Origin of the sequence: Verrucosispora sp. WMMC514, assembly GCF_027497295.1 — a bacterium.
GTDB classification, from domain to species: Bacteria; Actinomycetota; Actinomycetes; order Mycobacteriales; family Micromonosporaceae; genus Micromonospora; species Micromonospora palythoicola.
In genome coordinates this window covers 3,534,402-4,457,147 of record NZ_CP114906.1, presented here as the reverse complement: position 1 = coordinate 4,457,147, position 922,746 = coordinate 3,534,402, and the positions used below count along the sequence as shown (strand labels likewise).

Annotated in this window: 823 protein-coding genes, 14 tRNA genes, 1 other RNA gene, 20 pseudogenes and 1 riboswitch (2 of these 859 running past the window's edge); of the genes and pseudogenes, 340 read left to right on the top strand and 518 right to left on the bottom strand. The window is 71.5% G+C overall.

What is annotated here, in order from left to right; translation table 11 throughout:
* A protein-coding gene (locus O7597_RS20830; RefSeq protein WP_281580468.1) for an alpha/beta hydrolase crosses the window boundary here: on the bottom strand, positions 1 to 215 show its start. The gene continues 1,360 nt to the left of window position 1, outside the view; only the first 215 of its 1,575 coding nucleotides appear in the window; it begins with the start codon at positions 213 to 215; its stop codon lies off the left edge, out of view.
* Positions 216 to 725: 510 nt separating this feature from the next.
* On the opposite strand from O7597_RS20830, the gene O7597_RS20825 reads away from it, so the two are divergent.
* Complete coding sequence (locus O7597_RS20825; protein WP_281580467.1) at positions 726 to 1,499, top strand: hypothetical protein; 774 nt, start codon at positions 726 to 728, stop codon at positions 1,497 to 1,499.
* A 36-nt stretch (positions 1,500 to 1,535) separates the two neighbouring features.
* On the opposite strand, the gene O7597_RS20820 is transcribed toward O7597_RS20825, so the two are convergent.
* The gene (locus O7597_RS20820) at positions 1,536 to 2,012 is read right to left on the bottom strand and encodes a GNAT family N-acetyltransferase (RefSeq protein ID WP_281583289.1); all 477 of its coding nucleotides are present in this window, start codon (positions 2,010 to 2,012) and stop codon (positions 1,536 to 1,538) included.
* An 88-nt stretch (positions 2,013 to 2,100) separates the two neighbouring features.
* On the opposite strand from O7597_RS20820, the gene O7597_RS20815 reads away from it, so the two are divergent.
* From O7597_RS20815 to O7597_RS31810, 3 genes and pseudogenes are all read left to right on the top strand, one after another.
* Complete coding sequence (locus O7597_RS20815; RefSeq protein WP_281580466.1) at positions 2,101 to 2,679, top strand: TetR/AcrR family transcriptional regulator; 579 nt, start codon at positions 2,101 to 2,103, stop codon at positions 2,677 to 2,679.
* A 25-nt stretch (positions 2,680 to 2,704) separates the two neighbouring features.
* A pseudogene (locus O7597_RS31815) lies at positions 2,705 to 3,079 on the top strand (lipase); the annotation flags it as partial.
* A 78-nt stretch (positions 3,080 to 3,157) separates the two neighbouring features.
* Entirely contained in the window at positions 3,158 to 3,805 is a 648-nt protein-coding gene (locus tag O7597_RS31810; protein WP_348650809.1) for a GDSL-type esterase/lipase family protein, read from the top strand.
* 40 nt (positions 3,806 to 3,845) lie between these two features.
* On the opposite strand, the gene O7597_RS20805 is transcribed toward O7597_RS31810, so the two are convergent.
* Positions 3,846 to 4,073: a hypothetical protein gene (locus O7597_RS20805; protein ID WP_281580464.1), complete on the bottom strand. Its 228-nt coding sequence runs from the start codon at positions 4,071 to 4,073 to the stop codon at positions 3,846 to 3,848.
* Positions 4,074 to 4,080: 7 nt separating this feature from the next.
* Here O7597_RS20805 and O7597_RS20800 point away from each other — a divergent pair, with 7 nt between their 5' ends.
* Entirely contained in the window at positions 4,081 to 4,959 is an 879-nt protein-coding gene (locus O7597_RS20800) for a DUF5753 domain-containing protein (protein WP_281580463.1), read from the top strand.
* Here the strand turns inward: O7597_RS20800 and O7597_RS20795 are convergent.
* On the bottom strand, positions 4,947 to 5,888 hold the full coding sequence (locus O7597_RS20795; RefSeq protein WP_269739083.1) for an SDR family NAD(P)-dependent oxidoreductase: 942 nt from the start codon (positions 5,886 to 5,888) through the stop codon (positions 4,947 to 4,949). The genes O7597_RS20800 and O7597_RS20795 overlap by 13 nt on opposite strands.
* Before the next feature lie 103 nt (positions 5,889 to 5,991).
* Between O7597_RS20795 and O7597_RS20790 the strand changes: the two genes are divergently transcribed.
* Positions 5,992 to 6,657, top strand: a complete 666-nt coding sequence (locus tag O7597_RS20790) for a TetR/AcrR family transcriptional regulator (protein ID WP_281580462.1) — start codon at positions 5,992 to 5,994, stop codon at positions 6,655 to 6,657.
* Between the two features lie 33 nt (positions 6,658 to 6,690).
* Complete coding sequence (locus tag O7597_RS20785; RefSeq protein WP_281580461.1) at positions 6,691 to 7,497, top strand: hypothetical protein; 807 nt, start codon at positions 6,691 to 6,693, stop codon at positions 7,495 to 7,497.
* Positions 7,498 to 7,559: 62 nt separating this feature from the next.
* Here the strand turns inward: O7597_RS20785 and O7597_RS20780 are convergent, their stop codons facing one another.
* Positions 7,560 to 7,964, bottom strand: a complete 405-nt coding sequence (locus O7597_RS20780; RefSeq protein WP_281580460.1) for a hypothetical protein — start codon at positions 7,962 to 7,964, stop codon at positions 7,560 to 7,562.
* A 127-nt stretch (positions 7,965 to 8,091) separates the two neighbouring features.
* Here O7597_RS20780 and O7597_RS20775 point away from each other — a divergent pair, with 127 nt between their 5' ends.
* Positions 8,092 to 8,787, top strand: a complete 696-nt coding sequence (locus O7597_RS20775) for a proteasome protein (RefSeq protein WP_281580459.1) — start codon at positions 8,092 to 8,094, stop codon at positions 8,785 to 8,787.
* A 116-nt stretch (positions 8,788 to 8,903) separates the two neighbouring features.
* Positions 8,904 to 9,200 (top strand): annotated as a pseudogene (locus O7597_RS20770) (DinB family protein); the annotation flags it as partial.
* A gap of 235 nt (positions 9,201 to 9,435) precedes the next feature.
* On the opposite strand, the gene O7597_RS20765 reads toward O7597_RS20770, so the two are convergent.
* On the bottom strand, positions 9,436 to 9,990 hold the full coding sequence (locus tag O7597_RS20765; RefSeq protein WP_281580458.1) for a GrpB family protein: 555 nt from the start codon (positions 9,988 to 9,990) through the stop codon (positions 9,436 to 9,438).
* Between the two features lie 225 nt (positions 9,991 to 10,215).
* Between O7597_RS20765 and O7597_RS20760 the strand changes: the two genes are divergently transcribed.
* The gene (locus O7597_RS20760) at positions 10,216 to 10,794 is read left to right on the top strand and encodes a DinB family protein (RefSeq protein ID WP_281580457.1); all 579 of its coding nucleotides are present in this window, start codon (positions 10,216 to 10,218) and stop codon (positions 10,792 to 10,794) included.
* Between the two features lie 89 nt (positions 10,795 to 10,883).
* Here O7597_RS20760 and O7597_RS20755 read toward each other — a convergent pair whose 3' ends face one another.
* Both O7597_RS20755 and O7597_RS20750 read right to left on the bottom strand, forming a co-directional pair.
* The gene (locus tag O7597_RS20755) at positions 10,884 to 11,495 is read right to left on the bottom strand and encodes a hypothetical protein (protein WP_281580456.1); all 612 of its coding nucleotides are present in this window, start codon (positions 11,493 to 11,495) and stop codon (positions 10,884 to 10,886) included.
* 720 nt (positions 11,496 to 12,215) lie between these two features.
* A complete protein-coding gene (locus O7597_RS20750; protein WP_281580455.1) occupies positions 12,216 to 13,076 on the bottom strand; it encodes an SDR family oxidoreductase in 861 nt (286 codons plus the stop codon).
* A 111-nt stretch (positions 13,077 to 13,187) separates the two neighbouring features.
* Between O7597_RS20750 and O7597_RS20745 the strand changes: the two genes are divergently transcribed.
* Positions 13,188 to 13,775: a TetR/AcrR family transcriptional regulator gene (locus tag O7597_RS20745; RefSeq protein WP_281580454.1), complete on the top strand. Its 588-nt coding sequence runs from the start codon at positions 13,188 to 13,190 to the stop codon at positions 13,773 to 13,775.
* A gap of 104 nt (positions 13,776 to 13,879) precedes the next feature.
* Here the strand turns inward: O7597_RS20745 and O7597_RS20740 are convergent, their stop codons facing one another.
* The 3 genes from O7597_RS20740 to O7597_RS20730 all read right to left on the bottom strand — a co-directional run bounded on the left by O7597_RS20740 (position 13,880) and on the right by O7597_RS20730 (position 16,747).
* Positions 13,880 to 14,347 (bottom strand): hypothetical protein, encoded by a 468-nt coding sequence (locus O7597_RS20740; RefSeq protein ID WP_281580453.1) that lies wholly within the window; start codon positions 14,345 to 14,347, stop codon positions 13,880 to 13,882.
* 125 nt (positions 14,348 to 14,472) lie between these two features.
* On the bottom strand, positions 14,473 to 15,000 hold the full coding sequence (locus tag O7597_RS20735; protein ID WP_281580452.1) for a hypothetical protein: 528 nt from the start codon (positions 14,998 to 15,000) through the stop codon (positions 14,473 to 14,475).
* 472 nt (positions 15,001 to 15,472) lie between these two features.
* Positions 15,473 to 16,747 (bottom strand): IS701 family transposase, encoded by a 1,275-nt coding sequence (locus O7597_RS20730; protein WP_281583288.1) that lies wholly within the window; start codon positions 16,745 to 16,747, stop codon positions 15,473 to 15,475.
* 298 nt (positions 16,748 to 17,045) lie between these two features.
* Here O7597_RS20730 and O7597_RS20725 point away from each other — a divergent pair, with 298 nt between their 5' ends.
* From O7597_RS20725 to O7597_RS20710, 4 genes are all read left to right on the top strand, one after another.
* Positions 17,046 to 18,323, top strand: a complete 1,278-nt coding sequence (locus O7597_RS20725; RefSeq protein WP_281580117.1) for an IS701 family transposase — start codon at positions 17,046 to 17,048, stop codon at positions 18,321 to 18,323.
* A gap of 2,302 nt (positions 18,324 to 20,625) precedes the next feature.
* Positions 20,626 to 22,191 (top strand): replication initiator, encoded by a 1,566-nt coding sequence (locus O7597_RS20720; RefSeq protein ID WP_281580451.1) that lies wholly within the window; start codon positions 20,626 to 20,628, stop codon positions 22,189 to 22,191.
* A complete protein-coding gene (locus O7597_RS20715) occupies positions 22,188 to 22,385 on the top strand; it encodes an excisionase family DNA-binding protein (protein WP_169599140.1) in 198 nt (65 codons plus the stop codon). Before O7597_RS20720 ends, O7597_RS20715 begins: the two co-directional genes overlap by 4 nt.
* Complete coding sequence (locus tag O7597_RS20710) at positions 22,385 to 23,605, top strand: site-specific integrase (protein ID WP_281580450.1); 1,221 nt, start codon at positions 22,385 to 22,387, stop codon at positions 23,603 to 23,605. The genes O7597_RS20715 and O7597_RS20710 overlap by 1 nt, the downstream gene beginning before the upstream one ends.
* A 75-nt stretch (positions 23,606 to 23,680) precedes the next feature.
* On the opposite strand, the gene O7597_RS20705 is transcribed toward O7597_RS20710, so the two are convergent.
* Together O7597_RS20705 and O7597_RS20700 are read right to left on the bottom strand one after the other, a co-directional pair.
* Positions 23,681 to 23,752, bottom strand: a tRNA-Val gene (locus tag O7597_RS20705).
* 50 nt (positions 23,753 to 23,802) lie between these two features.
* Entirely contained in the window at positions 23,803 to 24,480 is a 678-nt protein-coding gene (locus tag O7597_RS20700) for a TIGR02611 family protein (protein ID WP_281580449.1), read from the bottom strand.
* Positions 24,481 to 24,777: 297 nt separating this feature from the next.
* Here O7597_RS20700 and O7597_RS20695 point away from each other — a divergent pair, with 297 nt between their 5' ends.
* Positions 24,778 to 25,209 carry an SsgA family sporulation/cell division regulator gene (locus tag O7597_RS20695; RefSeq protein WP_007457244.1) on the top strand — a complete coding sequence of 144 codons (432 nt, stop codon included), beginning with the start codon at positions 24,778 to 24,780 and terminating at the stop codon, positions 25,207 to 25,209.
* Positions 25,210 to 25,379: 170 nt separating this feature from the next.
* Here O7597_RS20695 and O7597_RS20690 read toward each other — a convergent pair whose 3' ends face one another.
* Positions 25,380 to 26,156, bottom strand: a complete 777-nt coding sequence (locus O7597_RS20690) for a glucose 1-dehydrogenase (protein WP_281580448.1) — start codon at positions 26,154 to 26,156, stop codon at positions 25,380 to 25,382.
* 213 nt (positions 26,157 to 26,369) lie between these two features.
* Here O7597_RS20690 and O7597_RS20685 point away from each other — a divergent pair, with 213 nt between their 5' ends.
* The 5 genes from O7597_RS20685 (at position 26,370) to O7597_RS20665 (ending at position 28,878) form a co-directional block, all read left to right on the top strand.
* Positions 26,370 to 27,269: an AraC family transcriptional regulator gene (locus O7597_RS20685; RefSeq protein WP_269739111.1), complete on the top strand. Its 900-nt coding sequence runs from the start codon at positions 26,370 to 26,372 to the stop codon at positions 27,267 to 27,269.
* Between the two features lie 85 nt (positions 27,270 to 27,354).
* On the top strand, positions 27,355 to 27,810 hold the full coding sequence (locus O7597_RS20680; RefSeq protein ID WP_269739112.1) for an Rrf2 family transcriptional regulator: 456 nt from the start codon (positions 27,355 to 27,357) through the stop codon (positions 27,808 to 27,810).
* A complete protein-coding gene (locus tag O7597_RS20675) occupies positions 27,810 to 27,983 on the top strand; it encodes a GNAT family protein (protein ID WP_281580447.1) in 174 nt (57 codons plus the stop codon). The genes O7597_RS20680 and O7597_RS20675 overlap by 1 nt, the downstream gene beginning before the upstream one ends.
* An 88-nt stretch (positions 27,984 to 28,071) precedes the next feature.
* A complete protein-coding gene (locus O7597_RS20670) occupies positions 28,072 to 28,245 on the top strand; it encodes a DUF4236 domain-containing protein (RefSeq protein WP_093402924.1) in 174 nt (57 codons plus the stop codon).
* Positions 28,246 to 28,371: 126 nt separating this feature from the next.
* Positions 28,372 to 28,878, top strand: a complete 507-nt coding sequence (locus tag O7597_RS20665; protein WP_281580446.1) for a potassium channel family protein — start codon at positions 28,372 to 28,374, stop codon at positions 28,876 to 28,878.
* Here the strand turns inward: O7597_RS20665 and O7597_RS20660 are convergent.
* Positions 28,853 to 29,707, bottom strand: a complete 855-nt coding sequence (locus tag O7597_RS20660) for a hypothetical protein (RefSeq protein ID WP_281580445.1) — start codon at positions 29,705 to 29,707, stop codon at positions 28,853 to 28,855. The genes O7597_RS20665 and O7597_RS20660 overlap by 26 nt on opposite strands.
* 48 nt (positions 29,708 to 29,755) lie before the next feature.
* Complete coding sequence (locus O7597_RS20655; RefSeq protein WP_269739116.1) at positions 29,756 to 30,277, bottom strand: VOC family protein; 522 nt, start codon at positions 30,275 to 30,277, stop codon at positions 29,756 to 29,758.
* 49 nt (positions 30,278 to 30,326) lie between these two features.
* On the opposite strand from O7597_RS20655, the gene O7597_RS20650 reads away from it, so the two are divergent.
* From O7597_RS20650 to O7597_RS20640, 3 genes are all read left to right on the top strand, one after another.
* Complete coding sequence (locus tag O7597_RS20650; RefSeq protein ID WP_269742598.1) at positions 30,327 to 30,788, top strand: MarR family transcriptional regulator; 462 nt, start codon at positions 30,327 to 30,329, stop codon at positions 30,786 to 30,788.
* 68 nt (positions 30,789 to 30,856) lie between these two features.
* Positions 30,857 to 32,710: a tetratricopeptide repeat protein gene (locus O7597_RS20645; protein ID WP_281580444.1), complete on the top strand. Its 1,854-nt coding sequence runs from the start codon at positions 30,857 to 30,859 to the stop codon at positions 32,708 to 32,710.
* A 161-nt stretch (positions 32,711 to 32,871) separates the two neighbouring features.
* Positions 32,872 to 35,094: an AAA family ATPase gene (locus O7597_RS20640; protein ID WP_269742599.1), complete on the top strand. Its 2,223-nt coding sequence runs from the start codon at positions 32,872 to 32,874 to the stop codon at positions 35,092 to 35,094.
* A 94-nt stretch (positions 35,095 to 35,188) separates the two neighbouring features.
* On the opposite strand, the gene O7597_RS20635 is transcribed toward O7597_RS20640, so the two are convergent.
* Positions 35,189 to 35,590 (bottom strand): hypothetical protein, encoded by a 402-nt coding sequence (locus O7597_RS20635; RefSeq protein ID WP_269739118.1) that lies wholly within the window; start codon positions 35,588 to 35,590, stop codon positions 35,189 to 35,191.
* Between the two features lie 172 nt (positions 35,591 to 35,762).
* Here O7597_RS20635 and O7597_RS20630 point away from each other — a divergent pair, with 172 nt between their 5' ends.
* The gene (locus tag O7597_RS20630; RefSeq protein WP_269739119.1) at positions 35,763 to 37,805 is read left to right on the top strand and encodes a glycerophosphodiester phosphodiesterase family protein; all 2,043 of its coding nucleotides are present in this window, start codon (positions 35,763 to 35,765) and stop codon (positions 37,803 to 37,805) included.
* Positions 37,806 to 38,001: 196 nt separating this feature from the next.
* A complete protein-coding gene (locus O7597_RS20625; RefSeq protein WP_269739120.1) occupies positions 38,002 to 38,379 on the top strand; it encodes a hypothetical protein in 378 nt (125 codons plus the stop codon).
* Positions 38,380 to 38,465: 86 nt separating this feature from the next.
* Here the strand turns inward: O7597_RS20625 and O7597_RS20620 are convergent, their stop codons facing one another.
* Both O7597_RS20620 and O7597_RS20615 read right to left on the bottom strand, forming a co-directional pair.
* Positions 38,466 to 39,467, bottom strand: a complete 1,002-nt coding sequence (locus O7597_RS20620; RefSeq protein ID WP_269739121.1) for a sporulation protein — start codon at positions 39,465 to 39,467, stop codon at positions 38,466 to 38,468.
* A 185-nt stretch (positions 39,468 to 39,652) separates the two neighbouring features.
* Positions 39,653 to 40,231 (bottom strand): hypothetical protein, encoded by a 579-nt coding sequence (locus O7597_RS20615; RefSeq protein ID WP_216592581.1) that lies wholly within the window; start codon positions 40,229 to 40,231, stop codon positions 39,653 to 39,655.
* A 152-nt stretch (positions 40,232 to 40,383) separates the two neighbouring features.
* Between O7597_RS20615 and O7597_RS20610 the strand changes: the two genes are divergently transcribed.
* Complete coding sequence (locus tag O7597_RS20610) at positions 40,384 to 40,800, top strand: MerR family transcriptional regulator (RefSeq protein ID WP_269739122.1); 417 nt, start codon at positions 40,384 to 40,386, stop codon at positions 40,798 to 40,800.
* Positions 40,801 to 40,871: 71 nt separating this feature from the next.
* On the opposite strand, the gene O7597_RS20605 is transcribed toward O7597_RS20610, so the two are convergent.
* Complete coding sequence (locus O7597_RS20605; RefSeq protein ID WP_269739123.1) at positions 40,872 to 42,260, bottom strand: cellulase family glycosylhydrolase; 1,389 nt, start codon at positions 42,258 to 42,260, stop codon at positions 40,872 to 40,874.
* A 346-nt stretch (positions 42,261 to 42,606) separates the two neighbouring features.
* Here O7597_RS20605 and O7597_RS20600 point away from each other — a divergent pair, with 346 nt between their 5' ends.
* Entirely contained in the window at positions 42,607 to 43,569 is a 963-nt protein-coding gene (locus O7597_RS20600; RefSeq protein WP_269739124.1) for a TIGR03557 family F420-dependent LLM class oxidoreductase, read from the top strand.
* Positions 43,570 to 43,773: 204 nt separating this feature from the next.
* On the opposite strand, the gene O7597_RS20595 is transcribed toward O7597_RS20600, so the two are convergent.
* From O7597_RS20595 to O7597_RS20570, 6 genes are all read right to left on the bottom strand, one after another.
* On the bottom strand, positions 43,774 to 44,556 hold the full coding sequence (locus O7597_RS20595; protein ID WP_281580443.1) for an endonuclease/exonuclease/phosphatase family protein: 783 nt from the start codon (positions 44,554 to 44,556) through the stop codon (positions 43,774 to 43,776).
* A 7-nt stretch (positions 44,557 to 44,563) separates the two neighbouring features.
* The gene (locus tag O7597_RS20590; RefSeq protein WP_269739126.1) at positions 44,564 to 46,054 is read right to left on the bottom strand and encodes a phosphatase PAP2 family protein; all 1,491 of its coding nucleotides are present in this window, start codon (positions 46,052 to 46,054) and stop codon (positions 44,564 to 44,566) included.
* A 71-nt stretch (positions 46,055 to 46,125) separates the two neighbouring features.
* Complete coding sequence (locus tag O7597_RS20585; protein ID WP_281580442.1) at positions 46,126 to 47,142, bottom strand: YihY/virulence factor BrkB family protein; 1,017 nt, start codon at positions 47,140 to 47,142, stop codon at positions 46,126 to 46,128.
* A 95-nt stretch (positions 47,143 to 47,237) separates the two neighbouring features.
* Positions 47,238 to 48,233, bottom strand: coding sequence for a diacylglycerol kinase family protein (locus tag O7597_RS20580; RefSeq protein ID WP_269739128.1), 996 nt, complete (start codon positions 48,231 to 48,233; stop codon positions 47,238 to 47,240).
* A gap of 125 nt (positions 48,234 to 48,358) precedes the next feature.
* The gene (locus O7597_RS20575) at positions 48,359 to 48,937 is read right to left on the bottom strand and encodes a Clp protease N-terminal domain-containing protein (RefSeq protein ID WP_269739129.1); all 579 of its coding nucleotides are present in this window, start codon (positions 48,935 to 48,937) and stop codon (positions 48,359 to 48,361) included.
* Positions 48,937 to 49,173, bottom strand: coding sequence for an HTH domain-containing protein (locus O7597_RS20570; protein ID WP_093402906.1), 237 nt, complete (start codon positions 49,171 to 49,173; stop codon positions 48,937 to 48,939). The genes O7597_RS20575 and O7597_RS20570 overlap by 1 nt, the downstream gene beginning before the upstream one ends.
* 121 nt (positions 49,174 to 49,294) lie before the next feature.
* Here O7597_RS20570 and O7597_RS20565 point away from each other — a divergent pair, with 121 nt between their 5' ends.
* The 4 genes from O7597_RS20565 to O7597_RS20550 all read left to right on the top strand — a co-directional run bounded on the left by O7597_RS20565 (position 49,295) and on the right by O7597_RS20550 (position 54,403).
* Positions 49,295 to 50,065, top strand: a complete 771-nt coding sequence (locus tag O7597_RS20565) for a protein phosphatase 2C domain-containing protein (RefSeq protein ID WP_281580441.1) — start codon at positions 49,295 to 49,297, stop codon at positions 50,063 to 50,065.
* A gap of 97 nt (positions 50,066 to 50,162) precedes the next feature.
* On the top strand, positions 50,163 to 50,993 hold the full coding sequence (locus tag O7597_RS20560) for a universal stress protein (RefSeq protein WP_281580440.1): 831 nt from the start codon (positions 50,163 to 50,165) through the stop codon (positions 50,991 to 50,993).
* Between the two features lie 115 nt (positions 50,994 to 51,108).
* Positions 51,109 to 53,502 (top strand): phosphoketolase family protein, encoded by a 2,394-nt coding sequence (locus tag O7597_RS20555; RefSeq protein ID WP_269739132.1) that lies wholly within the window; start codon positions 51,109 to 51,111, stop codon positions 53,500 to 53,502.
* Positions 53,503 to 53,515: 13 nt separating this feature from the next.
* Positions 53,516 to 54,403, top strand: coding sequence for a universal stress protein (locus tag O7597_RS20550; protein ID WP_281580439.1), 888 nt, complete (start codon positions 53,516 to 53,518; stop codon positions 54,401 to 54,403).
* A 24-nt stretch (positions 54,404 to 54,427) separates the two neighbouring features.
* Here O7597_RS20550 and O7597_RS20545 read toward each other — a convergent pair whose 3' ends face one another.
* On the bottom strand, positions 54,428 to 56,350 hold the full coding sequence (locus O7597_RS20545) for a heavy metal translocating P-type ATPase (protein ID WP_281580438.1): 1,923 nt from the start codon (positions 56,348 to 56,350) through the stop codon (positions 54,428 to 54,430).
* A 175-nt stretch (positions 56,351 to 56,525) separates the two neighbouring features.
* Between O7597_RS20545 and O7597_RS20540 the strand changes: the two genes are divergently transcribed.
* Positions 56,526 to 57,533, top strand: a complete 1,008-nt coding sequence (locus tag O7597_RS20540; protein ID WP_269739134.1) for a nitroreductase family protein — start codon at positions 56,526 to 56,528, stop codon at positions 57,531 to 57,533.
* A gap of 122 nt (positions 57,534 to 57,655) precedes the next feature.
* Positions 57,656 to 59,329, top strand: a complete 1,674-nt coding sequence (locus tag O7597_RS20535; RefSeq protein ID WP_281583287.1) for a GAF domain-containing sensor histidine kinase — start codon at positions 57,656 to 57,658, stop codon at positions 59,327 to 59,329.
* Positions 59,330 to 59,339: 10 nt separating this feature from the next.
* On the opposite strand, the gene O7597_RS20530 is transcribed toward O7597_RS20535, so the two are convergent.
* Entirely contained in the window at positions 59,340 to 59,978 is a 639-nt protein-coding gene (locus O7597_RS20530; RefSeq protein WP_099846899.1) for a response regulator transcription factor, read from the bottom strand.
* A gap of 266 nt (positions 59,979 to 60,244) precedes the next feature.
* Between O7597_RS20530 and O7597_RS20525 the strand changes: the two genes are divergently transcribed.
* Entirely contained in the window at positions 60,245 to 61,219 is a 975-nt protein-coding gene (locus O7597_RS20525; protein ID WP_281583286.1) for a nitroreductase, read from the top strand.
* 5 nt (positions 61,220 to 61,224) lie between these two features.
* Here O7597_RS20525 and O7597_RS20520 read toward each other — a convergent pair whose 3' ends face one another.
* From O7597_RS20520 to O7597_RS20505, 4 genes are all read right to left on the bottom strand, one after another.
* Entirely contained in the window at positions 61,225 to 62,253 is a 1,029-nt protein-coding gene (locus tag O7597_RS20520) for an NAD-dependent epimerase/dehydratase family protein (RefSeq protein ID WP_281580437.1), read from the bottom strand.
* Positions 62,254 to 62,528: 275 nt separating this feature from the next.
* Positions 62,529 to 63,542, bottom strand: a complete 1,014-nt coding sequence (locus tag O7597_RS20515; protein ID WP_281580436.1) for a LacI family DNA-binding transcriptional regulator — start codon at positions 63,540 to 63,542, stop codon at positions 62,529 to 62,531.
* Between the two features lie 128 nt (positions 63,543 to 63,670).
* On the bottom strand, positions 63,671 to 64,708 hold the full coding sequence (locus O7597_RS20510) for a LacI family DNA-binding transcriptional regulator (RefSeq protein WP_281580435.1): 1,038 nt from the start codon (positions 64,706 to 64,708) through the stop codon (positions 63,671 to 63,673).
* A gap of 99 nt (positions 64,709 to 64,807) precedes the next feature.
* Positions 64,808 to 66,100: an extracellular solute-binding protein gene (locus O7597_RS20505; RefSeq protein ID WP_281580434.1), complete on the bottom strand. Its 1,293-nt coding sequence runs from the start codon at positions 66,098 to 66,100 to the stop codon at positions 64,808 to 64,810.
* A 252-nt stretch (positions 66,101 to 66,352) separates the two neighbouring features.
* Between O7597_RS20505 and O7597_RS20500 the strand changes: the two genes are divergently transcribed.
* The 3 genes from O7597_RS20500 to O7597_RS20490 all read left to right on the top strand — a co-directional run bounded on the left by O7597_RS20500 (position 66,353) and on the right by O7597_RS20490 (position 70,353).
* A complete protein-coding gene (locus tag O7597_RS20500; RefSeq protein ID WP_281580433.1) occupies positions 66,353 to 67,975 on the top strand; it encodes a glycoside hydrolase family 43 protein in 1,623 nt (540 codons plus the stop codon).
* 421 nt (positions 67,976 to 68,396) lie between these two features.
* Positions 68,397 to 69,590 (top strand): endo-1,4-beta-xylanase, encoded by a 1,194-nt coding sequence (locus tag O7597_RS20495; RefSeq protein WP_281580432.1) that lies wholly within the window; start codon positions 68,397 to 68,399, stop codon positions 69,588 to 69,590.
* A gap of 94 nt (positions 69,591 to 69,684) precedes the next feature.
* On the top strand, positions 69,685 to 70,353 hold the full coding sequence (locus O7597_RS20490; protein WP_269739141.1) for a polysaccharide deacetylase family protein: 669 nt from the start codon (positions 69,685 to 69,687) through the stop codon (positions 70,351 to 70,353).
* Between the two features lie 96 nt (positions 70,354 to 70,449).
* On the opposite strand, the gene O7597_RS20485 is transcribed toward O7597_RS20490, so the two are convergent.
* Entirely contained in the window at positions 70,450 to 71,526 is a 1,077-nt protein-coding gene (locus O7597_RS20485) for a saccharopine dehydrogenase NADP-binding domain-containing protein (RefSeq protein WP_281580431.1), read from the bottom strand.
* Between the two features lie 99 nt (positions 71,527 to 71,625).
* Here O7597_RS20485 and O7597_RS20480 point away from each other — a divergent pair, with 99 nt between their 5' ends.
* Complete coding sequence (locus O7597_RS20480) at positions 71,626 to 72,573, top strand: helix-turn-helix domain-containing protein (RefSeq protein WP_281580430.1); 948 nt, start codon at positions 71,626 to 71,628, stop codon at positions 72,571 to 72,573.
* A 56-nt stretch (positions 72,574 to 72,629) separates the two neighbouring features.
* On the opposite strand, the gene O7597_RS20475 is transcribed toward O7597_RS20480, so the two are convergent.
* Positions 72,630 to 72,704: transfer RNA gene (locus O7597_RS20475), tRNA-Val, on the bottom strand.
* Positions 72,705 to 72,744: 40 nt separating this feature from the next.
* Positions 72,745 to 72,817, bottom strand: a tRNA-Gly gene (locus O7597_RS20470).
* A gap of 151 nt (positions 72,818 to 72,968) precedes the next feature.
* Between O7597_RS20470 and O7597_RS20465 the strand changes: the two genes are divergently transcribed.
* The gene (locus tag O7597_RS20465) at positions 72,969 to 73,211 is read left to right on the top strand and encodes a DUF6458 family protein (RefSeq protein ID WP_281580429.1); all 243 of its coding nucleotides are present in this window, start codon (positions 72,969 to 72,971) and stop codon (positions 73,209 to 73,211) included.
* 85 nt (positions 73,212 to 73,296) lie between these two features.
* Here O7597_RS20465 and O7597_RS20460 read toward each other — a convergent pair whose 3' ends face one another.
* The 5 genes from O7597_RS20460 to O7597_RS20440 all read right to left on the bottom strand — a co-directional run bounded on the left by O7597_RS20460 (position 73,297) and on the right by O7597_RS20440 (position 75,513).
* Entirely contained in the window at positions 73,297 to 74,517 is a 1,221-nt protein-coding gene (locus tag O7597_RS20460; protein ID WP_281580428.1) for an FAD-dependent monooxygenase, read from the bottom strand.
* The gene (locus tag O7597_RS20455) at positions 74,514 to 75,110 is read right to left on the bottom strand and encodes a PadR family transcriptional regulator (protein WP_281580427.1); all 597 of its coding nucleotides are present in this window, start codon (positions 75,108 to 75,110) and stop codon (positions 74,514 to 74,516) included. The genes O7597_RS20460 and O7597_RS20455 overlap by 4 nt, the downstream gene beginning before the upstream one ends.
* Before the next feature lie 137 nt (positions 75,111 to 75,247).
* A tRNA-Val gene (locus O7597_RS20450) sits at positions 75,248 to 75,322 on the bottom strand.
* Positions 75,323 to 75,335: 13 nt separating this feature from the next.
* Positions 75,336 to 75,406: transfer RNA gene (locus O7597_RS20445), tRNA-Cys, on the bottom strand.
* 34 nt (positions 75,407 to 75,440) lie between these two features.
* A tRNA-Gly gene (locus O7597_RS20440) sits at positions 75,441 to 75,513 on the bottom strand.
* Positions 75,514 to 75,689: 176 nt separating this feature from the next.
* Between O7597_RS20440 and O7597_RS20435 the strand changes: the two genes are divergently transcribed.
* Positions 75,690 to 76,292, top strand: coding sequence for a TetR/AcrR family transcriptional regulator (locus tag O7597_RS20435; protein ID WP_164445494.1), 603 nt, complete (start codon positions 75,690 to 75,692; stop codon positions 76,290 to 76,292).
* A 68-nt stretch (positions 76,293 to 76,360) separates the two neighbouring features.
* The gene (locus O7597_RS20430; protein WP_269739147.1) at positions 76,361 to 76,936 is read left to right on the top strand and encodes a TIGR03086 family metal-binding protein; all 576 of its coding nucleotides are present in this window, start codon (positions 76,361 to 76,363) and stop codon (positions 76,934 to 76,936) included.
* Positions 76,937 to 76,985: 49 nt separating this feature from the next.
* Here the strand turns inward: O7597_RS20430 and O7597_RS20425 are convergent, their stop codons facing one another.
* Entirely contained in the window at positions 76,986 to 77,888 is a 903-nt protein-coding gene (locus O7597_RS20425) for a hypothetical protein (protein WP_269739148.1), read from the bottom strand.
* 176 nt (positions 77,889 to 78,064) lie between these two features.
* Between O7597_RS20425 and O7597_RS20420 the strand changes: the two genes are divergently transcribed.
* Positions 78,065 to 78,733, top strand: coding sequence for a 50S ribosomal protein L11 methyltransferase (locus O7597_RS20420; RefSeq protein ID WP_269739149.1), 669 nt, complete (start codon positions 78,065 to 78,067; stop codon positions 78,731 to 78,733).
* Positions 78,734 to 78,742: 9 nt separating this feature from the next.
* On the top strand, positions 78,743 to 79,921 hold the full coding sequence (locus tag O7597_RS20415; RefSeq protein WP_281580426.1) for a cytochrome P450: 1,179 nt from the start codon (positions 78,743 to 78,745) through the stop codon (positions 79,919 to 79,921).
* Positions 79,922 to 79,934: 13 nt separating this feature from the next.
* Here O7597_RS20415 and bioD read toward each other — a convergent pair whose 3' ends face one another.
* Both bioD and O7597_RS20405 read right to left on the bottom strand, forming a co-directional pair.
* Positions 79,935 to 80,663 carry a dethiobiotin synthase gene (gene bioD / locus O7597_RS20410; protein WP_269739151.1) on the bottom strand — a complete coding sequence of 243 codons (729 nt, stop codon included), beginning with the start codon at positions 80,661 to 80,663 and terminating at the stop codon, positions 79,935 to 79,937.
* On the bottom strand, positions 80,660 to 81,796 hold the full coding sequence (locus O7597_RS20405) for an 8-amino-7-oxononanoate synthase (RefSeq protein WP_281580425.1): 1,137 nt from the start codon (positions 81,794 to 81,796) through the stop codon (positions 80,660 to 80,662). Before O7597_RS20405 ends, bioD begins: the two co-directional genes overlap by 4 nt.
* A gap of 178 nt (positions 81,797 to 81,974) precedes the next feature.
* Between O7597_RS20405 and bioB the strand changes: the two genes are divergently transcribed.
* The 3 genes from bioB to O7597_RS20390 are packed head-to-tail and all read left to right on the top strand — an operon-like array spanning position 81,975 to position 83,672.
* The gene (bioB, locus tag O7597_RS20400) at positions 81,975 to 82,970 is read left to right on the top strand and encodes a biotin synthase BioB (RefSeq protein ID WP_281580424.1); all 996 of its coding nucleotides are present in this window, start codon (positions 81,975 to 81,977) and stop codon (positions 82,968 to 82,970) included.
* Complete coding sequence (locus O7597_RS20395) at positions 82,967 to 83,164, top strand: hypothetical protein (protein WP_281580423.1); 198 nt, start codon at positions 82,967 to 82,969, stop codon at positions 83,162 to 83,164. The genes bioB and O7597_RS20395 overlap by 4 nt, the downstream gene beginning before the upstream one ends.
* Positions 83,165 to 83,168: 4 nt before the next feature.
* Positions 83,169 to 83,672 carry a GNAT family protein gene (locus O7597_RS20390; protein WP_269739155.1) on the top strand — a complete coding sequence of 168 codons (504 nt, stop codon included), beginning with the start codon at positions 83,169 to 83,171 and terminating at the stop codon, positions 83,670 to 83,672.
* Between the two features lie 473 nt (positions 83,673 to 84,145).
* Here the strand turns inward: O7597_RS20390 and O7597_RS20385 are convergent, their stop codons facing one another.
* Positions 84,146 to 87,064, bottom strand: coding sequence for a glycoside hydrolase family 9 protein (locus O7597_RS20385; RefSeq protein WP_281580422.1), 2,919 nt, complete (start codon positions 87,062 to 87,064; stop codon positions 84,146 to 84,148).
* Between the two features lie 473 nt (positions 87,065 to 87,537).
* Between O7597_RS20385 and O7597_RS20380 the strand changes: the two genes are divergently transcribed.
* On the top strand, positions 87,538 to 89,106 hold the full coding sequence (locus O7597_RS20380) for an aldehyde dehydrogenase family protein (RefSeq protein WP_281580421.1): 1,569 nt from the start codon (positions 87,538 to 87,540) through the stop codon (positions 89,104 to 89,106).
* Positions 89,107 to 89,204: 98 nt separating this feature from the next.
* Here the strand turns inward: O7597_RS20380 and O7597_RS20375 are convergent, their stop codons facing one another.
* The gene (locus O7597_RS20375; protein ID WP_269739158.1) at positions 89,205 to 90,266 is read right to left on the bottom strand and encodes a GNAT family N-acetyltransferase; all 1,062 of its coding nucleotides are present in this window, start codon (positions 90,264 to 90,266) and stop codon (positions 89,205 to 89,207) included.
* A 101-nt stretch (positions 90,267 to 90,367) separates the two neighbouring features.
* Positions 90,368 to 91,069: an amino acid-binding protein gene (locus tag O7597_RS20370; RefSeq protein ID WP_269739159.1), complete on the bottom strand. Its 702-nt coding sequence runs from the start codon at positions 91,067 to 91,069 to the stop codon at positions 90,368 to 90,370.
* Positions 91,070 to 91,217: 148 nt separating this feature from the next.
* On the opposite strand from O7597_RS20370, the gene O7597_RS20365 reads away from it, so the two are divergent.
* Positions 91,218 to 92,270 carry a phosphotransferase family protein gene (locus tag O7597_RS20365; RefSeq protein WP_281580420.1) on the top strand — a complete coding sequence of 351 codons (1,053 nt, stop codon included), beginning with the start codon at positions 91,218 to 91,220 and terminating at the stop codon, positions 92,268 to 92,270.
* Positions 92,270 to 93,490 (top strand): acyl-CoA dehydrogenase family protein, encoded by a 1,221-nt coding sequence (locus tag O7597_RS20360; RefSeq protein ID WP_281580419.1) that lies wholly within the window; start codon positions 92,270 to 92,272, stop codon positions 93,488 to 93,490. Before O7597_RS20365 ends, O7597_RS20360 begins: the two co-directional genes overlap by 1 nt.
* Positions 93,491 to 93,871: 381 nt before the next feature.
* Here the strand turns inward: O7597_RS20360 and O7597_RS20355 are convergent, their stop codons facing one another.
* The 6 genes from O7597_RS20355 to O7597_RS20330 form a co-directional block, all read right to left on the bottom strand.
* The gene (locus tag O7597_RS20355; RefSeq protein WP_269739162.1) at positions 93,872 to 94,918 is read right to left on the bottom strand and encodes a LacI family DNA-binding transcriptional regulator; all 1,047 of its coding nucleotides are present in this window, start codon (positions 94,916 to 94,918) and stop codon (positions 93,872 to 93,874) included.
* A gap of 82 nt (positions 94,919 to 95,000) precedes the next feature.
* A complete protein-coding gene (locus O7597_RS20350) occupies positions 95,001 to 96,434 on the bottom strand; it encodes a GH1 family beta-glucosidase (protein WP_269739163.1) in 1,434 nt (477 codons plus the stop codon).
* Positions 96,431 to 97,273: a carbohydrate ABC transporter permease gene (locus O7597_RS20345; protein WP_093402872.1), complete on the bottom strand. Its 843-nt coding sequence runs from the start codon at positions 97,271 to 97,273 to the stop codon at positions 96,431 to 96,433. The genes O7597_RS20350 and O7597_RS20345 overlap by 4 nt, the downstream gene beginning before the upstream one ends.
* 10 nt (positions 97,274 to 97,283) lie before the next feature.
* Entirely contained in the window at positions 97,284 to 98,252 is a 969-nt protein-coding gene (locus tag O7597_RS20340) for a sugar ABC transporter permease (RefSeq protein ID WP_269739164.1), read from the bottom strand.
* A 109-nt stretch (positions 98,253 to 98,361) separates the two neighbouring features.
* A complete protein-coding gene (locus tag O7597_RS20335) occupies positions 98,362 to 99,651 on the bottom strand; it encodes an extracellular solute-binding protein (RefSeq protein ID WP_269739165.1) in 1,290 nt (429 codons plus the stop codon).
* Between the two features lie 283 nt (positions 99,652 to 99,934).
* The gene (locus tag O7597_RS20330; RefSeq protein WP_281580418.1) at positions 99,935 to 100,480 is read right to left on the bottom strand and encodes a plasmid pRiA4b ORF-3 family protein; all 546 of its coding nucleotides are present in this window, start codon (positions 100,478 to 100,480) and stop codon (positions 99,935 to 99,937) included.
* 151 nt (positions 100,481 to 100,631) lie between these two features.
* Between O7597_RS20330 and O7597_RS20325 the strand changes: the two genes are divergently transcribed.
* The 10 genes from O7597_RS20325 to O7597_RS20280 all read left to right on the top strand — a co-directional run bounded on the left by O7597_RS20325 (position 100,632) and on the right by O7597_RS20280 (position 113,564).
* Positions 100,632 to 101,378 (top strand): pyrimidine reductase family protein, encoded by a 747-nt coding sequence (locus O7597_RS20325; RefSeq protein WP_281580417.1) that lies wholly within the window; start codon positions 100,632 to 100,634, stop codon positions 101,376 to 101,378.
* Positions 101,379 to 101,444: 66 nt separating this feature from the next.
* Positions 101,445 to 103,733: a hypothetical protein gene (locus tag O7597_RS20320; RefSeq protein WP_281580416.1), complete on the top strand. Its 2,289-nt coding sequence runs from the start codon at positions 101,445 to 101,447 to the stop codon at positions 103,731 to 103,733.
* A gap of 179 nt (positions 103,734 to 103,912) precedes the next feature.
* Positions 103,913 to 105,664 carry an ATP-binding protein gene (locus tag O7597_RS20315; RefSeq protein WP_281580415.1) on the top strand — a complete coding sequence of 584 codons (1,752 nt, stop codon included), beginning with the start codon at positions 103,913 to 103,915 and terminating at the stop codon, positions 105,662 to 105,664.
* A 15-nt stretch (positions 105,665 to 105,679) separates the two neighbouring features.
* The gene (locus O7597_RS20310) at positions 105,680 to 106,828 is read left to right on the top strand and encodes an exonuclease SbcCD subunit D (protein WP_281580414.1); all 1,149 of its coding nucleotides are present in this window, start codon (positions 105,680 to 105,682) and stop codon (positions 106,826 to 106,828) included.
* A complete protein-coding gene (locus O7597_RS20305; RefSeq protein WP_281580413.1) occupies positions 106,828 to 109,302 on the top strand; it encodes an SMC family ATPase in 2,475 nt (824 codons plus the stop codon). The genes O7597_RS20310 and O7597_RS20305 overlap by 1 nt, the downstream gene beginning before the upstream one ends.
* A gap of 7 nt (positions 109,303 to 109,309) precedes the next feature.
* On the top strand, positions 109,310 to 110,278 hold the full coding sequence (locus O7597_RS20300; RefSeq protein WP_269739172.1) for a hypothetical protein: 969 nt from the start codon (positions 109,310 to 109,312) through the stop codon (positions 110,276 to 110,278).
* Positions 110,278 to 111,135, top strand: coding sequence for a fused MFS/spermidine synthase (locus tag O7597_RS20295; RefSeq protein WP_281580412.1), 858 nt, complete (start codon positions 110,278 to 110,280; stop codon positions 111,133 to 111,135). The genes O7597_RS20300 and O7597_RS20295 overlap by 1 nt, the downstream gene beginning before the upstream one ends.
* Positions 111,136 to 111,218: 83 nt before the next feature.
* Positions 111,219 to 111,911, top strand: coding sequence for a sigma-70 family RNA polymerase sigma factor (locus O7597_RS20290; RefSeq protein ID WP_269739173.1), 693 nt, complete (start codon positions 111,219 to 111,221; stop codon positions 111,909 to 111,911).
* Positions 111,908 to 112,684, top strand: a complete 777-nt coding sequence (locus tag O7597_RS20285; protein ID WP_281580411.1) for a zf-HC2 domain-containing protein — start codon at positions 111,908 to 111,910, stop codon at positions 112,682 to 112,684. Before O7597_RS20290 ends, O7597_RS20285 begins: the two co-directional genes overlap by 4 nt.
* Positions 112,685 to 112,904: 220 nt before the next feature.
* Entirely contained in the window at positions 112,905 to 113,564 is a 660-nt protein-coding gene (locus tag O7597_RS20280) for a hypothetical protein (protein WP_269742603.1), read from the top strand.
* Positions 113,565 to 113,655: 91 nt separating this feature from the next.
* Here the strand turns inward: O7597_RS20280 and O7597_RS20275 are convergent, their stop codons facing one another.
* Positions 113,656 to 114,621 carry a CDP-alcohol phosphatidyltransferase family protein gene (locus tag O7597_RS20275; protein ID WP_281580410.1) on the bottom strand — a complete coding sequence of 322 codons (966 nt, stop codon included), beginning with the start codon at positions 114,619 to 114,621 and terminating at the stop codon, positions 113,656 to 113,658.
* A gap of 553 nt (positions 114,622 to 115,174) precedes the next feature.
* Here O7597_RS20275 and O7597_RS20270 point away from each other — a divergent pair.
* Positions 115,175 to 118,687 (top strand): bifunctional glycosyltransferase/CDP-glycerol:glycerophosphate glycerophosphotransferase, encoded by a 3,513-nt coding sequence (locus O7597_RS20270; RefSeq protein WP_281580409.1) that lies wholly within the window; start codon positions 115,175 to 115,177, stop codon positions 118,685 to 118,687.
* A gap of 41 nt (positions 118,688 to 118,728) precedes the next feature.
* Positions 118,729 to 119,613: a DNA-3-methyladenine glycosylase 2 family protein gene (locus tag O7597_RS20265; RefSeq protein ID WP_281583285.1), complete on the top strand. Its 885-nt coding sequence runs from the start codon at positions 118,729 to 118,731 to the stop codon at positions 119,611 to 119,613.
* Positions 119,614 to 119,622: 9 nt separating this feature from the next.
* Here O7597_RS20265 and O7597_RS20260 read toward each other — a convergent pair whose 3' ends face one another.
* Positions 119,623 to 119,835: a hypothetical protein gene (locus O7597_RS20260; protein WP_269739179.1), complete on the bottom strand. Its 213-nt coding sequence runs from the start codon at positions 119,833 to 119,835 to the stop codon at positions 119,623 to 119,625.
* A 136-nt stretch (positions 119,836 to 119,971) separates the two neighbouring features.
* On the opposite strand from O7597_RS20260, the gene O7597_RS20255 reads away from it, so the two are divergent.
* On the top strand, positions 119,972 to 121,072 hold the full coding sequence (locus O7597_RS20255; protein WP_281580408.1) for an ATP-dependent DNA ligase: 1,101 nt from the start codon (positions 119,972 to 119,974) through the stop codon (positions 121,070 to 121,072).
* Between the two features lie 75 nt (positions 121,073 to 121,147).
* On the top strand, positions 121,148 to 122,689 hold the full coding sequence (locus O7597_RS20250; RefSeq protein WP_281583284.1) for an alpha/beta hydrolase: 1,542 nt from the start codon (positions 121,148 to 121,150) through the stop codon (positions 122,687 to 122,689).
* Between the two features lie 12 nt (positions 122,690 to 122,701).
* Here the strand turns inward: O7597_RS20250 and O7597_RS20245 are convergent, their stop codons facing one another.
* Positions 122,702 to 123,136: a hypothetical protein gene (locus O7597_RS20245; protein WP_281580407.1), complete on the bottom strand. Its 435-nt coding sequence runs from the start codon at positions 123,134 to 123,136 to the stop codon at positions 122,702 to 122,704.
* A gap of 49 nt (positions 123,137 to 123,185) precedes the next feature.
* Between O7597_RS20245 and O7597_RS20240 the strand changes: the two genes are divergently transcribed.
* On the top strand, positions 123,186 to 124,304 hold the full coding sequence (locus O7597_RS20240) for an IS630 family transposase (protein WP_281580406.1): 1,119 nt from the start codon (positions 123,186 to 123,188) through the stop codon (positions 124,302 to 124,304).
* Positions 124,305 to 125,037: 733 nt separating this feature from the next.
* Here O7597_RS20240 and O7597_RS20235 read toward each other — a convergent pair.
* Positions 125,038 to 125,721, bottom strand: coding sequence for a winged helix-turn-helix transcriptional regulator (locus O7597_RS20235; protein ID WP_281580405.1), 684 nt, complete (start codon positions 125,719 to 125,721; stop codon positions 125,038 to 125,040).
* Between the two features lie 83 nt (positions 125,722 to 125,804).
* Between O7597_RS20235 and O7597_RS20230 the strand changes: the two genes are divergently transcribed.
* The gene (locus O7597_RS20230; protein ID WP_332317122.1) at positions 125,805 to 126,497 is read left to right on the top strand and encodes a DUF899 family protein; all 693 of its coding nucleotides are present in this window, start codon (positions 125,805 to 125,807) and stop codon (positions 126,495 to 126,497) included.
* Positions 126,498 to 126,593: 96 nt separating this feature from the next.
* Here the strand turns inward: O7597_RS20230 and O7597_RS20225 are convergent, their stop codons facing one another.
* The gene (locus O7597_RS20225; protein ID WP_281580404.1) at positions 126,594 to 127,256 is read right to left on the bottom strand and encodes a LamG domain-containing protein; all 663 of its coding nucleotides are present in this window, start codon (positions 127,254 to 127,256) and stop codon (positions 126,594 to 126,596) included.
* 438 nt (positions 127,257 to 127,694) lie between these two features.
* Between O7597_RS20225 and O7597_RS20220 the strand changes: the two genes are divergently transcribed.
* Positions 127,695 to 127,931 carry a hypothetical protein gene (locus O7597_RS20220; RefSeq protein ID WP_281580403.1) on the top strand — a complete coding sequence of 79 codons (237 nt, stop codon included), beginning with the start codon at positions 127,695 to 127,697 and terminating at the stop codon, positions 127,929 to 127,931.
* A 48-nt stretch (positions 127,932 to 127,979) separates the two neighbouring features.
* Positions 127,980 to 128,432: a GNAT family N-acetyltransferase gene (locus tag O7597_RS20215; protein ID WP_281580402.1), complete on the top strand. Its 453-nt coding sequence runs from the start codon at positions 127,980 to 127,982 to the stop codon at positions 128,430 to 128,432.
* Here the strand turns inward: O7597_RS20215 and O7597_RS20210 are convergent.
* On the bottom strand, positions 128,422 to 128,688 hold the full coding sequence (locus O7597_RS20210; RefSeq protein WP_281580401.1) for a hypothetical protein: 267 nt from the start codon (positions 128,686 to 128,688) through the stop codon (positions 128,422 to 128,424). The two genes, O7597_RS20215 and O7597_RS20210, sit on opposite strands and share 11 nt — an antisense overlap.
* 405 nt (positions 128,689 to 129,093) lie before the next feature.
* Here O7597_RS20210 and O7597_RS20205 point away from each other — a divergent pair, with 405 nt between their 5' ends.
* Both O7597_RS20205 and O7597_RS20200 read left to right on the top strand, forming a co-directional pair.
* Positions 129,094 to 129,972, top strand: coding sequence for a helix-turn-helix transcriptional regulator (locus tag O7597_RS20205; RefSeq protein WP_269739188.1), 879 nt, complete (start codon positions 129,094 to 129,096; stop codon positions 129,970 to 129,972).
* A complete protein-coding gene (locus O7597_RS20200; RefSeq protein WP_269739189.1) occupies positions 129,965 to 130,159 on the top strand; it encodes a DUF397 domain-containing protein in 195 nt (64 codons plus the stop codon). The genes O7597_RS20205 and O7597_RS20200 overlap by 8 nt, the downstream gene beginning before the upstream one ends.
* 167 nt (positions 130,160 to 130,326) lie before the next feature.
* Here the strand turns inward: O7597_RS20200 and ligD are convergent, their stop codons facing one another.
* Positions 130,327 to 131,352 carry a non-homologous end-joining DNA ligase gene (gene ligD, locus O7597_RS20195; RefSeq protein WP_281580400.1) on the bottom strand — a complete coding sequence of 342 codons (1,026 nt, stop codon included), beginning with the start codon at positions 131,350 to 131,352 and terminating at the stop codon, positions 130,327 to 130,329.
* Positions 131,353 to 131,399: 47 nt separating this feature from the next.
* On the opposite strand from ligD, the gene msrB reads away from it, so the two are divergent.
* The gene (gene msrB, locus O7597_RS20190; protein WP_164445539.1) at positions 131,400 to 131,810 is read left to right on the top strand and encodes a peptide-methionine (R)-S-oxide reductase MsrB; all 411 of its coding nucleotides are present in this window, start codon (positions 131,400 to 131,402) and stop codon (positions 131,808 to 131,810) included.
* Between the two features lie 115 nt (positions 131,811 to 131,925).
* On the opposite strand, the gene O7597_RS20185 is transcribed toward msrB, so the two are convergent.
* A complete protein-coding gene (locus tag O7597_RS20185; RefSeq protein WP_281580399.1) occupies positions 131,926 to 132,519 on the bottom strand; it encodes a DUF305 domain-containing protein in 594 nt (197 codons plus the stop codon).
* Between the two features lie 53 nt (positions 132,520 to 132,572).
* Complete coding sequence (locus O7597_RS20180) at positions 132,573 to 133,322, bottom strand: lytic polysaccharide monooxygenase (protein ID WP_281580398.1); 750 nt, start codon at positions 133,320 to 133,322, stop codon at positions 132,573 to 132,575.
* A 153-nt stretch (positions 133,323 to 133,475) separates the two neighbouring features.
* Between O7597_RS20180 and O7597_RS20175 the strand changes: the two genes are divergently transcribed.
* The 4 genes from O7597_RS20175 to O7597_RS20160 all read left to right on the top strand — a co-directional run bounded on the left by O7597_RS20175 (position 133,476) and on the right by O7597_RS20160 (position 136,857).
* The gene (locus tag O7597_RS20175) at positions 133,476 to 133,736 is read left to right on the top strand and encodes a Prokaryotic metallothionein (RefSeq protein ID WP_281583283.1); all 261 of its coding nucleotides are present in this window, start codon (positions 133,476 to 133,478) and stop codon (positions 133,734 to 133,736) included.
* Between the two features lie 61 nt (positions 133,737 to 133,797).
* Complete coding sequence (locus tag O7597_RS20170; protein ID WP_281580397.1) at positions 133,798 to 134,238, top strand: GNAT family N-acetyltransferase; 441 nt, start codon at positions 133,798 to 133,800, stop codon at positions 134,236 to 134,238.
* A 204-nt stretch (positions 134,239 to 134,442) separates the two neighbouring features.
* Positions 134,443 to 135,528 (top strand): lytic polysaccharide monooxygenase, encoded by a 1,086-nt coding sequence (locus O7597_RS20165; protein WP_281580396.1) that lies wholly within the window; start codon positions 134,443 to 134,445, stop codon positions 135,526 to 135,528.
* Between the two features lie 231 nt (positions 135,529 to 135,759).
* Positions 135,760 to 136,857 (top strand): lytic polysaccharide monooxygenase, encoded by a 1,098-nt coding sequence (locus tag O7597_RS20160; RefSeq protein WP_281580395.1) that lies wholly within the window; start codon positions 135,760 to 135,762, stop codon positions 136,855 to 136,857.
* A gap of 95 nt (positions 136,858 to 136,952) precedes the next feature.
* On the opposite strand, the gene hemQ is transcribed toward O7597_RS20160, so the two are convergent.
* From hemQ to hemE, 3 genes are read right to left on the bottom strand one after another with little or no spacing between them, the layout of a single operon-like run.
* Positions 136,953 to 137,654: a hydrogen peroxide-dependent heme synthase gene (gene hemQ, locus O7597_RS20155; protein WP_269739196.1), complete on the bottom strand. Its 702-nt coding sequence runs from the start codon at positions 137,652 to 137,654 to the stop codon at positions 136,953 to 136,955.
* Positions 137,651 to 139,057 (bottom strand): protoporphyrinogen oxidase, encoded by a 1,407-nt coding sequence (gene hemG / locus O7597_RS20150; protein WP_281580394.1) that lies wholly within the window; start codon positions 139,055 to 139,057, stop codon positions 137,651 to 137,653. Before hemG ends, hemQ begins: the two co-directional genes overlap by 4 nt.
* 5 nt (positions 139,058 to 139,062) lie before the next feature.
* On the bottom strand, positions 139,063 to 140,160 hold the full coding sequence (hemE, locus tag O7597_RS20145) for a uroporphyrinogen decarboxylase (RefSeq protein ID WP_281580393.1): 1,098 nt from the start codon (positions 140,158 to 140,160) through the stop codon (positions 139,063 to 139,065).
* Positions 140,161 to 140,321: 161 nt separating this feature from the next.
* Between hemE and O7597_RS20140 the strand changes: the two genes are divergently transcribed.
* From O7597_RS20140 to O7597_RS20120, 5 genes are all read left to right on the top strand, one after another.
* Positions 140,322 to 140,894: a DUF3000 domain-containing protein gene (locus tag O7597_RS20140; protein ID WP_269739199.1), complete on the top strand. Its 573-nt coding sequence runs from the start codon at positions 140,322 to 140,324 to the stop codon at positions 140,892 to 140,894.
* Between the two features lie 101 nt (positions 140,895 to 140,995).
* Complete coding sequence (locus tag O7597_RS20135; RefSeq protein WP_269739200.1) at positions 140,996 to 142,315, top strand: ribonuclease D; 1,320 nt, start codon at positions 140,996 to 140,998, stop codon at positions 142,313 to 142,315.
* A 300-nt stretch (positions 142,316 to 142,615) separates the two neighbouring features.
* The gene (locus tag O7597_RS20130) at positions 142,616 to 143,827 is read left to right on the top strand and encodes an acetyl-CoA C-acyltransferase (protein WP_269739201.1); all 1,212 of its coding nucleotides are present in this window, start codon (positions 142,616 to 142,618) and stop codon (positions 143,825 to 143,827) included.
* Entirely contained in the window at positions 143,824 to 145,890 is a 2,067-nt protein-coding gene (locus O7597_RS20125) for a 3-hydroxyacyl-CoA dehydrogenase NAD-binding domain-containing protein (RefSeq protein WP_269739202.1), read from the top strand. Before O7597_RS20130 ends, O7597_RS20125 begins: the two co-directional genes overlap by 4 nt.
* A 136-nt stretch (positions 145,891 to 146,026) precedes the next feature.
* Positions 146,027 to 146,878, top strand: a complete 852-nt coding sequence (locus O7597_RS20120; protein WP_281580392.1) for a hypothetical protein — start codon at positions 146,027 to 146,029, stop codon at positions 146,876 to 146,878.
* A gap of 99 nt (positions 146,879 to 146,977) precedes the next feature.
* On the opposite strand, the gene O7597_RS20115 is transcribed toward O7597_RS20120, so the two are convergent.
* Positions 146,978 to 147,409: a helix-turn-helix domain-containing protein gene (locus O7597_RS20115; RefSeq protein ID WP_281580391.1), complete on the bottom strand. Its 432-nt coding sequence runs from the start codon at positions 147,407 to 147,409 to the stop codon at positions 146,978 to 146,980.
* A gap of 129 nt (positions 147,410 to 147,538) precedes the next feature.
* Between O7597_RS20115 and O7597_RS20110 the strand changes: the two genes are divergently transcribed.
* On the top strand, positions 147,539 to 148,411 hold the full coding sequence (locus tag O7597_RS20110; protein ID WP_281580390.1) for an aldo/keto reductase family oxidoreductase: 873 nt from the start codon (positions 147,539 to 147,541) through the stop codon (positions 148,409 to 148,411).
* A 66-nt stretch (positions 148,412 to 148,477) separates the two neighbouring features.
* Here O7597_RS20110 and O7597_RS20105 read toward each other — a convergent pair whose 3' ends face one another.
* From O7597_RS20105 to O7597_RS20085, 5 genes are all read right to left on the bottom strand, one after another.
* Positions 148,478 to 148,891 carry a VOC family protein gene (locus O7597_RS20105; RefSeq protein ID WP_269739206.1) on the bottom strand — a complete coding sequence of 138 codons (414 nt, stop codon included), beginning with the start codon at positions 148,889 to 148,891 and terminating at the stop codon, positions 148,478 to 148,480.
* 418 nt (positions 148,892 to 149,309) lie between these two features.
* Positions 149,310 to 149,495, bottom strand: a complete 186-nt coding sequence (locus O7597_RS20100; protein WP_281580389.1) for a hypothetical protein — start codon at positions 149,493 to 149,495, stop codon at positions 149,310 to 149,312.
* A gap of 587 nt (positions 149,496 to 150,082) precedes the next feature.
* Positions 150,083 to 150,469 (bottom strand): hypothetical protein, encoded by a 387-nt coding sequence (locus tag O7597_RS20095; protein ID WP_269739208.1) that lies wholly within the window; start codon positions 150,467 to 150,469, stop codon positions 150,083 to 150,085.
* A gap of 48 nt (positions 150,470 to 150,517) precedes the next feature.
* Positions 150,518 to 153,766, bottom strand: a complete 3,249-nt coding sequence (locus O7597_RS20090) for an RHS repeat-associated core domain-containing protein (RefSeq protein ID WP_281580388.1) — start codon at positions 153,764 to 153,766, stop codon at positions 150,518 to 150,520.
* A gap of 845 nt (positions 153,767 to 154,611) precedes the next feature.
* Positions 154,612 to 154,869: a hypothetical protein gene (locus O7597_RS20085; protein WP_281580387.1), complete on the bottom strand. Its 258-nt coding sequence runs from the start codon at positions 154,867 to 154,869 to the stop codon at positions 154,612 to 154,614.
* Positions 154,870 to 155,106: 237 nt separating this feature from the next.
* Between O7597_RS20085 and O7597_RS20080 the strand changes: the two genes are divergently transcribed.
* Both O7597_RS20080 and O7597_RS20075 read left to right on the top strand, forming a co-directional pair.
* Positions 155,107 to 155,253: a hypothetical protein gene (locus O7597_RS20080; protein ID WP_269739212.1), complete on the top strand. Its 147-nt coding sequence runs from the start codon at positions 155,107 to 155,109 to the stop codon at positions 155,251 to 155,253.
* A 10-nt stretch (positions 155,254 to 155,263) separates the two neighbouring features.
* On the top strand, positions 155,264 to 155,800 hold the full coding sequence (locus tag O7597_RS20075) for a GNAT family N-acetyltransferase (RefSeq protein ID WP_281580386.1): 537 nt from the start codon (positions 155,264 to 155,266) through the stop codon (positions 155,798 to 155,800).
* Positions 155,801 to 155,810: 10 nt separating this feature from the next.
* On the opposite strand, the gene O7597_RS20070 is transcribed toward O7597_RS20075, so the two are convergent.
* The 3 genes from O7597_RS20070 to O7597_RS20060 form a co-directional block, all read right to left on the bottom strand.
* Complete coding sequence (locus O7597_RS20070) at positions 155,811 to 156,998, bottom strand: HAMP domain-containing sensor histidine kinase (RefSeq protein ID WP_281580385.1); 1,188 nt, start codon at positions 156,996 to 156,998, stop codon at positions 155,811 to 155,813.
* The gene (locus O7597_RS20065) at positions 156,995 to 157,663 is read right to left on the bottom strand and encodes a response regulator transcription factor (protein ID WP_269739215.1); all 669 of its coding nucleotides are present in this window, start codon (positions 157,661 to 157,663) and stop codon (positions 156,995 to 156,997) included. The genes O7597_RS20070 and O7597_RS20065 overlap by 4 nt, the downstream gene beginning before the upstream one ends.
* Positions 157,664 to 157,782: 119 nt before the next feature.
* Positions 157,783 to 159,078, bottom strand: a complete 1,296-nt coding sequence (locus O7597_RS20060; RefSeq protein ID WP_269739216.1) for a PQQ-binding-like beta-propeller repeat protein — start codon at positions 159,076 to 159,078, stop codon at positions 157,783 to 157,785.
* 157 nt (positions 159,079 to 159,235) lie between these two features.
* Between O7597_RS20060 and O7597_RS20055 the strand changes: the two genes are divergently transcribed.
* Together O7597_RS20055 and O7597_RS20050 are read left to right on the top strand one after the other, a co-directional pair.
* Positions 159,236 to 160,999, top strand: coding sequence for a hypothetical protein (locus tag O7597_RS20055; protein ID WP_332317173.1), 1,764 nt, complete (start codon positions 159,236 to 159,238; stop codon positions 160,997 to 160,999).
* Positions 161,000 to 161,048: 49 nt separating this feature from the next.
* On the top strand, positions 161,049 to 161,648 hold the full coding sequence (locus tag O7597_RS20050; protein WP_269739218.1) for a hypothetical protein: 600 nt from the start codon (positions 161,049 to 161,051) through the stop codon (positions 161,646 to 161,648).
* Positions 161,649 to 161,689: 41 nt separating this feature from the next.
* Here the strand turns inward: O7597_RS20050 and O7597_RS20045 are convergent, their stop codons facing one another.
* The 8 genes from O7597_RS20045 to O7597_RS20010 all read right to left on the bottom strand — a co-directional run bounded on the left by O7597_RS20045 (position 161,690) and on the right by O7597_RS20010 (position 171,515).
* Entirely contained in the window at positions 161,690 to 162,094 is a 405-nt protein-coding gene (locus O7597_RS20045; protein WP_269739219.1) for an AtzH-like domain-containing protein, read from the bottom strand.
* Between the two features lie 100 nt (positions 162,095 to 162,194).
* Positions 162,195 to 163,862: a regulator gene (locus O7597_RS20040; RefSeq protein WP_269739220.1), complete on the bottom strand. Its 1,668-nt coding sequence runs from the start codon at positions 163,860 to 163,862 to the stop codon at positions 162,195 to 162,197.
* Between the two features lie 12 nt (positions 163,863 to 163,874).
* A complete protein-coding gene (locus O7597_RS20035; protein ID WP_269739221.1) occupies positions 163,875 to 164,567 on the bottom strand; it encodes an isochorismatase family cysteine hydrolase in 693 nt (230 codons plus the stop codon).
* An 8-nt stretch (positions 164,568 to 164,575) separates the two neighbouring features.
* Positions 164,576 to 165,265: an isochorismatase family cysteine hydrolase gene (locus tag O7597_RS20030; protein ID WP_269739222.1), complete on the bottom strand. Its 690-nt coding sequence runs from the start codon at positions 165,263 to 165,265 to the stop codon at positions 164,576 to 164,578.
* An 18-nt stretch (positions 165,266 to 165,283) separates the two neighbouring features.
* Complete coding sequence (gene atzF / locus O7597_RS20025) at positions 165,284 to 167,092, bottom strand: allophanate hydrolase (RefSeq protein WP_281580384.1); 1,809 nt, start codon at positions 167,090 to 167,092, stop codon at positions 165,284 to 165,286.
* Positions 167,093 to 167,167: 75 nt separating this feature from the next.
* Positions 167,168 to 167,833, bottom strand: a complete 666-nt coding sequence (locus tag O7597_RS20020; protein WP_269739224.1) for a GntR family transcriptional regulator — start codon at positions 167,831 to 167,833, stop codon at positions 167,168 to 167,170.
* A gap of 44 nt (positions 167,834 to 167,877) precedes the next feature.
* A complete protein-coding gene (locus O7597_RS20015) occupies positions 167,878 to 169,701 on the bottom strand; it encodes a hypothetical protein (protein WP_281580383.1) in 1,824 nt (607 codons plus the stop codon).
* Complete coding sequence (locus O7597_RS20010; protein WP_281583282.1) at positions 169,701 to 171,515, bottom strand: hypothetical protein; 1,815 nt, start codon at positions 171,513 to 171,515, stop codon at positions 169,701 to 169,703. The genes O7597_RS20015 and O7597_RS20010 overlap by 1 nt, the downstream gene beginning before the upstream one ends.
* A gap of 392 nt (positions 171,516 to 171,907) precedes the next feature.
* Between O7597_RS20010 and O7597_RS20005 the strand changes: the two genes are divergently transcribed.
* Complete coding sequence (locus tag O7597_RS20005) at positions 171,908 to 173,107, top strand: hypothetical protein (RefSeq protein ID WP_281580382.1); 1,200 nt, start codon at positions 171,908 to 171,910, stop codon at positions 173,105 to 173,107.
* Positions 173,108 to 173,240: 133 nt separating this feature from the next.
* Here O7597_RS20005 and dxs read toward each other — a convergent pair whose 3' ends face one another.
* The 3 genes from dxs to O7597_RS19990 form a co-directional block, all read right to left on the bottom strand.
* Entirely contained in the window at positions 173,241 to 175,187 is a 1,947-nt protein-coding gene (gene dxs, locus O7597_RS20000) for a 1-deoxy-D-xylulose-5-phosphate synthase (RefSeq protein WP_269739227.1), read from the bottom strand.
* A gap of 154 nt (positions 175,188 to 175,341) precedes the next feature.
* Positions 175,342 to 176,562 carry a TRAM domain-containing protein gene (locus O7597_RS19995; RefSeq protein ID WP_281580381.1) on the bottom strand — a complete coding sequence of 407 codons (1,221 nt, stop codon included), beginning with the start codon at positions 176,560 to 176,562 and terminating at the stop codon, positions 175,342 to 175,344.
* Positions 176,559 to 178,607, bottom strand: coding sequence for an APC family permease (locus O7597_RS19990; RefSeq protein ID WP_269739229.1), 2,049 nt, complete (start codon positions 178,605 to 178,607; stop codon positions 176,559 to 176,561). The genes O7597_RS19995 and O7597_RS19990 overlap by 4 nt, the downstream gene beginning before the upstream one ends.
* A gap of 152 nt (positions 178,608 to 178,759) precedes the next feature.
* Here O7597_RS19990 and O7597_RS19985 point away from each other — a divergent pair, with 152 nt between their 5' ends.
* The gene (locus tag O7597_RS19985) at positions 178,760 to 179,422 is read left to right on the top strand and encodes a TrkA family potassium uptake protein (protein ID WP_269739230.1); all 663 of its coding nucleotides are present in this window, start codon (positions 178,760 to 178,762) and stop codon (positions 179,420 to 179,422) included.
* Between the two features lie 2 nt (positions 179,423 to 179,424).
* Entirely contained in the window at positions 179,425 to 180,114 is a 690-nt protein-coding gene (locus tag O7597_RS19980) for a TrkA family potassium uptake protein (RefSeq protein WP_269739231.1), read from the top strand.
* 45 nt (positions 180,115 to 180,159) lie between these two features.
* On the opposite strand, the gene O7597_RS19975 is transcribed toward O7597_RS19980, so the two are convergent.
* From O7597_RS19975 to dut, 4 genes are all read right to left on the bottom strand, one after another.
* Complete coding sequence (locus O7597_RS19975) at positions 180,160 to 180,882, bottom strand: DUF3159 domain-containing protein (protein ID WP_269739232.1); 723 nt, start codon at positions 180,880 to 180,882, stop codon at positions 180,160 to 180,162.
* Between the two features lie 31 nt (positions 180,883 to 180,913).
* Entirely contained in the window at positions 180,914 to 181,294 is a 381-nt protein-coding gene (locus O7597_RS19970) for an OB-fold nucleic acid binding domain-containing protein (RefSeq protein ID WP_269739233.1), read from the bottom strand.
* Between the two features lie 174 nt (positions 181,295 to 181,468).
* Positions 181,469 to 182,137 carry a DUF3710 domain-containing protein gene (locus O7597_RS19965; RefSeq protein WP_269739234.1) on the bottom strand — a complete coding sequence of 223 codons (669 nt, stop codon included), beginning with the start codon at positions 182,135 to 182,137 and terminating at the stop codon, positions 181,469 to 181,471.
* On the bottom strand, positions 182,134 to 182,664 hold the full coding sequence (gene dut, locus O7597_RS19960) for a dUTP diphosphatase (protein ID WP_269739235.1): 531 nt from the start codon (positions 182,662 to 182,664) through the stop codon (positions 182,134 to 182,136). The genes O7597_RS19965 and dut overlap by 4 nt, the downstream gene beginning before the upstream one ends.
* A gap of 86 nt (positions 182,665 to 182,750) precedes the next feature.
* Between dut and O7597_RS19955 the strand changes: the two genes are divergently transcribed.
* Positions 182,751 to 183,242, top strand: a complete 492-nt coding sequence (locus O7597_RS19955; protein ID WP_164445572.1) for a DUF3093 domain-containing protein — start codon at positions 182,751 to 182,753, stop codon at positions 183,240 to 183,242.
* A 57-nt stretch (positions 183,243 to 183,299) separates the two neighbouring features.
* Here O7597_RS19955 and O7597_RS19950 read toward each other — a convergent pair whose 3' ends face one another.
* On the bottom strand, positions 183,300 to 184,094 hold the full coding sequence (locus tag O7597_RS19950; RefSeq protein WP_281580380.1) for a hypothetical protein: 795 nt from the start codon (positions 184,092 to 184,094) through the stop codon (positions 183,300 to 183,302).
* Positions 184,095 to 184,237: 143 nt separating this feature from the next.
* Positions 184,238 to 184,534, bottom strand: a complete 297-nt coding sequence (locus O7597_RS19945) for a DUF4193 domain-containing protein (RefSeq protein WP_007075406.1) — start codon at positions 184,532 to 184,534, stop codon at positions 184,238 to 184,240.
* 429 nt (positions 184,535 to 184,963) lie between these two features.
* On the opposite strand from O7597_RS19945, the gene O7597_RS19940 reads away from it, so the two are divergent.
* The gene (locus O7597_RS19940) at positions 184,964 to 185,479 is read left to right on the top strand and encodes a LytR C-terminal domain-containing protein (protein ID WP_269742607.1); all 516 of its coding nucleotides are present in this window, start codon (positions 184,964 to 184,966) and stop codon (positions 185,477 to 185,479) included.
* A gap of 42 nt (positions 185,480 to 185,521) precedes the next feature.
* On the opposite strand, the gene O7597_RS19935 is transcribed toward O7597_RS19940, so the two are convergent.
* Positions 185,522 to 186,343: an inositol monophosphatase family protein gene (locus O7597_RS19935; RefSeq protein ID WP_269739237.1), complete on the bottom strand. Its 822-nt coding sequence runs from the start codon at positions 186,341 to 186,343 to the stop codon at positions 185,522 to 185,524.
* A 287-nt stretch (positions 186,344 to 186,630) separates the two neighbouring features.
* Between O7597_RS19935 and O7597_RS19930 the strand changes: the two genes are divergently transcribed.
* Positions 186,631 to 188,232: an RNA polymerase sigma factor gene (locus O7597_RS19930; protein WP_269739238.1), complete on the top strand. Its 1,602-nt coding sequence runs from the start codon at positions 186,631 to 186,633 to the stop codon at positions 188,230 to 188,232.
* Between the two features lie 244 nt (positions 188,233 to 188,476).
* Complete coding sequence (locus O7597_RS19925; protein WP_093410327.1) at positions 188,477 to 188,710, top strand: hypothetical protein; 234 nt, start codon at positions 188,477 to 188,479, stop codon at positions 188,708 to 188,710.
* A 179-nt stretch (positions 188,711 to 188,889) separates the two neighbouring features.
* Here O7597_RS19925 and O7597_RS19920 read toward each other — a convergent pair whose 3' ends face one another.
* The 3 genes from O7597_RS19920 to O7597_RS19910 all read right to left on the bottom strand — a co-directional run bounded on the left by O7597_RS19920 (position 188,890) and on the right by O7597_RS19910 (position 191,724).
* The gene (locus O7597_RS19920; protein ID WP_269739239.1) at positions 188,890 to 190,620 is read right to left on the bottom strand and encodes a DEAD/DEAH box helicase; all 1,731 of its coding nucleotides are present in this window, start codon (positions 190,618 to 190,620) and stop codon (positions 188,890 to 188,892) included.
* A 192-nt stretch (positions 190,621 to 190,812) separates the two neighbouring features.
* On the bottom strand, positions 190,813 to 191,466 hold the full coding sequence (locus O7597_RS19915; RefSeq protein ID WP_269739240.1) for a trimeric intracellular cation channel family protein: 654 nt from the start codon (positions 191,464 to 191,466) through the stop codon (positions 190,813 to 190,815).
* 39 nt (positions 191,467 to 191,505) lie between these two features.
* Positions 191,506 to 191,724, bottom strand: a complete 219-nt coding sequence (locus O7597_RS19910) for a DUF3039 domain-containing protein (protein WP_093410319.1) — start codon at positions 191,722 to 191,724, stop codon at positions 191,506 to 191,508.
* A gap of 88 nt (positions 191,725 to 191,812) precedes the next feature.
* Between O7597_RS19910 and O7597_RS19905 the strand changes: the two genes are divergently transcribed.
* Both O7597_RS19905 and O7597_RS19900 read left to right on the top strand, forming a co-directional pair.
* Positions 191,813 to 192,748, top strand: coding sequence for a pseudouridine-5'-phosphate glycosidase (locus tag O7597_RS19905; RefSeq protein WP_269739241.1), 936 nt, complete (start codon positions 191,813 to 191,815; stop codon positions 192,746 to 192,748).
* 5 nt (positions 192,749 to 192,753) lie between these two features.
* On the top strand, positions 192,754 to 193,668 hold the full coding sequence (locus O7597_RS19900) for a PfkB family carbohydrate kinase (protein WP_269739242.1): 915 nt from the start codon (positions 192,754 to 192,756) through the stop codon (positions 193,666 to 193,668).
* 15 nt (positions 193,669 to 193,683) lie between these two features.
* Here the strand turns inward: O7597_RS19900 and O7597_RS19895 are convergent, their stop codons facing one another.
* Positions 193,684 to 194,046 (bottom strand): DUF3099 domain-containing protein, encoded by a 363-nt coding sequence (locus O7597_RS19895; protein ID WP_164445582.1) that lies wholly within the window; start codon positions 194,044 to 194,046, stop codon positions 193,684 to 193,686.
* 110 nt (positions 194,047 to 194,156) lie between these two features.
* On the opposite strand from O7597_RS19895, the gene O7597_RS19890 reads away from it, so the two are divergent.
* Both O7597_RS19890 and O7597_RS19885 read left to right on the top strand, forming a co-directional pair.
* Positions 194,157 to 194,456, top strand: a complete 300-nt coding sequence (locus O7597_RS19890; protein ID WP_232511440.1) for a hypothetical protein — start codon at positions 194,157 to 194,159, stop codon at positions 194,454 to 194,456.
* Between the two features lie 2 nt (positions 194,457 to 194,458).
* Entirely contained in the window at positions 194,459 to 194,770 is a 312-nt protein-coding gene (locus O7597_RS19885; RefSeq protein ID WP_269739243.1) for a hypothetical protein, read from the top strand.
* 52 nt (positions 194,771 to 194,822) lie between these two features.
* Here the strand turns inward: O7597_RS19885 and O7597_RS19880 are convergent, their stop codons facing one another.
* From O7597_RS19880 to O7597_RS19870, 3 genes and pseudogenes are all read right to left on the bottom strand, one after another.
* Complete coding sequence (locus O7597_RS19880; RefSeq protein ID WP_281580379.1) at positions 194,823 to 196,049, bottom strand: low temperature requirement protein A; 1,227 nt, start codon at positions 196,047 to 196,049, stop codon at positions 194,823 to 194,825.
* Between the two features lie 31 nt (positions 196,050 to 196,080).
* Positions 196,081 to 196,662 (bottom strand): HhH-GPD-type base excision DNA repair protein, encoded by a 582-nt coding sequence (locus O7597_RS19875; RefSeq protein ID WP_269739245.1) that lies wholly within the window; start codon positions 196,660 to 196,662, stop codon positions 196,081 to 196,083.
* 136 nt (positions 196,663 to 196,798) lie between these two features.
* Positions 196,799 to 198,016: pseudogene (locus O7597_RS19870) on the bottom strand (S8 family peptidase); the annotation flags it as partial.
* A gap of 178 nt (positions 198,017 to 198,194) precedes the next feature.
* On the opposite strand from O7597_RS19870, the gene O7597_RS19865 reads away from it, so the two are divergent.
* From O7597_RS19865 to O7597_RS19845, 5 genes are all read left to right on the top strand, one after another.
* Positions 198,195 to 199,679: a methyltransferase gene (locus O7597_RS19865; RefSeq protein ID WP_281580378.1), complete on the top strand. Its 1,485-nt coding sequence runs from the start codon at positions 198,195 to 198,197 to the stop codon at positions 199,677 to 199,679.
* Between the two features lie 55 nt (positions 199,680 to 199,734).
* Positions 199,735 to 200,157 carry a D-aminoacyl-tRNA deacylase gene (gene dtd / locus O7597_RS19860; protein ID WP_269739248.1) on the top strand — a complete coding sequence of 141 codons (423 nt, stop codon included), beginning with the start codon at positions 199,735 to 199,737 and terminating at the stop codon, positions 200,155 to 200,157.
* Positions 200,158 to 200,234: 77 nt separating this feature from the next.
* Positions 200,235 to 200,693: an SRPBCC family protein gene (locus O7597_RS19855; RefSeq protein ID WP_269742608.1), complete on the top strand. Its 459-nt coding sequence runs from the start codon at positions 200,235 to 200,237 to the stop codon at positions 200,691 to 200,693.
* The gene (locus O7597_RS19850) at positions 200,690 to 201,028 is read left to right on the top strand and encodes a metalloregulator ArsR/SmtB family transcription factor (protein ID WP_269739249.1); all 339 of its coding nucleotides are present in this window, start codon (positions 200,690 to 200,692) and stop codon (positions 201,026 to 201,028) included. Before O7597_RS19855 ends, O7597_RS19850 begins: the two co-directional genes overlap by 4 nt.
* A gap of 89 nt (positions 201,029 to 201,117) precedes the next feature.
* A complete protein-coding gene (locus tag O7597_RS19845; protein WP_281580377.1) occupies positions 201,118 to 201,558 on the top strand; it encodes an SRPBCC domain-containing protein in 441 nt (146 codons plus the stop codon).
* Positions 201,559 to 201,581: 23 nt separating this feature from the next.
* On the opposite strand, the gene O7597_RS19840 is transcribed toward O7597_RS19845, so the two are convergent.
* Positions 201,582 to 202,370 (bottom strand): sporulation protein, encoded by a 789-nt coding sequence (locus tag O7597_RS19840; RefSeq protein WP_164445590.1) that lies wholly within the window; start codon positions 202,368 to 202,370, stop codon positions 201,582 to 201,584.
* Between the two features lie 246 nt (positions 202,371 to 202,616).
* On the opposite strand from O7597_RS19840, the gene sigB reads away from it, so the two are divergent.
* The 4 genes from sigB (at position 202,617) to O7597_RS19820 (ending at position 205,000) form a co-directional block, all read left to right on the top strand.
* On the top strand, positions 202,617 to 203,627 hold the full coding sequence (gene sigB, locus O7597_RS19835) for an RNA polymerase sigma factor SigB (RefSeq protein ID WP_269739252.1): 1,011 nt from the start codon (positions 202,617 to 202,619) through the stop codon (positions 203,625 to 203,627).
* A gap of 121 nt (positions 203,628 to 203,748) precedes the next feature.
* The gene (locus O7597_RS19830; RefSeq protein WP_269739253.1) at positions 203,749 to 204,108 is read left to right on the top strand and encodes a metalloregulator ArsR/SmtB family transcription factor; all 360 of its coding nucleotides are present in this window, start codon (positions 203,749 to 203,751) and stop codon (positions 204,106 to 204,108) included.
* Positions 204,105 to 204,596: an SRPBCC family protein gene (locus tag O7597_RS19825; protein ID WP_269739254.1), complete on the top strand. Its 492-nt coding sequence runs from the start codon at positions 204,105 to 204,107 to the stop codon at positions 204,594 to 204,596. Before O7597_RS19830 ends, O7597_RS19825 begins: the two co-directional genes overlap by 4 nt.
* Positions 204,593 to 205,000 carry a VOC family protein gene (locus O7597_RS19820; protein WP_269739255.1) on the top strand — a complete coding sequence of 136 codons (408 nt, stop codon included), beginning with the start codon at positions 204,593 to 204,595 and terminating at the stop codon, positions 204,998 to 205,000. The genes O7597_RS19825 and O7597_RS19820 overlap by 4 nt, the downstream gene beginning before the upstream one ends.
* 11 nt (positions 205,001 to 205,011) lie before the next feature.
* Here O7597_RS19820 and O7597_RS19815 read toward each other — a convergent pair whose 3' ends face one another.
* The 3 genes from O7597_RS19815 to O7597_RS19805 all read right to left on the bottom strand — a co-directional run bounded on the left by O7597_RS19815 (position 205,012) and on the right by O7597_RS19805 (position 209,729).
* A complete protein-coding gene (locus tag O7597_RS19815) occupies positions 205,012 to 207,570 on the bottom strand; it encodes a bifunctional GNAT family N-acetyltransferase/acetate--CoA ligase family protein (RefSeq protein WP_281580376.1) in 2,559 nt (852 codons plus the stop codon).
* Positions 207,571 to 207,598: 28 nt separating this feature from the next.
* Positions 207,599 to 208,780, bottom strand: coding sequence for an acetoin utilization protein AcuC (locus O7597_RS19810; RefSeq protein WP_281580375.1), 1,182 nt, complete (start codon positions 208,778 to 208,780; stop codon positions 207,599 to 207,601).
* Positions 208,781 to 208,886: 106 nt separating this feature from the next.
* On the bottom strand, positions 208,887 to 209,729 hold the full coding sequence (locus tag O7597_RS19805; protein WP_281580374.1) for a sulfurtransferase: 843 nt from the start codon (positions 209,727 to 209,729) through the stop codon (positions 208,887 to 208,889).
* A 99-nt stretch (positions 209,730 to 209,828) separates the two neighbouring features.
* Here O7597_RS19805 and O7597_RS19800 point away from each other — a divergent pair, with 99 nt between their 5' ends.
* Positions 209,829 to 210,515: a metal-dependent transcriptional regulator gene (locus O7597_RS19800; RefSeq protein WP_164445595.1), complete on the top strand. Its 687-nt coding sequence runs from the start codon at positions 209,829 to 209,831 to the stop codon at positions 210,513 to 210,515.
* 22 nt (positions 210,516 to 210,537) lie between these two features.
* Here the strand turns inward: O7597_RS19800 and O7597_RS19795 are convergent, their stop codons facing one another.
* Positions 210,538 to 210,777: a DUF5522 domain-containing protein gene (locus O7597_RS19795; protein WP_281580373.1), complete on the bottom strand. Its 240-nt coding sequence runs from the start codon at positions 210,775 to 210,777 to the stop codon at positions 210,538 to 210,540.
* A gap of 91 nt (positions 210,778 to 210,868) precedes the next feature.
* Between O7597_RS19795 and O7597_RS19790 the strand changes: the two genes are divergently transcribed.
* Both O7597_RS19790 and O7597_RS19785 read left to right on the top strand, forming a co-directional pair.
* Positions 210,869 to 211,210 carry a YciI family protein gene (locus O7597_RS19790; protein ID WP_281580372.1) on the top strand — a complete coding sequence of 114 codons (342 nt, stop codon included), beginning with the start codon at positions 210,869 to 210,871 and terminating at the stop codon, positions 211,208 to 211,210.
* 86 nt (positions 211,211 to 211,296) lie between these two features.
* The gene (locus tag O7597_RS19785; protein WP_281583281.1) at positions 211,297 to 212,478 is read left to right on the top strand and encodes a DUF6596 domain-containing protein; all 1,182 of its coding nucleotides are present in this window, start codon (positions 211,297 to 211,299) and stop codon (positions 212,476 to 212,478) included.
* 16 nt (positions 212,479 to 212,494) lie between these two features.
* Here the strand turns inward: O7597_RS19785 and O7597_RS19780 are convergent, their stop codons facing one another.
* Positions 212,495 to 213,433 (bottom strand): helix-turn-helix domain-containing protein, encoded by a 939-nt coding sequence (locus O7597_RS19780; protein ID WP_281580371.1) that lies wholly within the window; start codon positions 213,431 to 213,433, stop codon positions 212,495 to 212,497.
* Positions 213,434 to 213,516: 83 nt separating this feature from the next.
* On the opposite strand from O7597_RS19780, the gene O7597_RS19775 reads away from it, so the two are divergent.
* Positions 213,517 to 213,936: a DUF6010 family protein gene (locus O7597_RS19775; RefSeq protein WP_281580370.1), complete on the top strand. Its 420-nt coding sequence runs from the start codon at positions 213,517 to 213,519 to the stop codon at positions 213,934 to 213,936.
* On the opposite strand, the pseudogene O7597_RS19770 reads toward O7597_RS19775, so the two are convergent.
* From O7597_RS19770 to nrdR, 5 genes and pseudogenes are all read right to left on the bottom strand, one after another.
* Positions 213,920 to 214,877: pseudogene (locus tag O7597_RS19770) on the bottom strand (DUF2332 domain-containing protein). The gene O7597_RS19775 and the pseudogene O7597_RS19770 overlap by 17 nt on opposite strands.
* A gap of 206 nt (positions 214,878 to 215,083) precedes the next feature.
* A pseudogene (locus tag O7597_RS31805) lies at positions 215,084 to 217,498 on the bottom strand (vitamin B12-dependent ribonucleotide reductase); the annotation flags it as partial.
* A 189-nt stretch (positions 217,499 to 217,687) separates the two neighbouring features.
* Positions 217,688 to 218,569, bottom strand: a pseudogene (locus tag O7597_RS31800) (LAGLIDADG family homing endonuclease); the annotation flags it as partial.
* Positions 218,570 to 219,037 (bottom strand): annotated as a pseudogene (locus O7597_RS31795) (vitamin B12-dependent ribonucleotide reductase); the annotation flags it as partial.
* 65 nt (positions 219,038 to 219,102) lie between these two features.
* Positions 219,103 to 219,591 carry a transcriptional regulator NrdR gene (gene nrdR, locus O7597_RS19760; RefSeq protein WP_164445600.1) on the bottom strand — a complete coding sequence of 163 codons (489 nt, stop codon included), beginning with the start codon at positions 219,589 to 219,591 and terminating at the stop codon, positions 219,103 to 219,105.
* 541 nt (positions 219,592 to 220,132) lie between these two features.
* Between nrdR and lexA the strand changes: the two genes are divergently transcribed.
* Positions 220,133 to 220,915, top strand: coding sequence for a transcriptional repressor LexA (gene lexA / locus O7597_RS19755; protein WP_164445601.1), 783 nt, complete (start codon positions 220,133 to 220,135; stop codon positions 220,913 to 220,915).
* Positions 220,916 to 220,966: 51 nt separating this feature from the next.
* On the opposite strand, the gene O7597_RS19750 is transcribed toward lexA, so the two are convergent.
* Complete coding sequence (locus O7597_RS19750) at positions 220,967 to 222,664, bottom strand: hypothetical protein (protein ID WP_281580368.1); 1,698 nt, start codon at positions 222,662 to 222,664, stop codon at positions 220,967 to 220,969.
* 64 nt (positions 222,665 to 222,728) lie between these two features.
* Positions 222,729 to 224,177 (bottom strand): GTPase HflX, encoded by a 1,449-nt coding sequence (gene hflX / locus O7597_RS19745; RefSeq protein ID WP_269739267.1) that lies wholly within the window; start codon positions 224,175 to 224,177, stop codon positions 222,729 to 222,731.
* A 175-nt stretch (positions 224,178 to 224,352) separates the two neighbouring features.
* Between hflX and O7597_RS19740 the strand changes: the two genes are divergently transcribed.
* Positions 224,353 to 225,825, top strand: a complete 1,473-nt coding sequence (locus O7597_RS19740; protein ID WP_269739268.1) for an NAD-dependent malic enzyme — start codon at positions 224,353 to 224,355, stop codon at positions 225,823 to 225,825.
* A gap of 95 nt (positions 225,826 to 225,920) precedes the next feature.
* On the opposite strand, the gene dapF is transcribed toward O7597_RS19740, so the two are convergent.
* Genes dapF through O7597_RS19725 form a run of 3 tightly spaced genes read right to left on the bottom strand, consistent with a single transcriptional unit; the run spans position 225,921 to position 228,413 of the window.
* Complete coding sequence (gene dapF, locus O7597_RS19735; RefSeq protein WP_269739269.1) at positions 225,921 to 226,760, bottom strand: diaminopimelate epimerase; 840 nt, start codon at positions 226,758 to 226,760, stop codon at positions 225,921 to 225,923.
* Between the two features lie 7 nt (positions 226,761 to 226,767).
* Entirely contained in the window at positions 226,768 to 227,685 is a 918-nt protein-coding gene (gene miaA / locus O7597_RS19730; protein ID WP_281580367.1) for a tRNA (adenosine(37)-N6)-dimethylallyltransferase MiaA, read from the bottom strand.
* Positions 227,682 to 228,413, bottom strand: a complete 732-nt coding sequence (locus O7597_RS19725; RefSeq protein ID WP_164445605.1) for a class III extradiol dioxygenase subunit B-like domain-containing protein — start codon at positions 228,411 to 228,413, stop codon at positions 227,682 to 227,684. Before O7597_RS19725 ends, miaA begins: the two co-directional genes overlap by 4 nt.
* A 262-nt stretch (positions 228,414 to 228,675) precedes the next feature.
* Here O7597_RS19725 and O7597_RS19720 point away from each other — a divergent pair, with 262 nt between their 5' ends.
* Both O7597_RS19720 and O7597_RS19715 read left to right on the top strand, forming a co-directional pair.
* Positions 228,676 to 229,884, top strand: a complete 1,209-nt coding sequence (locus O7597_RS19720; RefSeq protein ID WP_164445606.1) for a DUF349 domain-containing protein — start codon at positions 228,676 to 228,678, stop codon at positions 229,882 to 229,884.
* Between the two features lie 300 nt (positions 229,885 to 230,184).
* The gene (locus O7597_RS19715) at positions 230,185 to 231,573 is read left to right on the top strand and encodes a cellulose binding domain-containing protein (protein ID WP_281580366.1); all 1,389 of its coding nucleotides are present in this window, start codon (positions 230,185 to 230,187) and stop codon (positions 231,571 to 231,573) included.
* A gap of 95 nt (positions 231,574 to 231,668) precedes the next feature.
* Here O7597_RS19715 and miaB read toward each other — a convergent pair whose 3' ends face one another.
* The 3 genes from miaB to selD all read right to left on the bottom strand — a co-directional run bounded on the left by miaB (position 231,669) and on the right by selD (position 234,937).
* Entirely contained in the window at positions 231,669 to 233,165 is a 1,497-nt protein-coding gene (gene miaB, locus O7597_RS19710; protein WP_164445608.1) for a tRNA (N6-isopentenyl adenosine(37)-C2)-methylthiotransferase MiaB, read from the bottom strand.
* A gap of 85 nt (positions 233,166 to 233,250) precedes the next feature.
* Entirely contained in the window at positions 233,251 to 233,730 is a 480-nt protein-coding gene (locus O7597_RS19705; protein ID WP_281580365.1) for a hypothetical protein, read from the bottom strand.
* A gap of 217 nt (positions 233,731 to 233,947) precedes the next feature.
* Positions 233,948 to 234,937, bottom strand: a complete 990-nt coding sequence (gene selD / locus O7597_RS19700) for a selenide, water dikinase SelD (RefSeq protein WP_281580364.1) — start codon at positions 234,935 to 234,937, stop codon at positions 233,948 to 233,950.
* 188 nt (positions 234,938 to 235,125) lie between these two features.
* Between selD and O7597_RS19695 the strand changes: the two genes are divergently transcribed.
* The 4 genes from O7597_RS19695 to O7597_RS19680 all read left to right on the top strand — a co-directional run bounded on the left by O7597_RS19695 (position 235,126) and on the right by O7597_RS19680 (position 238,451).
* The gene (locus O7597_RS19695) at positions 235,126 to 235,872 is read left to right on the top strand and encodes an amino acid ABC transporter ATP-binding protein (protein ID WP_269739274.1); all 747 of its coding nucleotides are present in this window, start codon (positions 235,126 to 235,128) and stop codon (positions 235,870 to 235,872) included.
* A 60-nt stretch (positions 235,873 to 235,932) separates the two neighbouring features.
* Positions 235,933 to 236,799 (top strand): glutamate ABC transporter substrate-binding protein, encoded by an 867-nt coding sequence (locus tag O7597_RS19690; protein WP_269739275.1) that lies wholly within the window; start codon positions 235,933 to 235,935, stop codon positions 236,797 to 236,799.
* Positions 236,800 to 236,880: 81 nt separating this feature from the next.
* Complete coding sequence (locus O7597_RS19685; protein ID WP_269739276.1) at positions 236,881 to 237,555, top strand: amino acid ABC transporter permease; 675 nt, start codon at positions 236,881 to 236,883, stop codon at positions 237,553 to 237,555.
* Positions 237,555 to 238,451, top strand: coding sequence for an amino acid ABC transporter permease (locus O7597_RS19680; protein WP_269739277.1), 897 nt, complete (start codon positions 237,555 to 237,557; stop codon positions 238,449 to 238,451). Before O7597_RS19685 ends, O7597_RS19680 begins: the two co-directional genes overlap by 1 nt.
* 61 nt (positions 238,452 to 238,512) lie before the next feature.
* On the opposite strand, the gene rny is transcribed toward O7597_RS19680, so the two are convergent.
* From rny to O7597_RS19620, 12 genes and pseudogenes are all read right to left on the bottom strand, one after another.
* Positions 238,513 to 240,279, bottom strand: a complete 1,767-nt coding sequence (rny, locus tag O7597_RS19675) for a ribonuclease Y (protein WP_281580363.1) — start codon at positions 240,277 to 240,279, stop codon at positions 238,513 to 238,515.
* Positions 240,280 to 241,052: 773 nt separating this feature from the next.
* Entirely contained in the window at positions 241,053 to 241,790 is a 738-nt protein-coding gene (locus tag O7597_RS19670; RefSeq protein ID WP_269739280.1) for a regulatory protein RecX, read from the bottom strand.
* Positions 241,791 to 241,799: 9 nt separating this feature from the next.
* Complete coding sequence (locus O7597_RS19665) at positions 241,800 to 242,300, bottom strand: hypothetical protein (protein ID WP_269742610.1); 501 nt, start codon at positions 242,298 to 242,300, stop codon at positions 241,800 to 241,802.
* A gap of 171 nt (positions 242,301 to 242,471) precedes the next feature.
* Positions 242,472 to 243,320: pseudogene (locus tag O7597_RS19660) on the bottom strand (recombinase RecA); the annotation flags it as partial.
* A 3-nt stretch (positions 243,321 to 243,323) separates the two neighbouring features.
* Positions 243,324 to 243,938 (bottom strand): annotated as a pseudogene (gene recA, locus O7597_RS19655) (recombinase RecA); the annotation flags it as partial.
* A gap of 185 nt (positions 243,939 to 244,123) precedes the next feature.
* Entirely contained in the window at positions 244,124 to 244,324 is a 201-nt protein-coding gene (locus O7597_RS19650) for a DUF3046 domain-containing protein (RefSeq protein ID WP_269739281.1), read from the bottom strand.
* 4 nt (positions 244,325 to 244,328) lie between these two features.
* Positions 244,329 to 245,711 carry an MFS transporter gene (locus O7597_RS19645; RefSeq protein ID WP_281580362.1) on the bottom strand — a complete coding sequence of 461 codons (1,383 nt, stop codon included), beginning with the start codon at positions 245,709 to 245,711 and terminating at the stop codon, positions 244,329 to 244,331.
* A 68-nt stretch (positions 245,712 to 245,779) separates the two neighbouring features.
* Entirely contained in the window at positions 245,780 to 246,919 is a 1,140-nt protein-coding gene (locus O7597_RS19640) for an acyl-CoA dehydrogenase family protein (protein ID WP_281580361.1), read from the bottom strand.
* Between the two features lie 20 nt (positions 246,920 to 246,939).
* Positions 246,940 to 247,575 carry a hypothetical protein gene (locus tag O7597_RS19635; protein WP_281580360.1) on the bottom strand — a complete coding sequence of 212 codons (636 nt, stop codon included), beginning with the start codon at positions 247,573 to 247,575 and terminating at the stop codon, positions 246,940 to 246,942.
* A 69-nt stretch (positions 247,576 to 247,644) separates the two neighbouring features.
* Positions 247,645 to 248,346, bottom strand: a complete 702-nt coding sequence (locus tag O7597_RS19630; protein WP_269739285.1) for a UdgX family uracil-DNA binding protein — start codon at positions 248,344 to 248,346, stop codon at positions 247,645 to 247,647.
* A 212-nt stretch (positions 248,347 to 248,558) separates the two neighbouring features.
* Positions 248,559 to 249,440 carry a transposase family protein gene (locus tag O7597_RS19625; protein WP_281580359.1) on the bottom strand — a complete coding sequence of 294 codons (882 nt, stop codon included), beginning with the start codon at positions 249,438 to 249,440 and terminating at the stop codon, positions 248,559 to 248,561.
* A gap of 257 nt (positions 249,441 to 249,697) precedes the next feature.
* Entirely contained in the window at positions 249,698 to 251,038 is a 1,341-nt protein-coding gene (locus tag O7597_RS19620; RefSeq protein ID WP_281580358.1) for an aminotransferase class I/II-fold pyridoxal phosphate-dependent enzyme, read from the bottom strand.
* Between the two features lie 34 nt (positions 251,039 to 251,072).
* Here O7597_RS19620 and O7597_RS19615 point away from each other — a divergent pair, with 34 nt between their 5' ends.
* Together O7597_RS19615 and leuE are read left to right on the top strand one after the other, a co-directional pair.
* The gene (locus tag O7597_RS19615) at positions 251,073 to 252,308 is read left to right on the top strand and encodes a bifunctional pyridoxamine 5'-phosphate oxidase family protein/GNAT family N-acetyltransferase (RefSeq protein ID WP_281580357.1); all 1,236 of its coding nucleotides are present in this window, start codon (positions 251,073 to 251,075) and stop codon (positions 252,306 to 252,308) included.
* Positions 252,305 to 252,967: a leucine efflux protein LeuE gene (gene leuE / locus O7597_RS19610; protein WP_281580356.1), complete on the top strand. Its 663-nt coding sequence runs from the start codon at positions 252,305 to 252,307 to the stop codon at positions 252,965 to 252,967. The genes O7597_RS19615 and leuE overlap by 4 nt, the downstream gene beginning before the upstream one ends.
* Positions 252,968 to 252,987: 20 nt before the next feature.
* Here the strand turns inward: leuE and O7597_RS19605 are convergent, their stop codons facing one another.
* The 10 genes from O7597_RS19605 to O7597_RS19560 all read right to left on the bottom strand — a co-directional run bounded on the left by O7597_RS19605 (position 252,988) and on the right by O7597_RS19560 (position 263,058).
* Positions 252,988 to 253,929 carry a sporulation protein gene (locus O7597_RS19605; RefSeq protein ID WP_269739290.1) on the bottom strand — a complete coding sequence of 314 codons (942 nt, stop codon included), beginning with the start codon at positions 253,927 to 253,929 and terminating at the stop codon, positions 252,988 to 252,990.
* Between the two features lie 9 nt (positions 253,930 to 253,938).
* Entirely contained in the window at positions 253,939 to 255,006 is a 1,068-nt protein-coding gene (locus O7597_RS19600) for a hemolysin family protein (protein WP_281580355.1), read from the bottom strand.
* A complete protein-coding gene (locus tag O7597_RS19595) occupies positions 255,003 to 256,355 on the bottom strand; it encodes a hemolysin family protein (protein WP_281580354.1) in 1,353 nt (450 codons plus the stop codon). The genes O7597_RS19600 and O7597_RS19595 overlap by 4 nt, the downstream gene beginning before the upstream one ends.
* 169 nt (positions 256,356 to 256,524) lie before the next feature.
* A complete protein-coding gene (mnhG, locus tag O7597_RS19590; protein ID WP_269739293.1) occupies positions 256,525 to 256,860 on the bottom strand; it encodes a monovalent cation/H(+) antiporter subunit G in 336 nt (111 codons plus the stop codon).
* The gene (locus tag O7597_RS19585) at positions 256,857 to 257,120 is read right to left on the bottom strand and encodes a monovalent cation/H+ antiporter complex subunit F (protein WP_164445627.1); all 264 of its coding nucleotides are present in this window, start codon (positions 257,118 to 257,120) and stop codon (positions 256,857 to 256,859) included. The genes mnhG and O7597_RS19585 overlap by 4 nt, the downstream gene beginning before the upstream one ends.
* Positions 257,117 to 257,698 carry a Na+/H+ antiporter subunit E gene (locus O7597_RS19580; protein ID WP_281580353.1) on the bottom strand — a complete coding sequence of 194 codons (582 nt, stop codon included), beginning with the start codon at positions 257,696 to 257,698 and terminating at the stop codon, positions 257,117 to 257,119. Before O7597_RS19580 ends, O7597_RS19585 begins: the two co-directional genes overlap by 4 nt.
* A complete protein-coding gene (locus O7597_RS19575) occupies positions 257,695 to 259,197 on the bottom strand; it encodes a Na+/H+ antiporter subunit D (protein WP_269739296.1) in 1,503 nt (500 codons plus the stop codon). Before O7597_RS19575 ends, O7597_RS19580 begins: the two co-directional genes overlap by 4 nt.
* A gap of 37 nt (positions 259,198 to 259,234) precedes the next feature.
* Positions 259,235 to 259,699: a Na(+)/H(+) antiporter subunit C gene (locus O7597_RS19570; protein ID WP_269739297.1), complete on the bottom strand. Its 465-nt coding sequence runs from the start codon at positions 259,697 to 259,699 to the stop codon at positions 259,235 to 259,237.
* Complete coding sequence (locus O7597_RS19565) at positions 259,696 to 262,530, bottom strand: Na+/H+ antiporter subunit A (protein ID WP_281580352.1); 2,835 nt, start codon at positions 262,528 to 262,530, stop codon at positions 259,696 to 259,698. Before O7597_RS19565 ends, O7597_RS19570 begins: the two co-directional genes overlap by 4 nt.
* 147 nt (positions 262,531 to 262,677) lie before the next feature.
* A complete protein-coding gene (locus O7597_RS19560; protein WP_269739299.1) occupies positions 262,678 to 263,058 on the bottom strand; it encodes a hypothetical protein in 381 nt (126 codons plus the stop codon).
* Between the two features lie 180 nt (positions 263,059 to 263,238).
* Between O7597_RS19560 and O7597_RS19555 the strand changes: the two genes are divergently transcribed.
* Positions 263,239 to 267,810 (top strand): ATP-dependent helicase, encoded by a 4,572-nt coding sequence (locus O7597_RS19555; RefSeq protein ID WP_281580351.1) that lies wholly within the window; start codon positions 263,239 to 263,241, stop codon positions 267,808 to 267,810.
* A gap of 57 nt (positions 267,811 to 267,867) precedes the next feature.
* Here the strand turns inward: O7597_RS19555 and O7597_RS19550 are convergent, their stop codons facing one another.
* A complete protein-coding gene (locus O7597_RS19550; protein ID WP_269739301.1) occupies positions 267,868 to 268,488 on the bottom strand; it encodes a hypothetical protein in 621 nt (206 codons plus the stop codon).
* A 223-nt stretch (positions 268,489 to 268,711) separates the two neighbouring features.
* Here O7597_RS19550 and O7597_RS19545 point away from each other — a divergent pair, with 223 nt between their 5' ends.
* Entirely contained in the window at positions 268,712 to 269,611 is a 900-nt protein-coding gene (locus tag O7597_RS19545; protein ID WP_281580350.1) for an SAM-dependent chlorinase/fluorinase, read from the top strand.
* 26 nt (positions 269,612 to 269,637) lie between these two features.
* Positions 269,638 to 269,880 carry a CPCC family cysteine-rich protein gene (locus O7597_RS19540; RefSeq protein WP_164445633.1) on the top strand — a complete coding sequence of 81 codons (243 nt, stop codon included), beginning with the start codon at positions 269,638 to 269,640 and terminating at the stop codon, positions 269,878 to 269,880.
* Between the two features lie 74 nt (positions 269,881 to 269,954).
* On the opposite strand, the gene O7597_RS19535 is transcribed toward O7597_RS19540, so the two are convergent.
* Positions 269,955 to 271,157, bottom strand: coding sequence for a hypothetical protein (locus O7597_RS19535; protein WP_281580349.1), 1,203 nt, complete (start codon positions 271,155 to 271,157; stop codon positions 269,955 to 269,957).
* Positions 271,158 to 271,267: 110 nt separating this feature from the next.
* Between O7597_RS19535 and O7597_RS19530 the strand changes: the two genes are divergently transcribed.
* Positions 271,268 to 272,071, top strand: a complete 804-nt coding sequence (locus O7597_RS19530; protein ID WP_281580348.1) for a zinc finger domain-containing protein — start codon at positions 271,268 to 271,270, stop codon at positions 272,069 to 272,071.
* A 313-nt stretch (positions 272,072 to 272,384) separates the two neighbouring features.
* Positions 272,385 to 276,119 (top strand): hypothetical protein, encoded by a 3,735-nt coding sequence (locus tag O7597_RS19525; RefSeq protein ID WP_281580347.1) that lies wholly within the window; start codon positions 272,385 to 272,387, stop codon positions 276,117 to 276,119.
* An 11-nt stretch (positions 276,120 to 276,130) separates the two neighbouring features.
* Here O7597_RS19525 and O7597_RS19520 read toward each other — a convergent pair whose 3' ends face one another.
* The 7 genes from O7597_RS19520 to O7597_RS19490 form a co-directional block, all read right to left on the bottom strand.
* A complete protein-coding gene (locus O7597_RS19520; protein ID WP_281580346.1) occupies positions 276,131 to 276,913 on the bottom strand; it encodes a hypothetical protein in 783 nt (260 codons plus the stop codon).
* 42 nt (positions 276,914 to 276,955) lie between these two features.
* The gene (locus O7597_RS19515) at positions 276,956 to 277,816 is read right to left on the bottom strand and encodes a PspA/IM30 family protein (RefSeq protein ID WP_164445636.1); all 861 of its coding nucleotides are present in this window, start codon (positions 277,814 to 277,816) and stop codon (positions 276,956 to 276,958) included.
* A 183-nt stretch (positions 277,817 to 277,999) separates the two neighbouring features.
* Complete coding sequence (locus O7597_RS19510) at positions 278,000 to 278,458, bottom strand: helix-turn-helix transcriptional regulator (protein WP_269739307.1); 459 nt, start codon at positions 278,456 to 278,458, stop codon at positions 278,000 to 278,002.
* A 239-nt stretch (positions 278,459 to 278,697) separates the two neighbouring features.
* Positions 278,698 to 279,207, bottom strand: coding sequence for a CinA family protein (locus O7597_RS19505; protein ID WP_269739308.1), 510 nt, complete (start codon positions 279,205 to 279,207; stop codon positions 278,698 to 278,700).
* A 57-nt stretch (positions 279,208 to 279,264) separates the two neighbouring features.
* Entirely contained in the window at positions 279,265 to 279,858 is a 594-nt protein-coding gene (pgsA, locus tag O7597_RS19500; RefSeq protein ID WP_281580345.1) for a CDP-diacylglycerol--glycerol-3-phosphate 3-phosphatidyltransferase, read from the bottom strand.
* 71 nt (positions 279,859 to 279,929) lie between these two features.
* On the bottom strand, positions 279,930 to 281,417 hold the full coding sequence (gene rimO, locus O7597_RS19495; protein ID WP_281580344.1) for a 30S ribosomal protein S12 methylthiotransferase RimO: 1,488 nt from the start codon (positions 281,415 to 281,417) through the stop codon (positions 279,930 to 279,932).
* A gap of 57 nt (positions 281,418 to 281,474) precedes the next feature.
* Positions 281,475 to 282,398, bottom strand: a complete 924-nt coding sequence (locus tag O7597_RS19490; RefSeq protein WP_269739311.1) for an ornithine cyclodeaminase family protein — start codon at positions 282,396 to 282,398, stop codon at positions 281,475 to 281,477.
* A gap of 91 nt (positions 282,399 to 282,489) precedes the next feature.
* A riboswitch (guanidine-III (ykkC-III) riboswitch) is annotated at positions 282,490 to 282,555 on the top strand.
* 57 nt (positions 282,556 to 282,612) lie between these two features.
* Between O7597_RS19490 and O7597_RS19485 the strand changes: the two genes are divergently transcribed.
* Both O7597_RS19485 and O7597_RS19480 read left to right on the top strand, forming a co-directional pair.
* Positions 282,613 to 282,927: an SMR family transporter gene (locus O7597_RS19485; RefSeq protein ID WP_281580343.1), complete on the top strand. Its 315-nt coding sequence runs from the start codon at positions 282,613 to 282,615 to the stop codon at positions 282,925 to 282,927.
* 80 nt (positions 282,928 to 283,007) lie between these two features.
* Positions 283,008 to 283,235, top strand: coding sequence for a hypothetical protein (locus O7597_RS19480; RefSeq protein ID WP_092373759.1), 228 nt, complete (start codon positions 283,008 to 283,010; stop codon positions 283,233 to 283,235).
* Between the two features lie 398 nt (positions 283,236 to 283,633).
* Here O7597_RS19480 and O7597_RS19475 read toward each other — a convergent pair whose 3' ends face one another.
* Complete coding sequence (locus O7597_RS19475) at positions 283,634 to 286,084, bottom strand: DNA translocase FtsK (RefSeq protein ID WP_281580342.1); 2,451 nt, start codon at positions 286,082 to 286,084, stop codon at positions 283,634 to 283,636.
* A gap of 112 nt (positions 286,085 to 286,196) precedes the next feature.
* Here O7597_RS19475 and O7597_RS19470 point away from each other — a divergent pair, with 112 nt between their 5' ends.
* Both O7597_RS19470 and O7597_RS19465 read left to right on the top strand, forming a co-directional pair.
* Positions 286,197 to 286,676, top strand: coding sequence for a YbjN domain-containing protein (locus O7597_RS19470; RefSeq protein WP_269739315.1), 480 nt, complete (start codon positions 286,197 to 286,199; stop codon positions 286,674 to 286,676).
* A gap of 116 nt (positions 286,677 to 286,792) precedes the next feature.
* On the top strand, positions 286,793 to 288,325 hold the full coding sequence (locus O7597_RS19465; protein ID WP_281583280.1) for a YbjN domain-containing protein: 1,533 nt from the start codon (positions 286,793 to 286,795) through the stop codon (positions 288,323 to 288,325).
* A 46-nt stretch (positions 288,326 to 288,371) separates the two neighbouring features.
* Here O7597_RS19465 and O7597_RS19460 read toward each other — a convergent pair whose 3' ends face one another.
* From O7597_RS19460 to O7597_RS19435, 6 genes are all read right to left on the bottom strand, one after another.
* Positions 288,372 to 289,556 carry a S1 family peptidase gene (locus O7597_RS19460; protein WP_281580341.1) on the bottom strand — a complete coding sequence of 395 codons (1,185 nt, stop codon included), beginning with the start codon at positions 289,554 to 289,556 and terminating at the stop codon, positions 288,372 to 288,374.
* A gap of 166 nt (positions 289,557 to 289,722) precedes the next feature.
* Positions 289,723 to 291,414 carry a ribonuclease J gene (locus O7597_RS19455; protein ID WP_269739317.1) on the bottom strand — a complete coding sequence of 564 codons (1,692 nt, stop codon included), beginning with the start codon at positions 291,412 to 291,414 and terminating at the stop codon, positions 289,723 to 289,725.
* Positions 291,415 to 291,466: 52 nt separating this feature from the next.
* Positions 291,467 to 292,393: a 4-hydroxy-tetrahydrodipicolinate synthase gene (dapA, locus tag O7597_RS19450; protein WP_269739318.1), complete on the bottom strand. Its 927-nt coding sequence runs from the start codon at positions 292,391 to 292,393 to the stop codon at positions 291,467 to 291,469.
* Positions 292,394 to 292,472: 79 nt separating this feature from the next.
* Positions 292,473 to 293,216, bottom strand: a complete 744-nt coding sequence (gene thyX, locus O7597_RS19445; protein ID WP_269742612.1) for an FAD-dependent thymidylate synthase — start codon at positions 293,214 to 293,216, stop codon at positions 292,473 to 292,475.
* 63 nt (positions 293,217 to 293,279) lie between these two features.
* Entirely contained in the window at positions 293,280 to 293,846 is a 567-nt protein-coding gene (locus O7597_RS19440) for a DUF2752 domain-containing protein (RefSeq protein ID WP_281583279.1), read from the bottom strand.
* A 47-nt stretch (positions 293,847 to 293,893) separates the two neighbouring features.
* Entirely contained in the window at positions 293,894 to 295,123 is a 1,230-nt protein-coding gene (locus tag O7597_RS19435) for a crosslink repair DNA glycosylase YcaQ family protein (protein ID WP_269739319.1), read from the bottom strand.
* A 78-nt stretch (positions 295,124 to 295,201) separates the two neighbouring features.
* Here O7597_RS19435 and O7597_RS19430 point away from each other — a divergent pair, with 78 nt between their 5' ends.
* Positions 295,202 to 295,756, top strand: a complete 555-nt coding sequence (locus tag O7597_RS19430) for a GNAT family N-acetyltransferase (RefSeq protein WP_281580340.1) — start codon at positions 295,202 to 295,204, stop codon at positions 295,754 to 295,756.
* On the opposite strand, the gene O7597_RS19425 is transcribed toward O7597_RS19430, so the two are convergent.
* Positions 295,652 to 296,935 carry a glycosyltransferase family 87 protein gene (locus O7597_RS19425; protein ID WP_281580339.1) on the bottom strand — a complete coding sequence of 428 codons (1,284 nt, stop codon included), beginning with the start codon at positions 296,933 to 296,935 and terminating at the stop codon, positions 295,652 to 295,654. The two genes, O7597_RS19430 and O7597_RS19425, sit on opposite strands and share 105 nt — an antisense overlap.
* Positions 296,936 to 296,970: 35 nt before the next feature.
* Between O7597_RS19425 and O7597_RS19420 the strand changes: the two genes are divergently transcribed.
* A complete protein-coding gene (locus tag O7597_RS19420) occupies positions 296,971 to 297,552 on the top strand; it encodes a GNAT family N-acetyltransferase (RefSeq protein ID WP_281580338.1) in 582 nt (193 codons plus the stop codon).
* Positions 297,553 to 297,581: 29 nt separating this feature from the next.
* On the opposite strand, the gene dapB is transcribed toward O7597_RS19420, so the two are convergent.
* The 6 genes from dapB to truB all read right to left on the bottom strand — a co-directional run bounded on the left by dapB (position 297,582) and on the right by truB (position 304,854).
* Positions 297,582 to 298,355: a 4-hydroxy-tetrahydrodipicolinate reductase gene (gene dapB / locus O7597_RS19415; RefSeq protein ID WP_281580337.1), complete on the bottom strand. Its 774-nt coding sequence runs from the start codon at positions 298,353 to 298,355 to the stop codon at positions 297,582 to 297,584.
* A gap of 70 nt (positions 298,356 to 298,425) precedes the next feature.
* Positions 298,426 to 299,724 carry a pitrilysin family protein gene (locus O7597_RS19410; RefSeq protein WP_269739324.1) on the bottom strand — a complete coding sequence of 433 codons (1,299 nt, stop codon included), beginning with the start codon at positions 299,722 to 299,724 and terminating at the stop codon, positions 298,426 to 298,428.
* A 204-nt stretch (positions 299,725 to 299,928) separates the two neighbouring features.
* Complete coding sequence (locus tag O7597_RS19405) at positions 299,929 to 302,295, bottom strand: polyribonucleotide nucleotidyltransferase (protein WP_281580336.1); 2,367 nt, start codon at positions 302,293 to 302,295, stop codon at positions 299,929 to 299,931.
* Positions 302,296 to 302,516: 221 nt separating this feature from the next.
* Entirely contained in the window at positions 302,517 to 302,786 is a 270-nt protein-coding gene (gene rpsO / locus O7597_RS19400) for a 30S ribosomal protein S15 (protein ID WP_013732184.1), read from the bottom strand.
* A gap of 193 nt (positions 302,787 to 302,979) precedes the next feature.
* Positions 302,980 to 303,909, bottom strand: coding sequence for a bifunctional riboflavin kinase/FAD synthetase (locus O7597_RS19395; protein ID WP_269739326.1), 930 nt, complete (start codon positions 303,907 to 303,909; stop codon positions 302,980 to 302,982).
* Between the two features lie 60 nt (positions 303,910 to 303,969).
* Positions 303,970 to 304,854 (bottom strand): tRNA pseudouridine(55) synthase TruB, encoded by an 885-nt coding sequence (gene truB / locus O7597_RS19390; RefSeq protein ID WP_281580335.1) that lies wholly within the window; start codon positions 304,852 to 304,854, stop codon positions 303,970 to 303,972.
* Positions 304,855 to 304,997: 143 nt separating this feature from the next.
* Between truB and O7597_RS19385 the strand changes: the two genes are divergently transcribed.
* Positions 304,998 to 305,330 (top strand): hypothetical protein, encoded by a 333-nt coding sequence (locus tag O7597_RS19385; protein ID WP_281580334.1) that lies wholly within the window; start codon positions 304,998 to 305,000, stop codon positions 305,328 to 305,330.
* Here O7597_RS19385 and O7597_RS19380 read toward each other — a convergent pair.
* The 10 genes and pseudogenes from O7597_RS19380 to rimP all read right to left on the bottom strand — a co-directional run bounded on the left by O7597_RS19380 (position 305,319) and on the right by rimP (position 315,142).
* Positions 305,319 to 306,650: an MATE family efflux transporter gene (locus O7597_RS19380; RefSeq protein WP_281580333.1), complete on the bottom strand. Its 1,332-nt coding sequence runs from the start codon at positions 306,648 to 306,650 to the stop codon at positions 305,319 to 305,321. The genes O7597_RS19385 and O7597_RS19380 overlap by 12 nt on opposite strands.
* A 541-nt stretch (positions 306,651 to 307,191) precedes the next feature.
* The gene (locus O7597_RS19375; protein ID WP_199172386.1) at positions 307,192 to 307,401 is read right to left on the bottom strand and encodes a DUF6186 family protein; all 210 of its coding nucleotides are present in this window, start codon (positions 307,399 to 307,401) and stop codon (positions 307,192 to 307,194) included.
* A complete protein-coding gene (locus O7597_RS19370) occupies positions 307,401 to 307,808 on the bottom strand; it encodes a hypothetical protein (RefSeq protein ID WP_164445986.1) in 408 nt (135 codons plus the stop codon). Before O7597_RS19370 ends, O7597_RS19375 begins: the two co-directional genes overlap by 1 nt.
* A 63-nt stretch (positions 307,809 to 307,871) precedes the next feature.
* Positions 307,872 to 308,927, bottom strand: coding sequence for a bifunctional oligoribonuclease/PAP phosphatase NrnA (locus O7597_RS19365; RefSeq protein ID WP_281583278.1), 1,056 nt, complete (start codon positions 308,925 to 308,927; stop codon positions 307,872 to 307,874).
* Positions 308,928 to 309,043: 116 nt separating this feature from the next.
* A complete protein-coding gene (gene rbfA, locus O7597_RS19360) occupies positions 309,044 to 309,535 on the bottom strand; it encodes a 30S ribosome-binding factor RbfA (protein WP_281580332.1) in 492 nt (163 codons plus the stop codon).
* Positions 309,536 to 309,669: 134 nt separating this feature from the next.
* On the bottom strand, positions 309,670 to 309,963 hold the full coding sequence (locus O7597_RS19355) for a DUF503 domain-containing protein (protein ID WP_269742615.1): 294 nt from the start codon (positions 309,961 to 309,963) through the stop codon (positions 309,670 to 309,672).
* 90 nt (positions 309,964 to 310,053) lie between these two features.
* Positions 310,054 to 313,029, bottom strand: a complete 2,976-nt coding sequence (infB, locus tag O7597_RS19350) for a translation initiation factor IF-2 (RefSeq protein ID WP_281580331.1) — start codon at positions 313,027 to 313,029, stop codon at positions 310,054 to 310,056.
* A gap of 93 nt (positions 313,030 to 313,122) precedes the next feature.
* Positions 313,123 to 313,453: pseudogene (locus O7597_RS19345) on the bottom strand (YlxR family protein).
* A gap of 16 nt (positions 313,454 to 313,469) precedes the next feature.
* Positions 313,470 to 314,513, bottom strand: a complete 1,044-nt coding sequence (nusA, locus tag O7597_RS19340) for a transcription termination factor NusA (RefSeq protein WP_269739333.1) — start codon at positions 314,511 to 314,513, stop codon at positions 313,470 to 313,472.
* Positions 314,510 to 315,142 (bottom strand): ribosome maturation factor RimP, encoded by a 633-nt coding sequence (gene rimP / locus O7597_RS19335; protein ID WP_281580330.1) that lies wholly within the window; start codon positions 315,140 to 315,142, stop codon positions 314,510 to 314,512. The genes nusA and rimP overlap by 4 nt, the downstream gene beginning before the upstream one ends.
* Positions 315,143 to 315,361: 219 nt before the next feature.
* Here rimP and O7597_RS19330 point away from each other — a divergent pair, with 219 nt between their 5' ends.
* The 7 genes from O7597_RS19330 (at position 315,362) to O7597_RS19300 (ending at position 321,770) form a co-directional block, all read left to right on the top strand.
* Positions 315,362 to 315,814 (top strand): hypothetical protein, encoded by a 453-nt coding sequence (locus O7597_RS19330; RefSeq protein ID WP_281583277.1) that lies wholly within the window; start codon positions 315,362 to 315,364, stop codon positions 315,812 to 315,814.
* Positions 315,811 to 316,242 (top strand): ferritin-like domain-containing protein, encoded by a 432-nt coding sequence (locus O7597_RS19325; RefSeq protein ID WP_281580329.1) that lies wholly within the window; start codon positions 315,811 to 315,813, stop codon positions 316,240 to 316,242. The genes O7597_RS19330 and O7597_RS19325 overlap by 4 nt, the downstream gene beginning before the upstream one ends.
* Before the next feature lie 87 nt (positions 316,243 to 316,329).
* A complete protein-coding gene (locus O7597_RS19320) occupies positions 316,330 to 316,911 on the top strand; it encodes a PadR family transcriptional regulator (protein WP_269739336.1) in 582 nt (193 codons plus the stop codon).
* Positions 316,908 to 317,726 (top strand): ABC transporter ATP-binding protein, encoded by an 819-nt coding sequence (locus tag O7597_RS19315; RefSeq protein ID WP_281580328.1) that lies wholly within the window; start codon positions 316,908 to 316,910, stop codon positions 317,724 to 317,726. Before O7597_RS19320 ends, O7597_RS19315 begins: the two co-directional genes overlap by 4 nt.
* Complete coding sequence (locus tag O7597_RS19310) at positions 317,723 to 320,446, top strand: FtsX-like permease family protein (protein WP_281580327.1); 2,724 nt, start codon at positions 317,723 to 317,725, stop codon at positions 320,444 to 320,446. Before O7597_RS19315 ends, O7597_RS19310 begins: the two co-directional genes overlap by 4 nt.
* A 28-nt stretch (positions 320,447 to 320,474) precedes the next feature.
* Entirely contained in the window at positions 320,475 to 320,954 is a 480-nt protein-coding gene (locus tag O7597_RS19305; protein WP_281580326.1) for a nitroreductase/quinone reductase family protein, read from the top strand.
* 96 nt (positions 320,955 to 321,050) lie between these two features.
* Positions 321,051 to 321,770 (top strand): nucleotidyltransferase domain-containing protein, encoded by a 720-nt coding sequence (locus O7597_RS19300; RefSeq protein WP_269739340.1) that lies wholly within the window; start codon positions 321,051 to 321,053, stop codon positions 321,768 to 321,770.
* 1 nt (position 321,771) lies between these two features.
* Here the strand turns inward: O7597_RS19300 and O7597_RS19295 are convergent, their stop codons facing one another.
* Both O7597_RS19295 and map read right to left on the bottom strand, forming a co-directional pair.
* Positions 321,772 to 322,488, bottom strand: a complete 717-nt coding sequence (locus O7597_RS19295) for a VIT1/CCC1 transporter family protein (protein ID WP_164445668.1) — start codon at positions 322,486 to 322,488, stop codon at positions 321,772 to 321,774.
* Positions 322,485 to 323,342 carry a type I methionyl aminopeptidase gene (gene map, locus O7597_RS19290; RefSeq protein WP_269739342.1) on the bottom strand — a complete coding sequence of 286 codons (858 nt, stop codon included), beginning with the start codon at positions 323,340 to 323,342 and terminating at the stop codon, positions 322,485 to 322,487. Before map ends, O7597_RS19295 begins: the two co-directional genes overlap by 4 nt.
* Positions 323,343 to 323,436: 94 nt before the next feature.
* On the opposite strand from map, the gene O7597_RS19285 reads away from it, so the two are divergent.
* Entirely contained in the window at positions 323,437 to 323,751 is a 315-nt protein-coding gene (locus O7597_RS19285) for an STAS domain-containing protein (protein ID WP_281580325.1), read from the top strand.
* Positions 323,752 to 323,774: 23 nt separating this feature from the next.
* Here O7597_RS19285 and O7597_RS19280 read toward each other — a convergent pair whose 3' ends face one another.
* The 5 genes from O7597_RS19280 to O7597_RS19260 form a co-directional block, all read right to left on the bottom strand.
* Positions 323,775 to 327,494 carry a SpoIIE family protein phosphatase gene (locus tag O7597_RS19280; RefSeq protein ID WP_281580324.1) on the bottom strand — a complete coding sequence of 1,240 codons (3,720 nt, stop codon included), beginning with the start codon at positions 327,492 to 327,494 and terminating at the stop codon, positions 323,775 to 323,777.
* A gap of 174 nt (positions 327,495 to 327,668) precedes the next feature.
* On the bottom strand, positions 327,669 to 328,436 hold the full coding sequence (locus tag O7597_RS19275) for a 3-oxoacyl-ACP reductase (RefSeq protein WP_269739345.1): 768 nt from the start codon (positions 328,434 to 328,436) through the stop codon (positions 327,669 to 327,671).
* 2 nt (positions 328,437 to 328,438) lie between these two features.
* Positions 328,439 to 329,794 (bottom strand): aldehyde dehydrogenase family protein, encoded by a 1,356-nt coding sequence (locus O7597_RS19270; protein ID WP_281580323.1) that lies wholly within the window; start codon positions 329,792 to 329,794, stop codon positions 328,439 to 328,441.
* Between the two features lie 110 nt (positions 329,795 to 329,904).
* Entirely contained in the window at positions 329,905 to 331,269 is a 1,365-nt protein-coding gene (locus O7597_RS19265) for a glutamine synthetase family protein (RefSeq protein WP_281580322.1), read from the bottom strand.
* Between the two features lie 94 nt (positions 331,270 to 331,363).
* Positions 331,364 to 331,624 carry a YciI family protein gene (locus O7597_RS19260; RefSeq protein ID WP_269739348.1) on the bottom strand — a complete coding sequence of 87 codons (261 nt, stop codon included), beginning with the start codon at positions 331,622 to 331,624 and terminating at the stop codon, positions 331,364 to 331,366.
* A gap of 59 nt (positions 331,625 to 331,683) precedes the next feature.
* On the opposite strand from O7597_RS19260, the gene O7597_RS19255 reads away from it, so the two are divergent.
* Positions 331,684 to 332,346, top strand: coding sequence for a Crp/Fnr family transcriptional regulator (locus O7597_RS19255; RefSeq protein ID WP_269739349.1), 663 nt, complete (start codon positions 331,684 to 331,686; stop codon positions 332,344 to 332,346).
* A 214-nt stretch (positions 332,347 to 332,560) separates the two neighbouring features.
* Here the strand turns inward: O7597_RS19255 and O7597_RS19250 are convergent, their stop codons facing one another.
* The 4 genes from O7597_RS19250 to pcaF all read right to left on the bottom strand — a co-directional run bounded on the left by O7597_RS19250 (position 332,561) and on the right by pcaF (position 337,467).
* On the bottom strand, positions 332,561 to 333,061 hold the full coding sequence (locus tag O7597_RS19250; protein WP_269739350.1) for a DUF456 domain-containing protein: 501 nt from the start codon (positions 333,059 to 333,061) through the stop codon (positions 332,561 to 332,563).
* A gap of 106 nt (positions 333,062 to 333,167) precedes the next feature.
* Positions 333,168 to 335,324 (bottom strand): EAL domain-containing protein, encoded by a 2,157-nt coding sequence (locus O7597_RS19245; protein ID WP_281580321.1) that lies wholly within the window; start codon positions 335,322 to 335,324, stop codon positions 333,168 to 333,170.
* Between the two features lie 5 nt (positions 335,325 to 335,329).
* Positions 335,330 to 336,148: an SAM-dependent methyltransferase gene (locus tag O7597_RS19240; protein WP_269739352.1), complete on the bottom strand. Its 819-nt coding sequence runs from the start codon at positions 336,146 to 336,148 to the stop codon at positions 335,330 to 335,332.
* A gap of 116 nt (positions 336,149 to 336,264) precedes the next feature.
* Entirely contained in the window at positions 336,265 to 337,467 is a 1,203-nt protein-coding gene (gene pcaF, locus O7597_RS19235) for a 3-oxoadipyl-CoA thiolase (protein ID WP_281580320.1), read from the bottom strand.
* A 107-nt stretch (positions 337,468 to 337,574) separates the two neighbouring features.
* Here pcaF and O7597_RS19230 point away from each other — a divergent pair, with 107 nt between their 5' ends.
* The 3 genes from O7597_RS19230 to O7597_RS19220 are packed head-to-tail and all read left to right on the top strand — an operon-like array spanning position 337,575 to position 340,348.
* Positions 337,575 to 338,540 (top strand): glutathione S-transferase C-terminal domain-containing protein, encoded by a 966-nt coding sequence (locus tag O7597_RS19230; protein WP_281580319.1) that lies wholly within the window; start codon positions 337,575 to 337,577, stop codon positions 338,538 to 338,540.
* Complete coding sequence (locus O7597_RS19225) at positions 338,533 to 339,252, top strand: DUF998 domain-containing protein (protein WP_281580318.1); 720 nt, start codon at positions 338,533 to 338,535, stop codon at positions 339,250 to 339,252. Before O7597_RS19230 ends, O7597_RS19225 begins: the two co-directional genes overlap by 8 nt.
* A 28-nt stretch (positions 339,253 to 339,280) precedes the next feature.
* Entirely contained in the window at positions 339,281 to 340,348 is a 1,068-nt protein-coding gene (locus O7597_RS19220) for an NADH:flavin oxidoreductase/NADH oxidase (RefSeq protein ID WP_281580317.1), read from the top strand.
* Positions 340,349 to 340,414: 66 nt separating this feature from the next.
* On the opposite strand, the gene O7597_RS19215 is transcribed toward O7597_RS19220, so the two are convergent.
* On the bottom strand, positions 340,415 to 344,173 hold the full coding sequence (locus O7597_RS19215) for an ABC transporter ATP-binding protein (protein WP_269739357.1): 3,759 nt from the start codon (positions 344,171 to 344,173) through the stop codon (positions 340,415 to 340,417).
* Positions 344,174 to 344,291: 118 nt separating this feature from the next.
* The gene (locus tag O7597_RS19210; protein WP_281580316.1) at positions 344,292 to 345,131 is read right to left on the bottom strand and encodes a DUF4081 domain-containing GNAT family N-acetyltransferase; all 840 of its coding nucleotides are present in this window, start codon (positions 345,129 to 345,131) and stop codon (positions 344,292 to 344,294) included.
* 232 nt (positions 345,132 to 345,363) lie between these two features.
* Here O7597_RS19210 and O7597_RS19205 point away from each other — a divergent pair, with 232 nt between their 5' ends.
* On the top strand, positions 345,364 to 345,942 hold the full coding sequence (locus O7597_RS19205; protein WP_281580315.1) for a PadR family transcriptional regulator: 579 nt from the start codon (positions 345,364 to 345,366) through the stop codon (positions 345,940 to 345,942).
* A gap of 61 nt (positions 345,943 to 346,003) precedes the next feature.
* On the opposite strand, the gene ispG is transcribed toward O7597_RS19205, so the two are convergent.
* The 5 genes from ispG to O7597_RS19180 form a co-directional block, all read right to left on the bottom strand.
* Complete coding sequence (ispG, locus tag O7597_RS19200; RefSeq protein ID WP_281566475.1) at positions 346,004 to 347,176, bottom strand: flavodoxin-dependent (E)-4-hydroxy-3-methylbut-2-enyl-diphosphate synthase; 1,173 nt, start codon at positions 347,174 to 347,176, stop codon at positions 346,004 to 346,006.
* Between the two features lie 9 nt (positions 347,177 to 347,185).
* Complete coding sequence (locus O7597_RS19195) at positions 347,186 to 348,436, bottom strand: site-2 protease family protein (RefSeq protein WP_281580314.1); 1,251 nt, start codon at positions 348,434 to 348,436, stop codon at positions 347,186 to 347,188.
* Positions 348,436 to 349,647, bottom strand: coding sequence for a 1-deoxy-D-xylulose-5-phosphate reductoisomerase (dxr, locus tag O7597_RS19190; RefSeq protein ID WP_269739362.1), 1,212 nt, complete (start codon positions 349,645 to 349,647; stop codon positions 348,436 to 348,438). Before dxr ends, O7597_RS19195 begins: the two co-directional genes overlap by 1 nt.
* Positions 349,648 to 349,738: 91 nt before the next feature.
* On the bottom strand, positions 349,739 to 349,882 hold the full coding sequence (locus O7597_RS19185; protein WP_269739363.1) for a hypothetical protein: 144 nt from the start codon (positions 349,880 to 349,882) through the stop codon (positions 349,739 to 349,741).
* A 134-nt stretch (positions 349,883 to 350,016) separates the two neighbouring features.
* Positions 350,017 to 352,479 carry a tetratricopeptide repeat protein gene (locus O7597_RS19180; RefSeq protein WP_281580313.1) on the bottom strand — a complete coding sequence of 821 codons (2,463 nt, stop codon included), beginning with the start codon at positions 352,477 to 352,479 and terminating at the stop codon, positions 350,017 to 350,019.
* Between the two features lie 225 nt (positions 352,480 to 352,704).
* Between O7597_RS19180 and O7597_RS19175 the strand changes: the two genes are divergently transcribed.
* Positions 352,705 to 353,469, top strand: coding sequence for a hypothetical protein (locus O7597_RS19175; protein ID WP_269739365.1), 765 nt, complete (start codon positions 352,705 to 352,707; stop codon positions 353,467 to 353,469).
* A gap of 230 nt (positions 353,470 to 353,699) precedes the next feature.
* Here the strand turns inward: O7597_RS19175 and O7597_RS19170 are convergent, their stop codons facing one another.
* Positions 353,700 to 353,846: a hypothetical protein gene (locus O7597_RS19170; RefSeq protein WP_269739366.1), complete on the bottom strand. Its 147-nt coding sequence runs from the start codon at positions 353,844 to 353,846 to the stop codon at positions 353,700 to 353,702.
* Positions 353,847 to 353,867: 21 nt separating this feature from the next.
* Between O7597_RS19170 and O7597_RS19165 the strand changes: the two are divergent.
* Positions 353,868 to 354,104: pseudogene (locus tag O7597_RS19165) on the top strand (IS5/IS1182 family transposase); the annotation flags it as partial.
* Between the two features lie 330 nt (positions 354,105 to 354,434).
* On the opposite strand, the gene O7597_RS19160 reads toward O7597_RS19165, so the two are convergent.
* A complete protein-coding gene (locus O7597_RS19160; RefSeq protein WP_269742617.1) occupies positions 354,435 to 354,614 on the bottom strand; it encodes a DUF397 domain-containing protein in 180 nt (59 codons plus the stop codon).
* A gap of 4 nt (positions 354,615 to 354,618) precedes the next feature.
* Positions 354,619 to 355,500: a helix-turn-helix transcriptional regulator gene (locus O7597_RS19155; protein WP_269739367.1), complete on the bottom strand. Its 882-nt coding sequence runs from the start codon at positions 355,498 to 355,500 to the stop codon at positions 354,619 to 354,621.
* Positions 355,501 to 355,703: 203 nt separating this feature from the next.
* Between O7597_RS19155 and O7597_RS19150 the strand changes: the two genes are divergently transcribed.
* From O7597_RS19150 to O7597_RS19135, 4 genes are all read left to right on the top strand, one after another.
* Positions 355,704 to 355,958, top strand: coding sequence for a hypothetical protein (locus tag O7597_RS19150; protein WP_281580312.1), 255 nt, complete (start codon positions 355,704 to 355,706; stop codon positions 355,956 to 355,958).
* Positions 355,955 to 356,200: a DivIVA domain-containing protein gene (locus O7597_RS19145; protein WP_281580311.1), complete on the top strand. Its 246-nt coding sequence runs from the start codon at positions 355,955 to 355,957 to the stop codon at positions 356,198 to 356,200. The genes O7597_RS19150 and O7597_RS19145 overlap by 4 nt, the downstream gene beginning before the upstream one ends.
* Complete coding sequence (locus O7597_RS19140; RefSeq protein ID WP_281580310.1) at positions 356,197 to 356,448, top strand: hypothetical protein; 252 nt, start codon at positions 356,197 to 356,199, stop codon at positions 356,446 to 356,448. Before O7597_RS19145 ends, O7597_RS19140 begins: the two co-directional genes overlap by 4 nt.
* Before the next feature lie 79 nt (positions 356,449 to 356,527).
* The gene (locus O7597_RS19135) at positions 356,528 to 356,797 is read left to right on the top strand and encodes a prevent-host-death protein (protein WP_281580309.1); all 270 of its coding nucleotides are present in this window, start codon (positions 356,528 to 356,530) and stop codon (positions 356,795 to 356,797) included.
* Between the two features lie 258 nt (positions 356,798 to 357,055).
* On the opposite strand, the gene O7597_RS19130 is transcribed toward O7597_RS19135, so the two are convergent.
* The 3 genes from O7597_RS19130 to O7597_RS19120 form a co-directional block, all read right to left on the bottom strand.
* Positions 357,056 to 357,298, bottom strand: a complete 243-nt coding sequence (locus tag O7597_RS19130; protein WP_269739372.1) for a type II toxin-antitoxin system RelE/ParE family toxin — start codon at positions 357,296 to 357,298, stop codon at positions 357,056 to 357,058.
* Positions 357,295 to 357,594: a type II toxin-antitoxin system Phd/YefM family antitoxin gene (locus O7597_RS19125; protein ID WP_102661059.1), complete on the bottom strand. Its 300-nt coding sequence runs from the start codon at positions 357,592 to 357,594 to the stop codon at positions 357,295 to 357,297. The genes O7597_RS19130 and O7597_RS19125 overlap by 4 nt, the downstream gene beginning before the upstream one ends.
* 128 nt (positions 357,595 to 357,722) lie before the next feature.
* Entirely contained in the window at positions 357,723 to 359,399 is a 1,677-nt protein-coding gene (locus O7597_RS19120; RefSeq protein WP_281580308.1) for a hypothetical protein, read from the bottom strand.
* Positions 359,400 to 359,643: 244 nt separating this feature from the next.
* Here O7597_RS19120 and O7597_RS19115 point away from each other — a divergent pair, with 244 nt between their 5' ends.
* Positions 359,644 to 360,486 (top strand): YhjD/YihY/BrkB family envelope integrity protein, encoded by an 843-nt coding sequence (locus O7597_RS19115; protein ID WP_269739374.1) that lies wholly within the window; start codon positions 359,644 to 359,646, stop codon positions 360,484 to 360,486.
* Here the strand turns inward: O7597_RS19115 and O7597_RS19110 are convergent.
* Positions 360,456 to 361,622: an alkaline phosphatase PhoX gene (locus tag O7597_RS19110; protein WP_281580307.1), complete on the bottom strand. Its 1,167-nt coding sequence runs from the start codon at positions 361,620 to 361,622 to the stop codon at positions 360,456 to 360,458. The two genes, O7597_RS19115 and O7597_RS19110, sit on opposite strands and share 31 nt — an antisense overlap.
* Before the next feature lie 222 nt (positions 361,623 to 361,844).
* On the opposite strand from O7597_RS19110, the gene O7597_RS19105 reads away from it, so the two are divergent.
* Positions 361,845 to 363,428: an NAD(P)/FAD-dependent oxidoreductase gene (locus O7597_RS19105; protein WP_281580306.1), complete on the top strand. Its 1,584-nt coding sequence runs from the start codon at positions 361,845 to 361,847 to the stop codon at positions 363,426 to 363,428.
* A 45-nt stretch (positions 363,429 to 363,473) separates the two neighbouring features.
* On the opposite strand, the gene O7597_RS19100 is transcribed toward O7597_RS19105, so the two are convergent.
* On the bottom strand, positions 363,474 to 365,057 hold the full coding sequence (locus O7597_RS19100; RefSeq protein ID WP_281580305.1) for a Rieske 2Fe-2S domain-containing protein: 1,584 nt from the start codon (positions 365,055 to 365,057) through the stop codon (positions 363,474 to 363,476).
* 190 nt (positions 365,058 to 365,247) lie between these two features.
* Here O7597_RS19100 and O7597_RS19095 point away from each other — a divergent pair, with 190 nt between their 5' ends.
* Complete coding sequence (locus tag O7597_RS19095) at positions 365,248 to 365,469, top strand: DUF2631 domain-containing protein (RefSeq protein WP_093401678.1); 222 nt, start codon at positions 365,248 to 365,250, stop codon at positions 365,467 to 365,469.
* Positions 365,470 to 365,641: 172 nt separating this feature from the next.
* Here O7597_RS19095 and O7597_RS19090 read toward each other — a convergent pair whose 3' ends face one another.
* The 8 genes from O7597_RS19090 to O7597_RS19055 all read right to left on the bottom strand — a co-directional run bounded on the left by O7597_RS19090 (position 365,642) and on the right by O7597_RS19055 (position 374,265).
* Entirely contained in the window at positions 365,642 to 366,751 is a 1,110-nt protein-coding gene (locus tag O7597_RS19090; RefSeq protein ID WP_281580304.1) for a DivIVA domain-containing protein, read from the bottom strand.
* 31 nt (positions 366,752 to 366,782) lie between these two features.
* A complete protein-coding gene (gene rlmN / locus O7597_RS19085) occupies positions 366,783 to 367,934 on the bottom strand; it encodes a 23S rRNA (adenine(2503)-C(2))-methyltransferase RlmN (protein WP_269739379.1) in 1,152 nt (383 codons plus the stop codon).
* Positions 367,935 to 368,038: 104 nt separating this feature from the next.
* The gene (locus O7597_RS19080; protein ID WP_164445698.1) at positions 368,039 to 369,325 is read right to left on the bottom strand and encodes a phosphatidate cytidylyltransferase; all 1,287 of its coding nucleotides are present in this window, start codon (positions 369,323 to 369,325) and stop codon (positions 368,039 to 368,041) included.
* A 279-nt stretch (positions 369,326 to 369,604) separates the two neighbouring features.
* On the bottom strand, positions 369,605 to 370,162 hold the full coding sequence (gene frr, locus O7597_RS19075; protein WP_093402027.1) for a ribosome recycling factor: 558 nt from the start codon (positions 370,160 to 370,162) through the stop codon (positions 369,605 to 369,607).
* An 80-nt stretch (positions 370,163 to 370,242) separates the two neighbouring features.
* On the bottom strand, positions 370,243 to 371,010 hold the full coding sequence (gene pyrH / locus O7597_RS19070; RefSeq protein ID WP_093401681.1) for a UMP kinase: 768 nt from the start codon (positions 371,008 to 371,010) through the stop codon (positions 370,243 to 370,245).
* A 156-nt stretch (positions 371,011 to 371,166) separates the two neighbouring features.
* On the bottom strand, positions 371,167 to 371,994 hold the full coding sequence (gene tsf, locus O7597_RS19065) for a translation elongation factor Ts (RefSeq protein ID WP_281580303.1): 828 nt from the start codon (positions 371,992 to 371,994) through the stop codon (positions 371,167 to 371,169).
* A 133-nt stretch (positions 371,995 to 372,127) separates the two neighbouring features.
* The gene (gene rpsB, locus O7597_RS19060) at positions 372,128 to 373,000 is read right to left on the bottom strand and encodes a 30S ribosomal protein S2 (protein ID WP_281566455.1); all 873 of its coding nucleotides are present in this window, start codon (positions 372,998 to 373,000) and stop codon (positions 372,128 to 372,130) included.
* A gap of 332 nt (positions 373,001 to 373,332) precedes the next feature.
* Entirely contained in the window at positions 373,333 to 374,265 is a 933-nt protein-coding gene (locus O7597_RS19055) for a hypothetical protein (protein WP_269739383.1), read from the bottom strand.
* Between the two features lie 180 nt (positions 374,266 to 374,445).
* On the opposite strand from O7597_RS19055, the gene O7597_RS19050 reads away from it, so the two are divergent.
* From O7597_RS19050 to O7597_RS19030, 5 genes are all read left to right on the top strand, one after another.
* A complete protein-coding gene (locus O7597_RS19050; protein ID WP_269739384.1) occupies positions 374,446 to 374,808 on the top strand; it encodes a YraN family protein in 363 nt (120 codons plus the stop codon).
* Between the two features lie 76 nt (positions 374,809 to 374,884).
* Complete coding sequence (locus O7597_RS19045) at positions 374,885 to 376,402, top strand: YifB family Mg chelatase-like AAA ATPase (RefSeq protein ID WP_269739385.1); 1,518 nt, start codon at positions 374,885 to 374,887, stop codon at positions 376,400 to 376,402.
* Positions 376,399 to 377,667 (top strand): DNA-processing protein DprA, encoded by a 1,269-nt coding sequence (locus O7597_RS19040; protein WP_269739386.1) that lies wholly within the window; start codon positions 376,399 to 376,401, stop codon positions 377,665 to 377,667. The genes O7597_RS19045 and O7597_RS19040 overlap by 4 nt, the downstream gene beginning before the upstream one ends.
* Before the next feature lie 84 nt (positions 377,668 to 377,751).
* A complete protein-coding gene (locus O7597_RS19035; protein ID WP_269742618.1) occupies positions 377,752 to 378,777 on the top strand; it encodes a tyrosine recombinase XerC in 1,026 nt (341 codons plus the stop codon).
* A gap of 140 nt (positions 378,778 to 378,917) precedes the next feature.
* A complete protein-coding gene (locus O7597_RS19030; protein WP_269739387.1) occupies positions 378,918 to 380,099 on the top strand; it encodes an aminotransferase class V-fold PLP-dependent enzyme in 1,182 nt (393 codons plus the stop codon).
* Here the strand turns inward: O7597_RS19030 and O7597_RS19025 are convergent.
* Positions 379,987 to 380,529 (bottom strand): annotated as a pseudogene (locus O7597_RS19025) (peptidoglycan DD-metalloendopeptidase family protein); the annotation flags it as partial. The gene O7597_RS19030 and the pseudogene O7597_RS19025 overlap by 113 nt on opposite strands.
* A gap of 395 nt (positions 380,530 to 380,924) precedes the next feature.
* Between O7597_RS19025 and O7597_RS19020 the strand changes: the two are divergent.
* Positions 380,925 to 381,575 (top strand): SAM-dependent methyltransferase, encoded by a 651-nt coding sequence (locus O7597_RS19020; protein WP_269739389.1) that lies wholly within the window; start codon positions 380,925 to 380,927, stop codon positions 381,573 to 381,575.
* Positions 381,576 to 381,653: 78 nt separating this feature from the next.
* Here the strand turns inward: O7597_RS19020 and O7597_RS19015 are convergent, their stop codons facing one another.
* The 20 genes and pseudogenes from O7597_RS19015 to ftsY all read right to left on the bottom strand — a co-directional run bounded on the left by O7597_RS19015 (position 381,654) and on the right by ftsY (position 400,071).
* On the bottom strand, positions 381,654 to 381,977 hold the full coding sequence (locus O7597_RS19015; protein ID WP_007075222.1) for a DUF2469 domain-containing protein: 324 nt from the start codon (positions 381,975 to 381,977) through the stop codon (positions 381,654 to 381,656).
* Positions 381,974 to 382,786 carry a ribonuclease HII gene (locus O7597_RS19010; RefSeq protein ID WP_269739391.1) on the bottom strand — a complete coding sequence of 271 codons (813 nt, stop codon included), beginning with the start codon at positions 382,784 to 382,786 and terminating at the stop codon, positions 381,974 to 381,976. Before O7597_RS19010 ends, O7597_RS19015 begins: the two co-directional genes overlap by 4 nt.
* On the bottom strand, positions 382,780 to 383,265 hold the full coding sequence (locus O7597_RS19005) for an NUDIX domain-containing protein (RefSeq protein WP_269742619.1): 486 nt from the start codon (positions 383,263 to 383,265) through the stop codon (positions 382,780 to 382,782). The genes O7597_RS19010 and O7597_RS19005 overlap by 7 nt, the downstream gene beginning before the upstream one ends.
* A gap of 89 nt (positions 383,266 to 383,354) precedes the next feature.
* A complete protein-coding gene (gene lepB / locus O7597_RS19000; RefSeq protein WP_269739392.1) occupies positions 383,355 to 383,990 on the bottom strand; it encodes a signal peptidase I in 636 nt (211 codons plus the stop codon).
* Between the two features lie 9 nt (positions 383,991 to 383,999).
* Positions 384,000 to 384,871, bottom strand: a pseudogene (gene lepB, locus O7597_RS18995) (signal peptidase I).
* Between the two features lie 185 nt (positions 384,872 to 385,056).
* Positions 385,057 to 385,413 (bottom strand): 50S ribosomal protein L19, encoded by a 357-nt coding sequence (rplS, locus tag O7597_RS18990; protein ID WP_093401691.1) that lies wholly within the window; start codon positions 385,411 to 385,413, stop codon positions 385,057 to 385,059.
* A gap of 144 nt (positions 385,414 to 385,557) precedes the next feature.
* A complete protein-coding gene (trmD, locus tag O7597_RS18985; protein WP_281580300.1) occupies positions 385,558 to 386,331 on the bottom strand; it encodes a tRNA (guanosine(37)-N1)-methyltransferase TrmD in 774 nt (257 codons plus the stop codon).
* Positions 386,332 to 386,347: 16 nt separating this feature from the next.
* Entirely contained in the window at positions 386,348 to 386,905 is a 558-nt protein-coding gene (rimM, locus tag O7597_RS18980; protein WP_269739395.1) for a ribosome maturation factor RimM, read from the bottom strand.
* Positions 386,905 to 387,138 (bottom strand): RNA-binding protein, encoded by a 234-nt coding sequence (locus O7597_RS18975; RefSeq protein ID WP_013732101.1) that lies wholly within the window; start codon positions 387,136 to 387,138, stop codon positions 386,905 to 386,907. The genes rimM and O7597_RS18975 overlap by 1 nt, the downstream gene beginning before the upstream one ends.
* Before the next feature lies 1 nt (position 387,139).
* Positions 387,140 to 387,601 carry a 30S ribosomal protein S16 gene (gene rpsP / locus O7597_RS18970; protein WP_164445711.1) on the bottom strand — a complete coding sequence of 154 codons (462 nt, stop codon included), beginning with the start codon at positions 387,599 to 387,601 and terminating at the stop codon, positions 387,140 to 387,142.
* Positions 387,602 to 387,850: 249 nt separating this feature from the next.
* Positions 387,851 to 388,498, bottom strand: coding sequence for a DUF402 domain-containing protein (locus tag O7597_RS18965; protein ID WP_269739396.1), 648 nt, complete (start codon positions 388,496 to 388,498; stop codon positions 387,851 to 387,853).
* A 114-nt stretch (positions 388,499 to 388,612) separates the two neighbouring features.
* Complete coding sequence (proS, locus tag O7597_RS18960) at positions 388,613 to 390,019, bottom strand: proline--tRNA ligase (RefSeq protein ID WP_269739397.1); 1,407 nt, start codon at positions 390,017 to 390,019, stop codon at positions 388,613 to 388,615.
* Between the two features lie 165 nt (positions 390,020 to 390,184).
* A complete protein-coding gene (locus O7597_RS18955) occupies positions 390,185 to 391,264 on the bottom strand; it encodes an amidohydrolase family protein (protein ID WP_281580299.1) in 1,080 nt (359 codons plus the stop codon).
* Between the two features lie 18 nt (positions 391,265 to 391,282).
* Positions 391,283 to 391,861 (bottom strand): Uma2 family endonuclease, encoded by a 579-nt coding sequence (locus O7597_RS18950; protein WP_269739399.1) that lies wholly within the window; start codon positions 391,859 to 391,861, stop codon positions 391,283 to 391,285.
* 66 nt (positions 391,862 to 391,927) lie between these two features.
* Positions 391,928 to 393,487, bottom strand: coding sequence for a signal recognition particle protein (gene ffh, locus O7597_RS18945; protein ID WP_164445716.1), 1,560 nt, complete (start codon positions 393,485 to 393,487; stop codon positions 391,928 to 391,930).
* Between the two features lie 198 nt (positions 393,488 to 393,685).
* Positions 393,686 to 396,067, bottom strand: a complete 2,382-nt coding sequence (locus O7597_RS18940) for a [protein-PII] uridylyltransferase (RefSeq protein ID WP_281580298.1) — start codon at positions 396,065 to 396,067, stop codon at positions 393,686 to 393,688.
* 11 nt (positions 396,068 to 396,078) lie between these two features.
* Positions 396,079 to 396,417: a P-II family nitrogen regulator gene (locus O7597_RS18935; protein ID WP_166458079.1), complete on the bottom strand. Its 339-nt coding sequence runs from the start codon at positions 396,415 to 396,417 to the stop codon at positions 396,079 to 396,081.
* Between the two features lie 25 nt (positions 396,418 to 396,442).
* Positions 396,443 to 397,819: an ammonium transporter gene (locus tag O7597_RS18930; RefSeq protein WP_164445717.1), complete on the bottom strand. Its 1,377-nt coding sequence runs from the start codon at positions 397,817 to 397,819 to the stop codon at positions 396,443 to 396,445.
* 197 nt (positions 397,820 to 398,016) lie between these two features.
* The gene (locus O7597_RS18925) at positions 398,017 to 398,880 is read right to left on the bottom strand and encodes an aminoglycoside phosphotransferase family protein (RefSeq protein ID WP_281580297.1); all 864 of its coding nucleotides are present in this window, start codon (positions 398,878 to 398,880) and stop codon (positions 398,017 to 398,019) included.
* A 6-nt stretch (positions 398,881 to 398,886) separates the two neighbouring features.
* Positions 398,887 to 400,071 carry a signal recognition particle-docking protein FtsY gene (ftsY, locus tag O7597_RS18920; RefSeq protein ID WP_269739402.1) on the bottom strand — a complete coding sequence of 395 codons (1,185 nt, stop codon included), beginning with the start codon at positions 400,069 to 400,071 and terminating at the stop codon, positions 398,887 to 398,889.
* A gap of 185 nt (positions 400,072 to 400,256) precedes the next feature.
* Between ftsY and O7597_RS18915 the strand changes: the two genes are divergently transcribed.
* Complete coding sequence (locus tag O7597_RS18915) at positions 400,257 to 401,966, top strand: alkaline phosphatase D family protein (RefSeq protein WP_269739403.1); 1,710 nt, start codon at positions 400,257 to 400,259, stop codon at positions 401,964 to 401,966.
* Positions 401,967 to 402,018: 52 nt separating this feature from the next.
* Entirely contained in the window at positions 402,019 to 402,540 is a 522-nt protein-coding gene (locus O7597_RS18910) for a DinB family protein (RefSeq protein WP_269739404.1), read from the top strand.
* Between the two features lie 69 nt (positions 402,541 to 402,609).
* Here O7597_RS18910 and O7597_RS18905 read toward each other — a convergent pair whose 3' ends face one another.
* The 3 genes from O7597_RS18905 to O7597_RS18895 all read right to left on the bottom strand — a co-directional run bounded on the left by O7597_RS18905 (position 402,610) and on the right by O7597_RS18895 (position 407,302).
* The gene (locus O7597_RS18905) at positions 402,610 to 403,230 is read right to left on the bottom strand and encodes an HAD-IA family hydrolase (protein ID WP_269739405.1); all 621 of its coding nucleotides are present in this window, start codon (positions 403,228 to 403,230) and stop codon (positions 402,610 to 402,612) included.
* Positions 403,230 to 406,844: a chromosome segregation protein SMC gene (smc, locus tag O7597_RS18900; protein ID WP_281580296.1), complete on the bottom strand. Its 3,615-nt coding sequence runs from the start codon at positions 406,842 to 406,844 to the stop codon at positions 403,230 to 403,232. Before smc ends, O7597_RS18905 begins: the two co-directional genes overlap by 1 nt.
* A gap of 263 nt (positions 406,845 to 407,107) precedes the next feature.
* Positions 407,108 to 407,302: a hypothetical protein gene (locus tag O7597_RS18895; protein ID WP_093401709.1), complete on the bottom strand. Its 195-nt coding sequence runs from the start codon at positions 407,300 to 407,302 to the stop codon at positions 407,108 to 407,110.
* 371 nt (positions 407,303 to 407,673) lie between these two features.
* On the opposite strand from O7597_RS18895, the gene O7597_RS18890 reads away from it, so the two are divergent.
* The gene (locus O7597_RS18890; RefSeq protein WP_281580295.1) at positions 407,674 to 408,990 is read left to right on the top strand and encodes a CAP domain-containing protein; all 1,317 of its coding nucleotides are present in this window, start codon (positions 407,674 to 407,676) and stop codon (positions 408,988 to 408,990) included.
* A gap of 113 nt (positions 408,991 to 409,103) precedes the next feature.
* A complete protein-coding gene (locus tag O7597_RS18885; protein WP_281580294.1) occupies positions 409,104 to 409,946 on the top strand; it encodes an endo alpha-1,4 polygalactosaminidase in 843 nt (280 codons plus the stop codon).
* A gap of 31 nt (positions 409,947 to 409,977) precedes the next feature.
* On the opposite strand, the gene mutM is transcribed toward O7597_RS18885, so the two are convergent.
* From mutM to rsmD, 8 genes and pseudogenes are all read right to left on the bottom strand, one after another.
* Positions 409,978 to 410,829: a bifunctional DNA-formamidopyrimidine glycosylase/DNA-(apurinic or apyrimidinic site) lyase gene (gene mutM, locus O7597_RS18880; protein ID WP_281580293.1), complete on the bottom strand. Its 852-nt coding sequence runs from the start codon at positions 410,827 to 410,829 to the stop codon at positions 409,978 to 409,980.
* Entirely contained in the window at positions 410,822 to 411,658 is an 837-nt protein-coding gene (gene rnc / locus O7597_RS18875; RefSeq protein WP_269739410.1) for a ribonuclease III, read from the bottom strand. The genes mutM and rnc overlap by 8 nt, the downstream gene beginning before the upstream one ends.
* Positions 411,655 to 412,608 carry a phosphate acyltransferase PlsX gene (locus O7597_RS18870; RefSeq protein WP_281583276.1) on the bottom strand — a complete coding sequence of 318 codons (954 nt, stop codon included), beginning with the start codon at positions 412,606 to 412,608 and terminating at the stop codon, positions 411,655 to 411,657. Before O7597_RS18870 ends, rnc begins: the two co-directional genes overlap by 4 nt.
* 129 nt (positions 412,609 to 412,737) lie before the next feature.
* Positions 412,738 to 412,911, bottom strand: a complete 174-nt coding sequence (gene rpmF / locus O7597_RS18865) for a 50S ribosomal protein L32 (RefSeq protein ID WP_091435485.1) — start codon at positions 412,909 to 412,911, stop codon at positions 412,738 to 412,740.
* 5 nt (positions 412,912 to 412,916) lie between these two features.
* On the bottom strand, positions 412,917 to 413,480 hold the full coding sequence (locus O7597_RS18860; protein WP_269739411.1) for a YceD family protein: 564 nt from the start codon (positions 413,478 to 413,480) through the stop codon (positions 412,917 to 412,919).
* A gap of 158 nt (positions 413,481 to 413,638) precedes the next feature.
* The gene (locus O7597_RS18855; RefSeq protein WP_269739412.1) at positions 413,639 to 414,136 is read right to left on the bottom strand and encodes a hypothetical protein; all 498 of its coding nucleotides are present in this window, start codon (positions 414,134 to 414,136) and stop codon (positions 413,639 to 413,641) included.
* Positions 414,137 to 414,270: 134 nt separating this feature from the next.
* Positions 414,271 to 414,756 (bottom strand): pantetheine-phosphate adenylyltransferase, encoded by a 486-nt coding sequence (gene coaD / locus O7597_RS18850; protein ID WP_164445728.1) that lies wholly within the window; start codon positions 414,754 to 414,756, stop codon positions 414,271 to 414,273.
* Positions 414,753 to 415,319, bottom strand: a pseudogene (gene rsmD, locus O7597_RS18845) (16S rRNA (guanine(966)-N(2))-methyltransferase RsmD); the annotation flags it as partial. The gene coaD and the pseudogene rsmD, both read right to left, overlap by 4 nt.
* A gap of 242 nt (positions 415,320 to 415,561) precedes the next feature.
* Between rsmD and O7597_RS18840 the strand changes: the two are divergent.
* Together O7597_RS18840 and O7597_RS18835 are read left to right on the top strand one after the other, a co-directional pair.
* On the top strand, positions 415,562 to 416,566 hold the full coding sequence (locus O7597_RS18840; RefSeq protein WP_281580291.1) for a cell wall anchor protein: 1,005 nt from the start codon (positions 415,562 to 415,564) through the stop codon (positions 416,564 to 416,566).
* 357 nt (positions 416,567 to 416,923) lie between these two features.
* Positions 416,924 to 418,426: a cell wall anchor protein gene (locus O7597_RS18835; protein WP_281580290.1), complete on the top strand. Its 1,503-nt coding sequence runs from the start codon at positions 416,924 to 416,926 to the stop codon at positions 418,424 to 418,426.
* A 119-nt stretch (positions 418,427 to 418,545) separates the two neighbouring features.
* On the opposite strand, the gene recG is transcribed toward O7597_RS18835, so the two are convergent.
* Together recG and O7597_RS18825 are read right to left on the bottom strand one after the other, a co-directional pair.
* Positions 418,546 to 420,750, bottom strand: a complete 2,205-nt coding sequence (gene recG / locus O7597_RS18830; RefSeq protein ID WP_269739416.1) for an ATP-dependent DNA helicase RecG — start codon at positions 420,748 to 420,750, stop codon at positions 418,546 to 418,548.
* The gene (locus O7597_RS18825) at positions 420,747 to 422,348 is read right to left on the bottom strand and encodes a DAK2 domain-containing protein (protein ID WP_281580289.1); all 1,602 of its coding nucleotides are present in this window, start codon (positions 422,346 to 422,348) and stop codon (positions 420,747 to 420,749) included. The genes recG and O7597_RS18825 overlap by 4 nt, the downstream gene beginning before the upstream one ends.
* Before the next feature lie 216 nt (positions 422,349 to 422,564).
* On the opposite strand from O7597_RS18825, the gene rpmB reads away from it, so the two are divergent.
* Positions 422,565 to 422,756 carry a 50S ribosomal protein L28 gene (gene rpmB / locus O7597_RS18820; protein ID WP_093401721.1) on the top strand — a complete coding sequence of 64 codons (192 nt, stop codon included), beginning with the start codon at positions 422,565 to 422,567 and terminating at the stop codon, positions 422,754 to 422,756.
* A gap of 86 nt (positions 422,757 to 422,842) precedes the next feature.
* On the opposite strand, the gene O7597_RS18815 is transcribed toward rpmB, so the two are convergent.
* Both O7597_RS18815 and O7597_RS18810 read right to left on the bottom strand, forming a co-directional pair.
* Positions 422,843 to 423,304, bottom strand: coding sequence for a GNAT family N-acetyltransferase (locus tag O7597_RS18815; protein WP_269739418.1), 462 nt, complete (start codon positions 423,302 to 423,304; stop codon positions 422,843 to 422,845).
* A gap of 49 nt (positions 423,305 to 423,353) precedes the next feature.
* Positions 423,354 to 424,292, bottom strand: a complete 939-nt coding sequence (locus tag O7597_RS18810; protein ID WP_269739419.1) for a thiamine-phosphate kinase — start codon at positions 424,290 to 424,292, stop codon at positions 423,354 to 423,356.
* A gap of 211 nt (positions 424,293 to 424,503) precedes the next feature.
* Between O7597_RS18810 and O7597_RS18805 the strand changes: the two genes are divergently transcribed.
* A complete protein-coding gene (locus O7597_RS18805) occupies positions 424,504 to 424,737 on the top strand; it encodes an Lrp/AsnC ligand binding domain-containing protein (protein ID WP_013284547.1) in 234 nt (77 codons plus the stop codon).
* Positions 424,738 to 425,358 carry a DUF3515 family protein gene (locus tag O7597_RS18800; protein WP_281580288.1) on the top strand — a complete coding sequence of 207 codons (621 nt, stop codon included), beginning with the start codon at positions 424,738 to 424,740 and terminating at the stop codon, positions 425,356 to 425,358.
* Between the two features lie 57 nt (positions 425,359 to 425,415).
* Here the strand turns inward: O7597_RS18800 and O7597_RS18795 are convergent, their stop codons facing one another.
* Both O7597_RS18795 and O7597_RS18790 read right to left on the bottom strand, forming a co-directional pair.
* Positions 425,416 to 426,522: a D-alanine--D-alanine ligase family protein gene (locus O7597_RS18795; RefSeq protein WP_269739421.1), complete on the bottom strand. Its 1,107-nt coding sequence runs from the start codon at positions 426,520 to 426,522 to the stop codon at positions 425,416 to 425,418.
* Between the two features lie 150 nt (positions 426,523 to 426,672).
* Positions 426,673 to 426,909, bottom strand: a complete 237-nt coding sequence (locus O7597_RS18790; protein ID WP_164445736.1) for a hypothetical protein — start codon at positions 426,907 to 426,909, stop codon at positions 426,673 to 426,675.
* A 276-nt stretch (positions 426,910 to 427,185) separates the two neighbouring features.
* On the opposite strand from O7597_RS18790, the gene O7597_RS18785 reads away from it, so the two are divergent.
* Positions 427,186 to 428,031, top strand: coding sequence for a helix-turn-helix transcriptional regulator (locus O7597_RS18785; protein ID WP_269739422.1), 846 nt, complete (start codon positions 427,186 to 427,188; stop codon positions 428,029 to 428,031).
* Positions 428,032 to 428,035: 4 nt separating this feature from the next.
* Complete coding sequence (locus O7597_RS18780; protein ID WP_281580287.1) at positions 428,036 to 428,236, top strand: DUF397 domain-containing protein; 201 nt, start codon at positions 428,036 to 428,038, stop codon at positions 428,234 to 428,236.
* Between the two features lie 84 nt (positions 428,237 to 428,320).
* On the opposite strand, the gene O7597_RS18775 is transcribed toward O7597_RS18780, so the two are convergent.
* From O7597_RS18775 to O7597_RS18755, 5 genes are all read right to left on the bottom strand, one after another.
* Complete coding sequence (locus O7597_RS18775) at positions 428,321 to 429,385, bottom strand: ROK family protein (protein WP_281580286.1); 1,065 nt, start codon at positions 429,383 to 429,385, stop codon at positions 428,321 to 428,323.
* Positions 429,386 to 429,405: 20 nt separating this feature from the next.
* The gene (locus O7597_RS18770; RefSeq protein WP_281580285.1) at positions 429,406 to 430,227 is read right to left on the bottom strand and encodes a putative protein N(5)-glutamine methyltransferase; all 822 of its coding nucleotides are present in this window, start codon (positions 430,225 to 430,227) and stop codon (positions 429,406 to 429,408) included.
* The gene (locus tag O7597_RS18765) at positions 430,227 to 431,372 is read right to left on the bottom strand and encodes a cystathionine gamma-lyase (RefSeq protein ID WP_281580284.1); all 1,146 of its coding nucleotides are present in this window, start codon (positions 431,370 to 431,372) and stop codon (positions 430,227 to 430,229) included. Before O7597_RS18765 ends, O7597_RS18770 begins: the two co-directional genes overlap by 1 nt.
* Positions 431,373 to 431,380: 8 nt before the next feature.
* Entirely contained in the window at positions 431,381 to 432,379 is a 999-nt protein-coding gene (locus O7597_RS18760) for an NAD(P)H-dependent glycerol-3-phosphate dehydrogenase (RefSeq protein ID WP_164445742.1), read from the bottom strand.
* A 76-nt stretch (positions 432,380 to 432,455) separates the two neighbouring features.
* Positions 432,456 to 433,193 carry a lysophospholipid acyltransferase family protein gene (locus tag O7597_RS18755; RefSeq protein WP_281580283.1) on the bottom strand — a complete coding sequence of 246 codons (738 nt, stop codon included), beginning with the start codon at positions 433,191 to 433,193 and terminating at the stop codon, positions 432,456 to 432,458.
* 128 nt (positions 433,194 to 433,321) lie between these two features.
* Here O7597_RS18755 and cofC point away from each other — a divergent pair, with 128 nt between their 5' ends.
* From cofC to O7597_RS18730, 5 genes are read left to right on the top strand one after another with little or no spacing between them, the layout of a single operon-like run.
* A complete protein-coding gene (gene cofC, locus O7597_RS18750; protein ID WP_269739428.1) occupies positions 433,322 to 433,963 on the top strand; it encodes a 2-phospho-L-lactate guanylyltransferase in 642 nt (213 codons plus the stop codon).
* A 47-nt stretch (positions 433,964 to 434,010) separates the two neighbouring features.
* Complete coding sequence (locus tag O7597_RS18745) at positions 434,011 to 434,208, top strand: cold-shock protein (protein ID WP_093401734.1); 198 nt, start codon at positions 434,011 to 434,013, stop codon at positions 434,206 to 434,208.
* A 53-nt stretch (positions 434,209 to 434,261) separates the two neighbouring features.
* Complete coding sequence (locus tag O7597_RS18740; RefSeq protein WP_269739429.1) at positions 434,262 to 436,556, top strand: RNA degradosome polyphosphate kinase; 2,295 nt, start codon at positions 434,262 to 434,264, stop codon at positions 436,554 to 436,556.
* A 23-nt stretch (positions 436,557 to 436,579) separates the two neighbouring features.
* Positions 436,580 to 438,112 carry a CYTH and CHAD domain-containing protein gene (locus O7597_RS18735; RefSeq protein ID WP_281580282.1) on the top strand — a complete coding sequence of 511 codons (1,533 nt, stop codon included), beginning with the start codon at positions 436,580 to 436,582 and terminating at the stop codon, positions 438,110 to 438,112.
* Positions 438,100 to 438,978, top strand: coding sequence for an NUDIX hydrolase (locus O7597_RS18730; protein WP_281580281.1), 879 nt, complete (start codon positions 438,100 to 438,102; stop codon positions 438,976 to 438,978). The genes O7597_RS18735 and O7597_RS18730 overlap by 13 nt, the downstream gene beginning before the upstream one ends.
* Before the next feature lie 128 nt (positions 438,979 to 439,106).
* Here O7597_RS18730 and O7597_RS18725 read toward each other — a convergent pair whose 3' ends face one another.
* The 4 genes from O7597_RS18725 to leuC all read right to left on the bottom strand — a co-directional run bounded on the left by O7597_RS18725 (position 439,107) and on the right by leuC (position 443,987).
* Entirely contained in the window at positions 439,107 to 441,014 is a 1,908-nt protein-coding gene (locus O7597_RS18725; RefSeq protein WP_281580280.1) for an endonuclease/exonuclease/phosphatase family protein, read from the bottom strand.
* A gap of 148 nt (positions 441,015 to 441,162) precedes the next feature.
* Positions 441,163 to 441,768, bottom strand: coding sequence for an HU family DNA-binding protein (locus tag O7597_RS18720; RefSeq protein ID WP_332905332.1), 606 nt, complete (start codon positions 441,766 to 441,768; stop codon positions 441,163 to 441,165).
* Positions 441,769 to 441,941: 173 nt separating this feature from the next.
* Entirely contained in the window at positions 441,942 to 442,529 is a 588-nt protein-coding gene (gene leuD / locus O7597_RS18715; RefSeq protein ID WP_269739434.1) for a 3-isopropylmalate dehydratase small subunit, read from the bottom strand.
* A 12-nt stretch (positions 442,530 to 442,541) separates the two neighbouring features.
* Positions 442,542 to 443,987, bottom strand: coding sequence for a 3-isopropylmalate dehydratase large subunit (leuC, locus tag O7597_RS18710; protein ID WP_269739435.1), 1,446 nt, complete (start codon positions 443,985 to 443,987; stop codon positions 442,542 to 442,544).
* Between the two features lie 49 nt (positions 443,988 to 444,036).
* Here leuC and O7597_RS18705 point away from each other — a divergent pair, with 49 nt between their 5' ends.
* Positions 444,037 to 444,723 carry an IclR family transcriptional regulator gene (locus O7597_RS18705; protein WP_013284529.1) on the top strand — a complete coding sequence of 229 codons (687 nt, stop codon included), beginning with the start codon at positions 444,037 to 444,039 and terminating at the stop codon, positions 444,721 to 444,723.
* A gap of 164 nt (positions 444,724 to 444,887) precedes the next feature.
* On the opposite strand, the gene O7597_RS18700 is transcribed toward O7597_RS18705, so the two are convergent.
* The 4 genes from O7597_RS18700 to O7597_RS18685 form a co-directional block, all read right to left on the bottom strand.
* Positions 444,888 to 444,963: transfer RNA gene (locus tag O7597_RS18700), tRNA-Glu, on the bottom strand.
* A gap of 171 nt (positions 444,964 to 445,134) precedes the next feature.
* Positions 445,135 to 445,207, bottom strand: a tRNA-Glu gene (locus O7597_RS18695).
* A 137-nt stretch (positions 445,208 to 445,344) separates the two neighbouring features.
* Positions 445,345 to 445,416: transfer RNA gene (locus O7597_RS18690), tRNA-Gln, on the bottom strand.
* Positions 445,417 to 445,512: 96 nt separating this feature from the next.
* Entirely contained in the window at positions 445,513 to 446,316 is an 804-nt protein-coding gene (locus tag O7597_RS18685) for a fumarylacetoacetate hydrolase family protein (RefSeq protein ID WP_269739436.1), read from the bottom strand.
* 133 nt (positions 446,317 to 446,449) lie between these two features.
* Between O7597_RS18685 and O7597_RS18680 the strand changes: the two genes are divergently transcribed.
* Together O7597_RS18680 and O7597_RS18675 are read left to right on the top strand one after the other, a co-directional pair.
* Positions 446,450 to 447,757 carry a hypothetical protein gene (locus O7597_RS18680; RefSeq protein ID WP_281580278.1) on the top strand — a complete coding sequence of 436 codons (1,308 nt, stop codon included), beginning with the start codon at positions 446,450 to 446,452 and terminating at the stop codon, positions 447,755 to 447,757.
* A gap of 34 nt (positions 447,758 to 447,791) precedes the next feature.
* Positions 447,792 to 448,709, top strand: coding sequence for a 3-methyladenine DNA glycosylase (locus tag O7597_RS18675; RefSeq protein WP_281580277.1), 918 nt, complete (start codon positions 447,792 to 447,794; stop codon positions 448,707 to 448,709).
* A 5-nt stretch (positions 448,710 to 448,714) separates the two neighbouring features.
* Here the strand turns inward: O7597_RS18675 and arfB are convergent, their stop codons facing one another.
* The 7 genes from arfB to O7597_RS18640 all read right to left on the bottom strand — a co-directional run bounded on the left by arfB (position 448,715) and on the right by O7597_RS18640 (position 454,224).
* On the bottom strand, positions 448,715 to 449,140 hold the full coding sequence (arfB, locus tag O7597_RS18670) for an alternative ribosome rescue aminoacyl-tRNA hydrolase ArfB (RefSeq protein WP_281580276.1): 426 nt from the start codon (positions 449,138 to 449,140) through the stop codon (positions 448,715 to 448,717).
* Positions 449,141 to 449,208: 68 nt separating this feature from the next.
* A complete protein-coding gene (locus O7597_RS18665) occupies positions 449,209 to 449,505 on the bottom strand; it encodes a hypothetical protein (RefSeq protein WP_164445753.1) in 297 nt (98 codons plus the stop codon).
* Positions 449,506 to 449,613: 108 nt separating this feature from the next.
* Entirely contained in the window at positions 449,614 to 450,477 is an 864-nt protein-coding gene (locus tag O7597_RS18660; protein ID WP_269739440.1) for a trypsin-like peptidase domain-containing protein, read from the bottom strand.
* 62 nt (positions 450,478 to 450,539) lie between these two features.
* Positions 450,540 to 451,499 carry a VWA domain-containing protein gene (locus tag O7597_RS18655; RefSeq protein WP_281580275.1) on the bottom strand — a complete coding sequence of 320 codons (960 nt, stop codon included), beginning with the start codon at positions 451,497 to 451,499 and terminating at the stop codon, positions 450,540 to 450,542.
* Entirely contained in the window at positions 451,496 to 452,512 is a 1,017-nt protein-coding gene (locus tag O7597_RS18650) for a DUF58 domain-containing protein (protein WP_281580274.1), read from the bottom strand. The genes O7597_RS18655 and O7597_RS18650 overlap by 4 nt, the downstream gene beginning before the upstream one ends.
* A complete protein-coding gene (locus O7597_RS18645; protein ID WP_269739443.1) occupies positions 452,512 to 453,561 on the bottom strand; it encodes a MoxR family ATPase in 1,050 nt (349 codons plus the stop codon). Before O7597_RS18645 ends, O7597_RS18650 begins: the two co-directional genes overlap by 1 nt.
* A gap of 165 nt (positions 453,562 to 453,726) precedes the next feature.
* Complete coding sequence (locus O7597_RS18640) at positions 453,727 to 454,224, bottom strand: hypothetical protein (RefSeq protein WP_269739444.1); 498 nt, start codon at positions 454,222 to 454,224, stop codon at positions 453,727 to 453,729.
* Between the two features lie 461 nt (positions 454,225 to 454,685).
* On the opposite strand from O7597_RS18640, the gene O7597_RS18635 reads away from it, so the two are divergent.
* Entirely contained in the window at positions 454,686 to 455,633 is a 948-nt protein-coding gene (locus tag O7597_RS18635; RefSeq protein WP_269742621.1) for an endonuclease/exonuclease/phosphatase family protein, read from the top strand.
* 18 nt (positions 455,634 to 455,651) lie between these two features.
* Here O7597_RS18635 and cimA read toward each other — a convergent pair whose 3' ends face one another.
* Positions 455,652 to 457,235 carry a citramalate synthase gene (gene cimA / locus O7597_RS18630; RefSeq protein WP_269739445.1) on the bottom strand — a complete coding sequence of 528 codons (1,584 nt, stop codon included), beginning with the start codon at positions 457,233 to 457,235 and terminating at the stop codon, positions 455,652 to 455,654.
* 310 nt (positions 457,236 to 457,545) lie between these two features.
* Between cimA and O7597_RS18625 the strand changes: the two genes are divergently transcribed.
* Together O7597_RS18625 and O7597_RS18620 are read left to right on the top strand one after the other, a co-directional pair.
* Positions 457,546 to 458,007 (top strand): PRC-barrel domain-containing protein, encoded by a 462-nt coding sequence (locus O7597_RS18625; RefSeq protein WP_269739446.1) that lies wholly within the window; start codon positions 457,546 to 457,548, stop codon positions 458,005 to 458,007.
* Positions 458,008 to 458,066: 59 nt separating this feature from the next.
* Entirely contained in the window at positions 458,067 to 458,810 is a 744-nt protein-coding gene (locus O7597_RS18620) for a tyrosine-protein phosphatase (RefSeq protein WP_281580273.1), read from the top strand.
* Between the two features lie 105 nt (positions 458,811 to 458,915).
* Here the strand turns inward: O7597_RS18620 and O7597_RS18615 are convergent, their stop codons facing one another.
* Positions 458,916 to 460,016 carry a branched-chain amino acid aminotransferase gene (locus tag O7597_RS18615; protein ID WP_281580272.1) on the bottom strand — a complete coding sequence of 367 codons (1,101 nt, stop codon included), beginning with the start codon at positions 460,014 to 460,016 and terminating at the stop codon, positions 458,916 to 458,918.
* Between the two features lie 196 nt (positions 460,017 to 460,212).
* A complete protein-coding gene (locus tag O7597_RS18610) occupies positions 460,213 to 461,244 on the bottom strand; it encodes a 3-isopropylmalate dehydrogenase (RefSeq protein WP_269739449.1) in 1,032 nt (343 codons plus the stop codon).
* Positions 461,245 to 461,465: 221 nt separating this feature from the next.
* On the opposite strand from O7597_RS18610, the gene O7597_RS18605 reads away from it, so the two are divergent.
* Both O7597_RS18605 and O7597_RS18600 read left to right on the top strand, forming a co-directional pair.
* The gene (locus tag O7597_RS18605; protein ID WP_269742622.1) at positions 461,466 to 462,311 is read left to right on the top strand and encodes an FAD:protein FMN transferase; all 846 of its coding nucleotides are present in this window, start codon (positions 461,466 to 461,468) and stop codon (positions 462,309 to 462,311) included.
* A 338-nt stretch (positions 462,312 to 462,649) separates the two neighbouring features.
* Entirely contained in the window at positions 462,650 to 463,009 is a 360-nt protein-coding gene (locus tag O7597_RS18600; protein ID WP_216592606.1) for a hypothetical protein, read from the top strand.
* 132 nt (positions 463,010 to 463,141) lie between these two features.
* Here O7597_RS18600 and serA read toward each other — a convergent pair whose 3' ends face one another.
* From serA to O7597_RS18575, 5 genes are all read right to left on the bottom strand, one after another.
* Entirely contained in the window at positions 463,142 to 464,740 is a 1,599-nt protein-coding gene (gene serA, locus O7597_RS18595) for a phosphoglycerate dehydrogenase (RefSeq protein ID WP_269739450.1), read from the bottom strand.
* A gap of 275 nt (positions 464,741 to 465,015) precedes the next feature.
* Complete coding sequence (gene ilvC, locus O7597_RS18590) at positions 465,016 to 466,029, bottom strand: ketol-acid reductoisomerase (protein ID WP_269739451.1); 1,014 nt, start codon at positions 466,027 to 466,029, stop codon at positions 465,016 to 465,018.
* A gap of 82 nt (positions 466,030 to 466,111) precedes the next feature.
* On the bottom strand, positions 466,112 to 466,627 hold the full coding sequence (gene ilvN, locus O7597_RS18585) for an acetolactate synthase small subunit (RefSeq protein ID WP_269739452.1): 516 nt from the start codon (positions 466,625 to 466,627) through the stop codon (positions 466,112 to 466,114).
* Positions 466,627 to 468,498 (bottom strand): acetolactate synthase large subunit, encoded by a 1,872-nt coding sequence (locus O7597_RS18580; RefSeq protein WP_281580271.1) that lies wholly within the window; start codon positions 468,496 to 468,498, stop codon positions 466,627 to 466,629. The genes ilvN and O7597_RS18580 overlap by 1 nt, the downstream gene beginning before the upstream one ends.
* Positions 468,499 to 468,683: 185 nt before the next feature.
* Positions 468,684 to 471,095, bottom strand: a complete 2,412-nt coding sequence (locus O7597_RS18575) for a bifunctional diguanylate cyclase/phosphodiesterase (protein WP_281580270.1) — start codon at positions 471,093 to 471,095, stop codon at positions 468,684 to 468,686.
* 110 nt (positions 471,096 to 471,205) lie between these two features.
* Between O7597_RS18575 and ilvD the strand changes: the two genes are divergently transcribed.
* Positions 471,206 to 473,053 (top strand): dihydroxy-acid dehydratase, encoded by a 1,848-nt coding sequence (ilvD, locus tag O7597_RS18570; RefSeq protein WP_281580269.1) that lies wholly within the window; start codon positions 471,206 to 471,208, stop codon positions 473,051 to 473,053.
* A gap of 167 nt (positions 473,054 to 473,220) precedes the next feature.
* A complete protein-coding gene (locus O7597_RS18565) occupies positions 473,221 to 473,691 on the top strand; it encodes a hemerythrin domain-containing protein (RefSeq protein ID WP_269739456.1) in 471 nt (156 codons plus the stop codon).
* A gap of 121 nt (positions 473,692 to 473,812) precedes the next feature.
* Here the strand turns inward: O7597_RS18565 and O7597_RS18560 are convergent, their stop codons facing one another.
* On the bottom strand, positions 473,813 to 475,135 hold the full coding sequence (locus O7597_RS18560; protein WP_281580268.1) for a cellulose binding domain-containing protein: 1,323 nt from the start codon (positions 475,133 to 475,135) through the stop codon (positions 473,813 to 473,815).
* 646 nt (positions 475,136 to 475,781) lie between these two features.
* Here O7597_RS18560 and O7597_RS18555 point away from each other — a divergent pair.
* Positions 475,782 to 476,948 (top strand): endonuclease/exonuclease/phosphatase family protein, encoded by a 1,167-nt coding sequence (locus tag O7597_RS18555; protein ID WP_281580267.1) that lies wholly within the window; start codon positions 475,782 to 475,784, stop codon positions 476,946 to 476,948.
* A 58-nt stretch (positions 476,949 to 477,006) separates the two neighbouring features.
* Here the strand turns inward: O7597_RS18555 and O7597_RS18550 are convergent, their stop codons facing one another.
* The 3 genes from O7597_RS18550 to O7597_RS18540 all read right to left on the bottom strand — a co-directional run bounded on the left by O7597_RS18550 (position 477,007) and on the right by O7597_RS18540 (position 479,723).
* A complete protein-coding gene (locus tag O7597_RS18550) occupies positions 477,007 to 477,438 on the bottom strand; it encodes a VOC family protein (RefSeq protein ID WP_093401766.1) in 432 nt (143 codons plus the stop codon).
* Positions 477,439 to 477,473: 35 nt separating this feature from the next.
* Positions 477,474 to 477,845: an AraC family transcriptional regulator gene (locus O7597_RS18545; protein ID WP_281580266.1), complete on the bottom strand. Its 372-nt coding sequence runs from the start codon at positions 477,843 to 477,845 to the stop codon at positions 477,474 to 477,476.
* A 303-nt stretch (positions 477,846 to 478,148) separates the two neighbouring features.
* Positions 478,149 to 479,723 carry a CBM35 domain-containing protein gene (locus O7597_RS18540; RefSeq protein ID WP_269739460.1) on the bottom strand — a complete coding sequence of 525 codons (1,575 nt, stop codon included), beginning with the start codon at positions 479,721 to 479,723 and terminating at the stop codon, positions 478,149 to 478,151.
* A gap of 418 nt (positions 479,724 to 480,141) precedes the next feature.
* On the opposite strand from O7597_RS18540, the pseudogene O7597_RS18535 reads away from it, so the two are divergent.
* Positions 480,142 to 480,396 (top strand): annotated as a pseudogene (locus O7597_RS18535) (DUF6342 family protein); the annotation flags it as partial.
* 210 nt (positions 480,397 to 480,606) lie between these two features.
* Here O7597_RS18535 and O7597_RS18530 read toward each other — a convergent pair.
* On the bottom strand, positions 480,607 to 481,617 hold the full coding sequence (locus O7597_RS18530) for a helix-turn-helix domain-containing protein (RefSeq protein ID WP_269739461.1): 1,011 nt from the start codon (positions 481,615 to 481,617) through the stop codon (positions 480,607 to 480,609).
* Between the two features lie 139 nt (positions 481,618 to 481,756).
* Here O7597_RS18530 and O7597_RS18525 point away from each other — a divergent pair, with 139 nt between their 5' ends.
* Positions 481,757 to 482,215 (top strand): DUF2690 domain-containing protein, encoded by a 459-nt coding sequence (locus tag O7597_RS18525; protein WP_269739462.1) that lies wholly within the window; start codon positions 481,757 to 481,759, stop codon positions 482,213 to 482,215.
* A 147-nt stretch (positions 482,216 to 482,362) separates the two neighbouring features.
* Here O7597_RS18525 and O7597_RS18520 read toward each other — a convergent pair whose 3' ends face one another.
* The 4 genes from O7597_RS18520 to O7597_RS18505 form a co-directional block, all read right to left on the bottom strand.
* A complete protein-coding gene (locus O7597_RS18520) occupies positions 482,363 to 484,846 on the bottom strand; it encodes a glycoside hydrolase family 2 protein (protein WP_281580265.1) in 2,484 nt (827 codons plus the stop codon).
* Complete coding sequence (locus O7597_RS18515) at positions 484,843 to 485,691, bottom strand: carbohydrate ABC transporter permease (protein ID WP_281583275.1); 849 nt, start codon at positions 485,689 to 485,691, stop codon at positions 484,843 to 484,845. Before O7597_RS18515 ends, O7597_RS18520 begins: the two co-directional genes overlap by 4 nt.
* 76 nt (positions 485,692 to 485,767) lie before the next feature.
* Entirely contained in the window at positions 485,768 to 486,760 is a 993-nt protein-coding gene (locus tag O7597_RS18510; protein WP_281580264.1) for a sugar ABC transporter permease, read from the bottom strand.
* Positions 486,760 to 487,920, bottom strand: a complete 1,161-nt coding sequence (locus O7597_RS18505; RefSeq protein WP_281580263.1) for an extracellular solute-binding protein — start codon at positions 487,918 to 487,920, stop codon at positions 486,760 to 486,762. Before O7597_RS18505 ends, O7597_RS18510 begins: the two co-directional genes overlap by 1 nt.
* Positions 487,921 to 488,423: 503 nt before the next feature.
* Between O7597_RS18505 and O7597_RS18500 the strand changes: the two genes are divergently transcribed.
* Positions 488,424 to 489,446, top strand: coding sequence for a LacI family DNA-binding transcriptional regulator (locus tag O7597_RS18500; RefSeq protein ID WP_164445779.1), 1,023 nt, complete (start codon positions 488,424 to 488,426; stop codon positions 489,444 to 489,446).
* Positions 489,447 to 489,468: 22 nt separating this feature from the next.
* Here O7597_RS18500 and O7597_RS18495 read toward each other — a convergent pair whose 3' ends face one another.
* Positions 489,469 to 491,733: an EAL domain-containing protein gene (locus O7597_RS18495; protein ID WP_281580262.1), complete on the bottom strand. Its 2,265-nt coding sequence runs from the start codon at positions 491,731 to 491,733 to the stop codon at positions 489,469 to 489,471.
* A gap of 232 nt (positions 491,734 to 491,965) precedes the next feature.
* Between O7597_RS18495 and O7597_RS18490 the strand changes: the two genes are divergently transcribed.
* Positions 491,966 to 492,343 (top strand): PH domain-containing protein, encoded by a 378-nt coding sequence (locus tag O7597_RS18490; RefSeq protein WP_164445780.1) that lies wholly within the window; start codon positions 491,966 to 491,968, stop codon positions 492,341 to 492,343.
* Here O7597_RS18490 and O7597_RS18485 read toward each other — a convergent pair.
* Positions 492,337 to 493,263 carry a 2-hydroxyacid dehydrogenase gene (locus O7597_RS18485; protein ID WP_281580261.1) on the bottom strand — a complete coding sequence of 309 codons (927 nt, stop codon included), beginning with the start codon at positions 493,261 to 493,263 and terminating at the stop codon, positions 492,337 to 492,339. The genes O7597_RS18490 and O7597_RS18485 overlap by 7 nt on opposite strands.
* Before the next feature lie 38 nt (positions 493,264 to 493,301).
* Between O7597_RS18485 and O7597_RS18480 the strand changes: the two genes are divergently transcribed.
* Both O7597_RS18480 and O7597_RS18475 read left to right on the top strand, forming a co-directional pair.
* Complete coding sequence (locus tag O7597_RS18480; RefSeq protein ID WP_164445782.1) at positions 493,302 to 494,525, top strand: PQQ-dependent sugar dehydrogenase; 1,224 nt, start codon at positions 493,302 to 493,304, stop codon at positions 494,523 to 494,525.
* A gap of 66 nt (positions 494,526 to 494,591) precedes the next feature.
* Positions 494,592 to 496,199, top strand: coding sequence for a metallophosphoesterase (locus tag O7597_RS18475; RefSeq protein ID WP_281580260.1), 1,608 nt, complete (start codon positions 494,592 to 494,594; stop codon positions 496,197 to 496,199).
* Positions 496,200 to 496,311: 112 nt separating this feature from the next.
* On the opposite strand, the gene O7597_RS18470 is transcribed toward O7597_RS18475, so the two are convergent.
* The 14 genes from O7597_RS18470 to O7597_RS18405 all read right to left on the bottom strand — a co-directional run bounded on the left by O7597_RS18470 (position 496,312) and on the right by O7597_RS18405 (position 514,744).
* A complete protein-coding gene (locus tag O7597_RS18470) occupies positions 496,312 to 498,669 on the bottom strand; it encodes a pyruvate dehydrogenase (protein ID WP_281583274.1) in 2,358 nt (785 codons plus the stop codon).
* A gap of 145 nt (positions 498,670 to 498,814) precedes the next feature.
* Entirely contained in the window at positions 498,815 to 500,314 is a 1,500-nt protein-coding gene (gene gatB / locus O7597_RS18465; RefSeq protein WP_269739473.1) for an Asp-tRNA(Asn)/Glu-tRNA(Gln) amidotransferase subunit GatB, read from the bottom strand.
* Positions 500,315 to 500,423: 109 nt separating this feature from the next.
* On the bottom strand, positions 500,424 to 501,350 hold the full coding sequence (locus O7597_RS18460; RefSeq protein ID WP_281580259.1) for a putative Ig domain-containing protein: 927 nt from the start codon (positions 501,348 to 501,350) through the stop codon (positions 500,424 to 500,426).
* A gap of 220 nt (positions 501,351 to 501,570) precedes the next feature.
* Positions 501,571 to 503,046, bottom strand: a complete 1,476-nt coding sequence (gene gatA, locus O7597_RS18455) for an Asp-tRNA(Asn)/Glu-tRNA(Gln) amidotransferase subunit GatA (protein WP_281580258.1) — start codon at positions 503,044 to 503,046, stop codon at positions 501,571 to 501,573.
* Entirely contained in the window at positions 503,043 to 503,348 is a 306-nt protein-coding gene (gene gatC, locus O7597_RS18450) for an Asp-tRNA(Asn)/Glu-tRNA(Gln) amidotransferase subunit GatC (protein ID WP_088995614.1), read from the bottom strand. Before gatC ends, gatA begins: the two co-directional genes overlap by 4 nt.
* Positions 503,349 to 503,507: 159 nt before the next feature.
* Complete coding sequence (locus tag O7597_RS18445; RefSeq protein WP_281580257.1) at positions 503,508 to 505,946, bottom strand: EAL domain-containing protein; 2,439 nt, start codon at positions 505,944 to 505,946, stop codon at positions 503,508 to 503,510.
* A 144-nt stretch (positions 505,947 to 506,090) separates the two neighbouring features.
* Positions 506,091 to 508,223, bottom strand: coding sequence for an NAD-dependent DNA ligase LigA (gene ligA, locus O7597_RS18440; RefSeq protein WP_281580256.1), 2,133 nt, complete (start codon positions 508,221 to 508,223; stop codon positions 506,091 to 506,093).
* Between the two features lie 42 nt (positions 508,224 to 508,265).
* Positions 508,266 to 509,291 carry an ADP-ribosylglycohydrolase family protein gene (locus tag O7597_RS18435; RefSeq protein ID WP_269739478.1) on the bottom strand — a complete coding sequence of 342 codons (1,026 nt, stop codon included), beginning with the start codon at positions 509,289 to 509,291 and terminating at the stop codon, positions 508,266 to 508,268.
* A 103-nt stretch (positions 509,292 to 509,394) separates the two neighbouring features.
* Positions 509,395 to 509,763, bottom strand: coding sequence for a VOC family protein (locus tag O7597_RS18430; protein WP_269739479.1), 369 nt, complete (start codon positions 509,761 to 509,763; stop codon positions 509,395 to 509,397).
* A 36-nt stretch (positions 509,764 to 509,799) separates the two neighbouring features.
* Positions 509,800 to 510,798 (bottom strand): methionine synthase, encoded by a 999-nt coding sequence (locus O7597_RS18425; RefSeq protein ID WP_281580255.1) that lies wholly within the window; start codon positions 510,796 to 510,798, stop codon positions 509,800 to 509,802.
* A gap of 110 nt (positions 510,799 to 510,908) precedes the next feature.
* Positions 510,909 to 511,982, bottom strand: coding sequence for a tRNA 2-thiouridine(34) synthase MnmA (mnmA, locus tag O7597_RS18420; RefSeq protein ID WP_281580254.1), 1,074 nt, complete (start codon positions 511,980 to 511,982; stop codon positions 510,909 to 510,911).
* A gap of 48 nt (positions 511,983 to 512,030) precedes the next feature.
* Entirely contained in the window at positions 512,031 to 513,206 is a 1,176-nt protein-coding gene (locus O7597_RS18415) for a cysteine desulfurase family protein (RefSeq protein ID WP_269739482.1), read from the bottom strand.
* A gap of 60 nt (positions 513,207 to 513,266) precedes the next feature.
* Complete coding sequence (locus O7597_RS18410; protein ID WP_281580253.1) at positions 513,267 to 513,917, bottom strand: class F sortase; 651 nt, start codon at positions 513,915 to 513,917, stop codon at positions 513,267 to 513,269.
* A complete protein-coding gene (locus O7597_RS18405; protein WP_281580252.1) occupies positions 513,914 to 514,744 on the bottom strand; it encodes a DUF4397 domain-containing protein in 831 nt (276 codons plus the stop codon). Before O7597_RS18405 ends, O7597_RS18410 begins: the two co-directional genes overlap by 4 nt.
* A 229-nt stretch (positions 514,745 to 514,973) precedes the next feature.
* Between O7597_RS18405 and O7597_RS18400 the strand changes: the two genes are divergently transcribed.
* Together O7597_RS18400 and O7597_RS18395 are read left to right on the top strand one after the other, a co-directional pair.
* Positions 514,974 to 515,576 (top strand): RNA polymerase sigma factor, encoded by a 603-nt coding sequence (locus O7597_RS18400; protein ID WP_269742624.1) that lies wholly within the window; start codon positions 514,974 to 514,976, stop codon positions 515,574 to 515,576.
* The gene (locus tag O7597_RS18395; RefSeq protein WP_269739485.1) at positions 515,530 to 516,282 is read left to right on the top strand and encodes an anti-sigma factor; all 753 of its coding nucleotides are present in this window, start codon (positions 515,530 to 515,532) and stop codon (positions 516,280 to 516,282) included. Before O7597_RS18400 ends, O7597_RS18395 begins: the two co-directional genes overlap by 47 nt.
* Positions 516,283 to 516,384: 102 nt before the next feature.
* Here O7597_RS18395 and O7597_RS18390 read toward each other — a convergent pair whose 3' ends face one another.
* The 4 genes from O7597_RS18390 to O7597_RS18375 all read right to left on the bottom strand — a co-directional run bounded on the left by O7597_RS18390 (position 516,385) and on the right by O7597_RS18375 (position 519,477).
* The gene (locus O7597_RS18390; RefSeq protein WP_269739486.1) at positions 516,385 to 517,344 is read right to left on the bottom strand and encodes an electron transfer flavoprotein subunit alpha/FixB family protein; all 960 of its coding nucleotides are present in this window, start codon (positions 517,342 to 517,344) and stop codon (positions 516,385 to 516,387) included.
* Positions 517,345 to 517,356: 12 nt separating this feature from the next.
* Positions 517,357 to 518,136: an electron transfer flavoprotein subunit beta/FixA family protein gene (locus O7597_RS18385; protein WP_281580251.1), complete on the bottom strand. Its 780-nt coding sequence runs from the start codon at positions 518,134 to 518,136 to the stop codon at positions 517,357 to 517,359.
* Positions 518,137 to 518,260: 124 nt separating this feature from the next.
* Entirely contained in the window at positions 518,261 to 518,677 is a 417-nt protein-coding gene (locus O7597_RS18380; protein ID WP_269739487.1) for a hypothetical protein, read from the bottom strand.
* A gap of 2 nt (positions 518,678 to 518,679) precedes the next feature.
* On the bottom strand, positions 518,680 to 519,477 hold the full coding sequence (locus O7597_RS18375) for a GNAT family N-acetyltransferase (protein WP_281580250.1): 798 nt from the start codon (positions 519,475 to 519,477) through the stop codon (positions 518,680 to 518,682).
* Between the two features lie 41 nt (positions 519,478 to 519,518).
* On the opposite strand from O7597_RS18375, the gene O7597_RS18370 reads away from it, so the two are divergent.
* Genes O7597_RS18370 through O7597_RS18360 form a run of 3 tightly spaced genes read left to right on the top strand, consistent with a single transcriptional unit; the run spans position 519,519 to position 520,651 of the window.
* The gene (locus tag O7597_RS18370; protein WP_164445801.1) at positions 519,519 to 519,908 is read left to right on the top strand and encodes a DUF202 domain-containing protein; all 390 of its coding nucleotides are present in this window, start codon (positions 519,519 to 519,521) and stop codon (positions 519,906 to 519,908) included.
* The gene (locus O7597_RS18365) at positions 519,905 to 520,207 is read left to right on the top strand and encodes a DUF202 domain-containing protein (RefSeq protein WP_164445802.1); all 303 of its coding nucleotides are present in this window, start codon (positions 519,905 to 519,907) and stop codon (positions 520,205 to 520,207) included. The genes O7597_RS18370 and O7597_RS18365 overlap by 4 nt, the downstream gene beginning before the upstream one ends.
* A 30-nt stretch (positions 520,208 to 520,237) precedes the next feature.
* The gene (locus O7597_RS18360; protein ID WP_281580249.1) at positions 520,238 to 520,651 is read left to right on the top strand and encodes a PLD nuclease N-terminal domain-containing protein; all 414 of its coding nucleotides are present in this window, start codon (positions 520,238 to 520,240) and stop codon (positions 520,649 to 520,651) included.
* A 23-nt stretch (positions 520,652 to 520,674) separates the two neighbouring features.
* Here O7597_RS18360 and O7597_RS18355 read toward each other — a convergent pair whose 3' ends face one another.
* The gene (locus O7597_RS18355) at positions 520,675 to 522,297 is read right to left on the bottom strand and encodes an acetolactate synthase (protein WP_281580248.1); all 1,623 of its coding nucleotides are present in this window, start codon (positions 522,295 to 522,297) and stop codon (positions 520,675 to 520,677) included.
* Between the two features lie 77 nt (positions 522,298 to 522,374).
* The gene (locus tag O7597_RS18350; RefSeq protein ID WP_269739491.1) at positions 522,375 to 523,148 is read right to left on the bottom strand and encodes an enoyl-CoA hydratase-related protein; all 774 of its coding nucleotides are present in this window, start codon (positions 523,146 to 523,148) and stop codon (positions 522,375 to 522,377) included.
* Between the two features lie 193 nt (positions 523,149 to 523,341).
* Here O7597_RS18350 and O7597_RS18345 point away from each other — a divergent pair, with 193 nt between their 5' ends.
* Genes O7597_RS18345 through O7597_RS18335 form a run of 3 tightly spaced genes read left to right on the top strand, consistent with a single transcriptional unit; the run spans position 523,342 to position 525,064 of the window.
* On the top strand, positions 523,342 to 523,818 hold the full coding sequence (locus O7597_RS18345; protein WP_281580247.1) for a DUF6232 family protein: 477 nt from the start codon (positions 523,342 to 523,344) through the stop codon (positions 523,816 to 523,818).
* Between the two features lie 48 nt (positions 523,819 to 523,866).
* Positions 523,867 to 524,346: a DUF6232 family protein gene (locus O7597_RS18340; protein WP_269739493.1), complete on the top strand. Its 480-nt coding sequence runs from the start codon at positions 523,867 to 523,869 to the stop codon at positions 524,344 to 524,346.
* A gap of 46 nt (positions 524,347 to 524,392) precedes the next feature.
* Positions 524,393 to 525,064 carry a hypothetical protein gene (locus O7597_RS18335; RefSeq protein ID WP_269739494.1) on the top strand — a complete coding sequence of 224 codons (672 nt, stop codon included), beginning with the start codon at positions 524,393 to 524,395 and terminating at the stop codon, positions 525,062 to 525,064.
* A gap of 103 nt (positions 525,065 to 525,167) precedes the next feature.
* Here O7597_RS18335 and O7597_RS18330 read toward each other — a convergent pair whose 3' ends face one another.
* Entirely contained in the window at positions 525,168 to 525,626 is a 459-nt protein-coding gene (locus O7597_RS18330) for a rhodanese-like domain-containing protein (RefSeq protein ID WP_269739495.1), read from the bottom strand.
* Positions 525,627 to 525,697: 71 nt separating this feature from the next.
* Here O7597_RS18330 and O7597_RS18325 point away from each other — a divergent pair, with 71 nt between their 5' ends.
* Positions 525,698 to 526,717: a helix-turn-helix domain-containing protein gene (locus O7597_RS18325; protein ID WP_281580246.1), complete on the top strand. Its 1,020-nt coding sequence runs from the start codon at positions 525,698 to 525,700 to the stop codon at positions 526,715 to 526,717.
* Positions 526,718 to 526,722: 5 nt separating this feature from the next.
* Here O7597_RS18325 and O7597_RS18320 read toward each other — a convergent pair whose 3' ends face one another.
* Both O7597_RS18320 and O7597_RS18315 read right to left on the bottom strand, forming a co-directional pair.
* Positions 526,723 to 527,622 carry a ribokinase gene (locus tag O7597_RS18320; protein ID WP_281580245.1) on the bottom strand — a complete coding sequence of 300 codons (900 nt, stop codon included), beginning with the start codon at positions 527,620 to 527,622 and terminating at the stop codon, positions 526,723 to 526,725.
* Positions 527,623 to 527,650: 28 nt separating this feature from the next.
* Positions 527,651 to 528,493: an ABC transporter ATP-binding protein gene (locus O7597_RS18315; RefSeq protein ID WP_281580244.1), complete on the bottom strand. Its 843-nt coding sequence runs from the start codon at positions 528,491 to 528,493 to the stop codon at positions 527,651 to 527,653.
* A gap of 102 nt (positions 528,494 to 528,595) precedes the next feature.
* Between O7597_RS18315 and O7597_RS18310 the strand changes: the two genes are divergently transcribed.
* Together O7597_RS18310 and O7597_RS18305 are read left to right on the top strand one after the other, a co-directional pair.
* On the top strand, positions 528,596 to 529,609 hold the full coding sequence (locus tag O7597_RS18310) for an ATP-binding cassette domain-containing protein (RefSeq protein ID WP_269739499.1): 1,014 nt from the start codon (positions 528,596 to 528,598) through the stop codon (positions 529,607 to 529,609).
* Positions 529,606 to 530,619 carry an ABC transporter permease gene (locus tag O7597_RS18305; protein ID WP_269739500.1) on the top strand — a complete coding sequence of 338 codons (1,014 nt, stop codon included), beginning with the start codon at positions 529,606 to 529,608 and terminating at the stop codon, positions 530,617 to 530,619. The genes O7597_RS18310 and O7597_RS18305 overlap by 4 nt, the downstream gene beginning before the upstream one ends.
* A gap of 11 nt (positions 530,620 to 530,630) precedes the next feature.
* Here the strand turns inward: O7597_RS18305 and O7597_RS18300 are convergent, their stop codons facing one another.
* Positions 530,631 to 531,806, bottom strand: a complete 1,176-nt coding sequence (locus tag O7597_RS18300) for an ROK family transcriptional regulator (RefSeq protein WP_269739501.1) — start codon at positions 531,804 to 531,806, stop codon at positions 530,631 to 530,633.
* Positions 531,807 to 531,973: 167 nt separating this feature from the next.
* On the opposite strand from O7597_RS18300, the gene O7597_RS18295 reads away from it, so the two are divergent.
* Entirely contained in the window at positions 531,974 to 533,431 is a 1,458-nt protein-coding gene (locus tag O7597_RS18295; RefSeq protein WP_281580243.1) for a glycoside hydrolase family 3 N-terminal domain-containing protein, read from the top strand.
* 306 nt (positions 533,432 to 533,737) lie between these two features.
* On the opposite strand, the gene O7597_RS18290 is transcribed toward O7597_RS18295, so the two are convergent.
* Positions 533,738 to 534,397 (bottom strand): GNAT family N-acetyltransferase, encoded by a 660-nt coding sequence (locus tag O7597_RS18290; RefSeq protein WP_281583273.1) that lies wholly within the window; start codon positions 534,395 to 534,397, stop codon positions 533,738 to 533,740.
* A gap of 381 nt (positions 534,398 to 534,778) precedes the next feature.
* Between O7597_RS18290 and O7597_RS18285 the strand changes: the two are divergent.
* Positions 534,779 to 534,898 (top strand): annotated as a pseudogene (locus O7597_RS18285) (VapC toxin family PIN domain ribonuclease); the annotation flags it as partial.
* Positions 534,899 to 534,983: 85 nt separating this feature from the next.
* Positions 534,984 to 535,502, top strand: a complete 519-nt coding sequence (locus tag O7597_RS18280; RefSeq protein ID WP_281580242.1) for a hypothetical protein — start codon at positions 534,984 to 534,986, stop codon at positions 535,500 to 535,502.
* A 4-nt stretch (positions 535,503 to 535,506) separates the two neighbouring features.
* Here O7597_RS18280 and O7597_RS18275 read toward each other — a convergent pair whose 3' ends face one another.
* Positions 535,507 to 536,220, bottom strand: a complete 714-nt coding sequence (locus O7597_RS18275; protein ID WP_281580241.1) for a Clp protease N-terminal domain-containing protein — start codon at positions 536,218 to 536,220, stop codon at positions 535,507 to 535,509.
* 180 nt (positions 536,221 to 536,400) lie between these two features.
* Here O7597_RS18275 and O7597_RS18270 point away from each other — a divergent pair, with 180 nt between their 5' ends.
* From O7597_RS18270 to O7597_RS18260, 3 genes are all read left to right on the top strand, one after another.
* On the top strand, positions 536,401 to 537,648 hold the full coding sequence (locus O7597_RS18270; RefSeq protein WP_281580240.1) for a family 16 glycosylhydrolase: 1,248 nt from the start codon (positions 536,401 to 536,403) through the stop codon (positions 537,646 to 537,648).
* Between the two features lie 188 nt (positions 537,649 to 537,836).
* A complete protein-coding gene (locus O7597_RS18265; RefSeq protein WP_281580239.1) occupies positions 537,837 to 538,580 on the top strand; it encodes a hypothetical protein in 744 nt (247 codons plus the stop codon).
* 34 nt (positions 538,581 to 538,614) lie between these two features.
* Positions 538,615 to 539,442, top strand: coding sequence for a DUF72 domain-containing protein (locus O7597_RS18260; protein WP_281583272.1), 828 nt, complete (start codon positions 538,615 to 538,617; stop codon positions 539,440 to 539,442).
* A gap of 43 nt (positions 539,443 to 539,485) precedes the next feature.
* Here the strand turns inward: O7597_RS18260 and O7597_RS18255 are convergent, their stop codons facing one another.
* Positions 539,486 to 540,493 (bottom strand): alpha/beta hydrolase, encoded by a 1,008-nt coding sequence (locus tag O7597_RS18255; protein ID WP_281580238.1) that lies wholly within the window; start codon positions 540,491 to 540,493, stop codon positions 539,486 to 539,488.
* Between the two features lie 54 nt (positions 540,494 to 540,547).
* Here O7597_RS18255 and O7597_RS18250 point away from each other — a divergent pair, with 54 nt between their 5' ends.
* Positions 540,548 to 541,141, top strand: coding sequence for a TetR/AcrR family transcriptional regulator (locus O7597_RS18250; RefSeq protein ID WP_281580237.1), 594 nt, complete (start codon positions 540,548 to 540,550; stop codon positions 541,139 to 541,141).
* Between the two features lie 46 nt (positions 541,142 to 541,187).
* Here the strand turns inward: O7597_RS18250 and O7597_RS18245 are convergent, their stop codons facing one another.
* The 6 genes from O7597_RS18245 to O7597_RS18220 all read right to left on the bottom strand — a co-directional run bounded on the left by O7597_RS18245 (position 541,188) and on the right by O7597_RS18220 (position 549,857).
* The gene (locus O7597_RS18245; RefSeq protein WP_281580236.1) at positions 541,188 to 541,997 is read right to left on the bottom strand and encodes a metallophosphoesterase family protein; all 810 of its coding nucleotides are present in this window, start codon (positions 541,995 to 541,997) and stop codon (positions 541,188 to 541,190) included.
* 48 nt (positions 541,998 to 542,045) lie between these two features.
* Positions 542,046 to 542,936: a hypothetical protein gene (locus tag O7597_RS18240; protein ID WP_281580235.1), complete on the bottom strand. Its 891-nt coding sequence runs from the start codon at positions 542,934 to 542,936 to the stop codon at positions 542,046 to 542,048.
* A 123-nt stretch (positions 542,937 to 543,059) separates the two neighbouring features.
* On the bottom strand, positions 543,060 to 545,750 hold the full coding sequence (locus O7597_RS18235) for a ricin-type beta-trefoil lectin domain protein (protein WP_281580234.1): 2,691 nt from the start codon (positions 545,748 to 545,750) through the stop codon (positions 543,060 to 543,062).
* A gap of 148 nt (positions 545,751 to 545,898) precedes the next feature.
* Positions 545,899 to 547,341 carry an RICIN domain-containing protein gene (locus tag O7597_RS18230; protein WP_281580233.1) on the bottom strand — a complete coding sequence of 481 codons (1,443 nt, stop codon included), beginning with the start codon at positions 547,339 to 547,341 and terminating at the stop codon, positions 545,899 to 545,901.
* Positions 547,342 to 547,384: 43 nt separating this feature from the next.
* Complete coding sequence (locus tag O7597_RS18225; RefSeq protein WP_269739515.1) at positions 547,385 to 548,749, bottom strand: endo-1,4-beta-xylanase; 1,365 nt, start codon at positions 548,747 to 548,749, stop codon at positions 547,385 to 547,387.
* A gap of 487 nt (positions 548,750 to 549,236) precedes the next feature.
* On the bottom strand, positions 549,237 to 549,857 hold the full coding sequence (locus O7597_RS18220; protein WP_281580232.1) for a hypothetical protein: 621 nt from the start codon (positions 549,855 to 549,857) through the stop codon (positions 549,237 to 549,239).
* A 136-nt stretch (positions 549,858 to 549,993) separates the two neighbouring features.
* Here O7597_RS18220 and O7597_RS18215 point away from each other — a divergent pair, with 136 nt between their 5' ends.
* On the top strand, positions 549,994 to 551,232 hold the full coding sequence (locus O7597_RS18215) for a PQQ-dependent sugar dehydrogenase (protein ID WP_281580231.1): 1,239 nt from the start codon (positions 549,994 to 549,996) through the stop codon (positions 551,230 to 551,232).
* 118 nt (positions 551,233 to 551,350) lie between these two features.
* Here O7597_RS18215 and O7597_RS18210 read toward each other — a convergent pair whose 3' ends face one another.
* From O7597_RS18210 to O7597_RS18195, 4 genes are read right to left on the bottom strand one after another with little or no spacing between them, the layout of a single operon-like run.
* Positions 551,351 to 552,313: an aldo/keto reductase gene (locus tag O7597_RS18210; RefSeq protein WP_281580230.1), complete on the bottom strand. Its 963-nt coding sequence runs from the start codon at positions 552,311 to 552,313 to the stop codon at positions 551,351 to 551,353.
* A 51-nt stretch (positions 552,314 to 552,364) separates the two neighbouring features.
* A complete protein-coding gene (locus O7597_RS18205; RefSeq protein ID WP_269739519.1) occupies positions 552,365 to 553,513 on the bottom strand; it encodes a glycosyltransferase family 4 protein in 1,149 nt (382 codons plus the stop codon).
* 26 nt (positions 553,514 to 553,539) lie between these two features.
* Entirely contained in the window at positions 553,540 to 554,529 is a 990-nt protein-coding gene (locus O7597_RS18200; RefSeq protein ID WP_269739520.1) for a UbiA prenyltransferase family protein, read from the bottom strand.
* A 28-nt stretch (positions 554,530 to 554,557) separates the two neighbouring features.
* Complete coding sequence (locus O7597_RS18195) at positions 554,558 to 555,589, bottom strand: NAD-dependent epimerase/dehydratase family protein (protein ID WP_281580229.1); 1,032 nt, start codon at positions 555,587 to 555,589, stop codon at positions 554,558 to 554,560.
* A 410-nt stretch (positions 555,590 to 555,999) separates the two neighbouring features.
* On the opposite strand from O7597_RS18195, the gene O7597_RS18190 reads away from it, so the two are divergent.
* The 7 genes from O7597_RS18190 to O7597_RS18160 all read left to right on the top strand — a co-directional run bounded on the left by O7597_RS18190 (position 556,000) and on the right by O7597_RS18160 (position 564,709).
* On the top strand, positions 556,000 to 557,202 hold the full coding sequence (locus O7597_RS18190) for an endonuclease/exonuclease/phosphatase family protein (protein ID WP_281580228.1): 1,203 nt from the start codon (positions 556,000 to 556,002) through the stop codon (positions 557,200 to 557,202).
* Positions 557,203 to 557,404: 202 nt separating this feature from the next.
* Complete coding sequence (locus O7597_RS18185; RefSeq protein ID WP_281580227.1) at positions 557,405 to 558,430, top strand: glycosyltransferase; 1,026 nt, start codon at positions 557,405 to 557,407, stop codon at positions 558,428 to 558,430.
* A gap of 39 nt (positions 558,431 to 558,469) precedes the next feature.
* Complete coding sequence (locus tag O7597_RS18180; protein WP_281580226.1) at positions 558,470 to 560,344, top strand: BTAD domain-containing putative transcriptional regulator; 1,875 nt, start codon at positions 558,470 to 558,472, stop codon at positions 560,342 to 560,344.
* A 42-nt stretch (positions 560,345 to 560,386) separates the two neighbouring features.
* Positions 560,387 to 561,493, top strand: coding sequence for a lysylphosphatidylglycerol synthase transmembrane domain-containing protein (locus O7597_RS18175; protein ID WP_281580225.1), 1,107 nt, complete (start codon positions 560,387 to 560,389; stop codon positions 561,491 to 561,493).
* A 55-nt stretch (positions 561,494 to 561,548) separates the two neighbouring features.
* On the top strand, positions 561,549 to 562,682 hold the full coding sequence (locus tag O7597_RS18170) for a glycosyltransferase family 4 protein (RefSeq protein ID WP_269739526.1): 1,134 nt from the start codon (positions 561,549 to 561,551) through the stop codon (positions 562,680 to 562,682).
* A 32-nt stretch (positions 562,683 to 562,714) separates the two neighbouring features.
* Positions 562,715 to 563,728 carry a glycosyltransferase family 2 protein gene (locus O7597_RS18165; RefSeq protein WP_269739527.1) on the top strand — a complete coding sequence of 338 codons (1,014 nt, stop codon included), beginning with the start codon at positions 562,715 to 562,717 and terminating at the stop codon, positions 563,726 to 563,728.
* A gap of 42 nt (positions 563,729 to 563,770) precedes the next feature.
* Entirely contained in the window at positions 563,771 to 564,709 is a 939-nt protein-coding gene (locus tag O7597_RS18160; protein WP_269739528.1) for an oxidoreductase, read from the top strand.
* Positions 564,710 to 564,857: 148 nt separating this feature from the next.
* Here the strand turns inward: O7597_RS18160 and O7597_RS18155 are convergent, their stop codons facing one another.
* The 8 genes from O7597_RS18155 to O7597_RS18120 form a co-directional block, all read right to left on the bottom strand.
* The gene (locus tag O7597_RS18155; RefSeq protein ID WP_281580224.1) at positions 564,858 to 566,642 is read right to left on the bottom strand and encodes an ABC transporter ATP-binding protein; all 1,785 of its coding nucleotides are present in this window, start codon (positions 566,640 to 566,642) and stop codon (positions 564,858 to 564,860) included.
* Positions 566,635 to 568,530, bottom strand: a complete 1,896-nt coding sequence (locus O7597_RS18150; RefSeq protein ID WP_281580223.1) for an ABC transporter ATP-binding protein — start codon at positions 568,528 to 568,530, stop codon at positions 566,635 to 566,637. Before O7597_RS18150 ends, O7597_RS18155 begins: the two co-directional genes overlap by 8 nt.
* A gap of 53 nt (positions 568,531 to 568,583) precedes the next feature.
* Positions 568,584 to 569,528, bottom strand: coding sequence for a glycosyltransferase (locus tag O7597_RS18145; RefSeq protein WP_281580222.1), 945 nt, complete (start codon positions 569,526 to 569,528; stop codon positions 568,584 to 568,586).
* An 82-nt stretch (positions 569,529 to 569,610) separates the two neighbouring features.
* A complete protein-coding gene (locus O7597_RS18140; protein WP_269739532.1) occupies positions 569,611 to 570,141 on the bottom strand; it encodes a hypothetical protein in 531 nt (176 codons plus the stop codon).
* Positions 570,131 to 570,517 carry a carboxymuconolactone decarboxylase family protein gene (locus O7597_RS18135; RefSeq protein ID WP_269739533.1) on the bottom strand — a complete coding sequence of 129 codons (387 nt, stop codon included), beginning with the start codon at positions 570,515 to 570,517 and terminating at the stop codon, positions 570,131 to 570,133. The genes O7597_RS18140 and O7597_RS18135 overlap by 11 nt, the downstream gene beginning before the upstream one ends.
* Before the next feature lie 229 nt (positions 570,518 to 570,746).
* Positions 570,747 to 571,274: an aromatic-ring-hydroxylating dioxygenase subunit beta gene (locus O7597_RS18130; RefSeq protein WP_269739534.1), complete on the bottom strand. Its 528-nt coding sequence runs from the start codon at positions 571,272 to 571,274 to the stop codon at positions 570,747 to 570,749.
* Positions 571,271 to 572,599 carry an aromatic ring-hydroxylating dioxygenase subunit alpha gene (locus O7597_RS18125; RefSeq protein WP_281580221.1) on the bottom strand — a complete coding sequence of 443 codons (1,329 nt, stop codon included), beginning with the start codon at positions 572,597 to 572,599 and terminating at the stop codon, positions 571,271 to 571,273. Before O7597_RS18125 ends, O7597_RS18130 begins: the two co-directional genes overlap by 4 nt.
* Complete coding sequence (locus O7597_RS18120) at positions 572,596 to 573,762, bottom strand: glycosyltransferase (protein WP_281580220.1); 1,167 nt, start codon at positions 573,760 to 573,762, stop codon at positions 572,596 to 572,598. Before O7597_RS18120 ends, O7597_RS18125 begins: the two co-directional genes overlap by 4 nt.
* A 1,055-nt stretch (positions 573,763 to 574,817) precedes the next feature.
* Between O7597_RS18120 and O7597_RS18115 the strand changes: the two genes are divergently transcribed.
* Positions 574,818 to 575,270: an NUDIX hydrolase gene (locus tag O7597_RS18115; protein ID WP_269739537.1), complete on the top strand. Its 453-nt coding sequence runs from the start codon at positions 574,818 to 574,820 to the stop codon at positions 575,268 to 575,270.
* A gap of 119 nt (positions 575,271 to 575,389) precedes the next feature.
* Here the strand turns inward: O7597_RS18115 and O7597_RS18110 are convergent, their stop codons facing one another.
* From O7597_RS18110 to amcA, 4 genes are all read right to left on the bottom strand, one after another.
* Positions 575,390 to 576,058, bottom strand: coding sequence for a pentapeptide repeat-containing protein (locus tag O7597_RS18110; RefSeq protein ID WP_281580219.1), 669 nt, complete (start codon positions 576,056 to 576,058; stop codon positions 575,390 to 575,392).
* Between the two features lie 6 nt (positions 576,059 to 576,064).
* Complete coding sequence (amcB, locus tag O7597_RS18105; protein WP_281583271.1) at positions 576,065 to 577,072, bottom strand: cyclophane-forming radical SAM peptide maturase AmcB; 1,008 nt, start codon at positions 577,070 to 577,072, stop codon at positions 576,065 to 576,067.
* 2 nt (positions 577,073 to 577,074) lie between these two features.
* A complete protein-coding gene (locus O7597_RS18100) occupies positions 577,075 to 577,347 on the bottom strand; it encodes a hypothetical protein (protein ID WP_281580218.1) in 273 nt (90 codons plus the stop codon).
* A gap of 131 nt (positions 577,348 to 577,478) precedes the next feature.
* Positions 577,479 to 577,691 carry a multiple cyclophane-containing RiPP AmcA gene (gene amcA / locus O7597_RS31790; RefSeq protein WP_348650808.1) on the bottom strand — a complete coding sequence of 71 codons (213 nt, stop codon included), beginning with the start codon at positions 577,689 to 577,691 and terminating at the stop codon, positions 577,479 to 577,481.
* A gap of 377 nt (positions 577,692 to 578,068) precedes the next feature.
* On the opposite strand from amcA, the gene O7597_RS18095 reads away from it, so the two are divergent.
* Entirely contained in the window at positions 578,069 to 579,406 is a 1,338-nt protein-coding gene (locus O7597_RS18095) for a hypothetical protein (protein WP_281583270.1), read from the top strand.
* Positions 579,403 to 579,987 carry a flavoprotein gene (locus tag O7597_RS18090; RefSeq protein WP_281580217.1) on the top strand — a complete coding sequence of 195 codons (585 nt, stop codon included), beginning with the start codon at positions 579,403 to 579,405 and terminating at the stop codon, positions 579,985 to 579,987. Before O7597_RS18095 ends, O7597_RS18090 begins: the two co-directional genes overlap by 4 nt.
* Before the next feature lie 166 nt (positions 579,988 to 580,153).
* Here the strand turns inward: O7597_RS18090 and O7597_RS18085 are convergent.
* Positions 580,154 to 580,229: transfer RNA gene (locus O7597_RS18085), tRNA-Lys, on the bottom strand.
* A 187-nt stretch (positions 580,230 to 580,416) separates the two neighbouring features.
* Between O7597_RS18085 and O7597_RS18080 the strand changes: the two genes are divergently transcribed.
* Complete coding sequence (locus O7597_RS18080; protein ID WP_269739563.1) at positions 580,417 to 581,670, top strand: Ig-like domain-containing protein; 1,254 nt, start codon at positions 580,417 to 580,419, stop codon at positions 581,668 to 581,670.
* A gap of 125 nt (positions 581,671 to 581,795) precedes the next feature.
* Positions 581,796 to 583,064, top strand: a complete 1,269-nt coding sequence (locus tag O7597_RS18075; RefSeq protein ID WP_269739564.1) for an Ig-like domain-containing protein — start codon at positions 581,796 to 581,798, stop codon at positions 583,062 to 583,064.
* A gap of 155 nt (positions 583,065 to 583,219) precedes the next feature.
* On the opposite strand, the gene O7597_RS18070 is transcribed toward O7597_RS18075, so the two are convergent.
* Positions 583,220 to 583,292 (bottom strand) — tRNA-His (locus O7597_RS18070).
* Positions 583,293 to 583,406: 114 nt separating this feature from the next.
* A complete protein-coding gene (gene orn / locus O7597_RS18065; RefSeq protein ID WP_281580216.1) occupies positions 583,407 to 583,997 on the bottom strand; it encodes an oligoribonuclease in 591 nt (196 codons plus the stop codon).
* Positions 583,998 to 584,070: 73 nt separating this feature from the next.
* Here orn and O7597_RS18060 point away from each other — a divergent pair, with 73 nt between their 5' ends.
* Positions 584,071 to 585,366, top strand: coding sequence for a glycosyltransferase family 87 protein (locus tag O7597_RS18060; protein WP_281580215.1), 1,296 nt, complete (start codon positions 584,071 to 584,073; stop codon positions 585,364 to 585,366).
* Between the two features lie 229 nt (positions 585,367 to 585,595).
* Here O7597_RS18060 and O7597_RS18055 read toward each other — a convergent pair.
* The 3 genes and pseudogenes from O7597_RS18055 to O7597_RS18045 all read right to left on the bottom strand — a co-directional run.
* Positions 585,596 to 585,820, bottom strand: a pseudogene (locus O7597_RS18055) (hypothetical protein); the annotation flags it as partial.
* A 669-nt stretch (positions 585,821 to 586,489) separates the two neighbouring features.
* Positions 586,490 to 587,245 (bottom strand): YcnI family protein, encoded by a 756-nt coding sequence (locus tag O7597_RS18050; RefSeq protein WP_164445869.1) that lies wholly within the window; start codon positions 587,243 to 587,245, stop codon positions 586,490 to 586,492.
* A gap of 13 nt (positions 587,246 to 587,258) precedes the next feature.
* Entirely contained in the window at positions 587,259 to 588,923 is a 1,665-nt protein-coding gene (locus tag O7597_RS18045) for a copper resistance protein CopC (RefSeq protein WP_281583269.1), read from the bottom strand.
* Between the two features lie 353 nt (positions 588,924 to 589,276).
* Between O7597_RS18045 and O7597_RS18040 the strand changes: the two genes are divergently transcribed.
* From O7597_RS18040 to O7597_RS18025, 4 genes are read left to right on the top strand one after another with little or no spacing between them, the layout of a single operon-like run.
* On the top strand, positions 589,277 to 589,780 hold the full coding sequence (locus tag O7597_RS18040) for a sigma-70 family RNA polymerase sigma factor (protein ID WP_269742630.1): 504 nt from the start codon (positions 589,277 to 589,279) through the stop codon (positions 589,778 to 589,780).
* Positions 589,777 to 590,274: a MauE/DoxX family redox-associated membrane protein gene (locus tag O7597_RS18035; RefSeq protein ID WP_269739567.1), complete on the top strand. Its 498-nt coding sequence runs from the start codon at positions 589,777 to 589,779 to the stop codon at positions 590,272 to 590,274. Before O7597_RS18040 ends, O7597_RS18035 begins: the two co-directional genes overlap by 4 nt.
* Positions 590,267 to 590,983: a thioredoxin domain-containing protein gene (locus tag O7597_RS18030; RefSeq protein ID WP_269739568.1), complete on the top strand. Its 717-nt coding sequence runs from the start codon at positions 590,267 to 590,269 to the stop codon at positions 590,981 to 590,983. The genes O7597_RS18035 and O7597_RS18030 overlap by 8 nt, the downstream gene beginning before the upstream one ends.
* Positions 590,980 to 592,074 (top strand): hypothetical protein, encoded by a 1,095-nt coding sequence (locus O7597_RS18025; protein ID WP_281580214.1) that lies wholly within the window; start codon positions 590,980 to 590,982, stop codon positions 592,072 to 592,074. The genes O7597_RS18030 and O7597_RS18025 overlap by 4 nt, the downstream gene beginning before the upstream one ends.
* Here the strand turns inward: O7597_RS18025 and O7597_RS18020 are convergent.
* The 4 genes from O7597_RS18020 to O7597_RS18005 are packed head-to-tail and all read right to left on the bottom strand — an operon-like array spanning position 592,064 to position 594,717.
* Positions 592,064 to 592,834, bottom strand: coding sequence for an ABC transporter ATP-binding protein (locus O7597_RS18020; protein ID WP_281580213.1), 771 nt, complete (start codon positions 592,832 to 592,834; stop codon positions 592,064 to 592,066). The genes O7597_RS18025 and O7597_RS18020 overlap by 11 nt on opposite strands.
* A gap of 7 nt (positions 592,835 to 592,841) precedes the next feature.
* The gene (gene cbiQ, locus O7597_RS18015) at positions 592,842 to 593,612 is read right to left on the bottom strand and encodes a cobalt ECF transporter T component CbiQ (RefSeq protein ID WP_269739571.1); all 771 of its coding nucleotides are present in this window, start codon (positions 593,610 to 593,612) and stop codon (positions 592,842 to 592,844) included.
* Between the two features lie 5 nt (positions 593,613 to 593,617).
* Entirely contained in the window at positions 593,618 to 594,004 is a 387-nt protein-coding gene (locus O7597_RS18010) for a PDGLE domain-containing protein (protein ID WP_269739572.1), read from the bottom strand.
* On the bottom strand, positions 594,001 to 594,717 hold the full coding sequence (locus tag O7597_RS18005) for an energy-coupling factor ABC transporter permease (protein ID WP_269739573.1): 717 nt from the start codon (positions 594,715 to 594,717) through the stop codon (positions 594,001 to 594,003). Before O7597_RS18005 ends, O7597_RS18010 begins: the two co-directional genes overlap by 4 nt.
* Positions 594,718 to 594,869: 152 nt before the next feature.
* Between O7597_RS18005 and bcp the strand changes: the two genes are divergently transcribed.
* The 3 genes from bcp to O7597_RS17990 all read left to right on the top strand — a co-directional run bounded on the left by bcp (position 594,870) and on the right by O7597_RS17990 (position 596,179).
* Positions 594,870 to 595,346, top strand: a complete 477-nt coding sequence (bcp, locus tag O7597_RS18000) for a thioredoxin-dependent thiol peroxidase (RefSeq protein ID WP_269739574.1) — start codon at positions 594,870 to 594,872, stop codon at positions 595,344 to 595,346.
* A gap of 132 nt (positions 595,347 to 595,478) precedes the next feature.
* Positions 595,479 to 595,562 (top strand) — tRNA-Leu (locus O7597_RS17995).
* 68 nt (positions 595,563 to 595,630) lie between these two features.
* Positions 595,631 to 596,179, top strand: a complete 549-nt coding sequence (locus tag O7597_RS17990; RefSeq protein ID WP_269742631.1) for a GNAT family N-acetyltransferase — start codon at positions 595,631 to 595,633, stop codon at positions 596,177 to 596,179.
* An 18-nt stretch (positions 596,180 to 596,197) separates the two neighbouring features.
* On the opposite strand, the gene O7597_RS17985 is transcribed toward O7597_RS17990, so the two are convergent.
* From O7597_RS17985 to O7597_RS17970, 4 genes are all read right to left on the bottom strand, one after another.
* Positions 596,198 to 597,214 (bottom strand): expansin EXLX1 family cellulose-binding protein, encoded by a 1,017-nt coding sequence (locus O7597_RS17985; RefSeq protein WP_281580212.1) that lies wholly within the window; start codon positions 597,212 to 597,214, stop codon positions 596,198 to 596,200.
* Positions 597,215 to 597,268: 54 nt separating this feature from the next.
* Complete coding sequence (locus tag O7597_RS17980; protein ID WP_269739576.1) at positions 597,269 to 597,574, bottom strand: hypothetical protein; 306 nt, start codon at positions 597,572 to 597,574, stop codon at positions 597,269 to 597,271.
* 103 nt (positions 597,575 to 597,677) lie between these two features.
* A complete protein-coding gene (locus O7597_RS17975; RefSeq protein ID WP_281580211.1) occupies positions 597,678 to 598,496 on the bottom strand; it encodes an MOSC N-terminal beta barrel domain-containing protein in 819 nt (272 codons plus the stop codon).
* Positions 598,497 to 598,500: 4 nt separating this feature from the next.
* Complete coding sequence (locus O7597_RS17970; protein ID WP_281580210.1) at positions 598,501 to 599,334, bottom strand: class I SAM-dependent methyltransferase; 834 nt, start codon at positions 599,332 to 599,334, stop codon at positions 598,501 to 598,503.
* A gap of 306 nt (positions 599,335 to 599,640) precedes the next feature.
* Here O7597_RS17970 and O7597_RS17965 point away from each other — a divergent pair, with 306 nt between their 5' ends.
* Complete coding sequence (locus O7597_RS17965; RefSeq protein ID WP_235944499.1) at positions 599,641 to 600,588, top strand: LCP family protein; 948 nt, start codon at positions 599,641 to 599,643, stop codon at positions 600,586 to 600,588.
* Positions 600,589 to 600,700: 112 nt separating this feature from the next.
* Positions 600,701 to 602,245: a sugar transferase gene (locus O7597_RS17960; protein ID WP_269739579.1), complete on the top strand. Its 1,545-nt coding sequence runs from the start codon at positions 600,701 to 600,703 to the stop codon at positions 602,243 to 602,245.
* Here the strand turns inward: O7597_RS17960 and O7597_RS17955 are convergent.
* Complete coding sequence (locus O7597_RS17955; protein ID WP_269739580.1) at positions 602,242 to 602,940, bottom strand: lipopolysaccharide biosynthesis protein; 699 nt, start codon at positions 602,938 to 602,940, stop codon at positions 602,242 to 602,244. The genes O7597_RS17960 and O7597_RS17955 overlap by 4 nt on opposite strands.
* A gap of 44 nt (positions 602,941 to 602,984) precedes the next feature.
* Here O7597_RS17955 and O7597_RS17950 point away from each other — a divergent pair, with 44 nt between their 5' ends.
* From O7597_RS17950 to O7597_RS17920, 7 genes are all read left to right on the top strand, one after another.
* Complete coding sequence (locus O7597_RS17950) at positions 602,985 to 604,406, top strand: polysaccharide biosynthesis C-terminal domain-containing protein (protein WP_281580209.1); 1,422 nt, start codon at positions 602,985 to 602,987, stop codon at positions 604,404 to 604,406.
* Entirely contained in the window at positions 604,289 to 605,260 is a 972-nt protein-coding gene (locus tag O7597_RS17945; RefSeq protein WP_281580208.1) for a glycosyltransferase family 2 protein, read from the top strand. Before O7597_RS17950 ends, O7597_RS17945 begins: the two co-directional genes overlap by 118 nt.
* Positions 605,257 to 606,342: a glycosyltransferase family 4 protein gene (locus O7597_RS17940; RefSeq protein ID WP_269739583.1), complete on the top strand. Its 1,086-nt coding sequence runs from the start codon at positions 605,257 to 605,259 to the stop codon at positions 606,340 to 606,342. The genes O7597_RS17945 and O7597_RS17940 overlap by 4 nt, the downstream gene beginning before the upstream one ends.
* Before the next feature lie 89 nt (positions 606,343 to 606,431).
* Positions 606,432 to 607,757 carry a hypothetical protein gene (locus O7597_RS17935; protein WP_269739584.1) on the top strand — a complete coding sequence of 442 codons (1,326 nt, stop codon included), beginning with the start codon at positions 606,432 to 606,434 and terminating at the stop codon, positions 607,755 to 607,757.
* Positions 607,754 to 608,680: a glycosyltransferase gene (locus O7597_RS17930; protein WP_269739585.1), complete on the top strand. Its 927-nt coding sequence runs from the start codon at positions 607,754 to 607,756 to the stop codon at positions 608,678 to 608,680. The genes O7597_RS17935 and O7597_RS17930 overlap by 4 nt, the downstream gene beginning before the upstream one ends.
* Positions 608,680 to 609,522, top strand: a complete 843-nt coding sequence (locus O7597_RS17925) for a glycosyltransferase family 2 protein (protein WP_269739586.1) — start codon at positions 608,680 to 608,682, stop codon at positions 609,520 to 609,522. The genes O7597_RS17930 and O7597_RS17925 overlap by 1 nt, the downstream gene beginning before the upstream one ends.
* Positions 609,523 to 609,694: 172 nt before the next feature.
* Positions 609,695 to 611,281: a glycosyltransferase family 39 protein gene (locus O7597_RS17920; protein WP_269739587.1), complete on the top strand. Its 1,587-nt coding sequence runs from the start codon at positions 609,695 to 609,697 to the stop codon at positions 611,279 to 611,281.
* A gap of 58 nt (positions 611,282 to 611,339) precedes the next feature.
* Here the strand turns inward: O7597_RS17920 and O7597_RS17915 are convergent, their stop codons facing one another.
* Positions 611,340 to 612,608 (bottom strand): hypothetical protein, encoded by a 1,269-nt coding sequence (locus O7597_RS17915; RefSeq protein WP_269739588.1) that lies wholly within the window; start codon positions 612,606 to 612,608, stop codon positions 611,340 to 611,342.
* Positions 612,609 to 612,734: 126 nt separating this feature from the next.
* On the opposite strand from O7597_RS17915, the gene O7597_RS17910 reads away from it, so the two are divergent.
* From O7597_RS17910 to hutH, 6 genes are read left to right on the top strand one after another with little or no spacing between them, the layout of a single operon-like run.
* Complete coding sequence (locus O7597_RS17910) at positions 612,735 to 613,583, top strand: MurR/RpiR family transcriptional regulator (protein WP_269739589.1); 849 nt, start codon at positions 612,735 to 612,737, stop codon at positions 613,581 to 613,583.
* Between the two features lie 13 nt (positions 613,584 to 613,596).
* Positions 613,597 to 615,273, top strand: coding sequence for a urocanate hydratase (hutU, locus tag O7597_RS17905; protein ID WP_269739590.1), 1,677 nt, complete (start codon positions 613,597 to 613,599; stop codon positions 615,271 to 615,273).
* Positions 615,274 to 615,282: 9 nt separating this feature from the next.
* Positions 615,283 to 616,500, top strand: a complete 1,218-nt coding sequence (locus O7597_RS17900; protein WP_281580207.1) for an allantoate amidohydrolase — start codon at positions 615,283 to 615,285, stop codon at positions 616,498 to 616,500.
* On the top strand, positions 616,497 to 617,858 hold the full coding sequence (locus tag O7597_RS17895; protein ID WP_281580206.1) for a formimidoylglutamate deiminase: 1,362 nt from the start codon (positions 616,497 to 616,499) through the stop codon (positions 617,856 to 617,858). The genes O7597_RS17900 and O7597_RS17895 overlap by 4 nt, the downstream gene beginning before the upstream one ends.
* Positions 617,851 to 619,056: an imidazolonepropionase gene (hutI, locus tag O7597_RS17890; RefSeq protein ID WP_269739593.1), complete on the top strand. Its 1,206-nt coding sequence runs from the start codon at positions 617,851 to 617,853 to the stop codon at positions 619,054 to 619,056. Before O7597_RS17895 ends, hutI begins: the two co-directional genes overlap by 8 nt.
* A complete protein-coding gene (gene hutH / locus O7597_RS17885) occupies positions 619,053 to 620,588 on the top strand; it encodes a histidine ammonia-lyase (protein WP_281580205.1) in 1,536 nt (511 codons plus the stop codon). The genes hutI and hutH overlap by 4 nt, the downstream gene beginning before the upstream one ends.
* A gap of 25 nt (positions 620,589 to 620,613) precedes the next feature.
* Here the strand turns inward: hutH and rdgB are convergent, their stop codons facing one another.
* From rdgB to O7597_RS17830, 11 genes are all read right to left on the bottom strand, one after another.
* The gene (gene rdgB / locus O7597_RS17880; RefSeq protein ID WP_269739595.1) at positions 620,614 to 621,231 is read right to left on the bottom strand and encodes an RdgB/HAM1 family non-canonical purine NTP pyrophosphatase; all 618 of its coding nucleotides are present in this window, start codon (positions 621,229 to 621,231) and stop codon (positions 620,614 to 620,616) included.
* Positions 621,228 to 621,956, bottom strand: a complete 729-nt coding sequence (gene rph / locus O7597_RS17875) for a ribonuclease PH (RefSeq protein ID WP_269739596.1) — start codon at positions 621,954 to 621,956, stop codon at positions 621,228 to 621,230. The genes rdgB and rph overlap by 4 nt, the downstream gene beginning before the upstream one ends.
* A 70-nt stretch (positions 621,957 to 622,026) precedes the next feature.
* Positions 622,027 to 623,190: a glycosyltransferase gene (locus O7597_RS17870; protein ID WP_269742632.1), complete on the bottom strand. Its 1,164-nt coding sequence runs from the start codon at positions 623,188 to 623,190 to the stop codon at positions 622,027 to 622,029.
* A gap of 86 nt (positions 623,191 to 623,276) precedes the next feature.
* Positions 623,277 to 624,422, bottom strand: a complete 1,146-nt coding sequence (locus tag O7597_RS17865; RefSeq protein WP_269739597.1) for a glycosyltransferase family 1 protein — start codon at positions 624,420 to 624,422, stop codon at positions 623,277 to 623,279.
* Positions 624,423 to 624,511: 89 nt separating this feature from the next.
* Complete coding sequence (locus O7597_RS17860) at positions 624,512 to 625,258, bottom strand: MBL fold metallo-hydrolase (RefSeq protein ID WP_164445898.1); 747 nt, start codon at positions 625,256 to 625,258, stop codon at positions 624,512 to 624,514.
* Positions 625,259 to 625,526: 268 nt separating this feature from the next.
* Entirely contained in the window at positions 625,527 to 626,492 is a 966-nt protein-coding gene (locus O7597_RS17855; RefSeq protein ID WP_269739598.1) for a pyridoxal-phosphate dependent enzyme, read from the bottom strand.
* Positions 626,493 to 626,502: 10 nt separating this feature from the next.
* Positions 626,503 to 626,862 (bottom strand): MoaD family protein, encoded by a 360-nt coding sequence (locus tag O7597_RS17850; protein WP_164445900.1) that lies wholly within the window; start codon positions 626,860 to 626,862, stop codon positions 626,503 to 626,505.
* A gap of 65 nt (positions 626,863 to 626,927) precedes the next feature.
* A complete protein-coding gene (locus O7597_RS17845; protein ID WP_164445901.1) occupies positions 626,928 to 627,416 on the bottom strand; it encodes a M67 family metallopeptidase in 489 nt (162 codons plus the stop codon).
* 54 nt (positions 627,417 to 627,470) lie between these two features.
* Entirely contained in the window at positions 627,471 to 627,965 is a 495-nt protein-coding gene (locus O7597_RS17840; RefSeq protein WP_269742633.1) for a DUF2017 domain-containing protein, read from the bottom strand.
* A gap of 61 nt (positions 627,966 to 628,026) precedes the next feature.
* Positions 628,027 to 628,317, bottom strand: coding sequence for an ATP-dependent Clp protease adapter ClpS (gene clpS, locus O7597_RS17835; RefSeq protein WP_093401920.1), 291 nt, complete (start codon positions 628,315 to 628,317; stop codon positions 628,027 to 628,029).
* A 157-nt stretch (positions 628,318 to 628,474) separates the two neighbouring features.
* Positions 628,475 to 629,905: a hypothetical protein gene (locus tag O7597_RS17830; protein ID WP_269739599.1), complete on the bottom strand. Its 1,431-nt coding sequence runs from the start codon at positions 629,903 to 629,905 to the stop codon at positions 628,475 to 628,477.
* 286 nt (positions 629,906 to 630,191) lie between these two features.
* Here O7597_RS17830 and O7597_RS17825 point away from each other — a divergent pair, with 286 nt between their 5' ends.
* The 4 genes from O7597_RS17825 to O7597_RS17810 all read left to right on the top strand — a co-directional run bounded on the left by O7597_RS17825 (position 630,192) and on the right by O7597_RS17810 (position 636,067).
* Positions 630,192 to 632,867 carry a LuxR family transcriptional regulator gene (locus O7597_RS17825; protein ID WP_269739600.1) on the top strand — a complete coding sequence of 892 codons (2,676 nt, stop codon included), beginning with the start codon at positions 630,192 to 630,194 and terminating at the stop codon, positions 632,865 to 632,867.
* A 16-nt stretch (positions 632,868 to 632,883) separates the two neighbouring features.
* Positions 632,884 to 634,170 (top strand): nicotinate phosphoribosyltransferase, encoded by a 1,287-nt coding sequence (locus O7597_RS17820; protein WP_281580204.1) that lies wholly within the window; start codon positions 632,884 to 632,886, stop codon positions 634,168 to 634,170.
* A 14-nt stretch (positions 634,171 to 634,184) separates the two neighbouring features.
* Positions 634,185 to 634,766: an isochorismatase family protein gene (locus tag O7597_RS17815; RefSeq protein ID WP_269739602.1), complete on the top strand. Its 582-nt coding sequence runs from the start codon at positions 634,185 to 634,187 to the stop codon at positions 634,764 to 634,766.
* A gap of 71 nt (positions 634,767 to 634,837) precedes the next feature.
* Entirely contained in the window at positions 634,838 to 636,067 is a 1,230-nt protein-coding gene (locus O7597_RS17810) for an MFS transporter (RefSeq protein ID WP_269742634.1), read from the top strand.
* Between the two features lie 560 nt (positions 636,068 to 636,627).
* On the opposite strand, the gene ctaD is transcribed toward O7597_RS17810, so the two are convergent.
* Both ctaD and O7597_RS17800 read right to left on the bottom strand, forming a co-directional pair.
* Positions 636,628 to 638,385 carry a cytochrome c oxidase subunit I gene (gene ctaD / locus O7597_RS17805; RefSeq protein ID WP_269739603.1) on the bottom strand — a complete coding sequence of 586 codons (1,758 nt, stop codon included), beginning with the start codon at positions 638,383 to 638,385 and terminating at the stop codon, positions 636,628 to 636,630.
* A 117-nt stretch (positions 638,386 to 638,502) separates the two neighbouring features.
* Positions 638,503 to 639,609 carry an FAD-dependent monooxygenase gene (locus tag O7597_RS17800; protein WP_281580203.1) on the bottom strand — a complete coding sequence of 369 codons (1,107 nt, stop codon included), beginning with the start codon at positions 639,607 to 639,609 and terminating at the stop codon, positions 638,503 to 638,505.
* Between the two features lie 350 nt (positions 639,610 to 639,959).
* Between O7597_RS17800 and O7597_RS17795 the strand changes: the two genes are divergently transcribed.
* Positions 639,960 to 641,093 carry a cellulose binding domain-containing protein gene (locus O7597_RS17795; protein WP_269739605.1) on the top strand — a complete coding sequence of 378 codons (1,134 nt, stop codon included), beginning with the start codon at positions 639,960 to 639,962 and terminating at the stop codon, positions 641,091 to 641,093.
* Between the two features lie 128 nt (positions 641,094 to 641,221).
* Positions 641,222 to 641,770 carry a GNAT family N-acetyltransferase gene (locus O7597_RS17790; RefSeq protein ID WP_269739606.1) on the top strand — a complete coding sequence of 183 codons (549 nt, stop codon included), beginning with the start codon at positions 641,222 to 641,224 and terminating at the stop codon, positions 641,768 to 641,770.
* 135 nt (positions 641,771 to 641,905) lie between these two features.
* Here O7597_RS17790 and O7597_RS17785 read toward each other — a convergent pair whose 3' ends face one another.
* Positions 641,906 to 642,694, bottom strand: a complete 789-nt coding sequence (locus tag O7597_RS17785; protein WP_269739607.1) for an aldo/keto reductase — start codon at positions 642,692 to 642,694, stop codon at positions 641,906 to 641,908.
* 100 nt (positions 642,695 to 642,794) lie between these two features.
* On the opposite strand from O7597_RS17785, the gene O7597_RS17780 reads away from it, so the two are divergent.
* The gene (locus tag O7597_RS17780; RefSeq protein ID WP_281580202.1) at positions 642,795 to 643,841 is read left to right on the top strand and encodes a DNA polymerase ligase N-terminal domain-containing protein; all 1,047 of its coding nucleotides are present in this window, start codon (positions 642,795 to 642,797) and stop codon (positions 643,839 to 643,841) included.
* 16 nt (positions 643,842 to 643,857) lie between these two features.
* On the top strand, positions 643,858 to 645,051 hold the full coding sequence (locus tag O7597_RS17775; RefSeq protein WP_269739609.1) for a threonine synthase: 1,194 nt from the start codon (positions 643,858 to 643,860) through the stop codon (positions 645,049 to 645,051).
* Between the two features lie 21 nt (positions 645,052 to 645,072).
* On the opposite strand, the gene O7597_RS17770 is transcribed toward O7597_RS17775, so the two are convergent.
* From O7597_RS17770 to O7597_RS17755, 4 genes are all read right to left on the bottom strand, one after another.
* Complete coding sequence (locus tag O7597_RS17770) at positions 645,073 to 646,869, bottom strand: glycoside hydrolase family 15 protein (protein WP_281580201.1); 1,797 nt, start codon at positions 646,867 to 646,869, stop codon at positions 645,073 to 645,075.
* 84 nt (positions 646,870 to 646,953) lie between these two features.
* Complete coding sequence (locus tag O7597_RS17765) at positions 646,954 to 647,346, bottom strand: cupin domain-containing protein (RefSeq protein WP_281580200.1); 393 nt, start codon at positions 647,344 to 647,346, stop codon at positions 646,954 to 646,956.
* A gap of 246 nt (positions 647,347 to 647,592) precedes the next feature.
* Complete coding sequence (locus O7597_RS17760) at positions 647,593 to 648,000, bottom strand: hypothetical protein (RefSeq protein ID WP_269739612.1); 408 nt, start codon at positions 647,998 to 648,000, stop codon at positions 647,593 to 647,595.
* A gap of 209 nt (positions 648,001 to 648,209) precedes the next feature.
* Positions 648,210 to 648,725: a septum formation initiator gene (locus O7597_RS17755; protein WP_281580199.1), complete on the bottom strand. Its 516-nt coding sequence runs from the start codon at positions 648,723 to 648,725 to the stop codon at positions 648,210 to 648,212.
* A gap of 103 nt (positions 648,726 to 648,828) precedes the next feature.
* On the opposite strand from O7597_RS17755, the gene O7597_RS17750 reads away from it, so the two are divergent.
* The 3 genes from O7597_RS17750 to O7597_RS17740 all read left to right on the top strand — a co-directional run bounded on the left by O7597_RS17750 (position 648,829) and on the right by O7597_RS17740 (position 651,449).
* Complete coding sequence (locus tag O7597_RS17750; protein ID WP_210830227.1) at positions 648,829 to 649,521, top strand: response regulator transcription factor; 693 nt, start codon at positions 648,829 to 648,831, stop codon at positions 649,519 to 649,521.
* Positions 649,518 to 650,786 (top strand): HAMP domain-containing sensor histidine kinase, encoded by a 1,269-nt coding sequence (locus tag O7597_RS17745; protein ID WP_281580198.1) that lies wholly within the window; start codon positions 649,518 to 649,520, stop codon positions 650,784 to 650,786. The genes O7597_RS17750 and O7597_RS17745 overlap by 4 nt, the downstream gene beginning before the upstream one ends.
* A 135-nt stretch (positions 650,787 to 650,921) precedes the next feature.
* On the top strand, positions 650,922 to 651,449 hold the full coding sequence (locus O7597_RS17740; protein ID WP_281580197.1) for a PepSY domain-containing protein: 528 nt from the start codon (positions 650,922 to 650,924) through the stop codon (positions 651,447 to 651,449).
* 74 nt (positions 651,450 to 651,523) lie between these two features.
* Here O7597_RS17740 and O7597_RS17735 read toward each other — a convergent pair whose 3' ends face one another.
* Positions 651,524 to 652,411 carry a sulfotransferase domain-containing protein gene (locus O7597_RS17735; protein WP_281580196.1) on the bottom strand — a complete coding sequence of 296 codons (888 nt, stop codon included), beginning with the start codon at positions 652,409 to 652,411 and terminating at the stop codon, positions 651,524 to 651,526.
* Between the two features lie 94 nt (positions 652,412 to 652,505).
* Between O7597_RS17735 and O7597_RS17730 the strand changes: the two genes are divergently transcribed.
* Positions 652,506 to 653,510 (top strand): hypothetical protein, encoded by a 1,005-nt coding sequence (locus tag O7597_RS17730; RefSeq protein WP_281580195.1) that lies wholly within the window; start codon positions 652,506 to 652,508, stop codon positions 653,508 to 653,510.
* Here the strand turns inward: O7597_RS17730 and O7597_RS17725 are convergent.
* From O7597_RS17725 to O7597_RS17700, 6 genes are all read right to left on the bottom strand, one after another.
* Positions 653,494 to 653,775, bottom strand: coding sequence for an adhesin (locus O7597_RS17725; RefSeq protein WP_269739618.1), 282 nt, complete (start codon positions 653,773 to 653,775; stop codon positions 653,494 to 653,496). The two genes, O7597_RS17730 and O7597_RS17725, sit on opposite strands and share 17 nt — an antisense overlap.
* A 210-nt stretch (positions 653,776 to 653,985) precedes the next feature.
* Complete coding sequence (locus O7597_RS17720; RefSeq protein ID WP_269739619.1) at positions 653,986 to 654,303, bottom strand: hypothetical protein; 318 nt, start codon at positions 654,301 to 654,303, stop codon at positions 653,986 to 653,988.
* Positions 654,304 to 654,396: 93 nt separating this feature from the next.
* A complete protein-coding gene (locus O7597_RS17715; protein ID WP_269739620.1) occupies positions 654,397 to 654,744 on the bottom strand; it encodes a DUF1330 domain-containing protein in 348 nt (115 codons plus the stop codon).
* 24 nt (positions 654,745 to 654,768) lie between these two features.
* Positions 654,769 to 655,206 carry a nitroreductase family deazaflavin-dependent oxidoreductase gene (locus tag O7597_RS17710; RefSeq protein WP_269739621.1) on the bottom strand — a complete coding sequence of 146 codons (438 nt, stop codon included), beginning with the start codon at positions 655,204 to 655,206 and terminating at the stop codon, positions 654,769 to 654,771.
* 89 nt (positions 655,207 to 655,295) lie between these two features.
* Positions 655,296 to 655,835: a hypothetical protein gene (locus O7597_RS17705; protein WP_269739622.1), complete on the bottom strand. Its 540-nt coding sequence runs from the start codon at positions 655,833 to 655,835 to the stop codon at positions 655,296 to 655,298.
* A 138-nt stretch (positions 655,836 to 655,973) separates the two neighbouring features.
* The gene (locus tag O7597_RS17700) at positions 655,974 to 656,570 is read right to left on the bottom strand and encodes a pentapeptide repeat-containing protein (protein ID WP_269739623.1); all 597 of its coding nucleotides are present in this window, start codon (positions 656,568 to 656,570) and stop codon (positions 655,974 to 655,976) included.
* Between the two features lie 72 nt (positions 656,571 to 656,642).
* Between O7597_RS17700 and O7597_RS17695 the strand changes: the two genes are divergently transcribed.
* The 3 genes from O7597_RS17695 to O7597_RS17685 all read left to right on the top strand — a co-directional run bounded on the left by O7597_RS17695 (position 656,643) and on the right by O7597_RS17685 (position 660,130).
* Positions 656,643 to 657,875 (top strand): serine hydrolase domain-containing protein, encoded by a 1,233-nt coding sequence (locus O7597_RS17695; protein ID WP_281580194.1) that lies wholly within the window; start codon positions 656,643 to 656,645, stop codon positions 657,873 to 657,875.
* Positions 657,876 to 657,921: 46 nt separating this feature from the next.
* A complete protein-coding gene (locus O7597_RS17690; protein WP_281580193.1) occupies positions 657,922 to 658,566 on the top strand; it encodes an NAD(P)H-binding protein in 645 nt (214 codons plus the stop codon).
* Between the two features lie 202 nt (positions 658,567 to 658,768).
* A complete protein-coding gene (locus tag O7597_RS17685) occupies positions 658,769 to 660,130 on the top strand; it encodes a M20/M25/M40 family metallo-hydrolase (protein ID WP_281580192.1) in 1,362 nt (453 codons plus the stop codon).
* A gap of 42 nt (positions 660,131 to 660,172) precedes the next feature.
* Here O7597_RS17685 and O7597_RS17680 read toward each other — a convergent pair whose 3' ends face one another.
* Entirely contained in the window at positions 660,173 to 660,637 is a 465-nt protein-coding gene (locus O7597_RS17680) for a PPOX class F420-dependent oxidoreductase (protein WP_281580191.1), read from the bottom strand.
* A gap of 19 nt (positions 660,638 to 660,656) precedes the next feature.
* A complete protein-coding gene (locus tag O7597_RS17675; protein ID WP_269739628.1) occupies positions 660,657 to 661,286 on the bottom strand; it encodes a hypothetical protein in 630 nt (209 codons plus the stop codon).
* A gap of 300 nt (positions 661,287 to 661,586) precedes the next feature.
* Here O7597_RS17675 and O7597_RS17670 point away from each other — a divergent pair, with 300 nt between their 5' ends.
* Positions 661,587 to 662,375, top strand: a complete 789-nt coding sequence (locus O7597_RS17670; protein WP_269739629.1) for a D-Ala-D-Ala carboxypeptidase family metallohydrolase — start codon at positions 661,587 to 661,589, stop codon at positions 662,373 to 662,375.
* A gap of 91 nt (positions 662,376 to 662,466) precedes the next feature.
* Here O7597_RS17670 and O7597_RS17665 read toward each other — a convergent pair whose 3' ends face one another.
* From O7597_RS17665 to O7597_RS17655, 3 genes are all read right to left on the bottom strand, one after another.
* Positions 662,467 to 663,000, bottom strand: coding sequence for a hypothetical protein (locus O7597_RS17665; RefSeq protein WP_269739630.1), 534 nt, complete (start codon positions 662,998 to 663,000; stop codon positions 662,467 to 662,469).
* Positions 663,001 to 663,091: 91 nt separating this feature from the next.
* Positions 663,092 to 663,742 carry a response regulator transcription factor gene (locus O7597_RS17660; RefSeq protein ID WP_269742635.1) on the bottom strand — a complete coding sequence of 217 codons (651 nt, stop codon included), beginning with the start codon at positions 663,740 to 663,742 and terminating at the stop codon, positions 663,092 to 663,094.
* An 83-nt stretch (positions 663,743 to 663,825) separates the two neighbouring features.
* Entirely contained in the window at positions 663,826 to 665,067 is a 1,242-nt protein-coding gene (locus tag O7597_RS17655) for a histidine kinase (protein WP_269739631.1), read from the bottom strand.
* A 133-nt stretch (positions 665,068 to 665,200) separates the two neighbouring features.
* On the opposite strand from O7597_RS17655, the gene O7597_RS17650 reads away from it, so the two are divergent.
* From O7597_RS17650 to O7597_RS17640, 3 genes are read left to right on the top strand one after another with little or no spacing between them, the layout of a single operon-like run.
* Positions 665,201 to 666,133: an ATP-binding cassette domain-containing protein gene (locus O7597_RS17650; protein ID WP_281580190.1), complete on the top strand. Its 933-nt coding sequence runs from the start codon at positions 665,201 to 665,203 to the stop codon at positions 666,131 to 666,133.
* The gene (locus O7597_RS17645; protein WP_281580189.1) at positions 666,130 to 666,918 is read left to right on the top strand and encodes an ABC transporter permease; all 789 of its coding nucleotides are present in this window, start codon (positions 666,130 to 666,132) and stop codon (positions 666,916 to 666,918) included. The genes O7597_RS17650 and O7597_RS17645 overlap by 4 nt, the downstream gene beginning before the upstream one ends.
* On the top strand, positions 666,915 to 667,616 hold the full coding sequence (locus O7597_RS17640) for a hypothetical protein (protein WP_269739634.1): 702 nt from the start codon (positions 666,915 to 666,917) through the stop codon (positions 667,614 to 667,616). Before O7597_RS17645 ends, O7597_RS17640 begins: the two co-directional genes overlap by 4 nt.
* 179 nt (positions 667,617 to 667,795) lie before the next feature.
* Here O7597_RS17640 and O7597_RS17635 read toward each other — a convergent pair.
* The 4 genes and pseudogenes from O7597_RS17635 to O7597_RS17625 all read right to left on the bottom strand — a co-directional run.
* A pseudogene (locus O7597_RS17635) lies at positions 667,796 to 668,560 on the bottom strand (M20/M25/M40 family metallo-hydrolase); the annotation flags it as partial.
* Positions 668,561 to 668,593: 33 nt separating this feature from the next.
* A pseudogene (locus tag O7597_RS31785) lies at positions 668,594 to 668,758 on the bottom strand (PA domain-containing protein); the annotation flags it as partial.
* A gap of 3 nt (positions 668,759 to 668,761) precedes the next feature.
* A complete protein-coding gene (locus tag O7597_RS17630) occupies positions 668,762 to 670,234 on the bottom strand; it encodes a serine hydrolase domain-containing protein (RefSeq protein WP_281580187.1) in 1,473 nt (490 codons plus the stop codon).
* Between the two features lie 88 nt (positions 670,235 to 670,322).
* Positions 670,323 to 670,826, bottom strand: coding sequence for a helix-turn-helix domain-containing protein (locus O7597_RS17625; protein ID WP_281580186.1), 504 nt, complete (start codon positions 670,824 to 670,826; stop codon positions 670,323 to 670,325).
* A gap of 100 nt (positions 670,827 to 670,926) precedes the next feature.
* Here O7597_RS17625 and O7597_RS17620 point away from each other — a divergent pair, with 100 nt between their 5' ends.
* The gene (locus O7597_RS17620) at positions 670,927 to 671,859 is read left to right on the top strand and encodes an AAA family ATPase (protein WP_281580185.1); all 933 of its coding nucleotides are present in this window, start codon (positions 670,927 to 670,929) and stop codon (positions 671,857 to 671,859) included.
* Positions 671,856 to 672,086 (top strand): Rho termination factor N-terminal domain-containing protein, encoded by a 231-nt coding sequence (locus O7597_RS17615; protein ID WP_281580184.1) that lies wholly within the window; start codon positions 671,856 to 671,858, stop codon positions 672,084 to 672,086. Before O7597_RS17620 ends, O7597_RS17615 begins: the two co-directional genes overlap by 4 nt.
* 11 nt (positions 672,087 to 672,097) lie before the next feature.
* On the opposite strand, the gene O7597_RS17610 is transcribed toward O7597_RS17615, so the two are convergent.
* Positions 672,098 to 675,280, bottom strand: coding sequence for an NACHT domain-containing protein (locus O7597_RS17610; protein WP_281580183.1), 3,183 nt, complete (start codon positions 675,278 to 675,280; stop codon positions 672,098 to 672,100).
* Positions 675,281 to 675,474: 194 nt separating this feature from the next.
* Here O7597_RS17610 and O7597_RS17605 point away from each other — a divergent pair, with 194 nt between their 5' ends.
* From O7597_RS17605 to O7597_RS17595, 3 genes are all read left to right on the top strand, one after another.
* Positions 675,475 to 676,461: an aldo/keto reductase gene (locus O7597_RS17605; RefSeq protein WP_281580182.1), complete on the top strand. Its 987-nt coding sequence runs from the start codon at positions 675,475 to 675,477 to the stop codon at positions 676,459 to 676,461.
* A gap of 256 nt (positions 676,462 to 676,717) precedes the next feature.
* Positions 676,718 to 677,734 (top strand): ATP-binding cassette domain-containing protein, encoded by a 1,017-nt coding sequence (locus O7597_RS17600; protein ID WP_164449989.1) that lies wholly within the window; start codon positions 676,718 to 676,720, stop codon positions 677,732 to 677,734.
* On the top strand, positions 677,731 to 678,588 hold the full coding sequence (locus O7597_RS17595; RefSeq protein WP_281580181.1) for an ABC transporter permease: 858 nt from the start codon (positions 677,731 to 677,733) through the stop codon (positions 678,586 to 678,588). The genes O7597_RS17600 and O7597_RS17595 overlap by 4 nt, the downstream gene beginning before the upstream one ends.
* A gap of 73 nt (positions 678,589 to 678,661) precedes the next feature.
* Here O7597_RS17595 and O7597_RS17590 read toward each other — a convergent pair whose 3' ends face one another.
* The 6 genes from O7597_RS17590 to O7597_RS17565 form a co-directional block, all read right to left on the bottom strand.
* Complete coding sequence (locus O7597_RS17590; RefSeq protein WP_269739643.1) at positions 678,662 to 682,069, bottom strand: AAA family ATPase; 3,408 nt, start codon at positions 682,067 to 682,069, stop codon at positions 678,662 to 678,664.
* Positions 682,070 to 682,116: 47 nt separating this feature from the next.
* Positions 682,117 to 682,524 (bottom strand): hypothetical protein, encoded by a 408-nt coding sequence (locus tag O7597_RS17585; RefSeq protein WP_269739644.1) that lies wholly within the window; start codon positions 682,522 to 682,524, stop codon positions 682,117 to 682,119.
* Entirely contained in the window at positions 682,521 to 682,781 is a 261-nt protein-coding gene (locus O7597_RS17580) for a hypothetical protein (protein ID WP_093401959.1), read from the bottom strand. The genes O7597_RS17585 and O7597_RS17580 overlap by 4 nt, the downstream gene beginning before the upstream one ends.
* A gap of 22 nt (positions 682,782 to 682,803) precedes the next feature.
* Complete coding sequence (locus O7597_RS17575) at positions 682,804 to 683,463, bottom strand: hypothetical protein (protein WP_281580180.1); 660 nt, start codon at positions 683,461 to 683,463, stop codon at positions 682,804 to 682,806.
* A gap of 145 nt (positions 683,464 to 683,608) precedes the next feature.
* Entirely contained in the window at positions 683,609 to 684,994 is a 1,386-nt protein-coding gene (locus O7597_RS17570) for an AAA domain-containing protein (RefSeq protein WP_281580179.1), read from the bottom strand.
* Between the two features lie 130 nt (positions 684,995 to 685,124).
* Complete coding sequence (locus O7597_RS17565) at positions 685,125 to 686,735, bottom strand: DHA2 family efflux MFS transporter permease subunit (protein ID WP_269739647.1); 1,611 nt, start codon at positions 686,733 to 686,735, stop codon at positions 685,125 to 685,127.
* A 262-nt stretch (positions 686,736 to 686,997) separates the two neighbouring features.
* Here O7597_RS17565 and O7597_RS17560 point away from each other — a divergent pair, with 262 nt between their 5' ends.
* Positions 686,998 to 687,318 carry a GYD domain-containing protein gene (locus O7597_RS17560; RefSeq protein WP_269739648.1) on the top strand — a complete coding sequence of 107 codons (321 nt, stop codon included), beginning with the start codon at positions 686,998 to 687,000 and terminating at the stop codon, positions 687,316 to 687,318.
* A gap of 39 nt (positions 687,319 to 687,357) precedes the next feature.
* Here O7597_RS17560 and O7597_RS17555 read toward each other — a convergent pair whose 3' ends face one another.
* Positions 687,358 to 689,712 carry an acylase gene (locus O7597_RS17555; RefSeq protein ID WP_281580178.1) on the bottom strand — a complete coding sequence of 785 codons (2,355 nt, stop codon included), beginning with the start codon at positions 689,710 to 689,712 and terminating at the stop codon, positions 687,358 to 687,360.
* Positions 689,713 to 689,896: 184 nt separating this feature from the next.
* Between O7597_RS17555 and O7597_RS17550 the strand changes: the two genes are divergently transcribed.
* On the top strand, positions 689,897 to 690,784 hold the full coding sequence (locus O7597_RS17550; protein WP_281580177.1) for a cellulose binding domain-containing protein: 888 nt from the start codon (positions 689,897 to 689,899) through the stop codon (positions 690,782 to 690,784).
* Between the two features lie 134 nt (positions 690,785 to 690,918).
* Here O7597_RS17550 and O7597_RS17545 read toward each other — a convergent pair whose 3' ends face one another.
* The 9 genes from O7597_RS17545 to O7597_RS17505 form a co-directional block, all read right to left on the bottom strand.
* Positions 690,919 to 692,100 (bottom strand): Wadjet anti-phage system protein JetD domain-containing protein, encoded by a 1,182-nt coding sequence (locus O7597_RS17545; RefSeq protein WP_269739652.1) that lies wholly within the window; start codon positions 692,098 to 692,100, stop codon positions 690,919 to 690,921.
* Positions 692,097 to 695,456: an SbcC/MukB-like Walker B domain-containing protein gene (locus O7597_RS17540; protein ID WP_281580176.1), complete on the bottom strand. Its 3,360-nt coding sequence runs from the start codon at positions 695,454 to 695,456 to the stop codon at positions 692,097 to 692,099. Before O7597_RS17540 ends, O7597_RS17545 begins: the two co-directional genes overlap by 4 nt.
* Positions 695,453 to 696,046, bottom strand: coding sequence for a DUF4194 domain-containing protein (locus tag O7597_RS17535; RefSeq protein ID WP_281580175.1), 594 nt, complete (start codon positions 696,044 to 696,046; stop codon positions 695,453 to 695,455). The genes O7597_RS17540 and O7597_RS17535 overlap by 4 nt, the downstream gene beginning before the upstream one ends.
* Positions 696,046 to 697,503, bottom strand: a complete 1,458-nt coding sequence (locus O7597_RS17530; RefSeq protein ID WP_281580174.1) for a DUF3375 domain-containing protein — start codon at positions 697,501 to 697,503, stop codon at positions 696,046 to 696,048. The genes O7597_RS17535 and O7597_RS17530 overlap by 1 nt, the downstream gene beginning before the upstream one ends.
* A gap of 102 nt (positions 697,504 to 697,605) precedes the next feature.
* Complete coding sequence (locus O7597_RS17525) at positions 697,606 to 698,103, bottom strand: hypothetical protein (RefSeq protein ID WP_269739656.1); 498 nt, start codon at positions 698,101 to 698,103, stop codon at positions 697,606 to 697,608.
* Positions 698,104 to 698,533: 430 nt separating this feature from the next.
* Positions 698,534 to 698,980, bottom strand: a complete 447-nt coding sequence (locus tag O7597_RS17520; protein ID WP_269739657.1) for a nitroreductase family deazaflavin-dependent oxidoreductase — start codon at positions 698,978 to 698,980, stop codon at positions 698,534 to 698,536.
* A gap of 177 nt (positions 698,981 to 699,157) precedes the next feature.
* Positions 699,158 to 700,282, bottom strand: a complete 1,125-nt coding sequence (locus O7597_RS17515) for an FAD-binding oxidoreductase (protein ID WP_281580173.1) — start codon at positions 700,280 to 700,282, stop codon at positions 699,158 to 699,160.
* Positions 700,279 to 700,533, bottom strand: a complete 255-nt coding sequence (locus tag O7597_RS17510; protein WP_281580172.1) for a DivIVA domain-containing protein — start codon at positions 700,531 to 700,533, stop codon at positions 700,279 to 700,281. The genes O7597_RS17515 and O7597_RS17510 overlap by 4 nt, the downstream gene beginning before the upstream one ends.
* Entirely contained in the window at positions 700,530 to 700,784 is a 255-nt protein-coding gene (locus tag O7597_RS17505; RefSeq protein WP_269739660.1) for a hypothetical protein, read from the bottom strand. The genes O7597_RS17510 and O7597_RS17505 overlap by 4 nt, the downstream gene beginning before the upstream one ends.
* A gap of 233 nt (positions 700,785 to 701,017) precedes the next feature.
* On the opposite strand from O7597_RS17505, the gene O7597_RS17500 reads away from it, so the two are divergent.
* Together O7597_RS17500 and O7597_RS17495 are read left to right on the top strand one after the other, a co-directional pair.
* Positions 701,018 to 702,265 carry a helix-turn-helix transcriptional regulator gene (locus O7597_RS17500; protein WP_281580171.1) on the top strand — a complete coding sequence of 416 codons (1,248 nt, stop codon included), beginning with the start codon at positions 701,018 to 701,020 and terminating at the stop codon, positions 702,263 to 702,265.
* Positions 702,262 to 702,753, top strand: a complete 492-nt coding sequence (locus tag O7597_RS17495) for a flavoprotein (protein ID WP_281580170.1) — start codon at positions 702,262 to 702,264, stop codon at positions 702,751 to 702,753. The genes O7597_RS17500 and O7597_RS17495 overlap by 4 nt, the downstream gene beginning before the upstream one ends.
* A 50-nt stretch (positions 702,754 to 702,803) precedes the next feature.
* Here O7597_RS17495 and O7597_RS17490 read toward each other — a convergent pair whose 3' ends face one another.
* From O7597_RS17490 to O7597_RS17480, 3 genes are all read right to left on the bottom strand, one after another.
* Positions 702,804 to 703,193, bottom strand: a complete 390-nt coding sequence (locus O7597_RS17490; RefSeq protein ID WP_281580169.1) for a GIY-YIG nuclease family protein — start codon at positions 703,191 to 703,193, stop codon at positions 702,804 to 702,806.
* Between the two features lie 118 nt (positions 703,194 to 703,311).
* Positions 703,312 to 704,115: a hypothetical protein gene (locus tag O7597_RS17485; RefSeq protein ID WP_281580168.1), complete on the bottom strand. Its 804-nt coding sequence runs from the start codon at positions 704,113 to 704,115 to the stop codon at positions 703,312 to 703,314.
* Between the two features lie 63 nt (positions 704,116 to 704,178).
* Positions 704,179 to 704,637 (bottom strand): hypothetical protein, encoded by a 459-nt coding sequence (locus O7597_RS17480; protein ID WP_281580167.1) that lies wholly within the window; start codon positions 704,635 to 704,637, stop codon positions 704,179 to 704,181.
* Positions 704,638 to 704,911: 274 nt separating this feature from the next.
* Here O7597_RS17480 and O7597_RS17475 point away from each other — a divergent pair, with 274 nt between their 5' ends.
* Positions 704,912 to 706,189, top strand: coding sequence for an IS701 family transposase (locus O7597_RS17475; protein ID WP_281580117.1), 1,278 nt, complete (start codon positions 704,912 to 704,914; stop codon positions 706,187 to 706,189).
* 503 nt (positions 706,190 to 706,692) lie between these two features.
* On the opposite strand, the gene O7597_RS17470 is transcribed toward O7597_RS17475, so the two are convergent.
* Together O7597_RS17470 and O7597_RS17465 are read right to left on the bottom strand one after the other, a co-directional pair.
* Positions 706,693 to 707,793: a DNA cytosine methyltransferase gene (locus O7597_RS17470; protein WP_281580166.1), complete on the bottom strand. Its 1,101-nt coding sequence runs from the start codon at positions 707,791 to 707,793 to the stop codon at positions 706,693 to 706,695.
* A 210-nt stretch (positions 707,794 to 708,003) separates the two neighbouring features.
* Positions 708,004 to 708,990 (bottom strand): HNH endonuclease, encoded by a 987-nt coding sequence (locus tag O7597_RS17465; protein WP_281580165.1) that lies wholly within the window; start codon positions 708,988 to 708,990, stop codon positions 708,004 to 708,006.
* Between the two features lie 246 nt (positions 708,991 to 709,236).
* Between O7597_RS17465 and O7597_RS17460 the strand changes: the two genes are divergently transcribed.
* Entirely contained in the window at positions 709,237 to 709,671 is a 435-nt protein-coding gene (locus O7597_RS17460) for a very short patch repair endonuclease (RefSeq protein WP_281580164.1), read from the top strand.
* Here O7597_RS17460 and O7597_RS17455 read toward each other — a convergent pair.
* The 6 genes from O7597_RS17455 to O7597_RS17425 form a co-directional block, all read right to left on the bottom strand.
* Positions 709,661 to 711,403 carry a hypothetical protein gene (locus O7597_RS17455; RefSeq protein WP_281580163.1) on the bottom strand — a complete coding sequence of 581 codons (1,743 nt, stop codon included), beginning with the start codon at positions 711,401 to 711,403 and terminating at the stop codon, positions 709,661 to 709,663. The two genes, O7597_RS17460 and O7597_RS17455, sit on opposite strands and share 11 nt — an antisense overlap.
* A gap of 12 nt (positions 711,404 to 711,415) precedes the next feature.
* Entirely contained in the window at positions 711,416 to 714,478 is a 3,063-nt protein-coding gene (locus O7597_RS17450; RefSeq protein ID WP_281580162.1) for a helicase-related protein, read from the bottom strand.
* Positions 714,475 to 720,909, bottom strand: a complete 6,435-nt coding sequence (locus O7597_RS31780; protein ID WP_348650758.1) for a sigma-70 family RNA polymerase sigma factor — start codon at positions 720,907 to 720,909, stop codon at positions 714,475 to 714,477. The genes O7597_RS17450 and O7597_RS31780 overlap by 4 nt, the downstream gene beginning before the upstream one ends.
* A gap of 88 nt (positions 720,910 to 720,997) precedes the next feature.
* On the bottom strand, positions 720,998 to 721,339 hold the full coding sequence (locus O7597_RS31775) for a hypothetical protein (protein ID WP_348650757.1): 342 nt from the start codon (positions 721,337 to 721,339) through the stop codon (positions 720,998 to 721,000).
* Positions 721,332 to 722,018: a hypothetical protein gene (locus tag O7597_RS17430; protein ID WP_281580161.1), complete on the bottom strand. Its 687-nt coding sequence runs from the start codon at positions 722,016 to 722,018 to the stop codon at positions 721,332 to 721,334. Before O7597_RS17430 ends, O7597_RS31775 begins: the two co-directional genes overlap by 8 nt.
* A gap of 40 nt (positions 722,019 to 722,058) precedes the next feature.
* Positions 722,059 to 722,853, bottom strand: coding sequence for a hypothetical protein (locus tag O7597_RS17425; RefSeq protein ID WP_281580160.1), 795 nt, complete (start codon positions 722,851 to 722,853; stop codon positions 722,059 to 722,061).
* Positions 722,854 to 723,205: 352 nt separating this feature from the next.
* Here O7597_RS17425 and O7597_RS17420 point away from each other — a divergent pair, with 352 nt between their 5' ends.
* The 7 genes from O7597_RS17420 (at position 723,206) to O7597_RS17390 (ending at position 729,453) form a co-directional block, all read left to right on the top strand.
* A complete protein-coding gene (locus O7597_RS17420) occupies positions 723,206 to 723,889 on the top strand; it encodes a DUF4433 domain-containing protein (RefSeq protein ID WP_281580159.1) in 684 nt (227 codons plus the stop codon).
* Positions 723,889 to 724,968: a macro domain-containing protein gene (locus O7597_RS17415; RefSeq protein ID WP_281580158.1), complete on the top strand. Its 1,080-nt coding sequence runs from the start codon at positions 723,889 to 723,891 to the stop codon at positions 724,966 to 724,968. The genes O7597_RS17420 and O7597_RS17415 overlap by 1 nt, the downstream gene beginning before the upstream one ends.
* Positions 724,969 to 725,419: 451 nt before the next feature.
* On the top strand, positions 725,420 to 725,611 hold the full coding sequence (locus tag O7597_RS17410; protein WP_269739667.1) for a helix-turn-helix transcriptional regulator: 192 nt from the start codon (positions 725,420 to 725,422) through the stop codon (positions 725,609 to 725,611).
* On the top strand, positions 725,601 to 726,029 hold the full coding sequence (locus tag O7597_RS17405; protein ID WP_281580157.1) for a hypothetical protein: 429 nt from the start codon (positions 725,601 to 725,603) through the stop codon (positions 726,027 to 726,029). Before O7597_RS17410 ends, O7597_RS17405 begins: the two co-directional genes overlap by 11 nt.
* A gap of 241 nt (positions 726,030 to 726,270) precedes the next feature.
* Positions 726,271 to 728,487 (top strand): choice-of-anchor J domain-containing protein, encoded by a 2,217-nt coding sequence (locus O7597_RS17400; RefSeq protein WP_281580156.1) that lies wholly within the window; start codon positions 726,271 to 726,273, stop codon positions 728,485 to 728,487.
* A gap of 148 nt (positions 728,488 to 728,635) precedes the next feature.
* Entirely contained in the window at positions 728,636 to 728,989 is a 354-nt protein-coding gene (locus O7597_RS17395; RefSeq protein WP_269739670.1) for a nitroreductase/quinone reductase family protein, read from the top strand.
* A 29-nt stretch (positions 728,990 to 729,018) separates the two neighbouring features.
* On the top strand, positions 729,019 to 729,453 hold the full coding sequence (locus O7597_RS17390; RefSeq protein WP_269739671.1) for a VOC family protein: 435 nt from the start codon (positions 729,019 to 729,021) through the stop codon (positions 729,451 to 729,453).
* Positions 729,454 to 729,568: 115 nt separating this feature from the next.
* On the opposite strand, the gene O7597_RS17385 is transcribed toward O7597_RS17390, so the two are convergent.
* Positions 729,569 to 730,819 carry a multidrug effflux MFS transporter gene (locus O7597_RS17385; RefSeq protein ID WP_281580155.1) on the bottom strand — a complete coding sequence of 417 codons (1,251 nt, stop codon included), beginning with the start codon at positions 730,817 to 730,819 and terminating at the stop codon, positions 729,569 to 729,571.
* A 106-nt stretch (positions 730,820 to 730,925) separates the two neighbouring features.
* Here O7597_RS17385 and O7597_RS17380 point away from each other — a divergent pair, with 106 nt between their 5' ends.
* The gene (locus tag O7597_RS17380; RefSeq protein ID WP_281580154.1) at positions 730,926 to 731,369 is read left to right on the top strand and encodes a MarR family transcriptional regulator; all 444 of its coding nucleotides are present in this window, start codon (positions 730,926 to 730,928) and stop codon (positions 731,367 to 731,369) included.
* Positions 731,370 to 731,463: 94 nt separating this feature from the next.
* Here the strand turns inward: O7597_RS17380 and O7597_RS17375 are convergent, their stop codons facing one another.
* On the bottom strand, positions 731,464 to 732,363 hold the full coding sequence (locus tag O7597_RS17375) for an NAD(P)-binding domain-containing protein (RefSeq protein WP_281580153.1): 900 nt from the start codon (positions 732,361 to 732,363) through the stop codon (positions 731,464 to 731,466).
* 146 nt (positions 732,364 to 732,509) lie between these two features.
* Here O7597_RS17375 and O7597_RS17370 point away from each other — a divergent pair, with 146 nt between their 5' ends.
* The gene (locus O7597_RS17370) at positions 732,510 to 732,869 is read left to right on the top strand and encodes a helix-turn-helix domain-containing protein (RefSeq protein WP_269739675.1); all 360 of its coding nucleotides are present in this window, start codon (positions 732,510 to 732,512) and stop codon (positions 732,867 to 732,869) included.
* A gap of 193 nt (positions 732,870 to 733,062) precedes the next feature.
* On the opposite strand, the gene O7597_RS17365 is transcribed toward O7597_RS17370, so the two are convergent.
* Positions 733,063 to 734,190: a hypothetical protein gene (locus O7597_RS17365; protein WP_281580152.1), complete on the bottom strand. Its 1,128-nt coding sequence runs from the start codon at positions 734,188 to 734,190 to the stop codon at positions 733,063 to 733,065.
* Positions 734,191 to 734,613: 423 nt separating this feature from the next.
* Between O7597_RS17365 and O7597_RS17360 the strand changes: the two genes are divergently transcribed.
* Positions 734,614 to 735,381 (top strand): hypothetical protein, encoded by a 768-nt coding sequence (locus tag O7597_RS17360; protein ID WP_269739677.1) that lies wholly within the window; start codon positions 734,614 to 734,616, stop codon positions 735,379 to 735,381.
* A 60-nt stretch (positions 735,382 to 735,441) separates the two neighbouring features.
* On the opposite strand, the gene O7597_RS17355 is transcribed toward O7597_RS17360, so the two are convergent.
* The 9 genes from O7597_RS17355 to O7597_RS17315 all read right to left on the bottom strand — a co-directional run bounded on the left by O7597_RS17355 (position 735,442) and on the right by O7597_RS17315 (position 746,596).
* Complete coding sequence (locus O7597_RS17355) at positions 735,442 to 735,726, bottom strand: antibiotic biosynthesis monooxygenase family protein (protein ID WP_269739678.1); 285 nt, start codon at positions 735,724 to 735,726, stop codon at positions 735,442 to 735,444.
* A 71-nt stretch (positions 735,727 to 735,797) separates the two neighbouring features.
* Entirely contained in the window at positions 735,798 to 736,556 is a 759-nt protein-coding gene (locus O7597_RS17350; protein WP_269739679.1) for a MerR family transcriptional regulator, read from the bottom strand.
* A 38-nt stretch (positions 736,557 to 736,594) separates the two neighbouring features.
* Complete coding sequence (locus O7597_RS17345; protein WP_281580151.1) at positions 736,595 to 738,919, bottom strand: EAL domain-containing protein; 2,325 nt, start codon at positions 738,917 to 738,919, stop codon at positions 736,595 to 736,597.
* A gap of 601 nt (positions 738,920 to 739,520) precedes the next feature.
* Positions 739,521 to 741,011 carry a hypothetical protein gene (locus O7597_RS17340; RefSeq protein ID WP_281580150.1) on the bottom strand — a complete coding sequence of 497 codons (1,491 nt, stop codon included), beginning with the start codon at positions 741,009 to 741,011 and terminating at the stop codon, positions 739,521 to 739,523.
* A 52-nt stretch (positions 741,012 to 741,063) separates the two neighbouring features.
* Positions 741,064 to 742,206: a hypothetical protein gene (locus tag O7597_RS17335; RefSeq protein WP_269739682.1), complete on the bottom strand. Its 1,143-nt coding sequence runs from the start codon at positions 742,204 to 742,206 to the stop codon at positions 741,064 to 741,066.
* A gap of 136 nt (positions 742,207 to 742,342) precedes the next feature.
* A complete protein-coding gene (locus tag O7597_RS17330; RefSeq protein WP_269739683.1) occupies positions 742,343 to 743,200 on the bottom strand; it encodes an SRPBCC domain-containing protein in 858 nt (285 codons plus the stop codon).
* Entirely contained in the window at positions 743,193 to 743,750 is a 558-nt protein-coding gene (locus tag O7597_RS17325; RefSeq protein ID WP_269739684.1) for a helix-turn-helix domain-containing protein, read from the bottom strand. Before O7597_RS17325 ends, O7597_RS17330 begins: the two co-directional genes overlap by 8 nt.
* 103 nt (positions 743,751 to 743,853) lie before the next feature.
* On the bottom strand, positions 743,854 to 745,194 hold the full coding sequence (locus O7597_RS17320; protein ID WP_269739685.1) for a class I SAM-dependent methyltransferase: 1,341 nt from the start codon (positions 745,192 to 745,194) through the stop codon (positions 743,854 to 743,856).
* Between the two features lie 22 nt (positions 745,195 to 745,216).
* Complete coding sequence (locus O7597_RS17315) at positions 745,217 to 746,596, bottom strand: FAD-binding oxidoreductase (RefSeq protein ID WP_269739686.1); 1,380 nt, start codon at positions 746,594 to 746,596, stop codon at positions 745,217 to 745,219.
* 125 nt (positions 746,597 to 746,721) lie between these two features.
* Here O7597_RS17315 and O7597_RS17310 point away from each other — a divergent pair, with 125 nt between their 5' ends.
* Positions 746,722 to 747,420 (top strand): RICIN domain-containing protein, encoded by a 699-nt coding sequence (locus tag O7597_RS17310; protein ID WP_269739687.1) that lies wholly within the window; start codon positions 746,722 to 746,724, stop codon positions 747,418 to 747,420.
* 29 nt (positions 747,421 to 747,449) lie between these two features.
* Here O7597_RS17310 and O7597_RS17305 read toward each other — a convergent pair whose 3' ends face one another.
* The 4 genes from O7597_RS17305 to O7597_RS17290 form a co-directional block, all read right to left on the bottom strand.
* Positions 747,450 to 747,917, bottom strand: coding sequence for a DinB family protein (locus O7597_RS17305; RefSeq protein ID WP_269739688.1), 468 nt, complete (start codon positions 747,915 to 747,917; stop codon positions 747,450 to 747,452).
* A 9-nt stretch (positions 747,918 to 747,926) separates the two neighbouring features.
* A complete protein-coding gene (locus O7597_RS17300; RefSeq protein ID WP_281580149.1) occupies positions 747,927 to 749,879 on the bottom strand; it encodes a VWA domain-containing protein in 1,953 nt (650 codons plus the stop codon).
* Between the two features lies 1 nt (position 749,880).
* Positions 749,881 to 751,335, bottom strand: coding sequence for a sigma 54-interacting transcriptional regulator (locus O7597_RS17295; protein WP_269739690.1), 1,455 nt, complete (start codon positions 751,333 to 751,335; stop codon positions 749,881 to 749,883).
* 73 nt (positions 751,336 to 751,408) lie between these two features.
* Entirely contained in the window at positions 751,409 to 751,999 is a 591-nt protein-coding gene (locus O7597_RS17290) for a TetR/AcrR family transcriptional regulator (RefSeq protein WP_269739691.1), read from the bottom strand.
* Between the two features lie 76 nt (positions 752,000 to 752,075).
* On the opposite strand from O7597_RS17290, the gene O7597_RS17285 reads away from it, so the two are divergent.
* A complete protein-coding gene (locus tag O7597_RS17285; RefSeq protein ID WP_269739692.1) occupies positions 752,076 to 752,531 on the top strand; it encodes a GNAT family N-acetyltransferase in 456 nt (151 codons plus the stop codon).
* Between the two features lie 52 nt (positions 752,532 to 752,583).
* Here O7597_RS17285 and O7597_RS17280 read toward each other — a convergent pair whose 3' ends face one another.
* The 4 genes from O7597_RS17280 to O7597_RS17265 form a co-directional block, all read right to left on the bottom strand.
* The gene (locus tag O7597_RS17280) at positions 752,584 to 753,651 is read right to left on the bottom strand and encodes a hypothetical protein (protein WP_281580148.1); all 1,068 of its coding nucleotides are present in this window, start codon (positions 753,649 to 753,651) and stop codon (positions 752,584 to 752,586) included.
* 76 nt (positions 753,652 to 753,727) lie between these two features.
* Positions 753,728 to 754,378 carry a response regulator transcription factor gene (locus tag O7597_RS17275; RefSeq protein ID WP_269739694.1) on the bottom strand — a complete coding sequence of 217 codons (651 nt, stop codon included), beginning with the start codon at positions 754,376 to 754,378 and terminating at the stop codon, positions 753,728 to 753,730.
* Positions 754,375 to 755,622, bottom strand: a complete 1,248-nt coding sequence (locus O7597_RS17270) for a histidine kinase (RefSeq protein ID WP_281580147.1) — start codon at positions 755,620 to 755,622, stop codon at positions 754,375 to 754,377. Before O7597_RS17270 ends, O7597_RS17275 begins: the two co-directional genes overlap by 4 nt.
* Positions 755,623 to 755,679: 57 nt before the next feature.
* On the bottom strand, positions 755,680 to 756,648 hold the full coding sequence (locus O7597_RS17265; RefSeq protein WP_281580146.1) for an aldo/keto reductase: 969 nt from the start codon (positions 756,646 to 756,648) through the stop codon (positions 755,680 to 755,682).
* A 71-nt stretch (positions 756,649 to 756,719) separates the two neighbouring features.
* Here O7597_RS17265 and mgrA point away from each other — a divergent pair, with 71 nt between their 5' ends.
* Both mgrA and O7597_RS17255 read left to right on the top strand, forming a co-directional pair.
* A complete protein-coding gene (gene mgrA, locus O7597_RS17260) occupies positions 756,720 to 757,715 on the top strand; it encodes an L-glyceraldehyde 3-phosphate reductase (protein ID WP_281580145.1) in 996 nt (331 codons plus the stop codon).
* Between the two features lie 60 nt (positions 757,716 to 757,775).
* A complete protein-coding gene (locus O7597_RS17255) occupies positions 757,776 to 758,777 on the top strand; it encodes a 2-hydroxyacid dehydrogenase (RefSeq protein ID WP_281580144.1) in 1,002 nt (333 codons plus the stop codon).
* Here O7597_RS17255 and O7597_RS17250 read toward each other — a convergent pair.
* The gene (locus O7597_RS17250; RefSeq protein ID WP_281580143.1) at positions 758,774 to 759,682 is read right to left on the bottom strand and encodes an AraC family transcriptional regulator; all 909 of its coding nucleotides are present in this window, start codon (positions 759,680 to 759,682) and stop codon (positions 758,774 to 758,776) included. The two genes, O7597_RS17255 and O7597_RS17250, sit on opposite strands and share 4 nt — an antisense overlap.
* Before the next feature lie 81 nt (positions 759,683 to 759,763).
* Between O7597_RS17250 and O7597_RS17245 the strand changes: the two genes are divergently transcribed.
* The 4 genes and pseudogenes from O7597_RS17245 (at position 759,764) to O7597_RS17225 (ending at position 766,611) form a co-directional block, all read left to right on the top strand.
* Positions 759,764 to 760,732, top strand: coding sequence for an SDR family NAD(P)-dependent oxidoreductase (locus O7597_RS17245; RefSeq protein WP_281580142.1), 969 nt, complete (start codon positions 759,764 to 759,766; stop codon positions 760,730 to 760,732).
* Positions 760,733 to 760,901: 169 nt separating this feature from the next.
* Positions 760,902 to 761,942 (top strand): trypsin-like serine protease, encoded by a 1,041-nt coding sequence (locus tag O7597_RS17240; protein WP_269739701.1) that lies wholly within the window; start codon positions 760,902 to 760,904, stop codon positions 761,940 to 761,942.
* A 112-nt stretch (positions 761,943 to 762,054) separates the two neighbouring features.
* Entirely contained in the window at positions 762,055 to 762,453 is a 399-nt protein-coding gene (locus O7597_RS17235) for a carboxypeptidase-like regulatory domain-containing protein (protein WP_269739702.1), read from the top strand.
* Between the two features lie 228 nt (positions 762,454 to 762,681).
* Positions 762,682 to 766,611, top strand: a pseudogene (locus O7597_RS17225) (ThuA domain-containing protein).
* Between the two features lie 114 nt (positions 766,612 to 766,725).
* On the opposite strand, the gene O7597_RS17220 reads toward O7597_RS17225, so the two are convergent.
* From O7597_RS17220 to O7597_RS17210, 3 genes are all read right to left on the bottom strand, one after another.
* Entirely contained in the window at positions 766,726 to 767,295 is a 570-nt protein-coding gene (locus tag O7597_RS17220) for a hypothetical protein (protein ID WP_281580141.1), read from the bottom strand.
* Positions 767,295 to 773,363, bottom strand: coding sequence for an RHS repeat-associated core domain-containing protein (locus O7597_RS17215; RefSeq protein ID WP_348650756.1), 6,069 nt, complete (start codon positions 773,361 to 773,363; stop codon positions 767,295 to 767,297). Before O7597_RS17215 ends, O7597_RS17220 begins: the two co-directional genes overlap by 1 nt.
* A 354-nt stretch (positions 773,364 to 773,717) precedes the next feature.
* The gene (locus O7597_RS17210) at positions 773,718 to 780,107 is read right to left on the bottom strand and encodes a carboxypeptidase regulatory-like domain-containing protein (protein ID WP_281580140.1); all 6,390 of its coding nucleotides are present in this window, start codon (positions 780,105 to 780,107) and stop codon (positions 773,718 to 773,720) included.
* A gap of 466 nt (positions 780,108 to 780,573) precedes the next feature.
* Here O7597_RS17210 and O7597_RS17205 point away from each other — a divergent pair, with 466 nt between their 5' ends.
* Complete coding sequence (locus tag O7597_RS17205; RefSeq protein WP_281580139.1) at positions 780,574 to 780,711, top strand: hypothetical protein; 138 nt, start codon at positions 780,574 to 780,576, stop codon at positions 780,709 to 780,711.
* 532 nt (positions 780,712 to 781,243) lie between these two features.
* Here O7597_RS17205 and O7597_RS17200 read toward each other — a convergent pair.
* A tRNA-Ala gene (locus O7597_RS17200) sits at positions 781,244 to 781,316 on the bottom strand.
* 89 nt (positions 781,317 to 781,405) lie between these two features.
* The gene (locus O7597_RS17195; protein WP_269739708.1) at positions 781,406 to 781,996 is read right to left on the bottom strand and encodes a YqgE/AlgH family protein; all 591 of its coding nucleotides are present in this window, start codon (positions 781,994 to 781,996) and stop codon (positions 781,406 to 781,408) included.
* 282 nt (positions 781,997 to 782,278) lie between these two features.
* Between O7597_RS17195 and mdlC the strand changes: the two genes are divergently transcribed.
* A complete protein-coding gene (mdlC, locus tag O7597_RS17190) occupies positions 782,279 to 783,874 on the top strand; it encodes a benzoylformate decarboxylase (protein ID WP_281580138.1) in 1,596 nt (531 codons plus the stop codon).
* Between the two features lie 60 nt (positions 783,875 to 783,934).
* Here the strand turns inward: mdlC and O7597_RS17185 are convergent, their stop codons facing one another.
* The 8 genes from O7597_RS17185 to pruA all read right to left on the bottom strand — a co-directional run bounded on the left by O7597_RS17185 (position 783,935) and on the right by pruA (position 791,496).
* Positions 783,935 to 784,885, bottom strand: a complete 951-nt coding sequence (locus O7597_RS17185) for a hypothetical protein (RefSeq protein WP_281580137.1) — start codon at positions 784,883 to 784,885, stop codon at positions 783,935 to 783,937.
* A gap of 181 nt (positions 784,886 to 785,066) precedes the next feature.
* Positions 785,067 to 785,442, bottom strand: a transfer-messenger RNA (tmRNA) gene (gene ssrA, locus O7597_RS17180).
* 105 nt (positions 785,443 to 785,547) lie between these two features.
* Positions 785,548 to 786,027, bottom strand: coding sequence for an SsrA-binding protein SmpB (smpB, locus tag O7597_RS17175; protein WP_269739711.1), 480 nt, complete (start codon positions 786,025 to 786,027; stop codon positions 785,548 to 785,550).
* 131 nt (positions 786,028 to 786,158) lie between these two features.
* Positions 786,159 to 787,034 carry a permease-like cell division protein FtsX gene (gene ftsX / locus O7597_RS17170; protein ID WP_269739712.1) on the bottom strand — a complete coding sequence of 292 codons (876 nt, stop codon included), beginning with the start codon at positions 787,032 to 787,034 and terminating at the stop codon, positions 786,159 to 786,161.
* A gap of 68 nt (positions 787,035 to 787,102) precedes the next feature.
* Positions 787,103 to 787,783 (bottom strand): cell division ATP-binding protein FtsE, encoded by a 681-nt coding sequence (ftsE, locus tag O7597_RS17165; RefSeq protein ID WP_093406596.1) that lies wholly within the window; start codon positions 787,781 to 787,783, stop codon positions 787,103 to 787,105.
* 118 nt (positions 787,784 to 787,901) lie between these two features.
* Complete coding sequence (gene prfB / locus O7597_RS17160) at positions 787,902 to 789,023, bottom strand: peptide chain release factor 2 (protein WP_269739713.1); 1,122 nt, start codon at positions 789,021 to 789,023, stop codon at positions 787,902 to 787,904.
* A gap of 118 nt (positions 789,024 to 789,141) precedes the next feature.
* On the bottom strand, positions 789,142 to 789,657 hold the full coding sequence (locus O7597_RS17155; protein WP_269739714.1) for a PadR family transcriptional regulator: 516 nt from the start codon (positions 789,655 to 789,657) through the stop codon (positions 789,142 to 789,144).
* A gap of 210 nt (positions 789,658 to 789,867) precedes the next feature.
* Positions 789,868 to 791,496: an L-glutamate gamma-semialdehyde dehydrogenase gene (pruA, locus tag O7597_RS17150; RefSeq protein ID WP_269739715.1), complete on the bottom strand. Its 1,629-nt coding sequence runs from the start codon at positions 791,494 to 791,496 to the stop codon at positions 789,868 to 789,870.
* A gap of 285 nt (positions 791,497 to 791,781) precedes the next feature.
* Here pruA and O7597_RS17145 point away from each other — a divergent pair, with 285 nt between their 5' ends.
* On the top strand, positions 791,782 to 792,831 hold the full coding sequence (locus tag O7597_RS17145) for a hypothetical protein (protein WP_269739716.1): 1,050 nt from the start codon (positions 791,782 to 791,784) through the stop codon (positions 792,829 to 792,831).
* A gap of 26 nt (positions 792,832 to 792,857) precedes the next feature.
* On the opposite strand, the gene O7597_RS17140 is transcribed toward O7597_RS17145, so the two are convergent.
* Positions 792,858 to 793,376 (bottom strand): hypothetical protein, encoded by a 519-nt coding sequence (locus O7597_RS17140; RefSeq protein ID WP_269739717.1) that lies wholly within the window; start codon positions 793,374 to 793,376, stop codon positions 792,858 to 792,860.
* 211 nt (positions 793,377 to 793,587) lie between these two features.
* Here O7597_RS17140 and O7597_RS17135 point away from each other — a divergent pair, with 211 nt between their 5' ends.
* Positions 793,588 to 793,821 (top strand): helix-turn-helix domain-containing protein, encoded by a 234-nt coding sequence (locus O7597_RS17135; RefSeq protein WP_269739718.1) that lies wholly within the window; start codon positions 793,588 to 793,590, stop codon positions 793,819 to 793,821.
* 103 nt (positions 793,822 to 793,924) lie between these two features.
* On the top strand, positions 793,925 to 794,605 hold the full coding sequence (locus O7597_RS17130) for an Rv3235 family protein (RefSeq protein WP_269739719.1): 681 nt from the start codon (positions 793,925 to 793,927) through the stop codon (positions 794,603 to 794,605).
* Positions 794,606 to 794,744: 139 nt separating this feature from the next.
* Here O7597_RS17130 and secA read toward each other — a convergent pair whose 3' ends face one another.
* Positions 794,745 to 797,672 carry a preprotein translocase subunit SecA gene (secA, locus tag O7597_RS17125; protein WP_269739720.1) on the bottom strand — a complete coding sequence of 976 codons (2,928 nt, stop codon included), beginning with the start codon at positions 797,670 to 797,672 and terminating at the stop codon, positions 794,745 to 794,747.
* A 169-nt stretch (positions 797,673 to 797,841) separates the two neighbouring features.
* Between secA and O7597_RS17120 the strand changes: the two genes are divergently transcribed.
* Positions 797,842 to 798,987: a GNAT family N-acetyltransferase gene (locus O7597_RS17120; protein ID WP_281580136.1), complete on the top strand. Its 1,146-nt coding sequence runs from the start codon at positions 797,842 to 797,844 to the stop codon at positions 798,985 to 798,987.
* Positions 798,984 to 800,126, top strand: a complete 1,143-nt coding sequence (locus O7597_RS17115) for a GNAT family N-acetyltransferase (RefSeq protein ID WP_281580135.1) — start codon at positions 798,984 to 798,986, stop codon at positions 800,124 to 800,126. Before O7597_RS17120 ends, O7597_RS17115 begins: the two co-directional genes overlap by 4 nt.
* 69 nt (positions 800,127 to 800,195) lie before the next feature.
* On the opposite strand, the gene raiA is transcribed toward O7597_RS17115, so the two are convergent.
* From raiA to mtrA, 5 genes are all read right to left on the bottom strand, one after another.
* Positions 800,196 to 800,846 carry a ribosome-associated translation inhibitor RaiA gene (raiA, locus tag O7597_RS17110; RefSeq protein ID WP_281580134.1) on the bottom strand — a complete coding sequence of 217 codons (651 nt, stop codon included), beginning with the start codon at positions 800,844 to 800,846 and terminating at the stop codon, positions 800,196 to 800,198.
* Between the two features lie 248 nt (positions 800,847 to 801,094).
* Entirely contained in the window at positions 801,095 to 801,757 is a 663-nt protein-coding gene (locus O7597_RS17105) for a phosphoribosyltransferase family protein (RefSeq protein ID WP_281583266.1), read from the bottom strand.
* Between the two features lie 41 nt (positions 801,758 to 801,798).
* Entirely contained in the window at positions 801,799 to 803,598 is a 1,800-nt protein-coding gene (locus tag O7597_RS17100) for an LpqB family beta-propeller domain-containing protein (RefSeq protein WP_281580133.1), read from the bottom strand.
* Positions 803,595 to 805,364, bottom strand: coding sequence for an MtrAB system histidine kinase MtrB (gene mtrB / locus O7597_RS17095; RefSeq protein ID WP_269739725.1), 1,770 nt, complete (start codon positions 805,362 to 805,364; stop codon positions 803,595 to 803,597). Before mtrB ends, O7597_RS17100 begins: the two co-directional genes overlap by 4 nt.
* A 13-nt stretch (positions 805,365 to 805,377) precedes the next feature.
* Positions 805,378 to 806,067, bottom strand: a complete 690-nt coding sequence (mtrA, locus tag O7597_RS17090; RefSeq protein ID WP_164449927.1) for an MtrAB system response regulator MtrA — start codon at positions 806,065 to 806,067, stop codon at positions 805,378 to 805,380.
* A 209-nt stretch (positions 806,068 to 806,276) separates the two neighbouring features.
* Here mtrA and O7597_RS17085 point away from each other — a divergent pair, with 209 nt between their 5' ends.
* The 5 genes from O7597_RS17085 to O7597_RS17065 are packed head-to-tail and all read left to right on the top strand — an operon-like array spanning position 806,277 to position 811,354.
* Positions 806,277 to 807,119, top strand: a complete 843-nt coding sequence (locus tag O7597_RS17085; protein WP_281580132.1) for a hypothetical protein — start codon at positions 806,277 to 806,279, stop codon at positions 807,117 to 807,119.
* Entirely contained in the window at positions 807,116 to 807,691 is a 576-nt protein-coding gene (locus tag O7597_RS17080; RefSeq protein ID WP_269739727.1) for a DUF4129 domain-containing protein, read from the top strand. Before O7597_RS17085 ends, O7597_RS17080 begins: the two co-directional genes overlap by 4 nt.
* Entirely contained in the window at positions 807,688 to 809,064 is a 1,377-nt protein-coding gene (locus O7597_RS17075; protein ID WP_281580131.1) for a DUF4350 domain-containing protein, read from the top strand. Before O7597_RS17080 ends, O7597_RS17075 begins: the two co-directional genes overlap by 4 nt.
* A gap of 11 nt (positions 809,065 to 809,075) precedes the next feature.
* Positions 809,076 to 810,047 carry a MoxR family ATPase gene (locus tag O7597_RS17070; RefSeq protein WP_269742639.1) on the top strand — a complete coding sequence of 324 codons (972 nt, stop codon included), beginning with the start codon at positions 809,076 to 809,078 and terminating at the stop codon, positions 810,045 to 810,047.
* On the top strand, positions 810,044 to 811,354 hold the full coding sequence (locus O7597_RS17065; RefSeq protein ID WP_269739729.1) for a DUF58 domain-containing protein: 1,311 nt from the start codon (positions 810,044 to 810,046) through the stop codon (positions 811,352 to 811,354). The genes O7597_RS17070 and O7597_RS17065 overlap by 4 nt, the downstream gene beginning before the upstream one ends.
* Before the next feature lie 88 nt (positions 811,355 to 811,442).
* On the opposite strand, the gene O7597_RS17060 is transcribed toward O7597_RS17065, so the two are convergent.
* Positions 811,443 to 812,417 carry a stage II sporulation protein M gene (locus tag O7597_RS17060; protein ID WP_269739730.1) on the bottom strand — a complete coding sequence of 325 codons (975 nt, stop codon included), beginning with the start codon at positions 812,415 to 812,417 and terminating at the stop codon, positions 811,443 to 811,445.
* 41 nt (positions 812,418 to 812,458) lie between these two features.
* Between O7597_RS17060 and O7597_RS17055 the strand changes: the two genes are divergently transcribed.
* On the top strand, positions 812,459 to 813,352 hold the full coding sequence (locus O7597_RS17055; protein ID WP_269739731.1) for an RDD family protein: 894 nt from the start codon (positions 812,459 to 812,461) through the stop codon (positions 813,350 to 813,352).
* Positions 813,349 to 813,501, top strand: coding sequence for a hypothetical protein (locus O7597_RS17050; protein ID WP_269739732.1), 153 nt, complete (start codon positions 813,349 to 813,351; stop codon positions 813,499 to 813,501). Before O7597_RS17055 ends, O7597_RS17050 begins: the two co-directional genes overlap by 4 nt.
* Before the next feature lie 109 nt (positions 813,502 to 813,610).
* Here the strand turns inward: O7597_RS17050 and ahcY are convergent, their stop codons facing one another.
* The 8 genes from ahcY to O7597_RS17010 form a co-directional block, all read right to left on the bottom strand.
* Positions 813,611 to 815,110, bottom strand: coding sequence for an adenosylhomocysteinase (gene ahcY, locus O7597_RS17045; RefSeq protein ID WP_269739733.1), 1,500 nt, complete (start codon positions 815,108 to 815,110; stop codon positions 813,611 to 813,613).
* Between the two features lie 292 nt (positions 815,111 to 815,402).
* The gene (gene manA / locus O7597_RS17040; protein WP_281580130.1) at positions 815,403 to 816,560 is read right to left on the bottom strand and encodes a mannose-6-phosphate isomerase, class I; all 1,158 of its coding nucleotides are present in this window, start codon (positions 816,558 to 816,560) and stop codon (positions 815,403 to 815,405) included.
* 3 nt (positions 816,561 to 816,563) lie between these two features.
* Positions 816,564 to 817,517 (bottom strand): cation diffusion facilitator family transporter, encoded by a 954-nt coding sequence (locus tag O7597_RS17035; protein WP_269739735.1) that lies wholly within the window; start codon positions 817,515 to 817,517, stop codon positions 816,564 to 816,566.
* Complete coding sequence (locus tag O7597_RS17030) at positions 817,514 to 818,710, bottom strand: SIS domain-containing protein (protein WP_269739736.1); 1,197 nt, start codon at positions 818,708 to 818,710, stop codon at positions 817,514 to 817,516. The genes O7597_RS17035 and O7597_RS17030 overlap by 4 nt, the downstream gene beginning before the upstream one ends.
* The gene (locus O7597_RS17025; protein WP_164446020.1) at positions 818,707 to 818,889 is read right to left on the bottom strand and encodes a Trm112 family protein; all 183 of its coding nucleotides are present in this window, start codon (positions 818,887 to 818,889) and stop codon (positions 818,707 to 818,709) included. The genes O7597_RS17030 and O7597_RS17025 overlap by 4 nt, the downstream gene beginning before the upstream one ends.
* Before the next feature lie 62 nt (positions 818,890 to 818,951).
* The gene (locus tag O7597_RS17020; protein ID WP_269739737.1) at positions 818,952 to 820,331 is read right to left on the bottom strand and encodes a phosphomannomutase/phosphoglucomutase; all 1,380 of its coding nucleotides are present in this window, start codon (positions 820,329 to 820,331) and stop codon (positions 818,952 to 818,954) included.
* Between the two features lie 69 nt (positions 820,332 to 820,400).
* Entirely contained in the window at positions 820,401 to 821,735 is a 1,335-nt protein-coding gene (locus O7597_RS17015) for a hypothetical protein (RefSeq protein ID WP_269739738.1), read from the bottom strand.
* A 126-nt stretch (positions 821,736 to 821,861) separates the two neighbouring features.
* Entirely contained in the window at positions 821,862 to 822,092 is a 231-nt protein-coding gene (locus O7597_RS17010) for a hypothetical protein (RefSeq protein ID WP_269739739.1), read from the bottom strand.
* A 145-nt stretch (positions 822,093 to 822,237) separates the two neighbouring features.
* Between O7597_RS17010 and O7597_RS17005 the strand changes: the two genes are divergently transcribed.
* Entirely contained in the window at positions 822,238 to 823,449 is a 1,212-nt protein-coding gene (locus O7597_RS17005; RefSeq protein ID WP_281580129.1) for an SUKH-3 domain-containing protein, read from the top strand.
* An 86-nt stretch (positions 823,450 to 823,535) separates the two neighbouring features.
* Here O7597_RS17005 and O7597_RS17000 read toward each other — a convergent pair whose 3' ends face one another.
* From O7597_RS17000 to O7597_RS16975, 6 genes are all read right to left on the bottom strand, one after another.
* The gene (locus O7597_RS17000; protein ID WP_281580128.1) at positions 823,536 to 824,216 is read right to left on the bottom strand and encodes a hypothetical protein; all 681 of its coding nucleotides are present in this window, start codon (positions 824,214 to 824,216) and stop codon (positions 823,536 to 823,538) included.
* A gap of 120 nt (positions 824,217 to 824,336) precedes the next feature.
* Entirely contained in the window at positions 824,337 to 824,972 is a 636-nt protein-coding gene (locus tag O7597_RS16995) for a M15 family metallopeptidase (protein WP_281580127.1), read from the bottom strand.
* A complete protein-coding gene (locus O7597_RS16990; RefSeq protein WP_281580126.1) occupies positions 824,969 to 826,093 on the bottom strand; it encodes a D-alanine--D-alanine ligase family protein in 1,125 nt (374 codons plus the stop codon). Before O7597_RS16990 ends, O7597_RS16995 begins: the two co-directional genes overlap by 4 nt.
* Entirely contained in the window at positions 826,090 to 827,205 is a 1,116-nt protein-coding gene (locus O7597_RS16985) for a pyridoxal-phosphate dependent enzyme (protein ID WP_281580125.1), read from the bottom strand. The genes O7597_RS16990 and O7597_RS16985 overlap by 4 nt, the downstream gene beginning before the upstream one ends.
* Before the next feature lie 158 nt (positions 827,206 to 827,363).
* Positions 827,364 to 828,422: a HAMP domain-containing sensor histidine kinase gene (locus O7597_RS16980; RefSeq protein WP_269739745.1), complete on the bottom strand. Its 1,059-nt coding sequence runs from the start codon at positions 828,420 to 828,422 to the stop codon at positions 827,364 to 827,366.
* The gene (locus O7597_RS16975; protein ID WP_281580124.1) at positions 828,419 to 829,084 is read right to left on the bottom strand and encodes a response regulator transcription factor; all 666 of its coding nucleotides are present in this window, start codon (positions 829,082 to 829,084) and stop codon (positions 828,419 to 828,421) included. Before O7597_RS16975 ends, O7597_RS16980 begins: the two co-directional genes overlap by 4 nt.
* 209 nt (positions 829,085 to 829,293) lie before the next feature.
* Here O7597_RS16975 and O7597_RS16970 point away from each other — a divergent pair, with 209 nt between their 5' ends.
* The gene (locus tag O7597_RS16970; RefSeq protein ID WP_269739746.1) at positions 829,294 to 829,527 is read left to right on the top strand and encodes a DUF433 domain-containing protein; all 234 of its coding nucleotides are present in this window, start codon (positions 829,294 to 829,296) and stop codon (positions 829,525 to 829,527) included.
* Positions 829,524 to 829,901, top strand: coding sequence for a DUF5615 family PIN-like protein (locus tag O7597_RS16965; RefSeq protein WP_269739747.1), 378 nt, complete (start codon positions 829,524 to 829,526; stop codon positions 829,899 to 829,901). Before O7597_RS16970 ends, O7597_RS16965 begins: the two co-directional genes overlap by 4 nt.
* Before the next feature lie 26 nt (positions 829,902 to 829,927).
* Here the strand turns inward: O7597_RS16965 and O7597_RS16960 are convergent, their stop codons facing one another.
* The 7 genes from O7597_RS16960 to O7597_RS16930 all read right to left on the bottom strand — a co-directional run bounded on the left by O7597_RS16960 (position 829,928) and on the right by O7597_RS16930 (position 836,373).
* Positions 829,928 to 830,740 (bottom strand): ABC transporter permease, encoded by an 813-nt coding sequence (locus O7597_RS16960; RefSeq protein ID WP_281580123.1) that lies wholly within the window; start codon positions 830,738 to 830,740, stop codon positions 829,928 to 829,930.
* Positions 830,741 to 830,854: 114 nt separating this feature from the next.
* Positions 830,855 to 831,772 (bottom strand): ABC transporter permease, encoded by a 918-nt coding sequence (locus O7597_RS16955; RefSeq protein WP_281580122.1) that lies wholly within the window; start codon positions 831,770 to 831,772, stop codon positions 830,855 to 830,857.
* 22 nt (positions 831,773 to 831,794) lie between these two features.
* On the bottom strand, positions 831,795 to 832,952 hold the full coding sequence (locus tag O7597_RS16950; RefSeq protein WP_281580121.1) for an ABC transporter ATP-binding protein: 1,158 nt from the start codon (positions 832,950 to 832,952) through the stop codon (positions 831,795 to 831,797).
* Positions 832,949 to 834,133 (bottom strand): spermidine/putrescine ABC transporter substrate-binding protein, encoded by a 1,185-nt coding sequence (locus tag O7597_RS16945; protein WP_269739751.1) that lies wholly within the window; start codon positions 834,131 to 834,133, stop codon positions 832,949 to 832,951. Before O7597_RS16945 ends, O7597_RS16950 begins: the two co-directional genes overlap by 4 nt.
* A 505-nt stretch (positions 834,134 to 834,638) precedes the next feature.
* Positions 834,639 to 834,833, bottom strand: coding sequence for a DUF397 domain-containing protein (locus O7597_RS16940; RefSeq protein ID WP_281580120.1), 195 nt, complete (start codon positions 834,831 to 834,833; stop codon positions 834,639 to 834,641).
* Positions 834,824 to 835,612: a helix-turn-helix transcriptional regulator gene (locus O7597_RS16935; protein WP_281580119.1), complete on the bottom strand. Its 789-nt coding sequence runs from the start codon at positions 835,610 to 835,612 to the stop codon at positions 834,824 to 834,826. Before O7597_RS16935 ends, O7597_RS16940 begins: the two co-directional genes overlap by 10 nt.
* Positions 835,613 to 835,995: 383 nt before the next feature.
* Positions 835,996 to 836,373: a DUF3499 domain-containing protein gene (locus tag O7597_RS16930; protein WP_269739754.1), complete on the bottom strand. Its 378-nt coding sequence runs from the start codon at positions 836,371 to 836,373 to the stop codon at positions 835,996 to 835,998.
* 153 nt (positions 836,374 to 836,526) lie between these two features.
* Between O7597_RS16930 and O7597_RS16925 the strand changes: the two genes are divergently transcribed.
* Positions 836,527 to 836,976 carry a metallopeptidase family protein gene (locus tag O7597_RS16925; protein WP_093406503.1) on the top strand — a complete coding sequence of 150 codons (450 nt, stop codon included), beginning with the start codon at positions 836,527 to 836,529 and terminating at the stop codon, positions 836,974 to 836,976.
* Between the two features lie 186 nt (positions 836,977 to 837,162).
* Here O7597_RS16925 and O7597_RS16920 read toward each other — a convergent pair whose 3' ends face one another.
* The 5 genes from O7597_RS16920 to O7597_RS16900 form a co-directional block, all read right to left on the bottom strand.
* Complete coding sequence (locus O7597_RS16920) at positions 837,163 to 837,420, bottom strand: WhiB family transcriptional regulator (protein ID WP_013731688.1); 258 nt, start codon at positions 837,418 to 837,420, stop codon at positions 837,163 to 837,165.
* A gap of 472 nt (positions 837,421 to 837,892) precedes the next feature.
* Entirely contained in the window at positions 837,893 to 838,222 is a 330-nt protein-coding gene (locus tag O7597_RS16915) for a phospholipase (protein WP_281580118.1), read from the bottom strand.
* 183 nt (positions 838,223 to 838,405) lie between these two features.
* The gene (locus O7597_RS16910; RefSeq protein ID WP_281580117.1) at positions 838,406 to 839,683 is read right to left on the bottom strand and encodes an IS701 family transposase; all 1,278 of its coding nucleotides are present in this window, start codon (positions 839,681 to 839,683) and stop codon (positions 838,406 to 838,408) included.
* A gap of 147 nt (positions 839,684 to 839,830) precedes the next feature.
* Entirely contained in the window at positions 839,831 to 842,410 is a 2,580-nt protein-coding gene (locus O7597_RS16905) for a bifunctional FO biosynthesis protein CofGH (protein WP_281580116.1), read from the bottom strand.
* Between the two features lie 76 nt (positions 842,411 to 842,486).
* A complete protein-coding gene (locus O7597_RS16900) occupies positions 842,487 to 843,740 on the bottom strand; it encodes a hypothetical protein (protein WP_281580115.1) in 1,254 nt (417 codons plus the stop codon).
* 97 nt (positions 843,741 to 843,837) lie between these two features.
* On the opposite strand from O7597_RS16900, the gene cofD reads away from it, so the two are divergent.
* On the top strand, positions 843,838 to 844,785 hold the full coding sequence (gene cofD, locus O7597_RS16895; RefSeq protein ID WP_269739758.1) for a 2-phospho-L-lactate transferase: 948 nt from the start codon (positions 843,838 to 843,840) through the stop codon (positions 844,783 to 844,785).
* On the top strand, positions 844,782 to 845,870 hold the full coding sequence (locus O7597_RS16890; RefSeq protein ID WP_281580114.1) for a coenzyme F420-0:L-glutamate ligase: 1,089 nt from the start codon (positions 844,782 to 844,784) through the stop codon (positions 845,868 to 845,870). The genes cofD and O7597_RS16890 overlap by 4 nt, the downstream gene beginning before the upstream one ends.
* A gap of 10 nt (positions 845,871 to 845,880) precedes the next feature.
* On the opposite strand, the gene O7597_RS16885 is transcribed toward O7597_RS16890, so the two are convergent.
* The gene (locus O7597_RS16885; protein ID WP_269739760.1) at positions 845,881 to 846,873 is read right to left on the bottom strand and encodes a winged helix-turn-helix domain-containing protein; all 993 of its coding nucleotides are present in this window, start codon (positions 846,871 to 846,873) and stop codon (positions 845,881 to 845,883) included.
* Positions 846,874 to 847,210: 337 nt separating this feature from the next.
* Here O7597_RS16885 and O7597_RS16880 point away from each other — a divergent pair, with 337 nt between their 5' ends.
* Complete coding sequence (locus tag O7597_RS16880; protein WP_281583265.1) at positions 847,211 to 847,807, top strand: NUDIX domain-containing protein; 597 nt, start codon at positions 847,211 to 847,213, stop codon at positions 847,805 to 847,807.
* On the opposite strand, the gene O7597_RS16875 is transcribed toward O7597_RS16880, so the two are convergent.
* Positions 847,776 to 848,867, bottom strand: a complete 1,092-nt coding sequence (locus O7597_RS16875; RefSeq protein WP_281580113.1) for a sugar phosphate nucleotidyltransferase — start codon at positions 848,865 to 848,867, stop codon at positions 847,776 to 847,778. The genes O7597_RS16880 and O7597_RS16875 overlap by 32 nt on opposite strands.
* A 49-nt stretch (positions 848,868 to 848,916) precedes the next feature.
* Positions 848,917 to 850,062 carry a glycosyltransferase family 1 protein gene (locus tag O7597_RS16870; protein WP_164446048.1) on the bottom strand — a complete coding sequence of 382 codons (1,146 nt, stop codon included), beginning with the start codon at positions 850,060 to 850,062 and terminating at the stop codon, positions 848,917 to 848,919.
* A 150-nt stretch (positions 850,063 to 850,212) separates the two neighbouring features.
* Here O7597_RS16870 and O7597_RS16865 point away from each other — a divergent pair, with 150 nt between their 5' ends.
* Positions 850,213 to 850,923 (top strand): TIGR03089 family protein, encoded by a 711-nt coding sequence (locus O7597_RS16865; RefSeq protein WP_269739762.1) that lies wholly within the window; start codon positions 850,213 to 850,215, stop codon positions 850,921 to 850,923.
* A gap of 630 nt (positions 850,924 to 851,553) precedes the next feature.
* On the opposite strand, the gene O7597_RS16860 is transcribed toward O7597_RS16865, so the two are convergent.
* Positions 851,554 to 853,536: an acetoacetate--CoA ligase gene (locus O7597_RS16860; RefSeq protein WP_281580112.1), complete on the bottom strand. Its 1,983-nt coding sequence runs from the start codon at positions 853,534 to 853,536 to the stop codon at positions 851,554 to 851,556.
* Between the two features lie 179 nt (positions 853,537 to 853,715).
* Entirely contained in the window at positions 853,716 to 854,237 is a 522-nt protein-coding gene (locus O7597_RS16855) for a hotdog domain-containing protein (RefSeq protein WP_281580111.1), read from the bottom strand.
* A 23-nt stretch (positions 854,238 to 854,260) separates the two neighbouring features.
* Here O7597_RS16855 and O7597_RS16850 point away from each other — a divergent pair, with 23 nt between their 5' ends.
* The gene (locus O7597_RS16850) at positions 854,261 to 854,914 is read left to right on the top strand and encodes a hypothetical protein (protein ID WP_281580110.1); all 654 of its coding nucleotides are present in this window, start codon (positions 854,261 to 854,263) and stop codon (positions 854,912 to 854,914) included.
* Between the two features lie 73 nt (positions 854,915 to 854,987).
* Here O7597_RS16850 and O7597_RS16845 read toward each other — a convergent pair whose 3' ends face one another.
* Positions 854,988 to 856,151 (bottom strand): acyl-CoA dehydrogenase family protein, encoded by a 1,164-nt coding sequence (locus O7597_RS16845; protein WP_269739766.1) that lies wholly within the window; start codon positions 856,149 to 856,151, stop codon positions 854,988 to 854,990.
* Positions 856,152 to 856,400: 249 nt separating this feature from the next.
* Here O7597_RS16845 and O7597_RS16840 point away from each other — a divergent pair, with 249 nt between their 5' ends.
* Together O7597_RS16840 and O7597_RS16835 are read left to right on the top strand one after the other, a co-directional pair.
* Positions 856,401 to 857,828 carry a UDP-glucose/GDP-mannose dehydrogenase family protein gene (locus O7597_RS16840; RefSeq protein WP_269739767.1) on the top strand — a complete coding sequence of 476 codons (1,428 nt, stop codon included), beginning with the start codon at positions 856,401 to 856,403 and terminating at the stop codon, positions 857,826 to 857,828.
* 110 nt (positions 857,829 to 857,938) lie between these two features.
* Entirely contained in the window at positions 857,939 to 862,867 is a 4,929-nt protein-coding gene (locus O7597_RS16835; RefSeq protein WP_281580109.1) for a permease, read from the top strand.
* A gap of 8 nt (positions 862,868 to 862,875) precedes the next feature.
* Here the strand turns inward: O7597_RS16835 and purE are convergent, their stop codons facing one another.
* The 6 genes from purE to mca all read right to left on the bottom strand — a co-directional run bounded on the left by purE (position 862,876) and on the right by mca (position 870,630).
* Positions 862,876 to 863,367 (bottom strand): 5-(carboxyamino)imidazole ribonucleotide mutase, encoded by a 492-nt coding sequence (gene purE, locus O7597_RS16830; RefSeq protein ID WP_269739769.1) that lies wholly within the window; start codon positions 863,365 to 863,367, stop codon positions 862,876 to 862,878.
* A complete protein-coding gene (locus tag O7597_RS16825; RefSeq protein ID WP_269739770.1) occupies positions 863,364 to 864,560 on the bottom strand; it encodes a 5-(carboxyamino)imidazole ribonucleotide synthase in 1,197 nt (398 codons plus the stop codon). Before O7597_RS16825 ends, purE begins: the two co-directional genes overlap by 4 nt.
* Positions 864,561 to 864,611: 51 nt before the next feature.
* Positions 864,612 to 866,651 carry a thioredoxin domain-containing protein gene (locus tag O7597_RS16820; protein WP_281580108.1) on the bottom strand — a complete coding sequence of 680 codons (2,040 nt, stop codon included), beginning with the start codon at positions 866,649 to 866,651 and terminating at the stop codon, positions 864,612 to 864,614.
* A 43-nt stretch (positions 866,652 to 866,694) separates the two neighbouring features.
* The gene (locus O7597_RS16815; RefSeq protein WP_269742641.1) at positions 866,695 to 869,163 is read right to left on the bottom strand and encodes a bifunctional diguanylate cyclase/phosphodiesterase; all 2,469 of its coding nucleotides are present in this window, start codon (positions 869,161 to 869,163) and stop codon (positions 866,695 to 866,697) included.
* A 240-nt stretch (positions 869,164 to 869,403) separates the two neighbouring features.
* Complete coding sequence (locus O7597_RS16810) at positions 869,404 to 869,700, bottom strand: hypothetical protein (RefSeq protein ID WP_164446060.1); 297 nt, start codon at positions 869,698 to 869,700, stop codon at positions 869,404 to 869,406.
* Positions 869,701 to 869,748: 48 nt separating this feature from the next.
* A complete protein-coding gene (gene mca / locus O7597_RS16805; RefSeq protein WP_281580107.1) occupies positions 869,749 to 870,630 on the bottom strand; it encodes a mycothiol conjugate amidase Mca in 882 nt (293 codons plus the stop codon).
* A gap of 220 nt (positions 870,631 to 870,850) precedes the next feature.
* On the opposite strand from mca, the gene O7597_RS16800 reads away from it, so the two are divergent.
* Positions 870,851 to 871,285: a DUF4307 domain-containing protein gene (locus O7597_RS16800; RefSeq protein ID WP_269739772.1), complete on the top strand. Its 435-nt coding sequence runs from the start codon at positions 870,851 to 870,853 to the stop codon at positions 871,283 to 871,285.
* A 191-nt stretch (positions 871,286 to 871,476) separates the two neighbouring features.
* On the top strand, positions 871,477 to 871,974 hold the full coding sequence (gene greA, locus O7597_RS16795; RefSeq protein WP_164446063.1) for a transcription elongation factor GreA: 498 nt from the start codon (positions 871,477 to 871,479) through the stop codon (positions 871,972 to 871,974).
* 60 nt (positions 871,975 to 872,034) lie between these two features.
* Here greA and ilvA read toward each other — a convergent pair whose 3' ends face one another.
* Genes ilvA through O7597_RS16775 form a run of 4 tightly spaced genes read right to left on the bottom strand, consistent with a single transcriptional unit; the run spans position 872,035 to position 876,773 of the window.
* On the bottom strand, positions 872,035 to 873,255 hold the full coding sequence (gene ilvA / locus O7597_RS16790) for a threonine ammonia-lyase (protein ID WP_281580106.1): 1,221 nt from the start codon (positions 873,253 to 873,255) through the stop codon (positions 872,035 to 872,037).
* 2 nt (positions 873,256 to 873,257) lie between these two features.
* The gene (locus tag O7597_RS16785; protein WP_281580105.1) at positions 873,258 to 874,160 is read right to left on the bottom strand and encodes a DUF4328 domain-containing protein; all 903 of its coding nucleotides are present in this window, start codon (positions 874,158 to 874,160) and stop codon (positions 873,258 to 873,260) included.
* A gap of 44 nt (positions 874,161 to 874,204) precedes the next feature.
* The gene (locus tag O7597_RS16780) at positions 874,205 to 875,614 is read right to left on the bottom strand and encodes an amidase family protein (RefSeq protein ID WP_281580104.1); all 1,410 of its coding nucleotides are present in this window, start codon (positions 875,612 to 875,614) and stop codon (positions 874,205 to 874,207) included.
* Between the two features lie 16 nt (positions 875,615 to 875,630).
* Positions 875,631 to 876,773, bottom strand: coding sequence for a cystathionine gamma-synthase (locus O7597_RS16775; RefSeq protein ID WP_269739777.1), 1,143 nt, complete (start codon positions 876,771 to 876,773; stop codon positions 875,631 to 875,633).
* 76 nt (positions 876,774 to 876,849) lie between these two features.
* Here O7597_RS16775 and O7597_RS16770 point away from each other — a divergent pair, with 76 nt between their 5' ends.
* The 11 genes from O7597_RS16770 (at position 876,850) to O7597_RS16720 (ending at position 886,789) form a co-directional block, all read left to right on the top strand.
* Positions 876,850 to 877,176 (top strand): hypothetical protein, encoded by a 327-nt coding sequence (locus O7597_RS16770; RefSeq protein WP_269739778.1) that lies wholly within the window; start codon positions 876,850 to 876,852, stop codon positions 877,174 to 877,176.
* A 2-nt stretch (positions 877,177 to 877,178) separates the two neighbouring features.
* Positions 877,179 to 877,871, top strand: a complete 693-nt coding sequence (locus tag O7597_RS16765; protein WP_269739779.1) for a nucleotidyl transferase AbiEii/AbiGii toxin family protein — start codon at positions 877,179 to 877,181, stop codon at positions 877,869 to 877,871.
* A gap of 58 nt (positions 877,872 to 877,929) precedes the next feature.
* Positions 877,930 to 878,346 (top strand): HIT family protein, encoded by a 417-nt coding sequence (locus O7597_RS16760; protein WP_281580103.1) that lies wholly within the window; start codon positions 877,930 to 877,932, stop codon positions 878,344 to 878,346.
* A 74-nt stretch (positions 878,347 to 878,420) separates the two neighbouring features.
* The gene (gene msrA / locus O7597_RS16755) at positions 878,421 to 879,080 is read left to right on the top strand and encodes a peptide-methionine (S)-S-oxide reductase MsrA (protein ID WP_281580102.1); all 660 of its coding nucleotides are present in this window, start codon (positions 878,421 to 878,423) and stop codon (positions 879,078 to 879,080) included.
* A 96-nt stretch (positions 879,081 to 879,176) separates the two neighbouring features.
* The gene (locus tag O7597_RS16750) at positions 879,177 to 879,461 is read left to right on the top strand and encodes a type II toxin-antitoxin system Phd/YefM family antitoxin (RefSeq protein ID WP_281580101.1); all 285 of its coding nucleotides are present in this window, start codon (positions 879,177 to 879,179) and stop codon (positions 879,459 to 879,461) included.
* Positions 879,458 to 879,748, top strand: coding sequence for a type II toxin-antitoxin system RelE/ParE family toxin (locus O7597_RS16745; RefSeq protein ID WP_269739783.1), 291 nt, complete (start codon positions 879,458 to 879,460; stop codon positions 879,746 to 879,748). Before O7597_RS16750 ends, O7597_RS16745 begins: the two co-directional genes overlap by 4 nt.
* Positions 879,749 to 880,164: 416 nt before the next feature.
* Positions 880,165 to 881,949 (top strand): N-acetylglutaminylglutamine amidotransferase, encoded by a 1,785-nt coding sequence (locus tag O7597_RS16740; RefSeq protein ID WP_281580100.1) that lies wholly within the window; start codon positions 880,165 to 880,167, stop codon positions 881,947 to 881,949.
* A gap of 2 nt (positions 881,950 to 881,951) precedes the next feature.
* Complete coding sequence (ngg, locus tag O7597_RS16735; protein WP_281580099.1) at positions 881,952 to 883,847, top strand: N-acetylglutaminylglutamine synthetase; 1,896 nt, start codon at positions 881,952 to 881,954, stop codon at positions 883,845 to 883,847.
* Complete coding sequence (locus O7597_RS16730; RefSeq protein ID WP_269739786.1) at positions 883,844 to 885,037, top strand: osmoprotectant NAGGN system M42 family peptidase; 1,194 nt, start codon at positions 883,844 to 883,846, stop codon at positions 885,035 to 885,037. Before ngg ends, O7597_RS16730 begins: the two co-directional genes overlap by 4 nt.
* A 316-nt stretch (positions 885,038 to 885,353) precedes the next feature.
* Entirely contained in the window at positions 885,354 to 886,283 is a 930-nt protein-coding gene (locus tag O7597_RS16725; protein ID WP_269739787.1) for a ribonuclease Z, read from the top strand.
* Positions 886,280 to 886,789, top strand: a complete 510-nt coding sequence (locus O7597_RS16720) for a GNAT family N-acetyltransferase (protein ID WP_281580098.1) — start codon at positions 886,280 to 886,282, stop codon at positions 886,787 to 886,789. The genes O7597_RS16725 and O7597_RS16720 overlap by 4 nt, the downstream gene beginning before the upstream one ends.
* A gap of 103 nt (positions 886,790 to 886,892) precedes the next feature.
* Here O7597_RS16720 and O7597_RS16715 read toward each other — a convergent pair whose 3' ends face one another.
* Both O7597_RS16715 and O7597_RS16710 read right to left on the bottom strand, forming a co-directional pair.
* The gene (locus tag O7597_RS16715) at positions 886,893 to 888,263 is read right to left on the bottom strand and encodes a cystathionine beta-synthase (protein ID WP_269739789.1); all 1,371 of its coding nucleotides are present in this window, start codon (positions 888,261 to 888,263) and stop codon (positions 886,893 to 886,895) included.
* 82 nt (positions 888,264 to 888,345) lie between these two features.
* A complete protein-coding gene (locus tag O7597_RS16710; RefSeq protein WP_269739790.1) occupies positions 888,346 to 888,702 on the bottom strand; it encodes a YkvA family protein in 357 nt (118 codons plus the stop codon).
* 139 nt (positions 888,703 to 888,841) lie between these two features.
* Here O7597_RS16710 and O7597_RS16705 point away from each other — a divergent pair, with 139 nt between their 5' ends.
* The 3 genes from O7597_RS16705 (at position 888,842) to O7597_RS16695 (ending at position 892,098) form a co-directional block, all read left to right on the top strand.
* Positions 888,842 to 889,894 (top strand): SGNH/GDSL hydrolase family protein, encoded by a 1,053-nt coding sequence (locus O7597_RS16705; RefSeq protein WP_281580097.1) that lies wholly within the window; start codon positions 888,842 to 888,844, stop codon positions 889,892 to 889,894.
* Positions 889,895 to 889,946: 52 nt separating this feature from the next.
* Positions 889,947 to 890,750, top strand: a complete 804-nt coding sequence (locus O7597_RS16700) for an SGNH/GDSL hydrolase family protein (protein WP_281580096.1) — start codon at positions 889,947 to 889,949, stop codon at positions 890,748 to 890,750.
* Positions 890,751 to 890,838: 88 nt separating this feature from the next.
* On the top strand, positions 890,839 to 892,098 hold the full coding sequence (locus tag O7597_RS16695; RefSeq protein ID WP_281580095.1) for an acetyl-CoA C-acetyltransferase: 1,260 nt from the start codon (positions 890,839 to 890,841) through the stop codon (positions 892,096 to 892,098).
* 71 nt (positions 892,099 to 892,169) lie between these two features.
* Here O7597_RS16695 and O7597_RS16690 read toward each other — a convergent pair whose 3' ends face one another.
* The 3 genes from O7597_RS16690 to O7597_RS16680 all read right to left on the bottom strand — a co-directional run bounded on the left by O7597_RS16690 (position 892,170) and on the right by O7597_RS16680 (position 893,758).
* Positions 892,170 to 892,463 carry a hypothetical protein gene (locus tag O7597_RS16690; RefSeq protein ID WP_281580094.1) on the bottom strand — a complete coding sequence of 98 codons (294 nt, stop codon included), beginning with the start codon at positions 892,461 to 892,463 and terminating at the stop codon, positions 892,170 to 892,172.
* A 236-nt stretch (positions 892,464 to 892,699) separates the two neighbouring features.
* Positions 892,700 to 893,533, bottom strand: a complete 834-nt coding sequence (locus O7597_RS16685) for a Bax inhibitor-1/YccA family protein (protein WP_093406384.1) — start codon at positions 893,531 to 893,533, stop codon at positions 892,700 to 892,702.
* Positions 893,534 to 893,677: 144 nt separating this feature from the next.
* A tRNA-Leu gene (locus O7597_RS16680) sits at positions 893,678 to 893,758 on the bottom strand.
* Positions 893,759 to 893,859: 101 nt separating this feature from the next.
* Between O7597_RS16680 and O7597_RS16675 the strand changes: the two genes are divergently transcribed.
* Entirely contained in the window at positions 893,860 to 895,695 is a 1,836-nt protein-coding gene (locus O7597_RS16675; RefSeq protein WP_281580093.1) for a hypothetical protein, read from the top strand.
* A gap of 34 nt (positions 895,696 to 895,729) precedes the next feature.
* Here O7597_RS16675 and O7597_RS16670 read toward each other — a convergent pair whose 3' ends face one another.
* From O7597_RS16670 to eno, 13 genes are all read right to left on the bottom strand, one after another.
* Complete coding sequence (locus O7597_RS16670) at positions 895,730 to 897,055, bottom strand: NAD(P)/FAD-dependent oxidoreductase (protein WP_281580092.1); 1,326 nt, start codon at positions 897,053 to 897,055, stop codon at positions 895,730 to 895,732.
* A gap of 155 nt (positions 897,056 to 897,210) precedes the next feature.
* Entirely contained in the window at positions 897,211 to 897,774 is a 564-nt protein-coding gene (locus O7597_RS16665; RefSeq protein WP_269742642.1) for a hypothetical protein, read from the bottom strand.
* A 58-nt stretch (positions 897,775 to 897,832) separates the two neighbouring features.
* Complete coding sequence (locus tag O7597_RS16660) at positions 897,833 to 899,185, bottom strand: DUF58 domain-containing protein (RefSeq protein ID WP_281583264.1); 1,353 nt, start codon at positions 899,183 to 899,185, stop codon at positions 897,833 to 897,835.
* Between the two features lie 44 nt (positions 899,186 to 899,229).
* On the bottom strand, positions 899,230 to 900,237 hold the full coding sequence (locus O7597_RS16655) for a MoxR family ATPase (RefSeq protein WP_164446087.1): 1,008 nt from the start codon (positions 900,235 to 900,237) through the stop codon (positions 899,230 to 899,232).
* On the bottom strand, positions 900,237 to 900,821 hold the full coding sequence (locus O7597_RS16650; RefSeq protein WP_269739797.1) for a hypothetical protein: 585 nt from the start codon (positions 900,819 to 900,821) through the stop codon (positions 900,237 to 900,239). The genes O7597_RS16655 and O7597_RS16650 overlap by 1 nt, the downstream gene beginning before the upstream one ends.
* Positions 900,818 to 901,546, bottom strand: coding sequence for a DUF4129 domain-containing protein (locus tag O7597_RS16645; protein ID WP_281580091.1), 729 nt, complete (start codon positions 901,544 to 901,546; stop codon positions 900,818 to 900,820). The genes O7597_RS16650 and O7597_RS16645 overlap by 4 nt, the downstream gene beginning before the upstream one ends.
* An 8-nt stretch (positions 901,547 to 901,554) precedes the next feature.
* Positions 901,555 to 902,295 (bottom strand): uracil-DNA glycosylase, encoded by a 741-nt coding sequence (locus O7597_RS16640; protein ID WP_281580090.1) that lies wholly within the window; start codon positions 902,293 to 902,295, stop codon positions 901,555 to 901,557.
* The gene (locus O7597_RS16635; protein WP_281580089.1) at positions 902,288 to 902,974 is read right to left on the bottom strand and encodes a dienelactone hydrolase family protein; all 687 of its coding nucleotides are present in this window, start codon (positions 902,972 to 902,974) and stop codon (positions 902,288 to 902,290) included. Before O7597_RS16635 ends, O7597_RS16640 begins: the two co-directional genes overlap by 8 nt.
* Before the next feature lie 127 nt (positions 902,975 to 903,101).
* Positions 903,102 to 904,055: a Ppx/GppA phosphatase family protein gene (locus tag O7597_RS16630; RefSeq protein ID WP_269742645.1), complete on the bottom strand. Its 954-nt coding sequence runs from the start codon at positions 904,053 to 904,055 to the stop codon at positions 903,102 to 903,104.
* 348 nt (positions 904,056 to 904,403) lie between these two features.
* A complete protein-coding gene (locus tag O7597_RS16625) occupies positions 904,404 to 904,916 on the bottom strand; it encodes an amino-acid N-acetyltransferase (RefSeq protein ID WP_269739801.1) in 513 nt (170 codons plus the stop codon).
* The gene (locus O7597_RS16620; RefSeq protein WP_269739802.1) at positions 904,913 to 905,470 is read right to left on the bottom strand and encodes a DUF501 domain-containing protein; all 558 of its coding nucleotides are present in this window, start codon (positions 905,468 to 905,470) and stop codon (positions 904,913 to 904,915) included. The genes O7597_RS16625 and O7597_RS16620 overlap by 4 nt, the downstream gene beginning before the upstream one ends.
* Before the next feature lie 22 nt (positions 905,471 to 905,492).
* Complete coding sequence (locus tag O7597_RS16615; protein WP_281580088.1) at positions 905,493 to 906,104, bottom strand: septum formation initiator family protein; 612 nt, start codon at positions 906,102 to 906,104, stop codon at positions 905,493 to 905,495.
* A gap of 29 nt (positions 906,105 to 906,133) precedes the next feature.
* Complete coding sequence (gene eno, locus O7597_RS16610) at positions 906,134 to 907,417, bottom strand: phosphopyruvate hydratase (RefSeq protein WP_269739804.1); 1,284 nt, start codon at positions 907,415 to 907,417, stop codon at positions 906,134 to 906,136.
* A 221-nt stretch (positions 907,418 to 907,638) separates the two neighbouring features.
* Between eno and O7597_RS16605 the strand changes: the two genes are divergently transcribed.
* Positions 907,639 to 908,331: a hypothetical protein gene (locus tag O7597_RS16605; RefSeq protein WP_269739805.1), complete on the top strand. Its 693-nt coding sequence runs from the start codon at positions 907,639 to 907,641 to the stop codon at positions 908,329 to 908,331.
* 30 nt (positions 908,332 to 908,361) lie between these two features.
* Here the strand turns inward: O7597_RS16605 and O7597_RS16600 are convergent, their stop codons facing one another.
* The 4 genes from O7597_RS16600 to mfd form a co-directional block, all read right to left on the bottom strand.
* Complete coding sequence (locus tag O7597_RS16600) at positions 908,362 to 909,981, bottom strand: DUF885 domain-containing protein (RefSeq protein ID WP_281580087.1); 1,620 nt, start codon at positions 909,979 to 909,981, stop codon at positions 908,362 to 908,364.
* A gap of 119 nt (positions 909,982 to 910,100) precedes the next feature.
* Positions 910,101 to 911,111, bottom strand: a complete 1,011-nt coding sequence (locus O7597_RS16595) for a nucleoside triphosphate pyrophosphohydrolase (protein ID WP_281580086.1) — start codon at positions 911,109 to 911,111, stop codon at positions 910,101 to 910,103.
* Positions 911,112 to 911,113: 2 nt separating this feature from the next.
* On the bottom strand, positions 911,114 to 911,881 hold the full coding sequence (locus O7597_RS16590) for a hypothetical protein (RefSeq protein ID WP_281580085.1): 768 nt from the start codon (positions 911,879 to 911,881) through the stop codon (positions 911,114 to 911,116).
* Positions 911,882 to 911,894: 13 nt separating this feature from the next.
* On the bottom strand, positions 911,895 to 915,611 hold the full coding sequence (mfd, locus tag O7597_RS16585) for a transcription-repair coupling factor (protein WP_281580084.1): 3,717 nt from the start codon (positions 915,609 to 915,611) through the stop codon (positions 911,895 to 911,897).
* 285 nt (positions 915,612 to 915,896) lie between these two features.
* Between mfd and O7597_RS16580 the strand changes: the two genes are divergently transcribed.
* Positions 915,897 to 916,811, top strand: a complete 915-nt coding sequence (locus tag O7597_RS16580; RefSeq protein WP_281580083.1) for a cyclase family protein — start codon at positions 915,897 to 915,899, stop codon at positions 916,809 to 916,811.
* A 28-nt stretch (positions 916,812 to 916,839) separates the two neighbouring features.
* Here the strand turns inward: O7597_RS16580 and O7597_RS16575 are convergent, their stop codons facing one another.
* Positions 916,840 to 917,880 carry a S66 peptidase family protein gene (locus O7597_RS16575; RefSeq protein ID WP_281580082.1) on the bottom strand — a complete coding sequence of 347 codons (1,041 nt, stop codon included), beginning with the start codon at positions 917,878 to 917,880 and terminating at the stop codon, positions 916,840 to 916,842.
* 205 nt (positions 917,881 to 918,085) lie between these two features.
* On the opposite strand from O7597_RS16575, the gene ppc reads away from it, so the two are divergent.
* Complete coding sequence (gene ppc / locus O7597_RS16570; RefSeq protein WP_281580081.1) at positions 918,086 to 920,872, top strand: phosphoenolpyruvate carboxylase; 2,787 nt, start codon at positions 918,086 to 918,088, stop codon at positions 920,870 to 920,872.
* Positions 920,873 to 920,981: 109 nt separating this feature from the next.
* Here ppc and O7597_RS16565 read toward each other — a convergent pair whose 3' ends face one another.
* Positions 920,982 to 921,716 (bottom strand): hypothetical protein, encoded by a 735-nt coding sequence (locus tag O7597_RS16565; protein WP_281580080.1) that lies wholly within the window; start codon positions 921,714 to 921,716, stop codon positions 920,982 to 920,984.
* 111 nt (positions 921,717 to 921,827) lie between these two features.
* Between O7597_RS16565 and O7597_RS16560 the strand changes: the two genes are divergently transcribed.
* On the top strand, positions 921,828 to 922,746 hold the 5' portion of the coding sequence (locus O7597_RS16560) for a DNA recombination protein RmuC (protein WP_269739814.1). 251 nt of this gene lie beyond the right edge of the window; the window shows 919 of its 1,170 coding nt (coding positions 1-919); its start codon is at positions 921,828 to 921,830; its stop codon lies beyond the right edge, outside the window.

The following is a 922,746-nucleotide window of genomic DNA, read 5'->3' as shown; positions in this document are numbered from 1 at the left end:
CGCTTGGCCAGCGCCAACTCGATGGTCGGCCCGCCCGGATCGGCCCAGTCGACCGGTACCTCCAGGGTGCCGCACAGGGCGCCTGCGTCCTGCTCGCACGGCATCCACGCCACATCCCCGCTCGGGGATGCGAACCCGGACGACGGGGCGAGCGGCGCCAGCACCACCCCCACAGTGACCCCGGCGAGCAATCGCCGGATCAGTTTTCTGCGCATGCTCCCACTCCCAGATCGTTTTCCGGCTTTCCGCCGGCCGGTGCTGAACGTAGCGAACACGCCACGGCGCGGGGTTACCGGAGAATGTCGTCGCCACTACCATTCAGATCGCGACCTGAATGACCGGAATGACAGCATCCGGGAGCGCTCCCACGGATCGCTCGTGAATGGCGAGGTCAGGCCGGATAAATGGGGTGTCGCGACCGGTGACCCGGCGCCCGCCCGACGATTGTCAACATGGCGGAGGTCACAGGTGGCGGCGATGTTCGCGCTAACATCAGAGGTACTCCCTCGCAACGCCCGGTCAAATTGCGTGACGGATTGGAAACCACGGATTCACGTACTCGAACGGCCGGGAGCCCGCACCCCGACCTCGGTCGCCCGACATACGGTCGGGTACCGCGATCCGCCAGTCCCGGTGGCTCTGTGCCGGGCGGGACACGCCGACCGGTTGTTTTGCTGGGCGCGTCGATGGGCAGGAGGCCACAATCCGACGGTGGAGGCGACGCGATGAGCCAGCACGTGCACCAGGAGGCAGGGCGGACACGCCTGGCGAGAAGGGCGCTGGCGCTGCCACTGCTCGGCGCCCTCGCGGTCGCCGCCGGCTGCGGGGGCGCCGACACCGGCGAGCCGGACTCGACCGCCACCCCACCACCGTCGGCGTCGAGCGTCGCGACCGAGCCGGCCACGGCCGCCCCCACGGCCGACGCGACGGTGGTCATCCCGAAGTCGGCCTTCCTCGAACTGCCCGCGGAGTTGCGGAAGCTGCCGCCGCGCACGATGCCCGTCGCCGACGCGGTACCCGAGTTGTGCGACGACGGGTTCGGCACCGGCGGTCGGTCGGTCACCGCCAGCGCCGCGATGATGACCGGCTACCGGCAGCCCGGCGACCCGCCCTCCAACGTGCCGTACGGCACGATCGCACAGACGATCTTCACCTTCTCCGATGACGGCGCGGCGGACTACCTCCGGCGGCTCCGGGCGACCCTCGCCGACTGCGCCTCCTTCACCATCGACAACGGCGACACCGTGCGGGTCCGCAGCGAGCCGTTGCCCGACGCCGGCGACGAGGGACTGCTCGTCGTCCAGGTACGGCCGGCGCGGAACCTGCCGGGCGACCTCGTCGAGGGCGAGACGACGACCACGCAGGTCGCCGTGGTGCGGGTGGCCGACGCGGTGACCCTGCTGCACGACGAGGGGTGGGAAGGCACCAGCGGCGACCCCGCTCTGGTGGACGACTTCGTGCGGGCGGCGGTGGACGCCCTCGACACCTGGCAGCGCTGAGACCCGGAGCAACCGGCGCCGAGCCGCCGGGAGCTGTCAGTCGATGCCACGGAGTCGACGGCGCATGATCCACGTCGACGCCGTGCCCTCCGCGGTCACCGCGCCGGTACCCGGGTCGATCGCGCGCCAGCGGTGCCGGTGCGGTCGGACGATCACGTAGCCCAACCTGGCGTAGAACGAGACGGCGGCCTCGTCGTCGACGTCCACGTCGAGACTCATGGCGTCGGCCCCCCGGGCCGCCCCCGCCGCTTCACCGGCTTCGACGAGCGCCCGTCCGATGCCACGGCGACGAGCCGACGCGACCACCGCCAGCCCGTACAGCCATGGGTTCGGCGGGTCGCAGCCGTCCCGCCACCGGACGCTCACCACGCCCACCACCCGACCGGCGGCCATGGCGACGAGCATCTCCTCCGCGCCGCGCCGGGCGGCCTGGAGCCGCACCTCGGCGCGGTCCCGCGACCGCGCCAGCTCCCCCAGCCCGTTCAGGTCGGTGCCCAGCGCGGCTCGGATCATCACCCGGATGACCGTACCGGGGTGCGTCCCGCCGACCACCGAACCTAAAGCAATTAGGTTCGGGGCTACAGGGTGTAGGGTGGTGGGCATGGCACGCGCGAACCTGACCCGGGCGGTCGTCACCACCGCGGCGGCGGAGCTGGCCGACCGGGAGGGATTCGAGGCGATCACCCTGTCGGCGCTGGCGCGCCACTTCGGGGTGCAGACCGCGAGTCTCTACTCACACGTCCGCGACCGGTCGGCACTGCTCGACAGCGTCCACGAACTGGCCCTCGGTGAGCTGGCCGACCGGGTCGCCGTGGCCATCGGTGGCCGGGCACAGCGCGACGCGCTCACCGCCCTCGCCGACGCGCACCGTGACTACGCCCGCCAGTGCCCCGGCCGGTGGGCCGCCCTGCAACGGCCGGCGGCGGCATCGACCGTGCGGTCGGACGCGGCCGGCCGACTGGTCGCGCTGACCCTGGCGATGCTCCGTGGCTACCGGCTGCCGGAGACCGAACTCGTCCACGCCACCCGGCTGCTCGGCGCGACCATCAACGGCTTCCTGGCGCTTGAGGTCAACGGCAGCTTCGGGCACCGCGAACCCGCCTCCGACGTCTCCTGGCAGCGAGCGTTGAGCGCGCTCGACACCGCCTTCCGCGCCTGGCCCACCGAAGGGAACCACTGATGCCCGTCTCCTCCGCGGCGTCGCCGAGACCGAGGTGACCCCGCGCGGCATCCGGCCGCACCGGCTGCCGGCCTGGGTACGGCAGCAGTTCCCGGACGGTCAGCTGCTCGCGATGGAGAGCCAGCCGTCCGGCGTACGCCTCGTCTTCCGGACGGCGGCGAGCACGCTCGACCTGGTGACCCACCCGACCCGGATCACCTACCTGGGCGCCGAGCGACCGCGTGGCCGCATCGACGTCTATGTCGACGGCGTCCTCGCCCTCCGCGACCCGCTCGGCGGCGGCGACCGGGTGGAGGTCGACCTCACCAGCGGCCAGAGCGTCTTCCATCCCGGGCCGGCGCACACGACAAGTGTCTCCGGGCTGCCCGCCGGCCGGCACCGGATCGAGGTCTGGCTGCCGCACAACGAGAGCGTCGAACTTGTCGACCTGCGGGCGGACGCCCCGATCGAGCCGGACGACGCCACCCTGCCGCTGTGGGTGCACCACGGCAGCTCCATCAGTCACGGGTCGAACGCCGTCGCACCCAGCGAGACCTGGCCGGCCGTCGCCGCCCGCCGGGCCGGCGTCGAGTTGCGCAACCTCGGGCTGGGCGGCAGCGCGTTCGTCGACCCGTTCCTGGCCCGCGTGATCCGCGACGCCCCCGCCGACTACATAAGCGTCAAGCTCGGCATCAACGTGGTGAACCTCGACGGGATGCGGCTACGCACCTTCGTCCCCGCCGTGCACGGCTTCCTCGACACCATCCGCGACGGTCACCCGGACGTCCCGCTGCTGCTGATCTCGCCGCTGTTCTGCGGCATCCACGAGGACACCCCCGGACCGGGCGCGATCGACCCCGACTCGATCGGCACCGACCAGGTGCGTTTCGTCGCGACCGGAACGCCCGGGGACGTCGCGCTGGGACGCCTGACGCTCCAGGTCATCCGGCGTGAGCTGCGCTCGCTGGCCGAGCGGCGCGCCGCCGACAAGAACCTGCACTACCTCGACGGCACCACCCTGTACGGCCCGACCGACGCCGTCGACCTTCCGCTACCGGACGGCCTGCACCCGAGCCCGGAGGCCCACCAACGGATCGGCACCCGTTTCGCCGAGTACGCCTTCACTCAGGACGGCCCGTTCGCGTAGGTGTCGCCACGCCGCAAACAGCCATACCGCAATGTGCAAGCTAGCAACCTTGGGCGATTTTTTTTACTTCGCCCGGGTTGTCCAGGCGCAGCATGCCGACCGTCCCAAGGGCCGCGCCGGCCACCAGCCAGCAGATCTGGGCAGCCGACAGCTGCTCGTCGGCGGTGGCGAGCCCGACGGTCGCCGTGCCAGCCACGATCGCCATGGCACCCGCCAACGCCGGCACGTCAAAGCGCCGAGTGCGTCGGTTGCCGGAACGGTCGACCATGTCTTCCATGATGCCCGATCGCCACCACCCTGACCACGCCCTGGATCAGGAGGAACCAACGCCTGCGGTGGCACGTTGGCTGATCCGCACCCGCCTCCGCCGGCTGCGCGAGCAATGCCTGCTCAGCCAGGATCAGGTGGCCAATGAGGTGTATTGGTCGGTGTCCAAGGTCATCCGCATCGAGAGCGGCGCTTTCGGAGTCAGCGTCCCCGACATGCATGCGCTGCTCGCCCTCTACCGCGTCGAGGACCGGGCGCAGCTCGACGAACTACGGCGACTCGTGCTCATCGCACGCTCCCGGCGCGACCGGCGGATCTTCCACATGCCGTCGTCGGTCCGTACGGTGTTCGAGCAGGTCGCCCACTTCGAACGATCCGCGACCGCCATCGACGTCTACGCCGCCACGTGGATTCCCGACCTCCTGCAGACCCGCGAGTACGCCGCCGCGCTCGCACCTGTCCGACTCGGCGACCAGGTCGTGACGGACGACGTGGCCACCTCCGTGATCCAGCGTCAGGAATGGTTGGCCCGTCGCACCGGACGCGTCCGGACGACCTTCCTGATCCAGGAGGCGGTGCTGCACCGCCAGGTCGGCGGCGCCTCGGTGCTGGCCACCCAACTACGGCGGCTGGCGGGGGCACCATCGGTCCGCATCATCCCCCGCACCGCCGCCGCCCGATTCGTCGCCGCACCGTCCTTCGCCGTCATGACGATCGGCGACCACGGCACCCTCGCCTTCGTGTACGGCTTCGACGGCAGCATTCAGCTCGTCGAGGAGCCCGACCGGCTCGCGCAGCTCCAGAGTGCGCTGTCCCAGGCCAGCGAGTTCGCCACCGATGCCGCCACGTCGTCACGGCTCATCGCCGAGGCAGGTCAGGAGCGGTAGTCGGCGGGAGAGACGTTCTGCCTGGGCTCGACGACGGGGAACGTGACTCCGGTGAGGTCTTCGGAGACGGCCCACAGCCGCTGCTGGACGGTCACCTCGTACGACTCCGGGCTGGAGGTGACCAGCCGGGGGTGGCCCATGACCTCGCCGTGTCCACCGGGACCGTAGTACTGGCCGCCGAGCACGGCGGGATCGGTGGCGGCGCGCAGGGTCGGCAGCGCGCCCATCGCCGGTGTCTGGGTGATCAGCGGTGCGAGCCAGGTGAGCGGAATCCGGAGCGCTGCGGGGCTGTTACGGGCAAGTTCGGTGCTGGACACGCCGGGGTGCGCGGCCACCGCGACCGTGGTGCCGTGCGGGGCGAGCCGGCGCTGCAACTCGTAGGTGAACATCAGGTTCGCCAGCTTGGACTGGCCGTAGGCGGCGACCCGGCCGTACGACCGCTCCCAGTGCAGGTCGTCGAAGTGGATCGCGGCCCGGATGCGGTGACCGACGCTGCTGACCGTCACCACCCGGGAATTGGGCACCGGCAGCATCAGGTCGAGCAGCAGGCCGGTCAGCGCGAAGTGGCCAAGGTGGTTGGTGCCGAACTGCATCTCGAAGCCGTCCCGGGTGGTCTGCTTCGGGGTGTACATCACGCCGGCGTTGTTGATCAGCAGGTCGAGCCGGTCGAACCGGGAGCGCAGTGCCGCCGCCGCGGTCCGCACGGAGTCGAGCGAGGTCAGGTCCAGTTCCTGCACGGTCACGTCGCCGGTCATCCGGGCCGCCGCCCGCTCACCCTTGCCGACATCGCGGACGGCGAGCACCACGGCCGACCCGCGCTCGGCGAGCGCCTTCGCGGTCTCGTACCCCAGCCCGGTGTTGGCCCCGGTCACCACGGCCACCCGCCCGCGCTGGTCCGGAACGTTCGCCGTCGTCCACTTCTCGCCCATGCCAGTCTCCCTTTACGTACCGGAGGTATCTTGTACCCACGACGCTAAAGTACTATCGGTACGTTGTCAACGTACCGGCGGTACGTAAGCTAGGATGGCGATCGTGACATTCCAGCGGGCGCGTACCGAGGAGCAGCGGGAGATTCGCCGACGGGCGATCCTCGACGCCGCGTCGGCGATGCTCGACGAGATGCCGGTGGCTGCGGTCACGCTCAACGAACTCAGCCGCCGGGCGGGTCTGGCAAAGCCGAACGTGCTGCGCTATTTCGAGTCCCGCGAGGCGGTGCTGCTGGAACTGCTGGACCGCTTCCTGGCGGAGTGGCTGGCCGACCTCACAGCCGCGCTGACCAACGGCATCGACGCGAAGCTACCCATGGCCGAGCGGGCGGTAGCGGTGGCCGAGATCCTCAGCCGCTCACTTTCCGGTCGCGTGGTGCTGTGCGACCTCTTCGGCGCGCAGGGCAGCGTCCTGGAACACAACGTCTCCGTCGAGGTCGCCATTCGCCACAAGCGCGCCTCCCTGGCCCATCTGGCCACCATGGCCGAACTGATCCAGCGGCAGCTGCCGGAGCTGGACGAGAACGTGGAGCTGTTCGGCCTGCAAACGCTGGTCATGGCCGGCTCGCTGGCGGCGTACGCCACTCCCCCGCCCAGCCTGGAGGCGGCCTACCAGGCCGAACCAAGCCTTGCCCGCTTCCACCTGGAGTTGGAGGACGCCTTGAAGCTGGCCCTGACCGCGACCCTGCTGGGCGTGCTACCCCGCCGCTGATCGTGGCATGACCGGATCGGACATCATCAACGCGTGGGTGACCTTTTGATCAACCTGCTGGCGAGCGTCATCGCCGGTACGGCCGTCTGGCTCTCGGGGTTCCTGTTACGTCGGCGCAAGCTGAACCGGACCCGGGCCTTCTTCGGCCTCGCCGCCGGAGCGAGCTGCCTGCTGGTGGTGTCCCGGCACGCCTCGTCGCCGCGCGAGTTCAGCGTGCACCGCCGCGACGTCGCCGCGCTCGTGGAACTGGCGACCATCGCCCGCGAATGCGGCGCCCGTGCGGACCGGGTCGGCGAGAACCAACCGACCGGGGAGATCGGCCGGCTGACCGAGTTCTGCGTCGGCGGCCCCGGCGGCGCGAGCCCGCGCAGCGTCACCCACGTACGCGCGATCCTCCGCGGCGTGACGTACGAGGTCTTCGACGAGGAGAAGCGTCGACTGTCGTTCACCGTCGGGGGCACCGAATACGTCTACAGTCCACAGACAAGCTACGCCCTGCTCGCCCGCTTCTGGGGGCCGGTCGGTGGACGCCCCGTGTTCTTCATCGGTGGCCTGACCGCCGGCAGCAACCTCGCCGGCGCCCGCTACCTGGCCCGGTACCACCCCGAGTTGTACCGGCGGTTCGGCGCCGACCGGCCGTTCGCACTGGTGCTGCGAATCGTCGAGCCCGCCGCGTACGGCACCGATTTCACCGAGCTGGCCGCCGACGTGACCGACGTGGCGTTCCAGCCGGCACCGCAGCCCGGTGTCATCGACTCGGCCGGGACACCGCCGTCGACGAACTCGGACGACGGAGATCCACCCCGGACACTCCAGCCGGGCGCCTCGCCGGTGCAGTAGGACCACACGGACAGCCGTGCGCGCCGGGGCATCTGGAGCCCCGCCCGAAGTGATCCAGCCGGCTAACCGATCGGCGAGACCGACGCGTGGCTCTTCGGGCATTGCCAGCAGGCAACCCCGTCGACGAGGGCTGCGACCGGAGGGTGCGAGTGGCCGGGCAGACATCCGGGCCAGGCAGTGTCGCCCTCATCGAACTCTTCCTCCTGCAGCAGGTCGGCCAGCTCGACAACCGCCAGCTCCAGCTCGCCGGTCACCCGGAGGCTGCCCACGCTGCCCCGGTGCGCCTGTCCACGCCTGCCGTAGCACACAAGCAGGACGTCGAGGGTGTCCAGGTACACCCCGATCGGCTGGATGACGGCGCCCCGCCGGGCGAAGTCCCGCGCCACCCGGCGCACCGCGCGCTCGTAACACTCCAGAGCGCCCAACACCAGCTCGTCATCCACGTCGCCGTCCGGCACGGTCTCCATCGCCTCGATCCACTCCGCGCTACGCCCAACGCTACCGACCTACCTCACCGGCGCCGGTCGGGGTGTAGGCAGGCGGATTGACGGGTACCTCGCGCCCCAACCCCGCACCCCCGCCCAGGAGGATCCCATGACCGTCGTACTCGCCGTTGTCTGCAGCGACGGGGTGGTGATCGGCGCGGACTCCCAGATCACCGACAGCGACCGTGGCCTGAGCTTCCCCGCCCGGAAGCTGCACCCGCTGGGCTCCTGCGCCGCCTGGGGCGGCAGCGGCGCGCGGGGAGTCCTCAACGACCTGCGGCCCCTCCTTGAGGACTCGGCCACCGCCATCCTCGAAGCACCCGACATCGGCGACGAGTTGCAGGAGCGCGTCCTGCCCGTGTTCAAGAAGCACTACGAGAACTACATCCCGGACGTGCCCGGCGAGGGCGACGGCGGTGGGGTGTCGGCGTACCTGCTCGCCGCCGGCTACAGCCAGGGCGCGCCGTGGATCGTGGAGATCAACCCCAACGGGCTCATCGGCCGTTACGAGGACGTCGGCTTCCACGCCATCGGCTCCGGGGCGCCAATGGCCCAGCAGGCCGGCGCGCTGCTGTCCCACCTCCGGTTGACCAGGCGCACCGTCGAGTACGGCGTGGTTGGCGTGATCCGGGTGCTGGAGGCGCTGGACCTGACCTCGCCGTCGGTCGGCGGGCCGTTCAACGTCGCGTGCATCCGCGAGGAGGGCGCCCACCACCTCGACGAGAAGGAGATCGCCAAGGCGCTGAAGGACGCCCGGCGCTGGCGCGACCTCGAACAGGAAGCGCTCGACCGGCTGTTCGACTGACGCGAAGCGGGTGACGGCGACGACCCGCACGGACCGGGCGTACGGCAGACATGCGCCCGGCGTCCGCCAGGTCTCCGTTGTACGTAGGGTGCGGAAGTGGCAAGAGGCGAGCGGCTTACTTCGGCGGCCAGCACGTCGACTCCGAGACATTCGCCTACGCGGGAACCGCCGACGAGGCACTGGAACAGCTCGATGAGATGTATGGGAGATGGCACGCGGGGGTTCGCGACCTGTCGGACGCTGACCTGGACAATCCACCCACGCTGGGTCCCGAGCGGTTTCCCATGGAGAACAGGATCCTGCACGTCAACAGGGAGCTGATCCATCATGGCGCCGAGATCTGCCTGCTGCGCGACCTCTACCGCTGGCAGGACCCTGTCGCTGCCGTGTCGGGCGGCGATCATGATGCGTAGCAGGCCCTCGCGTTGGACGGCGCCGTAGGCGCCGACGCAGCCTGAGTCGGCCGAGGCTACCTCTGGTGGCTCAACGACGAGCAGATCCCCTGGCCGGGAGCCCCGAGTGCCGGTCGCAGTGCGCGCGGCAACGGTGGACGGCATCTGCTGTGGGTGGATCCGTCCCGGGAACTGGTCCTCGCCTCCCATTGGACCGAGAATCCGCTCGGCCTCATCCGTCGGGTGTGGGAGGCGGTCACGGGTTCCGGGGGTAACTGACGGTCGGCGCTTGCGTCCTGTCGCGCACGCCGAGGACCTCGTTGACGAAGTCGTCCTTGTTGCGGGCGTAGGCCGTCAGGTCGGCGCCGTGAGCTTGCGCGAGATCGCGCTTGAGTTGCTCGTACCGGGACCGGTAGTCCGCCCGGCACCGGAGCGCATCACGGAAGGCGACCCGTCGTAGCCAGAGCAGGGAGGTCGGCTCGGTGAGATGAAGCTGGTGGGTACGTTCCCACCAGTTGTCGGTCTCCGGCTTGACGAAGTAGTGCGCCTCATCCGGACGGTGCACGCCGTTGCGGTAACCAAGAGCGGTCACCACCTCGATGGCGGCTGCCGCCGCGGACAGACTCCGCACCGGTGCCATCATGTCGATGATCGGCTTCGCTGCCAGACCGGGAACCGACGTGGAGCCAATGTGCTCAACCGGCCCGACCAGCCACCGTCCCAGAGCGGCTTCGAGGCTGACCCGCTCCTGCTCGAACAGCACAGCCCACCGCGGGTCGTACGGGCTGAGGACAACCGGTGGCTGCTTCACGACAACTTCCTTTCAGTGCGACTACGGGCCGGGCGGTAATCCTCGTCGTGCCTCCGGATCGTCGCAGTCCCAACCACACCGGAATCAACTCAGCACCGTCTCGTCCGGCAGCCGCCGGACCCGTCGTAGTGGGAGCGATACACGGAATGCACGGCGTGCCGGTACTGCAGCCGGTCACGGCGTACAGGGCATCGCGGCCGGCGCGGCGGTGAGATCCTGGGCGGCATGACGGACCTCGACGCCAAGGCGAATCTCTATCGGTACCTGCGGGAGGCGCGCGAGGCGTTGCTCGGCAAGCTCGACGGGCTGTCGGAGTACGACGTACGGCGCCCGCTCGTGCCGACCGGGACGAACCTCCTCGGGCTGGTCAAGCACGTGGCCTCGGTGACCGCCGGGTATTTCGGCGAGGTGTTCGACCGCCCCTTTCCCGAACCCGTCGCTGGCCTGAACGAGGAGGCCGAACCGAACGTGGACATGTGGGCCGCAGCCGACGAGTCCCGCGACGACATCATCGGCCTGTGGCACCGAGCTTGGGCACACGCCGACGTCACGATCGAGGCGCTCTCGATCGACGCGCCCGGCTCGGTGCGATGGTGGGAACACACGCCGGTGACGCTTCACCACATCCTCGTGCACGTGCTCGCCGAGGTGAACCGGCACGCCGGGCACGCCGATATCGTGCGCGAGCTGGTCGACGGCCAGGTCGGCTGGCGGCAGCCCGGCGACAACGTGGTCGAGGGCGACGAGGCGTGGTGGGCCGCCTACCGCGAGAGGCTCGAATCCACCGCACGGGAGTTCGCCTGAGGACGCGTCTTCGCGCAGCGAGCAGCGAGATCAACGCTGAGCGAGTAGTAGGCAGACGGCCACCGCACCGGCTTTGAACCACGCGACCGCTACGCGGACCCCGCACCCTGTTCGTGATCGCCGGTTGTGCGGCCTACTGGTACGTCCAGCGGCAGATACCGCTCCCGGCCGCTCTGCTCAGTCGTCTGCGTGAACCCGGCCGCCTCCAGGATCGCAGCGAACTTGGCCCGTCGGCGTCGACGAATGGAGACCAGAAACAGGGTGACAGACATCAGCGCCGCCCAGGCGACGGCGGCGATAGCCGCGGCGGCGGTGGGGGACGTCCCACCCAGCCCGAGCCACACACCGAGGATCGCGCACAGCACGGTGAGGACGACATAGAGGAACCACGTTCGCTGCTTGTCGTCGTTCCAGCCTTCCAGGTCGTAGCTGATACGGGCCTTGAACAGATCCAGCACGTCGGCGGGCACGGGGGGCAGTGCGCCCCCGGTGGAAGCATCCGGGTACTGCACTCGGTTCCGCTCGGCCCTTTCGCGGGCCTGCGGACGGGGGTCGGGTACGAGGAACAGCTGCGGTCCGTTGCGGTGTCGCTGCCGTGTGTCCGTGTACGCGTAACCGAATTGCTCGGCAATAGCGGCCATATAGGCGAGTGAGCGCAACGTGGCCACCTGCTCGACCTCCACCGGCTGCCCGCTGGCCATCTTCCGCAACATCTTCCGCACGTGCCGCTGTCCCACCAGCGATCCCCCATCACATCGTTGATCAGACTTGCACAGCCTCTCGTCCGGGACGGGCCGGAGGTCCATCCACCAGTGCCACGGTCCCGGTTGAGCGATGCCACCGTAGCGGGTTCGAGCCATACCGCAGGGAAGCGGGCCGCCGCTCGGCCCCCACGTCAAGCGGGCCTTGACGGGTCGTACGGGCGCTGCCGGAACAGACCGGGTCGGCTCTCGTGTCACGGCTTACCCCCGGCGGACACCGCCACAGTGGCACAGTTGACCCAACCTCGCCCGGCACGAACGAGGCTCCCAGGGTCGGACCGCTGCTCAGGCAGCAGAAAGGCCACCTCCCGGAGCTGGGAAGTGGCCTGAGCTGCGTGGGCGATACTGGGATCGAACCAGTGACCTCTTCGGTGTGAAGCAGGACGCGGCACCCACCGCGACCTACAGAAACGAGAACCCGCAGGTCGTGGTGGGTGCAGTTAAGTGCCATTCGATGCCGTTGGGCGCGGTTCAGAGCCGTTGAACGCGCCCGACTGCTCCCACGTTGCTCCCCGATCCCCGGTGGTCGACCGCGTCGTCGGCCGGCCCGTCTTCACGCGTAGCTTCGGCGCGGCTCCCAAGGAACAACGCCGAGACTGACGGGTACTCAGCGTGACCAGCGTGCTGAGGTACCACGCGCACCGTCGGTGGCAGATGTGCTCACCGTGTAGTGGTCGTTCGGTCACGGTTCTCGGGCGGGTAGTGCTTGCGGAGGTCGGAGGTCGTCATCCGGTCGAGCATCTTGTCGGGGAGGATGCGGGAGGCCCGGATGAGGAGGGTAGCCGTTGCGCCGATGGTGTAACGGGTGCGGGGCCTGGCGTCGGTCACCGCTTTGGCGATCCTCGTCGCGGCGATGTCGGAGGTCACGCCGGCCTTGGTGAACGCCGCCACGTGGGAGGGTATTGCCTGCATCAGAGTGCCGTAGCGCGCGTTCTGCTCGGGTGTCATCGCTTCGTCGAGGCGGCTGAGGGCGGCGAGGCCGACGCGGGACATCTCGGTTTTGACGCCGCCCGGTTCGACCACCACCACCTGCACGCCGTGGGGGGCCAGTTCGTTGCGCAGTGCGTCGCTCATCGCCTCCATCGCGAATTTGCTGGCGGCGTACGGTCCGTAGCCGGCCATGGAGATCTTGCCGTTGAGGGAACTGATGTTGACGACGCGTCCCTTGCCGCGTAGCAGGGCGGGAAGCAGGGCCTGGGTGACGGCGACGTGGCCGAAGAGATTCACTTCGAAGATGCGCCGCCATTGGCTGAGCGGCATCACTTCGACCGGGCCGGCGCCAGGGACGCCGGCGTTGTTGACCAGCGCCCGCAGCGGCCACGGACCCCGCTCGACACGTGCGGCGAGCGCGGCGACGTGGTCGGGGTCGGTGATGTCGAGGATCACCGGCTCGATGCGGTCGGCCCGCAGGGACGTCCCGTCGCTGTCGCGCCGTACGCCGGCGAGGACATGGAAGCCGTGCCGAGCCAGTTCCCGCGCGGTGGCTGCACCCATGCCGGTCGACGCCCCGGTCACGACCATGAGTCCCCGAGTTTCAGTTGACGATGTCATCTCTTGAGTGTGCAGTAATGAGATGACAGCGTCAACTGGTTCGAGTGACTTAGTCATCACAGGCGGGCTAGAATCCTCCGCGTGATCAGCCGTGCCGAATCAGCCGCTGCCACCCGCCGCGCCCTGCTCGACGCGGCCGCTGAGCTGCTCGATTCCGGTGGCCTCGACGCCGTGACGTTGCGCGCGGTGGGGGCGCGCGCCGGAGTGAGTCGCGGAGCGCCCTACCGGCACTTTCTCGACAAGGAGAGCCTGCTGATCGCCGTCGGAACCCGGGCATGGGACACCCTCGGAGATCGCATGCAAGCCCTTCGCGCGGAACCGGGCCTGTCGACCGCCGAAAAGGTCCGCGGCGGCCTCCTTGCACTCATCGACGTCGGCCGCTTTCAGCCACACCTCTACAAGCTCATGTTCAGCAACCCACCCGGCGACCCCACCGCACTCGCCCGGGCCGCCCAACGAAGCCAGACCGAGTTCCTGGCCGTCGTCGCCGACCTGGTCGGCGAACAGGACGCCCGCCGATACGCGGCCCTGCTCATCAGCAGCGCGAACGGGATCGCCGGCCTGCAGGCCAGCGGCCAGCTCGCCGACCCGAAATGGGGAGGCGTCTCCGCCGAAGACCTCACCGACACCCTCGTCGACATGATCACCAGCAAGAACCGGCACCCATGACCGGCAACCACCGGACGTCATCGGCTCGCCATCGCCGAGTTCATCCCCCACCAGCACCAAATGACCTGCCGCAGGGTATGCGCTGATCCGCCAGTGGCGCCCGATCAGTAGTAGGCAAGGATCTGCGTGACGGGGTGGCCGAGAAGGGTGGCCACGTCGGCGAGTTCCCGGGCATCGAGCTCGTACGTCGCGCGAGTCGGGTTCATTGCACACACCTCGAAACGCGCGAAGCCGACCGGCCAGTCGTAGCGAAGTGTGACCAGGGAGGTGACCGCAACGCAGCAGGGCATCGCCGTATCCAGGTTGTCGAAACTCTCGCCGCTCTCCTCGATCAGATCGTAGAACCACTCCATATCGATTTCCGCGAGACAGCACGAGCATGTGATCCTCGTGGTGTTCTCACCGGCGTCGATCAGAGTGACTTTGTCGTAGAACTCGTGGTCGACGTGCTCGACGTCGTCGTCGGGACCGGAGAACAGTCGAGCGACATAGGCCACGGCCGCAGCGGCGGCCACGGGGGTGGGCTGCCAGTTCACGTCCGTCGGGATGAGACGGATGTATCCATCACTCACGGCATTCAGGATGCCTTGCCTGATGTCGTCGTCAACGTCCGGGCCATCGTCAGAACGTCCGGGCGCCGTGCCCGATAACGGCTACACGCCGTCACGCACGGTCCGCGGCTACGCACCTCACTGCCTCACCGCGGCGGCTTGGGGTCGGGCGTCGGCTGATGATTGCCGCGGCTACGACTCGGTTGCGACGCCGCCGATGCGACCGCAGTTGTGACCAGCCCTGCGAGCATCGCGGTCTCGGCGATGATGCCGATATGGCCCCGCCGGGGCACGACCACGAGGCGGGCGTTGGCCGCCGCCGCCAAGAACCGCCGCTCATCCACGCGGAATGGGTCACGAGCGCCGTTGAAAAGTAACACCGGTCCCGGATAGCGACGGAGCTCTCCGATCGCGTCCATCTCGGATAGCGCCGCGACCACCTCAGGCATCACCGCGCATCGCACGCCGCCGGCGACCGTCGCCTCGGCGATCGGTTCCGGCAGTACCCGCCGGAACCCGCTCGCGCTGACCCGGTCGGCGATACTCGGTCGGCTCGCCGCGAGCCGGGCCATGAGGCGGTACGCAGCGAAGAAGCCTCCCCGCGGCTGGACGGTGCAGCCGCCGGCAACGAGGGCCGCGACCCGGCCCACGACCTTGCCAGTTGGTAGCACCACTGGCCCAGCTCGTGGGGCTCGATAGCCGATGCCGGCGTCACCTCGGCGGTGACGCCGGCATCGGCTGCGCTGGTTACGGGGTGACCACTCGGCCGCCGAAGGTCACGACCAGCCGACCGTCGGAGGCGAAGGACCAGCCCAGAGCACCGGTGTACGAGAAACACCGGGATCCGTTGGTGCCGGACCAGAACTGGTTCGAGCTGTCGGAGTTGCCGATGATCCGGTCGTTCGAGCCGCCGTTGCACGAGGTGTTGTTTCGAACACCGAGGAGCCGCCGTCGAAGTTGAAGTTACGCTCGGCGTTGCCGATGTTGGCGTTGTTCGACACCGTCATCGTGCCGGGGTTGCGGTTGTAGGTGAACCCGTGCTTGCCGTTGGCGTAGGCGCTGTTGCCGCGGGCCCCAGGTCCCCTGATCTCGGATGTCCGTCAAAACGGGGCAGGCCCACCCTAGTACGGCAGCCGCCGTTCGGGATCATGGCTGGAGTTCGAGGTTGAGGCGTCGGGTGTAGTGGGCTTGGCGGGCTCGGGCTTGATGGCGGCGGCGCCAGTCTGACCAGCGCAGACGGTGGGCGAGGTCGCGGATCGGGCGGAGTACGAGGGTGTTGATCAGCCGGCGGGTCTCGTTGACGGTCAGCTTGATCAGACCGGTGTCGGTGGAATCATCGTCGGCTTCGGCGGCGCAGATCGCCAAGACGGCGAGGGCGGCCAGGGCGAGGGTGGTGAAGCGGTGCCAGGAGTCCCAGCGGCGGACTTGGTGTTGGTCGAGGCCGACCTGGCCCTTGGCGGCTTGGAAGCTTTCCTCGACCGTCCAGCGGATGCCGGCGACCCTCACGAGCTGGGCGAGGGTGGCCGGTCTGGGTGTCCAGCAGCGGTAGAAGGCCAGTTCACCGGTGGTGGTGTTGCGGCGGATCAGGAGGCTGTGGTGGCCGCCGTCGTCGGGGTCGGCATCGGTGCAGACGTCATCCAGCCAGGCCCAGTCGTAGAAACGCGGGCCCTTGGATCCGGCGCCAGCGCTGCGGCGCTGCCACGCCGAGGCCGGCAGGCCGGCGGCGACCCGGTCAGCCCGCAGGCGGGTCTTGCCGCCGTCGAGGGGGACGAGGTGGCTGCGGGACACGGCCAGGACGTAGCCCAGGTGGTGTTCGCGCAGGTGAGCACGGAAGACACTGCTGTTGCCGTAGGCCTCGTCCGCAGCCGCCCACCCAGCGGGGACGCCGGCGTCGAGGGCAGCGGTGATCATGTCGGCGGCCAGCTCGGACTTCGTGGCGAAGACGACCTCGTCGGGAACTCCGGCGGCCTGGCATCTGTCCCGGTCATCGGTCCACGACACCGGCAGGTAGACCCGGCGGTCGATCAGTGTGTGCCCATGCCGGCTGGCGTAGCCACAGAACACCCCTACCTGCGCGTTCTCGATCCGGCCGGCGGTGCCGGTGTACTGGCGTTGCACCCCGACCGTATGCGTGCCCTTCTTCAGGTCCCCGGTCTCGTCAACGACCAGCACCGCGTCCGAGTCACCGAACCGGGCCACGACCACGTCGCGCAAATCGTCGCGGACGGCGTCGGCGTCCCACACCGCCCGATACAACAGCCTCTGCATCGCGTCCGGCCGGGCATGCCCGGCCTGCTCCGCCAACTGCCAGCACGTCTTGACCTCGATATCCGCCAGCAGCCCGGTCACGAACGCCGCCGCAGCCCGCCGCGGCTCGACCCGCCCGAACCGACCCGCGAACGCATCACACACCCCGGCCAGAACCCGCCGCCACCGGGCAGGGTTTACGCTGTGGCACGCGGCCACCGCCAGATCTGAAGTTATGTCCACAGCAGACAGACGATCACGCGGTGGCCGCACCTCGTCTACCCGGCCCCACCAGCGACATCTCAAACGGCGGCTGCCGTACTAGTACGGCAGCCGCCGTTTGAGATCTTGCTGTTGAGGTGGGGTGGACGCGAGGCGGCCACCGCGTGATCGTCTGTACGTTGTGGACATAACTTCAGATCTGGCGGTGGCCGCAGGCCACAGCGTAGACCCCGCCGCGTGGGAGCGGGTCATGGCCGGGGTGCTCGGCTGCTTCGCGGGCCGGTTCGGGCGGGTGGAGCCGCGGCGGGCGGCGGGAGAGTTCGTCTCTGGTCTGCTATCTGACCTTGAAGTCAAGACATGTTGGCAGTTGGCGGAGCAGGCCGGGCACGTCCGGCCGGACGCGATGCAGCGGTTGTTGTACCGGGCGGTGTGGGACGCCGACGCCGTTCGTGATGACCTGCGGGCTCTGGTCGCGGGCCGGTTCGGTGACCCGGACGCGGTCCTGGTTCCGGACGAGACGGGAGACCTGAAGAAGGGCAGCCACACCGTCGGGGTGCAGCGGCAGTACACGGGCACGGCCGGGCGGATCGAGAACAGCCAGGTCGGGGTGTTCCTCGCCTACGCAAGCCGGCACGGGCACACTCTGATCGATCGACGGGTGTATCTGCCGGTGTCGTGGACCGACGACCGTGACCGCTGCGCCGCCGCGGGGGTGCCCGACGAGGTCGGGTTCGCGACCCGGTGCGAGCTGGCCGCCGACATGATCACCGCAGCCCTTGATGCCGGTGTCCCGGCGGGGTGGGCCGCCGCGGACGAGGCATACGGCAACAGCAGCGTGTTTCGTGCCTTGCTGCGCGAACGCGGACTCGGCTATGTCCTCGCGGTGTCCCGCAGTCATCTGGTGCCGCTCGACGGCGGCAAGACCCGCGTCCGCGCCGACCGGGTGGCCGCCGACCTGCCCGCCACCGCATGGCAACGCCGCTCGGCCGGGGCCGGATCCAAGGGCCCACGCTTCTACGACTGGGCCTGGCTCGACGACGTGTGCACCGACGCCGACCCGGACGACGGCGGACGGCACAGCCTCCTGATTCGAAAGAACACGACCACCGGTGAGCTGGCCTTCTACCGCTGCTGGACCCCGAAGCCGGCCACTCTCGCTCAGCTCGTGCGGGTCGCGGGCATCCGCTGGACCGTCGAGGAGAGCTTCCAGGCCGCCAAGGGCCAGGTCGGCCTGGACCAGCACCAGGTCCGCCGCTGGGACTCCTGGCACCGGTTCACCACCCTCGCCCTGGCCGCACTCGCCGTCCTGGCGATCTGCGCCGCCGACGCCGCGACCGACGCTTCCACCGACCACGGCTTGATCAAGCTGACCGTCAACGAGATCCGCCGACTGATCAACGCCTGCATCATCCGCCCGATCACCGACCTCGCCCACCGTTTGCACTGGTCAGGATGGAGACGCCGGCATCAAGCCCGAGCCCGCCGAGCCCACTACACACGCCGACTCAACCTCGAACTCCAGCCATGATCCCAAACGGCGGCTGCCGTACTAGAAGCCTGGCATTGCGGCCGGCTCGGAGGTCAGCAAGGTACTTTCCCACCACGCCGACGACCACGCCGAACAGCCCTGCCGCTGCGGTGATCCATGGGTTCACCGCGCCATCGTAGGAGCCGGCAACGCCAGGTCACCGCTGCACGCTCAACATGCCGGCTGCGACAGACGTTGAAGCGGAACTTAGACCGGCTCGTTCGTGACCTGCGGCGACCTGGTCGGCACGCTGGTCGCGCCCCGTCGTGGGTTGCCGTCGCTGCTGGCTGATTGCCGAAGTTTGACGGTGTCTTGTGCCCCCTGGGTGCCCCGAGCAGTGGCCCACTGGCAGCTTCCCCCACCCCATCGCTTGACATCCTCGATCTCCGATCCTCACCGTACGGCTAGCCGTCGACAAGCTCTATTTCCTTAGGCGGGACATCGCCCTTCTCTAGATGCTCAATACGGTTGAGCCGCCATTCTCGCCACTTCTGACGATTTCTATACCGTGGCGGCACCTCAATCTTCGATGATATTCGCTCCGGGAGGTGGATGCTTGCCCAGATCTTCAATGCAGATGGGGAGAGGAATGTAGATAAGGAAAGGAATCCTCGATGACTACGCATTGATCCCCAGGAAGTGGAATAACCATCACTTAACGCGTAGCGGGATATCTTGACGGGTCTACTGAAAATCCGCTTGCTAGAACCAGTGTATACGACTCCACGAAGCCAAGCGTCTTTACCCTTGTTATGGAATAGCGACAGAGCCAGCAACGGGGCGTGGAAGAAGCAGCTTCTCGAATGGTAGCCCTCTAGTCGGGTAGTCCCGCTCTTGACTCTGGTCTGATACCCCGTACAGAGCCGCCAACCGAACCAATTTTGCTTGTAGCTAACCTCGAACCCGACCGACTTGATCTGGATCGCAGCCTGTCCACTGTTAGCAACAGTTAGACCAACATGACTTAGGGAAGCAACATTTTTTTTGGCCCTCTCAATTACTCCCTCCACCTCTACGGATAACTGCGGCCCTGACCGCTTAAAACTCAAATAGGAGACAACCAGACTGCCAAGAGAGATTACGACCGCGAAGATTGAGGACGTTAAAGCGGCTAGCTGTTCCGTTGACACGATCACTCTTCCAAGAGGGTTGGCAAGGGGTAGGGCGGCTAGACAAGACGAGTGGCTGTGCCTTACCGCACTGTCTCTATGCTCTACGACGAGTTCAAGCACCCCGACAGGCATCACTTGCCATCCCGTCTGCCGTCGACCCGCCCTCATGGGGAGCGGGCCGCCGCCCGGCCCGCCACGTCAAGACGGCCTTGACGCACGGTCGGGCGCTGGCGGGTCGGGCGGAGGTCTGCTCGGCTCGCCCGGGTCGTCGGCTGGCGGGATGGCCTACCGCAACCACCCACGGGCCGCGAGTCGCCGACGGAGCCCCGGCCATCCTGGAGCCGGAGCGCCCCCGCCGGAGGCGCAGTAACCGCAACCCCGCGACCGCCGCCAGCTCGCCGACGCGGCCGGCGTGCGCTTTCCTACGCCGCGCGGCTCGTGGCCGCGCGGCCCGGCCGGCTGCCGGCCCACCCTCGCCGGTCAATGCTGCTGTCGTCATGCGGCGGCCCACCGGGCTCCCCGCTCTCCGCGCCAGCCGCCGGGCGTGCTGCGTGGCCGGAGTCGTAGCGCCAGCGAAGCGACGGACGCGCGCCCAGGCGGCGGCGCGTGCGGCCCGTTCAGGGCCGCCTTGATGACGTACAGAAAGTCCTCCCACACCAGCCGGCAACTGGCCGGCCCAGCCCTGGCCGGAGGGATCACGGCGGGTTGACGTGTCGGTACCCGGTGCTACTCTGGCGGTCGTTGAGCACGCCAGCGCGGCCTTCCCGCCGGATCGCTGGACTCGACTCCTGAGAGGTCGAGCGGCCTTCTGCCGCTGATGTGGGCCACGTCCCGCCGCCTCTCCGTCGCCCGGCACAGTGCCGGCTCTCTGAATCCGCCGAGCGGCCCAGCACGGCCTTTCGCCGTCCACGATGGCCCGGATTCACACACCTTCCACGGGTGGGGCAGCCTGCGGCAGTTCCCGCCGGGGGCCGCTATTCCAGGCTCCCCACCCTTGCCGGCCCTACGACGTCCACGAGCACGAGAGGACATCACCGATCGGCGGAGTGTGGCACCACCACGATTCCGCCCTCCGGCGTCAGCCGCCCTTCCGGCGGTGCCAGGAGACACGACGAACACCACCAGCGGACCAACGTCCACGGCTGGTGGTGCTTCGTCTTCCGTCCCTGCCACCCCGTAAGGAGAAGACGATGTCCGCCCCACTCGCACTGTCCCGGCCCGGCCTCGCCGCCGGCCGGTTCGCCCAGGCTCTGCACCGTGCGGCCACGCCGGACTACCTCGGCTGGCTGGAACACACCGCCGCCGCTGGCGGCTGTACCCGCCCGATTCGCCTCACCGGCACCCTCGCCAGCGTCGAGGCCGACACCGGCCGCATCACCCGCGAACTGCACACCGACGAGTTGCCCGACCGCGCGATCTACAAGGCGTGCGGCAACCGCCGTGCGTCGCAGTGCCCGGACTGCGCCTGGGTCTACGCGGGCGACGCCTTCCAGGTCGTCCGCACCGGCCTGACCGGCGGCAAGACCGTCCCCGCCACCGTCGCACGGCATCCGGTCGTGTTCGCCACCTTCACCGCACCATCCTTCGGCGCGGTCCACCACCGGCACGTAGCCCGCCACACCTGCGCCACCCGCCAGCGGTGCGACTGCCGCCCCGCACCCTGCCACGCCCGCCGCGACGCTGGCACCTGCGCGCACGGGCAGCCCGCGGCCTGCTTCACCCGGCACGACGCCGACGATCCGCAGCTCGGACGGCCACTCTGTCTGGACTGCTACGACCACGACCACCAGGCCGTGTGGAACTTCCTCTCCGGCGAGTTGTGGCGGCGCACCAAGCAGGCCATCGAACGCCAGCTTGCCGCCCTCTGCCGCCGACGCGGCATCAGCCACGTCCAGGTCGTCAGCGACTCCGGCCGAGTGCGTCGGGTGCCACCGGTGCGGGTGTCCCACGGCAAGGTCGCCGAGATGCAGCGCCGGGGAGCGGTGCACTTTCACGTCCTGCTGCGCCTCGACGGCGTCGACTCGAACGACCGGGACGCTCTGGTGCCGCCGCCGGCTGGGATCACGGGCGACGACCTGGACGCCGCCGTGCACGTCGCCGCCCGGCAGATCACCGTCACCACCCCACCTCACCCCGACCGCCCGGACGGCTGGCCGATCGCCTGGGGCGAGCAGGTCGACGTGCGCCGGATCGGCAGCGGCGACGGTGACGTGACCGACGCCAAGGTGGCCGCCTACCTCGCCAAGTACGCCACCAAAGCCACCGAGGTCACCGGCCACGCCTCGACCCGGCTCACCTCCGACACCATCGACGCCTACGCCAACCCCGACGGCGACCATCTCGCCCGCCTCATCGACGCCTGCTGGCGACTCGGACGACCGACGGCTACCCGCACCACCGGCAGCACGGCACGGGACGGCGACCGTCAAGGCTGCCTTGACACCGCAGCGAACCCATACGCGGGACTACGCCGATGGGCGCACATGCTCGGCTTCGGCGGCCACTTCCTCACCAAAGCCCGCCGCTACTCCGTCACCTTCGCCCTGCTCCGCGACACCCGCGCCGCCTACCGCCGCGCCGAAGACGAGGAAACCGAAACCCTCACCGTCGGCACACTCACCTACCTCGGGGCCGGCTGGCGCACCGACGGTGACGCGATGCTCGCCAACACCGCCGCCCGGCAGCGACGAGAAAGCAGACGCGTCGGCCGGGAAGAACTCGCTCACGACATCTGGCTCACCGGGGCCGCCGCATGAACCACGACCTTCGCCCCCGCTGGTACTCCCCCGCCGAGGTCGCCGTCCTGCTCGGCTTCGGCATCTCCAAGGTCAAGATGAAGATCGCCACCGGCGAGCTGCGCTCCATCAAGGACGGCAAGTACCGCCGCATCCTGCCCGAGTGGGTCGACGACTACATCCGCGACCAGATCGACCGGCAGGAGGCCGCCTGATGCCCGCCCGTGCCCGCGCCAACGGCGAAGGCTCCATCTTCCCCTACCGCAACGGCTTCGCCGCGTACGTCTGGGTCACCAAGCCGGACGGGAAACGCACCCGCAAGTACGTCTACGGCAAGACCCGGGACGCCGTCCACGACAAGTGGATCAAACTGCACCAGCAGGCCAAGGCGGGACCGGTGGCGACAAGCGTCCCGACCGTGGGCAGCTTCCTGGCCTACTGGCTGACCGAGATCATCGAGCCGAACCGGGCGCCGCTCACCTACGCCACCTACGAGACGCTCGTCCGCCGTTACCTCTCCCCCGGCCTCGGCACCAAGCGACTCGACCGGCTCCAGGCGCGCGACGTGCAGACCTGGCTCAACCAGGTGGCCCGCACCTGCCAGTGCTGCGCCCAGGGCAAGGACGCCGCCCGCCGCAAGGAGAAGCGGCGCTGCTGCGCGATCGGCCGCTGCTGCCAGGCGGTCCCGTCGACCCGCACGGTCAGCGACATCCGGGCCGCGCTGCGGGCCGCCCTCACCCACGCCCAAGCCGAAGACCTCATCACCCGCAACCCGGCCGTCTCGGTCACCCTCGCCACCGTCCGCCGCCGACGCGGCAAGTCCTGGTCCAGCGACGAGGCCCGCCGGTTCCTCGAATCCGCCCGCGCCGACGAAGACCCGCTCTACGCCGCGTACGCCCTGGTCCTCGTCACCGGCCTACGCAAAGGCGAGGCGTTGGGACTGGCCTGGGCGGACGTGGACCTCGACGCCGGAGAGCTGACCATCGGCCGCCAACTGCAACGCGTACGCGGGAAACTCCTGCACCGCGACACCAAGACCCAGGCATCCGACGCCACCCTGCCTCTGCCCGACATCTGCCTGACCGCTCTCAAGCACAGACAGCACCAACGCGACGAGGCACGAGCAGCCGCCGGCAAGGCGTGGCACAAGAACGACCTCGCATTCACCACCCGCTACGGCACGCCCATCGAGCCGCGCAACTTCCAACGCTCCTGGCAGACCCGCTGCGACAAGGCGGCAGTCACGCCGATCACCGTCCACGACGCGCGGCGGACCTGCGCCACTCTCCTGGCCGACCTCGACGTCCATCCGCGAGTAGCCATGCAGATCCTCCGGCACGCCCGCTTCTCCGTAACGATGGAGATCTACACCCAGGTCTCCTCGCAGGCGACCAGGGACGCACTCAAGCGCCTCGGCGAATCCCTGACGCGATGACGAACTGCTGTACTTCGCTGCTGTACGGGCAGCAGAAAGGCCACCTCCCGGAGCTGGGAAGTGGCCTGAGCTGCGTGGGCGATACTGGGATCGAACCAGTGACCTCTTCGGTGTGAACGAAGCGCTCTCCCGCTGAGCTAATCGCCCTCAGCGCGGATGACTCTACCCGATCGGGCGCGCGGACCGCGAACCCGGGGTCAGTGCGTCGCGAGGTAGTGCAGCACCTGGGCGATGACGTCGATGCCGAGGCTGTACTTGATCGACAGCAGGGCGACGGCGCCGACGAAGACGAGGCCGATTGAGCCGATCACCAGGCGTACGGGCAGGGATTGTTTCTTGACCCAGGCCGTCCAGCCGTGGACGTGCCGGCGGGTGAAGGCGAGTAGGCGTTTGGCCCAGTGGAACTCCACCGCCCAGATGCCGAGGCCGGCGATCACCAGCAGCCAACCGGGGCCGGGCAGCGGGATGAGGGCGATGCCGAGGGTGACCACCAGGGCACCCAGCACCCCGAAGATGATCTTTAGTGCGATTCGGCCGGTGGGGTTGGCCCGGATCAGGGCGAGAGTGGTGGATATCCGCTGCCGCCACGGCGGCGGGTCGCGTCGCTCGGACACGGCGACACCACCCCTCTCGCGCTGTACGCCCCCGGTCATCTCCCCACGATGCCCCTTCCCGGTCGATCTATCCCGGCTTCCACCCGGGTAGCCACGTCCGTTGCGCACCCGCACAGCCGCAGCGCCACGGCCGTCCGACCGAACGTGATCGATCACTGACCGACCGTGCCGGCTTCTCCGCTTCTTCGGCACCCCGTACCCCCGCTGTTCGGCTGTGCGGACCGCGATGTTCGACGGGTCTCGTCCGGGCACCGCATCCACTGAGGAACGCGTCCGCGACCATTTCCCGCCCCAGTGTGGCGCGGGCCCGTCACTGCAACCGCCGACTGGACGTTACCGGAGTAAGTCGACGACTCAACAAACCCGATGCCGGGCAGGATGAACCCACTGGGCAGAATCGGAAATTCTACATGAAGTTTCACTTTCATGAGGCCCTTCCGACCCCCTTCCCACCACTGGGTGAAGTCAGCGCATGGCGGAGCGTAGCCAGGAGTAGCGGCTGAGTATGGGAAAAGCGGGACACGCGCGTTCCGCAGCGGTGCCGGGGGGAGAACGTTCATGAGTGTCATCCGACCGACGACCGTAGAGGTCGAGACGTCGCTAAGGCTCGTCGCACCTGACGCCACCGCCCTGCCGGTGCGCGCCAGTCTGCGCTACGACCCTGCTGATCCGTATGCGGTCCATGTCCTGTTCCATGCGGAATCGGCTGGTGGCGAGGCGGTGAGCTGGTCCTTCGCCCGCGAGCTGCTGGTGACCGGGCTGGACGAGCCGGCGGGCATCGGGGACGTACGGGTCTGGCCCTGGGCCACCCCGCGCGGCGACTTCGTCGCGCTGGCGCTGTCGTCGCCGGACGGCAACGCCCTGTTCGAGGTGCCGCGCAGCGTGCTGGTGCGTTTCCTGCGGCGGACCTACGTCGTCGTTCCGCGCGGCCGGGAGGCCGAGCACCTGGACGTCGACACCGCGGTGAACCGGCTGCTCGCCGGTCGCTGACAGACCGAACCGGGGCCGCGCGGATCTGCCGAATCCGCGCGGCCCCCGCCTACCCCCTCCACACCCCGCGACATCCTCCGCGATCTTGCACTTTTGGTCGCCGAAATGCCGGACAACAGCGGATCTGCCCCGACAGAAACTGCAAGATCGCAGGGTGGGAGCGGGCGGGGTCAGCCGTGGGTGGTCAGGCCGCCGTCGACGGGGATCACCGCGCCGGTCAGGTAGGCCCCGGCTCGGGAGGCCAGGTAGATGGCGGTGCCGGCCATGTCCTCGGGGCGACCGATGCGGCCGAGAGGGATCTGGGCCTCGATGGCCGAGCGGGAACCGCGGTCGTCGAGCGCGAACGCCATCATCTTGCTCTCGAACGGCCCGGGGGCGATCGCGTTGACGGTGATCTGCTCGCCGGCCAGCTGATGGGCCAGGCTGCGGGTCAGCATGTGCACCGCCGCCTTGGTGGCCGAGTAGGCGTACACCTCCATCATCGGCACCCGGATGCCGTCGATGGAGCCGATGTTGATGACCCGCGCCGGGTCGTCCGAGTTCGCCGCCGCCCGCAGAGCCGGCAGCAGCGCGGTGGTCAGCCGGAAGACCGCCTTGACGTTCACCGCCCACAACTTGTCGAACGCGCTCTCCGGGTAGCTCTCCAACGGCGCGCCCCAGGTGGCCCCGGCGTTGTTGACCAGGACGTCCAGCTTGTCGACCCGGTCCTGGACGGCGGCGGCGAGGTGCTGCGCGCCCTCGTCGCGGCTCAGGTCGGCGGGGATCGCCTCGCAGCGTCCGTGCACGGCCAACTCCTTGGCCACCGCCTCGCACACGTCGGCCTTGCGGGAGGAGATGATGACGTGCGCCCCGGCGGCGACGAAGCCCCGGGCGATCATCAGGCCGATGCCCCGGGAGCCGCCGGTGACCAGGACGGTCTTGCCGTCGACCGAGAACAGATCCTTCATGCCATCCCCTTGCGGTACCCGGCCGGGGGGCAGCCGGTGTCGGTGCCGCCGTCACGGACCCTCGGGGGCGTCACGACGACCAGGTCACTACCGATCAGTAACCTAACCGTCCGGCCACTTCGGGAACAACCCCGTCCGTCCGCCGAAGCCGCGACCTCCAAACCGGGTGGGGCGGGATGCGTACGGGCCGGGCTCGGGCTAACGTCGCAGGTGATGGTCCCTTCCGGTCACCTCGCCCCGGCGCCGCCCGACGCTGCCGCCAACCCGGCCGAGATCGAAACGATCACCCTCGGTGATCTCGCACCCGACAGCGGGTGGCGACGACCGTTGCTGCTGGACCGCGACGTGATCGTGCTGACCACGAGTGGGCACGGGCTCGCCGAGGTGGATTTCCGGGCCCTGCCCTGCCGGCCCGGCACGCTGCTGCGGATCCGTCCCGGTCAGGTGCTGCGGTGCGCCCTGCCCCAACTCGACGCCACGGTGGTCCGGTGGCGTCCGGAGGCGCTGGACGGGTTCGACGTCGACATCGACGGCGTGCCCAGCTGGGTCCAGCTGGCCGGCGAGGACGAGGACGCGATCATCAACGAGGTCAGCCAACTGACCGTCGATGCCAGCCGGCACCGGGACACCCGGGCCGCCCGCAGCCTGCTGCGCCATCAACTGAGCGTGCTGCTGCTGCGGCTGAGCATGCTGCCGTCCGGCTCCGGGCAGCCGTCGCGGCCGGAGGACGAGACCTTCCGACGACTGTGCCGCGAGGTGGAGCGGGCATACCAGGACACCCGGCGGGTCGAGGACTACGCCGACCGACTGGGCTGCTCGGTGCGTACCCTCACCCGGGCCTGCCTGGCGGTCACCGGGCGCAGCGCCAAGCAGGTGGTGGACGAGCGGGTCGCGCTTCAGGCCAGCCGGTTGCTGGCGGCCACCGATGAGCCGATCGCCCGGATCGGCCGGCAGCTCGGCTTCACCGAACCGACGAACTTCGGCCGGTTCTTCACGCGCGAGGTCGGCATGAGTCCGGGCGCGTTCCGGGCCGCCCGCGAACGGCCCGCGTCGGCACCGGTGGTCCGCCCCCGTCCACCCGTCGACGCTCGCATCGACGTCCATCGGGCATGACGGTGCGGCGCACGTGGTGCGCCGCCGGGCGATCCGGCGGGCTCAGGTGCGGCACCGGCGGCCACGGATTGGGCATGATGACGGGGTGCAGATCTCCGCGCGTGGCGACTACGCGGTACGGGCGACACTGAGTCTCGCGGCCAGCTACCCGTCGCTGCTGTCCACCCAGACCATCTCGGCGGAGCAGGACATGCCCCGCAAGTTCCTGGAGGCGGTCCTCGCCGACCTGCGTCGGGCCGGCATCGTGCGGGCCCAGCGCGGCGCGGAGGGCGGTTACACCCTGGCCCGACCGCCCGGCGAGGTGACCGTGGGCGCGGTGCTGCGGGCAGCGGAAGGGCCGCTGGCCGGCGTCCGCGGCCTGCGTCCGGAGGAGACCCGCTACGACGGGGTGGCCGCGCACCTGCCCGAGTTCTGGGTCGCGGTCCGCGCCGCCCTGCGCCGGGTGGTCGACGAGGTGAGCCTCGCCGACCTGGTGAACGGGCGGCTGCCTCCGCACGTCCGTCGCCTCACCACTCTGCCGGACGCCTGGGAACCCCGCTGATGCCCACTCCCACCCTGCGTACCGGACTGCCCCGGATCCACGCCACCGTGGACGCGCGGAACAGCGCGTCGCTGGCCCTGCTGGCCCGGCTCGGTTTCCGTCACGAACGCGATGTCGCCGAGCCCGACGGCAGCACCACCCGGGTGTTGTTCGTCGACCACCCGAGCGACTGATACTCCACTGCGGATCCGACCTGGTTTGGCGAATAGACGCAACGGGAATCTTCGAGCCCGTACGGGAAGTCTCGAAGGGAGCCCCACAATGGGTGTGATGTTGCGTAAGCGCAAGAAGTTCGGGCCGCTGATCCTGCACTTCACGCAGAACGGCTTCTCGTCCTGGAGCATCAAGCTCGGTCGGTGGTCCTGGAACTCGCGGGCCAAGGCGCACCGCGTCGACCTGCCGGGGCCGCTGCACTGGAAGCAGGACAAGTCCTGAAGCGCCGACGTTCAGCGGGGCGCCGGCACCCCCGGCGCCCCGACATTGTGTCTGGCCGCACCATCCGTTTCCGCTGACCCGGACGGGTCGCACCGATGACGCACCGCCGGGCCGGACAATTTCGACATGAATCAGAAAGCGGACCACCGGTCGGCGCGTCGGCGTACCGCACTGGCCTGCGGGCTCATTTTCGTGACCTACTTCGTCGTGCCGGTGGAGTCCGATCCCGACCCGACCCGACTCGGCCTGCGCATCGTGCTCACGCTGCTGATTCTCGGCGTGGTGGCGTGGCTGGTCACCGGTCAGGTACGCCGCCAGGTCGTCGCCGCGACCCACGAACGCGAGGCCCCTCCGCTGACGCACCTGGTCCTCGCGCTGGTCGCCGGCCTGCTCGCCTTCGCGCTCGCCGACTATGTGATCGCCCGGGTCGCGCCGTCCCAGTTCGTGAACCTGGAAACCCGCGTCGACGCGTTGTACTTCGCGCTGGCCACGTTGACCACCATCGGCTACGGCGACGTGCACGCCCACGGGCAGCTCGCCCGGGTGCTGGTCTGCGCGCAGATGGTGTTCAGCATCGGGGTGATCGCCACCGGCTTCTCACTCGTGGTCAAGCGCCTGACCGCACGGGTGTGACGAGCACGTCGCCGCCGAGCCGGCCGGCCGGCGGGGTCCGGGTCACCCGGCCGCCGTCGAGCAGGTCGTGCAGGGCCCGAACGGCGTCCACCGCCCGGTAGGCGGTCTCCGTCAGCGCGTACCGGCGCAGCTCGGTGACCGTGCGCTGGCCGTGCCGGGTCAGCTCGCCCAGCAGCATCCGCCCGAGCGGGGCCGGATCCACCGGGGACGCCGGTGAGAGTGGCTCGCCGTACGGGTCACGGAACCGCAACCCGCTCGCCCACAGGGTCTCCTTCAGCTCCTCCAGGCTGCGGTCCGATCCGGTGCCGAAGCCGAGCCGCCGGTCCGTGTCGACCAACTCGACCTCGGTGGCCAGCGCGAACCCGGCGTCGACAAGCGCCGCCCGCAGGTGCCGCGCCACACCGGCGACCACGAACGCCTCGGCGGCCCGGCCGGTCGCGGCGGCGGTCAGCGCCACCGGATCGTCCGCCTCCAGGTAGGACAGCACCGGCGCGCCCGCGGCACCGGCCGCCCGAAGGGCCACCGGCAGCCGGGCCGGCGGGCCGGGCATCAGGTGTACGGCTACCTCGGCCGGCAGTCCCGCCTCGGCGGCACCGACCCTGGCCGGCAGGGCCGCGGTGCCCTCGGCGAGCACGAGGACGGTGAGCCGGCAGCCGCGCAGCCGCGCGGCGTGCTCGCCGGCCAGGCGTACGGCCTGCTCGGCCAGGTGCGGGTCGCTCCCGTCGTACCCGAGGGCGACGGTGGCCCGGCGGGCGCGGCGCAGCGCGGCCGGCAGCCACCGGTCCAGGTGTCGGAGAAACGGCGCGTGCCCTACGGCGTCGATCGGCATGCTCAGGTTCTACCGCAACGGGTCAGGCCGGCCCGCCTGGACGGCGGTTCACACCGGGACCGAGATGCCGACGCCGCCTCGGGTGTCCCCGCCGTAGCGCTGGATCTCGGCGGCCAGGTCGAGACGACCGATCCTGGTCCGGGCGGCGAGGGCGGCGTCGTCGAGCCGGTCGGCGGGCACCAGCCAGACCACTTCGAACTCCAGCCCGTCCGGATCCCGGCCGTAGAGGCTCTTGGTGGTGCCGTGGTCGGAGGTGCCGACCAGCGCGCCGGCCTCGGTCAGCCGCCGGGCGGTGGTGGCCAGCTCGTCGAGGGTGTCCACCTCCCAGGCCAGGTGGTAGAGGCCGACGGTGGCCCGGCCGGCGGTCGACCGACCGGCGCCCGCACCGATCTCGAACAGGCCGAGGTCGTGGTCGTTGGTGGAGCCCGGCGCCTGGAGGAAGGCGGCACCCCGGAAACCCTCCGGGGTCATCGGTACCCGGCGGAAGTCCAGCACGTCGCGGTAGAAGGCGACGCTGCGGTCGAGGTCGCTGACATAGAGGACGGCGTGGTTGAGGCGATGAATTCCCATGCGCCAAGGCTAGCCGGAAATTAGTTGAGTGTTCAACTACCACGCTATGATGCTAGTCATGACCCGCTGGCTGGACCCGGACGAACAGCGCACCTGGCGGGCGTTCCTGACCGCCTCCCGGGCGCTGATGGACACGCTCGACCGCGAGCTGCAACGCGACGCCGGGATGCCGCACGCCTACTACGAGATCCTGGTACGCCTCTCCGAGGCACCCGGACGCCGCCTGCGGATGAGCGAGTTGGCCGAGTCCAGCGGCTCCTCGCGCAGTCGGCTGTCACATGCGGTGGCCCGCCTGGAGGCGGCCGGCTGGGTGCGTCGCGAGGACTGCCCCACCGACCGGCGCGGCCAGATCGCCCACCTCACCGACGACGGTTTCGCGAAACTGGCCGCCGCCGCGCCCGGCCACGTCGAGGGGGTACGCCGGCACCTGTTCGACCCGCTCGACCCCGACCAGGTGGCGCAGCTACGCCGGATCAGCGAGGTGCTGGCCGAACGCCTGAGGTCAGCGTGACCGGATCCTGACCGAACCACTCCGGCGCGGGTCTTGTACTAAACGTCGCTGAATGAGCACGATGGGGCGTGCCCTCCGGCTTCGGTGAACTGACTGATCAGGCGCACGACCTGGTCTCCGCCGGCGATCTCGCCGGCGCCCAACGGCTGCTCGCCGACGCGCTGACCGGCGCCGACCCGCGCCCGGCCAACGCCACGTCCGAGTTGGCCGAGGCGGCCAGCCTGCACGCGCGGGTGCTGGTCGCGCTCGGCGAGCCGCACTCGGCACGGGGCTGGGCCGCCTACGCGTACGCCGCCAGCACCCGGCTGTACGGCCGCTCCGATCCGCGTACGGTGGCCGCCGCGGCCACCCTGGCGGCGGTGCTGCACCGGGTGGGCAGCTGGTCGCGGGCGGCCCGGCTGTACCAGGAAGTGATCATCGAGCTGACCGCGTCGGACGGGCCGGAGTCGTTGCGGGTGCTCGCCGCCCACGCCGATCTGGCCACCGTGGAGTACGCCCGGGGGCAGTGCCAGGTCGCCCGCGACCGGCTCCAGGACGCCTGGGAGTTGCACCGCGAGGTCTACGGCGACGGGCACCCGAGCGGGATCAAGATGCTGGCCCGGCTAGGCTCGATGCAGCGCGACTGCGGCCAGTTCGCCGAGGCGCAGGACAATCTGGCCCTGGCCCGTGAACTGGCCCGCCAGCACCTCGCCGTGGACGATCCGCTGGCCGTCCAGGTGGCGGCGCTGTCCCGGGCGGCGGCCAACCCGGACCACGTCTGCGCCGACAACCCGCCGGTCAGCGCGGAGGAACCGGTCGTGCCGTCCGCCCGTACCCCACCGACCGAAGACGTCCCTCCCGCGTCGACCTGGCCGCATCCGCGCCTGCCCGACGACGACGGTTCCGCCTGGACGGCGTCCGCGCCGACCGAGGCGGACAACGCACCTGCCGGAACAGCCGCGGCGGACACCTGGGCCGAACACGGGTCAGGATCCGCCGCGCCGCCGCGTGACACCTGGCCGCCCGCCTGGGCGACGGCACCGGAGGACGAATCGCCGGACGCACCGACCTGGGCCGCTGCCGCGCCGCCCTGGGGTTCGGACGAGCCGGCGCCCGCCGCCGGGGAGGACCATCCGGCGGAGGGCTACCACCCGAGCCACGGGTACCCGACGGCGGATATCGGAGCGCCCGGTGCCGCCTCGGCGGTGCCCACGCCCCGGCAGCCGGTCGACGGCCCGGCCGGGCCGCCCGAGGACTGGTGGGTCGGCCCGGCCGCCGAGCAGCCCGCCCCGAACCCCTATCCGGAGGTGCCGCCACCGACCGGCGGTGCCGTGCCGCCGAACGTGGTCGGGCTGACCGGCACGCCCCAGGCCCCCGGGGTGTACCGGTTGCGCCGGGTCGAGCCGGAACGCCCCGGGCCACCGTCGCGGCTGCTGCCGGTCCCGGTACGCCGCACCGCCGCCGCACCGGAACCGGCCGACCGACCGAACCGGCTGGTGCTGATCGTCGCGGCCGGAGTGGCCGTGGTGCTGCTCGGCGCCGCGGCGGTGATCGCCGGGGTGTCCCGAGTCGACGGCGGCGATCCGGCACCGCCGGCGGCCAGCGGTGACCCGACCGGCGCGGCACCTCCGGCGGCCACGGCCACCGATGGCGCTGCTCCCCCCGCCTCGCCCGGTGCCGCGCCGACCGGCCTGTCGCTGCGCGACAACCGGGACAGTGTGACGTTGCGGTGGACGTACCCGGCCGGGGCGGAGGGGCCGGTGATCGTCTCGGGTGGTCGGAACGGTCAGCCGCAGAATCCGTTCGCGGATCTGCCCGCCGGCAGCGACAGCTTCGTGGTCTACGGGCTCAACCGCGGTCTCGACTACTGCTTCACCGTCGCCGTGGCCTGGTCCACCGAGACCGTCGCCCGCTCCGACGAGGTCTGCACCGAGCGCCGCTGACCGGCGGAGCGCGCTATCTTTGGCAGTTCAGGCACAAAAAAGAACGGCTTGAAAAAGCCGTTCTGAATGCGAATTCTAGCCAATCGGGAGACGGATTGTCAAGGCACTCCGGCGGTTCACCGTCCGACGACGAGATCGGCCGCGAGCAGGAGTACGTCTCGATGCTGTACCAACGCCTCGACGACCTGCGGGACCAGGCGGCGACGCGGTTGACCGAGCAGCTGCGGTCCACCGGTGGCACGTTGCAGGCCCGCTCGCAGCGCGACGGCTCGGTACGCATGTACGCCGATCAGGTCGAGCAGTTCTCGGCGGTGGAGAACGGCCTCTGCTTCGGCCGGCTGGACACCGACAGCGACCAGCGTCACTACATCGGTCGAATCGGCATCTTCGACACCGAAGGTGACTACGAGCCACTGCTGATGGACTGGCGGGCCCCGGCCGCCCGCGCCTTCTACCTCGCCACCGCCGCGAACCCGCAGGGCATCCGGCGACGCCGGCACCTGCGTACCCGGCAGCGGAAGGTGGTCGGCCTCAACGACGAGGTACTCGACCTGACCGCCGCCTCCCCCGCCGCCCACGAGGAGCTGACCGGTGAGGCGTCGCTGCTCGCGGCGGTGAACGCCGGCCGGACCGGCCGGATGCGCGACATCGTGGAGACCATCCAGGCCGAGCAGGACCGGATCATCCGGGCCGACCTGTCGGGCGTGCTGGTGGTCCAGGGCGGGCCGGGCACCGGGAAGACGGCGGTGGCGCTGCACCGGGCCGCGTACCTGCTCTACACCCACCGGCGGGAACTGTCGACCCGGGGGGTGCTGCTGGTCGGCCCGAACGTGACGTTCCTGCGGTACATCTCGCAGGTGCTGCCGGCGCTCGCCGAGACCGGCGTGCTGCTGCGCACCCAGGGCGACCTGTTCCCGGGGGTCACCGCCCACCGGGCCGAGCCGGCCACCACCGCCGCCCTGAAGGGCCGCCTGACGATGGTCGAGGTGCTGACCAACGCCGTACGCGACCGGCAGCGGGTGCCCGACGAGCCGCTGGAGATCGAGCTGCCGCAGCGGGAGGTCCTGGTCCTCGACCCGGCCACCGTGCGGGCGGCGCGCGACCGGGCCCGGCGCAGCGGCCGGCCGCACAACCTGGCCCGCGCGGTCTTCGACATCGAGGTCATTCACGCGCTCGCCGACCAGGTGGCCGAACGCATCGGCGCCGACCCGCTGGGCGGGGAGAACCTGCTGGAGGAGGCCGACCGCGCCGAGATCCGCCGTGAGCTGCGCGAGGAGCCGGAGGTGCGGGCGACCCTGGACGAGCTGTGGCCGGTGCTCACGCCGCAACGCCTGCTCGCCGACCTGTACGCCGACGCCGAGCGCATCGACACCGCCGCGCCCATGCTCAGCGACGCCGAGCGGGCCGCGTTGCACCGCGAGCCGGGCGGCTGGACACCGGCGGACGTGCCCCTGCTCGACGAGGCGGCGGAGTTGCTCGGCGAGGACGACCGGGCCGCCGCCGCCCGCCGGAGCCGGATCCGTGCCCTGCAACGCGAGTACGCCGAGGGTGTGCTGGAGATCGCCCGGGGTTCGCGCTCGATCGACGTGGAGGACGAGGCCGAGGGGGGCGAGATCCTTGGCGTGACCGACCTGCTCGACGCCGACCGGCTGCTGGAACGGCAGGAGGAGGCGGACCGGCTGACCACCGCCCAACGCGCGGCGGCCGACCGGGGATGGGCGTTCGGGCATGTCATCGTCGACGAGGCGCAGGAGCTGTCGCCGATGGCGTGGCGGCTGCTGATGCGCCGCTGCCCGAGCCGTTCGATGACCATCGTGGGCGACGTGGCGCAGACCGGTGCGCTGGCCGGCACCCCGTCGTGGGCGGAGGCGCTGGCGCCGTACGTGGCGGACCGGTGGCGGCTGACCGAGCTGACCGTCAGCTACCGCACCCCCGCCGAGATCATGGATGTGGCCGCGGGCGTACTGGCCCAGATCGATCCGGCGCTGCGCCCGCCCCGCGCCGTACGCTCCAGTGGTTTCGCGCCGCGCCAGCGGGCGGTGCCGGCGGAGTCGCTCGCCGCGGAGCTGGTGGCGACCGCCACCGCCGAGGCGGCCGGGCTGACCGACGGGCGGCTCGGGGTGATCGTCCCGGCCGGCCGGCTCGACGACCTCGGTGCCGCGCTGACGGCGGCGCTGCCCGAGGCGGCCGTCGGCGAGCAACCGGAGCTGGAGAGTCGCGTCGTGCTGCTGACCGTCGCCGGTGCCAAGGGCCTCGAATTCGACTCGGTCATCGTGGTCGACCCCGACCGCATCATCGCCGAGTCCCCCCGAGGTCCCAGCGACCTCTACGTAGCCCTGACCCGAGCCACCCAGACCCTGACCACCCTCACCCCCACCCCCTGATCCCTCGCGCGTTGAGCATGAGGTTGGCGGCGTCTTTGATCTCTGTGAGTGCCGCTAACCTCATGATCGACAAAGGGTTCGGGTGGGTGGGTGGTTAGTCGAAGTTGCCTTGGTGGGTGGTGGGGGTGGAGTTGTCGCTGGTGGGGCCGGCGGGTGGGGTGGTCAGGCCGCCGGTGGTGGCGTCACCGGTGGTGGTCGGGGCGACCTTGCCGGGGTGGCGCTCCGGTTGGCGGGCCACCCGACGGGCGCTGGCCGGGCCGGCGGTGCCGCCGGTCGTGGTGATCGCGCCCTGGCCGCGCGTCGGCCCGCCGTCGCGCAGGACGGTCGGGTCGATCGGCACGTCGGCCGGGTCGTCCGGGTCCTCACGTTGCAGCTGGCTCTCCACGTCGGTCGGCGGCACGGTCACCTCGTCCAGAGCGCCTTCGCCGTAACTGCCGCCGGTGATCCGCTCCTCGGCCCGGCGGGCGGCGTCCTGCCGCATCTCGTCCTCACGCACGATCCATCACCTCGCAGAAGGGTCGGTCTCGGTGCGTGCCCGGTGACCGGCGCGGCAAACCCGCACCGCCGGTTCACCCGACCGTCGCACTGCGCTTGCCTGCCCGCCGTGCCCGCTGCCGATGCTGTGCAGCGGATTCGGCGGGAGATCCCCGCGGGAGGGAGAGGACAGCGTGCGCACCGTACGCCGTACCGCCGTCGTGGCCCTGGTCGCGACGACAGTGACGACCATGCTGGCGGCGCCTGCCCCGGCACATCAGCGCCCGGACCGGAACTTCGACCTACAGGCCCACCGGGGCGGGCTCGGACTGCGGGTGGAGAGCACCCTCGCGTCGTTCGGCAACGCCCTCCAGCTCGGGGTGAGCACCCTCGAACTGGACGTTCAGATCACCGAGGACGGACGGGCCGTGGTCACCCATGACCGGCGGGTCAGCGCCGCGAAGTGCACCGACACCGCCCCGGTCGTACCCGGTGACCCCGAGTTCCCGTACGTCGGGAAATACGTCAACACGTTGACCCTGGCGCAGGTGCGCACCCTCGACTGCGGCTCACGTACGCTGCCGGACCGGCCCGGGCAGCTCGCCGTGCCGGATGCCCGGATGCCGCTGCTGAGCGAGGTCTTCGCCCTGGTGAAGCGGTACCGGGCGGACGACGTGACGCTCAACATCGAGACCAAGGTAGAGGCGGGAGCGCCGAGCGAGACCGCCCCGCGGGAACAGTTCGTCCAGGTCACCGCGAAGGAGATCCGGGCCGCCGGGCTGCTGCGTCAGGTGACCATCCAGAGCTTCGACTGGGGCGCGCTGAAGCGGATGCGTCAGGTCGAGCCCCGGCTGCCGCTGGTCGCGCTGACCAACTTCGACTTCCTCCAGGTCGGGCAGCCGGGCGCCTCCCCGTGGCTGGGTGGGCTGGACATCGACGACTTCGGCGGCGACCCGATCCGGGCGATCCGCAGCCTCGGCGTCACCGCCTTCTCGCCGGTGCACGGCTTCCCGCAGAACGGCACCGTCACCGACCCCGGCTACCGGCCGTACGTGACGCGGGAGATGGTGACCCACGCGCACCGCAACGGCATCCGGGTGATCCCGTGGACGGTGAACGACGTGCCGACCATGGCCAAGCTGATCGACGACGGGGTGGACGGCATCATCACCGACTACCCGGACCGGCTGCGCACGCTGCTCGCGCAGCGCGGCTACCGGCTGCCCCGGGCGTACGCGTCGCCGTTCGACATCCAGGCCCACCGCGGCGGCCGGGCGACCCGACCCGAGAACACCCTGCCCGCCTTCGCCAACGCCCTGGCCAACCCGGCGATCTCCACCCTGGAACTGGACACCGGCGTGACCTCCGACGGCCGGCTGGTGGTGCTGCACGACCGCGCCGTCAACGGCTCGCACTGCCTCGACACCGCACCCGTGCGGCCCGGTGACCCGCAGTTCCCGTACGTGGGCAAGCTGGTGCACTCGTTGAGTCTCGCGCAGCTCAAGACCCTCGACTGTGGTACGAGGACCGCCGCCGACATGCCGGAGCAGGTGCCGGCCCCGGGTGCCCGGATCCCCACCTTGGAGGAGGTCTTCGCGCTGGTGAAGGCCAGCGGCCGGACGGACATCCGGTTCAACATCGAAACGAAGATCAGCCCGTTGGTGAACGACACCGAGCCGTACCGCGGCTTCACCCGCAAGCTGGTCACCGCCGTGCAGCGCGCCGGCCTCACCGGCCGGGTCACCATCCAGTCCTTCGACTGGCGCACCATCACCTACGCCCGGCACCTGGACCGGCGGATCGAGACGGTCGCCCTGATCTGGCAGTACGGGCCGGCGGAGTGCGCCAGGCTGGCCGACGAGTGTTCGCTGCGGGCGGTGTACGGCGACCCGTCGGTGAAGAGCCCGTGGACCGCCGGACTGGACTGGTGGAAGTACCGGGACCTGGGCCGGCTCACCCGGGCCGCCGGCGCCAGCACGGTGTCGGCGAACTGGCAGGTGCACGACCCGGCGCAGGGTTCGGTCACCCACCCCGACTGGTACCTGCGGCAGGACCCGACGTACTTCCACGGACCGGACGTACGCACCCTGCAGGCCCGGTACGGCCTGAAGGTGATTCCCTACACCGTCAACGACGCGGGCGTGATGCAGCGGGTGATCGACCTCGGGGTCGACGGCATCATCACCGACGACCCCGATCTGCTGGTCGGCGTGGCCATCCGCAACGGCCTGCGGTGAGCCTCGGCGCGGGCGACGCGGCACCCCGGCGTCGCCCGCGGGAACGGCCCGAATCGCGGACCGGTCGGGGTTACTGCCCCCGTCGGCGGGGGTAGACGCGGGGTGCCCCCGCCAAGTGCGCGAACCGTGCCGTGGCCGACACGCGGTAGCGGGGCGAGGGTCGCAGGTTACGACTCATCAATCCTGAGGAGGACAGATGAGCACGCAGGCTGCATCTACCAGGCCGATGAACCGCCCGGCGCAGGACATGCAGAACCGCGCGGCCATGCAGGAGGCACCGACCCGTCAGATGCCGATGATGCAGGACGGGCACCGGGAGCCGATGCCGGCACCGGGTACGGAGACGAAGCAGGCGTTCCTGACCACCGAGTTCTGGATCTACGCCGCTGCCGTCACCACCGTGGTCATCGCCGCCTTCTGGCGTGGCACCAGCTCGTACGGGCTGAATCTGAACAACCCCGGCCAGGCGTGGTTCTTCATCACCCTGCTGACCCTCGGCTACCTGGGTAGCCGTGGTCTGGCCAAGGCCGGCAGCGCGAAGCGTTCCGGTGAGGAGCGTAAGCGGGGACGGTGACCCCGCTTAGGCGGGGCCTCGACCGGCCCGCACACGCACGGTGGCCCCTCGGGATCCGCTCCCGAAGGGCCACCGTCCCGTCGTGCCTAGAACTCCTCGAAGCCGCCGAAGTCACCGCCGAAGTCACCGGCGGCCTCGCTCACCTCGTCCTCGGCCCCTTCGAAGGCGTTGCCGATCATGTGGCCGGCGAGCATGCCACCGGCGGCACCCAGCGCCGCACCGGCCACCACGCCACCCATGCCGGAGCCGTGGCGCTGGTGCGGGTGGCCGAACTTCTGCCCGCCGCCGTAGCCGTGCGGGCCGAACGCCTGGGCGCGCAGGGCACCGAAGCGGCCGATCGTCTCCTGCAACCAGCCGTCGACCACCTGCACCCAGTCGGAGCGCTCCGCGTCGGAGTGCGCGACCTGGTGACGGCCGAAGACGTCGTGCCCGGGCGCCAGGAAGCCGCCGCGCTTGTCGCACTCCAGCACCACGTCCACGCCGTGCGGGTTGGTGACGAAGGTCAGTTCGAGTTCGTTGATGGTCTGCGCGTACTGCGGTGCGGCGAAGAACTCGATCTCCTGGTAGAACGGCAGGGTCTGGTGCACTCCGTGGATCAGCCCACGCTCCAGGTCGGCCTTCTTGAACCGGAAGCCGAGCTGCAGGAACGCCTCCAGGATGCGCTCCTGCACCGGCAGCGGGTGCACGTTGATCTCGTCCAGGTCGCCCTTGTCGACGGCGCGGGCGATCGCCAACTCGGTACGCAGCCCGAGGGCCATCCCGTGCAGACGCTGACCGTAGACCGCGGTGATCGGCGTCTCCCAGGGCAGCGGCAGCTGGAACGGGATGGACAGCGTCTGCTTCGCCGCGAGTTGCAGTGGCCCGCTGACCACCTGGCGGTGGAACTCCATCACACCGGCGTGCTCACCGACCTCGACCCGGGCGACCAGACCGACGGCGATCTCTTCGATGTCCGCCGCCGCGTCCCCGCCGAGCAGGTTGACCTGGCCGTCGAGGGCGAGTCCGGGTCTGGTGTTCGGGTTGGCCAGGACGGTGTCCACGCTGGGACCGCCCACGCCCAACGCGCTCAGCATCTTCTTGAAGACCATTGGTACTCCTGCGGGGTCTGGTGCCCGTACTCCATTGTGGGAGCGGACGCGGACCAGCGCACCCTATCGACCCGGGCTGTGAGGTCGCTGAAAAACCGGCGATCCCGGTGCGTCCCGGGTGCGTTCCCGGACGCCGACTGGCCGGGCGGCCCGAACCCGGGCCGCCCGGCTGCACGCGCTACCGGTCAGGGACGCCGAATGCTCTTGGTGTTCGGCGAGGAGTACGGACACTGGCTGGAGTATCCGGTACCGACCACGACGTAGCCCGACGGAACGGGCGAGACCCCGCAGACGACGGTGGTGCCGCTGGCGGACGGGATGCGGATGGTCCAGGTGTTCGGCCAGGCGTACGGACACTGGGTGGAGTTGCCCTGGGCCAGGATCACGTAGCCGTCCGGCAGCGGCCCGGCCTTGCAGACCACGGTGGTGGTGCTCGTGGACGGAATCCGGATCGTCATCGTGTTCGGCCACGCGTACGGGCACTGCGTGGAATTACCCTCGCTGAGCATGACGTAGCCGGCCGGGATGGTCGACACCTTGCAGACCGTGGTGGTGCCGGTGGTGGACGGGGTGGTGATGGTCCAGGTGTTCGGGTATGCGTACGGGCAGGAGCTCGACGAGCCCTCGGCGATGATCACGTAGCCGGCCGGTACCGGGGAACTCTTGCAGATGGTCGTGGTCGCCGCGCTGGCCGGCGACGACGCCGCCAGGTTGACGCCGATTGCCGCGGCGAGTACGACCAGCATGGTCAGTACGGCCCGCAACCTCGCATGACCCGCTTGACGCAACAACTGCACTGACGCCTCCACTTGTCAAGACTTCAATCGCTTTTCTGGGAGTCGGCCGCCGCGGCTTGACGCCAATCGCAATGATGCAAGTTAATGCTGACATGAAGTCAAGATCTGGTGGGCGATCAATGACTATCGGCGAGCTGGCCGGCCGGTTCGGCCTGGCTCCACACGTACTGCGGCACTGGGAGGCGATGGGTCTGCTCGCCCCTGACCGGCAACCCAACGGACGGCGTCGTTACCAGCGAAAACACGCCGGTCAGGTCGGTCTGATCCTGCTCGGCAAGGAGGCCGGGTTCAGCCTCGGCCAACTGCGGGCACTACTGACCAACCGGGACGACCCGACGGTATGGCGGCAGCTGCTGACCGAACAGCGAAACGTACTCCGCCGGCGAATAAGTGACTCACGCACCTCGTTGGCAATTATTTCCCACGCTCTGGACAGCGATCACCGGGACCTCACCGAATGCACCGAACTGGTGAATTCGATGAACACGACCGATGCCCGGTCGGAGCCCTCCCCCATTTCCGGCGAACCCGACTGAGCCCTTTCCACCTCGACCACGGCACAGCGGTGGCCGGGCCCGTGCCGGGCCCGGCCACCGACGGTGTGAGGTCAGCTCGCCGTGCAGCTCACCGCAGGAGCCGAGTTGGTCCCGGCCCAACTGCCGAGGAAGCCGAAGTTGGTGCTGGCCCCGGCACCGAGACGACCGTTGTAGGAGACGTTGCGGGCGGTCACGGTGGATCCGCTGCTGGAGATCGTCGCGTTCCAGGACTGGGTCACCGTCTGTCCGTTGGCGTACGTCCAGCGCACCGTCCAGCCGTTGATGGCGGTGGAGCCGGCGGTCACCCGCACGTCGCCCTGGAAGCCACCCTGCCACTGCCCGGTGATCGAGTAGGTCGCCGTGCAACCGGCGCTCGGCGGCGGGGTCGACGGGGGCGGCGTCGAGGGCGGCGGAGTCGAGGGGGGCGGCGTGGACGGGGGCGGGGTCGACGGCGGCGGCGTGGTCGGCGGAATCGAGTCGTAGACGCTCGCCTGCCGTGCGGTCTGCCGGATGCCGTTGGTGCCGTTGAACAACCGCTCACCCCAACTGGTCAGCTGGTTCGGGTTGAAGTTGGTGGCCATGTCGAGGTACTCCACGCCACCGCTGTTGCCGCTCCACGACCAGCCGAGCCAGCCGATGCCGTTGGCCTGGGTGTAGGAGAGGATCGCGTCCTCGTCGGGGTTGCCGTCGGAGTGGTTGTGCCCGAACTCGCCGACCACGATGGGCAGGCCACGGCTGCGGAACCGGCCCAGGTAGTCGCTGATCTCGGCGGCGGTGTCGAAGACGCCGTACATGTGGATCGAGAAGACCGTGTTGCCGGCCGGATCGGCGCTGAACACCGTGGGCGCGTTGTCGCGCATGGTGAACGACCAGTCCTGACCCCAGTTCGGCGCGTCCACCATGATGGTGTGCGTGAGGCCGCCGGTGCGCAGCCGGCGGATCGCGTTGGCGGTGTCGGTGGCCCACGACGAGTAGTTCTGGTTCCCGTACGGCTCGTTGCCGATGTTGACGATGACGTACGCTTCCTGGCCGTTGAGCGCACTGGCGATGCTGAGCCAGTAGTCGACCGCGCGGTCCAGGCTGACCGCCCCGCTCTGCTCGCCGTACCCCGTGGTGTCGTGCACCTCCAGCACGCAGATCAGCCGGTTGGCCTTGCAGAGCTGGATCACGTTCGACACGTCGCTGGCGCTGTTGCGGGTCCACCGGTCGCCACTGGAGAGCACGACCCGCACCGCGTTGGCGCCGAGGGCCTTGACGTCGGCGAAGGAACTGGTCTGGTTCGGATACCAGGTGTGCGCGTGGTTGACCCCACGCATGATGAACTCGTTGCCGTTGGCGTCGTAGAGCCGACCGTTGCTGACCGTGAAGCCGGCGGCGGCCTGGGCCGAAGGCCCGAAGGCGAACACTGCGGCGACGGTCGCCAGCAGGATGGCGCCGACGGCCGCGAACAGTTTTCTCATGCATTCCTCGCAGGAGGTGTCTCCCCCGTGCCCAGGGGGTGCGGTGAGTGGCAGGTGCGCGGCTGCAGCCCGACAGCCGCGTTCAGACCCGGCGAGGCATCAGCGTATGCCGATGGGATGGCGAAAGCAACCGGTTCAGTACGCCGGCTGCCCGTGACGACCCAGGAGACACCGAGTCGTCACGGGGGCGGACATCCCCACCACAGGACGTACACCACGCCGGCATCTGAACCGGTTCAGACAACGGTAGGCACGGGCCGAGCGCACCGTCAAGCGCCGAACAGGGGTTGACCGATCCGGGCCGGGGTATCCGGAATGACCCGTCCTCGGCCCGAAGGAGACGTCAATGGTCAGCGTCGGCTACACCCTGATGTGCGAGCAGGCAGGTCCGAAGGAACTCGTCGACCACGCCGTACGGGCCGAGGCGGCGGGCTTCGACCACCTCGTCATGTCCGACCACTACTACCCCTGGCTGGAGTCGCAGGGGCATTCCCCGTACGCCTGGTCGGTGCTGGGCGCGGTCGCGCACGCCACCTCCCGGGCGGCGCTGATGTCCTTCGTGACCTGCCCGATCCGCCGTTACCACCCGGCGGTGGTGGCGCAGAAGGCGTCCACCCTGGGGGTGCTCTCCGACGGGCGGTTCACCCTCGGCCTCGGTGCCGGGGAGAACCTCAACGAGCACGTGGTGGGCGGCTGGCCGCACGTGCAGCAGCGGCACGAGATGTTCGAGGAGGCGTTGCAGATCATCCGTCCGCTGCTGAACGGCGAGACGTTGACCTTCTCCGGCAACCACTTCGACGTGCCGGACGCCTACCTGTGGGACCGTCCGGACACGCCGGTGCCGATGGCGGTGGCCGCCTCCGGCCGGCAGTCGGCGACCCTGGCCGCCGAGTACGCCGACGGCATGATCGCCACCGATCCGGAGCCGCACCTGGTCGAGATGTACGAGCAGGCCGGCGGGGCCGGACGCCCGCGCTACGGGCAGGTGGCCATCTGCTACGGACCGGACGAGGCCGAGTGCCGCAAGATCGCCCACGATCAGTTCCGCTGGTTCGGACTGGGCTGGAAGGTCAACACCGACCTGCCCGACACCGACTCCTTCGCGGCGGCCACCCGCGGCGTCCGCGAGGAGGACGTGGCCGCCGAACTCTCCTGCGGCCCGGACGTCGACAAGCACGTGGCGGCGTTCAAGAAGTTCGTCGACGCCGGCTTCACCCACGTGGCCCTGGTCCAGGTCGGCGGCGACACCCAACCGATGTTCCTGGACTGGGCGCAGGACGAACTGCTGCCCCGACTGCGTGACCTGTGAACGACGAGGAGTGATCGATGCGCATCGGTAACACGGAGATCCGCCCCGCCGGCGGCGGCGTCGGCTGCCTCCTGATGGTCCTCTTCTCCATCCTCGCCTCGATCGTCCTGACCATCCTGCTCAACCTGCTCCTGTGACGTTCCGCCTGTGTCGATCAAGAAGTTCTGGTCCCGACAAGCCCCGGCGGAGACCAGAACTTCTTGGTCAACGCGTAGTGGGCGGGGTGAGGGCGAACTCGGCCAGCAGGGGGTAGTGGTCGGAGGCGTGGTCGGTGTGGGGGGTGCGGACCACCGCCACGCGGGTGAGGTGGGTGGCCAGGGTGGGGGTGGCGAGCAGGTAGTCCAGGCGCACGTCGGGGAACTCGGCGCCACCGTGGGCGGTGGGCACGGTCGGGCCGGCGTCGGTGCCGAGATCCACCAGCCCGGCGGCGAGCAGCCGGGCCACCGCGCGGGTCTCCACCGTCCGCCCGTCCCGACGCAGATGCCGTCGCCGGTACGCGGGCGGTAGCCGACCCACCCGGTCGGCGTGCTCGGCGTACGGGTCGAGGGTGTTCAGATCACCGGCGAGCAGCGCCAGGCCGTCCCGGCCGGTACGCACGGCGCCGGCCGCCCACCCCGCCTCGACCAGCCGTCGGGTGCCCGAGTACGGGTCGAGATGGGTACCGAGCACCGTCAGCGGACCGGCGTCGGTGCCCACCACCACACGTTGGGCCGCGTGGTGGAACGGCCGACGCACCGGTGCGGCGGCCAGCACCGGCCACGGTGCCCGCACCAGCACCGCGACCGGCTGCCCCAGCCAGGAGCGGGCCAGGTACGGCCGGAGCCCGACGCCGCCGGCGAAGCCCGCGACGTCGAGACCACCCAGTTCCTGCAACGCGAGCACGTCCGGCCGCTGCCGGGCGATGACCCGGGCCACCAGCTCGCGCCGGTCCAAACCGCCACGGTCCCGGCCACCGGTGCGGATGTTCCAGGTCATCACCCGCAACACGGGCGGCTCAGCCGGGCCGGCCGGCCCGCGCCAGCTCGTCGTCGAGGGTGTCCACGTCCTCCGACTCGATGGCCGGCTGGTTGCCCTGCCGGACGTCCTCGTTGGGGCGTACCACCCAGTACAACAGCCCGATCCAGAGCGTGGTGAGCAGGATCGCGCCCATGAAGTCCGTCGGGTGGTGCATGCCCCGGTACATCCGGGAGACCGCCACCCCGACCGGCATCACCACGGCGAGCGCCACGAAGACCCACCGCCACCACCGGTCGGTACGAGGGAAGACGATCACGGCGATCGCCACCCAGATGCAGAGTGTGGCGGCGATGTGCCCGGACGGGAACGACGAGGTCGGCATCGGACCGTCCAGGTTCTCCACCGGCGGGCGGGGCCGGTCCACCGCCGCCGCGCTGGCCAGGAAGAGGGTCAACTCGCCGAACATGGTCAACGCCACGAACAGCACCGGCCGCCACCGCCGCCAGATGGCCAGCACCAGCGGACAGAAGACCAGCGAGATCGCCAGGATGGCGTGGGTGTCGCCGACCTTGCTCCACCACCAGCTGAAATCGTCGAGCGCCGGGGTACGCCGCTCGGCGAACCAGGTCGGCACCGTCTCGTCGAGGCTGGCCAGGAAGGTGCTGTCGGCGTAGTAGCTGACGAACATGCCGAAGCCGTAGAGGGCACCGAACACCAGCACCCAGCCGACGATGATCTCGGCGACGCCGGCCCGGGCGTGCGGCAGCAGCTTCTCCTCGTCCGGCGCGGGCGCCACCTCCTGCCCGGCCTCCGGCTCCAACCCCTCGGTCAACGGCGCCGCGGGCCGCCCCCGCTCCAACCGCCACAACCGGAAGGCGTACGCGGTGACGCCCAACCAGGCCGCGCCGAGCAGCCAGGCACCGATCACGTCGGAGAGGAAGTGAACACCGAGCGCCACCCGGGTGAACCCGATCAGGAAGACGACGGCGGCGACCAGGGCCATCGCCGGCCGGCGCCAGCGGGGTGCCATCGCCGGCAGGAACACCAGCAACAACGCGCCGTAGGCCACCATCGACCCGAGGGCGTGACCGCTGGGGAAGCTCTGCCCCGCGTACGCGCCGATCGGCACCTCCACCTCGGGACGCAACCGGTCGACGAGCGTCTTGAGCGACGGGTCGAGGATCAGCGCGCCCGCGCCGGTGACGATCAGGAACACCGCGAGGCGACCCTGCCGGCGGATCAGCAAGCCGACCACGGCGACCGTCACCAACCAGATGATGACCGCCCGGCCACCGAGGTCGGTGATGGCGTTGAGCACCGTCACCAGCGGCCCGATCGGTGACACCTGGTCGTTGAGCCACTGGGCCACGCCGTGGTCCACGTCGTACAGCGGCGACCACCGCACCCGGACCAGCACCAGCAGCAACCCGAAGCCCACCCCGGCACCGAGCACGAGCGCCAGACCGGCGAGCGTACGTTCGGTGAAATGTCCCAGGGGTCGTCGCAGTACGTCCCTGACCGCGCCCACGGCAGCCTCCTTCGCTTCTGGCGTGGCGCAGTACCCGATCCGCCGCCGCGGTACACCCGGCGACCGGACGGTCAGAGTGCGGTCATCTCGCCGGTGTCGTGCACCGGTACCCGCTGTACGTTCGGCTCCCACAGGTCCGGCTTCGCCGGCTCCTGCACGCCGATGCGTACCGCCTCCAGTTGCGCCGCGAACGAGAGCCCGCCGAACAACGCCATGCCGGTGAGGTTCGCCCAGAGCAGCAGCGCCATGATCCCGGCCAGCGCACCGTAGGTCTGCCCGAAGTCTTCGCTGAACCGCACGTACCCGGCGAGCAGGAGGCTGGCCAGCCACCACATGGTGGTCGCGATGCCGGCACCGAACAACAGCCAGGACAGGCCGGGCTGGTGACGGCGGGGCGCGTGGCGGAACAGCACCGCGACGGCGAGCACCGTCAGGCCCAGGCTGAGCGGCCAACGCACCACGTCCCACACCGTCCCGGCGACATCACCCCAGGAGTAGTGGCGTTCCACCGAGTCGCCCATCGGCCCACCGCCGACCAGGATGAGGAACCCGGCCAGCGCCGGGAGACCGGCGGTGACGGCGAGCACGGCCGCCCGCAGGTACTTCCACAGCGCCGGGCGGTCCCGTTCGACGCCGTAGATCCGGTTGGCGCCCCGCTCGATCTGGGCCATGGTGCTGGTCAGCGCCACCAGGCCGGTGATCAGACCGAGAGTGAGCGCCACCTCGCCGGTCTCCTCGACCCGCTCGGCGCCCGCGCCGTCGCCCCCGCCGAGCAGCTCGGCGACCATCTGGTCACTGGTGCCAGGGGTCAACGCCAGCACCGTGTCGGCGACCACCTCCCCACCCTCGGCCACGCCCAGCTCGGAGATCAGCCCGGTGAGGGCGATCAGGAACGGCACCACGGCCAGGCAGAGCTGAAACGCGAAGGCACGGGAGTGGCTGAACCCGTCGCCGTAGCGGAACCGGGTGAACGCGTCACGCAACAGGTGCCAGCCGCCCTCCCGGCGCAGCGTCTGCCAGGCATGGTCGGCGCAGAGCTGTTCGTCGGACATCAGCCGGGTCTCCGGCACGATCCTGGTGCTGCTCACCGAGCGACCCTCTCGTTCGCGACTGCGGGGCTCGCAAGCTCACTCCTCGCGCTCACCGAACCGGCCCTCCGTTCGCGACTGCGGGGCTCGCAAGCTCACTCCTCGCGCTCACCCCGGCCCTCCTCGACGAGGCGTTCGCCGCGCTCGGCGGCGGCCGACGCGTCCTCGGCCAGGTCGGGCGCCTGCTCCGGCCGCGGTACGCACAGCCACAACGCCCGCCGCCGGATCTGCACCCGCAGCTGGCTACCCGGTTCGATCAGGTCGCCGTCCAGTTCCCGAGGCTGGCTCCGGTTGCTGGTTATCTCCACTCGACGGGCGCGGTACACCTCCATCCGCGGCACCCGGTCGCGACGGCGCAACACCGCCCAGCCGAGGGTGAGCCAGTGCCGCAGCGTGCGCGGGGTGAGCACGGCGACGTCGAGGTACCCGTCGTCGGGCTCCGCCTCGGTGAGCAGGGTCACCCCACCCTGGAGCCGACCGACGTTGGCGACCAGCACCGAACGGGCGCGGCGGCGCAACGGCGGCTGGTCGTCCAGCCGGATCGACACCCGCATCGGCCGGTCCCGCAGGTGTCGTGCCGCCCCGACCACGTACGCGGGCCAGCCGATCCGGCGCTTGGTGGTCTCGCTCGTGGCGTCGAGCATCTGGGCGTCGAAACCCATGCCGGCCATCACCGCGAAGTGGTGCCCGTCCACCGCACCGACGTCGAGCAGGCGGCGGCCACGCTCGATGGCCACCGCCAGCCCGGCGGGCAGTTCGTCGGAGAGCCCCAGGTTGGCGGCGAGCAGGTTGCCGGTGCCTTGAGGCAGCACGGCGAGTGCCACCTCGGTGCCGACCAGAGCGTCGACGCAGGCCATCACCGTACCGTCGCCGCCGCAGGCGAAGACCACGTCGACCCCGGCGGCGAGCGCCTTCTCGGTCTGCCCGCGACCGGGATCGTCGGGGGTGGTCTCGAACCACAGCGGTTCCGGCCAGCCGGCCGCGTCGAGCGTGTCGCCGACGGTCCGGCGCAACGCGTCGAGATCGGTCACCTTGACCGGATTGACCACCACCGCGCTGCGCAGCGGCCCTTCGTCCCGTCCAGCTTCCACGGCGTCAGTGTGCAGCACGGTGCCGGGTTGGGCGACCCGACGCCGATGTGCCTCGATTCACCCCGCCGACGCCCCGTGCCGACGTTTCGACCGACGTTCGTCGGGGGACGCGGAGCAGTCGGTCGTCAGGCGCTGGCGCGCAGCGCGACCTCGACCCGCTGGCGTACGTCGGCCAGGTCTACCCCGGCCTCGGTGAGCGCCAGCGCGGCGAGGCCGTTTCCCTCCCGCAGCAGGCCGAGCAGGATGTGCTCGGTGCCGATGTGGCGGTGCCGCAGCCGGATCGCCTCGCGTAGCGACAGCTCCAACACCTTCTTCGAACGGGCCGAGAAGGGACCACCGGTCGGCCGTCGCCGGCCCCATCGGCGGCGCGGTGCCGGCACCGCCTCGCGGAGGGCGTCCTTGCCGAACGACTCCTCGATCCGGGTGACGATGGCGGCCAGGTCGATGCCGATCTCACGCAGCGCCGCCGCATCGGCCTCGCCCAGGCCGCTGCCCCCGGTCGCGGTGTGGCGGTGGACCCGCTCGCGCAGGTCGTCCGCGGTGACACCCGCGTCGCGGAGCACCCGCGCGGCCAGGCCGTCCCCGTCGGCGAGGACGGCCAGCAGAAGGTGCTCGGTGCCGACCGGCCGTTGGCCCTCGGCGCGGGCCTCCTCGCGGGCCCGTCGCACCACCTCGCGGGCACGGTCGGTGAATCGTTCGAACATCACGCCTCCCAGGAGGAATCGACCGCCGGTCGCCCGGCGTGCTTCTTGTGCACCGCCTGCCGGCTGACCTCGAGCGCGTCGGCGATCTCCTGCCACGACCAGCCCTGCCGTCGGGCGTTGTCGACCTGGACCACCTCAAGCCGTTCGAGCAGCCGGCGCAGGGCGCGGACGGCACGCAGGCCGACCCGGGGGTCGGTGCTGCCGGCCGCGGCCGCGAGTTCCGTCGCCTGACTCATGGCGTCAACTTACATTGACATCGCCGGAGCGTCAACCCCGGTTGACACCCGAGGTGTGGTTCCCCTTCGCTAGGGTCGTGGCCGCGCGGGCGTTCCGCGCCAGCCGTCGGTTGGAGGCCCGGTGAGCCAGGACGCGGACTACCAGGCAAGCCGTTTCACGCTCACCGACCTGACTCTCGAAATGGCCGGCGGCAGCGTGGTCGGCAACCGGTACCGCGACAACTACGACGTCCTGCACGTCGATCCCGCCCTCCCCTTCGTCGTGGTGGCCGACGGGATGGGCGACGGGGTGGGCAGCCGTCGCGCCGGTGCCGCCGCGGTACCGACGTTCGCCGCGCTCGTCCGCGAGGCGTGGCCCGAGATCGGGGCCGACCGGCTCCGCACCGTCGCCGACGCGGTCCAGGCCGCCGTACTCGAGGCTGGCCGAGGTAGCCCCCAGCTGACCGGCTGCACTCTCACCGGTCTGGTCGTCGAGCCGGAGGGCGGCCAGGGCTGGGTGGTCCAGTTGGGCGACTCACGGGCCTACCGGCTCCGCGACGACCTGCTGGAACTGGTCACCACCGACCACACCGTCGCCTGGCTGGGGGTGCTGCACGGCTGGTACCCGAGCGACTCTCCCGCCGCCGCCCGGGCCCGGTACCAGCTCACCCGCTACGCCGGCCACCCGGCCGCACCGGAAGCCGACCTGCTGGCCGTGACGGTGCGTCCCGGCGACACCTGGCTGCTCTGCACCGACGGGGTGAGCGACCAGGTCAGCTACCACGTGATGCAGGAGGCCCTCATCCGGGCTGAGCCGGCGGACGCGGTCCGGACTCTGCTGCGCGCCGCACTGGACGCCGGTGGGGCCGACAACGCCAGTGCCGTCGTGGTGCGGGCCCGGCCGGCGTCCTGACCACCCACCGGCGGTGCGGCGATCACGCCCCGGAGCAGCACCGGCGCGACTAGCCTCAACAGCAGGCCGAGCGCGACAGCTGCGGGGGTGATGGCGGATGGCCGCAGCCAGCGACGCGCCGGTGCTCGTCGGCGTCGGTCCGGAGGACGCCCTGCCGGTGGCCCGCCTCGCCGCCCGGGTCGCCGCCGCCCACGGACGCGGGCTGCACCTGCTGCACGCCTTCAACTGGGCGGCCTTCGACGCACCCGCGGTCTCCAGCTCCCGGGCCCACGCCGAACAGTTGATCGCCGAGGCGACCGCGGCGGCCAACGCGAACGAGCCGGGCGTGCCGGTCACCGCCGAGATCGCCGAGGGCTCGGCGGTGGCGAACCTGGTTCGCCGGTCGGAGACCGCCTTTCTGGTGGTGGTCGGCGACGGCGGTATGGCCCACTGCGACCGCTGCATACCGGCGGACAGTCCCGCCGTGCAGGTGGCCGCCCGCGCCGAGTGCCCGGTGCTGGTCGCCCGGCGGGAACCACCACCCGCCGGCCCGGTCCTGGTCGGCATCGACGGCTCGGCCTCCGGCGAGATGGCACTGGACTGGGCGCTCACCTGCGCCATCCGGCACGGCGCTCGGCTGCTGGCGGTCTGGGTGGTCGACCCCGACGGCATCGTCGAGGAGGCCACCGAACGGCTCAGCGACACGGTGTCCCGCCATCGGGCCGACCATCCCGACGCCGCCGTCGAGTGCCACGTCATCCGGGGCGAGCCCGGTGACGTGCTGGTCGACCAGTCCCGCTCGGCGCAGTTGGTGGTGGTCGCCGCCCGGGGCGAGGAGCCGCTGCGCGGGATGCTCGGCGCGGTCAGCCAGTCACTGCTCTACCACGCGCCGTCCCCCGTACTGGTGATCCGTGGCGTGACCGACACACCGGACCCGGACGGGTCGTGACACCCGGGCCGGCGGGACCAACGGCCCTGATCCAGGATCGCCGATTCCGCGAAGCTGACAGAGGAAACCGCGTTGCGGATGCGAGATTCACCGACCCGCGAGAGGCTCAAGCAGTATGGACACCGCTGTAGACCTGCGAAGCCCCCTGACCGATGACGAACTGCGCCGGCTGGACGCCTACTGGCGGGCGGCGAACTACCTCACCGTCGGGCAGATCTACCTGCTGGACAATCCCCTGTTGCGCGAACCGCTGGCCCCCGAGCACGTCAAGCCCCGCCTGCTCGGGCACTGGGGCACCTCTCCCGGGCTGAACCTGATCTACGCCCACCTGAACCGGGCCATCGTGGCGCGGGATCTCAGCGCCATCTACATCACCGGACCCGGACACGGCGGACCGGCGCTGGTGGCGAACACCTGGCTCGAAGGCACCTACAGCGAGCTCTACCACGACATCGGTCGCGACGAGGCCGGCATGGCCCGGCTGTTCCGCCAGTTCTCCTTCCCCGGCGGCATCCCGAGCCACGTCGCGGCGGAGGTGCCGGGTTCGATCCACGAGGGCGGCGAGCTGGGGTACGCGCTCAGTCACGCCTACGGCGCCGCCTTCGACAACCCGGACCTGCTGGTCGCCTGCGTGATCGGCGACGGCGAGGCGGAGACCGGCCCGCTGGCCGGCAGCTGGCTGTCCAACGTGTTCCTCAACCCCGCTCGCGACGGCGCGGTGCTGCCCATCCTGCACCTCAACGGATACAAGATCGCCAACCCGACGGTGCTGGACCGCATCCCCGAGTCCGACCTGCTCGACCTGATGCGGGGCCAGGGCTACCAGCCGTACGTGGTGGCCGGCGACGATCCCGCCGTGGTGCACCAGACCCTGGCGGCCACCCTGGACCGCGCGCTCGACGAGATCGCCGAGATCCAGCGCCACGCCCGCTCCGGCGGAACCGTCGAACGCCCGCGCTGGCCGATGATCGTGCTGCGTACCCCGAAGGGCTGGACCGGGCCGCACGATGTCGACGGCAAGCGGGTCGAGGGCACCTACCGCGCGCACCAGGTGCCGCTCTCCGAGGTCCGCGACAACCCGGATCACCTGGCCGAGCTGGAAAGGTGGCTGCGCAGCTACCGCCCGCAGGAGCTGTTCGACGCCACCGGCGCGCCCGTCGCCGAGCTGGCCGACCTGCCGCCCCGAGGGCCACGACGGATGAGCGCCAACCCGGTCGCCAACGGCGGCACGCTGCTGCGCGACCTGAACCTGCCCGACTTCCGCGACTACGCCGTCGAGGTGCCCCGGCCCGGCGCGACGGTCACCAGCGCCACCGGCGAACTCGGCAAGTGGGTCCGGGACGTGATCAGCGCCAACCCGCAGACGTTCCGGCTGTTCGGACCGGACGAGGTCGCCTCCAACCGCCTCCAGGCGGCCTTCGAGGTCACCGACCGGGCCTGGGTGGCCGGCACCGTCGACGGCGACGACCACCTCTCCCCCGACGGACGGGTGATGGAGGTCCTCTCCGAGCACCTGTGCCAGGGCTGGTTGGAGGGCTACCTGCTCACCGGCCGGCACGGCATCTTCACCAGCTACGAGGCGTTCATCCACATCGTCGACTCGATGGTCAACCAGCACGCCAAGTGGCTGAAGGTCACCCGTGGCATCCCCTGGCGGCAGCCGGTCGCCTCGCTGAACTACCTGCTGTCCAGCCATGTCTGGCGGCAGGACCACAACGGCTTCTCCCACCAGGATCCGGGCTTCATCGACCACGTGATGAACAAGAAGGCCGAGGTCGTGCGGGTCTACCTGCCGCCGGACGCGAACACCCTGCTCTCCACCATGGACCACTGCCTGCGCAGTCGCCACTACATCAACGTGGTGGTGGCCGGCAAGCAGATCGCGCCCAGCTGGCTCACCATGGACGAGGCCGTCGCGCACTGCCGGCGTGGCCTGGGCATCTGGGACTGGGCCAGCACCGACGACGGCAGCGAACCGGACGTCGTGCTCGCCTGCGCCGGTGACGTGCCGACACTGGAGACGCTCGCCGCGGCGGACCTGCTGCACCAGCACCTGCCCGAACTGAAGGTACGGGTGATCAACGTCGTCGACCTGATGCGGCTCCAGCCGGACTCCGAGCACCCGCACGGCCTGCCGGACTCCGAGTTCGACACGCTGTTCACCCGCGACAAGCCGATCATCTTCGCGTACCACGGCTACCCGTGGCTGATCCACCGGCTCACCTACCGCCGCACCAACCACCACAACCTGCACGTGCGCGGGTACAAGGAGGAGGGCACCACCACCACACCGTTCGACATGGTGATGCTCAACAACCTGGACCGCTTCCACCTCGTGATCGACGTGATCGACCGGGTTCCCGGTCTGGCCGCCCGCGCCGCGCACCTGCGCCAGGAGATGACCGACGCGCGCCAGTCCGCCCGCGACTACACCCGCCGCTTCGGCGAGGACGACCCTCGGGTCGCGGAGTGGCGCTGGGTCCGCGAGACCGACCCGACCAACCGGTGAGGAGATGCCCGTCATGAGCGAGCACGGCGCGGACGCGGAGATCCTGGTGGGCTACGACGGCTCCCCGGACGCCGCGACGGCCCTGGAGTGGGCGCTCGATCAGGCCCGCCGCGACGGCCGGCCGGTCCGGTTGGCGTACGTCTTCGAGTGGTTGACCGTGGCCGGCTGGGTCGGTCCGGGCGTCACGCCGGGGATGTGGCCCGACGAGCAGGCCCGCCGGCAGGTCGAGGAACTGGTCGGCAAGGCCGTCGCGGACGCCGCCGCCACCCATCCGGGCCTGGACGTACGCGGCGAGGTGCTGGACGGTCCGCCCGCCCTGATCCTCGAGGAGGCATCGACGCAGGCCGGCCTGCTGGTGCTGGGCAGCCGTGGTCACGGTGGCTTCGCCGGTCTGCTCGCCGGGTCGACCGCCGTCGCCGTCACCGCGCACGCGCACTGCCCGGTGGTGGTGGTCCGTCGCCGACCCGCCGAGAGCGAGCGGACCGGGCACGTCGCGGTCGGGGTGGACGGCTCCGAACAGTCGCTGCTGGCCCTCGGCTTCGCCGTCGAACAGGCCGCCCTGCGTCGGGTACCGCTGCACGTGGTGCGGGCCTGGCAGCCGCCACGGGACCAGTGGGGCCTGCGCGGCGAGCAGGCCCGCGACGCGGCGCTCGCCGACCAGCGTGCCGAGCTGGACGAGGCGTTGCACCGCTGGCAGGACACCTTCCCCGAGGTGGAGGTGACCGTCGAGACCGCCGCGGCCGCGCCGGCCGGTCTGCTCGTCGACGCCAGCCGCAACGCGCAGCTGATCGTCGTCGGCAGCCGGGGGCGCGGCGGGCTGCGGGGCATGCTGCTCGGCTCGGTCAGCCAGCAACTTCTCCAGCACGCCCACTGCCCGGTCGCGGTGGTGCGGGAGCGCTGATGGTGCACCGTGGGCCGGCCGCGGTCAGGCCGGCCCACGGGAACCGCCGCGGAGCGCGCGCAGCGCGTTGAGGATCACCAGCACGTCGATGCCCTCCTGCAGGAACGCGCCCGCCACGGGCGGCAGCCGACCGGCCGCCGCGAAGCCCATCGCGAGCAGCGCCAACCCCATGCCGACCGTGGCGCTCTGCACCGCGATCCGACGGGCGTACCGGGCCACCTCGACCGCGTCGGCCAGCGGATCGAGGCGGTCGACGCTGAGCACCGCGTCGGCGACGTCGGCCGAGGCGGTCGCCCCGGTGGCGCCCATCGCCACGCCGACCTGGGCCTCCGCCAGCGCCGGGGCGTCGTTCACCCCGTCGCCCACCATCACGGTCACCGCCCGGCCCGCCTCGGCTCGGACCCGGGTCGCCTTCTCCTGCGGCGTGCACCGGGCCAGCACGTCGTCGACGCCCACCGCGTCGGCGACCCGGCGGGCGTCCTCCGGCCGGTCGCCGGTGACCATCACGATCCGGGTGAGGCCGGCGGCACGCAGCCGAGCCACGGTCCGGCGGGCGTCGGGGCGTACCGGATCCTCCAGCAGGACAGCGCCGAGCGGCCCGGTCTCCTCGGCCACCCAGACCAGCGAGTGTCCCGCCGCGCCGGCCCGACGGCTGGCCCGCTCGGCCCACTGCGGCAACTCACCGGCGAACTGGCCGACCCGCACGCGCCGGCCGTCCACCCGCCCGCTCACCCCCCGGCCGGGCTCCTCGGTCACCTCGGCCGGGGTGACCAGCCGAAGACCGCGCTCCCCGGCGGCGCGCACCAGCGCCGCCGCCAACACGTGCGAGGACAACTGCTCCACCGAGGCGGCCAACCGCAACACCTCGTCGGGGTCGCCGCCGGGAGCCACGACGAGGTGGGCGACCCGGGGACGGCCGGCGGTCAGCGTCCCGGTCTTGTCGACGAGCAGGGTGCGCGCCCGGCCCAGGACCTCCAGCGCACCTCCGTCGCGGACCAGCACCCCGCGTCGGGCCACCCGGGACAACCCGGAGACGATGGCGATCGGGGTGGCCAGCAGCAACGGACACGGCGTGGCCACCACCAGCACCGCCACCGCCCGGAGGAAGTCGCCGGAGAGCACCCAGCCCAACCCGGCCAGCGCCAACGTGAACGGCACGAAGGCGGCGGCGTACCGGTCGGCCAGTCGCACCGTCGGTGCCCTGCGGGCGGTCGCCTCCTCGGCCAGCCGGACGATGCCGGCGTACGTGCTGCGTTCGGCGCTCTCCGCGGCCCGCAAGCCGAACGCGGGTCCGGCGTTGACCACGCCGCTGGCCACCCGGGCCCCGGCCGGCCGCTCGACGAGCCGGGACTCCCCGGTGACCACCGACTCGTCGAGCGTCGAGGCGGTCTCGGTGACACCGTCGACGGCGACCACGTCACCCGGACCGACCAGTAACCGGTCACCGGCCGCCACCCGGTCCACCGGTACCTCCTCGACAGCACCGTCGGCGGTGCGCCGCCTGGCGGTACGGGGTGCGCGCTCCAGCAGCGCCCGCAGATCACGGGTCGCCCGGCGCTGCGCGTACGCCTCCAGGGTCCGTCCGGTGGCCAGCATCACCGCGACCACCGCACCGGCCAGGTACTCGCCGACGACAAGTGCGCCGCCCAGCGCCAGCACGGCGATCACGTCCACGCCGAACCGCCGCCGCAGCAGGTCCCGCAGCACCGCCACGGCCGCCGGCAGCAGCGCCGCGAGGGTGGCCACCGCCCACAGCGCGTCGGCGACGCCGGGAAGCCCGGCCGGTCGCACCGCCGCACCGGCCAGCACCAGCAGCGTCAGTCCGGTCAGCGGAGTCCACAGCCACCAGTTCCGGCGCCGACCGGAACCCCCGGGTTGCGGACGCACCGGCTGGTCCGGCAGGCACTCGCCCTCGCCCCGGTCACCTGCCGACCGCTGCTCACCCACCTGCGGATCGTCTCAGCCGGACCGGGCGGTCGCGGCGGAACGCGGGCCACACGTCCCCCCGGGTGAGGACGTGCGGATTGTGCGACGCGGCGGCCGATGACGCACGATGAACCGGACCGCGCCCACAGCCGTACCGAGGTGCGGCACGATGGGCAGAGACGGAAAGGTCGTGAGGATGAGCCACCAGACGCCGGCTACCCACCGCCCGCTGACCACCGCCCTCGCGGAGGCCGCCGCGATGGCCGGTCACGCGCCGTCGGTGCACAACAGCCAGCCGTGGCGCTGGCGGGTGCTGCCCGACGCGCTGGAGCTGCGGGTGGTCCGCGACAGCAGGTTGGCCGCCACCGACCCGGAGGGCGAGCTGGTCACCCTCAGTTGCGGTGCGGCGCTGCACCACGCCCGGCTGGCGTTGGCCGCCGAGGGGTGGGCGACCACCGTGCGGCGGATGCCCGACCCGGGCGACCCCGACCTGCTCGCCCGGCTCACCGAGCCACGGGCCACCGGCGCCGACCCGGACGCGATGCGGGCGGTGCAGTGCATGCAGGTGCGGCACACCGACCGGCGTCCGGTAAGCGACGAGCCGGTCTCCGACGACTCGTTGAGCGCCATCGCGGCGGCCGCCGTCGCGGAGGGTGCCCGGTTGGAGGTCCTCGACCGCGACCAGATGCTGCAACTGGCCGCGTCCGCCTCGCAGGCCGCCACGGTCGAGGCGGAGGACTCCCGGCTGCGGGAGGAGCTGGAGTACTGGACCAGCCGTGCCGGCGACACCGGGCTGCCTCCCGAGGTGTTGCCGGAGCAGCCCGCGCAGACCACCGTGCCGGGGCGGGACTTCGGTCGCGCCGGCACGCTGCCGGTCGGGCCGGGACACGACCGGGCGGCGTCCTACGCGGTGCTCTACGGCGACCAGGACGAGCCGGTCGACTGGCTGCGGGCCGGGGAGGCGCTGTCGGCCGCCTGGCTGGCCGCCACCCGACTGGGTGTCTCGATGGTCCCGCTCAGCGGGGTGGTCGAGGTGCCGGCCACCCGGCAGACCCTGCGCCAGCTGCTCGCCGGGCTCGGCCAGCCGTACCTCGGCCTGCGCCTGGGGGTCGCCGACCCGGCGCACGCCGGCCCACCGCACACCCCGCGACTGCCCCGCGAGCAGGTGGTGGACACCTCGGCGGTGGCCGGCGACGCCGCCTGACCGCGCTGTCCCGGACACCCCGCCAGCCGGCGTCGGGCGTTTCCGCGCGGCCGGTCGCCGGTTAGCATCGCCGGGTGACCGTCGGTGCACCCAACCCCCGGCACGAGCCACCGTCGCTCGGCCTGAGCCCACTGTCCCGAGTCCGCCTGGACGAGCTGCTCCAGGAGATGCTGGATCGCGTCGGCGAGGTGGTGACCAGCCGGGAACGCCTACGGGCGCTGCTCGACGCGGTCGTCGGCATCGGCACCGACCTCGATCTGCGCAGCACCCTGCGGCGCATCGTCCAGGCGGCCTGCGACCTGGCCGGGGCCCGCTACGGCGCGCTCGGGGTGATCGGTCCCGACCGGATGCTGCACGACTTCATCACCCACGGCATCTCCCCGGAGCTGCACGCGAAGATCGGTGACCTGCCGCACGGCCGAGGGGTGCTCGGCCTGCTCATCGACGAACCGAAACCGGTGCGGATGCCGGACATCACCCAGCATCCGAACTCGTACGGCTTCCCGCCGCACCATCCGCCGATGCACACCTTCCTCGGCGTGCCGGTACGCATCCGCGACCAGGTCTTCGGCAACCTCTACCTGGCCGAGAAGCAGGGCGGCGTCGAGTTCACCGAGGACGACGAGGAGATCGTCGTCGCGCTCGCCGGTGCGGCCGGCGTGGCGATCGAGAACGCCCGGCTGTACGCGCTGGCCCACCGGCGGGAACGCTGGCTCGCCGCCACCGCCGAGATCACCTCACTGCTGCTCGGCGAGGTGCGCCGTACCGACGCACTGACCCTGGTGGCGCGGCGCGCCCGCGAGGTCGCCGAGGCCGAACTCGCCCTGGTGCTGCTCTACGACGAGGATGCGGAGCACTTCACCGTCGAGGTCGTCGACGGCGTCGGCACCCAGGCCCGCGCGCTGGTCGGCACGGTGCTGCCGGCCGCCGACACCAGCTTCGCCGGTCCGGTCGTCGCGGGCCGGCATGATTCGGTGGAGGATCTCGCCCACGCCGCGCCGTGGCCGGCGGTGCTGCACACCGGACCGGCGGTGATCTCCCCGCTGGCCACCGCCGACACTCTGCACGGTGTGCTGGTGATCGCGCACCGCGTCGACCACGGCGGCGCCACCGACGACGACGTGGCCCTGCTGGGCAGCTTCGCCGGTCAGGCGGCGCTGGCCATGGAACGCGCCCGCGGCCAGGAGGAACGCGAGCAGCTGGTGGTGCTGGAGGACCGCGAGCGGATCGCCCGGGACCTGCACGACGTGGTGATCCAACGGCTGTTCGCCACCGGCCTGCAACTGCAGAGCGCGGTGCCGTTGACCGCGCGGCCGGAGGTCGCCAAGCGGATCAATGCCGCCGTCGACGACCTGGACACCACCATCAAGGACATCCGCCGCACCATCTTCGAGCTGCGTACCCCGATGAGCGCGGCGCTGCGCACCGAGATCCGCGAGGCGGTGGAGGCCGCCGCCGAGGCACTTGGTTTCCGCCCGAGGCTGGAGCTGACCGGGCCGATCGACAGCGCCGTGCCGGACGAGGTCCGCCCCGAACTCGCCGCCGTGCTCCGCGAGGCGCTGTCCAACGCCGTACGCCACGCCGAGGCCACGGCGGTGTCGGTGGCGGTACGCGTCGACGCCGCCCGGGTCGCCGTCACCGTCACCGACAACGGCGTGGGTTGCGACCCGGCCGCCGCCCGGGGCGGACTGGTGAACCTGCGCGAACGCGCCGAACGGCACGGCGGCACCTTCGAGGTACGCGAGGCCGAGCCGCACGGCACGGAGCTGCACTGGTCGGTGCCGTTGGGGGCCTGAGCCGCACTGGTCAGTGCGTCTTGCCCAGCAGGCGGGTGGCCAGCACCGCGGCCTGGGTGCGTCGCTCCAGACCGAGTTTGGCCAGCACACTGGAGACGTAGTTCTTCACCGTCTTCTCGGCCAGGAACATCTTGCTGGCGATCTCCCGGTTGGTCAGTCCCTCGGCGACGTACTCCAGGATGCGCCGCTCCTGCTCGGTGAGGGACTGCAGCTCGCGGGGCTGCTCCACGCCGCTGCGGATGCGATCCAGCACCCGGGTGGTGATCGCCGGGTCCAGCAGCGACTGACCGGCCGCCACCCGGCGTACCGCGTCGACGAGGTCGGTGCCCCGGATCTGCTTGAGCACGTACCCGGAGGCACCAGCCATGATCGCCGCGAACAGCGCCTCGTCGTCCTCGTACGAGGTCAGGATCAGCCCTTTGATCGAGGAGTCCACGGCCCGTACGTCCCGGCACACATCGATGCCGTTGCCGTCGGGCAGCCGGGCGTCGAGAATCGCCACGTCGGGCCGCAGCGCCGGAATCCGGCGGGCCGCCTCCGGTGCGGAACCGGACTCACCGACCACCTCGATGTCCCCACTGGCATGCAGCAGGTCGGCCAGACCACGACGGACGACCTCATGGTCGTCAAGCAGAAACACCCGGATCATCCCCCCTTTCTACCCCCTCCCACCCGCCCCCACCCGGGCCGAAAGTCCCAACCTCCCCGCCCACCCCGCCCCCCTCCGGGCAGTCGATCATGAAGTTGTCACCACCTCACCTCGGCGCGTCGGGCAACAACTTCATGATCATCGAGAGCTGGGGGGAGGCCGGGGAGGCGGGGGGTCCTGGGGGTTCGGGACGTGTGGCCCTGCTGGGTGGGGGTGGGTGGGGCGCACCGTGGGGAGGTACCAGGCGGATGCGAGGGGGCACGACCATGGAGACCGGCTACACCGTCGAACAACTGCGGGCCGCCGCGACCGACGCGGTCCGTGCACCGTCCCTGCACAACGTCCAGCCGTGGCGGTTCCGGCTGCGTGACGGTGGGATCGAGGTGCTCCTCGACCCGACCCGACGGCTGCCCGCCACCGACCCGAGCGGCTGGGGTGCCCGCGTCGCCGGTGGAGCGGCGCTGTTCAACCTGCGCCTGGCCCTGGCGGTGGCCGGCGCACCGGCGACGGTACGACTGCGCCCGTACCCGTCGGAGCCGGACGTGCTGGCCCGGCTGGTGCCGGACCTGCCGCGCCGACCCAGCCCCGCCGAGCAGGGCCTCTACGCGGCCATCCCGCGCCGGTTCAGCAACCGTGCCCCGTTCTGGCCCGACCCGGTCCCGGCCGACTCCCGTTGGCGACTGGGTGAGGCGGCCCGGGCCGAGCACTGCTGGCTGGAACTGCTGATCGGGGTGAGCGCGGTCAACGCCTTCGCCGAGATCGCTCGCGGCGCACACCGGGTCCTCGAACGCGACCCCGCCTACCGGGCGGAGCGCGAGGCGTGGGTACGCGCCGGCACCGAGCCGGACGGTGTCCCGGTGACCGCCAGCGGCCCCCGGGCCGAGCCACAGGATCTGCTTCCGTCGCGTGGCTTCGGTGGCACCCAGCGGGCACCAGGGCGGGACTTCGAGCCGGAGCCGCTGGTCGCGGTGCTCGGCTCCGCCGGCAACACCGCCGTCGACCAGGTGGTCGCGGGCCAGGCGTTGCAGCGGGTGCTGCTGACCGCCACCGACGCCGGGCTGTCGGTGTCGATGCTGTCCCAACCGATCGAGGTGCCGTCGGCCCGGGAGCAGCTCCGGCTGTCGCTGGGACGGTTCGGTACGCCGCAGATGGTGATGCGGATCGGGTACGGCCAGCCGGGCTGGCCCACCCCCCGCCGCTCGGTGGACGAGGTGCTGGACCTGCCGGTATCCCTCGCCTAGCGACGTCAGCGGGGTGGCACCGGGGACGGAGGGTCGGTGGCCAAGGCCGCGAGCAGGCCGGCCTCCCGGACCGGGTCCAGACCGACCGGCGGCCGGGCCGGTCGACCGGCCCGGGCCGGCACCGAACCCACCCGGCGTAACCAGGCCCAGGTGTCGCCGACGGTCTCGGTCACCGGGCGGCAGTCGAGTCCGTCGGCGTACGCACGGGTGACGTCCATCTGTTGCATCCACCGGTACTCGTGCCCCGGCGGGATCCAGATCGGCAGATCGTTCCACGGTTCCACCCCGGCGGCGAGCAGGCGCTTCGGGTCGATCCAGCGCAGCCGGGCGGCAGCGCCGGTGGCCGCCAAACCGGCGGTGAGCAGTTCGCCCATGGTGGTGTGCCCGGGTCGGCTCACCACGTTCACCGCTCCGGCCTGGCCGGCGGCCCCGGCATCCAGCAGGAAGGCCGCCAGGTCGCGCACGTCGACGTACTGCACGGGCAGGTCCACCGGGCCGGGCGCGAGCACCTCACCGCCCTGGGCGAGACGGTTCAGCCACCACGGCAGCCGACCGATGTCCTCACCCGGACCGAGGATGAGGCCGGCCCGGGCGAGCAGTACCCGGTCGCCGAGCACCGCGCGCAGGGCCCGCTCGGCACCGGCCTTGAGCATCGGGTAGTCACCGTCGATGTCGTCCGCAGCGGCCTCCACCAGCGGGGCCTGCTCGGTCACGCCGGCCGGCACCGGCTGGGCGTACACCGAACCGCTGGAGACGTAGACGTAGTGTCCGACCCGGCCGGCCAGCATCCGCGCCGTCGCCTGGGCGACGCGGGGCGCACCGTCCCAGGTGTCGACGACGAGATCCCACTCCCCCTCGGTCAGCGCGGCCAACCCGTCGGCGGTGGTGCGGTCACCCACCAGGTGCCGTACGCCAGCCGGAGGCGCCCCGTGCCGCCCCCGGTTGAACGCCGTCACCGCCCAGCCCCGGTGCGTCGCCTCGGCGACCACCGCCCCACCCACGAATCCCGACCCGCCCAGCATGAGGAGTTTCATGTGAGCCACCCTGCCCCTCGTCGGCGCTGTCCGGGCGGCTCGTTCACCGTCAGCGGATCTGCCAACGGCAGAAGCCGGCGACGGCCCGCACCGGCTCGGGTGGGAAGTGGGTGCCGTGTCCGGCGGACGGCGTGGGCGTCCGCCGGACACGGCCGGGCGGTGCCGCGGGCACGGCGGGCACCACCAGCCAGTTCCTTGGTGAAAGGACGGCGAGTCCCATCGTCGGCCCCACCGGATGCGACGTCAACAACTTCCGGAAAAATATCGGTAGCCGGTCAGGCCGGTGCGGCGCTGTCCCGGACGACGAGTTCGGTGGCCAGTTCGACCCGAGGGCTCTCCACCTTCTCGCCCCGGGCCAGCCGCAACACCGTACGCGCCGCCAGCATGCCCATCTCGGCCAGCGGCTGCCGCACCGTGGTCAACGGCGGCGAGCACCACCGCACCTCCGGCAGGTCGTCGAAGCCGACCACGCTGATGTCGTCCGGTACCCGCAGACCCCGCTGCCGGACCGCCTCGTACACGCCCAGCGCCATCTGGTCGCTCGACGCGAAGATCGCCGTCGGCGGCTCGGTCAGCCCCAGCAACCGCAACCCGCCGTTGAAACCGGCCTCGTGGTAGAAGTCGCCCGGGCAGACCAGGTCCTCGTCGAAGGCCAGCCCGGCGGCTTCCAGGGCGGCCCGGTAGCCGTCCATCCGGGCCCGGCTGCACATCAACTGCGGCGGCCCGGCGATGAACCCGATCCGCCGGTGCCCCAGCCCGATCAGATACTCCGTCGCCCGCAGGCCCCCCGCCCAGTTCGTGGCGCCGATCGTCGGCGCCTCCCGGGCCGGCAGACCGTCGGCGTCGACGATCACCACCGGAATGCTCAGCCGACGCAGCTCGGCCTGCAGGGGCGGCTCGACCATCGAGGTCACGAAGATCACGCCTTCGGTGCCCCGGCGGCGCATGCCGTCGAGCCACTGCTCCGCGGAGGAGGTCTGCCGGTGGATGGCCGACACGACCGTGCCCACCCCCGCCGCGTGCGCCACATCCTCCACACCCCGGATGATCTCCACCGCCCACGGACTGTCCAGGTCGTTGAAGACCAGGTCCACCAACCCCGAACTGGCCCGCATACTCGGCGGCCGACGCCGGTAACCATGCCGCGTCAGCAACTCCTCCACCCGCTCACGGGTCTGCGGAGCCACATCCGAACGACCATTGATCACCCGGGACACCGTCGGCACCGACACTCCCGCGAGGTCCGCTATCGCGGATATGGTGATCTTCCGGGTGTCTCTGGCAACCACGACACTTCCCACCCAACCGGTACGGCGACAGCCCGCACCATGCCCCGGGGCGGCCAGGACGGGCAACCGGCCGCCCGCCCACACCCTAGTGCCGGAAATTTCACTCGACTATCGGTAGTTGGCGCAGTTCACTCCGAGGACCCCCGGTCGGCCCGTGGCGCGCACGAACTGTCCCGAATGACGAGTTCGGTGGCCAGTTCGACCCGAGGGCTCTCCACCTTCTCGCCCCGGGCCAGCCGCAACACCGTACGCGCCGCCAGCATGCCCATCTCGGCCAGCGGCTGCCGCACCGTGGTCAACGGCGGCGAGCACCACCGCACCTCCGGCAGGTCGTCGAAGCCGACCACGCTGATGTCGTCCGGCATCCGCAGACCCCGCTGCCGGACCGCCTCGTACACGCCCAGCGCCATCTGGTCGCTCGACGCGAAGATCGCCGTCGGCGGCTCGGTCAGCCCCAGCAACCGCGCCCCACCGGAGAACCCGGCTTCGTGGTAGAAGTTGCCCGCCTGGATCAACCGGTCGTCGATCGGGATCCCGGCGGCTTCCAGGGCGGCCCGGTAGCCGTCCATCCGGGCCCGGCTGCACATCAACTGCGGCGGCCCGGCGATGAACCCGATCCGCCGGTGCCCCAGCCCGATCAGATACTCCGTCGCCCGCAGGCTCCCCGCCCAGTTCGTGGCGCCGATGGTCGGCGCGTCCTGGGCGGGGACACCCGCCGGGTCGACGATCACGGCCGGGATGTTGAGCCGGCGCAGCTCCGCCTGCTGCGGCGGTTCGAGGGTGGAGGTCACGAAGATGACCCCCTCGGTGGACCGGGTCCGGATGTTGTCCAGCCACTGCTTGGCCGAGGACGAGCGCCGGTGGATGGCCGACACGACCGTGCCCACCCCCGCCGCGTGCGCCACATCCTCCACACCCCGGATGATCTCCACCGCCCACGGACTGTCCAGGTCGTTGAAGACCAGGTCCACCAACCCCGAACTGGCCCGCATACTCGGCGGCCGACGCCGGTAACCATGCCGCGTCAGCAACTCCTCCACCCGCTCACGGGTCTGCGGAGCCACATCCGAACGACCATTGATCACCCGGGACACCGTCGGCACCGACACTCCCGCCAGGCGGGCGATGGCCGCGATGGTCACTGTCCGGTTGTCGTTGGCAGCCATGCGCCCTCCCTACTTCGCTCATCCCTCGACGCTGCCGGCGGGATCGCCGACGAGCTGACGGACGGCGGCGGCGCGGTGCCCGAGCGCCGACGACGCCCGTTACTGCTTCTTGGCCACCCTGGTGATGTCCTTGACGATCTGGTCCGGCCGCTTGGTGCCGGCGATCAGCTGCGCCACGCTCTCGTTGACCTGCGCGCCCACCGCCGGTGGGTACGCCTGGTCGAGGTAGAGCTGGAAGCCGGTCGCGATGCCGAGGTTCGCCGCCACGACCTGGTTGTTCAGATCCTTGATCCCGCCGGCCGCGGCCTGGTTGGTGGGCAGCACCGCGCCGGTCTGCGCGGCCCGGCGCTGGTTCCTCGCCTGCAGCAGCGTCCGGAGGAAGTCCACGGTGGCGGGCGGCGCGTCGCGGCCGACCACGAAGCCGTTGCCGCCGCCGAACGCGTCGGTGGCCGAGCCCTTGCCGTCCTCGACCGCCGGGAACGGGAAGAAGGCGAGTCGGTCACCGAGGCCACGCTTGCTGGTCGAGGAGGACGCCTGCACCGACGGTGCCCACTGGCCCATCAGCTCCATGGCGGCCTCCTCGTTGCCCATCGTCGCGGCCTGTCCGGTCTCGGACCCGTACTCCGCGCGCAGGTAGCCCTTCTGGAACGGCTGCATGTCGACGAGTTCGCGGAGGCGTTCGCCGGCGGCGACGAAGACCGGGGTGTCGAAGTTACGGTCCTCGGCCGCCTGCTGCAGCGCCTCGAGACCGCCGATCCGCATCGCCAGGTACGCCCAGTAGTAGTGCCCGGGCCACTTGTCCTTGCCGCCGAGCGCGATCGGGGCGATGTTGACGGCCTTGAGCTTGTTGACCACCTGCAGCAGTTCGCCCCAGGTCTTCGGCGGCGTCTCGATGCCGGCCTTGGCGAAGTGGTCCCGGTTGTACCAGAAGCCGACCATGCCGATGTCGAACGGAATGCCGTAAATCTTGTCGTTCACCGTGTACGGCTGCAACGAGGCGGGCAGCAGTTGCCCGATCCAGCCCTGGACCTCGCTGGTGATGTCCTTGACCAGGCCGGCCTCCACCTGCTGCTGCAGTGCGCCGCCACCCCACGACTGGAACAGGTCCGGCGGCAGCGCGGCCTTGACCGCGCCGTTCAACTTGGTCTTGAACGCCTCGACCTCGAGCGGCTGCACGTCGATCGTGACGTGGGTGTGTGCGCCCTCGTACTGCCGGGCCAGATCAGCCCAGACGCCGAGCATCGGCTCGGCGTCCTGGACGTGCCACCATCTGATCTTCTGCGGGCTCGCGGAAGCGCCGCTGTCCCCATCCCCGCAGGCGCCGAGCAGGAGCGCGCCGGCGCCCGCGCCGGCCAGCCCCAGCAGCGACCGGCGGGTGAGGTGCGATGTCATGGTTAATCCCTTCGGGAGGCGTAGTAACGCGGAGGGAACACCACCGCGATCAGCGGCGGCCATGAAAGCGGGATCGCAAGTTTCGCTTCGATACCGGTATTTTCGACGTGATGGCCGGCACGTTACGACGGGCTTGCGTCGCCGGTCAAGGGGGTGTCGCGAGCGGACGTCAGCCGATACCGTGAGCGCCATCCCGGTATTTCCGGAGTATTTCCGGGAGGAAACCGGGATCGTGACCTGAAGGAGTCGAACATGTCGACCGAGATCGCAGACGTCGCCATCGTCCGGTCGATCCGCAACCCCGTTCTGACCGGCTTCCATCCGGATCCGTCCATCCTGCGGGTCGATGACGACTATTATCTGGCGACCTCGACCTTCGAGTGGTATCCCGGGGTCCGGGTGCACCACTCGAGAGACCTCGTCCACTGGCGGGAACTCGGCGGCATCATCACCGAACGCCGCCTGCTCGACCTGCGCGGCTGCGGCGACTCCAACGGGATCTGGGCACCCGACCTCACGTACCACGACGGGTTGTTCCACCTTGTCTACAGCGACGTCGCCAGCTTCGCCAGCGGCTACTGGGACGCACAGAACTTCCTCACCACCGCGCCGACCATCACGGGACCGTGGTCGGACCCGGTACGGCTGCACTCGCACGGCTTCGACGCCGCGCTGTTCCACGACGACGACGGCACCTCCTGGCTGCTGGCGATGAGTGCTGACTGGCGGCCGGGGCGCGACCGCTTCGGTGGCATCGAGATTCAGCAGTATGACCCGACCCGGCGGCAACTGGTCGGCCGACCCCGGATCATCTTCACCGGCACCGAGGTCGGTCTGACCGAGGGACCGCACCTCTACCGGCACGACGGCTGGTACTGGCTGGTCACCGCAGAGGGTGGCACCAGCTGGGAGCACCAGGTCACGGTGGCCCGGTCACGGGAGTTGTTCGGACCGTACGAGGTGGACCCGGCCGGACCGCTGCTCACCTCGGTCGGCCGTCCGGACCTGACGCTGCAGAAGGCCGGCCACGGCAGCCTGGTGCGCACCCAGCGTGGCGAGTGGTACCTGGCCCACCTGGTGGGCCGTCCCTACACTCCGCTCGGCAACTGCGTCCTCGGTCGGGAGACCGCTATCCAGAAGGTCGACTGGTCGCCGGGAGGCTGGCCGTGTGTGTCCGGCCGGGTGCCGGCCGACGAGATCCCCGCCCCGGACCTGCCGGCCCATCCGTGGCCCGACGAGCCGGTCACCGACCACTTCGACGCCCCGCGCCTGGGTGCCGGCTGGTCGACCCTGCGTCGCCCGGCGACCGACGACTGGATCGACCTGCGCTCCCGCCCCTCGCACCTGCGGGTGCACGGCGGCCAGTCCCCCGTCGGTAAGCAGACGCCGAGTCTGGTGGCACGGCCGGTGGGCGCGGTGTGTTGTTCGCTGGAGACCGTCGTCGAGTTCGACCCGGGCGACCACCGGCATCTGGCGGGCATCACCGGTTACTACAACACCGAGAACTGGCACCACCTCTACCTGACCCGGGCCGACGACGGACGCTCCGTGCTGGAGCTGCTCAGCTGCGACGGTGGCCACCGCACCGCGTATCCACAGCTGACCGTCGACACCGGCGGCCGGCTGCGGGTGGGCCTGCGGGTCACCTTCGACGGGCCGGTGCTGCGCTTCGCGTACGACCTGGGTGACGGTTGGCAGTGGCTGCCGGTCGAGCTGGACGCCACCATCCTCTCGGACGAGCACGCGGCCCGGATCGTCGACGGCGAACCGGCGGCCTGGGGCTTCACCGGCGCTCTGCTCGGTCTCTGGGTGCAGGACATCGGCGGCGACGGCCGCTACGCCGACTTCGATCACGCCACCTATCTCGAACACTGATCCGCGTCGACCTACCGCCCGCCCTCCGATCGACCCACCGCCGGCGGGCACCCGGCCCCGGGCCGGCTCGACCCCGTCCACGGAACCCGCGGGAGCGAGCCGGCCCGGCCACTTCCGGCACGGGCGGCGGCCTCAGCGAGTCGGGAAGCCGGAGCTGGATCCGGAAGTTTCCGGTTGTAAACCGGACGTTCCAGCAGTGCACACGGCCGACTTCCGGAAGTCTTCGTGGTTGACTGCGGGCATCGATGGCCCTAACGTTTCGGCCAAGTTACCGATCGACATTCGGAAAAATATCGGCGCCCTTTCCGGCACGTGTCACGTCCGGCCAGAGCGCCGCCAGCGCTGCCAACCTGCTCAGCACCGGTCCGAACCCGGCACTTCATGATCGACATATGTCGATCGAAGATCGAGAGGAATGCAGATGAAGTTGAGACGGTGGATGGCCGTCGGTGCGGTCGCCGTCGCGACCGCAGCGACATTGAACATGGTGCCGGCCACGGCCGGCCGGCCGTACGACCCGACCGCACAGACCCTGGGCGCCCTCGGCCTGCGCCACGGCCTGCAGATCGGCACCGCGGTCAGCGCGGACGCCCTCAACGACACCGCCGACCCGGAATACCGCAAGATCGCCGCGTCCGAGTTCGTCTCGGTCACCGCGGAGAACGCCATGAAGTGGGAAAGCCTCGAACCCACCCGGGGCACCTACGACTGGGAGGCGGCCGACCAGCTCGTCAACTTCGCCAAGCGCAACCGCCAGAGCGTACGGGGTCACGTGCTCGTCTGGCACAACCAGTTGCCGCAGTGGCTGACCGAAGGGGTCGCCGACGGCTCCATCAGCAAACAGGAGCTGCGCGAGCTGCTGCGCAAGCACATCACCACGGTGGTCAAGCGCTACAAGGGCAAGATCTGGCAGTGGGACGTCGTCAACGAGGCGGTCAGCGACCCCTGGGACACCCCGCCCACCCTGCACTACAAGGGTTTCTGGGCCGAGAACCTCGGGCCCGGCTACATCGCCGACGCGTTCCGGTGGGCCCGCGCCGCCGACCCCAGGGCGCTGCTGTTCTACAACGACTACAACATCGAGGCGTTCGGCTCCGGCAACCCGGCCGACGACAAGACCCAGTTCGTCTACGACATGGTCAAGCGGCTGCGCGCCCAGGGCGTACCGATCGACGGCGTCGGCGCGCAGGGCCACCTCGGCACCCAGTACGGCAACTTCAACACCTTCCAGGTGACCGAGGCGCTGAAGAAGTTCACCTCGCTCGGTGTGGCGACCGCGTTCACCGAGGTCGACGTCCGCAGCCAGATGACCGAGGCGGTCCAGGCCGGCAACTCCGAGGAGATCAACCCCAGGTTGCAGGCGTCGGCCGCCAACCACAGCGTGCTGATGAAGGCCTGCCTGCTCGTCCGCAGCTGCCTCTCGTACACCGTCTGGGGCTTCAGCGACAAGCACTCCTGGGTGCCGGGCTGGTTCGACGACCCGCCGGAGGGCCTGGCCACCATCATGGACGAGAACTACCAGCCCAAGCTGGCCTACCACGAGATCAAGTCCGACCTGATCCTCGCCGGTCCGCCGTTCGTCCTGCCCCGCATCGCACCCAAGCCCCGCCGCTGATCCTCGTCGCGGCGGGCGGACCAGCCATCCACCACCAGCGGGCCGTGTGGGGCGCCGAGCGCCCCACACGGCCCACCAGCGGAAGGTCCGACCGATGTCGTCCACCATGCAGCCCCTGCGTCCCCCGCCTGCCGCGTCCGGGTCGGGCGTCGGACCGCCGCCGGTACGGCCCACCGAGGTGATCGGCACCGACCGGGTCATCTGCCTCACCTTCGACGACGGACCGCACCCGGAGCACACCCCGCACCTGCTCGACGTCCTGGCCGCCCACCACGTGCGGGCGGTCTTCTTCCTTCAGGGCGACCGGGTCATCGAGCACCCCGAGCTGGTCCGCCGGATCGTCGCGGCCGGACACGCGCTGGGCAACCACAGCATGCACCACCACGACATGGGATCCTGGGCCGCCGGCCGGATCGCCTCGGACCTGCTGGAGACCAACGCGGTCATCCGGCACGCGGTCCCGCACGTCCGAGTCCCCTACTTCCGGGCGCCGTACGGTGCCTGGGGCCAGACGCCCGGCGTGGCCACGGCACTCGGGATGCGACCGATGGGCTGGCGGCTCGCCGTCACCGACTGGGAACCGCCCGGCACGGACGAACTGCTGCGGCGTCTCGTCGAGGGCGTCGCGCCGGGCGCCGTGGTGCTGCTGCACGACGGCGGCGGCGACCGTAGCCAGACCGTCGACGCCGTCGACCGCGCGATTCCCGCCCTGCACGCGGAGGGCTGGCACTTCGCCCTGCCCACCAGCGCCGACGGCCGCTGACCGGCCGTCGCGCTGTCGGGCGTACGTCGGGCCGCCGCTCGGTGGATCCGTTCGGAGCAGGTCACGCTCGACGGGGGCCGACCAGCCCGCCTCCGATCACCGTAGGTGGGACGGCTCCGGACCAAGGCCCACCGGTGCGGGTTCGGACGGAACACGCAGCGACAGGCACGGGGACAGGGCCGCGAGGACATCCGGCGCGTCGAACATCGCGCCCGCCGAGGCTACGCCGACGGCCCTGGTCCGGCCGGTGAGGATGCGGTCGACGGCCTCCACCGCGAGCGGCGCGCTGATCGCGTAGATGTCCTGACCCGTCGCCGCCAGGCGCCGGTGCGTACCGCCGGCCCGGACGAGGACGTCGACCACGAAGGTCTGTGCGGATCGGCCGCGCTCGTCGACGGCGGTCGGCGCCGGGGTGTCCGGAGCGGACAGCTCCGCCGCCGCCGCGGCGGTCAGGTAGGTACACACCCGGGGGACGGCCAGATGGCTGGGCACGGTGACCACGTCGGCCATGGTGAACTCTCCGATGACGCGTCGCGGGCCGAGCGGAGCCGGGAAGGGCCACTCCAGCGTCGGTAGCGCGTCGTCGTGGTACTCCAGTTGCCCGCCGGTGTAGCGGACCCGGCGGTGACCACGTCGCCGCGCCGACACCGCGCCGGCGGCGCGCGTTCCGGGGGTGGGCCGCCAACTGCTCAGGCCGTAGGCGACGTGCACCTCGTCCGCCGCCGCCGCGCCGTCCAGGACGGTGGTGACCAGCAGGTCGCCGAGCCCGCCGAAGAAGGCCGTCGCCGGGACCACCGCGACGCCCGCGGCGCGGGCCGGCGCCGCGAAGTGCCGGAACGTGTCGAGGTTCGCCTCGATCTCCGCCGCCACGTCGACGTACGGGATGCCGGCGCGCAGCGCCGCCGTCACCAGCGCGGCGGCGGTCGAGGCGAACGGCCCGGCACAGTTGATCACAGCGGTCGCGCCGCGCAACGCCCGGTCGAGGGAGGTCGGCTCGTCTATCGACGCCCGCCGCGTCACCAGCCCCGGTCGGGTCCGCGCCAACGCCAGCAGCTTGTCCCGGTCGCGGCCGAGCAGCAGCGGCACGTACCCGCGCTCGCCCAACTCCGCCACCACGAACCGGCCGGTGTGCCCGTACGCGCCGAACACCGCCACCTCTCGCCCCGGTGCCATGCCTGCCTCCTCTTCGACGCGATCTGCTGGGCAGAACTCTGGCGGGATCGACGCGACAGCGCGAGTGTCTGGAACGACACGACCCATACAATTCCCGACATGAGCGTCGCCCCACGCTCCGTCGCGATCGCCGCCACCGACGGGATGCTGCACTTCGAGCTGTCGCTGGCCTACGAGGTCTTCGGCTCCGCGCCGGACGCCGTGCCCGTTGCCTGGTACGACGTCCGGGTGTGCGGCACGCACCCCGTCCGCGTCGGCCGGTTCCGGCTGGAGCCCGACCACGGGCTCGACCGGTTGGCCGCCGCCGACACCGTGATCGTGCCCGCCCTGGCCGACGTCGCCGAGGAACCACCCGCCGTCCTGGTCGAGGCGGTGCGTACGGCGTACGACTCAGGTGCGCGGGTGGTTTCCCTCTGCACGGGCGTGTTCGTGCTGGCCGCCGCCGGCCTGCTGGACGGGCGGCGGGCGACGACGCACTGGGCCCACACCCGGGAGCTGGCCGCGCGCCATCCGCGGGTGACGGTCGACCCGGACGTGCTCTACGTCGACAACGGCCGCGTGCTCACCTCCGCCGGCAAGGCCGCGGCCATGGACCTGTGCCTGCACCTGGTCCGCCGCGATCACGGCCCGGCTATCGCCAACATGGTCGCCCGCCGCCTGGTCGTACCGCCGCACCGGGCCGGTGGTCAGGCCCAGTTCGTCAGCACGCCGGTGCCCGCCCGGGACGGCCATCCCCTGACCGAGCTGCTCCCCTGGGTGATGAACCGGCTGGACCAGCCGCTCACCGTCGAGGATCTGGCCCGCCAGGCGAACCTCAGCTCCCGCCAGCTGGCCCGCCAGTTCCGCTCGGTGACCGGCACCACTCCGCTGCGGTGGCTGCTGACGCAGCGGATCCGTCGCGCGCAGGAGCTGCTGGAAAGCACCGACGACAGCATCGACACCATCGCGTCGGCGGCCGGCATGGGCACGGCGACGACGCTGCGTCGGCATTTCCACCGCACGGTCGGCGTACCGCCCGACACCTATCGGCGGACCTTCCGGGCCTGAGCTGGGTACCCGCTCGGCGCGCTCGCCGTCGTCACAGTGTGGCGCCAGCCGAAAGCTGGTGGGCGATACTGGGTTTGAACCAGTGACCTCTTCCGTGTCAAGGAAGCGCGCTCCCACTGCGCCAATCGCCCGTGGTGCACCGGCGACACCCGCAGGTGTCACCGAATCGCGAGCGGACGACGGGATTCGAACCCGCGACCCTCACCTTGGCAAGGTGATGCGCTACCAGCTGCGCTACGTCCGCACTGCCTCCGGCTGCGCCGGCGACGGGGCAACTCTACCCGATGACAAGATCGCCGGAGGCGCCGCCCCCACGGCCGGTGATTGCGCCGCTCCCGACCCGGGTACAGACCTCTCCCGACAGCACACCGCACCCCCGGACAAAGGAGGCTGTCATGGGTATCGGCACCAGCATCTTTCTGTTGGCGCTCGGCGCCATCCTCACCTTCGCGGTCAACGCCAGCATCGGCGGGCTCGACATTGACGTGGTCGGCTGGATCCTGATGGCCGCCGGCGTGCTCGGCCTGATCCTGACGACGCTCGTCTGGGGCCGCCGTCGCCAGACGGTCGCCACCACCGACGAGCCGGTGGAGTACCGCCGGGTCGAGGAGCGGCGGGACGTCGCGCCGCCGATGTGACCGGCTGCGGGTGGTGGCGGTCACCGGACGGTGGCCGCCACCGCCACGCGTCGGCGACCCGGCGCGGCACGCGCAGCTCGTCGACTCAGGAGCGGCGGGCGGCCAGTTCCGTGGTGACCGGCGCGTCCCAGTCGATCCGGTAGCGCTGCTCCGGGCCGAGCGTCCGCTCCTGGTTGAGGAAGGTACGCAACGCCAGCGGCATCATGATCCGCATCATCCGTTTCGCGACCGGGCCGACCGTCTTGGTGGAGGTCGTCTGCCGACCCCGCCGGAGCACCTTCTCCACCCGCACCCGACGCAAGCGCTCGTACGCGTCGAACGCGGCGGGCACCTCGGCATGGTCCCGCAGACAGCGGGCCAACTGCACGGCGCTCTCCACGGCCAGTGACGCACCCTGGCCGGAGCTGGGCGACGGCGCGTGCACCGCGTCACCCACCAGCACCAGCCGACCGCCGTGCCAACGGGGCACCGACGGCATGCTCTCGATCGATCCGATGGCCACCAGGTCGTCCGGCTCGGTGTGGGCGAGCACCTGCCGGGCCGGCACGTCCTCGGCGAACACCTCACGGAGCCGGTGCAGCCACTGCGGTCGGGGGATCCGGCTCGCCTCGGCGTAGCTGGTCGGTCGACGGTCCGGAACGTTCGCGAACCAGGCGGTGCGACCGTCGGGCTGCACCCAGTAGCCGAAGAAGGCCCGAGATCCGAAGACGAAGTACATCGCCTCCGGGTCGGCGTCGGGCACCGCGTACCGGGCCGCGCCGCCGAGGTTCAGCAGCGGCAGCACCTGCGGCCCGGGCGCCTGCGGGTCGATGAGCGTACGCACCCGGGACCGGACGCCGTCCGCGCCGATCAGCACGTCGGCGCTGGCCGTGGAGCCGTCGGCGAACCGGGCGAGTACGCCGTCACCGCTCTGCTCGGCGTCGACCAACCGCTTGCCGTACGCGATGCGCACGCCCTGCGCCTCGGCGCGTTCGCGCAGCACCCGGGCCAGGTCGTCGCGCCACAGCCCGAGCGTGACCGGTTCCACCGCCACGTGGGGGAAGGCACCGATGCGGCCCCCGCGACCGTCGGTGACCACGGTGCGTCGCATGGGCAGGCCGACCCGCTCGACGGCTCGCTCGGCGTCGACCAGGCGCAGCGCGGCCAATCCGTTCGGCGCGAGGGTCAGGGTGACTCCGCTCCCCTCGGTCGCCGACGGGTACGCCTCGTGGACGGTGGCCTCGATGCCGGCGCGACGTAGCGCCATCGCGGTCACCGGACCGGCGATCCCGCCGCCGATCACCAGCGCGGTTCGGACGGCTGTCATGCGCGACCTCCCATGGTCTCCTGCCAGGACTTCGCGTAGTCCGGCTGCTTGAGGGACTCGATCAACTCGGTGACGAACCGGCGCTCCGCCTCCAGCAGCGCGAGCGCGTACTGCTCCTCGACCAGGAAGATCCACCCGACACCGTCGGCGCGCGCCTCGTCGATGGTGGTGCGGGTCTCCTCGATCCGGCCGGCGAGCGCCGCCGACCGGCGGCGCAGCACCTCGACCGCCTCGTCGGGCGGAAGCAGGCTGAGCAGCGACAGCGCGACGGCGAAGTGCGGATGCTCCTGGCGGGGCTGGGCCAGCAGGGAACGCAGCCAGTCGTGCACCTCGTGGCGGCCCTCGTCGGTGATCGCGTACACCGTCCGTTCGGGCCGGGCGCTGTCCCGGACCGTCTCCTGGGCGGCGACGAAGCCGGCCCGGGCGAGTTGCTCGATGACCATGTAGAGGGAGCTGCGGGTGTACCGGATGAGCTTGTCCTGACCGGTGTGCTTGAGTCGTCGGCCCAGCTCGTAGGGGTGCATCGGCTCCCACATCAGCCAGGCCAGCACGGCCAGGGCGAGCGGGTTGGGCACTCTCCGACGTCGCTCCACCAGCACTCCTTAGTCAGGAATGACTATCCAGCACTGACTATCGAGTCGTCAACCCGCTGCCGCGGTGCCTCGCCGGAGAGAATGCGAAAGGCCCGCTACCGGATCTCCGGTAACGGGCCTTCATCTGCTGGATCCACTGGTGGGCGATACTGGGTTTGAACCAGTGACCTCTTCCGTGTCAAGGAAGCGCGCTCCCACTGCGCCAATCGCCCTTGCTGTTTACCGAGGTGGGGACGGGATTTGAACCCGCGTACACGGCTTTGCAGGCCGTTGCCTCGCCTCTCGGCCACCCCACCGAGGTTGCCCCCGTCACGCGTGGCGGCAGCTCCGAGCGGACGACGGGACTCGAACCCGCGACCCTCACCTTGGCAAGGTGATGCGCTACCAACTGCGCTACGTCCGCACGCCCCGGGGCGTACCCGGTGACGGATGAGAACTCTAGCCGAGCGGTGGATCGGATGCCAAATCGGGCTCCCGTCCCGGCGAGTCCGGAACTGTCCGGCTTCCGACTGTCGCAAGCCGGATCAACAGGGGTTTGGTGACCGGCCGTATCCGTTTCGATCGGATACGGTGACGGACGTGACGAGACGTGCGGCGGAAATCCGCCTGGATGCCCTGCTGCGCACCGCATGTGACGTGATCGGGCAGCGCGGGTTGGCCAACACCCGCACGGCTGATGTGGCGCAGGCCGCCGGGGTGAGCCAGGCACTTGTCTTCTACCACTTTGCCACCAAGGAGCGGCTGCTCGCCCAGGCCTTCGCGTACGCGGTCGAGCAGGATCTGGCCCGGCTCGACGCGGTCACCCGTTCCAGCGCCCCGCCGCTGACCAAGCTCCGCCGCATCCTGCGCCTCTACACCCCGGCCGGGCGGGCCACCTCCTGGTCCATGTGGATCGACGGCTGGGCGGAGTCGCTGCGTACCCCCGAGCTGGAGAAGGTCTCCCGCAAGCTGGACCTGCGGTGGCGGCAGGACCTGGCCACGGTGATCGCCGACGGGGTCCGGGAGGGCAGCTTCGTCTGCGCCGACCCGGCCGGGGCCGCCTGGCGGATCAGCGCCGTGATGGACGGCCTGGCGGTGCAGCTCGCGGTGCACGACCGGGTGATCTCCCGCCGACAGTTCGCCGAATGGGTACGCCTGGTGACCGCCCGCGAACTCGGGCTCGATCCGGAGCAGCTGGAGTAGACGGCCCCGGTTACCGACGCCACCGAATCCGGCGGGTTACCCGCGCCAGCGGCGGGAACAAAGGCGACATGGAGCTGCTGAAGACGTACCGGCGCAGCCTGGCCGAGTTCACCGACCGGGTGGAACAGGTACACCCCGGCCAATGGTCGGCCGCCACCCCCTGCCCCGGCTGGGACGTCCGCACACTTGTCAACCACGTGGTCAGCGAGGAACGGTGGAGCGTGCCGCTGCTCGCCGGCCGCACCATCGACGAGGTCGGTGACCGCTACGACGGCGACCAACTCGGCACCGACCCGATCGAGGTCGCCCGCGAGGCCGCGGCGCAGGCCGAGGTCGCCGCCACCAGCCCGGGCGCGCTGGAGCGGACCGTACACCTGTCGGCCGGCGCCACTCCCGCCGAGGAGTACCTGCACCAGCTGCTGGCCGAACATCTGATACACGGCTGGGACCTGGCGGTGGCGATCGGCGCGGACCCCACGATGGACGCCGACGCGGTGGCCGAGGCGGCCCGCTGGTACTCCCGCCACGTCGCGGACTACCGGCGCGACGGGCTCGTCGAACCCGAGGTCGAGCTGCCCGCCGGGGCCGGTGAACAGGACCGCCTCCTCGCCGCCTTCGGGCGGAACCCGGACTGGGCACCGTGACGCGACGCCACGGTGGGCCGGTTCGCGACCGCGCCCACCGTGGCCCGGATCAACTGAGGTAACCGTCGTCGCGGGGTACCGTCCGCCACCGGCTCCGCGGGTCCGGCCGTCGGTCCCAGTGCCCGGGCGTCGGACCACCGACATCGACCGCGGGCTCCGGCTCCCGAGTCAGCTGCCGCAGCCGCAGCAGCAGGCCCACCCCGAGGAAGAGCAGCAGACCACCGAGGAGGAAGGCCACCTCGGTCAGCCCCAGCCCGCTACCGGTCTGGTTCCCGGCGGCGTCGGCATCCGGCGGGTCGGCCGCCCCGCCCGCGTACCCCGCGTCGTCGGCGGGATCGCTCTCCTCCTCGGTCGGATCCACCGTCGGCACCTCGGTCGGATCCTCCGTCGGGTCCTCCGTCGGCGCCTGCGATGGGGTGGGTGGCGCGGTCGTGGGGCGGGCCTGGCCGCCCCGACCCACCACCTCGCGGGTCGCGGTCTGGCGGGACAGCAACCGCAGATTTCGGTCGTACGCCTCAGCGGCGAGGCTCACCCGACCCCGGTCGACGTCCCGGTCGAAGGCGATCCGGTACTGCGCGGTGACCGTACGCCCCGGGCAGAGCGTGCCCGGGTCGAGCTGTCGGTCGGTCAGCCGGGCCGCGTCACCCTCGGCGCGCACCTCCACCGGGAACGAACCGGTCTCCTCGATCCGGTCCACCCGCACCTGGTCCAGTCGCAACCCCTGCACACCCAGCACCAACGACCAGCGGACCTTGATGCAGTCGCCCTGATCGTCGCGGGACACCACAGCGGAGACCGTCGCCACCCGCCCACCGGCGGTGAACTGGTCCGGCAGGCCGCCGAGTTCGGTGGCGAACGCCGCGTGCGCCGGCGCGGCCATGGCGAAGTCCACCCCGGTGAGACATGCCAGTGCCACCCCGATCCGTAGCGTGTGACGCCACAGCCTCTTCACGATCCGTCCTCCCGTTGGTCGCCTCCATTGGCAACGCTAGGAGCGCGGGGAGCCACCCGGTAGACGGGCGTGTTCGCACGTACCGTGAAGCGAGATGCCCGATTTCACGTACGGTATTGAACCGCCTACGGATCACCCCCGACACGCCGAACACGGCGACGGTGGACAATCACCGGATGTCCGCGCTCTCCGCCGCCTTCGTCCGGTTGCACGCCCGGCTCACGCCCGTCGCCTTCGTACCCGAGGTGCGGTTGCACCAGGCGGACGAGCCGATCGGGTTGTGGGAGCTGACCGAGGGCGAGTTCCGTAGCGACCGGCCGCCACCGTTCTGGGCCTTCGCCTGGGCCGGCGGCCAGGGCCTGGCGCGCTACGTCACCGACCACCCGGAGACGGTCGCCGGCCGCCGGGTGCTCGACCTGGCCTCCGGCTCCGGCCTGGTGGCCATCGCCGCCGCCCGGGCCGGCGCGGCCGCCGTCCGCGCCGTGGAGATCGACGAACTGGCCGTCGCGGCCGTCGCGCTCAACGCCGAGGCCAACGGGGTACGCGTCGACGCCGAACTCGGCGACATCCTCGACGGCGACGCCCACGACGCCGAGGTGGTCCTGGCCGGCGACGTCTTCTACAGCGAGGCGATGGCCAACCGGGTGCTGCGGTTCCTGCTGCGCGCCACCCGGGCCGGGGCGTCGGTGCTGGTCGGTGACCCGGGTCGGGCCTTCCTGCCCCGGGAACGCTTCGACGAACTCGCCGCCTACCAGGTGCCGGTGAGCGAGGCGCTGGAGAGCGTACGGGTGAAGCGCACCACGGTGTGGCGGTTGCGCGCCGGGCGCCCGACGGCGGCCGACTAGCGTGACGCCGTGCTGTTCCGCAGCTGGGAACGGGCCCCGGCAGGTACCGGGGTCGGCCCCGCCCACTGGCCCGACGTGGCCCGGGTGGCCGACCACGTGGGCGTCGAGCACCTGCTGGTGACCCGGCACGCTCTGGTCCGGCAGGTGCTCACCGACCCCACGACGTTCCGACCCGACAACGCACTGGACGCGGTGACCCCGATGCCGGTGGCCGCGCTGCGGGTGCTCGCCGCCCACCGGTTCCGGCTGCCGCCGACGCTGGCCAACAACGGTGGTGGCACCCACCCGGAGATCCGCGCCCTGGTCGCCGCGGCGCTGCATCCGGCACGGGTGGCCGCCCAACAGGACTGGCTGGCCACGCTGGTCCGGCAGCGGATCGCCGAGCTGACCGCCGCCCTGGACACCGGCGCACGGGTCGACCTGCACGCGGGTCTCGCCGCCGACCTGCCGCTGCTGGTCCTGGCCCGGCTGGTCGACCTGCCCGACGCGCCCGTCACGGCGGTGAAGGAGTTCGCCCGCGCGGCGCTGGAACTCTTCTGGGCGCCGCTCGACGTCGACCGGCAGCAGGCGCTCGCCGCCGAGGTGGGGCGGTTCCACCGGCTGCTGCGGGAGTTCGCCGCCACCGGTGACGGTCTGGTCGCGTCCCTGCGCGCCGCCGGGCACCCGCCCGACGTGGTCGTCGGCGCGCTGTTCTTCCTGCTGGTCGCCGGGCAGGAGACCACCTCGCAGTTCCTCACCCTGCTGCTGCACCGACTCACCGGTGAGCCGACGGTGCTCACCGGGCTGCGCGACGGCTCGGTCGACGTGGCTGACGTGGTGGAGGAGGGGCTGCGACTGGAACCGCCGATCGTCACCTGGCGGCGGGTCGCCGCCGTGGACACCACGCTGGGCGGGACGGGGGTGCCGGCGGGCAGCAGTGTGGTGTTGTGGCTGGCCCGAGCCGGACGCGACCCATCGGTCGTGCAGTCGCCGGACGAGTTCCGGCCGGGGCAACGTGGGTCGCGCCGGCACCTGGCCTTCGGGGCGGGCGCGCACCGCTGCGTCGGCGACCAACTCGCCCGGATGGAAGCCGCCACGCTGGTGCGCGAGGCGGCGCCGCTGCTGACCGGGGTACGCGTGGTGCGCCCACCCCACTACCCCGACAATCTCACCTTCCGGATGCCCGACGCCTTCGTCGTCCGCCGCTGACCGGCACCGCCGCTCAGGTGGTCTCGTCGGCCCAGGCGCGCCAGTCGTCGAGCACGCCGTACAGCGCCGGGGTGAGCCAGCCCGGCGCCGAACGCCGGAACACTCCCGGGTCCATCGCTCCGGCGCCGGCTGGCAGCGCGCCGAGCAGATTTGGCAGCAGGTCGCTGAGGTTCGCCCAGTGCACCAGTTCCGGCTCGGTCGGCCAGGCGCCGATCACCACGCCCGCCGGCACGGCCCGCCGTTCGAGGGCCTCCAGGGTGAGCGCGGTGTGGTTGAGGGTGCCCAGGCCGGCCCGCGCCACCACCACCGCCGCGGCGCCGAGCGACACCGCCAGGTCGGCGACCGTCCACGGCTCACCGGAGGGCCGCAGGCCCATCGGTACGAGCAGCCCGCCCGCCCCCTCGACCAGCACCAGATCGTGCTTGTCGGCCTCGTCCCGCACCGCGTCCACCGCGTTGTACAGCTCCAGCGGTGGCAGTTCGGCCACCCGGGCGGCGGCCAGCGGCGCCAGCGGGTCCGGGAAGCTGGCGAGCGTACGGCCGGTCATCGGGGCGGCCAGCCGGGTGACCGTCTCGACGTCGGCGGGGTCGCCGGTGGCCGTACCGGTCTGGCCCGGTTTGACCACCGCGACCCGCAGCCCGGCCGCCTGGGCCGCGGCCGCTATCGCCGCGGTCACCACCGTCTTGCCGACCTCGGTGTCGGTGCCGGTGACCAGCACCGGCCCGCGCCACTGATCCGTCATGGCGCACACTCCACGATGACCTCCAGGGCGTGTTCGAAATCCCCCCGCGGCACCCCGGCGCTGATCGTCAGCCGCAGCCTCGACCGGCTGTCGGGGGTGGAGGGCGGGCGGAAACAGCCGACCGCCACCCCCCGGTCCCGGCAGGCGGCGGCCCACGCCGTCGCCGCCTCCGGGCTGGGCGCGGTGACCGAGACGACGGCGGCGTCGGCGGCGAAGACGTCCAGGCCGGCGGCGCGCAGCCGGCCGACCGTGTGGGCGGCCCGCTCGGCCAGTTCGGCGCGCCGGCCGGCGCCGGAGCGGGCCAGCCCGACGGCGGCCCGCACCCCGGCCGCCACCACGGGCGGCAGGGCGGTGTCGTAGATGAAGGTCCGCGCGGTCTCCACCAGGTGCCGGACGAACTCGGCCGGGCCGGCCACCACACCACCGGCCCCGCCGAGCGCCTTGGACAGCGTCGCGGTGACCACCACGTCGGGTTCGCCGGTCAGCCCGGCCCCGGCCACCGCGCCGGCGCCGTCCGGGCCGACCACGCCCAGCGCGTGCGCGTCGTCGACGAGCAGCAACGCGCCGTGTTCGCGGGCGGTGGCGTGCAGTTGAGCGAGCGGGGCGAGGTCACCGTCGACGGAGAAGATCGACTCGGTGACCACCACCGCCGACCGGCCCGGAGCGGCGGCGAGAGCGGCGGCGACCGCGGCCACGTCGGCGTGCGGTGTCACCACCGTCTCCGCACCGGAGATCCGGCAGCCGTCGATGAGGGAGGCGTGGTTGTGCGCGTCGGAGATCAGCAGCGTACGGGGACGCACCAGCGCGCGGACCGCACCGAGGTTGGCCAGGTACCCGGAGGAGAAGACGAGCGACCGGTCGGTGCCGAGCCAGTCGGCGAGTGTCTCCTCAAGGGTGTGGTGCACGTCGGTGGAGCCACGGACCAGCCGTGAGCCGGTCGCACCCAGCCCGTACGCGGAAAGGGCCTGCGCGGCGGCGGCGATCACCTCCGGGTGCCGGGCCAGCCCCAGGTAGTCGTTGCCGGCCAGGTCGACCACGCCGTCGGCGGCGGCGCGTGGGCTCAGCCGGCGGGTCAGCCCCGCCTTCGCCCGCAGCTCGGCGCGGCGGTCCAGTGCCGCCAGCCAGTCCGCCACCGCCACGTCCCTTCCCCGCCGGTTCCCGCCGTCAGGCGCTTCCGCCGGGCGAAGTTACCACCCGCCGGACCTGCCCCGGCGTGGCGTGGTGCGGCTCGCCGCACCACGCCGAGACCGCTCCGCGCCCACCGTCCGCGCTCGTTTACCGCCCGCGAAGGGGCCTTGTAGGGTACGTGCCATGCCAGAGATCCTCGACCAGGCCCGGGAGCAGGTGCTGCACAACGGCGTCGGCCTCGACGAGGCCGGTGTCCTCGCCGTGCTGAACCTGCCCGACGAGCACCTGTCCGCCACCCTCCAGCTCGCCCACGACGTGCGGATGCGCTGGTGCGGCCCGGAGGTCGAGGTCGAGGGCATCGTGTCGCTGAAGACCGGCGGCTGCCCGGAGGACTGCCACTTCTGTTCCCAGTCCGGCCTGTTCACCTCGCCGGTGCGGTCGGTGTGGCTGGACATTCCCTCGCTGGTCCAGGCGGCGAAGCAGACCACCGCGACCGGGGCGACCGAGTTCTGCATCGTGGCCGCCGTGCGCGGGCCGGACGACCGGCTGATGAAGCAGATGCGGGAGGGCGTCGCCGCGATCAGGGCCGAGGTCGACATCCAGGTCGCCGCCTCGCTGGGCATGCTCACCCAGGAGCAGGTCGACGAGCTGGTCGACATGGGGGTGCACCGCTACAACCACAACCTGGAGACCTGCCGGTCGTACTTCCCGAACGTGGTCACCACGCACTCCTGGGAGGAGCGGTGGGAGACCCTGCGGATGGTCCGCGAATCCGGCATGGAGGTCTGCTGCGGCGGCATCCTCGGCCTCGGTGAGACCGTCGAGCAACGGGCGGAGTTCGCCGCGCAGCTGGCCGAGCTGGACCCGCACGAGGTGCCGCTGAACTTCCTCAACCCTCGGCCCGGCACGCCGCTGGGCGACCGCCCGGTGGTCGAGGGCAGGGACGCGCTGCGGGCCATCGCCGCGTTCCGGCTGGCCATGCCGCGCACCATCCTGCGGTACGCGGGCGGCCGGGAGATCACTCTGGGTGATCTCGGTACCCGCGACGGGCTGCTCGGCGGCATCAACGCCGTGATCGTCGGCAACTACCTGACCACTCTCGGCCGGCCGGCAACCGACGACCTCAAGCTGCTCGACGAGCTGAAGATGCCGGTCAAGGCGCTGTCGGCGACCCTGTGACGGCAGCCGTGACGGGTCAGACCTGGTGCGACCGGTGCGGGGAGGCGGCGGTCGGCGCGCACGAGCAGTGTGCGGCGGCCCGTGCCCTGGAGCCGCCGCGGTACTGCGCCCGGTGCCGCCGCCGGATGAAGGTGCAGGTGCTGCCGGTCGGCTGGTCGGCGATCTGCGTGGAACACGGTGAGATTCGGAGCTGAGCGGATGCTGCGCGGCACGGCGGTGACCCTACGACCGGCGACGGCCGCCGACGTGCCCGCGCTGGCGCGGATCCGCGCCGAACCCGAGGTACGCCGCTGGTGGCGCGGCGGCGACGACCTGGTCGCGGCCGTCGAGGCGGATCTCGCCGAGGAGAGCGTCTCGGTGTACGCGATCGAGCACGGCGACCGGGTCGTCGGCGCGATCCAGTGGCACGCCGAGGAGGACCCGGACTACCGGCACGCCGGCCTCGACATCTTCCTCGACCCCTCGGTGCGCGGCGCCGGGCTGGCCGGGGACGCCATCCGCGTGCTGATCCGGCACCTGATCGAGGTGCATGGTCACCACCGCTTCACCATCGACCCGGCGGCGGCGAACACCGCCGCCATCCGGGCGTACGCGAAGGTGGGGTTCCGGACCGTCGGCGTGATGCGCCGCTACGAACGTGGTGAGGACGGCCGCTGGCACGACGGCCTGCTGATGGACCTCCTCGCCGACGACCTGCGCTGACGCCGCCCGGGCGGACTCGTCCGGCGGAGCCCTGCCCTCCCCGACGCACGGCTCCTGACAGACCGTGACGTCTGCCCCCTGCAGCCCACTCCACTCTGCTCCCTTTGCTCTGCTTCAACCGACGCAACACTCACCGACAGTGACGGCAATCGTCGTCTGCTCGGCCGCTGGCCAATGCGAAGCCCCTGCTCAGGCGCTATTGCGTAGGTTGAAGCAGAGCAAAGCGTGCGAAGTGAGGCAAAGGTCTGACGCCGCCTATGCCACGCAGAGCGAGCATCGCTCGCTGTGTTCGACCTGTCGGGAAGCGCAGCCAGCCACAGGTGGGTCTCCGCCGCGCGGCATGCCCGGCCGCAGCAGCGGTCCCGAGCGGACGCCGCTGTGCTGGCATGTCACCCAGGAGCGATCGTTCTGGTGACATGCCAGCGCGGCGCTAGACCGGCCAGCCCGGCGACGACCGGGGACCGGCATTCGTCTCAGCCGATGGTGCAGGTGGCGCCGTTGAGCGTGAACGTGGTGGGCTTCGGGTTGCTGCCGGTGTGCGTGCCGTTGAAGCCGATGCCGACCGACGCGCCCGGTGCCAGGTTGCCGTTGTACGACATGTTGGTGGCGGTCACCGCCGCACCGGTCTGGGCGTAGGTGGCCGACCAGCCCTGGCCGACCCGCTGCCCGGCGTTCGGGAAGCTGAACGCCAGTGTCCAGCCGTTGATCGCGGTCGTGCCGGTGTTGGTGATGGTGATGTTCGCGGTGAAGCCGGTGCTCCAGTCGTTGGTGCCGTAGGTGACCCGGCAGGGCGACGTGGGCAGCGGCGCCGAGGTGGTCACCATCACCGTCTGCGAGGGCGGCGAGGCGTTGCCGGCGGCGTCGATCGCGACCACGTAGAACGGGGTCGTGCTGTCCGGAGTCAAGCCGGTCAGCCGGTAGGTCGGCTCGGTGACCGTGTCGATCAGGGTGTCGACCAGGTACGAACGGTAGATCCGGTACCCGACGACGCCCACGTTGTCGGTCGACGGAGCCCAGGTCAGCGTCGCACCGGTCGAGGTGACGGCGGAGACCGTGGGCGTGCCCGGCGTGGTCGGTGGGACGGTGTCCCCCGTGTCCACGGCGGGAGTCGTCACGCTCAGCGACGGTGACGAGAAGGACGTGTTGCCGGCCCTGTCCCGGGCCACCACGCTGAACTCGTACGTCCGGGCCGGCAGCACGTCGATCGTCAGCGCGTTGGTGCTGGCGTTGCTCAACGTGATCGCGTCGCTGCCGATCTGGCGGGTGCTGACGAGGTAGACGTCGATCCCGCTGCCGGAGTCGGTGGACGGTGCCCAGGTCAGGCTCACCGACCGGGAGGTGACCGAGGTGGCCACCGGGGTGCCGGGGGTGGTCGGCCGGGTGGTGTCGGGGGCGTCCGGCGCGGGCTCCGAACCCCACACCACCTCGCCCCCGGAGTAGAGCGGCACGTTGCGGTTCGGCCCGGCGGTGGCCTGGTACGACGGGTCGTTCGCCGGGTTCCAGGTGCCGCCCTCGGGCACACCGACCTTGAACTGCACCTCCATCCGGTGCTGCGACTGGCCGGCCGGGGCGATGGTGTGCCCGGTGCAGTCGACCTCGACGTACCAGAGATCGCCGCTGGCCTGGCGGGCGGTGGTCGGTGCCGGGCAGCCCTGGGTGTAGCTGGAGGTCACCTGCACCGGGCCGGTGCCGTCGGGCCGGAAGTAGTAGCGGAACTTCGCGTCGGTCAGCGCCCGGGCCGGGAAGGCCGACTTGTTGTAGATGATCGCCTTGATGCCGGTGGCTCGTGTCTCGTTCTGCATGACCGTGGTCTCCACGGTCAGCTCGTCGATGTCGGGCTGCTCGGGGACCGGGAAGTTGGCCAGCGGGGTGCCGCCGTACTCCTGGGCGAGCCGGGCCAGCGCGGAGGTGAAGCCGGCGTTGTAGTCGGTGGCGACCTCGTTCATCACGTAGTCGGACCGGTTGTCGGTGTACGCGTCGTTCGGCGAGGACGGCCCGCCGACCAGCGCGCCGTAGAGGGTGTGCCGGGTCTCGGTGGGTACGGTCTGGCTGTCCCACCAGGAACCGTGCGCGGTGCGGTGGTGCGGGTTCTTCGGCGGATTGGTGCCGAAGCCGATCACGTAGCTGGAGTTGCGCGGGTTGTCGCCGAGCGCGTAGTTGATCTGCCGGACGGCGAAGTCGTGGTAGCGCGCCTTGCGGGTCGCGTCGGTGGTCTTGTCGCTGTAGACCAGTGCGGCGAACGCGGTGTTGGCGGCGTACCGCAGGGCACCCCACGAGTCGAGCACCGCCATCCCGCCGGGCGAGTACCGGACCCGTTCGCCGTTGACCCCGACGGTCCAGAAGTCCAGCCACCGGTTGGCGTCGTCGACGTACTTCTGCTTGCCGGTCAGGTTGGCCAGCAGCACGTACGCCCCGAACTGCTTGTTGTCCCAGGCGACGGTCCACTTGTACGAACGGGTGGTGGTCTGCGGCTCGGTACCGAGCTTGTCGTACTCGCTCTCCGCCTTGGCCAGGTACGCGGCGTCACCGGTGGCCCGGTACAGCCAGATCGCGCCCCAGACCAGTTCGTCCTGGTAGCCGCTCCAGGACCGGTAGAAGCTGGTCGCGTCGGTGATGCACTCGTGGTAGTTCTTCCGCACCGTGTCGGCGAAGGTGTAGAGCTGGCGCGCGTGGGTCAGCAGCTTGTCGGCGTACGCGGCGTCGGTGGGCCGGAACACCATGGACGAGGCGGCCATCGCGGCGGCGGTCTCCCCCGCCAGGTCCGCGCCGCCGCAGCTCGCGTCGATCTTGTACGCGGGCCGCGCCATCGGCATCACCTCGGCCGGTCCCCACCACTTGTGGTCGTCGTCGCCGTTGCCCACCTGTCCGTAGAGGACGTTCGGCGACGGGTGCGCCTTGACGAAGTAGTCGTTGACGTACCGCAGGTTGTTCAGCAGGTGGGTGAGCTGGCCGGAGGCGGCGTACCCGGACCGGTACTCGACCGCGCCCCAGGCCAGCATGGTGGCGCTGAACGCCATCGGGAAGCCGAACTTCACGTGGTCACCGGCGTCGTACCAGCCGCCGGTGAGGTCGACTCCGACGTCCGAGCCGTCGCGGAGCGCCGAGTCGCCACGCCACGAGACGCGGTTCCAGTCCGGCAGTTTCCCGGACTGCTGCGCCTCGTAGAACAGCAGGGACTTCTGCAGCGCCTCCGCGTAGTTGAAGGCCGGTGCCGCGGCGGTGGTCGCGGCACCGTCGGTCGGCGCGGCGGCGGCACCGGTGGCGGGTACGCCGAGCGCGAGCGTGCCGCCGGCGGCGAGCGCGGTGACGGCCGCCAGCATCCGGCGGGGCCAGGGCTGGTCCGGCCGGTGTCGACGGCCGTGGGGACGGCCCGGCCGGGTCGGTTCGTGCATGCGACTACTCCTGTCGATGCGTGGTCGGCAGCACCGACGGAGGCGAGGCCAGGTCGGACGGAACGGGCTGCCGACAGTGGTGGCGAGGTGGCTCCAACAGGACCGGGAGCGCTCCCATGGATATCCAGCAATGTAATGCTCAGGTCACCGCTTTGTGAAGACCGACAACCAACCCGACGGCAGCCCGTCCACAGATCTGCGGTTGTGACACCGCGACACGGCTGCGGGCGTACTCACCAGTAACAAAGGGGTCTTCTTCACATCATCGACATCCGTCTATTGGATTGCCGGGAAGTGCCAGGTGAATCCAGTTCTTCGAGGCGGCGACCGCGCGTCCACTCAGGACGCTCGACGACGCGTCGCCCTGATATACGGACCGTACTGTTGCCGTCGCACTGGGCGGCACGCGACAGTACGCGGCACCTGGCGGCACCCGTCGACGGCCGCTCCCCCGCCCACCTGAGGAGATCGCGATGGCTCTACGACTCGCCGACGGAACCTCCTGGTCCGACACTCTCGCCCGGGCGGTAGCCGCCGCCGCGGAGGCGTTCGACCACCCGGCCGACGGCACCGTCACGCTGCGGAACCTGGTCGGCGGCGAGTGGCGCACCGGCGGTGCACCGACGCCGGCGCGTACCCCCGTCGACAACAGCGTGCTGGTCAACCTGGCGCGGCTGGACGCGGCGACCGCGCACGACGCGGTGATCCACGCCGCCACGGCCCACGCCACCTGGGCCGACACTCCGCTGGCCGAACGCCGGTCGCGGGTCATCGACGCGCTGGACGCCCTCACCGCCCACCGCGACCTGCTGGCCCTGCTGCTGGTCTGGGAGATCGGCAAGCCGTGGCGACTGGCCTGCGCCGACGTCGACCGCGCCCTCGACGGGGTGCGCTGGTACGTCGACGAGATCGACCGGATGCTCGCCGACGGCCGTACCCCGCTGCCCGGCCCGGTCAGCAACATCGCCTCGTGGAACTACCCGATGAGCGTGCTGGTGCACGCCGAACTGGTGCAGATGCTCGCCGGCAACGCGGTCATCGCCAAGACGCCGTCACAGGGCGGCGCGGTCTGTCTGACCGTGGCGCATGCCCTGCTGCACCGCGCCGGGCTGCCCGCCACGCTGCTCTCCGGCAGCGGCGAGGCGCTGTCCGAGGTGCTGGTGCGGGCGCCCGAGATCGGCGCGGTGGCCTTCGTCGGTGGCCGCTCCAACGGAGGAAAGGTGGCCGCCGCCCTCCTCGACTCGAACAAGCGACATTTCATCGAGCAGGAGGGCCTCAACGCCTGGGGCGTGTGGAACTTCTCCCAGTGGGACCTGCTCGCCGCGCATCTCAGGAAGGGCTTCGAGTACGGCAAGCAGCGCTGCACCGCGTACCCCCGGTTCGTGGTCCAGCGGGATCTGGTCGACGAGTTCCTCGACATGTACCTGCCGGTGGTCCGCTCGGTCCGGTTCGGGCACCCGCTCGCGGTCGACGAGACCTGGCGGGCCGGCGACCCGCTGCCGGAGCTGGACTTCGGCCCGCTGATCAGCGCCGCCAAGGCCGACGAGTTGCACCGGAAGGTCGACGAGGCGGTACGCGGCGGCGCCGTTCCCTTGTACCGGGGCAAACTCGACGGCGCGCCGTTCCTGCCCGGGCAGGACACCTCGGCGTACGTCGCGCCGTCGGTGCTGCTCGCCCCGCCCGGCCGATCCCGGCTGATGCACGCCGAGCCGTTCGGCCCGGTCGACACCATCGTCGTGGTGGACACCACCGACGAGTTGCTGGCCCAGATGAACGCCTCCAACGGCGCGCTGGTGGCCTCCCTCGCCTGCGACGACACCGACGAGGCGGCGAAGCTGGCGGTCGACCTGCAGGCCTTCAAGGTGGGCATCAACAAACCCCGCTCACGGGGCGACCGCCAGGAGCCGTTCGGCGGGCGGGGCGCCTCCTGGAAGGGTGCGTTCGTCGGCGGGGACCTGCTGGTCCAAGCCGTCACCGTGGGCGACGACGACCGCCTCTACGGCAACTTCCAGGACCGCACCGCCCTGCCGCCGAACCTCTGACCAGGGGTCGACCAGAAGCACGCGGTGGGCAGGACTCCCGCACCGGGAGCCCTGCCCACCTCACCGGCCTCCGCACCGGAGGTCGGTCGTCTGAGCCGTCAGCCGGCGGTTTCCGCCGTCGCCGGGGCCTCGGCCGCCAACGGCACGGTCATGGTCAGCAGGCCACCGTCCCGCTGCACGGTGGTCGGCCGGGACAACCGGCGCAGCGTACGCAGCATCGGGGTGTTGTCCGCCTGGACGTGCAGCACCATCGCCGCGTAGCCGGCCGACTCGGCCTGCCGGGTCAGCCGGCGTAGCAGCGTCGAACCGAGCCCACGGCGCTGCCAGTCGTCGCGTACCAGCAACGCCAGCTCGGCCTCGTCACCCTCGGCGAGCAGGTTGGCCATCGCGACGACCGACTCCGCCGCCCCGCCGGAGCCGGTCGTCGCGGCGACCAGGGTCAGCCCGCGGGCCGGCTCCAGCAGCCGGCGCAGTCGGGCCGGAGCGGGCAGACCCGCGCCGCCCAGGTAACGGCGCTGCCGGCTGCGCGCCGAGCAGGCCTGATGCAACTCGACCACCGCCGTCAGGTCGTCCGCGACGGCGGGACGTACGGTCAGTTCGGCACCGTCGGGCAGCACCACGGTGACCTGCTCGGTGCTGCGGCGGACGGCGGTGGCCCCCAGTTCGAGCAGCGCCTGGGCCCGGGCGTACTCGGCCGGGGTGAAGCTCGGCGCGAGCCGGCGCAGGGTGTACGACCCGCCGTTCGGGTCGGCCAGCAGCATCGTGTTGCCGTCGATCCCGGGGCGGGCCAGGGCGGGCGCGGCCCGCCAGGTCACCTCGTCGGCACCGAGCAGCGCCCGGAGCACCTCACCTGTGGCATCCGGATCGTGCACCAGCCGGGTCGCCAGCCCGAGCACCCGGGTCGGCTGGTCGGCCAGGCCACGCGCCTCACTGCGCGCCACCCAGCAGTCCCGCCCCCGGCCCCGTTCGACGGCGGCGAGCAGTCCCGCCTCGTCGAGGGTGTCCGGCGCGTCGACGAGGAAATCGTCGACGGCACCGTGCTCGGTGGTGTGCACCTGCACGGTGAGGATGTTGACTCCACGCAACGCGAGGCTCGCCGTGAGCACCGACAGGTAGCCCGGCCGGTCGTCCACGGTGGCTCGGATCCGCCACAGCGTCATCGTTGCCTCCCTTCGCCTGCCACCCTCGTCCGCGGCTGTTGCCGGTCGGTTGCCTCACCATGTCCAGCCGCGTCCGGCCCTGCGGTCTGCGTCACAGCCGGTCAGGGGTTGGCGCTCACCGGCGGGGTGCCCACCAGGTCGAGCCGGTCGCCGAGGATCACCGCACAGGCGCGGACCAACTGGGCGAGCCGGTCCACCTCGGTCGAGTGGAACGCGGCCGGCGTGAGCGTGTCGCTGTGCTCGCGGGAGACCACCAGGACCAACCCGGCCCGACCGAACGGCGCGACCGCGAAGTGACCGCCGTCGGGTGCGGTCATCGCCCGGGCGCGCAGCGGGGTCACCTCCGGCAGCTTCGGTGGCACCGGGGTACGCCAACTGGCGTGCCCGACCGTCGCACCGCCACCCCCGGTACGCGACGCCCAGTCGACCGGCACCACCGCGGCGACGGACCAGTCGGCAGCGAGCAGCCCGGGTACCGCGTCGACCAGGGTGGCCAGCCCGTCGGCCGGGTTCGCCGCGACCTGCGCCAGCAGTTCGGCGTCCTGGCCGGTGGTGGTGGGCGCGCCGATCGCCCGCCAGACCCCGTCCACCCGGACGCCGGGGATCGCCGCCAGACCGGCCAGCAGCCGTTCCACCCGGGCGGCGCCCGGCCACACCACCGTGAAGTCGTCGACCGCCCGCCCGCCGAGGCGTTCCAGCACGACCACCTGGACGATGTCCGCCCCGGACACGCCGAGGGTGCGCGCCACCTGACCGAGCGTGCCCGGACGGTCCGGCAGGGTGACCCGAACGCGCAGCAACATCTCAAACCCCTCCGCTCGGCGGGCCGACACGGTGGCCGGCAGGCTGATGCCAGCCTGGCAGTTGACCATTTCGTCCCTGTTGCGGCGGCATGTCCCGAGGGTCAAACCTGACCTTGACAAGCCGCCGGAGCTGCCATGGACTGTCCGGATGACCGAACCGACCGCCGGCTCGCCCGCCGGTCTGGATCTGGACCGGCTCGGCGGCTACCTGTCGGCGCACCGTCCCGATCTGGCCGCCGGCCCGCTACGGGCCGAGCTGATCGCCGGTGGCCGGTCGAACCTGACCTACCTGGTCCACGCCGGCGATCGCGACGTGGTGCTGCGTCGTCCACCGCTCGGGCACGTGCTGGCCACCGCGCACGACATGGCCCGGGAGTTCCGGGTCATCTCGGCGCTCGCCCCGACCGACGTCCCGGTGCCCGGCGCCCTGCTGCTCTGCACCGAGCCGGACGTGCTGGGGGCGCCCTTCTATCTGATGGAACGGGTGCCGGGTGAGGTATTCCGCAGCCGCGCCCGCACCGACCAGCTCACCGGCGAGCAGCGACACGGGCTGGCCATGACGATGATGGACACCCTGGCGGCGCTGCACACGGTCGAGCCGACGGCGGTCGGCCTGGCCGACTTCGGCCGCCCGGAGGGGTTCCTGGCCCGGCAGGTCCGCCGCTGGTCGGGGCAGCTCGACCGGTCCCGCAGCCGACCGCTGCCCGGCATCGACGAGCTGCGCGACCGGCTCGCCGCCACCGCGCCGGAGGGGGCCAACGCCGGTCGGATCGTGCACGGGGACTTCCGGCTGGACAACCTCCTCGCCACCGTCGACCCGGTGACGGTGACGGCGGTGCTGGACTGGGAGATGGCCACCCTCGGCGACCCGCTGGCCGATCTCGGGCTGCTGCTGACCTACTGGGACGTGCTCGGCGGCGGCGCTTTCTCCGAGGGCAATCCGGTCGCCGACGGCCTCGGGCCGCGCGCCGGCTTCCCCAGCGGCACCGAGCTGATCGACCGGTACGCCGGCCGCAGCGACGTCGACGTCGGTCCCCTGCACTGGCACGTCGCGCTGGGCTGCTTCAAACTCGCCGTCATCTGCGAGGGCATCCACTACCGGCACACCCTCGGCCAGACCCTCGGCGAGGGCTTCGACACCATCGGGGGCCTCGTCGCCCCGCTTGTCGCACACGGACTGACCGCGGTGAGGGAGACCTGATGGACTTCGCGTACGACGCCCGGACCGAGCAGCTGCGCACCGAGCTGACGGATTTCCTCGAGCAGCACGTCTACCCGGCCGAACCGGTGCACGCCGCCCAGGTCGCCGCGGCCGGTGACCCGTGGGCCCGCCCGCCGGTGATGGCCGAGCTGAAGGCCGAGGCACGCCGGCGCAACCTGTGGAACCTCTTCCTGCCCGATCCGCGCCACGGTGCCGGGCTGACGAACCTCCAGTACGCCCCACTGGCCGAGCTGACCGGACGCAGCCCGCACCTCGCGCCGGAGGCGCTCAACTGCGCCGCGCCCGACACCGGCAACATGGAACTGCTCGCCGAGTTCGGCTCCCCCGCCCAGCAGGAACGCTGGCTCACCCCGCTGCTGGCCGGCGAGATCCGCTCCGCGTTCTGCATGACCGAGCCCGACGTCGCCTCCTCCGACGCGACGAACATCGCCACGTCGATCCGCCACGACGGTGACCACTACGTCGTCGACGGCCGCAAGTGGTGGTCGTCCGGCGCGATGGACCCGGCCTGCGAGATCCTCATCGTGATGGGCAAGACCGACCCGGGCGCCGAGCGGCACCGGCAGCAGAGCATGATCCTGGTGCCCCGGGACACGCCGGGGGTCACCATCCGCCGGGGCCTGCGGGTCTTCGGCTACAGCGACGCCTCGCACGGCGGGCACGCCGAGATCGACTTCGACGGTGTACGGGTGCCGGCGGAAAACCTGGTCGGTGCCGAGGGGACCGGCTTCGCCATCGCGCAGGCCCGGCTCGGTCCGGGCCGGATCCACCACTGCATGCGACTGATCGGCATGGCCGAACGAGCGCTGGAGCTGCTCTGCCGCCGGACCGTCGAGCGGATCGCCTTCGGCCGCCCGCTCGCCGAACAGGGCGTGGTACGCGAGTGGATCGCCGAGGCCCGGGTCCGCGTCGAGCAGGCCCGGCTGCTGGTCCTCAAGACCGCCTGGCTGATGGACACCGTCGGCAACAAGGGCGCGCACACCGAGATCCAGGCCATCAAGATCGCCACGCCGGCGATGGCCGAGTGGGTCATCGACAAGGCCATCCAGGCGTACGGCGCCGCCGGGGTCAGCCAGGACACGCCGCTGGCCGCGCTCTGGTCCGCAGCTCGCACGCTGCGCCTCGCCGACGGCCCCGACGAGGTACACCGCAACAGCCTCGCCAAGCGTGAGCTACGCCGCTGGACCGCCCCCGCCTGAGCGCGGCCGCCCCATGCCGCCCGAGGCACCACCGCCTTGCCGGCACCGGTCAGCGCCAGACCCACATCCGGCGATTGCCCGAACATCACTCCCCGTGCACATCAGGCCGACCCCGACATACCAGGTTGCAGCCTTTGCTCTGCTTCAACCGACGCAACGCTCACGGTCCGCATACACGCGCGGCCGACAGTCAGCACCGGCCATCGCGTTACCACTGCTCAGACACCAGTGCGTCCGTTGAAGCAGAGCAAAGCGCGCAGGGTGGCAGGTGGGTGGGACGGCTGCTGGCCACGCAGTGTCAGAAACACGGAGAGCAAGCGAGCGCTGACCGCAATGGCGGCCGGCCGAGTACCCGCACCCTGCATCCCCGGGGTACGCAGATCAGGCGGACGCACGCTCGACGAACTCGGTGTCCAGGACGACGTGTGGGGTGAGGATCTCGTCGCCGCGGATGCGGTCGACCAGCAGCCGTGCCATCTGCCGGCCCATCTCCTCCACCGGCTGGAACACCGAGGTCAGTGGCGGGTTGGCCTGCCGGGCGATGGGCTCGTCGCCGAAGCCGACCACCGCCACGTCCTGCGGCACCCGGCGGCCGGCCTCCCGCAGCGACCGCATGGCACCGAAGGCCATCAGGTCGGCGGCCACGAACACGGCGTCCAGGTCAGGGCAGCGCTCCAGCAGCCCCCGCATGGCCGTCGCCCCGCTCTCCTCGCTGAAGTCGCCGTACGCGATCAGGTCGGGGTTGACGCCGAACCCGGCGGTGCGGACCGCGTCCCGGTAGCCGGACAACCGGGCCAGGCCGGCGCCCATGTCCTGCGGGCCGGCGATGGTGGCGATCCGCCGCCGTCCGCGGCTGGCGAGATACTCGACGGCCTGCCGCGCCCCGCCGGCGTTGTTGACGTCGACGAACGACACGGGCTGCGCCTCGGGATGCAGCATCCGCGCCGGCCGCCCGCCGAGCACGGTGGGCAGGCCACGCTCCTCCAGCAGGGTGGGCAGCGGATCGTCGTCGTGCAGCGACAACAGCAGTACGCCGTCGACGTGCTGGTTGGTCAGGTGGTGCTCGACCCGCTCCCGCTCCAGCGGCGACTGGGCCATGGCCAGCCAGAGCTGCAACGGCGTCTCCAGCAGGGCGGAGCTGATCCCCCGGACGATGCCGGCGAAGAACGGCTCGGCGAAGATCCGCTCACCGGACTCGCTGACCACCAGGGCCACCGAGTCGGTCCGCTGGGTGACGAGCGCCCGAGCGGCGCGGTTGGGTACGTACCCCAGCTCGGCAATGGCCTGCTGCACGGCGGCCCGGGCCTCCGGACTCACCTGCGGGGAGCCGTTGACCACGCGGGAGACCGTGCCACGGCCGACTCCGGCACGGGCGGCGACCGCGTCGAGCGTCGGCCGCCCGAGCGACCGGGTGCGCTGCGTTGTCATCGTCTGCTCCTCCGACGTCAGGCGGCCCCGGCACCTTCACCAGCGTCGGTGCCGGGCCGCCCGTTACTGGCTGGCCATCGCCCTATTGTGCGGCCAGACCGTTGCGTCGGATCACCTCCGCGTACCACCTGGCACTGGACTTGGGGATGCGGGTCTGCTTGTCGTAGTCGACGTAGATCATGCCGAACCGCTTCGTGTAGCCCCAGGCCCACTCGAAATTATCCATCAGCGACCAGGCGAAGTATCCCCGCAGGGGGACGCCCGCGCTGATCGCCTCGTGCGAGGCGCGCAGGTGAGCGTCGAAATAGGCGAGCCGGTCGACGTCGTCGACCCGACCGTCGACCACCTCGTCGACGAAGGCCGAGCCGTTCTCGGTCACGTAGAGCGGAAGGTCCGTGTACTCCTCGTGCACCCGGCGCAGGGTCTCCACCAGACCGGGAGCGTCGATCTCCCAGTCCATGTCGGTGACCGGCACCCCCCGGGTGACGAACCGGACGTCCTCGCTGCCCGGCCAGCAGGACTGCGCCCGCCAGTACGGTTCCGGCTCCTCGCCCGAGACCGGCGCGGCCACCACATGCCGGCTGTAGTAGTTGACGCCCACCACGTCCAGCGGCGTGGAGATGGTGGCCAGGTCACCGTCGTGGACGTGGCCGAAGTCGGTCACCTTCACCAGGTCGGCCACCAGGTCGTCGGGGTACGCGCCGCGCAGGATCGGATCGAGGAAGAACCGGTTGGCCAGGGCGTCGATCCGCCGGGCCGCGTCGACGTCGGCCGGCGAGTCGCTGGCCGGGGTGACCGGGTACAGGTTGACGGTCACCCCGAGCTGTGCCTGCGGCACCGCCGTACGCAGCGCCTGCACCGCGAGCCCGTGCCCGAGCATCAGGTGGTGTCCGGCGCGGACCGCGTCGGCCCCGTCGGAGCGGCCCGGAGCGTGCACCCCGGAGCCGTAACCGAGGAAGGCCGAGCACCACGGCTCGTTGAGCGTGGTCCAGTACTTCACCCGGTCACCCAGGGCGTCGGCCACGAGCAGGGAGTAGTCGGCGAACCGGGCAGCGGTGTCCCGGGCCGGCCAGCCCCCGGCGTCCTCCAACTCCTGCGGCAGATCCCAGTGGTAGAGGGTGAGCCAGGGCTCGATCCCGTTGGCCAGCAGCTCGTCGACCAGCCGCTGGTAGAAGTCGAGCCCTTCGGCGTTCGCCGGACCCGACCCGCCCGGCTGCACCCGCGGCCAGGACACCGAGAACCGGTACGACTTCAACCCCAGCTCGGCCATCAGCCGGACGTCGTCGCTGAGCCGGTGGTAGTGGTCGCAGGCGACGTCGCCGGTGTGCCCGGCGACCGTCCGGCCCTCGGTGTGGCTGAAGGTGTCCCAGATCGACGCGGTCCGACCGCCCTCGTTCGCCGCCCCCTCGATCTGGTACGCGGCGGTCGCCGCGCCCCAGAGGAAGCCGGGCGGGAAGGTCAGCGGCGGACGCTCGTCGAGGACGCCGACGGCGGGCGGGGTGGCGGGGTTGCTCACGACTTGACTGCACCTTCCATGATCCCGCCGATGATCTGGCGGCCGAAGAGGAGAAAGACGAGCACCAGCGGGATGGTGCCGACCGCCGTAGCGGCGAAGACCTGGGAGTAGTCCGTGTAGTAGGCGTACGAGAGGAAGGAGAGCGAGACCTGCAGGGTCGGGTTCTCCGGGGTGAGGATCGCGTACGGCCAGAGGAAGGAGTTCCAGGTCTCCATGAAGGTGAGCAGACCGAGCACGCCGGCTGCCGGACGCAGCGCGGGCAGCACGATGTTCCAGTAGATCCGGAACGTGCTGGCACCGTCGACCCGACCGGCCTCGATCAGCTCGTCGGAGATCGCCTGGCTGGCGTACTGCCGCATCATGAACACGCCGAAGGCGCTCACCAGGAACGGCACGGTCACCGCGTAGAGGGTGTCGTACCACCCCAGCGACTGCATCATGCTCCAGAGCGGGATGAGGCCCATCTGGGTCGGGATCATCATGGTGACGATGATCGCCAGCAGCAGCACGTTGCGACCGCGGAAGCGCAGCTTCGCGAAGGCGAAGCCGGCCAGGGAGCCGGTCAGCACCACCGACACGGTGACCACCGAGGAGACGATGATCGAGTTCATCAGGCCCTTGAGGAAGTTGGCCGCGTCGTTGTCGAGCACCCGGCCGAAGTTGTCACCGAACGCGCCGGCCGGGGTCATCGGCGGTGGCACGTCGTTGATGGACTCCAGGCTGCGGGTGCCGATCACGATCATGTAGTAGAAGGGGTAGATCGACAGCAGCGCCGCCAGGACGAGCGCCATGTAGGTGAGTGGACTGGTGCGCCACAGGCGCTTTGAAGCCGAGATCATCGATCTCTCCTCACTTGGCCGCGCGGCGGACGAGTACGAAGTTGATCAGCGACACGAAGACGATGATCATGAAGATGGCCCAGGCCACCGCGGCACCGTAACCTGCGGTACTCAGGTTGTAGATGCCCTTCTCGTACATGTACATGGCCAGCGTCTGGAACTCCCGCTGGTTACCGCCGATGATGCTGCCGTTCGCGAAGAGCAGCGGCTCGGTGAACAGCTGCATGCCGCCGATCGTGGAGAGGATGACCACGAAGATGAAGGTGGGCTTGAGCATCGGCAGGGTGATCTGCCAGAACTGCCGCCACGGGCTGGCCCCGTCGATCGCGGCCGCCTCGTACAGGTCCTTCGGGATGGCCTGCATGCCGGCGAGCAGGATCAGGGTGTTGTAGCCGGTCCACCGCCAGTTGACCATCGTGGCGATCGCGGTCCAGGAACTCCACTCCTGGGCACGCCAGTCGATCTGGTCCACCCCGACGAGGCCGAGCAGCCAGTTGAACAGGCCGAAGTCGCGCTGGAACAGCATGCCGAAGACGATCGCGACGGCGGCCACCGACACCACGTTCGGCACGAAGATGGCCATCCGGAAGAAGGTCTTGGCGCGCAGCAGGGTCTGGTTCAGCAGGTTCGCCAGGAACAGTGCCATCAGCAGCTGCGGGATGGTCGACAGGGCGAAGATGCCGAACGTGTTGACCAGCGCGTTCCAGAAGTACTCGTCGGAGAACAACGCGGTGTAGTTGTCGAACCCGATGAACGTGTGCTCGCCGACCATGTCCCAGTCGTGCAGGGACATCCAGGCGGTGCGCAGCATCGGGTACAGCCCGAAGGCTCCGAAGATCAGGAAGAACGGCGCTATGTAGAGGTACGGGGAGTACTTGAGATCCAGGCGGTTGAACAGATAGCCCCGCCGACGTCGGGCGGGGACGTCGGGAGGTGGTGCTGCTGGCGACGGCGGCGCCGTCGTGGCCGACACGCTCATGAGTTATTCCTTTTCCAGCGAGGCCCGGGGGCCCTCGCGCAGAGTGCTGCGCGGTGGGGACCGACCGGTGGCGTCCGGGTAGTCCCGAACGCCACCGGAGGGGAATCACTCAGAAGACGCCCTGGGTCTGCGCGTCCTTGGTGAACTGCTCCCAGGCCGCATCCTTACTGGCCTGCCCGTTCTCGAACGCCCGCATCGCCGGCTCGAACGCGTTCTCCTTGACCGCCTGGTGCTTCGGGCCCAGGTGGATCGGCTCGATCTGGGCGACGCTCTCGCCGAAGATCTTGCCGGTCGGCGCGTTGCTGAAGTACTCGTTGGTGTAGTTGAGGAAGGCCTCGTCCTTCAGCGCCTCCAGGTTGGTGGGCAGCGGGCCCTTGGCCTTGAAGGCCTCCACCTGGCTGGTGGCGTTGGTCAGGAACTGGGCGAGCTTCGCCGCCTCCTCCGGGTAGTTGCTCTGCTCCGGCACGGCCAGCCACGAGCCGCCCCAGTTGCCGCCACCGCCCGGCACGGCCGCCACATCCCACTTGCCCTTGTTGGCCTCACCGGAGTTGTCCGCGACGATGCCGAGCATCCAGGACGGGCAGAAGGTGGCCGCGAAGGTGCCCTGCTTGAAGCCGCCGGACCACTCGGGCGACCAGGTGGACGCCTTGGCGGAGATGTCCACCATCGAGGTGGCGGTGTCCCAGGCAGCCTTCACCGCGGGGCTGGAGTCCGCGATGATGTTGTTCTCCTTGTCGTAGAACAGGTCGCTGCCCTGCTGGAACAGCACGCCGTTGGAGACGGCGGTGATCGAGTCGATGAACGCCTTGCCGGTGGCCTGCTTGTACTTCTGGCCAGCCTGGTGGAAGCCGTTCCAGTCCGGCCAGAGCGCCGAGACCGCGTCCCGCTCGGTGGGCAGGCCGGCGGCCTCGAACAGGTCCTTGCGGTAGCAGACCGCGAGGCTGCCGACGTCGGTCGGCAGGCCGATCAGCCGGCCGTCCGGCGCCTTGCCCAGCTCCCACTTCCAGGGCAGGTAGTCGTCGGAGATCTCGGACGACACCAGCGGAGTCAGGTCGGCCCAGTTGCGCGGGTTGGCCTTGAACTCGTTGAGGATGCCCTCTTCCAGGGCGGTCACGTCGGCCGCGCCCTTGCCGGTGGCGAGGTAACGGACCAGCTTCGGCCGGTACTCGCCGAGCTGGGCGGTCTTGCGCAGCTCGACCTTGATGCCGGTCTGCTGCTCGTACTGCTTGACGAGCTCGTCGTAACCCATTTCGCCGAAGGTGTCGACGACCAGCTTCGCGGGCTTCTCGCCCTCGGCCGGCGTGTCGTCGTCGTTGCCGCAGGCCGCGAGCCCGCCGATGGCGGTGATCGCGGCCAGGGTGGCTGCCGCCATGCGGGAACGCCGCGTGGTGAGGCTCATCCTGACCCCTCTTTCGATGGTGAGGCTGCTTTTGTCTGTGGTGGGGGGTGCCGCAGCGCCTGCCGGCACCGGCTGCGTCAGCCGGCGTCGGCGCCCAAGCGCGCGCCATTGTGATCCACGCCTCTTGGGAACGCTCCCATGAGATTGCCGGCAGGTGTCGGGAGTGTCAATAGTCCAGTGGGAGCGATCCCAGATCGTTACCACGCAGCTCGTTTGACCCGGCAACCAATCGGGAATGACCGATAGGTTGTGCACCGACGACGGTCGATGGAGTCGGCGGCAGTCAGCAGAGACGACGCAGCAGGGTGTCGACCCGACCGGCGTCGAAGCCCGCCGGATCGAAGGCGGCACCGACCCAGTCCCGCATCGTCCGATGCTCCGGATGACCCGGCTCGGCCAACGCGGCGAGCAGCAGCCGATAGCCCTGCGGGCCGCCGACGTCCTCCGGTGGACCGGCCCGCTCCCCGTCGAGGCAGCTCGGATAGCGTTCGTCCGCCTCGGCGCCGAAGACGTCCTCCACCAGCAGGTCGTGCTCCCACCAGTCGCCGAAGTCGTACGTGTAGTGGAACCGGCTGCCCTTGCCGACCACCGCGTCCAACCGCACGTCCAACTCGTCGTGCAGGGCCAGCTCGCCGTCGGGGTCGGGTTCGCCGTACTGCACGCCGTCGATCTCGAACGAGTGCAGGTGGCAGTCCCGCCAGCCCATCGCGTGCTGCACCACCCGGTGCAGCCGGTCCAGGGTGTAGCCGCCGGGTACCAGCACCCGACGCCAGATCGCCGGACGAACCCCGGACAGGGACATCCTCAGCTGGAAGATCTGACGCGGCATGGGTGTCCCATCCTCCCTCGGCATAGGCTGCGAGCATGATCTGCCGAGCGTGCCGGGCGCGGCGGCACGACGACTGCCCGGGCCGGAACTGGTGCGACTGCCAGCACCGTACCCCCCGACCGACCCCTCCCGTCACCGGTCCGGCCGGCGAATGAGCGACAGCGCGCCGATTTCCGTCCTCTGGCCGGATCCGTCGCCCGGGCCGGTGGACGACGACACGCTCATCGCCAGATACGCCCGCGCCGACCGGCCGCACCTGCGGATGAACTTCGTGACCAGCGTCGACGGCGCGGTCAGTCTCGACGGTTACTCGGCCGGGCTGTCCGGCGCATCCGACAAGCGGGTCTTCGGGCTGCTCCGGATGCTCTGCGACGCACTGCTGGTGGCCGCCGGCACGCTGCGCCACGAGGGCTACCGGGCGATCCGGCTCGACGAGCGACGCCGGGCCTGGCGACGCGCGCACGGGCTGACCGAGTACCCGGCCCTGGTCGTGGTCTCCGGCTCGCTGAACCTCGATCCGGCCCAGGCCGCCTTCGCCGACGCACCGGTACGCCCCGTGGTGCTCACCCACCGGAACGCGGCGGCACCGCCCGGCCTGACCGCCGTGGCCGACCTGGTACGCCACGGTGACGACCGGGTCGACCTGGTCGCCGGGCTGGCCGAACTGCGCCGACGCGGACTCGGTCAACTGCTCTGCGAGGGCGGACCGCACCTGTTCGGCGCCCTCACCGCCGCCGACCTGGTCGACGAGGTGTGCCTCTCGATCGCGCCGCTGGCCGCCGGGGCCGGGCCCGGCCGGATCACCGCCGGCGCCCCGAGTCCCGCCCGGAGCCTGCCGCTGCGGCACGTGCTCCGCGCCGACGACGGCACCCTGCTGCTCCGCCACGCCCGGCACTGACGGGCGACCCGCACGCCGTTACCGAAAAGACCGCGAGACCGCAGGTCAGCTCACTAGCGTAGACCGGTGTCGGGGGGCTGGGACGGGGCGTACGAGGTGGTCGAGCTGCGGGTCCACGGCGTTTCGGGAGCCGCCGCCGAGACACTGCTCGACCATCCGGTGGTGACCAGGGTCGCCGGTGACGACAACGCCGGCTTCTACCGTCCCCGGCCCGGCTTCGGCGTCAGTGACCGGCCACAGGCCCTGCGGGTCGAGGCGTACCGGTGGGGGGCGCTGACCGCCGGCGGCGCCGTGCGTACCCTCTCGCTGCTCTTCCTGCTGCCGTTCATGCTCGTCAACCTCGCGGTGTGGACGCGGCCGGCGACCGGTGGGGCCGGCGGCGTGATCGGTCCGCTGTGCCGGGTGCTCGCCGCCACCCTGACCGCCGCGTTCATGCTCTCCGTGGTCGGCGTGACCGTCGACATCGTCGGCTGGCAGTGCGTTCCCTACCAGCCCTGCCTGCGTGGTCGCGGCTATCTGTCCTGGCTCGCCCACCTGCCGCTCGGGCCTCGCCTGGCGCTGCTCGCCCTGGTGCCGATCGGTGCCCTGCGGCTGCTCTGGTGGCTCGGCGAACGGTCGGCCCGGGTGTTCGAGGCGTTCCCGGCCGCCCGCGGGCAGGACCGCACCAGCGGCGGCGAGGACCGCGTCGACAGCCCCGGCTTCTGGAACGACGCACTCGTGGTGCACCGGTTGCGCGCCATCCACGTCGCGGTCGGGCTCGGTGTGCTCGACGCGAGCCTGCTCACCGCGCTGGTCCATCTCCATCCCACGCCGGTCGCGCACCTGCTCCTCGGCGCGACCTGGGTGCTGCTGGCGGCCTGCGTCGCCCTGCTCCTGCGACCGGCGCGCGCCGCGCCGGACGGCCAGGGCCGGGGACCGGTCGACCTGCGCGGCATCCGGCCGCTACGGATCGGTGCGCTGGCGCTCACCGTGCTCACGCTGCTCTACAGCGCGGTGCCGGTGGAGCCGGAGCCCTCGCACGGCCAGTTACCCGGGTACGAGGGCGCGGTGGCCGGCCTGGTGGCGGTCCAGGCCGCGCTGCTCGGCGCGCTCGTCGCGACCACGCTGCACCAGCGGCGGCGCAGCCACACCGTCGGCACGTCCTGGCTGAGCGGGCTCGCGACACCGATCTTCGCCGCCACGTCCATCGCCGTCTCGTACGGGTTCGCCGCCGCCCTCGTCTACCGGATCGCCGACCTGCTCGACCGCGGCGACATCCCGAATCCGGCCCGGCTGGACCGGTCCGGCGCGCCACCCCTGGAGCCACCGGTCTCCTACCGCTGGGCGGCCCTGGCCGGCCTGGTCACCGTCCTGGTCGTGGCCGCGACGACGCTCTGGCGCATCCAGGTGTCCCGGCGGCAGCGCCGCCGGATGGCCGAGGAGATCGTCCGACGCGACTTCCCCGACCCACCGCCGGAGGCACTGCCCCGACGCGCCGCCGTCCGGGAGATCGTCGCCCGGTCCGCGATCGCCGAGCATCTGGGGCCGGTGCTCACCGTGTTCCTGGTGCTGTCGATGGTCGGCGTCACGGTCGTCGCCCTGGACCTGATCGGCATCGGACCGTCGGAGCTGAGCCGACGGCTGGCGGGAACCGACGGCGAGGCGGCCACGGACCTGGCCCTCGCGACCGATGTGGGTATCTACGTCATCGGCCTGGTCGGGCTCGGCATCGTGGTGCTCGGGCTGTTCTCCTACCGCTCCGAGGAGACCCGGCGCACGGTGGCGGCGATCTGGGACCTCGGCACGTTCTGGCCGCGTACGGTGCACCCGTTCGCGCCACCCTGCTACGCCGAGCGGGCGGTACCGGAGCTGGCCAAGCGGGTCGCCGCGCTGGCCGACCCGGGCGGGGTGATCCTCTCCGGGCACAGCCACGGTTCGGTGCTGGCCGCCGCCACCCTGCTCCAACTGCCGTCCCGGGTGCTGCCCCGGGTGGCGCTGCTGACCCACGGCAGCCCGCTGCACCGGGTGTACGCGCGCCTGTGCCCGGCCTTCTTCGGCAGCCCCGTCCTGACCGAGCTGGGCGAACGGATCGGGTGGCGCTGGGTGAACCTGTGGCGGGACACCGACTCGATCGGCGGACCGATCTTCTCGGCCCACCGCCCCGGCCAACGGCCGCGGGTCACCGGGCCCGCCGGCACTGTCGACCGGCGGCTGCGCGATCCCCGTGGCATCACCGTGCCGCCCGACGACACCGTCCCACCCCCGGTCGACCGGCACTGGCCGTACCACACCGACGAGGCGTACGAGGCGGCCGTACGGGACCTGGCCGGGCGGTTGCGGGCGGCAGCCGGCACGAGCCCGGACCCGACGGCCTGACGCTCGACGGGCCGCCCTTCACAGCCCGGACACCCGCCGTCAGAGTCCCGTCGCCGTGCGCGATCGGCACGGTGTCGTTACGTGGCCTGCGCCGCGTCGCGTGGCGGCCTGTCGTACTCCTCCGGCAGGATGCAGGGCGTGTGTGCCGACCGCGACGACCGACCGAGCGGAGTAGCCCGATGATCGACCAGGGGTTCGACGGCCCCGGCGAGGGGGTGGGCCGGGTGCTGGGCACCGCCGACGCCACTCCCCTGCAGTTCTGGACGGCGGTCGCCCCGGGCAGCTATCTCCAGCTCGACGACGTCGTGGTGACCCGGCGGGAGTTGCCCGACCGGGAGCCGGTGACCATCGCCGGAGTGGTCACCCAGGTCCGGGCGCGGCACGAGGGCGCGCAGTTCGACTCCGACGTGTTCGCCATCGCCGACGGCACGCTGCCGGCGCAGGTGCAGGAGGCCGCCGAGATCACCACCACCCGGGTGGATCCCGAGTTCTACGTGCCGCCGCAGCCGGGTGCCGTGGTGCACCGGGCCGAGGGCGACGCCCGCGCCCGGGCCCTGCACTTCGACCGGATGGAACGGCGCATCCCGATGGGCACCGGCCGCGACGGTGTGCCGGTCTACCTCAACGCCGACTTCCTCGACGGCAGTCGGGGCGCGCACGTGTCGATCTCCGGCATCTCCGGGGTGGCCACCAAGACCAGCTTCGCCACCTTTCTTCTCTACTCGGTGTTCCGCTCCGGCCAACTCGGCGGCGACGCGGTGAACGCCAAGGCGTTGATCTTCAACGTGAAGGGTGAGGACCTGCTCTTCCTCGACCACCCGAACGCCCGGCTCGACGATCCGACCCGGGCCGCGTACGCCCGGCTCGGCCTGGCCGCGGACGCCTTCCCCGACGTGCGGGTCTACGCGCCGCCCCGGGTCGGTGACTCGTCCGGCACACCGGACGTGAGCAGTCGGCTCACCGGGGTCGACAGCTTCTACTGGACGCTCAGCGAGTTCTGCGCGGACCGCCTCCTGCCGTACGTCTTCGCCGACGCCGACGACGAACGGCAGCAGTACACGATGGTGGTCCACTCCGTCGCCGCCCACCTGGCCCGGTACGCCCAGCCCGCCGACGGCGGCGTCAGCATCGACGGTGTCCGGCTGGGCAGCTACGGCGACCTGGTCGACCACGTCGTCGAGCAGCTCAGCGACGACGAGACGCGCGGTGACTGGGCGGGCAGCGCGGTCGGGTTGGGCACGGTGAACGCGTTCGCCCGCCGGCTGATCGGCAGCAAGAAGGACCTGTCCCGGCTGATCCGCGGCGATCTGGCCACCCGCCGTCCGCACAGCATCAACACCTCGGAGTCCGCCCAGGTCACCGTCGTCGACCTGCACAACCTGCCGGACCGGGCGCAACGTTTCGTGGTCGGCGTGACGCTCAAGACCGAGTTCGAGCGCAAGGAGAAGGCCGGCACCGCCAAACCGCTGCTGTTCGTGGTGCTCGACGAGCTGAACAAGTACGCCCCCCGGGAGGGCTCCTCCCCGATCAAGGAGGTGCTGCTCGACATCGCCGAGCGGGGCCGCTCCCTCGGGGTGATCCTGATCGGCGCGCAACAGACCGCGAGCGAGGTGGAGCGGCGGATCGTCACCAACTCCGCCATCCGGGTGGTGGGCCGGCTGGATCCGGCCGAGGCGTCCCGCCCGGAGTACGGATTCCTCCCACCCGCCCAGCGGCAGCGCGCGCTGCTGGCCAAGCCGGGCACGATGTTCGTCAACCAGCCGGACATCCCGGTGCCACTGTGTCTGGAGTTCCCGTTCCCCGCCTGGGCGACCCGGGTCTCCGAGGCGGGAGCCGCGCCGTCGCAGACCCTGCGGTCGATCACCCAGTCCGCCGACCCGTTCGCGGTCGTCGGCTCCGGCGGCGGCACCGACGACGACATCCCGTTCTAGCCCGGGGGTAACAGCATGAAGATCCTGCACACCTCCGACTGGCACGTGGGAAAGGTCCTCAAGGGACAGTCGCGGGCCGAGGAGCACAAGCAGGTGCTGGCCGGGGTCATCGACATCGCCCGGCGGGAACGGCCCGACCTGGTCGTCATCGCCGGTGACCTCTACGACACGGCGGCACCGACCCCGGAGGCGACCCGCCTGGTCACCCGGGCGTTGACCGCGCTGCGCCGCACCGGCGCGGACGTGGTGGCGATCGGCGGCAACCACGACAACGGTCCGGCCCTGGACGCGCTGCGCCCGTGGGCCGAGGCCGCCGGCATCACCCTGCGCGGCGGCGTACGCGAGGATCCGGCCGAGCACGTCATCGACGGCACCACCGCCGACGGGGAACGCTGGCGGCTGGCCGCGTTGCCGTTCCTGTCCCAGCGCTACGCGGTCCGGGCGGTGGAGATGTACGAGCTGACCGCCGCCGAGACCACCCAGACGTACGCCGACCACCTGGGCCGGATCCTGGCCCGGTTGACCGAGGGTTTCGACGAGCCGGACCGGGTGCACCTGGTCACCGCCCACCTCACGGTGGTCGGCGCGGCCACCGGCGGCGGCGAGCGGGACGCCCACACCATCATGGGTTACGCGGTGCCCGCCTCGGTCTTCCCCGGCACCGCGCACTACGTGGCGCTCGGGCACCTGCACCGCGCCCAGCGGGTGCCGGGGCCGTGCCCGATCCGCTACAGCGGCGCCCCGCTCGCGGTGGACTTCGGCGAGCAGGAGAACGTCCCGGCGGTGACCCTGGTCGAGGTCACCGCGACCACGGCGGCGCGGATCCGCGAGGAGCCGGTGACCGCGGCGACCGCGTTGCGCACCGTACGCGGCACCCTCGCCCAGCTCGCCGAGATCACCCCGCCGGAGGGCTGGTTGCGGGTGTACGTGCGCGAACAGCCCCGCGCCGGTCTGCGTGAAGAGGTGCAGCAACTGCTTCCCCGGGCCCTGGAGATCCGCATCGACCCGGAGCTGGTGCCGGCGCCCGGCAGCGGCACCCGGGTGGCGCAGCGCTCCGGCCGCTCGCCCCGGCAGTTGTTCGCCGACTATCTGGACAGCCGGGGGCATGTCGACGAGGGCGTCCGGGAACTCTTCGACGAGCTGCTCGAAGAGGTCGATCACTGATGCGGCCGATGCGGCTGGACCTGGCCGGTTTCACCGTCTTCCGCGACGCCACCACGATCGACTTCACCGACGCGGACTTCTTCGCCCTGGTCGGGCCGACCGGTTCGGGCAAGTCGACGGTGCTCGACGCGATCTGCTTCGCGCTGTACGGCACGGTGCCCCGCTGGGGCGGCACCCGTGGGCTGGGCAACGCGCTCGCGCCGTCGGCCACCGAGGCGCGGGTCCGGCTGGTCTTCGAGTCCGGCGGTGCGCGCTACGTCGCCACCCGGGTGGTGCGTCGGGACAGCCGGGGCAACGTCAAGACCGCCGGCGCCGGGTTGCAGCTGATGCCGGAGGGGTTCGACGTCACCAAACTGGACACCGGGCTCAGTCCGGAGGATCTCGGCGAGGTGGTGGCCGGCACCCCGGCGGAGATGGACGCGGCCGTGCTGGCGGCGGTCGGCCTGCCGTACGAGCAGTTCACCAGCTGTGTGGTGCTGCCGCAGGGCCAGTTCGCCGATTTCCTGCACGCCCGTCCGGCCACCCGGCAGCAGATCCTGGTCAACCTGCTCGGTCTCGGCGTGTACGAGCAGGTGCAGCAGCGGGCCACGACCCGGGCCGGGCTGGCGGAGGCGAAACTGGAGGCGGTCGACCAGTTGCTCGCCGGGCTGTCCGACGTCGACGACGACGCACTGGCGCAGGCCGCCGGTCAGGTCGACCGGATGCGGGAGCTGGCCGGGTCGGTGACCGCCGCCGTACCGGAGCTGGAGGCGGCGCGCACGACGGTGCGGGAGGCCAACGCGGCGCTGGCCACGCTCGACGCCGAACTGGCCGCGTTGGCCGAGGTCCGGGCACCGGACGGGGTGGCCGAGGTAGCCCGAGCGGTCACGGCGACCCGGGCCGAGTCCGACGCGGCGGCGGCCGCGGTGTCGCTGGCCGAGGAACGCGAGGAGAAGCTGCGCGGCGAGCTGGCCGCCGCCGGCGACGAGAGCGCCCTGCGGATGCTGCTGCGGGCGTACGCCGACCGGGAGCAGCTGTCCGCCCAGGCGGAGCAGGTGCGGGCCGGAATGGAGGCGGCCGGCGTCGAGCACGACGCGGCGGTGCGGGCGCTGACCGGGGCGCAGGCGGCGGCCGAGCGCGCCGAGGCGGAGTTGGCGGCGGCGTTCCAGGCGCACGAGGACGCGAAGACCGCCGACCAGGCGACGGCGTTGCGCGCCCACCTCAGCGACGGGGACGCCTGCCCGGTGTGCGAGCAGCCGGTGGCCCGGGTACCGACGGTGCCGGCCGGCTCGGCGGTGGCCCGGGCGGTAAAGGCCGGCAAGGCGGCCCGGGCGGCGAGCGAAGCGGCCCGGAAGCTCGTCACCGAGCGCGACGCTGCCGCACGTGACCTGGAACGGGTGCTGCTGCGCGCCCGCGCCGAACATGACGGCCTGCGGGCCCGACTGGCCGAGCTGGACGAGCGGCTGACCGGTGCGGCCACCGCCGAGGCGCTGCGGGCGCGGCTGGCGGAGCTGGCCCGGCTGCGGCAGGGGCTGGACGAGGCGACCACGGCGCTGCGGGCGGGCCGGGACGCCGCCCGGCAGGCCCGGGCAGCGGTCGAGGCGGCGCAGGACCGGCTCCGGACGGCATGGCGGCGCTTCGACGGCGCCCGTGACGCGGTCGCCCGGTTCGGACCGCCGGCCACCGACCGCGACGACGTCGCCGCCGCCTGGGCCACGTTGGCCGAGTGGGCACGGGAGCAGGCACGGCACCGCCGGTCGGAGCGGGACGGGCTGGCCGGTGCGGTGGTCGAGGCGGAGACGGCGGCCGGTGCGGCGGCGGACCGCATCGCGGGCATCTTCGTCGACGCCGGGCTGCCCGCCCCGGACGATCCGGTCCGCGCCGCCGCCGTCGCCGTGGAGCGGGCCGAGGCCGAGCTGCGCCGGTTGACCGAGCGACGCGAGCAGGCGGCAGCGCTGCGCGAGCAGCGGGCCGGGCACGAACGCGAGGCGCAGGTGGCTCGGGCGCTGGCGGGGCACCTGCGGGCCAACAACTTCGAGCGGTGGCTGCTGGCCGAAGCGCTGGATCTACTCGTCGACGGCGCGTCGGGGATCCTGCGGGAACTCTCCGGCGGCCAGTACGACCTGGTCCACGACAAGGGCGAGTTCTTCGTGGTCGACCACCACGACGCCGGGCTGCGGCGCGGGGTACGGACGCTGTCCGGCGGCGAGACGTTCCAGGCGTCGCTGGCGCTGGCGCTGGCGTTGTCCGAGCAGTTGGCCGGGATGTCCACCACCGCGGCCAGCCTGGAGTCCATCGTGCTGGACGAGGGCTTCGGCACTCTCGACGCGGCCACCCTCGACACGGTGGCCGCCACCCTGGAGAACCTCGCCGCCCGGGGCGACCGGATGGTCGGCGTGGTCACCCACGTGCCGGCGTTGGCCGAGCGGATCCCGGTCCGCTTCGAGGTGCACAAGGACGCCCGCTCGGCCCGGGTGGAACGGACCGGCCGGTGATGCGGGCGTGAACCGCTTCTTCGTCGACGCCTGGGATCCGGGCTACGGCGCGTCGTTCGAGGCCGCGCCGGCCGGTCCGGCCGCGCCGAGCAGCGCCCAGGTCGAGGCGGAACACGAGCTGCCTGCGGTGGACTGGCGGGCGATCGGCCCCCGCCCGGAGGTCCGGGCACCGGACGTGGTGCTGCTTGTCGACGGGGTACGCCGGATCGACGCCAGCATCTGGACGGCCGAGGAGGACGGCGGCTCGTTTCCCGGGCTGGCCGCCTCGTACGCGGCCGGGGTGGTGCGGTGCGACCTGGACCGCGGTGCCGCGCAACTGGCCGGCGCCACGGTGGAGCGGGGCCTGTTCACCGCCAGCCCGTCGGCGACCGACGTGGTGGCCGGCAACGTCCGCTACCCGGTGCACCGGGTCGGCGGCAGCGGTGAGCTGGCCAAGCTGCCGGCCGCGGTGCAGGGTCCGCTCACCGCCCTGGAGGTGCGGGTCTCGGCCGCCGCGCGTACCGACGACGACCTGCTGGTGGTGGACGGGCCGTTGCGCAACCGGCGGCAGTTGCCGCGCACCCTCGGCTACATCAAGACCCAGCACAGCCAGTACCTGGACGCCCGACTCACCGCCGTGGTCACCGCTCTGCCACCGGGTCACCGTTCGCCGGTGTTCCGGCTCGGCACCGCCTGGGGCGGCTGGTCGTGGTATCTGCGGCTGCCGGTGGCCGCGGGCGCGCCCTGGGCCGGCATCGTGCGGCTGGAGTGCTCCGCCGACCTGGAGATCGCCGAGGCGGTGCGGCTGGCCGACCTGTCGCTTGCCACCCTGCCCCGGTTCGCCTCCAGCCCGTACAAGGATCCCCGGGCCCCACAGAACCTGGTGCCGATCGCCGGGCTGGAACGGTTGCTGCGTTCCCGCCTGGGTGACGCCCGGCTGCTGCATCGGGCGCTCACCGTCGCCGCCCGCACCGCCGCCGCCCGGGCCGGCCGCTGATGGGTCGGCGGCGCGACGCCGACCGGATCACCGAGCCGGTCGACACGGGGCTCGCCGAACTGGTGCCCGATCCGGACCGGTCCGGCTCGTGGACGCTGCTGCTCGACGGCGCACCACAGTCGCACGTGGACCTGACCGACCCGACGCACCTGGAGTTCGAGTACGTCCGTCGGCTGGCCGCCGCGATCGACCTGGTCGCACCGGCGGGTGCCCCGCTGCGGGTGCTGCATCTGGGTGGCGGTGCGCTGACCCTGCCGCGGTACGTCGCCGCCACCCGCCCCGGCTCGACGCAGCGGGTGGTCGAGGTGGACGGGGCTCTCGTCGAGCTGGTCCGGCGGACGCTGCCGTGGCGGGCCGATCCGCGCCTGAAGGTACGGGTGGGTGACGCGCGGGCGGTGCTCGCCTCGTGTCGCGAGGCCAGCTACGACGTGGTGGTCGCCGACGTCTTCGCCGGTGCCCGGACACCGGCCCGGTTGACCTCGGTGGAGTACGCGGCCGACGCGGCGCGGGTGCTGCACCCGGAGGGCTGGTACCTGGCCAACGTCGCCGACGGCCCGCCGCTGCGCCACGCCCGGGCACAGGTGGCCACCGTGCGGGCGGTGCTGCCCCGGGCGTGTCTGGTCGCCGACGCCGCCGTGCTGCGCGGCCGGCGCTACGGCAACCTGGTGCTCGTCGCCGGCCGGCAGGATCCGCCGGTGGCCGCGTTGGCCCGCCGGGCCGCCGGTGACTGGTTTCCCGGCCGGGTGCTGGCCGGGGCGGAACTCGACCGCTTCACCAGTGGTGCCGTCGTGGTGCACGACGGTGCGGCCGTCGACTCCACGCCACCTCCGCCGGGGATTTTTTCCGTCCGACGTTGATCCGTTCGGTGCCGCCCTCCGTACCAGTCAGCAGCCATGCCCGTGGGGGGACGGCTTTCTGTCCAGGGACGTCGGAGGTCTGCATGCACGCACTGGCGGTCGGTTGGCAGGGCGACCGGGTGCGGGTGGACTGGATGTCCGCCCGGTCCCAGTCGCGGCCGACCACGTCCACCCGTGGGGTCGACTCTCGTGCGGCGGCTCGCCAGAATAGCCCGGTGACGCCGCGACCCACCCCTGGCCGCCACCAGGCTTCCACCACCGAAGCCGCCCATTCCGACCAGTTGGTCCGCACGCTCTACGCGGAACACGCCGGGCCGCTGCTGATGTTCGTGATGCGGCTGACCGGCGGGGACCGGCAACGGGCCGAGGACATCGTCCAGGAGACGCTGCTGCGGGCCTGGCGCAACGCGCATCGGTTGGGCGCGCAGGGACAGGGGTCGCTACGGCCGTGGCTGGTCACGGTGGCGCGACGGATCGCCATCGACGAGCACCGCAGCGAGCAGGCCCGCCCGGCCGAGACGTACGACCGGGACCTGACCGCGTTCGCCGAGGCCGACAGCACCGACCGGGTGCTGCGGTCGATGACGGTGGCGGACGCGCTGCGAACGTTGAGTCAGTCGCACCGGGAGATCCTGGTGGCGACGTACTTCCGGGGCCGGACGGTGCCGGAGGCGGCCGAGGAACTCGGTCTGCCACTGGGCACCGCGAAGTCGCGGGTCTACTACGCGCTGCGCGCGCTGCGCACAGCTCTGCAGGAGAGGGGGGTGACGGAATGAGCCGGGTTGACCACATGGACGTCGCCGCGTACGCGCTCGGCGTGCTTGACGAACAGGACATGGAGCGGTTCGAGGAACACCTCGCGACCTGCTGGGCCTGTGCCGCCGAGCTGGAGACGATGGTGCCGGTGGTCGGGCTGCTCTCCGACATCGACGAGGAGTCGATCACGGCATTGGAGCAGACCCACTCGGATCCGGTCCTGCTGGACCGGACGCTCGTGGCGCTGCGTACGCACCGTCGGCGGGCCCGGTTCCGGCAGGTCCTGGCGACCGCGGCCGCCGTGGTGGTCTTCGGTGGCCTGACCGGTGTGGTGTTCAGCAATCTCACCGACAGCAGCACGGCACCGCCGCTCGCCGGGCCGACCACGGCTCCGGTGGACCCGCCGGGCGACCGCCCCGGCAACCCCAGTGGTCCGGGATTCGGCGGTAACGAGCAGGAGGGTGAGCAGGTCGACGTCACCGACCCGGCCACCGGCGTCGAGGCGACGTTCTGGCTGACCTCGAAGGACTTCGGCACCAAGATGGACTTCAGCCTGGGCAAGCTGCCGGGGCCGCGCACCTGTCGCCTGGTGGTGGTACGCGACGACGGCTCCACCGAGGTCGTCTCCACCTGGTCGGTGCCGGACGGCGGGTACGGCACGAACACCAACACGCAGAAGCTGGCGCTGTCGGCGGCCACGTCGACGAAGCGGGACGACATCAAGCAGTTCGAGGTGCAGGAGATCGATTCGCGGGGTGCCACGGACACTCTGGTGACCGTCCCAGCGGCCTGATCCACGTACCCGGAAGGCCCGCCTCGACCCCGAGGCGGGCCTTCGGTCTTCCCGGCGTCAGGCGACTGCGCCACCTGGGGATACGGACTCACACGGACAGCGAACCCAGACGGTTCAATGGATTCTTGTGAACTTGCCCACCCTTTCGGATTCAACCTTGACAGCGCTCGACCCGTACTTCCCGGTGAACTGCCAAGTATGAGGAGGGCACGTGGCACAGATGAAGCGGACCGTCATCGCCGTGGGCGCCATGTTCGCACTTACGGCCTGCGCTCCCGCAGGCTACAACGGGGCGGACGCGGGCGCGGCCGAGCCGGTCGCCGTCGCCGCGGCCGAGCCCAGCGTGACCGCCGACCCCGAGGCCAGCGCGGAGCCGGGCGCCTCGGCGTCACCGGGTGCGGAGGAAGAGACCGACGCTCCCCTGCCCGACGGTGTCGAACTGACCGACAGCCTGACCGGCAAGAAGTTCCCCCGGATGGGTAGCGCGGTGGTCAACCAGGACGGCTACATCCTGTACCGCTTCGACCGCGACACCAACGACCCGCCGTCGTCCAACTGTGACGGCCAGTGCGCCGAGGTGTGGCCGCCGGCGCTGACCGACGGCGCGCCGGAGCTCAAGGGCGTCTCCGACGACGCCGTCGGCACCATCACCCGCGAGGACGGCACCCGCCAGATCACCCTCGACGGCTGGCCGCTCTACACCTACATCGGTGACAAGAAGCCGGGTGCCTGGAAGGGCCAGGGCGTCGGCGGCACCTGGTTCGTGGTCAACCCGGACGGCAGCAAGAACCTGGAGTGCCTGCCCAAGGGCACCCCGAAGGCGGTCGCCCCGCCGTCGAAGACCGAGTCGAACGAGTCGGACTCCGACTACGACTACTGATCCAGCAGGCGCGTCGGTGGCCGGTCGCAGCCAGCAATGGCGCGGCCGGCCACCGTCGTCGGCCGGGTGAACCCGCCCCCTACCGGAGCGGTCAGGCTTTCGCGTCCATCCCTGCGGGGACCGTTGCCTGTGTCGGCACGGCGGACGAGCCAGGGGCGCTGCCCTCAAGGTAGCTGTCGTAGCGGGCGAACGACCGGGTCGCAAGCCACAGCTTGAAGATGAGGGCGAATTCGAAGGCCAGCAGCAGGACACCGGCAATCACCGAGACGGCGATGACAGCCCCGGTGATGGGACCGATGATGAAGACGGCCATCTGGAACTCGATCCCGCTCATCACGTGCACTCGGACGCGAGCCCGGATGAGCAGGTCACGCAGGCGCGTGAACACCGTGAACCGCGCCCGGAAATCCCGCTCCATGGCCATGTCCGGTCGCTGAATGACGGCAGCCACGCTGGGCTCGACGTTCTCCAGCGGTTCGTCGCTGTGGTCGGGCGCGAACAGGGCCGTCCAGTTGGGCGACGCCTCGATGCGCTCGGCGAGGGTGCGACGCATCTCGGTCTTCACCTTCGACAGCTGCAATGCGTTGAGGTACCGGAACATGTCGAGGAAGACGATGCCACCACCGATGACCAGGAAGGTGGCGTCGCCGGTGAGCTGGTACTGCCCGCCCATCAGCGCGATGGTGCAGACGAGCACCCGGACCCGGTCGAGGATGTAGTCCAGCCAGGCACCGAAGAGCGTGCCGGTGCCGTTGAGACGGGCGACCTTGCCGTCCATACAGTCGACCACGAAGCTCAAGTGAAAGATCAGCGCGCCGAGAATCAGCCAGCCTGGCGTCGCCTGGGCGAAGGCAGCTGCAGCAGCGAGACCGAGAACGAGAGCGGCTACCGTCAGTCGATTGGGGGTCACCCAGCGGTAGCGCGCCACGAGCCAGACCAGGCGGGAGGCCAGTGGGTCGACCAGGAAGACTGTCCACCATGAATCGCGGGCCTTGTATGTCCGGGCTTGGACCTCCGCAACAGTCAAGCCCCCGCCTGCGCCCCCGTTGCCCATCATCTGCCTCCGTTTGCCCATCACGAATTCGCCAGCAGGCTACCGCAGAACCCTTGCGCAGTTCATGCAGGCACGAGAGGCGGCGGCTTGGCCGGATTTGCTCCTTCTGGAGCCGGGCAACATCCGCTATGGCGTCCACCCGCCACGGCAATAATACCTTTTGCACTATACGCCGCTTTACAGCCTTTTATCCGCTCAGGCGGTTGACGTGAAGACGAGGTACGACCGGCGGCAACCCAGCCTCAACCTCCACCTGGCGCGCCCGCACCGGCCCGCGAGACGCCACCACCATAGGCTTTGCCCCTTGTTCACGAAGTGCTAGCGTTCCGGCCATCGACACTTGGCCGCCGACCGCAACGTGCGGCTCACCGGCCTGTTGTCTCGCACCACCGCACGGCAGCGACGCGCATCGTCGCCGCGTTCGCGCGGAAACAGGCACGTCAAATGGAGAACAAGGCGTAATGGGCAACCTCAGACACGTTGGGAATGTGGAAACGGGGCCGCATCCCTGGTCGTGGCGACGTATATCCCCGACGCATGACTCGGAGATCACGGCGTGAGCAATAACGCCCTGCTTAGTGTTGTCGTACCCGCCCATGACGTGCAGACGTTTCTCGACGACTGTCTTAATTCGATCGCCAACCAGACGTACCGCAATCTCGAAGTCATCGTCGTCGATGATGGGTCGGTCGACGGCACGGGCCAGATCGCGGAGCAGTTCGCGTCACGCGATCCTCGGTTCCGGGTGATCCACCAAGAGGAGGGCGGGCCAGGACGAGCCCGCAACGTCGGAATCCAAGCCGCCACGGGGACATACCTTGCCTTCGTCGATGGCGACGACCTGCTCCCACCGTACGCCTACACCATGGCGATCGCATGCCTGGAGAGCACAGGTTCGGATTTCGTCTCCGGAGACGTTCGGCAGTTCACCTCGCGGGGCGCAACCCCTTCGCCGATGCACGCCAAGATCTTCCCGGAAACGAAGCTCCGCACCCACGTCTCTCAGCACAGCGCGTTGCTGAAGGATCGCACCGTCTGGAACAAGGTCTTCCGCCGCCGCTTCTGGGACGAACACGGCCTGGTCTTCCCGGAGGGTGTCGTCTTCGAGGACGTGCCGGTAGCGGTGTTGGCGCACGCGATGGCCAGCACTGTCGATGTGCTCAACGTGCCCGTCTACTACTGGCGACGACGCGAATCGGGCGAAGCGTCCATCACCCAACGGACGACGGATTGGGCGACGGTGGCGGACCGGTTCCGCGCCGTGGATCGGGTCAGCCGCTTCCTCGCGGAGCACGGGCAGCGGGGAATCAAGCGCGCGTACGATGCCAATGCTCTGGTCGACGATCTCGCCTTGGTGCTCCGCGCACTGCCGGACGCCGACGACGCGTTCCGCGAGGCGTTCCTGGACCGGGCCAACGACTTTCTGGATCGTGTCGATCCACGGGTGCTGAAGAACCTCCGGGCCAAGTACCGCGTGCAGTGGCACCTGGTACGACAGCGGATGATGCCGGAGCTGATCGAGGTGGTGCTGGCAACGCGCGGCGGGATGCCCGTTCCCACCACGATGCGCGGCCTACGCCGCTACGCCGATCTCCCGTTCCTCGACGACCCTCGGGCCGGTTTGCCCCGCGAACTCTACCGACTGCCCGATCCGCCAGCGCAGAGCAAGCTGCACGACCTCATCTGGCGGGACGGCCGTTTGGTGCTGCGCGGGCACGCGTACGCCGAGGGGGCCAAGGCCGCGCGGCCGTGGAGTTCCGGCCGGCTGCTCTGGCTGCGCGAGCAGCGGACCCGGCGGGCGGTGATGCTCCGCGCCCGACCACGGCGCTGTCCGGACGCCACTGTCGATTCCAAACACGGTGACTGCAGCTACGAATGGTCGGGCTTCGAGACCGTCGTCGACCCGGCGTCGCTGAAGAAGGACGGTAAATGGGTCGAAGGGGTGTGGCGGCTCGCCGTGGGCGTCGTCAGCAAGACGGGCCTACGGAAGACTCAGGTGAGGCTCGGAACTGACCCTGTCGCCACCTGGCTCAACCCGCATTACGTCGACGAGACCGTTCGGATCGTGCCACTCGCCAGTGCTCAGGGTGTGTCGCTGCGGATCGAAGAGGTACGGGCCAGGCTGACCTCCTACACGATGGTCGGCGACACGCTGGAGGTCAGAGGCGAGATCAGGGGGCCGTCCCCGGTCGCAGGCCGGATCCGGCTGAGCCGAGCCCCCGGTGTACCCGAACACTGGGTGCCGGCCACGTTCGGCGAGCAGTCCGGTCAGTGGACGTCATTCCAGGCGGTCATCCCGTTGGCCAGTCTCTTCCCCGATCCGACGACGCGGGCGTGGACCCCGCCCCCCGGCGCGATGATGGACCGCTGGCGGGTCGAGATCGCCCTCTACAGCGGCGGTAAGAAGGCCATCCACCTGATCGCGAACGACGGGCTGCCTCAGGCCCGTACGCGTTACCGGGGACGGGACGTCTACGTTCGGGCCACGGCGGCGGGATACGTCTGGCTGTGCGCTCGAGCGGCGGCACCGGTAGTCACCGATGTGACCTGGACCGACAACGGCACCCTCGTGCTGACCGGTGACCACGACGGGTCGGGCGAAGAACCGGAGATCACGCTGCGCCTGCGGGGCAGCGGCGAACGGCGCGTCCTCCCCGTCACCTCCGACGGCGAAGTTTGGCGTGCGGAGATCGCACCGCGAGCACTGCCGTTGTTCGGCGGCCGGGTCGAGCTGCAACCTGGCATGTGGGATCTGCTCTGCCAGATCAGCGCCGGCACCTCTCCCGCGCTAACCAACCTGACCTTCGCTGAGGCGGTACTTCGCGGGCTGCCGGCAGCCACCGAGATCGACGGACGGTCCTTCGCCGTTACCGCCACCGGGGCAGAGAGCGCTGGCCTGAATGCCGGGTCGATGCTGCTTCCGGACGAGCAGGGCGCCTACTACCGCAAGCGGCTTCGCGAGTCGTACCAGTCCGCCCGCGCCCGCCCGCGGCGTGAGACAGTTCTCTTCGACAGCTTCAGCGGTCGGCAGTACTCCGACAGTCCGCGCGCCGTGCACGAGGAGATGATCGCGCGTGGGGTAGGGCCAGCCGAACACCTCTGGGTGGTCCGCGACGGCCGGGTCAGCCTGCCGGCGACCGCCCGTGCCGTCCGGCACGGGGGCAGGGACTGGTACGAGGCGCTGGCGTCCTCCCGGTACATCGTCACCAACACCCACCTGCCCGACTGGTTCCAGCGGGCACCGGAACAGACGGTGGTGCAGCTGTGGCACGGCACGCCGTTGAAGCGGATCGGGTTCGACGTGACGGAGGTTCGTCACGCGGATCGCAACTACCTGACCCGGGTGGAGAAGGAGGTGCCGAACTGGTCCTTCCTCGTCTCGCCCAACCGGTTCAGCACACCCATCCTGCGCCGCGCGTTCCGCTTCGGGGGCGAGATCCTCGAGTCTGGCTACCCGCGCAACGACGTGCTCTACCAGGACCGTGACGCGGTCGCCGCCGAGGTGCGCCGACGGCTGGGCCTACCGGCCGGCAAGAAGGTCGTCCTGTACGCCCCCACCTGGCGCGACGACGAGTTCCACAGCATGGGGCGCTACAAGATGACCCTGATGCTGGACCTGGCGGAAGCACGGGCCAAGCTGGGCTACGACCACGTCCTGCTGGTCCGGCGTCATCCCAACGTCGTCGACGAGATTCCCGGGGCTGGCGACGGCTTCGTCTGGGACGTCTCCCGCTACCCGGACGTAGCGGACCTGCTCGCCCTGACGGACGTACTGGTCACGGACTACTCGTCCCTGATGTTCGACTTCGCCAACACCCGGCGACCGATGCTGTTCTTCACCTACGACCTCGAGCACTACCGGGACAAGCTGCGCGGGTTCTACTTCGACTTCGAGTCGGAAGCGCCGGGCCCGCTGCTCGGCACCTCCACCGAGTTGGTCGATGCGATCCGCAGGGCCGACTTGGACTCCTTCCAGTACCAGGATCGCTACGATGCCTTTGTCGAGCGCTTCTGTGATCTGGACGACGGCAAGGCGACCTCTCGGGTGATCGAACGATTGTTGAGCTGACGCGGTGCCATGACGTGACCGAACCGAGTGCACGACGGACGATGCGACCGTCACCCGGCTACCGCCTGGCCGCTTCGGTACGCCCGCTCACCTTCAGCCCGTACGACCCGTGTGCGCGCTTCGTCGCGGGCGTCTTCTGGTGGGCGGCGCGCACACCCGACGGACCGGCCATCCTCGCCCTGCGACACGAGGGCGGCGAGCTGGTCGCCGAGGGTCACGGCCCCGGTGCCGGCTGGATGGTTGAGCACGCCGACGCGGTGGCCGGGCTCCGCGACGACCTGACCGGATTCGCGGAGCTGGCCGCGAGCCACCCCGTGGTGGCACGGCTGGCGAGCCAGCAGGCGGGGCTACGGATGCCGGCCAGCGGGTTGATCTTCCCCCGGGTGCTGCGGGCCGTACTGGAGCAGAAGGTCACCGGCAAGGAGGCCTACCGGGGGTACGCGGCGACCGTACGCCACTTCGCCGAGCCGGCGCCCGGGCCGGTGCGGTTGCTGCTGCCACCCGACCCGGCGGTGATCGCCGCCGCCCCGTACTGGGTCTTCCATCCGTTCGGCGTGGAGCAGCGACGCGCCGAGACGCTGATCCGGGCCGCGCGGATGGCCGACCGCCTGCAACGGTGCGTCGACTCGACCCAGGCCACCCGCCTGCTGCGGTCGATCCCGGGCGTCGGGCCGTGGACCGCCGCCGAGGTGGTCCGGGTCGCGTACGGCGACGCGGACGCGGTGAGCGTCGGCGACTACCACGTACCCAACACGGTCGCCTGGGCCCTGGCCGGCGAGGCGCGCGGCGACGACGCCCGGATGCTGGAGCTGCTGGAGCCGTTCCGGGGTCACCGGGGCCGGGTCTGCCGGCTGCTGGAGACCGCCGCTGTGCAGGCGCCGAAGTTCGGCCCACGCGCCCCGATCCGCTCCTTCGCCCACTACTGAGCGCCGGTATCAGGCGGCCTCGCGCAGGTCGGCCAGGTCGACCGGGGTACGCCGACGCAGCAGCTCCGCCAGTTCGTCCACCGAACCCACCTCGCCGAGCACATTCCTGCCGCCGCCGAAGCGCCGGGGATAGGTGTGCGCCAACCGGTACACGTACCGGCCGTGAATCAGCTCGACGCTGACCCGCCACCGTCCGCAGCACCCGCACACCCACTCCGCCACCTCGCGAAAGTAGCTCTGACCTGCGGTTTCTCGATCCGCCCGAGTGGGACGTGACGGGCCGGAGGAGGACACGCCGCCCACCGGGCGGCCGTGATCCGGGTCACCGCTGTCGGTGCCGTCTGGTTGACTGATCGCCGTGGACCTGCCGATCAACCCGCCGGTGGAGCCGATGCTCGCCCGCAGCGTCAACTCGATCCCCACCGGCCCGGGGATGACCTACGAACCCAAGTGGGACGGCTTCCGCTGCATCGTCTTCCGCGACGGCGACGAGGTGGAGCTGGCCAGCCGGGGCGGCAAGATGATGACCCGCTACTTCCCCGAGGTGGTGGAGCAGGCCCGCCGGCAGTTGCCGCCGCGCTGCGCGGTCGACGGCGAGCTGATCGTGATCCGCCGCGACGGCCCGGACGGGCAGCCCAGGCTCGACTTCGAGCTGCTGGCCCAGCGCATCCACCCGGCGGCCTCCCGGGTGAAGCTGCTCGCCGAGACGACGCCGGCCGACTTCGTCGCCTTCGACCTGCTCGCGCTCGATGACGAGAGCCTGCTCGACGCGCCCTACCCGACCCGCCGGGCCCGGCTGGAGCAGGCGTTGTCCGGGGTGCGGCCGCCGGTGCACGTCACCCAGATCACCACCGACGCCGAGGTGGCGCGCCGCTGGTTCGACGTCTTCGAGGGCGCCGGTCTGGACGGGCTGATCGCCAAGCCGGCCGACCTGCCGTACGAGCCGGGCAAGCGGCTCATGTCGAAGGTCAAGCACGCCCGGACCGCCGACGCGGTGGTGGCCGGGTTCCGCTGGCACAAGTCCGGTCCGGTGGTCGGGTCGCTGCTGCTCGGCCTCTACGACGACGCCGGGGTGCTGCACCACGTCGGGGTGAGCGCCTCGTTCACCATGGCCCGCCGCGCCGAGTTGCTGGAGGAGTTGGCCCCCTACCGCGACGTCGGGTCCGAGCACCCGTGGGTGCACGGCGACCACGAACGCGGGCAACGCATCCCCGGCGGGGTCAGCCGGTGGACCGGCACGAAGAACCTGGAGTGGGAGCCGCTGCGCCCGCAACTCGTGGTCGAGGTGGCGTACGACGCGATGGAGGGTGACCGGTTCCGGCACACCGCGCGCTTCGTTCGCTGGCGACCCGACCGTGACCCGCTCTCCTGCCGATACGATCAACTTGACCGGCCGGTCCGGTTCGACGTGGACCAGGTGCTGCGGGGTGACCCGGCGGTGCCGGCCGGGCCCGCGTAGCTTGGCCGTCGACCCGATCACGGAGGCTCGTTCGTGACCCGTACGCCCGACCGGACCCGCCGTTTCCGACTCACCGTGGCCGGCCTCACCGCCGCCGTGGTGGTCACCGCCGGCTGCACGCTGCCGGCGTTCGCGCCGCGCACCGACGTCGACGGCGAGGCCGCGGCACCGGGGGCCGCGCCGACCTGGCGGTCCTGCCCGGAGGTGGCCGACGAGGTGGTCGGGCGGCGCGCTCCGGACATCCGGTACGAGTGCACCCGCATCCAGGTGCCGCAGGACTGGGCGGGCGGCAGCGCCGCCACAACCGGTCCGGGCGCCGGTGAGACCTTCGAGATCGCGCTGCTGCGGGCCCGCTCCACGAACCAACGCGACCGGATCGGCTCGCTGGTGGTCAACCCGGGGGGTCCCGGCGGCTCGGGCGTCGACACCGCGGTCTACCTCACCTTCGGCGAGCAGTACGGCGGCCTGCCCGACGCGATCCTCGAACGCTTCGACATCGTCGGCTTCGACCCGCGCGGCGTGTCCCGGTCCAGCCCGGTCGAGTGCATCTCCGACGCCGACCTCGACGCCGTCTTCGGCTACGACCCCGACCCGGAGAGCCAGGCGTCGTTCGACGACTTCGTCGCGCTCAACGAGCGCATCGGCCAGGGCTGCGGCGCCAAGTACGGCGACCAGCTACCGCTGTACGGCACCGAGCAGGCGGCCCGCGACATGGACGCGATCCGGGCCGCCGTCGGCGACGACAAGTTGACCTACCTCGGCTACTCCTACGGCACCCTGCTGGGGGCCACGTACGCCCAGTTGTTCCCGCAGCGGGTGCGGGCGCTGGTGCTCGACGGCGCGGTCGACCCCCGGCAAGATCTGATCGAGGGTTCGGAGAGCCAGGCGAGAGGCTTCGAACGCGCCTTCGACAACTTCACCAGGTGGTGCGCGGCGAACGCGGCCCGCTGCCCCATCGCCCCCGACGCCCGGGCGGCGGTCACCTCGGCGATCGACAAGGCCGAGGTCTCCCCCGTCCGCTCGACCGACGGCCGGGAGGCCACCGCCGGCTGGATCTTCTACGCCATCGTCTCGTCGCTGTACTCCGAGCCCGGCTGGGAGCAACTGGCCCGGGCCATCGACCGGCTGAACGAGGGCAACCCGACGGACGTGTTCCGGCTCGCCGACAACTACACCGACCGCGACTCCGACGGCGACTACAGCAACCTCTTCGACGCCAACCTGGCCATCAACTGCGCCGACGAGGAGCAACGCCCCGACCTGGAGCGGATCCGCCAGCTCCAGTCCGAGTGGCGCAGCCGGTACCCACTCTTCGGCGCGCCACTGGCCGCCGGCCTGGTCTCCTGCACCGAGTGGCCCGGCGGCAGCGACCCCTACCCGACCGGCCGCGCCGAGGGCGCCCCACCGATCCTCGTCGTCGGCACCACCGGCGACCCCGCGACACCGTACGAGCAGACCCCGGCCCTGGCCGAGATGCTGGGTGTCGGCCGGGTGCTCACCTGGGAGGGTGAGGGGCACACCGCCTACCCGCAGACGGCCTGCATCACCCAGGCCGTCAACGCGTACCTGATCGACCTGACCGTCCCGCCCGACGGCAAACGCTGCCCAGCGCGCTAGGTTGTTCGGACATCAGAGTTGATCGGCAGTGAGCGCAGAGATCGCAGACCTCGCCTGCGGCATCGCGAACAGTTGCTCCAGGACCTCGGGATAACTGGCACCCTGCGCGACTCGGCCACGCGATTGTTCGAAGGCCATCTCAACCTCTGGTGAGGCGACCGGTGGGCGGGCCGGGACGGTGAGCGACTCTTCAGCGGACGCAGACAGCGCAGAGCCGGCACGAGCGACGAGGCGGCGTATCAGGTCCGCGTAGGAGAGGCCGTACCCGTCGAGTATGGGCCGGGAGCTGCGCAACTCCTCCGGCTCAGGAATCTCACTCAGCGCCAACTGATGGATGATCGAAGCTGCAGCGAGCACCACGTGCTCGAACTGAACCTCGGTAGTCGCCTCGCGGACCGCCTGACGGCTAGTGCCGTGACCACGAACGTTCACGGTGTTGGTTGACACGCCGCGCGGCCTGTCGGGCGGGCGGCGTTGTGCGGGTCAGGCTGTGGCGGTGGCAGATCTTGTACGCGTGCGGCGGCTGAGTGACCAGGAAGGTCAGCAGCTGCTCAGAATCACCCGCCGGGGAACCGGTTCTCCGATCCGACTACGGCGGGCGATGGTCGTGCTCGCCTCGGCCGGTGGGAACACGGTGCCGGCGATCGCCCGCTTGGTCCAAGCCGATGAGGACACGATCCGGCAGATCATTCACCGGTTCAACGAGATGGGGATGGCCAGCCTGGACCCTCAGTGGGCGGGTGGCCGTCCCCGCCAGATCAGTAGCGACGAAGAGCAGTTCATCGTCGAGACGGCCAACACCCGCCCCGAGAAGCTGGGGCGGCCGTTCACCCGGTGGAGCATCCGCAAGCTCGCCGACCACCTGCGCCTGCATGCCACCCGCCGGGTCCGGATCGGGCGGGAACGGTTGCGGCAGATCCTGCGCCGGCACCGGATCACCTTCCAGCGGACCAAGACGTGGAAGGAGTCCACCGACCCGCAGCGCGATGCCAAACTCGCCCGGATCGAGTACGTCAGCACCCACTTCCCACAACGGGTGTTCGCCTTCGACGAGTTCGGACCCCTCGTGATCCGCCCCCAGCCCGGCGCCGGGTGGGCACCCGCAGGCCATCCGCACCGGCTGCCCGCGAACTACCACAAGCTGCACGGCGTCCGGCAGTTCCACGGCTGCTACTCCGTCGGCGACGACCAGCTCTGGGGTGTCGTCCGGCGCCGCAAGAGCGCCGCGAACACCCTGGCCGCACTCACGTCGATCCGCGCCGCCCGCCCGGACGGGGCACCGATCTACGTCATCCTGGACAACCTGTCCGCGCACAAAGGCCGCAAGATCCGGGCATGGGCGGCCCGCAACAAGGTCGAGCTCTGCTTCACCCCGACCTACGCCTCCTGGGCCAACCCGATCGAAGCCCAGTTCGGGCCGCTACGCACCTTCGTCATCGCCGGCTCCAACCACCCGAACCACCCGGCGCTGACTCGAAAGCTGCAGACCTACCTGCGCTGGCGCAACGCCAACGCCCGCCACCCCGACGTCCTGGCCGCCCAACGCCGCGAACGAGCCCGCATCCGCAGCGAACGCCAACAACGCTGGGGCCAACCCGCCGCCCTCGCAGCCTGACCCAACACCGCGAACCTTCGTGGTCAAGGCACTAGCCTCTTCATCGAGCGTCGCCAGCAGGCCGGAACTCGGTCCGTCGACCTTCCTCGAAAGCACGGTGATCGGCCACGCCAGGAAGCGGCTCACCACGTCCACCCTCAGGTGTCCTGTCCGCTCCAGCGAATCGACCGCAGGTGCCCACGGGTGCTTACCCTGGAATGGCTTCAGCCGGCCGACCTCCGACAACAGCTCACCGCGATCGACGCCGCTACGCGTGACGAGGACACTCGCCGTCGTCTCCTCGCTAGCGAGAAGCGCGAGTAACACCTCGCGGTCGCCGACCCACGGAAGTCCCCGCTCCGCAGACATCGATCGTGCATCGGCCAGGACCTGCACGGCCCCTGCCGTCCACGCCGGTGACACCGAGGGCTGCTCACCAATCAGGAAGTCCGATCCCGCGCGCACCGCCTCGCGCAGGACGGCACGTGCCCCGTACAACGAGAGCGGGTCCACGGTCCCAGCCCTAGCCTTGATGTCAGACCTCGGGCCGTCCGGCGCCGGATAGTTCGACTTCAGGATGGACCTGAGTAGGGGTGCCTTGGCGCCCATCCGCCGACAGCATTCGAGCAGCAGGTCATCCGATCCGACGGATGCTCGGCCGCCATGTGAGGCCCTTTTGAATGCTGGCACGAGGATCGCCAGAACCGTCCAGCTCGAATAGTCACCAGCGTTCACCTGTATGAGGGCCGTCCCGTCAAGCTCGAGGGTCCGCGACGTAGTGTCGTACGACGCGGGTGACGGTGTCACGGTCGCCGTCGACGCGTACGGTGCCGGCGCGTTCGGCGTCGATGAGCGGCAGGCCGCCGAAGAGCACCTCGCTCCAGGCCGTCGAGTCGGTGGTCACGGTCGCCACCGGGTCGACGGCGGCGCCGGGCTGGACGTCCAGCAGCCCGTCGACGGTGGTCAGCCGGTAGTCGCGGACCGGTGGGTCGGGCTGCCGGGCGTCGTAGAGGCGCAGGGCGGTCAGCGGCAGGCCCTCGGGGACGGGGGGCGCCATGGTGCGCATGGCGAGGACCATGGCGTCGGGGGTCATGCCACCGCTGGTGCGAGGGTCCGGCCCGGAGGAGTACCAGCGGCCGAGCGAGGCCAGAACCGATTCCAAGCCACGGCCCCACTCGGTGACGGTGTACGCGCGGGTGCGGGCCAGGTCGGGCAGTGTCACCTGGTCGACGATGCCGGCCTGACGCAGCGATCTGAGCCGGTCACTGAGGACTGCCGGGGTGATGCCACGAACGGCGTCCTGAAGGTCGGCGAAACGCTTGGGGCCGAGGAGTAGTTCGCGGACCACGATCAACGTCCACCGGTCACCCACCAGGTCAAGGGCGTTGGCAGCCCGGCAGGCGTCGCCGTGGTGGGCGTAGGTCAGCTTGACAGGCAATCCCGATCAACTTCTTTCACGCTAGTAGACGCTATGTTTATAGTAGCGGTATGCCGAGTATGGATAGACAATCAGCGCCTCCCGTGGTCGACCGCGACACCTGGCTTCGGGAACGGAACGCACTGCTCGTACGGGAGAAGGAGCACACCCGAGCGGGTGATGCCATCGCGGCCGCCCGCCGTCGCCTGCCGATGACCGAGGTCAACCCGGTCAAACTGGTCGGCGAGCAGGGCCCGGTCTCGTTGCTCGACATCTTCGACGGGCGAGACCAACTCGTGGTCTACAAGCACATGTGGCACCTCGGCAAGCCATTCGAGGAGCAGTGCGAAGGCTGCACCATCAGCATCTGGAACTTCCACGAGGCTAGCTACCTGGCGGCACGGGGCATCAGGTTCGCGGTCTTCGCCGAGGGACCGTACGAGGAGATCGCGCCGTTCCGCGAGTTCATGGGCTACCTCCACCCGTGGTACTCGAACTACGGCATCGACGAGCCCGCCGTCGCCGGCGGCGGCGTCATCGCCTGCTACCTGCGCCAGGGTGACCGGGTGTTCCTCACCTACGAGACGACCGGACGCGGCGTCGAGGCGATCATGGGCTCACTCAAGCTGCTCGACATGACCGCCTATGGACGGCAGGAAGCCTGGGAGGACTCCCCCGACGGCTGGCCGCAGGCCGACCCGACGTACAGCTGGTGGCGCAAGGACGGCCGCCCGGTAGCCCAGTGGACCCGCCCCGGCGTCACGCCCGTCCAATCGGACCAGCACCACTGCCACTGACCGCCGCTCGTACTGTTGCCACCTGACTCAGGCCAACTGTGTCTGAACGAAGTCCCTGGGCGCTCCGTAGGCGGCCCAGGGACTTCGACATGATCCCTAGGCCGCGGCGTAGTCGGCGATGCGGTCGGGATGGAGGGTGGACGCCCACAGTTGCACGCTGTCGACGACGCCCCCGAGCGGCGACCATCGCTTTCCCTTGGTGGTGCCGGCGCAGCCAATCAACGTGGGTCCACCCGCCATCCACGGCGAGGGCGGAGCATCCGCCTCACCCTGCAACACGCCATCGACGTAGAGACGCACCTTGCCCGCCGGGACGTCGTACACCCCGGCCAGGAAAGTCCACCGTCCAAGCTCCGGCGGCTGCTGCGACCTGACCCTGTGCCAGGTCGGTGAGGCACCCTTCCCCGTCGACGGGAGGCCGAACTGCCAACGGTCACTACCGGCGTGGTACCTGAGGTGGAATCCGGCCCGCTTCGCGGCGGCCTGCGACAACACCGTGTGGTTTGCAGTGGTCTGCTCAAGCATGACCCACGCGGCGACCGTGAACGACGCATCGGTTCGCACCACCGGGCCAGCCGTCTCCGCGCAGGAGTCGTTCGCGAGCTCCAGGCGCAGTGCGCTTTCCCGCCCGTATCCGCGATCCCGCGCCCAGCTGTACGGGCCAGTAATGGACAGGTCATGGCCATTGCCCGTCCAGTCAGTCAAGTAGGTAGCAAAGCCACTGGCCGGCCCGTCCAAGGGCCACATGGCCAGCGTCACAGCTGGGTCGTCATCCGGCACAGGTTCGTCAGTCACAGCACGTGCGGGTGACCCCCCAACCTGAAGCAGTACCGAAAGGACAGCTCCGGCCGCAACGGACGAAAGCCAGGCATTACGAATCGACGGCACCGCCACACCCCCGTGATTATCGATCAATAGCGAGGGGCCCAACATACAGAAAGATCCATGAGGTACGCCAGGGCGCAAGGCGGCCGCGCGACTGCGGGCCGGTGCGCGCTGACCACCGACAAGAGACGTCATTGCGTGTAGCGGTGGAGTCCTCTCTCGACTCTTCTACCATCACCAGCCATGAGCGCATGATGTTCAGCCACTGATCGGAAGCGGCGACATCGACTACCGCAACTGTCGACCGCCTAGGAGCAGCCTTACGGTGCTGGCGGCTGTCCGATCCTGCGGGGCGAAGCAGGGGCCGCAGAGGTGGTGGTCTGGCCGCCGGGCACCACGCTGCTTCCGCACGGCCGGGTGGGCGTACACGTGCCTGACGTCGGGGAGATCGTCGTGGGCGATCGGGTCGACGGCGGCGGCGGATTCTTCGACGCCCCGCTCACCGAGGGCGGCCCGCCGGAACACCTGCCGCCCGTGCCGGTCGGATGCGCACCCGTCGGCGCCTCCGTGGCGGTGCTCGAACGCGTCACCCGGCGCAGCGACAGTTGACGTTGCGCCGCCGCACATCGGGTCGCACCGTTGTGGGACGCTCGCGGGATGAGTGAGGTGATCTTCCGTGAGGCGGTCCGGGTGGACCTGCCGGCCGTGCTCGACCTGCTCGCCGACGACGTGCTCGGCCGTACCCGTGACGTCGGGGAGGTCGACGCCACGTACGAGAAGGCGTTCGCGGACATCACCGCCGACCCGCGCAACCAGCTCGTGGTCGCCGAGGCCGACGGCGAGGTGGTGGGGTGTATGCAGCTCACCTACATCCCCGGGCTCGGCCGGCACGGCACCGAGCGGCTGCTGGTCGAGGCGGTCCGGGTCCGCTCGGACCAGCGCGGTCGCGGGCTGGGTCGCCGAATGATGACCTGGGCGATCGACGCGGCCCGCCAGCGCGGCTGCGGGCTGGTGCAGCTCACCACCGACAAGACCCGCCACGACGCGCACCGCTTCTATGCCAACCTCGGCTTCGTCGCCAGCCACGAGGGTATGAAGCTCAGTCTCTGACACCGGCGGACGGGGGCCCGGCCAGCCTGGGTCGCCCCACATCGCAACCGAGGACGGTGGCCCAGAAGGTCGTCAGCGTCGCCAGACTCGACCCGTGGATCAAGGACCGGGTGGACTTCCGGATCAGCCAGAAGCCTCCCTCGGGCAGGACGATCACCCAGCCAACGGGTACGTCGTTCTCCGCCACGAGCACCAGCAGTTCCGGCTTGCTCTCGACTTCGATCTCAGGCAGGTCCGCCATCTCGACGGACCCCATCCCCTGTCCCCCGCTCACCGGTAGCTCCGCCGGTGGCATCGCCGGACGGCGTGGCGAGACCGCCACAGCCGGGCCAGCCGCAGCAACGGCCGCTGCTGCGGCTGAACCGCCGCTGAGGCGCTCCGCTCGGGTTGACGGGCGCGGTACGCACCGGCCCGCTCGGAATAGGCGGGCCGCTGTACCACGTCGATCGGGTCGTCCTGCCGTTGAAACCACTTCCACCGGGCCACCACGAGCCTCCCGCGAACACGCATCGATTGCCGATGCCTGCCACCATCGGCCCGCGCTTCGCCGATCCGCAACGTCTCATGCGGAGATTCGGAGAAAGATATTTGCGGTGTGTCATCTGGGCCTCGATGCTGTTCCAAACGAGACACTGGCAGCACCGATCTGAGACGGGGTGACATGAGCGACGTTGGGTCTTCGGTGCCACGGCGGCAGCTGGGCAGGTTGCTGCGCCAGGCCAGGGAGGAAGCCGGCATCAACCTGGAGGCTGCCGCCGAGGCCCTCGAATGGTCGCGCGCCAAGATGTACCGCCTGGAGAGCGGACAGACATCGCTGCGTACCCACGATGTGACGCTGATGTGCCAGCACTACGGCACCTCAGCCGAGCTGACCGAGGTCATGGTCAGCCTGGCCCGGGAAAGCAAGAGTCGGGGTTGGTGGCACGCCTACGGTGAGGCCATCCCGGCGTGGTTCGAGCTGTACGTCGGGCTGGAGGCGGCGGCCCGCCGCGTGCGTCAGTACGAGCCGACGCTGATCCCTGGGTTGCTCCAGACCGCCGAGTACGCTGCGGTCATCTTCAGCGCCAAGGCTGGCCGGAGCCAGGATGAGATAGCGCAGAAGGTCGCGCTACGCATGGAGCGTCAGAAGCTGCTCGCTCGCCGCAGCCCGAAGGCTCCGAGCTTCGAAGCCATCATCGACGAGGCCGTGATTCGCCGCCCCATCACCGACCTGGACGCCTGGCGCAGCCAACTCGCACACCTGGTGAACGCCGCACAGCGACCTAACGTCTCGGTCCGGGTGCTGCCGCTGGGCAGCGGCCCCCACGCGGCATCCGTTGCCGGATCGTTCATCATGCTGGACTTTCCAGCGGTCGGCACGCGGCCCGCGGAGCCGTCGACCGTCTACAGCGAGGCGCTGACCGGCAGCCTTTACCTGGACAAGCCGACAGAAGTGGCGGCGTACGCTGACGCCTGGTCCACTCTTCTGGACCTTTCACTGGGCGTGCGCGAGTCTGAAGATCTGATCGGGACGGTTATCAAGGAGACCTTCGATGAATGACCTGACCAACGCCCGGTGGCGCAAGAGCAGCCGGAGCGGTGAGGGCGAGTGCGTCGAGGTGGCCGACGATCTGGCCGGCGCGGTCGGGGTGCGGGACAGCAAGGACGTTGCCGGGCCGGTGCTGCTGTTCGCCCCCGCCGAGTGGCGGTCCTTCGTCGAGACCCTCAAGGCCAACAGCCTCCCGTAGCCCCTTCGCCGCAACCCGCGAGCATCGGCCGCCTCCCCTCGTTCCGCCGCCCAAGGTCACACCTCCCGCCCTCGCCTCGTTGACCATGGGGTTAGCGGCAGTTTGAAGATCTACAACTGCCGCTAACCCCATGATCAACGGATACGGGAGGGGTGGGCGGGGCAGGGTCAGCGGGGGCGGTCGCGGTCTTTGGAGGGTTGGACGCGCTTGGGTTCGCCGGGCATCTTCGGGTGGTCGGGTGGGTAGGGCAGGTCGCCCTCGCCGGCGGCGGCGTCCCGCTCGGCCCAGTCCAGCAGGGGGGTGATGTCCCATGCGGCGTCGTCGATGCCGGCGTGCGGGTCGCCTCGTTGGGCCAGCCGTTCCGGGACGGTACGCAGGTCGAAGTCGTCCGGGTCGACGTCGGCCAGCTCGTCCCAGGTGACCGGGGTGGAGACGGTCGCCCGGGCGTTGGCGCGCAGCGAGTACGCGCAGGCGATGGTGCGGTCCCGCGCCATCTGGTTGTAGTCCACGAAGACCCGCTCGCCGCGTTCCTCCTTCCACCAGGCGGTGGTGACCAGGTCGGGCCGGCGGCGGGCCAGTTCCCGGGCCAGCGCGATGGTGGCCCGGCGTACCTCGACGAACGTCCAGCGCGGCTGGATGCGCAGGTAGACGTGCACACCCCGGCCGCCGGACGTCTTCGGCCAGCCCGGCACGCCCAGCTCGTCGAGGATCGCCCGCAGCTCGGCGGCGGCCGTGGCGGCGTGGGCGAAGTCGGTGCCGGGCTGCGGATCGAGGTCGACCCGCAGCTCGTCGGGCTTGTCGACGTCGGCGGCGCGGACCGGCCACGGGTGGAACACCACGGTGCCCATCTGCGCCGCCCAGGCGACATGGGCCAGGTCCGCCGGGCACAGCTCGGCGGCCTTGCGACCGCTGGGAAAGCTGATCTCGGCCGTCTGCACCCAGGGCGGCACGCCCCGGGTCGGCACCCGCTTCTGGAAGAACATCTCCCCCGCGATGCCGTCGGGGAAGCGCTGCAATGTCGTCGGCCGGTCACCGAGCGCCCGCATGATGCCGTCGCCGACGCTGACGTAGTAGTGGAAGACGTCGGCCTTGGTGAAGCCCCGCTCCGGGAAGATCACCCGATCGGGACTGGACAGTCGTACGGTCTGCCCGGCCACCTCGATCTGCTCGGCCGCAGCCTTCGTGCCACCCATTGCGCGACCATATGCGATGGGTCCGACCTTCGGCGTACCGTTGACCTGTGACTGTTCCCGACAGCGAACTGCCCCGCACCGAGGACGAGTGGCGGGTCCGGCTCAGCCCCGCCGAGTTCCGGGTGCTGCGCGAGCACGGCACCGAACCGGCGTGGACCGGCGAGTACGTCGACACCAAGACGCCCGGCATGTACCGGTGCCGGGCCTGCGGTGTCGAGCTGTACCCGAGCGACACCAAGTTCGACTCGCACTGCGGCTGGCCGAGCTTCGACGACGCCATCCCGGGCGCGATCAAGGAGATCGAGGACAACTCCCTCGGCATGAGTCGCACGGAGATCCGCTGCGCCCGCTGCGACAGCCACCTCGGCCACGTCTTCCGGGGTGAGGGCTTCACCCCGAAGGACACCCGGCACTGCGTGAACTCGCTCTCCATCCGCCTGGACCCGAGCGCCGCCTGACCGGGCCCCGGCCGCGCCGCTCTCCCCGCCCGCGCCGCGTCGGCACCAGGTCGACCGCTCAGGCAAGCCCGCGCCGATGCCGCGCGCCGGCCGGGGGTCGTCGCGGCCCGGCCGGTCAGTCGGCCGCGGGCCGGGCGGCCATCAGCGCGACCTGAGCGGTACGCGACTGCTCCACGCGCCGGGCCAGATCGAGCACCTGTGTGTCGGTACCCGCCGCCTGATGTGCCCGGGCCAGGTCGGCCGCGGCCTGCTGGTGCGCGCTGAGCACCTCGATCAGCACCCGGTCTACCTCGGCGTCCGGGGCGTCCCGCAGGCGTGCCAACTGCTCGGGCCCGGTGCCGTGCCCGGCGTGGTCGTCGGCGCGGGCGCTGCGCCCGGCACGTGCCAGCCAACCGCGTGCGGTGGCCAGTTCGTCGGACTCGGTCGCCTCGACGGCGGCGACCAGGGTGCGCAGTTCGTCGTCGGCCAGCCGGTCCCGGGCGAGCCGGACGATCTGGAGGGTCTGCTCGGTGTGCCCGGCCATCATCGACAGGAACAGCAGGTCGATGCCGGTCATCTCGCTGACGGCCCCAGGCGTCCGGGCCGACGTCCCACCAGAGGCCGCGGCCACCGGCGGCGTGGTGTCGGCGGGCGCGGGCCGCCCGGACGGCGCGGGCGGACCGCCGCAGCCGGCAACCAGCAGCACCGCGAGCAGGTACAACGGCAGCACCCGCGGTACGGCGGGCGGGAGGTGCGGCCGGTGCCGGTCGCACCTCCCGTCGGTCAGAGCTGGCTCCACAGCGCCGGTACGTTCGGCGGCTCCCAACCGGCGATGGCGGTGTGCGCCTGCCGGCAGCGGTAGGTTCGGCCACCGTAGGTGACCTGGTCCCCGACCGCGTACGTGCGACCGGCGGTCCAGGTGCCGCCGGTCGGCGGGTTGGTGGTCGGGGCGACCGTCGGGGTGGGCGACGGTGCGGGTGGGTTGGTGGTGGGGCTCGGGCTGGGCGGGGGGTTGCCGCCGCCACCGCCGATCTGCAGGTCGACGCAGGAGTAGAAGGCGTTCGCGGTGTCGGAGATGTTCCACACCGCCAGCAGCTTCTGCCGGCCGGAGTAGCCGGACAGGTTGACGGTGTGCGAGACGGTCGCGCCGGGCTGGCGTCCGCCGCCGGAGAAGACCGCGACCCGGGTGTTGCCGATGAAGTACTCCCAGTCGCGGGTGGCGTGCATGGCCGTGTTGACCCAGGTGAACGTCACGGTGGTGCCGACCGAGGTGGCCGGCCAGCCACGGTTGTCGTCGTTGAGCACGGCGAAGTGCGAGATGTTGGCGTGACAGTTGCGCAGCCCCTTCGGGCCCTCGACGCTCTGCGGTTCCCATCTGATCTGCCCGCAGTCGGGTACCCGGTTCTGGGCGCAGAGCGCCTGGCGGCTCGGTGGTGACGAGACGTAGCCGTGGGCCTGGGCGGGAGTGGCGACGGCCAGGGTGGAGACCATGGCGCCCGTCGCGACCAGCGGAAGGGTGATTCTTCGACGCATGGCGGCAGCTCCTTGTCGGCGTGGTGCCTGGTGAGGTGCCACAAACATAATTTAAACCTTGTTAACAGTAAAGACCGCTGTCAATAAAACAGGGGCCTACCCGCGCCGTGCCGCAAGATGGGACAAAAGGTCTCTCTGATGGAGGTACGGGGCGTGGCTACCTGCGAGGTCTGCGGCAACGACTACTGGTTGGCGTTCGAGGTGCGGACGGTCAGCGGCGACGTGCACACTTTCGACAGCTTCGAGTGCGCCGCCCACAAGCTCGCCCCGATCTGCGAACACTGCAACGTCAAGATCGTCGGCCACGGGGTCGAGGTGTCCGGTCGGTTCTTCTGCTGCGGTCACTGCGCCCGCGCGGTGGAGACGGAACAGGGTGCCGAGATCCGCGACACCGTCGGCTCCCGCCCCGCCTGATCGTCCCGCACCGACACCAGGTGCCAGCAGGGTCGCGGGGACACGGCACTAGCCTGGCGGGATGCCTGACACGCAGCTGCACAGCGCGAGCTTCGCCGAGTTGGACGCGCGCACCTTCCACGACCTGGTGCGGCTGCGCGTCGACGTGTTCGTGGTCGAGCAGGAGTGCGCGTACCCGGAGCTCGACGGGCGGGACGTCGAACCCGGCACCCGGCACCTGTGGCTGACCCGCGACGGCGCCCCGGTGGCGTACCTGCGGATCCTGGCCGACCCCGGCGGGGTGGCCCGGATCGGACGGGTGGTGGTCGCCCCGACGGCCCGGGGCGACGGGCACGCGGGGCGGCTGATGACGGCGGCCCTCGCGGAGATCGGTGACCGGCCGTGCGTGTTGGACGCCCAGTCACATCTTGTCGACTTCTACACCCGACACGGCTTCACGGCCAGCGGGCCGGAGTACGTCGAGGACGGCATCCCACACACACCCATGCGCCGGAAGCGGTGAAGGACCGCGAAACCAGTGCTGGAAGCGCTTCGACGACCCCGTGCACCCGGTGCTGGAAATCGCTTTCCTCATTGACGGATGACGATCGAACGTGCCATCCTTCCGGTCGAGTCAGCACGCGAGGGCCACACCGACGGCACGGGAGAGGGCAACTCCCGAGCGTCCGGGCGATGTCGAAATCCGACGACTCCCCCTGGGGGCTCCATGTCCAACTCGCTCAGATCATCACGGGCGCTCTGGCTGCTGGCCGTCGCGGCCGTCGCCACGCTGCTGCTCTCCACGGCATACGTGCGACCCGCCGCCGCGCACGGCTCGGTGGCCAACCCCATCTCCCGCAATTACGGCTGCTGGCAACGCTGGGGCGGTGACTTCCAGAACCCACGGATGGCCACCGAGGACCCGATGTGCTGGCAGGCGTGGCAGACCGACACCAACGCCATGTGGAACTGGAACGGCCTCTACCGCGAGGGCGTGGCCGGCAACCACCAGGCCGCCATCCCGAACGGCCAGCTCTGCTCCGGCGGACGCACCGAGAACGGGCGCTACCGGGCGATGGACGTGCCGGGTGCCTGGCGGACCACCTCGGTCGGCAACAGCTTCCGGCTGAAGTTCTACGACCAGGCCAGCCATGGTGCCGACTACATCCGGGTGTACGCCACCCGGCAGGGCTACGACGCGCTGACCACGCCGCTGGCCTGGTCGCACCTGGAACTGGTCGGCCAGATCGGCAACACGCCGGCCTCGCAGTGGCAGCAGGAGCCCGGTGGGGTCTCCATCGAGATCCCGGTCAACGCCCCGGGGCGCACCGGCCGGCACGTCATCTACACGATCTGGCAGGCCAGTCACTCCGACCAGTCGTACTACATCTGCAGCGACGTGCAGTTCGGCGGCGGATCCAACCCTCCGCCCACCACGCCCCCACCGACCACGCCGCCCACCACGCCCCCACCGACCACGACGACCCCGCCGACCACCAACCCGCCGGTGACGGGGGCCTGCTCGGCGACCTACCGGGTCACCTCGACCTGGTCCGGCGGATTCCAGGGTGAGGTGCAGGTGACCGCCGGCAACGCCGCCATCCGCGGCTGGCGGGTGACCTGGACCAACAGCAGCGGACAACAGGTCAACCAGGCCTGGAACGCCACCCTGACCTCCAGCGGCTCCACCGTGACCGCCACCAACGTCAGCTACAACGGCAACCTCGGTGCCGGCGCCAGCACCAGCTTCGGCTTCCTGGCCTCCGGCAGCAGCACGACCACACCAACCGTGACCTGCACCGCCACCTCCTGACCCCGGCCGGGGCCGCGCCACACTCCCTCGGGCGCGGCCCCGCCCGGCTCAACGAGCGACAGCGGTGCCGTCCCCGCTGCGGAGGGCGCTTCCCGCGTTGACGTACGCCGATCCCCCGTGGCACGCTTCCTCCGGAGCCAACACCACAGGGCAACGCTGATCGACCACGGGAGAGGCAACTCCCGAGCGTCCGGGCGCAGTCGCGAACTGACGATTCCCTTGGGGAGCTCCATGTCGAACGTACTCAGATCACCACGCGCTGCCTGGCTGCTGGCCGTCGCCGCCGTCGCCCTGTTGCTGCTCAGCACCGCGCTGACCAACCCCGCCTCCGCACACGGTGCCACGGTCAACCCGGGTTCCCGCGCCTACGGCTGCTGGGAGCGCTGGGGCGGCGACCACATGAACCCGCGGATGGCCACCGAGGACCCGATGTGTTGGCAGGCCTGGCAGGCCAACCCGAACGCCATGTGGAACTGGAACGGCCAACTCCGCGAGGGTGTGGGCGGCAACCACCAGGCGGCCGTACCGAACGGCCAGCTCTGCTCCGGTGGGCGGGCCGAGGGCGGTCGCTACAACGCCCTCGACACGCTCGGCGCCTGGAAGACCACCCCGGTCCCCAACAGCTTCCAGTTGAAATTCTTCGACCAGGCCAGCCACGGTGCCGACTACCTCCGGGTGTACGCCACCCGCCAGGGTGTGGACACGCTCACCAAGCCACTGGCCTGGTCCGACCTGGAACTGGTCGGCCAGATCGGCAACACGCCCGCGTCGCAGTGGCAACGGGAGGTCGACGGAGTGTCGATCCAGATTCCGGTGAACGCGCCCGGCCGCACCGGCCGGCACATCATCTTCACCGTCTGGCAGGCCAGCCACTTCGACCAGTCGTACTACCACTGCAGCGACGTCCAGTTCGGTGGCGGCACCACCCCGCCGACCACCACGCCACCCACGACCACGCCGCCGACCACCACGCCACCCACGACGACCCCGCCGACCACCACGCCGCCGACCACCAACCCGCCGGTGACGGGGGCCTGCTCGGCGACCTACCGGGTCACCTCGACCTGGTCCGGCGGATTCCAGGGTGAGGTGCAGGTGACCGCCGGCAACGCCGCCATCCGCGGCTGGCGGGTGACCTGGACCAACAGCAGCGGACAACAGGTCAACCAGGCCTGGAACGCCACCCTGACCTCCAGCGGCTCCACCGTGACCGCCACCAACGTCAGCTACAACGGCAACCTCGGTGCCGGCGCCAGCACCAGCTTCGGCTTCCTGGCCTCCGGCAGCAGCACGACCACACCAACCGTGACCTGCACCGCCACCTCCTGACCCCGGCCGGGGCCGCGCCACACTCCCTCGGGCGCGGCCCCGCCCGGATCAGCCGGCCAGTTCGGCAGGCCAGCACCGGCCAGCCGGCCGGCGCCTCAGGCCAGCGCGGAGACGATGTCGGCGACCGAGCGACGACGGCCGGTGTAGAACGGCACCTCCTCGCGGACGTGCAACCGGGCGCGGGAGGCTCGTAGGTCACGCATCAGGTCGACGATCCGGTGCAACTCGTCGGCCTCGAAGGCCAGCATCCACTCGTAGTCGCCGAGCGCGAACGAGGCCACCGTGTTGGCCCGTACGTCCGGGTAGCCGCGGGCCATCTTGCCGTGCTCGGCGAGCAACTCCCGCCGCTCGGCGTCGGGCAGCAGGTACCAGTCGTACGACCGGACGAACGGGTAGACGCAGAGGTAGGCGCGGGCCTCCTCGCCGGCCAGGAACGCCGGGATGTGGCTCTTGTTGAACTCGGCCGGCCGGTGCAGCGCCATCTGCGACCAGACCGGGGTCATCGCCCGGCCCAGGGCGGTCCGCCGCAACCGCAGGTACGCGTCCTGGAGCGCGTCGCTCGACGCGGAGTGCCACCAGACCATCAGGTCGGCGTCGGCGCGCAGCCCGGAAACGTCGTAGGTGCCGCGCACCACCACGTCTTTGCCGGCCAACTCCTCAATCAGCGACTCGACCTCGCCGGTGACGTTGTCCCGCAGCGACGGCAGCGGCGCGCTGGCCCGGAACACCGACCACATGGTGTAGCGGATGGTGGAGTTGAGTTCCTTCAGTCGGGCCGCGTTGCTCTGCTCGGTCATCTCCCCGATCCTTCCAGTGCCGTGATGATCTCCTCGGCCGCCGTCTCACCGGAGCGGACGCAGACCGGGATGCCGACCCCGTCGTAGCCGGCACCGGCCAGCCGCAGCGTCGGATGTGCCGCCCGCAGCGCCGAACGGGCGGCGACCACCCGGTCGAGATGACCGGGGGTGTACTGCGGCAGCGCGCCGCCCCAGCGCTGCACGTGCCCGGCGACCGGGGCGGGCAGCGGGGCACCCAGCACCGCCGACACCTCCCGGTGCACGGTGGCGGCGAGGTCCTCGTCGGGGCGCTGGAGTTGCTCCTCGTCGCCGTACCGGCCGACCGAGGCGCGCACCAGGGCCACCCCGTCCGGCCGGCGCAGGTGCCCCCACTTGGTGGTGAAGAAGGTGGCCGCCTTGACCAGCAGTCCTTCGGTGGCGGGCACCAGGAAGCCGGAGAGGTCCGGCAGCACCGCTGCGGGCAGCGCCAGGGTGACCAGTGCGACGCTCGCGTAGTCCAGCCCGCCGATCTCCTTCGCCGCCTCCGGGGCGACGTCGGCGAGCAGCCGCGCCGCCGGTCGGGCCGGCACCGCGAGCACGACCGCGTCCACGTCGACGTGCTCCGGGTCGCGGGTCGGACCGACGGTCAGCCGCCAACCGGCGCCGGTCGGGGTGAGTTCGCGTACCGCCGCGTGGCGGTGGATCGTCGCGCCGCTGGTCGTCACCGTCGCGTCGACCAGGGTGCTCAGCCCGCCGTCGAGGGTGCCGAAGACCGGCTCACCGGGGGCGCGCGGCGCGGCGGCCTGCGCCGCGCGCACGGCCGCCAGCAGCGTGTGTTCCACCCGGGCGGCCCGGGCCAGCGCCGGCATGGTGGTGACCAGGGACAGGTCGTCGGCGCGGCCCGCGTACACCCCGCCGAGCATCGGGTCGACCAGCCGGTCGACCACCTCGTCACCGAACCTCGCGCGGACCAGTGCCCCCACCGCGATGTCCTGGTCGGCACCGAGCAGGGGCCCACCGCCGTCGCGGTCGGCCGCCGGGGTCGGCCGCGCCACCGCCGCCACCTTCTCCAGATCACCGGGTACGCCGACAAGCGTGCCGCCCGGGATCGGGCGCAGCCCGCCGTCGACGGCCAACGCCGCCTGCCCGACGCTCGGGTGCACGATCCGTCCCGCCAGGCCGAGCCGGCGGATCAGGGCCACGGCGGCGGACTCCCCGCCGGCCGGGTCGCGCATCAGGAACGACTCGGCGCCGAACTCGACCGGCCCGCCGGCCAACTCGCCGGTGCGCAGCTTGCCACCGAGGTCGCCGGACTGCTCGTACACGGTGATGTCGACGTCGGCGGGGGCGCGGTCGCGCAACCGGACCGCGGCGGCCAGGCCGGCGACACCGCCGCCGACCACCGCCACCCGCCGCCTCGGCACGGCGGTCAGCCCCGGTCGACCGGTCGCGCGGACAGTTCGTGCACCAGGGCGACCACCCGGGTCAACACCTCCGGGTCGGTCTCCGGCAGCACGCCGTGGCCGAGGTTGAACACGTGTCCCGGCGCGGCCCGGCCCTGCTCCAGGATCCGGCGCACCTCCGCCTCCACCACCGGCCACGGTGCCAGCAGCAGGGTCGGGTCGAGGTTGCCCTGCACCGCCCGCTCCGGCCCGATCCGGCGGGTCGCGACGTCCAGCGGCGTACGCCAGTCGACGCCGACCACGTCGGCGCCGGCCTCACCCATCGCGCCGAGCAGTTCGGCGGTGCCCACCCCGAAGTGGATCCGGGGCACACCGGTGTCGGCGAGCCCGGTCAGCACCTTCGTCGAGTGGGGCAGCACGAACCGGCGGTAGTCGGCCTCGGAGAGCGCGCCGGCCCACGAGTCGAACAGCTGCACCGCCGACACACCGGCCTCGATCTGCACCCGCAGGAACGCCAGGGTCACCTCGGCCAGCCGGCCGGCGAGGGCGTGCCACAGCTCCGGCTCACCGTGCATCAGCGCCTTGGTCTTGGCGTGGGTACGCGACGGACCACCCTCCACCAGGTAGCTGGCCAGCGTGAATGGGGCCCCGGCGAAGCCGATCAGCGGAGTGTCGCCCAACTCCTTGACCAGCAGCCGGACCGCCTCGTCGACGTAGTCGACGTCGTCGCGGCCGATGAGCCGGATCCGTTCGACGTCGGCGGCGGTCCGCACCGGCTCGGCCACCACCGGACCGGTGCCGGGCACGATGTCCAGATCGACCCCGGCGGCGGCCACCGGCACCACGATGTCGCTGAACAGGATCGCCGCGTCCACGTCGTGCCGGCGTACCGGCTGAAGGGTGATCTCGGTGACCAGGTCGGGCCGGCGGCAGGACTCCAGCATCGCCACGTTGGCCCGGATCTCGCGGTACTCCGGCAGCGACCGGCCCGCCTGCCGCATGAACCAGACCGGGGTGTGCGGCACCGGCCGGCGGCGGCACGCCCGCACGAAGGGCGAATCGGCGGGCCCGCCGGGGCGGGGTTCGTCGTCTCGGGCGGCGGTGCCCGTGGTGTCGGTGGTCATCGCGGCAATCGTGCCACGCGGCCGATCGCCACCCCCCGCCCACCGCCACCTTTGTGACGTGGAAGGGGAAGACCAACGCCGTCGACAGTCGTGGATCACCGGGGTGCCGATCTCGGCGTGCCGACGCGACCGAACCGGTACGGCGGCTTAGGCTGCGGGGCATGGCCCCCCCGATCGCGCTTCCGGACACGTTCGCCCGCGCGGTCGCGGGGCTCCGGTCGGCGACGCCCCGGCCGGAGATCCTGCTGGAGGAGGTGGGGGCACCCCAGCGGCTGGCCCCCTACTCCTTCGCACTCTCCGCGTCCGTGCTGCGCGACGGCGACGAGGTGGCCAGCGGGCGGCTGATCCTGCTGCACGATCCGGCGGGGCACGAGGCGTGGCAGGGCACGCTGCGGCTGGTCACCTACGTGACCGCCGAGATGGAGGTGGACCTCGCCGCCGACCCGCTGCTGCCCGGGGTGGGATGGACCTGGCTCACCGACGCTCTCGACGCCCAGGACGCCGGGTACCGGGCCATCGGCGGGACGATCACGCAGACGATGTCGACCCGGTTCGGTGAGCTGGCCGGCCCGCCCGCGACCGGCGACGTGGAGATCCGCGCCTCCTGGACGCCGACCGGCGTCGACCTCGCTGCCCACCTGGACGCCTGGTGCACCCTGCTGGCCTCCACCGCCGGCCTGCCGCCGCCCGGCGTCACCGCCCTGCCGGAGCGCCGCCCGGCCGCCACCGGCTGAGCCGGCCTGCCCGGTGCCGGCCGCGCCGGTCCCGGCCGGGCGGCCGACACGCGGCGGGGCGGGTGGCGGCACTCGATCCACTCGCGCACTAGGGTTGGCAGGTGACCGACGAACCACCCCTGCGCCGTCGGGCCGCCGCAAGCCGTACGGGAAACGACACGCAGCACCCGCCGTCGGCGCGGTCGGAGCCCTCGGACGCGGGGACCGAGCCCACCGGCGGCGAGTCCGTGCCGCTGACCGCGCCCCGCGAGGGCACCCCCGAACCAGTCGCCACCCCGGATCAGCTCGCCGAGGTGGTGGCGCGATTCGCCAGCGGTGCCGGCCCGGTGGCCCTGGACGCCGAACGCGCCTCCGGCTACCGGTACAGCCAGCGCGCGTACCTGGTGCAGCTACGCCGCGCCGGTGCCGGTACCGCGCTGATCGACCCCCTGCCGCTGCCCGACCTGAGCGCCCTCGACGCCGCGATCGCCGGGACGGAGTGGGTGCTGCACGCGGCGAACCAGGATCTGCCCTGCCTCGCGGAGCTGGGACTGCGGCCACGCCGGTTGTTCGACACCGAGCTGGCGGCGCGGCTGGCCGGCTTCGAGCGGGTGGGTCTCGCCGCCCTCACCGAGCAGTTGCTCGGATTCAGCCTGGAGAAGCACCACTCCGCGGCGGACTGGTCCAACCGGCCACTGCCCGAGTCCTGGCTGACCTACGCCGCGCTGGACGTCGAGCTGCTGACCGACCTGCGCGACGCGCTCGACGCGGAGCTGGCCCGGCAGGGCAAGTCCGAGTGGGCGGCCGAGGAGTTCGCCGCGCTCGTGGCCAGCGGCGCCCGACCGCCCCGGGTACGCGCCGAACCGTGGCGACGGACGTCCGGGATCCACCGGGTCCGGGGCGCGCGGGCGCAGGCCCGGGTCCGGTCCCTGTGGTACGCCCGGGACCAGATCGCGGCTCGGCGGGACTCGGCACCGGGCCGGGTGCTGCCCGACTCGGCCATCGTCGCGGCGGCGGAGTTGGATCCGAGAGACGAGAAGGCGCTGCTCACCCTGCCCGGCTTCGGTGGTCGGTCGGTGCGGCGGCTGGCGCGTACCTGGCTGGCGGCGCTGGATGACGCGCGGCAGTTGCCGGACGACGCCCTGCCCGTGACGCCGACCGTGGAGGGGCCACCCCCGCCGCACCGGTGGGCCGAGCGGGATCCGGTCGCCGCCGGCAGGCTGACCCGCTGCCGGGAGGTGGTGTTGCGGGTGGCCGGCGAGCACAACCTGCCCCCGGAGAACCTGATCTCGCCCGACACCATCCGCCGGGTCGCCTGGCAGCCCCCCGAGGAGATCACCGAGGCGAGCGTCGCCGAGGCCCTGCGCGCCCACCACGCCCGCGAGTGGCAGATCGCCCTCCTCCTCCCCCACCTCCCCACCGCCCTCACCCCCACCCCCTGACCCCCCTCCCGCGCCCTCCCGGTTTCACCCCGATGATCAAGAAGTTTGCGTCAGCCGCACGGCGTGTCGTTGACGCAAACTTCTTGATCACCCGCAGTGCTGGCTGGACGGGGGTCGGGTGGGTGGGTGGGTGGGTGGGTGGGTGGGTGGGTGGGTGTGGGGTGGGTTACAGGGGGAGGTGGCGCGGGGGTTATTACTGGCGAGTAGCATCGGGGAAACGCCAGTGCTGGCGACCTTTGTCCGGTCCGTCGTGCGCCTGCGGCGCGACGAGCCGGATCGTGGTCGAATAGGAGGCTCATCGTGCCCCGTGAAGTCCGGGATGTCGTCTTCGTCGACGGTGTCCGCACCCCCTTCGGCAAGGCGGGTGGCATGTACGCCAACACCCGCGCCGACGACCTGGTGATCCGCTGCATCCGCGAACTGCTGCGCCGTAACCCGCAACTGCCGCCCGAGCGGGTCGAAGAGGTGGCGATCGCCGCCACCACCCAGATCGGCGACCAGGGCCTGACCATCGGCCGCACCGCCGCGCTGCTGGCGGGCCTGCCCAAGACCGTGCCGGGTTTCGCCATCGACCGGATGTGCGCCGGGGCGATGACCGCCGTGACCACCGTCGCGGGCGGCATCGCCATGGGCGCCTACGACATCGCGATCGCCGGTGGCGTCGAGCACATGGGCCGGCACCCGATGGGCGAGGGCGTCGACCCCAACCCGCGCATCATCGCCGAGAAGCTTGTCGACCCGTCCGCGCTGGTGATGGGCTCCACCGCGGAGAACCTGCACGACCGGGTCCCGCACATCACCAAGCAGCGCACCGACGCGTTCGCCCTCGCCTCGCAGCAGAAGACCGCGAAGGCGTACGCCAACGGCAAGCTCCAGGACGACCTGGTGCCGGTGGCGATCCGCGACGAGGAGAACGGCTGGGGCCTGGCCACGGTGGACGAGGCGCCCCGGGACACCTCGATGGAGAAGCTCGCCACCCTCAAGACCCCGTTCCGTCCGCACGGCAAGGTCACCGCGGGCAACGCGGCCGGCCTGAACGACGGTGCCACCGCCAGCCTGCTCGCCGACGAGGCCACCGCCCGTGAGCTGGGCCTGCCGGTGGCGATGCGGCTGGTGTCGTACGGCTTCGTCGGCGTCGAGCCGGAGGTGATGGGGGTCGGCCCGATCCCGTCGACCGAGAAGGCGCTGCGCATCGCCGGCCTGACCATCGACGACATCGGCCTGTTCGAGCTGAACGAGGCGTTCGCCGTGCAGGTGCTGGCCTTCCTCGACCACTTCGGCATCGCCGACGACGACCCGCGGGTGAACCCGTGGGGCGGCGCGATCGCCATCGGTCACCCGCTCGCCTCCTCCGGCGTACGGCTGATGACCCAGCTCGCCCGGCAGTTCGCCGAGCACCCCGAGGTCCGTTACGGCATCACCGCCATGTGCATCGGCATCGGCATGGGCGGCACGGTCATCTGGGAGAACCCGCACTGGACCGGGTCCGCGCAGGAGGGTGGCGACAAATGAGCATCACCGCACCGAACGAGGTCGTCACCAGGGCACTGCTGCGGCAGGTGAACGTGCCGGGGCTGGACCGCCCGGCCGCCCTGATCACCCTCGACAACGGATTCGACCACACCAAGCCGAACACCTTCGGCCCCGGCGGCCTGACCAGCCTGGACGAGGCGATCAGCGCCGCGCTCGCGGCCGACCCGGCGTTCATCGCGGTCACCGGCAAGCCGTACATCTTCTGCGTCGGCGCGGACATCACCGGCCTGCCGCAGCTCGCGGACCGCGAGCAGGCGCTGGAGATCGGCCGGCTGGGCCACCGGGTCTTCGCCCGGCTCAAGGACAGCTCCGTGCCGACCTTCGCCTTCGTCAACGGCGCGGCGATGGGCGGCGGTCTGGAGCTGGCCCTGCACTGCCACTACCGGACCCTGTCGGCCGGCGCGACGGCGCTGGCGCTGCCGGAGGTCTCCCTCGGCCTGATCCCGGGTTGGGGCGGCACCCAACTGCTGCCGAACCTGATCGGCATCCCGGCCGCCACTCAGGTGATCATCCAGAACCCGTTGATGCAGAACAAGATGCTCAAGCCGAAGCAGGCCGCCGAGCTGGGCATCGCGGACGTGCTGCTGGAGCCGGCCGACTTCCTGGAGCGGTCCCTGGAGTGGGCCGCCGGTGTCGTCCGGGGGCAGGTCGAGGTGACCCGGCCCGAGGTCGACAAGGACATGTGGGCCGGTGTGCTGTACTTCGCCCGGCAGACGCTTGACCAGCGGTTGCACGGCGCGGTTCCGGCCGCGTACCAGGCGCTCGACCTGCTGGAGACGGCGAAGGACGCGGACTTCGCCACCGGCACCGCCGCGGAGGACGAGGCCCTGGCCGACCTGGTCTTCTCCGAGGAGCTGCGCAGCGGGCTGTACGCCTTCGACCTGGTGCAGCGGCGGGCCAAGCGGCCGGCCGGCGCGCCGGACAAGGGCCTGGCCCGCCCGGTCACGAAGGTCGGCATCGTCGGCGCCGGTCTGATGGCCAGCCAGCTGGCGCTGCTGTTCGCCCGCCGCCTCCAGGTGCCGGTCGTGCTGACCGACCTGGACCAGTCGCGGGTCGACAAGGGCGTGGGCTACGTGCACGCCCAGATCGAGAAGGCGGTCAGCAAGGGCCGGATGGACAAGGGCACGGCCGCGAAGCTGTACGGCCTGGTGTCCGGATCGGTCGACAAGTCCGTCTTCGCCGACGCCGACTTCGTCATCGAGGCGGTCTTCGAGGACCTGAGCGTCAAGAAGCAGGTCTGGGCCGAGCTGGAGAAGATCGTCAAGCCGGAGGCGGTCCTCGCCACCAACACCTCCTCGTTGTCGATCACCGAGATGGCGGCGGAGCTGGAGCACCCGGAGCGGGTCGTCGGTTTCCACTTCTTCAACCCGGTCGCGGTGCTGCCGCTGCTGGAGATCGTCCGGGGCGAGCGGACCGACGACGCCACCCTGGCCACCGCGTTCGCGGTCGGCAAGCAGCTCAAGAAGTCGAGCGTGCTGGTGAAGGACGCTCCGGCGTTCGTGGTGAACCGGCTGCTCACCCGCTTCCTGGGCACCGTGTTCGCCGCCGTCGACGCCGGCACCCCGCTGGAGGTCGCGAACCGGGCGCTGGACCCGCTGGGTCTGCCGATGCGCCCCCTCGCCCTGCTCCAGCTGGTCGGACCGGCGGTGGCCTACCACGTGGGCGGCACCCTGCACGCCGCGTTCCCGGACCGGTTCGGGGTCAGCGAGAACCTCAAGCGGATCGCCGACTCCGGCCAGCCGATCGTCGTCGACGACGAGATCAACGCCGAGGTGGCGAAGCTGCTGGTGGTCGGCGACCAGCCGCTCACCGAGGAGCAGGTACGCCGCAACGCGCTGGACGCGCTGGCGCAGGAGATCCGGCTAATGCTGGACGAGGGCGTCGTCGCCGAGGCGCAGGACATCGACCTGTGCATGATCCTCGGTGCCGGTTGGCCGTTCCACCTGGGCGGCGTCACGCCGTACCTGGACCGGACCGGCACCAGCGAGCGGGTCACCGGTAAGCGGTTCCTGCCACCCGGCGCGGCCAGCCTGGCCGGCTGAGCGGCGACGAACCACACCGATCGCGGTGGTCACCCGACGAGGTGACCACCGCGAATCGCTTTCTCGTGGTGCTGCTGGTGCGGATGCGACACCTGGCTACGATGACCGGTCCACCCGAAACCCAGGAGCTGACCGCATGTCCCACCCCTCGGACGAGCACCAGAACCCGCCGCCCGCCGGTCCGTATCCGCCCCCGGGCGGGTACCCCCAGCAAGGTCCCGCCCCGTACCCATCGGCTGGCGCCCAGCCGGTGCCGCCGCAGCAACCCGGCCAACCGGCGCCCGGCACCTACCCGCCGCCCGGCCAGCCGTACCCCGCCGGTCCTGCGCCGGCCGGGCCGGGGCAGACCGGTCAGGGATTTCCCGGCCCTGGATTCCCCGGCCCCGCGCCGGCCGGTCCGCCGAAGAAGAAGTTCCGGGTCGGGATGATCGTGCTGATCGTTCTCGCGGTCCTGCTGGTGCTCTGCGTCGGCGGTGGCACCGCCGTCTGGTTCGCGGTCAAGGACGACGTCAGCGAGGCGGTGGACGCCACCCGGACCCGGATGGTGGCCCCGGACACCCTGGCCGGCCGACCCAAGAACACCGACCCGGAGTTGCAGCAGGCGGCCGACGACATGGTTCGCGACATCCGCTCGACGGTGAGCAACGAGACCAGCGCGGTGGGCGCCTTCTACGGTGACCCGGCCGCCGAGGACCTTGTCATGATCGCAGGCGCGTCCGGCCTGATGTCCGACCCGAAGCAGGAACTCGACGCGGCGGTCCAGGGCCTCTCCGCCGACCTGGGCCTCAGCAACATGACCTCGGTCGATCCAGGTCCGCTCGGCGGTGAGGCCAGCTGCGGCGACGGCCTGACCGAGGACGTGCCGCTGGGTGTCTGCACCTGGGCCGACCGGGGCAGCGTCGGGCTGATCGTGATGTTCTTCTCGTCCCGCGCCGACGCCCAGGCCGAGTTCGTCACCATCCGCGGCCAGATCGAGCAGCGCGACTGACCGCGGCCGGCAACCGGGCGGCGGAGGAGACCCCGCCAGCCCTGTTGCCGGCCGTTTCGCGTCGCGCGCCGGGGTCGGTCGAGTCCGACAGGCGCCGCGTCAGGAGGTGGCCGCGTCGTAGTCGTCGCGGTGCGCGAGAACCTCGCCCATGTGGGCCTGAGCCCAGTACCTGATCTCGCGCGTCGTGCGGTGCAGCGACAGGCCGAGGTCGGTCAGCTCGTAGGTGACGGTGACCGGGACGGTCGGCGTCACGGTACGGGTGAGCAGGCCGTCACGTTCCAGCGAACGCAGGGTCTGGGTCAGCATCTTCTGACTGACGCCGGCCAGCAGGCGGGCAAGCTCGGAGTAGCGCATCGCTCGCGGCGCTCCCGGACCCTGCGGAGCCGCGTCACCCCCCAGTGCACACAGGATCAGCACCACCCACTTGTCCGAGATCCGGTCGAGCAGCTGGCGGCTGGGGCAGACCGCGAGGAACGCGTTGTACTCCTCCCTGGCCTGCGCCTGCCGCTGGGCCGTCTTCGTCGTCGCCACCGAGCGCCCCTCTCACTGCTGGATGGTTACGCACTTTAGAGTGCCTACTTCCCGCTGGGAAGTTCCTCTCCAACACTGAGGCAGGCAAGCGAAACATGCCACCGTCTCCGCAGCGAAGAGGGCCACACCATGAGCACTCCTACTCCTTCCCTTCCCGGCGGCGCCTGGATGCTCGGCGACCGGACCGTCACCCGGTTCGGGTACGGCGCCATGCAACTCGCCGGCCCCTGGGTGATGGGGCCACCCGCCGACCGTGACGAGGCACTGGCCGTGCTGCGCGAAGCCGTCGACCGGGGCATCACCCACATCGACACCAGCGACGCCTACGGACCGCACGTCACCAACGAACTGATCCGCGAAGCGTTGCACCCCTATCCCGAGTCGTTGCTCATCGCCACCAAGGTGGGGGCGGACCGGGACGCACAGGGCGGCTGGCCGACGGCCCGCCGACCCGAGGATCTGCGCCGGCAGGTGCACCAGAACCTGCGCTCTCTCGGGGTCGACACCCTCGACCTGGTCGACATGCGGATGGGTGATGCCGAAGGCCCCCAGCCCGGCTCGATCATCGAGGCGTTCGAGACCCTCGCCGCGCTCCAGCAGCAGGGCCTGATCCGTCATCTCGGGGTCAGCAACGTCACCGCGGAACAGGTCGCCGAGGCCCGGGCCGTCGCCCCGGTGGTGTGCGTGCAGAACATGTACAACCTCGCCCACCGCCACGACGACGACCTCATCGAGCAGCTCGCCGCCGACGGCATCGCCTACGTGCCGTTCTTCCCGCTCGGCGGCTTCTCGCCGGTGCAGTCCGAGGCGCTCTCGGCGGTAGCCGCCCGGCTGGGCTCGACACCGATGTCCGTCGCCCTCGCCTGGCTGGTGCAGCGCGCACCGAACATCCTGCTGATTCCCGGCACGTCCAAGGTGGCGCACCTGCGGGAGAACATCGTCGGCGCGGGGCTCTCGTTGTCCGCCGAGGACGTCGCCGCCTTGGACGGCATCGGCCGGTGATCGGTATGCCGGACTGACATCGGAGCGGCGGCACCCCGCCGCTCCGATGTCCCGGCGTCGCTCCGCTCAGCCGTCCGTCGCGGCTTCCTCCGCCGACTGCCGGGCCGCCGCCTTCTCGGCGGCGCTGCGCAGTACGCAGAACTCGTTGCCCTCCGGGTCGGCGAGCACCACCCAACCGGCACCGGTCGGCCCGATGTGGTCGGCGATGTGCCGGGCCCCGATGCCGAGCAGCCGCTCGACCTCCTCGTCCCGGGTCCGGTCGGTCGGTTCCAGGTCGAGGTGCAGCCGGTTCTTCACCGTCTTGCCCTCGGGCACCGCCAGGAACAGCACCTCCGGACCACCCGGCGGCAGCAGCATGGCCTCCGGGTCACCCGGGAAGTCGTCCGGCTGGCGGGGGCACTCGAAGACCTGGGCCCAGAAACCGGCCAGGGCGTACGTGTCGTGACAGTCGATTCCGATGTTGTGAATCCGTGCGCTCATGTGTCGTCCTCGTGGTGTTCGCCACCGGCGTCGCAGCCCTGCCGGTCGCCAACCGACACCGCCGGGGCCGGCGAGCCTACGAGAGGCGCGACACGGCATGGCGGGGTCGGAGGCGGCGCTGCGGGCACGGACGTCGGGGCAGTCAGAACTGGCGTGTCTGGTCCGCTGAGTGGCGGGACAGCGATCCCGCTACGGGTGCCCCGCGAGGATGAGCGGTCAGCCGGCAAGGCGGGGCGCGGACAGCATCATGATGAACATCGACGCACCCCCCCTCCCTGGTCGGGCTGACCTCGTGATCATCGCACTGCCACGCCTCGGGGAGCAACCCGGAGCGACCACCAGCCCGACTCGACGATCGACGGCATCAGTGCAAGGGCCAGAAGTTGGCGCGCACTACCCGCCGGGGCCAGGACTGAAATCATTCACCCTCGGCGCTATTTGCCCTAGCTAGCAGCAATACGGCCGACAGAATGAAAAGTCCGCCAGAAAAAGCCGTCAGTATACGCTCCTGCGGACGATCAAGACCTGCTAGAACCTGCGAGAGCGTCACAGCAGCCATCGCACCTAACGTGGTCCACAAGAGCCAGGTGGGAATGGATTTCAAGCCGGCAACTCCTCTTCAGAACCAGAATCAGAATAGCCAGAGCGAAGGTGCAGAAATGCCCGACATTCCGCGAAACCAGGGCCAGCCGCCGCTACCTACCGCCCCGCTCGAGGCTGACGGCGAGCAGTACGCCAGGCACCGATAAGCCCTACAAAACCAGCCAAAGCTGCAAAACCAGCGAGAAGTGGCCGGTCTGCAAAAATAGCCCAAATCCCTCCGAGAAAGCATACGACTGAAAGGGCAACCTGGAACCAGGCCGGCCAGTAGGTGTCTTTCATCCCTGCTCCCTCTTCTTATGACCCAACATAAGGACGACAGCCACGGCTCGTCCAACATCGGACGGATGGCGGTCTACACGCCACGCATCAGTTGCCGCTGCTATGCGCGCTCTGCTTCTTCCGTTACCCGCTTGAGGCCAGCCCGCAAACCACCTCGCCGGTGCTGGCGCGGGGCTTGGCTACTATCGACTGATCCCTGGCGACGCCATGTTCCGCCTTCGAACTGCGGCTACCGAACTGCGCTGCCGACCGGGCACCGTGATCCCTCGGGTACGGTGCCCGGTCGGCAGTCAGCTCTGCATACCGCAGTCAGGGTTTCTTCTCTCCCGTAACCGCCGTGATCACTGCGAATAACGCCACAACCAGAACAGCGCCGCCGAGAATGTACGCGCTTAGGTTGCCATCTGCCACGACCATGAAGACGCTTGAGGCGACAGCGAGGAGACCGAAGGCGATCACGAGAACAACCGCCACCCTGTTCGTCAGGTCCACGGCTTGACCCGCTTCTCGGCCGACCAGGCCGAGGCCTCTACGGCGACTAGCGGCACGGTAAGCCATAACGATCGCTGCAAGTGCGGCAATAAGCGCAAGACCGAACAAGTAAGGGTGATCAACTGTGAATGCGTAAAGTCCAGTTGAGAAGCACGCGACCGACAGGACGATCCATAGCCAAACCGGCCCGTAGCTGTTTTTCATCACTTCCTCTTCCTTGCCAGCGCGGACTGCCCTTTGATCCCGAGCCATCTATCCGGTCTGGGGACCCGATGGGTCGGGAGAAAGGAAGTCGACGCCCGTGACGATTGCCGAGATACCACTGATCAGGCAACCCGCTGCCGGTAGCCAAATCTGCGCTCCCGGCAATGGCACGAACACAGATAGCTGTAGCCCGATCTGGAATCCGCCGGCACATGCGGTCACCAAGGTCAAAAAATCCGAGGCGTTCTGTAACCAATCTTGGCCGGTAGGGTCGATGTTGTTGGTTGGGTTGCAGCCAGCGTACGCGTACCGATTACCCTTTTGCGGGTTGCCGATGAAGCTGAGGTTGTCCTGCTGGGTGAAGCGGCCTTGGGTGGGGTTGTACCAACGTTGGCCGAACTTGGTGTAGCCGGTTGCGGGATCGTAGGTGCCGCCAGCGTATCGGAGGATGTTGGCCTGCCCGAGGCCAGATTCCGAGGCGGTCAGCGTGTTGCCGTACGGGTCGTAGGTGTAGTTGGCGGACAGTGAGCCGTCGGCTTTGACGGCGGCGACGACGGAGCCGAGGCCGTCGAGGACGAAGGCGTGGTCGGTGGTGCCGATGCGCAGGCCGAGCGGGGTGCCGAGGCCGTCGCGTTCGACGTAGGCGTTCAGGTTGACGCCGTTCTTCCAGGACTGGAGCCACGGCATGCCGTGCTGGTCTTCGTACCCGTAGGTCAGGTTGATGCCACCGGCGCGGGTGAGTTCGACCTGGTCGGTGCCGGCGTAGCCGTAGGTGGTGGTGCCGGTGGTGGTGGCAGTGGTCATCTGCCGGGCGGCGTTGTAGCCGATGCCGCTGACCGCCGGCGTGCTGGTCCGGGTCTGGTTGCCGCGGGTGTCGTAGGTGTTGTTGGTGGTGGTGACCTGGTTGGCGCTGTTGTAGGTCAGGGTCTGGGTGGTGGTGCCGTCGACCTTGACGGTCTCCCGGTTGCCATTGGTGTCATAGGTGTAGTCGTAGGTCTTGGCATGGTGGTTGGCGGCCTTGGTGAGTCGGTCGCCCTTGTCGTAGGTGTACTGGGTGACCTGCCCGCTGGCTTCGTTCTTCTGCCACTGCCGTATACCGGTGTCATCGGCCTTGGCGGTGGAGCAGGGCTGCCCGAAGACGTACTTCGCGTAGCAGTAGGTCACGTCGAAGACGGTGGCCGGGGTGCCTGAGTTGCGGGTGGCGGTGATGCGCTTGGGCCGGTCGGATTTGTCGTACGTGGTGGTGACGCGCAGGGCCCAGGTGCTGTTGGTGTCGTTGGTGGCGAACCACATGTTGGTGCGGTTGCCGTCCTTGTCGTAGGCGAAGTTGTAGCGGGTGCCCCCGGCGGTGTCCATCCGGACCAGCCAGTTGCGGGTGTTGTAGTAGTACTTCGTGGTGCCGCGCCCGTCGACGAGTTCGTCGAGGTTGCCGGCGGCGTCGGGGCGGTAGGTCTGCTCCGGGGTGCCGGGGGCGGTGCGCTTGCGCAGGCGGTTGAGCTGGTCGTACTGGTAGATGGTGGTGCCCGTGGCATCGGTACGGATCAGCAGGTTCCCGGAGCCACCGTGCTCGTAGGTGACCGTCCCGGTGGCGGCGCAGCCGGAATAGCTGGTCTTCGTCAACCGGTCGTCGAGGCTGTATTCGTAGGTGGTGGTGCAGCCCCCTGCGGTCTCGGTGCGCAACCGGCCGTAGGTGTCGTAGGTGAACGTCTTCGCCGACAGGTTGTTTCCGGTCGGCGGCGTCATCGTCTTGAGTTGCTTGTCGCTGTCATAGCTGTAGGTCGTGGAGTTGGTGCCGTTTCCGGGGTCGGTGGACGACTTGACGGTGCCGTCGCTGTTGTAGTCGACCTTCGCCTCGGCGGCGAGGGCATCCGTGCTGGAGGTCTTGTTTCCGGCACCGTTGTACGTGTAGGTGGAACTGTTGCCCTGCGTATTGATTGACGACGACGGCTGGAAGTTCGCCGTCGGATTCGTCGAGGTCGCCGTGTTCGCGTACGCGGCCGACGCGCTGGCACCGGTGGGCGATTCGGACTTCGTCTGGGACTGGCCGCTGTTGGCGCCGTGAGTGTTGGTGGTTGTGCCGCCCTCGGCGGAGACGCTCGTCGCGACGTCGCTGAACGGGGTGTACGTCTTGCTACGGCTGTTCCCGGCCGGGTCGGTGACCTTCGTGACCCGCTTGTTGGAGTTCAGTTCGTAGGTGGTGTGCGGCACCGAGGTGACCGGCAGCGACAGATCCTGCCGGGGGTCAGCCACGTTGGTGACCGCGGAACTGGTATAGGCCAGGCGGGTGGTGGAGCCCTTCATCGTGGCGTTGTCGGTGACCTGGGTCAGCGACGTCACCCGGTGCTGCCCGTCGTAGGTGATCGTGACGAAGGTGTCGTCCTCCATGAGGATCTTCGTCAGGTCACCGGCGGTGTCGTACTCGAAAGACACCTTGCGCCAGGTCGCACTCTGGATCGTCTTGAGCCGGTTGTTGGCGTCGTAGCTGTAGGACACGTCTCGCCAGTTGCCGTCGCTGCCGGTGTGCCGGTAACGGGTCAACCGGTCACCGGTGTAGGTCACCGCTGCCGTGCGCACCGACCCGACGCCCCGGTTCGAGGTCACTGTCGACATCTTCCCCCCGCTGTAGGAGAAGTCGACCACGTTGTCGTTACGGTCCTCGGTCTTGTCCAGCGTCCCGTCGGAGGTAAAGAACAACTCCTTGCCGCTGTCGTTCTCGGTCAGCTTCCAGCCCGTGCCGTTGCGGGCCAGCTTTGCCTTGAACTCACCCGGCGAGGTGTAGCCCGAGCCCGACGCGGTGAACTTCCCGACCACCCCGTCGGTGGCCACGTAGGTGACCGAGTTGTCGTCGGTGGCCTCGATCAGCCGTACGTCCACTCCGGAGCGGGTCCGCCACCCGGGGCCGTGCGCCCCGTTGGCGATGTCGCTGCCCAACAGCAGGCTGTTGAACGACGCTCCGAGGGTCACGTTCTCCGCGATCCCCGGCAGCGTCAACTCCGTGCTGGTCAGCAGCAGATTCCCGGAGCCGACGTTCACCTTCGCCTGCAGTCGGTCGGTCAACGAGAACGACAACTGCGTACCGTTGCGCACCGGCCCGGTGCCCTTCGGCACCGACGGAGCGGCACCCGCCACCATCGCCCGCGCCGCCGGCTGGGACGCGGAGTCGAACAGCCACACGTTCGGCCCCGACTGCGGCGACACCACTGGCTCAATTCCGGCGGACGGCGGACCCGCAGCCTCCGGCGCAGCCTGCACCGGCAGCGCAACCAGGGTCGACGCGGCGATGAAAACCGACGCCACCCCGACACTTACCTGACGAGATAACACACACCCTCCTAATATGAAATTCGGCGGGCCGATCCCGCCGAACAAAAAATCACCTGCAAATCGCCAAAAGAGCGCACGATGCCGCGCGACGCATCACAGAACTGGGAATGCACCGCTCAGCAGATAGAATCAGGCGACTTGCTTCAGTTCATCACCCTCATGAGGCGACAGATCATCCCGCCGACTCGGCGGCAGCGACGCGAGAATGAGCAAATCGCGGTCGACTCTGCGAGACGCCCGAATCAACGCCCACGTGGCGTACAAACTCAGGAGAAGACAAAATAGTCCGACAGCAGCCGCCCTCATGGACAGCACACAATGGCATAGCGCACGAAGCTCCCCGTAACAGCTCGTCCAGCCGATAGTTGCTTCACGACAAGCTATAGCAGTGCTTGAATCGGATCAATGCAAGTTACAAACTGCAAGGAGCTTCCATCCCAAACCGGTCAATAAGAATCTTTGGTATCACAGCCAGTTACTTGTGACAGTCCTATCCGAGTGGCGGCGAAGAGGCACGCACCCACATGCACCGGGTCGCCGCGATGGGCTGCCCGCGACGCACCCAGCCGACGATCCGCAGTGCAGTTCCTGCGGCGACACGTCGGTCAGGTCGGCGATGGCGTCGTAATAGTGGGTCGCCATCGCCAGGGACAAGCCGGACACGTCCGGACCGTACGCGTGCAGCAGGTGAGCCCGAACCGTGCCGCAGGGCCACGCGTCGTCGCACCCGGCGCAGTCCCAGGAAGGGCGGTCCGGGCGGTGTCGGTCAGGGTCGGGCGCGACGACGAACCGCAACCGATCGCCTGCCTCCCCCTCGGTCACCGCGCGCCGGCCAGGCACGCCCTGATGGCGGCGACGAGCACGTACGCCTCCCAGCAGTGATGGCGTCCGCAATCGGGATGCCGGTGGTCGCAGACGTGCGCGTGCGTCAGGACCAGTCCGCCGGCGACCTGCCGGCTCACCGCGACCACCGACACGAGCACGTCGCGCCCGGCGGCCCTACCCGGCTCCGGATACCACTCACCGGCCAGCAGGAGCAGCACCTGGCCGGGCGGCACCTCGAGGTCTACCGGCACGTCGCACCCCTTCTGTCGTCGGGAGGCTGCGGTGACCGTGCGGCACCGTCACGGACGGGGGATGCCAGGTACGGCTGGCCCGGTCACCGCAGCCCTGAGGACGCCCGCAGCTACCCGCCTCGACCACGACGTCAGCGACGAGTAGCGCTTCGTCCCCTTCGGTTCCGGCCAGTCGGCGCGGACCCGAACGTAGGTTGCCGACTACCCTGCGTGTGCGGAAAGGTGTGAGCAGTCCGGTTGGCCGCCGACCTGCTCGATGGCTTGCCGGCCGAGCACCGCAACGAACTGCTGCTCACCGTGGCCAGGCAGGTGGCGGACGCCGTTCCGGCAGGTGAGCGGCGGCGGCCCGCGTACGGGGAATTGACCGCCCGCGTCGGCGCATAGGCTGCCCGTCATGGCCATCGCCTACGCCCGGCACACCAGCCTTACCAGCGCTTTGGTGGAGGCCCTCGCCGACCTGTACGCGGTGGTGTACGCCGAACCTCCCTACGAAGAGGGGCCGGACGAGGTGGCCGGCTTCCGCGGCGGCCTACCCGAGCAGGCCGAACGCGGGGGCTTCACCCTGCACACCGCCCACCAGGGTCGGGCGTTGATCGGGGCGGCGTACGGATGGACGATGCCGGCCGGGGTGTGGTGGCGCAACGCCGACCGGAATCCGCCCACCGACATCCACGCCGCCGACAAGCTCGCGGTCATGGAATGGATCGTCCATCCGCGGTTGCGCGGCCGAGGTGTCGGTGCTGAGCTGATGCGACGACTGCTCGACGGGCGGCCGGAGCCGGTCGCGACCCTGGCAGCCAACCCGGAGTCGGCCGCCCGAGGCATGTACGAGCGAGCCGGGTGGGTGCAGGTGGCGAGGTCGATGTTGCCGTGGGGCACGCCGATGGACGTGTTGGTGCTGCGGCTACCCGCCGGCGGCGTCCACGGATGACGGCGACGGGTCAGCGGGCGGCCTCGGCCGCCGGCAGGCTTACCGTCACCTCCAGGCCGCCGCCGGGCTGCGCGACGGCGGTCACCGTGCCGCAGTGCGCGTCGCAGACCGCGCGCACGATGGACAGGCCGAGGCCCGACCCGCGCGCCCCGGTACGTTCCCGGCCGCCCCGCCGGAAGGGCTCGAACAACCCCGGCACGTCGGCCGGGTCCACCTCGAAGCCGGTGTTGCCCACCACCAGCCAGGACCGCTGCCCGTCCGAGCCGGTCCGCACCCAGAGCCGGCCGTGCAGGTGGTTGTAGCGGACCGCGTTCTCGATCAGGTTGCCGGCCAGCCGGTCCAGCAGCCCGGGATCACCCACCACCGGTGCCGGCTCCAGCGACGTCTGGACCGCCAGCTTGATCCGCTCCACCTCCCGGCGTACCGCGGACAGCGCGTTGACGGTGCCGGCGGCCAGGTCGAACTCGCTGCGCCGGCCGAGCCGTTGGCCGGCCTGCGCCTCGCTGCGCGCCAGCACCAGCAGCGCGTCGACCAGCCCGTTGGCGCGCTCGGAGGCGTCGCGGACCACCGTCGCCATCCGGCGGTACTCGGCCGCGTCCGCGTCGTCGTCGCTGAGCGTCACGTCGATTTCGGTACGCATCACCGCCAGCGGCGTACGCAGTTCGTGCGAGGCATTGGCCACGAACCGTCGCTGCGCCTCGAAGGCGGCGGCGATCCGGTCCAGCATGGCGTCGAACGTGTCGGCCAGCTCGGCCACCTCGTCGTCCGCCCCGGAGTAGCCGATCCGCTGGTCCAGCGTGGTTTCGCCGAGCCGGCGCGCGGTGGCGGTGACCTGGTGCAGCGGGCGCAACGCGCGCCCGGCGACCGCGTACGCCCCGACCACGCCGACGATGCCGATCGCCAGCAGCGCGGCCAGCCCCTTGGCCAGCAGTTCCCCGGAGGCCGCGTCGACGAGCCGCTGCTGCCATGCGGCGGCCTCCAGGGTGCTCCCGTCGGCGAGCACCACCGTGGTGCCGGGCAGCAGCTCGTCGGTGGGGCGCAACGCGTCCCGCACCAGCAGCCAGGCCAGCAGCACCAGGATCGCGCCGGCACCGACCAGCAGCACGCCGTTGAGCAGGGTCAGCCGCAGCCGCAGCGTGGGGCGTAACCGCAGGGAGGGTCGCCGCAGCGCGGGCAGCCGGCGGGCCGCGCCCGTCACTGCACGACCTCGGCCGTCCGGTAGCCGGCACCGACCACGGTCTCGATCAGCGGTGGATCACCGAGCTTGCGACGTAGCGTCATCACGGTGACCCGGACGATCGTGGTGAACGGATCGGTGTTGGCGTCCCAGACCCGTTCCAGCAGTTCCTCGCTGGAGACCACCGCACCCCGGGCCTTGAGCAGCTCGCAGAGCACGCCGAACTCCTTGTTGGTCAACTCGACCGGCACTCCGTTCCGGGTGGCGGTGCGGCGGGCCGGGTCCACCACCAGGTCCGCGATCTCCAGCACCGGCGGGGCCGCCGGGGTGGCGCGACGGCCCAGTGCCTGCACCCGGGCGACCAGTTCGTCGAAGGCGAACGGCTTCGGCAGATAGTCGTCGGCACCCAGTTGCAGACCCTCGACCCGGTCGGCGACCGTGCCACTGGCGGTCAACATCAGCACCCGGGTCAGTTCACCGGACGCGGCCAGCTCCGCGCAGATCTGGTCGCCGTGCCGGCCGGGCAGGTCACGGTCGAGCACCACCACGTCGTACCGGGTCACGAAGGCCATCTCGTGGCCGCTGTCGCCGTCGTACGCGACGTCCACCGCCATGCCCCGCTTGCGCAGCCCCCGCGCTATCGCGTCGGCGAGGTTGCGCTCGTCCTCGACCACCAGTACCCGCATGCCCGCCCCTTTTCCGCCCGCCGACCACCGACAACGTAACGCCGCCGACCAAGCCGCCCGGGACGGGTGCCCGGCACACCGGCCGGGACGCAGGCGCGAGCCGGTCGCCCGGCACGGGATCAGTCGGGCAGTTGCCAGATGCCGTAGCCACCGTCGCGCAGGCGGCAGCCGAGCAGGTCGTACCGGCTCTGGCAGTCACCGCCGGCGTCGGGCAGCAGGTCGAGCCGGCGGGCCGGTGCCCCGGTGGGATCGAGCCGGGCCAGCACCAGCCCCACCTCGGCCACCGGACGCACCACGAGCACCTGCGGCGTGTACTCGTAGCGGGCCACCATGTTCCACGAACCGTGCTCGGTCAGGGTCGCGCCGGTGTCCAGGTCGAGGGTGAGCATCTCGTTGGTGTTCCGCGCCACCGCGAGGACGTTGTGCTCGTCGACCAGCACGAGATCGAGAATGTCGTCACTGCTCCAGCGCAGCGCCCCGGTGGCCGGGTCGAGGACCTGCAACCCGCCGCCGGCCAGCCCGGCGCAGAGCAGTGGCCCGCAGCCGGTGACGTAGGTCGCCGTCGGCACGGTCACCTGCCAGCGCTGGGCCAGGCCGTCGACGCTGAGCGCGGTGATACTGCTGGAGTTGCGTACCACCGTCACCAGGTCGCCGGTCACCCACGCCTGCTGGTAGCCGCTCGCGTGGTCGGCGGACGGTGCCAGGCGGTGCCGCACCGTCCCGGTCGTCGGGTCGATCACCTGGACCTCGCCGTCGACCGTGGCCACCACGATGCCGTCGAGCGTTCCGTCGTCCCGCTGCCGGTAGTCGACGCTGGCCGCCGACAACGACATGGACCACACCTCACGGGCGTCGGCCAGCTCGATCACCCTCAGCACGTTCGGCTCGCTGTCGGTGAAGGTACGCAGCAGCGCCCGGCCGGGCAGGTCGAGAACCGCGATGCCGGGTACCCGCCAGCGTTCCTCGCCGGTGTGGGCGTCCAGTCGCAGCGTCTGGCTGGTGCCGGCGTCCTGCCGGCCCATGGCGACCAGGACCCCGGCGTCGGCGACCGGATGTACCCGGTAGACCCGGTTGCCCAACGGCACGGGCACCCGCCACAGCGGTGTCAGCCGCTGCGGGGCGTCGGTGGGCCGATCGGGACGCGGATAGGCGAGCAGTTCCTGGCTGCCGTCGGTCGCCTCGGGCACCGGGGAGACGGTGAAGACCAGACCGGCGGCGATGAACAGATCGCTGCCCAGGGCCGCGGGCACGATCGCGTGGATCCGCCCGGCCGGCGGTGCGCCGCCCGCCAGGGTCAGCAGCGCGACGAGTGCCACCACCACGATCGCCAGCCGGCGGCCACCCGGCCCGGACCGACGGCGTGACACTGGCGGATCGGTCTGCTCGGTCAGCTCACCGAGGTCGATCAACGTCACGCCTGTCCTCCCCTGACACACACCGGACGCGCGGCGGGTTGGCGTGGTTCCGCCTGTACGATGGCCCGTCGTGGCTGTGCCGGTGGTGAATCCCTCGCTGAACCCCGTCTCCGAGACCGTCGAGACGCGATCAACGACAACACGTCCCCGGCGACGACTGACACGCGCCGACGTGCTGGCCATCGGAGCCTACGTGCTGCTCGGCGTCGTCGTCTGCCTGAACTACTGGGCGGACGTGAACAACCGGGTCTCGTCGCACCTGCCCACCGACCACAGCTGGTTCGAGTGGCTGTTCGCACACGGTGCGTACTCGGTGCAGCACCTGGAGAATCCGCTCTTCACCGCCCGGCAGAACGCCCCGGACGGGGTGAACATGATGGCCAACACCTCGCTGCTCGGGGTGACGCTGCCGTTGGCGCCGCTGACCATGCTGCTCGGTCCCCAGGTGGTCTACGCGCTCTACCTGGGTGGGGCGTTGGCCGCCACCGCCGGCACCTCGTACTGGATGCTGTCGCGACACCTGGTGCGCTCCCGGGCGGCGGCCTTCGTGGGCGGCGCCTTCCTGGGCTTCGCGCCCGGCATCGTGCACCACGCCAACGGCCAGCCCAACTTCGTCTCCAACTTCCTGCTGCCACTGATCGTGGTGCGGGTGTTCCGGCTGGTCGAGCCGGGCCGGTGGCGGCGCAACGGGCTGGTGCTGGGGCTCCTGGTCGCGTACCAGATCTTCATCAACGAGGAGATGCTGCTGCTCACGGCGCTGGCCTGCCTGGTCGTCGTGATCGCGTACGCGGCGATGCGTCCGCGCGTGGCGTGGGCGCGGGCCGGCACGTTCGCGGCCGGACTGGGTCTCGGCGGTGCGGTGGCGCTGCTGCTGACCGCCTACCCGATCTGGTTCCAGTTCAACGGCCCGCAGTCCTACCGGGGGCTGCAGGGCGGGGTGTTCCACAGCTGGGGCGAGGACGTCGTCGCCTTCGTCACCTTCCCCCGCGACACCATCGCCGGTGACGAGGCGGTGGAGGCGACCATCGGCATGACCGAGCAGAACACCTGGTTCGGCTGGCCGCTGGTGCTGCTGTCGGTGGTGGCCCTGGTCCTGCTGGTCCGCCGCTCGCTGGTGGCCCGGATCCTGGCCGTGCTGGTGGTGGTCTTCTCGGTCGCCGCGCTCGGCCCGGAGATCCGGTTCAACGGCGAACTGACCGGGATCGCCGGCCCGTGGTCGTACATCCCGGCGGACCTGCCACTCGTCGAGATGATGATGCCGACCCGGCTGACCCTGGTGACCACCGCCGCGCTCGGCGTGCTGCTGGCACTGGCCTGGGACGCGGTGGCCGGCAGCCACCGGTCACCGGTGCCGGCTCCCCGGGCCCCGCAGTCCGTGGCCACCGACCGGCGGCGGCTGCGCTGGCAGCACGTCGTCGGGTACGCCGCGATCACTCTCGCCCTGCTGCCGCTGCTGCCCCGTCCGCTGCCGGCCGAGCCGATCGACGCGCCGCCGACCTTCATCACCTCGGGGGCCTGGCGACCGTACGTGCCGGACGGTCGCACACTGGTGCCGGTGCCCATCCCCAGCAACGTGCACGGCCTGTCCACGCTGCGGTGGAGCGCGCTGACCGGGCACGACTTCCCGATCCCGGCCGGCTACTTCATCGGCCCGAACGAGGACGGCGAGGGTGTCTTCGGCGCGCCGAACCGGCCCACCAGCACCCTCATCTACCAGACCATGGACGCCGGTGAGCTGCCCGAGATCAGCGACGAGAACCGTCGGCAGGCGGTGGCGGACCTGCGCTTCTGGCGGGCGTCGGTGGTGGTGCTCGGCGCGCATCCCCGCGAGCCGGTGCTGCGGGAACTGCTGACCGCCCTGCTGGGCGAGCCACAGCGGGTCGACGACGTCTGGCTCTGGGACGTACGCGACCGGGTGTGACGCGACCACCGCACGGGTATCGACCGTCGAGAGTGGACGGGGGTGCGGGATGAGTCAAGACGGATCGACGCAGCAGCGGGTGCGGCGGGGACGCCGCCGCTTTCTGCTGGTGGTGGTCGCAACGATGGTCGCCTCCTTGGTCTTGGGTGCCGCTCTCGCGGCGTCCGGTGTCGTCGCCGTGGACTCCGATTTCTGGGACGGTGGCCCGCCGGGCTGGGCGCAGGTCCTCGGCGCGGTGTTCACCGTCGGCGGGCTGGTCTTCGCGGTGGGCGGCTTCTGGTGGCTGGTCCGCAGCGGCTACTACCGCCGCAACGCCCGCTCGGTGCTGTGGGCGCAGAGCTGGTCGCGCCGCCGGCAGCTGGTCCGGCAGGTACGTGGTGACGCCCCGTACCTGGACGAGGATCTGCGCCTGCTGCGTCGGGTCGCGGCGCAGATGGTCGATCAGCCCGGTTTCCTGCTGCCCATGGCTGCCCTGAGCCTGGTGCAGGTCGGGCAGGCATTCTTCCAGTGGGCGCCGGCCTTCGTCATCATCGCCGCCGTCATCACCGGGGGGTTCGCGGTCGCGGCCGTCGCGGTGGTCCGCGACGCGCGCCGGGCGAGGGCGTTCCTGGCGGCCGAGCCCGCTGACGACGCAGTTCCGCAGCTCTGACGACGGGAGTGCTGGTCGGCACGGGTGGCCCGGCGAGCGGATCAGCCCGGGTCGGCGGGGTGGTGCGGGCCGGGCAGCGGCTCGGAGACGTGGGCGGTGACGATGCGCCAGCCCTCCGGTAGGCGCACCCAGGTCTGGGTCTGCCGGCCGGTGGTGGCGCCGCCGGCGTACCCGAACCGGGTCGTGACGACGGCGAGGTCCGCGCCGAACGCGGTGACCACCGTGTCGACCAGCCGGCGGCCGGGCGGCAGCGGTGGTTGACCGGCCCGCCACTTGCGCTGCTCGTCGAGCCCGTACTGGTGGTCGGCGAGGCCGAAGCGCACGGTGGCCCCGGAGTCCCAGAAGTATCCGCAGATCCGGTCGACGTCGCCGGCCACCAGCGCCCGCTCGTAGCCGGCGAAGGCCGACGTCACCTCGGCGACCACGTCCGTCCGGTCGATCTCCATCCGGCGAGGGTCCTTTCTGACGGCGGGTGGGACGTGGGGTGGGCGCACCCGGCCGGGCGGCGGCGGGCTGGTGCGGGCCGCACCGCCGCCCGGCCGGAGCTCAGTTGTTCACCGCCGGTTCGCGCTTCTCGTCGCCGGCCGGCGCGCCGGTGGCCACCGCCGGGCCGGTGCCGGCGGGAGTCGCGGGTGCCGGAGTGTCCCCGCCGTGCAGGCGGTCCAGTTCGGCCTCCTCCGGCTCGGGCACCCGGGGCGGGTACTTGCCGAGCGCGAAGATCGCGCAGATCACCGCCACGAAGAGGTAGCCGAGCGCCACCTGTCCGTTGGCGTTCCACTGCACCTCCTCGCCGTGGATCAGGCCGATGAAGGCGAGCACCGCGCCCGAGGCGGCGAAGATGGCCGCCTGGACGAAACGTTTGTCGATGATGAAGGCGACGATCGCGCCGAGCACCAGACCGGCGAGGATCGCCCCCTCGCCGAGGATCCGCAGGCCGTCGTAGACCACCCCGGCGCCGGCCAGGGCCTCGTCGCCCACCTCGGCGGCGGTGGTGCCGGCCGCCGCCAGGGCATTGTTCATCTGCCCGGTCGCCCACGCCGCGATGTTGGGTATCAGGGCCGCGACCACCGCCGCGGCGTGCGCCCGGGGTGTCGCCTGGAACGCCTGGGCGCCGATCAGCAGCCCGATGTAGAGCAGGATGGGCACGATCGCCGCGGTCGGGAAGATCGCGCCGAGCAGGGAGAACATCCCGAGGAAGCAGAGCAGCGCGATGACGACCCCGGTCGCCATCGAATAGCCGGTACGCCCACCGGCGGCCTTCCAGCCCGGGTGGCCGACGTATACCGCCGGGGGAAACGGCGAGCCGAGGGCGGAACCGATGACCGCGCCGGCACCGTCGGCGAGCAGCACACTGCGCAGGTTGTAGTTGTCCCCGGCGGTGGCCGCGCTCTCCACGTTCGTCATCGCCTCGGTGAAGTTGTAGACCCCCAGCGGGATCGCGGTCGCCAGCAGCGGCGCCATGTCGGAGAGCCCGCGCAGCAGCAGGTCGAGCTGGAAGGTGGGCACGGCGAACGCGATGTCCCGGGCCGCCGCGGTGACGTCCGGCACCGACATCGCCCCGCCGAGCCAGCCGATCGCCGTACCGAGCAGCAGGGCGGCCAGCCCGATCGGGAAGTTGAACGGCAGTTTGACGTCGGTCAGCAGGCCGATCAGCAGCAGCGCCAGGACGGGCAGGGCGATCCAGGCCAGCCGCCACATCTGGCCGGCCGGGTTCATCGAGATGAAGGTGATGGAGATGCCGGCGAGCGTGCCGAGCAGCGCCGCGCGCGGCGTGTAGCGACGGATGTACGGGCCGACGAACGCGCCGATCAGCACGATCACGCCGATGATGAAGGCCCAGGCCAGCCCGGCTTCCCAGGCGCGCACCGGGTCACCGGTGCTGAGGTAGATGGGCAGCATGATGACGAAGATGACGATGAACATGTGCGGCACGCTCGGCCCGTACGGCAGGGCGGTCACGTCGGAGCGGTTCTCCCGCCGGGCCAGCCGACGGGCCAGGTGGGTGTAGTAGATGTTGCCCGCGACCAGGGCGATGCCGAGGGCCGGCAGGATCGTGCCGAACACCTCCCGCTCCGGCAGGTTCACCACGAAGAGGCAGAGCCCGGTCAGGGTTAGCACATTTACCAGGACGTTGACGCCGAAACCGAAGAACGCGTTGGTGTCGCCGCGTACCCAGTACGGCAGCGACACGACGGAGGGTCTGGTGGGGACCATGGCTGCTCCCGGTCAGGAGGAGGATTGCAACACGGGGGTGGTGGGCAGCACGGCGAGCACGTCGGTCGAGTCGGCGACCCACCCGAAGATGCCGCCCTGGGCGGCGATCATGTCGAGCCCCACCCGATGGAACTCCGGGAAGTAGGACCCGACACAGTCGGCGAGCACGAGGCACTCGTACCCACGGTCGTTGGCCTCCCGGACCGTGGTGTGCACGCACACCTCGGTGGTCACCCCGGTGACCAGGAGGCTGTGGATGGTCCGCTCGGCGAGCAGGGCGTCCAGCCCGGTGGCGTGGAAGGCGCCCTTGCCCGGCTTGTCGATGACCGGCTCGCCGGGCAGCGGCGCCAGCTCGTCGACGATGTCGTGGCCGTACTCACCCCGCACGAGGATGCGGCCCTTGGGCCCGGGGTCACCGATCCGCTTGCTCGGCAGGCCCCGGTTGAGCTTGGCCGGTGGGCAGTCGGAGAGGTCGGGCAGGTGCCCCTCCCGGGTGTGCACGATGGTCAGTCCGGCGGCCCGGGCACCGGACAGCAGCGTCGTCAGCGGCGCGATGGTCCGCCGCAGCTGGCCGACGTCGTTGCCCAAGCTCTCGCCGAAGCCGCCGGGCTCCAGGAAGTCGCGTTGCATGTCGATGACGAGCAGCGCGGTGGTCGCAGGGTCGAAGGTGTACGGGAAGGGCCGCGCCGCGGCAACTGTCAACATGGCTCACCTCACATGGTCGTGGCGGCGATGACGGCGTCGGAGGTGGCGACGCAGCCGAACACGCCGCCCTGCATGGTCACCATGTGCAGCGCGGCGTCGTGGTTGTCCTTGTCGGTGGCACCGGTGCAGTCGGCGAGGATCAGGCACTCGTAGCCCCGGTCGTTCGCCTCGCGCATCGTGGTGTGCACGCAGACGTCGGTGGTGATGCCGGTGAGGATCAGGTGGGTGATGCCCCGGGTACGCAGCACCAGGTCGAGATTGGTGGCGTAGAAGGCGCCCTTGCCGGGCTTGTCGACGATCACCTCGCCGGGCGCCGGGGCGACCTCGGGCACGATCTCCCAACCGGGCTCGCCCTTGACCAGGATCCGTCCGCACGGGCCCGCCCCGCCGATCTCGGCGCCGATCTGCGCCGACCGCCAGCGCTTGTTCGCCGGCAGGTCGGACAGGTCGGGGTCGTGGCCCTCCCGGGTGTGCACCACGAGCATGCCGAGCGACCGGGCGTGCTCCAGCAGCCGGGCGGTGGCCGGCAGCCCCGCCCGGGTGAGGCCGATGTCGTAGCCCATCGCGTCGACGTAGCCGCCCGGGCCGCAGAAGTCGGTCTGCCAGTCGATGCAGAGCAGTGCGGTACGCGCGGTGTCGGCCATGCCGTCGTACGGCCACGGGTAGGGGTTCGCCGTTACCGGCCCGATGCTGCCCATCCTCTCCTCCTCCGGTTGTCAACTCCGCTGCGCCGCGGCCCGGCGGTAGGCCCGCCACCCGCCGGCGGCGCTGATGTCCTCGGCACCCGAATCGACCGCGTACGCCTCGCAGAGGAAACCGAGCACGTCCCGCCCGTCGTGCAGCCGAACCCAGCCCAGCGACAGCGGGGCCGGCACCCCGGCCAGCAACTCACCCACGGCGGCCACCGGCAGCCGCCACAGCTCGACCTCGATCGGATGGCCGTCCGGGTCGGTGTCGGCGACCCGGACCAGGCCGGGCAGTCCTGCGCCGTCGGCCGTCTCCAGGCGGTAGAGCCGGTAACGCGGCGCGGTGCGGGCGGCACCGGCGAGAGTGGCGCCCCGCTCGGTCAGCTCCGCGTTGCGGGACTCGCCGGCCAGGTGCCGGCCGACGACGGCGATCAACACCTGCGCCGACCCGGGCGGCGCGGCGACGGGGGCGGTGGCCTCGGGGACGGCTCGGGTGGCGGCGGTGAAGGCGGCGGCGAGTCGGGCCAGGGTGGTGTCGCTGAACGCGGGGCCGAGCAGGGTCAGGCTCGCCGGCCGGCCGGCCGCGGTGAACCCGTTGGGCACGGTCACCGCCGCCAGGTCGAGCAGGTTGGCGAACTGGGTGTAGCGGCCGAGCACCGTGTTGCGGCCGATCGGGTCCTCGGCGACCTCGGCGAGCGTGAAGGTCGTGCCGACGGTGGGCACCACCAGCACGTCGACCTCGTGCCACAGCTGGTCGACCTGGGCCCGCAACTCGCGCAACCGGTGCTGCCCCCGGAAGACGTCGATCGCGTCGTAGCGCCGGCCGGTCTCCAGCACGCCGCGGGTCACCGGCAGGACCGCCTCGGGGTGTTCCCGCAGGAAGCCGTCCAGCCCGGCGAGCCGTTCGGCCACCCACGGTCCCTGGTAGAGCAGCTCGCCCGCCTCGAGGAAGCTCTGCAACGGCACCGACCCGACCTGGCCGACCAGACCCCGTAGCGCCTGCACGCCCGCGGCGAACCGGACCGACTGTCCGGCGTCGCCGAAGAACTCCAGGTCTTCTGCGCGGGGCACGCCGAGGCGTAGCGTGCCCGGCATGCGGGCCACCACCCGCTCCGCCGGTAGCGGACGCCCCCACGGGTCGGCCGCCGAGACGCCGCGCGCGGCGTGCAGCACGTCCACCGCGTCCGCGACGTCGGTGGCGAAGACCGAGACGCAGTCGAGCGAGCGGCAGGCGGGCACCACTCCGGCGGTGCTGAGCAGGCCCCGGGTGGGCTTGAGGCCGACGATGCCGTTCAGCGCCGCCGGCACCCGGCCGGAGCCGGCCGTGTCCGTGCCCAGGGCGAAGCTGACCTGGCCGGCGGCGACCGCCACGGCCGAGCCGGAGCTGGAACCGCCGGAGATCAACCCGCCGCCGAAGACGCTCGCGCAGCTGCCGTACGGCGAACGCGACCCGGTCAGGCCGGTGGCGAACTGGTCGAGATTGGTCTTGCCGACGAGCAGGGCACCGGCGTCGAGCAGCCGGCGCACCACGGGCGCGTCCTCGACGGCCGAGTACCCGAAGTCGGGGCAGCCGGCGGTGGTGGTCATGCCGGCGACGTCGATGTTGTCCTTGACCGCGAACGGTATCCCGTACAGCGGCAGGGTCGCGGGGTCGGCGGTGGCGGCCAGCCGCTCGGCGCGGGCGAGGAGTTGGCCGGCCGGCACAGTGGTGATCCAGACCGGCCCGCCGTCCGCTCCGGACAGCCCGGCCAGGACCTGTTCCGCCAGTTCGGTGGGGGTCAGGCCGCCGTGGCGGTACGCCGACCGCAGCTCCGAGATCGATCCGATCCGCTCTGGCATACAGTCGATTGTCGACAGTTGTGTTTCGGCAAACCGCGCGCTACGTAACGGCGGCATGACGGCCAGCCGGTGCGGCTAGCCGAGATACGAGCGCGCCCCGTGCTCGGACAGCACGGCGAGCACCAGCTCCGGGTCACCGGCGGCGACCGCCTCGAAGAGCCGCTCGTGCCGGTGGACGCCGTCCTGCGGCTGCGCCACCTCCGCCTCGCGGCGCAGGTTGATCGCCATGTACAGCTGCAACTTCACCAGTATCGAGTCGTACACGGCCGAGAGCTGCCGATTGCCGGCCAGCGCCACCAGCGCGACGTGGAACGCCCGGTGCGACTCGGCGACCGCGAGCCGATCGCCGTCCCGGGTCGCCCCCCGCATCTGGTCCAGCGCCGCCCGCAGTCCGGCGAGGTCACTGTCCCGACGCACCGGGACAGCCGACCGCACTGCGAAGCGTTCCAGCACGTCACGCAGCTCGTACAGCTCCCGCACGTCGCGATCGGACAGGGTCGCGACCCGGACCCCCCGGCGCGGGACGTGCTCGACCAGACCCCGCTGCGCCAGCAGCCGCAACGCCTCGCGCAGCGGCGCGCGGCTGATTCCGAGCCGCCGGGTCAGTTGCTCCTCCACCAGCCGTTCGCCGGGATCACTCCGGCCGCTGAGGATCTCCCGGGTCAGCCGGGCGGCGGCGAGCTCCACCAGACTGACACTCTCCAGCTCGCCCTCCGCCGGCGATGCGGCCACGTCGTTCACCCCGACGAGTGTGCCACCTGCCGCCGCAGCCTCCGGCGGACGCGTCAGGCCACGAGAGGCCGGACATCCCAGACGAGGGCACCGTCGATCTCTCGGGCGGGGCCGAGCAGCGCCTCCATCGTCCGGCGCACCGGGTCACCGTGGTGCAGCCCACCCTGGACCACCACGGCCGCCCGCCAGTGCCTCAGATCTGCCACCGCCTGCCGGCGGTCGGTGTCGCTGATCGGCGGCACCTCACCGGTGTCGGCCACCCGGCGCAGCAGCAGCGACGTGGGCCGGTCCGGGGCGCCCCACCGGGCCGCCGGATCGTCCGGCGAACGGGGGCCGATGAAGAATCCACCCGGTGCGGTGAAGGCCAGGTCGGTGCGGGCGGACCAGAGCATGGCCGGGCTCTGGCCCGCGTTGGTCACCGGCGGCACGGCCACCACGGTCTGCCCCGCCGGCACGTAGGCCCGCCAGGTGCCCTCCGCCACGAAGGCCGGCACCTGCCAGACCGGGACGGTACGGATCGGGGTCGGGGTCAGCGGCAGCAACGCGGCGACCACCGCGCCGGCCCAGAGCAGCCGCACCGGCACCGCGTCCGGTCGCGTCGCGGTGCCGACCGGCTGACGTCGCACCCGGTCCACCGAGAGGGCGAGCAGGATGCCCAGCACCGGCACGCAGACCAGCGCGAACCGGGCCGGCACCACGTGGTCGAGCAGAGGCAGCTCGGCGATCAGCCGGTACGGGCCGGGCAGGTCGGTCAACGCTCCGTCGAGGCGTACCCGGGGGCCGAGGGAGAGCAGGGCGAACACCACTGCGCAGCCGGCCAACGCCCGGACCAGCGGCCGATGCCACAGCCACACCGTCACGACCAGGGCCAGCACCAGCAGACCCGGCCCGAAGAAGGAGTTCTCCTCGGTGGCGTTGGGTGCCAGCAGGGCCGGCAGGCGGTGGTCACCGAAGACGGTCTGCCGGGCGGTGGCGGTGAACGACGCGGCGTCCAACTGGAAGCCGTACGCGTGGAACGGCATCCCCCGGTAGTGGCCGGGGCCGAAGAACTGGAACCACAGCGGGTAGGCCAGCAGCGCCGCCGCCACCACCGCGCCGACCGCGATCCGGCCGACCGTGGCCGGGGCGAGCCGGCGTGCGGCGGCCCGGTCGGCCAGCGCGTACCCGACGACGAGGACGCCGGCGGCGAGCGCCACCAGGAGCAGCACCTCCTCGCCGAGGAAGACCTGGTAGGTCACGACCAGACCGAGCAGCACCCCGGGGCGCCACACCCGCGACCAGGCGCCCGACGAGGAGACGTTCGCATCGGCGGGGTCGACGGCGAACACCAGTGCCAGGATCACCGGCACCAGGAACTGGGCGGCCATGTGCAGGTGCGATCCGGCCTGCGCGACCATGCCGGGCGCGAAGCCGCAGACCAGCCCGCCGACCGCGGCGGCCAGCCGGGATTCGACGAGCCGGCGGCGCAGCAGTACGTACCAGGCGGTGGCCGTGCCGGCCAGGCACCCGACCACCGCCACCCCGAACGCCACCTGCGAGCCGAACAGCAGGGTAACCGGGGCCAGCGGGACGCCGAGGCCGAGCACCGAGGTGTTGGCCATCAGGTTCACCCCGTCGGGCGCGTTGAGCGCATCGCTCCACAGTGGATGAGCGCGGCCGGACACGACCCGGGCGGCGTGGGCCAGCATCCACTCGAAGAGGATCTGGTCGCCGGCCTGGTGGAAGAGCCGGTCCGGTCGGCCCCACTGCCGGCTGGTCAGCCAGCCGGCCAGCGCCAGGTAGCCGACCACCACCGCCAGGTCAGGCGTACCCGGGCGGAGCCGCCAACGGCGACGGGGGCGGACCTGCGCCTCCCGATCGAGCGTACCGACCGACATCAGGCCCGGGGGTCGGTGAGTGACCGTACGTCCCACACCCAGACGTCCAGTTCGAGCCGGGCCGGCCCGACCAGTTGCTCGACGGTCTGCCGCAGTGACTCCGAGTGCGGCTGCCGGACCGGCAGCACCAGGATCGCCGCCCGCCAATACCGCAGCTCGTCCAGGGACCGGCGCCACTGGCGGTCGGTCAGCTCAGGGGTCCGGCCGGTGGTGGCCACCTCCTCCAGCAGCTTCCCGATGCCACTGGGTCGGCCACCGAAGCGACCGGGGTCGCCGGTGTTGCCGTTGCGGGGGGCGAGGAAGTAGCCACCGGGGATCTTGAAGTCGAGGTTGGTGGCGGCGGCCCAGCGCATGCCGTGGGTGTTGCCCATGCTCGGCACCGGGATCGGCACCAGGGTCTGGTCCGGCGCGACGTAGGCGCGCCACCGGTCGGAGGTGATGAAGTCCGGCACCGGCGGGCGGGACGTCATCGGCAGCGGCATGGGGGTGATCGGCAGCAACGCGAGCACCAGACCGGCGGCGGTGAGCGTACGCACCGTCCGCCGGTCCATGGACAGCGTGCTGGTCCGCTCGATGGCCAGGGCCAGCAGGATCGCCACCACCACGCTGGTGATCATGCCGAATCGGGTCGGCACCACCGCGTCGAGCAGCGGCAGCCGGACCAGCCACTCCCAGGGACCGACGACCAGTTCCCGGTCCCACCAGCTGATCCGCTCGCCCAGGGACAGGATGGTGTAGAAGGCGGCGGTCGCCGCGAGCGCCCGGACCAGCACCTCCCGCCGGAGCCAGAGGACGATCCCGACGGCGATCAGCGCCAGACTCCACCCGAAGAACGCGTTCTCCTCCGAGTAGTTCGGCGCGAGGTTGACGTTCGCCCGCTGGTTGCCGCCGATGGTGGGTGAACCCGGGGCGAAGTAGGCGGCGATGTCGTTGCCGTAGTCACGCACGGCGTCACTGAGCCCGTGATACGCCATCGGGCCGGCGAACTGGATGTACAGCGGGTACGCCAGCAGTGCGCCGGCGATCACCGTGCAGGTGGCCAGCGCCTTGGCCAACGGTCGCCAGGCCGCCGACCAGAGCCCGGGTCGCTGGACGAGCACCGCGATCAGGAAGATCCCGCAGCCCATCGCGGTGAAGAGCAGGATCTCCTCGTTGATGAACGCCTGCACGGTGACCAGCAGGGCCAGCAGCGCACCGTCCCGGTACGGTCGGGTCGACCTCGTGATCACCATGACCCGCCACACGATGAACGGCAGCAGGAACTGGCTGATGATGTTCGGGTGCCAGCTGGCGTGCGACAACATCGCCGGTGAGAAGCCGCAGAACCAGCCACCCACCACCGCGGCGAACCGGTTGCTCACCACGTGCCGGGACAGCACGAAGTACCAGGCCGAGGCGGTCCCGGCCAGACCGAGCGTGACCAGCAGCACGAAGGTCACGGCCGGTCCGAACAGCAGGGTCACCGGCACCATCGGGATGCCCAGGGCGAGGATGGCCGTGTTGGCCATCAGGTTGACCCCGTCGGGGTAGTTGAACTGCTCGGTGAAGAAGGGGAACTCACCGTGCAGGACCACTCGTACCGAGTGGGCGAGGAAGAACTGCACCTGGGCCGGGTCGCTGCTGTAGAGCGAGGCCACCCGCCCGGCCGGGTCCATCCAGATCTGGCTGGTCACCCAGAGCGCGGTCACCAGGAACCCGCCGAAGACGGCGAGATCCCGTCGCCGGGGAGTCCACCGGAACCGGCGTCGGCGGTCCGGAGCGGCCTCGACGCCGTCGGCACCCCGCGTACCGTCGGCCGGCGCGGTCTCCGGCAACTGCCGGTCCGCCCCGCCCTCGGTGGCGGGTGCCTCGGTGGCGTCGATCGCCACGGCCTGGACCGTGGCCGGCTCGACGATGGGTGCGGTCCCCGGTGTGCGCGCGATGGCCGCGTCGGCGTCGTTGCGCACCTCGTCACCCACGGTGACAACTTCGGACGGAGAGTCGGCGACGTCGGCGGATCTCGGCAGCGCGGCGGCGCGGGTCTCGGCAGGCGTCACAGTCGGCGGAGTCTACCCGAGTGGGGAAAGTGCCCCAAGTCAGACGCGGTGTCCCCTGTGGCCGGTGTGGTGACCGCGCGACGCAGCGTACGGTGCCCCGAAGCATCGGCGGGACATCTCGTACTATTGCCCTCCGACACGACGACGCGATCCGATCGGGGGCGTGACAGGTGGCTCCAGCCCGTTGGCGCGGCTTGACCGCCACCGGCCTGTCCACCCTGCTGATCGCGGTCACCGCCTGCGGGCCGGTCGCCGAGCGTCAGGCACGGGACCTGCGGGTCGGCTACGACAGCATGGACGGCGCCCTGACGGTGTGGCCGCCGCGCGGCTCCCTGGCCGAGGACACCACGGCGACCGCCGCCGTCACCGAGGCGGTACGCGACTGGCGCTCGCCCGTGGACGACCGGGTGCACGTACCCTCCTCCGGCATCCTCTTCTCCGGTGAGGTCGACGGCCGTCCGCTGGCCCTGGTCGCCGCCTCGGTACCCGGCGAGGCCGCGTCCTGGCTGCTCCAGCTCACCGGCGACGGCGATCGGTACACGGTCAGTCACGCCACCGAGTACACCGACCCCGGCTACCTGGTCTACTCCGACGTGTTGCCGGTCCAGTCCGCCGACGGCCGGCGCTACCTGACCTCCGAACGGGTCCGGCGGCTGGTCGGGCCGAACGGTCGCATCGTCTCCGACCGCGACGGCCTGACCAACCCCGTCGAGGTGCCCCGGTGTCGCGCGGTGACCGTCACCGCCACCCTGCGCTCCACCGAGTCGTTGCCTCGGGGCCGGGCCACCGACCGGCTGCTCGACCTCGGCACCGGCATCACCGCCCCGCGGTATCCGCTGGTCCGCGACGAGAGCGGCTCCGGCCGGCGCGCCCTGACCGGCCTCGACACCTGTCTGCTGGCCGACGAGGACGGCCCGTTCGGCAGCATCGACCGGCGGGTCGGCGACCGGGACGTCCCGCAGTCGGTGCCGGCGTCCTGGCCGATGGCGAAACTCGCCGTGCGTACGCTCGGCGAGTTGTCGCTCGACGGAGGCGAGCCGGCCGAATTGGAGCAGCTCACCTGGGAGAGCGCCGAGGGCACGATGAGCGCGGTGGTGTACCGGCCCGCCGACGACGGCGCGGTGGTGCTCTCCCCCGCCGACCGGACGAACCCGTTGCAGGTCTACGAGCTGCCGGTGCCGGATCAGCCGCTGGTCGTGCTGAGCTGGCGCGCCACCAAGGACACCGCGCTCTCGGTGCCACCCAACACGATCCGCCTGGTCGACCGCCCCGGCCTGGTGGTGGCTCCCCTCCCCGAGCGCCGCGAGACCTTCAGCCTCGCCGCCGCCGAGAAGACCCACTACCGCTCCGCCGGCTCCCCCCGCCGCTAACCCCAACCCCCCAACCCCCCGACCCCCGACCACCCGGGTTGATCATGAAGTTGTTGTCATGCCACGCCGATGGCGGTGACAACAACTTCATGATCAACGGCGCGAGGCATTCGCGCGGGGCCGGGTGGGAAGGTCAGTTGGGGGTGGGGTTGGCGGTCAGGTGGCGCGGGTCGACCGGTTCGGTGTCGAGGCGGGAGATCCAGCCGGTCACGTCGCGGGCCACGTCCTGAGCCGTCAGGCCGAGGTCGGTCAGGAGCTGGCTGCGCGAGCCGTGCGGATGCCAGCCGGCCGATACGCCCAGGTCCCGCAGCGGCACCCGGACATCGGCGTCGCGCATGGCCTGGGCGAGCGCGTCGCCCACCCCGCCGGAGCGGACGCCGTCCTCGACGGTCACCACCAGCCGGTGCTCGCTGGCCAGCTCGACCAGCTCCGTCGGGACCGGACGGACCCAGCGTGGGTCGACCACGGTCACCCCGTAGCCCTGCTCGGCGACCCGGGCGGCGACGTCCACGCCAAGCTGACCGAAGGCCCCCACCGCGACCAGCAGCACGTCGGTACGCGCCGACTCCGCCAGCACGTCGACCGGACCGACCCGCCGTAGACCGGGCAGATCGGCGGCGACCGCGCCGGTCGGGAAGCGGACGATCGTCGGGCCGTCGTCGACGGCGACCGCCTCACGCAGCTCCTCACGCAGCGTGGCGGCATCCCGGGGGGCCGCGATCCGCAGACCCGGCACCGCCCCGAAGACCGACATGTCCCAGATGCCGTAGTGGCTCGGCCCGTCGGGCCCGGTGATCCCGGCCCGGTCCAGCACGAAGGTGACTGGCAGCTTGTGCATCGCCACGTCCAGCAGGACCTGGTCGAACGCCCGGTTGAGGAAGGTCGCGTAGACCGCCACCACCGGGTGCAGGCCACCGAGCGCCAGGCCCGCCGCCGACGTGGCGGCGTGCTGCTCGGCGATGCCCACGTCGTAGGTGCGCTCCGGGTACTTGCGGGCCAGCTTCGCGATGCCGGTCGGCTCGGCCATCGCCGCGGTGATGCCCACCACGTCGGGCCGCTCGTCCGCGATCGCCACCAGCTCGTCGGCGAAGACGTGGGTCCACTTCACCGACGGCGCGGCGGTGGCCTTGCCGTCGGTGATGTCGAAGGCGCCGGGGCTGTGGAAGCAGTCCGCCTCGTCCTCCTCGGCGGGGCGGTAGCCGTAGCCCTTGCGGGTCACCGCGTGCACGATCACCGGACCGCCGAAGTTCTTCGCCGCCCGCAGGGCCGTCTCGACGGCGGTGATGTCATGCCCGTCGACCGGCCCGACGTACTTGATGCCGAGATCCTCGAACATCGCCTGCGGGGCGACCGCGTCCTTGATGCCCTTCTTGACCGCGTGCAGCACCTCGTACATCGGCTTGCCGACCAGCGGGGTCGAGCCGAGGGCGTCCTTGACGGCGTCCAGCACCTTCTCGTAGCCGGGGTTGAGCCGCAGCGTCGAGAGGTGATGGGCCAGACCACCGATCGTCGGCGCGTACGAGCGGCCGTTGTCGTTGACCACGATGACCAACGGGTTGTCGGTGGCGGCGATGTTGTTGAGCGCCTCCCAGCACATGCCGCCGGTCAACGCCCCGTCGCCCACCACGGCGACGACGCTGCGCGACTCGCCACGCAGCGCGTACGCCTTGGCCAGCCCGTCGGCGTAGGACAGGGCGGTCGAGGCGTGCGAGTTCTCGATGAGGTCGTGCTCGCTCTCGGCCTGGTTGGGGTAGCCGGAGAGCCCGCCACGCTGGCGCAGCTGGTCGAACCCGCCCTGCCGGCCGGTGACGATCTTGTGCACGTACGCCTGGTGGCCGGTGTCGAACAGCAGCCGGTCCCGGGGAGAGTCGAAGACCCGGTGCAGGGCCAGGGTGAGTTCCACCACGCCCAGATTGGGCCCGATGTGCCCACCGGTACGCGACACCTTGGCGATCAGAAAGTCGCGGATCTCGGCGGCGAGGATGTCCAGTTCGGTGGCGGACATCCGCTTGACGTCCTGGGGACCGTGCACCGTGGCCAGCAGCCGGCCGTGGTTGGCCGTGTCCTCTTCAACACTCATGACCGCAGAGTCTATCGGCCCTCGCCCGCCGCGCAGCCCGGGCGCGGCGACCACCGGTCCTGAGCACCTGGTCAGCTGCGCACCCGTAGCCGGCGTGGCGACCCCGCTGCCCGGCGGTCCGTGGCAGCCCGACCACCGGACGGGGACGGGCCGGTCAGGCCGGCACCAGCAGCCCGACCAGTTCCACGTGCCGGGTCATCGGGAACAGGTCGTACCCGCGCAGCGCCGCCAACCGCCACCCCAGCTCGGTGAAGACCCGCAGGTCCCGCGCGAACGCCGCCGGATCACAGGCGACGTAGGTCACCGCGCGCGGCCTTGCGGCCAGCACGTCGCGTACCACCCGCGCCCCGGCGCCGGTCCGGGGCGGGTCGAGCACCACCACGTCGACCGGTCCGGTGACCCGGCGACGGGCCAGGGCGATCTCCACCCGGGCCGCCACCACCTCGACGGCGGGCAGGTCACGCAGGTTCTCCCGGGCCGCCGCGACGCCGTCACCGGCCGCCTCGACCAGGGTGACCCGTCCGGTCTCACCGACCCGAGTGGCCAACGCGGCAGCGAACAGGCCGGCGCCACCGTAGAGATCCCAGGCCCGCTCCCCCGGCCGGGGGTCGGCCAGCTCCAGCACCGCGTCGACGAGGGTGTCCGCGGCGGCGGGGTGCACCTGCCAGAACGACGAGGCGGGCAGCACCCACTCGCGGCCGGCGGCCCGCTCCCGGACCCGTTCCGGGCCGCTGACCCGCCGACCGGCCCCGGCCGCCACGGCGGTCACCGCCACGTCCCCGCCGGTGGTGGCGACGGTCTCCACCGCCTCGGCGTCCGGCCAGCTCGCCCCGCTGGAGGTGAGCACCGGCAGCTGCTGGATCGCCGGATGGGCGATCAGGCAGCGGTCGACCGGCACCACCTCGTGGGAGCGGTGCTTGAGCAGCCCGGCGCGACCCGCCGCGTCCACCGCGTACCGGACCCGGGAACGCCAACCGAGCGGACCGCCGGGCAGCGCCGTCACCCGCAGGTCCAGTGCGTCGCAGTCGGCCTCGTCCAGCCCGCCGAGGCGGACGAGCTGCTCCCGGACCACCGCCGCCTTCCAGCGCAGCTGCGCGTCCGGGGCGACATGTTGCAGGTCGCAGCCGCCACACCGACCCGGTCGGGCGTACGGGCAGGGCGGGTCCACCCGGTCCGGTGCCGCCTCCAGCACGGTGACCGCGTCGGCCCGGACGAAACCCCGGTGCACCTCGGTCACCTCGGCCAGCACCCGTTCACCCGGCAGGGCGTGCCGGACGAAGACCACCTGGCCGTCCACCCGGGCCACGCAGTGCCCTCCGGGAGCGACGGCCGCCACGGTCAACTCGACCCGCTCGGCCTCCTCCAGCCCGCTCACCGGGCCTCCCCGTCCGACGGCTCGCGCTCGGCGGGCGGCGGCAGGGTGGCGCGTGGCGCCACCCGAGGCCCACGCACCGGCCCACGGCCGAGCGTGGCGTCCATCCGCTCGAGGTCCTTGCCGGCCGTCGAGGCGAGCTGCCACGGCACGCTCGTCACCATCACGCCCGGTTCGAACAGCAGCCGCCCCTTGAGCCGCAGCGCGCTCTGGTTGTGCAGCAGGTTCTCCCACCAGCGGCCCACGACGTACTCCGGGATGAAGACCGTGACCACGTCGCGCGGCGACTCCCGGCGGACCCCGGCCACGTAGTTCAGGATCGGTCGGGTGATCTCCCGGTACGGCGAGTCGATCACGGTGAGCGGAATCGGCACTCCGCGACGGTCCCAGTCGGCCTGCAACTGCCGGGTGTCGTGGTCGTCGACGTTGACGGTCACCGCGGTGAGCGTGTCCGGTCGGGTGGCCTGTGCGTACGCCACCGCCCGCAACGTGGGTTGGTGCAGCTTGCTGACCAGCACGATCGCGTGGTTGCGGGCCGGCAGCACCGGCCGCCCGTCGTCGGGGGCGAGTTCGACGGCCACCCGGTCGTAGTGTCGGCGGATGGCCAGCATCAGCACGTAGATCAGCCCCATCGCGACGATGGCGATCCAGGCGCCGAGCAGGAACTTGGTGATCAGCACGATCACCAGCACCGTGGCGGTCATCGCCATGCCGAAGCTGTTGATCGCCCGGGACCGGAGCATCCGACGCCGCACCTGCGGGTCCCGCTCGGTGCGCAGCAACCGGTTCCAGTGCCGGATCATCCCGGCCTGGGAGAGGGTGAACGAGACGAAGACACCCACGATGTAGAGCTGGATGAGCTTGGTCACCTCGGCCTGGAAGCCGATGATCAACAGGATCGCGAAACCGGCCAGGAAGAGGATCCCGTTGGAGAAGGCGAGCCGGTCACCCCGGGTGTGCAGCTGGCGGGGCAGGTAGCGGTCCTGGGCGAGGATCGAGCCGAGCACCGGAAAACCGGTGAAGGCCGTGTTGGCGGCCACGAACAGGATCGTCGCGGTCACCCCGACGACCAGGAACAGCAGCACCGACCCGGGCCCGAAGATCGTCTCACCGAGTTGCGCGGTGACCGTCTTCTGCACGTACCCCTCCGGGCCGGAGACGATCTGCAGGGCGGGATCCTCGACGAACTGCAGCCCGGTGAGCCGGGCCAGCCAGACGATGCCGACCAGCATGCTCACCGCGACCAGGCCGAGCATCAGCAGCGTGGTGGCGGCGTTACGGCTCTTCGGCGCCTTGAACGCTGGCACTCCGTTGGAGATCGCCTCCACACCGGTGAGCGCGGCGCACCCGGAGGAGAAGCTGCGTAGCAGCAGGAACGCCATCGCCCAGCCGGTGGTGTCGTGCCACTCGGCGGCGATCACCAGGTCGGCGCTGGGAGCGCGCAGGTCCTCACCGAGCACGACGACCCGGACCAGCCCGGTGAGGATCATGCCGATGATGACGATCATGAAGCCGTACGTCGGGATGGCGAACGCGCTGCCCGCCTCCTTGATCCCGCGCAGGTTGACCGCGGTCAGCAGCACCACGGCGGAGACCGCGATGAGCACCTTGTGCGTCGCCACGAAGGGGATCACCGAGCCGAGGTTGGCCACCCCGGACGAGACCGACACCGCGACGGTCAGCACGTAGTCGACTAGCAGCGCACTGGCCACACCCACCCCGGCGCGCGGGCCGAGGTTCACCGTCGCCACCTCGTAGTCGCCACCGCCCGAGGGGTACGCGTGCACGTTCTGCCGGTAGCTGGCCACCACGGTCAGCATGACCACGACCACGCCGAGGGCGACCCACGGCGAGAACACGAACGCCGAGGCGCCCGCGATGGAGAGCATCAGCAGGATCTCGTCCGGCGCGTACGCCACGCTCGACAGCGCGTCCGAGGCGAAGACGGGCAGGGCGATGCGCTTCGGCAGGAGGGTGTGCTTGAGCCGGTCGGACCGGAACGGCCGGCCGACGAGCAGCCGCTTCAGCAGGGAGGTGGATCGGGCCACAACGGCCAAGCGTACGGCCACCGCCGACGGGCACGTGGGGTGGCCGGTCACGGGCGTGACCGAGGCGGGAGTACCGTCGGTCCCCGGCCGCGGCCCGGACGTGGCAGGCTCGCAGGCGACGAGGCGCAGCGGTACGCACCGTGGGAGGCAGCGTGCATGTCGTGATCATGGGTTGTGGCCGGGTCGGCTCGACCCTGGCTCACAACCTGGAGGCCCGGGGACACTCGGTGGCGGTCATCGACCAGGACGCGGACGCCTTCCGCCGGCTGCGGCCCGACTTCGCCGGGGTCACGGTCACCGGGGCCGGCTTCGACGGCGATGTGTTGCGCCAGGCCGGCATCGAGCGGGCCGACGCCTTCGCCGCCGTCTCCAGCGGCGACAACTCCAACATCATCTCGGCCCGGTTGGCCCGCGAGACGTTCGGTGTGGTCCGGGTCGCGGCTCGCATCTACGACCAGCGCCGCGCGCAGGTCTACGAACGACTGGGCATCCCCACCGTGGCCACCGTCCGGTGGACGGCCGACCGGATGCTGCGGCACCTGCTGCCCGAAGGGAACGTGGAGATCTTCCGCGATCCGACGAGCACCGTCTCGATCGTCGAGGTGCCGGTGCACAAGGACTGGATCGGCCGCCCGGTGCGGGCCCTGGAGGAGGCGACCGGCGCCCGGGTGGCGTACCTGATCCGCTTCGGCATCGGCACGCTGCCCACGGTGGCCAGCGTGGTGCAGGAGGGCGACCAGATCTTCATGCTGGTCACCGACGACATGGTGGCGGCGGTCACATCCGTGGCGGCGACGCCGGAAGGGGGTCAGTGATCATGCGGGTCGCTATCGCCGGCGCCGGCAACGTGGGCCGCTCCATCGCCCAGGAGCTGATCGAGAACGGGCACCAGGTGATGCTCATCGAACGGCAACCCCGGATGCTCCGGCCGGCCCGCGTGCCGGACGCCGAATGGGTGCTGGCCGACGCCTGCGAGCTGGCCAGCCTGGAGGAGGCCGAGCTGGCCGGCTGCGACGTGGTGGTCGCGGCCACCGGCGACGACAAGGTGAACCTGGTGGTCTCGCTGCTGGCCAAGACCGAGTTCGCGGTGCCCCGGGTGGTCGCCCGGGTCAACCGGGCCGAGAACGAGTGGCTGTTCACCGAGCAGTGGGGCGTGGACGTGGCGGTCAGCAAGCCCCGGGTGATGGCCGCGCTGGTCGAGGAGGCGGTCACCGTCGGCGACCTGGTCCGGCTGATGACGTTCCGGCAGGGCGAGGCGAACCTGGTCGAGATCACCCTGCCGCCGACCGCGCCCTACGTCGGGCACCCGCTGCGCGAGGTGCCCCTGCCCCGGGACTCCGCGCTGGTGGCGATCCTGCGCGGCAAGCGCGTCCTGGTACCCAGCCCGGACGACCCGCTCGAGGCCGGCGACGAGCTGGTCTTCGTCTGCACCGCCGAGGTGGAGGACGCGGTACGGGCGGTGGTGCTCGGCCCGGACAGCGTCGAGCGCACCCGCGAGTCACGCTGACCACTGCGCCGGGTCGGGCCCCGGCACCCCGACCGCCGGGGCGGCTCAGCTCGGCAGTGGCTCCGTGCGGTGCTCGCGGGTCACCCGCCGCACCGTCCAGACCGTGATCAGCAACAGCAGCACGTACGGCGGGTAGCCCAGGGCCAGCCGCGCCACCCCGAGGGCGGTCTCCATGTCGGCGGCGGCGGCCTCGTCGCCAAGCTGGTCGAACCGGCGGGCCGCCAGGTAGATGCCGGCCTGCACGCCCACCTTGGCCAGCCAGACGACGCCCCACAGCACGGTCAGCCTGGTGAAGGTGCGCACCAGCAGGGGGTCGTCGCGCCACTGCGAGCTGCCCTTGGCCACCAGCACCGACCAGATCCAGCCGACCAGCGGTTGCCGGATCACCGCCGACAGCAGCAGGGCCAGGCCGTAGCCGATGCCGTAGAGGATCCCCGGCAGGTAGAAGTCACGCGCGTCGCCGGTACGCCAGGCGATGGCGGCGCCGATCCCGATGCCGACCAGCCCGTTGACCGCGTGCCGCACCGGTCGGCGCTGAGCCAACCGCAGCCCACCGATCAGCAGCGCCACCGCCACCGAGGCGATCACCGCTGGCCGCAGGTCGGTGACGATGTTGGCGATCACGAAGACCACCACCGGGACGCTGGACTCGGCCAGCCCTCGCCAACCGCCGAGCTGGTCGGCCATCTGCTCGGCGACGGTGGGCAGCCGCTCCTCGTCCACCGGCCCGGTCTCCGGCTGGGTCGCCGGCTGCTGTCCGGTCGTCATCGCCCGCTGTCCATCCGCAACGCCCGCAGGTTCACTTCGACGGCTCCAGCTCGTAGTACGGGTTGTAGATCACCTTGCGGTCGTCGCGCACCGCGACCCGCCCCCGGGCCGTCAGGTGCCGGCCCGGCTCGATGCCGACGATGTGCCGCCGCCCGAGCCAGACCAGGGTCACGACGTCACTGCCGTCGTAGAGATCCGCCTCCAGCGCCGGCAGGTTCGTCCGGGGGGTGTAGACGACGGTACGCAGGCGGCCACTGACCGACACCACCTGCCCCCGACCGCACTGCAACACCGGCATCGCGCCGCAGCGGGCACTCTCCCGCTGCAGCTGTTGCGCCTCGATCTCGGCCTCGCTCGCGGTCAGCCGTCGCAACATCCGCCGCAGCGAACCCCGACCCTCGTCGGTGGCCATGTGCTCCGCGTCACCCTCTCCACACCGGTTGGCCGGTCTCGGAAGCCACCGCCGCCGGACAACTGCCGCGACGGCACCCGCCAGCGTACGCCGGACAGGCCGTTCCCGGCGCACCGGAAGCGCTCCTGCGGCCGGGCCGGGCACCCGCGCGGGCGCGGGGCCGCTGCTGGCCGATCAGCGGTTCCCGGGCGCCGACGCGGCGTCGGCCGGACCGGCCGCTGCGGCCTCTCCCGCCTCCCGGGGCAGCCGCAGCGGCAGCGGCTCACGCACCGGCTTGGCCTCCACACCCCGGTCGACGACCAGCCCGTCCAGGCAGCGGGTCAACGGACCGGCGGCGGACGGATCGGTGGCCGCCGCGCCCTGGTAGACCGCCCGAACCATCCAGCGCGGGCCGTCGATGCCGACGAACCGCAGATCGGTCAGGCCGTCCTCGGTGCGTACCCGGGCGTGCAGCTCGGTGCCGTACTCGCCGGTGGCCTCCTGCGCGGCGGCGCCGTCGGCGACCAGCGACTGGCGGATCTCTTCCCGTACCTCGTCCCAGATCCCCTCGGACCGCGGGGCCGCGAAGACGCCCAGTTGCAGGGCGCTCTGGCCGTGCACCAGCACGACCTGCTGGACCACCCCCTGCTGGTCGGCCTGCACCCGCACCTCGACCTCGGGCACCGCCGGGATCTGCAGGCTGCCCAGGTCGAGCCGCTGCACCTCGGTCGGGGCCTCGGTGACGTCGTACGGCCCGCGCGCCGGCTCCGCCGGAACCGACGGGGCGTCCTCGGTCTCGGGCAGGTTCGTGGCCCGCTCGTCAAGGGCGTGCCGTCCCGCGGCCCGCTTCCGGGAGAAGATCACTGCGTCCAACCTCCGCTGTTCGCACTCACGGTGCCATCTTTTCCGTTCGCGCCGTCCGTGGCCGGCGGCGGTACCAGCCCGGCGTGCCCGCCGGTGGAGCCGTGCCCGCCGGTCCCGCGTCCGGACGCGGGCAGCTCGGCCACCGGCTGGAAGATCGCTCGTTCCACCCGCTGCACGATCAGCTGCGCGATCCGGTCACCCCGGGCGATCTTCACCGCCGCGGCCCGATCGTGGTTGATCAGGTTGACCAGGATCTCACCCCGGTAGCCGGCGTCGACCGTACCGGGCGCGTTGAGCACCGTCACGCCGAGTCTGGCCGCGAGCCCCGATCGGGGATGGACCAGGCCCACGTACCCCTCGGGCAGGGCGATCGCCACGCCGGTCGGCACCAGCGCCCGACCGCCCGGTGGCAGCTCCACGTCGGCGGCCGCCACCAGATCGGCACCGGCGTCACCGGGATGGGCGTACGCCGGCATCGGCAGCTCGGGATCGAGCCGCCGGACCGGCACGGGCACCACGTCGGTCACGATGTCCCTCTTTCGTCCGTTCCGCTGGGGGTGACCCTGTCATCCTGCCCGGTACCCGAGGGCCGCCGCGCCGTACCCTGGCACGAGTGAGCCAGTCAGCGTCACCTTCGTCCGTCTCGGCCCCCCCGGCGTACGCCGAGCGCCTGCGGCTGCCCTGGTGGTTGTGGCTCGCCGGGCTCGCGGCCGCCGCCCTGCTCGCCGTGGAGGTGTGGATGGGCGCGGCCGGTGCGCGCGCCTGGCTGCCGTTCGCGGTGCTGCTGCCCGCCGCTGCCGCCGGGCTGGCGTGGTTGGGCCGGATCCGGGTCGCGGTGACCGACGCGGAGCTGCGGGTCGACGACGCCCGGCTGCCCGTCCGGTTCGTCGCGGACGCCGTCGCGCTGGACGCCGCGGGGCGGCGTGAGGTGCTCGGTGTAGGCGCCGATCCGCTGGCGTTCGTCGTCCAGCGCCCGTGGGTCCCCGGTGCCGTCCAGGTGGTCCTGAACGACCCGGCCGACCCTACGCCGTTCTGGGTGGTCAGTTCCCGCCACCCGGTCGAGCTGGCCGAAGCGCTGCTGGCCGCGCGGGACGCGGCCCGCTGATCCGAGCCGCCACCGCTCACCGGACCGTGCGCTGTCCGCCGACGCCGCTGCCGGCGGTCAGGACGACTCCGGCAGGGCCGGCGGGGTGGGCGACGCACCGGGCAGGCTGTGCCGCTGCCGGCGCAGGTCGGCGCGGAGCTGGTCGGCCAGCGTCCGGGTCGCCCGCCGGTTCAGGTAGCTCGCCACCGCGGCTCCGGTGAGGAAGGGACCGAGCGTGGTGAGGTTGCGGCCGAACCGCTTGAGCAGCGTGTCCCGCAGCTCGTTCCGGGCGGCCGTACCCAGCACGGCGCCCACGCCGACGCCGGGCATCATCGGGTTGACGCCGCGCTGGCTGGCCCATGCCTGCACCAACGCGATCGTCCGCTCGGTGCCGCCGGCCGGCAGCGGTAGGCCGTAGATCTCGTGCAGCTCACCGGTCAACTTCAGCTCCACCGCCACCACCGCGACCGTCTCGGCGGCGAGCAGTACCGGAGCGGACAGCAGGGTCGGTGTCACGGTCCACTGCACCGCCGAGGCTCCGCCGCCGGCCGCGCCGACCCCCGCCGTGGCCCGGGAGGCGTTGCGGACCAGCCGGTCGGCCAGTTCCTCGTCCGACAGCCCGGGAAAATGGCGGCGCAGGGTGGCCAGGTCCCGAACCGGCACGTGCGGGGCGATCTCCGCGACGGTGTCCACCATCCAGCGCAGCGCGGCCCTCGGCTTGAACAGGTCGCCGATCCCCCGGGCCCGAGCCTGGCCGACCAGCCGGGTGAGCAGTTGACGCCGTCTTGCCGGCTCGATCTCGTCGGCGGTCAGCGCCGCGACGGTCTTGCCCAACTCGTCGCGGTCCTCGGTGCGCTCGCTGTCCTCGCTCATGACCGCACCACGGCGCCGCGCCCGCCGATTCGCTCGCTCATGGCTATCGAGTCAACCAGGTTGCGCGGCGTCGCGCTCGCCGAGCCGGGCGGCGGCGACTCCACTTGGGAGTCGCCGCCATGGTCGTGGTCGTCGCCCTGCGGTCAGACGCACTCTCGGCAGATCAGCTCGCCGTTGCGTTCCACCGCGAGCTGGCTGCGGTGGTGCACCAGGAAGCAGCGGGCGCAGCGGAACTCGTCCTGCTGCATCGGTAGCACCTTGACCGTCAGTTCCTCGTCGGCAAGGTCGGCCCCGGGCAGCTCGAAGCTCTCAGCCACTTCGGCCTCGTCGACGTCCACGGCGCCCGACTGCGAGTCGACGCGCCGGGCCTTGAGCTCTTCCAGGCTGTCCTCGCCGAGGTCGACCTCGTCGCGGCGCGGAGCGTCGTAGTCGGTGGCCATCGGTTTCACTCTCCCATTTCGATGTTGTCGCTTCCGGTTGTAACGCCGGACGACGCTGTTTCGGTTCCGCTGGCCGGCTACCGCTAGTGTCGGCCACCTGACCCGACGACCGCTCGGACCAGACCGCCAGAGGATCTCCCCGGCGAGCGCGGAACCCTACCCCCCCTTTGGGCGAGGCATGTATACCGCCCTCGTGGCTGAGATGTACGCCCCTGCACGGGAAGTTGTTCCCAATGTGACTCAGGCGACACGAAGATAGGGGTAGTACTACCCCGTTCTCCGGTGGCGCGCCGGCATGTCGGACTGTTTCCACGCGACGGTCGGACACCCGTTAACCTCAGCGGCGTACCCGACGACCGACGGAACGGCCCGATGGTCGGCCGCCGCCACCCACCACTGCCCGGGAGTGACCTGATGAGCTTTGCGCGAGTGCGAGCACTCGTTGTCGTCGGTTTACTGGCGGTGGTCGCCCTGGTCTTCGTGGTCGTCGCCCTGGTCCGGGACACCCAGAGCAACGCCGGCGCCGGTGCGGGTTGTCCGGACGACTGGCCGCGCGCCGACGTCACCCTGCGCGACCACAAGGACGTCAAGATCAACGTGCTGAACGGCACGGATCGTCCCGGTCTGGCCGCCGACGTCGCGGGCGACTTCCGTAACCGCGACTTCCAGGTGCAGAAGGAAGCGACCCAGAAGAAGAAGATCGACGACGTGGCGGTGCTGCGCTACGGGCCGAAGGGAGTCGGCTCGGCGCACCTGCTGCGGGCGTACTTCCTCGGCGACGCCGAACTGGAGTACGACCCCAAGCGCGAGGACGACATCGTCGACGTGGTCCTGGGCGGCAGCTTCCAGCAGTTGGCCACCATCACCGAGGTCAACCAGTCGCTGGGCGACCTGGGTGCCCCGGTCGCCCCGCCCGGTTCCTGCCCGATGCCGGTCGACGGCTGACCGCCGGGTCTTCGAGCGGGTCCGACCGGGCACCAGGCGGCCTCAGGGGCCGCCGGAGGCGTCCAGGGCGGCCAGGCGGTCGTGCAACGCGTCGAACAGCGCCGGTGGGGCGGCAACGACCATCTCCGGCCCGGGGGCCACCCCCTTGAGCCCACCGACCCGCAGACCGGCCTCGGTGGCCACCAGCGCCCCGGCGGCCTGGTCCCAGGCGGCCAGACCCTTCTCGTAGTAGGCGTCGGCCCGCCCCTCGGCGACCAGGCAGAGATCGACCGCCGCGGCGCCGAGACGGCGGATGTCGCGCACGTGCGGAATCAGCTCGGCCAGTACGCGGGCCTGGTGAACCCGGCGGGCGGCGTCGTAGCCGAAGCCGGTGATCACCAGCGCCTGACCGAGATCGGTCTCGGTGGAGCAGTGCAGCCGCCGACCCGCCCGCCAGGCACCCCCGCCGACGGTCGCGGTCCACTCCTCGCCGGTGTGGATGTTGCGCACCACACCCGCCACCACCTCGCCGTCCACCTCCGCGGCGATGGACACCGCGCAGTGCGTCAGGCCGTACAGGTAGTTGACGGTGCCGTCGATCGGGTCGACGATCCACCGCACCCGGGCACGCGGGCCGTCGCCACTGGCCGCGGCACCGTACTCCTCGCCCAACACGGCGTCATCCGGCCGCAGCCGGCGCAGTTCGGCGGTGATCTGACGCTCCACGGCCCGGTCAGCCGCGGTCACCACGTCGGTGACGGTGCTCTTGGTCGCCGCGACCGAGACGCCTTCGGTCCGCATCCGGTACGCGGTGGCCGCCGCGCCCCGGGCCACCTCGATCGCGATCTCCAGCAGTTGCGGTGGCGGTGGCGCCGCGCGCTCCATATCCGTTCCCTTCCCGCACGGCCAGGTATCCGGCTTCCGCGCGGGTATCATCCTTACAAAGTCCAAAAGCGCACCGAATCGGCGGTCCCGACCGCCGATCAGCCGTGCGGCGCAGGATGATCGCCGCAGACGGCGTTACAATTCACCCCTGCCCACGCGCCACGGGCCGCCCGACAACCGGCCGGCCCGGGACACGGGGGTTCCTCAACCACATCGCCCGGCGCGGTGCCCTACGCTGCGTCGGACGAACCCGGCCGTGCTCGCTCTTCGCCTCCGGAAGGTCATTCGTGACAGAACCCCGCCAGACCGGCGCCGACGTTCGCTCGCTCACCGACACTTTGATCGCCCACGCGCAGAGCGCCGGCGGCCAGCTCACGTCGGCCCAGCTCGCGCGCACCGTCGAGTCCGCCGAGGTGACTCCGGCCCAGGCCAAGAAGATCCTGCGGGCGCTTTCCGAGGCCGGGGTGACCGTCGTGGTCGACGGCTCGGCCAGCACCCGCCGCCGGGTCGCCGCCGCCCGGTCCGCCACCCCCGCGTCCCGGGCCACCACCGCCAAGACCACCAAGAAGGCGGCCGCGCCCGCCCCGAAGCAGGCGCCTGCGGCCGAGGAGGCATCGGCACCGGCACCGCGGAAGGCGACCTCCCGCAAGGCGGCCGGGACCACCGCGGCAGTGGCCGCCAAGGCCGCCGCGCCGGCCAAGAAGTCCACCCGGGCCACCAAGGCGACGGTGGCCGCCGCGGCGGGCGCGGCGAAGCCGGCCAACGCAGCCGAGGGCGAGGCGGCCGAGGGCGAGGTCAATCCGGAGGAACTCGCCGCTGAGATCGAGGACGTGGTGGTCGAGGAGCCGGCGGAGCTGGCCCAGGCCGCCGCGGCCGACGCGGCGAACTCCGCCACCGACAACGACTTCGAGTGGGACGACGAGGAGTCCGAGGCGCTCAAGCAGGCGCGTCGGGACGCCGAGCTGACCGCCTCGGCGGACTCGGTCCGGGCGTACCTCAAGCAGATCGGCAAGGTCCCGCTGCTCAACGCCGAGCAGGAGGTGGAGCTGGCCAAGCGGATCGAGGCCGGGCTCTACGCCGCCGAGCGGCTGCGGGCCGCCGACGAGGGCGAGGAGAAGCTCGCCCGCGACATGCAGCGCGACCTGCTGTGGATCTCCCGGGACGGTGAGCGGGCCAAGAACCACCTGCTGGAGGCGAACCTCCGCCTGGTCGTCTCGCTGGCCAAGCGGTACACGGGCCGGGGCATGGCCTTCCTCGACCTCATCCAGGAAGGCAACCTCGGCCTCATCCGGGCCGTGGAGAAGTTCGACTACACCAAGGGCTACAAGTTCTCCACCTACGCCACCTGGTGGATCCGACAGGCCATCACCCGCGCCATGGCCGACCAGGCCCGCACCATCCGCATCCCGGTCCACATGGTCGAGGTGATCAACAAGCTGGGCCGGATACAGCGCGAGCTGCTCCAGGATCTGGGCCGGGAGCCCACGCCGGAGGAGTTGGCCAAGGAGATGGACATCACACCGGAGAAGGTGCTGGAGATCCAGCAGTACGCCCGGGAGCCCATCTCGCTCGACCAGACCATCGGTGACGAGGGCGACAGCCAGCTCGGTGACTTCATCGAGGACTCGGAGGCCGTGGTCGCCGTCGACGCGGTCTCGTTCTCTCTGCTTCAGGACCAGCTCCAGCAGGTGCTGCAGACGTTGTCCGAGCGTGAGGCGGGTGTGGTACGTCTGCGGTTCGGGCTGACCGACGGCCAACCGCGTACCCTGGACGAGATCGGTCAGGTCTACGGAGTGACCCGCGAACGGATCCGGCAGATCGAATCCAAGACGATGTCCAAGCTCCGGCATCCCTCGCGTTCCCAGGTTCTCCGGGACTACCTCGACTGATCAGCATCCGTCAACTGATCGTGCCGTTTTGACCACCTGGCGTACAACGTCGGATGGTGATCAGGTGGTTGCACGAATGTGATCGTTGACGTGGCACCCTGGGTGCACGGCACACTATCCGTGCCAGGTGTGACCTCGGTCCCCCGCGGGCACACAGGGAAGGCGAGGCCCGACAAGGGTGTTGCACGATAGGTGACCAAGACCGAAGAGAGTGTTCATCGGTGACGACCAGAGGAGGAAGGCGATGACCCCGACCCTCACGCCGCCGCCCGAGACGGTGAGCCCCCCGGCCGCCGATGAACGGTGCGACCGCTGCAATGCCGCCGGCAAGCTCCGGATCACCCTGGCGGGTGGCAGTGAGCTGGTGTTCTGTGGGCACCACGCCAACAAGTACGCCGAGGATCTCGTCAAGATCACCGTGCGGTACGCGACGGACCCGGAGTTCACCTGGCGCGGCGCTGACCTGATGGCCAACTGAGGCCTGAGCGACCGACACAAGCCGGCCGGAGACACCCACAGGGTGTCTCCGGCCGGCTTTTCCATGCCCTGGCCTTGGTGGACCAAGAGGTTCGCGTCCCGAAACCGCCCCCACGATGACGGGGCGGCGGGGGCCGTCCGGTGCCCATGGAGGGGGTGGGGTCGGTGGGGTGGGCGGTGTCAGAGGGTCTGGACGGTGGCTATGCGTTCTTCCAGTTGCTCAATGGTGGCCTGGGCGCTGGGTGGGCCGCCGCAGATCCGGCGCAACTCAGCGTGGATCTTGCCGTGGGGCTGGCCGGTGCGGTGGTGCTGGGCCGCGACCAGGGCGTTGAGCTGGCGGCGTAGGGCCACCCGGCGCTGGGCGGCGCTCATCGGTGCCGGCGGAGCGGACGCTGGCGCCGCGGATTCCGTCCTTCGCTCGGTCGCCCGACGTCGCTGGGCAGCGAGCTGGTCGGCCTGTCGTTTGGCGAGCAGTGACGCCACCTGTTCCGAGGTGAGCAGCCCGGGCAGGCCGAGATACTCCTCCTCCTCGGGGGTGCCGGCCTGGGCCGCCGTACCGAACGAGGCCCCGTCGAAGATCACCTGATCCAGTTCCGCCGTGGCGGACAGCGCGGCGAAACGCTTCTCCAGTTCACCGCTGGCCTGCTCGTCGCGCTGAGCCCGGTCCAGCAGTTCGTCGTCGAAGCCCTCGCGGTCCTTGGGTTTGCCGAGCACGTGGTCCCGCTCGGCCTCCATCTCACTGGCCAGCCCGAGCAGGTGCGGCACGCTGGGCAGGAAGACCGACGCGGTCTCCCCCGGGCGTCGGGCCCGGACGAAGCGCCCGATCGCCTGCGCGAAGTACAACGGGGTGCTGGCACTTGTCGCGTACACACCGACGGCCAGCCGGGGGATGTCGACGCCTTCGGACACCATTCGCACCGCGACCAGCCATCGTTGCTCGGACGCCGCGAACGTCGCGATCCGGGCCGAGGCACCCGCGTCGTCGGAGAGCACCACGGCCGCCCGCTCCCCAGTCACCTGCTCGATGAGCCTGGCGTACGAGCGGGCCGTCTGCTGGTCACTGGCGATGACGAGGCCGCCCGCGTCGGGCATGCCCGCCTCCCGCAGCACGGTCAGCCGGGCGTCGGCCGCCCGCAGCACCTGCGGCATCCAGTCGCCCGCCGGATCCAGGGCGGTACGCCACGCCTGGGCGATGAGATCCTGCGTCATCGGTTCGCCCAGCCGGGCCGCCAGTTCCTCCCCGGCGTTGGTCCGCCACCGGGTCTCACCCGAGTACGCCAGGAACAGCACCGGCCGTACCACGCCGTCGCGCAGCGCGTCGCTGTAGCCGTAGACCGAGTCGGCCCGGGAACGCAGCAGGCCGTCACCGCCCCGCTCGTAGCTGACGAACGGGATGGGGTTGTCGTCGGACCGGAAGGGCGTACCGGTGAGCATCAGCCGGCGTACCGCCGGCTCGAAGGCCGCTTTCACCCCGTCCCCCCAGGTACGCGAGTCACCGGCGTGGTGGATCTCGTCGAGGATGACCAGGGTCCGGCGGGTCATGGTGCGCCGCCGGTGCACCTGCGGTGCCATTCCGACCTGCGCGTAGGTGACCACGGCACCGTGGAAGTCGGCCGAGGAGTGCAGGTCGGCGTTGCGGAAGGCGGCGTCGAGTTGGATGCCCACCCGGGCCGCCGCCTCCGCCCACTGGGTCTTCAGGTGTTCGGTCGGCGCGACCACGGTGACCGCCTCGACGCTGCCGTCGGCGAGCAGTTCGGCGGCGATGCGCAGGGCGAAGGTGGTCTTTCCGGCCCCGGGGGTGGCGACCGCGGTGAAGTCCTCAGCCCGACGGCGCAGGTACTCCACCAGAGCCTTGCGCTGCCAGGCGCGGAGGGATGGAAACGTGTCGAGCGCCGGCGTCCGGACTGCCACCCGTTCGCTCCTCTCCGGCCACGGAATGTCCCGGCCGCAGGCCGGCGGCCCGGGCCGGGGGGCACGGCGGTCGCCCCACGAAAATGCCTCCGCGCAGCCGAGCCGCGAAGGCCGACTCAGCATAACCAGCAGCCGCCCGGCCGCCCACGCGACGCCACACCCCTTACCGGGGTGCCGTGCGCCACTGCCGGCTCACTCCGGCGGCGGCCCCGACAGGCCGGTGCGGGGTGGTCGCACCGTCGCCACCGGAGCCGACCAGCGCCGACGCAGGGCCACCAGGCGTACGCCGAAGACCAGCACCACGGCGACGGTGAGCGGGATCGGCCCGGTGTGCCCGAGGCCGTGGAGGAGCACCACCACGATCGAGCCGACGAGCGACGCGACCGCGTAGATCTCCCGCCGCAGTACCACCGGAATCTCACCGGTGAGCAGGTCGCGGACGAGTCCTCCACCGATCGCGGTGATCATGCCGATCAGGCAGGCACCGACCGCCGGGACCTGGGCGTCGAGGGCTTTGAGGGTGCCGGCGACGGTGAACAGGCCGAGCCCGGCCGCATCAAGCACCAGGACGGTGGTGCGCAGCCGGGCGAACTGTGGATGCAGCCAGAAGATCGCTGCGGCGGTCACGGCGGCGGTACCCGCGTAACGCCAGTCGGCGAAGGCCAACGGCGGAACCTCGTCGATGACCAGGTCCCGGACGATCCCGCCGCCGAGGGCGGCGACGAAGCCGACGAAGACCACGCCGAAGAGGTCGAGCCGTTTGGCCACCGCCGCGGAGGCGCCCGAGGCGGCGAAGACCGCGACTCCGGCCAGGTCAGCCAGGAGAAGGGCGGTGGAGGTGGTCACCGCCGCAGGTTACGCGGGCCGCCGCGCGGACCGAGGGCGTCACTCGCGGTACGAGTCGTAGATCTCCTTGCACTTCGGGCAGACCGGCGAACCCGGTTTGGGCGTCTTCGTCACCGGAAACGTCTCCCCGCACAGCGCCACGACGAAGGTGCCCATGACGGCACTCTCGGCGATCTTTTCTTTCCGGACGTAGTGGAACATCTCCGGACCGGTGTCGGCGTCCTTCAGCTCGGGACGTTCGAGGATCTGTGTACTCACGTCTGCACCTCCAACCGACAAGTCTGGCAGGTCACCCGCACCCGGTCCACCTGAGGTGACCCGGAGGGCGGGCGTACGGTGAGCGATTGTGACCGACTTTCATCTTCGCTACGGCACCGAGGTGGCCCGGGCCCTGCGCGAGCAGGGGCCCGTGGTCGCGCTGGAGAGCACCATCGTCTCGCACGGCCTGCCCCGGCCGGACAACCTCCGGGTGGCCCGGCAGATCGAACAGGCCGTCCGGGACGCCGGGGCGGTGCCGGCCACCATCGGCATGGTGGCCGGCGAACTCGTGGTCGGGCTCGACGACGCCGAACTGACCCGGCTGGCCACCGCCGACGGGGTGACCAAACTCTCCGTCCGCGACCTCGCGGTGGCGGCCGCATCCGGCGCTGACGGCGCCACCACCGTGGCCGCGACAAGTGCCGTGGCGGCCGCGGCGGGCATCGGCGTGTTCGCCACCGGCGGGCTGGGCGGGGTGCACCGCGAGGCGGCGCAGACCTTCGACGAGTCCGCCGACCTGGTCACCCTGGCGCGTACGCCGATCGCGGTGGTCTGCGCCGGGGTGAAGTCGATCCTCGACGTGGGCGCGACCCTGGAGCGGCTGGAGACCCTCGGGGTGGCCGTGGTCGGTTACCGGACCCGCCGGTTTCCGGGCTTCTTCATCACCGACGGCGGCTTCGACCTGGACTGGTCGGTCGACTCCCCGGAACGGGTCGCCGACGTGCTGGCCGCCCGCGAGCGGCACCGGGCACACCATGGCGGGCTGATCGTCGCCAACCCGCTGCCCACCGACGAGCAGCTCGACCCGGACCTGCACGACCGTACCCTCACCGAGGGTCTCGCCCGGCTGGAGCGCGACGGGGTGACCGGCAAGGCCGTCACGCCGTACCTGCTGGCCCACTTCCACTCCGCGACGCAGGGTGCCAGCCTGGCGGTGAACGTCCGGATCATCCTGCGCAACGCCGACCTGGCCGCCCGGATCGCGGTCGCCGCGGCCCAGCGCCGGGTCGACGCGTCGGCGTGACCGGGGTGACCGAGAACGACAGCGGCGGTACCGGCCGGGTCCTGGTCGTCGGCGACGTGGTCACGGACGTGGTGGCGGTGCTCTCCGGACCGTTGGCGTCCGGCTCCGACACCCCGGCGGCGATCCGTTCCACCGGTGGCGGCCAGGCCGCCAACACCGCGTCCTGGCTGACCGCCCAGGGCGTACCGGTGACCCTGGTGGGCGCCGTCGGCGACGACGGCGCCGGGCGTGACCGGGTGGCGGAGCTGACCGCGGCCGGAGTCGACTGCGCGGTGGACGAGATCGCCGGGTCCGCCACCGGCACGGTGATCGTGCTGACCGCCGGCGACGAACGCACCATGGTCACCGAGCGTGGCGCGAACGTACGGCTGCGTCCCGACCACGTGGACGCGGCGCTGTCCGACGCGCCGGACGCCACGCACCTGCACCTGTCCGGGTACACCCTGTTGGACGCGGGCTCCCGACCGGCCGGCCTGCGGGCGCTGGCCGGCGCCCGCGAACGCGGCCTCACCACGAGCGTCGACGCGGCCTCCGCGGCACCGCTGCGGGCGGTCGGGGCGGCAGCCTTTCTGACCTGGGTACGCGAGGTCGACCTGCTGCTGGTCAACGTCGACGAGGCGACCGTGCTGGCCGGTGGACTGGAGCCGGCGGCGCAGGGCCGGGCACTGCTCTCCGTGGCCCGCCGGGTGGTGGTCAAACGCGGCGGGGCCGGTGCCGTCTGGGTCGATCGGGACGCCACGATCGTCACCTCGGCGGCGCACCGGGTGGCGGTGCGGGACGTGACCGGGGCGGGTGACGCCTTCGCGGCAGGCCTGCTGCGTGCCTGGCTGGCCGGGGCGGCACCCGATGCCGCCCTGGCCCGGGCCGTCGATCTCGGTGCCGCGGCGGTGGCGCAGGTCGGGGCCCGACCGGTTCGTTGAGCCACGCCGGGCGGGTCAAGGCTCCGCGTCGATGACCTTGTGGGGCCGCTCCTCGGCGGCGAGGCTCATCGGAGGCGGTGCCGCCTCGGTGGCCGAACGCGACGAGAAGCGGTTGGCGAGGCGGTGACGCTCCTTGGGCGGCCGGTCGTTGGCCAGCAGTACCGCGAGCCACGGGATGAGCACCATGCCCAGCGCGACCAGCGGCAGCCAGAGCCAGAGCAGTGGTGCCCGCACCCCGACCAGGATCGCGCCGACGATCACGCAGGCGACGCGGACACCCATCATCACGACGTAACGCCGCTGCCGGCTGGTCAGTTGATCATCCTGGCTGCGGGCGGCGTCGGTGATGAGGATCGGCTGGTACGCCTGGCGCTTCACCCGTGGTACCTCCTCCGGAGGGGTCGCATCCCATCCTGTCACTCCGACCGGGCGGGCGACGAGCTTCGTCGGCCCCGAAATCCGTGTTACGGCCGTGGTACGCTCGCCGCGTGGGCAGCAGGTTCAGCTTCACCGACGAGGCGCTGGCCAATCTGCGGGTCTACGACGTCACGCCGGGGGAAGTCTGGGAGGCGCTGCACAGCGGCCGGCGGGTGATCCGCCACCTCGGCGACGACGTGATGGTGGTCTACGCCCCCACTGCCCGCGGACGCCGGGTGGCGGTGCTGCTGGCCGAGACCGACGGTGCCGACAACGACTGGGACGTCCTCTCCGCCCGCGAGTTGAGCGACGTCGAGGCCAAACGCTACGACGAGGCCGTGCGGAATTCTCCGGAGACGAGGAGGCGGTGACGATGAACCGTCACGACGCGATCAAGCAGTTCCACGGCGGCGGCGACCGGATCGCCGATCTGATCGACGAGAGCCAGGCGGTGGGCCTGCCCACCCCCGACACCGAGACTCCGATGGTCAGCCGATCCGTCCGGCTGCCGCTGGAGACCTACGAACGGGTCCGGGCCGCCGCCGAAGCCCGGGGCATCGGCGTGACGACGCTGATGCGGCAGTGGATCGAGACGGGCCTGGCCGACCTGGACGACTCGGCGACCGTCTCGCTGGCCGACGTCCGGCGGGCCATCGCCTCGCTGGCCCATCCGAGCGCTGCCTGACGGGATCATCGACCACCCTCGGCGACCCGCGCGGCGGTCCGCGGCGCGCGGGTCAGGTCGGGAAGTTGGCATCACCCGGATCCGGACGGTCCAGCGGAGATGCCGATGGCTCCATCGGCTGGTCACGAGCACGCAACCCGTCCACGACGGCTACCAGGGCCAGGCCGGCCGCGACCACGGACAACGCCAGCATCGGCGTGCCGAGCAGGAGCAGCGGAGCGGACCCGAGCAACGCCAGCATCATCAACACCCGGCGGCGGGAGACCCGGGCGAAGATCTCGTACTCGAAACGGGCCCGCCCCAACAGGAACAGGGCCGGCCCGCCGACGATGAAGACCAGCCACGCCGGCTCGACCCGGTCGAACGGTTTCACGATGACCAACTCGTAGCCCACCCCGGTGAGCAGTACGCCGAGCACCATGACCAGGTGCGTGGTGGAGGCGGAGGCACCGAGCCGACCGGGCGACCGGGCCAGCCGCAGCGCCTCGACGAGCAGGTGACCGGCCCGATGGAAGTAGATCCGCCAGAGCAGCGCGGTGGTGAGGAAGGCGACCGTGAAGGCCGCCGCCGCGAGCTGGCCGAACCCCTCGCCGCTGTAGGTGATCCCGATGACCAGGACCGTCTCGCCCAGCGCGATGAGGAAGATCTGCTGGTAGCGCTCCGCGATGTGCTCCCCGGCGATCCGCCAGGCCGAGACCGGCGCCCGCCCCAGCACAGGCACCGGCCAACCCAGCAGGTAGCCGGCCAGATCGATGGTGATGGCCAGCGCCCACAGCCCGAACCGCAGGTCGGCGGGCCCGAGCGCACCGGCCAGCCAGAGCGCCCCCGACGCTGCCGCCCAGGCGGCCAGCCGCCACGGCACGGTACGGCGTGGATGCCGACCCAGCACGGCGGCGATGATCAGCGGTCGGCCGATCACCGTCACCAGATAGGCCATGACGAACGCCAGCGCCCGCTCCTCGAACGCCCGGGGCACGGCGACGGCCATCACCAGGCTGCCGAGCATGGTCCCGACCACGACGAGCTGGATCGTCAGGGCGTCCGGTTCGTACCGGCTGGTGACCCAGTTGATCAATGTCCAGACGTGCCACAGGGCGAGGAAGAGGATCAGGGTCTCCAGGAAGCCCAGCACGGTCAGCCCGTGCTCGACCTCGCCGATGAAGCGGACCGAGACCCGGGTGAAGGCGAAGACGAAGGCCAGGTCGAGAAAGAGTTCCAGGAAGGTGGTCCGCGCTGTTCCGTGCCCACCACGCAGCAGCGCGCCGCCCCGCTGCGCCATCGACCGCCCCCTGCCGTCGTCGGCGGCCCGGTCAGTCCCCGCGTGCGCTCGCCTTCGCCGCCGCCTTCACCTGCTGTTTGTACTCCCGAACCAGGCGCAGTGACTCGGCATCGGTCACATCCGCGACGGACCGGTGAGCGTCCGGATCACCGTAGTGGCCCGCGGCCTCCCGCCAACCCGGCGGTTGCACCCCGAACCGCTTGCCGAGCAGGGCGAGGAAGATCTGGGCCTTCTGCCGACCGAATCCGGGCAGGGCGGTGATCCGCCCGAGCAGCTCGCGGCCGTCGGCCGGGTCCGCCCAGAGCCGGGCGGCGTCGCCGTCGTAGCGCTCGACCAGCACCCGGCACACCTCCTGCACCCGGGCCGCCATCGCCTTGGGAAAGCGGTGCAGCGCGGGTGGTTGGGCGAAGATGGCCACCAGGGCCTCCGGATCGAAGCCGGCCAGTTCCCGGGCGTCCAGGTCGTGGCCGAGCCGCTGGGCCAGCACGTACGGCGAGGAGAAGGCCTTCTCCATCGAGACCTGCTGGTCGAGAACCATGCCGACGAGCAGGGCCAGCGGATCGCGGGCCAGCAGCTGGTTCGCCTGCGGGTCGATGGGCAGCGCGAGCGTCATGCCCTCATCCTGCCCGTACGCCGGTCGGGACGGGCACTGACACCCCTTCCGGACCGACCGGTCGGGACACGACGTGACGCGGCCCGGCGGATCGGTTCGCACCGTCCGCCGGGCCGATCACGCGGGGTGTGGGTCAGTTGACCACGAACAGCAGGCGGTTCGGCGAGCCGCTACCCGGGCTGGTCACCACGCCGGTGGTGGCGTTGTTGACCAGGTAGCTCTTGACCTGGGCCGGCGAGTAGGACGGGTTGGCGCCGAGCACGAGCGCGGCGGCACCGGCCACGTGCGGCGAGGCCATCGAGGTGCCGCTGATCGTGTTGGTGGCGCTGTTGCTGGTGTGCCAGGCCGACGTGATGCTCGAACCCGGCGCGAAGATGTGCACGCAGGAGCCGTAGTTGGAGAAGGAGGACCGGGCGTCGGTGCTGGTGGTCGAGCCGACGGTGATCGCGGTCGAGGTCCGGGCCGGCGAGTAGTTGCAGGCGTTGGCGCTGGAGTTGCCCGCCGCGACCGCGTAGCTGACGCCGGAGGCGATCGAGTTGCGCACCGCGTTGTCGATGGAGGTGCTGGCACCGCCACCCAGGCTCATGTTCGCCACGGCCGGCTTCACCGCGTTGGCGGTCACCCAGTTCACCCCGTTGACCACGCTGGTGGTGGTGCCACCGCCGGAGCAGTTGAGCACCTTCACCGCGATCAGGCGGACCCCCTTGGCCACACCGTGGGTCGAACCGCCGACCGTGCCGGCGACGTGGGTGCCGTGGCCGTTGCAGTCGGTGTTGTTGCTGTCCACGGTGTTGGTGCCCCAGGTGGCCCGGCCGCCGAACTGGCTGTGGGAGGTCCGGATTCCGGTGTCGATGATGTACGCCCGCACGTTCGACGCGGTGTTCGGGTAGGTGTAGGTGGTGCTCAGCGGCCGGTTGCGCTGGTCGATGCGGTCCAGGCCCCAGGTCGCGTTGGTCTGGGTCGCCTGGATCGTGACCACCTGGTCCTGCTCCACGTAGGCCACCGCCGAGTTGGCGGCGAGCCGGGCCGCCTGGGCGGCGGTCATCTTCGCCGCGAAACCGGTGAGCGCGGCGCTGTAGGTGTCGGAGACACTGCCTCCGTACCGCTTGACCAGGGCACTGGCCCGGTCCGGAACGGCAGAGCGAGCCGTCGACGAACCGGCGGCACCGACGGCGTCGGTGCGCAGGACGACCAGGTAGCTACCGCTGACCGCGTTCGACGCGCCGGCGCCACGGATCTCGCCGGTGGGTGCGGCGACCGCCGCGGTGGTGCCGGCCGCCGAGACGGCCGCCGCGGTGGCGACGACGGCGAGCGCCCGGATGAGCTGCCGCCGCGCGGTGGACCCTGAGGACATCGTGCCTCCCTTACCTGGGCGGCCGACCGGGCTTCTGGCCGGGCGGTCCGCACCCTGGACTGAGTTGGAGGGAATGCTAGCGTTAGATCGACGAATATGACATAGATGTCAGTAGATTTAACTTCCGATGTCACGGGCGGTGGTCTCCGGACCCGACGCCACCAGGCAGGATGACGGTGTGGACGGACATGACATGCTGCTCTCCCGCGCCGGCATCGAAGCGCTGCGGACCGCGCTGACCCGGGCGGGCTTCACCGCGAACGGCATCGCCGCCCGGCTCGGCCCGCAGGCGACCGGCGGAGTCGCCCGCAACGACTTCCGAGCCGCGCTGCGCGCCACCGCCGACCGGGACCCCCTCGCGACCCTGATCCGGATCTTCATCTGCGAGCAGACCGAGCCGGAGGCGGCGGTGGCCGCCGCGCTGGCGCCGCTGCCACTCACCGACGCCCTCGAGGCGGGGATCGTCGAACGGCACGGCGACGGGCTGCGGATGGGGCTGGACCTGGAGCCGTACGGCGACGACTGGTGGGTCCTCGCGGATGTGCCGGCCAGCGCCCGCCCCGGCCGCCCGCTGCACGCCGAACACGTGCTCGGCATCGGCGGTGCGACCCAGACGATGATCGGGGCGGCCGTCCGACGGCCGGTGGACAGCGCGCTGGACCTGGGTACCGGCTCGGGCGTGCAGGCACTGCACCTGGGCACCCACGCGCGGCGGGTCACCGCCACCGACGTGTCCCGGCGGGCGCTGCGCTTCGCCGCCACCACCGCCGCCCTCAACGGTCAGGACTGGGAGTTGCTGCACGGCGACCTGGTGGCCCCGGTCGCCGGCCGGCGGTTCGACCTCGTGGTGAGCAACCCGCCGTTCGTGGTCGGGCCGGGCACGACCACCCACGTCTACCGCGACTCCGGTCGGGTCGGCGACGCGATCGGCGCGGAGCTGGCCGCAGCCGCCCCGGGCCTGCTCACCGCAGGCGGCGCCATGCAGTACCTCGCCAACTGGGTGCACGTCACCGGCGAGGACTGGGGCGAGCGGGTCGCCGGCTGGTTCGCCGGCACCGGCCTGGACGCCTGGGTCATCCAGCGCGAGGTCGCCGACCCGATGGCGTACGTCAACCTGTGGCTGACCGATGTCGGGGAGGCCACCGACCCGCAGCGGATGGCCGACTGGCTCGACTGGTTCGACGCGCACAAGGTGGAGGCGATCGGCTTCGGCATCGTCTCGCTGCGCCGCAGCGACCGCGCCGACCCGGTGCTGCGGGTGGAGGACCTGCGCCAGCGGGTGCAGCCACCGATGGGCGATCGGATCGCCGACTGGTTCGACCGGCAGGACTGGCTGCGCGGTCGCGACACCGACGGGCTGCTGGCCGCGCGGTATCGCGCCGCCGACGGGCTGCAACTGCGCCAGGAAGCGACGATGGGCGCCGACGGTTGGGGGGTGGACCGGCAGGTGCTCGCCCTGCCCGACGGACTGCGCTGGACCGAGGAGATCGACCCACTGGTGCTCGCGCTGGTGGGCGGCGCCGACGGGCGGTTGCCGCTGCGGGACCAGTTGGCGCTGCTCGCCGTCGCCCACGACGTGGCCGTCGACGAGCTGGCCGAGGCGGCCGGGCCGATCGTGGCACACCTGGTGGAGCGGGGCTTCATCGCGCCGGTGCAGCCATGAGCCGCCCGATGCCCGCACCGCCGGCAAGCGGTCGCGCGTCGGTGGTGGTGGCCTGATGCGGGCCGTGGTGCAGACCGTCGGCCGGGCCAGCGTGACCGTCGCCGGCGAGGTGGTCGGCGCGGTCGACGACGGGTTGCTGGTGCTGCTCGGAGTCACCCACAGCGACACGGCCGAGATCGCTCGGACGATGGCCCGCAAGGTGCACGAGCTGCGCATCCTGGACGACGAGCGGTCGGCGGCGGAGATCGGCGCGCCGATCCTCGTGGTCAGCCAGTTCACCCTCTACGGCGACGCCCGCAAGGGCCGCCGCCCGAGCTGGACCGCGGCCGCCCCGGCCGAGGTGGCGGAACCGCTCGTCGAGGAGACGATCCGGGCGCTGCGCGAGCGAGGCGCGACGGTCGAGACCGGCCGCTTCCGCGCGCACATGCTGGTGGAGAGCGTCAACGTCGGTCCCCGCACCATCCTCCTCGACCTGTAGCGCAACTAATTGTTGCGCGTTCCGCCGACACCTCCTAGAGTCATACGCAACCAACGGTTGCAGGTATGGAGGAGCGCATGGAGTACGGCAGCATCGAACGCGAGATCCACATCGACGCCACGCCCGAGGTGGTCTACGAGGTCGTCACCGCGCCCGAACACCTGCGGCAGTGGTGGCCGGACGATGCGGACCTCGAACCGGTCCCCGGCGCGACCGGGACGATCACCTTCGGCGACACGCCGAACACCCAGGTCGTGCCACTGACCGTGGTGGCGGCCGACCCGCCCCGGCGCTTCTCGTTCCGGTGGGTGTACGACGATCTCGCCGTCGCGACGCCGACCAACTCGCTCCTGGTGACCTTCGAACTGGTCCCGTCGGGCACCGGGACGCTGCTGCGGCTCACCGAGACCGGGTTCCGGGAGCGGGGCTGGCAGGCGGCCGTGCTCGAAGAGCACTACCGCGACCACGTCACCGGCTGGGACCACTTCCTGCCCCGCCTCGTCGACTACGTGGCCCGGCTGGTGTCGACTCGATGAGTGTCGGTGTCGACGACGACCTCTGGTCCGCCGTCGGGGACCCGACCCGGCGGCGGATGCTCGACCTGCTGCTGACCGACGGCGGCGGCACGGCGACCACGCTGAGCGAGCAGCTGCCGGTCACCCGGCAGGCGGTCGCCAAACACCTCGGCGTACTCGGCCGGGTCGGCCTCGTCCACGGCACGCCGTCCGGCCGCGAACGCCGCTACGAGGTCGACGAGGCACAACTCGCCCGCGCGGTTGCGCAACTGTCGGCGGTCGGCGCCACCTGGGACGCGAGGTTGCGACGGATCAAGCGGATCGCCGAGGCGATCCAGCGCGACCAGCAGAGCTGAGTCCACCCACCCGACCGCCGCCACGTCCGTGGCGGCGCGATCCAGCCTGCCCATGTCCGGGCGTCATCACTCAGAAACGAGGTATCGAGATGTTGGACATCCTGCACCGGGTCGGCGTCAAGTCGGCTCCCGAGGACGTCTACCGGGCCCTGACCACTGTCGACGGGCTCGCGAACTGGTGGACCGAGGACACGGGCGGCGACGGCGACGTCGGCGGGGTGCTCCGATTCCGGTTCATCCCCGGTGGCTTCGACATGAAGGTGCTGGAGAGCCGGCCGGCCGAGCTGGTGCTCTGGGAGGTCGTCGACGGCCCCGAGGAGTGGATCGGCACCCGGGTCCGCTTCGAGCTGAAGCGGGAGGACGACTTCACGATCGTGCTGTTCCGGCACGAGGGTTGGCGCGAGCCCGTGGAGTTCATGTACCACTGCAGCACCAAGTGGGCGATCTACCTGATGAGTCTCAAGCGGCTGGTCGAGACCGGTAAGGGTGAGCCCGCGCCGCACGACGTGCAGATAAGCAACTGGCACTGAGGTACGGCGCGGGATCGCGGAGTTCAGCCGAAGAGGCCGCGGCGTTGCAGCGACTGACGCAGCCAGCCGTCGAGCTGGGCGGCAAGGTCGGTGTTGGCCGCCGAGGCGTGCTCGACGGCGAAGCGACCGAAGACGTCGCGGCCCTCGGTGAACAGTCCGCCCCGCTTGTCCAGCTCCAACACCACCTGCACCTGCCGAGGGTCGGTGACGAAGGTGACCTCCAGCTGCTTCATCGCGCCCGCGTACTGGGGCGGCGGGTAGAACTCGATCTCCTGGTAGAACGGCAACGTCTGGTGGACGCCGTAGATGTGCCCGCGTTCCACGTCGGCACGGGAGAACCGGAAACCGAGCCGTAGCAGCGCCTCCAGCAGTCGCTCCTGGGCCGGCAGCGGGTGCACCGCCACCGCGTCCAGGTCGCCCTTGTCGACCGCGCGGGCCACCTCCAGTTCGGTACGCAGACCCATCGTCATGCCGTGCAGGTGCTGCCCGTACAACTCGGTGAGCGGGGTCTCCCACGGCACCTCGAACCGGAACGGGACGTCGTAGCGCTGCCCCGCCTCCAGCCGGAACGGGCCGGTGACCTGCTGGCGCTGAAACTCCTGGTTGGTGGTGTACTCGTTGTCCCCGCTCTCCACCTCCACCCGGGTGAGCAGCCCCAGTGCCACGTAGGACACGTCGACCCCGTGGTCGCCGCCGGTGACCGCGATGCTGCCCTCCAGGTGGCCGCCCGGCCGGCAGTTCGGATTCGACAGCACCGTCTCCACCGACGGACCACCGACTCCCATCGCCTGCATGAGCCGTTTGAACACCACGATTGCCTCCGTCCGTCGATCGCCCGCATCCGAGCCGGTACGCCGGCCCGACGGCCGACCGCTGGCACGGTAACCGGCGCCGACAAGCCCGACCGGCCGAACCGCCGAGCCACCGAGTGCCGGCTCGGAGACTGTCGGTTCCCCGATCGCCTCACTCCCGTTTTACGCCCCGACCGCCAAGCTGTTTGTCACCGGCGCGACTGGCCGGCGGACACGGCACGGACGTGGACACGGGGAGAGACTGAGATGGCCCAGCAGATGACGGAGCACCGGACGCACGCCGGCACCGAGGCGGAGCACGGCGTCGACACCCTGACCGACCTGGACGCCACCGACGAGCGCGGCGTCTCCACCGACCTGGTCCGGGCATACCTCAACGGAATTGGTCGGACGAAGTTGCTCACCGCCGTGCAGGAGGTGGACCTGGCGAAGCGGATCGAGGCCGGCCTGTTCGCCGAGGAGAAGCTCAGCACCTGCACCCCGGTCTCCGAGGAACTGCGCGCCGACCTGGAACTCGTCGCGCGGCAGGGCCGGGCGGCCAAGAACCACCTGCTGGAGGCGAACCTGCGGTTGGTGGTCAGCATCGCCAAGCGGTACACCGGTCGGGGCATGGCCTTCCTCGACCTCATCCAGGAAGGCAACCTCGGCCTCATCCGGGCCGTGGAGAAGTTCGACTACACCAAGGGCTACAAGTTCTCCACCTACGCCACCTGGTGGATCCGACAGGCCATCACCCGCGCCATGGCCGACCAGGCCCGCACCATCCGCATCCCGGTCCACATGGTCGAGCAGGTCAACCGGATGGTTCGCGCCCGCCGGGAGCTGGCGGTGTCGCTGGGCCGGGAGCCCACGGTCGCCGAGGTGGCCCGCGCGCTCGACGTGCCGGAGTTCCAGGTGATCGAGCTGATCTCCTACGACCGGGAGCCGGTGAGTCTGGACCAGGCTGTCGGCGAGGACGGCGAGAGCGCCCTCGGTGACTTCGTCGCCGCCGTCGACCCGGCCGCCGGACCGGGGGACGCCGCAACCCAGGGCGAACTGCGCAACGAGGTGAGCATCGTGCTGGCCACGCTCTCGCAGCGCGAGCAGGCCGTGATCCGGTTGCGGTTCGGCCTCGACGACGGCCGGCAGCGCACCCTGGACGAGGTCGGCCGCGAGTTCGGCCTCTCCCGGGAACGGATCCGGCAGATCGAAAAGGTGACGCTGCTCAAGCTGCGGGCACCGGAGCGGGCGCAGCGACTGGAGGCGTACGCCTGCTGAGCTGAGCGTTCGGCCATCGGCCCCCGGCGGTTCGCCGGGGGCCGATGTGCTGTTTCCACTTGACGGCAGGGGCACCGTCGGATACAAACCTCTTGGTTATCGAACCGGAAGGTTATATGACGTGCTCACCGACCTGGATGCCACCTTCGCCGCCCTCGCCGACCCGACCCGGCGGGCCATCCTCGCCCGGTTGGCGACCGGCGAGGCCACCGTCACCGAACTCGCCGCCCCCTTCGCGATGAGTCAACCGGCCGTCTCCAAACACCTGCGGGTGCTGGAACGGGCCGGACTGGTCAGCCGGGGACGCGACGCCCAACGACGCCCGTGCCGCCTCGAGGCCGCGCCGCTGCGGGAGGCCACCGCCTGGCTCGCCGCGTACCGCGACCACTGGGCCGAGCGCTATCAGCGTCTCGACGCCCTGCTCGACGAGCTGCGCGCGGCCGGGGAAGGACCGCACGGCACCGGCGGTACGGCCCGGTGATCGACGACCATCTGGTGGTCGACACGCCGGGCGATCGGGAGATCGTGCTGAGCCGGGTCTTCGACGCACCGGCGCGACTCGTGTTCGCCGCCTTCACCCGTCCTGAGCTGCTCGTCCGCTGGTACGGCGCACGCGGCTGGCAGTTGGTCGGGTGCGAGGTGGACCTGCGGGTGGGCGGGCGGTGGCGCTTCGAGTCGCAGGGCCCCGACGGCGAGCGGATGGTCCAGCGCGGGGTCTACCGGACGATCGACCCGCCGCACGGCCTCGTCTGCACCGAACGCTTCGACGACCAGTCGTATCCCGGCGAGACCCTGGTCAGCCACACGTTCACCGAACTGGCCGGGCGGACCACCGTCACCACCGCCCTGCGCTACGCCACCCCCGAGGGACGCGACATCGCCCTGCGGTACCCGATGGTCCGTGGGGTCTCCGAGAGCTACGCCCGACTCGCCGAACTGCTGGCGACGAGAACAGGAGGACCGCAATGAACTGGACGCTGGAAGTGGTCGTCGTACCGGTCTCCGACGTGGACCGGGCCAAGGATTTCTACGCCGAACGGCTCGGTTTCGCCGTCGACCACGACACGGTGATCAGCGACGAGGTCCGCATCGTGCAGCTGACCCCACCCGGGTCCGGCTGCTCGATCGTCATCGGCAAGGGCGCCGTGCCGCAGATGCCGCCGGGGTCGCTGAAGGGCCTGCAACTCGTCGTGCCGGACCTCGGCAAGGCCCGCGCCGAGCTGCTCGACCGCGGCGTCGAGGTCAGCGAGATCCAGGTGCTCGGCGAGAACCCTCGCCCGGTGCCGGACCCGCTGGACAACGTCGGCTTCGTCTTCTTCGCCGACCCCGACGGCAACGCCTGGGCGGTGCAGCAGATCTCCAGCCGAGCCTGACCCACCGTCCTTCACAGCCGGCGGGGGCCGGTGTCGGGGCGCGGCACGTCGGCCGAGCCGATCCGGACACTCGCGTGCAGCACCGACAGACCGTCGGGCCGGGCGAGCACCGGGTTCAGCGTCAGCGCCCGGACCCGGGGCTGGTCGTCGGCGAGACGACCGACCCGCAGCAGCAGATCGGCCAGGGCGGCGCGATCGACCGGCGCGGCCCCCCGATGACCACGGAGCAACGGGGCCGCCCGGGGCGCGTCGACCAGCTCGGCGGCGTCCCGGTCGGTCAACGGCACGGCCCGCCACGCCCGGTCGCCGAGCAGTTCCGTGGCGACCCCGCCGAGCCCGAACCCGACCACCGGCCCGAACGCCGGATCCTCGACCAGCTCCACCACACACGCCACCCCGGGCGGCACCATCGGCTGCACCAGGACGTCAGCGCCGAAGGCTGCCGCCAGCTCCGAACCGGCCCGGCGCACGGCGGCGGCGTCCGACAGGTCGAGGCGGACCGCCCCGAGGTCGAGGCGGTGCCGCAGTCCCGGCGCCGCGGCCTTGAGCGCCACCGGGAAACCGAGCCGGGTGGCCGCCTCGACAGCCTCGTCGACCGAGGCGGCCGGCACCGACTCGACCACCTCGATGCCGTACCCGGCCAGCAACGCCGCCACGTCGGTGTCGTCCGCCCGCAGCGCCGTCTGCGCCGCACCCGGGTCGACCCCGGACAGCTCCGGCAGGGTGCCGGTCGGCCGGCGCAGCCACTGCGCGTACGCGGTGACCCGGGCCAGCGCCCGAACCGCCTCCTCCACGCTCGGGTACGAGGGCATCCCGGCCGGGGCACGGCCGACGAGGAAGGTCGCCACCGCGGGCTTGCCGCCGGACAGCGCCGCGGGCAGGGCGGCGGTGAGGTCGGCCTCGGTGCCGGTGAACTGGCCGGGCAACGGCGGCGCGAAGAGCGCCACCAACGCGTCGACCGAATCGTCGGCGGCGGCACCGGCCAGCGCCTCGGCGAACTCGGCCGCGCTCGCCCTCGGCCCCACGTCCCGCGGGTAGCCGTCGGCGACGGTGAGTCCCTGGGCCGCGCAGGCGGTGGCCGCGAGCCCGGTCAGCGCCGAGGAGTTGCCGACCACGCCGACCCGATCGCCGGCCGGCAGCGGCTGGTTGGCCAGCAGCACCCCGACGTCGAGCAACTCGCCGACGGTGTCCACCCGGATCACCCCGGACTGGGCGAACAACGCGCTGACGGCCGTGGCGTCCGGGCCGGTGGCGTCACCCATCCCCGGTGGGCGGGCCGGTGAGGCCAGCGCCACCACCGGCTTGTCCCGGCCGATGCGCCGGGCCAGCCGGGCGAACTTGCGCGGGTTACCGAAGGTCTCCAGGTACAACATGATGACGTCGGTGCCGGGGTCGTCCTGCCAGTACTGCAACAGATCGTTGCCGGAGACGTCGGCCCGGTTGCCGGCCGAGACGAAGCTGGACAGGCCGAGCCCGCGCCGGTCCGCCTCCGCCAGCAGCGCCACGCCGAACGCACCGGACTGGCTGAAGATGCCGACCCGGCCCGGCACCGGCAGGCGCGGAGCGAGGGTGGCGTTGAGGCGTACACCCGGGTCGGTGTTGGCCACCCCCAGGCAGTTGGGGCCGATCACCCGCATGCCCGCCGCGTGCGCCGCGCGGACCAGTGCACGCTGCGCGGCGGCGCCCTCGACACCAGCCTCGGCGAAGCCGGCGGAGATCACCACCAGTCCGTGCGCCCCGGCCGCCGCGGCGTCGGCGACCACCGCGGCGGCGGCGTCCGGGGGCACCGCCACCACCGCCAGGTCGACCGGCAGCCCGGCGGCGGCCGCCGACGGGTACGCGGGCAGCCCGGCCACCCGCGCCGCACTCGGGTGGACCGGCACCACCGACCCGGTGAACCCGCCGTCGCGCAGATGCCCGAGCACCGCCGCACCCACCCCCTGGCCGGTGGCGCTGGCACCGTAGACGGCGACGCCGCGCGGGGCGAGCAGCCGGGCGATGGACCGCGCCTCGGTACGGTGCTCCCGCCCGCGCTGCACCTCCAGGGTCGCCTCGGTGGGCGCGATCGGGAAGCTCAGGTGCACCACCCCGTCGGCGAACTGGCGCTGGATCTGGTACCCGAAGTCGGCGAACACCCGCAGCATCTGCCCGTTGGCCGGCAGCACCTCGGCCACGAAGTTGACGATCCCGGCCCGGCGGGCGGCATCGGCGAGATGCTCCATCAGCACCGAGCCGATGCCCCGCCCCTGGTAGGCGTCCTCCACCACGAAGGCCACCTCGGCGTCGGGCGCGGCCGGGCCGAGCCGTTCGTAGCGGCCCACGGCGACGATCCGGTCGCCGGCCAGCACCACGAACGCCTCCCGGTCCCGGTGGTCGACGTTGACGAAGCGGTGCAGGTCCCGCTCCGGGATCCGGGGGTACGGCGAGAAGTAGCGCAGGTAGCGGGTGCGTTCGGAGAAGCGGGAGTGCATCGCCACGATCTCGGGCGCGTCGGACGGGTCGATCGGCCGCAACTGGACCGTGCTGCCGTCGCTGAGCAGCACATCCACGGCGTGTTCGGCAGTGGTCACCTCGGACGGCCCTCCCCGGCCGGGTCAGTCAGTCACGCGGATCGTGCGGGTCGAGGCCGAGCAGCGGGAAGACGGCCTTGCGGGTCGCCGCGATCGCCCGGTCGACCGGGCTCGGTTCCCCGGTGGGCTGCCACGGCTCGTACCCCGGGTCGACGTCGTCGGTCATCCGCAGCGGCACGTCGAAGCCGGGCCGGCGGGCGGCGGCCAGTTCCCGCCAGGCCGGCGGGGTCAGCGTCGCCGGATCCAGCGGCGCTCCGGTGGCCACCGCCAGCAGGTGCGTCCAGGCCCGGGGCACCACCTCGACCAGGGCGTACCCGCCACCGCCGGTGGCCACCCAACGCCCGTCGCACAGCTCGTCGGCGAGCGCCCGCAACGCCAGGTAGGTGGCGCGCTGCCCGTCGACGGACAGGTGCAGGTCGGCGAGGGGATCGACCCGGTGGGCGTCCGCTCCGCACTGGGTGAACAGGAGTTGCGGACGGAACGCCCGCAACACCGACGGCACAACCGCGTGAAAGGCACGCTGCCAACCGGCGTCCTCGATGCCGGGCGGCAACGGGACGTTGACCGCGGTGCCCGCGGCGTTCGGGCCGCCGGTCTCGTCCGGGAAGCCGGTGCCCGGGAACAGCGCGAGCGGGGTCTCGTGCAGGCTGACCGTCAGCACCCGGGGGTCGTCCCAGAAGATCTGCTGCACCCCGTCGCCGTGGTGCACGTCCACGTCGACGTACGCGATGCGCTCGGCACCCAGGTCGAGCAGGCGGGCGATGGCCACCGCCGGGTCGTTGTAGACACAGAATCCGGCCGCTCGGGCGGGCATCGCGTGATGCAGGCCGCCAGCGACGTTGACCGCCCGGCGGGCCGTGCCCCGCCACACCGCCTCGGCCGCGATCACGCTCGCCCCCGCGACCAGCGCGCTGGACTCGTGCATCCGGTCGAAGACGGGATTGTCCGAGGTGCCCAGACCGAATCCGGCGAAGAGCGGATCGCGCGGCGCGATCCGGACCGCGTCCAGGTAACGCGGGTCGTGCACCCGGGTGAGCAGAGCGTCGTCGGCCGGTGTCGGCGGCACCAGGCGCACCCCGGCCCGTTCCAGCACGCCCAGCTCGCGGGCCAGGGCGATGGTCAGTTCCACCCGCACCGGATCGAGCGGGTGGTCACCGAGGTCGTAGCCGAGCAGCGACTCGTCCCACACCACCACCGTGTCGTCGGACATCTGCCCATGGTCGCACGAGGGCCGGTCGGCGGCCCGGCGGCCGGGCCCGGCGACCCGGGTACGCCGCCGCCGAACCCTCGACCCGGCCGTCAGGTGTCGGAGACGGTCAGGTGTCGGTGGCCACCGGTCGGTCCGGGTCGGCGACCCAGTTGCTCCACGAACCCACGTAGAGCGCGGCGTCCGGGCGGCCGGCCAGGTGCAGCGCGAGCACCGCCTGGGCTGCGGTCACCCCCGATCCGCAGTACGCCCCGACGGGAGCCTCGGCGGTCACGCCGACGGCGGCGAAACGGTGCCGCAGGGCCTCGGCGGCCGGGAAGCGGCCCTCGGTGACGTACTCGGGCGCCGGCAGGTTCACCGCGCCGGGGATGTGACCGGCGACCGGATCGATCGGCTCGTGCTCGCCCCGGTAGCGGGGCGCGGCCCGCACATCGACCAGGACGCCGTCGCCGGCCGCCAGGCGGGCGGCGGCCGTGGCGTCCAACACCGGCAGGGACCCCGGGCGGACGGTCACGTCGCCCGGTACCGGATCGGTTCGGTCGGTGCTGACCGGCAGACCGGCCGCCGTCCAGGCCGGGTAGCCGCCGTGCAGCAGCCGGACCGCCCGGTGCCCCGCCCAGCGCAGCGTCCACCAGGCCCGCGCCGCGGACATCCCGTCACCGCCGTCGTACACCACCACCGGGTGCCCGGCCCGCACGCCGGCCGCCCGCAACGCCGCCTCCAGCGCGACCGGTTCGGGCAGCGGGTGCCGCCCGGCCGGGCCGGGAGCGCCGCACAGCGCGGTGTCCAGGTCGACGAAGACCGCGCCCGGTAGATGTCCGGCCAGGTAGTCGTCCCGCCCGGGCGGCCCGATCAGACGCCAGCGGACATCGAGCAGGGTGGGCGGGTCGGTGCCGTCGAGCTCGGCGGCGAGCCGCTCGGCCTCGACCAGAAGTTCCTCGCTAGCGGGCATGGCCCCCAGTCAACACCACGAGTGACATGCCCGACGGCTCGGCAACCGGCCTCCAGGGTGCGGCAGGGTACCATCGAGGCCTGGAGGGCCGCTGACACCATGAAGACCCACGACCTGGTCGATACGACCGAAATGTACCTGCGTACGATCCTCGAACTCGAGGAGGAGGGTGTGCCTCCGCTGCGCGCCCGGATCGCCGAACGCCTGCGCCAGAGCGGCCCCACGGTCAGTCAGACCGTTGCCCGGATGGAACGCGACGGACTGCTCACCGTCGAAGGTGACCGGCACCTCAGCCTCACCGACCAGGGGCGCAACGCCGCCGTCTCGGTGATGCGCAAGCACCGGCTCGCCGAGCTGCTGCTGGTCAACGTGATCGGGATGCCCTACGAGGAGGCCCACGAGGAGGCCTGCCGCTGGGAGCACGTGATGAGCGACGCGGTCGAGAAGCGGGTCTACGACCTGCTCAACCGGCCGACCCGGTCGCCCTACGGCAACCCGATCCCGGGGCTGGACGAGCTGGGCTCGCCCCAGTCCGAGCCCGAGCCGACGGACGTCGAGCGCAACCTGGCCTTCCCCGGTCTGACCGGCACGGTCATCGTGCGACGGATCTGCGAGAGCGTGCAGACCGACGCCGAGGTGCTGCGGCAGCTGCACGCGGCCGGCGTCGACCCGGGTGCCACGGTGACCGTGGCGCAGGAACGCGACGCCGTCTCGATCGACCGCTCCGGCGAGAGCGTCCGGCTGCCCCGCGAGATCGCCTCCCGCGTCTTCGTCGCCGCCGCCTGAGCACGGCGCGCACCCGCCGCCCTCAGGTCACGTAGGGGCAGTGTCGGCAGCCTCGGCCGCAGCAGGTGCCCCGGCGGGCCAGGAAGCTGGCCGTGAGGACGAACAGCCCCGTCTCCGGGTCCGGATAGCCGGAGTCACCCGCGGCCAGGGCGGCGGCGTGCTCGGTGAGGATGCGCTGCCGGCCAGGATGATCGAGCGGCAGCCGGGACGGGTGCGGCTCGGTCAGCGGCCGAGCCGCCAGGGGCCGTCGTTCTCCGCTCATCACCGGCAGTCTAGGTTCTCCCCGATCGCGTCCATCCGTGCTGGCCCCGCCCAGCGGCGGGACAGCGGACCAAGTCGATGAAGGAGACCCAGTGGCCCAGTACGCAGTCCTGATCTACTCGCCGGCACCGGCCGACCCGATGGACCTCACCCCCGACTACGTCGCCCTGCTGGAGCGGTATCCCGCGCAGGTGGCCGAACTTGGTGGGCAGATCGTGACGGGTTTCGCCCTGCAACCGAGCACCACCGCCACCGCGGTGCGCGGCGACCTCGTTACCGACGGCCCGTTCATCGAGGCCAAGGAGGTCGTGGCCGGGTTCTTCGTGCTGGAGGCACCCGACCTGGACACCGCGGTGCGAATCGCCAAGCTGAACCCGGCCACCATCCACGGCGGGGTGGAGGTCCGGCCGCTGTTCGAGCCGCCAGCCGAGTGAGCGCCGACGAGCGCGGCGTCGGGCCGGCCACGGCCGCCGAGGTCGAACGGGCCGTCGCGGACGCACACCGCCGCGAGTGGACCTTCGTGCTCGCCGCCACGGCGCGCGTCGCCGGTGACTTCGACCTCGCCGAGGAGAGCGTCCAAGAGGCGTACGTGGCCGCGCTCGGCGCCTGGGCCCGCGACGGCGTACCGGAGCGTCCCGGCGCCTGGCTCACCGCCACGGCCCGGCGCAAGGCCCTCGACGTGCTGCGCCGACGGCAGGTGCTCCGCGCGAAACTGCCCCTGCTGGTGGAACCGGACCAGGCGGAACCGGACGTCCCGGACGAGGTGGCGGTGCCGGACGACCGGCTGCGCCTGGTCTTCACCTGCTGCCATCCGGCGCTCGCCCGGGAGGCGCAGGTGGCGCTCACCCTGCGCCTGGTCTGCGGGGTGAGCACCGCCGACATCGCCAGCGCCTTCCTGGTCCCCGAGCCGACCATGGCGGCGCGGATCACCCGCGCCAAGAAGAAGATCGCCGCCGCCCGGATCCCCTACCGGGTGCCCGAGGCCGTCGAACTGCCCGACCGGCTCGACGCGGTGCTCACCGTCGTACACCTGCTCTACACCACCGGGCACACCGCGCCCAGCGGCGGTGACCTGGTCCGCGCCGACCTGGTCGACCGCGCGCTGCACCTGGCCCGGATGCTGACCGCCCTGCTGCCCGACGAGCCGGAGGTACGCGGGCTGCTCGCGCTGCTGCTACTCACCGACGCGCGCCGGGCCACCCGCACCGACGCCGAGGGCCGGCTGCTGCGACTGGAGGACCAGGACCGCTCCGGTTGGGACCGGGACGCCATCGCCGAGGGGCACCGCCTGGTGCTCGACGCGTTCCGCACCGGACGCACCGGCCGGTACGCGATCCAGGCTGCCATCGCCGCGCTGCACGCCCTCGCGCCCAGCTACCAGGCGACCGACTGGCCGCAGATCGTCCGGCTCTACGACGCGTTGCTGACGCACTGGCCCTCACCGGTGGTCGCGTTGAACCGGGCGGTGGCGGTGTCGATGGTGGACGGACCAGCCGTGGCGCTCACCGAGGTCGACGCTCTCGCCCGGGACCTGCGGCTGGCCGGCTACCACTACTTACCGGCGATCCGGGCCGACCTGTTACGCCGGCTCGGCCGCGACGCCGAGGCGGCGGTGGCCTACCGGGATGCCCTGGACCTGGTCGACAACGATGCCGAACGGGACTTCCTCACCACCCGCCTCGACCAGGTCCTCACCTCCTGACGACGTTTGCGCTGGGCTATCGGGCGGACGGCGGGAAGGTCGCCCGGTAGTCGCGGGGACTGACGCCGACAAGCTGCCGGAAGCACGCCCGGAAGGCGGTCGGCGACGTGAAGCCGACCAACTCGCCGATCCGCTCGACCGGCTGGTCGCTGCGCTCCAGCAGGTGCTGCGCCCGACGGACCCGGTGTCGGCTGAGCCAACGCATCGGCGTGGTGCCGGTCTGGTCGCGGAAGTGCCGGCTCAACGATCTCGGGCTCATCATCGCGTACGCGGCGATCTCGGCCAGGGTCAGCGGACGGTGCAGGTTGTCGGTGAGCCAGGCCAGCAGCGGTTCGAGACTGTGCCCGGCCGGCGCGGGTGGCTCGTACGCGATGAACTGTGCCTGCCCACCGGCCCGCTCCAACGGCATCACGCAGCTGCGGGCGGTCTCGGCGGCGACGGCGGCGCCGTGGTCGCGGCGTACCACGTGCAGGCAGAGGTCGAGCCCGGCGGCGGCGCCGGCCGAGGTCGACACCGGCGCGTCTTCGACGAACAGCACGTCCGGGTCGACGATGACGCTCGGATAACGGCGAGCCAACTCGGCCGCGGCAGCCCAGTGGGTGGTGGCCCGCCGGCCGTCGAGCCGACCGGCGGCGGCCAGCACGAAGGCGCCGGTGCAGATCGAGAGCAGCCGGGCCGGGCTGTCGGCCAGTGCCGCGCGGACCGCCTCCGGCACCGGCGCGTCCAGGTCGGCGACTCCCGGCACGACCACCGTGTCCGCCTCGACCATCGCGGACAGGTCGTACGGCACCCGCAGCCCGAACGCACCGGCCCGGACCTCGCCGGTCGCCCCACAGACCCGGACCTGGTACGCGGCAGCGCCGTCGGCCCTACGGGCCCGGCCGAACACTTCCACCGGCACGGCCAGGTCGAACGGGACCACACCGTCGTACGCGACCACCACCACTCGGTGCATGAGCCCATTCTGGCGAGAACCCGTCGGTCGATGGCTCGCCGGCCCCTGCTCTCCCGCGCCGCCGGTACCTACATTCACCGCTCATGAACATCGTCGTGCCGCTGCTCATCGGCGTCCTCTACGTCTGCCTCAACTCGCTGATCCGGGAACCGCACCGCCGCCGCCTCAACGCCGTCATGATCGCGGGAGCGGGCGCGGCGTACCTCAGCGGTGGTGGGCTCGGCGCGTGGGAGTTCCCGTTCGTGGCCGTGCTGGTCTACGTGGCCTTCCGAGGGCTGGAGTCGTGGCGGTGGATCGGTGTCGGCTGGCTGCTGCACACCGGCTGGGACGTCGTCCATCACCTGAAGGGCAACCCGATCATCCCCTTCGCCCACGACTCGTCCTTCGGCTGCGCGATCTGCGACCCGGTCATCGCGCTCTGGTGCCTGACCGGCGGCTGGTCGCTGCGGGACCTGCTCCGCCTCCGCTCGGCCGAGCCCGTGGCGGCTACCCGAACCAGGTGATCTCCTGCCCGTGCCCGCGCGTCCAGGCCAGCGGCTGCCCGTCGAGCGCGAGCACGTTGAGGTGCGCGTCGCTCGGTGGCTGTGGCAGTGCGGCGTACCGCAGCACGCTCGGCCCCTCGTTGGCGATCCAGTGGCCGGGCAGCCGGCGTACCTCCTCGGCAAAGGCCGACCGGCGCGGCGTCGGCACCAAATAGAGCACGCTGGTGTGGAAGACCACCAGGGTGGCGTCGGCCGGTGCCCGCGCGGCCAGCGCCGGCAGGTCGTCGACCAGGTCGCCGCGGACCAGCAGCGGCGGATCGGCTGCGGCGATTGCCGCCGCCGACCGTAGCCGGTCCCGGCGGTGCTCGTGCTCCGGCCAGATCAGGGCGTCCAGCCAGGCCAGGTCGGCGGGCTCGGTCACGTCGAGCGGATTCAGGTCCAGGCCGGCCCGCCACACCACCTCCGGCCGGTGCTCCGGCGGCGTCAGGTTCGTGGCCACGCAGTCGAGCACCGGCTCGCCCGCGCCGATCAGGTGGCCACCCGGGCTCCCGTCGCTGCCGGCGTAGCGGTACGCGTACCGGTCCGGGTAGAGGCAGAGCCCGGCGGAGGCGCCGACCTCCAGCAGCGCGAGCGGCTGCGGGAGCGCCGCGAGCAACGGCAGCAGTACGGCACAGCGACCGGCCTCGTTGGTCTGGGTGACCCGGGCACGGACCTCGGCCTCGACCGTCGACCAGTTGGCCTGCACGTAGTCACCGAACGCGGCCGGATCGTCGACCGGCCCGCCGAGCAGGCGCACCACGCCGAATAGCAGATTCGGCTGCTGCTTGGCCTCCGGCAGGGTGCCGAGCAGGCCGAGCAGCTTCTCGTCCCCGGGACACGAAACGGGCCAGCCGCTCGTACGCCGCAGAGACCCCGCGCGCCTCGCGCTCGGCGAACCTGACGTAGCGGTGACCGATCGTCATCGCCCGATCATCCCAACAACCCGGTCCCGGTGAACGGTGACCTTCCTCGCCGCCGCTCGTCACGAGATCTTGGTCCGAAACCGCCCTCGGAGGGGCGGCTTCGGACCAAGATCCGTGGCCGTCGGTGGATGCGGCACGCCGAACAGGCCGGCTGCACGAAACGAGCCCCGGGCGGTGATCCGCCCGGGGCTCGTCGCGTACTCCGGTCAGCTGCAGCCGCTGGTGGAGCCGCAGCCCTCACAGACGTAGCAGCTACCGGCGGGGCGCATCTTCGTACCGCAGGTGAAGCAGAGCGGCGCGTCGGCGGCCTTGCCGATCACGGCCTCCAGCAGTTCGGTGCTGGAACCGACCGACGGTGCCGGCTTGACCGCGGCGACGTCGGCGAGTTCCTGGGCCGGCTGGGCGACCGGGCCGGCCTTCGGCTCCTCCGGCTTGGTTTCCACCGGGGCGGAGGCGGCCATCGCGGTCAGGTCCGTGCCGTTCGCCTCGGCCTCGGCCTCGGCGGCGAGCTGGGCGGCCCGCTCCTTGGCGGTGAAGATGCCCAGCTCGGCGCGGCGCTCGTAGGGCAGGAAGTCCAGCGCCAGGCGACGGAAGATGTAGTCCATCACCGAGGCGGCCATCCGCACGTCCGGGTCGTCGGTCATGCCGGCCGGCTCGAAGCGCATGTTGGTGAACTTGCTGACGTACGTCTCCAGCGGCACGCCGTACTGCAAGCCGATGGAGATGGCCACCGAGAAAGCGTCCATCACCCCGGCCAGCGTGGAGCCCTGCTTCGACATCTTGAGGAAGACCTCGCCGAGACCGTCGTCCGGGTACGACGAGGCGGTGAGGTAGCCCTCGGCCCCGCCCACGGAGAAGGAGATGGTCTCCGACGGGCGCTTCTTCGGCAGCCGCTTGCGCACCGGGCGGTACTCGACGACCTTCTCCACCACCGGCTCGACCGCGGTGACGGTCGCCTCCGGCTCGGCGGCCTTCTTCTTCGCCGCCGACAGCGGCTGGCCGACCTTGCAGTTGTCCCGGTAGATCGCGAGGGCCTTGAGGCCGAGCTTCCAGCCCTCGAAGTAGATCTTCTCGACGTCCTCGACGGTGGCCTGCTCCGGCATGTTCACCGTCTTGGAGATGGCGCCGGAGATGAACGGCTGGACCGCCGCCATCATCCGTACGTGCCCCATCGGCGCGATGGACCGCTCGCCCATGGCGCAGTCGAAGACCGGGTAGTGCTCCGGCTTGAGGCCGGGGGCGTCCACCACGTGGCCCTGGTCGGCGATGTGCTCGACGATCGCCTCGACCTGCTCCTCCGGGTACCCGAGGGAACGCAGGGCGCGCGGCACGGTCTGGTTGACGATCTGCATCGAGCCGCCGCCGACCAACTTCTTGAACTTGACAAGCGCCAGATCGGGCTCGACGCCCGTGGTGTCGCAGTCCATCATCAAGCCGATGGTGCCGGTCGGCGCGAGCACACTGGCCTGGGAGTTGCGCCAGCCGTTCTTCTCACCGATCTTGTTGCCGAGGGTCCACTGCTTGGTGGCCTCGCGGGTCAGCGCGGTGGCCACCGTGCCGGTCGGCTTGATCTCGTCGTTGGCGGCGGCGTGCTTGCGCATCACCCGCTTGTGCGGCTCCGCGTTGCGGGCGTAGCCGTCGTACGCGCCGACGATGCCGGCCAGCTCGGCCGAGCGACGGTACGCCGTGCCGGTCATCAGCGAGGTGATCGCGGCCGACAGCGAGCGGCCCTGGTCCGAGTCGTACGGCAGGCCGGAGGCCATCAGCAGGGCACCCAGGTTGGCGTAGCCGATGCCGAGCTGCCGGTACGCCCGGGTGGTCTCGCCGATCTTCTCGGTCGGGAAGTCGGCGAAGCAGATCGAGATGTCCATCGCGGTGATGACCAGCTCGACGCTCCTGACGAACTTCTCCACCTCGAAGCCGCCGTCGGCGCGGAGGAACTTCATCAGGTTCAGCGAGGCCAGGTTGCACGAGGAGTTGTCCAGGTGCAGGTACTCCGAGCACGGGTTCGAGGCGGTGATCCGGCCGGTCTCCGGGCAGGTGTGCCAGTCGTTGATGGTGTCGTCGTACTGCAGGCCCGGGTCGGCGCACTCCCAGGCGGCCTGGGAGATGGTGCGGAACAGGTTCTTGGCGTCGATGGTGTCGATCACCGCGCCGTCGAGCCGGCCACGCAGGTCGAAGCTGCCGCCGTTCTCCACCGCCGACATGAACTCGTCGGAGACCCGGACCGAGTTGTTGGCGTTCTGGTACTGCACGCTGACGATGTCGGAGCCGCCCAGGTCCATGTCGAACCCGGCGTCGCGCAGCGCACGGATCTTGTCTTCCTCGCGCGCCTTGGTGACCACGAACTCCTCGATGTCCGGGTGGTCGACGTCGAGGATGACCATCTTGGCCGCGCGGCGGGTGGCGCCGCCGGACTTGATGGTGCCGGCGCTGGCGTCGGCACCGCGCATGAAGCTGACCGGGCCGGAGGCGGTGCCGCCGGAGGAGAGCAGTTCCCGGGAGGAACGGATCCGGGACAGGTTGACCCCGGAGCCGGAGCCGCCCTTGAAGATCAGCCCTTCCTCCTTGTACCAGTCGAGGATCGAATCCATCGAATCGTCGACGGCGAGGATGAAGCAGTTGTGCACCCGCAGGTTGCCGGCCAGAAACTCGCCGCTCTCGGTCTGGATGTCGTACACCTCCATCGACCCGATCGGCTCGATGCGGTCGATCTCCAGCCGCTTGACGTCGGCGGCCGGCCGGCCCGGCTTGGCGAAGCCCGCTTCGAGCTTGGCCATCTTCTCCGCGCCGACGAACCCAATGTGGGTGGCGAAGAGGTCCCGGTCGCCGTCGTTCTGGATGCGGACCGTCCACACGCCCTTGCGATCCGGACGCGAATCGGCCTTGAACGACACCCGGGAGAAGATCCCGAAGCGCAGCAACAGGCTCTGCACGCCCCGGATCAGCTCCTCCGAGATCATGTCCGCCGCGACGAGCGTGGACCGCTCGCGCGCCGAGACGTAGCCCTCGGCCTGGAAGATGCTGCGCAGGTACCCGGCGACGACCGGCAACGGCGCGGTGAACAGCCGCTGCGGCACCCGCATGTCGGTACCCCGGGTCAGCAGGTCCCACTTCTGCACGAACGGCCGAAGATGCTCGCCGTAGAGGCGGGTACGCCGGCAGTCGAGGTTCTGGTCCTGGGTGGTCACCGAGCGCTCCTTGCGGTGCGCGCCAGGGAACACCTCGTCGAGGATGGTGGTGACCCAGTCCATCTCGTCGTCGTTGACGGTCATCGCCTCGATCGTCAGTGACCGGTTGGTGCCCTCGGCGTACTGGCCGACGAAGCCGTCCGACTGCAACCAGCCGGCCAACGCGGCCTCGCGGACCTCGCGCAGCTCCAGTTCACTTTCGCCGTAGGCGTAGGTGCGGTGCCATTCGAGCTTGTCGCCCGGGTTGAGGCTGCCGGCCTCAACCCACTCACCGGTGCCGCTGCCAGTGCTCTTCCACACCACGTGGTCCGGCGTGACATCGAGCGTGTAGCCCGCCTTGGTGTGCAGTCGGAGTACGTCGCGCACCCCGTTCGCCTTGACGGCGACGATGCTGGTGATGCCGGTGCCGTCGTAGACCTTGGCACCGACGGAACCCTCTTCGACAAGCTTGCCGATCGGCACCAGCCCGCCGGGGGTGCTGACCAGCGAGTCGTACGGCAGGCAGGCGCTGACCTGCTGCGGTGAGGGGGTGCCGACGTTGAACCAGACCGGGGAGTTGAAGCTGAACACCTGGTGTAGCAGCATCCAGGTCAACTCGTGGGCGAAGACCTCGGCGTCGGCCGGGGAGGCGAAGTAGCCGTACTCCTCACCGGCGGTGCGGTAGGTGGTGACCACCCGGTCGATCAACTGCTTGAGCGACCACTCGCGCTCCGGGGTCCCCACCGCGCCCCGGAAGTACTTGGTGGTCACGATGTTGGCCGCGTTGACGCTCCAACTCTCCGGGTACTCCACGCCCCGCTGCTCGAAGTTGATCGAGCCGTCCCGCCAGTTCGTCATCACGACGTCGCGGCGTTCCCAGCTGACCTCGTCGTACGGGTGCACTCCCGGGGTCGTCCAGACCCGCTCGACCTTGAGCCCCGCGCCCGCCTTGTTTCGTGACCTGCTTGTCGTCACACCGTCCCCCGGCATCTCATCCGCCCCCTCGTCCGCGCGGGCCCGCCGCGCGATCCGACTGTCACTGGTACTTCTGGAATTCACTGCGCGCTGGCCGGCTCGGCACCGGCAGCCTCGCGGGCACGCGCGGCGGCCCGTAGCGTGTCGATCTCCCGCTCGAAGTCGGCGAGCGAGTCGAACGACCGGTAGACGCTGGCAAACCGCAGGTACGCGACCTCGTCCAGGTCCCGTAGTGGACCCAGGATGGCCAGCCCCACCTCGTGGCTGGGGATCTCGGCGGCCCCCTTGGCCCGGACGGTCTCCTCGACCCGCTGCGCCAGCAGCGCGATCGAGTCCTCGTCGACCGGCCGGCCCTGGCACGCCTTGCGCACCCCGCCGATGATCTTCGTACGGCTGAACGGCTCGGTCACGCCGCTGCGCTTGACCACGGCGAGCACCGCCTCCTCGACGGTGGTGAACCGCTTGCCGCACTCGGGGCAGGCCCGCCGCCGCCGGATCAGTTGGCCGTCGTCGGCCTCCCGCGAGTCGACCACCCGGGAGTCGGCGTGCCGGCAGTACGGACACCGCATCGCCCGACCTCCTCGATCGACCACAGGGCCGCCCCGCCCGCCCCCGGGCACGCCTCGGTAAGCCGGCGCCATCCCCGCAGGATGGTCGCCGGCCCGGCGGTACGGGAGTGCGGTCGGTAGTCGAACCCAACCTGTAGGCAACTTACGCCCATGTGACTACTACATCTAGGGGTCGACCGTAGGCCGCCGACGATCCGGGGTCAAGTTGGTCGGCGTGTCCGGCGCGTCACCCGATCCCCCCGTTTTTCACAACCGGTGGACCCAACGCGACGCCACCCACGCCGGTTACCACCGGCCCGGCGCGAGCATCGACAATTCCCCGCCACTCGAACACCCGTACTATTTATCAGGAAGGACCCGGGCGTCGCGCTGATTTCCGGATCGACACGCGACCAAAGGTCGTACAGATGTTTGAAAAAGACCGATCTCACCTATACGGTCATGAACAACCGGAGGTGACCATGGTCGACCCGCCGGCCAGCAGACCACCGCGCGCACCACGAGCCGCCGAGGCACCCAGCGCCGACCAGGGAGGACGGACGTGACCGAGGACCGGGCCAACCGGCCACAGAGCCCGCAGCAGAGCATCGAGGCGGGTCCGCCGGCCGCCCGACGCCGGAGTGTCACCCGCGCCCGTTCCGGTCAGCCGACCGTACGTCCGGTGACCCCGGTGGTCAGCAGCTTCCCCGACCCGGCGACCGTCGACCTCACCGCCCGGCAGCGACGCATCCTCGACTTCATCCGCACCTGGGTCGAACGCCACGGCTACCCGCCGAGCGTGCGCGAGATCGGCGAGGCGGTCGGGCTGGTTTCCCCGTCTAGCGTCGCCTACCAGCTCAAGGAGTTGGAGAAGAAGGGCTTCCTCCGGCGCGACCCGAACCGGCCCCGGGCCGTCGACGTCCGCTCCCCGAACGACGTCGACGACGAGCTGAGCCGCTCCCAGCGCCCCACGCCGGCCTACGTCCCGATGCTCGGTCGGATCGCCGCCGGTGGCCCGATCCTCGCCGAGCAGTCGATGGAGGACGTCTTCCCGCTGCCGCGCGAGCTGGTCGGCGAGGGCGAGGTCTTCATGCTCCAGGTCAAGGGTGACTCGATGCTCGACGCGGCGATCTGCGACGGCGACTGGGTGGTCGTCCGGCAGCAGCCGACCGCGGATTCGGGTGAGATCGTCGCCGCCATGCTCGACGGCGAGGCGACCGTGAAGACCTACCGTCTGCGTGACGGTCACGTCTGGCTGATGCCGCAGAACCCGGCCTTCGACCCGATCCCCGGCGACGACGCCACCATCATGGGGCGGGTGGTCGCGGTGCTGCGCCGCATCTGAATCGGCGACCGGGACCGGGTACCGACCCACGCTCGGTACCCGGCCGTCACATCAGTACCGGTCGCCCCGGTAGCCGTAGTGGCCGCCGCGCACCTGGCCGTACGGTTCGCCGTCGTCCTCCCGGTAACGCCCGGACCGTCGCCCCCGGTAGTCGGGCTCGGCCGGACCGCCACGTCGGGGAGGCTCCGCCCGCCCACCGGTACCGGGCTGCGCGCCACCACGGGCACCGCCGCCGCCATAGACGCCACCGCCCGGGCGTCCACCGCCGCCGGACGGTCGACCACCGCCCGGCCGCCCGCCGTAGACCGGAGCGCCCTCACCACCGGGCCGGCCCGCACCGCCGCCGCCGTAGACGCCTCCGCCGCCCTGCCCCGGGCGAGCACCGTTGCCGGCGGCCGGTCGGCCATTGCCGCCGCCGTAGACGCCGCCGGAGCGGGCGCCGCCGGCCGGCGATCCCCCGTAGACGCCACCGGCCGCTGCCCCGCCGTACACCCCGCCCCGGCCCCGGTCCTGGGCCGAGCCGAATCCGTCGCCCTTTTGCTTCGCGGCGTCCACGTCATCGTCGCCGTCACGGTTGCGCCCGGCCGGTGCCGGACGCTTGCGGGCGCGCAGGATGCCGAAGATGCCCGCGCCGACCAGCAACGCTCCGAGCACGCCGACCGCCGCGATCAGGTACATGATGTCGGTCGGGGTCAGGCCGTCGAGGAACGACTGACCCGACTTCTGCGCCGCGTCGGGATCGTTCGCCAGGTCTTTCGGCCCCTCGGTGGAGGGGGTGTAGCTGAGGATGTTGACGGGGTCGTCGTCCTCCAGGTGACCGGCGTCGGAGACGGTCAGGAACGTCTTGCCGTCGGTCGAGTAGGAGATCGCCTCGCCGAACGGGTCCGCCAGGGCGGTGACCCGGGGAGTGGTCGTGGTGAGGGCGGTGACGATGTCGCCGTTGGCGACGTCGTACTCGAAGGCGTCGGCGTAGGTGCGCAGGACCACCCGTGAGCCGTCCAGGGATCGGGCCGCACCGGTGATCGCGACGCGCCCGAAGGTGCTCAGCGGATTTTCGGTGTCCGTCCTGGGCAGTTCGATGTCGCCGAGCTTCTTCATCGGCACGGGCTCGGTGTTACCGGTCTTCAGTGGCCCGTCCGGGGTGAAGATCTCGGCCTTGCCGGCGGTGACCTTGGTGATGATCAGCGGTAGCTTGTCGTCGCCGATCAGCAGCGCCTCGGCATCGCGCGGCTCGCCGTCCGGGTACGACAGGCGGTGCAGCTTCGGCTGGCTGCCACCACCGATCGGCATGCTCCAGACCGCCACCCGCTCACGGCGTTCGCGGCTGGTCACGTTGTCGCCGGTGTCGGCGATCCACAGCGTCTTGCCGTCCGGGGCGACCGCGAGGTCCTCGGTGTCGAACGGCCCCGCCCCCGAGTAGGGCACTTCGCGGACGACCTGGCAGTCCTTGTTGAGGTAGAAGACCCGCTTACGGTCGTCCTGCTCGGTGCTGTCGTTGACGACGATGTAGCCGTTCCTGGTCGCCACCAGGCCGGACAGCTCACGCAGTCGCGAGTCGGTGACCGAGCACTGCTTCTTGCCCGCCGCGGTGACCGGCGGCCCCGCCACGGCGGCCGGAGGGGCCGCCACCAGGGAAGACGCTGCCTTGGCGGGGGTCGAGCCGGGCGCGGCGAGCGCGGCACCGGTGACCGCCACGGTGACCCCGGCCAGGCCGAGGGCAACCGTGACGGAGGAAACAGTGCGGAGCATGAAAGAAGTGTCGCATGCCGCAGGTTTCCGTCGGGTGACGCGGCAGCCCGGTCACCGCGGGCGATCACCGCGCGGTACGGGCCGCCTGCGCCGTGTCATGGTACGGGGTCAGTTCGGCCGCGAGTGCCTCGTTGACCCGTACGTGCAGCATCGTCCCGTCCGGCAGGTGGGCGGTGCTGAGCACCTCGCCCTGCCGATGCAGTCGGGCCACCAGGTCGCCCCGGTCGTAGGGCAGCACCACGCGCAGCTCGACCGCCGGGCGGGGCAGCCGCCGCTCGATCGTCTCGCGCAGGTCGTCGATGCCCCGGCCGTTGTGTGCCGAGACGAAGACCGCGTCGGGCCAGAGCCGCTTGAGCCGCAGCAGGGTCTCCTCGTCGGCCGCGTCGGTCTTGTTGACCACCAGCAGCTCGGGCAGCCGGTCGGCGCCGACCTCACCGAGCACCTCGCGGACGGCCCGGACCTGCTCCTCCGGGTCGGGGTGGGCGCCGTCGACCACGTGCACGACCAGATCCGCCTCGGCGACCTCCTCGAGCGTCGACCGGAACGCCTCGACGATCTGGTGCGGCAGGTGCCGGACGAAGCCGACGGTGTCGCTCAGCGTGTAGACCCGGCCGTCGGACGTGGTGGACCGACGGGTGGTCGGGTCGAGCGTGGCGAACAGGGCGTCCTCCACCAGCACACCCGCCCCGGTCAGGCGGTTGAGCAGGCTGGACTTGCCGGCGTTGGTGTAGCCGGCGATCGCCACCGCGGGCACCGCGTTGCGGGTCCGGCGGGCGCGCTTGGTCTCGCGTACCGTCCGCATGGCCTTGATCTCCCGGCGCAGCCGGGCGATCCGGTGGCGGATGCGCCGCCGGTCGGTCTCCAGCTTGGTCTCACCGGGACCACGGACGCCGACGCCGCCGCCGGCACCGCCACCCCGACCCGACCCACCGGTCTGCCGGGACAACGTCTCACCCCAGCCGCGCAGCCGGGGCAGGAGGTATTCCAGCTGGGCCAGCTCGACCTGGGCCCGGCCCTCCTTGCTCTTGGCGTGCTGGGCGAAGATGTCGAGGATCAACGCGGTGCGGTCGACCACCTTGACCTTGGTGCGCTGCTCCAGGTTGCGCAGCTGGGACGGGGACAGCTCCCCGTCGCAGATCACCGTGTCGGCGCCGGCGGACAGCACCACCGAGCTGAGGTCGTCGACCTTGCCGCGGCCGATGTAGGTTGCCGGGTCGGGGCGGTTGCGTCGCTGGATGAGCCCTTCGAGCACCTGCGATCCGGCGGTCTCCGCCAGCGCGGCCAGCTCGGTGAGGGAGTTCTCCGCGTCGAGGAGGGTGCCTTCGGTCCAGACGCCGACCAGAACCACCCGCTCCAGTCGGAGCTGTCGGTATTCGACCTCGGTGACGTCGGTCAGCTCGGTGGAGAGACCGGGGACCCGTCGCAGCGCCTGCCGTTCGGAGAGCTCGTACTCGCCGGTGGTGGTGTCGAGCTCGTCGTCGGGGATGGAAACGTAGGTCTCCTGGTCTCGCAAGCGATCTCTCCTGTCCGTTCTGTGCACGTACCGAGTAATCCTGACATGTGTCAACGCCCGGTGCACCTGGTATATGCCCACCTGCGGACCGGCGGGAGCGGGGGCGGATGCCGGCGGCCCGGGGCGGGCGAGTAGAAATGCGGACGAGCCGTTCAGCGCCGACGGAGGGACCTGCGTGGCCACGACCCGACTGCCCAGTGCCGGATTCTCGATCACGATCCGGATCGCCGTGCCCGCCGACGCCTCCTCGATCGGCCGGCTCACCACGTCGGTGGGTGAGGCCGGGGCGATCGTCACCGCGCTGGACGTGGTCGACTCCGATCCGACGAACGTGATCGTCGACCTGACCTGCGACACCGCCGACGCCGGTCACGCCGACCAGGTGGTCGACGCGCTCAGCGCGCTCGACGGCGTGGACGTCCGCAAGGTTTCCGACCGCACCTTCCTGCTGCACCTCGGCGGCAAGATCGAGGTCAGTCCGAAGGTCGCGCTGCGCAACCGGGACGAGCTGTCGCGGGCGTACACCCCAGGGGTGGCCCGGGTGTGCCAGGCGATCGCGGACAACCCCGCCGACGCCCGCCGGCTGACCATCAAGCGCAACACGGTGGCGGTGGTCAGTGACGGCTCGGCCGTGCTGGGGCTGGGCAACCTCGGTCCCGCCGCGTCGCTGCCGGTGATGGAGGGCAAGGCGGCGCTGTTCAAGCGCTTCGGCGGGGTGGACGCCTGGCCGGTGGTGCTGGACACGCAGGACACCGACGAGATCGTCACCATCGTCAAGGCGATCGCGCCCGCGTACGGCGGGATCAACCTGGAGGACATCGCCGCGCCGCGCTGCTTCGAGATCGAGGCCCGGTTGCGCGAGGCGTTGGACATCCCGGTCTTCCACGACGATCAGCACGGCACCGCCATCTGTGTGCTGGCCGCGCTGACCAACGCGCTGCGCGTCGTCGGCAAGCAGCTCGCGGACGTCCGGGTGGTGGTCTCCGGCGCGGGCGCCGCCGGCACCGCGATCATGAAGCTGCTGCTGCGCCAGGGCGTCGGTGACATCATCGCGTACGACCGGCAGGGCGCCCTGCACCGTGGCCAGGCCGACCTCAACCCGGCCTGGCGGTGGCTGGCCGAGAACACCAACGCCGACGGCTACTCGGGTGACCTGCCCGGTGCGCTGGCCGGTGCCGACGTCTTCATCGGGGTGAGCGCGCCGAACCTGCTCACCGGCGACGACATCGCCACGATGGCGAAGGACGCGATCGTGTTCGCGTTGGCGAACCCGGACCCGGAGGTCGACCCACGGGAGGCGCGCAAGCACGCCGCGGTCGTCGCCACCGGCCGCTCCGACCAGCCAAATCAGATCAACAACGTGCTCGCCTTCCCCGGCGTCTTCCGTGGCATGCTCGACGCGCACGCCGAGGAGTTCACCGAGGAGATGGCGATCGCCGCCGCCCGGGCCATCGCCGACGTGGTCGGCGAGGAAAAAATCAACCCGACGGTCATCGTGCCCAGCGTCTTCGACTCCCGGGTCGCCCCGGCGGTCGCCGCCGCCGTCCGCGCCGCCGCCCAGAACCCCACCGTCACCCCACCCCCCGCCGCCGACCCCGGCCCCGCCGACCTCCCCGAAATCGCCGCCTCCGCCTCCGCCACCCCCTGACCCTCCCCTCCCCGCCCACCCTGACCGGCGTTGATCATGAGGTTAGCGGCGGTTTGAAGATCGACAACTGCCGCTAACCTCATGATCAACACGGGTCAGAGCGGGGGGAGGGTGAGCTGGCCGGTGGCGACGAGGAGGGCGGGGCCGGAGAGCCAGCAGGAGTCCTCGTCCACGGTCACGGTTAGGCGGCCGCCGGGGACGTCGACGGCGACAATCCCGGTCTGCCGGTTGGCGTCGCGTAGGGCCACGGCGGCGACGGCGCAGGCGCCGGTGCCGCAGGAGAGGGTCTCGGCGGAGCCACGCTCGTGGACGCGCATCAGCACGTGTGCGTCGACACCGGCCACCGGCGCGCCGGCGGCGGTGAACTCGACGTTGACGCCGTTGGGGAAGACCGCCGGGTCGACGTCGGGGGCGCGGGTCAGGTCCAGCCCGGCCAGTTCCAGCCCGGCGGGTAGCGGGCAGACCAGGTGGGGATTGCCGACGTCCACCGCCGTGCCGGGCAGGGTCAGCCCGCCCAGGGCGGCGGCGGAGGCGTCGTACAGCCGGGGTCGTCGCATCTCGACCGCGATGGTCTCGCCGTCGACCCGGGCCCGCACGACGCCGGCCCTGGTCGCCACCGGCAGCGCGTCACCGGACGGGACGGCGAACCCGGTCGCCAGCAGGTACCGGACGAAGACCCGGGCGCCGTTGCCGCACATCTCGGCGAAGGAGCCGTCGGAGTTCCAGTAGTCCATGAACCACTCGGCCTCGCCGGCCAGGGCGGCGCCGTCGGGGTGCTTGGCGGCGCGGACCACCCGCAACACGCCGTCCCCGCCGAGGCCGCGGCGCCGGTCACAGATCGCCGCGACCAGCTCGGGAGTCAGGTCGAGCGCGCCGTCCGGGTCGGGCAGGATGACGAAGTCGTTGCCGGTGCCGTGCCCCTTGGTGAACTCCACGTCCCCATCATCGCGCAGTCCCACCGAGGATCCGCAGTGCGGCCCCGACCAGCTCCGGATCGGCCGAGTCGAGCCAGTGCACCCGGGGATCGCGGCGGAACCAGGAGCGCTGGCGGCGGACGAAGCGACGGGTGGCCCGGACCGTCTCGTCGTACGTCTCGGTCTCGGTCAGCTCCCCACCCAGGAAACGCAGCACCTGCTGGTAGCCGAGCGCCCGGCTCGCGGTAAGCCCCTGCGGCAGGCCGCGCTCGACCAGTCTCCGGGTCTCCGCGACCAGCCCGTCGGCCCACATCCGGTCGACCCGCGTCGCGATCCGCTCGTCGAGCAGCGCGGTGTCCAGGTCCACGCCGAGCTGCACCGCCGGGTAGTAGGGCGTCGGCTCGGGCAACGCCGCGGTGAACGGCTTACCGGTCAGCTCGATCACCTCCAGCGCGCGCACGATGCGCCGGCCGTTGCCGGGCAGGATGCCGGCCGCCGCGACCGGGTCGGCGTCGCGCAGTCGCGCGTACAGCGGCACCGGCCCGAGCGCGGCCAACTCGCCTTCCAGGCGTTGGCGCACTGCCGGATCGGTGCCGGGGAACTCGAACTGTTCCAGCACCGCCCGCACGTAGAGCCCGGACCCACCGACCAGCAGTGGCACCCGGCCCCGGGCGAGGATGTCGTCGACCGCCGCCCGGGCCAGCCGCTGGTACTCCGCCACGCTGGCCGGTTCGGTGACCTCCCAGATGTCGAGCAGGTGATGTGGTACGCCGTCACGTTCGGCGACGGTGAGCTTGGCCGTGCCAATGTCCATGCCCCGGTAGAGCTGCATCGAGTCGGCGTTGACCACCTCACCGTCGAGCGCGTGCGCCAGCGCGATGCTCAGCGCCGACTTGCCGGCCGCCGTCGGCCCGACGACGGCGACCACGGTGCTCGGGGCGGTCACGGCCGCTGCCAGTTCGCCACGAGGTAACCCACCCCGTAGGGCGCGGCGTGGTAACGCAGCTCGCCACGCCAGCGATCACCCGCCGCTCGTGCGGCACCGGCGAGCACCTGCCAGGGCGCCCGTCCCGCGACCTTGAGCTGCGTCGACAGGCCGGGATCCAGGCCGAGCAGGGCGTCGCCGTCCGCGTCGGCCAGGGCTCGCGCGACCGTCTCGTCGTACGCCTCGGCGCGCGGATCGGCGTAGCCGGGCGCCTTCTCGCCCCGGCAGGCCGAACCGTCCCCCATCACCAGCAGCGCCCACGGCTGGTCCGAGCCGAGCCGGGCACCGAGGTCGGCGCAGGTATCGACCGGGTCGGCGGCCCCGACCGTCGTCATCCGCCAGTCCATGCCCCGGTTCCTGGCCGACGGTCGCCGGCCGAGCAGCCACGCGCCGACCAGCAGGCTGAGCGGTAGATGGTCGGTGCCCACCAATCCGTCGGGGTGGTCGCCGAGGCGTACCTCAAGCGGCACCCCCCACGGCGCGAAGCTGCCCCGGAACGGAGAGTCGAGGTCGGCTCCGCGGTCGCCGGCCCCGATCACCAGGACGGTCCGCGCTTCCGAGTCGAGCAGGCGGGCGACGGCGGCGTCACAGGCGGCGCGCAGGTCGTCCAGCTCGGGCGCCGCGGCACCGGCGATCTCGGGGATGAGCAGCGGCGGGTGGGGGCAGACGGCGGCGGCGACCAGTGGCACCAGGCAACCGTAGCGGTCCGCTTCGGCAGCGTGGCCGCGTGCCGCCGGGAAGGACGACCGCGCCGCACGTACACCGTACGGTCGAAAGCGGCACGCCGGTCGGATGGCCCAGACAGGCCCTAGGACACCGTATGGTCACGGTCGGCGATAGGCGCTCGACGCGGACCGGGGCGCACCTGTGACAATGCCCGGAGAAACTTGGCTGCGCCGTGGCGGCGCCCGGGAGACTGCTCCCTGGTGCCGGGAGAACGAGGATGGGCACATGAGCGACTGGACTGCCTTCGGACGGGTGGACGCGGACGGCACCGTTTACGTCAAGACCGCCGAGGGCGAGCGGGTGGTCGGATCCTGGCAGGCGGGAGCACCGGAGGAAGGGCTGGCACACTTCGCACGCCGCTTCGCCGACCTGGTGACCGAGGTGGATCTGACCGAAGCACGGCTCAACTCCGGTGCGGCGGACGCCAACCATTCGCTCGCCACCATCCGACGGATCCGTGCTTCCCTCCCCGAGGCTCACGTCGTCGGCGACATCGACGCCCTGGCGACCCGGCTCGACAAGCTCGCCACCGTTGCCGAGGAGAAGGCCGGTGAGGCCCGGGCGGCGAAGGAGGCCGCCCGCGTCGAGGCGCTCGCCCGCAAGACCGCCCTGGTGGAGGAGGCCGAGAAGCTGGCTGCCGAGTCGACCGGTTGGAAGACCGCCGGTGACCGGCTCAAGGAGATCCTCGACGAGTGGAAGACCATCCGGGGGGTCGACAAAAAGACCGATGGCGAGTTGTGGAAGCGGTTCGCCGCCGCCCGGGACGGCTTCACCCGCCGCCGAGGTGCCCACTTCGCCTCCCTCGACGCGCAGCGCAAGCAGGCGCAGACGGTCAAGGAGGAGCTGGTCGCCGAGGCCGAGAAGGTCGCCGAATCGACCGACTGGGCGGCGACGGCCAACCACCTCAAGAACCTGATGACGCAGTGGAAGGCCGCGCCGCGCGCCTCGAAGGAGGCCGAGCAGAAGCTCTGGGAACGGTTCCGGGCCGCCCAGGACGCCTTCTTCAGCCGGCGTAGCGAGGTTTTCTCCGCCCGGGACAACGAGCAGCGCGCCAACCTGGAGCGCAAGCAGGCACTGCTCGCCGAGGCCGAGGCGCTCGACATCGACGGCGACCCGAAGGGCGCCCAAGCGAAGCTGCGGGAGATCCAGGCGCAGTGGCACGAGGCCGGTCGGGTGCCGCGCGAGGCGGCAGCCGGGCTGGAGCGCCGGCTGCGCGCAATCGACGAGAAGGTCCGCGAGGTGATGGACTCGGCCTGGCGGCGCACCAGCCGGGAGGACAATCCGCTGCTGGCCCAGATGCGTTCGCAGGTCGCGGAGGCAGAGGAGCGGCTGGCCCGGGCGCAGGCCGCGGGTGACACCCGACGGATCAAGGAGGCCGAACAGGCGCTGGAGTCCAAGCGCCAGTTCCTCAAGCTGGCTGAACAGTCGAGCTGAGTCGCGTCGGCTACCGAGCCCCCGCCCTTTGAGGCGGGGGCTCCGTTGTGTCCGTCCCGCCGGTACTTGACGACCAGACGAAGCGCGTTCGGGCGGCACACCCTTTACATCGACGACCGTCTGTGGTTCGCTGAGGAAAGCGCTTACCTATGGGCACGGCACGGGAGCCATCCGTACAGCGCAGTCAGCAATTGGTAAGTCCATTGGCAGGGACGGCCCGACCGGCACGCCCGTCTGGGCACCGGGCAAACGCGGATCGAGCCGACCATCCCTGCGCACCCTCTCCGAGAGGAAGCGACCATGCGCACCGCACGGCGTCGTACGACGCTGCTCGCCACCACCGCCTCGGCCACCGCCGCACTGCTCGCCGCCGGGGTACTCACCGCCGTCACCGCCCACGCCGCGGCCGGCTGCCAGGTCAACTACTCGGTCGCCGGCGAGTGGCCGGGCGGCTTCACCGGCAACGTCGTCGTCACCAATCTCGGCGACCCCATCTCCGGCTGGACCCTGCGCTGGTCGTACAGCGCCGGGCAGCAGGTCGTCAGCCCCTGGAACGCGACGATCTCGCAGAGCGGGAGCCAGGTGACCGCCACCAATGTCGCCTACAACGGCAACATCCCCACCAACGGGAACGTCTCGTTCGGGTTCAACGGCTCCTGGAACAACTCCAGCAACCCGGCCCCGACGAGCTTCACCCTCAACGGCGTGTCCTGCACCGGCGGCGTCACGCCAACCACCCCCGGCGGAACCACGCCGCCACCCACCACCACACCACCGACCACTCCGCCACCGACCACTCCGCCACCGACCACTCCGCCACCCGGCCCGGTACCGACGGGTCTGGTCGGCTGGGCCACCCAGAACGGTGGCACCACCGGCGGAGGTAACGCCTCCTCCACCACGGTCACCAGCGAGTCGGCGCTCCGTTCGGCAGTCAGTTCGTCAAGCGCCGCGGTTATCCGGGTGTCCGGCACGATCAGCTGCTCCGGCATGCTCAGCGTGGGCAGCAACAAGAGCATCCTCGGCGTCGGCTCGTCGGCCACGATCTCCGGTTGCGGCTTCAACATCAATGGCAGCCGGAACGTGATCATCCGTAACATCAACTTCCGCAACTGGAACGACGACGCCATCAACGTGCAGGAGTCGGCCACCAACGTCTGGGTGGACCACAACTCGTTCACCAACGGCTACGACGGCGCGGTGGACATCAAGCGCGGCTCCGACTACATCACGGTGTCCTGGAACCGGGTGTTCAACCACGACAAGTCCATGCTGCTCGGGCATTCCGACAACAACAGCAGCCAGGACCGCGGCCACCTGCGGGTGACCTACCACCACAACTGGTTCGACGGTTCCGGCAGCCGGCACCCGCGGGTGCGGTTCGGTAACCCGGTCCACGTGTTCAACAACTACTACTACAACAACGACTACGGCGTCGCGTCGACCATGGGCGCCGGCGTGCTCGTCGAGGGCAACTACTTCGAGTCCGTCGACGACCCGACCCTGGTCGGGTACGCCGCGTCGGGCCCGGGGACGTTGGTCCAGCGCAACAACCACTTCGTCAACTCCGGCAGCCCGCAATCGTCGGGCAGCGTGGCGAGCATCCCGTACTCGTACTCGCTGACCAGCGCCAGCCAGGTCAAGTCGGTCGTCACCAACGGCGCAGGCACCGGCAAGATCGGCCTGTAACCGTCGGTTTCACGGTGTTCCCCGGCCACCCGGTGGCCGGGGAACACACCTGCCTCACGCCGGTAGACGCCTGCCGAACTCGACCCGGCGCTCGGTCAGCGTACGCAGGCCGACTCGGCCGGCGGCGCGGCCGGCGGCACGCCCACCGTGGGCAGCCCCAGCGACACCCCGCCGGTACGCGGCACCCGTCCGGCCTCAACCGCGTCACCGGCCCTGGTCCGCCGGTGCGACAGGGGTTGACCGTCGGCGTTCAGATGGTGCGGAGCAGCGTAGGTGACCGTGGTCTCAACGAGGTCACCCGGGCGGATCGCACCCGCCAGCGACCCCACGTCGAAGTGCACCAGGCGGCCGTCGCAGGCCCGGCCCGACATCCGGCCGGTCCGCTCGTCCTTGCGGCCCTCACCGACGGCGACCAGCACCTCGACCGGCGTCCCGACGAGCTTGCGGTTCTCCGCCCAGGTGATCTCCTCCACGCAGGCGATCAGCCGCTCATACCGCTCCTGCACGACCTGTTTGGGCAGCTGGCCGTCCATGCTCGCGGCCGGGGTGCCGGGCCGCTTGGAGTACTGGAAGGTGAACGCGGAGGCGAACCGCGCCTCGCGGACCACGTCCAGGGTGCGCTCGAAGTCGGTCTCGGTCTCGCCGGGGAAGCCGACGATGATGTCGGTGGTGATCGCCGCGTCGGGCATGGCGGCGCGGACCTTTTCGATGATCCCCAGGTACTTCTCCGACCGGTACGACCGGCGCATCGCGCGCAGCACGTCGTCCGAGCCGGACTGCAACGGCATGTGCAGCGAGGGGCAGACGTTCGGCGTCTCGGCCATCGCCGCGATCACGTCGTCGGTGAAGTCCTTCGGGTGCGGGCTGGTGAACCGGACCCGCTCCAGCCCGTCGATCTCGCCGCAGGCGCGCAGCAGCTTGCCGAAGGCGTACCGGTCGCCGAACTCGACGCCGTAGGAATTGACGTTCTGCCCGAGCAGGGTCACCTCCAGCACGCCCTCGTCGACAAGCGCCCGGACCTCGCTGAGGATGTCGCCGGGGCGGCGGTCCTTCTCCCGGCCGCGCAGCGACGGCACGATGCAGAAGGTGCAGGTGTTGTTGCAGCCCACCGAGATCGACACCCAGCCGGCGTAGGTCGACTCGCGGCGGGTCGGCAGCGTCGAGGGGAAGACGTCGAGGGATTCGAGGATCTCCACCTCGGCGGCGGCGTTGTGCCGGGCGCGCTCCAGCAGCACCGGCAGCGAGCCGATGTTGTGGGTACCGAAGACCACGTCCACCCACGGTGCCCGGCGGACGATGTCGCCCCGGTCCTTCTGGGCCAGGCAGCCACCGACGGCGATCTGCATCCCCGGGTGCCGGTTCTTGACCGGACGCAGGTGACCGAGGTTGCCGTAGAGCCGGTTGTCCGCGTTCTCGCGGACCGCGCAGGTGTTGAACACCACCACGTCGGGGGTGTCCTCGGCCTCGCCCGCGCGGACGTAACCCGCCTGCTCCAGCAGGCCGGAAATGCGCTCGGAGTCGTGCACGTTCATCTGGCAGCCGTAGGTGCGCACCTGGTAGGTGCGCGGGCCGCCCGCCGCTGCGGTAGTCATGACGTGCACAGCGTAGCTGGGCCCGAGGAATCGGACGCAAACGTGATGCACTGCGGCAGCCGACCCGCCGCGGCGTCGTAGGACCTCAGGCGGCGGCCAGGGCGGGGTTCACCGAGTCGGGCGCCCAGCGGGAGCGGTGGCAGCGCGACCAGCCCCGGCAGCGCGAGTCCGCCTCGGTGCAGAGTCGGCGGTCGCTGAGCACCTCGCCGTCGTCGGTCTCCCGCACGTCGAAGTGCACCGGGCGGATGCTGCCGTCGGGAGCGACCAGCAGGTGCCGGGTGTCGTCGAGGGTGTCGTCCCGCAGCAGGCAGTTGCGGCCGAGCAGCCGGGCCAGCGCCGCGACGCTGGGCAGCTCGGGCAGCTCGTCCGGTACGCCGTAGCAGTCCACGATCGTGGCGAACTCCCCCGGCGCCTGCCAGACGTCGCAGACCACCGCGTACGTCGGCAGCCGCAGCGGGTCAGCCACCGCCAGTGGCATCACCACCCGACCGAGCGCGTCGGCCAGCGCCGGGTAGACCTCCACCGGTCGTACCTGGTCGATTCTCCAGTTCCACAGCTCGGTCATGCCGTCTCCTCGCTGTGCTCGTCCCCACCGGCCTCCGGATCGGGCCTTACGACGATGGTGGGGGGCATTTGCCCCCAGCCGGGGGCAAGTTACCGGTCTGTGACCATTCTGGCCCAAATTTCCCGGAGCATCGTCGCTCCAGGTAGCGGGAAGATGACAGTTTATCGGGTATGGTGCGCGTTCCCACGCAGCGGCACGCGACCTGGCAGCACCGCGTTCAGCGCAGGACGACCCGGTGCTCGCCGGGGGGCAACAGCTCACCGATCACCGGGGCGCCCGGTATCTCCCCGGCGATGAGCAGCCCGCCCGAGGTCTGCGCGTCGGCCAGCAACAGCCGATCCTGCTCGGTGGCCGCGCCGAAGTCCGTCCACGGGGTCACCCATTCCAGGTTGCGGCGGGAACCACCGCTGACGTACCCGTCCCGGACCGCCTCCCGGGCACCGTCGAGGTACGGCACCCGGGCGGTGTCGATCGCCACCGTGACCCGGCTCGCCCGGGCCAGCTTCGAGGCGTGCCCGAGCAGACCGAATCCGGTCACGTCGGTGCCGCAGCGCACCCCGGCCGCCACCGCCGCCCGCGCGGCGTCCCGGTTGAGGGTGGTCATTGCCGCCACCGCCGCCGGGAAGCTCTCACCGGTGCTCTTGTGGCGGGTGTTGAGCACGCCGACACCGAGCGGTTTGGTGAGCGACAGCGGCAGTCCGGCCCGCCCGGCGTCCAGGGTGATCAGCTCGTCCGGTCGGACCAGCCCGGTGACGGCCAGGCCGTACTTAGGGCCGTCGTCGTCGACGCTGTGCCCGCCGGCCAGGTGGCAGCCCGCCGCGCGGGCCACGTCCAGGCCACCGCGCAACACCTCGCGGGCCAGTTCCAGCGGCAGCACCTCGCGCGGCCAGCAGAGCAGGTTGAGCGCCACCAGCGGGCTGCCGCCCATCGCGTACACGTCGGACAGCGCGTTGGTGGCGGCGATCCGACCCCAGTCGTACGCGTCGTCGACCACCGGGGTGAAGAAGTCCGCCGTGGTCACCAGGCCGGTGCGCTCGTCCAGCCTCACCACCGCGGCGTCGTCGCCGTGGTCCAGCCCGACCAGCAGCTCGGCGGTGCCGGCGGTAGGGCCGAGACCGGCCACCATCGCCTCCAGCTCGCCCGGCGGGATCTTGCAGGCACAGCCGCCGCCACGGGCGTAGCGGGTCAGCCGCACGGGCTCGGTCATCTCCTCATGATCTCCGTCACGGGAGCGGGACGCCAGCCGGGTCGGTCAAATTCGGACGGCGGAGTCGGATCATCCATGGTGTTACCGCTCCGTGACCATCTGAGTTGTGTTCCGCCACTTCACCCCGCCTACAGTGGCCGCTACCGGGGGTCGACCGACTCCCGACAGCGACGAGGAGGACAGACGACGTGGCGACGGGCGAACCGCTCATCGTGCTGGACTCGGTCAACAAGTGGTTCGGGCCGCTGCACGTACTCGACGACGTCTCGCTGTCGGTGGGCCGGGGCGAGGTGGTCGTGGTGATCGGCCCGTCCGGCTCCGGCAAGTCGACGCTGTGCCGCACCATCAACCGGCTGGAGCCGATCAACTCCGGCACCATCACCTTCGACGGGCAGGCGCTGCCGGCCGAGGGCAAGGCCCTGGCCAGGCTGCGCAGCGAGGTCGGCATGGTGTTCCAGTCGTTCAACCTCTTCGCGCACAAGACGATCCTGGAGAACGTCACCCTCGGCCCGATCAAGGTCCGCAAGGAGAAGCCGGCGGCGGCCCGGGAGCGAGGGCTGGCCCTGCTCGACCGGGTCGGCATCGCCAACCAGGCCGACAAGTACCCGGCCCAGCTCTCCGGCGGCCAGCAGCAGCGCGCCGCGATCGCCCGCGCGCTGGCCATGCAGCCCAAGGCGATGCTCTTCGACGAGCCCACCAGCGCGCTGGACCCGGAGATGGTCGGCGAGGTGCTGGACGTGATGACCTCGCTCGCCCGCGACGGCATGACCATGGTCGTGGTCACCCACGAGATGGGCTTCGCCCGGCACGCCGCGAACCGGGTCATCTTCATGGCCGACGGCAAGCTCGTCGAGGACGCCGCTCCGACGGAGTTCTTCGCGAACCCGCGCAGCGAGCGCGCCAAGGACTTCCTCTCCAAGATCCTCACCCATTAGGCGTCCGGTAGTGGGGCGGGCCGTGACCCGGCCGGCTCCAGTCGAAGAAGGAGATCAGGTATGCGAATGAAGCGGATGGCGGCGGTTGCCGCCGTTGCCGGCCTCGCGGTCGCGATGACCGCCTGCGGCGGGGACAGCGACGAGGGCGGCTCCGGCACGGGCGCCGGTGGCATCGTCGGCAAGGCGGAGAGCCAGAACAAGCTGGTCATCGGCGTCAAGGCCGACCAGCCCGGCCTGGGTCTGCAGACCGGCAGCCAGTACGAGGGCTTCGACATCGAGATCGCGAAGATCATCGCGAAGGGCCTCGGCGTCGAGGAGAGCGGCATCGAGTGGAAGACCACCGTGTCGGCCAACCGGGAGCCCTTCATCGAGCAGGGCACCGTCGACCTGGTGGTGGCCACCTACACCATCAACGACGAGCGCAAGCAGAAGGTCAACTTCGCCGGACCGTACTACATCGCCGGCCAGGACCTGCTGGTCAAGTCGGACTCCACCCTCACCGGCCCGGACCAGCTGGCGGGTAAGACGGTCTGCTCGGTGACCGGCTCGACGCCGGCCAAGCGGATCACCGAGAACTACCCGGACGCCAAGCTGCAGCAGTTCGACGCGTACTCGAAGTGCCTGCCGCTGCTGGAGAACGGTCAGGTCGACGCGGTGACCACCGACGACATCATCCTCGCCGGCTACGCCGCGCAGGACCAGTACGCCGGCAAGTTCAAGGTGGTCGGCCAGACCTTCTCCGACGAGCCCTACGGCATCGGCCTGAAGAAGGACGACACCGACGGCTGCGAGAAGGTCAACGAGATCCTCAAGGCCGCCGCCGAGGACGGCAGCTACAAGGCTGCCTGGGACGCCACCCTGGGCAAGAGTGGCACCCCCGCGCCCGAGCTGGACACCACCAAGATGACCCACTGCGGCGCTGTCTGACCGGTACCGGAGCCGGCACCCGTTACGGGTGCCGGCTCCGGCCTGTCACCGGCCCTCATCACGTGCCCCGGGAGCCGAAGCATGGACGTATTCACCGATCCGGAGAACTTCGACGCATTCGTGTCGGGTTTCGTCTGGATCCTCAAGCTGACCGGCGCGTCCGCGGTCTGCGCGCTGGTCATCGGCGTGCTGCTGGCCGCGATGCGGGTCTCCCCCGTACCCGTGTTGCGCGGCTTCGGCGCGGCCTGGGTCAACATCTTCCGCAACACCCCGCTGACCCTGGTCGTCTTCTTCTGCTACTTCGGGCTGTACGCCACCCTCGGGCTGAGCCTGTCTCAGGAGCTCGACGTCAATATCTACTGGCTCGGGGTGATCGGCCTGTCGACCTACACCGCCGCCTTCGTCTGCGAGGCGGTGCGCTCGGGCATCAACACCGTGCCGACCGGCCAGGCCGAGGCGGCCCGGGCGATCGGGCTGTCGTTCGCGCAGACGCTGCGGATCGTGGTGCTGCCGCAGGCCGCCCGCTCGGTGATCGCGCCCTTCGGCAGCATCCTGATCGCGCTCTGCAAGAACGCCACGATCGTCGGCACCATCGGGCTCGTCGAGGCCTCCAGCGTCATGAAGGACCTGCTCAACAGCTACGGTAACGCCGTCATTCTGATCTTCCTGGTCTTCGCCGGCACGTTCGCCGCACTGCTCATCCCCACCGGCTACTTCTTCGGCTGGCTGGCCAACCGTCTGGCGGTGAAGCGCTGATGAGCACCAGCAACGTCCTCTACGACCACCCGGGCCCCCGGGCCAAGGTGCGCAACGCGGTGCTCAGCGTCGTCTTCGGCGTCGCGCTGCTCGCCCTGCTCTACTGGATCTACACGAAGTTCGATCAGGCGAACCAGTGGGAGCCCCGGCTGTGGGAGCCGTTCACCCGGTCGGCCACCTGGACCCAGTTCATCCTGCCGGGGCTGTGGGCCACTTTGAAGGCGGCTGGCGTCGGCATGGCGCTGTCGCTCGCCTTCGGCGTCGTCTTCGCCTTCGGCCGGCTCTCCGACCGCTGGTGGATCAGCGTGCCGGCCGGCATGGTGGTGGAGTTCTTCCGCGCCGTCCCGCTGCTGCTGATGATCTTCTTCATCTTCTACGGCGTGCCGTTCCTCATCCAGGGACCGGTGACCGCCTTCTGGGCCGTGGTGATCGGCCTGACCCTCTACAACGGCTCGGTGCTCGCCGAGGCGTTCCGGGCCGGCATCCGGGCCGTGCCCGGCGGGCAGTCCGAGGCGGCGTACGCGATCGGCATGCGCAAGAACCAGGTGATGCGGATCATCCTGCTCCCGCAGGCCGCCCGCGCCATGCTGCCGATCATCGTCAGCCAGTTGGTGGTGCTGCTCAAGGACACCGCGCTCGGCTACATCGTGGCCTACCCGGAGCTGCTCCAGCGCGGTGTCAACGACCTCGCCGCCAACTACGGCAACATCATCGCCTGCGCGATCGTCGCCGCCGTCATCTACATCGTGATCAACTCGATGCTCACCTGGTTCGCCGGCTGGCTGGACCGGCGCACCGGTGCCCGGGCCTTCCGGGTACCGAAGCAGACCGCACCGGCCGGAGCGGCGGACTCCACCCCCGAGGGCGGCGCCACCGTCTCCGAGCCGCAGGGCTGAGCGGTGTCAAGGAAGGGCCCCTGCTCGACTCGTTGCGGCGAGCAGGGGCCCTTCCTTACGCCTAACGGGCGATCTCGGTGACCCTGGACTCGCGAACCACCGTCACCCGGATCTGCCCCGGATAGGTCAGCTCCTCCTCGACCTGCTTGGCCACGTCCCGGGCCAGCACCGCCGCACCGATGTCGTCGACGTCGTCGGGCTTGACCATCACCCGGATCTCCCGGCCCGCCTGCATCGCAAAGACCTTGTCCACCCCGACCTTGCCGGCGGCGATCTCCTCGATGCGTTCCAGCCGCTTGACGTACGCCTCCAGGCTCTCCCGCCGCGCTCCCGGCCGCCCGCCCGAGCAGGCGTCCGACGCCTGGGTCAGCACCGCCTCCACGGTCTGCGGCGGCACCTCGTTGTGGTGCGCCTCGATGGCGTGCACCACGTCCTCGCTCTCCCCGTACTTACGGGCCACGTCCGCGCCGATGATGGCGTGGCTGCCCTCCACCTCGTGCGTGAGCGCCTTGCCGATGTCGTGCAGGAACGCCGACCGCTTGATCAACGGCACGTCCAGCCGCAGCTCGGCCGCCATCACCCCGGCGATGTGCGCGGTCTCCACCAGGTGCTTGAGCACGTTCTGCCCGTACGACGTGCGGTAGCGCAACCGGCCCAGCAGGGTGACCAGCTCCGGGTGGATCTCGGTGATGCCGACCTCCACCAGGGCGTCCTCGGCGGCCCGGTGGCAGAGCTGGTCGACCTCCTGGCGGGCCAGCTCGTGCACCTCCTCGATGCGGTGCGGGTGGATCCGACCGTCCAGCACCAGCTTCTCCAGCGTCAACCGGCCCACCTCCCGGCGCACCGGGTCGAAGCAGGACAGCAGCACCGCCTCGGGAGTGTCGTCGATGATCAGGTTCACCCCGGTGACCGACTCGAAGGCGCGGATGTTGCGGCCCTCCCGGCCGATGATCCGACCCTTCATCTCGTCGCCCGGCAGGTGCAACACGCTGACCACGCTCTCGGCGGTCTGCTCGCTGGCCACCCGTTGGATGGCGTCGACCACGATGTGCCGGGCCCGCTGCTCGGCGGTCGACCTCGCGTCGGATTCGATGTCCCGGACCAGCAGCGCGGCCTCCCGCTTCGCCTGGCCCTCGATCGCCTCGACCAACTCGGCCCGCGCGGCGTCGGCGGTCAACCCGGCGACCCGCTCCAACTCACGTCGCCGCTGGTTCTCCACCTCGGCGAGATCGGCCTCCCGCTCGACAAGCGCCGCCTCACGGGCCGCCAGCGCCGCGTTGGCCGCGGTGAGCTGGCGTTCCCGCTCCGCGAGCCGCTCCACCTCCTCGGTGTGCAGCCGCTCCCGCTCGTCCATCCGGGTCGCCCGCCGCTCCACCTCGGCCGCCTGCTCCCGGGTGGTCGCGGCCAACACCGCCACCTCCCGTTCACCGCTGCGCCGGGCCGCCGTGCGCAACTGCTCGGCGTCCGCCTCGGCCTGCTTGTGCGCCCGTTCCAGCACCGTGTCCGCCTCGGCGCGCGCGTCGTCGAGGACCCGCCGCGCCTCCGCCCGCGCGGCCTTCGCCTCCGCCTTGGCCGCCGCCGCCTCGGCACGAGCCGCCGCCGCCGCGGACTTCGCCACGTCGATGGTGCTGTTCACCTCGTCAGCGGCGGTACGCAGGGCGGCCAGCGACTGCTCCTGGCGGTCCTTCTCCGCGACGTACGCCGGGTCCTCCGGTGCCGGACGCGTCAGCAACCCCCGCATAATCCGCACCCCGAACAGCACCGCGCCGAGCACCACGAGGGTCAGCACCAGCACGGCGACCAGGATGACGACGTCGAAGGCGCTCACCGGTCGGCTCCGTCCGGACCGTCACCGGCCACCACGGCAACGGCAGGTGGACCGGAACTCTGCTCACCGTCGTCGCCGGCACCGGAATCCGCCGCGCCGGGAGCACCCGCCCCCGCCCTCATGCCGACGCCCCGTTCCGCCGCGCACCCTTGGCGGGCAGCGCCGAACAGAGCCTCACGGTCGGCCCGCTCCGCTCGCTCATGCCGGGACTCCGGTGAACCTGTGCCGCCTCGCCATGGCGCGCCTCCCCTGAACCGTCGCGCCGCAACAGCCTGCCGGGTGGGCACGCTCCTGCGACTCTGGACGCCCGACCGGAGCGCATGGCCGTGGGTTGGCTTCCTCCGCCGACGTCCTGACGGCCGTGGGCGGGCCGGGTGCAGTGTCACGCGAGCCCGGACCGGCCCGTCCGGAGCTGACGTACGCGGCCGAAGGTGCCGGCCAAAGTGATGCTGTTCTGTTACGGGATCTATGTTGTGCGCTTAGCCTGCGCTTGGTCGGGCAATGTGAGCCTTTATGGCGAGGCTAGGTCTCAACCGGCCTCCGGTCAAGAACAGATGATCAAACCACCCGGACGGAGAGAAGTTAACTCGTCACCCTCCGCCAATGAACACTCGGACGCCAGCGGGCAAAAAAGACGAACGACCAACACCGAGTTGACCTCATCGGGGCTGGTCACGTCACGGAGGCGGGCGTCGCACCCGCGCTCGTCGCATCGCCCACGGCTCCGGGCGAGATCACAATTGGTGAGACGGCACGACGGCACGAACGCGCGGTCAGCGGTCGATCTCACCCTCGGCGTCGGCGAGGGCGTCGGCGTCGATCTGCTCGGCGAACTCGGCCGCCTCGGCGCTCTGCGCGGCGATCGCGTCCTTCACCGCCCGGATCGCGACACCGGCCGGGTAGCCCTTGCGGGCCAGCATGCCGACCAGCCGCCGGAACACCGCGTCCGGCTCACCCCGGGCGGTCCGCAGCTTCCGCTCCACCAGCGCGCGGGCGGTCTCCGCCTCGGTGGTCTCGTCCAGCTCGTCCAACGCCTCGCTGGCCGTGTCGCCGTCCACGCCGCGCTGACGCAGCTCGTTGGCCAGTGCCCGGCGAGCCAGCCCACGGCCGGCGTGCCGGCTACTCACCCAGGCCCGGGCGAACGCGGCGTCGTCGATGATGCCGACCTCGTCGTACCGGTCGAGGACCTGAGCGGCGGTCTCCTCGGAGATGCCCCGCCGCGCCAACACGGTGGCCAGCTCGGCACGGGTACGCGGGCGCACCGCGAGCTGCCGCAGACAGATCTCCCGGGCCACCTCGGCCTCGTCACGAGGCGCGGCTGCCGCGGCACCGGATGCCGAGCCGCCGGCCCGTCGGGCGGAACCGGCCCGGCCCGACGCGTCCGACGGGTCATCCGGGTCGGCGGGGCCTCCGGCGGCGCGGCGGCCCCGCCGGGGACGTGGTGTGGCGTCACCCGCGCGGGGCGGGCTGGCATCCCAGCCCCGCCCCGTGCGGGCACGTCGTCCTGCCACGACTCAGGATCAGAAGTCGACCGGCGGCAGCTCCGGGCCACCGGCGGCGTCGCCCGCGCCGACCCCGACGCCGAGCTTCTCCAGGATCTTCTTCTCGATCTCGGCGGCCACGTCCGGGTTCTCCCGGAGGAACTCGCGGGCCTTCTCCTTGCCCTGGCCCAGCTGGTCGCCCTCGTAGGTGTACCAGGCACCGGACTTGCGGATGATCGACTGCTCGACACCGACGTCGATCAGCGAACCCTCACGAGAGATGCCCTTGCCGTACATGATGTCGAACTCGGCCTGCTTGAACGGGGACGCGACCTTGTTCTTCACAACCTTGACCCGGGTCCGGTTACCGACCACGTCGGTGCCGTCCTTCAGGCTCTCGATGCGCCGCACGTCGAGCCGGACCGAGGCGTAGAACTTCAACGCCCGACCACCCGTCGTCGTCTCGGGGCTGTTGTGCACCATGACGCCGTCGACGAAGTAGTTGTGGTTGCCCTCGACCTCGATGTCGAACCGGTTCATCGAGCGGGTCTTCGGCTTGACCCGGACATCGATGACCCGTGCCGGCACCGGCATCAGCTCCGCCGGGACGAACTGCGGCTCGACTGCACACTGGCCACGGAAGCGCGGCAGCAGCTTGGCCTCCATCGCCACCGGCACGTAGGGAGCGACCAGTTCCTGGAACCTCGCCGACGACTCGGTGGTGAAGACGATCGACGCCGTCTGCCGGGCCCCCCGGGCGACCAGCTTCACGTCCATCCCGTACGCGTCGCGCAGATGCTCCACCAGACGGTCGCGGCTGCCCTCCGCCATCGCCTCGACGCATATCTCGATCCGGCCGGAGCCGCCGGCCGTGCGCTCCTGCAGGCCCTTGGAGCGGACGGTGAAGCAACCGTCATCCATGTACCACACCGCGAGCGCCAGCGGAGTCAGCGCCTTGAGGTAGTCCCAGTTGAGGTGCTTCTTGCCGTCGCCCAGGTAGACCGCGCGCTGTAGCTCGCCCAACTCCGGCAGCGGAGTGAAGTCGACGAAAGCCGCGCCCCGTGCATCGGTGCGCCGGGAGTGGCCGATGTTGCCGAGCAGCGAGACCTTCCAGTCGAGGTAGTCGACCTGCTGTGCACCGTGGCCGAGCCGGAAGCGGACACCGGAGCGGTCCTGGCGGTTCGGCGACAGGGCGCCGTCACCCATCAGCGAGCCGAGCACGACCTGCCACTGCTGGTCGCTGAGCCGGCGTGACTCGGCGAGCATCACCCGGTCACCGGCGATCAACTCACCCGCCTCCCGCCAGCCCCCCGGAGTGCGTACCAGGTGGTTGGCGGTGGCGGCGAACTGCGCCCGCCCATTGCCGCCCGACTTGGCGACGGTGAACTGGAGGAACTGCTCCGCCGGGCCGTTGTTGAACCAGTTGGTGATCCGCTTCGGCTCCACCCGGTCGGTGTCCGGGTTGTAGGAGAGGACCTCGACGTTCATCCGCTGGTTGACGATCTTGCCGATCTTCTCCTGCGTGCCGTCGGCCAGCGTGACCCGGGTCGAGTACGACATGCAGCCGAACATGACACCGATCTTCTCGCGGAGCTGGTTGATGAAGATCGCGGTGGTGCCGGTGTTGTTGAGCACGCCGGTGATCTTCCGCAGCGCCTGGCTCATCAGCCGGGCCTGGAGACCGACGTGGCTGTCGCCCATCTCGCCCTCGATCTCGGCGCGCGGCACCAGCGCGGCGACCGAGTCGATCACGATGATGTCGATCGCGCCGGAGCGGACCAGCATGTCCGCGATCTCCAACGCCTGCTCGCCGGTGTCCGGCTGGGAGACCAGCAGGGCGTCGGTGTCGACACCGAGGGCCCTGGCGTACTCCGGGTCGAGCGCATGCTCGGCGTCGATGAAGGCGGCGATGCCGCCGGCCCGCTGGGCGTTGGCCACCGCGTGCAGGGCGACCGTGGTCTTACCGCTGCTCTCCGGGCCGTACACCTCGACGACCCGGCCACGGGGCAGACCGCCCACGCCGAGCGCCACGTCGAGCGCGATGGAACCGGTCGGAATGACCGAGGTCTGGATGACCGGCCGCTCCCCCAGCCGCATCACCGAGCCCTTGCCGAACTGCTTGTCGATCTGAGCGAGAGCAAGGTCGAGCGCCTTCTCCCGGTCAGGACCTGCCGCCATCGTTGCCACCCCTGCCTTCGCCGGCGTCTTTCCTGAGCTTCGCGTCACGCGGGACACGCTAGGCGCTGGGTCCGACAGAAAACCAGCCGACTGGCCGTGGCCTGTGGACGAGCACCTCGCTGTGGACAATAGCCGAACAGGTGTACGACTCGGCAAGAGACACGCGGAAGTAACGAATCGGCCGCTCAGCGTAGTCGGGTGGGGACCCGGTCGGGGTAGGCCGCGACCACGGCACGCCACACCACGTGCGTCTCCACGCCGGCCTTGAGGGCCTGCTCGATGGTCCGCCCACCGAGTTCCGACAACACCTGGTCGCTGGCGATGCTGGCCGCGTACGCGGGCCCGAACGCCTCGGCCAGGCGCGCCCAGAAGTCGGTCAGCCGCACGTGATCAGTCCTTCCTGTCCGGTGCACCCACCGGCACCGGACGCAACGCTAGCGCCAGCAGGGGTGCCACCGCGACCGCGGCGAGCAGGGTGAGCACGGGATAGCCCGCGAGTTGCATGACAAACCCGCTGAGTGCTCCGGCCAACGCGCCGGCCAGCCCCATGAGCAGGTCGGACAGCCCCTGGGCGCTGGGCCGCACCTCGTCCGGCACCGACTCCGACAGCAGGGTGGAGCCGGCCACCATGGTCGCCGACCAGCCGAGCCCGAGCAGGATCAGCCCGACGGTGAGCCGGGGCGTGTGGTGCCCGGCGGTGCCGGCGACCGCGCAGGCGGCCAGCAGCGTCGCGATGCCACCGAGGATCACCGGGCGGCGGCCGAACCGGTCGGCGAGCCAACCGACCACCGGTGCCAGCGCGTACATGCCGGCGATGTGCAGGCTCAGCACCAGCCCGACCACCGGCAGCACCTCGTCGACGGCGTAGTACTCCCGCAGGTGCACCGGGGTCATCGCCATCACCGCCACCATCACCAGGTGGCCCACTGCCACGGCGGACACGCCGAGCCGGGCGGCCGGTCGGGCGCGTACCACCGACCAGGCGGCGCGCATGCCTCCGCCGCGCCGGGCCGGCGCGGCCGGCGCCGGGATCGGGCCGGCCGGGGCGAGCGCGGACGCCGCCTGGGCCGGCTCGGCCGGTGCCGGTGGCGGAGCGGGCGGGGTCGGCTCGGACGCGCCGGCCCGGGCCGCCGCGAGCCGGCGCGCGGTGAGCAGCGGGTCGGGCCGCAACCACAGCAGCAGTACGCCGGCGGCGAGCACGAACGCGACGGCACTGAACGCGAACGGGCCGGACAGTGCCGGCAGCCCCCAGCCGCTGGTGGTGCGGTCGGCGAGGGCGGCGAAGTTCGGGGCGGCCACCGCGCCGATGGTGGTGGCCCAGACGATCAGCGACAGTTGCCGGGCGCGTCGGTCCGGTTCGGCGAGGTCGACCGCGGCGTAGCGGGCCTGGAGGTTGGCGGCGGAGCCGCCGCCGAACAGGAGCATCCCGAGAAAGAGCAGCGGAACCGACCGGGTCGCCGCGGCGAGCACGACGAGCGCCCCGCCCAGCGCCCCGACCAGGTACGCGACGGCCAGGCCGGGGCGGCGGCCGTGCCCGGTGATGATCCGGGTGACCGGGACGGCGAGCAGGGCCGCACCGACCACGGCGGCGCTCTGCGCCAGGCCGGCCACGGCGGTGCCGGCGATCTCGGCGGCGAGCAGGGCGCCGACGGCGATGCCGATGGTCACGCCGATGCCGCCGACGACCTGGGTGGTGAAGAGCAGCCGCAGGGTGCGCCGCTGGATGGGCGCGACGTCCGGGTGCGCCGGTGTGGTCGTCAGGTCAGTGGCCAACGGGAGGCTCCTTGGTAAGGGGTGACCATCCTTTCGCACCCGACCGACGGTCGGCAGCCCGGTTTTCGTCACAGCCCCAGGCCGCGGCCGATGATCTCCTTCATGATCTCCGTGGTGCCGCCGTAGATGGTCTGCACCCGGCTGTCCAGCCAGGCCCGCGCCACCGGGTACTCCGCCATGAAGCCGTAGCCGCCGTGCAGTTGCACGCACCGGTCGGCGACCCGGTTCTGCAACTCCGTGGTCCACCACTTGGCCTTGGCCGCGTCGGTCACCGACAGCCGGCCGGCGTTGAACTCGGCCACGCAGTGGTTGACGAAGGTCCGCGCGATGGTGACCTCGGTGTCCATCTCGGCGAGGAGGAACCGGTTGTGCTGGAACTTCCCGATCGGCCGGCCGAACGCCTCCCGGGTACGCGCGTAGTCGAGGGTGAGGGCGAGCAGCCGTTCCGCGGCGGCGACCGCGGCCACGGCGATGCTGAGCCGTTCCCGGGGCAGGTTGGCCATCAGGTGGTAGAAGCCGTGGTTCTCGGTGCCGAGGAGGTTGGCGGCCGGCACCCGGCAGTCGTCGAAGAAGAGTTCGGCGGTGTCGTTGGCCTTCAGCCCGACCTTGGCCAGCCGGCGACCCCGGGTGAAGCCGGCGGTCCCGGTCTCCACCGCGATCAGGCTCACGCCGTGGGCGCCCTCGTCGGCGGTACGGGCCACCACGATCACCAGGTCGGCCAGCTCACCGTTGGTGATGAACGTCTTCTGCCCGTTGAGCAGGTAGCTGTCGCCGTCGCGGACGGCGGTGGTGCGGACGCCGGCCAGGTCGGAGCCGGCGCCGGGTTCGCTCATGGCGATGGCGGTGACGAGGTCGCCGGAGCAGAACCGGGGCAGCCAGCGCTGGCGCTGCTCCTCGGTGGTCAGCTCGGTGAGGTACGGCGCGACCACGTCGTTGTGCAGGCCGAAGCCGAGCCCGGAGCAGCCCGAGTTGACGATCTCCTCGACCAGGACGGCGTTGTACCGGAAGTCCCGCTGTCCGCCGCCGCCGTAGGTCTCGTCGACGTCCGGCCCGAGCAGTCCGGCGGCACCGGCCTTCCGCCACACCTCGCGGTCGACGATGCCGTCGGCCTCCCAGCGGTCGTGGTGCGGCACGGCCTCGCGGTCCAGGAAGCGCCGGCACAGATCCCGGAACTCGTCGTGGTCGGGCTGGTAGAGGTGCTGCTGCATGGCGGCAAGTGTGGCACCGCTCATGCGGACCGCCCAACGGCCTCCTCCGGTCGCTGCGGGCCTGCCGGGTCGTGCGGGTGGTGATCGCCGTTCAACCGTCGGCCGAGGCGGCCGGCCCTGACCAGCACCCAGCCGGCCCAACCGGCGAGCGGTGGCACGAACAGGGCGTACATGACCGGCCAGGCCCGCTCCACACCGCCGTGCCAGCCGAGCAGGATCAACCCGGCGAGCAGTGGCAGGCCCGTGACGAGCGCGAGAGCCGCGCCCCGGACGCGCCAGCGGAGGTACGCCGGCAGTTCGGCGCGGAGGCTCTCGTCCTCGGGTGGTTCACCCGTCCGCAGGGCGCGGTTCAGGGCCTGCTCGTCCGCGCGGCGCCGGTCGCGTTCGTGCTGGCGTCGGACCGCGTCCGGCACCGGCCCGGCGCCGGACGACGTCGGCTGCTTCGCGCGCGACTGTGGCTGGACCGACGCCCACAACCAGGCTGGCAGCAGGAACAGGACGAACATGGCACCGGCGAGCACCGCCTCGGCCCAGGGGTCGCGGAACAGCAGCCGGAACCCGACGGCGAGCGGAGTGGCGGCTGCCCACAGCACCACCGGCCGCAGGATCGGTGGGATGCGACGGAACGCCACCGGTCCGGTCCGATCACCTGCCATGGGCTGGTTCTACCCCGCCGGCATGGCGACCAATCTCCACTAGGGATGGTCGATGGCCAGGGTGGCTGGTCAGCCGGTCAGCGCGCGGGAGACGACGGTGAGGTCGGCGACCAGCCCGTCGTACGCCATGTCCTGGTTGTCGGCCCGGAGCACGGCGGACGGATGGATGGTGGCCAGCAGCTGGGCCGATGGTGCGTCGGCGGCGTGGCCGGCGTTGTCGACCGGCACCTGGTGGAAGTCCTCGGGGCGCTGGGCGGCGGCCGGCCAGGGCAGCAGCTCACCGCGCTGACGGGTGACCCGAAACGTCGGGCCGAGCAGCGCCTTCGCGGCGGTCGCCCCGAGTACCACGATCACTTCGGGGGCCAGCTGGGCGAACTCGGCGACCAGCCAGGGCCGGCAGGCGGTGATGTGCACCCGGTCGGGGGTCTGGTGGATGCGCCGCTTGCCGCGCAGCTCGAAGCGGAAGTGCTTGACCGCGTTGGTGAGGTAGATGTGTCCAGGGTCCAGGCCGGCGTCGTCGACCGCCTTGCGGAGCAGCCGACCGGCCGGGCCGACGAAGGGCAACCCCTTCTGGTCCTCCATGTCGCCGGGCTGCTCACCGACGAAGACCACCCGGGCACTGGCGTCGCCCCGGCCGAAGACGGTCTGTGTGGCGTCCCGGTACAGCTCGCAGCCCCGGCAGCCGGCGGCGGCCGCGCGCAGCTCGTCGAGGGTGTCGGCCTGCGGCGGAATGAACCGCTGTGCGCCGGGCGCGGTGTCGGTGTCGGCCATGGCGACTGTTCTACCCGGTTCGGTGCGGCCCACGCGAGCCAGCGACAAGGCAGCAACATCAGGGAAGTAGTTCCATCCTGTTTGGGCTGGTAGGGGGGTCTTGACTGTGGGGTTGGTGGTGGTGGGTGGGCTGGTTACGGGGTAGGTGATCTTTTGGTTGATCGTTTGGCATGCCCCGTTTGGTTGATCGTTTGGCATGCCCCGTTTGGTTGTTAGCGGGTGATGTGGCTTTGGGTCAGGACGGTGAGGGCGCGGAGCAGGGTGGTGGCGTGGCGGTGGTTGCCGCGTAGTTGGTGGAGGATGCGCCAGTTCTTCAGGTCGGCGAAGCCGTGTTCGTTGGTGGCGCGTTCGCCTGCGATGAGGTTGTTGACGGCGTGTTGGTAGCGGGTCAGTGGGTGGGCTCGGGCGGGTCGGCGGCCGGTGATGATGGTGGGGTGGTCGTCGGGTCGGCCGGGGGGTTGGCGGCGTGGTCGTAGGCCGGGGTAGGGGCCGGGTTGGTCGTCGAGGTTGGTGAAGCCGAGGTCGCAGATGGCGGCCAGGTCGTGGTGGCGTAGGTGGGCGGGGATGCGGTGTCGGCGGGCTGCGGTGATCTCGGCGGTGCGGCCGGGGTAGGCGGCGGAGATCCACAGCAGGTTTCCGGTCAGGTCGGTGATGGCCAGTACTGTCAGGCCGAAGGTTCTGTGTTTGCCGTTGTAGTGGGCGTGGCGGCGGCGTCGGTCGCGGGGGCGTTGGACGGGGATCAGGGTGCCGTCGAGCAGGACCACCTGTGTGTGGTGGCGGGCGCGGCGCAGGATCCGGGACAGTCGGGGCATCTGGGCGGCGAGGGTGGTGATCACCTGGTTGACCCAGCGGCGGACGGTGTTGGCGGAGATGCCGTTGGCGGCGGCCAGGTCGGTCGGGCGTTGGTCGTGACGCAGCACTGCGAGGACGATCGCTGCTGCGGTGTGGTCGGGTAGCTTCCGCCATCGTGAGCGCACCTGGGCTCGGTGACGGCGGATGGCGGTGGTGACCGTGGTCAGTGTCTTCGTGGACAGCGGCAGACGGGACTGGTAGACAAGCGGCGAGTCCTCGGCCGGCGGGTTTTTGTGTGTCACGACCGAACACCCTGGCCGAGGGCTCACCTGTATGTCATGCAGGCCACGCTGGTGCCGGGCAAACGATCAACCCGGAGATCATCTCTTCGTGGACCTGCTCAATCACCCACCACCGCCCAACGGTCAAGACCTACTGACCAGCGGATTCAGGATGGAACTACCTCAGGGAAGTTGCCGCCTCGAACCCGGTCAAGGCGGCAACAGTAGGGAAGTTGCTGCGGCCGCCTCCGCGCGTCAGCGTCCGTGTGCGGGGTGGGTCAGGCGGTGAAGTTCGGTGAAAGGGTGGGGCGGGCGGCGCGGGCGACCGTGTCGGCGAACGCCGGGATCTCCTCCTCGCGCAGGTCGCTGACGGTGATGCGCAGTCCGGGCGGGCCGGCGATCCGGTAGAGCGCGCCCGGCGCGACCACCCAGCCGGCGTCGCGCAGGACGGTCAGCGCGCTGGTCTCGTCGTCCACCGGTACCCAGACGTTGATGCCGGTGCGGCCGTGCGCGGGCAGGCCACTGGCGGTGAGGGCGGTGACCAGGGCGTGTCGCCGTCGTTCGTAACTCTGCGCCGCCCGGTCGACAAGGGCGGTCGTCTCCGGGTCCGCCCAGAGCGAGAGCACCAGGCGTTGCAGCACGGTGGAGACCCAGCCGGTGCCGACCCTCGCCCGGCCGGCCACCCGCGCCACCGTGGTCTCGTCCGCGGCCAGCACGGCCAGGCGCAGGTCGGGGCCGAAGGGCTTGCTGACCGAGCGGAGTAAGGCCCAGTGGGTGGTGGCTCCGGCGAGCGGGTGCAGCGGTACGCGGGCCAGTTCGGCGGCGTGGTCGTCCTCGATCAGCAGCAGGTCGGCCCGGCCGGCGAGCAGGGCGCGTAGGGCGTCGGCCCGGTCGGCGGAGATTGCCGCGCCGGTGGGATTCTGGGCTCGGCTGGTCACGATGAGCGCTCGTGCTCCGGCGTCGAGGGCGGCGGCCACGCCCGCGACGATCGGCCCGTCGTCGTCGACGGGCATCCCGATCGGCCGTAACCCGAGGGCGGCCAGCAGGTCGAGCAGGCCGGCCCAGCCCGGATCCTCCACGGCGACCGCGTCACCGTGGCGCAGGTGCGCGTCGAGCAGGCGCTCGATGCCGTCCAGTGCGCCGCCGGTGAGGGTCAGCCCGGGCGCCGGTACCCCGTCGGCGGCCAGTCGAGCCCCGGCCGCCTCGGTCATCTCGGGCAGCACACCGAGGTCGGGGTAGCCCACCGGGTCGCCGACGGTGTCGGCGAGGGCGGCCAGGTGCCGGCGCAGCGGCGGCAGCAACCGCTGGTCGGGTTGACCTCGGGACAGGTCACGCAGGCCGGGTGCGGGCGGCGGGCGCAGCGCGGCTCGGCGGGCGGCGACCGGCGGTCGGGGGCGTACCCGGGTGCCGTGCCGGCCGGCGGTGACGACGAGTCCGCGACGGCGCAGCTCGGCGTAGGCCCGGGAGACGGTGGCGGGGCTGACGGCCAGGTCGGCGGCGAGCGTGCGCACCGGTGGCAGTGGGTCGCCGGGGGCGAGGGTGGCGTCGCGGATGGCGGATTCGATGCTGGCCGAAATCTCGACGGCCGTCGCTCCGGCAACCTGATAGCGTGCTGACACAAAGATGGGATTGTACTAGAACAAAGGTGGAGGCATGTACCCGCAGACCACCCGCACCACCGCCAGCCGTTCCCAGGACCGGATGAGCTACGACCGCGCCGCCGCGCACGCCGTGCTCGACGAGGCGTACCACTGCGCGCTCGGGTTCACCGTGGACGGTGAGCCCCGGGTGCTGCCCACGCTGCACGTGCGCATCGGGGACACGCTCTACCTGCACGGCTCCACCGGCAGCCGGCCGCTGCTCGCGGCCCGCGCCGACGGCCTTGCGGTGTGCGTCGCGGTCACCCTGCTCGACGGGCTGGTCTACGGGCGCTCCCAGTTCCACCACAGCGCCAATTACCGGTCGGTGGTCGCGCACGGCACCGCACAACCGGTCACCGACCAGATCGAGAAGGCCGACGTGCTGACCGCCCTGGTGGAGAAGGTCGGCACCGGCCGCGCGGCGGACAGCCGACCGCCGAGCCGGCGGGAGCTGGCCGAGACCGCCGTGCTGGCGTTGCCGCTGACGGAGGTGTCGCTGCGCACCCGCGCCGGCGGGGTACGCGACGACCCGGCCGATCTCGACCTGGCGCACTGGGCCGGGGTGGTGCCGCTGCGGCTGACCCCCGGCCGGCCGGAGCCGGACGCCGGGGTCACCGCGCCGCTGCCGACGTACCTGCGCCCGCGCCGCTCGCCCTGGCACGAACCGGCGGCGCTGCGCGGCGCCCACGTGCTGCTGGAGCCGCTCGACCTGGCACACGCCGACGAGTTGTACGCCGCCACCGCCGACGCCGAGGTCTGGCGGCACCTCACCCGACCGCTGCCGACCGGGCCGGGGCAGGTTCGTGAGGTGATCACCGAGGCCCTCTCCGACCAGCACCGGGTCGCCTGGGTGCAACGGTGCGCGGTCACCGGCGCGGTGGTCGGCTCCACCTCGTACTACGAGATCGATCCGGCGCGTCGGTCGGTGACGATCGGACACACCATGCTCGGCCGGCCGTGGTGGCGTACCGGGATCAACACCGAGGCGAAGCTGCTGCTGCTCGCCCGCGCCTTCGAGGAACTCGACGCGGTGCGGGTGGTCTGGCACACCGACATCCGCAACGAGCGGTCGCAGCGCGCCATCGAGCGGCTCGGCGCGACCCGGGAGGGGGTGCTGCGGATGCACCGGTTGCGGCCGGACGGCTCGTGGCGGGACACCGTGCAGTATTCGATGACCGTCGACGAGTGGCCGAAAGCACAGGTCAGCCTGCGGGAAAGGCTTCGTGCCCAGCCCATGTCGGCCCGATGATGTCGGACGTGCTGGGAATCACCGACCTCTGGACGTACGTGCTGGGCACCGTGGCCATCGTGCTGCTGCCCGGCCCCAACTCGTTGTTCGTCCTCTCCACCGCCGCACGTCGTGGCGTCGGCGTCGGCTACCAGGCGGCGAGCGGCGTCTGGGTCGGTGACGCGATCCTGATGTTCCTCTCCGCAGCCGGAGTGGCGTCGCTGCTCAAGGCGTACCCGCCGATCTTCCTTGTGATCAAGTACGCGGGCGCGGCGTACCTGGGCTATGTGGGGTTGACCATGCTGCGCGGGGCGTGGCGACGCTGGCGGGACCGCAACGACCCGACCACCCCGCGGTTGATCGACGCCGCGGAGCCGGCCGCGATGCGCAGCCCGTTCCGCAAGGCCCTGGTGATCAGTCTGCTCAACCCGAAGGCGATCCTGTTCTTCGTCTCGTTCTTCATCCAGTTCGTCGACCCGACCTATCCCTGGCCGGCGTTGTCGTTCCTGTTGCTTGGTCTGATCGCCCAGGTGACCAGCGCGCTCTACCTGACCGCGTTGATCTTCGCGGGCACCTTCCTGGCCGCCCAGTTCAGTCGGCGTCGCCGGCTGGCGGCCGGCGCGACGAGCGCGGTGGGTGCGCTCTTCCTCGGCTTCGGCCTCAAGCTCGCCCAGGGGTGAGTGGCGGCTGGGCGGCGGCCTCACGTGCCACCGCCACCACCGCCGCCACCGCCCTCGCCGCCGCCGACACCCGCGCCGCCCGCGTCGCCACCAACTGTCGGGCCGGGCGGCAGCGGCCGGTCGGGTGGGCGGCTGACGTGAGCCGACTCGGGGACGGGGGCTGACCAGTCGGCGTGGGCCGCGGCGGCGGCGTGCCGGTTGATCGCCTCGCGCAGCCACCCGTCGACGGTGCTCACCCAGTCCCGCTGGTCGACGCCGGCGTGCCAGATCCGGAACCGGCTGATGCTGGTGTGGGTGATTCCGGCCAGCGCCAGCCGCCGGTCGCACCAGAGGATCACCTCCAGGCCGGCGGAGTTGGTCACGAAGATCACCTCCAGCTCGGTGATCGGCCCGGCGTAGAGCGGACCGACCCAGAAGCCCCACCGTTGGTGCAGGGGCAGGGCCTGCGCCACGCCGGGTAGCCGGCCGTCGACCAGGCCGGACTGGCGGACGCGGAAGCCGAGCGTGTCCAGGGCGGCGAGGATGTGCTGCTGGGTCGGCAGCGGATGGACCAGAACCGGCACCATCGCCCCCTGGTCCAGGGTGGCGTCGACCGCCACCTCGGTACGCAGTCCCATCCGCAGGCTGAGCAACGGCACCCCACCCAGCGTGGTCACCGGCGTCTCCCACGGCACCGGGAACTCGAACGGGATCGACCGGGCCCGTCCGGCCCGCAGCACCATCGCGCCGGCCACCTGGGCCTGATGGAACTGCACCAGCCGGCGGGGAGCCTCCGGGTCGTCCGGCTCGACCGTGCTGACCAGGCCGAGCCGGACGTGCCGGACCGGTACGTCGACGGAGTCGGCGATGAGGTTCACCCGCCCCGGCAGGCGCAGGCCGGGACGGGTGCTCGGGTTGGCCAGCGCGGTCTGCACCGTCAGGCCCGTTCCGCCCGATCCCGGTGACACCCCCGTCAGCCGCACCCGTTACCCCTATCTGAGCCGGCGTACCGCGCGCGGGATCGGATCGGTCTCGTCGTCGAACTCCCCGATGACCTCCTCCAGCAGGTCCTCCAGCGCGACGAAGCCGACCGGCCGGGTGGGGCCGCCACCGTTGCGGACCAGGGCGAGTTGGGACTGGCGGGCCCGCATCACGGCCACCGCCTCGGTCACGGTGGCGGTGTCGGGCAGCGTGATGGCGTCGTTCATCAGGTCCGCCGCGGTGGCGTCGGGTCGACCGGCGGTGGCCCGCACCGCCTCCCGTACGTGCACCAGACCGCAGACGTCACCGGCGGCGTCCAGCACCGCCAGCCGGGACCGGCCGCTGTCCCGGCTGACCTGCTCGATGCGGTCCGCCGGATCGTCCCGGCGCACGGTCACCATCCGGTCGAACGGTTCCATCACCTGGGCGACCGTCGTGCCCTGCAACTCCAGCATGCTGGTGAGCAGTTCGTGCTGGGCGGCACCGAGCAGTCCGTGTTCCCGGGACTGTTCGAGCAGCATCCGCAGCTCGTCCGGGCCGTGCACCTGGGCCAACTGGTCCTGCGGGTTCACCTTCACCAGCCGCAGCATGGCGTTGGCCACCGCGTTGAGCACCGACAGCACCGGACGGGCCACCCGGGCGAAGGCCCGGAACGGCAGGGCCAACAGCAGCGCGGAGCGCTCCGGGTGGGTGATCGCCCAGGACTTCGGTGCCATCTCACCGACCACCAGGTGCAGGAAGGTGACCAGGCTCAGCGCGAAGATCAGCGCGATCACGTGGCTGGCGCCGTACGGCACGCCGACCGCGTGCAGCAGCGGGCTGAGCAGCCGCTCGATCGCCGGCTCGGCCAGCGCGCCGAGGCCCAGCGTGCACAGGGTGATGCCGAGTTGCGCACCGGCCAGCATCAGCGACAGCTCGCGTACGCCGTCGAGAGCGGCCCGGGCCGCCCGGCCACCGCTCGCCGCCGCCTGTTCCAGGCGGTACCGCTTGCTGGCCACCAGGGCGAACTCGGCGGCGACGAAGAAGCCGTTGAGCGCCAGCAGGACCACGGAGGTGATCAGCGCGAATCCGGTGCTCATGCCGTCACCTCCGAATGCCCGTCGGTGACCTGGAGGCGGACCGAGTCGGCCACGTGCCGATCCACCGCGAGCACCTCGACCAGGGCGCGCGGCGGCACCTGGCCGTTCTCGCCGTCGGCCGGCAGGCTGATCTCCAGCCGGTCACCGACCTCGGGCACCCGGCCCAGCTCCCGCATGACCAGCCCGGAGAGGGTGTCGTACTCGGCGCCCTCGGGCAGGGCGATGCCGGTGCTGTCGGCGACCTCGTCGATGCGCCAGCGGGCGGGTACCACCCAGGAGCCGTCCTCCTGCCGCGTCGGGGCCCGCTCCGGCGGGTCGTCCTCGTCGCGGATCGGGCCGACCAGTTCCTCGGCGATGTCCTCGAGCGTGATGACCCCGGCGAAACCGCCGTACTCGTCGACCACGCAGGCGAGCTGGCGGTGCCCGGAGCGCAGCCGGTCCAGCACGGTGGGCAGCGGCAGTGTCTCGGGTACCAGCAGCGGCGGTACGGCGACCGCGCTGACCGGGGTGGCGGCCCGCTCGGCCGGTGGTACCTGGAGCACGTCGGCGATGCCGATCACGCCGACCAGGTCGTCGACGCCCTCCGCGCCGCGTACCGGGAAACGGGAGCGGCCGGTGTCGAGCAGCTCGACCACCCGGCTCACCGGCTCGTGTGCGCGCACGGTGTGCACGTCCACCCGGGGCACCATCGCCTCGCCGGCCGTCAACTGCCGGAAGTCGAGCCCCCGGTCCAGCAGCTCCGACATGTCGGCGTCGAGATGCCCCTCCAGCCGGGACTCGGCGATGATCTGTTCCAGGTCCTCCGGGGTGGCACCGCTGGGCAGTTCCTCGATCGGCTCGATGCCGACCCGCCGCAGCAGCCGCACCGCGGACTTGTCGAAGAGCTTGATCAGCGGCCCGGCCATGGCCAGGTAGACCAGGGTGGACCGGGACAACGCCCGGGCCACCTGTTCGGGTCGGGCGATGGCCAGGTTCTTCGGGGCCAGCTCCCCCACCACCATCTGCACCACAGTAGCGATGACCAGGGCCAGCGCGACCGACAGTGGCAGGCTGACGCCGGTGGAGACACCGGCCACGCCGAGCAGCTCGGCCAGGCCGGCACCGAGGTAGGGCTCGGCGACGTAGCCGACGAGCAGGGCGGTCACGGTGATGCCGAGCTGTGCGCCGGAGAGCATGAACGACAGCCGCCCGGTGACCTCCAGGGCCCGGACGGACGCCTGGTCACCTTCGGCGGCGAGCTGCTTCAGCTTGCCGCGGTCGACCGCGACGTAGCCGAACTCCTGCGCGACGAAGTACCCCGTCGCGACGGTCAAGACAACGATCAGAAGAAGACCGACGAGGATCAACACGGGAGGTTCAGGGCTCCCGGGGTCGTCGGTGCGTGGGGATGCCGGGGCCTACCCGGCTGGCTACTGCTGCCCTCCTGGGCAGAAGAGTCGATCATGTGGTCATTCTACCGGCGGCGTGGCCCGGGCCGGGCGGGTGTGCTTACTCATTGTGTCCGCAGGGCGGGACGGCTCAGTGGTCGGCGAGTTCGTCGACGTCGAGCAGGTCCCGGTCCACCCGCCCGGCCCGGTACGCGGCCCGCCCGATCATCTGGGCGGCGACCGGGGCGGTGGCCAGTTGGAAGAGCCCGACGAGCACGATCATGCCGAGGTCGGCCGGGCTGCGCAGCCGCAGACCCACCCCCAGCAGCAGGAGCAGCACGCCGAGCACCTGCGGCTTGGTGGCCGCGTGCATGCGACTCAGCGTGTCCGGGAAGCGCAGCACCCCGATGGCTGCGGCCAGGCTCAACAGCGCACCGGTGACGAGGCTGACCGCGGCCAGCCAGTCCGCGACGGCGCCCGGTGTCACGGCCGGTCCCGGACGGCGAAGCGGACCAGCGAGACGGATCCGACGAAGCCGAGCAGGGCGAGCACCACCAGCACCGGCAGGGTGGTGGCGTGCCGGTTGACCGCCGCCTCCGCGCCGACGGCGCCGACCATGGTGGCGAGCAGCATGTCGGCGGCGACGACCCGGTCCAGCAGCGTCGGACCCCGGTAGAGGCGGACGAGGGCGAGCAGCGCGGTCACCGACAGCAGGCTGGTGAGGACGACGGCGAGGAAGATCGTCACGGGAACTCCTTGTCCACTTCTCGGGTACGCGTCCGGCGTAGTTCGGCGGTCGAGCCGATCGCCGCGACGATCCGCCCTTCCGCGGCGCGGACCTGGTCACGGCTGGCGTCGAGGGCGGCGGGGCCGCGTACGTCGAGCACGTGCACGTAGAGGATTCCGGCGTCCCGGTCCACCTCGATGATCAAGGTGCCGGGCACCAGGGAGAGCACCTCGGCGGTGAGGGCCAGGTTGAGGTCGGTGGGCACCCGCAGCCGCACGCCGATGATCGCCGAACGAGGCGTGTAGCCCGGTTGCACCGCGATCCGGGCGACGTGGGCGCTGGCCCGGACCAGCTCGACGACGAACCGGCCGCCGAAGATCAGCAGACCCCACGGCCGGAGCCGGCCGTGGAAGGTCACCGGCGGCAGTGGGAAGAACAGCAGCACCACGCCGGCGGTCAGCAGCCCACCGAGCAGGTTGCCCCAGGTGAACTCCCCCCAGAACAGGTTCCAGGCGAGCACCAGCCAGCCGTAGGCGATCAGTTGGTCACGCCACCGGCCGACCCGGGTCCGCCGGTCCGGCGCCGCCGGCGTGGTCATGACGTCCCGCCAGGCAGCACGGCACGCACGTACGGGGTGCGCTCGATCAGATCCGCGGCCGCCCGCCCGGTGAAGTCGAACAACGGTCCGGCCAGGAAGGTCAACGACACGCCGAGCACCACCAGGGCGACCGTGGCGCCGACCATCAGCGCGGGCAACGGAGCGGTCGGCGCGACCGTTTCGCAGGGCGAGCGCCAGAAGGCGATGTTCCACACCCGGCTCGCCACGTAGAGGGTGAGCAGGCTGGTCACGGCACCGACGGCCACCAGTGTCCAGGGCAGCGGACCGCCCACGGCGACGCCGGCCTGGAGCAGGCCGAGCTTGCCCAGGAAGCCGGAGAACGGCGGGATACCCGCCAGGTTCATCGCCGAGACGAAGAAGAGCACGCCCACCAGGGGCGCCAGTCGAGCCAGCCCGCCGAGGCGGCGCAGGTCGGTGCTGCCGGCCCGCTGCTCGACCAGTCCGGAGATCAGGAACAGGGTGGTCTGGATGGTGATGTGGTGGACCACGTAGAAGATGGCGCCGACCAGTCCGGCGACCGTGCTCAACCCCACTCCGAAGATCATGTAACCGATGTGACTGACGAGCGTGAACGACAGCAGTCGCTTGATGTCCGACTGGGCCACCGCGCCGAGGATGCCGACGAGCATGGTCAGGCCGGCCGCCACCATCAGCAGTTCCCCGGCCCGCTGGTCCGGGAAGAGCAGGGTCTGGGTCCGGATGATCGCGTACACGCCCACCTTGGTGAGCAGGCCGGCGAAGACCGCGGTGACCGGGGCCGGTGCCGTGGGATAGCTGTCGGGAAGCCAGGCCGACAACGGGAAGACCGCCGCCTTGATGCCGAAGGCCACCAGCAGCATCAGTTGCAGGCTCAGCCGTACGCCGCCCGGTAGCGCGTCCAGCCGCGCGGTGAGCTGTGCCAGGTTGAGCGTGCCGGTGGCCGCGTAGACCAGGCCCACCGAGATCAGGAAGATCATCGATGCCAGGACGTTGACCACGACGTAGGTGGAGCCGGTCCGGATGCGTGGCCCGGTGCCGTTGAGGGTGATCAGGACGAAGCTCGCGGCGAGCAGCATCTCGAAGCCGACGAAGAGGTTGAACAGGTCACCGGCGAGGAACGCGTTGCACACCCCGGCGGTCAGCACGAGGTAGGTGGGGTGGAAGATCGCCACCGGCGACCGCTCCCCGACCTCCGCCTGGCCCTGCCCGATCGAGTACAGCAGCACGCAGAGGGTCACCGCCGAGGAGACCACGAGCATCAGCGCGGCCAGTTGGTCGGCCACCAGCACGATGCCCACCGGCGCCGGCCAGCCGCCGAGCTGTACCACCAGCGGGCCCTGCCGGTACGCCTGGACCAGCAGGACGACCGCCACCACCAGGCTGGTGCTCAGGCAACCCACGCTCACCGTCCGCTGGGTCCACGGCCGGCCCGCCAGCAGCAGGGTCAGCGCGGCACCCAGCACGGGCAGCACCACCGGCAGCGGGACGAGCGTGTTCATCGCCGCCTCCGGTCCGGTCCGGTCGACGCGTACCGGCTCATCCCGGGCCCTCCTCGCGCGGTGGGGCGGGTGCGTCGACCTGCTGCGGATCGGCGGTCGGCGGCTCGCCGGTGAGATCGGCGGCGGAAACCTCCCGTTGGGCTCTCCGGCGGACGATCTGCCGGTCCTCTATGTCGTCGGGCACCTCGTCGTCGCCGCTGAGGTACCAGCTGCGGTAGCTGATCGCCAGCAGGAAGGCGGTGAAGCCGAAGGTGATCACGATGGCGGTGAGCACCATGGCCTGGGGCAGCGCGTCGCTCATCGCCGCCTCGTCACTGACGCCGACCACCGGCGCCTCGCCGGACCGGCCGCCGAAGACGATCAACAGGTTGACGCCGTTGCCGATCAGGATGACGCCGAGCAGGACCCGGCTCAGGCTGCGTTCCAGCAGCAGGGTCACGCCACAGCCGACGAGAACCCCGATCGTGATGAAGGAGACGAGGTTCGCTCCGGCGGCCCTCACCGTGCCTCCCCTCGCTGGCCGGCGAGCCCGCCCCCGGCCCCGCCGGCCGCCTCGATGTGCCGGTCCACCTCGGCGCCGAGGCTGCGCAGCACGTCCAGCGCCAGACCGATCACCACCAGGTAGACGCCGATGTCGAAGAAGAGGGACGTGACCAGGTAGAAGTGACCGACCAGGGGCAGCCAGAGGTCGACCGTGGTGCTCTCCAGCACGGTGCCGTCGGCGATCAGGGAGACCACGCCACTGCCGATCGAGAGCAGCAGGCCGGCACCGAGCACGGTGCCGGCACCGATCGGCGCCGCCTCGACCAACTCGTACCGGCCACCGGCGAGGTACCGCATGGTCAGCGCGAGGCTGGCCACCAGCCCTCCGGCGAAGCCACCGCCGGGCGCGTTGTGCCCGGAGAAGAGCAGGTAGAGCGAGAACAGGACCGCGGTGTGCGAGATCAGTCGGGTGACCACCTCCAGCACGATCGACCGTTGCCGTTCGTGCAGCGTCGCCCCGCCACGCAGCCAGACCGCCCGACCTGCGGGCGCCTCGTCCTCGGCGACCTCCCGACGCCGGGGACGGGGGCCGGTACGGGACCGGTGGAAGATCAGACTCGCCACTCCGGTGGCCGCCGCCACCAGCACCGCCATCTCCCCCAGCGTGTCCCAGGCGCGGATGTCCACCAGGGTCACGTTGACCACGTTGCGTCCGTGCCCCTCCTCGACCGCCAGGTGCGGGAACTCCTCGGAGATGGACCGGGCCTGCCGGGCCGCCGCGGCACCGACGGCCAGCGCGGCAACGGTCGTACCGACGATCACGCCGATCGTCCGCCGGATCCAGCGACTGCGCCGCAGCGGCCGGGTCGAGAACCGTTCGGGCAGTCGACGCAGCACCAGCACGAAGATCGCGATGGTCATCGTCTCCACGAGAAACTGGGTGAGCGCCAGGTCGGGCGCGCCGTAGAGCACGAACAGCATCGCGGTGCCGTAACCGGTCATGCCGACCAGCAGCATCGCGGTCAACCGCCGACGGGCACCCACGGCGAGCAGGGCGGCGACGCAGACCACCAGCAGCACCACCGGCTGCGCGGGAGTGGCCCACAGCTCCAGTGGCTGTTCCCAGGGCTCGATGAGGAACACCGTCCCGCCCGGCACCGCGGCCAGCACGATCAGGATGAGGCCGAGATACTGCGGCAGGGAACCCCGCTGGGTGACGCTGGTGACGTCCAACGCGACCCGGTCGAAGCGGTGGGTGATCCACTCGTACCCCTGTTGGCCGGTGACCGGCCAGCGCAGCCGGGCCAGCACCGGGGCCAGCGGGCCGCGCAGCGCGAACAGCGCGGTGCCACCCACCAGCGCCAGCGCGGACAGGCCGAGCGCCGGGGTGAGCCCGTGCCACAGCGCCAGGTGTTTCCCGACGGCGCCGAAGAGTTCGGGATACGGGCGGAGCAGCTGGTCCAGCGCTCCCGCGGCGGGGCCCGCGACGAGCCCGACGACGGCCAGCAGGGTCGGTGGGGCCAGCAGCGACGGCGCGATCCGGCCCAGGTCGGTGGCGTCGGCGCCGGGTCGGTCGGCGAACGCGCCCCAGATGAACCTGATGCTGTACGCGACGGTGAGCACGGTGCCGACGACGAGCACCGCCAGCACCAGCGGCTGGTCGGCGAAGGCGGCGAACACGGCCTCCTTGGCGACGAAGCCGAACAGCGGTGGCAGCCCGGCCATCGAGGCGGCCGCGAGCACGGCCACCCCGGTCAGCACCGGTGCGGTGCGCCGCAGCCCGGACAACTCGCGCAGGTCACGGGTCCCGGCGCCATGGTCGATCACGCCGACCACGAGGAACAGCGCCGCCTTGAACAACGCGTGGGCGAGCAGCATGGCGACACCGGCGAGCGCGGCGTCCGCGGTGCCCACCCCGACGACCACCGTCAGCAGTCCGAGCTGGCTGACCGTGCCGTGGGCGAGCAGCAGCTTCAGGTCGGTCTGCCGCAGTGCCGCCCAGCCACCCACCAGCATGGTGGCCAGGCCGGCGACCAGCACCACCGGACGCCACGGACCGATCACGGCGAGCACCGGGGTGAGCAGGCCGAGCAGGTAGACGCCGGCCTTCACCATCGCCGCCGCGTGCAGGTACGCGCTGACCGGTGTCGGTGCGGCCATCGCCACCGGCAGCCACGAGGTGAACGGCAGCACCGCCGACTTCGACAGCGCACCGAGCAGGATCAGCAGTACCGCGACGACCAGGTACGCCCCACCGGGCAGCGGTTGCTGGGCCAGCTCGGACCAGCGGTAGGTGCCGGCGTGGTGACCGAGCATGAGGAACCCGACAAGCATGGCCAGGCCACCGAGGGTGGTCACGGTCAGCGCCTGGGCCGCGGCCCAACGGCTCGACCGCCGTTCGGTGCTGTGGCCGATCAGCAGGTACGAGAAGACGGTGGTGAGTTCCCAGCAGACGTAGAGCAGCAGCAGGTTGTCGGCGAGGACCAGCCCGAGCATCGCCCCGGCGAAGGCGACGAGCACCCCGGCGAACCGTGAGTTGCCGAGCGCGTCGGGCGGGAAGTACCGGGCGCTGTAGCCGAGCACCAACGCGCCCACCCCGCCCACCAGCAGGGTCATCAGCCAGGACAGGGTGGTCATCCGCAGCGCGAGATCCAACCCCAGTTCCGAAATCCACGGGTAGGTCTCGACGACCGCACCGCCGTGCGTCACGTCGGGTGTGCGTACCAGTGCCCAGCCGAAGGCGGCCGCCGGCACCAACGCCAGCAGGTAACAGGCGCGCGGACCCCACCGGCGAACCAGCGGCGGCGCCACGACGGCCGCCACGAGGTGCAGGATCAGCAGTACGAGCACGCGCGCTCCCGGTCGAGGTGGCCGCGACGCCCCATGGGGGTTGGGGGTCTAGCAGCGATCAGACGACAGATCAGCGCGCTATGGATGCTTTTTCCGAGATAAAAACACTTTCGCCGTCAATGCGGCTGAAGACGGGGAAAGACCGAATCAGCTGTGCGCGGCAACATCCGTCGTGGCGCTTCCGCCGCCACGCACCGGACGCCCCTCGACCACCAGGTCTGCCCGACCAAGTTGGGCCGCGGCCTTGTTGACCAGTCGCTGCGCGGCGGCCAGGGACCGCACGGACAGCAACCTCCCACGGCTTTCCCGACGCAGGACGAAGTAGTGCACGGCGGCCCGCACCTGGGCGCGGTCGGCCGCGCTGGCCTGCGCGGTGGAGACGACGAGTTCGCGCAGGCAACTGGCGAGCCGCTCGGCCAACTCGAGATCCGCGCCGTGCAGCCCGGCACGCAGCGCCGTGACATGGCTGTCGACCTTGCGGATCAGGATGTCGGTGCCGGGGCCCGACCTCCGCTCCTCGACGGCCATCCCGCCCCCTCCACCGCTCACCACGACCCGGGTGAAGTTACTTTATGTTGCCTCGCCAGAGCAAGCAGTTAAGTAAGACTTAACGGATTCTCGGTGCAAGTAGCCTTAAACGCCTTAACACGACATAGCCGCCCCGACTCGCGGCGGACGAATGTCGGTGCCCGGGGGCAGGATGGGTGCGTGGCGGACACCAGCACGGCCTCCGGCGAGGGGGTGCTCTCCCGGTTCGGGCCGGCGACCCGGGAGTGGTTCGATGCGGCGTTCGCCGCACCTACGGCGGCGCAGGCCGGCGCCTGGAACGCGGTCGCCGCCGGCCGACACGCCCTGGTCGTGGCGCCCACCGGTTCCGGCAAGACCCTCGCGGCGTTCCTGTGGTCCCTCGACCGGCTCTCCCGTGAGACCGCGCCGGCCGATCCTCGGCGACGCTGCCGGGTGCTCTACGTCAGCCCGCTCAAGGCGCTCGCGGTCGACGTCGAACGCAACCTGCGCGCCCCGCTCACCGGCATCCGGCAGGCCGCCACCCGGCTCGCCCTGCCCCCGCCGGAGATCACCGTCGGGATGCGCACCGGCGACACCCCCGCCGACGAGCGGCGGGCCTTCGCCCGCACCCCGCCGGACATCCTCATCACCACGCCGGAGTCGCTGTTCCTGCTGCTCACCTCGGCCGCGCGGGACTCGCTGCGGGGTGTCGAGACCGTGATCGTCGACGAGGTGCACGCGGTCGCCGGCACCAAACGCGGCGCCCACCTGGCGCTCTCCCTGGAGCGGCTCGACCAGTTGCTGCCCGCCCCGGCACAGCGCATCGGGCTCTCCGCCACCGTCCGGCCGCTGGACGAGTGCGCCCGTTTCCTCGGCGGCGCCCGCCCGGTCGAGGTGGTGGCCCCGGCGACCGCCAAGACGATCGAGGTCAGCGTCCAGGTGCCGGTGGAGGACATGACCCGCCTCGACGAGCAGCCGCCGCCGGAGGACGATCTCGCCGGTCCACGCACGGCATCCATCTGGCCGGCCGTGGAGGAGCGGGTCTTCGCCCTGATCAGGGCGCACCGTTCGACGATCGTCTTCACCAACTCCCGACGCAGCGCCGAACGTCTCTGCGCCCGGCTCAACGAGTTGGCCGCCGACGAGACTGCTACGGCGACGTCACCCGCGACCGGCCCGGCGGCTCGGACACCTGCCGAGATGATGGCCCAGGCCGGCGCGGTGTCCGGTGCCCCGCCGGTGATCGCCCGGGCGCACCACGGCAGCGTCTCCCGGGAGGAGCGCCGGCAGATCGAGGAGGCGCTGAAGGCGGGCCGGTTGCCCGCGGTGGTGGCCACCTCCAGTCTCGAACTCGGCATCGACATGGGCGCGGTCGACCTGGTCGTGCAGATCGAGGCACCGCCGAGCGTGGCCGCCGGCCTGCAACGGGTCGGCCGGGCCGGGCACCAGGTCGGCGCGGTGTCGCGCGGGGTGGTCCTGCCCAAGCACCGCGGCGACCTGCTCTCCTGCGCGGTGGTCGCGGAGCGGATGGGCGAGGCGGCCATCGAGGAGCTGCGCCATCCCCGCAACCCGCTGGACGTGCTCGCCCAGCAGATCGTCGCGATGGTCGCGCTCGACGAGTGGCGGGTCGGCGACCTGGCGACCGTCGTCCGTCGGGCCGCGCCCTTCGCCGAGCTGCCCGACTCCGCGCTGCACGCCGTACTGGACATGCTCTCCGGCCGTTACCCGTCCACCGCCTTCGCCGAGCTTCGCCCCCGCCTGGTGTGGGATCGCGCCACCGACGTGCTGACCGGCCGTCCCGGCGCCCAACGGCTCGCGGTGACCAGCGGTGGCACCATCCCCGACCGGGGGCTGTTCGGCGTCTTCCTGGCCGGGGCGGAACGGGCCGCCCGGGTCGGCGAGCTGGACGAGGAGATGGTCTACGAGTCCCGGGTCGGAGACATCTTCCTGCTCGGTTCCTCCTCCTGGCGGATCGAGGAGATCACGCCCGACCGCGTGCTGGTCTCCCCGGCACCTGGGCAGGCGGCGAAGATGCCGTTCTGGAAGGGCGACCAGCCGGGCCGGCCGGTGGAACTGGGCCGGGCGATCGGCGCCCGGGTACGGGCCCTGCTCCGGCAGGACACCGAGCAGGCCACGGCCGCGCTGCGGGCCACCGGGTTGGACGACTGGGCCGCCGGAAACCTCCTGACCTACCTGCACGAGCAGCGGGCGGCGACCCGGGCCCTGCCGGACGACCGGACGGTGGTCGTCGAACGCTTCCGCGACGAGCTGGGTGACTGGCGACTGGCCGTGCACAGCGTCCTGGGCGCCCGGGTCAACGCACCGTGGGCGTTGGCCATCGGCCGCCGGCTCGCCGAGCGCTACGGGGTCGACGCACAGGTGATGCCCGCCGACGACGGGATCGTGGTCCGGCTGCCGGACACCGCCGACACGCCGCCCGGCGCCGACGTGGTGGCCTTCGACCCGGAGGAGATCGCGCAGTTGGTGGAGGAGTCGGTGGGCACCTCGACGCTGTTCGCCGCGCGGTTCCGGGAGTGCGCCGCCCGGTCGCTGCTGCTGCCCCGCCGCGATCCGCGCCGCCGCCAGCCGCTCTGGCAGCAGCGGCAACGCGCCGCCCAACTGCTCGACGTGGCCCGCGAGTACGCCGACTTCCCGGTCACCCTGGAGGCGGCGCGGGAGTGCCTGCAGGATGTCTTCGACCTGCCCGCCCTGACCCAGGTGATGCGTGACCTGGCCGGCCGCCGGGTGCGCCTGGTCGAGGTGGAGAGCGCCCGGCCGTCCCCGTTCGCCCGCTCGCTGCTGTTCGGCTACGTCGGTGCCTTCCTCTACGAGGGCGACGCGCCGCTGGCCGAACGCCGGGCCGCTGCCCTCACCCTGGATTCGGCCCTGCTCGGTGAGTTGCTGGGCCGGGTCGACCTGCGCGAGCTGCTCGACCCGGCGGTGCTCGCCGAGACCGAGCGGCAACTACGCTGGCTGACCCCGCAACGTCGGGCCCGCGATGCCGAGGACGTGATCGAACTGCTCCGGCAGCTCGGCGAGCTGAGCACCGCCGAGTTGGCCGAACGCGGAGTGCCCGAGGCGTGGCTCACCGACCTGGCCGCCGCCCGACGGGTGCTGCGGGTCCGCATCGCCGGGCAGGAACGCTGGGTCGGCGTCGAGGATGCCGGCCGGCTGCGGGACGCTCTCGGCGTGGCCCTGCCGGTCGGTGTCGCCGAGGCGTACCTCGAACCGGTTGCCGACCCGCTCGGCGACCTGGTGGCCCGGTACGCCCGCACCCACGCCCCGTTCACGGCCGCGAGCTGCGCGGCCCGGTTCGGGCTCGGGGTCTTCGTGGTCGAGCAGGCGCTGCGCCGGCTGGCCGCCCCCGGCCGGGTGGTCTCCGGCGAGTTCACCCCGGACACGGCCGGCACCCAGTGGTGCGACGCCGAGGTGCTGCGCCTGCTGCGCCGCCGTTCCCTCGCCGCGCTCCGCCGCGAGATCGAGCCGGTACCACCGCAGGCCCTGGCGACCTTCCTACCCCGCTGGCAGCAGGTCGGCTCCTCGGCGCGCGGGGTCGAGGCGGTGGCCGCGACGGTCGAGCAGTTGCAGGGTGCCTCGGTGCCCGCGTCGGCCTTGGAACGGCTGGTGCTGCCGGCCCGGGTCGCCGACTACTCCCCCGCCCAGCTCGACGAGCTGTGCGCCAGTGGCGAGGTGCTGTGGGCCGGCGCGGGGGCGATCTCCGGTGGGGACGGCTGGGTCAGCCTGGCGTACGCCGACTCGGCCGCGCTGCTGCTGCCGCCACCGGACGAGACCCTCGCGGGTACGCCCCTGCACGACGCGGTGCTGGACGCGCTCGACGCCGGGCAGGCCCTGTTCTTCCGGCCGCTGGCCGACCGGGTCGGCGCCACCGACGACGCCGAGCTGACCGCCGTCATCTGGGACCTGGTCTGGGCCGGCCACCTCACCAACGACACCCTTGCTCCGCTGCGGGCGGTCCTCGGCGCCGGTGGCGCGCACCGCGCCCGCCCGACCGCCGCCCGCAGCCGTTACCGCCGACCGGGACGGCTGGCGCTGCCGAGTCGCGGTGGCCCGCCGACGGTGGCCGGACGCTGGTCCCGGCTGCCGGCGCGGGACACCGACCCGACCCGCCGCGCCGCCGCCCTCGCCGACCTCCTGTTGGAGCGGCACGGTGTGCTGACCCGGGGCGCGGTGGTGGCCGAGCAGGTGGCGGGCGGCTTCGCGGCGGTCTACCCGGTGCTAGCCGCGCTGGAGGAGCGCGGCGCGGCCCGGCGGGGATACTTCGTCGACGGGCTGGGCGCGGCGCAGTTCGCGGTGCCCGGCGCGGTGGACCGGATCCGCGCCGGTGCCGACCCACTCGACGGTGGCCGGCCTCGCGGCGGGGCCACGGTGGTGCTGGCCGCCACCGACCCGGCGAACCCGTACGGCGCGGCACTGCCCTGGCCGGAGCGGGCCGTCGACTCCGGTGACGCGGCATCGCCGCGGACCAGCGGGCACCGGGCGGGTCGCAAGGCCGGGGCGCTGGTCGTGCTGGTCGAGGGTGGGTTGGCGCTCTACGTGGAGCGGGGTGGGCGGACGCTGCTCTCCTTCACCGACGACGTCGACGTGCTGGCCGCCGCCGGCAAGGCGCTCGCCGACGCCGTCCACTCCGGCGCGCTGGGCCCGATCTCGGTGGAACGCGCCGACGGCGAGTCTGTCGGCTCGTCGCCGCTGCGCGACGCCCTGACCGCCGCCGGCTTCCGCACCACCCCCCGCGGCCTCCGCCTCCGCCCCTGACCACCCCGTCACGGTGCGTCAGGCGGGGCAGGAGGAGAGAAGAGCAGGGTGGAGGGGTCAGCGGAGCTTGTCGAGGACCTTCTCGTAGCGGGGGCGGTCGGCGGGCGGCGTTGGCGCCTCGAGGTAGTTGAGCACCACGGTGCCGCTGCGGTAGGCGGCTCCGCTCCACCGCTCGGCCAGGTCACCGGCGCTGCTCTCGTCGGGGAAGACGTAGACGGCCACGTGGTCGGTCACGACCAGTTCCGAGCAGCCCAGACCCAACCCGTCCGGTCCACAGTCGACGGAGCGGTCCCGGACGTTGGCCGCCTTGAGCCCGGCCGCCCGGAACGCCGCCACGACCTCCCGGCCGGTCGGTTCGCCGGCCTGGCGGGGCGGTAGCTCCACCGGCGGCGGGCTCGGTGGTCGCCGCTCGGTGGTGGCGTCGGCCTTCGGCGCGGCCGTACCCGGTCGCGATGGCGGCGGCGGCGCGACACCGCTCGGGGCGGTGTCACCCGGGGGCGCCGGGCTGGCAGCCGCGGTCGGCGCGGTCGCGGCCCCCGGTGCGGCCGGAGCCGCCGACGGGCCGCTGAGGGTCGGGGCCGGTCCGGCGGCCGGCGGCGCGTCCTGGTCGGCACCGCAGGCGGCCAGCGCCACGGTGGTCACGAGCACGACGACGGTGGGCAGCATCCGGTGACTCACCCACGCAGTCTGTCCAACCGGGACCGCCGCCGGCAGTGGCCGGTCGGTCAGCCACGGTGTCGGCTTTCCGGCATCGGAGCGCCCACCTCTCGACTCCGACAGACCGACGTGGTGCGGCAGCGGCGGCGCGGGTACGCCGCTACCGGGGATTGGCGGCGGAAGCGGCGGTCCCGCGCCGGCACCCTCCGCCGGGACGGCGGATACGGGCGTACGATCCGGTGCCGTGACCAGGAGCGCCGCCCGCGAGCCCCGGCCACCGGCCGAGGTCGTCTCGCTGACCACCGACTACGGCCTCGCCGACGGCTTCGTGGCGGCCTGCCACGGGGTGATCGCCCGCCTCGCGCCCGCGCTGCGGGTCATCGACGTGACCCACCTGGTGCCGCCGGGTGACGTCCGCCGGGGCGCGGCGGTGCTGGCCCAGACCGTGCCGCACCTGCCGCCCGGGGTGCACATGGCGGTGGTGGACCCCGGGGTCGGTACGAGCCGGCGGGGTGTCGCCCTCGGCACGCCTGAGGGTCTGCTGGTCGGCCCGGACAATGGCCTGCTGCTGGACGCCGCCGCGGCGCTCGGCGGGGTGACCGGGGCGGTGGAGCTGACCAACCCGCGCTGGCTGGCCCCCCGGGTGTCGGCCACCTTCCACGGACGGGACGTCTTCGCCCCGGTCGCGGCCCGCCTGGCTCTTGGTGCCCCGCTGACCGACGCCGGCCCGGCGGTCGATCCGGCGACGCTGGTACGGCTGCCCGAACCGCTGGTCCGCCGGGTACCGGACGGGTTCGTCGCCGAGGTGCTGACCGTGGACCACTTCGGGAACGTCCAGTTGGCCGCCCCGGCCGAGCTACTGGACCCGCTGCCGGCCCAGGTACGGGTCCGCCCGGTGACTGGCGACCCGGCCACCGACGACGACCCGACGGCGGTCGACGGGTGGGAACGGGAGGCGGTGCACGGGCGCACCTTCGGCGACGCCCCGGTGGGCGCCCTGGTGGCGCACGTCGACTCGACCGGCCGGGTCGCGCTCTCCGTCAACGGTGGACACGCCGCCGAACTGCTCGCGGTGGATCCGGGTACGCTGCTGCGGGTCCGGGGTTTAGGCGTCGTGGGGGACGCTTCCGGACAACACGGATGAAGTGTCTACTGTGGAAAGCTGTCGAGGTGGATGATCGCTGGGTTCCCGCCGCTTGTCCCTGCTGCGCGTACCGGACCGGTGGTGGCACCTGCCCGGTCTGTTTCTGGACAGACGACGGTCAGGGCGACGCCGACGCGGACGTCGTACGCGGCGGGGCGAACGGGGACCTGAGCCTGTCGCACGCCCGCCTGAACTTCGCCGTCTACGGTGCCTGCCATCCCCGGTACCAGGAACTGGTGCGGACACCGAGGCCGGAGGAGATGCCCTGAATCGGCCGGGCACCCGCTGACGCGGCGAGCCGGGCCGGCCTGGGAGGACGCCGACCCGGCTCGGGGTGCCGGTCTCAGCAGACCGGCACCGACCCACCCCAGACCGTCGAGATGTAGGCGTGGCTGACGAACTGCCCGCTGGCCAGGCGGTTCCACCGGTTGGTGGTGCGGTACGGGCCGACGATCGTCTGTCCGGTCACGTAGCACTGGATCGGCACGTTCGCGTACTGGGCGGCCAGGCCACGGGACTGGTAGCCGGTGCTCGGGCCGGAGCGCACGGTCAACGGCCCGTCACCGACCACCCCTCGCGGGCCGGTGCCGGTCCACAGGTACGCCACGTCGACCCAGGCGTTCGTGGACAGTTGCAACCCGTCCCAGAACGTCCCGTCGGCGAGGTCGATGCCGGCCGGGTTGAGCACCACCCGACCGAACTGGTCCCGCCCGCCGTTGTAGCCGTCCTGGTACGCGGCCTGCGCCTGCGGCCGGCCCTGCGGCAGTGCCTTCCAGTTCTCCCGCACCGCGCTGAGGTTCCAGTAGTCGTCGCGGGTGTTCCACGGACCGACGTCCCAGACCGGGGCGTATTCGCACCGGCTGCCGGTGACGGTGCAGACCCGGACGGTGTAGTCGCCGGTGTTGCGTGGAGACAGCCCCCGACGCGACGGCAACGCGACGAAATGGTCCCGGGCGCGAACCGTGTGCCCGTTCGCGGTCAACTCGCCCACCAGTCCGACCCGGGTCGCGTACACCCGGTAGGTCAGACCGGGGGTGGCCGCGGTGGTGGCGGCGACGGTGTCGGCGGTGAGCCGGACGGCACGGACCTCGGTGCTGGCACCGGAGGGGCTGCCGGTCAGCACCACCCGAGCCTGCACCCGACGGACCGGCCGGTCGAAGACGGCCGCGGGCGCCGCGTCGCGCCATTCGGTCCAGCCGGCGGCCCGCCAGCCGCGGACCTGCACGGTCGCGGTGGCGCCGGCCCGGTCGACGATGGTGACCTGGGCACGGACCCGGGTGGCCGGGCGACTGAGGGTACGCGGTACGGCCACCAGCATGCCCTCGGCGACGACGCTGCGTCGGGCGGGCACGCCGGGTGGCCGGGCGTCGGCCAGTCGCAGGCCGGCACGGGTGTGTCGCACGTTGACGTCGTCGGCGTCGACGACCGACAGCTCGGCGGTCCACCGGTCGGCCCGGTCGGCCGAGGAGGCGGCGTGGGGATGGAGGGCGAGGGCGAGGGCAGTGGCCAGGAGCGTGGCCAGGACGGCGTTGCGGGGATGATTCATCGGCATTCTCCTCAGAACTCCCCGATAGTGCCTATATCCGTAGATCGAACAGAAGCGTCATACAAATAGCGATACATGTGAATTGCGCTCGGGTGAGGGAGAATGGTGCCGTGCCCGAAGGTGACACCGTCTGGAACACCGCCCGCGTCCTGGAACGCGCGCTGGTCGGCGCCCGGCTGACCGGCAGCGACTTTCGGGTGCCCTCGCTGGCCACGACCGACCTCGCCGGATGGTCGGTACGCGACAGCGCGAGCCGGGGAAAACACCTGCTGCTCCGGCTGGACGCCCCGGCCGGCACCGGTGAGTCGCGCTGGACGCTGCACTCGCACCTGCGGATGGACGGCACCTGGCGGGCCTACCCGCCCGGGGAGCGGTGGACCGCCCGGCCGGCGCACCTGATCCGGGTGGTGCTGCGTGCCCCGGCCGCCACCGCCGTCGGCTATCACCTGCACGAGGTGGCCCTGGTGCCCACCGCCGACGAGGACCGCCTCGTCGGCCACCTCGGCCCCGACCTGCTCGGCGCCGACTGGGACCCCACCGAGGCCGCCCGTCGGCTCGCCAGCCACCCGGACACGCCGGTCGGTGTGGCCCTGCTCGACCAACGCATCCTGGCCGGCGTCGGCAACCTCTACAAGTGTGAGGTGCTGTTCCTGCGCGGGGTGCACCCGCGTACCCCCGTGCGGGACGTGCCCGACCTCACCGGTCTGGTGACCCTGGCGCAGAAGTTGCTGGCCGCGAACCGGGGCCGCTGGACGCAGAGCACCACCGGGGCGCTGGGGCGCGGCCGGACCAGCTACGTGTACGGCCGCCGGGCGCAGCCGTGCCGACGCTGCGGCACCGCCATCCGCAAGGAGGAGCTGGGCGACCGGGTCACCTACTGGTGTCCCACCTGCCAGCCCGGCGAGCCGGTCTGAGCCGGCACCATGCATCTTCCACGCGCCGGGCCGAGCCGGCACCACGCATCTTCCACGCGCCGGCCCGAGCCGGCACCACGCATCTTCCACGCGGCGGTCTGGGCAGGTCGGAGCCGGTGGACGGCCGGCCGCGCCAGCGGCGCGGAGTGGCGACAACGACACGCCGGCAGCTCGGCAGTTTGGCACGAATGGGGACTTCCTAACCGGCCACCACACGTCGCATGCTGCGGTTGAGGGCTCACGGAACGTCAACACGCGGGCCCGGCCGCCACGTCGGGGTGACGGCCGGCGCGCCTCGATCACCGGGAGAGCCATGGCCGTGTTCCGCAGACTCCGGTCGACCTGGCTGGACCGCGCCGCCCGCACCGACCAGCCCGGCACGCCGAGCGCCGTGCCCGGCACCCGGACCGCCCCGGACACGGAGAACGGCACGCACCCCGGGGCCGACCGTGAGGTCCCGACGGCGGGGACCGCCGGCACCGCAAGTCCCGACGACACGGGCGCGGCGACGCGGACACCACCGGTGCCCGGCCAGCCGCATCCGGGAACGGCCCCGTCCCGGCCCGGGCCGGCGAGCCTGGACCCGGCGGCGGCCCCCCGCTACTTCGGCGCCGTGCCCAACCACGCCTACAGCCCACTGCCCACGCTCGACGAAGACGGGCAGCCGGTGCCCGGCACCGGGTTGCGCAAGTTCGTCGACCCGCTGCCCGGCCTCGGCCCACTGGGACGTACCCCGCACGGTGCCCACCTGCCGGTCGCTGTGCCCGACACGATCACCTATCCCGGTTGCGACTACTACGAGATCGGGCTCCAGGAATACACCCAACGGCTGCACCGGGACCTGCCGGCGACCCGGCTGCGCGGCTACCGCCAGCTGAATCTGGGTACCAACGCGGACGGGCACAACACCGTCGCCCCGCCACGGCGGCCCTGGCACCTCGGTCCGGTCGTGCTCGCCCGACGCGGCCGGCCGGTACGCGTCAAGTTCATCAATCAACTGCCCACCGGGGACCTCTTCCTACCGGTCGACCCGACCGTGCCCGGTGCCGGCCCGGGGCCCCTCGACGGGCCGGCACCCTACCCGCAGAACCGGGCCGTGCCGCATCTCTGCGGCGCGCTCACCGGCTGGATCAGCGCCGGCGGCCCCGGGCAGTGGATCACTCCGGCGGGCGAGATCACCCCCTATCCCACCGGTCCCGGCCTGGCCCACGTGCCGGACATGCCCCATCCGGGGCAGGGTGCGACCACCCGCTACTACCCGAACGACCAGAGCGGCCGGCTGCTCTGGTTCCACGACAACACCGTCGGGCTCTCCCGGCTGACCGTCTACTCCGGCCAGCTCGCGCTCTACCTGCTCACCGACGACGCGCAGGAGCGGTTGATCGCCGACGGCACGCTGCCGTCCGAGCAGTTGCCGCTGGTCTTCGAGGACAAGACGTTCGTGCCGGACGACGCCCAGCTCGCCGCCCAGGACCCGACCTGGGATCGGGACCGGTGGGGTTCCCGCGGCGCCCTCTGGCACCCGCACGTCTACCAGGTCCGCCAGAACCCGTACCGGCGCGACGGCATCAATCCGACCGGCCGGTGGGACTACGGGCCCTGGTCGCGTACCGCCCACGCCGGCCCCGACGCCTCCGCCGCCACCGTGCCCAACCCGCACCACGACCCGGTCACCTCGCCGGATGAGCCGCCGGAGAGCCCGGGCGTGCCGCAGCCGAGCGCGGTGCCCGCCAGCTACGGCGACACGGTCCTGGTGAACGGTGCCGCGTACCCGTACCTGGAGGTGCAGCCGACGGTCCACCGGTGGCGCATCCTCAACGCCTGCACCGACCGCTGGCTCAATCTGCAGCTGTACCGGGCCGCCTCGGACACGCCGATGTGGACGCCGGACGGAAGCCTCGCCGACGCCGACGCCGGTGAGGTGCCGATGGTCGACGCGGTGCGCGCCCCGGGCCGGCCGGCGGGCTGGCCCACCGACGGGCGGCCCGGCGGCGTGCCGGACCCGACGGCGGCCGGCCCGGAGATGATCCGGATCGGCAACGAGGGCGGCCTGCTGCCGGCACCCGTGGTCGTGCCGAACCGACCGATCGGCTTCCGCCACGACCGACGCGACCCGACCGTGCTCAACGTCGACGGCCACGCGCTGCTGCTCGCCCCCGGCGAGCGGGCCGACGTGCTGGTCGACTTCGCCGCCGTCGACCCCGGCACCACCCTGATCCTCTACAACGACTGCCCCGTCCCGCTGCCCTGCTTCGACCCCCGCTACGACCACCACACCGGCGATCCCGACCGGACCGCCGAGGGCGGTGCGCCGCCGACCGTGCCCGGGTACGGTCCGAACACCCGTACCCTGTTGCAGCTGCGGGTGACGGGCACTCCGGCCCCGCCGTACGACCTCGACCGGCTGCGGGACCGCCTGCCCGCCGCGTACGCGGCCAGCCAGCGTCCCCCGGTCGTGCCGCAACCGGCGTACGACCCCTGCTTCGGCACCACGAGTACGGCGACCCGGATTCCGGTCCACGCCAGCACCGTCGAGTTCACCCCGCCCGGCGGGGCACCGGTGCGCCTGCCGCTGACCGTGCGGTCCGTGTGCCAGGTCTTCGAACCCGAGTACGGCAGGCTCGCCGGCCGCCTCGGCGTGGCCCACCCGCACGGCGGACCGCGCGGCGCGGCGACCCTGCCGCTCGGTCCGACCGACCCGGCAACCGAGGTGGTGTACGCCAGCGACCCGGCCCTGGCGATCGGCACACCGGGCGACGGCAGTCAGCTCTGGCGGGTACGCGGCTGCGGACGGCAGAGCCATCCGGTGCGGTTCGACGGCCTGGACGTGCAGGTGATCGGCCGGGTCGGCCGCGACGGCAGGATCCGGCCACCGCACCCCGGCGAACTCGGCTGGAAGCAGGTGGTGCGCGTCGATCCCGGTGAGGACGTGCTGCTCGCGCTGCGACCCGAGGCACCGCCGCTACCGTTCAAGATCGGCGACAGCGTGCGGCTGCTCGATCCGAGCCGACCGGCCGGCGCCCGGCTCGACTCCACCCCGGTCAGTCCCGTCGACGGGCGACCCGCGTCGGTGGTCAACCAGCTGGTGAACCTCGGTTGGGAGTACCGCTGGGGCAGCGCGGCGGCCGGCCATCGCGATCTGGGCATGAGCCGCCCGCTCGTGGTCCGGGTCTCGCCCCGGGCACCGACCGGGCTCACCGCCGCGCCGGCCCCGGGCTCGGCCACCGCGCTGCCGGCGATCACCCTCGCCTGGACCGGCAACGGCAGCCGCCCCCCGGCCACCAGCCACCTGCTGCACCGGGCCACCGACGCGACCTTCACCAACGGGCTGACCTGCATCACCGTCGCGGCCACCGCGACCCGGTACACCGACGCCACCGTCACCCCGGGCGTCACCTACCACTACCGGATCCGCGCCGAGAACGCAGCCAGCTGCTCCACCTGGTCCAACAGCGTTCCCGCGTCGGTACAGCTCACCGCGCCGGCCAAGCTGACCGCGACCGTTCCACCGGCCGCACCGCTGCGGGTGGCGCTGCGCTGGGCCAACAATTCCTTCGCCACCGGCATCGACGTGCAACGCGCCACCAACCCGACCTTCACCAGTGGGCCCGGCACCACCGCGATAGGCGTCGGCGACAGTCACCTGGACCCGGCGGTCGCGCCCGACACCACCTACTACTACCGGGTACGCACCACCTACCTGGGCGCCGCCTCACCCTGGTCCACTCTGGCGGCGGTGACCACTCCACCCGCGCCCGGCACGCCGACCTCGGTCAGCGTGGCCACCACCGCTCCCGGCCCGGACACCGCGACCGTGGTGCTCGGCTGGTCGGCCAGCACACCCGCCGGACAGGGTGCGGGCTTCACCGTGGAACGGGCCCTGGACCCGGCGTTCACCCGGGAACTGGCCACCTTCACCGTGACCGGTCGCGGCTTCACCAACACCGGCCTGGCCCGGGGCGTGACCTACCACTACCGGGTGCGCTCGTTCAACGTGGTCGGCGCCTCCCCGTACACCGGCCCCATCCCGGTCACCACCCCCGAGTAGGACGGGGGCGGTCAGCGCGACGGGGCAGGGCGGCCCACGGCGCGTAGTTCGGAGAGGGCGGAGGCGAAGCCGTGCAACAGGTCGGTCGCTTCGGTGAGGCGGGCGGCTGCGGGGTGTTCGGTTTCGGGGCGGTACTCCTCGGCGAGGTAGCCGGCGGCGGCGGCGACCAGCCGCTCGTACGCTGTCACGCCCGTCTCCAACTGGCCGGTGAGCGCCCGGTGCGCCTCGGCCAGCGGCGGCTTCGCGTCGGCCGGGGCGAGACGGGCCGCGCGTTCCACACTGGCGACCCGGTTGGCCAGCTCGCGCAGGGACTGTTCGGCGGCGGAGGCTTCGGCGACGGCCGGTTCGGCGAGACCGGTCAGCCGGCCGGCCATGGCTGCCATGGTCGCGGCGGCCCGGTCGAGCCGTTCCCACGGCTGGGCGGCGGCGGTGCCGCGCAGCGCGGTGCGGGAGCGGACCCGACGTACCTCGGCCAGCACGCCGGCACCGGCGGGAAGTCGTTCCACGGCGGCGACCAGGCGGGCGCGGTTACGGGCGGCCGCCTGGGCCGGGTCCAGCGGTGGTGGAGCGGGTTGGGCGGCGAGGGCGCGCAGGTCCACCCAGCGCCAGGTGGCCAGTGCGGTGGCCGCGCCCGCGGCGGCGGCCCACGCCGCGTCGGCCAGACCGATCCCGGCGTACGGGGTCAGCACCGCCGCCGCACCACCGAGCCCGCCGGCCAGGACGCTCCACCGGCGGGCGGAGCCGCGCAGCCTGCTCAGCCGGCGGAAATACCGGGTACGCTCGTCCGCTGCCACCGTCGCCTCCTCGATCCTCCGACTTAGCCGGCGATTCTGCGCTCAGCCGGCGGCCGTGGTGTCGCCGGTGCCGCGTTCGCGGCTCATGCTGGCGCGGATCTCGTCGAGCCGGGCCACCCCCGGGTCCGCGCTGGCCGGCTGCTCCTCGGCGGTGCCGCGGTCGGCGCCCGCGCCGAGCTGCTCACCGGCCATGCTGGCCCGGATCTGGTCCAGCCGGGCGGAGCCCGCCGAGTCCAGCGTCGCCTGCTGGATCTCCAGCATCCGGCCCTCGGTCGAGTTGCTGGCCAGCTCGGCGCGGCCCATGGCGTTGGCGTACCGACGTTCGATGCGCTCGCGTACCTCGTCGAGGGTGGGCGTGCTGCCGGGGGCGGTGAGCGCCGACATGGACTCCAGCGAGGCGGCGACGCTCTCCTGCATCTTGGCCTGCTCCAGCTGGCTGAGCAGTTTGGCGCGCTCGGCGAGCTTCTGCTGGAGGATCATGGAATTGTTCTCCACCGCCCGGCGGGCCTGCCCGGCGGCGGCCAGCGCCTGGTCGTGCAGAGTCTTCAGGTCCTCCGCGGACTGCTCGGCGTTGACCAGCTGGGTGGCCAGGGTCTGCGCGGACTGCTCGTACCGCCCGGCCTCCGCCTCGTCACCCTTGGCCCGGGCCTGGTCGGCAAGGACCAGCGCCTGGCGGGCGTTGGCCTGCAACCGCTCGACGTCGGACATCTGCCGGGACAGCTTCATCTCCAGCTGCCGCTGGTTGCCGATCACCGCGGCGGCCTGCTGGACGAGCGCCTGGTGCTGCCGGTGCGCCTCGTCGATGGCCTGCTGGAGCTGCACCTTCGGGTCGGCGTGCTCGTCGATGCGGGCGCCGAAGAGCGCCATCAGGTACTTCCACCCCTTGACGAACGGGTTCGCCATCTCCGCGGTATCCCCTCAGTCACGTCGCTGCGCCTGCCCCACCTCCGGGCAACCGGCTCGGCTACCGGCGATGGTGGCTCCATCGTCCCAGCCGGGCGCCAACACGGCATCCGTACCGGCGGAAGGGGACGTCCGCGATCAACCCTACGCGGCGCAAGCTACCGCGACCATCGGCCACGAGGCTCAGGCGGCGCAGACCACGTCCCGGTCACTGCGGTCCGCGGGCCGGACCCGGGCACTGCGCAGCGTGGCCTTGAGCGGGGAGTCCTGGCGCACCGACACGGCGACGTTACCGTCCGAGGTGACCTGACGTACCCCCCGACCGGTGGCCTTGTGCACCGGCGCGGCGGCGACCGGCGTCGACTCGGTCGGCTCGTCCTGCACCGGCACCAGCACGCCCGGCATCTGTTCGGCGAGCGCGACCGTGTCGCTGACCTCGCGCAGCAGCTCGGAGAGGCGGGCACCCAGCGCGTCGCAGATCGCCGCGAGCAGTTCGCTCGAGGGTTCCTTCTGGCCGCGCTCGATCTCGGAGAGGTAGCCCAGGCTCACGTTGGCTGCGGAGGAGACCTCGCGCAGCGTGCGGTGCTGCCCCTGCCGGCGCGCCCGTAGTGCGTCACCGATCACCCGGCGTAGCAGGACCATCGCACCTCCCCTGAGGGACACAGTTCGCCCGGCCGACCGGCCTGCGGGAGCACCGGCTGTCGGAGCTTTCCCGCAACCGTACCCGCTGTGCGCCGCCGCGACATCCCGCCCCGCCCGGTCATCCCACGGCCGCCGCTCACCGCCCGGTCGGTCGGGGGCGGCGCGGGCGTCCGGCCCGGCCGGTCCGACGGCACCTGGAGCCACGGTCGGTGGTCCCGCGGGAATCGGCGGCGGCGCGGTCAGGCCGGGTACGGTGCGTCGATCCGGTCAGCCAGCAGGCGCAGGGCCTCGGTGACGGCGGCTCCCCGGACCTGGTCGCGCCCACCGTCGAGACGCAGTTCCCGCACCTCGGTGCCGCCCGGTCCGGCGACCGCGACGAAGACCAGACCGACGGGCTTGCCGTCCTGCGGTTCCGGGCCGGCCACCCCGGTAGTGGCCAGACCCCAGTCGGCGCCACAGCGCCGCCGCCCGCCCTCGGCGAGTGCCGTCGCCACGTCGGGATCGACCGGGCCGCGTTCGGCCAGCAGCTCCGCCGGCACGTCGGCCAGCCGCTGCTTCAGCTCGGTGGCGTAGACCACCAGGCCACCCCGGTAGACCGCGCTCGCCCCGGCGATCTCCACGACCGTTGCGGCCAACAGGCCTCCGGTCAGCGACTCGACGGTGGCGAACGTCTCCCGCCGATCGGCGAGCCGGTGCACCACACCGGCCGCCGCGGCGCCCATCGAACCCTCACCCTCGCGTACACCCATGATCTGCATCCTTCCCGGCGCCGGCGCGGTCTACCCGTCGCAACGCCGTTGCGCCGCTCACCCCTTGGCGCGGCGCAGCCGGGCGGCCTGGGCGATGTAGTCCAGCCCGGTGACGAGGGTGACCACGACCGCCGCGCCCATGATCCAGGGCCCGACCGGGGTGAGAGCGTCCGGCATCGGCCACAGGTACCAGGTGATGGCCAGCACCTGAAGCGCGGTCTTGATCTTTCCGCCCCGACTGGCGGCGATCACGCCGCGCCGGATCACCCAGAACCGCAGGGCGGTGATGCCCAGCTCCCGGGCCAGGATGACCGCAGTCACCCACCAGGGCAGCCGGTCGTACCAGGACAGCAGCAGCAGGGCGGCACCGGTGAGCGCCTTGTCGGCGATCGGGTCGGCCACCTTTCCCACGGCGGTGACCAGCGCGAACCTGCGGGCGATCCACCCGTCGACCAGATCCGTCACCGAGGCCACGGCGAAGATCACGCAGGCGATGACCTGCCATCCGGCGTGGGTCATGCCCGACACCACCACCGAGGCGGCGAAGACCGGTACCAGCACCAGCCGCAGCGCGGTCAGGGCGTTGGCGGCGTTGACCACGGGTACCCGGGCCACCACCGGCACCGGAGGCGACTCCGTCGCCCCGGTCATCGAATCGCCCCGCTCGGGTGGCGCACCCGGCACCGCACCTCGTGCCCCCTCCGCCTCGTCCCAGCCCACCGTCACCGCGCCGCGCCGGGCGCGGCGGAGATCATCTCATCCGGCACGGCGAGCAGGTCGACGCCCTCGGTACCGGTCACCGTGGCCCGGACCAGGTCGCCGGGGCGCAGCGCGGCCAGGTCGACGCCGCCGCCGTCCGGGGCGACCAGGGTGGTCGACCCGTCCACCTCCGGCGCCTGGTGCGCCGCCCGTCCCTCGACGACCCCACCGTCCACCGAGTCGACGAGCACCTCCACCGTCGAGCCGAGGCGGTCCTCGGCCCGCTGCGAACACAGCTCATCGGCGAGCGCGCTGAGCCTGTCGTACCGGCGTTTGATGGTGGCGGCGGAAACCTTGCCCGACAGTCCGGCGGCCTCCGTGCCGTCCTCGTCGCTGTAGTCGAAGACGCCGATCGCGTCGAGCCGGGCCTCGGTGAGGAACCGCACCAGTTCGTCGACGTCGCCCCGGGTCTCGCCGGGGAACCCGACGATGAAGTTGCTGCGTGCCCCGGCCTCCGGCGCGAGTCGCCGGGCGGCGGCGAGCAGCTCCAGGAACCGGTCGGTGGAGCCGAAACGACGCATCCGGCGCAGCACCGGCTCGCTGGAGTGCTGGAACGACAGGTCGAAGTAGGGTGCCACCCCCGGTGTGCCGGCGATCGCCTCGATCAGCCCGGGCCGGGTCTCGGCCGGCTGGAGGTAGCTGGCCCGGACCCGGACGATGCCCTCGACGGCGGCGAGCTGCGGCAACAGCTTCTCCAGCGCGCGCGGGTCACCCAGGTCCTTGCCGTAGGAGGTCGAGTTCTCACTGACCAGCACGAGTTCCCGGACCCCGCTCTTGGCCAGCCACTCGGCCTCGGCGAGCAGCTCGTCGGGGGTACGGGAGACAAAGGCGCCCCGGAAGGCGGGGATGGCGCAGAACGCGCAGCGCCGGTCGCAGCCACTGGCCAGCTTGAGCGAGGCCACCGGGCCGCTGTCCAATCGGCGACGCAGCACCGTACGCAGGTGCGCCGGGGTGTGCTCGTCGACGTCGGTGCCGCGACCGTGTCCCGGCAGGGAGACCGCGCTGTCGCGCCGGGCGACCGGGGTCAGCGGCAGCAGCTCGCGCCGGTCGCGGGGCGTGTGCGCGGCGACCTCCCGGCCGGCCACCACCGCGTCCAGCCGGGCGGCGATGTCGGGGTAGTCGTCGAAGCTGAGCACCGCCTGGGCCTCGGGAAGGCTGTCGGCCAGCTCCCGGCCGTACCGCTCGGCCATGCAGCCGGCGGCCACCACCTTCGCCCCCGTGTCGGCGGCGGCCAGCAGCGTCTGGATCGAATCCTGCTTGGCCTTCTCCACGAACCCGCAGGTGTTGACGACCACCACGTCGGCACCCTCGCCGTCGGTGGTCACCTGCCAGCCGTCGGCGTGCAGGCGGGCGGCCAGCTCCTCCGAGTCGACCTCGTTGCGGGCACAGCCCAGGGTCAGCAGCGCGACCCGGCGACCGTCGGGGGAAGGCGAGGAGGTGGCAGACACCATCCGAGGGTACCGGGCGACGGTGCCCGCACCGGCGACGGCGGTCGACGCCGGTGCGACTCAGACCGCCGTGGCGAGGATCCGGACCACGCGGTCGAGCAGGAAGACCTCGGTGCCGGCCAGACCGACCGAGCAGAAGACCGAGATCTGGTCCGCGCCGGTGCGGCCGGGTGCCGTGCCGGCCAGCACCGCGCCCAGGTCGCGCAACCGGGAGGCGTACGGCGGCAGCGCGGCGAGCATCGGCGGGGCGTACGACCGCGCCTGCGCCACCGAGTCGCTGGCCAGCACGGTGGCGGTGTCGAGCAGGTCGGTGCCGAACTCCGCGCGGTCCAGTTGCTTGAAGCCGACCGCGTTGACGTGCGTTCCGGGGCGCAGGTCGGCGGCGCTGAGCACCGGAGTCGGGCTGGTGGTGGCAAGCACCACGACGTCCCGGTCGCGTACCGCCTCCCGGGCGGTGTCCACCGCGCGGGCCGCGATGCCGAGTTCGGCCCGCACCCGGGCGGCGAACGCCTCCCGACGCGCGGCCGAGCGGCTGTGCACGGTCACCTCGTCCAGACGGCGCACGGCGGCGGTGGCCCAGACCTGGGTCCACGCCTGTCCACCAGCGCCGATCACGCCGACGGTGGCCGCGTCCGCGCGGGCCAAGGTGTCCACCGCCACCCCGCCCAGTGCGCCGGTGCGCCGCGAGCCGAGTTCCTCCCCCACGGCCACGGCCCGCACCGCGCCGGTCCGCCCGTCGTGCAGCACCACCACCTGCTCGGTCTCCGGGTGCCCGAACGTGTCGTACGCCCGGTACCCGTACCACTGCCCCACCAGGTGGCCGGCGGTGAGCACCATCCGGCCGGCGCCCAGCGGCGCGGCGGCCCGGGGTGGGGCCACGAGCCGTCCGTCGTGCGCGGCGAGCAGGGCCTGACGCATCGCGTCGACCGAGGTCGCCGCGTCCAGCGCGGCGGCGACCTCCGGATCGGAGATGAGCACGGTCACGCGTCCATGGTGCAGCTTGAAGCGGGCTTGAGGTACATCCGAGGTGATCCGTCTCACCCGGACCGCCGTCGAGGCGGTGCTACGGTCGATTTCGGCGGCCCGCGTGGCCACCCCGGACGAGTCGTGGGCGTACCCGGTCAGGCCAAGACGCCCCGGTGGCGAAACCGACTCGTCCCGGCCCCGGCGGCCGGGCCACTGCTGAAGAGGTGACCTGATGGCCTGGCTCGTGCTGGTGCTCTCCGGACTACTCGAAACGGCCTGGGCCATCGCCCTGGACCGCTCCGCCGGATTCACCCGACCCGTCGCCTCGGTGGTCTTCGTGATCACGCTGGTGCTGAGCATGGCCGGGCTGGCGTACGCGCTGCGGGAGATTCCGGTCGGCACCGGCTACGCGGTGTGGGTCGGCATCGGCGCGGTCGGCACCGCCGTCGTCGGCATGGTGGCGCTCGGCGAACCCGCCAACCTGCCCCGCCTGCTCAGTCTGCTGCTGGTGGTGGCCGGCGTGATCGGACTCAAGCTGTTTCACTGACCGGCGGGGGTGCGTGACGAGCGTCCGTAGTGGGTAGAGATCCGGACAGCAGACCTGAGACTCATCCCTTGGAGGAAGACATGGCCACCAGCACCGTCCGCTCGACCAGCGCCGCCCGCATCTGCACCATCGTGGGGTTCGTGTGCGCGGTCCTCGCGCTGCTGCTCAACCCGATCCTCTTCGGAGTCATCGGTCTGGTCCTCGGCGTCGTCGGCGCGGTGCTCGGTGACAAGCCGCTCGGCTGGTACGCCGCCGCGGCCAACGTGGTCGCCATGGTGCTGAGCATGCTGATCCTCAGCGCTCTCTGACCACCGACTACTTCGATGGCCCGCCGCATCCCGCGGCGGGCCATCTCCGCATGACCGTTCCCGCCACGTAGAAGCCCGGCCGAGCACCGCTACGGACGGCAACATCGCTGATCGAACACGAACCGTAGCGCCAGCGGGGCAGCCAACCCTTACCCCTTCCACCGCTTTGCTCTGCTTCAACCAACGCAACGGGCTCTGAGCTGGGCCGATGAGAACGCATCCGCCGATGGCGGACAATCGACCGTTACCTTCGGTGACCGTTGCGTATATTGAAGCAGAGCAAAGGCAGCAGAGGGGTAGGTAGGTTTCCGGGCAGGAATTCACCTTGAGTAGTGAAGGTTGGTCAGGCGTGCTCGGCGATCAGGACCCAGTTGCCGTCGCTGGCCAGTGCCGTCGGCTCAGCCATCGCCACCCCGCAGCCCATCCAGGACCTCTTCCAGCTCGTCCGGCTTGACCAGCACATCACGCGCCTTGGAGCCCTCCGACGGGCCGACCACGCCCCGGGTCTCCATCAGGTCCATCAGCCGGCCCGCCTTCGCGAAGCCAACCCGCAACTTGCGTTGCAGCATCGAGGTCGAGCCGAACTGCGAGGTGACCACCAGTTCGACCGCCTGCACCAGCAGGTCCAGGTCGTCGCCAATGTCCTCGTCGATCTTCTTCTTGCTGTCCTGCGCGGGGGTCAGCACGTCCGGGCGGAACTCCGGCTCCCGCTGGTCCTTGCAGAACTTGACCACATCGTTGATCTCGCGCTCGGTGACCCAGGCACCCTGGATCCGCACCGGCTTCGAGGCGCCCATCGGCAGAAACAGCCCGTCGCCCCGGCCGAGCAGCTTCTCCGCGCCCGGCTGGTCGAGGATGACCCGGGAGTCGGCCAGCGACGAGGTGGCGAACGCCAGCCGGGACGGCACGTTGGCCTTGATCAGGCCGGTCACCACGTCGACCGAGGGCCGTTGGGTGGCGAGCACCAGGTGGATGCCGGCGGCCCGGGCGAGCTGGGTGATCCGCACGATCGAGTCCTCGACGTCGCGTGGAGCGACCATCATCAGGTCGGCCAACTCGTCCACGATCACCAACAGGTACGGGTACGGCCGCATCTCGCGCTCGCTGCCCGGCGGCGCCTTGATCTCGCCGTTGCGGACCTTCCGGTTGAAGTCGTCGATGTGCCGGACCCCGTTCGCGGCGAGGTCGTCGTAGCGCATGTCCATCTCACGGACGACCCACTCCAGCGAGTCGGCCGCCTTCTTGGCGTTGGTCACGATCGGGGTGACCAGGTGCGGGATGCCCTCGTAGCCGGTCATCTCGACCCGCTTCGGGTCGATCAGCAGCAGCCGCACCTCGTCCGGCGTCGCCCGGGTCAGAATGGACATGAGCAGGCTGTTCAGGCAGCTCGACTTACCGGCGCCGGTGGCCCCCGCGATCAGGATGTGCGGCATCTTCGCCAGGTTGGCCACCACGTAGCCGCCCTCGATGTCCTTGCCGAGGGCGACCACCATCGGATGGTGGTCGCTGGTGGCGGCGCGCGAACGCAGCACGTCACCCAGCGCCACGTTCTCCGGGTCGGTGTTCGGGATCTCCACACCCACCGCGCTCTTGCCCGGGATCGGGCTCAGGATGCGTACGTCGGGCGACTTCACCGCGTACGCGATGTTGCGGGAGAGCTGGGTGATCCGCTCGACCTTCACCCCGTGGCCCAGCTCGACCTCGTAGCGGGTCACCGTCGGCCCCCGGGTGAAGCCGGTGACCGCCGCGTCGACGTCGAACTGGTCGAAGACGCCGGTGAGCGCGGCGATCACCTCGTCGTTGGCCTTGCTGCGGGTCTTCGGGGCGGCCCCGCTGCCGAGCATGTTCGACGGGGGCAGCGTGTAGTCGCCGGCCAGACCGGTCAGCGCGAGCTGCTCGGCCCGGGTCGGCGCCGGCGAGTGCTCCGGCGGCTCGGCGGGCTTACGGCTGGCCGGCACCCGCGACGGTGCCTTGCGCGGCAGGACCATGGTCTCCTGCAGGTCCGCGCCGTCCAGGTCGTCGAACTCGTCCGGGTCCACCGGCGGGGGCACCCGCTTGGTGGGGCGCCGCCGGGTCGGCGTCGTGGACGCCTCCGCCGGCTCCGCCTCGTCCTGCCCGATCACCCCGCCGGCCAGCAGACCGAGCCGCTCGGGAATCTTGTTGATCGGAGTCGCGGTGACCACCAGCAGCCCGAACACCAGCAACAGGACCAGCAGCGGCACCGCCACCCAGGCGGTGACCGCGCGCTCCAGCACGCTGCCCACGCCCGCGCCGATCAGGCCACCGGCGAAGTCCCGCTCCCCCGGGCCGGCCGGCTGCTGGCCGATGTGCAGCAGCGCCGCGGTGGAGACCAGCATGGAACCCCAGCCGACCAGCCCGCGCCCCCGGTGCTCGGGATCGCCGGGCTGCCGCATCAGCCGCCACGCGCCGATGCCCAGCAGGACCGGCACCACGATGGAGATCGCCCCGAGGAAGAGCCGCACGGTGTCGGCCAGTCGGGCGCCGACCGGACCGGCCGCGGAGAACCAGATGGCACCCGCACCGAGCAGGGCGAGACCGATGAGCAGCAGGCCGGCGCCGTCGCGGCGGTGCTCCGGGTCGAGGTCGCGGGCCGAGGCGGCCTGCCGGCCGGCGGCACGGACCACCCAGCCGACCCCGTGGGCCAGGCCCATCCACAGTGCCTGGACGGCCCGACCGACGTACGCGGCTAGGCCCGGCCCTCTCGCCGAGGTGCGGCGGCGCGCCGGCGTACGGGTGGTCTTCTTGGCCGGCTGACGGGCACGGCTGTTCGTGCCGCCACGCGGCGACGCGCCGCGCCGCCGACTCGCCTGAGGGGTACGGCCCGCCATAGCATCACCGTAACGGCGGGCCGGGTGATTGGCCGGTCATCCTGGTCGCTCCGCGTGTCGCAGCGCGGTCCCCGCCGCCTGCCGTGATATTCGCCTCGCGAGGGAGTGTCCGATGGGGTCGCCGGAATTCGAGGACCGTGCCGGCGACCCGTTGGCGGGTCATCCGTCGACGCTGCGGCCGTTGACGCGGGATCTCGTCGCCGCCGTGCTGACCCACCGCGGTCACACCGTGGCCGCCGACGCCGACGGCGCGCTCGTGGGCCGGTGGGCACAGGGGCACATCTGGTTCCTCCGCGCCGGAGACGCCGGGGAACTGCTCCAGGTGCGTACGGTCGCCGTCCACGCCTTCTCCGTCGAGGACGTGCCGTGGCTGCACGACTTCTGCAACACCTGGAACCGCGACCGGTTCTGGCCGAAGGCGTTCGTGCACGTCGACGACGCCGGCCGGGCCCGGGTCTGCGGCGAGGCCATCACGGACCTGGAACGCGGCGTCACGCCGCACCAGCTGGACCGGCTGCTCGACCGGGGCATCTCGGCCGGCTGCCGGCTGGCCGCCGAGGTCGGCCGGCTGGCGGGGACGGCGCACCCGTGACGGGGCCGGTCCCCGGCGCCCGCCGGAGCCGCAGCCGGACGCGAGGCACCGCCGGGCCGGCCGACGGCGTACGCGCCGATCAGCGAATCGCCGACGCCCTCGCCGACGCCCGCGACATGCCCGACGGCGAACTGCGCGTCGGCGAGTTGGCACGGGTCGCCGCCCTCGCCGAGGCGGACGGTGATCGGCACACGGCGCTGAACGCCTGGTGCGAGCTGGTCGAGACGCACCTGCGCGGCGGCGAGCGGTGGCGGCTGTTCGAGCCCGTGCAACGGTGCCTGCGCGCGGCGGAGACGGACGACGACACGCTGCGCCGCTACCGGCGGTACGCCGTCGAGGCGCTGCTCGGCACCCCTCGCATCGGCCTGGACCAGGCGTACGGCGTGCTGGAAGGGCTCGCCGTCGCAGGTGGCGAGGCGAACCCGGCGCTGGTGGCGCAGCTGAGGTGCCGGGTCGCCGACCACGTGGGCGACGAGCCTGCCGCCCGACGCTGGCTGGCCCGGTGGCGGGTCGCGACACCCGACCCGGCCGCCGGGTGCCCCGACTGCCTGCCGGTACGACAGGCGCGACTACTGACCGGCTGGGGCGACTGGACGACGGCGCTCGACGTGCTCGATCCGCTGCTCGACGCGCCGGCCGGCTGCACCGCCCAGCCGGAGGCGGCCCTGACCGCGGCGCTGCTGCCCTGGCTGCGGGCCGGCCGGCCGGAGCAGGCGGGCCACGCGCACGTGCGGGCGTACCGGCGGCACCGGGCGGAGCCCGACGGATTCGGCCACCTCGCCACCCACCTGCGTTTCTGTGCACTCGGTGGATACCTCGACCGCGGGATGGAGATCGTCGTCGAGCAGCTGCCCCGACTGGACGAACCGCACGAGGACCTGTCCGTGATGGAGTTCGCCGCGGCGGCCGCGCTGGTCTGCGGCCTGGCGGGCGAGGCGGACGCCGGCCGGACGGTACGCCGGCCGGCGTACCGTGGGCGACCGGCCGCCGAGATCACGGCGACTCAGCTCGGCGCCGAACTGCTCGCCGTCGCGACCACGCTGGCCGGCAGCTTCGACGCCCGCAACGGGACCGGGCACCAGTCCGGTCGGATGGCGTCCTGGCTGGCCGAGCGGCCACTCACCCCGGCGGTACCGCTGCCCGCCGAGGAGGAGTTCGAGTCCGACGACGAGTTCGGGCCGGACGGCGGACCCGACGGCCGGACGGCGCCGCTCGGTCCTACCGCCGGGATGGCCATGGACGAGATCGGCGCGTTGACCGTGACCATGATCACCGAGGCGCTGGACCGGCGGGGTGACGACTACACCGTCGACCCCGCCGGCACGGTGCTGGGACGCTGGGGCGACGCGGTGATCCACTTCCGGCGGGCCGGGACGCGCCAGGACATCCTGCACGCCCGGGTGGTGGCCGGGCGCCGGCTGGCGGCGGACCGGCGCACCGAGGCGTACGCCTTCTGCAACGCCTGGAACCGGGACCGGCTGCTGCCCAAGGCGTACGCGCACGATCCGGGCGACGGTGAACTGGTGCTGGCCGGCGAGGTGACCACCGATCTGGCGTACGGTGTCGCCCCGGATCAGGTCGCGGTGCTCGTCGACGCGGCGATCCGCACCGGCGTCGCGTACGCGGCGGCGGTCACCGCCCTGCCCTGATCCCACCCGGTCGGGCGCGCAACCGCACCCGACCGGGATCGGCCGATCAGCGCCGGCCGCTCAGGGCGCGGAAGTTCTGCGTGGTGAGCAGGGTCAGGTTGTTGCGCTGGAGGATCTCGTTGACCGGCTGGTAGAAGGTGGTGCCGCCGCGGACGCAGTCGCCGGAACCGCCGGAGGTCACCCCCTGCGCCTGGTTGCCCGAGATCCACGAGCCGCCGGAGTCACCGGGCTCGGCGCAGACGTTGGTCCGCACCAGGCCGCCCACCAGCCCTTCCGGATAGCGGACCGTGGCGTTACGGGCCTGCACCATGCCGCACCGCACGCCCGTGGTGGAGCCGGAGCGGCAGATCGACGAGCCCACCGGCACCTCCTGCGAACCGGCCACCCGGGCCACCCCGCCGCGGAAGTCGGTCACCTCCGGCAGCACCCTGGTGTCGTTGTTGACCTGCACGAAGGCCCAGTCGTCACCGGGGAACGACGAGGCCCGGAAGACGCCCTGCGGTGCCCGGTCGGCACCGGTGGTGCGGGCACCGACCCGCCCGCAGTGGCCAGCGGTGACGAAGCCGCCGACCACCGCGAAGCCGACCGAGCAACGGCCGCTACCGATGAAGTAGGGCTCGCCGCCGCGTACGTCGGCGAAGAGCCGTGGCTGCTCCTCGGTGGCCATCCGCACCGCGGTTCGCGGCACGCCGGCGCGGGCCACGAAACGCCACCCGGCGGCCTCGGCGCCCGGCTCGGCGAGCACCACCACGCTGTTCGAGGCGACGTCGACGTACCAGCCGGAGACCTGCCGGGCCCGGGCGGCGGTACGGTCCATCCGGCTCTTGAGGGTGTCGAGCTGGCCGACCCCACGCTCGACCACCTTCGGCACCGCACCGGCGGCCCGGACCCGCTGCGCCTGGGCCGCGTCGGCGACCGCCACGTTGAGTTCGCTGCCGTCGGCGCTGAGCCAGCTGCCGCCGTAGGTCGCGCCGAGGTCCGTCCGGAGCTGGTCGACCACCGCGGCGGCCCAGCGTTCGGTCTTCAGTCGGGCAGCCACCTGCGAGTCGTTCAGCCGCAGGTCCCGACGCATCGCCTCGACCACGTCCGGGTCGGCGCCCGCCACCGCCCCGCTGGTCGGTGCGCCGACCGGCGCGCCGCCGTCACCGGCGAACGACGGCAGGGCGACGGCCGCCGCCGCGCCCACGGCCGCCACCACGACACCGATGGCTGTCAATCGTCTGCGGTCCATCCGCCACGCTCCTCCCGGCCGGCGCGGTCACGCCTGCCGGCTCGGAGTACGGGCAAACCGCTCGAACGGTTGAACTCGCACGGCGACAAACCGATCTACTGACGCCGATGGGCCACCACCCGGCGGGTGTGGTGGCCCATCGGAGTCGGTCCGGTACGCCCGGTGTTCAGACCTCGACCACGGTAGGGACGATCATCGGGCGACGACGGTAGGCGTCGTTGACCCAGCGACCCACGGTGCGCCGGACGATCTGCTGAAGCTGGTGCGGGTCGGTGATCCCGTCCGCGGCGGCCCGGTTGAGCGCCTCGGTCACCAGCGGGATCACCGCGTTGAACGCTGCCGGGTCCTCGGAGAAGCCCTTGGCCGAGACGGTCGGACCGGCGACCACCTTGCCGGTGACCGAGTCCACCACGACGGTGGCGGCGATGAAGCCACCGTCACCGAGGATGCGCCGCTCGGTCAGCAGTGACTCGCTGACGTCGCCGACGGCCAGGCCGTCGACGTAGACGTACCGGCTCTTGACGCGACCCACCAGGCTGGCCCGCCCCTCCACCAGGTCGACCACGTCGCCGTCCTCGCAGAGCACCACCCGGTCCGCCGCCACGCCGGACTCGATGCCCAGCCGGGCATGGGCCCGCAGGTGCCGCCACTCGCCGTGCACCGGCATCAGGTTGCTGGGCCGGACCACGTTGAGCAGGTAGAGCAGTTCCCCGGCCGGGGCGTGTCCGGAGACGTGCACCTTCGCCACGTCCTTGTGCACCACCACCGCACCGGCCCGGGCCAGCCGGTTGATCACCCGGTAGACGGAGGTCTCGTTCCCCGGTACCAGCGACGAGGCGAGCACCACGGTGTCACCGGGCGCGATGGTGATGTGCCGGTGGTCGCCGCTGGCCATCCGACCCAGGGCGCTCATCGGCTCACCCTGCGAACCGGTGGACATCAGCACGATCTGCTCGGGCGGCATCGAGGTCGCCTCGTCGAGACCGACGACCAGGCCGGGCGGAATGTTCAGCAGGCCGAGATCCCGGGCGATGCCCATGTTGCGGACCATCGACCGGCCGATCAGGGCGACCTTGCGACCGTGCTCGGCGGCCGAGTCGAAGACCTGCTGCACCCGGTGCACGTGGGAGGCGAACGAGGCCACGATGATCCGACCCCGGGCCTTCGCGAAGATCGAGTCGAGGACCGGACCGATCTCCCGCTCGGGCGTGACGAAGCCCGGGATCTCCGCGTTCGTCGAGTCCGACAGCAGCAGGTCCACGCCCTCCGCGCCGAGCCGGGCGAAGCCCGCCAGGTCGGTGATGCGGCCGTCCAGCGGCAGCTGGTCCATCTTGAAGTCGCCGGTGTGTAGCACCAGCCCGGCCGGGGTCCGGATGGCCACCGCGAGCGCGTCGGGAATCGAGTGGTTCACGGCGAAGAACTCGCACTCGAACGGACCCAGCCGCTCCCGACCGCCCTCCCGCACCGTGAGCGTGTACGGCTGGATGCGCCGCTCGGCCAGCTTCGCCTCCACCAGCGCCAGGGTGAACTGCGAGCCGACCAGTGGGATGTCGGGCTTGTGGGCGAGCAGGTAGGGCACCGCGCCGATGTGATCCTCGTGACCGTGCGTCAGCACGATCGCCTGGATGTCGCCGAGCCGATCGAGGATCGGTCCGAAGTCCGGCAGGATCAGGTCGACACCGGGCTGTTCCACGTCCGGGAAGAGCACGCCGCAGTCGACGACCAGCAGCTTGCCGTCGTACTCGAAGACGGTCATGTTCCGGCCGATGGCGCCGAGCCCGCCGAGCGGAATGATCCGCAGTCCGCCCTCCGGCAGCGGCGGTGGAAGTTGGGCCTCCTCGTTGTGCGCCTCGGTCACGCGTTCACCTCATTCTGCGACGCCGTCACCCGACGGCCGTCGTATCGTTTGATCATTCAGGGAGCGGCAGGCCCGCCGCCGCGCAGTCAGCGCGCAGCTGGGCGATCTCGCCGTCGGTGGCGTCCACCAACGGTGGTCGGACCGGCCCGCCCGGCAGGCCCTGCACCGTCAGGCCGGCCTTGACCAGGATCACGCCCTGGGTACGGAAGATCCCGGTGAACAGCGGTAGCAGGCGGCGGTGCAGCGCCAGTGCGGTTCCCGTGTCCCCCGTGTCGAACGCCTCGATCATCCGCTTGGTCTCGGCGCCCGTGAAGTGCGTGGAGGTGCCCACCACGCCGACGCAGCCGACGGCCAGGGCGGGCAGGGTGAGCGAGTCCTCGCCGCTGTAGTACGCGAGCTCCGCCCGGCTGGTCACCCAGCTCGTCGCCGTCAGGTCGCCCTTGGCGTCCTTGACCGCGACGATCCGACCGTGCTCGGCCAGCTGGACCAGGGTCTCGGTCTCGATCGCCACACCGGAGCGGTGCGGGATGTCGTAGAGCATCACCGGCAGGCCGGTGGCGTCGGCCACCGCCGTGAAGTGGCGTAGCAGGCCGGTCTGTGGCGGCTTGTTGTAGTACGGCGTGACCACCAGCAGCCCGTGCGCGCCGGCCTTCTCCGCCGAGGTCGCCAGCTCGATGGTGTGCCGGGTGTCGTTGGTGCCGACCCCGGCCACCACCCGGGCCCGGTCGCCGACGGCCTCCACCACGGCCCGGATCAGCCGTTCCTTCTCGGCGTCGGTGGTGGTCGGCGACTCGCCGGTGGTGCCGTTGACCACCAACGCGTCGTTGCCCTGCTCGGTGACCAGATGATCCGCCAGCCGCGCCGCGCCGTCGAGGTCGAGCGCCCCGTCGGCGGTGAACGGGGTCACCATGGCCGTGAGCACCCGGCCGAACGGACGGGAGACCGTTCGGACCGGAGCGTCGAGGTGGTCGTGCGTCATGGTGACAACCTATCGGACGGCCGACGGCCGGCCACCGGGGAAGGGCGCACCACCCCCGGGCGGGCGGTCTCCCGCCGGGTCAGGACGCCTGGGCGTGCGGGCTCTGCGCCACCTCCGTGCCGTCGGGCAGCGTCGAGATGGTGAAGTCGGCGAAGACGTTCGGCGCGACCCGCTGCAACTGTCGCAGGCACTCCACCGCCAGCTCACGGATCTCCACGTCGGCGTGCTCGGTGGCGCGCATGCCGATGAAATGCCGCCAGGCCCGGTAGTTGCCGGTCACCACGATGCGGGTCTCGGTGGCGTTCGGCAGCACCGCGCGGGCCGCCTGGCGGGCCTGCTTGCGCCGCAGGGTCGGGTTCGTCACGTCGGCGAAGCGGCGCTCCAGCCCCTCCAGCAGATCGTTGTAGGCGCGCACACTGGCCTCGGCCGCCGCCACGAAGCGCTTGTGCAGCTCCGGGTCCTCGGCGATCACCGTCGGCTCCACCATGGCGGCGTCCCGCTCCGGCACGTACCGCTGCGACAACTGGGAGTACGAGAAGTGCCGGTGCCGGATCAGTTCATGGGTGAACGATCGGGACACGCCGGTGAAGTAGAAGCTCACCGAGCCGTGCTCCAGCACCGAAAGGTGCCCGACCTCCAGGATGTGCGCCAGGTAGCCGGCGTTCGTGGCGGTGGCCGGATTCGGCTTCTTCCAGCTCTGGTAGCAGGCCCGCCCGGCGAACTCCGCGAGCGCCTGCCCGCCGTCGGCGTCGGTCGACCAGGGCACGTCCTCCGGTGGATCGAAGTGTGTCCACGCGATCAGCTTGACCTGGGGCTGCACCATCTCCGGCATTCCTGGGACTGTAGCCGAGACCCACCGACGACCAGAAAACGCCGGTCCGGGCCGCTAGACGTAGAGGGCGGTGAACGGGGGCCAGGGCAGGTTGCGGACCACCGAGAAGGCCAGCCAGGCGGCGAGGAAGCCGCCGATCAGCTTCGGGCCGATGCGCAGCTCGGGCAGCCGCCAACCGAACGCCTGCCGACCGGCCCAGGCGACGAAGAGGTACGCCAGGAAGGGGAGCGCGAAGACGAAGAGGAAATGGTGCCGGGCGGCGGCCGGCAGATCGGCGTGCAGCACGTACCAGAGGGCGCGGGTGCCGCCGCACCCTGGGCAGTCCAGCCCGGTGGTCAGCTTGAGCAGGCAGGTCGGCAGGGCGTCGGGCGCGGAACGGGTGGGATCGCTGATCAGCGTGTACCCGATGCCGGCGGCGACACAGCCGACGGCGGCCAACGGCGCCACCCAGCGCGGTGTGCGGGCGTGCGCCCGTTGCACGAACCGAGTGAGCCGGTCGGACTCGACCACCGGATAACCGGCCGGGTAGCCAGCCGGCCAGTCGCCCTGCGGCGCCGCACCCGCCGGCCCACCGGACGGGTGGCCGGCGTCCGGGCCACCATGGGCCTGCTCGCCGTGCAGGTCGGGCCGCGGCTGGGCGTCCGGTCGGTCAACGCTCGTCACGGACCTCACCGTACACCGGCCACGCCCACCAGCGCGGCGGCCAGCGGCGCCGCGAGGTCACCGGCGGCGGGCGGAGCCACCGCGTCCAGGCCGAGCCAGCCGGCCAGGCGGTACAGCTCGGCGGCCAGGGCGATCGCCGTCTCCCCCGGGTCGACGCCCGGCTCCACCCAGGCTGCCGGCACCAGCAGCGCCCCGGCCTTGCGGTCCGCCTTCAGGTCGACCCGGGCGGTGAGGCGCTCGCCCTGACGGAACGGCAGCACGTAGTAGCCGTGCACGCGTTGCGGTGCGGGCACGTAGATCTCGATGCGGTAGCTGAAGCCGAACAGTCGCTCGGTGCGGGCGCGCTCCCAGACCAGCGGGTCGAAGGGGCTCACCAGACCGTTGCCGCGTACCCAGCGGGGTAGCCGGGCCTCGGCGTGCAACCAGGCCGGCTGCCGCCAGCCCTGCACCGTGACCGGTCGCAACTCCCCCGCCTCGACCAGCTCGGCGATGGCCTGCCGGGCACCGGCCACCGGCAGCCGGAAGTAGTCGCGCAGCTCCGGCTCCGCGGCCACCCCGAGCGACCGGGCCGCGATGCTCACCAGGGTGCGGTACGCCTCGGCGTCGCTCGGCGTGGGCGTGTCCAGCACCTGCGCCGGCAGCACCCGTTCGGGCAGGTCGTAGCGGCGGGCGAACGAGGTGGTGCGCTGTGCCGCGCACACCTCGCCGGCCCAGAAGAGGTACTCCAGGGCCTGCTTCACCGCCGACCAGTTCCACCCCCAGTTGCCGGTCTGGCGGGGTGCGTCGTGCTCGATCTCGGCCACGGTGAGCGGCCCCCGGGCGGCCACCTCGTCGCGTACCCAGGCGACCAGGGCGGGCTGCTCGGCGGCGATGCGACGCATCCCGCCCCAGGCGTCGGCGTGCGCCCGCGCCATCCGCCACCGCAGCGCCGGATGCAGGGCGACCGGCACCAACGACGCCTCGTGGCCCCAGTACTCGAACAGGTCGCGGGGGCGGCGGTAGGCGGCGGCGTCGAGCAGGGTGGTGGGATAGGGCCCGAGCCGGCTGTAGAGCGGCAGGTAGTGCGCCCGTTGCAGGACGTTCACCGAATCCATCTGGATCAACCCGATCCGGTCGAGCACCCGACGCAGGTGCCGGCGGGTGGGCGCCCCGGTGGGCGCCGGATCGGCGAAGCCCTGTGCGGCCAACGCGACGCGGCGGGCCTGGGCGAGCGAGAGCGATTCCGGAGCGGCCATCGCAGGCAGGCTACGGCAGGAGTACGACATCGGTGCGGACACTGGACCTGCCCACCCTGACGGCCTAGAACTAGTCCCATGCCCTGCATCCGCCGTGAGCAGCCCGACGACGCCGAGGCGGTGGCCCGGGTGCACGTGCACGGCTGGCAGGCCGGCTACGCCGGGATCATGCCGGACGAGGTGCTCAACCGGCTCAACCCGGTCGCCTGGGCGCAACGCCGGCGGGCCCTCGGCACCGCCGATCCGGACCACCCCTTCACCACCCTGCTGGCCGAGGAGCACGGCACGCTCGTCGGCTTCACCACCTTCGGGCCGTACCGCAACAACCAGGATCGCGGCGACCTCGACCCGACGTACGGCGAGGTGGTGAGCCTCTACGTCACGCCCGAGAACTGGGGTGACGGCACCGCTCGGGCCCTGTTCGCGGCGGCCCGGTCGGGCCTGCGTGAGTCCGGCTGGGCGGAGTACCGGCTGTGGGTGCTGGCGGCCAACGACCGGGCCCGCCGGTTCTACGAGCGGGCCGGACTGTCACCGGACGGTGAGCGGTCGACCTATCCGGTGCCGTTGTCCGGCGGACGACCGGCGATCGAGCTTGTCGAACTGCGCTACACCGGCCGGCTCGACGGTGGCTGAGGCCGACGGCGACCGGGGCGCGACCCGGCGTACCGGCAGGAAGGCCAGCAGCGCCAGGCTGATCCAGACGTAGGTGTTGCCGAACAGGAAACCGTCGAGGCCGGCGGAGTCCTCCTCCCACGCCCAGACGATCCGGCTGGTCAGGAACGCGTACCCGACGGCCGCGCAGGCCAGCAGGACCCGGCGCCGGCCACCCGGCGGTGCGGCCATGCCCCGGTCCACCAGCAGCAGCAGGCCCGGCAGCAGCCAGACCAGGTGATGCACCCAGGTGACCGGGCTGACCAGGCACATCACCGCGCCGGTCAGGGCCAGCCCGGTGGCCTCGTCGCCGACGGACGCCGCGACCCGGGACCGCCACGCCCAGAGCACCAGCGTCGCGGCGACCAGCAGCAGCCAGGCCAGCGTGCTGGGGCTCTCCGGGTCGAGTCGGGCCACCACGCCGCGCAGCGACTGGTTGGAGACGAAGGCCAGCTCACCGACCCGTCCGGTGTTCCACAGCGCGCTGGTCCAGAACTCCCGGGAGGCGTCCGGAAACAGCGCGGCGGCCAGCACGGTCGCGGCGGTCGCGGTGCCCGACGCGGTCACCGCGGCGCGCCACCGTCGGGTCACCAGCAGGTAGACGATGAAGATGCCCGGCGTAAGTTTGATCGCGGTGGCCAGGCCGATGCCGACCCCCGCCCATCTGTTGCCGCCCGGCAGCAGCCGGAGCAGGTCCACGGCCACCAGGAAGAGCAGCAGCGTGTTGACCTGGCCGAAGTTGATCGTCTCGCGCATCGGTTCGAAGGCGGCGACCAGGCACAGCGCCACCGCGAAGGCGAACCAGCGGGTCCAACCGGCACGCCGGGACACCGGGTCCAGCAGCCACCAGATCAGCACCGCGCTGGTCAGCACCCCGGCGGCCACGCTGACCACGATCGCGGCGTGCCAGGACAGGTACCCCATCGGCAGCATCACCAGGGCGGCGAACGGTGGGTAGGTGAAGCCGTACTGGGTGCCGGGCTTGAGGTAGTCGTAGATCTCCCCGCCGTCGTGCACCCACCAGACCAGGGCACCCCGGTAGACCTGCAGGTCGAAGAAGCCGTGCCGGACGGCCGCCACGGACAGGAACCCGGCCACCGCGACGGCGAGGACGACGACCGCGGCGACCTGTCCCACCGTCCGCCTGGCACCCTGCGCCACCGTCGCCTCCCTCGCCCTGCGTAGGCTGTCGTGCCATGAGTCTCGGGTACGTCCGCCCGGCGCGTCCGGAGGACGCCGCCGAGATCGCCCGCATCCAGCTCGCCACCTGGCGGGTCGCCTACCGGCGACTGCTGCCCCGGGAGGTGCTGGACGGCCTCGACGAGGCGTCGCTGGCCGAACGCTGGGACGCCTCGGTGCGCCAGCCGCCGAGCGACACGCACCGGGTGCTGGTCGCCGTCGAACAGGCCGAGCAATCGTATCTGGTGGGCTTCGCCGCCTCCGGTCCGGCCGACGCCGAGGCGCTGGCCCCGAACGAACCGGCCGACGCGCTCGGCGCCGATGTGGTGGCGGTGACCGACCTGCTGGTCGAGCCCCGGTGGGGCCGGCGCGGGCACGGCTCCCGGCTGCTCGCCGCCAGCGTCGACCTGTGGCGGGAGTCCGGCTTCGACCGGGCGGTGGCGTGGGTGTTCGAGGGCGACCAGGCGTCCCGGAAGTTCCTCACCACCGCCGGCTGGGAGCCCGACGGCGCGGGTCGCGCGCTGGACGTCGACGACATGCTGGTCCCCCAGCTACGCCTGCACGTCGCCGTTCCCACCGACCCACCCCAGGCCGGCTGAACGTCCCGTCCGGCCCGCCTCGGCCGCGCTCAGTCGAGCAGGTCGTCCAGGCCGAGGGTCAGGCCCGGGCGGTTCCGCACCGCGCGTACCGCGAGCAGCACGCCCGGCATGAACGAGACCCGGTCGTACGAGTCGTGCCGGATGGTCAGGGTCTCGCCGGTGGCGCCGAAGAGGACCTCCTGATGGGCGACCAGTCCGGTGGCCCGCACGGCGTGCACCCGGACCCCGTCCACGTCGGCACCCCGGGCACCGGCGATCTCGTCCTTGGTGGCGTCCGGTGCCGGACCGAGGCCGGCCTCGGCGCGGGCCGCCGCGACCAGGCGGGCGGTGTGCATGGCGGTGCCGCTGGGCGCGTCGAGCTTGCGCGGATGGTGCTGCTCGATGATCTCGACCGACTCGAACCAGCGGGCGGCACGCGCGGCGAACTGCATCATCAGCACCGCGCCGAGACCGAAGTTGGGGGCGATCACCACGCCCACGTCGGGCCGGCCGGCCAACCAGCCGCGTACCTTCTCGATCCGCTGCTCGGTGAAGCCGCTGGTGCCGACCACCGCGTGGATCCCCTGGTCGATGCACCAGTGCAGGTTGTCCAGCACGACGTCGGGAGTGGTGAAGTCGACGAGCACCTCCGCGCCGGCCTCCGCGGCGTTCGCCAACCAGTCGTCCTGGTCGACCGTCGCGACCAGTGTCATGTCGGCGGCCGCCTCGACGGCCCGGCACACCTCGGCACCCATCCGGCCACCGGCGCCCAGCACGCCGACCCTGATCGAATCGGCGGCGGTCTTCTCCTGCTCGTCAGTCACGCGGCACAACCTATCCCAATCGGGACGCGGACACCCCGAGGGTGGTGCCCACCCGTTCGGCCGAAAAAGGTCAGGCGCTGAAGTCCCGGCCGGCGAACGGGCCGACGACGGCGAGGGACATCGGCCGGTCCAGCAGTTCCGCGGCGAGGGCGTTGACGTCGTCGAGGGTGACCGCGTCGACCCGGTCGAGCAGCTCGTTGACCGGCACCAGGTCCCCGTAGAGCAGCTCGCCCTTGGCCAGCCGGCTCATCCGGGAACCGGTGTCCTCCAGGCCGAGCACGAACGAACCCTTGCTCATCCCCTTGCCCCGGGCCAGTTCCGCCTCGGTGACGCCGTGCGCGGCGGTACGCGCCAACTCGGCCCGGGTCAGCTCCAGCACCTCGTCGACCCGGCTCGGGGCGCAGCCGGCGTAGACGCCGAACAGGCCGCTGTCGGCGTACTGGCTCGCGTAGGAGTAGACGGAGTAGGCGAGGCCACGACGCTCCCGGATCTCCTGGAAGAGCCGGCTGGACATGCCCCCACCGAGCACGTTGTTCAGCACGCCGAGGGCGAAGCGACGCTCGTCGAGCCGATCGATGCCCGGGCAGCCCAGCACGATGTGCGCCTGCTCGGTCTCCTTCGCCTCCACCACGGTGGCGGCGGCCCGGGTGCGTACGCCCGGGGTGGCCGGCCGCTGCGGCGCGGGCGCCGCCGGATCGGTGTCCAGCGGAGTGCCCCGCAGCGCCTGGCGGACCAGCCGCACCACGGCGGTGTGGTCGAGGTTGCCGGCGGCGGCGATGACGATCTGCGGTGCGACGTAGCGCCGCCGGTAGAAGCTCTGGATCTGCCGGCGGGTCATCGGGGTGACCGTGTCGGCGGTGCCGGAGATCAGCCGGCCCAGCGGGTGGTCACCGTAGACGGCCTGGGCGAACAGGTCGTGCACCTCGTCGCCGGGCTCGTCGTCGTGCATGGCGATCTCCTCGAGGATCACGCCGCGTTCGGTCTCCACGTCGGCCGGCTCCAGCAGCGAGTCGGCGACCAGGTCGCACATGACGTCGATGGCCAGGGGCAGGTCCTCGTCCAGCACCCGGGCGTAGTAGCAGGTGTACTCCTTCGTGGTGAAGGCGTTGGTCTCGCCGCCCACGGCCTCGATGGCCGAGGAGATCTCCATCGCGTTCCGCTTGTGGGTGCCCTTGAACAGCAGGTGCTCCAGGAAGTGGGCGGCACCGGCCTGCGGACCGGTCTCGTCCCGCGAGCCGACCGCCACCCAGATGCCGAACGAGACGCTGCGCATGGCCGGGATCGCCTCGGTCAGCACACGCAGCCCGTTGGGCAGCACCGTGCGGCGCACCGTGCCGCCCAGCGGATCGTCGCTCAGGGTCCGGGTCACCGCCCGGGTCGACCCACCGGCGGCCCGAGCGGTAGGGGTGGCCTGCCGGCCGGCGCGCGGCGTCGACCCCGGTCGGGTCCCGAGGAAAGACGAATGCCGGGTCCGGCTCACGGCCACCTGCTTCCAGTACGACGAGGGGATGGATGAGTTGACGAACGAACCGGCCGGGCGACGGTGTCGCCCGGCCGGTCAGCGGTTCACGTGTCAGCTGTGCCGGGTACGGCGTCGGGGACGGTTGTCGCCGCCACCCTCGCCACCTTCGCCACGCTCCGGCCCACGACCGCCCCGGTCGCCACCGCGGTCGCGGTCGCCCCGGTCACGCGGACCCCGGTCGCCACCCCGATCGCGGCTGGCGGGCCGCTCCTCACCGGTTGCGGCGGCCGGCGCCTCGGCGCCCTCCGGGCGGACCTTGTCCAGGTAGATCTTGCCGCGCTGGTCGATGTCGGCGATCTCCACCTCGACCCGGTCACCGACGTTGAGGAAGTCCTCGACCTTCTCGACCCGCTTGCCGTCACCCACCTTGGAGATGTGCAGCAGGCCGTCGCGACCCGGCAGCAGCGAGACGAACGCGCCGAACGGGGCGGTCTTCACCACCGTGCCGAGGAAGCGGTCGCCGACCTTGGGCAGGGTCGGGTTGGCGATCGCGTTGATCCGCTCGACCGCGGCCTGCGCCGACGGACCGTTCGTCGCGCCGACGTAGATGGTGCCGTCGTCCTCGATGGAGATCTCGGCGCCGGTCTCGTCCTGGATGGCGTTGATGGTCTGACCCTTCGGGCCGATCACCATGCCGATCTTGTCAACCGGGATCTTGACCGTGGTCACCCGGGGCGCGTAGTCGGACATCTCGGCCGGTGCCTCGATCGCCCGCTGCATCACGTCGAGGATGGTCTGCCGCGCCTCGTGGGCCTGCTGGAGGGCGGGGGCCAGCACGTCGGACGGGATGCCGTCGAGCTTGGTGTCGAGCTGCAACGCGGTGACGAAGTCGCGGGTACCGGCGACCTTGAAGTCCATGTCGCCGAAGGCGTCCTCGGCACCGAGGATGTCGGTGAGCGTGACGTACTGGGTCTTGCCGTCGACCTCGTCGGAGATGAGGCCCATCGCGATGCCGGCGACCGGCGCCTTCAGCGGCACACCGGCGCTGAGCAGGCCCAGCGTCGAGGCGCAGACCGAGCCCATCGAGGTGGAGCCGTTGGAGCCGAGGGCCTCGGAGACCTGTCGGATCGCGTACGGGAACTCCTCCCGCGAGGGCAGCACCGGGATCAGCGCCCGCTCCGCCAGCGCGCCGTGCCCGATCTCGCGGCGCTTCGGCGAGCCGACCCGACCGGTCTCACCGGTGGAGTACGGCGGGAAGTTGTAGTTGTGCATGTAGCGCTTGGACTTCTCCGGGGAGAGGGTGTCCAGCGCCTGCTCCATGCGCAGCATGTTGAGCGTGGTGACGCCGAGGATCTGGGTCTCGCCGCGCTCGAACAGCGCCGAGCCGTGCACCCGGGGCAGCACGCCCACCTCGGCGCTCAGCGGGCGGATGTCGCGCGGACCCCGGCCGTCGATGCGGACCTGCTCGCGCAGCACCCGGCTGCGCACCTCGGACTTGGTCAGCGACCGGAACGCGGCGGAGAGCTCCTTCTCCCGGCCCTCGAAGCGGGCGCCGAGTTCCTCGTGCACCCGCAGCTTGATCGCGTCCAGGGCCTCCTCGCGGTCGGCCTTGCCGGCGATCTGCAGGGCCTCGGCGACGTCGGCGCGGGCCAGGTCGGCGACCGCGTCGTACGCGTCGTCCTGGTAATCCAGGAAGACCGGGAACTCGGCGACCGGCTTGGCGGCGACCTCGGCCAGCTCGCTCTGCGCCCGGCACAGCTCGCGGATGGCGGGCTTGGCGGCCTCCAGACCGCTGGCCACGACCTCCTCGGTCGGGGCGGGCGCCCCGCCGGCGACCAGCTTCACGGTGTGCTCGGTGGCCTCCGCCTCGACCATCATGATCGCGACGTCGCCGTCGGGCAGGGCCCGGCCGGCAACCACCATGTCGAAGGTGGCCCGGGCCAGCTCCTCGTGGGTCGGGAAGGCGACCCACTGGCCGTCCACGTGGGCCATCCGGGTGGCCCCGATCGGACCGGAGAACGGCAGGCCGGACAGCTTGGTCGACATCGACGCGGCGTTGATCGCGACCACGTCGTACGGGTGCTGCGGGTCGAGCGCGAGGATGGTCTCGACGACCTGGACCTCGTTGCGCAGGCCCTTGACGAACGACGGGCGCAGCGGCCGGTCGATCAGGCGGCAGGTGAGGATGGCGTCCTCGCTGGGCCGGCCCTCACGACGGAAGAACGAGCCGGGGATGCGGCCCGCGGCGTACATCCGCTCCTCCACGTCGACGGTCAGCGGGAAGAAGTCGAACTGCTCCTTCGGCTGCTTGCCGGCGGTGGTGGCGGACAGCACGACGGTCTCGCCGAGCTGGGCGGTGACGGACCCGGCGGCCTGTCGGGCCAGCCGGCCGGTGGAGAAGGTGATCTCACGGGTGCCGAACGACCCGTTGTCGATCACGGCGGTGCGGGTTTCGGTGCCGAGTTTGGTCTCGGTCATGCTCTGTCAATGCTCCTTCGCATCGGGGGCCACGACGCGGGAGCTGTGCGGACGGCCGGTCTTCGATCGAAGCGCCCGGGACCGCCGGCGGGATGCCGGGGTGCCCGGAGGCCACTACCGGAGACCGGTACGCCGACGCTCCCTTGTCTGGGTGGTCGTGGCCCGTTTCTCGGTTGGGACGCCGACGGGGGAGTGACCTGGTGGGCCACTCCCCCGTCACGTCACCGGCGCAGGCCGAGTCGCTCGATGAGCGACCGGTAGCGGTTGATGTCCTTCTTCTGAACGTAGTTGAGCAACCGACGGCGACGGCCGACCAGCAGCAGCAGCCCACGGCGGCTGTGGTGGTCGTGCTTGTGCACCTTCAGGTGCTCGGTGAGATCGGCGATCCGCTTGGTGAGGACCGCGACCTGCACCTCCGGCGACCCGGTGTCACCCTCGGCGGTCGCGTACTCCTCGCGGATCTTGGCCTTTGCCTGCTGGTCGAGCGCCATGTTCTCCCTGTTCTGGTGGGTTGTCTCGATGCGGTCCGTCGGGCCGGGCTACGGCACCGGTGACGGACGGTCCTCGCACCCGCGGCGTCGAGCAGGCAGGCGAGGCCCCACGTCGGTCAGCCGACGTCCCAGCCAGCCTACCAGCACCCGCCCGGGCCGGCCGGTCAAGGGCCACGGGCGGGTCGGTGACCGGTCAGCCCAGCACCCGGCGGGTCCGCTCGACGTCCTGGGCGATCTGGGCGATCAACGGCTCGATCGCGTCGAAGCGGGTCTGGCCACGCAGATGCGCCACGAAATCCAGTGCCAGCCGCTCGCCGTAGAGGTCGCCGTCGAAGTCCAGCGCGTAGGCCTCGACCCGGCGCTCCCGGCCGGAGAACGTCGGGTTGGTGCCGATCGACACGGCGGCGGCGAGCGGCTGCCGCTGCCCTCGACGGATCATCCGGGCGGCGTAGACGCCGTCGGCCGGGACCGCCGCGTGTCGGTGGCAGAGCAGGTTCGCGGTCGGGAAGCCGAGTTCCCGCCCACGCTGATCACCGCGGACGACCACCCCCTCCAGCCGGTGCGGCCGACCCAGCGCCGCCGCCGCCGCGGTCACGTCACCCGCGTCGACGCAGGAGCGGATGTAGGTCGAGGAGAAGACCGTGCCCGACTCGGCCACCAGCGGAGCCGCCTCGACGGCGAACCCGAAGGTGCGGCCGAGCCGCTCCAGCAGTGCCACGTCACCGGCGGCCCGGTGACCGAACCGGAAGTTGTCGCCCACCACCACGAGCGCGGCGTGCAAATGCTCGACAAGCACGTCGTGCACGAACGCCTCGGCCGACAACCGGGACACCTCGGGCGTGAACGGCATCACACAGAGCACATCCGCCCCGAGGGTCTCGATCAGCTCCGCCTTGCGGTGCGGCTCGGTCAGCACCGCCGGGTGGGAGCCGGGTCGCACGACCTCGGCCGGATGCGGGTCGAAGGTGAGCACCACCGACTTGACGCCGAGTTCACGGGCGCGGGCCACGGCGTGCCCGATCGTCGCCTGGTGCCCCTTGTGCACGCCGTCGAAGACGCCGATGGTGACGACCGACCGTCCCCAGCCACCGGGCGCCGCGTCGTACCCCCGCCACCGCTGCATGCTGCTCCTCCGCTGTCGTTCACCGCCGGCCGCCGTCGGTCGGCCGTCCGGTACCCGGCGTCAGGCCGGGGCGAGCACGATCTCCGCGCGGGCCCGGCCGGCCCGCTCGCTGACGATAGCGATCAGTCCACCGGCCGGGTCGAACACGGCGTACGGCCCGGTATGGCCGACCGGGTCGAGCGGGCCGCCGTGCGACAGCACCTTCGCCTCCTCCTCGGTGGCGTCCCGGCGCGGGAAGAACCGTTCGGCGGCGGCCGCGAGCGGCAGGCCCACCACCTCCGGCGCGCGGTGCTCCAGCTCGTCGAGGGTGGCCGCCTCCGCCACGGTGAACCCGCCCACGGCGGTCCGGCGCAGGGCGGTCAGGTGGCCGCCGACGGCGAGGGCCAGACCCGCGTCGCGGGCGATCGCCCGGATGTACGTCCCGGTCGAGCAGGCCACGTCGATGTCGACGTCGACCACGTCGGGCGAGGCCCGGCGGATCGCCAGCACGTCGAGCCGGGACACGGTGACCCGCCGGGCCGGCAGGTCGACGCTCTCCCCCGCACGGACCCGCTTGTACGCGCGCTGGCCGTTGATCTTGATAGCGCTCACCGCGCTCGGCACCTGGTCGATCTCCCCGGTCAACCCGGCCAGCGCGCCCCGGACCGCCTCGTCGGTGAGCGTCCCGGCGGGCGTGGTGGCGATCACGTCGCCCTCCGCGTCATCGGTGACGGTGGCCTGGCCCAGCCGGATGGTCGCCGCGTAGCTCTTGTCCGCACCGATCACGTACGTCAGCAGCCTGGTGGCCCGGCCGACCCCGATCACCAGGACGCCGGTGGCCATCGGATCGAGCGTGCCACCGTGACCGACCCGCCGGGTCCGAGCCAACCGACGCAACCGGGCGACCACGTCGTGCGAGGTCATACCGCCGGGCTTGTCCACCACGATCAGGCCGTCTGTGCTCACGACGTGCAAGCCTGCCAGACCCGTTCGCCCGGCCGAGCACCGGACAGGCCGCCGAAAACGGGATGTTCCCGCTGGGACCTCCCTGCCACGATGGGCTCATCGGCGGCGGTGAGTGCCGCGCCGGCAGACACGGGGAGAACGAGATGAGCACGGACCGAGGTCCCGATCGCACGCGCCGGCCCGACGATTCGGTCGGCCTGCGTACGCCCGAGCAGCCCAGCGCGCTGCCGGACTGGATGCTGAATCCGCCACCGGCGAGGCGCACGCTGGGCACCCGCCTCGCCGAGGGCGTCGCCGCGCTGCCCGGTGCCGGTGCGGTCCGGCGCCGCTGGTGGGCCTGGCAGCGACGGCAGCCCCTGCGTCAGCGTTACCCCAACACCATGAAGATCATCGCGTTGCTCGTCTCCTTCGTGGCGAGCCTGGCCCTGGTGCTCGTCCTCTACGCGCTGTACGGCCAGGTCTTGTCAGGCGGGTAGACGCTCCTCGCCGATGACCGCCCAGGCACCGCTGCGTAGCCGCAGCAGCAGCCCGATCAGGCGGATCACGGTGAACAGCATCAGCCCGGCCCAGATGCCACCGAGACCCATATCGAGGGCGTACGCCAGCCAGATCGCCGGCAGGAAGCCGCCGAGCGCACCGGCCACGGTGAGGTTGCGCAGATAGCGGATGTCACCCGCGCCGATCAGTACCCCGTCGAGGGCGAACACCACCCCGGCCAATGGCAGCATCGCGGCGAACCAGGGCCAGGCCACCAGCGCCTGCTCGTGGACCGCGCGATCGGAGGTGAACCAGGTGGGCACCACGGTGGCACCGGCCGCGGCGAGCACGGCGAACCCCGTACCGCAGATCGCGCCCAGCCGGCCGATCCGGCGGGCCAGCGCCCGGGCCGTCGCGTCGTCACCACCGCCGAGCGCCGCACCGACAAGCGCCTGCGCGGCGATCGCCAGCGCGTCGAGCACCAGTGCCGCGAAGAACCAGAGCTGCACGGCGATCTGGTGGGCGCCCACCGTGGCGGCGCCGAACCGGGCGGCCACCGCCGTGGCGGACAGGAAACTGGCCTGGAAGGCCACCCCACGGATCAGCAGGTCCCGGCTGAGCACCAGCTGCTGGCTGATGACCCGGGGACGCGGGCGCAGCGCCACCCGCTCGGCCACCAGGGCGGCGGCGAAGAGGGCCCCGGAGAGGGTCTGCGCGATCACGTTCGCCACCGCCGAGCCGATCAGCCCCAGGCCCACCGGATAGACGAGCACCGGGCAGAGCACCGCGGAGAGCAGGTTGGGGCCGACCACGAAGAGCAGCGGCCGGCGGGTGTCCTGCACACCCCGCAGCCAGCCGTTGCCGGCGGCGGCGAGCAGCAGCCCGGGGGCACCGAACGCGGCGATGCGCAGCCACTCGGCGGCGGCGAGCGCCACCTCACCACCGCCGGCCAGCGCACCCGCCAGGGCACCGCCGCCGATCTGCATGCCGACGACGACCACCAGCCCGACACCAAGGGCCGACCAGGACGCCTGGACCCCCTCGGCCACCGCCGCGGCGCGGTCGCCGGCACCGTACCGGCGGGCCGCGCGGCCGGTCGTGCCGTACGCGACCACGGTTCCCAGCCAGGCGGTGAGGGTCATCACGGTGCCACCGACGGCCACCGCCGCGAGCGGCACCCGGCCCAGATGGCCGACGACCGCGGTGTCGACGAGCACGTAGAGCGGCTCGGCGGCGAGTACCACGAGGGCGGGCAGGGCGAGCGCGGCGATTCGGCGCGGCGACGCGACCCGATCGGCGGCAAGGGTGGACTGGCTCATCGGCGCCGATGGTGGCACGCGGAATGTAAGGGGAGCAAACTGGGGTGCTACTTACCGGGGTGAACGTTCTCCCGGGTCAGTGCGGTGGCGCCGTCCCTCAGTACGGCGGCGCGCAGGGATCGTTCGGACCGGTGGTGACGTCGTACGCCTCGGCGGCCGGACGTCACCACCGGTCGGACACCGTCACTGACGGGTGTCCATGGAGGTCTGCAGGGCGCGACGGGCCTGCTCGCGGGCCTCGTCAGTGGTCTCGGGCTGGGGCTTGGCGGCCATGGTGGGCTCCCTTCCAGGGCACGCGCCACCGAGCGCGGCGGCGCGTCACGGGCGGTGCGGGGACTGTCGCCCGAGACCGGTTCCGGGATCGCCGGAACGGCGGAGGGCGGCCTGGTGGCCCGGGTCGGTCAACCCTTGGAGCACGAGCGGCACCGGGTATGGCTCCGCCCCTGACCTGCGCCGAAAGCGGCGCCGGCCGTTTCCCAAGTTATCGTTCAGGTCCACATGTTGCGTACTGTTCCCGCGATCTGGACAGGTTGCCGCACCGTCATCGGGCCAGGAAGTGCCAGCCGATCCACCACCAGAAGCCGAACAGGCCGATCCGGCCCACCGGCACCGGCCCCACCTCGTAGCGCATGACGTACCCGCAGAGCTCGCCGAGCGTCGGGATCTTCGAGCCCTCCCGCCGGGCCAGCCACTCGACCAGCCCGAACAGCGCCAACCCGACCAGGAACCCGCCGATCGCCAGTGCCCGCATCATCGCCGCACCAGTCCCCAGAACGCCGACAGCCAGACCAACCAGGCCGCGGACCGGACCAGGCGGTCCTCCAGCAGCGGGTCGGCCAGCAGGGAGAAGGTGGGAAAGTCGTCACCGGCCGCCGCGATGAAGGTGACCCCCTCGAAGATCCCGAAGACCACCACCGGCAGCGTCCACCAGACCGCACCGGGCCGCAACCGTTCCGGCGCCGGACGAGCCTGCACCCGCTTGGTCAGGCCGAGCCAGATCAGCACCCCGCCAGCACCGAACACATAGACGTTGGCCTCGGTCGAGAAGGACGGGAAGCGGCCACCCACCAGGGAGAGGGCGACAAGCACCGGTACGCAGACGACCGGCCGCTCCCAGGTGCGAGGGGTGTCGACGGTGAGGTCGTGGGGCTGCTCCATCATCCGATTCTCCCCGCCCTGTCCAGGTGCCGAAGTCTCGACGCCCCGGAGTCGACCCTGAAATCACCCCTGCTGGTCGGCGTCGCTCTCCGGGTCGTACGCCCGCAACTGGGTCCGGATCCGCTCCACGACCTCGTCCACCGTGCCACGGCCGGTGAAACCGGCGGCCAACCGGTGCCCACCGCCGCCCAGCGCGACCGCCACCCGACTCACGTCGGTCGCGCCCTTGCTGCGCAGGGAGACCGCCCACACGGCCGGCGCGGTCTGCTTGACCACACAACTGACGTCGGCCTCGGCGGTGCAGCGCACCGGATCGATGAGCGCCTCCAGAACGTATGGCCGCTGCTCGTGGCGGGCCAGGTCGTCCAGGGTCGCGTAGGTCCAGACCAGGCCCTGCCCGCCGGCCTCCTCGGGCTCCAGCCGGGCCCGCCCGAGCACCTCACCGAACAGCCGCACCGCGCCGAACGGCCGGCTGTCGAACACCCGTCGCGAGATGTCACCCGGCCGGATCCCGGTGGCCAGCAACCGGGCCGCCATCTCGTGCACCGCCGGGGTGGTCGCGTCGAACCGGAACGACCCGGTGTCGGTGCTCAGCGCCACGTACAGGCACTCCGCGATGCCGGCGTCCAGCGGCACACCGAGCCGCTCCAGCAACTGCTCGGCGAGCACGGAGGTCGCCGCCGCCGCCGGGTCCACCAGGTTCACGTCGCCGAAGCCGCGGTTCGAGGCGTGATGGTCGAGCACCAGGGCGGTGCCCTTCCCGGTCAACCGGCCGGCCAGCTCGCCGAGCCGCGACTCGCTGGCCGCGTCGAAACAGATGACCAGGTCCGGCTCGGGTTCCGCCGCCGCCTCCGGGACCAACAGTTCCAGCCCGGGCAGGCCGCGCAACGGCTCGGGCACCTCCGGCGGACCGGGGAAGGTGGCCTGCACCCGGTGGACCCCGAGCCGCCGCAGCCCGAGCGCGAAGCCGAGCATGCTGCCCAGCGCGTCCCCGTCCGGGTTGACGTGACAGATCAGCAGCACCCGCCCGTCGGCCGGCAGCTGGCGGACCGCCGCCACCGCGGCGGCCCAGTCGGCCTCGGTCGGCCCGGACAAACTCGACCCGGCCGGGTCGACCAGGCCGGCCGTCACGGCCGGAGCCGGCGCGCCACTGCCGGCCGAACCCACCCGGCCGGGGCCGGGCTGTCGCCGCACGGCGGGATCCGGCTCGGTCACGGCACCACCGGAGGGGGCGGTCACCGCCGGTCCCCGCCCCGGGCCTCGTCGGCGGTTCCGTCTGGTTCGTCCTCGTCCTCGGTGCCGCTGTCGTCCTCGTCGAGGCGGTACGGCTGCGCCTCACCGGCGTACTCGGCCCGTGCCGCCAGGCGCTGCACCTCGGCATCGGCGTTGCGGGCCGCGGCGAGCAGATCGTCGATGTGCTTGACCTGATCCTGGACGTCGTCCAGGACGAAGGTCAGCGTCGGCGAGTGGCGCAGCCCGAGCGCCTTGCCGACCGTGCTGCGCAGCATGCCCTTGGCGCTGTCCAGCGCGGCGGCGGTCCCCGCCTGGGCCGCCGCGTCGCCGAGCACGGTGTAGAAGACCGTGGCGTCCCGCAGGTCGGCGGTGATCCGGGCGTCGGTGATGGTGATCATGCCGAGGCGGGGGTCCTTGATCTGACTCCGCACCACCGACGCGACCAGCTCGCGCACCCGCTCCGCGTGCCGGCGTACCTTGGCCGCATCCGTCATCTCCGCCACCTCCACGGCGTCCCGCTACCGGCCGGGCTCCGGTGACGCCGGCGTCACCGGAGCCCGCACCGACCCCAACACTCGAACCCTACCCGCGCCGTCCGCCCCGGCGTGCGGGGCGGCGGCCAACCGGCTCAGTCGTCGTCGCCGTGCAACCGACGACGCACCGACAGCAGTTCGACCTCCGGACGGCCCGCCACCAGACGCTCGCACGAGTCGAGCACCTCGCGGGCATGTGCCGCCTCGGCGGCCACCACCGCCACTCCTATCTCCGCTCGTCCGTGCAGGTCGAGCGCCCCTACCTCGGCGGCCGACACGTCGAACCGGCGCAGCGCCGCGACGATCGGCCGCACGTACGACCTCTTGGCCTTCAGCGACCGGGAGTCCCCCGGCAGCAGCAGGTCGAAAACTGCGGTTGCGGTGTACATCGCTGCGGACACTACCCGCACCCCACCCCACATGATCAAGGGGTTTACGCCGACCGGCGTAAACCCCTTGACCAGTGCGTCACCGCAGGATCAGGCGCGAACCTTCTCCCGCATCTCGAAGGTCTCGATCACGTCGCCGACCTGGACGTTGTTGTAACCACCCAGGGTCAGACCGCACTCGAAGCCCTCCCGGACCTCCGTCGCGTCGTCCTTGAACCGCTTGAGCGAGCTGATCGTGAGGTTGTCCGCCACGACCGTGCCGTCGCGCAGCAGGCGCGCCTTCGCGTTCCGTCGGATGACACCCGACCGGACGATGCAACCGGAGATGTTGCCGATCTTGGACGAGCGGAACACGTCGCGGATCTCCGCGGTGCCGAGCTCGACCTCCTCGTACTCCGGCTTGAGCAGACCCTTGAGCGCCGCCTCGATCTCCTCGATGGCCTGGTAGATGACGGTGTAGTACCGGATCTCCACGCCCTCGCGGTCGGCCATCTCGCGGACCTTGTTCGAGGCCCGCACGTTGAAGCCGATGATCGTGACCGGCTCGGACGAGGCGCTCGCGAGCATGATGTTGCTCTCGGTGATCGAGCCGACGCCCCGGTCGAGGACCTTGAGCTGGACCTCCTCGGGAATGTCGAGGTTGAACAGCGCGTCCTCCAGGGCCTCCACCGAACCGGAGACGTCGCCCTTGAGGATGAGGTTGAGCGAGGTCTTCTCGCCCTCCTTGAGCTGCTCCATGAGCGTCTCGAGGGTGGCCCGGCCACGGGAGTTGGCGAACGCCGCCGCCCGCCGGCGGGCCTGCCGCTGCTCGGCGATCTGCCGCACCGTGCGGTCGTCCGCCGCGGCGAGGAAGGTGTCGCCCGCGCCCGGCACCGCGGTCAGACCGAGGACCATGACCGGACGCGCCGGCCCCGCCTCGGTGACCTGGTTGCCGTTCTCGTCGAGCATCGCCCGGACCCGGCCGTGCGCCCCACCGGCGACGATCGAGTCGCCCGCCCGCAGGGTGCCCTTCTGCACCAGCACCGTCGCGACCGCACCACGGCCCTTGTCCAGGTGCGCCTCGATCGCCACACCCTGCGCCGGCCCGTCGGTCGGAGCGGTCAGCTCCAACGACGCGTCGGCGGTGAGCAGCACCGCTTCGAGCAGTTCCTCGATGCCGATGCCGGGCTTCGCGGCCACGTTGACGAACATGGTCTCGCCGCCGTACTCCTCGGCGACCAGGCCGTACTCGGTCAGCTGCTGGCGGACCTTGTCCGGGTTCGCCTCCGGCTTGTCGACCTTGTTGACCGCGACCACGATCGGCACCTCGGCCGCCTTGGCGTGGTTCAACGCCTCGATGGTCTGCGGCATGACACCGTCGTCGGCCGCGACCACCAGGATCACGATGTCCGTCACCTGGGCACCACGGGCACGCATGGCGGTGAACGCCTCGTGACCCGGGGTGTCGATGAACGTCACCGCGCGGTCCTCGCCCTCGTGCGGCACGTGGACCTGGTAGGCACCGATGTGCTGGGTGATGCCTCCGGCCTCGCCGGCGACGACGTTCGCCTTGCGGATCGCGTCGAGCAGCTTGGTCTTACCGTGGTCGACGTGACCCATGACGGTCACCACCGGCGCCCGGCTGACCAGGCGGTCCTCCGCGACCTCGGCGTCGAGGTCGATGTTGAACTGCGCGAGCAGCTCGCGGTCCTCGTCCTCCGGGCTGACGATCTGCACGTTGAAGCCGAGGTGTTCGCCCAGCAGCAGCAGCGTGTCGTCGGAGCACGACTGAGTCGCGGTGACCATCTCGCCCAGGTTGAACATCTCCTGGACCAGCGAACCCGGGTTGGCGTTGATCTTGTCAGCGAAGTCCGACAGCGAGGCGCCACGGGAGAGGCGCACCGTCTGCCCCTGACCTCGGGGGGCACCCGAGCTCATGGTCGGAGCCGACAGGTTGTCGAACTCCTGTCTGCGCTGCTTCTTGGACTTGCGACCACGGGTGGGCTTGCCGCCCGGACGCCCGAAGGCACCAGCGGCTCCGCCGCCACGGCCACGACCACCGCCGCCGGGGCGACCGCCGCCGCCGGCCGGCGCACCCGGGCGGAATCCACCGCCAGCGCCGCCGCCACCGGGGCCACCGCGGTAGCCACCGCCACCGCCGCCACCACCGGGGCCACCGCGGTAGCCACCGCCACCGCCGCCACCCGGACCGCCGCGGTAGCCACCGCCACCGCCGCCACCGGGACGACCGGCGCCGCCACCGGAGCGACCGGCACCGGGGCCACCGGGACGACCCGGACGCTGGCTCGGCATCGAGGCCGGGCTGGGCCGCGGCGGCATCGAGGCCGGGCTCGGCCGCGGCGGCATCGACGCCGGGCTGGGCCGGGAACCACCGGCACCGGCGGCCGGCGGCCGCTGCTGCTGGCTGCCCTGGATGCCGAAGGGGTTGTTACCGGCGCCACGCGCCGGCGGGCGACCCTGCCGGCCACCCGGACCCGGGTTGGTGGGACCGGGACGACCCGCGGCCGGGGAACCCGGGCGGGGCGGCATCGCGCCGGGACCGGGTCGGGGACCCGGACGGGCGCCACCGTCGGCCGGGGGCTCCCGGCGAACGTTGTCCCGCTGCTGCTGGCGGGCGGCCTGGGCGGCCTTGACCGCGGCCTCCTGCTCAGCCTTCAGGGCGGCGGCACGCGCCTCCGCGGCGGCCACCTCGATGTCGTGAGCGCTCGCCGGCTTGGCGACCGGGGCCGCCGGCGGCGGCGGACCGGGCACCGGACCCTTCGGCTTCGGCCCGGGCACCGCCGGACGCCGTGGCGGCGTCGGCTTGGCGGTGACCCGAGGCTCGCCGGGGGTCGGCGACGGGGTCGGTGCCGCCGTCGGAGCCGGTGCGGCCGGCGGCGCGGCCGCCGGGGCTCCGGAGCCGCCCGAGGCGACGAAGGCGTTGCGCAGCCGTCGGGCGACAGGCGCCTCGACGGTGCTCGACGCGGACTTGACGAACTCGCCCATCTCCTTGAGCTTGGCGAGTACGGTCTTGCTTTCGACCCCGAGCTCTTTTGCAAGCTCGTGTACGCGGGCCTTACCTGCCACTGCACTCCTCACTCCGAGGTCGTGCGGGCAGCACCCGCAGCGACCTCACTCGTGCACTTGAAGCCTGATCATTTCTGGGACTTCATCGTGTGCTCATGTCGGTCGTCCTACCTTGCTAGCGGCCCTCGTCCGGTCGGGTGACCGGACGTGGTGGTTGACGCGTCAGGTACTCCGCGAGGGCCCCGTCATCCGGAACCCCGGCGACACGCAGCGCGCGCCCGAAGGCACGACGCCGCACTGCCTGCGCGAAGCAGGCCGGATCCGGGTGCATGTTCGCTCCCCGACCCGGCAGCGTGCGGGTCGGATCGGGTCGGAGGCTGACATCAGCCTCGTCGCCAATCGCGACGATCCGCAGCAGTTCACTGGCCGGTGCGCGCCGTCGACAACCCACACAGGTGCGCTCCGGCAGCGCGCGTCGTGCCACTGGTGGAAGTCTACCCCTAGCTACCCGACACCGCTCCGCCCGGTTCCCGGACGTGATCAGCCGCAGCCTGCCCGGCGGGGGCGGCCGGCTCGGCGTCGGACCGGATGTCGATTCGCCAACCGGTCAGCCGGGCAGCAAGTCGGGCATTCTGCCCCTCCCGCCCGATCGCGAGCGACAGCTGGAAATCCGGAACGGTCACCCGCGCGGCCCGGTTGGCCAGGTCGACCACCTCGACCCGCAACGCCTTGGCCGGGGAGAGCGCGTTACCGACGAAGGTCGCCGGATCGTCCGACCAGTCGATGATGTCGATCTTCTCTCCGTGCAGCTCGCTCATCACCGCCCGGACCCGCTGGCCCATCGGACCGATGCAGGCGCCCTTGGCGTTGACCCCGGCCGCGGTGGAACGCACGGCGATCTTCGTACGGTGACCCGCCTCACGGGCGATCGCGCCGATCTCGACCGTGCCGTCGGCGATCTCCGGCACCTCCAGGGCGAACAGCTTCTTCACCAGATTCGGGTGCGTGCGGGACAACGTGATCTGCGGGCCACGCATTCCCTTGGCCACGTGCACCACCACGCAGCGGATCCGCTCGCCGTGGGTGTACCGCTCGCCGGGCACCTGCTCCGACTGCGGCAGCACACCCTCGAGCTTGCCCAGGTCGACGGTGACGATGCCCTTCTCGGCCCGCGCCTCGTGCGCCTGCACCACCCCGGTGACCAGGTCGCCGTCGCGGCCGACGTACTCACCGAAGTGCACCTCGTCGGTGGCCTCCCGCAGCCGCTGGAGGATCACCTGCTTGGCGGTCATGGCAGCGATCCGACCGAAGTCGTGCGGAGTGTCGTCCCACTCCCGCTCCACGGTGCCCTCGGTGCCCAACTCCTGGGCGTAGACAAGTGCCGCGCCGGTCTTCCGGTCGATCTCCACCCGGGCGTGCGACTGCGCACCCTCGGTGTGCCGGTACGCGGTCAGCAGCGCGGTCTCGATCGCCGCGAGGATCGTGTCGAACGGGATCTCCCGCTCGCGCTCCAGTGCGCGCAGCGCCGCGAGGTCGATGTTCACCTCTCCTCGTCCTCCACATCATCATCGTCGTCGACGTCTTCTGATTCGGCCAACTCGTCCAGGCGGGTGAACTCGACCTGCACCCGGCCCGGGCCGAGGTCGGCGTAGGCCCACTGCGTACGGTCGGTGTCGGTCTCCAGCACCACGCGTTCGGCGTCGGCGTCGACCACCCGGCCGGTGACCTGCCGGTCGCCCCCGGACGGCGGGTTACCGCGTACGGTCACCCGCACCAGCCGCCCCACGTTGCGGCGCCAGTGCCGGGGCAGCGTCAACGGACGGTCCACCCCCGGCGAACTGACCTCGAGCTGGTACTCCCCCGCGACGATGTCACCGCCGCTCTCCTCCGCCGCGTCCAGCGCGGTGGAGACCGCGCGCGACACGTCGGCCACCGCGTCCAGGTTGATCCCACCGTCGGCGTCGACGATCACCCGCACCACGTGCCGGCGGCCGGCCCGGGAGACGGTGAGATCCTCCAGGTCGTAGCCGGCGGCCTGCACCACGGGCGCGATCACCGAGCGCAGCCGCTCGCGGCGGGCGGCGAGGTCACCGCGGGAGGTCTGACCCGCGCGTGCAGCCTGGCCACCGCGGGGTCGACCCGTCGTCCTGGTGGCACGACCACGCTGCGTCATCCGAAGAACCCTTCCGCTGCTCGCCGACGCCATGCCGGCACGCCACCGGTGCGGACGCGCCGGTGGCTGCGCAGAGCGTAACGCGCCGCCGGGACGACGGCCCGGGCGGCGCACCGACGCCACCGCCGGACACACCGCACGGCCATGGTGTTGACTTGTCCGGTGGCGATGGGCAGAACGACGCGGCAGGACGACGCCTCCGAGCTTTCCCGACGCGGCCTGCTGCGGGCCAGTGCGCTGCTGGCGCTCGGTGGGGCCGCCGCTCCACTGGCCGGTTGCGGCCTGCTCGACCGCGACGAGCCACCGCCGCCGCCCGATCCGCTCGCGCCGCTGCTGGACGAGTCCCGACAGCTCGCGGCCGGTCTGCGCGCCGCCGCCACCGCCCACCCCGACCTGGCCGCCCGGCTGCTGCCGCTCGCCGAGTCACACGAGGCACACGCCACGGAGATCGCCCGGCTGACCGGTGCGGCTACCGCCTCCGCCGCGCCCACGGCCACCCCGTCAGGCTCGCCGCCGACGGACCGCTCGGCGACGTTGGCCGCACTGCGCAGGTCCGAGCGCGCCGGCCGGGAGGCGGCGATCCGGGCCTGCGCCGAGGCACCCGCCGAGCGCGTCGCGCTGCTCGGGTCGGTCGCCGCCGCCCGCGCCACCCACCTGGAGGCGCTGCGATGAGCGAATCCACCGAGGCGCTCGCCGACGCCCTCACCGCCGAGTACGCCGCGATCTGGGCCTACGGCCCCGTCGGGGTACGACTCAGCGGGGCCGAACGCAAGGCCGCGGCCGAGGCCGAGGCCGCCCACCGGGCTCGCCGGGACGCGCTCGTGGTGCAGTTGAGTACCGACGGCGGCAGCGTTCCGCCGGATCGGCCCGGGTACGCGTTGCCCTTCCCGGTGACCGACCGGGCCAGCGCCCTGCGGCTCGCCGTGCAGGTGGAGGAACGTACCGCGGCCTTCTGGCGGGCGGCGCTGCCGGTCAGCACCGGCGCCGATCGGGATCGGGCCCTGGCCGCCCTGGTGGAGTACGCGGTCCGGGCGACCCGCTGGCGGCGCAGCGCCGGAATCGTCCCGCTGACCGTGCCGTTCCCGGGCCGGCCGAGCTGAACCGGCCCGGCCGGACCCACCCGGGCGTAGTCGAACTCACGTCCGCGCCGGTTGCGGTCCGCATACCAGGTATGCATACTCCGGTCCATGTCCATCCGCCACGGCCTGCTCGCCCTGCTCGAACGCGGGCAGATGTACGGCTACCAGCTCCGGGCCGCCTTCGAGGAGTCGACCGGCGCCACCTGGCCGCTGAACATCGGGCAGGTCTACACGACCCTGTCCCGGCTGGAGCGGGACGGGTTGGTCAGGTCGCTGCCGGAGAGCGAAGCCGGCCAACGGCCGTACGAGATCACCGACGCCGGGCGGGCGGACCTGGCCCTGTGGTTCGCCACCCCGATCAGCCGCAGCGACCGCCCGCGCGACGAGTTGGCGATCAAGCTGGCGCTGGCGTTGACCACCCCCGGGGTGGACGTGCGCTCGGTGGTCCAGACCCAACGGACCGCCACCATGCGGACGCTGCAGGAGTTGACCAGGCTGAAGTACGCCAGCGACCGGCCGGAGGACCTGCCGTGGCGGCTGGTGCTGGACGCCATGGTGTTCCAGGCCGAGGCCGAGGTGCGCTGGCTCGACCACTGTGAGAGCAGTCTGGTACGGCACCGCCCCCCGGCCGCCGGCCCAGCGCCCCTCTCCGAGGCGGTGGGCCACAGTGGTGAGGAGGCACGACGGTGACCACCGGCGGCGGACGGATGCCGGCCGCCCCCGACCCGCGAGCCGCGTCCGACTCCGCCGCGGCCCCCGACCAGGCCGTCCCCGCCCCGACCGGCGACACCGTACTCGATCTGCGTGACGTGCATCGCACGCACGGCAGCGGCCCGGCGGCGGTACACGCCCTGCGGGGGGTGAGCCTGGCCGTGCGCCCCGGCGAGCTGGTCGCCGTGATGGGCCCCTCCGGCTCCGGCAAGTCCACCCTGCTCACCCTGGCCGGCGGGTTGGACAGCCCGACCGCGGGTGAGGTGCACGTCGAGGGGCAGCCGCTGCACGCCCTCGACCGGCGCGGGCTGGCCCGGCTGCGCCGCCGCCGCATCGGGTACATCTTCCAGAACCTGAACCTGATCGGCAGCCTGACCGCCGTGGAGAACGTCGCCCTCCCCCTCGAACTGGACGGCACCGGGGTGCGGGCGGCCCGCCGGCTGGCCCTGGACGCACTGACCGAGGTGGGGTTGTCGGAGCTGGGTGACCGGTTCCCGGACCAGCTCTCCGGTGGCCAGCAGCAACGCGTCGCCATCGCCCGGGCGTTGGTCGGGCAGCGGCGACTGGTGCTGGCCGACGAACCGACCGGGGCGCTGGACTCGCAGACCGGGGAGGCGGTGCTGCGACTGCTGCGCCGCCGGGTCGACGCCGGGGCCGCCGGAGTGCTGGTCACCCACGAGGCGCGCCACGCCGCCTGGGCCGACCGGGTGGTCTTCCTGCGCGACGGCGTGACGGTCGACTCGACCGCCCCGCTGGCCGGCGTGGAGGCCCTGCTCAGCGGCAGCGGTCGGTGAGCGGTCGACCGTCCGGACCGACCGGCGGCGGGCGGCTGGCCGAGGCGCTCGGCTCGTGGCGGGCGGCGCTGCGTATCGCCCGACGGGAGGCGAGGCGGGCTCGCGGGCGCACCACCCTGGTGCTGGCGATGATCGTCCTGCCGGTGCTGGCGTTGAGCTTCGTCGCGGTCAGCGTCGACATGGCGCGGCTGACGCCGGGCGAGCAGATGGAACGCCGGCTCGGCAACGCCGACGCGGAACTTCGGGTGGTGGGACGCGGTCCGGTCGAGCAGAACTCCGACGGCAGCGGCTGGACCTCCGGCGACCGGGACCAGCCGCCCACCGCCGAGGTCACCGCGGAACACGTCGCCGCGTTGCTGCCGGAGGGCAGCCGGGTACTGCCGGTGCGTCGCTGGGTGCCGTTCGGTGCCTGGCAGGGCGACCGGATCCGGGACGACATCGCCGCCACCGTGATCGACCTGACCGACCCCCTCGGGCGCGGCCTGGCCCGGGTCCACCGGGGCCGGGTGCCGGCCGCCGCCGACGAGATCGCGGTGAACCTGGCCGCCCGACGCAGCCTCGGCGTCGACGTCGGAGACCGGGTGGCCGCCGCGGACGGCAGCCGCACCTGGACGGTCGTCGGCGTGGCCGAACTCCCCGAGCAACTGACCCCGATGGTCCTCCTGCACCCCGCGGGGGCGCCGGTGGAGACCAATCCCGACGAGGCGTTCCTGGCCGACCTGTCCGGCCCGCTCACCGACGACCTCTTCCGGCACCTCAACCGCAACGGTGTCGTGGTGGCCGCCCGGGTGCCCGCTCCGCCCGGGAAGCTGCCCCAGCACGTCGACTCGTCCACGGGCCGGATGAGCCTGGAGGAGGTCAGTACCGGTGTGCTGATCGGCGGGCTCGGTCTGCTCGAAGTGGTGCTCCTGGTCGGGCCCGCGTTCGCCGTCGGAGTGCGCCGTCGGCGACGGGAACTGGCTCTGGTCGCGGTGGCCGGTGGCGATGCGGTGCAGCTGCGCCGGGTGGTGCTCGCCGACGGCGTGGTGCTGGGCGGAGTCGGCGCCGTGACCGGAATCGCGCTCGGCGTGGCCGCCGCCTTCGCCGGCCGCCCCCTGGTCGAGCAGTTCATCTTCTCGCAGCGGTTCGGCGGCTACCGCGTCTGGCCCGCCGCCCTGGTCGTGATCGCGTTTGTCGCGGTGCTGGCCGGGGTGCTGGCCGCACTGGCACCGGCGTGGACGGCCGCGCGGCAGGACGTGGTGGCCGGGCTCGCCGGACGACGTACCCCGCCCGTCCACCGGCGCCGGTGGCTGGGCATCGGCGTCGCGCTGGCCGCCGGCGGCACCGTCGTGGCCGCGATCGGTGCGGTCGTCACCTCGCAGTCGGTCATCCTCGCCGGACTGGTCATGGGCGAACTGGGGCTGGTGTTCGCCACCCCGACGCTTGTCGGACTGCTGGCCCGGCTCGGTCGGTTCCTCCCGCTGGCGCCCCGGATCGCGGTACGCGACGCCAGCCGCAACCGTGCGTCGGCCGCGCCGGCCATCTCCGCCGTGATGGCCGCGGTCGCCGGCAGCGTCGCCCTCGGGCTCTTCCTGGCCAGCGACGACGCGCGCAACGAGCAGCAGAACCGGGCGCTGCTGCCGGAGCGCACCGTGCTGGTGACCACCAGCGGCGATCCCGCGACGGACCGCCCGCCCACGCTCGACGAGATCAGCGGCCCGGCGCGGCGGCTGCTCGGTGCCGACACGATCGCTCCGCTGGTGGCGGCCGGCTGCTCGCCGGACTTCTACGCCTGCACGATCACCGCGACCATGCCTGCCGAGCGGGTCTGCCCCTGGCAGCCGTACGAGCCGCTCAGCGCGGCCGACCAGCTGCTGGCCCGGGCCGACCCACGCTGCCAGCACGACCACGAACCGCACGGCCCGTACCTGCGGGTGGCCGTGGACGACGGCACCGCGCTGCGGCTGCTGACCGGGGTCGCACCGGCCGACGTCGCGGCCGCCACCGCCACGCTGCGCGCGGGCGGCGCGGTGATAACCGACGCCCGCTTCCTCCACGACGACCGCCTGGATCTCCGGGTCGAACACGGGGACGAGACCCGGCCCGCGGACATCGCCACCGTGCCCGGACACGCGCTGCACACCGGGCTCGGTGAGCACTGGCTGCTGCTCTCGCCCGTCGCGGCCGACCGGCTCGGGCTGACGACCTGGCAGGTCGGCTGGGCGCTGGACGCCCGGCAGCCACCGGACCAGCAACGACAGGACGACCTCGCCGCCGCACTCCGCCCGCTGGGCGCCGCCGGGGTCGCGGTGGAACGGAACCGGGACCACGACGACACCCGGCCGCTGCTGCTGTTGCTGGCGGCGGTCTCCGCGGTGGTCACCGTCGGCGCCGCCGGCATCGCCACCGGGCTGGCCGCCGCCGAGGGACGGGCCGACCTGTCCACCCTCGCCGCCGTGGGCGCGGGACCGGGCGTACGCCGCCTGCTCTCGCTCTGCCAGGCTGGCGTGATCGCGGTGCTCGGCTCGGCGCTGGGCATCGTCGCCGGACTCGCCTCGGCCCTGATCGTGCTGGCCTTCACCAACCAGCGGTACGCCGACAGATGGCCGATCGAACCGCCCTTTCCGCTGGTGATGCCCTGGCTGACCCTGGGCGTGCTGGTGGTGGTGCCGCTGGTGGCGATGCTCGGCGCGGCGCTGTTCACCCGGTCCCGGCTACCGGTGGAACGCCGTCTGGACTGACCGGTACCCCACCCGCCAGACTGTGCGGATGTCCGTGCTGGGAAGCCTCACCCGCCGGGTCGGCCGGTACCGATGGTTCGGTGCCACCGTCCGGCTGCTGGTACCCGTCGACCGGGCCGTCGGGCGGCTGACCCGGGGCCGGGTGGTCGCCCTCGGGCTCGTACCGTCGTTGGTGATCACCACGACCGGTCGCCGGTCTGGTCGGCCACGCAGCAACCCGCTGCTCTACGTGCCCGACGGCGACGGGTACGTGGTGGTCGGGTCGAACTGGGGCCAGACCCACCAGCCGGCGTGGTCGCTGAACCTGCTCGCCGAACCGAGGGCCGAGGTGGACGTCAAGGGCCGTCGGATCCCGGTACGCGCCGAGGTGGCCACCGGCGCCGAACGCGACCGGCTGTGGAAACTGCTGGTCGACCAGTGGCCGGCCTACGAGACGTACGTGGCGCGGGCCGGTGGCCGCCAGATCCGGATCTTCCGACTCGTACCCGACCCCGGCCGCCGCGCCTGACCTCTGCCTCGGTTCGACCGGGGAGTCCGGCACAGACGTTAGGGTGTGCGGTGACCGACAGGTCACAGTGGGTGGCGTGAACGCGGGGTGGTCGGCGTGGACGGTGTCCAGGAACACCGGGACGATCCCCGGTGGGACGTGGCCGAGCGGGTCGCCGCGGCCGTCCGGCGGCGGTTCCCGGCCGACGTGCTCGCGGTCGCGGTCCACGGTCCGCTGGCCCACGGCGACGACGACGGTGGGGGCGACGGCGAGGTGGGGCTGCTGGTGGCCACCTACCGGCCCGGCACCGGACCGCCGCCGGCGACCCGACGGGTGGACGGCGTGCTCGTCGACCTGACCGTCGTCGCCGCCGAGGAGCGGCTGCGCCAGGCGCGGCAACTGACCAGCCGGTGGCCACTGACCGCCGACCGGTACGTGACCACGCGCGCGCTGCACGATCCGACCGGATGGCTCGCCACGCTGCGCGACGAGCACCTCGGCCGGCTGGCCCGGGCCCGCCCGGCCGAGTTCACCTCGGCCGCCCGGCGGGCCTGGTACCGGGGCAGCGCCGCGCATGCCCGGGCGGCCCGGCTGGCCGAGTGGTACGAGACCGACCAGGCCCTGCTGATGCTCGGCGAGGCCCGGCTCGGCGCCGCCACGGTCAGCGGGCTGCTCAGCCGCACCTACTTCCGGGATCCCGGCGACGCGGTACGGCGAACCGGGCTCGCCGGTGCGGACATGACCGAGGTGGGTGCCGTGCTGGCCCGTCAGTCGGCGGAACTCACCGCCCGTGGCCGCCCGGTCGACGGCACCATCGACGACCTGCTCGACGGCTGACTCAGCCGAGCCCGCCCTGGACTCCGATCAGCGCACCGATCAGGTACGTCGCCACCGCGGCGGCGGCACCGAGCAGCAGTTGGCGCAGCCCGCCGGACCACCACCGGCGGTTGGTGAACCGGGAGACGATCGCACCGGCGACGAAGAGCCCGAGCCCGCCGACCGCCAGGGCGAGCGCCAGGCTGGTCGCGCCGAACAGGTACGGCAGCAGCGGCACCAGGGCCCCGACGGAGAAGCAGAGGAACGACGAGAGCGCCGCCGCCCACGGGTTCGGTTGTTCGTCCGGGTTGACGCCCAACTCCTCCTGCACGTGCATCCGCAGCGCCTGCTCCGGGTGGCGGCGTACCGCCTCGGCGACCTGGATCGCGAGATGCTCGGGCAGCCCCCGGGCGACCCACATGTCGGCAAGCTCGCGGGCCTCGGCCTCCGGGTGACGCTCCAGCTCCCGGCGTTCCTTGGCCACCTCCGCGGCGATCTGCTCGTTGGCGGACCGCACGCTCGTGTATTCGCCGAGCGCCATCGAGATCGCGCCGGCGACCAGGCCGGCGGTGCCGGTGAGCACGATGGTGCGGGGCGAGACCCCGCCGCCGCCGACGCCGGCGATCAGGGCGATGTTGGTGACCAGGCCGTCCATCGCCCCGAACACGGCCGGGCGCAGCCAGCCGCCGGAGACGTCGGCGTGGTGGTGCTCGCGCAGTGCGGCCGGGGTCTCGGTCACGGCAGCGTCAGGATCTCGTGGCCGTCCTCGGTCACCAGCACGGTGTGCTCGAACTGGGCGGTCCACTTCCGGTCCTTGGTGACCACCGTCCAGCCGTCGTCCCACAGGTCGTACTGGTAGGTGCCGAGAGTGATCATCGGCTCGATGGTGAAGGTCATTCCGGGCTCCATCACGTCGGTGGGGCGCGGGCTGTCGTAGTGCGGCACGTAGAGCCCGCTGTGGAAGGACTCGCCGATGCCGTGGCCGGTGAAGTCACGGACCACGCCGTAGCCGAAGCGCTTCGCGTACGACTCGATGACCCGGCCGATCACGTTTATCTGTCGCCCCGGGGCGACGGAACGGATCCCCCGCATCATCGCCTCGTGGGTCCGCTCGACGAGCAACCGGTTCTCCTCGGCCACCTCGCCGACGCAGAACGTCGCGTCCGTGTCGCCGTGCACGCCCCCGATGTACGCGGTGACGTCGACATTGATGATGTCGCCGTCGACAAGCACGGTCGAGTCGGGGATGCCGTGGCAGATCACCTCGTTCAGGCTGGTGCAGCAGGACTTCGGGAAGCCCCGGTAGCCCAGGGTCGACGGGTAGGCGCCGTGGTCGATGAGGAAGTCGTGCACCACCCGGTCGATCTCGTCAGTGGTCACGCCGGGCTTGCAGTGTTCCCCCGCCAGTTGCACCGCCTGGGCGGCGATCCGCCCGGCCAGACGCATCTTCTCGATGGTCTCCGGGGTCTGCACGTGCGATCCCCGCCAGGGCCGGGGGGCCTTCTTGCCGACGTACTCCGGGCGGGCGATGTGGGCGGGCACCGGCCGCCATGGGGAGAGCGTGCCGGGGGTCAGCGGCGCACGGACGGTCATGACGCAAGCCTATCGCCGCCCGCGACGTGACCCCCGCCACCGGTCCTCGCGAGCGGTTGTTGCCCTACCACAACCACTGTGTCAAGGTGTCTGCGTGGATCAAGGGGGCGCACCTCCCGTCTTCTCCGCCAACGCGGAGACCGATGGTGATCACCTGAGCGTGGTGGTCACCGGCGAGGTCGACATGGCGACCGCCGACACCATGCTCCAGACCGTGCTGCGCGAGCCGGCCGGCCGGGTGACTCTCGACCTGCGGGCGGTCACCTTCTTCGACTCGGCGGCGATTCACGCGGTGGTCCGGCTGGCCGGCCACTATCCGGACGCGCTGACGGTCCTGCCGTCCCGGCAGGTCAGCCGGGTGCTGGAGATCGCCGGTCTGGGAAGTCAACCCTGGTTGCATCCGGCCTGACCGCGACCACCGCAGGCCGGGCGTCAGCCGGTCAGCACGCGGCGCAGGGTGAGCCGGGTCCCCTCGGGGGTGTGTTCGACCGAGAGATCCCCGAGTGCCCGGATCAGCGACAGTCCGCGACCCCGGAAACCCGAGCCGGTCGACTCCCGCCACTGCCCGCTGTCCGACACCGTCGCCACCACGGTGCGGTCCTCGATCCGCACCTCGATCTCAACCACCGGTTCCACCGGGTCGACCGGGTGCTCGATGGCGTTCGCCGCCGCCTCGGAAACCGCCACGGTCAGGTCGAACAGGTCCGTCTCGCCCACCCGGTGTGCGACGAGAAAGTCCTCCAGCCGCTTGCGCAGCACGCTCAGCCGGGTCGGGTCGGCGGGCAGCCGCAGCGCGAACCGGTTGAGTTCCACCGCCTCCAGGGCCAGCACCGCGACGTCGTCCCGACGGGGCCGGCCGGCGACCCGCGCCACCACCGCGTCGATCAGGTCGGCCACGTGCTCGCCGGAGCGGGCCGCGTCGGCGCGCAGCAGGGCCAACGAGTCGTCGATGCCCATCTGCCGGTCCTCGATCAGGCCGTCGGTGTAGAGCAGCAGCCGGTCACCGGCCCGCAACTCGCCGGAGACGGTCTCGTACTCGGTGCCCGCGATGGCACCGACCGGCGGCCCGAGCGCCCGCCCGTGCAGGAACGCCACGTCGTCGCCCCGGATCAGCAGCGGCGACGGGTGCCCCGCGCTGGCGTAGCGCAGTCGACCCGTCCGGGGACTGAACCACAGACAGAAGACCGTCGCGAACGAACGTGACTCGGTGGATCCCACCAGCCGGTTCAGTCGGGTCAACGACTCGCCGGGATCGAAACCCTCGAGCACGTACGCGCGCAGCGCGTTGCGCAGCTGGCCCATGGCCGCCGCTGCCGGCACCCCCTTGCCCACCACGTCACCGATGATCAGCATGAGTTCGTCGTCGTCCCGGGCCACCACGTCGTACCAGTCGCCACCCACCTCGACGTCCGCGCTGCCCGGCAGGTAGCGGCTGGCCACCACGGCTCCGGGCAGCTGCGGCAGGGTACGGGGCAGGAAGCTGTGCTGAAGGGTGGTGGCGATGCGGTGCTCGGCCTCGTAGAGCTGTGCGTTCTCCATGCGTACCCCGACCAGGCGGGCGAGCTGGGTCAACGCGGCCTCGTCGGCGTCGGTGCTCTCCCCGGTCGGATGCCACACCCGCAGCTCACCGAGCGGCTGGTCGGCCACTCCGGTCAGCGGCAGGACGAAGGACGGCTCGGCGCTGCTGGGCCCGCCGCCGTCGGCCTCGTAGCGCGTGCCACCGGCGGAGACCACCACCCGGACGGCCTCGGCGAGACTCAACGCGTGACGGGCGGCGATCTGGAGCACGTCGGCGGTGGATCGCGCGGTGTTGACCGCGACCGCCGCGTCCGCGAGCGCACGCAGCCGGCGGATGATCTGGTTACGTAGCTGGCCGAGGGCCATGTTCGCCCGGACCCGGGCGATCAACTCCTGCCCGGAGAACGGTTTGGTGAGGTAGTCGTCGGCACCCACCGACAACCCGGCCACCTCCTCGGCCGAGCCGGCGCGGGCGGAGAGCAGCACGATCGGCACATACCGGGTACGCGGGTCCGCGCGCAGCGCGGCGACCAGCCCGAAGCCGTCCAGGCGCGGCATCATCACGTCGGTCAACACCAGATCGAAGGCGCTCTCGGTGGCGCGTCGCAGCGCCTCCACGCCGTCGGCGGCGGTACTCACCTCCCAGGTGGGCACGAGCAACCGGGTGACGTGTTCGCGCAGATCCGGATTGTCGTCGACGACCAGCACGCGACCGGCGGGCACGACGGCGAGGGGCCGGGGTGCCCGCTGCGTCGCGGCGTCGGCGTCCGGCACGGTCGAGTCGTCGGTCGACGCCGGGCGGGACGCGGTCGCCACAGCGCCGGCGGTCCACTGCACGGTCTCGGCGACGAAGAGCGGGGCCTGCCGTGGCTCGCGGATGGCGTGCGCGGCGGGCTCGGCATCGGCCACCCGGTCGGCCTGCAGATGCCCGACACCGAACGGGACGGTGACCAGGAAGGTACTGCCAACGTCGACCTGGCTGGTGGCACTGACCCGGCCGCCGTGCATCTCGACCAGTTCGCGCACCAGGGCCAGGCCGATCCCGGTGCCCTCGTGGCTGCGGGAACGCACCCCCGGCACCCGGTGGAACCGCTCGAACACGTGCGGCAGCTCCCGCGCGTCGATGCCCACCCCGGTGTCGGAGACCTCCAACTGCGCGGCACCGTCGACCGCACGGACCCGGATGCTGATCTCACCCTCGAAGGTGAACTTCAGGGCGTTGGAGACCAGATTGAGGACGATCTTCTCCCACATGTCCGGATCGACGAAGACCGGCTCCGCCAGCGGCGGGCAGTCCACCACCAACCGCAGGCCGGCGCGCTCGGTGGCCGAGCGGAACGTGCTGGCCACCCGGGAGGTGTAGTCGGCCAGATCGGTGGGTTCGTAGTGCGCCACCAGCCGCCCGGACTCCAGCCGCGAGAAGTCGAGCACCGTGTTGACCAGCTTCAGCAGCCGCAACGCGTTGCGGTGCATCACGGTCAGCCGCTGGGTGTGGTCCTCGCCAAGCCCCGGGTCCGCGAGCAGGTCCTCCAACGGGCCCAGCACCAGGGTCAACGGGGTGCGGAACTCGTGACTCACGTTGGCGAAGAAGTTGGTCTTGGCCAGGTCCAGGGCGGCCAGCTCGGCGGCGCGGGCCCGTTCCTGCTCGTACGCCCGCTGCTTGCCGACCGCCCGGGAGATCTGCGCGGCGACCAGTTCGAGGAACGTGCGGTAGTCCTCGGTGAGCGGCAGGCGCCGGGTCACTCCCAGCACCAGCACCCCGGCCGGGTCGTTGGTCGCGCTGATCGGCAGCACCACCGCCTCGTCGGCGGCATCGGGCGGAACCCGGCCGAGCAGCTCGGCGGTGGCCACCGCCGTTGCGACGCCGACCGCGCCCAGCTCCCGCAGCGCGGCGGGCGGATCAGCGGCGACGCTGACGGCTCCGCTCACCCCGGCCAGGCGCAGACGCCCGTCGTCGTCGCGCAGGTAGAGCAGCCCGAACGGGAGGTCGGCCCGGTGCCGGTCGAGCACTGCCGCCGCGACCTGGCCGAGTTCCGCGCTGCGCACCGGATCGGCCAGTTCCGAGCCGAGTTCGGCCAGCGCCCGCAGCCGGCGTTCGCCGAGCACCCGCCCGGTGGTCTCGCTGCAGATGCAGAGCACCCCGCTGATCATGCCGTCGACGTCGCGGATCGGATCGTACGAGACGTCGAAGTAGACGTCCTCCACGAAGCCGTGTCGATCCAGCAGAAAGTGATGGTCGCGGGCCTGGTACGCCTCGCCGCCGCGCAGCACGCTGGTCAGCAGCGGCCCGAGCACGTCCCAGGTCTCCGCCCAGTGCTCCCGGGCGGGCTCGCCCAGCACGGCGGGATGCTTGTCGCCGATGGTCGGCCGGTAGGCGTCGTTGTAGAAGGCACGCAGGTCCTCGCCCCAGAACATGGCGATCTGCGCCTTCGAGGCGAGCATCGTGCTGACGGCGTTGCTCAGCGAGGTCGGCCAGCGCTCCGGTGGACCGAGCGGACTCGCCGACCAGTCGCGGTCACGCAGCAGGGCGCCCATCTCGCCGCCGCCCGCGAATGCCGCCGCGAGCAGCGGCGACGTCCCGCTTTCCGCTGCGGACGGCTGACCATCGTCCACGCCCCCCTGGGCCGAGTTCATGCAGCCTCCCCGGCCGTGTCCTGCACCGCGCCCGATCACCAATGCCCTGATCCGCCTTCTACCCAGACGGATCAGCAACGTAACGCATCCGGCGGTTCGGACGCTGTTCAGCTCCAGGTGAACGTCGGTGACGGCGCGAGCGACCGAGAGTCGTCACCTGCTGTGCACGGGCGATCACAGCGGAGTGACGTACGCGCCGGTGATGCCGCCGTCGACGACGAACTGCGCGGCGGTCATGAACGAGGCGTCGTCGCTGGCCAGAAAGGCCACCGCGGCGGCGATCTCGGTCGGTTCACCGAACCGGCCCATCGGCACGTGCACCAGCCGGCGGGCGGCGCGCTCCGGATCGGCCGCGAACAGCTCACGCAGCAACGGCGTGGCCACCGGTCCCGGGCAGAGTGCGTTGACCCGGATGCCCTCCCGGGCGAACTGCACGCCCAGTTCCCGGGTGAGCGCCAACACCCCACCCTTGCTCGCGGTGTACGCGATCTGCGACGTGGCCGCGCCCATCAACGCCACGAAGGAGGCGGTGTTGATGATCGAGCCCCGCCCCTGCCGGCGCATGTGCGGGATGACGTGCTTGCAGCAGAGGTAGACGCTCGTCGTGTTGACCCGCAGCACCCGTTCCCAGGCGTCCAGCCCGGTCTCCAGGATGGAGTCGTCGTCCGGCGGGGAGATGCCGGCGTTGTTGAAGGCGACGTCCACCCGCCCGTACCGCTCGACCACCCCGTCGAAGAGATCGCGTACCGCCGCCTCGTCGGCCACGTCGGCCGCGACGAAACTCCCGCCCACCTCGTCGGCGGCCCGCTGGCCGGCTTCGGTGTCGATGTCGACGCAGACCACCCGGGCACCCTCGGCGGCGAACCGCCGCACGGTGGCCAGCCCGATACCGCTGGCCGCCCCGGTCACCACGGCCACCCGGTCCCGCAACCGTCCCTGCATGCTCACTCCTCGGTGCTGACGAAGACGTTCTTGACGTCGGTGAACGCGTGCAGGGCGTCCGGCCCCAGTTCCCGGCCCAGGCCGGAGCGCTTCATCCCGCCGAACGGCGTCCAGTACCGCACCGAGGAGTGGGAGTTGACGCTCAGGTTGCCGGCCTCGACGGCCCGGGCCACCCGCAGCGCCCGGCCCACGTCCCGGGTCCAGATCGAGCCGGAGAGACCGTACTCGGTGTCGTTGGCCAGCCGGACGGCGTCGGCCTCGTCGTCGAAGGGCAGCACCGAGACGACCGGACCGAAGATCTCCTCCCGCCAGTGGCGGTCCCCGGGCGAGTCGGCGAGCAGCACGGTCGGGGGGTACCAGTAGCCGGCGCCGTCGGGCCGGGAACCGGTGAACGCCACCCGCGAATCCTCGACGTACCCGGCGACCCGGTCCCGCTGCCCGGCCGAGATCAGTGGTCCCATCTCGGTGCTCTCGTCGGCCGGGTCACCCACCCGGAAGGCGTGTACCGCCGGTTCGAGCAGTTCGAGGAAGCGGTCGTACACCCCACGCTGCACCAGCAACCGGGACCGGGCGCAGCAGTCCTGGCCGGCGTTGTCGAAGACCGCGTACGGCGCGGTGGCGGCGGCCCGCTCCAGGTCGGCGTCGGCGAAGACGAGGTTCGCCGACTTGCCGCCCAACTCCAGGGTGAGCCGCTTCACCTGGCTCGCGCAGCCGGCCATGATCCGGGTGCCCACCTCGGTGGAGCCGGTGAAGCAGATCTTGCGGACGGCCGGGTGGCTGACGAACCGTTCGCCGACCACCTCGCCCCGCCCGGGCAGCACGGTGAACACGCCCTCCGGCAGACCCGCCTGGTCGGCCAGCTCGGCCAGCCGCAACGCGGTCAACGGCGTCAGCTCGGCGGGCTTGAGCACCACCGTGTTGCCGGCGGCGAGCGCGGGGGCGAAGCCCCAGGCGGCGATGGGCATGGGAAAGTTCCACGGCACGATCACCCCGACCACACCGAGCGGTTCGTGGAAGGTGACGTCCAACCCGCCCGGCACCGGGATCTGCCGCCCGGTGAGCCGTTCCGGCGCCCCGGCGTAGTAGTCCAGCACGTCCCGGACGTTGCCCGCCTCCCAGCGCGCGTTGCCGATGGTGTGGCCGGCGTTGGCCACCTCAAGCCGCGCCAGCTCCTCCAGGTGTTCGTCCACCACCGCCGCGAACCGTCGCAACAACCGGCCCCGCTCCGCCGGACTCACCCACCGCCACCGCTGGTACGCCCGCTGCGCCCGCTCGACCGCCGCGTCCACATCCCCGACGGAGCTCTCCCCAACCTCCCGCAACACCACCCCACGAGCCGGGTCCCACACCTCACCCACCCACCCTCACCCACCCTCTCCTCATCGATCATGCAGTTGTGGCATCTGGCAAATGCCATGTATCCCCGCACTTCAGGAGCCACAACTGCATGATCGCGGCTGGGGTGGGGTCAGAGGCGTTCGAAGCCACGGGTGAGTTCCCAGTCGGTGACGGCGGCGTCGAAGGCGGCCAGCTCGACCCGGGCCATGTTGGCGTAGTGGGCGACCACCTCCTCGCCGAAGGCGTCCCGGGCGACGTCCGACGCTTCCCAGAGGGTGAGGGCGTCGCGGAGGGTGCCGGGGACGCGTTCGGCGCTCGGGTCGTCGTACGCGTTGCCGGTGCACTCCTCGGCCAGGTCCAACTCGTTCTCGATGCCGTGCAGCGCGCCCGCCACCAGGGCCGCGATCGCCAGGTACGGGTTCACGTCGGCACCCGGCACCCGGTTCTCCACCCGCATTCCCTGACCGTGGCCCACCACCCGCAGCGCGCAGGTGCGGTTGTCCGTGCCCCAGCGCAACGCGGTCGGCGCGAACGAGCCCGGCTGGTAACGCTTGTACGAGTTGATGTTTGGCGCGAAGAGCAGGCTCATCTCCCGCATCGTGGCGAGCAGTCCGGCGAGCACCCGTTGCCCGGTCGGGCTCAGGTGCGCCGGCCCGTCACCGAGCATGGCGGAGCCACCGGAGGCGTCGCGCAACGAGAAGTGGATGTGGCAGGAGTTGCCCTCGCGCTCGTTCGGCTTGGCCATGAACGTGATCGACATGCCCTCCTGGGCGGCGATCTCCTTCGCCCCGTTCTTGTAGATGACGTGGTGGTCGGCGCAGGCCACCGCCTCGTCGTAGCGGAAGGCGATCTCGTGCTGGCCGAGGTTGCACTCCCCCTTGGCACTCTCCGGAACCAGTCCCGCGCCGGCCATCTCGGTGCGGATGCGGCGCAGCAGCGGTTCCACCCGGGCGGTGCCGAGCAACGAGTAGTCCACGTTGTACTGGTTCGCCGGGGTCAGCTCCCGGTAGCCGCTCCGCCACGCCTGCTCGTAGGAGTCCCGGAACAGCACGAACTCCAGCTCGGTGCCGGCGTACGCGGTCAACCCGTGCCCGGCCAACCGGTCCAACTGCCGGCGCAGGATCTGCCGCGGTGAGGCGATCACCGGACCGGTGCCGTCCAGCCACTCCAGGTCGGCCAGGAGCAGTGCCGTCCCGGGCTGCCACGGCACCCGGCGCAGAGTGCCGAAGTCCGGTTTCATCGCGAAGTCGCCGTAGCCGCGTGCCCAGCTCGACATCGCGTACCCGTCGACCGTGTTCATGTCCACGTCGACCGCGAGCAGGTAGTTGCAGCCCTCGCTGCCGTTCGCGACGACCTGGTCGAGGAAGTACGGGGCGTGGAACCGTTTGCCCTGCAACCGGCCCTGCATGTCGACAAGGGCCAGCACCACCGTGTCGATCTCGCCCTCGACGACGGCGACCCGCAGTTGCTCCAACGTGAGCGGCGGCCTTCTCATCCGCGAGCCTCCATCACCAAGGTCTACCGGCCCGAGCCGATCACCGTCAACAAGACGCTCCGCCCGTACCCCCAACCACTCCCCCGGCAAACCGTCAGGGACCGACGACCGGTCGCCATCCGCGCACCGCGACAACGTCGACGCCGGCGGTGGTGAAGTAGGGATCGTCGGCCATAAGCCGATCGACCTCCGCCCGGTCGCCGGTGAAGACCAGCAACGCACCGGAGTCGCCGTCCCAGGGGCCGGCGAGGAGCAGCGCGCCCTGCTCGTGCAGCGCCCGCAACCGGCTCCGGTGGGCCGGCCGGGCCGCCAGCCGGGCAGGCTCATCGGTGAAGGCAAGTTCCACGCAGATCATGGCAAGGAGCCTAAGGACCAGGCAGTCGTACGGCTGTATCCCGCGATACGCTCCGCGAGATGGACCAGGTCGAACTGGCGGCGGTGCCGCTGTTCTCGATGCTCGACGAGGCACGCCTGGCATGGCTCGCCAACAAGTGTCCGCCCCGCGACCTTTCCCGGGGCGCCACCGCCGCCCGCGTCGGCGAGCCGGCCCGACACCTCGTCGTTGTGATCCGCGGAACTCTCTCGGCAGGCTATGACACCAGCCACGGCTCGCGGATCCGATTCGTGACGGTGACCGGCCCATGCGTGATCGACAAGGCAGCCGTACTTGGCGGCGGATCGCACACGGCGACCTGGACCGCGTCGACCGCCTGCCGGATCCGCCTGCTACCGGCGGACCACCTGCGAGATCTCATCGATGAGGTGCCGGCGCTCCGCGACCACGTCCTACGCCACCTGTCCGACCAGGTGAACCGCGACCGCCGGGCCCAGGTCCGCCGCGCCGCGCCGCAGCCCGTCACGCGGGTCGCCGCCTGGGTCGTCGAATCCATGCGTACGCGGGGCAGCCGGATCACTCTGCCGGGAGCGCAGCAGGGACTCGGTGAGGAGATCGGTCTGTCCCGGGTGACCGTCAACCGTGCGCTGCAGGCTCTCGTCGGCGCGGGTGCCATCCGGGTCGAGCCCGGCACCATCGTCGTGTTGGATCCGACCCGCCTCAGCTCCATGGATGGCGGGTAGGAGCGCCAGGGTCGCAATTGCGTTGCCGGTCGGGTGGGTCGTACCCCATGCTTAGGCCTGTGACCAGGCCCGATCGCGACGGGCCGACCACCGAACCCTCAAAACAGCCCGGCCGCCGCGGCGGCGCGGGAAAGCGTCACCTCTCTCTCGGGTACGGCGTCGCGCCGTACCCCGACTCCGCCCCGCGCCGCTTCGGTCAGCACCGTGCCGCCGGTCAGGCCATCACCAGGCCGGCCACCCACAGGGCACCGATCACCATGCCGGAGAGGAACTCGACAAGCATCGACAGGCCCGCCGCGGCGACCGCCTGTTTCGTCGCCGGCCAGGCTAGTCGGGTGTCGCCGAGCCGCAGCCGCTCCATCGCGAAGATGCCGCCGACGAAGCCGATGACCAGCCCGACCACCGGGATCACGAAGAAGCCGACCAGACCGAGCACCGCACCGGCGAGCAGCGAGGTGGTGGGCACCCCGGCCCGCTTGAGGTTGCGGCCGGGCCAGGCGTACTTGACCACGGTGCCACTGACGGCGACCAGCGTCGCGGCGGCGAGTACCAGCCACCGGCCGGCTCCGGCGTCGCCGAACAGGGCCCACACCAGGACGCCGCCCCAGCACAGCGGCAGCGCCGGCAGTCCGGGCACCACCACCCCGGCCAACCCGGCGAGGATGGCCAGCGCGGTGATCACCGACACCGCGGTACCCGTGTCGGTCAGGCTCACGTCGACTCCCGTTGGCTCGGCACATCAGTTGGGCTCGGTACATCAGTTGGCTCGGCACGTCAGTCGCGAAGGGCATTGTCCCCGCGGGCGTCGACCGGGTGCTTCCTCACTCCGGCTCGCGGAGCCGGGCGACGATCGCCTCCGCCGGCCCCGGCGGGCCGAACAGTCGGCCCTGCGCGGTGTCGCACCGCAACGCCCGCAACCGTTCCGCCTGCGTCTCGGTCTCCACCGCCTCCGCGGTGACCCACAGCTCCAACGCGTGGGCCAGCCGCACCAGCGCGTCGACGATGCGCTCGTCGCGGTGGTCGGCGTCGTCCGGCTCGGTGCCCCGGATCCCCTCGACGAACGGGCCGGCCAACTTCAGGCAGGTGATCGGCAACCGGCGCAGGTAGGCCAGGTTCGAGTACCCGGTGCCGAAGTCGTCCACGGCCAGCCGTACGCCGAGCGCGGCGAGCCGGTGCAGGGTACGCAGCGGCTCCCCCGCCGACCCCATCACCGCGCTCTCGGTCAGCTCCAGTTGCAGCAGTTCCGCCGGCAGTCCGGTGCTGGCCAACGCGTCGGCCACGGTGTCCACGATCGCCGGACGGTCGGCCTGGCGGGCGGCCAGGTTGACGCTCACCACCAGCCCGGCGTCCGGGAAGTCGGTGTGCCACCGCTGGGCGTCGCGGCACGCCTGCCGCAGCACCCACTCACCGAGCCGGACGATCAGGCCGGTCTCCTCGGCGAGCCCGATGAACCGGTCGGGACCGATCAGCCCCAGTTCCGGATGCTGCCACCGGACGAGCGCCTCGACGGCCAGCATGCGCCCGTCGAGCAGCGACACGATCGGCTGGTAGTGCAGCACGAACTCGCCCCGGTCGAGGGCCAGCGGCAGCCCGGCGGCAAGCGCCGACCGGGCGGTGTCCCGGGCGCTGCGCTCCGGGTCGTACACCGCCCACCGGTCGCGGCCCTCCGCCTTCGCCCAGTAGAGCGTGGCGTCGGCGGCCTTCATCAGCTCCACGACGCTGGTGCCGGCGACCGCCGAGTCGACGATGCCGATGCTCGCCGAGACCGCGAGCTGCTGGTCGCCGACGTGCACCGGCGCGGCGACGGCGGCCAGCGCCGACTCGGCCACGGCGATCACGTCCTGGACGGCGGTGACCCCGTCGACCAGGATGACGAACTCGTCACCGCCCATCCGGGCGACCAGGTAACCCTGGTCGGCCACGCAGTCGGCCAGCCGTCGGGCGATCATCACCAGCAACCGGTCGCCGAGGGCGTGCCCGAGGCTGTCGTTTATCGCCTTGAACCCGTCCAGGTCGAGGAAGCAGACACCGACCCGACCGGGTGCGTCGGGCTGCTCGACCAGGCCGGCCAGCGTGTCGAAGAACAGCGTCCGGTTCGGCAGGCCGGTGAGCGGGTCGTGCAGTGCCTGGAAGCGCAGCCGCTGCTGGAGTTCATACCGTTCGGTGATGTCCTCGACCACGGCCACGGTGAACCGTGGCCGGCCGTCGTCGTGGCGGATCAGCGAGACGGCCAGGTCGGTCCAGACGGCGCTGCCGTCCTTGCGGTAGTACCGCTTCTGGACCCGGGCCGCGTCGTGCTTGCCCTCGATCAGCTCCTGGTACAGCTCCCACATGCCGGCCGCGTCGTCGGTGTGGAACAGCGACGCCACGTTGAGCTGCCGAAGCTCCTCGACGGGGTAGCCGAGCATGTCGGCGAAGGCGTGGTTGACGTCGATGATCGTCCCGTCGACTCCGGCGATGCCGATGCCGATGGCCGCGCCGTCGAAGACCGCCCGGAAGCGGGCCTCGCTGTCCCGCAACGCCGCCTCCGCGTCGTCCCGCGCCTGCCACATGGCGCGGGCGATCCCCTCCTGCTGGACGAAGGTCCGCTCCCGCAGCGCGCGGGCGAAGCCGGCCGCGAGTGCGCCCCGCATCACCGCGAGCCGCTCGTCGAGGCCGGGCCGCCCGGCCGTGGCGGCGAGCACGTCGGTCCGGAACCGCTCGCCGAGCGTACGGATCGACCACTCGATAACCCCCGGCTCGGTGAGGTGCGCGGCGACGAGTGAGCGTCCGACCTCCTCCGCCGCCGCTGCCGGTGGTTCGGCGGAGAGCAGCACCTCCGCCAGCCGGAGGGTGTGCCCGAGCAACAGCCGTTCGGTCTCGGCCGCGCTCAGCGGCACGAAACCCAGCCGGCGTACGGCCCGCGTCCAGGCGGCGGCGTACCGCTGGGCGCCGGCCGGGTCGACGGTGTCCCCGCCGGAGGCACCCACGGCGGCCATCGGGATCAGCCGGCGGGCCGGTCGTTCCGGGCGACACCACCGAAGGCACCGAAGCGCTGCCCGTCGGCGGTGACCTCGGACGGCGAGTCGGGTCGCCACAGCTCCATGTGCACCACCCCGGGCTCCACAATGGTCCAGTCGCCGAAGAATCCGGTGATCTCGGCCCGCGAGCGGAGGGTGATCTCGGTGGCGGTACGCGCCGACAGCCGTTGCGCGTCGAGCATCTCCTGCGGCTGGTCCTCGAAGGTGGAGTGGGAGATCACCAGGTGGCTGCCGGGGGCCGCCGCCGCGCGCAGGGTGGCCAGGATGTCACCGGGTCGGTCGGTGTCCGGGACGAAGTGCACCACCCCGGCGAGCAGGATGCCCAGCGGCCGGTCGAAGTCGAGCAGGTCGAGTTTGCGCGCCTCGGCCAGGATCCGTTCCGGGTCCCGCAGGTCGCCGTGGATGACGCCGGTCGACTCGTTGCCGGCGAGCAGCTCCCGACTGTGCGCCACCGCGACCGGGTCGATGTCGACGTAGACCACCCGGGCCTTCGGGTTCACGGCCTGGGCCACCTCGTGCACGTTGCCGACGGTGGGGATGCCGGAGCCGATGTCCAGGAACTGGTCGATCCCGGCCTCAAGCAGGGTATGCACGGCCCGGCGGAGGAACTCCCGCCCCGCCCGCATCGTCGCCGGCAGGTTCGGCGTCATGGCCGCGATCTGGTCGGCCAGTTGCCGGTCGATGTCGAAGTTGTGGGCGCCGCCGAGGAAGTAGTCGTACACCCGCGCCGCGCTGGGCCGGGAGAGGTCGATCTCGGCGGGAAGTCCGTCCGGCTGTTGCACTGGTTGCACCTCACGTCGTCGCCGTGGATCGTGATGCTGACCACTCTAAGCCGGTCCGTCGCGCGGGGGGAGATCCACAACGCTCTTTTCCTGATCCACCGTTCGGTGCCGACGGGTCAGGCGGCCTCCAGCAGCAGCGCGATGCCCTGCCCCACCCCGATGCACATGGTGGCCAACGCCCGCCGCCCGCCGCGCCGACGCAGTTCCAGCGCGGCGGTCAGCGCCAGCCGGGCACCACTCGCGCCGAGCGGGTGCCCCAGGGCGATGGCGCCGCCGTTGGGGTTGACGTGCTCCGCGTCCTCCGGCAGGCCGAGTTCGCGCAGCACCGCGACGGACTGGGCGGCGAATGCCTCGTTCAGCTCGATCACGTCGATGTCGGCGAGCGCCAACCCCTGCCGGTCCAGCAGCCGCCGGGTCGCCGGAACCGGCCCGATGCCCATGACCCGGGGCGGCACACCGGCCGCCGCCGTGCCGGTGACCCGGGCCAGCGGCGTGAGACCGTACGCGGCGACGGCCGCCTCCGAGGCGACCAGCAGGGCCACCGCGCCGTCGTTGACGCCCGAGGAGTTGCCGGCGGTCACCGTGCCGCCGTCGCGGAACGGGGTGGGCAGCGCCGCCAGTTTCTCCAGCGAGGTCTGTCGGGGGTGCTCGTCGACCTCGACCAGCCGGGTCTCCCGCCGGCCCGCCGGCACGGTCACCGGCACGATCTCCTCGGCCAGCCGGCCGTCGGCCTGGGCCTTCGCGGCCCGCAACTGCGAGCGGTACGCGAACTCGTCCTGTGCCGCCCGGTCCACGCCGTACTCGGCGGCCACGTTCTCCGCCGTCTCCGGCATCGAGTCGATGCCCCAGCCCCGCTCCATCAAGGGGTTCACCAGCCGCCAACCGATGGTGGTGTCGTACACCTCGGCGGCGCGGGAGAACGCGGTGGTCGCCTTCGGCATCACGAACGGCGCCCGGCTCATGCTCTCCACCCCGCCCGCGACGACCAGATCCGCCTCACCGGCGACGATCGACCGGGCGGCGGTGGCCAGCGCGTCCAGCCCGGAGCCGCAGAGCCGGTTGACCGTGCTGCCGGGCACCTGTTCGGGCAGCCCGCCGAGCAGCGCCGCCATCCGGGCCACGTTGCGGTTGTCCTCACCGGCCTGGTTCGCGCAGCCCAGCACCACGTCGTCGGTACGCGCCCAGTCCACCGACGGGTGCCGCGCGACCAGCTCACGGATCACGTGGGCGGCCAGATCGTCGGGGCGTACGCCGGCCAGCGCGCCCGCGTACCGGCCGATCGGGGTGCGGACACCGGCCACCAGGTATGCCACGGTCATCGCGAGTCCTTCGGGGGTGGTGGGAAGGGCGGAACGGTGCGTCCGCCGGGTCGCGGGGACTCACCGACGGCCAGGATATCCCCGGTGGCTGCCGATAGGTTGTGGGCATGGCACGGGCCCAGTTCAGCGCGGAAACCAGCGGCGGCGGCGCGTTCGTCCGCCAACCCAACCGGTTCACCGGGCGGGTGACCCCGCACTCGACCGCACCGCCAGGCGGCGGGCCGGACGAGCAGGACCGCTGGCCGCTGGAGCCCGGCCGCTACCGGCTGATCTGGTGCCGGGCCTGCCCGTGGGCGCACCGGGCGCTCATCGTGCGTAACCTGCTCGGGCTGACCGACGCCATCTCGCTGGGCACCGTCGACCCGATCCGCGACGACCGGGGCTGGCGGTTCGCCCTCGACCCGGACGGCTTCGACCCGGTGCTGGGCATCGATTTCCTCTCCGAGGCGTACCTGGCCACCGATCCGGACTACACCGGCCGGGTCACCGTGCCGGCGCTGGTGGACACCCGGACCGGCCGGGTGGTCACCAACGACTACCCGCAGCTGACCCTGGACCTGTCCACCGAGTGGCGGCGGCTGCACGCTCCCGGCGCGCCGGACCTCTACCCGGTCCAGCTGCGCCCGGAGATGGACACACTGATGGCCGAGATCCACCGGGACGTCAACAACGGCGTCTACCGGTGTGGCTTCGCCACCAGCCAGCAGGCGTACGACGAGGCCTTCGAGGCGCTGTTCACCCGGCTGGACGCGCTGTCGGAGCGGTTGGCCGGCCGGCGCTACCTGATGGGGGACTCGATCACCGAGGCGGACGTGCGCCTGTTCACCACGCTGGTCCGCTTCGACGTGGCGTACCACGGGCACTTCAAGTGCAACCGGCAGAAACTCACCGAGCTGCCGGTGCTGTGGGCGTACGCGCGGGACCTGTTCCAGACGCCCGGTTTCGGGGAGACCGTCGACTTCGACCACATCAAGCGGCACTACTACGCCACCCATCACGAGATCAACCCGACCGGGATCGTCCCGCTCGGGCCGGACCTGCACGGCTGGACGACGCCGCACGGGCGTGGCTGAGCCGCCGGCCACGGTCCGACGGTCGGTGCGGCGCGGCGCCGCGCTGGTCGCCGCGCTCTGCGCCCTGGCTGGCGCGGCTGCGGTGACACTCGCCGTGGTCGCCGGCCCAGGACCGGGCCTGACCGGGTACGTGAGTGAGGCCGGTGTCGTCGACAGCGACTATGCCTGGACGTACCGGATCGGAGTGTTCGCCCTGGCCGGGGCGCTGCTGCTGCTCGCCGTCGCGCTACGGGTCGGTGCGCCGCACGGCGACACGGCACTTCGGGCCGCCGTGACGCTACTCGTGGCGGCGAGCCTGTGCACGGTCCTGTCCGGAGCGGTGACGTGCAGCGCCGGCTGCCCACTCCCGCCGTTCGAACGGGCCACCGTGGCGGATCTGGTGCACGGCGGGGCCAGCATCGCCGCGACGGCGGCGGTGGTCTTCGCGATGCTGGCGGTCGCCTTCTCGCCGGTGGCGCGACGCCGGCTGCGGCGCACGGGCCTCGTCGCGGCAGCGGTGTCGCTGCCACTCGCGGGCGCGGTCGGTTTGGCGATGCTGCTGGTCGGCCGGAGTCCGCTGGTCGGGGTGCTGGAGCGGCTGCTGCTGACGGTTGCCGTCGGCTGGGCACTGGCCACCGCCGGAGCGTTGGCGGTACGCGACCCCACGGTGGTGGCGGCGCAGGGTCAGCGGACACCGACCGTGCGCGAGCCCACAGCTCGCCGTCGGCGCTGAGGTCGCGCCCACGGGAGAGGATGGCGCGATGAGTTCGTTGTTCACGCCGCTGACGCTGCGGACGGTCACCCTGCCCAACCGGATCGCGCTGGCACCGATGTGCCAGTACAGCGCCGGCCCCGACGGCCTGCCCACCGACTGGCACCTGGTCCATCTGGGCACCCGGGCGATCGGTGGCGCGGGCCTGGTGATGACCGAGGCGACCGCCGTGCTGCCGGAGGGCCGGATCAGTCCGCAGGACACCGGGTTGTGGTCCGGCCGCCACGTCGACGCCTGGCGGCCGGTGACCAGGTTTGTGGCCGCGCACGGCGCGGTGCCCGTGGTGCAGCTCGCGCATGCCGGCTTCAAGGCGTCGACGTACCGGCCGTGGGAGCCGCGCCAGGGTGGGGTGCCGGACGCCGAGGGTGGCTGGACGCCGGTCGGGCCCACCGGTGCACCGTTCGTGCCGGAGTACCGGGTGCCGTCGGCCCTGGACGACACCGGGATCGCCGATGTCGTCGCGGCATTCGCCGAGTCCGCCACGCGGGCGGTGGCGGCCGGCTTCGCCGCCGTGGAGATCCACGCCGCACACGGCTACCTGCTGCACGAGTTCCTCTCCCCGCTGACCAACGATCGGGCCGACGGCTGGGGCGGTGACCGGGCCGGGCGGATGCGGCTGACGCTGGAGGTGGCTCGGGCGGTGCGCGCCGCTGTCGGTGAGGACGTGCCGGTACTGGCCCGGATCTCGGCCACCGACTGGGTGCCAGGCGGCTGGACGGTCGAGGACAGCGTGGCCCTCGCCGCCGAACTCGCCGCCGCCGGGGTGGACCTGATCGACTGCTCCTCCGGCGGGGCCTCGCCATCCGCCAAGGTCCCGGTCGGGCGCGGCTACCAGGTGCCGCTGGCCGCTCAGGTCTGCCGCGAGGCGCAGGTGCCGACCGGCGCGGTCGGCCTGATCGTCGAACCGGAGCAGGCCGAGGCGATCATCGCCGACGGCGAGGCCGACCTGGTGCTGCTCGGCCGGGAACTGCTGCGCAATCCGTACTGGCCGTACCAGGCCGCCGCCAAGCTGGGCGCCGCGCCCAACTGGCCGGACCCGTACCTGCGGGCGGCCTGACCGGCGGGTCCGGCTGCCCGGTGACGACCGAGGGCAGCCGGACCCGTGCGGATCTCAGACCCGCTCTCAGCCGGCCAGGTGACCCCAGCGTCGGTCCAGGTCGCGCCACGGGCCCTGGGCGGCCACCGTGCCGGCGATGAGCACCACCACGTGGTCGGCCCGCACCAGCGCGGCCCGCTTCGAGGTGGAGCCGACCACGGTCACGCCCCGGTCCCGCAGCGCCTGCCAGAGCGCCAGCTCGGTGGTGACGTCGAGCGCGGAGGAGACGTCGTCGGCCACCAGCAGTTCGGTACGCGGCGCCAGCGCCCGGGCCAGCGCCAGCCGTTGCAGCTGGCCACCGGACAATCGGGTGCCCTTGTGCCCGATGAGCAGGCCGAGTCCGCTGCCGGTGGCGGCCAGGTCGTGGTCCAACTGGGCGGTGCTGACCGCGTGCGCGGCGTCCACCTGATGCCCGAGGGTGATGTTGTCCGCGACCGTGCCGGAGAGCACCCGAGGCAGCTGACCGACGTAGCCGACCTGGTTGGGGCGCAGGAACAGCTCCGGCTCGGTCACCGGCTCACCGTTCCAGCTCAGCACCCCGGTGTGCGGCGCGATGCCGGCGAGGGCCCGCAGCAGCGACGACTTGCCCGAGCCGACCGGCCCGACCACCAGGACCAGCTGCCCGCGTGCCACCGTCAGGTCCACGTCGCGTACGGCGGTGGTGCCATCGGTGTGCCGGACGCCGAAGCCGACCAGTTCCAGCCGCCGCAGCGGGGTACGCGGTGGCACCGTGGGGGCTGGGGCGGTGCCGGCGGCCAGGTCCACCCCGGGCACCCGCGCCGAGTACGCCTCGATCCCGGTCATCTCGGCCGTCCGTCGGGTCCACACCCGCGCCGACGGCACCTGGGAGATCAGCGAGGCGGTGGTCCAGGCGAACCAGCGTGCCGCGCCCAACGTGGCGACCGCGACCAGCGCCGCCCCGGCGGAGAGCCCACCGGTCAGGAACAACGCCCACACGCCGATCGGGAACAGCCCGCTGGCCACCGCCGGCGTGGAGCGCGCCCAGACCTGCACGGCGATCTCCCGGCGCTGCCGTTCGCTGCGTACGGTGTCGAGGTCGGCCAGGTGGGTCAGCACCGGTCGAGTGGCCCCGGCCAGCTTCACCGTGCGGGCCGCGGACAGCGTGGAGACCAGGGCGGTGGCGAAGGCCGCCCGCGCGGCGACGGTGTCCCGCGCCGCCCGCTCCAGTCTCGGGCCGAACGCCGTGGCGGCCAGCCCGGAGAGCACCATCGTGCCGAGGAAGAACAGTCCGGGCACCACGCTGCCGGTGATCAGGGTCATGGCGACCAGCAGGATCAGGCCGACGGTCTGGTCGAGCACGTTGTCGGCGAGTTGGACGACCCGCTCGGTGTCGCCGCCCTGGGCCACCACCTCGGCGGGGGTGTGCCGGCTGACCCGGCGCGGGCCGGTCTGGCCGTACACCAGGCGGGCGCTGATCCGCAGCATCTGCCGTACCCACCAGGCGGGGAACCACAGGTGGGTCCAGTAGTGCGCCGGGATGGCGAGGATCAGCCCGGCCGCGATACCGACGGCGGGCAGCCAGGGGTCGCCGGTGCCGTCGACCACGTCGGCCCAGAGCCAGGCGAGCACCGGCCCGTCCAGGCCGAGGATCGCCAGCACGGCGAAGATGCCCACCGCCGCCGCGCCGTACCGGGGGTCGTTGAGGCAGAGCCGGGCGATCTCCCGCAGGGTCCGTCCCCGGGAGGCCGGCCGCCGGTCGGCTTCGGTCGCCGCGTCCGTGGCACCGGCGCCGGCTTCCCGCCCGCCGACCTGTCGCCCCTCCGCCGGGTCGACCGGCTCCGGCCCGACGACCGGCGCGGGATCGCCCACCGGCAGACCTGCCTCGACGCCGTGCCGGGCGGGCAGCTCAGCATCGTCCGGCGGTGGCGAGCCGGTGCCGTCGCCGGTCTCGCCACCGACGGGCAGCAGCACGTCGGCGCCACGCCCGGCGGCCGTGCGGGCCCCCGCGGGCACGCCGATCGCGGTCGCCGGGCTGAACGTGCCGGCTGGTGTGGTGGCGGCCGGGTTGGCACCGACGAGCGCCGGCTCCGCCCAGATCCGGTCCGTCGCCGGCTCCGGCAGCAGCTCGGTCGCCGCGTCGACACCGTGCCCGCCCTGGTGGCCGGCCGCCAGCAGCTCGGCGAAGCGTCGCGACTCGGCCAGCGGGGCGGCCTCGACCACGGCGCCGTCGGCCAGCACCACCACCTCGTCGCAGCGGCTCACCGACGACAACCGGTGGGCGATGACGATGCCGATCCGGTCGCGCAGCAGGCGCTCGGTGGCCTGCTGCACCCGGGTCTCGGTGACCGGGTCGAGCCGGGCGGTGGCCTCGTCGAGGATCACCACGTGCGGGTCGCGGACCAGGATCCGGGCGAAGGCGACCAGCTGCTCCTGACCGGCCGAGAGCACGTGGCCGCCGTCGCCGAGGCGGGTGTCCAGGCCGGCCGGCAGCTCGGCGATCCAGTTGGCCAGCCCCAGCTCGTCGAGGGCCCGGGCGGCGGCGTCGAGCAGCTCGGGGTCGAACAGCGCCACGTTCTCGGCGAGCGTGCCGGCGAGGATCTCGGTCCGTTGCGGCACCACGGCGACCCACTGGCGCAGCTGCTCCACGTCGAGATCGAGCACGTCGCGCCCGGCGAGCAGGACCGTCCCCGCCGGCACGTCGACCGCCCGGGTGAGCAGCTTGGCCAGCGTGGACTTACCCGACCCGGTCCGGCCGACCAGGGCGTACGAGCGGCCCCGGACGAAGGTCAGGTCGACGTCGCGCAGTGCGGGGCCACGGTCGGCGTCCGGCCCGGTGCTCGGATAGCGGTAGGTCAGGTCGCGGATGACCAGGTCACCGTCGCTGGGTGCGGCACCGCCGCTGGGTTCCTGCGGGGCGGCCGAGAGCAGTTGCACCCGTCCCCACGCGCCGAGGGCGTACTGCACCTCCGGCACCATCCGGCTGACGTGTTCGACGGTCATGCCGAGGGAGAGTGCGAGCAGCCAGATCGCGGTGATCCGGGCGGCATCGACCCGGCCGGTGGTCAACGCCCACACCCCGCCGAGCACGACCAGCGCCACCCCGACCCGCGTCACCCCGGCCGCGACGGTGTTGACCTGCGCCGACATCTGCCACACCCGCAGTCCACGGCGCAACACCTCGGCCGCCCGGCGGGCGTACAGGCGCAGCACGTACGGCCGGGCCAGGCTGGTGCGTACGTCGTCCTGGCCGTGGATCGACTCCTCCATCACCGCCGCGAGGTCCGACCAGGCCGCTTCCTCGTGCATCCGGGCCGGGGCGATCCGGGCGGCGGGACGCCGCAGGGTGAACGCGAGCACGACGCAGAGCAGCAGCATGCCGAGCCCGGCCGGCCACCAGACGGTGAGCGCGACGAGCGTGGAGAGCAGGCCGACGGCCAGCGCCTGGGCCAGCCGTACGCCGGGGCCGCGCACGCCCGAGGCGACGTCGTACACGTCGCCGTCGATGCGGTCGAGCATCTCACCGACCGGGGTCGTCTCCAGCGCGGGCACGGGCTGCCCCAGCGCCACCCGGCACAGGCGACGGCGCAGGTCGGCGGACCAGTCGGCGGTGACGCCGGCCATCACCAGGCTCACCACCAGGTCGCTGACGACCGCCGCGACAAGCGCCACCGACAGCAGCACGAAGAACCCGACGGAGCGGTGCAGCAGCACCGGCCCGGCGAGCGCGGCGGTGGCCGCCTGGCCGATGCCGCCGAGCAGGATCAGGACGACCACCAGGGTCATCCGGCGCGTGGAGGTGACCCACAGATCACGGAGCAGGCGCATGCGTCGGTTCCTCCGGTCTGGTGGCGGAGTTTCCAGCCTGCTTCGCCCGGCCGCCTGACTCAACGCATTTTCGCCGGTGGCGGGGCGTGACGAAGGTCTCCGCCGACTTGGGGCCGGCTCAGAACAGCACGGTCGCCAGGGTGCCGACCGGGCGGAAGCCGCAGCGCTCGTAGACCCGCCGGGCGGGCAGGTTGAAGTCGTTGACGTAGAGGCTGACCGTCGGGGCGACCCGGGTCAGCGCGTCCGCGACCACCGCGGCCATCGCGGCGGTGGCGATGCCGCGTCCCCGCCACTCGGGTGCCACCCACACCCCCTGGACCTGCGCGGTGCGCCGGGTGACGACCGCCAGTTCGGCCTTGAACACCACCCGGCCGTCGACGAAGCGGGCGTACGCCCGACCCGAGCGGATCATCTCGGTGACCCGGCGCCGGTACCCGCGCCCGCCGTCGTCGACCAACGGTGAGATGCCGACCTCTTCGGTGTACATCGCCACGGCGGCCGGGAAGAGGCGGTCGAGTTCGCCGCTGTGCACCCGGCGTACCTGCGGGTCGACGGGGACCGGGGGCAGCGCGTCGGTGACCAGCAACGGCTGGTTCGGGCGTACGTCGCGGGCGGGTCCCCAGGTGTCGGAGAGTCGCTCCCACAGTTGCAGCACGGCGTCGGCGCGCCCGACGATCGAGGAGCAGAGCCGTTCCTCGCCGGCCAGCAGGTCGGCGAAGGCGGCGATGGCCTGTGGGCCGGCCAGCACCGGGGTGAGGTTGCCGCCGAGCCAACAAACGGATTCGAGGTGGCGGCGGGAGCCGTACCCCAGGACCCGGCCCTCGGCCCGCCACCAGGCCAGCCCGCGCGCGGCGACCCGCTCCGCGACCTGCGCGCTAGCGAACGGGTCGAGATCGAGCAACCGCTCGACCGCACGCCGTTCCGATTCCCCGATTTGCCGCACCGGCGCCGTCAGCACGGTTACCAGCCTGCCAGATTCGTTCACCTTCTGTTGGCGGACGGCAACCACCACCCTCCCCACCCCTCCCCACCCTCCCACCCGCGTTGATCAAGAAGTTTCGCCGTCCTCGGGCCCCATCCCGACCCAAACTTCTCGGTCGGCAAGGCGAGGTGGGTGGCGGTGAGTTGTCGGCGTTGTGTTGGCGATATATCGTTGATGCATCAGTGATAGTTCTTCGAAGGAGAACAGCATGAAGTTCCATCGACGTGGACATGGGCTGCACGAGGGGCGGATGCGGGGGTTCGGTTTTCCGCCCTTCCCGCCGGGGCCGCCGTTTCCGCCGGGCGGGCACGGGCATGGCCGAGGCGGCCGGGGACGGGGCCGGGGACGCCGGCCCAACGTCCGCCACGCGGTGCTGGCCCTGCTCACCGAGCGGCCGATGCACGGCTACGAAATGATCCAGGAGATCGACTCCCGCACCGGCGGTAGCTGGCGACCCAGCCCCGGTTCGATCTACCCGACGCTCCAGTTGCTGGAGGACGAGGGCGTCATCGCCGCCACCGAGGAGTCCGGCGGTGGCCGCAAGCGGTTCACCCTCACCGAGCAGGGCCGCGCCGAGGCCGACGAGGCGGCCCAGACGCCGCCCTGGGCAGAGGTCGCCGAGGACACCATCAACAGCTGGCACGACATTCGTCACGCCGGCATGCAGGCGATGCAGGCGCTGCGTCAGGTGATGATGACGGGCACCGACGACCAGCGGGAACGCGCCGCCCAGGTGCTCGACGAAACCCGCCGCAAGCTGTACGCGATCCTCGCCGAATCCGAGTGACCCCGGTACGCGTCGAGGGCGGCCATCCGATGGATGGCCGCCCTCGTACTGGTCGCGTTCGTCAGTGCACGGTGACGGTGGCGCCGGGAATCAGGTCGCGCAGTTCCTCGGGCAGCTCGGCGCCCATCTCGTCGGCCAGCCGCAGCGCCTCCTCGATGAGGGTCTCCACAATCTGCCCCTCGGGCACGGTCTTGATGACCTGGCCCTTGACGAAGATCTGCCCCTTGCCGTTGCCCGAGGCCACGCCCAGATCGGCCTCGCGGGCCTCACCGGGACCGTTCACCACGCAGCCCATCACGGCGACCCGCAGCGGCACCGGCAGCCCTTCCAGGCCGGCGGTGACCTCCTCGGCAAGCTTGTAGACGTCCACCTGGGCCCGCCCACAGGACGGGCAGGAGACGATTTCCAGGCCGCGCTCGCGCAGGCCGAGCGACTCCAGGATCTGGTTGCCGACCTTGATCTCCTCGACCGGCGGCGCGGACAGCGACACTCGGATGGTGTCGCCGATCCCCTCGGCCAGCAGCGCCCCGAAGGCGACCGCGGACTTGATGGTGCCCTGGAACGCCGGCCCGGCCTCGGTCACGCCCAGGTGCAGCGGGTAGTCGCACTGCTCGGCGAGCTGCCGGTACGCCCGGATCATCACCACCGGGTCGTTGTGCTTCACCGAGATCTTGATGTCCCGGAAGCCGTGCTCCTCGAACAGCGAGCACTCCCACAGCGCCGACTCGACGAGCGCCTCCGCCGTGGCCCGGCCGTACTTGGCCAGTAGCCGCTTGTCCAACGAGCCGGCGTTGACCCCGATCCGGATCGGCGTACCGGCGGCGGAGGCCGCTGCCGCGATCTCCTTGACCTTGTCGTCGAACTGGCGGATGTTGCCCGGGTTGACCCGGACCGCCGCGCACCCGGCGTCGATCGCGGCGAAGACGTACTTCGGCTGGAAGTGGATGTCCGCGATCACGGGGATCTGCGACTTCTTCGCAATCGCCGGCAGCGCCTCCACGTCGTCCTGGCTGGGCACCGCGACCCGGACGATCTGGCACCCGGACGCCGTCAGCTCCGCGATCTGCTGGAGGGTGGCGTTCACGTCAGCGGTCAACGTGGTGGTCATCGACTGGACGGACACCGGTGCCCCGCCACCGACCGGCACGGACCCGACCATGATCTGGCGGCTGGCCCGGCGGGGCGCGAGCGGCGGCGGCGGTACGGGCGGCATACCGAGACTGACAGCGGTCACTTCAGGCACTCACTTTGGGAAGAGGGTGATCGGGTTGACCACGTCCGCGGTGATGGTGAGCAGGGTGAACACCCCACCGATCAGGATCACCACGTACGTGAAGGGCATCAGCTTGAAGTAGTCCACCCGGCCCGGGTCGGGCTTGCGCAGCCGCGCGTACACCCAGGAACGAGCTCGTTCGAACCAGGCGATGGCGATGTGGCCGCCGTCCAGCGGCAGCAGCGGCAGCAGGTTGAACACCCCGATGAAGAAGTTCAGCGAGATGAACAGCATGACGAAGATTTCCCAGGCGTTGTTGGCGACCGCCTCACCACCGAGGACGCTGGCGCCGACCACGCTGATCGGGGTGTCGATGTCCCGCTCGCCGCCGGTGATGGCGGTCCAGAGCGCGGGGATCTTCTCCGGCAGCCGCTGCAACGCCTGCGCGGTGGCCACCGCCATGTCGCCGATGAAGGTGCTCGTCGCGCCGACCGCCTCCACCGGACCGTAGCTGACCAGGCCGGGGGTGCTGATGATCAGCCCGATGCCGAGCGCGGGAACGTCGGTGACCGGCCCGTCGGGGTTGTCGATCGGGGGGCGCTTGGTGGTGCCGAGCACGGTCTCGACGGTGCCGGGCTGGCCGTCGCGCTGGTAACCGATGGTGGCGGTGGCACCCGGGCTGGCGGTCCGCAGCACGGTGAGCAGGTCGCCGTAGTTGTTGATCGGGGTGCCGTTGAACGAGGTGATCCGGTCGCCGTCCCGGAGCCCGGCGGCGGCGGCCGGGCTGGCCGCGTCGCTCGCGGTGCACTCGCGGTAGGTGGTGTCCGGCAGGACGCAGTCCTGGAGAGCGATCACCGCCGGCTCGGCGCGGATCTGCGCCTCGGTGGTCGGGCGGTCGGGGTTGGGCAGGCCGAAGGTCATCGCGGCCAGCCACGCGGCGAAGATCGCCAACCCGAAGTGGGTCGCCGACCCGGCGGACATCACGATGGTGCGCTTCCACACCGGGTAGCGCCACATGGCGCGCTTCTCGTCACCGGGCTCGACGTCGTCGTCCTGCGGCGTCATTCCGACGATCTTGCAGAAGCCGCCGAGTGGGATGCCCTTGAGGCCGTACTCGGTCTCGCCGCGCTTGAACGAGAAGACGGTGGGGCCGAAGCCGACGAAGTAGCGGGTGACCTTCATGCCGAAGGCCTTGGCGGTGAGCATGTGCCCGGCCTCGTGCAGGCTCACCGAGACGAGGATGCCGAGGGCGAAGAGAACCACCCCGAACGCGAACGACATCAAGCTCCTTCCACCGCAGCAGCGATGATCTCCTGCGCGTGTGCGCGCGCCCAAGACTCGGCTTCGAGTACGTCCTCGACGGTACCCGGTTCGCCGAAATCGGGAGCCTCCTCCAACACGCGCTGCAACGTGTCGACGATGCCGAGGAACGGCAGCCGCCCGGCGACGAACGCCGCCACGCACTCCTCGTTCGCCGCGTTGTAGATTGCCGGCCGGCACCGACCGGCCTCCCCGGCCGCCTTGGCCAGCGCCACCGCCGGGAACGCCTCGTCGTCAAGCGGCGCGAACTCCCAGGTGTGCGCCGTGGTCCAGTCGACGGCGGCGGCGGCCTCCGGCACCCGGTCCGGCCAGCCGAGGCCCAGGGCGATCGGCAGCCGCATGTCCGGCGGGCTGGCCTGCGCCAACGTCGACCCGTCGACGAACTCGACCATCGAGTGGATCACCGACTGGGGGTGCACCATCACGGTGATGTCGGCGTACGGCACGTCGAACAGCTCGTGCGCCTCGATCACCTCAAGCGCCTTGTTGACCATGGTCGCCGAGTTGATCGTGACGACCGGTCCCATGTTCCAGGTCGGGTGGGCGAGCGCCTGCTCCGGCGTGACAGCCGTCAACTCGTCGCGCCGCCTACCGCGGAACGGGCCGCCGCTGGCGGTCACCACCAGCCGGCGTACCTCACCCCGGGTGCCGCCGCGCAGGCACTGCGCCAGCGCCGAATGCTCCGAGTCCACCGGGACGATCTGCTCCGGCCGCGTCACCGCGCCCTTGACCAGCGAGCCGCCGGCCACCAGCGACTCCTTGTTGGCCAGCGCGAGCGTACGCCCGGCGCGCAGCGCCGCCAGGGTCGGCGCCAGCCCGAGCGACCCCACCACCCCGTTGAGTACGACGTCACACGGCCACTGCGCCAGCTCGGTCATCGCCTCCGGCCCGGCCACGATCTTGGGCAGCTTGAACTCCCCGCTGGCCCAGCCCCGCCGGCTCGCCTCGGCGTAGAACGCCAGCTGGAGATCCTGCGCGGCGGACGCCTTGGCCACCCCGACCACGTCGACAGCGAGTTCGAGGGCCTGGGCGGCGAGCAGCCCGATGTTGCCGCCACCGGCACCCAGCGCCACCACCCGGAACCGCTCCGGGTTGCGGCGCACGATGTCGATGGCCTGCGTACCGATCGACCCGGTACAACCCAGCAGCACAAGATCACGGGGGGACGTCACGCCGCCCATTGTTACGCACTGCCGCTGAGCGCAAGGCAGGGCACCTTGTTGCGCCTGAGGTCGCGGAAGGGCGTCTCTGAAGGAAGGAAAGCTACTTCCCTTCCCGGTCCGCCTCCGGCGAGACCGGGCCTTCCGTCGAGTCAGCATCCTGCGGTGCCTCGTCGTCGAGCAGGTCTCCCGGGTCGACCGAGAAGTCGATCGACACCGCCGCCAGCGGTGACCACGAGACAACCACGCGAGACCTCGATCCTCGGTCCGTTGTTCTCCGGCAGCACGTACAGGGCAGCGCTCGCTGTCCACGGCGAGTCGCGGACGGCCAACACCTCAAAAGGCACGTGCCATCTTCTCCCGCTGCACGCAATCAACCTCTCACCGCCTCAACGGGTCAAACCCAGGACTGGCCGGTGGGACGGCGCCGTCCGCGTCAGCCGGGGGCGCTGCCGGCCGCGCGGGCGGTGTTCCGTCGAGCCGTGCCCGGACGGCGGCCGCTTCGGAGACGCCAAGCTCGTCGAGGATCGTGAGCGCCTGCCGCCACGCACGCCCGGCCGCCTCCGGGGAGCCGGCCGCCTGGTGGGTGTCGCCCAGATGGACCAACATCTCCGCCTCGTTGTTCCGCTCACCGATCCGGCGGATGAGGGCCAGCGCGCGCCGGTAGGCGGTGACCGCTTCCCCATACTGCCGGAGCCCATGGTGGGCGAAGCCGATACTGTCCCAGGCCTGGGCCTGCCCGAGCCGGTCTCCGACCGCCCGCATCAGGTCGAGGGCGCGGGCGCAGGAGGCGAGCGCGACCTCGTAGTCGCCGAGCAACGCATGCTGCCAGCCCAGGCCGTTGTACGCGCGGGCCTGCCCGGGACGGTGACCGGCACGCTCGAAGAGTTCCAGCGCCCGCTGGGTGTGCTCCAACGCGGCCCGGTGCTCACCGTTTCGCTCGCAGAGCAGGCTGAGGTGGAACCGTACGTAGCCCTCGTCGACGGGCCGGTCGGCGGTGGCGAAGTTCCTCAGGGCCCGGTTGAAGTGGATGCGGGCCCGGAATCTGCGGTTGTCGATGCTGCTGTAGGCGCGGCCGAGTCCGCGATGGGCGTGGCCCTGGGCCAGCGGGTCGCCGATCCGCCGCGCCGCGGCCAGTGCCACCCGTTGCAGGGCGGCCCACTGCTGGCGGGGCACCTGGCGGTACAGCATCGGCTCGCACGCCCACGTCAGTTGCCAGGCACGGGCGTGAAAGCCGGTGCGCGCGGCGCCGTGGATCGCCGCGACCAAGGTGGTTTCCTCGGCCGCATACCAGTCCAGTGCGGCGGCCTCGTCGCTGAGGGCGACCACGGTCACCCCTTCGTCGGGCGGCGGGATGGCGATGGTGTGACGCTGGGGGTCCAGCATCCGGCTGGCGGCGTAGGCGGTGTGGAGCAGATGGTCGAGGAGCCGACCCTGTGCCATCCGTCGACGCGCTTCGGGATCGGTGGCCCTGGCCAGCTCCATCGCGTAGGCGCGCAGCAGATCGTGCGTACGGTACCGGTCACGATGGGGCGCCGAGACGAGGTGCGCGCGGGCCAGTTCCGCCAGGGCCGGCCGGACCTGCCGCACGGGTACGCCCGCGAGGCTGGCGGCGGCGGCCACCGTGACGTCGGGACCAGGGTGCAGCCCCAGCGTCCGGAACAGGGTCGCGGCGATCGGGCTCAGCCGTCGATAGGACCAGGAGAAGGCGGTACGGACGTCGGCGCCGTCGGTACCGGTGGACAACGTGTCGAGCACCGCGGTGCCGGTCCGTAACTGCGCGGCGAGCGCGGCGAGTGGTTCGTCGGGGCGGTCGGCCGCGCTGGCGGCGGCGATGGCCACGGCCAGGGGTAGCCGGGCGCAGCGGTCGACGATCTCCGCCACGGCCGCCGGTTCCTCGGCTGCCCGGCCGGTGCCGAGTCGGGACGCGAACAGCTCCGCCGCGTCGGTGGGGGTCGGCAACTCCAGCCTGAGCGGCAGCGCGCCCTCGCCCACGACCAGGCCGGTCAACTGGTTGCGGCTGGTCACGAGAGCCATACAGGAGGGGCCGCCGGGCAGCAGCGGGCGGACCTGGCCCGGGTCGCGGGCGTTGTCCAGCACCACCAGCACTCGACGATCGGCCAGCAGGCTGCGGTAGAGCGCGACGCGCGTGGACAGGTCGTCCGGCAGCCGGTGGGGGTCGGCGCCCAGCGCGATGAGGAATCCCCGCAGGGCGTTCTCGGGGGAGACCTGGGTGCCGTTCGGGTCGAAGCCGCCCAGGTCGACGTGGAGCTGTCCGTCGGGGAACCGGCCGCCGGCCCGGTGCGCCCACCAGAGCGCGACCGTGGTCTTGCCGACACCGGCGGTACCGTCGATCACGACCACGGTGGCCGACCCGTCCGGCTTTCCGCAGCTTGCGGCGGCCCTGTCGAGCGTGGCCAGTTCGGCCGCCCGGCCCACCAGGTGTCGGGCGACCGGGGGGAGTTGCCGGGGCACCGGCCACCGGCGGGACGCCGTCGGCGGGCGGGAACCGGTGCCACCGGGCGGGGTACGCCTGCGCTGGAAGGCGTACTCCAGCATCGCGTACCGGGGTCGCCAGGTCTCCTCGACCCCGGTACGCAGGGACAACTGGGACAGCCGGTGGTGCGCCCGCGCGTGGTCGTGGAAGCACTCCACCAGGCGACGCACCACGTCCCAGTCGGGTGGCCGGCGGACCGTGCCGTTGAGGATCGCGCCCACCTGGCTCTTGCCGAGACCGACCCGGGCGCTCACCACCCGCAGGCTCGGTCCCTGCGCCTGCGTCCAGAGCAGACGCAGATCAGCGCAGAAGTGCCGGAGCAGCTCGTCCGGATCGTCGGCGGGCACGGGCGTAAACCTTCCGCTCGCTCGCTGGTGGGGTCGGCCGCTGGCTGTCCGGTGCTGTCCGGCCGGGGCGGTCGGCAGCGTGCATCCGACCGGCGGCATCACGGTACCGTGACGCGGCGCGTCCGCACTGGCCACTCACCGTCACCCGGATAGTCGACTCTGATGGCTCCCCGACGAGAGGGAGTAGGAATGACCCGAGGAAAGAGGAGAGCCCGGAGTCGGCCGGTGCGCGTCCTGCTGGCCGCCCTGCTGTCCATCGTGGTGGTGGTGCCCACCGGCGCTCGACCGGCGTACGCGATCGACTGGACCCAGGTGATCACCGCAGCGATCAGTGCGGTCAGCTCGTGGGCGAGCGCCGGTAACACTCAGGCCGCGATCCAGGAGGCGACCCGGCAGATCCTGACCGCGGTCAACTCGGCCCGCACCGAAATCCTGGCGCAGATCCAGACGATCGCGACGGCGCAGACCCGGGCCTGCGCCAACCATGCCGTGATCGAGTTCTTCGACATCGAGCGGATGACGCCGGACAACATGCAGCGGTTCGCCCAGGACGCCACCGGCTGCGCGGTGGCGATCGAGAGCATGATCTCCGCGCTGACCGACAAGGCGAGCGTGGACCAGCTCGGTTTCGCGATGAACATCGTGACGCCGATCGCCCTGGTGGCACGGGCCCGGACCGGCCTGACCACCGACGGGCTGAAGAACACCCTGCGCTCGGCCAACACCCAGCTGGTGCCGAAGCTCGCACCGCCGTCCTGCACCTTCTGGTCACCCAACTTCGACCCGGAGCTGCCGTTGCCCCGCAACGGTGACATCGTCAGCTACTACCTCTACTGCACGGCGTACAACAACGACCATGGGTATGCGTACACGGAGGTCGTCTGGCCCAACCGGCTCCCGGACAACGCCTTCGATCCGGCGATCGCAGACGCCACCAGAAATACCAGCCGGGCGATCGCCGTCGCGGTGTTGCCCATGCTGGGCGGCTGACCCAGGGGCGGCGGCCCCGGGCAGGGGCAGTCTCGTGCCGGGCACCTGTCACACCTGGCTCGTCGGTGTGGCAGGTGCCCCGTCGCTCGGGCTGTTGCCCGAGCAGATCGCGCAGGGGCCGGCACGGGGCGTGCTTGAGCGCGGCGACCCGCAGCGCGTGGGCGTCGTGCGTTCGCCGCCGACTCCCGCGTCGTGCACGCCTCCACGTCGGCTACCTGCTCCGCACCCTCTCAGTCCAGCAGGTCGACCTCCCAGTTCGCCCGCTGAACCAGCGTGTCGGCCTCGCGTAGCTGCCGGGCGGGGCCATCGGCCTGACGAGGTAGACCCGCCACCGGCAACGCCGGGGTCAGGCCGATGCCGCCGCACGGAACGAGCACCCTTACGGCGTCGTGCTGGTGGCGTACACGTCGAGAGCGAACCGCCGGTACCTGCGCCGACGCGGGATCGCCGCGACGATCCCGTCGAAGGCCGACCAGGATGCCAACCGACGTCGGAAGAGGTCGAAGGGCGGCCGGCCCCTGGCCTTCGAACCCGAGCGGTACAAGCTACGTCATGCAGTGGAGCGCGGCACCAACCGGCTCACACGCAACCGGGCCGTGGCGACCCGGGACGACGTCCAGAATGGGCAGCACTGAGCAGCGTGGCGGCTTGGTGCGATGTGATGGCCAAGGCCCGCGCCGCCGACCCCCGAGTGGGACAATGCGACGCGCGTCGCTCGACGTGCCCGGATGCGGAAGCAGATACTCGCCGGTCAGGCGGCACGCGCAGTCTGCAACGGATGCCAGCGCATAGCCGATTCAGGTTGTGATCGACACCGTTGCGGCCATCCGGCAGCCTCCCCGCGTCGTAGGGACCACAATTTCCACCGAACCGGTTTCCTGATCGTGCTCCGACCGGCTCAGGACTGCGAAGACACGGTCCGGTGCCGACCGGGTTTGGTCGGCACCGGGCGGGTCCCGCCAGGTTCAGGTGCGGGGGGCGAGGCGGCCCGCGCGGGTGGCGGCGACGAACCGGGTCCAGCTCGTCACGCCGAAGCTCAGCTCCGCGCCCTGCCGGTCCTTGCTGTCGCGTACGCCGACCGCGTCGACAAAGCCGGCCACCTCGACGCATTCACCGCTGCCGGACCGGGACGACGTGCGCCACACTCCGTCACGTCTCATGGGTCATCTCCTTCGCGATCGCCGTGATCAACTCACGGGAGTCATCGACATCGAGCGCCCGCTCGCCGAGCGAGCGCCAAACTTCCTCGTAGGTCCGGATCTCGTGCGGTTTGTCAAGGTAGACCGCGCCGCACGGACCGTCCATGTAGATCGTGGTCGGCTCCGGTTCCCGCACGTCGGTGGGGAAATCGAGCATGGTGAAGGTGCCCGTGTCGGTCGAGCGGAACAGCCCGGCGGCCAACGGAAGCACCCGGATCTTGATGTTGTGCTGTCGACCCGCCACCACCAGCGCGTCGAGTTGCCGGGCCATCGCCGCCCGGTCACGCAGCGGCCGACGTAGCACCGCCTCGCTGAGAATCACGTCGTAGTAGGGCGCGCGGGGCACCGCCCGAGCCAGCAGACGTTGTCTGCGCAGTCGAACATCTACCTTGACCTGCTGTTCCGCCTGGGACAGATCCGGATGGTTCGTCGCGATGACCTCAGTCATGTACTCGACCGTCTGCAACAGGCCGGGTACCAGGTCGGCCTCGTACTTTCGGATCTTTGTCGCGGCGGCCTCCAAGCCGACGTACAGCTTGAACCAGTCCTCGATCGCCTCGCCGTAGCTGTGCCACCAGCCGTGCGCCTTGGTCTCCCGGGCCAGCGACCGCATGGTCTGGATGGTTTCGTGGGTCGCGCCGTACACCCGGCACATGGCCTCCACGTCGTTCGGGTGCATGGGGACCTGGCCGGTTTCGTACCGCCAGATTCGCGGCGTCGACCATTCCAGTTCCTTCGCGGCGGCGACCACAGTTACGTGCGCGTTTTCGCGGAGTTCTCTCAAATACCTGCCGAGTTGCCTACGCGGGACGGTGCTTCCCGGGTCGTCCACGTCATCTCCTCTGCTGTTGTCGCGTAAGGCACCTCATCCCTTGATTCGCATTCTCGCGCAAAACATTGCGCCAGGCCAGCAGTGAAATGACCATCGTGGATGACCAGCCAATCCCCCTGGCAGGTCACGGCCGGAGCGGACGCCTCCCACGAACCTCATCCCGGCGTCCGCTCCGGCCCGCGACCATTCCACAGAGGAGGATCATGGATTCGATCGACGACGCCCTCGGCGAGATTCCGCTGCCTCCCTACATCACCGCCGAAGATGTCACATTCGCGCTCCGGGCGATAAACGTGCACGCCGCAGAACAATGGCCCGACGGCCCGCGCTGCCGCAACGACCGGGCACCCCACCCCTGCCGCCTGCACCGCTGGGGCCGCCGCATCCTCGCCATGCGCGGCCTCACCGACCAGGAGATCCAGACGATGCTCGCCGAGCAGGAAGCCGCCCGTCCATGATCTACCTGTCCGGGCAGCGCCCACTGCCCCAGCACCTCCGCACCGCCACCTTCGACACCCGCTGGCGCGGCCTCGACCCGGACCAGGTGTACGCCTACCTCAACCGGCTCGCCGACGAACTGGAACGCCTGCACCGCGAGCTGACCACCGCCAACACCGAAGCCGAACGCATCCGCCAGGCACTGCGCCAGTGGCAGTCCCGCCAGGCCACCCACCGCCACCACAGTCGCGGGTCGCGATGAGCCCGCCCCGCTGGGTGATCCACCTACCCACCACGCTGACCAGCCTCGACGAGGCGACCGCGCTCGCCGTGGCCCTCCGTGACTCCCTGGGCCACCTGACGGTCATCGACTTCGGCGAAACCACCCTCAGCGAAGAAGACCACCAAAGCCGGCGTACCCGAGTCTGGTGCGACACCCCACTCGACGGCCCTTACCGCTGCCGCCGCCCCGACGATCACCCGGGCACCTGCGCTCTCGACCGATCTTGACGCCCACTGCCGGACCAAGTCCATGATCTTGTGACCTACTTCTGCCCGTACGATTCGTACGAGTTGCACAATCGGACTTGTGAGTGAGCCCGCAGCCGAACTCTCGATCTCAGACGCCCGCGACAGCCTCGCGGATATCGTCTCCCGCGCTCACTACGCCGGGAGAATCACCTACGTGACCCATCGGGGGCAACGCCTGGCCGCCATCGTGCCGGCCGAGGTCGTCGAGGCCATCGAGCGCGCCGAAGACGCCAGCAATGTCGCCGCCGCCCGCGAGGCTTTGACTCGCATTGACGCGGGCGACACCCCGATACCGCTGATCGACCTACGCGACGAGCTCGGCTTGTGACCAGCCCGAATCCACCCGCCTACACCGTCCAGGTCGACAGAGCCGCCGCCAAGGTGCTGCGCGGCCTTTAGCTGCACCGGCCAGCGCCGCCGCCGTCTCGGACGCCATCAACGCCACCGACAGACCCGACGGGTCGGAGTGGGTGACCGGATTGTTGTGGGCGTACGTGAAGCCGTTGTTCTGTAGCGGGTCGGTCAGGGCCGCTGACCCTCAACCATCAGCTCGTCGCGGTCGAGACAGTTCGCCAGCTCCAACGGCCTACGAGTAAACGTCCTTGCGATGCCCGACATCGTGGATGGTGAGTTCGTCGTCGTCTAGCCGGTAAAGGACCCGGTAGTCACCGACCCGCAGACGACGCCCAGATCCGTCGCGCATCTCGGTCGAGTTCTGCGGCGCAGGATCGGCGACCAAGCCGAGGATCGCACTCAGGACGGTCAAGAAAACGTTGCGAGGTTGCTTGTGCAGCCAGACCAGCACGTCCCGGTCGATCTGAACCTTCACGCCGCCGCACCGCCGGCCCGGTCAGCCAGCAGCGCCTCCACCTCGCGAGGATCGACCCCAAGCGATTCCAAAGCTGCCGACAGCGGCACGAACTGACCCTCGGCACGGGAACGGGCGATCACCGCCGAGTCCCGGCGGTCCCGAAACGCCTCGATCTCCTCCCACTCGTCGATGCCGATCAGGACAGCCACGGGCCGCTCGTACTTGGTGATGATCACCGGCTCACCGGTGCGCTCGATCCCCTCCAGCACCCGACCCACGCCATCGCGAAACTCCCGCAGCGTAATCCTCGCCATGTACCGCACTGTACCACGCGGTACCATTCCAACGCCCACAGCATGCCTCCGCCGCCACCTTCGACACCCGCAGGCGACGCGGCCCATCCCGGCGACGGCCCGGGCACCCTGGACCGTCGAGTACCCGATCAGGCGGTTCGCGGCGCGTCACCAGTCTCCGGCCACGGTGGGTCGGGTGGCGTCCACGGCGGTGTGCCTGCCGATGAGGATCCTCGCCCCGGCACCCGGCGTACGGCGTAGCGGATGGCCCACGGGATGCCGACAACCATCACCACCATCGCGACGATCGGCACGGCGACCACCGCCACGCGTTGCGGTGGCCAGCCGGTCAGCAGACGCAGCAGCAACGGCAGCGGCACCATCGCCCCGGCGACAATGCCCGCGACACAGATCCGGCCGGCCACGGCCTGCGACGGCGCCGTGACGTTGGCGACGAGCACCGCGACGCCCGCCGGCACCGCCGTCATGCCCACGATCAGCGCCACCACGAGAACCGATCCCACCCCGTCGTCCGAGTTTGCGCCACGCAGTGCGTAGGGTACGTAGACGCCGAGCGCCACGAGGCCGAGCGCGCCACCGACGGCGGCGAGTGGGATCACGAACCAGCCGTACCGCCGCGTCAGCAACGTGGCGCAGCCGGCAAGCACCACCAGGCTTCCCACCACGACCGACAGCGGAACGGCGACCCGCCAGCCGACGGTGACGGTCGCCTCCGCGACACCCGGGATCGGTGTCGCGGGTTGCTGCTGGCGGAAGCTGTCACCGGCAAGCGTGCCGAAACCGATGCGCTCCCAGCGGCCGGCGGTGTCGCGGCGGGCGAAACCGTCCCGGCCGTTCGCCACCAGCACGACCACTCCACCGCCCGGCTGATCCCGGACCAGCAGTGCGCGGGACGACAGGTACTCCTGCACGTCACGCATACCGGGTATCGCCGTTGCCAGTCGCTGCCGAGCGTCCTCGTCGACCTGCCAGGCGACGCGCCAGTTGGCCCCACCGTCCCGGCTCTCCTGCACCGCCAGGCGGCGCGGCACGATCCGGAAGCAGTGCCCCGGGTCCCGCGCCGAACAGTCCTCCCCCGACGCGGCCGGTGGCGGCTGCTTGGAGAACAGCTCGTAGCCGCCCTCCGGCAGCTCCGAGAACGTCGGTCCGTCGTCCGCGCCGACCCACCACGTGTAGGGCTCCCGGGAGTCGTGATAGGCGTTGCCGATGCCGGCCACGGCGACGTCCCGCCACTCGTACAGGGCGACAGCGTCGTCGTACCGGGGAGCGGAGGTGGCCGCGACACCCAGCCCGGCGATCGGCAGCACCACCAGCACCGCCACCATCCGCAGCCACCGCGCCAGACTCGGGCGGGCCACCGCCGAACGCCACGTCCACCAGGCCAGGGCCAGCGCCGGCAACGCCAGCAGGTCCGTGCCGTCGGCCAGGATCACCGACGGTCCGTCCACCACGCCCCACACCGCGGACGCCGTGGCCGCCCCCTCCGGAGTGGCCTTCGCCGCCGTGAATCCCACCCCAACGACGAAAATCGAGACGGCCGCCAGCAGGTGGCTCGGCGTTCGGCCAGATCCGGGACCAGCAATCCTGACCGTATGCCGCAGCACCGGCAGTCGACCGCACCCGGCCAGCAGCAGCGCCAGCACGACGGCCAGCAACGGTGGTGCCATCACCAACCCGGCGACGTCGCTGAGCTTTCCCGTCAACCAGCCGGGATAGGCCGCCTTGAGCACCTGGTCGTTGAGGATCAACAGCGCGGTGGCCGCCACCGTCACCGGATGGATCAGCCAGGTCAGGAAGCTGTCCATCGCCCTGTCACTCGAACGGCCCACGCCTGGTCCATGCTGCTGCGACGTGCCCATGCCTCCCCCGTGATGCTGCGAGCGCCTGCGCCTTCACGGTCGACCCTGCTGGTAACACTCCAGCCTCACCCGAGCCTCAAACCCGCATCCATGCCGATCTGTCCAGCACCTCGCGGACACCCCTGGCGCTCGTCCGGCAACACGGGTGACAGGACGGTTGCCGAAGGGGATCACGGGGAAATGGAGCGCGATGGGCGGTGCGTGGGAGCGGACGAAGCGGATCAGCAGTGGGGCTTTCCGCCCCGTCCGTGGCCGGGATCTGTCACTGCACGCCGCCGCGATCACGTTCTACGGGGCGATCGCCGTGGTGCCGGTGGCGCTGCTGGCGATCTGGCTCACCTCGCTGCTGGCGGGGGCGTCCCAGGTCCGCCGGCTCACCGGGTACGCGGTGGAGGCGCTGCCGGACGCGATCGGTGCCCCGCACGCGGTGGCCGTGCTGGTCGAGGCCGGGGTCGGTCTGACGCCGTGGCTGGCCCTGGCCTCGCTGCTGCCGGCGTCGCTGTACGGCGAAGGGCTGCGCCGGGCGTTCGTGTCGGTCGCCGCGCCCCGTTCCGACGAACACCTCGTCGGTTGGCGGGGCCGGTTGCTGCTGCTGCCGCTGCTGGCACCGGCCCCGGCGCTGCTGCTGTCGATCCTGCTGGCCCTGCCGACCACCACCGGGCTGGTCCGGCGCGGTGGTTGGGCCGGTGTGCTGGGGGTGGTGCTGTCGTTCCTGGCGGTGTGGCTGGTGCTCACGCCGGTGCTGATGTGGGTCTTCCGGGTGGTCGGCCCGGCCTCGCCGGACTGGCTCGCCACGCTGGGGATGGGCTCCTTCACCGCGGCGAACCTGTCCGGCTTCCTGCACGGTTTCGTGCTCTTCGCCTCGTTGCCACTCGACCTGGGCGTGCCCTTCGGTGGGCTCGACGAGGTGGGTGCCGCCGTGGCGATCCTGCTCTGGCTCTACCTGTTCCACGTGATCGTGCTGGCCGGTTACTCCGCCACGCTGGCCCTGTCCGCCTGGCGTCAGCGGCGGAAGGGGCCGGTGACCTCGTAGGTGATGCCGCCGGAGCCGGTCGAGTTGCCGCTGGTGCCGCGCTGGGAGGAGAAGTAGAGGCGGGAGCCGTCGGGGCTGAACGCGGGACCGGTGATCTCCGAGGAGGACTGGCCGTCGATCCGCAGGAACGGGGCGACCACGCCGGCCGGGGTGATCACGCAGACCTCCATGTTGCCGCCGTCCTCGGCCACGTAGAGGTCCCCGCCCGCGGTACCGGTGATGTTGTCGACGCCGGTCAGCGGCGCGGTGCCGGCCGGCACCAGCGAGTCGTCGTACGCCAGGTCGATGCGCTGGTTGACCGCGTCGTACGCCCACACCCGGTTGTCGCCCTTGGTGGTGAACCAGCAGGTGCCCCGGTCGTACCAGCAGCCCTCGCCACCGTCGAAGTGCTTCGCCGCGCCGACCTGGAAGCGGGTCGGGATCGGGAAACCGTCCCGGTCCGGAATGTTCTGCCAGGTCACCGGGCCGGAGGTGGCGTTGGCCGGCGCGCACAGCACCTGCACCTGACCGGTGCGCAGATCCCCCCAGGTGTCGGGGACGAAGCGGTAGAAGCAGCCGTCGCTCTCGTCCTCGGTCAGGTAGATCACCCGGCGGTCCGGGTCGCAGGCCGCCGCCTCGTGGGTGAACCGGCCCATCCGGGTACGCTCCTCGGCGCCGCGGCTGCCGTCGGGCCAGGTCTCGAAGACCCGCCCCAGCGGCACCTCCTCGCAGGACAGCCAGGTGCCCCACGGGGTGGCTCCACCGGCGCAGTTGACGTTGGTGCCGCCGAGGATGCGGTACGCGGTGGCGATCGACCCGTCGGCGCGGAACCGCACCGCGGAGGCCCCACCGATCAGCGGCACCTCCGAGTTCGAGACGTAGATCCACCCGTCACCGGCCGGGAAACAGGCACCACCGTCCGGCGCCCAGTGCCAGACGTACGAGGTGCCGGCGACCCGCTGACCCGAGCGGGCGATGACCCGGCTGCTGAAGCCGGCGGGCAGGTGGATGCCGTTGGCGTCGGCGGCCAGCAGGCCCCCGTACGGGCCGGGGCCGGGTTGGGCGGGTGCGGCCAGCGCGGCACCGGCCCAGAGGCTGCCGGAGAAGGCGGCGGCACCGCCGGCGACGGCGGCACGCAGCACGGTACGACGATCCATCAGGGGAACCTCCCAGGGGTGGCGGGGGCGGGCCCCACCCACGCTAGGTACCCCACCCCATCGACAAAACCCACTCCCCCATGAACACCAACCAAACCCTCAACCCCTGTTGATCATGAGGTTGGCGGCACTCCCGGAGATCGACAGCGCCGCCAACCTCATGATCAACAGGGGTGCGGCGGGGTGGGGAGGGGTTAGGGTGCGGGGATGGTGGGTGGTGGGATGCCCGGGCGGGCTGACGTGGTGGTCGTGGGGGCGGGGCACAACGGGTTGGTGTCGGCGATCCTGCTGGCGCGGGCCGGGCTGGACGTGCTGGTGCTGGAGGCCGCCGAGGTGATCGGTGGGGCGACGCGCACCGAGAACCCGTTCCCGAAGGTGCCCGAACTGCGTCACTCCACCGGGTCGTACCTGCTCGGGCTGATGCCGCCGGAGCTGCTGGCCGCGCTCGACGTGCGGATCCCGGTGCTGCGCCGCGACCCGCACTACTTCCTGCCCACCCCCGGTGGGGTCGGCTCGCCGTACCTGCTCTTCGGCACCGACCCGGAGGCCACCCGGGCGCAGCTCGCCGAGTTCTTCTCCCCCGCCGACGCCGCCGCCGACGAGGCGTTGCAGGCCGAGCTGGCCGCATTGCGCGAGGACCTCGCCCCGGCCTGGCTGGCCGAACCGCTCGGCGTCGAGGAGACCGCCGACCGCTACGTCCGTCCCGCGTTGCGCCAGGTCTTCGTCGACCTGGCACGCGGCTCCGTCGCCGACTACCTGGCCCGCTTCGACTTCCGCTCCGAGCTGCTGGTCAGCATGTACGCGGTCACCGACGGCCTGTCCGGGCTCAACGCCGGCCCCGACGACCCCGGCACCGGGCACAACTTCCTGGTGCACAACATGTGCCGGCTGCCCGGTTCGGGCGGCACCTGGATGATCGCCGAAGGCGGCATGGGTACCGTCTCGCGGATCTTCGCCGACGCGGCCCGGGCCTCCGGCGCGCGGATCGTCACGGGTGCCCCGGTCGCCGCGATCACCCTCGACGGAGGTGCCGCCCGGAGCGTGGTGCTCGCCGACGGCCGCCAGGTCGACGCCGAGGTGGTGCTCGGCGCCTGCGACCCGTACCGGCTGATGGAGCTGCTGCCCGACGGCGCGCTGCCGACCACGCTCAGCGAACGGATGGCGGCGGTCCGGCGCACCGGCAGCACCCTCAAGCTGAACCTGGCGCTGCGCGGGCTGCCCCGCTTCTCCTGCCTGCCCGAGGGCGCACCGAGCCCGTTCGGCTCCACCATCCACCTGCTGCCCGGCTCGGCGACGCTGGCCGGCGGCACCGGCGAGTCACCGATGGCGGCGCTGCGCGCCATGTGGGCCGACGTGCGGGCCGGGCAACTGCCGGCGGAGCCGACGATCGAGTGGTACCTGCACACCACCGTCGACCCGTCGCTGGCCGACCCGGCCGGGCACCACTCGTCGGCGCTGTTCGTCCAGTCGGTGCCGTACGAGTTGGCCGGCACCAACTGGGACGCCGAACTGCCCGGTTACGTCGACAAGCTGATCGGAATCTGCGAGCGCTACGCGCCCGGCACCGGCGACCTGATCGCCGACGCGGTGCCGCTGCCGCCACCCGGCATCGAGACGCACTTCGGCATCACCGGAGGCCACATCCACCACGTCGACAACACCGTCTCGTTCGCCGACCGGATGCCCTACGCCACCGGCGTCGACGGGGTGTACGCGGGCAGCGCCGGCTGCCACCCGGCCGGCAGCGTCATCGGTGCCGCCGGCCACAACGCCGCCCAGCGCATCCTCGCCGACCTCGGTCGGTAGGCGAGGCGTCGGCGTCCCCGGCCGGGGACGCCGAGGCGGACGGGCTCAGCTCGCCGGTGGGGCGGCCTCCGCGACCGCGACCTCCTCGCCGACCCGGTGGGCGCGGACCTTGTGGCCGACGCTGGTCAGGCAGCGCCCGCTGGGCAGGTCGAACCGCCAGCCGTGCAGCTGACAGGTGAGCTGGTCGCCGTCGACGATGCCGAACCGGCTCAGGTCCGCCTTCAGGTGCGGGCAGCGCCGCTGCACCACCCAGTCGCCGAGGGTGATGTCCTCGGCGTCGACGGCCCGCTCGTGCTCGTCGTACCAGCCCTCGGCGTACTGGAGGCGCTCGGTGGACAGGCACTTGAAGAAGGCGTAGACGAACTCGTTGTACTGCCCGATCCGGGCGGCCGAGAAGCGGCAGGACAGGAAGAGCGAGTTGACCCAGTCGACCTCGCCGATGTGCAGCAGGTGCTCCACCAGCGCCCGCTCGGTACGGAACCGGTAGCGCACCTTCTCGTCGGCGTACGGCCGCACCTGCTTGCCGGGGAAGTCGACCACGATGGATTCGATGCTCTCACCGTCGTAGCCGACCAGGTCGAAGCGGACCGGACCGCCGACCCCCTTGGCCAGGTAGATCGACTCGTCGAGCAGCGGTTCGACGCGCCGCTTCAGCTCCTTGAGCACGTCGACCTCGGGGTGCCGCCAGGACGCCTTCTCCGCCTCGATGATCGGCCGCTTGCGTTCGCGCATCTCCTCCAGGTGGGCGACCTTGTTGGCGAAGAACTCCTCCACCGGCACCGGGTGGGTGGTCGTGGCCCCGGTGGTGGTGACCTCGGTGACGCTGCCGGGCAGCAGCACGATGCCGTTGGTGCCGCCGACCTTGGCGTACTCGGACAGGAAGACCGACTGGTCGGGGAAGATGTTCCCCTCGTCGCCGAAGATGTCGTTGAACTGCCAGAGCTCGTCGTCGAGGAAGCACGGCGGGCCGGCGATCGGGAAGACGTGGTCGGCCTTCAGATCGTCGATGTAACGCCAGGTGCGGTCGAACTGCCGGTCCCGCTTCTGCTTGCCGAACGCGGTCTTCGCCGCGCTGGGCAGCTCGTAGACCATCGGATACCAGATGGCGCCGGAGAACTGCAGCAGGTGCGCGTGCACGTGACCCAGCTCGGCGAAGGTGCTCAGGTCGGTCGGGCGGGCGTCGTTCTGGTTGAGCAGCCGGACGCCGTCGTACTCCACCCAGAGCGAGGAGTCACCGATCGGACCGTCGGTCGGGCTGGTCAACGCCTGGATCATGATCTTCAGGCCGCCGTCCAGCTCGACGACCTCCTCGTTGCGGGTCTTCAGGAACTTCGTGAAGCCCAGCGCGCGGAACTCGTCCTCCATCTCGGAGGTGGGGAACTCGGGCAGCAGCACGGTCGCCTTCTTCGACACGTACCGCTTGAGGTGCGCCGCGTCGAAGTGGTCCCGGTGCAGGTGGGACACGTACAGGTAGTCGACGTCGCCGAGGGCCTCCCAGTCGAGCTGGGAGTTGTCGGGGAACGGGAACCAGGAGGCGAAGTAGGCCGGATTGACCCACGGGTCGCACAGGATGCTGCCCGCGGCCGTGTCGATCCGCATGCTCGCGTGCCCCGTACCGGTCACTCGCACCGCAGTTCCCCCTCAAAACGACAATCAAGGTGTACGCCCCAGAACGCTACCGGAGGCAGTCTGGTCGTCGCCCCGCGACGCCGGTAGTGCCCTTCCACCCACCGGAGCGGGGCCCATCGGCCCTGGCCGGAAACCGTCCCGAGGGACGTGCCAGACTAGCCGGAGATCCGTTCGCGAGGAAGGACCGACAGTGGCAGGCAGCGAGCCGGTAACGTCGCCAGACCAGCACAAGCCCGGGCACCGTAAGGCCGGGCGGATCGGCGCGGTGCTCACCGCGTTCGCGCTGCTGGCCATGCTCTGCGGCAACCACGAAGGCCGGGTCGAGAACCTCTGGCTGATCGGTCTGGCCGCGCTGCTGCTGCTCATCGTGATCGGTGACGTGGTGCTGCGCCGCAACGGCCTGCGCTCCTGACGATTCCGGCGACCCGCGACCGTCCGCGGCTGAGCGACCGGACCGCACGCGTTCCGCGGCACCCGTTACCCGGAGACGTCGGACGACCTCGGCCCACCGCCGTCACCCGCCCGAACGAGCGAACGGGCCCGGCTCCGGTCTCCGGAGGCGGGCCCGTCCGCGTTGGTGCCGCTCAGCGGCCGAAGAGGATGTCCTGCACGTTCTTCAGCGCGGCGTCGACCTCGGCCTCGAAGTAGCCGCCCTGCACCAGTCCGAAGCGCAGCGTGTCCAGATCCTTCGGGTTCACCGGCATCTGGTTGCGCCCGGCCATCCCGCCGAGCAGCGACTCGAAGAACCGGTCCACCTGGTCCGGGTCGTACCCGCTGCCGAAGCGACGGACCTGGAAGCTGCGGCGGATCTGGTCCACCCGGTAGAGGTCGCTGCCGGGCGGGCCGGCCATCGGTGGCCCACCCATCGAGGGACCGGCCATCGCGGGCGGACCGCCCATTGCCGGGGGGCCGCCCATCGGAGGGCCGCCGAGCGCCTGCTGCGGCAGGCCGGGAGGCCCGGCCGGGCCGCGCCGCGGGTCCCGGTCCGGCAGCCTGATCTCGGCGGTCATGTCGGTACGGCCGTGCCGACCCGCCTCGAACCCGTCGAAGCGCTGGTCGTCCGGGGGGCCGTAGCCACCGGGGCCGTCCGGCGGACCGTAGCCGCCCGGCGCGTCCGGCGGACCGTAGCCGCCGGGGCCGGCGGGCAGACCACGCGGCGGGGGCCCGCCGTGGCCCATGCCGCCGGGCGGGCCCATCGGCGCACCCGGACCCATCGGCGCGGCCGCCCCGCGCGGGCCGTCGTAGCCACCCCGGGGTGCGTTGTCGTACCCGCCGGCGAAGGCACCCGTCGGCTCGTCGTAGCGGCCGTAGGGAGGCCCGGCCTGTGCCGGCATCGCCCGGGGTGGCATCGGCGGCTGCGGCACCGGGGACATGCCGCGGTCCTCCCGCATGCCGGGGCCCATCCGGTCCATCGGGCCCATCCGGCCGTCGCCGCGACCGGACATGCCGCCGCGCTCCTCCAACTCCGCCAGCTGCCGTTCGACCCGGTCGAGGTGCAGGTCCACCTGCCACTCGTCATAGCCGTTGAAACGAACCCGGAAGACGACGTCGTGGACTTCCTGCGAGGCCACCGGCGCTCCGACCGGCTGCCCGGCGAGTGTCGCCTCGACCCGGTCCAGGAAGGCGTCCACCTCGTCAACCTTGTATCCCCGGCGGAGCGCCTTACGCCGGAAACGCTGACCCTGACTCGCCACTATGTCTCCTGGTCTCGTTCGCCACGCCCGGTCACTCCGTCATCTCCCCGGCCGGGTCGGTGCCACTGTCCTCCGCGGCGGCCAGCTGCCCACATGCCCCGTCGATCTCGCGACCTCGGGTGTCCCGCACCGTGGTGGACACCCCGGCGTCGCGCAACCGCCGGACGAACTCCCGCTCGACCGGCTTCGGGCTGGCGTCCCAGCGGCTGCCCGGAGTCGGGTTCAGCGGGATCAGGTTCACGTGGGCCAACTTGCCGGCCAGCAGCCGGCCGAGCAGGTCAGCTCGCCACGGCTGGTCGTTCACGTCCTTGATCATCGCGTACTCGATCGACACACGACGGCCCGTGCGGGCCGCATAGGCCCAGGCTGCGTCCAGCACCTCGCACACCTTCCAGCGCTGGTTGACCGGCACGAGTTCGTCGCGCAGCTCATCATCGGGGGCATGCAGCGACAACGCAAGAGTCACCGAGAGGTCTTCGCTGGCCAGTCGGTGGATGGCCGGGACCAGCCCGACCGTGGAAACGGTGATGTGCCGCTGCGACAGACCCAGCCCCTCGGGCGCCGGCGCGACCAGGCGACGGATCGCGCCGATCACCCGGTTGTAGTTCGCCAGCGGCTCACCCATCCCCATGAAGACCACGTGCGACAGCCTCGGCGGCGACCCGGCGACCTTGCCGGCGGCGGCCACGCCCGCCAGGTACACCGCCTGGTCGACGATCTCGGCGGTGGAGAGGTTGCGGGTCAGGCCGGCCTGACCGGTCGCGCAGAACGGGCACGCCATGCCACATCCGGCCTGGCTGGAGATGCACACGGTGACCCGGTCCGGGTAGCCCATCAGCACGCTCTCCACCAGCGAGCCGTCGTGCAGCCGCCACAACGCCTTGCGGGTCGCGCCGTCGTCGCAGGCCAGCTCGCGTACCGGGGTGAGCAGTCGGGGCAGCAGCTGGTCGGCCAGGCGGTCGCGGGACGACGCCGGCAGGTCGGTCATCTGCGCGGGGTCGCGGACCAGCCGGCCGAAGTAGTGGGTGGAGATCTGTCGGGCCCGGAACGCCGACTCGCCCAGCTTCGTGACCAGGTCCTTGCGGCCGGCGAGGTCGAGGTCGGCGAGGTGTTGCGGTGGCATCGCCGCCCGGCGCGCGCCAGGCGCGTCCGGGTCGACCGGGATCAGGGGAAGACTCGTCATGGCACGTCCAGTCTGGCACGCCCGGCCCGGAACACGCCCCCGCGGAGGCGCCGGATCCGCTCCCGCCTCGTCCGCCTCCCGGTTCCGCCGCCGTGGGCCATGCCTCAGTTCACCGCCGGGACGAAGACCACGAGCAGCAGGTACGCCGTGGGCACCGCGAACAGGACGGAGTCGAGCCGGTCCATCAGGCCGCCGTGCCCGGGCAGCAGGTTGCTCATGTCCTTCACACCGAGATCTCGCTTGATCATTGACTCGGCGAGGTCACCGAGGACCGCGGCGCCCGAGATCGCCACCCCGAACACGGCGCCCCACCAGGGCGCCACGTCGAACAACAGCCAGAGCAGCACGGCACTGCCCAGGGCCGCCGCGCCGACCGAGCCGGCGAAACCCTCCCAGGACTTCTTCGGGCTGATCGTCGGTGCCATCGGCCGCTTACCGAAGTTGGCGCCGGCCGCGTAGCCCCCGGTGTCGGAGAGCACCACCGCGACCAGCGTCACCAGCACCCGCAGCGCACCGTCACCGGGAGACGACGCGAGCAGGGCGGCGAAGCCGCCGAGGAAGGGCACGTACACCGAGATCAGAGTCGCCGCGGTCATGTCCCGCCGGAGGTTGGCCGTACCGTCGCCGAGCCGCCAGACCAGGGTGCCCGCCACGGTGACCAGCAGGCCGAGCAGGAGCGCGTCCAGCCCGGCGAACCAGGCCAGGGTCACGGTGAGCACCCCACCGGCGACCAGCGGCACCAACGGCACCTCGGCGCCGCCACGGCGTACCGCGCGGGACATCTCCCAAATGCCGACGCCGAACGCCGCGACGAGCACCAGCAGGAACGCCGGGGTGTAGAGGAACAGTGGCAGCAGCACCGCCGCGCCCAGGCACACCCCGACCGAGATGGCCGCCGGCAGGTTCCGCCCCGCCCGGCTCGCGCCCTGCTGGGTGGCCGGCCGACCGGCACCGGCCCGACGCCGGCCCCGGTGGCGCCGACCCGGACCGTCCGTCCCGTCGGGCTCCGGCGTCCCGAGGTCCGCGTTCCCGGGTGGAACGGCGGCGAGCTGGGTGGTCGGCGCGTCGTCGTGCTCCCGCACGGGCGTCAACTGGGTGGTGGGTGCCTCGTCGTGGTCCCGACCGGCACCGACCCGCACCGGCGCGATCTGTGCAGTGGGTGCGTCACCGTGGTCCAGGTCGCGGGGTGCGCCGCGCCCGTTCGGTGGCTGGTCCCAGCCGCCGGGTCCGCGCCCGTTTCGGTTCTCCGGAGCGGGCCGGTCGCCGCCGTACCGGCCACGGCCCCACGGACCGGGTTCGACGTCCGGATCCGGCCAGGGCAGCGAGGTGGGTCGGTCCGGGCGATCCCAGTCACGGGCCTCGGCGCCGCCGTAGGGGTCGAGGTGGGACATCACGCACCAGGGGGGAGCGGTACGAGATCCACCACTTGACGCACAGCCACTACCATCCCCTACCCGCGCGAGGCGCTCCGTCTATGTGCCGGCCTGTCGGCTGGCCGATCCCCACCGTTCACCGTCGGGTCACCGGGAATCGTGCCGAGCCTACTGCACCCGCCCGCCCGGCAGGACGTACCGGTGCCCGCTCCCGCAGCCTTGATCATGAAGTTGTCACCACGCCACGCCGGTGGCAAGGGCGACAACTTCATGATCAAGCAGGTGGTGACCTCGGCGTCAGACTTCCAGGAGCTCGGACTCCTTGTGCTTGACCAACTCGTCGACGTGCGAGACGTAGCGCTGGGTCAGGTCGTCGAGCTCCTTCTCGGCGCGGCGGCCCTCGTCCTCGCCGACCTCGCCGTCCTTGACGAGCCGGTCCAGCTCCTCCTTGCCCTTGCGGCGGATGTTGCGGATGGCGACCTTCGCCTCCTCACCCTTGTGCCGGGCCACCTTGATCATGTCCCGGCGGCGCTCCTCGGTCATCTGCGGGAGCAGGATGCGCAGTTGGTTGCCCTCGTTGTTCGGGTTGACCCCGAGGTCCGAGTCCCGGATCGCCTTCTCCATCGCATTGATCTGCGAGTTGTCGTACGGCTTGATGATGGCCATCCGCGGCTCAGGAACGGCCACCGACGCCATCTGCGTCAGCGGGGTCGGGCTGCCGTAGTAGTCGATGATGACCTTGGAGAACATGGCCGGAGTGGCGCGACCGGTGCGGATGGCGCCGAACTCCTCCTTGGCGTGCTCGACCGCACGCTCCATCTTCTCCTCGGCCTCGAGGAGGGTGTCGTCGATCACCGGTCTCCTCGCCTCCTTCTTGTGCTCGTCGTGGGCTTGTCGGGTCACCGGGACCGCCGAGATCGCCGTCGGCGGTCGGCTCAGGTGGTGATCAGCGTGCCGATCTTGTCGCCACCCACGGCCCGGACGATGGTGTCGTCGCCCTGCGCGCCGAAGACCAGCATCGGCAGGCCGTTCTCCATGCAGAGGCTGAAGGCTGCCGCGTCGGCGACCCGGAGGTTGCGACGCAGCACCTCGGAGAAGGTGATCGAGTCGAACTTGCTGGCGGTCGGATCGATCCGGGGATCGGCCGTGTAGACGCCGTCCACGCCGTTCTTGCTCATCAGCACGACGTCCGCGTGGATCTCCAGTGCGCGCTGGGCGGCGACCGTGTCGGTGGAGAAGTACGGCATGCCCGCGCCGGCGCCGAAGATGACCACCCGGCCCTTCTCCAGGTGCCGGATCGCCCGCAGCGGGATGTACGGCTCGGCCACCTGGGCCATCGTGATGGCGCTCTGCACCCGGGTCTCGATGCCCTCCTTCTCCAGGAAGTCCTGGAGGGCCAGGCAGTTCATGACCGTGCCGAGCATGCCCATGTAGTCGGCCCGGGCCCGGTCCATGCCCCGCTTCTGCAACTCGGCGCCCCGGAAGAAGTTGCCGCCGCCGACCACCACGGAGACCTGCACACCCCGGCGCACCACGGTGGCGATCTGCCGGGCGATGGCCTGCACGACGTCCGGATCGACACCGATCGCGCCGCCACCGAACACCTCGCCGGACAGCTTCAACACCACCCGCCGGGCCCGGCCGGGCGGTGGTGCCGTCGGATCGTCCGCCGCCAACGTCCGGTCACTCACAACCTGCGTCATCCGCCCGTCCTTCCCCCACTGGCGCGCTCAGGTGCGCGTACCTGCCGCTGCCGACCTTATGGGACGAGGAGGCCGCGGTGTGTGTCGCGTACACCGGCGGCCTCCTCGTCTCGTCGTTGCTCCCAGCCCACGGGGCGCGGTACGCCCCGAGCCGGCTCAGGCCTGGCCGACCTCGAACCGCACGAAACCGGTGACCTCGATGCCCGCCTCGGCCAGCACCTGCTTCACCGTCTTCTTGTTGTCGGTCACCGAGGACTGCTCCAGCAGGACGAAGTCCTTGAAGAAGGAGTTGACCCGGCCCTCGACGATCTTCGGCAGCGCGGCCTCGGGCTTGTTCTCCTCGCGGGCGGTCTGCTCGGCGATGCGCCGCTCGGACTCGACGACCTCGGCCGGCACCTCGTCGCGGGTGAGGTACTGCGGCCGCATCGCGGCGATCTGCATCGCCGCGCCGCGCGCATCGGCGTCGCCCGCCTCGTCGGCCTTGCCGGTGTACTGCACCAGCACGCCGACCGCCGGGGGCAGGTCCTGCGCCTTGCGGTGCAGGTAGACCGCGACGTTGCCGTCGAGCTTGGCGAACCGGTTGAGCACCAGCTTTTCGCCGATCTTGGCGGACTGCTCCTGGACCAGGTCGGCGACGGTGCGGCCGTCGATCTCGGTAGCGAGCAGCTCCGCTGCGTTGCCGACGCCGGCCCGCTCGCCGTGCTCGACGAGCTGCTGCGCCAGCGCGATGAAGTTGTCGTTCTTGGCGACGAAGTCGGTCTCGCAGTTGAGTTCGAGCAGCGCCTTGCCGGAGTGCGCAACCAGACCGTTCGCAGCGGTCCGGCCGGCCCGCTTGCCGACGTCCTTGGCGCCCTTGACGCGCAGGATCTCGACGGCCTTGTCGAAGTCGCCCTCGGCCTCGGTCAGCGCCTTCTTGCTGTCCATCATGCCGGCGCCGGTCAGGTCGCGGAGCTTCTTGACGTCCGCGGCGGTGATCTGGGACATGGCTCTCTCTTCGGTGTTGAGACTGCGTGGAATGGTCTGAGGTGACGATTACCCGGTTCCGAGAGGTTCGTGCCCGGTCTACCTGCCGCCGGTCACCGTCCGTGGAACGGGCGGTGACCGGACGGCGGTACGGTCACTGGCCGGAGACGGCGGCCGGCTGCTCGGCCGCGGGCTGCTCGGCGGCCGGCTGCTCAGCGGCCGGCTGCTGCTCGTCGGCCTTCTTCGGCTCCTCGAGCAGCTCGCGCTCCCACTCGGCCAGCGGCTCGTCGGTGGCGACACCCGCTTCCGGCTTCTCGTCGCCGCCCCGGCGACGACCGGAGCGGGCGATCAGGCCATCGGCCACGGCGGCGGCGACGACCTTGGTCAGCAGCTCGGCCGAGCGGATCGCGTCGTCGTTACCCGGGATCGGGAAGTCGACCTCGTCCGGGTCGCAGTTGGTGTCGAGCACGGCGATCACCGGGATGCCCAGCTTGCGGGCCTCGTCGACGGCGATGTGCTCCTTCTTGGTGTCGACCACCCAGACCGCGGCCGGGAGCTTCTGCATGTCCCGCAGGCCGCCCAGGGTGCGGGTCAGCTTGATCTTCTCGCGGGAGAGCTGCAGGGTCTCCTTCTTGGTGTAGCCGGCGGCGGTGCCGCTGAGGTCACCGAGGGCCTCCAGCTCCTTCATCCGCTGCAGCCGCTTGTACACCGTCTGGAAGTTGGTGAGCATGCCGCCGAGCCAGCGGTGGTTGACGTACGGCTGGCCGACGCGGGTCGCCTGCTCGGCGATCGCCTCCTGCGCCTGCTTCTTCGTGCCGACGAACAGGATGCTGCCGCCCTCGGCCACCGTGTTGCGCACGAAGTCGTACGCCTTCTCGATGTAGTCGAGGGTCTGGCGCAGGTCGATGATGTAGATGCCGTTGCGCTCGGTGAAGATGAAACGCTTCATCTTCGGGTTCCACCGCCGGGTCTGGTGCCCGAAGTGAACACCACTCTCCAGCAGCTGACGCATGGTCACGACGGCCATGATTCGTACTCCTTGCGGTCCCTGGTTGTCCCGCCCGGCCGGCGGCCGGGCGTCCTGGTGCCCGGTCGTCGACCATGGTGGGCCCGACCGGGGTCGGGACCAGGGAGGCCGCCGCCGCACGACGACTCGTGAGGAGGGCACGCGAGGTCGACCGCACGAGGCGGTCGCCGGTTGACCAGTGTACGCGCTCTCCCGACCGTGCCACGCCCGGGTGCGGTGAGACTCCGCTCCACGGCGGCCGACCCGGGTGCCGCCACCGGCGGCCAGGCCACCGGCCGCCGCCGGCTACGTCCCGCCGCCTCGGCGACGCGCAGCCGGTGGCCCGACCATCCTCAGCCGGCGGCGAGCGCGGCCACCAGGAAGAGCGCCAGGCCGACCGTGAGGTAGGCCGTCGGCGGTCGCAGCCAGCCCCGGGCGCCGTCGATCAGCGAGAACCCGGTCGTCCGCAGCCCGTAGAGGCCGGCCGCGAAGATCGGCAGCCCACAGACCAGAAACGTGCCGGCCAGCACGTCCCCGGCGGCAACCGGATCGGCGGTCGCGCCGTGCAGCAGCACCCGCGCCGCCGGCACCTCGAAGATCACGACCAGCGCCGCGAAGAGCACCGCGAGCACCGGCCGCCGCGTCCGGTAGACACCGTCCCCGGCCGGCACCCCTGGCTGGACGCCGCCCGTCGGGTGACCAGATGTCGGGTGACCGAGGATCGGGTGACCCGCTGCCGGATGGCCAGCCGGGTGACCGGTCACGGCGTCGGCGGGACCGGGCGGGGCCTCGCCCACCGGCGGTTCCGTCCGGGGTGCCACCGACGGCACCGGACCGGTCGGCTGTTCCAGCGGGTTGGTCGCCTCCGGGCCGCGCTTGGCCTCGACGATCGGGTATCCGGCCAGCACGGCGCGGGTCGGATCCGTGGACAACGGCGCTCCGCCGCTGGTCGGGCCCACCTCGTAAGCGGCACGCCGGCCCGGGCGGTCGACCGGCAGTTCACCGGAGACGTCCGGTCCCGCCGGTTCCGTTCGGCGGGAACGCGACGCCCGGTAGCGCTCGGGCTCCCCCGCCACGTCGCCGAGCGGGTCCGTCAGTGCCGCCCGCCGCGGTGAGCCGTACCGGTCGTCGTCGTCACCGCGCTGCTCGGGTACCGCGCGGGGCTCGTCGCCGGGGTGGCGCCCCTCTCCCGCCGGACGCCACTGCGGGTCGGTGTAGCCACGGTCATGGTCGCCCGGATACCAGCGGGGCTCCTGGTCGTCGGCGAAACTGCGTCGTCCGTCCACGCCCGGCACCGTATGCGACAGGCGGTTGGTACGCCATTCGACCCCGCACCTGACCAGCCCAAAAAGGTCGCGCTAGCACATCCGGGGCATGATCGTCCGGTCGTCCACAACACCCTCGGTCGTCCACAGGCCACCACGGCGGGGTCGCCGCGAGTCCCGGCCCGGAGCAGTGTGCCGGTCATGACCAAGCGGAACCAGGCGATCGGCGGTTACGGGGAACGCTGCGCCGTGCGGCACCTCATCGAGGAGGGACTACGCCCGGTGGCCCGCAACTGGCGCTGCCGCACCGGAGAGATCGACATCATCGCCTGGGACGGGCCGGTGCTCGCCTTCTGCGAGGTGAAGACGCGGCGGACCGCCACCTTCGGCAGCCCCGCCGAGGCGGTGGTGCCGCGCAAGGCCCGCCGGCTGCGGGGGCTTGCGGCCGCCTGGCTCGCCGCCACCGGCACCACCGCCGACGAGGTGCGCTTCGACGTCATCTCGGTACTGCTGCCCCGCCTCGGCCGGGCGCGGGTCGAGCACGTCAAGGACGCCTTCCGGTGAGCGGGCGCAGCGGCCGGACCGGTCGGCCCGGTGCGTTGGGGCCGTGTCGCGGCACCGCAAGCGCCGAGGTGACGCGGTGAGTTACGCCCGGGTGCTCTGCGTCGGTCTGGTCGGAGTGACCGGGCAGCTGGTGGAGGTGGAGGTGGACCTCGCCGCCGGCCTGCCCGGAGTGGCGATCTCCGGCCTGCCCGACACCGCCCTGCACGAGGCGCGCGACCGGGTCCGGGCCGCGTTGGTCAACTCCGGCCAACGGTGGCCGAACCGCCGGATCACCCTCAACCTGCTACCGGCCACCCTGCCCAAATTCGGTTCGGCGTTCGACCTGGCGATCGCGGTGGCGCTGCTCGGCGGCTCCGGCGAGCTTCCGCTGCTGCCGCTGGACGGCGTGGCGGTGCTCGGGGAGCTGGGCCTGGACGGCACCGTGCGACCGGTCCGGGGCGTACTGCCGATGGTCGCCGCGGCGGCGAAGGCCGGCATCCGGCGGGTGATCGTCCCGGCCGGCAACACCGCCGAGGCGGCGGTCGTGCCCGGCCTGCTGGTCCGCGGCGTCGACACCCTGCACCGGCTGGTCGCCTTCGTCCGCGACGGCCGACCGCTGATCGAGCCACCGGTCGACGCTCCGCCGCCGCCCGCACCCGGGCCCGACCTGGCCGAGGTGGCCGGGCAGGGGCTGGGTCGACGGGCGCTGGAGATCGCCGCGGCCGGTGGGCACCACCTGGCGCTGATCGGGCCTCCGGGAGCGGGCAAGACGATGCTCGCCGAACGCCTGCCGTCGATCCTGCCGGAACTGGACGACGAAGCGGCCCTGGAGGTCACCGCCCTGCACTCGATCGCCGGCCTGTTGCCGGCGGGTGGCCGGTTGATCCGGCGTCCGCCGTTCCAGGCACCTCATCACACCGCGACCGTCCCCTCGATCGTCGGTGGCGGATCCGGGCTGGCCCGCCCCGGTGCGATCTCGCTCGCCCACCGGGGGGTACTGCTGATGGACGAGGCACCGGAGTTCAGCAAGGCCGCGCTGGAGGCGCTGCGTCAGCCGTTGGAGCACGGCCGGGTGCTGTTGACCCGTAGCCGGGGCAGCGCCGAATATCCGGCCCGCGCCCAGCTGGTCCTCGCGGCCAACCCGTGTCCGTGTGCGAACCCGGCCGGCGACGACCGCTGCGAGTGTGCCCCGCAGGCCCGCCGTCGTTACCTCGGCCGGCTCTCCGGTCCGCTGCTCGACCGGATCGATCTCCAGGTGCGGCTGCCTCCGATGCGCGCCGCCGAGCTGATGGAGTCGACCAGTCACGAATCCTCCACGGTGGTCGCCGGGCGGGTGGTGGCGGCGCGTGCGGCGGCGGCCGCACGTTGGGCACCGCTGGGTCGGCGGCTCAACGCCGAGATACCCGGCCCGCAGCTACGTCGGGCGCCGTGGCGGCTGCCCGGCCGCGTCACCGCCGATCTGCGGGCCCGGCTCGACTCCGGTTCGCTCTCCGCCCGTGGCTTCGACCGGGTCGTCCGACTCGCCTGGACGATCGCCGACCTCGACGGGCGGGCCCGGCCGGACGCAGGAGACGTCGGCGAGGCCATCACGCTCAGGACGGGAGAGGGCACATGAGCAGCCATGAGGAGTTGACCCTGGCACGGGTGGCGTTGACCTGGCTGGCCGAGCCGGGCACCCGGTCGGTGCACGCGCTGGTCGACGAGTTCGGCCCGGTGGGCGCGCTGGACCTGCTGCTGGACGGCGGAGCACCCCAGCAGGCGCTGCGCGAGTCGGTGGCGGCGCGCAGCCGGGGTGGTGACGCCAGGGTGATCGCCGCCACGGCCCTGCACCGCGCCGAGCGCCTCGGTGTCCGGGTCGTCATCCCCGGCGACGACGAATGGCCGGCGACGGTGGAACAGCTGCGTACGCTCCGCCTGTCCGACACCCGCCGCCGGGTGGATGTCGAGACCGCACCGCCGCTCTGCTTCTGGGTACGCGGCTCGTGGCCACTGGCGGAGGCGCTGGACCGGTCCGTGGCGGTGGTCGGGTCTCGGGCCGCCACGGCGTACGGCACCCACGTCGCGACCGATCTGGGTTACGGCCTGGCCGACCGGGACTGGACCGTCGTCTCCGGCGGCGCGTTCGGCATCGACGCCGCCGCGCACCGTGGGGCGCTGAACGCCGGTGGGCGCACTGTCGCGGTGCTCGCCTGCGGGGTGGACCGCGCGTACCCGATGGGCAACGCGGCGCTGTTCGACCGGATCGCCGACACCGGTCTGCTGGTCAGCGAGTGGCCGCCCGGCGCCGAGCCGCTGCGTCCCCGTTTCCTCATCCGCAACCGGGTGATCGCGGCGGGCACCCGGGGCACGGTGCTGGTCGAGGCCGCGGCCCGCAGCGGCGCCACGCAGACCACCCGACGGGCCATCGCCCTGGGTCGACCGGCGATGGTGGTGCCGGGCCCGGTCACGTCGGCCATGTCGGTCGGTGCCCACGAGATGCTTCGGGAGCACCCGGAGGCGCGACTGGTGACCGGCCTGGCCCACGTGCTGGAGGAGGTGGGTCGGATCGGCGAGTTGGCCCCGGTGCCGCGCGGGCCCCAACGCCCCACCGACCTGCTCGACGACGACGCCCGGTCGATCGTGGAGGCGATGCCGCGACGCGGTCGTGTCGATGTGGACGGCCTCGCCGTGCGGGCGGGTCTTGCCGTTCGCACGGTGCTGCGCAAACTACCGCTGTTGGAGGAGTTGGCCCTGGTGGTACGCCGGGAGGGCGGCTACGCCCTGGTCCCGCCGGGCCGACCGAGCACGCCGGCCCAGCCCGGCCCGAGCACGCCGGCCCAGCGCGGCCCGGTCGCGCCGGTCAGCAGGCCGATCGGCGGTGACGTCCCACCTTCCGCCTGATCAAGGGGTGCCGTCTGGCGGGCCACCTGTTCGCCGTCCGGGCAGGCCGACCGTAGGGTGGATCTCGTGGGCAGGATGGGCGGGATGGGCGGGCACGTGCCCGCCGCCAACGGCACCCAGGCGATGCACGACGCGCTGCCGGCACCACTGCGGGACGCGGTGGACGAGTTCGCGGGATACCTGGCCTCGGTCCGCAACCGTTCGGCACACACGGTGCGGGCGTACGTCGGCGATCTGGTGTCGCTGTTGGATCATGCTGGGCGGATGGGCTGCACCGAGGTGGCCGACCTGAGCCTCGACACGGTACGCAGTTGGCTGGCCCGGCAGCGCACCACCGGCGCTGCCCGCACCTCGCTGGCCCGCCGGGCCGCCGCGGCCCGCACCTTCAGCGCCTGGGCGCACCGGCACGGGTTGCTGCCCACGGACGTCGCCGCCACGCTGGCCAGTCCCCGACCGCGCCGGACACTTCCCACGGTGCTCCGTCCCGAGCAGGCGACCCTGCTCGTCGAGAGGCCCGCCCACCCCGCGGCCACAACCGTCTCCGGCGGGCCGGCAGCCGTCGCCGATCCCCCGCCGTCAGCCGACGACCCGTCCGTCGCCGTCGAGGCGGTACGGCTGCGCGACCGGGTACTGCTCGAACTGCTCTACGGCACCGGGGTACGGGTCAGCGAGGTGTGCGGGATCGACACGGCCGACGTCGACCAGGATCGGCGGGTGGTCCGGGTACGTGGCAAGGGCGGGCGGGAGCGGACGGTGCCGTACGGCCTGCCGGCGCAACGCGCCCTCGACGACTGGCTACGGCACGGGCGGCCGGTGCTGGCGGTCCCCGAATCCCGGGACGCGCTGCTGCTCGGCGCCCGGGGTGGCCGGCTGCATCCGACCATGGCTCGTCGGATCGTCGGCGATCACGCCGAGGCCGCGGGGCTGCCCCGGACCAGCCCGCACGCGCTGCGCCACACCGCCGCGACCCACCTGCTCGAAGGCGGCGCGGACCTGCGGGCGGTGCAGGAACTGCTGGGGCACTCCTCGCTGGCCAGCACCCAGATCTACACGCATGTCTCGGTGGAACGGCTCCGGGCCGCCTACCGCCAGGCCCACCCGCGCGCCTGACGGTAGGCGGCACGGCCATCGGGTCACGCACGACCTCCCGGCGGCGGGACGCCGTCCCTGACGTGACGGCTGCTCTGCATCCTGACCGGTGACGGCGGCAGCACCCCGGACACACCGAGCCCGACGGCTACGATCATCGGGTGAGCGTCCCGCCGCCGCCCGAGCCGATCACGGGCGCCCGTCTGCTCTTCTCTCTGGACCCGGCGGTCAGCCACCTCAACCACGGCTCGTTCGGGGCGGTGCCGATCGTGGCGCAGCGCGCCCAGCAACGGCTACGCGACGAGATGGAGGCCGACCCGCTGCGGTTCTTCACGCAGGGCCTGGTCGACCGGATCGCGCACACTCGCCGGCACCTGGCGGGTTTCCTCGGTGCCGATCCCGACGGCACCGCCCTGACCACCAATGCCACCACCGGCGCCGCCGTGGTGCTCCAGTCCCTGGGGCTGCGGTCTGGTGACGAGGTGCTCACCACCGACCACGGCTACGGTGCCGTGGCCTACTCCGTCCGCCGGGAATGCCGCCGCACCGGGGCCACGCACCGGGTCCTGCGGGTGCCGCTGACCGCCACCGACGACGAGGTGGTGCAGGTCGTCCGGAACGGGCTGCGGCCCGGCCGGACCCGACTGCTGGTGGTCGACCAGCTCACCTCGGCGACGGCCCGGCTGTTCCCGGTCGCCGCGATCGTCGGGGTGGCCGGTGAGCACGGCGTGCCGGTGCTTGTCGACGCCGCACACGCTCCCGGCATGCTGCCGGCGTCGGTGTGCAGCATCGGCGCCGACTTCTGGGTGGGCAACCTGCACAAGTGGGGGTACGCGCCGCGCGGCACCGCCGTGCTGGTGGTGGCGACCCGGTGGCGGGACCGGATCGAGCCACTTGTCGTCTCCTGGGAACAGGACTCGGGCTTCCCGGCCCGCCTGGAGTGGCAGGCCACCTCGGACTACACGGCCTGGTTGAGCGCACCGGCCGGGCTCTACACACTGCGCAGCCTCGGCGTCGACCGGGTACGTGGGCACAACGCCGGACTGGCCGCGTACGGGCAACGGGTGGTGGGGGACGCGCTCGGCGTGCCACCGGCCGACCTGCCCGACCCGGGCGGACCGACGGTCGCCATGCGACTCGTTCCGTTGCCGGCGGGGCTCGCCACGACCCTGGACGGTGCCCGGGCGTTGCAGTCCCGGATCGCGGAGCGGCTCGGTGCCCAGGTCGCCGTCACGACCTGGGACGGCCGCGGCTGGCTGCGGTTGTGCGGCCAGGTCTACAACACGCCCGAGGAGTACCAGCGACTCGCGGTCGGGCTGCCCGGTCTGCTCGCCCAGCGGTGAGCGGACGCACCGCGGCGACGACGAGGTCGCCGACGGGCAGCAGTCGAACCCGTCCGAGACCGAGCAGGGCGAGCGGGTCGAGGTAGTCCTCCCCCCGGCGCAGTCCCCAGTGCAGGCACGCGCTGCCCGGACAGCCGGCGTGCCCGGGCAGCAACGTGCCCAGGGGCGCACCGGCCGACACCACCGTGCCCACCGTGACGGTCGGTCGGACCGGTTCGTACGTGGTCCGTAGGCCGTCGGCGTGGCCCACGGTGACCACCGGCCGGTCGGCGACCACGCCGGCGAACAGGACCGTGCCGGCGCCGGCCGCCCGGATCGTGGCGGCGGCCGGGGCGAGCAGGTCGATCCCCCGGTGACCGGCCAGCCACGGCCGGGGCGGCGGGTCGAACCGGCGAACCGGCCGTGGCATCCCGTCGACCGGCCATCTGAACCGCCCGCTTCCGCCGAGCTGCGGCACCCCCTCGACCGGCCACCGCAACGGCCCGCCAACGGTGCCCGGGGTGCCCCCCGCCTGCGGTGAAGCCACCGGGCGCGACCAGCCGCTCGGCGCGGCCGGCGGGAACGGCCGAGCATCCGGCGCGGCCGGCGAGGGCGACCCACCACGTGCCCCGGCCGCACCACCCATCGGTCCGGTGGGGGCCAGCAGCAGGAGCGTCGTGACTCCGCCGAGTATCGACATCCGTGGAGACATGCCGTCGAGCCTGACCGGGCCCGCCGAAGTCCACCGCCCCGGGCGGCAGATCTGTGGACGACCGGGCGTCCTGTGGACAGTCCACGCACGCACTGGTCGATCTGCTATGGGCGATCGTCGCCTACGCTCGGGACGTGACCCGCGACTGGTACGCCTGGCACCACCACTACGAGGACCCGGATTCGTCGCTGTCGCGGCGGCTGACCGAGGTGCGCCGGCGGATCGGCACCGCCCTGGACGAGGCGGCGGCCGGCCCGCTGCGGGCGGTCAGCCTCTGCGCCGGGCAGGGCCGGGATCTCATCCCCGTGCTGGCGACCCACCCACGCGGCGGTGACGTGACCGCCCTGCTGGTCGAGCAGGAGCCCCGCAACGTGGAACTGGCCCGCGCCGCCGTCCGCGAGGCGGGACTGTCCGGGGTCGAGGTGAGGTGCGGCGACGCGGCCGACAGCGACGCCTACGTCGGGATGGTCCCGGCCGACCTAGTGCTGGCCTGCGGCATCTTCGGCAACATCTCCGATGCCGACGTCCGCGCGATGGTGGGCCACTGCGCCTGGCTCTGCGCCACCGGCGGTACCGTCGTCTGGACCCGGGGGCGATGGGAGCCGGACCTGGTACCGACGATCTGCGACTGGTTCGTCGCGGAAGGGTTCGAGCAGATCACGGTCAGCACCCCGGCGGAGGGGGTCGGCGTGGGCGCGCACCGGCTACTCGGTCCGCCGCGACAGCGGCCGGCCGGCGCGACGATGTTCGAGTTCGTCGGGCGGCCGGAGGCCGCCGGGCACTGACGAAACAACGGGGTGCACTGTGGACGCCGGACGCGCGGTGGGTGGGGGCCTCCGTCGCTGCTGCGGCGGTACCCGGGGTCAGCCGCCGAAGCCGGAGTCGGCGGGCAGGGAGATGTCCGGCTTCTCCAGCTCCTCCACGTTCACGTCCTTGAACGTCATCACCCGGACATTCTTCACAAACCGGGCCGGACGGTACATGTCCCAGACCCAGGCGTCGTGCATCTCCACCTCGAAGTAGACCTCGCCGTCGGAGTTGCGGACGTGCAGGTCGACCTGGTTGGCGAGGTAGAAACGACGTTCGGTCTCCACCACGTAGGAGAACTGACGGACGATGTCGCGGTACTCCCGGTAGAGCTGGAGCTCCATCTCGGTCTCGTACTTCTCGAGATCTTCCGCGCTCATCGCACTCCGCCTTCCATGACCACATCTTCCCCCACCGGCGCCGGAGGCCGAGGCTGCTCGCCCAACGCCACGCCGACGGTACCCCCTACGGCGCCCGAGCGCCCCATCGGCTCGTCCCGGCTTGCGCCGAGCGGTCGCCGCGAGCGGGGTGGCCGGCCGTCGAGCCCGGAGACGGCGGCCACGTTGACGTACGAGTAACGGTGCTCCCGACACGGCCCGCGCTCCCGCAGTGCGGCGGTGTGCTCCGCGGTGATGTACCCCTTGTGCTCGGCGAATCCGTAGCCGGGATGCTCGGCGTCCAGGTCAACCATGATCCGGTCCCGGGTGACCTTCGCCAGCACGCTCGCCGCCGCCACGCAGGCGGCCACCCGGTCGCCCTTCCACACCGCGAGCCCGGGCGCACCCAGGCCGTCCACGCCGAACCCGTCGGTCAGGACATACTCCGGCCGGACCGCGAGCGACGCCAGCGCTCGGCGCATCGCGGCCAGGTTGCACACGTGCAGCCCGCGGGCGTCGACCTCGTCGGCCGGGACGACCACCACCGCGTACGCCAACGCGCGCTCGACGACCTCGTCGTGGATCCGTTCCCGACTCGCCGGGGTCAGCAACTTGGAGTCGGCCAGCCCGTCGATCTCGCCTCGCCGGCCCTCCGGCAGCACCACGGCGGCGGCGACCAACGGCCCCGCGCAGGCACCGCGGCCAGCCTCGTCGGCACCGGCGACATGCCGGAAGCCGCGCCGTTGCAGGGCCCGCTCCAACGCGTAGAGCCCGGCCTCCCGGCGTACCACGGTGCGTGGTGGAGTCAGCATGCCCGTCCCTCGATGACAGCCGTCGTGCCCAACGCGCGGGCCAGAACCTCGGCAAGGTCAGCTGGGTAGCAGCGCTCCCGGGTGCCCCGCAACTCGTCCGCCGACCACCACCGGTGATCGTCGACGCTGCCCCGCTCCAGCTCGCTGAACCCCGCCGTGTCGACCTCGTGCGCCGTCACCCGGACCAGGAAGAACTGCTGCTCCTGCCGGTACCAGACGCCGCCGAAGGAGAACTCGGTGACGTCGGCGTGCACCGGTTGACCGACCTCGGCCACGCTCACCCGGAGCCCGGTCTCCTCGGCCAGCTCGCGGATCGCGGCCTCGGCGTACGTCTCCCCCGGGTCGACTCCTCCGCCCGGGGTGACCCACCACCGGCCGTGTTCCGGACGGGCGGGGTCGAAGCCGCGGAACAGCAGCAACCGGCCGGCCGCGTCGACAAGCAGGACGCGAGCGGCACACCTCGGGGTGTAGACGGTCACCGCACCAGACTGCCAGATGCCCACGACGTCGCCCACGCCGCGCTGTCCGGGACGGGTGGGCACCCGCTCACCGACCGCGCCGGCCCTGGTCAGGAACTCGGGATGGCCTCGAACTCGTCCGGCACGGTCAGGATCCTCGCCCGGTCGAACGGCCAGAAGATGGTGAAGGCGCGCCCCACCACGTCGTCCTCGGGGATGGTGGCGGCCTCGACGTTCTGCCCGGACTGCTGGTAGTGCTCCAGCGAGTCACCGGAGGCGGACCGGTGATCACCCATGACCCAGAGCCGACCCTCGGGCACCTGCACGTCGAACTCCTGGTCCGCCGGCTTGTCCCGTTGCCCGTCGACCGAGAAGATGTACGGCTCGTCGAGCGGGGTTCCGTTGATCAGCAGGCGGTCCTGGTCGTCGCAGCAGACCACCCGGTCGCCGCCGACACCGATCACCCGCTTGATGAAGTCCTCCCCCGCCGGATTGCCACTCCACTCCAGCGGCGCCTTGAAGACGATCACTTCGCCGCGGTGCGGCGAACGGGTGTGGTAGACGAGTTTGTTGACAAGTACCCGATCGTCGATCTTGAGAGTGTTCTCCATCGACGGCGAGGGGATGAAGAAGGTCTGCAGTACGAAGGCACGTACCAGTACCGCGACCAGGATCGCCACCCCGAGCAGGATGGGCAGTTCCTTCCAGAAGGAGTGGCGCGGCTTGTCGGTCTGCTCGTCAATCACGGGAGGAGCCTACGTTGCCCGACCGAGCGCCACCGTCCGGAACGCGCGAGAACGGAAAGTGTGGCCGCAATCGGGATCAGCAGGACGACACCTCCGTCGGGGTCGGGGCGTACCGGGGCCGCGCCGCCGCCGGCGGTGGGTGGCGGTGCGACGGTGGCGAAGGTGTCGGGGATCGGCAGCGAATGCCACCGGTCGGACGGCCAGACCACCGCGAACGCCCGCCCGACCACGTTGTCGATCGGCACCGTGCCCTGGCACCGGGCATCCTGCGAGACCTGCCGGTGGTCGCCGAGGACGAACATCTGACCGGGCGGGACCACGATCTCCTCGAACCGGCGGGAGCGGCACTCCTGCGGATTCGGCGGGAGATCGAGCGGCGAGTCGCGCAGCACGTACGCCGACTCGTCCAACGGGGTGCCGTTGACCAGCACCCGTCCCTGGCCGTCACAGCAGCTCACCCGGTCCCCGGGCAGCGCAATGACACGCTTGATGAAGTCCTTCTCCCCGGGCCGACCGACGCCGATCAGATCGCCGACGGTGCGGCCGAGCTTGTCGGCGAAGCTGGTGGGCGGCTGCACGTCCACCTGCGGAACCCACTGGTCGGTCCCCCGGAAGACCACGACCTCGCCGCGCTGTGGGTTCCGGACGTTGTAGACGACCTTGTTGACCACGACCCGATCGCCGACGAGCAGGGTGTCCTCCATCGACCCGGAGGGGATGAAGAACGCCTGGAGCAGGAAGGTACGGATCAGCACCGCCAGGCAGAAGGCGACGATGAGCAGCAGCGGCAACTCCTGCCAAAGTGGCATCTGCCGCTTACCGCGCCGGGTACGCCGGCGCCACGGATCGGCCGCGCCGCTGTCGTCAAGCGCCTGTACCACGCTCACTCCCCGGTCCGCAGAAACAACTACCGCCCGGGAACCTCGTCGAGGCTCCCCGGGCGGTAGTGGAGGTCACCCGCCACACAGGAGGCGGGTCACCGCCGCGCTGCGCCCGTACGACCAGGGTAGTGCGGACTGGCCGGTACGGCATACGCGCAGCTCGGGCGGCGTGGCGCGGTACGAGATCAGCTCGGCTGCTTCTCGCGCAGCTCCTTGATCTTGGCCTTCTTGCCCCGCAGCTCACGCAGGTAGTAGAGCTTGGCCCGGCGGACGTCACCGCGAACCACGACCTCGATCCGGTCGATCGCCGGGCTGTTGATCGGGTAGGTCCGCTCGACGCCGACGCCGAAGCTGAGCTTGCGGACGGTGAAGGTCTCGCGCAGCCCGGCACCCTGGCGGCGGATGACGACGCCCTGGAAGATCTGGACCCGGGACCGGGCCCCCTCGACCACCCGGGCGTGCACCTTGACGGTGTCACCGGCACGGAAGTCGGGCAGGTCGGTGCGCTTCGACTGGGCGTCAAGGGCGTCCAGGATGTTCATCGCTGTGTCCTCGTGAGGCTCACGGCGCACCGTCACTCGGCGCGCGGATGGGTGATACTGATCCCCGGGTGGTGGCCGGACGAACCGGCCCCGGTCGGAGATCCTCGCAGCCGCCCACGGGCGCGGACGTCTGCGGCAACCCCCCTACTTTGCCACATCCGGTCCGGGCACCTGAAATCCGGCCCGATCCAGTGCCGCCACGTCCCGTTTATCCAGGCTCTGCGGATCCAGCCCGGTGAGCATGTCCGGCCGGCGGCGACCGGTGCGGACCAGCGCCTCGTCACGCCGCCAGCGGGCGATCCGGCCGTGGTCGCCGGAGCGGAGCACGTCCGGCACCGGCAGGCCGCGCCAGGTCGCCGGCTTGGTGTACATCGGCGCCTCCAGCAGCCCGTGCGCGTGGGACTCCTCGGTCAGCGAACCGGCGTTGCCGAGCACCCCCGGCAGCAGCCGGGTCACCGCCTCCAGGATCACCAGCACCGCGACCTCGCCGCCGAAGAGCACATAGTCACCGAGGCTCACCTCGGTGACCGGCATCCGCGTCGCCGCGTGGTCGAGGACCCGCTGGTCGATGCCCTCGTACCGGCCGCAGGCGAACAGCAGGTGCGGCTCGGCCGCCAGCTCGTGGGCCATGGCCTGGGTGAAAGGCACGCCGGCCGGCGACGGCACCAGCAGCCGTGGTGGGGCCAGCTCCGCCGGTGCCAGGGCGTCCAACGCCTCGCCCCACGGCTCCGGCCGCATCACCATGCCGGGTCCGCCGCCGTACGGGGTGTCGTCGACGGTGCGGTGCACGTCGTGGGTCCAGCTCCGCAGATCGTGTACGGCCAGCCGCAGCGTGCCGTTGACCCGCGCTCGGCCGATCAGCGACAGGTCCAGCGGGGCGAAGTACTCCGGGAAGATCGACACGATGTCGACGCGCATCAGGCTGCTCCGCCAGCTAGAGATCGAGCAGGCCGCCGGGTGGGTCCACCACGACCCGGCCACCGGCGAGATCGACCTCGGAGACGATCGCCTTGACGAACGGGATCAGCGCCGTGCGCCCCTCGGGACGCCGCAGCACCAGCAGGTCGGAGGCCGGAGCGTGATCGATCCGGGCCACCTCACCCAACCGCTCGCCGGTCGGCGTGACCACGGCCAGCCCGACCAGCTGGTGATCGTGGAACTCCTCCGGATCCTCCGGCGGGTCGACGTCGGCGCTGTCCACCGCGAGCAGGGTGCCCCGCAGTGCCTCGGCGACGTCGCGGTCCAGCACCCCGTCGAAGGCGACGAGCAGCCGCCCCTGATGCCGACGCGCGGACTCGACGGTCAACGTGTCTGGCGTCCGGAACGGCACGCCGGGACCGTCCGGCGCGGGCTGGGCGGCGTTCGCCCCCGGCACGGTGACGAGCACCATGCCGGGGGCGAACCGCGTCTCGGGCTCGTCGGTACGCACCTCCACGGTGACCTCACCGCGGATGCCGTGCGGCTTACCGATCCTGCCGACGATGAGCTGCATCAGTACGAGTCGACGATGTCGACGCGTACCCCGCGCCCACCGATGGAGCCGATCACCTGGCGCAGCGCCTTGGCGGTCCGGCCGGACCGCCCGATCACGGTGCCCAGGTCCTCGGGATGCACCCGGACCTCCAGCCGCTTCCCTCGCCGGGAGTCGACCATCCGGACGCGCACGTCGTCGGGGTGGTCGACGATGCCCTTGACCAGGTGCTCCAACGCCGGCCGCAGCGCCATGTCAGGCCTGCTCGCCGGTGTCCGTGGCGGGCTGCTCCTCGGCCTTCGGGGCTTCCTCGGCCTTCGGGGCCTCGGCGGCCTTGGCGGCCTTCTTCGCCGGCTTCGCCGGGGTGTCGGCCACACCGGCGGCGGCCTTCGCCTCGGCCTCGTAGGCCGCCTTGCGGTCGGCCCGCTCGGGCGCGACCTTCAGCGGCGGCGGGGCCGGCAGGCCCTTGAACTTCTGCCAGTCACCGGTCAGTTCCAGCAGCCGCTGCACCGCCTCGCTGGGCTGGGCGCCGACGGACAGCCAGTACTGGACCCGCTCCGACTTGACCTCGATGACCGAAGGGTCTTCCTTCGGCTGGTAGATGCCGACGAACTCGATCGCTCGGCCGTCGCGCTTGGTGCGCGAGTCGGCGACGACGATGCGGTACTGCGGGTTGCGGATCTTGCCCATCCGCAGGAGCCGGATCTTTACGGCCACGGTTGTTTCGCTCCTGTTGCGATCTCACCGACCCGGTACGGGCGGTGTGCACGGGTGAGCGCCAACCGGCACAGTGGGGTTGGGCCGGAGACCGCTCGGGTGGACTGGCGACGCGCCCGGGTTAGAGGGCGCCGGACACGCGCCGGATACCAGCCAGCCATTCTGCCAGATCCTCGCCGGAACGCTCACACCGCACCGGCAGACGTCACCCGGGGCGGACCCTGCGTGACGAACGACACCCCCGGCCGGTCAGCGCACCGGTGGCCGGTCCCAGCCGTCCGGCAGGCGGTCGGGAGCGGTCCAGTGCGGCGGCGGGGTGAAGTCGCACCAGGTGCCGTCGAAGGGAAAGACCCCCGCCTCGGCCAGGGCGATCACCCGTTTGCCCTCGGCCCGCACCGCCGCCTCGTCGGTCACCCAGTAGTGCTCCGGGAAGGCCAGTCGCTCGACGAACTCGTCCTCGTCCTTCCATTCCCAGCTGCGGTCCGGCCGGACCCACACGTCGAGATCCTGGTCGACGATGTCCACGCCGGCCAGCCCGCCGTCGTCCCACCGGACCCCCGGTTCCTCCAGGTTGACGTACCAGCCGGCGAAGCGGCCCCGCACGTCGCGGAACCACCAGACCGAGTGGGCCGCGCCCGTGGGCAGGAACTTCAACAGTGGTGGACCGGTCCAGCGCCCCTGGGCCAGCCGGTAGGTCGGGGTCAGCCACTCCCGGAAGGGCACCGCCCGCATGCCCAGCCCGGCCGCGTTGACCTCGGCCGCCACCGGCGTGCCCTCGGCGACCCAGAGCAGCAGCCCCCGCTCGTCGTCGCTGACCACCCGGGCCGGCCGCACCCAGCCGATCCGCCCCCGCCGCACGTTACGGTGCACCACCACCCGACCCCGCTCAAACCACACACCCCGACCCTACCCCCACCCCACCCGCACCGTTGATCATGAGGTTAGCGGCAGCTCAAGAGATCAACTATGCCGCCAACCTCATGATCAACAAGGCCGGTGAGGGGGTGGGGGTTAGTAGGCGCGGGCGAGGGTGGCGATCAGGTCGGGTTCGGTCTCGGTGTCGGGGACGGTGCCGTCGGCGCGGGTCAGGCAGCGGACGGTGACGCCCTGGGCGTTGGCCTTCGCCTCGCCGTCGACGCCGACTTCCGACCACGGGACGCGGGCCCAGCCGGTGGTCGCCGCCTCCAGCGCCTCGTCGAGGGTCGCCACGTCGACCGTGCGCGACTCGCGGAAGGCGAGCGCCTGGTCGTGCAGCGCCCGCTGGTCGGCGTCGAGGGCGGCCAGCACCGCACCGACCACGTCCGCCACCGGCGTGGGCGCCTTCGAGCCGTCGGTACGCCGGACCACCACCGCGTTGCCGGCGGCCAGGTCGCGGGGACCGACCTCGACGCGTACCGGATAGCCGCGCAGTTCGGCGTCGACGGCCCGCCGGCCGAACGGGGTGTCGGTGCGGTCGTCGAGCGCGACCCGGACACCGGCGTCCCGCAGAGCGTCGCGCAGCTTGGCCGCCGCCTCGGTGACGCCGTCACCGTCCTTGACCACCATGACGTACGCCTGGGTCGGCGCCAGCCTCGGCGGCACCCGCAGCCCGTTGTCGTCGCCGTGGCACATGATCAGGCCGCCGAGCATCCGGGTCGAGGTGCCCCAGGAGGTCGTCCAGGCGTGCTCCCGGCCCCCTTCGGCCGAGGAGTAGCTGATGTCGAACGCCTTGGCGAAGTTCTGGCCCAACTCGTGGCTGGTGCCCAACTGGAGCGCCTTGCCGTCGCCCATCATGCCTTCGCAGGTGTAGGTGGCGGTCGCCCCGGCGAACCGCTCGCGGGCGGTCTTGAGCCCGACCACCACCGGGATGCCGAGCACGTTCACCATCAGGTCCTCGTACGCCTCGTGCAGGATCTTGCGGGCGTAGGCGCGGGCGTCGGAGCGGGTGGCGTGCGCGGTGTGCCCCTCCTGCCAGAGGAACTCGCTGGTCCGCAGGAACACCCGGGGGCGCAGCTCCCAGCGGACCACGTTGGCCCACTGGTTGAGCAGCAGCGGCAGGTCCCGGTAGGAGTCGATCCACTTGGCCATGAACTCACCGATGACCGTCTCGCTGGTCGGCCGCACCACCACCGGCTCGGCGAGCTGCTTGCCGCCACCGTGGGTGACCACGGCCAGCTCCGGCGAGAAACCCTCGACGTGCTCGGCCTCACGCTTGAGGTAGCTCTCCGGGATGAACAGCGGGAAGTACGCGTTCTCCGCCCCGGCGGCCTTGATCCGGTCGTCCATCTCGGCCTGCATCCGCTCCCAGATGGCATAACCGGCCGGTCGGATCACCATGGTGCCCCGCACCGGCCCGTTGTCGGCCAGCTTCGCCTTGGCGATCAGATCCTGGTACCAGCGAGGAAAATCCTCTGCCCGGGGAGTAAGCACGCGCGCCATGACCGCACATCCTATGCGCCCGTCCCCGCCGCCCTCGCCCAACCCACCACCCCTCCGCCGCGATGATCAAGAAGTTTGTGTCGCCTGGGCACTCAGAACCCGACTCAAACTTCTTGATCACCGCAGGCGGGCGGGCGGCGGGCGGGCGGGCGGGCGGGGGTGGGGTCAGGGGAGGGGGTGGCCGCGGAGCATCAGGTGGGTGGGGGTGCGGAGGGTGGTGAGGTCCTGGCGGGGGTCCTGGGGGTAGATGGCGAGGTCGGCCAGGCCGCCTTCGACGAGGCCGGGGAGGCCGAGCCAGGCGCGGGCTCCCCAGGAGGCGGCGGCGAGCACGTCCAGGGTGGACATGCCGGCCTGCTCGTGCAGCAGGAGCATCTCCTCGACGGCGAGGCCGTGGTCGATGCCGCCACCGGCGTCGGTGCCGACGTAGATCGGCACACCAGCCTCGTACGCGGACCGCACCACCTGCGGGAAGCGGTCACGCAGGGCGAGCATGTGCTCGGCGTACCCGGGGAACTTGGCCCGGGCCTGGTCGGCGATGTGGCCGAAGGTACGGATGTTGATCATCGTGGGAACCAGCGCGGTGCCCTGCCGGGCCATCAGGTCGATCAGGTCGAGGCTTAGTCCGGTGCCGTGCTCGACCGAGTCCACCCCGGCCCGCACCATGATCTCCACCGCCGACTCGCTGAAGGTGTGCACGGCGGCGCGTACCCCGGCGGCGTGCGCGGCGGCCACGGCTGCGGTCATCGTGTCGGCGTCCCAGGCCGGCGCCAGGTCGCCGACGCCCCGGTCGATCCAGTCCCCGACCAGCTTCACCCAGCCGTTGCCGGCGGCGGCCTGCTCCGTCACGGTCGCGGCCACCTCGGCGGCACCCACCTCCACACCGATGTCGCGCAGGTACCGCTTGGGCGGTGCCACGTGCCGGCCGGCCCGGACCAGCCGGGGCAGGTCGGGTTCGTCGTCAAGTTCCGGGTACGGGAAGGGCGAGCCCGCGTCCCGGAGGGCGAGGACTCCGGCGTCCCGGTCGATCCGCGCCAGCGCACGCGCCTGGTCCAGCGAGGTGATCGGTGCGCCGCCCCGGGCGATGCCGATGTGGCAGTGCGCGTCCACCAGGCCGGGCAGGATGAAACCGCCGTCGGCGACCGTCTCCGCGCCGGGCACCGGTTCGAAGGTGACCCGGTCGCCGACCAGCCACAGGTCGCGTACCTCGTCGTCGGGCAGGAGCACACCGCGCACATGCAGAGCCATGCGCACAGTCCTACCCGATCACTGCCCGTCGCGCGCCAGAAGCCCGGCCCGCCGCACGGTCAGCGCGGGCAGGTCCACCGACACCTTCCAGGGCCGCTCGCTGACGAAGAGGTCCTCGGTGTGCGTGGTGACCTCGTAGTCTCCGGACGCGCTGAGCGCGTACTCGGTCAACGTCATCTTCTCGTGCAGCGGGTCGACCACCCAGTACGACCGGACCCCCGCGTGGGCGTAGACCTTGGCCTTGTCGTACAGGTCGCGGAAGGTCGAGGTGGGCGAGATGACCTCGACGGCGAGCAGCGCGTCCTCCACCGGGACGGGCGAACGGTTCGCGTGCTCCCGGCGGATGGCGACCACGTCGGGTCGGGGCTCGTTGCGCCGGTCGATCCGCATCGACAGGTCGATGCTGACCAGGTAGTCGGGTGGGCAGTTGTCGTCCAGCGCGAGCAGCAGCTCGACACAGAGGTCCTGATGCAGGGCGGTCGGCGCTGGCAGGATCAACCTTCCGTTGACCAGTTCGTACGGAAGGTCCTCCGGCAGTTCGCCGAGGTCGTCGACCGTCCACTCCGAGCGCTCAGGTGGGATGGGCAGCACGGTCATGACTCCTCCTCCCAGGGGCGACATCACCCTAGGAGCCGGCAACACCACCCGCCGTCACCGACACGCTCAGCGGGGCGGCTTGCCGTCCTTGCCGAACTTGTTGAAGTCGATCTTCGGCAGCTTGAAGCCCGGCGGCAGACCCTGACCGGCGGCCAGGTCGTCGGGGTTCATCCCCGGCGGCAACTGCGGCATCCCGCCCGGGAAGCCACCCTGCACGCCCCGGGTGCCGGCGCCGCTGCGCGGCCGGTTGCCACCCTTGGTGCCCTTGCGCTTGTTCTTCGGCGACTTGGTCGCCTTGCGCCGACCGGCACCGGGCAGGCCCATCATGCCGCCCATCTGCTTCATCATCTTCTGCGCGTCGGTGAAGCGGTTGAGCAGCTGGTTGACGTCCATCACGGTGACGCCGGAGCCGTTGGCGATCCGGGCCCGCCGGGAGCCGTTGATGATCTTCGGGTTGGTGCGCTCGGCCGGGGTCATCGACCTGATGATCGCGGTGATCCGGTCGAAGTGCTTGTCGTCCAGCTCGGCGAGCTGGTCCTTGACCTGCCCCATGCCCGGCATCATGGCCAGCACGTTGGCGATCGGTCCCATCCGGCGTACCGCGATGAGCTGGTCGAGGAAGTCCTCCAGGGTGAACTGCTCGCCGCCCATCAGCTTGGCGGTCATCTTCTCCTTCTGATCGGTGTCGAAGGCCGCCTCGGCCTGCTCGATCAGAGTGAGAACGTCGCCCATGCCGAGGATCCGGCTGGCCATCCGGTCGGGGTGGAAGACGTCGAAGTCCTCCAGTTTCTCGCCGGTGGAGGCGAACAGGATCGGCTGCCCGGTCACCTCACGGACCGACAGGGCGGCGCCACCCCGGGCGTCGCCGTCGAGCTTGGAGAGAACCACGCCGGTGATGCCGACGCCGTCCCGGAACGCCTCGGCCGTCCGGACCGCGTCCTGGCCGACCATCGCGTCGATGACGAAGACGACCTCGTCCGGGTTGACCGCGTCCCGGATGTCGGCGGCCTGCTGCATCATCTCCGCGTCGATGCCGAGCCGGCCGGCGGTGTCGACGATGACGACGTCCCGGGCGGCCCGGCGAGCGTGCTCGATCGAGGACTTCGCCACCTGCACCGGGTCGCCGACGCCGTTGCCGGGCTCGGGGGCGTACACCTCGACACCGGCGCGGCCACCGAGCACCTGGAGCTGCCCGACGGCGTTGGGACGTTGCAGGTCGGCGGCGACCAGCAGCGGCTGGTGGCCCTGGGCCTTGAGCCAGCGGGCCAGCTTGCCGGCGAGGGTGGTCTTGCCGGAGCCCTGGAGGCCAGCCAGCATGATCACCGTCGGCGGCTGCTTGGCGAACTGGAGCCGCCGTCCCTCGCCGCCCAGCACGGCGATCAGTTCCTCGTTGACGATCTTGACGATCTGCTGGGCCGGGTTGAGCGCCTGGGAGACCTCGGCGCCGCGCGCCCGCTCCTTGACGTTCGCGATGAAGCCCTTGACCACTGGCAACGCGACGTCCGCCTCCAGCAGCGCGAGGCGGATCTCGCGCGCGGTGGCGTCGATGTCGGCGTCGGTGAGACGTCCCTTGCCGCGGAGCTTGGTGAAGATCCCGGAAAGGCGGTCACTCAAGGTGTCAAACACGCGAACATCCCGTTTGTCAGTGTTCCGATGAGCACGAACGAGGCCGGGTGAGCTGTCCGACCACCGCTAGGGTAGCCCGCCACCCACACCCCCGCTCCCGGCCGGGCAGCCCACCGCTGGGGCAGGTCTGTGGCAGTTGCCGTCGCCGACACGCCGCCCGGTCGACGCCTTCACTGCCACAGATCCTTCGGGCGTCGCTCAGACGGCGGCGAGCACGGCGGCCTCCAGGCGGGCCCGTTCGTCCTCCGGGGGCCAGCCGCCGACCAGGTAGAAGGCGTCGACCACGTCGCCGCCGAGGGTGGCGATCCGGGCCGCCCGGACCTGCGCGCCGGCCGCGTCGAGCGCGCTGGTGACCCGGTAGAGCAGGCCGGCGGCGTCGGCGGCCCGCAGTTCCAGCAGTACCGCGTCGGTGGCGGCGTCGCGGTGCCAGACCACCCGCGGTTGGGCCCCGGCCCCCCGTGCGGCCAGGGCCCGGCCGCGCAACCGCTGGGTCACCGACACGTCGCCGCGTACCGCGCGACGCAGGTCCGCGCTCAGCGCCACCGGATCCGGGGCCAGGCCGTAGCGCGGCTGCACCCGGCACTGCACCAGGGCTCGCCCGTCCACCGTGGCGGCGTCGGCGGCGAGCACTTCCAGCCGGTGCAGGGCCAGGCAGCCGGCCACCGTCGCGAGCAGGCCCCGACGATCGGCCGCGGCCACCGACACCCGGTCCCCGGTCAGGTGTACGACCGGCAGCGGCCCGGCCACCAGCGCCGGGTCCGGTGCGGGCGGGGCGGGTACGTCGCCGGTGTCGAGGGTGGTGCGTACCCGGGCGACCAGCTCGGCGACCAGTCGGCCCTTCCAGTCCGACCAGGCGGCCGGGCCGGTGGCGGCGGCGTCGGCGCGTACCAGCGCGTACAGCAGGTCGAGGGTGGTGACGTCGCCGACCGACTCGGCCACCCGGGCGATGGTGACCGGATCGGACAGGTCCCGCCGGGTGGCCACCTCGGGCAGCACCAGGTGCAACCGGACCAGCGTGCCGATCAGCGCCGCCTCGGCGGCCGGCAGGCCGATCCGGGTGGCGATCCCCTCGGCGATCGGCGCGCCCACCACGCTGTGGTCACCGGGGAGCCCCTTGCCGACGTCGTGCAGGAGCGCGCCGAGCAGCAGCAGGTCGGGGCGATCCACGTCGCGGGTGTGCCGGCCGGCCTCGGCGGCCGTCTGCACCAGGTGCCGATCCAGGGTGAACCGGTGCACCGGGTTGTGCTGGGGCAGGCTGCGCAGCCGGGTCCACTCCGGCAACCAGCCGTCGATCAGCCCGTACCGGTCGCAGGTCTCCCAGGCCGGGATCATGCCGGTGCCGGCTCCGAGCAGCGTGGTCAGGGCGGCGCGGGCCTCCGCCGGCCAGGGCGTGGGCAGCGGCGGGCAGTACGCGGCCAGCCACTCGCAGGTGGCGCGGGCGATCGGCAGTCCGGTGGTCGCCGCGGCGGCGGCCAGCCGCAGCGACAGGCTGGCGTCCGGGCGGGCGCCGATCGCGGTGCGGGCCAGCACCAGTTCGCCGTCGTGCTCGACCACGTCCCGGGCCACCGGGCGGCGCAGCGGCCTTCCGTCGGCGCCCCGACGGCGACCGGAGCGCAGCCGGTCCGCGGCGCGGAGCGCGTCGTCCAGGGCGTGGCTGACGGTCCGGGCGTCACCGGCGACCCGACGCAGCAGGGTGTCGCCGTCGCCGTCCTCGGCACGTGACGCCGTGCCGTACCGCTGCTCCGGTGCGGTGCCGGCCGGCTGTGGCGGCACCGTGCCCGGCGGGGTGCCCTCGGCGACGCCGGACGGTGTGCGACGCAGGCCGAGCAGGGCGGCCACCCCGTCGCGCTCCTGGGCGAGCAGCCGGTCGACGCGCCGGCCGACCTGCTGGTGCAGCGCGTCCCGGGTGTCCAGCAGCCGCAGGTGTGCGGCGTGCACGGCGGGTCGTAGCGCGTCGGTGATCCCGGCGGTGGCGATGGCCCGCAGGATGCCGACGTCACGCAGCCCCCCGGCCGCCTCCTTCAGGTCGCCCTCCAGCAGATGGGCCAGCTCGCCGTGGGACTGCCAGCGGGCGGCGGTGCTTTCCCGCAGGGGCCCGAGCTGACGGACGGCGGTACGCCGCCAGTGGTCGGTCGCGCTGCTCACCAGCGTGTCCGCGAGGTCCGGGTCACCGGCGACGAGCCGGGCGTCGAGCAGCCCGAGGGCCACCTTGACGTCGTCCTGGGCGACCGACAGCGCCTCGGCGACGGTCCGGACGGAGTGGTCGAGCCGCAGCCCGGCGTCCCAGATCGGGTACCAGAGGGCGGCGGCAAGTTCGTCGATGCCGGGCACCCCGGCGTGCACCAGCACCAGGTCGAGGTCGCCGTAGGGGGCGCACTGCCGCCGGCCCAGCCCGCCGACCGCGAGCAGCGCGACGCCCGACCGGTCCGGCAGCAGCCGGGCCAGCCAGGCGTCGTACGCGTCGGCCCGGGCTCGGCGCGCCGTCGCGCCGACCCCGGCCGGTACGCCGACGACCTCGTTGACCAGGAGGTCAGCGCTACCGGGGGGTTCCGAGGCTGTCCTGCTGGTCAACGAGGTCATCGATCAGCGCCCTACAGTGCGTCCAGGCCGCGCTCGCCGGTACGGACCCGAACGACCTCCTCGACGGCGGTCACCCAGACCTTGCCGTCACCGATCTTGCCCGTCCGGGCCGCCGACACGACGGCGTCGACGATCTTCTCGACGTCGATCTCGTCGGTCAGCACCTCCACCCGGATCTTGGGCAGGAACTCGACGGTGTACTCGGCGCCCCGGTAGACCTCGGTGTGGCCCTTCTGCCGCCCGTAGCCCTGGACCTCGCTCACCGTCAGACCGGCCACGCCCAGCGTGTGCAGGGCCTCCTTGACGGCGTCCAACTGGTGCGGCTTGATGACCGCGGTCACCAGCTTCATGTCCAACCCCTCCATTCGCAGAACGTTAGCCGGCGACCTTTTCGCTTACCGGTTCGGTGGGCTCGGTCTTCGGCGCCGCCGAGGTACCGATGCCCGCGGCGGCGAACGCGCCACCGCCACCACCCGTGGAGCTGAACTCGTACGCGCTCTCCGCGTGCTCGGCGTTGTCGATGCCGTCGACCTCGGCCTCGGCGCTGGCGCGGAAGCCGATGGTCTTGTCGATCACGAAGCCGATGAGGTACGCGACCACGAACGAGTACACCAGCACGGCGGCCGAACCGAGTGCCTGCTTGCCGAGCAGCGTGACACCGCCGCCGTAGAGCAGACCGTCGTTGCCCTCACCCGCCAGCACCTCCATCGCCAGGAAGCCGATGAGCAGCGACCCGATGATGCCGCCGATCATGTGCACGGCGACCACGTCGAGCGAGTCGTCGTACTTGAGGCGGTACTTGAGGCCGACGGCCAGCGCGCAGACGACACCGGCGATGACACCCAGCGCGATGGCGCCGAGCGGCTCCAGGAAGGCACAGGCCGGGGTGATGGCGACCAGACCGGCGATGGCACCGGACGCCGCACCGAGGGTGGTCGGCTTGCCGTCCCGGATCTTCTCCACCAGCAGCCAGCCGAGCACCGCGGCGGCGGTGGCGACCTGGGTGTTGATGAAGGCGATCGCGGCGGTGCCGTTGGCGGCCAGCGCCGAGCCGGCGTTGAAGCCGAACCAGCCGAACCACAGCAGGCCGGCACCGAGCAGCACCATCGGCAGGTTGTGCGGCTTGAAGCTGTCCTTCGGCCAGCCGACCCGGCGGCCGAGCACCAGCGCCAGGGCGAGGGCCGCGGCACCGGCGTTGATGTGCACCGCGGTGCCACCGGCGAAGTCGAGCACGCCCAACTCGAAGATCCAGCCACCGCCCCACACCCAGTGCGCCACCGGGAAGTAGACCAGGGTGGCCCACAGGCCGGCGAAGAGCAGCCACGGGCCGAACCGGGCCCGGTCGGCGATCGCGCCACTGATCAGCGCGACAGTGATCACCGCGAACATCAGCTGGAAACCGGCGAACAGCAGGTCGGGGATGCCACCCTCGGTCCCGCTCTCCAGCATGCCGCGCAGACCGGCAGCGGAGAGATCACCGGTGATCCCGCCGACGTCCTCACCGAACGCGATGCTGTAGCCGTAGAACACCCACAAAAGGCTGACCAGGCCGATCGCGCCGAAGCTCATCATCATCATGTTGAGCACGGACTTGGACCGGGTCATGCCCCCGTAGAACAGCGCCAGGCCGGGCGTCATGAGCAACACCAGCGCGGCTGAAGTCAAAATCCAGGCGGTGGCACCAGAATCTAGCTCCGGCACGCTGCCTCCTCTCGGGTTGTTTTCTCCCTCCCTCCCGGCACCGCGCAGCATCGCCCGTACGCCGGTTGCGCGGAAGCCTGGTGGTCCGCTGTTTCACCCAGGGTCCCCGGCCGGTTTCCGAACCGTGACGGCTTGTTTCGGACGTGTGAAGAAAGTCGCACACCTCGGCGCTTCGACGGGGGTGGATCGGCCGTTTGGTGCCGGTCTATCCCCCCGTCGGCCCAGCGACCGACCGTCGCGAGGACCGCTCAGCGGAGGGCGTGCTCCAGGGCGTGTCGCTCGTAGTCGAGCAACCGCAGATCCCGCATCGGCCGGCGCAGGTGGCCCTTGTGCACGATCCGGACGAAGGCCGGCTCCCCGGCCGCGGCCATCCGGCGGATGCCCTCCACGTGGTCCACGATCCGTTTGCGGATGGTCCGGATCAGCCGGTGGCGGTCGCGCGGAATGAGCCCGTAGGCGTCAGCGAACAGCCGCAGCCGACGTGGCCGGTCCGGACGCTTCCAGCCGAGGGTGATCGAGTCCCGGTCGGAGAAGATCGGCACCCACGTCCAGGCCGCGTACGCCACGTCGTAGATCCGGGCACCGGGCGAGGCGAGGTCGAAGTCGATCAGCCCGAGGGTGCCGTCCGGCCGCCAGATCACGTTGTGCGGGGCCGCGTCGTGGTGGCAGATGACCTCGGTGTCCGGTGGCGGCGGGCCGAACGAGCGCCACACCGCCTGCGGTGGCGGCACGAAGCCGTACTGGGCGTCGTGGAACATCCGCAGCATGGTGGCGACGGTGACCAGGGCCTCGTCGGTGACCCAGTGCGGGGCCAGCGGGTACTCCCCGCACTCCCCCTCCAGGTACGACAGCACCTCCCGGTTGCGCTCGTCCATGCCGAGGGCACGGGGCGCGCCGGTGAACCCGACGTACTCCAGGTGACGCAGCAGGGCGTGCACCGACGGGGTCCACGGGCCGGCGTTGCGCCGCACCGTGTCACCGACCCGCACCACGGTGCTCACGTTCCCGCCGTGCAGCGGGATCTCCTGCGAGGTCACGTACGGTCTCCCGAGGCGCTGCGACGGGTGGCTCGGGTCGCGCCAGCCCGCGTACGCGCGATCGTCTCTGGACACCCGAGGTTACGCGGTCTGGCCGGTGGGTTCGGTACCCAGCAACGCGTCGACGAACTGTGCCGGGTCGAACGGTGCCAGGTCGTCGGGGCCCTCGCCGAGGCCGACCAGCTTCACCGGGATGCCGAGCTTGCGCTGCACGGCGATGACGATGCCGCCCTTGGCGGTGCCGTCGAGCTTGGTCAGCACCACCCCGGTGACGTTCACCACCTCGGTGAAGACGCGCGCCTGCTCCAACCCGTTCTGGCCGGTGGTGGCGTCGAGTACCAGCAGTGTCTCGTCGATCGGGCCGTGCTTCTCCACCACCCGCTTGACCTTGCCCAGCTCGTCCATCAGGCCGATCTTGTTCTGCAACCGCCCGGCGGTGTCGACGAGGACCGTGTCCACGCCGGTCTCGATGCCCCGCTTGACCGCGTCGAAGGCGACGCTGGCCGGGTCGGCGCCCTCCGGACCGCGGACGGTCTCGGCCCCGACCCGCCCGGCCCAGGTCTGCAGCTGGTCGGCGGCGGCGGCCCGGAAGGTGTCGGCGGCGCCGAGCAGCACACTGCGGCCGTCGGCGATGAGCACCCTGGCGATCTTGCCGCAGGTGGTGGTCTTGCCCGCGCCGTTGACCCCGACCACGAGCAGCACCGCCGGCACGCCCTCCTTCGGGGCGGTGTGCAACGACCGGTCCAGTCCCGGGTCGAGCGCGTTGACCAGCTCGGTGGCGAGCAGGGTGCGCAGCTCGGCGACCGAGCGGGTACCCAGCACCCGGGTGCGCTCCCGCAGCCGGTCGACGATGTCCCGGGTGGCGTCGACACCGACGTCGGCGGTGATCAGGCTGTCCTCGATCTCCTCCCAGACGTCCTCGTCGAGCCGGTCCCGGCTGAGCAGGCCGAGCAGGCCCTTGCCGAACACGTTCTGCGACCGCGACAGCCGGGAGCGCAGCCGCACCAGCCGGCCGGCGGTCGGCTCGGGCACCTCGACGGTCGGTGCCGGCGCCTCGACCGGTGGCTCGACCAGGACACCCGTGGACAGGTCGGCCTCCGGCGCCTGCACCGGCGGGCCGGCGAGGTCCTCCTCCGCCCGGGTGTCGACCTCCGTACGCGGCAGCGGCGGCTGCGGCCGTCGGCGCAGCCGCGGCACGACCAGCCCGATGCCGCCGAGGATCAGCAGACCGAGCAGGGCGAGAGCGATGAGGAGGTATTCCGTCATGCCGGAATCCTGTCAGATGCCGGCGATCACGTCTCAGCCACCGCTCCCGCCGGGCTCGGCGGTCACCCGGCGCCCGACCGCCCCCGGCGTCGGCCCAGGATGCGGCGGTAGTCTCGGCCACAGTTGGCAGTGGTGCGCCGCCGGCCGGGTAGTAAAGGATGAAGCTTTCTCGTCTGGAGGTTCGCATGCCCGCCGAGCTGCTCATCGGCCCCTTGCTACGCCGGGTCGTCGGCACTCGGGCCACCGTCTGGGTGGAGACCACGACGCCCGCTGTGGTCACCGTCCGCACGACCGGCGGCGCCACCGGCACCGCCCCCACCTTCAGCGCGTACGACCACCACTACGCGCTCGTCGTGATCGACGGGCTGACCCCGGACAGCGCCACGACGTACGAGGTGCTGATCGACGACGAGGTGGTCTGGCCGCTGCCGGACAGTCGTTTCCCGCCCAGTCTCATCCGCACCCGGGCCACCGACGACCGGGACCAGCCGGTCCGCCTGCTCTTCGGTTCCTGTCGGGAGACCACCCAGCACGCGACCACCCGCAAGTTGCCGCCGGACGCGCTCGACGCGTACGCCCGGCGGGTGATGGCCGACCCGGACCCGGCCGCCCTGCCCGACCTGCTGCTGCTGCTCGGTGACCAGGTCTACGCCGACGAGACCTCGCCGACCGTCAAGCGGCTGCTGCGCCGTCGGCGGCGGCGTCCCGAGGGCGCGCCGAAGGACCAGGTGGTCAGCTTCGACGAGTACACCAAGCTCTACCTGGAGTCGTGGCGCGACCCGGAGATCCGCTGGCTCCTCTCCACCGTGCCGAGCGTGATGATCTTCGACGATCACGAGGTCATCGACGACTGGAACACCTCGGCCTCCTGGCGGGCCGACATGCGCGAGCAGCCGTGGTGGGCCGAGCGGATCGCCAGTGGGTTGGCCTCCTACTGGGTCTACCAGCACCTGGGCAACCTCTCGCCCGACGAGATCACCGCGGACCCGGTCTTCGCCAAGGTGAGCGCGGCGGAGGACGCCACCGGCGTGTTGCGGGAGTTCGGCGCGCGGGTCGACACCGAGGCCGACCTGGCCCACGACACCGAGCGCTGGCGGGCGGTGCAGTACCAGTGGAGCTACGCGCTCGACCTGGGGCGCACCCGCCTGGTGATGCTGGACAACCGGTGCAGCCGGGTGCTGTTGCCGGGTCGGCGGGCGATGCTGCCGCCCGGCGAATGGTCGTGGTTCGTCGACCGCGCCCACGGTGGCTACGACCACCTGGTGGTCGGCTCCTCACTGCCCTGGCTGCTGCCGCCCGGCATCCACCACGTCGAGACGTGGAACGAGAAGCTGGCCGACTCGCCCCGGCGGTGGGTCTCCGGGCTGGGCGAGCGGCTGCGCCGCGCGCTGGACCTGGAGCACTGGGCCGCGTTCCGCCGCTCGTTCGACGCGCTGGCGGAGTTGTTCGCCCGGATCGGCGCCGGCACGCCGGGTGCCCCCGACGACCGCAAGGGCGCCGGGCCGGCGTACCCGCCACCGGCGTCGATCAGCGTGCTCTCCGGCGACGTGCACCACTCGTACGTGGCGCGGGTCAGGTTCGCCGACCCCGGTGTGCACACACCGGTGCACCAGCTCACCTGCTCGCCGATCCACAACCAGGTGCCGGCCGGGATGCGCCCGCTGATGCGGCTGGGGTGGGCGCGCGGCCCGGCCGGAGCGGCCCGGGCCCTGGCCCGCACGGCGGGCGTCCGTCGGCCCCTGGTCAAGTGGCGCAAGCTGGCCGGTCCGTACTTCGGCAACGCGGTGGCGACGCTCACCCACGCCGGGCGCGGGGCCGAGGTGATCATCGAGGGCACCACCGGCGACGGTCACCTGCACGTGGTGGCCCGGCAGCGGCTCACCGACGGCCACTGAGCGCTCCACAAATCCGTCGCAGGTTGTCAGATACCGGGGCCAGAATCCTCGGATGACTTGGACAGCACCGGCGGTCGACCGAACCCCCGAGCCCTACGTCGGCGACGAGCGCACCATGCTGGAGGGCTGGCTGGACTATCACCGGCAGACCCTCCTGCTCAAGTGTGCCGGCCTCACCGCCGAGCAGCTACGCACGGCCAGCGTGGCACCGTCCGGCCTCACGCTGCTCGGGCTGGTCCGGCACCTGGCCGAGGTGGAGGCCTGGTGGTTCCGGGAGAACTTCGCCGCCGAGCAGGTCGACTACCCGTACTACACGCTGGACGACCCGGACGCCGACCTCGACGTCGGCGACGCCGACGCCGAGGCGGACTTCGCCACCTACCACCGGGAGGTGGCACGGGCCCGCGCCGCCGTCGTCGGGCGGTCGCTCGACGAGACGTTCACCGAGGTCGGCCCGAAGCGGCGCACGTTCAACCTGCGCTGGGTCTACGTCCACATGATCGAGGAGTACGCCCGGCACAACGGGCACGCCGACCTGATCCGCGAACGCATCGACGGCGTCGTCGGGGAGTGACCCGGCTGCTCTCGACGCCGGTCACGGCAGGTGCGCCCCGGGACACCGCGGCGTGCCGCGGGCCGGGCCTCAGGCGGCCAGTGCGGCGCGCAGGTAGCGCAGGTCGGCCGGCCCGTTCCAGCGGTACGCCGACAGCCCGGCCGCCCGGGCGCCGCTGATCGCCCGGTCCTCGTCGTCGACGAAGAGCACCCGGGCCGGCGGCGTGTCCAGCGCCGCACAGGCGGCCTGGAAGTACTCGGGTGCCGGCTTGTGCACCCCGATGGCCGAGGAGTTGACCACCACGTCCAACTCGTCGGTCAGGTCGAGGGCGGCCAGGTCGGCGTCGAGCAGGTCGGTGGCGTTGGTGCCGAGACCGACCCGGATGCCGGCGGCTCTCGCCTCGCGGACGAACGCGAGCACCTCGGGGTCGACCTCACCGCGATAGCGCTGCCACTGGGCCACCGCCGCCCGCGCCCGCTCGGCGTCACCGACCGACGGCGTGAGCGCGTCGGCCACGCTTGTCATCCAGTCGGCGTGGCTGACCTGGCCAGTGAGCACCGGTTGCAGCCGCCCCCACTGCATGGCGATCTCGCCGAGCACACCGGCGGAGAGGCCGTACTCCCGCTCGACGGCGGCGGCGACCGCCGGATCCCAGCGCCGCAGCACACCGTCGAAGTCCACCAGGAGCGCCGTCGCGCGTTCCCGAGCCACTACCCGTTCTCCTCGCCGCGGCCCTGCCGCTCGTCATCCCCGTCGGCCCGGTTGAGCCGTTGACTGATCACCTGGGTCACCCCGCCGCGCATCGTCACACCGTAGAGCGCGTCGGCGATCTCCATGGTCCGCTTCTGGTGCGTGATGACGATCAGCTGGCTCTTCTCCCGTAGCTGCGCCAGCAGGGTGATCAGCCGGCCCAGGTTCACGTCGTCGAGGGCCGCCTCCACCTCGTCCATGATGTAGAACGGGCTCGGTCGGGCTCGGAAGATCGCCACCAGCATCGCGACCGCGGTCAGGGACCGCTCGCCGCCGGAGAGCAGCGACAACCGTTTGATCTTCTTGCCCGGCGGGCGGGCCTCGACCTCGACGCCGGTGGTCAGCAGGTCGTCCGGGTCGGTGAGGATCAACCGACCCTCGCCACCGGGGAACAACACGGTGAAGACCTGCTCGAACTCTCGCGCGGTGTCGGCGAAGGCGCTGGCGAAGACCTCGAGAATCCGGTCGTCGACGTCCTTGACCACGGTGAGCAGGTCCCGCCGGGTCGCCTTGAGGTCCTCCAACTGCTCGGAGAGGAACTTGTACCGCTCCTCCAGCGCCGCGAACTCCTCGAGGGCGAGTGGGTTGACCTTGCCCAGCAGGGCGAGTTCCCGTTCCGCCTTGGCGGCCCGCTTCTCCTGCACCGGGCGTTCGTAGCGGACCGGTTCGGGAACCGGCAGACCGTCCCGCTCGGCTGCGGCCACCTCGGCGTCGGTGGGTGGCACCAGCTGACTCGGGCCGTACTCGGCGACCAGGGTCTCGACCGTAAGGCCGAAGTCCTCGGCCGCCTTGGCCTCCAGCTGCTCGATGCGCAACCGTTGCTCGGCGCGGGCGACCTCGTCCCGGTGCACCTGGCTGGTCAGCCGTTCCAGTTCCGCACCGAACCGTTTCGCGGCGGCCCGCACCTCCTGCAGCTCCGCCTCGCGGGTGGCCCGTTCCCGCGCCACCGCGTCGCGGTGCTCCTCGGCCCGGGCGATGCTGCTGGTCAGCTGGGTCAACGCCGACCGCGCGCCACCGGCCACCGCGCGAGCGATGGCGGCACCCCGGGTCCGCGCGGCGCGCCGGGCCGCCGCCCGTTCCCGCGCCGCCCGTTCGGCACCGGCCTGTCGGCGCAGCGAATCGGCCCGCCCGGCGATCGAGGCGACCCGCTCCTCGGCGGTACGCACCGCGAGCCGGACCTCCATCTCGTTCTGCCGGGCCTGCGGCACCATGGCGGCGAACTGGTCGCGTTCCTCGGTGGAGGGTTCCGCGTCGATCGGGGTCGCCTCCGCCAACCGCAGCCGCTCCGCCAACTCGGCCAGGGTGGTCAGATCCCGCTCCCGGGCCGCCTCGGCGCGCGCTCGGGACTCGCCGAGACGGTCGGTCTCCGCCTTCGCCGACCGCGCGGCGGCACCCAGCTCGGCCAGCCGCCGTGCCGCGGCGTTGCGGTGGCTCTCAGCCTCCCGCTTGGCCGCCGCCGCATGCTGCACCGCCTCCTTGGCGGTGGTCACCTCGGCACGTGCCTCGACCAACTGTTCGCGCAGCTCGGCGCTGGCCCGCTCGGCCGACAGCCGACTGGCCCGGGCCTCCTCGACGGCCGCCTGGACCTCGATGTAGCTGGGCGCCTTGGCCGACCCGCCGGCCGCCGCGTACGCGCCGACCACGTCACCCTCCCGGGTGACCGCCCGCAGTTCGGGATTGCCGGTGACCACCTCGGCGGCGGCCGCCAGGTCCGCCACCAGCACCACGTCCCGCAGTGCCCGGTGCACCGCGGGCCGGATCTGGTCGTCGCAGTCGACCAGGTCGGGTGCCCAGTGGGCGCCGTCGGGCAGTTTCGGCCGCAACGCGTCGGCCGAACCGGACATCCCCGGCCCGGCGGGGCTGCCGACGAGCAGCCCGGCACGTCCGGCGTCCGAGATCTTCAGCAGGCGCATCGCCTCGACGGCCTCGTCGACGCCGGTCACCGCGACCGCGTCGGCCAGCCCACCGAGCGCCGCGGCGAGCGCCGCCTCGTGGCCCGGTGCCACCGAGAGCAGGCCGGCGAGGCCGCCCAACAGACCGGGCACCTGGTCGGCGCGGGCCAACAGGGCGCCGGCACCGTCCTTGCGGCGCAGGCCGAGGGCGAGCGCCTCCTCCCGCGCCTTCCAGGTCGCGGCGTCCTTCTCCGCCGCCCGCTCCGCGTCCGACAGCGACCGGACCGTGGCCTGTGCCCGCTCCTGGGCGGCGACGGCTTCGGCGTGTCGGGCGTCCAGGTCGGCATTGTCGCGGTCCGCCTCGGTGGACTGCTCGGCGACCGCGTCCAGCTCGGCCTGGGCCCGCTCGGCGCGGGCCATCGCGTCGGTGTGCGCGGCGGCGAGCCGCTCGATCTCCTCACCGGCGCTCGTGGTTCGCGCCCGGGCGGAATTCACCTGTCCGGTCAGCCGGGCCAGGCCCTCCCGCCGGTCGGCGATGGCCTTCGCCGCGGCGACCAGTTCCCGCTCGGCGGCGGCGAGTTGCCGCTCCAGCTCCTGGCGGTGCTCGACCGCCTCGGCGAGCCGCACCTGGTCGTCGGTGAGCGCCGCGCGCAGTTCCTCCTCCTGCTCGCGGACCCGCTCGGCTTCGGCCTCCAGCTGTTCCGGGTCCCGTCCCGGACGCTCGTCGTCCGGTGTGGCAGTCAGGTGCCGCAGCCGCTCGACGGCGAGCTGCTCGATCGAACGGAACCGTTCCTGCAGGGCGGAGAGCTTGTACCAGGTGTCCTGCGCGGCGGCCAGCAGCGGGGCGTCGGAGGCCAACGCCTCCTCCAACTCGCCGAGCCGGTACTGCACCTCGGCGTGCTCGGCCTCGACCTGCTCGCGTCGCTGCCGGAGCGCGGTCTCGTCCGCGATCTCCTTGTCCAGCGTGGTCCGCAGGGTGGCCAGGTCGTCGGCGAGCAACCGCAGCCGGGCGTCGCGCAGGTTCGCCTGGATGACGGCGGCCCGGCGGGCCACCTCGGCCTGCCGGCCGAGAGGTTTGAGCTGTCGACGCAGCTCGGCGGTGAGGTCGGTGAGCCGGTTCAGGTTGGTCTGCATCGCGTCGAGCTTGCGCAGCGCCTTTTCCTTGCGCTTGCGGTGCTTGAGGACGCCGGCCGCCTCCTCGATGAACGCCCGCCGGTCCTCCGGCTTGGCGTGCAGCATCCCGTCGAGCCGGCCCTGCCCGACGATGATGTGCATCTCCCGGCCGATGCCGGAGTCGGACAGCAGTTCCTGGATGTCGAGCAGCCGGCACGAGTCGCCGTTGATCTCGTATTCGCTCTCACCGGAGCGGAACATCCGGCGGGTGATGGAGACCTCGGTGTACTCGATCGGCAGGGCGCCGTCGGTGTTGTCGATGGTGAGGGTCACCTCGGCCCGGCCCAGCGGGGCCCGCCCGGCGGTGCCGGCGAAGATGACGTCCTCCATCTTGCCGCCACGCAACGCCTTGGCGCCCTGCTCGCCGAGCACCCAGGCGATGGCGTCGACGACGTTCGACTTGCCGGAGCCGTTCGGGCCCACCACGCAGGTGATCCCCGGCTCCAGCTTGAGCGTCGTCGCGGAGGCGAAGGACTTGAAGCCCTTCACCGTCAGGCTCTTGAGATACACCTTCTCGATCCTCGTCCGGTGGCCGCCGTACCGTCGCCCGGCTGCGCGGACCCTGGTAAACCCGCAGACTAACCCGGGACCGGGTGGAGCACGCCACGCGACCCGCCTGCCCGACCGCCGGACACCGGCCGGCCCCGCGTGGCCGAGGCGGTCGGGCACGCACAGAGCTGCGCGCCGGCACAGGGTGTCGGCGCGCTCGGTGCGGTGGTGCTATTCAGTTGTGGCGACCGGTTGCGGCGGTCGCTCTCGTGCGACCAGGTGGATCAGGTCAGCGCGGGCTCGGCCAGACGGAGCAGATCGTCCGCCTCCGCCGCAGCCGCCGCGAGCCGATCGTTCTCGGCGCGCAGCCGCGTGACCTCGAACTCCAGTGACTGAACCCTGGCACGCAGTCGGGTGACCTCGTCGAGCAGGCGCCGGTCGGGCGCCGCACCTACGTGGCCGTAGAGGGCCTTCGCCATTTTTACTCCTTGATGTGCGCTGCCGGAGAGGCCGGCCAACGCGCGCCCATGTGAACGCGACTACCACTCCCACACATTCTGGGCATGGCCGGGCGCGACTGGCGACACCACCATATTGAGCCGACAGCCCCTGCTTCGTCAAGTTCTCGCAGGCCGTAGATCATCTCGGCGTCGGCCACACCCGTCACGGGAGGCTGCCATCAGGCGCGGACACGCTCTGTCCGGACACCCCGACTCTACGCTCCGGAATCACCGAACACCTCACCCGGACGTACCGGCTCCTCTTAACTCTTCCTTAGCCAGATTGCCGCTGCTCAGACACAACACGTAGCGTCACCCCGGCCCGTAACTGACCCGTGGAGGCGACAGGCGTGCACGGCTGGAATGATCCGATCGACCCGGAGCGCACCCCGTGGCGAGCGGAACCGCCGACCGACGATCCGGCCTGGTTGACCGACCGGCCAGCGCCACGGTCGTCCTACCTGTTCGGCGACGATCCGGCGGAGCCGTCCGACGGGTGGTACCGCGAGCAGCCGACCGAGCAGTGGCGGTCCGACGCTGCCGCGCACCCGGCCACGGAGGCGTACCGGCCGGCGGAGCAGCCGTACCCGACAACGGGACAGGACTGGTACGACACCTCCGGCGCACGGCACCAGCAGACCGGACGGCACCACCGCGACGACGAGCCCACCGCCACCGATGCCACCGACTGGCCCACGCACCACGCCGCGCCGCAGGAGAGCGCGTACGCCTACGATGATCGGCCCGACTGGTACACCGATCAGGCCGTCGGGTACACCGACCGGACCGGCGCGTACGCCGAACCGGTCGTTGGCCCGCACTACGGCCCGCCGCAGACCGGGCACCGGGAGCTGGCCGGTGTCGACGAGCCGGCACCCGAGCCGACCGCCGCGACCCGTCGGTCCCGCAGGCTGCCGCGCCCCCTGGTGATGGGGGGTGCCGCCGCGGCCGCCACGCTCGTGGTGAGCATCGGTGTCGCCGCCCTCGCGCTGCCCGGTGACGACGCCCCGACCAACACCACGGCGGGCCAGGCACCGGTCGCCAGCGCGCCCGCCGCGGAGGAGGATCCGGCACTCACGCTCGACCTGCCCGAGAGCACCAGCCCGAGCGCCAGTCCCAGCCCCAGTGTCTCCCCGAGCACCGCCACGGCCGCACCGTCACCGAGCCGGACCACCCGGACCAGGCCCGCACCCTCGCGGAGCACGGCCCCGTCCCGGCTGGGCACCGACCGCCAGGGCAGCCCGAGCCGGGCCGCCTCGGCCAGCCCGTCGCCCTCCGACGACGTCACCGCCGAGGCCGCCGAGGTGGTCAAGCTGGTCAACGCCGAGCGGGCGAAGGCCGGCTGCGGCGCGTTGAGCATCGACGACAAGTTGATGACCGCGGCCCAGCGGCACAGCCAGGACCAGGCCGACCACCGGAACATGTCGCACACCGGCAGCGACGGCAGCGATCCCGGCGACCGGATCGACCGGGTCGACTACGCCTGGCGTACCTACGGCGAGAACGTCGCGTGGAACCAGCGGACGCCCGCGGCCGTCATGGACGCCTGGATGAACAGCGACGGACACCGCGCCAACATCCTCAACTGCGCCTTCACCGAGATCGGCGTCGGCGTGGCGCGCAGCAACGGTCCGTACTGGACGCAGGTCTTCGCCGCGCCGCGCTGAGTCGGCCGCGAGTCCTCGTCGGGTCCGTGCTCGTTTGACCGGGTGGGTACGCCGGGACCCGGCGTACCGGGCTCGGGCGGCCCGACGCCGCCCCGCGACCTGCGGAGCTGGCGATGCGGTTCGGCCTGGGCGGGCGACCGGCCCGGTGGGTGCACCGCCGGGCGCTGCCGGCTGGACTGACGTTCACGCTGCTCGTCACTGCTGCGGCCTGCCGTCCTGACCTCACCCCGCCCGGAGCACCGACCAGCTGGCCGACCACCTCGGCGCGGCACTGGCAGTGGCAGTGGCAGCTGGACGGGGTGCTCGATCCGGACGTCGAGGCGGACGTGTTCGTCCTCGACCCGGTCGACACCACCGCCGCGCAGACCAGCGAGCTACGTGCCCGGGACCGTCGGCTGGTCTGCCAGGTGCACGTCGGTTCGGTGCACCCGACCGACCCCGACGCCAGCCGCTACCCGGCCCGCGTCCGCGGCGCGACGACGGCCCGGACCGGGCGCGTCTGGCTCGACGTACGCCGGTGGGACGTCCTGCGACCGGTGCTGGCCGACCGGTTCCGACTCTGTCGTGGCAAGGGTTTCGGCGCGGTGGTGTTCGCCGACGCCGACGGCTACGACATGCGCTCCGGCTTCGCGCTGGAGTTCGACGACCAGTTGACGTTCAACCGTAAGCTCGCCGCGCTGGCCCGCTCGCTCGATCTCTCCCCCGGGCTGCTCAACAATCTGCCGCAGGGCGCCGCGCTGGCACCGGACTTCGACTTCGCCGTCAACGAGGAGTGCGTACGGCTGGACCGGTGCGACAAGTTGCTGCCCTTCGCCGACGCCGGCAAACCGGTGTTCCACGTCGAGTACACCGGTGCCACCACCGACTTCTGTGTCACAAGCGTCGGCTACGGCTTCGCCTCGATCCGCAAGAACCGCATCCTGGACGCCTGGCGTCTGCCCTGCCCAGCCCCCTGACAGTGCCCCTCCCGCCCGGCAGTGGGCGGGGTCAGGGGCGCGAGCGGGGGCGGGGTTGGCAGCGGGGGCAGCTGTAGGACGAGCGGTTCATGAAGGCCTCGCGGCGGATCGGTGCGCCGCAGCGACGGCAGGGCTGCCCCTCCCGCCCGTACGCGTTCAACGACCGGTCGAAGTAGCCGCTCTCGCCGTTGACGTTCACGTAGAGGGCGTCGAAGCTGGTGCCCCCCGCGGTGATCGCCTCACCGAGGACGTCCCGCACGTGCGCGAGCAGCCGGTGGGCGGCCGGGCCGGTGAGCGCGTCGGTGGACCGGGTGCCGTGCAGCCCGGCCCGCCACAGCGCCTCGTCGGCGTAGATGTTGCCCACGCCGGAGATCAGGCTCTGGTCGAGCAGCGCCCGCTTGACCTCGGTGCGCCGCCGGCGCAGCGCGGCCACGAACTCCGCGTCGGAGAACTCCGGATCAAGCGGGTCGCGGGCGATGTGGGCGATCTCCGCCGGCAGCGTGCCGCCGCCCTCGCTCACCGACAGCCCGCCGAACGTACGCTGGTCGACGAAGCGCAGCTCGGGGCCGCCGTCGTCGAAACGGAACCGGACCCGCAGGTGCGTCTCGTCGGGCGCGTCCGCCGGTTGCAGCAGCAGTTGCCCGGACATCCCGAGATGCCCGACGACGGCGTCCCCGCTGTCCAGCGGCAGCCAGAGATACTTCCCGCGTCGACGGACGTCGAGTACCTTCCGGCCGGCCAGCACGTCGGCGAAGTGTGTGCCGCCGGGCACGTGGCGACGGACCGCCCGGGGGTGGCGTACCTCCACCGAGTGGATCCGGCGGCCGGTGATCCAGCGGGACAGGCCCTGCCGGACGGTCTCCACCTCCGGCAGCTCAGGCATGGTGCGCCTGGGCCTCGACCTCGTCAACCAGGCTCCGCTGGCCGTCGACCGTCCCGTTGACCTGCTCGTCGACCGTGCCGTCGGCGGCCGCCCCGGCCTGGCCTTCGGCGGTCTTCTCCGCCTGCTCGGTGAGGGTCCGCCACGCCGACTCCGCCGCCCGCTGCTCGGCTTCCTTCTTGCTCCGCCCGTCGGCGCCGCCGTACCGGTTGCCGGCCACCACCACCCACGCGGTGAAGGTCTTCAGGTGGTCCGGCCCGGTGCCCTCGATCCGGTACTCCGGAACGCCGAGGCCGAGCGCGGCGGTCAGTTCCTGCAGGCTCGTCTTCCAGTCCAGCGCGGCGCCCCGGCCGGCGGACTCGACCATCAGCGGGTCGAACAACCGGTGGATGACGATGGCGGCGGTGTCCAGGCCGTACTGGAGGTAGATCGCGCCGAGCAGCGCTTCGAGGGTGTCGGCGAGGATGCTGGCCTTGTCCCGACCGCCGGTGGTCTCCTCGCCCTTGCCGAGCAGCAGGTAGGGGCCGAGCCCGTCCGGGCCCAGGCCGCGCGCCACGTCGGCGAGCGCACGCATGTTGACCACGCTGGCGCGCAGCTTCGCCAGCTGGCCCTCCGGCAGGTCGGGGTGGTTCTGGAAGAGCGCGGTCGTGATCACCACACCCAGCACCGAGTCGCCGAGGAACTCCAGCCGCTCGTTGGTGGGCAGGCCGCCGTTCTCGTACGCGTACGAACGGTGGGTCAGCGCGCGTTCCAGCAGCTCCGGGTCCAGCGAGACGCCGAAGGCGGCCTCCAGGTGGCCGATCTCGGGTCGCCGGCGCTTGTCGTTGCTCATGATGTGCGTACCTCGGTGTCGGTCGTGCGATCGGTGCGGTCCCCGCCGAGCAGCGCGGCGACCCGCTCGGTGGCGTCGCGCCGCCAGAGATGGGCGGCCAGGGCGATGCCGGAGGCGATGTCGTCGGCGCGGGCGGCGCCGTGGCAGACGACGACGGTGCCGGCCACGCCGAGCAGCGCGGCGGCCCGGGGCGCGCCGCCACCGGGCGGGTTCCCGCCGGCCATGGCGTACGCGCCTTCGATGGCTTTGAGCAGCACGTTACCGGTGAAACCGTCGGTGACCACCACGTCGGCGCTGGTGCCGAGGCAGACGTCGTAGCCCTCGACGAGCCCGACGTAGCGGGCGTCGCCGGGCAGCGCCGCCGCGCCGAGCACGGGGTCGGTGAGCCGGCGAGCCCGGTCGCCCTTTCCGGCTTCGGTGCCCACCGAGAGCAGCCCCACCCGGGGCGCGGTGATGCCGTGGGCGACCGCGGCGTAGGCGGCACCGAGGGCGGCGTTGCGGGCGAGGGTCGCCGGGCTCGGCTCCAACGAGCCACCCACGTCGAGCAGGACGACGGTGCCGGAGACGGCGGGCAGCGCGGCGGCGAGGGCCGGGCGCCGGACATCGGGCCAGCGACCGAGGACGAGGGCGGCGGCGGTGACGGTCGCACCGGTGGACCCCGCGGAGACCAACGCGTCGGCGTAACCGGCCCGCACGGCCGCCACGGCGGCCCGGACGGTGGTGTCGGCACGCGCCGCGCTGGGGTCGTCGGCCATGTCGACGACGGAGTGGGTCGGTCGGACCGTGATCCGGTCCCGTTGCGCCGGGTCCAGGGCGTCGATCAACGCGCCGGCGACCCGGGTCGGCCCGACGAGAAGCAGGTGCAGGTCCGGGTCGTCGCACACCGCCCGCAGAGCGCCGTCCACCACGACGGCGGGAGCGTCGTCCCCGCCGAGGAGGTCAACGGCGATCCGTGCGACGCCCGGCTCCGTCTCGACGCCGACCGGCCTGGGCCGGCCGGCGTCGGCCGGAGTTGCGGACGACCGCCGGGGGGTGCGCGTCACCCGACCTGTGGTCGGAGACGTCACGCGCCGTCCGGGTCAGACCTCAAGGACCTGGCGGCCGTTGTAGGTGCCGCAGACCGAGCAGGCGGCGTGCGGCAGCTTCGCGGACTTGCACTGCGGGCAGGCGACGGTCGCGACCGCCGCGGCCTTCCAGTTCGCCCGGCGGGACCGGGTGTTGCTGCGCGACATCTTGCGCTTGGGGACGGCCACGGTTCTTACTCCTCTGTACGGGTCAGTTGCGACAGGCCCGCCCAACGCGGGTCGATCTGCTGGTGGCTGTGATCGGCCGGCAGATCGTCCCGGTGCACCCCGCATTCGGGGCACAGACCTGGGCAGTCCTGACGGCAGAGCGGGTTGTTCGGCAGCGCGAGCACCACCGCGTCCCGCAACGCCGGTTCCAGGTCGATCAGGTCGCCCTGCATTCGACCGACCTCGTCTTCCTCGGTGGTGACGTCAGTGGTGCTGTTCTCGTACGCGTACAGCTCCTGGATCGTCACCGTCACCGAGTCGTTGATCTCGCGCAGGCAGCGACCGCACTCGCCCCGGATCGGACCGCTGACGGTCCCCGAGACGAGCACACCCTCGGACACCGACTCCATCCGCAGATCGAGGTCGAGGCCCGCGCCCTCCGGCACGCCGATCAACTCCACACCGAGGTCCGACGGTGCCGGGACCACCCGTTCGACGGTACGCAGAGCACCAGGTCGGCGTGGCAGCTCCCTCGTGTCGAGGACCAGCGGCGACCTGGGGTCGAGTGAAGTGGGTGAGTTCTTGGGCATAGTCAGACTCCGGCCGGTGAGAGGCCGACAAACGAGGTTACCTGGACGGACGCCCCAGCGTCGAACCGGGGTGACCAGCCGGAGCGGCGGTCGGTCCCGGCGGCGGCGGATTGGTCCGGTCGGCGGCGGACGATCCGGTCGGCGGCGGCGGTGCGAGGTCAGAAGGGCAGCGGTCGCTCCGCCTCGTCCCCGGCGAAGGTGCCGATCTCCCGCAGCGCGTGCATCTTGTCCCGGCCGCGCTCTATCGAGGCCAGCGCCCGGGTGAGGAACTGTTCGAAGTTGGCCAGCGCGGTGTCGACGTAGTCGTCGACCTCCTCGCGCAGCCGCTGCGCCTCCGCCCGGGCCTCGGCGATGATCCGGGCGCCCTCGTGCTCGGCGGAGACGGTGATCTCGTTCACCGAGACCAGGCGGGCGTGTTCCGCCTCACCCTCGCTGATGATGCGGTCGGCCTCCCGCTTGCCGGCCTCCATGATCTTGTCCCGCTCCTCCAGCAGGGCGGCGGCACGGCGCAGGTCGGCCGGAAGCCCTTCGCGCAGTTCGTCGAGGGCACCGATCATCTCACTCCGGTCGACCATGCAGTTGTTGCGCGACATCGGCACGGAGCGCGCCTGCTCCACGATGCTGATCAGTTCGTCGATGCGGTCGAGCGGGTCCACCGGTACCTCACTCCTGTCATTCGTCGGGCCGACCTACATCATGCGGGCTGCGGCCGGTTTCCCGCTTCACCCAATGATGTCGTCCCCCACCACCCCCGCACCGACCCCTCCCCGGGCGTGTCGCCCCGTGGCCGTCAGGGGGGTGGGGGGACCAGGCGGGCCTTGAGGGCGTCGCGGACCACGTCGGGTACGTGGGGCGTGACGTCGCCGCCCCACTTGGCCACGTCCTTCACCAGGCTTGACGAGAGGAAGGAGTACAGCGGGTTGGTCGGCATGAACAGCGTCTCGACCCCGGCGAGGCCGATGTTCATCTGCGCCATCTGCAACTCGTAGTCGAAGTCGCTGACCGCCCGCAGTCCCTTGATCAGCACGGTTGCCCGCTGCGCCCGGCAGAAGTCCACGAGCAGGCCCCGGAAGGACGCCACCCGCACGTTGCCGTAGGAGGCGGTCACCTCACGGAGCATCTCGATCCGCTCCTCGACGGTGAACAGGCCGCTCTTCGACTGGTTGACCAGTACGCCGACGATCACCTCGTCGAACAGCCGGCTGGCCCGGCCGATGATGTCGAGGTGACCGTTGGTGACCGGGTCGAACGAGCCGGGACACACCGCACGTCTCATGATCGGCGACCGTACCAAAGGGTGGTCTCGCCGTACCGGCGACTGCGCTGGCCAGTGATGCCTTCCACCCACTCGACCGGTCCGCCACGACTGGACCGCTCCACCACCACCAATGCCTCCGGCGCCAGCCAGCCCCCGTCCACCAGAGCGGCGAGCATCGCGCGGACGCCGTCGTCCGGCAGCGCGTACGGCGGATCGGCGAAGACGGCGTCGTACGGCTCGCCCGCCACGCCGGCGGCCAGGACGGTGGCGACCTTGCCGGCGACCAGCCGGGCCGAGGCGCCGACCCGCAGCGCCGTCAGGTTCTCCCGGATCACCCGGGCGGCGCGTGGGTCGGACTCGACGAGCAGTACGTGCTCCGCGCCGCGCGACAGCGCCTCCAGGCCGACCGCGCCCGAGCCGGCGTAGAGGTCGGCGAAGCGGGCGCCCTCCAGATCCACCTCGGCTTCGACCGCGCTGAACAACGCCTCGCGCACCCGGTCGGAGGTGGGTCGGGTGCCGGCACCGGGCGGGGCAGCGATCCGCCGGCCACCGAGGTTGCCGGCGACGATGCGGGTCATCGCGCACTCCTCATGTCCTTGACGCTACGCGATGCCAACCGAACGACCCGCACGCCACTGTTGACCCATCCGCACCCGTCCGAAGACTTTCCGTATATGGGAGATCACGAATCCACAACATCATTCTTAGGATTCCCTGAAGGCTATGGCGCGCAAGATCGGATCGATAAGGTCTGCCGGGTGTCGGGACGGGTACGGCCTGTCCGTCGCCGACGAAGCTTCCGGTTCCCCATTCAGGAGTAGACGTGAACCGTCTGAACTTCCGGCGCGTCGCGGCAGCCGCCGCCGGTGCGCTGATCGGCCTCGCCGGCGTCGCTGTCGTCGCCGCCCCCGCCAGCGCTCACCACCCCATCATCGAGGGTGTCGGCTGCAAGCTGAAGAACGGCACCGTGAGGGTCCAGTGGACCGTCACGAACAGCGAGCGGCAGTGGACCGCCGAGATCACCGAGGTGGTCTCCACGACTCCGGTCACCAACATCGTGGTCGGCGCCATGCTGCCGAAGTTGGGTGAGGGCTCACTGGTCGGCGAGCAGATCGCGACGTACAAGCGGCGCCAGGCTCCCCGCCTGACGGTGACCGCCGTCTGGGCGAAGCCCAGGCAGACCGTCACCAACACCCGGACCGGCGAGGCCCGGATCACCGGCTGGTGCCCGAAGCCCGAGCCGACGCCGACGCCGACGGAGAGCCCGACGCCGACGGAGAGCCCGACCCCGACGGAAAGCCCGGAGCCGACGGAAAGCCCCGAGCCGACCGAGAGCCCCGAGCCGACGCCGACGCCGACCGACAGCCCGGAGCCGACCCAGAGCCCCGAGCCGACGCCGACGCCGACGGACGAGCCGGTGGTGCCGGAGCCGGGTGAGCCGACCTTCGAGCTCATCGAGACCTGCGACGAGCTGACCTTCGAGATCGACAACCCGGCCGATGGCATCCCCTTCTCGGTCGCCCTGACCTCGGACAAGGGGACGACGAAGACGCTGGAGGCAGTTCCGGGCGAGATCACGTCGGTCACCTTCGACGCGTACCCCGGCCTGGTGGTCACCCCGACCTTCACTGTCGAGGACGAGACCGTCGAGGGCGAGCCGGTGGCCTGGGAGCAGCCGGAGGACTGCGGTAGCGGCGGGGGTGGCGGCGGGCTGCCGGTCACCGGTGCCGCCACCGGCGGCATCATCGCCGGTGCCGTCGCACTGCTGGCCGCGGGCGCGGCCCTGTTCGTGGTGACCCGCCGTCGTCGACTGCGCTTCACCGCCTGATCCCTCCTGATCCGAATCGCGGCCGAGGGCGCGTCGACCTGTGGGTCGACGCGCCCTCGGGCGTTTCCGGTTTCCATACCCCGGGCGCGCTGCCGACAGGTCCACAGCGGACACTGGTGCGCAAAGCCCTGACACGATCACCCGACGTATATCAATGATCTCGCATTCATAACATCTCACTTAAGCTTCCCTGAGGGCTGTTTCACTTCTCGCGATCTCGCTAGGGTCTGCCCGGTGCCGGCGTCATGGCCGCCGGTCATCGGCACGGGAGACACCCCTTCCAGGCGCGGCACATGCCGCCAGCGCCGTCCGTCCCGCCCGCGCCGACACCTGACGCTCTTCACCCCGGGAGTACGCGTGATCCGACCCAAGCTGTCGCTGCGGCGGCCGCTGGCTGTCCTGGCAGCCGCCCTCATCGGCCTGACCGGAGCAGCGGCGGTGGCCACCCCCGCCACCGCCCACCACACCACCATCACCGCCACCGTCGTCTGCGACCAGCTCAGTGGCGAGCGGGTGATCACATGGACGGTGGCCAACAGCGAGCGCAGGACTGCCGCCACGGTCAAGAAGGTGACCGCCGAGCCGTCGACTCCGGTCCAGGTCCTCGTGCCGGGTGCCGACCCCGTCGACCTGCAGGGTGTGGCGATCCCCCGGGGCGGCTCGGTTCAGGCCGTACAGCGTGTTCCGGGCACCACCGAGAGCGCCAAGCTCATCGTCGAGGGCCGCTGGGACAACCGGCGGGAGCGGACCAACGAGGGCACCATCAACCTCGCCGCCGACGGTGCGTGCACGCCGGCGCCGAAGTGCGTCGACGCCAGCGAGGCGAAGTACAGCCACACCTTCGACGGCCCGAAGGGCACGGCGACGGTCAAGCTGGAGGGTGACCTGCCGCTGTGCGGCGAGGAGAAGCAGTACTTCACGCTGGTGTCGTACTTCGCCCCGCGCCCGCAGTTCGCCACCCCGCAGTACGTCTACGGTGAGCCGGACAGCGACTTCCTCGGCGCCGGCCAGAACGAGATCGAGCTGAACGTCGGTGTCCCGGACTGCCACACCCAGGTCGACCTGATCTGGGGCGGCGTCGACGAGGTCATCGACCCGCTGGTCGAGGACGGCAAGCGCTACGGCTCGAAGAAGCTGGGCGACAAGGGTGCTCCCGGCAACCGCTCGTCGGGCCCGCAGGGCTGGTACAACGGCGGCAGCAAGAACTGCACCACCCCGGCGTCCACCTTCTCCTCCGCCTGCGACGGCAGCGTCACCGTCTCGCTGAGCAACGACGGTTCGATCTCCAAGTACCCGGTCGAGTTCGAGGTCCGGGGCGAGAACGGCTGGTCCAAGACCGTCACCGTCGCGCCGGGCAAGGCCGACAACGAGACCGTGGTGCCCGCCGAGAACGCCGGCAAGATCGAGGTGCTGGTCGACGGCGAGGTCATCGAGAACGGCACGTACTCCTGGGAGCGTCCCGAGGACTGCCCGCTGCCGACGGTGACCACCGACGCGGACTGCGAGACCTTCGGGCTGACCGCGTCGAACCCGGAGGGCGGCATGCCGGTCAAGGTGGAGTTCACCTACGGCGACAAGACCGAGACCCGTACCGTCGCGCCGGGCTCGTCCGAGTCGGTCAAGTTCCCGGCCGGTGACGAGGAGGCGGCGCTGGTCGTCCTGCCGGAGCTGGGCCTGGAGCTTGAGGTCGTCTACGCGCCCGAGGGCTGCGGTGGCGGTGGCGGCGGCGAGGAGCCGCCGGGCCTGCCGGTGACCGGTGCCGCGGCCGGCGGCATCGCCGCGGGCGCGATCGCCCTGCTGGCGCTGGGCGCGGTCCTGTTCGTGATGGCGCGGCGGCGGCGGATCCACTTCACCGCCTGAGCCGAGCTGAGCGTGCCCGCCCCGGTCACCCCGTTCCACGGGTGACCGGGGCGGTTCGCTGTCCCGCCCGGCAACCCGGGCGCGAGGCAAGCGGAACGGCCGGTGGCCGGCGAAGCTGCTCAGCCCTTTTCGAGGTACTCTGCGCGGTCCTCGTCGACGAGCGCGGCGACCGAGGCGGCGAGCGCCGGATGTCGGACCAGCTCCGGATCCTCCTCCACCAACGCGATCGCCTCCGCCCGAGCGTCTCTGATCAGGTCCGCGTCGCGCAGCAACGACAGCAGGCGCAGGTGCGAACGACGACCGGACTGGGTGGCACCCAGCACGTCCCCCTCCCGCCGCTGTTCCAGGTCCAGCTCGGCGAGCTTGAAACCGTCAGTGGTGGAGGCGACCGCGTCCAGCCGCTCCCGCGCCCCGCTGCCGTCGGCCGCCTCGGTCACCAGCAGGCAGAGCCCGGGAGCGCTGCCCCGGCCCACCCGGCCACGCAACTGGTGCAGCTGCGAGACGCCGAACCGGTCGGCGTCCAGCACCACCATCATCGTCGCGTTGGGTACGTCCACCCCCACCTCGACCACCGTGGTGGCCACCAGCACGTCCAGCTGGCCGGCCGCGAAGGAGCGCATCACCGCGTCCTTCTCGTCGGCCGGCAGCCGGCCGTGCAGGACACCGATCCGTAGCCCGTGCAGCGGCCCGTCGGCCAGCAACGGCGCGACGTCGGTCACCGCGAGCGGTGGCCGCCGCTCCGAGTCGTCGACCGCCGGCGGCTCCTCCTCGGCCCCGGACGTCGAGTCCCCGATCCGGGGGCAGACCACGTACGCCTGATGGCCGGCGGTGACCTCCTCCCGCAGCCGCCGCCAGGCACGGTCGAGGAAGGCCGGCTTCTCCGCGGCCGGCACGACGTGCGAGGCGATCGGCGAACGACCGCGCGGCAGCTGGGAGAGGGTGGAGATCTCCAGGTCGCCGTAGACCGTCATGGCCACCGTACGAGGGATCGGAGTGGCGGTCATCACCAGTACGTGCGGCGGCTGCTCCGCCTTGGCCCGCAACGCGTCGCGCTGTTCGACGCCGAACCGGTGCTGTTCGTCGACCACGACCAGACCCAGGTCGGCGAAGTCGACCCCCTCGTAGAGCAGGGCGTGGGTGCCGAGCACGATGCCGGCCGCGCCGCTGGCGACCTCGGCCAACGCCCGGCGCCGCGCCGCCGCGCCCAGCGAGCCGGTGACCAGTTCCACCCGGGTGGCGTGCTCGGCGGCACCCAGTTCACCGGCCTGGGCGAGCGGGCCGAGCAGGTCGAGCATGCCCCGGTGGTGTTGGGCGGCGAGCACCTCGGTGGGGGCCAGCAACGCGGCCTGGCCGCCCGCGTCGACCACCTGGAGCATCGCCCGCAGCGCCACCACGGTCTTGCCGGAGCCGACCTCGCCCTGCAACAACCGGTGCATCGGGTGACCGGTCGCGAGGTCGGCGGCGATCTCGACGCCGACGTCACGCTGGCCGGCGGTCAGCTCGTACGGCAACCGGGCGTCGAAGGCGTCGAGCAGACCACCCGGTCGCCCCGGTCGGGGGCGCGCGGGCGACGCGGCGGCGTCCCGCTTGCGGCGGACCAGGGTCACCTGCACGGCGAACGCCTCGTCCCACTTCAGCCGCCGACGGGCCCGGTACAGCTCCTCCCGGCTGGACGGCCGGTGGATCTCCCGTAGCGCGGTGCCCAGGCCGACCAGGTTCCGACTGGCCCGCACCGTCGCCGGCAGCGGATCCTCCGGCGGGGCCACCGTGTCCAGCACCACCCGGACGCAGCGGGCGATGACCCAGGTGGGCACCGCGGCGGCGGCCGGATAGACCGGAATGAGTGCCCCGGCGAACTCCTCGATCTGCTCGCTGGCCGCCGCCTCGCTGTCGGTCTGCTCCCCGAGCAGGACGTACTCCGGCCCGTTGAGCTGCCGCCGACCCCGGAACTCGGTGACCTTCCCGGCGAACAGTCCCCACCGGCCCGGCCGCAGTTCCCGTTCGCGCCACGCCTGGTTGCCGAAGAAGGTGAGGGTGAGGCTGCCACCAGAGCCGTCGCCGACGGTGACCTCCAGCAGGTTGCCCCGCCGCTGCCGCATCGGGCGTACGGCGGTGCGCTGCACCTGGGCCAGCACGGTGACCTGTTCGCCGACGTCCAACGTGCGGATGTCGGTGTGCTCGCCACGCTCGTCGTAGCGGCGGGGGAAGTGGTAGATCAGGTCACCCGCGGTGTGCAGGTCGAGGTGGCCGGCCAGCGCCTTGGCGGTCTTCTCACCGACCAGCTTCTTCAGCGGGGTGTCCAGATCGGACGGCTCGGCGGTCATTCGACACCGACCAGCAACGGATGATGCGGTTGCCCACCCGGGTACGCCTGCACCTCGACGAAGGGCCAGCGCGCCGTGATGTGCGTGCGTACCGCGTCGACCAGCCCGTCGGGTGCGTCCGCGCCGACGAGCAGGGTGACCAGTTCGCCGCCACCGCCGAGCATCCGGTCGACAAGTGCGACGCAGGTGTCCACCAGGTCCCCGCCGATCAGGTTCACCTCCCCCTCGACCAGGGCGAGCACGTCACCGGCGCGGCACGGGCCGGCGACGGTGAGCGCGTCCCGGCCGGCCCGGCACACCTCGGCGTACCGGCAGGCACCGGCCGCCTCGGCCATCGCGATCACGTCGTCGGCGAAGCGACGCCCCGGATCGCGCACGGCCAGCGCCGCCAGCGCCTGCACCGGTGAGCGGGTCGGCACCACGGCCACCTCCACCCCCAGCCGGTGCGCCTCCTCGACGACCTGGTTCGCCACCGCCTGCGCGGCCGGGCCGTTGGGCAGCACCACCACGCGGGCCGCGCCGGTGGCGCGTACCGCGTCGAGCAGTTCGCCGGTCGACGGATCGCCGGGCACCACCACCGCTCCCTCGGCGGCGAGCAACTCGGCGATCCCGGCACCCGCGGCCACCACCACGGCGGCCCGCCCGTCGGAGGACCGGGGCGGTACAGGCTCCGGTTGGTCGGTGAAGCGGGTCACCGCGATCTGGTGCGGGCGGCCGGCGACCACGCCCGCCTCGATCGCCGCGCCGACGTCGTTGACGTGCACGTGGACCTGCCAGGTGCCGTGGTCACCGACGACCACCAGGGAGTCACCGATGTCGGCGAGGGTGGCCCGCATCCGCCGCACCGCGGCGGGCTCGGCGTCGAGCAGGAACTGCACCTCGTAGGCGAACTCGGTCGAGCCGGTCTCCCGGGCGACGGTGACCGGCGGCCGCACCGACGAGACGCTGGACGCCGGCCGCACCGGGCTGTCCCCCGCCACCACCTCGACCAGCGCGTCGAGCAGCAGGCACAGCCCCTGCCCACCGGCGTCGACCACCCCGGCCCGGGCCAGCGCGGGCAACTGCTCGGGGGTACGGGCCAGCGCGTCGGCCGCGGCGTCGGCCGCCGCCCGGGCCACCACCCGCAACTCGTCGCTGCCTACCCGCTCGGCCGCGTCGGCCGCGGCCGAGGCCACCGAGAGCAGGGTGCCCTCGACCGGGCGGGCCACCGCCGCGTACGCCGCGTCGGTCGCCTCGCGCAGCGCCGCCGCCAGCTCCCGGCCCCGCACCTGGGGGGTGGCGGCCAGCGCGTCGGCGAGGCCGCGCAGGATCTGCGACAGGATCACCCCCGAGTTTCCCCGCGCGCCGAGCAGAGCACCCCGGGCCATCAGGCGCAACGCGTGCCCGTGCGCGGTCGCGACGCCGTCGGCGTGGGTGTCGAGATCCATCGCGAGCGCCTGGTGTGCGGAGGTGAGGGTGAGCACCAGGTTGGTGCCGGTGTCACCGTCGGGCACCGGGTAGACGTTCAGCTCGTCGATCTCACCCTGGTGCCGCTTGAGCGCGGCCAGGCCGCTGGCGCACCAGCGGCGCACGGCGGCGGCGTCGAGGGTGTCCAGCACGGTGGCAGCCTACTGGCGTACGCTGACACTCGCCCGGCACCGGGTGGGTGCGCCCCGGTCGGGTTTCCCGGCACGGTGCTGCCCGCGTCGGATGCCGAGCCGTCTGGGTGGCCGAGCCCGGTTGGGCGTGCGGTGCCCCCATCGGGTACCCTGGCCAGGTTGCCCGGGCTGCGCCTGGTGCCGACTTCATGAACGTTTCAATCCCAGGAGTATCCCGTGGCTAGCGTGTGCGACGTCTGTGGCAAGGGACCGGGCTTCGGCCACAACGTGTCCCACTCGCACCGGCGGACCAACCGCCGCTGGAACCCGAACATCCAGTCGGTGCGCACCCCGGCCGGTGGCGGCACGACCAAGAAGCTGAAGGTCTGCACGTCCTGCATCAAGGCCGGCAAGGTCGCCCGCGCCTGACGCGGTAGCACCCGGACATCACGACCGTCACACCGGCGGGCCCCGACGGGCCCGCCGGTGTCGTCGTGTCCGCATGAGCCGGGGGCTCAGAGCGTGCGGCCGAACGACAGGCAGCCGGGCTCGTCGGCGTAGAAGCCGAAGTTGGGGATCCGCTCGTAGCCGGCCGCCTTGTACAACGCGATCGCCTCGGGCTGGCGGTCACCGCACTCCAGGATGATCCGTCGGCGGCCGTGCTCCCGGGCCGAGCGTTCGATGGCCGCCAGCACCGTGCGGGCCACCCCCCGCCCCCGCGCCTGCGGCGCGGTGTACATCCGCTTCAGCTCGGCGGTCCCGTCGCCGTGGCTGCGCCAGCCGCCGCAGCCCACCGGCTGCCCGTCGATCCGGGCGACCAGGAACGCCCCGGCCGGCGGCACGAACTCGCTCGCGTCGACCGGGGTCTCGTCGCCGCTGCCACCGTAACGGGCGCCCAGGTCGGCCAGGGTCGCAGTGATCAGCCGCTGGGCCACCGGAGAGTCGAACGGCACCGTGTGGATCTCGATTTCGGGCACCCGTGCAGGGTACGACCCGACCGGCGGCCCTCCGCCGGGTGGCCGGTGGTCAGCGGAAATGGTCCCATCCGGGCGGGCCGTCGAACGGTCGGCCGTCCACGGTCACGCCGGCACCTTCGGTGACCCGACCGATCGCCCGCCAGCCCGCTGGCAGGGCCGTCGCCGGGGGGAAGGTAGCCGCCAGCGCGTGGTCGTCGCCACCGGCCAGCAGCCAGGCGTACGGGTCGACGCCGAGCGCCTGCGCGGCGTCGCGCATCTGCGGCGGCACCTCGAAGGCGTCCCGGGTGATGTCGACGGCCACCCCGCTGGCCTTCGCCACGTGCGAGAGGTCGGCGAGCAGCCCGTCCGAGATGTCGATCATGGCAGTGGCGCCGAGCCGGGCTGCCTGCGGTCCGGCCCGGTAGGGCACCTCCGGCCGCCGGTACGCCTCGACCAGCAGCCGGGGCGTGCGGAACCCACGGGAGAGCACGGTGAACCCGGCCGCCGCGTACCCGGTGCGACCGGCCAGGGCGAGCAGGTCACCGGGGCGGGCGCCGGCCCGGGTGACCGGTGACCGACCGCCCAGGTCACCGAGCGCGGTGACCGCGATGGTGAGCGTGGGACTGGCCGACATGTCCCCGCCCACCACGCTGGCCCCGACCCCGGCCGCCTCGGCGCCGAGACCGTCGGCGAGCTGCTCCATCCATCCGGTCTCCACGTCGGCGGGCACGCAGAGCGCCACCAGCAGGGCCGTCGGCTCGGCCCCCATGGCCGCCACGTCGGCGAGGTTCGCCGCCGCCGCCCGCCGGCCGATGTCGTGCGCACCGGACCAGTCCCGGCGGAAGTGCCGTCCCTCGACCAGCACGTCGGTGGTGGCGACCACCCGGGCGTCCGGCGCGGCGACCACCGCCGCGTCGTCCCCCGGGCCGAGCAGCACCGTCGCGCCGTACGACAACCGGGCGGTCACCCGGTCGATCAGCCCGAACTCGCCGACACCCGCGACGCTCACCACGACACCCCCCTGCGCTCGCTGCGCTCGCTCACGACGGCGCTCCGCTTCGCTGCGCGCCGCCGTGAGGCACCACCGCCCTGAGCCTGACGGCTCGCTCGCTACGCTCGCTCACTGCTTCTCCTTGGCCACCGATCGGGATCAGCCCTGGTCCGTAAGGTACTTTCTCCCTTCGGGCCGCCTTGCCGGCGGCGACGGAGGGAGGTCGAGCGTGGTACAGGCGTACATCCTCATCCAGACAGAGGTCGGCCGGGCACGTGACGTGGCCGGTCTCATCGCGGACCTCGCCGGCGTGGTCCGCGTCGACGCGGTCACCGGGCCGTACGACGTGGTCGTGCTCACCGAGGCGAACACCGTCGACGAGCTCGGCAAGCTCATCGTCAGCAAGGTGCAGATGGTGCCCGGCATCACCCGCACCCTCACGTGTTCGGTGGTGCGCCTGTAAGTGGACGAGCACTCGAACTCCCCTGTCGCCCAGGCCGACCGGCCGGACGCGAAGGCATCCGACCGGACCAACCGCAGCGCGGCGCTGATCGCCACCGCGGTGGCGCTGCCGGTGACCCTGCTGGTGGGCGCGCTCGCGCTGAACAGTCTCGCGCCGGAGGAGCCGGCCGCCGCGCCGCAGCCGTCGGCGAGCACCCCCGGCCCGGTCTCCACCGCGCCGGTCGAGATGGCCGCTCCCCCGCTCGGCGAGCGCCCGACCGTCGTCTGTCGTGCCCTGTTGTCGCAGCTGCCCGACTCGATCCGCGACCTGCCGCAACGACCGGTGAGCGCCGGTCCCGAGCAGAACGCCGCGTACGGCGACCCGGCGCTCACGGTGGCCTGTGGTGGTGCCGCGCCGCAGGTGCGTCCCGACGACCACCTCTACCTGGTCAATTCGGTCTGCTGGTACGCGGTGGAGGGGCCGGACGCGACGGAGTTGACCACGGTCGACCGGGAGACGGCGGTGACCCTGCGGGTGCCGAACTTCTACGGCGAGGCGTTGCAGTGGGCCTCCCCGGTCTCCGCCACCATCGTCGAGTCGATCCGGTCCTCCGGCACGGCACCGTCCGGCTGCACCTCCTGACGCCTCCGGGCCGGCCCGCCCGGTACCGGGGCTGCGCGTCAACCGCCGCGGCGGGGCTCAGTACTGCCCGGGCCCCCGGGTCAGCGCCGTCCGGATGAGCCGGTCGACCAGCTTCGGGTACTCCAGGCCGGCGGCCGCCCACATCCGGGGGAACATCGACGTCGGCGTGAAACCGGGCATCGTGTTGATCTCGTTGAGGTAGACCTCGAGGTCGGGCGTGACGAAGAAGTCGACCCGCGCCAGGCCGGCGCAGTCCAGCGCGGTGAACGCGCGCACGGCGTAGTCGCGGACCTGCCGGGTGACCCGCTCCGGCAGGTCGGCCGGGATGTCGTACTCGCAGGCGGTCTCCGCGTCGATGTACTTGGCCTCGAAGTCGTAGAAGTCGTAGTCGCCGACCACCCGCACCTCGGCCAGCACGGACGCCTCCGGCGCGCCGCCGGCCTCGCCCTCCAGCACACCGCACTCGATCTCCCGACCGACGACGGCGCCCTCCACCAGCACCTTGCCGTCGATCTCCCGGGCGGTGGCGAGGGCCGCGTCCAGGTCGTCCCAGTCGTTGACCTTCGTGATGCCGAAGGAGGAGCCGGCCCGGGAGGGCTTGACGAAGACCGGCAGGCCCAATCGCCGCTTGTCCGCCTCGCTGAGCGTCGTCCCGCTGCGCAGCACCGCGTACGGGCCGACCGGGATGCCCTCGGCGGCGCAGAGCTTCTTGGTGAACTCCTTGTCCATCGCGGCGGCCGAGGCGAAGACCTTCGCTCCGACGTACGGGATGCCGGCCATCTCCAGCATGCCCTGGATGGTGCCGTCCTCACCGTAGGCACCGTGCAGGACCGGGAAGACCACGTCCACGTCGGCGAGCGCCCGGGGCCCCTCGGTCGGGTCGAGCACCAGCAGTCCACCGCCGGTGGGGTCGGCACGCAGCACGATGTCCGTGCCGGACGCCGTGGTGATCTCCGGCAGCCGGCGGGCGTTGATGGCCAACTGACCGGGGTCGCCGCTGGTGAGTACCCACTGGCCGGCCCGGGTGATACCGACCGGCACCACCTCGAACTCGTCCGGGTCCAGCGCGGCGAGCACACTGCCGGCGCTGACGCACGAGATGCCGTGTTCCGGGCTGCGGCCGCCGAAGACGATCGCCACGCGGGTCTTGCCTGGGGTGGTCACTGTGATCACCTTTCCGGGACGCACTGCTGGCGCTCTCCCGGATGACCTTACTGTGCGTGGCGGGCGAAGGGAGCCGATACCCTGCGGCAACGCAGCGCGGGCGCAAACGGTCAACAAGTCATATACGCAACGTAACCAGGCCGGCGCGGGTCAGCCGGCCAACTCACGCTCGCCGTAGGCGTGCCGGCGGCCGATGGCGAGCACCTTGACCCGCTGCCGGCCGGCCCGCACCATGCCCAGCGCCATGAAGGCCCCGGCGATCCGGTCGGCCGCCTCGCGGCTGCTCGCGCCGACCACCTGGCGGCGACGCTCGGGGGCCAGCCGCTCGTTGCGGCCGTCCACCTCGTACGGGCGCACGTCGGTCAGCACCACCAGGAAACGTGTCATCGCCGGCCGCCCCGGCGCTCGCCGAAAAACCGCTGACCAGTCCGCACGTCGATTCCCTTCCGGTGGCCGACCAACTGGCGTGGCACGCGGCGGTCAGGTACGGGGGAAAAACCTGACCGCCGCGCGCCCCATCCCCTCCGGTCGCTCACCACCACCGTCGCCACGACAACCGGCGGTGAGGACGCGCTAACAGATTGACAGCCTCATGGGCATGAATGCAACTCTCACCGGCGTTCTCTCATGTACAGCTTCCCAAGTATGTGCGACCATCTATCCATGGCTCCGAAGACCGCACGCGCCCGCCGGTTGGGCATCGCCCTGCGCCACCATCGCGAGGCCGCCGGCCTCACCCTGGAGACCGCGGCTGACGAGATCAACAGCACCCGCAGCACGCTCTCCCGCTACGAGAACGCGCAGACCCTGGTCAGTCCGGCCACCGTGCGCGCCCTGCTCACCCTCTACGGGGTCGGCGCGGACGAGGTCGCGGCCGCCGTCCAACTCGCCAAGGACGCGCGCAAGCCGGGTTGGTGGGTGTCCTACTCGTACCTGCTCGACCGGCGCACCATCGACTTCATCGCGCTGGAGGCCGAGGCCGTGGCCATCGCGAACTTCGAGCCGTCGGTGGTGCCGGGGCTGCTCCAGACCGCCGACTACATCCGCGGCGTGATGCGCGGCGGGCCGCACACCCTCAGCGACAACGACGTCGAGGAGCGGGTACGCATGCGACTGGACCGGCAGCAGCGGGTCTTCGAGGAGGACCCGCCGATCTTCGACGCGATCATCGACGAGGCCGCGCTGCTGCGCCCGGTGGGTGACGACGCCGCGCAGCAGGGCCAGCTGAGCCACCTGCTCAAGATGAGCGAGCTGCCGAACATCACCGTGCAGGTGATCCCGTTGGCCGCCGGCTACCACCGGGGCACCCGGGGTTCCCTGCACATCCTCGAATTCGCCGATCCGGAGGATCCGATCATCGCCTCCGTGGAGACGGTCGCCGGGCAGATGATCCTCGACCGTCCTGGCGACCTGCGTACCTGCACCAAGATCATGGAACACCTGCGCACCGTCGCACTCAGCCCGACGGACAGTCGCGAGGCAATCTTCGAACTCCTGAAGGGACGGTAAGGCGATGACACCGGAGATCAGCGCGGCGGTGACCGTGACGGGATGGCGCAAGAGCAGCCACAGCGGTGACGAGGGAGCCTGCGTCGAGATGGCGATCGTCCCCGGCACCGTCGCCGTCCGCGACTCCAAGGACCCGCACGGCCCGCTGCTGAGCTTCCCGCCGGCCGCGTGGAGCGCCTTCACCCAGGCGCCGCCGACCCGCTGAGCCTCGGAGGAACCGCACCCCAGAGCCGCTGACCGGGCCGGTAAGGGCACCGCCGGCCCGGTCAGCCCCTCCGCCGTCGTCCGCTCAGTCGCCGACCAGCGGCGGCGGCGACGGCAACGCCCGGATCGCCTCCAGCGCCGCCAACGCCACGCCCCGCGCACCGGCCATGTCGCGGTCCGGCACCAGGGCGAAGGTGGCCAGGGCGGCCTGCTCCACCCGGAGCAGCGTGTGCTCCCGCACGGCGGCCAGGAACCAGTCGCGGAACGCCGGGTCCGTCTCCACCACCCCGCCGCCGACGAAGTACGCGTGCGGATCGGTGAAGTTCGCCGCGATGGTGAACAGGGCACCGAGCGCCCTCGCCTGCTGGGCGAAGATCTCCCTGGCCAGCTCGTCGCCCCGCTCGCCGTAGCCGCGTACCAGTTTCGCCGCCCGCTGCGGCGACTCGCCGGCCAGCGCGTGCCCCGGGAAGCGGGTCAGCCAGTACGGCAGCAGGTTGTGCTCGATCGCGGTCAACGACACGACGCTCTCGACGTCACCGGCGAAACCGCAGGCGCAGGTCGGCACCGGCTGTCCCGGTGCCAACACGGTGGTCAACGGAATCTGCACGTGCCCCAGTTCGCCGGCCATCCCCGCCGCCCCGGAGATCACCCGGCCGTGCTCGACCAGGCCGCCGCCCAGTCCGGTGCCGACGATCGCCGACACCGACGACCGCCGCATCGCGTCGGTCCCGAAGTGGACATGATGGGCGTAGAGCGCGGCGGCGTTGCCGTCGTTGTGGTAGATCACCGGCAGCCCCAACCGACGTTCGAGGGCACCCCGGACGTCGTAGCCGCGCCAGGCCGGCTGGGAGAAGTTCGTGGACCCCTTCGACGAGATGACGCCGCTGGCGCTGGCCGGGCCGGGGGTGTCCAGACCGACCGCGCCGACCTGACCGCGGGACACCCCGGTGCGGGCCAGCACGCCGTCGAAGGCCTCCGCCATCGCCGCCACCGCCGCCTCCGGGCCCTCCTGCACCCGGCTCGGCGTCTCCACCAGGCGATCGACCAGGAACCGTCCGTCGAGCGTGAGCACGGTGGCGTTGTTGGTCGTGCCACCGTTGTCGATCCCGACCACCACCGTCGCGCCGTCCACCCGAGTTCCGCCTCCCACCGTCACAGCCTGACGTGAGGCTAGTTCTCGTACCGCCCGCCCGCCACGTCGTCCGGGCATCGGCCCGTCATCGCGGTGGCGTCGGCGACGTCGTCACGCACCACCGACGGCACCAGGCCTGCCTCGCTCAGCACCGCCCGGAACCGCTCGACCTGCGTCCGGCCCACCTCCACCACCAGATGGCCGCCCGGCGCGAGCCAGTACGGCGCGGCAGCGGCCAGCCGACGCAGCACGGCCAGCCCGTCCGGCCCACCGTCGAGTGCCGCGGCGGACTCGTACCGGCGTGCCTCGGGAGGCAGCAGAGCCATCGCGACCGTCGGTACGTACGGGGCGTTCGCCACCACCAGATCGAGCCGGCCACGCCAGGCCGCCGGCAGCGGATCGAACAGATCCCCGGTGAGGACCGGCACCCCCGCGACCGCTAGGTTCCGCCGCGCACAGGCCACCGCCGCCGGATCCACGTCGACCGCGGCCAGCAGCCGGGGCGCGTCGAGTCGACGCGCCAGCACCCGGCTGATCGCACCGGAGCCGCAGCACAGCTCCACCACGGTCGCCGCCGGCACGGTCACCGCCACCGCCGTCGACACCAGCAGGGCGGTACGCGCCCGGGGCACGAAGACGCCCGGGTCGACCTCGATCCGCTCGCCGCAGAACTCCGCCCAGCCGAGCAGGTACTCCAGCGGCTCGCCGGCGACCCGCCGGTCGACCAGATCCGCGAGCGTCTCCGGGCCGCCGTCGACGGCCAGCAGCAGGCGGGCCTCCTCCTCGGCCCACACACAGCCGGCCTGCCGCAACTGGGCGACCAGGGCGTCGTACCCGACCGGGAAGACCGGCGCTCCCATCAGGCCGCGGCGTCCAGCGCGGCCGCGACGTCGGCGACCAGGTCGGCGGTGTCCTCCACCCCGCAGGAGAGCCGGACGAAACCGGGCGACGTGTCGTCGCCCCACTGCGCCCGCCGGTCCGCCGTGGTGTGCAGGCCGCCGAAGGAGGTCGCCGCGGCGACCAGCCGGGCCGCGTCGAGGAAGCGGGCGACCCGGTCGGCGCTGCCGAGATCGAAGGAGAGCACGCCCGGCATCCGTCGCAGTTGGCGCACCGCCACCGCGTGCGCCGGATCGTGCGGCAGGCCGGGCCAGCGCAGCCCGGCGACGTCGGCGCGCTCGGCCAGCAGCCGGGCCAGCGCCTGCGCGTTCGCCGTCTGCCGGGCCAGGCGCAGGTCGAGGGTGGCCAGCGACCGGTGGGCCAGCCAGGCGTCGAACGCGCCCGGCACGGCACCGGTCGCGGTACGCCAGGCGGTGACCGTCGACAGCAGCTCCGCCGACCGGGTGGCGACATAGCCGAGCAACAGGTCGGAGTGCCCGGTCAACGCCTTGGTGCCGGAGGCCACGACCACGTCGGCGCCCAGGTCCAACGGCCGCTGCCCGAGCGGGGTGGCGGTGGTGTTGTCCACGGCCAGCAGGGCGCCCGCGGCGTGCGCCCGCTCGGCGAGCGCCGGCAGGTCCACCACGTCGAGTCCCGGGTTAGCCGGCGTCTCCACCAGCACCAGCCGTACCCCGTCGAGGTCCGGGTACGGGCCGGCGGTCGGCGCGAACCGCACCCGCACGCCGTTGCCGGCGAGGGTGTCGGTGGCGAACGCGCGCACCGGGAAGTACCCGTCGGCGGGCAGCACCACCACGTCACCCGCCCGCAGCACCGCCAGCAGCAGCCCGGTTATCGCCGCCTGGCCGCTGGCGAAGACCCGGCAGTCGCCGCCCTCCAGCTCACCCACCGCGGCCTCCAGCAGCCGGCGGGTCGGGTTGTCCGGACGCCCGTACCCGTTCGGGGCCGTCGCCGGGCCCTGCCACGGGTCGAGGTGGTACGGCGCGGCGAACACCGGCCCGGGCAGGAACGGCGCACCCGGGGTGGGCTCGGGCAGGCCGGCGTGCACGCACCGGGTGCCGTCCCCCGTCGACGGGTGGTCATGCGGCTGCGGGGCGTCGCGCTCGCTCATGGTGCTGCTCACTCCGGCTTCGTGGTGCGGCTCATCAGGGCCTGGACCGCCAGGCGCGGGTCAACCCCCTCGTGGCAGACCAGCTCGACCTGCTCGGTGATCGGCATCTCCACGCCGTGCGCGCGGGCCAGGTCCCGGATCGCCAGCGCGCTCTTCACCCCCTCGGCGGTCTGCCGGGTGGCCACCCGTGCCTCCTCCAGGGTGGCGCCCCGGCCGAGGTGCTCACCGAAGGTGCGGTTGCGGGCCGACGGCGACGAGCAGGAGGCCACCAGGTCACCCATCCCGGCCAGGCCGGCGAAGGTGAGCGGATCCGCGCCGAGGGCGACCCCGAGCCGGGCGGTCTCGGCCAGCCCACGGGTGACGAGCATCGCCCGGGTGTTGTGGCCGAAACCCATCGCGGTGGCGATGCCGTACGCCAGCGCGATCACGTTCTTGACGGCGCCGCCCAGCTCGCAGCCGATCACGTCGTCGTTCGTGTACGGCCGGAAGTAGGGCGTGGTGATTGACCGCTGCACCAGGGTGGCCCGATCGGAATCGGTGCAGGCCACCACGGTGGCCGCGGGTTGCTCCGCGGCGATCTCCGGTGCCAGGTTGGGGCCGGAGACCACCACCACCCGGTCCGCCGCGACCCCGGCGGTCTCGACGATCACCTCGCTCATCCGCTTGGTGGTGCCGAGTTCGATGCCCTTCATCAGCGACACCAGGGTGGCCTCGGGGTGCAGGTGCTCCACCCACTCGGCGAGGTTGCCGCGCAAGGTCTGCGACGGCACCGCCAGCACCACCATCTCGGCACCCTTGATCGCCTCGACCGGGTCGCCGGTCGCGGTGACCCGCTCCGGCAACACCACACCGGGCAGGTACTCCGGGTTACTCCGCTCGGCCCGGATCGCGTCGGCGATCGACTGTCGCCGCGCCCAGAGCGTCACCTCCCGGCCGGCGTCGGCGAGGATCTTCGCGAACGCCGTACCCCACGACCCCGCCCCCAGCACCGCCACCTGCCCACTCACGCCGCCGCCTCCCTACGGTCGGCACCGGCGTGAGGCACCACCGCACCGCACCGATGATTCACTCGCTGACGCTCGCTCATGCCGCCGCCTCCGGGTGCTGGCGGTCGGGCTGGGGGCGGGTGGTGCGCTGCCACAGCGGCGGCGGTGTCCCGCCCCGGATGTCGGCGAGCATGTCCCGCAGCCGCAACATGATCACGTCGGTCATCTCCTCCAACACCTGGCGGCTCGGGGTGGCCCCGGCCCAGCGGCTCAGGTCGATCGGCGGCCCGGCCACCACGGTCACCGGGATCCGGGGACGCAGGTTGATCCGGGCGCGGCGCGGATCGAAGATCCGCTCCGGTCCCCACATCGCCAGCGGCACCACCGGGGCGCCGGTGGCCAACGCCAGCCGGGCCGCGCCGGTCTTGCCCTTCATCGGCCACAGGTCCGGCTCCCGGCTGGTGGTCCCCTCCGGGTAGATGATCACGGCACCGCCCGCGTCGAGCGCCCGGACCAGAGCGTCCAGCGACTTCACCGCGTCGACCGAGCCCCGCTCCACGGGGATCTGCCGGCACCGGTGCAGGATCCAGCCGATCACCGGCACCTTGAACACGCTCGCCTTGCCGAGGAACTGCGGCCATCGCCCGGCGTCGTAGACGAAGTGCGCGGAGACCAGCGGATCGGCGTGCGAGATGTGGTTCGGCACGATGATCACGGGACCGTCCTGGTCCAGGTGTTCCATGCCCCGCCAGGTACGCCGGGTCCAGACGGTCATCACCGGCTTGACCAGCACCACGGCGAACCATTGCCAGAATCCCAGCCTCCGCCGACCCACCGTGCCTCCTCATGCCCACCCCGACCCGCCACCGGAGGAGCCCGGTGAGGTCCGCAGCGGAAATCATGCCTGCTCGCCCCGGGTACGGCCAGTGAGGGTACCGCCGGCCGGCTGGCAGGATGGCAGGCGTGACACAGCCCTGGACGGTGGTGGTGCCGGTCAAGCGACTGGCAGCCGCGAAGACCCGGCTGCGTGGCGGGCTGCCGGGCGTACCCCACCAGGAGCTGGCGCTGGCGCTGGCCGCCGACACCCTGGCGGCGGTGCGGGCCTGCCCGGTGGTGGCCGAGGTGCTGGTGGTCACCGACGACACCCGGGTCGCCGACGAGGCCCGGTCCGGTGGTGCCCGGGTACTGCCGGACGTCGCGGACGCCGGGCTCAACGCCGCGTTGCGGCACGGCGCGGCGGGCGTCGCCGGCTGGGTGGCCGGGCTGACCGCCGACCTGCCGGCGCTGCGGCCGGCCGAGCTGGCGGCGGCGCTGCACGCGGCGCTCGCCGGACCGCGCGGGGTACGCCGGTTCGTGGCCGACGCTCCGGGCACCGGCACCGTGCTGCTGGCCGCCCCGCCCGGCGTACCCCTGGACCCGCGCTTCGGCCCTGGCTCGGCCGCCGCGCACGCGGCCAGTGGCGCCCGTCCACTCACCGGCGACTGGCCGAGCCTGCGACGGGACGTGGACACCGCCGACGACCTGGCCGCCGCCGCGCGACTCGGCCTGGGTCCGCGCACCACGGCGCTGACCGGCGGCTGCCGCACCGAGTCCTTCGCCACCTGACCCCCGGGTGTGCGCGCGCCCGCCGGAGAGTTCGGTACGGTGCTGGCATGCAGGGCACGGTGGCGACCTTCGACGCGGCGACCCGCAGCGGACTGCTGCTGCTGGACGACGGCACCGAGCTGCCCTTCCCGGCCCGGGCGTTCGACGCCTCCGGGCTGCGCCTGCTCCGCCTCGGCCAGCGGGTCCGCGTGGAGACGGACGCCGCCGGCGACGTCGTACGCGTGACGCTGCCGACGATGTCCTGACAACCCGCCGCAAGTTCATTTTGCGTTAACCGAGTTCGGGTGATTATGGGCGGGTGAGCACCCCTCGCGAACACCCCGCCAGCCCCGCCGCCACCGACGACACCACCAGCCGCAACGGAGGTCGCCCCCGGGGGACCGACGGCCGGTTCCGCAGCGCCCACCCGACCCCGGACGACGGCCCGGGCAACGACCCGGCGGCGGCCTCCGCCGGCCTGGAGGAGGTGCTGGACCCGGTCTCGGAACCGGGGCTGCCGCAGCCCGCCGACGAGCCACCGTCCGTCCACCCGCTGCCCGAGGACCGGTTCCTCAACCGGGAGCTGTCCTGGCTCGACTTCAACGCCCGGGTGCTCGCCCTTGCCGAGGACCCGCACACCCCGCTGCTGGAACGGGCCAAGTTCCTGGCCATCTTCGCCAGCAACCTGGACGAGTTCTACATGGTGCGGGTGGCCGGGCTGAAGCGCCGGCTCTCCGCCGGCCTACCCGTGCGGGGCGGTGACGGACTGCCCCTGCGTACCCAACTGGCGCTGATCTCCGAGAAGGCCGCCGCGCTGGTGGCTCGGCAGGCCGCCTGCTACGTCGACGACCTGCTGCCCAAGCTCGCCGCCGAGGACATCCGGGTGCTGCGCTGGTCCGACCTCGGCGACGCCGAGCGGGAACGGCTGCGCACCTACTTCCGGGAGAAGATCTTCCCGGTGCTCACCCCGCTGGCGGTCGACCCGGCCCACCCGTTCCCGTACATCTCGGGCCGATCGCTCAACCTGGCCGTCGCGGTGCGTGACCCGGACGGCGGGCCGGAGCTGTTCGCCCGGGTGAAGGTGCCGAACAACGTGCCCCGGTTCGTCCGGGTCGACCGGGACCGGCCCGGAGTCCGCATGCTGCCGGTGGAAGATCTCATCTCGGTGCACCTCGGTCAGCTCTTCTCCGGCATGCAGGTGGTCGAGTGCCACCTGTTCCGGGTCACCCGCAACGCCGAGGTGGAGGTCGACGAGGACCGGGACGAGGACCTGCTCCAGGCGCTGGAGCGGGAGCTGGCCCGCCGCCGTTTCGGCCCGCCGGTACGACTCGAGGTGGCCGCCTCCATCTCCGACCACATGCTGGAACTGCTCGTCCGGGAACTGGACATGGACACCCAGGACGTGCTGCGGGTCCGTGGCCTGCTGGATCTCTCCGCGCTGTGGCAGCTGTACGGCGAGGCCGACCGGCCCGACCTGAAGGATCCGCCGTTCGTCCCGGCCACCCATCCCCGCCTCGCCGAGGGCGAGGTGCCGAGAAGTGTCTTCGCCACCCTGCGCGACGGCGACGTGCTGGTGCACCACCCGTACCACTCCTTCGCCACCAGCGTGCAGCGGTTCATCGAGCAGGCCGCCGCCGATCCGAACGTGTTGGCGATCAAGCAGACGCTCTACCGCACCAGCGGTGACTCACCGATCGTGGACGCGCTCGTCGACGCCGCCGCCGCCGGAAAACAGGTGGTGGTGCTCGTCGAGGTGAAGGCCCGCTTCGACGAGGTGGCGAACATCGGCTGGGCCCGCACCCTGGAACGAGCCGGCTGCCACGTGGTGTACGGGCTGGTCGGTCTCAAGACCCACTGCAAGACCGCCCTGGTGGTACGCCAGGAGGGCAACCAGATCCGCCGCTACTGCCACATCGGCACCGGCAACTACCACCCGAAGACCGCCCGGCTCTACGAGGACTTCGGCATGCTCACCGCCGACCCGGAGATCGGCGCCGACCTGACCGACCTGTTCAACGTGCTCACCGGGTACAGCCGGCAGACCGCGTACCGGCGGCTGCTGGTGGCGCCACAGGGCATCCGCAGCGGGCTGATCGAGCGGATCGAACGGGAGATCAACCATGTCCGGCTGGGCATGCCGGGACTCGTCCAGTTCAAGGTGAACTCGCTGGTCGACGAGGAGATCACCGACGCGCTGTACCGGGCCTCCCAGGCCGGCGTGCACGTCGACCTGATCATCCGGGGGATGTGCACGCTGCGACCGGGGGTGCCCGGGCTGTCGGAGAACATCCGGGTGCACTCGATCCTCGGCCGTTTCCTGGAACACTCGCGGGTCTTCCGCTTCGGCAACAACGGCGACGCGGAGTTCTGGATCGGCTCCGCCGACCTGATGCACCGCAACCTGGACCGGCGGGTGGAGGCACTGGTCCAGGTCACCGACCCGGTGGCCCGGGCCGAGCTGGACCACGTGCTCGGTGCCGCGATGAGCCCGGACGTGGACGCGTTCGAGCTGGCCGGCGACGGCACCTGGACCCGCCGCGCGGGCCGGCCGGAGGCACCGCTGAGCCACCTCCAGCACCTGCTGCTGCGTCGCGTCGGCAGCACGGCCGGTTGACCGGGTCGGAATAGGCTGGGCAGATGGTCGAGGAGGAACGGAAGTTCGCGGTGGAGGCCGGGTGGCTGCTGCCCGACCTCTCCCCCGCCGTGCCGGCCTCGGGGAGCGTCCGGGCGCTGGCACCGGCGACGCTCGTGGCCACCTATCACGACACCGTCGACCTGCGGCTGGCCCGGGCGGGTGTCTCACTGCGGTACCGCGAGGGCGACGAGGTGCCGTGGACGGTGAAGTTGCCGACCGACAGCCCCGGCGTCCGCCACGAGATCTCCCGTGCCGGCCCGGCCGACGTGCTGCCGACAGAGCTGGTCGAGCTGGTCACCGTGTTCCACCGGGGTGCCGCGCTCACCCCGGCGGCGGTGGTGCGTACCGTCCGGCACGCTCAGGAGATCGTCGACGAGGCCGGCCGGGTGCTGGCCGAGGTGGTCGACGACCAGGTCACCGTGCTCGACGCCGAGGGCGCCACCACCGGCGCCTTCCGCGAGGTGGAGGTGGAGCGCAAGGCCGGTGACGGCGCACTGCTCGACCGGCTCACCGAGTTGCTGCGTGACTCCGGTGCCCGGGGCGGTGAGTTCACCCCCAAGCACGTACGCGCGCTCGGCCGGGCGGCCACCGCCGAACCGGACCTGGTCGCCCCGGACGAACTGCCGGCCGATCCCAGTGCCGCGGCGGTGGTCACCGAGGCGGTACGCCGCGAGGTGACCCGGCTGCTGGCGCACGACCCGCTGGTCCGGCTGCGCGCGCCGGTCGGCGACGACGACACCGCCGTCCACCAGATGCGGGTGGCCTGCCGGCGGTTGCGCAGCGACCTGAAGACCTTCGGCCCGCTGGTCCGCCCCGCGTGGGCCCGACCGCTGCGTACCGAGTTGAAGTGGCTGGCGGACGCCCTGGGGGCGGCCCGGGACGCGGAGGTGCTGCGGGAACGGTTGCGCCGCACCGCCGCCGCCGATCCGGTGAGTCCGGTGGATCCGGCGGCGGTCGACCGGCTCGACGCCGTCCTCGCCGAATGGCAGGCGGAGGCGCTGACCGGGGTGGACGAGGCGCTGCGCGCGCCGCGGTACCTCGCCCTGGTCGACGCGCTGGTGCTGGCGGCCCGCGCACCGCGACTCACGCCCCGGGCGGACGCGCCGGCCCGGCGGGTGCTACCTCGACTCGTGGCCCGCCCGTGGCGACGGCTAGCCGGCACACCGAAGAAGCCGGGCGGCGTCGCGACGCTGCACCCGGCCGGACCCGACGAGCAGTGGCACACCGTACGCAAGCAGGGCAAGCAGGCCCGCTCGGCGGTGACGGCGGTCGCCCCGGTGCTCGGCGGGGACGCGGCGAAGCTGGCCCGGGCACTGGCGAAGGTGCAGAACCTGCTCGGTGAGCACCAGGACGCGGCGGTGGCCGCCGAGACCTGGCGCGCAGTGGCCGAGGCCCGGCCCGACGACCATCAGCTGGCGATGACCGCCGGCCGGCTGCTGGAACGGGAGCGGGCGGCCGTACGACGGGCGCGGGCGGACTTCCCGTACGCCTGGCGGCGCGCCAGCCGGCGACGCCGGACCCGGTGGCTGGCGTGACCGCGATCCGGGCGGCCGGCGGGGTGGTGTGGCGACCGGCGGGGGTGGACCACGTCGAGGTGTGCCTGGTGCACCGGCCCCGGTACGGGGACTGGACCCTGCCCAAGGGCAAGCTGGAGCCGGGCGAGCATCCACTGCTCGCCGCCGCCCGGGAGGTCGCCGAGGAGGCCGACGCGCAGGCCGTGCCGCAGTTGCGGCTGCCGTCGGTGCGCTACCACAGCGAGGGCCGGCTCAAGGTGGTCGACTACTGGTCGATGCGGGCGGTCGGCTCCGGGGGATTCCAGCCGGACACGGAGGTCGACGAGGTCCGCTGGCTGGCCGTCGACGACGCGATGACGCTGGTGAGCTATCCGCACGACATGGAGGTGCTGGCCGCGTTCGCGGCGCTGCCGCCGGTCACCGCGACCCTGGTGCTGGTGCGGCACGGCCACGCCGGTAAGCGGCTGACCTGGCCTGGCCCGGACACCGGGCGGCCACTGGACGCCCGGGGCTGGTCCGAGGCGGACGCGTTGGCACCGCTGATCGGGCTGATCCGCCCGGCCCGGCTGCTCTCCGCGTCACCGCGCCGGTGCGTGCAGACCCTCGATCCGGCGGCGGCGCTGCTGGACCTGCCGATCGAGATCTGCGGCGACCTGGACGAGCCGAGCGCCGGGCAGCAGCCCGACGAGTGCGTGCTGGCCGCCGCCGCACGCCTGGCCGCGCTGGCCGCCGCCGGCGAACCGGCGGCGGTGTGCAGTCAGGGCAAGGTGATTCCCGGTGCCCTGGAGCGGCTGGCGGGTCGGTGCGGCGACTACAGCACCGGCAAGGGCGGCGGCTGGCTGCTCGCCTTCACCGGCGACCGCCTGGTCGCCGCCGACCGTCTCTGACCGGGTGCCGGGCCAGCTCGGCCGGCAGCGATAGCGCAGCCGGTTCAGCTCGACAGGCGCACCGGGGGCGTCCCTGGCCCCTGCACATCGCGCCGAGCTGGCCACGCCGCGGTCGAGCCGCGACCGCCTCAGTGGTCGGGCAGGGTGAGGGTGACGGCGACCGGCAGGTGGTCGCTGGCGGTGCCCGGCACCGCGACCGCGTCGGCGGCGACCAGATCGGGTGAGACGAGGACGTGGTCGATCTGCTCGCGCGGATCGTCCGCCGGGCTGGTCGGCAGCGGGCGGGCGGCGGCGAGCGCGTCGACCAGCCCGGCGTCGGTGAACGCGGTGAACGCCGGGTCGCCCGGCTCGGTGTTGAGATCACCGGCGACCACCAGCGGCGCGCCGTCGGCGTACCCGGTGGCGAAGTCCGCGACGGCGCGGGCCTGCACCACCGGGTCCGCACCCGGCGGTGGCTGCAGGTGGGTGCTCACCACGGCCAGGCGTACGCCGGCACCGAGGTCGACCGTCACGCCCAGCGCCTGCGCGCCGGTGGGCGCGCCCACCGCTGGCAGCGGACGGGTCCGGGCCCGTTGCACCGGCCAGCGACTGAGCACCGCGTCGCCCCACAGCGGGTCGGCGGCCGGCGCGAAGACGTACGGCATCCCCAGCCGGTCGGCGAGCAGGCCCAGTGTGTCGTGGCCACCGTTGAGCAGCCAGCCCCGGTCGACCTCGCTGAGCACCACCACGTCGGCCCGGCCGACCATCCGGTCCAGGGCGGTGAGGTCGAAGCGGCCGTCGAGGCCGAAGCCCATCCGGATGTTGTACGCCACCAGCCGCACCTGCTCCGGCGGCCCGGGCCGGTTGCTGGCCACCAGCCATGGCCCGTGCAGCCAGGCGGCGGCGAGGGCGACGACTGCGGCCAGCACCGCCAGCCGCCACCGGGGCAGCTCCGGCGCGGGGTCGGCCCGCGGTTGCCCGCCCGACGCGGCGGTCGCGCGCATCGCGACCATCCCGGTCAGGGCGGCCACCACGGCCGGTACCCACTGGTTGGGGTAGCCGATGTCGTAGGCGGCGTAGTAGACGAGCGCGGCGACGGCGAAGACGAGCATCCCGCCCACCGCCGCGTACGCCGGGCCGGCGCCGCTCCGGTCGGTCGGCTGCGGCGACGCGCCGTCACCGGTCAGGCCGAGGCAGCCGCCCAGCCCCGCCGCGCCGGCCAGGACCGCGACGGTGAGCAGCGTCGGCGGACCGTATCCGAACAGCAGGGCCCCGGCCACCAGCAGCACCGGCGGCAGCGCCCGCCACCGTGGCTGCCACGGGGTCAACGCACCGAGCAGGAACAGCGGTGCCGCGGCACCCAGCGGCGCCAACGCGAACGGCGGGGGCGCGGCGGTGCCCGCCTCGCCGTACCAGTAGGACATGGCGCTTATCGCGACCGCGGGTGACAACGCCACCATGCCGCCGAGCAGCAGGGCCGGCCCGACGAGCAACCAGCCTCGGCGGTTCGGCGGCGGCCGGTCGTCGACCGGTCGTGTGGCGGCACGGCCGAAGGCCGTCTCGGCGGCCAGCAGCGCCGCCACCACCGCCACGCTCGCCACCCACGCCGGCCAGCGCTGCCACCACACCAGGTCGTACGTGCCGAGCAGCGCGTGGCCCAGCGCGCTCGCGGTCATCCCCAGCACCAGCCCGGGCACCGGGTGCGCCACCCGGGCGGCGGTGGCGGCCAGCCAGACCAGACCGGCGAGCAGACCGGCGCTGGCCAGCCACAGTTGGGCCCGCCCTCCCGGCGCGGCGGTGAGCGCCAGCCGGGCGGCACCGAGCACCAGCACCGCCGCGACCCCGACGGTGGCGGAGCCGACCCGTGCGACGAGGACCGGCGCGGCGAGCGCCAGCACGAACCAGCCGACCGCGAACGCGCCGAGCAGCTCGGCCGGGGTCGACGCGGCCTGACCGAAGATGGTGATGACCGACGGCAGGAAGACCCGCAGCACGTCGGTCAGGACGACAAGTCCCAGAGCCAGGGTGGCGGTGCCGAGACGGCGCTGACTCAACACGGTTCTCTTTCCGGCGAGGGGTGGTGCGGCGATTCTGCTGGCCGGGTCCCGGGCCGGTCAACGGTTCCCCGCCGGGTGCGGGTGGACCGTCGGTCGGAATGGCGAGGGCGCCCGCCGTGCCGGCGGGCGCCCTCGTCGTACGACCGGCTCAGCGCCGGGTCGCGGCCTTCCTGGCCGGCGCCTTCTTCGCCGGCGCCTTCTTGGCCGTGGCGGTCTTGCGAGCCGCCGTCGCCTTGGTCGCCGCGGCGGTCTTCTTCGCCGGGGCGGCCTTCTTGGTGGCGGCCTTCTTCGCCGGGGCGGCCTTCGCGGTCGTCTTGGTCGCGGTGGTCTTCTTGGCCGCCGCGGTCTTGCTCGCCGCGGTCTTCTTGGCTGCGGTGCTCTTCGCCGCGGTCGTCTTCTTCGCCGCCGTCGCCTTGGCACCGGTGGTCTTGGCGGTGGCTCCGGCGGTCTTCTTCGCCGCAGCCGTGGCCTTCGGCACCTTGCCGCTGGCCACCATCTCCTTGAACCCGGCACCGGGGCGGAACGTCGGCACCGAGGTCTTCTTGACCTTCACCGCCTCCCCGGTACGCGGGTTGCGGGCTGTTCGCGCGCCCCGGACCCGCTTCTCGAACGCTCCGAAACCGGTGATCGCCACCTTCTCGCCCTTGGTGACCGCCGCCTGGACCTCAGCGAGGACCGCGTCGAGCGCGGCCGTCGCCGTTTTCCGGTCCCCCAGGCGAACGGCGAGCGCCTCGATGAGCTCGGCCTTGTTCACGACTTCCTCCTGATTGTGCAACTGACTCGACGCGAGCCATTCTGCGCGCACGGTATGCCCTGTGCTGGCGGGACACAAACATTCGGCGGAAAAAAGCCCTTGTGTCGTAACGGATTCGCCCCCACCGGTGGCACCGGTGGGGGCGGAATCGGCTGCGGATCGGGGCGTTCGGGCTACGCGACCCGGGGCAGGAAGGCCGGTCGGTCGGCCTCGAAGGCGCTGATCCGGTCCTCGTGGCGGAGGGTGAGTCCAATGTCGTCCAAGCCCTCCATCAGCCGCCAACGGCTGAAGTCGTCAAGCGGGAACGACCAGGTGGCGGTGCCGACCCGCACCTCACGCGCGGTCAGGTCGACGATCAGCGGGGTGGCCGGATTCTCCTCGACCAGGCTCCAGATTTCTTCGACAGCTTTCAATTCAAGCTCTACCGGAAGTAACCCTTCCTTGAGGGCGTTCCCCCGGAAGATGTCACCGAAGCGCGGTGAGATCACCACTCGGAAGCCGTAGTCACGCAACGCCCACACCGCGTGCTCCCGCGATGACCCGGTGCCGAACTCGGGGCCGGCCACCAGAATCGACGCTCCCGAATAAGCTTGATCGTTGAGCACGAATGCCGGATCCTCCCGCCACGCGCTGAACAGCCCGTCGGCGAAACCGGTCCGGGTCACCCGCTTGAGGTACACCGCGGGGATGATCTGGTCAGTGTCCACGTCGGAGCGACGCAGCGGCAGGGCGGTGCCGGTGTGCACGGTGAACTTGTCCATGTCGCAGCCCTTCTACAGGTCGGCGGGTGCGGCCAACCGGCCGACGACGGCGGTGGCGGCGGCCACCGGCGGGCTGACCAGGTGGGTACGCCCACCCCGGCCCTGGCGGCCCTCGAAATTCCGGTTGGAGGTCGAGGCGGCGCGCTGCCCCGGCGAGAGCGTGTCCGGGTTCATGCCCAGACACATGGAGCAGCCGGCGAAGCGCCATTCGGCACCGGCGTCGGTGAAGACCTTGTCCAGCCCCTCCGCCTCGGCCGCCTCGCGTACCGCGGCCGAGCCGGGTACCACGAGCATGCGTACCCCGTCGGCAACCCGATGGCCGCGCAGCACGTCGGCGGCGGCGCGCAGGTCCTCCAGGCGCCCGTTGGTGCAGGAACCCACGAACACCACGTCGACGGCGAGGTCGCGCAACGCGGTGCCGGGGTTCAGGTCCATGTACGCCAGGGCGCGGCGGGCGGCGGCCCGCTCCGGCTCGGTGACGAACTCGTCCGGGTCCGGCACGACCGCACCCAGCGGCGCACCCTGCCCCGGGTTGGTGCCCCAGGTGACGAACGGCGTGATCTCGGTGGCGTCCAGGGTCACCTCGGAGTCGAAGGTCGCGCCCTCGTCGGTGGGCAGGGTCCGCCAGTAGGCGAGCGCCGCCTCCCAGTCGGCGCCGCCGGGGGCGTTCGGCCGCCCCTTCAGGTACGCGAAGGTCGTCTCGTCCGGCGCGATCATGCCGGCCTTGGCGCCCCACTCGATGGACATGTTGGCGATCGTCATCCGCCCCTCCATGGACAGCGCCCGGATCGCCTCGCCCCGGTACTCCACGATGTGCCCGCGACCGCCGCCGGTACCGACCTTGGCGATCAGGGCGAGCACCAGGTCCTTGGCGGTGACGCCGGGGCCGAGCCGGCCGTCGACGGTGACCGCCATCGTCTTCGGGCGAGCCTGCGGCAGCGTCTGGGTGGCCAGCACGTGCTCCACCTCGCTGGTGCCGATGCCGAAGGCCAGGGCGCCGAACGCGCCGTGGGTGGCGGTGTGCGAGTCGCCGCAGACGATCGTCATGCCGGGCTGGGTGAGGCCGAGCTGCGGGCCGATGACGTGCACGATGCCCTGGTTGGCGTCGCCGAGCGGATGCAGCCGTACGCCGAACTCGGCGCAGTTGCGCCGCAGCGTCTCGATCTGGGTACGGGAGGTGGGGTCGGCGATGGTGAGCAGGTCGCCGCGACGCTGCTGGAACGAGGGATCGGCGTACCCGGTCGGGGTGTTGTGATCCTCGGTGGCCAGCGTGAGGTCGGTACGCCGCACCCGACGGCCGGCCATGCGCAGACCGTCGAACGCCTGCGGGCTGGTCACCTCGTGCAGCAGGTGCAGGTCGATGAAGAGCAGATCGGGCTCACCATCAGCGGACCGGACGATGTGTGCGTCCCAGACCTTCTCGGCCAAGGTTCTCGGCTCTGGAGTGACTCCCACCATCTGGACATCCTAAATTCTGGGAGGTAAATTTCGGCTTGTGGGACACAGTATGAGCGGTGTCGGCGTTCTCGACAAGGCGGTGGTCATCCTGGCCGCCTGTGTCGACGGCGCCAGCCTTGCCGAACTTGTTGAACGCACGAAGCTGCCCCGAGCCACCGCGCACCGGCTGGCGCAGGCGCTGGAGATCCACCGGATGCTGGTCCGGGACACTCAGGGTCGCTGGCGTCCCGGCCCACGCCTGGGCGAGTTGGCGAACGCGGCGCCGGATGTGCTGCTGACCGCGGCCGAGCCACTGCTGGCCGCCCTGCGGGACGCCACCGGTGAGAGCGCCCAGCTCTACCTGCGTCGGGCGGACGAGCGGATCTGTGTGGCCGCCGCCGAGCGGGCCAGCGGGCTACGGGACACCGTGCCGGTGGGCTCGGTGCTGCCGATGACCGCCGGTTCGGCCGCGCAGATCCTGCTCGCCTGGGAGCCGCCGGAGGCGGTGATGCCACTGCTGCCCCGGTCCAAGTTCACCGGCCGCACCCTCGCCGAGGTCCGCCGCCGAGGCTGGGCGCAGAGCGTCGCCGAACGCGAGGCCGGTGTGGCAAGCGTCTCAGCCCCGATCCGCGACCGCACCGGCCGCGTGATCGCCGCCATCTCCATCTCCGGCCCCATCGAGCGCCTCGGCCGCCGCCCCGGCGAACGCCACGCCATGGCCGTGGTCCGCGCCGGCCAACGCCTCTCCGGCCTCTGACCCCCACCCCCGCCCCATCCCGCTGCACCCGTTGATCATGAAGTTGTTGTCACGCCACGCCGGACGGCCAGACAACAACTTCATGATCAACGCGGCGGAGCGGGCCGGGCGGAGGGGGAGATGGGAGAAAGCCCGTCTCGGCGGGCGAGACGGGCTTTGGTGTGTGGTAGCCCCGACCGGATTCGAACCGGCGCTACCGCCTTGAGAGGGCGGCGTCCTGGGCCGCTAGACGACGGGGCCAGGCACTTTTGCGGATTCACCAGCCCTTGTGGGCGGTGCGGCAGTAGTCTAGCGGCGCCGCCGCCGAGTGCCGCACAGGGGTGGCGGGTGGGCGCCGCGGTCGGGGTCGGCAGTTGACCGAGAAAGCGAAACGGCTCGCTCCGCAGCGGCGGAACGAGCCGTGAACACCTGTAGCCCCGACCGGATTCGAACCGGCGCTACCGCCTTGAGAGGGCGGCGTCCTGGGCCGCTAGACGACGGGGCCAGAACACATCGCGGCACCACCCTTTCAGGCAGTGCCGCCGAACTCTACCAGACCTCGCCACCAAGGCCCCTCGCGGTGCCTCGTGCCGAACTCCACCAGAATCCAGCTGCCTCGATTCGTGACGAATCTCGGCTGCGCTGGGGTACCAGGACTCGAACCTAGACTAACTGAACCAGAATCAGTCGGGCTGCCAATTACCCCATACCCCATTGGCCCCTTGCGGCGCCGGGAACAAACTCTACCCTCCCGGCACCGACAGGCCAAATCGACTTCCCCAAACCGCTACTGAGCTGCCAAAACGGCGATCAGGTCGCCGACACCACCGGGTTCGTCAGCTCTCCGATCCCCTCGATCCGGACGCTCACCGTATCCCCGTCCGTGAGCGGGCTAACCCCTGCCGGCGTACCGGTCAACACGACGTCACCGGGCAACAACGTCATCACGTGTGAAACGTACGACACCAGGGCCGGCGCGTCGAAGACCATGTCGCCGGTGCGGCCGAGCTGCCGCACCTCCATCTCCTCCGGATCGCGACCGACCTCGCAGCGGATCTCCAGGTCGGTGACGTCCAGCCCGGTGGTGATCCACGGCCCGATCGGGCAGAACGAGTCGAACCCCTTCGCCCGGGTCCACTGGCTGTCGGAGCGCTGCAGATCCCGGGCGGTGACGTCGTTGGCGCAGGTGTAGCCGAAGATCGCCCGTTCCGCCGCGGCCCGGTCGGCCCGGCGGGCGCCGGGTGCGCCGATCACCACCGCCAACTCGGCCTCGTGCTCGACCTGCCGGCTGAACTCCGGCAGCCGGATCGCGTCCCGGGGACCGATCACCGAGGTCGAGGGCTTCAGGAACAACAGCGGCTCCTTCGGCACCTCGGCGCCGTGTTCGGCGGCGTGCTCGGCGTAGTTACGGCCGACGCAGACCACCTTGCTGGGCAGGATCGGCGAGAGCAGCCGGACGTCGGACAACGCCCAGCGGACCCCGCTGAACGTGATCTGGCCGAACGGGTGGCCGGAGATCTCGGCGATGGTGAGCCCCTGGGGGCCGGCCTCCGGTTCCCCCTCGACGACACCGAACGACATTCCCTTGGCATGAGCAAAACGAGCGATACGCACCAGGCCAATGTAGTGCGGCCAGCGCACGGTCGGCGCAGCTTACCCGCGCCGCGCACCGTCCGGGCCGGATTCACCGCTTCGTACCCACCCGACGCGCGCCCGCCCCTAGCGTCGGCTGCGGAGGTTCGTTCGTATGCCTGCATCGACACGACACCACAGGACCCTCGCCGCGATCGTGCACTGCGTCGGTCTGTTGACCGCGCTGCCGGTGCTGCCGACCGCCACCGCCCCGCACGCTCCGGCGGTCACCGCCCCGCATGCTCCGACGGCGGGGCTCACGCCGGCGGCGGCCGCACCCGAGCCCAGCATGCCGGCGGCACCACCGGCGGTACCGACGCCGACCCGGGTGGTCGCGCCGGCCGCCAGGCCGAAGGTGAGCGTACGGGTCGCGCCGGAGCGGAGCAGCGCGCCCGGGTACCGGATCGAGGTCCGGAACGCCGGCAGCACCCCGGTGGAGACGACCGTCCGTCAGGAGTTGCCCCAGGGGGTCTCGGCGACCACGGTGAGCGACGGTGGTCGGGTGCTCCGCCCCGGCGGATCGTCGGCGACCGAGGTGACCTGGCGGCTGAGGCTGGCGCCGGAGAGCACCACCACACTGGGCACCACGCTCACCACGACCGGATCCCGACAGCCGGTGACCGCTCCGACGTGCGCCTACGCCAGCGACGGCCGACAGCCGTACGACTGTGCGAGCGCCACCTGGACGGCGCCGGGGATGGCGGCGACGCAGTCGCCGGAGGCCACGGGCTGGCGCCGCCAGACACCCGCGCTGGCGGCCGCCGGTGCCGCGCTGCTGGTGCTGACCGTGGTGGGCCTGCTCGCCTGGCGACGCCGCCGACGGCCGGTCGCCGCGGCACTGGCCTCGGACGGGCCGGGCACCATCTACCCGCGCCCGGCCGCGCCCCGGCCGCCGGCCCGACGCCGCAAGCCGCCGGTGTGGGTCGTGGTGCCGGTGGCCGCGATCGTGCTGGCCGGCACGCTGGGCGCCGCCGCGTGGTCCGCCACCCGCCGGGTCACCGCGATCGACACCGACAGCCAGCCGACCAGCGGCGCCTGGAGAGGCACCGGGGTCAGCGGGAGCCTGGGGACGCCGCTGCGCGAGGACGCGTTCGAGTTCACCGTCTACCGGATGACCTGCGAACCGGGCCGGGGCGCGCGGCAGTGTCAGGCGACCGTCGGGGTCCGCAACCTCACCCGCGAGCACCAGAGCTGGCACGGCAAGTTGCAACGGGCGTACCTGGCCAACGGCAACTGGGTCACCACCGACGAACCGGCCACCCGCCGGGCGAACCAGGGACGCGACGTGTTCGCCGACCCGCTGGCCGCCGGCAGCCGGGTGGTGCTGCCGCTGGTCTTCACCGTCACCGGGCGTGAGGCGCCGCAGCGACTGGAACTGCGCAGCGGGGTCTTCTCCGCTGGTGTCCGCGTCGACGTGCCCTGACCGGCGACCGGACGGCGGTCGTACCCTTGGCTCCGTGAGCACCGTCCCCGCCCCCGTCGTCGGTGGTGTCGACGGCGGGCGACCGGCCAGCCTGCCGGCAACCGCCTGGCGACCCCTGCTGGCCGGGCACGAGCGACGCGCCGATTCACTCACGGCGGGACACCGGGCCCGTCGGGCCGCCGGGGCACGTCACGCCATCGACGACTTCCTGTACGACTACTACGGCACCCGGCCGTCGGTGCTGCGCCGGTGGCACCCGGGGGTCGGTGTCCGGCTGGAAGCCGGTCCGGACGGCCCGGCACCGCAGCACCGGTGGCGCTGGTACGCGACCGACGCCGACGGCTCGGTACGCCTCGACGTCGACGCGTTCCTGACCGACCGGGGCGACTCGGTGCGCTTCATCCACCGACTGCTGACCGCGATCGCGTCCCGGCCGGCCTTCACCGGCTGCTTCGGGCTGCACGAGTGGGCGATGGTGTACCGCCAGGCCGAGCATCGGCACCCGCTGCCCCTTCGACTCGGTCAGCGGGGCACGGACGCGGTGGTCGAGTCGCACCAGATCCGGTGCACGCACTTCGACGCGTACCGGTTCTTCACCCCCGAGGCCGTCGAACTCAACCACCTCCGACCGACCCGGACCGGTCAGGTGGACCTCGACCAGCCCGGCTGTCTGCACGCCTCGATGGACTGCCACAAGTGGGCCACCAAGCTGGGCCCCGCCGTGCCCGGTGCGCTGGCGCTCGACTGCTTCGAGCTGGCCGGCGAGATCCGGCTGCTCGACATGCGGGCGTCGCCGTACGACTTCTCCTCCTACGGCGAGCCGCCGGTGGCGATCGAGACGCCGGAGGGCAAGGCCGAGTACGTGGCACGGCAACGCGAGTTCGCGCAGCGGGCCGGCCGGCTGCGGGCCCGGCTGATCGAGGTGTGCTCCGCGCTGCTCGACCGCGGTTGACGGCGCTACTCGCCGTCCACCCGACGGTCGCGCTTGCGCTGCCCCCGACGCTTCTTCTCGGCCAGCCGCCGCTCCTTGGCCGCCCGCGACGGGCGGGTCGGACGACGCGGTGGCGGTGGCAGGGCGACCGCCTCGCGCAGCACCGAGACCAGACGTTCCCGCGCCGCTTCCCGGTTGGCCAGCTGCGTCCGGTGCTCGCTGGCGGCGATCGTCAGCACGCCGTCGACCAGCCGTCCGGCGAGCCGGTCCAGCGCCCGGGCACGCAGCGACTCGGGGATGCTGGGTGAGCCGGCCAGGTCGAAGCTCAGCTCGACCCGGGAGTCGGCGGTGTTGACGCCCTGCCCGCCCGGCCCGGACGATCGGGAGAACCGCTCCCGCAGTTCGGCGGCGGAAACCACCCACCGGTCGGTCACCCGCAGTCCGTCGTCCACGCCCTGAGGCTAGCGCGGGGTTCCCGGCGCCTCCGCGCCAACGCCGCGAGCGCGCATCCGATCCGTTGTCAGCGGTCGGGCCGCTCGTCGGCGGTGCTGCTCGGCGTCGGCGTCGACGGCGCCGGATCGTCACCGCCACCGGTGGCGGCGTACGCGACCGCGCCGATCAGGAGCAGGGCGATGACACCGACCTTCGTGGTGACGACTTTGATCAGCATCCAGGCTGCGCGACGCGCCCCGGGCACGGTCTTCTTGGCCGCCTGGTAGTCGTTCCAGCCCCGCCGGGCGCGTGCGTACGACGACCCGACGCCACTTCCGATGATGAGGCCCACCAGCAGGAGGGCCGCGATGAGAGGACGCTCCACCCACGCCAGTATTCATACCGAGCGTAATATTTCCATTCTCCGATCATCGGTCGCCGGAATCCGACAGTTGCCCCGATCTCCCCGTAATCGGACAGTTACTATCGGTAATCAGCCGCCTTTCCCGATGATCGTGTCGGCGGTCTGCTGCACCTGCTCGATCGGGATGGCGAACCCGATGCCGATGGAGCCGTTGCCGTCGATCGTCGCGATCGCGGTGTTCACCCCGACCACCTCGCCCCGGGCGTTGACCAGGGGTCCACCTGAGTTGCCGGGGTTGATGGAGGCATCGGTCTGCACCGCCCGGTGCCGGTTGTCGCCGAGGCGCACCTGCCGGTCCAGCGCGCTGACGATGCCCGCGGTGACCGTGCCGGGCAGCCCCAGTGGCGACCCGACGGCCAGCACCGGTTCGCCCACCCGGGTCGCACCCGGCTTGGCCAACGGCAGCGACGTCAGGTTGGCCGACGACGGCACCTTGAGCACCGCGAGATCACTGTCCGGTTCCCGGCCGACCACCTCCGCCGCGTACCGCCGGCCGTCCGGCAGTTCGACGGTCACCGGCCCGCCACGGCCCTTGGCGATGATGTGGTCGTTGGTGATGATGTGTTGTTCGGAGTCGACCGCGAAGCCGGAACCGCTCGCCGAGCCACCCGCCGCCCCACCCACCAGCACCGACACCACACCGGGCACGGTCTTCTCGGCGGCGGTCACCAGCTCGGCCGGCACCGGGGCGGCGGACGCGGCGGCCGGCCCCGGGATGCCGTCGCGACCGGCCACCCAGCCGCCGGCGAGCGCTCCCGACCCGGCGGAGATCGCGATCATCGCCAGCCCGGCGAGCAGCCGGCGCCGCCAGCCGCCCAGCAACCGCTCCCGCGCCCGCGCCGCCGGGTCCGTCCCGCCCCGCCCGTCCGGGTCGAGATCGGGCGAGACGAACCAGGGTCCGCGCGGCTCGCCCAGTCCGGTCTGCACTGCCATACGTACGCTCCTCACGTGTGTGGCTCGGCCGCGGCCGCCGTCGCGGGTCGGACGGTCGGAACTCAGGGCAGGCGGGAGAACCAGCGCATCGAGCCGGCCGCCGCGCCCATCGCGAAGACCAGCCCGAGCCCGATGAACCGGGCCGAGACGTCCTGCCGCACCGTGCGCCAACCCACCGAGCTGCCGATGTCGTCGTAGACGGCCCGCAGTTCGGCGCTCGTACCGGCCTCGTGGAAGCCGCCCCCGGTCTGCTCGGCCACGGCCCGCAGCGTCTCCCCGTCCACCGGCACCTGGATCGGTCGACCGCCCCGGTCGACGAAGCCACCCGGCGTACCGAACGAGATGCTGTGCACCGGCACGTCGAGGGCCACCGCCTCGGCGGCGGCCTCCACCGGATCCATGCCCGAGGTGTTCGCCCCGTCGGAGAGCAGGATGATCCGGGCCGGTGGTGGCTCGGTCGTGGCCTTGTCGTCGAGCGCCTTCACCGCGCCCAGCGAGGTGCTGATCGCCTCGCCGATCGCGGTGCCCTGCACACCCGTCGTGCCCTCGGCCAGCCGCTCGATCCCGTCGTGCAGCGCTTCCCGGTCGGTGCCCGGCGGCACCAGCACCGCCGCGCTACCGGCGAACGCGACGAGTCCCACGTTGAACTCGCCGGGCAGGCCGTCGGCGAAGCGCCGGGCGGCGCTCTTGGCCGCGCTGAGCCGATCCGGCTCGACGTCACCGGCGAGCATCGAGGTGGAGACGTCCACCGCCACCATCACCGTGGCGCGTTCCCGGGGCACCCGGACCTCGTCGGTGGGTCGGGCGAAACCGACCACGAGCAGGGCCAGCATCGCCAGGAAGAGGCCGGCCGGCAGGTGCCGACGCCAGGTCGGGCGCCGGGGCGCCACCCGGTCGAGCAGCCGCAGGTTGGTGAAGCGGACCGCGTACCGGCTGCGGCGCCGCTGCGCCACCAGGTACGCCGCCGCCAGTGCGAGCACACCGAGCAACAGCCAGAGCCGGACAGGTGACTGCCAGATCACGCCGCACCTCCCCGGTTCGGTGCCGGCGCGGCGGCGACCAACCGGCGTTGCGCGTGCACGTGCCGGACGATGTCGACGGTCCAGTCCCGGTCGGTGCGTAGCGCCAGGTGGGTCGCACCGGCCCGGCGCAGCGCCTCCCGGACCTGCTCACGTTGGGCGGCAGCCGCCGCCGCGTAACGCTCGCGCAGGTGTCGGTCGCCGGTCCACACCTCGCGGTGTTCACCGGTCTCCGGGTCGACCAGGGTGATCAGACCGACGTCCGGCAGTTCCAGCTCGCGAGGGTCGGTCACCTCGACCGCGAGCACCTGGTGGCGCACCGCGAGCTGACGTAGCGCCCGTTCCCAACGGGCCGGACACCGTGGGTCGTCGGGCAGTCCGTCGAGAAAGTCGGAGACCACCACCACCAGACCACGCCGGTGGGCGACCCGGCGCACCTCGGCCAGCGCGTCGGCCAGCCCGGCGACGGGCGCGGTCCGGGGCCCGACGTCCGGGTCGTCGCCGGCCCGGGGCGCGGCCAGCAACGCACGCAGCAGCCCGAGCAGGTGGGTACGCCCGCCCCGGGCCGGCACCCGGTGCAGCCCGTACGGCGTGAGCACCTGCGCGCCGAGCCGGTTGCCGGGCCCGGCGGTGAGGAAGCCGACGGTGGCGACCGCGGCGACGACCAGTTCCCGCTTGTCCAGCTCGGCGGTGCCGTACTCCATGCTGGGGCTGGCGTCGACGAGCAGCCAGGTGGTCAGCTCCCGGTCGGCGTCCACCTCCCGCACGTGCGGCACGGCGGTGCGGGCCGTCACCGACCAGTCCATCCGGCGTACCTCGTCCTCACCCGGCCGGTACTCGCGGCTGCCCGCCGGTTCGCTGCCGGGACCGGGCAGCAGACCGTGCCGCTCGCCGTGCAGCAGGCCGTCGAGACGTCGGGTCACCGTGAGTTCCAGCCGCCGCAACCGCTGGCCGGGGGTGAGGTCGGTGAGCACCGGGTCCGCCGCCACCGGCGGCACGGGGTTCCGGCGGCCCATCAGGCGACTGCCAGGTCGGTCGCGTACGCCGGCCTGGCGGCGGTCACCCGGGGCGGCGGTACCGCCTCGACCAGCCGGTGGACCACCCGGTCGGCGCTCACCCCGTCGGCGACCGCGTCGAAGGAGAGCACCAGCCGATGGGCCAGTACGTCCGCCGCGAGTTCCCGGACGTCGTCGGGCAGCACGTAGCCGCGTCCCCGGAGCAGGGCCTGGGCGCGAGCGGCCGATACCAGCCCGAGGGTGGCGCGTGGGCTGGCGCCGTAGGCGAGCAGCCCGGCCATCTCCGGCAACCCGAACCGGCCGGGGTCACGGGTGGCGAGGATGAGCCGAACCACGTACTCGGCGATGGCGTGATGGACGAAGACCTGCCTGGCCTGACGCTGGAACTCGCGCAGCCGCTCCGGGTCGAGCACCCGGTGCGCCCGGGGGCGGTCGGCGCTCATCCGGTAGAGGATGGCCAACTCGTCGGCGACGTCCGGATAGTCGACGACGATCTTCATGAGGAAGCGGTCCCGCTGCGCCTCCGGCAGCTGGTAGACCCCTTCCGACTCGATGGGATTCTGGGTGGCCAGCACCAGGAACGGCTCCGGTACCGGGTGGCTGCGCCCGCCGATCGACACCTGGCGCTCGGCCATCGCCTCCAGCAACGCCGACTGCACCTTGGCCGGTGCGCGGTTGATCTCGTCCGCCAGCACCAGGTTCGCCATCACCGGGCCCAGCTCGACGTCGAAGCTCTCCTTCGAGGCGCGGTAGATCCGGGTGCCGACGATGTCGGAGGGGACGAGATCGGGGGTGAACTGGATACGGGAGAAGCTGCCGCCGACCACCGTCGCGAGGGTCTGTGCGGCGAGGGTCTTGGCCACTCCCGGTACGCCCTCCAGCAGGCAGTGCCCGTCGGCGAGCAGTGCGACCAGGAGGCGTTCGACGAGCCGGTCCTGCCCGACGATCACGCGTTTGACCTCGAAGAGCGTCTGGTCCAACTCCGCCGCGGTCGCGTCCGGATCGGCCGGGCTGGGCAGGCTGGCCATGGTGTCCGAGATGTCCGTCACGGTGCTTGCTTCCCGAGCCGACCGGCGGACAAACGTCGGAATTTCCGGCCCTCCGCCGCCCAGACCACGTGATCGGCACCCTTACCGGACAGTGGGAAGGAGCGGGCCCCTACTTGCCCGGCACCGGCCTCCGTCCTGGGACGAAGGCCGGTGACAGTGGACCGATCAGCGGTGCACGAGGAGGTAGAACGGCAGGTCGGCCGGGGTGCCAGCGGAGTTGCGGGTCTGGATGAAGACCGCGTTCGGGGTGAGCAGTCGCCGCGCGACCGACACTTCACCGGCGGGTGGGATGCAGCACGAGTCCGGCCGGCCGATCGTCGCGACGTAGATGCCGTTCGTGACGTTGCTGCCGAACTGCACCTCGTACTCGCCGACGCCGTACTTGATGACGACACCGTCGCCGCGGGCCTTGGTGCCGTTGGCGTTGACCGCCGTGGCGTAGAAGCCGCTGACGGCCTGGGTGCCCATCGCGTCACCCTTGGCGAGGGTGGCCTTCGCGCTGTTCAGTGAGGCGGTGGTGACGGCCGGCTGCTGGGCGCTGCGGGCGGTGGGCTGGGCGGAACCGGTGGTCGGCTTCGCCGCGGCGATTCCGCCGCCGGCCAGGGCCAGCGCCAGCGCCGCGATCGCCACCGCGGCCGTCTTGCGTCGGAATAATCTGGTCATGACGGGACTCCCTTTTCAGGCGTGGAGATACGGCCGACCCGCGACACGCGGGGCGGTTGTTGCCTTTTTCGAGTCGGGCGGCAATGAGCGCTCACCGCCTGCGCACCCCGTCCGGGAGCGCACCCGCAGACGCATCCAACCCGGCCCATTGACATGCACTCTGAGCTGGCAGTTCCTGCCCGAGCGCAGCCTCCCGAGCAGCTGAAACGTAGCACTGCAAAATGCCGAGGGTCAATAGTGACAATGCCGTCGGCGAGTTGTCGGATCAAGGCCATAAATTGCGAAAGTGAAGCCGTGCGCAATTCATGAAATCGTCTCTCGGAACTTTGTCGAGCTGCCGTACGGGATCCGGCCGGCTCGGGCTTTCGCGGCCGGGCGGTGCACACCGGGCGAGATTCAGTAGCCTGCCTGCCGTGGAGATCACCATCGGCCACCGGGCCTGGCGGCCGTCCCGGGTCGGCCTGCTCTGCTGGTTGGCCGTCGCGCCGGGTGTCGGCTGGGTGCTGGTGCGGTCGATCGGTCTGGACCGGGGGCCGTTGGTGCAGGCGTTGGCCTTCACGCCGTACGTGACGATCGCGAGCCTGGCCCCGCTGGTCCTCGCGCTCGCCCTGCGCCGCCGGGCCCCGGCGATCGTGGCGGCGCTGACCACCCTCGCCCTGGTCGCGCTGGTGGCACCCCGCGCCCTGCCCGCGCCGCAGCCGGACGCTGCCGGACCGACCGTGCGGGTGCTCACCGCCAACCTGCTCGCCGGTGCCGCCGATCCGGCGGCGGTGGTGGAGCTGGTCCGCGCCCGGCAGGTCGACCTGCTGCTCGTGCAGGAGTTCACCCCGACCGCCCAGGCCGAGCTGGATCGGCTCGGCCTGGACATGGTGCTGGTGCACCGGCAGCTCAACCCGGTCGTCGGCACCCCCGGCTCCGGCCTGTACGCCCGACATCCGCTCAGCGACGGCGGCATCCGACAGCTGCGCGGCGCCTGGGGCTTCACCCAGGCGTACGCCACCGTCACGGTGCCCGGCGCACCCCCGGTCCGCGTCGAGTCGGCGCACCCGGCGGCCCCGTACGCGGTCGACCAGGTGGAGTCCTGGCGAGCCGACCTGGCTGCCCAGCCGGCGGCCACCCCCGACGGACCGTTGAGCATCCTCGCCGGAGACTTCAACGCCACCCTCGACCACGGTCCGCTGCGCACCCTGCTCGACACCGGCTACGTGGACGCCGCCGCCTCGGTCGGTGCCGGGCTCACCGGCACCTGGGGACCGTACGACGGGGACCTCATCCCGCCCGTGGTGATCGACCATGTGCTGGTGGACCGGCGCATCGCCGTACGGGACGTGACGGTCCACCCGCTACCCGGCAGCGACCACCGGATGATCCTCGCCGAGCTGCGCCTACCCGCGGCGGAGAGCCGGTAGGCCACGGGGCCCCAGAGGTCAGACCCGGGCGCGGTCCAGGCCGTAGGTGAGCGCGTCGACCAGGGCGTGCCAGCTCGCCTCGACCACGTTGGGGTGTACGCCGACGGTGGTCCAGCCACCGCCCCGCCCGTCGGCCGTCTCGACGAGCACCCGGGTCACCGCGCCGGTGCCGTGGCTGCCCTCCAGGATCCGCACCTTGTAGTCGGCCAGCTCGAAGTCCCGCAACTCGGGGTAGTGACGGCCGAGACCGACCCGCAGCGCCTCGTCCAACGCGTTCACCGGACCGTTGCCCTCGGCCGTGGCGATCACCCGTTCCCCGCGTACCCGGATCTTGACGGTTGCCTCGGAGACGACCGAGCCGTCCTCGCGGTGCTCGACCAGCACCCGGTACGACTCCAGCGCGAAGGGCCGCACCGGCGCGGCGTCCGGCAGCTCGGAGCGGACCAGCAGCTCGAACGAGGCGTCGGCGGCCTCGAAGGACCACCCGCCGGCCTCCAGCTCCTTGACCCGGTTGGTGACCCGGGACAGGGTCTCCGGATGGCCGGCCAGTTCCAGCCCCAGCTCGCGGCTCTTCAGCTCGATGCTGGCCCGGCCGGCCATCTCGGTGACCAGGATCCGCATGTCGTTGCCGACCACCTCGGGCTCCACGTGGTTGTAGAGCAGCGGATCCACCTTGATCGCACTCGCGTGCAACCCCGCCTTGTGGGCGAAGGCGGCGGCCCCGGCGTACGCCTGGTGGGTGTCGGGGGCGATGTTGGCGATCTCGGCGATGGCGTGGGAGACCCGCACCATCTGCTCCAGGCAGCCCTCCGGTAGGACCGGCAGCCCGAGCTTGAGTTGGAGGTTCGCGACGACCGCGAAGATGTCGGCGTTGCCCGGCCGCTCGCCGTACCCGTTGGCGGTGCCCTGCACGTGCCGGACCCCGGCCTCCACGGCGGCGATGGTGTTGGCCACCGCGCAGGCGGTGTCGTTCTGGGCGTGCATGCCGAGCAGCTCCGGCGCGACGCCGATCCGGTCGGTGAGGTCGACGATGGTGGCGGTCACCTGGGACGGCAGCATCCCGCCGTTGGTGTCGCAGAGCACGAACCGCTCGGCGCCCGCCGAGAGGGCCGTCTCCACCACCGACGCGGTGTACGCCGGATCGTGCCGGTAACCGTCGAAGGTGTGCTCACCGTCGACGAAGACCCGACGTCCCTCGGCGACCAGGTGGGCCACCGTGTCGTGGATCATCGCCAGGTTCTCCTTGGCGGTCGTGCGCAACGCCCGCTCGACGTGCCGCAGGTCGGCCTTGGCGACCAGGGCGACCGCCGGGGTCTGCGCGTCGAGCAGGCCACGCACCTGCGGATCGTCCGCGGCCACCGTGCCGGCCCGGCGGGTGGCGCCGAAGGCGACCAGCACCGCGTGCCGGAGGTCGAGTTCGGCGCGCGCCCGGCGGAAGAACTCGGTGTCCTTCGGCACCGCGCCCGGCCAGCCGCCCTCGATGAACCCGACACCGAACTCGTCGAGCAGCCGCGCCACGGCGAGCTTGTCGACCACCGAGTAGCTGAGCCCCTCGCGCTGGGCGCCGTCGCGCAGCGTGGTGTCGTAGACCTGAAACGTCATGGTGATCCCTTCGTCAGGCACCGGCCGGCGCAACAAAAAGACCCCCCGCGGCTGCGGGAGGTCTGCGCGCTCGGCGAGGGGAAGGCCGGCGCGCTAGTTGCCAATAATGCGGGCGGTGCTGGTCACGCCCGGTACTCTGCCACCTCCAGGACGCTTCTGGGAGGCACAATCCACATCTCGGGACAACGGGTGGTGGCTGTGCCGGATGGTTTTCCTGGTGTAGAGCGCTCGTGCCCGGGTAGGAGTTTTCGGGACAACGAAACACGTTCCTCCGAGACGGTCCGACCGAGGACCGGGGCAGGAGAATCCCATGGACAGGCTCGACCCCAACACCACGCACACCACGCCCGACCCGGAGCTGCGTGCCGTCGACCAGAGCGTCGTCGCGGGCGGCCCGCCCGCCGGTGCCTTCGACCCCTGGAGCTACCGGGACGAGGCCGGGGTGGCCGGCGCGAACCTGGTCGGCTACAAGGTGGAGGCCAGCGACGGCTCGATCGGCAAGATCGACAGTGACAGCACCGAGGTCAACGCCAGCTACCTGGTCGTGGACACCGGACCGTGGATCTTCGGCAAGAAGGTGATGCTCCCGGCCGGCACGGTGAACCACGTCGACCACGAGGAGCAGAAGGTCTTCGTCGACCGCACCAAGGACCAGATCAAGGCCGCGCCGGAGTACGACGAGACGGCCACCGACCCGGCCTACCGGGACAAGCTCGGCGGCTACTACAACGACACGTACAGCGCCATGCCGCCCGGTGGCCCGCTCCGGTAGGACACCTGACGACGTGACGGCCGGTGGGACGCTGTTCCACCGGCCGTTACCGTGTCCGGATGGACGCCATTGAGCAGACTCGCAGGATGATCCCCTTCACCAGGATGTTCAACTTCCGGGACGTGGGCGGCTACCGCGGCCTGGACGGGCGTGCCGTCCGCACCGGACGGCTCTACCGCTCCGACTCGCTGCACGGGATGGATGAGGCCGACCGGGAGGCGTTCGCCGCGCTCGGCGTCCGGACCGTGGTCGACCTGCGCCGCCCGCAGGAGGTCGAGCGATACGGCCGGGTCCCCGACTTCGACGGCCTCACCTACCGGCACATCCACCCGGAGCACGCGCACTGGGAGGAGCGACCGTACCAGCCTGACACCGATCTGGCCCGCTACCTCGCCGACCGGTACGCCGATCTGGCCCGCACCGGCACCGCCGGTCTCGCCGAGGCGATCGGCCTGATCGCCGACAGCGCGAACGCGCCGGTGGTGGTGCACTGCGTCGCGGGCAAGGATCGCACCGGCATCGTCTGCGGCCTGACCCTCGCGGTGCTCGGCGTCGAGGACGCCGAGATCGCGGCGGACTACGCGCTGAGCACCGAGGCGTCGCAGCGCTTCGCCGCCTGGGTGGCCACCGCCCATCCCGAGGTGCCCGAGCTGCCCGTGCCGTACCTGTCCTCACCAGCCGAGACGATGCTGCTCTTCCTGGCCGAGATCCGGGAGGGGCACGGCTCGGTCGACGACTACCTGCGGCATGCCGGGGTCACCGACGAGCAGCTCGCCGCCCTGCGTGACCACCTGCTGACCTAGGCCGGGTTGTCCCAGACCGTGCCCGCGCGAGCTTCATGAGCACGGCAGGACGGTGCAGGGGCCCCGCGCCACGCTCGGCGTGACGACGGGGCCCCGACGAACCGCTCAGAAGACGCGGTGGACCCAGTTGTGCGGGTCCTCGGCCTTGCCCCGCTGGAGGTCCACCAGCTGTTGGCGTAGCGCCATGGTGACGGTGCCCGGCTCTCCGCCGGCGACGGTGAACTCCCCGTCCGGGAAACGCACCTGCCCGATCGGGGTGATCACCGCAGCGGTGCCGCAGGCGAAGACCTCGCGGAGTCGGCCGCTGGCGGCGTCAGACCGCCAGTCGTCGAAGGTCACCGGCCGCTCCTCGACCCGGTGACCGGCCGCCGAGGCCAGGGTGAGCACCGACTCGCGGGTGATGCCGGGCAGGATCGTGCCGGTCAGCGGCGGCGTGGCGATCGACCCGTCGTCGTAGACGAAGAAGACGTTCATGCCGCCCAGTTCGTCGACGAATCGACGCTCCACGGCGTCGAGGAAGACCACCTGGTCGCAGCCGTGTTCGAGGGCCTCGGCCTGGGCGGCCAGCGAGGCGGCGTAGTTGCCGCCGCACTTGGCCGCGCCGGTACCGCCGGGCGCGGCGCGGGTGTAGTCGGGCGAGACCCAGACCGTCACCGGCTTGACCCCGCCGGAGAAGTACGCGCCGACGGGCGAGGCGATCACCGAGTAGAGGTACTCGTTTGCCGGGCGGACGCCGAGGAAGACCTCGCTGGCGAACATGAACGGCCGCAGGTAGAGGCTGCCGCCGTCGTCGCCGTCGGGAATCCACTCCCGGTCGATCTCGATCAGCCGGTGCAGCGAGTCCACGAAGGTCTGTTCCGGCAACGCCGGCATGGCCATCCGGGCGGCGGAGGTGTTGAACCGGGCCGCGTTGGCGTACGGGCGGAACATCGTCACTCCACCGTCGGCGGCCCGGTACGCCTTCATGCCCTCGAAGATCTCCTGCGCGTAGTGCAGCACCGCGCTGGCGGGATCCATCGGGATCGGTGCGCGGGCCTCGACCCGGGCGTCGTACCAGCCCTTGCCGTCGGCGTAGCGGATGGTGACCATGTGGTCGGTGAACACCCGGCCGAACCCGGGGTTTGCCAGCAGCGCAGCCCGGTCGGTGGCGGATACCGGTGCGGGGTTCGGACGGATCTCGAAATCGATCTTGTCACCACCGCTCATCGCGCTGACCTCCCTGGGGACGACGGCATGCGCCGACCGCACGCCGGAAACATGGTTGTGCCAGAAACCTACCCCGAACGGTCGTTCAGCGGATAGGTCCACCGGTGGACAGGTGGCACACCACCGGCGAGTCGCCACCGCCACCCTGGTTCCGCCGAAGCGGTGAGGTGGCCGTGGCCGGTGGGACGGGAACGGTTCAGCCGGCGGCCTGCGCCGCGATCCGGTCCCCCACCTCGGCGGTGCGTACGACCGCCTCGGGGCTGCGGGCGGCCAGTTCCGCGCTGACCGCGGCGGTGATCCGGGCGGCGGCGTCGGCGTGCCCGAGCTGATCGAGCAGCAGCGCCGCCGACAGCACGGCGGCGACCGGGTCGGCGACGCCACGGCCGGCGATGTCCGGGGCGGAGCCGTGCACCGGCTCGAACATCGACGGGTACGCCCCGTCGGGGTTGATGCAGCCGCTGGCGGCCAACCCGATACCACCGGTCACCGCGGCGGCGATGTCGGTCAGGATGTCGCCGAAGAGGTTGTCGGTGACCACCACGTCGTACCGCTGTGGCTGGGTGACCAGGAACATCGCCGCGGCGTCGACGTGCTGGTACTCGGTGGCGATGTCGGGGTGCTCGGCGGCGACCGTGTCGAAGGTGCGCGACCACAGAGAGCCGGCGTGGGTGAGCACGTTCGTCTTGTGCACGAGCGTCACCTTGCGCCGCTCGCGCCGGGCGGCGCGGGCGAAGGCGTCCCGGATCACCCGCTCGACACCGTGCCGGGTGTTCAGGCTCTCCTCGGTGGCGATCTCGGCGGGGGTGCCCCGGTGCAGCGAGCCGCCGGCGCCGGCGTACAGGCCCTCGGTGCCCTCCCGGACGACCACCAGGTCGACCTCGCCCGGCTTGACCGCCGCGAGCGGACTTGTCACTCCCGGCCAGAGCCGCGACGGGCGCAGATTGACGTACTGGTCGAAGGCGAAGCGCAGCTTCAGCAGCAGACCGCGCTCCAGCACGCCGGGCGGCACGGTCGGGTCGCCGACCGCGCCGAGCAGGATCGCGTCGTGCCCGGCCAGCTCGCCGAGCACCGAGTCGGGCAGCACCTCGCCGGTGCGGTGGTAACGTGCCGCACCGAGGTCGTACTCGGTCACCTCGACACCGGGCAGCACCGCGTCGACGACCTTGCGGGCCTCCGCGACCACCTCGGGGCCGATGCCGTCCCCGGCCACCACCGCGATCCGTGCCACGTCCGTCAGCTCCTTAGCTCGAATGGCTCGACGGTACGCCGCCGTCCCGCCCCCCGGTACGAGTGTTCCACCTTTCGGGAAATTGGTGACGCACAGCAGCTTCCCAGGCGGCATTCATGGCTCGGTCATCTCCGCTGTCTAGCGTGATCGTGAGCGTGACGGGCGTGGGCCCGGGCGAGCGCCGCGACGGGGCGGCACGCGCCGAGGAGAGGGCGGACGCGATGTGGACCGACGAGCAACCACGAACCCGCTGGGTCGATCCGGCGGTCTTCCGCCTCCGCCGGCCCGACCTGCGACTGGGCGCCCGGGAGGAACGGCCGGACCGCACCGATCTGGTGGCCGGCGACCGGATCGCCGTCCGGCACACCGTTCGCACCTCGACGGCTGCCTACACCCTGCTGCTGAACGCTCCCGAGTGGTTGGGCCGACGCGGCACCGGCGCGGCGCTGCGCGACGCGGTCGCCGAACTGCGGGCGATCGACCTGACCTACGGCCCGAACCGCCCGGAGAGCCTGGTGTCCCGGCTGCGCCGGGGTGAGATCGGTCCCGAGTCGTACCCGCCGCTGCGCGACCTGGTGGACCGCTGCGCCGCGATGCGCGCGGCCACCGACGGCTGGTTCGACGCCTGGGCGGTGCCCGGCGGCTTCGACCCGGGTGGCCTGCTCGGCGGATGGGCGGTCGAGCGGGCCGCGGCCCGGTTGCGCGACGCCGGCATCCACGACTACGCCGTGCTCACCGGCGCCGACCTGGTGGTACGCGGCCAGGCCGGACACGGTGGCCCGTGGCGGATCGCGGTGCACCACCCCACCGACCGGAGCCGGGCCCCGCTGCTGCTGGAGATGACGGCCGGTGCGGTCGGCACCTCCGGGGTGACCGGACGGCAGGGCCACGTGGTGGACCCGCACACCGGCGAGCCGGCCGGGCAGTTGGTCGCCGCCACCGTGGTCGGGCCCGACCTCGCGGTCGCCGACGCCTACGCCACCGCCCTGTACGCCGCCGGGCCGGCGGGGCTTGCCTGGTTCCGCCCCGGGTCGGACTACCGGGTGCTCTTCGCCGCCGAGCGCTGAACCGCGCGATCCCCCCAGGGGCGAGGGGAAGCAGGGCGTAGAAACAGCGATCGGCCTCCACGGTCGCGGCAACGACCGTGGAGGCCGGTCGGCGACGAGTGCGCGTGGCTCGCGCAATCGAGGGGTGCGGGCCGCTCGGCCGGGCGTCGACCTCGCCACCCGAAGACGGGCCGGCGCCACATGCTCGGCAGGTGACCGCACCGGTACGTTATCGAATTGACGCGTTTCGCGGCAAGGGTTCCACAGGGGAGCATCTGCGCAATGCCGGTACCCCCAGGCGTTCGCCTGCGGCAGGGTCGTTTTCGACAAGGTGAACCGCAGATGGCACGCTGTCCGCCGTGAGTTTCGATCTGAGCGTGTGGGCCCTGGCGGACGGGGCGACGCCCGAGGACGTACGAGCGGCGGTGCAGCAGTGCCGTAGCGGCCGGCACCACCAGCGTCAGCCGGACCCACGATGCGTGGGCTTCTACCGGGCGATCACCGCCAGCTACCCCGACCAGCCGGCCGGCCCGAACACTCCCTGGGCGGTCGCACCGCTGCACAAGGCGGCCGACCACATCGAGCTGAACCTGGACCCCGCCTGCCCGGACCAGGTGCTGCTCGACATCGAGCGGTTGGCCGGCGAACACCGGCTGATGCTGTTCGACGCCCAGGACGGTTCGGTCTACCCGCCGCCCGGGGTCCGGCTGCCCGGCTGACCGGCCCGCCGGTGCCGGGTGACGGGACCGACACGCGGGCGGACGCGATGCTCCGACCGATGCCGGCTCGGTGACCGGACGACGAGGGGCCCGGCCGATGGCCGGGCCCCGTCGTGGCGTGCCGGTGGCGAGCTACTCGTCGCGCAGGTCGGCGGCGCTGGCCGACGTCGCGCCGATCGAGTCCGCGACCGAGGTGAGCAGGTCGGCACCGAGCGCCTGGTCCACGGTGAGGGTCATCAGCGTCTCACCGCCGGCCTCCCGGCGAGCCACCTGCATCGCCGCGATGTTGATGCCGGCCTGACCGAGCAGGGTGCCGACGGTGCCGACCACGCCCGGGCGGTCGGCGTAGCGGAGGAAGAGCAGGATGCCCTCGGCGCCGATCTCCACGTCGAAGCCGTCCACCTCGGTCAGCTTGATGACGTCGCGGGTGCCGGCCTGCGCGACGGTGCCGGAGACACTCACCGTACGACCGTCGGGCAGCGCGCCACGCACGGTCACCAGAACCGGGTGGTCGACGGTCTCGGTCTGGGTGTTCAGCGACACCTCGACACCGCGCTGCGCGGCCAGGTGCGGAGCGTTGACGTAGGTCACCTGCTCCTCGACCACCGAGCTGAACAGGCCCTTGGTGGCGGCGAGCTTGAGCACCGACACGTCGTGGTCGACGATCTCACCGCGCACCTCGACGGTGACGCTGGCGGCGATCCCGCCGGCCACCGCGGTGAACGCGCGGCCGAGCTTCTCGGCGAGCGGCAGCAACGGCCGGACGTCCTCGGCGACCACGCCGCCGGCCTGCACGTTCACCGCGTCCGGCACGAACTCGCCCTGCAGGGCGAGCTTCACGCTCTTGGCGACCGCGAGGCCCGCCTTGTCCTGCGCCTCGGCGGTGGAGGCCCCCAGGTGCGGAGTCGCCACCACGTTGTCGAAGGCGAACAGCGGCGAGGAGGTGCACGGCTCCTTGGCGTAGACGTCCACCCCGGCGCCGGCGACCCGACCCTCGGCGAGCGCGTCGGCGAGGGCCTGCTCGTCGATCAGGCCGCCCCGGGCGGCGTTGACGATGCGTACGCCCGGCTTGACGATTGACAGCTCCTTCTCCCCGATCAGGCCCACGGTCTCGGGGGTCTTCGGCAGGTGGATCGAGATGAAGTCGCTCTCCCGCAGCAACTCCTCCAGCCCGACCAGCCGTACGCCGAGCTGCGCGGCACGGGCCGGCTGGATGTACGGGTCGTACGCGATGAGCCGGGTGCCGAAGGCGGCGATCCGGGAGGCGAAGAGCACGCCGATGCGGCCGAGGCCGACCACGCCGACGGTCTTGCCCTGCAACTCCACGCCGGTGTACTTCGAGCGCTTCCACTCCCCCGCCTTCAGCGCTGCGCTGGCGCTGGCGGTGTTGCGGGCGACCGCGAGCAGCAGCGCGACGGCCTGCTCGGCGGCGGAGACGATGTTGGAGGTGGGTGCGTTGACGACCATGACCCCCCGCGCGGTGGCGGCCGGCACCTCGACGTTGTCCAGGCCGACACCGGCCCGGGCCACGACCTTGAGTCGGGGGGCGGCGGCGATCGCCTCGGCGTCGATCTGGGTGGCGCTGCGGACGATGACGGCGTCGGCCTCGGAGAGCGCCGAGAGCAGGGCCGGGCGGTCGGTGCCGTCCACGTGCCGGACGTCGAAGTCGTGGGCGAGCACCTCGATGGCGGCGGGGGCGAGTTCTTCGGCGATCAGTACGACAGGAGTCATTGGTCCTCGTAGATGTCGTCAGAGCGGTCGGCCGGGGGCTGGGCGCTGCGCTGCGCCCGGCGCGCTCCCGGGCCATGGCCGTCAGGTGCCGCCTGGAGCACCTACCCGCGATCGTAGGGTGCGGGCCGCCCGGGGCGCGCCGGAGTGTGGGGTGAGTGCCCTCACAAACCGGACGTGACGTGCGTGTTAACGATCGTTTGCCAGGCGGAGACAGTACGGCACCCGGCCCCGGCGTCGGGGAGAACGCCGGGGTCGGGTGCCGCTGGGAAGGACGCTCAGGCGGTCTCGGTGATCGGCCGGTCCACCCAGCTCATCATGCCGCGCAGCTTCGCGCCGGTCTCCTCGATCGGGTGCGCCGCGCCCTCGGTCCGCCACTTGTTGTAGTTGGGTCGCCCGGCCTCGTCCTCGGCCACCCACTCGCGGGCGAACTCACCGTTCTGGATCTCGGTGAGGATCTTGCGCATCTCCTCCTTGACCCGGCCGTCGATGACCCGGGGGCCGCGGGAGAGGTCGCCGTACTCGGCGGTGTCGGAGACGCTGTAGCGCATCCGGGCGATACCGCCCTCGTACATCAGGTCCACGATCAGCTTCAGCTCGTGCAGGCACTCGAAGTAGGCCACCTCGGGGGCGTAACCGGCCTCGGTGAGCACCTCGAAACCGGTCTGCACCAGCGCCGCCGCGCCGCCGCAGAGCACCGCCTGCTCGCCGAAGAGGTCGGTCTCGGTCTCCTCGGTGAAGGTGGTCTTGATCGCGCCGGCCCGGGTGCCACCGATGCCCTTGGCGTACGACAGGGCCAACGCGAACGCGTCGCCGCTACCGTCCTGCTCCACGGCGACCAGGCAGGGCACGCCCTTGCCGTCGACGTACTGCCGGCGGACCAGGTGACCGGGACCCTTCGGGGCGACCATCGCCACGTCCACCCCGGCCGGCGGCTTGATCAGCCCGTACCGGATGTTGAACCCGTGGCCGAAGAACAGCGCCTTGCCGGCGCTGAGGTTCGGCGCGATCGACTCGGCGTAGATGTGACGCTGCGCGGTGTCCGGCGCGAGGATCATGATCACGTCGGCCTCGGCCGCCGCCTCGGCCGGGGTGAGCACCCGCAGCCCCTGCTCCTCGGCCTTCGGCCGGCTCTTCGAGCCCTCCGGCAGACCGATCACCACGTCGACACCGGAGTCGCGCAGCGACAACGCGTGGGCGTGGCCCTGGCTGCCGTACCCGATCACGGCGACCTTCTTCGCCTGGATCAGGCCCAGGTCGGCGTCGTCGTCGTAGTACACCTCAACGCTCATGACTTCCCTTTCGTACGGCGGCCGCAGCGGCCCGTCGTGGCTGGTGGCCGGCCCCGGTCACCCGGACCCGGGCCGTGGTGGGTCAGGCGGCCCGCAGGGCCGGGCCGGCGGTGATCGCACGCGAGCCGCGCCCGATCGCCACCACACCCGACTGGACCATCTCCTTGATGCCGAAAGGCTCAAGGTCGCGCAGCAGCGCGTCGAGCTTGTCCGGGGTGCCGGTCGCCTCGACGGTGAGGGTGTCGGCGGCCACGTCGACCACCCGGGCCCGGAACAGGTTGACCGTCTCCAGGACCTGGCCCCGGGCGTTGCGGTCCGCGCGCACCTTGACCAGCAGCAGTTCGCGGGCCACCGAGGTGCCCGGATCCAACTCGACGATCTTCAGTACGTTCACCAGCTTGTTGAGCTGCTTGGTGACCTGCTCCAGCGGCGAGGACTCCGCGTTGACCACGATGGTGATCCGCGAGACGTCCGGGTTCTCGGTCTCGCCGACCGCCAGACTGTCGATGTTGAAGCCGCGCCGGGAGAACAGCCCGGAGACCCGGGCGAGCACGCCGGGCTTGTTCTCCACCAGGACGGAGAGGGTGTGGATGGTCATTAAATATCGTCCTCGTCGAAGGCCGGGCGAACGCCACGGGCGAACATGATCTCGTCGTTGCTGGTGCCGGCCGGGACCATCGGCCAGACCATGGCGTCCTTGCCGACCACGAAGTCGATCACCACCGGTCGGTCGTTGATGGACATGGCCATCTCGATGGTCCGGTCCACGTCCTCGGCGGTCTCGCAGCGCAGCCCGACGCAGCCGAGCGCCTCGGCCAGCTTGACGAAGTCCGGAATGCGGTGCTTGTGGGTGCCGAGGTCGGTGTTGGAGTAGCGCTCGTCGTAGAACAGCGTCTGCCACTGCCGGACCATGCCGAGGTTGCCGTTGTTGATGACCGCGATCTTGACGGGGATGCCCTCCAGGGCGCAGGTGGCCAGCTCCTGGTTGGTCATCTGGAAGCAACCGTCGCCGTCGATGGCCCAGACCACCGTGTCCGGACGGCCCACCTTGGCGCCCATCGCCGCCGGCACCGCGTAGCCCATGGTGCCGAGTCCGCCGGAGTTGAGCCAGGTCTGCGGCTTCTCGTACGAGATGAACTGGGAGGCCCACATCTGGTGCTGGCCGACGCCCGCGACGTAGATCGTGTCCGGTCCGGCGATCTCCCCCAGTCGCTTGATCACGTACTGCGGGGAGAGGGTGCCGTCGGACGGCTCCTCGTAGCCCAGCGGGTAGCGCTCGCGCAGGTCGTCGAGCTGCGCCCACCAGTCACTGAGGTCGGTGCCACGGCCCGCAGCGCGCTCGGCGGTGACCGCCGCCAGCAGCTCGTCGATGACGTGCCGGGCGTCGCCGACGATCGGCACGTCCGCGTGCCGGTTCTTGCCGATCTCCGCCGGGTCGATGTCGGCGTGCACCACCGTGGCGTCCGGCGCGAACGAGTCCAGCTTTCCGGTGACCCGGTCGTCGAACCGGGCGCCCAGCGCCACGATCAGGTCCGCCTTCTGCAGCCCGTAGACCGCGGCGACGGTGCCGTGCATGCCCGGCATGCCCAGGTGCTGCCGGTGCGAGTCGGGGAACGCGCCGAGCGCCATCAGCGTGGTGATCACCGGGATGCCGGTCAGCTCGGCCAGCTTGCGCAGACCCTCGGTGGCACCGGCCTTGAGCACGCCACCGCCGACGTAGAGCACCGGCCGGCGGGCGGCGCTGATCAAGCGTGCCGCCTCGCGGATCTGCTTGCCGTGCGGGTGCAGGGTGGGCCGGTAGCCGGGCAGGTCCAGGGTGGGCGGCCAGGCGAAGGTCGTCGACGCCTGGAGGACGTCCTTGGGGATGTCCACCAGGACCGGGCCGGGACGCCCGGTCGAGGCCAGGTGGAACGCCTCGGCCAGCACCCGGGGAATCTCGCCGGCGTCCTGCACCAGGAAGTTGTGCTTGGTGATCGGCAGGGTGATGCCCTGGATGTCCGCCTCCTGGAAGGCGTCCGTGCCGATCGACGGGCGGGCCACCTGACCGGTGATCGCCACCAGCGGCACCGAGTCCATGTACGCGTCGGCGATCGGGGTGACCAGGTTCGTCGCGCCCGGACCGGAGGTGGCGATGCACACCCCGACCCGGCCGGTGGCCTGGGCGTAACCGGTGGCGGCATGACCGGCGCCCTGCTCGTGCCGGACCAGGATGTGCCGCACGGTCGAGTCGTAGAGCGGGTCGTACGCCGGCAGGATCGCGCCGCCCGGGATGCCGAAGACGACGTCTACGCCGAGTGCCTCCAGGGAGCGCACCAGCGAGCCGGCGCCGGACACCTGGGCCGGGGCGGGACGGGCCGCCGGGACGGCCGGCGAGGCGGCGCGGGTGTGGTCGGCGTCACCCGGTGCCTCGGCGGCGGTGCGGGCGCGCCGGGCGGAGTGGGCGAGCGTCTCGGGCGTGGGTCTCGTCATGACGGTTGGCCTTCGGCTGAAGTGGGTGGGGCTGCTCACACTGTGGAACGCGGACGAGGCCGGCGTTCGATTGGTTCGACGGCAAGAAAAAGGCCCACGTGCCAGATGCACGGGGCCAGCGCACTCTCAGTCAGGGAGAGTGCGCTCAGGTAAGTACTCGCAGCGACCGGTACGACGACATGGGCTCAAGACTGACGCATCTCATGCGATGAGTCAACTGATCCCACATTTTGGTTCACGGACCGCGGCGCGTCGCCGTTCGGCGCGCCGATCGGACCGGGCGTGACCTGCCCGGTGACGCCTTCGCCGCGCCGCTGGACGGGCGGCCCGACGGGTCGCGGAACCGTAGTGCCGGCAACCGCCGGACGGGCCGGGCGGGCACCCGGCGACGTCGCCGCGTCCAGCATCGCCTCCAGGTGCTCCGCCGGTACGCCCCAGCCGAACAACGCACCCTGGCCGAACCGGCAACCGGCGGCCACCACGGCGGCCAGCTCCGTGGGAGTGGTCACCCCCTCGGCGATCACCTCCAGGCCGAACTGGTGGCCCAACCGCATCACGATGTCGACCATCGGGGCGAAGGCCGGACCGTCGCGCCCTTCCGGCTGCACCGGCTCGTGCTCCGCCACCAGTCCGTGATCGATCTTGAGAATGTCGATCGGCAGCCGGCGGAGCTGATTGAGCGAGGAGTAGCCGGCGCCGAAGTCGTCGAGGGCGATCCGCACACCGGTCAGCCGCAGCGCGGTCAGCCGCCGGATCAGCTCGTCGAGGTCGGTGGCGACCGCGTGCTCGGTGACCTCCAGCACCAGCCGCTGCGGCGGCACGTGATGGGCGCGCAGCGCCTCGGCGACCTGCACCACGTACTCGGGGGCGTGCAGCTCACGCGGGGAGACGTTCACCGACACCCAGACGTCGTGACCCTCGGCCAGCCAGCGGGACAGCTGGTAGCAGGCCTGGTGCAGCACCCAGGCACCGAGCCTGGCGATCATCCCGCTCTCCTCGGCGAGGGGGATGAACTCGTCCGGTCGTACGTTGCCCAGCTCCGGGTGACGCCAGCGCAGCAGCGCCTCCGCGCCGACCGGGCGTACCGACGGCAGGGAGGCCACCGGCTGGAACACCAGCCGCAACTCGTCCCGCTCGATCGCACCGCGCAGCTCGTGCTCGAGCGTGGTGCGTCGGCGCAGCAGCCGGTCGTACGCGCCGTCGTAGCGTTCGATCCGGTTCTTGCCGCGTTGCTTGGCGTAGCGCAGCGCCAGATCCGCGTGCCGCAGCAGCAGTTCGACGTCGGGTTCGTCGGCCCAACCCGCCAGGCCGATGCTGACCGACAGGAAGACGGGTGCCTCGGGCTGCTCGTAGGCGCCGCCGAGAACCCGCAACAGTCGCTCCGCGACCACCCCAGCGCCCGCCGGGCCACCGTGCATGAGCACCGCGAACTCGTCGCCACCGAGCCGGGCGGCCAGATCACCGGGTCGCAGGTTGCCCCGCAACCGCCGGCCCACCTCGGCGAGCACGGCGTCGCCGACGTCGTGCCCCCGCATGTCGTTGACGTTCTTGAAGCCGTCCAGGTCCAACCCGAGCAGCACGCACGGCACCCGTTCCTCCGCGCAGCGGTGCAGGGCCCGCAGCAGGCCGCGACGGTTGGCCAGCCCGGTGAGCGCGTCGGTGTGCGCGAGTTGCCGGAAGTGCGCCTCCCGGTCGGCCAGCCGGCGGGCGTAGGCCCGTACGTCGTGCAGGGTGAGGTACTGCCGGGCGACCAGGGCGAACCCCTCGACGCTGCCGGCCGCGATGGCCAACCCGTCGAACCGGCCGTCCTGGAGGAGGTGGTACATGGCCGAGGCGGCCATGGCGCCCATCGGCACGAAGGCGTACTCGCCGTCGCGACGGATCACGTCGATGGCGAGGTGGCCCGGCGGATCGATCCGGTACGCCGCCACCGCCGCGACCAACAGCCCGACGGCCAGGATCACCGCGCCGGTCAGCGCCAAACCCGGCCCGGCCTGGCAGAGCCCGGCCGCGACACCCAGCCCACCGACCGACGCGGCGGTGATCCCGGTGCCGAGCACGGCCAGGCACCGTCGGGGGGCGGGCGCCCGGAGCACCATGATCGCGGACAGGCCGGCGCTCAACGCCGCGCTGACCGAGGCGAGCAGGATCGACGGGCAGGCCGTCGGCGTCGCGTCGCCGAGCAGCCGGGTCGGCTCGGAGAACAGCACCCAGCCGACGAACCACAGCGCGGCTCCCACGATCACGCCGTCCAGCGCCAGCCGGGCCGCCGAGGGCACCGACCCGGTCACCCCGGGCAGCCGGAGCAGACCGAAACAGAACAGCAGGCCGCCGGTGGCCGTGCCGAGCGCCACCAGCGTGGCCCACGTGCTGCGATGCTGCTGCTCGTGCGCCCAGTGCTCGCTCGCGGTCACCGCGACAGCCGCACCGACCAGCACGGTCATCGCCGCGAACGCGCCGCCGACGGCCAGCACCGCGTACGCCGGACGATGCGGCGCGGCCCGGCGCCGGACGGCGGCGGCGAGCAGCACGCCGGCCGTCAGGGCGATCAGCGCGCTCAGCACCGCGGCGCCGATCATGGCCGGGGGTGTGTGCACGCCCTCAACTCTGCCGGATCGACGCCCGCTGTGGGGATCGGGTGTGCATCTGTTGGGACACGGCGCGACGCCCGTGTCCGGACCGGCTGACCGGTGTCAGACTGGTACGCATGCCTGAGCTGCGGTCGAAGACCTCCACGCACGGTCGGACGATGGCCGGCGCCCGGGCCCTCTGGCGGGCCACCGGGATGACCGACGACGATTTCGGCAAGCCGATCGTCGCCATCGCGAACAGTTTCACCCAGTTCGTGCCGGGCCACGTACACCTCAAGGACATGGGCGGCCTGGTCGCCGACGCGGTGGCCGAGGCCGGCGGGGTGGGCCGGGAGTTCAACACCATCGCGGTCGACGACGGCATCGCCATGGGCCACGGCGGCATGCTCTACTCCCTGCCCAGCCGGGAGTTGATCGCCGACGCGGTGGAGTACATGGTCAACGCGCACTGCGCGGACGCCCTGGTCTGCATCTCGAACTGCGACAAGATCACCCCGGGCATGCTGCTGGCCGCGCTGCGGCTGAACATCCCCACCGTGTTCGTCTCCGGTGGCCCGATGGAGGCCGGCAAGACGGTGGCGATCGAGGGGATCGTGCACAGCAAGATCGACCTGATCGACGCGATGATCGCCTCCTCGAACGAGGCGGTGACCGACGAGCAGCTCGGCGAGATCGAGCGGTCCGCCTGCCCCACCTGCGGTTCCTGCTCCGGCATGTTCACCGCCAACTCGATGAACTGCCTCACCGAGGCGATCGGGCTGGCCCTGCCGGGCAACGGATCCACCCTCGCCACCCACGCCGCGCGCCGGTCACTGTTCGTCGAGGCCGGCCGCACCGCCGTGGAGATCGCCAAGCGGTGGTACGACGGCGACGACGCCTCGGTGCTGCCCCGCGCGGTGGCCTCCCGGGCCGCGTTCGAGAACGCGGTCGCCCTGGACGTGGCGATGGGCGGGTCGACGAACACGATCCTGCACCTGCTGGCCGCCGCCCGCGAGGCGGAGCTGGACTTCTCCGTGGCCGACATCGACGCGATCTCCCGTCGGGTGCCGTGCCTGGCGAAGGTTGCCCCGAACTCGCCGCAGTACCACATGGAGGACGTGCACCGCGCCGGTGGCATCCCGGCCATCCTCGGCGAGTTGGACCGCGCCGACCTGCTGCGCCGGGACGTGCACGCGGTGCACTCCCCCACCCTGGAGCGCTGGCTGGCCGACTGGGACGTGCGCGGTGGGGCGGCCAGACCCGAGGCGGTCGAGCTGTTCCACGCCGCACCGGGCGGGGTGCGTACCACCGAGCCGTTCTCCACCACCAACCGCTGGTCGTCCCTGGACACCGACGCCGCCGGCGGCTGCATCCGGGACCGTGAGCACGCGTACACCGCCGACGGCGGGTTGGCCATCCTGTCCGGCAACCTCGCGCCGGAGGGTTGTGTGGTGAAGACCGCCGGGGTGCCCGAGGAGTGCCTCACCTTCCGTGGCCCGGCGAAGGTCTACGAGTCGCAGGACGACGCGGTGACCGCCATCCTGGCCAAGGAGATCGTCGCCGGGGACGTGGTGGTGATCCGCTACGAGGGGCCGAAGGGCGGCCCCGGCATGCAGGAGATGCTCTACCCCACCTCGTTCCTCAAGGGCCGGGGACTGGGCCGGGCGTGCGCGCTGCTCACCGACGGCCGGTTCTCCGGCGGCACCTCCGGGCTGTCCATCGGGCACGCCTCCCCCGAGGCCGCCTCCGGTGGGCTGATCGCGCTGGTCGAGCCGGGCGACGAGATCGTCATCGACATCCCGGCCCGCTCGATCGAGCTGAACGTGCCGGCCGACGTGCTGGACGCCCGCCGGGTCGCCCAGGAGAAGCGGGACCGCCCGTACACCCCGGTCGACCGGCAGCGCCCGGTGTCGGCGGCGCTGCGCGCGTACGCCTCGATGGCCACCTCGGCCAGCGACGGCGCCTACCGCCGCGTCCCCGAGTGACCGGCCGGATGGCCCGCCCCCGGTGGCGGGTCATCCGGGCCCTCGTAACCGCCCCGTCTCGGGTAGCGTGGAGGCAGCGTCGCGTGTCGGTGGCAGACCGTGTCAGGCATGGAGGCGTCGGATACGAAGGACCACGACGATGACATTGTCGTTCCCTTCGCCCTCCTGTGTCTGAGGGCGAGAAGACCAGGCTCATCGCCTGGAGTCACGAGCTGCGCAGCGTGCACGATCGGCTACACGAAGCCCTGCGCCTGACCCGCAGCGCACTCGCCGGTGGCGAGGCGGCGGAACCCGCCACCCGTGACCTGCTGCTGTTCTGTCACGGCTTCTGTGCCGCATTGACCGGGCACCACGAAGGCGAGGACCGCGAACTGTTCCCCGCCATCGCCGCCGCCCATCCGGAGCTGCAGGACACCCTGCGACACCTGAAGCAGGACCACTCGATGATCGCGCATCTGCTCGTGGGACTGCAGGCTGCCGTGAACCGGGCCGCCTCCCCGGCCGAACTCGACCGCCACGTCGAGGGGATCGCCGCCATCATGGAGAGCCACTTCCGGTACGAGGAACGCCAACTACTGGCAGTGCTCGACACGCTCGCCCTGAACGCCGACCCGCACGACGTCCTGGGTCCACTGTGAACCAGTTCACCGTCAACAAGACAACCGCGTCGAGCCCGGCGCGGTAAGGCATGCGTCGGGCTCGACGTACGTCGCGCTTGCCGTCACGACCCGAAGCACGCCCGCCCCGGGTCGTTGCTGGTCACGGACTGGTGCAGGTCAACGACGGCGTGGACGGGGAGCCGGAACCCAGGAAGCCGAACGTGGTGGTGCCGGCGGCCGGCAGCGATCCGTTGTAGTCGACGTTCCGCACGGTGACGGATGATCCGCTGGTGCTGAGGTTTCCGTTCCAGAGCTGACTGATTCCCTGACCACTGCTCAGATTCCACCGGACGGTCCATCCGTTGATCGGCGCATTGCCCGCCCGGACGACAACCTCGCCCTGGAAGCCGCCGGACCACGAGCTGACGGTCCGGTAGGTCGCGCTGCACGCTCCGCTCGGCGGATTCGTGGTCGGTGGCGTCGTGGTCGGAGGCGTCGTGGTCGGAGGCGTCGTGGTCGGAGGCGTCGTGGTCGGAGGCGTCGTCGGGTTCGAGAGCTTCGGCCCGGCGCAGTTGCTGACGATGCCGGGTACATCGTTGGCGTTGTCCAGTGCGTAGCTGTAGGGCGGGTTGGTGAACGGGGTGACACCACTGCCCTGCGCTCCGGTGTCCCGCCTACCGCTGGTGCCGTCGTAGACGTTGCCGCGGGCGGTGATGTATGTCGGGTTGGAGTCCTGGAAGCGGTGCGGGTTGTTGACGTTCTTGAAGTAGTTGTTCTCAACCAGGACCGAGGCGTACGAGCCGGTGCCGATTGAGTAGGCGTTCCCGGCGGAGGTGTAGTAACTGTTGTAGATGTGACCCTTGCCGAACAGCATGCGGGGGCCCCGCTGGTCGACGAGTTCGGCGAACCAGTTGTGGTGGTAGGTGGCGTTCAACTTCCCGCTGTCGGTGTCACCGTGGGTCGATCCACCGCCGACCAGGCTCGCGAGTCGGTGACTGTGCGAAGAATTGGTGTACCAGAACTTCGACCAGGACACCGTGATGTAGTCGACCCCGCGGGTCAGGTCCAACAGACCGTCGCTGGCGTCCCAGAGGTTAAGGTGGTCGAACCAGAGGTGGTGGGCGTTGCGCGCGGCGATCGTATCCGCCGGACTGCTGCCCTGGCCACCACCCTGCACGTTCAGGTTTCGCACAATGATGTTGCCACCACCGTTGATGTTGATCCCGCCACGGATCGTGGCATTCGCGTCCGCCCCGACGAGCGTCTTGTTGCTACCCACCTCCACCGGCGACGATCCGGTGCTGATGGTGCCGGAGATACGCAGTACCCGGGGCGTGGAACCACCCGCGTACTGACGCAGATCAGCCAGTGATGTGATGTTTTGCGTCGGAGCATTGCCGCCGCCGGTCGTCGTGCTGACCCCGTTGGCGGACACCGCCGCCCAGCCGTACAGCCGGTCGTCGCAGGCGACTGCGGCGGCCACGCTCGCGCCGTGCGGCGTCGGCACCGCCGCTGACACGCTCGGAATTGCCAGGGCTCCTGCCACGGTGAGGGTTACTGCCGAGGCGACGATCGCGGACATCCGCAGGCGTCTTGGCCGGACAGAATTGCCAGACTGAATCACTGCATTGCCTCCGTGTTCGGTGCGCGGCCGGTCAGCCGGCCGTGCACGACCAGTGCGGGTCAGGGGCAACCGCCCCACGAACTGGCATCACGCGCAAGGCAACTCCGCCCGGCTTGTCGCATTGCCAGCGGCCTTACATCACTGCGTGCCCTACCGCTTGATGTTCGGCGCGCACCATGGCGGATCCACGTGTGACGCTCGAATCGGTGACCCGGTGACCGGCTGGGGCTGCCCGTGCCCGACGGCCCGTGATTCCGCCTCCGGCTCACTGCGGAACCCGATCGAGACTATCCATAGAACTCAATATAAGGCAAGCGGTTTCCTCGCCCACTGTCACACTGCACGCTACTGAGAACACGTCGTCCACGTGTGGCTTGGTCCCGATCTTGAGTCACACGTCGCCGGGCGGCGCACCGGGGAACGAACCTGTCGACCATGGTTCACCCGAACGCCATGTCACCCCCGGTAGCGTGGCGCTGGTCGATCGAGATCAGGGAGGATGTCGATGGGTGCGAAACGGATGGCATGCGCCGCGGCCATGGCGGGAGTGCTCGCGGTGGGGGCCGGGATCACCGCCGCTCCGGCGAGCGCGGGCGGACAGCGACCCGGCAACCTACGGGTGGCGACCTTCAACGCCTCGCTGAACCGGGGTGTCGCCGGCGGGCTGGTCGCCGACCTGTCCGGGCGGGACGACGCGCAGGCCGGCAACGTCGCCGAGGTGATCCAGCGGGTACGCCCGGACGTACTGCTGATCAACGAGTTCGACTACGACCCGGCCGGGCGGGCGTTGGCGTTGTTCCAGGACAACTACCTCTCCGTGCCGCGCAACGGCACCCGCGCGATCCGCTACCCGTACCGTTACGCGGCCCCGTCGAACACCGGTGTCCCCTCCGGACACGATCTCAACAACGACGGGACCGTCGGCGGGCCCGACGACGCGTACGGTTTCGGGCTCTTCCCCGGCCAGTACGGCATGGCGGTCTACTCGGCGTACCCGATCGACCTGGCCCGGGTGCGCACGTTCCAGACGTTCCGCTGGCGGGACATGCCCGGCGCGCTGCTGCCCGACGACCCGGCCATGCCGATCCGGCTGCCCGGCCGTACCGTGCACCTGCTGGCCAGCCACCCCACGCCACCGGTCTTCGACGGGCCGGAGGACCGCAACGGCCGCCGCAACCACGACGAGATCCGCTTCTGGGCCGACTACATCTCGCCGTGGCGGGCCGGCTACATCTACGACGACACCGGGCGACGCGGCGGGTTGCGGCCGGGGGCGGCCTTCGTGATCGCCGGGGACCTCAACTCCGACCCGTACGACGGTGACAGCCTGCCCGGCGCGGCGCTGCAGCTGCTCGACCACCCCCGGGTCAACGACCGGGTCGTGCCGGCCAGCGCGGGCGGCACCGCCGCGGCGCGACGGCAGGGCGGCGCCAACCTCGGCCACCGCAGCGATCCGCGTTTCGACACCGCCGACTTCGCCGACACCAGCCCCGGCAACCTGCGGGTCGACTACGTGCTGCCGAGCCGGGGCCTGCCGGTCCGTGCCACCGGAATCTTCTGGCCGGTGCCGGGTGACCCGCTGTTCCGGTTGGTCGGCGACTACGACCCGGCCCTGCCGGGCGGCTTCCCCACCTCCGACCACCGGCTGGTCTGGCTCGACCTGCGGCGCTGAGGTGTCGCCTGCCCCGGCGTCGGGTGACCGGCGCCGGGGCCTGCTAGACCTGCGCGCTTCAGCAGTGCTCGGCCTTCCGGTCGAACATCTGCCCGATGCGGATCTGGTTGCCGAACGGGTCGCGGATACCGAAGTCGATGCCGTACGGGCGTTCCATCGGCTCGTCGGTGATGTCGACCCCCTTGGCGACCAGCTCCTCGTACGTCTTGTGGGCGTCATCGGTGGTCATGAAGAGGAAGCCACCCGCGGCACCCTTGGACAGCAGTTCGCGGACCTGCTCGGCGGTGGCCGGGTCGAGGTTCGGCGGGCCCGGCTTCTCCAGCAGGATCTCCCGCTGCCGGTCGCCGGGAATGTTGACCGTGAGCCAACGCATGAAGCCGAGATCCTGATCCGTGTTCAACTCCAGGCCGAGCTTGCCGATGTAGAAGTCGAGCGCCTCGTCCTGGTCGAGGACGTAGATCTGGGAGCGGCTGATCGCGTTCATCGTCATGCCCGAAACGCTAGTGCAACGCTCTGACCTGCTGCTTATCCAAAACTGCTCGGTCTGGTCCACGCTTTCGTGAAGCAGCTCGGCACCGGCGCGGCGGGCGCCGTCCGCCGCTTGCGGTAGTCGGTGGGCGACTCACCGACGATCTGCCGGAAGGTACGGCTGAACGTGCCGAGACTGCCGAAACCGACAGCCGTGCAGATCTCCGTCACGTCCTGACCGGTGTGCAGCAGCAGGTACATGGCCCGCTCCACCCGACGCCGTTGCAGGTAGCGGTGCGGGGTCTCACCGAAGGTGGCCCGGAAGGTACGGATGAAGTGCGCCTCGGAGACGTGCGCGACCCGCGCCAGGGTCGGAATGTCGAGCGGTTCGGCGTATGCCCGGTCCATGGCGTCCCGGGCGCGCAACATCGACCTGTTCGTCTCTTCGATTGCTCTGCCCACAGCTGAGTACGGTGCCACAGCCTGCCGCCCCGGTCACGACACCGGCCCGCAGGCGAATCCTGGAGCAGTTCCTGCTCCTCCAGGCCAGGAACTGCTCCAGGGTCTGCACGAACGTGATGTCAGCGTGGACCAAGCCGGGCTACGCATTGATCGGCTGGCTACAGCTCGACGACGGCGTCCTTAGCGAGAGTGAACAGGCCAGCGTCAAGCGTGACGGTCTTCAGTTTCGTGCCCTTCGGCACCTACCAGGGTGTCTCCCGGGACACGGCCTTAGATGCAGGCGCCGACGTTCGCGCCGTTGGCCGGGCGTAGGAAGTTCGATGACGGGATGGACCCGTCCGCGTTGCGCGGCCCGGTGATGGTGCCCTGGTTGGTGCTGGCAAGCGACCAACTACCGCCGATGTCCCAGGAGTTGCCACTGCCCCGGGAGTTGCTGCCCAGTGACACGTTTGTGCCGTTGCTGACCGCCAGGTTGCCGGTCAGGATACTGGTGGAGCGGTTGACGTTGAATCCGACGCCCGGGTGGTTCCAGGCGGTGCTGCGCTCGATGCGATGCTGGCCGGGGTTGTTGTTGTCGACGAATCCGCTTACCGCGTTACTCCAGGCCATACTGTTGCGGACGGTGTGGTCGGCGGAGACACCGTTGCCACCGAGCTTGAACCCGTTGCCGTCACCAGTGTAGTCGGGAAGACTCCACCGATTGAACCCGTTTCCCCAGGTCAAGGTGTCTTCGGTCAGGATTGGCGAGCTGAACATCCAGTAGTCCAGGCCGTCGTCGGAGTTGTTCCACAGCCGGGCACCGCGGACCACGTTGCCAGTGCCGGAGCCCTCCTTGATAGCCAGTCCGTCGGCACTCTCACCGTTCTTGCGCGGGTCCCGGTTGCCGTAGGCGTCCAGGTTCAAGATCTGGTTGTTGCTCGACGCTCCCTGGATGTGGAAGCCGGACTCGTAGTTGTCCCGGGTCACCAGTCGTTCGAAGACACCGTTGTTGACGTCCAGGCCGAAGACACCGTACGGGCCGTTGATGATCTCCAGCCCGATCAGCCGCCACCAGTCACCCTCGATGTGGACCGCGCCCCGCTCGGGGCGAGGGATGCTCCCGCCGACCGGGGCGGGCGTGTGCGGCATGTTCTCCCCGTCGATGACGACCCGCTCGTTGGCGTGGTTGCGCATCGTGATGGGTTGGCTCGCCGTACCGTTCTTCAGCAGTTGGATGTTGCTGCCCGGCGCGTACGTTCCACCCCTGATGACGATCGTGTGGCCCGGCTCCGCGAGGTCGACAGCCCGTTGGATGGTGGCCAGCGGGGACCCGATCGTGCCGGGGTTGCTGTCGTTGCCGTTGGTCGCGACGTAGAGCATGGCTGGCGGTGGCGCGTTGCCCGCCTCGACGTCGAGATAGTCGACGTTGGGGAGGCCGTTGGACGAGGTGGGGCTGAGCCGGACGGTGTTGCTGCCGGCGTGCAGACCCACCGACAGTGCCTTGGTGCGCCAGGAGTCCCAGGCACCGGTGCCCTCGAACGAGACGTTCGAGGCGGTGGCACCGTTCACGATCAGGTTGGCCGGACGGGAACTGCTCGTGCCGTTGGCGAACCGGACGTGCAGCTCGACGGTCCCGGCGGTCGCGACGGACACGGTGAACTCGGCGTACGCGCCGACGGCGTTGGTGCCGTTGCAGAAACCGGTGCCGGAGTAGCCGGACCAGTTGGCATCGATGGTGCCGGTGCACCGTGCGGGACTGTTCTCGGCCTCGTAGCGGACAGGTGCGGCCATCGCCGGTGCGGCGATCGACACCGCGGCGACACAGGCCACGAGCGCGAGGCTGGTGGCGAGCGGCTTGAACGTCATGACTTCTCCAGGGGTCGGTCGTGCTTCGACGGCACGGCGACCGTCAGGTGCGGTCCCTGAAGCGGCCGTGCCGGCGCTGCGTGGTGGCCACGATCGGCCGGCCCGCGCTGCCCCTGCCCAGAGGGCCCCGCGACGACTCGCAGGACCTCGCGCCACCCGGACCTGCGCGAGGAAAGCGCTTTCCAACGTACCAGGATGCTAGCAATCCCCCGCACCACCGTCAATGCACTTCATTCACCACCGACATGCGACCGAAGTGTCAATGAATGTTCGCGACCACAAATAACGGCGATATTGAAATCACTAAGAGGCTGCAATGTCAAGGCGAGCGGTAAGATTTAGGACATTCTCAACCCGGAAAGTGGTTGCACTCTCGCTCTGCGGGTGAAGAAATACTCACCTACGGAACGAGGGCGACACCCATGGCCGCATCCGGCTGCGCCAGAATCAGTTCTATCCGGATGAACCAAAGAAGGACGTGATCATCAGCTCGCCGTTGAGCATCGAGCTGTCCGTGAACACCAACTACAGCACCAGCCAGGAAGCCGACAAGATCTTCTTTACCACCCACCACGGCAGCACAAAGCGCATCATCGCGATCCTCGACTCCGAGGGCAATTTGCAGATTGCCGGCCGCGTCATGGAAATGCAGCGGGACCTCAAATACAGGTGATCTGAACACCCGTCCGGCCGGCGATGGGACGCAATTTTCGGCCCACCGCCGGCCGGTCAACCTCACCCGAGAAAACACTCACTGAACTGCCGGAGTATCGCGGCCGACCACGCGGCCGTACTGCGCGAACGCGATCTGCTCGTAGACGTGGACGGCCCGCACGGCCCATGCCGACCACCGATTGTCGGCCTGGTCGCCCTGGTGAGTGGATCAGGGCACCGGGCGGACCTGCGTGGCGCCGCGCCAGCATCCGGTGCGACCCACGGCCGACCGCCACCCCTCACCGGAAAGCTGCACCATCGCATAGACGCAGGTACGCGTGCTGGTCAGCAGGTTGCCGTAGGCGGAGATGCCGGCGTAGTCCATGCTGAACTCCGCGGTGCGCGCCGGATCATCACCGTCGGTCACTGTCAGCCGCACCTGCGCGGGGCTGGATACCCGCACGGCCGGTTCCGGCGCCGGCACGAAACGAGGCCAGCTCGCACCGCAGGCGGGCGCGTAGCGAAGCTCGACAGTGCCGATCACCCGATCGTCGAGCAGCACCGCATTGCTGTCCAACGTGGTCACTGAGGGATCGGCCGCACAGCCGGCGTCCTTCGGATCGGCGCCGTCCCGGGCCGTCGCGCTGGTGTACCCCGTCGCCGAGTCGGATGCGGCTGCGGAAGGATTCACGGGCGCGCCGGGCGGCGGGCGGAAGGCCCCGGCGAGCCAGGGCACGGTGACGAAGGCGGCAAGCACGACTACGGCGAGTCCGACGGCAGAGCCGGTCTGCTTCACTGTCCGGGGGGCAAGAGCGTCCCGGGGCTGATCGGTCCTGACGGGTTGAGCGGGTCTGGCCGCCGGACCGGCGACCGCCTCACCAGTCTCGTCTGCGCCGGCCGCAGCACCCACGCGCCGCTCGGCACTGGGCTTGCGCTCGGCGAGAGGCGCATCGGGAGCTGCATCGCCTACGCCGTGGATGGCGGCCCGCAGTGCGTGCCACCGTTCGGCCCATTCCCGCTCGTCGCCGCCGAGCGCGCGGACGTAGGCGAGCGTGGTGTCCAGGGTGGGCATCCGCCGGCCGCCGGCCGCTTCCGACAACGAACTCGACGACCGGTGTGCCCGTCGAGCCAGGGCATGATAGGTGGGACGCCCGGCCGCTTCCCTGAGCAGGCGCAACTCGGCGGCGAACGCCTGGAGGGGATCGGCGGTGGGGTCTACGGGACGCTCCGCCCGAGCCATGAGCCCTCCCAGGGGTTGATTAACCGTCGCCGTTTTTGATTGTCCGTCGCGACACAGCGTAGAGATCAGTGTCGACGGACGGTAGAGATGAGGAGCCGAGTCCCGGGCTGACACAGCCCATCAGAGGTCAGGAGAGACAATGATCCGGAACGCCCGCCGGTTGGCCGCCGCTGCCGCAGGCGCCCTCATCGCCGCCAGCCTCCTGGTCGCGACGCCCGCCAGCGCCGCCACCTGTAGCGGTCACGGCTGCGACGGCACCGACCCGATCGACACCGGCTGCTCCGCGAACGCCCGTAACGCCACGAACTACCCGGCGTACATCATGCAGGGTTCGACCACCCTCGCCGTCGTGGAGCTGCGCTGGAGTGAGACCTGCAAGACCAACTGGGGTCGGATCTCCAACCGGGTCAGCCCGCACAACACCGTCCGGGTCCGGGTGTACCGGTCCAACCCGCACGGCAACACCAGTTGGTACGGCGGTACGGGCACCCAGTACTACGGCGACCAGCTCTACGGCCACAACATGACGGTCTGCGCGGTCGGCGAGGTGACCACCTCCTCCGGAACGACTTACACCAGCAACGCGCTCTGTGCCTGACGGTCTCCCGGGGCCGGTCCTGCGGTGCGAGCAGGACCGGCAGACAGGGTTACCGGGCCGGCGCGTCATGGGACCACGCGCCGGCCCGGTAACCACCCGCTACGGCGGCGGTGAGGTCGGGAAGCGGCCCCTCCGTCACCCGAGGCGTCATGAGGGTGCCCGTACCGGCAGGTCGTTGACGCAGCGCAGCACCGGGCGGGTGGTGAGGGCGGTGGGGTCGAGGGGCGCCGCCGACCGCACCGTGACGGTCGCCGCCTCGCCGGGGAGCAGGGTGACGAGCGCCGTGTCGATCTCAGCGGACGGGTCGAGGCGATCCGGGAACAGGGTCACGTCGCGCAGGATGGTGCGGGCGGTGACGCGTACCTGTTGGCCGCCCTCGGTCGGCTGCACCGTCGCGTCGAAGGCCGCCGTCGGCCATCGCACGTCGCGGTCCTCGGCAAAGAACCACCAGGCCCGTTCGGCCGGGTCGTCGGTCTCGGCGACCAGCAGTTCGTCCCGGGCGTCGTCGGGCCGGGCCAGCTCCGCCGCCAGTGCCAGGGTCACCGTCTCGTACGCGGGCACTTCCAGCTCCAGAATGGACTTCGCTTTCGGTTCCCCGGCCAGGGTGAGCCGGGTGACCGTGGCCGACGCCCGCCACGGCAGCCCGTCGTCGTTGACCGCGACCAGGGCCAGCCCACCGTCGCGGGGCTGCACGGTGAGCAGCCGGTCGGCGTAGGAGCGGCGCAGCGCATACCAGAGTGGTTTGCGGCGGCCGTCGCCGTCGATGGCGGCCCACGAGGTGACCGGCCAGCAGTCGTTGAGCTGCCAGACGATGGTGCCCATGCACCGGCCCCGGTGGGAGCGGAAGTGTTCCACCCCGAGGGCGATGGCCCGGGCCTGGTTGAGCTGGGTCAGCCAGTGCCAGTCGTCGAAGTCGCGCGGCTCGGGCAGGTGCGCGTCCAGCCCTCGGCGCAGCTTACGGTCCCCGTCGGCGGCCTTCTGATGGTGCGCCATGCCGGGCGAGTCGTGGGCGAGGGGCTCGTCGGAGAGGGCCCGGCGCAGCGTCGCGTACGCGGGAGGCCCCTGGTAGCCGAACTCGGCCACGAACCGGGGCAGGTACTCCCGGTACTTGACGTAGTCGTCGGTGTTCCAAACGTCCCAGATGTGCGTGGTGCCGTACGCCGGGTCGTTGGGGTGGATCTCCTCGCTGCCCGACCAGGGGCTGCCCGGCCAGTACGGTCGGGTCGGGTCCAGGGTGCCGACGACGCGGGGCAGCAGCTCCAGGTAGTAGCCGCGCCCCCAGCTGCGCCCGGCCAGCGGTGCCTGCCAGTCCCAGTCGTGCCAACCCCAGATGTTCTCGTTGTTGCCGGTCCACAGCACCAGCGAGGGGTGCGGCGCGAGGCGGATCACCTGTTCGGTGGCCTCGGCGGCCACCTCGGTGGCGAACGGCTCCTCCTCGGGGTACGCGGCGCAGGCGAAGAGGAAGTCCTGCTGGACCAGCAGTCCGCGCTCGTCGGCCAGGTCGTAGAAGTCCTCCGACTCGTAACGGCCGCCGCCCCAGATCCGCAGCAGGTTGACGTTTGCCGCCTCGGCCTGGTCGAAGCGGTGGGCCAGGCGCGGGCGGGTGACCCGGGTGGGAAAGACGTCGTCGGGGATCCAGTTGACGCCGCGGACGAAGACCGGCACCTCGTTGACGTACAGCGTGAACGGGGCACCGTGCTCGTCGGGGGTGGTGTCCAGGCGTACCGACCGGAAGCCGATCCGGCGGTGCCACTCGTCGAGCGGGCCGCCGTCGGCGTCGTGCAGGGTCACCGTCAGCTCGTGCCGGTGTGGTGCGCCGTAGCCGCGGGGCCACCAGAGTTCCGGCCGGTGCACGGTGAGGGCCAGCACCGCGGACCGTTGCCCCGCCGGGATGCTCACCTCGGCGTGTTGACCCGCCACCCGCGCCCGTACGGTGAGCGGCCGGTCGACGACCCGTTCCACGTCGACGTGCACCTCCACCCGGCCGGTGTCGCCGTCGACGGTGACCAGTGGGCGTACCACCGCCAACCGGGCGACCGACCAGCCGTGCAGGGCGATCTCCTGCCAGATGCCGGCGGTGACGAGGGTCGGTCCCCAGTCCCAACCGAAGTTGCAGGCCATCTTGCGGATGAACTGGAACGGCTCCGGGTACGCGTTGGGCCGGTCACCGAGCCGGTCCCGCTGCGCCTCGGCGTACCGGTAGGCGGAGTCGAAGCGTACGGCCAGGTGGTTGTCCTCGGCGCGGAGCAGCGACGTGACGTCGAAGCGGTGCCCCCGGTGCATGTTCTCGGTGCGGCCGACCTCGACGCCGTTGAGCGTGATCGTGGCGACCGTGTCCAGGCCGGCGCAGACCAGGTCGAGGCGGGCGGATTTGTCGGGCGGCCGCTCGAAGTTGGTCTCATACACCCAGTCGGTGCGACCGATCCAGGCCAGCGCGGTCTCGTTGTCGTCGAGGTACGGATCGGGGATCAGCCCAGCCGCCAGCAGGTCGGTGTGCACACAGCCCGGCACCGCGGCCGGCACTGTCACCCCGTCGACCTCGGGCGGCACCCGCTGGCCGGGCACCGCCCGCACGGTCCACCCGTCGTGCAGCGCCAGCCTGACCGGACCGGTCCCCCGCGCGTCGCTCACGATTTCACCGCGCCTTCCATGATTCCCCGGACGATCTGCCGACCGCCGATGACAAGCATGATCAACAATGGGATGGTGGCCACGAACGCGCCGGCCAGCACCCGGCGGTAGATGACGTAGTTGCCGCTGGCCAGGTCGGAGATGGCCACCATCGAGGTGGGATAGTCGGTGCCGTTGAGGGTGATCAGGGGCCACTGGAAGTCGTTCCAGGTGGCCACGAAGGTGAGCAGGCCGAGCACCGCCAGCGCCGGCCGCACCGCCGGCAACACGATGTTCCAGTAGACCCGCATGGTGGTGGCGCCGTCCACCCGGGCCGACTCGACAAGCTCGTCCGGCACCGTGTTGACGATGAACTGCCGCATGTAGAACACCCCGAAGGCGGTGACCAGGCCGGGCACGATCACCGCCAGCAGGGTTCCGTTCCAGCCCAGCTTGCCCATCACGATGTAGAGCGCGACCACGCCGAGTTGGTTGGGCACGGTCAGGGTGAGGATCACGAACAGCATCAGCGGCCTGCTGCCCCGGAACCGCAGCTTGGCGAAGGCGAAACCGGCCAACGAGCAGAAGAACAGCACCGACACGGTGACCACGGTCGACACGATCACGCTGTTCACCAGGGATGCGGCGAAGTAGACGTCCTGGAGGGAGAAGACCTCGTCCAGGTTGACCAGGAACTGGTCGCCGGGGATCACCACCGGTGGCAGCTGAGCGGTCGCCTCGTCGGTGCTGGTGGCGATGACGAACATCCAGTACAGCGGAAACGCCGCGAACAGCGTGCTCACCGCCAGGAGCAGGTAGGTCCAGAAACCCGCCGGGGTGTCCTGCGGGGCCCGGCCCAGCAGCACGGCCCGACGGCGTCCGCCGCGCGGTGCCGGCGTCGCCGGCCGCGGTCGCTCCAGAAGGCTCACCGCGCCACCTCGCTCATTTGCGTCCCCCCGAGATGCGGTTGGTCAACAGGGTGTTCACGGCGGCGACCACGAGGATGATCAGAAACAGTGCCCAGGACATCGCGGCGGCGTAGCCGAGGTTGAGGTCCTTCCAACCGACCTTGTAGATCAGCTGCGCGACGGTCTGCCACTCGCCGCCGGCTCCGCCGGTGGCGGCCTGCGCGTTGAGGTCGAACAACATCGGCTCGGTGAACAGTTGCAGCCCGCCGATGGTGGACAGCACCACGGTGAAGATGACCACCGGCCGGATCATCGGCACCGTGATCCGCCAGAGCTGGCGCCACGGGCCGGCGCCGTCGAGCGCCGACGCCTCGTACACGTCGCGCGGGATGGACTGCATCGCCGCCAGGTAGAGCAGGGCGTTGTAGCCGATCCACTTCCAGTTGACCATGGTGGCGATGGCGATCCAGGAGTGCATCTTGTCGGCCCGCCAGTCGATCGGGTTCTCGGTGCCGATACCGATCAGGCCCAGGGCCCAGTTCGCCATGCCGAGGTCGCGGGCGAAGAAGACGTTGAAGACCAGCGTCGAGGCGGTGATCGGGGTGATGTAGGGCAGCAGCGCACCGACCCGCCACCAGGTCTGGGCCCGCAGCCGACGGTTGAGCAGCGACGCGATGATCAGGGCGAGCAGCAGTTGCGGGACCGTGGAGAGCAGGAAGATGCCGAAGGTGTTGTAGAGGGCGTTGCCGAAGTCGCCGTCGGTGAACAGCCGGCTGAAGTTCTCGACGCCGGCCCAGCCGGTCAGCTCCGGGTCGTCGAGGCGCCAGTGGCGCAGCGCCACCACGCCGTTGAAGACCATCGGGAAGAGCCCGAAGACGAGGAAGAGCAGAAAGAACGGCGCGATCATCAGGTACGGCACGTACCGCATGTCGAAACGGTGCAGCCGGTCGCGCCAGGTCATCGACCGGCCGGGGATGGGCCGGGGGCGGCGGGTGGCCGGCGCGGGGGTCGCGCGGGTGGTGGACATTACCTGCTGGCCTTCTCGGCTTCCTTGATCGCCTCGGCCCAGGCGGCGTCCGGCGCGAGGGTTCCGTTCTGCACCCGGTTGATGACGTTCTCCACGGCGACCCGGGTGGGGCCGTTCTTCCTGCCCAGGTACTGCGGTGTCAGGCCCTCGGCCATCCTGGGAAAGATCTGGCCGACCGGCGCGGAGTTGAAGAACTCGTTCTTGAAGTCGGCGATCGCCGGGTCGGTGTAGAGCGCCGGCTGCGAGGGCAGGTTGCCGACCGTCTTGAAGACCTCGATCTGCTGCTCCGGCTGGATCAGCCACTCCAGGAACTTGTACGCCTCGTCGATGTTCCTGCCTTGCTTGGGGATGGTGAGGAACGAACCACCCCAGTTGCCGCCGCCTCCGGGCACCGCGGCGATGTCCCACTTGCCCCTGGTGCCGGGAGCGGTGTTCTGGATGTGCCCGAGCATCCATGCCGGGCAGGCCAGCACCGCGAACGAGCCGCTGGTGAAGCCCTTGTCCCAGTCGGCCTGGAAGCTGGTGAGGTTGGCCGACAGCCCGGCGTCGGCGGCCCGCACCGCGTAGTCGAAGGCGACCTTCGGCCCACCCTCCATCCGCAGTTGCTCGTTCTCGTCGTAGAAGCCGACCTGCTGCTGACCGAGGATCGGGTTGAACAGGTTCGTCGCGTTGTCGACGAACTTCTTCCTGGTCGTGGCGGTGTACTGCTGGCCGACCTCCAGGAACCTGTCCCAGGTGGGCCAGAGCGCGGAGACCTGCTCCCGCTCGGTGGGCAGGCCGGCGGCGGCGAACAGGTCGGTGCGGTAGCACATGGCCAGCCCGCCGACGTCGGTGCCGAGGCCGATCTGGGTGGCGCCGTCCGCGGACAGGGACTGCTTCCACTTCCACGGCAGGTAGTTCGCCTCGTACTTGCCGGCGCCGGAGTCGAGCAGGTTGACGAACTTGTCGGCCTGGCTGCGGAACTGGACCATGAAGCCCTCGTCGATCGCCGCGATGTCGGGCGCACCCGAGCCCGCGATCAGCTTCTTCTGCAGGTCCTCGTGCTGGGCGTTGTACTCACCCGAGTTGAGGGCGATCGTGACGTTCTGGTTCTCCGCCTCGTACTTCGCCTTCAGGTCCTGGAGCCCGAAGTCGCCCCAGAAGTTGATCGTCAGCGTCACCGCGCCACCGCTGTCGCCGCCGCTCTGGGTGCTGCGCCCGCTGCACGCGACAACCAGGGAGCCGACCGTCAGACCTACGGCTGCGACCCGCAGCCACCGCGGCGTAGACCATCTCATGATCCATCCTCCGACACCGTTGGAAACGCCCCAGAGATCGAGGAACGTTGACTGAACCGGATAAGTGAGGTCACCGTACGAGGGTGTCGTCAGCGTGTCAACGACGGGTTAACATTGAGCGCCGCCGTTAACCTCCAGCCTGTCCGTTCATGCGGGATTGCCTGGTAAAGCAGGGATCATCGGCGGTAGAGCGTGGGAGTCCAAGCACCCGAAGGAACGACCGACAGCGAGCCGACCCGTCGACTGAACCGCACAAGTTCGCATGCTGGCCGGTGGCGCACCGCCCCGTACCGTCCGACGGTCGGGCGGACGGGTAGCGTGTGCCACAGCCGCCCGCGCCATCGACGCGGCCGGCAGGACGAACTGGTTCAGGAGGGCGTACGCCGGTGAAGCGGCCCACGATCGCGGACGTCGCCCGGCGGGCGGGGGTCTCCAAGGGTGCGGTCTCGTACGCGCTGAACGGCCAGCCGGGCGTCTCCGAGGCGACCCGGCAACGCATCCTCGCCATCGCCGCCGAGATCGGGTTCAGCCCGAGCAGCGCCGCCCGCGCCCTGTCCGGCGCGACCGCCCGGGCCATCGGCCTGATCCTCGCCCGCCCGGCGCGAACCCTCGGCATCGAGCCGTTCTTCATGGAGCTAATCAGCGGCGTCGAGGCGGAGCTGTCCGCCCGGTCGTACGCGCTGACTCTCCAGGTGGTGGCCGACCAGAGCGCCGAGATCGCGGTGTACCGGCGCTGGTGGGGCGAGCGGCGGGTCGACGGCGTGCTGATCTGCGATCTGCGGACCGACGACGGGCGGGTGCCGGTGCTGGAGGAGCTGGGTCTGCCGGCCGTGGTGATCGGCGGCCCGACCGGCACCGGCGGGCTGCCGAGTGTCTGGTCGGACGACGCGGCGGCACTCGTGGAGACGGTGGAGTACCTCTACGCCCTCGGTCACCGCAGGATCGCCCGGGTCGGCGGCCTGCCCGAGCTGCAGCACACCGCGATCCGTACCCAGGCGTTCACCGAGGTGTGCCGGCGGCTCGGTCTCGCCGAGGCAATCACCGCCTCCTCCGACTACACCGGCGAGGAGGGTGCCCGAGCCACCCGGCGGCTGCTCAGTTCCCGGGTCCGCCCGACCGCGATGATCTACGACAACGACGTGATGGCGATTGCCGGGCTGTCGGTGGCCCAGGAGATGGGGCTCGCGGTCCCCGCCGATCTGTCCATCGTGGCCTGGGACGACTCCCCGCTGTGTCGGCTGGTGCATCCACCGCTCACCGCGTTGAGTCGGGACATCCCGGCCTACGGGGCACACGCGGCGCGCCAGTTGCTGCAGCTGATCGAGGGAGCCCCGACGGGCGGGCTGGAGGACGAGGCCCCGCATCTGACGCCACGCGGCAGCACCGGCCCCGCCCCCGGCAACAGGTGAAACGGCTGAGCGGCCGCACCGGTCAACGCGACGTCGAGGGAAACTCCTCGAAGTACGCCTCGACCCGCTCGGCGGTCGCCGGCCGGGCCAGCTCGAAGCCCTGGCCGTAGCGGCAGCCGGCCCGGTGCGCCCCCTCGACCTGGTGGGCCGACTCCAGTTCCTCGGCCACCACCTCAAGGCCCAGCCGCTCGGCCACCGTGACCACCACGTCCAGCAGAGGTCGGTGCGGGTCAGCACCGGCCGTGGCCACCTCCGGCCCGACCTTGAGCAGGTCGATCGGTAGTCGCCGGAGTTGGGCGAGGGAGGCGTGCTCGGCCCGGAAGTCGTCGAGCGCGGTGCGGATGCCCATCGAGCGCAGCCCGGCGAGCCGGGCCACCACCGTCGGCAACTCGGCGGCCACCTTCGGCTCGGCGACCTCGACCACCAGTTGGTCCGGTCCCACCCCGTATGCCTCCAGCACCGCCGCCGTCCGGGGCACGAAGTCCGGTGAGGTGAGTTCCCGGGTGGTCACGTTCACCGCCATCCACATCCGCCGGCCACCCACCGTCCAGTCGGCCAACTGTCGACAGGCCCGGTCCAGCACCCAGGTGCCCAGCTCGCCCACGATGTCGAGATCCTCGGCCACCGGTAGCAGTTCCGTCGGGAAAACGGTGCCCAGCACCGGGTTGCGCCACCGCAACAGCGCCTCGGTGCCGACCGGAGCCCGGTCGGCCAGGCTGAGCACCGGCTGGTAGACCAGATCCAACTCGCCCCGGGCGACCGCGCCGGGCAGCTCCCGCTCCAGGTCGAGCCGGCGGACCAGCTGCTCCTCCAGGTAGGCGTCGTACCACTCGACCCGGTCCCGGCCGAGTTGCGCCGCGCGCCGACGGGCCAGGTCCGCCTGGCGGAACAGGTCCTCCGGCTGCCCGCTGCCCAACTCGGTCAGCCCGATGCTGGGTCGCGACCGCAGCACCGCCCCGGCAACCTCGTAGGGTCGACTCAGCGCGGTGAGCAGCCGGGTGCCGAGCGCGTACGCGAGCACCGCTCCGGACCCGCTGACCACCGCGAGTCCCGTACCGGTCAGGTCGAACACCTCGCCGTCGTCGGCGGCCACGGCTCGGGCCCGGCGAACGGCCTCGGCGGCGACGTCGTCGCGCACCAGCCGGCCGGGCAGTTCGGTGAGGTGCAGGTCGACCACGAGCAGGGCGCCGCAGGCCGGTTCGGGGCGGGCCGCCAGCGCCCGCAGCAGGCCGGCGCGACCTGCGGAGCCACCCGGGTCGGCGGGTGCCGGTGCCTTCGCGGACATCGGGTCCGGGGCGGCGGCCGACTCGTCGCTCGACGTCGCGGCCGCGGTATCGACCAGTTGGCGCACCACAAGTGGCGGGACCACAGCGAGCGCGAGCAGCACCGCCGTGCGGTCGGGCAGCAGACCGGCCTGCAACTGGTGGACGGCGGCGAGCGCCACCGCGACCGGTGGGAGCACCGCCCGTGGCCAGGCCAGTGCGGTCCGCCGGGCGGGTGCGGGCTGCGCCACCTGCCGGACCCCGGCCGCGACCAGCAGCACGCCGACCACGAGGGGCGGCACGGCCAGCAGCGCCACCCGCCCGCCGGCAGGACCGGCCGGCAACCCGGCCAGCAGCACCAGGGCGAACAGGGTCAGCGCGGAGCCGCCACGACACCGGGCGGTACCGCCGTCGCGGCCGGCCCCGGTCAGCACGGCCAACGCGTCGACGGCGAGTAGGCCCAGGGCCACCGCGACCGCCAGGCGCACCGGCGCGGGCACACCGACGTACGGCAGCAGCAGCCAGGCGGTGAGGACCAGGCAGACACCGGGTGCGGCCTGGTCGAGCAGCCGGTGCAGCCGACCCCGCACCGACCGACGCGACCGGTGCAGGCTGAACAGACCACCGCCGAGCAGCGCGCCGGTGCCGGCGAGCCCGGCCGCGGCGGCCGCCGGGCGGTATCCGGCGGAGGCCAGCGGTAGCACCGCCGCGGTCAGGCCGGCGGTCACCACCGCAGCATGCAGCAGGGCGGCGGCCCGTCGTGGACGCGCCGCCCGGCGGCGGGCCAGCCGGCCGGCCGGCGGTCCGGCCGCCGGATCGGGGCCGAGGGTCAGCCGGGACAGCCGAACCCCCGCCAACGTGGACGCGGCCGCACCGGCCAGCGCCACCACGGCGAGGGGAGGCACCGGACCGGCCGCACCGAGGACGATCAGCACGGCGGCGACCGCGAGCACACAGGTCTCCGGCAGGAGCGGCCGGGCGCTGGCACAGGACGGAGCGCTACGGAACACAGACGCGACGGGCACGGCGGTCGCCTTCGTGAGGGGGCACGGGGGCGGTACGCGGACGACGGACATGGTCCACCGCCCACCCCCGGTGAACGAGTCGTTCGGCGAGAAGTGACGGCCTGTCGACAGTGAGTCAGGTCACGACAACCGAGTGTGGAGCTGGACCCACGCCGGTGTCGCCGGACGGGCGTGCCGCTCGCGACCGACGGCCCACCGCCAGCCGTCTCCGCCGAGGTGGGATCATCTGGTCATGCCGCGCACCGACACCGCACGATTCCGGCACAACCAGGCCATCCTGGCCGGGGCGATCGTCGCCACCATCGGCGCCGTGCCGCTGGCCAGTTCCCGCCCCTACCTGCTGCCGGTGCTGCTGGTGCCGCTGGCGGTGGCGGTCTGGGCCTGGCGGGCCGGCACCGACGCCGACGTGCGGGGGCTACGGCTACGGGCGCTCGCCGGGGAGCGCCGGATCTCGTGGGACCAGGTGGTCGAGCTGGCGGCCGACCCCCGCGGGCGGGCGGTGGCCCAGCTCGACGACGGCCGATGGTTCGTGCTCCCGGCCGTGCGGAGTGTGGACCTGCCGAGACTGGTGACGGCGGCCGGACGCGACGTCGCCGGAGCGGATCAGTAACCGTCCACCACGACGTTGCGTGTTGGCTCACCGGCCGCGAACCGTCGGATCTGCTGGCCGACCAGCCGGTACGCCCGGGGCAGCAGGCCCCGTACCGAGCCGGCCACGTGCGGAGTGATCAGCACGTTCGGCATCTCCCAGAGCGGATGGTCGGCGGGTAGCGGCTCGGGGTCGGTCACGTCCAGCGCGGCGCAGATCCGTCCGGTGGCCAGCTCGGCGACGAGGGCGTCGGTCCGGGCCACCGGGCCCCGGGCGGCGTTGACCAGCAGGGCGCCGTCCCGCATCGCGGCGAGGAATCTCTCGTCGACCAGCCCCCGGGTCTGCTCGGTCAGCGGCACCAGCAGCACCACGACGTCGGCCAGCGGCAGCAGTCGCGGCAGCTCGTCGACGCCGTGCACCCCCTGCTCGGGCCGGGCGCTGCGGGCCACCAGCAGGAACTCCACCTCGAACGGCGTCAGCCGCGCCCGCAACGCGGTCCCGATCGACCCCGAGCCGACGATCAGCACCCGTTTGCCGGCCAGTTCGTCGGTGGGGGCCACCTCGTCGTACGCCCACCGCCGCCGGGCCTGCGCGCGGGCCATCGCCGGGAAGGCGCGCAGCTGGGCGAGGATCGCGGCGACCACCCACTCGGCGGTGGACGGGTCGTGCACCCCGCGGGCGTCGCAGAGCGTGACACCGTCGGGCACCCGACCCACCCAGGCGTCGGCACCGGCCGAGAGCAGCTGCACCACCGCCAGGTCGGGCAGCTCGCGCAGCAGGGCCACGGCCTCCTCACCGGCCAGGAACGGCGGCACCCAGAACCGAACGCCGGCCCTCGGCGACGGCAGCTTCGCCGGATCCTCCATCGTCTCGACGACGACCCCCGGCGGCAGCTCGCCGAGCAGGACGTGGCCGGCCTCGTGCGGGATCCAAACCTTCACCTCGCCGACGATAGGCGTCGGCGCGGGCCGACCAGCCGATGGGGGGCGACCCGCGCCGCCATCCACGGGGTCGGCCTCGGCGGGCTACTCTGGGGCGGGTGAGCGCTCCCCCGTACCTCCGCGCCCGTCAGGTTCGTGCCGCCCTCGTGGCGTCCTGCGCGACGCTGCTGCTCGTCGCCGGTGGTTGCAGCCTCGGCGACCCGGAACCCGACCCGGCCGGCGAGCCACCGAACCTGCCCAGTCCGACGGTCACCACGGGCGATGGCGACCAGGAGGTCGTCGCCACCGTGCTCGCGCAGGGGTTGCGGGTGCCGTGGGGGATCGCTTTCCTGCCCGACGGCGGCGCCCTGGTCACCGAACGCGACAGCGGCCGCATCGTCCAGGTCGGCCCGGAGTCGACCGCCGACGGTTTGAAGATCACCGAGGTGCAGACCATCGACGACGTGGTCGCCTCGGGCGAGGGTGGTCTGCTGGGCATCGCGGTCTCTCCCGAGTTCGCCCAGGACCGGACGGTCTTCGTCTACTACACCGCCGAACGGGACAACCGGGTGGCCCGGCTGCGACTCGGTGAGAAACCGACCCCGATCCTGACCGGCATTCCCAAGGCGGGCATCCACAACGGCGGCGGCCTGGCCTTCGGCCCGGACGGACAGCTCTACGCCAGCACCGGCGACGCCGGGGACACCGACCAGTCGCAGGACGTCGAGCAGCTCGGCGGCAAGATCCTGCGGATCACACCGGACGGCAAGCCGGCGCCCGGGAATCCCTTCCCGGACTCGCCCGTCTGGTCGCTGGGGCACCGCAACGTGCAGGGCATCGCCTGGTCCGGCGACCGGATGTACGCCGTCGAGTTCGGCCAGAACACCTGGGACGAGATCAACCAGATCACCAAGGGCAAGAACTACGGCTGGCCCGAGGTCGAGGGGCGCGAGGACGACGACCGGTACGTCGACCCGATCGTGCAGTGGTCGACCGATGAGGCGTCCTGCTCCGGCCTGGCCGCGGTGGAACGGATGCTCGCCACCGCCTGCCTGCGCGGTCAACGACTCTGGCTGGTCGAGCTGACCGAGACCGGCACGGTCCTCGGCCAGCCGCAGGCCCTGCTGACCGAGCGGTACGGGCGACTGCGGGCGATCGCCGCCGCGCCGGACGGTTCGCTCTGGGTCAGCACCTCCAACCACGACGGGCGGGGCCGGCCGGCGCCCGAGGACGACCGGTTGCTGCGCCTCGTCTTCGCCGGTGGCGGTGCCGGGCGTAGCTGAGGCGCCGACGCACGACCTCATTCCAGGTTTGCCAAGATCTTTCGGCGGGCAGGTCAGAATCTCATCATGGACGGTCAGCAGAACGACGAGCCACGCCGCGACCGGGACGGGGAGACGACCCCTGATCGGTCGCGTCGCTTCCCACTGACGCGACGTTCCGCGGCATCGCGTGCCGGCGTCGGGTGGCACCTGGGCCTGCGCCGCCTCGCTGTCGGCCTGGCCGTCCTGGTCGTCACGCTCTTCGGTGTGCTCGCCGGGGTCGTGGCGGGCGGCAACGTGGGCACCGAGATCGGGCCGTTCCACGCTCGCCTGGCCGTGTCACCGACGACCGACGGCGGCACCACCGTCGACATCCCCCCGCTGGGCTCGTTGCTGCTGGACAGCCACGACGGGCCGACCCAGCTGACCGTGGAGCTGGGCGCGTTGGAGCAGAGCCGGGTCGAGGCCCTGATCGGCGACCCGGCGAGCCTCAACCGGGCCACCCAGTCGGCGGTCGACGAGGTTCGGGAGGGGGTGATGCGGCTCGGCCTGCGCACGGTCGGCTCCGCCGTACTGGCCACCCTGGTGCTGGCGCTGCTGGTGTTCCGCGACACCCGCCGGGCGGCCTGGGCCGGCGGCCTCGCGCTGCTGATCACGGCCGGTAGCCTGGGCACCGCCGCCGCCACCATCCGACCCCAGTCGATCGAGGAGCCCCGGTACGAGGGACTGCTGGTCAACGCCCCGGCCATCGTCGGTGACGTGCGCAAGATCGCCGACGACTACACCCGGTACGCCGAGCAGCTCCAACGGCTCATCGGCAACGTCACCCAGCTCTACACGACGGTGTCGGCGCTGCCGGTGTACGAGCCGGACCCGGGCACCACCCGGGTGTTGCACATCTCCGATCTGCACCTCAACCCGAGCGCCTGGCAGCTCATCCGGACCGTGACCGAGCAGTTCGGGATCGACGTGGTGATCGACACCGGTGACATCACCGACTGGGGCAGCGAGCCCGAGGCGTCCTACGTCGGCTCGATCAGCCTGCTGGAGAAGCCGTACGTGTACATCCGGGGCAACCACGACTCGGGCCGTACGGCGGCGGCGGTGGCCCGCCAACCGAACGCGGTGGTACTGGACAACACCACGACCACCGTCGCCGGGCTGACCATCGCCGGGATCGGTGATCCCCGCTTCACCCCGGACAAGAGCACCTCGCCGGCCAGCGGCGGGCTGAACCAGTCCACCGCGGACGAGTTGATCACCAACGGTGAGACCCTCGCCGCCACGATCCGCAGCTCGCCCCGGCCGGTCGACATCGCGCTCGTGCACGACCCGGCCGCCGCCGGCCCGCTCTCCGGCACCACTCCGCTGGTGCTCGCCGGGCACACCCACGATCGGCAGGTCAACACGCTGCCGGAGGTTCCCGGCCAGCAGCCCACCACGCTGATGGTGCAGGGCTCCACCGGCGGTGCCGGGCTGCGGGGGCTGGAGCAGGAGGAGCCGACCCCACTGGCGATGACGGTGCTCTACTTCGACCAGGAGAAGCGACTCCAGGCGTACGACGACATCACCGTGGGCGGCACCGGCCAGGCCCAGGTGAACCTCGAACGCACCGTCATCGCCCCACCGGTAACCACCCCCCTCGGCGCCACCCCCACCACCACCATCTCCCCCACCCCAACCCCCACCCGCTGACCCCTCCCCTCCCCCACCCCACCCAACCTTTCCCCGTCGATCATGAAGTTGTTGTCCGGGAGAGCGCTCACCGGTGACAACAACTTCATGATCAACCAGGGGATGGGGTGGGTCAGCGGAGGGAGAGGGCGGCGAGGGCGGCGTTGACGATGCTGCCGGGGAGCAGGTCGTGCAGGTCGTAGAGGTCGTGGACGCTGCCGGACTGGCCGAACTCGTCGACGCCGAGCGGAACCGCCGGCGCGGCCACTGCCGAGCCGAGCCAGGCCATGGCGTGCGAGGCGGCGTCGTGCACGGTCACCACCGGCACCCGGTCGGCGAAGGCGGACCGCAGCGCGCCCGGCACGCTCGGCACGGTCGCCGTGCGTACGCCCTGGCGCAGCGTGCGTTGCCAGGCCCGGTAGAGGCGGTCCAGGCTGGTCACGTCCACCACATGGGCGGCGACCCCCTCGTCGGCCAGTTCCGCCGCGGCGGCCAGCACCTCGGGCAACACCGCCCCGGAGGCGGCCAGTTGCACGGTCGGCGCCTCGGCCAGGTGCGGGTACGCCTGGTGGGCGTCGACCAGCCGGTACGCCCCGGCGAGCACCTGCCGGCGCAGCACCGCGTCACCGAGCCGGGCCCGAGCCGCCTCGAACGGTGCCTGGTCCACCGGCCGGGTGCTCAGCCGGAAGTAGTACGCCCCGTCCTCGGCCGGCACCGCCGTCGGTGCCGCCGGGGTGGTACCGGCGATGTGCCCGAACGCGTCGCAGAGCAGCCAATCGAGGCTCGCCGCGTACGCGGGCTCGACGAAGGTCACCCCGGGCAGTTCCAGGCCCACGCTCGCGGTGATGGTCGACTGGTGGGCGCCGCCCTCCGGCGCGAGGGTGACCCCGGACGGGGTACCCGCGACCACGAACCGGGCACCGGAGTAGGTGCCGTACAGGAATGCGTCGAGCCCGCGCAGCACGAACGGGTCGTAGACGGTGCCGACCGGCAGCAACGGCTGCCCGGACAGATCCCACGCCAGGCCGAGCTGGCCGAGCAGCAGGAACAGGTTCATCTCGGAGATGCCCAGCTCGATGTGCTGACCCTCGGGGCTCTCCGTCCAGCGCAGCATCCGGTCCTCCGACCAGGACCGCTGGGCGGTCGGCGCGAACACACCGGTCTTGTTGATGAACCCGGCCAGGTTGGTGGAGGTGGCGACGTCCGGTGCGGTGGTGACGAGGTACCGACCCACCTGCGGGTCACGCGCCAGGTCGACGAGCACCCGACCGAAGACCTCCTGCGTGGAGATCGGCTTGTTGGCGCGTACGTTCGTGGCCTGGGGCACGGCGACCCCCAGCGCACGCTCGCGGGGCGCGCGGGACAGCGCCTCCCGACGCTGCCCGGCCCGGATCCCGGCCGGCGACGCCGGGTCGAGCCGGTCCCACTCGGTGTCCCGGGTCAACCCCTGCGCGGCGCGCAACGCGTCGACCTGTTCGCCGGTCAGCAGGGCGGAGTGGTTGCGCGGGTTGCCGGCGATCGGCAACCCCCACCCCTTGACGGTGTACGCGAACACCACGCTCGGCCGGTCGGTCACCGCGTCGCACTGGGCGTACGCGTCCAGCAGCGCCGCCAAGTCGTGCCCGCCCAGGTCGGTGACGAGTGGGCCGAGATCGGCGTCGGCGACGTCGGCGATCAACGCGGCGATGCCCTCGGGGGCACCGTCCAGGAACTGCTTGCGCAGCGCCGGCCCGGTCAGCCCGAACAGCGACTGGTACTGCTCGTTCGGCATCGCGTCGATCCAGTCCCGCAACGCCGCCCCGCCCGGCCGGTCGTACGCCTCGGCGAGCCGGCGACCGTACTTCACCTCGACGACGTGCCAGCCGGCGGCCTCGAACTGGCCGCGCCACTGGTCGATCCGCACCCCGGGCACGACCCGGTCCAGCGACTGCCGGTTGAAGTCGACCACCCACATGACGTTGCCGAGCCCGGTGGTGGCCGGGTCGGCGACGGCCTCCCAGATGTTGCCCTCGTCCAGCTCGGCGTCACCGATCAGGGCCACGAACCGGGAGTGCGGTCGCGCCCCGAAGTGGGCGTCGACGTAGCGCCGGGTCACCGCCGCGAACAGCGGCGCGGCGGCGCCGAGCCCCACCGACCCGGTGGAGAAGTCGACCTCGTCCGGATCCTTCGTCCGCGACGGGTACGACTGGAGCCCGCCCCGTGCCCGCAGCCGGGGCAGGTACGACCGGTCCAGGTTGCCCAGCAGGTACTGGATGGCGTGGAAGACCGGCGAGGCGTGCGGCTTGACCGCGACCCGGTCCTCGGCGTCCAGGTGGGCGAACCACAGCGCGGTCATCGCGGTGACCAGCGACGCGCTGGACGCCTGGTGCCCGCCGACCTTCACCCCGTCCCCAGCACCCCGGTCGTGGTTGGCCGCGTCCACGATCCGGGTGGCGAGCCACAACACCCGCCGCTGAATCTCATCAAGAACATCAAGATCGTGCTCGTCCACGCTGGAACTCCATCCGGACATCTCCATTGACGCCCTCATTCGGGGTGGCGCAAGCGTTGATCATGAGGTTAGCGGCGGCGGGAAGATCGACAACTGCCGCCAACCTCATGATCAACGCGGTCGGGGTGGGGTGGGGTGGGGTGGGTCAGGATTGGGGGGTTAGGCGGGCCAGGATGAGGGTGCGGACGGTCTGGGCGTCGGCCTGGCCTCGGGTGGTCTTCATGACCGCGCCGACCAGGGCTCCGGCGGCGGCCACCTTGCCGCTGCGGACCTTGTCGGCGATGGCCGGGTTGGCGGCGATCGCCTCGTCCACCGCCGCGGTGAGGGCGCCGGTGTCGGAGACGACCTCCAGGTTGCGGTTGGTCATGATCTCGGTCGGCGAGCCCTCGCCGGCGACCACGCCCTCCAGGACCGTGCGGGCCAGCTTGTCATTGAGCTTGCCGGCGTCGACGAGGCCCTGAAGCTCGGCGACCTGGGTCGGGGTGGCCCCGATGTCGGCCAGTTCCACACCCGTCTCGTTGGCCCGCCGGGACAGCTCGCCCAGCCACCACTTGCGGGCGGCGGCCGGCGTCGCACCGGCCGCCACGGTGGCCTCGATCAGCTCGACAGCACCGGCGTTGAGCACCGACTGCATGTCCGCGTCCGACAGGCCCCACGCCTCCTGGAGGCGACGGCGGTGCAGCCGGGGCAGCTCCGGCAGGGCAGCCTTCAGCTCGGCCACCCAGGCCGGGTCCGGCGCGATCGGCACCAGATCCGGCTCGGGGAAGTAGCGGTAGTCGGTGGCGGTCTCCTTGGACCGGCCCGGGGTGGTGTCCCCGGTGTCCTCGTGGAAGTGCCGGGTCTCCTGGGTGATCCGACCGCCGGCCTCCAGTACGGACGCCTGGCGCAGCATCTCCGAGCGGACCGCCCGCTCGACCGAGCGCAGCGAGTTGACGTTCTTGGTCTCGGTGCGGGTGCCCCACTCCTCGCCGGGCAGGTTCAGCGAGGTGTTGACGTCACAGCGCAGCGAGCCCTCCTCCATGCGTACATCCGAGACGCCCAGCGAGCGGATCACGTCACGCAGCTCGGTGACGTACGCGCGGGCCACCTCGGGGGCGAGCGCGCCGGTACCGGGGATCGGCTTGGTGACGATCTCGACCAGCGGAATACCGGCCCGGTTGTAGTCGACGAGCGACTCGGTGGCGCCGTGGATACGGCCGGTGGCGCCGCCGACGTGCAGCGTCTTGCCGGTGTCCTCCTCCAGGTGCACCCGCTCGATGCCGATGCGCACCAGCTCGCCGTTGACCTCGACGTCCAGGTGGCCGTCGAAGCAGAGCGGCTCGTCGTACTGGCTGATCTGGAAGTTCTTCGGCATGTCCGGGTAGAAGTAGTTCTTCCGGGCGAACCGGCACCACTGCGCGATGGAGCAGTTCAGCGCCAGGCCGATCCGGACGGTCGCCTCGATGGCCGCGGAGTTCGCCACCGGCAGGGAGCCGGGCAGACCGAGGCAGACCGGGCAGACCCGGGTGTTCGGCTCGCCACCGAAGTCGGTCGGGCAGCCGCACCACATCTTGGTGTTCGTGCCCAGCTCGACGTGGGTCTCCAGGCCGATCACCGGCTCGTAGCGCGCGACGACCTCGTCGTACGCGGGCAGCGTCGTGGTCATGAGAACTCCAGCTTTGCAGGCGGTAGCCGGCCCACGGCGGCATCCGGACACAACGCCGCCAAGCCTAGCCGCTCGACCGGGCACGCCTCGGCCGGGCGTCACCCGGATGTCACTCGGGTGTGCTGAACCGCCTACGACGATTGAAGGTCACCACGAGCAGGATCCCGCCGATGGAGAACGCCAGCACGCCCAGCGACAGCAGCACGAGTGTCGAGTTCGACCCGGTGACCGGCAGCCACGCCCCGCTCGTCTTCGACGGCGACGGGACGGGCGCCGCGGGGCTCGGCGACAGCGTCGAGGTCGGGTCGGCCGGGCTCGGCGTGGCGGTGGACGCGGTCGGGGTAGGGCTCGGAGCGGTCGGGGTGGCGCTCGGAGCGGTCGGTGTCGGGCTCGGACCGGTCGGGGTCGCCGTGGGGGTCGGGGTAGCGGCCTCGGCGACGACGATGGTGATGTCCTGCTCGCCGAAGAAGCCGTTCCTGTCGGTCATCCGCAGGGTCGCGGGGTAGGTGCCGGCCGTGGTCGGCGAACCCCCGAGCGAGTTACCGACCAGCAGCATGCCCGGCGGCAGGCTCCCCGCACTCAACGACAACCGGTACGGCTCCGTGCCACCCGTCGCCTCGACGGTGTGGATCGCGTACACCTGCCCCAGGACCATCGGCGACCGGGGCACGCCCGAGGTGATCTCGACCGTGGGTTCGCGTACCTCGATCGTGGCCGTCCGCTCGGCGAACTGGCCGGCCGCGTCGGTCATCCGCAGGGTGAAGGTGTAGGTGCCCGCCGTGGTCGGCGAACCCCCGAGCGAGTTACCGACCAGCAGCATGCCCGGCGGCAGGCTCCCCGCACTCAACGACAACCGGTACGGCTCCGTGCCACCCGTCGCCTCGACGGTGTGGATCGCGTACACCTGCCCCAGGACCATCGGCGACCGGGGTGCGCCCGAGGTGATGGTGACGGCCACCGCCGCGGCCGGGGATGCGGTGCCCAGCAGCAACGCGACCACCATCGTCAGGGCCATGACCGGGCGCAGTGTCTTCATCGCACATCCAGCTCTGATCAGAACGGCTCGCGTTCGCCAGCGACCAGCCGGTCCACCCGACTCTCGGTCATCCAAACAGGAGGGTTGACGATCGGCAATTACCCGATCGGTGACCAGTGTGTCGCGCCGACGCCACCGCGCCCGGCGCGGCCGGGTGGCCGCACCGGGCGGGCGAACGGTGCCGTGCGCGGACGACGGTCGGCCGCCTGCGCACGATCGGTCACATGGTCGGTGGCGTGAGCGTGCCGACCGCGCTCTCCAAGGCGGCGGCGACCCGGTACATCCGGTCGTCGGCCATGGTCGGTGCCATCACCTGCAGGCCGACCGGCAGCCCCTCGGAGAGCCCGCACGGCACCGAGATGCCCGGCCCGCCGTACAGGTTGCTCGGGATGGTGAACAGGTCGGCCAGGTACATCTGGTACGGGTCGGAGGTGCGCGCGCCGAGCGGGAAGGCGACGAACGGGGTGGTCGGCGAGATCAGCGCGTCGACCCGCTCGAACGCCGCGGTGAAGTCGCGGGTGATCAGCGTCCGCACCTTCTGCGCCTGCCCGTAGTAGGCGTCGTAGTAGCCCGAGGAGAGCGCGTACGTGCCGAGCATGATGCGCCGCTTGACCTCGGGGCCGAAGCCGGCCTCCCGGGTCAGCGACATGACCTCCTCCAGCGACCGGTTGCCGTCGTCGCCGGTCCGCAACCCGAACCGGACGCCGTCGAAGCGGGCCAGGTTCGAGGAGCACTCGCTGGGCGCGATCAGGTAGTACGCCGGCAGGGCGTAGCGGAAGTGCGGGCAGGAGATCTCGACGATCTCCGCGCCGAGCTTGGTGAGCGTGTCGACGGCCTCGTTGAAGGCGGCCGTCACGCCCGGCTCCGCGCCCTCGCCGCCGAACTCGGTGACGATGCCCAGCCGCACCCCGCTCAGGTCGCCGGTCGCGCCGAGCTTCGCCGCGGCCACCACGTCCGGCACGGGTGCCGGGATGGAGGTGGAGTCACGCGGGTCGTGCCCGCCGATCGCCGCGTGCAGCAACGCCGCGTCGAGCACGGTACGGGCGCACGGGCCGGGAGTGTCCAGTGAGGACGAGAAGGCCACCAGCCCGTACCGGGAGGTGCCACCGTATGTCGGTTTCGCGCCGACGGTGCCGGTGACCGCGCCCGGCTGGCGGATCGAGCCGCCGGTGTCCGAGCCGATCGCCAACGGCGCCTCGTACGCGGCGAGCGCCGCCGCGCTTCCGCCGCCGGAGCCACCCGGGATGCGGTCGGTGTCCCACGGGTTGCGGCTCGGCCCGTACGCCGAGTACTCCGTGGAGGAGCCCATCGCGAACTCGTCCATGTTGGTCTTGCCGAGCATCACCGTGCCGGCGGCGCGTAGCCGCTGCACGATCGTCGAGTCGTACGGCGGACGCCAGCCCTCAAGGATCTTCGACCCGACCGTGGTCGGCACACCCTTCGTGGTGAGGACGTCCTTGACCGCGACCGGCACACCGGCCAGCGGCCCCAGTTCCGCACCGGCCGCCCGACGGGCGTCGATGTCCCGGGCGGCGGCGAGCGCGCCTTCGGTGTCGACGTGCAGGAAGGCGTTGACCCGGCCGTCCACGGCGGCGATCCGGTCCAGGTGGGCCTGGGTGACCTCGACCGCGGAGGCTGCACCGGTGGCGACGAGCCCCGCGATCTGCGTCGCGGTCATTGCGGTGACGTCGGTCATGAGGCCACATCCTCGTCCAGGATCCGCGGTACGCGGAACCGCTGCTCCTCCGCGTCGGGGGCACCCGACAGCGCTTCCTCCGGCGTCAGGCACGGCGTCACGACGTCCTCGCGGAGCACGTTCGTCAGCGGCACCGAGTGGGAGGTCGGCGGGATGTCCGCGGCGGCGACCTCGCCCACCTGTGCGACCGCCTGGAGGATCACGTCGAGCTGACCGGCGAAGGTGTCCAACTCCTCCTCCGTCACGGCGAGCCGCGACAGTCGCGCCAGGTGCGCGACCTCCTCGCGGGAGATGGCGGCCATCGGTGCCCCCTTCGTGGCTGTGCTGCGTCTGCCTGACCTGCGCCCACCGCTGCCGGCTACGCGACACGCGGTGACCGCAGCGAGTCTATTGTTTCCCGCCCGGCCGGCCGTTGCCGCCTCCCCGCGCACCCGATAGCGGCCGGTCCCGGCCCGGCCGGATCAGCGGGCGTGCCGCCGGGGGATGTCCGCCTCGTCGTGGCCGCCGAGTGGGCGCAGCGGACGGTACCGGGCCAGCCAGGCGGCCAGTTCCTCGGCCGGCATCGGCCGGGCGTAGAACCAGCCCTGGGCGGCGTCGCAGCCGGCCGCGTGCAGCATCCGCCAGGTCCGCTCGTCCTCCACGCCCTCGGCCACCACCCGGAGCCCCAGCGCCTTGGCCAGTTCGATGGTGGAGCGGACGATCGCCGCGTCGTCGGCGTCCTCGACCATGCCGAGGACGAACGAGCGGTCCACCTTCACCTCCGACAGCGGCAGTCGGCGCAGGTGCTGGAGGGACGAGTAGCCGGTGCCGAAATCGTCGAGCGCGATGCCCACGCCGATCCGGTGCAGCCGGGTGATGGTGGTCAGCACCCGCCGCGGGTCGGCCATCAGCGCGCCCTCGGTGATCTCCAGCTGCAGCCGCTCGGGTGCCACCCCGTAGCGGGCGAGCCGGTCGGCGATCTGGTCGGCGATCTCACCGGTGTGCAGGTCCCGCACACTGACGTTCAACGCCGCCCGCAGTCCGAGGCCGGCCGCCGACCACTTGGCGAGCTGCTCCACCACGTCGTCGACGACCCGGCGGGTGAGCAGCCGCATCACCGCGCTCTGTTCGGCGACCCGGATCAGCTCCTCCGGGTCGACCATCCCCCGGCGCGGATGCCGCCAGCGCAGCAGCGCCTCCACCCCGACCACCTCGCCGGTGGCGATGGCGACCTGCGGCTGGTAGTACATCGTGATCTCGCCCGCGTCCGTGCCCGGCTCGGCGCCGGGACGATCCTCGGCGGTGGGTTCCGCCCCACCACCGAGGTCCGACTGGTCACCGGCGCGCGTCCCGGACCACACCGCCCCGCCGGCCGTCGCGGCGTCCGATCCGGCGTCCCGGGCCGCCCGGCGCAGGGTCGGGTCGGCGCCGGTGATGATCCGGGCGATCAGCTCGTCGTCGGGCCGCATCACCCGGGGACGGCGTCGCCGGCGATCCCACCATCGGGCGCCGGCCGGCTCCTCCGCCGGCACGGAGGTGGGCAGCACCGCGCCGTCGCCGCCGCGAACGGCGGTCAGGTCGGCCGGCGCGGATCCGTCGTTCCGCCCCGACGCGCCGACCTCCAGCACCCGGCGCAGGTCGGCCAGCAGCCCCAGCCGCTCGGCGGAGTTGTGGTCGGACTCGGCGGTGTAGACGGCGACGGTGTCGTTGCGGTGCTTCGCGTCGTACATCGCCACGTCCGCGTGCCGCATCAGGGTGGCGAAGTCCTCCCCGTGATCCGGAAACAGGGCGATGCCGATGGAGCCGCCGACGTCCAGCGGCAGCCCGTCCAGCGGCACCGGTTCGGCGAGCGCCTGGACGACCTCATCGGCCAGCGCACGAGCCTCGCCGACCTCGCTGAGCCCGGTCATCACGATCGCGAACTCGTCGCCGCCGAGCCGGGCGACCATCTGCGGCGGCGCGACCACGCCGGTCAACCGGGCGCTCACCTCCACCAGCAGCCGGTCACCGACCGCGTGGCCGAGCGCGTCGTTGACGTTCTTGAACCGGTCCAGGTCGATGAGCAGCAGGGCGAGGCGCGTCGCGGGCTCTCCCCGGGCGGCGCGCTCCGCGTGCCGGTGCACCTGTTCGTTGACCTCCGCCAGCAGGGCCTTGCGGTTGGGTAGGCCGGTGAGCGGGTCGAGTGCGGCCAACTGATGCTGCTCCACGGTGAGCCGGGCCATCCGGTAGACCGCGAACAGCGGCACCAGCACCAGCGGCACCAGGGCGGCGCTGGCCCTGGCGGCGGTGACCAGCACCGGCGCGAGCAGCAGTAACGACCCGGTGGAGAGCAGCTCGAAGGGCAGGCCGTGCCACGCGTTGGGCCACCACCGCTCCCCGAAGCGCAGCCGCACCGCCGTGGTGACCAGCCCATAGTTGACGGCGAACCAGGCGACTCCGGCGCCGCCGATCGCGGCGATGTCGGTCCAGCCCAGCGCCGCGCCGTCGTAGATGCCGCCGGGGCCGAGCCGGGTGACCGCGTACGCCGCCGCCAGCGAGCAGGCGTACTGCCCCGCGTTGAAGGCCGTCCGCCAGGGCGCGTGCCGCATCCGGATCCCGGACACCACCACGGCGACCGCCTGCACCGCGACCGCGGGGCCGAGCCCCCAGCCGAGCAGGATCGCGAAGGTGAAGCAGGTCGAGGGGAAGACGGCCGAGGAGGACTGCCCCCGACCGGGCGGCAGGAAGGGCCGCGCGTCGCAGGCCACGGCGAGCACCGCCATCGTCCAGAACGCCGCCGGCAGGTCAGGCAGGGTCGAGACGAACGACACCAGCCCGCCGGCCGAGACGAGCACGGCCACCGCGAGTACGGCCGCGACGAAGGTGGAGAACTGCGCGGTACGCCCGGGCGGGACGAGGTTGCGCGGATCGGGCGACTCCATCACACCTCCCGGCACGAGACCGGCCCGTGGTCTCACGCGCCGTGCCCCAATGAAACGCCCCACCGCCCATCAACCCGGCGCGACAGTCACGAACCGGTCGTAGTCGTAATTAAGTTGGTATCCGGCACCGTGTCGTAAAGATCGTCACTCCTCGACCCGGGCCACCTGCCGGGCCGCCTCGGGGCCGGCGTCGAGGAGCACCCGGAAGCCCTCCTCGTCGAGCACGGGCACCTTCAGGCTCGCCGCCTTGTCCGCCTTGGAGCCGGGGTTGTCGCCCACCACCACGAAGCCGGTCTTCTTCGACACCGAGCCGCTGACCTTGCCGCCCCGGGACTGGATCGCCTCCGCCGCCTGGTCCCGCGAGAAGCCGCCGAGGGTGCCGGTCACCACCACGGTCACCCCCTCCAGCGGACGTGGCCCCTCCTGCACCGCCTCCTCCGCCATGCGAACACCCGCCTCGGCCCACTTGCGGACCACCTCCCGGTGCCAGTCGACGGCGAACCACTCGCGGATGCTGGCGGCGATGGTCGGGCCGACACCGTCGACTGAGGAGAGTTCCTCCTCGGTTGCCCGGTCGACCGCCTCGATGGACCGGAAGTGTCGGGCCAACGCCTGCGCGGCGGTCGGCCCGACGTGCCGGATCGACAGGGCCACCAGCACCCGCCACAGGTCGCGTTCCCGGGCCGTGGCGAGATTGTCGAGCAGCTTGACGGCGTTGCTGCCGAGGCTGCCGTCCTTGTTGACGAAGAACGGCGCACGGGCCAGCCGCTCGGCGTCGAGCGAGAAGAGGTCACCCTCGTCGGTGATGATCTGCGCGTCGAGCAGCGCGGCGCCGCTCTTGTAGCCGAGTGCCTCGATGTCGAAGGCGCCCCGCCCGGCCAGGTGGAACACCCGCTCCCGCAGCTGTGCGGGGCAACTGCGCGAGTTGGGGCACCGGATGTCGACGTCGCCCTCCTTGGCGGGCGCGAGCGGCGTCCCGCAGGCCGGGCAGGTGGTCGGCATGACGAACGGTCGGGCGTCCGGCGGACGCAGGTCGACCACCGGACCGAGCACCTCGGGGATCACGTCGCCGGCCTTGCGGATCACCACCGTGTCGCCGATCAGCACCCCTTTGCGCTCGACCTCGCGGGCGTTGTGCAGGGTCGCGTACTCGACGGTGGAGCCGGCCACCCGGACCGGCTGGAGCACCGCCCGGGGCGTGACCCGACCGGTCCGCCCGACCTCGACCTCGATGTCGAGCAGGGTGGTGTTGACCTCCTCCGGCGGGTACTTGAAGGCGATCGCCCAGCGTGGCGCCCGGCTGGTGGAACCCAGCCGGCCCTGGATGGGCACCGGGTCGACCTTCACCACCACGCCGTCGATCTCGTGCTCGACGTCGTGCCGGTGCGCCGCGTAGTGCGCGATGTAGTCCCGGACGCCGGCCAGGTCGGGCACCACCCGCCAGCGGTCGCTGGTGGGCAGCCCCCAGCCCTGCAACGCCGCGTACGACTCGGACTGGGTGGCCGGCTGGAAGCCGCGGCGGGCGCCGATGCCGTGCACCACCAGGCGCAGCGGGCGGGATGCGGTGATCCGTGGATCCTTCTGCCGCAGGCTGCCGGCCGCGGCGTTACGCGGGTTGGCGAAGGGTGCCTTGCCCTGCTCGACCAGACCGGCGTTGAGATCGGCGAAGGCGGCCACCGGAAAGTAGATCTCGCCCCGCACCTCGATGAACTCGGGGGCCGGTCCGAACTCCGCCGACTCGGTCAGCCGACCCGGCACGTCCCGGATGCTGCGTACGTTCGCGGTGACGTCCTCGCCGGTGCGGCCGTCGCCGCGGGTGGCCGCGCGGACCAGCCGGCCGCCCTCGTAGGTGAGGTTGATCGCCAGCCCGTCGACCTTCAGCTCGCACAGATAAGGTGCCGGACCACCGGCGTCCCGCTCGACCCGCTCCGCCCAGGCGGTGAGTTCCTCGTCGGCGAAGGCGTTGTCCAGCGACATCATCCGTTCGGCGTGCGCGACCGGGGTGAAGTCGGTGGAGAACGTGCCACCGACCCGCTGGGTCGGTGAATCCGGGGTGCGCAGCGCCGGGAACTCCGCCTCCAGCGCCTCCAGCTCGCGTAGTTGGCGGTCGAAGTCGGCGTCGGAGACGGTCGGGGCGTCGAGCACGTAGTAGCGGTACTGGTGCTCGGTCAGTTCCTGGCTGAGCGTGGTGTGCCGCTCCCGCGCCTGCGGCGTCGGCTCGGGACCGGCGGCCTCCTGCGCCGCATCGACCTGCTGGGGAACCGCTTCCTCGGACACCCTGCCGCCTCCGGACACCGCTGTCGACCTCCCGTGATCGTGCTACCCCCGCACGGTATCCCCCGGGTGGGACAACCGTGCGGCCAGCGCGGCGAGTTGATCGGCGTACTCGATCCGGCCGGCCCAGTCCGCCGGCCAACCGGCCATCCCGTTGGCCGCGCCGACGAAGGCTCCGGCGAGGGCGGCGATCGAGTCGGAGTCTCCGGCGCTCCGCGCGCCCCGGGCCAGCGCGTCGACCGGGGCGTCCGGGTGCCGGAGTGCGCAGTACAGGGCCGCCGTGAGCGCCTCCTCCGCGATCCAGCCCGCACCGGTGACGCGGCACGGATCGTCGCCGTCGTCCGGGGCGGCCAGGGCCGCGTCGAGTCGACCCAGCGCCAGGAGGCACTCGTCCCAACCGCGGGCGATGAACTCCTCCGGCGTCCGCTCGCCCGGCCGTTGCCACAGCTCACCGAGCCAGTCGGCCCGGTAGACCGTGCGCTGCTGCCGGGCCCGGGCGGTGAGCAGGCCGGGAAGGTCGGTCAACGGAGCGTCGCCGACGAGCAGCCGCACGGCGTACGCGGTCAGCTCGCTCGCCGCCAGCCCGGTCGGGTGTCCGTGGGTCAGGCCGGCCTGGAGCTGGGCCAGCCCGGCGAGGGTGTCCAGGTCGACGTCGAGCAGCCCGACCGGGGTGACCCGCATGTTCGCGCCACACCCCTTCGAGCCGGCCTCGGTGGCCTGCTGCCAGGGCCGGCCCCGGGACAGTTCGGCGCAGGCCCGCAGGCAGGTCATCCCCGGCGCGCGGTTGTTGTCCGGGCTGGCCGCCCAGTCCAGGAACCGGCGGCGCAGCAGCGGCTCCACCGCCTCGGCGGTGTACGCCGGCGCGTCGTGCAGCGCCCAACCCACCGCCAACGCCATCTGGGTGTCGTCGGTGACCAGCGCCGGGTCACCGTCCAGCTCACGCGGACCGGTGGACCCGTAGCGCCGGTCGATCTCGGCGACGGTGAGGAACTCGGTGGGCTTGCCGAGGGCGTCACCGAAGGCGAGCCCGAATAGCGAGCCGGCGACGCGCTGCGGCGCAGGGCTGATCATGACCGTGATGATGCCCGCCGCCGGCAAGTCCGCGCAGCACCCGGTCGGACCACCATTGTCGGCCTGCCGGTCCGGCCGAGGCCGGCACCGGCAGGCCGGGCGGTCAGTCCCAGCAGAGGCAGAAGGGGTGTCCGGCCGGGTCGGCGTAGACCCGGAAGCCCTCGCCCTCGCCGGGTAGCCGGCGGGCGCCCAGGGCCAGGGCCGCCTGCTCCGCCGCCTCGATGTCGTCGACCGTCACGTCGAGGTGGAACTGCTGGGGCCGCGCCGGATCCGGCCAGGCCGGCGGGCGCAGGTCGAGGGCCCGCTGGAAGGCCAGCCGGGGCTGGTGGCCGGGCGGCCCACCGAGCACCACCCACTCATCATCGTCGGAGTTGTCCCCGATCAGCGGCAGGCCGAGCAGCTCCGCGTAGAAGCCGGCCAGCGCACGTGGGTCGGGGCAGTCGATCACCGTCGAACGCAGCTGTCCAATCATGGCGGGCATCGTGCCCGGTGGGTACGACGGAAAACCTCACTGCTCGGACAGCCGGCGGCCGGCGTCCCGACAGGCCGCGAGGACCGCCCGGACATATCCGGCGTCGGCACCGGCCAGGCCGCAGGCGGGAGTCACCACCACCTGCTCGGCGAGCCGGCGGCGCGGGAACCCGAGGCGGTCCCAGAGGGTGCGTACCCGGTCAGCCAGGTCGGCCGAGGTCGGTGCCCGACCGTTCGGCGTCGTCGGCGCGGCACCGGCCAGCAGCCCGAACCCGGCGTCGAGCGCCTCACCGAGCGGGTCGAGGTCGGTGAGCAGGCTCAGGTCGAGCGCGACACCGATCGCTCCGGCGGAGCGGAGCAGCTCCAGCGGCACGTCCGGGGCGCAGCAGTGCACCACGGTCGGCACCCCGACCGCGTCGATCACCGCGCTCAGCAACGCGCGGGCGTCGCCCGACTCCACCGCCCGGTAGGCACCGAGGCCACTCTCGGTGGGAACGCGGCCGGCCAGCACCGCCGGCAGGCCCGGCTCGTCCAGTTGCAGCAGCACCGAGGCGCGCGGCAGCCGACGGGTCACCGCCTCAACGTGGTCGCGCAGCCCTTCGGCCAGCGAGCCCGCCAGGTCCCGCAGCGCGCCGGGGTCGCGCAGCATCCGACCGCCGATCGGCAGCTCGATCGAGGCGGCCAGGGTCAGCGGTCCGGCCGCCTGGATCTTGAGTGGGCCGGCGTACTCCTCGGCCTGCTCGGCGAGCTGGTCCAGGTCGCGTTCCATCAGGTCGCGGGCCCGGCGCAGGTCGCGGCCGGGACGCGGAGCCACCCGCCACCGCGCCGCGTACAGCTCGATCGGCAACTCCACCAGCAGACCGCCGGTGCGCCCGATCAGGTCCGCACCCGGCCCCCGGGCCGGCAGCTCCGGCAGATGAGGCAGGGCGGGCAGCTCACCGAGGACGATCCGCTGCGCCTCGGCGATGTCGGTCCCCGGCAACGACCCCACACCCGTCGCCGCACCCACCGTCCACGGCAACCCCAGATCACTCACCGCCGCAGCCTACCCGCGAACACCTCAGCCACCTGTTGATCAAGAAGTTCTGGTCACGATTCCGGCGTGCGGCTGACGCAAACTTCTTGATCAACGCCCAGAGATGGCGGTCAGTCGGTGATGGTGGCGGAGCCGAGGACGATGTCGCCGGCCGGGTCGGGGCGGTAGGCGACGATGGCCTGGCCGGCGGCGACGCCGCGCACCGGGCGGCGCAGGTCGGCGTGCAGGGTGTCGCCGGCCACCGTGACGGCGGCGGGCACCACGACGCCGTGGGCGCGTAGCTGCACCTCGCACTCGATCGGGCCGTCGGGTCGCGGGCCACCGGTCCAGACCGGGCGGGTGGCCCGCACCGTGGCGACTTCCAACGCCTCCGCCGGGCCGACGGTGACGGTGTTCGTCGTCGGCGTGATGGAGAGCACGTAGCGGGGCCGGCCGTCCGGGGCGGGCCGGTCCAGGTGCAGCCCGCGCCGCTGGCCGACGGTGTACGCGTACGCGCCGGCGTGCCGCCCCACCACCGCACCGGTGGTGGCGTCGACCACGTCGCCGGGCGTCTCACCGAGGCGCTGGGCCAGGAAACCGCGGGTGTCACCGTCGGCGATGAAGCAGATGTCGTGCGAGTCCGGCTTGTCGGCGACGGCGAGGCCACGGTCGGCCGCCTCCTGCCGGACCTGCGCCTTCGTCGAGTCGCCGAGCGGGAAGATCGAGCGATCCAGCTGCTCGCGGGCGAGCACGGCCAGCACGTACGACTGGTCCTTGGCCGCGTCGACACTGCGGCGCAGCAGGCCGTCGGGGCCGAGCCGGGCGTGGTGACCGGTGACCACCGCGTCGAACCCCAGGGCCACCGCCCGGTCCAGCACCGCGGCGAACTTGATCTTCTCGTTGCAGCGCAGGCACGGGTTCGGGGTACGCCCCGCCGCGTACTCGGCGACGAAGTCGTCGACCACGTCGGCGTGGAAACGGTCGGCCATGTCCCAGACGTAGAACGGAATCCCGAGCACGTCGGCGGCCCGCCGGGCGTCCCGCGAGTCCTCCAGCGTGCAGCAGCCCCGGGCCCCCGTGCGGTAGGTCTGCGGGTTGCGCGCCAACGCCAGGTGCACGCCGGTCACGTCATGCCCGGCCTGCACCGCCCGCGCCGCCGCCACGGCGGAATCCACACCGCCGGACATCGCCGCCAACACCCTCACCCGGACCACTCTCCCTTCCCACCGAGCCTATCCCCGCCCGGCACCGGCTCAACGGGGCGTACGCGGAGCCGCCGCCCGCCGGGCCCGTTCCACGGCCCCCGGTAGGGCGGCGATGAGCGCGTCGACATCGGCCGTGGTGCTGGTGTGGCCGAGGGAGAAGCGCAGCGACGAGCGGGCCCGGTCGTCGTCCGCGCCCATCGCCAGCAGCACGTGGGAGGGCTGCGCCACTCCCGCCGAGCACGCCGAGCCGGTCGAACAGGCGATGCCCTGGGCGTCCAGCAGGAGCAGCAGCGCGTCCCCCTCGCAGCCGGGAAAGGAGAAGTGCGCGTTGCCGGGCAGCCGGTCGGTCGGGTCGCCGTTGAAGACCACCTCGGGGACCGCCTGACGGACCCGCCGCACCAGGTCGTCACGGAGCGCGGCCAACCCGGCCGCGTACTCCTGCTGGCCCTTGACGGCCGCTTCGACGGCGACCGCGAAGGCGACGATGCCGGCCGCGTCGAGGGTGCCGGAACGCACGTCCCGTTCCTGTCCACCACCGTGCAGCAGCGGTACCGCCGCCACGTCCCGGCCGAGCAGCAACGCGCCGACGCCGACCGGGCCGCCGAGCTTGTGACCGGTCACGGTGAGCGCGGCGACGCCGCTGGCGGCGAAGTCGACGGGTACCTGCCCGACCGCCTGGATGGCGTCGGTGTGGAACGGCACCCCGTACTCGGCGGCCACGGCGGCCAGCTCGGCGATCCGCTGGACGGTGCCGACCTCGTTGTTGGCCCACATGGCGGTGACCAGCGCCGCCCGGTCGCCGTGTTCGGCCAGCTCGGTGCGGAGTACGTCCGGGTGCAACCGGCCGGACCCGTCGACGGACAGCCAGCCCACCTCGGCGCCTTCGTGCCGGTCCAGCCACTGCACCGCGTCGAGGACGGCGTGGTGTTCGACGGCACTGGAGATCACCCGGCGCCGCCCGGCCTCGGCGGCCCGACGCGCCCAGAAGATGCCCTTCACCGCGAGGTTGTCACTCTCGGTACCACCACCGGTGAAGATCACCTCGGACGGCCGGGCCCCGAGTACGGCGGCCACCCGCTCCCGCGACTCCTCCACCCGCCGACGGGCGCGCCGGCCGGACGCGTGCAGGGAAGACGCGTTGCCGACCTCGCGGGCGGTCGCGACGTACGCCTCCAATGCCTCGTCGAGCATCGGAGTGGTCGCGGCATGATCCAGGTAAGCCATCACGATTCAGCCTAACGACCACTCCGGTGCCGACCGCAGACCGGATTGCCTGACGGGACGTCAGACCGGTGACGCGGTCACCACGATGTTGTCCCGGTAGCGGCGGGCGTCGGCGTCGAACGGCCCACCACAGGTGATCAGCGTCAGCCGGGGACGCCCGTCGCGGGCGAAGTAACGCTCCAGCGGAATCTTCGTCTTGTCGTACTCCTCCCGGGCCACCACCCGGTAGGTCCGCTCGGTCCCGTCTTCACCGGTGGCCGTCACGGTGTCGCCCGGTGCCAGTTCCCGCAGCCGGTAGAAGGCACCCTTGCCCTGATCGGCGCTGTCGACGTGTCCGGCGATCACCACCGAGCCGGACTCGGCCTCCAGCCCGGGGCCGTAGCGGTACCAGCCGATCTCGTCGACGCTGGGCGGCACGTCGAACTCCTGGGTGCGCTCGTCGACGCCGACCGGGTCGACCCGCGCGGTGACCCCGATCGCCGGAATGCGCAACCGGACCGGGCGCACCGGTTCGGTGTCGTCCGGCAGCGCGCCGGGGGCCACCGCCACGGCCGGTCCGGTGCGCGACGGGGTGGGGCTGGCCAGGGCGGCGGCCTGCTCGGTGCCGACGCTTCCCGCCGGCCGGGACACGACCGCCACCACCGCCGCGACGGCGAGCGCGGCGGCGCCGGCGGCCACCGCCGCCAGCGCCGCACGGTTGCCGACGGTCACCGGCGACCCGACCGGACGACAGCCGCCCGCGCCCCGCCCGCGACCAGCAGCAGGAGCCCGGTGCCCGCCAGGGCGTACCACCAGGTGCCGAGACCGGTGTCGGCCTGCCCGCCGGTGCCGCTCGGCACGCCGGACGGCGCCGAGTGCAGGCCGTCGATGGTCTGCGCGACGACGGAGAGGTTCTCCGCCTCGGCGGAGCCGATGGCGTAGACGATCGTCGCCGTGCCCTCGCGCAGGTTGAGGTCGGCCGGCCCGATCACCACGGTGTCGGTGCCGGCGAGCACCACGTCCGCCGAGACGCTGCCGGCGTCCACGTCGCCCTTGGCCTCGTTCGGGTTGGTCAGGCCCTCGAAGACCGGGCTGCCGCCGGCCCGCACGTCCACGGCCGGCGCGGCGGCGGTGTGCCGGACGATCAGCCGGGCCTTGCCGGCGTCGACCTTCGCGGTGTCGTTGACGAAGGGGGTGATGGTCGGCTCGCCGTCGGCGTTGAGGTGGGCGGCGATGCTGATGTTCGCCCCACCGGGCACCTCGGCGTCGTCGGCGGTGAGAATGGCGTCGCCGATCGGCTCACCCGGCCTGGTCAGCGCGAGGTCGTACTGCCCCTCGGGCAGGTCCAGCGGACCGGCCACGTCACCGGGCTCGAAGTTCTCCAGGGTCTTCTCCCCGTTGACGTAGACGTCGACCGGGGTGTCCGGGATGCCGTGCACGACGGAGACTTTCGAGTCGGCGGCGTACGCCGGGGTCGCCGTCGCGATGCCGGCGCCGACGAAGGTCAGCGCGGCGACCGCGCCACCGGCGGCGACGCGACGAAGGTACGCGAACTGCATGTCTGCCTCCTGATGTTTCGTGCCACTTCGTCATGCTTGCTGTGCACCCCGAGTTACGCCGACAGCTCGCCGCCCGGATGCGGGCGGCGGCGACTTTCTTTTGCGGCGGCAACCGCATCCGGCGGGCACCGCCCCGACGTAGTGAGGTCGACAGGACGCTGGGCTGACAGAGGGGACGGCGCCGGTGCGAGCTACAGTCGGGCATGCCCCCAACCAGGCGAACCGTCCCGTGACCGGGATCCGGCAGCAACCGGGCACACCCGAGGACGAGCTGGCCCGCCGTTTCCGGGCCGGCGACGAGCTGGCGCTGCGTGAGGCGTACGACCGTTACGGTCGGGCGGTTCTCCACCTGGCCACCAGCACGCTTGTCAACCGCAGCGACGCGGAGGACGCGACCCAGGCCACGTTCGTCGCCGCCTGGCTCGGCCGGGAGACCTTCGACCCGGCGAAGGGCTCACTCGTCGGCTGGTTGCTCGGCATCGGCCGGCGCAAGGTGATCGACCGGCTCAGGTCCGCCGCCCGGGAGAACCGGGTGGTCGACACCGTGCGCCAACTGCCCGAGCCGGCGCCCGCCGGCAGTGACCCGGACACCGTGGTCGACCGGCTGGTGGTCGCCGACGAACTGGCGCGGCTGCCGGACGAACAGCGACGCATGCTGGAATTGGCCTTCTTCGACGACCTGACCCACCAGCAGATCGCGACGATGACCGGAGTGCCGCTCGGCACGGTCAAGAGTCACATCCGGCGGGGCATGGCGAGTCTGAAGCGCAGATGGGAGGTGGACGGTGCAGCACCTGGAGCACGACCGGCTGGTATTTCTGGCGCTCGGTGAGAGTGAGGTGGACGTCTCCGACCGCACCCATCTCGACGCCTGCCCGCACTGCCGGGCCGAGTTGGACAGCCTGCGCCACGTCGCCGGTCTCAGTGCCGCCGGTCAGGAACTGCGTGATCTGCCCGACCCGCCGGAGCACGTCTGGCAGGGCATCATGGCCGAGATCACGGCGGCGGAGGAACTGCCCCGCCTCGCCGACCGGCAGCGGCCGGGCGGGACCGACCCGGTCACCACCGACACTGCGCCGGCACCTCGCCGATCACGACGCGGACGCTGGTCCCGGCTCGCCACCACGGCGGTCACGGCGGTCGCCGCCGCCACCGTCGCGGTGATCGGCACCGCCGCCGTGCTGCGCGACGGTACGCCCGCCGAGCCGACGGTGCTGGCCAGCGCTCCCCTGGCGGCGTACGGTTCGACTCCGCCGACGGCCCGGGGTGACGCGCGGGTGCTGGGCAGCGGCGAGTTGCATCTGCACGTGGCGAATCTCCCGGCCGTACCGGGGTACTACGAGGTCTGGCTCATCAACCCGCGGAACATGGAGATGTTCTCGGTCGGTGTGCTCGGCGACGGCTCCGACGTGCTGCTGCCGTTGCCGCCGAACGTGGACCTGGGGCAGTACTCGGTCGTCGACGTCTCGGCCGAGCAGTTCGACAACAACACCGCCCACTCCGGCGACAGCCTCCTGCGGGGCTCCCTGACGGGCTGATCGGCGGGCCGGTTCAGCTCCCCGGCCCGCCGATCAGCCCCCTCGTGCACCGACGACACAGCCGCCGCCCGCAACTGCGGGCGGCGGCTGTGTGGGTACGACTCACTTGCGCTTGCGGATCTCCTCGGCGGCCTGCGGCACGATCTTGAACAGGTCACCGACCACGCCGAAGTCGGCCAGCTCGAAGATCGGCGCCTCGCCGTCCTTGTTGACCGCGACGATCGTCTTCGAGGTCTGCATGCCGGCCCGGTGCTGGATCGCACCGGAGATGCCCAGCGCGACGTAGAGCTGCGGGGAGACCGTCTTGCCGGTCTGGCCCACCTGGAACTGGTGCGGGTAGAAGCCGGAGTCGACCGCGGCCCGGGAGGCGCCGACGGCACCGCCGAGCAGGTCGGCCAGCTCCTCGACCAGCTTGAAGTTGTCCGCGTTGCCGACACCGCGACCGCCGGAGACGACCACGCCGGCCTCGGTCAGCTCGGGGCGGGAACCCTTCTGCTCGGCCACCCGGTCGACGACCTTGGCCAGCTTGTCGCTGTCGGTGACCGCGACGGTGAGCTGCTCGACCGCGGCGCTGGCCGCGGCCGGCGTCGGGTTCACCGAGTTCGGCCGGACGGTGACCAGCGGCAGCCCTCGGGTGACCTTGGACTTCACGATCGTCGACCCGGCGAAGGCCACCTGGGTGGCGGTGCCGTCGGCGGCCAGGCCCACCACGTCGGTCAGGATGCCGTTGTCCAGCTTGACCGCCAGCCGGGCGGCGATCTCCTTGCCCTCCTGGGAGGAGGCGAGCAGCACGGCGGCCGGCTGCACCCGCTTGACCAGCTCGGCTACCACGGTGGCCTTCGGCGCCACCAGGTAGCCGTCGATCTCGTCACCCTCGGCCGCGTAGATCTTCTCCGCGCCGTACTCGCCCAGTTTGCCGGCGAGGGCCTCGGCGGCACCGGTGCCGCCGAGCACCACCGCCGACGGGGTGCCCAGCTCCCGGGCGAGGGTGAGCATCTCCAGGGTGACCTTCTTGACGCCGAACTCCGCGGTGGCTTCGACGACGACGAGAACCTCAGACATGTCCCACACCCCTCACACGAACTTCTCGGTGGCGAGGAACTCGACGAGCTGCGTGCCGCCGGAGCCCTCATCGGTGACCTTGACGCCACCCGAACGCGGCGGGCGCTTGCTGTGCTCCATCACGGCGCTTGTCGCCCCGTCGAAGCCGACCTCGTTCGCGGCCACGCCTAGGTCGGCCAGGGCGAGCGTCTGCACCGGCTTCTTCTTGGCGGCCATGATGCCCTTGAACGACGGGTACCGGGGCTCGTTGATGGTGTCCCACACGGAGACGATGGCCGGGGTCGAGGCGGTGACCACCTCGTAGCCCTCCTCGGTCTGCCGCTCCACGGTGAGCGTGGCCCCGTCGACGGTGAGCTTGCGCGCACCGGTCAGCGCCGCGATCCCCAGCCGCTCGGCGAGCATGTGCGGCATCACCTGCACCCGCCCGTCGGTCGACTCCGAGCCGCAGAGCACCAGGTCGGCGTTGAGCTGCCCCAGCGCGGCGGCGAGCACCTTCGAGGTGGCGACGGCGCAGGAGCCGTGCAGGGCGTCGTCCACCACGTGCACCGCCTTGTCCGGTCCCATCGACAGCGCCTTGCGGATCGACTCGGTCGCCCGGTCCGGACCCATGGTCAGGATGGTCACCTCGCCGCCGTGCGCCTCCTTGATCTTCAACGCCTCCTCGATGGCGTACTCGTCCATCTCGTTTATGACGTTGTTCGCCGAACCGCGGTCGACAGTGTTGTCGTCAGTACGCAGGTTGCGGTCCGCGCCCGAATCGGGCACCTGCTTGACGAGTACGACGATGTTCATCGCGCTTCGACGACCCTCCTGCTGTGGTTATGTGATCTTTTCGCCCCAGATCTGGGCGCAGCCTCGCGCGTGCGGTGCCGTCCGGTCAACCATGGGCTGTTGTGCGGTTGCCCACGGCGCCATGTTACCTGTCAGTAGCATCGGCGCCCAGCACGCCCCTGATCCGTTCGATGACCTCGGCCTCAGCTGGGCTGATCCCATCATGGGCACGAGCCGTACGATCGGCCGCCGCCAGCACCACCGCGCGGTAGACCGGCACGTCCTGCGGCACCTTCTCGGTCAGGATCTCGATCCCCCGGCGCAGCGCCGGCAGCACCACCGACTCCACCTCGAGCGCCGAGTCACGCGGCAGTTTCGGTAGCGGCCCGCTGGTCAACGCCTCCTTCACCACTCCGCTGGCGCCGGCCATCGCCCCGGAGGCGGCGAAGCTCTCCCGGAACAGCGCGAGCACCCCCGGGTCGGCGTTCGAGACCATGAGCACCGCGCCGAAGGCGCCCGTCTTCAGCGTCATCTTCTCGTCGTCCGTCAGCCGCTGGCTCATGATCACGGAGTGTAGACGTACGGCGTGGTGGTGGTGACCGCGACGAGCCCGAGTCGCTCCAGCACCGGACGACTCTCGTCCGACGCGTCGACCTGCACCAACGTGCGGCCCCGCGCACCGGCCAGTCGGGCCCGGTAGGTGACCAGCGCGCGGTAGATGCCCTGACGCCGCCACCGCGGCAGCGTCGAGCCGCCCCAGAGCGTCGCGAACGTGCTGTCGACCGGGTACCGCACCCACCCGGCGCTCACCATCGTCTCGTCCGCCTCGGCCACCACGACCGTGATCGACTGCGGATCGGCGGCGATCTCCCGTTCCAGCCCGTCGGCCAGGTCGGACAGGTCACGCCCCCACACCTGCGACTTCAGCTCCGCGATCCGGTCCAGCTCCGCGCGCCCGGTCACCTCCCGCAGGCGTACGCCCTCGGGCACCACCGGCAGCGCGGAGGCCAGCGGGGCGACCGGACCGATCACCACGGTCTCCTGATCTTCCGGCACGAATCCGGCGGCGCGCAGCCGCTGCGGCAGGTCGGCCGGCTCGTCGTGGCCGTGCAGCTTCCACTCGACCGGCTCACCCCGCTCGCGGAACACGGCCACCTGCCGGGCGATCAGCTCGTCGAGACCGGCGCCGGCCAACCCACCGAGGTCGCGATAGGTCACCAGGCCCCGCTGGTCCAGGCCGCGCACCCGGAACACCGGACCGTCCGACTCCACCGTCACGCCGTCGGGCACCGGGTCGGGCAGGCCCGGCCGCAACTGGGTGTCGTACGCCGCCCGCAGCGTGCTCTCGTCAAGATCCGTCATGCTCCCAACCTATTCCCGCCGGGAATCGGATAATCACTCTCGTGTGGCAGATGATCAGGAACTGGTTCGATCCGCAGGAGTTGCGTTCGGTGGGAACCACCCCCGACTACCGCTTCTCGCTGGCCAACGAGCGCACCTTCCTGGCCTGGCTGCGTACCGGGCTGGCGCTGATCGCCGGCGGGCTGGCCGCCGCGCAGTTCCTGCCGACCCTGTCCCTGGTCCACCTGCGCGAGGCGATCGCCGTGGCGTTGCTGCTGCTCGGCGGCGTGGTGGCGATCCGGGCCGTCGACCACTGGGCCCGCACCGAGCGGGCCATCCGGCTCGGCGAGGAGCTGCCCGCGTCCCGCTTCCCGGCCGTCCTCGCGCTGACCGTCGGCCTCGGCGCGCTGTCCCTGGTGGTGGCGGTGCTGGCCGGCGCGATACGCGGATGAGCACCGTTCGCGACCCGGGCCTGCAACCCGAACGCACCCGGCTTGCCTGGCGGCGCACCCTGCTCACGCTGACCGTCGTGGCGCTGCTGACCGTCCGCCTCGCGCTCACCGGCGGACCGGTCGGAGCCGGGTTGGCGGCGCTGACCATCCTCGGCTGGGGTGTGGTCGTCACGCTCTGTTGGCGACGGGCCACCGGAAGCGGCATACCCCCGACCGGCGGTCGGCTTTTCGCCCTGGTAGGGCTGGCCGCCGCCGGATTCGCACTCCTCGGAGCGCTGTTGGTGCTGCGCGGGCTGTGACCGCTGTGCGCGGTAGGTAATGATGGTTACATGGCCCGGCTGTACATCCTCCTCTTCCTGGTGCAGGTCGTCCTCGCCGTCTGCGCCCTGATCAGCTGCCTCTCCGCCGAGGAGGACGGCATCCGCCACCTCCCCCGGATCGCCTGGCTGCTGATCATCCTGTTCTTCCCGCTGGTCGGCTCGATCGCCTGGTTCGTCGCCGGCCGGGAGCGCAAACCTGTCGGCGGGTCGACGTCCTGGGCGTCGGGGGCACGCCCGGCCGACCGTCGTCGGCCGGCCGCACCGGACGACGACCCGGAGTTCCTCCGCTCGATCGAGGAGCGCTCCCGCCGGGAGGATCAGGAACTCTTCCGCCGTTGGGAGGAGGACCTGCGCAAACGCGAGGACGACCTGCGCCGGCGGGAGGGCGAGCCGCCGCGCGAGGAACCCCGCCCCGAGGTGTAGCCGCCGGGGCGGGATCCGCGGTTTCAGGCCAGGTTCGAGGAGCGGGGGTACGCGTCGGCCGGATCGGTGAGCACGTTGACCAGGTACGGCACCCCGGCGTCGAAGGCCCGTTGCAGGGCCGGACCGAGTTCGGCGGCCCTGGCGACCGTTTCGCCCGCCCCGCCGAGCGCGCCGACCACCTGGTCGTAGCGCAGCTCCGGTTGCAGGTCGGCGGCCACGTCGTAGCCGTACATGGCCCGCATCGGGTGCTTCTCCAGGCCCCAGATGCCGTTGTTGCCGACCACGATGACCACCGGCAGTTTCTGCCGGGCCAGGGACTCCACGTCCATCAGCGAGAAACCGGCGGCGCCGTCGCCCATCAGCACGCAGACCTGCCGGTCCGGGTGGGTGACCCGGGCACCCATCGCGTACCCCATGCCGGTGCCGAGGCAGCCGTACGGGCCGGGGTCGAGCCAGGTGCCGGGCTGGGCCGGCTCCAGGTACCGCCCCGCGTACGAGACGAAGTCGCCGCCGTCGCCGATGGTGACCGCGTCCCGGGCGAGCACCTTGCGCAGCTCGCCGTAGATCCGGGCCGGGCGGATCGGGTCGGTCTCGGCCGCCATCTCCTCGGCGTCGCGGGCCTTCGCCGCGTCCTCGGCGGTCCGCAGCTGGGCGACCCAGTCGTCGTGGTCGACCCGGTCGCCGGGGTGCTCGGCCAGGGCGGTGAGAATGCCGCGCAGGTCACCGGCGGGTGCGGCGGCGGGTTGGACGTGACCGGCGCGCTGGCTGGGCGCGTCGACGATGTGCACCACCTGGGCCTCGCCGAAGTCGCCGAAGGAGAGCCGGAAGTCCAACGGGGTGCCGATCACCACGACCACGTCGGCGTTGGACAGGGCCACCCGCCGGGCCTTGGCGAAGGCCAGCGGGTGCTCCGGCGGCAGGGCGCCGCGGCCCATGCCGTTGGTGAACACCGGAACGGTGAGCGCCTCGGCCGCCGCCCGCAACTCGTCGACCGCGTCACCGGTCCAGACGTCCGAGCCGGCGATGATCACCGGACGGGCCGCGCCGGCGATCAGCGCGGCGGCGCGGGCCACCTCGTCGGGGTCGGCTTCGAGCGGGCTGAGCTGCGGGCCGGCCGGCAGCTCGGCGTCGCCGACCGAGAAGACCGCCTCCAGCGGGAAGTCGAGGAACACCGGCCCCCGGTGCGGGGTGAGGGCGGTGGTCAGCGCTGCGGCCACCGCTCGTGGGATGTCGTCGGCGCTGAACACCGTCTCGGCGTGCTTGGTGACCGGGGCGACCAGCGGAAGGTGGTCCATCTCCTGGAGGCTGCCGGAGCCCCAGCGGAACTGCGGCGCCCGGCCGCCCAGCACGAGCACCGGCGAGGCGTTGAAGAAGGCGCTGGTCAGACCGGAGATGCCGTTGGTCACGCCGGGGCCGGCGGTGAGTACGGCCAGCCCGGGTCGGCGCTGGAGCTTCGCCACCGCCTCGGCGGCGAAGACGGCGGACTGCTCGTGCCGCACGTCGTAGATCGGGAAGTCGGTCTTGTGCGCGGCATCGTAGAGCGGGAACACGTGTCCGCCGGAGAGGGTGAACATCTCCCGCACCCCGTACGCGCGCAGCGCCGCGAGGGCGAGCTCCCCACCGTGGCCTTCGATCCGCTCCGTCATTCCCACTCCTTCTCGTCGCCTGACCGGAGTCACACGCTACTGGCCGGTAGGGAGAATGTGAACCATTCTCGGCACGCTCAGCGTCCGGTGAAGTCCGGCTTCCGCTTCGCCACGAAGGCCGCCATCCCCTCGCGTCGGTCGTCGGTGGCGAACAGCGCCGCGAAGAGCTGGCTCTCCCAGGCCAGACCCGAGTGCAGATCCATCTCCAGACCACCGTCGACGGCCAGCTTGGCCGCCCGTAGCGCCTGCACCGGACCGGTGAGGTACGGCCGCACCATCGCGACCGCGGTGTCGTACACCTCGGCCGCCGGGGCGACCCGGTCGGCCAGACCGATCCGCAGTGCCTCCGGCGCGTCCACCATCCGCCCCGACATGATCAGATCCTTGGCCCGGGCCGGCCCGACCAGCCGGGCCAGCCGCTGGGTGCCCCCGGCGCCGGGGATGATGCCCAGCTTGATCTCGGGCTGGCCGAGCTTGGCGTCCTCGGCCACCACCCGCCAGTCACAGGCCAGCGCCAGCTCACAGCCGCCGCCCAGCGCGTAACCGGTGATCGCGGCGACCACGGGCTTGGGGATCCGGGCGATCGCGCCGAGCGCGCTCGACAGGTCGGCGGCCCGCGCGGCCATGTCCACGTAGGACATGTCCGCCATCTCCTTGATGTCCGCACCGGCGGCGAAGACCTTCTCGCCGCCGTACACGATGACCGCGCGGACGTCGTGGTCGGCGGTGGCCGCGATCGCGGCGGCGCGCAACTCCTCCTGCACCTGGGTGTTGAGAGCGTTCATCGGCGGCCGCTCCAGCCGGATGGTGCCGATGCCGTCCCGGGTCTCCAGCCGCACGAACTCGCCCACGCTGAGCCTCACTTCCTCGTCGAAGTCGCGTGCCAACCTTACGACCCGGCTCGTTGGGGTAAGTAGTCTGGTGCCAGCCCCGTCGGTCGGGAGTCGCACGATGAACCCTCGTCACCCTGAGCCCCGCACTGGCCGTGCCGCGACGCCGTCGCCACACCCGGGCCGGCCGCACGGGCCGGGTGAACGGCGCGCCGTGGTCACCTACTACGACGACCGGGCGGTCCGGGTCACCTCGGCCGCGGTCACCGTCGAGGGCCGGGTCTACCCACTGGCCGAGATCAGCGAGATCTGGCACCAGCACGGCACCCGCTCCTGGCGGGTGCTGGCCGGTCGGGGCGCCATCGGCGCCGCGCTCGTCGCCCCGCTCGTGGCCGCCGCCGCCGGAGTCGCGCTGGCCATCCGGCTGGACCGGTCGGCAACCGTCACGATCGCCATCGTCGGGGCGTCCGTGCTGGTCGGGCTGGCGGTCGGGCCGATCGCCGACTTCCTCTTCGAACACCTCGACCGCTCCTACGCCCGGGGCAGCCGGCAGCGGGAGGTCTGGATCCGCTGGCGAGGCCGGCCGGTGCAACTGCTGCGCACCCCGGACGCGCTGCGCTTCGGGCAGATCTACCGGGCCGTGCAACGCGCCATGGAGGTCGGCCGACCGATACCACCCCGTCGACGCTGAGCGCTCAGCCGACTACTGAAGGTTGCCCGGTGGTGTTTAGGCTTAGTGATGGCCCTCTATTACCGGGACGACGCGGTGCAGGTGACCTCCGAGGCGATCCGGGCCGGTGGACAGGTCATCCCGATCGCCGAGGTCACCTACGTCTGGCACGCGAAGGGGCGTACCACCCTCGCCGTACGTGGTCGGGTGCTCGGCCGGGGCGTGCTGGTCCTGCTGCTGTCGCTGCCTCCCCTGGTGGGCCTGATCTGTGTGCTGTCGCTGGCCTGGTCAGCCCAGGACCGGGGCGAGTGGCTGCCGGCGCTGATCGTGCTCGCCGCCTGCGTCATCGTGCCGCTCGCCTTCGTCCCGTTCCTGGAGATACCGCTCGGTTGGCTGGACCGCTCGTACGAGCGCGGTAACCGGGTGCTGGAACTGTGGGTGCAGTACCGGCGGCAGGAGGTTCTGGTGCTGCGCACGCCGGACGCGCTGCGGTTCGGCCAGATCTACCGCGCGGTGCAACGCGCCGTCGAGCAGCAGAGCGACGGGTGAGACCGTCGTCGGGCGGTGGTGGCCCGCCCGACGCACACTTGAACGCATGGCACTCCCCCTTCCCCGGCCGACCGCGGTCCTCGGTCTCACCCGTTCCGCCCTCGACCAGGCCGCGTCCTTCGCCGCCATCCCGGCCCGCGCGTTCGCGGTGCTCGACGAGGTGGAGGCGCTGCTGGCCCGGATCAACGGCGTGGTGGACCGGGTCGAGCGGACCCTGGACCGGACCGACCAGATGGTCACCGACGCCGAGGTGGCGGTCCGTGAGGTCGCGGTGATCAGCGCCGCCGCCACCGCCGCCGTGGACAACGCCACCGAGGTCGCCGCGGCGGCGGCCGTGGTCGTGGAGTCGGCAGGTTCGGTGGCCGGGCGGGCCGCCGAGACCGTGGGTACGGCGGCGGAGGCCGCCGCCACCGCCGCCGAACTGCTGAAGGCGTACGAGCCGGCGCTGCGCCGGGCCGCCCCGATGGCCACCCACTTCGTCGAGCAGCTCAGCCACGAGGAGGTGACCGCGGCGGTCCGGCTGGTCGACGAGTTGCCGAAGCTACGGCAGCACCTGACCGCCGACGTCCTGCCGATCCTGGCCACCCTGGACCGGGTCGGCCCGGACCTGCACGACCTGCTCGACGTCACCCGGGACCTCAAGCTCGCGGTGGCGGGTATCCCCGGGCTGTCGATGCTGCGCCGGCGGGGCGAGAAGCTCAACGACGACGCCGGCTGACCTCCCGACCCGCGCTCCAGCTGACGGTCCGCAAGGTCAACGCCCGGCGGGCCGGCTGATCGGCCCGCGGACCGCCCGGCGGGCCGGACGGTCGGCCGGGCGGTCAGCAGTCGCAGGTGGCGACGGTTCGCGGGGCGGTCAGGTCGTCGACCGGCCGGTGGGTGAATCCGGTGGCGGTCGCCACGGGCAGACCCTCCCGCACCCAGTACTCGTAGCCACCGCGCATCTCCTTGACCCGGTAGCCGAGCCGGGCGAACTCCAGCGCCGCCCGGGTGGCGCCGTCGCAGCCGGGGCCCCAGCAGTAGGTGACCACGAAGGCGTCGGGTGGCACCGCGTCGGCGGCCCGCGCGGCGATCAGGTCGGTGGGCAGGTGCACGGCGCCGGGCAGGTGGCCCTGCGCCCAGGCCGCGTCACCGCGCGAGTCGACCACGACCAGGCCGGGCAGTTCCGCGGTCAGGTCGTGGTGCACGTCGGCCACGTCCGTCTCGAAGCGCAGTCGGGCGAGGAAGTGGGCGACGGCGGTGGACGGATCGGCGGCCGGTACGGCGAAGGTTCGAGTCATGTGATCGATCGTCGACCGGTGCCGACCGCCGGGCGAGTGGCGGTCACGCCGTCCTGCGCTAACATCCGGCCATGACGCCGGTCGACCGCAGTGTGGCTGTGCTCGCGTACCCCGGGATGTCGGGTTTCGAGACCGGGATCGTCACCGAGGTCTTCGGGCTGCCCCGGCCGGAGCTCGACGTGCCCTGGTACGACCTGCGGCTGTGCGCCGAGCGACCGGGTCCCGTGCCGCTGCTCGGCGGCGCCAACCTGCACAGCCCGTACGGCCTCGACGTGCTGGCCGCCGCCGCGACCGTCATCGTCGCCGGCGTACCCGACGTGCACGGCACACCGTCGCCGGAACTCGTCGCGGCCCTGCGCCGGGCGCACCGGGCCGGGGCGCGGCTGCTGTCCATCTGTTCGGGCGCCTTCGCGCTGGCCGGTGCCGGCCTGCTCGACGGTCGACGGGCCGCCACCCACTGGCGGTACGCGGACCTGCTGGCCCGCCGGTACCCGAGGGTCACGGTCGACCCCGACGTGCTCTACCTCGACGACGGGGACATCCTCACCAGTGCCGGCAGCGCCGCCGGCCTCGACCTGTGCGTGCACGTGGTACGACGTGACCACGGCTCGGTCGTGGCCAACGCGGTGGCCCGACGGCTGGTGATCCCACCGCACCGCGACGGTGGACAGGCGCAGTTCGTCGAGGCACCGGTCGCCGTGGACCCGGACGACGACCGGATCGCCGGCAGCATCGACTGGGCCCTGGCCCATCTGGCGGAGCCGCTCACGGTGGCCCGGCTGGCCGGGCAGGCCCACATGTCGACCCGCACCTACCTGCGGCATTTCGCGAGAGCCACCGGCACCAGCCCCATCCGGTGGCTGGTCGAGCAACGCATCCGGGCCAGCCTGGCGCTGCTGGAAACCACCGACGCGCCGGTCGGGCAGATCGCGACGGCCGTCGGCTTCGACGCCCCGGTGACCTACCGTCACCACTTCACCCGGGCGATGCGGACCTCACCGTCGGCGTACCGTCGCGCGTTCCGTACCGGCGTCGACGCCGCCGCGCAGGCCCGCCGACTCGGGCGGCCCAGCCCGACCGAGCGGCGCTGACCCGGTCAGGACGCGGGCACGTAAAGCTGGTCGATCTCGACCCGGTGCGGCAGTGAGACGCTGGCGCCGAGCCGGCGTACGCAGGCGGCACCGGCGGCCGAGGCCCAGCGCACCGCGTCCACCAGGTCGCGTCCCTCGCCCCAGGCCACGGCGAGCGCACCGGTGAAGGCGTCACCGGCGGCCGTCGAGTCGATCGTGTCCACCCGCACCGCCGGCACGTGTACCGCCGTGCCGTCCCGGTCGCCGTACCAGGCACCCTGGGCACCGAGGGTCAGCACCGCCCGGGGCACCAGGTCGAGCAGCGCCCGCGGTTCCTCCCACCCCCGCCCGGTGTACGCCTGCGCCTCGTTCTCGTTGACGACCAGCAGGTCCACGGCGGCGAGCAGTTCCGGCGGCAGTGGCACGGCCGGCGCCGCGTTGAGCACCACGCGGGTTCCGGCGGCGCGGGCCGCCACCGCCGCCTCGGTCACCGTCTCCACCGGGATCTCCAGCTGCGCGACCAGGACGTCGGCGTCGCGTACGGCGGCGAGTTCGGTCTCGGTCAGCTCGGTGAGCGACGAGTTCGCCCCCGGGGTCACCAGGATCGCGTTCTCGCCCTGCGCGTTGACCATGACCAGGGCCACCCCGGACGCGCCGTAGGTGGTGCGCAGCTGGCCGGTGTCGACCCCGGCGGCGGTGATCCGCGCCCGCAGGGTCACCCCGAAGGCGTCCGAGCCGATCGCGCCGAGAAAGACGCTTGCCGCACCGGCTCTCGCGGCGGCGATGGCCTGGTTGGCCCCCTTGCCGCCGGGCACGGTGACGAAGTCGGTGCCGAGCCTGGTCTCCCCCGGGCGCGGCAACGCCTCGGCGGTCGCGACCAGGTCCATGTTGGCGCTGCCCACCACCACGACGCGGGTCTGTCGCACGGGCACCTCCCTGTCGCGGGACGTCGCCTCAGGCGGCGCGGGCGGTGTAGCGGTCGCCGTGGCGCTCGACGAGCAGCGGCAGCCCGAAGGTCTTGGTGAGGTTGTCGGCGGTGAGGGTGTCGGCCAGCATGCCCTGCGCCATCACGGTCCCGTCGCGCAGCAGCAGCGCGTGGGTGAAGCCGGGGGGAATCTCCTCGACGTGGTGGGTGACCAGTACCAGTGCCGGAGCGTCCGGATCCTGGGCCAGGTCGGCGAGGCGGGCGACCAGATCCTCCCGGCCGCCCAGGTCCAGGCCGGCCGCAGGTTCGTCGAGCAGCAGCAGCTCCGGGTCGGTCATCAGCGCCCGGGCGATCTGCGTCCGCTTGCGCTCCCCCTCCGACAGGGTGCCGTACGCACGGTCGGCCAACGCGCTGACGCCCAGTTGGTCAAGCAACGCCCGGGCCCGGGCCTCGTCGGCCGGGTCGTAGTCCTCCCGCCACCGGCCGACCACCGACCAGGCGGCGGTCAGCACCACGTCGACGACCCGCTCGTCGGCCGGCACCCGCTCGGCCAGCGCGGCGGTGGACAGCCCGATCCGGGTACGCAGCTCCGTGAGGTCGGTGCGACCGATCCGCTCGCCCAGCACGTGCGCGGTGCCGGTGGTCGGATGCAGTCGCCCGGCGGCGATGTTGAGCAGGGTGGTCTTGCCGGCACCGTTCGGCCCCAGCACCACCCAGCGTTCGTCCAGCTCCACCCGCCAGTCGACGTCGTGCAGCAGGGCGGTGCCGGACCGGCGTACGGCGACGCCGTCGAGGCTGACCACCAGATCCGCGTCCACGGGCGAGGGGGCGGGTGCGGCGCCGGCGGCGCCAGGGATCAGGTCACCAGTCACCAGCCCATCCAACCACGCACGCCCGTGGTGCCCCCACGGGCCGGCGTCGTCGCCGTAGGGTGAGGCGCCGTGTCGTTGCTCACCCCGCCCGGAGGGCCGCCAATGACCAGTGGGGTCATCGAGATCGAAGGTCTCCGCAAGACCTTCCACAGCCTGCGTCGCGGGCGACGGGTCGCGGTCGACGGCTTCGACCTGCTGGTCGAGGCCGGCCAGGTGCACGGCTTCCTCGGGCCCAACGGATCGGGAAAGACGACCACCCTGCGCGCGCTGCTCGGGCTGGTACGCGCCGACGACGGGCGGATGCGGGTGCTCGGTGCCACCGCGCCGGAGCAGTTGCCCCAGGTCGCCGGCCGGGTCGGTGCGATCGTGGAGAGCCCGCAGTTCTACGGCAACTTCACCGGGTACCGGACGCTGCGGCTGCTCGCCCTCGCCGGTGGCGTACCGGTCGGCCGGGTCGACGAGGTGCTGGAGCAGGTCGGCCTGGCCGACCGGGGCGACGAGCGGGTGAAGGGCTACTCGCTGGGCATGAAGCAGCGGCTGGCGGTGGCGTCGGCGCTGCTCAAGCGACCCGAGCTGCTGATACTCGACGAGCCGGCGAACGGGCTCGACCCGGCGGGCATCCGGGAGATGCGCGACCTCGTCCGGGCGCTGGCGGCCAACGGCGTCACGGTGCTGGTGTCCAGCCACATCCTGGCCGAGATCCAGCTGATCTGCGACCACGTGACGATCATCTCGGGGGGTCGGCGGGTGACGGCCGGCCCGGTCACCGAGGTGCTCGCCGGCTTCGACCACAACGAGCACCTGGTCCGCGCCGACGACCTGGCCCGGGCCGAGGAGTTGCTGCTGGCCGCCGGGCTGACCGTCACCGGCCACGCCGACCACCTGGTGGTCAGCGGGGTGCCGGACCCGACCGAGGTGAGCCGGACGCTGGGCGAGCAGGGGGTCTGGGTACGCGAACTGACGCCGCTGCGGCCGGATCTGGAGAGCGTCTTCCTGGAGCTGACCGGCGCGCCGGCGCATCCGGGTGTGCCCCGGCAGGTGGACGGTTCGACACCGGCGGGCGGTCCGGCCGCCGACCAGGAGATCGACCTCGGGATGCGGGGAGTGGACGCGTGAACCTGATCCGTGCCGAGTTGGAGCGGCTCGGCGCCCGCCGCTTCGTACAGCTGATGATCGTGCTGCTGATGCTGGCGTTCGGGGTGACCGCGGCGACCACGCTGGCCGGGTCGCACCAGCCCTCCGCCGTCGAGCTGGCCGAGGCGCAGCGGCAGGCCGCCGCCAACCTGCGCGGCCTGGAGCTGGAGCACGAGCGGTGCCTGGCCCGGGATCGGGGCCAGCCGTTCCCTGGCGACGAGGGTTTCTACCTGCCGGAGGACTGCTCCGAACTGGACCCGGCGCTGCGCGACCGGTTGCCGGTGGCCGCCGACTACCTGACCGGGGTGTTCACCTTCACCCGGCAGGCCGAGCCGCTGCTCTACTTCCTGGTGGCGTACCTGGTGCTCTTCGGGTTCCTGGTCGGCGCCTCGTACATCGGCGCCGACCTGAACTCCGGCGGAGTGGTCAACCTGCTGCTGTGGCGACCGCGCCGGCTGACCGTGCTCGGCGCCAAGCTCGGCACACTGCTCGGGGCGGTGCTGACGGTGTCGGTGCTCGCCTCACTCACCTATCTCGTCACCTTCTGGGTCATCGCGCAGGTCGCCGGCTATCCCGGACCGACCAACACGGCCTTCTGGGCCGATCTGGGCGCCATCTGGGGGCGCGGGTTGACGCTTGTGCTGCTCGCGGCGGCGACCGGCTTCGCCATCGCGACGATGGGACGGCACACGGCGGCGGCGCTCGGCGCGGTGGCCGCCTACCTGGTGGTGTGGGAGCTGGGTGGGCGGATCGTGCTGCAGATCCTCGAGGTGGCCCGGCCCGACCAGCTCATGCTCGCCAGCTACGTCGGCGCGTGGCTGGCCGGCGAGGTCAGATTCTGGGACAGCACCGCCTGCCGGACCGTCGTCGACAGCTTCTGCGACGGCAGCTACACCCTGACCTGGCAGCCGGCGCTGGCGGTGCTGCTGCTGCTCACCGCCGGCCTCAGCGCCTCGGCCTTCGCCATCTTCCGCCGCCGCGACCTGATCTGACCCCCGCCCGGTCAGGCGATGGTGGAGCCGAAGACCTCGTCGCGGACGGCGTCCAGGGCCGTGCGCAGGGCACCGTGCACGATCGGCTCCTCGATCAGCCCGGTCGGCACCACCCGGGGCCGTACCAGGGTGATCGCGGCGACCTCGTGCTGCACCCGTTCGGCCAGGGCCGCCCCGCCGGCCTGCCCCACCTCTCCGGCGAGCACCACGAGCGGCGGGTCCAGCACCACACAGGTGCTGGCCACGCCGAGGGCGAGCCGGCGGGCCACCTCGTCGAGCATCGGCCCACCCGAGGTGCCGTCGGCGATCGCGGCCCGGACCGCGTCGGCGGCGGCAGCGTCCGGGTAGCCGTGTTCCCGGGCCAGGCCGCGGATCGCGTCGGCGCCGGCCAACTGCTGGAAGGCCGGCTTCGCCCGGCGCGACACGTCGCGCGGGATGGGAGCGCCGGGCACCGGCAGGTAGCCGATCTCACCGGCGGCACCGCTGCTGCCGTGGTGCAGCCGCCCACCCAACATGATCGCCAGACCGACACCGGCACCGACCCAGACCAGGACGAAGTCAGCCAGGCCCTGGGCCGCGCCGGACTGCGCCTCGGCCACCGCGGCCAGGTTGACGTCGTTCTCGAAGACGACGGGGGTGTCCAGGTCGTCGCGGAGTGCGGCGAGCAGACCCCGATGCCAGCGGGGCAGGTTGTACGCGAAGGTGATGTCGCCGGTGCCCGGGTCGACCAGGCCGGGGGTGCCGAGCACGATCCGGCGTACGCTCGACAGCTGCGCTCCGGCGCTGCCGGCCACCCGCACGACCGCGTTGTGCACCACGCCGACCGGGTCGTCGGTGTCCTGGGTGGACTGCTCGACGCGCCCGATGACCGTACCGGTGATGTCGGCGCAGGCGGCCACCACCCGCTCCGGGCCCACGTCGACGCCCACCACGTGTGCGCTGCCGGGCCGTACGGCGTAGAGCTGGGCGTTCGGTCCGCGGCCCCCGGCCTGCTCGCCGACGCGGGTGACCAGTCCGCGCTCCTCCAGCCGCTCCACCAGTTGCGAGGCGGTGACCTTGGACAGGCCGGTCAGCTCACCGATCCGGGCCCGGGTCAGTGGCCCCTGCTCCAGCAGCAGTTCCAGCGCCGCGCGGTCGTTGAGGGCCCGCAACAGACGTGGGGTGCCGGGCAGCCGGGTCGCGCTCATGCCATGTGTCCTCAAGTATTAGTAAACTTTGCTAACTGTATGAACCTTTGAAGCCGTAGAACCGACAGGCGAACGGGTAAGCCGTAGCGTATCGGCCACGTGGGAGCGCGACCCTCCGCCGACCCGGTACGAGATCCGCGCCGGCCGGCATCGAGAGGAGAGAACACGTGGGGCTGGATCCAGGACTGCGCCGACTGGCGCTGGGCACCCTACTGGCCGCGTACCCGGGGTCGGTCCCGCCCGAGTGGGCCGTCGACCTGGTCGCCGACGGGCTCGCCGGACACACCCTGTTCGGCGGCAACGTCATCGCACCGACGCAGGTGTCGGCCAGCACGGCGGCGCTGCGCGGCGGCCGGTCCGACGTCCTGATCGCCATCGACGAGGAGGGCGGCGACGTCACCCGACTGGCCCATGCCACCGGCAGTCCCTACCCGGGCAACGCCGCCCTCGGCGCGGTCGACGACGTGGCGCTCACCCGCCGGGTCTACCAGGCCATCGGTACCGAGCTGGCCGGCGTGGGCATCACCCTCGACCTGGCACCCACGGTCGACGTCAACACCGCCGACGACAACCCGATCATCGGCACCCGGTCCTTCGGCGCCGACCCGGAGAAGGTCGCCGCGCACGCCGCCGCCGCGACCGCCGGGCTCCAGGCCGCCGGAGTGGCGGCCTGCGCCAAGCACTTCCCCGGCCACGGGGCCACGGTGGCGGACTCGCACCACGAACTACCCACCGTGGACGTCGCGCCCGAGCTGCTGCGCCGGCGGGACCTGCCCCCGTTCGCCGCGGTGGTCGCCGCCGGGACGAAGGCGGTGATGACCGCACACATCCGGGTACCCGCGCTGACCGGGGACGGGCCCGCCACGTTCAGCCGGACCGTGCTGGTGGACCTGCTGCGCCACGAGTACGGCTTCGACGGCGTCGTCGTCACCGACGCGCTGGAGATGAAGGGTGCCGCCCTGGCCGCCGGCGGCATCGCCCCCGGCGCGGTGCGCGCCCTGGCCGCCGGTGCCGATCTGCTCTGCATCGGCGCCAAGGTCGATGCCGACCTGGTCGAGCGGGTGGCCGCCGGGATCGTGGCCGCGCTCGGCGACGGCCGGCTGGACCGGTCCCGCGTCGAGCAGGCGGCCGGTCGCGTCGCGGACCTCGCCGCCTGGACCCGGACCGCCGACCGCACCACCGCCGACCCCGGCGACCTCGGGTACGCGGCGGCCCGCCGCGCGGTACGGGTGGAGGGCGCGCCGAGCGGGCTGGACCGGTCGCTCGTGGTGCAGTTGCACGCCAACTCCACGATCGCCGAGGGTCGGGTGCCGTGGGGACTCGGGCCACACCTGGACGGCACCGAGCAGATTCGGGTGGTGGCCGCCGAGACGGATCCGGCCGACCTGCGCCGACGCGCCGCCGGCCGGCCGATCGTCCTGGTCGCCCGCCACCTGCACCGGCTGCCCGGCGGCCCGGAGCTGGTCGACGCGCTGTCCGCCACGCATCCGGTGGCCGTGGTGGAGATGGGCTGGCCGGCGACCTGGCGACCCGACCGCGTACGGGCCTTCGTCACCACGTACGGCGCGAGCCACGCCAACGGCCGAGCCGCTGCCGAGGCGCTCGGCCTGGCCCACTGCGGCTGATCGACGGCGCGGTGCCGCTCGTCGACCGGCTGGTGTAGCTGTCGCGACTGCGCGTACTGCGGCCGGCGACTCAGCAGTTCGTCAGTCTGATTCACACCCTGCGTCACTGACCGCGTCGGGCGACAGGTAACGCTTCTTCCCAGGTCAAGTCCACAATTGGACAGCAACAAGACGGTGGCTGAGGCTTGCCCAGCGGGTTCCGGATACGTAGCGTGATCGGCACTGGAGCCGCACCCGGACCTGGGGGGAGGCTGCGGACCGTGGATCCGGCCCGGGATCCACGGTCCGCGCCCTGCCGGGCGGTGTTCAGCTCGGGTAGACGCCGTAGGACCGCCAGCCGCGGTCGGGAAACCCGGCGGCCTCCGCCACCCGCGCCGAGGCGCCGTTGCGCCGGTCGTGCAGATAGGTCGGCACGGCACCGTCGTCGAGCACCCGGCGAGCCGCCTGGGCCACCAGTCTGCGGGCCAGGCCGCGGCCACGCGCCGCCGGGACGGTACCCACCGCCAGTTCGTGTCCGTGCCGGTCATGCCGCTTGATCCCGACGCCGGCCAGGTAGCGGCCCCGGTGGTCGCGCACGATGAGCACCGACCGGTCGAACAGCCGCAGCCAGGAGGGCAGGCCGGGGGTGGTCGGAGGGGCCCACTCACCGACATCCGGCAGGTCCGCCGGCGCGACGCTCCACCGGAAGACGTCGTCGTGCACGGCCCAGCGTGGGTACCCGACCGCGGCCGGCAGGGCGTTCAGCAGCCCGTCCGGGCGCCGCACCAGCTCACGTACGGCCGCGACCCGGTCGGGCGCCACGGAGAGCACGCCGCTGGCCCCGGCGTGGACCGCGATGGCGGGGCGCGGGCGGCCGTCCCAGGCGGGTCGGGTCCGCCGCCCGGACCCGACCACGTGCAGGCCCGGGCCGGCCGGCCACTGTCCCAGCCAGGTCGCCAGGTGCAGGTGGAGCCGCCGGTCGAGCATCAACACCTCCCGGTCCGTCACCGTCGACGCCGCTCACGGTACGACGGACCCGGTGAGTTCGGGGCGTAGGTGGGCGCGATCCGGGGAACCTGAACGATCGATCGACCGTCATACCCATTTCCATACATGGACAACTTTCTTTGGAACGGTGTAGGCATGCCGAAACACCCGCACGACCGTGATCAGCAGGACCCCGAGCGCGCCTGGCGACACCACGGGGCGACCGGCCGGCCTCCCACCCAGACCCCCTACCGGGGACACCGCACCCGCCCTGCCACCCTCTCCTGGCATGACCTGAACAGCCTGCCGGCCGGCCCCGTACGACACCACCTGAACCCCCACTGACACACCAGCAATAAGCCGATCTTGATGCCTTGAAAAATCGCGGCGACCGCCGAGACGCACGGAGCGACTGTGCTGCACTACGACGCCGACTACGACCGGATCGCCGCGATCACCGGTCAACCGACCGAGTGGGTGGCGCCCCGGGGAAGCCTGTAGAGCGGCGAGCCACCGCGCGCTTTCGCACACCTGTCGGGTAACGTCTGCTGGTCCTTCGCGGGTCACGACAGGAGTTGGCACATCCATGGGCAAGAAGACGATCCACGTCTCCGACTTCAGCGGCACGATGCTGGGTGCCGACGACGAGGCCGTCCGCGTCGTCGTTCTCGAGCATCCTGACCTGGTGGCCGGGCCCGTGCAGTTGGACGCCACCCCGGTGGAGGTGGAGAGCATCGACGACGCGGCGCTGGACGTGGCGGTGGTCGAGATCCACGACCGGCACGGCCAGGGCGAGCCGCGTCGGGTGGTGCTGACCGCGAGCGAGTTCGACGCGATGGCCACCGACGTGCCGATGGCGCAGTTGCTGAGGACCGCCGAGCGGGTACGCCCGCCGAAGGCCCGCCGCAGCGCCGAGAAGGTCGACTACGGCACCATCGAGCACGCCGGCCGGCCGCACCGGGGACGGGTCACCGAGGAGGAGGCCCGGTTGGTGCGGGAGCGGCTCGACGAGGTGAACAAGCGCCTCGCCGACGCCGGGCTGCGCCAGATCGATCCGGCCGATCCGGAGCACGCCGCCCGGTACGGCTTCCCCGTCGAGCCCTGATCGGCTACTCGAACGTCCGCAGTTTGGCCAGGGCCGCCGCGATGTTCGCCTCGACGGCGGCCTTGTCCACACCGAGGCCGGTGAGCACGCCCTCGCCGTTCTCCTGCTCCAGCAGGGCCAGCAGGATGTGCTCGGTGCCGATGTAGTTGTGCCCGAGCCGCAGCGCCTCGCGGAAGGTCAACTCCAGCGCCTTCTTGCCTGCGGTGTCGTACGGGATCAGGTCCGGAACCTCGTCCGAGGATGGCGGCAGCGCCGCCGTGGCGGCCTCGCGTACGGCTTCGACCGACACACCACCGGCGGCCAGCGCCCTGGCGGCCAGCGCCTCCGGTTCGGCCAGCAGGCCGAGCACCAGGTGCGCCGGGGTGATCTCGGCGTTACCCGCGGCCTTCGCCTCGTTCTGCGAGGCCAGCACCACGTTGCGGGCGCGGGGAGTGAACCGCTGGAAGCCTTCCTGCGGATCCAACGACGAGGCCACGAAGCGCTTCTGGGCGGCCTGCTTGCTCACCCCCATGCTGCGACCGATCTCCGTCCAGGACGCCCCGGAGCGGCGAGCCTGGTCCACGAAGTGGCCGATCAGGTGGTCGGCGACGTCACCGATGTGATCGGCCATCATGACCGCGTCACTGAGCTGGTCGAGGGCGTCGGTACGGGTCTGCTTGATGACCTGGATCAGGTCGTCGAGGCGGACCGGATTCTTCAGCTGCACGGGTTCAGTCATGCGTCAACCTTAGGTTGACGACCCACTCCTCGTCAACCATTGGTTGACGCCGCTTCTCAGTGATGATCGCTGTTAACAACCTTGACTAATTTCGCCGAAATCGACAGACTCGGATTCGGAGAGCGCTCTCCAGCCGCCTCGCCAGCGTATCCGTCCCTCCACCCCCGAGGAGATTCCATCGTGGACGCCATCTCCCGCAGCCTCCGCCGGGCAGCCGCCGCCCTGGGTGCGGCCCTCGTCACCAGTGCGCTCCTGCTACCCGTGCAGTCCGCACCGGCCGCCGCCGCGATCGGCGGCCTCACCTGGCAGGACGAGTTCAACTCACCGGCCGGCACCCCGGTCGACCAGTCCAAGTGGCGCTTCGACATCGGCGGCCACGGCTGGGGCAACAACGAACGGCAGTACTACACCAACAGCACCAGCAACGCGGTTCACGACGGCCAGGGCAACCTGGTCATCACCGCCCGCCGGGAGAACCCGGCCAACTACCAGTGCCACTACGGCCGGTGCGAGTACACCTCGGCCCGCCTGCTGACCGCGGCCACGTTCAGCCAGGCGTACGGGCGGTTCGAGGCACGCATCAAGATTCCCCGGGGGCAGGGGATCTGGCCGGCGTTCTGGATGCTCGGCAACGACTTCGGCAACGTCGGCTGGCCGGCCTCCGGCGAGATCGACATCATGGAGAACGTCGGGCGGGAGCCGAACACCGTGCACGGCACCATCCACGGTCCGGGCTATTCCGGCGGCGGCGGGATCACCGGCAGCCGCACCATCGGACAGCCGCTGGCCGACACCTTCCACACCTACCGGGTGGACTGGGAGCCGAACATCATCCGCTGGTACCTCGACGGGTCGGAGTTCTTCCGGGTCGACCCGAGCCGGCTCGGCGGTAACCGCTGGGTCTTCGACCACCCCTTCTTCATGATCCTCAACGTGGCGGTCGGCGGCAACTGGCCCGGCTACCCCGACGGCAGCACCCAGTTCCCGCAGCAGATGCTCGTCGACTACGTCCGGGTCTACGGCCACGTCCCGGACGGCAACACCGGCACCACCCGGATCCGGGGACAGCAGAGCGGCCGGTGCATCGACATCCCCGGCGCCAACCCGGTCGACGGAGCACCGCTACAGATCTGGAACTGCAACACCACCGCCGCACAGGCGTGGACCTTCGCCGCCGACGGCACCATCCGCGCGATGGGCAAGTGCATGGACCCGGCCTGGGCCGGCACGGCCAACGGCACCGAGGTCAACCTCGTGACCTGCAACGGCAACCCGGCACAACGATTCACCCTCAACGCCGCCGGCGACCTGGTGAACCTCAACGCGAACCGCTGCGTCGACGTACGCGACAACAACCCGAACAACGGCGGCCGGCTGCAACTGTGGGACTGCGCCGGCACCCCCAACCAGAAGTGGTCCCGGGCCTGACGTCGCCGTCCGTAATGGCCACCCCGAGCCACTAAGCTTCCGCGACGACATGTCTGAGCGACACGATCATGTCGCTCAGACATGTCGGCCCGCTTCCGGGCACCGGTGAGCCCACCGGTCGGGACACGCGTAAGAGTCGGTGACAGGCGGGTAGTAACCCGTGCGGTCATCGATGTACGGGAGGCGACGTGGAGAACGCTCAGGCAGCCGGCGGACGACGGATGTGGTGGTGGATCGGTGCGGCCGTACTGGTCATCGTGGTGGTGGTGGTCGCCACCTGGACGTGGGTGTCGGTCCGGGGCGACGGCCGTGACGGTCACGTCGTCACCGGCGCCGTCGGCGACCTGCGGGAGGCCACCTTCGTCCTGCTCGACGGTGCCGACGTGGTCCAGGTGCGCACCGCCGACCTCGGCGACGACGCGTACCGGGTGTCGACGCCCCGCGACGCCAACGTCCGTCCCGCGGTCTCCCTCACCGACGGCAGCCTGCTGACCAGTCTGCGCGGCACCGACCGGGACGGTCCGGCGGTCGTGGAGGTGGTGCTGGCCGAGTCGGTCCGCTGGCACGTGCGACTCAACGGTGGCGCCAAGGAACAGCACCTCGACCTGCGCGGCGCGCGGGTCGGTGACGTCGAGTTCACCGCCGGCGCGAACCGGGTCGAACTGACGCTGCCCGCACCGGAGGGGACGCAGCGCACCCTGCTCGGCGGCGGCGCCAGCCAGGTCGTCGTCCGCCTGGCCGGCGACGCGCCCGTGCAGGTACGCGCCGGTGGCGGCGCCGGTTCGGTCACCATCGACGGCGCCACCCACTCGGGGGTGGCCGGTGGCACGACCTTCACCCCGCCCGAGTGGAACTCCGCAACCGACCGCTACGACATCGACGCGACGGCCGGCGTCAACACCCTCACCGTCGAACGCGTCGACGCCGGCTGACCAGGTGGCCGTGCGACTGCACGTCGGGTGCGCGATGTGGACCCACCGGTCGTGGCAGGGCAGGCTGCTCCCCCATCCCCTGCCGGCGCAGGAGCGGCTACGGCACTACGCCGGCTGGTGCGATGCGGTCGAGGGCAACACCACCTTCTACGCCACACCGGCCCGCGAGACGGTCGCCTCCTGGGCGGAGCAGACCGGACCCGACTTCCGCTTCGTGGTCAAGCTGCCGAAGGTGGTCACCCACGAACGCCGCCTCACCGACGTCGACCAGCCGATGCGCGCCTTCCTCGACGCGATCGAGCCGCTCGGCTGCCGGGCGTACGCCCTCTGGGTGCAGTTGCCCGGCTCCTTCGGCCCGGACGACGTACCCACGCTCGCCCGGTTCCTGCGCCGCCTGCCCGCCGCGCACCGACCGGCTGTAGAGGTACGCGACCCGGTCTTCTTCACCGACCCCCGCGCGACCCGGCTGCTGGAGACGGCCCTGGCCGAGACGGACGCCGAGTGGATCCCGTTCGACACCACGGCGTTCTTCACCGACCCGCCGACCAGCGACGCCGAGCGGGACGCCTGGACGAAGAAGCCCAGGATGCCGCTGCGTACGGTCGCGCTCACCGACCGGCCGATCGTCCGTTACCTCGGCCGGGACGACCCGGCGCGCACCGTCCACGGCTGGCGGCGCTGGGTGGACGCCACCGTGACCTGGCTGCGCGAGGGCCGGTCGCCGACCGTCTTCGTCCACACCCCGGACAACGCCGACGCGCCGGTGCTGGCCCGCCGCTTCCACGACGAGGTACGCGCCCGGGTGCCGGAGCTGGACCCGCTGCCCGAGCCGATCCCGGTCGAACCCACCACCCTCTTCTGACAGACTCCCGGCCCCGGCCCCACGGACCGCTGCCGCACCGCATTCAGGAAGCATGCGCGATGAAGCCGGCGACATCCTCGGCGATCCGTTCGGGCTGCTCGCCGTTGACAGCATGGGAGGCGCCCGGGTAGAGCCGGACCGTGCCCCGGGGCAAAGTTTGGCGTGCGGTCTCGGCGGCCGACTGCGGGTCGTGCATCACCGATTCACCAGCGATGATCGCCAGGACCGGCAGGTCGAGTCGACGGAGTCGTTCCTCGCTGATCCGGGTGGGCTGCGGCAGCCGGAGCTTGTAGTGCTGCATGCCGGCTTCGATCATGTCGGCGACCGGCTCGTCCTCGACCGGGGCGCCACCGGCAGTGTAGGAGTTGAAGCTGTCCCGCCACGACCTGGGCAGCCAGGGCAGCGCGGCCGGGATGGACCGCACGATGGTGCCGAACGGCAGGTCGCCGAAGACGTGGACCGGGTCGATGAGGGTCATCGACGCGATGTGCTCCGGTCGGTGCAGCGCGAGGTTGACCGCGGTCCAGCCCCCGATCGAGAGACCGACCAGGTGAAACCTGTCCGGCGGGAGCGCCTGGAGGGTCTGGTGCAGCCACTCGGCCTGCGCCGCGTCGGTGTTGATCGGGCGGTTCTGCACGCTCATGCCCGGCTCGCCGAGCAGGTCGACGGTGTAGACGTCGCCGATCGGCAGCAGCAGCGGCAGGTTGTCCGCCCAGACCGGGGTGGCCGAGGCGCGCCCGGGCAGCAACAGCAACGGGGTGCTCGTACCGCCGCCGTCCGCCGTGCCGGCGAAGCGGTAGACGCGGACGATGCCGAAGTCGGTGCGTACGTCGATGGTCTCCGCCGGGTCGGGCAGGGCGGCGAAGGCCTCCGTGTAGGCCCGGAGGAACCGGTCCTGCCCGTCGGCGCTGTCCCAGTGGCCGATCGGAGCGGGCTGGCGGATGGCGAAGGTGACCACCAGTGCGATCAGTGCGAGCCCGGCCAGGACCAGGCGCAGCCATCGTGACCTGGGCCGCAGCCGGTTGAGAACCTTCATGATTCTGGTCCGCACCACACACTCCTAACCGATCGGTAGATTTTTCGACCGTACGGTAGAATCTGGCGGGTGACAAGGAGACGAAAGGGCGCGACGGGCGAACTGACCCTGATCGAGCGCGCCCGCCGCACCCAACTGATCGAGGTCACCATCGAGCTGGTCGCCGACCGGGGTTACGCCGGTGCCTCACTGGCCGCCATCGCCGAGCGCGCCGGCATCACCAAGGCCGCCGTGCTCTATCACTTCCCCACCAAGGCCGCCGTCGTACGCGCCGCCCACGAGCACGCCCTCGCCGCCCTTGTCGCAGACGTCGCCGCCGCGGTCGAGGCCGCCGACCCTGCGAACCGGCCCGCCGCGTACGTCAGGTCGATGGTGGGACACCTACGGGAGCATCCGCGACACACCCGCATGATCATCGAAGCGATGGTGCACGAGAACGATGACCATGATCCGGCCGCCCGTTGGCGTCCCCTGGCCCAGCTCATCGACGCGGCCCGGCTCACCTGCGGCGCCAGCGGTGACATCGACACGCGTACGACGGCGATCATCGTCGGGGGCGGCATCGACGCCATCGTCGCCGAGCAGCTCCACGACCCCGACTACGACACGGCAACGGCCGCCGAGCACCTCGTCGACATGCTCGACACGACGATCTCGCGGTGACCCGGGCTCGCTCTCGCCGGGCGTGCGCCCCGTGGTGCCGGACCGGTCACCCGGCCGGCTGCCGCGGCCTCGGCTGCCGGTGGTACTTCGGTCCGTCCGGATCGTGCATCTCGCCGCGGTAGACGCCGTGCCGCAGCTCGGAGACGTACCCGGCCAGCTCCGGCATGCCCAGCCGAGCCGCCACGGTCAGCTCCGCCTCGACGTCGTACGGCACGCGGACGAACTGGATCGAGAACGGCGCGTCGAACTCCGCGTCGACGACACCTTCGAGGATCACGTAGACCGGGGTCGGATCGTCCATCGCGTTGCCGACGCTGCCGGTGTTGAACAGGGTGCGGCGCTCGCGGTCCACCTCGTAGAACGGATCGTGCGTGTCACCGTAACCCACCACCGAGGGCTCCGGCCCGTCGCCGGTCGCCGGGGTGTTGGCGAACATGCCGAGGAACTCGGCCTCGTCGTGGTCGAACCGCACCCGACGGTGCACGGTCGTCGCCGACGCGTGGAAGAGTCGCACCCGCCGCCCGCTGAGCAGGAAGTCGTGGCTGAACGGCAGGCCGCGCAGCCAGTCGCCCTGGCCGTCCGCGAGCTGCGCCAGCCACCAGGCCAACGCCTCGCTGTCGTAGGTCCGATCCGGGTCGGGGAGGAAGTCGTCCCAGTTGCCGAGGATGTTGACCTCGCACCGCTCCCGGCAGACCTCGATCACCTCGCGACCGCGCGGCCCCTTGCCGACGTAGTCACCGAGGTTGAAGATCCGCTCGATGCCGCGGGCGTCGATGTCGGCCAGCACGGCCTCCAGCGCGGTCAAATTGCCGTGGACGTCGGAGATCAGGGCGATGCGGTCGAGGGGTCGGGCCACCGGCCGATCGTAGCCGCGGCGATGCCGTGGGTGGGTACGGCGGCCCGCCTACAACCAGCCGACGTCGCGCAATTCGGCGAGCAGTCGCGGATCGAGGTCGTCCGCTTCGAGTACGTCCCCGGCCGGTGGCGGTTCGATCGGCAGTCGCCGACCGAACGAGTGGTAGAGGAGCTGCCACTCACCGGCGCCCGCTTCCACCTGATCGAAGTGCAGCGTCAGGTTCGTCAGCCGACCCTGCGCGTCGAGGGTGGCGTCGAACGGCACCATCGTGTTCGTCCCCGACAATTCTTCACGCAGCTCGGCGGTCAGCTGTGGATGCCGGCGTAGGTCGAGGACACCACGAACGGCTCGTTCGGTGACGAGCCGCAGCTCGACCGACGTCTTCACCAGTTCCTGAAGGTCGTCCGTCGCCTGCGTACCCATGAAGATCGAGGAGTCGTCACCCAGCAGCCGCGGCAGGTCGACCGCCAGCCACCTCTCGGGAGGCGCCCCGAAGCCGAAGAACCGCGCCCAACTCTCGCCGTCGACGGTCTTGATCTCGACCCACTGGAAATGGCCGGGTTGCCGAATGGGGAAGTGGATGCTCATGTCGCTGCGGCGCCTGGCCGGATCCACCGTCATCTCGACTCTCGTACTGACCGAAGCTCCCTCGACGTCCCGGCGTGTAATGGTCAACCGGGTTGAGTAGGTGTCCTGGCCGACCTTCTTCGCACCCTCGTGCAGCCACGTGTGGAGGTCCTGCTCCGCCGCGCTCACCGACGGGCTCGGAGCCGACGCCGGCGAAGCCGCGTCGGCGCAGCCGGCCGCCAGGGCCAGCGCGACAGCCACACCTGCCGCCACGGTCAGCCGGCCCACCGCGCGAACACCCGATCGCACCGACAGCCCGCCCGACCCCGGCCACGAGCTGTTCACCAGGTTCTCCATCCGATCCCGCTTCATGATCGGCACATGGTGCCAGCTCACCCGCGCCTCGTCCAGGGCGTCGGTCTCCGCGCGCGCTGCGCTTCTCTGACGTCGGAGGGGCCAGGCACCGCCGGTGCCTGGCCCCTCCGGTTGCGGCTCTCAGCTGCGTCGACTCCACTGCTGGTTCGCGCCGCCGTTGCAGGACCAAAGAATGATCTTCGTTCCGTTGGCGGTGGCGGCGCCGTTGGCGTCGAGGCACAGTCCGGACTGGACGTTCGTGATGGTGCCGTTGGCGTTGACGTTCCACTGCTGGTTGAGACCGCCGTGGCAGTCCCAGATGATGACCGTGGTGCCGTTGGTGGTGCCGGCGCCGTTGGCGTCCAGGCACTTGTTGCCGTACACGGTGAACTGCTTGCTCGCGGTGTAGGTCCAGCGCTGGTGCGAGCCGCCGGCGCAGTCCCACAGTTGCGTCTGGGTACCGTTTGTGCTGGTGGCGCCGGGAACCTCGAGGCAACGGCCGGACTGGCCGCCGACGAGCTGCGTGTCAGGCGTACCGCCGGTGCCCTGCCGCCGGACGAGCGACTTCGACTCGGCCGACCGACTCCCCTGGGCGTCGACCACGTAGAGCCGGTAGTCACCCGACGCCGTCGGCACCGCGATGGCGGTGGCGTTGCCGTCCGCCCTGGTCATCGTCGGACCGGCGGCGAAGGTGGTGGTGCCGGCCGGGGCCAGCCACAGCGACCTCGTCGGGTCACCGCTGCTACGAATCGGGATCGAGGACGTGCCGCTGCCGACGAACGTGCTCGCCGGCAGGACGTAGTCCTGCATCGGCAGGTTGCGCGGCTGGGTGATGTCCCGGAAGGAGTCCTGGAGCCCGGAGTTGACCGCGATCCCGTAGGCCGCCGCCGGCCAGACGTAGTCGGCGGAGACGAGGATGTCGTGGATGGTGCTGTTGGGCAGGTTCTTGTTGGAGACCTTGTTGATCGGCCCGTACGTCTGGGTGATGCTCAGATCGTGCTTACGCCCGAAGTCGTCTGAGTTGATCATCCAGGTGATGTTCTTGTCCACGCTCAGGACGTTGTCCCGGAAGGTGATGAACGCCGAGCCCTCGTCCGGGTGGAGCCCGTACTTGTGGCCGGCCGGGACACCCTGGAAATAGTTGTCGTGGATCGTGGTGCCCGGCTGGCTGCCCAGCGTGTAGATGGGCGCCGTGTCGCTGAGTCGCTGCACCGTGTCGATGATGTGGTTGTGGCTGATGGTGTTGTTCTTCGCCGTGGTGGTGGGACGGTTCGGCGCGATCGACCCTGCGGAGCCGTCGAAGTTCCACCACCCCCAGCCCATCGTGATACCCGCCCAGGGCGCCTTCTCGATGCGGTTGTGCTGCACCGTCAGGGTGTCGGCGAAGTACGCCGCGACCGCGCCGTGCCCGTTGAACAGCACCGCACTGTCGTGGATATAGTTGTTCCTGATCTCGATGTTCTTCGGCGGCCCTTCGACCTGCGGCGGGTACTTCTCCCGGTTGCTCGACGTGTGGTCACCGATGAAGACGTGCTGCGGGTGGCCGACGCTTATCGCCGTTCCGGCGATGTCGTTCGTGTAGTTGCCGATCAACTGGGTGTTCGTCACGTCGTTGACCAGGTTGATCCCGTCGGCTCCGGTGTGCGCGATCCGGTTCCGCTCCAACCGGATCCCGCTGGCGTTCTGCAGGTGGATGATGCCGGGGGTGACGTCGACGTTGCGGTAGTAGTAGACGTGGAAGTTGCCGCGCGCGTACGCCTGGGCGCCGAGATTGCCCTGCTGGGCCTGCTTGTACACGGAGCCGGCGACGTTGAACAGGTTCCAGTCGGAGTGCCGCACGGTGAGCCCCGAGAACGTGATGTCGCGCGCCTGGTTGCTGGTCGAGGTGCCGGCGACCCGCAGCACGGTGGTCACGTTGTTGGGCGCGAAGACCGACGCGGTGGACATGTTGTCGGCGCCGGCCTTGTAGTAGTACAGCGTCCGGCTGGTCTTGTCGAAGTAGAACTCCCCGGGCGTGTCCAGGAACTCGTAGGCGTTCATGACCTTGTGCGAACCGTTGATCTGCGCGTTGCCGTTGAACGCCCCCTGGGCGATGGCGGCACCCGGCTGCTGGAACAGCGCGACGCGGCTCCCGCCCTCGGTGGTCACCTGCCGGACTCCCACGATGGCCGTGGTCCAGGTGGTGGCCGTCTCGATCTCGATGTCTTCCTGATTCTGGGAGATCGCCGGGAAATCGGCCGTACTGTATCTCGCGCCTGCGCACTGCGAGCCCGACTCCCAAGCCCAGTCGGCCTGTCCCGCGGTGATGGTGTACGTGCCGTGACAGCCCGCCGAGGTGATCGTCTTGGCCGCCATGTGGGCCCGCTGGCCGTTGACGTAGAGCGCCCGCAGCTTGTTGGCCCGGTCGAGCGGGGCCTTCCAGATGTTGCCGCTGTGCTGGGTCCAGCCGGTCACCTGCACACCGGCCTCGAGCACCGGCGTCTCGTCCGGGTACGCGGAGTAGATCACCCGATGGCCGTTGGTGCCGGAGTCACCGGCCCCGAACTCGATCGTGCTGCTCACCGGATAGCTGCCACCGCGAAGGTAGACCTGGATGTCGCCGGTCATGCTCGCCGTCTTCGTCCGGACCACGTCCCGCGCGCGCTGGAGCGTCCGGAACGGCGCGGCGAGCGTGCCGGGGTTGGCGTCGTTCCCGTTCGGTGCGACATGGAGCGTCTCCTGGACCGCGGCCAGGGCCGGCGCCTGATCTGCGATCACGGCCGGCAACGCGGCGGAGACGAACACCCCCAGCGCGAGTAGGCAACCTTTCCCGGCATGGACGACGGATCTCATCTCTTCTCCCTCCACGTCCGCGACGGCCCGTGCCCCGCCGAGGCGATGCGCCTCTGCGCGCGACAGTCGGACCGTCCCGGAAGCCATTGACCTACCGCGCCCGCCGAGTCGGTACGGACGGCACGGACCGTTGCTGATGAATGCCGGGTCAGGCGGTCTGCACCTGCCACTTCTGGTTGTCGCCACCCCAGCAGGCCCAGAGCTGCACCTTGGCCGTGGTGGTGTTCACGTCCAGGCAGAGCCCGGACTGCGCGCCACGGATCGTGCCGTCGCCGCCGACCGTCCACCGCTGGTTGTCGCCGCCGTTGCACGCGTACGTGCCGACGACGGTGCCGTTCGTGGTTCCCCGGTTGTACGCGTCGAGACACCGCTGGCCGGCGAGGGCGGTGAGCTGCCCACCGGCCGTCACGGTCCACCGCTGGGCGGCGCTGTCGTTGCAGGCGTACACCTGGACCTGGATGTTCGCGGTGGTCGCGCCGGGGATGTCCAGGCACTGCCCGGTGCCGACGTTGCGCAGCCGGCTCACCCGGTCCGGGGTGCCGCCGTCGGTCAGGCCCCAGGCGTACCGGAGGCGGTCGAGTCCGCTGGCGTTGGGGGTGCTCAGGGTCAGGTTGGTGCCGGTGCCGTGCAGCTTCTGCATGGCGTACCAGTCGTCGCCCTGACCGGCGGTGACCTTGCCGCCCAGACCCGGCCAGTAGATCGAGCCGATCCGCAGTTCCCGCAGCACGTCGGTGGTGGCGCGGAAGTAGCGCACGAAGTTGTCGGTGCTGGTGGTGTCGTGGTAGTTGAGCCCGGTGTCCATCGGCGCACCGAACTCGTCCATGACGGTACGGGCGGCGCAGGAGCCGATCGCGTCCCGCAGGAACGTCACCCACTGGTCGTAGGTCTTCGCGCCGCTGAAGAAGGTGTAGTGGTGCAGCGACACGATCGTTCCGTCGAGCCGCCGGTCGGCGCACATCGACCTGATGTCGGTGTTCAGGCCGGCGCCGCTGACGAAGACCCGGTGGCGGGGGATCGCCGGACGGGCGGTGAGCCAGTTGTTCACCACGTTGGCCCAGTCCGCGGCGCTGTGCCCGCCCGGCTCGTTCATCGGCTCGAAGTACACCAGGTCGTTGCCGCCGTACCTGGCGACCACGGTGTTCCACATGGTGTCGAAGGCGGTGGTGTCGACGATCCGTCCGCCGCTGGCGGCCACGCCGTCGTCCCAGTAGGAGAGGACGACCCGGAGACCCTTCGCGGTGGCCGCGTCGATCGCGCCGGTGTACGCGTTCCACCAGCTCGTACCGACGGTGTAGGTGTTGATCGGCAGCCGGACCGTGTTGGCGCCCAGGTTGGTCTGGAAGCCGGTGTAGATCGCGTTGGCCTTGGCCAGCACGGTCGCGTAGCTGTCGGAGCTGTTCAGCCCGTGCAGGACCAGCGGGCCGCCGTGGAAGTTGTCACCCAGCCTGGCCCAGTTGACCCCACGGAACTGGCTGGTGTCGGCGGCTGCCGGTGCGGCAGCCGCGAGCACGACAGCCGGCACCGCAACGAGAGTGGCCAGGGCGCAGGCGAGCATCCGGCTCAACGAGCGGTTCGGGCGGAATCTGACCATCGTCGTTCCCCTCTGTGCGGTGCCGACTGTCGCGCTCATCAGCTCAGGCCCGAGCCCAGCGCTGGTTGGCCGCGCCGTGGCAGCTCCACACGATCACCGCGGAGCCGTTGGCGGTGGCGGCGCCGTTGACGTCCAGGCACAGCCCCGTCTGTGCGTTGCTGATCGTGCCGTTGCTGTTGACGTTCCACTGCTGGTTCGCCCCACCGTGGCAGTCGTAGATCTGCACCCGGGTGCCGGCGGCGGCGTTGTTCGGCACGTCCAGGCACTTGCCCATCACCTGCAATGCCCGCCCGTTCTGGGTGAACTGCTGGTTGGCGTTGCTGTGGCAGTCCCAGATGATCATCTGTGCGCCGTTCGCCGAACTCGCACCGTTGACGTCCAGGCACCGGCCGGACCCCTCGTTGCGGAACCGGTTGCCGGTCGGGGTCGGGGTGCTGCCGCCGTTGAGGGCGTCGAGGACCGCCGTGTACGCGGGCTTCTTGTTGCCGGCGCAGTCGAACAACAGTGCGTTGTCGCCGCCGCGCCAGGAGTCACAGTCCCGTACGCCCCACACGGTGATGCCGGTGCAGCGCGAGATCGCCAGGCAGGCGCGGGTGACGGCGCCGTACATGTTGGCCTGGTTGCCGCCCTGGGTGATGTCCAGTTCGGTGATCTCCACGTCCACGCCCAGGTCGGCGAAGCGCTGGAGGTTGGCCTGGTAGTCACCGGGAAGCGTGGTGCCCAGGTGGGACTGGAAACCGACGCAGTCGATCGGCACGCCCCGGGACTTGAAGTCCCGGACCATGTTGTAGACGCCTGTCGACTTCGCGTTGATCCCGTCGGTGTTGTAGTCGTTGTAGCAGAGTTTGGCGTTCGGGTCGGCCGCGCGGGCAGCGCGGAACGCCGCCTCGATCCAGTCGTTGCCGGTGCGTTGCAGGTTCGAGTCCCGCCGGCCGCCACTGCCGCCGTCGGCGAACGCCTCGTTCACCACGTCCCAGGAGTAGATCTGCCCCCGGAAGTGGCTGGCCACCTGGGTGACGTGGTTGATGGCGGCGTTGCGCAGGTCGCCGCCGGAGAGGCCCTGCGCCCAGCCGGGCTGCTGGGCGTGCCACAGCAGGGTGTGCCCGCGCACCTTCATCCCGCGCGAGCGGGCGTGGTTGACGATGCGGTCACCGGCGCTGTAGTTGAACACGCCCCGCTGCGGCTCGGTCGCGTCCCACTTCATCTCGTTCTCGGCGACCAGGCTGTTGAACTCGCGGTTCAGCACCGTCATGTACGTGTTGTCGTTGAACTTGTACGTGCCGACGGCGGCGCCGAAGTAGCGCCCCTTCTCCGCCGCCGAGGTGCCCAACGTGGTGCCCGCGTTGGCGGCACCGCTGGGCACCAGGACCGTGCCGGCCACCAGCAACCCCACCGCCAGCGCGCGCATCGTTGCCGTGGTCGACCACCGTCGTCGCGGAGATCTGCTCGGATGTACGAGATTCCTCATGTGTCTCAGCACCTTCCAGAGTCGCGTCACTTCGACGAGTTAGCGCTAACATCGCCCGGCGACTCAGGTGCCCATCGGTGCAGACCACAGGAGACGAGAGAACGCTACACATCGATGGCAGTGAGATTGCCACAAAGTTACGGGGCGCTCAAGAAGTTCAGCCCAACGTCCGGAAAAAGACCAGCTAAGACGGGCACGTCGGACCGACCGGTCAGCCCGACCACCACACTGTCGATCGATGGCGGTAGCGGGTCAGAGATCCACACCGGTGCGGCACGTCGACTGCGCTATCACCGTCACGCGCAATGTGCACGTGAACATCAGCCACTCTGATCCGCCCGGCGGACGAGCAGGCGCCGGCCAGCGATGCGTGGCGCGCACCGATCCGACCTCCCCGGCCCACCCGGGCCGGTGGGCGCGGTGGTCGTCAGACGGAGCCCGCGGAACCGACACCGCGTTCACCGACCGGGTCAGCGGCCGGCGCCGGCCCAGCCGCGTCACCCGCCCCGGTCACCAGACCCAGGCTGGCCGGGTAGCTGCCGAACCGGCGTAGGCGCAGCTTGCGCACCGCGACCGACCACGGCGTCTCGGTGGCGAGCACCACGAGATGCTCGAAGTTGGCCAGATACGACTCACCGCGCGCTGCCCGCTCGGCGAGGATGTACGGCTCCAGCACGCTCCACGCCTCTCGGGCGCGGAACCCACCCGTGCCGATCAACAACGCCGGGTCGACGACGCCGAAGGCCAGCATCTGGCCCAGGCCGTTGTAGTACAACGCGATCCGGTTCACGTGCTTACGAGCCTCGGGCGGCAGGTCGCTGACCCGCAGACCGGGCGGACAGCTCGCGCTCAGCTCGGTGAGCACGAACTGCTGACTGTCCAGGAAGGCGTCGCTCATCCGGTCCCGGGTGAGCAGCTCGATCGCGACCAGGGTGTGGTTCGCACTCTGCGACAGCCGCAGTTGCCGGAGCGCGAAGAACACCGAGACACCGACGGTGATCACCGAGACCGCGGCCACGACCGCGTTCGTCACGATCGCAACATCCATGGCGGTCATCGTACGAAGACCACTCCACCGGCCACCGGTTCCGCGCCGCCAGCCAACGCATTGATAAGAGTTGATGTAGTGTTGGTCGCGCTCCCAGCCTGCGCACTCCCCACCACCTGCTCAAGGAGCTGAGAACATGTCGCGACCACGTTGGCGTCCGGTACCCGTACTGGCCGGCCTGCTCGTCCTGGTCCTGTCCGCGCTCCTGTCGGCGGCGATCGCCGGCACCGCCACGGCCGGCGCGCCGCGCCCCGGCAAGGTGCCGCTCACCGAGCTGACCGTGGTCTCCGAACAGGTGGCCTTCGGTCTGCGGCGTCCGATCGCGCTCACCGGGCTGCCGGACGGCCGGATGCTGATCGCGGAGAAGAACGGCACCGTCCGCGCCTACCACCCGGACACCGGCCTGGCGGCCGAGCCGGTGCTCGATCTGACCGCCCGGGTCGACACGTCGGGCAACGAGCGCGGCCTGCTCGGCATCACCCCCGCGCCGGACTTCGCGCGGACCGGGATGCTCTACGTGGCCTACACCAGCCTCCCGGACGGCGCCCTGACCCTGGCGCGACTGCCCGTCGACGCCCCCGAGCGGCTACAGGTGCTGCTCACCCAGGAACACGCCGAGTACAACAACCACAACGGCGGACAGGTCGCGTTCGGCCGCGACGGCTACCTCTACTGGTCCCTCGGCGACGGCGGCCACGCGAACGACCCGTACAAGGCCGGTCAGGACCTCGGCACCCTGCTCGGCAAGATCGTCCGGATCGACGTCAACCGCAGCTGCGGCGCGAAGCCCTACTGCGTACCCCGGGACAACCCGTTCGTCCGCAACCGCGACGCACGGCCGGAGATCTGGCTGTACGGGCTGCGCAACCCGTGGCGGTTCTCGGTCGACAAGCTCGACAACTCACTGTGGATCGGTGACGTCGGCCAGGGCCTGGTCGAGGAGATCAACCACATCCGCCCGTGGCAGGGCGGCGCGAACCTCGGCTGGTCCTGCCGCGAGGGCACCCCGGTGTTCGACCCGGAGCAGTGCCGGCCAGGCGTGAAGTACACCGACCCGGTCTTCGAGTACGAGCACTACATGACCGAGAGCTGCTCGGTGACCGGCGGTGTGGTGTACCGAGGCTCCGCCACCCCGGAAGCCTGGGGCACCTACGTCGCCAGCGACTACTGCTCGACCCTCGCCTTCGCCGTACGCCCCAAACCGTGGGGTGGCTACGAGAGCGCCATCATCGGCAACTTCCCCATCCAGCCGACCGCGATCGACGCCGACGTGCACGGCGAGCTGTACGCGCTCAGCGACCTGCCGGGCTGGCTGAGCCGGATCCGGTTCGAGCGCGTCCAACCGGCCCCGAGCAGCGAGCCAGCGAACCGCTGAACCTGGGCGAGGGCCGGCGGCACCCGCAGATCGTCGTCTGTGCCGCCGGCCCCGCCGCCGCACTGGTCATCGCACCGCGCGGACGCCTTTCCGGCACGCTGCCCGGCTCACCGTTCGCTCAGCTCCGCAGGTCGAGCAGGGCCTTCCGTTCGACCTCGGTCAGCGGGCCACGGGCCTCGGCGGCGAGGCACTCCGCCAACTCGGTGCGGTTCTTGACGCCGAGCACCACGGTCGCCACGCCGGGGACGCTCAGGGCGTACCGGTGGGCCAACGAGGCGGGCGACTCACCGAACTCGGCGGCGAGCGCGCGGAACCGCTCCGCCCGGGCGAAGTCGACCGCGACCGGGGCGTCGTCGTCCACGGACCGGTCGATCTCGCCGGTGAGCGCTCCCGCCGCCACGGCACGGATGGCGATCACCGAGACGCCGTCGGCGACCGCGGCTCGGCGGATCTCGTCGTTCCGAGGCTCGGCCGACGCGCCGAGCAGCCACATGTCGCCACTCAGGTCAAGGGCGTTCACCACCGCCTGGACCGCGTCCGGGCGCGGCTGCTGGTGCATGGCGTCGATCACGGTCTGCGGGTGGCCGACACCGGTCAACCCCCAGGCCCGGATCTTGCCCTCGTCGCGCAGCCGTTCGAAGGTGGGCACCACCTGGTCTCGGTACAGCTCCCAGCCGAGTGTCCGGGGAGTGGGACCGGTCCAGCCCTGCGGGTGCAGTTGAGAGTGGAGCAGGAAGAGATCCAGCTGCTCGCGGCCGAGACGCTCCAGGGTGGCGTGCAGGCTGCGGATCATCTTCGCCGGGAGATCGCCGCCGTCCTGCTCGGGCAGTTCGATCTTGCTGGTGACCAGGACGTCCGCGGCCGGAATGCCGCGCAGCGCGGCACCGGCGACGTTCTCGGCCGCGTAGCCGTCACCGTAGGTCGGGGCCAGGTCGAGCATCGTGACGCCACCGTCGACGGCCGCCCGCACGGTCGCCACCGCCTCGGCGTGGTCGGTCGCCCCCCACACACCGCCGATCCCGCCCCCGCCCAGGGTGAGCGCGCTGACCGTGCCGAGACGACCGAAATCCCTGCTGTGCATCTACACCTCCGTGACGGAACGTGGCTGCCATTCTACTGATCGGAACGCCACTCACATCAATGCGCCGGACCGCGCCCCATGGACCCGGAACAGCGCCGCGTACCGGTCCAGGCATCCCTCCACACCGAACTCCTCCAGGGCCCGCTTGGCCCCCTCGCGTCGGGTGTCGGCGTCCCAGCTGAGCACGTCCAGCAGCGCCACCCGTAGCCCGGCCGGGTCCCGCGGTTGGACGACCCTTCCCATCCCGGTCGCCAGGACCGGATACCGGCCGCCGGGCAGATCGGTGGTGACCGACGGGATGCCGCACATCATCGCCTCGGCCTGTGCGATGCCGAAGGACTCGGCGACGGAGGGCAGGGCGAAGGCGTCGATGGAGGCGTAGAAGTCGTTGATCTGCCGGCCACGGAGCAGCCCGAGAATCCGGATCCGGGGATCCCGTTCGGCGGCCGCCCGGATCCGGTCGATCACGCTTCCGCCCGCGACGGTCAGATAGTCGCCGCCGAGCAGCAGCCGCGCCTCGGGATCCGGGATCTCGGCGAATGCGGCCACCAGGTAGTCCAGGCCCTTGTCCGGCACGATCCGGCCGAGGAAGCCGATGTGCGGGCCGCCGGTCTCCCGGAACGCCGCCTCCCCACCGCGCCGGTCGAGGCAGGGTGCCGGAATCGCGGACCGCTGGCTGGACCGCAGGATCGACCAGAGCTCCGAGTACCGCGCCTGGTCGTCGCTGTTGACGACGACGGCGTCCGAGCGGCGCAGCGTGACCCGCGACGACACCCGCACCGCGGCCATCGCCGCCCGGGTCACCAGGGTGGGCGGCAGCCAGAGGTCGATGTGGTAGGTGGTCACCACCGGCACCCGCAGCGGCAGGGCAGTGATCAACGCTCCCTCCAGCATGGGCAGATGCAGGTTGACCACCCGCGAACGTCGGGCGACCCGGCGCACCAGGGCCGGAAAGCCGGGGCTGACCGGGCCACGGCCGATCGAGGCGACCACCGGGCTGCGGTAGACGTCGACGCCGTTGCGGCTCTCCCGCAGCGGAAGCGTCGGGTCGTGCCGGACGGCGACCACCGCCACCCGCCAGCCCCGCCCGGCAAGGCCCTCGGCGAGCACCCGGGCCACCTCGGTCAGCCCGCTGACGTAGGGCGAGTAGTAGTTGACCGCGACGCAGAGGTCGTACTCGTGGGAGTCTTTGCTGCTCACGCTCTTCTCCAAGGGGTGTCGATCGGTTACCAGACGTGCCAGGTGCCGGCCAGCATCGCCTGCGCCAGCACCGCGGCCCAGAGGCCGAGATTGACCAGCAGCGCGCGGTCCCGGACGAGGTCCTCGACCGGATCGCCGCGGGAGCCGCCCATGGCGATCATCTGCAGGTAGCGGTGTACCGCGAACGCGGCGAACGGGAAGGTCAACCCGGCGGTGACCGGCCCGTACGGCGGGGTCTGGGTCCAGACGAAGGCGACGTAGCCGATCAGCGCCGCCACCAGGTTGACCACCACCATCTGGTCCAGGAAGTGCACCGAGTACGCGCGCAGCGCCGGCCGGTGCTCGCCGGCCTCACCGCCGGCGGCCGACAGGGCGGCCAGTTCGTGGCGTCGCTTGCCGAGGGAGAGCGCGAGGCACGCGCAGTAGACCCCGATCAGCAGCGCCGGATGGACGGCCGCGCCGACGGCGATGGTGCCGGCGAGCACCCGCAGGACGAATCCGATGGAGACGACCGACACGTCGACCAGGGGCTGGTGCTTGAGTGCCAGGCAGTACCAGAGGTTGAGGGCGAGGTAGCCGGCGACGACCACGCCGGTCAGGGCAGGTAGCAGGGCGGCCAGGGCGGCGGTGCCGGTGAGCAGGCCGACGAGGAGTACGACAGCGGCGGTCGTACTCACCCGCCCGCTGGCCAGTGGACGGTTTCGTTTGACCGGGTGCAGGCGGTCGCGCTCCCGGTCCCTGAGGTCGTTGAAGACGTACACGGCCGAGGCGGCGGCCAGGAAGCTCAGCAGCGTGCCGAGCAGCGGCACGATATGGGTCACCGTGGCGCCGGGGGCCGCGACGAGCGGCGCCGCCAGCACCAGGCCGCCCTTGACCCACTGGCGGGGTCGCAGTAGGACGAACAGTCCGGTGACGCGGGCCAGCGGTTTCAGCGCCTGCACGGCGACGGCCGGGTCGACAGAGACCACGGGCAGGTCCGACGAGGTGGGGGTCGGGACTTCCAGGGCGTGATTCATGGCGGACCTCTCCTTGCTCCGTGGAGTGTCAGAACAGCGCCTTCGCCAGGCTCAGGGCGCCCTGCTTCCAGGGGTCGCGGTGCGTACGTCCGGCGCTGCGCCGCGTTTCGGCGGCGTTCGCCCGCCACCACTGGTACGTCTTCAACAGCGCCTGTTCGTTGCTGAACCGCGGGTTGAAACCGAGCCGCTGCGTCGCTCGGTCGATCGAGACGTACGAGTCCCGGGTGAGCTTGTGCACGAGTCGCTTGTAGACCGGGGAGAGGCGCGTCGCGGCGAGCACGCGCAGCACGGTGACGGCGGGCCCCACCGGCATGGCCAGGACCCGCCGGCCGTGGCCGGCGGCGTCCAGGACGGCCTGGAAGTCCTCCCGTAGGGTGCGGAACTCGCGCGCGCCGATGTTGAACGTGTCGTTGGCCCTGTCGTCGGGCGCCTCGCAGATCAGCTGGATCGCCGCGCAGAGGTCCTCGACGTCGAGCATCTGGGTGGCGACGTCGCCGCCGCCGATCAGCGGGAAGTGCCGGCCCTCGTCGGCCCACTCGAAGAGCATGGCGAAGAGACCAAGACGCTCCTCGCCGAGGAAGGTCTTGGGCCGCACGATCGGGGCGCAGAGGCCCTGGTCGCGCTGCCGGAGCACGGCGGTCTCGGCGCCGAGCTTCGCCGCCGAGTAGGGGTCCACCGGTTCACACGGGTAGTCCTCCGGGGTGGGGCACTCCCGGGGCAGCCCGTAGACGGCGGTGGACGAGATGTGCACGAACCGGTCCACACCGGCCCGCCGCGCCGCGGCCAACGCCGCCCCGGTGCCCTCCACGTCCACCGATCGGATCTCCGCCGCCCGATGGCTGGGCAACGCGGCGGCGGAGTGGATGACCACGTCCGCGCGGCGGAAGGCCCGGGTCATCGCGTCGACGTCCCGGACGTCAGCCCGGACGAAGCTCGCCCGCCCTCGTACCCGGGGCGCGAGTGGACGGATGTCCACTCCGGTCCACGTCACTCCCGGCCAGGGGCGCGCCAACAGCGCGGTGCCCAACATGCCGGCGGCTCCGGTCACCACAACGTGCACTTCCACCTCCCGTTTCGAAGAAATGCCGCGCTCTCGACGGCAGTGTCACGACTGCACAGCGGCGACGTTTCCGGCATTCACCGTCATTGGATATTTACCGGCCGACCATCCATCGGTCACCGTTACCGACCAATCGGGCCGGTCCCCCAAATGCCCGGCAAGTCGCATACCCAACCGACCAGCCCCGCCGCGCCGACGTCGGCTCCGTGCGAGCGTCGATAGGCTGCGCGTGCTCCATCCGGCGGCTCCGTCCTCGGTGGTGAATCCGGTATTAGCACTCGTGACGCTAGTGAGTGGCGATTGCCCCCTCCTTGGTGTCCGGAACAAGCTTCGAGCAAGGTGCCGATCGATACCTTTTTCCCGGCCGGTACCGACCTCGGCGGGAACCGGAGCCACGTAAAGGAGTTGCGATGACGGAAGCGGCGGCAAGAACGACCGCAATAATGGACGAAAAGGATCCGGAGCTGTCGCCGGGGCCTTCCGGCCGGTCCCGGCGGGCCCGCTGGGGGGTACGCCTCGCGGCCGTGGCCTGCGTGGGCTGGCTGGTCGTCGTCGTGCTGCACCATCTGCTCAGCGCCCGGACCTACGTGTGGGGACCGGTGGACCTGCTCCCGCCGATCGTCTGGGCGGCGGTCCCGGTGGTGCTGCTACCCGTCGCCTGGCTGGCGCGACCGATGCGCAGGCGGCTGGTCGGGGCGGCGCTGCTCGCCCTCGTGCTCGGCGTCGGCTACAGCGGGATCAACTTCGCGACGGTGTTCTACACCCCGCCACCGGCGCCCGCCGACGCCGTCAAGGTGGTGACCTGGAACACCGAGTACTGGGACCAGGACCGGCGCAACGGCGGGGAGCAGCGCACCACCACGGCGCAGTTCTACGACTTCCTGCGGGAGATGGACGCCGACGTCTACATGCTGCACGAGTACGCCAACGTCGACGACTCGCTGGTCGACATCTTCGCGCAGGCATACGAGATCGACCAGACGGCGCAGTTGAAGGCCGCGTTCCCCGGCTACACGATCGTCCGCGAGGGGCGCAACGTCACGCTCACCCGGCTGCCGGTGGTCGGGCATGCGTGGCTCGACTCGCAGCCGTACCTGCCGGACGACCTGAAGCCGGTGCCGCCGGCCCTCGTCGACCGACCACTCTTCTACGCGTCACAGGCGCTGCGTACCGACATCCGGGTCAACGGCCAGGTCGTGTCGTTCTACAACTCGCACATCTTCCAGCCGCCGGTCCGGATCCTGCTGCTGCGCAGCGACGATGACCGCAACATGTTCGAGATCGACCGGTTCAACTTCGAGATTCGGCAGGCCAGCTACCAGGCCATCGCCGCCGACCTGGAAAAGAATCCGAACCGGGCGGTGATGGCCGGTGACCTGAACACGTCACCGTCGATGAATCTCCTCGACATGGTCTCCGACCGGCTGGTCGACCAGAGCAGGGCGCTCTCCTCGCTCTACCCGGTCACCTGGCCGGTGGGTGACAAGCCGCGAATGTGGCGTATCGATTGGCTCTTCACCACTCCGGACATCAAGGTACACAGTTACGATCTGACCCTCCCCAATGGCTTGTCCGACCACAAGGCCCAGCAGTTCGTCATCTCCGCACCCTGACGAGATGAGCGTCACATTGGCGCAGAACACGCGGTGGCGGGGCATCCCGAGCATTTAACCAGCATGAAACCGATCGACAGTTGTCTACCGATGTCGATCAGGCACTAAGGTGGTCGACGGGTCTTCTCGATGACGAGAAACCGACGAGTAGGTGCGTCGTCCACCTCCCAGCGCAGCCGAATTCCCTGCCCGAGGAGCATCAATGAAGCCCGCCCACGCGCCACTGGTGTCAGTGGTAATCCCCTGTCACAACAGCCGGAAGACCATCTCCCTGAGCGTGCTCTCGGCATTGCACCAGACCCACCCGTCGATCGAGGTCATCGTCGTCGACGATGCCAGCACCGACGACACACCGGAGATCGTCAGAAAGCTCGGTTGCCGGCTCATCGAACTGACCGACAATGTCGGTGCCGGCCCCGCGCGCAACCGCGGCATTGCCGCAAGCAGCGGCGACATCCTCTTCTTCCTCGACTCCGATGTGGCCCTCGCCCCCGACGCGGTCGCCAACGCCGTCAAGATCTTCGAGGAGAACCCCTCCTACGGAGCCGTCTGGGGCGTCTACGGCGACCGCCCCCTGGTCGACGACGGCGTGGTGGAGTGGGTGCAGGTGCTCTACGGCCACTACCGCGCCACCCGCAAGCTCGGGCCGGCCCGGACCGGCCACTTCGCCAGCGGCGCCGTGCCCCGCCGGGTCATCGACGACATCGGGGCGTTCGACGAGCGGCTGCTCGGCCAGTACGCCAACGAGGACCACGAGTTCAGCCTCCGGATCGCGGAGCATTACCCGGTCACCCGCACCCTGTCCGTGGTCGGCTACCACGACGACGACGACCAGCTGTCCTCGATCCTGCGGAAGCTCTATCGGCGGGCCGGCTCACTGGTTCCCCTGGTCCTCAAGCAACGCGACCTGAAGCCCGAGCGAGAGGCCACGCACCGGCCCGCCGAGGTCGCGGCCGCCTTCCTGGCCACCACCAGCCTCCCCCTGGTGCTGGTCTCCCCCTACCTGGCGGCCGTTCCGCTCGCCTTCCTGACGTGGTTCATCGGCGTCGACCTCCCCCTGTTGAACTACGTCCGACGCACCGCGGGCTGGCGGATGGTCCCGCCGAGCGCGCTACTCAGTTTTCTGTACAGTCTCGCGATTTCCGCGGGGGCGTTGAGTGGTGGCCTGCGCTACCTGCTCGACGCACGCTTCCGACAGAGGTACCGGACGCCGGTCGGCGTCCATTAGCACACCGGCCGGTGTCAGCCGTGATGGCGGGGAGAGCATGTGAGGATCCGACTACTGGGGCCCATCGAGGTGGAATCGGCGGATGGCCCGCTGGATGTGGGGCCGCGTCAGCGTCGCGCAGTCCTGGCGGCCCTGGCCGTGGACGCCGGCACGCCGGTGTCGATCGACACCCTGACGGAACGGGTGTGGGGGCCGGCGGCTCCGGAGGCGCCCCGCAGCGCCCTCTACGCCCATGTCGCCCGGCTGCGTCGGGCCCTGGCACAGGCCGACGACGGCTCCGGCAGAACCATCGGCCTGGGTCGCCACGGGGACGGCTACGTGCTCGACGTCGAGCACCAGCAGGTGGACCTGCACCGGCTGAACCGTCTCATCGACACCGGCCGCGCGGCGACGCGGATCAGTGACGAGAAGCGGATCGCCGCCCTGCGCGAGGCGATGGACCTGTGGCGGGGAGACCCACTCGCCACCCTCTCCAGTGACTGGGCCAACCGGGTGAGGCGCAGCGTGGCATCGCAGTTGATCAGCCTGGCCGGCGCCTGGGGCGCCGAGGAGCTACGTCTCGGCAGCCCCGAGGCGGTGGCCGAGCGGCTGGCCCGGATCCTCGGCTCCTACCCGCTCGCCGAACCGCTCGTGTCGCTGCAGATGCGGGCGCTCTGCGCGATGGGACGTACCCCGGAGGCGCTGCAGTACTACGTCGACACCCGCGCGCAGGTCGTCGAGCAGTTCGGCGCCGAGCCCGGCCCCGAGCTGCGCAACCTGCACGTCGCCATACTCCGCGGCGAACTCGACGAGCCGTACCCGGGCAACGTCGGCCCGGTCACCACCCCGATCCGGCACGTGCCGCGGCAGCTACCCGCCGACATCGCCCGATTCTCCGGCCGGCACGACGATCTCGCGCCGCTCATGAACTGGCTGAGGCCGGCCAGCACAACGGACTCAGCCCCGGTCGTGTCGATCTACGGAACGGCCGGGGTGGGAAAGTCCACCCTGGCCATCCACGCCGCGCACAAGCTCACCAGCCGCTACCCGGACGGCCAGTTGTACATCGCCCTACGCGGCACCAGCGTGGACGCCGAGCCGCTGACGCCGGTCGACGCACTCGCCCGGCTGCTGCGCACCCTCGGGGTCAGCATGAGCTGCGACCAGGAGCAGGTCGACGAGGCAGCGGCCCTGTTCCGCTCGGTCGTCGCCGGGCGGCGGCTGTTACTGGTCCTCGACAACGCCGTCGACGCCGCCCAGGTGCGCCCGCTGCTGCCCAGCGGCGCCGGATGCGCGACGCTGGTGACCAGCCGCCAGCCGCTGGCGGGGCTCAGCGACGTGCGCCAGTTACGCGTCGGACCGCTCACCGTCCCGGACGCCATCGCGCTGCTGAGCCACTGGGTCGGGGCGGAACGGGTCGCGGCAGAGCCGGAGGCCGCGACCGCCATCGCCGAGTGGTGCGAGTGCCTGCCGCTGGCGCTGCGCATCGTCGGTGCCCGCCTCGTGGCCCGTCCCGGTTGGCCGCTCGCCGAGCTGCGCGACCGGCTCGCCGACGAGCGCCGCCGGCTGGACAACCTCGAGTTCGACGGTGTCGGCCTGCGGGCCAGCATGGCCGGCTCCTACGATCGTCTCTCCGGCAGCCCGGACCGCTCCGAGCGGGCCATCGCCGAGGCGTTCAAGTTGCTGGGCACCTCGCCGATGACCGAACTCAGCCGGTCGACCGCCGCTCGGGTGCTCGCCCGCTCGGAGGCGCACACCGAACGCATCCTGGAGCGGTTGGTCGACGCGCAGCTGTTGGAGACCTCGACCCCAGGCAGTTACCGAATGGGGGAACTGCTGCGGCTGTACGCCCGGGAACGCTTCGCCGGGCCCGAGACGGAAATGACCGGCGATCCGTCGGACAAGGAAGAAGCAAGCGGTTCGCGGTTAGCGTGAGCCACCAGCTCGATTCCTTTCCACGATCGGAGAAGGTGCCGCGTGTCAACAAAAGAACTGGACGCACCGCAGGCCTTCCCGGAAATCACCGTACCGGTGAGCGCCGCGCCCCGGAAGCGTTGGCCCGCAGTGGCCCGCCGGGTACTCATGAGCCTGTTACTGGCGGTGACCGTGGTCTTCATCGTGCTCGCGCTGCGCGGTCAGGACTGGTCCACGGTGGCCGGCACGCTCCGCGGCCAGCGACCCGGCTTCGTCCTGACGATGACGGCGCTGGCCGTCCTGGCCAACGCCGCCGGTCTGGTCGCCACGATGATCTCCTGGCGGGCCATGCTCGCCGGCGTCGGCGAGCGGGTTCCCGCCGTGGACGCGGCCCGGATCTTCTACTTCGGACAGCTGGTCAAGTACGTACCCGGCAAGGTGATGGGTTTCCTGGTCAGCGTCGAGATGGGCAGGGCCATCGGCGTGCCGGCGGCCCGGATGAGCGCGGCCTGGCTGCTGGCCCTGGTGGTGAGCCTGCTGACCGGCGCAACCGTGGGGCTGGCCGCCGGGCCGGAGGTTTTCGGCGCGTCGTCCGGCTGGCTCCTGCTGGCCGTCCTACCGGTGGCCGCGGTCCTGGTCCGCCCCGGTCTGGTGGGTGGGGCCGCGACCCTGCTCGGTCGGCTGCGCCGCCGACCCGAGCCGACGACGGCGATCTGCGGCACCGGCATCCGGCAGGCGGTCGTCGCCCAACTGCTGGCGTGGGTGATCGGGGGCGCTCACCTGTGGATCCTCGCCGTGGCGATGGGGGCACCGCCGCTGCGCGCGCTGCCGCTCTGCCTCGGCGCGTTCGGCCTCGGCGCGGTGGCCGGGGTGATCGCCGTGTTCGCCCCCGACGGCATCGGTGTTCGGGAGGTGGTCGTGACCGCCGCGCTCAGTGTCATCCTGCCGATTCCGGTGGCCGGGGTGGTGGCGCTGGTCAGCCGGGTGGTGGTGACGCTGAGTGAACTCGCCACCGCGGGAGTCGGCTTGCTGGTGGCCGCGGCCGTCATCCGGCGGCGCCCGGCGGCGGCGGTTCCCACCGTGGCGGTGGCGACCGGTCCGGAGCACACGAATGCCGGGCCAACGGTTCCCAAGAAATCGCCAAGAATATGGCCACAGGGGAACCACTAACGTGCTCAGAGGTTAGGTAATCGGCCGTAGCGATACCTCAGAGAATGCGGTACCCATGCCGGACAGGAAATACGATCTGACGCTCGCGGCCACCCACTACGAGCCGTACGTCAGTGGCTTCACGCAGACCGCACGCAGCATCGCCGAAGGAATGGCCAATCGGGGTTGGCGGGTCGCCGTCGTCACCGCCCAGCACGACCCCGATCTGCCGCTGCGGGACACCGTCGGCGGGGTGGACATCTACCGTTCCCCGGTTTTGATGAAGGTGAGCCGGGCGATCGTCGCCCCCCGCTACCCGATCCTGGCCGGCCAGCTGGCGCGCAGCTCGTCGCTGCTGCACGTCAACCTGCCGATGCCGGAGGCGGCCCTGCTGATGCCGCTGGCCCGCCGCGTACCGGTGGTGAGCATGCTGCACTGCGACCCGTACCTGCCGGCGGGCTGGTCGGGCCGGGCCTTCGCGCGGGCCTCGGACGTCGCCTCCCGAGCGGCCATCCGCCGCTCCGCCGCAGTGGTGGCGAGCAGCCACGACCAGGCGCACGCCTCGCGGTTCTGGCCGGTCATCCGCGACCGCAACTTCACTCCCATCACGCCGCCGTGCCTGGACCGGCGGGGCGGTGAGCCCCGATACCGGGAGACCGGCGGCCTGCACGTCGGCTTCCTGGGCCGGATCGTGGCGGACAAGGGCGTCGGCTACCTGGTCCGGGCGTTCCAGCGGATCGTCGACCCCGCCGCCCGGCTGTTGATCGCGGGCAACTACCACGAGGTGGCCGGTGGCGATCTCACGGCGGTGCAGTCCGAGATCGACCGGGACAGTCGGGTACGGATCCTCGGCGAGCTGCGCGGCCGGGAGGTCAACGACTTCTACGCCTCGGTCGACGTGTTCGCGCTACCGGCGGTCGCCAGCTCGTTCGGCACCGTCCTGGCCGAGGCGATGATGAGCGGCATCCCGTCGGTGACGACCGATCTCCCCGGTAACCGGTACCCCGTCGCCGCGACCGGCTTCGGTCGGGTGGTTCCGCCCCGGGATCCACAGGCGCTGGAGCGGGCCATCTCCGAACTGGCGGCAGTGCCGCGGCATTGGAAGGAGCAGAAGGCCCGGGCGGCACGGGCGCGTTTCTCCGTGGCGGCGTCGCTGGACGCGTACGAGGTTCTCTTCACCACCCTTCGCGGACGCACCGCGGCACGGTAACACCGATGAGACAAAAGAAAGGTTGGAGCCCGATGAATGAGCAGCCACTCGTCTCCGTGATCATCCCGAACTACAACTACGCCAGCACCATCGGCGAGTGCATCAGAGCGGCGAAGAACCAGACGTACCCGGCCGTCGAGGTGATCGTGGCCGACGACGCGAGCACGGACGACTCAGTGGCGATCGCCAGGGCGCTCGACGTCACGGTGCTGCAGGTGCCGGTCAACAGCGGCGTCTCCACCGCGCGGAACCTGGGTGCCCGGCACGCCAAGGGTGAGGTGTTGTTCTTTGTGGACTCCGACGTCGCGCTCGACCCCGACGCGGTCGAGCGGGCAGTCGACCACCTGCGGGAGGAGCCGCAACTCGGCGCAATCTGCGGCATGTACCGGGCCGAGCCGATGTTCCCCGACAGCCTGGTCAAGCGCTACCGCGCCATCCAGCAGTACGTCTGGTTCTGCGAGGTCGAGGGCGCCATCCCGGGTCTGCACTCGGCGCTCTTCGCGATGAAGAAGGAGACGTTCCTGGAGATCGGCGAGTTCAACGACCGGCTTCGCTGGACCGAGGAGCAGGACTACGGCTTCCGGCTCAACGCCCGGTACGAGGTCAAAGCCGTACCTACCATCCGGGGACGGCACGACCACGACGGCACGCTGCGGGTGATGCTGACCAAGGTGTTCAACCGTACCCGGCTCGGCGCGCCGAACTGGCTGCGGCTGAACAAGCTTCCGGGTGGCGCCGGCACCGGATATCGGGCTCTGGGCAGCGCCTTCCTGCTCGCGGCGGTGATCGCGCTGGCCTCGGCGACGGTCCTCGGCCCGTGGGCGCTCCTCGCCGCCGCGGTGCTGACCGGGATCAGCATCGGGCTCGACAAGCGCACCTACGGCTACGCCTATCGTCACCACGGAATCCTTTTTGGACTACAATTCACGGTGCTTCACCTAATGGTGACGCTCACCTCGGCGGTGGCGGCCAGCATCGGCATTCTGCAGGGACTGCTGTTCCCCCGAATGACGCGGCGGCTCTACCGCGTCGAGAACCCCGCCTGACCCGCGCGCCAGCAGTAGCGGTGCCCGACCGGAAAGTTGAACATGACTCGTTCTGATCAGCCTGACGACCAGGGTTTCGGGATCGACAGCACGGCGACGGAGGTGCTCGCCGGCATCGACCTCTCCGGTAAGTTCGCCATCGTCACCGGCGGATACTCCGGCCTGGGCCTGGCGACCACCCGGGCCCTCGCCGCCGCCGGCGCCCGGGTCCTCGTTCCGGCCCGCCGTACGGACGTCGCGCGGGAGGCGGTCGCGGGGATCGCCGGCGTGGAGGTCGACGAACTCGACCTCGCCGACCTCGACAGCGTCCGGAACTTCGCCGACCGCGTCCTCGAATCGGGTCGCCCCATCGACATCCTGATCAACAACGCGGGCATCATGGCCACCCCGCTGACCCGGGTGGGTGAGGGCTGGGAGGCCCAGTTCGCGACCAACCACCTCGGGCACTTCGCCTTGGTCAACCGGCTCTGGCCGGCGCTCACCGCGGACGGCGGCGCGCGCGTCGTCGTCACCGCCTCGGGCGCCGGGGAGACGCCGCGGATCAACTGGGACGACGTGCACTTCGAGAACGGCTACGACAAGTGGGCCGCGTACAGCCAGTCGAAGTCGGCCAACATCCTGTTCGCCGCCGAACTCGACCGGCTGGGCCGGGCAGCCGGGGTACGGGCCTTCTCGGTGAACCCCGGCTACATCCTCACCCCGTTGCAGCGGCACCTCTCCAAGGAGGAGATGGTCGGCGCCGGCTGGATCGACGAGAACGGCACCGCCCTGCTGCCCGAGTTCCGGGCACCCGAGCAGGGCGCCGCGACCCAGGTCTGGGCCGCGACGTCACCGCGACTGACGGAGGCGGGCGGCGGCTACTGTCAGGCGTGCGCGGTGGCCAAGACCTTCGACGGCCCCGCCGACCGCGAGGCGGCCGAGCGGCTCTGGGCGCTCTCGGCCGAGTTGACCGGCGTCGACGCGTTCGGCAAGTCCGAGTAGTCGGAGCGGCGGGCCGGTTGCCAGCCCGCCGGACGTGACATGGGGTGGGCCCGGCCGGGCCCACCCCATTCGGCCCGACTGTTCACCAGATCCGTGCGCCACGGACTCGAAGGATCAAGAGTCTCGCTCGATGTTCGTGCCTTGACGGTCAGCGATATGCGGCCGCCTGCAGGCTGAAGAATTCGGCGTACATCCCGTTGAGCGCCAGCAGTTCGTCGTGGCTGCCGGACTCTACGATCCGCCCGTCCGACACGACCAGGATCACGTCAGCCATCCGGACGGTCGAGAACCGGTGTGACACGAAGACGGTGACTCCGCCGGTACGGATCCCCACGTCACGCGCCGCGTCGGCGTACCGGTCGAACAAGGCGTGCTCGGTCAGCGGGTCCAGGGCGGCGGCGGGTTCGTCGAGCAACAGCAGCAGCGGATCGTCGCGCATCATCGACCGGCTCAACGCGATGCGCTGCCACTGCCCGCCCGACAGTTCGAAGCCGTTTTCGTAGGACGTGCCAAGGTAGGTCTCCAGGCCGACCGGCAGCCGGTCGATCACCTCCTCCGCGTCTGCTCGCCGGGTCGCCCGCTCGACCGCGCCCGGCTCGTCGAGTCGAGGCAGGTCACCGAGGCCGATACTGCTCCGGGCCCGCAGCTCCAGCCGGAGGTAGTCCTGGAAGCTGGCGGAGATCCGCTGGCGCCATCCCAGCGGGTCGAGCCGCCGCAGGTCGGCGCCATCGATGGTGATCTCGCCTGCGGTCGGCCGGTAGAACTGGCAGAGCAACTTGACCAGGGTGGACTTGCCGGAACCGTTGTCGCCGACGATGGCGACGATCGTGCCGGAAGGGATGCGCAGGCTGAGGCCCTGCAGCACGTCGACATCGGTGCCCGGGTAGCGGAACGCGACGTCCCGCAGCTCGATGCCGTCGGTGAGGACGGCGGGCGGTGTCTGGTCGGCCGGCGGCCCGGGTTCCGGCGGCGTCGCATCGCGGATCCAGCTCAACCACCCGAAGGCCCGGGCGTTGCGTTGCAGCGCCTGGGCGAGCGCGACGGCGCCGGCAGCTTGCGCGTTGGTCTGCACGGCCAGGGTGATGGCGAGGACAACGTCGCCGACGGTACGTTCGCCGCTGATAGCGGCGCGAACGACCAGCACGATGGAGCCGATGTACCCGAGCGCGAAGATCAGCTGACCGGCGAACCGCAGCGCCGCGCCGACCCATTCAGCCCGACGCAGTCGGCTGTCCACCTCGCGACGGACCACCCCATGGCGTCGGCGGAGCTCTCCGCCGAGCCCGAAGAGCCGAATCTCCTTGGCGGCTGTCGAACTGAGGACCAGCTCGAACAGGTGCCAGCTCAGGCGGGCCGACTCGGCGGTCACGAGTTCGGCACGTTCCAGCCGCTTCTCGGCCAGCCGCCCGGCGATCAGCGGGGGGACACCGAAGATCGGCAGCAGGAGCAGCCACGGCTCGATGCGGGCGAGGAGCACGGCGGTCAGGGTGATCTGGGTGAGTAGCACCCCGATCGTCAGGACGGTCTGCACGCTCTGACTCAGCGTCCACGACTGCTGTCGGAGCAGCTCGAAGCGATCTGCGGCGTCGCGCCGTTCGTGCAGCGCCAGCCCGACCGACCCGTGCGCCAGGTCGCCGAGCTGCCGTTCGGTGTCCTGCTTGTGCAGATCACCGAGTTCGAAGAAAAAGATGTGGGCGAAATGCTCCATCGTCAAGCTGAGCAGGACACTCACGGCGGCGGCCGCCGCCGTCCAGACCGCGATGTCGGTCCGCCCGTCGAGGGCCGCGTCGACCGCCACACCCAGAAAAAGCGCCAGCAGGGGCCCACTCACGGCACCGAGCATCATCAACAGGGCGGCGATGATCAGCCTCCCCGGGCTGAGCCGCCACGCCGAGGCCAGCGTCGTGCCGACACTGCGCAGCAATCTATTCACAGCCCTCCCCCTCTTCCTCGGTGAACCGCGCAGCCTGCAGCCGAAACAGCTCCGCGTAGCGACCGTCGAGGGTGAGTAGCTCCTCGTGGGTACCCTCCTCGACGACGCGACCGTGTTCCAGCACGACGATCCGGTCGGCACGGCGCACCGTGGAGAATCGGTGCGAGATGACCAAGCTGGTGACTCCCCGGGTCAGGTCGAGGAACCGCTCGAAGAACGCCACCTCCGACCGCACGTCCAGGTTGGCGGTCGGCTCGTCGAGGACGAGAATGCCGGCGCCACCCTCGACTGCGAGGAGAGCACGGGCGATCGCGATGCGCTGCCACTGCCCGCCGGACAGTTCGGCGCCGCCGGCGTATCGCCGCGACAGTGGAGTCTCCAGGCCACGGGGGAGACGGTCGACGAAATCCGCCGCGCCGGCCTTTTCCAGGGCAGCCCGGAGCACCTTGTCGGCACGCTCGGGCTCTGCGAGCGTCTCGATCGCCCCGAAGGCGACGTTGTCGCGCACCGGCAACTCGAAGTGGGTGAAGTCCTGGAAGATCGCCGCGACCCGGCGCTGCCAGGCCGTCGCCGGGAAGGTCCGGATGTCGACGCCGTCAGCGGTGATCGCCCCCGTCGTCGGCTCGTAGAGCCGGGCCAACAGCTTCACGAGGGTGGTCTTGCCTGCGCCGTTGAGGCCGACGATCGCCAGCGACCGGCCCGCCTCGATGGTGAGGTCGAGGTCGTTCAGCACCGGTGGCCCGCCCGGGTAGGCGAAGGACACCTTGTCGAATCGCAGCACCGTCCTGGGCAGTCCAGCCGGATCGCCCCTGCCGCTCTCGGTGGTTCGGGCGGCGGCTTCGCTCATCCTCTCGATCCGCTCCACCGACCGGTAGGCATTGAGGCCCTGCTCGGTCGCCACATCGGACTCGGCGATGAACCCGCCGATCCGCATGGCTGCCAGGGACGCCTGGAACACGAGTATCAACCCGCCCAGGCCGAGCAGTCCGGCCGCCGTTGCCTGAGCCGCTCCCGTCAGCAGCACGCCCAGCAGCGCGAAGGCGACAAGAACGTAGAGAATGTAGGGGCCGTAGAACAGCCGACGCCGGGCTCGCCAGACCGGGAGCGCGGCGTCCATGGCGGCGGTCGTGTACTCCTGCTTCAACCAGGGTAGAAGCCCAAAGACCCGCAACTCCTTCGCCGCCGCGGGCTGGAGCAGCATGGTGCGGAGATATTCGCTGCGGCGCCGCAGCCGGGCGGTGCTCCGAAAAACCTCGGTGAACACCGACAGGCCGAGCCGGTAGCCGAAACGGATCGTCAGGGCCGCGACGAGCAGAGCCGGCCCGGCCCACCACACGAAGGCGACCGACGTGACCCCGGCGGCGAGCACGGTCTGCAGGTACCGCGAGATCAGCGCGATCTGACCGGCACCCGCGGCACCCGGCGACCACATTTCGGTCCGCAGCCGGTCCTTGGCGTCGGCGACGTGATCGAGCAGTTCCGGATCCTCCATGACGGCCACGCCGCCGCTCGCTTGGGTGGCCGCCATCAACCGGTCACGGACGAGGTCGTCGAGGCGACGGCGGATCAGGTTGCCGAGCAGTTCCTGTACCGGCAGCAGCAGCTGCACTCCGAAGAACGCGGCCGCCGCGAGGATCAAGTTGGTCCGAAGATCGCTCCAGGCCGCCGATCCGAGCCCGCCGGCCACCGCGTCCGGCACTCGGGCGACCACGGCTGAGGTGGCGAGGATGAACGCGACCGGCAGGATCCCTGCGGCGATCTGGACCAGCACGGCCGACGAGACCAGCGGCCAGCCAGCGTTGGGCACCAGGTGCAGGATTCTCATCCGCCCGTCGCGGCGCGATCTGTGGCCGTCGACAAGTTCCGCCCACACGGACCTCTCGTGCATCGTCACCACCCAGCGCCTCCAGTGGATGTCTCGGACCCGTCCTTCAACTCCGCCTATGCGACAGCGACCGGAACATCGCCCTCCTCGACCTCGACACGTGACCCGGGAAAGGCCGCGGGGGTCGACCTGACACACATTTCGAACCGCTCGTAGAGATCGGTCCAGTTGGCGCCTACCGCAGGGTTGAAGATTGGCGCGAGCATGGCCTGGAGGATCACCTCAGGAGATTCCTTGTGCAGCGCGATGAACAGGCTCAAGTTCTTCAGCCAGCCCTCATAGACACGCGTGTCGGGGCTCAGCGGCGGCCCTTGATGGTAGGCGAAGCTTTCGTCGTCGAAGACTAACTGCGTGCCGGAGCGCTCCAGCCTGTAACCCAACTCGGAATCCTCCAGGCCCCATCCCCGAAATTCTTCGTTGAACCCACCGACGCGCTTATAGTCGACGCTTGGTACAGACACGTTGCAGGTGAAGAAGAGATGCCATGATGTCTTCAGGCCACCACCGATATCGCTCAGGCGACTCAACAGGTCCAGCCGGATGTCGCTTTTCAGCACGCCACCGAGGAACTCCTCGGCGCCGCCCTCCACGAAGCGCTCATCGAACGCCTCCGGTGACCGCAGATATTTCCTGAAGCCGATGACGGCCTTCTTCCCGCCGGCTACGCGGTAGTGGCGAAGGTGCCGATCGACGAAGGTGGGCGGAACCAGTTGGTCGCCATCGACGAAGATCAGGATGTCGCCGGTCGACTCTTCCGCACCGCGATTTCTTGCGGCACTTCTGGACGAGGCCGCCGAACGAGGTAGGTGCAGGTAGCGGAACCGGGAGTCCGCCGTCACGTGACGCTGCACCGTCTCTGCTGTCGGGTCGGTCGATCCGTCATCCACGATGAGCACTTCGAGGGAATCGTCGGCAGCCAGCCGCTGTGAACGGAACGTGCGGAGGCATCTGTCCAGCAGCACGGACGAGTTGAATGTCGGTACAACCACTGATGCCTTCATCGGGGACTCCATCCCAGAGCAAGAACCGAAATTCCACGTGCGACAACCAGCCGACGACCGACGGCGTCGCCGCCGGTACGAGCTACGTACCGCCACGGTCAGGTGACCCGGCCGCGCCGTCCCCTGCGGCTTGCTGGGATTCCGCGCGCCAGGTGCACCCGTCGCCTGCCTGTTCGCACGACACCGTGACGTCCGCTTCGACGTAGCGGGCGGCGATGGCGGTGTTGAGTTCCTGACAGTACTGGCATGGTGATGCGAAGGTCAGTTTGACGCCGGCACCGGCGGCCAGTTTGCGGTACCGCAGGATCCCACATTCGGTGTTGCGCAGGACGGTGCCGGCGGGCTGGGGCTCGCTGGTCACCGCCGAGTCGTAAAGCAGCAGTTGGCGCTGCAGCCGGGCCATGAAATGGGCGGTGGCCGACTCCCCGGCGGGGCGCTGCGACCGCAGTAGGTCCGCGGTGATGCGCGAGTTCGCCTGGATCCACGCGGACACGCCTTCATCACCGTGCATGCCGAGAATGAACTCTTCGGCGGCCGCCTGGGCCTCGAAGAACCGCTGGCGCCAGAGGTCGACCTTGACGGTGGGGTCGAGGGAAGCAGGATCACTGGTCATGGTCGGTGTCCTTGGCGGTGTCAAGCTCGGCGAATACCTCCTGGGCGATGCGCAGCCCGTTGTTGGCAACCGGCCAACCCCCGTAGTAGGCGAGCTGGATGATGATTTCGACGATCTTCTCCCGTGGCATCCCGAGGTGGAGGGCGGCACCGATGTGGCCGCGCAGTTCCCAGTCGGTCCGGGCCAGTGCGACCGCGGTCAGCGCGATCAATTCGCGTTCCTCGACACTCAGGTGCGGGCGGGTCCAGATCTCACCGAACAAGTGGTCGATGGTGAGCTGCAGGAAGTCGGGGTAGGAGCCGGGGCGGGGTTCGCGGCCGAAGACGTGCTTGAACATGGCCTCACCCCGCTCATGTCGGGTGAGTGGCTGGTTCATCGATCACTCCTTCGTGGTGCCAGGTGGCCTGTCGGACAGCGGTGAGCTGCTACGCCGCCTCGAAGGCGGCGAGCAGTGACGGCGCAGATGTCGGTGCACATCGAGAAGGCGGCGACGCCGCCGGGGCCCCGCCGCCGGCATCGTCGATCAGCACGGCAGGTACCGGCGCAGCCTGACCAGACCCACCCCGCGTCCAGAGCGGTGAGGAGGGCCGTGTCCCGGTCAGATCTCAGAGGATGATGCTGAGCTTTCCGTGTTCGAAGAGACTCTCGTGGTCGAGCACCACGAGACGTCTCCGGACCCGGAACGACTCGCCCTCGACGGCGAGTTCGAGCCGAAACTTTCCGACGTAACAGTCAGAGCGACCGTGCCCGAACCGGTACACGACGACATTCGCCGCCACATCGAGGTGTGTGCCCCGATCAGCCACGATCTCCACGTTGCTGATCATCCGATTCGTCCGCGAGCGGGGATTCTCGCACCACACCTCGCCGTTGAGGATCTGCTCGATCCGCTGGCGCAGCCGGGCGGCGTTGTCGTCGATGAGCCCGAGCGCGTCGGCCGGCTCACCCCGGACGTCCGTGGCCGGCACCAGGTAGCGGATGTCGTCGGTCAGCATCTCGTCGTACCACTCGCGCAGGCGCCACTCGTCGAGCAGCCGCGCCTCGCGGAAGAGGAACTGGCTCACCCGGTGCCACAACCGCAACTGGGCCGTGTCGTCGACCGCCGGCTCGGTGTTGATCGTGTCGGTGGTCATCGCCGTTGCCCCCCTTGCCTCTCGGCCCGCTGAATGAGGTGGTGACCTTCCTCGCGGTCGTCGCCGTCGTGCATCAGCCGGTCCCACTGCCGCCAGAACTCCCGGGCTGGCAGTTCGTCGGTGGTCTCGGGGACCTCCTTGCCCATACCGCGGGACAGGTCCGAGTGGCGGAGCGTGCGATTGAGGTAGCCACGTTGGCAGGACTCGATGATCTCGATGTCGTCGGGGGTGGCGAAGCCGGCGGGGCCGAGGAAGGTCAGGTAATGACTCTTACGCAGTTCCCGTATGTCCGGATCCTCGTCCTTGGGGGCCAGCGCGACCGAGGTGATGGACATCTGGCCGGCGCTTACCGGGTCGATCTTGCGGATGGTGATCCCGATGGCGTCGATGATCATCAGGTTGGGGAAGATCATCAACGCCCGGTTGGCGCCGGTGATCCGTTGGGCGCGTTCGGCGCCGAACCGTTCGACGAAGCGGGCGGCCGTCGCCTCCATCCGTGACCTGACCTCGGCGGGAAACATCGGCGTCCAGTAGGCGAGCGGTCGGGCTGCCGCCGGTACCAACTCATTGGCGCCGTGCCCCCGTCCGAGAGCGCGGGCGAAGCCGCCTCGTCGTCGCGGTGCCATCGTCCCGAGCGACTCGATGTAGCTCACGTATCGCTTGTGCAGGGCGCGGAAGTGGTAGATGTCGACGCTGTTCTCCATCATGAGCTTCCAGTTGGCCCGGGCCCCGTGCAACTGCGCGCCTTGGATCACCTCCATTCCGACTTCGGACTGGTCGGCGATCAGATCGAGGTACTCCGTCGCGCCCGCCAGATACTCGGTCAAGGTGCGTGGCTGCTCAGGATCGAAGGTCGCGAACACGAAACCGCGGTAACTGTCGCTACGGTGTCGCGCCAGGTCGAAGTCGGACTTGCGGAAGCCTGGGCCGTACCCGTCCGGGAGCGGAACCCCGACCAGGTCACCTTGGTTGGAGAAGGTCCAGTCGTGATACGGGCACCGGAACGATCTGGCCTGGCCGGCTGACTGCGAGCAGATCAGCGCACCGCGGTGCGGGCAGCTGTTGGCAAGCACTCGAATCACCCCGTCGGAGCCGCGCGCCATGACCACCGGGCGCCCTCCGACGTCACGTGACACATAGGAGCCCAGTTCGGGCACCTCCGATTCGTGCCCGACGTACAACCAGCAGCGATCGAAGATCCTGGTCATCTCCTGTGCGGCCACGTCGTCGTCGGTGTAGGCCCGGCGGTCCACCCGGAACGACAAATTTTCAGGATCGTCGAAGACGATCTGACCGTCCACCGGCCGCTGCAGTTCTATCGTCACTGCTCCCCCTTTCGCTGTAGCTTCTCGCTGATGCTGCTGACTATTTCTGCCGTGCGCGCGGCGGAATCACCGCACTCGGGCTGCGCCGCGCGCAGCCGCGCCCGGTAGTCCCGACCGGGATCAAGCAGATCGGTCACAGCGTCAGCGACTGCCTGTTCTGAGACGTCGACCGGCTCCAATGCCGTCCCGAAGCCCGCGGTTTCCACGAAGTACGCCTGGATAGGCTGATCCACGGCCAGCGGGATCACCAGCATCGGTGTCGCCGCCCGGATCGACTCCGCCACCGAGTTGTAGCCGCCATGGGTGATGAACACGTCGGCGCGCTCAAGCACCTCACGTTGGGGCACGTACGGGGCGGTAAGCACGTCGGCGGGCAGCGCGAGTTCCTCAGCGAGATCTCCCACCGCCGCGATCACCTGCGCGCCGGTCTTCACCGCCCCCATGATCGCCGTGCGTAGGAGCTCGGGCCGCCTGAAGAAGATCGTGCCGAATGAGACGAACACCAACGGCCGGCCGGGGTCGATCTCCGCCAGGCCGGGAAAGGCGACCTCGTCGCCGCGCACACCGGCCGCACCCGGCAACCCGACCAGTTGCACGCCGTCGTCCGTGACCGCTTCATCCCCGACGAGCGAGGGAATCGTCGGCATCACATTGAGAATCGGCGAACGCGCCGAGTGCGTCCGGGTCGACCACAACACCCCGCGCCTGGTCAGATAGTCGCCAACCTGCTCGTCGTACAGCCAGCGACCTCGCCGACGCTCCTTCGGGCATACTCCGCCGAGGTTTGCCCAGATCATCCCGTACGGCACACCGGACGCCTCAGCCCCCGCCATCGCTGCCGCCAGTACCGGCAGCGAATCGAGCAGCGCGAAGTCCGGCGCCGTCGCCCGCAGCACATCGGCCACCTGGTCCGCCAACGGTGACGATTCGAGCATCGGACCGATCTTTGCCGGATCGTCGCTCCACGGCGCCATCTGGACCTGCCCGACCATGTGGACCTCCGCCGCCCCCAGCGCCTGGCGACGCTGCTCGCCGAGCACGCCACCGTCCGCCGACACCAACAGCAGGACAACCTCGTTGCCGGCGGCTTGGAGCGCGTTGACCACCGGGATGTACGGGTTGAGGTGGCCATGCTGAGTCGTGGTGAGGAAGGCGATGCGCACTAGATCTCCGATCCATGGGGAAACAAACAGGCCGATTCAGATCTAAGTCTGAATCAGCCGCACCGGTCACGAATACGCCACCCGGCTTTCAGAGACGAGTCCAGAGCCGCGACACACGAGCGGCGGAACTTTGCCCGAAGGCACGCGGAACCGGCAGGCGAGAAAGCCATCGACGTCCAAATACTGGTAAGAGACTCAATGCAATCCCCAACGCCATTGTGGGGACCCGGACCTGTCTACGTTGACTGCCGAAACAACCTTGCAACAAAGGGCTTACCGGCCGCATCGTGGCGACTCCGGAAAGTGTGCCGGATGGCATGATCAGAGTCAATGCTTTGACGTGTCGGCACACCCACGACGATGGCTTTGACCATACTCCGCCTCGACCCTCAGCAGGCCAGCCCGGTTGCTCGGCAGCGAAGTCGTGGAGGTGCGGACTCATAACCCTTCCGGCCGAGTCGCCGGATTTCGTGCGATGGTGTCGATGAAGCTTGAAATGTCGCCTTGGCAGAGCTATGAGGCGTGGTCACCGGCTAACCGGCGCCGGCTAGCGGATGAGGTCCTTGCCAGAGGTTCCCGCTTTTCGACAGCAGCCTCTCCCTGCCTTTTCCCAATATGGCGACGCGATCGGCCCGCGGCGCACACGCTGCGGACCGACTTCGTGCTCCGTCAACCGAGGAAAACCGACTATGAAAGCCACTGTCACGTGCGCGGGGCGCACCGCCCACGATGCCGAGCCCCGGACCGCGTATGGCTGATCCGGCAAACCTGATTTTTTTCCGCATTCATACAGTGGTTACCGGCTCCGGCTACCGCAGGTCTCCGTCGGCACGAATTCGCCCGCGATCGCAGGTGAAAGAAGCTTGAAGCGCAGGCACCCGTTCTCGTTATTTGAGATGCGTTGCCCGCCAGCCCTTGTGCTCGGAGCGAGGCTGAGGGCCACACGCTACGGTCGCCAGCCCAACTCGATCCGGGCGAAACACACGAGGCGAGGCCGTAGGGTCGGTCGCGTGGCCGAGACACAGACCGAACCTGATCTCTCCTACATTGCCAACGTGACGCGCGTCCGCGCAGCCGCCGGAATGATCCTGCGCGACGAGGCCGGTCGGGTGTTGGTGGTCCACCCGACGTACAAAGACGTGTGGGAGATCCCCGGCGGGACGGTGGAACCGGACGAGTCCCCGGCGGACGCATGTGTCCGCGAGGTCAGGGAGGAACTGGGCCTGTCGGTGTCCGCAGGAGCGCTGCTGTGCGTCGACTGGGTGCCGGCCACCCCGCCATGGGACGGCGGACTCATGTTCGTCTTCGACGGCGGAGTGCTGACAGCGGACCAGGTCACGACGATCCGCCTGTGCCCAGACGAGCTGGACCGGTACGAGTTCGTCGGCCCGGAACGCCTCGACGAGGTGTTGATTCCTCGGTTGGCTCGGCGGGTTGCCGCAGCGGTCGACGCCATCGGGCATGGCGGCGTCTACCTGGAGGATGGAGTCGCGACCTCAAGCCGGTAGTCGGCCGCACTGAATCATGAAGGCGCGCAGGTCAAGTGAGGCGACGCGGAGTTTGAGGTGGACACCCAGGCAAGGACGGCCTCGACCTATGGTCAGGCGATCATCTGCCTCGGCCTCGGTCAGCCCTCGGCGCTGACGACGATACTCAGCGCGTCGACGGCTGAGCGGGTGAGGTCAGGAAGCTGGTCTTCACCGAGAACGACGCCATGAAGGTTGTCCAACGGTGTCCTGAAGTGGTGCAACCGGCTGCCCCGCAGATCGGCACCGTCGAGGCGGCAGGATTCCAGCTCCAGGTCGCTCAGATTGCAGGAGCGCAGGGCAACGCCGGACAGGCGGCAGGACGACCAACTGCCGTGGCCAAGGGTGCAGTTGGTGAAGGCCACCGAACCGGCCGCGCTGACGCGATTCAGGGTGGCATAGTCGAACCGGCAGTCGTCGAACAGGACGTCTTTGAGGCGGACGTCGATGAGCCGAGCGCCGGTGAACCGGGATCCGGTGACCGAGCATCGCTCGATGCTGATGCCGGTGAGGGTCGCGCCGGACAAGTCCGTCCCGACGATCTCGCACCCGTAGAGAGCCCCCGCTTCCCAGCTGACCTCACCGAGGTCCGCGCCGGTGATCCGGCAACCTCGAATACTCTGCTCCGCAAGCTGCTCACCACGCCAGGAGACCCCGTCGATGAGGCCGTCGCGGACGTCATCGTCGGCCAGATCGCTGACCTGGTCGAGGTCCTCCGGATCGAGGTCGGGCAGGAGAAGGGTCACGTCGCCCACGGTGGTCGTCCGCATGTCTCCTCAACCTGTTCGGGCGCGGGGTGGGCACGCCACTGCGCAGTCGTTGAGCGCGGTCACGAACTCGGTGACGTATCGCAGCTCCCTGGCATCGGCGAGCATGTCCCCGATCGGCTCGTGGAGCACGTTGCCGGCGATGAAGTCCGCGTAACGCGGGTCTTTGATGCCGAGCAGCTCCGGTGACAGCAGAACCACCTGACCGTCGTGGGAGACGGTGGGGATCGGCTCGTACGGGACGTGGTCGACAAGCCCAGCGCGGGTGGCGGCGAGGTAGTCGGCCAGGCGGTCCACGTCGCGGATCCGCAGCGGACTGCCAGCAAGCCGGTACCGCACAATCTGGTGCCAGAACCGGTACGCGGCTTCCTCGGAGACCGGCAGGCGGTCGGCACCTTCCTGCTCCTCGATGTTGAAACCCACCGACTCACAGCCCGGCAGACCGGCGAAGAACTCGACGAAGTCGTCGGCATGGTCGATGGTCTCAGGCGTGACGACGCAGATCACCGAGTACGTCAGGCCAGCGTCGGCGAGCGTCTGTAAACCACGCATCGTCCGGGCGGTCGTTGCTCTGCCGGCCCGGTCAAGCCGGATGCCGTTCAGCGTCCCGGGACCGTCGATGCTGATCCCGATCCCGAAGTCGTGGGTGGCGAGCAGGTCGCACCACCGCTGGTTGATGAGCGTCGCGTTGGTCTGGATCTCGTGGAGCACCTGACCGGTGTTCCGCAGCGGCTCGAACGAGGCAAGCAGCTCTCGAAAAATGCCGATGGGTGTGCTGGTCGGCTCGCCGCCGTGCCAGACGACACTCACCGGATGGCCACTGTCCTGCTGCTGCTCGATCGACCGCGCACAAGCCGTTGCGACCGGCACGGACATCAGCCGGCGAGACCGCCGGTTGGGCAGGTAGCAGTAGGTGCAGTCCAGGTTGCAGAAGCTGGTGGGCTGTAGGACCAGAGTGTGAAATTTGCCGGCGATCGCAGGACTTCCCAGTGCGGTGATGACCCCGATGTCGCGCACGCTCATGTCTCCTCCGGTGTCTGCGGGTCGGCCGTAGGCGGGCGGCGGCTGCGGTGCTGGGCGGGCCAGCCGAGGAATCGGTCGAACACATTGGCGGTGTTACCGGTGTCGTTGGGATGGAGCTGGTGCAGATCGTCGATCGCGTCGTGCAGGCAGCTGGCCAAGTAGAGAAAGAGGCTGACGGGGCTGTCCCTGTACTCCGCCGAAAGGGCGACCTTCGCCGCGCCGCACGGCCACGGATGGCCGCACCGCCGGCACAGCCACAGCGGCCGCATTGGCAAATGCGGCCGGGACGGCTCGGCGCGGACTGCCTCGACCGGCCGCCCTGGCAGAGCCAGCGGCCGTAACGACAGATGCTCCGAAGGCACGGGCGATCCAGCGTCCGCGGAGCAGTCTCCGTCGCTGTTCATCGGGGATCGCGCTCCCGTGCCTGTCGCTCGAACACGATCCGCCAGGCGTATGTCAGCAGCGGCGGATCGGCCGGTCCCGGCTGTGCCGGCGGAGCCGATGTCGACCGGTCTCGCGGCATGTCGCCCATCGTTGCGTTGCGCGAGATGTACACGGTCACGGTCGGCCCCTGCTTGGGCTCGGTGTGTGACTGCGGTGGGCTTGCCGACATGCCGACAAGCCCACCGCCGTCGGCCAGCGGCGGGGAGCAGACCGCCGGCCACCCGCCCACACAGCCCTAATGGCGGTACGCGAGCGAGGAATCACCCGTGCGGTCGACGGAATGCCCGGCGGAAGCACTTGGCGATGCGTCGGGTCGCATTCCGGCTGCCTGCCGCCGTGAGGCACGTCCATCTGGATCTCCCTGACGTGAGATTGCCGCTGACCTGCCGGAGCGCTTGGGGGAAGCGGCGTACCGGCACGTCCAGCCTGGTCCGGGTGGGCAGGTAGACGGAATGTCCGGGCGGTGCACTGGCGGTGCACCCGCCGTCACCCCACGTGCCGGTACGATCATCAGGCCGAGGACTGTCCGTTTCGGAAGGACGTGCGATGGCTCCGGTGACGACCTGGACCGGCCGGGAGGCGAACGCGCTGCGCAATGCGCTGCGGATGAGCGTGACCGCCTTCGCCGAACACCTGGGGGCGGCCCGACGGACGGTGGCCAAGTGGAGCAGCCAGGGCGACAAGGTCCTTCCGCGCGCCGACATGCAGGCTGCGCTGGACACCGTGCTGGCCCGAGCCACACCCGACGCGCGGGAACGCTTCGAGGCCCTGCGGACGACGGGCAACAGCGGTGCAACGGTGGGCACCACGCTGCCGGATGCCGGCGTGGATACGGATACTGGCGGTGACGGACAAGGCGACTCGGGCTCGGATGGTGACGTGCGACGAAGAGATCTTCTACGCGGCGCGACGATCGGCGTCGCCGCTGCGCCCAGCGTCGCGCCACTCCTCAACGCGCTAGTCTCGCCACGCCATTCGAACGCGGTGGCGCTGTCCGCTCAGCAGTTCTCCCGCGCCGTATCCGCTGCAAAGATCGACTACCAAGCCTGCCGGTACGAACGTGTTCTCGACCAGCTCGTGATGCTGCTGCCGGCACTCGAACCGGCCAGGACCGGTGCGCAGGGCGAGCAGAGAACGCAAATCGAAGTCCTGGCTGCGGACCTGTACCACGTCGTCGGCAGCGTCCTGCTCAAGGTCGGCGACCGAGGGATGGCCCTGGTCGCGGCCGAGCGCAGCACCCGAGCGGCTGCGGCGAGTGAGGATCCGGTGGCGGTCGCCACGAGTGCTCGGATCATGACCCACGCTCTGATGAGCAACGGCCACGACGAGCAGGCAGTGACCCTCGCCGGCAATGCAGCCGACGTACTCGATCGGGACACGCGCCTCTCGTCGACTGGGGCGGTGGCCGTTTACGGCGCTCTCGTCCTCCGAGGTGCCGTCGCCGCTGCTCGCAGCGCCGACCGTGATACGGCGCAATCGATGCTCGATGAGGCGGGCCGCGCCGCCGCCGAACTCGGCTACGACGGCAACGACCGGTGGACCGGGTTCGGTGCCGCCAACGTCCTGCTCCACCGCGTCAACGTCGCCCTGACCCTCGGCGACGCCGGCACGGCCATCGGCATCGCGCGCACGGTACCGCTGGACAAGGTGACGCTCGCCGAACGAAAAGCGTCGCTCTACGTCGATGTCGCCCGCGCCTACACCCAGTGGGGGCGCTACGACCACGGCCTGACCGCGCTGCGCACCGCGTACGAGGTGGCACCCGAGGAGATCCGCTGTCGCCCAGCCGTCCAACGCATCGCCACCGACCTCGCGACCCTTGCCAACGGTTCCGCCCGCACCGCCGTCGTCGACTTCGCACGAGGGGCCGGGATCCGGCTGTGAACGGCGGCCACCTGCAGATAGTCGTCTGCGCCGCCGGCCCCGCCGCCGATGTGACCCAACTGATCAGCACCGCGCAGAAGCACTCCTGGACGGCCGCCGTCACCGCCACCCCCAACGGCATCGACTTCATCGACGTGTCCGTGATCGAGGAACTGACCGGTGCTGCGGTGCGAGCCAGCTACCGGGCCTCCCCCGGCGACCGCCGCTCGCTACCCGCCGCCGACGCCCTGGTCATCGCACCCGCGACGTACAACTCGATCAACAAGATCGCCCACGGCCTCGCCGACAACTACGCCATGACCTCGGTCGCCGAACTGATCGGCCGGCAGGTGCCGACCGTCATGGTCCCGTTCGTCAACGCCGCACTCGCCGCCCGCCTACCCTTCCGCCGCGCCGTGGCCAGCCTCCGCGACGAAGGGATACGCATCCTGCTCGGCCCCGAAGACGACTGGGAACCACACCCGCCCGGCAGTGGCAAGGACCGGCAGCGCGCCTTCCCTTGGACGACGGCGTTCGATACAGCAACCCAACTTGCCAATGCGGATCGGTCGGCCGCCTCTGGTGACGGCAAATCGCGATGACGCCATGCCCGGACCTAACCCAGGCGTCCATGGGCATCGCACTGGTCCCACCGACGCCAATCCGGGTCCAACGGCTCCCGAGCACCCACCGAGCGACCAGCCGCCACCGGCGTACGCGAAAAAGGCCCCGACCGGCAGAGCTCTACCAGGTCAGGGCCTTGCTCGTTGGTGCGCCGCCAGGGACTCGAACCCCGAACCCGCGGATTAAGAGTCCGCTGCTCTGCCAGTTGAGCTAGCGGCGCTCGCTGACAACGGGGGAAACACTAGCACGCGGCCCGAACCGGGTTCCAATCCGATCCCGGGCTCACCCCTTCGGTCGAGCTTATCGGACATTAGCCAAAAATCCCTCGCAAAGTGTGGGACCGGGGTGATGCCGGGCGGCAGCGGTACGGCACGATGTCCGCCAGGTGCGCAACGACAGGGGTGGGGATGGGCAGGTTCGCGCGGACCGGGGCGCTGTTGGGCGGCTTGGGGCTGGTGGCGTCGCTGGCATTGTCGGGCTGCGGCGAGGAACGTGCGGTGGCCGAGTTCGTACCCGGTCAGACACCCGGTGCGACCGGCACCGCGACGCCGGGCACACCGGAGGCGCCGAGTGGTCCGCCGCTGACGGTGAGCCCGGCCGACGGGTCGAAGAACCGGCCGGTCAGCGTGGAGATCGGCGCGAAGCTGCCGGACGGCGGCGAAGTGTCGCAGGTCACCCTCAAGACCAAGGACGGCAAAACGGTCAAGGGCAAACTGCGTACGGACGGGTCGTCATGGGTGCCGTCGGCTCCGCTGAAGTGGTCCACCCGTTACACCGCCACCGTCTCCGCGAAGGGGCCGGACGGCGCGGTGAGCGAGGGCACCAGCACGTTCACCACGATGGCCAAACCGGGCTCGATGATCACCTCTGGGTTGTACCTGTTCGACGACCGGACGTACGGGGTGGCGATGCCGGTGGTGGCGGAGTTCCACCCGGGCATCCCGGCCAAGGATCGGGCCAAGGTGCAGAAGCGGATGTTCGTGCAGACCGACCCGCCGCAGCCGGGCGCCTGGCACTGGGTGAGCAACGGCACGCAGGCGTACTACCGGGCGCCGGAGTACTGGAAGGCCGGCACCAAGCTGACCGTACGCATCGCCCTGGCCGGCATCCCGCTGAGCAACGGCAGGTACGGCAACGTCGACCGCAACGCCACCGCGAAGATCGGCTCGGCCTTCGAGATGAAGGTGACCAACTCGGACAAGCAGATGCGGGTGTACGAGGACGGGCAGCTGGTCAAGACGTTGCCGGTCAGCCTGGGCAAGAAGAAGACGCCCTCGTCCAGCGGCACGCTGGTGGTGATGGAGAAGAAGGAAGCGACAGTCTTCGACACGATGGACGACCCGGATCCGGAGAACCGGTACGTCACCGACATCGAGTTCGCCCAGAGACTGACCTGGGGCGGCGAGTACATTCACGCGGCGCCCTGGTCGGAGCACGTCCAGGGGCGGCAGAATGTCTCCCACGGCTGCGTCAACGTCTCCATGGCGAACGCGCGCTGGCTCTTCCAACGTACGAAGATCGGCGATCCGATCACCATCACCGGCACCGAACGCAAGTTGGCGGCGGGTAACGGTTGGACCGCGTGGAACCTGAGCTGGTCGGAGTTCGTCAAGGGCAGTGCGTTGCCAGTTCCGGACGGTGGCGCCGGTCCGGCCATCTGACCGGACGAAATATGTCACTATCCGGACATCCCGCTCCACGTGTTTCGGTTCACTGGGCGCAACGGGTACGTGAACCGGTGCGTCAGTGATGTGGACGGGAAGCGGACCACGACTGTGAGGACACCATGCGGATTCGGGACCAGCGCAACCGGAGGCGGGGGGTGCTCGCCGCGGGCCTGCTCGTCGTGACGTTGGCGCTGACCTCCGCCTGCACCGGCGGTAAGGGCGGCGACAAGGGGCCGGGTTGGCAGGACGGTGCCGACCAGCCGGCCGCGAAGGCGTCGGTGAGCATCAGCGAGCCGGCGGCGGACGCCAAGGACGTGCCGGCGTCGGCGGCGATCGCCTTCGCCGCCGAGCAGGCCGAGGACGTCACGGTCGAGCTGACCGACGCCGAGGGTGAGTCGGTCGAGGGCAAGCTCGCCGCCGACGGCCGCAGTTGGCTGCCGGCGGAGGCGTTGACCTACGGCGCCTCGTACACCGCCACCGTCACCGCGACCGGCGACGACGGCCTGCCGGCGACGGCGACCAGCGCCTTCACCGTGATGGAGAAGCCGGAGAAGCAGGTACGCATCAGCAGTTTCCTCGGCGACGACCAGACGGTCGGGGTGGCCATGCCGCTGATCGTCAAGTTCGGTCGGGAGATTCCGGAGAAGTACCGCGCCGACCTGCAGCGCCGGATGACGGTGACCTCGGAGCCGGCCCAGGAGGGCGTCTGGCACTGGGTGAGCCCCACCGAGATCCGGTACCGGCCGAAGGAGTTCTGGCAGGCCGGCAGCAAGGTGTCGTACCGGGTGCAGGCCGGTGGGCTGCCGCTGGGTGACGGCTGGTACGGCCGGGCCGACCTGACCGTCGACATCGCCATCGGCCCGAAGCTGCTGATGACGGTGGACAACCGCACCAAGCGGATGACCGTCACCAAGAACGGCGAGAAGATCAAGACCATTCCGGTGAGCCTGGGCAAGAAGAGCACCCCGTCCTCCAGCGGCACCATGGTGGTGATGGAGAAGCTGCGCAAGACGGTCTTCGACACCTACGACGAGTTGGGCCCCGAGGACGGGTACCGAACGAAGATCGATTACGCGCAGCGGCTCACCTGGGGCGGCGAGTTCATCCACGCGGCACCCTGGTCGGAGGGGCAGCAGGGCACGACGAACGTCTCGCACGGCTGCGTGAACGTCTCGATGGCCAACGGCGCCTGGCTGTTCAAGAACACGAAGGTCGGTGACCCGATCGTCGTCAAGGGCACCGAGCGCAAGCTCCAGCTCGGCAACGGCTGGACCGACTGGAACGTCAGCTGGGAGGAGTACGTCAAGGGCAGCGCCCTGCCGTACGAGCCGGCGGAGTCCGGCTCGGCCGACCCGGACGTCGCGCCCAGCGAAGCGCCCACCGCCTGAGCACCTGCGCGACGGCGGCCGTTGCCCGGTAGGCGGCCGCCGTCGCCACGCCTGTCCGACGGGCGGGAGACGAACTCCCCTACCAACCCCCTACAACGCGTCAGGCCCCGTCTGAAGACGGGGCCTGAACTGCTGTGGAGTAGATCCACCAACCGGGTGACTGATGGGAATTGAACCCACGACAACCGGGACCACAACCCGGTGCTCTGCCAACTGAGCTACAGCCACCATGCCGCCGCGCCCGGTCGATCGCCGGGGGCGGGTGCGGTGAAATCATACCCCCACCACGGCCGACCCCGTCCAGCGGGTTGCCGCCGGGCCGCAAGGGGCCCGCCGAGGGCGTCAGAGTTCGCCGGCGATGGCCTTGGCGCTCTCCACGTCCGGCCCGGGCAGGGGGACGAAGATGGTGCGCCGGTAGTACTCCAACTCGCGGATGCTCTCCCGGATGTCGGCCAGGGCCCGGTGTGCCAGGCCCTTCTGCGGCTGGCCGAAGTACACGCGGGGATACCAGCGGCGGCACAGTTCCTTGATCGAGGAGACGTCGATCATGCGGTAGTGCAGGTGGGCGTCGAGGCGGGGCATGTCCCGGGCGATGAAGCCACGGTCGGTGGCGATCGAGTTGCCACACAGCGGGGCGGTGCGCGGATCCTTGACGTGGCGGGTGACGTAGTCGAGCACCCGCTCCTCCGCCTCGGCGAGGGTGATGGTGGAGCGACGTACCTCGTCGGTCAGCCCCGACTTGCCGTGCATCGTCCGGACGATCTCGGGCATCGCGTCCAGCGCGGCGTCGTCAGCGTGGATCACCACGTCGACGCCCTCACCGAGCACGTTGAGGTCGGGGTCGGTGACCAGCGCGGCGACCTCGATCAGTTTGTCGCCACCGAGGTCCAGCCCGGTCATCTCACAGTCGATCCAGACGAGAAGATCAGCCACCGGGACAGCCTACGCGCAGGCCAAGTCTCGTGGCTCCGCGCCGTCACGGTCACCGACCGCTAGGGTCTTCCCCGTGCCCGCCGAACCCGCCACACCGCCCTGCGTCGACCTGGACGATCCGGGCAGCCGTACGGCCCGCCGGGTCGTCGGGGCACTGGCGTTGGCGGCGGTGCTTCCGGCTCTCTACCTGCCGGGACGCACCCACGACTTCTTCGACCTGAAGATCTACATGGCGGCCATGGACTGGTGGGCCGCCGGCAACCCGCTGTACGACTACGCGCAGCCGGACCGGGTGCAGGGCGAGTTGTTCTTCACCTATCCGCCGTTCGCCGCGCTGATCCTGCTGCCGTTCTCCTGGTTGAAGCTGGGTGCCACCGTGGTGATCTTCACCGGGCTGACCCTGCTCGGCGTGGTGGTCACCACGAAGTGGCTGCTCGATCCGGTGATCCGTCGACACCGGCTACCTCACTTGTTCACCCTGGTGGTGGGCGTACTGTTCGTGCTCGGCGTGGAGAGCACCCGGGAGACGATCACCTTCGGGCAGATCAACATGCTGCTGGTGGTGCTGATCCTGGCCGACCTGCTGTTCGCCGTACCCCGTGACAGCCGCTGGGCCGGGGTGGGCATCGGGTTGGCGGCGGCGCTCAAGCTGTTCCCGGCCATCTTCGTGATCTACCTGCTGGCGACCCGGCGGTGGCGGGCGGCGGTGGTGGCCGGGGCGACCGCGGCCGGGGCGACCCTGCTCGCCGCAGCGGTGGCGCCGGGTGACTCGTGGCGGTTCTGGACGCACGAGCTGTGGGCCACCGACCGGGTCGGCCGCACCGACTACACCGGCAACCAGTCACTGTTCGGACTGCTGAGCCGGCTCACCGCTCCGGAGGAGCCGAACCGGCTGGTCTGGCTGCTGCTGGTCGCGGTGGTCAGCGGGTACGGGTTGTGGCGGGCGGTGCGGGCGTCGCAGGCCGGGGACGCGCTGACCGGCCTGACGCTGACCGGCCTGGTGGCGGCGCTGATCAGCCCGATCACCTGGACACACCACATCTACTGGTTCATCCCGGCAGTGGTGATCCTCGCCGACGCCGCGTTGGGCGCCGACCCGCGCACCGCCGCGGGGGCCCGTCGACGCCGCCGGCTGGTGATCATCGCCGTCAGCGTCACCTCGATCATCGTGTACGGGGTGGTGTCCTTCTACGACTGGGGAATCACTCCGTCGCCCACCGGCAGCCCGTGGGAGTTCGTGCTCCGCAACGCGTACGTGTGGCTCTGTCTGGTGCTGCTCGTCGTCCTACCGGTGCGTCGCGGGGCGCGAGCCCCGAGTCGTCAGCCCACAAAGTCGGACACTCTTCCCGAGACTCCCATCCATCGGTAATCTGCTTCAAGGGTTACCAAAACCCCCACGGACCCCGATATCCCCCGGTGGGTCAGGTCGGTGGGGCCGGTGGGCGGAGGGGGTGGGGCGGGGTTGCCGGGTCGGGGAGTTCGGCGAGGGTGGTCGGGCGTGGCACCGGGCCGATGGCGGGCCGGGTCGTGGTGGCAGGCACGGTGGCGGCGACCGGGACGAGTTGACGCCCGGGCAGCCGGCGAGGACCGGGCGGTGTCGGGGCGCCCAGGCCACTGAGTGAGCTGATCCCGAGCCGTCCGGCGAGCACCGGCACCTGGTCCGGCTCGACCACGAAGACCACCTCGCGCGGCCGGACCGGCCGCAGCAGCACCAACGCGGCGAGGATCACCAACAGTGTCCCGCCGGTGAGCGAGCCCCAGGTGGCCGGGGCGATCCAGCCGGCCCGCAGTTCCGCGCGCAGGTCGAGGGTCACCCCCGCCCCACCGTCGGGGCGCAGCAGCACCAGACTCAGCCGCTGCCCGGCCAGGTCGCCGGGGCTCCACTCGAGCACGCCGTAGCCGGCGCGTACCCAGAAGGTCTGCGCGGCGGGTGCGGCCGGGACGGTGGGCGGTGTCCCCGCCGCCGGGGTCACCTGTTCCAGCCGGACCGGCAGCGGACCCCTGGCGAGCGGCACCCGGAGCACCGCGGCGTGCGGCGCGCCGGCCAGCCAGCGCTGCGCCTCCTCGGCCAGGGCCAGCCCGACGAAGGCCGGCCCGTCGGGAGTACGGGCGTCCAGCCGCAGCCGGGCCTGCCCGCCCCGGGCGAACGGCACCTCCCGGCGTACCAGCGCGTCGAGGTCGGTCACCACCACCGCGTGGCCCGGCGTCTGCACGGTCTCGAACCGGGCGGTGAACGCCCCGTCGGGGCCGGCGTGACCGGTCAGCAGACCGAGCGCGGCCGCACCGAGCAGCGCGGCGGTGCCGACGGTCAGCAGCAGCATTCCGGTAAGCGTCCACACGAAACGCATGCGCCCTGCTCCCCTCTGTAGCCAGACACCCGGCCGACCTTACCTACGCCGACCCGCCAATCAGCGGATATCCACGGCACGGACGCCGAAAGCGGACAGGCCCGCCCGGGGATCACCCCGGCGGGCCTGCGATGCGATGACGCCTCAGGGGGCTGGCGTCGCCGCGGTGCCACTGGAGCGCCGGGTGCGGGCGAAGGCCAGCCCCCCGAGCACCAGCCCGCCGAGGCCGGCGAGCAGTCCGGCGACGCCGAGGCCGACCGCCAGACCGTTGCCGTCCTCGTCGTCGCTGTCGTCGGACTGCGCCCCAGCGGGCGAGTCGGCCGGCGCCTCCGTCGGCGTGTCGGCGGCGGAGGCGGCGGTGAGCGTGAGCACCGGTGCCGGGGCGGCCGGCTCCTCGCCACCGGGCTGCGGCTCGTCGATCCAGCGCACCACGGCACCGTCGGAGTAGGTCTGCAACGCCTTGAAGACCATCTGGTCGGTCTCGGGCAGCGGCCCCATGGACACGGGGAACTCCTGGAAGGTGCCGGGGGCGATGGCGGCTCCGTCACCGGCCGTCCAGGTGATCTTGGAAACCACCTCGGTGATCTCGCTGCCGTGCACCTGCACCGGCGGGTCGACCTGCCGCTTCTCCACCGCCACCGACCAGCCGGGCACCGGCATGGTCGACACCGAGCCGACCGGTGCGTTCTCCGGCAGGAAGATCTCCAGCTTGGTGGTCGACGCGGTGTCGCTCTCGTTCGGTACCCGGAACGCGAGCCGACCGTAGCCGCCCTGGGTGGCCTCGCGCGGATTGACCGTGACGTGCGCGGAGGCCGGGGCCACGAAGCCGAACACGGCCGTGGCGACGGCGCCGAGCGTCAGAGCGGCGGCGGTGGCGGCGAAACGCCGGTGACGGAGCATCGATGGAACCTCTCTATCGGACGGGCACGGTGACGGTCACCGTGGCCTGGTCGATCTCGGTGGTACGGGCGGTGACCCGCAGCTCCCACTCGCCCGCCGCGGGCAGGCTGATCTCGCCGGTGGCGTGGTTGTCGGTGAGCGGCAGCAGGGGCACCTGGATCGGCTCGATCCCGGCCGCCGGCAGGGCGACCGTGACCTGCCATTCGACGACCGGCAGCGGTTGGTTCTCCAGCGTGTACGCGTACAGGTGCACCGAGTTGTTGCCCCGGCGGGCCGGCGACACCTCGATCTGCATGGAGTACAGCGAGCTGGTGGCGGTGGTGCTGAAGTAGCCGCTGTCGGCGGCGGACACGTCCGTGGAGACGCTGCGGGCGGGGGTCGTCTGGACCAGGGTGGCCGACACTCCCAGCACGATCGCGGTGATCGCCAGCTCGGCCCAGATCGCCCGGCGCACCGGAGCCGGCCGGCTGGCCGCGACCCGGGTGCGCACCAGGTGGCGGGAGTAGGCGGCCACGGCGATGACAAGCACGAAGAGGCCGATCTTGGCCAGCACCAGCCGCCCGTACGTGGTGTTCACCAGGGCCGCCGGGGTGGCCACCTCGATCAGCGCCTGGACGGTGCCGGCGAGCAGCAGCGCGGAGACCGCCAGAGCCGCCCACCGGGACCAGATCGGCAGGATCGCACCCAGTTCCCGCTCGTCGGCGCGGGGCAGCAGGAACACGGCGAGCATCACCAGCCCGCCCAGCCAGACGGCCATGCCGCCCAGGTGCACCGTGTCGACGAGCACCGACACCGCCGGGGCCGGCGAGGCCGCCGGATGCCCGGCGATCGGCCAGGTGAACAGCGCTCCCACGGCCAGCACACCCAGGATCACCAGGTCCGTCCGGCCCACCGGGCCGGCCAGCAGCGGCCGGAGCAGCAACGCCACCGCGGCCAGCAGTCCGAGCCGGACCAGGTGAGCGGCGCCGAAGGCGCTGCCGAGCACCAGGCTCAGCCCTTCGCCGGTGACGTCGAACACCCCGCCGCCGTTGGTGTAGGGCACCTGGAGCAGAACCGCCGCCACCGTAGCCAGCGCCACCAGCCCGAGGCCGGTCCAGGCCAGCCGGGCCGGCCCGCGCCGGGACAGCCGGCGCGGCCAGAGCAGGGCGAGCACCAGCGCCGGCCCGATCGCCAGCAGCAGTCCGGCGTACCCGAGGAACTTGGCGACCTTGACCGCGTTGCCGACCACCGGATTGGCCTGGCCGTCGTCGCCGCTGTCCACCGGCGGCTCGGAGGGTGCGCCCACCGAGTAGGTGAACGCGCCGGAGACCGGGTGGCTGTCGGCGGAGATCACCCGGTAGGTGACCAGGTAGGTGCCGTTGCCGCGACCGGTGTCGACCGGGATGTTGACCACACTGCCGGCGAAGGTGGGCTCGCCCTGGTCCGCGCGCGAGCCGTCCGGGGCGATCACCCGGATCCGGTCCGGCACCTTGCGGACCGTCTCGCTGAAGGTGAGCACCACCTCGGCCGGCGCGGCGGGTACCACGGCCGAGGCGGCCGGGCTGCTGCTGGACAGCACGGCGTGGGCGCTGGCCGGGCTGGCGGGGACGAGCAGCAGCGCCACGACGGCGACCAGGAGGCCGACGGTCGCGGCCAGCCGGGCGAACCGGCGGCGATGGGCGGCAGTCATGCCGCCCATGGTCGCCGACGACACCCGTTCCAGGCGAACCAGGTCCATCGATTGATGGCGATTGCCTGTGATCGAGCGCGGGCGCGCGGACACCGGGCCGGAGCTCATAGGCGGATAGTCGGTCACAACGCCGGAAAAGTTCCCGGAGTGGTGCACCCCATGGAAGGGCCGAAGGACCCTGCTGCTCGGCGCGCCGCCGCGTAACCTGGGTTGTCGTGATCCCCGCCCCGCGCGACACCTCCGCCAGCGCCGACACCGGCACCGTCGGCCCGGAACGCGCCGACGGCCGGCCCCGGCGACCTGCCGGGACGCCGCGGCACGCAGAGCCCGACCCGACCGCCGACCCGGCCACCGGGTGGGCGCTGGCCGCCCGGGACGGCGACCCGGTCGCGCAGGCCGCGTTCGTGCGCGCCACCCAGGCGGAGGTGTGGCGGTTCACCGCGGCGCTCATCGATCCGGACAGCGCCGACGATCTCACCCAGGAGACCTACCTGCGGGCGTTCCGCGCGCTGCCCTCCTTCGCCGGCCGGTCCAGCGCCCGCACCTGGCTGCTCGGCATCGCCCGGCGGACCTGCGCCGACCACCTGCGCACGGTGGTGCGGCGGCGGCGACTGGATCAACGGCTCACCGCGCACGCGCACACCGACGTGCCGCACCCCGACCCGGCCGGTCAGCTCGGCGCGAGCGACCTGGTGCGCCGGTTGGACCCCGAACGACGCGCGGCATTCGTGCTGACCCAGTTGCTCGGCCTGTCGTACGCCGAGGCCGCCGCGGTGGAGGGGGTGCCGGTGGGCACCATCCGCTCGCGGGTGGCGCGGGCCCGGGCCGAGCTGGTCGACGCCGTGGACGAGGCGTTGGCCGGGTGAACGCCAACCTGCGCACCTGGCGCCCCTGGCTCGGTCTCGCCGTCCGGCTCGGCCTGGCCGGCGTCTGGTTCTGGGCGGGCTGGTCGAAGGTCGGCGACCTGGCCGCCTCCGGCCGCGCGGTGAACGCCTACCAGGTGCTGCCGTACGACGTGGCGATGGTGGTCGGTGCGGCGCTGCCCTTCGTCGAGCTGGCGTTGGCCCTGCTGCTGCTGCTCGGGCTGGCCACCAGGCTGGCCGCCGGAGTCTCCGCGGCTCTGCTGCTGGTCTTCATCGCCGGCATCGCCTCGGCCTGGTCACGGGGGCTGGCCATCGACTGCGGCTGTTTCGGGGTGGGCGGCGAACTGCCGGCCGGGGAGAGCCCCAGTTATCTCCCGGAGATCCTCCGGGACATCGGCTTCCTGGCGTTGGCCGGGTTCCTGCTGATCTGGCCCCGCACCGCCGTCTCCGCCGACGGCGCGCTCGCGGGCGAACCGGTGGAGGACGACAATGAGTAGTCGCAAGGGACGCAAGGACGCGGCCCGGGTGGTCCGGGAACAGATCAACCGGGAGCGGCGCCGCAAGCGGACCCTGTGGATCTCGGTGGGCGCGGTGCTGGTGCTGGTCATCGCCGGCCTGATCGGCTGGAGCGTCTGGTCCAGCCAGCAGTCCGACGAGTTCACCGCGCCGCCGGGCGCCAACGACGCGGGCACCGGCATCGTGGTCGGCTCCGGGCCGGTGACCATCGACATCTACGAGGACTACATCTGCCCGGCCTGTAAGCAGTTCGAACAGACCAGCGGTGCCACCATCGACCAGTTGGTGGCCGACGGCAAGGTACGGGTGGTCTACCACCCGGTGGCCTTCCTCGACCGGTACTCCAGCACCGACTACTCGACCCGGGCCTCGGCCGCGTCCGGCTGCGCCGCCGAGGGCGGCAAGTTCACCGAGTTCAGCGAGGCACTGTTCGAGCGGCAGCCGCCGGAGGGCGGTGCCGGCCTCAGCAACGACGAGCTGATCGACATCGGGGCCGAGGTCGGGCTGGACCGCGAAGCGTTCGCCAGCTGCGTCCGGGACGCCAAGTACCAGCCGTGGACCGAGCACGTCACCGCCGAGGCGAGTCAGGCCGACGTCACCGGCACGCCGACCATCCTGGTCGACGGCGAGCCGGTGCGGGAGTGGACGCCGGAGAACATCACCGCGGCGGTGGAGGCGGCCGGCCGGTGACCCTGCTCGCCCGGGCCGGGCTGCTGTTCGCCGGCACGATCACCGCGATCCTCGCCACCGCCGCCCCCGCCCTCGCCCACGGCGCGGACGCGCCGAACGGCACGGACTACCGGGTGACGGTCACCGCCGCCGGTCACCCGGACCTGCGGGTACGGGTCATCGAGGCGGGTGCCCGGCTGGAGCTGACGAACACCGGCGCCACGCCGGTCGAGGTGATCGGCTACTCGGGTGAGCCGTATCTGCGGATCGGACCGGACGGCGTCTACGAGAACTCCCGCTCACCCGCGACGTATCTCAACCGCACGCTCGTCGGTGACACCGCCCTGCCGGCCGAGGCCGACCCGGCCGCCGAGCCGCGCTGGCACCGTGTCGACGGCGGGACGACCGCCCGCTGGCACGACCAGCGGGCCCTGTGGCGCGAGGCGGAACCGCCCGCCCAGGTCCGCGCCGCGCCCGACCGTGAGCACCGGGTACGCGACTGGGTGGTCCCGCTACGCGGCGCGGACGGGCCGGCGGAGATCCGCGGCACCCTGGACTGGGTACCGCCGCCGGACGCGTACACCTGGTGGGTGGTGACCGTCGTCGGCGTGCTGGCGGTCGGTGCGCTCGGGGTGCTGCCGGCGGCCTCCGGCCCCGGGCGGCGGGCGCTCGCCGCCCTCGGCGGGCTGCTGATCGTCGGCGGGGCCGCGGCGGTCGCGGTCGCGCTCGGACGGACGCTCGACGCCGGGGCACAGGGACCGGGCGGCGTGCTGGCCGGCCTGCTGACCGGTCCGGTGTGGACCCTGCTGACCGGCCTGGCGGCGATCGTCGTCGGGACGCGGGCGGCGACCGGCGTCGCTGCCTCGTCCGCTCCCCGGTCCCACGTCGACTTCCTGGTGGCGCTGGCGGGCGTCTGCCTGGCGTTGTTCGCCGGGGTGACGAACATCGCCGGTTTCAGCCGGGCGGTGCTGCCGACGCCGTGGCCGCCGACCGTCGCCCGGACACTCGTCGTCCTCGTCATGGTGGCCGGTGCCGGCGCGCTGGCCGCCGCGCTGCTGCGCCTGCACACCGCCGCCCGCCGCCCGTCCGCGACAACGGCCGTTACTCGCTGATCGGCGGGCGCCCGGTGGTGGGACGGAACGGGTAGGGCAGTTCGAGGCGGTGCCGGGCGAGCAGCTCCTCATCGTCGAGCAGCACGGCCGTCGGCCCGTCGGCCACGATCCGCCCACCGTCGAGGATGACCGAGCGGTCGCAGAGTTCGAACGCGTACGGCAGGTCGTGGGTGACCATCAGCAGGGTCACCGGCAGGGTGCGCAGGATGTCGGCCAGTTCCCGCCGTGCCGCCGGGTCGAGGTTCGACGACGGCTCGTCGAGCACGAGGATCTCCGGCCGCATCGCCAGCACGGTGGCCACCGCCACCCGACGACGCTGCCCGAAGGAGAGGTGGTGCGGGGTCCGGTCCCGGTGTTCCGACATGCCCACCGCGGCCAGGGCCTCGTCCACCCGGGCGGCCAGTTCCGGCCCGCGCAGCCCGAGGTTGGCCGGGCCGAACGCCACGTCCTCGGCGACGGTGGGCAGGAAGAGCTGGTCGTCCGGATCCTGGAAGACGATGCCGACCCGGCGGCGGATCTCGGCGAGCGTCGCCCGGTCCGGGCCGACTGTCAGCCCACCGACCGCGACCTGCCCCTCGGTGGGCGTCAGGATGCCGTTGAGGTGCAGCACCAGCGTCGTCTTCCCGGCGCCGTTGGGGCCGAGCAGCGCGACCCGCTCGCCGCGCGCCACCGTCAGGTCGACGCCGTGCAGCGCGACGTGGCCGTCGGGGTAGGCGTACCGTACGCCACGGACGTCCAGGCTGGGCGGGGTGGGCTGCACGCTTCGATCATGTCAGGACGGCGGCCGTGGCGGCGACGGTGCCCGCCAGCACCGGCACGGTGGCCGCGATCAGCCACTGCCCGGTCGTCGCCGCCGCGCCGCCCTGCCACACCGTCGGCATCCGACCGGTGTAGCCACGCGAGAGCATCGCCAGGTAGACCCGCTCGCCCCGCTCGAAGGCGCGCAGGAACAGCGCCCCGACGCCGGCGGCGAAGCCGCGCAGCTGCCACACGAAGCGTGGATCGTCGCCCCGGGAGATCCGGGCGAGACGCATCCGCCGGGCCTCGCCGACCAGCACGTCGAGGTAGCGCAGCATGAAGGTGGCGATCTGGGTGACGATCTGCGGGCAGCGCAGCCGGTCCAGCCCCACGATCAGGTCGCGGGTGGTGGTGGTCGCCGCCAGCAGCAGCGACGCCCAGACGCCGAGGGTGCCCTTGGCGATGATGTTCCAGGCACCGTAGAGACCGTCGACCGACAGGTGCAGCCCGGCCACGTCCACCCGCTCGCCCGCGCCGAGGAACGGCAGGGCGAAGGCGAACAGGACGAACGGCAGCTCGATCGTCGACCGCAGCAGCAGCCAGCGAGCCGTCACCCGGGCCAGCACCGCGACGACCGCGACCAGCAGGGCGTACGCGCCGAAGGCCCAGAGCGCCTCGCGGGGGGTGGCGACCACGGCGATGGTGAACGCCACCATCGCCGCGATCTTGACCTCCGGTGGTAGCCGGTGCACCGGCGAGTCGGTGGCCCGGTACAGCACGTGGGCGTGACCGGCTCCCACCTCGGCTACCCGCCGCTCGTGGTGGCCGGGTCGGTGCGCTGCGCCCCGGTGGTGCTCTCCCCCGTCGGCTGCCGGCGGCGGACCAGCCAGAAGGCGCCGCCGGCCACGGCGAAGGTCAGCAGTACGCCCAGCACGCCGGAGAGCCCGGTGGAGAGGAAGTCGTTGTCCACGCCCGCGATGCCGTAGTCGGCGAGCGGGCCGCCGATCTCGTGCTCCCGCTCCTGCTGCGCCGGGCAACTGCCGCCGGTGATCTCGTCGTCGGCGTCGAAGGTGCAGCCCTCCCGCAGCGACGAGTCCAGCCCGTCCGGATGCGACGAGGCGAAGTTGCTGACCACGCCGGCCAGCAGCAGGGCGACGAGGAGCCCTCCGACGATGAAACCCCACTTCCTCACCGGACACCTCCGACGGTCGGGACGGTCACCGGTGCGGCCGGCTTCAGGGCGCGCAGCGCGTACACCAGGTCGGGACGGACCTTCGCCACGGTGACCACAGTGGTCGCCGTGATCAGCCCCTCGCCGACGCCGATGAACAGGTGGGACACGGCCATGGTGCCGGCCAGGCCGGCCAGGTTGCCGCCGAGATCGGTGGTGCCGCCGAGCTGGTACTGCAGCACGAAGCCCATCGCCGCGACGACCACGCTGACCAGCGCGGCGACGAAGGCGGTGACCGCCAATCCGGCCGGGGTGCGGGGCAGTACCCGCAGCAGCAGCGCGATCAGCAGGTACGCCACCGCGATGCCGATCACGGCCATGTTGGTGATGTTGAGGCCGAGCATGGCCACCCCACCGTCACCGAAGACGAGGGCCTGCACCACGAGCACCACCGCGACGCAGAGCGCGCCGACCCACGGCCCGACAAGCATCGCGGCGAGCGCACCGCCGAGCAGGTGGCCACTGACCCCGGCGGTGAAGATCGGAAAGTTGAGCATCTGCACGGCGAAGATGAACGCGGCGACCAGGCCGGCCATCGGCGCCAGCCGGTCGTCCAGGTCCTGCCGGCCACGCATGACGCAGTACGCCATCGCCGCCAGCGCGATCACCGCGAAGACCGCGGCGACCGGACCGTTGATGATGCCGTTGGAGATGTGCATCGCCAGGGTTTCCACATGACCTCCACGGGTCGGCGGACCCGTGCCCGCCGGCAGGGGTGAGCGTATTTCCCGTACGGCACTGTTGCCAATACCTGGCAACAGTGCCGTACGCCTCGTCCGACGTGCCGCGCCGACCGGCTGGCCCAGCGCGGCGGTAGGGTCGTGCCATGACCGCTCCCGCCCGCCTCTCCCCCGGCGACCCGGCGCCCGGGTTCAGCCTGCCCACCGACACCGACGGGCAGCTCACCCTGGCCGACCTGCGCGGTCGCAAGGTCGTGCTGTACGCCTACCCGGCCGCGATGACGCCCGGGTGCACGAAGCAGGCCTGCGACTTCCGGGACTCGTTGGCGTCGTTGCAGGCCGCCGGATACGAGGTGGTGGGCATCTCACCGGACAAGCCGGAGAAGCTGGCGAAGTTCCGCGAGCGCGACGCGATCACCTTTCCGCTGGTCGCCGACGTCGACAAGGCGGTGCTGACCGCCTACGGCGCGTACGGCGAGAAGCAGATGTACGGCCGCACGGTCACTGGCGTGATCCGCTCCACCTTCGTCATCGACGAGGAGGGCCGGATCGAGCGGGCGCTCTACAACGTGAAGGCCACCGGCCACGTCGCCAAGCTGCGCCGCGACCTCGGCCTGGACTGACCGTCGCGGTGCCGGTGGTGCTGATGGTGGTGACCGCCCGCCGACCTGTCGAGCTGATGGCGCAGATGATTCAGCACGACAGCGCCCGCACCGAACGATCAGCCCCGTCGACCGTCTAGACTTTCCCGGCCGGCGGGAGTGGCGTAACAGGCAGCCGCGCAGGTCTTAGGAACCTGTGTCCGAGAGGACGTGGGGGTTCGAATCCCCTCTCCCGCACCGATCGACCTGTCAGCCTGGTCACCATGACGGGCGACCGGGACGCTGCCCGGGCGAGGATGAGCGGCGTGAACCTGCGCTTCGTCCTCGACCCCGAACTGACCGCCGACCTGCGCGAACGGATCGTCGCGCTGTGGGTCGACGTGACGAACGCCGGCGGCGCGGTCGGCTTCGTGGCACCTGTCGACGCCGTGCAGGTCCGCACCATCGCCGACCCGACGCTGGCCGACATCGCCGACGGACCGGACCGGTTGCTGCTGGGCTACGACGGCGATCGGCTGGTCGCCATGGCGATCTTCACCGATCCCCGGTTCCACCTGAAGACGCACCTGCGGGTGCTCACCCGGGTGATGGTGCACCCCGACAACCAGGGGCGTGGCTTCGGTGAGGCGCTGATGCGCGAGGCCGAACGGGTGGCCCGCCGCCTCGGGCTGGCGGCGCTGCACGTCACCGTGCGGGACGGGTTCGGGCTCGACCGGTTCTACCGGCGGCTCGGATACCACGAGGTCGGCCGCTGGCCCGCGGCGATCCGGGTCGCCCCCGGCGACGACCGCGACGAGATCCTGATGTGGCTCGACCTGACGGCAGCCCGGCAGGATCAACACACCAGCGGCTGACCGGCACCGGCCGCAGGGTCAGTCGCAGCCGGGCGAGGGGGCGGCAAGCGGCGCGGTTGCGAACGCTTCGGCACCGGCCGGCTCGCCCGACGTGGTCGCGTCGGCCGTCACCGCGACCGACGGCGTCGGCCGGGCCGAGGCCCGCGTCGACGCGCTGGCCGACGGTTTCGCACGCGCCGCTGCCGGTGTTCGGGCGGCCGTGGCCGACTCGGCCGAGCTGCCTCCGTACATCCGGACGGAGCTGCGCTGCACCTTGCCCGGCGCCATCCGGATGCCCGTGGCGGTGGCCTGGTGGCCCCGGGTGTCGGTGACCCGGACCTGGTACGGGCCGGGCCCGGCACCGGAGTCGATCAGCCAGTAGTTGTAGCTCTCCCGCGCGGCCGCCCGCCACGGCCCCGAACCGCCCTGACGCACCTCGACCGAACGCAGCGGATTGCCGTGGCCGGCGACCAGCACGGCGAACCACCACTGCGACGCGCCCTCCTTGATCCGGAAGGTGAGCGGGCCGGACAGCGGCGGGTCGGCGACCAGCCGGTAGCTGACGTCGACGATGCCCCGCACCGGATCCGCGATGCGGGCGAACGCCTCCCGGGACAGGTCGAGATGGCCGGGTTCGCACTCGGGGCACTGGTCCATCACCATCACCCGTACGGTGCCCTTCGGCCCGGTCACCTCCAGGTACCCGCCGCAGGCGGCACCGTCGGCGTACTCGGCGGGGCCGAGCGCGACGTAGCGGCGGTCGGCCGGGGCCGCCGGGTAGGAGCAGTTCCCACCCGCGCCCTTCGAGTCGTAGAAGGTCGCCTTCCCCTCGTGGCGGGTGCCGGCGGCGGGCGGGGCGAGCTGCGCGACGGCGGCCGGGAGCGCGACGGCCGGACCGGCCGGTGCGGCGCAGGCGGGTGCGGCGCCGGAGCGGAGCGCGAGGCTGAGCCCCACCACCGTGGCGAGGGTGGCCACCGCCCCGCCGACCAGCCACCGACGCGGCGCGGAACGCCGAGTCGACGAATGGCCGGCGGGGCCGTCGATTCCGTCGGTCACGTGCAGACATGCTGCCGGAGCGGCGACCGCCCGGACAAGCGGTCTAAGCCAAAGCTAAGACGAACTTGATCTCGACTGCGCCTGGGTGGTCAGCCGGCGCAGCGGCTCCACGGCGTCCGGGTGGCTGCGCAGCGCGTCCTCGATCCGGACCCGCCACACCCCGGCCTCGACCAGGTCGCGCCCGTCGTCGGGGGCCGAGCGCAGCCGGTCGCGCGTCTCCCGCAGCGACTGCGCCACGCCACCGCCGAGCAGCCGCTCCAGCTCACCGGCGATGCTGCGGAAACGCTCGTCGTCGGGTACCGCCCCGACCAGTGTCCGGGCCGCGTCCCACGCCACCCGGGGATGATGGATCACCGACATCTCAGACTCCCTTGGTCGAGGTCCGCCCTCGGCCATCATCGATCCGCCGGACGGCCGGCGGCAAGAGGTGTCCGTCGGTCGTCGTCGAGCCGTGTCCACCTGGTCAGTCGGCCAGTTCCACCGGGTCGCCGAGTCGCACCCGGCCCGACTCCAGCGGCACCAGGTTGAGTCCGAACAGGAGCTTGCGGTCGATGTTGCGGTGCCGGGCGAGGGTCCGCAACGGTTCCCGGCCGCGTACCCCGGTCTCCTGGTCGGTGGTGATGACCAGGCAGCGGGCCGACGGGCCGGCGGCGCGGAAGCGGACAGCGCCGATGCGCAGCCCACGCCCGGCCCAGTCGTCCTCCGCCCAGGCGGAGGCCCCGTCGAGCACCAGGTTGGGTCGGAAGCGGGTCATCGGCACCGGTTGCGCGCCGGCCGCGACGAGCCAGTCGCCGAGCGCCGCCAGCGATGCCGTGTTGGCCAGCAGCACCGGGTACGCGTCGGCGAAGCTGACCTGGTCCCCGGGGTCGTACTTCCGGTCGCCGCGTGGGATGTGCCGGGCCGGTCGAGCCAGTCGGACCAGCCGGACCGGTCGGTCGAGCACCGCACCGAACCAGGCGTCGGCGGCCGGGCCGGCGGGCAGCGCGTCGACCCGCAGCACCCGCCGCCGGAACGTCCGCACCGACACCGGCGTGCCGTCGGTCGGCTCGGGCACCACCAGGTCGGGATGACCGTCGGCGCGCAGCAGCAGCCCGTCGGGGCCGGGGCTGGCATGCACCCGGACCAGCGACGTGGCCTCGCGCTGGGTGACGCCGATCCCGTCGGCGTCGACAAGCATCCAGCGCCGGTCCTCGTCCAGCCCCCACGGTCGTACGTCGGCCGCGTCGTGGACGAGACCACGGCAACCCTTGACCGGATAGGTGGTGATCCCGCTCAGCCGCACCCGGCTACCATGCCACGCCGATGCCGTCGCCCGGGTACCAGTGGTTCGCCGGCGTCTCCCGGTAGGCGAGAAACCGCCGCCCGGTGCGTTCGGCGTGCTCGGCCAGCACGTTCGTGTGGGTGACGTTGTCGGTGAGCAGCATCGCGCCCGGGGCCAGTTTCGACTCGACGGCCGCGAACTCGCGCCGCTCGTACGCCCTGCTGTGGTCGCTGTCGTGCAGGAACAGGTCGACCGGCCGGTCCAACGCGTTGATCGATTCGACCGAGTCGCCGATCACCAGGTCGATCACCTCCGACCAGGGTTCGGTGCGGGCGAGATAGCCGGCCTCGGGGTTGATGTCGATCGAACTCACCCGACCCGGATGCCCCTCGGCGGCGTTGCGCAGCAGCGCGGCGGCCAGCACGCAGCTGCCCAGTCCCTTGTCGACGCCGGTCTCCACGATGTGCTTGGGCCGCCGGGCCCGGACGATCGCGTACCAGCCGATCCGGCGGGCGTACCGCACGTGCCGGTCCGCCAGCCCGCGACGGGCGGCGCCCGCGATGGCGGAGCTGATGTGCTGCCGCAGCGCGTCGTCGGACTCGATCTCGGCGAGGTACCCGCGGACCTGCTTGACCGGCAGCTCGCAGACGACGCTGACGAACCAGGCGAGATGGTGCCGACTGAGCTTGGTCAACTCGTACGTGTAGTTGTGATGCTCCCGCGAGGCGACCAACCAGCGGGCCGAGGTACGCAGCACCTTGGCGTCGTGCCGGGCGACGGCGACCAGGCGTTTCGGAAAGGCGGCGACGGGGGCGAGGCGGGTACGGGCGATCGCCCGACGCAGCTTGACGGCATCCACCGCTGCGTTCTACCAGATCAACGGAAACAGTGGGGTAACAAAGGGAAGTTGGTCGTACCGCCCATTCCACTGTGTTTCGGCTCGGCGACGGGTCGACACGGGAAAGCAACGACAGGGGAATGCGAGCCAGGGGTCGCAATCAGTAGCATCCTCATCATGCGCCAGGACCACGGGGACGTTCAAACTGATACGTCGCTTTCCGAGAGCCCACCGGCTGCGGCGTCGCCCGCCGACGAGCCGCCGACACTGAAGGCGCCGGCCGAGCGCCCACGACGCCGTCGGCGGTGGTCGCGCCTAGCGTTGATCATGGGCCTGGTGCTGGTGCTGGTGGTCGGTGGTGGGATGCTCGCCGCAGGGCTCTACTACCGGTCCGTCGAATCCAGCGTCGAGCGGGTCGACGCCTTCGAGGACGTCCCGGAGGAGTCCCGACCACAGGTCGTCGCGGCCGACGCCTTGAACATCATGATTCTTGGCAGCGACTCCCGCGATCCGGAGAACACCTCGGGATCCCGCACCGACACGATCATCCTTGCCCACCTCCCGAAGGATCGGTCCAGCGCCCAGCTCATCTCGATCCCTCGCGATACCTGGGTGAGTGTGCCGAGATCCCGCCAGGGGCGCGGCGGTCGCGATGCGAAGATCAACGCCGCGTACGCCTGGGGTGGTGTCCCGCTCATGGTGCAGACGGTGGAGAAGTTCACCGGCGTTCGTGTCGACCACGTGGCGATGGTCGACTTCGCCGGGTTCAAGGAGATCGTCGACGCCCTCGGCGGCATCGAGATCACCGTCGAGCAGGGCTTCACCTCCCGGCACTCGTTCACCCCCGACGGCCGGCGGCAATTCGTCGCGGGCAAGCAGGAGATGGATGGTGCCGCGGCGCTCGACTACGCCCGCGAGCGGTACGCGTTCGCCGACGGTGACTTCACCCGGATCAAGCACCAGCAGCAGGTCATCAAGGCCATTCTCGACAAGGCGGCCTCCGGTGGCACCCTGGCCAGCCCCACCAGACTGAACTCGTTCGTCCGTGCTACGGCGGACGCGGTGGCCGTCGACGAGTCCATGTCTTTGTTGGATCTAGGCATGGAACTGCGTCATCTGCGTGGCGGAAATCTCGACTTCTACACCTGCCCGACCAAGGGCACGGGCCGGATCGGCAACGAAAGTGTAGTGCTCGCCGACACAGCGAAGGCTGATCGGCTCTTCGACGCGGTGCGCCGTGACGCGGTGCCGGAAATCCAGTCCGCCGCAAAGTAGGAAGAGGGAACGAGCCTTCCTACTATGGCGGTCTATCTCACCCGACCGTATCCTGCGGTCGCCCTTTGAGACTTGTCACGCGGCCAAGGGTTCCACGGGGGGAGCGCCAACCATGACAAGCCAGCCGACAATCAGCCATCCCCCGTCCGGCGAGCGCACCGACGGGTCGGGACAACAACGGGTCGCGCGGCAGGACGCCGTCGACGACGAGGTTCTACCGGCCCCGGCTTCCGTCGAGATGCCGGTCGCCGACGAGATGGCGGACGAGGCCACCTCCGGGCTCGACACGACTGCGGTCCTGCCCTATGCCCGATCCCGTACATCGTCGCGGACGCGACGACTGCGGGCATGGATGATGACGCTTCCCATCGACGCCGCCGCGCTGCTCACCCCGCTGCTGCTGAGTCAGACATACTGGCGGGGCACGTTGGCAAACGCCGTTCTCGCGGTGGCCATCTTCGCCGCCGGGGGGCTCTACCGGCCCCGCCGGCACGTGAGCATCCTGGACGAGCTGCCGAGCCTCTGTGGGCGACTACTGGCGTCTGCCGCCGTGGTGGCCATCATCGCGGCGCTGCGTCACTCCTCCGTCGAGTACGTCAGCGGATTCATGCGGGGAGTGGCGTTGTCGGCTGGCTTGGTGATCCTCGGCCGGGTGGTCAGCCGCACCCTCACCATCGCCGTACGCAAGCGCCGGTGGGTGGAGCACAACGCGATCATCATTGGTAGCGGGCCGGTCGGGCTCGAACTCGCCCGGCTCCTCCGCCGCTACCCCCGTTACGGGCTACGGTTCGTCGGCTGTGTCGACGCCCCCGCCCGGCAGCGCGGTGCCACGCTCCCGCTGAGCGGCACCCTCGACGATCTGGAGCACCTGGTTCGCCTGTTGGAGTGCGAGGTTCTCGTCATCGCCGACCCGGACTGTCCGGAGTCCACTTTGATGGAGACCCTGCTACGTCCCCGCAGTGCCCGATGCGACCTGTGGGCGGTCCCGCGTCTGTGGGGCTCCCGGGCTCAGGGCGGATACCCCGACCACATCGGGGCGATCCCGATCATCAAGATCGGTGACGTCACGTTCTCCGGTCCGCGGTGGGCCGTCAAGCGAGCCTCGGATCTGCTGTTCGCCACGGTGGCTCTGATCGTGCTGTGTCCGGTGCTCCTACTCTGCACCGTCGCCACCGCCGCCGAAGGGGGGCGCGGCATTTTCTTTCGTCAGGAGCGCATCGGCCGGCACGGCAGGTCCTTCCAGGTCATCAAGTTCAGGACGCTGCGTCCGAGGGACGAGCAGGAGTCGCAGACCAACTGGACCATCGGGCACGACCGGCGGGTCGGGCCAATCGGCCGGTTCATGCGCCGTACGTCGCTCGACGAGCTGCCTCAGCTGTGGAACATTCTGCGCGGCGACATGAGCGTGGTGGGTCCGCGGCCGGAGCGGCCGTACTTCGTCGAGAAGTTCTCGGCGGAGTATCCGAACTACGCCGCGCGTCACCGGGTGCCCGTCGGGCTAACTGGGCTCGCGCAGGTCAGCGGCCTGCGGGGGGACACGCCGATCTCCGATCGCACGCGGTTCGACAACTACTACATCGAAAACTGGTCGCTCTGGCTCGACGTCAAGGTGGTGCTGCGTACGGTCGCGGAGGTGTTCCGCGCCGGAGGTCGCTAATGCTGCCGGAATCGGCTCGACGCACCGCCGCCGAGTGGGTGCGTTCGCACGTTCGCCGCCCAGGCAGCCTTGAGGTCTGCGCTGACGGGTGTGCCCAACCTGCGGTGGGCATGACACACGGCGATGCCGATCCCAATTGCGAATCCACCGAGCGCACCGAGGGCCGCATGCCACGGCCAGGGCACCGCTTCAGGTCCCTTGGGGACGACGCCGACCTTGAGCACGGAGACCCGCGCCCTCGACACGAGGCCGGCCGGCGCTGCGTCGCGCTCCGCGATTCGCTGCAGTTCGGCGGCGAGCGCGTTGACGATGGCGGCCGCCCCCGCTGGGTCGCCGTAGGTGACAGCCACGTCGATCGCCAGGGTGTTCACGGTCGACGACGCAACGATGCGATCGGCGAGTTGGGCGGGTGTGTCCGGCAGGCCGAGCGAATCGATCACCGGTTGGGTCAGCCGCGCACTGTTCATCATGCTGGCGTAGGTCTTCACCCGCCGCTGCATCAACTGTTCGGCGAGCGCCGGGGCGGCGGCCTCCCGGATGTCCGGCGGTTCCGGTACGAAGCTGACGAGCAGTTGCACCTCAGAGCGATAGCTGGCGGGCTGGCTGGCGGCCAGGGCACCCGCCCCGACCCCGCCGAGCAGGGCCAGCAGCGCCATCGTCGCCCAGTGCGCGCCGAAGTAACGGGCGAGGTACATGTGGCTCCACGTCTGTTGTCCCCGGACGAGCCGTCAGATTACCGGTGAGTGAGGTCGTCAAATGTCCGAGGGGCCGCTCGGCGGATGCGGCAGGTTCGGTCCAGGCGGTCGATTGCGGGACCGAGCGTCGTTCGGGTAGAAAGTGCCAGCGACGTGGCGTTCATGCTGGCACATCCACCACATCTTCGGGGGAGACGAGTGGGAAGCGTGTGGCTGGCCGACGCTGCCCGGTCTCGGCAAGACGTCAGCCCGGGATCGACCGAGGACAACGCGTGCTAGGTATCCACCGCCGCCTCTCACCCGAACGTCTCTACATTGCCGCGCTCGGGATGACCGGCCTCGCCGCCGTCGTATCGGTTGCGCTTCCGGCGACCGAACGCGGTGAACTCGCGGCAAACATGGTGGCCGCCACGATGGGGGCTGCGATCGGTGGTTTCTCGACCGACACCTTCCTGCTGTCGCGTCCCGCTGGCTGGATCATGTCTCGCGGACGCAGCTGGATTCTCGGCATCCTCGGGGTCTCGCTCGGGCTCACGGCCGCAGCCGCAGCAGCGATGACAGCGCTGGCCGGGATCGGCAGCTTCACGGTGGGCATCGGCGCCGCCTGCGCCCTCACCGTCTTCAACACGGCAGCCGCGCTGGGTCTACGCCTCAAGAAATTCTGGCTCGTGTATGCCACCCGGGCGGCAGGCGGCGGTGTGCTGATGGCTGGGTACGCGATCCTGCTCGTCGGCGACGAGCGCGACGGCAGCCACTGGAGTCTGGTCTGGCTTCTCGTCCAGGTGGCAGCCGCTGCCGTCCTGGCCGGCGCGGTCCTGGTCTGGGCGCAACGGCTCCGGCCGTTTCCGGCGGTGACCGCACGGCTGCCCGAATACCGGGCCGACCTCGTCGCCGTGGGCCAGTTGCACGTCGGCGTCTCCGCTCAGATGGTGACGTACCGATTGAGTCAGGTCCTGGTGGCTCGCTTCGCCGGGGCCGGACCACTTGGCGTCTACGCCCTGGCCGTCGCCGCGTTGGAGTTCGCACAGGCCGGCGCGGTGGTCAGGTCGCAGCGGATCCTCGCCGAACGAGATCCCGACGCCATCCAGGACCAGAGCCGGGCAGCGGTGCGGGCGGCGTTTCCCGTGGCCTGCCTGGCGGTGATCGGGCTCGCTGTTGTCGGCCTGCTGGTGCCCGACTACCGCGACGCCTGGATCTTCGGGCTGCTCCTGCTGCCCGGCACGTTGGCGCTGGCCGTCGGCAAGACCTGGAGCGCCATGCTGCTCAAGCAGAGTGGCGAGCGAGCCACCACGGCCGTCGCTCTAGTCACGATGTCAGTCTCGGTCGTGCTCTACCTCCTGCTCATTCCATGGATCGGCGCTACCGGTGCCGCCACGGCCTCATCGCTCGCATACGGCGTTTACACGTTCCGGACCTGGCAGCGCCTGCGGCGGTCGTCGCACCTTCTCCTCAATCGGGTGGCCTAGCGGTGGATGTTTCAATCGTCGTTCTGACCTGGGAAGACTTCGAGCGGACGAACGCCTGCGTGAGATCGCTGCCGTCTGCCGCTGAGGTTGTCGTCGTGGACAACGGCAGCGCCGCTGACATCAGCTCGGCCCTGCAGGCAATGTGCGATGAGACCGGAGCCCGGTACCTCCGTTCGGAGGTGAACCTTGGCTACGCGAAGGGCATGAACCTGGGAGTACGGCACACCACCCGGTCCCGCGTGGTCTTGTCCAACAACGACATTGTCGTTCGAACCGGCGCCGTCGAGGAGTTGTCCGCGCGTCTCGACGATCCGACGGTCGGGGCCGCGTTTCCGACCGTCCTCGACGTGAACGGCGCGGACCAGACCGCAGCCGGACGCTTCCTGACCGTGCCTGCCGGGCTCGCGCACGCCACCGGATTGAGCCTGGTACTACCGCGCCTGCGGATAGTCTCCCCGCCCGAACAGGGCGACTGGTTCTCCGGGCCCTTCGTGGCGATCCGCCGGGAAACCCTCGACGCCATCGGCGGCGTCGACGAGTCCTCCTTCTTCTACTCCGAGGATCTACGGCTGTGTTGGGCGGTCCGGCGGCTGGGGCTGCGCCTCGCCTACGTACCGGCGGCCGTCGTGACCCACGAGGACGACGCGAGCGCCAAGCGACGGTGGCCGCCGGAGGAGATCTCGCGCCGGCAGACCCGCGAGTTCATCCGGGCGAGTCGCGAGCTTGCTGGCTGGCGCGGAAGGATCGCCTGTTCCGCCTACACCCTCGGGGTGCTGCTACGGGCCGGGGTGGGTGGCGGTGCCACCCGTCGGGCGGTGGCCCGGGGCGCCATCGAAGGACTGCGTGCTCGATGAGGGTCCTCTTCGTGTGTACGACGGGTGGTGCCGGGCGACGGCAACTTGGCGGCGCTGAGCGATTTCTCGCCGAGATGCTGCCGGCGCTGGCCGAGCAGGGGGTGGAGGTGCTGGCCGCCACGCCCGACGACGAGGTGGCGGCGACGCTCCGCGACTCGGGAATCAGGTGGTTCAGGCTCGCAGCCACCCGACGGGTCGATCTCGACTACGCGCGGGACATTCGGCGGCTCGTCGACGAGTCGCGGCCGGACGTGGTGAGTGCCCACCTGCTCTCCGCCGCGATGCACGTCAGAGCCGGGCTCGGCATCAAGGGCCGGCAGACTCCGCTGGTGGTCGCACTGCACAACAGCTTGTGGCAGTACCGTGACGCCGCAGTGTCGTTGCGCGGAAAAGCCGCGGTGCAGGCGAACATCGCGCTCGACCTGATCGCTCGTCGACTACGACCGCACGCGACCGTCGCGGTTTCCGCTTTCGAAGCCGAGGAGTTGCGGGTACGCGGACGTGTCCACGACGTACGCGTGATAACCAACCCGTTGCCCGCGATCTGGCCGACGGCGGACGTCACCTCGCGCCACCCGTCGACGAGGGCGATTCGGGTGGGCTTCCTCGGTCGACTCGAGCGGGAGAAAGGTGTCGACCTCATCACCGACATCGCGGACGAACTTGCCGATGCCGAGTTCCTGGTCGCCGGAGCCGGAACACTGAAAATCGCGGCTCGTCCCAACATCAGACTCGTCGGCCGCGTGGATGCCGCATCGTTCCTACCGACGCTCGATTGTCTGCTCGTACCATCCCGAGTGGAATCCTTCGGACGTAGCGCGCTGGAGGCGATGTCCCTCGGCGTTCCGGTCGTGCACTCCGGAGTCGGCGGGCTGGCGGAGATCACTCGGCGGGGTGCGGGCGTGCTTGCCTACCAGGCGGACCTGACGACACCGGCGATCACCGCCGCCATCCGGGCGGCAACTCGTCCGGGCAGCGACCCGGAACATCGGCGCGAGCTGGCGCAGGAGTACGCGTCGGAGCACTCCTTCGCCCGATGCGTCCAGAACTGGCTTGACCTGTACCGAGCGGTCAGCAAATGACGCTACGCCGACCTGAGGCGGATGGCGTCCGGCTGCCGAATTCGACCGCAGACCCCGATCCAGCGCCAGGGGAGGTGACAAGGATTCCGATGACCCCCGCGGAGAAACGGCTCTGGTCCGTCGGCGTCCCCTTCGCCTGCGGCATGCTCCTCCTCCTGGCCACGTGGGACGCCGGTGCCGCCGTGACACTCGCCTTGGCGGTAGCGGCCCTGCTCGCAGCGAGGTCGCGGATGTGGGGTTTGGCCGCATGTACAGCCGCCTGGGGTGCCACCTTCCTCGCCGTACTTACCGTTCCCGGCCCCTACGACTCCTGGGCTGGCGAGGCGGTGTTGCCGGTCCTCGCCGGCTACGTGGCCGTGTTCCTGACCGCGTGGGCTGTCGGACGGCGACTGACGGGACGGCGCGACGGCGTCGAGTCGCGTCGGCCGACGCTTTCATGGCCCAGTCAACGGCGCCTGCTGACGTACCTGTTCGTTCTGCTCGGTATCGCGGCCGCGACGTCGGCCTTCCGGTTCCGGGGGGCCATGCCACCACTGCTGGCCGACAACCCGGATGCGGCACGGCAGGTGCTGCGGGAACAGTCGAACATCGTCATCGGGCTGCTCTCCGAAGCGTGGACCCTCGGGATGGCGGTCTCCCTCCTGCGCGCCCTGTCTCGAAACTGGCGGACATCGCTCATCTACTACGCTCTTGCCGGCGTCTTCACCGTGGGAGCCGCCCTGGGCGCGAGCAAGAACTCCGTGCTCGTCGGGATCGCGCCCGCGCTGATCGCCGCCCTGTCGATGTACCGCCCGAGGCGGCGAGCGACGAAAGCCTTCCCGAAGACCCCGGTCATCCTCATCGGCCTGGCGGTCCTCGGCACTGCCGTCTTCCTCGGCGGGCAGCGCACGATGGCGGGGACCGGTTCGTTCGAGAACGAGTTCCGGTCGCAGTACGGCGGCAACGCCGTGGCGAGCAGCGTCGGCTCGCTCGATCTGTCCCTGAGCTCGTCCACGGAGACATTCGGCCGGCTCTGGTCCCAACGGGAGCACCTGGACCCGAGGTACGGCGCGTACTCCCTGACATTTCTGGGCTCCCGCGTCGAGCCACTGGTCGGCGAGGCGGATGTGTACGCGGTGACGTCCCAACTCAGCCAGCCGTACCACATGAACACCGCGACGTTCGTTGCCATACCGCTGCTCGATTTCGGAGCGGCCGGTGCAGTCCTTTTTCTCGCCGCCCTGGGACTGGTGGTCGGCGCAGCCGAACGTCGGCTCGAGTTCACCACCGCACCCGCCGGACAGTTGGGCCGGGGCTTCATCGTGTATTTCGCCATGTTCGGCCTGTACGAGCTCTACCCGTTCATCTATCCGACCTGGCTGAGCCTGGTACCCGGGCTCTACGTCCTACACCGGCTGGGGAGATCCGCGACGTGAGCGAGACGTCTGCCACGGGCCTGACGGTGGTCACCGTCCTGTACCGGTCGGGCGACATGCTGGCCGAGACGCTGCCGACGTGGGTACGCGCCGTCGGTGAACTCCCGGTCCGGTTCGTCTTCGCCGACAACTGCCCCGGTGACGGCTGCGAGGCGACCATCGCGGGTTGTCTGGGTGACGCCTCGTACACCTATCTTCCCGACTCCTCGAATCCCGGTTTCGCGGAAGGCTGTAACCGCGCCGTCGCAGCCGCGACGACGAGCCACGTCCTGCTGCTGAATCCGGACGTCTGGCTGCCCGAGGACGGCCTGGCCCGCGTCTGGGCCACCGTCGCGGCGAATCCCGACGGCCCGATCGCGGTAGGTCTGTCCATGTACGGCGGCGCGTACGTCGGCATCGATCTCCACCCGATCTCCCTCTTCATCGACCGGGTGGCGACGGTGTCTCGAGGTCCGCTAGGGCCGTCGGGTGGCGCGGCGGTCTTTCCCACCGACCTGTTCCGACGGTTCGGCGGATTTTACGAGCATCTGTTCGCCTGGGGGGAGGACGCCGACCTGGCCTTCCGGCTCTATGCCTCGGGCCTACGCACTCGCCCGCTGGACCTGGTGCTACCGCATGCGGGCGGTCACAGCGTCGAGGGCGACAGCAGCCTGCAGGGGTTCCGGGCCCGACTTTTGGCACGCAACCGGCTCCTCGTAGCGGCCCGGACCTTCACCTGGCCACTGCTGCTCGTCGCGGTTCCCGTGCTGACACTCGCCCACCTCGCACTGGCCGCCCGCCGCGCCCGGCAAGGGCTGCTACGACCGTTCCTTCGCGGTGTCGGGCGCGGCCTGGTCGAGGCGCCGGCCGCCCGCCGGCAGTGGAACGGCAAGAGATTCGGCTTCGTGTCCCTGTACCGCTACCTGACAGTTCGGAGAGCGTGATGACTGAACGTAGGTGGAGCGTCGTCACGGTCACCTACAACTCGGCGGAGACCCTGCGCCGCTGTTGGCACAGCGAATCCAGACCGTACGAGTGGATCGTCGTCGACAACTGCTCCACCGACGACTCGGTACAGGTGGCGGAGAAACTGGGTGCCCGAGTCATCCAACTGGCGGAGAACGTTGGCTTTGCCAAGGCCAACAACATCGGGCTACGCGAGGCGGGTGAGTACGTTCTGTTCGCGAACCCGGATCTCGAGCTTCGCCCTGACGGTCTCACCGTGTTGAAACGGCACCTTGACGTGCACGGCGGGCTGGTTGCGCCCCAGTTGCTCTCGGCGGAGGGCATTCCACAGCCCAACGGCCGCGGCTTCCCGTACGCGACGGCGAAGCTGGGTAACCGGCGCGTCTGGCCGCTGAACCGGCTGCACGGGTCGTACCGCATCCTGGCCGGTCCCGGCGAGTCGGTCTACGTCGCCTGGGTCATGGGCGCGGCGGTAGCGGCGCGTACGGCGGAGTTCGTCGAGTTGGGTGGGTGGGACGAGCGGTTCTTTCTCTACTACGAGGATCACGAGCTCGGTCTACGCTCGTGGCAACTCGGCCGCCCGGTCGTCCTGCTCGGTGATGTCCGTTGGACCCATCATTGGGCCCGCGCGACAAACTCACTGCACTGGTCACGGGCACACAACCTCGAACTGCGCAGTGCTCGGACCTTCTTCGGCATCTTTCCCGAGTTCCTGATCGGACTGCCGCCGGCATCCCGACGGCACCGGACCGCCGCCCGCCTGATCGGCTCGCCCGTGGATGCGGAACCGGGTGTACAGCGGTGTCAACCACCCCGGTAACCCTGCCCGCGCTCATCGCGACAGTTTCCCCCGCCGCAACAATGCCTGCCCTTGGTAGCGTCTCGCCGTGCCCGAGACGCGCCGCCTCCCGGTCCACCCCGCCTTAGCGGCTGCTGCGCCAGCCCAGTCCCGTTACGGCCGGCAGACGGCGTCCGGGGCGGCACCCTCGATCGTGAAGGCACCGGGCCGGCTCCCCTACTGGTCGCTTGCCGGCATCATCGTCGGGTTTGGTGCGGTGTTGCGGATCCGGCAGTGGACGTTCGGGCGCAGCTTCTGGAGCGACGAACTGTACGTGGCTCACAACCTGCGCGAGCGAAGTTACCTGGAGTTGCTGGAGCCGCTCGCCTTCAGCCAATCTGCCCCGCCAGGTTGGCTCTGGCTCGAACGGCTCTCCCTCCAGCTGTTCGGCCCAACGGAACAGTCGATGCGGCTCGTACCGCTGCTCTTCGGGCTGGCGCTGCTGCCGCTGGTCGGCTGGCTCGGACGGCGGCTCATGCCGCCACTCACCGCGCTCACCGCTCTGCTGCTGGTCGCGATCGCACCCTTCCTCATCGCCTACTCGAACGAACTCAAGCCGTACAGCGCCGAGGCATTCTGCGTGACGCTGCTCGTGGGAACGGCTCTCCTCCTGACCCGCCGGAACAGGTTGACCCGGCGCAGTGGCATCGAGTTCTGGGGAATCGCACTTGTCACGTCCGTACTGAGCACCATGGCCATACCGGTCGCCGCTGCGCTCGGTGTGTTGATTGGGCTGCACACGCTCGTCAGTCCGGGACAGCGGTGGGTGCAGCGGTTGCGTGAACTGGGCCGCTTCCTGCTGCCCGCGCCAATCTGGATCATCGCTGCGTTGTGGATCTATGTAGCGGTCCTGGCACCCGGTCAGAACGACTCCCATCTCCAGGCGTACTGGCTGGGCAAGGCGATCTACCCGTACCAGCCGCTGACGAACGTTCCCGCCACCCTGGACTGGCTCGGTTCGACGTATCGCAGCCTGGCCCGCGTGCCGTTCGTGTCCTGGTCGGCCTGGATAGTCGTACCGTTGCTGGTCACCGGTGCGGTCCTGTGGTGGCGTCGCGTAGCCGCTCTCGCCGTATTGATTCTGATCACCCCGCTGATCGTCGGACTGGTCGGCGCGGCCGCGTCGGTCTACCCGTTCACCGGTCGGCTGGCGCTCTACACGGTGCCGGCTCTGCTGATGCTGGCCAGCCTCGCGGTGGCCGCGCCGGACGCCCGGCACGGCGTTCCCAGTCGCGTCCGCAGGGCGCTCGGTGCGGCGCTTGTCATCGCGCTGGCGGCTCCTCAGCTCGCCCTCGACGTGACGGCGTCAACCCGTCCACAACGCGCCTTCCCGCAGGGTGGGGGTGCCAACGTGGCCGACTACCGGACCGCCCTGCGCCACCTGAGTGACGAGCGGCGTCCGGATGACCTGTTCCTCGCGACCCGGCTGTCCTGGAACTCGCAGTCCTACTACGGCCCGCCAGCCGACGGCTATGTGGCGCCGGCTCCGCCCACCGGTTGTCCACGGCGGACCGTTGCGGAGCTGCTGGCCGGACGGTCCCGGGTCTGGCTGTTCCAGATCACCGACTGGGAGGAGATCGAGAACAGAGATGTCATCGTCCGCCTCGGCAGTCACGGCGGAGCGGTCACGGAGCGAATCTTCCGCGGTGCGCGCCTGGTTCGGATCGACCTTCCCGCCGACGTCACGGTAGGTGCCGACGTCTGTCTGGTCGCTCCACCCGACGGAGCCGCGGTGCGCTGAGGTCCGGCGGTGTCACCGCCGGCCGGTGTCGGGCCCGGGTGGACGATTTGAAACCGGGTCAGCTGTTCCGGTGCCAGAGGTCCCGAAGCGCGTCCCAGTTGCCACCGAGCCCCGCGCCGCAGGGCGTCTCCAGATACAAGGAGCTGAGGCCGTCGTCGCGGCTCCACCAGATCCCGCAAACCGGCCGCCCGTCGTGGCCGTTGCCCGCGTACTCGACGTAGGCGCCTGGGGCTCCACTGGAGCCGCCGGTGCTCTGGGTGGCCTCCCTGAGACCCGGTGCGAGTGCCCGGCCGATGATGCCCATCTCCTGGCGGAAGGTCCGCGCGGCCTCCTTCGTGGCCGCCGACTCGTACCGGGCGAAATGCACGGCCACGCCGCGGTACCGGCAGAAGACGTGCCGGCTCTCACCGTCCAACAGTTCGGGACCACCGACCTCCGTGTCAACCGCGCATCCACCCATCTGCGCCAGCCAGGGCTCGGCGAGCGGCATGAGGTCCCCGTCGAACTTCGTCTTGTTCAACGAGTTCTGCGTCGCGTCGTACAGCGGCGGAGAGGCACTTACCGACGGATCGCCGGCCGGCTCGCCCGACCCGTCGAGCGCGCCGCCGACGAAGAACCCGGCACCACCGGCCAGCAGCGCGGTCAGCACCACACCGCCGATCCAGAGACGGAGCCGGTTACGCGGCGGACGTGCGACGGGTACGATCCTGCGCCCGCCGGACGAGTCGAACGGATCTACGGCGCCGAATGTGCCCGGCGCCGCCGGACCGAATCCCGCGGCCGATACCGGAGTCGCCGCGCCAGCGGACGGTGCCGACGTCCCCACCTGGGGCGCCCCCGGCGAGGCCGGCGCGCCAGAGATCGGGTGCGGAGCTCCGGACGCCGGCTGCTCGGGAATCTGCACCGACCGGTGCACGACAGGTGAGCCCGACACGGGCTGCGGGGCTCCGGACACCGGCTGCGGAGCACCGGAAACCGGCTGTGGCGGCGCGGAGACGGGTGCCCTGGCCTCCGCCTGGATCGGCTGGTAGTCCACCCCGAGCGAGCGCATCAGCCGTTCCGCACCCGGCCCAGCTTCGGCGGGGTAGGCGACCCACGGCGCGGCGGCCGAGAAGTCGGCGTACGTGTACGGCACACCCTCGGGCGCCTCGGCCAACGAGTTAGCCATTCCGGCGAACGCCTCCCGCCAACCCTCGGTGGCGGCGACGGTGGCATCCAGGACTGCCACCGTCACAAGGCGGCCCTGTTCATCGATGGCCGCCCACGCCTTGCCCACCGAAGACCCGCCCAGCATGTGGGTGAACCTGTAGGGCGTTCCCGGCTGCATGCCAACTCCTTCGCTCAACCGCCATGCGGATCCTACAGAGACGGCACCAACTGGCTCGGCCCGCCGCCGCTGGCCGCCCAGAGCCCGGAGTTGCTTGGTGAAAGTTTTCATGCATAGAGTCACGGGATGAATGAGGGAGCTGCCATGGCGTCGACGGAGCGGGTCGTCGGCCTGTTCGACGGCGTCCGGCTCACCCCGACGCAGCGGCGCATCGCGCACTGTCTGGTGCAGCACGCCCCCGCCGTCGGTTACCTCTCCGCCGCCGAGGTCGCCGAGCTGGCCGGGGTCAGCCAGCCCTCGGTCACCCGGTTCGCGGTGGCGTTGGGCCACGACGGCTACCCGGCGCTGCGTCGCCGGCTGCGCGAGCTGACCGCCGCCGCGCCCGGCCCGACCACCGCCGGCAACGAACTTCAGCAGGCGGTACGCGCCGAGATCGGCAACCTGGACCGGCTGGCCGGCCAGTTGGCCGACCGGGAGCGGATCGCCGAGACCGGGCGTCTGCTGGCGGCCAGCCGACCGCTGCCGGTGCTCGGTCTGCGCTCCGCTGCGCCGCTGGCCGCGTACTTCGCGTACTTCGCCGCCAAGGTGCATCCCGACGTGCGGGTGCTCGACGACGGCGGCAGCCTGCTCACCGACCGTCTCGAACAGGCCGCCGAGGCAGGGGCGCGGGCGCTGCTGGCGTTCGTGCTGCCGCGCTATCCCCGGGAGACCCTGGAGGCGCTGCGCGAGGCCCGTGCGGCGGAGCTGACGGTGGTGGCGATCACCGACTCACCGGTGAGCCCGGCGACCGAGCACGCCGACGTGGTGCTACCCGCCGCGGTCGGCGCGCAACTCGTGTTCGACCTGCACACCGCTCCGATGACCCTGGCCATGGTGCTGCTCCAGGCGATCTGCGACGCCGCCCCGGCCGAGACCCAGCGGCGGCTGGAGGCGTTCGAAGCCTCGGCGGCCCGTCGACAGTTGTTCCTCGGTTAGGAGGAGAACCACGATGACGCGATCCGACCAGGCCACGCCCGGCCCGGGAACCAGCATCCACGCCGCACGCGGTACCGAACGCACCGCCCGGGGCTGGCCGCAGGAGGCCGCCCTGCGGATGTTGATGAACAACCTCGACCCCGAGGTCGCCGAGCGCCCCGACGACCTGGTCGTGTACGGCGGCACCGGCCGGGCCGCCCGGGACTGGCCGTCGTACCACGCCCTGGTGCGGACGCTCACCGAGCTGCGCGACGACGAGACGATGCTCGTGCAGTCGGGTCGCCCGGTCGGTGTGCTGCGGACGCACGAGTGGGCGCCCCGGGTGCTGCTGGCCAACTCGAACCTGGTCGGCGACTGGGCGACCTGGCCGGAGTTCCGCCGCCTGGAGCAGCTCGGCCTGACCATGTACGGGCAGATGACCGCCGGCTCGTGGATCTACATCGGCACCCAGGGCATCCTCCAGGGCACCTACGAGACGTTCGCCGCCGTCGCCGCCAAGAAATTCGACGGCACCCTGGCCGGCACGTTGACCCTCACCGCCGGTTGTGGCGGCATGGGCGGGGCGCAGCCGCTCGCGGTCACCATGAACGGTGGTGCCTGTCTGATCGTGGACGTGGACCGCAGCCGACTGGCCCGCCGGGTGCACGACCGCTACCTGGACGAGATCGCCGACGACCTGGACGACGCGGTCGCCCGGGTCCTCGCCGCCAGGCGGGACCGGCGGGCGTTGAGCGTCGGTGTCGTCGGCAACGCCGCCACGGTCTTCCCGGAGCTGCTGCGCCGGGGCGTAACCGTCGACATCGTCACCGACCAGACCAGCGCGCACGATCCGCTGTCGTACCTGCCGGAGGGGGTCGAGCTGGCCGGCGCCCGGGAGTACGCGACGGCCAAGCCGGCCGAGTTCACCGACCGGGCCCGGGCGTCGATGGCGAAGCACGTCGAGGCGATGGTGGGTTTCCTCGACGCGGGCGCGGAGGTCTTCGACTACGGCAACTCGATCCGGGGCGAGGCCCGCCTCGGCGGGTACGATCGCGCCTTCGACTTCCCCGGCTTCGTGCCGGCGTACATCCGGCCGTTGTTCTGCGAGGGCAAGGGACCGTTCCGGTGGGCGGCGCTCTCCGGCGACCCGGCCGACATCGCCGCCACCGACCGGGCGATCCTGGACCTGTTCCCGGAGAACGAGTCCCTCGCCCGGTGGATCCGGCTGGCCGGCGAGCGGGTCGCGTTCCAGGGCCTGCCCGCGCGGATCTGCTGGCTCGGCTACGGCGAGCGGGACAAAGCGGGCGTACGGTTCAACGAGATGGTCGCCTCCGGTGAGCTGAGTGCGCCGGTGGTGATCGGCCGCGACCACCTGGACTGCGGCAGCGTGGCCAGCCCGTACCGGGAGACCGAGGCGATGGCCGACGGCTCGGACGCGATCGCCGACTGGCCCCTACTCAACGCGCTCGTCAACACCGCCAGCGGGGCGTCCTGGGTCTCCATCCACCACGGCGGCGGCGTCGGCATCGGCCGGTCGATCCACGCCGGCCAGGTCTGCGTGGCCGACGGCAGCGCGCTGGCCGGGCAGAAGATCGAGCGGGTGCTGACGAACGACCCGGCGATGGGCGTCATCCGGCACGTCGACGCCGGCTACGACGCCGCCCGCGAGGTGGCCGAGCGCACCGGCGTCCGCGTCCCGATGGCGGAGTGAGGGAAGCTCTTGTTGACGCATTCGGCAGCGGACCAGCACCGGCTGGACAGGTTCCGGCAGCTCTGGGACGAGATCGCCCCGATCGGGCGGGACGAGCGCAGCGGCGGCTACCTGCGGTACGCGCTTACCGAGCCGGAGCTGCGGCTACGGCAGTGGTTCCGGGCGCAGGCCGCCGAGCGGGCCATGCCGGTGACCGGCGACGGCAACGGCAACCTGTTCGCCTGGTGGGGTGACCCGGAGGCCGGGGAGGCGGTGCTGACCGGCAGCCACTTCGACTCGGTGCCGCACGGTGGGGCGTACGACGGTCCGCTGGGCATCGTGAGCGCCTTCCTCGCGGTCGACGAGCTGCGCGCCGCGGGTGTCAGGCCGGCCCGGCCGGTGGCGGTGGCGGCGTTCGTGGAGGAGGAGGGTGCCCGGTTCGGCGTACCGTGCCTGGGGTCCCGGCTGCTCACCGGCGCGCTCGACGTCGAGCGGGCGGCCGGGTTGCGCGACGCCGACGGGGTGAGCTTCGCCGAGGCGCTGGGTGACCGGCCGGCGGGTGCCCGACCGGAGCTGCTCGGCCGCTTCGCGGCCTTCGTGGAGTTGCACGTCGAGCAGGGCCGCGCGCTCGTCGAGCAGGACGCGCCGGTGGCCGTCGCGAGCGCCATCTGGCCGCACGGCCGCTGGCGCTTCGACTTCACCGGCGAGGGCAACCACGCCGGTACGACGCGGATGGCCGACCGCCGGGACCCGATGCTCACGTACGCGTTCACGGTGCTCGCCGCGAACAAGGAGGCCCGGCTGCGCGACGCCCACGCCACCGTCGGTCGGGTGGCGGTGGAGCCGAACGCCACGAACGCCATCCCGTCCAGGGTCACGGGTTGGCTGGACGCCCGGGCGGCCGAGCCGGAGACGCTGACCGGGATGGTGGCGGCCGTGCACGGCAAGGCCACCGAACGGGCCAGGCGCGACGGTACGCGGGTGACGCTGACCGAGGAGTCGGCGACCCCGCTGGTGGCCTTCGACGACGGGATGGCCGACCGATTGGCCGGGCTGCTGGCCGCGCCGGTGCTGCCCACCGGGGCGGGGCACGACGCCGGGGTGCTCGCCGCCCACGTGCCCACCGCGATGCTGTTCGTCCGCAACCCGACCGGGGTGTCGCACTCCCCCGCCGAATCAGCCACCGACGCCGACTGCGCCACCGGGGTGACCGCGCTGGCCAGGGTGCTGGAGGAGTTGCTCCGATGACCGCCATCCGTTGGCTCGCGGAGTACGCCTGGCTCCCCGGGGAGGCCGAGCCGACCCCGGACGTGCTGATCGAGACCGTGCACGACCGGATCACCGGCGTCACAGCGCTCACGCCCGGCGGCCGGCCCGACGCCGGTGTCGAGGTGCTGGCCGACGCGGTGCGGCTGCCGGGGCTGACCCTGCCGGGGCTGGCCAACGCGCACTCGCACGCGTTCCACCGGGCGCTGCGCGGGCGTACCCACGCCGGGCGCGGCGACTTCTGGAGCTGGCGCGACCAGATGTACGCGGTCGCCGGCCGCCTCGACCCCGACTCGTACCTGGCGCTGGCCCGGGCGGTGTACGCCGAGATGGCGCTGGCCGGCATCACCTGTGTGGGCGAGTTCCACTACCTGCATCACCGGCCGGGCGGCAGCCGGTACGCCGACCCGAACGCGATGGGCGCGGCGCTGGTCGAGGCGGCGGCCCAGGCGGGGATCCGGCTGACCCTGCTGGACACCTGCTACCTGACCGCCTCGGTGGACGGCCGGCCGCTGGTCGGGCCGCAGCAGCGGTTCGGTGACGGCGACGCGCTGCGGTGGGCGGAACGGCTCGACGCGTTCAACCCGGACGGCGGGCACGCGCGGCTCGGCGCCGCGATCCACTCGGTACGCGCGGTGCCGGCCGAGCAGCTCGCCACCGTGGCCGGCTGGGCGCACCGCCGCGACGCGCCGCTGCACGTGCACCTGTCGGAGCAGCCCACCGAGAACGACGCCTGCCGGGCGGTGCACGGGTGCACCCCGACGCGGCTGCTCGCCGAGCACGGGGTGCTCGGCCGGGCCACCACGGCGGTGCACGCCACCCATCCGACAAGCGCCGACGTGGGGCTGCTCGGCGACAGCCGGACCGCGGTCTGCCTCTGCCCCACCACCGAGCGGGAGCTGGCCGACGGCATCGGTCCGGCCCGCCGGATGGCCGACGCCGGCATTCCGCTGAGCCTGGGCAGTGACAGCCACGCCGTGATCGACCCGTTCGAGGAGGCACGCGCCGTCGAGCTGGACGAGCGGCTGCGCACCCATAGGCGGGGCCACTTCACCCCGGTGGAGCTGTTCACCGCCGCCAGCAGCGCCGGGCACGCCGCGCTGGGCTGGACCGACGCCGGCCGGATCGCCGTCGGTGACCGCGCCGACCTGGTCACGGTGCGGCTGGACAGCGTACGCACGGCCGGCGTGATCCCGGCGGGCGTCTGGTTCGCGGCGAGCACCGCCGACGTGGCGCAGGTGGTGGTGGACGGTCAGGTGCTGGTCCGCGACGGTCGGCACGTGCGGGTGGACGTGGCGCAGGAACTGGCCATCGCGATCACGGAGGTCACCCGTGTCTAGTCTGCTGGTGGACAACATCGGTGAGCTGGTCACGAATGTGGCCGGTCGCGGCGAGGGCGGGCCGCTGGGGATCCGGCGACGCGCGGCGGTGCTCGTCGAGGACGGCGAGGTGGCCTGGGTGGGCCCGGCGGCCGACGCGCCGCCCGCGGACCGGCGGATCGACGCCGCCGGTGCGGCCGTGCTCCCCGGGTTCGTGGACAGCCACGCCCACCTCGTCTTCGCCGGGGACCGGGCCGCCGAGTTCGCCGCCCGGATGACCGGCGAGCCGTACACCGGTGGCGGTATCCGCACCACGGTCGGCGCCACCCGGGCCGCCTCCGACGGCGAGCTGCGGGCCACCGTGCGCCGGCTGCGCGCGGAGGCGCTACGGCAGGGCAGCACCACGATCGAGATCAAGAGTGGGTACGGCCTCACCGTCGCCGACGAGGCCCGCTCGCTGCGGATCGCCGCCGAGGTCACCGGGGAGACCACCTTCCTCGGCGCGCACGTGGTGCCGGCCGAGTACGCCGACCGCCCCGACGAGTACGTGGGGCTGGTCTGCGGGCCGATGCTGGCCGCCGCCCGGCCGTACGCCCGCTGGATCGACGTGTTCTGCGAGCGGGGCGCCTTCGACGCCGACCATGCCCGGGCGATCCTGACCTGCGGGCAGGCGGTCGGCCTGGACGTGCGGGTACACGCCAACCAGCTCGGCCACGGCCCGGGCGTGCGACTCGGGGTCGAGTTGGGCGCGGCCAGCGTTGACCACTGCACCCACCTGACCGACGCCGACGTCGACGCGTTGGCGTCGACGCGGTTCGACTGCGTGTGCCACGAAGGCGGGCACACCACGACCGTCGCCACCCTGCTGCCCGGCGCCGAGTTCTCCACCCGGTCGCCGTACCCGGACGCGCGCCGGCTGCTCGACGCCGGTGTCACCGTGGCGCTGGCCACCGACTGCAACCCCGGCTCGTCGTACACCTCGTCGATGCCGTTCTGCATCGCGCTGGCCGTCCGCGAGATGGGGATGACCCCGGCGGAGGCGGTCTGGGCCGCGACCGCCGGTGGCGCGCGGGCGCTGCGCCGCGACGACATCGGCGTGCTGCGGCCCGGTGCCCGCGCCGACCTGATCATCCTCGACGCGCCGTCCCACCTGCACCTGGCCTACCGGCCCGGGGTGCCTCTCGTCCGCCAGGTCCTGCACAACGGAGTACCGCGATGACCGTCACCGTCCAGCCCACCGGAATCACCCCCGCCGACGTGCGCGCCGTGGCGCGGGGCGGCGCCAAGGTGGTCCTCGACCCGGCCACCGTCGAGGCGATGGCCACCAGTCGGTCAATCGTGGACGGCATCGAGGCCGCCGGTCGTCCCGTGTACGGCGTGTCGACCGGTTTCGGGGCCCTGGCGAGCACCTTCGTCGCTCCCGAGCGTCGCGCCGAGTTGCAGCACGCGCTGATCCGGTCACACGCCGCCGGCGTCGGCGCGCCGATGCCCCGGGAGGTGGTGCGGGCGATGATGCTGCTGCGGGTCCGCTCGCTGGCGCTCGGCCGCTCCGGGGTACGGCCGCTGGTCGCCGAGGCCCTGGTGGACCTGCTCAACCACGAGGTCACCCCGTGGGTGCCGGAGCACGGTTCGTTGGGCGCCTCCGGTGACCTGGCCCCGCTGGCGCACTGCGCGCTGGTGCTGCTCGGCGAGGGCTGGGTGCTCGGCCCCGACGGCGGACGGGCGCCCGCCGCCGAGGCGCTGCGCCGGGCCGGCCTCACCCCGATCGAGCTGGCCGCCAAGGAGGGGCTGGCACTGATCAACGGCACCGACGGCATGCTCGGCATGCTGCTGCTGGCCATCGACGACGCCGCCCACCTGTTCACCATGGCCGACGTGACCGCCGCCCTCGCCATCGAGGCGATGCTCGGCTCGGAACGGCCGTTCCGGCCGGAACTGCACGCCATCCGTCCGCATCCCGGGCAGGGCGTCTCGGCCGCCAACATCCACCGGTTGTTGCAGCACTCGGCGGTGATGGACTCGCACCGCGACGACCTGGCGCACGCGGTGCAGGACGCCTACTCGATGCGCTGCGCACCGCAGGTGGCCGGCGCGGCCCGGGACACCCTGGACTTCGTCCGGACCACCGCCGCCCGGGAACTGGTCTCGGTGGTGGACAACCCGGTGGTGCTGCCCGACGGTCGGGTCGAGTCGACCGGGAACTTCCACGGCGCGCCCCTGGGCTTCGCAGCGGACTTCCTGGCCATCGCCGCCGCCGAGGTGGGCGCGATCGCCGAGCGTCGGGTGGACCGGCTGCTCGACGTCACCCGGTCCCGGGACCTGCCGGCGTTCCTCTCCCCCGACGCCGGGGTCAACTCCGGGCTGATGATCGCGCAGTACACGGCCGCCGGCATCGTCGCCGAGAACCGCCGGCTGGCCGCGCCGGCCTCGGTGGACTCGCTGCCCACCAGTGGCATGCAGGAGGACCACGTCTCGATGGGCTGGGCGGCGACCAAGAAGCTGCGTACCGTGCTGGACAACCTGGCCAGCCTGCTCGCGGTGGAACTGCTGGCCGCCGTACGCGGTCTGCAGCTGCGGGCGCCGTTGGTTCCGTCACCGGCCGGGCGGGCGGCGATCGCCGCGCTCGGCGGAGCCGTCGGCGAGCCCGGCCCCGACGTCTTCCTCGCCCCGCTGATGGAGGCCGCCCGCGCCGTACTGGCCGGCCCCGACCTCCGTAGCGCCATCGAACAGGAGATCGGTTCCCTCGGCTGACGCGACGGCGCGGGAGAGCGGGCGGTCAGCTGACCGGCGGGAGCACCTTGGCGACCAGGGCGGCCAGCTCGCGCAGCGCCTTGCCGCGGTGGCTGATCGCGTCCTTCTCCTGCGGGGTCAACTCGGCGTTCGTGCGGTCCTGACCGTCGCCGAGGAAGATCGGGTCGTAGCCGAACCCGCCGTCGCCGCGCGGAGCACGCAGCAGGCGACCCGCCTGGCGGCCGTCGACCAGGTGTTCCTTGCCGCCAGGCAGCACCAGCGCGACGGTGCAGACGAAGGAGGCGCCCCGGTGCTCGTCCGGCACGTCGCCGATCTGGTCGAGCACGAGTTGGAGGTTGGCCTGGTCGTCACCGTGCCGCCCGGCCCAGCGGGCGCTGAACACCCCCGGCATCCCGTTGAGCGCGTCGACGGCCAGCCCGGAGTCGTCGGCGATCGTCGGCAGCCCGGTACGCCGGCAGCCCTCCCGGGCCTTGATCAGCGCGTTCTCCCCGAAGGTCAGGCCGGTCTCCGGCAGCTCCGGGTACGCCTCGACGTCGTCGAGCCCGATCAGCGCCACCCGGTGCGCACCCAGCGCCCCGTCCAGGATGCGCTGCAACTCGATCAGCTTCTTCTGGTTCCGCGTGGCGAGCAGCACCTTGTTCATGGGAGTAGCGCCTTCCGCTGGGCTTCGGCCAGATCCAGGCAGCCGACCACGGCCAGGTCGAGCAGGGCGTCGAGCTGGTCGCGGGCGAAGACACCGGCCTCGCCGGTGCCCTGCACCTCGACGAAGTCGCCGGTGCCGGTGCAAACCACGTTCATGTCGACCTCGGCGGCCACGTCCTCGTCGTAGCACAGATCCAGGCGCGGCTCACCGTCGACCACACCGACGCTCACCGCCGCCACCGACCGGTGCATCACCTTCTCCGGCTGCCCATTCAGGGCCTTGCGGGCGGCGAGCCAGTTCACCGCGTCGTGCAGCGCCACGTAGGCACCGGTGATCGCGGCGGTCCGGGTGCCGCCGTCGGCCTGCAGCACGTCGCAGTCGAGCACGATCGAGTTCTCACCGAGCGCCTTGAGGTCGATCGCGGCGCGCAGGCTCCGGCCGACCAGCCGGGAGATCTCGTGGGTACGCCCACCCACCCGGCCCTTGACGCTCTCCCGGTCGGATCGGGTGTTCGTGGCCCGGGGCAGCATCGCGTACTCCGCGGTCACCCAGCCCAGCCCGGAGCCACGGCGCCAGCGCGGCACCCCCTCGGTGACGCTCGCGGTGCAGAGCACCCGGGTGCCGCCGAACTCCACGAGCACCGAGCCCTCGGGATGGGTGCTCCAACCGCGGGTCAGGGTCACCGGTCGAAGTTGGTCGGGTCGCCGCCCGTCAGGTCGCGCCATCCCTGCACCCTATGTGGTCCGCCGATCGGACCCGCCCCGGGTGTCGACCGCTCCCGGCCAGCCGCCGCGATCACCGGTCGGTGCGACCACCGGTCGGCGCGATCATTGCTCGGCGCGACCATTGCTCGGCGTGGGCGCCGTGCGCGCGGAGGAACCCGGCGACCGCCGCCGGCCAGCCGAACTGCTCCGCCCGGTGCCGGGCAGCGGCCCGTCGGGCGGCCTCGGGGCGCGACAGCAGCTGACCGATGGCCGCGGCGAACGCCGCCGGGGTGCCGTCGGCGGCGATCCCGCCCGGACCGACCACCTCGGGCAACGCGCTGGCCGCGTTCACCACCACCGGGGTACCGCAGGCCAACGCCTCCAGCCCGGCCAGGCCGAAGGTCTCCACCGGCCCCGGGGCCAGAACCACGTCGGCGCTGGCCAGCACCGCCGCGAGGGTACGACGGTCGGGCAGGAAACCGGTGAAGGTGACGGGAAGGTCGGCCGCGCGCCTTTCCAGCGCGGCGCGGCGCGGACCGTCGCCGACCATCACCAGCACCGCCGGCACACCGGCCCGGCGCAGCTGTGCCAACGCGTCGACGGCCAGCTCGGGCCGCTTCTCCACGGACAGCCGCGCGCAGTGCACCAGCAGCACCTCGCCCGCGCCCGCGTACCGGTCCCGGACCTCCGGATCGGCGCGGCCGGGGTGGAACGTGTCCAGGTCGACACCGAGCGGTACCAGGTCGACGTGGGGCACGCCGATCCGGGCGAACTCCTCGGCCGCCCATCGGGTGGTGCAGACGATCCGGTCGTACCGGCGGGCCGTGTCGGCGTTCAGCCGGTCGGCGAGCCGCCGCCCCAGCGGACCGGGTACGCCCCAGGCGCCCAGCAGACCGGTGAGGGACTCGTGCGAGACCATCACCGACGGCACGCCGTTCGCCCGCGACCAGTCGCCGGTCCAGCGCAGCGTCGCACGGTCGGACACCTCCAGCCGGTCGGGTGCGAGCGTGGTCAGCAGCCGCGCGAGCCGACGGCGGGCGGTCAGCAGCCGGTAGCCGCCACTGTGCGGCAGCGGTGGTCCGGCGAGGGTGACCACCCGGCCCCACGGATGTCGTTCGTCGTCGTCGCGGCGGCCGGGCACCACCAGCACGGGTTCGTGCCCGGCCGCCCGGTAACCCTCGCCCAGCTGCTGCAACGCGGTGCGCAGCCCACCGGAGGTCCCGGTGACGAAGCTGGCCAACCGGACGATCCGCAGCGCACCGCCGGGGGTGCCCGCGACCTGGGTCGTGGTGGTGGCGCCGGTACTCCGGGTGGTGCTGGTGCGGTCCGGGTGGCTGCCGGTCACGACGCCGCCGGCAGGTCGACGGCCGGGATGCTGGCGCGGGCGGCCCGGTAGTGCCCGACGAGTTCGTCGCCGACCGCCGCCCAGCTGCGTCCGCTCACCTCGGCGCGCGCCGCGATGCCGTACGCCTGCCGGCGGGCCCCGTCGGCGGCCAGCCCCGCGACCGTCTCGGCGATCGCCAGGTCGTCCCCGGGCGGCACCAGCTCGCCGGTCTGCCCCGGGGTGACCAGGTCGACCGGCCCGCCACTGGCCGGCGCGACCACCGGCACCCCGCTGGCCAGCGCCTCCTGGACGGTCTGGCCGAAGGTCTCGTGCGGACCGGTGTGCACGAACAGGTCCAGGCTGGCGTAGAGGCGGGCCAGCGCCTCGCCGTGCTGGACGCCGAGGAACCGCACGCCGGGCAGGTCCCGTTCGAGCTGGCGGCGGACCGGGCCGTCACCGGCGACCACGACCCGGACGCCGGGCAGGCGGGCCGTGGCGGCGAGCAGGTCGACCCGCTTCTCCGGGGCGAGCCGTCCCACGTAACCGATCAGGAGTTCCCCGTTGGGGGCGAGGGTCCGGCGCAGGCTCGGGCACCGTTTGTCCGGGTGGAAACGCTCCGCGTCGACGCCCCGGCGCCACAGCCAGATCCGCTGCACGCCGTGCGCGGCGAGGTCCTCGGCGGCCCGGGTGGAGGGTGCCAGGGTCCGGCGGGCCGAATTGTGGATCTCCCGCAGCCGCCGCCAGGCCGCGGCCTCACCCCACCCGACCCGGTACGCCCGGGCGTACGCGGCCACGTCGGTCTGGTAGACGGCGACGGTGGGCAGCCCGTGCCGGGCCGCCAGCGTTGCCGCCCGGGCGCCGAGGATGAACGGACTGGCCAGGTGCACCACGTCGGGCGAGTGCTCCAGCAGCACCCCGGCCAGCCGGTTGTTCGTCGGCACGCCGAGCCGGAAGCCCTGGTAGCGCGGCAACGGCACGCTCGGGATGCGGACCACCGGGTACGGGTACCGGTCGGTGGCGCGGCGCAGCGTCCCCGGCGGGGCGGGTGCGATCACCAACGGCTCGTGGCCGCGGGCGACGAGGTGCTCGGCGGCCCGCACGACCGAGTGGGCGACTCCGTTGACGTCGGGCGGGAACGACTCGGTCACGATGGCGATCCGCATGTCTTCACCGTCGTGGTGGCAGCGAAGGTCCAGGAGACGTCCACTTGACCACCCGGCGAACAGTGCGGCACGAACCCGCGCCCGGCGGGTCAGACCTCGTAGCAGGCGCCGGGACGGACCACTTCCAGCGGGCCGGCGTACGCGGCGGAGGCGGCCGCCACGGTGAGTGCCTCGCTGCCCCAGGCGGGAACCAGATGGGTCAGCAGCAGCCGCCCGACGTTGGCCTTGGCGGCCGCCTCGCCCGCCTCACCGCCGGTGAGGTGCAGGTCCGGCGGGTTGTCGACGCCGTCGAGATAGCTGGCCTCGCAGAGAAAGACGTCGGCGTTCTGGGCCAGACGCAGCAGCGCCTCGCAGGGAGCGGTGTCCGAGGAGTAGCAGAGCACCCGGCCGGCGTGCTCCAGGCGTACGCCGTAGGTCTCCACCGGGTGCAGCACCCGGTCGACGGTGACGGTGAACGGGCCGATCGGGAAGGTGCCGGGTTGCAACGCGTAGAACTGGTAGACGTCCTCGACGGTGCTGTCCTCCTGCCCGTACGCGGTGGCGAGCCGGTCCGGGGCGCCGGCCGGCGCGTAGACCGGCAACGGCGGGTACGGCCCGTCCGGGGCGTACCGCCGCACCACCACGTAGGTGGCGGCGTCGAGGATGTGGTCGCAGTGCAGGTGGGTCAGCAGGATGGCGTCCGGGGCGTGCAGCCCGGCATAGCGTTGCAGGGTGGACAGTGAGCCCGAGCCGAAGTCGACCAGGAGCCGGAAGTCCTCGGCCTCGACCAGGTAGGCCGAGCAGGGGGACTCGGGTCCGGGGAAGCTGCCCGCACAGCCCAGGACGGTCAGTCGCATCGAGTTGTCTCGCTGTCACGGTAGGTAGTGAACGTGCCGGCCGCCGCTCCGGCGGTGATCACTACCGACGCGTACGCCACGCTGCGCAGCCTACGCCCGCGCGTGCAAGGGCAAGAATGATCTGCTGGAAGTTGTCATCAACGTGACACCGGTTTCGCCCGTCCGATCGAGCACCCGTCGCCGAAGTGGTCGGTCCGGGTGGACCGACGCGACGAGGGCCACCGGCGCGATGCCGGTGGCCCTCGTCACATGTCGATCGCGCCGCAGGTCAGGCCCAGAGCTGACCGTCCAGCGCCTCCTCCGCGTCGGCGAGCGTCCCGCCGTACGCGCCGGTGCTCAGATATTTCCAACCGCCGTCACTGACCACGAACGCCACATCGGCCCGGCGGCCGGCCCGCGCGGCCTCGTGGGCCACCGACAGCGCCGCGTGCAGGACCGCGCCGGTGGAGAAGCCGACGAACAGCCCCTCGACCTCCACCAGTTGCCGGGTACGCAGTACCGCGTCCCGGGTGCCGACGGAGAACCGGCGGGTCAGCACCGACGCGTCGTACAGCTCCGGGACGTACCCCTCGTCGATGTTGCGCAGCCCGTAGACCAGCTCGCCGTAGCGGGGCTCGGCGGCGATGATCTGGATGCCCTCGACCTTCTCGCGCAGGTAGCGCCCGGTGCCCATCAGGGTGCCGGTGGTGCCGAGCCCGGCCACGAAGTGGGTGATGGTCGGCAGGTCGTGCAGCAGCTCGGGCCCGGTCGTCTCGTAGTGCGCCCGGGCGTTCGCCTCGTTGCCGTACTGGAAGAGCATCACCCAGTCGGGATGCTCGGTGGCGATCTGCTTGGCCGTGGCCACCGCCTGGTTGGAGCCGCCCGCCGCCGGCGAGAAAATGATCTCCGCGCCGTACATCCGCAGCAGCTGCACCCGCTCGGTGGACACGTTCTCGGGCATCACACAGACCAGCCGGTAGCCGCGCAGCTTGGCCACCATGGCCAGGGAGATGCCGGTGTTACCACTGGTCGGCTCCAGGATGGTGTCGCCGGGCCGGAGGCGGCCGGCCGCCTCCGCGGCGCGGACCATGAACAGGGCGGCCCGGTCCTTGACGCTGCCGGTGGGGTTGCGGTCCTCGAGCTTCGCCCACAGCCGCACCGGCGGCGCGCCCTCGGGCACCGTGGGTGACAGTCGGGGCAGCCCCACCAGGGGCGTTCCCCCGCAGGCGTCCAGCAGGCTGTCGTACCGCGTCATCGCGGCCGCCTCAGCTCGCGGTGACGCGCGCCCGGCGCTCGGCCGGCGCGGCCCCGACGTGCTGCGCCATCGCCGCCGCCGCGGCGAAGCCGAACGCGCCACCGGCCACCGCGGGCAGGATGGTGACGCTGTCGCCGTCGTTGAGCTTGGCGTCCAACGCGCCGAGGAAGCGCACGTCCTCGTCGTTGACGTAGACGTTGACGAAGCGGTGCAGCGCGCCGGCCTCGGTGACCAGCCGGCCACGCAGCCCGGAGTGCCGCGAGTCCAGGTCGGTGAGCAGGTCGTTCAGCGTGTCACCGCTGCCCTCGACGACCTTCGCGCCGCCGGTGTAGCTGCGCAGGATGGTGGGGATGCGAACCTCGATGGCCATGGTGTCGTACTCCTCGATCGGGTAGGTGCTCGGTGACGGGAAGGGCGTGCGGGGGCTGAGGGTGGTCAGCGGCCCGAACACTCGTAGTCGACCGTCGCCGGGCTCTGCCCGAACATGTATGACTGCACGGCGTGTGGATCCACGCCGGCGTCGAGGATCCGCACCGGCTCCTCGGTCACCACGCCGTCCACGATGCGGAAGGAGCGGATCTCCTCCGTGTCGGGCTCGCGCGTGGAGACGAGGAGGTAGTGGGCGTCGGGCTCACCGGCGAAGGAGATGTCCGTCCGTGACGGGTACGCCTCGGTGGCGGTGTGCGAGTGGTAGATGACCACCGGCTCCTCGTCCCGGTCGTCCATCTCACGCCACACCCGCAGGTGCTCCATCGAGTCGAACTCGTAGAAGGTCATCGACCGGGCGGCGTTCTCCATGGGGATGTGCCGGGTCGGCGTGTCACTGCCGACGGGACCGGCGACCACACCGCAGGCCTCGTCGGGGTGATCCCGACGGGCGTGGGCGACGATCGCGTCGACGATCGACCGGTCGATGCTCAGCACGCCGCCAAGGGTAACGCCCGATGCCGGCCGACCGCGAGGCGGCGCCGGTCACAGTCAGTCGATCAAGGCGTTGAGCAGGGACTCCTGCAGGTACCCGAGGTACGCGTAGACCGAAAGCTGGAACACCCGGCTGGAACTCGGATCGTCGGCGACCGCGTCGTCGAGCTCCGCGCCCAGGTCCGTCCCGTCCTTGATCTCCAGCCGTACGCCCATCGCCAGCCGGGCGTCGTTGAGCGCCCGCAACCACGCCTCGGCCGCCTCGGCGTCCAGGCGTACCTCCCCGCCGCCGTCGCCGGGCAGGGCGGCCAGGATCGCACCGGCCTGATCGATCTTCGCGGTCTTCAGGTCACCTTCGGTGTACCGGCGGAACTCCGCGGTGCCCGTCGCGTCTTCCGGGTAGACCTCCGGAAACAGCCGGCAGACAACCGGGTCGGAGTGGTCGAAACCGTCGGTGAGCAGGCCGACCACCTCGGAGGCGACCTTACGGAGCACACGCACCTCGTCCACCGCGAAGGTGGCGATGTACCGGTCACCCCGGCGGCGGAACATGCTCACGGTGCCATCCCTGTTCGCGACTGCGGGGCTCGCAAACCCGGCTCACTCCTCGCGCTCACGACCGGTCCACCGTCGCCCAGAGACCGTACGCGTGCAGCTGGGAGGCGTCGTGCTCCATGCGTTCCCGGGCCCCGCTGGAGACCACCGCCTTGCCCTTGTGGTGCACGTCCAGCATGAGCTGCTCGGCCTTCTCCCGGCTGTACCCGAAAAGCTTCTGGAACACCCAGGTCACGTAGGTCATCAGGTTGACCGGGTCGTCCCACACGATCGTCACCCACGGTCGGTCGGCTGCCGGCACCTCATCGGTGTCCGGGGTCTCGACCGGTGCAACCTGCGGAGCCGCCATGCCCCCCATCGTGCCACCGGATCCGGGGAATCGAGGAACCGGAACGCCGGACCAGCCCGGATCACCACCCACGGCCGCACCCCCGCCCCGGTCGACCCCGTCCCGGGCGTGCGCGGATCCCCCGCCGGCACCGCCGGCAGGGTGGACGGCAGCCGGGTCAGGCGAGCAGGAGGCCGTGTTCGGCAGCATCGGACAGCACCGCGCCGAGCGAGAGCCGGACCGCCTCGAAGCGGCGGGCGACCTCCCGGGACAGCTCCAACTCGATCTCCCGCAACGCCCGCTGCGCCCAGGCCCGCGCCGCGCTCGGGTCGTTGTTGCCGGGCGAACGCCAGTGCTGCCAGCAGCCTCCGGACAGCGCCACGGCCACCGGTGGGAGCACCTCCGTACGGGGCGACGTGGGATAGGCGGACAGCATGTCGACAGCCGCCGGACCGGTGAGCGACGCCATGCCCGCCGTGCTGGTGACCAGCAACGCCCGCTCCAGCTCCTGCCCGGCGGGGTCGTCGACCAGACCCCAGCGGACCGCCTTGTCGATGCGCCGCCGAACCGCCTCGGGCAGGGGCGCACCGAAGAGCCGGCCGGCGGCGTCCTCGACGATTTCGCCGGCATGGTGGTCGCACTGCGCGGTGGCCAGCAGCGACAGCGCCGCCATCTCCTGGTCGAGCAGGTGCGGCAGGCCGGCGCAGCCAACGCCGAAGACGATCTGCTGCACCAGGCGCAGGTGCATGTTGGCCAGTTCCAGGGCAAGGTGCTGGCGGATGCGCCGGGCCGCCGTGCGGACCTGCCGGTCGAGCTGTTCCGACCATTCGCCCGGCTCGGCGAGGACCGGCACCCGGCCGCGCTCACCGGGCAACTCGGGCGGTTCCAGACTGCCCCGCCGTAGTTCCTCGGCGGACGCCCAGTCCACAAGTGCCCGCCGCAGGTCGGCCTCGCCGCCGGTGACCAGCGGAAACCAGCGGGCGTCGGCCAGCCCGGGCACGGCGGCGAGCAGCGCGGCCCGGTGCGCCTCGACGGTGACCGTGACCGGATCGACCGCCGGGCCGCCGGACTCCCCCGACTCCCGCACCGCCGCCGTACCCTCGCCGGCCGCCCAGCCGGCGGCGCCCGGCGTGACCGCGAAGAAGACCCGCACCGGTGTCCCGGCGAGGTCGGACAGCAGATTCAGCTCGGTGGCGCCGAACGACTGATCCGCCGCGATCACGAACAGCAGCGCCCCGGCCCGCCCCACCGCGTCGAGCAGGACGCCGCAACCGGCCGCACCCAGCGTGGCGATGTCCGGCGTGTCGACCACCACGAACCGTCTCACCAGCGGCTGGGGCAGGCTCAACTCGACCCGGCGCGGCGGCCGGGCCAGCGCCGGACCCGCAGCCGGCAGCTCGGGCCGGTAGGCGTGCGGCGTACGGTAGCCGGGCACGTAGGCGGCCCGGGTGGGTTCGGCGCTGTGCCGGATCACCAGCCAGCCGCCGCTCGGCACGGCGAGCAGCCCGGAGTCGAGTTCCAGCAGCGCGGCGAGGACTCCGGTGCGCCCGGCGTCGGCGGGCCCGGCCGCGACCACCGCGACCGGTTCCCGGGCGTTGGTGCTGGACACGCCGAGTCGCTCCGGAAAGGGCCGACGACCAGGCGGTCCCGCCGGGTCGTCGGGCGTGCCGAGGTGGTGGAGCGGGCCCGGCTTCATCAGGCGTCGGCCTCCGAGGCAGGGCGACCGGCAAGCCGGCCGCAGTGAGCATCCGGTGTCGACACTCGGATTCCGGAAGGGTACGGGGGCGAGCGTCGGGAACGGGACAATTGCGATACTCACCGGTAACTCTACAACTACTCAAGTTCGCCCTCGCGCGCTGCCGTACGGGCCACAGTTCCGTCGATATGCTGCGCGAATGAGTCGGTGGAGCTTCGTGGGCCGGGCTGAGCAACTCGACCGTCTCCGGATGGCGGTGGCCGGCGTCCGAGGCCGGGGAATCCTCTTCACCGGCAGTGCCGGCATCGGCAAGAGTCGCCTGCTGCACGAGGGTGTCGACGCGTTGCCCGGCGACAAGTACGCCGTCTGGCGGATCGCGGCCAGCGCCACCACCTCCGCGATGGCCTTCGGCGGCCTGGTCCAGGTGCTGCCGGAGCAGCCGCAGGGCCTGTCACCGGCCGGCATCCTGCGCTGGGCCGTCGACGTGTTGCAGCAGCAGGCCGCCGGCCGGCGGATCGTCCTCGCGGTCGACGACGCGCACCTGCTCGATCCACCGTCGGCCGCCCTGGTGCACCTGGTGGCCCGGGCGGAGAACGCCTCCGTGGTCGGCACCCTGCGCGACGGGGAGCAGATCCCACTGCCGATCCGAGCACTGTGGACCGACGGTCTGGTGGAGCGGGCCGAGCTGGGCCCGCTGCCGCCGGACGAGACGGCGGCGATGCTGACCGCCATCGTCGGCGGTCAGGTGGACAGCGGCTCCACCGACCGCCTGGGCCGGCTCAGCGCCGGCAACCCGCTGCTGCTGCGCGAGCTGGTACACGCGGCCACCAACAGCGGTGAACTCGTCGAGCGGTACGGCGTCTGGACCTGGACGGGCCGGCTGGAGCTGGCACCCAGCCTGACCGAACTGATCGACATCCGGATCGGCCAGCTCACTCCCGGGGTACGGGCGGTGGTCGAGCTGGTCGCGTTCGGCGAGCCGCTCGGCCTGCGGCTGCTGCACCAGGCCGTGGAACAGCACGACGTGGAGTACGCGGAGGAACGCGGCCTCATCACCATGGTGGAGTCCGACCGGCGCCTCGACGTCCGCCTGGCGCACCCGCTCTACGGCGAGGTGGTCCGCCGACAGTGCCCGGTGAGCCGGACCCGCAGGTTGCAGGCGCACCTGGCGGACCTGCTGGAGAAGGTCGGCAAGCGGCGGCGGGAGGATCTGCTGCGGGTGGCGAGATGGCGGCTGGCCTCCGGCACCGCGCAGGATCCGGCGATGCTGATCGCCGCGGCCGGTGAGGCGTTCGCTCGTTACGACGTGCCGCTGGCGACCCGGCTGGCCCGCGCGGCGCTCGACGCCGGTGGCGGGTTCGACGCGGCCGAACTGCTGGCGACCATCCTGATGTTCGCCGACCGGCCGGCCGAGGCGCTCGGCGTGCTCGACGCCGTCGCCACCGATGCGGGCCAGGAGGAACGGCTCAGTCGGTGGCTCACCGTACGCGGCATGGTCAGCTACTGGGGGCTGAGCCAGGCATCCACCGTCGAGGAGATCGCCGCCGAGGGCACCAAGCTGACCGACGCCGCCGCCCAGGCCCGGGTCCGCGCCTTCGAGGCGATCATGCGGCTGCACCGGCTGGACGCCCCGGCCGCACTCCGGCTCGCGCAGGGCGTGCTCGATCGCCCGGCGGCCAGTGTCGCCGCGCGCGAGCTGGCCCGCTGCACGATCGCACACCTTCAGGCCGTGCAGGGGCAACTGTGCCGCAGCGCCTCCGCGGTGGACCTGGTGCAGGCGAAGGTGGCCAGCTGGCGGGCCGACATGCCGTACCTGCAACTGGCGGTGGAGCTGGCCCGAGGCACCCGGCTGGCCCTCTCCGGCGACCTCGCCGGCATCGACGCGCTGGTGGCCGACGAGTTCGCCGACCTCGCCGACGCGGGTGACTTCCGGCTCGGCACCGGCTACCTGGCGATCCTGCGGGCGTACGCGGCGCGGCTGCGCGGACGCAGCGACACCGCGTTGCAGGCCGCGCTCAGCGCCTGCGCGGTGCTGGCGACCAGCCGGGTCTACGCGGGGCTGGCCCAGTCGGAACGAGCCCAGGCCGCCGCGTTGCGGGGCGACGCCCGGCAGGCCGCCGAGGCGATGGCCGAGGCCGACCGCCTCCACTCGCCGACCATGGTGGTGTTGTACCCGTGGCTGGAACAGGCCCGGGCGGCGACGCTGGCCGCCGGTGGTGAGCCCGCCAGCGCGGTGAAACGGCTGCACGACCTGGTGGACCGGCTGCGTGCTGACGGCTTCGCCGGACACGAGGCCCTGGTGCTGCACGATCTGGTGCGGCTGGGGCAGGCCGCGGCGCAGACCGGTCCGCGATGTTCCGACGGGGATCGCCGCACCGTGGCGCAGCGGTTGACCGAGCTGTCCGAGCAGGTCGACGGCGAGTTGCCACCGCTGCTGGCCCGGCATGCGCGGGCGTCGGCCGACGGCCTGCCGGAGGAGTTGCTCGGTGCCGCCGACGGCTTCGCGGAGCGGGGCCTCGACCTGCTTGCCGCCGAGGCCGTGGCGGAGGCCGTGCACCTGCTGCGGCAGCGTCGCTCGCCCGAGGTCGGACACGCCCGGCAACGGCTCGGCGCGCTACTCGCCGGATGTGACATGGTGCACACTCCGGCGCTCCAGGCGGCCACCCCGACGTTGACCGACCGGGAGTGGCAGGTGGCGCGGCTCGCGGCGGTCGGCGGCACCAGCCGCGCCATCGCCGAGCAGCTCTTTCTCTCCGCCCGCACGGTGGAGAACCACCTGCAACGGGTGTACACCAAGCTCGGCGTGACCAGCCGGGCGGAGCTGCGGGTGGCGCTCGGCACGATCCCAGGGCACGACGGCACGACGGCGATGTGAACCCTAGTCTGAGGGGGTGCACACCCTTCGTCCCGCGCTGCTGACCGACCACTACGAGCTGACCATGGTCAGCGCCGCCCTGCGGGACGGCACGGCTGACCGTCGGTGCGTGTTCGAGGTGTTCAGCCGGCGGCTCCCCGCCGGCCGCCGGTACGGCGTGGTCGCCGGCACCGCACGACTCATCGAGCTGATCCGCGCGTTCCGCTTCGACCCGGCCGAGATCGAGTTCCTGCGCCGCACCGGCGTGGTGGACGAGCCGGGTGCCGAATGGCTGTCGCGGTACCGGTTCACCGGCGAGATCGACGGGTACGCCGAGGGCGAGCTCTTCTTTCCCGGCTCGCCGATCCTGACCGTCTCCGGCAGCTTCGCCGAGTGCGTGGTGCTGGAGACGCTCGTGCTGTCGGTGCTCAACCACGACTGCGCGGTGGCTGCCGCGGCGGCGCGGATGGTCACCGCCGCCCGCGGCCGGGCGCTCATCGAGATGGGCTCGCGGCGGGCGCACGAGGAGGCGGCGGTCGCGGCGGCCCGGGCGGCCTATCTGGCCGGTTTCCGGTTCACCTCGAACCTGGCCGCCGGCCAGCGCTACGGCATTCCCACCGCCGGCACCGCCGCGCACGCCTTCACCCTGCTGCACGACGACGAGCGGGCCGCGTTCGCTTCGCAGGTCGCCACGCTGGGCAAGGACACCACGCTGCTGGTCGACACGTACGACATCAGCCAGGGCATCCGGAACGCCATCGAGGTGGCCGGGCCGGAGCTGCGGGCGGTCCGCATCGATTCCGGCGACCTGGCCGTGATCGCCCAGCAGTCGCGGCAGCTGCTGGACTCCCTCGGCGCCACCGAAACGAAGATCATCGTCTCCGGTGACCTGGACGAGTACGCCATCGCGGCGTTGGCCGCCGAGCCGGTGGACATGTACGGCGCCGGCACCGCCGTGGTGACCGGCTCCGGCGCACCCACCGCCGGGCTGGTCTACAAGTTGGTCGAGGTCGAGGGCCGTCCCGTGGTCAAACGGTCCGAGCAGAAGGCGACCATCGGCGGACGCAAGGTCGCGGTCCGCCGGCACAAGCCGACCGGGACCGCCACCGAGGAGATCGTCGTACCCCAGGGGGTGCCGGACCACCGCCCCAACGACCGGCTGCTGCAACGGTCGTACGTCGTGGACGGGGAGCCGATGGCCCTGCCGACGCTCGACGAGTCGCGGGAGCACCTGCGGCAGTGCCTGATCTCGATCCCGTGGGAGGGCCTCAAGCTCTCCGTCGGCGATCCGGCCATCCCGGTCACCGTGGTACCCGCCGAGTGAGAGGAGTGGAGTCGGTGAGCAACGCGCTGATCATCGTGGACGTGCAGAAGGACTTCTGCGAGGGCGGCTCGCTGGCCGTGGCCGGTGGAGCGGGAGTCGCGGCCGGGATCTCCCGGTTACTGGCCGCCGAGCCGGACCGCTGGGATCACGTCGTCGCGACCAAGGACTACCACATCGACCCCGGCACGCACTTCGCCGACTCGCCGGACTACGTGAGCACCTGGCCCCGGCACTGCGTGGTCGGCACCCCCGGCTCCGAGTTCCACCCGGAACTGGCCACCGACCGGATCGAGGCGATCTTCCACAAGGGCGAGTACGCCGCCGCGTACTCCGGGTTCGAGGGGCAGGCCGACGACGGCGAAGGGCTGGCCGACTGGCTGCGGCGACGCGGCGTGGCGCGGGTGGACGTGGTCGGCATCGCCACCGACCACTGCGTACGGGCCACCGCGCTGGACGCCGCCCGGGAGGGTTTCACCACCACCGTCATGCTGGACCTGACGGCGGCGGTCGCGCCGGACACCACCGATGTCGCGTTGCGCGCGTTCGAGGGGGCCGGGATCACCACAATCGGTGCCCCTGTGATCAAAGCCGCATGAGCCGTTAAACCGTTGGCGGCCCTCGCGCCGGCGGTCGAGGATGTCCGGCGGAGGTACGGACCGACGTGAACATGAAGCCTTACCGGGAGGCGCTCGCCCTGCCCGGTCTGCGGTCGCTGCTGCTCGTCGCGGTGCTGGCCCGGGTCCCGCTGACCGCCACCGGCGTCACGCTGACGTTCTACGTCGTCCAGGATCTCGGGCGCGGCTACGGTGCGGCCGGCCTGGTCGGCGCGGCGATCACCGTCGGCGCGGCGGTCGGCGGCCCGCTACTCGGCCGCCTGGTGGACCGTCGTGGCCTGCGGCCCGTGCTGGTTCTCACCACCGTGGCAGAGGCCGCCTTCTGGTCGACCGCACCAGTGCTGTCGTACTACCTGCTGCTGCCGGCGGCGTTCCTGGCCGGCCTGTTGGCGCTGCCGATCTTCTCGGTGATCCGGCAGTCCGTCGCCGCACTGGTACCGCCGGAGCAGCGCCGGCCGGCGTACGCCCTGGACTCGATGTCGGTCGAGCTGTCGTTCATGATCGGTCCGGCCCTGGCCACGGTGGGTGTCACCACCATCTCCGCCCGCCTCACGCTCTACCTCGTCGGTGCCGGCATCGTCGCCGCCGGGCTGGTGCTGTGGCTGCTCGATCCGCCGGTACGCAGCGCGGCCGAGGCGTCGACCGGCCCGCAGCCACGGGTGGCGCGGCGGCAGTGGCTCACCTCGCGCCTGGTCGCCGTGTTCGCGGTCAGCGCCGCGGCGACCCTGGTGCTGGGCGGCACCGACGTGGCGGTCATCGCGGTGCTGCGGGAGAGCGGCGACGCCGGTTTCACCGGCGCGGTGCTCTCGGTCTGGGCGGTAGCGTCACTGCTGGGTGGATTCGCCTACGGCGCGATCCGCCGCTCGTTCTCGCCGGTGGCACTGATGGGCCTGTTGAGCCTCTGCACCATCCCCGTCGGCCTGGGCGGTGCCCACTGGTGGCTGCTCTGCCTGGCGTTGATCCCGGCGGGAGCGCTCTGCGCGCCGACCATCGCGGCGACCTCCGACACCGTCAGCCGGCTCGCACCGGCCGGCGTCCGCGGTGAGGCGATGGGCCTGCACGGCTCGGCGGTGACCGTCGGCATCGCCGTGGGTGCCCCGCTGGCCGGCGCGGTCATCGACATGTCCGCGCCGCTGTGGGGCTTCGCGGTAACCGGCGCGGTCGGTGCCCTGGTCGCCCTCGCGGTGCTCCCGATCGAGCTACGCCACCGCGCAAACCTCGCGACCACCACCCCGCCCGGCGACGAGCCCTCCGCGACCACCCTCACCCCGACCGCCTCCTGACCACAGCACCGCACGGCCGGCGGATCACCGCCGCTGGCACCATGTCGCCAACCCAGAGCTGGAGGTGACGTTACGCGACCACCCACGCCATCCCACCCTTACCTATCCGCTGCCTTTGCTCTGCTTCAACCCACGCAACGGATTACGGACCGTGTCACAGCGGCCGGCACGCCCTTACCGGGCCGCCGCATAGGGGCAGCTCAACCGCTATTGCGTGGATTGAAGCAGAGCAAAGGTCGGAAGGTGACAGCTGGGCTCCAACCCTGGAGCATCACGCAGAGTGAATCTTTGCGCCAATGATCGCTCGTCACAGAGAGCGACACACTCCCACTCCTCTCCCAGATGGGGCAGCGGTAGTGGCGCGGATGGGGTCGCGGACCTGACACCAGCCCCAGGCGCCAGCCGGGTAGCGGGCTTGGGGCAGGGGGCGTGGGCAGGAGGCGGTGGGCAGAGGGTAGCGGGGTGGCGCTGTCGTGAGCGGGGTGCCCTCGTTACAGGGGAAGTCGGAGACGGGCGCCGACCCCCGGTGGGGATCGGCGCCCGTCGGGCGAGGCGATGGGTCAGCGGCGGTCGGTGTCGCTGGCGACGTCCTCGGTGTAGCTGGCACCACCGTCGGACTCGCTGGTCAGCGGCTTGGAACCACCCTCGGGCGGACCGGCCAGGGTCTGTCCCGCAGCCAGCTCGGGGAACTTGTGGTCGAAGGCCGGCCGCTCGGAGCGGATCCGCGGCATCCGGTCGAAGTTGCGCAGCGGCGGCGGCGAGCTGGTCGCCCATTCGAGCGAGTTGCCGTGGCCCCAGGGGTCGTCGACCTCGACCACCGGGCCCGCCTTGTACGACTTCCAGCAGTTGTAGATGAACGGCAACGTCGAGATACCGGTGATGAACGCGCCGATCGTGGAGATCATGTTCAGCGTGGTGAAGCCGTCGTCGGGCAGGTAGTCGGCGTACCGCCGGGGCATGCCCTCGCTGCCCAACCAGTGCTGGATCAGGAACGTGGTGTGGAAGCCGATCATGGTGAGCCAGAAGTGAATCTTGGCGAGTCGCTCGTCGAGCATCCGACCGAACATCTTCGGGAACCAGAAGTAGATCCCGGCGAAGACCGCGAAGACGATCGTGCCGAAGAGCACGTAGTGGAAGTGCGCCACCACGAAGTAGGAGTCGTGCAGGTGGAAGTCCAGCGGCGGGGCGGCCAGCAGCACGCCGGTGAGGCCACCGAAGAGGAAGGTGACCAGGAAGCCGAGGGAGAACAGCATCGGCGACTCGAAGCTGATCTGCCCCCGCCACATGGTGCCGATCCAGTTGAAGAACTTCATGCCGGTCGGTACGGCGATCAGGTAGCTCAGGAAGCTGAAGAACGGCAGCAGCACCTGACCGGTGGCGAACATGTGGTGTGCCCAGACGCTCATCGACAGGCCGGCGATGGCGATGGTGGCGGCGACCAGGCCCTTGTAACCGAAGATCGGCTTACGGGAGAAGACCGGGATGATCTCGCTGATGATGCCGAAGAACGGCAGCGCGATGATGTAGACCTCGGGGTGGCCGAAGAACCAGAACAGGTGCTGCCACAGCATCGGCCCGCCGGTCTCCGGGCTGTACACGTGCGCACCCAGCAACCGGTCGGCGGCCAGCGCGAACAGCGCGGCGGCCAACAGCGGGAAGACCAGGATCACCAGGAGGCTGGTGACCAGCATGTTCCAGGTGAAGATCGGCATCCGGAACATGGTCATGCCCGGCGCGCGCAGGGTCAGGATCGTGGTGATCAGGTTGACCGCGCCGAGGATGGTGCCCAGACCGGAGATGGCCAGACCGACCACCCACATGTTGGCACCGACGCCCGGGGCGTGCTCGCTGGTGCTCAGCGGGGTGTAGGCGGTCCAGCCGAAGTCCGCCGCGCCCCCGGGGGTGAGGAAGCCGGCGGTGGCCATGGTGCCGCCGAACAGGTACAGCCAGTAGGCGAAGCTGTTCAGCCGCGGGAAGGAGACGTCGGGAGCACCGATCTGGATGGGCACCACGTAGTTGCCGAACGCGAACACGATGGGCGTCGCGAAGAACAGCAGCATGATCGTGCCGTGCATCGTGAACAGCTGGTTGTACTGCTCAGGCGACAGGAACTGCAGCCCGGGCCGGGCCAGCTCGGCCCGCATGATCAGGGCCATCAGGCCACCGATCATGAAGAACACGAACGCGGTGACCATGTACATGATCCCGATCTGCTTCGCGTCCGTGGTCCGCAGCAGCCGCGCGATGGCCGACCCCTTGACCGGCTCCCGGACCGGCCAGGGCCGGGTCACGACCGGCTTGGGTGCGACGGTGGTCACGAGTGGCCTCCGGTTCTGGGTTGTCCCGCTCGGCACGCGCTCACTCGGCGGGCCGTCATCCGCAAGGAGGATAGTCCCCGGCAGGTGACAGCACCGCGTGGGGTCGGCCGGGGGTGATCACAGCGGGCCGAGAAGCAGCCGGTAGTGCTCCCCGAAGATCCGGTCGCCGCGTCCGCGCAGGAGCGGGTCGCGGAGCGCCGGCGGCACGTCGCGGGTGCGGTTGCGGTCCCGGGTCCGGTCCTGCACCCATCGGGTACGCGGCCGACGACGACTCTCGTACGCGGTGAGCGCCGCCTCGACGCTGCCCGCCGCGCGCAGTGACTCGGCGAGCACCACCGCGTCCTCCAGGGCCATCGCGGCCCCCTGGGACAGGGTCGGCGCGGTGGCGTGGGCGGCGTCGCCGACCAGCAGCACCCGGCCCCGGTACCAGCGCCCGAGCTCGACCTCGTCGGTGGTGGTCGCGTACACCCCGTCGAGCGCGGCGAGCACCTCCGGCACCGGCCCGCCGTACTCACCGAACAGGTCGCGCAGCCGGGCCAGCGGGTCGTCCGGCAGGTCGGTGCCGGCCTCGTCGGCGTAACAGTGCAGCCGACCGGCACCGATCGGCACCACGAGAAAGCCGCAGCGGCGCCCGAGTAGGGCCGTCCACTCGTCGACCGGCGGACCGTCCCGGACGACGCCGCGGTAGACCACCTGCCCGGCCGGACGGGGTGGGCCGCCGAGGGCGGCCAGCGCCCGGATCGAGGAACGCGGTCCGTCGGCACCGATCACCAGGTCGTACTCGGTCCGGGTGCCGTCGACGAAGGTGACGCCGACGGCGGCCGGCAGCAGCTCGATGGTGCGTACCTCCGCGCCGTGCCGCACCGCGCCGCCGGCACCGCTGAGCAGCACCCGGTGCAGGTCGGATCGGGCCAGCGCGCGGCACTCGCCGACCCCGGCCCAGAGGGCGTCGAGGTCGACCTCACACAGCGGCGCACCGGTCGAGTCGAGGAACCGCTGGCGGTGGACGACCTTCCCGTACGGGCGGACGGGGCCGTCGAGGTCCAGCCGGCGCAGCGCGCGGGCCGCGTTGCCGGGCAGGTACAGGCCGGCGTCGGTGAGGTCGTGCGGCGGCGCCTTGTCGGTGAGGTCCGGCCGAAAGCCCGCCAGGCGCAGCGCCCGGGCCACGGCCAGCCCGGCGATGCCCGCGCCGACGACGAGGATGCGCAGGGGGGAGCCACGCATGGGGGTGTACGCCTCCGGAGGGGATTCGGCACGCGTTGAAGGCAAGAGACTACTCGGCGCAATCGGTACACACCAGAGGCAACCGGCTCACCTCCGGCACCCCTCGGCACCAGCGGATCCACCCGTCGGCGCTGGTCACCAGCCAGCCGGAGGCGGCGGATGTCCGATCGTGCGCCCACGACACACGTCGCAATTGACACCAATCACCCCCAGCGGTTGCGCCCAATGTTTCAAGGATGTAAATGTGACGATGAGCATGGGAGCGCTCCCGGATCCGTCGGGGCGCGTTACCGAACGCTCCGTCCGCATCCGTCCCGGCGTCCGGGCGACGCCGCAGCGCTAGGAGCATCATGAGACGTACCGTGCGGGCCATCATGGCCGTCGGGCTGGCCGCCGCCGGCTCGATCGTCGCCGTGGCCCTCGGCGGGACCGCCTCCGCCGACACCCAGATCTGCGAGCAGTACGGCTCGACCGTGATCCAGAACCGTTACGTGGTGCAGAACAACCGCTGGGGCACCACCGCCCAGCAGTGCATCAACGTCACGAACAACGGCTTCGAGATCATCACCCAGAACGGCAGCAGCCCGACCAACGGCGCTCCGACGGCGTACCCGTCGGTCTTCCTCGGCTGCCACTACACCAACTGCTCCCCCGGCACCAACCTGCCGATCCAGGTCAGCCAGATCAGCAGCGCGACCAGCAGCATCAACTACCGGTACGTGAGCAACGGCATCTACAACGCCTCGTACGACATCTGGCTCGACCCGTCGCCCAAGCGCGACGGCGTGAACCAGATGGAGATCATGATTTGGTTCAACCGGCAGGGCCCCATCCAGCCCATCGGCTCCCCGGTCGGCAACGCCAACATCGACGGCCGCAGCTGGGAGGTCTGGCGGGGCAGCAACGGCTCCAACAACGTCATCTCCTACGTCGCCCCGTCGGCGATCAGCAGTGCGAACCTGAACCTGCTGGCCTTCATCAACGACACCCGCAACCGGGGCGCGATCACCAACTCCTGGTACCTGACCAGCATCCAGGCTGGCTTCGAGCCCTGGCAGGGCGGTGTCGGGCTGGCCGTGACGAACTTCTCGGCCGCGGTCAACGGTGGCGGCAACAACCCGCCGCCGAGCAACCCGCCGCCCACCACGCCCCCGCCCTCCGGCAGCGGTGCCTGCGCGGTGAAGTACACGGCCAACTCGTGGAACAACGGCTTCACCGCCGACGTGCAGATCACCAACACCGGGTCGAGCACGATCAACGGTTGGACCCTGGCCTACTCGCTGCCGTCCGGGCAGCAGGTGACCAACTCCTGGAACGCCACGGTGAGCCAGAGCGGTTCGTCGGTGACCGCCCGCAACGTCGGCCACAACGGCACGATCTCACCCGGCGGCACGGCCAGCTTCGGCTACCAGGGCACCCTCAGCGGGTCGTACGCCAACCCCACCAGCTTCACCCTCAACGGCACCGCCTGTTCGCGCTCCTGACGAGCGGGTGCCGGGGTGCGGCGGACGCCGCACCCCGGCACCGAACAGGGCCGACTGACGTCCACCGACCGGTGGCCTCACCCGGGGTTGCCCAGTGGTGTCGGGAGATCGCAGACTTGGCAGCCACCATGACGGGGGGCCGAGCTGACGTGGACGTACGCCTGGAAGGTGACGGGGTGGTCCTGCGCCAGTGGTCCGAGCAGGATCTCGACCAACTGGTCACGCTCTTCGACGATGCCGAGATGGCGTACCGCCTGCCGGTGGCGACCCCGTTCGACCTGGCTGCCGCCGAGGCGTACCTGAACTCCGCCCGGCGTGCCCAGCAGGCCGGCGACCGGGTCTACCTCGCCGTCACCAGCGGCGACGACCTGGCCCGTGGCGAGGTGATGCTCAACCTGGTCACCGGCACCATCGGCTACGCGATCGGCCCGGCCTATCGCGGTCAACGCCTGGCCAGCCGCGCTCTCCGGCTGTTGACCGGGTACGCCCACCGGGTGGTCGGCCTGTCGACGGTGTATCTGGAGATCGAGCCGGACAACACCGGCAGCGTGGCCGTTGCCCGGTCCGGCGGTTACCGGCCGACCGGCGACGAACCGGTCTTCGTCGAGGACAAGGGCCGCCGCTACGCACTCCACCGCTGGTTGCACATCGACCCCACGCCGCCCGCCGGCACCTGACGACGAGCGGGTGACCGGTACCGCTCACGGATTGCGGCAACTCGGGCTCTCCGCGCTGCGGGAGAGCCCAAGTTGCGGCATGTCGCGACGGCTCCGCCTCGCGGCGGCGTCCGCAGGGCGCCGTCTGGCCCCAGGTCAGGAGTTGCCGAGGGCGTCGATGTCGCGCATCTCCTCGGCGGTCAGCGAGAAGCCGAAGATGTCCGCGTTGGCGCGGATCCGCTCCGGCGTCACCGACTTGGGGATCGCCACGATCTCGTGGTCGAGGTGCCAGCGCAGCACCACCTGGGCCGGCGAGACGTTGTGCGCGCCGGCGATCCGGGTCAGCACCGGGTCGGACAGGTCGGTGGTCTTGAACGGGCTGTAGCCCTCCAGCACCACCCCCCGGTCCCGGTGCTCGGCGTGCCGCTGCCGGTCGTAGAGCCGGGGCCCCCACTTGATCTGGTTGACCGCCGGGTTCTCCTCGGTCGCCTGGATCAGCGCGTCGATCTGGGCGGTGCTGTAGTTGCTGACCCCGACCGCCCGGGCCAGGTTCGCGTCGCGGGCGGCGAGCATCTCCCGCCAGACCGGGATCAGCGCACCGGAGTCGTTCGGGGGCCAGTGCACCAGCCACAGGTCGACGTAGTCGACGCCGAGCGCACGCAGGCTCTCCTCGATGGTCTCCCGTTCCCGGCCGACCCGCTCGGGTGGGAGCTTGGTGGTGATGAAGACGTCCTCCCGGCGCAGCCCGCTCTCCCGGATCGCCCGGCCGACCTCCTCCTCGTTGCCGTACATGGTGGCCGTGTCGATGTGCCGGTAACCGGCGTCGAGCGCGGCGAGTACAGCCTTGTAGCCCTCCTCGCCGGTCGCCTGCCAGGTGCCGAAGCCGAGCAACGGGATCCGGACGTCACCGGGGAGAACTGCGGTGGGGTGGTCACTGTGGTCCATGTCGACCGTTCTACCCCCGATGACGCTCGGCATGCCCGAGATCGGGCGCGTCGAACCCCGCCGCCGGGCGCGTCGGCGCGATTTGCCGGAGAATCGGTGCGTGGCTGACCGGCTGGAGGAGTACCGGCGCAAGCGGGACGCCGCGCGTACCCCCGAGCCGGTGCCGGCCGAGCGTCCCCGGCGGGCCCGGGCCGGCGACCGGGCCCGGTTCGTCATCCAGCAGCACCACGCCCGCAGCCTGCACTGGGACCTGCGGCTGGAGCGCGACGGGGTGCTCGTCTCCTGGGCGGTGCCGCGCGGCCTGCCCCGCGAACCGGGGCGCAACCATCTGGCCGTGCACACCGAGGACCACCCCATGGAGTATCTCCGCTTCTCCGGTGAGATCCCGGCCGGTGAGTACGGCGGCGGGCGGATGCTCATCCACGACCAGGGCACCTACCGGTGCGAGAAGTGGCAGGACCGTGAGGTGGTGGTCGAGCTGCGGGGTACCCGGACCACCGGGCGGTACGTGCTGTTCGCCACCGGTGGCCGCGACGGCCGGGACTGGATGGTGCGCCGCACCGATCCGTCGCCGCCGGGCTGGACCGCCATGCCCGACCTGGTCGCGCCGATGCGTCCCACCCCGGCCGGCCGGCTGCCAACCGACCAGGCCGCCTGGGGGTACGAGCTGCGCTGGGACGGGGTACGCGCAATCGCGTACGTCTCCGGCGGGCGGCTGCGGCTGCTCTCCGACACCGATGAGGAGATCACCGGGGCGTACCCGTGGCTACGGCCGATGGCCGAGGCCCTGGCGCCGACGGAGGTCGTGCTGGACGGCATCCTGGTCCGCATCGACCGGGCCGGTCAGGTCCGGCCGGCGCGCGGCGGAAGCAGCAGCGCCGATGCCCAGTACCTGTTCGTCGACCTGCTCTGGTTGGAGGGGGTGAGCAGCCTGGAGTTGCCGTACCCGCAGCGCCGCGAGTTGCTCGACTCGCTGGCGCTGGCCGGACCGCACTGGCAGACTCCGCCGTGGTTTCCCGGCGCCGGTGCCGAGACCATGCGCGCGGCGCGCGACCAGGGCCTGCCCGGGGTGGTGGCGAAGCGGCTGGATTCCGGCTACGAGCCGGGCCACCGCAGCCGTGCGTGGCGCAGCGTGGACGCGGGCTGAGACGGCGAGGAGCGGCGTGTATCTGACCCACCTCGAGTGCCCGCGCTGCGGCCGGGAACACGACGCCGACGTACCGCAGAACCTCTGCGGGTGCGGCTCGCCGCTGCTGGCGCGCTACGACCTCGCGGCGGCGGCGCGGGCGATCGAGCCGGAGCGGTTCGGGTTGCGCGCGGCCGACCTGTGGCGCTACCGGGAGCTGCTGCCGGTCGCCGACCCACGAAACGTCACCACTCTCGGCGAGGGGTGGACGCCGATGCTGCGCGCACCGGCGTACGGCGCGGACATCGGCGTCGACGACCTGCTGGTCAAGGACGAGGGGCTGACCCCGACCGGCTCGTTCAAGGCGCGGGGTGCCGCCGTCGGCGTGAGTCGGGCCCGCGAGCTGGGCATCCGGCGGATCGCCATGCCCACCAACGGCAACGCGGGCGCGGCGTGGGCCACCTACGCGACCCGGGCGGGGCTGGGCGCCACCATCGTGATGCCGCTGTCCGCACCGGAAATCTGCCGCCGGGAGTGCGTGGCCGCCGACGCCGACCTGCGCCTGGTCGACGGCCTGATCGGTGACGCCGGGCGCCAGGTGGCCGCGCTCGTCGCGGCCGCCGAGGGCACCGTCTTCGACGCCGGCACGCTGCGCGAGCCGTACCGCCTCGAGGGCAAGAAGACGATGGGGTACGAGATCGTCGAGCAACTGAGCTGGCAGGTGCCCGACGTCATCATCTATCCGACCGGCGGCGGCGTCGGGCTGATCGGCATCCACAAGGCGCTCGGCGAGCTGCGGGAGCTGGGCTGGGTCGAGGACAAGCTGCCCCGGCTGGTGGCGGTGCAGGCCACCGGCTGCGCGCCGATCGTACGGGCGTTCGCCGCCGGAGACGACCGCGCACAACCGTGGGAGGACGCCCACACGGTGGCGTTCGGCATCACCGTTCCGGCACCGTTGGGCGACGAGCTGATCCTCGCCGCGCTGCGGGCCACCGCCGGCACCGCGATCGCGGTGGAGGACGCCGAGATCCTCACCGATCTGCGCGACTTCGCCGCCCGGGAGGGGCTGCTGCTCTGCCCCGAGGGTGCCGCCTGCCTGACGGCCGCCCGCCGGCTGCGGGCCGGCGGCTGGATCCGGGCGGGCGAACGGGTCGTCGTGCTCAACACCGGCGCCGGGGTCAAGTACCCGGAGACCATCGACGTCTCCGGCGTGCCGGTGCTGCCACGCTGACCCGCGACGGCGCACCGCCGGTCAGTCGAACATGGGGTTGGTCAGCCGCCACGCGGCGTTGACCTGACCGATGTGGGACAGCGCCTGCGGCGTGTTGCCCAGGTGCGCCCCGGTGGCCGGGTCGATCTGCTCGCTGAACAACCCGACGTCGTTGGCGTGCCCGCTGACCCGCTCGAACAGCCGGGCCGCCCGCTCCCGTTCGCCCGCCAGCACCAGGCACTCCACCAGCCAGAACGAGCAGAGCACGAAGCCCGCCGGGTCGTCTTTCCAGCGGTGGACCAGCCCGTCGTCATCGCCGAGTTCCCGCTCGATCGCCTCGATGGTCGCCCGCATCCGTGGATCGGTGGCCGGCAGGAAGCCCACCACCGGCAGGTACAGGGCCGCCGCGTCCAGTTCCGGCGACCCGAAGGCAGTGGTGAAGACGCCGCGACGCTCGTCGAAGCCGTCCCGGAGGACCGTGGCCCGGATCTCGTCCCGGATGCCGGTCCAGCGCCGCACGTCCGCCCATTCTCCCAGCTGTGGGGCCAGCCGCACGGCACGGTCCATCGCCACCCAGCAGAGCGCCTTCGACGACAGGTAGTGCCGCTCCCGGTCACGCGGTTCCCAGATCCCCCGGTCGGGCAGTCGCCAGTTGGCCGCCACCTGTTCGATGAGCCCGAGCACCATGTCGCGCAGGTCCTCGGCAAGCTGGTCGCCGAGGTAGTCGTGCAACCGCCATACCGCCGAGATGACCTCGCCCGGCGCGTCGAGCTGCCGCTGCCGCCAGGCGTCGTTGCCGTTACGTACCGGTCCGGTCCCCGCGTATCCGGCCAGGTGGGGACAGACATGCTCGGAGACGTCCCGTTCCCCTTCCAGACCGAACAGCACGGGCACCGGATCGGAGCCGACCCGGCCGATCGAGCGCGCCGCCCATTCGAACAGGCGGGACGACTCGGTCGGGCAGGCCGCCACCCAGAAGGCCCGCATGGTCATCGCGAAGTCGCGCAGCCAGCAGAAGCGGTAGTCGTAGTTGCGGTCGCCGCCGATCAGTTCCGGCAGCGAGGTGGTCGCCGCCGCGGCGACCGCGCCGCTGCGGGCGTACGTGAGGCCGGTGAGGACCGTGGCGCTGTGCCGCACCACCTCGGGATAACGGCCCTCGTACCGGTGGCTCTCGCGGAACGCCTCCCAGGCCAGCACCGTGTCCGCGAGCGTACGGACCGGGTCCAGCCGGGCCGGTGGCGCGCCGTAGGCCGGCGCGTAGGCCAGATCGAAGCCGAGCACCTGCCCCTCGTCGACGGTGAAGGTCTGCCGGACCCGGTCGTGCTCGACGCGCAGCGGCAACTCCGCACAGCGCAGCACCAGCGCCATCGAGCCGGCCACGCCCACCACCGCGCCGTCCGGCAGTTCCCGCAGGTACGGCGTGACCAGGCCGTACTCCGGTCGCGGCCGGTAGTCCAGGTCCATCGTCACCCGACCGGAGAGCCCCTCGACGACGCGCAGCAGCACGGCCGGCGAGCGTATGCCGAACTCGTGGGCGCGCGCACCTTCCTCGGCGGCGAGGGCGTCGGTGACCGCGACGCTGCCCTCCGCGGTGTGGTGCACGGTGCGTAGGACCAGGGTGTTCGGCCGGTACGAGCGCTGTATCCGGTGCCCGGGCTGTCCCACGGCCACCGGTGCCAGTCGCCAGTGACCACCGTTCGGGTCGAGCAGCCGGGCGAAGACCGACGGCGAGTCGAACCGGTGCGGGCACCACCAGTCGATCGAACCGGCCCGGCTGACCAGCGCGCCCGATCGGCAGTCGGAGAGGTATCCGTAGTCGGAGATCGCCGGCTGCGCCATGCGCTCGGCGTACCCGCGATCGCGGGGCTCATCCGGCCTTCGAGGAGGTCCGCCGGCCCGGGTGAGCCGGGCCGGCGGGACGGGTCAGGAGGTCGGCGGCTCGTCCTCGCCCGCCGCCTCCGCGGCGTCGGCCTCCTCCTTGGTGTGGTGCACGGCCTGGTCGGCGTGCTCCGGCGGCCCGTAGACGGTGTACAGCACCAGCGGGTTCGGGCCGGTGTTGACGAAGTTGTGCCGGGTGCCGGCCGGTACGACCACCAGGTCGCCCTGCACCACCTCGCGCTTCTCACCGGCCACCTGCGCCTCACCGGTGCCGCTGACGAAGGTCAGGATCTGGTCGATGTCCTCATGGACCTCCTCACCGATCTCGCCGCCCGGCGGAATCGTCATGATCACCAGCTGGGTGTGCTCCCCGGTCCACAGCACGCGCCGGAAGTCCGGGCTCTTCTCGGCGACGGTCGCGATAGTGAAGTGCTCCATGTCCCGACACATACCCCATCCGGGGCCGCGCCACGCCGTGCTTCGCAGATGGTGGAATTGACCACCGCCCTGGGGTTTGGACCGACGCCGATCGGGGATCGACACGACCGACCGGTTCGACCGGTCATGCCAGGTCCCCGCTGACGTACCGCCGTACGGCTGCGGCGGTGGGAGACGGCCGAGCGCGGCGCGGTTTCGACCCTCGGGTCAACGGCGCCGCGCGCTCGTCTGTGCCTGCGGGGGTGCTCAGGAGAGCACGGCCAGGTGAAAGGGACGGTCGGCGGCCGACCCGGCACCGTCGAAGGTGGTCACGAAGACGGCGTTCGGAATTCCGGTACGCCCGGCAACCGCGATCTGACCGGCGGGGGCCAACCCGGAGCTACCCGGGAGGCCGACGGTGCCGACCAGGCTGGCACCGGTGACGTCCTGGTCGAACACCACCTGGTACATCCCGGTCCGCAACCGGTTGGCCGCCGCCGCGCCCAGCCCGCGGACCAGGAGACCATCGGCGCTGACGACGGCGAACAGCACTCTCGCGGTCAGTGGCATGCCGGCGCCGGCGCAGGTGGTGTGTTCGGCCTCGGCGTGGGCCGTGGCCTCGTCCCCCGGTACCGGCTGGGGAACCCCGCGGCTCCTGGCTCTCGCGCTGGACATCGGACTCCTTCCCCGGCCCGGTCGAGCGGCCATGGCATGTTGAGTTGGTTGCGACGGCTAAAGGGGGGTCAGCGCCGATCAGCCCCCTTTGTGCCTCGAACGTATGTCGCGTTCCCCGCCGGTAGCCAGGCGATCGGCTGTCCGATCAAGGACATTCGGCGTAACGATCATGGGTTTGACCTGCGGTGACGCCCGAATGTGCGGGTTGCTCAGTCGTCGGGGTCGAGCGTGGGCACCCCGCCCACGCACCAGACCGACAGCTCGTACTCGCCGCTCGGGCCGACGAACGTCACGTCCGCGTCGTCGTCCGGGCCACGATCGACGTCGTCGACCCGGTAGCCCGGTCGTGCGCTCCAGGAAACCAGGTAGACCCCGTCGGGCCGGCACTCGGCCACCGCGCTGCCGCCCGTGGTGGAGAAGCCGCGTCGGTTGGCCGACTCCGCGTTCGGGTCGGCCGGCGACACCGGGCTCGACGGCGACCCGCTCGGGCCGGGACCGGTCGTCGTACTGCCGGACGCCGGGGTGCCGGTCGGCACGCTGCCGGGCGGATCGGTACCCGGTGCCGGTTCGGCGAGCGCGCGGGCGATCTCCTCCTGGCTGCGGACCCCACCCGGCGTCCCGGTGAGGCTCTCACCGACCAACCGGATCGCGGCGAGCCCGATCAGCGTGGCGACGACCGCGGTGGCCAGCCATCCGGCCACGGCGAGCAAGGTTCGACGGCCCATCACCCGACTATCCCCGACCGGCGGTCGGGGTGACCTTCGGGCAACGCTAAGGGAGGGTTAAGGAAGCCGGTCGGTGACGATCGCCGGGGATACCCTGCCTGCTGTGGCCCGCCTGCTGCTGATCGAGGACGACCTGACCATCCGCGCCCCGCTGGTGCGGGCGCTGCGCGAGCGGGGGCACGCCGTGGCCGCCGCCTCCACCGCGATGACCGGGCTGCGCGACGCCCTCGACGACCGCCCCGATCTCGTGGTGCTCGACCTCGGGCTGCCCGACCTGGACGGGCGTGAGCTGCTGCGGATGCTGCGGGCCGTCAGCGCCGTACCGGTCATCGTGGCCACCGCCCGCGACGACGAGCGGGAGATCGTCCGGGTGCTCGACGCGGGGGCCGACGACTACGTGGTCAAACCGTTCACCGCCGCCCAACTCGACGCGCGGGTACGCGCGGTGCTCCGCCGCGGACCCGGCGGGCAGCCGGAGGATCCGACGGTGGTGGTCGGCGGTCTGCGGATCGACCCGCGCTCCCGGCAGGTCGATCTCGACGGCGAACCGGTCGAGTTGACCCCGCGCGAGTTCGACCTGTTGCGGCATCTGGCCACCCGGGTCGGTGAGGTGGTGACCAAACGGGAGTTGCTGACCGAGGTGTGGCAGATCCCGTACGGCGGGGCGGACAAGACCGTGGACGTGCACCTGTCCTGGCTGCGCCGCAAGCTCGGCGAGAGCGCCCAGCGTCCGCGCTACCTGCACACCGTACGCGGGGTCGGGGTGCGCCTGGTCACCCCCGAGGTCGACGGGTGAGGGCCCGCCTGGCCCTGCTGGTGGCCGCGGTGAGCGTCCTCATCGTGATCGCCTTCCTGGTGCCGCTGGCGTTGCTGCTGCGTACCGCCGCCGAGGACCGGGCGACGGTGCGGGCCACCGCCGACGCACAGAGCCTCGCTCCTGTGGTGGGCACCGCCGACCCGGAGACGGTGCGGCTGACCGTCGAGCAGCTCGCCGCCGAGTCGGCCCGGCCGGTCAGCGTGTTCCTGCCGGACGGCACGGTGCTGGGCTCGGACGCCCCCCGCACTCCGGCGGTGGAGTTGGCCGGGCGGGGACAGAGCCTCACCGCGGAGACGGCCGACGGTCGAGAGGTGGTCATCGCGGTGCAGGGTCGCGCGGACGGCACCACCGTGATCCGCACCGTGGTGCCACGGGCGGAGATGACCGCCGGGGTGGGACGTGCCTGGTCGGTGCTGGCCCTGCTCGGCACGCTGCTGGTGCTGATCGCCCTGGCCGTCGCCGACCGCCTGGCCCGCACGCTGGTCCGGCCGATCGGCGAGCTGTCGGAGGTCTCGCACCGGCTGGCCAACGCCGAACTGGACGCGCGGGTGCGCCCGTCCGGGCCGGCGGAACTGCGCGAGGTGGGCGGTGCCCTCAACCATCTCGCCGGCCGGATCCAGGAGTTGCTGGTGCAGGAGCGGGAACAGGTGGCCGACCTGTCGCACCGGCTACGTACGCCGCTGACCGCCCTGCGCCTGGAGGCCGAGTCACTGCGCGACCCGCAGGACGCCGCTCGGGTGATCGACGCCGTGGACGGTCTGGAGCGGGCGGTCACCGGTCTGATCCGGCAGGCCCGCTGGCGTGCCCCCACCGACGGCGCGGTGGTCGCCGACGCCGCCGCCACCGTGGCCGATCGGGTCGCCTTCTGGTCGGTGCTGGCGGAGGAGACCGGCCGTGCCGTCGACCTCGACCTGGCCCCCGGCCCGGTACCGGTCGCCGTCGCGGCCGACGAGTTGGCCGCCGCGCTGGACGCCCTGCTCGGCAACGTGTTCGCGCACACTCCGGACGGCACGCCCTTCGCCGTCCGGCTCCGTGCCGTCGGCGACCACGTCGTCCTGACGGTCGCCGACGAGGGCCCCGGCATCGCGGCCGACTCGGTGCGCCGGGGGGCGAGCCGGGCCGGGTCGACCGGACTCGGGCTGGACATCGCCCGCCGGGCGGCCCAGGCCAGCGGCGGCCGGCTGAAGCTGGGCGAGCGGCCCGGCGGCGGTGCCGAGGTGACCCTCTGGCTCGGCCGGGCATGACCCTGGGCGAGGCACGCCGGCCCGTCACTCTTGGGGCGCAGATCCGGTCTTAACCGGGGCTTAGGGTTCGGACAGCGCGCCGCTATCGCGGCCCGACCGATCCTCGATACGACAACCGAGGAGAGGTGCACAACGATGAAGCGCAACCCCCTGATCCTGGCGTCGGTCGGCGGCGCGGCGGCGGTGCTCGCGGTGGCCGGGGTGTTCCTCGGCGTCGCGGCGGCGGACGACAGCCAGGCACGGCAGACCACCCTGACCGCCGCGACCGGCGCCCCGACGACCGCGGGTGTCCCCGACGGCACCACCGGCGCCACGGCCCCGGACCCGACCGGCACCACCGTCCCGGCCGACCCGACCAGCGTGACACCCAGCACGCCGGCGCAGACCCAGCCGGCCACGGAGGGTGACGCGGTGAGTCGGGAGCGGGCCGGTGAGATCGCGCTGGCGCAGGCCGGCGGTGGACGGATCACCGAGACCGACCGGGACGAGGAGAACGGCCGGGGCATCTGGGAGGTCGAGATCGTCAACGGCGGTACCGAGCACGAGATCGACGTCGACCGGCAGTCCGGTGAGGTGGTCAAGGCCGAGCAGGAGCCAGCGGACGACGACGAGGACGACCGGGACGACGACGACGAGGACGACGACGACCGGGACGACGACTGACCCGAACCCCTCGGGTCGGTGACGGCCCACCGGCGCCCCCGGAGCGGCACCCCGCTCCGGGGGCGCCCGCGTCTTCACGCCTCGGTTCGGTGCAGCCAGGCCAGCAGGTCCGGCGGCGCCAGGGCAGCGGCCCGGGAGTGGTAGCGGGCCCGAGCATCCGCGTCGAGCAGCGTGCGGCCCTGACCGGACCGACCGCTGCGGAAGAAGGCGTTGCGGTCCTTCAGGATGCCTGCGGCGTCGGGCGCGAGCCGGTCGGCGCGGGCCCGCATCCGGTCGAAGGTGGCCGCCTCCACCAGATCAGGTCCGGGCGGTTCGAGGCCCAGGCGCTCGGCCAGGCGCCGCATCTGCCCGGACAGGTCGACGCGAAGGTCGTCGTAGTGGACGAGGTGGACGTTCGGTTGGTGCCGGCGGGCCCAGGCGTCGCCCAGGTGCCACAGGACACCCGGCAGCGAGTCCAGTTCGGCACGGGGATCCGGATCCGCGTCGATCCAGCGTACGAGCGCCTGTTCGACCGGCGGACGGGGGCGGGCCGGCTCCGTTGGGGCGGGCTGGCCGGTCAGCTCGGCGAGCCGGACGCGATCCAGATTGGCCCCCTGGTGGTGCAGTGAGACCGCCGCGTCGAGTGGATGGCGGGCCACCACCACGTAGTGCACCCGGGAGTCACTCGGCACCCCGTCCAGCGGAGTGTGGGTCTTGATGAAGCGCCGGTGCTGCTGGGCGGCCAGCCGGGCGTACACCCGCTCCGGCGGCTCGACCAACCAGTCGAGCCAGGGTGACAGCTCGGTCAGTGGCGCCGGCAGTTCCGGCGTACGCAGCACCAGCAGGGCGCAGATCATCTGCATCCAGGTCGTCCCGCTCTTGGAGCGCGTGCTGATCACGATGTCACCGGGGCGGAAGGGAAAACCCTGCCAGCGGGCGCTGTCCTCGTCGGCGGACCGGTACCTGGTCGGTGCGTGAGACACCGCGCGAGGATAGTCGGGGAGTTGACACCTGTCTGGTGAATTCCCGCTCTCCCGCCCTGTGAGGTGGGTAATCGGCTGGCTACATTTAATTATGATGCCCGCCCCTGGAGGACGGGCGGAGGAGCCGGTCTACCGTCCCGTCCTCGCCGCCCGGCGCGGGGAACTGGAAGCGCTCGGCCACCTCGATGACGCCCTCGCCCCGCTGCTCAGCCCGATCCTGCAACTGTCCGAACTCGACAGAAACGTCCTCGACGCGCTGACCCGGTTGCCGCCGGGGCTGCGGCCCGCCGTCGAGTTCGGTGCCCTGCCCGACACGACGGCGTCCGTGCTGACCCGCCGGGGCGTACCACTGGTGCCGGTGATCGGGCTGGCGGACGGCGAGCGGCGGTTGGCGGCGCTCGGTGCCACGGCCCGGGCACAGACCCAGCGGGCCGTGGTGCGCCTGCGGCTACGTCGGGACCGGGCCGGCCCCGACGCCACCACCGTGGCCGTGGAGCGGATCGGCAGACACGCGCGGCTGGCCCCGGAGCAGTGTGATCTGGTGCTCGACTGCGGCGACGTGTGCTGCCCGGCGGACGTCCGGCTGGTCGAGCCCCGGGTGCGGCGGATGCTGGACTGGACCCGCCGACACACCTGGCGTTCGGTGAGCGTGGTGGCCGGTGGCATGCCGCCGGTGCTGTCCCGGCTGCCCATCGACGAGCCGGTACGGGTGGACCGCTGGGACTGGCTGCTCTGGCAACGGCTGGCCGACCTGGGCGTCACCTTCGGCGACTACGGCGTGGCCTCGACCACGGGCCAACCCACCGTCGACCGCCACCTGACGGTCCCGTACACCGGCGACGGCGTCTGGTTGATCCACCGCTGGTCGCGCCGCCGAGGTCAGGGTGATCAGCGGGTCGCGGACCTGTGCCGCACGCTGGTGTCGAGCCCGCACTGGCCGCCGACCGGCGCGAGCTTCTCCTGGGGCGACCAGGAGATCTCGCGCCGGGCACGCCGGGGTGCCGGGGCAGGCTCGGCAACCAACTGGATGGCGTGGAGCACCTCCCACCATCTGGCCCACGTGTTGAACGCGCTGGCCCGGTCTACTCCTTCTCGGTGAACCCGAACTGCACGACGCCCTCGTCGTCGACGGTCGCGTCGACCGAGGCGTCACCGAGCAGGTCGGCCGCGTCGGAATCGAGAAAGATCCGGGCGCCCTGGTTGTCGACCACCTGGTCCCCCTCGACCGGGGCGGGTACCAGCTCGACGCTGAGCGAGCCGGCGGTGGTGTCCGCCGCGATGCGTACCCCGCCGCCCTCGGAGACGTCCTGCTGGGCGGCGAGATCACGGATCACCAGGACGGCGTTGTCGGTCATCGTGAGCATGGTGGGACTCCTCGTGGGTTTCTGGGCTCCCGGGCGGTGCCATCCACCGCCACATCGGGGCAGCTCAAGGCCCCTCCAGCCCCCACGGTGCCCGCTGCCGAGGCGTCCGTCAAATAGAGCGATGTCAGCGCGACACGAGGCATGACGGCCCGCTGGGCGGGTATCGGTGCCGGTTGGGCCTCGTGCGCACCGACCCGCCTCGTGCGCCGCTCAGGCCGGGGGCCGGGGCGGCAACGCGGCTGCGGGGTCGCCGCGTTCGATGAGCGCGGCGATGTCGGCGTCGCGCAGGCCGCGTAGCGCGAGCACCCGGGTACCCCACCGGTGCAGCCGGCACGGGTGCGGGCTGGCGTCGTTGCGGCAGACCGTTCCCCCGGACCAGCGTCGGGGTGCGTGCACCACGACAGCCCGCACGGCGAACTGGGCATCCTCGGCGGTCACGTACGGCGGCAGCGGAATATCCCGCAGCCCCACCCCGGGCCGCTCGCCGGTGGGCGGGGCGGGACGGACGGTACTGCTGCTGCTGTTCATCGGCCTGGCCTCCACACAGGACAGTCGAACACGGACAGCAGGACGTTACGACCCGGTGGACCCGCGGTGACGGACAAACTGTCCCGGGTGCGCTCAGCCGGTCGCGGCCTGTGCCCGCAGCGCCGCAGCCGTCCGGCCGGGGTCGTAGCCGGGGCCCACCCCGTCGAAGATGATCGCCGAGGCGTCGATGTGCCGCGTCCGCAGCGGCAGGATCTCCTGGTACGCCGGCGAGTCGTACCAGGCGTGGGCCTGCTGCCGATCGGGGAACTCGAGGATGACCACGCTGCCCGGCCACTCCCCCTCGCGTACGTCCACCTCCGGACCGTGCACCACGAACCGGCCGCCGAAGGGCTCCAGGGTGGCCTGGATCCGCTCCAGGTAGGTCAGAATGTCCTCGTTGACCTGCGGGTTGCGCAGGTGCGCCAAGGCGAAAGCGGGCATCGTTCGTCCTCCCCGGTCGTCTCGTCAAGCACGTTCGAGCAGTACCACCGGGATGTCCCGGTCGGTCTTCGCCTGGTAGTCGTCGTAGGCCGGCCAGACGGCGGTCATCACCGGCCACAGCCGCGCCTTCTCCTCGGGCGTGGCCGGGCGCGCCCGCGCGGTGAACCGGTCGGCACCGACCTGCACCTCGACCCGCGGCTCGGCCAGCAGGTTGAGATACCAGGCCGGGTGCTGCGGAGCCCCACCCTGGGAGGCGACCACCGCGTACGCGTCGCCGGACCGGCCGTAGATCAAGGCGGTACGCCGCAACGCGCCACTGCGCCGCCCACGGGTGGTCAGCAGCAGCGTGAAGACGCCCGGTCGCCACTCGTGCCCCTCGGCACCGTCGGTCTCGACGTAGCGGTTGATGTGCTCGGCCACCCAGTTCGTGGGGCTGTCCAGCACCCGTTCGCCCGTGGTCATGCGGTCCTCCCGGTGGTGTGGGACGGTCGCCGACCAGGCTACTGCCGAAGTGGGCCGCCGGCCGGGCAACGACCGGCCGGCGGCCCCGCTCAACCGAGCGCCGCGGTGAGCCGGGCGATCTGTGCGGCCTCCGTGAGCGTGCTGCCCTGGCCACGGACGTACCGCACGGTGCAGAAGAGCGTCACCCGGTAGCCGCCCACGATCGCCGCCACGGTGGTGCCGTCGCAGTCCGGGCCGCCGGAGAGTCTCATCGTCACCAGTTCCCGGGCCTCGGCCGCGGCGTCGGTGAGATTGCTGCCGAAGCCGTTGGTGTAGGACCCCGGGCAGTAGATCTGCACGTCGAACCCGCCCACCAGCGAGTCGACGAGCGAGCCCCGGCAGCTCACGCCGTAGGTGAGATAGAGCTGGTAGAGACGCAGCGCCTCCAGGTTCGCGTCGCTGAGCGTACGGCCGAAGCCGTGGATGTAACCCGCGTCGCCGCAGCGGATGATGACTCGGTAGCCGCCCACGATCGCCTGGGACGACGAGGTCGAGCAACTGGCGGCCGCCGTGGCCGGCCCCACCGGGACCACCACCGCGACCAGGGTCAGCACGGCCGCGACGAGCGCGGCCCGAAGGGTACGGAACATCGATGCGATCCTCCTGGTCCGGGACGAACGGTCACCGTCGTTCAGCTCAGCACCCGTCCATTAGAAGCAGCCTTCATCGACACAAAAAGCTGATTGCGCATAGACGACAGAGAATGGATCGGACGGTGGCGCGGGCGGTCAGTCGCGGATGTCGAACCCGAGGGCCCGGGCCAGGGTCGCCGCCTGCATCAGGTCGATGACCGCTCCCTTCCGGTGCACCGAGGCCGGGTCCAGTCCGGCCAGGTCACTGCCGCGCAGGTCCGCACCGGTCAGCCGCGCCCCGCGCCACTGCACGTCGGACAGGTCGCACCCGGTCAGCGCCGCGCCGGACAGGTCGGCACCGGACAGGTCGGTCTCGCGCATCCGTACCCCGGTGAACCGCGCGCCGCGCAGGTCGCCGCCGGCCAGGGTGAGGAACGACCAGTCGCCCCCGGTCACGGTCAACGGCCGCAGGTCGCAGCGGTCGAAGGTGCTGCCCAGCAACTTGCAGCCGGTGAACTCCGCCTCGAACAGGTTGCACCGGGTGAAGACGCACCGGGTGAATGCCGAGTCGACGTGCCGGGAGACGTTGAAGGTCACGTCGCCGAAGGTGCAGCCCGTGAAGACCGCGCCCTGGCTGGTCGCCTCGGTCAGATCCACCCGGTGGAAGGTGCAGTTGACGAAGTGCCGGTCGGCCAGGTCCTCGGCGTACCAGTCCTCATCGTGGAAGGTGACGTCCTCGGTCGGCTCCGGCATGACAGCAGGCTAGCCAGTGACCCCGACAACAGAGCTTCCGCGCCTCGCGTACCGGCCGGTAGGTTGCCTGGGGTGAGCATCACAACCAGCATCGAGGCGGGACAGGTCGGATTCGACCCGGCGCGGCTGGCCCGCATCGACGAACACTTCGCCGGCTACGTCGACGCGGGGCGGCTCGCCGGTTGGCAGGCGGTGGTCACCCGGCGCGGCGAGATCGCGCACAGCTCGACGTACGGGCTGCGGGACCGCGAGGCGGGCACGCCGGTGGAGCCGGACACCCTCTGGCGGATCTACTCGATGACCAAGCCGATCACCTCGGTCGCGGCGATGATGCTGTGGGAGGAGGGTCGCTTCGAGCTGACCGACGAGGTCGGCCGCTGGCTGCCCGAGTTCGCCGACATGCGGGTCTACTCGAAGGGGTCGACCCTCAAGCCGTACACCGTGCCGGCGGTCGAACCGATCCGGATCTGGCACCTGCTCACCCACACCGCCGGCCTGACCTACGGCTTCATGCAGACGTCGGTGGTCGACGGGCTGTACCGGGCCGCCGGCTACGACCTCTACCCGCCGGCCGAGGTCGACCTGGCCGAGGCGTGCCGGGTCTTCGGTGAGCTGCCGCTGCTGTTCCAGCCCGGCACCGCCTGGGGCTACTCGGTCGCCACCGACGTGCTCGGCCGGCTGATCGAGGTGGTCTCCGGGCAGAGCCTGGACACCTTCCTGACCGAACGGATCCTGCGTCCGCTGGACATGGGCGACACCCGCTGGCACGTCGACGGCGCGGACGCCGAGCGGCTGGCCGCGCTGTACGTCCCGGATCCGGCGTCCGGTCGCGCGGTGCGGTACGACGCACTCGGCGCGCTTGCGTACGAGAAGCCGGCGCTGCTCTCCGGCGGCGGTGGACTGATCTCCTCGGCCGCCGACTACCACCGCTTCACCCAACTGCTGCTGCGCGGCGGTGAGCTGGACGGCACGCGGCTGCTCGGTCCCCGGACGGTGCGCTTCATGACGCGCAACCACCTGCCCGGCGGCCAGGATCTGGGCACCCTGTCCACCGGTGGGTTCGCCGAGACCAATCTCGACGGCGTCGGATTCGGGCTCGGCTTCGCGGTCGTCGACGACCCGGTGCCGAGCCGGGTGCCGAGCAGCGTCGGCGAGTACTACTGGGGCGGCGTGGCCAGCACCGCGTTCTGGGTCGACCCGGTCGAGGAGATCACCGCCATGTTCTTCACCCAGCTGATGCCGTCGAGCACCTGGCCGCTCCGCCCGCAACTGCGCCAGCTGGTCTACTCGGCACTCGTCGACTGAGCCGTTCCGCCGACGCCCACCCGACCGAATCCCTAGCCTGGGAGGCGTGGTCAACATCGTCGTGTTCGGCGCGGGTGGCACCGCCGGTTCGCGGATCGTCCGGGAGGCGTTCGACCGGGGGCATCGGGTGGTGGCAGCGGTGCGTCGTCCCGAGGCGGACGCGCCGTACCTGCCGGCCGGGGTTCGGGTCGTGACCGGGGACGCGACAAGTGTCCGCAGCGTGCGGGAGCTGGCACCGGAGGCGGACGCGCTGGTCGTGGCGATCGGCGGCGGTGACCGTACGCTGTGGCCCGACGCGGCGCGAACCGTGCTCGACGCGTTGCGGGGGATGCCGGCGGCGCCCCGGGTCATCCACGTCGGCGGGGGTGCCACCCTGCTCGACCCGGCCGGCACGCCACTGCTGGACGACCCGGACTTCCCCGACGAGTACCGCGACGCCGCGCTGGGCCAGGCGGAGGCCCTCGACGTCTACCGCTCCTCGGCCGACGGGGTGACCTGGACGTACGTCTGCCCACCACCGCTGGAGTTCCATCCGGGCGAGCGCACCGGCCGGTACCGCACCGGCACGGACCAGCCGGTGACCGACGCGGCGGGCCGAAGCGTGCTCAGCTACGAGGACCTGGCGGTCGCGGTGGTCGACGAGATCGAGAACGGCCGCTTCCGGAACATGCGGTTCACCGCCGCGTACTGAGCACGATCACGGCAAATCTGATCTTGAGTGACGGCGACCCGCCGGATAGATTCGAGTCTCTGTGACCCGGACGTCACACCCCTGACGCGCGGGTCGGACCTCGAATCAGGAGGGCGCCGTCTTGGCCTCGCTCGACGACACCGTGACACCCCCGCACGCATCGTCCCGCTCCACCGGATCAGGATCGCTCGACCGGCGACGGATGTTGACCGTCGCGCTCGGCGGCGCCGCCGCCGTGGCGCTGCCCGCCCCCGCCTGGGCGGTCACCGACCGGCGTCCGGGCGCGCACCGCCCCCCGACCCTCACCCCGTCCGACCGGATCGTCGTCGCCCAGCTGTCGGCGAAGCGTGCCCTGCAACACCTGAAGGTGCTCTCCGAGGACATCGGCCCACGCATCGGCGGCACCGACTCGGAGCGCCGGGCGGCGCACTACATCGCCGGCCAGCTCGACCGGCTGCGCTACGACACCACGCTGCAACCCTTCCCGGTCGCCGACAAGTTCCTCGCCCAGCTCAGCGCACCGTCCGGGCTGCCACGGGACCTGAACTGGCAGGTCGGCGCGAGCGGGCAGGCCGCGCTGGACACCCGGGTCACCGCACCGGTGGTCGATGTCGGCGCGGGTGCGCCCGGCGACTACCCGGCCGACGTCAGCGGCCGGATCGTGCTCGTGGACTATGTCGCGGCCCAGCGCGAGCAGCTCGCCGCCACCGCCGTCGCGGCCGGTGCGGCAGCCGTGGTCTTCCTGCCGGCCGACCTGGTGGAGCCCCGTCGCGCGTCGGCGTTCTCCCCCACGCTGCCCGGCTCCGCCACCACGCCGCTGCCGATTCCGGTGGTCGGGGTGGCCCAGGCGCAGAAGCACCGGCTGCGCGCGTTGCTGGCCGCCGGGCCGCTCACCCTGACCATCGTCACCACCGCCCACCGGGGACTGACCTCGCACAACGTGCTGGCCGAGCGGCGCGGTCGGGCGGGCCGCGATGCGCCGGTGGTCATGGTCAGCGCCCACTACGACTCGGTCATCGGCGCGCCGGGTGCCAACGACGACGGCTCGGGCACCGTGCTCTGCCTGGAACTGGCCCGGGTGCTGAGGACGGTGCCGATGAACGCCACCGTGCGCTTCGCCCTGTGGGGCTCGGAGGAACAGGGGCTGATCGGCTCCCGCTACTACGTGGCCCAGCTGCCGCAGCCCGAGCGGGACCGGATCCTCGCCGTCTACCAGAACGACATGGTCGCCACCAGTTGGGACCCGGCGACCCGGTACTGGCTGTTGTCGTTCACCGGCGAGAGCAACCGGGCCACCGACGAGGTCGCGGCCGCCGCCCGGCGGCTCGGCTACGAACCGCGGATCTCGCCGGTCACCCAACGCGGCGCCAGCGACCACCAGTCGTTCCAGGAGGTCGGCATCGCCAGCGCGAACTTCTCCTGGCGCGGCGAGGAGTCTCCGGCGCTGCTCGAACCGCCGTACCACAGTCCCGAGGACACCATCGCCAAGAACATCAGCCTGGAACGGCTCCAGGTGTCGATGGAACTGATCGGCTGCGCCGCGTACGCGACGGCTCGGTGCTGAACCCCGGTGGGGCGCGGCGCCACGCCGCGCCCCGCCGCGGGATCAGTCGGCCAGTCGGGCCGGAAAGCCGCCGGTGGCGATCGGGCCCCACCCGGTGACGGTGATCCTGATCAACGACTTGCCCTGCCGCCGCATCGCCTCCCGGTACTCGTCCCAGTCCGGATGCTCGCCGGAGATGCTGCGGAAGTACTCCACCAGCGGTTCGAGGGCCTCGGGCAGGTCGAGCACCTCGTCGGTGCCGTCGACCTGCACCCACGGACCGTTCCAGTCGTCGGAGAGCACACAGGCCGACACCCGGGGGTCGCGGCGGATGTTGGCGACCTTCGCGCGTTCCGGATAGGTGGAGATCACTAGCCGGCCCTGCGCGTCCACCCCGGCCGAGACCGGCGAGGACTGTGGGCGGCCGTCGGCGCGGGTGGTCAGCAACACCACCCGGTGCCGGGGGCGGAGAAACTCAAGCAGTGCGTCCCGGTCGACCCGGGTGTTACGCGCGATCATGCGTGCCATCGCTCGTTTCTACCAGCACTCAGGCGTGCTGACCGGCGGACGGCTGGCTGGGTACCCGAGGTCGCAGCGACGGCCGCCAGGCCCGGCCGTTGGCGTAGATGATCCGGAAACCCAGGTACGACGCGAGCGGCGCCCAGTGCGCCGAGCCCATCCGCAGCTCGGCGGCGTTGTGGCGGCGGCCGTTGGCGAGCACGTCGAGCAGCACGGTCTCGAACGCCGCCGACTCGACCCAGTCCACCTCCCGGGTGAAGCCGCAGATCAACGCGGCGCCGGTGACGGCGAGGAAGTCCCGCAGCACCGGCTCGGGGGCGCGTAGCACCGAACAGCTGCCGAAGTAGAGGCGTCGTCCCTCGCAGCGTCCGGCCATCAGCTCAGCCACCTCGGTGAGTTCCACCGAGTGCCAGTCGGTGAGGCACAACCGGTTCGGCTCGCCGTGCATGGCGAAGAAGCCGAGCCGGTGGTCGGCGTACTGCTTCAGCAGCCAGCGGTCGATGAAGTAGAACAGCTCGTCGCGGGTGGCCGCGTCCTTGTGGATGAAGCGGACCTTGCCCAGCCGTTCGAGCAGTTCCAGGGTGGGCAGCACGGACCCGCGCTCGTTGAGATCCCGGTGCCACTGGCCCTCGACACAGAAGATGCCCCCACGCGCCACGCCCACCTCCCTCGCCGCCGGCGCTGACGTTACCGGGCCGGTTGACCCGGTGAACATCACCCTCCGTGGCACCGGCTGCGACCTTCCGCACCGAAATGGCTGCTCTACGGCTGCTCACCACCGAATGCCGGTTTCGGAAACGCGCCTAATTCACAGGCAATGCCCAGGTAAGGCGAATTATGAGGACAATTCTCGTTTATCCCATCCAATCGGCTGCTCCGGTGCGAGGGTGGATCCACGGGACAGCCCGGTCGAAGTCCCGGATGCCATCCCATTCACTCTCCTATCGGGAGGACTTCTGTGCGCGTACACACCTTGAAACGGGCAGTCGTCGCCCTCGCTCTGGCCCTGCCGGGCGCCGCGATCGCCTCGGTGGTCGCCGCGCCAGCGGCCCATGCCGACGGCTGCTACACCTGGAACCGCAACCTCTACCAGGGGCGTTCCGGCAGCGACGTGCGCGAGCTGCAACTACGGATAGCCGGCTGGGCCGGCAACAACAACGTCGTGGAACTCGACGGTCGGTTCGGCCCGAAGACCGCCGCCGCGGTTCGCCGCTTCCAGTCCGCGTACGGCCTCAAGGTCGACGGGGTCGCCGGGCCACAGACCTACCGGAAGCTGTACCAACTCCAGGACGACAACTGCACGCCCCGGCACTTCAGCTACACCGAGATGGACGACGGCTGCGGCGGCAGCGGCTGGGACGGTGGCCCGCTGAGCACCGGGCAGACCCGGCAGAACGCGCTGCGCACCATGTGGAAGCTGGAGGCGCTGCGCAAGAGCCTCGGCGACCAACCGCTGATCGTGACCAGCGGGTTCCGCAGCCGCACCTGCAACAACCGGGTGGGTGGGGCGTCGGACAGCCAGCACCTCTACGGCAACGCCGCCGACCTCATCTCCCGGGACAGGTCGCTGTGCCAGATCGCCCGCCAGGCGCGCAACCACGGCTTCAGCGGCATCATCGGGCCCGGCGTGTCCGGCCACAACACCCACGTCCACGTGGACTCGCGGCGGGAGAACAACCAGGACCGCAGCGCGAACAACACCTACTGGGCGGCACCCAGCTGCGGAATCCCCGCCGGGAACCGCTGATCGCACGGCGCATCGCGACGCCGGCCCGGGCGCGGGCGGGGAATGACCGCGCGCTCCGGGCCGGCGTCGTACCGCCGGCGGGCGAGCCCGCTCAGCTCGCCCGCGGCCAGCGCGGCGCGGTGGCGGGGGGTGCCACCGGCCGGCCGGAGCCGGGCGTCCGGACGCCACCGCGCGCGACCGGGGCGGCCACCCGGGGCGCGGGACCCCGAGCCGGGTAACCGGGGACGCGGTCGGGTCGCGCCGGATGACCGGCGGCCCGCGGCGGGTAACCGGCGGCCCGGTCGGTGCCCGCCGGACGCGCGGCGGGAGTACGTCCCGCCGACGGCCCGTTGATCAGGAACGGGAACGGCACGTGCACGAACGGATTGCCGTGCCGGATCAGGGCGTCGAGCTGTCGCTCGTTGAGCCCGTGGTTCAGCAGCACCTTCCGACCCCAACGATGCAGCCGGCAGGGGAACCGGGCACCGTCGTTGCGGCACAGCGCCCCGGTCGGCCACTCCTCGGCCGCGTGCACGACCACCGCCCGGACGGCCAGCCGGACGTCCTCGGGGGTCAACGGCGTCGGGACCGGCAACTCGCCCAGAATCTGATCGATGGGATCCGTCGACTGCTCATCAACTCGCACGGCAGACCTCCCGCAGCTCCGGTAGCGGTGCGCTTGAGCACCGCACCTCGAGCAGTGGTACGGCCACCGCGACGGGATGGTTCAAACGTTTTCAGACCAGCCCGGCGTCGTGGACGAGCAGGGCCACCTGCACCCGGTTGTTGAGTCCGAGCCGGGTCAGCAGCCGGGAGACGTACGCCTTGACGGTGGCCACGCTCATGAACAGCTCGGCGGCGATCTCGGCGTTGGTGCGCCCCCGACCGAGCGCCACGGCGACGGCGCGTTCCCGCTCGGTCAGGTCCTCGATCAGCCGGGCGGCCCGGTCCCGCCGTGGGTCGGCCGCCGGTCCGGCCGTGACGTGTTCGATCAGGGTCCGGGTGACCGTCGGCGACAGCGTCGCCTCGCCGGCCGCCACCCGGCGCACCGCCCGCACGATCTCCACCGGCGGGGTGTCCTTCAGCAGAAAGCCGCCGGCACCGGCGCGCAGCGCCCGCAGCACGTGCTCGTCGGCGTCGAACGTGGTCAGCACGAGCACCTCCGGCGGGTGGGGCAGCCCACGCAGCGCCTCGGTGGCGGCCAGCCCGTCCAACCGGGGCATCCGGATGTCCATCAGCACCACGTCCGGCCGGCACGCGGCGACGGCCTGGACGACCTCACTGCCGTCGGCCGCCTCGCCGACCACCTTCAGGTCGGGCGTACCACCGAGGATCATCGACAGCCCGGCGCGTACCAGCGCGTCGTCGTCCACGATCAGGATCCGCACTGTCTGCCCGCCGCCGGCAGCGGGCGCGTCGGCGGCAGCCGCCGACGCCGCGCCATCGCCCTCGGCGGCCGGCCCCGGGCCGGTCACGTCGCCGGCCACGGCAGCCACGCGGCCAACCGGAAGTCGCCCCGCTCGTCGCAGCCGTGCTCCAGCCGGCCGCCGGCCAGACTGACCCGCTCGGCGATGCCGACCAGGCCGGTGCCGGTGCCGGGGATGGTCGTCCGGGGCACCTCGCCCACCGGCCTGCGGTTGCGGATCTCCACCCGCAGCCCGTCACCCGGCGCCCCGTCGAGGCCGACGGTGACGGCGGCGCCGTGGGCGTGCTTGCGGGCGTTGGTGAGCCCCTCCTGCACGATGCGGTAGGCGCTGCGCCCCACGGCCTCCGGTAGCCGGTCCGGCACGGCGACCTGTTCCCGCAGGTCGACGCGAGTTCCGGCGGCCCGGGACTCGGCGATCAGGGCGGGCAGGTCGTCGAGGGTCGGCTGGGGGCGTTCCGGGTCGTCGGGCAACGCGGTCTCGGCGCGCAGCACGCCGATCACCGCGCGCAGGTCCTGAAGGGCGGCGTGTGCGCTGTCCCGGATCACCCCGGCCGCCCGGGCCACCTCCGGCGCAGGCGCGTCGGGGCGGAACTCCAGCGCCCCGGCGTGCAGGCTGAGCAGGGAGATCCGGTGGGCGAGCACGTCGTGCATCTCCCGGGCGATGCGGGTGCGCTCCAACTGCCGGGCCTGTGCGACCCGTAGCTGCTGCTCGGCCTCGGCCCGCTCGGCGCGCTCCCGCAACGACAGCACCAGTTGCCGGCGCGCCCGCACGAACATGCCCCAGGCCAGCACCAGCAGGGTGATCACCCCTCCCCAGAGGGTGGATATCCAGTACGAGCCGGAGGGGTCGGGACGCAGCAGGGCGAAGAGGAAATTGGTGACGAGCCCGGCACTGGTGACGGCCAGGGCGACTGCCGTCCGACGGTGCACCACCACCGTGAAGTAGATGATCACCAGGGCGATGCTGGAGGCGACGGAGAACATCGCCAACGGCAGCGTCGCCATGGCCACCCCCACCGGCCAGCGACGCCGCAACCAGAGTGCGGCCGTGCAGACCTGGCCGAAGAACGCGTCCGTGACGATCATCCAGTCGTGGGGCAACCGGTCGGCGAACGTCGGGTTCGGGGAGGCGGCGTCGAAGGTGGCCAGCACCACCCAGGCCAGAGAGATCAGGAAGGCGAGGCTGTCGACCAGCCAGTCGCGGGCGGTGCGCCGGGCACGGAGCGGCGCGGCGCCGAGCGACCCGGGCAGCAGACCCGGGTGCTCCAGTACGACGGCGCTGCTCACAGGCGCAATGGTAGGCAGCCGATCGGGCACCGGACCAGCTACCAAAGTCGAGACCTCGGCGTCGACCTTGGTCTGCGCGGACCAGACCGATGGCCGCTGCGGACGACCGACCGGCTCGGACAGGCTGGCAGCCATGATCGCCGTACACCAGCTCACCAAACGGTACGGGCGGCACACCGCCGTCGAGGACGTGTCGTTCCACTGCGAACCGGGCACCGTCACCGGCTTCCTGGGTCCGAACGGGGCCGGCAAGTCCACCACCATGCGCATGATCTGCGGGCTCACCCCACCGACCGCCGGTGCCGCCACCGTCGACGGTCGGCCGTACCGGCAACTGCCCAACCCGGGCCGTACGGTCGGGGTGCTGCTGGACGCCTCCGCCCAGCACGCCGGGCGGACCGGCCGGGAGGCACTGGCCGTGGCGGCGGCGACGATGGGCGTCGACCGGCGCCGGGTCGGCGAGCTGCTCGACCGCGTGGGGCTGGGCCCGACCGCCGCCCGACGCCGGGTGCGGGCGTACTCGCTGGGCATGCGCCAGCGGCTTGGCCTGGCACACGCGCTGCTCGGCGACCCCCGGGTGCTCGTCCTGGACGAGCCGGCCAACGGCCTCGACCCGGAAGGCATCTTCTGGATGCGCGGCCTGCTCCGGGACTTCGCCGACCGGGGCGGCACCGTGCTGCTCTCCTCCCACCTGCTGCGCGAGGTGGAGGCGGTCGCGGACCGGCTGGTGGTCATCGGGAGTGGCCGGATCGTGGCCCAGGGCGGCAAGGACGAGCTGCTGGCCGGTGCCGGCACCGTGGTGCGGGCCCGCGACGGCGCGGCGTTGCGGGCCGCGCTGCGGCGGGCCGGCCTGACGGTCAGCGAGGGCTCCGAGGGCCTGCTGGTCGGCGCCGACACCGACACGGTCGGCGAGATCGCCCGGACCGCCGGGGTCGCCCTCGGTGAGCTACGTCCGGCCGGCGGCGGTGGCCTGGAACAGCTGTTCCTCACCCTGACCGCCACCGCACCGGGCCCCGTCCCGCACTCCACCACCAGCGCCGAACCGACCGGGGAGGTCGTCCGATGACCACCGTCAGCACCGCACCAGAGGTTGTCCCGGGTCACCGCTCGGCCGAACACCTACCGTCGCTGGCCCGGCTGACCGCCGTGGAGCTGCGCAAACTCGTCGACACCCGGGCCGGCCGCTGGTTGCTGATCACCATCGGCCTGGTCAGCGCCGTGATCGTCGCGCTCCTCCTGGTGTACGCCGAAGCGCCGGAACAGAACTTCGCGGTCTTCTTCACCACTGCCCTGCTGCCGGTCGGGGTACTGCTGCCGGTGCTCGGCATCCTGTCGATCACCAGTGAGTGGTCCCAGCGCACCGCGCTCACCACGTTCGCCCTGGTGCCGCGCCGGGAACGGGTGATCACCGCCAAGCTCGTCGCGGTGGTGCTGGCGGCGCTCGGGGCGGTGCTGAGCAGCCTGGCGTTCGCCGCCGTCGGCACGGCGATCGCCGGTGCCACGGGTGGCGCGGGCACCTGGCGGATCGAGGGAGCGCTCGTGGCGCACGCCGTGGTGTTCCAGGTGGCGAGCGTGCTGATGGGTGCGGGGTTCGGCCTGCTGCTGCTGAACACTCCGCTGGCCATCGTGAGCTACCTGGTGCTGCCGATCATCTGGTCGATCGTGGGAGAACTGGTCCGGCCGCTGAACCGCGCGGCCGAGTGGTTGGACACCGGGCGGACCATGGAACCGCTGTTCACGGCCGAGGTGACAGCCGGGCAGTGGCAGCGACTGGCGGTGTCACTGGTGCTGTGGTTGGTTGTGCCGGTGGTAGCCGGTACGGTCCGCGCCATGCGGCGGGAGGTGGCGTGAGGGCGTACGGGTCGCCGACCGTGGTGAGCGGTGGCATCACCGAGCTGGTCGTGCTCTGGGGCGGGATCCCGTTGGTCGGCGGCGCGCTGGGTGGGTTGGTGGTGGCCGGGTCCGGCTGGGTGGCCGACCTGCCCTGGGCTCCGGTGCAGGGCCTGTTCCGAGCGCTCGACGGCCTGCCCGACACGTACTCGCTACCCGGTGGGGTGGGTGTCGGGATCCTGGTCGGGCTGGTGATCGCCGCCATCGGCACCGCCGAGCGGGTACGGGTGACCGTGTCCGGTGCCGAGGTCCGGCTGCGGGAAGGCAGCTCCGAACGGGAGATCGACCGGCGCGACACCCGGGCTGTCTACCTGGACGGCAAGCACCTGGTGCTGCTCGACGCGGACGACGCCGAGCTGGCCCGCCAGTCGGTCGACCTGCCGGCGAGGGAGCTGGCCGAAGCCTTCCGGGAGCACGGTTGGCCGTGGGCGGAGGCGGATCCGCACCGCGCGGCGTACCGGCTCTGGGTGCCCGACCTGCCCGGTTTGCCGGCGGGCGCGAACGCGCTGCTGCGCGCACGGCAGGAGGCGTTGAAGCACGACCGGGGCGGCGAGGCCAGGGAACTGCGCGCCGAACTGTCCCGCTACGGCGTGGTGGTCCGCGACGACGGCAAACGACAACACTTCCGGCTGACCCGCCGAGCCGCACTGCCCGACTGACCGGGGCGGGCCGGACCCCGAGACCAGGTCCGGCCCGCCTGGCGCATGGTCGCCTACCTCCAGTGGTGGCCGTGGCCGTGCTTGTGGCCATGACCGTGTTTGTGGCCGTGCCTGCCCTTGCCGGGCGTCGTCACGCCGTTCACCTTCGAGGTGTCGTACGCGAACGTGATCACGGCGGTGGCGATGGCGTCGGCGTTGACGTCGAGCGCGAAGACGTTCACGTTGCCCTGGAGCCGGTACTTCTTGCCCAACGCCTGGTAGATCGCCGCGTCAGCGCCGTCGGCGACCGGCGTGCGGCTGTCGCAGGCCTGGTGGTAGCAGGGGTCGTAGGAGACATCGGCCAGCCCGCCGAAGAGCGCGACCTCGGCCTCCGTCTTGACGCCCTCGGCACCGGTGAACAGGCCACCGGCCGGGATGTCGACACCGGCGGCGATGAACGGGCCGTAGTCCGAGCGACCGGTGAAGTCGGACGGCACGGTGGGCAACTTGCGGGAAGCGAAGAACTTCTCGAACACCTTCTCGATCTCCGCCGAACCTTCCGGACCCGGGCCGGAGCCCTGCTGGGCGGAGTCGTCGCCGTCGTACACCCCGAAGACGTAGTTCGGCGAACCGACCATGTCGAAGTTCAGGTAGAGGGCGATGTCGGCGACCTGCTGCTCGGTCAGGCTGTCCACGTAGTACTGCGAACCGACGAGGCCCGCCTCCTCCGCGCCCCACCAGGCGAAGCGGACAGCGTTCTTCGGCTTCACCTTGGCCATCTGCAGCGCCACCTCGAGCAGCGCCGCGCTGCCGGTGCCGTTGTCGTTGTAGCCCGGACCGGCCGGATCCGAGTCGAGGTGCGCTCCGGCCATGACCACGTTGTCGGTGCGACCGTGCCGGGTCTGCGCGAATACGTTCTCGGTGCTGCGGATCTCCGACGTGGTGTCGGCCTCGATCCGTACCACCAGGCCGGCGGTGGCGGCGAACTGCTCACCTGTGTAGTAGGACACCGAGACGGTGGGGATGCCCACGGGTGCGCTGAGGGTGCCGGCGAACAGGTCGTAGCGGTCCGCGTTGGCCTCCGGCGTACCGTTACCCTGGTTCATGATGATCGCGCCGGTGGCGCCTGCCGCCTCCGCGTTCGACGCGCACCCGCACCGCACCGCTCAGCGCACCAGGGCGACGGCGAGCGCCGTCGCGACGACAAATGAGCCGGCCGTCGCCGCCACCCGCAGCCAGGGCCGCGTCGCCCCGTTGACCGGTAGGCCTCGCCAGCGTTGGACGGCCAGGGCCAGCCCGACGCCGGAGGCCACCAGCCCGAGCGGCCAGAGCCATCCGGGCACGGCCGACCAGTCACCGAGCTGGTGACCAAGAGCCGGGTAGACGATCGCCCAGACACCTCCCGACAGCACGGTGAGCCGGTCCGCCGCGGGGCGCAGCGCGGTGCCGATCAGTGAAAGGCCACCGATGAAGGTGAACAGCAGCCCGATCCCGACTCCGATCCAGGTCGGCCGAGCCGGCGAGGCGGTGCCGGCTTCCTCACGGGGCACCCCGAGCAGCCGCAACCCGACGGGTTCCACTCCCCTGTCGGTGTTGCCGAGCACCACCACACCCCGCCCGGTGGCCCGGTCGAAGCCGACGTACGAGTAGAAGCCACCTGTGGCACCGTTGTGCCAGGTGATCTCACGGTCGCCGTAGCGGGTGGTGAGCCAGCCGTACCCGATGCGGGTGCGGTCGGTGTGGTCGAAGCGCGGGTCGCGGGCATCGGCGCCGGGTGCGGTACCGGCGGCCGTGGCCGCGACGAGTCGCGCCAGGTCCTCCGCTGTGGACCAGTAACCCAGGCCTGCGGGGGCGTATCCGGTGCCGATCCACGGGTCGGGTGTGCGACCACTGCCGAGAGTGCCCTCCGCCCGCTCGGCGGGCAGCGCCTGCGCGCTGGTGACCTGGATGGTCGCGGTCATGCCCAGCGGGGTCAGCAGTTCCCGGTCGAGCAGCTCGGGATAGCCGGTGCCGGCGTCGGCCGCGAGAGCCTGGCCGAGCAGCGCCATGCCGAGATTCGAGTAGTGGACCTCGCCCCGGCCGTCGCCGGGTGTCTGGTCGTTCGCGGCGGCGCGGACCCGGTCGACGTCCTGCCCGGCGTACGGGTTGCCGGCCGCGTAGTTGGCCCAGATCGTGCGAGCCCAGTCGGTGACCGAGCTGAGCACGATCCGGGGCAGCCCGGCGCGGTGGCTGGCCAGCTCGGCCAGGGTCACCTCCCGGGCGGCACCGGTGATCGCCGGCCAGGTCGCGCCGAGAGTGTCGTCGGGGCGTACCGCCCCGACGCTGACCTGGTGGGCCAGCAGCATGCCGGTGAGCACCTTGGGCACCGATCCGGTCTCGAACGGCGTGTCCGGCCGGACCGGGTTGCCGGCGCGGTCCCGGTCACCGAGGCCGGCGGTGCGGATCCGCCCTCCGTCGATCAGGGCGACGGCGAGGCCACGGTAGCCGGCGGGGTCGGCCACGGCCGCCCGGGCGGCGGCGGCCAGGTCGGCGTCGCCGGTCGTCTGGGCGGTCAGCCGGGGTTGCCGGGGCATGAGGCCGAGCCCGGCCAGACCGGCGACCATGCCGGCGACCAGGGCGATGACGGAGGTCTTGCGCATGACGTGCTCCTTCCGTGCCCTGCCGGATCGACGCGGGGCAGTCGTGCCGGCCACGGTGGTGGTCTCCTGCCGCGACAGTCGGTGGTGGTCAACGACCGGCGGCGGTGAGGATGGCCAGCAGCGGCACCACCCGCTCGGCGGGGATGGCGTACCGGCCCCGGCCGGCGCTGCGCAGCCAGCCGGCGGCGGTGAGCTGGCGCAGGTGGTGGTGCAGCTGGCCGGTGGTGCCCAGGTCCTCGATCCCGGCCAGCTCGGCGGTGCCCTGCCGGCCGCCGAGGATCTCCCGCAGCAGCCGCAGGCGCACCGGGTGGGCCAGCGCCGACAGGACGACCGGCAGGTCGGCCCAGTCGTCGGCCAGCAGGTCCTCGACGCCCCGCCCGTACTGCCAGTCGTAATGCTGCCCGCCGACCCGGACCGTGCCGGTGTAGAGCACGGCGCCGGCACCGTCGGTGGGCAGTCGCTGCTTGAGCCCGTCGAGCGCCCAGAAGACCCCCTCCGGCGGCGGAGCCGGACCCGCACCGCCGCCGAGCCGCTCGATCAGCTCGGCGACCTGCGCCTCCAGCGCCGCCAACCGTTCCTCCACGTCCGCCATAGTTCGAGAGTACGAACTTACGTACTTACGTGCAAGCCGAGGATGATCGACTTTTCGCCGGACGGACCGCTACCGTCAGTCGTCTTGGGGAGGTACGTCGATGTACGTCGTGTCCGTGATCAACTACAAGGGCGGGGTCGGCAAGACCACGGTGACCGCCAACCTCGGTGCCGAACTGGCCAACCGGGGGATGAAGGTGCTGCTCATCGACCTCGACCCACAGGCCAGCCTGACCTTCGGCTTCTACGACCCGGACGACTGGCGGGAGCGGCTGCGCGACACCCGGACGGTGAAACGCTGGTACGACGGCCTGCGCGAGGGCAGCCCGCCGGTCACGCTCAGTGAACTTGTGGTGTCACCCGGCCCGGCGAACTCCCGGCTCAGCGGTGCCGGCCGGCTCGACCTGATCGCGTCGCATCTGCAACTCGTGGACATCGACCTGGCCCTGGCCCGCAGCGTCGCCGGTGGCGAGGAGTACGACGCCGAACTGTTCCGGGTCCGCGGGTCACTCGCCGAAGGACTGCTCGCCGACGGGCTCGACCCGTACGACATGGTGCTGATCGACTGCCCGCCGAACTTCAACGTGGTCACCCAGTCGGCCATCATCGCCAGCGACCACCTGGTCATTCCGGCCCGGGCCGACTACCTGTCCACCCTGGGCATCGACTACCTGCACGGCAACGTGCGGGAACTGGTCGAGCAGTACAACTCCGACGCCCGCCGGTTCGCCACCGTACGCCGGCACCAGAAGGTCGCCCCCGACGTGGCCGGCGTGGTCTTTACGATGATCCAGTTGCTGTCCCAGCAACCCATCGCCACCCACCAGACCTACATGGACCAGGTCCGCAACCTGGGTCTGCCGGTCTTCCCCACCGCGCTGCGGGAGAACGTCACGCTCTACGCGACGAACACCCCGCGCGGCGTGCCGGTGGTGCTGCGCGACCGCGTCACGGTGCCCGCCGTACGCGACGAGCTGCGCCGCCTCGCCACCGAGTTCCTCGACCACCTCCAGCCCGACCGGCAGCCGGCATGAGCGAGCGACCGGACCTGACCGTCGCCGTCGACCGGCTGGCGACGATGGGCAGCCGCGCCGACGGTTCCGCGTACCTCTCCTCCTGGCCGCTGCGCGACCTGCGGGAGCTGGCCGCGCAGCTGGGGTTGCGCGGCGTCGGCGGGCTGCGCAAGGCGGACCTGGTCGAGCGGCTTGTCGAGCACACCATCGGCTACCGACTCGCCTCGACCGCGTTGCGTCGCCGCTGATCCGGCACAGCTCAGCCGCCGGTCCTCACCGCCTGCCGTGACCGACCGCTACCTCCGGTGGCCTGACGACCGATCACGGTCTGCTCGGCGGTGCGGGCAGTCGGTGCCCGGTCGAGCAGCGCCCGGTACGGATTGCGCAACGCCCGCTCCCGGTGGCGGGTCCAGCGCACCAGCACGACCATCGCGCCCACCAGAACCGCCGCCACCACGACCGTGAGCGTGACGCCCAGCCAACCGGTCACCGTGGCGAACGCGACAGGCGCACCCGCAACCATCAGCCCGACCCCGCTGATCATCAGGACGACGGCAGGCAGCCACAACAGGTCGTGGTCGGCCGGCATGAACAGTGCGACCACGAACGAGATAACCAGAAAAGCCGTACACACCAGCACGAGGGCCGCCAGATCCTCCTTCCCCCATCCCCCCTGGCGGCCGATCACCGTGCTGAACGAGCGAATGACGGCGATGCCGACCAGGACCACACCGGCCAGCGCCCCGAGCGTCACGGCGACGTTGCGCAGGAAGGTCAGGACCGTGGGCGCCTCGGGCCGCTCGTTGAGCGTCCGCCAGTCCCGCAGGTCGGCGTCGAGCACGCCACCTGTCCACAGTCGACTGGCCAACTCCGTCAACACCGGCATGGGCAGCCGGGTCAGCAACGCGGCCCGCCAACCGGACACCCGAGACCCCAACGCCTGCACCGCCAGGTCGCGCGCGGCCTCGGGCTCCCGCCGGGCCACCAGGTCGAGCATGTCGCGGATCTCGTACGCGCCGAAGGCTCCGGAGAGCAGCCGCTTGTAGCCGAGGCTGTGCGCCTTGCGATTGAGCTCATCGGTCAGTTCCTTCGACGCCTTGCCGGCGCTGACCGCATCGGGGCGCGCAACGAGGCCGATCGCGAGACGCACGTCGACGGTGCCGAGGTCACCCGGCGCGTCGTCGGTCGACTCCAGGATCAGCCAGCCGAGGCGCCCCATCGTGCGGGCCATTGGGGTGCCCGGCTCGAACGGTGCCCACAGCCAGTCGTACCACTCCGCGCCCGGCAGCCGTCCCGACCGCCGGCCGGTCAGCCGCGCCGCCTCGGCGGCCACGGACGCGGCCTCCGCCGCCGTGGGGTCGAAGGTGCGCAGTTCGTTCTCCACGTCGGGGGCGTCGACCAGGGTGGCCAGCCGCCATGCCGCGCGTACGGCAACCTGCCGGTCCCGGGCCCACAACTGTTCCGCCAGGGCCACCGCGGCGGCGGGAGTGCCGATGGCAGCCAGGTCGTCGACGGCAGCCACCGAGCCGGCGCCGGCCCGGGCGGCGAGGGTCGGAATGGCCAGTTCACCGGTGGCCCGCAGGGCGGCACGGGCCGCCGGCACCCGCACCGCCATCTCGCTGAGCAGCTCGATCGCCTCGCGGCGACGGGACTCCGCGAGGGCCACCACCGCGTCCTCGGCCACCGAGCCGCCGGAGCGCGCCTGCTGCGCCAGGCTGTCGAACAGTCGCTGACCGAACGGCCCCGAGTTACCGGACACCGCACCGAGCGCCGCCAGCACCAGATGTTTGTCCGCGGCCGGCGTACCGAGCAGCCGGACGTGACTGTCCACGATGGTCGCGGCGAGGCTCTCGTCGAGCTGTCGGGCCTCGGCGACGCACTCCAGGGCGAGCAGCCGGTCCCGGCCGTCACCGGCGAAGATCTGCCGGATCACGCCGGAGGCGTCGCGATTGGCCCCGGCGCACCAGAGTTTCACCGTCTCCCGCCACCGGCTCGGGTTCTCCCGGTAGAGCCCGAGCAGCCGGTCGGGATCGTCCGCGAGTTCCACCGCCGCCAGGTACTCCTGCAGGGTCAGGTGGGCGAACTCGTAGAGCAGGTTGTTGTCGTCGATGCGGATCAACAGCCCGCTGCGCTCCACGATCTCGTCGACCATGCGCGGCAGGTGCTCCTCGGCCAGCCGGAACCGGGGCAGGATGCGGGCGAGTTCGGCGTACACCTCCGCCTCGCCGATCACCCGGCGGTCGGTGCCCTGGGACCGGCCACCCTGGGCGGCCAGCGCGATCGCCCGCAGCGCCATGAGCTTGTGGCCGGCCTGGTAGCGGGCCAGGTTGCGGTGCCGGCCGAGATCCCGGTCCCGGCGCAGCAGGTGCTCGACGGCCTGCTGGTAGAACTCCGCCCGCGAGTTGGTCAACATCGGACCGGCACCGGCGTCCGCCTCGTACAGGGTGGTGATCATCGTGAGCATCAGCGGGCTGCGGGCCAGCCGCATCACCGTCGGGCTGGATCGCAGTTCCGCCAGGAGTTGCTCCACGACGTGCCGGGAGTCGGCCGACACCTCGTCGCGTTCCCGCCCCGGTGCGTGGTGCTCGGCATCCCCGCCGTCCCGCCGGGTGAACCAGAGCCGCAGGAAGTGCCGGATCCCGGCGTCGTCGAAGCCGGCCACCCGGATCTCCCGGTCGAAGACCGGCCGCAGGTCACCGTCGTAGACCGCGTCGCGGCAGGTGACCACGACCTGCGTCGTCGAATGGCGCTCGGCGAACTCCTTGATCTCCTCGGCGACCGCACCGCGTCGCTCGGTGACCACCTCGTCCAGCCCGTCGAGGAACACGCAGAGCTGGCCACTGGCCAACGCCACCTCGACGACCTGCGCCGCGTCGGCGACGAGCGGACGGCCGCGCCGATGCCGGCGGCGACCATCCGGGTCGTCGTCGAGCCGGCCGAGCGCCTCCGTGATGAGCTGCCGGATCGGGCGGCCGTCCCGGTTGGACCGGGCAAGCTCCACAAGCACCGGTACGCGCTCGAACCGCTCGGGCGCCGCCGCCCAGCGCACCATCGAGTGCCGCAGCAGCATCGACTTACCCGCTCCCGCCGCACCGAGGATCACCGTGCGCCGCCGGTCCCGCACGTCACGGTAGACGTCCACGCGCCTGCCGTCCTGCTCGTACTCCAGCGGCACGTACACCTCGTCCAGCGTGACCGAGACGTCCCGCACGAAGCCGAGTTCCATCCGGTTGTAGGTGCGCGCGACCCAGGCACGGTAGCGGCGCCACTCGTCCGCCCGGATGCCGCGCCGTCGGCCGGCGACGAGTCCCCACAGTCGGGCCAGCTGGGCTTTGATCCAGTCGGCGAAGAACTGCTGGATCACCGCGACGAGCAGCGCCAACAGGAAGACCCCGACTGCCCGGTAGTCCACACCGAAAGGCAGGTCCGGTAGCTGCGGCACTGGTGAATCCTCCACTGTGTGACGTCGGACAGGAACACACCGTATGGGTGGCGCCGTCCGGGCGCACCGGGCTCAGGTGTCAGCGTCGATGGACCTTCGGACGAGCGGACCGGGTCAAGGGGTTGACCTCGAGTGCGCTCGAAGACGCAGGCTGGTGCCGCGTCCACAGGTTCGGGCGCGCGAGAGGAGTTTCCATGCGGTACCGCACGATCGGCAGCGACCCGCGTACCCGGCGCGAGGTCAGCGTGCTCAGCCTCGGGGCGATGCTGTTCGGCACGAAGACCGACGAGGCCACCTCCTACGCGATCCTCGACCGGTACGTCGAGGCCGGCGGCACCTTCATCGACACGTCGGACAACTACGCGTTCTGGATGACCGGCGGGCAGGGTGGCGAGAGCGAGGAACTGCTCGGCCGGTGGCGGCGCAGCCGGGGCATCGGCGACGAGGTCGTCATCGCCACGAAGCTCGGTGCCCGGCCACTGGCCCCCGGCACCAGCTACCTCGACAACCCGGAGGGGCTCTCGGCCAAGGTGATCCGGGAGTCCGCCGAACGGAGCCGGGAACGCCTCGGCATGGACCGGCTGGACCTGCTCTACGCCCACATCGAGGATCACCGGGTGCCCTTGCGGGAGACCGTGGAGGGGTTCGCCGAGCTGGTCGCCGAGGGCACCGTGGGGCTGCTCGGCGCGAGCAACCACCGCACCTGGCGGGTGGAGCGGGCCCGAGCGCTGGCCGCGGCGGCCGGACTGCCCGGGTACGAGGTGCTCCAGTACCACCGCAGCTACCTGCCGGCCCGACTCGACGGACCGACCGACCTCGACGTCGACGGCAACGTGGGCGCGGTCGGCGGCGAGCTGACCAGCTACCTGCGCGCCGAGCCCGGGCTGACCCTGGTGTCGTACGGGTCACTGCTCCGGGGCGCCTATGTGCGACCGGACAAGCCGCTGGGGCCGGAGTACGACCTGCCGAGCGCGCCGGTGCGGCTGGCCGCGCTGCGCGAGGTGGCGGAGCAGACCGGCGCGACGGCCAACCAGGTGGTGCTGGCCTGGCTGATCGACGGCGACATCCCCACCATCCCGCTGGTGGGGGTCTCCTCGGTGGCGCAGTTGGACGAGAGCCTCGCCGCCGTGGACCTGGCGCTGACACCCGAGCAGCGGCACCGGCTCGACACCGCCTGGTGACGGGGCCGGCAAGCCGTCGGACCGGATCACCGCCGGCAGGTGGTGTCGGGACAGCCGCCGCTAGATCAGATCTAGCGGCGGCTGTCCGCCGTCTCGCGCCTGTGTGGTGAGCCGACCACTCCCGTCGGCCAGCGTCGTTGTAGCTGGCGGGCGGCCACGGGGAGGGAGCATTCTGTCGTACCCGTGGGATGTGGTGGGTCGCCGGGTCCGGCGGCCCGGCTCACAGACGTGACGAACGGAAGGACACTTCGCAATCATGAGTAGACGCACCACCGGCCTCGCCATCGAGGCCGAGGGGCTGACCCGGTCGTTCGGCGAGACCCGCGCGCTCGCCGGCATCGACCTGCAGGTTCCGGCCGGTGCCGTGTACGGGCTGCTCGGTCCGAACGGGGCCGGCAAGACCACCGCGGTACGCGTGCTGGCCACCCTGCTTCGTCCCGACGGCGGGCAGGCCCGGGTGTTCGGTCACGACGTGGTGGCCGAGGCCGACGCGGTACGTGCCCGGGTCAGCCTGACCGGCCAGTACGCCTCGGTGGACGAGGACCTGACCGGCACGGAGAACCTCATCCTGCTCGGCCGGTTGCTCGGGCTGCCCAAGTCCGCCGCCCGGCAACGGGCGGAGCAACTGCTGGCCGCGTTCGGGTTGACCGAGGCGGCCGGACGGCAGGTGAAGAAGTACTCGGGCGGCATGCGGCGGCGCATCGACATCGCGGCGAGCATCCTCAACACCCCCGACCTGCTGTTCCTCGACGAGCCGACGACCGGGTTGGATCCGCGCAGCCGCAACCAGGTGTGGGAGATCGTCCGGGCGGTGGTCGCGCACGGCACGACCGTGCTGCTGACCACGCAGTACCTGGACGAGGCCGACAAGCTGGCCAGCCGGATCGCGGTGGTCGACCACGGCCGGGTGATCGCGGAGGGCACCCCGGGCGAGTTGAAGTCGTCGGTCGGCTCCGGCACGGTCCACCTGCGGCTGCGCAACGCCGACCAGCGGCCCGAGGCCGAGCGGGTGTTGCAGGCGACGCTGAGCGTACCGGTGCAGTTGGAGGCCGACCCGGTGGCGATCACCGCCCGGGTGGGTGGCGACGGCAGCGAACTGGACGCCAGCGCACAGGCCGCCCGGGCCCTGGGCGAGTTGTCCCGGGCCGGGATCGTGGTCGACGACTTCTCCCTCGGCCAGCCCAGCCTGGACGAGGTCTTCCTGGCCCTGACCGACCATCCCGCCGTGCCGGCCACCGACGAGCGGGACGACGAGCTGGAGGCAGCCCGATGAGCAGCGACACCGCCACCTCGACCGGCCGGGCGCCGACGGTCTTCGTACCCTCCTCCGAAGCGCTGGCGACGGTCCTCGCGCCGGGCGCCCGACCGCCACGGCCGAGCCCGCTGTCGGCGTCGTTGACCTTCAGCTGGCGGGCCCTGTTGAAGATCAAGCACGTGCCGGAGCAGTTGTTCGACGTGACCGCGTTCCCGATCATCATGGTGCTGATGTTCACGTACCTGTTCGGTGGCGCGCTCGCCGACAGTCCTCGTGACTACCTGCAGTTCTTCCTGCCGGGCATCATGGTGACGAGCGTCGTGATGATCACCATGTACACCGGGGTCGGGTTGAACACCGACATCGAGAAGGGCGTCTTCGACCGGTTCCGGACGCTGCCGGTCTGGCGGCCCGCCGCGCTGGTCGGCATGATCGTCGGCGACGTGCTGCGCTACGTCCTCGCCGCCCTGGTGATCCTCACCGTCGGGCTGGTGCTCGGCTTCCGCCCGGACGGCGGCGTGGTCGGCGTCCTCGCCGGGATCGGCCTGCTGGTGGTCTTCTCCTTCGCGTTCTCCTGGGTGTGGACGTTCTTCGGGCTGATCCTGCGCAGCGAGAAGTCGGTGATGGGGGTCAGCATGATGGTGCTGTTCCCGCTGACCTTCCTGAGCAACGTCTTCGTCGACCCGTCCACCATGCCCGGCTGGCTCCAGGCGTTCGTCAAGGCCAACCCGATCACGCACCTGGTCTCGTCCGTACGCGCGGCCATGGCCGGCACCACGGACGCCTCGGCGATGATGTGGATCGCCGTCTGGAGCGCCGCCCTCATCCTCGTCTTCGGCCCCCTAACCATGCACCGCTACAACCGCCGCTGACCCGACCCGCAGCCCTGGATCTTGGTCCGGAGGCGCCCCTCGGAGGGCGCTTTCGGACCAAGATCGCTCCTGGTCAGAGGTGCCAGGGGAGGGGGGTGGGTGGGAGGTAGCGGCAGGCGGCGCCGGTGGAGATGGTGGCGCGCAGGTGGGTGGCGAGGGGTGGGTGCCGCTGGTCGAGGCGGCGGAGCGTGTCGCGGATGCGGGCGGTGACCGTCTTGCGGGCCCGTTCCGCCTCGTCACCGAGCCGACGGGTCCGGCCGGCCAGCCCGGCGGCGGCCCGCAACTGGTCGATGAGCGCCTGCCGCTCGGTGTCCAGCGCCGCCACCCTGTCCTCGTCGCCGCGCCCGGCCGCCAGGTCGATCTCGTCGTCGAGCCGTGCCAGGTGGCGCCGGTACCGGCTCTTCGCTTCGTCGTCGAGCACCTGATCGCCGCCCATCCGGCGGGCGGCGACGAGTTCCGGCCCGGCGGCCGGATCGAGCATCTCGACGGCGGGCACGTCGACGCCCGGACGGCCGAGCAGCAGGCGCAGATCGTGCAGCCCCTTCGCGTCGGGCAGATGCACGGTGCTACCACCGAAGGTGAGTCGCCAGACGGCCCCGTCGCGACGGAACTCGTACGCCGGACCGACCGCACCACCGGTGACGGCCGTACCGGCTGGCACCGCGCCCACGGCCGACGCCCAACCGGCTGCGGCTGCTCCCACCGCCACCGGACCAGCCGCCAGCTCCGCCACTGCGCCGGCCACCGACCCGCCAGGCGACGCCGAGCCCGCCGACGCTCTGTCGGCCGTGGCCGAGCCGAAAGCCGGGACCGCCTCCGCGGGCCGCTCGGGTGCCTCGGTGGCCGGCACGACCGGTGCGACGGCGGCGAGTCGGGCCAGGAGTTGCGGCATGTCGAGGTCGCGGGCCTCGCGCCCGGCCTCGGCACGCAGGGCGGCGGCGATCGTGGCGTCGTCAGGCCCAGCCCGGGCGGTCAGCGCGTCGACCAGCGCGGTACGGGCGATCAGCGACCACGGCCGGGCACCCATCCGGTCGGCGGCGGCGCGGGCGGCGGAGAAGCCGGCGACGGCGTCGTCCCAACGCCCCTCGGCGGCGTCGACCACGGCGAGCCAGTGATCCACCGGACCGCTGAGGTCGCAGCCGTACAGCGAGACGAGCCACTGGCCCCGATACGGCAGCAGCGCCTGACGCACCTCGGCGCAGCGGCTCGGATCGGCGACCGTGGCCTGGGCGCGCAACCGCAACCACATCGGCGAGACCGACCCGGCGAACCGGGTGCCCGCGGCTTCGAGCTCCGCGATGAGGTCTGCCGCCGTGCGGTGGTCACCCCGTTCGGCGGCGGTGATCGCCCGCAGCAGGCCGAGCTGCGGATGATCGGTCTTGGCGAGCCCGTCGAGCAACGCGTCGGCATCGTCGAGTCGGCCCCGTAGCAGCAGCAACGCCCAACGCAGATGATGCCCGAGGAAGGCGTGGTCGGAGTGCTCCCACTCGTCCAGCTCGCCGAGTTCGTCGTAGCAGGCCTGCGCACCGGCGAAGTCGCCTCGGAAGGCGGCGATGATGCCACCGTCGATGGCCGCCGCCATCTGGTGCCGGGGCTTGCCGGTCTGTCGTCCACCGGTGACGAAGGCGGTGAGTTCGTCGAGGTAGTGCGGGTCGCCGAGTTCCAGCAACGCGACCCAGCGCAGCGAGGTGGACCACAGCTCGGTCTCCCGGTCACCGTTGCGACGCGCGACGTCGCGGATCTCGCCGGTGAGGGCGGACCGGTCGGCGGCGGTGCCCAACCCCCAGGTGGAGTCGTGTCGCACCCACAGGCTGAAGGTGAGTGCCTCGTCGTCGCGCGTCGACCGGGCGAGCGTCTCGGTGGCGGTCATCAGGTCGGCTTCCAGGACGGCCGGTCCGACGCTGGCGGCGGGCTCGCCGATGAGCCGCCGGTACGCCTCGCGCAGCAGCGCCTCGCCGTCGATGCCGGCTACGGGGTCGAGTTGCCAGTGGCGACGTACGTTGAGTGCGAAGCGGGCCAGCACCGCCGGGTCATCGACCGTGAGGGCCAGCGCGGCGGCCTCGCTGAGCAGTTGGCGCGCCTCCTCCCGGGCACCGCAGTGGAAGAGCTGGTCGGTCAACGTCGTCACGATCTTGAACTGTTGGAGTTCGTCCCGCACCACCTCCAGAGCCCGCCGCAGGTGCAGGGTGGACTCGTCGAGCGCCAGTCGACACCTGGCGTCCCGCGCGGCGTCGAGCAGCAGTTCGGTGACGCGGAACTCGTCCAGATGGGCACCGGCCAGCCATGCGTGGCGGGCCACGTCGGCGGGGATCAGCAACCGGCCCAGCGTGTCGTGCTCCTCGACGGCCCGCACCACGGCGGCGTGCCGCGCTGCGCGGTCGTCCTCGGTCAGCGCGTCGTAGAGCGTCTCGCGGACCAGGTCGTGCGCGAATGCGTAGCGGTCGTCGCCCATGCCGAGCAGTAGTCGGGCGGTGACCGCGACCTCCAGCAACTCACCGACCCGGGGTGTGGGCAGGCCGACACCGGCCGCCAACACCTCCCCGTGGAACTCCCGGCCCAGCACGGCGGCGACGGTGAGCGCGTCGACCACCATGGCGGGTAGATGCTCCAGCCGCCGCCGCACCACCTCCCGTACGCCGGGAGGGATGGTGGCCAGCGTGCCGTCGGCGTGCCAGAGCCGGGCGGTCTGCTCCACGAAGAACGGGTTGCCGCCGGTGCGCCGGTGCACGTCGTCGACGCAGTGCGCGTCGGGTGTCCGGCCGGCGGTGCGGGTCATCAGCTCGCCGACCTCGTCCCGGCTGAGGCCGGTGAGGCTTATCGAGGTGGCCTTGGCCACCAGCGACATCAGCAACGGCCGCAGCGGGTGGTCGGCGGCCTCCACCTCGGCGTCGCGATAGGTGCCGACGAGCAGCAGCCGCTCGAACCAGGTGTGCTGGGCGGCGAACCGCAGCAGTCGCATCGACGCCGGGTCCGCCCAGTGCAGGTCGTCGAGGATCACCATGACCGGCCGGCGTTGCGAGACGGCGACCAGCGCGGTGGTGACCGCGTCGTAGAGCGCGAACGCCTCCTGCTCCGCCGCGTCGCCCTCGCCGCGAACCGACGTCAGGACGCTGCCCTCACCGTGGACGGTGGCCGACACCAGAGGACTCGCCTCGCCGAGCAGCAGGGCGAGCGCCGGCTCGGCCGACTCCCGGGCCACCGTCCAGTCCTCCGCCGACCGGCGCAGCCGGCGCAACACCTGCGTCCACGGCCAGTAGCCGGGTGCGCTGGCCGAATCCCAGCAGGCGCCACCGAGCACCAGCGCACCCTGTCGACGGGCCTCGTCGGCGGCGGCGGTGACCAGGGTGGTCTTGCCGATGCCGGGCTCACCGGCGACCAGGACCAGCCCGCCGTGGCTGGCGGTGGCGCGGTCGACCTCGGCCCGCAACAGACCGGCCGGATGATCCCGCCCGATCATGAATCCGCCCGCCCGCACGCTCATGGCAACCGACGGTAGCCGACCGGACCGACACCCCGGGCCGTCCCGGTTCAGCGCGCGTCGGTCACCACGTGGGCGCAGGCGACGCAGGCGGCCGGCCCCTGTTCGGCGAACCAGCGGCAGGTGCGCCGGATGGCGCAGCGGGGCAGTTCCACCTCCGGTTCGCCGACGGTCTGCGCGTACGACGCGACGAGGCGCTCGCCGAGCCCGCAGTGCTCGCCGGTCCAGAAACCGCATCGGCTGGTGACGCAGGGGCCGGCGAGTCGGTAGCGGGTCTCCACCGCGACGTCGGCCTCCGTCGCGGCGGCGACGGCCACCTCGGCGGGCAGGGCCGGGGTCACGTACGCGACCCGGCCCGCCGGGGTGATCATGCCGAGGAAGACCGTGGCGTTGCCCGTGGGCGTACTCGGGCACATCCGCTCCCCCGGCCCGTCCGGTCCCCGCGGCGGTCGGGTCACTTCTGCAACCAGAAGCCGATGTCGTTGATCTTCTCGCCGAGGTCCTGGGCGAACGGACCGTCGATCACCCACAGGCCGTACCACTCGGGCCGCAGCCGCAGGTTGGCGTGGCCGAGGGCGAGCGGGTTGCTGAGCTTGGTACCGGCGACCGAGAGCGCGGCCAGACCGGCCTTCTGGATCTCACCGGCGATCTGGCTCTGCTGCTCGGATGTCAGGTCGACGCCGTCGACCACGAAGCGGAACTCGTGGCGTGCCATGGTGTTTCCTCCGGTTCGTTCATTAGGTGTCGGTGCGCAGCCCGCGTCGCAGGGCCGCCCTGGTGAAGGCCGCCCAGCCGGACCGGGAGGCGGCGTCGAGACGGCCCACCCGGTGCCGCCAGGTGGCGGCCCCGGCGGTACGCACGCCCCACAGTTCGCGGCACGCCGCGACCGCGAAGGCGACCTGCTCGGATGAGCCGGTGAAGCCGGCCGCACCGTCGACCACGCGCAGCCCACCGTCGGCGGCGACGCTCACCTGGCCGAAGTGGTGATGCAGGCTGGCCAGGGTGCCCAGGTGGGCGTGGTCGGCTCGGCCGGCGAGGAAGGCGGCGAACGGCCGATCGGCCGCCACCACCCGGATGGCGCGCAGGGTGAACGCCGCCCCGGCGGCGTCGGCCGCGCCGACCACCTCGACGGGCACACTCCACGCACCCGGTGAGTTCGCCGACCAGAACGCCAACCAGGCGCCCAGCCGCTCGTGCAGATCCGGTTGCAGGGCCGCCGGGGCGGCCAGTCGTGCGGTGGCGATCCCGTCGCGGACGACCGCCGATGCTGCCGGGTGAACCGGGACGGCCGCCGCGGCGGGTGGGGTGAGCACGGTTGCGGTGACGGCCGCGGCCGAGGCGACCGCGGTGCCGGCGAGCAGCCCGCGCCGGGACAACGAAACGGATGGGGAGGTCATGGTCCGCCTTTCTCCGACGGCCTAGGCACCCCACGCTATCGACGGCGACAGATCATCTGAACCGCCGTTGTATCGGGACACCGACATGAATCCCGGTGATCGACGACGGCGTGAATCCGTTCATCCTGCATGCCGTCGCCGCTGGTCAACGCGGCGGTGCAGGCACCGTGGCGAGGTGGGCGAGGATGGCCTGGTTGGCCTCCCAGCCGTCGGGGAACCGGACCGGCACGTCCAGTTGCGGCACCTCGGTCGAGGGGTGGGCGTCCAGCAGGTCGCCGATGCCGGCGCGGGCCACCACCAGGCAGGCGTGCCGGTGCCGGGAGGTGAGCACGCAGAGCCGCCCCGACTCCAGGTGGAAGGCGGTCGCGTCGCGCCGCCCGGAGAGCGGGTGCAACACGATCGTCACGTCGTACTCCCGGCCCTGGAGTCGGTTGGCGGTGTCGACGGTGATGTCCGCACCGGCCTCGCCGAGTCGCGCGCGGATGGCCGCGACCTGGTCACGGTGCGCGGCACCGACGGCGATCCGGTCCGCGGTGACCGGCGCGCCACCGGGCGCCTGCTCGCTGACCGCCACCGCCCCGCGCCGCAGCACCCGCAGCGCGAGCGCGGCGCACGCGGCGGCGGCTTCCCCGTCGGTACGCAGGGTGTGCCGGGCCGGCAGCTCGTGCAGCGCCCAGCCGGTGGCGGCGGCCGACTCCACCGCCCGGTCGACGGCGTCACCCGGGCCGGGCGCGGTCAGGTGCAGGGCCCGGTCGTCCGGGCCGGTGCCGGCGCGGAAGCCGGTGAACGGGTAGAACGCACGGGACACCACCGGGGCCGCCGAGGCGGGCAGCCGCCAGGAGACCGGCAGCCGACGCACCGGCAGGTGCGGGTTGTGCCGCAGCAGCACCGCCACCGCCGACTGCATCGGATCCCAGGTCAACCCCGCCCACCGACCACTGTCCACGGTGGAGAACGGGTCGAGCTGCCCCGGATCACCCACGAACAGGGCGCGTTCGAACCTGCCGGCCACGCGCAGCAGGGCGTCCGAGCGCATCTGGTACGCCTCGTCCACGATCGCCCACGGCCAGCAGCCCTCGGTGACCGTGGCCCACTTGGCGGCCGTACCGATCACCACGGCCGAGGCGGCCAGGTCGGCGGCCTTCGCGGCGACCCGGACCTGTGGATGCGCCCGCACCCGGGGCGACGCCCGGTAGTCACCCGCCGAGAGCCGCCCGATCCGCAGCTGCGGCGCCTTCGTGGCGAGCCGGTCGATCAGGTCATCGACCTGCTCGTTGGTCTGCGCAATGATCATCAGTGGCGCGCCGTCGCCCGACCCGCCGCCGCCCGGGTCGGTACCGCCCGACCCGCCGGTGGCCAGTTCGACCGCGGCCCGTACCACCAGGGTCGACTTGCCGGCCCCCGGCGGCGAGTCGACCACCACGCCCCGGTGCTCCCCGGAACGCAGATCGGCCAGCACGGCAGTGATCACGCGCTCGGCCTCGACCCCCGGCGGCACCACCAATTCCGGCGGCAATCCGATCTTCCCCACCGGCCGCACCCTACCGCCAGCTGCCCTGTCCCGCGCCCGCCCGCTCGGCGACAGCCACGAGATGCGGCATGTTGGGCCCTCTAGCTCGTGCGAAGGCCCAACATGCCGCAAGCCGCGAGGGACGGAGCGGTCAGTGAACGATGACCGGGACCTTCGGCTGGTCCCCCGGCTGATCTCCGGGCTGGTCGTCGAGCAGGTGGGACCGTTCCCGGCGCCGGGGCAGGAACGCGGCCGGGATGAACGTGGCCGCCACCAGGGCGAACGCCACCCAGAAGGTGGTGGCGAAGGAGTTGGCGGCGAAGTCCAGCCCACGCTCGATCAGCGACGGGTCGGGAATCTGCTGTGCCAGCTCCGGCCGCTGCTGGGCGGCGATCGCCAGGCCGGCCTCGGTGACCGGGTTGCCGTTCTCGTCGGTGAGGCCGGGGACCTGCCGGGAGCCGTTCAGCTCGTTGGTCAGGATCACCGACATCACCGCGGCGCCGACTGATCCACCGATCTGCTGGAGGATGTTCACCAGCGTGGAACCTCGGGCCACCTCGTGCCCGGTCAGCGTCTTCAGCGCCGACGTCATGACCGGCATCATCGTGCCGCCCATGCCCAGGCCCATCACGAACAGCGAGCCGCAGAGCAGCACGTACGAGGTGTCGGCGTCGAGCTGGGTGAAGGTGAAGAACCCGGCGAGGATGAGCAGCAGCGCGAACGGCACCGTCCGGCCGACCGGCACCTTGTCGGCGAGCATGCCGGCGATCGGCATGGTGACCATGGCACCGAGGCCCTGCGGAGCCATCAGCAGGCCGGCATGCAGCGTCGACTCACCGCGTACCTGCAGGAAGTAGCTCGGGAACAGCAGGCCGGCACCCATGAACGCGATGATGAAGACGAACATGGTCAGCGCGGCGACGGTCAGCCTGCGGTTACGGAACAGCCGCAGGTCGAGCAGCGGGTGCCGGGGCTTGAAGGAGTAGATGACGAACGCCACCACCAGTGCGGCACCGACCAGCATCGGCCCCCACACCTCGGGGTCGGCGAAGGTCCCGGCCTCGGGCAGCGTGGAGACGCCGTACAGGAAGAGGGCGAGACCCGGCGAGAGCATCAGCATGCCGAGGAAGTCGAACGACTCGGAGGGCTGCGGGCTGTCCTTCGGCAGGGCCAGCTGGGCGTACACCAGCGCGACGATGCCGATCGGCAGGTTGATCAGGAAGATCCAGTGCCAGCTCGCCACGTCGATCAGCCAGCCGCCCAGGATCGGGCCGCCGATCGGGCCGAGCAGCATCGGGATGCCGAGCACCGCCATCAGCCGGCCGATCCGGTTCGGCCCGGCCGCCCGCGTCATGATCGCCATGCCGATCGGCATCAGCATGCCACCGCCGAGACCCTGCAACACCCGGTACGTGATCAGCTGGCCGATCGTGTCGGCGGTGGCGCACAGGCCGGAGCCGATGGTGAACAGCGCGAGCGCGATCATGTAGAGGCGTTTGGTGCCGAACCGGTCGGCGGCCCACCCGCTGAGCGGGATGACCGTGGCCAGGGCGAGTGTGTAGCCGGTCATCGTCCACGCCACCCGGGCGTACGAGGCGTCGAACTCGCTCTGGAACGTCGGCAGGGCGACGCTGACCACCGTCACGTCGAGGATCGACATGAGCGCACCGAGCACCACGACGCCGGCCACCTTGAGCACCGCGGCGTCGAGCTTGTCCGAGGTCGGAACAGGCTGCGGTGCCGCGACAGATTGCTGTGTCACGAGGTCTCCCGTTGTTGGAACTGCCCATGAAACGAGCGGTGGTGGCCGACGTGGCGCCGATTGGCCGGCGCGACGGCGGAGGTGAAGCCCGCACGGCACAGTAGCTCCCGCGAACGACACTTCGCCGCCCGTTTAGCGACCAGCAGAGGTTTCTGTGAGCACGGCCACGGTGACTCTGCGCCGCCAGGCGTGACCGGACGGGAAACGGGTAGGCGCGGCACGCGGTCAGGGCCGGGCAGACGGCGGGAGAGGTGGTGCCAGCGTGGCGAAGTTCCTGGTCACAGCGATCTACACGATCCCGGGCATGGCCGGGTTGGCCAAGGAGGGCGGCACGGCGCGGGCCGAGGTGGTCGAGGCCCTCATCGAGAACGCCGGCGGGCAGGTGGAGGCGGTGTACTACGCGTTCGGCCAGTTCGACCTGTACGTGCTCTGCGAGGTGCCGGACAACGTGACCGCCGCCGCGCTCGGCATCGCCGTACGGGCGGCGGGTGGCGTCGACGCCCGTATCGTGCCGCTGCTGACCACGGCGGAGATCGACGCCGCCGTCCGACTGCCCATCACCTACCAGCCGCCGGCTGCGTGACGTAGGTCCGGACGGACGGCGCCGCTCCACGTCACTCAATCAGCGGCGGCGCTCCCCCACCCGGTAGGTGACCAGGTTCGGGTCGGCCCGTAGCTGCCTCTTGGTGAACTTGATGGTGTCCCAACCCTTGGCCGAGTACAGCCGGGTCTGGTCGGCGTACCAGGGCGAGTTGGGGTTGGCCGACTGCGAGTAGGTGAGCAGCTGCCGGCCCGACGGCCCGTCCCGGCCCAGCTCGACGGCCATCAGGTACGACGTGCCGTGCCGCACCTTCGGGTAGCCGACGCCGGGCTGCACCTGGTTGATGATCATGTTGAAGACACCGGCCTCCGGCCAGCCGCCGTGGATGGGGATGCGTTCGGTGCCCCGAGGTTCGCTCTGGATGTCGCCGAGGCGGGCGTCCAGCGGGATGCCGCCGAGCAGTTTCACGGCGTCGGCGAGCGCCGTGCGGACCCTCGGGTCGTCGACCGCGAGCCGGTTCGGCGTGGTCAGCGGCGCGGCCGGATCGAACGGGTCGGCGAAACGCAGGCCGCCGGCCCGGGCGAACTCGGTGAACACGTGCGAACCCCGGCTGTCCAGGTCGACCCGGAGGTCCCAGCCACGGAGCGCGGCGCAGGCGGCCGTCAGGTCGACCGTGGTGCCGTCCGAGGCGGTGGCCGTCGGCTGGGCCTCGCAGAGCCGGACCAGGTCGTCGCGGACCAGTTCGCCGCCGTACGCCCGGTTGCCGAGCGTCACGTCCCACAGCCGGCCGGTGGTGAACCCCCGGCCGGGCAGCCCGTCGGTGCCGGCGAGTCGCTGCCGCACCTGGTGCACGCCGAGCCGGGTCCGCAGGCTGCGGACCGTCCGCTCGTCGCCGACGATGCGCGGGTACCCGACGAGCGGGCGAGCCGGGTTGGCCAGCCAGTAGCTGTCGTTGGAGTTGGTCACGTAGTCGTCGCGGACCAGCGTGGGCAGGTTCGCCGGTCCGAGGATGCCGGGCACCGCCGCGTCGCGGTCCCGACCCAGCTCACAGGCGGAGCGGGAGCCGTCGAGGACGGCCTGGCCGCTCGTCGCGTACAAATTCTGGAAGGGAGCTGGAATGCACGCGGCGGCGAGGGAGTCGGTGACCCGGGGCACGACGGAGTGGTCCGCGTAGAGGGCCCGTCCGTGCCGGTCGGCGGCGATGACGTTGACCCAGGGCAGGAACTGCCGCCGGTCCAGCACCGACCGCAGCTCACCCACCGAGCGCGCCCGGCCCATGGCGAGCCAGCCGTCGAGCGCCCGGTTGTTCGTGGCGTTGACGTCGGTGATCGCGTACGCCGTGTCGGTGGTCCAGTCGAAACGGCCCGGCACCACGACGACCGGGCCGAAGTGGGTGTCGTGGAGGGTACGGCTAATCGGCCCGGCGGGGGTCCGGACGGTGACCGTGCGGGCTGTCATCTTCCGAGTCCGGCCGTCGTAGCGGTAGCTCGTCGGGTCGCCGGGCACCAGCGTGAGCCGGTGCCAGACGAAGCGGCGGGCGGTGGAGACGGTGTGCGACCAGGCAATCTTGCCGTTGTGCCCGATCTCGACGAGCGGATCGCCGATCAGGGCCGCGCCCTCCACGTCGTACCGGCCGGGCACCTTCAGCCGCATCCGGTAGAAGCGCTCGTCGCCGTCCCACGGGAAGTGCGGGTTCGCCAGCAGCATGCCGGCGCCGCTGGTGGTGGCGCGGCGTCCCAGACCGTACGCGTTGCTGCCCACCCCGGCCGGCGCACCGTCCCGGGCGGTGACCACGGCTTCCGCCCGCGGGGCGCTCACCTTCGCGTCGCTGCCGTCCGCACCCGGTGGCGTGGCGGCGACGATGCCGTCGGCGAGTGCGCCGGAGCTGGCCCGGACCATCCGGGCCCGGTTGGCCCGCCACAGGTCCAACTCGGTGACCGGACGTACCCACTCCTGCCCGGCGCAGGCCGGGTCGTTGATCTTCTTCCGCGCTCCCCGCAGGTAGGCGTTGTAGCCGGCGGCGAAGCCGCGCATCTGGTCGCGTACCTCGTCGGAGGGTGCGCTCAGGCCGTCGCGCCGGCCGACGAGCCAGCGCTCGGCGGCCCGGTCGTCGATGGCCTTCTGGTGGAACAGGTCGCTGGCGACGTTGTCGGTGTCCGCGCCGAACCAGCGGGACCGCTGGCCGTTCACGGTGACCAGCTGCTCGGCGATCAGGCAGATGTTGTCCTCCGCCTGCGCGTACCCGACGCCGTAGCCGAGGCTGGCGAAGTCGCGCGCGGTGATGTGCGGTACGCCGTACGAGGCCCGCTGGATCAGGGCCGAGTAGCCACCGCCATGCGCGACGGCGGTCCCGCCGGTCACGGCGAGGCCGGCGGCGACCAGGACGGTGGCGGTGGCCGCGGCTGTTGCTCTGGCGACGATCCGTCGCCCCCTCATCGGACAGCTCTCTTCATGGACGTCTCCCCGTGGTGTCGACTGTGCCCGGTCAACTCGTTGCCCAACCGAGGCTAGTCACATCGACCGATCTGGCAATCGGGGATCAACACCACCCGCCTCCGGGTTCACCCCCAGAACCCCTAGTCATTGATATTCATGCATGTCACTGTCTAGCATGCGCACCATGAGTGCTCGTCGGGTCACCCTCGTCGCCGTCCTCGGCATCGTCCTCGGGCTGTCCGGCACCGCCGTCGCCCACGCGGCCGACGATCCGGTGCTGACCACTCCCGGCGCCCCGATGGTGGTGGCCAACGAGCCCCACCGGCTCACCCTGACCTGGTCGCCGTCGACCTGGATCGGCGAGCCGGGCGCGACGCCCATCCAGCACGAGGTCCGGGCATGGCTGGGCCCCAACGTGTACCGCAGCCTCGGCACCACCACCGGCACCGACCTCACGCTCACCGATCTCGCGCCGGGCACCGAATATCGGCTCACCGTGTGGGCGTACACCAACGCCGGGTACTCCCTCGACTCGCCGGTGACCCCGGTGCGCACCGCGTACGGGAAGGCGCGGGTCAGCTACCGCAACCTGAGCTGGTCACCGACGGACAACCAGATCCAGCACGTCCTCCAGGTCGTCAACACGGGCACCGCCCCGCTCGACCTCGCGGACGTGCGGATCCGCTACCACGTGACGTTCGAGGGTGGGAACACCTCGCTGGTCACCAACTGCGACTGGGCGGCGATCGGCTGCGCGAACGTGCAACGCCACATCGAGTACTTCCCACCGCCCCTGCCGCCCGGCCCGCCGACCCCGACGCCCACTCCCACGGTCTTCCCGCCGCCCGGCACCCCGGTCCCCGGCTGGATCGAGCTGACCTTCACCGGTGGGGAGCTGGCTTCTGGCGAGTCGACCGGGCCCATCTACCTCCGCCACCACCGCCCGAACTGGTCCGCGATCGACGAACGCGACGACCGCAGCTGGCAGCAGGCCACCGGCGCGTGGACCGACAACAGCCGGATCACCCTCGACGTCGGCGACATTCGCGAGTACGGCGACACGTACGCCTGAGCCGAGCGACGTCCGCGGCAATCTTGCACTTACTGTCGGGACAGAGCGAACAAACCAGTCATCTCGACGACCGGAAGTGCAAGATCGCCGTGCAGGGGCGTCAGTGGATCGGATAGCTATAGGCGGGCGACGGATCAACCTGTCAGCACCTGCTCCACGACGCTGAACCGGATCCGCTCCTGCTCCAACCGCAGGGCGGGTGCGTAGCGGTCGGCGACCAGATCGCGGTACACCTGCGACTCGTCGGGCGTCAGGCGAGCCAGCTCCACCGCGACCGGAGTGGCCTCCCGGCCCCAGTGGGCCCGGTGCCGCAGCAGCGTGTCGGCGTCCATCAGCGTCGACGCCGTGTGCGGAAACACCTGGCGAAGCCGGTCGAGAATGGCGAACCCGTGGGTGTCGATGTCACCCCAGTAGGTCAACTTCCGGTCGTGCAGCCAGGCCAGCGGTGCCAGGGCACGCACCGCATAGCCGCCGCCGAAGACCGCGATTGTGTCGGGGACCGGCGGAAGCGCGAGGTATGTGGTCTCGTTCTCCACGACGAGCACCCGCGCGACGTCGGGCGGGCAGGCGGCCAGCTCGTCGACGCGTACGGTCAGCTCGCTGAACGGTCCGAGCGCCGCCGGCGCAGGCCGGGTGAGCGCCCGCAGCCGCACGTACGCCGGTTTGGTGCGGAACCGGTACCGCTCGGCGAACCGGCCCGGCGGTTGCGCCGGGTCGACCCGTTCGGGTGCCAACTGCCGGTCCAGCAGCTGGGCAAGGACGCCCCGGTGCTGCTCGATGAACTTGGTGTCGACCCCGGGCACGTCGATCTGCCGCACATACCGCTCGCTGCTGGGGTGACGGTCGATCCAGCGCACGACGTCGACCAGGCGGGGCCAGCTCGGCTCGTGGTCCAGCACCTTCATCGGTTCGGCGATCATCCACTCGACCAGGCCGGGGACGCTGGACCGGGTGGCCTCGACCAGCCGCAGGAACGTCTCCACCTGCCGCTTCACCCGCAGCAGGGACCACATCCGGTCGGCACTGTCGATGACGGCCCGATGCGGCACCTCGTTGCTGCCGACGAGTCGCCCGCCGACGCGTTTCCACTCCAGGCGGACCAGGGTCGGGTCGACGGCCTGCCACGCGGCGAGCCAGTCCTGGGCGGCGCCGAAGTTCTCGCCCAGTTCGACGGCGGTGGGCGCGCGCAGCGGCACGACGATGGGCTCCCACCGCTGCCGCGCGTACGCGGTGAGCAACTCGCCGGAGTTCCACCGACGCCGCAGCTTCGCGACGAGGTCTGCCGGCGTGGACCAGCGCGTTGCCGGCACGGTCATTGCCCGACGGTGACCAGATGGGCGAGCTGGTGCGTATCGCGCTGCTTGTGGTACTCCTCGATGCTGAGGCTGCGCAGCCGCGAGTTGCTGCCGGTCGGGTTGTCGACGAAGCCGACGGCCGACACGTACGGCTCGATCACGTGGATCTTCTGCAGCGGGGTGACGATGAGCAGTTGCAGTCCGAGCCGCTGGAACAGTGCGAGCGCGAACCGGGTCGACTCGTCCGAGCCCCGGCCGAACGCCTCGTCGATGACCACGAAACGGAAACTCTGGTCGCGGTCGGCGGTCAGGTCCAGCTTGAACTGGTACGCCAGCGACGCGGCGAGGATGGTGTAGGCGAGCTTCTCCTTCTGCCCGCCTGACTTGCCGCCGGAGTCGCTGTAGGTCTCGTGCTCGCTGTCGTCCTCGCGCCACCGCTCGGAGGCGGAGAAGACGAACCAGTTGCGCACGTCGGTCACCCGCCGCGCCCAAGCCTTGTCGATGTCGGTGAACCCCGGCCGGCCCCTGAATCGTTCGATGAGTTGCTTGACCTGGAGAAACTTCTGCTCCGAGTACTGGTCGGCGTCGTCGCGCGCGAGCGAGTTCTCGGTACAGGCGCGCAGGTCGCTGATGAAGTCACGGATCTCCACGTTGGGAGTGCGGTTGCCCTCCAACCGGATGTACCGGCCGTCGTTGTAGTCGATGTCCACGAGGGACCGGTTGATCGTGTCGATCCGTTCCCGGATGAGATCGGCCTGCTTGTGCAACTGGGAGTGGAAACCGGCGATGTCGCGGATGGTGTTGGTGTTCAGGTACGTCTTGAACTCGTTCTCGAACCGCGGCAGGTCGTCGCGGACCAGCCGCTCGTGCATCGTCCGGTACTCCGGCGCGGACTGGATGGAGCTGTCCAGCTCGGCGGTCTCCACCGGATAGGTGTTGCGGAAGTCCTCCATGGCGCGTACCGCCCGGTTGCTGGCCAGTGCCGACCGGCGGGCCGACTCGTCGCGCTCCCTGGTGAACTGCGCCTCGGCAGTGCCGCGCAACTGGTCGTACTCCTGCGGGCTGGACAGCGGGGTCTCCCCGGCCAGCTCGGCGATGGCCGCGAACCAGCGTTCCGCGTCGCGCGCCGCCGGCTCCCGCAGCAGCGCCTCGGCGTCCCGCTGGCCGTGCGTGGCCTGTTCCAGATGTACGTCGGTCTGGGCGATCCGACGCTGTAGGGCGTCGCGATCGGCGCTGTGGGTGTCGATCTCCTTCAGCACCGCGTTCAGCCGAGCGGTGATCCGCTCCAGCTCCCGCGACGCGCCTTCGAGCTGCTGCTTCTCCTGGCGCAACCCGTGCACCCGCCGGGCCGAGGACTGCCAGTCGACGTCGGCGAAGTCGGTGGCTTCGGCGAGCTTGCCCAGCACGCCGAGCCGGCGGTTGAGGGCGTCGAGCCGGTCGACGACCGCGTCCCGGTCGCGCACCGCCTGAGCCTTGTCGTGAGTGAGTACACGTGCCTTGGCCAGCAGCGCGTCGATCTTCGACTCGATGCTCCAGCCCAGCACGTACGTGCTGCGGTCGTCGATGCGGCTGCGGTCGTCCTTCTCGTGCCGGCCGCCGGTGTCCTTGACCTGGCCAGCTTCGGTGATCGCCCGCTCGGCGCGGCGGAACTCCTCGACCGTCTGCACGCACTCGTAGCCGGCGCGGCGGCGCAGCTGCCGTTCCAGCCAGGGCCGCAACGGCGACTCCTTCAACTCCAGCTTGGCGAAGAGCTGCCGGCCGGTATCGGCAGGCAGCGGCTCCGCCTGCCGGGGGACTGTCGCCGGCACCCGGTAGTAGACGAGTCGGCCGCCGAGGTGGTGCCGGTCGACCCAGCCGGCCACCGTCGGGTAATGCTCGTCGGGCACCAGGATCGACAGCGCGAAGCCGCGCAGCAGCCGCTCGGCCGCCCCCTCCCAGTCGGCGGCGTCGGCCCGGACCTGGATCAGCTCGCCCGCGAACGGCAACGCCGCCTCGGGCAGCTTCAACTCGGCGCAGATGCGTGACCGTAGGTCGAGGTTGCGTCGGGGGATGTTGCTGCGCCGCTCCTGGAGGCTGCGCAGCTCGGCGTTCACCTCGCTCTCCTGCTGCTCCAGATCCCGCACCCGCACCGCGGCGTCGGTCAGCTCGTTCTGCCGGGCAGCGCGGTGCTCCTCGGCACCGGTCAGCTCGTCGGTGATCTCCCGTTGCCGGGCGGTGAACTGCTCGATCGTCTCCACCGGCGCAAGGCCGGCCTCGGCCAGCAGGCCGCTGAACCGGTCGGAGCGGCGGCGCCGTTCGTCGCGGGCGCCCTCGGTGTCGGCGATCTGCCGTTCCAGTTCGGCGATCCGGTCGCCGCCGTGCCCGGCACGTTCTAGCTCCAGGCGTTGCCGCTCGGTCCCCAGCTCGTTGAGCGTCGTCCCGGTGGCGGCCAATTGTCCGTGCAGCTCGGCGAGCTCGGCGGTGTGCGCCGCCACCCGGGCCGCGTACAGTTCGGCCTTGCCTCGGGCACAGAAGTACGGCAGCGCCTCCCGCTTCGCGTCCAGCTCGCCGATGGCCTGACCGTAGGTGTCGTACGCGTCGCAGGCGTCGAGCAGCGGCTTGAGCGCGGCCAACTGTTGGCGGGCCTTGACCACCGCCTCGTGCGCCTTGGTCAGATCCTGGAAATGCTCGACGAGGCGACGGATCCAGCCGCCGGTGTCGAAGGGCTCCAGCATGTGCTGGCGGACGAAGTCGTTGAGGTCACCGACCGCCTTCATCGACACGGTCTGGTGGAACAGCTCCATCGCCTGGTCCGAGGCGATGCCGAGGCGGCGGCGAAAGTCCCGGCCGTACTCGGGGAAGTGGTCGTACACCTTCGCGCCGGACTGGCGCAGCCGCCGCTTGAGCTGGCCGATCTCGGAGCCGAAGTCGGCGAAGTCATCCGCGATGGTCAACTCTTGGCCGGCGGTCAGGTAGAAGCGCTCCGGCTGACCCGGGTTGCCGTCGTGCAACCAGAACACCTGCGCCAGGCTGACAGCTGCGCCGCTGGCCGGCTCGACGAAGACACCGAGCAGCACCGAGTAGCAGGAGCCGCGACGCAGGCCGACCGGTTCCGAGGCGCCGGTCTTCTCGTTGCGCTCCGACTTGTAGTGGCCGAGCACGTAGGAGCGCAGCGATCGCTCCCGGGTGTCGGCGCCGGCCGCCTTGTTGTACGAGATCCGGTTGGCCGGCAGCAGCAGCGTGGTGATGGCGTCGACGACGGTGGACTTGCCGGAGCCGATGTCCCCGGTGAGCAGGGCATTGGCCCCGTCGAGGTGCAGCGCCCAGACCCGGCCGTCGAACGTGCCCCAGTTGTGCAGCTCCAGCCGCCGCAGACGGAACCCGCTCTCGGCGGTCATCGGGTCGCCTCCAGTTCTGCGGCGTACTCGGCCAGCCGGGCGTCGAAGTCCGCCAGCCACTGCGCGTCGACGAACGCCTTGATGATGCGCCGCACCTCGTACGTCGCCTCGGTGTCGTCGATGCGGCGCAGGAAGCCCAGCTCCACGATCTTGTTGAGGTGACTGTCGATCTGGTCGATCAGCCGAGCCTCGCTTGTCGAGGTTGGCAGGAAGACCGCGCACAGGTCCACGATCTGCTGCCGGGTCAGCACCAACCGGGTGTCGGCGTTGCTGGCGTCGAACTCAGCGAGCTTCTTGCGCAGCAACGCCAGCAGCAGGCTGACGTGGAACGACAGCGCCCGGCGCGGGATGAGTCGGGGGATAGCCGGCTGTCCCTCCTCGTCGCCGGGTTGGGAGCGCAGGAACGCGTACCCCTCGGCCTCGTCGATGACGACGGCGAGGCCGAGCACGGCGACGTAGTCGCGGACCTGTGCCTGCAACTGCGTCAGGTGGTGCCACGGCACCGGATGCGTGTCGCGGTAGATGACACCCTTCATCAGGTGGGCGGCGGCCACCGAGAGACTCGGCTCCTCGCTTCTGGTCGTGGCCATCACACCTCCTGCGGTACTGACACCCGGCGGACGAAGGAGACGGCGGGCAATAGTGCGGTCCGGGTCCGGCCGTCGGTGTCGCACCAGCGCACCTGGTCGCGCCGGCCGTCGTCGAAGACCACGTCGAACGCCGGGTCGCGCAGCGACAGGTACGTCACCAGCTCCGCCAGGCCCTGCTCCAGTGGGCGGTCGGCGAGCACGTCCGGCAGGGACACCTGAGAGTTACGGCGCAGGGCTCCGCGTACCGCGTCGGTCAGCCGGGCCGGATCGACGTACACCTGCTCGAAGAGCCGGGAGACGTCGATGTCCGTCTCGCCGGTGTCGACCGTGCTGTCCAGGGTCTGCTTCGCCCGGGGCCGGTACAGCGGGCGTTCCATCGGCAGCACCACCTGCGGGGCCGGCGCGTCGACGGCGAAGACCAGCTCGTTGGTGGGCTGGTCGCGCAGCGCCAGCGCGTGCGCCTCGATACCGCGCAGCAGGTCCATCACCCGGCGGTTCTCCAGCCACACCTGATCGTCGAGGAACCGGCGCAGCTGCTCCGACAGCAGCCGTACCGTCGCCTGGGTGCGCTCCGCCGCGTCGAGCCAGTCGTAGTGGATGCGCCGCATGCGCGGATCCGCCTCCGCGATGACATCCAGCGACTGGACCCGGGCGAGCAGGTCGGTGAACTCCTGCTGGCGCTGCGGCGACAGCAGGAAATCATAGAAGGCGTGGAAGCTGCGCCCCTGGTCGGAGTCCGCGATGGCGTGCCGGTTGCCGACCACCTCGTCGAGCAGTTCACCCTTCGAGCCGCTCCAGGTGGCGATCTTCTCGCGCAGCGCCCGATCCAGCGCCCGGAAGTTCGCCTCGACCTCACGGAAGTCGGCGAGCAGCCCGCGCGCCGTCGACACGAACTGCTGGTAGCGATCCCGCTGCGCGGCACCGTCGAGCACCTCCACCTGCCCGCCGCGCACCTTGGCGATCTCCGCGTCGATCGCGTCGCGGCGCGCCTGCAACTCCGCAAGCCGGGCGTCCGGGTCGGTCTCCGCGCCGTAGGCCATCTGGCGCAGCAGCTCCAACACGATGTTCAGCCGGGACTCGGTGCCGACGAACGACCGGTCCTGCAACGACTGCACCCACGACAACGCCCGTTCCACCGCCGGCGTAGCGTCGAAGTGCACCTCGTCCGAGTCGGGCGGATAGTACTTCCGCAGCCAGCCCACCTCCGGCTGCGCCCAGTCGTCCAGGTACGCCTTGGCGGGGCGCGGAAAGGTGCCGGCGCCATGCCGCTCGTTGAGCGCGAACAGCTCGTCGGACAGCCGCGCGGTCAGCTCGACACCGGAAATGGAGCGTACGTTCTCCTCGACGAAGACCCGCCCCAGAAAGCTCAGCACGAGCGCGGCATGATCGGCACGCAACAACCGCCACGCCGCGTTGTTACGGCGCAGCCACTCGACCTCGTCGAACTCGATGGTCACCGCCCCATGCCCACCCCTGACCGGCCAACTCAAACCCCGCCCATGCTAGAGCCCGCCACGGACATTCGTGTACGGCTGGCCGCCGCAGACGTCGCTCCGGATTCAGAGCCGGTTCTTCACTGTCGTCACGACCTGCCCATCCACCGTCGTCGCTTCACACGTCAGACTTACCGACTGGCTGACCTGCGGCAGCAGTGTACTCGTGAGCGTGTAGCGGGCAGCGCCATTGACGGCAAAGCCCGAATCCGTCTCCCACGATTCCTGCAACTCCACGTCGTTTAGGGACACCAGGATCCCATCCGGCCCAGCTTGACCTGCCCGCCTCTTTGCCTCGCGCTCCAGGGCGGTCCGACATTCCCGTTGGGCCGTTTCCAAAGTCAGACTGTCCCTGCTGCTAACCCAGACGAGGGCGGCCACGGCGACAGCGATCAGAGCCACAGCCATGCTGGCGACGGCAAGAATGGCGGGCAGCTTGCTGCGCTTGTCCCAGCCGTTCATCGGTGGCTGGGGATGTCCGAGTTCGGTAGGTGGATCCTGCTGGTTCGGACTCGCCGGTGCAGCCACTTGATGCGGCTGTTGGCTCGGGTACGGATCGGTCATTCTTTGGCCTCCCCACGTCGTGTCAGCTTGTCGATGCTGCTCACCTCAGGTTCCTGAGGCCACGAGTTGTCGGGTAGGCGACTGCGGGTGTGGCCGGACGGTCAGGGAGCGACCATGATCCGGTGACTGAGCAGACAGTCCTGTAGGTACGGGTCCTGTCGAGCTGAGGGCGTCAACGAGTCGAGCGACCGCTCGTCGATGCCATGAGGTCGAGCCCGTCCGGCCCGGGACGCCTCAGGGGGCACGACCCTCGGTCGGCCTGCCGCTACGGCGGTCGAGGATCCCGATAGCGCGAACGGCTCAGCTCGACAGCAGCCGAGGGCAACATCCCGGCTGGCGGCCGTGGCGTCGTGGCTGACGCACCGGCAGACGACGGTGTCCAGGTATCAGAGAACGCAGCCCAGTGCCCGCCGGAGCACCCAGCGACTGCTCAGGGTGCCGCTGGGACCGGTTCGAGGACGAAGACGGGGATCTGGCGGTCGGTCTTGCGCTGATAGTCGGCATAGTCCGGGTACGCCTCGACCGCCCGGCGCCACCAGACGGCCTTCTCGTCGCCGAACACCTCACGGGCCCGGTACTCCCCGGTCTTTGTCCCGTCCTGAAGCTCGATCACCGGATCGGCGACCAGGGCGGCGTACCACTGCGGGTTTTTGGGTGCGCCTCCCATCGATGCGACGGCCGCAAAGTGTCCGTCGTGCTCGACCCGCATCACCGGCGTCTTGCGGAGCTTGCCGGTCTTGGCGCCCCGGTAGGTCATCAGCACGATGGGCCGGCCGGCGATCGTGACGCCGTCGGTCGTGCCGTTACGCACGATCTGATCGACCTGCTCGCGGACCCACTCCAACGCGCTCGGCTCGTAATCACCCGTCAATCCCATGCGCCCAACGTACGCGACCTCTATGGACGCCGCCCATTCTCCAAGGCCGCCCCTGCGACCTCGTCGATCATGCAGTTGTGGCACCAAGTAAAAAGGAAACAACATCCCTTTTCGGAAGCCACAACTGCTTGATCGCGGGAGCGCGGACTTGACGGAGGCGAGGTGGCTCGCTTTCCGTCAAGTAAGAGTGGGCAGGTGGAGCCGCTCGGCGGGTATCCCGGTGGCAGGGAGTTGGTGGCGGGCGAGGCTGAGCATTGCGGGCGGGCCGCAGACGTAGACGTGCTGGTAGGGGCGGTAGTGGTTGAGCGCGACGGTCAGGGCGTCGCCCTGTTCGGCGGGGGCGGCGAACGGGTCGTGTGACAACGCTGGCACGACGGTCAGCCAGGGGTGTGCCTGGTCGAGCTTGTCCAGGGTGATCGCGTCGTAGAGGTCGGCGATGGTGCGTGCGCCGACGATCAGGGTCACCCGGCGACCAGCCGGTGCGGTGGCGACCTGCTCGACCAGGGCGCGCAGCGGGGCCAGCCCGGTACCGCCGGCCACCAGCAGCAGATCCCGGGCAGTGGTTCGTCCCGCCTTGGCCGGCTCAGCCCTGGCGGATGCCGCCTCGGCAGGGCCGCCAGGAGGGGACGGCTCCGGAGCGGTGGGCAGGCTCAGGCCGATGTCGACGGGTGGGCCGAGGTGGAGCAGGTCGTCGGGGCGTACCTCATGGACGAGGGTGCGGGAGACGGTGCCGGCGGGGACCGCGCGGACGTGCAGCTCGACGGTGCCGTCGAGGCGTGGAGCGTTGGCCGGGCAGTACCAGCGCCAGCGGCCGGGATGCTGCGGCAGGCAGACCGGCACCGCCTGACCGGGCCGGAACGGCAGCCGCCGCCACGGGCGTACCGTCAGGATGACGATGCCGTCAGCGGCCAGGTCGCGGCCGACCATTTCGGCCGGCCAGAACGCCGGCCCGTCGCCCATCCGCCCGGCGGCGCGCTCGATCAGCGCCCAGGCCCGGCGCCACCGTCGCTCCCAGCCGACCTGTTGCGGGCACAGCCGTGGTGCCACAGGTGCCAGCGCGGCACCGATGAGCGGGCCGTGCTCGGGGCACAGCCGGTACCGGCGGTGGACCCGGCCGAGCACCGCCAGCAACGCCAGCCGCCCGGCCCGGTCACCACCACCGCCGACCAGGCGGGCCAGCGCGGCGACGACGAGCGCCGTCGCCCGCTCCGGCAGCAGCCCCGGGCAGTACGCCTCCAGCCCGGCCCGGAAGCTCGCGGCAACCTCGCCCATCACCGCGTGGTCGCCAGCCGCCCCGGTCACCTGCGCTCCCCTGCCACATGCCCGTGGGGTCGACACTCGGTGTGCCGGGACTGCCACTGCCGCAACGCCTGCCGGATCCGCTCCGACTCGGTGTTCGCCGTGGTCAACTCCCGGTGCAGCCGGGCCAACTCGTCGGCGACCCGATCGAGATAGTCGTACACCTGGGCGGGGTCCAGGCCCCGCCAGCGCCTGTCGAACTCGGCGGCGCGGACGTGATGCGACTGTAGGCGTTCCCCGGACAGGTAGATCATCGCCGCGGTGCCTCCTGCTCGGCGATCAGCGCCCGCACCTGCCTGTCGCTGAGGCCGCGCCGATCCAGCACCCGCCGCCCCCAACGGTGCAGCCGGCACGGATGCGGCGCACGGTCGTTCCGGCAGCGCGGCCCCTCGGGCCACTGCTCCGCAGCGTGTACGGTCACCGCCCGCACCGCGAAACCGACATCCTCTGCTGTCACGTACGGCGGCATCGGCAGCTCGCCGAGCACCTCGTCGATCGAATCCATGTCCCTCCCCTGCTGTGGTTGCGGCACCGGGGCGGGCGGGGACGGCGCACCGTCGGGGGTCGGCACCGCCGGAGCCCAGCACCCGCCCCGGGCCTCGTGTCCAGCCTCGGCGAGCACATGAGCAGGGACTACAGCGCCGGAGAGGCCTGCGTGACGCAGAAATGAGGCATCTGCGTACCCGCGTGGTCGACGCAGGGTTATTAAAGTGACGCCAAAGCGGAGGGAGGTCGGGCGTGGCCTTGAAGCGACACCGACTCTGCCAGCGGCGTAAGGCGCTCGGATACAGCCAGGAGCGTCTGGCCGACCTTCTCGGCGTGGAGCGGTCCACTGTGGTGCGCTGGGAAAACGCGGAGACGGACCCGCAGCCGTGGCATCGCACCCGCATTGCTTCCGCGTTGCGCGTTACGCTCGAACAGCTCGACGACATGCTCGTCGACGTGTCAGTGGCAGCGCATCGAGGGCAGGCCGTGAGGGACATGGAGCGTGATCCCGTTTCCGCCGCCGCTAGGTCTGATCTCTTGAACGGCCTTCGGACCTTCCTCAGCACCTACCTGACGGACTCAGCACGACCGGCACCACCGCTGCCCGAGGTCCGGCGCGCTGTGGGCAGAGTGCACAACCTCTACCAGCGAGCGAGCTACACGTCGGCGGCCCGCCTGATGCCGGATGTGCTCAGCCATGCGACGGCCCTGACCAGCAGCGCCGCCGGCATACACCGCACCAGTGCATTTCGGCTGCTCGCCGCTGCCTACATCGCCGCATCCAAGCTCGCGGCCAAGGTGGGTGACGGTGAGGCAACCCTGTTGACGGCTGACCGGGCGTCCACCGCCGCACGTCTGGCCGACGATCGGGCGCTTGCTGCTGTTGCCGCCTACCAGGCGGCATGCGGTTTGATGGGGCAGCCCGGAAGATCGGTAGAAGCCGAGCAGGTGGCACGAACCAGCATCGACTCATTGGCTTCGGCTGCTTCAACCTCCGACCCTGACCTGCTCTCCGCTCAGGGAGCGCTACTACTTCTTGCTGCCGTCATGACTGCTGCGCAGGGCGACACGAAGCAAGCGGGCTACTTCCTCACGCGTGCCGAACGGCTGGCAACGACGTTGGGCGCCGACCGCAACCGGCTGTGGACCGGCTTCGGCCCAACGAACGTCGTCATTCACGCGGTATCGGCCGCCGTGCGCGCGGGTAACCCGGACCAGGCCATGGAGATTGGTGCTCGGCTCGACACGTCGCGACTGCCCATCGTGCTGGTTGGCCGAAGGGCACAGGTGCACGTCGACCTGGCGGCGGCAGCGCTGATGTCGTCCAATGACAGGTCGGTCTGCGTGCTTCACTTGCTCGAAGCCGAGCGGGTTGCCGCCGAGATGGTGTACGCGAACGTACAGGCCCGCACACTCCTGCTCGACCTGTTGGCGAAGGAGCGCCGGACGGCGACGCCAGGACTGCGGCCACTCGCGGAGCGGGCCGGACTGCTGGCATGAGCCACTCACGCGTACTCGCCCTGGTCGTTTGCGCAGCGCCTCCGGTGCTGCGGATCGCTGAGCTGATTGATCTGCTACAGGAAGACGGCTGGACCGTCTGTCTCACCGCCACCCCGACCGCCGCGACCTGGATCGACCGGGAGGCGCTAGCAGCGCAGACCGGCTACCCCGTGCGGGTGGAATGGCGGAAGCCCGGCGAGCCGGAGCCGCATCCGCCGGCCACGGCCGTCGCCGTCGTGCCCGCCACCTTCAACGTGATCAACAAGTGGGCTCAGGGCATCAACGACACCCTCGCGCTCGGCATCCTCAACGAAGCGCTCGGTGCGGGGATCCCGGTCCATGCGTTTCCGAACGTCAAGGAGCAGTTGACCGCACACCCGAGCTATGACCGGCACCTGCGATCGCTACAGGACGCGGCGGTCGCCGTGACACCCCTACCTGCTGAACTGGATTGGCATTCGGCCGTTCACCGTCTCCGGTTCGCATAACCTCCGGCACTCAAGTGTCCGTCGGTGTATTGCAGGCAGCACGACCAGGCTCAGCGGCGCGGGTGCGGCACCTGACGGTTGAAGCGCGGCTTGAGGGCCAAGACCAGCGCTTCCTTCGTACCCTCCGGGTTGTCGGTCTCCTGCCAGCGGATCTCCCGCCGGCCCAGCCAGTCGGCGATGTCTTGCGCGCTCGCCACCGGGCCCTGCTTGTCGAGAATCTGGCCGACCTGCTCGTGCAGCACCGACGACTCGCGATTGCCGGTCAGGTGCTGCCGGAGGCGGTTGCGTAGGTTCCCGGTCCGACCCACGTAGATCACCGTGCCGCCGTCGAGGACCACGTGCACGCCGGGCGCGCGGGCGGCTTTGGCCACAGCCTCCACCGTGTACGGCGCGGGAGGCGTGAAGCCGGCCAACAGGTCGTCGTTCGAGGGGTCGGGCATGCCCGGCAGGGTACTCCCGGTGACGGCGCACGAGTCGTGTAGTCGTAGAAATTTGGATAATCAGCGGGTCGCGTCATGTGCCTAGAGTTGCCGATATGCAAATGCCCGTTGCGGTCTACTACCCATCGAAACGGCTCGCCCGATGGTCTCGCCATTCGCGGACGGCATGGAGCAACGGTCCGTGGTGTGAACCAGGTGCGGAACGTTGCTTGTGCTCCCACAGGCGCACCAACCCTTCGGCGAAGGCGTCCAGGGCTTCGTCGGGGGTGCGTGTCCACGCTGGGATCTGTGCGGCCCATGCCTCGGCCTCGGCGGGCGCGTGGCCGGCGCGGATGAGACGGACCAGCATGAGGGCGGTGTCGATCCACGCCGCGCCGCGCGCCGGGCTGGACCAGTCGACGAGCCGCAGCCGCTCGGCGACGAGGAAGTTCCGCGGCGTCATGTCGGTGTGCAGCAGCGTGTCGCCGTCGACCAGGTCGGGAGCGATGAGCCCTCGCCAACGTTCAGCGAAGCGTTGCACCTGGACGGGCGGGCTGGGAGTCAGTAGGCGGCTCTGGGCGGCGAGCAGTTCCGCGATCGCATCCAGATCCGGCGAGCCTGGAGCAAAGTCGGGATGCCGGCCGGCAACGTACTCGAAGCCGAGGATCAACCAGCCGTGCGCTTCGACCGTCCAGCGCAGGCGGGGTGCCACATCGGGTAGCCAGGGGTTGACGCGGGCCTCGTTCCGGTAGAGCCAGGCAACCGGTCCGTCCGCCTCCCCGCCCTTGCAGAAGACCCGACCGCTGTCGGCGTCGACAACGGCGGCCAGGTCGCAGGAGGCACCGGTCGGTACGGAGTAGGCGGCATGGACAGCACCGGTGCGTTGTTCGATCTGCCGGCGTACCTCCCCGGGAAGCTCGTGCCAGTCGCGGCGACGCGGCATCCGGTGGCCTCCCGAGGACGAGCGGTCCCGCGCAGTCTATGCCCGGGACCGCTGGTGGCCTGCCTATCGAGTCGGGCTGTCGGTGCAGCCGGCGTGGCACTGAGTGCAGTCGGACACCCGGCCGCCCCACAGCTCATGATCGACGGCGAAGCCGGCGGCGGTAATCGCGGCGACCTTCCGGGAAATCGGCGCACCGATCGGCTCAGGTCCGGAGGACGGCTCCTCCGATGTGGGCTCCGGCTGGTGGTGGATGAACCGACCGGCGACGCGCTGGCAGAAGTCGGCGTACTCGCGGGTGTGCAGGAGGAACGTGTGCCAGCCGATGTCGACCAGGTCGCTCGGCCCGAGCGGTCCGGTGGCGGTGGCGCAGGTCCCGAGGAAGGCGAGCGCCTGATCGAGGATTCGGGCCGGCATGTCGGGAGCGAGTTCGGGGTGGTCGTGGGCGATTCGGGCGGTCAGCTGGGTGAACAGCTCGTCGGAGACGAGCGCCCGTCCGGTGCCGACTCGGTCGATGGTGAGCATCCTGCTCCTTCCGTTGGTCGTCTCACCGCAGGCTGCGCCCGAGCACCCTCGATCCTCATAACGCTATAGGATTGTCGATATACGTGCTGCTTATACCGCGAGACCACGAAAGCGTTTGAATGGTTAGTACGGCAGCCGCCGTTTGAGATCTTGCTGTTGAGGTGGGGTGGACGCGAGGCGGCCACCGCGTGATCGTCTGTACGTTGTGGACATAACTTCAGATCTGGCGGTGGCCGCAGGCCACAGCGTAGACCCCGCCGCGTGGGAGCGGGTCATGGCCGGGGTGCTCGGCTGCTTCGCGGGCCGGTTCGGGCGGGTGGAGCCGCGGCGGGCGGCGGGAGAGTTCGTCTCTGGTCTGCTATCTGACCTTGAAGTCAAGACATGTTGGCAGTTGGCGGAGCAGGCCGGGCACGTCCGGCCGGACGCGATGCAGCGGTTGTTGTACCGGGCGGTGTGGGACGCCGACGCCGTTCGTGATGACCTGCGGGCTCTGGTCGCGGGCCGGTTCGGTGACCCGGACGCGGTCCTGGTTCCGGACGAGACGGGAGACCTGAAGAAGGGCAGCCACACCGTCGGGGTGCAGCGGCAGTACACGGGCACGGCCGGGCGGATCGAGAACAGCCAGGTCGGGGTGTTCCTCGCCTACGCAAGCCGGCACGGGCACACTCTGATCGATCGACGGGTGTATCTGCCGGTGTCGTGGACCGACGACCGTGACCGCTGCGCCGCCGCGGGGGTGCCCGACGAGGTCGGGTTCGCGACCCGGTGCGAGCTGGCCGCCGACATGATCACCGCAGCCCTTGATGCCGGTGTCCCGGCGGGGTGGGCCGCCGCGGACGAGGCATACGGCAACAGCAGCGTGTTTCGTGCCTTGCTGCGCGAACGCGGACTCGGCTATGTCCTCGCGGTGTCCCGCAGTCATCTGGTGCCGCTCGACGGCGGCAAGACCCGCGTCCGCGCCGACCGGGTGGCCGCCGACCTGCCCGCCACCGCATGGCAACGCCGCTCGGCCGGGGCCGGATCCAAGGGCCCACGCTTCTACGACTGGGCCTGGCTCGACGACGTGTGCACCGACGCCGACCCGGACGACGGCGGACGGCACAGCCTCCTGATTCGAAAGAACACGACCACCGGTGAGCTGGCCTTCTACCGCTGCTGGACCCCGAAGCCGGCCACTCTCGCTCAGCTCGTGCGGGTCGCGGGCATCCGCTGGACCGTCGAGGAGAGCTTCCAGGCCGCCAAGGGCCAGGTCGGCCTGGACCAGCACCAGGTCCGCCGCTGGGACTCCTGGCACCGGTTCACCACCCTCGCCCTGGCCGCACTCGCCGTCCTGGCGATCTGCGCCGCCGACGCCGCGACCGACGCTTCCACCGACCACGGCTTGATCAAGCTGACCGTCAACGAGATCCGCCGACTGATCAACGCCTGCATCATCCGCCCGATCACCGACCTCGCCCACCGTTTGCACTGGTCAGGATGGAGACGCCGGCATCAAGCCCGAGCCCGCCGAGCCCACTACACACGCCGACTCAACCTCGAACTCCAGCCATGATCCCAAACGGCGGCTGCCGTATTAGGCTCGACGGAGCGCAATGCACACAGCCGACCGCGAACGGCGAGGTTGCCGGTGACACCTGCGAACTGCTCCCGTTGCGGGGGCGCGCTTGGCCCGCGACAACGACAGCGGACGCTGCGCGCCCTGCCAGGCCGCCGAACGCGACAGGCTGAGCGCACCGCCGGAGGTTCGGTCGCATCCGCCGCTACGGGCGGCTCTGTGGAACGACATCTCAGACGAGTGATCCGGGCGTGCCGACACCACCCGTACCACGTACGAGCGGCGTTACCGCAGGCCGTGGTGGCGAGTTGGTTGGGCATCACCCAGGCACAGCTTCCCGACGGTGAGGCGGTCGGGCGCAGTCTATGCCCCGGGCCGCCGGCAGTCGGGCCGTCGCGGCTGGATTCGCGCTCGCGACGGATAGACAGCCCAGCGACTCGTCATGCGGAAACGGGGCAGCCGCTGTCCCGATCAATGACGATACGGCAGTTGGGGACTCCTCAGCCCTCTACCGGCAGCGCCCTAGCACGTGCAACCTTGCGCACGGCACCCTTCACCGATGCGACATGCTCCACGACCGCCATCCCGACAGCCTTCGCGAGCAGTGGCGGAACCGCGTTTCCGATGATGCGTCCAAGCGGCGCGAACTGCGCTGGTTCACCCGGTGGGACGAACTCGTAGTCCTCGGGAAAGCTCTGCAAGATTGCGGCTTCCCTGAGCGTCATCGCCCGATCCTGTTCGGGGTGCCCGAACCGTCCAGCGCCGAAGCTGTACGACAAGGTCGTGATAGTGGGCGAGGGTTCGTCCCACGCCATGCGGGCGTAGACATTCCGGAAGCTTGCGCCTGACGCCTTCCGGTGACAGGGAGCGCGCAATTCTTCCGGCCATTCCTCCCAGCTGCCGCCAGGACTGGACCGCTTGATGCGCTTGAGGTTCATCGGTGTCAGTGTGCGGCTCTTGTGGAGGGGGTCGGCAGGGTGGGTCTCGCCGTTTCCGACAGGAGGCAGTCCGCCGATCGCCTGACGAACCGTGGCGTACTGGTCGGGGGCGATGGTGCCCTTGGGCACGGCGATGTCACCGAGCAACGAGGCGACCAGGACCAGACGTCGACGGTGCTGGGGCACTCCGTAGGCCGGGCAGTAGCAGGATGAGAAGTCCACGTGGTAGCCGTAGTCACGCAGCTGCTCGACGAAGTCCTTGAAGATGCGCGTGCCGCCGATCCGAGGGACGTTCTCCATGGTGACGATCTCGGGTGTCGTGCCTTGAACAAGCCTGCGCACCTCGTCCACGAGGGGCCACTGGGCCTCGTTCGACGTGTCGACGCCGCGCCGGTAGGACGAGAACGGCTGGCACGGTGCGCAGCCAGCGAGGACGCGGACGGCACCGGCGGGCCACATGGCAGAGAGTTCCTCGACGGTGAGGTCACGGACGTCTCGCCTGTGGAACGGCGCCCGAACGTTGCGTCGATACGGATAGTCACACGTACGGTCGAGGTCCACGCCGGCAGCGACATGGATGCCGGCGTCCTGCAACCCGTGCGAGAGCCCGCCGACGCCGCAGAAGAGATCGACGGCAGAGATCCTGACAGATCGGGCGGGCATGCTCGGACTGTAGTAGATCACGGAGCGGAGGCGGAGTCGGGCGGGTGCGCGACGTGGGCTCCATCGCATGGACAAAAGTCAGCCGACCCTACCGATCTGGCCCATGGCTGGGCGTGAAGATCGGCAGCAACTGACAGCAGGACGTGCCGGGACGACTGTGAGCCCGACTCCTCCAGGTTGATGGGACCGTTTGGGCTGTTTTGCACCCGATCACGACCGTTGATAGATGTTCGCGTAGTGCCAGGCCAGATATCGCTCTGCAGGTGCCGTGGCTCCCTCTGGCAGCAGCAGTCGACGTGCCAGCGGTGGGCTTCCGAAGGACGATCGCGCTGCCGGATCCGCTTGGATCGCCTCCTGTACGTCCGGACGGACGTGCACCCGCAGCTCATGGTCGATCGCCAGGAGCCCGGTGTCGAAGGCGACGTCGTGCGTGGGGCATGCAGCAACCCCGTTCTGCGGGTCGAGCCGCTCGGCAGAGGTGCTCACCCGCCAGGGCTTGATGTGACTGGCGACGAGCATCCGTTGTGCCGCGCGGCCCTTCGTCCGCACGCCCAGGCCACAGAAGGCGCACCGATGACCGTGGTTGTGGAGGACATCGCGCGCGAACCGATGCTGCCCGACCCGCACCGCAGCCATGAGCAGGCGTTCGGTCACTCGCTCCGGAAGGTCCGGTGCCTTCCGCGACCAGGCGGCGACCTTCTCCTGGACCGCCATCTCCAAGTCCGAATAGGTCAGCTCTTCCTGCCCAAGGAGGTGCAACTCGTCACCGCCCTCCAAGCCGAGGAAGTCGGGAAGATCGTCGGGCCCGATCCCAGCCTCGCGGCCCGCTTCCAGGATGAGCCGGTAGGTCGCTTCCAGCCGCCCCGGGTCGGCGAGGAGGGTCGATGCGACATAGACCTCGTACCTGGCCCCGTGGGCCAGACCGCCGTCGAGGTTCCCCATCTTGGCGATCAAGCTTCCGGGCGGGCGCCTGAACAGTCGGGCGAGCGTAGGGATGGGTTCTTCGGCGAGGTGGGCGGTCGATCCGCGGTACCGGCGATGGTTGAAGACGAGGCTGGCCGCGAGGCACAGGAGGGTCTCGACAGGAGTGAAGTCTTCTTGCCTGGCGCCAGGCCTGGGTGTCCGGCGGAGGATCGAACTCCACTGGTTCACCGCCTGCCCAGCGCTCAGGTCGAGATAGTCGCCGATGGTCGGCATCGAGGTGCTCCTTTCCATGCCCTCCAGCCGCCGGGCGACAGCTGCACCTTTGGTCAGCTGTCGCCGCCAAAGTTCCGATCCTTTCGAGCCTGGAGCGTAAGCACCCTTGGGGTCGGCCTGCGCGGCCGCCGACGGGGCGAGCTTTACATTCGTACGAAAAGGGCACCTAATGCGAGGCAAGCTATTATTTCCCTCTGAGGCTAGCTATGAATGATCTTTCGTGCTGTCGCCGGATAGGTTTGAGAGATGGACCGAAAGTCCACCTTGCCAAGAGCCCTCGACGCCGCAACCTCCGCCCGGTTCCGGCGCATGCCTCGTGCCTCGACGAAGCCCGAGCTGTCGCTACGCCGTGAGCTTCATCAGCGCGGCCTGCGGTTCCGGGTAAACCATGCCGGCCTGCCAGGACGCCCCGACCTGGCCTTCACCCGGGCGAAGGTGGCGGTCTTCGTCGACGGCTGCTTCTGGCACCGCTGCCCCGACCACGGCACCCTGCCTCGCAACAACCGGGAATGGTGGCAGCAGAAGCTCGACCGCAACGTCGCCCGCGACCACGCGAAGGACGCCGCCCTGGCCGAGCTGGGCTGGATAGTGCTGCACGTCTGGGAGCACGAGGCCACCGACGCCGCCGCCGACCGGGTGGAGGCCGAATGGCGGCGCCGGGTACCTCCTGCTACGCCCTGACCGGCGTACGCAGGTATCCGTTGGTACCGAAGAGCACCTTTCGATCCAGGAAGCGGTTGAAGAACCGGCACGACGGCTCCCCCAGATGGACGCAAGCGCTGCACGCGCCACTGCCACGGGCACACCCAGGATCCAGTGGACAACGGTGCTCTGCGTCGACGAACGCGTCGAGCAACTCGTCCAGGTTCGACTCGAACACCGCCTGCATGCCGCCAAGCACGAAGTCACCGCGAGCGGCGGCGTAGACGAAGAAGCCCAGGTGACCGGGTACCAGGTACTCGCTCAACGCGTCCCGCTCGATCCCCGAGAAGACGGCGGCCTGCCGAACGAACCGGTGGGCGTAGGTGTGCACCAGCTTGAGCAGGTCGGTGCCGGCGGACTCGACCGACGGGTCGTCACGCTTGGACGGCACCTGTACCTCCTGCAGAATCGCGACTCGCGCCGCTACCGCCCCGTTTCCGGAGGCCCATCCCGGCAACCGGTGCCCTCTCCCGACCAGCCAGGTGGCGACCCGTACCGGGTCCAGGCGGACCAGGAATGCCTCCGTCTCGGCGAGGTTGCCGTAGAGCCGATAGCCGCCCTTCTTCCGGCGGAAGGGCACCAGCCGACACTTCGACGGGTCGTCCTCGCCCCGCGTGTAGCCGTACATCGCGTTCAGCACCGGGAACCGGTCGACGAGGTCCAGACCGTCGATCCCGGCCCGGTCGAGCGCCGCCGGGTAGCGGTCTCGGTAACGCACGTCCAGGGCGTCCCCGGGCGTCGCACTGCGCAGTGCCGTCGTCGGCGTGCGGCTCTCCGCGAGCGCCATGGCGATGTCGACCGCTTCCCGCTCTGCTTCCTCGCGCCGCTCGCCCGAGAGCCCGTCGATCGGGTGGTCACCAGCCTTCGCCAGTCCCCCCTGGTCGGCGGCGCTCTTCGCGGCAGCCTCCGCGATCTCCCGAGGAAGACCGGTACGCATGAGTTGCTCGATCAGTTCTTCGAGGGTCGGCGGGGAGACCACGTCGGCAGGCCGGGCCACCGCCAGCCCATCGACCACCCAGACCAACGCCTTGCGAGCGCCACCGGCGAGCTTGAGTCCCTCCCGGTGCTCGGGGCGTGGCGGATTGATCAGCACCATCCCGCGCGGCGTGTAGACCATGCGGGCCTTGTGCACGTTCCAGCGGAAGTAGCCCTGACCGCACCCGCAGGGCTTGTTGAAGCCGAGCCCCTGCATCAGGCGGGTGTCACAGGCGGGGCAGACGAAGGAGATGTCCGCCGCCTTGGCGCTCTTTGGAATCACGACCTTGACGTCGTCGTGCGTCGGGCACCGCTTGATGTACGGCTCAGCGATCGCGCCGCATTCGTGGACGCCGACGAAGTGCAGTTGGCCCCACTTGCTGCGCTGGCCGCACTTGCAAGGCCGGTCGATGGACCTCCCGATGCGCTTGCACGTCCGGCAGAGCCACACCTGCGGATACCGTTCGACGGTGACGCCGCGTCGCTCGTCGAGCTCGACCACTTCGACGGGAGCGTTCCGCATCAGGTCGTCACCGACGCCACCGTCCGTGCCGTGGAAGGCCCATGCGCCCACCTCGCGATGCAGGTGACGTCGGACCAGGTCGGTATCGACATCGATGGGGCTTGGCGCCGACCACTCCGCGACCCGGTAGACGTCGCCACGCAGGTCGACCGTCTGGTTGGGCAGGAACGTACGCAGGATCTGGCTGCCACTGCGGGATCCAAGGACCGTCATCTCGTCCGCCTGTCAGTCGTGGATGGGAGCGCTGGCCTCGACGTCGCGGAGGCTCGTCATGGGAGATCGAGGACCGAGTTCGCTGACGAACGTGGCCGTGGTGGCAGGGTCTTCGAGATCGGCGAACCACGCCTGTAGCCATTCGCCGATCTGTTCGCGATGCAGGGAGTCCTCAGCCCCATCGAGGCCGAGGACCGAAGCCACCGCGGCTGCTTCGGCCGCGGGCGTCATCCCGGAATCGCGTGCGTACTGGCGCAGCTTCGCAGGCGTACTGAGACGCTGTTTGCTGGCCGGTTCTCGGATCATCAACGTGCGTGCGCCCACGACGCCGGCCACGGTGAGGTCCAGGACCCGGCGACTGCGACGCGTGATCGGAATGGCGTCGACGAATCGATCGCCCTGCCGCACGTACTGCGTGAACTGCCGGAACGTCTGCGCATCACGTTCGCGGCCGATCTTGTGCAGGACGTAGACCAGGCCAGGGTGCCTACGACCGACCCGTGCCGTGGTCTGGATGAACTCGGCGGTCGTCAGCGGCAGGCCCAGCATCACCATGGTGTTCAGCCGGTCCACGTCGACACCGTGCGAGAGCATCGAGCTGGCGGCCACCACGTGGATCCGCTCGGCGAAGTCCTCCTCCGGCTTCTCCAACCGGTCCAGGATGGCCCGGACGTCGTCGAACTCGGTCTGCCCGGTGAGCTGCTCGACGTTGATGCCCTCGACCGTGTTGTTGCTACCAAGACTTCGCCCGGCAGCTTCCACGTCGTAGAGCGTCGAGCCGTAGACCACGTCGGTGCCGTAGAGGCTGACCAGCGTGTCCACGTACTTCCGGTCGATGCCGGCTTCGGCACAAACGGTCGCAGGGTCGTCCTTGAGTAGGCGGACGCAGCGCTGCAAGGCGTCGAGCGTCCGGTCGCTGACGTGCTCCAACGTGACGCCACGGGGCGCGACGGCGACGAACCGCCGCAACGGCTTCTCCGTCGGGGTCGTCCAGAACGATTCACCCGCTCGCGGACCCGGCTGCGGAAAGACCCGCCCCTCCCGCTGGTAGAGGACCTTGGTCTGGTGCTCGTACCCGGTCAACGTCGCGCTGCTCGCCACGATCTTCGCCCGAGTGCCACACAGCTCGAACTGGAGATGGTCGAGCAGGCTCTCGTAGTGAGAATCGACCGCGCCGAGACTGTCCCGGAGCAGGTGCAACTCGTCCTGCAACCGCAGTGACGGGCCGAACCGCTTGGCGTCCATGGGCAGCGGCCTGAGGGCCTTGCCGCCCTGGCAGTCCGGCACCAGACAGCCGTTGGGATTCTTGGACCGCTCCGCGTACGTAAAGCCGTGCCATTCCACTGGGCACAGCTTCTGTGCCGGCCCTACCAGGCCGCGCATCGCCTGCTGCAGACCGATCGATGCGGCCTTGTCGAGGGTGCCGACCACCACCGTCGGCAGGAACCTGAACACTTCCTGGTCGACGACGTACATCGGCAGGGCCTGTCCCTTCCAGGGGCAGCTTTGGTTCGTGCAGCGATGGTCGAGCTTCCACCGTTGGCGGTCGAAGCGCATCTGGAGGTTCTCGTTTCGACAGAAGGGGCAGTGCAACAGGACCCGGTACTTGTCCGGCATGCCTGGGCTGTCGGGGGTAATCTCGTCGGTCTCGGTCTTCGGCACGATCCTGTTGGGCGTCCCCGCCCGCCCGACGAGGAAGCCGAGGCTGAATGGTGCACCCTTCACGCCCTCGTCTCGGCGCACCATCTCCGCGCCGGCCAGGGCATCGGCGAAACGCTGGGTCTGCTGGAGGCTCAGCAGCCGCAGCGGGAAGCGCGACCACGCCGTCACCCCCAGGACTTTGCCGGTGAGGCGGTCGAAGAACGCCGCCGTCAGGAGCAATCCCAGGTAGGTTTCCGTTTTGCCACCACCGGTCGCGAACCAGACCGTGTCGACGTACCTCGCCTCGTCCTCCGGCTCGGCGAGGAAACGGATGGCCGAGAGCAGGAAGCCGACCTGGAAGGGCCGCCAGGAGTCGTACCCGCGCCCCTTGGCGCTACGGGCGATGGCCTTGTTCATGAGCTGGAAGGCACGGAGGATCTCAGGACGGTCCTGTAGCAGCGCTAGACCGGACTGGAGCCTCCTTAGTTCCTCGAACACCTGCTCGGCCGACTCGTCGGCCTTGGCTCGCATCGTCGGCGTCCAACCCTCGGCGGCCTGCCGAGCGTCGAGAGCTGTCGAAGACCAGTGGGCGTGGTCATACGAGTCGAGGGCGTCGACCAAGGCTTGGAGCTGAGGAAGCGGGTCGGATGCGAGCCTCATGAACGACAGGTCCGGCTGCGGGGTGGATCCGCTCCAGTAATCGGGACGGTAGGTCTGCACGCTCACGTTGTCCGACGTGCGGAACACGCCTGATGCCACTACGTCGACGCCGACGTTCACTCCGTAGGCCGGCACCTTCCGGTCGTATCGGAAGCTGTCCGGTAGCGCCTCAAGCTCGAACGGCACGGTGGGAAGGCCAGAGACTTCGAGCTGCGTCTCGTACAGGTGGGAGTCGGTCAGGCCGGGTGCCTTCTCCGGGCTCGTGTTGACCAGCTGCACCACGACTTCGGTCTGCCGATGCCAGTCCTCCACGTCCACCCGCACCTCGGCGGAGAGACCCGGCGCGCCCACCGCGGCGAATGCATCCCGAAGCTGCTTGCCGCCAAATGTTCCGCTTTCGCCGTAGGCGAGGACCGGCACGACCTCCTCGACGAGGTCCGTCCGCCACCAGCGCCGGTCCGGGTCCGGCCCGTCCTTCGGATCCTTCACCCACGCCCGTGCCCGGACGGTCACCGTCATCGACCACGGTGGCGCCTCCGCAGGGCGAAGTCGGATGGCGATCGCACATGGGTCCAGACGCTCCGACCGATCGTCGGAGGCGTCCTTGCGCACCTCGTCCTCGCAGGCGAGACGGCCCAACCAGAACGTGCCGGAAGGTGCCACCTCGAGACGGCTCAAGCCGTCGCCGCGGCCCGCCGCTACCACCCGTCGGTCGAGCCAGTTGACGAACGCCTCGCAGGCCTGCTCCAGTGACTGGTCCCCCACGCCGCTCATGACGCCTTCCTCCTCACGGGCACGCCGAACTCGCCGGCCTTCGAATCGTCGACCAGGTACGACCGCAACGCGACGACCTCCTCGCTCTCCCGCAGCGTCGCCAACGACTTGCCTTGGATCTGCCTGATGCGTTCACGGGTGACGTTGAAGTGGGCACCGATGGCGTCCAGCGTCTCCTCGTCGCCAGTTCCGAGACCAAACCTGCGTTCGAGGATGCGGACTGCCCGGTACGGCAGAAGCGCGGCCAAGGTGCGGGCGACATCGGTACGGAACATCGCGTGGATGACGACCTCGGCGGGATCGGTACGCCCATCGCGGTTGTCGTCGTCGAGCAGGATGTCCGACAGGCGTAGGTCGCCCTCCTCTCCGAGCAGCATGTCGATGCTGACCAGCGGGCGATCGAGATCGAGGATCGCCTGCACAGATCCGGGCTCAACACCCGTCTCCTCGGAGATCTCCGCCAAGGTGGGCTCACGGTCGAGCCTCGACGTCAGCCGCGAAACCGCCCGGCGCACCCTCTGCACCTTCTCGTGCATGTGCACCGGGATCCGGATAGTCCTACCTCGGTCTCCGATCCCGCGCTCGATGGCCTGCCTGATCCACCACGTCGCATAGGTCGAGAACTTGAATCCCTTCGAGCCGTCGAACTTGTCGGCGGCCCGCATCAGGCCGATGTTGCCGTCCTGGATTCGGTCGGCGAACTCGACCCCGCTGCCTTCGTATTGCCGACCCCTGGCTATCGAGACCACCAACCGCAGGTTTGCGCAGACCATTTCTGCATGTGCGCGCCTTCCATCCGCCACGCGGCGTTCGAGACTCGATCGGAGGGTTGGGGCCAGCTCGTCGCCTCCCGCTTCCAACTCCTCCTGGGCAGCGCTCCCTCGGGAGATCAACGACCACAACTCGACCTCGCGGGAAGCACCGATCAGGGGGTATCGGCCGATCGCCCGCAGGTACTGGCCGACGGAGTCACCGTCATGTTCGTACCCCTTGGGCGCAGCCTGCTTCGGTCGAACGTCGATCGACCGTGGAAGCTCGACGCCTGCGTCCTGCAGAAGGCTGAGCAATTCGCCGTGTTGCGCCGACGACAGTTTCCGCTTCGTGGCGAGCAGTGCGACGTCAGCACGGCTCAGATGGCCGCTACGTGCCCAGTCACCTAGGAGATCGTCGAGCGTCTGACCCACGACATCGTCGACTGCTCTCGCTGCGGGCGTCTGCGAGTCACCTCCGAACATCCATGCAAGGTCGTCGTCCGCGGGGGCATCGCTCTCGACCTGTGCCGCCTCGACGTCCGATGCGTCGGCCTGTGCATCCGAGAGTTCCGCCGGCTCGGTGATGTCCTCGGCACCCTCCGTCGGTGGGCTCTCGACGGACGGGTCCGACGTGGCCGGCGGATCCTCCTGACGTGCTGCGGGTGACGGCTTCTGGCCCAGCGCGACCACCAGCGCATCGACCTGCCGGTGGGTCAACCCGAGCCGGGCGACGAAGTCGGCTACGACCGACTGCGCCGCTCGTGTACCACGGCGGTCGAGCATCGTGCGCAGCTCGTCCACCGGTGCGTCCGTGACGAGTGGCGCGGTCTTCGTTGCGGTGGCCCGCTGCGGCGAGGGCGCGACCACCATCGGTCCCCCGCTCAACGGTGGAGGCCCTGCCATCACGTCGTTGGCCGGCGTCTCCGCCTCCACCACGCGAGAGCGGGGCAGTTCGATGACGGCGGCCTCGACCGGAGGATTGGCGGATGCTTCGGCGGTCGGGAGCGCCTCCGAGTCGGATGACGAGTCAGGTGCAGCCACTGCTTGCGGGGTAGGTCCTCCGCCCACCATCTCCGTCTCGGACGGCGCATGGACCAACGTAGACGACGGCGTGGACGGTAGCTGGTCGCGGCGGATCCCCGCCGCTGCCGGGCGTGCAGAGGATTCGGCCGGCTCTGCCACGAGCGGAACGTCCCGCACCGGCGAGATCCTGCCTGCGACGGCTACGGCAGTGCTGCCCTGAGCTGCCCTCAAGGTCGCTTCGGGCGGCACCGGTGCGGACGACCACGAGGGTGCTGCCTGGCCGATGTGCGGACCGGGCAGTGCCGACCGCGCGCGGACGACCGTGCCACCCCCCGGCGCAGGCCGGTGCGATGGAGTCGGCGGCGACGGCGGATCAGGTGGAACGACGATGCCCAGCTCGTCGATGCGCTGCCACAGCGGCTCCAGTGCCGCCTCCGGGTCCCGGCTGAAGACACTTCCCCGGATCCGGACGAAGACGCAGTTGCCGACCCGCTCCAGCACGGCCTGCCGGCGTATGTCGCTCTCCCACTGCTCCGGCCCGTGGTACGCGTCGCCGTCACACTCGATGGCCAGCCGCCGCCCGTCCGGCGCCGGCAGCACGAAGTCGATCCGGTACCCGCCGATGCGGAACTGCGGCAAGGGCCGGTATCCCCGGCGCAGGATGCGGCGGAGCACCTCACGTTCGAAGTCGCTGTCGCAGCGCTTCTCCAGGTCGTCGTACACCTCGTCGGCGGCGGTGACGTTCTGGCAGTAGGTGAGCAGCAGCCCGCGCGCGTCGTCCTCCCGCAGATCAGCCGGCTGCACCGAGTGGAACACCCACAGCTGGTCCCGCGCGCGGGAGGCGGCGACGTTGACTCGCCGGTGGTGGTCACGCTTGGTGAAGGCAGCGACCGGGCCTTGGTGCGGCTCGACCACCATCGACACCAGGACGATGTCCCGCTCGTCGCCCTGGAACGTGTAGGGGTCACCGACCCGCAGTCGGCGCCGTTCCATCTCCTCCTCGCCGATCTCCTCGCGGAGCCGGGTCAGCAGATAGAGAGCCTGGCCGCTGGTGCTGAGGAGGCTGACCACGCCGATGCTGCGTCCCTCGTACGCGGGGTCGGCGACGATCGCCGCGACCCGTGCGACGAGAGCTTCGGCCTCGGGGAGATTGACGTCGCCGTAGCCGACGAGGCCTTGGCGGATGCCCTCCGGCACGTGCACAGCGATGACGGGGTCGCCTATGCCGGCAGGCCGGTCGGTGCGCAGCGGCTCGATCTCCCCGCCGTAGTACGTCTCGCTGGAGAAGCCGATGATCGCCGGCACGGAGCGGAAGTGCTCGGTGAGCAGAATGCGTTCCGGCGAGCGCCGGACGGCGTGGTCGTAGAGGCTGCTCTCCGGATCGAAGTGCTCGGCGGAGGGCACATCCACCAAGTGCGAGTTGATCAGGCTGGTGACCGAGCCGACGAACGACAGCTGCGGACCGATCTGCTGGTCGTCACCGACGACGACGGCTCGTTCGGCAAGGCTCAGGACGGGCAGCGAGAACATGTCGGCTTGGGACGCCTCGTCGACGATCACGACATCGAAGTGGGCGCCACCGGCGAACTGCTCGATCGCCCGGTCGACCGACATGACCCAGACCGGTACGGCGTCGACGGCGGCACTCATGGCCCGCTGGGCATGTGCCTGCCACAGCGCGGCGTTCTTCCCCGTACCCTTTCCGATCTTGCGCAGAGCAGTCGTCCAGTCGGCCAGCGCGGCCCGCCGACGGTCGTCGAGCGCCTTGGAGACCTCCAGCCAGGAGGAGGCGACGACGAGTTCCTGGGTGAGACGCCGAATGCGGTCCCGGGTCTGCTCGACCCGTCGCCCGAGCGCGACCGGGTCGACGCTGCCCACCACCTTGTCGAACCAGCTTTGGGCGCGGCGCCACTGCCATCGGTGCAGGCAGTCGCCGCCGGTGCCGGCGAGGGCGTTCGCGGTGCCCTCATCGATCTGGGCGGTCCATGCGGGGGCGGCCGACCGGAGCCGTTCGGCGAGTTCGGTGAACCGTTGAGCGTCGGGGCGCAGACCGGCCAGACGGCGTACCTCTTCGAGGAAGCCGTCCCAGCCGGGCAGGTCGGGCTGCTGTCGGCTCTGGTCGAGCAGCCGCCACAACTCGCTCGCGTCGCCCATGGACATGCCGGTCTCGAGTGCGACACCCAGCTCGCGCTCCTCGGCGAGGAGCCGGTCGTGAGCGAACACGGCCGCGCAGCGAGCGACAAGACCGTTGAGGGCAGTCAACCGGCGAACGTCGACTGCGTGCTCGACGTGGGGCACCAGTCGGCGGACGGTGGCGTGCAGGGCGGGCCAGCGCCGACGGTCCCAGTCCAGGGCCGTCGCCGCGTCACTGAGCAACCGGCCGGCCCAGAGCTCGGGCTGGTCGCCGGCCTCCTGAGGCAGGTTGAGCAGGCTCCGCCACTCGGTCCACCGGGTCGCCAGCTCCTGCCGCAGCCGCAGCCGGTTGACGTGCGCGGCAACGATGTCGACGTCGTCGGTGGTGCGCAGATTCTCACCGTCGATGCGGCAGTCCGTGGCGAGCTTGGCGAGAGTGCCCTGGAAGAGCCGGTTGACGCCTTTACCAGCGGCGAAGCGCTGGCGCAGTTCGCCGAGCTGCGCCAGTAGTCGGCGAGGCTCGGCGAGGTGCGGTTCAGGAACGGTGACCCGGTGCCCGGCGACGAGCCGGGTCGCCGCGGCGAGTTCGGCGAGCCCCCGCTGGCACGCCGCGACGTGGTCCTCCCACATGGCCCGCCAGTTCGCGTCGGCCTGCAGAAGCCTGGCGAGCCCGTCCGTCCAAGCGCCCTCGCGGGCGGTGAGCACGGCGAGCGCCTCACGCAGGTGCCCGGCGAGCTCGTCGAGCGCGGGCCGGCCGAACGCCCGTACTTGCTGGAGCACCACGCCTTCGGCGACGAGATTGTCCAGCTCGGCGCGGGCAGCGGCGAGTTCTCGCCGCGCGGCGAGGACGACCGAGGCGGTGGGCAGCGCGGCCGCCGTGGGCAGATGCCGCACCGCCTGCATGCGGTCCTGGCGGACGGTACGGCGCGCGATGTCGAGCAGGTCGGTGAACTCCTCGACGGTGAGCGGGGCGTCGAGATGCGGGGGGATCTCGTCGGGGATGTCGCCGTACCGATCGGCGCGGTCGCGCAGCCAGGCCCCGACATCGCTCGGCGACAGCTGAATGCCGTCGATCTCGTACCTGGCGGACTCGCTCTCCGCCAGTGTGCGCATGGCGCTGATCGCTTGGCCGAGGTCCCGTTCGGCCTCCTCGAGCTGGCGGTGCAGCCGATCCACGCGCTGCTGCTCGCTCCGCTTGTCGAGGGTGGCGCCGCGGTCGGAGAGTTCCCGGGCGGCGAGCTGAAGCTGGACAAGCTGGTCGGTGGACCGGCCGAGTACCGCAAGACAGAGGGATCGAATCTCCTCGGGCAGGCCGTCCCGCAGGACCCGCAGCGGGTCCTCCTTCTGCGCGACCACGAGTACCCGCTTGCCGTGCGCCATGAGATGGCAGATCAGGTTGCGGATGGTGTGGGTCTTGCCGGTGCCGGGCGGACCCTGGACGGCCACATTGCGGTGCTGAGCAAGCCGCCGAGCGATGGACTCCTGCGCCTCGTTGGTGGGCAGCGGCATGAGCAGCCGCTCCCCCAGCGGCACCCACTGGACGGGCTCGTCATGCGGCATCTCAAGGCGGCTCGGCTCATGGGCGAGGATGGCGGCCAGCGCACCAATGCTCGCAGTGTCGCCGTTCAGCAGGCGGGCCCGCAGCTCCTCAAGGAACCGGCGCAGCATCCGCTGCCGGGGCCGGACGAAGAGCACGCCGGTGTCGTGGACGTGAGGGCCGGTCAGTGCGGGCGCATCCGCGGCCCGGACGGCCGGATCGAGCCCGAGGCGCCGCAGAGCCCGCTCGAGAAACTCCAGGCGGCTGAAGTCGTCCCAGACGTCGAGGTCGAGCTGCCCGCCGGTGCCGGCGAGCGCGAGCAGCTGGCTGAGGTACCTCTCGTCGAGGCCGGTCAGCGGGTCGGTCTGGAGACGACCAGCCCCCTGCGGCACCACCGTGATCATCGACCGATCGACGTCGAACTCGACCGCGACCGGGGTCACGACCAGTGGGTACTGCACTCTGTTCGCGCCGATGTCCGTGCGCAGGACACCGTGCCCCCACACCAGCTCATGGGTGGCGGCGTTCATGTCGACGCGGTGCTTGAGGTCGAACAGGCTGCGGTGCAGCTGGCGTACTGCCTCCGTGGGCCGGGCCTGCTCGGCCCACGGACGCCAGTCCCGCTCTCGCCACTGCTCGAAGCGGGTCCGCAGGCGCTCGACCGTCTCCCCGTCGCCAGCCAGCCGCGGTTCGGTCTCGTACGACAGCGGCCCGGTCAGGTACGGACCGAACTCGGCGGGTGCCCGAAGCTGCTTCGGCGCGGGCGGCAGACCTACTCGCAACCAGGTGCTGCCGTCGGATGAGACGCCCACCTGGCAGTCCGCGTGGACCGGCAGTTCGTGCTGCCAGAACGCGTCCGCCTGCGACACCGTCCGGGCCGGCTTCTCCATCTGGGCGCGCACGGCCATCAGATAGTCGACCAGTGAGGTGGCACGGTCCAGGATCAACGCCGGTGACTCGGCGGGGGGCGTGGTGCGGAAAACCATATGAGACCTTTACTCGTTGGTGCGGCACGTCGGTCGAACGGGCACTGACGCGGTGCCCGACGGTACGGACAATGTCGTCCGATTCACGTCACCCACTGCTGCACCTGCCAAGAGCGTTGTCACAGCCTGGTCGGCTTCCCAGCAGTCGGGGAACTTGACCGGGACGTTGAGGTGGACCGGCTCGGCCGACCTGCGCGATGACGACCAACGGCTCGCCTGCGCGAGCCAGCTCGATGGCCGCCCGGATGACCAGGGACTTGCCGACGACGGGCGGCGAGTCGACCACGACGCCGCGGTGCTCGCCGGAGTGCAGGTCGGCCAGCACCGCTGCGACCACTCGCTCGGCCTCCTCCGCCGCCGACCACGCCGCGCCTGAGCCGTCGACGCTGCCGACCAGCCGTGCCGCTGGCGGGACCAGGAGATCAACCATTGGTCGCCTCCCAGAGCCCAATCTGGCCGTCCTCCGTCACCAGGAAGACATCGATCTGCACGTTCCGGAGAGTGCCGGCCGTCTCCACTAGCAGCGACCGATAGCGAGGCGCGTCTGGAAAGGCCATCGCGACCTGATCGCCACTGTGCTTCTCGCGTAGCCGCAGCACCTTCAGCAGAGCGTCGGCGTACCAGTGTTTCGCCTGGAGCGTCGGCGGCGTCGGCTTAACCTCGCCGGCCCGACGCGGGTCGGCGTACGTCTTCGACGGGTAGCCCTTGACCTCGACCTGGAGGCGCTGCCCGGCCCGCTCCGCGACGACGTCCGTGCCCTGTTGCTTGGTTGCGGTGTCCGCCACCTGGAGCAGCTGCCAGCCCTGCTCCTCAAGCCACCGGCACAGCACCGCCTGCACATTGCCCTCCCAGTCCCAGCTGCGTTCCGAGTCCGGCACTGCGCGCGGCTGCGCCACGGGGCCAGCTGCATCCTGGTTGCGGAGCCGGTTGACGATGACGCCGCTGCTGCGGTCCCGCGTCAGGATGCCAACCGACTCCATCTGCCGGCACCGCTGGTTGATTTGCTGGTGCAGCTTGCCGATCGCGATGGCCAGCTCTGCGTCGGTCATTCCGCCAGGCTGTGCGCGTAGTCGAGTGACGATCTGCTCCTCCAGCGTCTGCTGGCTCACGACGACTGCTCCCGATACGGAAACCGGCACTTCGCCCTGCTCATGCCGACCCCTTGAGGACCCGCAGCCGGTTACCGAAGAGCTGTTCTGCCTCGTCGAGCTGGACTCGCGCCCGCTCGGCCGCCTCGGCTCGCTGCGTGCGGTCAGCGTCGGCGTGCATCTCCAACTCGGCGCTTGCGGCCTTGATGACGATGGGCGGGTCACTGGTTTCGCGGCCGCCCGCGGCGCCGGGGATGTTGGCGGCGAAGCGCCAGAGCAGGCGTGTCACCGGGAGAGTCTGCTCGGCGAGACGGGCAGCCTGCTCCGCGACCTGGATGGCGGCGGTCAGGAAGTCGACCCGCGGGCTCAACGGCCCGACGATGCGCCGCTCCAGCGGCCATGTCGACACAGCGAGCAGACCCCGGACGGGCGTCAGGTGCTCGGCGGTCAACGCCGAGCAGAGATAGTACGGCCGGGAGTGCCGTGCGGTGCGGAACGACCGCTCCTCGTCCCGTCGCAGGTGCGTCAGCTTGCCGGTGGCGAATACGGTGCCAGCGACTCCAAGGAAGGCGTTGTGGACCTCGGCGATCAGCTTCGGTGCCGCTGGGGCGGAGAGCAGGGTGAGGGCATGGTGCACCTGGTCCCGCAGTGACACCAGCGGCGACTCGACCGAGGCAAGTTGCCCGTCGGCTTGCTTGGTCAGAACACCGAGGGCCTGCTCCCAGTCGCGCTCGGCGGCCCGCAGCTCGGCACGCAAGGCCGTTGCCTGAGCGTCATCGCCAGCCATCACCGCCCGCCGGACGGCAGCCCGCAGGGCGCCGATCCGACGTTCGACGTTGTCAATGGGCTCCGCCATGCCGAACATGCTACAAGTTCCAGTCTTTTCCAGTAAAGCCCCAATTCGTATTTCGTTGACGAGCGGAACATTACTTCGCCGAGCACTTGGAAGGGAGACCCGGACGGGTGATGACCACCCTCTGCTCGATCAGGTCTTCGATCTTTTGGCCGACACGACGCAACAGATGAGGCAGCCACCGTTGATCGGAGATAGTAGAACTGTCCGGCATACGACAATCTGTGCCTCGGCGGCCGGACATGGGGTTCATTTCGCCCTGAATGCACGCCTGGCAGGCGCTTGAGTGGATGCGAAGTCCCGGCTCGCTGGCTAGGGTTTCGACTCCGCACTCATCTACCCCCTTAGGACAGACGTGGGAATTGTCGGCCGACCGAAGCCGACCCTGATCACGCATTTCACGCACGTCGACAACCTGCCGCGCATCCTGAAGGCCGGCCGGCTCTTCTCGGACAGCAGCGTGGGCCCGCAGTTGGCGACCGACGTAGGCGCCGTGGAGATCAAGGCTCGCCGACGGCATCGACCGGTCCCCTGCCCACCGGGCGGCTTCGTCGCCGACTACGTGCCGTTCTACTTCGCCCCACGTTCCCCCATGATGTACCGGATTGCGTGCGACCATCGGGACGGGAAGCCGGGCTGCTACCCGGGAGGGGACGACCCGCTCGTCTACCTGGTGAGCACGGTCGAGCGGGTTCATGCTGCCGGCCTCCGGTGGGTGGCGAGTGACGGCAACTGCGCCGTCGGGCTCACCACCTTCTCGACCGAGGTAGATGAGCTGGCGGCTCTCGTCGACTGGTCTCTGTTGAAGGCGGAGATCTGGCGAAACATCCCCGAAGACATGGACCGGATGCGCCGACGAGCGGCCGAGTTCCTGGTGCATCGTGAGTTTCCACTCCGCCTGCTCGTCGGTTACGTCGTACGGACGGCAGATCGACAGGAACAGGTGAGGCAGGTCCTTCGGGACGCTGGCATGATCGAGCCTAACGTCCGTGTCATACCGGACTGGTACTACGGGTACAAGCGGAGGGAGGTGCGTTGATGATCATCCTGAGTCATGGCAACCTACTGACCGCCGAGGCCGACGCGTTGGTCAACACCGTCAACACGGTCGGAGTGATGGGCAAGGGCATCGCTCTCCAGTTCAAGCGCGCCTACCCGGCCAACTACGCGGCCTACCGAGCGGCATGCGCGAAGAACAAGGTCCGGCTGGGCCGGATGTTCGTGTTCGACTCAGCCCGCCTCGGTCCCCGCAGATACGTGATCAATTTTCCCACCAAGGGCCACTGGCGGGCCAATTCGAAGTTGTCCGACATCCGAGCCGGCCTTGCCGATCTCGTCCGCATCGTGCGCGAACGGCAGATCACATCGCTAGCGGTTCCCGCTCTGGGCTGCGGTAACGGTGGATTAGACTGGGACGAGGTTCGGGCAGCTATCGAGCAGGCTTTCGCCGAGCTTCCCAATGTGCGGGTGCTGCTCTTCCCGCCGGAGGGAGCGCCGGATCCGGCCGACATGCCGGTAGCCACCGAGAAGCCCTCGCTGACCCCCGGGCGAGCCACGCTGCTGCGGGCCATTGACAGCTACCTGCAACGAGCACGGGCCATCGAACCCCGCGACGGTGTCACCCTCCTGGAAATCCAGAAGATCGCCTATTTCCTCCAGGTCCTGGGGCAGCCGCTCCGTTTGGAGTTCGCTCGCGGTCGATACGGCCCGTACGCCGAAAACCTCAACCACGTCCTCGACCGGATGGAAGGGCACTACCTGACCGGCTTCGGTGACCGGTCGGCACGGGTCGAGGAGCTCCAGCCGATCCGGCTCACCGCCGACGCCACCGAAGCGGTCGCAAGGTGGTGGGCGGCCCAGGGCTCGGCACCGCCCGACGCCTTGGAGCAACTTTCCCGGCTGGTCGACGGCTTCGAGGCCCCTTACAGCCTTGAGCTGCTGGCCACCGTCCATTACGCGGCTACGCTGACTCCGCCAACCAGCGACCTCGCCGAGTTGACCGAACGGGTTCGCCGTTGGAGTGGCCGCAAGGCACGCCTCTTCACAGGCCCGCACATCAACCTGGCCTATGACCGGCTTCAGTCAGCCGGCCTCCTACCTGTGCTGAATCCTGCCTGATCCGCCGTCTCTCGCAGTGGCACCTGCGCGAATACGCCGTGCAGCGCGACGAGCAGAGAACTGCCCCTGGACGTCCTCGCCGGTGGTCGCCGCCGAGGCCGCGAGTTCCTCGTCGAGGATGGGTTGGTAGCTGCCTTGCAGGGGGACAGGAAGTCGGGGATGCCCGCGGTGGCAACGTTGACCAGCGCGGGGTGGGCGAGCACCTCGAGCGCGTCGAGAACCTCCGGCAACCGCGACAGCGCAACCGTGACCCTCAACTACGGGGAAGATGTCGCCTCCCGCCGCGGCGAGGGGACACCTTCCCCGTAGTTGCACCCAGACGGTCTCCCACCGCAGTCGGCGTAGTCGGCGGAGCATTCCGACCCGCCGGCGTTGACAAGCACGCTTGACATCACCTCCCGGCGTCAAGCATCCTTTACGTGACAAGGTCACTTGACGCCGGGGGTGTTGGTTGAGGAACGACCTTCGCGAGCTTCGGCAGGCTGCGGGCCTGTCCCAGCGGGAGCTTGGACAGGTCCTCGACGTCTCCCGACAGACGATCAATTCGATCGAGACCGGTCGCTACGACCCTTCCCTGCCGTTGGCCATCGCCATCGCTCGCCATTTCCACCGCAACGTTGAGGAGATCTTCCATGTCGACTGAGGGTCGCAACACGACACGCATGATGATCTTCGTCGCTGTTCTGCTGGCATTCACGGCGCTGGTGATCGCCATTGGTCTGGGGCTGCGGGAGCACGCCCCCGGCAACATGGGCGCCGGGTTCCTTCAGGGAGCGGCGATCGGGTTGCTCGCCATCCTGCTGATGGCGTGGCGGCTGAGCAAGCGACCGGATCGCGCGACGACGTTCGAGCGGGCCTGGACGCAGACGGGTGACGAACGCGACGACGCCGTGCTGACCCGCGCCCTGGCCGTGCTGGGCCTGGCCGCGTTCCCGCTCACCGCGGCATCGGCCATTGCCGTCGCACTCGGTGCCGAGCCGTTGATCGTGCTCACGATGCTGCTCTTTGCCCAGATCGGCGTCGGTGGCGTCGCCTTCCCGGTCATCAACCGCCGAAGCTGACCGGGTTGATCCCCGTAGCTACCGCTACCGCCGGTCGGCGCGAATCAAGCACCTCCCGATAATTGGTTCGGATCTCCACAAAAGGCTGCCACGCAGATCGTTCCTGCTGATCGATGGCGGTAGAGGGTTGCCTGATCGGTAGCGACGTGCACAGGATACGGGGACGCTCGATCAGCGTGCGTAGATCCACCGGTGCCTGGGCCACCCCGGGCCGGTGGTCTTCCACCTATGAGGAGGTTTCGTGGCACGACGCCGCTTCGCGGGGATAGCAGCCAGCGCCATCGTCCTACCGTTACTCGTCATCGCCCAGCCGACCGCCGCCTCGGCCACCCCGGAGGCCGCGACCGTCAAGCCGGTGCCGGCACCGGCCACCGGGCTCGCCAGTGACGTCCGTGAGCTGACCCGCAAGGACTTCACCTTCAACGGCCAGCGTCTGGAGGCGCCGACCCAGTACCAGCCGCGTACCCAGGCCCGGTCGAAGGCCGCCGCGGCCGACACGCCGCCGGTCGGCACGGTCCGGCAGTGGCTGGCGCTTGACGACTACCAGGGCATCATCTACCTGAAGGACTACACGCTGCGCGGCGTGGGCGACAACATCGAGGTGTGGGTCGCCAACGACACGGAGTTCCCCGAGGGTGACTGCCGCCGGCAGATCCCGAACTCCACGGTGGTCACCGACGAGCAGGTCGCGAACCTGGTCAACGAGTTCGACACCAACATGTACCCGAAGTCGACCGCCGCGTTCAGCACCCCGCCGGACCGCGACGGCAGCAACGCGCAGATCGACGGGGACTTCACCGGTGCCGGCAACCGGACGGTCACGCTCGTCGACAACGTACGCGACGACAACTTCTACGACTTCCCGGCCGCCCCCAGCTACATCGCCGGATTCCACTTCTCGCTCTTCAACGAGCTGCTCGACCGCAACATCATGACGGTCGACGCGTTCGACTGGGCGCACCGCACCGGCGCGAACCCGCCGAACGAGCCGACCGACGACCTGTGCACCAGCCGGCCGGCCCGCCCGCAGCTGTACGAGGGCACGTTCATCCACGAGTGGCAGCACCTGGCGCACTACTACACCGACCCGTTCGAGACGACCTGGCTGAACGAGGGTCTCTCCGACTTCGTGCAGACGCTCGCCGGGTACGTCGACGCCACGGCCCGGGTCGACGAGCCGGGCACGGACAGCCACATCTACTGCTTCCAGGGCTTCGGCATCGTCCAGACGGACTACAACACGAATCCACGGGACTGTGGTGGCCCGGAGAACTCGATAAACCTGTGGAACGAGGGCAGCACGTCGAGTGGAGTGCTGGCCGACTACGGCAACGTCTACTCGTTCGTGCTGTTCCTGTACGACCGCTACGGCCTGGACTTCATCTCACGGCTGCACCGCGACGGTGAGCTTCAGGGCTTCGCCAGCCTTGAGGCGGCGTTGAAGGCCGAGGGCGTCAAGGACATGTACAAGGTGATCCACGACTACCAGACGATGAACCTGGTGGACCGGATCGTCGGCAACTCCAAGCTGGGCATCATGCTCGGGGTGGACAAGCGCCGGGTCACCACGGCCAGCCTCGACGCCACCGTGAACCTGGCCAACCCCGCCTCGTACGCGGCCGGCGGCGCGGCACCCAACGGCGCCGACTACGTCACCCTGCAGAAGGCCAACGGCAAGCCGCTGGGCCTGGGCGACCTGCGTTCGATCAAGTTCCAGGGCGCGAAGACGCTGCCGCCGGTCCCGCTGGCCTGGCAGATCGTCAACGACGACCCGGATCGCAGCGGCAACCCGGTGCTGTGGTCCGGCAACGGCAACAGCCTGGACGTCGCGGCGGTCACCCCGGTGACCGTGCCGGCCGCCGACCCGACGCTGACCTTCCTGGCGAAGTACGGTGCCGAGGCCGGCTACGACTACGGCTACGTGAGCGTCTCCACCGACGGCGGCGAGACCTACACCGTCATCCCCGGTGAGGAGACGGTCGCCGGTCCGCTCGGCCCGGCGCTGAACGGCACCACCGACGGCTTCCAGCCGCACTCGTTCGACCTGTCCGCGTACGCCGGGCAGGACGTGCTGGTCAGCTTCCGGTACGTCAGCGACGGCGGGGTCAACGAGGGCGGTCTGCTGATCGACGACATCGCGGTCGGCGGCACGCTGGTCAGCGACGGTTCGAGCCTGGAGCCGTTCGACTCGCCGTCGGAGATCAACCCGACGCCGGTGGCGAACTGGAACGTCCGCTTCGTCGGCATCAACGAGAAGCTCAAGCTGGCCTACCAGGTGGAGGTCGACGGCAAGTCGAACTTCACCCTCGGTCTGATCCAGACGGCGCTGCTGTCCGCCTTCCCGAAGGTGGTCGCGATCGTCGCCTACGACGAGCCGACCGAGCAGGTCACGCAGTACGCCCCGTACACCCTCACGGTGAACAACGTGGCGCAGCCCGGCGGCGCTCCGCTGAGCTGACCTGAGCAGGAACTCCCGGTGCCGCCCGGCGCGGCACCGGGAGTTCTCTGTTTCCCCGGCGAAGCTGCCGGATCCGGCGCCGCGCAGCGGGGTCGGTCCCTAGCCTGACGAGCATAGGCAACGTCGTGGGCGAGCAGCGGGGGAAACCATGACCAACGCGATAGGTGACGCGCTTGATGGCGTACGCGAAGTCGAGCTGACCGTGACCGGCCGCAGGAGCGGGCGGCAGATCACCCATCCGGTGTGGTTCGTGCAGGAGGACGACAACGTGTTCCTGGTGCCGGTGACCGGCTCGGACAGTCAGTGGTACAAGAACGTCCGGCAGACCCCGATGGTCCAGTTGGCGGTCAACGGCACCGCGTTGAGTTCGAGCGCCACCCCGATCACCGAGGCCGATCGGGTCGACCACGTCGTGGCGATGTTCCGCGACAAGTACGGCGCCGACGAGATCGCCTCGCTCTATCCGAGACACGACGTCGCCGTCCAGGTTCCCCTCGGGTAGCCGTCGCAGATCCGGGTTACCTTGCTGCGATGGAGCAGCGACTCAGTCTGATCACGCTCGGCGTGACCGACCTGGCCCGGTCCCGCGACTTCTACCGGCAGCTCGGCTGGCAGGGCCAGGAGGTCGAGCAGACCGTGTTCTTCCAGGCCGGCGGGCTCGCCGTGGTGCTGTGGTCGCGCCAGTCGCTGGCCGGGGACGCCGGTGTCGAAGACCGGGGCGCGGGCGGGTTCACCGGGGTCGCGCTGGCCCACAACGTACGCGAGCGCGCCGAGGTGGATCAGCTGATGGCCGCCGCCGCCCGGGCTGGGGCCGTGGTCACCCAACCGGCCCGCGACACCTCCTACGGCGGGTACGCCGGCTACTTCACCGACCCGGACGGCCACCTCTGGGAGATCGCCTGGAATCCGGGCTTCCCGATCGCCGCGGACGGCACCATCACCGTCCCCGACTTCGGCGCAGCCTGACCCGCCTCCGCTGCGGCCGACGCGGGCCGACGTCCTGGAGAGCCCGCCGGGACAGCCCGCTGGGCCGGCTGGGCATCACAGCCGCCAGGGGACCATACGTGTTCAGACCAACATGTCACGGTGAGATATTCGTGTCTGCCTGGCGGGCGGGGCGGGCGAGGGTCAGCAGCATCAGCAGGGACGCGGCGGCCGCGGCGCTGAGCACCACGGCCATCGGGAGTGCGCTGCCCTCGCCGCCGAGCCCGACGAGCGGGGCGGCGCTTGCCGCGACCACGGCCTGGATGCCGCCGAGCAGCGCCGCTGCGGTGCCGGCGCGGGAGGCGTGCCGGTCCAGGGCGAGGGCGGTCCCGTTGGGCATCACCAGGCCGAGCGAGCCGAGGAAGACGAAGAGCGCGGCGATGACCACTGGCAGGCTGTTCAGCAGTGCCCCGGAGAGCACGCCGAGGGCGGCGAGCAGGCCGATGCCGAGCCCGCTGGCCAGCAGCGGACGCGGGTCGTGGCGGTCCAGCAGGCGGGCGTTGAGCTGACCGACGGCGACGAAGGCGAGGGCGTTGGCGCCGAAGACCAGACTGAACGTGCCGGCGGAGAGGCCGAACACGTCCTGGAGGACGAACGACGAACCGGAGAGGTAGGCGAACAGGCCGGCGAAGGCGAGGCCCTGGGTCAGCGCGTACCCGAGGTAGACGCGGTCGGTGAGCAGGGTGCGGCCGGCGGCGGCGGTAGCGGCCAGGCCACCGGCGTTGCGTCGGGTGGTGGGCAGGGTCTCCGGCAGCCGCAGCGCGACGGCGGTGGCCAGCAGGGCTCCGACCAGGGCGAGGGCGACGAAGATGGTGCGCCAGTTGCCGACGTTGAGCACCAGGCTGCCGAGGGCGGGAGCGACCATCGGCGCGATGCCGAAGATCAGGACGAGTCGGGAGAAGTACTTGGCGGCGGCCCGGCCGGAGTACAGGTCACGCACCACCGCCCGGGCGACGACCGTGCCCATGCCACCGGCGAAACCCTGTGCGAAGCGGGCCACCGCGAGCGTCTCCGCCGTCGGCGCGAGGGCGCAGACCAGCGACAACAGGGTGTACGCGGCGACGCCGACCAGCACCGGGCGGCGCCGGCCCCAGCGGTCGCTGAGCGGGCCGGTGACGAGTTGACCCAGCGCCATGCCGATCAGGCAGGTGGTCAGGGAGAGCTGGATCTGTGCCTGGCTGGCGGCCAGGTCGCGGGTCATCCCGGGAAACGCCGGCAGGTAGGTGTCCAGCGACAGCGGGCCGATCGCGGTGAGCGAGCCGAGCAGCACCAGCAGCCCGAGCGCGGCGCGGCCGGTGGGTGGGGTGATCCGCTCCGGCGGGCGTACGGGCACGTCGGTCTGCGGCATCGGTTCCCCTCGGCGGTCGGCGCCACCACGGCGTGGCCGGCTGCCGGGGGCGTCCGGCTACGATAGCTCTGCCTACAGAGGTGTTGCAGCGTGAAGGGGCGGCACTGTGACCGACGAGACGCTCGACCAGCTCGGCAGCGCCCTCAGCGACCTGCATCGGGTGCTCCGCCGTCGGGCCCTGCAGCGGACCGGCCGGGCCGCCCTGCCGGACGCGCAGGTCGAGGTGCTGCGGCTGGTGCAGCGCCAGCCCGGGATCAGCGTCCGGGAGGCCGCCGCGCGGCTGGGCACCGCCGCGAACACGGTGAGCACCCTGGTCGGCGAGCTGACCACCGCCGGCCTGCTGCACCGGGACCGGGATCCGGCCGACCGGCGTACCGTCCGGTTGGCGTTGACCGAGGTGGCGTACGGGCGCATCGCCGCCTACGGGCGGTACCGCCGCGAACTGCTCGCCGCCGCCCTGGCCGACCTCGACGCGACCGACCGGGAGCGGCTGCACGCCGCCGTGCCCGCCCTGTCCCGCCTGGCCGACCGCGCCGCCGAGCTGCCCTGAGCGACGCCAGGCGTCACCCCGCCACGACGGGCCGGGTGGGTGGCGGACGGTCGAGGTGAGCGACGGGAGGGCAGCCGGAGAAATAGGGCACCCGTCAACCCCGGGCCCGGATCACCTCGTACAGGGCGGTCCAGTCCTGGTCGCCGTGGCCGGCCGCCACCGCCCGCTCGTAGTGCGACCTGACCGCCTTCGGCAGCTCGACGTCGACACCCAGCGCTTCGCTGGTCCGCAGGATGTGCTCCGCCGTGGCGCCCATCATCAGTGCCGTGCTCAGCTCACCCGGGTGCTCGCCGGCTTCAAGTGCCCGCGCCAGCTCCAGCCCGTCGCCGATCATCGCCGGGATGTCGGTGAGGGTGGTGAGCGCGCCGGGCAGGAACTCCGCCGGAGGCACGCCCGCCGTCGTGACGAGTGCGGTGGCGTGCAGCAGGCTCGACAGGCAGGTCAGGAAGACGTCGAGGTGAGCCTGGTAGAAGAGTTGGGCCAGCCCTGGATCGGCCCCCAGGTACCTCGGCTCTCCGATGATCCGCAGCACCGGTTCGTTGTGGTGGAACGCCTCGCCGGCTCCGCTGTAGAAGACGTACGCCTCGGCGGTGCCGACCATGGGGGCCGGCACCATCACCCCTCCGGTCACGAGACGCGCGCCGTGTCCGGCCGCCCACTCGGCTGCCTGCCGGGAGGTGTCGGGGGTGTCGGAGCTGAGGTTGACCAGGGTGCGCCCGGTCAGTGCCCCGGGCTGGCTGGCCACCGGACCGAGGATGTCGTACATCGCCGGGTAGTCGGTGAGGCTGAGGATTGTCAGTTCGCTGGCGGCCACGGCGGCGGCGGGCGTCGGCGCGAGGGTGGCGCCCCCGGCGACCAGGGCGTCGGCCCGGCTCGGCGTGCGGTTCCACAGCGTGACCGGATGTCCGGCGCGCAGCAGGGCGGCGGCCATCGCCTGCCCCATCGGCCCGAGACCGATGACGGTGACCGGCCGGAGATCGCTGTTTCCACTCATCGGACACTCCTCAGTGCCGCCCTGCCCCGTGCTGGCCGGCATCACCAGGGTTGGCGACCACAAACCGCATGACAAGTACCCACTATTTTGTTCAATACTTACCTCCAGGTAAGCATTGAGGGGTCGATCAGCGGGAGGGCAGATCCATGGCATCAAGTGAGAGGTGCGGCCCGTACATCTGCGGGATCGACGCGGCGATGGACGTGGTGTCCGGAAAATGGAAGTCGCTGATCCTGTGGGAGTTGGACAACTACGGCACCCGACGGTTCGGCGAGCTGAAACGGGGCTTGCCCGGAGTCAGCGAAAAGATGCTCATCCAGCACCTACGGGAGATGGAGCAGGACGGCCTGGTTCACCGCGAGGTCTACCGCGAGGTCCCGCCCAAAGTGGAGTACTCCCTCACCGAGCACGGACGGTCACTGAACGAGGCGCTCGGCCCGCTGGGCGAGTGGGGGCAGCGTCGCGCCGAACGGCTGGCCGCCGAGGCTGCCACCGTCTCTTCCTGACCGTGCCCCGTCGCCCGCCGCCGCACGTCACCCAGCACCTTCGGGGAAACTGCACCCTCACCCCGCAGCCCGTGAGCAACTTCGGGGATACTGCGACCTCGCACCCGGCACCACCCAGCACCTTCGGGGATAGTGCGGTCTCACTGGCGTTGCCAACGTTGCGCGGAGGGGTACCGGGTGGTGGGCGGGTGGGTCAGGTCGTGATGGTGCGGCGGACGCCGCCGTGCAGGCCGCAGGCCCGGGGGCTGCCGCCGGCCAGGCTGACCTTGCCGTTCTCGCACTGCACCAGGTAGCCGCGTCCCTCCCAGAAGCCGGGCACGCAGTCGAAGTGGTCGCACACCTCGCGGGCGGGTTCGCGGACCCGTTTCCCGCCGCAGAAGTCGTACCCCATCGGGTTCTTGGGGGCGCCGCAGCGCCGCTCGGGTTTCGGGCTGGCCTTGGCGGAGTCGGTGGCGCGCGGTGCCGGCGCGGAGCCGGTGGCGCGCGGGGTCGTCGCGGTGCCGGTCGCGGCCGGCGCTCCGGGGGCGGCCACCGCGGTCTCGGTGCTGGTCGGGTCGGACGGGCCGGAGTTGGCCAGGGCCACCGGCACCATCACGGCGAGCGCGGCGGCGACCACCGCGGTACGCCGGCCGCCGGGGATGAGGGCCGACAGTCGCGCCTGCCCGGGGGTGGCGATGCCGGGGCGGGACGGGCGCAACCGGGTGTGCTCGTCGATCAGGTCGTCGAGCTGGTCGATGACCGCCTGGCGCTGCTCGATGGCGTCGGCGAAGGCCAGGGTGAGCACGAAGCGGAACTCGGCCGCCACGTCGGGGCGCAGCAGCACGCCGGAGGTCCGCCGCCGGTCCAGCACCTGGATCAGGGTGACCGAGGCGTGCGGGTCGTGGGCCAGACCGGTCATCCGGCCGTACGCCCAGTCGCGCCGGCCGCGCCCACCGAGCAGCACCAGCCGCCGGTTGGTGATCACCGCCATGCCGGCGTCGGTGATCCGTACCCCGTCGGGCAGGCGCCGGCGCAGCCGACCGGTGGGCGTGCCCACGGTCAGGTCGGGGGCGGGTAGCACGGCGTTGTGCCGCATCTCCACCAGTTGGGCGGCCGGCACCACCCGGAGTACGACCTCGTCGGGGGCCAGTTCGAGCGGCAGGCCGTCGCCGGCCGTGGCCGAGCCCTGACACTGCTCGGCGAGCGTACGCAGGCGGCGCAGTTCGTCGTCGCGCCGCCGCCAGCCTCCCTCGGCGCTGCGGAACAGCCGCAGCCGGCGCTCGTTCTGCCGGCGCGCCCACCGGTACCGCCATGTCGAACCCGTCGAATCAGTCCTCGCCACGCCGAACTCCTTCGCCGTGCATGCCACCAACCGCAGGCCACCAGATGGGGTGTCACAGTGTTAACGGCTGCGGGCACCACCCTGGACACGGCCATAAGCGGTCGAATTAGCCGATCGGTGCAGCAAAACGGACGAGATGGTGGTTTACCCTGCGCCGTTCGCCTTCCCTCCGGTGGGCTGTGACGCAACTGGCCACCGGTACGCCAATCAGTCGTACGGGCAGACGAGATGGCTGCCGCCCGTGGCGGTGGCACGTGATGGCGAATCTGGTGACGAGGTGCTGGCGATACCGGAAGCGGCGGTCAGGTCGCCGGGATTACGCCCGCCCACGCCCACGATGCGTCGACTCGCGGCGGGTGAGTGACGCAAATGATCCGGAACGACGCCAGGGAAGACGAGATGAGCAGACCGTCACCTCGCCGCATGGACAGGAAGACCGCGGATCGGCTGCTGGACGCCGACCCGGTCGCCCTGAGCCAGGCCGGTCCGCTCGCCGCCCCGCTACGCGCGGCACGCGGGCCGGCACGACCCGACGAGATGGCTGGGGAGCATCTGGCGGTGGCCGCGTTCCGGGCTGCCGCTGATCTCGCCCCCGAATCTCGACCACGGAGAGAATCGATGCTCAGGAGCACGCTGGCGAAGCTGCTCACCGTCAAGGCCGCGACCGTCGTCGCCGCCACCGGGCTCGGTGGCGTGGCACTGGCCGCCGGTACCGGCGCGCTACCCGACCCGGTGGTCGACCCGACGACCCGCCCGGCGACCCACGCTCCGGCAGCACCTACCGCCACCCCGTCGCTCCCGGCCGGACCGGCTGACCGGGCCGGCGTGGGCGACAGTCCGTCGCCCTCGCTGACGGGCCTGTGCCAGGCGTACGCGGCCGGGGCCGCCAACCCGGGCAAGGCGTCGGAGAACCCGGCCTTCGCCGAACTGGTCGAGGCGGCCGGCGGTGCCGGACAGGTCGACGAGTACTGCGCCGACGCCGCGTCGAAGGACCGCGCTCGCCCCACGGGCGCACCGGGCGGTGCCGGGCGGCCGACCACCCGCCCCACCCCGAACCCGCGTGGCACCACCCGGACCAGCCGCCCCGACGCGGCCATCACAAAGCGGCCCGGTGGCGTCCCGACCGTGACCGTTCCCGGTTTGCCTGCCGGGAGCGTTCCGGCCGCGACGCCCCGCACCCCCGGCCGCTGACCGCGGGGCCGGGCGGGTTCTCCCCGACCCGTCCCGCCCCGCGCCCACCTCGACGGGCGATCACGGTGATTCGACCGCGCTGACCAGGAACTTGTGGACCTCGGCCTCGACGATCGCCACCCGCTGCTCCGGCTCCGGGCCGGAGCCACGGAAGTCGAGCATCTGCTCCTCGGACTCCCACCGCTCGTAGACGTTGATCCGACCCGGTTCCACCAGGTCGGGACTGATGGCGAAACCAAGGCAACCGGGTGCCTCGCGCGCCTGGCGGACGATCTCCGCGCAGGTGGCGAGGTAGGCGTCCCGCCCAGCGGGGTCGACCTGTAGCGTGCCGGCGACGATCAGCAAGGCAACCTCCGAAGATCGGGAGAGCGGACGCCAGTCATACTCTCCCGATCCGCCATCGTCCGCACGCCCGATCAGGCACGGGTGATCGCGTTGGCGTGGATCGCCTCGGCCAGGTACTCCGTCAGCCCGGGAGCCATCGCCTCATAGTGGGCGGTGAAGCGTTCGTCGGCCAGATACAGGTCGGCCAGCCCGGTGTGGATCTCGTACGAGCACTCGTAGAACCACCGGCTGATCTGCTGCCGGTGTTCCTCGGCCAGCTCCATGGCCGCCGGCGCGTCGGCCGGTGCGCCCGAGTCCATCAGCGCCACGATCCGCCGCCCCCAGTCCTCGGTCTCGGCCTTGAGCCGCTGCCAGTCCTCCTTGCGGTAGCTCGACGTCCGCCGGTTCGACTCCCGGTACGCCTCGGTGCCGCCCCACCGCTGCTCCGCCTCCTCGGCGTGCGCGTCCGGGTCGAAGTCGCCGAAGACCTCGAACCGCTCCTGCGGGGTCAGTTGGATGTTCATCTTGCTCGCCTCCATCGCGAATTCGATCGCCGCGACCATCTCCTGCAGGCGCTTGATCCGCACCGTCAGCAGCTCGTGCTGGCGACGCAGGTGCGCTCCCGGGCCGCTCGCCGGGTCGTCGAGGATCACGGCGATCTCGTCCAACGGGAACCCCAGCTCGCGGTAGTACCGGATCAGCTGCAACCGCTCCAGATCCGCCGCGGAGTAACGGCGGTATCCCGAGCCGCTGCGCCCGCTCGGCGTCAGCAGTCCGATCTCGTCGTAGTGGTGCAGCGTCCGGACCGTCACGCCGGCGAGCTTCGCCACCTGACCAACCGTGTGGGCCATGGCTCCCCCCTTTCCGGGTACCACGGTCCCGCCTGCCGTTAGGTGAGGGTCAAGCCCGATTCTGCGACGCCGGACACACCTGGCGGGTCGCAGTTCACCAGGACCGTACGCAGCTCGGCCAGGCCAGCCGGCCGGCCGTAGCGGTAGCCCTGTCCCTGCGCGCAGCCGATCGCGGCCACCGCCTCGTGCTGCCGCTCGGTCTCCACCCCCTCGGCCACCACGCCCAGGTCGAACGCGCCGGCCAGCCGGGTCACCATCTCCACCGTCGCGTACGCCCGGGTGTCCTCGGGGATCCGGGCCACGAACGAACGGTCGATCTTCAACTCGGTCGCCGGGATCCGATGCAGGTAACTCAGCGACGAGTACCCGGTGCCGAAGTCGTCGATGGCGATCCGGATGCCCAGCTCGCGTAGCTGCCCCAGCCGGTCCAGCACCGCCTCGCTGCCCTCGATCAGCGCCGACTCGGTCAGCTCCAGGGTCAGCGCCCGGGGTGCCAGCCCGGCACCCGCGGTGGCCTCGGTGACCGTGGCGATCAGGTCGGGCCGGCGCAGGTGCGACGCCGCGATGTTCACCGCCACCGTCGCGGACGGCACGGTCTCCTGCCAGGTGGCCGCCGCCCGGCACGCCTCGTGGATGACCCATCTGTCGATCGGCAGGATCAGCCCGGTCTCCTCGGCCAGCGGCAGGAAGCGGGCCGGGCTGAGCACGCCCAGCCGGGGGTGACGCCACCGCACCAGCGCCTCCGCGCTGCGTACCGCCCCGGTGGCCAGGTCCACGATCGGTTGGAACTCCAGGTGCAGTTGCTCCTCGTCGACGGCCCGCCGCAGGTCGGCGATCAGCTCGGCCCGGCTCACCGCCGACTCCCGCAGCCCCTGCGTGCACCGCCGGTACGCGGACTTACCGGCCGCCTTCGCCGCGTACATGGCGATGTCGGCGTCGCGCAGCAGATCCGTGTGGGAGATGTGCTGCGGCCCGTACTCGGCGATGCCGATGCTCGCCGACGGATGCACCCCGACCAGTTCCTCTCCCGGAGACGGTTGCAGCGCCCTCAGCAGCCGCTCGGCCAGCCGCTCCGGCGCCAACGGTCGCCCGTCGGTGACCAGCACCGCGAACTCGTCCCCACCGATCCGGGCGATCAGTCCGTCGTCACCGACCGCCCGGCGCATCCGGCGGGACAGACCGGACAGCAGCGTGTCGCCGGTGGTGTGCCCGAACCGGTCGTTCACCTGCTTGAACCCGTCCAGGTCCAACAACAGCACGGCGACCCGGTTGGTGCCGCGCAGCGCACCACGCAGCCGCCGGGTGAAGGCCAGCCGGTTCGGCAGCCCGGTGAGCTGGTCGACGTAGGCGAGCTTGCGTAGCTGCATCACCAGGCGCAGGTTCTCGTTGGCCGCCAGCCCCTGCCGCAGCGCGAGCGTGGCCAGCAACGCCATCACCGCCAGGAAGATCGGCAACGGGGTGTGGCCGCTGGCGTCGCGGGCCAGCATGGTCGCCACGATCGCCCCGCCCACCGGCAGGTAGGGCAGCACCACCCGCCACCACGGCGGCAACGGCGCCTCGCCGGCCTCCTCGTCGGTGCCGTGGTCCCGGGGCGGGGGCATCCGGGTCGCCGCCACGATCAGCAGGTAGCTCAACGGCCAGAGCACGTCGATCGGAGTGCCGGGCTGGTAGGTGCCGGCGGCCACCCACGACACGTACACCGTGTCGGCCACCGCCCGGACCGTGAGGCTCGCGCCGAGCAGCGCCAACGGCCGCCACACCGGCCGGCTCGGACCGACCACCGCGATCAGAATGGTCAGCTGCACCAGGTCGAACATCGGGTACAGCAGGCCGGCCGTCCGCAGTGGCTCGTCCAGGTCGGCCAGGCTGACGTTGCGGAAGATCAACAGCCAGCCGATCGGGATCAGCGCCAGCCCGACGATCACCCCGTCGAGCAGGGTCCGCGCCCGACCCACCCGGGTACGCGGCGCGGTGACCGAGCAGAACAACGCCGCCGTGCCGGTGACCAGGCTGGCCGCGAAGATCAACCCAATGGGCAGGGTGTGCGGCAGGCTCTCACCGAGCAGCCGCTGTGATGTCCACAGTGCCCGTCCGGCCAGCGACATCGCCATCGTGGCGGCCAGCAGCAGCCAGAACCGGCGTACCGTCGGATGCCGGCGGGACGCCGCGGCGCAGGCGATAGCGGCCCAGCCCGCCACAGTGAGCGCACCCAGATCGCTGACCAACGCGCCGTCGGGCAGCCCGAGCATCAGCCACAGCGCCTCGACCGCGACGACGACACCGGCACCGACCAGCCCCACCCGGCCCACCCGGTCCGTTCCGGGCGAGCGCGCGGCGGCCCGCTCGACGTCCTTCCGCGACACAGCGATCGCTCCGGCTCTCTCTCGTGCGTACACCCTCGACGGTGAGGTCCGGCCCTGGCAAACCCCGAAAGCCTAGCCACGCCCGCCGCCACCCCGCCAGATCCACCAGCATGCAAGTACCCGACCTGACGGCTCCGGCACGCGGCGACGCGGGCAGCGACCCCCCTCGCGGTCGCCCCGTGGCGCCCTGTCGCGCCGGTCGCACCCGCACCGACGGGACGACGGGACGACGCCCCCAGGCCGGGCCTCCCGCTGCACCCCGCCGACCCCGTCCCACCGCAATGCGGCCATGACTCCGGGTGACCACGACGACGAGTCGCTGAACGTGACCACCCGGCCCGCCACCGACAATGCCGCCTTCCACCTTTGCTCTGCTTACCTATACGCAACCCCACGTTGAACAGGCCTTATCGGAATGGCGCGGCGATCGCCGCAATTACTCAGCGCAACCTGTGCGTATAGGTAAGCAGAGCAAAGCGTCCGTAGGTGATGGTGTCCCTGGCGGGGATGGTTACCGTCGGCGGTCCCAGCGGGTCGGCGGTCCGGCTCGGCGGTGGGTGGGGTTGTCAGGGCGGGTGTTCCGTAGGGCGGACGCTTGCGTTCACGCCCATTGTTCGTCAGGCGCCGCCGTTCCGGACGCGGGTGGACCACCGTGGGTCCACGGGGTCTCGTCCACCGTGGGGAATGCCGCGCCCGGGACGTAAGCGTCGCTGAGCGTGGTGTAGCAGAGTCGCTCCCCCACCTCCGGCACGCTGCCCGGGCTGGCCGTCAGGCCGCGCCCCATCCCGCCGGACAGCTCCAGCACCACCTCGGTCTTGCCGTCGGCGGTCGGGGTGACGAACACCAGCCGCGCCTTCTGCCCGGGACGGGACGGGCTGGTCAGGGTCGCGCCGACCAGCGCCAGCACCGGGTCGGTGGTCAGCAGCTGGATGCGCGGGCGCAGCACCGGCCGTCGGCCACTGTCGTCGACCCGGGCCGGATCGGCCAGCAGCACCTCACCGACGAACGCCTCCCCGGTCAGCCGGTACTCCGCCATCACCAGCGGATCGTCGTAGGCACGCTGCACCGCGTAGGTCGCGGCGGCCCGCTCCAGGCGGTGCAGCCGGGCGGCGGCGGCCACCGCGCCGTCCCGGCGCGGCTGCGGCGCACCGTCGCCGTCGAGATGGTCGGCGTAGGCGGTGAAGGCGTCCCGGTCACCGTCCCACCGCCCGGCCACCCGGGCGCCGGGCGGCAGGGCGCGCAGCAACCCCAGGCCACGCCACATCAGCTCCCAGGTGGGCGTGAGCTGGTCCCGCAGCAGCCGCTCCAGCTCGGCGTACGCCTCGACCCGCGTCGCCTCGTCGTCGGCGGCGGCGTACGCCTCGATGGCCGGCGCCAGCAGCCGGTTGTCGAACTCCGGATCGGTGGCCGGGCCGGCCGGCGGGCAGCTCGACGGGTCCTCGGCGCGGGCGGCCGCCTCGGCTCCGGACAGTCCGGCCGGCGGGGCGATCCAGCCCAGCAGCGCCGGCAGGTGCAGATCCTCCACCGCGCTCTGCCCGGTCGCCCAGTGCAGCGTCAACGCCTGCGTCATCGCCACCAGCGTCGACGAGCCGGGATGCTCGGCCCGTTCGGCGAAGAAGGTCAGCCAGCGGCCCAGCAGCGGCACCTGCGGCGGCACCGGATGATCGCCGTCGACCCGACGGAACCGGGTGGACCGACCCAGCAGCCGCAGGAACGTCACCCCTGCCGGGTTGGGCACCAGCAGCTGCGGTGCGTCGAGATAGCGGTACCGGACGTCCCGACCCCGGTCCACGGCGACCGCCTCGTTCGCCGTGCGGTGCCCGTCCACATAGGGCAGCACGATCGCGGCCAGCTCGGCGGCGAACGCGAACCGTTGGTCCCGGTTGCGCGGCTGCGGCACGATCAGCAGCCGCCCGTCGCCGGGAGCCGCGCCGACCATCGCGGCGAGCGGGGCGTTCGCCTCCCCCGCCATCGCCAACGGCACCAGCACCAGGGGCCGCCTCGACAGGTGCAGATGCCGGACGGTGGCCACCGGTTGGGCCAGCCCGGCGGCCACCGCCTGCGCCGCCGCCAGCGCCCGCAACGTGCTCATGTCGGCGCTCCGCCGCGCCGGGTGCCGGCCGGAGACTGTCTGACGCGCCCGCTCATGCGGTGGCGAGGGCGTCGGCGCGCAGGCGGGCCGCGGTCCGCAGCAGCGCGGCGGCCTCCGCCCGCTCGGGGTCGGTGACGGTCTCCCCACCGGCGAGTGCCAGCACCTCGTCGATGTCGGCGATCCCGCCCAGCGCCTCGCGGACCGGGCGACCGAGCGCGCCGGTCTGCCCCCGCGCCTCGTGCCGGCAGAAGTACGCCAGCTCGCAACTGGCCAGGCAGTCGGGGGCGTACCGGGCCGGCACCCGGGCCAGCGAACCGGCCAGGGTCGCCGGATCGGCGACGGGATCGGCGGTGAAGTCGGCCGGTACCTCGGCCAGCAGTGTGTCGAGCCGGTCCATCCGGTCCAGTTGTCGGCGGACCACCAGCAGCTGCCGGCGGACGTCGAGCAGATGCGCGACCGGCGCGTTGCTGAAGTCCCGGGGGCAGACCAGCACCACCTCGTGCGACACCAGGTGCGGGTCGTGACCTCGGGCGGTGAGCAGCTCCCGCAGGGCCAGCACGTAGACGGCGGACTGCACCGCCGCGGCGGCCAGCTTCGCCGGGTCGGCCTGGCCGTCGATCACCGGAAACGACTTGATCTCGACCACGTGGAACCGGCCGCCCAGCCGGGCGGCCACCAGGTCGGGTTCCAGATGCACCCGCTGCCCGGCGACCACCAGGCCCAGCATCGGGTGGTCGAACAGCGCTGCCGGCTCGCCGGCGGGCGACGGTTCTTCCGCACCGGCCGGCTCGTCAGGGCGGGCTCCGGTGGGCGGCAGCGCCTCGGTGAGCAGGGTCGCCGAGCGGCGGGCCCGGTCGGCGTGGTCGTCGCCGTCGCCGAGATCCGTCCAGCGGGCTGCCGTCGGCACCGGTACGCCCAGCCGCTCCGCGACCAGCCGCAGCAGTTCGGCGCCGCCGTCGGCCTTAACCTGCGCCTCGAAGGTGTTGCCCCGGGTGATGGCGAACCGGGACTGCCCGAACCGGGCGGGAAAGCCGACCCGCTCGGCCAGTGCCGGTTTGTCCACCCCGGCGCCGTCGAGGACGGCCCGCCGGGTGCAGCCCGGGTTACCGGTCAACGCCGCGAGAGTCCGGGCGTTGTGTCGTTTCGGCGGCGCGTCGCCCCGGATCGCGGCCAGTCGCTGCTCGGTACCCGTCACGACAGGCCACGATAGCCGCGTCCGCGAACTCCGGCCCGTCGCGGCCAGCCGCCACTACCCCGTCGCGCGCCGGTTGATGCGTCGCCGGGTGCGGGCGGTCACCGGGGTGTCCGGTGGCCGCCCGCGCCGGTACGGCTCAGCCGGCCGTGGCCGAGGTCTCCTCGGGCAGCCAGATCGGCTGCCAGTCGGGCACCTCGTGGAAGCGGCGCAGCTCGGCCAGCCCGGAAACCGACCCGGCCCAGGCGGCGTACGGCGGGTTCTGCTCGTCGAAGCCGCTCTGCACGAAGGTCAGCTTCGTCTTTCCCTCGGACTCGGTCAGCTCCCAGCTGGTGACGCCGGGGGCTCCCCAGTCGACGGACATCTTCCGGCCGGGCTCCAGGTCGACCACCTTGGCGGCGAAGCCGCTGTCGAAGCCACCCATGGCGTACCGGCCACCGACCCACGGCTCGATCCCGATGGGGTAGCCGAACCAGGCGCTGACCTGCTCGGAGTCGGTCAGGGACTCCCACACCTTGTCGGCCGGCGCGGCGATGACCAGCTCACCACGGAAGTCGGTTCCGGTGAAGTCCACCTTCGGCAGCAGCGGCTGGCCGGCCAGGTGGCACTCCAGGTTGGCCACCGAGAGCGCCCAGAAGGTCTGCAGGACGCCCCGGATGCTGGTGCCGTTGATCACGTCGTTGAAGTCGAAGTGGGTCTGCGACAGCCGCAGCACGGTGGCGTCCGGTCCCTCCGCGCTCAGCGTGATCTCGGTGGTGGTCTCCACCCCGTCGAGCAGCCAGGCGAAGCGCAGCCGGTCGTCGTCGGCGTGCAGCACCCGCTGGTGTGGAGCGTCGCCCTCGGGCGTGTAGCGGCCCCAGAACTCGTACCGCTCGGGCAGCTCGACCTCGGCGTGCTCGGCCAGCCAGACGCGCAGCTCGGCGGGGTCGGTCAGGGCCCGGCGCACCCGCGCGATCGGTGCGGCGAGGCGGACGGCGAGGGTCATCGGTTCAGTCACGGTCGGTCCCCTTCGGGTAGCAGGCCACGGCGAGCTTGAAGGCGTCTCCCTCGGCGCCGCCGTAGCGGGTGAACAACTCCTGCAGCGCGGACTGCAGGTCGTGCAGAAACTCCTGCCGGCGTTCGGCCGGCACGCGGATCTCGCCGGAGACGCCGATCGACGGCAGCTCCGGTGCGGTGCGGTCCAGGGCGGCGACGTCGGCCTGGACCTCCTCCATCAGGTCCAGCAGGTAGCCCAGGCTCAGCTCGTCGCGGGCCCGGCGCAGCCCGATCCGGCCGACCAGCCGCGGTGAGAGCCAGTACGACCGGGCGGCGGCCTGGTAGATCCCCTCGGTGATGCCGCGGACCTTGCGCCGGTCGACCTGCTCGACCAGCCCGGCCGCGACGAGTTGCTTGACGTGGTAGTAGACGCGCTGTGGTGTCTGCTCCAGCCGGGCGGCCACCTCGGTGCAGGTGCGTGGCTCGGCCAGCTGCCGCAGGATCTCGACGCGCTGCGGTTTCAGCAGCACCTCGGCCTGCTCGATCTGCTCCAGGTACAGGACATCTCTCATGGCAAAATCAGTTTGTACGTAAAAAACTTCCTTGTCAATGGGATCGAGAAAGGCCGCGCCGGCAACTTCCGGCGCGGCCTCGCTCAGTCGCGCGACGCGGGGGTCAGGGCAACCAGTCCGGGCGCAGCGGATAACCGTTCACCGCGTCCGGGCCGTTGCGGGTCGCCACCACCTGATGCAGCTGGATGCCGTTGCGCTCGAACGCCAGCCGTGAGCCGGCCATGTAGAGCCCCCACACCCGGGCCGTGCCCGCGCCCACCTCGGCGACGCAGAAGTCCCAGTGCTCCACCAGGTTGCGGCACCAGGCGGCCAGGGTCAGCGCGTAGTGCTGGCGCAGGTTCTCCTCGTGGTGCACCTCCAGCCCGGCATCGTGGATCTCACTGATCACCCGCCCCGGACCGGCCAGCTCGCCGTCCGGAAAGACGTACCGGTCGATGAACGCGCCGGACCGGTGCGGCGCCCGGTTGTCCGCCCGGGTGATGCAGTGGTTGAGCAGTCGGGCCCCCGGGCGCAGCCGGTCCCGCAGGAACCCGAAGTAGGCCGGATAGTTGCGGACCCCGATGTGCTCGGTCAGGCCGATCGAGGAGACCGCGTCGAACTGTTCCCGCGGCGCGTCGCGGTAGTCCAGGTACCGCACCTGCGCCAGGCCGGTCAGCCCTTCCCGCTCGATCGCCGCCTGCGCCCATTGCGCCTGTGCCCGCGACAGCGTCACGCCGAGCGCCTTGACGCCGTACTCGCGGGCCGCGTGCCGGACCATGCCACCCCAGCCGCAGCCCACATCCAGCAGCCGCATGCCCGGCCGCAGCGCGAGCTTGCCGGCGACCAGGTCGTACTTGCCCGCCTGCGCCTGCTCCAGCGTGTCGTCGGGGCTGCGGTACACCGCGCAGGTGTAGGTCATCGACGGGCCGAGCACCCGCTCGTAGAAGGCGTTCGACACGTCGTAGTGGTGCGAGATGGCGCTGCTGTCGCGGATCCGCGAGTGCCGCAGGCCACCCACGATCCGCTTCCAGCGGGGCCTGGCCTCCTGCGGCGGAGCGGGCGGTGGCAGCAGCCGTTCCCAGCCCAGCTCGCGCACCAGCGCCAACCCGTCAGCCAGCGCCGGTGCCCGCATCCGCATCCCGGCGAGCACCCGTAACGCCTCGTACGGGTCGCCCGGGTGGACTCCCTCGATGGCGAGGTCGCCGCTGACGTAGGCACGCGCCATACCCAGGTCGCCCGGCGCGGTGAGCAGGTAGGACAACCCTCGCTCGGAGCGGATCGACAGGGTGATCCCGGCGTCGGCCGGGCCGAGTGCGCTGCCGTCGTACGCGGTGACGCGTATCGGCAGGGGACCTGAGGTCACCGCCCGGACGATGTCCGCCACGGTCAGCCCACGCCGTCGGCCCCCCGGGGGCGGCGTGGCGGGAGCGCCTGCCGCTCCCTGGCTCCGGTCGGTGAGACTCATGCCGGCACTCCGCTTCGTTCGCTCACGCTCGTGCTACCGCCTTCTCGTACAGTCCGGTCAACCGATGCTCCGGGTCGTACCGGTCCCGCACGGCGCGCCAGGTACCGCCGCCGTAGAGCCGGTCGAACGAATCCCGGTCGTAGTACGCGTCGGAGTAGAGCGACTTGTGCCCGCCCGCCTCCGACACCGCGCGCTCGATCTCCCGGTTGACGTCGCCGTCGGCGGCGCCCGCCGCGATCGGCACGCTCCCCCAGAACCCGATGTTGACGTAGTCCTGCCCCGGCCGGAGCGGATACAGCGGCCAGGACCGGGCCGATCCCGGCCCGGCCGGCTCGCGCAGCCGCAGCGGGCACAACCACACCGGCGTCATCCCGACGTTCGCGGCGAACCAGTGCAGGAACTCGGCGGTGCGCTCCAGTGGGATCTCCACGTCCTGCACGACCCGCTCCCGGGCCGGCTGGCCGCGCCACCTGTCGATCCGGGCCGCGACCCGGTGCCGGTGCTCCAGCCGCACGATGCGGTGGTAGACGTCGCTGCGTCGCCACCGTGCCGGCCACAACCGCCGCACCACCGGATGCTGCGCCCCGAAGGCCGCCGAACACCAGAACCAGTCGGTGTCCCAGCGCCACAGGTAGTCGTGGACGGTCAGCGCGTCGTGCGGGCGCTGGCGCAGCGAGCGGTAGTAGATCTCCTGCCCGGTGTAGTCGGAGACGCCCGGCACGTCGTCGGTGAAGTTGCCCAGCACCAGGTACGCCTCACCGGGGCTGAACATCACCCCGTCCATCGCGTCGACGCTCGCGCCGGCCCAGTGGCGGGTGGCGGTGATCTCGCCGATCGCCTCGGTCAACGCGGTCAGGTTGGTGAACCGCAGGTTGCGCAGGGCCACGTACCGACGGACCGGTTGCAGCTCGATCCGCAGCCGGGTGGCGTACCCGAGACTGCCGAGCGAGTTGGGAAAGGCCGCGTACAGGTCGGCGTGTGGGCCGTCGGGCCGGGCGGTGACCACCTCACCGGTGCCGGTGAGCACGTCCAGTTCGGTCACCGACTCGTGCGGCAGTCCGTTGCGGAACGAGGTCGACTCGATGCCCAGCCCGGTCACCGCCCCGCCGAGAGTGATGGTGCGCAGCTGTGGCACCACCAGCGGCATCAGGCCGTGCGGCAGGGTCGCGGCGACCAGCCGTTCGTAGGTGCACATGCCCTGCACGTCCGCGGTGCGGGCGACCGGGTCGACGCCCAGCACCCCGCCGAGCCCGCTGACGTCCAGGCCGGAGGCGGGGGCGCTGCGCGGACGGAACAGGTTGGAGGTGCGCTTGGCCAACCGCACCGGCTGGCCGGGTGGCACCGCCGCGTACGACCGTCGCAGCTGGGCCACCGCCAGGTCATGATCACGCACGGCGTGCATGGGATCACTTTACGCGTCACGCGCCCGCCTGGCGGGATGTCCATCGGAGGCGTTTCTCGCTCGGCTCGGGGCCGGGCGACGGGGGTGGCTGGCCGGTGGCCCGGGCGGTGGGACAGGATGCCGGCATGTCGCACACCGATGGGTCGGGCAGCGTCTACGGCACCCGCCGAGCCGGACCACCCCGCGATCCACTGCTCGTCACGGCGCTCGGGTTGGGGCTGGTCGGCGTACTGGTGGGGGTGCTGTTCGCCACCGGCGTGCTCGGCGGCGGCGAGCCGGCGCCGGTACCGACGGTGGCCGGCCCCGGCCCGAGCACGGCGCGGCCCAGCCCGACCGAGAGCGAACCGGAACCCAGCCCGTCGAGGTCCGAGCCGTCCCCCGAGCCGAGCCCCAGCCGGGATCCGGACGCGATCGTCGGGCCGAGGGTGCTCCGGGGCGTCGGTTCCGGTTTCTGCCTCGGTCTCGACGGTGACGGTGAGAAGGCCGTCGCCAAGCTGACCGGGTGCAGCGGCGGGCCCGAGCAGCAGTGGGTGGTCAACGCCTTCGGCCCGGACACGGTGACGCTGACCAACGCCGCCCACAACCAGTGCCTCGACGTCGAGGGTGGCAGCGGCGACGACGGCGCCCGGTTGCAGCAGTTCGGCTGCCACGGCGAGGGCAACCAGCAGTGGCGGCTGCAACGGGTCGACGGCGGCGCGGTCGTGCTGGCGGCCGTGCACAGCGGCAAGTGCGCCCAGGCCCGCGACGGCGGCGCCGCGGCCGGCACCGACATCGTCCAGGCCCCCTGCGACGGCAACCCGGCCCAGCGCTGGACGCTCCAGTAGCCGTCCCCACCCGCCAGGCCCCGTCCTGGTCAGGACCGGCCGCGCAGCGCCCGTAGCTCGTTCAGGTGTCGGGGCAGGTGCACGCGGGCGTGCAGGTCGATCGTGCGGCCCCAGGGCAGCGGCTCGTCGACGACGAGTTCGAAGCCTTCGCGCAGGTGTGTCTCGACCGGGGTGTCCGCCGCCGGACCGAGCCGGGCCACCAGCGCGACCAGCCGGTCACTGGTGGCCCGCAGCCGGGCGGCGAGCCCGTCGAGGCCGCCGCACTGCGCGGCCAGTTCGTCCAGTTCCGGCCGGTGGACCTCGTCCAGGTCGTAGAAGGCGTACGGCGAGCCGGCCAGCACCGCCTCGGTGGCCTCGCGCATCAACTCGTCGCTGGCGACCAGGTGGGCCACGATCTGCTCGGCGCTGTACCGGTCGGGCGGGGGCGGCCCGAACCCGCCCGCGTCGACCTCGGCCAGCACCGCGTCGTACGCCCGTCGCAGCCCGTCGACCTCCACCCGGCGAGCCTAACGGCGGCCCCGGCGAGCCCGCAGGTAGTCGCTGACCACGTACTCGCCGAGGTCGTCGGTGTCGGGGGTGAACACCCGCCCGCCGCTGCGTCGGGCCACCGCGTCGACGAAGCGGCGCAGCCCGGGATCGTCGCCCAGCATGAACAGGTTCAGGGTGGCTCCGTAGCGGCCGAGCCGGTCCACCTCGCGCACCGTCGCCTCGATCGTCTCCGGCGACGACGGCCAGGCGAACAGCGCCTCACCGTCCTCCGGGTCCAGGTGCGCGGTCGGTTCCCCGTCGGTGACCACCAGCACCACCGGTTCCGCGTCCGGATGACGCCGCAGATGCCGGCCGGCCAGCCGCAACGCGTGCTGCAGGTTGGTCCCCTGCATCATGTCCGGCTCGACGGCGGCCAACTCCTGCTGGGTGAGCGTCTCCGCCCGCCGGCCGAACCCGATGATCTGCAACGCGTCCTGCGGAAACCGGGTGGCCATCAGGTGCGCCAGGGCCAGCCCGGTCTGCTTCATCGGCCCCCACCGCCCCTGGGAGATCATCGAGTACGACAGGTCGACGCAGAGCGCCACCGCCGCCGACGCCCGCCGTTCGGTCTCGACCACCTCGAAGTCCTCGACGGCCAGTTGCACCGGCACCCCGGGGCCGGCCCGGCGGACCGCCCGGGTCAGGGTCCGCACCACGTCCAGCGGCTGCTCGTCGCCGTACTCCCAGGGGCGCGACGCCCCGGTCACCTCGCCGGCCGCCCCGGCCGAGCGCAGGTCGTGCTGGCCGCGCGGGCCGGCGGTCAGCTCGGCGAAGACCTGTCGCAGCGCGGTGCCGCCGAGCCGACGCAGCGCCTTCGGGCTCAGCGTCAGGCCATCGGCGTCGCGGGTCACCCACCCCTGCCGGCGCAGCTCCCGCTCCAGCTCCCGCAGCCGGCGTACGTCGTCGGCCGCGTCGCGGCCCAGCGTCCGGGCGACCGCGTCGACGTCGATGTCGTCCAGGGTCGCCCCGGGGTGCGCCTGGCCCAACTGGTCGAGCAGGTCGTCCAGTTCGGCGATCTCGTCGAGCGCTCCGGTCGCCTCGCCGTAGCCCAGCGGCTGACCGCCCTGCATCCGCTCACCCCGACCCCAGCGCAGGTCGGGCCGCAACGCCCGCAGGTTCCCCTCCAGCGCGGCCAGCTCGCCGGCGAGCCGGTCGCCGAGGGACTCGCGCATCAGCCCGGCGAGTTCCTCCCGCTGCCGCTGCGACAGCGAGTTCATCAACCGCTGCCCGGCCGCCGACCGGCGCGCCAGGATGTCGATCAGCTCGTCGACGTCGCGGGGACGTTCCGGGAAGAAGTCGCCGTGCCGGCGCATGAACTCGGCGAACGCGTCGGTGGTGTCCTCGGCCCGGGCGTGCCGGGCCAGCAGGGCGTTGAGGTCCCGCACCATCTCGGCGACCTGCTCCTGCACCGCCGGGTCACCCGCCAGCCGGGCCGAGTCGCGCAGCCCGGCGAAACGCTGGCCGAGCACGTCGTCGCGCAGCCCGTCCAGGATCCGCTGGTAGGTCTGCCGGGCCTCGTCGCTGGCCCACCGGTAGTCGGACAGGTCCCGCACCGCCTGTGCGGTCGAGCGGGGCAGGTTCTCCAGCATCGTCTCGGCGAACCGGGCCGCCTCGTCGTCGCGCCGGGCCAACTCGTCCCGCTCGGCGGCCAGTGCCTGATCGAGCAGCGCCCGCGCCCGGGTCACCGCACCGTCGAGTTCGCCCCGGCGCAGCGCGTCGCGGCGCAGCCGGCGGGCGCGGGCGGTCAGCCCGTCCAGCCCGCCACGCCCCTGCGGGCCCCGGCGCAGCAGCTCCCGCAGCGCGTCGCGGAGGCTGCCGCCGGCCAGCACCTCCGCGCCGACCTGGTCGACCGCGGCCTGCACGTCGTACGGCGGTGCGAGCGGATCGGGGCCGCCGCGCCACTGCCCGTACCGGAACCGGTTGCCGGTCATCTCAGTCCCGTCCGCCGTAGCGGGTCCGCCCGGTGTCGGTGACGTCCTTGCCCAGCCGGCGGTTCAGATGCAGCCCTTCGAGCACGAACTCGACGGCCGCGGCGGCCTGCCCGGCGCTCGGCGCGTCGCCGATGCCGAGCCGGTCGAGCACCTTGGCCAGCCCCGGCACCGTGCCCACCTGACGCAGCAGCTCGGCCGCCGAGATCAGCTCGCCGGTCTCCACCGCCTGCCCGTCCTCGACCAGCGCGGTGAAGCCGGACAGGTCCAGCCCGGCCAGCCGGGCCCGGAACGTCTCGGCGGTGGCGGTCCGCAGCAGGTGGCCGAGCAGCTCGATCTCCCGACCCTCCTCGCCGCTCTCGAACTCCACCTTGCCGCGCAGCGTCGACGTCACCGACACCGCGTCACCCACCCGCGCCACCGCCTCGGCCGACGGCACCTCCGAGTCGGCGCCGAGCAGGCACGCCCGGCGCAGCGCGGCGGCGGCGACGGTCTCCGCGGCGGCGATGGCGAACCGGGCGGAGACGCCGGAACGCGGGTCCACCGACGGTGACTCGCGTACCGCCCGGGCGAACCGGGCCAGCACCTCCAGCACGTGCTCCGGCACCTCGGCGACCAGGTCGGCCTCCTGCCGGATCAGGGACAGTTCCAGCTCCAGGTCGGTCGGGTAGTGGGTGCGGATCTCCGCGCCGAAACGGTCCTTGAGCGGGGTGATGATCCGACCCCGGTTGGTGTAGTCCTCCGGGTTGGCGCTGGCCACCAGCAGCAGATCCAGCGGCAGCCGGAGCTGGTAGCCGCGTACCTGGATGTCCCGCTCCTCCAGCACGTTGAGCAGCGCCACCTGGATCCGCTCGGCCAGGTCGGGCAGCTCGTTGACCGCGAAGATGCCCCGGTTGGTGCGCGGCACCAGCCCGAAGTGGATCGTCTCGGGATCGCCGAGCGTACGCCCCTGGGCCAGCCGGACCGGGTCGACGTCGCCGATCAGGTCACCGACGCTGGTGTCCGGGGTGGCCAGCTTCTCGCCGTAGCGCATCGAGCGGTGCAGCCAGCCGACCGGCAGGTCGTCGCCGGCCTCGGCGATCAGCGCCCGCGACGCCGGGGTGACCGGGTGCAGCGGGTGCTCGTTGAGCACCGAGCCGGCGATCACCGGCGTCCACTCGTCCAGCAGCGTCACCAGCGACCGGATCAGCCGGGTCTTGCCCTGGCCCCGCTCGCCGAGCAGCACCATGTCGTGCCCGGCGAGCAACGCCCGCTCCACCTCCGGCAGCACGGTGTCGTCGTACCCGACGATGCCGGCGAACCGCGGCGCGGCGTCGCGCATCCGGGCCCGCAGGTTGTCGCGGAGTTCCTGTTTGACGGTGCGGTAGCGGTGCCCGGCGGCGCGCAGCGCGCCGAGCGTGGCGGGCAGGTCGGCCGGTGGGAGCGGCGGAACAGACGAAGACTCACTCACCCCGCCCACGCTAGCGCGCACCTGCCGCCGTCAGCTTGGCTCGATCATGAATTCGGGGTGGGTCGGTGGCGCTGCCGCACGGTCAGGGCTCACCCCGGACACGGGCCAGTGCGGCGTCCAGAGCGGTCTGCTGGGTCCGCTCGCCGTAGGTTTCCGGGTCGACGCAGGCGAGGGCGTTGAGCCCCTCGACGAGGGCCACCAGGCTGGTGGCCGTGTCGGCCGCCTCGGCCGGGCCCAGGTCGGGCCGGGCGGCGTGGACCAGTTCCCGGACCCGGGCGACGAACCGGCGGTTGTAGTCGCGGTGCAGGTCGGCCAGGACCGGATCGGCCAGCGCGGCGGCGAGGAAACCGACCCAGACCCGGGCCTCCTCCCGCTTCTCCTCGTCGGGTGAGGCCGCCTGGACCAGCACGGCCCGCAGCGCCGCCACCGGGTCACCGGCCGCGGCCTGGGCGGCGTCGGCACGCAGGCCGGTACGCCGGTGCAGCAGGTCGCGGGCGTGCACGAGCAAGGCCTGCTTGTCGGCGAAGGCGTGCAGCACCATGCCGGTGGTGCACCCGGCCCGCTCGGCGACGGCGCGCAGGGTCAGCCCCGGCAGACCGTGTTCGGCCAGCACCGACCAGGTGGCCGCCGACAGGCGTCGCTGCTGGTCGGCGAGATCACGCCGTCTGGCCATCCGTACCCCTTCCCGGTCGACGGGTCGTACCGTAGCGTACGTTACGGTAACGCTCGTTACGGAAAGGTTGGGACTGGTGCTCACCATCGATCGCGAACCCTGGGAGTCGGCCGACGCCACCCGACTGCGCGCCGCCCAACGGGCCGAACTCGACGCCCGCTACGGCTGCGACGACCACGAGCCGGGCGCAGCGCCCACGGCCGAGACGGTCAGCGTCTTCCTGATCGCCCGAGACCCCGGCGGCACCGCCGTCGGCTGCGGCGGCCTGCGCTTTTTCGCCGCCGGTTCGGCCGAGATCAAGCGGATGTACGTCAGTCCGCCGGCCCGGGGCACCGGCGTCGCGACCGCCATCCTCCGCGCCCTGGAACAGGCCGCGCACGATGCCGGGGTGCGCACCCTGCTGCTGGAGACCGGCACCGCCCAACCCGACGCGATGCGCTTCTACGAGCGGGAGGGCTACCGGCGCATCGACAACTTCGGGCCGTACCGGGGCGAGGCGCTCTCCGTCTGCTACGCCCGCGACCTGCCGTGACAGCCCGGTCCGCCGCCCGCCCCCGTGCCGGACGACGGACCGGAGCCACCGGTCACCCCAGGTTGCAGCGACCGCAGGCACCCCGACGACGCAGGTGGTACGCGTACGTCGCGGCGCCGAGCGCGAGCCCCCAGAGCGGGAAGAACATCAGCGGGAGACCCGCCGCGCTGAGCCCTCGACCGGGCTCCCAGAACTCGGGGAGGCTCAGCGCGTTCAGCCCGGCCGCGGTAGCCAGGACCGCGACCGCCGCCGCCGGGATCACCGCCAGCCGCACCGGCACCCGCCGCCCGGCCAGCCCCACCATCCAGCGTGGGAACCGCTCACCCCAACGCTGCACCAGACCCAGGGTCAGCACCGAGCCGACAGTGGCGAAGGCGCCCAGGCCGGCCCCCGCCCAGACCGCGCCGCTCTCCCACAAGTCGGCGAGGCCGTCCCGGGAGACGCCGAGCGGGATGCCGGCCAGCCAGGCGAACCGGGTCAGCGCGTACCCGACCGGAATCAGCGCCGCCACCCCGACGGCCCACCGGCCCCAGCGGGCGGCAGCCGCCGGGGTGGTCCACCCCCGGTCGGTGCCGTCGCGGCCACACCCCACACAGGAGCCAGCGGTACGCCGCTGCCACCCCAGCAGCACCCCGCTCAACAGCACCCCACCGCACATCGCGGCGACGCGAGCGGCAAGCGGCCAGGTGAACACGTCGGCGTAGTCCACCGGTGGCCAGCCGAAGGGCGCGCCGATCAGCAGCATCGGCGCGTACCCGAGCAGGGCCAGCACCTGCACGCCGGGCACCACCACGGCCAGCACGAACGCGACGGCCCAGCCGTAACCGAGCAGCAGCACCCGCAGCGGGCCGGTGGGCGTGGTCCTGCGGCTGACCAGGACCAGTGCGGCGGCGGTGAGCAGCATCGCGGCGAAGAACGACGGCCCGGCCTCGACGGGGAGCAGCCGGAGCATGGTCGAGTCCAGCTGCGGGTCGTCGGCGCCGAACGGATAGCCGGTGCCGGTGCCGGCCGCCACCAGGGCGAGCAGGCCCCACAGCCCGAGCCAGCCGGCGGTGAGAGGGTCGAGCAGGCCGGCAGGGCCGGTCGTCTCGCGGTTTTCGGATACGGCCACGTTCGTCATGACCCCAGCCTCGGCCGGGGCGCCCGCCCTGCCCTCCCGTGCGGCGGGGAATCGTCTCCCCCGCGCGCGGGACACCTCAACCGGCCGGCGTGACGAACCCCGACTCGTACGCGGCGATCACCGCCTGGGTGCGGTCACGCACCCCGAGCTTCGTCAGCACGTTGCCGACGTGCGTCTTCACCGTCTCCACACCCACCACGAGTCGGGCGGCGATCTCCGGGTTGGACAGTCCGGCGGCCATCAGCCGCAGCACCTCCGCCTCCCGTTCGGTGAGCCGGGCCGCCCGCAGCCCGTCGGTGTTCCGCCGCCCGTACGCACCGACCAGCCGGCGGATCGCGGCCGGGAAGAGCAGCGACTCGCCGCGCGCCACCACCCGTACCGCCGCCACCACCTCGGCCGGCCGGGCCCGCTTGAGCAGGAATCCACTCGCGCCGGCGCGTAGCGCGTCGTAGACGTACTCGTCATTGGCGAAGGTGGTGATGACCAGTACCCGGGGCGGCTCGGCGGAGGTGGCCAGCAGGTGTCGGGTGGCCTGGATGCCGTCGATCCCGGGCATTCGCACGTCCATCAGCACCACCTGCGGGCGGTGCCGGGCGACCAACGGGGGCACCTCCGACCCGTCCGCGGCCTCGGCGACGACCCGCAGGTCCGGCTGGGCGTCGAGGATGGTCCGCAGCCCGATCCGGACCAGTTCGTCGTCGTCGACGATCAGCACGTCCACGCTCATCCGTCCGCCCCGATCGGCAGTCGCACCCGAACCCGCCACCGTTCTCCCTCCACTCCGGCGGCGACCCGGCCGCCCAGCAGCAGCACCCGTTCCCGCATGCCGATCAGCCCTCGCCCACCGCCCGGCACCGCCGCACCGCCGGACGCCGACCGGGCCACCGCGTTGACCAGCTCGATCTCCAGACCGTCCGGCGACACGTCCACCCGTACGGTCACCGGCCCGTGGCCGTGCCGGGCGGCGTTGGTCAACCCCTCCTGCACGATCCGATAGCCCTCCCGCGAGACCACCGCCGGCAGGGCGTCCAGCGAGCCGCGACCGCGGCTGCGCACCGGCGTGCCGGCCGACCGGGTGATGGCGATCAGTTCGTCCAGGTCGGACAGGGTCCGCTGGGGAGCGGCGGCCGATGGTTCCCCGGTCTCCCGGAGCAACCCGAGCATGTGGTCGAGATCGTCCATCGCCCGCCGACCGGTCTCCTCGATGGCGGTCAGCGCCCGGCGGACGAACTCCGGGTCGCCGTCGAGCACCTCGCGAGCGGCGCCGGCCTGGAGGGTGGCGACGGTGAGCGCGTGGCCGACCGAGTCGTGCAGTTCCCGAGCCAGCCGGTTGCGTTCGGCCAGCCGTGCGGCCCGGGCCTCCAGCGCCGCGATCCGCTCGGCCGACGCCGGTCCCAGCAGCGCGGGAGCCATCGACGCGGCAAGCGCGCCGAGCCCGGCCACGACGTAGCCCAGCGCGGCCAGTACGAGCACCGCGAGCAGCGCCAACCAGCCGGTGTCCCCGCCGTCGAACGGCCCGAACCGTTCGGCACCGGAGATTCCGACGTCCATCCCGGCCTGGGCGGCGATGAACGCCAGGGCCATCGGCACCACGCTGAACAGCGCGGCCACCACCAGCGCGCCGCTGGTCAGGTGCAGTCCGATCCAGAGCGCGGCGCGCAGCCGGGTCTCCCGGTCCAGTCGGTGACCGGGCATCGGCTCGGGCACGTCGACGCCGAGCAGCCCACGAACCGCGGCGATCTCCAGTGCCCGGCTACCGCCGAGGAAGATCGGTACGATGGCGATGCCGGCCGCCGGCACCAGCAGCACCAGGACCAGCAGCCGGGGCGGCCCAGGGTTGGTGAACAGCTGTGCGAAGGCCACCCCGAGCAACGCGTACGGCAGCGCGAGCACCCCACCGAGCAGCAGGAACACGCCGCGCCGCCAGGTGGAGCCGGCGACCAACGGACGCAGCGGCGCGGGACAGTCCATCGCCCTATGATGCCGACGCCCCCGGCCGGTCACCACGACCTGGGACACGACGGACCCTCAGCCGCGCGTGCGGGACCTGATCAGCTTCGGTACGGCGGCCAGCCCGGTGACCGGGCGGAACGCCCGGGCGGCGTTGACAAGCGCCGCGTACTCGTCGTCGGTCAGATCGATCTCGGCCGCCGCGACGTTGCGTTCCAACTGTTCCACACTCGACGCACCGGGGATGGCCACCACGTTCGGGTGCCGCAGCACGTACGCCAGGGCGATCTGGCTCGGCGTCGCGTCGTGCGCGGCGGCGACCTGCCGCAGGGTCTCGATCAACGCACCGCCGCGTTCCAGGTTCTCCGGCAGGAAGTACGGGTTGGCCCGGCGGATCGCGCCGACCGGCGGATGGTTCGCGTCGTACCGCCCGGACAGGAAGCCCTGCGCCAGCGGGCTGTACGCGATGACCAGCCGACCGGCCTGTTCGGCGTACCGGAGCAGATCCTCCTCCGGCTTGCGGTCCAGCATGCTGTAGCGGACCTGGTTGCTGAGCACCCGCCGGCCCAGTGCCGCCTCCGCCACCTGCCAGCGGCGCAGGCTGTAGTTGCTCACCCCGACCTCGGCGACCAGGCCGATGTCCTGCAACACGCGCATCCCGCGCATGGTCCGGTGGTCGCTGACCACCGGATTGGGCTGGTGCACCTGGTAGAGATCGATGCCGGTGACCCCGAGCCGGGCCGCCGAGGCCACCGCCCGTTGCTGCACCACCGACGCGACCGGTAGCACCGGCAGGATCTTGGTGGCGATGGCCACCTTGTCCCGGTCGGCGGCCAGTGCCGCGCCGAGGAGCCGTTCACTGCGACCGAATCCGTAGACCTCGGCGGTGTCGAAGAGGGTCACGCCCAGCTCGATGGCGCGCCGGACGATGCTCGCCGCCAGCCGCTCGTAGTCGGGGCCGTACCCCCACTCCCGCGAACCGAACTGCCACGTACCGAGGCCGATCCTGGACAGAGGCTTCGCAGTGTCGAGCCGCACGTAACGCATACGTCGACGCTACCCCTCGCGGCGCACCACGGCCGCAGCTCAAGCCAGCGACCGTACCTCGGGATATGGTCATGATCGTGACTTACCTCGCCGCCGACACGCGCTATGACCAGATGACCTACCGGCGCAGCGGAGCCAGTGGACTTCGGCTGCCCGCGATCTCGCTCGGCCTGTGGCACAACTTCGGGCCGGACCGCCCGTTCGAGCGCCAGCGGGACATCGTCCGACGCGCCTTCGATCTCGGCGTCACCCACTTCGACCTGGCCAACAACTACGGTCCACCGCCCGGCTCCGCCGAGGAGAACTTCGGCCGGATGCTCGCCGACGACCTCGGGCCGTACCGCGACGAGTTGATCATCTCCAGCAAGGCCGGCTATCTGATGTGGCCCGGGCCGTACGGTGAGTGGGGTTCCCGCAAGAACCTGCTCGCCTCACTCGATCAGTCGCTGCGCCGGCTCGGCCTGGACTACGTCGACATCTTCTACAGCCACCGGTACGACCCGGACACGCCGCTGGAGGAGACGATGGGCGCTCTCGACGCCGCCGTCCGCTCCGGTAAGGCCCTCTACGTCGGCATCTCCAACTACACCTCCGAGCAGACCGAGCGGGCCGCGGCGATCCTGCGCGACCTGGGCACCCCGTTGCTGATCAACCAGCCGGCGTACTCGATGTTCAACCGGTGGACCGAACAGGACGGGCTGCTCGACACGCTGGAGCGGGTCGGCGCCGGCTGCATCGCCTACAGCCCGCTGGCCCAGGGCCTGCTCACCGACCGCTACCTCGACGGCATCCCGACCGACTCCCGGGTCCGCACCAGCGTGTTCCTGAACGAGAGCGACGTGAGTGAGCAGCGACTGGCCACCATCCGGGGGCTGGCCGCCATCGCCAAGCGCCGGGGCCAGTCCCTCGCGCAGCTCGCGCTCGCCTGGGCACTGCGCGACCCCCGGATGACCAGCCTCATCATCGGCGCCAGCAGCGTTTCCCAGTTGGAGGCGAACATCGCGGCCGTGGACAACCTCGACCTGACCGCCGAGGAGCTGGCCGACATCGACGCCCGGTTGAGCTGACCGGCCGAGGATCCTGCCCTCGGTCGGTGTCCGGCTCTAGCGTGAAGGTGGAGGTGGGCCATGCGAGTGACAGTGTTCAGCACCAAGCCGTACGACCGGACGTTCCTCAGCGAGGCGAACGCCGCGGCCGGTCACGAGTTGACCTTCCTGGAACCTCGGCTCACCGCGCAGACCGCCCGGCTGGCCGAGGGCTCGGACGCGGTCTGCGCCTTCGTCAACGACGACCTCTGCGCCGATGTGCTCGGCCAGCTCGCCGACGTCGGCGTCCGGGTGGTGGCGTTGCGCTCGGCCGGCTTCAACAACGTCGACGTGGTCGCCGCCCGCAAACGGGGGCTGACCGTCGTACGGGTACCGGAGTACTCACCGCACGCGGTGGCCGAGCACACCGCCGGCCTGATCCTCTCGCTGAATCGTAAGATCCACCGCGCCTACAACCGGGTACGCGAACACAACTTCGCCCTCGCCGGCCTGCTCGGCTTCGACCTTTACGGCCGTACGGTCGGCATTGTCGGCACCGGGCGGATCGGCGTCTGCGTCGCCCAGATCATGGCGGGTTTCGGTTGCCGGGTGCTGGCCAGCGACCCGTACCCGAACGAGACGGCGGTCGCCGCCGGGGTGGAGTACGTCCCGCTGGAGCGGCTGCTCGCCGAGTCGCACATCGTCACCCTGCACTGCCCGCTCACCCCGGACACCCGGCACCTGATCGACGCCGACCGGATCGCCCTGTTCCGCGAGGGCGTCATGTTGATCAACACCGGCCGCGGGGCGCTGGTGGACACCCGGGCCGTGATCGACGGGCTCAAGAGCGGCCGGATCGGCTACCTCGGCCTCGACGTGTACGAGGAGGAGAGTGACCTGTTCTTCGAGGACCGCTCCGAACGGGTCCTCGGCGACGACGATTTCGCCCGACTCACCACCTTCCCGAACGTGTTGATCACCGGCCACCAGGCGTTCTTCACCGAGGACGGCCTGCACAACATCGCCGAGACCACCCTCACCAACCTGACCACCGTGCAGAACGACGGCCCCGACGCCGTCCCCACCCCGGCCCGGGTCTGCTAGGGCCTGTGGCGGCGGTAGGCGCGGGGAGTGTGGCCGGTGGTGCGTTTGAAGGCGACACTCAAGGCACTTTCGGAGCCGTAGCCGACCAGTTGCGCGATGCGGGCCAGGGTGTCATCGGTCCGGCGGAGCCGGTCGGCGGCGAGTTCCACCCGCCAGTCGGTGAGGTACTCCAGCGGAGCCCGGCCGACGACCGTCCGGAAGCGTGCGGCCAGGGTCGAGCGGGAGACCGACGCGGCCCGGGCCAGCTCCGCCACCGTCCACGGGTGTGCCGGGCGCTGGTGCATCTCCCGCAGCGCCACGGCGACCACCGGGTCACCGAGACCGGCCAGCCAGCCGGTCGTCGTTCGGGCGTCGGCGGCGAGGTGGTGACGGAGCATCTGGATCAGCATGACCAGCGCGAGATGCTCGGCGACGAGGCCGGCGGCGAGCCGCTGCTGGCGCAGTTCCGCATCGACCTGGTCGATGGCCCAGTGCAGGGTGGCGGCCTCGGCGGCGGCGCCGGGCACGTGGACCACCGGGGGCAGGGCGTCGAGCAGCAGGGTGCGGGCCCGTTCGCCGAAGTGGAACGCACCGCCGATGGCCGCGAAGTCGTCGCCCGCTCCGACGCGGGCCACCCCGCCCGTCGCCGCCAGGAAGACCGGTCCCGCCGGCACCGGGACCGCCGCGGGGTCACTGAAGAGGGTGTACGACCGGGCGCGGGTCAGCAGGTAGCAGTCGCCTTCCACCAGCGGCAGCGCCTCGGCGCAACCGTCCACGCGCAACCAGCAGCGCCCCCGGCGGACCGCGTTGAACTTGATGCCCACCGGTGCCTCGAACTCGACCGCCCAACTGCCGCCCGCCGCCATACTGGCCGAGACGTGGCCGGTGGCACCGACCAGACTCAGCACGTCGTACAGCGGATCCACGGCCGCCTCCTGGACTCACACTAAAGAGAACTGGACTAAAAACCATAGTACGTCCGATACGCGGGCCTTAACGTTGCCCTCATGGACGACAACACGAAGACCCGTGCCCGGGTCGTCACCCCGTTCGGGCCACGGACGACCGCTGCCGAGGTGCTGGCGGGCGTCGACCTCACCGGCCGTCGGATCATCGTCACCGGCGGTGCCTCCGGCCTCGGCACCGAGACCGTCCGCGCACTGGTCGGCGCCGGCGCCGAGGTGACCGTCGCCATCCGCAGACCAGCCGCCGCCGACCTGGTCGAGGAGATGTCAGCCCTGCCGGGCTCGGCCCGGGTCGCCCCGCTCGACCTGTCCGACCTGACCTCGGTGGCCGCCTTCGTGGCGGACTGGCGGGGCGCGGTGGACGCGGTCGTCGCCAACGCCGGGATCATGGCCGTGGCGACGCGTGAGCTGACCGCGCAGGGCTGGGAGGCGCAGCTGGCCACCAACCACCTCGGGCACTTCGCGCTCGTCACCGGCCTGCACGACAACCTTCGCGCCGCCGGTTCGGCCCGCGTCGTCCTGGTCAGCTCCGGCGCGCACCTGCGGGAGCCCTTCGACTTCACCGACCCGCACTTCGGCGAACGTCCGTACGACCGTTGGTCGGCGTACGGCCAGTCGAAGACCGCCACGGTGCTGTTCGCCGTCGGAATCGCCAACCGCTGGGCGGACGAGGGCATCGTCGCCAACGCCGCCAACCCCGGCTACATCCTGACCAATCTCCAGCGCCATCTCGACGACGAGACGATGCGGGCCTTCGGTGTGCTGGACGAGGCGGGTAACCGGGTCCCGCTGGACTACTACAAGACGCCCGAGCAGGGCGCCTCGACCTCGGTCCTGCTGGCCGCCTCACCGCTCGTCGAGGGCGTCACCGGGCGGTACTTCGAGGACAACCAGGAGGCCGAGGTCGTTCCGGTGCCGGCGGAGGCCGAGGCGGGGGTCGCCCCGCACGCCCTCGACCCGGCGGCGGCGGAGCGCCTGTGGGTGTACTCGCAGCAGGCCGTCGCCGCCTGAGCGGCGTTGATCACGGTGCCGGGGCCGGGCAGGAGCGCGCCGACACGTAGCGCGATCTGTCCGAAACTGAACGTATCGGTGTCGACGGACAGACACAGACGAGAGTGGATCAAACTGGTCGATATAGCTTGCCCATCGGAGGCGTTCAGCTTCGATGAGGAGGGCTCTCGTGACGTCCACACCATTCAGCAAAACCCGGCCGGGGGTCATTCTCGCGATCGGGATCACCGCCGTCCTGGCGTCGGCGCTCGCCGCCGCACCGGCCACGGCCGCGTCGACCACCGCCGCCCGCACCGACGTGCACGGCGCGGTCGCCGACTCGGGCGCCGTACCCGCCGCCGTCGCGCTACCCACGGTGCAGCGTGGCCTCGACGGCGTACGGGGTTCCGGCACCTCCGGATCGGTCGGCACCGGCAAGGCCGGGCCGGGAGGCAGCCGGTTCGACACCGGCGCTCGCCCCGTCGCCGCCGACGGCGACTCGATCGGCATCCAGAGCGTCATCGGCACCGACAACCGGGTCCGGGTCGACCCGACCACCGTCTTCCCGTCCAGCGCCATCGTCCAGATCGTCCGCACCACGAACGGCACCACCTGGGGCTGCACCGGCTGGCTCTACGGTCCGAGCATCATCGCCACCGCCGGGCACTGCGTGCACCCGGGCGGTGGTCAGAACGGCGGCGGTGGCAACAACTTCTACCCGCGCGGGGACTTCCAGATCATCCCGGGCCGCAACGGGACGTCGACGCCGTACGGCACCTGCACCGCCGCCCAACTGCTGTCGGTCACCGGCTGGACCCAGAACGGCGACGAGACGTACGACTACGGGGCCATCCGGCTGAGCTGCGCCGCCGGCAACAGCACCGGCTGGTTCGGCATGTGGTGGCAGAGCGCCTCGCTGACCGGCACCGCGACCACCGTCAGCGGTTATCCGTGCGACAAGACCTTCGGCCAGCAGTGGCGGCACGCCGGGCAGACCGTCGCGGTCACCCACGCCCGGCAGGTGTTCTACCAGAACGACACCTTCGGCTGCCAGAGCGGCAGCCCGGTCTACCAGACCCGGGCCGCCGGCAGCTCGTACTGCACCGGGCAGTGCGTGATGGCGATCCACGCGTACGGCCTGCACGGCTCCTCGCCGCACTCCACCAACAACCACGGCACCCGCATCACCGAGAGCGTCTTCAACAATCTGATCACCTGGCGTAACAGCTGACCCGAGTTGCCCCGTGCGGGTGGGTGGGCGTACTGCCGCCCACCCGCACGGAACCGACGGCATCCCGAGCACATCCCAGCTACTGTCCGTCATCACACGTGAGGGAGCAGTCATGAGCAGGACGCGTCTCGGGATGCTCGCCCTCCTGATCGCCGTGCCGTTGCTGATCGGGGCGAGCCTGCTGGCCTTCGGCGGCGACGAACCCGTCTCGGACGACGGGCCGCCCCCGCCGCCGGGCAGCACCAGCCCGACCGGAACCGTGACCGGCACCGTCACCACCCCGGCGGGCGAGCCGGTACGCCAAGCGTCCGTGCAGGTCACCGCCCTCGACGAGCCCGCGCCGGCGATCCCCGAGATCGGCGTCCTGACCGGGGACGCCGGCCGCTACGAGTGGCGGCTCCCGCCAGGCCGGTACGACATCACCGTGCGCACCGGCGATCGGCACAGCGGCCCGCAGACCGCGACGGTGACCGCCGATCAGGTCACCCGCCTCGACTTCACCCTCCCCTGAGCGGGCCCCGCAGACGAGATCTACCAGTCATCGCTGACCTGCCGAGATAACGCTCTCACGAATAACGCTGGAGTGCTTGACGCGCCCGTGACGCAGCCGTAACGATGTATGTGCATGCCTCACGCTCGCACCGGCGACGGCGCGTTGAGCGGGCCACGAGCATGCTCGACACACCACCTTCACCCCACCAGGCGTGATCGGCGCACGCCGTCCTGGAAAGGACCCACCGTGCGCAGATCTCTGCGATCGTGGCTCGGCGCCGTAGTGAGCGCGATCCTCGTGGCGGGCGGCATCGTCGCCGTGCCTCCCGCGGCCAGCGCCGCACCGTTCACCGTGCTGGTCTTCAGCAAGACCGCCGGATTCCGGCACGGATCCATCGTCCCCGGCATCGCCGCCATCCAGCAGCTCGGCGCGGCGAACGGGTTCACCGTCGAGACCACCGAGGACGCGGCCCAGTTCACCGACGCCAACCTGGACCGGTTCGCCGCGGTGATCTGGCTGTCCACCACCGGTGACGTACTCAACGCCAGCCAGCAGGCCGCGTTCGAGCGGTAGATCCAGGGCGGTGGCGGGTACGTGGGCGTGCACGCCGCCGCCGACACCGAGTACGAGTGGTCCTGGTACGGCGGGCTGGTCGGCGCGTACTTCGCCTCGCATCCGGCCAACCAGACCGCGACCATCAAGGTCGCCGACCAGGTGCACCCGTCCACCGCCTCGCTGCCGCAGCGCTGGACCCGGTTGGACGAGTGGTACAACTACCGCACCAACCCCCGGGGCAGCGTGCACGTGCTCGCCACCCTCGACGAGAGCACCTACAGCGGCGGCGGCAACGGGTACGACCACCCGATCTCCTGGTGCCACAACTACTCCGGCGGCCGGGCCTGGTACACCGGCCTCGGGCACACCGACGAGTCTTACGCCGAGCCGAACTTCCGTACCCACCTGCTCGGCGGCATCATGAGCGCGGCCGGCGCGGCCGAGGCCGACTGCGGCGCCACCGTGACGAGCAATTTCCAGCAGGTCGAGCTGGCGAAGGGCGCGGCCGAGACGGGCGAACCGATGAGCCTCACCGTGCTGCCGGACCGGGGCGTGTTCCACACCTCCCGCAACGGCGTCATCCGGCACACCGACGCGGCCGGCAACACCAAGGTCGCCGCCACGCTGCCGGTCTACACCGGCGACGAGGAGGGCCTGCAGGGCATCAAGGCCGACCCGAACTTCGCCACCAACCGCTGGGTGTACGTGTTCTACGCGCCACCGCTGGACACCCCCGGTGGCGGAGCGCCGGCCACCGGTACGCCGGCGGACTTCGCCCGGTGGGACGGCGTCAACCGGCTGTCCCGGTTCACCGCCAACCCGGACAACACCATCAACCTGGCCAGCGAGACGTTGATCCTGGACGTGCCGACCAGCCGGGGCATGTGCTGCCACGTCGGCGGCGACATGGACTTCGACGCGGCCGGCAACCTTTACCTGTCCACCGGCGACGACACCAACCCGTTCGAGTCGAGCGGGTTCACCCCGATCGACGAGCGGGCCGGCCGCAACCCGGCCTTCGACGCCCAACGCACCTCGGGCAACACCAACGACCTGCGCGGCAAGGTGCTGCGGATCAGGCCGAGCGCGGGCGGCGGGTACACCATCCCGGCCGGGAACATGTTCGCGCCGGGCACCGCGCGGACCCGCCCGGAGATCTACGCGATGGGCTTCCGCAACCCGTTCCGGATGAGCGTGGACAGGGAGACCGGCGTCGTCTACCTGGGCGACTACGGTCCGGACGCGGGCACCGCCGACCCGAACCGGGGTCCGGCGGGCAACGTGGAGTTCGCCCGGATCGACAAGCCCGGCTTCTACGGCTGGCCGTACTGCACCGCCCGCAACGACGCGTACAACGACTACACCTTCCCGTCCGGCCCGTCCGGCCCGAAGTTCGACTGCGCCAACGGGCCGGTGAACAACTCGCCAAACAACACCGGACTCACCCAGCTGCCGCCGGCCGTCCCGGCCTGGCTGCCGTACGGCGGATCCGGCTCCCCGCCGGAGTTCACCGGTGGTGGTCTGTCCCCGATGGGCGGCCCGGTGTACCGGTTCGACCCGGACAGCACCTCGGCCGTGGCGTTTCCGGAGTACTACGACGGGACGTACTTCGCCGGCGAGTTCGGCCGCCGCTGGATCAAGAACATCAAGCTCGACCCGGCCGGCCAGCCGTTGAAGATCAACCCGTTCCCGTGGACCGGCACCCAGGTCATGGACATGGAGTTCGGCCCGGACGGCGCGCTCTACGTGCTCGACTACGGCACCGGCTGGTTCAACGGCGACGCCAACTCGGCCCTCTACCGGATCGAGTACGCCCGCGAGGGCAGAGCCCCACGTGCGGTCGTCTCGGCCACCCCGACCAGCGGCGTCGCACCGCTGACCGTACGGTTCTCCTCGGCCGGCACGCTCGACCCGGACGGCGACCCGTTCACCTACGCCTGGGACTTCGACCGCAACGGCACCACCGACTCGACCGCGGCGAACCCGACGTTCACCTACACCACGAACGGCACCTTCACGCCGACCCTGACCGTTCGGGACAGCACCGGCAAGGTCGGTACCGCGAGCACCGTCATCACGGTCGGCAACAGCGCACCGGTGGTCACCGTGAACACGCCGTTGCACGGGTCCACGTTCACCTTCGGCGACGCCGTACCGTTCAGCGTCACGGTCACCGACGCGCAGGATGGCCCGATCGACTGCGCCCGGGTGAAGGTGAACTACGTCCTCGGCCACGACTCACACGGCCACCAGATCAGCAGCGTGCAGGGCTGTTCCGGGGTCATCCAGACCTCGGTCGACGGCGAGCACGACACCGCGGCGAACATCTTCGGCATCATCGACGCCGAGTACACCGACCTCGGTGGCGCCGGCCAGCCCCCGCTCACCACGCACACCCAGGCCGTCCTCCAACCACGGGTACGCCAGGCCGAGCACTTCGGTGACTCGTCCGGCATCCAGGTCGTCACCCCGGGCAGCGCACACGGCGGCGCGGCGATCGGGTACGTCGACAACAACGACTGGATCTCGTTCCACCCGTACAACCTGACCGGCATCCAGTCGTTCAGCGCCCGGGTCGGCGCCCCGGCGGATGGCGGTGGCACCCTCGAACTGCGGGTCGACTCACCCACCGGACCGCTGGTCGGCCAGGCGACGGTGGTGCCGACCGGCGGGTACGCCACATTCGCCACGGTCACCGGGGCGATCACCGCACCGACCGGTACCCGCACCCTTTTCCTGGTCTTCAAGGGCACCGGACCGTACTTCGACATCGACGAGTTCACCCTCTCGACCGGCCCCGGCGGCGGCCCCGGACCCGGCCCGGAACCGGGCACCAACCTGGCCCGGGGCAAGCCGGCCCGCGCCTCAAGCGTGCAGGACGCCTTCGTCGCCGCCAACGCGTTCGACGGTGCCCTCGGCACCAGGTGGGCCAGCGCGTTCAGCGACCCGCAGTGGATCGACGTGGACCTCGGTGCCAGCTACGCCATCAACCGGGTCAAGCTCACCTGGGAGGCGGCGTACGGCAGCGGGTACCAGATCCAGACCTCGCCGGACGGGGTCAACTTCACCACCATCCGTACCGTGACCGGCGGCGACGGCGGCGTGGACGACCTCACCGGGCTGACCGGCTCCGGCCGGTACGTGCGGCTCACCGGCACCACCCGGGGCACCGGCTGGGGCTACTCCCTGTTCGAGTTCGAGGTGTACGGCGGCACCAGCGGGCCACAGCCGGGCACCAACCTGCTGTTGAACAAGCCGACGCTGACGTCCAGCAGTGAGGGGGCCGGCATGTCCGGCGCCCAGGCGGTGGACGGCAGCCTCACCACCCGCTGGTCGTCGGCGTTCTCCGATCCGCAGTGGATCCGGGTCGACCTCGGCAGCCCGACCGCGATCGGCCGGGTCAAGCTGAGCTGGGAGGCGGCGTACAGCAGTTCGTACCGCATCCAGACCTCGAACGACGGCACCACCTGGGTCGACGTGAAGACCGTGACCGGGGCCGACGGCGGGGTGGACGAGCACACCGCGCTCGGTGCCAACGGCCGCTACCTGCGGATCTACGGCACCGCCCGGGGTACCGCGTGGGGTCACTCGCTCTGGGAACTGGAGGCGTACGCCAGCTGAATCGCACCACCACCGACGTGGCCGGCACGGGCAATCCGTGCCGGCCACGTCATGTCGGTCCCTGACGAGGCACTACCCTTCGCCGCCGAGGCTCTTCGGAAGCGGGAACTGCCGTTACGTTCCAGCCCCGGGATAGAGGGCAGGAGCAAAACAGCTGGCGAAGATCAGTGCGAGCACCCAGTCGAGGTTCGACGGCAGACACAACCGGACCAGAAAGCCCGGCCGCCGCCGGACCGGCCGCGGATCACGACGGCGGGGAGGCCCGAGGCGGCGGTCCAGGTCCGGTCTGAAGTACTGCGACAGCGCCCACTTGAGCCCACTCACCGTCGCCATTCCCAGCGTGAACATGCCCACGGTCACGGCGACCGTCATCACTGCCTCGTGCCCGGGATTGCTGGCAGTGGGATCCGAGCGCAGCAGCGACGCGACGATGTACACCGCCAGCGGGACCATGCTCAGCCCGAACCACGCCTGGAAGCGGAAGAGGTTCGCCATCTCGGCGTCCCCGCCGGCGGGCGGCCAGTCCCGGGCATGGCCGCGCACCTCCGCCACCGTCCAGACAAACCGCTTGTCCCGATTGGCCAGACGCACCAGCAGCGGCGCGACCAGGACGACGAGCGGCCGTCCCAGGTCCCGCAACTGCCGGCGCGCCGGCCCACGCTCGTGCGTGAGATCGTCATCCATCAGCACAGCAACCAGCCACCCGGCACCTTGATATTCTGGCACCCGCCACCGGGCGCCGGGGCCGACGGGGCACTCGGTGCCGGCGGCGCGGCGGGTGGCCGACCGCTGCCGTTACCTCCGCCGCCGTTGCCACCGCCACGCGGCTGCTGACCGCCGAAGACGAAATCGTGCCGGGAAGACGAGCAGTCGCCAAGCTGGAAGCACGCCGTCGAACTCCAGCTCGCGTTCTCCACGGTGAAGACGTTGGCCGTGTACTCCCACTGCTTGCGGCGCCGCTCCGCCTCGTAGGCGAGACGTCGGGCGTGGGCCTCCGCCGCCCGGGCGTCCCGGTACGCGCCGTCGACGACGGAGTCGACTTCTTTCAGACGATCGACGTAACGGTTCACCGCATCCGGGTCCTGACTTGTCCGGATGCCGTTCACGATCGAGTCTTTCAGCGATCCGGACGCCCCGTCCACCGCCTTCGCCGTCGCCCGCGCCTCCTTCGCCGCGTCGGCCGCCTTCTTCGCGGCCTGCGCCGCCTTGCCGCCCTTGGCCATCGCCCCGACGCCGGGCACCATGCCGACGAGCCCGATCCCGCAGTCCAGCCGGTTCCCGTCTCGGCAGTTCTTGTAGGTGTCGATGGCACCGGTCGCCGCGGACACGGCGGCCAGTCCAAGGCCGAGACCGGGCACCGGCGCACAGACGATGGCAAGTACCCCGGTCACCGCCGAGATCGTGCCGGCATTGTCGACGACGTAGTTCTTCGCGGCGGTCACACTCGCGGTCACCGTCTTGGTGACACTCTTGACCCACTTGGGCCACTGGCCGTCCGGGTCGGAGAAGGTCAGTGGATTGTTCCAGCCGTAGCCGTAGCCGTTGAGCGATCGGACGTCCAACATGTCGATCAGCGGGTCGACCGAGGTGAACAGGCCGAGACCCGGGTCGTACATCCGCGCGCCCAGATGGATGAGGCCCGTGTTGTCCCGGGTTCCGCCGACGAAGCCCTTGTCGTTGGGCCAGGCCGGGTCACCGCCGCGGGATCCGCCGTATGGCGTCTGCCGCCGGATCGTCGCCGCCTGGGTGGCCGCGTCGACGGCCACCTGAGCGGTGCCCTGGTGGTCGGCGCCGAGCCAGGTGAGCCCCGCGGCGGTGCGCGACGCCACCACGTTGCCCGCGAAGCTGTAGTAACGGGTACAGGACGTGGTCCCGGTCGTGGCGTCGTACCGGATCTCCTGGCCGGGCAGGTAGAGCGTCCGGCCCGCCGGGTCTCGCCGGATCAGGCGGTTACCGTCGGCGTCGTAGACGTAGCTGGTCGCCCCGGTGTTGTCCGACGACGACTCCAGGTGCCCTTCGGCGTTCCACGTCATGGTCTGGGTGCCGGCGGAACCGGTCGGCCGGCTGGTCATGTTGCCGGCGGCATCGTAGGTGTAGCTGCCGGTCTGCGCGCCGGACGTGGAGGTGACGGCGTGCGGACGCGCCGTACCCGGAGCCGGATGGGTGTACGTGGTGCTGCTGTCCCCACCCGACGTGTGCACCGTCTGCAAGGTCCGGTTACCGGCCTTGTCGAACTTCCAGCTGTGCCAGTACTTTGCCGGACCGCCCAGACCATCGACAGATCGCACGGCACCGCAGTCGCCGGAAGCCGGAGTCCACGCCTCGACAAGCCGTTGCAGGTGGTCGTACTCGAAACACTGGGTGTCATCCGTCGGGTCAGGGGCCACGTCCGTGGCGCTCGTGATGTTGCCCGCCGGGTCGTAGGTGTACCGCTTGTCGGAGAGGGTGTACGGCGCCTGACTGTCCCGGTCGGTGCGGACCCCGGTGAGCCGGCCGGTCTCCAGTTCCCGGGCGAACTTCTGCCAGACTCGGCCGCCGCTACCGGTGTACAACTCGTACTGGTCGAGTTGGCGCAACGCGTTGTACTGGCTGTCCGCGACGTAGGACAGCGACTGGCCGCCATAGAGGGTGTCCAGCGTGAGCGGCGATCCGAAGGCGTCGTAGCCGTAGGTCAACGTCTCGAGCGGCAGGTCCGTCGTGCTGGGCAGGCTGCTCGACGCGAGTGAATCATCGGGGTGGTACCCGTACAGGAAGTTGTACGTGCCGGCGAGACCCGTCTCCGAGGTGGGAATCACCACCTGGGTTCCGGTGCGCTGGTAGGAATCGGTGTACCCGGTCGCCCTGACCTGGTAGCTGGCGGAGCCCACGAACCGCGTGCTCTGGGTGAGCTGACCCTTGGCCAGGGTGTCGTACACCCACTGTGCGCGCATCGTCCCGCCGACCTGGTTGTCGTAGACGGCACGCCTACGGTCCAGCGGGTCGTAGAGATACGCCAGCTTGCGCCCCTCGGCATCGGTAGAGGTGGTCAACCGCCCCGCGTCGTCATAGGTCGATACGGTGCGCCCCTTGTCCGGGTCGTTCACCTCGATCTGTCGGCCCCGGATGTCGTACGTGTACGTCCAGGTGTTCCCCATCGGGTCGGTCACCTTCGTCAGCTGGCCCTTACGATCACGCTCGTAAAGGGTCGCGTCCCAGCTGCCCGCGGTTCCCGGAGTCGGGGTGGCACCGTGGTACTGACGAAGCTCGATGGTCTGACCGCGGACGTCGACGCGGGCGGAGGTGGCGGTACCGCCCGCCGGCGGGGTCACATCCGTCCTGTCGCCCGCGTAGTACGTCTTCGTACGCCAGCGCTCCACGTCGTACGGCTGGAAGATCTCCGCCACCACGCGCCCGGCGCCGTCGTACACCGTCCGGTCCTGATCCGGCACCAGAGCTCGCTCCGTGGCGGTTACCAGGGTCGATCCGGGACTACCGGTGGTGTGGTAGGAGTCGAAGGTCCGCACCTTACGGCCGGCCGAGTCGTAGAAGGTGTCGGTCAGCAGCCGGCCCCCCGACGGCGAGCCCGCCTGGGTCTGCCGGACCCGCAGCAGACCGTCGAGCAACGACCAGGTGGTGTTGTAGGTACCGGCGGCGTTGAGCCGCGAGGTCGAGATGGCGGTCGCGGCGTCGGTACGCACGTGGTAACTGAACTTGACACTGGCCGTCTGCGTGCTCTTGCTCCGGCCGGGCAGCCACACCTCGGTGAGCCGGCCGAACGGGTCGTAGGCCAGGTCGGTCCGCTTGTTGTTGGGATCCACCACGGCGACGTTGCTGCCCCACCCGGGCTCGACCGTGTTGGTCGTGACGTGGTTGAGCGCGTTCGTGATGGTGATGGCGGTGACCGGGCCGTCGCTGGCGGGGGTGTAGGCGGTGCGGGTGGCCGCGTTCGCCGCATTTGTGCTCTTGGTGACGCGCCCGTGCACGTCGTACTCCACCTGTTCGGTGGTGACGAACAGCGGTGATCCGCCGTTGAAGTCCGACATGGTCTCGGTGCGGGTCTTCAGGCCGCGGGTGGGGACGGCCTCGAAGGCACTTCCGTCGTACGACGTGCGGGTCTCCCCGATGACGTCGTCCTCGCTGAGAGTTCCGGCGGTGTCCGCACACTTCACGGCGTAGGACTGCGTACGGTGCACCCGGTCCATCAACCAGACGGAGGTGGCGCGGGGGGTGTAGTCGGTCTTCGTGCACCGCTCGTCGCCGCTGACGCCGTCCTGCCCGAGGTCGTCGACGCTGACCGCCATGCCATACGAGTCGTAGGTGGTGGTGCTGCGGGTCATCCGCTCACCTCGACCCGCGTCGAGCGTCGTGTAGTTGCGGACCGTGGCGACGCGGTTGAACCGGGCCGTGACGGTGTCACCGTTGACGGTACGGGTTGCGGTGGGCGCCGACGCCCAGGGATCGTTCGTCTGCCGCGACACAACCGGCCCGCCCGGCCCGTTGAAGCTCTTGGTCTCCCGGGTCATGCCGCTGTACCAGTCTTCGTCGGCGATCCCGTCCACGTTGACCGTGCGGGTGCCGCCGGTGGGCGCGGCCTTGTCGCCGTGCATGCCGCGGAAGTACCGGGTCTCGGTGTAGGTCTGCTCCCCCGGGTCACCGACCGTGACGGCTACCCGACCGTACCCTCGGAAGTCCGACCAGGTCTTGTTCTCCTTCTCGATCAGCCCGTCGTCGTCGCTGTAATGCCAGGCCGCCCCGTCCAGGTAGTCGTAGTTGTAGACGACCCGTGGGCTACCCTGCGGCGGAACCCCACCCGTGTGGTCGGTTTCGTAGATGGTCTTGACGACGTACTTGTGGAACCAGTCGGTGACGGAGTTCTCGTAGCCCTCCGGCTTCCAGATCACCGGGTAGCAGCGGCGGGTGTTCGTGTGTGGGGTGGGCGTCTGCCCGGCCTGGCAGTCCTGCCCGGAGTAGGTGATGTTGACGGTGCCGCCGGATTCGTTGCGGATCCGCGCCACCCGCATCCAGTTCATGGCGGCGGCGAAGTCGATGGTGTCGACCCGGTTGGAGAGCTGCACCGGCGTGAACTCGATGTCCGGAACACTGGCGCTTCCGCCGACCAGGCCGGTGTGGGAGATTTTGTCCAGCCACAGGCCGGCTCGCGTGCCGTCACCGGGGTCCGGGAAGCTGTGGCCCAGCGTCCACCGTTCCACGTTGTCGTAGCCGCTACCGTCGCGGACCTGGGTGGTCACGCTCGCCAGGCGCTTGGTGCTCCAGAACGTCGGCGAGTAGTTGTCGCAGTCGGTCTGGCTGGACGTGCACTCCTGGTCCCAGGGTGTGTCCGGCCAGCGCACCTCGTTGTGGGTGGCGCAGTTGGACAGGCACCTGTCGGAGGTGGCGAAGTTGACCCGGAACGGTGCCGCGGTGTCGAGCACGGAGTCGGTCCCGCCGACGCGGCGGGTGCCGTAGGAGATGTGGTCGAGCCAGCCACCACGGTCGTAGGCGGCCTTGTCGGTCTTGTCGATGTTACGCAGGTATCGATTTACCTCCTTCGTGTACCAGTACGAGACGGAGTTGCCGTGCAGGTCGACGACGTAGTCGAGGTTCCAGCGCCAGGTCTGCGTGCAATCGGAATCCCCGAACGCGGTCGCGTGGCACGGCTCGCCCGGCTCGTTGCCGAAGACCGGCACGTTCCAGGCCGAGTTCGTGACGGGGTCGCCGGAGGCCCAGCCGGGCAGCCGGTTGACACCGAACCAGTACTGAGTCCCGTCGGTGGTGGTGACGACCCAGTACTCGCCGTTGTTGTCGCCGTTGCTCGCGCCGGTCTTGCGCTCGATGCGGGAGCCGTCGTCGCTGCGGAGGTGCCAGCGGCCCTCGGTCGAGTTGTAGATCAGCTCACCCGACGAGCCGTTGAGGGACAGGGTCGCGTTATCGGTCTCCCAGCACTGGTCGCCGGTCTCCTCGTCGTTGTTGGCGGAACCCTCCCGGTCCTCGGCGCACGGCTTGTAGCTGCGCTCGATGTAGCCGCCCGGCGAGAGTTCGAACCCTTCACCGGCCCAGGACGGCTGGTTGTTCGACGCCGCGTGCCGTCCGTCCACCGACTGGGACGAGTAGTTGAGCGTGACCGAGGGTGCCGGGCCGCCGAGCGCGGGCGGCACGCGCATCGGGTAGCCCCAGTTGAACGAGCCTGAGTTGCCACCTGCGGTCCACGTGGACGAGGGTGACAACGAGGTGGCCTTGTAGCTGCCGGTCGGGCCGGAGTCGCCAGCGGCGAGCGCCACCATCGCACCGTCCAGGGCCAGCGGAACCGTGGCAGACACCGTGCCGGACCGGAGGTCGTTCGCCGAGCGCAGCGGTCGGCCGGCGCATTCGGGCGCCGCCGGGGTGGCCAGCGCACAGTCGGGCAGGGCGACCAGCCGCAGCCGACTGGCCCAGTCTCCACCGTACGCGGTGGCGAACTCGCGGTAGTCGACGCTGACCTCGACCTCGCCTGCCTTCGGACCGACGGGATCGAGGCGCAGCAACACACCCCGGACACCTGCGCGGGCGGTCGCCGTGCGGTCGAACACCTTCAGCCGGACCTGGTTCGGCGCAGCGACCGACCGATCCCTGCCCGGTCGCGCGACCCGCACCGGTAGCTGGCCCGCCTTCGCCGACTTCCTCGACCCGTCAGCCGGAACGTCGAGCGTCGTCGAGGCCGGTGCGGGCCAGGCGGGCGTCCGCTTCGCGCTGGCTGCTTTCAGGTCCGCGTTGGCGGCGAACCGCACTGGCGTCACCGGTTTGACCGGCACGACAGGCACCGGTTGCACGCCCGGCTTCACTGCGGGGGCAGCCATGGCGGCCCGAGCGGGTACGTGTAGCAGGCTGGCGGTCAGGACCAGTGTCACGGCGGCGGCGAAGGTCCGCGCGCTGCGGCGGCTCCCACCGGACTCGATGCGACGACTCCCGCGGAAGCGGGAAGACGCAGGGGTGCTGGGCTGGTTCGGCGTCACCGGGGTACCTCCGGGGGAATCCGAGGGCGGCGGGAGGGATCGGGCCTGGGACAGGCCGGGTCAGGATGGGCACGGCGAAGCACTGCCTGGTGCGGGTGCCTCCCTACTGGAGAGGCACCCCGCACGTTCGGCGATCGGTCAGGGGGTGGGTGGGTCGAAGCGCAGGCCCAGTCCCGGCCGGAGGACGGGTTGCCGGTAGGTGTACTGGATCGCGGCGGTGCCGTCGGCGTTCTCGATGCCGATGGTGGCGCCGCCGCCGCGTTCGAGGAAGGTGCCGTCGTTGTCGGTGTAGGCGAAGCTGTAGCCGCCGGCTTCGTCGAGGATCGCCTGGAAGGTGACGCGGGTGCGGGGGTCCTCGTAGGAGTGGACGTTGCGCCACTCGATGACGAACTGCCGGTTGGGTGCGCTGCCGCGTACGGCGGTGCGGATGCTGGCGTTGGCGTCGACGACCCAGTCGTGCCAGAACGGGTACAGGGCGGCGTTGGGTTCCTCGGGGCTGGCCGGCGATGGGATGGGCCAGGCGTCGGGTGACGGTTCGCCGGGGTTGAGGAAGCTGACCAGTCCGTTGGTGTCCACCCAGCCGGTGTTGTACGTCTGCCCGTACAACGTCACCGGGAAGGGCAGCGCGACGGAGGTGTAGGCGTCGTCGCCGGTGAGTGACAGCACGGTGCTGTTGGCGGGGGTGTAGGTGACGGGCTGCTCGGTCAGCCGGTAGCCGCCACCGGCGACAGTGGCGCCCAGGCTGTAGTCGGCGGTGGCCTGGGTGTTGGTGCCGACCACGACCTGCCGAACGTCCGAGCCCCGGCACGCCCCGGAGGGCGTGGTGGCGATGACGGCCCAGCTGCCGGCGGGCACGGCGGTGATCTGGTAGGTGCCGTTGGCGGCGGTGGTCGTCGTCCGGTCCGCCACCGTGATCGTCGCCCCGGCCACCGCGGTGCCCTGACAGGTGACGGTGCCGGAGACGCTGCCCTGCCCGGGCGGGTTCGGGGTGAACGTGACGCCCTGGCCGCTGGCGAGCCACGGCTCGCGGAACAGGTACTGGAAACCGATGGAACCGTCGCCGTTCTCGATCCCGACGGTGCCCTCACCGCCGCGCTCGATCGACTTGTTCGGGTCGATGTCGGCGTAGGCGAGGGTGATCTCGCCGTTCTCCTTGAACACCACCTCGAAGGTCGCCCGGGTGCTGGTGTCGCCGTAGATGTGCACGTTGCGCCACTCCACGACCCACTGCCGGTTCGGCGCGGTGCCGCTGACCTTGGTGGCGATCCGGGCCTGCGAGTCGACCACCCAGTCGTCCCACAGCACGTACACCGCCGCGTTCGGGGAGCCCTCGGCCGCCGGCGACGGGATCGACCCCGGCCAGGAACCGATCCACCCGAAGTACGCCGGGTCCTTGAAACTGATCAGACCGTTGGCGCTGATCCACGCCGAGGTGTACGTCTCACCGTAGAGCTTCACCGGGAACGGCGGGTTCTTCTGCCACACCGTCTCGTCGCCCTGCCACGCTTCCACCGTGTCACCGGGCACGAACGTCCGCGCCCCGGCGGCGCACTTGTAGCCGAACTCGTCACCGTCGACCATCACCGACAGGTCCACCTCCGACACACCGCCGGGGTGATTGATGATCTCGCGGGCGTACTGGCCGGCGCACCGGCTGTCGCCGGTCGACGCGGCGACCTTGTACTCACCGACCGGCACGGCGGTGAACTGGTAGCTGCCGTCGGCCGCGGTGGTGGTGCTGCGGTTGCCCGGGTTCAACGTCACCGTCGCCCCGGCCACCGGGTTACCGGTCACCGCCGTGGTCAACACGCCCTCCACCGTCCCGGCCGACGCCGGGGTGTAGGTGATCGAGCTGTTCGCCGTCAGCACGGCCTCCTGGAAGGAGTACAGCGCCGCCACCGTCCCCGAGGCGTTCTCCAGACCCACGGTCGCACCCGCACCCTGCTGGGTCGGGGTGGACATCGCCCCGTAGTGGAACGCGATCCGCCCGTCCTCGTGGAAGATCACCTCGAAGGTGACCCGCTGCGCGTTGGTCGGCCGGAACCCGACGTTGCGCCACTCCACCACGAACGACCGGTTCGGCGCCGAACCCACCGTCTGCGTCCGCACGCTCGCCGACGCGTCCACCTCGAAGTCGTCCCAGAACGGCGCCACCACCGCATTCGGCGCCGCCAGCGTCGGCATCGTCGGATTCGCCCAGGTGTCCGGCTCACCCGAGGACGGACCGAAACTCACCAGACCGTTCGTGTGCACCCGACCAGAGGTGTACGACTCGCCGTGGAAACGCACCGGGAAGGGCAGCGCCACCATCGTCGCCGCATCGTCACCGGTCAACCCCAGCACCGTCGACGCCGACACGAACGCGGACGGTCCCGTGCTGCAGGCGTATCCCAGACCGCCGTAGTCCGGCGCGAGTCGCAGGTCACGGACCACATCGGCGAACAACTCCACCTGCTCACGGGCCACCGCGCCGCAGCGGCCCGCCATCCGCACCGACACCGAGTAGCTGTCCGCGACCAGGCCGGTGAAGCTGTACGCGCCACCCGCGCCGGTCGTGGTGCTCACCCCGCTCGGGTCGAGGGTGACCGTCGCACCCACCACCGCGGCACCGGCGGCGTTGGTGAGCGTGCCGGACAGACTGTGCAGCTCCAACTCGCCTTCCGACTCCGGCCGGGCGAACGTGATCGCCTTGCTGCTCGCCAGCACCGGCTCCGCCACGGAGTACCGCAACCGGTCCTGACCGTCCTCCGCCTCGATCCCCACGACCGCGTGCGCACCCCGCTCGGCGGCGTTGTCGAGCTGGTCGTAGTTGGTCGTCACGGTGCCGTCAGGGGCCAGGACCGTCGCGAAAGAGACCCGCTGGCCGGTGTTGCCCTTGCGGTGCACGTTGCGCCACTCCACCACGAACCGCTGCCCGGCTCCCGAGCCGGTGGTCGCGGTGCGCACGCTCGCCGAGGCGTCGACGACAAGATCGTCCCAGAACGGCGCCACCGCGGCTGCCGGGGCCACCGGAGCAGGCTGACCGGTGTACGGGTGTGAACCGCCCGGATCGGTGAAGGTCAGCAGACCGTTGGTGTCCACCCAGGCACTGCGGTACGCCCCGCCATAGAACGGGAACGCGAACGGCAACGGCACCGTAGCGACCGCGTCGTCACCGGTCAGTGCCAGTGTGGTGGACGCCGTCGTGAACGCGGTCGTCTGCTCGGAGCAGGTGTGCCCCAGGTCGTCGCTGAACGCCGACAGGAAGATGTCGAAGGTGATCCCCTGGCCGTCGATCTCCAAAGATCCACTGAACGCCTGACCACACCGACCACCGACCGTCGCGGTGATCGTGTACGAGCCCGGGGCGAATCCGGTCAGGGCGTAGCTACCATCCGCGGCGGAGGTGGTCTGGTGGCCACCGGGCTGCAACTGGACGACGACGCCGGCACGCGGCAGGAAGGTCGCGTCCCACACCGTGCCGGACAGGCTCGCGGCCGACGCGACCGTGAAGGCACCCTGGTTCATCTCGCTGACCCGGTTGCCGTCATCGACCGCGACCGCGTACACCGGCCGTTCCCCGACCGTAGAGCCGACATTGATCGTGACCGTGGCCGTGCCGCCCGGTGTGTTGGCGTTCACGGTGGTACCCAGTCCGGCCGCGTCGGGGCTGTACCGGAACTTGGTGACGTTGGTGTCTCCGCCGGCGTCGAACCTGACCGTCAGCTGACCCCCGGCGGTGACGTCGGCTCCGTTGGGGAAAGTGATCTTGGGCTGTAGTGGGACGGCGAGTTTCGCCAGGTTGGCCGCGGTCTCGGTGAAGTTGTAGAACCGCACGTCGTCGACGGTGCCGGTGAAGAAGCTGTCATAGCTTCCGTTCCACTTACGTCGGCCGACGGAGAAGTCGCTTGTCGCGTTGAACCCGCCGGACAACGTCACAGTCTCGGTCTGCGCCACTCCGTTGACATACAGGGTCATCTTCTTGGACGCCCCGTCGAACGTGGCGGCCAGATGCGTCCACTTACCCGCCGTGGGCGCGGCATTGGAGTGCACGCTCACCATCGGGGCGTTGTCGGTGTCAGCCGTGGCCATGGTGAACCGCCACCGTTGGCCACTGACGACGTAACCCAGATGGTATGCCGGCATGCGGGAACCGTTCGCACTCACCACGGCCTGCGCACCGGTTCCCGACAATGAATTGATCTTGACCCAGGCAGCGACGGTGAAATCTGCGTCGGTGCGGACGGGCGTCGAAACTCCCGTGTCGGGGTGCGGCGTGTTGATCGCACCGGTCCTGGTGGCCACGGCCGTGCCCGGCAGCGACAACGCAGTTCCCACCCCGGACCGGCCGGCGACCCGCGTCGCCGAGGCGCCGACGGTGAGGGTGTTGCCGTGCCCGGAGACGTCGGCGGCGGTGGTGCCGGTCTCCTCGAACGTCCACTCCGCTGCCGGACCGGACCCGGCCCGCACGCTGAAGGTGTACGTCACCGGGGTGGAGAAGCGCCCGGCGTGGTCCTTCGACCACACGTACAGCACGTTCACACCGTCATGCAACGGAGCCAGGGTGACCGACGCGCCGTAGTCCGTCGTCCGCGCCGCGACGGTTTTCGCCGCGGTCAGCACACCGGAGTCGAGGCTGTAGGCGTACTCCTTCACCTCGTAGGGGCGGGTGGTGGGCGCGGTGATGTTGAACGTGCCCGAGACACCCACGCCGCCCCGCGGCGTGCCGTCGTTCAGGTAATAGGTGGAGCCGACGTTGGCCGGTGGCGGTGGTGGCGTGGCATCCACGGTGAACTCGCACGTACCGGACCAGGCGCTGTGATGAGAGCCGTCCCAGGTCCGGGCCTGCCACACATAACTGGTGCCATCGGTCAGCCGGCCCGAGGGAATGGCTTTCGACACGGTCGACGGGTTACCCGCCGCCTGTGCGACCTTGTTCGACTCGCTCCGCGCGCCACCGACCGGCCACCAGTAGAAATCCGTGGTCAACGACTGCTGCGCGGAGTCCGGGTCGGAGTGCTTCGCGGCAAGCACCGGCGTCGTCGTCAGCACATACGGGCGCCCGGACCCGGTGGCGCAGTTCTTGCCGTCCGACTTGCGGTCCGACGGAGCGTTCGGGGTCGTGTTGTAGGTGATCGCCAGCTTCGGCGAGGAGTGGTTGAACCGCTTCCACTGGTTCTTGGTGCCCTCGTCGACCGCCCGCAGACCAACCGTCAGGTTCGACCACTTGCTCGACGCCGCCTTGGCCACCATCGACTTCACGTTGAACTCGATGGTGCCGGTGCCCAGGCAACCATGCGCCGCGCCGTACTTGCGGTTGCCGACCGTCTGGGCGGTGTAGCTGCTGTTCCAGGTCGGCTGGTTGTTCCACGTCGTGCTCGACGAGATCGACCCCGTCAGCCACAACTTCGCGTTGCTCTTCGGACTACACGTCCACGCGTGCCGCTGCTCGATACGGAACTGCGCGGCGAGGATGTGCTTGCCCGCCACCGCCGACGTGTTCATCCGGAACAGCGACCGGATGATGTGGTCCGAGCAACCCGAGCAGTCCTCCGTACGCCCGGCACCCGCCGAGCCGTACGTCGAACCGTTGTTCAACGCCGACGAGTTCTTCCAGAACGAACTCGACTTGTACTTGCTCCACACCGACGTCCACGAGTTGCTGACGATCCCACCCGTCCACGAGGGATCGATGTAGATCGGTAGCTTCGTACCCGGGTCAGCCAGCATCTTCTTGTCCGGCAGCAGAGTGATCGTGTCACCGTCGACGCGTACCGGCATGACCGCCCGCCGCGCCGTCTCCGCCGGTTCACCCGACGTCGACTTGGCCGAGCGTTCCTGGTCCAGTTGCCGCTCCTGCTCGACCGAAGCCGGCTTGCGCTGACGGTCGCTGCCGGGTGCCCGCTTCTCCTCCGGGGCGATCACACCGGCGTCGCCGCCCGAGTCGTCCGAGGAATCCCACATCAGCGGGGCCGGAGCCGCGAAGACGGCGGCACCCTTGGCATCCCGGGCGACCAGGCCGCCCGAGCTGTTCGGGCTCACCGTGACGCCCTTGGTCGTCAACCCGAACCGCAACGTCGCAAGCTTGGGATGCGCTGCCGCCTCACGCGACTTCACCACCAGTACCTCGGAGAAACCCAACGGCTGCGCGGTGACCCGCAGATCCACATCCGGCAGGACATCCCGGTAGACCGCCGTCGCACCCTCCAACACCGGCTTCGGCAGTCGGCCCGGCCAGCTCATCGCCAGTTCCCGCGAGCCGTCCTTCAGCCGGGCCAGCGGAGCGTCACCACCGGCCGAGAAAACCATCGGCAGCACCGTCGCCCGCGGTTCGACGCCCTGGCCGGACACCTTCAGCGTGGCGTCCACCGGCGCCCAGGACTTCCCCTTACGCACCCGCGTCGGCTCGATGGTCTGCTCCAACGTGCGGGAGTCGTCGGCGTTGAGGAAGGTCTGCGACCACTCCGTCCGCTCGGCGAGGATCTCCACCCGCCGGCCGCACACCTCCACCATCCGCCGCGCCGAAGCCGCATCCGGCTGCTCATCCACGCATACCGGCGTCGGTGGCGCCGCCTCGGCCCTTGCTGGCACCGCCAGGCCGGAAGCCACGAACGTCGCGACGACGGCCGCCGCCCACCAGCGACGCGACAAAGCCGTACGAGCACCAGCCATCAGACACCCCCGTGCAGACCAGCAGTGCACCGGACTGTAGAGATGCTCGATGATCTATGTAAAGGCCCGTCACAAGTTGCGACCACAAAACAGACATTGGAGCTTCAAACAAGCTGAGAGATCACTGAAGGTTACCGTCGGTGCTGCTACCCGCACCCCCTGCCCAGGCATGCCTCGTGGCCACTCAGGACCACGAACACAGAAGACCGACACCAGTCGGTGACCAAAGTCGGTTTACCTGCGAAAACACACGCGGAGCCGAGGGGACTCGAGCCACGCCGAGCGGGCCCTGGTCGAGCCGACGGTCAGCCTTCGGAAGTTGCTCACCGGACGGCGGCTGGCCGTGAGCGGAGGCGCTGCGCTGAGCCTGGTCGACTACGCCGAGGAGATCGTGCGCTCCGGATTCCCCGCCATCCGTCAACTGCCGCCGCGCGCTCGCAGGGCACAGCTCGACGGCTACCTGAACCGCATCGTCGCATGAGACTTCCCCGAGCAGGGCCACCTGGTACGCCGCCCCGGCACCCTGCGCGGGTGGCCGTCCGTCACCTCACCTGGCTGCGTGGACAACTCGGCGACGATCTACTCGATGCAGCGGTCATCACCACCGGGTCTGAGGCGTACCGCCGTGCTGACGGAATCGCGGTGATCCCGCCCTGCTTGCTCGAACCCTGACAACCGGCGCATACATGCAGCGATTCTTCGTCCTCCTTGCCGTTCCAGGGATTGGGCAGGCGTAGGCGGAACAAAACTGGTATTCACCCACCGTGATCTAACGTCCCGCCCAGTACCGGTAGGCATCGACCACACTGCATTGCGCCCCACCTTCCGTCCGGCCGCACCCGGGCAGCCGAAGCAGCCGAAAGATCCCTGGCCAGCGACGGTTTACGGCGAAGTCTCAACACCGATCGTCGACGTGCAGTGGGGGCGCTGGGCGACCACAATTGTGAGCACGAGATCGCAAACAATCGGCGCCAGTCGTTGACTGGCGCCGATTCACGTGCACAAATACAAGGTGGAGCCGAGGGGACTCGAACCCCTGACCCCCACACTGCCAGTGTGGTGCGCTACCAGCTGCGCCACGGCCCCTTGTTGTCGCACCCGGTCGCCCGGGCACGGGAAGAACTATACACACGCCCTCCGGCATGGTCATCTCGCGGGGGTGCCCGCCGACGCCGTCAGTTCAGCGCCACGTCGGGCGGGAAGTACGCGACCGCTGCCATCATGCCGCCCTGGCGGCGCAGCACCATCGGCCACAGGTCGTCGGGCCGGTCGACGAACGCGTCACCGGGCAGCGCGTCGAGCACGAACCAGGAGCCGTCCTCGATCTCCTGCTCCAGTTGGCCGCTACCCCAGCCCGCGTACCCGGCGAAGACCCGGATACTCTGCACGTTCTCCCGCAGCCGCTGCGGGTCGACCGACAGGTCGAGCGTGCCGACCGCGCCGGAAACCTGGTGGAAGCCTTTGAGGCGGCGCACCGGCGACCGCAGCCGGGCCAGGCAGATGGCGGAGTCGGGCTGCACGGGGCCGCCCTCGAACAGCACCGCCGGGTGGCGAGCCAGGTCGCCCCAGTCGCGCAGCACGTCCGCCACCGGTACCTCGGTGGCCCGGTTCAGCACCACACCGAGCGCACCGCCGGGCTCGTGCGCGACCAGCAGCACGACGGTACGGTCGAAGTTCGGGTCCTTCAGCGCCGGTGTCGCCACCAGCAGCTTCCCGGTCATCGACTCCGTCGCCTGCCCGCCGATCGCCTGCCCCTCTCCCTGCATCACGCGTACCCGTCAGTCGCGCACGGGGAGGCGGAACCGGTGACACTCGTCGACGGTGGGCCCAACCGGTGACATCCGCGCTGTCATCGCCATGCCTGGCACCATAGCTTGCGCCCCCGATCCAGGCGAAGGCCTGACAGTCGGGTGATCGACAGACGGTCGGCGGGGCCGGGCAACCCGTCACCATCTGACGGCGCAACTGGTCGGTGCGGTAGGAAACTCAGCCGGGAGCAGCGGCGAAATGCCCTTTACTCCCGAGTCGCCCCGATACATTCAGAAGCGATGGCAACGGTCCGCGACACCACCTACGACCTGCTCCGGGCCCTGGGCCTGACCACCGTCTTCGGCAATCCCGGCTCCACCGAGGAGCCGTTCCTGCACGCCTTTCCGGACGACTTCCACTACGTGCTCGCACTGCACGAGGCTTCGGCGGTGGGCATGGCCGACGGCTACGCACAGGTCACCGGGGCACCGGCGCATGTCAACCTGCACACCGCACCGGGCACCGGCAACGCCATGGGCAACATCGTCACCGCCTGGCACAACCGGACCCCGCTGATCGTCACCGCCGGACAGCAGACCCGGGAGATGCTGCTGCTCGAACCCCGCCTGACCGCCCGCCACCCCACCGAACTGCCTCAGCCCTACGTCAAGTGGGCCCATGAGCCGGTCCGGGCCCAGGACGTCCCGGCGGCGCTCATGCGGGCGTACGCGACCGCGATCCAACCCCCGACCGGGCCCGTCTTCCTCTCGTTGCCGCTGGACGACTGGGCCCAGCCCGCCGACCCGCCGCCGCAGGCCCGCACGGTGGCCACCCGGTTCGCTCCCGATCCCGAACGACTCCGTCAGTTCGCCGCGGCGCTGGCGACGAGTCGGTCGCCGGCCCTGGTGTACGGCGCCGCCGTGGACCGGGCCGGCGCGTGGGAGGCCGGTGTCGCCCTCGCGGAGCGGCTGATCGCCCCGGTCTGGTCGGCGCCCGCACCCGAGCGGACCGCCTTCCCGGAGAATCATCCGCATTTCCGGGGCGTGCTGCCGTTCGCGATCGGCCCGTTGGCCGACCAGCTCCGCGGGCACGACACCGTGCTGGTGGTCGGCGCCCCGGTGTTCCGGTACTACCCACACGTGCCCGGTGAGACGCTGCCGGACGGCGCCCGGCTGCTGCATGTCACCGACGACCCCGAGGAGGCGGCCCGGGCCCCGGTCGGGGACAGCCTCCTCGGTGACGCCGGGCTCACCCTCGCCGCGCTGGCCGACCTGGTGCCACCGGCCGACCGGCCATCCCCACCCGCCCGGCCCGCGCCGTCGCCGGTGGAGGACTCGTCTCCGCTCAGCGCCGACGGACTCTTCGCCGCACTGGCCCGGCACTGGCCCGCCGACGGGGTGCTGGTGCAGGAGTCCCCGTCGAACCTGTCGGCGCTGCGGCGCCGCCTGCGCTTCGACACTGCCGGGTCGTACTTCACGATGGCCAGCGGTGGTCTCGGGTACGGCCTGCCGGCGGCCGTCGGCATCGCGCTGGCGCAGCGGGACACCGGTCGCCACCGGCCGGTGATCGCGGTGATCGGCGACGGCTCGTTCCACTACTCGATCCAGGCGCTCTGGACCGCCAGCCAGTTGCGGTTGCCGTTGGTCGTCGTCGTGCCGGTCAACCAGCAGTACGCGATCCTCAAGGCGTTCGCGGAACTCAAGCAGACGCCGGGCGTACCCGGGCTGGACCTGCCCGGCATCGACGTCACGGCGATAGCCCGCGGCTACGGGTGCGCCACCACCGTCGCCGACGATCCGGACCAGCTCGGCGAGGCACTGGCCACGGCACTGCGGGCCGACGGACCGACGGTGCTGCCGGTGCCGATTCGCACCGACGTGCCGCCGATTCTCTGAACCTGGTGGGCAGCGGGGGCAGGACGGCCCCGGCCGACGCCACCCCGGGACCGGATGGCGTCAGTCGCCGGTGAAGCGCAGCGGCGCCGCGCTCACCACGTCGAGGATCGGTCGGTCCGCCAACGGTGCCCGCAGCGTCACCGTGACCGGTTCCAGCCTGAGCATGTCGTCGCAGACTCCGGTGCTCCGCACCACCGTGCCGCCGACCACGACCACGTGATCGTGCTCCTGCACCAGTGGGGTGATCCCGGTATCGCAGCTACCGACGCCGAGCCGGAAGTTCACCGTCGTACCGTCGGCGGACTCGACGTCCTGCGCGCTGACCAGATTCTGCGGCGCGGGCGTGGACGGCACGACCGGCTCGGGCAGGGCCCCGACGGCGTCGGGTGCCACCGCGAGCCGGGCCACCACGGCGTCGATCTCCTCGACGGTGAACAGCCAGGCCGGCACCTGCGCCTCACCCCGGCTGGTCCGCACCGGCGCGGCGCCCAGCTCGACACCGGTGACGGTGAGCGGGATGCAGGCGGCCTGCGGGCCGCTGCTCACCGGGGCGTCCGGCCCGTCCGGCGGGTTGGCCGGCGGCGGCGTGCCCGGGTCCTTCGGCCGCCCGGGACAGGGTGGCGGGTCGCCCTGGTCGATCAGCCGATATGCCTCGGCCGCGCTGACCAGTGGTACGCGTAGTTCCCCGTCCGGGAAGCGGACGGTGCCGTCGGCCGGCCGCCCCGGCGGCAACGGCACCTGCTGCCGGTACCAGCCGGCGTGGAAGGCGAGCTTGGTCTCCTCGGTGAACGCGGGCTCGCCGAGGAGCACCGTGGGCTCCTGAAGCGGCAGGTAACCGTCACTCCACGCCGCGCCTGGGCGCCACGCCTGCGCGACCGCCGTGGCGCGCTGCTCGAACGCCTCGTGCCGGTCACTCGGGATTCCCGGGCCGGTCGATTCGCTGCCCGCCGGGGCGCAACCGGCGGCCATCATCAGCAGTGGCAGGCCCAGCAGGGCGAGGACGCGGCGCATGACGACTTTGACGGCAGTGCCCGCCGGTTGGTTCCCGTGTCCCGCTACGCCGGCCGTCGCCTGGCCCGGCCGCCGGGTCGCCCGGCGGCTCCGTCGGCGGGTACCGCTGACGTCGGCCGACCGGGGCGGGCGGGCAAAAAGACTGCGCGCCCCGGTCGGGTGACCGGGGCGCGCAGTCAGGTGGTGGAGGTGCCGGGAATCGAACCCGGGTCCTTCGCCGCCTTGTCAGGGCTTCTCCGAGCGCAGCTCGCTGTGCCTCTACTCGGCCCCTCCGATCACGCGAGCGAGTCGGTGTGACGGGCCCAGTCGCTGATTGATCTCGCCGCACGGACCCCGCGACCGGGTCCGGTTGGCCAGCCTTCTAGCTGATGCCGGCTAACTGGGTCGAAGGCGCTCCCAGGCCGACAGACTTGCTACTCGCCTCAGGCGGCGAGAGCGAAGTCAGCGCGATTGTTCTTGGCGCTTATTGGTTTCCGACGAACGATTCTCGAGACGACGTCGGCTTCCTCGGCTCGCTTCCCCTGCCGCAACGTACGAAGTCGAAACCAGTCACCCCCTCGACAGGCCGCCGATCTCCGGCGGCTCCGACAAGCGTAACGCCTGCCGCAACCGGAATCATCCCGAGCCCGGAGCAACGCACCGGGCAGGAGATTCCGGACAAATCAGTCGGTCATCCCCTTGCCCCGCCGCCCGACCGCGCGTTGGATCTCCCGGTCGGCGTCCCGCTTGGCGAGGTCCTGGCGCTTGTCGTAGGCCTTCTTACCCTTGGCCAGGCCGATTTCCACCTTGGCCCAGCCGTCGGAGAAGTAGACCTGAAGCGGCACCAGGGTCAGCCCGCTCTCCCGCAGCTTGCCGATCAGCCGGTCGATCTCCAGCCGCTTGAGCAGCAGTTTGCGGGTGCGTCGGGGCTCGTGGTTGGTCCAGGTGCCCTGCGTGTACTCGGGGATGTGCATGCTGTGCAGATAGAGCTCGCCGTCCCGTTCCTGCGCGAACGCGTCGACAAGCGAGGCCCGTCCGGCCCGCAACGACTTGACCTCGGTGCCGGTCAACGCCATGCCCGCCTCGTACGTGTCGAGGATGGCGTAGTCGTGACGCGCCTTCTTGTTGGAGGCGACGACCTTGCGCCCCTTCTCCCGTGGCATCGCCGCGCCACCCCCTTTCCCTGTCGCCCGTGGCCGACCTGGCCGGCCGCCGAGCGGAGATCATGCTACCCGAACGACAAGGGCCCTCCCGCGCCGTTTATTCCGGCGCGGGAGGGCCCTCGGGCGACGAACTAGACCCGCAGGTAGAAACGGAGGGTGACCCAGGCGGTGACCGCGCTGATCAGGCCACCGACGCCGGCCATCACCGGGAAGGTCAGGAACACCTCGCCCCAACTCACCGGTGCGAAGAGCCCCTGGAGAGCGCTGAGCGCGCCGTCGAAGAGGAATATCTTGAGGGCGATCAGGGCGCCGAGGCCCAGGATCGAGCCGATCAGACCGGCGACCACCGCCTCCAGCACGAACGGCGCCTGAATGAACCAGTTCGACGCGCCGACCAGCTTCATGACCGCGACCTCACGACGCTTGCTGTACGCGGCGACCTGGATGGTGTTGGCGACCAGCAGCAGCGCGGCGACCGCCATCGCGATCGCGGCGACGAGCGCGATGTTCTGCCCGGCGGTGAAGAGGTTGAAGATCTTGTCCAGCACCTGGCTCTGGTCGACGACCTGGTCGACCCCCTCGACCGCCGTGTACTGGTCGGAGATGGTCTTGTACTCCTCCGGGTTGACCAGCTTGAGCCGGTACGACTCCGGAAGCTGGTCCGCCTTGACCGCGCTGAGCAGGTCCGGCGAGTCCCGGAACATCTCCTGGAAACGCTGGAAGGCCTCGTCCTTGTTGACGTACGTGACCTGTGAGACCAGCGGGTCGGACTCCAACTGGGTGGCGATGGCGCTGCGCTGCTCGTCCGTCACCTCGGCGTCCAGGAAGATCGAGACCTCGATGTTCTCGAAGTACAACTGCTTCATGTCGGCGACCTTGGTGTAGATCAGGCCGCTGGCACCGAGCATGGTCAGCGAGACCGCCATCGTGATGATCATCGCGATGGTCATGGTCACGTTGCGCCACAGTCCGACCAGTACCTCGGACATGACGTATTTCATCCGCATCGGGATTTCCTCCGGCTCTCCGGCGTGAGGTGTTCGTCGTCAGATCGGGGTGTGGTGGGTAGGTGCCGTCACCCGTAGACGCCGCGGGCCTGGTCGCGAACGATACGGCCGCTCTCGATCTCGATGACGCGGCGGCGCATCTGGTTCACGATGTTGGAGTCGTGCGTGACCATCACGACGGTGGTGCCGGTGCGGTTGATCCGGTCCAGCAGGCGCATGATCTCGATTGAGGTGTCCGGGTCCAGGTTTCCGGTCGGCTCGTCCGCCAGCAGGATCAGCGGACGGTTCACGAACGCCCGGGCCACCGCCACACGCTGCTGCTCACCACCGGAGAGCTCGTGCGGGTAGCGGTGCTCCTTGCCGCCGAGGCCGACCAGTTCCAGCACCTCCGGCACGACCCGACGGGCCACCGCCTTGGTCTTGCCGATCACCTCCAGCGCGAAGGCCACGTTCTCGTACGCGGTGCGGTTGGGCAGCAGCCGGAAGTCCTGGAAGACGCAGCCGATCGAGCGGCGGAAGTGCGGGCGCTTCCAGGACCGCATCGACGTGACGTCCTTGCCGTTGACGACGACGCGCCCCTTGTTGGGGACCACCTCGTGCAGCAGCATCTTGACGATCGTCGACTTGCCGGAGCCGGATGGGCCGATGAAGAAGACGAACTCGCCCTTGTCGATCGACACGGACACGTTGTCGAGCGAAGGCCGCGACGCCTTCGGGTACGTCTTCGTCACTTGCTCAAGCTGAATCACGGGTGGTGAGTCTACGCCGTGTAACTGTCGTGCCAAGTCCCACGCCCCGCCGTTGCGGGGCAAGTCATCAAATCAGCACGTCAGGTGGAGATCGACGGCGCGCTCCGCCCACGATCGATCACGCACGGTCGCCGGCCAGTTGCTGCTGCTTGCGCCACCGGATCCCCGCCTCGATGAAGGAGTCCAGGTCGCCGTCGAAGACCGAGCTGGGGTTGCCGGTCTCCTGCTCGGTCCGCAGATCCTTCACCATCTGATAGGGATGCAGCACGTACGAACGCATCTGGTCGCCCCACGACCCGGCGGCGTCGGTCTTGAGCCCCTGGAGCTTTGCCTGTTCCTCCTGGCGCTTGCGCTCCAGCAGCCGGGCCTGGAGCACCCGCAGCGCGGAGGCCTTGTTCTGCAACTGGGACTTCTCGTTCTGGCAGGTCACCACGATGCCGGTGGGAACGTGGGTGATCCGTACCGCCGAGTCGGTGGTGTTGACGCTCTGCCCGCCGGGGCCCGAGGAGCGGTAGACGTCGATCCGCATCTCGTTCTCGGGGATGTCGATGTGGTCGGTCTGCTCGACGACCGGCAGCACCTCGACCCCGGCGAAGCTGGTCTGCCGCCGCCCCTGGTTGTCGAACGGGCTGATCCGCACCAGCCGGTGGGTGCCGGACTCCACGCTGAGCGTGCCGTACGCGTACGGGACCTTGACCGTGAAGGTGGCCGATTTCAGGCCGGCCTCCTCGGCGTACGAGGTCTCGTAGACCTCGGTCGGGTAGCCGTGCCGCTCGGCCCAGCGGAGGTACATCCGCAGCAGCATCTCGGCGAAGTCGGCCGCGTCCACGCCGCCAGCGCCGGCCCGGATGGCCACCAGCGCCTCCCGGGAGTCGTACTCACCGGAGAGCAGCGTGCGGACCTCCATCTCCTGGATGGCCTTGGTCAGCCCGGTGATCTCGGACTCGACCTCGGTGAGCACCCCCGAGTCGGACTCCGCCTCGGCGAGTTCCAGCAGGACGTGCGCGTCGTCCAGCCGTGACCGCAGGCTGCCGAGCTTGTCGATCTCGCCGTTGACGTACGACAGCTGCGAGGTCACCTGCTGGGCGCGGGCCTGGTCGTCCCAGAGATCCGGGGCGGACGCCTCCTGCTCCAGGCGGGCCTTGTCCTCGCGGAGACGGTCGAGGTCGAGCACCGCCTCGATGTTGCGCAGGGTGGCGTCGAGTTCCTTGAGCTGTTCGGCGAAGTCGGCAGCGGTCACGACAGACAAGGGTACTGCGCGGACGAGGAGTGAGCTTGCGAGCCCCGCAGTCCGCGCCAAACAAACCCCGCGCGGACGAGGAGTGAGCTTGCGAGCCCCGCTCGGATCGGAACCAGGGTCAGCTGGGGGCGGCGCTCTTGAGCCAGGACAGGGCGGCGCGGTGGTACGCCACGGCGAACTCCAGCGCGCTCGCGTCGTACGTGTCGCCTTCCTTCTTGGCGTTCTTGACCTGCTCGCGTACCCGGGCCAGCGCGTCGGTGTGGTACTCGTTGGCCGCGGCCTGGAGGTTCTTGAGCTGGTTCGGGGAGTGCAGGTTCCCGAAGGCGATGCGCAGGGCGATCGGGTTGCGGATGGTGTCCCGCCCCGGATCCTCGGCGAGCCATCGGGAAAATGTCCGTTTTCCCGATGCCGTGATCGCGTACGGCTGACTCATCCGCGGGCCGGGTTTACCCAGTCGGACGAAACCTCGCTCGGCCAGCACCGGCAACTCGCGGTAGACCTGGCTTCGGGTCATCGACCAGTACGGCGCCAGCCGGCGCTCGGCGGCGGCCATCAACTGGCCACCTGTCATGGGGCCCTCATGGAGCAGCCCGAGCAGGGCTGCCGCCGTGGGGTTCACTCCGGATTCCGCCATGCCCCTTACGCTGCCACTTTGCCGGGCCAGCGTCCAGGATTTCCCCTTTTCGCCACCGATTGGGGTTTCCTATGTGCACTGTCGGCGCGCGACGGTCCACCGAAGCCGGCCACCTGCCGCGTCCGGTCGTCCCCGACCGGCGACCGGCCGGGCGGACGGAAGGGCCCCCGCACAGCATGCGGCGTCGGTCGGGGGCCCTTCGTCACATCGTCAGCCCATGTGGGGGTAGGTGTGGTCGGTCGGTGGGACGAAGGTTTCCTTGATCGTCCGGGGGGACATCCAGCGGACCAGGTTGTGCCAGGACCCGGCCTTGTCGTTGGTGCCGCTGGCCCGGGCACCGCCGAACGGCTGCTGACCGACCACCGCGCCGGTCGGCTTGTCGTTGATGTAGAAGTTACCGGCCGCGTACCGCATCTTCTCGGCCACCGCGTCGACCACCCGCCGGTCGGTGGCGAAGATCGACCCGGTGAGTGCGTACGGGGCGATGGCCTCGGCCTGCGTGACCACCTCGTCGAAGCGGGCGTCGTCGAAGACGTGCACACCGAGGATCGGACCGAAGTACTCGGTGGTGAACGTCTCGTGCGCCGCGTCCTCGCATTCGAAGATCGTCGGCCGGACGAACCAGCCGACCGAGTCGTCGGCGGTGCCGCCGGCGATGACCCGGCAGCTGGCGTCGGAGGAGATCAGCTCCAGTGCCGCGGTGTGCCGGGAGTACGCCTTGTCGTCGATGACCGCGCCGCCGAAGTTGCGGAAGTCGGTGACGTCGCCGTAGGCTAGCCCGTCGGCGGTCGCGGCCAGCCGGTCGCGCAGGCCCCCCTCCCAGAGCGACCGGGGAACGTACGCGCGGGAGGCCGCCGAGCACTTCTGCCCCTGGTACTCGAAGGCACCCCGGATCAGCGCCGTGTGCAGGGCGTCGACGTCGGCACTGGAGTGCGCGACCACGAAGTCCTTGCCTCCGGTCTCGCCGACCAGCCTCGGGTAACCCCGGTAGCCGGCGATGTTCTCCCCGACGGTGCGCCACAGGTGCTGGAAGACCTTGGTGGACCCGGTGAAGTGGATGCCGGCGAGGTCGGGGTCGGCCAGCACCACGTCGGAGACCTCCTCGCCCCGACCGGTCACCATGTTGATCACACCGGGCGGCAGGCCGGCCGCCTCGAACAGGCGCATGGTGAAGTGTGCGGCGAACTGCTGGGTCGGGCCCGGCTTCCAGACCACGGTGTTGCCGAGCAGGGCCGGCGCCGAGGGCAGGTTGCCGGCGATGGCGGTGAAGTTGAACGGGGTGACCGCGTAGACGAATCCTTCGAGCGGCCGGTGGTCGAAGCGGTTCCACACGCCGGGCGACGACATCGGCTGCTCGGCCAGCAGATTGCGGGCGAAGTGCACGTTGAACCGCAGGAAGTCGATGAACTCGCAGGCCGAGTCGATCTCGGCCTGGACGGCGGTCTTCGACTGGCCGAGCATGGTGGCCGCGTTGAGGGTGTCCCGCCACGGTCCGGAGAGCAGCTCGGCGGCGCGTAGGAAGATCGCGGCGCGCTCCTCGAAAGGCAGCGTGCGCCAACCCGGTGCGGCGTCCTTGGCGGCCTTGACCGCCGCTCGCGCGTCGTCATGGGTGGCGTGGCCGGTGACCCCGAGTACGTGCGCGTGCCGGTGCGGCTGCACCACCTGGATCGGCTCGCCGCCGGCCATCCGCTGTTCGCCCGCGATGGTCATCGGCAGGTCGATGCGCTCGGCGGCCAGCTCGGTGAGCCGCCGCTGGAGACGTTCTCGGTCGGTGCTGCCCGGCTCGTAGCTGCGCACCGGCTCGTTACGTGGCTCGGGTACGGAGAACACGGCGTCCATCAGGGCTCCTGGCGATCTCGGCGGCGATGGCGAAACCGGCCCCGCGCTGGCGGGACCCGTGCCAATCCTCCCACGGCCAGCATCGGTCGCCGACACCCCGGGCGCGCGTGGACCATTGATAACAAGGTTCCTCACCTGCACTGGAACCGATTCGTTCCCTGCTGCGAAACCTGACCGAAGAAATGCAGCCTGCGCAGGCTTCGGGCGCACCCGCGTCCGGGCCGCGTACGCTGGGTTGCCGGTGACGGTTGCGGCCCGTCGGGCCCGGCGGCGAAGGGAAGACGATTGAGCAACGAGCCCGGTGGGCCGACCGCCGCTCAGCCCGACCAGTCCCGCGCCGTCGATCCGGAACCGAGCGACCGGACCGAGGCCACCGACCCGGACGTCGGCGAGCACTCCGAGACCGCCGACCCACGCGCGGGCGACGCCATCGAAGCCGGCCGCCCGGCACCCGCACCGGCGGCGACGGTGCTGGCGTTGCTGGCGATCGGCTGGCTGGCCGCGATGCTCTGGTCGACCCGTGAGGCGATCAGTTCGGCGACGGCCGGGGTCACCGCGGTGAGCCTCTCCGCCTTCGCCCTGCCCGGCGTGATCTCGGCCGCGCTGGTGGCCGGGGCCGCCGTCGGGCTGGCCGCCGGGGAACCGGTGACCCGCCGGACCGACCGGGTGACCCTGCGCTTCGCGGTGGCGATCGGCGCCGGGCTGCTGGTCGGGCTGCTCGCCGCGCTCGCGATCGATCTCACCTACGCGGGTGACGTCACCACCCGCACGATCGCCGGCACGACGGCCGCCGCGGCCGTCATCGGCGGCGCGCTCGCCGGGGCCCGCGACGGTGCCGTCGTGGGTGCCGTGGCCGCCGCCGCGCTGGGCACCCTGGTCTTCGTGGTGGCCTTCAGCGTGGCCCGGGATCCGCTGTTCAACCTCTTCGGCGCCGGCGACAGCCAGCAGTCGCTGGTCGACGCGGCCAGTTGGGTCTCCCGGACCGAGTCCCTGCTGGCCGGGCTGGTCGCCGGGGCGTTGGCCTTCGGCTACCTCACCTGGGCCCGGCGACGAGCCGTACGGGACGGTGGCGCGGCTGGACCGCGCTGGCCGGCGTACCTGCTGGCCGGTGCCGGGCCCGGGCTTCTGCTGCTGCTCGCCGAGGTGATCATCCGCATCGGCGGGCGTTCGCTCATCGAGCTGGCCGCCGCGCTCAGCGAGGCGGACGCGGTCGCACAGACCTCACTCGGCACTTCGCGGGTGGACAACGCCATCTGGGTGCTGTTCGTCGGCGCGCTGACCGCCGTGGTCAGTTTCGGCCGCACGCTCAGCGCGCCGCCCGACGACGAGGCGTAGCCGACAACCGGTGACCCGGACGGCGGTCAGCTGTCCGCGGTGGTGGCGCGCAGCAGCGACTCCAGTTCGCTGGGGTCGTACCACTCCAGCTCGTGGTCCTCGGCACCGTCGACGGTGAACTGGGCGTCGGGGTCACCGGCCAACGCCTCCAAGACCACCTCGACGGCGGCGGCCACGTCGGTGGCGGCGTCCACCCCGTCCACGTGCACGGCCGCGACGGCCGCGACCGGCACCGGGGTGAGCAACTCCACCACGCTGGAGCCGAGTTCACCGTCGCCCCGACCGATCGCCGTCGCGGGCAGGTCCGCCGAGACCACCACCCGTCGGCGTGGCGCGGCCGGGTCATGACGGATCAGTTGCAGCGCGTCCTGGGCGGCCCGGGTGAAGGCGACGTACTCCAACTCCTCCTCGTCGCCTTCCGCGTACCACTCGCGCAGCGTCGGGGTCACCGCGTGCGCCTGCGTCGCGGCGAGTCCGTGCTCCGGCAGCCTGGTCAGCATCGGTACGGTCGCCGGCACGTAGACCCGGACAAGCTCGTCGGTCACCGTGGTCTCCCCCGCTCTGCTCCGTCCGGCGGCGACACCGCCGGTCCGGCGTACGGTCCTGCCCGTTCGCCCTGACCGTCATACACCTCGTGTCGCCCTCGTGGAAGTTCCGGCGGCGGGCCGGTGTGTCCCGCCGGGCGGGCGACGGGTTGGCCGGCGGTCGGCCGCCGGTGGCAAACTGAGGCGAACGACGTCAACCAGGGGAGTTTCGGTGGAACCGAGGTTCCTGCTGCTGTCCGACGTGGCCACCGAGCTGAACGTGTCGGATTCGCAGGTCTACCACATGGTACGCAGCGGCGAGCTGCCCGCGATCAAGATCGGCGGCCGGGGGCAGTGGCGGGTGGAACGGGCCCGCCTGGAGGAGTACATCGAGCGCAAGTACGCCGAGACCGCCGAGTGGGTACGCGGCAACCCGTTGGCGGAACGCGATTCCGAGGAGCGGTAGGGGCTGCCACGGGCATTGACCATGGGCTCTGCCGTGTCCGACAATCAATGCTGTCGAAGGCAAACGAAGGCAAACATAAGCTTTGACAGGTGGAGGCACCGCGATGACCGACCTCCGGCGACCCGGGCCAGCGCGCCCGCCCGTGCGGCTGCGCCCGGCGCCCGTCTTCGAACCGCCTTCCGTCGACGAGGACACCGCCGGCTGGCCCCGCCCGGCCGACGGCCAGCTCGCTCTCGACCTGTTCGCCGCCGGCCGCCAGTGGCCTCGCGGCCGTGGTCCGGAGCGGCAGCAGTCGCCGCAGGGGGTCGCGCGCTCGGGCAGTCGGCCGGTCAGCCCGGGCGTGCCGTGGCCGGCCGAGGCCGGGCGGCCCGCCGGACCGGGTGCGGCGTGGTCCGGCCGCGAGCCGGCCCGGCAACTGCCGCCCGAGGCACTGACCACGGCCACGCCCGGGGCCACCCGGGTCGCCCACCGCTTCGTCGCCACCTGCCTGGAGGTGTTCAACGGGTTCCGGCCGCCGGTGCAGCTACGTCGTCAACTCGATCCGGCTCGGGTCGCGGTGCTGCTGCCCGAGCTGGCCCGGGCCACCGCACGTGGGGCTCCGGCCCGGCGGCGTTCGGCGCGCCCCGGGGTGCGGCTGCGCCGGCTGCGCGTCTGCGAGCCGCGCCCCACCGCCATCGAGGCCGCCGCCGTGCTCACCGGTGCCGGCGGTCGTAGCTGGGCGATGGCGCTCCGCCTGGAGCAACGCTGTGGCAACTGGTTCTGCACCGACCTGCGGGTTCTCTGACCGGGCGCGCCCGCAGCCCGACCGCCACGGACGGAGCCCGGACGAGATCGCGCCCGGATCTCGGGCGAGTGGCCGGGTCCGCCGGGCGGTGGCCACTCGATCCGGGACCGGGCGCGATCCTTCGGAGTCGGACGGATCCCTAGCCGGCCGAGGTGCCGCCGGGCGCGCCGTGGCAGCGCTTGTACTTACGACCCGAGCCACAGGGGCACGGTGCGTTGCGGGACGGTCCGTTGCTGGCGGTCGCCTGCCCCGGTGCGGGCTGGCGGGAGTTGCCGCCCGGGACCGCCGGACCACGCAGGCCACTCGCTGGACGCTGCGGCGCGGCAGGTGCGGTCCGGCCCGGCGCCGCCGGGGCGGCCTGGTCCGGGCGGCCGATGCCGAGCGCGGGAGCCCGCTGCTCCGCACGCTGCACCGCGACGCCACCGGAGCCGGCCTCGCCGTCGATGGTCGGCGCGGAGTACTGAAGCCCCTGCTGCTGCGGTGCACGACCCAGGCCCTTGGCCCGGATCTCCACCGGCTTGTCCAGCAGCTGGACCTCCTCGGCCTCCGGCTCCGGCTCGTTGACCTGCACCTCGAGGTTGTAGAGGAAGCCGACGGTCTCCTCCTTGATGCCGTCCATCATGGTGGCGAACATGTCGAAGCCCTCACGTTGGTACTCCACCACCGGGTCGCGCTGGGCGTACGCCCGCAGCGTGATGCCCTCCTGGAGGTAGTCCATCTCGTAGAGGTGCTCACGCCACTTGCGGTCGATGACCTGGAGCAGCACCATCCGCTCCAGCTGCCGGGTGCCCTCGGCGCCGAGCTGCTCCTCCCGCCGGTCGTACGCGGCGTTCGCGTCCTCCTTCAGCCGGGCGAGCAGGAAGTCGGCGTCGATGCTGGCCCGCGACCCACCCGCCTCCTCCTCCAGCTCCTCGATGGTGACGCCCACCGGGTAGAGCTGCTTGAGGCTGGACCACAACTGCTCAAGATCCCAATCCTCGGCGTAGCCGTCCGAGGTGGCCCCCCGCACGTACGCCTCGACGGTGTCGTCGATCATGTTGCGCACCTGGTCGGAGAGATCCTCACCGTTGAGTACGCGCAGCCGCTCGGCGTAGATCACCTGGCGCTGCTTGTTCATGACCTCGTCGTACTTGAGGACGTTCTTCCGGATCTCGGCGTTCTGTCCCTCGATCTGGGCCTGGGCGCTCTTGATCTGGCGGGTGACCATCTTCGACTCGATGGGCACGTCCTCCGGGATGTTGAAGCGGTCCATGACCGCCTCCACCGCACCGGAGCGGAACCGCTTCATCAGCTCGTCCTGCAGGGACAGGTAGAACCGCGACTCGCCCGGGTCACCCTGCCGGCCGGACCGACCACGCAGCTGGTTGTCGATCCGCCGGGACTCGTGCCGTTCCGTGCCCAGCACGTACAGCCCACCGGCGGCGGCGACCTCCTCGGCCTCCGCGTCGCAGGCCTGCTTCCACTTCGGCAGCACCTCTTCGAGGGCCTTGTCGTACTCCTCGGCGTTCTCCAGCGGGTCCAGTCCACGCTGGCGCAGCTCGTTTGCCGCGAGGAACTCGGGGTTGCCGCCGAGCAGGATGTCGGTGCCCCGGCCGGCCATGTTGGTGGCCACCGTGACCGCGCCCCGACGGCCGGCCTGAGCGACGATCTCCGCCTCCCGGGCGTGGAACTTCGCGTTCAGCACCGAGTGCGGGATGCCCCGACGGGTCAGCAGCCGGGCCAGGATCTCGGAATTCTCCACCGAGACCGTGCCGACGAGCACCGGCTGACCTGCCTGGTGCCGCTCGGCGATGTCCTCGATCACCGCGTTGAACTTGGCCTGCTCGGTCTTGTAGATGACGTCGGCCCGGTCCTCGCGGATCATCGGCCGGTGGGTCGGGATGGTCACCACGCCGACCTTGTAGACCTTGTTGAACTCGCCCGCCTCGGTCTGGGCCGTACCGGTCATCCCGGCGAGCTTGTCGTAGAGGCGGAAGTAGTTCTGCAGGGTGATGGTGGCCAGGGTCTGGTTCTCCTGCTTGATCTCCACCCCCTCCTTGGCCTCGATCGCCTGGTGCATGCCCTCGTTGTAGCGGCGACCGTGCAGGATGCGACCGGTGAACTCGTCGACGATCAGGACCTCGCCGTCGCTGACGATGTAGTCCTTGTCGCGCTTGTACAGCTCCTTGGCCTTGATCGCGTTGTTCAGGTAGCCGACCAGCGGAGTGTTCACCGACTCGTAGAGGTTGTCGATGCCGAGCCGGTCCTCGACCTTCGCCACGCCCCGCTCGGTGACCGCGATGGTGCGCTTGGAGTAGTCGACCTCGTAGTCACCCGCGCCGTCCTTGCCCGACTGGAGACGGGCCACCACCGCGGCGAACTCGCCGTACCAGCGGGCGGAGTGTTCGGCCGGGCCGGAGATGATCAGCGGGGTACGGGCCTCGTCGATCAGGATCGAGTCGACCTCGTCGACCACGGCGAAGTTGTGGCCGCGCTGGACCAGCTCCTCCCTCGACCAGGCCATGTTGTCGCGCAGGTAGTCGAAACCGAACTCGTTGTTCGTGCCGTAGGTGATGTCGCACTCGTACGCCGCCCGGTGCTCGGCGGCCGGACGGTTGGGCAGCACCACACCGACGGTCAGGCCGAGGAACTCGTGCACCCGGCCCATCCAGGCGGCGTCACGCTGGGCCAGGTAGTCGTTCACCGTGACCACGTGCACGCCCTTGCCGGACAGCGCGTTGAGATAGACCGGCATCACCGAGGTCAGGGTCTTGCCCTCACCGGTCTTCATCTCGGCGATGTTGCCGAAATGCAACGCCGCGCCACCCATCACCTGCACGTCGTACGGCCGCTGACCGAGCACCCGGGCCGCCGCCTCCCGGCAGACCGCGAACGCCTCGGGCAGCAGGTCGTCCAGGGTCTCGCCGTCGGCGAGACGCTCCCTGAACTGCTCGGTCATGTCGCGCAGCTCATCGTCAGTGAGGTTGACGTAGTCGTCCTCGATCGAGTTGACGGCGGCGGCGATCGCCTTGAGGCGGCGCACCATGCGCCCCTCGCCCGCGCGGAGGACCTTTTCCAGAATCGACACGGATCAACGCTCCCCTAGACAGTCTCGAACCATCGTAGGCGCTCCATCGGGCGGATGGTCACTGGTGGCGGTGGTCGGCCGCCGCGAAACCGACATAACACTCTCCGCTCTCGTTCGCGTCCCGGTTATCCGGTTACGCCGTGCGCGAACGATCCGGCACGATGGCCCGGTGGAGCCCGTGGAGATCACCGAGGACGGTCTGCTGCTACGGCCGTGGCGGGAGTCCGACGCCGACGCCGTGCACCGCGCCTGCCAGGATCCGGACATCCAGCGCTGGACCACCGTACCTCGCCCGTACCGGCACGAACACGCGCAGAGCTTTGTCGCGGACCGCGCCCGTCAGTGGGAACGCGGCATCGCGGCGGCCTTCGCGGTCTGCGACGCCGCCGGCGGCGAGGTGCTCGGTGCCTGCGGGCTGAACACCATCGACCGCGACCACGAACTCAGCGAGATCGGGTACTGGACCGCACCATGGGCGCGGGGCCAGCGCGTCGCCGTGCGGGCCGTGCGGGCCGTCGCCCGGTGGTCCTTCGACGAGTTGAAGCTGCGCCGGCTGCTCTGGGGCGCACGGGTGGGCAACCACGCCTCCCGGCTGGTCGCCCTGCGCTGCGGCGTACGGATCGAGGGGCGGCTGCGGGCCGCCGAGCCGGTGGGCGGCGGCCACGAGTGGTTCGGCACGCTGCTGCCCGGTGACGTACCAGCGCCCGGCGAGGTCGGCCCGGCCGGTCCGGGCACCCTGGACGCGCGTCGTGCCGCCATCTTCGGTCAGCCGCAACCGACCCTGTTCGCCACCGCCGGCACGCACGAGCTGAGCCTGCGCCCGATGGAGGAGCGCGATCTCGACGCGATCGTCACCACCTGCCGGGACCCGGACACGCTGCGCTGGACGACCCTGCCGGAGGGGTACACGCGCGCGGACGCCGAGGATTTCCTGCGGTTCGTCCAGGGCACCTGGGCCGCCGGTACCAGCGCCAACTTCGTCCTCACCGACGCCGCGGACCGGTACGCCGGCTCGATCGACCTGCGGCTGTCGCCGACCGACCCGCTGGTGGCGGACGTCGGCTTCATGACCGCGCCACCGGTCCGGGGGCGGGGGTACCAGCCGGCAGCGCTGGCGGCCCTGTGTGCCTGGGGCTTCACCACCCTCGGGCTGGCCCGGATCGAATGGCGAGCCAACGTCGGCAACGTCGCCTCCCGGCGGGCCGCCGAGAAGGCCGGTTTCGCGATGGAGGGCACCGCCCGAGGAGCCCTTCACCACCGCGGCAACCGGGTCGACGCCTGGGTCGGTGCCCTGCTCGCGGAGGACCTGTCATGAGCGAGCGGCCGCGAGCGAATCATCAGTACAGCGAGCAGTGGATCGAGGCGTACGGGGTGCGGCTACGGCCGTTCCGCCTCGACGACGTCGAGGATGTCGCGGCCGGCTGCGCCGATCCGCTCACCCAGCGCTTCCTCGACGGGCTGCCCGACCCGTACACCGAGGCCGACGCACGGTGGTGGATCACGCAGGGTGCTCCGGCCGCCTTCGCCAGCGGTGGCGCCGCGTACGCCGTGGTCGACCCGACGATCGACCGGCTGGTCGGCACCGTGGGCCTGAACAACCCGGTGCCGCCACGGGGCCAGGCCGAGATCGGCTACTGGGTGGCGCCGTGGGCGCGCGGCCGAGGGGTGGCCACCGCCGCCGCCCGCGCCCTGTCCGAGCACGCCTTCGCCGGCGGCACCGCCCGCCTGGAGCTGCTCACCCGCCCGGAGAACGCGATCAGCCAGCGGGTCGCGCTGGCCGCCGGTTTCCGGCCCGAGGGGGTACGCCGCTCCGCGACGCCCGCCCGGGGCGGCGACCGGCGGGACCTGACCGTGTGGGTGCGCCTCGCCGGCGATCCGCCCGGCCCGTCGGAGCGTCCACTGCCGGACCTGCCCGACGGCCGGCTCACCGACGGGGTGGTCGTGCTGCGCCGACTCGGACCGGACGACGCCGAGCAGACCTACCGCCTGCACAGCGATCCGGAGGTAGCGGCCAGTCGGGTTCCCCCGGGAGCGCCGGCCCGGCAGGACATCGAACGGCGGTGCGCTGACGCGGAGGGGCAGTGGCTGGTCGGGACCGCCGCCGCGATGACGATCCTCGACGGTGCGTCCGGTGACTTCGTCGGCAACTGCACGCTCAACTACGACCAGCCCGCCAGCGGGCAGGCGATGATCGGCTACAGCCTGCTGCCGCGGTGGCGCGGACGCGGCTACGCCACCCGCGCCGTACGGCTGCTCGCCCGGTGGGGATTCGACCACGTCGGCCTGTCCCGGCTGTGGGCCGGCACCCTGCCCGAGAACGCCGCGTCCCAGCGGGTACTGGACAAGGCTGGCTTCCGGCGGGAGGGGCTGCTGCGCGGCCGGCTGCCCGGTGCGGCCGGCCACCGGGCCGATTCGACGATCTACGGTCTGCTATCGACGGATCCGACGGATTGACCGGCGGCCGCACCCGACCAAGGGTCGGCGGCCCGGCCCGGCGAGTGCCGACCCGGGCCGCCGTGACACTCAGATGTCCAGCGAGATGATGCCGTAGTCGTAGGCGTGCCGCCGGTAGACCACGCTCGGCCGGCCGGATTCCTTGTCCTGGAAGAGATAGAAGTCGTGGCCCACCAGTTCCATCTGGAACAGGGCGTCGTCGATGGTCATCGGCTCGGCGGGGTGCACCTTCTCCCGGGCGATGTGCCACGGCTGGTCGTCGGCGTACTCCTCCTCGGGCCGCTCGGCCACCGCGGTGGCGCTGCCGGTCTGCGCGGCGGCGCTGCTGGTCTCCGCGGGGGCGGACAGCGCGGGCAGGTCGGTCACCGGCAGGCCGGCGGTCGCGGCGGCGACCGAGAGCGGCGCGTGCCGGCCACGGTGTACCCGACGCCGGTCGGCCGCGCGCCGCAGCCGGGAGTCGAGCTTGGCGATCGCCGAGTCCAGCGCGCTGTAGAAGTCGCTGGTGCAGGCCTCGGCCCGGATCACCGGGCCACGGGAATAGCAGGTGATCTCCACCCGCTGGCAGTAATCGGCCTGGCGCGGATTGCGCTCGTGGAACAGTTCGACATCGACACGAATGAGCTTGTGGTCGTAGCGTTCGATCTTCGCGAGCTTGTCTGCTACGTGCACCCGGTAATGGTCCGGCACTTCGACGTTACGGCCCTTGACCACGATGTCCACGTGACCTCCCTCGTTCGGACGGTCTTCGATCCGGAAATCCGGTCGCGCCCGGGGGACGGCCCCATTCGGCGTCGACCGGTCAATGCGGCTACGCCTCCTCTCACCGCCGGGGGCGGGTGGAGTGGCCTTCCTACCCCCGACAGCCAAACGCTAACTCCTGTTAGCCCGACAGTCACCCCCGGTCGCCAAGACCGGCCCGAGAATTTCCACACCTCATACACGAAGGGGTGAAACGGAAACACGATCGGTCACTGTTGGTGCTTTTTCCGGGTCGCGGCCAGCACCGCCGCACCGTACGGCGGCAGCCCGCGCCCGGTCAGCACCCGACTGACCGCCGCGAGGGTCGCTCCGGTGGTGACGATGTCGTCCAGCAGGACCACCCTCGACCCGGCGACCGCCGGAAAGCGGCCCGACCGGGCCCGGAAGGCGGACGTGGCGGCCGCCGCGCGCCCGGCGCTGTCCAGCGTCACCGAGTCCGGTCGGGGTCCGGCGCGCACCGCGTGGTGCACCCGCACCGGCCAGCCCGCGGCCCGCAGCCGACGGGCGCAGTGCCGGGTCAGCCGGCCCAGGTGATCTCCGTAGCGGGCCCGGGCCGCCGTCGGGGTGTCCGGCACCGGCACCAGCAGCACCGGGCCCGGCGCACCGACCGCCGCGGCGACGACCTCGGCGAGCAGCGCACCGAGTGGCCGGGCCAGACCGTGCCGGCCGTGATCCTTGTACGCCAGCAGCATCTCCCGCAGCGGCCCGCCGTACTCGCCCAGGGCATGGCAGGGCGGCAGTTCCGGCGGGGCCGGGACCGGCCGCACCGGAACCGGGCGCAGCGCCCGCAGCGCGGTGACGCAGTCCGGACAGGCCCCGTGCCGCAGCCCCGGTCGGCGTTGCCGGCAGCCGGCGCACTCGGTGGGCAGCACCAGGTCGGCCAGGTCAGCCCAGAGCCCCCCGGTCACGGCACTCAGTACAGGAAGACGGGTGCGGTGGGGTTGCCCGGACGCACACCCGCTGGCGGCGGTGTCACGTCCTGGACCTGGTCCCGGTTGATCCGGTCGAACGGGTTGCTGCGGTACGCGACCCCGTTCGCCTCGTACATGAACGAGCCGGCCAGCGGGGAACGCTCGGCGATGGCGGGGTACGCGGCGAGGTGATCGACCTGGCTGCCGGTGTCCTCCCGCAGCGGGGTCTCCAGGGCACCGTCCACGCTCACGTCGTAGATCGCCGGACGCCCGGCCGAGCCGGCCACCAGCAGAAGGTTCGCCGCCGACCAGTCCACCGCGGTGGCGTCGCTCAGCGAGCTGACCAACCGTCGGGCCGGGCCCACGCTGGGCACCTCACCCTCCCAGTTGATCGCGGCGACGTGCAGCGTGCCGTCGACGATCAGCGCGAGCCGGTGCCCGTCCAGGGCGGCCGCCACCGCGGTGACCCGGCCCGGCAGGCCGAGCTGAACCTGCCGCGTCGTCGCCTGGCTGTCGAAGCGGTAGAGCCGGCCGTCGGCCACCACCAGGCCGGCCGGTCGGGCACCGTCGCTGCGGATCCAGACCGGGCGGCTCATCGCGGTGTACCTGCTGGTGCCGGTGGTCAGGGTTTCCACCACGCCAGCACCGCGGCCGACCGCCAGTCGCTGCCGCCCGTCCGCACCGGCCACCACCGCGGCGACCAGGACGTCGTTGTCGAGGCGACGCAGCCCGGCGGAGACGATGTCGTGGTTGACCTCGGGTGCCAGCGGCACCGAGCCGGCGGCCTCGCCGACCACGGTCAGCGCGTGGATGGCCCCGTCGTAGACGCAGTACCGCCGGGCGTCGGCCTCGACCGGGTCCAGTGGATTCAGTCTGCGCTGCTCCGCGAGGTCGACCACCTTGCGGGACTGATTGAGGATCTTGACCTCGACGGTGCCGTGCAACTCCCGCAGGGACCACGCCAGCTGGGTGGCGAGCTGCTCCAGCCGCTGCTCGTCGGCGCCCGGCATGTCGAGGTTGACCTCCCACCGGCCGTCCGAGCCGGTGGCGTTGTTGATCATTTCGGTACGGTCGGGCAGGCCGGCGACACCGATCCGCAGCCAGTCCGAGGGGCCGGCGGTCAACCACCGGATCACCTCGCTCACCCGCCGCTCCGGCGGCACGGCCGAGGAGAGGTACCGCTGGTCGGGCACGAGCTGGGTGCGGTCGGAGTTCCAGAAGTAGATCGCCTCCGCCTGGTAGTACCGGCGCAGCGCGTCGTCGCTGAGCAGCAGCACGTTCGGCGGGTCGCTGACGTAGTACCCGGCGTCGTCCTCTCCGGTCGGACCGGCGCTGACCAGCCGGAACTCGTACGTCGACTCGGTCGCCACCGGCGGCACCAACATCCCGTTGGCCCGCAGCAGGCCGACCTGCTGCACGCTGATGGTCACCTTCATGCTGTCCACGTCCGGTTCGATCACCGGATCGTCGGTGAGCCGCACCACCGACAGCGCCACCTCGCTGCCCTGCTTGTCCGGCAGCCTGTCGCGTTCGGAGGTCGCGATGAACCGCGTGACCCGCTCGTACGCCCGGTCGGGCTCGCCGGCCGCCGCGGCCAGGAAGTTGCGCACGAACGCCTCGGCGTCGCCGCCGCTGGCCTCCCGCGTCGGCGGTTCGGTGCCACGGCCCAGCGACCAGTTCGTCTCCGCGGCCGGCCCACGCTGCTCGATCTGCACCGCGCTGCGGTCCGGGATTCCGCAGCCGGCGGCAAAGCCCAGCACCAGGACGCCACCGAGGGCCCCGGTCAGCAACCGTCGCCTCACGAGCCCACCTCCGCGCGCCGCTGCTCGGCCGACGGCGACGCCTCCGGTGCCGGGCCGATGGCCAGCGCGCCGGCCGGGCCCGGCCCGATGGCCAGCAGTCCGCCTGCGGGCGCGCCGCCGAACGGCAGCGTGGCGTCGGCCGGCACCAGCCGCAGCGGCGAGGTGGTCAGCCGGTCACCGGCCCGCGCCGGCAGGGTGAGCCGGAACTGGGCACCCTGTCCCGGGGCACCCCACGCCTCCAGCCAACCGCCGTGCAGTCGGGCGTCCTCCAGGCTGATCGACAGGCCCAGGCCGGTCCCGCCGGTCTGCCGCGCCCGCGACGGGTCGGCCCGCCAGAACCGGTTGAAGACCAGCTTCTCCTCGCCCGGCTTGAGCCCGACACCGTGGTCACGCACGGTCAGCGCGACGGCGGTCTCGTCCACGCCCAGCGTGATCCGCACCGGCCGACCCTCGCCGTGCTCGACAGCGTTGCCCACCAGGTTGCGCAGTACCCGTTCGACCCGTCGAGGGTCGATCTCGGCGATCACCGGGGCGGCCGGGACGTCCAGTTCGATGGCCACTCCTACCCGCTCGGCCAGCCCGGTCAGCCGGTCGGCGACCCGGTGGACCACCGGCACCAGGTCGGTCGGCTCGGCGTCGAGCACCGCGAAACCCGCGTCGAACCGGCTGATCTCCAGCAGGTCGGTCAGCAGTTCCTCGAAGCGGTCCAGCTCGGCCTGGAGCAGCTCGGCACTGCGCGCCACCGCCGGATCGAACTCGTCACGTTCGGCGAAGATCAGGTCAGCGGCCATCCGTACCGTGGTCAGCGGAGTCCGCAGTTCGTGCGACACGTCGGAGGTGAACCGGCGTTGCAGTCGGGACATCTCCTCCAGTCGCAGGATCTGCCGTTGCAGGTTGGTGGCCATCTGGTTGAACGAGGCCGCGAGCAGCGCCAGGTCGTCCTCACCGTTGACGGCCATCCGCTGGTCGAGCAGGCCGGCCGAGAGTCGCTGGGCGGTCCGGGCGGCGACCCGTACCGGGATCACCACCAGGCGGGTCACCAACGCGGCGAGCAGGCCGAGCAGCAGCACCAGGGCGACTCCGGTGGCCACCACGGTGGCCCGCGCCTGTGCGGCCGTGGTGTCCTGCAGGGTCAGCGGCACGAAGTAGTACAGCTCCACCTGACCGAACCGGGTCGGCACCGGCGAGCCGTAGACGAGGTACTTCGTCTCGGCGTCCCCGGTGAGCCGGCCGGTACGGATCTGGTTGGCCACGTTGCCGTCGGCCACCGCGGCGCGCAGCTCGGCGCTGATCAGCGGCCGGACGTTAGCCGAGGGTGAGGTACGCGGCTCGATCACGCCGGGCCAGTTGTCCGCGGTGAGGGCCACCACCACGCCGCTGTTCTGCTGGGGGTCGCCACCGGCCAGGTAGTTGACCGTGCCGTCGATCGTCTCCTGGAGCTGAGCCTCCTGGGGCTGGCTGTAGAGGCTGAACTGCTTGGCCGCGTACTCCGCGCCGTTGAGCAGCCGCAACTGGACGTCGGTCTTGGCGTTGTCCAGCAGAATGCTCGTGATCTTGTCGGCGATCAGGTAGGCGAAGCCACCGACCAGCAGGCTGGACGTCACCAACGTGATGGTCACCACCCGCACCTGCAACGAGCGACGCCAGGTCTGGTGCAGCCTCGCCAGTGATCGGGCCAGTCGGCCTCTCACCCCACGCCACAACTCCCACCCGGCGCCCTGTCGGCGGGAGGTCGGATCGAGATCGGGGGTCGGGGAGGTGGCCACAGTGCGACCAAGGCTATCCGGTACCCGCCTTGTAGCCCACGCCGCGAACGGTGAGGATGATTTCGGGTCGCTCCGGGTCCGGCTCGATCTTGGCACGTAGTCGCTGCACGTGCACGTTGACCAGCCGGGTGTCCGCCGCGTGCCGGTATCCCCAGACCTGCTCCAGCAGCACCTCCCGGGTGAAGACCTGACGCGGTTTGCGGGCGAGCGCGACCAGCAGGTCGAACTCCAGCGGCGTCAACTTCACCTCCTCGCCGTTGCGGCTGACGGTGTGCGCCGGCACGTCGATGGCGATCTGGTTGCCGGGCGGGCCGATGGTGAGCAGTTCCGGCGCGGCGTCCTCGCCCCGGCGCAGCCGCGCCCGCATCCGGGCCACCAGTTCCTTCGGCTTGAACGGCTTGACCACGTAGTCGTCGGCACCGGACTCCAGACCGAGGACGACGTCGACCGTGTCGCTCTTGGCGGTCAACATCACGATCGGCACTCCGGACTCGCCCCGGATCGCCCGCGCGACGTCGATACCGCTCATTCCGGGCAGCATCAGGTCAAGCAGGACGATGTCGGGCCGACTGTCGCGGAACGCGGCCAATGCCCGTTCCCCGTCTGCCACGAACGAGGGCATGAAGCCTTCGCTGCGCAGCACGATGCCGAGCATCTCGGCGAGCGCGGGGTCGTCGTCGACCACCAGTACCCGGGCTCTCATGGGGTTAATGGTTCCATCCCGTCAGTTCGGTGGGCTCGGCGTCACCCGCACGCTACTGCCGTCAGGTGGGCCGTGCCCAGCACCGCTCGGTTCTACCGCCCGCACGTGCCACTCCGGGGGGCGGGTCTGCACCCCGGGCGACCGCGCGTGTCAACATGATCCCCGGGTGCGCCGCAGCGCGCCACCGTCACCGCCTCCCAGGAGTACGCGTGCCCGACACCGGCCCGTCCGTCGTACTCCCCGGCCGTCCGCTGACCACCGGCGAACTCCTCGACTCCGCGGTGCTGCTGCTCCGCGGCCAGGCACCGGTCCTGCTTCCCGTCGCCGCCGTGCTGGCCGCCGCCGAACAGCTCGTGCTGCTGCCCCTGCGGAGCGCCATGGGTGCCACCGCGCCGCTGTGGTGGGTGTCCGACGCGGACGATCTCGACACCTTCTGGTTCCTGCTCGCCCTGGGCGCGGCGACCGAAGCGATGATCATTATGCTGCTCGGCAACCCGGCCGCCCGCGCCGCCGCCCGGGCGCTGGTCGGTCTCCGGTCCACCGCCGCCGACGCGTGGGGCCCCGGTGGCCGCTGGGGCGCCAGCGTCCTGCTCTGCCCCGCGGTCGGCGCGGTCATGCTGCTGGCCGCCCTGCTCGGCCCCGCCTGGTTCGCCGGATTCGCCCTGCTGGGGGCGGTGGCGCCGGCTCTTGTGGTCGACCGGGTCGCGCCGGTACGCGCCATCAACCGCTCCGCCGCGCTCGCGGTACGGGTGGGCGGGCGGGCCGCCGCGCTGCGGGTACTGGGCTATCTCGTCTGGTGGATCATCCGGGTCGGGCTCGGCTGGGGGACGTTCACCGGCGTGACCGCGCTCGGCCTGACCACCGAGGGCTGGACCGGCGCCGTGGCGATGCTGATCTGGGCGGCCGTGAACGCGGTCGCCTACGCCGCGCTGGCCTGCCTGGACGCGGTCCTGCACCTGGAGACCCGGATCCGCACCGAAGGTCTGGACATCCGGCTCTCCCGCGTGCCCGGCGCCGCGCGTACCCCGGAACTGCTGGCGGTCGGCGGATGAGCTTCAGCCGGTGGTGGACCGAGACCATCGCCGCCCTCGGCGACCATCTGCCACTGCCGCTGGCCGCGCTGCTGCTGGTGCTGGTCACGGCGCTCACCGCGACGGCCTGGTACACCTTCCCCGGCTGGCTGCCCCGCCGACTGCCCCGGCCGCGCCGACGCCGACGCACCGGCGCCGGGCGCGGGAAGCCCGAGGCCGCGCCGCCGACGACGGTCGCCGCACCGCCGCCCACCGGTCCGCTCGGCACCGTCCCGGTGGCCGACCGGCTGGCCGCCGAGGGCCGCTACGACGAGGCGGTCCGCGAGCGGCTGCGCGTCATGCTCCACCAGCTCACCGACCGGCACGTGGCGCGGGTCCAGCCCGGCATGACCGTCGCCGAGGTGGTCACCGACGCCGCCGCCAACCATCCACCGGCCGGACCGCCGCTGACCGCCGCCGCCGGCATCTTCTCGGAGGTGTGGTACGCGCAACGCCCGGCGACCGCCGAACACGATCACCGGATGCGTGACCACGCCGCTCGGCTGGGAGAAGTGCTCGCCGAGGCCCCGCCCAGGAAGGACGACGACCGGTGAGCACCCGGGGTCGCCGCCACCGGATCATCGTCCCACCGCTGGTGGGGTTGCTGCTGATCGCCGTCACCCTGGTCACCGGGGAGATCGACCAGCCGGACCAGACCGACCGGGGCTTCCTCTCCCCGGTGGCGTCCGGTGACCACGGTGGCAGCCGGCTCGCCGCGAACCTGGGCGAGCGCGGGGTGCTGGTGCAGCGGGAGACCGACACGGTCCGGGCGTTGCTGGCCACCCGGCCCGGCCCGGCCACCCTGTTCGTCCCCGCACCCGAGCTGCTGCACCCGCGCACCGTCAGCTACCTGGGCCTGCTGCCCGGCGGCACCCGGCTGGTGCTGGTCGACCCGCCCAGGCGGGTGCTGGCCGCCGCCGGACTGCCGCTGCGCCCGGCGGGCCGGCGGTGGGCGGCCCAGGCCGTTTCACCGCACGGCGTCGACCGGCCCTGCCCACTGGCCGAGGTCTCGCCCGCCGCCACCGCCGCCGTCGCCCGCCAGCGGTACGCACCGACCGGCGCTCCGGACAGTGTCGATCTCTGCTACGGCGGCGGCCTGGCCCGCCTGCCCGGAGCCGCCGAGAGCGTGGTGGTGGGTGCCAGCGACCCGTTCCGCAACGGCCGGATCGACGAATGGGACAACCTGGCCTTCGCCACCGGACTGCTCGCCACCTCCGGCCGGGTGATCTGGCTCGACCTGGACGGCCCGGCACCGCCGCCACCCGAACCCAGTCCCGCGCCGACCCGGCCACTGCCGGACCGCGACGCCGACCTCGACGAGCGCGCTGACCCGGAGGACGCGGACAGCGGCGGCAACGGCGAGACGGCACCGGGCGGCCGTCCGGACGGTGAGGCGTCCGGTCCCGGCGGCCGGGCCTCCGCCGGAGAGCCCAACCCGCTCTGGTCGGCCTTCCCCGCGTGGTTCTGGGCGCTGCTGCTGCAACTCGGCCTGGCGGCCCTGCTCGTCGCCATCGGTCGGGCCCGGCGTCTCGGTCCGCCCACGCCGGAGCCGCTGCCGGTGTCCGTGCCCGCCGCCGAGACGGTTCTCGGCCGGGGACGGCTCTACCAGCGGGCACGCGCCCGGGAGAGCACCGCCCGGGTGCTCCGGACCGCGACGCTGGCCCGACTGGCACGACGCGTGCACCTGCCGGCCGAGGCACCACCGGCAACTCTCGCCGCCACGGTCGCCGCCGGCACCGGCGACCGGCCCGACGCCATCCACGAGCTGCTCTACGGCGACGCGCCACGAACCGACCGGGACCTGCTGGAGCTGGCCGGTGACCTGGACCGCGTGGCGCGTGCCGGCGAGTCCGGCCCAGCGCAGCCCGTCAACCCGCCGGCCCAGCCCCGACTGCCGAAGCCCCGATCCGAAGGAGACTCCCGGTGACCCGACCCGCGATGACCGTGGACCCGCTCGCCGCCGATCCCAGTCGGGCCGCGCTGCACCGGCTCCGCGCCGAGGTGGCCAAGGCGGTCGTGGGGCAGGAGGGTGTGGTCACCGGGCTGATCGTCGCGCTGCTCTGCCGTGGTCACGTGCTGCTGGAGGGGGTGCCGGGGGTCGCCAAGACGCTGCTGGTGCGTACCGTGGCCGCCGCGCTGGACCTGGGCTCGCGGCGGGTGCAGTTCACCCCCGACCTGATGCCCGGCGACGTCACCGGTTCGATGGTCTTCGACGCGCGGACCGCGGCGTTCACCTTCCGCGAGGGGCCGGTGTTCACGAACCTGCTGCTCGCCGACGAGATCAACCGCACCCCACCGAAGACCCAGTCGGCACTGCTGGAGGTGATGGAGGAGCGGCAGGTCACCGTCGAGGGCGAGCAGCGCGTACTGCCCGACCCGTTCATCGTCGCCGCCACCCAGAATCCGGTTGAGTACGAGGGCACCTACCCGCTGCCGGAGGCCCAGCTGGACCGGTTCCTGCTCAAACTCACCGTGCCGCTGCCCAACCGGGACGAGGAACTGGGTGTGCTCCGGGCCCACCACGCCGGTTTCGATCCCCGGGAGCTGACCGCCGCCGGCGTACGCCCGGTGGCGGACGCGGCCGACCTCGCCGCCGCGCGTACGGCGGTGGGTCGGGTGCACGTCGCCGAACCGCTGCTCGGCTACGTCGTCGACCTGTGCCGGGCCACCCGCGCCACCCCGGCGCTGGAGCTGGGCGCCTCGCCGCGCGGTGCGACGGCCCTGCTCGGCACCGCGAAGGCGTGGGCGTGGCTGAACGGACGCGATCACGTGCTGCCCGACGACGTCAAGGCGATGGCGCGACCGACCCTGCGGCACCGGCTGCGCCTGCGTCCGGAGGCCGAACTCGAGGGTGTCGGGGTGGACCCGGTGCTGGACACGGTGCTGGCCACCGTGCCGACTCCGCGATGACCTGGCGGGTGGCGGCGCTGCTGGCGGCAGGGGCGCTGACCCTGCCGTGGTGGCCGGCACCCTTCGTCGGGGTGGCGGTGATGGTCGGCGTGGTGCTGCTGCTGGTCGGGCTCGACCTCGCGCTCGCCGCGCCGCTGCGGGCGCTGACCGCCGAACGGACCGGTGAGCGGACCGTACGGCTCGGTGGCACCGCCACGGTCACGCTGTACCTGCGCAACGCCTCCGGCCGGCCGCTGCGGGCGCGGGTACGTGACGCCTGGGTGCCGTCGGCCGGGGCCCGGCCGGAGGTGCCACCGACCCGGGTGGTGCGGGCCGCACCCGGTGCGGTGCTCGCGCTGCCCACCCAGCTCACCCCCACCCGCCGGGGCGACCGACCCGCCGTGGCCCTGACCGTCCGCTCGCTCGGGCCGCTCGGGTTGGCGTACCGGCAGCGGGGTGGCCGGCCCGGCACGCCACCGTGGACGGTACGGGTGCTGCCCCGCTTCGACTCGCGCCGGCACCTGCCGGAACGGCTGTCGCGGCTGCGCGTCATCGACGGCACGCAACTCGGCCGGGGACGCGGGCCGGGAACCGAGTTCGACGCGCTGCGGGAGTACGTGTCCGGCGACGACGTGCGCTCCATCGACTGGCGGGCCAGCGCCCGGCGGGCCGAGGTGCTGGTGCGCACCTGGCGCCCGGAGCGGGACCGGCGGCTGATCTGTGTGCTGGACACCGGGCGCACCTCGGCGGTACGGGTGGGCGACGAGCCACGGCTGGACGCCTCGATCGAGGCGGCGCTGCTGCTCACCGCGTTGGCGGCACGGGCGGGTGACCGGGTGGACGTGGTCGCGGCGGATGCCGCGACCCGGGCCTCGGTGGGTGGTGCCGAACGGCCGGGGCAGTGGAGCCGGCTGGCGCACGCGCTGGCCCCGCTGCAACCCGCGCTGGTGGAGACCGATTTCCGGCTGATCGCGGGCGAGCTGCTCCGGCGACACCGCCCGCGCAGCCTGGTGGTGCTGCTCACCGCCCTGGAACCCGGTGCGCTCGGTGAGGGCCTGTTGCCGGTGCTGCCCCGGCTGGCCGCCCGGCACCGGGTGGTGGTGGCCGCGGCGCAGGACCCGGTACTGGCCCGGCTCACCGCCGTACCCCCGCGGCGCCCGGCGGACGCCTACGCCGCAGCCGCCGCCTGGCGCACGCTCGCCGAACGCGACCGCCTTACCCAGGCGCTCACCCGCCACCACGTCACAGTGGTGGACGCCCCCGCCCCCCACCTGGCCCCCGCCCTGGCCGACACCTACCTGACCCTGAAATCCCAAGCCCTCCTCTGACCCACCCCCACCCCCACCCCCGGATTCTCCGTGTTGATCATGGGGTTAGCGGCAAAGTTGATCTCCAACCCTGCCGCTAACCTCATGATCAACGCGGGTGGTCCGGGTGGTCCGGGGGGTTTGGGGGGGTTGGGGGGTGGGGGCCGAGGGCGAGGGGGTAGGCGAGGAAGGCGAGCCAGGCGGTCACGCCTATGGCGATGCGGAGGGGGGTCGGCAGGGGGGCGGGGGTGATGAAGGCCTCGATCAGTGCCGCGACGGCGAAGAGGGCGACCAGGCCCACGGCGACCAGCACGCCGTCGCGTCCCGCCCGGGCCACCGCCTGCCCCCGGGTCAACTGCTCCGGCGGTGCGATCCACGCCCACCCGATACGCAGTCCGACCCCGGCGGCGACGAACACCCCGGTCAGTTCCAGCAACCCGTGCGGGGTGATCAGACCGAAGAAGACGTCCGCGCGGCCATAGGAGACCATCACCCCACCGACGACGCCGATGTTCATCGCGTTCTGCCACAGCAGGTAGCCGACGGGCACGATCAACACCCCCGCCGCCAGGCACTTCGCCGCAAGCCAGGCGTTGTGCGTCCACAGGTGGAAGGCGAACGTCGGCGCGGAGAACTCCGTGTAGTAGCCGGCGAAGCCGGACTCGACCAGGTTGGCGGCCTCGTCGTCGCCGATGAACGCCGCCGCCGTCTCCGGATTGTCCGCCACGAACCACATCAGGGTGAAGGTGAGCAGGGTGAAGGCGGTCGCCACCGCACACCACCACGGCGCCGCCCGCCAGATCGCACCGGGCAGGTCGGTCAGCAGGAATCGTTGTACGGCCGTCCAGGACGGTCGGGACCGACCGGTGAGCCGCGCCCGCGCCCGGAGCACCAGCTGGGACAGCTCGCTGACCAGCGCCGGGTCCGGCGAGCGGCTACGCAGCACCGACAGTTGGGTGGTGACCCGCTGGTAGAGCACGACCAGCTCGTCGACCTCGGCCGCGTCGAGTCGTGGCTGACCACAGAGCTGGTTCAGCCGACGCCACTGCCCGCCGTGCTCCGCGACGTACGCGTCGACATCCACCGGCCACCTCCGACCGCGCGATCATAGTGTTCACTGTCGGGGTGAGCACAGCGGCACGAGCGTGGACCATCCCGGGCTGGGGTGACGCCGGGCTGGTCAGCGGCGAGGCGGTCGAGCTGGACGTGCGGGCCGCGCGGATCGGCTCCCGGGCGCTCGCCCTCCTGATCGACGTGCTCGTGCAGCTGGTCGCCGGGCTGCTGCTCGCCGCGCTGACCGGGCTGGTGCTGGCCGCCCTGCCGTACGGGGTGCTCGACGCGGCGATGGAACGCGCCCTGCTCACCATCGGGCTGGTCCTGCTGCTGGTCGGCTATCCGGTGCTCTGCGAACGGTTCAACGACGGCCGGACGCCGGGCAAGGCGGCGGTCGGGCTGCGGGTGGTCAGCCTCGACGGCGCTCCCGTCGGGTTCCGGCAGTCGCTGACCCGGGCACTGGTCGGGGTCGCCGTGGAGTGGCCGGGTCTGGTGCTGCCGCTGCTGTCCTGGGCGGTCGGGCTGACCGTGATGCTCAGCGACGCCCGTGGCCGGCGACTGGGCGACCTGGCGGCGGGCACCCTGGTGGTGCACACCCGGACCGCGACGAGATGGCGTTCGGTCCCGGCGATGGTGCCGGAACTGGCCGGCTGGGCGTACTCGGTGGACCTGAGCCGGTTGGACGCGGAGCTGGCGCTGGCCGTACGGCAGTACCTGGCCCGGGCCCACGGGTTCAGCCAGCCGGCGCGCGGCGAACTGGCCCGGCTGCTGTGGTGGCAGGTCGCCGCGGTGACCAGCCCGCCACCTCCGGCCGGCCGGCCGGAGGTGATGTACCTGGCCGCCGTCATCGCCGAGCGGCATCGACGGGCCCGTCGCCTGCTCGCCGACGAACGCGCGCTCACCGACGCGTTGTGGCCGCAGTTGCCGGGTGCACCGTCCGACGATCGACCGGGGAGGTCAGGATGAGGGCCTTCGTGCCGTGGCTGGCGGTGCTCGCGGTGGTGCTGCTGCTCAGCGCGCTGCGGCTGCGCACCCTCGCGGCGCTGGTCTCGGTGGCCTGGCTGGTCTGGTGCGTCTGGACCTGGGTCCGCCCCACCCGGCGACGTCCACGCTGACCGCGCGTGGGCGACCGGCCACACGCCATGCCGGTCGGTGCGGCACCGCGACCGCACGGCCACCCTCCGGGGCCGGCCACGGCGGTCGGCCCCGGAGGTGACGCGATGCTCAGTAGCGGTAGTGGTCCGGCTTGAACGGGCCTTCCACGGCGACGCCGAGGTAGGCGGCCTGCTCCTTGGACAGCGTGGTCAGCTTGGCGCCGAGCGCGTCCAGGTGCAGCCGGGCGACCTTCTCGTCGAGGTGCTTGGGCAGCACGTACACGCCGATCGGGTACTCGTCGGTCTTGGTGTACAGCTCGATCTGGGCGATCGTCTGGTTGGCGAACGAGTTCGACATGACGAAGCTGGGGTGGCCGGTGGCGTTGCCCAGGTTCAGCAGGCGCCCCTCGGAGAGCACGATGATCGCGTGACCGTCGTCGAACTTCCAGAGGTCGACCTGCGGCTTGATGTTCTCCCGGGTGACGTCCGAACGCTTGGCCAGACCGGCCATGTCGATCTCGTTGTCGAAGTGGCCGATGTTGCCGACGATGGCCTGGTGCTTCATCCGGGCCATGTGCTCGTTGGTGATGACGTCGTAGCAGCCGGTGGCGGTGATGAAGATGTCGGCGGTCTCGACCACGTCGTCCAGGGTGGCGACCTGGTAGCCGTCCATCGCCGCCTGGAGCGCGCAGATCGGGTCGACCTCGGTCACCACGACCCGGGCGCCCTGGCCGCGCAGCGACTCGGCGCAGCCCTTGCCGACGTCGCCGTAGCCGAACACGACCGCCATCTTGCCGCCGATGAGCGTGTCGGTGGCCCGGTTGATGCCGTCGATCAGCGAGTGGCGGCAGCCGTACTTGTTGTCGAACTTGCTCTTGGTCACCGAGTCGTTGACGTTGATCGCCGGGAACTGCAACGTGCCGGCGCGGTGCATCTCGTAGAGCCGGTGCACGCCGGTGGTGGTCTCCTCGGTGACGCCCTTGATGCCGGCGGCGATCCGCGTCCACCGCTGGCCGCTCGCGGCCAGCGAGCGGTGCAGCAGGCCGAGGATGACCGCGTACTCCTCGGAGTCGGCGGACTCGACCGGCGGCACGGCCCCGGCCTTCTCGAACTCGGCGCCCCTGTGGACGAGCAGGGTGGCGTCGCCACCGTCGTCCAGGATCATGTTCGGGCCGTCCCCGTCGGGCCAGTCGAGCACCTGCTCGGTGCACCACCAGTACTCCTCGAGGGTCTCGCCCTTCCAGGCGTACACCGGGACACCGGACGGTGCGTCGACGGTGCCCTGCGGGCCGACCACGACCGCGGCGGCGGCGTGGTCCTGGGTGGAGAAGATGTTGCACGACGCCCAGCGGACCTGCGCACCGAGTGCCACCAGGGTCTCGATCAGCACGGCGGTCTGGATCGTCATGTGCAGCGACCCGGTGATCCGCGCTCCCGCGAGCGGCTGCGCGTCGGCGAACTCGCGCCGGATCGCCATCAGACCGGGCATCTCGTGCTCGGCGAGACGGATCTCCTTGCGCCCGAACTCGGCGAGCGAGAGATCCGCCACCTTGAAGTCGCCCTCGGCGACAGTACGCGGCCGGGCCTCGGACGACGTGCCGCTTGCGGACGCCGGGAGGGTGCTGGTCATGAAAGCTCCTGTCGGACGATGGTGCTGCGCAACCTCCCACCTTACGCGCGTTCACGACGCGCGGTCGGGGTGGTGACGGACAGCGCACGGGGCGGCCGGTGTGGACGTGTGCCGTCCAACTCCGCCCGCCCCGTGCATCCCCCCGGTTTGGTTCCCCCGCGCGTTCTCGGACCATCGTCGCGATAACGCTACGCACCCATAGAGTCACACTGAGCGAGCACCGAGTCAAGCTATTTCGGGAAATTCGGACTTGCCCGTCGGTGGTTGGTCACCCGCCGAGCGTAGGAAGAGTTCAGACCTGCCCGGTCGAGGCGATGTACGTCTCACCCGCACCGGTGACCGTGAGTGAACCACCCACAGCCGGGCCGACCGCGGCTCGACCGGACCCGAGGGTCACCGGCGCCACCCCGTCGGTCACCGTGACCCGGCCATCGGTGCACAGCACCACCCGGGGGCCCGGCACCGCCAACGTCACCTCGCGTCGGCCACCACCGACGGTCACCCGGTGCAACGCGAAGTCGTCCACCGGCACCGGCCAGGTCAGCACCCCGTCGGCGACCTCCTGCGGTGCGACCACCGGCCGGTCGAGCACCTCGAACCGGAGCACCCGCAGCAGTTCGGCGACGTCCACGTGCTTCGGGGTCAACCCGCCCCGCAGCACGTTGTCGCTGGCGGCCATCACCTCCACGCCGGTACCCCACAGGTACGCGTGCAGGTTCCCGGCCGGCATCCAGATCGCCTCACCGGCCGCCAGCCGCACCCGGTTGAGCAACAACGCCACCAGCACTCCCGGATCTGCCGGGTACGCCTCCGCCAACCGGGCCACCAGGTCCGCGTCCGGGCCCTGCGCCGCCCGGGCCGCCGCCACCAGCCCGGCGCGCTCCGCCGTCGGCCACTCCAACAGCCGGCGTACGGCCTCGGCCAGCCCCACCGGCCCGGCGGCCAACGCGTCGAGCACCGGCCGCAGCTGCGGTACGCCCAGTGCGGCTAGCGCCCGTGCCGAGTCGGCGGGATCCCGGAACCCGCACAGCGCCTCCATCGGCCCGAGCGCCACCAGCAGCTCCGGCTTGTGGAACGGGTCGACGTAGTTGCGGTGCCCACCGGAGCGGGCCTGCTCGGCGGCGTGACCCACCCGTGCCTGCTCGGCGTCCGGATGGGCCTGGAGACTCAGCGGAGCCGCCGCCGCCAGCACCTTGAGCAGGAACGGCAGTCGGAGCCCGAACCGGTCGAGCACCGGCCGGCCGAGCCACTGGACCGGCTCGGCGGCGAGCACCTCGGTGAGCGGGATCCGCCCGCCGTCGCGCTCGACGGCGGCCGGCGCGCCCGGATGCGCGCCGAGCCACAGCTCCGCCTCGGGTGCCGCGCTCGGCACCGGCCGGCCCTGGAGTTCGGCGATCGCCGAGCGGGAGCCCCAGGCGTAGTCCTTGATCGGCCCGTGCAGCGGTTCCACCGGTCAGCTCCCACCGCGTCCGGACGCGGTGGCGGGAGCGGCGGTGGTCCGGTAGATGTCCGGTTCGAGGTAGATGACCCGGGCGACCGGCACGGCGGCCCGGATCCGCCGCTCCACCGCGTCGATGCCCCGGGCGACCTCCTCGGCGCTGTCGCACCGCGACACCGCAACCTTCGCGGCCACCATCAGCTCCTCCGGACCGAGGTAGAGAGTCTTCATGTGGATGATCCGCTCCACCTCGGGACCGGCGGCGACCGCCCGCTCGATGGCCGAGACGTCCGCGGGCTCCGCCCCCTCGCCCAGCAGCAGGCTCTTCGTCTCCACGGCCAGCACGATCGCGATGGTCACCAGCAGCAGACCGATCATCGCGGTGCCGGCCGCGTCCCACCGGCCGTTACCGGTGGCCAGGGTCATGCCCACCCCGAAGAGGGCGAAGACCAGGCCGACCAGCGCGCCGAAATCCTCCAGCAGGACCACCGGCAGCTCCGGCGCCTTCGACCGGCGGATGAACCTGGTCCAGGACTCGCTGCCCCGGACCAGGTTCGACTCCCGGACGGCGGTACGGAACGAGAACGACTCCATCACGATCGCCGCGAGCAGCACGGTCACCGGCACCCAGTGCCAGCTGGTGATGCCGTGCGGGTCGGACCACTTGTGCCACGCCTCGTAGAGCGCGAACAGACCACCCAGGCTGAACAGCACGATCGAGACGATGAACGCGTAGACGTAGCGCTCCCGGCCGTAGCCGAAGGGATGTTCCGGGGTGGCGGCCCGCCGGGCCCGCTTGCCGCCGAGCAGCAGCAGGGCCTGGTTGCCCGAGTCGGCCACCGAGTGGATGGACTCGGCGAGCATCGACGACGAACTCGTCAACAGGTAGGCCACGAACTTCGTCACGGCGATACCGACGTTGGCGAGCAGCGCGGCGATGATCGCCTTGGTGCCACCCTGCGTGCTCACTGGTTGGCCAGTTCCTTCATCTCGGTGATCGCCGGCACCGCCATCGGATCCAGGCCGTGCGCCAGGGCCAGGTAGATCGACGCGAAGTCCGGCACCGCCACCAGTGAGGCCAGCCGCTCCAGCGCCGAGCCGCCCTCGGCGGTGACCACGTCGCACCGGACGCCCCGCCGCTCGGCGAGGGTCTGCACCGCGTCCGCGCGCCGCTCCTCGACAGCGAGGGGCTCGTCGGCGTCGTCCTCGGCGTTCAGGCCACCGTCGCGCAGCAGCACCAGCCGCAGTCGGGTGCCCTCACCGTCCGACTCGTCGGGGTCGGCGAAGATGTCCCGCTCTCCCTCGGCCAGCCCCCCGAAAACGCCGTCGAGCAGCCCGACCCGGCCCCGACCGGCCTCACCGAGCGCACCGGTCACCACCGGGTACCGGGCGTTGGCCGACAGGGTGTCGCCGAATCGGCGCGCGGCGACCGACGCCAGCGGCGACGAGCCCCACACGATCGGGATCGACCCGGCCAGCCCGAGGGCGAGGGACTTCGCCGGGTTGACGAAGGACTCCGCGGTCGGGCGACTGCGGTCCGCGTCGGCGTCGAGCCGGGCCGCCGTCTCCGCCAGGTCCGCCTCGTTGACCTTGACCAGGCCGAGGGCCCGGGCGGCGAGCAGCACCGGCACGGTCAGTCCCCAGAGGCTGGCCCGGGCGGGTGCCCGCCGGGGCACCGGGATGAACGGGGCGCGGGCCCGCTCGGCGACCGAGTGCAGTTGCGAGTCCGCCGGACCCACCGCGACCAGCCGGGCGCCCCGCCGGTGGGCGGCCTCGGCCGCACCCAGCGCCTCCGGGCTGCGGCCGCTGGCGCTGACCGCGATCACCACGTCGGCCGCGCCGACCCAGCCGGGTACGCCGGCGAGGCGGTGTGCGATCACCGGTACCGGGCACCGCGGCCCGGCGACCGTGGCCAGCACGTCGCCGGTGCGTCCGGCGGTGCCGATGCCGGCGATCACGACCGCTCGGGGACGTCCGTCGTCGGCGAGTACGGAGAGGTTCGCCTCGGCGGCCAGGGCGGCCGACTCGCGTACCTGCGCGCCCGCCGAGGCGGTGTGTCGCAGCATGCCGCCCGGGTCACGCTCGGCGAGGGCCTGCGGGTCGTCGAGGAGTCGTTCGTCGGCGTTGCGGTGTCCGCTGACGCCGGCCGTTCCGTCGATCACGATCCCTCCGCGGGGACGCGCGCCTCGTCCAGCAGCAGCACCGGCACGTCGTCGCGGACCTCGAAGATCCGGCCACACTCGGTGCACGTCAGCGTCTGGGCCGGCGCGTCGTAGGTCAGCGGGGCATGGTGTGTGTCCGGGCAGGCGAGGATTTCCAGCAACTGCGGGTCGAGGGCCACTGCGCGGCTCCTTCCACGTGTGCGGCTTCACCGATCGGGGGTGCCGACCGGCGCGAGCGATCTTATCGGCGAACCCGGTCGAGCACCTCGTCGCGCAGCGCGGTCATCCGCTCGGCGGTCGGTGCCTCGACGTTGAGCCGCAGCAGCGGCTCGGTGTTCGAGGCGCGCAGGTTGAACCACGCCCCGTCGGCAAAGCGCAGGGTGAGACCGTCCATCTCGTCGGCCTCGGCGTCCGGGTACGCGGCACGCACCTCGGCCACCTTGGCCGCCTGGTCCGCCACCGTCGAGTTGATCTCACCCGAGGCGACGTACCGCTCGTACTCGGCGGCCAGCGTGGACAGCGGCAGCGGCTGCTCGCCGAGCGCCGCCAGGGTGTGCATCGCGGCCAGCATCCCGGTGTCGGCGAACCAGAAGTCCCGGAAGTAGTAGTGCGCCGAGTGCTCCCCGCCGAAGACCGCGTTGGTGCGCGCCATCTCGGCCTTGATGAAGGAGTGACCCACCCGGGCCACCACCGGCTCACCGCCGTGCTCCCGAATGATCTCCGGCACCGCGCTGGAGGTGATCAGGTTGTGGATCACCGTCGACCCCGGGTGCTTGGCCAACTCCCGAGCCGCCACCAACGCGGTGATCGCCGACGGGGAGACCGGTTCGCCGCGCTCGTCGACCACGAAGCAGCGGTCGGCGTCCCCGTCGAACGCCAGGCCGATGTCCGCGCCGTGCGCCACCACCGCGCGCTGCAGGTCGACCAGGTTGGCCGGATCCAGCGGGTTGGCCTCGTGGTTGGGGAACGTCCCGTCCAGCTCGAAGTACAGCGGCACGATCCGCAACGGCAGAGCCGGCAGGGCGGCGTCGCCGAGCACACTCGGCACGGTGTGCCCGCCCATTCCGTTGCCGGCGTCGACCACCACGGTCAACGGCCGGATTCCGGAGAGGTCGACGAGCGTGCGCAGGTGTGCCGCGTAGTCGGGCAGCAGGTCGCGCCGCTGCGTCGGTGCGGTCGGCTCACCGAGCGGCTCGTCCTTGTCGAGCAGGGCCTGGGCCCGGTCGCGGACCTCGGCCAGCCCGCTGTCCTGCCCGACCGGACGCGCACCGGCGTGACAGAGCTTGATGCCGTTGTACTGAGCCGGGTTGTGGCTGGCGGTGAACATCGCCCCGGGCAGTCCCAGCGCGCCGGAGGCGTAGTAGACCATGTCGGTCGAGGCGAGCCCGATCTCGATGACCGGGCGGCCCTCGGCGCGTAGCCCGGCGGCGAAGGCGGCGGCCAGCCCGGGCCCTGAGGCCCGCATGTCGTGCCCGATCAGCACCGCCCGCCCCGGGTCACCGGCGGCGTCCAGCACCTGGGCGAAGGCGACACCGAGCGCGCCGGCGACACGCTCGTCCCACTGGTCCGGCACCGTCCCACGGACGTCGTACGCCTTCACGATCCGGGACAGATCAGACACCGGTTCCACTCCTCGCCTGCGGGTCGTCAACGAACCTGAGCGTATCGGAGCGGAGGCACCCACCCCGGCTCAGCCGCCGAGCCCGCGACCGTACTCCGGCTCGTCGCCCTTGCCGCCCCCCGATGAACCGTCCGGGTGCCCGGGCACCCTGCCCTGGCCGGGCTCGACCGGCGGCACGACGATCTGCCCGGTCGGCCGACCTGCGGGCGGAGCGGCCGGCGGACCGGAGGTCGGCCCGGCCGGGCCCGGGATCGGCGCGGGCGGATGACCCGGGATCGGCACGACCGGGCCGGGAGCCGACGGGGCCGGCGGGGCGGAGGTGGGCGGCACGGTACGCGCCGACGGCACCGCCGCGCGGGCGGAGGTGCCGGGCGGGACCGGGCGGGTCGGTTCGACCGGGTCGGCCGGCCGGGTCGCGTCGCTCGGGTCGGCCGGCCGTCCGCCGTACAGACCGCCGGTCGGGCGGGGTGCCGGGGTGCCGCCGTAGACCCGGGGCGTGGCGGGCCGACCCGCCCCGTACGCCTGGCCGGGCGGTACCGGCGGCACGCTGCCCGGACCCGGTGGGACCGGTGCGGCACCCTGACCACCGCCGGACCGGTAGGTGGTGCCGCCCGGGTTGCGCGGCGGCAGGGCCTCGAATCCGTCGGCCGGTCGCCCACGGTCCTTGCGATCCTTCCGGGAGCGGTAGACCAACAGGCCGATGAGCAGCGCACCGGCGGCGACCATGGCGATGCCGAAGTACATCACCGGCGACCCGCCGGAGGAATCGCTCTCGGTCTGGGTGAGGTCGTCGGTCGTCTCGGCGGCCAGCGCCACGCTGGGCGTGGCCTCGGCGGTCGGCTCCTCGGCTGGCTGGGTGCTCGGCGACGGCGACGGCGTGGGCGACGGGGAGGGTGACGCCGGGGCGCGCCCCCCGACCACCCGCGACGACGCGGCGGCCCGACCCAGCACGGCACCCCGCGCCGTGGTCGCCTCGCCGGTCACCACCAGTCGGCCACCGGGTGCCGTCGCGGCGAAGGCGACCCGGTACCGCATCGCCACACCCTTGCCCTTGCAGAGCTCGTCCCGGGCCGGGGCGACCGGTTCGGTGGTGACGAGTCCCGCCGCGCCCGAGACACCCACCGGCACCCAGCGACCGCCCACGTTGGCCTGCACCGCCACCTGGTCGGCCCGTACGCCGGGCAGGCTCAGTCCGAGCGCGGTGCGTACCCGCACGCACCCGTCGGTGCGTTTGCGCACCTCGACGGTCACGCCTGCGGTGGAACGGCCCGCGGTGAAACTGCCCGCCGAACGCACCCGCACCCGGTCCTCGTCGGCGTGCGCGGGTGCGCCACCGAGCGCCACCAGGGCGCCCAGGAACACGCAGACCGTCGCGATCCGCGCCGTGTGCCGACGTACCGACATGATCAACCACCGTTCCTCCCCCGACGGGGGAACGCCGGTCAGGCTACTACCGGGCCCCGACCTCGGCTGGCCATCGAGCACCCCGCATGTGCGCCGCACCACGTCTGAGCAGCAGTGTGCGGTCGCTCAGGACGCCTGGTCGGGTCCCTTGTCCGGGCCCGACCCGTCGGTGTCGTCCGCGTCGTCCTCCCGGTCCGCCGCGCTCAGCGCCAGCGCAATCGCGATGCCGAGGGCGATTCCGACGCCGATGCCGGCGGCGCCGTCCAGGGCCACCACACCGAGCACCACGCCGAGTAGCATCCCCGATGGCCAGTACCAGAGCCGGGAATCGCCGCCCTTCTTCTTCCGCTCCGCCATCGCCCGAGCGTATTGCGCCCCGTCGAGGCCCACGGCCGCCGTCGCTCGCGCCGTTCGGCGCGGCAGGACGACCGCTCACCTCACCATCGGTAGGCTCTACCGCACGCAGCGCCACGCAATGATGGAGTCCGATAGGTTACCGGGTGTGATCGACCGCGAACAGGCCGAACAGCTCGCCGCGGTATGGGCCCGCCGCGACTCGGTGCGCCTGGGGCGCGAGTGCCGACCCGCGGTCAGCGAGTTCGACCTCGGCTACGTCATCACATCCACAGTGTCCACACAGGTGACCCCGCTTCCGGGCGATCTACCCACCACTGTGGTCGACAAGCGGACCGGTGAGGTGAGTACCTGGCCGCGGGTGTCGCCGGACGTGGTGGCCCGGCTCTACCGGCGCAGCCGGGCCGCCGGCCGGCCGGCCCCGCGCACCGTGGACCCGGCCGGCCAGTTGCTGCGCGAGATCCACCGGTCGCCCGCGCCGACCACGACCGCGCGCCTCAGCGTCGAGCGACGGATCGTCACCGCGCAGGGCGTCAAGGGGGACGTGGAACTCAACCACCACCCGCTGGTCCGCGCGTACCTCGACAGCCAGCCCACCGGCAATCTGGTGCGCGGGGCGACCCGGCACGCCGAGTTCGTCGCGGTTTCCGACCTCCTGTACGAGTACGACCACCGCCGCACCGTCGAGGGCATCACCGCCCTGAGCATGGGCGACGCGAAGGATCTGCTGACGTCGGCTCGCTTCGACGTGTTCCAGGTACGCGAGCCGGGCGATCCGCACGGTGGGCCAGCCGAGCGGCCCTGTGACTCCTGTCTGAACATGCTCGTGGAGTTCAACGTCCTGGCCGGCACCGAACTGGCCCACACCACGCCCTGGTTCCCGGAACCGGCCTCCGCCGCGGTGCCCGGCCGGTTTCCTCCGCAGGTGGCGCAGGCGCTGGTCGCCGCCGGCTGGCGGCCGTACTCCGCTGGCGTGGCCGCGGTGGGCCCAGCGGGCCACCAGGTCGGCGTGGCTGCCGACCGGGCCCACGGGCTCGCCGCCGTCGGCGCCCTTCCGCGCCTGCGCAGTCAGCGGCGCGGGCCCGGTGAGCAGGTGTGGATCTCGCGCTTCGAGATCGACCCCCGCCAGGTCGCCCAGACCGCCGAGTCGCTGCGTGACTTCGCGGCGGTCGTCGGCACCCGGATGCACCCGATCGGCACCGAGAGCCGGCACAGCATCGTCGCGGCCGACGAACTGGGCCGGATCTTCGCGCTGGACCAGGCCGGCGAATGGTTTCTCGGCATCGACATCGACGCCGCGCTCACCACCCTGCTGCTCGGTCGCGCCCCGGCCCGGGTACGCGACGACGGCGGTTGGTGACGCCGCCAGTCAGCGCCCCATACCGGTCAGCGCGGTCGACGCGGCGGACGTAAACGGCGGCCGGTAACCCAGCCTCGGTCCGGACGTCAGCCCAGCACCTCGACGACGTTGTTACGCACCAGATTCTTGCCCGGCTCCCGGATCTGCTCCATCGCGGCGGAGTTCAGCAGCACACAGCTGCCCGAGGGACCGGTCACGGTGACCGTGGTCGCCCGGTCGTTGTCCAGGTTGGTCACCCGCAGCCGGGTACCCACCGGGAAGCGGTCACTCGTCGCGGCCGGTCCGGCGGACTCCTCGAAGAAGGTGATCGCGCCCCGACAGGCTGACCCGGCGACCGGACGGGCCGCCGGCGGTGAGGCCGAGCCCGGTCGGTCGCCGATCACGCCCGGCTGTCCCGCACCCGGCTGCGCGGCGACGTCGCCGATCCGCTCGACCACGTTACGTCGGATCACGTTCTTGCCGGGCTCCCGGACGAGTTCCATCGCGGCGGCGTTGAGCAGCACGCAACTGCCCGACGGGCCGACGACGGTCACCTCAGCCGATCTGTCGTTGTCCAGGTTCGTCACCCGCAGTCGGGTACCGACGGGGAACTGGTTGCTGGTGGCGGCCGGCTCGCCCGCCTCGGCCGAGAACGTGATCGATCCGGCGCAGACGCTCTGCCGGGTCGGTGCGCTGTCAGCGAACCCGAGTCCGGTGCCGACCGCCACCGTCGCCGCGGCGACGACCGCCACCCCCGCCGCCAGCACGTGCTTCCGCTGCAGCTTCACCTGTTTCTCCCGTCCTCACACCCTGGTGTTCGAGGGCTGGTACGGCCGGGGAGCGCTTTCCAGTTCATCACCGTGACACTCGTCGAAAACAAAGCTTCGAGTGAGCCGGCGACAAAACCGTTATACCGGTCCGTAACGGGTATGTGGCGCACCGGTCAACAACGCCCAGTAGCGATCCCCGTACGACCAGTGCCACCACTCGGTCGGGTAGTTCACCAGACCCGCCCCGCGCAGGGTGGCAGCCATGATCTGCCGGTGCCGGCGGGCCACGGCGCCGATCGACGACGCGGCGGTGAAGCAGGCGTTGTCGCTCGCCTCCGGCGTGGCGTCCACCGCCGTGCCCATGTCCAGCTCGACGCCGTCCACCGTGCACAACGTGAGATCCACCGCGCCGCCGGTGCTGTGCGGAGCCACCTCCACCGGTGAGACGAACTTGGTGGTCTCCCGGTACAGCCGCTCCGGCGACCAGTCCGGGTGGCTGCGGCGCAACTCCTCCTGGTAGCCGGTGAAGATGTCCAGCTGCGCCTGGTGGGGCCGGTAGCCCTCGACGATCAGCAGGCGCAACCCGTCGGGCAGCGCGCGCTGCGCGGCCAGCAGGCGGTCCACCACCGGCCGGCGCAGTCGCGCGTACGCACCGGCCGGATCGGCCGCCCGCGCGTCCAACCGCAGTTCGGGGACCTCGCGCAGGTCGACGAGCGGCGCACCGTCGTCGGCGCCGCGGACCGCCGCGACCCGCGGATCGCAGAGCAGGATCATCGCCCGCCTCCCCCGCCGGGCCGCTGCGCGTGCCGGGCGAAGGCCAGCGCGACGAGACGGTCCAGGATCTCCCGGTAGTCGACACCGGCCGCCGCCCACACCTTCGGGTACATCGAGTGCGCGGTGAAACCCGGCATCGTGTTCAACTCGTTGACGTACAACTCGCCGGCGACCTCGTCGAACAGGAAGTCGACCCGGGCCAGGCCCCAGCCACCGATCGCGCCGAACGCCCGCACGGACAGCTCCCGGATCCGCTCGGTCACCTCCGGGGACAGCGGCGCCGGGACGATCATCGGATCGGTGTCGCCGAAGTACTTCTGGCGGTAGTCGAACCAGCCGCCGTTGACCCGTACCTCGCCGACCGCTGACGCGTCCGGGCGGGTGCCGCCGAGCACACCGCACTCCAGCTCCCGGCCGCTGACCCCCTGTTCCACCACTACCACCGTGTCGTGTCGCAGGGCCTCCTCGATCGCCGCCGCCAGATCGTCGCCCTCGGCCACCCGGGAGATGCCGATCGAGGAGCCCATCCGGGCCGGCTTGACGAACACCGGGCGACGCAGGCCCAGCACCAACTTCTCCGGATCCTCCGTGGTCCGGTAGGTGGTCGCGTCGAAGGAGACGTGCGGGGTGATCGGCACTCCCTCGGCCCGCAACGCCCGCTTCATCGCCACCTTGTCCATGCCGACGGCCGAGGCCAGAATGCCGCACCCGACGTACGGCACGCCCAGAGATTCGAGCACCCCCTGCACCACCCCGTCCTCACCGAACGGACCGTGCAGCACCGGAAAGACCACGTCCAGCTCGGCGTGCACCGCGCCGGGGGCGTCCATCGCGGTCACCACCGCCGTGCCGGGACGCGGCCCGGCCCGTAACTCCACCGCCGGACCGATCACCGTCAGCCGGTCGTCGATCGCCCGCTCGGACGTCGTGCCGGCGAGAAACCCGGACAGCGCCGCGTCCGGCACGAGCCGCAACCCGCCGGTACGGGTGACCCCGACGGCGACGATGCGGTACCCACCGCCGGCCAGCGCCCGAGCCACGCCGAGCGCGGAGGCGCAGGAGACGTCGTGCTCCGCCGACGGGCCACCGAACAGGATTCCAATGCGTACCGGCGCGCTCACGCCACTGCCACCTCTTCCTCGATTCGCGCGCCCGCCGTCAGTCGGGCGACCAGTTCCGGTTCCACGTTTCCGCCGGTCAGCACCACGCCGATCGTGCGCTGCCGGGCACCGGCCGCCGCCGGCAACCGGTCGGCGGCGGCCGACCGCCGCGTCCCACCGGACCCGAGCGAACGCGGCCCGTGGTCGGTGCCGAGCGAGTGCGACGTCCCGTCGGCGGCGAGCCGTAGCGCGCCGGCCAGGCCCGCCGCTCCCGACGGTTCGGCCAGCACCTTCAGTTCCAGCAGCAGCAGCCGGAAGGCCGCCGCGATCTCGTCGTCGTCCACCCGCACCACGGCACGCAGCCGGTCGCGCAGCACGGCGAAGGGCAGGTCACCCACACAGGACGGACGCAGTCCGTCGGCGATCGTCGGTGCCGGCGTGACCGCGACGGGTCGACCGGCCGCCAGGCTACGGGCGAGTGAGTCGCAGCCACGGGGCTCGACCCCGTACACCTCGATCGGCCGGCCGGTCGCGGCGAGACAGGCACCGGCCGCACCACCACCCCCACCGACCGGCAGCACGAGGGCGTCCAGCGGGGTGCCGGCCCGTTCGGCCTCCTCGATCAGTTCGAGGCTGGCACTGCCCTGCCCGGCGACGACGTGCGGATGGTCGTACGCGTCGACGATCGGGTGGCCGGTCTCGTCGCTCACCCGACGGGCCACGGCCAGTCGCTCTTCGACCGTCGTGCCGGCGAGCACCACCCTCGCGCCCGCGGCTCGGGCCCGGGCCACCTTCGTCGCCGCCGCGTCCACCGGAAGCACCACCGTGGCGGCCAGTGCGAACGCGCGCGCCGCGAGCGCCACCGCCACCGCGTGGTTGCCGGTGCTCTGCGCGACCACCCCGCCGTGTCCGGCCGCTGCCAGCCGGCCCACCGCGAACAGCCCGCCACGCATCTTGTACGAGCCGCCGGCCTGGAGGTTCTCCGCCTTCAGCAGCACCCGGGCACCGGCCAGCCGGTCGATCACCGGTGCGCTCAGCACCGGGGTACGCACCACCCGGCCGGCCAGCCATCGAGCTGCCTCCGGCACGTCGATCGGGGCCGGGACGGCTCCGGGGGGATCGGTGTGGGACATGTCCTCTCCTTCGAAGTCGATCAGTGAGACGCCGTCGGCACGAGCGCTGCCACCGGCCAGGTCGCGGCCACGCCGATCAGGTCGCAGGCACGCCGAAGGTCGGGCTGCCGATCTGTTCGGCCCCGTTCGTGGCTTCGCTTGCCGGCCTGGCGGCCGGGTCAGGGTGCGGTGGGTAGTTGGACGTCCACCCGCAGTCCGCCGTACTCGGCTGGGCGAGCGGCGATCAGGCCGTCGTGGGCCTGGGTGATCGAGCGGGCGATGGCGAGGCCGAGGCCGGCACCACCGCTGTGGTTCGTCCGGTCCCGGGCCAGGCGGCGGAACGGCTCGAAGAGCCCGGCGACCGCCTCGGCCGGCACCACCTGGCCCGTGTTGACCACGGTCAGGGCCGGGCTGCGTCCGACCGTGACGGTGAGGGTGCCGCCCGGTCGGTTGTACTTGATCGCGTTCTCCACCAGGTTGGTCACCAGGCGTTCCAGCAGCACCCGCTCGCCCATCACCATTCGGGGCTCCAGGTGGCTGTGCACCGTCAACCCGGCCTCGGTGATCCGGTCCTGGTACGTGGCCAGCACCCCGGTCACGATGTCGTCGAGTCGCTGCGGAGTACGGGAACGCAACCCCTGGTCGCTCTCACTGAGCGCGAGCAGCCCCTCGATCAGCCGCTCGTTGCGTTCGTTGGTCTCCAGCAACTGGCCGGTCAACAGCTCCAGTTGTTCACCGGTGAGCGAGCGGGCCATCCCGACCTCGATGAGGGTCCGCTGCACCGCCAACGGGGTACGCAGTTCGTGGGAGGCGTTCGCGGCGAACCGTCGCTGTCCCTCGTAGCCGGCAGCGATGCGTTCCATCATCTCGTCGATGGACCGGGCCAGCCGGGCCAGTTCGTCGTTGCCGCGCGGGCGGAGCCGGTGACCGAGGTTCTGCGGCCCGACCTGCGCGACCGGCCCGGCCAGATCCCGCACCGGACGCAGGCACCACAGCGCGCCGGCCCAGATCCCGAGCACCGCGACCAGGAGTACGGCAAGCGGAGCGAGAGCCAGGACCAGACCCACGAGGTCGTACACCTGACCGCAGAGCACGCCCGACCCGGGCAACCCGGTGCCGCAGAACCGCTTGCCCCAGAGCCACACCTGACTCAGCGCCCACGTCGCCAGCCCGGAAGCGGCGTATCCGACGAACAACGCGAGCACGCCGACCAGCACCACGCGCCAGCGCGGAGTCACCCGGCACCGCCGATGCGGTACCCGGCCCGGGGCACCGTGTGGATGACCTGCGGCTCGCCGAGCTTTTTGCGCAGCGTCATCACGGTGACCCGGACGACGTTCGTGAACGGATCGGCGAACTCGTCCCACGCCTGTTCCAGCAGGTCCTCGGCGCTGACCACCCGGCCCTCGGCGCGGAGCAGCACGTGCAGCACCGCGAACTCCTTCGGGCTCAGGCCGACCGGCCGGCCGGCTCGGGTGACCGTGTGCCGGGCCACGTCCAGGACGACGTCGTGCGCCCGCAACACCGGCGGTACGGCGGGGGCGGAGCGTCGTCCCAGTGCCTGTACCCGGGCAACCAACTCGGCGAAGGCGAACGGCTTGGTCAGGTAGTCGTCGGCGCCCAGCCCCAGGCCCTCCACCCGGTCGCGGATGCCGGCGGCGGCGGTGAGCAGCAGCACCCGGGTACCGGAGCCGGACGCCGCCAGGCTGCGGCACACCTCGTCGCCGGTATGTCCCGGCATGTCCCGATCCAGCACTGCGACGTCGTACCGGTTCACCCCTACCCGTTCCAACGCTCCGTCACCGTCGTAGCAGACGTCCACCGCCATCGAGAGGCGACGCAGCCCCTCCGCGACGGTGTCCGCCAACAACCGCTCGTCGTCCGCCACCAGCACCCGCACGCTTCCACTCCCCGTGGTCCTCGCTGTCGGGCATACGTTCTCAGGCAGAAGTTAAGGGTTCCGTAAGTGCCCGCCACCCCAATACTCCACGTAACGGTGCCAACCCCCGACCTTCGAGAGTGACCTGCATCACGCCCTCTCGACGAGGAGTGCTGCCGTCGTGGCTGCGGCGTGGCAGTGATTCCCTCATGAAGCCGTAGAATTCAGCCATGGCTATCGAGCGGATCACGGTCGACCCGGGACGCATGGGGGGTCTTCCCTGCATTCGAGGCACGCGGGTAACTGCGACTGCGGTGCTCGGCCAGCTCGCCGCCGGACGCACGATCGATGAGGTGCTCGAGGATTATCCGTACCTCGATCGGGAGGACGTGTTCGCCGCCCTGGAGTTCGCCGCAGCCGCCGTCGCCGAGCGCGAATTGCCGATCCGGCCAACAGCCGCGTGAGATTCCTGGTCGACGCGAACCTCTCACCGCGAATCGCCGCTCGCCTCACGGAGGTTGGCTACGACGCCTCTCACGTCGTTGAGCACGGGCTGCTGGCGGCCTCAGACGAGAAGATCGCTGCTTTCTCGGTCAGCGGTGGTTACGTGATCGTGTCGGCCGACACCGACTTCACGACGATGCTCGCGCTCAGCGGTCACACCGCCCCGTCGCTGGTGCTCATGCGGTCGATCGACAAACAGACCCCGGAGGAACAGGCCGCACTGCTGATCGCCAACCTGCCGACAGTAGTTGACGAGCTACAGGCCGGTGCGGTTGTCACCTTTGCGCGCGGACATCTCCGGGTGCGTCGGCTTCCGCTACGCCCGAAGCACTGACGACCCCGTCGCCGGTGCTTCCGGTGTCATGGGGCTGGTCGCCGCTGTCCGCCGGCCCTTGCCTGGTGCGCCAGCGAGGTGGCCAGCACCAGTAGCAGCGCTACTCCGAACATGGCCGTGCCGATGACGTTCACCTGCGGTGGGATGCCCCGCTGGGCGGCGCCCCAGACGTACATCGGGAACGTGACGGTGGTGCCCGAGTTGAAGTTCGTGACGATGAAGTCGTCGAAGCTGAGCGAGAACGCCAGCAGGGCGGCGGCCACGATGCCGGGCAGCACCAGCGGCAGGGTGATCCGCCGGAACGTCTGCCACTCGCCGGCGTACAGGTCCATCGCGGCTTCCTCCAGCCGCCGGTCCATTCCGGCCAGCCGGGCCTTGACGGTCACCACCACGAACGACACACAGAACATGACGTGGGCGATGACGATGGTCCAGAAGCCGAGCGGCACCCCGCCGGAGACGAAGAGGGCAAGCAGCGACGTGCCCATCACCACTTCCGGCGTCGCCATCGGCAGGAAGATCAGCACGTTGAGCCCGGATCGACCCCGGAACCGGTGCCGGGCCAGGGCGAACGCCATGAGCGTGCCGAGCAGGGTGGCCGCCATGGTGGCGAGGAACCCGATCTGGACGCTGCGCAGCACCGCCTCGCACATCTCGGAGGTGGCACACGGGTTGCGCCAGTTGTCGAGGGTGAACTCGTTGAAGTCGTACGACAGCCGGCTGGACGGGCGGTTGAACGACAGCGCGGCGACCACCGCGATCGGCAGGAACAGGTAACCGAGCACCAGCAGCGCCACGCCCAGCACCCAGTGCTCGGCGAACCAGCGGGAGATCCTCACGGTGCCTGCCGTTCGTTCGCGACTGCGGGGCTCCGCTGCGCTGCGCTCCTCGCGCTCACAGGGCCCGCCGTTCGTTCGCGACTGCGGGGCTCCGCTGCGCTGCACTCCTCGCGCTCACCGGACGTCCCTCGTCCCGGTGCGGCGGAGGTAGCCGAAGACCACCGCGAGGATCGCCGTCATGAGCAGGAACGACAGCGCCGCGCCCTGCGGGTGGTCGAGCCGGACCAGGAACGCCGAGTCGATGACGTTGCCGATCATGTACTCGTTCGGGGTGCCGAGCAGTTCGGCGTTCAGGTAGTCGCCGGCCGCCGGGATGAAGAAGAGCAGGGTGCCGGCGGTCAGGCCGGGCATCGACAGCGGCAGGGTGACCCGCCGGAACGTCTGCAGCGGGCTGGCGTACAGGTCGCGGGACGCCTCCAGCAGCCGGCGGTCCAGCCGTTCCAGGCTCGCGTACAGCGGGAGCACCAGGAACGGCAGGAAGTTGTACGTCAGGCCGAGCACCACCGCGACCGGAGTGGCCAGCAGCCGGCCGTCCGGGCCGAGCAGGTGCACGTCGCGCAGCAGCCCGACCAGCCAGCCGTTGTCCGACAGGATGGTCTTCCAGGCCAGGGTACGCAGCAGGAAGCTGGTGAACATCGGCGCGACCACACAGACCAGCAGCAGGTTCTTCCACCGGCCGGCCTGCTGCGCGATCGCGTACGCCAGGGGGTAGCCCATCAGCAGCGCCAGCACCAGCGCGATGCCGGCGTACCCGAAGGACCGACCGAACTGCGGCCAGTACGCCTGCAGGGCCGCCGGGTAGTTGCCGAACGCCCAGGTCAGCGCGTACCCGGTGGAGAGCGAGCCGGCGGGGTCGTAGAGGCTGGCCGCAGCGAGCTGCACCAACGGCACGACGAAGAACAGGAACAGCCAGGCCGCGCCCGGCAGCAGCAGCAGGTACGGCAGGAACCGGCGACGCCCCGGCCGGGCAGCAGCTGCCGGCGACGCCGGCTGCTCCCCGGAAGCGGTGGGTACGTGAGCCGGTGCGCTCACGCCCCGGCCTCGCTTCGCGGGCTCACGAGGACGCACCGACCGGTTCGTCAAGCATCGGGGCGGTCCGGTCGTCCTCGTCGACGTGCCGGCCGAGTAGGAAGGCGTGCCGCGGATCCCAGTACGCCACGACCCGCTCCCCGATGGCGAACCGCTCCTCGGCACCGCTGTTGGCGACGAAGACGCTCAGCTCATCGCCCCAGCCGGTACGCAGCAGGTACTGCGTACTCACCCCGACATAGGAGACGTCGGTGATGCTGCCTTCGACGTGCTGGTGGCCGGTGGGCACCTGTCCGGCCGCCGCGGCCAGGCGCAGCTTCTCCGGGCGTACGCCCAGCAGAACCGGACCCTGGTCGGCGCGAGACCGGGCCGACGGCACCGAGAACCGCGCGCCGTACGCAGTGACCAGCAGGTCACTCCCGTTGCCGCCGGAGATGTCACCGGCGATCAGGTTGGACTGGCCGAGGAAGTTGGCCACGAAGGCGGTCGCCGGGAACTCGTAGAGCTCGGCCGGCGCGCCGAGTTGCTCGATCCGGCCGGCGTTCATCACCGCGACCGTGTCCGCCATGGTCATGGCTTCCTCCTGGTCGTGGGTGACGTGCACGAACGTGATACCCACCTCGGTCTGGAGGCGCTTGAGTTCGAGCTGCATCCGGCGACGCAGCTTGACGTCGAGCGCACCGAGGGGCTCGTCGAGCAGCAGCACCTGCGGGTGGTTGATCAGTGCCCGGGCCAGCGCGACGCGCTGCTGCTGGCCGCCGGAGAGCTGGGCGGGGCGGTGCCGTTCGTACCCGTCGAGCTGCACCAGAGACAGCATCCGCCGGACCTGGCCGTCGACCGAGCGGATGCCGCGCCGCCGCAGCCCGAAGGCGACGTTCTCGAAGACGTCCAGGTGCGGGAAGAGCGCGTAGCTCTGGAACACCGTGTTGACCGGTCGTTTGTACGGCCGCAGCCGGGTGATGTCCCGGTCACCGAGCAGGATCCGCCCGCGGGTCGGTTCCGCCAGGCCGGCGACCATCCGCAGGGTGGTGGTCTTGCCGCAGCCCGAGGCGCCGAGCAGGGCGAAGAACGAGCCCTGCGGGACCGTCAGGTCCAGCTCCTCGACCGCGGTGAAGGCGCCGAACGTCTTGGCGAGATTGATCAGCCTCAGATCGCCGGCCGGAGTCTGCGTAGCCACCGTCACGCCCCGATGACCTGCTGGAACTTTGTTTCGTACTCCCGTTCCTGCGGCTCGTCGAGCGCCATGAAGACCTTGGCCTTGGCGAGCATGGCCTCGTCGGGGAAGATCAGCGGGTTCGCGGCCAGTTCCGGATCGATCTTCTCCAGCTCCGCCTGCGCCCCCTGCACCGGGCAGATGTAGTTGACGTACGCGGCGAGCTGGGCGGCGACGGCCGGATCGTAGTAGTAGTTGATCAGCTCTTCGGCGTTGGCCTTGTGACTGGCCCGGTTCGGCACCAGCAGGTTGTCAGACCAGAGCAGTACGCCCGAGTCGGGCACCACGAACTTGATCCGTTCGTTTTCGGAACCGAGTTGGATGATGTCACCGGACCAGCCGACGCACGCCGCGATGTCGCCCTTGGCCAGGTCCGGGGCGTAGTCGTTGCCGGTGAACCGGCGGATCTGCCCGGAGTCGACGGCCCGCCTGAGCTTGTTGAGCGCGTCGTCGAACTGGGCGGCGGTGAAGTCGGTCGGGTCATGGCCGTTGGACATCAGCAGCAGTCCCATGGTGTCGCGCATCTCGCTGAGCGCGGTCACCCTGCCCTTGAGGTCGGGGCGGGTGAGCAGCTCGTCGACGGTGCGAATCTCGCCGGTGACCCGGCCGTTGTAGGCCAGTCCGGCGAGGCCGGACTGCCACGGGATCGCGTACTGGTCCGCGGTGTCGAAGGGCCGGTTCCGCAGCGACGGCAGGAGGTTGGCCTCGACGTTCGGCAGCCTCGACCGGTCGAGTTCCTGGATCCAGCCGAGCCGGATCATCCGGGCGGCCATCCAGTCGGTGAGCACCATGATGTCCCGCCCGGTGCTCTGGCAGGCGGCGAGCTGGTTCCGCACCTTGCCGAAGAACTCGTTGTTGTCGTTGATGTCCTCGGTGTAGGTCACCTGGATGCCGGTCCTGCTGACGAAACCGTCCAGGCTGGGGCGCTTCGACTCGTCGTCCTCGTCGACGTCCATGTACTGCGGCCAGTTCGAGAAGGCGAGCGTCTTTTCCGCGCCGGACAGATCCTCGCTGACGCATCCCTCCTCGGTCTGCTGCGCGGCGGGGGTGCCGCAGCCGCTCAGGGTGCCGCCGCCGGCGAGGAGGGCGGCCGAGCCGAGGGTGCCGGTGAGCAGGCCACGCCGGGTGAAGGGCCGGTGGGCACTACGCATGAGACGGTTCCTATCAATGATCGTCGGCGACGGGACGGGGTGGGCCTGCCGGCTGGGGATGGAGCCGGCGGCGACAGACGAATGATCCTGACACGAGGCGAGGATGCCAGCCACGCCCCGGGCACATCCCCCGACTCACCCTGCCCCGCCACCGGCCGCTCGACCCAAACCAGACCGCTTGACTTACCCAGACCCCTCGCTCGCCCAGACCCCTCGCTCGCCCAGACCGGACCCACGCACGCCGGACCCACGCGGCCCGGACCCACGCGGGCCGGACCCAGGCAGGCCGCCTGGCCCACCCAGGCCGCTTGATCCACTCGACATGCCGCATCCCGCGCCATCCAGGTCGCCTAAGACCGCAAGATGCCGCATCTCGACGACCGAGCCGGGTGAGAGGACCGGGTGAAGGGGGTCGGTTGACTGAGCGGGGCGACCAGCCGGGCGACGTGGCGGGCGGGGCACCGGATGCGGCGACCGGGCCGGGTAGGCGAAGGAGAGTGGCGGCTCAGACCGTACTTCGGACGGTGCTGGCGACGAAGGCGCGCCAGGCGGCCGGGGTGAAGGCCAGGGTGCCGCCGGTCCGGTCCTTGCTGTCACGCACCAGCACCCGGCCGGGCAGGTTGTCGGCCACCTCGACGCAGGCACCGCCGTTGTTGCTGCTGCGGGTGGCGGTGCGCCAGCGGGCGCCGGTCAGCTCCATGTCGTCGCCACTTCCCGGATCAGGTCGATGGACCGTCGGCGGGGCAGCGCCTCACCGGTGACGCTCTCCCACCTCGCGCCCAGGCTAGCAAGGTCGGCACTGTCGGTCACCACCTGACCGCGCAGTTGATTGTCCAGATAGGCCGCCTCCGCGCCGTCCGGCATCCGGGCCAGCACGAAGGGCCCGGCCAGGCCGGTGTGCCACGGGCTCTCCGCCGGAATCACCCGGACTTGCACGTGCTCCCGCTCGCCCAGCGTGGCCAGGTGGGCCAACTGCTCCGCCATCACGCTCGGATCGCGGCTGACCGGCCGCCGCAGCACCACCTCGTCGATCACCGCGACCAACTGAAGCGGGGTCTCCCGCTCCAGCACCCGCTGCCGCGCCAGCCGCGCCACCACCATCTCGTCGACCTCCGTCGGCGCCAGCAGGCCGCCGGTGGCCAGCACCGACCGGGCGTACGCCTCGGTCTGGAGCAGCCCCGGCACGAGCAGTGGCTCGTACCACCGGAGGGACCGGGCGTCCTGCTCCAGTTCCGCCCACGCCCGGAACCAGGGCAGGTCCCGGCGGCGGAACGGCTCCGGCCAGAGTTCGGCGGCCTTGCGCCCGAGCAGGTTGGCGACGGCGATCCGGGTCCGCGGATGCGGGATCCGCCCGTCCGCCAGCCAGCGAGCCGCCGTCTTCGGGTCGACGCCCACCTTCCCGGCGAGGGACTCGGCCGTCTCGCCCTTGTCCGCCATCGCCACCCGCAGCGCCTCGTTGCCCACTGCCCCGTTGCCCATCGCACCCTCCCGACTCGCGTCACCCTCCGGCGCACGCTAGTCACCGCAAGTGGCCGTGTCCGCCGGCTGCCGGCGTGTTGCGGCCAGGACTGTTTCGCGCATCCGAGGTGCGCTCCAGACGCCCCCGAGATGCCCTGGCGACGCCCCAGTCGCGGTCGCCCCAGCTCCGACGCCCTGGGGCCCTGAAGCGAACCCACACCCAGCCCACCGGGCGGGTTCCGCCCCGACGACATCCACCCACGTCCACCCACGCCAACCCACCCCGACCGTCCCCGCGATCAAGAAGTTCTGGTCGCCTCAGGGCTCGGAACGCGACCAAAACTTCTTGATCAACGCCGACCGGCAGGCCGGCCGACAGACCGGCCGGTGGGTGGCCGGGTGGGTTAGTGGGTGGGGGGGATTACGCGGAGGTGGCCGCGGCGGGAGGTTGAGGAAGCGGCGGGGGGTGTGGAGGGGTGGTTCTGGTCGTCCTGGGGAGGACGGGGGGCGGGGCGGGCGGCCTCGCGGACCGCTTCGGCGAGTGCGACCAGATCGTCGGTGGTGGGCGGCGGGGGCTCGAACTCGCCCTCGTGGCGGACGACCTCCCAGCCGCGCGGAGCGGTCAGGCTGCGGGCGTGCGGCTCGCAGAGGTCGTACGTGTGCGGCTCGGCGAAGGCGGCCAGCGGGCCCACCACGGCCGTCGACTCGTTGTAGACATAGGTCAGCGTGGCGACCGCTTGCCGGGGGCAGCCGTTGCGGGAGCAGCGCCGTGGTGACCTCACCGGCGCAGGGTATCTCCATTACCGGCTCCGGCGCACCGCTTCGCGTTACGACACGCCCGTCTTGGTGATCACATTTCTCGTCCGGTCGCCGCAACGCGCCAGGTGGCCGGCGCTGACGCTGCCCGGCGCGGACCGGAAGCTACTCTGTGGCACATGACGAGCCCCGAGAACCGCCGCCCCGGCACCGGCCGGCGGGCGCACCGCGACCGGCACGGACGCGGTCTGCGTGGGCGGCTGGTGCCGGCCACCGTGCCGCTGGCGCGGACCAAGGCGGAGATCTTCGACGACCTGGTGCTGGACACGGTCGAGACGCTGGAGCGTCGGTTCGCCAAGGAACTGGCCGGGGTGGAGTTCGCCGTCGAGGACGTCCCGCCCGACCTGAACGTCTACGACTCCGACGTGCTCGAGGACGGCGAGGTGCCGCTGGCCCGGCTGCTGCCCGGTCGGCCCGGCCGCCAGGAGGTGCCGCCTCGGATCGTGCTGTACCGGCGACCGCTGGAATTCCGGGCGATGGACCGGGAGGATCTCGCCGACCTGGTCCACGACGTCATCATCGAGCAGGTGGCGAACCTGCTCGGCGTCGACCCGGACGAACTGGCCTGAACGGCCGGCGCTCGCCCTTCCGCGCCACGTGCCGGGGTCGTCGCCTGGTGCCCGCTACGCGCAATCGTCCGCGTCACCCACATCCGCGCCCGGCATGACCCGCCGGCCAACCCCTCCGGATGACCGGCCCCCCGATCACCGCCCGCCGGGTGGGACGGTCCCCCAACCGTCCCGCCCCACGTCGGGTCAGGCCGCCCGGCGCTTGAGCTTGCGCCGCTCCCGTTCGGAGAGTCCACCCCAGATCCCGAACCGCTCGTCGTGGCCGAGAGCGTATTCGAGGCATTCCGTCTTGACCTCGCACCGCGAGCAGATGCGCTTCGCCTCGCGGGTCGAGCCGCCCTTCTCGGGGAAGAACGCCTCCGGGTCGGTCTGCGAGCACAGGGCCCGCTCCTGCCACTCCGGCGCGTTTCCGAGCAGGTCGGCCGCCTCGAGCTGGCCGTCCATTCAGTTGCCTCCTTGTCGCGCACCGGCGTCGTCGCCGCTGCAACCCCCCACGCGAAAGGCGTGCTTTTGTCCGTCCGGTCCCGTTATCGTGCGTCCCGTGCGAACAACCCCATTCGAATTACACGCGTGTAATGCGTGCGCCGTCAAGCCAAACTTGATAATGGAGTCGCCCTCCCGACACGCGTCCCGGACGGCCGTCCGTACCACCCGGTCTCGCCCTGCCCTATCGATTCAGACCCCGGCCGAGTAACGCCCTCCCCGGCGAGTTGCCCGAGTTTTCTCCCGTGGCGCGCCGTAGGCCACCGGAGCGGTCGAGCTTCGCGGCGGTGCCGGGGAAGCCGCTCATCAAGATCCGTTGATCTTGATGAGCAAGGTTATCCCGACTTCGCCAACCCCGCCCGCCGAGCGGGCGAACGACGACCGCGTCCCGCCCACATTGTGGACGGGACGCGATCGGCGGGACTCCGGCGGTTCAGTCGGCCGACGGGTGCAAGCTGGTCGGCAAGGCGAATTCGGCGACCACGCCACCGGACACGGTGACCGACCCGACGGGCGTGTCGGCGTCCCACCAAACGGTATAGACACCGGCGGGAAGATCCGGATAGACCGCACTGTGGAACGTGCCGTCCGGGACCCGACGCTCGTGTACGGCGGAGTGCGTACGCGGGTCGCCGTCCCGGTCGGCCCGGCTCACCTCGATCTCCCGACCGAGCAGTTGCCGCCCGGTGTAGATGATCAGCGCCCCCGTGTCACCACCCAGGGTCAGCTTCGGCCCACGCCACTTACGTTTCGCAGTGATCATGCCCAACCTTTCCGGCGGCGGCGCGCAGACGCCCGCGATGACGGACGGGGATCACGACAGACCACGCCGGGCCCCCGGGTGAGGGGTGCCGGCGACGGTCCTCGCCGTGCCGCCGCCGGCATCGACAGGTACGTCCGCCGGAAGGCGAAGGTTCGACCCTAGTACGGCAGCCGCCGTTTGGGATCATGGCTGGAGTTCGAGGTTGAGTCGGCGTGTGTAGTGGGCTCGGCGGGCTCGGGCTTGATGCCGGCGTCTCCATCCTGACCAGTGCAAACGGTGGGCGAGGTCGGTGATCGGGCGGATGATGCAGGCGTTGATCAGTCGGCGGATCTCGTTGACGGTCAGCTTGATCAAGCCGTGGTCGGTGGAAGCGTCGGTCGCGGCGTCGGCGGCGCAGATCGCCAGGACGGCGAGTGCGGCCAGGGCGAGGGTGGTGAACCGGTGCCAGGAGTCCCAGCGGCGGACCTGGTGCTGGTCCAGGCCGACCTGGCCCTTGGCGGCCTGGAAGCTCTCCTCGACGGTCCAGCGGATGCCCGCGACCCGCACGAGCTGAGCGAGAGTGGCCGGCTTCGGGGTCCAGCAGCGGTAGAAGGCCAGCTCACCGGTGGTCGTGTTCTTTCGAATCAGGAGGCTGTGCCGTCCGCCGTCGTCCGGGTCGGCGTCGGTGCACACGTCGTCGAGCCAGGCCCAGTCGTAGAAGCGTGGGCCCTTGGATCCGGCCCCGGCCGAGCGGCGTTGCCATGCGGTGGCGGGCAGGTCGGCGGCCACCCGGTCGGCGCGGACGCGGGTCTTGCCGCCGTCGAGCGGCACCAGATGACTGCGGGACACCGCGAGGACATAGCCGAGTCCGCGTTCGCGCAGCAAGGCACGAAACACGCTGCTGTTGCCGTATGCCTCGTCCGCGGCGGCCCACCCCGCCGGGACACCGGCATCAAGGGCTGCGGTGATCATGTCGGCGGCCAGCTCGCACCGGGTCGCGAACCCGACCTCGTCGGGCACCCCCGCGGCGGCGCAGCGGTCACGGTCGTCGGTCCACGACACCGGCAGATACACCCGTCGATCGATCAGAGTGTGCCCGTGCCGGCTTGCGTAGGCGAGGAACACCCCGACCTGGCTGTTCTCGATCCGCCCGGCCGTGCCCGTGTACTGCCGCTGCACCCCGACGGTGTGGCTGCCCTTCTTCAGGTCTCCCGTCTCGTCCGGAACCAGGACCGCGTCCGGGTCACCGAACCGGCCCGCGACCAGAGCCCGCAGGTCATCACGAACGGCGTCGGCGTCCCACACCGCCCGGTACAACAACCGCTGCATCGCGTCCGGCCGGACGTGCCCGGCCTGCTCCGCCAACTGCCAACATGTCTTGACTTCAAGGTCAGATAGCAGACCAGAGACGAACTCTCCCGCCGCCCGCCGCGGCTCCACCCGCCCGAACCGGCCCGCGAAGCAGCCGAGCACCCCGGCCATGACCCGCTCCCACGCGGCGGGGTCTACGCTGTGGCCTGCGGCCACCGCCAGATCTGAAGTTATGTCCACAACGTACAGACGATCACGCGGTGGCCGCCTCGCGTCCACCCCACCTCAACAGCAAGATCTCAAACGGCGGCTGCCGTACTAGGCCGCGATGTGACCGTACGCGGTGGTGCGCCTACGCGCCGGTCGGCCCGCCGCCGCCGCGATGGCCCGCAACTGCTCCTCGGTACGCGCCGACCCGTTGCCGGAACCGGCCATCCGCGAGATGGTCTCCTCCATCAGCGTGCCCCCGAGGTCGTTGCAGCCGCCGCGCAGCAACTCCGCGGTGCCGGCGTCGCCCAGTTTCACCCAGGAGCACTGGATGTTGTCGATCCGACCGTGCAAGAGCACCCGCGCCATCGCGTGCACCACCCGGTTCTCCCGCCAGGTCGGCCCTGGGCGGGCGATGCCCGCGAGGTAGATCGGGGCGTTGGTGTGCACGAACGGCAGCGCCACGAACTCGGTGAACCCGCCGGTACGGTCCTGCACCCCGGCCAGCACCCGGAAGTGCGCCAGCCAGTGCGCGGGATGGTCGACGTGGCCGTACATCATCGTCGAGCTGGACCGGATACCCAGCTCGTGGGCCGTGCTGACCACCTCCACCCAGGCGGCGGTCGGCAACTTGCCCTTGGTGAGCACCCAGCGCACCTCGTCGTCGAGGATCTCCGCCGCGGTGCCCGGGATGGTGTCCAGTCCCGCCTCGCGCAGCCCGGCCAGCCACTCCCGCACCGACACGCCGGCCTTGGCGGCGGCGGTGACGATCTCCATCGGCGAGAAGGCGTGCACGTGCATCCGCGGCACCCGGGCCTTTATCGCCCGGACCAGGTCGGCGTAGATCGTCACCGGCAGCTTCGGGTCGATGCCGCCCTGGAGGCAGACCTCGCCGGCGCCGGCCTCCCACGCCTCCTGCGCCCGGTCCGCGACCTGCTCCACCGAGAGCCGGTACGCGTCGGCGTCCCGTTCCCGCTGCGCGAAGGCGCAGAACCGGCAGCCCACGTAGCAGACGTTCGAAAAGTTGATGTTGCGGTTGACCACGTAGGTCACGTCGTCACCCACGGCGGAACGGCGCAGCTCGTCGGCGGTGCGGCACAGCTCGTCCAGAGCCGGCCCGTCCGCGCCGAACAGCGCCAGTGCGGCATCCGTGTGCCGGGGCTCCAGCAGCGCCGCCGGATCCTCGGCGGCCAGCCGCAACCCGGCCCGCAGGTCGGCGTCGGCGGCCCCGGCGACGAGCGGCCGGCCGGCCCCGGCACCGGTTCCCGCCTCCGCTGCCGGGCCACCGTCGACACCCGCCCGCGCCGGTGGCACAGCCACCTTCGCGGCCACCTCGGCCCAGTCGCCGTAGACGTGGTCGAAGTCGCCCCGGCGGTCGTCCGTACGCCCCGTGGTGTCGATGGTGGTGTGCAGGTCGGTGCGCCCACCGAAGGTCTCGTCGGGCTCCTGCCACGGCCGGCCCACCGGACGGGCCGCCTCCACCGCCAGCCCGGTCGCCGGATCGGCGAGCGCGGTCACGTGCGGCAGCAGTCGCGCGTCCAGCCAGGGCTCGCCGGCCCGGACGTACTCGGGGTAGACGGTCAGTCGCTCGCGGAGCGTGAAGCCGGCGGCGGCGGTACGGGCAGCCAGCTCGTCGAGCTGCGGCCAGGGGCGCTCCGGGTTGACGTGGTCCGGGCTCACCGGCGAGACACCGCCCCAGTCGTCGATACCGGCCCGCAGCAGCAGGTCGTACTCACCGGCGATGAGATTCGGTGGTGCCTGGATGCGGGCCTTCGGACCCAGCAGCACCCGGGCCACCGCCACGGTGGCCGCGAGGTCGTGCAGTTCGGCGTCGGGCATCCCCCGCATCGCCGTGTCCGGCTTCGCCCGGAAGTTCTGCACGATCACCTCCTGGAGGTGGCCGTACTCGCGTTGGGTGCGCCGGATCGCGAAGATCGCGTCGACCCGTTCGGCGAGGGTCTCGCCGATGCCGATCAGGAGGCCGGTGGTGAACGGGACACCGACCCGGCCGGCGTCGTCGAGGACCCGCAACCGCACCGCCGGCTCCTTGTCCGGAGAGCCGTAGTGCGGGCCGCCGGGCTCGGACCACAACCGGGTGGCGGTGGTCTCCAGCATCATCCCCATGCTCGGCGCCACCGGCTTGAGCCGTTGCAGCTCCGCCCAGGAGAGCACCCCCGGGTTCAGGTGCGGCAGCAGGCCGGTCTCCTCCAGCACCGCCACGGCACAGGCCCGCAGGTAGTCCAGGGTGGACCCGTAGCCGCGTTCGTCCAGCCACTGCCGGGCCGCCGGCCAGCGCTCCTCCGGCCGGTCACCGAGGGTGAACAGGGCCTCCTTGCAACCCTGCGCCGCGCCGGCCCGGGCGATGGCCAGCACCTCCTCGCGGTCGAGGAAGGCCGCCGGCAGCCGGTGCGGCACCGTGGCGAACGTGCAGTAGTGGCAGCGGTCCCGGCAGAGCCGGGTCAACGGAATGAAAACCTTCTTCGAGTACGTCACGACGCCGGGCCGGCCGGCGTCCCGCAGGCCGGCGTCCCGGATCGCACCGGCGATGCCGAGCAGTTCCTCCAGCGCCGCGCCCCGCGCGGTCAGCAGGGTCGACGCCTCGTCGACGTCGAGCGCCCGCCCGGCGGCGGCGCGGCGCAGTGCCCGCCGTACGCCTCCGTCACCCGGCCCGCGCTCGCTCTGATCAACCATCCGCTCAGCCTATGCGCTGCGGCCCGGTGCGGCCCCGGCCCGTGGGCAACCGCACGTGCCTTCGACGACCCGCCGGTCAGCTCGGCTGCTCGCCCGGATCGATCCGCTGGGTGCGGTCGGCCTCTCCGTCGCCCGACCGGGAAACCGGCGGGGCGGCGTCACCGTCGCCCGGCCGCGCGATCGCCTGGGTCGGCTCGGCGCTCTGGTGCGGGATCGCCTGGGTCGGCTCGGCGTCCTGCCGCTCGGCGCGCCCGGCCGGGTCGCCCTGACGCGGCACGCCCCCGCCCGGATCGCCCTGGCGCGGGATGCTCTGGGTCGGGTCGGCCGAGGCCGGCTGCCCGAACGGCGGTGCGGCCGGCGAGGCCGGCGACCCGAACGGCGGCGCGGCCGGCGGGGCCGCCTGCCCGAATGTGGGCGCGGCCGGCGAGGACGGCGCCGACTGCGGTGGCACCGCCGGCTGGCCGTGCGGCGGCCAGGTGTGCGGTGACTCCGGCGGCCCTCCGGCGGAGGGTGCCTGACCGGCCATTGGCCAACCCGGCTGGCCGCCCTGACCGCCGGGGTGGCCCTGGCCGCCGGGGTGGCCCTGGGTCGTGCCGCCGGCCGGGTAGCCGCCGAACTGGCCGGACCCGGACTGATTCGGCTGCCCCGTCCCCTGGTGCCCGGAGCCGGGGTAGCCGGCCGGATAGCCGGCGGGCCGCTCGGCACCCGACCAACCACCCGACTGGCCGGGCGGCGCCCACCCGCCACCCTGCTGACCGGGCTGGCCACCGAACTGACCCGGGCCGCCCGGTTGCGGCCAGCCCGGCTGCGGCGTGCCGTACAGGCCGGGCTCGGGCTTGGGCCGGGGTACGTGGTACAGCCGCTGCCACACGCTCCACACCACGTACGCCGCCGCGGCGAACAGCGCCACCCAGGCGACCCGGGTGAGCAGTCCGGTCATCGCGTCGAAGAGCTGCGCCTCGGCCAGCCGACCGACCACCCAGATCAGCAGGGTCAGACCGCCGAGCACGGCGCTCACCGCGTACTCGACGAGCGCCACCTGCGTGATCAGTTTCGCCCGGCCGACGGTCGGGGCGAGGTGCGTGGCCAGCAGCACCGCCAACACCGGCAGCACCACCGCCTCGACGCCGATGAAGGCGAAGAAGGAGCTGGCGGCGCGCCCGGTGACCGTGCTGTAGGCGCCCTGCGGGGTCAGCAGCCGGATCAGCCCCACGAACAGAAAGACGGCGTTGGCGCCCAGGAGCACGAGAGCGACGAGTTCGCGTAGCGGCCCGGTCACCTGGCGGGCCGGGGTCGGGTCGGTGGGTGGGGGCTCGGCGGGGCTGGTCACGAACTCTCCCTGGGGCGAAAGCGGACAGATGCCGACGTGAGCCTAGTCTCCCGGGGCAGTTGGCTGCCGGAGGCGTCACGTAGGCGAGGATGGGCGGATGCGCATCGTGGTTCTGACCGGCGGAATCGGCGGTGCCCGGTTCCTGCTGGGGGTGCGGGCGTACGCCCGCGAGGTGGGTGCCGAGGTGACCGCCGTGGTCAACGTCGGCGACGACCTACGGCTGCACGGACTCCGCATCTGCCCGGACCTGGACAGCGTGCTGTACACCCTCGGCGGCGGCGCCGACCCGCAGCGGGGCTGGGGACGGGTCGACGAGAGCTGGACGGTCAAGGACGAGCTGGCGGCGTACGGCGCCGAGCCGAGCTGGTTCGGCCTCGGTGACCGGGACATCGCCACCCACCTGGTCCGCACCACGATGCTCGACGCCGGCTATCCGCTGCACCAGGTCACCCAGGCACTGGCGACCCGCTGGCAGCCCGGCGTACGCCTGCTGCCGGCGACCGACGACCGCCTGGAGACGCATGCGGTCGCCGACCTCGACGGTGGTCAGCGGGCGATCCACTTCCAGGAGTGGTGGGTACGGTACCGGGCGCGGATCCCGACCCACCGGTTCGTCTTCGTCGGAGCGGAGTCGGCGAAGCCGGCACCCGGCGTCACGGAGGCGATCGCCGGAGCCGACGTGCTGCTCGTGGCGCCGAGCAACCCGGTGGTCAGCATCGCGCCGATCCTGGCCGTGCCGGGGCTGCGCGAGGCGGTGACGGACGGCACCGCCCCGGTGGTGGGCGTTTCACCGATCATCGGTGGCGCACCGGTACGCGGCATGGCCGACCGTTGCCTGGCGGTCGTCGGCGTGGATTGCAGCGCCGCCGGCGTCGGTGGGTTGTACGGAAGCCGGACGAGTGGCGGACTGCTCGACGGCTGGTTGGTGGCCGAGGAGGATGCCGCAACGGTGGTGCCGGACGTGACGGTCCGTGCGGTGCCGTTGCGGATGACCGACGAGGCGGCGACGGCGGCGATGGTCCGCGCCGCGGTGGAGTTGACGTGAGACTGGAGATCCTGCCGGTGCCCGGGATCGGGCACGTGACCGAGGGGGACGACCTCGCGGTCCTGATCGGGAGCGCGGCGCCCTGGCTGCGCGACGGGGACGTGCTCGTGGTCACCAGCAAGATCGTCTCCAAGGCCGAGGGGCGGCTGGTCGACGTGCCCGCCGACGGCCCGGATCGACAGGCCGTCCGGGACGAGGTGCTGGCGGCGGAGACGGTACGGGTGGTCGCCTCGCGCGGCCCGACCCGGATCGTGCAGACCCGGCACGGCTTCGTGATGGCCGCCGCCGGAATCGACGCCTCGAACGTCGACAAGACCCGGCTGGTGCTGCTGCCGGAGGACCCGGACGCCTCGGCCCGCGCGCTCCGCGCCGGCCTGCGCGACCGGTACGGCGTGGACGTCGCGGTCGTCGTGAGCGACACCATGGGCCGCCCCTGGCGCAACGGGCTGACCGACGTGGCCCTCGGCGTCGCCGGGATGGACGCCATCCGCGACCACCGGGGCGAGGTCGACCCGTACGGCAACGAGCTGGCGCTGACGCAGATGGCGGTGGTCGACGAACTGGCCGCGGCGGGTGAACTGGTCAAGGGCAAGTGCGACCAGGTGCCGGTCGCGGTTATCCGCGGCTACCTGACGCGGCCGCTGTCGGGCGACGGCGAGGGCGCCCGGGTGCTGGTCAGGGACGCCTCGATGGACCTGTTCTCGCTCGGCACCGCCGAGGCGAAGGCGGCCGGTCTGGCGGCTGCCGCCGCCCTGCCGGATCACCTGTCCGACGCTCCACCCGACCCGGCCACCGTCGCGCGGGCGATCGACTCGGTCGCCGACGTGATCGCGCCCGGCACGGTCTTCACGCAGGTCACCGACGACGAGGTACGCGCCGCGCTGGCCCCCATCGTGCCGGGCTGGCCGGCGCACGCGACCGGCCTGGTGCTCTGCTCCCCACCCACCCCGGTGGGCCCGTTCCAACTGGTCCGCTTCGGCACGGACGTGCAACGCCTGCGCACCGCCCTCGCGGCGGCACACGTCCCCACCCAACTCCTTCCCCCACCCGGCGGCACCACCGCCGCCGCCACCCTCGCCCTCTGACAGGTGACTGTCAGGGGTTGAGGATGGCGCGGCCGAGCGGGGTGAGGGTGTGCAGGACGGTGTTGCGGTCCCGGTGGCTGACCAGCAGACCCGCGTTCCGCAGCACGGTGGTGTGCTGGCTGGCCGCCGCCGCCGAGATGCGCAGCCGGCGGGCCAGCTCGCCGGTGGTGCAGCCGTCGTCGCTGGCGGCGAGAACCGCCGCGCGGGTACGGCCGAGCAACGCGGCCAGCGCCTCCCGGCCGGTGTCGCCCGCCGCGGGCGCGTCCCCGGTCAGTCCGCCCAGCCGGTCGACCGGGTAGACCAGCACCGGCGGTAGTTGCGGGTCGAGCAGCGCGACCGGCGTGTTGGCGCAGAAGAACGACGGCACCAGCAGCAGTCCCCGCCCCTCCAGGTGAAGTTCCCGGCTCCTCGGGTAGGTGGGAATCTCCAGCACGCCCGACTCCCAGCGCAGGCCCGGCCGCAGTGTGGTCAGCAGCCCTTCGACACCCCCGTCGAGCATCGCCCGGGCGCGGCGGGCACGATCGGCCTCCACCGCGCCCTGGACCCGCGTCCAGTACGGGCCGAGGGCGAGCTGCCGGTAGCGGTCCATCGTCTCGGTCAGGTGGATCAGGGCCTCCGGCTCACCCCGGGCGATGGCGGCCACCCCGGCGGGCAGGTTCCGGTTGTCGCTGGCGAGCAGCGTCAGGTCGCGTTGCAGCGACGCCACCGGGGTACGCCGCAGCGCCTCCATCCCCGCCTCGAAACCGTGCACGCCCTCGTACGGGGTGAGGAAGTCCGGAAAGTAGCCGCGCGGCGGGCTCAACGTGGAAAGCAGTCGCAGCGCCTCGGCGTCCAGTTGCCGACGCAGCCCCCGGGAGACCTCGCGACGCCAGCCGGCGAGCAACGGATCGCGGCTGCGCCCGGGCAGCAGGTGCAGACTCAGCACCACTTCCCAGACCGGATCGGCCGCCGGAGCCACCCGGGTCCGGAGAATGTCCTCGCCGGAGAAATGGATCTTCAGCATGGGTACTCCCACCGCCCGGCGGAGGGGGCACCCGGCGACCTCCGAACTCTACCCGGCCGCCCCGGCCTCGGGCAGTTAAGCCTCAGCTGAAAGACCTCGACGCCCGGGACGTGAATCCGCCATGCTTCCCGTGCCACAGGGGGCGACCCACGTCGAACGTGTCCGCCCACTGGGTGCCCGAGAGCGGGCGGCACCATACGAGGGTCTGCGGCTCAGCTTCCGCAGGGGGTGCCGCCCGGTCTCCCTGGCACCGGTCCGGCCGCCGCACCGGCTCGTCCACCAGCACCCCGTACGCTGGCTCGGACGAGAGGAGCGGCCGTTGTCGACGCCCCGAATCATGGACCGATCCCCGCGCGGCGACGCGGACGGCTGGACGGCGCTGCACGCCGACGCGCTGGCGGTGCTCACCGGCTGGACGCCGACCAGCCCCGACGCGGCGGTGGCCCGCGACCGTACCCTCGGCCTGCTCGACGCCGGGCCGGTCGCGATGAGCCGCGCACACCGCCCCGGTCACGTCACCGCCAGCGCCCTGGTGTTCGACGCGACCGGGAGCCAGGTGCTGCTCTGCCTGCACGGCAAGTTCCACAAGTGGGTGCAGTTGGGCGGGCACTGTGAGCCGGCCGACCGGACGCTGGCCGGCGCGGCTTTGCGGGAGGCCACCGAGGAGTCGGGCATCGCCGGTCTGCGGATCGATCCGCTGCCGATCGACGTGGACGTGCACCCGGTGGCCTGCCAGGGCGGGTCGCTGCACCACGACGTACGCTTCGCCGTGTTCGCCCCGGTCGGCGCGACGGAACGGGTGAGCGTGGAGTCCGAGGCGCTCGGCTGGTTCCCACCGGAGCGTCTGCCGCAGCCGTTGGCCGGCGGCACGGCCCGGCTCGTCACACCGGGCCTGGCGGCCTTCAGACGAGCTTCTCCGCACCCCGTCTCTTGAGTTCGTCCACGATCGACTTCACGTCCTGAGCGCGCTCGCGCGGGCAGACCAGCAACGCGTCCTCGGTGTCGACCACGATCAGGTCGCGTACGCCGACGGCGGCCACCAGCCGACCGGCCTGCGGCGCCACCACCATGCCGCTGCTGTCGCGCAGCAGCACCTCGGTCTTGGCGTCGCTGGCCAGCACCACGTTGCCGTCCGGGTCCGCCGGCAGCACCTCGCCGAGGGTGTGGAAGTCACCCACGTCGTTCCACCGGAAGTCACCGGGCACGGTCGCCACCCGACCGGCCGCGGCCGCGCCCTCCATCACCGCGTAGTCCACCGAGATCTTCGTCAGCGTGGGCCAGACCGCACCGAGCACGTCGTCCTGTTCGTCGGAGTGCCACGCCGCTGCGATCGTGGTGACCCCGGCGTGCAGCTCGGGCTGCTGACGTGCCAGCTCGGCGAGAAACGCCGACACCCGCCAGACGAACATGCCGGCGTTCCAGAGGTAGTGGCCCGACCGCAGGTACGTCTCGGCGACCTCGGCGCTCGGCTTCTCCTTGAACTCGACCACCGGACGCATCGGGCCACCGTCGAGGGGCTCGCCGGTCCGCAGGTATCCGTAGCCGGTCTCCGGCCGGGTCGGGGTGATCCCGACCGTCATCAGCAGCCCCTGCTCCGCGCCCCGGACCGCCTCGCGGACGGTGTCCACCCACCGCTGAGGATCGCCGATCAGATGGTCGGCGGCGAACGATCCCATGACGGCGTCCGGGTCGCGTACGGCGATCACCGCCGCGGCCAGCGCGATGGCGGCGCAGGAATCCCGTGGCGACGGTTCGACCAGGATGTTCTCCTCCGGCAGCCCGGTCAGCTGGCGGGCCACGGCCGCGGCGTGCGCGGCCCCGGTGACCACCATGGTGCGTTCGGGGGTGGTCAGCGGCCCCAGCCGCTCGACGGTCGCCTGCAACAACGACGCGGACGTGCCGGTGAACGGGTGCAGGAATTTGGGATGCCCGGCACGGGACAGCGGCCACAACCTTGTGCCGCTGCCACCGGCCGGAATGACGACATAGATCACCAGGACATCATGCCCGAACCGCCCGGACCGAGCGTCTCGGTTGCCGGCCTCAGGCCCGCGCCCTGGTCCACGCCGCGATGTGCACCTCGGCGCTGGACCCCCAGGTGAACTCCTTCGCCCGATCGAAACCGGCCTTGGCCAGCGACAACCGGCGTGGTTCGTCGTCGAGCAGCGCGGCCAGGTCGGCGGCGATCTGATCCGGATCCTCGCTGGTGTAGGCCACCGCGTCGCCACCGACCTCCGGCAGCGACAGCCGGGGCGTGGTGAGCACCGGGGCGGCGCACGCCATCGCCTCCAGGATGGGCAACCCGAACCCCTCGCCGTAGGAGGGGTACGCGGCCACCAGCGCCCCGCCGAGGAAGCCGGGCAGGTCGCCGTAGCGCAGGTAGCCGGGGCGCAGCAGCCGCAGGTGCGAGGGCACCTCGGCCACCGCGCGGTCGATGTCGTCGTCGTGGCCCTGTCCGCCGGCCACCACGAGTGCCGGCGGGTCCGGCCGCTCGGCGACCGCCCGGGCCCAGCCACGGATCAGGTTCGGCACGTTCTTACGCGGCTCCTTGGCGCCGAGGAACGCGACGTAACTGCTGCCGCCCAGCCCCAGGCGGGCCCGGACCCGGGCCTTCTCCTCGTCTCCGGGCGCGTGGAAGGCCTCGTGGTCCACCCCGTGGTAGGCCACGTCGATGCGGGTCGGGTCGGCGTCCAACAGGCGGATCAGTTCGTCGCGGGTCGCCTTGCTGGGCACGATCACCCGGTTCGCGCGCCGCAACGAGGTCTTGATCGCGCTACGGAAGAACGTCCGGCGGGACTTGTCGTAGTGCTCCGGCTCGGTGAAGAACGTCGCGTCGTGCACCGTCACGGTGACCGGACAGCCGGCCCGCAGCGGGCAGGTGTAGAAGGGCGAGTGCAGCACCTCCGCGCCGACCTGCTGGGCGAGCAGGGGCAGGCCGGTCTGCTCCCAGGCGAGCCGCGCCGGCCGGTGCGCCACCGCGGCCGGCGCCGGAATGATCTCCGCGCCGGGCAGCTTCCGCCGGTAACGCTCCAGGTCGGTGCGGAGGCTGACCACCACCAGGTCCACCGCCGATCCGCACACCTTGCCGAGGGCGCCGAGCAGGCCATCGACGTATCTACCGACGCCGCCGCGATCGGCGGGAACACTCGTGGCGTCGATGAGCACGCGGGGCGGGCGACCGGCGGTCACGGGGCGACTCCTTGCGGTGGCGGGACTGTGGGGAACGACACTCCGGCAAGCCTACGCCGGAGCCGGGCACGGACGCTGACTGCGACCCGACGGTACGCCGACTTGTCGCTGTCATCGAGTACGGCCGCCGGGCGCGTATCGTTCGCGCCGATGGCCGACAACATTGCCCGGGTACTCGCCGACGCGGTCGCGACCGACCCGAACCGCCCCATGCTGACCTGGTACGACGACGCCACCGGCGAGCGCACCGAGCTTTCCGGAGCGACGCTGGCGAACTGGGTGGCCAAGACGGCGAACCTGCTCGTCGACGAACTGGCCCTCGAGCCGGGCGGCACCGCGGCGGTGCTGCTGCCGCCGCACTGGCAGAGCGCCGCGGTGCTGCTCGGATGCTGGTCGGCCGGGCTGACGGTGCGTCCGGCCGGTCTGCCGGTCGCCGACCGGCCGGGCGAGGTGGACGTGCTGTTCGCCACCGTCGACGGCGTCGCCGAGGCCGACGCCTGGTCGGCGGCCGACCGATACGCGCTCGCGTTGCACCCGTTCGCGCTGCCGCTGCGGGAGGTGCCGGCGGGCTTCGCCGACTACGTCACCGAGGTACGCGCGCACGGCGACCACTTCACGGCGTACCCGCCCGGCGGCCCGGAGCACACCGCGCTGCGCGCCCGGGTCACCACCCGCGCCGCCGAACTCGGCATCTCCGCGGGCGACCGGCTCCTCGTGGACGTCGACCGCCGGCCGGACCCGCTCGACTGGCTGCTGGCCCCGCTCAGCGTCGGCGCCACCCTGGTGCTCTGCGCCCACCTTGACCGGGCCCGTCTGGCCGAACGCCAATCGACGGAACGCATCACCCACTCGCTGACCTGACCTGCCCGCCCAGTCCTGCCCTTACCGCCCGGACCCGCCCGCCGGGCCCGCCCGGCCCGGCCTGCCGGGACCGCCGGTCTACCCGGCCCGACCTGCCTTGCTGGCCCGCCCCCGCCCTATCCGGCCTTGACCGCCGTGCCCCGACCGCCGTGCCCTGACTCGACCGCCCCATGGCGAGGACGACGCTGCCCAGTGCCAGTGTTCGAACCAGCGAGTCGACCTTCACCCTCCGCGTCGCTCACTCACCGTTGCTACGCCAGCGCCGGGCTATATACCCCTTCCCGCCCTTTGCTCTGCTTCAACCTACGCACAACCGCCTAACCTGCAACGACGCAACGACGGTCCGGTGCCACTCACGCGTCGGACGCTACGCAAAGTAACTGTTGCGTGGGTTGAAGCAGAGCAAAGGACGGTGGAAGGTATTGGTTGGGCGAACTGCGACAGCACGCTGAGTAACGTAAGGTCTCAGCTCGTAACTGCTTCTCGACGGAGGGAAGCTCGAGCTATGGCGACCAGCGCCCAGGCCGACACCGCCCGAGCCCGAGCCACACAGCCCGAGCCACACCCCGGGCCGTCGCCGGCGGGGCGGTGGTGGAGGCTCGGGTCGAGGGGTCGGCGTCGAAGGTCGGGTCAGGTGGCGGGGCGGTCCGGGGTGCGCTGTCGGGCCAGGGTGGCGAAGGCGGTCAGGGAGTCCGGGTTGGCCAGGGCGCCCTTGGCCGCCGCCTGGTTGACCGGAGTCCCGGTGAGGATCTTCTTGACCGGCACCTCGAGCTTCTTCGCGGACAGGGTGCGTGGCACCGCGCGGACCTGGTGGATCTCGTCGGGTACGTGCCGGGGCGACAACGCGGTACGCAGCTCGCGGCAGATCGTCCGGCGTAACTCGTCGTCAAGGGTCACCCCCTCGGCGAGCACCACGAACAGCAGCAGCTCACCGGCGCCGCCCTCGTCGTCCTCCAGGTGCACCACCACCGAGTCGGCGACCTCGTCCAGCCCTTCCACGACGGAGTAGAACTCGGCGGTGCCGAGCCGTACGCCGCCCCGGTTGAGGGTGGCGTCGGAGCGGCCGGTGATGACACAACCGCCCCGGGAGTTGATGGTGATCCAGTCCCCGTGCCGCCACACCCCGGGATAGATGTCGAAGTACGCCTCCCGGTAGCGGGCTCCGTCCGGATCGTTCCAGAAACCCACCGGCATGCTCGGCATGGGTTCAGTGATCACCAGCTCGCCCAGTTCCCCGATGACGGGGGTGCCGTCCGGCGAGCGGGCCTCCACCTTCGCACCGAGGGCGCGGCAGGCGATCTCACCGGCGTGCACCGGCAGCAGCGGCACACCGCCGACGAAACCGGTGCAGACGTCGGTACCGCCGGACAGCGACTGGAGCTGAAGGCCGTCGCCGACCGTGTCGTACACCCAGGTGAAGCCCTCGGCGGGCAGTGGCGCGCCGGTGGAGCCGAGGCCGCGCAGCGCGGAGAGGTCGGCGATCTCGCGCGGGACCAGCCCGGCCTTGCGGCAGGCCAGCAGGAACGGCGCCGAGGTGCCGAAGTACGTGGTGCCGGTCTGCTCCGCCAGCCGCCACAGGGCGCCCAGGTCGGGATGGCCGGGGTTGCCGTCGAACAGCACGATGGCCGCGCCCACCGCCGGCCCGGAGACCAGGAAGTTCCACATCATCCAGCCGGTGGTGGTGAACCAGAAGAACCGGTCCGCCGGGCCGAGGTCGTGGTGCAGGGCGAGCATCTTCAGGTGCTCCAGCAGGATGCCGCCGTGTCCGTGCACGATCGGCTTGGGCAGCCCGGTGGTGCCGGAGGAGTAGAGCACGTAAAGCGGGTGGTCGAACGGCACCGGGGTGAAGGCCAGCGGTTCGTCGGTCTCGGCCGCCAACTCCGCCCAGGCGAGTGCGTCCGCAGCCGGCGAACCGTCGGGGTCGAGGTAGGGGATCGACACGGTGTGCCGCAGCGACGGCAGCGCGGCCCGGATCGCGGCCACCTCGGCGCGCCGGTCGACCGGCTTGTCGCCGTAGCGGTAGCCGTCCACGGCGACCAGGACCTTCGGCTCGATCTGCTGCCACCGGTCGGTCACGCTGCGGGTGCCGAATTCCGGCGCGCAGGACGAGAAGACGGCACCGAGGCTCGCGGTCGCCAGCATCAGCACGTACGTCTCGGGGATGTTCGGCGCGTACCCGGCCACCCGGTCGCCGGTGGTGACGCCGAGCCGGCGCAGTCCGGCGGCGACCCGGCGGACCTGCTCGCGCAACTGCCCGGCAGTCAGGGTGACCGGCGGCCGGGTCTGCCCGTGCGCCACGACCACGGGCTCGTCCTCGGCCCGGCCCGGCATCCGCAGCACGTTCTCGGCGTAGTTGAGGGTGGCGCCGGGGAACCACCGGGTGCCCGGCATGTCCCGGTCGGTCAGGGTGGCGGTCGGCGGGGTGTGCGCGACGACACCGAAGTGGTCCCAGATCGACCGCCAGAAGGCGTCCAGGTCGGTGACCGACCACCGCCACAGCGCGTCGTAGTCGGCGAACGTCAACCCCCGGTGCTCGGCGAGCCAACGCAGATAAGCCCCGATCCGGGACCGCTGGAGCACGTCCGCCGGTGGCGTCCACAGCACGTCCGTCACTGGTCCACTCCTCCCCTGGCCCGGCACGACGCTGTGCGGTGGGCCGTGGCGCCATCTTGCCCTACCTCGAAGCGCCATTGTCCGCACCCGACCCGCGCAGGCGCATGTGCCCGCCCCATACCCCCTGGACCCGACCAGTGTGGCCGGGACGCAGGAAGCGCCGTCGGCGGCCGGAGCGGTCAGGGTTCGCTACGGGCCGCCTGGATGGCCTGGCGGCGGGCCAGCCGGTGGGCGCGGCGGATCTCCGCCTCACGCCAGCGCCGCTCGTCCTCCGGCGTCTCCGGCAACACCGGACGCACCGGCCGGGGCGCGCCACCCACCTCGACCCCGACGAAGACGAGGTACGCGGTGGCCACCCGCACCGGCGCCTCGTCGGCCGAGTCCCAGCGCTCGGCCATCACCCGGACGCCGACCTCCATCGAGGTCTGCCCGGTCCAGTTCACCTGGGCGTACGCGTGCACCAGGTCGCCCACCCGGACCGCCTCCGAGAAGACGATCTCGTCGATCGCGGCGGTCACCGCCGTGCCACCGCTGTGCCGCGCCGCCGCCGCGCCGGCCACGTCGTCGACGAACTTCATCAGCACCCCGCCGTGCACCGTTCCGTACAGGTTCACATCCACCGCGGTCATGATCCGGCTGAGGGTTACCCGGGAGTACGAGGTCGGCTTGCCCGGCAGGGCGGTGGCGGGGTGCTCGGTCATGTCGGAAACGGTACGGTGCGCGGATGCGACATCTGTGGAGCTTCCTCGCAGGGCTGGTGGTGGTGCCGGTCACCTGGGTGCTGGTCACCCTCGGTCAGGACGGGTCGGCCGACACCGTCAACCGGTGGGTGGAGATCGGCACCGCCAACACGGCGAATCTCATCGAACCGGCCGTGTACCTCGCTGTCGGTGGCATCGTGCTGGGCCTGCTCGGCACGCTACGCATCTCACCGCTCGGTCCGCTGGTGGCCGGCCTGCTGCTGGTCACCCCGTACGTCGGACTGTTCGTCTCGCCCTTCCGGGTACGCGAGCGCATCCCGTCCGACTGGAGGTTTCTCGGCGACCCGCTGCCGCTGGGGCTGCCGGTGGAGAACGGCACGCTCTTCCTGATCGGCGTGCTGCTGCTGGTCGCGACGTTCAGCGGGCAACGGTGGCGGCGTTGGCCGGTCGCGGCGCCGCAGCCGGAGTCGGGCACCCCCGACGCGCCGGCGCCGGACCAGACGTTGACCGACTGGTCACCGGGCCCGTCGGCGGAACGGGACACCGCGCCGCTGAGCCTGGGCTACCCGGACCCGGACCCGACACCGACCGAGCCGCTGCCCCGGCGGACCGGAGGTGGGTCGCCCTGGTCGGCACCGCCGGGCAACCTGCCCCGACGCGACGACGCCACCAGCTGACCCGACAGATACGGATCGGCACCTCCGCCCGGCAACCGCGCGGGCGGAGGTGCCGACAGCCGTCGTCGGAGTGTCAGTCCTTGAGCAACTGCCGGGCCATGACGATGCGCTGCACCTGGTTCGTGCCCTCGTAGATCTGGGTGATCTTGGCGTCCCGCATCATCCGCTCGACGGGGTAGTCACGGGTGTAGCCGTAGCCGCCGAGCAACTGCACCGCGTCGGTGGTGATCTCCATCGCGGCGTCCGAGGCGAAGCACTTGGCCGCCGCGCCGAAGTAGGTCAGATCGGCGTCGCCGCGCTCGGACCGGCCGGCCGCCGCGTACGTCAACTGCCGGGCCGCCTCCAGCTTCATGCCCATGTCGGCGAGCATGAACTGCACGCCCTGGAACTCGGCGACCGCCCTGCCGAACTGCTTGCGCTCGGCGACGTACCCCTTGGCGTAGTCGAGCGCACCCTGCGCGATGCCCACCGCCTGCGCGGCGATGGTGACCCGGGTGTGGTCTAGGGTCTTCATCGCGGTGGCGAAGCCGGTGCCCTCGGCGCCGATCATCCGGTCCGCCGGGATCCGGACGTTGTCCAGGTAGACCTCGCGGGTCGGCGACCCCTTGATGCCCAGCTTCTTCTCCGGCGCGCCGAAGCTCACCCCCGGATCCGACTTCTCGACCACGAAGGCGGAGATGCCCCGGGAGCGGGCGGTGGGGTCGGTCGTCGCGAAGACGGTGTAGAACTCCGAGACACCCGCGTTGGTGATCCAACGCTTCACCCCGTTGAGCACCCAGTGATCGCCGTCACGTACCGCCCGGGTGGTCATCGCCGCCGCGTCGCTGCCGGCCTCCGGCTCGGAGAGGCAGTACGAGAACATCGCCTCGCCAGCGGCGACCGGCGTCAGGTAGCGGCGCTTGAGATCGTCGGATCCGGCCAGCAGCAGCGGCATCGTGCCCAGCTTGTTCACCGCCGGGATCAACGAGGAGGAGGCGCAGGCCCGGGCGACCTCCTCGATCACGATCGCCGTGGCCAGCGCGTCCGCACCCGCCCCGCCGTACTCGACCGGGATGTGCGGTGCGTGGAAGTCGGCGGCACGTAGCGCGTCGTACGACGCCTTCGGGAACTCACCGGTCTCGTCCGCCTCGGCGGCGTGCGGAGCCACCTTCGCCGCACAGACCTCACGGACCGCTTCCCGGATCGCCTCGTGCTCCTCCGGCAGGCGGTACGCGTCGAACGACTGTTCTGCGGCCATGTCGGCCCCTCCCCTTCACCGCTATCATGCGCAGTCTGTAACGTCGGCTGGACGCCCACCACGCAGACTGAAGGATAACGACCACAGTTCAGGTGATGTTACCGGCGCGTAGGCTGGGCCATGACGAAGCTCCGACGCCGCTCGGCGATGATGGAACCCAGCAGACGACCCACCCCTGCGGTGCCCACCCTGGCGCCGTGGCGGAACGCGACGCAGCCACGCGGCGCCAGTGCGAGCGGAGAGACAGGCGTGACCATCCCGTACCCGAACACCCAGCCGGTGCCCGCCATCGCGGCGGTCACACCCCCCTCGGGTGCCTCCCGGCCCCGGGTGACCTTCCTGGGCACCGGCTACCTTGGCGCGACCTATGCCATCTGTTACGCCGAACTCGGCTACGAGGTGCTCGGCTTCGACGTCGACGCGGACAAGATCGCGAAGCTGAACGCGGGCGAGGTGCCGATCCACGAGCCCGGGCTCGACGAACTGCTGCGGCGCAACCTCGCCGCCGGCCGGCTGCGCTTCAGCACCGACATCGCCGAGACCGCCGACTTCGGTGACGTGCACTTCATCTGCGTCGGCACCCCGCAGCGGGCCGATGGGATGGGCGCCGACCTGTCGTACGTCGAGGCGTCGGTCACCGGCCTGGCCCAGCACCTGACCCGCAAGGCGCTGATCGTCGGCAAGTCCACCGTCCCGGTCGGCACCGCCGAGTGGGTGGAGCAGCTCGTCGGCAAGCACAGCCCGGCCGACCTCGGCGTCGAGGTCGCCTGGAGCCCCGAGTTCCTCCAGGAGGGCTTCGCCGTCGACGACGTGCTGCGCCCCAACCGCATCGTCGTCGGGGTCAAGAGCGAGTGGGCCAACGGCATGCTCTACGCCGCCCACAAGGGCGTGTTCGATCTCGCCGCCACCGAGGACCGGGAAGTACCGCTGGTCGTCACCGACTTCGCCACCGCCGAACTGGTCAAGGTCGCCGCGAACGCCTTCCTGGCCACCAAGATCTCCTTCATCAACGCGATGGCCGAGGTCTGCGAGGCCTCCGGCGGCGACGTGACCCAGCTCGCCAAGGCCATCGGCTACGACCCGCGCATCGGCAACCGCTTCCTCCAGGCCGGCCTCGGCTTCGGTGGCGCCTGCCTGCCCAAGGACATCCGCGCCTTCCAGGCCCGGGCGCAGGAGCTCGGAGCCGGCGAAGCCCTCCGCTTCCTGCACGAGGTCGACCTGATCAATTTGCGTCGCCGTACCCGCGTCCTGAACCTCGCCGCCGACCTGCTCGGCCGCCGCTCCGGCCCCGCCGGCCCCGACCTGTCCGGCACCCGCGTCGCCGTGCTCGGCGCCACCTTCAAACCCAACACCGACGACGTACGCGACGCCCCCGCCCTGGCCGTCGCCGCCCTGTTGCACAAGGCCGGCGCCGATGTCCACGTCTACGACCCCGAGGGCATGGAGAACGCCCGCCGCGCGGTGCCGGAACTCACCTACGAACCCGACATCAGCACTGCGGTCACCGACGCCGACCTGGTCTGCGTCCTCACCGAATGGGCCGACTTCCGCAACGCCGACCCCGGCCTCCTCGGCGACCTCGTCGCCGGCCGCCGCATCGTCGACGCCCGCAACTGCCTCGATCCGGCACTGTGGACCCAGGCCGGCTGGGAGTACCGGGGCATGGGGCGTCCGTGATCCCACCGTGTGGTGATGTTGGCGGTTGACCCGCCGACAACTGTCGAATTCCCGGCCCGCTTTGGGCATGCTGCGACAGTGGGATTCCACAGTGCGGGTGGAGGGGTGTCGTGGCGAGCTTTCAGTGCCCTTCGTGCGGCCGGGAGATCAAACCGGCGGTTCGCTGCCCGCACTGCGGTGCGCACCAGCCACAATGGGCCGAACACCTGGCGGAGATCGAACGATCCATCGCGGAGTTGAAGGCCCGCGAGGCCGCCATCGCCCGCGAACAACGGCAGCTCGCCGCGAAGATGCAGGCCGCGCTCTTCCAGCGGGACATCCTCTCGCACGCCGGCAGCCAGGGGGACGAGCGCATCCGGCAGGCCACCCGCCCCCGGCGCGTACTCCGTCGCCGGCCGCCGCGACGCTCCGCCTCCGCGGATGCCTCGCCGCCCCGCGACGGCGCGCCCCCGCCGCCCCGGGTACCCCGGCAGGGCGCCGCCGGCACCCAGGGGCCACCGCCACCGACCGAACCGGTCTGGCTGGACGCCGACGATCCTGAGCATCCGCCCGAGGCCTCCTCCCGGGAGGTCCAGAACATCCCGCTCGGTCTCGGCGCGCTGCTGCTCGGCGTCGCCGCCGTAGTGTTCGCCGTGGTCGCCACCAGCTCGATGGACGCGCTGGCCCGGCTGGGCATTCTGCTGCTCGCGACGGTGCTCATGCTGCTCGCCCCGCCGGTGCTGGTCCGGCGTGGGCTGACCTCCACGGCCGAGACCATCGCCGCCGTGGGTCTGCTCCTGGTGCCCCTCGCCGGGTACGCGTTGTGGGCCGTGGACCGGATCGGCAACGGCGGCGCCTCCGGTGCCGTCTTCGCCGGTGTGATCTTCGCGGTCACCGCTGCCGTCTCGGTCGGCTACGCCGGTTGGACCAGGCTGCGCGCACCCCGGTTCGCCAGCGTGCTGGCCGCCCAGCCGGTGGTGCCACTGCTCGCGTACGACCGGATCACCGGTCCGGCGGGCTGGGCGCTGGCGCTGACCGTGGTGGCGCTGCTCGATCTGTGGCTGGCCCGCTCACCGGTCACCGTGGAGCAGCCGGTCACCGACGGCCCGGCCGGCTCCGGCCGGTCGGGTGCCCCCCGGCAGCGGTCGGCCGAACAGAGCCAGGTTGACGGTAGGCCGGAGGCGGCGCCGGAGGAGAGCGGCGAACTGCTGGATCCCGTCGGCGGCAGCGTGACTGCGCCGACCCGACCGGTGCCGGGGTTGCGGGAACTGACCTGGGTGCTGCACGGGGTGGCGGTCGCCGTCGCCCTGGCGTACGCGGTGACCGCCCTGCTGCGGAGCACCACCGTGCCGGGCGCGACCGGCGCGGGCCTGGTGCTGCTCCTCGCCGCCGCCGTCTGTCTTGCCGGGACGCTCGTGCTCCGCCGTCCGCCCCTACCCGACCTGGGCGCGGGCGTGTTCACCCTCGCCGTCATCGGTGCCCTGGGGCGGATCGCCTCGGTGGCGCTCCCCGGCCGAGCCCTGCTGTTGATCGCCCTGGTGATCACGGTCACCGGTCTCGCGGTCCGGGCGGTACCCGAGTCCGCCCGCCGGGGACCACAACTCGCCTCCGCGGTGGCGCTCACGGTCAGCGGGGTGGTGGTCGCCGGCAGTGCGCTGCGTGCCGGCATCGCCCCGATCGAGGCGGCGCTGCCGGCCTGGGCGGCGGACCTCTACCGGTATCCGGGCGAACTGGCCGCCGCCGTGGGACCGGCCGCCTGGCAGCTCGCGGCCAGCGCCTTCCTGCTGACCGTGGCCGCGGTGCTGGCCCTACCGTCGGAGATCCGCCGCGAGTTCGCGGTGACCGGTGCCGCGCTCACCGCGCTGGCCGTACCGGCCTCCTTCGGGCTGGCCTGGACGTACGCGCCGTGGCCGATGGTGCTGACCGCGATCGGCATCGGGGCGGCCGGCCTCTCCGCCCGTACTCCCCGCGCCGCGTTGGCGCACGCGGTGGCCGCCGCCACGGTCGGGCTGGCCGGTGCCGGCGCGGCCCTCGCCCGGCCGGCGTTGACCGCCGCCGTGCTGCTCACCCTCGTCGTGGCCGGCACGCTGATCGCCGCCGCTCCCCGGATCCGGCTCGCCCCGGCGGCTGCGGACACCGTCTCGGCCTGGGCCGCCGGAGGTGCCGCCTTCGCGCTGCCCGGAGCGGTGGCCGCCTTCGTGGCGGCGACCCTGCCGGTGGATGACACGCCGACCCCGGCGAGCCTGCGCGAGGCGACCGTGCCGGTGCTCGCGGCGAGCTTCCTCGCCGTGTGTGTCACGCTCGGTTACGCCGCCCTCGTGCAGGTGTCGCAGCGCCAGATCCCGGTCCCGCTGTCGGTGGGCACCGGCCTGGGCGCGTTGCTGGTCGCCGCGGCCGGATTCGGCGCACCGGGGGCCACCGTGGCGGATGCCTGGGTCGGCGCGCTGCTGCTGGTCGCCGCGGTACTCCTCTTCCTGGCACCCTCGATCGACACCGGCCGCCGTTCCGATCTCACCCTCGACGGCTCCGACCTGGCGACCGCCGCGGTGACCGCCGCGCTGGTCGCCGCCCTGCTGCGGATCGGCACGGTGCTGGCGCCGAGCGGGCAGCTCGCCGTCGCCGCCGCGCTGGTCCTGGTCGTCGCCGTGGCGGCCCGGGCGATGCCCGAGGAGTGGCGTCGTGGGCCGGTGCTCGGCCTCACCATCGGCGGCGTGCTGATCGGGCTGTTGGCAGGCTGGATGGCGCTGCGCGGTGGCGTCGGTGTGCTGGCCACTCCCGGCCCGATCTGGGACGGTGACCTCAGCGGTTGGCCGGCCGCGCCCACCGGCGGCACGACCTGGCAGGGCCCGATCGCCCTGGTGCTGCTCGCGATCGCGGCAGGGATCCTGCTGCCGCCACCCTGGCGCTACGACGTCGCCGGCGTGGCGGTGGTGCTCGCCACCATCGGCGCTCCCGCCGCCTTCGATCTCGCCTGGTGGTCGCCGGTCCTGATCGGCGGCATGGTCGCCACCATCTTCGGGATGGCCGCGGTCGCCACGATCGATCCCCGGGCCGCGCTGTCCCGCATCACGGTGGCCGGGGTGGTCGCGTTGCACGCGGCCGGCGCCGGCCTGGTACGGCCGTGGACGACCGCGCTGGCCCTGGGCAGCATCGTGCTGATCGGCGCGGTGGTGGCCGCGCTGGCCCGCAACCTGGCCGAGCCGCTCGTCGAGGACATCGAGGCGGAGGGCATGCCGCCGCACCTGGCGCAGATCGGTGGTGCGGGTGTGGGCGCGGCACTGTTGGCGTTGCCGGGTGCCGTCGCCGCCCTCGCCGTCGAGTTCGGCCACGCCCCGCAGGTGGTGCTCACCGCCGGCCTGGCCGCATCCAGTCTCGGCCTGGCCGCGGTGGCGGCGGCCCGTCGGCAGGTTCCCCAGTACCTGCCCTGGGCCAGCGCCGGGGTGGTCGGCGGAGCGAGCGTGACCGCGCTCGCCGCCGTCCCGATCGCCGTGCCCGTCGGTGTCTACGCCGCTGCGGCGGCACTGCTCGGTGTGCTCGCCGAACTGGTACGCGGGGCGACCGAGCCGCCGGCCGGCGCGGCCCAACCGGTGCGCCGCTGGACCGTGCTGCTGGACGGGGCGCTGCGCCGACTGCCGGATGACGACCGGCGTCGGTGGCGGGTGAGCCCGGCCGCCGGTGCGCTGGCCGCCGCCGCCGTGCCGACCGTCCTGGCCCTGGTCTCCATCGCACCAGCGCTGATCGCGGCCCTCGTCGATCCGCATCGCACCGTCGGCCGGATCTGGCAGGGACCACCGGCGGTCCTGCTCGACCCGCCGCCGGCAGCGGTCAACCCGACCCATGTGCTCACCGCGTTGCTGCTCACCGCGACGGCGGCCCTGGCCGCGACCGGGTTCAGTGGCGGCCGCCGGTCCCGGGCCGTGCCGGTGGTGCTGCCCGGCGCCGCCGTCACGCTGCTCATCGCCCCGATCGCGCTGGGTGGCGGCTGGCCGACGAGCACCCTGTCGGCGCTGGCGGTGTTCACCATCTCGATGCTGGGGCTGGCGCTGACGCCGCCGCCGGCTCTGGTCGAACGGGCCCGCTCGTTGCGACTGGCCCGGGTGCTGGTCTTCCTGATCGGGCTGGCGGCGGGCGGGGCCGGGCTCGCCGGCAGCCTCGCCACCCGGGAGCTGACCCTGTTCACGCTCGGTGGTGCGGTCGGGGTCGGGCTGGTGGCCGCCCTCTACGGCCTCACCTCCCGGGCCCGGCTGCTCGGCTGGCTGTTCGCCTCGCTGATGGCGCAACTGTTCGTGCTCACCGCCGGTCTGGTGGCCGGGCTCGCCCCGGTCTGGTCGGCGTTCGGGGTGCTGGCGGTCGGCGCGGCGTTGCAGGTCTTCTCCGCCACTCTGCCCCGGCTGCGCCGTCCGGAGGCACGTCGCGAGGCGGCGACCGTGGAGTGGAGCGGCCACGCCGCCGCGCTGATCGCACTGGCGCTGGCGTTCGACTCGCCTCGGCACATCGCCGCACTGCTCGCCGCCTGGGGTGCGGTCCTCGGTCTCGCGGCGACCCGGCCGGGCCGCCGGCCGGCGGAGCGACGGGTCCTGTTCTGGGCGGTGGTGCTCTGCGAGATCACCGCCTGGTGGATCCTGATGCGGGTCGCCGAGGTGGCCCTGCCCGAGGCGTACACGCTGCCGTTCGCCGCGCTGGCTCTGCTGGTCGGAGTGCTCGAGCTACGGCAGCGCACCGACCTGAGCAGCTGGGTGGCGTACGGACCGGCGCTGCTCGCCGCCTTCGTGCCGACCCTGGCGATCGTGCTGGCCACCGATTCGAGCACCATGCGCCAGGTGCTGCTGCTCCTCGGCGCAGTCGCGGTGCTGGTCTTCGGCTCGATGACCCAGCAGCAGGCACCGGTCATCGTCGGTGCGGTGGTCACCGCCATCGCGGCGGTGCACGCGCTGTTCAGCCTCGGACCGTGGCTGGCGCTGATCCCGGTCGGCTTCCTGCTGCTGATCCTCGGCGCCAGCAACGAACGCCGACGCCGCGCCCAGGAACGCCTGCAAACGGCGCTACGCGGCATGCGCTGAGTGTGGCGTCAAGCCAGGGAGGCGCGGAGTGCGGCGTCCTTCTCGGCGACCAACTGCTCCAGGTCGGCCTGGTAGGCCGACATCCGGTCGAGCAGGGCGCGGTCGGCGGCGGCGAGGATGCGGACGGCGAGCAGCCCGGCGTTGCGGGCGTTGCCGATGGACACGGTCGCCACCGGCACACCGGCCGGCATCTGCACGATCGACAACAGCGAGTCCATGCCGTCGAGGTGCTTCAACGGCACCGGTACGCCGATCACCGGCAGCGGGGTCACCGAGGCGACCATGCCGGGCAGCGCCGCCGCGCCACCGGCCCCGGCGATGATCACTTTGAGTCCCCGATCGGCGGCGGCCCGACCATAGTCGATCATTTTGACCGGGGTGCGGTGCGCCGAGACCACCTCGACCTCGTACGGCACCTCGAATTCGGCGAGCACGTCGGCGGCGGCCCGCATCGTCGGCCAGTCCGAGTCGCTCCCCATGATCACACCGACCGTGCTCATGCCGCTTGTTCCTCCGGTGTTCCGTCCCGCAGCCAGCGGGCGGCCCGGGCAGCCCGGGCGCGTACCTCGTCCAGATCGTCACCGAGCACGGTGACGTGCCCGATCTTGCGGCCGGGGCGCACCTGCTTGCCGTACAGGTGGACCCGGGCGGTCGGCTCGGCGGCGAAGAGGTGGTGCAACCGCTCGTCGATCGACATGCCGCCGGGCTGGCCACCGAGCACGTTCGCCATCACCACCACCGGGGCGGTCAATGAGGTGTCGCCCATCGGATAGTCCAGCACCGCGCGCAGGTGCTGCTCGAACTGTGACGTCCGGGCGCCCTCGATGGTCCAGTGCCCCGAGTTGTGCGGGCGCATCGCCAGCTCGTTGACCACGAGCCGGCTACCGCCCGGCACCGTCGGGTCGACCATCTCGAACAGCTCCACGGCCAGCAGGCCCACCACGCCGAGCGCGGTGGCCAGGTCGATGGCGAGTTGCTGGGCGGCGACCGCCAGTTCCTCGGCCAGGCCGGGCGCCGGGGCCAGCACCTCGACGCAGATGCCGTCGCGTTGCACGGTCTCGACGACGGGATAGACCGCGACCTGCCCGAACGGTGAGCGCGCCACCTGCACGGCCAGCTCCCGGCGCAGCGGCACCCGCTCCTCGACGATCAGCTTGGTGCCGCCGGTGAGCAGCGTCTCCGCCAACTCGCTCGCGGACGCCGGGTCGGTGGCCGGCCACACGCCCCGCCCGTCGTACCCACCACGGGCGGCCTTGAGCACGACCGGCCAGCCGACCTCGTCGCCGAAGGTGACCAGCTCCGCGGGGGATCCGACCGGTCGCCAGCGCGGGTTCGGTGCGCCCAGGGTGGCGAGCCGTTCCCGCATGACCTGCTTGTCCTGGGCATGCACCAGGGCGTCCGCGGGCGGGAACAGCTTCACGCCCTCGCCGGTCAGCGTGCGGATGTGTTCGGTCGGGACGTGCTCGTGGTCGAAGGTGACCACCTCGCAGCCCTTGGCGAAGGTACGCAGCGCGACGAGGTCGGTGTGGTCGCCGTACTGGACGTCGGCGGCGACCAGCGCCGCCCCGTCGTCCGGGGTGAGCGCGAGCACACGCAGCGACTGGCCGAGGGAGATCGCAGCCTGGTGGGTCATCCGGGCCAGTTGGCCGCCACCCACCATGCCGACAACGGGCAGACCGGTACGGGAATCCATAGCGGCGTCAGCCTAACCGGGCCGGTCCCGGCACCGGCCGGCGGATCCGGCTCAACGCAACTGTCCCACCAGCTCCTCGACGCCGGTCACCGGTCGCTGGCAGACGAAGCCCCGACAGACGTACGCGGTGGCCCGCCCGTCGACCAGCGGACGGTCGGCCAGCAGCGGTGTCCCGGGCCGGTCCGGGGGGCCCGCCACGATCACCGCGCCGGGTGGGGCGTGCCGGTAAGCCGCCGCCACCAGCGGGTCACCCGCCGGATCCTCGGTCGCCACCGCGATCTCGTACGGCCCGGAGAGCAGCGCCTCGCCCACGGTCGCCGCGTAACCGGTGAAGCGGGCGTGCCGCCCGACGATCGGCGCGACGGTGGACAGGGCCGTCTCGGCGGCCTCGCGGTAGCGGTTCTCCCCGGTCAACGCCGCGTACGCGACGAGGGCGGCGACGATCGCGGACCGACCCGAGGGGGTGGCGTTGTCGGTCGGGTCGGCGGGCCGGGCGACCAGTTGCTCCGCGTCGTCGGCGGTGTCGTGGAACGCTCCGCCGGGCGCGGCGAAGTGGGCCAGCGCCGCGTCGATGAGCTGACCGGCCAGGTCCAGCCACCGCCCCTCGCCGGTGACCTGGTGCATGGCGCAGAACGCCTCGGCCACACAGCCGTAGTCCTCCAGCACTCCGGCCGGATCGCCGACCCGGCCGTCGCGGGAGGCGCGGCGCAGCCGCCCGTCGACGACGTGCACCCGGGCGAGGTGCTCGGCGGCGTCCCGCATCGCCCCGTCGGCCACGATCGTGACCCCCTCCAACAGGTTCGCCTCGCCCTCGGTGCCGAGCCGGCCGGTGGTCTCGACCAGCCGGACGAACTCCGCCAACGCGGTGATCGCCAACCCGTTCCAGGCGGCCACCACCTTGTCGTCCCGCGCCGGCTGGGGTCGGGCGTCCCGGGCGGCCAGCAGTCGGCGGACCACCACCTGCCAGCGTTCCCGTACCGTCGGATCCGCGTCGTCGACGTCGCGCGCCAGCCGCAGCACGCTCGTACCGTGCTCGAAGCTGCCGGCATCGGTCACCGCGAACAGGTCGGCGGCCCACCGGCCGTCCTCCTCGCCCAGCACCTCGACCAGTTGGTCCGGCGTCCAGACATAGGTCAGCCCCTCGACCCCCTCGGTGTCCGCGTCCAGCGCGGAGGCGAAGCCCTGCCCGGGCCGGTGCAGCTCGTCGGCGAGGAACCGGGCGGTGTCCCGGGCCACCCGCAGCGCCAGCGCGTCGCCGGTGAGTCGCCACAGCTGGGTGTAGACCCGCAGCAGCAGGGCGTTGTCGTAGAGCATCTTCTCGAAGTGCGGCACGGTCCAGTGCCCGTCCACCGAGTACCGGGCGAAGCCGCCGGCGAGCTGGTCATGGAGGCCGCCACGGGCCATCGCCTCGCAGGTGTGCCGGACGATCTCCAGGCTCCGCGCCGAGCCGGTGCGTTGGTGATGGCGCAGCAGGAAGAGCAGGTTCATGTGCGGCGGGAACTTCGGCGCCCCACCGAAACCGCCGTTGACCTCGTCGTACTCGCTGGCCAGCTGGTCGGCGGCGGCGTCGAGCAGCTCGGCGGTGAGCGGGGCGGTGGGGCCGCCGACGGCCTGGGCGCCGCCGATCGCCTCCACCACCGCGACGCCCTGGCGCAGCACGGCCTCACGCTGGTCCCGCCACGCGGCGCCGACCGACTCCAGCAGCCGGACGAAGTTCGGCCGGGGAAAGTACGTGCCGCAGAAGAACGGGGTGCCGTCCGGCGTGGCGAACACGGTCATCGGCCAGCCGCCCTGACCGGTCATCGCCTGCGTCGCGGTCATGTAGACCGCGTCGACGTCGGGCCGCTCCTCGCGGTCCACCTTGATCGAGACGAAACCCTCGTTCAGCAGCTTGCCGACCGCCTCGTCCTCGAACGACTCGTGCGCCATCACGTGGCACCAGTGGCAGGCCGAGTAGCCGACCGAGATCAGCACCGGCACCTCCCGCCGTTTCGCCTCGGCGAACGCCTCGTCGCACCAGGGCCACCAGTCCACCGGGTTGTCGGCGTGCTGGAGCAGGTACGGGCTGGTGGCGTCCGCGAGTCGATTCACCCGACGACCATATCCAGCCGGGCACCCGGTTGCCGGTCGGACGTCAGGAGGCGCCGTCGGCGCGGAGGGGGAGGACGTTCGTGGGGGCGCTGTCGCGTAGGGAGCCGAGGACGGCGGCGATCTTGTCGGCGGGCATCGGCTTGAAGAAGTGGTAGCCCTGGGCGGCGGTGCAGCCCAGCTCCGCCAGCGCGGACCGCTGCGCGGCCGTCTCCACCCCTTCGGCCACCACCCGCAGGCCCAACTGGTGGGCCAGCCCGACGGTACTGCGCACGATGGCCGCCGCCTGGGGTGAATCCGCCATCTGCAGGACGAAGGAGCGGTCCACCTTCAGCTCGTCCACAGTGACCCGGGTCAGGAACGCCAGCGACGAGAAGCCGGTACCGAAGTCGTCCACCGCCAACTGCACGCCCATCGACCGCAACGTGGTGAGCACCTGGTCGATGACCTCCAGGTCGCTCATCACCACCGTCTCGGTGATCTCCAGGACCAGCCGGTCCGCCGGCACCTGGTGCCGACGCAGCGCCTCCGCGATCTCCGCCGGCAACCTCGGATCCAACAGGCTGCGAGCGGAGAGGTTCACCGAGATCGGGACGTCCAGACCCTCCCGGGCCCAGTCGGCGGCCACGGCGAGCGCCTTGTCGAGCACGTAGCGGGTGAAGGCACCGAGCTGCTCGCTGTTCTCCACCGGCCGGATGAAGTCGGCGGGCCCCAACCAGCCCCGCCTCGGGTGCCGCCAACGGATCAGCGCCTCCACGCCGGTCGGTGCCCCGGTGACCAGGTCCACGGCCGGCTGCAACACCAGCACCAGCTGGTCGTCGGACTGCAACGCCTCGCGCAGCTCGGCGAGCAGGGCCAGCTGGTCGGTGCTGGCCGCGTCGCGTGCAGTGTCGTACGCGGCCACGCTGACACCACCCGACTTGGCCTGGTACATCGCGATGTCGGCCCGGCGCAGCAGTTCGGTCAGATCGGCGGTGCCGGCCGGGGCCACCACCACCCCGACGGAGACCTCGACGGACATCCGCACCCCGGCCACCTCGGTGGGGGCGGCCAGCCGCTCGGCGATGTCCCGGGCCTGACGCAGCGCGTACGCCATGGGCGCGGCGCGGTCGCCGACCAGCGGGACCGAACTCAGCAGCAGGGCGAACTCGTCGCCACCGAGGCGCGCCAGCAGGTCACCGGAGCGGGCCAGGGCACCCAGCCGGTTGGCGGTCAACCGCAGCAGTTGGTCACCGGCGGCGTGCCCGAGGGTGTCGTTGACCTCCTTGAACTGGTCGATGTCCAGCAGCAGCAGGGCGACCGGGTGGTCATGGGCCAGCTGCCGCAACGCCTGGTCGCCCTTGCCGAGCATCGCCGCCCGGTTGGCCAGGCCGGTCAGCGGGTCGTGCACCGCCTCGTACGAGGAGCGGGCCGTGACCAGGCGCAACTCCCGGTGAGTGGCGGCATCGTGCAACGCCGAGGCGAGGGCGTCGGCGAAGGCGGCGTGAGCGTCGCGTTCCCGACCGGTGGCCGGCGCCGTACTGGGAAAGCGCACCCGCAAGCGGCCCACTCGGGTATCGCCGACCGACAGGTCGCGGACCAGTTCCCCCGGTTCGGGCTCGTCGCCGCCGGGCGGAGCGATCTCCCGGTCGACCACCTGACCACCCGGGTCGCCCCGGTAGCGACGCCACCGACCGTCCCGCCGGGCCACCTCCACGTCGACCAGGTCCGCCTCGAACAGCGTCAGCGCTCCGGTGACGCCCGCCGTGGCGACACCCCGCTCGTCGAGCTGGTTCAGCGCCTTCGTGGCCTCGGCGAGCGATCGCCAAGTACGCCGATCGCGGTCCTCCCGCAACCGTTGCCGGTAGGTCTGCTGCAGCAGCCACAGCGGAGCGGGCAGCAACAGGAGCCAGCGTGGGTCGATCTCGATCAGCACCACCACCAGCACGCCGACCACCAGGTTGCCGACGAACATCAGCAGCTTGCCGCGCAGTGCGGCGAGCAGCGGGCGCCCGATCGGGATGCCGTGCCGCAGCGCCAGCATCACCCCGCCCAGCCAGGCGCTGGCGAGTAGATAGGCGAGGGCGCCGGCGGCCACCGCGAGCGCCAGCGCCGGGGTCGGACCGGCGAGCGTCGGCTGGCCCAGGGCGGTGGTGACCGCGACCGCCAGCGCGGTGGCGGCGGTGTGTGCGCTCGCGATTCGGATGACGTCCCAGGTGGCGCGTCCCTCGTCCACCAACGAGAGGGCCGTCCAGGCGAGCGCGACGCCGAGCAGCGCGGCCCCGGGCAGCCAGCCGGGTGGTACCAGGTAGAGGCAGACGACCAGGGCGGCTTCGGCCCAGGTGACGCTCACCACGCCGGCCGCGGCCCGGAACCGGAGCCGGGCCAGCTGGGACAGGGCGAAGAGGGCGACCGCGAAGCCGAAGCGGGCGGGCCCGGCGAGCGGATCGTCGGCGGGCAGCCGCGCCGGCAGGCTCAGGCCCACCACCGCGGTCACCAACGCGGTGGCCACGACGGCGGCGGTGAGCAGGTGCAGCCCTGTCGGCGTACCACGGACCCGGGGCCGGTCGAGCGGTTGACCGGCCCTGCCGGAGGTCACCGACCCCCTCCCGCCGACCCGGAACAGGCCACGCGGCGGGCGGACACGACTGCGGTGGTCATCGGCGCCCCCTCCCGCGCAGCTTGAGGACTTCTGGTCCCCCCGGCGGAAGGCTAAGCCAAACCCGATGGTCGCAACAGGGGTCGACCATCCGGTTCGACGTGAATCATGCTCCGATCAGCCGTCGCGGCGCTGCTTGCGCCCGTTGGGAGCATCCGTGGATGAATCCTCCGTCACGATCCCACCTGTCGGATCATCGACCGAACGGTCCATCGACTCGGTGCCGGGCGCCGTCGGCCCCTCGGTCGGGAACCGGTCCGGAAGCCGGCGCAGCCGGGCGTTCATGTTCCGGATCAGCAGCACGGTGGCGGCACCGAGGACGAGAATGAGGAACAGGCCCATCGGCCCGGCGAGGCCACCGGTGCGGGTGTCCCCGAAGTTGTTCTGGGCGAGCACCTGAGCAGCGGTCAGCATGGGATTCCTCCGGGTCGCGGTGTGCGACCAGGGTAGCCCGCCGCCCGCTCAGCGGGCATGGGCCGTACCTCGCACGCCGGCGAACAGGTCCGACTCCGGCATCGGGCTGTCGACCGACGACCGGACCAGCTCGAAATCCTCCGTCGGCCAGGCGCGCTGCTGCAGCTCCATCGGCACCTGGAACCAGAAGCCGTCCGGATCCACCTGGGTGGCGTGCGCCCGCAGCGCGTCGTCGCGCACCGGGAAGTACTCGGCGCAGGGCACCCGGGTGGTGATCCGGGGCCCCTTGTCCGGCCGGTCCTCCCAGCGGGTCAGCCACTCCGCGTACGGCGAATCGGCACCGGTCGCGAGCACGGCCTCGTGCAACGCCAGGATCTTGCCCTTGGAGAAGCCGATGTCGTAGTAGAGCTTGAGCGGCTGCCACGGCGCGCCCAGTTCCGGGTAGCGCTCGGCGTCGCCGGCCGCGTCGAAGGCCGCCACGCTGACCTTGTGGCACATGATGTGGTCCGGGTGCGGGTAGCCACCCTCCTCGTCGTAGGTGGTGACCACGTGCGGACGGAACTCACGCATCAGCCGCACCAGCGGGCCGGCGGCCACGTCCACGTCCTGGAGGGCGAAACAACCCTCGGGCAGCGGCGGCAACGGATCACCCTCGGGCAGACCGGAGTCGACGAAACCCAGCCATGCCTGCTCGATGCCGAGGATCGCCCGGGCCGCGTCCATCTCGGCGCGACGGATCTCGGCGATGTTCGCCCAGACGTCGGGACGGTCGAGCTTGGGGTTGAGCACGCTGCCCCGCTCACCGCCCGTACACGTCACGACCAGCACGTCCACCCCTTCGGCGACGTACTTCGCCATCGTCGCGGCGCCCTTGCTCGACTCGTCGTCGGGGTGCGCGTGAACGGCCATGAGTCGAAGTTGCTCTGCCAAGGTCGGCGCTCCTCGTCTCTGCCCACCGGCGACCCACCCCGGGCCCCCGTTGACCTGCCGGATTCCTCCCCGTAGCGGCATCGGACCGCGCCGGCCTGTCATATTTGACCCCAGCCGTACGCGACGCTGAGCCAGATCTGGCGACCGAGTCGAACAGGAATGGCGGACTCTGCCATTCTTGCCGATACCGCTGACAACAACGCCAGGGAGATACCCGACGGTGACCGAGACGCACGCCACACTTGGACCGGACGCGCCGGTTTTCCCACCCGGTCGGTACGGTCGCCGCCGCGCGCCGCGCCGCCGCCGCCCGGTGCTGGCCGCGCTGCTCGCCGTCGTCGTGGTCGCGACGCTCACCGCCGTCTCGGTCCGGCTCTACCGGCAGTACGGCGATCCGGCGTACGACGCCCAGGTGATCAGCTACGGCGACATCACGGACGACCAGGTGGTGGTCGACTTCCGGGTGAACCTGCCGGACGGTGGTTCGGCGGTGTGCGTGCTGCGCGCCCGGGACCACGCCGGTGCCGAGGTGGCCCGCGAGGAGGTGCCGGTGACCGCCGTCGCCGGGCAACCTCACGTCACCGTCCGGCACCGCCTCGCGACCACGGCGCGGCCGTTCATCGGTGAGGTCGTCCGCTGCCGGCCACCCGGCTGAGATCCGCCACGGGAGCCGCCCGCTCTCCTGCGCCTCGGGTCCGGACGCCGACAGCCCGCGGCGGTCGACGGCCCCCGATCCGGGCAGCCCGTCGATGCGCCCGGCGTGATCGCCGACACTCCTTGTCGTAGGGCACTGGTAACTTGGAGGTTCACCTGTCAGCCAGCACGCACAACCGAGGAGGACCGCCTGTGTCCAATGGCAACGAGGCGCCCGCCACCTGGCTGTCCCAGGACGCGTACGACCGCCTGAAGGGCGAGCTCGACGAGTTGATCGCCAACCGGCCGGTCATCGCCGCCGAGATCAACGCCCGGCGTGAGGAAGGCGACCTGCGCGAGAACGGCGGCTACCACGCCGCCCGCGAGGAGCAGGGCAAGGCCGAGGGGCGCATCCTCTACCTGAAGGAGCTGCTCCGCACGGCCCAGGTCGGCGAGGCGCCGACCGTCGACGCCGTGGCGCCCGGGATGGTCGTGACGATCTACTTCGACGACGACGCCGACGACACAGAGACGTTCCTGCTCGGCTCGCGTGAGATCGCCTCGACCACGGACCTGACGGTCTACAGCCCCGAGTCGGCCCTCGGCCAGGCGATCCTGGGCGGCAAGGCGGGCCAGGCCTGCACCTACACCGCTCCGAGCGGCGCCGACATCAAGGTGACCGTGGTCAGCTTCGAGCCCTTCTCCGGCTGACCGTCGTCGTCCGCCGGCCGAGCCGGCAGTCCGATCGTCCAGAGGCGTGACGCCACCGCGTCACGCCTCTGGTGCGATGGTCACCTGGTAGCCGCTGGCCCGCAGCGCGCTGATCAGCATGTCGGAGTGTTCGACGCCACGGGTCTCCACCGACAGCGCCACCTCCACCTCACCGAGGCGCAGGTGCGGGTTGGCCCGCTGGTGCACCACGTCCACCACGTTCGCCCGGTGCTCGGCGATCTCGCTCAACAGCGAGGCCAGCTGTCCGGGCCGGTCCGAGCAGCGCACCGTCACCCGCAGGTACCGACCCGCCGCCGCCAGTCCGTGCTCGATCACGCGCAACATCAGCAGCGGGTCGATGTTGCCACCGGAGAGCACCACCACCGCCGGCGCGGTCACCTCGACAGCACCGGCCAGCAGGGCGGCCACGCCGACCGCCCCGGCCGGCTCGACCACCTGCTTGCCGCGTTCGAGCAGCATGAGCAACGCCCGGGAGATGTCCTCCTCGGAGACGGTGACCATGTCGTCGACGAGCTTGCGGACGTGGCTGAAGGTGACGTCGCCCGGCCGACCGACCGCGATGCCGTCCGCGATGGTGGTGAAGGCCGGCAGCCGGACCGGCTCGCCCGCGACAAGTGACGGCGGGAAGGCCGCCGCGCCGGCCGCCTGCACCCCGATCACCCGAACCTCCGGCCGGAGCGCCTTGGCGGCAACCGCCAGCCCGGAGATCAGTCCTCCCCCGCCCACACCGGTGACGATCGTGGTGACCTGCGGGCACTGCTCCAGGATCTCCAGCGCCACCGTGCCCTGCCCGGCGATGACGTCCCGGTGGTCGAACGGATGGATCAGCACTGCGCCGGTGCGCTCGGCGAACGTCTGCGCCGCGACCAGAGACTCGTCGACCGTGGCACCGATCAGCTCGACCTGGGCGCCGTATCCCTTCGTGGCCGCCACCTTCGGCAGTGGCGCGTTCACCGGCATGAAGACGGTGGCGTGGGTGCCGACCAGGCCGGCGGCGAGCGCCACACCCTGTGCGTGGTTGCCGGCGCTGGCCGCGACCACGCCCCGGGCACGCTCCTGCGCCGACAGCCGCGAGATCCGCACGTACGCGCCGCGCACCTTGTACGACCCCGCCCGTTGGAGGTTCTCGCACTTGAGCCAGACCGGCCCGCCGAGCGCGGCGCTGAGCGGGCGGGACGGCTCCAGCGGAGTGGTCCGGACGACCCCGTCGAGCAGGTCCCGGGCCGCGCGCACCTCGTCCAGGCTGACCAGTTCCGTCATGCCTAGATCGTGCCACCCGCCCCGTCCGGCGTCGGCGACGCCCGACCCGGAACAGCTGGCGGCGGACCGGTGAACGGTGCCGGGACGGCCGAGGCCGGGTCCGGCGATGCGGCCACCGTCATACCGGGCAGGATCGGGCCGGCGGGCATCGACCGGGCGATTCGGGCGGTCTGCGCAGTGGAGATGCTCTGGATCAGCACGATCAAGGAACCCCCCGCCACCGTGCAGAAGATCGCCGGCACCAGGTACTCACCGGTCGCCCGCAGGTAATGGTCGGCGTACGCCTGGAAATCGGACGAGGTCCGCGGGTACGGCAGAGCCTCGTACTCGGCGGCGGCGGAGCGCGCGAACATCCGTTCCGCGAAGAGGAACACCAACCAGCTGCCCCACCACACGTGCACGAGCACCGGGGTACTGAGCCGCCACAGACTCTCCCGGGCGATGTTGCCCACCACCCGGTGCGGCATCACGAAGTTGACGAACGGCACCAACCATCCGGCGATCGCCCACCCGTCGGAGTTGGTGGGCCCGGCGCCCGGAAAGGCGTCCAGGTTCGTCCGGGCCCGCCAGGTCCAGACGATCACGAGCACGATCGCGACCAGGAACGCGACCTGGTAGAGCAGTGCCGCCGCCAGTTCCAGCACCCCCGCGGTGAGCAGGAACGTCTCGCCGTCGCGGGTGTCGGCCGCCCGCTCGGCGAGCAGCGCGTTCACCGGCTGGACGGCCACCGTCAACAACAGGAACGCGGTGGTCGCGGCGACGGCGACCGAGGCGGCCCGACCGACGCCCCGGACCGGTCGCACCCGGGCACCCGGGTGCAGGGCCGGAGCACCGACCGGCGTGCGGCAGGTCGGGCATTCTCTGGTGCGTACGTCGGTGTCGGTGTCGCAGGTGTGGCAGAGCATGCCCGGCGGTCCTCCCCTGTCGCGGTGCCGGGGAGCCTAGATGATCAAGCGTTGGCTGGCCAGCCCGTTCCGACGTGCGGGTATCCGGGTGCGTGCCGAGGCCACGGGTTCGCCATCTCGAACTGACCGGCGACGCCGAGCAGCAGCAGTTCCGAGCCGGGTGGTCCGACAAGTTGCACGGCGAGCGGCAGCCCGTCCGGGCGGCGGCCCACCGGCACCACCAGGGCGGGCAGGCCGGCGATGTTCCACGGCGCGGCGTAGGGCGCGTACCGGATGCTGGCCAGCATGTTGGCCTGCCAGGAGCGGGTCGACCAGCTGGCCGCCGGCGGCGGTGCGCTGGCCAGCGCCGGGGTGAGCAGCAGGTCCACCGAATGGTCGGTGAAGAAGCCGATCGACCGCTCGCGCCAGGCCGACCGGTCGGCCTCCCGGACGTACCCGCGCCGCCAGGCCCACTCGCCGAGGGCGACGTGCCGGCGGCTGCGGCGTTGCAGGGCACGCCGGTCGACCCCGGCGTCGCGCACGTCCGCCGCCGCGGCGGCGAACCAGGTGGCGATGCCCTTCAGGCCCAGCGACGTCGGGTACACCGGGTCGGCCGGCACCGTGTCGTGCCCCGCACCGGCGAGCAGCCGACCGGCGGCGGCGACCGCGTCCCGGTTCGGCGCGTCGGGTGAGACGCCCCGCACGGGCGATCGCAGCGACACGCCGACCCGCAGCCGCTGCGGCGGTACGAGCTTGCTCTGGGCCCGCCCGGCGAGCACCTGGAAACCGACCGCCGCGTCGGCGACGGTGGTGCTGAGCATGCCGTGCTCGGTCAGGCCGAACCAGTCCTCCGCGCCGAGCTGACAGGGCACCACCCCGCGACCGGGTTTCAGGCCGACCAGCCCGCAGCAGGCGGCCGGGATCCGGATCGAGCCGAGACCGTCGTTGCCGTGGGCGATCGGCACCAGTCCGGCGGCCACGGCCGCGGCCGCACCACCGGAGGAGCCGCCCGGGGTGCGGGACAGGTCCCACGGGTTGCGGGTGACGGCGGTCTCGTCGTCGGTGCTGCCCCACAGGCCCAGCTCGGGCATCCGGGTGACGCCGAGGATCACCGCCCCGGCTCCGCGTAGTCGGCGGACCACCTCGTGGTCGGCCTCCGCCACGGCGGTACGGACGGCGGCGGAACCGTTCCAGGTGGGCACACCGGCCACCGGGGTGTTCTCCTTGACCGCGACCGGCACCCCGGCCAGCGGGAGGTTCGCCAGGTCCTCCTGCTCGTCGACCTTCTCCGCCTCGGTGACCGCCTCCCCGCCGCGTACCGCGCGGAACGCGGCGAGGTCGACGTCGGTCTTGGCGACATGGTCGAGGTGGTCGGCGAGCACCTGGGTGGCGGAGACGTCTCCCCGGCGTACGCCCCGGGCGATCTGTTTGGCGGTCGCCCCGACCCAGGTCGGCATGATGTCCTGCACGGCCACCCTCCCAAGCCAGCGGTCAGCCCAGCGCCTGCTCCAGATCGGCGAGCAGGTCTTCGACCGTCTCGATGCCGACAGACAGTCGCACGAGATCGGAGGGAACTTCAAGCGGCGAGCCGGCAGCACTCGCGTGTGTCATCCGGCCGGGATGTTCGATCAGGGATTCCACCCCACCGAGGGACTCGGCGAGCACGAAGAGCCGGGCCCGGTTGCAGATCTCGACGGCGTGCTCCTCGCCCCCGGCGGCCCGGAAGGAGATCATGCCGCCGAACCGACGCATCTGCTTCGCCGCCACCTCGTGCCCGGGGTGCGTGGGCAGGCCCGGATAGAGCACCTGACCGACCTTGGCATGCCCGTCCAGGTACGCCACGATCCGTTCGGCGTTGTCGCAGTGCCGGTCCATGCGTACCCCGAGGGTCTTGATACCGCGCAGGGTCAGCCACGCGTCGAACGGACCGTTGATCGCGCCCATCGCGTTCTGGTGGTAGCGCAGTCGCTCGCCGAGGTCGGCGTCGGCCGCCACCAACGCGCCACCGACCACGTCGGAGTGCCCGCCGACGTACTTGGTGGTCGAGTGCACGACCACGTCCGCGCCGAGCGTGATCGGCTGTTGCAGGTACGGCGAGGCGAACGTGTTGTCGACCACCAGCAGCGCCCCGGCGTCGTGCGCCACGGCGGCCAGGGTGGCGATGTCGGCGATGCCGAGCAGCGGGTTGGTAGGGGTCTCCACCCAGACCACCTTCGTGACGCCGGGCCGGATCGCGGCCCGCACGGCGTCCGCGTCGGAGACCCGGGCCGGGGTGTACGCCAGGCCCCACCGCTCGGCGACCTTGGCGAAGAGCCGGTACGTGCCGCCGTACGCGTCATCGGGGATCACCACGTGGTCGCCCGGACCACAGACGGTACGCAACAGGGTGTCCTCGGCGGCGAGACCGCTGGCGAAGGCCAGGCCGACCCGGCCGGCCTCCAGCGCGGCCAGGCACTCCTGGAGCGCGTCCCGCGTCGGATTGCCGGAGCGGCTGTACTCGTAGCCGAGCCGTGGCGCGCCGACCGCGTCCTGGGCGTACGTGCTGGTCTGGTAGATCGGGGGGATCACCGCGCCGGTGCGGGCCTCGGGGTCCTGGCCGGCATGGATGGCGAGCGTCTCGAAGCCATGGGTCATTCCGCAGACGTTAGTCCTCCCGCCCGTCCCACCGTATGAAACCCACCCTGCCGGCCGGCTGGGTCATACTGGGCCGATGAGTCCGACGGAAACGCTGGCGTCTCGCCTGGCTGGCGCGGCCGACCGCATCCCGACGTCACTGGACCAGCTCACCGGGCCGGAGTGTGGCCACGTCGTACTGCCCCTGCGTTTGGCCTGGTCGGGTCTTACCGAGTTCGACATCGCCGATCCGCGGCAACGACTGACTCTGTACCGGACGTTGCTCGACTGCGGCCAACGGGACGATATCGTCCGCTACGTCAACGCGACGCTGCTCCGCAACGACTGGCCCCGCGTCAGGCGCCTCACCTCAAGGCGTCTGGTGGCGATCTGGGAACGTCGGCTTCCCGAGCTCGTTTCCTGAGTGTGGATGAACTACACCTTCGATTGCTGCGCGTCGGCTTCACTGCTGGCGACGACCTCGGGCTCGTCCTGGCCGGCGGCTACGCCCTCGCCGCACACGATCTTGTCAAACGACCGTCCCGGGACATCGACTTCGCGACAGCCACCACTCTTCCTCTACCGGTCGTGGCCGCGCGCCTTGTCGATGCGTACGTCGCAGCCGGATTCGACGCGCGCATCATCGAGGCGACCGCACGGATGGCACGGTTGATGGTCACCGCAACAGATCAAGCGTGCGAGGTTGACCTGTTGAAAGAGGCGATCGGGCCACCCGCCGCGCTCAAGCTTGGGCCCGTTCTCGCCTTCGACGACGCGGTCGGCCTGAAGATGCGAGCGCTTCACGAGCGCGCCGCGCACCGTGACTACATCGACATCCACGCCGCCAACGACCGCCTCCGTCGGCCCGACCTGGAGTCTCTGGGTGCCCGACACACGGTCGGATTCTCGTTGGAGGAGTTGGCTGACCGGCTCGGCGCCATCGGTGAGCTGGACGACGAGACGTTCACCGCGTACGGGCTGACGGACCCGAGGATCGTCGAGCTACGCGGCTGGGCCATCGCCTGGGAGGCGGACATCCGGTCCCGGCTGGCGAACGGGGAGACCGGTCCGGTGCCGGTGGCCGGCGACGAGTGGGACGCGTACCTCGACCGGCTGTGACCGGCGGTGCGCGGGTGGCGGCGGGGCGGCGGCACCCGCACCGGCTTAATCTGGCGGGATGGCGGGTTGCGTGTTCTGCGGGATCGTGGCCGGTGAGGTTCCGGCGTTCCGGGTGACCGACGAGCCGGACGGGGTCGCGTTCCTGGACACCCGGCCGGTGTTCAAGGGACATGTGCTGGTGGTGCCGCGCACCCATCTGGTCACCCTCGCCGACCTGCCGCTGGAGTCGCTGCCCGGCTACTTCGGGTTGGTGCGGCGGATCGCCGTGGCGGTCGAGTCCGGTCTCGGCGCGGGCGGCACGTTCGTCGCGATGAACAACCGGGTGTCCCAGTCGGTGCCACACCTGCACACCCATGTGGTGCCCAGGACGAAGGGCGACGGGCTGCGTGGCTTCTTCTGGCCGCGTACCCGCTACGCCGACGACGCCGAGGCCTCCTCCTACGCGGCCCGGGTCCGGACGGCGCTGGCGGCCTGACGGAGCGCGACGCGGGTAAGGAAGCGGCGTCCGCCGGTGTTGCACGCGGGGAAGGGTACGAAAGGAGTTCCACCGTGTTCCTCCGCCGCATGAAGGCCGAGATGATCTCACCCGACCGGGCCCTGCCCGGCCGTCCCATCGCGATGCCGGTGGCCGACCGGCACGAGGTGCTCGGAACCCCGCTGAAGGGCCCGTTCCCCGAGGGCTATCAGGTCGCCGTGTTCGGGATGGGGTGTTTCTGGGGAGCCGAGCGCCTGTTCTGGACCCTGCCCGGCGTCTTCACCACCTCCGTGGGTTACGCGGGTGGTTACACCCCCAACCCGAGCTACGAGGAGGTCTGCTCCGGGATGACCGGGCACACCGAGGCGGTCGAGGTGGTGTACGACCCCACGAAGATCAGCTACGAGGATCTGCTGAAGGTCTTCTGGGAGAACCACGACCCGACCCAGGGCATGCGCCAGGGCAACGACGTGGGCACCCAGTACCGGTCCGCGATCTACGCCAGCACGGACGAGCAGCTCGCGACCGCCGAGGCGTCGCGGGAGGCGTTCGCGCCGATCGTCGCCCGCGCCGGCAAGGGCGAGATCACCACGGAGATCGCCCGGCTCGGTGACTACTACCTGGCCGAGGACTACCACCAGCAGTACCTCGCCCCGACGAAGAACCCCAACGGCTACTGCAACCACGGCCCGAACGGCCTGACTTGTCCGGTTGGCGTGGCCAAGACCGCGTAGCGCCGCAGGCTACCGGGCCGATGGCCCGGTAGCCTGCGGCACCAAAGCCTCAAAATTTGTACAGACTTCACGCCAGCAACTGCCTATACTTCGAGCATGACTGTCGTGCCGTTCACCGACGCTCGCAACCGCCTCTCGGAACTCATCGACGAGGTGACCTCGACCCATGAGCGGATAGAGATCACCAAACACGGCCACACCGCCGCGGTGCTCATCTCCGCCGACGATCTCGCAGCCTTGGAAGAGACGCTGGAGGTCCTGTCCAGCACTGAAGCCATGCGGCAACTTGCCGAATCCAAGGCAGCCGTCGAAGCCGGTGACGTTCTCGACGCCGACGAACTCGCGGCGTTGATGGCGAAGCGGTCGAAGCAGGCACGGTGACTGGCCCAGTCCCCGACCGCTACCGACTTCAGGTCGCCGGCCCGGCCGCACGCGCCTTGGCTGGGCGGCTGCCAGAAAAGATCGCCGCAGCCGTCCACGAGTTCATTACCACCGCCCTCCTCGACAACCCCCATCGCGTCGGCAAACGACTGCTTCTGCCACCGTTCGAGGGAACCTGGTCGGCCAGACGGGGCACGTATCGAGTCCTATACGAGATCGACGAAGACGACGGCGTCGTGACCGTGACGGCAATAGAACATCGCGCCGACGCCTACCGATCGCGTTGATTCAACGGCGCGAATCAGCACATCACCGCTCGCCAGGGTTCAAGAACCCGAACGGCTACTGCAACCACGGCCCGAACGGGCTGAGTTGCCCGGTCGGGGTGGCGCGTACCGCCGGCTGAGCGACCACGCACGACGCACGCCATGACGACCGGCCCGCCGATTCGGTGGGCCGGTCGCCGTGCGCGCCGCCGACCACCGGTCTGTGACCACATCCACGCTGCACGTATTGCGGCATTCGTCACACCGGGAGCCACTCCTCAAAGGCCGCAACGGGCACCAGACGGGTAGGAACAGCACAGCGCCCGGTCGACCGTGACACCTGCTTGATCGCGGGGCGCGGATTCTAGCAATGCTGTTACACGACCGTCATGGTCTCAACAGGCTAATCGCAACATCCTCTGGCAGCATGGGCACACATGTGCGGACTGGCTGGGGAGTTCCGACGGGACGCGACGCGTGCCGACGTCGCAGCGGTGGAACGGATGGCCGCCACCATGTGCGATCGGGGGCCGGACGGCAGCGGGGTGTGGTCACAGGGGCCGGTCGCCCTCGGCCACCGCCGTCTGAAGATCATCGACCTGTCGGCGGCCAGCGGCCAGCCGATCGTCGACTCCGCCGCCGGCCTCACCGGCGTGTTCAACGGCTGCATCTACAACTACCGCGAGCTGCGTGCCGAGCTGCAGGCCAAGGGCCACCACTTCTTCTCCAGCGGAGACAGTGAGGTCGTCGTCAAGGCGTACGCCGAGTGGGGGCTGGACTTCGTCGACCACCTGATCGGCATGTTCGCCGTGGCGATCAGCGAACGGGACACCGGCCGTCTGGTGCTGGCCCGCGACCGGCTCGGCATCAAGCCGCTCTACCTCGCCGAGTCCGCAGGTGTGGTGCGCTTCGCCAGCACCCTGCCGGCGCTGCTGGCCGGCGGCGGGGTGGACACCGGCATCGACCCGGTCGCGCTGGCCCACTACCTCAGCTTCCACAGCATCGTGCCGCCGCCGCGCACCATCCTGCGCGGGGTCACCAAGCTGCCACCGGCCACCGTGCGGGTCTACGAGGCCGACGGCCGCAGCCACGAGCGCGTCTACTGGGATCCACCGTTCCTCCGCCGCGACGAGCACTCCGGATGGTCCGAGCGGGAGTGGCAGGACGCGCTGCACGAGTCACTCATCACCGCCGTACGTCGGCGGATGGTCGCCGACGTGCCGGTCGGCGTGCTGCTCTCCGGTGGGCTGGACTCCAGCCTGGTGGTCGCCCTGTTGGCCGGGGAGGGGCAGCGCGGGCTGTCGACCTTCTCCATCGGCTTCGACGCCGTCGGTGGCCGGGAGGGTGACGAGTTCCGCTACTCCGACGTGGTCGCCAAGACCTTCGACACCGACCACCACCAGATCCGGGTCGCCGCCCAGGATCTGGTTCCGCCGCTGGAGGCGGCCGTCGCGGCCATGAGTGAACCCATGGTCAGCCACGACTGCGTCGCCTTCTACCTGCTCAGCCAGGAGGTGTCGCGGCACGTCAAGGTGGTGCAGTCGGGTCAGGGCGCCGACGAGATCCTGGGCGGCTACCACTGGTACCCACCGCTGGCGCAGGTCGGCCGGGAGCAGGCCCTCGACACGTACGCCCGGGCCTTCTTCGACCGCGACGGCGCCGGCCTGGCCCGGGTGCTCAACCCCGGCTGGCTCACCGACGGCGATCCGGCGCGGGAGTTCGTCGCCGCCCACCTGGCGCGGCCGGGAGCGCAGACCGCGGTCGACGCCGGCCTGCGCATCGACACGCAGATCATGCTCACCGACGACCCGGTCAAGCGGGTCGACAACATGACCATGGCGCACGGGCTGGAGGCCCGGGTGCCGTTCCTGGATCACGAGTTCGTGGAACTGGCCGCCGCCTGCCCCCCGGAGTTGAAGCTGGCGCAGGGCGGTAAGGGTGTGCTGAAGGAGATCGGCCGTCGTGTGCTGCCGCACGAGGTCATCGACCGGCCCAAGGGTTACTTCCCGGTGCCGGGCCTGACGCACCTGGAGGGCAAGCTCCTCGACCGGGTACGCGACGCGCTGTCCGCTCCGGAGGCCCGCCGCCGCGACCTGTTCCGCACCGATTACGTCAACGCCCTGCTCGACGCGCCCAACGCCGAACTGACCCCGTTGAACGGAAACAAGCTGTGGCAACTCGGACTCCTGGAAATGTGGCTCCAGAGCCACGGAATCGACTGAGCGTGACCGACACCCTGGCCACCGGCGTAGCCCGGACCGACCGGGGCCGCGGCGCGGGCAGACGGTACGAGCGGGTCGGGCCGGGCGGTGATCCGATCGCCACTGGCGGCGCCGACCCGACCACCGACGAACGCCCGGGCACCGGTGCGGACGTGATCGTCGACTGCGGTTGGGGACGGCTGGTCTTCGGCCAGACGTTCGCCGACCAGTCCGCGGTCGCCGACGTGCTGCGCTCCGAGGCGGCCGGAGCCCGGGACATCTGCATCTACCTGCGGGATCCGCACGTGCTGGTCTCCCGGCTGCCCGACGAGCTGTTCATCGACCCGTCGCTGACCTTCCGGTTGCCGCTCGGCGGGGACCGTCGCGGGCCCCGTCCCGGTGCCGGAACGACCGAGGAGGCCGGCACCGCCGAGACGCCGGCACCGCTCGACGGCCGCAACGAACTACCCGGGGTACGCATCCGCAGGTTGCGCGACGCCGCCGACGCGGACGCGGTCAACCGGATCTACGCGGCCAACGGCATGGTCACCGCCCCGGTCGACGTCCTTGTCGACAACGCCGCGACCGACCGGTTCCTGCACCTGGTGGCCGAGGCGGTCACCGGCGAGATCGTCGGCACCATCACCGGCATCGACCACGTGGCGGTCTTCGACGACCCGGACAACGGCGCGAGCCTGTGGTGCCTGACCGTCGACTTCAACCAGGCTCCGCCCGGCACCGGACAGGCACTGATCACCGAGCTGGCCAGCCGGCTGGTCGCCCGGGGTCGCGCGTACGTCGACCTGTCCGTGCTCGCCGAGAACGCCGGGGCGATCCGGCTCTACGAGCGGCTCGGTTTCTACCGCACCGCCACGCTCTGCGTGAAGCGGAAGAACCCGATCAACGAACGGTTGTTCCTGCCGGCCATGCCGGTCGGATACGACAGACTCAACCCGTACGCCCGGATCGTCGCCGACGAGGCGATGCGGCGGGGCATCCGGGTGGAGGTGACCGACCCGGAGTGGGGCGAGCTGCGGCTGACCAGCGGCGGCCGGACCATCCTCACCCGGGAGTCGCTGTCCGAGCTGACCTCGGCGGTGGCGATGAGCCGCTGCGACGACAAGCGGGTCACCCGTCGCATCCTGACCGAGGCTGGTCTGTCGGTACCGCGTGGGCGCACCGCCACCGGCGACGCCGCCGCCGACGCGGAGTTCCTGGCCGAGGTGGGCCAGGTGGTGGTCAAGCCGGCCCGGGGCGAGCAGGGCAACGGCATCACCGTCGGGGTACGCACCCCCGAGGCGCTGGCCGCCGCCGTCGAGCTGGCCGCCCGGTTCTGCCCGGAGGTGCTGCTGGAGGAGCTGTGCTCCGGTGAGGACCTGCGGGTCGTCATGATCGATCACGAGGTGGTGGCCGCCGCCGTACGCCGGCCCGCCTCGATCACCGGTGACGGCGTGCACGACATCGCCGAGCTGATCGAGCGGCAGAGTCGCCGTCGGGCCGCCGCCACGGGTGGCGAGTCCCGCATCCCGCTCGACGACATGACCCGGGACGTGGTCACCGAGGCCGGCTACCAGCTGCACGACGTGCTGCCGGAGGGGCAGGTGCTCGCCGTGCGGCGCACCGCGAACCTGCACACCGGTGGCACCATCCACGACGTGACCGGCGAGCTGCACCCGCTGATCGCCGAGGCGTGCGTCGCCGCCAGCCGGGCCATCGACATCCCGGTCACCGGGCTCGACCTGCTGGTGCCGGCACCGGACCAACCCGAGCACGTCTTCATCGAGGCCAACGAGCGGCCCGGGCTGGCCAACCACGAGCCGCAGCCCACCGCCGAACGCTTCGTGGATCTGCTCTTTCCCGGGACTCGGGCACCGCAGAAGCTGTGGACCCCGGCGGGTGCGGCACCATCTGGGGCATGACCGTACGCAAGACCACTCCGCTCCCCATCGACCTGGACTATCTCCGTCAGGTGCTGGTCGAGCTGCTCGACATACCGAGCCCCTCGGGGCGCACCGACCACGTGCAGCAGTACGTGGGTGAACGCCTGTCCGCGCTCGGCATCCCGTCGACGCTGACCCGCCGGGGCGCGCTGAGCGCCTGCCTGCCCGGTCCCCGCGAGACCGGCGCGGACCGGGCCATCGTGGTGCACACCGACACCATCGGCGGGATGGTCAAGCGGCTGAAGGAGAACGGCCGGCTGGAGCTGAAGCCGATCGGTACGCACAGCGCCCGGTTCGCCGAGGGCGCCCACGTACGGATCTTCACCGACGACCTGGACCGGGTGGTCACCGGTCAGGTGCTGCCGCTCAAGGCCAGTGGTCACCGCTACAACGAGGGTGTCGACCTGCAGGGCTTCGGCTGGGAGCAGGTGGAGGTACGTGTCGACGAGCCGGTGGAGGACCTCGCCGGGCTGCGGGCGCTCGGCATCGACGCGGGCGACTTCGTGGCGTTCCTGCCGAACCCGACGGTCACCCCCAGCGGGTACGTCAAGTCCCGTCACCTGGACGACAAGGCCGGCGTTGCCGCGGTGCTCGCCGCCCTGAAGGCGATGGTCGAGGCCGGGATCAAGCCGGCCGTGACCGCGCATCTGCTGGTCACCGTGACCGAGGAGATCGGCCACGGCGCGTCGCACGGCCTCGACCCCGACGTGGCCGAGATCGTCTCGGTGGACGCGGCGGTGGTCGCCCCCGGTCAGCAGTCCCGGGAGCACTCCGCCACCCTGGCGATGGGCGACGGCGTCGGGCCGTTCGACTACCACCTCACCCGTAACCTGGCGGCGATCGCCCGGGAACACGACGTGGATCTCGTCCGGGACGTCTTCGACTACTACCGCTCGGACGTGGCGGCGGCCGTGGAGGCCGGGGCGCACGCCCGGGTGGCACTGCTCGGCTTCGGCGTCGACGCCACCCACGGTCACGAGCGCACCCACCTGGAAGGGCTGCGCCACCTGGCCCAGTTGATCTGCCTCTACCTCCAGAGCGACCTGGTGTTCCCCGAATGGGACGCCGAGCCGGAGGGCGATCTGGCGGACTTCCCGTCGCTGGCGGTGCAGCCGGCCAACGCGGAGGGCCCCCGCGAGGGTCCGATCGGCATCGCCCAGACCTCCTGACCGGAGCGGCGACGGCGGTGTGATCGAAATCCGTTGCCGGTGGGCCGCCGGCTGGATAGCGTGGCGGTACACGGGAAAGGAGGTGGTCCAGACTTGTATAGCAATCGGACTCGTGAGGTGGCTGTCCGCTAGCCGCTGTCCTCGACAGTGACAGCTCGTCCCTCGGGACGGGCACGGTAAGAGTCGTCGAGACCGTGTGGCAGCGGTGCGGCGAAACCACGACAGCCACCCGACCCCCGGGGTGCCGGCCCAGTCCAGTCGGCCCGCGCGTCAGCGCGGAAGCCCCGGGGGTCGCTTCATTCCACCGGAGGCGGCCGTGTCCATGCGCGAGCTGGTGGTGCTCGGCACGGCGAGCCAGGCGCCCACCCGGACCCGCAACCACAACGGGTACGTGCTGCGCTGGGACGACGAGGTGATCCTCTTCGATCCCGGCGAGGGCAGCCAGCGGCAACTGCTGCACACCGGCGTCACCGCCACCGACCTGACCCGGATCTGCGTCACCCACTTCCACGGCGACCACTGCCTCGGCCTGCCCGGCACCATCCAACGCCTGTCCCTGGACCGGGTGCCGCACCCGGTTGCGGTGCACTTCCCGGCCGGCGGTGCCGACTACTTCGCCCGGCTGCGACACGCCAGTTCCTTCCACGAGACCGCCGAACTGGCCGTGGCGCCGATCGAGGTGGACGGGCAACGGATCGCGCTGCGCTGCGGGACGCTGGAGGCGCGTCGGCTGCGGCACCCCGTCGAGACGTACGGTTATCGACTGGTGGAGCCGGACGGCTGCCGGATGCTGCCGGAGCGACTGGCCGCGTACGGCATCGCCGGGCCGGCGGTCGGTGAGCTGCACCGCACCGGCCACCTCGACCTCGACGGGCGTCGCGTCACCCGGGACGAGGTGAGCACGCCACGACCGGGGCAACGGTTCGCCTTCGTGATGGACACCGGGCTCTGCGACGGCGTGTACGCCCTCGCCGAGCACGCCGACCTGCTGGTCATCGAGTCGACGTTCCTGGAGTCGGAGGCCGCGCTCGCCGCCGAGGTCGGGCACCTCACCGCCGGCCAGGCGGCGCGGGTGGCGGCCGAGTCGGGGGTACGCCGACTCGTGCTCACCCACTTCTCCCAGCGGTACGCCGATCCGGCCCGCTTCGCCGACGAGGCCCGCCGGCACTTCGACGGAGACCTGGTCATCGCCGAGGATCTGGCCACGGTTCAGGTGCCACCCCGGCGGGTACTCTCGGCTGGGTGAGCGTCACGCTGCGTCCGGCGGAGTCGGCCGATCTCCTGCCGGTGGGCGCCCTGCACCAACGTTCCCGGGTCGCCGCGTACTCCTCGTTCCTGCCGACGGAGGCGCTCGCCGACCCGACACCGGAGGCGATGGGTGAGTACTGGGTGCACCGATGGACCTGGGAGCGGGCGGACCATCTGATGACCGTGGCCGAACGGGACGGTGTGCTGGCCGGCTTCAGCTACTTCGGCCCCGACGACGCGGGCGACCCGGCGACCGGCCTGCTCAACGCCATCCACCTGGAGCCGACCGAGCGCGGTCGCGGCGTCGGCCGGGCGCTGATGGTCGACGCCCTGACCAACATGCGGGCCCGCGGCTGGCGCCGCGCGGTCCTCTGGGTACTACGCGACAACACCCCCGCCCGCCACTTCTACGAGCGCGGCGGCTGGCGCCCCACCGGCCAACGGCGCGACGAGATGATCGGCCAAGCCCTCACCCCCCAACTCCGCTACACCCGCCCCCTCTAACCCCCCAATCACCCCGTTGATCATGAGGTTAGCGGCATCGTGGAGATCGACAACTGCCGCTAACCTCATGATCAACACTGGGTGGGGGGGTGGGGGGGTGGGTTCAGCGGGCGCCTAGGTGGGCTAGGAGGTCCTGGCGGGTGAGGACGCCCTTGGGTTTGCCGTCGATCAGGACCAGCGCGGCGTCGGACTTCTCCAGCAGGTTCACCGCCTCGCTCACCGGCTGGCCGCCGCCGATCATCGGCAGCGGCGGGCCCATGTGCCGCTCGATGGTGTCGTGCAGGTGCGCCTGACCGGTGAAGAGCGCGTCGAGCAGGTCCTTCTCGGCGATCGAGCCGGCCACCTCGCCGGTCACCACCGGCGGCTCGGCCTTGAGCACCGGCAACTGCGAGACGCCGTACTCGCGCATGTAGTCGATGGCGTCGCGAACCGTCTCGGTGGGGTGCACGTGGACCAGTTCGGGCAGGCCACCCGGCTTGCCGGCCAGGGCCTGGGAGACGGTGGGCTCCGAACCGGAGGCGTCGAGGAAGCCGTAACGCGCCATCCAGGCGTCGTTGAAGATCTTGGAGAGATAGCCCCGGCCGCCGTCCGGCAGCAGCACCACGACCACGTCGTCCGGGCCGGCGGTGCGCGCCACCTCCAACGCCGCGACCGCCGCCATGCCGCAGGAGCCACCGACGAGCAGGCCCTCCTCGCGGGCCAGCCGCCGGGTCATCTCGAAGGACTGCTTGTCCGAGACCTCGATGATCTGGTCGGCCACGCTCCGGTCGTACGTCTCCGGCCAGAAGTCCTCGCCAACCCCCTCGACCAGGTACGGCCGACCGGTGCCGCCGGAGTAGACCGAGCCCTCCGGGTCGGCACCGATGATCTTGACGGCGCCGTTGGAGGCCTCCTTCAGGTAGCGCCCGATACCGGAGATGGTGCCCCCGGTGCCCACCCCGGCCACGAAGTGGGTGATCCGTCCCTCGGTCTGCTTCCACAGCTCCGGGCCGGTCGTCTCGTAGTGCGAGCGCGGGTTCGCCGGGTTGGCGTACTGGTTTGGCTTCCACGCGCCGGGGATCTCCCGGGCCAGCCGGTCGGAGACGTTGTAGTACGAGCGGGGGTCCTCCGGCGCGACGGCCGTCGGGCAGACCACCACCTCGGCACCGTACGCCCGCAGCACGTCCTGCTTGTCCTGGCTGACCTTGTCCGGGCAGACGAACACGCAGCGGTACCCCCGGAGCTGGGCCACCAGGGCCAGCCCGACGCCGGTGTTGCCGCTGGTCGGCTCGACGATGGTGCCGCCCGGACGGAGAATCCCCGCCGCCTCGGCGTCCTCCACCATGCGCAGCGCGATCCGGTCCTTCACCGACCCGCCGGGGTTGAGGTACTCCACCTTCGCCAGCACCGTCGCCCGGATGCCCTCGGCGACGTTGCGTAGCCGCACCAGCGGCGTGTTGCCGATCATTTCGACGACGTTGTCGTAGTACTGCACCTCGTTGTGCCCTTTCGCTCCGGCACCGGCACGCCAGGCCGGGCGGGTGAACCAGGTGGAATTCCCGCCCAGGGTACGTCGGTCAGCGCACCACGTGGCCCGGGACCACGGTGCTGCGACGTGCCTCCCACTCCAGGAACCGCTCGGTCTCGGCGAGCACCGAACCGGCCAGCCAGGTGACCATCACCGCGTCGTCGATGAGCCCGAACACGGTGAGGAACATTTCCGGGACCGCGTCGATCGGCGAGACGATGTACGCCGTGGCGGCGGTCATCATGGCCAGCCGCAACCCGCCGTCGTACTGGCCACGGGCGGTGGCCGCGATCATCCTGGGCAGCGCCCCGATCCGGGCGCCGAGCGAAGGCCCGCCCCGGGCACCGGCGGTCATCGCCCGCGCCAGCGCCACGAACGCGGCACCTCGCTTCAACGTCTTCGCCATCGTCGTGCTCCTCTCCACGTGCAGCGTGACGCCCCGCCGCAACACCGTCCATCCAAGTACCCAGGACGGTCGATTTCCAGGCACCGTAGCGCCGCAACGATGACAGCAGGGCGTCAGACGGGCGCGCTAATGTCACGGTATGGGGGTCGCTGGTTCCGTCGTACCGGATCGTCCGCGCTGGCGGCGCACCCTGCGGGTGGCCCGGCTCGCGGCCATCGGCACGGGCGCCACGGTGGCCGCCGCGGCGGCGACCACAGGTGTGCTCCTCGGTCAGGCCCGGCAGGCCCGACGCACCATCCCGATGGCCGAGGCGCCGCCGCCACGCTGCGACGGCATCTACGGCCCGAAATTTCCCGGGCCACCGATCACCATGGTCGTTCTCGGTGACTCGTCGGCCGCCGGTTACGGGGTGCACCGACGCCGTGAGACGCCGGGCGCGTTGTTGGCCACCGGCCTGTCCCGGCGACTCCGGCGGCCCGTCCGGTTGCACCGGTTCGCGGTGGTGGGCGCCATCTCGGCCGGCTTGAAATTCCAGGTCGAGGCGGCCCTGGAGTGCGACCCCGACGTCGCGGTCATCCTGATCGGCGGCAACGACGTCACCAACCGCACGCCGCCGGCCCTGGCCGTGCGCTACCTCGTCGAAGGGGTCCGGGCGCTGCGCGCGGGCGGCGCCGAGGTGGTCGTCGGGACCTGCCCCGACCTGGGCGCGATCCGACCCATCCAGCCGCCGCTGCGCTGGTTGGCCCGCCGGTGGAGCCGGCAACTCGCCGCGGCGCAGACGGTCGCGGTGGTCTCGGCCGGTGGCTGGACGGTCTCGCTCGGCGACCTGCTCGGTCCCCGGTTCACCGCCGAGCCCGGGCGGATGTTCGCCTGGGACCGGTTCCACCCCTCCGCCGAGGGGTACGCGGCGGCTGCCGCCGCCCTGTTGCCGACGGTGCTCTCCGCGCTGGGGCACGGCGGCGAACGCAGGCCTACGCCAACGCGTCTCGAAGGCGTACGGTCGTTGCCGAAGGCCGCGCAGGAGGCGGCTCGGCATCCGGGGACGGAGGTCAGCGGTACGCAGGTCCGCGGCAGCGAGAGCGGCCCGGCCGGCCGTTGGGCGCAGCTGCGCCGGCGGGCATTCTTCGGTGTCGGTCCGACGCCGCAGGGCGCCCCCACCGTCGACTCACCCGCAGTGGAAGGATTCTCATGACCGAGCGGATCAGGGGCCGGTTCGGCTCCGGCGCCGGCCCGAGGCGGGCATCATGACCGGTCTTCCTCCCGGCGACCGGGTCGCCGCCCGCGTCGCCCGCACCGCCGCGTTCTCCCTGCTCGCTGGGGCGCTCGGCGGAGCCGCGGTGCTCGCCGGCGAGGCCGTGGTGGCACGCAACCGACGCTACGCCCAGCCGGAACTCGGCCTGGCACTGCGGGCCACCGTCGGTCGGTCCGGCGCCCCACCGCTACGTCTGGTGCTGCTGGGCGACTCCGCCGCCCTCGGCGTCGGCGTGGACCGGCTCGGCGACACCATCGGCGGGCAGTTGGCGGAGCTGCTCGCCGAGGGGCCGGGCGGGCGGCAGGTTCACCTGTCCAGCGTCGGTGTCTCCAGGTCCCGCTCCACCGACCTCGCCACCCAGGTGGCCCGGGCACTGCTCGGTGAACGGCCGGACGTGGCGGTCATCCTGGTCGGCGCCAACGACGTCACCGGCATGCGCCGGCCGGCCGAGGCCGCCGCCTACCTCGGCGCGGCGGTGCACCGGCTGCGGCACGCCGGAGTGGAGGTCGTGGTCGGCACCTGCCCGGATCTCGGCGCGGTACGCGCGATCGCGTCGCCCCTGCGGCAGGTCGTCGGCTGGCTGGGGCGCCGCGTCGCCCGGGCACAGACCGGTGCGGTGCTCGACGCCGGGGGGACGGTCGTCGATCTGGCCACCGAGACGGGTCCGGTGTTCCGGGCCGACGCCGGCACCTTCTGCCACGACGGCTACCACCCCTCCGCCGACGGCTACCGGGTCTGGGCGCACGCCCTGCTGCCCGCGGTGGTCGCCGCAGCGGCCGTCACCCCACGCCACTGAGCCGCCCGCTCGTCCGGGTGCGCGGGGTGACATTTCCCGGCACCCGGAAAACTTCCGCCGCAAGTTACCGGCGAGTTAACGTGACCGTATGCCGATTGAGTCGTCCCGCGACGCCGTCATCGTCGCCACCGCCCGCTCCCCCATCGGCCGGGCCCACAAGGGGTCCCTACGGGATCTCCGCCCGGACGATCTGGCCGCCACCATCGTGCAGGCGGCCCTGGACAAGGTGCCGCAGCTCGACCCGCGACAGATAGACGACCTCTACCTCGGGTGCGGCCTGCCCGGTGGGGAACAGGGCTTCAACATGGCTCGCGTGGTGGCCGTGCTGATGGGTCTCGACGGTCTGCCCGGCGCGACCCTGACCCGCTACTGCGCCTCCTCGTTGCAGACGACGCGGATGGCCATGCACGCGATCCGGGCCGGTGAGGGCGACGTCTTCGTCTCCGCCGGGGTCGAGATGGTCTCCCGGTACGCGCGCGGCAGCTCCGACGGCCTGCCGCCCGAGGCCCAGGCCCTGCTCGGCGGCTGGGAGAACCCCCGCTTCGCGGCGGCACGTGAGCGGTCCAAGGCCCGGGCCGAGGCCAGCGCGCCGGTCTGGACCGACCCGCGCGAGAAGGACGCCCTGCCCGACGTGTACCTGGCCATGGGGCAGACCGCCGAGAACCTCGCCCAGGTCCACGACGTGACCCGCGCGGAGATGGACGCCTTCGGCGTACGCAGCCAGAACCTGGCCGAGAAGGCGATCGCCGACGGGTTCTGGGCCCGGGAGATCACCCCGGTCACCACGCCCGACGGCACGGTGGTCAGCACCGACGACGGCCCCCGCGCCGGGGTCACCCTGGAGGCGGTCGCCGAGCTGAAGCCGGTCTTCCGTCCGGACGGCCGGATCACCGCCGGCAACTGCTGCCCGCTCAATGACGGGGCCGCCGCCGTGGTCGTGATGAGCGCCCAGCGGGCCGAGGAACTGGGCGTGACCCCGCTGGCGCGGATCGTCTCCACGGGTGTCACCGCGTTGTCGCCGGAGATCATGGGCCTCGGCCCGGTGGAGGCGAGCCGACAGGCACTCGAACGCGCCGGGATGACCATCGACGACGTCGACCTGGTCGAGATCAACGAGGCGTTCGCCGCCCAGGTGATCCCGTCGTACCGCCAGCTCGGCATCCCGGAGGAGAAGCTGAACGTGATGGGCGGGGCGATCGCCGTCGGTCACCCGTTCGGAATGACCGGTGCCCGGATCACCGGCACGCTGCTCAACGCCCTGCAGTGGCACGACAAGACCATCGGCCTGGAGACCATGTGCGTCGGCGGCGGGCAGGGCATGGCGATGGTCGTCGAGCGCCTGAGCTGACATCGCGACGACGGCCGACGTCAGCGACGGCGGTCGCGACAGTGCGGCACGGGCGGCTCGGGACGCCCGGTCTAGAGCGCGGTGCGGGTCGCGGTCACCTCGGTCGCGGCCCGGGCCAGGGCCTCCTCGCCCGGGTACGCCGTGAGCAGGTCGGCGGCGACCACCCGGAGCTGGTCGGGCAGGGCGAGGTCGTTGTCGAGTCGGGGCACGTCCCGGCGTGGCTGCCCTTCCGCGTCCGCGGCGAGGTTGGCGATCTCCTGTACCAGCCGGTGCACCAGATCCGCCCGGGACACGTTGCCGACCGACGCCGCGGCCGACCACCGTGGCTGCTGCCAGTGGCTGACCTGCCGCACCAACAGCTCCACCCCCCGCACAACCTCCGCCCCTGACTCACTCCCACCAACACCCGCCACCCCCCGCACTCTACGCACGACCCCCAACCGACCGCCGATCATGGGGTTGTGGTAGTTGATTCCTCCGCTTAAGCCCGACCTGTTCGGTGCCACGACTGCATGATCGGCGCAGCGGGGAGCGGGGGCGGGGAGACGACGGCGCCCGCCCCGGGGTGGGGCGGGCGCCGGTCGGTCGTCGGGCGGCGAGGTCAGTCGTCGCCCTGGAAGTAGCTCAGCAGACGCAGCATCTCGATGTAGAGCCAGATCAGGCTGACCAGGATGCCGAACGCGGCAACCCACGAGTAGCGCTGCGGCAGGCCCATCCGGACGCCGTCCTCGACCTCCTTGAAGCTGAGCACGAAGCTCAGCGAGGCGACCACGATGCAGACGATGCTGAACCCGATGGCCAGCGGGCTGCCGTCCCGCAGACCGGTGTTGACGCCGAAGAGCGCCAGCACCAGGTTGATCAGCATGACGGCGAACAGGCCCGCCATCACCGCGATCATGCCCTTGACGAACTTCGGCGTCGCCCGGATGACCCGCGCCTTGTAGAGCATGGCCATCACGAAGAAGACGCCGAAGGTCGCGGTCACCGCCTGGAGCACGATGCCGTCGTACAGCGATTCGAAGAACTTGCTCACCGCGCCGACGAGGACACCCTCGACGACGGCGTACGCGACGACGAGCGCCGGGTTCGCCATCCGGGAGAACGAGATGATCAGGCCGAGCACCAGGCCGACGATGGCCGCGCCGATCCAGGCGACGCCGAGCAGCGCGTCGGGCACCAGCGCCCACGCCGCCGCGGCGGCGACGCCGACGATGGCCAGGAGGGTGACCGTCTTGACCACCACGTCGTCGATCGACATGGGGGTGACCGCCGGCGGGGCTGACGGAAAGCCGGGCGCGCCCGGGTAGCCGGCCTGCGGCGGAACCTGCTGGGGGTAGCCGGGCTGTCCGTACGGCCCGGACGGGGCGTACCCGGCGGCCCGCTCCCGCTCGGCCGCCTGACCGAGCCGGGCGAGCACCGGGTTCGAAGTCTTCACTGTCTGGCCTCCCTAAGGGGGTCGTGGCACGTCAACGCGCGCTACAAGAGTAAACGCCCCGCACAGCCCAGTGGTGATCGGAAGGCTGAGCGAACGCTGAGAGTGCCCGGTTGGGTCGCTCGCATCGGGCCTGCGGACGGCGGGTGCCCGGGGCGGGGGTCGAACCCGCACGCCTTGCGGCAGCCGCTTTTAAGGCGGCCGTGTCTGCCGTTCCACCACCCGGGCGGGTGACACCGGGGCGCCAGCGCGAACGGTGCAGTGCCACGGTAGCGGGTTCGTCGCCACTGCGGCGTCCCCCGTCGAGCACCGCCACTAGGGTCGAGGCCGTGAGCAGCCGCGCACCCATCGCCCCCACCGACGACGTGGCCACGCAGGCGGATCACCCTCTTGCCCGGGTACGCCGGCTGCCGCTCACCCGGTGGGGCCGGACGTTCGCCCGGCATCGGATCGACCTGCTGATCGGGCTGTTCTTCGCGGCGCTGGCCGGCGCGCTCACCCACCGGCTTTGGGCCGACCCGACCGGTCTGGTGCTCGCGCTCAACCCCGAGGACCAGGTGCTCTACGAGTGGTTCCTGGCCGTCGACGCGCGGGCTCTGCTGGGCGACTTCGGCCTGTCCACCGACCGGCTCAACGCGCCCTACGGGGTCAACCTGATGGCCAACACGTCGGTCATCGCCCTGGGTGTGCTGTTCGCCCCGGTCACCCTGCTGTTCGGCGCTCCGGTCACCTTCGCCCTGCTGGTGACGCTCAACCTCGCCGGCACCGCGACCGCCTGGTACCTCCTGTTCAGCCGTACGCTGCGGGCCCGCCGGGCCGCCGCGACGCTGGGCGGTGCCCTGTGCGGCCTCGCCCCGGGCATGGTGTCCCAGAGCAACAGCCACCTGCACATGACGGCGCAGTGGCTGCTCCCGGTCATCGTCTGGCTGGTCGTACGCCTGCTGCGGGCCGCCGAGCCCGCCGCTGGAGCGGCGGGCGGGCCCGACCGACGCCGGCTGACCACCTCCGCGCTCGGGTTGGCCGCCGTCGTCTCCGTCCAGGTGTTCATCGGCGAGGAGGTGCTGTTCCTCGCCGCGCTCACCCTGCTGGTGATGGCGACGACGATGATCGTCGCGGACCGTGACCTGGCCCGCCGGGCGCTGCCCGCCTTCACCGGTGCGATGGCCCTCGCCACCGGTGCGGCCCTGCTGGTGCTCGCCCGGCCGCTGTGGCTCCAGTTCGCCGGTCCGCTCGGCGTCGCCGAGGGCATGTTCAGCCCGCACTACTTCTCCGCCGACCTGCGCAGTTGGTGGGCGATCTCGCCGCTGTCCCTGGTCGGGGACGAGCGTGCCGCCCGGCTGAGCACCGGCCCGGCCGAGTACAACACCTTCCTGGGCTGGCCGCTGCTGGTGGTCACCGTCGGCTGCGTTGTCTGGCTGGGCCGCCGTCCGCTGGTGCTGGCCTGCGCCACCGGCATTCTCGTGATGGGTGCGCTGTCGCTCGGTCCCGAGGTGGTCTTCGACGGCGAAGGCACCGGTCTGCCCGGGCCGTACGCGCTGCTCGGCGGCCTGCCGGTGGTCGACGGCGCGCTGCCGATGCGGTTCGCCCTGGCCGTACCGCCGCTGGTCGCGACGCTGCTGGTGCTGGCGGTCGACCGGGCACTACGCGGCACGGGCCGCACCCGCCGGCTGACGCTGGTCACGGTCGCCGTGGCGGTGCTACCGCTGGTCCCGGCACCGCTGCCCACCGCGCACCGACCGCCGGTGCCCGAGTTCATCACCGCCGGCCACTGGCGAACGTGTGTCGAGCCGGGCGGCGTCCTGGTACCGGTGCCACTGGCCACGCCCAAGCAACCCTGGCCGATGCGGTGGGCGACCGCCGCCGACGCCGCGTTCAGCATGCCGCAGGGATTCTTCATCGGCCCGCACGGCCGGGGTGGCAGCGCCGCGATGGGCGTCGCCCCGCGCCCCACCTCCGCTCTGCTGGCCGAGGTGGCCCGCAGCGGCCTCCGGCCGGTCGTCGGCGACGAGCAGCGCCGCCGTGCGGCGGCGGACGTCGAACACTGGGGTGCCTCGTGCGTGGTGCTGGCCGCCGACACCGCGCACTCCGACAGCCTGCGACTGACGTTGGAGGCGCTCTACGGCCCGTCGACCCGACTCAGCGACGCCTGGTATTGGCGGGTCTGAGCGCGTGGGGCGCCGATGGCGCCCCACGCGGGACTCACACCTTTGCCGGTGGCTGGGACGCCTCGGCGAACTCCTCGCGCGGGTCGTGCAACTGGCCGAGGGCCACCACCTCACGCTTGAGCACGAACGCCAGCGTCCAGTCGACCACCACCCGGACCTTCCGGTTGAGGGAGGGGATCCGGCTCATGTGGTACGTCCGGTGCATGAACCACGCCGGCCAGCCGGTCATCTTGATCCCGTAGACCTGGGCGACCCCCTTGTGCAGGCCGAGGCTCGCCACGCTGCCGGCGTGCTTGTGCTTGTAGGGGACCGGCTCGCGGCCCCGGAGCACGGCCACGATGTTGTCGGCCATCCGCTGGGCCTGGCGTACCGCGTGCTGGGCGCTCGGCGAGCAGTAGTTGCCCGGCGGCTTGGTCAGATCCGGTACGGCGGCACAGTCACCGGCGCTCCAGGCGCCCTCGACCACCCGGTCACCGTCGACCACCTGGAGCGTCGGCAGGCAGGTCACCCGGCGTCGCTCCTCGCGGGGGAAGTCGGTCGCGTCCAGCATCGGTGACGGCTTCACCCCGGCGGTCCAGACGATGGTGTCCGCGCTGAAGCTGTCCCCGTCGGAGAGCTTGACCACCCCGTCGACGCAGGACTCCAGCCGGGTGTCGAGCCGGATGTCCATGTCCCGCTTCAGCAACTGCTGTACCGTGTAGGCGCCCATGTCCCGGTCGACCTCCGGCAGCACCCGCTGGGTGGCCTCGACCAGTACCCAGCGCATGTCCGACGTGTTCAGCTCCGGGTAGTACTTCAGCGCGTGCCGGGCCATGTCCTCCATCTCGGCCAACGCCTCGATGCCGGCGTACCCGCCACCGACGAAGACAAAGGTCAGCGCCCGGCGGCGTACCTCGGGGTCGGTCGTGGCGGCGGCCACGTCCAGCTGTTCGAGCACGTGGTTGCGCAGGAAGATGGCCTCACCGATGGTCTTGAAGCCGATGCCGTGCTCGTGCAGGCCGGGGATCGGCAGGGTCCGGGAGACCGAGCCGGGGGCGACCACCACGTGGTCGTAGGTGATCTCGCGGGGCGGGCCGATGATCGGCTGCACCGTTGCGGTCTTACTCGCGTGGTCGATCCGGGTGACCGCGCCGGCCACCACCTTGCACCGGCGCAACTCCCGACGCAGCGGCACCACGGAGTGCCGTGGGGAGATGTTCCCCGCCGAAGCCTCGGGCAGGAACGGCTGGTACGTCATGTGCGGCTGGGGGTCGACGACGACGACCTCAGCCTCCCGGGAACTCAGCTTCTTCGACAGGCGCAGCGCCGCGTAGAGACCGACGTGCCCGGCGCCCACCACAAGGATCCGCTTCGGATTCACGCCTACCATCTTTCCCCCACCGACAGCGGTAATCCCGGGTGCGGCCCCGTTCTGTGACCGAGCACAAGGCGGCTGTGACGCCGGTAACGGCGGCCACCGTCGCCACCGCCGACGCAGCAACACCCCCGGTCACCCGAGCCCCGACGGCCCCTGGTTCACCTGCGTCGCAGCAGCCCGGCCAGCAACGCCGTCACCCCGACGGCAAGCAGCAGACCGGCCACCGTCACCGCCTGCCAGCCGCCTTCGGCGGCCCGGACACCGGCGAGTTCGAGCAGCAGCACGCCGAGCACCGACGTGGCGAGCAACACTCCCGCGGCCCGGGTGAGCCAACGCACTATCACGTCCGGATCCACCACGGCGTCATACGGCAGCACCGCCACCAGCGCGCAGAGCGTGTGGGTCAGGTAGAGCGCCACGGCCACCGCCATCAGTCGCCACAACGCGATCGGCCGGTCGTACCCGTCGGTGGCGAGCAGCCACCCGCCGACCGTGACCAACGCGGCGAAGGTCGGCCAGAGCCGGCGCGGCGCCACCGCCGGCAGCACCGCGACCGCCACCAACGGGCCCAGTGCCCGCCCGACCACGACCTCGGCGGGGTACGCGAGCAGCAACCCCACGAGCGTGCTGAGGAAGATCCCCACCCGGACCAGTACGGGAGTGAGGGAGATCCGCGCCGCGGCCGTCCGCACCGCCCGGACCCGCCCGATGACCGACCCCATCACCGGGCTGACCTCTCGCTCGCGACTGCGGGACTCCGCTGCGCTGCGTTCCTCGCGCTCACCGGCCACCCACCCGAGGGGCGGTGGCCAGCCTCGCCACGTCACGCAGCACCTGGTCGAGACTGCCGGTGCCGGCCCACGGCACCACCGGCACCCCGTGCTCACGCAACTGCGCGATCATCGTGTCCCGGTCCAGTCGCCACAGCCGGTACGCCACCTCGACCCAGCCCCGGTCCTGGGGCGGTGACAGGTCCGCCGGAAGCGTGTCGACGGCCACCACGAACCGTCCCGAACGGGCCAACCGGGCGAGCATCTGCGCCGACCGCTCCTCCAGCAACGGGGTGAGCACCACCACCAGCGCGTCCGCGGAGAGCAGTTGGGGACCGAACACATGGTCGTACGGCTCGTGCGGGGAGGACTGGGCCTTGACGTCCAACAGCCACTCCAGCACGGTCAGGTACTGCCGTCGTCCGGTGGCCGGACGCAGCCGCCGGGCACTCGGGCCGTACTCCAGCAGTGCCACCCGGTCACCCCGGTGCAGGTAGTGCTCGGCGATCGCGGCGGCCGCCCGGACCGTGGTGTCCAGCACCGACGCGGTGCCGGTGACCCCGCCGGAGCGACCCGCCTCGGCCAGCACGTCGAGCAGTACGACCACCTCGGCGTCCCGGTCGGACAGGGTGGCCGCCACGTGCAGTTGCCGGGCCCGCAGCGACACCCGCCAGTCGATGCGGCGCAGCCGGTCACCGGGGGCGAAGACCCGCACCCCGGCGAGTTCGCCCCCCTCGCCGGGACGACGCGAGTGATGCGCCCCGACCAGGCCGGCGGCCCGGGGCATCACCTCGACCGCTTCGAACGGCTCGGTCTTCGGGTACACCTTGGACCTGACCGGTTCGACGAGCACCGCGCGCGAGACCAGCAGGCCCTGCGCGGCGGCGACCCGGGCGCCCGCCGGGCCCAGCGGATGCCGACCCCACCGCAGCGCGGTACCGGCCAGTTCCAGGTCGACGGCGGTGTCCGGGGCTACCGACGTGACGAATGGACGGTCCGCGACGGTCGGCCGACCGGCACCGGCGGGCCGACCGGTGCCGACGACCGCGCTGCCGGCGAGACCCGCCCGCTCGACCCGCAGCCACGGTGAGACGCGGGTACGCAGCACCGCCACGTCGTAGGAGACCGTACCCGGGTTGCCGACGGTGACCGTCCCGGTCATGGCACCGCCTTCCACCAGGGGGTCCTCGTCGGCGCTGAGCCACACCCGGGGCAGGTCGACGGGTCGGCGCCGCAACGCGTACGCGGTGCCGAGGGCGAACGGGACGGCCAGCACGATCAGATCCACCCGTCCCAGCACCACCGCGGCGATCAGGAGCAGGCCGGTGAGCAGCACCGCCCGGCCGAACGCCCAGGTGGGCATCCAGTTGGTCGGTGCCGACTGTTCGCTCCGCTCGCTCACGCCGGTCAGTCTCCCGGCCGACCGGCGGCGTAGCTGGGCAGCGCGCCGCTGGCCGGCGCCGGGGTGCCGTCGAGAACCTCACCGACCACGAAGGAGGGATCGACGCGGCGCAGCCACATCTCCGGCCGCAACGTGATCCGGTGTGCCAGCGCCGGGGCCGCGACGTCCTTGACGTCCTCGGGCACCACGTAGTCCCGCCCCGAGAGCACCGCCCGTACCCGGGACAGCAGCAGCAGGGCCAGCGATCCGCGCGGCGACGCGCCGACCAGCACCGACGGATGCTCGCGGGTGGCCGCGGTCAGCGCCACGATGTACCGGCCCACCGAGTCCTCGACCACGACGTCCTCCAACGCCGCCTGCATGGCGCGCAGGGTGCCGGCGTCGACCACCGGCTTGATGTCGGCCTCCTCCCGGCGGCGCGCCATCCGCCGACGCAGCACCTCCCACTCCTCGTCCTGCGCCGGGTAACCGAACGACACCCGCAGCAGGAACCGGTCCAGCTGCGCCTCCGGCAACGGATAGGTGCCCTCGTACTCGATGGGATTGGCGGTGGCCAGCACGTGGAACGGCTCGTCGAGCCGGTACGTCACGCCCTCCACCGAGACCTGCTTCTCCTGCATCGCCTCCAGCAGGGCCGACTGGGTCTTCGGCGGGGTCCGGTTGATCTCGTCGGCGAGCAGCAGGTTGGTGAAGACCGGCCCGGCCCGGAAGGTGAAGTCACCGCTGCGCTGGTCGTAGAGGAAGGAGCCGGTGACGTCGGCGGGCAGCAGGTCGGGGGTGAACTGCAGCCGCCGGAAGTCCAGGCCCAGTGCCTGGGCGAAGGACCGCGCGGTGAGCGTCTTGCCCAACCCCGGCAGGTCCTCCAGCAGCACGTGGCCGCCGGCGAGGATGCCGGCCAGCACCAGCTCCAGGGCGTCCCGTTTGCCGACCACGACCTGGCCCACCGCGTCCAGCACGGCCCGGGCGAGGCGACCGACCTCGGTGGGGGGCATCGTCCGGCCGACGTCGTTCATCAGATCTTCTCCAGTTCGGCGACGATCGCCGCGAGGTCGCGCGGCGAAGGGGTGCGGCGGGGTGGGGTCTCCAGGAACGTCGACAGGCGGTCGCCCAGCAGGGCGCGGGCCCGGGTCGGGTCGGACTCGCGGGTGACGCCGTACTTCAGGCGCATCCGCTCGTCCGCCAGCTCGGCCAACCGGGGCAGGATCATCGTGGTGAACCGTTCGGGGCTCGTCTTGGACCACTCCAGAGGTGTCGCCCAACCGTTGACCGCCACCCGCAGCGCGTCCCGCGCGTCCCAGTTGTAGGTGCCGGGTTCCTCGCCGCCCCGCGACGACGAACCCTGGCCGGACTTCGCCGGTGGCGCGAGGGTGGCGACGATCCGGCGTACCACCAGCAGCGCGACCACGGCGGTGACCAGCACCAGCAACGAGACCCGCAGCCCGACCGCGCGCAGTCCGGCGACGGCGACCACGGTCACCGCCACGGTGACACCGAGCACGCCGGCGACGGTACGCAGCCGCCCGCCCCGGCGTCGCTCGGACTGGACCGGCCGGTCCTCGGAGAAGCTGAGCAGGTCGTCGATACTCGTGCTGCTCACACCGGCTCACCTCCGGCCAGTGCGGTCAGTTCGCCACGCAGCCGGCGCAGGGCCACCCGGGCCTGGTCCCGGGTCCGTTCGTCCACCGGGCGGGTGGCGTACCGGGCCTCGCGGTAGACGTTCGCGAAGCCGGCCAGCACGTCGGCGCTCACGATCGCCGGCACGCCGGTGGACGGATCACCGGCGAGCAGCCGGGTGACCAGGTCGGTGGGGGTGTCACCGGTCAGTCGGGGCACCCCGGCGACGGCGGCGGCCTCTTCGAGTCGCACCCAGCAGGCGATAACCGCGGTCCGTGGATCGGTGGCCTGGTCGTCCAGGTCCACCAGGCCGGCGTCGACGGCGGCGACCACCTCCGCGGCGGTGCCCTCGGCACTGCGCCGGGTCGGCTGCCTGGGCAGTGCCCGGGTGACCCGCCGCTGCACCCCCCGGGCCACGGTCCACAGCAGATAGCTGAGAGCGGCGAGCAGCGCCAGCCCGAGCACCGCCACCGCCACCGTGCCGAGCCAGGACGGGATCCGGGTACGGGTCTGCTCGGCGGCCTCGCGGGGTTCGGCCGGGATCGACGGACGCGGCTCCCCGCTGGGGTACTCCAGCACGAAGGGGGCGTCCTTGACCGCGGGCGGTATCCGGCTCGCGCCGATCGACGAGTGCGCGGTGGCCAGGGTCACGGCGGCGAGCAGGGCAATCACCGCCGTCACCGGCCACCACCTGCGAAGCACGTCCATCGATTACCTCAGTCCACCCCCGCCAGCAGTTTCGCCCGGGCGAACACGTCGTCCAGCATCTCTGGTGTCAACCGACCGGTGAAGGTGTTCTGCTGGCTGACGTGGTAGCAACCGAGCAGTTCCGGTCCGGTCGTGCCGGACCAGTGTGCCCCATGCCCGAACGGCGGTCGCGGGCTGGGCGGAGGAACGCCGTATCCGGCGCGTAACGCCGGCCACCACGCGGCCCAGGCGAAGGCGCCCAACGCCACCACCACCCGCAGCGTCGGCCGGATCAGCTCGACCTCCCGGTGCAGCCAGGGCGCGCAGGTGTCCCGCTCGCCCGGGGTGGGCTTGTTGTCCGGTGGGGCGCAGCGTACGGCGGCGAAGATCCGCATGTCACATAGCGTCAGACCGTCGTCGACGGCCACACTCGTCGGCTGGTTGGCCAGGCCGGCCCGGTGCAGGGCGGCGAAGAGCACGTCACCGGACCGGTCGCCGGTGAAGACCCGGCCGGTGCGGTTGCCGCCGTGCGCGGCCGGGGCCAGCCCGAGGATGGCGATCCGGGCCGCCGGATCACCGAAGCCGGGCACCGGCCGCCCCCAGTACTCCTGATCGCGGAAGGCCGCCCGCCTGGTGCGGGCGACCTCCTCCCGCCAGTCGACCAACCGGGGGCAGGCGAAACAGTCGGCGACGCCCGCGTCCAGATCAGCCAGGTCCGTCGCGCGCGCGGCGCGGGTGACGACCTCGGAGGGGGTACGCGACTCAGCCAAGCTTGGCCCGGAAGAGTTCGAGGGTGCGCGCCCAGGCACTGGTGGCGGCCCGCTGGTCGAACTTCTCCGGCCGGTCCTCGTTGAAGAAGGCGTGCGAGGTGCCCGGGTAGTCGTGCAGCTGGCAGGTGCCGCCGGAGTTCTCGATGGCCCGGCGTACCGCCTGCACACCCGGGTCCGCGGAGGTGCCGTCCGCCTCCGAGCAGTGCACCAGCGCGTCCTTGCCCGCGTAGTCGGTCCACTCGGTACGCATGCCCTCCCAGGGCAACCGGGGGTAGAAGGCGGCGGTGGCCACGATCCGCTCGGAGAAGTTCGCCGCCCACAGCGCCAGGCTGGCCCCGGCGCAGAAGCCGGCGCAGCCCACCTTGCCGGTGACCTCGACGCGGCCGGCGAGGTAGTCGGCGGCGGCGGCGATCTCCTGTGCCGTCTCGTCCATCTGCGGCCCGTTGAGCAGCCGCCGGGGCTCACTCGGCTTTCCGGCCGGCTCGCCGTGCCGGAAATCGGGTGCGAGGGCGACGAAGCCCGCCTCGGCGAAGCGGTCCACCACCGACCTGATGTGCGGCACGAGGCCCCACCAGTCCTGGATCACGATCACTGCCGGGCTCGCCGCGCCGGTGGCGGGTATCGCGAGATATCCCTCACCCGTGCCGGCATCACCACGGTAGGTAACCATCTCGCCCATCGGCCCGTCCTCCTAGCGGTCAGTCATCGTTGGCTGGTCGCCCAGTGGTCCTACGTGCGGGTAGCCTGCCACGCGGTGACCACCGCCGGGAAGATGCCGGAACAGTGGCATTCACCTCCCGTTCGCGTCAGCGCCGATACCTCCCGTTGGCGTTTGCCATACTCCAGGCGATGCCGTCGAGGATGTCGTGCTCGGAGGCGACCACGGCGGCCATGCCGGCCCGCTCCATGGCGACGCGGAGCACCAGGGCGCCGGCACCGATCACGTCGGCGCGGCCGGGATGCATCACCGGGATGGCCAGCCGCTGCTCGCGCGTCATGGCCAGCAGGTCGGCGGTCACCTCCGCCACCCGGTCGTACGACACCCGGGCGTGGTGGATGCGGGCCGGGTCGTACCCGGTGAGGCCCTCGGCGATCGCGACCACGGTGGTGACCGACCCGGCGAGCCCGACCAGCGTGGCCGCCTGCCGTCCCGGCACGGCCGTCAGCGCCCGATCCACCGCGACCGCGATGTCGGCCTGGGCGGCGGCGATCTCGTCCAGGCCGGGCGGGTCCGCGCGCAGGTGCCGTTCGGTCATCCGGACGCAGCCGATGTCCATGGAGACAGCGGCGTCGACACCACCGTCCCGGGTGCCGACGACGAACTCGGTCGAGCCGCCGCCGATGTCCAGCACCAGGTACGGCGACGGCGCGTCGGCGGGCAGGCCGCGCACCGCTCCGGTAAACGACAGCCGCGCCTCCTCGTCCCCGCTGACCACCTCCGGCACGACGCCGAGCGTCTGCTCGACCATCGCTCGGAAGTCGGCCGCGTTCTCCGCGTCCCGGCTGGCCGACGTGGCACACATCCGCACCCGCTCGGCACCCAGCTTGTCGATCTCGGCGGCGTAGTCGGCGAGCGCGATCCGGGTCCGCTCGATCGCCTCCGGAGCGAGCCGACCGGTGGCGTCCACCCCCTGGCCGAGCCGGACGATCTCCATCCGCCGGCTCCGGTCGACCAGCGGCGCCTCCGGCCCGGCCGAGGGATCGGGCAGGTCGGCCACCAGCAACCGGATCGAGTTGGTGCCACAGTCGATGGCCGCCACGCGCGTCGTCACGCCGAGAACCCTACCGCCACCGCCGACCCACCCCTACGGCCATCGAATTCACGGACAGTATCCACACCGGTGGTGACTCTCCGAAGTCGAACAGCCGCAGCCACCGTCCTACCCATCGCCCCCTTTGCTCTGCTTACCTATACGCAAACCCCTCATGAACAGGGGTTCCTTGAAAGACCAGATCGATCCATACCCAGCCGACCATCACCGAAAGTAAACCTGTGCGTATGGGTAAGCAGAGCAAAGGGGCCAAGGTGGCAAGTGGACCAGAGGGGAGTCGGACACAGCGAGTGACAGCGCAACCCGGGTGACGGCGCGGAGCGGGCGGCGGGGCGGTCAGAGGCGTAGCAGCATGCGGGTGTTGCCCAGGGTGTTCGGCTTGACCCGTTCCAGGTCGAGGAACTCGGCGACACCCTCGTCGTACGAGCGCAGCAGTTGCTCGTAGACGAGGTGCGGCACCGGGGCACCGTCGATCTCGGTGAAGCCGAACGAACCGAAGAACCGGGTCTCGAAGGTCAGCACGAAGATGCGGGCCACGCCCAGTTCCCGTGCCGCGCCGATCAGCTCCGCGACGATCCGGTGCCCGATCCGCTGCCCCCGGCAGCAGGGATCGACCGCCACCGTGCGGATCTCCGCCAGGTCCTCCCACATCACGTGCAGCGCGCCGCAGCCCACCACCGTGCCGTCGGCGACCCGGCTGGCGACCCGGAACTCCTGCACGTCCTCGTACAGGGTGACGGTGGCCTTGCTGAGCAGGCGGCGGTCGTCGGTGTAGGTGTCCACCAACCGCCGGATCGCCCGTACGTCGGCGGTCCGGGCCCGCCGGATCACGACATCGTCGTCGCTCACCCGGGCTCCGGCACGTCGACGCAGGGTCCGGTCGTCCACCACGGCTCGACCAGGTCGAGCGTCTCGTCACCGAACGGGTTGACACCCGGCCCGGCGGCGAGCGCGTGACCGAGCTGGACGTGCAGGCACTTGACCCGGCCGGGCATCCCACCAGCCGAGATGCCGGCGATCTCGGGCACCCCGGCGATGGCGTCCCGGCGGGTCAGGTAGTCCTCGTGGGCCGCGCGGTACCGGGCCGCCAACTCCGGGTCGTCGGCCAGCCGCTGCGCCATCTCCTTCATCAGGCCGGCCGACTCCAGCCGGCTGCACGCCGCGGTCGCCCGGGGACAGGTCAGGTAGAACAGCGTCGGAAAGGGGGTGCCGTCGGCCAGCCGGGGTGTCGTCTCCACCACGTCGGGCAGGCCACACGGGCAGCGGTGGGCCACCGCCCGGGTGCCCCGGGGTGGGCGTCCGAGCTGCGCGCCCACCGCGGCCAGGTCGGCCTCCGTGGCCGGTTCCCGCTTCGGCGGGGGTACGGAGGCCGCCGCCGGCTCCTGCGGTGGTACGACAGTCACGATGCCAGCTCTCGTCGGGTGCTCAGTCTTCGGTCTGGTGGGCGTCGGCGGCGCGCACGCTGGACCAGAGCGTGTCGTACCAGGGGTCGGGGGTGACCGGGGTGACCGGGCCCTCGGCGGTGCCCGCCTCGCGGGCCGCGCCGGCCGGATCGTCGAGCAGGATCAGCATCTTCTCACCGGGCCGCCGCATGAAGAACCGCTCCCGGGCCTGGGTCTCGATGTACGCCTTGTCCTGCCACTTCTCCGCCTGGGTGGTCAGCTCGGCGATCAGCTCCCGCTGGGCCGCCTGCGCAGCCTCCATCCGCTCGATGTCGGCCTGCTGGTCGAGGTAGACCCGGACCGGGTAGGTGTAGGCGAGGGCGAGCGCGATCAGCACCGCGAACAGCACGGTGGCGCGGCCGGTGAGACCTCGGGATCGGGGTGCGGACAACCGCGTCACCGCACCACCGGCGGCGGCCCGCCGGGCGGCGGCGGGGCGCTTGGCGGAGCGTACGCCCTCGGCACCGCGGGTGGCCGCCGGCGCCCGGCCGGCGGCGGACCGCGACTCGGCGCGGACGCCACCGTCGCGGGCCGTGCCGGCGCGGGCCGGCCGGCGGACCGGACGCTGACCACCCGGCGTGCGGCGCTGCTGCATCACACCCCTCCCCCGAGGTACGGCATCGGTCAGGCGGAACGGTAACGCGGGAAAGCTCCGGCACCGGCGTACCGCGCCGCGTCGGCCAGTTCCTCCTCGATCCGCAGGAGCTGGTTGTACTTCGCGACCCGGTCCGATCGGGCCGGCGCACCGGTCTTGATCTGGCCGCAGCCGGTCGCCACCGCCAGGTCGGCGATGGTGGTGTCCTCGGTCTCGCCGGAGCGGTGGCTCATCATGCACTTGAAGCCGGCCCGGTGGGCCAGGTCCACCGCGTCCAGCGTCTCGGTGAGCGAGCCGATCTGGTTGACCTTGACCAGCACCGCGTTGGCCGCCTGCTCGGCGATGCCCCGGGCGATGCGCTGCGGGTTGGTGACGAACAGGTCGTCGCCGACGATCTGGATCCGGTCACCGATCGCGGCGGTCAGGGTCTGCCAGCCGGTCCAGTCGTCCTCGGCCAGCGGGTCCTCGATGGAGACGATCGGGTACGCGTCGGCCAGCTTGGTGTAGTACTCGCTCATCTCCGCGGCGCTCTTGGTCGCGCCCTCGAAGGTGTAGCTGCCGTCGGCGAAGAACTCGGTGGCGGCGACGTCGAGGGCGAAGACGATGTCGGTGCCGAGCCGGTAGCCAGCTTTCTCCACCGCCTCGGCGATCAGGTCCAGCGCGGCGGCGTTGGTCGGCAGGTTCGGCGCGAAGCCGCCCTCGTCGCCGAGCCCGGTGGAGAGGTCCTTCTTCTTCAGCACCGACTTGAGCGCGTGGTACACCTCGGCACCGGAGCGCAGCGCTTCCCGGAAGCTGGGCGCGCCGATCGGCGCGATCATGAACTCCTGGATGTCGACGTTGCTGTCGGCGTGGGCCCCGCCGTTGAGGATGTTCATCATCGGCACCGGCAGCAGGTGTGCGTTCGGCCCACCCAGGTAGCGGAAGAGGCTCAGGTCGGCGCTGCCGGCCGCGGCCTTTGCCACCGCCAGGGAGACCCCGAGGATCGCGTTGGCGCCCAGCTCGGCCTTGTTGTCGGTGCCGTCGATGTCGAGCATCTTCTGGTCGATCGCCCGCTGCTCGCTGGCTTCGTAGCCGATCAGCTGGTCGACGATCCGGTCCTCGATGTTGGCGACCGCCTTCTCCACTCCCTTGCCCAGGTAGCGGTCCTTGTCACCGTCGCGCAGCTCGATCGCCTCGAAGGCGCCGGTCGAGGCGCCGGAGGGCACCGCCGCCCGGGAGATCGTGCCGTCGTCGAGCCCGACCTCGACCTCGACCGTCGGGTTGCCCCGCGAGTCCAGGATCTCCCGAGCCTCGATTACCTCGATGGTTGCCACTGAGTCGCTCCTCGTTCGTGTGGTCTCGTCCGGTATGGGCCGCGACGGTGCGGCAGCGGCAGGTGTTGAACGCAGCGTATCGGTCCCCGCTCCCCGGCACGGCGACCGGGCGGGTCGACGACCACGCTGCGGTAACCGACGGGTCGGACATTCCCGGATTCTCGTGCCTCAACCGGCAACCGGTTTGCACGAGCGGGACCCGATCGACAAGGCTGGTCGTCATGCCCGCCGCTTCGACCACTCTCCGTACGCTCGCGGTGTCGGTCATCGCGTTGCTCACCGTCACCGGCTGCCAGGCACTGGACGACGCTGGGCGGGCCATGGGTCGATCCGACATCGTCAACGACCTCGCCGCGCGGATGGACCGGGCGCTGGAGCTGACCTATTCGGCCGAGTACCAGCTTCCGGGCGGGCGGAGCGCGTCGTTCGTCCAGTCGCAGGACCCGGCCCGGTCCAGCTACACCTGGCCCGGCGGAAAGCTGACCGTCACCGACGAGGCGACCACCCGGTGCGACACCGACGGCGATCGGGCCGTGTGCACCGTGGAGGAGCCGCCCGCCCCCAACAGCAAGCCCTCGGTGGTGGTCTTCGCCGAGGCCGAGTTGCAGGGGCTGGTCACGCCTCCGATGGTGATGGGCCGGCTGACCGCCGCGGCGTTGGATCCGGACGCGGTCATCACCGAGCGCAGCAGCACCGTCGTCGGCCACCACGCGACCTGCGTCGACGTGCGTCAGAACGGGGAGAGCTTCACCGCCTGCGTGACCGGGGAGGGCGCGCTGGGCAGCTTCACCGGCCAGGTCGACGGGCAACCGGTCGAGCTGGCGCTGAGCCGCTACCGCGACCAGGTCGACGGCGGCGCCTTCGACCTGCCGGCGGGTGCCGACGTGGTGGACCGGCGCACCGAGGGCCCCTGAGCCGGCCCCCGCGCGGCCGGGCCGGACGGCCTACAGGTCGAGCAGGGTGCGCAGGTGGCGCGGTGGCGGGCTGCCGTGCGCGAGCATCTCGTCGTGCCAGTCCCGCAGCGGCACGTGGTGCGGGCGAGCGGCGGCGATCTCGGCCATCTCGCTGTAGCCGACGAAGTACGTCGACAGCTGCGCCGAGGTCAGCAGCGCGCGACGCCACTTGCCGGCCGCCTCGCCCTCCTCCTGGAAGCCGCGTCCGGTCAACAGCGCCATCGCCTCCGCCTCGGGCAGATCCTCGGCGTGCGTCAGCTGATCGAGCAGCGCGTTGAGGGTCATCCGCAGCTGCATCTTCAGCTGCTGCAACCGCACCGGCAGGCCACCGAAGCCGCGGTCGACCATCAGCTCCTCGGCGTAGACCGCCCACCCCTCGACGAAGGGGCCGGAGCGGATCAACGCCCGTACCCGGGTGGAGCCGACGTACCGCCGGGCGTGGGCGAGTTGGAGGAAATGGCCCGGCATCGCCTCGTGCACCGTGAGGTTACGGATCATGTGGTCGTTGTACTCGCGGTAGAACGACTCGACCCGGCGCGCGGGCCAGTCCACCGGTGTCGGCGCGATGCAGTAGAACGTCGGCACCGCAGCGGTCTCCAGACCACCGGGCGCGTCGCAGTAGGCCACCGCCACACCCCGGGCGAACTGCGGCATCACCTGGATGACGCACGGGTCGTCCGGCACGCTCACCAGGTCGTGCGCCCGGACGACGTCACTCGCCTCGTCCAGGGTGATCGAGGCCAGGTCGACGATCGTGTGGTCGTCGGGATGTTCGGCGGCGAGCAGGTCGAGGGACCGGCGTACGGTCTCGTCGTCGGCCGGGCCACCGACCAGTTCGACCGCCGCCGCGCGGACCTCGTCGGTGACCCGGTCGAGGTTCGCCCAGGCCCGCCGCTGAATCTCGGCGGCGCTCAGCTCGGTGTCGAGGGTGTGCCACAGGCGCGCCTCCCAACGCCGCCGACCCAGGCGGGGATCGCGGCCCGGGCCGGCGTCGGCGGTCAGGCCGACACGCAGCCAGGCGACGAACTCGTCGAGCGCGGCCAGCGCCGAGGTGGCCGCCGGCTCGATCCGGTCGAAGCCGGCGGGGGCCTGCGCGAGCAACGCGGGTACCTCGTCGCGGATCAGCGCCGCCACCCCGGTGAACTGGCCGACCGCCGTCTCGGCGTGGATCCGGGGCATGTCACGCAACGTCGCGCGCGCGGTGGCCAGCGCGTCCGGGATCGCGGCGAGCCGGCCGGCGAGGGCGGTCAGCCGCACCTCCACCGACGCGTACGGGCGCGACAGCAGGGCGTGCAGCAGTGGACCGGGGTTGTGGACGAGCGGGTCCCACTCGTGTCCCCGGATCTCGGTCAGCTCGAACAGTTCCCGGTCGACGAGGGCGGAGAGCAGGGCGTGGTCGACCCGTTCCTCGGCGTCGAGGTCATCGGGGTCGATCTCGACGAGCGCGCTCGCCGCGTCGACAAGCATCGCCCGGTCCCCCGCGACCGCGTCGGCCGAGAAATCCGGCAGCCGGTCGTCAACCCGATGGTCCCCCGCCAACGCGGCGAGCCCCGGCCGACCCCCCAGCAACGCCTCGACAACCCGCTCCCCCACCACCCGAAACCGCTCCACCCCCCGACCCTAACCACCCCCACCCAAACCCGCCCGCCAGCGCCCCACCCCCACCTTTGCCGCGTTGATCATGAGGTTAGCGGCACGGAATCCGACATTTCGCTCCGCTAACCTCATGATCAACGCGGCTGGGTGGGGGTGGTGGGTAGGGGTGGGGGTGGGGGTGGGGGTTCGGTGGTGCGGATGGTTTGGGCGTGGGAGAGGGCGGTGCGGCGGAGGGCGGCTTCGGGGTCCACGTCGGACGTGCGGGCCTGGGCGACCAGGGCGAGCAGGTGGGCACCGAGGGTGGTTTCGGGGTCGGGTTGTGTCTCCGGTGACGGCAGCGGCGCGGTGACGCCGGCCCGGGCGGCACGCTCGACGATCTTCGCCGCCAGGGCGAGCGCCGGTTGGCTCAACGCGATGCCGTCGAGGACCGAGTCACGGGCCTTCTCCGCCTGCTTGATCCGCTCCCAGTTGGCGGTGATCTCCTCCAGGGTGCCCGCCTCGGCACCGGCGAAGACGTGTGGGTTGCGTCGGATCATCTTGTCCACCAGCCCACCGGCCACGTCGTCGATGGTCCAGCGTTCGTCCTCGGGCAACTCCTCGGCCAGCCGGGCGTGCAGCACCACCTGGAGCAGCACGTCGCCCAGTTCCTCGCGCAGCGCGTCGGTGTCCCCGGCGCTCATCGCGTCATAGGCCTCGTAGCTCTCCTCCAGCAGGAAGCGGGCCAGGCTGCGGTGGGTCTGCGCCCGCTTCCACGGATCCCCGCCGGGCGAGAGCAGCCGGTCGAGCACCGCCACCGCGTCCAGCAGGCGAGCGCCCGGAGGATCCCACGAGCCGTACATCAGCTCCAGCTCCGCCAACCCTGGCTCGCGGGCCAGCCGCAGCCCCAACTCCCGGGCCACCGACTCGTCGCCGGCCGGGCCGGCCAGCCAGACCACCGTGTCGTGTGCCGCCACCGCGTCGAGCAGCGCCGGCACCGGCGGCCCGTCGAGCACCCGCACCTCGGCGCCCGCCGACCGCAGCGCCGTGGTCAGCTCGCTCTCCTCGGCGACCAGCACCGGAGCCGCGCGTACGACGTCCCAGGCGGCTGCCGTCAGCAGCCCGGCCGGCAACCGGGGCGAGGTCACCAGCAGGACGATCCGGGGCATGCTCAGCCGGCGGACGGTACGGGCGGCTCGGGGCGCGGCTGCGGGGTGGAGATGTCGGTGACCGCGTCGGAGCCCGGCTCACCCAGCGGTACGCCCACCGCGATGGCCTGACCGGTGAAGCTCAGCACCGGGAACACCAGCGGCCGGTACCGGGGGTTGACCGTCACGTCGTAGGTATCGACGGCCTCGCGCAGCGAGTTGCGGTTGGCCAGGGCCTGGCGCAGCTGGTCGCCGTCGAGCTGGGCGGCGGCCTCCTCGACGGTCACCTCGGGCGGCACCGCGCCGGCCCGCTTGCCCGCCTCGACCAGCTCGGTCAGCTCCTGCTCGGTGGGGGCCACCGGAGCGCCGATCGGGATGCCGGACAGGCAGGTGTACAGCTCGGCCACCTGCCGCACGTACCCCGTCTCCGGGCTCAGGCCGATGCCCTGCGCCACCTGCGCCGGGTCGATCTGGTTCTGCGGCCGGTAGCCCTCGTCGGCGGAGACCCGCTCGCAGACCTCGCTGAGCACCAGGGTGCTCACCACCTGGCTGCGCGCGGGCAGCTGGGGCTCCTGGCCGGGCAGCGGAGGCTCCTGGCCGGGCGGCACCTCGTCCCCCTCGGCCGGGGTCGGGTTCTTCGCCTGAACGTCCTCGATGACCTCGGTGACCGCGTCCTCGGTGATCCGATGGTCACCGACGTACGCGGCGACACCGGGCTCGGAACGGCAACCGGCGAGGGCGACGAGGCCGACCGCCACGCTGGCGACGGCGACAAGACGGCGAGCACGCATGCCCGTCACTCTCTCATGCCCCCTGTCCACCGGTGACACCGGCGGGTGCGCCGAGCACGTCGGAGAGGAGCTGGGCGCACCACTCCAACAGGGGCTGGTCGCGCAGCGGCTCGCCACCCACCCGGCGGGTCATCGGGCGGGGAACGCTTACCTGGTCGAGGGCGGCCTTGTAGACCGAGTCGGGGTGGTAGCGCTTGAGCCGCAACTGCTTGGAGTCGGGCAGCGGCAGCGGACCGAACCGGAGGTGTTTGCCCTGCATGCTGACGTCGGTGAGGCCGTAGGACCGGGCCAGCAGCCGGAACCGGGCCACCGCGATCAGGTTCTGCACGGGTACGGGCGGCTCGCCGTACCGGTCGGTCATCTCGGCGGCCACCTCGCGCAACCGCTCCTCGTCGCGGGCCTCGGCGAGCTTGCGGTACATCTCCAGGCGCAGCCGCTCCACCCCCACGTAGTCGTGCGGCAGGTGCGCGTCCACCGGGAGATCGATCTTGATGTCGGTCTCCTCCTCCGGACGCTCACCCTTGAACGCCTGCACCGCCTCACCGACCATCCGCACGTACAGGTCGAACCCGACGCCCTCGATGTGCCCGGACTGCTCGCCGCCGAGCAGGTTGCCGGCGCCCCGGATCTCCAGGTCCTTCATGGCCACGTACATGCCGGCGCCCAGCTCGGTGTGCTGGGCGATGGTGGCCAGCCGCTCGTGGGCGTGCTCGGTGAGCGGCTTGTCCGGCGGATAGAGGAAGTACGCGTACGCCCGCTCCCGGCCCCGGCCCACCCGGCCCCGGATCTGGTGCAGCTGAGCCAGGCCGAGCAGGTCGGCCCGCTCCACGATCAGCGTGTTGGCGTTCGGGATGTCGATGCCGGACTCGACGATCGTGGTGCAGACCAGGACGTCGTACTCCTTCTCCCAGAAGCCGACCATGACCTTTTCCAGGGCGTCCTCACCCATCTGCCCGTGCGCCACCGCCACCCGCGCCTCGGGCACCAGCTCGCGCAGCCGGCGAGCGGTCCGCTCGATCGACTCGACCCGGTTGTGCAGGTAGAAGACCTGACCGTCGCGGAGCAGCTCACGGTGGATCGCGGCGGCCACCTGCCGGTCGTCCTGGGCACCGACGGCGGTGAGCACCGGGTGCCGCTCCTCCGGCGGGGTGGCGATCGTGGACATCTCCCGGATGCCGGTGATCGCCATCTCCAGGGTGCGCGGAATCGGGGTGGCGGACATGCTCAGCACGTCGACCGCGGCCCGCATCGACTTGAGGTGCTCCTTGTGCTCGACGCCGAAGCGCTGCTCCTCGTCGACGATGACCAGCCCGAGCGACTTGAACCGGGTGGCCGACGCCAGCAGTCGGTGGGTGCCGATGACGATGTCGGCGGTGCCGTCGGCGACCATCGCCAGGGTCTGCTCCGCCTCCTTGGGCGTCTGGAAGCGGGACAGCTGCCGGATGGTCACCGGGAACTGACTCATCCGCTCGGCGAAGGTGTTGTAGTGCTGCTGCACCAGCAGGGTGGTCGGCACCAGCACGGCCACCTGCTTGCCGTCCTGCACCGCCTTGAACGCCGCCCGTACCGCGATCTCGGTCTTGCCGTAGCCGACGTCGCCGCAGATCAGCCGGTCCATCGGGATGCTCTGCTCCATGTCCCGCTTGACCTCTTCGATGGCGGCGAGCTGGTCGGGCGTCTCCTGCCAGGGGAAGGCGTCCTCCAACTCCCGCTGCCACGGGGTGTCCGGCCCGAAGTTGTGCCCCTTGGACGCCTTGCGGGCGGCGTAGAGCTGGATCAGCTGGGCGGCGATCTCCTTGACCGCCTTGCGGGCCCGGGCCTTGGACTTCTGCCAGTCCGAGCCGCCCATCTTGTGCAGGGTGGGCTGCTCGCCGCCGACGTAGCGGCTCAACTGGTCGAGCTGGTCGGTGGGGACGAAGAGGCGGTCACCGGGCTGGCCGCGCTTGCTCGGGGCGTACTCGATGACGAGGTACTCCCGGGAGGCGCCGTTCACGGTGCGCTGCACCAGTTCGACGTACCGGCCGATGCCGTGCTGCTCGTGCACCACGTGGTCGCCGGCGCGCAGCTCCAGCGGGTCGATGGTGTTGCGCCGCCGGCTCGGCATCTTACGCATGTCACGGGTGGACACGCCCCGACCGCCGGTCACGTCGCTGCCGGTGAGCAGCACGAACCGGGCCGCCTCGTCGACGAAGCCACCGGTCAGGCTGCCGCAGGTGACCAGCAGTTCCCCGGGGGCGGGCGCGGCCGGCACCTCCTCGGTCATCCGGGCACCGAGACCGCCGTCCCGGAGCACCTCGACGGCCCGTTGGGCGGGGCCGTGCCCCTCGAAGACCAGCGCGATCGACCAGCCCTCGCCGGCCCACCGCTTGAGGTCGTCGACCACCCGGGCGGTCTCGCCGTGGTAGAGCGGCGCGGGCTGGGCCGCCAGGGCCACCGCGATCGCGTCGTCGGGAGTGACGTCGACCGCCGCCGGCTCGTCCTCCCAGGGCTGCCGGGTCGCGGCCGGGCCGACCGGCTCGGCCAGGCCGAACGGGGACAGCGTCCACCAGGGCTGGCGCAGGGTCGCGGCGTGCGCGCGTACGTCCGCGAGGGTGTGGAAGGCGGCGGCGCCGAGGTCCACCGGGGCCTGGCCACCGACGGCGGCCGCGGCCCAACTGGCCTGGAGGAACTCCTCCGAGGTACGCACCAGATCGTGCGCCCGGGTGCGGATCCGCTCCGGGTCGCAGAGCAGCACGTGGGTGCCGGCCGGCATGCAGTCCAACAGCAACTCCATCGAGCCGTCGCCGATCAACGCCGGGGCCAGGGACTCCATGCCCTCCACCGGCACCCCGCCGGCAAGCTTGTCCAGGATCTCGGCCAGCTCCGGGTGCTGCTGGGCGAGGGTGGCGGCCCGCTCCCGGATCTCGGGGGTGAGCAGCAGTTCCCGGCAGGGCGGGGCCCACAGCTGGGGGATCTGCTCGATGGTGCGCTGGTCGGCGACGGCGAAGGTGCGGATCTCCTCCACCTCGTCGCCCCAGAACTCGACCCGGGACGGGTGCTCGTCGGTGGGCGGGAAGACGTCCAGGATGCCGCCGCGCACGGCGAACTCGCCCCGCTTGGTGACCAGGTCGACGCGGGCGTACGCCATGTCGGTGAGCCGGCGGGCGACCTGCTCCAGGTCGGCCTCGTCGCCGGCGGCCAACCGGACCGGTTCCAGGTCGCCGAGCCCCTTGAGCTGGGGTTGCAGCACCGAGCGGACGGGGGCCACCACCACCCGCAGCGGGCCGGTGCGCCCGTGCGCGTCCGCCGAGTCCGGGTGCGCGAGCCGGCGCAGCACGGCCAACCGCCGGCCGACGGTGTCGGAACGTGGGGAGAGTCGCTCGTGCGGCAGCGTCTCCCAGCTCGGGAAGATCGCCACCTGCTCGGGCGGCAGCAGGCTGCCCAGCGCGGCGACGAGATCCTCGGCCTCGCGGCTGGTGGCGGTGACCGCCAGCACCGCCCGCCCCGCGCCGCCGGCCGTCGCGCCGCTCCCCGGGCCGCCGCCGCTCCCCGAGCCGCCGCCGCTTCCCGGGCCGCCGGCACGGTCGTCGGGATCCGCCGCGACCGCGGCGACCGCGAACGGGCGCAGCGCCGGCGGGGCGGTCAGGTCGAGCCCGTCGACCTGGGCCGCACCGGAGCGCGCCAGGTCACGGACGCGGGCCAGGCCCGGGTCGGCCAGGGCGGCGGCGAACAGTCCGGTGAGCGCAGTCATGATCACTTCCGAGATGGGGACACGACGATCACCCCGCGTCCAGCCCGGACGGGGGGTGCGGATGCCAGCCTAGCTCTGCCCACCGACCTTCACCCCGCTTCCCACCCTCCCGGCCGCCGCCGCACAGAAGCGCCCCGACCGTCCGGAGGCGTGTGCAACTGCGGGGAAAGTGCAGGCTGCGGGGCGTGGGAGGCCACACTTTGCCCGAAGTTGTCGCCTCGCCCGGGGCGGCAGGGGCAGTGGCGGATCTTGACTGGTCGGGTGGGGGGGTGATCGGGTGCTGGAATGAGCGGGGAATATCGTGCGCGGTTCGACGCGGAGGTCGCCTTCGCCAACGGCGGGGGCCTGAGCACCGAGGGGTTCCGGTTGGACATCCCGGGTGACCGGATCGACGACGCCGACCTGGCGGCGCTGTTCGTCCGGCATCTCGGTCTGCTGATGGTCGCCGAGGTACGGATCACCAACAAGACGGTCATCGAGGAACCGCACAAGGGCGGTCGCGCCGTCCGCAATGCCGTGGACAGCGCCCACGGGCGGCGGCTGATCGAGTTGAGTCACCTGGTCACCGACGGGATGACCACCCTGCCCGGCTGGCCGGCCCCGAAGATCACCGAGTGGCTGAGCCGCGAGGCGTCCCGCGAGCACTACGCGCCGGGCACCGAGTTCCAGGTGGCCCGGATCGACATGATCGCCAACACCGGCACCTACCTGGACACCCCCGCCCACCGGTACGCCGACGGTGCCGACCTGTCCGGTTTCCCGCTGGACCGCCTCGCCGACCTGCCCGGACTCGTCGTCCGGCTGCACGCCGGCACCCGCGCGGCGGACCGGCTGCTGCTGGCGCCGTACGACGTGGCCGGCAAGGCGGTGCTGCTGCACACCGGCTGGGACGCGCACTTCGGCACCGACGGGTACGGCGCACCGGAGGCGCCCCACCTGACCGCTGACGGCGCGCGGGCGCTGGTGGACGCGGGCGCCGCCCTGGTCGGCATCGACTCGATCAACATTGACGCCATGGGTCCCGCGGCCGGCGGCGAGCGGCCCGCGCACAGCCTCCTGCTGGCCGCCGGCATCCCGATCGTGGAGCACCTGACCGGGCTGGACGCCCTGCCGCCGGACGGCTTCCGGTTCACCGCCGCGCCACCGAGGGTGGCCGGCATGGGCACCTTCCCCGTCCGCGCCTTCGCCGTCGTGGACTGAGGGGCCCCTCGGCGCGTCGGCTTGGCGGTCAGTAGCGGACCGAGATGCGTCGCTGGACCGCGTCCACCCGGACCTCGCCGCCGTACGGGATGATCAGCTGCGGATCGGTGTGACCGAAGTCGACGTCGAAGACCAGGACCGTGTCGCTGGCGTACTCGGCGAAGGCACGGGTGACGGCGGCGCGCTGGTCCTCGGCGTACGCCTGCTTCTCGGCCGGGGTGAGCCGGCGGCTGAACTCCCACGCCTTGGCGCGGCCGACGAGCGCGGCGGGGAAGCCGCCGAGCAGCCCACGCTCACCGAGGTTACGCAGCATCCGGTAGACCTCGACGGCCGATGGCAACTCCTCCGAGGTCTCCATCAGGAAGACCGACCCGGCCAGCGTGGCCGCCGGAGCGACCCGGTCGGCGGCGAGCAGCCAGTGCAGCACCTCCAGGTTGCCGCCCCAGGTGCGTCCCTCGACCACCTTCGCCGGCCCCTGCCAACGCCAACCGGTGCCGGGGAACATCACCGGCTCGGCGGCGAGCGACGCGGGATCGTTCCAGTCGTTCGGCTCGTCGCCCCACTGCGCCGCCGGGGTCAGGTCGTACCAGTCGCTGCCGAACAGCGCCGCGCGCAGCGAGTCGGCGGTCAGCGGGTGCAGCGCGCCGGGGCGGCCGAGGTGCACCAGCACGGACCCGCCGTGATAGCTGACCACGCCCAGCCGGTGCAGGTGGTTGAGCACGTTGGTGTTGTCGGAGTACCCGAAGTAGGGCTTCGGGTTGGCCCGCAGCACCTCGTCGTCCAAATGCGGCGTCACGGTGATCAGATCGTCGCCGCCGACGGTGGCCAGCACGGCGGTGATCGTCGGATCGGCGAAGGCGGCGGTCAGGTCCCGGGCGCGGTCGCGCGGGTCGGCGCCCATGACCCGGGTGGTCGGGTACTCGACCGGCTCCAGGCCGTACTCCGCACGCAGCCGGCGCAGCCCCAGTTCGTACACGTGCGGGAAGAGAGCGGGCAGACCGGCGGAGGGTGAGACGATCGCCACTCGATCGCCAGGTCGCGGCTTCGGTGGCTGGACCAACGACGTCATGTCCTCGACGCTATCGGCCGTGAACAGCGGTTTTCGACCCCCGGAAGTCCTCGACCGGCGAACCTCTGCAGCGTCGACGTCCGGCTGGGGTCCCCCTGAAACGACGGGCGTTATCAAGGGGGCCTTCCTTCCGGGCGGGTTCGCGTGGATACGATCGGGGGAGTCGGACAGCGCTGTCCTTCGTACTTGACGTGAGGAGCGCATGGTGACCGACCAGCACGATCACGACGGCCCCGACGCCGCGCTGCGCGCCGACATCCGTAGGTTGGGCACGTTGCTCGGGCAGACCCTGGCCCGCCAGGAGGGCCGCCCGCTGCTCGACCTCGTCGAGGAGATCCGGGCCCAGGTCCGCACCGACGCCCCGGCCGCCGCCCGGCGGCTCGGCGGGCTCGACGTGACCACCGGCACCAAGCTGGCCCGCGCCTTCTCCACCTACTTCCACCTGGCCAACATCACCGAGCAGGTGCACCGGGCCCGGGACCTGCGGCGGCGCCGCGCCGTCCAGGGCGGCTGGCTGGACCAGGCGGCCAAGATGATCGCCGAACGCGGGGTGCCGGCCGAGGAGATCGCCTCGGTGGCCCGCCGGCTGGCGGTACGTCCGGTCTTCACCGCTCACCCGACCGAGGCGGCCCGCCGGTCGATCCTGTCGAAGCTGCGCGCGATCGCCGACGAGCTGGACGCCGAGACGGCCAACGCGATCCTCTACGGCGCCAGCGACGAGGGCCCGGCGAACCGGCGGCTGGCCGAGCTGCTCGACCTGATGTGGCAGACCGACGAGCTGCGGCTGGACCGGCCGGACCCGACCGACGAGGCGCGCAACGCCATCTACTACCTGCGTGACCTGTACGCCGAGGCGGCCCCGCAGGTGCTCGACGACCTCGCCGAGACGCTGCGTACGCTCGGCGTGGAGACCTCGCCGACGGCCCGACCGCTGACCTTCGGCACCTGGATCGGCGGTGACCGGGACGGCAACCCGTTCGTCACTCCGGCGGTGACCCGCGAGGTGCTGGCCATCCAGCACGAGCACGGCCTGGCCGCCACCGAGGCGGCGATGGAAGAGCTGATCAACGAGGTGTCGGTCTCCCGTCGCCTGCGCGGGGTCTCGCTCGACCTGTCCGCCAGCCTCGCCGCCGACCTCGACGCGCTGCCCGAGGTGGCACCGCGCTTCCGTCGGGTCAACGCCGAGGAGCCGTATCGGCTCAAGGCCCGCTGTGTCCGCGCCAAGCTCGCCAACACCCGGGCCCGGCTGCGTCAGGGCACCCCGCACGTGCCGGGGCGCGACTACCGGGGTTCGGCCGAGCTGATCGCCGACCTCGATCTGCTGCGTGCCTCGCTGGCCCGCAACTCCGGTCAGCTCACCGCCGTCGGCCGGCTCGCCTCGACCATCCGTACCGTCTCGGCGTTCGGTCTGCACCTGGCGACCATGGACGTCCGCGAGCACGCCGAGAAGCACCACGAGGTGCTCACCCAGCTGTACGCGGCGGTGGGTGAGGTGGACGACTACCCGTCGCTGAGCCGGCTGGAGCGCACCAAGCTGCTCGCCGACGAGCTGGCCAGTCGCCGGCCGCTGTCGACGTCGGACACCCCGCTGAGCCAGTCGGCACGCAAGACCTTCGACGTGTTCAGCACCATCCGGGAGGCGCAGGACCGGTTCGGCGCCGAGGTGATCGAGTCGTACATCATCTCGATGACCCTCGGCGTGGACGACGTGCTCGCCGCCGTGGTGCTCGCCCGCGAGGCCGGCCTGGTCGACGTGCACAGCGGCCGGGCCCGGATCGGCATCGTGCCGCTGCTGGAGACCCCGGCCGAGCTGAACTCCGGCGGCGAGCTGCTCGACGAGCTGCTGTCGCTGCCGGCGTACCGGGCGCTGGTGGCGGCCCGGGGCGACGTGCAGGAGGTGATGCTCGGTTACTCCGACTCCAACAAGGAAGCCGGCATCACCACCAGCCAGTGGTCGATCCACCGGGCCCAGCGGGCACTGCGCGACGTGGCCGCTCGGCACGGCGTGCACCTGCGGCTCTTCCACGGCCGGGGTGGCACGGTCGGACGTGGTGGCGGCCCCACGCACGACGCGATCCTGGCTCAGCCGTACGGCACCCTGGACGGCGCGATCAAGGTGACCGAGCAGGGTGAGGTCATCTCCGACAAGTACACCCTGCCCGCGCTGGCTCGGGAGAACCTCGAGCTGAGCGTGGCCGCCGTGCTCCAGGCGACGCTTCTGCACACCGCGCCCCGCCAACCCGCCGAGATGTTGGAACGCTGGGACGCGACGATGGACGTGGTGTCCGAGTCGGCGTTCCGGTCGTACCGCTCACTGGTGGAGGATCCGGACCTGCCCGCGTACTTCTGGGCCTCCACCCCGACCGAACTGCTCGGTGCGTTGAACATCGGCTCCCGGCCGGCGAAGCGGCCGAACACCGGCGCCGGGCTGTCCGGGCTGCGGGCCATCCCGTGGGTGTTCGGCTGGACCCAGACCCGGCAGATCGTGCCCGGCTGGTTCGGGGTCGGCTCCGGCCTGGCCGCCGCCCGGGAGGCCGGGCTGGCCGACGTGCTCGCCGAAATGCACCGCAACTGGCACTTCTTCCGCACGTTCCTGTCCAACGTGGAGATGATGCTGACCAAGACCGACCTCGGCATCGCCCGCCGGTACGTCGAGACCCTGGTCCCGAAGCAGCTGCACCCGATCTTCGACAAGATCGAGCAGGAGTACGAGCTGACCCGGCGCGAGGTGCTCGCCGTCACCGACTCACCGGACCTGCTGGAGAACTCCCCGGTGTTGCAACGCACCCTCGCCGTACGTGACACCTATCTGGAGCCGCTGCACCACCTTCAGGTGGCGTTGCTGCGGCAGTACCGCGACTCCGGGGCGGCCGGCCGGGCGGTGGCCACCGCACCGGGTGGCCGACGCGCCCCGAGCGACGGCACCGCCCTGGAGCGGGCCCTGCTCACCACGGTCAACGGCATCGCCGCCGGCATGCGCAACACCGGCTGAGAGGTTGTGTGATCAGGAAGGGCATCTTTCGCCTCCGGTAGCGAAAGGTGCCCTTCCTGATCCTGACAGCGCTCGGTCGGCTCGTTAGGTAGTCGAACGATGGTGGGCGTCAGAAGTCCCCGCCACCGAAATCGCCGCCGCCAAAATCGCCGCCACCGAAATCGCCGCCACCGAAGTCCGCGCCGACGTCGCCCGGATCGTCGAAGCCACCCGCGGCGGCGGCGTCATATCCGGGGTCGCCGAAGGACGGCGAGAACAGCGCGTCCGCGATCAGCATGCCGCCGAGCACCCCGACGCCGGCCCCGAACGCCGTCTTCCACCAGGGGGTGGAGTACCACCCGGCCGGCACCGGTCGGCCCCGCACCCGCCCGCCCGGGTAGTAGTAAGGCGTGTCCTGCCCCGGCTGCGGGCCGGCCTGGAACGTCTGCCCCTGCACCTCGACCTGACGCGGCACGGTCAGTTCCCCGGCGCCGCTGGCGGCGGCCAACGGTGGCAGGGGTGGGCCCGGGTCGATGCCGAGCGCCAGCCGGGCCGCCCGGATGTAGGTGAGGCCCTCCACCGCGGTCTCCCGGGCAAGCCGGTACTGCGTGATGCTGCCGGCCTGCTCCAGCTGGGAGCCGGCGGCGTGGTAGCGCTCGGCGGCGTCGGCAAGTGCCTGGCGTGCCGCCGGGTCCTCGCCGCTGAGGTTCATCACCTGTCCGCCGAGGCGTTCGTACCACCGCCGCGCGTCGGCCCGCACGTCGGCGAGGTTGCGGGCCTCACGGGCGGCGCGTTCCCGGCGCCACCAGAGCAGGGCACCGCCGAGCACCACCACGATCAGTACGAGCAGCAGAAGTTCCACCATCTCAACCTACCCAGCGTGGACCAACCAGCTCCGCTGCGACGATTCCGGCGCGGGGGAATCAGGACGCACCCGTCCGGGCGTACCGGGCCCACTTTTGGCAAGCTCCTGAGGATGGACCTGGAGACCCTCGCGGTTGTCGTCGTCTGTCTCGGTGCCGGCGGCGCGGTCGGCTGGTTCGCCGCCCGGGCCCGCTCGGTGACCGAGATCACCCGGCTGGACGCCACGCTGCGCGCCACCCGGGAGGGCGAGGCGCGGCTGGAGCAGTCGATGCGGGCGCTGAGCTACGAGGCGACGGCCCAGTCGCAGGAGGCGGTCGCCCGGGCGGTGGCCCCGTTGCACGAGACGCTGCGGCGCTACGAGCAGCGGGTCGCCGATCTCGAACGTGAGCGGGTCGACGCGTACGCCGAGCTGCGCGAACAGGTCCGCGCGATGAGCGCGGTCTCCGGCGAGCTGCGGACGGAGACGAAGCAGTTGGTGGCCGCCCTGCGTGCGCCGCAGGTACGTGGACGGTGGGGCGAACACCAGCTGCGCCGCATCGTCGAGGCCGCCGGAATGCTGGAACACTGTGACTTCGCCGAGCAGGTCACCGCCGCCACCGACCAGCAGACGGTACGCCCCGACCTGGTGGTTCGCCTGCACGGCGGCCGGAGCGTGGTGGTGGACGCGAAGGCGCCGTTCGACGCGTACCTCACCGCGATGGAGGCGCGCGACGAGCGGGGCCGGGACACCCATCTCGACGCGCACGCCAAGCACCTGCGGGCGCACGTCGACGCGCTGGCCGCCAAGTCGTACTGGTCCGCGTTCGAGTCCACTCCGGAGTTCGTGGTGCTCTTCGTGCCGGCCGATCCTTTTCTGGACGTCGCACTGCAACGTGATCCGACGCTGTTGGAGCACGCCTTCGCCCGTAACGTGGTGCTGGCCACCCCGGCCACCCTGGTCGCGCTGCTGCGTACGGTCGCCTGGTCGTGGCGGCAGGAACAGCTGACCCGCAATGCGATGGCCGTGCACACGCTGGCGCGGGAACTGTACG

Bases quoted from the DNA above. Each gene is read 5' to 3' on its own strand.
- O7597_RS17325 (WP_269739684.1), bottom strand. From the start codon at position 743,750: ATGAGAGATGTCCTGTACCTGGAGCAGATCGAGCAGGCCGAGGTGCTG.
- ahcY (WP_269739733.1), bottom strand. From the start codon at position 815,110: ATGACCAGCACCCTCCCGGCGTCCGCAAGCGGCACGTCGTCCGAGGCC.
- O7597_RS17840 (WP_269742633.1), bottom strand. From the start codon at position 627,965: ATGTTCCGCCGCCGGGGTGACCGGTACATCGCCACCTTCGCGGTGGAC.
- O7597_RS17275 (WP_269739694.1), bottom strand. From the start codon at position 754,378: ATGAGCGTGGACGTGCTGATCGTCGACGACGACGAACTGGTCCGGATC.
- O7597_RS20360 (WP_281580419.1), top strand. From the start codon at position 92,270: ATGGACTTCGCGTACGACGCCCGGACCGAGCAGCTGCGCACCGAGCTG.
- O7597_RS18200 (WP_269739520.1), bottom strand. From the start codon at position 554,529: ATGAATCACGCCCTGGAAGTCCCGACCCCCACCTCGTCGGACCTGCCC.
- O7597_RS17910 (WP_269739589.1), top strand. From the start codon at position 612,735: ATGAATGAGGGAGCTGCCATGGCGTCGACGGAGCGGGTCGTCGGCCTG.
- O7597_RS17710 (WP_269739621.1), bottom strand. From the start codon at position 655,206: ATGACCACGGGCGAACGGGTGCTGGACAGCCCCACGAACTGGGTGGCC.
- O7597_RS20820 (WP_281583289.1), bottom strand. From the start codon at position 2,012: ATGATCCGAGCCGCGCTGGGCACCGACCTGAACGGGCTGGGGGAGCTG.
- O7597_RS17730 (WP_281580195.1), top strand. From the start codon at position 652,506: ATGCCCGCCCCTGGAGGACGGGCGGAGGAGCCGGTCTACCGTCCCGTC.
- O7597_RS16925 (WP_093406503.1), top strand. From the start codon at position 836,527: ATGACGAGCCCCGAGAACCGCCGCCCCGGCACCGGCCGGCGGGCGCAC.
- O7597_RS18885 (WP_281580294.1), top strand. From the start codon at position 409,104: ATGCGGTTCGGCCTGGGCGGGCGACCGGCCCGGTGGGTGCACCGCCGG.
- sigB (WP_269739252.1), top strand. From the start codon at position 202,617: ATGGCCCAGCAGATGACGGAGCACCGGACGCACGCCGGCACCGAGGCG.
- O7597_RS19935 (WP_269739237.1), bottom strand. From the start codon at position 186,343: ATGGAGCGCGCGGCGCCACCGCCACCGCAACTGCTGGAGATCGCGATC.
- O7597_RS19925 (WP_093410327.1), top strand. From the start codon at position 188,477: ATGACCCCGACCCTCACGCCGCCGCCCGAGACGGTGAGCCCCCCGGCC.
- O7597_RS19970 (WP_269739233.1), bottom strand. From the start codon at position 181,294: ATGGCCACCGACGAGGGTCGGGGTTCGCTGCGGCGGATGTTGCGACGG.
- O7597_RS17755 (WP_281580199.1), bottom strand. From the start codon at position 648,725: ATGGGCCGTCGAACCTTGCTCGCCGTGGCCGGATGGCTGGCCACCGCG.
- O7597_RS20200 (WP_269739189.1), top strand. From the start codon at position 129,965: ATGAATGACCTGACCAACGCCCGGTGGCGCAAGAGCAGCCGGAGCGGT.
- O7597_RS18235 (WP_281580234.1), bottom strand. From the start codon at position 545,750: ATGAGATCCGTCGTCCATGCCGGGAAAGGTTGCCTACTCGCGCTGGGG.
- O7597_RS18275 (WP_281580241.1), bottom strand. From the start codon at position 536,220: ATGACTGAACCCGTGCAGCTGAAGAATCCGGTCCGCCTCGACGACCTG.
- O7597_RS16905 (WP_281580116.1), bottom strand. From the start codon at position 842,410: ATGGTTGATCAGAGCGAGCGCGGGCCGGGTGACGGAGGCGTACGGCGG.
- O7597_RS19715 (WP_281580366.1), top strand. From the start codon at position 230,185: ATGCGCACCGCACGGCGTCGTACGACGCTGCTCGCCACCACCGCCTCG.
- proS (WP_269739397.1), bottom strand. From the start codon at position 390,019: ATGGCGCGCGTGCTTACTCCCCGGGCAGAGGATTTTCCTCGCTGGTAC.
- O7597_RS16565 (WP_281580080.1), bottom strand. From the start codon at position 921,716: ATGGTGGAACTTCTGCTGCTCGTACTGATCGTGGTGGTGCTCGGCGGT.
- O7597_RS20675 (WP_281580447.1), top strand. From the start codon at position 27,810: ATGCCCACTCCCACCCTGCGTACCGGACTGCCCCGGATCCACGCCACC.
- nrdR (WP_164445600.1), bottom strand. From the start codon at position 219,591: ATGCGGTGTCCGTACTGCCGGCACGCCGACTCCCGGGTGGTCGACTCG.
- O7597_RS18355 (WP_281580248.1), bottom strand. From the start codon at position 522,297: ATGACGGAGCGGATCGAAGGCCACGGTGGGGAGCTCGCCCTCGCGGCG.
- coaD (WP_164445728.1), bottom strand. From the start codon at position 414,756: ATGAGACGTGCGGTGTGTCCCGGCTCGTTCGACCCGGTCACCAACGGT.
- rnc (WP_269739410.1), bottom strand. From the start codon at position 411,658: ATGAGCAACGACAAGCGCCGGCGACCCGAGATCGGCCACCTGGAGGCC.
- O7597_RS20305 (WP_281580413.1), top strand. From the start codon at position 106,828: ATGCGGCCGATGCGGCTGGACCTGGCCGGTTTCACCGTCTTCCGCGAC.
- O7597_RS18140 (WP_269739532.1), bottom strand. From the start codon at position 570,141: ATGACCAGTGATCCTGCTTCCCTCGACCCCACCGTCAAGGTCGACCTC.
- O7597_RS18605 (WP_269742622.1), top strand. From the start codon at position 461,466: ATGTGGACCGACGAGCAACCACGAACCCGCTGGGTCGATCCGGCGGTC.
- O7597_RS17475 (WP_281580117.1), top strand. From the start codon at position 704,912: ATGGCCGGGGTGCTCGGCTGCTTCGCGGGCCGGTTCGGGCGGGTGGAG.
- O7597_RS19780 (WP_281580371.1), bottom strand. From the start codon at position 213,433: ATGCACCGAGTGGTGGTGGTCGCGTACGACGGTGTGGTCCCGTTCGAC.
- O7597_RS19480 (WP_092373759.1), top strand. From the start codon at position 283,008: ATGGCCACCAGCACCGTCCGCTCGACCAGCGCCGCCCGCATCTGCACC.
- O7597_RS19140 (WP_281580310.1), top strand. From the start codon at position 356,197: ATGAGCCCGCCCCGCTGGGTGATCCACCTACCCACCACGCTGACCAGC.
- O7597_RS20795 (WP_269739083.1), bottom strand. From the start codon at position 5,888: ATGGGCGAGAAGTGGACGACGGCGAACGTTCCGGACCAGCGCGGGCGG.
- O7597_RS18910 (WP_269739404.1), top strand. From the start codon at position 402,019: ATGACTTGGACAGCACCGGCGGTCGACCGAACCCCCGAGCCCTACGTC.
- O7597_RS19420 (WP_281580338.1), top strand. From the start codon at position 296,971: ATGAGTCTCGGGTACGTCCGCCCGGCGCGTCCGGAGGACGCCGCCGAG.
- O7597_RS17615 (WP_281580184.1), top strand. From the start codon at position 671,856: ATGAGCGAGCGACCGGACCTGACCGTCGCCGTCGACCGGCTGGCGACG.
- O7597_RS19195 (WP_281580314.1), bottom strand. From the start codon at position 348,436: ATGTCGTTCGCGTTCGGGGTGGTTCTCTTCGCCCTCGGCATCCTCGTC.
- O7597_RS20650 (WP_269742598.1), top strand. From the start codon at position 30,327: ATGCTAGTCATGACCCGCTGGCTGGACCCGGACGAACAGCGCACCTGG.
- O7597_RS20280 (WP_269742603.1), top strand. From the start codon at position 112,905: ATGAAGCGGACCGTCATCGCCGTGGGCGCCATGTTCGCACTTACGGCC.
- O7597_RS19805 (WP_281580374.1), bottom strand. From the start codon at position 209,729: ATGCCCGCTAGCGAGGAACTTCTGGTCGAGGCCGAGCGGCTCGCCGCC.
- O7597_RS16595 (WP_281580086.1), bottom strand. From the start codon at position 911,111: ATGCCCCGGATCGTCCTGCTGGTGACCTCGCCCCGGTTGCCGGCCGGG.
- O7597_RS18530 (WP_269739461.1), bottom strand. From the start codon at position 481,617: ATGGCTCGGGCGGAGCGTCCCGTAGACCCCACCGCCGATCCCCTCCAG.
- O7597_RS17960 (WP_269739579.1), top strand. From the start codon at position 600,701: ATGACAAGCCAGCCGACAATCAGCCATCCCCCGTCCGGCGAGCGCACC.
- O7597_RS20380 (WP_281580421.1), top strand. From the start codon at position 87,538: ATGGCTCTACGACTCGCCGACGGAACCTCCTGGTCCGACACTCTCGCC.
- O7597_RS19220 (WP_281580317.1), top strand. From the start codon at position 339,281: ATGAGTTCGTTGTTCACGCCGCTGACGCTGCGGACGGTCACCCTGCCC.
- O7597_RS16940 (WP_281580120.1), bottom strand. From the start codon at position 834,833: ATGGAGCTGACCGGCGCCCGCTGGCGCACCGCCACCCGCAGCAGCAAC.
- O7597_RS18145 (WP_281580222.1), bottom strand. From the start codon at position 569,528: ATGAAGGCATCAGTGGTTGTACCGACATTCAACTCGTCCGTGCTGCTG.
- O7597_RS20325 (WP_281580417.1), top strand. From the start codon at position 100,632: ATGAGCGACAGCGCGCCGATTTCCGTCCTCTGGCCGGATCCGTCGCCC.
- O7597_RS31775 (WP_348650757.1), bottom strand. From the start codon at position 721,339: ATGGTTGATCTCCTGGTCCCGCCAGCGGCACGGCTGGTCGGCAGCGTC.
- O7597_RS20345 (WP_093402872.1), bottom strand. From the start codon at position 97,273: ATGATCTCGGCTTCAAAGCGCCTGTGGCGCACCAGTCCACTCACCTAC.
- O7597_RS20040 (WP_269739220.1), bottom strand. From the start codon at position 163,862: ATGGTCCCCACCAGACCCTCCGTCGTGTCGCTGCCGTACTGGGTACGC.
- O7597_RS18475 (WP_281580260.1), top strand. From the start codon at position 494,592: ATGGACGGTCAGCAGAACGACGAGCCACGCCGCGACCGGGACGGGGAG.
- O7597_RS17680 (WP_281580191.1), bottom strand. From the start codon at position 660,637: ATGGCACGCATGATCGCGCGTAACACCCGGGTCGACCGGGACGCACTG.
- O7597_RS18480 (WP_164445782.1), top strand. From the start codon at position 493,302: ATGGGGGGCGACCCGCGCCGCCATCCACGGGGTCGGCCTCGGCGGGCT.
- O7597_RS16920 (WP_013731688.1), bottom strand. From the start codon at position 837,420: ATGGACGGCCAGCTCGAGGCGGCCGACCTGCTCGGAAACGCGCCGGAG.
- O7597_RS17650 (WP_281580190.1), top strand. From the start codon at position 665,201: ATGATCGCCGTACACCAGCTCACCAAACGGTACGGGCGGCACACCGCC.
- mdlC (WP_281580138.1), top strand. From the start codon at position 782,279: ATGGCAACGGTCCGCGACACCACCTACGACCTGCTCCGGGCCCTGGGC.
- O7597_RS17385 (WP_281580155.1), bottom strand. From the start codon at position 730,819: ATGCCGCAGACCGACGTGCCCGTACGCCCGCCGGAGCGGATCACCCCA.
- O7597_RS17740 (WP_281580197.1), top strand. From the start codon at position 650,922: ATGAAGCGCAACCCCCTGATCCTGGCGTCGGTCGGCGGCGCGGCGGCG.
- O7597_RS18050 (WP_164445869.1), bottom strand. From the start codon at position 587,245: ATGCTCCGTCACCGGCGTTTCGCCGCCACCGCCGCCGCTCTGACGCTC.
- O7597_RS17535 (WP_281580175.1), bottom strand. From the start codon at position 696,046: ATGGCCACGACCAGAAGCGAGGAGCCGAGTCTCTCGGTGGCCGCCGCC.
- O7597_RS19615 (WP_281580357.1), top strand. From the start codon at position 251,073: ATGTACCCGCAGACCACCCGCACCACCGCCAGCCGTTCCCAGGACCGG.
- O7597_RS17350 (WP_269739679.1), bottom strand. From the start codon at position 736,556: ATGGCCCACACGGTTGGTCAGGTGGCGAAGCTCGCCGGCGTGACGGTC.
- O7597_RS17770 (WP_281580201.1), bottom strand. From the start codon at position 646,869: ATGGCGCAGCCGGCGATCTCCGACTACGGATACCTCTCCGACTGCCGA.
- O7597_RS19245 (WP_281580321.1), bottom strand. From the start codon at position 335,324: ATGGCCGCCGTGGGTGCCTCCGGCGGGGACACCGTCGACCCGGCCGGC.
- O7597_RS20710 (WP_281580450.1), top strand. From the start codon at position 22,385: ATGCCCGCCCGTGCCCGCGCCAACGGCGAAGGCTCCATCTTCCCCTAC.
- O7597_RS19375 (WP_199172386.1), bottom strand. From the start codon at position 307,401: ATGCGGGCACTGGCGATCGGCGGGTTCCTGGTCGGGTTGGCGCTGTTC.
- O7597_RS19720 (WP_164445606.1), top strand. From the start codon at position 228,676: ATGAGCGACTGGACTGCCTTCGGACGGGTGGACGCGGACGGCACCGTT.
- O7597_RS17915 (WP_269739588.1), bottom strand. From the start codon at position 612,608: ATGCAGCCGGGAACGCCCTACAGGTTCACCCACATGCTGGGCGGGTCT.
- O7597_RS20670 (WP_093402924.1), top strand. From the start codon at position 28,072: ATGGGTGTGATGTTGCGTAAGCGCAAGAAGTTCGGGCCGCTGATCCTG.
- O7597_RS17555 (WP_281580178.1), bottom strand. From the start codon at position 689,712: ATGAGGGGGCGACGGATCGTCGCCAGAGCAACAGCCGCGGCCACCGCC.
- O7597_RS20725 (WP_281580117.1), top strand. From the start codon at position 17,046: ATGGCCGGGGTGCTCGGCTGCTTCGCGGGCCGGTTCGGGCGGGTGGAG.
- O7597_RS17405 (WP_281580157.1), top strand. From the start codon at position 725,601: ATGTCGACTGAGGGTCGCAACACGACACGCATGATGATCTTCGTCGCT.
- rpsO (WP_013732184.1), bottom strand. From the start codon at position 302,786: ATGGCGCTCGACCAGCAGGCAAAGGCCAAGATCCGCGAGGAGTACGCG.
- O7597_RS18365 (WP_164445802.1), top strand. From the start codon at position 519,905: ATGAGCACCGTTCGCGACCCGGGCCTGCAACCCGAACGCACCCGGCTT.
- purE (WP_269739769.1), bottom strand. From the start codon at position 863,367: ATGAGCACGGTCGGTGTGATCATGGGGAGCGACTCGGACTGGCCGACG.
- O7597_RS19115 (WP_269739374.1), top strand. From the start codon at position 359,644: ATGGGCGGTGCGTGGGAGCGGACGAAGCGGATCAGCAGTGGGGCTTTC.
- smpB (WP_269739711.1), bottom strand. From the start codon at position 786,027: ATGCCACGGGAGAAGGGGCGCAAGGTCGTCGCCTCCAACAAGAAGGCG.
- O7597_RS18385 (WP_281580251.1), bottom strand. From the start codon at position 518,136: ATGAACATCGTCGTACTCGTCAAGCAGGTGCCCGATTCGGGCGCGGAC.
- O7597_RS17580 (WP_093401959.1), bottom strand. From the start codon at position 682,781: ATGGCACGCCACGAGTTCCGCTTCGTGGTCGACGGCGTCGACCTGACA.
- O7597_RS19795 (WP_281580373.1), bottom strand. From the start codon at position 210,777: ATGAGCGGAGAACGACGGCCCCTGGCGGCTCGGCCGCTGACCGAGCCG.
- O7597_RS20540 (WP_269739134.1), top strand. From the start codon at position 56,526: ATGAGCCACCAGACGCCGGCTACCCACCGCCCGCTGACCACCGCCCTC.
- mgrA (WP_281580145.1), top strand. From the start codon at position 756,720: ATGATCGTGACTTACCTCGCCGCCGACACGCGCTATGACCAGATGACC.
- O7597_RS17450 (WP_281580162.1), bottom strand. From the start codon at position 714,478: ATGAGCGGCGTGGGGGACCAGTCACTGGAGCAGGCCTGCGAGGCGTTC.
- O7597_RS19320 (WP_269739336.1), top strand. From the start codon at position 316,330: ATGTCCATCCGCCACGGCCTGCTCGCCCTGCTCGAACGCGGGCAGATG.
- O7597_RS17955 (WP_269739580.1), bottom strand. From the start codon at position 602,940: ATGTACCTCGCCCGTTACTTCGGCGCGCACTGGGCGACGATGGCGCTG.
- dxs (WP_269739227.1), bottom strand. From the start codon at position 175,187: ATGAGTGTTGAAGAGGACACGGCCAACCACGGCCGGCTGCTGGCCACG.
- O7597_RS20575 (WP_269739129.1), bottom strand. From the start codon at position 48,937: ATGTTCGAACGATTCACCGACCGTGCCCGCGAGGTGGTGCGACGGGCC.
- O7597_RS20800 (WP_281580463.1), top strand. From the start codon at position 4,081: ATGATGCCCGATCGCCACCACCCTGACCACGCCCTGGATCAGGAGGAA.
- O7597_RS19120 (WP_281580308.1), bottom strand. From the start codon at position 359,399: ATGGACAGCTTCCTGACCTGGCTGATCCATCCGGTGACGGTGGCGGCC.
- O7597_RS18330 (WP_269739495.1), bottom strand. From the start codon at position 525,626: ATGACTCGAACCTTCGCCGTACCGGCCGCCGATCCGTCCACCGCCGTC.
- O7597_RS20560 (WP_281580440.1), top strand. From the start codon at position 50,163: ATGGCCGCAGCCAGCGACGCGCCGGTGCTCGTCGGCGTCGGTCCGGAG.
- O7597_RS18705 (WP_013284529.1), top strand. From the start codon at position 444,037: ATGAGCGGTGTCGGCGTTCTCGACAAGGCGGTGGTCATCCTGGCCGCC.
- O7597_RS17255 (WP_281580144.1), top strand. From the start codon at position 757,776: ATGCGAGTGACAGTGTTCAGCACCAAGCCGTACGACCGGACGTTCCTC.
- O7597_RS17860 (WP_164445898.1), bottom strand. From the start codon at position 625,258: ATGCGACTGACCGTCCTGGGCTGTGCGGGCAGCTTCCCCGGACCCGAG.
- rimM (WP_269739395.1), bottom strand. From the start codon at position 386,905: ATGCAGCTCATCGTCGGCAGGATCGGTAAGCCGCACGGCATCCGCGGT.
- O7597_RS20600 (WP_269739124.1), top strand. From the start codon at position 42,607: ATGGTCAGCGTCGGCTACACCCTGATGTGCGAGCAGGCAGGTCCGAAG.
- O7597_RS20525 (WP_281583286.1), top strand. From the start codon at position 60,245: ATGGAGACCGGCTACACCGTCGAACAACTGCGGGCCGCCGCGACCGAC.
- O7597_RS17270 (WP_281580147.1), bottom strand. From the start codon at position 755,622: ATGGACTGTCCCGCGCCGCTGCGTCCGTTGGTCGCCGGCTCCACCTGG.
- O7597_RS18160 (WP_269739528.1), top strand. From the start codon at position 563,771: ATGACTCGTTCTGATCAGCCTGACGACCAGGGTTTCGGGATCGACAGC.
- O7597_RS18915 (WP_269739403.1), top strand. From the start codon at position 400,257: ATGCCCGCCGAGCTGCTCATCGGCCCCTTGCTACGCCGGGTCGTCGGC.
- O7597_RS20120 (WP_281580392.1), top strand. From the start codon at position 146,027: ATGTCCCACCCCTCGGACGAGCACCAGAACCCGCCGCCCGCCGGTCCG.
- O7597_RS20210 (WP_281580401.1), bottom strand. From the start codon at position 128,688: ATGGGGTCCGTCGAGATGGCGGACCTGCCTGAGATCGAAGTCGAGAGC.
- O7597_RS17220 (WP_281580141.1), bottom strand. From the start codon at position 767,295: ATGGATGACGATCTCACGCACGAGCGTGGGCCGGCGCGCCGGCAGTTG.
- bioB (WP_281580424.1), top strand. From the start codon at position 81,975: ATGCCAGAGATCCTCGACCAGGCCCGGGAGCAGGTGCTGCACAACGGC.
- O7597_RS17790 (WP_269739606.1), top strand. From the start codon at position 641,222: ATGACGGGGGGCCGAGCTGACGTGGACGTACGCCTGGAAGGTGACGGG.
- O7597_RS17510 (WP_281580172.1), bottom strand. From the start codon at position 700,533: ATGATCTACCTGTCCGGGGAACGCCTACAGTCGCATCACGTCCGCGCC.
- ilvA (WP_281580106.1), bottom strand. From the start codon at position 873,255: ATGACGGAACTGGTCAGCCTGGACGAGGTGCGCGCGGCCCGGGACCTG.
- O7597_RS18325 (WP_281580246.1), top strand. From the start codon at position 525,698: ATGACGCCGGTCGACCGCAGTGTGGCTGTGCTCGCGTACCCCGGGATG.
- O7597_RS19560 (WP_269739299.1), bottom strand. From the start codon at position 263,058: ATGGCCGTCGAGGAGCGGAGGTCGGGCCCCGGCACCGACATCCTGATC.
- O7597_RS18240 (WP_281580235.1), bottom strand. From the start codon at position 542,936: ATGAAGCGGGATCGGATGGAGAACCTGGTGAACAGCTCGTGGCCGGGG.
- O7597_RS18955 (WP_281580299.1), bottom strand. From the start codon at position 391,264: ATGGCTCTGCATGTGCGCGGTGTGCTCCTGCCCGACGACGAGGTACGC.
- clpS (WP_093401920.1), bottom strand. From the start codon at position 628,317: ATGGCGGCTCCGCAGGTTGCACCGGTCGAGACCCCGGACACCGATGAG.
- O7597_RS19015 (WP_007075222.1), bottom strand. From the start codon at position 381,977: ATGAGCGCGGAAGATCTCGAGAAGTACGAGACCGAGATGGAGCTCCAG.
- O7597_RS19810 (WP_281580375.1), bottom strand. From the start codon at position 208,780: ATGTCCGACGACACGGTGGTGGTGTGGGACGAGTCGCTGCTCGGCTAC.
- O7597_RS17130 (WP_269739719.1), top strand. From the start codon at position 793,925: ATGACCGACCTCCGGCGACCCGGGCCAGCGCGCCCGCCCGTGCGGCTG.
- pruA (WP_269739715.1), bottom strand. From the start codon at position 791,496: ATGGACGCCGTGTTCTCCGTACCCGAGCCACGTAACGAGCCGGTGCGC.
- O7597_RS17795 (WP_269739605.1), top strand. From the start codon at position 639,960: ATGAGACGTACCGTGCGGGCCATCATGGCCGTCGGGCTGGCCGCCGCC.
- O7597_RS18780 (WP_281580287.1), top strand. From the start codon at position 428,036: ATGACACCGGAGATCAGCGCGGCGGTGACCGTGACGGGATGGCGCAAG.
- O7597_RS20660 (WP_281580445.1), bottom strand. From the start codon at position 29,707: ATGCCGATCGACGCCGTAGGGCACGCGCCGTTTCTCCGACACCTGGAC.
- O7597_RS20365 (WP_281580420.1), top strand. From the start codon at position 91,218: ATGACCGAACCGACCGCCGGCTCGCCCGCCGGTCTGGATCTGGACCGG.
- O7597_RS19385 (WP_281580334.1), top strand. From the start codon at position 304,998: ATGAGCACGGACCGAGGTCCCGATCGCACGCGCCGGCCCGACGATTCG.
- O7597_RS17065 (WP_269739729.1), top strand. From the start codon at position 810,044: ATGACCTGGCGGGTGGCGGCGCTGCTGGCGGCAGGGGCGCTGACCCTG.
- O7597_RS17630 (WP_281580187.1), bottom strand. From the start codon at position 670,234: ATGCGCAAGACCTCCGTCATCGCCCTGGTCGCCGGCATGGTCGCCGGT.
- O7597_RS20075 (WP_281580386.1), top strand. From the start codon at position 155,264: ATGGCCATCGCCTACGCCCGGCACACCAGCCTTACCAGCGCTTTGGTG.
- O7597_RS17720 (WP_269739619.1), bottom strand. From the start codon at position 654,303: ATGAACAGCAGCAGCAGTACCGTCCGTCCCGCCCCGCCCACCGGCGAG.
- O7597_RS19775 (WP_281580370.1), top strand. From the start codon at position 213,517: ATGAACATCGTCGTGCCGCTGCTCATCGGCGTCCTCTACGTCTGCCTC.
- O7597_RS18860 (WP_269739411.1), bottom strand. From the start codon at position 413,480: ATGCCCAAGAACTCACCCACTTCACTCGACCCCAGGTCGCCGCTGGTC.
- O7597_RS20500 (WP_281580433.1), top strand. From the start codon at position 66,353: ATGTCGACCGAGATCGCAGACGTCGCCATCGTCCGGTCGATCCGCAAC.
- O7597_RS20310 (WP_281580414.1), top strand. From the start codon at position 105,680: ATGAAGATCCTGCACACCTCCGACTGGCACGTGGGAAAGGTCCTCAAG.
- O7597_RS16700 (WP_281580096.1), top strand. From the start codon at position 889,947: ATGACCGGTCTTCCTCCCGGCGACCGGGTCGCCGCCCGCGTCGCCCGC.
- O7597_RS20485 (WP_281580431.1), bottom strand. From the start codon at position 71,526: ATGGCACCGGGGCGAGAGGTGGCGGTGTTCGGCGCGTACGGGCACACC.
- O7597_RS20035 (WP_269739221.1), bottom strand. From the start codon at position 164,567: ATGTTGACAGTTGCCGCGGCGCGGCCCTTCCCGTACACCTTCGACCCT.
- selD (WP_281580364.1), bottom strand. From the start codon at position 234,937: ATGACCGAGCCCGTGCGGCTGACCCGCTACGCCCGTGGCGGCGGCTGT.
- O7597_RS18310 (WP_269739499.1), top strand. From the start codon at position 528,596: ATGACCAGTGGGGTCATCGAGATCGAAGGTCTCCGCAAGACCTTCCAC.
- O7597_RS19265 (WP_281580322.1), bottom strand. From the start codon at position 331,269: ATGAGAAGGCCGCCGCTCACGTTGGAGCAACTGCGGGTCGCCGTCGTC.
- O7597_RS17700 (WP_269739623.1), bottom strand. From the start codon at position 656,570: ATGCCGGAGCCGACCGAGGACGTCACCTTCCACGATGAGGACTGGTAC.
- O7597_RS19975 (WP_269739232.1), bottom strand. From the start codon at position 180,882: ATGACGACCGGACAGCAGCCGGCGACCCAGCCGGAGACCGGGCCGGTG.
- O7597_RS17965 (WP_235944499.1), top strand. From the start codon at position 599,641: ATGGGCCTGGTGCTGGTGCTGGTGGTCGGTGGTGGGATGCTCGCCGCA.
- O7597_RS19435 (WP_269739319.1), bottom strand. From the start codon at position 295,123: ATGGCCGCTCCGGAATCGCTCTCGCTCGCCCAGGCCCGCCGCGTCGCG.
- O7597_RS18785 (WP_269739422.1), top strand. From the start codon at position 427,186: ATGGCTCCGAAGACCGCACGCGCCCGCCGGTTGGGCATCGCCCTGCGC.
- O7597_RS20685 (WP_269739111.1), top strand. From the start codon at position 26,370: ATGGTCCCTTCCGGTCACCTCGCCCCGGCGCCGCCCGACGCTGCCGCC.
- O7597_RS20775 (WP_281580459.1), top strand. From the start codon at position 8,092: ATGACCGTCGTACTCGCCGTTGTCTGCAGCGACGGGGTGGTGATCGGC.
- O7597_RS17540 (WP_281580176.1), bottom strand. From the start codon at position 695,456: ATGACCGCCGAGAGCGGGTTCCGTCTGCGGCGGCTGGAGCTGCACAAC.
- atzF (WP_281580384.1), bottom strand. From the start codon at position 167,092: ATGCCAGAGCGGATCGGATCGATCTCGGAGCTGCGGTCGGCGTACCGC.
- O7597_RS18550 (WP_093401766.1), bottom strand. From the start codon at position 477,438: ATGACGATGAACGCGATCAGCCGCTCCCAGATCTACGTCCTCGACCAG.
- gatB (WP_269739473.1), bottom strand. From the start codon at position 500,314: ATGACCACGACGCTGCCCGCGTACGACGAGGTCGTCGCGCGCTACGAG.
- O7597_RS18220 (WP_281580232.1), bottom strand. From the start codon at position 549,857: ATGGATGTTGCGATCGTGACGAACGCGGTCGTGGCCGCGGTCTCGGTG.
- O7597_RS17490 (WP_281580169.1), bottom strand. From the start codon at position 703,193: ATGCCCGACCCCTCGAACGACGACCTGTTGGCCGGCTTCACGCCTCCC.
- O7597_RS19475 (WP_281580342.1), bottom strand. From the start codon at position 286,084: ATGGCGGGCCGTACCCCTCAGGCGAGTCGGCGGCGCGGCGCGTCGCCG.
- O7597_RS16855 (WP_281580111.1), bottom strand. From the start codon at position 854,237: ATGACCGAGCACCCCGCCACCGCCCTGCCGGGCAAGCCGACCTCGTAC.
- rimP (WP_281580330.1), bottom strand. From the start codon at position 315,142: ATGACGCAGCGTGGTCGTGCCACCAGGACGACGGGTCGACCCCGCGGT.
- O7597_RS20610 (WP_269739122.1), top strand. From the start codon at position 40,384: ATGACTATCGGCGAGCTGGCCGGCCGGTTCGGCCTGGCTCCACACGTA.
- O7597_RS17850 (WP_164445900.1), bottom strand. From the start codon at position 626,862: ATGGCCATCGAGGTTCGCATCCCCACCATCCTGCGCAGCTACACCGGC.
- O7597_RS19640 (WP_281580361.1), bottom strand. From the start codon at position 246,919: ATGCAGCAGCACCTCTACCAGCCCGACCACGACGAGTTCCGGGATCTG.
- O7597_RS20805 (WP_281580464.1), bottom strand. From the start codon at position 4,073: ATGGTCGACCGTTCCGGCAACCGACGCACTCGGCGCTTTGACGTGCCG.
- O7597_RS19395 (WP_269739326.1), bottom strand. From the start codon at position 303,909: ATGCAGCGGTGGCGGGGGTACGACGCGGCGCCCGGTGGCTGGGGACGG.
- O7597_RS20720 (WP_281580451.1), top strand. From the start codon at position 20,626: ATGTCCGCCCCACTCGCACTGTCCCGGCCCGGCCTCGCCGCCGGCCGG.
- O7597_RS17485 (WP_281580168.1), bottom strand. From the start codon at position 704,115: ATGCCGCGTCGCCGCGACTGGCACGAGCTTCCCGGGGAGGTACGCCGG.
- O7597_RS16935 (WP_281580119.1), bottom strand. From the start codon at position 835,612: ATGGGCAACGGGGCAGTGGGCAACGAGGCGCTGCGGGTGGCGATGGCG.
- O7597_RS19800 (WP_164445595.1), top strand. From the start codon at position 209,829: ATGAAGACCCACGACCTGGTCGATACGACCGAAATGTACCTGCGTACG.
- O7597_RS20340 (WP_269739164.1), bottom strand. From the start codon at position 98,252: ATGAGCGTGTCGGCCACGACGGCGCCGCCGTCGCCAGCAGCACCACCT.
- O7597_RS16810 (WP_164446060.1), bottom strand. From the start codon at position 869,700: ATGCTGACCGCTGCTCAGGTGCTCGCCCAGAACAACTTCGGGGACACC.
- O7597_RS17300 (WP_281580149.1), bottom strand. From the start codon at position 749,879: ATGACCGGCAACCGGTTCCGGTACGGGCAGTGGCGCGGCGGCCCCGAT.
- O7597_RS19145 (WP_281580311.1), top strand. From the start codon at position 355,955: ATGATCTACCTGTCCGGGCAGCGCCCACTGCCCCAGCACCTCCGCACC.
- O7597_RS20665 (WP_281580446.1), top strand. From the start codon at position 28,372: ATGAATCAGAAAGCGGACCACCGGTCGGCGCGTCGGCGTACCGCACTG.
- O7597_RS17310 (WP_269739687.1), top strand. From the start codon at position 746,722: ATGTCGCACACCGATGGGTCGGGCAGCGTCTACGGCACCCGCCGAGCC.
- O7597_RS16785 (WP_281580105.1), bottom strand. From the start codon at position 874,160: ATGCTCTGCCACACCTGCGACACCGACACCGACGTACGCACCAGAGAA.
- O7597_RS17390 (WP_269739671.1), top strand. From the start codon at position 729,019: ATGGAGCAGCGACTCAGTCTGATCACGCTCGGCGTGACCGACCTGGCC.
- miaB (WP_164445608.1), bottom strand. From the start codon at position 233,165: ATGACTACCGCAGCGGCGGGCGGCCCGCGCACCTACCAGGTGCGCACC.
- O7597_RS20690 (WP_281580448.1), bottom strand. From the start codon at position 26,156: ATGAAGGATCTGTTCTCGGTCGACGGCAAGACCGTCCTGGTCACCGGC.
- O7597_RS18390 (WP_269739486.1), bottom strand. From the start codon at position 517,344: ATGTCTGAGGTTCTCGTCGTCGTCGAAGCCACCGCGGAGTTCGGCGTC.
- O7597_RS17465 (WP_281580165.1), bottom strand. From the start codon at position 708,990: ATGCCGACCATCGGCGACTATCTCGACCTGAGCGCTGGGCAGGCGGTG.
- amcA (WP_348650808.1), bottom strand. From the start codon at position 577,691: ATGTCGGCAAGCCCACCGCAGTCACACACCGAGCCCAAGCAGGGGCCG.
- O7597_RS20140 (WP_269739199.1), top strand. From the start codon at position 140,322: ATGGCCCCCCCGATCGCGCTTCCGGACACGTTCGCCCGCGCGGTCGCG.
- hemQ (WP_269739196.1), bottom strand. From the start codon at position 137,654: ATGACCGAGCAGAGCAACGCGGCCCGACTGAAGGAACTCAACTCCACC.
- O7597_RS19080 (WP_164445698.1), bottom strand. From the start codon at position 369,325: ATGTCCCACCTCGACCCCTACGGCGGCGCCGAGGCCCGTGACTGGGAT.
- O7597_RS18680 (WP_281580278.1), top strand. From the start codon at position 446,450: ATGCCTGCATCGACACGACACCACAGGACCCTCGCCGCGATCGTGCAC.
- O7597_RS17810 (WP_269742634.1), top strand. From the start codon at position 634,838: ATGAAGCCTTACCGGGAGGCGCTCGCCCTGCCCGGTCTGCGGTCGCTG.
- O7597_RS16825 (WP_269739770.1), bottom strand. From the start codon at position 864,560: ATGGATTCCCGTACCGGTCTGCCCGTTGTCGGCATGGTGGGTGGCGGC.
- O7597_RS19460 (WP_281580341.1), bottom strand. From the start codon at position 289,556: ATGGACCGCAGACGATTGACAGCCATCGGTGTCGTGGTGGCGGCCGTG.
- O7597_RS19850 (WP_269739249.1), top strand. From the start codon at position 200,690: ATGAGTGTCGGTGTCGACGACGACCTCTGGTCCGCCGTCGGGGACCCG.
- O7597_RS19750 (WP_281580368.1), bottom strand. From the start codon at position 222,664: ATGCTCCGCACTGTTTCCTCCGTCACGGTTGCCCTCGGCCTGGCCGGG.
- O7597_RS19575 (WP_269739296.1), bottom strand. From the start codon at position 259,197: ATGAACACGCTCGTCCCGCTGCCGGTGGTGCTGCCCGTGCTGGGTGCC.
- O7597_RS17980 (WP_269739576.1), bottom strand. From the start codon at position 597,574: ATGTCGGTGATCCATCATCCCCGGGTGGCGTGGGACGCGGCCCGGACA.
- O7597_RS17760 (WP_269739612.1), bottom strand. From the start codon at position 648,000: ATGTCCAGCGCGAGAGCCAGGAGCCGCGGGGTTCCCCAGCCGGTACCG.
- O7597_RS19635 (WP_281580360.1), bottom strand. From the start codon at position 247,575: ATGGCAGGTGATCGGACCGGACCGGTGGCGTTCCGTCGCATCCCACCG.
- O7597_RS19510 (WP_269739307.1), bottom strand. From the start codon at position 278,458: ATGGTCCTGCTACGCCGGGTGATCGGTGACGCACTACGGGCGCGCCGG.
- O7597_RS20815 (WP_281580466.1), top strand. From the start codon at position 2,101: ATGGCACGCGCGAACCTGACCCGGGCGGTCGTCACCACCGCGGCGGCG.
- gatA (WP_281580258.1), bottom strand. From the start codon at position 503,046: ATGACCGACGTCACCGCAATGACCGCGACGCAGATCGCGGGGCTCGTC.
- O7597_RS17115 (WP_281580135.1), top strand. From the start codon at position 798,984: ATGAGCGAGCGGCCGCGAGCGAATCATCAGTACAGCGAGCAGTGGATC.
- O7597_RS17935 (WP_269739584.1), top strand. From the start codon at position 606,432: ATGACCCCCGCGGAGAAACGGCTCTGGTCCGTCGGCGTCCCCTTCGCC.
- O7597_RS16705 (WP_281580097.1), top strand. From the start codon at position 888,842: ATGGGGGTCGCTGGTTCCGTCGTACCGGATCGTCCGCGCTGGCGGCGC.
- O7597_RS18895 (WP_093401709.1), bottom strand. From the start codon at position 407,302: ATGGCGAAGGCCCTCTACGGCCACGTAGGTGCGGCGCCCGACCGGCGC.
- O7597_RS17395 (WP_269739670.1), top strand. From the start codon at position 728,636: ATGACCAACGCGATAGGTGACGCGCTTGATGGCGTACGCGAAGTCGAG.
- O7597_RS20620 (WP_269739121.1), bottom strand. From the start codon at position 39,467: ATGGTCTTCAAGAAGATGCTGAGCGCGTTGGGCGTGGGCGGTCCCAGC.
- O7597_RS19580 (WP_281580353.1), bottom strand. From the start codon at position 257,698: ATGACCACGCCGGCGGCGCCGGACCGGCGGACCCGGGTCGGCCGGTGG.
- O7597_RS18745 (WP_093401734.1), top strand. From the start codon at position 434,011: ATGCAGGGCACGGTGGCGACCTTCGACGCGGCGACCCGCAGCGGACTG.
- rdgB (WP_269739595.1), bottom strand. From the start codon at position 621,231: ATGAACAAGGTGCTGCTCGCCACGCGGAACCAGAAGAAGCTGATCGAG.
- cimA (WP_269739445.1), bottom strand. From the start codon at position 457,235: ATGACGTTTCAGGTCTACGACACCACGCTGCGCGACGGCGCCCAGCGC.
- O7597_RS18080 (WP_269739563.1), top strand. From the start codon at position 580,417: ATGGGCAGGTTCGCGCGGACCGGGGCGCTGTTGGGCGGCTTGGGGCTG.
- O7597_RS17010 (WP_269739739.1), bottom strand. From the start codon at position 822,092: ATGGCGGAGCGGAAGAAGAAGGGCGGCGATTCCCGGCTCTGGTACTGG.
- recG (WP_269739416.1), bottom strand. From the start codon at position 420,750: ATGACCGCCGAGCCGTCCGATCTGGACACCCCGCTGAAGAAGCTGGTC.
- O7597_RS18360 (WP_281580249.1), top strand. From the start codon at position 520,238: ATGGCCCGGCTGTACATCCTCCTCTTCCTGGTGCAGGTCGTCCTCGCC.
- O7597_RS20555 (WP_269739132.1), top strand. From the start codon at position 51,109: ATGGACACCGCTGTAGACCTGCGAAGCCCCCTGACCGATGACGAACTG.
- O7597_RS18260 (WP_281583272.1), top strand. From the start codon at position 538,615: ATGTGGACCCACCGGTCGTGGCAGGGCAGGCTGCTCCCCCATCCCCTG.
- O7597_RS17235 (WP_269739702.1), top strand. From the start codon at position 762,055: ATGAGCAGGACGCGTCTCGGGATGCTCGCCCTCCTGATCGCCGTGCCG.
- O7597_RS18130 (WP_269739534.1), bottom strand. From the start codon at position 571,274: ATGACCACCGACACGATCAACACCGAGCCGGCGGTCGACGACACGGCC.
- O7597_RS17195 (WP_269739708.1), bottom strand. From the start codon at position 781,996: ATGCAGGGAGAGGGGCAGGCGATCGGCGGGCAGGCGACGGAGTCGATG.
- O7597_RS19685 (WP_269739276.1), top strand. From the start codon at position 236,881: ATGGACGTATTCACCGATCCGGAGAACTTCGACGCATTCGTGTCGGGT.
- O7597_RS20105 (WP_269739206.1), bottom strand. From the start codon at position 148,891: ATGAGCGCACGGATTCACAACATCGGAATCGACTGTCACGACACGTAC.
- O7597_RS16845 (WP_269739766.1), bottom strand. From the start codon at position 856,151: ATGGCCGCAGAACAGTCGTTCGACGCGTACCGCCTGCCGGAGGAGCAC.
- O7597_RS19630 (WP_269739285.1), bottom strand. From the start codon at position 248,346: ATGGCCGACACCGACACCGCGCCCGGCGCACAGCGGTTCATTCCGCCG.
- O7597_RS20370 (WP_269739159.1), bottom strand. From the start codon at position 91,069: ATGTTGCTGCGCGTTCGGGTCACCCTGCCGGACCGTCCGGGCACGCTC.
- O7597_RS19980 (WP_269739231.1), top strand. From the start codon at position 179,425: ATGCGGGTCGCTATCGCCGGCGCCGGCAACGTGGGCCGCTCCATCGCC.
- O7597_RS18460 (WP_281580259.1), bottom strand. From the start codon at position 501,350: ATGAAGACACTGCGCCCGGTCATGGCCCTGACGATGGTGGTCGCGTTG.
- O7597_RS16615 (WP_281580088.1), bottom strand. From the start codon at position 906,104: ATGCAGCAGCGCCGCACGCCGGGTGGTCAGCGTCCGGTCCGCCGGCCG.
- O7597_RS20215 (WP_281580402.1), top strand. From the start codon at position 127,980: ATGAGTGAGGTGATCTTCCGTGAGGCGGTCCGGGTGGACCTGCCGGCC.
- O7597_RS18950 (WP_269739399.1), bottom strand. From the start codon at position 391,861: ATGACCGTGCTGCCCATCCCACCTGAGCGCTCGGAGTGGACGGTCGAC.
- O7597_RS17375 (WP_281580153.1), bottom strand. From the start codon at position 732,363: ATGAGTGGAAACAGCGATCTCCGGCCGGTCACCGTCATCGGTCTCGGG.
- O7597_RS19105 (WP_281580306.1), top strand. From the start codon at position 361,845: ATGCCCGGGCGGGCTGACGTGGTGGTCGTGGGGGCGGGGCACAACGGG.
- O7597_RS18625 (WP_269739446.1), top strand. From the start codon at position 457,546: ATGGACAGGCTCGACCCCAACACCACGCACACCACGCCCGACCCGGAG.
- O7597_RS17705 (WP_269739622.1), bottom strand. From the start codon at position 655,835: ATGTTCCGTACCCTTCGGGCCGCGCTCGTCGCGGCCGTGCTGACCCTG.
- O7597_RS16665 (WP_269742642.1), bottom strand. From the start codon at position 897,774: ATGGGGTCGGTCATCGGGCGGGTCCGGGCGGTGCGGACGGCCGCGGCG.
- O7597_RS20490 (WP_269739141.1), top strand. From the start codon at position 69,685: ATGTCGTCCACCATGCAGCCCCTGCGTCCCCCGCCTGCCGCGTCCGGG.
- O7597_RS18640 (WP_269739444.1), bottom strand. From the start codon at position 454,224: ATGACCAGATTATTCCGACGCAAGACGGCCGCGGTGGCGATCGCGGCG.
- O7597_RS16660 (WP_281583264.1), bottom strand. From the start codon at position 899,185: ATGCCCACCTGGGCGTTCGGCCGGGCGGTGCTGCTCACCGGCCTGCTC.
- O7597_RS18095 (WP_281583270.1), top strand. From the start codon at position 578,069: ATGGCTCCGGTGACGACCTGGACCGGCCGGGAGGCGAACGCGCTGCGC.
- bcp (WP_269739574.1), top strand. From the start codon at position 594,870: ATGACCGCTCCCGCCCGCCTCTCCCCCGGCGACCCGGCGCCCGGGTTC.
- O7597_RS19380 (WP_281580333.1), bottom strand. From the start codon at position 306,650: ATGAGCCAGTCCACCCTTGCCGCCGATCGGGTCGCGTCGCCGCGCCGA.
- O7597_RS19405 (WP_281580336.1), bottom strand. From the start codon at position 302,295: ATGACCGAGACCAAACTCGGCACCGAAACCCGCACCGCCGTGATCGAC.
- O7597_RS20520 (WP_281580437.1), bottom strand. From the start codon at position 62,253: ATGAAACTCCTCATGCTGGGCGGGTCGGGATTCGTGGGTGGGGCGGTG.
- O7597_RS19465 (WP_281583280.1), top strand. From the start codon at position 286,793: ATGCCCGACGGCGAACTGCGCGTCGGCGAGTTGGCACGGGTCGCCGCC.
- O7597_RS17605 (WP_281580182.1), top strand. From the start codon at position 675,475: ATGCGGTACCGCACGATCGGCAGCGACCCGCGTACCCGGCGCGAGGTC.
- O7597_RS18300 (WP_269739501.1), bottom strand. From the start codon at position 531,806: ATGAGCGCGACCCGGCTGCCCGGCACCCCACGTCTGTTGCGGGCCCTC.
- O7597_RS18935 (WP_166458079.1), bottom strand. From the start codon at position 396,417: ATGAAGCTGGTGACCGCGGTCATCAAGCCGCACCAGTTGGACGCCGTC.
- O7597_RS16645 (WP_281580091.1), bottom strand. From the start codon at position 901,546: ATGGACGTGCTTCGCAGGTGGTGGCCGGTGACGGCGGTGATTGCCCTG.
- O7597_RS20780 (WP_281580460.1), bottom strand. From the start codon at position 7,964: ATGGAGACCGTGCCGGACGGCGACGTGGATGACGAGCTGGTGTTGGGC.
- O7597_RS19535 (WP_281580349.1), bottom strand. From the start codon at position 271,157: ATGAATCATCCCCGCAACGCCGTCCTGGCCACGCTCCTGGCCACTGCC.
- O7597_RS16580 (WP_281580083.1), top strand. From the start codon at position 915,897: ATGAGCGGGGAATATCGTGCGCGGTTCGACGCGGAGGTCGCCTTCGCC.
- O7597_RS19230 (WP_281580319.1), top strand. From the start codon at position 337,575: ATGGCACGGGCCCAGTTCAGCGCGGAAACCAGCGGCGGCGGCGCGTTC.
- O7597_RS19665 (WP_269742610.1), bottom strand. From the start codon at position 242,300: ATGAACCGGTTCGACATCGAGGTCGAGGGCAACCACAACTACTTCGTC.
- O7597_RS17600 (WP_164449989.1), top strand. From the start codon at position 676,718: ATGAGTAGACGCACCACCGGCCTCGCCATCGAGGCCGAGGGGCTGACC.
- O7597_RS18615 (WP_281580272.1), bottom strand. From the start codon at position 460,016: ATGAGCGGTGGTGACAAGATCGATTTCGAGATCCGTCCGAACCCCGCA.
- O7597_RS17415 (WP_281580158.1), top strand. From the start codon at position 723,889: ATGATCATCCTGAGTCATGGCAACCTACTGACCGCCGAGGCCGACGCG.
- O7597_RS19880 (WP_281580379.1), bottom strand. From the start codon at position 196,049: ATGGCGCAGCGGGGCGGCGCGCTGCTGCGTGGTGGGCACGGAACAGCG.
- O7597_RS19470 (WP_269739315.1), top strand. From the start codon at position 286,197: ATGGGGTCGCCGGAATTCGAGGACCGTGCCGGCGACCCGTTGGCGGGT.
- O7597_RS20460 (WP_281580428.1), bottom strand. From the start codon at position 74,517: ATGACAGCCGTCCGAACCGCGCTGGTGATCGGCGGCGGGATCGCCGGT.
- dapA (WP_269739318.1), bottom strand. From the start codon at position 292,393: ATGACGCACGACCACCTCGACGCTCCGGTCCGAACGGTCTCCCGTCCG.
- O7597_RS18375 (WP_281580250.1), bottom strand. From the start codon at position 519,477: ATGACGGATCTTGACGAGAGCACGCTGCGGGCGGCGTACGACACCCAG.
- O7597_RS19845 (WP_281580377.1), top strand. From the start codon at position 201,118: ATGTTGGACATCCTGCACCGGGTCGGCGTCAAGTCGGCTCCCGAGGAC.
- O7597_RS17525 (WP_269739656.1), bottom strand. From the start codon at position 698,103: ATGACCGATCCGTACCCGAGCCAACAGCCGCATCAAGTGGCTGCACCG.
- O7597_RS18405 (WP_281580252.1), bottom strand. From the start codon at position 514,744: ATGCAGTTCGCGTACCTTCGTCGCGTCGCCGCCGGTGGCGCGGTCGCC.
- rpsB (WP_281566455.1), bottom strand. From the start codon at position 373,000: ATGGCCGTCGTGACCATGCGTCAGCTGCTGGAGAGTGGTGTTCACTTC.
- O7597_RS17685 (WP_281580192.1), top strand. From the start codon at position 658,769: ATGTTGACCGTCGCGCTCGGCGGCGCCGCCGCCGTGGCGCTGCCCGCC.
- O7597_RS20290 (WP_269739173.1), top strand. From the start codon at position 111,219: ATGCACGCACTGGCGGTCGGTTGGCAGGGCGACCGGGTGCGGGTGGAC.
- O7597_RS18215 (WP_281580231.1), top strand. From the start codon at position 549,994: ATGTCGCGACCACGTTGGCGTCCGGTACCCGTACTGGCCGGCCTGCTC.
- O7597_RS17290 (WP_269739691.1), bottom strand. From the start codon at position 751,999: ATGGCCAGACGGCGTGATCTCGCCGACCAGCAGCGACGCCTGTCGGCG.
- dtd (WP_269739248.1), top strand. From the start codon at position 199,735: ATGCGGGCCGTGGTGCAGACCGTCGGCCGGGCCAGCGTGACCGTCGCC.
- O7597_RS20750 (WP_281580455.1), bottom strand. From the start codon at position 13,076: ATGGTCGTGACCGGGGCGTCGACCGGCATGGGTGCAGCCACCGCGCGG.
- rlmN (WP_269739379.1), bottom strand. From the start codon at position 367,934: ATGACGAGTCTTCCCCTGATCCCGGTCGACCCGGACGCGCCTGGCGCG.
- O7597_RS18075 (WP_269739564.1), top strand. From the start codon at position 581,796: ATGCGGATTCGGGACCAGCGCAACCGGAGGCGGGGGGTGCTCGCCGCG.
- O7597_RS17470 (WP_281580166.1), bottom strand. From the start codon at position 707,793: ATGCCCGCCCGATCTGTCAGGATCTCTGCCGTCGATCTCTTCTGCGGC.
- O7597_RS19260 (WP_269739348.1), bottom strand. From the start codon at position 331,624: ATGATCTGCGTGGAACTTGCCTTCACCGATGAGCCTGCCCGGCTGGCG.
- hutH (WP_281580205.1), top strand. From the start codon at position 619,053: ATGACCGTCACCGTCCAGCCCACCGGAATCACCCCCGCCGACGTGCGC.
- O7597_RS17945 (WP_281580208.1), top strand. From the start codon at position 604,289: ATGGATCGGCGCTACCGGTGCCGCCACGGCCTCATCGCTCGCATACGG.
- O7597_RS16995 (WP_281580127.1), bottom strand. From the start codon at position 824,972: ATGATCCTGCTCTGCGATCCGCGGGTCGCGGCGGTCCGCGGCGCCGAC.
- ftsY (WP_269739402.1), bottom strand. From the start codon at position 400,071: ATGACGGAATACCTCCTCATCGCTCTCGCCCTGCTCGGTCTGCTGATC.
- O7597_RS20640 (WP_269742599.1), top strand. From the start codon at position 32,872: ATGCTGTACCAACGCCTCGACGACCTGCGGGACCAGGCGGCGACGCGG.
- O7597_RS20275 (WP_281580410.1), bottom strand. From the start codon at position 114,621: ATGATGGGCAACGGGGGCGCAGGCGGGGGCTTGACTGTTGCGGAGGTC.
- O7597_RS20065 (WP_269739215.1), bottom strand. From the start codon at position 157,663: ATGCGGGTACTGGTGGTCGAGGACGAGCGCAACCTCGCCGACGCGATA.
- O7597_RS20205 (WP_269739188.1), top strand. From the start codon at position 129,094: ATGAGCGACGTTGGGTCTTCGGTGCCACGGCGGCAGCTGGGCAGGTTG.
- O7597_RS20625 (WP_269739120.1), top strand. From the start codon at position 38,002: ATGAGCACGCAGGCTGCATCTACCAGGCCGATGAACCGCCCGGCGCAG.
- O7597_RS17940 (WP_269739583.1), top strand. From the start codon at position 605,257: ATGAGGGTCCTCTTCGTGTGTACGACGGGTGGTGCCGGGCGACGGCAA.
- O7597_RS20160 (WP_281580395.1), top strand. From the start codon at position 135,760: ATGTCGAACGTACTCAGATCACCACGCGCTGCCTGGCTGCTGGCCGTC.
- O7597_RS20430 (WP_269739147.1), top strand. From the start codon at position 76,361: ATGGAGCTGCTGAAGACGTACCGGCGCAGCCTGGCCGAGTTCACCGAC.
- O7597_RS19150 (WP_281580312.1), top strand. From the start codon at position 355,704: ATGGATTCGATCGACGACGCCCTCGGCGAGATTCCGCTGCCTCCCTAC.
- O7597_RS18210 (WP_281580230.1), bottom strand. From the start codon at position 552,313: ATGCACAGCAGGGATTTCGGTCGTCTCGGCACGGTCAGCGCGCTCACC.
- O7597_RS16850 (WP_281580110.1), top strand. From the start codon at position 854,261: ATGCGACATCTGTGGAGCTTCCTCGCAGGGCTGGTGGTGGTGCCGGTC.
- O7597_RS17725 (WP_269739618.1), bottom strand. From the start codon at position 653,775: ATGCTCACGATGACCGACAACGCCGTCCTGGTGATCCGTGATCTCGCC.
- O7597_RS16605 (WP_269739805.1), top strand. From the start codon at position 907,639: ATGCCCGCCGCTTCGACCACTCTCCGTACGCTCGCGGTGTCGGTCATC.
- O7597_RS19515 (WP_164445636.1), bottom strand. From the start codon at position 277,816: ATGGCGAACCCGTTCGTCAAGGGGTGGAAGTACCTGATGGCGCTCTTC.
- O7597_RS16880 (WP_281583265.1), top strand. From the start codon at position 847,211: ATGGACCGATCCCCGCGCGGCGACGCGGACGGCTGGACGGCGCTGCAC.
- pyrH (WP_093401681.1), bottom strand. From the start codon at position 371,010: ATGACGCAGGTTGTGAGTGACCGGACGTTGGCGGCGGACGATCCGACG.
- O7597_RS17645 (WP_281580189.1), top strand. From the start codon at position 666,130: ATGACCACCGTCAGCACCGCACCAGAGGTTGTCCCGGGTCACCGCTCG.
- map (WP_269739342.1), bottom strand. From the start codon at position 323,342: ATGACCGTCCGTGCGCCGCTGACCCCCGGCACGCTCTCCCCATGGCGG.
- O7597_RS19855 (WP_269742608.1), top strand. From the start codon at position 200,235: ATGGAGTACGGCAGCATCGAACGCGAGATCCACATCGACGCCACGCCC.
- ftsX (WP_269739712.1), bottom strand. From the start codon at position 787,034: ATGCGGATGAAATACGTCATGTCCGAGGTACTGGTCGGACTGTGGCGC.
- O7597_RS20285 (WP_281580411.1), top strand. From the start codon at position 111,908: ATGAGCCGGGTTGACCACATGGACGTCGCCGCGTACGCGCTCGGCGTG.
- O7597_RS19355 (WP_269742615.1), bottom strand. From the start codon at position 309,963: ATGTACACCGCAACCGCAGTTTTCGACCTGCTGCTGCCGGGGGACTCC.
- O7597_RS18445 (WP_281580257.1), bottom strand. From the start codon at position 505,946: ATGGAGTCGCCCGATCCGCGCAACCTCGTCCCGCCCGGGCGTACCGCG.
- O7597_RS17715 (WP_269739620.1), bottom strand. From the start codon at position 654,744: ATGCCCGCTTTCGCCTTGGCGCACCTGCGCAACCCGCAGGTCAACGAG.
- O7597_RS17340 (WP_281580150.1), bottom strand. From the start codon at position 741,011: ATGAGCACGTTGCGGGCGCTGGCGGCGGCGCAGGCGGTGGCCGCCGGG.
- O7597_RS17590 (WP_269739643.1), bottom strand. From the start codon at position 682,069: ATGAGCGTGCGGGCGGGCGGATTCATGATCGGGCGGGATCATCCGGCC.
- ilvD (WP_281580269.1), top strand. From the start codon at position 471,206: ATGCCTGAGCTGCGGTCGAAGACCTCCACGCACGGTCGGACGATGGCC.
- rimO (WP_281580344.1), bottom strand. From the start codon at position 281,417: ATGGTGTCTGCCACCTCCTCGCCTTCCCCCGACGGTCGCCGGGTCGCG.
- O7597_RS17315 (WP_269739686.1), bottom strand. From the start codon at position 746,596: ATGCACGCCGTGCGTGATCATGACCTGGCGGTGGCCCAGCTGCGACGG.
- O7597_RS18225 (WP_269739515.1), bottom strand. From the start codon at position 548,749: ATGCGCGCGCTGGCGGTGGGGTTGCTGGTGGCCGGCACGGTCCTGGTG.
- O7597_RS18940 (WP_281580298.1), bottom strand. From the start codon at position 396,067: ATGACCTCGTTGACCAGCAGGACAGCCTCGGAACCCCCCGGTAGCGCT.
- O7597_RS17070 (WP_269742639.1), top strand. From the start codon at position 809,076: ATGACCGTGGACCCGCTCGCCGCCGATCCCAGTCGGGCCGCGCTGCAC.
- O7597_RS18170 (WP_269739526.1), top strand. From the start codon at position 561,549: ATGCCGGACAGGAAATACGATCTGACGCTCGCGGCCACCCACTACGAG.
- O7597_RS19945 (WP_007075406.1), bottom strand. From the start codon at position 184,534: ATGGCCACCGACTACGACGCTCCGCGCCGCGACGAGGTCGACCTCGGC.
- mfd (WP_281580084.1), bottom strand. From the start codon at position 915,611: ATGACTGCGCTCACCGGACTGTTCGCCGCCGCCCTGGCCGACCCGGGC.
- rplS (WP_093401691.1), bottom strand. From the start codon at position 385,413: ATGAACATCCTGGACGCCCTTGACGCCCAGTCGAAGCGCACCGACCTG.
- O7597_RS18335 (WP_269739494.1), top strand. From the start codon at position 524,393: ATGGCACTCCCCCTTCCCCGGCCGACCGCGGTCCTCGGTCTCACCCGT.
- O7597_RS20495 (WP_281580432.1), top strand. From the start codon at position 68,397: ATGAAGTTGAGACGGTGGATGGCCGTCGGTGCGGTCGCCGTCGCGACC.
- O7597_RS19950 (WP_281580380.1), bottom strand. From the start codon at position 184,094: ATGAGCGAGGACAGCGAGCGCACCGAGGACCGCGACGAGTTGGGCAAG.
- O7597_RS19485 (WP_281580343.1), top strand. From the start codon at position 282,613: ATGGCCTGGCTCGTGCTGGTGCTCTCCGGACTACTCGAAACGGCCTGG.
- O7597_RS17895 (WP_281580206.1), top strand. From the start codon at position 616,497: ATGACCGCCATCCGTTGGCTCGCGGAGTACGCCTGGCTCCCCGGGGAG.
- O7597_RS18150 (WP_281580223.1), bottom strand. From the start codon at position 568,530: ATGCACGAGAGGTCCGTGTGGGCGGAACTTGTCGACGGCCACAGATCG.
- O7597_RS17825 (WP_269739600.1), top strand. From the start codon at position 630,192: ATGAGTCGGTGGAGCTTCGTGGGCCGGGCTGAGCAACTCGACCGTCTC.
- O7597_RS18580 (WP_281580271.1), bottom strand. From the start codon at position 468,498: ATGACGAGACCCACGCCCGAGACGCTCGCCCACTCCGCCCGGCGCGCC.
- hutU (WP_269739590.1), top strand. From the start codon at position 613,597: ATGACGCGATCCGACCAGGCCACGCCCGGCCCGGGAACCAGCATCCAC.
- O7597_RS20355 (WP_269739162.1), bottom strand. From the start codon at position 94,918: ATGACAACGCAGCGCACCCGGTCGCTCGGGCGGCCGACGCTCGACGCG.
- O7597_RS18190 (WP_281580228.1), top strand. From the start codon at position 556,000: ATGACGGAAGCGGCGGCAAGAACGACCGCAATAATGGACGAAAAGGAT.
- O7597_RS18555 (WP_281580267.1), top strand. From the start codon at position 475,782: ATGGGTGCGAAACGGATGGCATGCGCCGCGGCCATGGCGGGAGTGCTC.
- gatC (WP_088995614.1), bottom strand. From the start codon at position 503,348: ATGGCCGCCATCTCCCGCGAGGAGGTCGCGCACCTGGCGCGACTGTCG.
- O7597_RS17480 (WP_281580167.1), bottom strand. From the start codon at position 704,637: ATGCTCACCATCGACCGAGTCGGCACCGGACGGGCGCTCGTCTCCGAC.
- O7597_RS19040 (WP_269739386.1), top strand. From the start codon at position 376,399: ATGAGCAGCCATGAGGAGTTGACCCTGGCACGGGTGGCGTTGACCTGG.
- O7597_RS17015 (WP_269739738.1), bottom strand. From the start codon at position 821,735: ATGTCGGTACGTCGGCACACGGCGCGGATCGCGACGGTCTGCGTGTTC.
- O7597_RS17320 (WP_269739685.1), bottom strand. From the start codon at position 745,194: ATGAGTCTCACCGACCGGAGCCAGGGAGCGGCAGGCGCTCCCGCCACG.
- O7597_RS16770 (WP_269739778.1), top strand. From the start codon at position 876,850: ATGAGTCCGACGGAAACGCTGGCGTCTCGCCTGGCTGGCGCGGCCGAC.
- O7597_RS16865 (WP_269739762.1), top strand. From the start codon at position 850,213: ATGGCCGACAACATTGCCCGGGTACTCGCCGACGCGGTCGCGACCGAC.
- O7597_RS16970 (WP_269739746.1), top strand. From the start codon at position 829,294: ATGGCTATCGAGCGGATCACGGTCGACCCGGGACGCATGGGGGGTCTT.
- O7597_RS18185 (WP_281580227.1), top strand. From the start codon at position 557,405: ATGAAGCCCGCCCACGCGCCACTGGTGTCAGTGGTAATCCCCTGTCAC.
- O7597_RS18380 (WP_269739487.1), bottom strand. From the start codon at position 518,677: ATGAGCCAGCGGCTGACGGACGACGAGAAGATGACGCTGAAGACGGGC.
- O7597_RS18230 (WP_281580233.1), bottom strand. From the start codon at position 547,341: ATGGTCAGATTCCGCCCGAACCGCTCGTTGAGCCGGATGCTCGCCTGC.
- tsf (WP_281580303.1), bottom strand. From the start codon at position 371,994: ATGTCCCAGATCACCGCCGCGGACGTCAAGAAGCTCCGCGACCTGACC.
- O7597_RS19205 (WP_281580315.1), top strand. From the start codon at position 345,364: ATGAAGTTCCATCGACGTGGACATGGGCTGCACGAGGGGCGGATGCGG.
- O7597_RS19600 (WP_281580355.1), bottom strand. From the start codon at position 255,006: ATGAGCACCGGATTCGCGCTGATCACCTCCGTGGTCCTGCTGGCGCTC.
- O7597_RS18435 (WP_269739478.1), bottom strand. From the start codon at position 509,291: ATGATCAGCCCTGCGCCGCAGCGCGTCGCCGGCTCGCTATTCGGGCTC.
- O7597_RS17865 (WP_269739597.1), bottom strand. From the start codon at position 624,422: ATGCGGATCGCCATCGTGACCGAGTCGTTCCCGCCCGACGTCAACGGA.
- ilvN (WP_269739452.1), bottom strand. From the start codon at position 466,627: ATGACCATCCACACCCTCTCCGTCCTGGTGGAGAACAAGCCCGGCGTG.
- O7597_RS18135 (WP_269739533.1), bottom strand. From the start codon at position 570,517: ATGAACCAGCCACTCACCCGACATGAGCGGGGTGAGGCCATGTTCAAG.
- O7597_RS17185 (WP_281580137.1), bottom strand. From the start codon at position 784,885: ATGCGCCGCGTCCTCGCCCTGCTGGGCCTGCCACTGCTGATGATGGCC.
- O7597_RS20655 (WP_269739116.1), bottom strand. From the start codon at position 30,277: ATGGGAATTCATCGCCTCAACCACGCCGTCCTCTATGTCAGCGACCTC.
- O7597_RS20265 (WP_281583285.1), top strand. From the start codon at position 118,729: ATGCGACCGTCACCCGGCTACCGCCTGGCCGCTTCGGTACGCCCGCTC.
- O7597_RS16740 (WP_281580100.1), top strand. From the start codon at position 880,165: ATGTGCGGACTGGCTGGGGAGTTCCGACGGGACGCGACGCGTGCCGAC.
- O7597_RS17595 (WP_281580181.1), top strand. From the start codon at position 677,731: ATGAGCAGCGACACCGCCACCTCGACCGGCCGGGCGCCGACGGTCTTC.
- O7597_RS18930 (WP_164445717.1), bottom strand. From the start codon at position 397,819: ATGCTGCGCGGTGCCGGGAGGGAGGGAGAAAACAACCCGAGAGGAGGC.
- O7597_RS18415 (WP_269739482.1), bottom strand. From the start codon at position 513,206: ATGGCTTACCTGGATCATGCCGCGACCACTCCGATGCTCGACGAGGCA.
- O7597_RS20505 (WP_281580434.1), bottom strand. From the start codon at position 66,100: ATGACATCGCACCTCACCCGCCGGTCGCTGCTGGGGCTGGCCGGCGCG.
- O7597_RS17505 (WP_269739660.1), bottom strand. From the start codon at position 700,784: ATGGATTCGATCGACGAGGTGCTCGGCGAGCTGCCGATGCCGCCGTAC.
- mutM (WP_281580293.1), bottom strand. From the start codon at position 410,829: ATGCCTGAGCTGCCGGAGGTGGAGACCGTCCGGCAGGGCCTGTCCCGC.
- O7597_RS20045 (WP_269739219.1), bottom strand. From the start codon at position 162,094: ATGGAGATCGACCGGACGGACGTGGTCGCCGAGGTGACGTCGGCCTTC.
- O7597_RS17575 (WP_281580180.1), bottom strand. From the start codon at position 683,463: ATGACCTCCCCATCCGTTTCGTTGTCCCGGCGCGGGCTGCTCGCCGGC.
- O7597_RS18770 (WP_281580285.1), bottom strand. From the start codon at position 430,227: ATGGGAGCGCCGGTCTTCCCGGTCGGGTACGACGCCCTGGTCGCCCAG.
- trmD (WP_281580300.1), bottom strand. From the start codon at position 386,331: ATGCGCGTCGACATCGTGTCGATCTTCCCGGAGTACTTCGCCCCGCTG.
- O7597_RS16910 (WP_281580117.1), bottom strand. From the start codon at position 839,683: ATGGCCGGGGTGCTCGGCTGCTTCGCGGGCCGGTTCGGGCGGGTGGAG.
- O7597_RS20335 (WP_269739165.1), bottom strand. From the start codon at position 99,651: ATGAGCCTCACCACGCGGCGTTCCCGCATGGCGGCAGCCACCCTGGCC.
- O7597_RS19110 (WP_281580307.1), bottom strand. From the start codon at position 361,622: ATGGATCGTCGTACCGTGCTGCGTGCCGCCGTCGCCGGCGGTGCCGCC.
- O7597_RS20510 (WP_281580435.1), bottom strand. From the start codon at position 64,708: ATGGCTGCCAACGACAACCGGACAGTGACCATCGCGGCCATCGCCCGC.
- O7597_RS17495 (WP_281580170.1), top strand. From the start codon at position 702,262: ATGAGCCACTCACGCGTACTCGCCCTGGTCGTTTGCGCAGCGCCTCCG.
- O7597_RS17855 (WP_269739598.1), bottom strand. From the start codon at position 626,492: ATGACGCGGTACGACAGCCTGCTGGACGCCTGCGGGGGAACGCCCCTG.
- O7597_RS20695 (WP_007457244.1), top strand. From the start codon at position 24,778: ATGAGTGTCATCCGACCGACGACCGTAGAGGTCGAGACGTCGCTAAGG.
- ligD (WP_281580400.1), bottom strand. From the start codon at position 131,352: ATGGGTGGCACGAAGGCTGCGGCCGAGCAGATCGAGGTGGCCGGGCAG.
- O7597_RS17925 (WP_269739586.1), top strand. From the start codon at position 608,680: ATGACTGAACGTAGGTGGAGCGTCGTCACGGTCACCTACAACTCGGCG.
- O7597_RS16775 (WP_269739777.1), bottom strand. From the start codon at position 876,773: ATGACCCATGGCTTCGAGACGCTCGCCATCCATGCCGGCCAGGACCCC.
- O7597_RS17620 (WP_281580185.1), top strand. From the start codon at position 670,927: ATGTACGTCGTGTCCGTGATCAACTACAAGGGCGGGGTCGGCAAGACC.
- O7597_RS19010 (WP_269739391.1), bottom strand. From the start codon at position 382,786: ATGCTGACTCCACCACGCACCGTGGTACGCCGGGAGGCCGGGCTCTAC.
- O7597_RS20550 (WP_281580439.1), top strand. From the start codon at position 53,516: ATGAGCGAGCACGGCGCGGACGCGGAGATCCTGGTGGGCTACGACGGC.
- O7597_RS16730 (WP_269739786.1), top strand. From the start codon at position 883,844: ATGACCGTACGCAAGACCACTCCGCTCCCCATCGACCTGGACTATCTC.
- O7597_RS19680 (WP_269739277.1), top strand. From the start codon at position 237,555: ATGAGCACCAGCAACGTCCTCTACGACCACCCGGGCCCCCGGGCCAAG.
- O7597_RS17800 (WP_281580203.1), bottom strand. From the start codon at position 639,609: ATGCGTGGCTCCCCCCTGCGCATCCTCGTCGTCGGCGCGGGCATCGCC.
- O7597_RS17765 (WP_281580200.1), bottom strand. From the start codon at position 647,346: ATGGAGCACTTCACTATCGCGACCGTCGCCGAGAAGAGCCCGGACTTC.
- O7597_RS18290 (WP_281583273.1), bottom strand. From the start codon at position 534,397: ATGCTCGACCGGCGGCTCCACCTGCACCTGGCGACCTGGCTGGGACAG.
- O7597_RS20125 (WP_269739202.1), top strand. From the start codon at position 143,824: ATGAGCATCACCGCACCGAACGAGGTCGTCACCAGGGCACTGCTGCGG.
- O7597_RS16590 (WP_281580085.1), bottom strand. From the start codon at position 911,881: ATGCGTGCTCGCCGTCTTGTCGCCGTCGCCAGCGTGGCGGTCGGCCTC.
- O7597_RS17080 (WP_269739727.1), top strand. From the start codon at position 807,116: ATGAGCTTCAGCCGGTGGTGGACCGAGACCATCGCCGCCCTCGGCGAC.
- O7597_RS19525 (WP_281580347.1), top strand. From the start codon at position 272,385: ATGGCCGTGTTCCGCAGACTCCGGTCGACCTGGCTGGACCGCGCCGCC.
- bioD (WP_269739151.1), bottom strand. From the start codon at position 80,663: ATGACGGATCAGTGGCGCGGGCCGGTGCTGGTCACCGGCACCGACACC.
- O7597_RS20050 (WP_269739218.1), top strand. From the start codon at position 161,049: ATGAGTCAAGACGGATCGACGCAGCAGCGGGTGCGGCGGGGACGCCGC.
- O7597_RS20420 (WP_269739149.1), top strand. From the start codon at position 78,065: ATGTCCGCGCTCTCCGCCGCCTTCGTCCGGTTGCACGCCCGGCTCACG.
- O7597_RS18110 (WP_281580219.1), bottom strand. From the start codon at position 576,058: ATGCGGACGACCACCGTGGGCGACGTGACCCTTCTCCTGCCCGACCTC.
- O7597_RS18490 (WP_164445780.1), top strand. From the start codon at position 491,966: ATGCCGCGCACCGACACCGCACGATTCCGGCACAACCAGGCCATCCTG.
- O7597_RS16945 (WP_269739751.1), bottom strand. From the start codon at position 834,133: ATGCGTAGTGCCCACCGGCCCTTCACCCGGCGTGGCCTGCTCACCGGC.
- O7597_RS18100 (WP_281580218.1), bottom strand. From the start codon at position 577,347: ATGCGGCCGCTGTGGCTGTGCCGGCGGTGCGGCCATCCGTGGCCGTGC.
- O7597_RS20315 (WP_281580415.1), top strand. From the start codon at position 103,913: ATGATCGACCAGGGGTTCGACGGCCCCGGCGAGGGGGTGGGCCGGGTG.
- O7597_RS20760 (WP_281580457.1), top strand. From the start codon at position 10,216: ATGACGGACCTCGACGCCAAGGCGAATCTCTATCGGTACCTGCGGGAG.
- leuD (WP_269739434.1), bottom strand. From the start codon at position 442,529: ATGGACAAGTTCACCGTGCACACCGGCACCGCCCTGCCGCTGCGTCGC.
- O7597_RS17155 (WP_269739714.1), bottom strand. From the start codon at position 789,657: ATGGCGGAATCCGGAGTGAACCCCACGGCGGCAGCCCTGCTCGGGCTG.
- O7597_RS18430 (WP_269739479.1), bottom strand. From the start codon at position 509,763: ATGATTGGACAGCTGCGTTCGACGGTGATCGACTGCCCCGACCCACGT.
- cofD (WP_269739758.1), top strand. From the start codon at position 843,838: ATGCGCATCGTGGTTCTGACCGGCGGAATCGGCGGTGCCCGGTTCCTG.
- O7597_RS20110 (WP_281580390.1), top strand. From the start codon at position 147,539: ATGAGCACTCCTACTCCTTCCCTTCCCGGCGGCGCCTGGATGCTCGGC.
- O7597_RS18540 (WP_269739460.1), bottom strand. From the start codon at position 479,723: ATGACGTTCAAGCCGCTCGCCACCAGCCTCGCGCTCGTGGCCTGTGTC.
- O7597_RS20465 (WP_281580429.1), top strand. From the start codon at position 72,969: ATGGGTATCGGCACCAGCATCTTTCTGTTGGCGCTCGGCGCCATCCTC.
- O7597_RS16635 (WP_281580089.1), bottom strand. From the start codon at position 902,974: ATGGGCGAGATGGTTACCTACCGTGGTGATGCCGGCACGGGTGAGGGA.
- O7597_RS17455 (WP_281580163.1), bottom strand. From the start codon at position 711,403: ATGACGGTCCTTGGATCCCGCAGTGGCAGCCAGATCCTGCGTACGTTC.
- O7597_RS17265 (WP_281580146.1), bottom strand. From the start codon at position 756,648: ATGCGTTACGTGCGGCTCGACACTGCGAAGCCTCTGTCCAGGATCGGC.
- O7597_RS17245 (WP_281580142.1), top strand. From the start codon at position 759,764: ATGGACGACAACACGAAGACCCGTGCCCGGGTCGTCACCCCGTTCGGG.
- O7597_RS19325 (WP_281580329.1), top strand. From the start codon at position 315,811: ATGAGCGAATCCACCGAGGCGCTCGCCGACGCCCTCACCGCCGAGTAC.
- O7597_RS18045 (WP_281583269.1), bottom strand. From the start codon at position 588,923: ATGGGCGGCATGACTGCCGCCCATCGCCGCCGGTTCGCCCGGCTGGCC.
- O7597_RS17550 (WP_281580177.1), top strand. From the start codon at position 689,897: ATGAGTGCTCGTCGGGTCACCCTCGTCGCCGTCCTCGGCATCGTCCTC.
- O7597_RS16575 (WP_281580082.1), bottom strand. From the start codon at position 917,880: ATGACGTCGTTGGTCCAGCCACCGAAGCCGCGACCTGGCGATCGAGTG.
- O7597_RS20295 (WP_281580412.1), top strand. From the start codon at position 110,278: ATGGGTCGGCGGCGCGACGCCGACCGGATCACCGAGCCGGTCGACACG.
- O7597_RS19885 (WP_269739243.1), top strand. From the start codon at position 194,459: ATGAACCGTCACGACGCGATCAAGCAGTTCCACGGCGGCGGCGACCGG.
- O7597_RS20030 (WP_269739222.1), bottom strand. From the start codon at position 165,265: ATGGGCAGCATCGGGCCGGTAACGGCGAACCCCTACCCGTGGCCGTAC.
- O7597_RS18030 (WP_269739568.1), top strand. From the start codon at position 590,267: ATGAGTAGTCGCAAGGGACGCAAGGACGCGGCCCGGGTGGTCCGGGAA.
- ilvC (WP_269739451.1), bottom strand. From the start codon at position 466,029: ATGAGCGTTGAGGTGTACTACGACGACGACGCCGACCTGGGCCTGATC.
- O7597_RS19430 (WP_281580340.1), top strand. From the start codon at position 295,202: ATGCCCTGCATCCGCCGTGAGCAGCCCGACGACGCCGAGGCGGTGGCC.
- O7597_RS18735 (WP_281580282.1), top strand. From the start codon at position 436,580: ATGGTCGAGGAGGAACGGAAGTTCGCGGTGGAGGCCGGGTGGCTGCTG.
- O7597_RS17460 (WP_281580164.1), top strand. From the start codon at position 709,237: ATGGACCGAAAGTCCACCTTGCCAAGAGCCCTCGACGCCGCAACCTCC.
- O7597_RS19820 (WP_269739255.1), top strand. From the start codon at position 204,593: ATGAACTGGACGCTGGAAGTGGTCGTCGTACCGGTCTCCGACGTGGAC.
- O7597_RS18510 (WP_281580264.1), bottom strand. From the start codon at position 486,760: ATGTCCACCACCCGCGCGACCCCCGCGCCGGCCACCCGCCGCCCCCGG.
- O7597_RS20375 (WP_269739158.1), bottom strand. From the start codon at position 90,266: ATGACGCTGTGGCGGATCCGAGCCACCGTGGACGACCGGCCGGGCTAC.
- O7597_RS19370 (WP_164445986.1), bottom strand. From the start codon at position 307,808: ATGGAGCAGCCCCACGACCTCACCGTCGACACCCCTCGCACCTGGGAG.
- pcaF (WP_281580320.1), bottom strand. From the start codon at position 337,467: ATGACCGTGGCATACCTGGTGGCCGGTGTCCGCACCCCGATCGGCCGG.
- O7597_RS16915 (WP_281580118.1), bottom strand. From the start codon at position 838,222: ATGATCACTGCGAAACGTAAGTGGCGTGGGCCGAAGCTGACCCTGGGT.
- O7597_RS18545 (WP_281580266.1), bottom strand. From the start codon at position 477,845: ATGTTGCGCGCCCGGGACGCCATGGACCGGGCATACGCCGAACCGCTC.
- O7597_RS18165 (WP_269739527.1), top strand. From the start codon at position 562,715: ATGAATGAGCAGCCACTCGTCTCCGTGATCATCCCGAACTACAACTAC.
- O7597_RS18790 (WP_164445736.1), bottom strand. From the start codon at position 426,909: ATGACACGTTTCCTGGTGGTGCTGACCGACGTGCGCCCGTACGAGGTG.
- O7597_RS19125 (WP_102661059.1), bottom strand. From the start codon at position 357,594: ATGGCGAGGATTACGCTGCGGGAGTTTCGCGATGGCGTGGGTCGGGTG.
- O7597_RS19690 (WP_269739275.1), top strand. From the start codon at position 235,933: ATGCGAATGAAGCGGATGGCGGCGGTTGCCGCCGTTGCCGGCCTCGCG.
- O7597_RS19875 (WP_269739245.1), bottom strand. From the start codon at position 196,662: ATGACGCTCGCGCTGCCCATCGACCCGCAGGCGAACCAGCTGCTGGCC.
- O7597_RS16655 (WP_164446087.1), bottom strand. From the start codon at position 900,237: ATGAACGACGTCGGCCGGACGATGCCCCCCACCGAGGTCGGTCGCCTC.
- O7597_RS17280 (WP_281580148.1), bottom strand. From the start codon at position 753,651: ATGACGAACGTGGCCGTATCCGAAAACCGCGAGACGACCGGCCCTGCC.
- O7597_RS19280 (WP_281580324.1), bottom strand. From the start codon at position 327,494: ATGAACTCGGCCCAGGGGGGCGTGGACGATGGTCAGCCGTCCGCAGCG.
- O7597_RS19705 (WP_281580365.1), bottom strand. From the start codon at position 233,730: ATGACCGAGCTGTGGAACTGGAGAATCGACCAGGTACGACCGGTGGAG.
- O7597_RS19305 (WP_281580326.1), top strand. From the start codon at position 320,475: ATGTCCGTGCTGGGAAGCCTCACCCGCCGGGTCGGCCGGTACCGATGG.
- thyX (WP_269742612.1), bottom strand. From the start codon at position 293,216: ATGGTGCAGCCCCAGGTCAAGCTGATCGCGTGGACACACTTCGATCCA.
- O7597_RS20570 (WP_093402906.1), bottom strand. From the start codon at position 49,173: ATGAGTCAGGCGACGGAACTCGCGGCCGCGGCCGGCAGCACCGACCCC.
- mtrA (WP_164449927.1), bottom strand. From the start codon at position 806,067: ATGAGAGCCCGGGTACTGGTGGTCGACGACGACCCCGCGCTCGCCGAG.
- O7597_RS20715 (WP_169599140.1), top strand. From the start codon at position 22,188: ATGAACCACGACCTTCGCCCCCGCTGGTACTCCCCCGCCGAGGTCGCC.
- O7597_RS20385 (WP_281580422.1), bottom strand. From the start codon at position 87,064: ATGCACGAACCGACCCGGCCGGGCCGTCCCCACGGCCGTCGACACCGG.
- O7597_RS17360 (WP_269739677.1), top strand. From the start codon at position 734,614: ATGGACAGGAAGACCGCGGATCGGCTGCTGGACGCCGACCCGGTCGCC.
- O7597_RS18620 (WP_281580273.1), top strand. From the start codon at position 458,067: ATGGACGCCATTGAGCAGACTCGCAGGATGATCCCCTTCACCAGGATG.
- O7597_RS19050 (WP_269739384.1), top strand. From the start codon at position 374,446: ATGACCAAGCGGAACCAGGCGATCGGCGGTTACGGGGAACGCTGCGCC.
- O7597_RS19505 (WP_269739308.1), bottom strand. From the start codon at position 279,207: ATGGGTGTACGCGAGGGTGAGGGTTCGATGGGCGCCGCGGCGGCCGGT.
- O7597_RS20480 (WP_281580430.1), top strand. From the start codon at position 71,626: ATGAGCGTCGCCCCACGCTCCGTCGCGATCGCCGCCACCGACGGGATG.
- O7597_RS20755 (WP_281580456.1), bottom strand. From the start codon at position 11,495: ATGGCCAGCGGGCAGCCGGTGGAGGTCGAGCAGGTGGCCACGTTGCGC.
- O7597_RS18525 (WP_269739462.1), top strand. From the start codon at position 481,757: ATGATCCGGAACGCCCGCCGGTTGGCCGCCGCTGCCGCAGGCGCCCTC.
- O7597_RS16985 (WP_281580125.1), bottom strand. From the start codon at position 827,205: ATGTCCCACACCGATCCCCCCGGAGCCGTCCCGGCCCCGATCGACGTG.
- O7597_RS18975 (WP_013732101.1), bottom strand. From the start codon at position 387,138: ATGGCGCTGCGGCCGGCGTTGGAGCACCTGGTCAAGGGCATCGTCGAC.
- O7597_RS18280 (WP_281580242.1), top strand. From the start codon at position 534,984: ATGGGCAAGAAGACGATCCACGTCTCCGACTTCAGCGGCACGATGCTG.
- O7597_RS20095 (WP_269739208.1), bottom strand. From the start codon at position 150,469: ATGAAAAACAGCTACGGGCCGGTTTGGCTATGGATCGTCCTGTCGGTC.
- O7597_RS18765 (WP_281580284.1), bottom strand. From the start codon at position 431,372: ATGAGCGAGCGCGACGCCCCGCAGCCGCATGACCACCCGTCGACGGGG.
- O7597_RS17425 (WP_281580160.1), bottom strand. From the start codon at position 722,853: ATGGCGGAGCCCATTGACAACGTCGAACGTCGGATCGGCGCCCTGCGG.
- O7597_RS16750 (WP_281580101.1), top strand. From the start codon at position 879,177: ATGACTGTCGTGCCGTTCACCGACGCTCGCAACCGCCTCTCGGAACTC.
- hemE (WP_281580393.1), bottom strand. From the start codon at position 140,160: ATGACCACCGACACCACGGGCACCGCCGCCCGAGACGACGAACCCCGC.
- O7597_RS18660 (WP_269739440.1), bottom strand. From the start codon at position 450,477: ATGGCAGTGCAGACCGGACTGGGCGAGCCGCGCGGACCCTGGTTCGTC.
- O7597_RS20605 (WP_269739123.1), bottom strand. From the start codon at position 42,260: ATGAGAAAACTGTTCGCGGCCGTCGGCGCCATCCTGCTGGCGACCGTC.
- serA (WP_269739450.1), bottom strand. From the start codon at position 464,740: ATGACTCCTGTCGTACTGATCGCCGAAGAACTCGCCCCCGCCGCCATC.
- O7597_RS17370 (WP_269739675.1), top strand. From the start codon at position 732,510: ATGGCATCAAGTGAGAGGTGCGGCCCGTACATCTGCGGGATCGACGCG.
- O7597_RS20825 (WP_281580467.1), top strand. From the start codon at position 726: ATGAGCCAGCACGTGCACCAGGAGGCAGGGCGGACACGCCTGGCGAGA.
- O7597_RS16695 (WP_281580095.1), top strand. From the start codon at position 890,839: ATGCCGATTGAGTCGTCCCGCGACGCCGTCATCGTCGCCACCGCCCGC.
- O7597_RS20015 (WP_281580383.1), bottom strand. From the start codon at position 169,701: ATGTCGGTCGGTACGCTCGATCGGGAGGCGCAGGTCCGCCCCCGTCGC.
- O7597_RS17625 (WP_281580186.1), bottom strand. From the start codon at position 670,826: ATGGCGGACGTGGAGGAACGGTTGGCGGCGCTGGAGGCGCAGGTCGCC.
- O7597_RS20165 (WP_281580396.1), top strand. From the start codon at position 134,443: ATGTCCAACTCGCTCAGATCATCACGGGCGCTCTGGCTGCTGGCCGTC.
- O7597_RS20330 (WP_281580418.1), bottom strand. From the start codon at position 100,480: ATGCCGCGTCAGATCTTCCAGCTGAGGATGTCCCTGTCCGGGGTTCGT.
- O7597_RS17520 (WP_269739657.1), bottom strand. From the start codon at position 698,980: ATGGGATTGACGGGTGATTACGAGCCGAGCGCGTTGGAGTGGGTCCGC.
- O7597_RS19215 (WP_269739357.1), bottom strand. From the start codon at position 344,173: ATGCGCCTGCTCCGTGATCTGTGGGTCACCTCCACGCGCCGGATGACC.
- pgsA (WP_281580345.1), bottom strand. From the start codon at position 279,858: ATGACCGGGGCGACGGAGTCGCCTCCGGTGCCGGTGGTGGCCCGGGTA.
- O7597_RS17545 (WP_269739652.1), bottom strand. From the start codon at position 692,100: ATGACCGTGCCGGCAACGCGCTGGTCCACGCCGGCAGACCTCGTCGCG.
- O7597_RS17785 (WP_269739607.1), bottom strand. From the start codon at position 642,694: ATGGACCACAGTGACCACCCCACCGCAGTTCTCCCCGGTGACGTCCGG.
- rbfA (WP_281580332.1), bottom strand. From the start codon at position 309,535: ATGACGGATGCGGCCAAGGTACGCCGGCACGCGGAGCGGGTGCGCGAG.
- O7597_RS20170 (WP_281580397.1), top strand. From the start codon at position 133,798: ATGCCTGACACGCAGCTGCACAGCGCGAGCTTCGCCGAGTTGGACGCG.
- O7597_RS19255 (WP_269739349.1), top strand. From the start codon at position 331,684: ATGGACCAGGTCGAACTGGCGGCGGTGCCGCTGTTCTCGATGCTCGAC.
- O7597_RS19275 (WP_269739345.1), bottom strand. From the start codon at position 328,436: ATGCAGGGACGGTTGCGGGACCGGGTGGCCGTGGTGACCGGGGCGGCC.
- rph (WP_269739596.1), bottom strand. From the start codon at position 621,956: ATGGCGCGACCTGACGGGCGGCGACCCGACCAACTTCGACCGGTGACC.
- O7597_RS16885 (WP_269739760.1), bottom strand. From the start codon at position 846,873: ATGCTGAAGATCCATTTCTCCGGCGAGGACATTCTCCGGACCCGGGTG.
- O7597_RS20390 (WP_269739155.1), top strand. From the start codon at position 83,169: ATGCTGCGCGGCACGGCGGTGACCCTACGACCGGCGACGGCCGCCGAC.
- leuC (WP_269739435.1), bottom strand. From the start codon at position 443,987: ATGGTGGGAGTCACTCCAGAGCCGAGAACCTTGGCCGAGAAGGTCTGG.
- O7597_RS16710 (WP_269739790.1), bottom strand. From the start codon at position 888,702: ATGGCGAAGACGTTGAAGCGAGGTGCCGCGTTCGTGGCGCTGGCGCGG.
- O7597_RS16760 (WP_281580103.1), top strand. From the start codon at position 877,930: ATGGCGGGTTGCGTGTTCTGCGGGATCGTGGCCGGTGAGGTTCCGGCG.
- O7597_RS19035 (WP_269742618.1), top strand. From the start codon at position 377,752: ATGGGCGGGCACGTGCCCGCCGCCAACGGCACCCAGGCGATGCACGAC.
- O7597_RS18340 (WP_269739493.1), top strand. From the start codon at position 523,867: ATGGCCCTCTATTACCGGGACGACGCGGTGCAGGTGACCTCCGAGGCG.
- O7597_RS20530 (WP_099846899.1), bottom strand. From the start codon at position 59,978: ATGATCCGGGTGTTTCTGCTTGACGACCATGAGGTCGTCCGTCGTGGT.
- O7597_RS20180 (WP_281580398.1), bottom strand. From the start codon at position 133,322: ATGCGTCGAAGAATCACCCTTCCGCTGGTCGCGACGGGCGCCATGGTC.
- O7597_RS31780 (WP_348650758.1), bottom strand. From the start codon at position 720,909: ATGGTTTTCCGCACCACGCCCCCCGCCGAGTCACCGGCGTTGATCCTG.
- O7597_RS18650 (WP_281580274.1), bottom strand. From the start codon at position 452,512: ATGGGCCGCCGGAACCCCGTGCCGCCGGTGGCGGCGGACCCGGTGCTC.
- O7597_RS17050 (WP_269739732.1), top strand. From the start codon at position 813,349: ATGAGGGCCTTCGTGCCGTGGCTGGCGGTGCTCGCGGTGGTGCTGCTG.
- leuE (WP_281580356.1), top strand. From the start codon at position 252,305: ATGATGTCGGACGTGCTGGGAATCACCGACCTCTGGACGTACGTGCTG.